605 protein-coding genes, 3 tRNA genes, 1 other RNA gene and 3 pseudogenes (2 of these 612 only partly in view) are annotated in these 675,000 nt (G+C 63.1%); 247 read left to right on the top strand and 365 right to left on the bottom strand.

Going from position 1 to position 675,000, the window contains the following annotated elements:
- Positions 1–553, top strand: the final stretch of a protein-coding gene (locus KFF05_11665) for a PrpF family protein (GenBank protein UTW50608.1). It extends 590 nt beyond the left edge of the window; 553 of the gene's 1,143 nt are visible here — the last part of the coding sequence; the start codon falls outside the window, past its left edge; its stop codon occupies positions 551–553.
- Positions 554–620: 67 nt separating this feature from the next.
- Here the strand turns inward: KFF05_11665 and greB are convergent, their stop codons facing one another.
- Positions 621–1,184, bottom strand: a complete 564-nt coding sequence (gene greB / locus KFF05_11670) for a transcription elongation factor GreB (GenBank protein ID UTW50609.1) — start codon at positions 1,182–1,184, stop codon at positions 621–623.
- Positions 1,185–1,278: 94 nt separating this feature from the next.
- On the opposite strand from greB, the gene KFF05_11675 reads away from it, so the two are divergent.
- A complete protein-coding gene (locus KFF05_11675) occupies positions 1,279–2,010 on the top strand; it encodes a GNAT family N-acetyltransferase (protein ID UTW50610.1) in 732 nt (243 codons plus the stop codon).
- Between the two features lie 8 nt (positions 2,011–2,018).
- Here KFF05_11675 and KFF05_11680 read toward each other — a convergent pair whose 3' ends face one another.
- The 4 genes from KFF05_11680 to KFF05_11695 form a co-directional block, all read right to left on the bottom strand.
- Positions 2,019–3,413 (bottom strand): tetratricopeptide repeat protein, encoded by a 1,395-nt coding sequence (locus tag KFF05_11680; protein UTW50611.1) that lies wholly within the window; start codon positions 3,411–3,413, stop codon positions 2,019–2,021.
- A gap of 206 nt (positions 3,414–3,619) precedes the next feature.
- On the bottom strand, positions 3,620–4,090 hold the full coding sequence (locus KFF05_11685; protein ID UTW50612.1) for a GNAT family N-acetyltransferase: 471 nt from the start codon (positions 4,088–4,090) through the stop codon (positions 3,620–3,622).
- A gap of 13 nt (positions 4,091–4,103) precedes the next feature.
- Positions 4,104–5,174, bottom strand: coding sequence for a tartrate dehydrogenase (locus tag KFF05_11690; GenBank protein ID UTW50613.1), 1,071 nt, complete (start codon positions 5,172–5,174; stop codon positions 4,104–4,106).
- A 53-nt stretch (positions 5,175–5,227) separates the two neighbouring features.
- Entirely contained in the window at positions 5,228–6,202 is a 975-nt protein-coding gene (locus tag KFF05_11695) for a threonine dehydratase (GenBank protein UTW50614.1), read from the bottom strand.
- Positions 6,203–6,333: 131 nt separating this feature from the next.
- Between KFF05_11695 and KFF05_11700 the strand changes: the two genes are divergently transcribed.
- Entirely contained in the window at positions 6,334–7,788 is a 1,455-nt protein-coding gene (locus KFF05_11700) for a PLP-dependent aminotransferase family protein (protein UTW50615.1), read from the top strand.
- Between the two features lie 8 nt (positions 7,789–7,796).
- Here the strand turns inward: KFF05_11700 and thiD are convergent, their stop codons facing one another.
- From thiD to KFF05_11800, 20 genes are all read right to left on the bottom strand, one after another.
- The gene (gene thiD, locus KFF05_11705; protein UTW50616.1) at positions 7,797–8,612 is read right to left on the bottom strand and encodes a bifunctional hydroxymethylpyrimidine kinase/phosphomethylpyrimidine kinase; all 816 of its coding nucleotides are present in this window, start codon (positions 8,610–8,612) and stop codon (positions 7,797–7,799) included.
- A 4-nt stretch (positions 8,613–8,616) separates the two neighbouring features.
- Positions 8,617–9,969, bottom strand: coding sequence for a phosphoglucosamine mutase (locus KFF05_11710; protein UTW50617.1), 1,353 nt, complete (start codon positions 9,967–9,969; stop codon positions 8,617–8,619).
- Positions 9,970–10,006: 37 nt separating this feature from the next.
- The gene (gene folP, locus KFF05_11715) at positions 10,007–10,798 is read right to left on the bottom strand and encodes a dihydropteroate synthase (protein ID UTW53684.1); all 792 of its coding nucleotides are present in this window, start codon (positions 10,796–10,798) and stop codon (positions 10,007–10,009) included.
- A 56-nt stretch (positions 10,799–10,854) separates the two neighbouring features.
- Positions 10,855–12,792 carry an ATP-dependent zinc metalloprotease FtsH gene (gene ftsH / locus KFF05_11720; protein UTW50618.1) on the bottom strand — a complete coding sequence of 646 codons (1,938 nt, stop codon included), beginning with the start codon at positions 12,790–12,792 and terminating at the stop codon, positions 10,855–10,857.
- A gap of 106 nt (positions 12,793–12,898) precedes the next feature.
- Entirely contained in the window at positions 12,899–14,218 is a 1,320-nt protein-coding gene (gene tilS / locus KFF05_11725; GenBank protein UTW50619.1) for a tRNA lysidine(34) synthetase TilS, read from the bottom strand.
- A 67-nt stretch (positions 14,219–14,285) separates the two neighbouring features.
- A complete protein-coding gene (gene ybgF / locus KFF05_11730; protein ID UTW50620.1) occupies positions 14,286–15,407 on the bottom strand; it encodes a tol-pal system protein YbgF in 1,122 nt (373 codons plus the stop codon).
- A gap of 182 nt (positions 15,408–15,589) precedes the next feature.
- Positions 15,590–16,090 carry a peptidoglycan-associated lipoprotein Pal gene (pal, locus tag KFF05_11735; GenBank protein ID UTW50621.1) on the bottom strand — a complete coding sequence of 167 codons (501 nt, stop codon included), beginning with the start codon at positions 16,088–16,090 and terminating at the stop codon, positions 15,590–15,592.
- Positions 16,091–16,311: 221 nt separating this feature from the next.
- Positions 16,312–17,694, bottom strand: coding sequence for a Tol-Pal system protein TolB (tolB, locus tag KFF05_11740; protein UTW50622.1), 1,383 nt, complete (start codon positions 17,692–17,694; stop codon positions 16,312–16,314).
- 14 nt (positions 17,695–17,708) lie between these two features.
- The gene (locus tag KFF05_11745) at positions 17,709–18,656 is read right to left on the bottom strand and encodes an energy transducer TonB (protein UTW50623.1); all 948 of its coding nucleotides are present in this window, start codon (positions 18,654–18,656) and stop codon (positions 17,709–17,711) included.
- Between the two features lie 11 nt (positions 18,657–18,667).
- On the bottom strand, positions 18,668–19,072 hold the full coding sequence (tolR, locus tag KFF05_11750; GenBank protein UTW50624.1) for a protein TolR: 405 nt from the start codon (positions 19,070–19,072) through the stop codon (positions 18,668–18,670).
- Between the two features lie 70 nt (positions 19,073–19,142).
- The gene (gene tolQ, locus KFF05_11755; GenBank protein UTW50625.1) at positions 19,143–19,853 is read right to left on the bottom strand and encodes a protein TolQ; all 711 of its coding nucleotides are present in this window, start codon (positions 19,851–19,853) and stop codon (positions 19,143–19,145) included.
- Positions 19,854–19,878: 25 nt separating this feature from the next.
- Positions 19,879–20,283 (bottom strand): tol-pal system-associated acyl-CoA thioesterase, encoded by a 405-nt coding sequence (gene ybgC, locus KFF05_11760; GenBank protein UTW53685.1) that lies wholly within the window; start codon positions 20,281–20,283, stop codon positions 19,879–19,881.
- Positions 20,284–20,312: 29 nt separating this feature from the next.
- Positions 20,313–21,368 (bottom strand): Holliday junction branch migration DNA helicase RuvB, encoded by a 1,056-nt coding sequence (gene ruvB, locus KFF05_11765; protein ID UTW50626.1) that lies wholly within the window; start codon positions 21,366–21,368, stop codon positions 20,313–20,315.
- Positions 21,369–21,374: 6 nt separating this feature from the next.
- Complete coding sequence (gene ruvA / locus KFF05_11770; GenBank protein ID UTW50627.1) at positions 21,375–22,034, bottom strand: Holliday junction branch migration protein RuvA; 660 nt, start codon at positions 22,032–22,034, stop codon at positions 21,375–21,377.
- Complete coding sequence (ruvC, locus tag KFF05_11775) at positions 22,031–22,543, bottom strand: crossover junction endodeoxyribonuclease RuvC (protein ID UTW50628.1); 513 nt, start codon at positions 22,541–22,543, stop codon at positions 22,031–22,033. Before ruvC ends, ruvA begins: the two co-directional genes overlap by 4 nt.
- A 46-nt stretch (positions 22,544–22,589) precedes the next feature.
- Positions 22,590–23,333, bottom strand: coding sequence for a YebC/PmpR family DNA-binding transcriptional regulator (locus tag KFF05_11780; GenBank protein ID UTW50629.1), 744 nt, complete (start codon positions 23,331–23,333; stop codon positions 22,590–22,592).
- Positions 23,334–23,500: 167 nt separating this feature from the next.
- Positions 23,501–24,328: a YmdB family metallophosphoesterase gene (locus KFF05_11785; GenBank protein UTW50630.1), complete on the bottom strand. Its 828-nt coding sequence runs from the start codon at positions 24,326–24,328 to the stop codon at positions 23,501–23,503.
- Between the two features lie 52 nt (positions 24,329–24,380).
- Entirely contained in the window at positions 24,381–24,962 is a 582-nt protein-coding gene (locus KFF05_11790; GenBank protein ID UTW50631.1) for a 5-formyltetrahydrofolate cyclo-ligase, read from the bottom strand.
- A gap of 246 nt (positions 24,963–25,208) precedes the next feature.
- A complete protein-coding gene (gene zapA / locus KFF05_11795) occupies positions 25,209–25,544 on the bottom strand; it encodes a cell division protein ZapA (protein UTW50632.1) in 336 nt (111 codons plus the stop codon).
- Positions 25,545–25,558: 14 nt separating this feature from the next.
- Positions 25,559–25,762, bottom strand: coding sequence for a hypothetical protein (locus KFF05_11800; protein ID UTW50633.1), 204 nt, complete (start codon positions 25,760–25,762; stop codon positions 25,559–25,561).
- 267 nt (positions 25,763–26,029) lie between these two features.
- On the opposite strand from KFF05_11800, the gene gap reads away from it, so the two are divergent.
- The 9 genes from gap (at position 26,030) to KFF05_11845 (ending at position 34,624) form a co-directional block, all read left to right on the top strand.
- Entirely contained in the window at positions 26,030–27,037 is a 1,008-nt protein-coding gene (gene gap, locus KFF05_11805) for a type I glyceraldehyde-3-phosphate dehydrogenase (protein UTW50634.1), read from the top strand.
- Positions 27,038–27,051: 14 nt separating this feature from the next.
- Positions 27,052–27,498 carry a hypothetical protein gene (locus tag KFF05_11810; GenBank protein UTW50635.1) on the top strand — a complete coding sequence of 149 codons (447 nt, stop codon included), beginning with the start codon at positions 27,052–27,054 and terminating at the stop codon, positions 27,496–27,498.
- The gene (gene thiE, locus KFF05_11815) at positions 27,491–28,153 is read left to right on the top strand and encodes a thiamine phosphate synthase (GenBank protein ID UTW50636.1); all 663 of its coding nucleotides are present in this window, start codon (positions 27,491–27,493) and stop codon (positions 28,151–28,153) included. Before KFF05_11810 ends, thiE begins: the two co-directional genes overlap by 8 nt.
- 89 nt (positions 28,154–28,242) lie before the next feature.
- Complete coding sequence (gene efp, locus KFF05_11820) at positions 28,243–28,812, top strand: elongation factor P (protein UTW50637.1); 570 nt, start codon at positions 28,243–28,245, stop codon at positions 28,810–28,812.
- Between the two features lie 53 nt (positions 28,813–28,865).
- Entirely contained in the window at positions 28,866–29,669 is an 804-nt protein-coding gene (locus tag KFF05_11825) for an inositol monophosphatase (protein ID UTW50638.1), read from the top strand.
- Positions 29,670–29,928: 259 nt separating this feature from the next.
- The gene (locus KFF05_11830) at positions 29,929–30,933 is read left to right on the top strand and encodes an OmpA family protein (protein ID UTW50639.1); all 1,005 of its coding nucleotides are present in this window, start codon (positions 29,929–29,931) and stop codon (positions 30,931–30,933) included.
- Between the two features lie 63 nt (positions 30,934–30,996).
- Positions 30,997–32,103: a flagellar motor protein MotA gene (locus KFF05_11835; GenBank protein ID UTW50640.1), complete on the top strand. Its 1,107-nt coding sequence runs from the start codon at positions 30,997–30,999 to the stop codon at positions 32,101–32,103.
- A gap of 66 nt (positions 32,104–32,169) precedes the next feature.
- Positions 32,170–33,405 carry a peptidoglycan -binding protein gene (locus tag KFF05_11840; GenBank protein ID UTW50641.1) on the top strand — a complete coding sequence of 412 codons (1,236 nt, stop codon included), beginning with the start codon at positions 32,170–32,172 and terminating at the stop codon, positions 33,403–33,405.
- A gap of 13 nt (positions 33,406–33,418) precedes the next feature.
- Complete coding sequence (locus KFF05_11845; protein UTW50642.1) at positions 33,419–34,624, top strand: MFS transporter; 1,206 nt, start codon at positions 33,419–33,421, stop codon at positions 34,622–34,624.
- On the opposite strand, the gene cyaY is transcribed toward KFF05_11845, so the two are convergent.
- Complete coding sequence (gene cyaY, locus KFF05_11850; GenBank protein UTW50643.1) at positions 34,595–34,927, bottom strand: iron donor protein CyaY; 333 nt, start codon at positions 34,925–34,927, stop codon at positions 34,595–34,597. The genes KFF05_11845 and cyaY overlap by 30 nt on opposite strands.
- 120 nt (positions 34,928–35,047) lie before the next feature.
- On the opposite strand from cyaY, the gene rpmE reads away from it, so the two are divergent.
- The 3 genes from rpmE to KFF05_11865 all read left to right on the top strand — a co-directional run bounded on the left by rpmE (position 35,048) and on the right by KFF05_11865 (position 38,133).
- Positions 35,048–35,275, top strand: coding sequence for a 50S ribosomal protein L31 (rpmE, locus tag KFF05_11855; GenBank protein UTW50644.1), 228 nt, complete (start codon positions 35,048–35,050; stop codon positions 35,273–35,275).
- A gap of 313 nt (positions 35,276–35,588) precedes the next feature.
- On the top strand, positions 35,589–37,454 hold the full coding sequence (locus tag KFF05_11860) for an adenylate/guanylate cyclase domain-containing protein (protein UTW50645.1): 1,866 nt from the start codon (positions 35,589–35,591) through the stop codon (positions 37,452–37,454).
- 223 nt (positions 37,455–37,677) lie between these two features.
- Complete coding sequence (locus tag KFF05_11865; protein UTW50646.1) at positions 37,678–38,133, top strand: Hsp20 family protein; 456 nt, start codon at positions 37,678–37,680, stop codon at positions 38,131–38,133.
- A gap of 68 nt (positions 38,134–38,201) precedes the next feature.
- Here KFF05_11865 and KFF05_11870 read toward each other — a convergent pair whose 3' ends face one another.
- Positions 38,202–38,648, bottom strand: a complete 447-nt coding sequence (locus KFF05_11870) for an acyl-CoA thioesterase (GenBank protein ID UTW50647.1) — start codon at positions 38,646–38,648, stop codon at positions 38,202–38,204.
- Positions 38,645–39,097 carry an acyl-CoA thioesterase gene (locus KFF05_11875; protein ID UTW50648.1) on the bottom strand — a complete coding sequence of 151 codons (453 nt, stop codon included), beginning with the start codon at positions 39,095–39,097 and terminating at the stop codon, positions 38,645–38,647. The genes KFF05_11870 and KFF05_11875 overlap by 4 nt, the downstream gene beginning before the upstream one ends.
- 375 nt (positions 39,098–39,472) lie before the next feature.
- On the opposite strand from KFF05_11875, the gene KFF05_11880 reads away from it, so the two are divergent.
- Positions 39,473–39,739 carry a hypothetical protein gene (locus KFF05_11880; protein ID UTW50649.1) on the top strand — a complete coding sequence of 89 codons (267 nt, stop codon included), beginning with the start codon at positions 39,473–39,475 and terminating at the stop codon, positions 39,737–39,739.
- On the opposite strand, the gene KFF05_11885 is transcribed toward KFF05_11880, so the two are convergent.
- Positions 39,729–39,911 (bottom strand): DUF1192 domain-containing protein, encoded by a 183-nt coding sequence (locus KFF05_11885; GenBank protein ID UTW53686.1) that lies wholly within the window; start codon positions 39,909–39,911, stop codon positions 39,729–39,731. The two genes, KFF05_11880 and KFF05_11885, sit on opposite strands and share 11 nt — an antisense overlap.
- A 90-nt stretch (positions 39,912–40,001) precedes the next feature.
- Here KFF05_11885 and KFF05_11890 point away from each other — a divergent pair, with 90 nt between their 5' ends.
- The gene (locus KFF05_11890) at positions 40,002–41,003 is read left to right on the top strand and encodes an NAD(P)H-quinone oxidoreductase (GenBank protein UTW50650.1); all 1,002 of its coding nucleotides are present in this window, start codon (positions 40,002–40,004) and stop codon (positions 41,001–41,003) included.
- A 142-nt stretch (positions 41,004–41,145) separates the two neighbouring features.
- Positions 41,146–41,826: a DUF1013 domain-containing protein gene (locus tag KFF05_11895; GenBank protein ID UTW50651.1), complete on the top strand. Its 681-nt coding sequence runs from the start codon at positions 41,146–41,148 to the stop codon at positions 41,824–41,826.
- Positions 41,827–41,844: 18 nt separating this feature from the next.
- Here the strand turns inward: KFF05_11895 and KFF05_11900 are convergent, their stop codons facing one another.
- The 3 genes from KFF05_11900 to KFF05_11910 are packed head-to-tail and all read right to left on the bottom strand — an operon-like array spanning position 41,845 to position 44,751.
- Positions 41,845–42,630, bottom strand: a complete 786-nt coding sequence (locus KFF05_11900) for an enoyl-CoA hydratase/isomerase family protein (protein UTW50652.1) — start codon at positions 42,628–42,630, stop codon at positions 41,845–41,847.
- Entirely contained in the window at positions 42,611–43,543 is a 933-nt protein-coding gene (locus KFF05_11905) for a VOC family protein (protein UTW50653.1), read from the bottom strand. Before KFF05_11905 ends, KFF05_11900 begins: the two co-directional genes overlap by 20 nt.
- A complete protein-coding gene (locus KFF05_11910) occupies positions 43,540–44,751 on the bottom strand; it encodes a CoA transferase (protein ID UTW50654.1) in 1,212 nt (403 codons plus the stop codon). The genes KFF05_11905 and KFF05_11910 overlap by 4 nt, the downstream gene beginning before the upstream one ends.
- Positions 44,752–44,888: 137 nt before the next feature.
- On the opposite strand from KFF05_11910, the gene KFF05_11915 reads away from it, so the two are divergent.
- Positions 44,889–45,584 (top strand): GntR family transcriptional regulator, encoded by a 696-nt coding sequence (locus KFF05_11915; GenBank protein ID UTW50655.1) that lies wholly within the window; start codon positions 44,889–44,891, stop codon positions 45,582–45,584.
- 12 nt (positions 45,585–45,596) lie between these two features.
- Here KFF05_11915 and KFF05_11920 read toward each other — a convergent pair whose 3' ends face one another.
- The 3 genes from KFF05_11920 to KFF05_11930 form a co-directional block, all read right to left on the bottom strand.
- The gene (locus tag KFF05_11920) at positions 45,597–46,877 is read right to left on the bottom strand and encodes an aminotransferase class I/II-fold pyridoxal phosphate-dependent enzyme (GenBank protein UTW50656.1); all 1,281 of its coding nucleotides are present in this window, start codon (positions 46,875–46,877) and stop codon (positions 45,597–45,599) included.
- Between the two features lie 39 nt (positions 46,878–46,916).
- Complete coding sequence (locus KFF05_11925; GenBank protein UTW50657.1) at positions 46,917–48,350, bottom strand: NAD-dependent succinate-semialdehyde dehydrogenase; 1,434 nt, start codon at positions 48,348–48,350, stop codon at positions 46,917–46,919.
- A 397-nt stretch (positions 48,351–48,747) separates the two neighbouring features.
- The gene (locus KFF05_11930; protein UTW50658.1) at positions 48,748–50,661 is read right to left on the bottom strand and encodes a propionyl-CoA synthetase; all 1,914 of its coding nucleotides are present in this window, start codon (positions 50,659–50,661) and stop codon (positions 48,748–48,750) included.
- Positions 50,662–50,867: 206 nt separating this feature from the next.
- On the opposite strand from KFF05_11930, the gene KFF05_11935 reads away from it, so the two are divergent.
- Positions 50,868–52,487, top strand: a complete 1,620-nt coding sequence (locus KFF05_11935) for an acyl-CoA synthetase (GenBank protein UTW53687.1) — start codon at positions 50,868–50,870, stop codon at positions 52,485–52,487.
- A gap of 314 nt (positions 52,488–52,801) precedes the next feature.
- Here KFF05_11935 and KFF05_11940 read toward each other — a convergent pair whose 3' ends face one another.
- Together KFF05_11940 and KFF05_11945 are read right to left on the bottom strand one after the other, a co-directional pair.
- Positions 52,802–52,972, bottom strand: coding sequence for a YdcH family protein (locus KFF05_11940; protein UTW50659.1), 171 nt, complete (start codon positions 52,970–52,972; stop codon positions 52,802–52,804).
- A gap of 224 nt (positions 52,973–53,196) precedes the next feature.
- Complete coding sequence (locus KFF05_11945) at positions 53,197–54,276, bottom strand: ATP-dependent 6-phosphofructokinase (protein UTW50660.1); 1,080 nt, start codon at positions 54,274–54,276, stop codon at positions 53,197–53,199.
- A 130-nt stretch (positions 54,277–54,406) separates the two neighbouring features.
- Here KFF05_11945 and KFF05_11950 point away from each other — a divergent pair, with 130 nt between their 5' ends.
- The gene (locus KFF05_11950; protein UTW50661.1) at positions 54,407–54,607 is read left to right on the top strand and encodes a DUF465 domain-containing protein; all 201 of its coding nucleotides are present in this window, start codon (positions 54,407–54,409) and stop codon (positions 54,605–54,607) included.
- A gap of 1 nt (position 54,608) precedes the next feature.
- Here the strand turns inward: KFF05_11950 and KFF05_11955 are convergent, their stop codons facing one another.
- The 4 genes from KFF05_11955 to KFF05_11970 form a co-directional block, all read right to left on the bottom strand.
- Positions 54,609–55,163, bottom strand: a complete 555-nt coding sequence (locus KFF05_11955) for a glutathione peroxidase (protein ID UTW50662.1) — start codon at positions 55,161–55,163, stop codon at positions 54,609–54,611.
- Between the two features lie 33 nt (positions 55,164–55,196).
- The gene (locus KFF05_11960; GenBank protein UTW50663.1) at positions 55,197–56,807 is read right to left on the bottom strand and encodes a SulP family inorganic anion transporter; all 1,611 of its coding nucleotides are present in this window, start codon (positions 56,805–56,807) and stop codon (positions 55,197–55,199) included.
- A 36-nt stretch (positions 56,808–56,843) separates the two neighbouring features.
- The gene (locus KFF05_11965) at positions 56,844–58,790 is read right to left on the bottom strand and encodes a DEAD/DEAH box helicase (GenBank protein ID UTW50664.1); all 1,947 of its coding nucleotides are present in this window, start codon (positions 58,788–58,790) and stop codon (positions 56,844–56,846) included.
- Positions 58,791–58,960: 170 nt separating this feature from the next.
- Positions 58,961–59,674, bottom strand: coding sequence for a diguanylate cyclase (locus tag KFF05_11970; protein UTW50665.1), 714 nt, complete (start codon positions 59,672–59,674; stop codon positions 58,961–58,963).
- Between the two features lie 200 nt (positions 59,675–59,874).
- Between KFF05_11970 and purE the strand changes: the two are divergent.
- A pseudogene (gene purE, locus KFF05_11975) lies at positions 59,875–60,375 on the top strand (5-(carboxyamino)imidazole ribonucleotide mutase).
- Between the two features lie 16 nt (positions 60,376–60,391).
- Positions 60,392–61,492 (top strand): 5-(carboxyamino)imidazole ribonucleotide synthase, encoded by a 1,101-nt coding sequence (locus KFF05_11980; GenBank protein ID UTW50666.1) that lies wholly within the window; start codon positions 60,392–60,394, stop codon positions 61,490–61,492.
- 18 nt (positions 61,493–61,510) lie between these two features.
- On the opposite strand, the gene KFF05_11985 is transcribed toward KFF05_11980, so the two are convergent.
- The 3 genes from KFF05_11985 to KFF05_11995 form a co-directional block, all read right to left on the bottom strand.
- Positions 61,511–62,374 (bottom strand): hypothetical protein, encoded by an 864-nt coding sequence (locus KFF05_11985; GenBank protein ID UTW50667.1) that lies wholly within the window; start codon positions 62,372–62,374, stop codon positions 61,511–61,513.
- Between the two features lie 115 nt (positions 62,375–62,489).
- Positions 62,490–63,146 carry a COQ9 family protein gene (locus tag KFF05_11990; GenBank protein ID UTW53688.1) on the bottom strand — a complete coding sequence of 219 codons (657 nt, stop codon included), beginning with the start codon at positions 63,144–63,146 and terminating at the stop codon, positions 62,490–62,492.
- Positions 63,147–63,193: 47 nt separating this feature from the next.
- A complete protein-coding gene (locus KFF05_11995; GenBank protein UTW50668.1) occupies positions 63,194–63,757 on the bottom strand; it encodes a peptide deformylase in 564 nt (187 codons plus the stop codon).
- 183 nt (positions 63,758–63,940) lie between these two features.
- Here KFF05_11995 and rpsU point away from each other — a divergent pair, with 183 nt between their 5' ends.
- The gene (rpsU, locus tag KFF05_12000; protein ID UTW50669.1) at positions 63,941–64,144 is read left to right on the top strand and encodes a 30S ribosomal protein S21; all 204 of its coding nucleotides are present in this window, start codon (positions 63,941–63,943) and stop codon (positions 64,142–64,144) included.
- 204 nt (positions 64,145–64,348) lie between these two features.
- The gene (locus tag KFF05_12005; protein UTW50670.1) at positions 64,349–66,337 is read left to right on the top strand and encodes a DUF115 domain-containing protein; all 1,989 of its coding nucleotides are present in this window, start codon (positions 64,349–64,351) and stop codon (positions 66,335–66,337) included.
- A gap of 46 nt (positions 66,338–66,383) precedes the next feature.
- Here KFF05_12005 and KFF05_12010 read toward each other — a convergent pair whose 3' ends face one another.
- From KFF05_12010 to KFF05_12020, 3 genes are read right to left on the bottom strand one after another with little or no spacing between them, the layout of a single operon-like run.
- Complete coding sequence (locus KFF05_12010) at positions 66,384–67,778, bottom strand: NAD(P)(+) transhydrogenase (Re/Si-specific) subunit beta (protein UTW50671.1); 1,395 nt, start codon at positions 67,776–67,778, stop codon at positions 66,384–66,386.
- Between the two features lie 14 nt (positions 67,779–67,792).
- Positions 67,793–68,212 carry an NAD(P) transhydrogenase subunit alpha gene (locus KFF05_12015; protein UTW50672.1) on the bottom strand — a complete coding sequence of 140 codons (420 nt, stop codon included), beginning with the start codon at positions 68,210–68,212 and terminating at the stop codon, positions 67,793–67,795.
- Between the two features lie 2 nt (positions 68,213–68,214).
- The gene (locus tag KFF05_12020; GenBank protein UTW50673.1) at positions 68,215–69,471 is read right to left on the bottom strand and encodes a Re/Si-specific NAD(P)(+) transhydrogenase subunit alpha; all 1,257 of its coding nucleotides are present in this window, start codon (positions 69,469–69,471) and stop codon (positions 68,215–68,217) included.
- 198 nt (positions 69,472–69,669) lie between these two features.
- Here KFF05_12020 and KFF05_12025 point away from each other — a divergent pair, with 198 nt between their 5' ends.
- Together KFF05_12025 and KFF05_12030 are read left to right on the top strand one after the other, a co-directional pair.
- Positions 69,670–71,271, top strand: coding sequence for a gamma-glutamyltransferase family protein (locus KFF05_12025; protein UTW50674.1), 1,602 nt, complete (start codon positions 69,670–69,672; stop codon positions 71,269–71,271).
- A gap of 20 nt (positions 71,272–71,291) precedes the next feature.
- Positions 71,292–71,813 carry an N-acetyltransferase gene (locus tag KFF05_12030; protein UTW50675.1) on the top strand — a complete coding sequence of 174 codons (522 nt, stop codon included), beginning with the start codon at positions 71,292–71,294 and terminating at the stop codon, positions 71,811–71,813.
- On the opposite strand, the gene KFF05_12035 is transcribed toward KFF05_12030, so the two are convergent.
- From KFF05_12035 to KFF05_12060, 6 genes are all read right to left on the bottom strand, one after another.
- Positions 71,810–72,208 (bottom strand): RidA family protein, encoded by a 399-nt coding sequence (locus tag KFF05_12035; protein UTW50676.1) that lies wholly within the window; start codon positions 72,206–72,208, stop codon positions 71,810–71,812. The two genes, KFF05_12030 and KFF05_12035, sit on opposite strands and share 4 nt — an antisense overlap.
- Positions 72,208–73,419 carry a hypothetical protein gene (locus KFF05_12040; protein UTW50677.1) on the bottom strand — a complete coding sequence of 404 codons (1,212 nt, stop codon included), beginning with the start codon at positions 73,417–73,419 and terminating at the stop codon, positions 72,208–72,210. The genes KFF05_12035 and KFF05_12040 overlap by 1 nt, the downstream gene beginning before the upstream one ends.
- Before the next feature lie 158 nt (positions 73,420–73,577).
- Complete coding sequence (locus KFF05_12045) at positions 73,578–73,901, bottom strand: heavy metal-binding domain-containing protein (protein ID UTW50678.1); 324 nt, start codon at positions 73,899–73,901, stop codon at positions 73,578–73,580.
- A 43-nt stretch (positions 73,902–73,944) separates the two neighbouring features.
- Complete coding sequence (locus KFF05_12050) at positions 73,945–75,300, bottom strand: AarF/ABC1/UbiB kinase family protein (GenBank protein ID UTW50679.1); 1,356 nt, start codon at positions 75,298–75,300, stop codon at positions 73,945–73,947.
- Positions 75,293–76,105 carry an alpha/beta hydrolase gene (locus KFF05_12055; protein ID UTW50680.1) on the bottom strand — a complete coding sequence of 271 codons (813 nt, stop codon included), beginning with the start codon at positions 76,103–76,105 and terminating at the stop codon, positions 75,293–75,295. Before KFF05_12055 ends, KFF05_12050 begins: the two co-directional genes overlap by 8 nt.
- 3 nt (positions 76,106–76,108) lie before the next feature.
- Positions 76,109–77,944 carry a M3 family oligoendopeptidase gene (locus KFF05_12060; protein ID UTW50681.1) on the bottom strand — a complete coding sequence of 612 codons (1,836 nt, stop codon included), beginning with the start codon at positions 77,942–77,944 and terminating at the stop codon, positions 76,109–76,111.
- Between the two features lie 89 nt (positions 77,945–78,033).
- Between KFF05_12060 and KFF05_12065 the strand changes: the two genes are divergently transcribed.
- Entirely contained in the window at positions 78,034–79,821 is a 1,788-nt protein-coding gene (locus KFF05_12065; GenBank protein UTW50682.1) for an AMP-binding protein, read from the top strand.
- On the opposite strand, the gene KFF05_12070 is transcribed toward KFF05_12065, so the two are convergent.
- From KFF05_12070 to KFF05_12085, 4 genes are all read right to left on the bottom strand, one after another.
- Positions 79,812–80,450: a GNAT family N-acetyltransferase gene (locus tag KFF05_12070; GenBank protein ID UTW50683.1), complete on the bottom strand. Its 639-nt coding sequence runs from the start codon at positions 80,448–80,450 to the stop codon at positions 79,812–79,814. The two genes, KFF05_12065 and KFF05_12070, sit on opposite strands and share 10 nt — an antisense overlap.
- Positions 80,451–80,652: 202 nt before the next feature.
- Positions 80,653–81,486, bottom strand: coding sequence for a nitroreductase family protein (locus tag KFF05_12075; protein ID UTW50684.1), 834 nt, complete (start codon positions 81,484–81,486; stop codon positions 80,653–80,655).
- Positions 81,487–81,512: 26 nt separating this feature from the next.
- Complete coding sequence (locus tag KFF05_12080) at positions 81,513–82,424, bottom strand: alpha/beta hydrolase (GenBank protein UTW50685.1); 912 nt, start codon at positions 82,422–82,424, stop codon at positions 81,513–81,515.
- Between the two features lie 22 nt (positions 82,425–82,446).
- The gene (locus tag KFF05_12085; protein ID UTW50686.1) at positions 82,447–83,424 is read right to left on the bottom strand and encodes an NAD-dependent epimerase/dehydratase family protein; all 978 of its coding nucleotides are present in this window, start codon (positions 83,422–83,424) and stop codon (positions 82,447–82,449) included.
- A gap of 271 nt (positions 83,425–83,695) precedes the next feature.
- On the opposite strand from KFF05_12085, the gene KFF05_12090 reads away from it, so the two are divergent.
- The 3 genes from KFF05_12090 (at position 83,696) to KFF05_12100 (ending at position 91,823) form a co-directional block, all read left to right on the top strand.
- Complete coding sequence (locus KFF05_12090) at positions 83,696–87,166, top strand: indolepyruvate ferredoxin oxidoreductase family protein (GenBank protein UTW50687.1); 3,471 nt, start codon at positions 83,696–83,698, stop codon at positions 87,164–87,166.
- A 209-nt stretch (positions 87,167–87,375) separates the two neighbouring features.
- Complete coding sequence (locus KFF05_12095; protein UTW50688.1) at positions 87,376–90,717, top strand: hypothetical protein; 3,342 nt, start codon at positions 87,376–87,378, stop codon at positions 90,715–90,717.
- A gap of 128 nt (positions 90,718–90,845) precedes the next feature.
- A complete protein-coding gene (locus KFF05_12100; GenBank protein UTW50689.1) occupies positions 90,846–91,823 on the top strand; it encodes a GAF domain-containing DNA-binding protein in 978 nt (325 codons plus the stop codon).
- A gap of 17 nt (positions 91,824–91,840) precedes the next feature.
- Here the strand turns inward: KFF05_12100 and KFF05_12105 are convergent, their stop codons facing one another.
- Both KFF05_12105 and pyk read right to left on the bottom strand, forming a co-directional pair.
- Complete coding sequence (locus KFF05_12105; protein ID UTW50690.1) at positions 91,841–92,716, bottom strand: AEC family transporter; 876 nt, start codon at positions 92,714–92,716, stop codon at positions 91,841–91,843.
- Between the two features lie 57 nt (positions 92,717–92,773).
- Complete coding sequence (gene pyk, locus KFF05_12110; GenBank protein ID UTW50691.1) at positions 92,774–94,189, bottom strand: pyruvate kinase; 1,416 nt, start codon at positions 94,187–94,189, stop codon at positions 92,774–92,776.
- A 305-nt stretch (positions 94,190–94,494) separates the two neighbouring features.
- On the opposite strand from pyk, the gene KFF05_12115 reads away from it, so the two are divergent.
- The 5 genes from KFF05_12115 to KFF05_12135 all read left to right on the top strand — a co-directional run bounded on the left by KFF05_12115 (position 94,495) and on the right by KFF05_12135 (position 98,579).
- Entirely contained in the window at positions 94,495–95,787 is a 1,293-nt protein-coding gene (locus KFF05_12115) for a hypothetical protein (GenBank protein ID UTW50692.1), read from the top strand.
- A 108-nt stretch (positions 95,788–95,895) separates the two neighbouring features.
- Positions 95,896–96,258 carry a hypothetical protein gene (locus tag KFF05_12120; protein UTW50693.1) on the top strand — a complete coding sequence of 121 codons (363 nt, stop codon included), beginning with the start codon at positions 95,896–95,898 and terminating at the stop codon, positions 96,256–96,258.
- A gap of 44 nt (positions 96,259–96,302) precedes the next feature.
- On the top strand, positions 96,303–97,298 hold the full coding sequence (gene meaB / locus KFF05_12125) for a methylmalonyl Co-A mutase-associated GTPase MeaB (protein UTW53689.1): 996 nt from the start codon (positions 96,303–96,305) through the stop codon (positions 97,296–97,298).
- An 82-nt stretch (positions 97,299–97,380) separates the two neighbouring features.
- The gene (locus KFF05_12130; protein ID UTW50694.1) at positions 97,381–97,911 is read left to right on the top strand and encodes a protein phosphatase CheZ; all 531 of its coding nucleotides are present in this window, start codon (positions 97,381–97,383) and stop codon (positions 97,909–97,911) included.
- A 119-nt stretch (positions 97,912–98,030) separates the two neighbouring features.
- Positions 98,031–98,579, top strand: a complete 549-nt coding sequence (locus tag KFF05_12135; protein ID UTW50695.1) for a peptidylprolyl isomerase — start codon at positions 98,031–98,033, stop codon at positions 98,577–98,579.
- A 19-nt stretch (positions 98,580–98,598) separates the two neighbouring features.
- On the opposite strand, the gene KFF05_12140 is transcribed toward KFF05_12135, so the two are convergent.
- Positions 98,599–99,774 carry a VWA domain-containing protein gene (locus tag KFF05_12140; GenBank protein ID UTW50696.1) on the bottom strand — a complete coding sequence of 392 codons (1,176 nt, stop codon included), beginning with the start codon at positions 99,772–99,774 and terminating at the stop codon, positions 98,599–98,601.
- Between the two features lie 110 nt (positions 99,775–99,884).
- On the opposite strand from KFF05_12140, the gene KFF05_12145 reads away from it, so the two are divergent.
- On the top strand, positions 99,885–100,193 hold the full coding sequence (locus KFF05_12145; GenBank protein UTW50697.1) for a YdhR family protein: 309 nt from the start codon (positions 99,885–99,887) through the stop codon (positions 100,191–100,193).
- 3 nt (positions 100,194–100,196) lie between these two features.
- Here the strand turns inward: KFF05_12145 and KFF05_12150 are convergent, their stop codons facing one another.
- From KFF05_12150 to KFF05_12205, 12 genes are all read right to left on the bottom strand, one after another.
- Positions 100,197–101,525 (bottom strand): mechanosensitive ion channel, encoded by a 1,329-nt coding sequence (locus tag KFF05_12150; protein ID UTW50698.1) that lies wholly within the window; start codon positions 101,523–101,525, stop codon positions 100,197–100,199.
- 65 nt (positions 101,526–101,590) lie between these two features.
- Positions 101,591–101,902 carry a hypothetical protein gene (locus tag KFF05_12155; GenBank protein UTW50699.1) on the bottom strand — a complete coding sequence of 104 codons (312 nt, stop codon included), beginning with the start codon at positions 101,900–101,902 and terminating at the stop codon, positions 101,591–101,593.
- 7 nt (positions 101,903–101,909) lie between these two features.
- Entirely contained in the window at positions 101,910–102,761 is an 852-nt protein-coding gene (locus KFF05_12160; GenBank protein ID UTW50700.1) for a MoxR family ATPase, read from the bottom strand.
- A gap of 8 nt (positions 102,762–102,769) precedes the next feature.
- Positions 102,770–105,433, bottom strand: a complete 2,664-nt coding sequence (gene alaS / locus KFF05_12165; protein ID UTW50701.1) for an alanine--tRNA ligase — start codon at positions 105,431–105,433, stop codon at positions 102,770–102,772.
- A 561-nt stretch (positions 105,434–105,994) separates the two neighbouring features.
- The gene (gene recA, locus KFF05_12170) at positions 105,995–107,101 is read right to left on the bottom strand and encodes a recombinase RecA (GenBank protein ID UTW50702.1); all 1,107 of its coding nucleotides are present in this window, start codon (positions 107,099–107,101) and stop codon (positions 105,995–105,997) included.
- Positions 107,102–107,320: 219 nt separating this feature from the next.
- Complete coding sequence (locus KFF05_12175; GenBank protein UTW50703.1) at positions 107,321–109,921, bottom strand: PAS domain-containing protein; 2,601 nt, start codon at positions 109,919–109,921, stop codon at positions 107,321–107,323.
- Positions 109,922–110,064: 143 nt separating this feature from the next.
- Complete coding sequence (gene flhB / locus KFF05_12180) at positions 110,065–111,135, bottom strand: flagellar biosynthesis protein FlhB (protein UTW50704.1); 1,071 nt, start codon at positions 111,133–111,135, stop codon at positions 110,065–110,067.
- A gap of 24 nt (positions 111,136–111,159) precedes the next feature.
- Positions 111,160–111,918, bottom strand: a complete 759-nt coding sequence (locus KFF05_12185; protein ID UTW50705.1) for a flagellar biosynthetic protein FliR — start codon at positions 111,916–111,918, stop codon at positions 111,160–111,162.
- 18 nt (positions 111,919–111,936) lie between these two features.
- Positions 111,937–112,200 (bottom strand): flagellar biosynthesis protein FliQ, encoded by a 264-nt coding sequence (fliQ, locus tag KFF05_12190; GenBank protein UTW50706.1) that lies wholly within the window; start codon positions 112,198–112,200, stop codon positions 111,937–111,939.
- Positions 112,201–112,231: 31 nt separating this feature from the next.
- Complete coding sequence (locus KFF05_12195; protein ID UTW53690.1) at positions 112,232–112,462, bottom strand: flagellar hook-basal body complex protein FliE; 231 nt, start codon at positions 112,460–112,462, stop codon at positions 112,232–112,234.
- A 166-nt stretch (positions 112,463–112,628) separates the two neighbouring features.
- On the bottom strand, positions 112,629–113,045 hold the full coding sequence (gene flgC, locus KFF05_12200; GenBank protein ID UTW50707.1) for a flagellar basal body rod protein FlgC: 417 nt from the start codon (positions 113,043–113,045) through the stop codon (positions 112,629–112,631).
- Positions 113,046–113,182: 137 nt separating this feature from the next.
- A complete protein-coding gene (locus KFF05_12205; GenBank protein UTW50708.1) occupies positions 113,183–113,578 on the bottom strand; it encodes a flagellar basal body rod protein FlgB in 396 nt (131 codons plus the stop codon).
- Between the two features lie 411 nt (positions 113,579–113,989).
- Between KFF05_12205 and KFF05_12210 the strand changes: the two genes are divergently transcribed.
- From KFF05_12210 to KFF05_12230, 5 genes are all read left to right on the top strand, one after another.
- Entirely contained in the window at positions 113,990–114,259 is a 270-nt protein-coding gene (locus KFF05_12210) for an EscU/YscU/HrcU family type III secretion system export apparatus switch protein (GenBank protein ID UTW53691.1), read from the top strand.
- Complete coding sequence (locus tag KFF05_12215) at positions 114,256–114,570, top strand: hypothetical protein (protein ID UTW50709.1); 315 nt, start codon at positions 114,256–114,258, stop codon at positions 114,568–114,570. Before KFF05_12210 ends, KFF05_12215 begins: the two co-directional genes overlap by 4 nt.
- A gap of 10 nt (positions 114,571–114,580) precedes the next feature.
- On the top strand, positions 114,581–114,925 hold the full coding sequence (locus tag KFF05_12220) for a flagellar biosynthetic protein FliO (protein UTW53692.1): 345 nt from the start codon (positions 114,581–114,583) through the stop codon (positions 114,923–114,925).
- Between the two features lie 71 nt (positions 114,926–114,996).
- Complete coding sequence (gene fliP / locus KFF05_12225; GenBank protein ID UTW53693.1) at positions 114,997–115,743, top strand: flagellar type III secretion system pore protein FliP; 747 nt, start codon at positions 114,997–114,999, stop codon at positions 115,741–115,743.
- Between the two features lie 183 nt (positions 115,744–115,926).
- Positions 115,927–116,598 (top strand): FecR domain-containing protein, encoded by a 672-nt coding sequence (locus KFF05_12230; GenBank protein UTW50710.1) that lies wholly within the window; start codon positions 115,927–115,929, stop codon positions 116,596–116,598.
- Positions 116,599–116,620: 22 nt separating this feature from the next.
- Here the strand turns inward: KFF05_12230 and KFF05_12235 are convergent, their stop codons facing one another.
- Complete coding sequence (locus KFF05_12235) at positions 116,621–117,364, bottom strand: helix-turn-helix transcriptional regulator (GenBank protein ID UTW50711.1); 744 nt, start codon at positions 117,362–117,364, stop codon at positions 116,621–116,623.
- A gap of 132 nt (positions 117,365–117,496) precedes the next feature.
- Between KFF05_12235 and KFF05_12240 the strand changes: the two genes are divergently transcribed.
- Complete coding sequence (locus tag KFF05_12240) at positions 117,497–118,033, top strand: AhpC/TSA family protein (protein ID UTW50712.1); 537 nt, start codon at positions 117,497–117,499, stop codon at positions 118,031–118,033.
- A 106-nt stretch (positions 118,034–118,139) separates the two neighbouring features.
- Here the strand turns inward: KFF05_12240 and KFF05_12245 are convergent, their stop codons facing one another.
- From KFF05_12245 to KFF05_12285, 9 genes are all read right to left on the bottom strand, one after another.
- Positions 118,140–121,367: a tetratricopeptide repeat protein gene (locus KFF05_12245; protein ID UTW50713.1), complete on the bottom strand. Its 3,228-nt coding sequence runs from the start codon at positions 121,365–121,367 to the stop codon at positions 118,140–118,142.
- A complete protein-coding gene (locus KFF05_12250) occupies positions 121,364–122,086 on the bottom strand; it encodes an OmpA family protein (protein ID UTW50714.1) in 723 nt (240 codons plus the stop codon). Before KFF05_12250 ends, KFF05_12245 begins: the two co-directional genes overlap by 4 nt.
- A gap of 8 nt (positions 122,087–122,094) precedes the next feature.
- The gene (locus KFF05_12255) at positions 122,095–122,787 is read right to left on the bottom strand and encodes a hypothetical protein (protein UTW50715.1); all 693 of its coding nucleotides are present in this window, start codon (positions 122,785–122,787) and stop codon (positions 122,095–122,097) included.
- Between the two features lie 69 nt (positions 122,788–122,856).
- Positions 122,857–123,522, bottom strand: a complete 666-nt coding sequence (locus KFF05_12260) for a protein phosphatase CheZ (GenBank protein UTW50716.1) — start codon at positions 123,520–123,522, stop codon at positions 122,857–122,859.
- A gap of 10 nt (positions 123,523–123,532) precedes the next feature.
- Complete coding sequence (locus KFF05_12265) at positions 123,533–123,919, bottom strand: response regulator (GenBank protein UTW50717.1); 387 nt, start codon at positions 123,917–123,919, stop codon at positions 123,533–123,535.
- 127 nt (positions 123,920–124,046) lie between these two features.
- Positions 124,047–124,802, bottom strand: a complete 756-nt coding sequence (locus KFF05_12270) for a hypothetical protein (GenBank protein UTW50718.1) — start codon at positions 124,800–124,802, stop codon at positions 124,047–124,049.
- A 71-nt stretch (positions 124,803–124,873) separates the two neighbouring features.
- A complete protein-coding gene (locus tag KFF05_12275) occupies positions 124,874–125,404 on the bottom strand; it encodes a hypothetical protein (GenBank protein ID UTW50719.1) in 531 nt (176 codons plus the stop codon).
- Positions 125,405–125,529: 125 nt separating this feature from the next.
- Positions 125,530–126,681: a flagellar motor switch protein FliM gene (gene fliM / locus KFF05_12280; protein UTW50720.1), complete on the bottom strand. Its 1,152-nt coding sequence runs from the start codon at positions 126,679–126,681 to the stop codon at positions 125,530–125,532.
- Positions 126,682–126,708: 27 nt separating this feature from the next.
- On the bottom strand, positions 126,709–127,266 hold the full coding sequence (locus KFF05_12285; protein UTW50721.1) for a flagellar basal body-associated FliL family protein: 558 nt from the start codon (positions 127,264–127,266) through the stop codon (positions 126,709–126,711).
- A gap of 408 nt (positions 127,267–127,674) precedes the next feature.
- Between KFF05_12285 and flgF the strand changes: the two genes are divergently transcribed.
- The 5 genes from flgF to rnk all read left to right on the top strand — a co-directional run bounded on the left by flgF (position 127,675) and on the right by rnk (position 132,207).
- The gene (gene flgF, locus KFF05_12290) at positions 127,675–128,412 is read left to right on the top strand and encodes a flagellar basal-body rod protein FlgF (GenBank protein UTW50722.1); all 738 of its coding nucleotides are present in this window, start codon (positions 127,675–127,677) and stop codon (positions 128,410–128,412) included.
- A 167-nt stretch (positions 128,413–128,579) separates the two neighbouring features.
- Positions 128,580–129,365 carry a flagellar basal-body rod protein FlgG gene (gene flgG / locus KFF05_12295; protein ID UTW50723.1) on the top strand — a complete coding sequence of 262 codons (786 nt, stop codon included), beginning with the start codon at positions 128,580–128,582 and terminating at the stop codon, positions 129,363–129,365.
- Between the two features lie 91 nt (positions 129,366–129,456).
- Positions 129,457–130,482, top strand: coding sequence for a flagellar basal body P-ring formation protein FlgA (gene flgA / locus KFF05_12300; GenBank protein UTW50724.1), 1,026 nt, complete (start codon positions 129,457–129,459; stop codon positions 130,480–130,482).
- A 52-nt stretch (positions 130,483–130,534) separates the two neighbouring features.
- Positions 130,535–131,308, top strand: a complete 774-nt coding sequence (locus tag KFF05_12305; GenBank protein ID UTW50725.1) for a flagellar basal body L-ring protein FlgH — start codon at positions 130,535–130,537, stop codon at positions 131,306–131,308.
- A gap of 485 nt (positions 131,309–131,793) precedes the next feature.
- On the top strand, positions 131,794–132,207 hold the full coding sequence (gene rnk, locus KFF05_12310; GenBank protein UTW50726.1) for a nucleoside diphosphate kinase regulator: 414 nt from the start codon (positions 131,794–131,796) through the stop codon (positions 132,205–132,207).
- A 117-nt stretch (positions 132,208–132,324) separates the two neighbouring features.
- Here the strand turns inward: rnk and dksA are convergent, their stop codons facing one another.
- Together dksA and KFF05_12320 are read right to left on the bottom strand one after the other, a co-directional pair.
- Positions 132,325–132,741: an RNA polymerase-binding protein DksA gene (gene dksA / locus KFF05_12315; GenBank protein ID UTW50727.1), complete on the bottom strand. Its 417-nt coding sequence runs from the start codon at positions 132,739–132,741 to the stop codon at positions 132,325–132,327.
- 162 nt (positions 132,742–132,903) lie between these two features.
- Positions 132,904–133,332: a flagellar biosynthesis protein FlgI gene (locus KFF05_12320; protein UTW50728.1), complete on the bottom strand. Its 429-nt coding sequence runs from the start codon at positions 133,330–133,332 to the stop codon at positions 132,904–132,906.
- 420 nt (positions 133,333–133,752) lie between these two features.
- Here KFF05_12320 and KFF05_12325 point away from each other — a divergent pair, with 420 nt between their 5' ends.
- The 11 genes from KFF05_12325 to KFF05_12375 all read left to right on the top strand — a co-directional run bounded on the left by KFF05_12325 (position 133,753) and on the right by KFF05_12375 (position 149,345).
- Positions 133,753–134,796 carry a Fe(3+) ABC transporter substrate-binding protein gene (locus tag KFF05_12325; protein UTW50729.1) on the top strand — a complete coding sequence of 348 codons (1,044 nt, stop codon included), beginning with the start codon at positions 133,753–133,755 and terminating at the stop codon, positions 134,794–134,796.
- 239 nt (positions 134,797–135,035) lie between these two features.
- Positions 135,036–136,601, top strand: coding sequence for an iron ABC transporter permease (locus KFF05_12330; GenBank protein ID UTW53694.1), 1,566 nt, complete (start codon positions 135,036–135,038; stop codon positions 136,599–136,601).
- A gap of 38 nt (positions 136,602–136,639) precedes the next feature.
- A complete protein-coding gene (locus KFF05_12335; GenBank protein UTW53695.1) occupies positions 136,640–137,710 on the top strand; it encodes an ABC transporter ATP-binding protein in 1,071 nt (356 codons plus the stop codon).
- A gap of 225 nt (positions 137,711–137,935) precedes the next feature.
- Positions 137,936–139,585, top strand: a complete 1,650-nt coding sequence (locus KFF05_12340) for a flagellar hook-basal body complex protein (GenBank protein UTW50730.1) — start codon at positions 137,936–137,938, stop codon at positions 139,583–139,585.
- 293 nt (positions 139,586–139,878) lie between these two features.
- Positions 139,879–141,039, top strand: a complete 1,161-nt coding sequence (locus KFF05_12345; protein ID UTW50731.1) for a flagellar basal body P-ring protein FlgI — start codon at positions 139,879–139,881, stop codon at positions 141,037–141,039.
- Positions 141,039–141,368 (top strand): rod-binding protein, encoded by a 330-nt coding sequence (locus tag KFF05_12350; GenBank protein UTW50732.1) that lies wholly within the window; start codon positions 141,039–141,041, stop codon positions 141,366–141,368. The genes KFF05_12345 and KFF05_12350 overlap by 1 nt, the downstream gene beginning before the upstream one ends.
- 28 nt (positions 141,369–141,396) lie before the next feature.
- Positions 141,397–141,840, top strand: a complete 444-nt coding sequence (locus KFF05_12355; GenBank protein ID UTW50733.1) for a hypothetical protein — start codon at positions 141,397–141,399, stop codon at positions 141,838–141,840.
- A 36-nt stretch (positions 141,841–141,876) separates the two neighbouring features.
- Positions 141,877–144,195: a flagellar hook-associated protein FlgK gene (gene flgK / locus KFF05_12360; GenBank protein ID UTW50734.1), complete on the top strand. Its 2,319-nt coding sequence runs from the start codon at positions 141,877–141,879 to the stop codon at positions 144,193–144,195.
- Positions 144,196–144,206: 11 nt separating this feature from the next.
- A complete protein-coding gene (locus KFF05_12365) occupies positions 144,207–146,624 on the top strand; it encodes a hypothetical protein (GenBank protein UTW50735.1) in 2,418 nt (805 codons plus the stop codon).
- A 183-nt stretch (positions 146,625–146,807) separates the two neighbouring features.
- A complete protein-coding gene (locus tag KFF05_12370; protein UTW50736.1) occupies positions 146,808–147,302 on the top strand; it encodes a hypothetical protein in 495 nt (164 codons plus the stop codon).
- Positions 147,303–147,398: 96 nt separating this feature from the next.
- Positions 147,399–149,345 (top strand): tetratricopeptide repeat protein, encoded by a 1,947-nt coding sequence (locus KFF05_12375; protein ID UTW50737.1) that lies wholly within the window; start codon positions 147,399–147,401, stop codon positions 149,343–149,345.
- A 104-nt stretch (positions 149,346–149,449) separates the two neighbouring features.
- Here KFF05_12375 and KFF05_12380 read toward each other — a convergent pair whose 3' ends face one another.
- Positions 149,450–150,271 carry a hypothetical protein gene (locus tag KFF05_12380; GenBank protein ID UTW50738.1) on the bottom strand — a complete coding sequence of 274 codons (822 nt, stop codon included), beginning with the start codon at positions 150,269–150,271 and terminating at the stop codon, positions 149,450–149,452.
- Between the two features lie 198 nt (positions 150,272–150,469).
- Between KFF05_12380 and KFF05_12385 the strand changes: the two genes are divergently transcribed.
- Positions 150,470–152,917: a hypothetical protein gene (locus tag KFF05_12385; protein UTW50739.1), complete on the top strand. Its 2,448-nt coding sequence runs from the start codon at positions 150,470–150,472 to the stop codon at positions 152,915–152,917.
- Positions 152,918–153,002: 85 nt separating this feature from the next.
- On the top strand, positions 153,003–155,111 hold the full coding sequence (locus KFF05_12390; protein ID UTW50740.1) for a motility associated factor glycosyltransferase family protein: 2,109 nt from the start codon (positions 153,003–153,005) through the stop codon (positions 155,109–155,111).
- A gap of 21 nt (positions 155,112–155,132) precedes the next feature.
- On the opposite strand, the gene KFF05_12395 is transcribed toward KFF05_12390, so the two are convergent.
- From KFF05_12395 to KFF05_12405, 3 genes are all read right to left on the bottom strand, one after another.
- A complete protein-coding gene (locus tag KFF05_12395; GenBank protein ID UTW50741.1) occupies positions 155,133–156,497 on the bottom strand; it encodes a tetratricopeptide repeat protein in 1,365 nt (454 codons plus the stop codon).
- A 170-nt stretch (positions 156,498–156,667) separates the two neighbouring features.
- Positions 156,668–157,975: a hypothetical protein gene (locus KFF05_12400; protein UTW50742.1), complete on the bottom strand. Its 1,308-nt coding sequence runs from the start codon at positions 157,973–157,975 to the stop codon at positions 156,668–156,670.
- A gap of 271 nt (positions 157,976–158,246) precedes the next feature.
- A complete protein-coding gene (locus tag KFF05_12405; protein ID UTW50743.1) occupies positions 158,247–159,554 on the bottom strand; it encodes a hypothetical protein in 1,308 nt (435 codons plus the stop codon).
- A 291-nt stretch (positions 159,555–159,845) separates the two neighbouring features.
- Here KFF05_12405 and KFF05_12410 point away from each other — a divergent pair, with 291 nt between their 5' ends.
- From KFF05_12410 to KFF05_12445, 8 genes are all read left to right on the top strand, one after another.
- Entirely contained in the window at positions 159,846–160,295 is a 450-nt protein-coding gene (locus KFF05_12410) for a flagellar biosynthesis repressor FlbT (GenBank protein UTW50744.1), read from the top strand.
- A 411-nt stretch (positions 160,296–160,706) separates the two neighbouring features.
- On the top strand, positions 160,707–161,651 hold the full coding sequence (locus tag KFF05_12415; protein UTW53696.1) for an N-acetylneuraminate synthase family protein: 945 nt from the start codon (positions 160,707–160,709) through the stop codon (positions 161,649–161,651).
- Between the two features lie 8 nt (positions 161,652–161,659).
- A complete protein-coding gene (locus KFF05_12420; GenBank protein ID UTW50745.1) occupies positions 161,660–162,367 on the top strand; it encodes a hypothetical protein in 708 nt (235 codons plus the stop codon).
- A gap of 19 nt (positions 162,368–162,386) precedes the next feature.
- Positions 162,387–164,237: an asparagine synthase (glutamine-hydrolyzing) gene (gene asnB, locus KFF05_12425; protein UTW50746.1), complete on the top strand. Its 1,851-nt coding sequence runs from the start codon at positions 162,387–162,389 to the stop codon at positions 164,235–164,237.
- A 34-nt stretch (positions 164,238–164,271) separates the two neighbouring features.
- Positions 164,272–165,003, top strand: a complete 732-nt coding sequence (locus tag KFF05_12430) for an NTP transferase domain-containing protein (protein UTW50747.1) — start codon at positions 164,272–164,274, stop codon at positions 165,001–165,003.
- A complete protein-coding gene (locus tag KFF05_12435) occupies positions 165,003–166,001 on the top strand; it encodes a Gfo/Idh/MocA family oxidoreductase (GenBank protein UTW50748.1) in 999 nt (332 codons plus the stop codon). The genes KFF05_12430 and KFF05_12435 overlap by 1 nt, the downstream gene beginning before the upstream one ends.
- 20 nt (positions 166,002–166,021) lie before the next feature.
- Entirely contained in the window at positions 166,022–167,170 is a 1,149-nt protein-coding gene (locus KFF05_12440) for a DegT/DnrJ/EryC1/StrS family aminotransferase (protein ID UTW50749.1), read from the top strand.
- A 45-nt stretch (positions 167,171–167,215) separates the two neighbouring features.
- A complete protein-coding gene (locus KFF05_12445) occupies positions 167,216–167,626 on the top strand; it encodes a hypothetical protein (protein ID UTW50750.1) in 411 nt (136 codons plus the stop codon).
- Between the two features lie 28 nt (positions 167,627–167,654).
- Here KFF05_12445 and KFF05_12450 read toward each other — a convergent pair whose 3' ends face one another.
- Positions 167,655–168,566 carry a hypothetical protein gene (locus KFF05_12450; GenBank protein UTW50751.1) on the bottom strand — a complete coding sequence of 304 codons (912 nt, stop codon included), beginning with the start codon at positions 168,564–168,566 and terminating at the stop codon, positions 167,655–167,657.
- 134 nt (positions 168,567–168,700) lie between these two features.
- Positions 168,701–169,792, bottom strand: a complete 1,092-nt coding sequence (locus tag KFF05_12455) for a hypothetical protein (GenBank protein UTW50752.1) — start codon at positions 169,790–169,792, stop codon at positions 168,701–168,703.
- A gap of 349 nt (positions 169,793–170,141) precedes the next feature.
- Between KFF05_12455 and KFF05_12460 the strand changes: the two genes are divergently transcribed.
- From KFF05_12460 to KFF05_12590, 27 genes are all read left to right on the top strand, one after another.
- Positions 170,142–171,230 carry an NAD(P)-dependent oxidoreductase gene (locus tag KFF05_12460; protein ID UTW50753.1) on the top strand — a complete coding sequence of 363 codons (1,089 nt, stop codon included), beginning with the start codon at positions 170,142–170,144 and terminating at the stop codon, positions 171,228–171,230.
- A gap of 50 nt (positions 171,231–171,280) precedes the next feature.
- Positions 171,281–171,901, top strand: a complete 621-nt coding sequence (gene hisH / locus KFF05_12465; protein ID UTW53697.1) for an imidazole glycerol phosphate synthase subunit HisH — start codon at positions 171,281–171,283, stop codon at positions 171,899–171,901.
- Positions 171,901–172,653 carry a tRNA-dihydrouridine synthase gene (locus KFF05_12470; GenBank protein ID UTW50754.1) on the top strand — a complete coding sequence of 251 codons (753 nt, stop codon included), beginning with the start codon at positions 171,901–171,903 and terminating at the stop codon, positions 172,651–172,653. The genes hisH and KFF05_12470 overlap by 1 nt, the downstream gene beginning before the upstream one ends.
- Positions 172,654–172,711: 58 nt before the next feature.
- Positions 172,712–173,821, top strand: coding sequence for an N-acetyl sugar amidotransferase (locus tag KFF05_12475; protein UTW50755.1), 1,110 nt, complete (start codon positions 172,712–172,714; stop codon positions 173,819–173,821).
- Positions 173,822–173,856: 35 nt separating this feature from the next.
- Positions 173,857–174,756 (top strand): class I SAM-dependent methyltransferase, encoded by a 900-nt coding sequence (locus KFF05_12480; protein ID UTW50756.1) that lies wholly within the window; start codon positions 173,857–173,859, stop codon positions 174,754–174,756.
- Positions 174,753–175,511, top strand: coding sequence for a GNAT family N-acetyltransferase (locus KFF05_12485; protein UTW50757.1), 759 nt, complete (start codon positions 174,753–174,755; stop codon positions 175,509–175,511). The genes KFF05_12480 and KFF05_12485 overlap by 4 nt, the downstream gene beginning before the upstream one ends.
- A complete protein-coding gene (locus tag KFF05_12490; GenBank protein UTW50758.1) occupies positions 175,508–175,825 on the top strand; it encodes a hypothetical protein in 318 nt (105 codons plus the stop codon). The genes KFF05_12485 and KFF05_12490 overlap by 4 nt, the downstream gene beginning before the upstream one ends.
- On the top strand, positions 175,771–176,226 hold the full coding sequence (locus KFF05_12495; GenBank protein ID UTW53698.1) for a hypothetical protein: 456 nt from the start codon (positions 175,771–175,773) through the stop codon (positions 176,224–176,226). The genes KFF05_12490 and KFF05_12495 overlap by 55 nt, the downstream gene beginning before the upstream one ends.
- A complete protein-coding gene (locus KFF05_12500; GenBank protein UTW50759.1) occupies positions 176,223–177,515 on the top strand; it encodes a DegT/DnrJ/EryC1/StrS family aminotransferase in 1,293 nt (430 codons plus the stop codon). The genes KFF05_12495 and KFF05_12500 overlap by 4 nt, the downstream gene beginning before the upstream one ends.
- Positions 177,516–177,519: 4 nt before the next feature.
- Positions 177,520–178,287, top strand: a complete 768-nt coding sequence (locus KFF05_12505; GenBank protein ID UTW50760.1) for a glycosyltransferase family protein — start codon at positions 177,520–177,522, stop codon at positions 178,285–178,287.
- The gene (locus KFF05_12510; protein UTW50761.1) at positions 178,284–179,309 is read left to right on the top strand and encodes a Gfo/Idh/MocA family oxidoreductase; all 1,026 of its coding nucleotides are present in this window, start codon (positions 178,284–178,286) and stop codon (positions 179,307–179,309) included. The genes KFF05_12505 and KFF05_12510 overlap by 4 nt, the downstream gene beginning before the upstream one ends.
- Before the next feature lie 4 nt (positions 179,310–179,313).
- The gene (locus KFF05_12515) at positions 179,314–180,996 is read left to right on the top strand and encodes a GNAT family N-acetyltransferase (GenBank protein UTW50762.1); all 1,683 of its coding nucleotides are present in this window, start codon (positions 179,314–179,316) and stop codon (positions 180,994–180,996) included.
- A gap of 201 nt (positions 180,997–181,197) precedes the next feature.
- Entirely contained in the window at positions 181,198–183,021 is a 1,824-nt protein-coding gene (locus tag KFF05_12520; protein UTW50763.1) for a flagellar hook-length control protein FliK, read from the top strand.
- A 45-nt stretch (positions 183,022–183,066) separates the two neighbouring features.
- On the top strand, positions 183,067–183,807 hold the full coding sequence (locus KFF05_12525; GenBank protein UTW50764.1) for a flagellar hook assembly protein FlgD: 741 nt from the start codon (positions 183,067–183,069) through the stop codon (positions 183,805–183,807).
- A gap of 69 nt (positions 183,808–183,876) precedes the next feature.
- Complete coding sequence (locus KFF05_12530; GenBank protein UTW50765.1) at positions 183,877–186,279, top strand: flagellar hook-basal body complex protein; 2,403 nt, start codon at positions 183,877–183,879, stop codon at positions 186,277–186,279.
- A gap of 230 nt (positions 186,280–186,509) precedes the next feature.
- On the top strand, positions 186,510–186,866 hold the full coding sequence (locus tag KFF05_12535) for a DUF1153 domain-containing protein (protein UTW50766.1): 357 nt from the start codon (positions 186,510–186,512) through the stop codon (positions 186,864–186,866).
- A gap of 170 nt (positions 186,867–187,036) precedes the next feature.
- Positions 187,037–188,677 carry a flagellar M-ring protein FliF gene (gene fliF / locus KFF05_12540; protein ID UTW50767.1) on the top strand — a complete coding sequence of 547 codons (1,641 nt, stop codon included), beginning with the start codon at positions 187,037–187,039 and terminating at the stop codon, positions 188,675–188,677.
- Positions 188,678–188,743: 66 nt separating this feature from the next.
- The gene (fliG, locus tag KFF05_12545; protein ID UTW50768.1) at positions 188,744–189,763 is read left to right on the top strand and encodes a flagellar motor switch protein FliG; all 1,020 of its coding nucleotides are present in this window, start codon (positions 188,744–188,746) and stop codon (positions 189,761–189,763) included.
- A gap of 20 nt (positions 189,764–189,783) precedes the next feature.
- Positions 189,784–190,968, top strand: a complete 1,185-nt coding sequence (locus tag KFF05_12550; GenBank protein ID UTW50769.1) for a hypothetical protein — start codon at positions 189,784–189,786, stop codon at positions 190,966–190,968.
- Positions 190,969–191,002: 34 nt separating this feature from the next.
- Entirely contained in the window at positions 191,003–191,371 is a 369-nt protein-coding gene (gene fliN / locus KFF05_12555) for a flagellar motor switch protein FliN (protein UTW50770.1), read from the top strand.
- A 29-nt stretch (positions 191,372–191,400) separates the two neighbouring features.
- Entirely contained in the window at positions 191,401–192,219 is an 819-nt protein-coding gene (locus KFF05_12560; protein ID UTW50771.1) for a MotA/TolQ/ExbB proton channel family protein, read from the top strand.
- A gap of 76 nt (positions 192,220–192,295) precedes the next feature.
- A complete protein-coding gene (locus KFF05_12565; GenBank protein UTW50772.1) occupies positions 192,296–193,642 on the top strand; it encodes a sigma-54-dependent Fis family transcriptional regulator in 1,347 nt (448 codons plus the stop codon).
- A 104-nt stretch (positions 193,643–193,746) separates the two neighbouring features.
- The gene (gene flhA, locus KFF05_12570; GenBank protein ID UTW50773.1) at positions 193,747–195,915 is read left to right on the top strand and encodes a flagellar biosynthesis protein FlhA; all 2,169 of its coding nucleotides are present in this window, start codon (positions 193,747–193,749) and stop codon (positions 195,913–195,915) included.
- Between the two features lie 31 nt (positions 195,916–195,946).
- A complete protein-coding gene (locus KFF05_12575) occupies positions 195,947–196,996 on the top strand; it encodes a hypothetical protein (GenBank protein ID UTW50774.1) in 1,050 nt (349 codons plus the stop codon).
- Between the two features lie 46 nt (positions 196,997–197,042).
- Positions 197,043–197,831: a hypothetical protein gene (locus KFF05_12580; GenBank protein ID UTW50775.1), complete on the top strand. Its 789-nt coding sequence runs from the start codon at positions 197,043–197,045 to the stop codon at positions 197,829–197,831.
- 155 nt (positions 197,832–197,986) lie between these two features.
- Positions 197,987–198,742, top strand: a complete 756-nt coding sequence (locus KFF05_12585; protein ID UTW50776.1) for a hypothetical protein — start codon at positions 197,987–197,989, stop codon at positions 198,740–198,742.
- A gap of 13 nt (positions 198,743–198,755) precedes the next feature.
- Positions 198,756–199,142 carry a hypothetical protein gene (locus KFF05_12590; protein ID UTW50777.1) on the top strand — a complete coding sequence of 129 codons (387 nt, stop codon included), beginning with the start codon at positions 198,756–198,758 and terminating at the stop codon, positions 199,140–199,142.
- Positions 199,143–199,157: 15 nt separating this feature from the next.
- Here the strand turns inward: KFF05_12590 and KFF05_12595 are convergent, their stop codons facing one another.
- Positions 199,158–199,601: a flagellar FliJ family protein gene (locus KFF05_12595; protein ID UTW50778.1), complete on the bottom strand. Its 444-nt coding sequence runs from the start codon at positions 199,599–199,601 to the stop codon at positions 199,158–199,160.
- Between the two features lie 29 nt (positions 199,602–199,630).
- Positions 199,631–201,016, bottom strand: a complete 1,386-nt coding sequence (gene fliI / locus KFF05_12600) for a flagellar protein export ATPase FliI (protein ID UTW50779.1) — start codon at positions 201,014–201,016, stop codon at positions 199,631–199,633.
- Positions 201,017–201,203: 187 nt separating this feature from the next.
- Between fliI and KFF05_12605 the strand changes: the two genes are divergently transcribed.
- Positions 201,204–201,908: a response regulator transcription factor gene (locus KFF05_12605; protein UTW50780.1), complete on the top strand. Its 705-nt coding sequence runs from the start codon at positions 201,204–201,206 to the stop codon at positions 201,906–201,908.
- 83 nt (positions 201,909–201,991) lie between these two features.
- On the opposite strand, the gene KFF05_12610 is transcribed toward KFF05_12605, so the two are convergent.
- The 5 genes from KFF05_12610 to KFF05_12630 form a co-directional block, all read right to left on the bottom strand.
- Positions 201,992–202,807, bottom strand: a complete 816-nt coding sequence (locus tag KFF05_12610; protein UTW50781.1) for a protein-glutamate O-methyltransferase — start codon at positions 202,805–202,807, stop codon at positions 201,992–201,994.
- Positions 202,804–203,889, bottom strand: a complete 1,086-nt coding sequence (locus KFF05_12615) for a chemotaxis response regulator protein-glutamate methylesterase (protein UTW53699.1) — start codon at positions 203,887–203,889, stop codon at positions 202,804–202,806. Before KFF05_12615 ends, KFF05_12610 begins: the two co-directional genes overlap by 4 nt.
- 86 nt (positions 203,890–203,975) lie before the next feature.
- On the bottom strand, positions 203,976–204,341 hold the full coding sequence (locus KFF05_12620; GenBank protein ID UTW50782.1) for a response regulator: 366 nt from the start codon (positions 204,339–204,341) through the stop codon (positions 203,976–203,978).
- A gap of 176 nt (positions 204,342–204,517) precedes the next feature.
- A complete protein-coding gene (locus KFF05_12625; protein UTW50783.1) occupies positions 204,518–207,454 on the bottom strand; it encodes a chemotaxis protein CheW in 2,937 nt (978 codons plus the stop codon).
- A 287-nt stretch (positions 207,455–207,741) separates the two neighbouring features.
- Positions 207,742–208,404, bottom strand: coding sequence for a hypothetical protein (locus tag KFF05_12630; protein ID UTW50784.1), 663 nt, complete (start codon positions 208,402–208,404; stop codon positions 207,742–207,744).
- A gap of 392 nt (positions 208,405–208,796) precedes the next feature.
- Between KFF05_12630 and KFF05_12635 the strand changes: the two genes are divergently transcribed.
- Both KFF05_12635 and fdhF read left to right on the top strand, forming a co-directional pair.
- Positions 208,797–210,464, top strand: coding sequence for an NAD(P)H-dependent oxidoreductase subunit E (locus tag KFF05_12635; protein UTW50785.1), 1,668 nt, complete (start codon positions 208,797–208,799; stop codon positions 210,462–210,464).
- The gene (fdhF, locus tag KFF05_12640) at positions 210,461–213,235 is read left to right on the top strand and encodes a formate dehydrogenase subunit alpha (protein UTW50786.1); all 2,775 of its coding nucleotides are present in this window, start codon (positions 210,461–210,463) and stop codon (positions 213,233–213,235) included. Before KFF05_12635 ends, fdhF begins: the two co-directional genes overlap by 4 nt.
- 50 nt (positions 213,236–213,285) lie before the next feature.
- Here the strand turns inward: fdhF and KFF05_12645 are convergent, their stop codons facing one another.
- The 11 genes from KFF05_12645 to fdhD form a co-directional block, all read right to left on the bottom strand.
- Positions 213,286–213,645 (bottom strand): hypothetical protein, encoded by a 360-nt coding sequence (locus KFF05_12645; protein UTW50787.1) that lies wholly within the window; start codon positions 213,643–213,645, stop codon positions 213,286–213,288.
- 472 nt (positions 213,646–214,117) lie between these two features.
- The gene (locus KFF05_12650; protein UTW53700.1) at positions 214,118–215,173 is read right to left on the bottom strand and encodes a formate dehydrogenase subunit gamma; all 1,056 of its coding nucleotides are present in this window, start codon (positions 215,171–215,173) and stop codon (positions 214,118–214,120) included.
- A 100-nt stretch (positions 215,174–215,273) separates the two neighbouring features.
- Positions 215,274–215,591: a hypothetical protein gene (locus KFF05_12655; protein UTW50788.1), complete on the bottom strand. Its 318-nt coding sequence runs from the start codon at positions 215,589–215,591 to the stop codon at positions 215,274–215,276.
- Positions 215,592–215,694: 103 nt separating this feature from the next.
- Positions 215,695–216,291 carry a formate dehydrogenase FDH3 subunit beta gene (gene fdh3B, locus KFF05_12660; GenBank protein UTW50789.1) on the bottom strand — a complete coding sequence of 199 codons (597 nt, stop codon included), beginning with the start codon at positions 216,289–216,291 and terminating at the stop codon, positions 215,695–215,697.
- Positions 216,292–216,308: 17 nt separating this feature from the next.
- A complete protein-coding gene (locus tag KFF05_12665; GenBank protein ID UTW50790.1) occupies positions 216,309–219,179 on the bottom strand; it encodes a formate dehydrogenase subunit alpha in 2,871 nt (956 codons plus the stop codon).
- A gap of 37 nt (positions 219,180–219,216) precedes the next feature.
- Positions 219,217–219,414 carry a twin-arginine translocation signal domain-containing protein gene (locus tag KFF05_12670; protein UTW50791.1) on the bottom strand — a complete coding sequence of 66 codons (198 nt, stop codon included), beginning with the start codon at positions 219,412–219,414 and terminating at the stop codon, positions 219,217–219,219.
- A gap of 174 nt (positions 219,415–219,588) precedes the next feature.
- A complete protein-coding gene (locus tag KFF05_12675) occupies positions 219,589–220,236 on the bottom strand; it encodes a molecular chaperone TorD family protein (protein UTW53701.1) in 648 nt (215 codons plus the stop codon).
- Positions 220,237–220,533: 297 nt separating this feature from the next.
- Positions 220,534–221,340, bottom strand: coding sequence for a DUF3306 domain-containing protein (locus KFF05_12680; protein ID UTW50792.1), 807 nt, complete (start codon positions 221,338–221,340; stop codon positions 220,534–220,536).
- A complete protein-coding gene (locus KFF05_12685; GenBank protein UTW50793.1) occupies positions 221,337–221,864 on the bottom strand; it encodes a DUF3305 domain-containing protein in 528 nt (175 codons plus the stop codon). Before KFF05_12685 ends, KFF05_12680 begins: the two co-directional genes overlap by 4 nt.
- On the bottom strand, positions 221,861–222,487 hold the full coding sequence (gene mobA / locus KFF05_12690) for a molybdenum cofactor guanylyltransferase MobA (GenBank protein ID UTW50794.1): 627 nt from the start codon (positions 222,485–222,487) through the stop codon (positions 221,861–221,863). The genes KFF05_12685 and mobA overlap by 4 nt, the downstream gene beginning before the upstream one ends.
- On the bottom strand, positions 222,484–223,350 hold the full coding sequence (gene fdhD, locus KFF05_12695) for a formate dehydrogenase accessory sulfurtransferase FdhD (protein ID UTW53702.1): 867 nt from the start codon (positions 223,348–223,350) through the stop codon (positions 222,484–222,486). Before fdhD ends, mobA begins: the two co-directional genes overlap by 4 nt.
- A gap of 302 nt (positions 223,351–223,652) precedes the next feature.
- On the opposite strand from fdhD, the gene KFF05_12700 reads away from it, so the two are divergent.
- Positions 223,653–224,285 (top strand): histidine phosphatase family protein, encoded by a 633-nt coding sequence (locus tag KFF05_12700; GenBank protein ID UTW50795.1) that lies wholly within the window; start codon positions 223,653–223,655, stop codon positions 224,283–224,285.
- Between the two features lie 10 nt (positions 224,286–224,295).
- Here KFF05_12700 and KFF05_12705 read toward each other — a convergent pair whose 3' ends face one another.
- The 4 genes from KFF05_12705 to KFF05_12720 all read right to left on the bottom strand — a co-directional run bounded on the left by KFF05_12705 (position 224,296) and on the right by KFF05_12720 (position 226,362).
- Complete coding sequence (locus KFF05_12705) at positions 224,296–224,586, bottom strand: DUF1330 domain-containing protein (GenBank protein UTW50796.1); 291 nt, start codon at positions 224,584–224,586, stop codon at positions 224,296–224,298.
- A 47-nt stretch (positions 224,587–224,633) separates the two neighbouring features.
- Complete coding sequence (locus KFF05_12710) at positions 224,634–225,287, bottom strand: cupin domain-containing protein (protein ID UTW50797.1); 654 nt, start codon at positions 225,285–225,287, stop codon at positions 224,634–224,636.
- Positions 225,288–225,418: 131 nt separating this feature from the next.
- Positions 225,419–226,036 carry a TetR/AcrR family transcriptional regulator gene (locus KFF05_12715; protein ID UTW50798.1) on the bottom strand — a complete coding sequence of 206 codons (618 nt, stop codon included), beginning with the start codon at positions 226,034–226,036 and terminating at the stop codon, positions 225,419–225,421.
- 23 nt (positions 226,037–226,059) lie between these two features.
- Positions 226,060–226,362 carry an ankyrin repeat domain-containing protein gene (locus KFF05_12720; GenBank protein UTW50799.1) on the bottom strand — a complete coding sequence of 101 codons (303 nt, stop codon included), beginning with the start codon at positions 226,360–226,362 and terminating at the stop codon, positions 226,060–226,062.
- A gap of 216 nt (positions 226,363–226,578) precedes the next feature.
- Here KFF05_12720 and KFF05_12725 point away from each other — a divergent pair, with 216 nt between their 5' ends.
- From KFF05_12725 to KFF05_12735, 3 genes are all read left to right on the top strand, one after another.
- On the top strand, positions 226,579–228,690 hold the full coding sequence (locus KFF05_12725; GenBank protein ID UTW50800.1) for a 4Fe-4S binding protein: 2,112 nt from the start codon (positions 226,579–226,581) through the stop codon (positions 228,688–228,690).
- Positions 228,691–228,895: 205 nt separating this feature from the next.
- Complete coding sequence (gene moaA / locus KFF05_12730) at positions 228,896–229,885, top strand: GTP 3',8-cyclase MoaA (GenBank protein ID UTW53703.1); 990 nt, start codon at positions 228,896–228,898, stop codon at positions 229,883–229,885.
- A 60-nt stretch (positions 229,886–229,945) separates the two neighbouring features.
- Entirely contained in the window at positions 229,946–230,296 is a 351-nt protein-coding gene (locus tag KFF05_12735; GenBank protein UTW50801.1) for a hypothetical protein, read from the top strand.
- A 22-nt stretch (positions 230,297–230,318) separates the two neighbouring features.
- Here the strand turns inward: KFF05_12735 and KFF05_12740 are convergent, their stop codons facing one another.
- On the bottom strand, positions 230,319–231,107 hold the full coding sequence (locus KFF05_12740; protein ID UTW50802.1) for a helix-turn-helix domain-containing protein: 789 nt from the start codon (positions 231,105–231,107) through the stop codon (positions 230,319–230,321).
- A gap of 179 nt (positions 231,108–231,286) precedes the next feature.
- On the opposite strand from KFF05_12740, the gene KFF05_12745 reads away from it, so the two are divergent.
- Both KFF05_12745 and KFF05_12750 read left to right on the top strand, forming a co-directional pair.
- Positions 231,287–232,162: a TauD/TfdA family dioxygenase gene (locus KFF05_12745; protein ID UTW50803.1), complete on the top strand. Its 876-nt coding sequence runs from the start codon at positions 231,287–231,289 to the stop codon at positions 232,160–232,162.
- 41 nt (positions 232,163–232,203) lie between these two features.
- Positions 232,204–233,433, top strand: a complete 1,230-nt coding sequence (locus KFF05_12750) for an MFS transporter (protein ID UTW50804.1) — start codon at positions 232,204–232,206, stop codon at positions 233,431–233,433.
- A gap of 324 nt (positions 233,434–233,757) precedes the next feature.
- Here the strand turns inward: KFF05_12750 and KFF05_12755 are convergent, their stop codons facing one another.
- Complete coding sequence (locus KFF05_12755) at positions 233,758–234,366, bottom strand: TetR/AcrR family transcriptional regulator (GenBank protein UTW50805.1); 609 nt, start codon at positions 234,364–234,366, stop codon at positions 233,758–233,760.
- A gap of 89 nt (positions 234,367–234,455) precedes the next feature.
- Here KFF05_12755 and KFF05_12760 point away from each other — a divergent pair, with 89 nt between their 5' ends.
- A complete protein-coding gene (locus KFF05_12760) occupies positions 234,456–235,235 on the top strand; it encodes an NAD kinase (GenBank protein ID UTW50806.1) in 780 nt (259 codons plus the stop codon).
- 110 nt (positions 235,236–235,345) lie between these two features.
- Positions 235,346–236,389 (top strand): AbrB family transcriptional regulator, encoded by a 1,044-nt coding sequence (locus KFF05_12765; GenBank protein UTW53704.1) that lies wholly within the window; start codon positions 235,346–235,348, stop codon positions 236,387–236,389.
- 6 nt (positions 236,390–236,395) lie between these two features.
- Here the strand turns inward: KFF05_12765 and KFF05_12770 are convergent, their stop codons facing one another.
- Both KFF05_12770 and KFF05_12775 read right to left on the bottom strand, forming a co-directional pair.
- Positions 236,396–237,457: a quinone-dependent dihydroorotate dehydrogenase gene (locus KFF05_12770; GenBank protein ID UTW50807.1), complete on the bottom strand. Its 1,062-nt coding sequence runs from the start codon at positions 237,455–237,457 to the stop codon at positions 236,396–236,398.
- On the bottom strand, positions 237,458–237,799 hold the full coding sequence (locus tag KFF05_12775; protein UTW53705.1) for a DUF952 domain-containing protein: 342 nt from the start codon (positions 237,797–237,799) through the stop codon (positions 237,458–237,460).
- Between the two features lie 231 nt (positions 237,800–238,030).
- Here KFF05_12775 and KFF05_12780 point away from each other — a divergent pair, with 231 nt between their 5' ends.
- Positions 238,031–238,267 carry a hypothetical protein gene (locus tag KFF05_12780; protein ID UTW50808.1) on the top strand — a complete coding sequence of 79 codons (237 nt, stop codon included), beginning with the start codon at positions 238,031–238,033 and terminating at the stop codon, positions 238,265–238,267.
- Between the two features lie 4 nt (positions 238,268–238,271).
- Here the strand turns inward: KFF05_12780 and KFF05_12785 are convergent, their stop codons facing one another.
- Positions 238,272–239,261: a hypothetical protein gene (locus KFF05_12785; protein UTW50809.1), complete on the bottom strand. Its 990-nt coding sequence runs from the start codon at positions 239,259–239,261 to the stop codon at positions 238,272–238,274.
- Between the two features lie 188 nt (positions 239,262–239,449).
- On the opposite strand from KFF05_12785, the gene KFF05_12790 reads away from it, so the two are divergent.
- The 4 genes from KFF05_12790 to KFF05_12805 all read left to right on the top strand — a co-directional run bounded on the left by KFF05_12790 (position 239,450) and on the right by KFF05_12805 (position 241,630).
- A complete protein-coding gene (locus tag KFF05_12790) occupies positions 239,450–239,854 on the top strand; it encodes a nuclear transport factor 2 family protein (GenBank protein ID UTW50810.1) in 405 nt (134 codons plus the stop codon).
- 83 nt (positions 239,855–239,937) lie between these two features.
- The gene (locus KFF05_12795; protein UTW50811.1) at positions 239,938–240,312 is read left to right on the top strand and encodes a hypothetical protein; all 375 of its coding nucleotides are present in this window, start codon (positions 239,938–239,940) and stop codon (positions 240,310–240,312) included.
- Between the two features lie 28 nt (positions 240,313–240,340).
- Complete coding sequence (locus KFF05_12800) at positions 240,341–241,003, top strand: class I SAM-dependent methyltransferase (protein ID UTW50812.1); 663 nt, start codon at positions 240,341–240,343, stop codon at positions 241,001–241,003.
- A 126-nt stretch (positions 241,004–241,129) separates the two neighbouring features.
- Complete coding sequence (locus KFF05_12805) at positions 241,130–241,630, top strand: OmpA family protein (protein ID UTW50813.1); 501 nt, start codon at positions 241,130–241,132, stop codon at positions 241,628–241,630.
- A gap of 12 nt (positions 241,631–241,642) precedes the next feature.
- On the opposite strand, the gene phnN is transcribed toward KFF05_12805, so the two are convergent.
- The 3 genes from phnN to KFF05_12820 form a co-directional block, all read right to left on the bottom strand.
- Positions 241,643–242,239, bottom strand: coding sequence for a phosphonate metabolism protein/1,5-bisphosphokinase (PRPP-forming) PhnN (gene phnN, locus KFF05_12810; protein UTW50814.1), 597 nt, complete (start codon positions 242,237–242,239; stop codon positions 241,643–241,645).
- 78 nt (positions 242,240–242,317) lie between these two features.
- Positions 242,318–242,866, bottom strand: a complete 549-nt coding sequence (locus KFF05_12815) for a hypothetical protein (GenBank protein UTW50815.1) — start codon at positions 242,864–242,866, stop codon at positions 242,318–242,320.
- 110 nt (positions 242,867–242,976) lie between these two features.
- Positions 242,977–244,047 (bottom strand): response regulator, encoded by a 1,071-nt coding sequence (locus KFF05_12820; protein ID UTW50816.1) that lies wholly within the window; start codon positions 244,045–244,047, stop codon positions 242,977–242,979.
- A gap of 226 nt (positions 244,048–244,273) precedes the next feature.
- On the opposite strand from KFF05_12820, the gene KFF05_12825 reads away from it, so the two are divergent.
- The 3 genes from KFF05_12825 to KFF05_12835 are packed head-to-tail and all read left to right on the top strand — an operon-like array spanning position 244,274 to position 246,722.
- Complete coding sequence (locus KFF05_12825) at positions 244,274–245,065, top strand: SDR family oxidoreductase (GenBank protein UTW50817.1); 792 nt, start codon at positions 244,274–244,276, stop codon at positions 245,063–245,065.
- A 21-nt stretch (positions 245,066–245,086) separates the two neighbouring features.
- On the top strand, positions 245,087–245,896 hold the full coding sequence (locus KFF05_12830; protein ID UTW50818.1) for a class II glutamine amidotransferase: 810 nt from the start codon (positions 245,087–245,089) through the stop codon (positions 245,894–245,896).
- A complete protein-coding gene (locus KFF05_12835) occupies positions 245,871–246,722 on the top strand; it encodes a zinc dependent phospholipase C family protein (protein ID UTW50819.1) in 852 nt (283 codons plus the stop codon). Before KFF05_12830 ends, KFF05_12835 begins: the two co-directional genes overlap by 26 nt.
- On the opposite strand, the gene KFF05_12840 is transcribed toward KFF05_12835, so the two are convergent.
- The 5 genes from KFF05_12840 to KFF05_12860 all read right to left on the bottom strand — a co-directional run bounded on the left by KFF05_12840 (position 246,719) and on the right by KFF05_12860 (position 251,169).
- Positions 246,719–247,597, bottom strand: a complete 879-nt coding sequence (locus KFF05_12840; protein UTW50820.1) for an FkbM family methyltransferase — start codon at positions 247,595–247,597, stop codon at positions 246,719–246,721. The two genes, KFF05_12835 and KFF05_12840, sit on opposite strands and share 4 nt — an antisense overlap.
- Before the next feature lie 61 nt (positions 247,598–247,658).
- Positions 247,659–249,014 carry a DEAD/DEAH box helicase gene (locus KFF05_12845; protein ID UTW50821.1) on the bottom strand — a complete coding sequence of 452 codons (1,356 nt, stop codon included), beginning with the start codon at positions 249,012–249,014 and terminating at the stop codon, positions 247,659–247,661.
- A gap of 312 nt (positions 249,015–249,326) precedes the next feature.
- Positions 249,327–249,950, bottom strand: a complete 624-nt coding sequence (locus tag KFF05_12850) for a superoxide dismutase (protein ID UTW50822.1) — start codon at positions 249,948–249,950, stop codon at positions 249,327–249,329.
- Positions 249,951–250,045: 95 nt separating this feature from the next.
- Complete coding sequence (locus KFF05_12855; protein UTW50823.1) at positions 250,046–250,507, bottom strand: hypothetical protein; 462 nt, start codon at positions 250,505–250,507, stop codon at positions 250,046–250,048.
- A gap of 182 nt (positions 250,508–250,689) precedes the next feature.
- Positions 250,690–251,169, bottom strand: coding sequence for a sigma-70 family RNA polymerase sigma factor (locus KFF05_12860; protein UTW50824.1), 480 nt, complete (start codon positions 251,167–251,169; stop codon positions 250,690–250,692).
- Between the two features lie 55 nt (positions 251,170–251,224).
- Between KFF05_12860 and KFF05_12865 the strand changes: the two genes are divergently transcribed.
- Positions 251,225–251,443 carry a hypothetical protein gene (locus KFF05_12865; protein UTW50825.1) on the top strand — a complete coding sequence of 73 codons (219 nt, stop codon included), beginning with the start codon at positions 251,225–251,227 and terminating at the stop codon, positions 251,441–251,443.
- Between the two features lie 22 nt (positions 251,444–251,465).
- On the opposite strand, the gene KFF05_12870 is transcribed toward KFF05_12865, so the two are convergent.
- A complete protein-coding gene (locus tag KFF05_12870; GenBank protein ID UTW50826.1) occupies positions 251,466–252,128 on the bottom strand; it encodes an arylsulfatase in 663 nt (220 codons plus the stop codon).
- A 323-nt stretch (positions 252,129–252,451) separates the two neighbouring features.
- Between KFF05_12870 and KFF05_12875 the strand changes: the two genes are divergently transcribed.
- On the top strand, positions 252,452–254,419 hold the full coding sequence (locus KFF05_12875) for a PAS domain S-box protein (GenBank protein UTW50827.1): 1,968 nt from the start codon (positions 252,452–252,454) through the stop codon (positions 254,417–254,419).
- Positions 254,420–254,441: 22 nt separating this feature from the next.
- On the opposite strand, the gene KFF05_12880 is transcribed toward KFF05_12875, so the two are convergent.
- From KFF05_12880 to KFF05_12895, 4 genes are all read right to left on the bottom strand, one after another.
- A complete protein-coding gene (locus tag KFF05_12880) occupies positions 254,442–255,623 on the bottom strand; it encodes an acetyl-CoA C-acyltransferase (GenBank protein UTW50828.1) in 1,182 nt (393 codons plus the stop codon).
- Between the two features lie 21 nt (positions 255,624–255,644).
- Positions 255,645–257,711, bottom strand: a complete 2,067-nt coding sequence (locus KFF05_12885; protein ID UTW53706.1) for an enoyl-CoA hydratase/isomerase family protein — start codon at positions 257,709–257,711, stop codon at positions 255,645–255,647.
- A 63-nt stretch (positions 257,712–257,774) separates the two neighbouring features.
- Complete coding sequence (locus tag KFF05_12890) at positions 257,775–259,439, bottom strand: acetolactate synthase (GenBank protein ID UTW50829.1); 1,665 nt, start codon at positions 259,437–259,439, stop codon at positions 257,775–257,777.
- A 74-nt stretch (positions 259,440–259,513) separates the two neighbouring features.
- Positions 259,514–261,151, bottom strand: coding sequence for a long-chain-fatty-acid--CoA ligase (locus tag KFF05_12895; GenBank protein UTW53707.1), 1,638 nt, complete (start codon positions 261,149–261,151; stop codon positions 259,514–259,516).
- Positions 261,152–261,380: 229 nt separating this feature from the next.
- Here KFF05_12895 and KFF05_12900 point away from each other — a divergent pair, with 229 nt between their 5' ends.
- The 6 genes from KFF05_12900 (at position 261,381) to KFF05_12925 (ending at position 265,114) form a co-directional block, all read left to right on the top strand.
- On the top strand, positions 261,381–262,604 hold the full coding sequence (locus tag KFF05_12900) for an acyl-CoA dehydrogenase family protein (GenBank protein UTW50830.1): 1,224 nt from the start codon (positions 261,381–261,383) through the stop codon (positions 262,602–262,604).
- Positions 262,605–262,790: 186 nt separating this feature from the next.
- A complete protein-coding gene (locus tag KFF05_12905) occupies positions 262,791–262,955 on the top strand; it encodes a hypothetical protein (protein ID UTW50831.1) in 165 nt (54 codons plus the stop codon).
- Positions 262,916–263,824, top strand: a complete 909-nt coding sequence (locus KFF05_12910) for a DUF481 domain-containing protein (protein ID UTW50832.1) — start codon at positions 262,916–262,918, stop codon at positions 263,822–263,824. The genes KFF05_12905 and KFF05_12910 overlap by 40 nt, the downstream gene beginning before the upstream one ends.
- 395 nt (positions 263,825–264,219) lie before the next feature.
- Positions 264,220–264,429 carry a cold-shock protein gene (locus KFF05_12915; protein UTW50833.1) on the top strand — a complete coding sequence of 70 codons (210 nt, stop codon included), beginning with the start codon at positions 264,220–264,222 and terminating at the stop codon, positions 264,427–264,429.
- A gap of 109 nt (positions 264,430–264,538) precedes the next feature.
- Positions 264,539–264,841 (top strand): hypothetical protein, encoded by a 303-nt coding sequence (locus KFF05_12920; GenBank protein ID UTW50834.1) that lies wholly within the window; start codon positions 264,539–264,541, stop codon positions 264,839–264,841.
- Positions 264,842–264,901: 60 nt separating this feature from the next.
- Positions 264,902–265,114 (top strand): hypothetical protein, encoded by a 213-nt coding sequence (locus KFF05_12925; protein UTW50835.1) that lies wholly within the window; start codon positions 264,902–264,904, stop codon positions 265,112–265,114.
- 44 nt (positions 265,115–265,158) lie between these two features.
- On the opposite strand, the gene KFF05_12930 is transcribed toward KFF05_12925, so the two are convergent.
- The gene (locus KFF05_12930) at positions 265,159–265,722 is read right to left on the bottom strand and encodes a histidine phosphatase family protein (GenBank protein ID UTW50836.1); all 564 of its coding nucleotides are present in this window, start codon (positions 265,720–265,722) and stop codon (positions 265,159–265,161) included.
- A 141-nt stretch (positions 265,723–265,863) separates the two neighbouring features.
- Between KFF05_12930 and KFF05_12935 the strand changes: the two genes are divergently transcribed.
- A complete protein-coding gene (locus KFF05_12935) occupies positions 265,864–267,261 on the top strand; it encodes a HAMP domain-containing histidine kinase (protein ID UTW50837.1) in 1,398 nt (465 codons plus the stop codon).
- 1 nt (position 267,262) lies between these two features.
- On the opposite strand, the gene KFF05_12940 is transcribed toward KFF05_12935, so the two are convergent.
- The 3 genes from KFF05_12940 to KFF05_12950 form a co-directional block, all read right to left on the bottom strand.
- The gene (locus tag KFF05_12940) at positions 267,263–268,300 is read right to left on the bottom strand and encodes a phosphotransferase family protein (protein UTW50838.1); all 1,038 of its coding nucleotides are present in this window, start codon (positions 268,298–268,300) and stop codon (positions 267,263–267,265) included.
- Complete coding sequence (locus KFF05_12945) at positions 268,297–269,472, bottom strand: CoA transferase (protein ID UTW53708.1); 1,176 nt, start codon at positions 269,470–269,472, stop codon at positions 268,297–268,299. Before KFF05_12945 ends, KFF05_12940 begins: the two co-directional genes overlap by 4 nt.
- A 143-nt stretch (positions 269,473–269,615) precedes the next feature.
- Entirely contained in the window at positions 269,616–273,614 is a 3,999-nt protein-coding gene (locus tag KFF05_12950; GenBank protein UTW50839.1) for a transporter substrate-binding domain-containing protein, read from the bottom strand.
- Between the two features lie 207 nt (positions 273,615–273,821).
- Here KFF05_12950 and KFF05_12955 point away from each other — a divergent pair, with 207 nt between their 5' ends.
- Both KFF05_12955 and KFF05_12960 read left to right on the top strand, forming a co-directional pair.
- A complete protein-coding gene (locus tag KFF05_12955; protein UTW50840.1) occupies positions 273,822–274,667 on the top strand; it encodes a DinB family protein in 846 nt (281 codons plus the stop codon).
- A gap of 33 nt (positions 274,668–274,700) precedes the next feature.
- Positions 274,701–275,402 (top strand): RraA family protein, encoded by a 702-nt coding sequence (locus tag KFF05_12960; protein ID UTW50841.1) that lies wholly within the window; start codon positions 274,701–274,703, stop codon positions 275,400–275,402.
- A gap of 63 nt (positions 275,403–275,465) precedes the next feature.
- Here KFF05_12960 and KFF05_12965 read toward each other — a convergent pair whose 3' ends face one another.
- The 10 genes from KFF05_12965 to KFF05_13010 all read right to left on the bottom strand — a co-directional run bounded on the left by KFF05_12965 (position 275,466) and on the right by KFF05_13010 (position 283,842).
- Positions 275,466–275,774 carry a hypothetical protein gene (locus KFF05_12965; GenBank protein UTW50842.1) on the bottom strand — a complete coding sequence of 103 codons (309 nt, stop codon included), beginning with the start codon at positions 275,772–275,774 and terminating at the stop codon, positions 275,466–275,468.
- A gap of 29 nt (positions 275,775–275,803) precedes the next feature.
- Positions 275,804–276,943 (bottom strand): mandelate racemase/muconate lactonizing enzyme family protein, encoded by a 1,140-nt coding sequence (locus KFF05_12970; GenBank protein ID UTW50843.1) that lies wholly within the window; start codon positions 276,941–276,943, stop codon positions 275,804–275,806.
- Positions 276,944–277,044: 101 nt separating this feature from the next.
- Positions 277,045–277,296: a hypothetical protein gene (locus tag KFF05_12975; protein UTW50844.1), complete on the bottom strand. Its 252-nt coding sequence runs from the start codon at positions 277,294–277,296 to the stop codon at positions 277,045–277,047.
- A 69-nt stretch (positions 277,297–277,365) separates the two neighbouring features.
- The gene (locus KFF05_12980; protein UTW50845.1) at positions 277,366–277,980 is read right to left on the bottom strand and encodes a DUF2238 domain-containing protein; all 615 of its coding nucleotides are present in this window, start codon (positions 277,978–277,980) and stop codon (positions 277,366–277,368) included.
- Positions 277,977–279,110, bottom strand: coding sequence for an acyl-CoA dehydrogenase family protein (locus KFF05_12985; GenBank protein ID UTW50846.1), 1,134 nt, complete (start codon positions 279,108–279,110; stop codon positions 277,977–277,979). The genes KFF05_12980 and KFF05_12985 overlap by 4 nt, the downstream gene beginning before the upstream one ends.
- A 16-nt stretch (positions 279,111–279,126) precedes the next feature.
- The gene (locus tag KFF05_12990) at positions 279,127–280,335 is read right to left on the bottom strand and encodes an acyl-CoA dehydrogenase family protein (GenBank protein UTW50847.1); all 1,209 of its coding nucleotides are present in this window, start codon (positions 280,333–280,335) and stop codon (positions 279,127–279,129) included.
- A 29-nt stretch (positions 280,336–280,364) separates the two neighbouring features.
- The gene (locus KFF05_12995) at positions 280,365–281,210 is read right to left on the bottom strand and encodes an IclR family transcriptional regulator (GenBank protein ID UTW50848.1); all 846 of its coding nucleotides are present in this window, start codon (positions 281,208–281,210) and stop codon (positions 280,365–280,367) included.
- 171 nt (positions 281,211–281,381) lie between these two features.
- Positions 281,382–282,326, bottom strand: coding sequence for an EamA family transporter (locus tag KFF05_13000; protein ID UTW50849.1), 945 nt, complete (start codon positions 282,324–282,326; stop codon positions 281,382–281,384).
- Entirely contained in the window at positions 282,323–283,147 is an 825-nt protein-coding gene (locus tag KFF05_13005; GenBank protein ID UTW50850.1) for an alpha/beta fold hydrolase, read from the bottom strand. Before KFF05_13005 ends, KFF05_13000 begins: the two co-directional genes overlap by 4 nt.
- Positions 283,144–283,842, bottom strand: a complete 699-nt coding sequence (locus tag KFF05_13010; GenBank protein ID UTW50851.1) for a GntR family transcriptional regulator — start codon at positions 283,840–283,842, stop codon at positions 283,144–283,146. The genes KFF05_13005 and KFF05_13010 overlap by 4 nt, the downstream gene beginning before the upstream one ends.
- 315 nt (positions 283,843–284,157) lie before the next feature.
- On the opposite strand from KFF05_13010, the gene amt reads away from it, so the two are divergent.
- Positions 284,158–286,218, top strand: coding sequence for an ammonium transporter (gene amt, locus KFF05_13015; GenBank protein ID UTW50852.1), 2,061 nt, complete (start codon positions 284,158–284,160; stop codon positions 286,216–286,218).
- A gap of 30 nt (positions 286,219–286,248) precedes the next feature.
- Here amt and KFF05_13020 read toward each other — a convergent pair whose 3' ends face one another.
- Entirely contained in the window at positions 286,249–287,808 is a 1,560-nt protein-coding gene (locus tag KFF05_13020) for a DHA2 family efflux MFS transporter permease subunit (protein ID UTW50853.1), read from the bottom strand.
- 181 nt (positions 287,809–287,989) lie between these two features.
- Positions 287,990–288,220 carry a hypothetical protein gene (locus KFF05_13025; GenBank protein ID UTW50854.1) on the bottom strand — a complete coding sequence of 77 codons (231 nt, stop codon included), beginning with the start codon at positions 288,218–288,220 and terminating at the stop codon, positions 287,990–287,992.
- A 438-nt stretch (positions 288,221–288,658) separates the two neighbouring features.
- Here KFF05_13025 and KFF05_13030 point away from each other — a divergent pair, with 438 nt between their 5' ends.
- Together KFF05_13030 and KFF05_13035 are read left to right on the top strand one after the other, a co-directional pair.
- A complete protein-coding gene (locus KFF05_13030; protein ID UTW50855.1) occupies positions 288,659–289,009 on the top strand; it encodes a killer suppression protein HigA in 351 nt (116 codons plus the stop codon).
- Between the two features lie 20 nt (positions 289,010–289,029).
- Positions 289,030–290,118 carry an ImmA/IrrE family metallo-endopeptidase gene (locus tag KFF05_13035; protein UTW50856.1) on the top strand — a complete coding sequence of 363 codons (1,089 nt, stop codon included), beginning with the start codon at positions 289,030–289,032 and terminating at the stop codon, positions 290,116–290,118.
- Between the two features lie 112 nt (positions 290,119–290,230).
- Here KFF05_13035 and KFF05_13040 read toward each other — a convergent pair.
- The 11 genes from KFF05_13040 to KFF05_13090 form a co-directional block, all read right to left on the bottom strand.
- Positions 290,231–290,307: transfer RNA gene (locus KFF05_13040), tRNA-Met, on the bottom strand.
- 182 nt (positions 290,308–290,489) lie between these two features.
- Positions 290,490–290,684: a hypothetical protein gene (locus KFF05_13045; protein ID UTW50857.1), complete on the bottom strand. Its 195-nt coding sequence runs from the start codon at positions 290,682–290,684 to the stop codon at positions 290,490–290,492.
- A gap of 186 nt (positions 290,685–290,870) precedes the next feature.
- Positions 290,871–291,368 carry a hypothetical protein gene (locus KFF05_13050; protein ID UTW50858.1) on the bottom strand — a complete coding sequence of 166 codons (498 nt, stop codon included), beginning with the start codon at positions 291,366–291,368 and terminating at the stop codon, positions 290,871–290,873.
- 96 nt (positions 291,369–291,464) lie between these two features.
- Positions 291,465–292,277 (bottom strand): isocitrate lyase/phosphoenolpyruvate mutase family protein, encoded by an 813-nt coding sequence (locus KFF05_13055; GenBank protein ID UTW50859.1) that lies wholly within the window; start codon positions 292,275–292,277, stop codon positions 291,465–291,467.
- A gap of 21 nt (positions 292,278–292,298) precedes the next feature.
- Entirely contained in the window at positions 292,299–293,294 is a 996-nt protein-coding gene (locus KFF05_13060) for an oxidoreductase (protein UTW50860.1), read from the bottom strand.
- A 90-nt stretch (positions 293,295–293,384) separates the two neighbouring features.
- The gene (pyrC, locus tag KFF05_13065) at positions 293,385–294,431 is read right to left on the bottom strand and encodes a dihydroorotase (GenBank protein ID UTW50861.1); all 1,047 of its coding nucleotides are present in this window, start codon (positions 294,429–294,431) and stop codon (positions 293,385–293,387) included.
- A gap of 3 nt (positions 294,432–294,434) precedes the next feature.
- Positions 294,435–296,213 (bottom strand): asparagine synthase (glutamine-hydrolyzing), encoded by a 1,779-nt coding sequence (gene asnB, locus KFF05_13070; protein ID UTW50862.1) that lies wholly within the window; start codon positions 296,211–296,213, stop codon positions 294,435–294,437.
- A gap of 14 nt (positions 296,214–296,227) precedes the next feature.
- The gene (locus KFF05_13075; protein ID UTW53709.1) at positions 296,228–297,253 is read right to left on the bottom strand and encodes a glycosyltransferase; all 1,026 of its coding nucleotides are present in this window, start codon (positions 297,251–297,253) and stop codon (positions 296,228–296,230) included.
- Between the two features lie 5 nt (positions 297,254–297,258).
- Positions 297,259–298,293 (bottom strand): glycosyltransferase family 4 protein, encoded by a 1,035-nt coding sequence (locus KFF05_13080; protein UTW50863.1) that lies wholly within the window; start codon positions 298,291–298,293, stop codon positions 297,259–297,261.
- Positions 298,294–299,079 (bottom strand): glycosyltransferase family 2 protein, encoded by a 786-nt coding sequence (locus KFF05_13085; GenBank protein UTW50864.1) that lies wholly within the window; start codon positions 299,077–299,079, stop codon positions 298,294–298,296.
- Positions 299,076–300,038, bottom strand: a complete 963-nt coding sequence (locus KFF05_13090) for a glycosyltransferase family 9 protein (protein UTW50865.1) — start codon at positions 300,036–300,038, stop codon at positions 299,076–299,078. The genes KFF05_13085 and KFF05_13090 overlap by 4 nt, the downstream gene beginning before the upstream one ends.
- A 181-nt stretch (positions 300,039–300,219) precedes the next feature.
- Between KFF05_13090 and KFF05_13095 the strand changes: the two genes are divergently transcribed.
- Both KFF05_13095 and KFF05_13100 read left to right on the top strand, forming a co-directional pair.
- Positions 300,220–301,125, top strand: coding sequence for a folate-binding protein YgfZ (locus tag KFF05_13095; GenBank protein UTW50866.1), 906 nt, complete (start codon positions 300,220–300,222; stop codon positions 301,123–301,125).
- 43 nt (positions 301,126–301,168) lie between these two features.
- The gene (locus KFF05_13100) at positions 301,169–301,819 is read left to right on the top strand and encodes a class I SAM-dependent methyltransferase (protein ID UTW50867.1); all 651 of its coding nucleotides are present in this window, start codon (positions 301,169–301,171) and stop codon (positions 301,817–301,819) included.
- A 3-nt stretch (positions 301,820–301,822) separates the two neighbouring features.
- On the opposite strand, the gene KFF05_13105 is transcribed toward KFF05_13100, so the two are convergent.
- From KFF05_13105 to KFF05_13125, 5 genes are all read right to left on the bottom strand, one after another.
- Positions 301,823–303,073, bottom strand: a complete 1,251-nt coding sequence (locus KFF05_13105) for an amidase (protein ID UTW50868.1) — start codon at positions 303,071–303,073, stop codon at positions 301,823–301,825.
- Positions 303,066–303,893 (bottom strand): ABC transporter ATP-binding protein, encoded by an 828-nt coding sequence (locus KFF05_13110; GenBank protein UTW50869.1) that lies wholly within the window; start codon positions 303,891–303,893, stop codon positions 303,066–303,068. Before KFF05_13110 ends, KFF05_13105 begins: the two co-directional genes overlap by 8 nt.
- Before the next feature lies 1 nt (position 303,894).
- Positions 303,895–304,701: an ABC transporter permease gene (locus KFF05_13115; protein ID UTW50870.1), complete on the bottom strand. Its 807-nt coding sequence runs from the start codon at positions 304,699–304,701 to the stop codon at positions 303,895–303,897.
- A gap of 45 nt (positions 304,702–304,746) precedes the next feature.
- Complete coding sequence (locus KFF05_13120) at positions 304,747–305,718, bottom strand: aliphatic sulfonate ABC transporter substrate-binding protein (protein ID UTW53710.1); 972 nt, start codon at positions 305,716–305,718, stop codon at positions 304,747–304,749.
- Between the two features lie 187 nt (positions 305,719–305,905).
- Complete coding sequence (locus KFF05_13125; GenBank protein ID UTW50871.1) at positions 305,906–306,685, bottom strand: IclR family transcriptional regulator; 780 nt, start codon at positions 306,683–306,685, stop codon at positions 305,906–305,908.
- Positions 306,686–306,853: 168 nt separating this feature from the next.
- On the opposite strand from KFF05_13125, the gene KFF05_13130 reads away from it, so the two are divergent.
- Positions 306,854–307,603, top strand: coding sequence for a DUF4197 domain-containing protein (locus KFF05_13130; GenBank protein UTW50872.1), 750 nt, complete (start codon positions 306,854–306,856; stop codon positions 307,601–307,603).
- A 9-nt stretch (positions 307,604–307,612) separates the two neighbouring features.
- Here the strand turns inward: KFF05_13130 and KFF05_13135 are convergent, their stop codons facing one another.
- The 4 genes from KFF05_13135 to KFF05_13150 form a co-directional block, all read right to left on the bottom strand.
- Positions 307,613–308,971: an MBL fold metallo-hydrolase gene (locus tag KFF05_13135; protein UTW50873.1), complete on the bottom strand. Its 1,359-nt coding sequence runs from the start codon at positions 308,969–308,971 to the stop codon at positions 307,613–307,615.
- A 99-nt stretch (positions 308,972–309,070) separates the two neighbouring features.
- Positions 309,071–309,556: a hypothetical protein gene (locus KFF05_13140; GenBank protein UTW50874.1), complete on the bottom strand. Its 486-nt coding sequence runs from the start codon at positions 309,554–309,556 to the stop codon at positions 309,071–309,073.
- 351 nt (positions 309,557–309,907) lie between these two features.
- Positions 309,908–310,795, bottom strand: a complete 888-nt coding sequence (locus KFF05_13145) for an FkbM family methyltransferase (protein ID UTW50875.1) — start codon at positions 310,793–310,795, stop codon at positions 309,908–309,910.
- Between the two features lie 20 nt (positions 310,796–310,815).
- Positions 310,816–311,631 carry a class I SAM-dependent methyltransferase gene (locus KFF05_13150; GenBank protein UTW50876.1) on the bottom strand — a complete coding sequence of 272 codons (816 nt, stop codon included), beginning with the start codon at positions 311,629–311,631 and terminating at the stop codon, positions 310,816–310,818.
- 133 nt (positions 311,632–311,764) lie between these two features.
- On the opposite strand from KFF05_13150, the gene KFF05_13155 reads away from it, so the two are divergent.
- Positions 311,765–312,790: a hypothetical protein gene (locus KFF05_13155; GenBank protein UTW50877.1), complete on the top strand. Its 1,026-nt coding sequence runs from the start codon at positions 311,765–311,767 to the stop codon at positions 312,788–312,790.
- Positions 312,791–312,799: 9 nt separating this feature from the next.
- On the opposite strand, the gene KFF05_13160 is transcribed toward KFF05_13155, so the two are convergent.
- The 11 genes from KFF05_13160 to KFF05_13210 form a co-directional block, all read right to left on the bottom strand.
- Positions 312,800–314,233, bottom strand: a complete 1,434-nt coding sequence (locus tag KFF05_13160) for a mannose-1-phosphate guanylyltransferase/mannose-6-phosphate isomerase (protein ID UTW50878.1) — start codon at positions 314,231–314,233, stop codon at positions 312,800–312,802.
- Complete coding sequence (locus KFF05_13165) at positions 314,226–315,185, bottom strand: GDP-L-fucose synthase (protein UTW50879.1); 960 nt, start codon at positions 315,183–315,185, stop codon at positions 314,226–314,228. The genes KFF05_13160 and KFF05_13165 overlap by 8 nt, the downstream gene beginning before the upstream one ends.
- Positions 315,178–316,257, bottom strand: coding sequence for a GDP-mannose 4,6-dehydratase (gene gmd / locus KFF05_13170; protein UTW53711.1), 1,080 nt, complete (start codon positions 316,255–316,257; stop codon positions 315,178–315,180). The genes KFF05_13165 and gmd overlap by 8 nt, the downstream gene beginning before the upstream one ends.
- A gap of 98 nt (positions 316,258–316,355) precedes the next feature.
- A complete protein-coding gene (gene ppdK, locus KFF05_13175) occupies positions 316,356–319,016 on the bottom strand; it encodes a pyruvate, phosphate dikinase (GenBank protein ID UTW50880.1) in 2,661 nt (886 codons plus the stop codon).
- A gap of 7 nt (positions 319,017–319,023) precedes the next feature.
- Positions 319,024–321,075 (bottom strand): glycine--tRNA ligase subunit beta, encoded by a 2,052-nt coding sequence (gene glyS, locus KFF05_13180; GenBank protein ID UTW50881.1) that lies wholly within the window; start codon positions 321,073–321,075, stop codon positions 319,024–319,026.
- Positions 321,075–321,977 carry a glycine--tRNA ligase subunit alpha gene (locus KFF05_13185; GenBank protein ID UTW50882.1) on the bottom strand — a complete coding sequence of 301 codons (903 nt, stop codon included), beginning with the start codon at positions 321,975–321,977 and terminating at the stop codon, positions 321,075–321,077. The genes glyS and KFF05_13185 overlap by 1 nt, the downstream gene beginning before the upstream one ends.
- A gap of 104 nt (positions 321,978–322,081) precedes the next feature.
- On the bottom strand, positions 322,082–322,345 hold the full coding sequence (locus KFF05_13190; GenBank protein UTW50883.1) for a hypothetical protein: 264 nt from the start codon (positions 322,343–322,345) through the stop codon (positions 322,082–322,084).
- 62 nt (positions 322,346–322,407) lie between these two features.
- Positions 322,408–323,283: a S49 family peptidase gene (locus KFF05_13195; protein UTW50884.1), complete on the bottom strand. Its 876-nt coding sequence runs from the start codon at positions 323,281–323,283 to the stop codon at positions 322,408–322,410.
- 3 nt (positions 323,284–323,286) lie between these two features.
- Positions 323,287–323,718, bottom strand: coding sequence for a hypothetical protein (locus KFF05_13200; protein UTW50885.1), 432 nt, complete (start codon positions 323,716–323,718; stop codon positions 323,287–323,289).
- A gap of 151 nt (positions 323,719–323,869) precedes the next feature.
- Positions 323,870–324,631: a methyltransferase gene (locus tag KFF05_13205; GenBank protein ID UTW50886.1), complete on the bottom strand. Its 762-nt coding sequence runs from the start codon at positions 324,629–324,631 to the stop codon at positions 323,870–323,872.
- A gap of 8 nt (positions 324,632–324,639) precedes the next feature.
- Positions 324,640–324,873, bottom strand: coding sequence for a DUF2007 domain-containing protein (locus KFF05_13210; GenBank protein ID UTW50887.1), 234 nt, complete (start codon positions 324,871–324,873; stop codon positions 324,640–324,642).
- A gap of 118 nt (positions 324,874–324,991) precedes the next feature.
- Between KFF05_13210 and KFF05_13215 the strand changes: the two genes are divergently transcribed.
- Entirely contained in the window at positions 324,992–326,008 is a 1,017-nt protein-coding gene (locus KFF05_13215) for a polyprenyl synthetase family protein (GenBank protein ID UTW50888.1), read from the top strand.
- A 42-nt stretch (positions 326,009–326,050) separates the two neighbouring features.
- Here KFF05_13215 and KFF05_13220 read toward each other — a convergent pair whose 3' ends face one another.
- Genes KFF05_13220 through KFF05_13230 form a run of 3 tightly spaced genes read right to left on the bottom strand, consistent with a single transcriptional unit; the run spans position 326,051 to position 328,631 of the window.
- Positions 326,051–326,296, bottom strand: coding sequence for a helix-turn-helix transcriptional regulator (locus tag KFF05_13220; GenBank protein ID UTW53712.1), 246 nt, complete (start codon positions 326,294–326,296; stop codon positions 326,051–326,053).
- Between the two features lie 33 nt (positions 326,297–326,329).
- Complete coding sequence (locus KFF05_13225) at positions 326,330–326,956, bottom strand: ParA family protein (protein UTW50889.1); 627 nt, start codon at positions 326,954–326,956, stop codon at positions 326,330–326,332.
- A 31-nt stretch (positions 326,957–326,987) separates the two neighbouring features.
- On the bottom strand, positions 326,988–328,631 hold the full coding sequence (locus tag KFF05_13230; protein ID UTW50890.1) for a CHAD domain-containing protein: 1,644 nt from the start codon (positions 328,629–328,631) through the stop codon (positions 326,988–326,990).
- 362 nt (positions 328,632–328,993) lie between these two features.
- Between KFF05_13230 and KFF05_13235 the strand changes: the two genes are divergently transcribed.
- Positions 328,994–329,070: transfer RNA gene (locus KFF05_13235), tRNA-Pro, on the top strand.
- A 166-nt stretch (positions 329,071–329,236) separates the two neighbouring features.
- Here KFF05_13235 and KFF05_13240 read toward each other — a convergent pair.
- Entirely contained in the window at positions 329,237–329,467 is a 231-nt protein-coding gene (locus KFF05_13240; GenBank protein UTW50891.1) for a hypothetical protein, read from the bottom strand.
- A gap of 461 nt (positions 329,468–329,928) precedes the next feature.
- On the opposite strand from KFF05_13240, the gene KFF05_13245 reads away from it, so the two are divergent.
- Together KFF05_13245 and KFF05_13250 are read left to right on the top strand one after the other, a co-directional pair.
- A complete protein-coding gene (locus KFF05_13245; GenBank protein ID UTW50892.1) occupies positions 329,929–330,672 on the top strand; it encodes a hypothetical protein in 744 nt (247 codons plus the stop codon).
- Positions 330,673–331,135: 463 nt separating this feature from the next.
- Positions 331,136–332,335 carry a TRAP transporter substrate-binding protein gene (locus KFF05_13250; protein UTW50893.1) on the top strand — a complete coding sequence of 400 codons (1,200 nt, stop codon included), beginning with the start codon at positions 331,136–331,138 and terminating at the stop codon, positions 332,333–332,335.
- A gap of 34 nt (positions 332,336–332,369) precedes the next feature.
- Here the strand turns inward: KFF05_13250 and KFF05_13255 are convergent, their stop codons facing one another.
- Positions 332,370–333,533 (bottom strand): DUF2336 domain-containing protein, encoded by a 1,164-nt coding sequence (locus KFF05_13255; protein UTW50894.1) that lies wholly within the window; start codon positions 333,531–333,533, stop codon positions 332,370–332,372.
- A gap of 217 nt (positions 333,534–333,750) precedes the next feature.
- On the opposite strand from KFF05_13255, the gene KFF05_13260 reads away from it, so the two are divergent.
- A complete protein-coding gene (locus tag KFF05_13260) occupies positions 333,751–334,167 on the top strand; it encodes a c-type cytochrome (protein ID UTW50895.1) in 417 nt (138 codons plus the stop codon).
- Positions 334,168–334,203: 36 nt separating this feature from the next.
- Here the strand turns inward: KFF05_13260 and KFF05_13265 are convergent, their stop codons facing one another.
- From KFF05_13265 to KFF05_13290, 6 genes are all read right to left on the bottom strand, one after another.
- The gene (locus KFF05_13265) at positions 334,204–335,178 is read right to left on the bottom strand and encodes a TAXI family TRAP transporter solute-binding subunit (protein ID UTW50896.1); all 975 of its coding nucleotides are present in this window, start codon (positions 335,176–335,178) and stop codon (positions 334,204–334,206) included.
- A gap of 142 nt (positions 335,179–335,320) precedes the next feature.
- A complete protein-coding gene (locus KFF05_13270) occupies positions 335,321–335,743 on the bottom strand; it encodes a universal stress protein (GenBank protein UTW50897.1) in 423 nt (140 codons plus the stop codon).
- Positions 335,744–335,761: 18 nt separating this feature from the next.
- Positions 335,762–338,353, bottom strand: coding sequence for a TRAP transporter permease (locus KFF05_13275; GenBank protein UTW50898.1), 2,592 nt, complete (start codon positions 338,351–338,353; stop codon positions 335,762–335,764).
- A gap of 143 nt (positions 338,354–338,496) precedes the next feature.
- A complete protein-coding gene (locus KFF05_13280) occupies positions 338,497–339,480 on the bottom strand; it encodes a TAXI family TRAP transporter solute-binding subunit (protein ID UTW50899.1) in 984 nt (327 codons plus the stop codon).
- Positions 339,481–339,954: 474 nt separating this feature from the next.
- Positions 339,955–340,959 (bottom strand): TAXI family TRAP transporter solute-binding subunit, encoded by a 1,005-nt coding sequence (locus KFF05_13285; protein ID UTW50900.1) that lies wholly within the window; start codon positions 340,957–340,959, stop codon positions 339,955–339,957.
- Between the two features lie 44 nt (positions 340,960–341,003).
- Positions 341,004–342,341, bottom strand: coding sequence for an aspartate aminotransferase family protein (locus tag KFF05_13290; GenBank protein ID UTW50901.1), 1,338 nt, complete (start codon positions 342,339–342,341; stop codon positions 341,004–341,006).
- Between the two features lie 113 nt (positions 342,342–342,454).
- On the opposite strand from KFF05_13290, the pseudogene KFF05_13295 reads away from it, so the two are divergent.
- Positions 342,455–342,971, top strand: a pseudogene (locus KFF05_13295) (adenine phosphoribosyltransferase).
- A gap of 19 nt (positions 342,972–342,990) precedes the next feature.
- Entirely contained in the window at positions 342,991–343,449 is a 459-nt protein-coding gene (locus tag KFF05_13300; GenBank protein UTW50902.1) for a GNAT family N-acetyltransferase, read from the top strand.
- Here KFF05_13300 and mutY read toward each other — a convergent pair.
- A complete protein-coding gene (gene mutY / locus KFF05_13305; GenBank protein UTW50903.1) occupies positions 343,446–344,501 on the bottom strand; it encodes an A/G-specific adenine glycosylase in 1,056 nt (351 codons plus the stop codon). The two genes, KFF05_13300 and mutY, sit on opposite strands and share 4 nt — an antisense overlap.
- A 154-nt stretch (positions 344,502–344,655) precedes the next feature.
- Between mutY and KFF05_13310 the strand changes: the two genes are divergently transcribed.
- From KFF05_13310 to KFF05_13345, 8 genes are all read left to right on the top strand, one after another.
- Entirely contained in the window at positions 344,656–345,174 is a 519-nt protein-coding gene (locus tag KFF05_13310) for a DUF721 domain-containing protein (GenBank protein UTW50904.1), read from the top strand.
- Positions 345,175–345,309: 135 nt separating this feature from the next.
- Complete coding sequence (locus KFF05_13315) at positions 345,310–345,894, top strand: DsbA family protein (protein UTW50905.1); 585 nt, start codon at positions 345,310–345,312, stop codon at positions 345,892–345,894.
- Between the two features lie 51 nt (positions 345,895–345,945).
- Entirely contained in the window at positions 345,946–349,419 is a 3,474-nt protein-coding gene (gene smc / locus KFF05_13320; protein ID UTW50906.1) for a chromosome segregation protein SMC, read from the top strand.
- 68 nt (positions 349,420–349,487) lie between these two features.
- Entirely contained in the window at positions 349,488–349,844 is a 357-nt protein-coding gene (locus KFF05_13325; protein ID UTW50907.1) for an AtpZ/AtpI family protein, read from the top strand.
- Positions 349,845–349,890: 46 nt separating this feature from the next.
- Positions 349,891–350,622 carry a F0F1 ATP synthase subunit A gene (locus tag KFF05_13330; GenBank protein UTW50908.1) on the top strand — a complete coding sequence of 244 codons (732 nt, stop codon included), beginning with the start codon at positions 349,891–349,893 and terminating at the stop codon, positions 350,620–350,622.
- Between the two features lie 91 nt (positions 350,623–350,713).
- Positions 350,714–350,938 (top strand): F0F1 ATP synthase subunit C, encoded by a 225-nt coding sequence (locus tag KFF05_13335; GenBank protein ID UTW50909.1) that lies wholly within the window; start codon positions 350,714–350,716, stop codon positions 350,936–350,938.
- 107 nt (positions 350,939–351,045) lie between these two features.
- Positions 351,046–351,540 (top strand): F0F1 ATP synthase subunit B', encoded by a 495-nt coding sequence (locus KFF05_13340; protein UTW50910.1) that lies wholly within the window; start codon positions 351,046–351,048, stop codon positions 351,538–351,540.
- A 23-nt stretch (positions 351,541–351,563) separates the two neighbouring features.
- Positions 351,564–352,049, top strand: a complete 486-nt coding sequence (locus KFF05_13345; protein UTW53713.1) for a F0F1 ATP synthase subunit B — start codon at positions 351,564–351,566, stop codon at positions 352,047–352,049.
- A gap of 86 nt (positions 352,050–352,135) precedes the next feature.
- On the opposite strand, the gene speB is transcribed toward KFF05_13345, so the two are convergent.
- The 3 genes from speB to KFF05_13360 are packed head-to-tail and all read right to left on the bottom strand — an operon-like array spanning position 352,136 to position 355,324.
- The gene (gene speB / locus KFF05_13350) at positions 352,136–353,044 is read right to left on the bottom strand and encodes an agmatinase (protein UTW50911.1); all 909 of its coding nucleotides are present in this window, start codon (positions 353,042–353,044) and stop codon (positions 352,136–352,138) included.
- Positions 353,045–353,060: 16 nt separating this feature from the next.
- Positions 353,061–354,086: a deoxyhypusine synthase gene (locus KFF05_13355; GenBank protein UTW53714.1), complete on the bottom strand. Its 1,026-nt coding sequence runs from the start codon at positions 354,084–354,086 to the stop codon at positions 353,061–353,063.
- 17 nt (positions 354,087–354,103) lie between these two features.
- Entirely contained in the window at positions 354,104–355,324 is a 1,221-nt protein-coding gene (locus KFF05_13360; GenBank protein UTW50912.1) for a type III PLP-dependent enzyme, read from the bottom strand.
- Between the two features lie 388 nt (positions 355,325–355,712).
- Between KFF05_13360 and KFF05_13365 the strand changes: the two genes are divergently transcribed.
- Positions 355,713–356,186, top strand: a complete 474-nt coding sequence (locus KFF05_13365) for a GNAT family N-acetyltransferase (GenBank protein UTW50913.1) — start codon at positions 355,713–355,715, stop codon at positions 356,184–356,186.
- On the opposite strand, the gene ligA is transcribed toward KFF05_13365, so the two are convergent.
- From ligA to KFF05_13490, 25 genes are all read right to left on the bottom strand, one after another.
- Entirely contained in the window at positions 356,183–358,294 is a 2,112-nt protein-coding gene (ligA, locus tag KFF05_13370) for an NAD-dependent DNA ligase LigA (GenBank protein UTW50914.1), read from the bottom strand. The two genes, KFF05_13365 and ligA, sit on opposite strands and share 4 nt — an antisense overlap.
- Positions 358,294–359,985 carry a DNA repair protein RecN gene (gene recN / locus KFF05_13375; GenBank protein UTW50915.1) on the bottom strand — a complete coding sequence of 564 codons (1,692 nt, stop codon included), beginning with the start codon at positions 359,983–359,985 and terminating at the stop codon, positions 358,294–358,296. Before recN ends, ligA begins: the two co-directional genes overlap by 1 nt.
- A gap of 7 nt (positions 359,986–359,992) precedes the next feature.
- On the bottom strand, positions 359,993–360,814 hold the full coding sequence (locus KFF05_13380; protein ID UTW50916.1) for an outer membrane protein assembly factor BamD: 822 nt from the start codon (positions 360,812–360,814) through the stop codon (positions 359,993–359,995).
- 227 nt (positions 360,815–361,041) lie between these two features.
- Positions 361,042–362,031 (bottom strand): UDP-3-O-acyl-N-acetylglucosamine deacetylase, encoded by a 990-nt coding sequence (locus tag KFF05_13385; GenBank protein UTW50917.1) that lies wholly within the window; start codon positions 362,029–362,031, stop codon positions 361,042–361,044.
- A gap of 217 nt (positions 362,032–362,248) precedes the next feature.
- Positions 362,249–364,069, bottom strand: a complete 1,821-nt coding sequence (gene ftsZ, locus KFF05_13390) for a cell division protein FtsZ (GenBank protein UTW50918.1) — start codon at positions 364,067–364,069, stop codon at positions 362,249–362,251.
- Between the two features lie 107 nt (positions 364,070–364,176).
- A complete protein-coding gene (gene ftsA, locus KFF05_13395) occupies positions 364,177–365,457 on the bottom strand; it encodes a cell division protein FtsA (protein UTW50919.1) in 1,281 nt (426 codons plus the stop codon).
- Positions 365,458–365,488: 31 nt separating this feature from the next.
- Positions 365,489–366,367 carry a cell division protein FtsQ/DivIB gene (locus KFF05_13400; GenBank protein ID UTW50920.1) on the bottom strand — a complete coding sequence of 293 codons (879 nt, stop codon included), beginning with the start codon at positions 366,365–366,367 and terminating at the stop codon, positions 365,489–365,491.
- Positions 366,367–367,269 (bottom strand): D-alanine--D-alanine ligase, encoded by a 903-nt coding sequence (locus KFF05_13405; protein ID UTW50921.1) that lies wholly within the window; start codon positions 367,267–367,269, stop codon positions 366,367–366,369. The genes KFF05_13400 and KFF05_13405 overlap by 1 nt, the downstream gene beginning before the upstream one ends.
- Positions 367,266–368,210, bottom strand: coding sequence for a UDP-N-acetylmuramate dehydrogenase (murB, locus tag KFF05_13410; protein ID UTW50922.1), 945 nt, complete (start codon positions 368,208–368,210; stop codon positions 367,266–367,268). Before murB ends, KFF05_13405 begins: the two co-directional genes overlap by 4 nt.
- Entirely contained in the window at positions 368,207–369,667 is a 1,461-nt protein-coding gene (locus KFF05_13415; GenBank protein UTW50923.1) for a UDP-N-acetylmuramate--L-alanine ligase, read from the bottom strand. Before KFF05_13415 ends, murB begins: the two co-directional genes overlap by 4 nt.
- Entirely contained in the window at positions 369,664–370,803 is a 1,140-nt protein-coding gene (gene murG / locus KFF05_13420) for an undecaprenyldiphospho-muramoylpentapeptide beta-N-acetylglucosaminyltransferase (protein UTW50924.1), read from the bottom strand. Before murG ends, KFF05_13415 begins: the two co-directional genes overlap by 4 nt.
- Positions 370,800–371,924, bottom strand: a complete 1,125-nt coding sequence (locus tag KFF05_13425) for a cell division protein FtsW (protein ID UTW50925.1) — start codon at positions 371,922–371,924, stop codon at positions 370,800–370,802. The genes murG and KFF05_13425 overlap by 4 nt, the downstream gene beginning before the upstream one ends.
- Positions 371,925–373,364, bottom strand: a complete 1,440-nt coding sequence (locus KFF05_13430) for a UDP-N-acetylmuramoyl-L-alanine--D-glutamate ligase (protein ID UTW50926.1) — start codon at positions 373,362–373,364, stop codon at positions 371,925–371,927.
- 7 nt (positions 373,365–373,371) lie between these two features.
- On the bottom strand, positions 373,372–374,460 hold the full coding sequence (mraY, locus tag KFF05_13435; protein UTW50927.1) for a phospho-N-acetylmuramoyl-pentapeptide-transferase: 1,089 nt from the start codon (positions 374,458–374,460) through the stop codon (positions 373,372–373,374).
- Positions 374,461–374,469: 9 nt separating this feature from the next.
- Complete coding sequence (locus KFF05_13440) at positions 374,470–375,933, bottom strand: UDP-N-acetylmuramoylalanyl-D-glutamyl-2,6-diaminopimelate--D-alanyl-D-alanine ligase (GenBank protein UTW53715.1); 1,464 nt, start codon at positions 375,931–375,933, stop codon at positions 374,470–374,472.
- 10 nt (positions 375,934–375,943) lie between these two features.
- A complete protein-coding gene (locus KFF05_13445; GenBank protein ID UTW53716.1) occupies positions 375,944–377,377 on the bottom strand; it encodes a UDP-N-acetylmuramoyl-L-alanyl-D-glutamate--2,6-diaminopimelate ligase in 1,434 nt (477 codons plus the stop codon).
- 16 nt (positions 377,378–377,393) lie between these two features.
- Positions 377,394–379,190 (bottom strand): penicillin-binding protein 2, encoded by a 1,797-nt coding sequence (locus tag KFF05_13450; protein UTW50928.1) that lies wholly within the window; start codon positions 379,188–379,190, stop codon positions 377,394–377,396.
- Entirely contained in the window at positions 379,187–379,621 is a 435-nt protein-coding gene (locus KFF05_13455; protein ID UTW50929.1) for a hypothetical protein, read from the bottom strand. The genes KFF05_13450 and KFF05_13455 overlap by 4 nt, the downstream gene beginning before the upstream one ends.
- Before the next feature lie 13 nt (positions 379,622–379,634).
- The gene (rsmH, locus tag KFF05_13460) at positions 379,635–380,609 is read right to left on the bottom strand and encodes a 16S rRNA (cytosine(1402)-N(4))-methyltransferase RsmH (protein ID UTW50930.1); all 975 of its coding nucleotides are present in this window, start codon (positions 380,607–380,609) and stop codon (positions 379,635–379,637) included.
- Positions 380,602–381,108 carry a division/cell wall cluster transcriptional repressor MraZ gene (locus KFF05_13465; GenBank protein UTW50931.1) on the bottom strand — a complete coding sequence of 169 codons (507 nt, stop codon included), beginning with the start codon at positions 381,106–381,108 and terminating at the stop codon, positions 380,602–380,604. Before KFF05_13465 ends, rsmH begins: the two co-directional genes overlap by 8 nt.
- Before the next feature lie 507 nt (positions 381,109–381,615).
- Positions 381,616–382,012, bottom strand: an RNA gene (gene rnpB / locus KFF05_13470) — RNase P RNA component class A.
- Positions 382,013–382,039: 27 nt separating this feature from the next.
- Positions 382,040–382,741 carry an N-acetylmuramoyl-L-alanine amidase gene (locus tag KFF05_13475; protein UTW50932.1) on the bottom strand — a complete coding sequence of 234 codons (702 nt, stop codon included), beginning with the start codon at positions 382,739–382,741 and terminating at the stop codon, positions 382,040–382,042.
- A gap of 29 nt (positions 382,742–382,770) precedes the next feature.
- Positions 382,771–383,526, bottom strand: a complete 756-nt coding sequence (locus KFF05_13480; protein UTW50933.1) for a TerB family tellurite resistance protein — start codon at positions 383,524–383,526, stop codon at positions 382,771–382,773.
- Between the two features lie 70 nt (positions 383,527–383,596).
- Positions 383,597–384,346, bottom strand: a complete 750-nt coding sequence (locus KFF05_13485; GenBank protein UTW50934.1) for a DUF3750 domain-containing protein — start codon at positions 384,344–384,346, stop codon at positions 383,597–383,599.
- Between the two features lie 28 nt (positions 384,347–384,374).
- The gene (locus KFF05_13490; protein UTW50935.1) at positions 384,375–385,337 is read right to left on the bottom strand and encodes a hypothetical protein; all 963 of its coding nucleotides are present in this window, start codon (positions 385,335–385,337) and stop codon (positions 384,375–384,377) included.
- Positions 385,338–385,453: 116 nt separating this feature from the next.
- Here KFF05_13490 and KFF05_13495 point away from each other — a divergent pair, with 116 nt between their 5' ends.
- Positions 385,454–386,581 (top strand): NAD(P)/FAD-dependent oxidoreductase, encoded by a 1,128-nt coding sequence (locus tag KFF05_13495; GenBank protein ID UTW50936.1) that lies wholly within the window; start codon positions 385,454–385,456, stop codon positions 386,579–386,581.
- A 15-nt stretch (positions 386,582–386,596) separates the two neighbouring features.
- Here the strand turns inward: KFF05_13495 and KFF05_13500 are convergent, their stop codons facing one another.
- Entirely contained in the window at positions 386,597–387,640 is a 1,044-nt protein-coding gene (locus KFF05_13500; protein UTW50937.1) for a hydroxyacid dehydrogenase, read from the bottom strand.
- 120 nt (positions 387,641–387,760) lie between these two features.
- Here KFF05_13500 and KFF05_13505 point away from each other — a divergent pair, with 120 nt between their 5' ends.
- From KFF05_13505 to KFF05_13515, 3 genes are all read left to right on the top strand, one after another.
- The gene (locus KFF05_13505; protein UTW50938.1) at positions 387,761–391,375 is read left to right on the top strand and encodes a hydantoinase B/oxoprolinase family protein; all 3,615 of its coding nucleotides are present in this window, start codon (positions 387,761–387,763) and stop codon (positions 391,373–391,375) included.
- A gap of 159 nt (positions 391,376–391,534) precedes the next feature.
- A complete protein-coding gene (locus tag KFF05_13510; GenBank protein ID UTW50939.1) occupies positions 391,535–392,854 on the top strand; it encodes a TolC family outer membrane protein in 1,320 nt (439 codons plus the stop codon).
- Positions 392,855–392,901: 47 nt separating this feature from the next.
- Positions 392,902–393,894, top strand: coding sequence for a threonine/serine dehydratase (locus tag KFF05_13515; GenBank protein ID UTW50940.1), 993 nt, complete (start codon positions 392,902–392,904; stop codon positions 393,892–393,894).
- Positions 393,895–393,908: 14 nt separating this feature from the next.
- Here the strand turns inward: KFF05_13515 and KFF05_13520 are convergent, their stop codons facing one another.
- The 21 genes from KFF05_13520 to phnG form a co-directional block, all read right to left on the bottom strand.
- Positions 393,909–394,217 (bottom strand): hypothetical protein, encoded by a 309-nt coding sequence (locus KFF05_13520; protein UTW50941.1) that lies wholly within the window; start codon positions 394,215–394,217, stop codon positions 393,909–393,911.
- A 48-nt stretch (positions 394,218–394,265) separates the two neighbouring features.
- Positions 394,266–394,550, bottom strand: coding sequence for a hypothetical protein (locus tag KFF05_13525; GenBank protein UTW50942.1), 285 nt, complete (start codon positions 394,548–394,550; stop codon positions 394,266–394,268).
- A 74-nt stretch (positions 394,551–394,624) separates the two neighbouring features.
- Entirely contained in the window at positions 394,625–395,377 is a 753-nt protein-coding gene (locus tag KFF05_13530; GenBank protein UTW50943.1) for a Crp/Fnr family transcriptional regulator, read from the bottom strand.
- 120 nt (positions 395,378–395,497) lie between these two features.
- Complete coding sequence (locus KFF05_13535; protein UTW50944.1) at positions 395,498–396,517, bottom strand: 2-dehydropantoate 2-reductase; 1,020 nt, start codon at positions 396,515–396,517, stop codon at positions 395,498–395,500.
- A gap of 96 nt (positions 396,518–396,613) precedes the next feature.
- Positions 396,614–397,387, bottom strand: coding sequence for a fumarylacetoacetate hydrolase family protein (locus KFF05_13540; protein UTW50945.1), 774 nt, complete (start codon positions 397,385–397,387; stop codon positions 396,614–396,616).
- A 203-nt stretch (positions 397,388–397,590) separates the two neighbouring features.
- Positions 397,591–398,445: a universal stress protein gene (locus tag KFF05_13545; protein ID UTW50946.1), complete on the bottom strand. Its 855-nt coding sequence runs from the start codon at positions 398,443–398,445 to the stop codon at positions 397,591–397,593.
- A 78-nt stretch (positions 398,446–398,523) separates the two neighbouring features.
- Complete coding sequence (locus KFF05_13550) at positions 398,524–400,197, bottom strand: formate--tetrahydrofolate ligase (protein ID UTW50947.1); 1,674 nt, start codon at positions 400,195–400,197, stop codon at positions 398,524–398,526.
- Positions 400,198–400,271: 74 nt separating this feature from the next.
- On the bottom strand, positions 400,272–401,195 hold the full coding sequence (locus KFF05_13555) for a methionyl-tRNA formyltransferase (GenBank protein ID UTW50948.1): 924 nt from the start codon (positions 401,193–401,195) through the stop codon (positions 400,272–400,274).
- A gap of 49 nt (positions 401,196–401,244) precedes the next feature.
- Positions 401,245–402,489, bottom strand: coding sequence for a formyl-CoA transferase (gene frc / locus KFF05_13560; protein UTW50949.1), 1,245 nt, complete (start codon positions 402,487–402,489; stop codon positions 401,245–401,247).
- Positions 402,490–402,530: 41 nt separating this feature from the next.
- Complete coding sequence (gene oxc / locus KFF05_13565; protein ID UTW50950.1) at positions 402,531–404,270, bottom strand: oxalyl-CoA decarboxylase; 1,740 nt, start codon at positions 404,268–404,270, stop codon at positions 402,531–402,533.
- A gap of 85 nt (positions 404,271–404,355) precedes the next feature.
- A complete protein-coding gene (locus KFF05_13570; protein ID UTW50951.1) occupies positions 404,356–405,084 on the bottom strand; it encodes a GntR family transcriptional regulator in 729 nt (242 codons plus the stop codon).
- Between the two features lie 203 nt (positions 405,085–405,287).
- On the bottom strand, positions 405,288–406,805 hold the full coding sequence (locus tag KFF05_13575) for a tripartite tricarboxylate transporter permease (protein ID UTW50952.1): 1,518 nt from the start codon (positions 406,803–406,805) through the stop codon (positions 405,288–405,290).
- Positions 406,806–406,942: 137 nt separating this feature from the next.
- Positions 406,943–407,440: a tripartite tricarboxylate transporter TctB family protein gene (locus KFF05_13580; GenBank protein ID UTW50953.1), complete on the bottom strand. Its 498-nt coding sequence runs from the start codon at positions 407,438–407,440 to the stop codon at positions 406,943–406,945.
- Between the two features lie 47 nt (positions 407,441–407,487).
- Positions 407,488–408,477: a tripartite tricarboxylate transporter substrate binding protein gene (locus KFF05_13585; GenBank protein ID UTW50954.1), complete on the bottom strand. Its 990-nt coding sequence runs from the start codon at positions 408,475–408,477 to the stop codon at positions 407,488–407,490.
- Between the two features lie 402 nt (positions 408,478–408,879).
- On the bottom strand, positions 408,880–409,587 hold the full coding sequence (locus KFF05_13590) for a DUF1045 domain-containing protein (protein ID UTW53717.1): 708 nt from the start codon (positions 409,585–409,587) through the stop codon (positions 408,880–408,882).
- A 33-nt stretch (positions 409,588–409,620) separates the two neighbouring features.
- Positions 409,621–410,322 (bottom strand): phosphonate C-P lyase system protein PhnL, encoded by a 702-nt coding sequence (phnL, locus tag KFF05_13595; GenBank protein UTW50955.1) that lies wholly within the window; start codon positions 410,320–410,322, stop codon positions 409,621–409,623.
- Positions 410,319–411,110: a phosphonate C-P lyase system protein PhnK gene (gene phnK / locus KFF05_13600; protein UTW53718.1), complete on the bottom strand. Its 792-nt coding sequence runs from the start codon at positions 411,108–411,110 to the stop codon at positions 410,319–410,321. Before phnK ends, phnL begins: the two co-directional genes overlap by 4 nt.
- Positions 411,110–411,964, bottom strand: coding sequence for an alpha-D-ribose 1-methylphosphonate 5-phosphate C-P-lyase PhnJ (locus KFF05_13605; GenBank protein UTW53719.1), 855 nt, complete (start codon positions 411,962–411,964; stop codon positions 411,110–411,112). Before KFF05_13605 ends, phnK begins: the two co-directional genes overlap by 1 nt.
- Before the next feature lie 26 nt (positions 411,965–411,990).
- Positions 411,991–413,088, bottom strand: coding sequence for a carbon-phosphorus lyase complex subunit PhnI (locus KFF05_13610; protein ID UTW50956.1), 1,098 nt, complete (start codon positions 413,086–413,088; stop codon positions 411,991–411,993).
- A 4-nt stretch (positions 413,089–413,092) separates the two neighbouring features.
- Positions 413,093–413,701: a phosphonate C-P lyase system protein PhnH gene (gene phnH, locus KFF05_13615; protein ID UTW53720.1), complete on the bottom strand. Its 609-nt coding sequence runs from the start codon at positions 413,699–413,701 to the stop codon at positions 413,093–413,095.
- 17 nt (positions 413,702–413,718) lie between these two features.
- Positions 413,719–414,237, bottom strand: a complete 519-nt coding sequence (phnG, locus tag KFF05_13620; GenBank protein UTW50957.1) for a phosphonate C-P lyase system protein PhnG — start codon at positions 414,235–414,237, stop codon at positions 413,719–413,721.
- A gap of 207 nt (positions 414,238–414,444) precedes the next feature.
- Here phnG and phnF point away from each other — a divergent pair, with 207 nt between their 5' ends.
- Together phnF and KFF05_13630 are read left to right on the top strand one after the other, a co-directional pair.
- A complete protein-coding gene (gene phnF / locus KFF05_13625; GenBank protein UTW50958.1) occupies positions 414,445–415,182 on the top strand; it encodes a phosphonate metabolism transcriptional regulator PhnF in 738 nt (245 codons plus the stop codon).
- Positions 415,183–415,347: 165 nt separating this feature from the next.
- On the top strand, positions 415,348–416,487 hold the full coding sequence (locus KFF05_13630) for an alpha-D-ribose 1-methylphosphonate 5-triphosphate diphosphatase (GenBank protein ID UTW53721.1): 1,140 nt from the start codon (positions 415,348–415,350) through the stop codon (positions 416,485–416,487).
- Positions 416,488–416,567: 80 nt separating this feature from the next.
- On the opposite strand, the gene KFF05_13635 is transcribed toward KFF05_13630, so the two are convergent.
- The 4 genes from KFF05_13635 to phnC all read right to left on the bottom strand — a co-directional run bounded on the left by KFF05_13635 (position 416,568) and on the right by phnC (position 419,926).
- Complete coding sequence (locus tag KFF05_13635; GenBank protein ID UTW50959.1) at positions 416,568–416,900, bottom strand: chemotaxis protein; 333 nt, start codon at positions 416,898–416,900, stop codon at positions 416,568–416,570.
- A 168-nt stretch (positions 416,901–417,068) separates the two neighbouring features.
- Positions 417,069–417,884, bottom strand: a complete 816-nt coding sequence (gene phnE, locus KFF05_13640) for a phosphonate ABC transporter, permease protein PhnE (GenBank protein ID UTW50960.1) — start codon at positions 417,882–417,884, stop codon at positions 417,069–417,071.
- Positions 417,885–417,964: 80 nt separating this feature from the next.
- The gene (gene phnD / locus KFF05_13645) at positions 417,965–418,987 is read right to left on the bottom strand and encodes a phosphonate ABC transporter substrate-binding protein (GenBank protein ID UTW50961.1); all 1,023 of its coding nucleotides are present in this window, start codon (positions 418,985–418,987) and stop codon (positions 417,965–417,967) included.
- A 72-nt stretch (positions 418,988–419,059) separates the two neighbouring features.
- On the bottom strand, positions 419,060–419,926 hold the full coding sequence (phnC, locus tag KFF05_13650) for a phosphonate ABC transporter ATP-binding protein (protein ID UTW50962.1): 867 nt from the start codon (positions 419,924–419,926) through the stop codon (positions 419,060–419,062).
- A gap of 293 nt (positions 419,927–420,219) precedes the next feature.
- Here phnC and KFF05_13655 point away from each other — a divergent pair, with 293 nt between their 5' ends.
- Positions 420,220–425,349 (top strand): PAS domain S-box protein, encoded by a 5,130-nt coding sequence (locus KFF05_13655; protein ID UTW50963.1) that lies wholly within the window; start codon positions 420,220–420,222, stop codon positions 425,347–425,349.
- A gap of 205 nt (positions 425,350–425,554) precedes the next feature.
- Complete coding sequence (locus KFF05_13660; GenBank protein ID UTW50964.1) at positions 425,555–425,959, top strand: response regulator; 405 nt, start codon at positions 425,555–425,557, stop codon at positions 425,957–425,959.
- Between the two features lie 55 nt (positions 425,960–426,014).
- On the opposite strand, the pseudogene KFF05_13665 reads toward KFF05_13660, so the two are convergent.
- The 4 genes and pseudogenes from KFF05_13665 to KFF05_13680 form a co-directional block, all read right to left on the bottom strand.
- A pseudogene (locus KFF05_13665) lies at positions 426,015–427,859 on the bottom strand (ABC transporter ATP-binding protein).
- Positions 427,860–427,893: 34 nt separating this feature from the next.
- Entirely contained in the window at positions 427,894–428,457 is a 564-nt protein-coding gene (locus tag KFF05_13670) for a hypothetical protein (GenBank protein ID UTW50965.1), read from the bottom strand.
- A gap of 102 nt (positions 428,458–428,559) precedes the next feature.
- Positions 428,560–429,228, bottom strand: a complete 669-nt coding sequence (locus KFF05_13675; protein UTW50966.1) for a type 1 glutamine amidotransferase — start codon at positions 429,226–429,228, stop codon at positions 428,560–428,562.
- Entirely contained in the window at positions 429,225–430,253 is a 1,029-nt protein-coding gene (locus tag KFF05_13680; GenBank protein ID UTW50967.1) for an amidoligase family protein, read from the bottom strand. Before KFF05_13680 ends, KFF05_13675 begins: the two co-directional genes overlap by 4 nt.
- Positions 430,254–430,450: 197 nt before the next feature.
- Between KFF05_13680 and KFF05_13685 the strand changes: the two genes are divergently transcribed.
- Entirely contained in the window at positions 430,451–431,194 is a 744-nt protein-coding gene (locus KFF05_13685) for an enoyl-CoA hydratase/isomerase family protein (protein ID UTW50968.1), read from the top strand.
- A gap of 16 nt (positions 431,195–431,210) precedes the next feature.
- Here the strand turns inward: KFF05_13685 and KFF05_13690 are convergent.
- From KFF05_13690 to mreC, 5 genes are all read right to left on the bottom strand, one after another.
- Positions 431,211–431,286 (bottom strand) — tRNA-Lys (locus tag KFF05_13690).
- Between the two features lie 112 nt (positions 431,287–431,398).
- The gene (gene rodA / locus KFF05_13695; protein ID UTW50969.1) at positions 431,399–432,553 is read right to left on the bottom strand and encodes a rod shape-determining protein RodA; all 1,155 of its coding nucleotides are present in this window, start codon (positions 432,551–432,553) and stop codon (positions 431,399–431,401) included.
- 12 nt (positions 432,554–432,565) lie between these two features.
- Positions 432,566–434,497 carry a penicillin-binding protein 2 gene (mrdA, locus tag KFF05_13700; GenBank protein UTW50970.1) on the bottom strand — a complete coding sequence of 644 codons (1,932 nt, stop codon included), beginning with the start codon at positions 434,495–434,497 and terminating at the stop codon, positions 432,566–432,568.
- 4 nt (positions 434,498–434,501) lie between these two features.
- Complete coding sequence (gene mreD / locus KFF05_13705; GenBank protein UTW50971.1) at positions 434,502–435,017, bottom strand: rod shape-determining protein MreD; 516 nt, start codon at positions 435,015–435,017, stop codon at positions 434,502–434,504.
- Positions 435,014–435,913 (bottom strand): rod shape-determining protein MreC, encoded by a 900-nt coding sequence (gene mreC / locus KFF05_13710; protein UTW50972.1) that lies wholly within the window; start codon positions 435,911–435,913, stop codon positions 435,014–435,016. The genes mreD and mreC overlap by 4 nt, the downstream gene beginning before the upstream one ends.
- Positions 435,914–436,206: 293 nt before the next feature.
- Between mreC and KFF05_13715 the strand changes: the two genes are divergently transcribed.
- Positions 436,207–437,034 (top strand): phosphodiesterase, encoded by an 828-nt coding sequence (locus KFF05_13715; protein UTW50973.1) that lies wholly within the window; start codon positions 436,207–436,209, stop codon positions 437,032–437,034.
- A 261-nt stretch (positions 437,035–437,295) separates the two neighbouring features.
- The gene (locus KFF05_13720; protein UTW50974.1) at positions 437,296–438,729 is read left to right on the top strand and encodes an MATE family efflux transporter; all 1,434 of its coding nucleotides are present in this window, start codon (positions 437,296–437,298) and stop codon (positions 438,727–438,729) included.
- Between the two features lie 136 nt (positions 438,730–438,865).
- Here KFF05_13720 and KFF05_13725 read toward each other — a convergent pair whose 3' ends face one another.
- The 3 genes from KFF05_13725 to KFF05_13735 form a co-directional block, all read right to left on the bottom strand.
- The gene (locus tag KFF05_13725) at positions 438,866–439,906 is read right to left on the bottom strand and encodes a rod shape-determining protein (GenBank protein UTW50975.1); all 1,041 of its coding nucleotides are present in this window, start codon (positions 439,904–439,906) and stop codon (positions 438,866–438,868) included.
- A gap of 226 nt (positions 439,907–440,132) precedes the next feature.
- A complete protein-coding gene (locus KFF05_13730; protein ID UTW50976.1) occupies positions 440,133–441,695 on the bottom strand; it encodes a 2-isopropylmalate synthase in 1,563 nt (520 codons plus the stop codon).
- A 179-nt stretch (positions 441,696–441,874) separates the two neighbouring features.
- Positions 441,875–442,015 (bottom strand): hypothetical protein, encoded by a 141-nt coding sequence (locus tag KFF05_13735; protein ID UTW50977.1) that lies wholly within the window; start codon positions 442,013–442,015, stop codon positions 441,875–441,877.
- Positions 442,016–442,149: 134 nt separating this feature from the next.
- Here KFF05_13735 and KFF05_13740 point away from each other — a divergent pair, with 134 nt between their 5' ends.
- Together KFF05_13740 and KFF05_13745 are read left to right on the top strand one after the other, a co-directional pair.
- Positions 442,150–443,001 (top strand): hypothetical protein, encoded by an 852-nt coding sequence (locus KFF05_13740; GenBank protein ID UTW50978.1) that lies wholly within the window; start codon positions 442,150–442,152, stop codon positions 442,999–443,001.
- 9 nt (positions 443,002–443,010) lie between these two features.
- The gene (locus KFF05_13745) at positions 443,011–443,391 is read left to right on the top strand and encodes a hypothetical protein (protein UTW50979.1); all 381 of its coding nucleotides are present in this window, start codon (positions 443,011–443,013) and stop codon (positions 443,389–443,391) included.
- A gap of 52 nt (positions 443,392–443,443) precedes the next feature.
- On the opposite strand, the gene ilvC is transcribed toward KFF05_13745, so the two are convergent.
- From ilvC to miaA, 5 genes are all read right to left on the bottom strand, one after another.
- Complete coding sequence (gene ilvC, locus KFF05_13750; GenBank protein ID UTW50980.1) at positions 443,444–444,463, bottom strand: ketol-acid reductoisomerase; 1,020 nt, start codon at positions 444,461–444,463, stop codon at positions 443,444–443,446.
- Between the two features lie 58 nt (positions 444,464–444,521).
- The gene (ilvN, locus tag KFF05_13755; protein ID UTW50981.1) at positions 444,522–445,037 is read right to left on the bottom strand and encodes an acetolactate synthase small subunit; all 516 of its coding nucleotides are present in this window, start codon (positions 445,035–445,037) and stop codon (positions 444,522–444,524) included.
- A gap of 109 nt (positions 445,038–445,146) precedes the next feature.
- Positions 445,147–446,907, bottom strand: coding sequence for an acetolactate synthase 3 large subunit (locus KFF05_13760; GenBank protein UTW50982.1), 1,761 nt, complete (start codon positions 446,905–446,907; stop codon positions 445,147–445,149).
- A gap of 329 nt (positions 446,908–447,236) precedes the next feature.
- Positions 447,237–448,295 carry a response regulator transcription factor gene (locus tag KFF05_13765; protein ID UTW50983.1) on the bottom strand — a complete coding sequence of 353 codons (1,059 nt, stop codon included), beginning with the start codon at positions 448,293–448,295 and terminating at the stop codon, positions 447,237–447,239.
- Between the two features lie 169 nt (positions 448,296–448,464).
- Positions 448,465–449,400, bottom strand: a complete 936-nt coding sequence (miaA, locus tag KFF05_13770) for a tRNA (adenosine(37)-N6)-dimethylallyltransferase MiaA (GenBank protein ID UTW53722.1) — start codon at positions 449,398–449,400, stop codon at positions 448,465–448,467.
- A 74-nt stretch (positions 449,401–449,474) separates the two neighbouring features.
- Between miaA and serB the strand changes: the two genes are divergently transcribed.
- Positions 449,475–450,371, top strand: a complete 897-nt coding sequence (serB, locus tag KFF05_13775; GenBank protein ID UTW50984.1) for a phosphoserine phosphatase SerB — start codon at positions 449,475–449,477, stop codon at positions 450,369–450,371.
- A 64-nt stretch (positions 450,372–450,435) separates the two neighbouring features.
- Here serB and KFF05_13780 read toward each other — a convergent pair whose 3' ends face one another.
- The 4 genes from KFF05_13780 to hflK all read right to left on the bottom strand — a co-directional run bounded on the left by KFF05_13780 (position 450,436) and on the right by hflK (position 454,407).
- Entirely contained in the window at positions 450,436–451,962 is a 1,527-nt protein-coding gene (locus KFF05_13780) for a Do family serine endopeptidase (protein ID UTW50985.1), read from the bottom strand.
- A 222-nt stretch (positions 451,963–452,184) separates the two neighbouring features.
- Positions 452,185–452,370: a DUF2065 domain-containing protein gene (locus KFF05_13785; GenBank protein ID UTW50986.1), complete on the bottom strand. Its 186-nt coding sequence runs from the start codon at positions 452,368–452,370 to the stop codon at positions 452,185–452,187.
- Between the two features lie 40 nt (positions 452,371–452,410).
- Entirely contained in the window at positions 452,411–453,292 is an 882-nt protein-coding gene (locus tag KFF05_13790; GenBank protein UTW50987.1) for a protease modulator HflC, read from the bottom strand.
- On the bottom strand, positions 453,289–454,407 hold the full coding sequence (gene hflK / locus KFF05_13795) for an FtsH protease activity modulator HflK (protein ID UTW50988.1): 1,119 nt from the start codon (positions 454,405–454,407) through the stop codon (positions 453,289–453,291). Before hflK ends, KFF05_13790 begins: the two co-directional genes overlap by 4 nt.
- A gap of 227 nt (positions 454,408–454,634) precedes the next feature.
- Between hflK and KFF05_13800 the strand changes: the two genes are divergently transcribed.
- Positions 454,635–455,789 carry an Mrp/NBP35 family ATP-binding protein gene (locus KFF05_13800; protein ID UTW50989.1) on the top strand — a complete coding sequence of 385 codons (1,155 nt, stop codon included), beginning with the start codon at positions 454,635–454,637 and terminating at the stop codon, positions 455,787–455,789.
- Between the two features lie 11 nt (positions 455,790–455,800).
- On the opposite strand, the gene KFF05_13805 is transcribed toward KFF05_13800, so the two are convergent.
- Complete coding sequence (locus KFF05_13805; protein UTW50990.1) at positions 455,801–456,211, bottom strand: SRPBCC family protein; 411 nt, start codon at positions 456,209–456,211, stop codon at positions 455,801–455,803.
- A gap of 23 nt (positions 456,212–456,234) precedes the next feature.
- Positions 456,235–456,759 carry a dihydrofolate reductase gene (locus KFF05_13810; GenBank protein UTW50991.1) on the bottom strand — a complete coding sequence of 175 codons (525 nt, stop codon included), beginning with the start codon at positions 456,757–456,759 and terminating at the stop codon, positions 456,235–456,237.
- A 308-nt stretch (positions 456,760–457,067) separates the two neighbouring features.
- On the opposite strand from KFF05_13810, the gene KFF05_13815 reads away from it, so the two are divergent.
- A complete protein-coding gene (locus KFF05_13815) occupies positions 457,068–457,592 on the top strand; it encodes a PAS domain-containing protein (protein UTW50992.1) in 525 nt (174 codons plus the stop codon).
- Between the two features lie 12 nt (positions 457,593–457,604).
- Here KFF05_13815 and KFF05_13820 read toward each other — a convergent pair whose 3' ends face one another.
- Entirely contained in the window at positions 457,605–458,399 is a 795-nt protein-coding gene (locus KFF05_13820) for a thymidylate synthase (GenBank protein ID UTW50993.1), read from the bottom strand.
- Between the two features lie 141 nt (positions 458,400–458,540).
- Here KFF05_13820 and KFF05_13825 point away from each other — a divergent pair, with 141 nt between their 5' ends.
- Positions 458,541–459,590 carry an Ldh family oxidoreductase gene (locus KFF05_13825; GenBank protein ID UTW50994.1) on the top strand — a complete coding sequence of 350 codons (1,050 nt, stop codon included), beginning with the start codon at positions 458,541–458,543 and terminating at the stop codon, positions 459,588–459,590.
- Positions 459,591–460,020: 430 nt separating this feature from the next.
- On the opposite strand, the gene KFF05_13830 is transcribed toward KFF05_13825, so the two are convergent.
- Positions 460,021–460,680, bottom strand: coding sequence for a GAF domain-containing protein (locus tag KFF05_13830; protein UTW50995.1), 660 nt, complete (start codon positions 460,678–460,680; stop codon positions 460,021–460,023).
- A gap of 111 nt (positions 460,681–460,791) precedes the next feature.
- On the opposite strand from KFF05_13830, the gene KFF05_13835 reads away from it, so the two are divergent.
- From KFF05_13835 to KFF05_13865, 7 genes are all read left to right on the top strand, one after another.
- Positions 460,792–461,298: a hypothetical protein gene (locus KFF05_13835; protein ID UTW50996.1), complete on the top strand. Its 507-nt coding sequence runs from the start codon at positions 460,792–460,794 to the stop codon at positions 461,296–461,298.
- 69 nt (positions 461,299–461,367) lie between these two features.
- Positions 461,368–462,993, top strand: coding sequence for a fumarate hydratase (locus tag KFF05_13840; GenBank protein UTW50997.1), 1,626 nt, complete (start codon positions 461,368–461,370; stop codon positions 462,991–462,993).
- 31 nt (positions 462,994–463,024) lie between these two features.
- Positions 463,025–464,428 (top strand): class II fumarate hydratase, encoded by a 1,404-nt coding sequence (gene fumC / locus KFF05_13845; protein UTW50998.1) that lies wholly within the window; start codon positions 463,025–463,027, stop codon positions 464,426–464,428.
- Positions 464,425–465,162 (top strand): SDR family oxidoreductase, encoded by a 738-nt coding sequence (locus KFF05_13850; GenBank protein ID UTW50999.1) that lies wholly within the window; start codon positions 464,425–464,427, stop codon positions 465,160–465,162. Before fumC ends, KFF05_13850 begins: the two co-directional genes overlap by 4 nt.
- On the top strand, positions 465,159–465,605 hold the full coding sequence (locus KFF05_13855) for a GNAT family N-acetyltransferase (GenBank protein ID UTW51000.1): 447 nt from the start codon (positions 465,159–465,161) through the stop codon (positions 465,603–465,605). Before KFF05_13850 ends, KFF05_13855 begins: the two co-directional genes overlap by 4 nt.
- Positions 465,602–466,231 carry an alpha/beta fold hydrolase gene (locus KFF05_13860; protein UTW51001.1) on the top strand — a complete coding sequence of 210 codons (630 nt, stop codon included), beginning with the start codon at positions 465,602–465,604 and terminating at the stop codon, positions 466,229–466,231. Before KFF05_13855 ends, KFF05_13860 begins: the two co-directional genes overlap by 4 nt.
- Before the next feature lie 13 nt (positions 466,232–466,244).
- Complete coding sequence (locus tag KFF05_13865) at positions 466,245–466,661, top strand: VOC family protein (protein UTW51002.1); 417 nt, start codon at positions 466,245–466,247, stop codon at positions 466,659–466,661.
- Here KFF05_13865 and KFF05_13870 read toward each other — a convergent pair.
- Both KFF05_13870 and KFF05_13875 read right to left on the bottom strand, forming a co-directional pair.
- Positions 466,658–467,143, bottom strand: coding sequence for a VOC family protein (locus KFF05_13870; GenBank protein ID UTW51003.1), 486 nt, complete (start codon positions 467,141–467,143; stop codon positions 466,658–466,660). The genes KFF05_13865 and KFF05_13870 overlap by 4 nt on opposite strands.
- 105 nt (positions 467,144–467,248) lie before the next feature.
- The gene (locus tag KFF05_13875; protein ID UTW51004.1) at positions 467,249–467,884 is read right to left on the bottom strand and encodes a glutathione S-transferase family protein; all 636 of its coding nucleotides are present in this window, start codon (positions 467,882–467,884) and stop codon (positions 467,249–467,251) included.
- A gap of 93 nt (positions 467,885–467,977) precedes the next feature.
- Between KFF05_13875 and KFF05_13880 the strand changes: the two genes are divergently transcribed.
- The gene (locus KFF05_13880; GenBank protein ID UTW51005.1) at positions 467,978–468,220 is read left to right on the top strand and encodes a ribbon-helix-helix domain-containing protein; all 243 of its coding nucleotides are present in this window, start codon (positions 467,978–467,980) and stop codon (positions 468,218–468,220) included.
- On the opposite strand, the gene KFF05_13885 is transcribed toward KFF05_13880, so the two are convergent.
- From KFF05_13885 to ykgO, 18 genes are all read right to left on the bottom strand, one after another.
- Positions 468,217–468,411 (bottom strand): hypothetical protein, encoded by a 195-nt coding sequence (locus KFF05_13885; GenBank protein UTW51006.1) that lies wholly within the window; start codon positions 468,409–468,411, stop codon positions 468,217–468,219. The two genes, KFF05_13880 and KFF05_13885, sit on opposite strands and share 4 nt — an antisense overlap.
- On the bottom strand, positions 468,408–469,619 hold the full coding sequence (locus KFF05_13890) for a hypothetical protein (protein UTW51007.1): 1,212 nt from the start codon (positions 469,617–469,619) through the stop codon (positions 468,408–468,410). The genes KFF05_13885 and KFF05_13890 overlap by 4 nt, the downstream gene beginning before the upstream one ends.
- Before the next feature lie 21 nt (positions 469,620–469,640).
- Positions 469,641–473,204: an AsmA family protein gene (locus KFF05_13895; GenBank protein UTW51008.1), complete on the bottom strand. Its 3,564-nt coding sequence runs from the start codon at positions 473,202–473,204 to the stop codon at positions 469,641–469,643.
- Between the two features lie 105 nt (positions 473,205–473,309).
- Positions 473,310–476,033: an HAD-IC family P-type ATPase gene (locus KFF05_13900; GenBank protein UTW51009.1), complete on the bottom strand. Its 2,724-nt coding sequence runs from the start codon at positions 476,031–476,033 to the stop codon at positions 473,310–473,312.
- A gap of 72 nt (positions 476,034–476,105) precedes the next feature.
- The gene (locus tag KFF05_13905) at positions 476,106–477,344 is read right to left on the bottom strand and encodes a glycerate kinase (protein UTW53723.1); all 1,239 of its coding nucleotides are present in this window, start codon (positions 477,342–477,344) and stop codon (positions 476,106–476,108) included.
- A gap of 228 nt (positions 477,345–477,572) precedes the next feature.
- Positions 477,573–478,805, bottom strand: coding sequence for a HAMP domain-containing histidine kinase (locus KFF05_13910; GenBank protein ID UTW51010.1), 1,233 nt, complete (start codon positions 478,803–478,805; stop codon positions 477,573–477,575).
- A gap of 102 nt (positions 478,806–478,907) precedes the next feature.
- Positions 478,908–480,323: an FAD-binding protein gene (locus KFF05_13915; protein UTW51011.1), complete on the bottom strand. Its 1,416-nt coding sequence runs from the start codon at positions 480,321–480,323 to the stop codon at positions 478,908–478,910.
- A gap of 1 nt (position 480,324) precedes the next feature.
- Positions 480,325–480,861, bottom strand: coding sequence for a tetratricopeptide repeat protein (locus tag KFF05_13920; GenBank protein UTW51012.1), 537 nt, complete (start codon positions 480,859–480,861; stop codon positions 480,325–480,327).
- Between the two features lie 82 nt (positions 480,862–480,943).
- Entirely contained in the window at positions 480,944–481,525 is a 582-nt protein-coding gene (locus tag KFF05_13925) for a hypothetical protein (protein ID UTW51013.1), read from the bottom strand.
- Positions 481,526–481,651: 126 nt separating this feature from the next.
- Positions 481,652–482,944 (bottom strand): glycolate oxidase subunit GlcF, encoded by a 1,293-nt coding sequence (gene glcF, locus KFF05_13930; GenBank protein UTW51014.1) that lies wholly within the window; start codon positions 482,942–482,944, stop codon positions 481,652–481,654.
- Positions 482,945–482,963: 19 nt separating this feature from the next.
- Positions 482,964–484,190 (bottom strand): glycolate oxidase subunit GlcE, encoded by a 1,227-nt coding sequence (glcE, locus tag KFF05_13935; GenBank protein UTW51015.1) that lies wholly within the window; start codon positions 484,188–484,190, stop codon positions 482,964–482,966.
- Positions 484,191–484,200: 10 nt separating this feature from the next.
- Positions 484,201–485,688: an FAD-binding protein gene (locus KFF05_13940; GenBank protein UTW51016.1), complete on the bottom strand. Its 1,488-nt coding sequence runs from the start codon at positions 485,686–485,688 to the stop codon at positions 484,201–484,203.
- A gap of 96 nt (positions 485,689–485,784) precedes the next feature.
- On the bottom strand, positions 485,785–486,669 hold the full coding sequence (locus tag KFF05_13945; protein ID UTW51017.1) for a 2-hydroxy-3-oxopropionate reductase: 885 nt from the start codon (positions 486,667–486,669) through the stop codon (positions 485,785–485,787).
- Positions 486,670–486,801: 132 nt separating this feature from the next.
- Positions 486,802–487,596, bottom strand: coding sequence for a hydroxypyruvate isomerase (gene hyi / locus KFF05_13950; GenBank protein ID UTW51018.1), 795 nt, complete (start codon positions 487,594–487,596; stop codon positions 486,802–486,804).
- Positions 487,597–487,713: 117 nt separating this feature from the next.
- Entirely contained in the window at positions 487,714–489,531 is a 1,818-nt protein-coding gene (gcl, locus tag KFF05_13955) for a glyoxylate carboligase (GenBank protein ID UTW51019.1), read from the bottom strand.
- 240 nt (positions 489,532–489,771) lie between these two features.
- Positions 489,772–490,602, bottom strand: coding sequence for a helix-turn-helix domain-containing protein (locus KFF05_13960; GenBank protein UTW51020.1), 831 nt, complete (start codon positions 490,600–490,602; stop codon positions 489,772–489,774).
- 115 nt (positions 490,603–490,717) lie between these two features.
- Complete coding sequence (locus KFF05_13965) at positions 490,718–491,542, bottom strand: methyltransferase domain-containing protein (GenBank protein UTW51021.1); 825 nt, start codon at positions 491,540–491,542, stop codon at positions 490,718–490,720.
- Positions 491,543–491,660: 118 nt separating this feature from the next.
- The gene (gene ykgO / locus KFF05_13970) at positions 491,661–491,786 is read right to left on the bottom strand and encodes a type B 50S ribosomal protein L36 (GenBank protein ID UTW51022.1); all 126 of its coding nucleotides are present in this window, start codon (positions 491,784–491,786) and stop codon (positions 491,661–491,663) included.
- A gap of 328 nt (positions 491,787–492,114) precedes the next feature.
- On the opposite strand from ykgO, the gene KFF05_13975 reads away from it, so the two are divergent.
- Together KFF05_13975 and KFF05_13980 are read left to right on the top strand one after the other, a co-directional pair.
- A complete protein-coding gene (locus KFF05_13975) occupies positions 492,115–493,002 on the top strand; it encodes a DMT family transporter (GenBank protein ID UTW51023.1) in 888 nt (295 codons plus the stop codon).
- 4 nt (positions 493,003–493,006) lie between these two features.
- Positions 493,007–494,158 carry an aminotransferase class V-fold PLP-dependent enzyme gene (locus tag KFF05_13980; protein ID UTW51024.1) on the top strand — a complete coding sequence of 384 codons (1,152 nt, stop codon included), beginning with the start codon at positions 493,007–493,009 and terminating at the stop codon, positions 494,156–494,158.
- On the opposite strand, the gene KFF05_13985 is transcribed toward KFF05_13980, so the two are convergent.
- Positions 494,155–494,598 carry a response regulator gene (locus KFF05_13985; protein UTW51025.1) on the bottom strand — a complete coding sequence of 148 codons (444 nt, stop codon included), beginning with the start codon at positions 494,596–494,598 and terminating at the stop codon, positions 494,155–494,157. The genes KFF05_13980 and KFF05_13985 overlap by 4 nt on opposite strands.
- Before the next feature lie 155 nt (positions 494,599–494,753).
- On the opposite strand from KFF05_13985, the gene KFF05_13990 reads away from it, so the two are divergent.
- Positions 494,754–499,673: a PAS-domain containing protein gene (locus KFF05_13990; protein UTW51026.1), complete on the top strand. Its 4,920-nt coding sequence runs from the start codon at positions 494,754–494,756 to the stop codon at positions 499,671–499,673.
- A 45-nt stretch (positions 499,674–499,718) separates the two neighbouring features.
- Positions 499,719–500,681 carry a diguanylate cyclase gene (locus tag KFF05_13995; protein UTW51027.1) on the top strand — a complete coding sequence of 321 codons (963 nt, stop codon included), beginning with the start codon at positions 499,719–499,721 and terminating at the stop codon, positions 500,679–500,681.
- A gap of 17 nt (positions 500,682–500,698) precedes the next feature.
- Here the strand turns inward: KFF05_13995 and KFF05_14000 are convergent, their stop codons facing one another.
- A complete protein-coding gene (locus KFF05_14000) occupies positions 500,699–501,856 on the bottom strand; it encodes an acyl-CoA dehydrogenase family protein (protein UTW51028.1) in 1,158 nt (385 codons plus the stop codon).
- Between the two features lie 332 nt (positions 501,857–502,188).
- On the opposite strand from KFF05_14000, the gene KFF05_14005 reads away from it, so the two are divergent.
- The 4 genes from KFF05_14005 to KFF05_14020 all read left to right on the top strand — a co-directional run bounded on the left by KFF05_14005 (position 502,189) and on the right by KFF05_14020 (position 533,263).
- A complete protein-coding gene (locus KFF05_14005) occupies positions 502,189–503,490 on the top strand; it encodes a TolC family protein (GenBank protein UTW51029.1) in 1,302 nt (433 codons plus the stop codon).
- Between the two features lie 309 nt (positions 503,491–503,799).
- Positions 503,800–529,857: a tandem-95 repeat protein gene (locus KFF05_14010; protein UTW53793.1), complete on the top strand. Its 26,058-nt coding sequence runs from the start codon at positions 503,800–503,802 to the stop codon at positions 529,855–529,857.
- Between the two features lie 161 nt (positions 529,858–530,018).
- On the top strand, positions 530,019–531,776 hold the full coding sequence (locus KFF05_14015; GenBank protein UTW51030.1) for an ATP-binding cassette domain-containing protein: 1,758 nt from the start codon (positions 530,019–530,021) through the stop codon (positions 531,774–531,776).
- A gap of 2 nt (positions 531,777–531,778) precedes the next feature.
- Positions 531,779–533,263, top strand: a complete 1,485-nt coding sequence (locus KFF05_14020; protein ID UTW51031.1) for an HlyD family type I secretion periplasmic adaptor subunit — start codon at positions 531,779–531,781, stop codon at positions 533,261–533,263.
- 33 nt (positions 533,264–533,296) lie between these two features.
- On the opposite strand, the gene KFF05_14025 is transcribed toward KFF05_14020, so the two are convergent.
- Positions 533,297–533,587: a hypothetical protein gene (locus tag KFF05_14025; GenBank protein UTW51032.1), complete on the bottom strand. Its 291-nt coding sequence runs from the start codon at positions 533,585–533,587 to the stop codon at positions 533,297–533,299.
- A 330-nt stretch (positions 533,588–533,917) separates the two neighbouring features.
- Here KFF05_14025 and KFF05_14030 point away from each other — a divergent pair, with 330 nt between their 5' ends.
- Entirely contained in the window at positions 533,918–534,382 is a 465-nt protein-coding gene (locus KFF05_14030; GenBank protein UTW51033.1) for a helix-turn-helix transcriptional regulator, read from the top strand.
- 42 nt (positions 534,383–534,424) lie between these two features.
- On the opposite strand, the gene KFF05_14035 is transcribed toward KFF05_14030, so the two are convergent.
- Genes KFF05_14035 through KFF05_14045 form a run of 3 tightly spaced genes read right to left on the bottom strand, consistent with a single transcriptional unit; the run spans position 534,425 to position 538,083 of the window.
- Complete coding sequence (locus KFF05_14035) at positions 534,425–535,681, bottom strand: Zn-dependent hydrolase (protein ID UTW51034.1); 1,257 nt, start codon at positions 535,679–535,681, stop codon at positions 534,425–534,427.
- A complete protein-coding gene (locus KFF05_14040; GenBank protein ID UTW51035.1) occupies positions 535,672–536,988 on the bottom strand; it encodes an amidase in 1,317 nt (438 codons plus the stop codon). The genes KFF05_14035 and KFF05_14040 overlap by 10 nt, the downstream gene beginning before the upstream one ends.
- Before the next feature lie 30 nt (positions 536,989–537,018).
- Positions 537,019–538,083 carry a TAXI family TRAP transporter solute-binding subunit gene (locus KFF05_14045; protein UTW51036.1) on the bottom strand — a complete coding sequence of 355 codons (1,065 nt, stop codon included), beginning with the start codon at positions 538,081–538,083 and terminating at the stop codon, positions 537,019–537,021.
- Between the two features lie 176 nt (positions 538,084–538,259).
- Here KFF05_14045 and KFF05_14050 point away from each other — a divergent pair, with 176 nt between their 5' ends.
- Genes KFF05_14050 through KFF05_14065 form a run of 4 tightly spaced genes read left to right on the top strand, consistent with a single transcriptional unit; the run spans position 538,260 to position 541,506 of the window.
- Positions 538,260–538,712: an acyl-CoA thioesterase gene (locus KFF05_14050; protein ID UTW51037.1), complete on the top strand. Its 453-nt coding sequence runs from the start codon at positions 538,260–538,262 to the stop codon at positions 538,710–538,712.
- Positions 538,713–539,405 carry a GntR family transcriptional regulator gene (locus KFF05_14055; protein ID UTW51038.1) on the top strand — a complete coding sequence of 231 codons (693 nt, stop codon included), beginning with the start codon at positions 538,713–538,715 and terminating at the stop codon, positions 539,403–539,405. It abuts the gene before it with no gap.
- Positions 539,402–540,514 carry a serine hydrolase gene (locus tag KFF05_14060; protein ID UTW51039.1) on the top strand — a complete coding sequence of 371 codons (1,113 nt, stop codon included), beginning with the start codon at positions 539,402–539,404 and terminating at the stop codon, positions 540,512–540,514. The genes KFF05_14055 and KFF05_14060 overlap by 4 nt, the downstream gene beginning before the upstream one ends.
- Before the next feature lie 29 nt (positions 540,515–540,543).
- Positions 540,544–541,506, top strand: a complete 963-nt coding sequence (locus KFF05_14065; GenBank protein ID UTW51040.1) for a phytanoyl-CoA dioxygenase family protein — start codon at positions 540,544–540,546, stop codon at positions 541,504–541,506.
- Here KFF05_14065 and KFF05_14070 read toward each other — a convergent pair whose 3' ends face one another.
- Positions 541,507–541,695, bottom strand: a complete 189-nt coding sequence (locus KFF05_14070; GenBank protein UTW51041.1) for a hypothetical protein — start codon at positions 541,693–541,695, stop codon at positions 541,507–541,509.
- A gap of 117 nt (positions 541,696–541,812) precedes the next feature.
- On the opposite strand from KFF05_14070, the gene KFF05_14075 reads away from it, so the two are divergent.
- From KFF05_14075 to KFF05_14090, 4 genes are all read left to right on the top strand, one after another.
- Positions 541,813–542,337 (top strand): gamma carbonic anhydrase family protein, encoded by a 525-nt coding sequence (locus KFF05_14075; protein ID UTW51042.1) that lies wholly within the window; start codon positions 541,813–541,815, stop codon positions 542,335–542,337.
- A 46-nt stretch (positions 542,338–542,383) separates the two neighbouring features.
- Positions 542,384–543,913, top strand: a complete 1,530-nt coding sequence (locus KFF05_14080; protein UTW53724.1) for an AMP-binding protein — start codon at positions 542,384–542,386, stop codon at positions 543,911–543,913.
- 4 nt (positions 543,914–543,917) lie between these two features.
- Positions 543,918–544,727, top strand: coding sequence for a citryl-CoA lyase (locus tag KFF05_14085; GenBank protein ID UTW51043.1), 810 nt, complete (start codon positions 543,918–543,920; stop codon positions 544,725–544,727).
- Positions 544,728–544,980: 253 nt separating this feature from the next.
- The gene (locus KFF05_14090; protein UTW51044.1) at positions 544,981–545,439 is read left to right on the top strand and encodes a helix-turn-helix domain-containing protein; all 459 of its coding nucleotides are present in this window, start codon (positions 544,981–544,983) and stop codon (positions 545,437–545,439) included.
- A gap of 7 nt (positions 545,440–545,446) precedes the next feature.
- Here the strand turns inward: KFF05_14090 and KFF05_14095 are convergent, their stop codons facing one another.
- The 3 genes from KFF05_14095 to KFF05_14105 form a co-directional block, all read right to left on the bottom strand.
- Complete coding sequence (locus tag KFF05_14095) at positions 545,447–545,842, bottom strand: hypothetical protein (protein UTW51045.1); 396 nt, start codon at positions 545,840–545,842, stop codon at positions 545,447–545,449.
- 2 nt (positions 545,843–545,844) lie between these two features.
- Entirely contained in the window at positions 545,845–546,981 is a 1,137-nt protein-coding gene (locus KFF05_14100) for a M20 family metallopeptidase (protein UTW53725.1), read from the bottom strand.
- Positions 546,982–547,083: 102 nt separating this feature from the next.
- Positions 547,084–547,587: a hypothetical protein gene (locus KFF05_14105; protein ID UTW51046.1), complete on the bottom strand. Its 504-nt coding sequence runs from the start codon at positions 547,585–547,587 to the stop codon at positions 547,084–547,086.
- A 193-nt stretch (positions 547,588–547,780) separates the two neighbouring features.
- Here KFF05_14105 and KFF05_14110 point away from each other — a divergent pair, with 193 nt between their 5' ends.
- Positions 547,781–548,236, top strand: coding sequence for a GNAT family N-acetyltransferase (locus KFF05_14110; protein UTW51047.1), 456 nt, complete (start codon positions 547,781–547,783; stop codon positions 548,234–548,236).
- Here the strand turns inward: KFF05_14110 and KFF05_14115 are convergent.
- Positions 548,233–548,520: an antibiotic biosynthesis monooxygenase gene (locus KFF05_14115; GenBank protein ID UTW51048.1), complete on the bottom strand. Its 288-nt coding sequence runs from the start codon at positions 548,518–548,520 to the stop codon at positions 548,233–548,235. The two genes, KFF05_14110 and KFF05_14115, sit on opposite strands and share 4 nt — an antisense overlap.
- Before the next feature lie 205 nt (positions 548,521–548,725).
- Here KFF05_14115 and KFF05_14120 point away from each other — a divergent pair, with 205 nt between their 5' ends.
- The 3 genes from KFF05_14120 to KFF05_14130 all read left to right on the top strand — a co-directional run bounded on the left by KFF05_14120 (position 548,726) and on the right by KFF05_14130 (position 553,980).
- On the top strand, positions 548,726–549,856 hold the full coding sequence (locus KFF05_14120; protein ID UTW51049.1) for an efflux RND transporter periplasmic adaptor subunit: 1,131 nt from the start codon (positions 548,726–548,728) through the stop codon (positions 549,854–549,856).
- 1 nt (position 549,857) lies between these two features.
- A complete protein-coding gene (locus KFF05_14125) occupies positions 549,858–552,992 on the top strand; it encodes an efflux RND transporter permease subunit (GenBank protein ID UTW51050.1) in 3,135 nt (1,044 codons plus the stop codon).
- Between the two features lie 136 nt (positions 552,993–553,128).
- A complete protein-coding gene (locus KFF05_14130) occupies positions 553,129–553,980 on the top strand; it encodes a methyltransferase (GenBank protein ID UTW51051.1) in 852 nt (283 codons plus the stop codon).
- Positions 553,981–554,025: 45 nt separating this feature from the next.
- Here the strand turns inward: KFF05_14130 and KFF05_14135 are convergent, their stop codons facing one another.
- From KFF05_14135 to KFF05_14145, 3 genes are all read right to left on the bottom strand, one after another.
- Positions 554,026–554,466 carry an aldehyde-activating protein gene (locus tag KFF05_14135; GenBank protein ID UTW51052.1) on the bottom strand — a complete coding sequence of 147 codons (441 nt, stop codon included), beginning with the start codon at positions 554,464–554,466 and terminating at the stop codon, positions 554,026–554,028.
- 75 nt (positions 554,467–554,541) lie between these two features.
- Complete coding sequence (locus KFF05_14140) at positions 554,542–554,760, bottom strand: DUF1127 domain-containing protein (protein UTW51053.1); 219 nt, start codon at positions 554,758–554,760, stop codon at positions 554,542–554,544.
- Between the two features lie 91 nt (positions 554,761–554,851).
- Positions 554,852–555,787, bottom strand: a complete 936-nt coding sequence (locus KFF05_14145; protein ID UTW53726.1) for an EamA family transporter — start codon at positions 555,785–555,787, stop codon at positions 554,852–554,854.
- A gap of 135 nt (positions 555,788–555,922) precedes the next feature.
- Between KFF05_14145 and KFF05_14150 the strand changes: the two genes are divergently transcribed.
- Together KFF05_14150 and KFF05_14155 are read left to right on the top strand one after the other, a co-directional pair.
- Positions 555,923–556,624: a winged helix-turn-helix transcriptional regulator gene (locus tag KFF05_14150; protein UTW51054.1), complete on the top strand. Its 702-nt coding sequence runs from the start codon at positions 555,923–555,925 to the stop codon at positions 556,622–556,624.
- Positions 556,625–556,680: 56 nt separating this feature from the next.
- Positions 556,681–557,475, top strand: a complete 795-nt coding sequence (locus tag KFF05_14155; GenBank protein UTW51055.1) for a glucose 1-dehydrogenase — start codon at positions 556,681–556,683, stop codon at positions 557,473–557,475.
- A 7-nt stretch (positions 557,476–557,482) separates the two neighbouring features.
- Here KFF05_14155 and KFF05_14160 read toward each other — a convergent pair whose 3' ends face one another.
- Together KFF05_14160 and KFF05_14165 are read right to left on the bottom strand one after the other, a co-directional pair.
- Positions 557,483–558,883 (bottom strand): hypothetical protein, encoded by a 1,401-nt coding sequence (locus KFF05_14160; protein UTW51056.1) that lies wholly within the window; start codon positions 558,881–558,883, stop codon positions 557,483–557,485.
- A 165-nt stretch (positions 558,884–559,048) separates the two neighbouring features.
- The gene (locus tag KFF05_14165) at positions 559,049–559,990 is read right to left on the bottom strand and encodes a zinc ABC transporter substrate-binding protein (protein UTW51057.1); all 942 of its coding nucleotides are present in this window, start codon (positions 559,988–559,990) and stop codon (positions 559,049–559,051) included.
- A gap of 105 nt (positions 559,991–560,095) precedes the next feature.
- On the opposite strand from KFF05_14165, the gene znuC reads away from it, so the two are divergent.
- The 3 genes from znuC to KFF05_14180 are packed head-to-tail and all read left to right on the top strand — an operon-like array spanning position 560,096 to position 562,194.
- On the top strand, positions 560,096–560,983 hold the full coding sequence (gene znuC, locus KFF05_14170; GenBank protein ID UTW51058.1) for a zinc ABC transporter ATP-binding protein ZnuC: 888 nt from the start codon (positions 560,096–560,098) through the stop codon (positions 560,981–560,983).
- Positions 560,973–561,776, top strand: coding sequence for a metal ABC transporter permease (locus KFF05_14175; GenBank protein UTW51059.1), 804 nt, complete (start codon positions 560,973–560,975; stop codon positions 561,774–561,776). Before znuC ends, KFF05_14175 begins: the two co-directional genes overlap by 11 nt.
- On the top strand, positions 561,769–562,194 hold the full coding sequence (locus KFF05_14180) for a transcriptional repressor (GenBank protein UTW51060.1): 426 nt from the start codon (positions 561,769–561,771) through the stop codon (positions 562,192–562,194). The genes KFF05_14175 and KFF05_14180 overlap by 8 nt, the downstream gene beginning before the upstream one ends.
- Here the strand turns inward: KFF05_14180 and KFF05_14185 are convergent.
- The 3 genes from KFF05_14185 to KFF05_14195 all read right to left on the bottom strand — a co-directional run bounded on the left by KFF05_14185 (position 562,191) and on the right by KFF05_14195 (position 564,921).
- Positions 562,191–563,609 carry a glycosyltransferase family protein gene (locus tag KFF05_14185; protein ID UTW51061.1) on the bottom strand — a complete coding sequence of 473 codons (1,419 nt, stop codon included), beginning with the start codon at positions 563,607–563,609 and terminating at the stop codon, positions 562,191–562,193. The two genes, KFF05_14180 and KFF05_14185, sit on opposite strands and share 4 nt — an antisense overlap.
- A 9-nt stretch (positions 563,610–563,618) precedes the next feature.
- Positions 563,619–564,323, bottom strand: coding sequence for an SDR family NAD(P)-dependent oxidoreductase (locus tag KFF05_14190; protein ID UTW51062.1), 705 nt, complete (start codon positions 564,321–564,323; stop codon positions 563,619–563,621).
- A 160-nt stretch (positions 564,324–564,483) separates the two neighbouring features.
- Positions 564,484–564,921, bottom strand: a complete 438-nt coding sequence (locus tag KFF05_14195; GenBank protein ID UTW51063.1) for a hypothetical protein — start codon at positions 564,919–564,921, stop codon at positions 564,484–564,486.
- 224 nt (positions 564,922–565,145) lie between these two features.
- On the opposite strand from KFF05_14195, the gene kdsB reads away from it, so the two are divergent.
- Both kdsB and KFF05_14205 read left to right on the top strand, forming a co-directional pair.
- The gene (gene kdsB, locus KFF05_14200) at positions 565,146–565,961 is read left to right on the top strand and encodes a 3-deoxy-manno-octulosonate cytidylyltransferase (GenBank protein UTW51064.1); all 816 of its coding nucleotides are present in this window, start codon (positions 565,146–565,148) and stop codon (positions 565,959–565,961) included.
- Positions 565,958–566,620 carry a histidine phosphatase family protein gene (locus tag KFF05_14205; GenBank protein UTW51065.1) on the top strand — a complete coding sequence of 221 codons (663 nt, stop codon included), beginning with the start codon at positions 565,958–565,960 and terminating at the stop codon, positions 566,618–566,620. Before kdsB ends, KFF05_14205 begins: the two co-directional genes overlap by 4 nt.
- Before the next feature lie 95 nt (positions 566,621–566,715).
- Here the strand turns inward: KFF05_14205 and KFF05_14210 are convergent, their stop codons facing one another.
- On the bottom strand, positions 566,716–567,189 hold the full coding sequence (locus tag KFF05_14210; protein ID UTW51066.1) for a histone H1-like repetitive region-containing protein: 474 nt from the start codon (positions 567,187–567,189) through the stop codon (positions 566,716–566,718).
- 208 nt (positions 567,190–567,397) lie between these two features.
- Between KFF05_14210 and KFF05_14215 the strand changes: the two genes are divergently transcribed.
- Entirely contained in the window at positions 567,398–567,805 is a 408-nt protein-coding gene (locus tag KFF05_14215; GenBank protein ID UTW51067.1) for a hypothetical protein, read from the top strand.
- Between the two features lie 21 nt (positions 567,806–567,826).
- Here the strand turns inward: KFF05_14215 and KFF05_14220 are convergent, their stop codons facing one another.
- Positions 567,827–568,735 (bottom strand): EamA family transporter, encoded by a 909-nt coding sequence (locus tag KFF05_14220; GenBank protein ID UTW51068.1) that lies wholly within the window; start codon positions 568,733–568,735, stop codon positions 567,827–567,829.
- Positions 568,736–569,061: 326 nt separating this feature from the next.
- Here KFF05_14220 and KFF05_14225 point away from each other — a divergent pair, with 326 nt between their 5' ends.
- The 4 genes from KFF05_14225 (at position 569,062) to KFF05_14240 (ending at position 572,409) form a co-directional block, all read left to right on the top strand.
- On the top strand, positions 569,062–569,286 hold the full coding sequence (locus KFF05_14225) for a hypothetical protein (protein ID UTW51069.1): 225 nt from the start codon (positions 569,062–569,064) through the stop codon (positions 569,284–569,286).
- Positions 569,287–569,379: 93 nt separating this feature from the next.
- A complete protein-coding gene (locus KFF05_14230) occupies positions 569,380–569,859 on the top strand; it encodes a hypothetical protein (GenBank protein UTW51070.1) in 480 nt (159 codons plus the stop codon).
- 106 nt (positions 569,860–569,965) lie between these two features.
- On the top strand, positions 569,966–571,636 hold the full coding sequence (locus tag KFF05_14235) for an acyl-CoA synthetase (protein UTW51071.1): 1,671 nt from the start codon (positions 569,966–569,968) through the stop codon (positions 571,634–571,636).
- Positions 571,633–572,409, top strand: a complete 777-nt coding sequence (locus tag KFF05_14240; protein UTW51072.1) for a glucose 1-dehydrogenase — start codon at positions 571,633–571,635, stop codon at positions 572,407–572,409. Before KFF05_14235 ends, KFF05_14240 begins: the two co-directional genes overlap by 4 nt.
- 25 nt (positions 572,410–572,434) lie before the next feature.
- On the opposite strand, the gene KFF05_14245 is transcribed toward KFF05_14240, so the two are convergent.
- A complete protein-coding gene (locus KFF05_14245) occupies positions 572,435–572,755 on the bottom strand; it encodes a PilZ domain-containing protein (protein ID UTW51073.1) in 321 nt (106 codons plus the stop codon).
- Positions 572,756–572,976: 221 nt separating this feature from the next.
- Here KFF05_14245 and KFF05_14250 point away from each other — a divergent pair, with 221 nt between their 5' ends.
- The 7 genes from KFF05_14250 (at position 572,977) to KFF05_14280 (ending at position 579,346) form a co-directional block, all read left to right on the top strand.
- Positions 572,977–574,176 carry an acyl-CoA dehydrogenase family protein gene (locus KFF05_14250; GenBank protein UTW51074.1) on the top strand — a complete coding sequence of 400 codons (1,200 nt, stop codon included), beginning with the start codon at positions 572,977–572,979 and terminating at the stop codon, positions 574,174–574,176.
- 80 nt (positions 574,177–574,256) lie between these two features.
- A complete protein-coding gene (locus tag KFF05_14255) occupies positions 574,257–575,210 on the top strand; it encodes a phosphotransferase family protein (protein UTW53727.1) in 954 nt (317 codons plus the stop codon).
- Complete coding sequence (locus KFF05_14260; GenBank protein ID UTW51075.1) at positions 575,207–575,560, top strand: hypothetical protein; 354 nt, start codon at positions 575,207–575,209, stop codon at positions 575,558–575,560. The genes KFF05_14255 and KFF05_14260 overlap by 4 nt, the downstream gene beginning before the upstream one ends.
- Before the next feature lie 2 nt (positions 575,561–575,562).
- On the top strand, positions 575,563–576,888 hold the full coding sequence (locus tag KFF05_14265; GenBank protein ID UTW51076.1) for an MFS transporter: 1,326 nt from the start codon (positions 575,563–575,565) through the stop codon (positions 576,886–576,888).
- A 77-nt stretch (positions 576,889–576,965) separates the two neighbouring features.
- On the top strand, positions 576,966–577,313 hold the full coding sequence (locus tag KFF05_14270; GenBank protein UTW51077.1) for a response regulator: 348 nt from the start codon (positions 576,966–576,968) through the stop codon (positions 577,311–577,313).
- A gap of 96 nt (positions 577,314–577,409) precedes the next feature.
- On the top strand, positions 577,410–578,711 hold the full coding sequence (locus KFF05_14275; GenBank protein ID UTW51078.1) for a four-carbon acid sugar kinase family protein: 1,302 nt from the start codon (positions 577,410–577,412) through the stop codon (positions 578,709–578,711).
- Entirely contained in the window at positions 578,708–579,346 is a 639-nt protein-coding gene (locus tag KFF05_14280; protein UTW51079.1) for an aldolase, read from the top strand. The genes KFF05_14275 and KFF05_14280 overlap by 4 nt, the downstream gene beginning before the upstream one ends.
- Positions 579,347–579,380: 34 nt before the next feature.
- Here the strand turns inward: KFF05_14280 and KFF05_14285 are convergent, their stop codons facing one another.
- Both KFF05_14285 and KFF05_14290 read right to left on the bottom strand, forming a co-directional pair.
- Positions 579,381–580,904, bottom strand: a complete 1,524-nt coding sequence (locus KFF05_14285; GenBank protein ID UTW51080.1) for a PAS domain S-box protein — start codon at positions 580,902–580,904, stop codon at positions 579,381–579,383.
- Positions 580,905–580,907: 3 nt separating this feature from the next.
- Positions 580,908–582,101: an acyl-CoA/acyl-ACP dehydrogenase gene (locus KFF05_14290; protein ID UTW51081.1), complete on the bottom strand. Its 1,194-nt coding sequence runs from the start codon at positions 582,099–582,101 to the stop codon at positions 580,908–580,910.
- 383 nt (positions 582,102–582,484) lie between these two features.
- Between KFF05_14290 and KFF05_14295 the strand changes: the two genes are divergently transcribed.
- A complete protein-coding gene (locus KFF05_14295; protein UTW51082.1) occupies positions 582,485–582,898 on the top strand; it encodes a VOC family protein in 414 nt (137 codons plus the stop codon).
- Positions 582,899–582,904: 6 nt separating this feature from the next.
- On the opposite strand, the gene KFF05_14300 is transcribed toward KFF05_14295, so the two are convergent.
- Complete coding sequence (locus tag KFF05_14300; GenBank protein ID UTW51083.1) at positions 582,905–583,696, bottom strand: enoyl-CoA hydratase/isomerase family protein; 792 nt, start codon at positions 583,694–583,696, stop codon at positions 582,905–582,907.
- A 134-nt stretch (positions 583,697–583,830) separates the two neighbouring features.
- On the opposite strand from KFF05_14300, the gene KFF05_14305 reads away from it, so the two are divergent.
- From KFF05_14305 to KFF05_14325, 5 genes are all read left to right on the top strand, one after another.
- Positions 583,831–584,196, top strand: a complete 366-nt coding sequence (locus KFF05_14305) for a LysR family transcriptional regulator (protein UTW51084.1) — start codon at positions 583,831–583,833, stop codon at positions 584,194–584,196.
- Between the two features lie 141 nt (positions 584,197–584,337).
- Positions 584,338–585,066 (top strand): molybdate ABC transporter substrate-binding protein, encoded by a 729-nt coding sequence (gene modA, locus KFF05_14310; GenBank protein ID UTW53728.1) that lies wholly within the window; start codon positions 584,338–584,340, stop codon positions 585,064–585,066.
- Positions 585,059–585,754, top strand: coding sequence for a molybdate ABC transporter permease subunit (gene modB, locus KFF05_14315; GenBank protein ID UTW51085.1), 696 nt, complete (start codon positions 585,059–585,061; stop codon positions 585,752–585,754). Before modA ends, modB begins: the two co-directional genes overlap by 8 nt.
- Positions 585,751–586,863, top strand: coding sequence for a molybdenum ABC transporter ATP-binding protein (gene modC, locus KFF05_14320; GenBank protein UTW51086.1), 1,113 nt, complete (start codon positions 585,751–585,753; stop codon positions 586,861–586,863). Before modB ends, modC begins: the two co-directional genes overlap by 4 nt.
- A 75-nt stretch (positions 586,864–586,938) precedes the next feature.
- Positions 586,939–587,559 carry a class I SAM-dependent methyltransferase gene (locus tag KFF05_14325; GenBank protein UTW51087.1) on the top strand — a complete coding sequence of 207 codons (621 nt, stop codon included), beginning with the start codon at positions 586,939–586,941 and terminating at the stop codon, positions 587,557–587,559.
- Positions 587,560–587,570: 11 nt separating this feature from the next.
- On the opposite strand, the gene KFF05_14330 is transcribed toward KFF05_14325, so the two are convergent.
- The 19 genes from KFF05_14330 to KFF05_14420 form a co-directional block, all read right to left on the bottom strand.
- Positions 587,571–588,761, bottom strand: coding sequence for a PepSY domain-containing protein (locus tag KFF05_14330; GenBank protein ID UTW51088.1), 1,191 nt, complete (start codon positions 588,759–588,761; stop codon positions 587,571–587,573).
- Positions 588,762–588,771: 10 nt separating this feature from the next.
- Complete coding sequence (locus KFF05_14335) at positions 588,772–591,261, bottom strand: TonB-dependent siderophore receptor (protein UTW51089.1); 2,490 nt, start codon at positions 591,259–591,261, stop codon at positions 588,772–588,774.
- Positions 591,262–591,434: 173 nt separating this feature from the next.
- On the bottom strand, positions 591,435–592,397 hold the full coding sequence (locus tag KFF05_14340; GenBank protein ID UTW51090.1) for a FecR domain-containing protein: 963 nt from the start codon (positions 592,395–592,397) through the stop codon (positions 591,435–591,437).
- 126 nt (positions 592,398–592,523) lie between these two features.
- Entirely contained in the window at positions 592,524–593,024 is a 501-nt protein-coding gene (locus KFF05_14345) for a sigma-70 family RNA polymerase sigma factor (protein UTW51091.1), read from the bottom strand.
- Positions 593,025–593,141: 117 nt separating this feature from the next.
- Entirely contained in the window at positions 593,142–593,744 is a 603-nt protein-coding gene (locus KFF05_14350) for a hypothetical protein (GenBank protein ID UTW51092.1), read from the bottom strand.
- A 76-nt stretch (positions 593,745–593,820) separates the two neighbouring features.
- The gene (locus KFF05_14355) at positions 593,821–594,102 is read right to left on the bottom strand and encodes a DUF3325 domain-containing protein (protein UTW51093.1); all 282 of its coding nucleotides are present in this window, start codon (positions 594,100–594,102) and stop codon (positions 593,821–593,823) included.
- Positions 594,099–595,658, bottom strand: a complete 1,560-nt coding sequence (locus KFF05_14360; protein UTW51094.1) for a PepSY domain-containing protein — start codon at positions 595,656–595,658, stop codon at positions 594,099–594,101. Before KFF05_14360 ends, KFF05_14355 begins: the two co-directional genes overlap by 4 nt.
- Before the next feature lie 117 nt (positions 595,659–595,775).
- Positions 595,776–596,099, bottom strand: a complete 324-nt coding sequence (locus tag KFF05_14365) for a hypothetical protein (protein UTW51095.1) — start codon at positions 596,097–596,099, stop codon at positions 595,776–595,778.
- A 77-nt stretch (positions 596,100–596,176) separates the two neighbouring features.
- Entirely contained in the window at positions 596,177–598,612 is a 2,436-nt protein-coding gene (locus KFF05_14370) for a TonB-dependent receptor (protein UTW53729.1), read from the bottom strand.
- A 176-nt stretch (positions 598,613–598,788) separates the two neighbouring features.
- The gene (locus tag KFF05_14375) at positions 598,789–599,775 is read right to left on the bottom strand and encodes a FecR family protein (protein ID UTW51096.1); all 987 of its coding nucleotides are present in this window, start codon (positions 599,773–599,775) and stop codon (positions 598,789–598,791) included.
- 105 nt (positions 599,776–599,880) lie between these two features.
- Entirely contained in the window at positions 599,881–600,393 is a 513-nt protein-coding gene (locus KFF05_14380; protein ID UTW51097.1) for an RNA polymerase sigma factor, read from the bottom strand.
- A gap of 153 nt (positions 600,394–600,546) precedes the next feature.
- Entirely contained in the window at positions 600,547–601,365 is an 819-nt protein-coding gene (locus tag KFF05_14385) for an energy transducer TonB (protein UTW51098.1), read from the bottom strand.
- Positions 601,365–601,775 (bottom strand): biopolymer transporter ExbD, encoded by a 411-nt coding sequence (locus tag KFF05_14390; GenBank protein ID UTW53730.1) that lies wholly within the window; start codon positions 601,773–601,775, stop codon positions 601,365–601,367. Before KFF05_14390 ends, KFF05_14385 begins: the two co-directional genes overlap by 1 nt.
- A complete protein-coding gene (locus KFF05_14395) occupies positions 601,775–602,200 on the bottom strand; it encodes a biopolymer transporter ExbD (protein UTW51099.1) in 426 nt (141 codons plus the stop codon). Before KFF05_14395 ends, KFF05_14390 begins: the two co-directional genes overlap by 1 nt.
- A complete protein-coding gene (locus tag KFF05_14400) occupies positions 602,154–602,900 on the bottom strand; it encodes a MotA/TolQ/ExbB proton channel family protein (GenBank protein UTW51100.1) in 747 nt (248 codons plus the stop codon). Before KFF05_14400 ends, KFF05_14395 begins: the two co-directional genes overlap by 47 nt.
- A 139-nt stretch (positions 602,901–603,039) precedes the next feature.
- On the bottom strand, positions 603,040–603,477 hold the full coding sequence (locus KFF05_14405) for a Tat pathway signal sequence domain protein (protein UTW51101.1): 438 nt from the start codon (positions 603,475–603,477) through the stop codon (positions 603,040–603,042).
- Between the two features lie 142 nt (positions 603,478–603,619).
- Positions 603,620–605,698 carry a TonB-dependent receptor gene (locus KFF05_14410; GenBank protein UTW51102.1) on the bottom strand — a complete coding sequence of 693 codons (2,079 nt, stop codon included), beginning with the start codon at positions 605,696–605,698 and terminating at the stop codon, positions 603,620–603,622.
- A 75-nt stretch (positions 605,699–605,773) separates the two neighbouring features.
- Positions 605,774–606,319, bottom strand: a complete 546-nt coding sequence (locus KFF05_14415; protein ID UTW51103.1) for a YcnI family protein — start codon at positions 606,317–606,319, stop codon at positions 605,774–605,776.
- Positions 606,320–606,500: 181 nt separating this feature from the next.
- Positions 606,501–606,926, bottom strand: coding sequence for a DUF2946 domain-containing protein (locus tag KFF05_14420; GenBank protein UTW51104.1), 426 nt, complete (start codon positions 606,924–606,926; stop codon positions 606,501–606,503).
- A 307-nt stretch (positions 606,927–607,233) separates the two neighbouring features.
- Here KFF05_14420 and KFF05_14425 point away from each other — a divergent pair, with 307 nt between their 5' ends.
- The 10 genes from KFF05_14425 to KFF05_14470 all read left to right on the top strand — a co-directional run bounded on the left by KFF05_14425 (position 607,234) and on the right by KFF05_14470 (position 619,725).
- Positions 607,234–607,761: an RNA polymerase sigma factor gene (locus KFF05_14425; GenBank protein UTW51105.1), complete on the top strand. Its 528-nt coding sequence runs from the start codon at positions 607,234–607,236 to the stop codon at positions 607,759–607,761.
- A gap of 145 nt (positions 607,762–607,906) precedes the next feature.
- A complete protein-coding gene (locus KFF05_14430) occupies positions 607,907–608,872 on the top strand; it encodes a FecR family protein (GenBank protein UTW51106.1) in 966 nt (321 codons plus the stop codon).
- Positions 608,873–609,020: 148 nt separating this feature from the next.
- Complete coding sequence (locus tag KFF05_14435; protein UTW51107.1) at positions 609,021–611,498, top strand: TonB-dependent siderophore receptor; 2,478 nt, start codon at positions 609,021–609,023, stop codon at positions 611,496–611,498.
- A gap of 96 nt (positions 611,499–611,594) precedes the next feature.
- A complete protein-coding gene (locus tag KFF05_14440; GenBank protein ID UTW51108.1) occupies positions 611,595–611,930 on the top strand; it encodes a hypothetical protein in 336 nt (111 codons plus the stop codon).
- 40 nt (positions 611,931–611,970) lie between these two features.
- Positions 611,971–613,557, top strand: coding sequence for a PepSY domain-containing protein (locus KFF05_14445; GenBank protein ID UTW51109.1), 1,587 nt, complete (start codon positions 611,971–611,973; stop codon positions 613,555–613,557).
- Positions 613,554–614,057: a hypothetical protein gene (locus KFF05_14450; protein ID UTW51110.1), complete on the top strand. Its 504-nt coding sequence runs from the start codon at positions 613,554–613,556 to the stop codon at positions 614,055–614,057. Before KFF05_14445 ends, KFF05_14450 begins: the two co-directional genes overlap by 4 nt.
- Positions 614,058–614,160: 103 nt before the next feature.
- Positions 614,161–614,700: a sigma-70 family RNA polymerase sigma factor gene (locus KFF05_14455; GenBank protein UTW51111.1), complete on the top strand. Its 540-nt coding sequence runs from the start codon at positions 614,161–614,163 to the stop codon at positions 614,698–614,700.
- Positions 614,701–614,823: 123 nt separating this feature from the next.
- A complete protein-coding gene (locus KFF05_14460) occupies positions 614,824–615,810 on the top strand; it encodes a FecR domain-containing protein (protein UTW51112.1) in 987 nt (328 codons plus the stop codon).
- 113 nt (positions 615,811–615,923) lie between these two features.
- Positions 615,924–618,359 carry a TonB-dependent receptor gene (locus KFF05_14465; protein ID UTW51113.1) on the top strand — a complete coding sequence of 812 codons (2,436 nt, stop codon included), beginning with the start codon at positions 615,924–615,926 and terminating at the stop codon, positions 618,357–618,359.
- A 16-nt stretch (positions 618,360–618,375) separates the two neighbouring features.
- A complete protein-coding gene (locus KFF05_14470; protein ID UTW51114.1) occupies positions 618,376–619,725 on the top strand; it encodes a PepSY domain-containing protein in 1,350 nt (449 codons plus the stop codon).
- Between the two features lie 13 nt (positions 619,726–619,738).
- Here KFF05_14470 and KFF05_14475 read toward each other — a convergent pair whose 3' ends face one another.
- The 3 genes from KFF05_14475 to KFF05_14485 form a co-directional block, all read right to left on the bottom strand.
- Positions 619,739–622,399: a hypothetical protein gene (locus KFF05_14475; protein UTW51115.1), complete on the bottom strand. Its 2,661-nt coding sequence runs from the start codon at positions 622,397–622,399 to the stop codon at positions 619,739–619,741.
- Between the two features lie 83 nt (positions 622,400–622,482).
- Positions 622,483–624,324, bottom strand: a complete 1,842-nt coding sequence (locus KFF05_14480) for a hypothetical protein (protein ID UTW51116.1) — start codon at positions 624,322–624,324, stop codon at positions 622,483–622,485.
- 619 nt (positions 624,325–624,943) lie between these two features.
- Complete coding sequence (locus tag KFF05_14485; protein UTW51117.1) at positions 624,944–625,732, bottom strand: molybdate ABC transporter substrate-binding protein; 789 nt, start codon at positions 625,730–625,732, stop codon at positions 624,944–624,946.
- A gap of 153 nt (positions 625,733–625,885) precedes the next feature.
- On the opposite strand from KFF05_14485, the gene KFF05_14490 reads away from it, so the two are divergent.
- Entirely contained in the window at positions 625,886–626,092 is a 207-nt protein-coding gene (locus tag KFF05_14490) for a TOBE domain-containing protein (GenBank protein UTW51118.1), read from the top strand.
- 4 nt (positions 626,093–626,096) lie between these two features.
- Here the strand turns inward: KFF05_14490 and KFF05_14495 are convergent, their stop codons facing one another.
- The 5 genes from KFF05_14495 to KFF05_14515 all read right to left on the bottom strand — a co-directional run bounded on the left by KFF05_14495 (position 626,097) and on the right by KFF05_14515 (position 630,523).
- Complete coding sequence (locus tag KFF05_14495) at positions 626,097–627,248, bottom strand: putative sulfate/molybdate transporter (protein ID UTW51119.1); 1,152 nt, start codon at positions 627,246–627,248, stop codon at positions 626,097–626,099.
- A gap of 176 nt (positions 627,249–627,424) precedes the next feature.
- The gene (locus KFF05_14500) at positions 627,425–628,510 is read right to left on the bottom strand and encodes a 5-formyltetrahydrofolate cyclo-ligase (GenBank protein ID UTW51120.1); all 1,086 of its coding nucleotides are present in this window, start codon (positions 628,508–628,510) and stop codon (positions 627,425–627,427) included.
- Positions 628,511–629,536, bottom strand: coding sequence for a nitronate monooxygenase (locus KFF05_14505; GenBank protein UTW51121.1), 1,026 nt, complete (start codon positions 629,534–629,536; stop codon positions 628,511–628,513).
- A 4-nt stretch (positions 629,537–629,540) separates the two neighbouring features.
- On the bottom strand, positions 629,541–629,894 hold the full coding sequence (locus KFF05_14510) for a hypothetical protein (GenBank protein ID UTW51122.1): 354 nt from the start codon (positions 629,892–629,894) through the stop codon (positions 629,541–629,543).
- Positions 629,873–630,523 (bottom strand): superoxide dismutase, encoded by a 651-nt coding sequence (locus KFF05_14515; protein UTW51123.1) that lies wholly within the window; start codon positions 630,521–630,523, stop codon positions 629,873–629,875. Before KFF05_14515 ends, KFF05_14510 begins: the two co-directional genes overlap by 22 nt.
- A 175-nt stretch (positions 630,524–630,698) precedes the next feature.
- Here KFF05_14515 and KFF05_14520 point away from each other — a divergent pair, with 175 nt between their 5' ends.
- A complete protein-coding gene (locus tag KFF05_14520) occupies positions 630,699–631,547 on the top strand; it encodes a LysR family transcriptional regulator (protein UTW51124.1) in 849 nt (282 codons plus the stop codon).
- An 18-nt stretch (positions 631,548–631,565) separates the two neighbouring features.
- On the opposite strand, the gene KFF05_14525 is transcribed toward KFF05_14520, so the two are convergent.
- The 5 genes from KFF05_14525 to KFF05_14545 all read right to left on the bottom strand — a co-directional run bounded on the left by KFF05_14525 (position 631,566) and on the right by KFF05_14545 (position 635,228).
- Positions 631,566–631,991 carry an Rrf2 family transcriptional regulator gene (locus tag KFF05_14525; protein ID UTW51125.1) on the bottom strand — a complete coding sequence of 142 codons (426 nt, stop codon included), beginning with the start codon at positions 631,989–631,991 and terminating at the stop codon, positions 631,566–631,568.
- Between the two features lie 143 nt (positions 631,992–632,134).
- Positions 632,135–633,166 carry a multicopper oxidase domain-containing protein gene (locus KFF05_14530; GenBank protein UTW51126.1) on the bottom strand — a complete coding sequence of 344 codons (1,032 nt, stop codon included), beginning with the start codon at positions 633,164–633,166 and terminating at the stop codon, positions 632,135–632,137.
- Positions 633,167–633,177: 11 nt separating this feature from the next.
- A complete protein-coding gene (locus tag KFF05_14535; GenBank protein UTW51127.1) occupies positions 633,178–633,543 on the bottom strand; it encodes a cytochrome c in 366 nt (121 codons plus the stop codon).
- On the bottom strand, positions 633,540–634,241 hold the full coding sequence (locus KFF05_14540) for a c-type cytochrome (GenBank protein UTW51128.1): 702 nt from the start codon (positions 634,239–634,241) through the stop codon (positions 633,540–633,542). The genes KFF05_14535 and KFF05_14540 overlap by 4 nt, the downstream gene beginning before the upstream one ends.
- Positions 634,242–634,256: 15 nt before the next feature.
- Complete coding sequence (locus KFF05_14545) at positions 634,257–635,228, bottom strand: multicopper oxidase domain-containing protein (protein ID UTW51129.1); 972 nt, start codon at positions 635,226–635,228, stop codon at positions 634,257–634,259.
- 272 nt (positions 635,229–635,500) lie between these two features.
- Between KFF05_14545 and KFF05_14550 the strand changes: the two genes are divergently transcribed.
- The 10 genes from KFF05_14550 (at position 635,501) to cobA (ending at position 649,230) form a co-directional block, all read left to right on the top strand.
- Positions 635,501–636,088, top strand: a complete 588-nt coding sequence (locus tag KFF05_14550; protein ID UTW51130.1) for an ANTAR domain-containing protein — start codon at positions 635,501–635,503, stop codon at positions 636,086–636,088.
- Positions 636,089–636,110: 22 nt separating this feature from the next.
- Positions 636,111–637,316: an ABC transporter substrate-binding protein gene (locus KFF05_14555; GenBank protein UTW51131.1), complete on the top strand. Its 1,206-nt coding sequence runs from the start codon at positions 636,111–636,113 to the stop codon at positions 637,314–637,316.
- Positions 637,317–637,630: 314 nt separating this feature from the next.
- Positions 637,631–639,676 (top strand): NAD(P)/FAD-dependent oxidoreductase, encoded by a 2,046-nt coding sequence (locus KFF05_14560; GenBank protein UTW51132.1) that lies wholly within the window; start codon positions 637,631–637,633, stop codon positions 639,674–639,676.
- A gap of 13 nt (positions 639,677–639,689) precedes the next feature.
- Positions 639,690–641,108 (top strand): cytochrome c3 family protein, encoded by a 1,419-nt coding sequence (locus tag KFF05_14565; GenBank protein ID UTW51133.1) that lies wholly within the window; start codon positions 639,690–639,692, stop codon positions 641,106–641,108.
- A gap of 36 nt (positions 641,109–641,144) precedes the next feature.
- Complete coding sequence (locus KFF05_14570) at positions 641,145–641,759, top strand: DUF3365 domain-containing protein (protein UTW51134.1); 615 nt, start codon at positions 641,145–641,147, stop codon at positions 641,757–641,759.
- Between the two features lie 71 nt (positions 641,760–641,830).
- Entirely contained in the window at positions 641,831–642,244 is a 414-nt protein-coding gene (locus KFF05_14575; GenBank protein ID UTW51135.1) for a hemin receptor, read from the top strand.
- A gap of 89 nt (positions 642,245–642,333) precedes the next feature.
- Positions 642,334–644,784 carry a nitrite reductase large subunit NirB gene (nirB, locus tag KFF05_14580; GenBank protein UTW51136.1) on the top strand — a complete coding sequence of 817 codons (2,451 nt, stop codon included), beginning with the start codon at positions 642,334–642,336 and terminating at the stop codon, positions 644,782–644,784.
- Between the two features lie 14 nt (positions 644,785–644,798).
- The gene (gene nirD, locus KFF05_14585; protein ID UTW51137.1) at positions 644,799–645,131 is read left to right on the top strand and encodes a nitrite reductase small subunit NirD; all 333 of its coding nucleotides are present in this window, start codon (positions 644,799–644,801) and stop codon (positions 645,129–645,131) included.
- Positions 645,132–645,146: 15 nt separating this feature from the next.
- Positions 645,147–647,840, top strand: a complete 2,694-nt coding sequence (locus KFF05_14590) for a molybdopterin-dependent oxidoreductase (GenBank protein UTW51138.1) — start codon at positions 645,147–645,149, stop codon at positions 647,838–647,840.
- On the top strand, positions 647,815–649,230 hold the full coding sequence (gene cobA, locus KFF05_14595) for a uroporphyrinogen-III C-methyltransferase (protein UTW53731.1): 1,416 nt from the start codon (positions 647,815–647,817) through the stop codon (positions 649,228–649,230). Before KFF05_14590 ends, cobA begins: the two co-directional genes overlap by 26 nt.
- An 85-nt stretch (positions 649,231–649,315) precedes the next feature.
- Here cobA and KFF05_14600 read toward each other — a convergent pair whose 3' ends face one another.
- The 5 genes from KFF05_14600 to gabT all read right to left on the bottom strand — a co-directional run bounded on the left by KFF05_14600 (position 649,316) and on the right by gabT (position 657,138).
- Positions 649,316–650,296, bottom strand: coding sequence for a hypothetical protein (locus KFF05_14600; protein UTW53732.1), 981 nt, complete (start codon positions 650,294–650,296; stop codon positions 649,316–649,318).
- Between the two features lie 36 nt (positions 650,297–650,332).
- Positions 650,333–651,955: a biotin carboxylase gene (locus tag KFF05_14605; protein UTW51139.1), complete on the bottom strand. Its 1,623-nt coding sequence runs from the start codon at positions 651,953–651,955 to the stop codon at positions 650,333–650,335.
- Positions 651,956–652,028: 73 nt separating this feature from the next.
- A complete protein-coding gene (locus KFF05_14610) occupies positions 652,029–654,776 on the bottom strand; it encodes an aminotransferase class I/II-fold pyridoxal phosphate-dependent enzyme (protein UTW51140.1) in 2,748 nt (915 codons plus the stop codon).
- Positions 654,777–654,779: 3 nt separating this feature from the next.
- Entirely contained in the window at positions 654,780–655,757 is a 978-nt protein-coding gene (locus KFF05_14615) for a carbon-nitrogen hydrolase family protein (GenBank protein UTW51141.1), read from the bottom strand.
- 76 nt (positions 655,758–655,833) lie between these two features.
- Complete coding sequence (gabT, locus tag KFF05_14620) at positions 655,834–657,138, bottom strand: 4-aminobutyrate--2-oxoglutarate transaminase (GenBank protein ID UTW51142.1); 1,305 nt, start codon at positions 657,136–657,138, stop codon at positions 655,834–655,836.
- Positions 657,139–657,310: 172 nt separating this feature from the next.
- Here gabT and KFF05_14625 point away from each other — a divergent pair, with 172 nt between their 5' ends.
- Positions 657,311–657,700, top strand: a complete 390-nt coding sequence (locus tag KFF05_14625) for a hypothetical protein (protein UTW51143.1) — start codon at positions 657,311–657,313, stop codon at positions 657,698–657,700.
- 112 nt (positions 657,701–657,812) lie between these two features.
- Here KFF05_14625 and KFF05_14630 read toward each other — a convergent pair whose 3' ends face one another.
- The 6 genes from KFF05_14630 to KFF05_14655 form a co-directional block, all read right to left on the bottom strand.
- On the bottom strand, positions 657,813–658,724 hold the full coding sequence (locus tag KFF05_14630; GenBank protein ID UTW51144.1) for an energy transducer TonB: 912 nt from the start codon (positions 658,722–658,724) through the stop codon (positions 657,813–657,815).
- A 30-nt stretch (positions 658,725–658,754) separates the two neighbouring features.
- Complete coding sequence (locus KFF05_14635; GenBank protein UTW51145.1) at positions 658,755–659,087, bottom strand: DUF2218 domain-containing protein; 333 nt, start codon at positions 659,085–659,087, stop codon at positions 658,755–658,757.
- Positions 659,088–659,097: 10 nt separating this feature from the next.
- A complete protein-coding gene (locus tag KFF05_14640) occupies positions 659,098–659,895 on the bottom strand; it encodes an ABC transporter ATP-binding protein (protein ID UTW51146.1) in 798 nt (265 codons plus the stop codon).
- A gap of 2 nt (positions 659,896–659,897) precedes the next feature.
- Positions 659,898–660,983: an iron ABC transporter permease gene (locus KFF05_14645; GenBank protein ID UTW51147.1), complete on the bottom strand. Its 1,086-nt coding sequence runs from the start codon at positions 660,981–660,983 to the stop codon at positions 659,898–659,900.
- Entirely contained in the window at positions 660,980–662,116 is a 1,137-nt protein-coding gene (locus KFF05_14650) for an ABC transporter substrate-binding protein (GenBank protein UTW53733.1), read from the bottom strand. The genes KFF05_14645 and KFF05_14650 overlap by 4 nt, the downstream gene beginning before the upstream one ends.
- Before the next feature lie 165 nt (positions 662,117–662,281).
- The gene (locus KFF05_14655) at positions 662,282–664,303 is read right to left on the bottom strand and encodes a TonB-dependent receptor (GenBank protein ID UTW51148.1); all 2,022 of its coding nucleotides are present in this window, start codon (positions 664,301–664,303) and stop codon (positions 662,282–662,284) included.
- Between the two features lie 307 nt (positions 664,304–664,610).
- Between KFF05_14655 and KFF05_14660 the strand changes: the two genes are divergently transcribed.
- Together KFF05_14660 and KFF05_14665 are read left to right on the top strand one after the other, a co-directional pair.
- Positions 664,611–665,660, top strand: coding sequence for a helix-turn-helix transcriptional regulator (locus KFF05_14660; GenBank protein UTW51149.1), 1,050 nt, complete (start codon positions 664,611–664,613; stop codon positions 665,658–665,660).
- A 324-nt stretch (positions 665,661–665,984) separates the two neighbouring features.
- A complete protein-coding gene (locus tag KFF05_14665; protein ID UTW51150.1) occupies positions 665,985–667,145 on the top strand; it encodes a tyrosine-type recombinase/integrase in 1,161 nt (386 codons plus the stop codon).
- 40 nt (positions 667,146–667,185) lie between these two features.
- Here KFF05_14665 and KFF05_14670 read toward each other — a convergent pair whose 3' ends face one another.
- From KFF05_14670 to KFF05_14710, 9 genes are all read right to left on the bottom strand, one after another.
- Positions 667,186–669,204 (bottom strand): DUF3987 domain-containing protein, encoded by a 2,019-nt coding sequence (locus tag KFF05_14670; protein ID UTW51151.1) that lies wholly within the window; start codon positions 669,202–669,204, stop codon positions 667,186–667,188.
- 301 nt (positions 669,205–669,505) lie between these two features.
- Positions 669,506–669,811, bottom strand: a complete 306-nt coding sequence (locus tag KFF05_14675) for a hypothetical protein (GenBank protein ID UTW51152.1) — start codon at positions 669,809–669,811, stop codon at positions 669,506–669,508.
- Positions 669,801–669,995: a helix-turn-helix domain-containing protein gene (locus KFF05_14680; GenBank protein ID UTW53734.1), complete on the bottom strand. Its 195-nt coding sequence runs from the start codon at positions 669,993–669,995 to the stop codon at positions 669,801–669,803. Before KFF05_14680 ends, KFF05_14675 begins: the two co-directional genes overlap by 11 nt.
- Positions 669,996–670,280: 285 nt before the next feature.
- Positions 670,281–671,090 (bottom strand): hypothetical protein, encoded by an 810-nt coding sequence (locus tag KFF05_14685; GenBank protein ID UTW51153.1) that lies wholly within the window; start codon positions 671,088–671,090, stop codon positions 670,281–670,283.
- A 213-nt stretch (positions 671,091–671,303) separates the two neighbouring features.
- Entirely contained in the window at positions 671,304–672,734 is a 1,431-nt protein-coding gene (merA, locus tag KFF05_14690) for a mercury(II) reductase (GenBank protein UTW51154.1), read from the bottom strand.
- Between the two features lie 11 nt (positions 672,735–672,745).
- Entirely contained in the window at positions 672,746–672,985 is a 240-nt protein-coding gene (gene merF / locus KFF05_14695; protein UTW51155.1) for a mercury resistance system transport protein MerF, read from the bottom strand.
- A gap of 23 nt (positions 672,986–673,008) precedes the next feature.
- Entirely contained in the window at positions 673,009–673,614 is a 606-nt protein-coding gene (locus tag KFF05_14700) for a hypothetical protein (GenBank protein UTW51156.1), read from the bottom strand.
- 133 nt (positions 673,615–673,747) lie between these two features.
- Positions 673,748–674,080, bottom strand: coding sequence for a heavy-metal-associated domain-containing protein (locus KFF05_14705; protein ID UTW51157.1), 333 nt, complete (start codon positions 674,078–674,080; stop codon positions 673,748–673,750).
- Between the two features lie 23 nt (positions 674,081–674,103).
- On the bottom strand, positions 674,104–674,502 hold the full coding sequence (locus KFF05_14710; protein UTW51158.1) for a mercury transporter MerT: 399 nt from the start codon (positions 674,500–674,502) through the stop codon (positions 674,104–674,106).
- Positions 674,503–674,579: 77 nt separating this feature from the next.
- Here KFF05_14710 and KFF05_14715 point away from each other — a divergent pair, with 77 nt between their 5' ends.
- Positions 674,580–674,993, top strand: a complete 414-nt coding sequence (locus tag KFF05_14715; GenBank protein ID UTW51159.1) for a helix-turn-helix domain-containing protein — start codon at positions 674,580–674,582, stop codon at positions 674,991–674,993.
- Positions 674,993–675,000: the 5' end (the start) of a YnfA family protein gene (locus KFF05_14720; GenBank protein UTW53735.1), read on the top strand. Its footprint extends 319 nt past the window's final position; 8 of the gene's 327 nt are visible here — the first part of the coding sequence; it begins with the start codon at positions 674,993–674,995; the stop codon falls past the right edge of the window. Before KFF05_14715 ends, KFF05_14720 begins: the two co-directional genes overlap by 1 nt.

Below are 675,000 nucleotides of genomic sequence, written 5' to 3' on the forward strand. Positions count from 1 at the left end.
ATTCCCCGGCTCCATCGTTGATGCAGCCTCGGTCTGCGTCTATGTGCCCGCATCGGCATTCGGCCTGACCTGCGCCGAGTCGCCCATGGCCATCGACGACATGAAAGAGGTCATGGCCGGCATGGAATACGTGCGGCGCGACGCTGCCGTGCGCGCCGGCCTGGCCGCAACGCCCGACGCCGCCGCCCAGGCCCCCCCCCGGGTCGCCCTGATCGCCCCGCCGGTCGCCTACAAAACACTGGCCGGCACGGAAATCGCGGCCGAGGACTACAACATCGCCGTCCGCGTCGCCTCCATGGAGAACATCCACCGGGCGGTCCAGGTCACGGGCGCCATGAGCATTTCCGCCGGTCTGGTCGTGGAGGGCACGCTGTTGAACGAAATGGCCGTCAATCTGGACACCAAGGGTGACCTCAAGATCGGCAACCCGTCAGGGGTGCTGGCGACTCGCGCGGACGCCCGGAAGAACGCGGACGGATCGTGGAACCTGGTCTCGACCTCGGCCTACCGCACCTTCCGGCGCATCATGGACGGATACGTCTATCATCCGTAACGCAAATCCCGAGCGCGGTCGCGCGACGACGATTTGCGTAGATTAATAATTTGACCCCGGGCGGGCGTCAGGGCCCGTCGTAGGAGATGCGGACGACCTCGACCTCGTCGAGGCCCTGGGGCGTGCGCACGTTGACCACGTCGCCCTCCTCCGCCTTCATGAGGGCGCGGGCCATGGGTGAGACCCAGCTGATTTCGCCCTCTTCAAGGCGCGCCTCGTCGACGCCGACGATGCGCACGGTCTTTTCCTCACCCCGTGAATTCTCGAAGGTCACCCAAGCGCCGAAGAACACCTGATCGCGGTTGGTCTGTCGCGCCGGGTCCACGACCTCGGCGATGTCCAGGCGTTTCATCAGATAGCGCTGGCGCCGGTCGATTTCGCGCAGCCGCTTCTTGCCGTAGATGTAGTCGCCGTTTTCCGAGCGATCGCCGTTGCTTGCCGCCCAGGACACGATGTCGACGACCTTGGGCCGCTCAACATAGCGCAGATGCTTGAGCTCCGCCTGCAGGCGCGCATGGCCCTCGGGCGTCAACAGATTACGCGCCCCCGCCGGCAGCACGGGGCCGTCATCGATCTCGTCCTCAAGATCGACGTCCGCCGCCGCGTCCTCGTTCACGAATGCCTTGCTCACCTTGGTCCTCTCCGCTGGCCCGGAATGGACCTATTCTAGCGCAGGCGCGCATACTACAAGCCTGGAATTCTTCAATCACGCGAACAGGCCCGCCATGACCGACACCCCCGACAGACCGCTCGGCCCCCCGCTTCCCCGGTGGACGCCCCGCCCTCGCCCCGGCCGCGACGCGCTGTCCGGCCCGCGCTGCCGGCTGGAGCCCCTGTCCGCTGACGCCCATGGCCAGGACCTCTGGCAGGCAAACGCCGCCGACACGGACGGGCGCATGTGGGATTACATGTCCTGCGGCCCCTTCGCCGATTTTACGGAATACCGCACTTGGCTGGCCGGCGCGGCGGCGGGCGAAGATCCTTTGTTCTTCGCCATCGTTGATCAAGCATCGGGCAAGACGCTCGGCGTCGCCAGTTATCTGCGCATTGATCCCGCCAACGGCGTGATCGAAGTCGGCAACATCGCCTACTCCCCGGCCCTGCAGGGCACGGTGCTGGCGACCGAGGCCATGCATCTGATGATGGCCCATGCCTTCGACGGGCTCGGCTATCGGCGATACGAGTGGAAGTGCAACGCGTTCAACGCGCCGTCACGCCGGGCGGCGCAACGCCTGGGCTTTTCCTATGAAGGTCTGTTCCGCAATCACATGATCGTCAAGGGACGCAGCCGCGACACCGCCTGGTTCGCGATCACCGACGCCGATTGGCCGGCCATCAAGGCGGCCCATGAAACCTGGCTGGCGGCGGGTAATTTCGACGCGGACGGCAAGCAACGCCGCGCGTTGTCGGCACTGACCAAGGCGCTCAGAAAGGATGACCCGGGAACGGTGGTATAACGCGGCGGTCAGCCGCCGACGGTTGTCGGCTCGCAGAACTGACGGCGCTTCTTCAGGTCGGCGCAGATTCCCTTGGCTTCGCCCGCCGATTTCAGCGGCCCGGCCTTGAGGCGGTAATAGACGCCCTTCTTGCCAAGATCGATCTTGGCGACCTCATGCTCCATGTCCTTGAGCACGGTGCGGTGGCGGCGCTGAATCAGTTTCCAGCCGTCCTCGGCCTGCTTTTCCGAACGATAAGACGCGAGGTGCACGCCCGGCTGCGGGCCCTTCGGCTTTTCCATCTTCTCGGCCTTGTCCGTGCCGACAAGGCTGGTGGGGGCGGCTTGGGCCGACACCATCTTGGGTGCTTCCGGCTGCATCGCCTTTTCAATGGCCGCGCGTTCGCGGGTGTATTCGTCTGACGAGATATAACCACCATCGCGCAACTGCTCGAGGCGGCGCACCATGTCGGCAGCTTCCATCAGGCCCTGGGGCGGCGGTGCCGGATTGACCAGACGCACGGGCGCGGCCGGCATCAAGGCATCAAGGATCATGTTGCGTTCCGCCGCATGCTGCGAAACGGAAATGGCGCGCAGTTCAAGGGCGCGGCCAATGGCGCGCAGGCGCCCGGAAATCTGTTCCGTGGTCGGCACCGGCCGGTCCAGCCCTGCCGACGACGGCGGCGAGGTCAGCGGCAACAAGGCGCCGACATTGGCCTGACGCCGGGTCGCATATTCCTGCGGCGTGACGAGGCCCTGGTCCTTCAGAGCGCGCATGGTCGAAAACCGTGAAATCACGTTCTGGTCGCCGCCAGAGAAAGAATCCATGGTGGTTACCGGCATGCCGGGGGTGGCCATGGCCTGCTGCGGCTGGGCCGATGCCATGGGCGGGGGTGCTCCGAACGAGGTCGCCGGAGCATGACCCGTGGGTGATGCAGAAACCGTGGCGGGCGCACCCGGGAACCCGGCGGGGGCCTGCCCCAAACGCACGGCACTGGGCACTTCGCCGGAATCGAGCAACGACAGATTGACGCTGGCGATCTGCGAGGCAGGCCGCGTCGCCAGGTTGTTCCACACCACGAATTGCTGTGATTCTTCCGGACGTAGGGCCAACACGGCCTCGTACATCTGGCGCGACTTCGTGATCTGGCCCGTATTCTGATAGAGGATGCCCGCACCAAGCAGGGCGTCGACATCCTTCGGGTTGGCCTGCAAGGCCCTCTGGAAATGGCTTTCGGCCGTGACGAAGTTGCCCTTGGCCAGTTCAGCGATGCCCAATTCGGCCTCGTCGTTCTTCTTCAAGGGGCTTCCCGCCCAGAAGGTATCCGTGAAGATCTGCGATTCCTGCAAGGCGCCACAGGCACCAATGCCCATGCTCGCCACCGCAACAAACGCAAACCGCGCCATAAGACGTCGACCGGTCATGATCCTCTCCCGCAGCTAAGACAGCGCGCCGCTCCGGCGTTCACTCCCAAGAAAACGCCGGAAATTACCCAGGATGGCGGCGCCACGTCTGGATCAACTCAAGGATAGTGAAAACCATTGGGGTAAACAATTGGTAAAAAAGGAGGAATCATTCGCCCACCTCAGAACGGACCAAGGTTTTCCGGGGGCTTTCCCCGGTAGTGGACCTAAAGGACCCGTTCCATGAACCGCATGCCGGGGGCCGTGTCGTCGTGATAGGCCGGGATGTCGACGAACCCCATAGCGCGGTAGAGGGCCTGTGCGCCCTGCATGTGATCGAGAGTATCCAGGCGAAGAGAGTGAAACCCGGCGGCCCGGGCGTGTCCCACAGCGGCTTCCGCCAGCGTGCGGCCGAAACCCTGGCCCTGCCAGGCTGGCCGCACATAAAGACGTTTGATTTCCGCACAGTCTTCGGAAAGGGCACGTACGCCGACCACGCCGGCGGCGGTGCCATCCGCGCGTAGTAGCAACAAAGTCCCCCGTGGAGGACCATAGGCTCCAGGCAGCCCAGCCAGTTCGGCATCGAAACCGTTCAGGCAATAGGCGCGGGAAACGTCAGCCCCATATTCGGCAAACATCTCCCGCACCGTATCGAGGTCCGGGCCGCCGGTGACCGTCGAAATGACCGCGTCCGGCATCCCCGTATTTCCCTTAAGAGGACAGCGCCTCGGCGATGGCCGCACCCAGTTCCTGGGTCGAGGCCGTGCCGCCCATGTCGCGGGTCTTCGGTCCGTCGCCGGCGACCACCTGTTCGATGACGCGCACGATCTCGTCGGCGGCATCCTTCTGGCCCAGGTGTTCCAGCATCATCGCCGCCGACCAGATCTGGCCGATGGGGTTGGCGATGTTCTGCCCCGCGATATCGGGGGCGGAACCGTGGACCGGTTCGAACATCGACGGATAATCCCGCTCCGGATTGATGTTTGCCGAGGGTGCGATGCCGATGGTCCCGGTGCAGGCCGGGCCCAGATCCGACAGGATGTCACCGAACAGGTTGGAGCCGACGACCACGTCGAACCAATCGGGGTTGCGCACGAAATGGGCGGTCAGGATGTCGATGTGGAACTGGTCGGTCTCGACGTCCGGGTATTCCTTGGAAATGGCTTCGAAGCGTTCGTCCCAATAGGGCATGGAGATGCTGATACCGTTGGACTTGGTGGCAGAGGTCACCTTCTTGCGCTTGCGCGTGCGGGCCAACTCGAAAGCCACGCGGATGATGCGGTCGCACCCCTTCTTGGTGAACACGGAAAGCTGCGTCGCGAATTCTTCCGGCGTACCGACATTGCCGCGCCCGCCGATATCGGAATATTCACCTTCGTTGTTTTCACGCACGACCAGAAAATCGATGTCGCCCGGTTTGCGGTTCGCCAACGGACAGGGCATGCCTTCCATGAGCTTCACCGGGCGCAGCGACAGATACTGCTGGAACTGGCGGCGGATCGGGATCAACAGACCCCAGAGCGAGACATGGTCCTTCACGCCCGGGAAGCCGACGGCACCCAGCAGGATCGAGTCGTGACCCTTGATGGTGTCCAGCCCGTCTTCGGGCATCATGGCGCCTTCCTTGGCGAAGCGCTCGCAGCTCCAATCGAATTCATCGAACTTGAACGACAGGTCGTGCTTGCGACCGATCACCTCGAGCACGCGGAGCGCTTCGGGCATGACTTCGTTGCCGATGCCGTCCCCGGGAATGACGGCGATGCGATAGGCGTTGGTGGACATGGATGGCTCCCTTATTGGTTCTTTACTGCCGCGGATCGGGCGGGAGAACGGTTTTAGCCCCCTGCCCCTTTCCCGGCAAGCACGCGGACCAGCAAATCCTTGTCCACGTTGCCGCCGGACAGCACCACGCCGGTCTTCTTACCAGCCATGACGTCGCGTTCCTGAAGGCGGGCCGCCAGGGTCGCGGCCCCCGCCCCTTCCGCCAAGTTGTGGGTGTCCGTGAAATAGGCCGCCATGGCGGCGGAAATTTCATCATCGGAAACCGTGACGATCCGCACGGCACCCTTGTGGATGATTTCAAGTGCCAGGGCGTCCGGCTGACGAACCGCAAGCCCCTCGGCAATGGTCGCAACGCCGTTGGTCGCGACAACCCGGCCAGCCTTATAGGACAGCGCGTAACAGGGTGCTCCTTCGGCGACGACACCGACGACCTCCGTCTTCATGCCAAGCGCGTCGCGCGCGGCAATGACGCCGCAGATGCCGGACCCCAGGCCGATCGGCACATAAACAGTGTCCAGATCCGGCTGTGCCTCAAACAATTCCAATCCATAAGACGCAACCCCCTGAACCAGCCAGGGATGGAACGACGGCACCATATGCAGGCAGCGCTCCGCCGCAAGCCGCTCGGCGAATTCCTTCGCCGACTGGAAATCGTCACCTTGCTCGATCAGGTCGACGCCCTGCGCCGCCATGGCGGCACTCTTGCCCGGATTGTTCCCCTTTGGCACGACGATGGTTGCCGACAGGCCGACCATGCGGGCAGCGCGGCCGACGCTTTGTCCATGATTGCCGGTGGTCGCCGTGATAACCCCCGCAAGATCCGGATATTCGGCCTTCAGACGCGTGAGGTAGACAAGACCACCCCTGACCTTGAAGGCGCCGACGGGGGTGTGGTTCTCATGCTTGACCCAAACCTCGCCGCCGGCGCGCTGGTCAAGCAGCGGCCAGTTGTGGGTCGGTGTCGGCATTATATGGCGGGCGACGATGTCCCGCGCGGCCTCTAGTTCCGCCCTTATCAGCCAATCCATGAAGCGTCTCCCGACATTGTCCGCCTATTGTTCCCCATCAATGTCATATTGACCCCGAACATTTAGACAATAACTCAATACAATTGACATACAATCGGTACAATCCTTAAAATCGCATCATGACAATCTGGATGCCTGAGCTGCGCGGCCGTGCCGGCCCCAAGTACCAAGCGATCGTCGACGCCATCGTCGACGCCTTGGAAACAGGTGACCTGACACCGGGCACCAAGCTGCCGCCGCAACGCAACCTGGCCTATGACCTGGGCGTTACGCTCGGCACCGTGACCCGCGCCTACCAGGAATTGGAACGCAGTGGTCTGGCCCGTGGCGAGGTCGGGCGCGGCACCTTCATCACCGCCCCCGCCGACCGCATCCCGGCGCCGTCCCTGAACGATAACATCGACGCGTTGCGCAACAGTGTCGATTTGGTCGCCTCCCCGTACAACGCCATGTACGGCACGGACTTCATGGGTTCGGAAGGGCTTGAACTTGCCTCCAACTACCCCGTGACCGTGGGTGTCGGCGCCCTGACCCAACGCGCCATCGCCCGCGTTAATCACGAAGCGGTGTGGGAAGCGGTTTCCCGCTATCAGGCGCACAACGGCCTGCGCCCGCATCTTGAAGCAAGTGCGGAATGGTTGACCGACCTGGGGGTGAATGCCCGCGCCGAAGATATCCTGATTGCGCCGGGAGCGCAGGCCGCGACCCAGACGGCGCTGATGGCCTTAGCCAAACCGGGCGACCTGATCGTCGCCGAAGCATTGAGCTGGCCCGGTGTCAAGGTGACGGCCGCGCCGCTCGGCCTGCGGGTCGAGGGCTTGGCGATGGATGAGCACGGCCTGATTCCGGACGCTTTCGAGAAGGCCTGCCGCGAGCGGGCACCCCGGCTGCTCTATCTGCTGCCGACGTTGCAGAACCCGACGGCAAGCGTCATGCCGGAAGACCGTCGCCGCCAGATCGCCGAGATCGCCCGCAAGCACGGCGTGTTCGTGATCGAGGACGACGTCTACGGCTTTCTTGTCGACGACGCCCCACCCCGCGTCCACAGCATCGCACCGGACGTCACCGTCTATGTGACCAGCCTGTCCAAGGCCGTGTCACCGGGCCTGCGCGTCGGCTATGTCCTGGTCCCTCAGGGTCTCATGGCGTCGTTCGTGAACGCCTTGCGCTCTTCGACCCTGATGGCCTCGCCGCTGGCCGTCGAGATCGCCAGCGAGATGATTCGCGGCGGCGAAGCCGACGAGATGATGGCTCAGCAGCGCCGCGAAGTCGAAAGCCGCCAGAAGGAACTGGTCCGTCGCCTGGGCCACCTTGACCTGCGCACCCATCCGCGCTCACTGCATGCCTGGCTGCCGGTGCCCCAGGGGTTCACCGGACCCGAATTCCGCACCCGGCTGCTGGAACGCGGCGTGTCCGTGACCCCCGGCAACGCCTTTGTCATGGACGAACGCCATCGCCCCGACCGACCGCATGTGCGCATCTGTCTTGGCGCCGAGCAGGACCGCCAGCGCCTGGAACGGGCACTTGGCATCATAGCCGAGGTGGCGGGCGCAACCAGCCACACGGCCGAACCGACCTACGTCTAAGCAATCAGCTAGTTTTTCGGATCAAAAGGCATGACCGTGAACCCGTGGTTCAAGGGTCCATGCCCCTGGCCCAGGCCGGGCGCGGTGCGGATCGCCTCCGCTACATAGGCATGGGCACGGGCGACGGCGTCGATCAGGCCCAACCCCTGGGCGATCCCGGTCGCACAGGCGCTTGCCAGCGTACAGCCCGTGCCGTGGGTATGGGGCGTGTCGATGCGAGGATGCTCCCAGCCCACGCAATCTTCGTCCGTGACCAGAAGGTCCGTCACCCGGTCCCCTTCCAGATGCCCGCCCTTCATCAGCGCCGCCTTGGCGCCCAATGCCAGAATGTCCTCACCCGCGTCCATCATGTCCTCGACCGTGCGCACGGGCAGACCCGTGAGCGCCTCGGCCTCGGGCAGGTTGGGCGTGACCAGGGCCGCCCCCGGCAGCAGACGGGTCTTAAGTGCATCGACGGCATCATCGTCCAATAGCGCATGCCCACCCTTGGCGATCATCACCGTATCCAGCACGACCGGGATACCCGCCGCCGTTTCGGCCAGGGCATCGGCGACAGCCAGAACCACCTCGGCCCGATGCAACATGCCGATCTTGATGCAGTCGGCGCCAAGGTCTTCCATCACCGTGCGGATCTGCTGGGCAACGAAATCGGCCGGCACGGCCTGAATGCCCGTGACGCCCAGGGTGTTCTGGGCGGTCAGCGCGGTGATCGCGGTCATGGCGTAGCCGCCCAGCGCCGACACGGTCTTGATGTCGGCCTGAATTCCCGCACCCCCGCCGGAATCCGAACCGGCAATAATCAGGACACGGCCCTTGGCTTGCATGGAATTAGGTCCGGACTTCCGTTTCCAGGACAGAGATCAACTCATCCACCACCCGGGTGATGAGCACATCGTCCTCGCCCTCTGCCATGACGCGGACCAGCGGCTCCGTGCCCGACGGGCGCACCAGAAGCCGCCCCCTGTCCTTCAGCATGGCATGGGCGTCCTTGATCGCATCCTGCACGGTCGCGGCTTCAAGCGGCGACGCGCCGTCAAAGCGAACGTTCTTCAAAAGCTGCGGCATGGGTTCGAACGGGCGGCAAACCTCGCTCGCCCGCTTGCCCGATTTCTTGACCACGGACAGAACCTGCAGCGCGGCGATCAGCCCGTCGCCGGTCGTCGAATAGTCGCCCAAAATGATATGGCCCGATTGTTCACCGCCCAGGTTGAAGCCCTTGGCGCGCATGTATTCGACCACGTAGCGGTCGCCGACCTGGGTGCGTTCCAGCCCCAGGCCCAGGTCGTCGTTGAGAAACCGTTCCAGGCCCAGGTTGGACATCACCGTGGCGACCACGCCGCCGCCCTTCAGGATGCCGCGTTCCAGCCAATTGCGCGCGACCAGACCCAAGATCTGGTCGCCATCGACCATGTCGCCCTTTTCGTCGCAGACAAGTACCCGATCGGCGTCGCCGTCCAGTGCGATACCCAGGTCGGCGCCATGGGCCAGGGTCTGGGACTGCATGGCGTCCGTATTGGTCGATCCGCAATCCTTGTTGATATTGAAGCCGTCGGGGGCGACGCCAATGGGGATGACTTCCGCCCCCAGTTCCCACAGGACTTCGGGCGCCACGCGGTAAGCCGCACCATTGGCGCAGTCGAGCACGACCTTGAGCCCGTCGAGGGTATGTTCCCGTGGGAAGGTGCGCTTTACGTAATCGTTATAGCGTCCGCGCCCACTGTCCAGACGCCAGGTCCGGCCCAGCTTGTCCGATGGCGCCAGGTCCGCCGACTGATCACCGGCCATGCGGGCCTCGATCTCGATCTCGATCTCATCCGACAGCTTGTAGCCGTCCGGCCCGAACAGTTTGATGCCGTTGTCATGGTAGGGATTGTGCGAAGCCGACAGCATAACGCCCAGATCAGCACGCAGCGACTGCGTCAACATGGCGATGGCCGGGGTCGGGATCGGGCCGACGATGATCACGTCCATGCCGACGGAGACAAACCCGGCGACCAGCGCCGGTTCCAGCAGATAGCCCGACAGTCGCGTGTCCTTGCCGATCACCACACGGTGGCGGTGGTCGCCGCGAATGAACTGGGCACCCGCCGCCATACCGACCTTCAACGCCGTTTCGGCATTCATGGGGTCTGAATTAGCGGTGCCGCGGATGCCGTCGGTGCCGAACAGTTTGCGTGTCATGGCTCGATTTGTACCAAAGCGTTGGTTAACAGGCCCCTTATGAACCCTTCCCGCCGGCCTCCGCAATAGCGCCGTAAACGGCCAATGCCTGGCGGTGTTCGGCGACATCATGGACCCGGAAGATACGCACCCCCTGGTCCCAGGCGGCCAACGCCGTGGCGACGGAACCGGCGACCCGGTCGCCGGGCGGCACGTCGCGGTCGATCTTGGCGATGTAGCTTTTACGGGACACGCCGAGCACCACCGGATGCCCGGTCGCGGTCAGGCTGTCCAAATGGGCGAGCAGCGAAAGGTTGTGGGCCACGGTCTTGCCGAAGCCGATACCGGGGTCGAGCGCAATGTTCTGAGCGGCAATTCCCGCCTCCCGGCAGGCCTGGGCGCGGGCCAGAAGCCCGTCCCGGACCTCGGTCACCACATCGCCGTAGCTGGGGTTGTCCTGCATGGTGCCGGGTTCGCCCTGCATGTGCATGAGGATCACCGGCACGCCCAGGTCCGCTGCGGCGTCCAGGGTGCCCTCCCCGGTAAGCGCCGACACGTCATTGATGATGCGGGCCCCCGCTTTTACGGCGGCACGCATGACATCGGCGCGGCGGCTGTCGATGGAAATCAGCGCCCCCTCGGCCGCCAGGGCCTCGATCACGGGCACGACGCGGCGGATTTCCTCAGCCACCGGCACCGGCTCGGCCCCGGGGCGGGTCGACTCCCCGCCGATGTCCAGGATATCGGCACCTTCGGCCAGAAAGGCACGGCCGCGGCGCACCGCGTCCTCAACGGCGAAGGCTTCGCCACCATCGGAAAAGCTGTCGGGCGTGGCGTTGATGACCGCCATCAGGCGCGGTCGGTCGAGGGTCAGCCCCGCGAACGATGACGCCAATACGGGCGCGGTCACGATTCCGGTTGCGGTTCCGGTCCGAACCCGCCCGGGCTTCCCTTGGGCTTGCGACCCTTGCCGGCATCGGGCACCGAAGCCTTGCGGCCGGACCCTTCCGTCGGCGTCGATCCGCCGTCATCCTCGCGGGTGATGGCTTCGCCGCGCATGGCCTTTTTGACTTCGTCGCCGGTCAGGGTTTCATATTCCAACAAGGCCTCGGCCAAGCGGTGAAGCTCGTCCAAATGCTCAGTCAAGATGTCATGGGCGCGGTGTTCGGCCTCGTCGATCAGCCGGCGCACTTCCTCGTCGATCAGCGCCGCCGTGGCGTCGGACACGTTCTTCTGGCGCGCCACGGAATGGCCGAGGAAGACTTCTTCCTCGTTATCCGCATAGCGCAGTCGGCCCAGCTTGTCGGAGAACCCGAACTCGGTGACCATACGCCGCGCCATATAGGTCGCCTGCTGGATGTCGCCGCCGGCCCCGGTGGTGATGTTTTCCTTGCCGAAGATCAACTCTTCCGCCGTACGACCGCCGAAGGCCATGGCCAGCTTGGATTCAAGCTGCACCTGGGACTGGCTCAACTGGTCCCGTTCCGGCAGGGACATGGTCAGACCGAGGGCACGGCCGCGCGGGATGATCGTCACCTTGTGGATCGGATCGTGCTTCGGCACGTAGATACCGACAATGGCGTGCCCGGCCTCATGATAGGCGGTCAGCCGTTTTTCTTCTTCGGTCATGACCATGGAACGGCGCTCCGCCCCCATCAGGACCTTGTCCTTGGCGTTTTCGAAGTCGCTCATGGTGACCACGCGATGTCCGGCACGGGCGGCCAGCAGCGCCGCCTCGTTCACCAGATTGGCGAGGTCCGCACCGGAAAACCCGGGGGACCCACGGGCGATGATCTTGGCGTCGACGTCGGGCGCCAACGGCACCTTTTTCATGTGAACCTTGAGGATTTTCTCACGGCCCAGGATGTCCGGGTTGGGCACCACGACCTGACGGTCGAAGCGGCCGGGGCGCAGCAGCGCCGGGTCGAGCACGTCGGGCCGGTTGGTCGCGGCGACCAGAATGACGCCTTCGTTGGCCTCGAACCCGTCCATTTCGACCAGCAACTGGTTGAGGGTCTGCTCACGCTCGTCGTTGCCGCCGCCGAGACCGGCGCCGCGATGACGTCCGACGGCGTCAATTTCGTCGATGAAGATGATGCAGGGCGCGTTCTTCTTGCCCTGTTCGAACATATCGCGCACACGGGATGCGCCCACACCGACGAACATTTCCACGAAGTCGGAGCCGGAAATGGTGAAGAACGGCACATTGGCCTCGCCGGCGATGGCGCGGGCCAGCAGCGTCTTACCGGTACCCGGAGGGCCGACGAGCAGGCAGCCCTTGGGAATCTTGCCGCCCAGGCGCTGGAACTTCTGCGGGTCCTTCAGGAACTCGACGATTTCCTCAAGCTCCTGCTTGGCTTCGTCGATGCCGGCGACATCTTCAAACGTCACGCGACCCGCCTTTTCGGTCAGCAGCTTGGCCTTCGACTTGCCGAAGCCCATGGCCTTGCCGCCGCCCGACTGCATCTGGCGCATGAAGAAAATCCACACCCCGATCAGCAGCAGCATGGGGAACCAGGAAATCAGAATGCCCCACAGCGTCGGCGAATTTTCATCCGACGGCTTCGCCTTGATGCTCACGCCCTGTTCGCGCAGACGGCTCACCAGCGTGGGATCGTCGGGCGCATAGGTCGTGAAATGGCGGCCGTCGCGCAGGTTGCCGGAAATCGACTGCCCCTGGATGACGACATTACGAACTTCACCGCTTTCCACGTTGTTGAGGAAGTCGGTGAAGGCCAATTCGTTCTGCACGGCCCGCTGAGGCGTACCCTGGAACAGATTGAACAGGGCAAAAACCAGCAAGGCGATGATGACCCAGAGGGCGAAATTCCGGCTGAAATTCAACGATTAAGTCCTTTTAAGAGGTTGGACGAAGGCCGCAGGGACGACGTATCGACGCCGCATGCAGCGCCCACAGGGCCCTTCTTTCAGAGATAGTACTCCGAAACCCTCACGCAATACAAAACCCGTTAAAGCCCAAGGTATTTTTTGTCCGGAAGCGGATGGAGAGTTCCTCCGCACCACCGCCGGGAACCGCATGGACCAGGAGAATACCGTTTTCGAACAGGGCCGGCAACGTGCGCGCGGCGGCGGCAGGAACCCCGGATACCCGGCGCATACCCTTTGGAATTTGCCGCCAGCCCTCTGCCCCCAGGGGGGCGACAACCGCCCCCGGTGGGATACCCACCGGCAGGTCGATGACGAAGCGGCCGTCCCAACCGGCCACGCACCCCGCGTCGGCCACCACGGGCTCAGGCAACCCGCGCCCATCACGGCAAACAAGGATGCGCCCGGCCTGTTCCGCCAGGAACCGGCAGCGGCCCAGGCTGGCGCCGGGAAAGGCCCCGTCCTTCGCGATGCGGCGGGCCAGGCGGTCCGCCCGCGCCACCGGGGGGGCATGATCGACACCGCCCAAAACCTGCGCCAGACGGGCGGCCAGACGCGCCGCCACATCGGGGGCCAGGCCAAAGAACGTCCGGCGGTCGAGATACGCAAAGCCGAGGGAATACAGGGAAACGGTTTCCGCCAACGCCCGGTTGACCGCACCCTCAAGCACCTTACGCGCCGTCCCCGCCGCATGCGTGTCCGCAAGGGCGCGGTCTGCCAATCCCGCATCACCTGCAAGGCGCTGCCGCGTGCGCACCCGTTCGAAATCAGTATTGGCATTGGAGGGGTCTTCGATCCAGGAGACGCCCCTCGCCGCGAGATAAGTCGTCAATTCACCATGGTGGATCCCGAGAAGCGGGCGCAGCAGGCGCACTTCGGGAAAGGTCACCAGGGCGCTCATCCCCGCGGCGCCGAAGCCGCCGCCCCGGCTTTGCCGCATCAGATGGGTTTCCGCCTGATCATCGCCATGATGCCCGACCAGAAGATGCAGCACCCCGGCGGTCTGGCACCAATTTCGCAACAGCCCGTAGCGCGCCGCCCGCGCCACCGCCTGCACCGCCGCTGCCGGCTTGGCCCCATCCCAGGTCAGGATATGCGCCGCGATGTCGTGGGCTTTGAGACGCGCCGCCGTCCCCGCCGCTTCCGCCGCCGAGCCGTCCCGCAGTCCATGATCGACGATCAGCGCCGTCACCCGCCCGCCCCGGTCCGCCACCCATGCGCGGGCCAGCAGGGCCAGGGCCGTGCTGTCCGCCCCCCCGGAAACGGCAATGGCCAGATGCGGGCCGGCCTCGAACGGGCCGAAATGGTCCATCACCCGGGCAAACCGGCGGCCAAGGCCGTCGGAGGTATCGCTTGATAAAGGATGGGCGGTCGCCGTCATCATCTGCCGTCCGGGCGGTCTCCAGAGGGCGCAGGCCCGTGAACCCTGGCGCGGCGTCAGGCCGGGCCGATCACTGCTTGCAGTTCATCTGCCGCTGTTGGCGGGTGGCCGTGCGCTTGAGGGAGCTATTGGCATTGGGGAAATCGGCGAACAGCTTGTCGATGGCCGCACAGCCTTCATTGTTCTGGCCCAATTGGCCCAGCGACATGGCCAGCTTCAGCAGGCTGTCCGGCGCCTTGCCGCCTTTGGGGTCCTTTTCGAACCCCTGAAGGAAGACCTCGGCCGCCTTCACGTATTCGGCCCGCGCGTAATGGGTTTCACCCAGCCAATAGCGCGCGTTGCTCGAAAGACCGCTGCCGTCGTGCTTGCCCAGGAATTCCTTGAAGGCCGCTTCCGCCTGATCGAACTGATGCTTGCGCAACAAGTCGAAGGCGAATTTGTACTGTTCCTCGGCGGTGCCGTCCGGCAGCACCGGGCCCTGTGCCGCGCTGGACTGGGGCACGGACGCAGTCTGTTGCGGAGCCTGAACACGGGTGACGGCGGCCGGGTTGGGGGCTCCGGCAGGTGCCGGCATGGGGGCGGCCTGAACCGGTCCGCCAACGCCCGACGGGGCGGCCTTGGCGGCCCCCGGCTCGGCCGGCGAAGCATCGGATTTGACGAGATTGGGATCGATCTGACCCAGGGTGCCCGCAGGACGGCCGATGATGCGGACCTCGCCCGGCGTCGGCGCCGCATTGGCCTGGGGCCCGGCCACACCCGGCTGCATGGCCGAGGAAGCCCCCGGCACCCGGCCCTGCTGTTCCAGCCCGGACAGGCGGAAATCCACATCGGTGACCAAGCGATCGACCCGCGCCGTCAGTTGATCCACGTTGTAGGTCATTTCCTCGATCCGCCCGGTCACGTCACGTAGTTCGGTTTCCAGCGTATCAAGCCGCACGCCAATGCGCGCCACGGCGTTTTGCGGCAGGTTGGGCATCGGCTCAACCGGTTTGGCGGCGGCCGGGAGCTCGGCGGCGGGCACGGCACCCGGGCCGCGAACGACCATTTTCGACAAGGTCTGGATATCCCGTTCCAGCCGTTCGAGGCGCTGAGACAGGGCTTGCGCGTCCTGGGCCCGGGCCGGAACGGCGGCGGTCAGAACGGCGGCAAGGCAGAGCGAGGTCAGCGCGGTCGGGAATGTCATCAGACGCATGGGAATTCGAGTGTCCCTGTTGTCGCGGTTGAAACGGGCGCGGCAATCCGAAACATCGGTTTCGCGTCCGCAGGCTGAATGCCCGTAATCCCAGGAATTTTAGGCAAAACTAAGGCGCTTGCCCATACCGCAATCCGCGGCCGGACAAGCGCCCTAGAAACGCTAGACGGTCAACCCGAAGATCAGGAGCCGGGGCCCGTCACGACGGTCACGCCACGGCGGTTCTGCGACCAGGCGGTTTCGTCGGAGCCGAGCGCCACGGGGCGTTCCTCACCGTAGGAGACAGTCTTGATCCGCTTGGCGTCGATGCCGAGATAGATCAGATATTCTTTCACCGCATTGGCGCGACGTTCGCCGAGCGCCAAGTTGTATTCCCGCGTGCCGCGTTCGTCGGCATGGCCTTCGATCGTAACCGTCACGGAGCTGTATTTCTTGAGCCAGGCGGCCTGGACGTCCAGGACCTTCTTCTGGTCCTGCTCGACATCGAAGCGGTCGAACGAGAAGAACACCCGATCACCGACGTCAACGACGAACTGATCCTTCAGAGCCAGCGGCGCGGCGGCCGGCAGCGGTGTGATCGACTGGCCAGAACCGGAGGCGCCGGCGCCCGATCCTGACGTGGATTCGCAGGCCGAAACTGCCAAGGCAAGAGCGGCGACCATTCCGAGAACTTTAAAGCGCATGTAATCCCCCATTTGTCGGGTTTTAGTGCATTGCAAATCCGCCGGGGCTGCCGACGGTGAATTCTGCTTGGCCTTATAAAAAAAGGCCGTTCGTGTGATGTATTAACGGTTAAGCGTTCTGATTCCAAGTACTTTTTAAGTTCAAAGGTGTTCCGAGACCCTGCATTTTTGCATGCTCGAAATGTCTTTTTGTATGATCACTGTCACAACATTTCCCCTTGTCAGGGAATAAGTGGCGACCACGCTGGATCGGACGCATCCATGGGGGTTGGAATCTCGCGTTCGTTATGCCCGGTCAAGTCAATGGACCACAGCTTCGACTGCCCGCCGCTGCCATCCTTTTCCGACTTGCCCTTGCGATAGAAGATCAACACACGCCCGTTCGGCGACCAGGTCGGTCCCTCGATCTTGAAGTCTTCGGCCAAAAGCCGTTCACCCGACCCGTCCGGCTTCATGACGCCGATGAAGAACCGCCCGCCCGACAACTTGGTAAAGGCGATCAGGTCGCCGCGCGGCGACCATACGGGCGTGGCGTAACGTCCGTTGCCGAAGCTGATGCGGCGCACGTTCTTGCCGCGGTCGTCCATCACGTAAAGCTGCTGGCTGCCGCCACGGTCGGAATTGAACACGACCTGATTGGCATCGGGCGAAAAGCTGGGCGAGGTATCGATGGCGGAATGGAACGTCAGCTGCCGCACCACGCGGGTGCGCAGATCCATGACATAGATTTCCGAGTTCCCGTCCTTGGCCATGGACATGATGATCTTCTTGCCGTCCGGCGAGAACCGGGGCGCGAAGGTCATGCCGGGAAAGTCGCCCAGGACTTCCTGACGGCCCGTATCGATATTGAAGATATAGACGCGCGGATTGTTGCGGAAATAGGACATGTAGGTGATTTCCTGCAACGTCGGCGAGAACCTGGGCGTCAGCACCAGGGTCGTGCCGTCGGTCAGAAAGCGGTGGTTCTCACCATCCTGATCCATGATCGCCAGCCGCTTGCCGAACGGGTTCAGGCGGTTGCGCCCGACCCCCTTGGCGTCCTTGGGCTGTTCCGCGACATAGACGATGCGCGTGTCGAAATAACCGTCCTCGCCGGTGATACGCTTGTAGATCGAATCAGAAATGATATGCGCCACACGCCGCCAGTTGTCCGGCACGGTGAAATAGGCAAGGCCGATCATCTGCTGTTCGGAAAACACATCCCACAGGCGGAATTCGACGCGCAGCCGTCCGTCTGACACGACCTCGGTCCGCCCCTGGACCAGGGCCTGGGCGTTGATGACACGCCAATCGCCGAACCGGGGCAGCGCGTTGAGCGCCCCCGCCGACTGGATGAAAGCCTTGGGGTCGATCGGCTTGAACAAACCGGAGCGTTCAAGGTTGGCGGCGATCACGCCGGCAATCTCGCGCCCGGCCCGGGCCGCGGCGCCGGATTTACCGACAAAGTCGGTGACCGCGATGGGCAGCGGTTCAACGTTGCCCCGGGTGATGTCGATGGTGATCTCGGCGCGCGCCGGGCGGGCGTCGCTCAACGCCGCGGCGAAAGCCAACAGCGCGATCAGCGGAGCAAAGGTCTTCAGTGCGAATTTAGCGGGCATAATCATCGGCCTAATGGTCATCACAGCATTCCGCTCGGGTCAAATATGAACTTCAGATCGCGCCAGACATGATACTTGTCCGGCGGCAGGTTGAACTTGTTGCAGCGCGGGTCCAGAACCGCGCGGCGGGCCGCCTCGACGGCGACCTGGAAATAGCGGTCGGTAAACATGCGACCCGTGTCTTCGACCTCGACCGACTGCACGGAACCGTCGGGGTTCATGGTCAGTCTCAGTTCCGGCCTCAGCTTTTCCGCCCCCGGCGCACCATAGGGCGGGGACCAGCACTTGGACACCTGGTTGCGGATCATCGTGCGCCACTGGTCGATCTCAAGCTGCGACACCTTCTTGTCCGGGTCGTACTTGATCGACTTGGAATTGTTCTGCAACGCTGCCCGGATGCGCGCCATGGTGTCGTCCTTGGGCGTTTCCGACACTTTCTTCTCCGGCTTTTCCTCGGTCTTCGGCGTCGGCTGCTGCTTGATCTTCTCAAGCGTCTTCAGCACGGACGCCGTATCGAAGGTCGGCTTTTGCGGCTTCTTGGGCTTCTTCGGGACCTCGACTTGGGCCAGTTTCGGTTTGGGCGGCTCCGGCTTTTTCTCGGGCTTGGGTTCCGCTTCCTTTTTGGGCTCCGGTTCGGGCTTGGGTTCCGGCTTCGCCTTGGGCAGGGGTTCGGGCTCCGCCTCTGGCTTGGGCGGCAGGGCCGCGATCTCGGGCTGCTTGGGCGTTGGCGGCGCCGGTTTCGGCTTCGGCGGCGTCGGCGGCTTGGGCGGTTCGGCCTTGGCCTCTTTCTTCGGAGTTTCCTGTACCGGGATCGGCGGCGCGTTGCGCATCTCATCGACGTCGACGATCTCGACGAAGATCGGCTGCTCTTCATGCAACGGCGTGATCTTGTTGAACGGCAGGCCAAGCCAAGCGGCCAGCACCAAACCCACGTGCAGGGAGACGGATGTGATCAGTGCGGTCCGCAAGGGGCCCCGACTTACTTCTTGGCAGGCGGGCGTTTCGCCGCCTTGCCCGGTTCCTGCGCGATCAACGCCACGCGCCGGTAGCCGGCTGCATTGATCTGTCCCATCACCGCCATGACACGTCCGTAATTGATGGCCCTATCCCCTCTGACGAAAATCCGAATGTCCGGATTATTGCCGGTGATAGCGTGCAATCTTGGCACCAATGTGTCCAAGTCAACGGCCGTGTCCTGAATATAAATCTGCCCGCCGGCGTCGACGCTGACAGCCAACGGCTCATCCTGGCCGCTGACGGCGCCCGCCTTGGTGTCCGGCAGGTCGACCTGAACCCCCACGGTCAGCAGCGGCGCCGTGACCATGAAGATGATGAGCAGGACCAGCATCACGTCGACGAACGGCGTAACGTTGATGTCGCTCATCAGCGCCCGGTTCTTGCGCCGTCGGCGCGAGGTCCGCTGTATGGTGACGGCCACGTTCCCGCTCCCCGCCCTAAGTGTCCAGCTCGCGCGACAGGATCGCTGAGAATTCGCCCGAGAAGTTTTCGAGCCGCCCGGCATACCGGTCCAGATCGCGGGAGAATTTGTTGTAGGCGATGACCGCCGGGATCGCAGCAAGAAGACCCAGCGCCGTGGCGAATAGGGCCTCGGCAATGCCGGGTGCGACCACCGCAAGCGACGTATTCTTTGAAATAGCGATCGACTGGAACGAATTCATGATGCCCCAGACCGTGCCGAACAGGCCGATGAAGGGGGCCGTGTTGCCCGTGGTCGCCAGGAACGTGAGATAACGTTCGGCGCGGTCCATTTCCCGGTCGGCGGTGATCTGCATGACCCGCTCGATGCGCTGGGCCAGAGTCGTCGACCCTCCACCGCCGTTCGACGAGGCGCGCCGCCATTCCCGCATGGCGGCGGCGAACACGGCGGACATGGGATCCATGGGCCGGCTGCCGATCTTGTCATACAGGCTGTCGAGGCTGTCGCCGGACCAGAAGCGATCCTCGAACTTGTCGGTTCGTTTGTTCAGGCGGCGCACGGACAACATTTTTTCAAAGATGATCGCCCAGCACCAAATCGATGCCGACACCAGCATGATGATCACCGCCTTGACCACCAGGTCGGCCTTCATGAACAGCGCCACGACCGAGAAATCCAGGTTCGTCGACCCCGCCAGGGCCATGGCTTCGACCGCTTGATTTTCCATCTTTGTCCGTCTCGTTCCGTTTTTCTTAAGCCTCGCCGCCGACGTCGGCGATCCGGGCCATTTCAATTCGCACTTCGGCCGGCAGGCGCACGGGCCGTCCGGCCGTGTTCATACAGGCGAGGGTCAGGCTCATCTGCACCAGGTCGTCATCGCCCCGGCGCACCACTTGGGCCATCTCCACGGTCGCCCCCCGCACCGCCAGCACCCGCGTTTCGACGCTAAGGGCATCGTCCAGCCGCGCCGGCTTCAGGTATTCGGCACTGACCCGGCGCACGGCAAGCGCGACGCCCTTCTGCGCCAAAATCGCGGAATTTTCAAATCCCAGTTCACGCAACAGCTCCGTCCGCGCGCGTTCCGCATAGCGCAAGTAGTTGGCGTAATAGACGATGCCGCCGGCGTCCGTATCCTCGTAATAAACACGCACGGGCATGCGGTGGCAGGGCGTTTCTCCTGTTCCGATCACCCGTCATCCTCCGTCCCACTTGTGGCGGAAAGAAGGTCAAGTTGCGGCGCACCCGGCGGCAGGTCGAGGCCCAGATGCCGGAACGTCTCCGGCGTCACGGCACGGCCGCGCGGCGTACGCATCAATAACCCCTGCTGGATCAGGAAGGGCTCGATCACTTCCTCGATGGTGTCTCGCTGTTCCGACAGGGCGGCGGCCAAGGTTTCGACGCCGACCGGCCCACCGCCGTAATTGCCGCAAATACAGGTCAGATAGCGGCGGTCCATGGCGTCGAGCCCGCGCTGATCGACCTCAAGCCGCGTCAGGGCCGCATCGGCGATCCGAGCATCCACGGATCCGGCCCCGTCGACGGCGGCAAAATCGCGGACCCGGCGCAGCAATCTGCCCGCGACCCGCGGCGTTCCGCGGGACCGGCGGGCGATTTCCAGCGCCCCCTCGGACGTCAAGTCCAGGCCCAGCAATGCCGCCCCCCGGCGTACGATACCCTCGAGTGCTTCCGGGCTATAAAAATTGAGCCGCACGGGAATACCGAAACGGTCGCGCAGCGGTGTCGTGATCAGGCCCGAACGGGTCGTCGCCCCGACCAGGGTGAAGGGCGGCAGATCAATGCGCACGGAGCGCGCCGCCGGCCCCTCGCCGATAATGAGGTCGAGCTGATAATCCTCCATCGCCGGATAGAGGATTTCCTCGACAATCGGGCTGAGGCGGTGGATTTCGTCGATGAACAGAACATCGCGCGGCTGCAGATTGGTGAGGATCGCTGCAAGGTCGCCCGCCTTGGCGACCACGGGGCCCGAGGTGGCGCGGAAGCCCACACCCAGTTCGCGGGCGACGATCTGCGCCAGGGTCGTCTTGCCCAGCCCCGGGGGGCCGAAGAACAGGACATGGTCCATGGCTTCGCCGCGCGACCGCGCGGCCTCGATGAACACCTTCAGGTTTTCGCGCGCCTGGTCCTGGCCGACGAAATCGTCAAGCGCCTGGGGCCGCAGGCCGGGATCAGCGGCAAAGTCGTCTTCCACGACTTCCGGCTGGATCATGCGTTCCTCGGCCATTGTCGCTTACGCCCCCCGCCGCTGGTCGCTCGGGGCAAGCTCGGCCAGCCCGGCACGGATCAGGGCCTCCAGGGTCAAGGCGGCCTCCGACGCCTGGGCGGCGCGGGACACCGCCCCCAAGGCTTCCGACGGCGTATAGCCGAGGTTGACCAAGGCCGACGCCGCATCGCGCAGCAGATCCTGCGCCGCATCACCGGCGGAAACCGGCTTGGCCGCACCCGGGGCTGGTGCCGCACCGCCCTTGGCCGCCACCGGACCCAGGGCCAAGGCACCGACCTTGTCCTTCAATTCATGGAGAATGCGCTGCGCCAGCTTGGGCCCGACACCCGGCGCGCGGCAGATCGCCGCCTTGTCACCGGCCGCGATGGCCTGCAGCAGCATGTCGCCGGTCAGCGCCGACAGCATGGCGAGGGCAACCTTGGCGCCCACACCCTGCACGGTGGTCAACAGGCGAAACCAGTCCTGTTCATCGGCGCGCAGAAAACCGTAAAGATGGATATGGTCTTCACGCACGTGGGTTTCGATGAACAACGCCACCGCCTCCCCCTGCCCCATCTGCGACAGGGTCCGCGACGACGCGTGCACCAGATAGCCGACCCCGTTCACGTCGATCACGGCGGTGTCAGTGCCGACGGCATCGACAAAGCCTTTGAGCCGCGCGATCACCGGGCCGCTCCCGCCATGGCGGCGTTCGACACATGGCCCGGGGCCGTGCGGTGATGGGCATGACAGATGGCGACGGCCAGGGCATCGGCGCTATCGGCACTTTTGAAGGCCGCCCCCGGCAAAAGCGTGCGCACCATCATCTGGACCTGTTCCTTGGCCGCATGGCCGGTGCCGACCACGGTCTTCTTCACCAGGTTGGGGGTGTATTCGAACACCGGCAGACCGGCCAAGGCCGGTACCAGCATGGAAATGCCGCGGGCCTGGCCCAGTTTCAGGGTCGTCGTCGGGTTGGTGTTGACGAAGGTTTCCTCGACCGCCGCCTCGGCCGGGGCCATGGCGCGGATGACCTCGACCAGCCCGTCGTGAAGTTGCACCAGGCGTTCGGCAAGGCTGGCCTTCGGATCGGAGGAAACAACACCGTCGGCGACATAGCGAAGCCGGTTGCCGGCGTGTTCGATGACGCCCCATCCGGTGTTCTTCAACCCCGGGTCAAACCCGATCAGCCGCATCCGTGTTCCATTCCGCTCCGTATCCCTGTGGCGTCCGCTTTACGGTTTAAGCGCTCAGCCTTTCCATGATCTCGTCGTCGACCTCGAAGTTGGCGGCGACGCGCTGCACGTCGTCGTTGTCTTCCAACGCATCGATCAGCTTCAGCAATGTCTGCGCCGTGCCTTCGTCGACGGAGATGGAATTCTGCGGCTTCCAGGCCAGGCGCGCCTCTTCCGGCTCACCAAAGCGTTCTTCGAGCGCGTCGCGCACGGCGGCGAAATCGTCAGGCTGGCAGGTGATGGTGTGGTTTTCGTCATCCGATTCCACATCCTCCGCGCCCGCTTCCAGCGCCCCTTCGAACATGGCCTCGGCGCCGGCGACGTCGGCCGGATAGGTAATCTGGCCGACCCGGTCGAACATGAAGGCGACGCTGCCCGTCTCGCCCAGGTTGCCGCCGTTCTTGGAGAAGGCGGTGCGTACTTCCGAGGCCGTGCGGTTGCGGTTGTCGGACAGGGCCTCGACGATCACGGCGACGCCGCCCGGGCCGTAGCCTTCGTAGCGGATTTCCTCGTAATTCTCGGCATCCGAGCCCTGTGCCTTTTGGATCGCCCGATTGATGACGTCGTTGGGCATGTTCAGGGCCTTGGCGTTGGCAACGGCCAAACGCAGGGCGGCATTGAAGTTGGGATCGGGGCCTTGGCGCGCGGCGACCGTCACTTCGCGGCCCAGTTTGGCAAAGACCTTCGCCCGCTTGGCGTCCTGACGGCCTTTGCGGTGCATGATGTTCTTAAATTTGGAATGACCAGCCATTTTGGCGGGAACCCCCTATATGTCGTGGCGATTCGTCGGGATTATACCCAAATGATGGGACCGGCGCGAGTGTCACCGGCAATGAAGCTAGGCCCGCAATATGGCAAGATTTCGTCCGCCGTGAAAGGCCGCAGGCCGTGGAAAAGGTTGATTTCCTGGTTAACCGGTTATCCCGGCACCGCCGGTGCCAGGCGGCCGCCCAGGCGCACGGGCTCCGCCCGCGTCGCCAGACCCGTGCCATCGTCGGTTTCCAGGTACATGGCGCAGAAGGTCGCCTCGCCGCTCGCGGGCTCCAACCGGCCCTGCGGCAGCTTGGTGGTGAACCGCGCCGTGGCGTTTTCCTTCTGCATGCCGATCACGGAATCATAATCACCGGTCATGCCGAGGTCGGTCTGATAGGCCGTGCCGCCCTTGAACACCTGGGCATCCGCCGTCGGCACATGGGTGTGGGTCCCGACCACCGCCGACACCCGGCCGTCCAGGAAATGGGCCATGGCCATCTTTTCCGACGACGCCTCGCCGTGCAGGTCGAGCAGGATGGCATCGACGTTGCCGCGCCCGATGGCCGCCCCCAGGCGATGGTTCTTCAAGGCCTCGTCCACCCCGGCGAAGGGATCGTCGAGCGGGTCCATGAACAAACGGCACATGGCGTGCACGACCATGACCTTGCGGCCGTCCCTGGTCTCGAACACGCCGGCCCCCTTGCCGGGCGTGCCGGCGGGAAAATTCAGGGGACGCAGCAAGCGGTCGTCGCCATCGATGTAATTCATGATCTCGCGCTGATCCCACACATGGTTGCCCGTGGTGATGACATCCGCCCCCTGGGCGTACAGATCGTTGCAGATCGCCTCGGTAATGCCGAAACCATGGGCCGCGTTCTCACCGTTGACGACGACGAAGTCGAGGTCCAGTTGCGCGCGCAGGGCCGGCAGATGTTTGGCCACAGCGTCCCGGCCACTACGGCCGACCACATCCCCGACAATCATGATTTTCATAAACTGACCTTAATACCTAGTGCCTTGGCCCCAAAATGCCTCGCCGGGACCGTTAATGCGTAATTTTAATGATGTCGTCCTCGGTCACGACCCAGTCAAGGCGTGCGTCGTAATGGTCGCGCGGCACGGCGTCAACTTCCTGGGCCGAATAACCGACCCCGACAGCGGCAACGGGCGTGCCGGAATTTCGCAGTTCGGCCAAGGTCCGGTCATAGAATCCACCACCCCAGCCAAGCCGATACCCGGCCCGGTCGAAGGCAAGCAGCGGCACCAGAAGCAAATCAGGGCGCACGTCCGCCGCTCCGTCCGACGGATGACGGGTGCCGAACACGCCGTTCGTCAGCTTCGCCCCCGGTGTCCAGGCCCGGAACCGAAGCGGCTGTGCCTTACCCACGACCACGGGCAGACAGCCCTGCCAGCCGTTCGCAGCCATGGCCAGGATGGCCGGCAGCACATCCATTTCGTCCTGCATGGCGAGATAACCCGACACCCACCCCGGTGTCAGCGCCTGGGCCAAAGCCACGGCATGACAGGCAACGGCAGTGGCGGCGGCGCTCCCTTGGTCGGCGTGCGCGCGCGTGCGCCGGGCGGCGGCTTCTTTGCGCAGGAGACGCTTTTGCTTGAGGAGATCCATAATGATTTGATGACGGGACCCGAAATTCGGGTGCCGTAACAATGCCCAAGACGAAAAAAGTCGGCGGTGCCGCAGTAGCCGTCGGCGTTAAGATCCTCCGTGGCCTGCTCTCAACAGGTTGGGCACCGTGATACCGAGCGTCCAGGACGAACCCGTGCAACCCGGCAGGGACAGCACCCTTAAAGGACGCATCGCCCCAGGGATAATGTGCCTAACGCGCTCCGCAGCGCTCCGCCTGAGCGGAAGTTAGGCTTGTTCAAGCCCCACGGCAATGCCTTCGATGCGGTCGGCGATACTTTCCAGGGTGCGGCTGACCTTTTCCTCGGATTCGATAAGCCGGGCGACGCCTTCACTTTTGCGGCTGATCGACTCCAATTCCGCATAGGCGTCGGACAATTCGTCGGCGAGAAGCAGGCTGACCATGACCAGAAGCCGGGCATCCCCGGCCTGGCCGACGGCAGCAACCAGTTCCTGAACCCGATTGTCGACATACTTGCCGAGCCGCGACAGGTGCGCTTCCTGCCCGTCATCGCAGGCGACCTGGTACTGACGTCCGTTAATGGTGACGGTGACATGAGCCATGACGTGATCCGCCCCTAGCCTTCGAGGACTTTTTCAAGGCGGCCGATGGCGCCGTCGAGACGCCCCTTGACCTCCTCGGTCACGGTCTGCAGACGGGCGTTCTCCGCCCGCAATGCCGCCGTGTCGCCGCCGCCCTCGGCCGCGGCGGTGCCGCGTGCTTGAACAGCCTTTTCCAGGCGCGACAAGGCGCCTTCCAACCGCTCGAATGCGCGGTCCACTCGCGATGCTTTACTGATGGTCGCCACAAACACCCCCCGACCCAACTAAGAAAATATAATTGCCTTAGTGGGTAAAAATTTTATGAAGAATAGGTGCCTATGCACATAAGTTCAACCACCACATCAATTGGATGGCATTGCGCCCCGGACAACCGGGCGTTCGCGGGTTTACAGAGGGCGGTGGGTAGCCTATATGCTCGCCCCGGACAGAGGCTTCCATCGCAGGGGCCTCAAGGCAGGAAATTCAACAAATTTACGGAGGCATTCATGGCGGTTCGGGTTGCGATCAACGGGTTCGGAAGAATTGGTCGTTTGGTTCTTCGGGGCATTTTGGAATCGCGGCGTAACGACATCGAAGTCGTCGCCATCAACGACCTGGGCTCACCCGAAATGAATGCCCACCTTCTTAAATACGATTCCGTGCACGGGCCGCTAGGCATGGACGTGTCGGTCGCAGGCGACGTCATGAACGTCGGCGCCGGGCCGATCAAGGTGACGGCCGAGCGTAATCCCGCAGATCTGCCCTGGAAGGAACTGGGCATCGACGTGGCCCTGGAATGCACCGGTCTGTTCACCGACCGCGACAGCGCCGCCAAGCACCTGGACGCGGGTGCCGCCAAGGTTCTGGTCTCGGCCCCGGCCTCGGGCGTCGATCTGACCGTCGTCTACGGCGTCAACCACGACAAGCTGGAAGCCGGCCACACGGTCGTTTCCAATGCGTCCTGCACGACCAACTGCCTGGCCCCCGTGGCCGACGTGCTGCACAAACTGGTCGGCATCGAAAAGGGCTATATGACGACGATCCACGCCTACACCGGCGATCAGCGTCCGCTAGACACCCTGCATTCGGACCCCCGCCGGGCGCGCGCCTGCGCCGTGTCCATGATCCCGACCTCGACCGGTGCGGCCAAGGCCGTCGGCCTGGTGCTGCCGGAACTGAAGGGCAAGCTGGACGGCACCGCGATCCGCGTGCCGACCCCCAACGTGTCGCTGATCGACCTGACCTTCACGGCCGGGCGTTCGACCACGGCCGAGGAAATCAACGCGGCCATGCTGGAGGCCTCCAACGGCCGGCTCAAGGGCGTGCTTGCCTACAACACCGAGCCCCTGGTCTCCATCGACTTCAACCATAATCCTGCAAGCTCGAGCTTCGATTCCACCCAGACCCAGGTGATCGACGGCAACTTCGTGCGCGTGCTCAGCTGGTACGACAACGAATGGGGCTTCTCCAACCGCATGCCGGACACCGCGCTGGCCATGCATGGTGCGAAATAAGCGACGGGTTTGAGATGACGGGGGGCGCGACCAGGCAACCGGCCGCTCCCCCGGCATCCGTCGTTATCCACGACCTGAACCACGCAATACAGGCGCTGAGCGCCGCCCGCCGCACGGGCCGTCCCGTGCATCTGGTCAGCGCACCCGGCGCCGCCGGCTATCTCGGCCCCGCCCTGTTCAAACAAATCATCGACCAAGCCCGCGCCGCCGAACCGGTGGCCCATGCCACGGCCTGCCTTGATTGCGCGGACGAACCGGGCACGGCCCTGGACGCCATCAGGTTGGGCGTCGAAGCCGTGTCCCTGTCGGCCGCCCCCGAGGTTCTGGCCAAAATCGAGAGTGCGGCAATTGCGGCCGGCGCCAAGGTGGCCAACCGGCCTGCGCAGGCATTGGATATGGCGGACGCCGACGCCGATCAGCGGCTCGACACTTGGCTCACGGGAGAATTCCAACATGGCTGACAATGATGACGGCTGCCTGCTCTACCTGGTCACGCCCCCTGCCTTCGACCCGAACGTCTTCGCGGGCGATCTGGCGGCGGCGCTCGACGCCGGTCCCGTCGGCGCCGTGCAGTTGCGCCTGAAGGCCCCGGACGGCACCCCCGACAGCGACGACGACATCCGCCGCGCCGCCGATATCCTGCTGCCCGTCTGCCGCGACCGTGGCGTGCCGCTGATTTTGAACGACCGCCCCGACCTGGCGGCGGAAACCGATTGCGACGGCGTCCATGTGGGCCAGGGCGACGCGTCTTACCGGGACGCCCGCAAAACCCTGGGCGACAGGCGCATCGTCGGCGTGACCTGCCATGCATCCCGCCATCTGGCCATGGAAGCAGGTGAAGCTGGGGCCGACTACGTCGCCTTCGGCGCGTTCTTCCCGACCGGCACCAAGGAAGTCACTCATCACGCGGATATCGACCTGCTGCGCTGGTGGAGCGAGATTTTCGTCGTGCCCTGCGTCGCCATCGGCGGCATCACGGCCGACAATTGCGGCCCCCTGGTCGCCGCGGGTGCTGACTTCCTGGCCGTGGTCTCCGGGGTCTGGCAGCATGCGCAAGGACCCGCCGCCGCGGTCTCCGCCTTCAACAAGGTAATTGCCGATACCCAACGCCCCTGACGGCGGCGTTGGGCCGTTGCTATGCACGAAACAAACTGGTAGCTTCCGCGCCGCTTTCACCCCCTATCAACATATAAACGGGCACGGACATGAAAATCGACGGCAACGCCATTCGACCCGGTATGGTCATCGAACATCAGGGACGCCTGTGGCGCGCGGTCAAGATCGCCCATACGCAGCCCGGCAAGGGTGGCGCCTATCTTCAGGTGGAATTGCGCGAACTGCGCGACGGCACCAAGCTGAACGAACGCTTCCGCTCGTCGGAAAAGGTCGAACGCGCGACCCTGGAACAGAAGGAATATCAATTCCTGTTTTCCGACGGCGAAATGTTCACCTTCATGGACAACGAAAATTACGAACAGGTCGTCCTGAACAGCGATCAGATCGGTGAGGATCAGACCCCCTATCTGCAGGACGGCATGGAAGTGACCATCGAAAGCCACGACGGCGACCCGATCGGCGTTCAACTGCCTGACCGGGTGACCCTGACCGTGGTCGAAACCGAAGCCGTGGTCAAAGGCCAGACGGCGGCGTCGAGCTACAAACCGGCGCTTTTGGACAACGGTGTGCGCACCAGCGTGCCGCCGCATATCGAGACCGGCACCCGCATCGTCGTCAACCCCGCCGAAGGCACCTATGTCGAGCGGGCCAAGGACTAGGCTTCGGCTGCGTTCTTCCCGCCCCTTTCCGATCGCTTGAAACAAGGCCCGCCATGCTGCGCACGCCCCTGATAAACGTCATGACCGCCGCCGCCCAAAAGGCGGCGCGGGGCCTGATCCGCGATTTCGGCGAGGTCGAACACCTCCAGGTCTCGAAGAAGGGCCCGGCCGACTTCGTCTCGACCGCCGACCGCAAGGCCGAGAAGATCCTGTTCGAAGAACTTCAGCGCGCGCGCCCCAAGTACGGTTTCCTGATGGAAGAACGCGGCGCGGTCGAGGGCATCGACACTTCGAATCGCTGGATCATCGACCCCTTGGACGGCACCACCAACTTCCTGCACGGCATTCCCCAGTTCGCCATCTCCATCGGCCTGGAACGTGACGGCCAGATCTTCGCCGGCGTCGTCTACAACCCGATCACGGACGAGATGTTCGTCGCCGAAAAGGGCCAGGGCGCCTTTCTCAACGGGCGGCGCCTGCGCGTCTCGGCGCGCCGAGACATTGCCGAATCCCTGTTCGCGACGGGTATTCCCTTCGTCGGCCGGGGCAACCACGACCTGTTTCTGAACCAGCTGCGCGCGATCATGGCCGTGTCCGCCGGCGTACGGCGCAACGGTGCGGCCTCGCTTGATCTGGCCTGGGTCGCCGCCGGGCGCTTCGAAGGGTTCTGGGAACAGAACCTGCAACCCTGGGACATGGCGGCAGGCATGATCCTGGTCGCCGAAGCGGGCGGTTTCGTCACCGACCTTTCGGGCGGTCGCGACATCTTCCAGCGCGGCGACATCGCCGCCGGCAACGACGCCATGCATCCAGTCATGCTGAAAACCCTGGCCGGTGCCGGCGCGGCGGCCACCTGACCCATTCCCGCCCCCGTCGAAGGGCTGTTTTCAGGCGCCCCGAAAGCGTCATATTTAGCTGATTTCATGCAAGGGCTTTACGGTTGTCCAGCGCATCGCCGTTGGTTAAGGTGATCGCCTTGGTTTCCGCCGCAGGCCGGAGGGTCCCCGGACCATCCCGGCGGAGGAACGCCAAGCCTGCCGCAAACGGGATACACACACCCGAGCACGACAACGGGCCGGAAGACGACAACAGGGAAGAATGGGGAGTGACCGTCCGATGACATCCTCACGTTTTTTGACCGGGCTTTTGGTCATTGCCGTGGCGCCGCTGGCGCTGGCATCAGGCCCGGTCGAGGCACAGGTGAGCAACTACGCGGACGGTGCCGTGACCATCGACATGGGCGCCCTGCCCGGCGGCGGATACGGCCACACCGTGGACATATCGTCGGAACCGGCCGCCCCCGCCTATGGCGGCGGACTGCGCCTGCCGGGCGCAAGCCGGCCGACCTCTCAGTTGTTCGTCGCCCCTGAAAAATCCGCCCCCATCCGCAAATTGAAGGTGACCCGCGCCGAGGCCGCGCCGGCTCCGCGCACCAGCCGCATGGAAGCAGAGATGCGCCCGCCCGCCGCCAAGGCGCCGCCGCCGCCCATGCCGTCAAAACCATCACCCGCGCCGGCCCCCGCCGCCGATGCCCCGGCACAGCTGACGGCTGCCGCACCGACGCCGCCCGCCGCACCGACGCCCCCCGGCACGGCACCGAACACGAAAACAGCCGGTGCGCCGCCGCCTACCCCCAAGGTCGAGGCAGTGAAGGACACCGCGGACAAGGCACCCCCGCCGCCCCCGCCCGCAACCGCTCCGGGCGCCGCCGTTCCGCCGCCCCCGCCACCGCCCGCCACGGCCATGGCTGTGCCCACGCCGCCGGAGCCCAAGGCGGAAAGCACCGCGTCCCTGACGGCCGGCGAAGACGGCCGGCTAATCCGCGTGGTGTTTGACGAAAGCCAGTCGAAACTGCCCGACACCGCCAAGCCGAACCTGCTCAAGCTGGCAGATCAGGTAAAAGACCAGCGCGACGTCCGGCTGCAGCTTCAGGCCTATGCCGGGGGTGACGATCTGAAATCCAACCGGGCCCGCCGCCTGTCCCTGTCCCGCGCCCTTTCCGTGCGCTCTTTTCTGATCGAAAGCGGCATCCGCTCGACCCGGATCGATGTACGGGCTCTCGGCGACAAGACTTCCGACGAGCCCAAGAACCGGGTCGACATCACCCTGGCCCCGCGTTGACGGCACCGTCGGGTTCCGCGTGACGTCCGTGCCTCCGAAAGGACCTCGTAAGGGCTTCCCTACATGACGCGCCCCAACCGATACCTGCTCAGGATGATCCTGTTCCTCGGCGCTGTTCTCGCCGTCTGCGCTCCCCTGTTCCAACCGCTGCGTGATGCCTTCCTGGCTAATGCCCCCCTAAACGGCGGCATCCTGGCGGTGCTGGCGTTGGGCATCGCCTATAACTTCCTGCAGGTCGCGCGCCTGAAGCCCGAGGTCGAATGGGTGGAAAGCTACCGCCGTGACGGCGCGCAGTTGTCACAGCCGAGCCCACCCCGCCTGCTCGGCCCCATGGCAAGTATGCTGGGGCAGCGTTCCGGCCGCCTGACACTCTCGACCACATCACTGCGCACCTTGCTTGACGGTCTGGTTTCGCGCCTTGACGAATCACGCGATATTTCGCGCTACATCATCGGCCTGCTGATCTTCCTGGGATTGCTCGGCACCTTTTGGGGGCTTCTCGAAACGGTCGCCTCGGTCAAGGACGTGATCGTTGGCCTGACCGTCGACGGCGGCGACATCAATGGGACCTTCGAAAAGCTGAAACACGGCTTGGAAACGCCGTTGTCCGGCATGGGCACGGCCTTTTCATCATCCCTGTTCGGGTTGTCGGGTTCGCTCATCCTAGGCTTCCTCGACCTGCAAGCCGGCCAAGCGCAGAACCGTTTCTATAATGATCTGGAAGAGTGGCTGTCGAGCCTGACCCGCTTGTCGTCGGGGGCTCTTTCCGGCGACGGCGATCAGTCCATGCCCGCCTATGTACAGGCGCTGCTGGAACAATCGGCGGAGAACCTGGAGAACCTGCAGCGCACCCTGTCCCGCGGTGAGGAAAGCCGCGCCGAGGCCAACCAAGGCATCCTGAACCTGACCGATAAACTGGACACCCTGACCGATCACCTGCGTGCGCAGCAGCAGCTGATGAAGGACATGGCCCAGAGCATGAACCGGAGCGACGGCGGAGGCATGGATGCGGAAACCAGGACCAGCATCCGCAACCTGGACCGCGCGGTGACCCGTCTGGCCGACGACGTCAGCCACGGCCGCGACGAAATCATCAAGGAGGTGCGGTCCGAGATCAAACTTCTGGCCCGCACCATGGCCAACATCGCCGACGGCGAATATGACCGCTGACGCCGTGACGCCGGCTCTCTGCCCCCGTCACATCCCAGCGGCTCCCCGGCAAGGGAAGACGTAACCATGGCAAGCCTCGCCAGGCGCCACGAAAGATCAACCAACATCTGGCCCGGCTTCGTCGACGCCCTGGCGACGCTGCTGATGGTCATTATCTTCCTGTTGCTGATCTTCATCATGGCCCAGGTCTTTCTGGGGCAGGCATTGACCGGGCGCGATCAGGCGCTGCGCAAGCTGGAGGGCGAGATCAGCGAACTGGCGAGCCTATTGGCCCTGGAACGCAAGACCACGGACAGCCTGCGCGCCGATGTCAGCCGCCTGTCGAGTGAATTGGAAGTCTCGGTCGGCGAACGCGAACGGCTGAGCGCCAGCGTTGCCGGACTGCGTATGCGCGCGGAATCGGCGGAACAGCAACTTGTCGATGCCATGGTTTCCATGGAAGCCAGCCGCCAGACCATCGGCCGCCTGGAAACCTCGTTGGCGGACACCCAGAAGACGCTCGCTGTCCGCGAGGAGGAACTGGCTGAACGCGTGCAGCGCCTGAACAGCCTGGCGCGCGAGATCGAGGCCCTGACGGCGCTTCGCGACGAATTGACCGCGAAGGTTATGGAACTCGGCAAACAGGCCAATGAAAAAGGCGAGGCGCTGATCAACGAGCGCAACATTTCGGAATCCGCCCGCGCCCAGGTCGCCCTGATGAACCGCCAGTTGGCGGCGCTCCGCGAGCAGTTGGCGACGCTTGAGGCGACGCTCCGCGCGGCCGAAGAAAAGGCCCAGTCGCAGGGTGTGCAGATCGAAAGCTTGGGCAAACGGCTTAACGCCGCGCTGGCGTCCAAGGTGCAGGAACTCAGCCGCTACCGTTCGGAATTCTTCGGCCGCCTGCGCGAAGTTCTCGGCAACCGGCCCGGCATCCGCATCGTCGGCGACCGCTTCGTGTTCCAGTCGGAGGTTCTGTTCGACGTCGCCTCGGCCGAACTGGGCCCGGCGGGCAAGGAACAGATGAGCGCGCTGGCTCAGACCCTCAAAGAACTGGTCGTAAAAATCCCCGAGGACATTGACTGGGTGCTCCGCGTCGACGGACATACGGATAAAACGCCAATTTCCACGGCCCGCTTCCCCTCCAACTGGGAATTGTCGGCGGCGCGCGCCATCTCCGTGGTCAAATACCTGATCGACCAGGGACTTCCCCCCGTCCGTCTGGTCGCCGCCGGGTTCGCAGCCAACCGGCCCATCGATCAAGGCGCGGATGAAATCGCCCTTCGGCGAAACCGCCGGATCGAACTCAAACTGACCCAGCGCTGATCGGCCAACCAGAATGCTCGCTATTTTCCTGATCGTCGTCGTCGATCTTATCGGTTTCGGTATCATCATTCCGCTGCTGCCGTTCTACGGCGAGCATTTCCAGGCCGACCCGCAGACCGTGGGCCTGCTGATGGCGACCTATTCCCTGGCACAGTTCATTTCAGCCCCCCTGTGGGGGCGGCTCAGCGATCATGCCGGACGGCGCCCGGTCCTGCTCCTTAGCCTTGCCGGGGCGGCCGCGGCCTATGTCTGGCTGGCCTTCGCCGACGCGCTGTGGATGCTGTTCATGGCGCGCGCCCTGGGCGGCCTTATGGCCGGCAACATATCGGCTGCCTTCGCCTACATGGCCGACATCACGACCAAGGAGAACCGCGCCAAGGGCATGGGCTTGATCGGCGCCGCCTTCGGCATCGGCTTCATCCTGGGCCCCGCCATCGGCGGCATCCTGGCCGGACCGGACCCGCTGACCGCCGATTACCGCAGCCCGGCCCTGGCCGCCGCCGGTCTGTCGATACTCGCCCTTCTGCTTGGGCTGGTGAAACTGCCGGAATCCCTGTCTGCCGAGGTCCGCGCCCGCGCGGCGGCGATGCCGCGCCGGCGGCGTCTGGCGCAGTTCACGGATGCCTTAAGACTGCCTGGGGTGGGACTGCTAATGCTGCTGGGGTTCCTCGCGACCTTCGTATTCGCGGGCCTGGAAACCACCTTCGCCATGTGGTCCCGACGTGCCTTTGACTGGGGCCCGGAACAAAACGGCTGGTTGTTTGCCTATGTCGGTGTGCTGTCTGCGGCGGTCCAAGGCGGCCTGATGGGCCGTCTCGCCAAACGTTTCGGCGAACGGGCATTGCTGATCCAGGGGGCTATCGCCCTCGCCCTCGGCATCGGCGCCATCCCCTTCTGCAGCCAGGTCTGGCATCTGCTGATTGCCATGGCCATCGCGGCCTACGGCTTCAGCGTCATCAATCCGGCCTACAACAGTTTGATTTCACAACAGGTTCCCGACACGGACCAGGGCGGCGTGATGGGCGTGACACGATCGGTGACGACCATGGCACGCGTCCTCGGCCCGGCCTGGGCTGGCATGCTGTTCGCCCAGATCGGGCGGGACTGGCCCTATTACTCAGGCGCCCTGGTGATGGCGGCGGTGCTGCTCCTGGCCCTCGCCATTCCGGCTGGACTGCGCCCCGCCCCGTCATCGCAGACGGACGGCGACCCCCGTTGACGCCTTGAGTTCGGCCACCAGTTTCTCGTCCAGGAATTCACCCGACCGCGTGCAGCGCCACTGTTCCTTGTCCGTGTCAAAATCATAATGGGTGGCACCGCTGACCGGCGACGACATCCAAATTTGGCGGTTGGGCGCGTGCTTGTTGATGACGTACTGACCGCCCGTATCCAATTCGATGGTCAGGATGCCGCCTTCCAGGTCCACGTCGGCCTGATCGCCGATCACCGCCTCGATCGCATCCATGAACGATTCCAAGGTCTTGTCGGCGATGTGCGTGAATGACGTGTCGTCCAGGGACATATGGGGAGACTCCTTGAGTTTAGGTCGAAAAGGCCAGCGGACCAGCGGGGATTCATGAAACCTTGCGCATGGCAGGTCAGGTCTGTATATAGAGCGCCACTTTTGCCGGAGCCAAGCCAAATGAAAAAAGATATCCACCCGGACTACCACGAAATCACCGTTCAGATGACGGATGGTAGCTCGTTCACGACGCGCAGCACCTGGGGCAACCCCGGCGATGTGCTGAAGTTGGAAGTCGACCCGAAGAGCCATCCGGCTTGGACGGGCGGCGGACACCGCCTGGTTGATGCCGGCGGTCGCCTTGCGCGTTTCAACAAGCGGTTCGGGAACAGCGGCCTGAAGATGTAGGAAGCCGTCCCTTCGGGGGCGGTTGCCGGCACTGGCCGGAACCTGGATCGACGTGCACAAGGGCGCACCCCAAGGGCGCGCCCTTTTCCGTGCACAATTCCAGGGATAAGAGGGTTAAAATCAACCCCTCCCATAGCATGAACAGCTATGCTAACTTTTATGCAATCGGGTAGGGAAATGTTTACCTGCCCGCATCAAAATTGCTCTTCTGGGAAGTACCGAAGCATCCGGTAGCCCCGTTCGACCGGGGAAGGCGACTTGCGGCTACGACGGTAATTCGGTCTGATTAATGGGGAGCGGCTGGGTAACGGCCATGGCAAGACACATTCATTTCGAGGTCCACGTGCAGCAGGCCGGCCGCTGGTCGATTCACGCCCAGTTCGGCGCCGCACAGCGTGAAAAGGCCATCGAAGAAGCCAAGAAGATCGAGAAGACGCCCGGTTTCGATGCCGTCAAGGTGGTCAAGGAAACCTATGACAGCGATATCGGCAACCACCAAGACACGACGATCTATCGTGGTCCCAAAGGCGCCGAGGAACACAAAGGCTTTCGCGACATCGGTAGCGGCAAGGCTGACGGCGGTGGTGGCGATGGCGGCGACTGGTCCATGTCGCGCGGTGACGACGACGATGATGATTATTACGACGATGACGACGACTCGCCGAAAAAGCGCCGCACCGCAAGTAATGCCAACAGCATCACCGCGACGGCGACGGCGGTCGTCATCAAGATGCTCATGTTGGCTTTGGTCAGTTTGCTGGTGTCGGGCGGTTTCGCGGTTGCCTTTTCCTGGTACTTCAGCGGCAAGATGCTGTTCGGCTACAAAATTTCCGGTGCGGTCGAAGCCAATGCCATCTTCCTGGTGTTTGTCGCCAGCTTCCTTCTGACCGCCTCGACCCTGGCGGTCACCTATCTCCGAAACATTCGGCTCAAGGGACGGCAGGCGCCCAGCAATATGCCCGTGCAACAGGCAGGCGGCGGCAGCAATGTGGCTTCCATCCTTGATCGGGCGGCATCGGCATTGGGGCAACCGCCGGCAAATACCATAGAAGTCGATACGGAAAAGCCCGAAGGCACGGTCGGCGATTGGCGCGAACAGGCCAAGGCCGAAGAGGCGGCCCGCGGCGAGACCGACGCCGCTGCCAACCAGCGCCTGCGCGAGGAATTGGAGAACGACGAGGCCAAGCGCGGCGTGACCCTGGAGGCCGACAAGTACGGCGGCGGTCAAGAACCGCAACCCATGCTCGACGCCGCCGGCGAAAAGCAGAAGGCCTACATGATGAAGTTCCTGGGCCAGCTTCTCGACGTCACGGGCCAGGACAAGAAAAAGCTCGATAATTTCACCAAGTTCGGGATCAATCTGTTCCTTGCTGGCGCCTGTGAATCCCTGTCGTCAAAACGCGACCTGGAACCTTCGACGCGGTCCCGCATTCTGGCCGACAGCGTCCAGGTCATGGGTTTCAAGAAATCCCATGCCGCGTCCTTCGCCGATCGCTACGAGGAATACCTGCTTCAGGATTCCCGCTACATGAGCATGTTCCAGGCAGGCCGCAACGCCATGGCCAACCACCTGACGGACAACGCCTCGGGCCCGTCCCACCTGAAAACGGCGCTGGAAGACTGGAACAAGCCGAAGCCGAAGGAAGCCCAGGCGCGGGTCGTCGCCGTGCTGTTCACGGATATCGCCGGCTCCACCGCGCTGACCCAGGAACTGGGCGATGCCGGGGCGCAGGAAGTCGTGCGCGCCCACAACAAGATCGTGCGCGAAAACCTGACCCGCTATCACGGCCGCGAGGTCAAGCACACGGGCGACGGCATGATGTGTTCATTCGATCAGCCGACCAATGCGGTCGAGGCGTCGATCGAGATCCAGAAGGAAACCATCCAACTTCGCGGATCAAACCCTGCCCTGCCGCTCAAGCTGAAGATCGGCATCAACGCGGGCGAGCCGATTGCCGAGGACAACGACCTGTTCGGCACCACGGTTCAGCTGGCGGCGCGCATCGTCGACAAGGCCCAGGCCGATCAGATCTTCGTGTCGGAAACCGTGCGTGGAATCTGCACCGGCAAGGGCATTTCCTTCAAATCCGCGGGCGGTTTCGCCATGAAGGGCTTCGACGGGGACGTCAATCTGTACGAGGTCATGTGGCAGTCCGGTAACGCGGCCAAGGCCTCTTAACCCTCTGACTTTCCCTGTGTTTTTCGGCGGAAAAATTTCCACCAGGGACTTGCGCGGGATTTTCCCCAAACCTATCTCATGCCTGGAAGCGGGTGCCCGAACGGGGCCCGCAAGACCTGAACCGCCCGACCCGCGCGGTTCGTTGGATTGGCCATTGCGGCGGTCCTAAACGGCAACGCGCGCTGGCGGGCACCATATCGCTTCGTTCAAGGAGGACTTGGTTATGCGTACCATCGATTTCACCCCCCTATTCCGTCATTCCGTCGGTTTTGATCGTCTCGAACGGTTGCTTGACAGCGCCATGCGCCACGACGACGGCAACTCCTATCCGCCCTACAACATCGAGCAATTGGGCGAAGACACCTACCGGATCACCATGGCCGTCGCCGGCTTCGGCGAGAACGACCTTGAGGTTACCGTCAACGACGGCACCCTGATCGTTACCGGCAAGCATGCGGATGTGAAGGACGAGAACGTCGTCTACGTTCACCGCGGCATCGCCGGCCGTGCGTTCGAACGCCGCTTCCAGCTTGCCGACCATATCGAGGTCAAGGGCGGCGCCCTTGAAAACGGCCTTCTGCACATCGAACTGGAACGCGTCGTTCCGGAAGAAAAGAAACCCCGCAAGATCGCGATCACGGGTGGGCAGAAGAAACTGTTCAGCCGCAAGGCCGCCTAATCTCACACTATTACGTCAGACGGAAGGGGCGCGTTCGGGAAACCGGGCGCGCCTTTTCTTTTGCCTGCTCAGCGGAACCGTTCGTAGACGGCCCGGGCGGCATCCGGCATGGGCACGGCGGTTTCCGCGTCCCGGTCCGAATAGACATGGATGAAATGCCCTGTGGCCGCAGGGGTGTCGCGGTCGGACGCACCGAACAGGCCGATCAGGAAGGTGACGCTGGAATTGCCCAGACATCCGACGCGGAGCCCCGCATGAACGGTTTCCGGATAACTGAGGGAGCGGTGGAAACGGCAGAGCGTTTCCACGGCGACCGGGGCGATGCGATGCCTGGCATAGTCGACGCCCGCTTCCTGCATCTGGAACTGCGTCACCACGGCCTCGACATAGCGGTTGTAGGCAACGTTGTTGGCGTGACCCAGCATGTCATTGTCGCCGAACCGGGTCGGAATCTCGATGCGGTAGGGATAGGCCGAAAGCGGCACTTGGCGCGGATCGGGTTCAGCTTCGCTCATTGTCCACCGTCCTTGGTGATGATTTTTTCCAGGGCCCTGCGAATGGCCACCGGGACCGGCGTCGGCCGGTCCGTCCGGCGGTCGACGAAGACGTGGACGAAATGGCCGGCAGCGGCGGCCGTGTCCTCGCCGTCCTTGAAGATGGCAATTTCGTAACGAACGCTGGAATTTCCCAACTTGCCGACCCGCAATCCCGCCGCCAGCTTTTCCGGAAAGGCCACGGGCTTGAAGAACCGGCAGGTCGTTTCAACCGCGAAGCCGACGACCGTGCCGTCATGGATATCCAGCCCGCCCACATCAATCAAATAGCTGTTCACCACCGTGTCGAAGTAGCTGTAATAGGTCACGTTGTTGACGTGGCCGTAGATGTCGTTGTCCATCCACCGGGTCTGGATCGGCAATACATGTGGATAGGCGGCGCGGGTTTCGGGGGTCTTTTCGTCGGCCATGGCGGGCGGGTCTTTTCGTTGAGGCGGGAAGTTCGAGAATACGGACCGGAATTGATTAAGGGCCGCCGGTTTGCCCAGCGGCCCTTTAATTATTTTATATGCCTCACACCTGTCAAACTCGCCTGAATGACAAGGGAAGCGTAGCCAGCCGCCCTATACCCGTCAACTGCAAAGGGTTATTGACAACCGTGAATTTACCCCGGGAATTCGCGCCATCTATGCTGCCCCGACATAAAAATAACCGCCCTCGGGTTGGGAGGGCGGTCGCGAGTTTCAGGGAGGCATAGAAGTAAAAGGACACTTTCGCCTCGTGTCCTGCTTACAGGCTACCCTTGGGATGTTAAGTTTCCCCTAATCGAAAGCAGAGGATTTGCCATGTCGCCTGCCGCCGCCTGGGCCGTGATCGTGATCGGCTTCGTTCTGCCGCTGATTCACGTCGCCCTGTCAAAAGCCATTTCCCCGGCCAAACCGGCCGAGGACGGCGCCGCCTGCCCGTTCAGCCCGCGCATGGGTTGGCTGGTCATCGTGCTGTTCCTGGGGCCTGTCGGCTGGCTGATGTTCATGGCGTCTCGGCGCAAAAGGCGCGCGATGACGGCTGCCCGCGCGGCGGCGGCACCAGGGCCGCAGGAACCTATGACTTGAAAAAGCTGTCGGCGCTTTGGCGCGCGGCTTCCTTGGCCTTGATGGTCTCGCGCACACGCGTGATTTCAGTCTCCAGATCGCCGATATAGTCGTTCAGCGCCTCGATCGACATCACCTCGAGGTTCTTCAACTCCGGCTTTTTCTTCTGCGGTTCCAGGTCGTCCACGTCCATGGCCATGGTGTCATCCCCTCTTGCGCTGTGGGGCCTCAATCTACTAGGTGAAGGGGCCATTGGAAAACCCACTAGCGAACGGATTGCCTCATGTCCCTGCCCACGGAAATGACCTGCGTCGAAATCGCCGAGCCCGGCGGCCCGGAACAATTGCGCATCACGACCCGCCCCGTGCCGGTCCCTGCCAAGGGCGAGGTCCTGATCAAGATCGCGGCCGCCGGCGTCAATCGCCCCGACGTGGTGCAGCGCCTGGGCCATTACGCCCCACCCGAAGGCGTGACGGACATTCCGGGGCTGGAGGTTTCGGGCACCGTGGCCGCCTTGGGCGACGGTGTCGAAGGCTGGGCCGTGGGCGACGCCCTTTGTGCCCTGGTCGCGGGCGGCGGTTACGGCGAATACGTCACGGCCCCCACCGAACAATGCCTGCCGGTGCCGAAGGGCCTGTCCATGGTCGAGGCGGCGGCGCTGCCGGAAACCTTCTTCACCGTGTGGACCAATCTGTATGAACGCGGCGACTTGAAACCGGGCGAGGCCCTGATGATCCACGGCGGCACGTCGGGCATCGGCACCACGGCGATCCAGGTCGCGAACCGCCTGGGTGCGAAGGTCATCGCCACGGCAGGAAGCGGCGAAAAATGCCAGGCCTGCCTTGATCTCGGCGCCGAGCGCGCCGTCAACTACCGGGAAGAGGACTTCGTCGCGGCCGCCAAGGACTTCACCGGCGGCAAGGGCGTCGACGTGATCCTCGACATGGTCGGCGGCGATTACATCGAAAAGAACCTGAAATCCCTGAACCGGGACGGCCGCCTGGTCAATATCGCGTTCATGAAGGGGTCCAAGGCCGAAATCAATTTCATGCCGCTGATGCTGAAGCGTCTGACCATCACCGGATCGACCCTGCGGGCCCAGTCGGTCGCCCGAAAAGGCGTGATCGCAAAGGCCGTGCGCGAGAACGTCTGGCCCTTGATCGAGAAGGGTGAGGTCAAGCCTGTGATTTACAAGACTTTTTCCCTAAATCAGGCGCGCGAAGCCCATGAATTGATGGAATCCAACCAGCATATCGGGAAAATCGTGTTTCAGGTTGCGGAATAGACCCCAAAATCAATCTGATCCTTTGACCCGAGGCCCCTTGTGCCTATATAACGTCGCAAGTTCCGGTGCGTCCCCGTACGCGCGGGGGCGTGCTGGTCGATTAAGACAATCCCGAAATCCAACACCGAATGGGAAGGTAATTATGGCGCGTCCGTTGATGCCGAAGGCCACAGCCGTCTGGCTTGTGGAGAACACGGCCCTCACCTTCAGGCAGATCGCCGAATTCTGCGGCCTGCATGAACTGGAAGTTCAGGCCATCGCCGACGACGAAGTCGCCATCGGAATGCAGGGGCTCGACCCCGTGCAGGCCGGTGAACTGACCCAGGAGGAACTGGAGCGCTGCGAAGGCGACGCCACGGCCAGCCTGAAAGCCGCCAAGCCGTCCCTGCCTCTGCCGAAGAAAACCAAGGGTGCGCGTTACACCCCCGTGGCCAAGCGCCAGGACCGGCCCGACGCCATCGCCTGGCTGGTGAAGAACTATCCGGAAATGTCCGACGGCCAGATTTCCAAACTGATCGGCACGACTAAGCCGACCATCATGTCCGTGCGCGACCGTTCGCACTGGAACACCTCGAACATCAAGCCGCAGAACCCGGTGGGTCTGGGCTTGTGTACGGCCGACGATCTGGAAAAGGTCATTGCCGTTGCCCGTGCGCGGGCCGGTACCGTCCACGGCCCGGCCGCCCAGGCGTCCGGCGTCCAAGGCATGGAACCGGCGGCACCACCGGCCCCGGCCGAACCCGCCCCGGCACCCGAGCCCAGCGCGGAATCCGTCTGGCCGACCAAGGAAAGTGCACCGGCCACCGAGGGTGCCCAGGACTGATTCTGCACCGGCGTTCTGTCACCGTCCCTTGAAGACGGCGGCACGTTTTTCGGCAAAGGCCTGCTCGGCCTCGCGGTGATCCTCGGAAAACCACAAGTCTTCCAGAAGCGCCTCTCCGGCCGCCCGGCTCTCGCCGCGCGCGGCCGCGCGCAGTGCGCGTTTCGTCGCCGATACCGCCAGGGGCGCCGCTGGCATGCCGGCAAGAAAACCCACGGCATGATCCACAACGTCTTCGTCCGCAGCCACTGCGTCTACCAGGCCCTGATCCAGGGCTTCCACGGCGGACAACTGCTCGCAGCTCAACAACATCCGCATGGCGCGGGCGTATCCCACCACATGCATCAACCGTTCGGCACCGTTCCATCCGGGAATGATGCCGAGCCGCGCCTGCGGCAGCCCGATCTTCGCATCCCCGGCCATGAACCGCAGATCGCAAGCCAAGGCCATTTCCGCACCACCGCCCAGAGCATAGCCATTGATGGCCGCAATGACCGGCAGGGGATGAGCCTCGAACGCGTCGAGCAGGCCGCGAACGACGCCGAAAGTCTCGGCCAGTTCCTCGGGCGAGGAAATCGCGCGGTAGGCCTTCAAGTCGCCGCCGCTGCAGAAGAAACGATCACCGGCGCCGGTCACGACGATGCCGCGAAGGTCCGTCCTGCCGGCCGTGCCGTCCAGGGCATCACGCATGGCCTGCGCGGTGTCGCGGGAAATCGAATTCCCGGCCTGCTCACGGTCGATGGTGAGGATCAGGACGCCGGCGCGCTCCGCCGTGCGAACCAACGGCTTAATCACGCTGGACGACATGGAGCAGCAGTCCGCCAAGGCTTTTGGGATGGATGAACCCGATCAGCGCCCGCCGCGACCCCGGCCGCCCCACGGTATCAATCATGGTGCATCCGGCGTCACCAAGCGCGGCCAGCGTCGCGTTGATGTCCGGCGACTTCAGGGCGACATGATGCAGCCCCTGGCCACGAGTGTCGATGTACTTCGTAATCGCCCCCTGGTCCTGCCGGGTCGTGCCGGAAGCCCCGTGGGCGATCTCCGCCCCGTGGGACGGATCGAAATTCTGCAGGAACTCCAGTTCGCAATCACCGGCCGTCAGAAAGGCAACACGCAGGCCGCCGACGGGCCGGGGCGGGCGGCTGTGATAGACGACGCCGTATTTGTCCGAGGTGAAGCTTTCGACCGTCGTCACCACTTCCATGTCCGTCTGCTGGCTTTCAATGGGCAGGCCAAGCGTATCGGTGAAGACCGAGATGGCCTTTTGGTTGTCGGAACTGGCGACACCCAAATGATCGATGCGCTCGATCCGGGCAGATGCCGACCGGTCGATGGTCAGCGGATCGACCAGACAGGTCCGCACCCCGACGGTGGCGTCCGGGTCCAGTTCCACATGGCGCCCCCCGGCCAGACCCGGCCGGCCCGCGTCGCGCGCGGAAACCCCCGCCGCCGCCAACCGCGCGGTGGTTGCATCCACGTCATCGACGGACAGGCCGATGTGATGCACCCCCGTGCGGTCCGTTTCGTGCACGAAGGGGTCGCCCGGCTCGAACAGGGCCAGGGCCGCATCGCCGACGGCGAACACCGGCACCGCGTCCCCCCCGCCCCGGGCACAATCGGTCCGCGCCAGCCCGAGCGTGCCGCCCAGAACCTCGCAGGCCGCCGGCACATCGCGGGAGACCAAAGCGACGTAGGAAAGTTTGGGTGATGATGTCATGTCATCCTCGCTGTGCTGTTCTCGATTGATCCGTCATCAATGAGTTGTTGGATGCGGTCGGGAGAGATCCCCCAATCCGCAAGAACCGGTTCGCTGTGTTCGCCCAGGGCCGGCGGCGCGAAACGCACGGTTTTCGGCCCGACCTCCCCCCGGCGCAACGGGTTGGACAGCAGGTTCAGGTCCCCAATGACAGGATGGCTGATGGTTTCCACCATCCCTGCATGCGCCACCTGGGGGTCGTTGAACATCTGCCCCAGGTCGTAGACGGGCCCGGCGGGAATGCCGGCCTCCATCAGTTCATGGGACCATTCGATGGCGGTCTTGGACGCCAACTTCTCGTTCAACAGGTCACGCAAGCGGACCCTATTTCGGTCGCGCCCCGTATTGTCGGCAAAGTCGGGATCGTCCACCAATTCAGAAAGCCCCAAGGTGTCGCAGAGCTTTTTCCACTGGGTCTGGTTGGCGGCGGCGATGTTGACGAGTGCATCCGAGGCCTGAAAGGCGCCGTAAGGGTAGATCACCGGATGTTCGTTGCCCATGCGGCCGGGAATGTCCCCCAGGCTCAGGTATCGCTGGCCCTGGACGCAGAGCATGCCGACGACGGAGGCCAGCAGCGAGGTATCGACCTTTTGCCCCTGACCTGTCGCCGTGCGCTGGTGAATGGCGGCGGTGATGCCGGTCGACAGCCACATGCCCGACACAAGGTCGGCCAAGGGTACACCCAGGCGCGTCGGCGCGCCGTCGGGTTCGCCGGAAATACTCATCATGCCCGACATGCCCTGGGCGATCTGATCGAACCCGGGCCAAGTGCCGTAAGGCCCGTCGGAACCGAACCCCGTGATGGTGGCGTGGATCAAGCGCGGATTGGCGTCTTTCAGGCTGTCGTAATCCAACCCCAGCTTTTCGATGGTTCCCGGCTTGAAATTCTCGACCAGGACATCGGCCTCGCGGGCAAGGTCACGCAACACCGCCTGGCCGCCGTCACTGCGGAAATCCACGGCCAGGGATCGTTTGTTCCGGTTCACGGACAGGAAGAAACAGCCGATGCCGTGATCGAACGGCCCCCAGGCGCGGCACATGTCGCCCTCGCCCGTCGGCTCCGCCTTCAGCACGTCGGCCCCCAGATCCCCCAGGATCATCGTGCAGAACGGCCCGGACAGGGCCCGCGTCAGGTCGAGCACGCGGATTCCGTCCAAAGGTAGCGCCATTCCGTCCTCCCATGATTATTGCCGCCCGCGTCTTTCGCGACAGGCTGACCGGGAATCTAGTATTGTTAGACAATTAGTCAATTAGAAAATATATAATGCTTTCATAACCCTCGGCGGCGACCTATCAAGAGAACGACATGAGCAACACATCTGGCCCCACCGACTTTCCCCGCCCGGACCTGTTGCCGGAGCGGCTTGCCGAATGGATTTCAGGTGAAATCGTGGCCGGACGCTTTCCGCCCGGCGAACGTCTCGTGGAACATGCCCTGTCGAAACGCTGCAACGTCAGCCGGGTCCCGCTGCGCGAAGCCCTGCGCATCGTGGCGGCCCGGGGACTGCTGATACTGGAACCCCATCGGGGGGCCGTCATCACGCCCCTGTCGGAAAGCGAATTGCGCGAACTGTTCGACCTGCGCATGGCGATCGAGGGCTTTGCCGCCGCTTCGGCGGCAAGGCAGCAACCGGCGGCGGCATTCGCCGATCTGCGCAAGATGAACGCGGATCTGGACGAATTAATCCAGGCCAAGGATTACGAGAGCTATTACGCCCTGGCGGCGGAATTTCACGATGGCCTGGTCGCCGCGGCGCAAAACGGCCTATTGGTGGAAACCTACAACCGGGTAAAGATCCGTTTCCGGCGTTATCAGGCCGTGCTTGCCAACATCCCCCACCTGCCGCCCCGGTCCGTCGCCGAACACACACGGATACTGGCGGCCATGGAAGCCGGCGACGCGGACGGCGCCCGCACCCTGGTCGAGGCGCACATCCGGGATCTGGTCGACGCCTATGGCCAATCGGATGCAGGACGCCGGTTCTTCAATCAGGCGTCCTGACCGACCCGGCGGTTATTTTTGGGCTTCGGCCAGTTTGTTCAGGCAGGCCAGCTCGACACAGGCGCAGACCACTTCCATGGCCTGAACCACTTCCTCCAAAGGCGGCAGGGTCGGCGCCAGGCGGATGTTGCGGTCGTTGGGATCCTTGCCGTAGGGGAAGCACGACCCCGCAGGCGTCAGCTTGACCCCGGCCTCGCCGGCCAGGCGAATGACCTCCTTGGCGCAGCCGTCGAGCACGTCCAGGCTGACGAAATAGCCACCCTTGGGTCGGGTCCAGGTCGCGATGCCCTTGCCTACCAGATGCTTGCTCAGCGCATCCTCCACGGCCTTGAATTTGGGCGCGCAGAGTTTCGCATGGCCGTCCATATGGGCCAGGATGCCGTCCATGTCCTTGAAGAACTTGACCTGACGCAACTGGGTGATCTTGTCCGGGCCGATGGTCTCGAAGAACAGATGGTCGAGGGCGTCCTTAACGTTGGCCTTGGAGCCCGCGAACACGGCGATACCCGCCCCCGCGTATGTGATCTTGGAGGTCGAGCCGAAGATGAACGGCCGGTCCGGGCAGCCCGCTTTTTCACAAGCCGTCAGGATGTCGGCGACCGTGTCCAGGCCCTGGCCCAGATGGTGCACTGCATAGGCATTGTCCCACAGGATACGGAAATCGGGCGCCGCCGCTTTCATCTTGGCCAGGCGCTCGACGACGGCGTCCGAATAGGTCGCCCCCGTCGGGTTGGAATACTTGGGCACGCACCAGATCGCCTTGACCTTGGGATCCTTGACCAATTTTTCGACCGCGTCCATATCCGGCCCGTCGTCCTTCATGTCGACGGAGACCATGTCCAGGCCCAGTTCCTCGCAGATCGCGAAATGCCGGTCGTAGCCTGGCACGGGGCAGATCACGGTCGCCCCTTCGTCCCGCCACGGCCCCTTCCCGCCGACAACGCCGAAGGTCATGGCCCGGGCGAGGACGCCGTACATCATCTGCAGGGACGAATTGCCGCCGATCACGACCTGATCCGCAGGCACGCCCAGGTAGTCACCGAACAGCTTGCGACAGGCAGGGGTGCCAGCAAGGCCCCCGTAATTGCGCAGGTCCGTGCCATCGTCGTCGCGCACGTCCTCCGCCGTCACGTTGGTCAGAAGCGCATCGGACAAATCCAACTGCGCCGCCGACGGCTTGCCGCGGGTCATGTCCAGGGCCAGATTACGGCCCCGGATATCGTCGTAGTGCCCCTTGGCCCGATCATGGGATTGGGCAAGGACGTCACCGCCCGCCTGTGTCAGGTCCGTCATGGGTCTCTCCGTGCTCCGTCGCAAGGGGTCCAGGCGGGCCTATAGGCTCGCCTGGGTCACGAACTTCGGGTTCAGATAGGCTTCGATGGCTTCCGTGCCGCCCTCGGACCCATAGCCCGAATCCTTGACGCCGCCGAACGGCGTTTCCGGCAGAGCGATGCCGTGGTGGTTGATGGAAATCATGCCGCTTTCCACACTGGTCGCCAAATCCTGCGCCGTCTTGGCCGATCCCGTATAGGCATAGGCCGCCAGGCCGAAGGGCAGCCGGTTGGCCTCGGCGACCACGTCGTCGAAACCCTTGAACGGAGCGATCACGGCGACCGGGCCGAAGGGTTCCTCGGTCATGATGCGGGCATCCAGGGGCACGTCGGTCAGCACCGTGGGCTCGAAGAAGTTGCCCTTATTGCCGATGCGCTTGCCGCCGGTCTTCAGGCTCGCCCCCTTCTGCACGGCGTCGCCGATGAATTCTTCCATGGCGGTGATGCGCCGGGGGTTGGCCATCGGGCCCATCTGGCTGTCGGCGGACATGCCGTCACCGACCTTGATGGACTTCATGCCGTCGGTGAACTTGCTGACAAACTGATCGTAAACGCCTTCCTGGATCAGGAAGCGGGTCGGCGACACGCAGACCTGCCCGGCGTTGCGCTGCTTGTTGGCACGCAGGATCTTCACCGCCAGGTCGACGTCGGCATCGTCGAACACGATGGACGGCGCATGCCCACCCAGTTCCATGGTCGCGCGCTTCATATGCGTGCCGGCCAGGGCCGCCAGATGCTTGCCGACCACGGTCGAGCCGGTGAAGGAGATCTTGCGGATCACCGGATGCGGGATCAGGTATTCGGAAATCTCGGCCGGAACGCCGTAGACCAGATTGATGGCCCCGGCAGGCACACCCGCATCGGCGAAGCAGCGGACCAATTCCGCCGGCGACGACGGGGTTTCCTCGGCCGCCTTGACGATGATGGAGCAGCCGGCCGCCAGCGCGCAGGCGATCTTGCGCACGGCCTGGTTGATCGGGAAGTTCCAGGGCGTGAAGGCGGCGACGGGGCCCACGGGCTCCTTGATCACCATCTGATAGACGTTGCCGGCGCGGGCCGGAATGATGCGGCCGTAGGTGCGGCGCGCTTCCTCGGCGTTCCAGTCGGTGACGTCGGCGGCGACCAGGATCTCGCCCTTGGCTTCGGGCAGGGTCTTGCCCTGTTCCAGGGTCATCAGGGGGGCGATTTTGTCGGCCCGTTCCCGCAAAAGGTCCGCCGCCTTGCGCAGCACCTTGGCACGATCAAAGGCCGAGACCTGACGCCAGGCCTTGAAGCCTTTGTCCGCCGCCTCAAGGGCGCGGTCCAGATCCGCCTGTTCCGCATGGGCAACGGTGCCGATGACTTCGCCCGTGGCCGGGTTTTCAATCGGCATCGTGCGGCCCGCGGCCGCCTTGGTCCATTCGCCGTCGATGAACAGCAAGACATCATTATACATGGTCGGATTCCTCGAAATTTTGATTAGGGAAGCGGGCGCAGCGCACCCTTAAGCGGCCGAGCGCCGCCCGTTGCCCGCACCATGCCCGATCCGGCGTCTGGTCTCAATGGGCCAGAAAGGAAAAACAGCTAGGTCCTGGGCTTATAAATGGCGATTGACTTTGATCGGCAAGGAGCCTGTTTCGTTAGGAAAGGGGCCGAAAGCGGGGTCATGCCCCGGTAAGGCCGCTTGACGCGGCGAAACAGGCTCCTTGCCGACCCCTCCGGGGCGCGGCTCTTTTTGTCGCTGAACTGCGTTATGTCGTCGGTCACGATGCTTCGGCATCGCTCCCTCCTAACGCCTTGTCAGCGAACAAAAATAGCCGCGTCACAGCAAACGCCATTTATAAGCCCAGGACCTAATCCTTGCGGGACGTGCCGTAACCGATGCCTTCAAGGGCCCCGGTGATTTCGTCCAGGATCGCCGGGTCGTCGATGGTCGCCGGCATCTTCCATTGTTCGTTGTCGGCGATCTTCTGCATGGTGCCGCGCAGGATCTTGCCCGACCGGGTCTTGGGCAGACGCGGCACCACCGTCGCCTGCTTGAAGGCGGCCACGGGGCCGATTTTCTGGCGGACAAGCTGCACCACCTCGTTGACGACCTCGGCGGCATCCTTGGTCACCCCGGCCTTGAGCACAAGAAAGCCCACGGGCAGTTGCCCCTTCAATTGGTCGGCAACGCCGATCACGGCGCATTCGGCGACGTCCGGATGGGCGGCCAGGACTTCCTCCATCCCGCCCGTGGACAGACGGTGCCCGGCCACGTTGATGATGTCGTCCGTGCGCGCCATGATCGAGATATAGCCGTCCTCGTCGAACACGCCGGCATCGGCGGTTTTGTAATAGCCCGGATATTCGTTGAGGTAAGCTTCGCGGAACCGCTTGTCCGCGTTCCACAGGGTCGGCAGGCTGGACGGCGGCATGGGCAGCTTGACGCAGATCGCGCCGATTTCCCCCGGCTTCACCGGCTCGTGGGTTTCCTCGTTCAGGACCTGGACGTTCCAGCCCGGACACGGCTTGGTCGGGGAGCCCGCCTTAACCGGAAAGCGATGCAGCCCCATGCAGTTGGAGGCGATGGCCCAGCCCGTTTCCGTCTGCCACCAATGGTCGATAACCGGCACGCCCAGGGTCTTCTCGGCCCATTCCAGGGTCGGCGGGTCCGTCCGCTCGCCAGCCAGAAACAGCATCTTGAACGAGGACATGTCGTATTTCTTCAGGAAGTCCCCATTGGGATCTTCCTTCTTGATGGCGCGGAAAGCCGTGGGGGCGGTGAACAGGATCTTCACCTTGTGGTCGGCGATGACCCGCCAGAAGGCTCCGGCATCGGGCGTGCCCACGGGCTTGCCTTCGTAGAAGATCGTCGTGCAGCCCTGCAGCAGCGGTGCGTAGACGATATAGGAATGGCCGACCACCCAGCCCACGTCGGACGCCGCCCAGTAGACGTCGCCGGGGTCCGCGTCATAGACGTTCTTCATGGACCATTTCAGCGCCACCGCATGGCCGCCGTTGTCCCGCACCACGCCCTTGGGCTCGCCCGTGGTGCCCGAGGTATAGAGGATATAGAGCGGGTCCGTCGCCGCCACGGGAACGCAATCGTGCGGGGCCGCCTTGGCGGCTTCCGCGGCCCAATCCAAATAGCCGTATGAGGCCAGGTCCACCTCGCATTCCGGGCGCGACAGAATGATCACCGTGTCCGGCTTGTGCTTGGCCAAGTCGATGGCCCCCTGCAGCAGCGGCATGTATTCAAGCACCCGGTTGACCTCGATCCCGCAGGTCGCGCTGACGATGGCCTTGGGCGCCGCATCGTCGATGCGCACGGCCAGCTCGTTCGAAGCAAACCCGCCGAACACCACGGAATGAATGGCCCCCAGGCGCGCGCAGGCCAGCATGGCGATGGCCGCTTCCGGGACCATGGGCATGTAGATGATGACCCGGTCGCCCTTGCCGACACCCTGGGCCGCCAGCACGCCCGCGAATTTGGCGACTTCGTCACGCAACTGCAGATAGCTGTACTTGCGCTGTGTGCCGCCGGTCACGGGGCTGTCGTAGATCAGGGCCGTGCGGGCACCATTGCCCTCGTCGACATGACGATCCAGGCAGTTGTAGCAAGTGTTCAACTCACCGCCCGTGAACCAGCGATAGATGGGCGCGCCGCTGTCATCCAGCACCTTGTCCCACTTCTTGGTCCATACCAGGGCCTCCGCCGCCTCGCCCCAGAAACCGTCGGGATCATCGAGAGAACGCGCATATGCGGCGTCATAGGCATTGGTCATCGGTGGAGCCTCCCTTTACGTCAGCGCTATGGCCGTTATGCCGCCCTGTCCCCGGTTTCGAGGCCGCGGCGTTTATCTGGGCAGTGTGGGCCAAAACAGCATTTTTTGCCAAGGTGCTTTGTGGCACATTGACCCTCAGGTCCGCAGTCAACGAACGGGCCCGAATGTAACGGATTTAACCGGAGGCCGACTTGAGCGAAGTCAATATGTACGAACGGGCGCTGGACGCCGTTCGCGCCAATTACACCCCCCTGTCGCCCAATACGTTCCTGAAACGGGCGGCCCGTGTCTATCCCGACCATCCCTCGGTGGTGCACGGGGCCAAGCGCTTTACCTGGGGCGAGACCTATACGCGGGTGAAAAAGCTCGCCTCCGCGTTATCCAAGCGGGGCATCGGCCATCTGGATACGGTCGCCATCATGGGCGCCAACACGCCCGAGATGTATGAGGCGACCTTCGCCGTACCCATGGCGGGGGCGGTCATCAATACGCTCAACGTGCGTCTGGACGCCGAAGCCATCGCCTTCTGCCTCAACCATGGCGAGGCCAAGTTGCTGCTGACCGACACGGAATTCGCGCCGACGGTGAAGGCGGCGCGGGCCCTGATCGGCCGCGACATTCCGGTCATCGACATCGTCGACAGCGAAGCCGGCCACGACCACGAAACCCTGGGCGAAACCGATTACGAAAGCTTCCTGGCGGGGGGCGACGAAGATTTCCCCTGGGAACTGCCCAAGGACGAATGGCAGGCGATCTCGCTCAACTACACCTCGGGCACCACGGGCGACCCCAAGGGCGTGGTCTACCACCACCGCGGCGCCTATCTGAACGCGGTGTCCAACGCCGTCGGCTGGAACATGGCGCATCATCCGGTCTATCTCTGGACCCTGCCCATGTTTCACTGCAACGGCTGGTGCTTTCCCTGGACCATCGCGGCGTTGGCCGGCACCAACATCTGCCTGCGCCGGGTCACCGGCGCCAACATCTACGACGCCATCGCCACGCACAAGGTCACCCATATGTGCGGTGCGCCCATCGTCATGAGCTTCCTGGTCAACGCCACGCCGGACGAGAAAAAGCCCTTCGACCACAAGGTCAAGTTCATGGCCGCCGCCGCCCCGCCGCCGGCCGCGACCCTGGAGGCCATGCAACGCGAAGGCATCGAGGTCACCCATGCCTACGGCCTGACGGAAACCTACGGCCCCGCCGTGATGTGCGCCTGGCATCCGGAATGGGATGCGCTTCCGATCGAGGAACAGGCCCAGAAGAAATCCCGCCAGGGCGTGCCCTATCACGCGCTCAACGACCTGCAGATCATCGACCCGGACACCATGCAGCCCGTGCCCGCCGACGGCGAGACCATGGGTGAGGCCATGTTCCAGGGCAACATCGTCATGAAGGGCTACCTGAAGAATCCGGAGACTTCGGAAAAGTCCCTGGCCGGCGGCTGGTTCCATTCCGGCGACCTGGGCGTCATGCATCCCGACGGTTATATCCAGCTTAAGGATCGGTCCAAGGACATCATCATTTCCGGCGGCGAAAACATCTCGTCCATCGAGGTCGAGGGCGTGCTCTACAAACACCCCGCCGTGATGACCGCCGCCGTGGTCGCCAAGCCCGACGACAAATGGGGCGAAACCCCCTGCGCCTTCGTGGAACTGAAGGCGGGCGTGCCGGCGCCGACGGCAGAAGACATCATCCAATTCTGCCGCGACAACCTGGCCCACTACAAATGCCCGAAGACCGTCGTGTTCGGCGACCTGCCGAAGACCAGCACGGGCAAGATCCAAAAGTTCAAGCTAAGGGAAGCGGCGGCGGAGGCCTGAGCGTCATTCCCGCGCAGGCGGGAATCCATATCCGCGATGAAGGCTGGACCCCCACCTTCGCGGGGGTGACGTATGGGGGCGGGTCGCGTCAACCGCATCAAAGGTCGCACTGCGCCGACCATATCAAGGGGGCGGCGCCGTGCCGACCGCGCCAACCCACGGCGCCGCGTTCCGCCCATACAGTTCATACAAAAACGCGGCAGCTCTCCCAAGCTGCCGCGTCTTTTGTTCCCCGAAATTTTGAAACGCTTCGCAGCGGGGCATTGCCGCCGGCTTAACCCCGGCAGCCGTCCGCGCGCAAACGCCGCCATCCCTTAGTGCCGGGTGGCGATCCCTTCCATTTCGTCTTTGATCCTGAGTTTTTCTTTCTTGAGGGCGTGTATTTCAATGTCGTCGGGGAGAGGTCTTGAGCTTTCCTGGTTGATCAGGTCTTCCAGTGTTGAATGACGTACCTTTAAGGCTTCCAACCGTTGTTCAAGACTCATATTGACGAACTCCTTCCTCAATGGGGGGGCCGTCAGACCGTCGACGGCCCGTATCAAGCACGTTTGTCACGACAGTGTCATGGTAGCCGAAATTGGAACAAAAATAAACCTATCACCCCGAAAACGACAGATTATGTCGCGGCCATAACCCCCTGAATCCAGGGCCGTTCATCCTGTTCGGTGGATTTTCCTAGGGAAAATTCCGGCCTTTTCCCGCGTCGGGGTCAGCGATCACCGAGGCAGATGCCGAGACCACGCGCCGTGCGTGCCTGAGAGCCCCCGAGATCGACGCAGCGCGGCCCGTCGGCCAAGTCCTTGAGCGCCGTGTCGATGGTATCCCCGCCCCGCCAGCCGACCATGCGCCCCGTTTTCCCCGCCGCCGCCAGATCCACGGCATGAACCCCGAAGGCCGAAGCCAGAAGCCGATCGATGCTGGTCGGCATGCCGCCGCGCTGCACATGGCCCAACACCGTGACCCGAACATCGGCCCCCGTGGTCTTGGCGATCTCCGCGCCCACGACCTGCCCGGCGCCGCCGTAATGCGCCGTGCCGCCGGGGTCGGGGCGGGTTTCGATATGGCCGCCGATGGGTTTCGCCGCCTCGGCGCAGATGACCAGCGCGTGATTGCGGCCTTCCTGGGCGACGGACGCCAGCTTGGCGGTGATGGCCGCCGCGTCATAGGGAATCTCCGGGATCAGAATCACGTCGGCGCCGCCGGCGATGCCGGCCGCCAGCGCGATATGCCCCGCGTTGCGGCCCATGACCTCCAACACCATGACCCGCTGGTGGCTGGCCGCCGTGGGCTGCAGACGGTCCAGCGCCTCCACCGCCGTCGCCACGGCGGTGTGGTAGCCGATGCACATCTCCGTGCCCGGAACGTCGTTGTCGATGGTTTTGGGAATGCCGACGAAGGGAAGGTTTCCCTGGTCGGCCAAGCGCTTGAGAATGCGCATGGAGCCGTCGCCGCCGATCCCGATCAATGCGTCCAGGTCAAGCTGGCGGATGCCGTCGAGAACCTCGGCCGAACGGTCGGAGACCCCGCCCTTGCCGTCCGGGAAGGTGAAGGGATTGCCCTTGTTGACGGTGCCCAGCATGGTGCCGCCCTGGCGCAGGATGTCGCCGGTGAAGACGGCAAGATCAAGCGGCCGCGCCTTCACGGGCCGCTCCATCAATCCCCGCGTGCCCTGGAGGATGCCCACGACGTCGGCCCCGTATCCGGTCACCGCGCGCTTCACGACGGCGCGGATGGCGGCGTTCAATCCGGCGCAGTCACCGCCACTGGTCAGCAGCCCCAGGCGTTTCATGGTGTCGGCCCTCTTGGATTCCGATTGAGTGGCGTCTATAGGATCGATAACCATTCTGCTATCATGAAAGACAAGCAGACGGAAACAACCGTCGCCGCGGGTTTGGCGGCCATTTTCCCCACGGAGCACCATGGACGAGCAGGACGCGTTACGCCGCAGGCTAGAGGAATTGAAGGTCGAACACCGCGACCTGGACGAGGCCATCAGCCACCTCGCCGATTCTCCGCCTTTCGACCAGATCAAGCTGCAGCGCCTGAAAAAGCGCAAGCTGATCCTGAAGGACGAGATCGCGGCGCTTGAGGATCAGCTGCTGCCCGACATCATCGCCTAGGTTATTTGCTCAGGACGGCCTCGACCGCCTTCAGCACCCGGGGTGCGGTCGGCGAGGTCGGCGTGGAAAACCAGTCGACCAGCCGCCCGTCGGGGGCGATCAGGTATTTGTGGAAGTTCCAGCGCGGCTTGGCCAGCGCCCCCAGCTCCTTGCCCGCCCAAACGTAGAACGGGTGGGCCCCCTCGCCCGTGACCGCGACCTTTTCCGTGAGCGGGAAGTCGACGCTGAAATTGACCTCGCAGAATTCCTTGATCTCGGCCGCCGTGCCCGGTTCCTGCCCGCCGAAATCATTGGACGGCACGCCCAGCAGAACGAAGCCCTTGTCGCGGTAGCGGGTCCATAGGTCCTGCAGGGCCGTGTACTGGGGCGTGAAGCCGCACCGTGAGGCCGTGTTGACCACCAGCACCGCCTTGCCCGCGAAGGACTTCAGCGGCAACGGCGCGCCGTCGATGGCAGTGAAAGCGAAATCATGGGCGGTGGTCTTGGGGGCGTCAGCGGCCATGGCGGCTCCTGGAATCAACAGGGCAAGCAGGGACAGGATGCGGATTGCGACCATAACGGCCCCCCGGCAGCATCGGAACAGCAAAGGTTAGTGGGCACCACCCAGACTACCGGTTTTCACGAAATAGTCGACGGCGATGCCGTAGTTGGGGTCGTCGTCGGAATCCAACATCAATTGACCGGCACGGCTGAGCAACTGATGGCAATCCCTGGATAAATGGCGCAATTGCAGGGTCTTGCCCTGGGCATTGTATTTCACGGCCAGGGCCTCGATGGCCTGCAGGGCCGAATGATCGACAACCCGGCTGTTCATGAAATCGATGATGACCAGGCCCGGGTCGGACTCCGGCTTGAACAGTTCGTCGAACCCATCGGTCGACCCAAAGAACAGCGGCCCTTCGATCTGATAGACCTTGCCGCCCTCGGGCGTCTCGTAGGTCTTGGCATGGATGCGCTTCGCGTTGTTCCAGGCATAGGCCAGGGCCGAAACAATGACCCCGACGACCACGGCGACGGCCAAATCGGTGAGCACGGTGACGACTGTGACCAGCCCCATGACCAGGGCATCGGTCAGGGGAATGCGGCGCACGATCAGGAAGCTCTGCCAGGCGAAGGTGCCGATGACGACCATGAACATGACGCCGACCAGGGCCGCCAGGGGAATCTGTTCGATCAGGCTGGAGGCGATCAGGATGAAGGCCAGCAGAAACAGCGCTGCCGAAATCCCCGACAGCCGCGTACGCCCGCCCGATTGCACGTTGATCATGGACTGGCCGATCATGGCGCAGCCGCCCATGCCGCCGAACAGGCCCGTGACCGTGTTGGCCACGCCCTGGGCGACGCATTCCTGGGAAGCCCCGCCCCGCTTGCCGGTGATCTCGCCGACCAGGTTCAGGGTCAACAGGCTTTCGATCAGGCCGATGGCGGCCAGGATGACCGCATAGGGGATGATGACCTTCAAGGTCTCCAAGGTCAGCGGCACCATGGGGATATGAAAATCAGGCAGCCCGCCCTTGATCGTCGCCAGATCGCCGACCCGGGGCACGTCGAGGCCGAAGCCGATGACGATGGCGGCGACCACTGCGATCCCCGCAAGGGGGGCCGGAACGACGGAAGTGATCTTCGGCATCACCCAGATGATCGCCATGGTCAGACCGACCAGCCCCAGCATGACGGCAAGCGGCCAGCCGGTCATCCAGACCTTGGCGCCGTCGGCGTCCGTGACCTGGAATTGCGTCAACTGAGCCAGGAAGATGACGATCGCCAAGCCGTTGACGAACCCCATCATCACAGGGTGCGGCACCAGGCGAATGAACTTGCCCAGGCGCAGTAGCCCGGCCGCGATCTGAAGCAGGCCCATCAGCACGACCGTGGCGAACAGATATTCAACGCCGTGGCTGGCGACCAGGGCCACCATGACCACGGCCAAGGCCCCGGTGGCACCGGAAATCATGCCCGGCCGGCCGCCGATGAGCGCCGTGATCAGGCCCACCAGGAAGGCGGCATACAGCCCGACCAGGGGATGCACCCCGGCGACGAAGGCAAAGGCCACGGCTTCCGGCACCAGGGCCAGGGACACGGTCAGACCCGACAGCAGTTCCGTCTTGATGCGGCCGAAAAGTTGGGCCGGCGATCCATCGCCTTTCCAATCGGCAAAAGAAAAGCAGCCCGCAAGAGCGGTGAGTAAACGTAGAGACAAAATGATTGATTTCGATGTTAGAGAATAAACGGTGGCCTAGTCGGCGTGCTTTTTCGGCTTCTTGCGCTTTAACGGCGCATCACCGGTCGACTTGGGGCCGCCGGAGGCTTGGCCCCGATGGGGCTTCTTTACCTTGTACGACGTCTTCCCCTTGGTCTTCTTACCGGCCCCGTCCCAGGGCTTGTCACCCCGGGGCTTTTGCGGACGGTCGGCGGGCGGCGGGCGGTCGTCGTTCATGGCGTCAGCCCGGGCGTCATCGCGACGCGAGAACTTTTTCTTCTTGGGCGCGTCGCCGCGGGCGGCCGCCTGCGGGTTCCAAGCCGGCTTGTCGCCCTGGTAGGTCTTGCCGCGCTGTTCACGCCCCCCGTCGGCCGGCATATCCGGCAGGCCGTCGACCCGCGCAACACGGATGGTCTTTTCCATGGTCATGTCGGAACCCAGTTCCTCGACGAAGCGCTCGGCGCTATCGGCGCTCAGCTCGACAAAGGTTTCCGTGTTGAAGATGCGGATGGCGCCGATCTCGCGCTTGGTCATATGGCCGGCGCGGCACAGCATGGGCAGCAGCCAACGCGGTTCGGCATTCTGCTTATGGCCGACGGAAAGGGAGAACCACACCCCGCCCTTGAAGGCGTCGCGGCGGCTTTCCTTGCGCTCTGCCCGGTCGGACGGGCCCGTATCCAGCAGTTCCTCCGGCGCCGACATGCCGGCCATCTGCTGGCGCAGGAAGGCGCCGGCGATCTGCTCGGCGCTATAGCGGCTGAGAAGTTCGGTCGCGAAGGCCTGTTCCTCGTCGTTCAGGGGCTCACTCAGGACCGGGTCCGTCAGAATACGTTCCCGGTCGCGGGCAAGGATTTCATCGGCCGACGGCGCCTTGGCCCAGGTCGCTTCGACATTTGCGCTGTCCAGCAGGCGTTCCGTGCGGTAACGCAGATTGTGCGGCACGATCAGGGCACAGACACCCTTGCGCCCGGCCCGGCCCGTGCGGCCGCTTCGGTGCAGTAGGGTTTCCCGGGTTTTCGGGATGTCGGCATGGATCACCAGTTCCAGATCGGGCAGGTCGATGCCGCGCGCCGCCACGTCGGTGGCGATGCAGACTTTGGCCCGGCCGTCGCGCATGGCCTGGAGCGCGTGGGTGCGTTCGTTCTGGCTTAACTCGCCCGACAAGGCGACAACGGCGAAGCCCCGGTTGGCGAAGCGGCTGGTCATGTGGTTGACCGTGGCGCGGGTGGCGCAGAACACCAACGCACTTTTGGCGTCGTAATAGCGCAGCAGGTTGATGATGGCGTTTTCCCGATCGTTGGGGGCCACGGCCAGGGCGCGGTATTCGATGTCCAGGTGCTGTTTCTGCTCCTCCGTCGTCGCGACCCGCACGGCGTTCCGCTGATAACGCTTTGCCAGGGTCGCGATGCTGCGCGGCACGGTGGCGGAAAACATCAGGGTGCGGCGGTCCGCGGGGGCCGAGTCGAGGATGAATTCAAGATCTTCGCGGAAGCCCAGGTCGAGCATCTCGTCGGCCTCGTCCAGCACCACGGCACGCAGGCTGGAAACATTGAGCGATCCGCGTTCGATATGATCGCGCAGACGCCCCGGCGTGCCGACGACGATATGCGCCCCCTTGTTGAGGGCCCGGCGTTCGCCGCCCATGTCCATGCCGCCGATGCAGGAGGCCGAGACCGCGCCCGTCATCTCATAAAGCCAATCGAGTTCACGTTTGACCTGAAGCGCCAATTCCCGCGTCGGCGCCACGACCAGGGCCAACGGTTCCCGCGCGCGTTCGAAACGCTCGGCCCCCGCCAACAGGGTCGGCGCCAGCGCCAGACCAAACGCCACGGTCTTGCCCGACCCGGTCTGGGCCGAAACCAGAACATCCGAATCCTTCAGTTCGGGTGCGAGGATCGCGGTCTGCACAGGGGTCAGGACGGTATAGCCGCGTTTGCTCAACGCCTGGCCAAGCGCCATCGCGACGCCGTCGAATTCTGTCATGTCACATCTTTCGGAATGCGGGTTTCGTGCGCCCGGAAGCGGTTTACCACCCTCGGCGCACGCGCGCCGCCGCACAATGCGCGGCGATACATGCGTGTTGGCCCGTGTTGTAGTTAACGTGGAGGGGCCTGTAAAGCCTGGACCTTCGCTCTAGAGCAGGTTCCGGCACCTTAGCGCAGGTTGCGGTCGGCGGCGGTGATGGCCGCTTCGGCGGTCATGCCCGGCTCCAGCATGGCAACGCCCGTGCGCGCCTCAAGGAAGAGACCCTGGGTCGTATGCGTCGCGCGCAGCGCCGCTTCAATCTCACCGGCCTTGCGCCGCGCCCCTTCGAGCCCGTCTTCCAGCACGACCATGGCAAAATCGTTACCGCCCAGGCTGCCCATGACCATCGCCTGATGACTGTCCGATCCCAGCACGTCGCAGGTCAGGCATAGGGCCTGATCCAGCACCGCGATGCCGTGGGCCCGGCGGATATCGTCACCGTTGGCGAGATGAATCAGGATCAGCGCCGGCCGTGCCTCAATATGCCCCAGTCGGTGGATCAGCTTTTCCATCTCGGCCATGACGCCCCGCCGGTTCAGGGCCGGTACCACCGGATGGCGGAACGCGTTCTCGCGCGCGACGGCCAGTTCCTCCTGAGCATGGACAAGCTGGCGGCGCAGGGGTTCGATCTCGGACGCCATGCGTTCGATGGCATGCTGAGCCTCCGGTGACAGGCCTTCCATCGACAGAAGACCCGACACGTTGATGGCCGGTTCCGAATGGCCGTTCTTGCCCTGCTCTTCGTGGTGTTCTTCTTTCTTGCCACCGCCCGGGCCGGCGCCGCCGCCGTGCCCTCCGCCAGGTCCTACCGGCTGGACGGGGGCGGCTTGGTTCACATCCATGGCCGAGTCTCCCTTCCAGGTCGCCGTTCGCGGCGAACAAACGGACTGCTGTCACATTAGATTGACTTAATATTGTTAATAAAGCCTTACGTTTCAAGGATATTTGAACCCTTGCGGTGACGGCGGCGGGCCATATAATGACGCGCTTCCCGTCACCCGAAGGCCACCGATGCGGCCTTCACCGGAAGCGAGGTCTCAACATGCCGCAATCGGCCGCCGACACACCCCTGGTCGGCATCATCATGGGCAGTCAATCGGACTGGGACACCATGCGCCATGCGGCGGATGTGCTGGCCGAACTCGGCGTCCCGCACGAAACCCGCATCGTTTCCGCCCACCGCACGCCCGACCGTCTGTACGACTACGCCAAGACGGCGCGCGGCCGTGGCCTCAAGGCAATCATCGCCGGCGCCGGGGGGGCTGCCCACCTACCCGGCATGGCGGCGGCGCTGACGCCGCTCCCCGTGTTCGGTGTGCCGGTGGAAAGCAAGGCCCTGAAGGGCATGGATTCCCTGTTGTCGATCGTGCAGATGCCGGGCGGCGTGCCCGTTGGCACCTTGGCCGTCGGCAAGCCCGGCGCCAAGAACGCAGGCCTGCTGGCCGCCGCCGTGATCGCGCTGATGAACGACGATGTCGCCGCAGCGCTCGATGATTTCCGTGCCAAGCAAACAGCCTCCGTCGCCGACGTCCCCACGGACGATCCCAAAGGTTCCGGACATGCCCCCCCGTTCCGTTCACCCGCTGCCTCCCGGCAGCACCATCGGCATTATGGGCGGCGGCCAGCTCGGTCGCATGACGGCCCTGGCGGCGGCCCGGCTCGGCTACAAATCCCATATTTTCTCACCGGAAGACGATTCCCCCGGCATCCAGGTCTCGGCGGCGGCGACCATCGCCGATTATCAGGACCGCACGGCCCTGCAATCCTTCGCCGAAGCCGTCGACGTGGTGACCTTCGAGTTCGAGAACGTGCCGGCGGACAGCGCCGCCTTCCTCGCCGAACACGCCCTGGTCCGGCCCGGCCCGCAATGCCTGGCCATTGCCCAGGACCGCCTGCTGGAAAAAGAATTCATCAACAAGACGGCGCCGACCACGCCTTACCGACGGGTCACCTCCGCCGAGGATTTGGCCAAGGCCGCCGACGAGATCGGCCGCCCGGCCGTGCTCAAGACCTCGCGCATGGGATATGACGGCAAGGGCCAGGTTCTGATCGCCCCCGATTGCGATTACGCCGCCGCCTGGGCGGAAATGGGCGCCGAGATCGGCATCCTGGAGGCCTTCGTTGATCTAGACTGCGAGATTTCGGTGATCACCGCGCGCTCACCCCACGGTGGCTGGGCGACCTATCCGGCGGTCGAAAACCGCCACGTCAATCACATCCTGGACACCACCATGGCCCCGGCCCGTCTGCCGGACGGTCTGGCCGATCAGGCCGTCGCCATCGCCCATGATTTGGCCGAAGCGCTGGACCTTGTCGGCCTGTTGGCGGTCGAGATGTTCGTGACCCGGGATCAGCGCATCCTGGTCAACGAAATGGCCCCCCCACCCCATAATTCCGGGCACTGGACCATGGATGCCTGTGCCACCAGCCAGTTTGAACAACTGGTGCGGGCCGTCTGCGGCCTGCCGCTGGGGTCCGTCGACTGCCACCACGACGCGGTCATGAAGAATTTGATCGGCGATGCCGTGAACGGCTGGCCCGACCTGTTGGCCGATCCAGGTGCGCGCCTGCATCTTTATGGCAAAGCCGAAGCCCGGCCGGGCCGCAAGATGGGCCACGTCAACCGGCTTTACCCCAAAGGCAAACTGCCCAACGGGTAACGACAACCCGCCGCAGGATCAGGCCGTACCGGCAAGATCGTCCAGGGTGATGCGGCGCATCCGGTAGGCTTCCAGCAATTCGATCTCGACCGCGACGGAACGGCCCAGTTCGGCCAGCACCGTGTTGCGCACGAAACGCTTCAAGTCCTCGGTCTGGCCGGGAAACACCAGGATGTTGGTCAACAGTTCGCGCCGCACCAGGGGCGGAAAGACCAGCAATTCGCCGACCAGAAGCTGTTTGACCGCCGACGGAATGCGCAGACTGCCGAACAAGCGGTCGAGGCAGAAGCTGTAGATGCCGAAATCCAGGCGCCCGGCCACCTCGGAGGTGAAGGCCTTGAATTCCTCTACGAAGGCGGGCGGGGTCATGGCGCCGTCCATCATGCGCCGGACATGGTCGAGGAATTCACGATAGCGCGCCCGGGCCGGGCTCATCTGATCGTTCAGTTCGGCCTCGATGGACTTGATCTCGGCCTCGCGGAAGCCTTTTTCCAGCAAGGTATGGGCGCTGTCGCGCACTCGCTCGTCCAAGGCCTGTTCCTCGATCAGCGAGAACAGCCGTTCATAGCTGTCGCGATCACGCTTTTTCTTCAGTTTCTTGGCCAACTGGCCGAGGGGCAGGATCGCCGCCTGGGCGACCAGTTTGTCACGGGAATAGACTGCCGCCATGGCCGCCGCGTCGGGCGGGATCGCGATGTTACGCGCGAAATCCTCGGTAATGACGAAGCGATGGCCGTCGACGACGGTCAGGTAGCGGTTAAGCTTGCAGCATTCCAGGAAGTGGTTGGCCAGGTTGACCGGCGCGATGGCGGCTTCCTGACGATAGGTCCGGCCGTTGGCCGGATTGGCGGCGGCGGATGTACCGGTTTGCGCAGCGCTCACGGTCCGCGTCTCCTTTTGCTCAAGACCCCATCAATCCCTTGGGCAAAGCATAACCGACTGCGGCGCCGCCTGAAAGGTTTCCATAATGCGGGAATCGGCCCCGGCAGGGCCCGCATCAGGCCGCCGTTCCCCGCCGGGAACGGTTCGTGGCCGCCTTCAGACGCTTGAGAAAGCTCAACGGTGAGGGCAGCCGGCCCAGCGCCTGTTCCGCCTTGGCTTTGTACATGGGAATCTTCAGGACATCGGCCAGGCGTCGGTCCAGATAACCCCAAGTGTCGGCGAAACCGTCCGAGGTGTCGGACAGCCAATACAGAATGGTCGAGGTATAGACCGGGGCCAGCAGCCCCCGCTTGGTGTAATGGTTGAAATCGGCCGCCCGGTCGCCCGCCGCGTGCCAGATATGATCGCAGGTGCGCCAGGTCATGCGCGCCGCCAGGGGCGCGTTCTGCGGCATCGCCAGGAATGACAACAGCCGTCGCATGGCCTCGCGGTAGGGCGCGTTCATTTCCAGGCGCAGGCGCACGCCCAGGGCCACCCGCTCGCGCACCTTGAGGGCGTCCAGGTCGACCTTTGTCAGTTCCGACAGCATGCGCCGGTCGGACCAGTCGGCGAAATGGTCTGCGGCATCCGCCATGCCGCCCGGAAAGGCGCGCAGCACGTCCGCCGGCCCCAAGCCCAGGTCCCCTGCCCCCCGTTCCAGGGCTTTCCGCGACCAGCCGTCGAAGGGCACGTGGTCAAGCGCCGCCTCGATCAAGCGGTCACGCAGGTCCATGTGGCGGGCGCGGGCCTCGTCGGCGGTCATGCGTGTCGTTTGGGCGGTCATGCGGCTTCTCCGTCTTTGCTGTCGCTCTCATCGGCCATGATCGTGCGGGGGGCACGGGCCATTTCTTCGGCAAAGCCGAAGGTCGACAGGTCGGTCATGCGCATGGGGTAGAGAATACCGTCCAGATGGTCACATTCGTGCTGCACGACGCGGGCATGATAGCCCTTGGCCTCGCGCTCGAAGGTCTTGCCGTCCAGGCCCTGGGCGCGATAGCGGATATGGGCTGCGCGCGGGACCCGGCCGGTCATTTCCGGCAAGGACAGGCAACCCTCCCAGCCTTCCTCGACCTCGTCGCCGATAATCTCGATCACCGGATTGACCAGCACGGTCAGCGGTACGTCCTTCTTGTCCTCACAACGCTCACCCGGCACGCGGAACACCACGATGCGCAGCGGCACATGGACCTGGGGGGCCGCCAGGCCGATGCCTGGTGCGTCGGCCATGGTTTCCACCATGTCGGCGATAAGGCCGTGAATGCGCGGATCCTTGGGGTCTTCGACCGGTTGGGCCGTGCCCATCAGCACCGGATGTCCCATGCGCGCGATTTTCAGAATGGCCATCGTCGAAATCCTCTTGATCGGGGGGTGAAGACGTCTTTATGACGCCGGATGGTTCCCCGGGAAATAACACGTTTGCTCCTTCACAAGGGGATATCTATGTGATAGAAGCCCGTCTTCCCGGACCGGTGATAGCACAGGTCCGATTGATTTTGTTGACTATAAGATTAGGAGCGTGACCTTACCGTGCAAGTCATTGTCCGAGACAACAACGTGGATCAGGCCCTCAAGGCCCTGAAAAAGAAGATGCAGCGCGAAGGCATCTTCCGCGAAATGAAGCTGCGCCGCTCCTACGAAAAGCCCTCCGAGCGCCGGGCCCGTGAAAAGGCCGAAGCCGTGCGCCGTGCGCGCAAGCTTGAGCGCAAGCGGATCGAGCGCGAGGGCTTCTAGCTCTCCGCCGGCCGCCGGTCCCTGGTTGACCGGCCCGTTTCACATTTTTCGCAACGCCCCAGGTCCCGATTGGGACGGTGGGGCGTTTCGTTTGCGCGAACCGCAGTTGCGGAACCTTTTCGCGTGGATGCTTGACAGCCATCTCCGAAATCCCTACCCGGATTGCACCCTGATGCCCGAATGTTCGGAAATGGGAAGGTGGCAATGACGGCGGCGGACCTGCGGAAAGGGAATCTGGCCTTCCTGGAACAAGCCGCCGCGCCGGTGGCCGAAGCCCTTTCCCGTCTTCCGCCATCCGCCTCGGCGCCTCCTGCCCCCCCGGCCAACCCGACTTTTATTGCGCGCCTGGCCATCCAGGCCCCGGAGCCCGACGGACGGGACCCGTATCTCACCCGTTTCATTCAGGACATCCTGACCGAGGCGCGGGCCGCGGACATTCCCCTCTTGCCCTCTCCCACCTTTACCCTGTCCTGCGCCCTGATGGTGATGGGGACACTGGAAACGGGCGGTTTGTTGAACTTTGTCCGGAAAACGCGCTGCATCTATCTGTTCGTCGTCATCGACGATCTTGAACGGTTCAACACCAACCTGAGCCAAGTCGACTGGCCCGCCACGGCGCGTCAGGTGCGCAACCATGGGGGGGAGATATTCTTCATCCCATCGGATGACCCGGTCGTGATCGCCGGCAAGGCATATTCGATCCTTTCCGCGACCGCCCCATGGGCCCTGGATGCCATGACAATTGCGGCCTTCGGCCCTACTCCTATCGCTCAGCCGCTGGCCGACACCCTGGGCCGTCTGGGCTATCGGGCGCTTTCGACGCTCGGCACCTTCTATGACAACTGCCTGATGCTGCGAAATTCGGAGGCCAACTTGCGGCAACCGGACTCTTTTCTGTACACACGCCGGGCGCGGCCTGCTCGAAACCTCCCGGCCTGGGTGATCGGCAGCGGCCCGTCACTGGACATGGATCTTGCCTTCCTGAAGGAAAACCAGGATCGCGCGGTGATTATTAGCTGTGGGTCCGCCTTGGCGCCTTTGATGGCGGCGGGCATTTGCCCGGATTTCCATGTTGAGCTGGAAAACCTGAATGTCGGCATCGTCCTGGATCCGGTAGCCCGGTCGTTCGATCTAAGCCCCATTCCCCTGGTTGCGCCGATCTCCGTCGATCCCGACGCCGTCGGCAAGTTCCGCTGTACCGTATTCACCAGCCGCCAAAATCTGCCGACCCATCCCCTCTATGCCCTGGATATGGACTGCCAGCCGATCCTCGGCGAACCAACCGTCAGCAACCTCGCCCTGGCCTTCGCCCGTGAACAGAATTTCCCGGAAATCTGCTTCTTCGGCACCGACATGGGGGCGCGGGACCGCGACCGCGACCATGCGGACGGAACCTGGCACCGAACGTCCGGCGACGATTATCACGCCCCCGAATATGGCATTCCGGTGCCCGGCAACTTCGGCGGCACATGCCAGACCTCCGCAGGCCTCTACCAGGCTCTACAGGCCCTGTCCCTGGCCGTGAAACACGATCCAAGCGATCGCATCTATCTGAACTGTTCAGACGGCGCGGCGATCGAGGGTGCCCGCGCGGTACGGTCTGCGGACCTGACGCCGCCACCCACGGCACAGCCGAAGCAGAAAACCGTCGCGACAATCCTTGACGACTTTGTTCCCTGGAGCACATCCCGTATGCCGTCCCCCTGGCCGGGGCCGGAGATGATCGCGGAGATCGAGGGTCAGTTCCAAAAACTCCGCGGTATTCTCAAGGGGATCCGGAATTTCGCCGACAAGGCCTATATCCCCATGGCCGGGCAGGTTTTCCGCTATGCGGAGGGGCATACCGAACTCGCCCCGGCGGGCGCAAAAAGCGCTGCCAACATCCTGGTCCGCGGGACCGTCGGCACGCACCTCGTATTCATGGAATACTTTCTCAACCGGCTGTCGACGCCCGACCATCTGGCGCATATGGGCCAAGCCTGCCTGCGCTTCCTGGACCAATCGTTGAACGAGATCCTGGCAGATGCCCGGGTTCGCATCGGCGGAGACCGCGTTCGAAACATCCCGGATTTCGATGCGATCCGCACACCGCCCGGCGCACAATTCCCGCCGGGGCCACCGATGCCGCGCAACGCACCCTGCCCTTGCGGGTCGGGCAAACGCTACAAGCAATGCCACGGGCGGACAGCCTAAGCCGCTGCCCGACGCGTTCACATCCGCTCAAAACAAGCGTATGTGGTCAGCCCAGGGCCTGGACGATCTCTTCCGTCATCTTCTTGGCGTCGCCGAACAGCATCATGGTGTTGTCGGCGTAGAACAGCGGGTTATCGACCCCCGCATAGCCCGACGACATGGAGCGCTTGATGAACAGCACCGTGCCCGCCTTTTCCACGTCGAGGATCGGCATCCCGGCGATCGGGCTCTGCGGATCGGTCTTGGCGATCGGGTTGGTCACGTCGTTGGCGCCGATCACGTAGGCGACGTCGGCGGTGGAGAATTCGTGGTTGATCTCCTCCAGCTCGAACACCTCGTCATAGGGCACGTTGGCTTCGGCCAGAAGGACGTTCATATGCCCCGGCATGCGTCCGGCGACGGGGTGGATGGCATAGCGGACCTCGACCCCTTCGGCCTTCAGCATGTCGGCCATTTCGCGCACCGCGTGCTGGGCCTGGGCCACAGCCATGCCGTATCCCGGCACGATGATGACCTTGGACGCGTTCTTCATAATGAAGGCCGCGTCGTCGGCCGCACCCGATTTCACGGACTTGCCTTCGCTTGACGTCGCGGCGGCGGCCCCGCCGGCATCCCCCCCGAAACCACCCAACAGCACGTTAATGATCGAGCGGTTCATGCCCTTGCACATGATGTAGGACAGGATCGCGCCCGAGGAGCCGACCAGGGCGCCGGTGATGATCAGCGCCGGGTTGGACAGGGTGAAGCCGATGCCGGCCGCGGCCCAGCCCGAGTACGAGTTGAGCATCGACACGACCACGGGCATGTCGGCGCCGCCGATCGGGATTATCAGCAGGAAGCCGATGGCGAAGCTGAGCGCCACGATACCCCAATAGACGGAATGGGATTCCGAGCCGACGAAGATGATGATGAGCACCAGGATCGCCAGACCGACCAGCAGGTTCAGCTTGTGCTGCCCCGGGAAGGTGATGGGCGCGCCGGACATGATGCCCTGCAGCTTGGCGAAGGCGATGACGGAGCCGGAGAAGGTGATCGCGCCGATCGCCGTGCCCAGCGACATTTCGACCAGGGACGCGCCCGGAATTTCACCGATCGCGCCCAGGCCGTAGGCCTTGGGATTAAACAGGGCCGCCGTCGCCACGAACACCGCCGCCATGCCGACCAGGGAATGGAAGGCGGCGACCAGCTGCGGCAGGGCCGTCATCTGAATCTTCAGCGCCGTCACGGTACCGATGCTGCCGCCGATGAGGATCGCCAGGATGATCATACCGAACGACATGACGCCCGGATCCATCAGCGTGGTGATGATGGCAATGGCCATGCCGATGATGGCCATCATGTTGCCGCGGCGCGCGGTCTCCGGCGACGACAGGCCCCGGAGGGCCAGAATGAACAGCACCGAGGAAATGAGATAGGCGTAGCCCGTCCAGCTTGCGGTCATTGTTCAGGCCTCCCCTATTTCTTTTCTTTTTTCTTGAACATGGCGAGCATTCGCTGCGTCACGATGAAGCCGCCGAAGATGTTCACCGACGCCAGCGTGATGGCGAAAAAGCCCATCCAGGACGAGAAATCCATGCCCTCGGGCCCGGCCGCCAGGATGCCGCCGACGATGATCACCGACGAAATGGCGTTGGTCACGCCCATGAGCGGCGAATGCAATGCCGGGGTCACCGACCAGACCACGTAGTAGCCGACGAAGCAGGCCAGCACGAAGATCGTGAACAGCCCGAGGAAACTGTCATGGCCGCCCATGGCGGGGGCCTGCTGCGCGACGGCGGCGGCGGCGTCCGCAGCCAGCCGTTGCGTCTGCTCAAGAAGCTGCGCGGCGCCTGCCGCAAGTTCTTCGGCCTGTTTGGCGATCGTTGCGGTATCCATCGTCAGTTCCCCTTGTCTTGGGTTTTGTCGTCGGACGTCTCGGCCGGTTTGTCATCGGCCTTCTTGGCCGCGGCCTTTTTCGCCGGGGCTTTCTTTGCCGGAGCCTTGGCCCCCATGGCATCCTTGACCCGCGCGTTCACGACCGCGCCGTCGCGGGTGACACAGCAGCCCTTGACGATCTCGTCATCCCAGTCGATGGCCAGCGTGCCGGTCTTTTCCTTGTCCGTCAGCGGCGTCAGGAAGTTCAGCAGGTTCTTGGCGTAAAGGTCCGACGCGGTCTGCGCCAGACGGCCCGGCAGGTTGTTGAGGCCGACGATCTTCACGCCGTTCGGCGTGGTGATGGTCTTACCCGGCTCCGACATTTCGCAGTTGCCGCCGGCCTCGACCGCCAGATCGACGATCACCGCCCCGGCCTGCATGCTGGCGACCATCTCCTTGGTGATCAGCTTGGGCGCCGGGCGACCGGGGATCAGCGCCGTGGTCACGACGATGTCCTGTTTCTTGATGTGCTCGGCGACGACCTGTTTCTGCTTGTCGTAATATTCCTTGGGCATTTCCTTGGCGTAGCCGCCTTCGGTCTGGGCGTCCTTTTCCATTTCCGGATCGACGACCAGGAACTTGCCGCCCAGGCTTTCGACCTGTTCCTTGGTGGCGGGGCGCACGTCCGTCGCGGTGACGACCGCCCCCAGACGCTTGGCCGTGGCGATGGCCTGCAGTCCGGCGACGCCGACGCCCATGATGAAGGCCTTGGCCGGCGGCACCGTGCCCGCCGCCGTCATCATCATCGGGATGCCGCGCCCGTATTCGGCGGCGGCCTCCAAAATCGCGCGATAGCCGGCCAGGTTGGCCTGGGACGACAGTACATCCATGCTCTGCGCGCGGGAAATCCGCGGCACCAATTCCATGGCAAAGGTGGTGATCCCGGCCTTGGCATAGGCCGCCACATCGTCGGGCGAGGTCAGGGCCGCCAGTTGCGAAATCAGCACGGCGCCCTTCTTCATCTGGGCCGGCAGCGCCCCGGCGCCGGAGGTCGCGGGCGGATTGACCATCAGGACGATGTCGGCGGTCTTCAGCGCCGCCGCCGTGGCGATGGAGGCGCCGGCGGCCTTGTATACGTCGTCGGAAACGCTGGCCCCCTCGCCTGCACCCTTCTCGACGGCAACGTCATAGCCGAGGCCGACCAGCTTCTGAATCACCTGAGGCGACGCGGCGACGCGGGTTTCTCCGGCGCGGGTTTCCTTGGGAATTACGATCTTCATGGCTCTGGTCCCCTAGCCCTTGGTCATTCAAGCACCGGTATATGACGTGTCTACCGTGCTTGCACAAGTATCGCACAGCCTTTAAATCCTGCGTCGGAAAGCTTTTTCATGAAATGAAAATCACATGGAAATAATTCCGCATTATGGAATAGATGCTTAAAGCGTCCCGATTTCCGCCAGGTTGATGAAAGGCCCCCCATGATCTTCACGCCGACCGCCCGACGCGGCATGGTCACCGCCCCCCATCATCTGGCATCCCAGGCAGGGCTGCGCGTATTGCAGGACGGCGGCAACGCCATCGAAGCCATGGTCGCCACGGCGGCCACCATCGCCGTGGTCTATCCGCACATGAACGGCCTGGGCGGTGACAATTTCTGGCTGGTCGCCCAACCGGGACAACCGCCCGTGGGCATCGACGCCTGCGGTGCTGCCGCCGGTGCGGCGGACGCCGAATTCTACGCCAAGGCGGGCCACGCGAGCGCCATTCCCCATCGCGGCCCCCTCGCCGCCCTGACCGTGGCCGGGGCCGTGTCCGGCTGGGCAGAGGCATTGCGCATCTCGGCAACCTGGGGCGGCAAACTGCCGCTGGCGCGTCTGTTGGAAGATGCTCATCATTACGCTGAGCATGGGGCCCCGGTGACGCCGTCACTTCACCACAACACCCTGGCCAAGAAGGACGAAATGACCGGCGTCCCCGGTTTCGCCCAGACCTTCCTGCCCGGCGGCGTCGGGGGAACCGCGCCCAACATCGGTGACACCCTGAAGCTTCCGGCCCTGGCCGAAACCCTCAAGCGCCTGGGTGCGGAAGGCCTCGACAGTTTTTACCGGGGCCCGCTCGCCAAGGTCATCGCCGCCGACCTGGAAAAATCCGGCAGCCCGATTGCCCTGACCGACCTGGAACGCCACAGGGCGCTGGAACTCGCCCCCCTTTCCGTCGCCTGCGGCCCGCATACCATCTACAACATGCCGCCGCCGACCCAGGGTCTGGCGTCACTCATCATCCTGGCGCTTTACGGCCGTCTGGACGTCGCCCAGGCCGAAGGCTTCGATTTCGTGCACGGTTTGGTCGAGGCGACCAAGCAGGCCTTCCGCGTGCGTGACAAATACGTCACCGACCCGGCCTACATGACCGCCGACCCGAAGGATTTCCTGAAGGCGGACAGCCTGGACGCGATGGCTGGAAACATCGACCGCAACAAAGCCGCGCCCTGGCCCGATGCGGACCCCAACGGCGATACGGTGTGGTTCGGCTGCATCGACGGCGAAGGCCGGGCGGTTTCAATGATCCAGAGCCTCTATTGGGAATTTGGCTCCGGCACGGTGCTGGAGGAAACGGGGATCACCTGGCAAAACCGGGGCACCTCATTCTCCCTCGACCCCAAGGCACTCAACACTCTGAAGCCCCACCGCCGCCCCTTCCACACCATCCAGCCGGCCATGGGACGGCTCGCCGACGGTCGCACCATGGTCTACGGCACCATGGGCGGCGAGGGCCAGCCCCAGACCCAGGCCATGGTGTTCGCCCGCCACGTTCTGCACGGCATGGACCTGCAGGCATCGGTGACGGCACCCCGCTGGCTTCTCGGCCGCACCTGGGGGGCGGAGACGACCAACCTGCGCATCGAAAACCGTTTCGATCCGGCCGTGCTCGAGGCGCTGAAGGCCGCCGGCCATGACCTGGAGGTCGTCGGCCCGTTCGAGGAGTTCATGGGCCATGCGGGCGCCATCGTGCGCCATCCGTCGGGATTGCTCGAAGGCGCTGCCGATCCGCGTTCGGACGGGGCCGTCGCTGCTTTCTAATGACGGAGACAGAAACATCCATGGTCCACGACGTTCGGAAAAGTGAGCCCACGGATCAGCCAGGAATTTTCAAGCGCTATCCACGGGCATTCCCCGGGGAGAACCTCATCCCTTTGGTCGCGTCTCTGCTGGACGATCCTGCATCCGTACTGTCCCTAATTGCCCTATCGGCCTCTGAAATCACGGGACACGCAGCCTGTACATTCTGCAAACTTGAAGGGCAAAACCGGCGTGTAGCGCTGCTTGGTCCGATTGCAGTTGATCCTGACCACCAGAGGCAGGGAGTCGGCCAGGCCTTGGTAAGTGACGTCTTTACCCGCATGGCAGCATGCGACATTGATCGGATTTTCGTACTCGGCGATCCCGCATATTACCAGCGGTTCGGCTTCGCGCCCGAAACCGGTGTCGAACCGCCCTATCCGTTACCTAAAGAATGGCGTAGCGCCTGGCAATCACGATTGCTGAATGGTGACGACACCAGTCTTTCCGATCGAATGGCTGTGCCCGCGCCGTGGCGTATTCCGGCCCTTTGGGGCCTTTAATCCGGTCGCTTCGCCACCATGTCGATCTCGACCAGCGCACCCCGCGCAAGGCCGGTGACGCCGACGGTGGTGCGCGCCGGCAGGCGGTCCGCCGGGAAATAGGATTTGTAGACCGCATTCATGGCTTCGTAGTCGCGTTCGAACCGCGTCAGGTAGAGGCGACACGACAGAACGTGGCTGAGGTCCAGCCCCAGTTCGCCGAGCACGATGATCAGGTTGTCCATGACGCGCCGCGTCTGGGCCTCGATCCCATCGGGCAGCGGCGCCGTGTCGTCGTTAGGGTCCGTCGGCATCTGGCCGGTCAGCTGTACCCAGCCGTCACATTCCACGGCATGACTGAAGGGGGCGACCGGCGCGGCGGCGCGGTCGAAGAAATGAAAGACCGGGCCGGCCATCACACGTATTCCTCGGTCTCGTAGACGAACCCGTCCAGGTCGCCCGTCTGGAAGCCGAGATAGATCGGCCCGCCGCCCGAACGGTAGATGTTGACCTTGGCGTTGTAGACTTTGCGGCTAAGCCCGTGCTTGTCGCGCAGGATGTAGCGCTTGACCCCGAATTGACCTGAATCCAGGCGCTCGCCGGTCAGGTAGCACTGAATCGATTCCACGTTCTCGCCGGACAGTTCCATGCCTTCCAGGTGCGACAGCGACTGCCGCGTGCGTTCGATGAATTCCGAAGTGCCGATGCGCTTGATCGCGCCCGTGTCGTTTTCGCGCATGTCGACATGGAAGTCGCCGACCACGATCTGTCCCGGCAGGGCGTGGTCGATCATGCGCGCCAGTTCGATGGTCACGTCGCCGACGATATAGCTGTAAACCGTCGGGCGAAGCCCTTCGGACTGGAAGAATTCGTAATGGGGCCCGACATGGAACGACGCCCGCAGCCGCGGCGTGGTGTTGGCCTTGCCCTTGGAGCGCGCGATGGCGTTGTCGGCCAGCACCAGATGCATCAGATGGTACAGGTTGACGTTGGATTCGATGCTGCGGTCGCGGTTCCAGATGTAAAAGCCGTCGCCGGTGGTCGAGCGCGCGAACTGGATGTCCAGGTTGCGGGCCAGCATCTTGGAAAACGACGCGTTGACGGAATAGGCCAGGCTGTTCAACTGCGTCACCTGTTCAAGCGGCGAAAAAAGCGAAAAGCCGACGATGTCGAACAGCGCCACGGCGCCGTTGCGGATATAGGAAATGCTGTAGCGGCGAACGACGGCTTCCAACAGATCGTCGGCCAGATCCTCGCCGGGGGTGAAGCTGAGCTCGACCCGGTTGGGTTCATACCCGAAGTACTTGGCGATGGTGTCGAAGCCTTCTTCGTCAGTCAGCGTATTGCCGGCGATCACCTCGTCCACGAATTGCAGGCTGTCCGCCGCCTCGCCCGCCGTTCGGGCCGCCATTTCACCCAGGATGTAATGGGGGATGACCAGCACGCGGATGCCCCTGCCCGCCGGCGTCCAGGCCAAAACGATGTTGCGGCCCAGCCCCCACAGGCGATGCAGTGCCTTATCCAGTTCCTCGACATAACTGCGGGCAGCGGTCGACAGTTCGTCAAGCGACGCCCGATCCAAAACCGGCGGACTGAAACCGTCCGTGTCGTGAATGCTGTCGTTCATCAACCGATCCTTCCCGGCCGAACCTTACGGCCGGGTGCCGCGCGAAATACGCCGGTAAACCCCAGGCACCCGGACAGTCCGGGCGCAGGTAGTGTAACGACGGGGTCCCTCGCCGCACAAGTCATTGAATTTACTTGGCTGAGTATGCCTGAAATTACTTAAGCGAGTTTTACCGCCGTGCCGTTCGCGCTGACCATCAGCATGCAGGACTTGTCCGACGAGATGGCCTCGTAATCCAGATCAACGGCGACGATCGCGTCCGCACCCAGTTCCGCCGCCCGCGCCTGCATATCCTCAAGCGCGAATTCCTTGGCCTTCTGCAATTCCTTTTCATAGGCGCCGGAACGGCCGCCGACGATGTCGCGAATGCCCGCGAAAAAGTCCTTGAAGATGTTGGTCCCCATGACCGCATCGCCGGACACGACGCCCAGATAGGCGCTGACTTGGCGGCCTTCGACGGAATCGGTGGTGGTGATGATCATTCCTGTTTCCTTCCCTTTGCTGCTTCGGCTCGATTGCTGGCCCTTAGTAAACCGGCGGCACGCCGGCCTGTGCAAGTGATTCAGTCTGGCGGGCGCGCAGGCGGTCCAGATCGAAGTCGTCGATCAGGTCGTGGAACATCCGGTGCCAGTTGATTTCCGCCCTAAGATGCGTGAACACGCTGCCCAACCCGATGGCCGCCCGGTCCATCAGCACGAATTCCCGGGGCGGCGTAACCCCGCCCAGTTCACGTAGTTTCTTGTGCACGTTGGCGGCGATGCCGGCACCGTATGCCGTGCCGCCCGTCTCCTGAATGCTCTGCACCCGGTCAGCCAGCAAGGGGCCGTAGAGGAACCGCGCCCATTCATTCAGAACGGCGATCATTTCCTTGGACGGGTTCTCGAACCCCCAGGTTTCATAGGCATGGACGGCCAAGGCTTCGTCATCGGTGCTGAGTGCGGTGTACAGGTCGATCACCGCACCTACGAATTCCGGGCGGAACACACGGATACAGCCGAAATCCAACAGGTTCACCGTGGCGTCCGGGCGCACCGAATAATTACCCAGGTGCGGATCACCGTGAATCACCCCGAAGAAATAGAACGGCACGTACCAGGCGCGAAACATGTTGAGCGCGATGGCGTTGCGGTGTTTCAGGCTGCTGTCCACCTGATCCATCAGGGGAGCGCCGCTCAGCCAGGTCATGGTCAACAGTCGGTCGGTGGACAGGTCGTCCACGACGTCGGGCACATGCACCCCCGCCTCGTCCGCCAACATGGCCCGGTACAGCGCCATGTTGCGGGCTTCCCGACCGTAATCCAATTCCTCGCGCAGCCGTTCCTTCAATTCCAAATGGATCTGCGACGGGTCGATGGCGCGGTCGTAGCGGCGGTAGAGGGCGAACACGGCCTTAAGCTGCGACAGGTCCGCCTCCACCGCGGACGCCATGTCGGGGTATTGGATTTTGCAGGCGAGGTCACGGCCGTCGTGTGATTTGGCCCGATGGACCTGTCCCAGGGATGCCGCCGCCGCGGCCTCGCGCTCGAACGCCCCGAACCGAGTCTGCCAGTCCGGCCCCAATTCGGACGCCATCCGCCGGCGCACGAAAGCCCAGCCCATGGGCGGTGCCGACGTCTGCAATTTGCGCAGTTCATGGACGTATTCGTCGGGCAAAAGGTCCGGCACCGTGGCCAGAATCTGCGCGACCTTCATCAAGGGCCCCTTGAGGCCGCCCAGCGCCGCCTGCAGGTCGGCGGCATGCACGCCCTTGTCCAATTCCAGACCGAACAGCCGATTGCCCGCCAATTTCGCCGCCAACCCGCCGACCGTGCCGCCGACCCGGGCATAGCGCCGGACCCGCCCGGCAACCGTATTCCTGTCCGATGGCGGGCGATCAGACATTCAGTTCCCTCAACCAGTCGGCGATGGTCTCGGCGGCCTCTTCCCAATCGTCTTCCAGCATCACCGCATGGCCCATGCCGTCGAAGATATGGGCCTGGGTGCCCAGGAAGGCCGCCGTGCCGTGGACGAAAGCGGGGGGGATCAGGTTGTCATGCTCCGCCCCCAACACTAGGGCCGGGATGCCGCGCAGGCCCATCATGGGCGGCATGAAGACCGTGTGCTGATCCATGACCGCGCGTCGACTTTCCATTTGGAACCAAGGCAGCAGACGTTCGGAAACGGCCTTCGGAACATGACTGTTGAAGATCGATTGATGCAGGGTTTCAAGGCTGTCCAGCGGTTCGCCCGTGGATTCGATGCGGGCAATCTCCCAGATCAGCATGGGCCGCGACAGCGCCAGGGCGACCGACGGACCGGCCAGACCCGTGGGCGGGACCGATGACATCAGAACGGCCGCCGCGACGTCCCGGTCCATGGCCAGCCGCTGGGCAACGAAACCACCCATGGAATGACCGATCAGGACGGGCGGGCGCGGCAGGGTGTCGACGACCTCGGACACGGCATCGACGAAATCCTGAATGCCGAAGTCGTGCAGCTGATCGTAATCAGGCATGCCCTTGCGTCCCGGCAGGTTGACCGCAAGGCAGGAAAACCCCTGCTTCCCAAAGTACGGCAGGAAATGTTCAGCCCAGGTCCAGGCCCCGGCGAAGGCGCCATGGATGAAGACCAGAGGCGCATGGTCGGAATCTTCGGGTGCGGGCCCCGCACGCAGCACGCGTTGGCCGGAGCCGGGCGCATCGGTCATTCCCTAAAATTCCTGTTCCAGTTCGTCGACGAACCCGGACAGCATGGACAGACCCCGGTGCCAGAAATCGGGATCCGACGCATCCAGCCCGAACGGCGCCAAAAGTTCCTTGTGGCGCAGCGTACCGCCCGCCCGCAGCATGTCCAGGTACTTGGCCTGGAAACCCGGATGGCCGCCCTGGAACACATCGTAAAGCGAATTCACCAGACAGTCGCCGAAGGCATAGGCGTAGACATAGAACGGCACATGCACGAAATGGGAGATATAGGCCCAATAATGCCGATATTCGTCGTCATAGCGGAACGCCGGACCTAGGCTTTCGGTCTGCACGTCCATCCAGATGTCGCCCAGGCGTTCCGGCGAAAGTTCGCCCTTGGCCCGTTCGTCGTGAACTTTGGATTCGAACATGTGGAAAGCGATCTGGCGGACCACCGTGTTGAGCATGTCCTCGACCTTGCCGGCCAGCATGACCCGGCGGCGCGCCGGGTCGGTTTCGCCCGCCAGCATGGCGCGGAAGGTCAGCATCTCGCCGAACACGGATGCCGTCTCGGCCAGGGTTAGGGGCGTGTCGGCCAGAAGATTGCCCTGGGGCGCCGCCAATACCTGATGCACGCCATGGCCCAGTTCGTGGGCCAGGGTCATGACGTCGCGTGAGCGGCCGTGGAAATTCAACAGGATATAGGGATGGGCCGAGGGCACGGTGGGATGGGCGAAGGCACCTGAATCCTTGCCCGCCGTCGGCTGCGCGTCGATCCAGCGTTTGTCGAAGAACTGCTTGGCGATGTCGGCCATGTCAGGGTTGAAGGCCCCGTAGGCGCCCAGCACCGTATCCCGCGCTTCATCCCAGGAGTACTTGCGGTCGGCCGCCGTCGGCAGGGGCGCGTTACGATCCCAGTATTCCATCTGATCGACGCCGAACCATTTGGCCTTCAGCTTGTAATAGCGGTGCGACAGCTTGGGAAAGCTTTCGCGCACGGCGGTGACCAGGGCGTCCACGACCTCGTCCTCGACCTGATTGGCCAGATTGCGGTAGGACACGGGCCGCGGGTAGCCGCGCGACTTGTCGTCGATGGCCTTGTCCTTGACCAGGGTGTTGTAGGTCAGGGAGAACAGCTTGATATTGTCGCCGAGCCCCTTGCCCACGGCCTTGGCGGCGCGCTTGCGCAGCTCGCGGTCGGGTTCGCTCAGCTTGTTGAGAGCACCCGACAGGGTCAGGTCCTCACCATCGACGGGAAAGCGCAGACCGGCCAGGGTTTCCTCGAACAGGCGGTTCCAGGCCGCCGCCCCCGTGACGTGGCGTTCGTGCAGCGCTTGTTCCAGTTCGTCCGACAGCTGATAAGGCCGGAACGCGCGCAGGTCGTGCAGCCAGGGCGCATAGCGGGACAGCGCCGTGCTTTCCGCCATTTGCGCATCCAGGCGCGCGTCCTCGATGCGGTTCAGTTCCAGGGTGAAGAACAGGGTCAGGGTCGAAATGTCGGTGACCCGTTCCTGCATGGATTGTTGGAACCGCGCACTGGCGCCGTCTTCCATGTTCTCCGCAAACTTCAATCCGGCGAAGCTCATGATTCGGCCCAGGCGCTCGCCGATGGCTTCATATTCCTGAACAGCCTTGCCCAGGTCATCGCCCGAAAGCGCGGCCAGACGGCCCTTGTAGGCCTCGGCAAAGGCCGCCGCCCGTTCCTGCGCCCAAGCCAGATCGGTCTCGATTACCGCGTCATCGGGCCCTTTGTAGAGGTCCGCCAGGTTCCAACGCGGCAAATCACCCATGGGCACCGCTGGCGCGGCACCTGTGTCGGGGCTGCGGGGGGCGGAAACATCTGAACGGCGGATATCGGTCATGGCTTGCATCCCTTCGGGGCATACGTAAAGTTCTCCCTGGATATAGAGTGGTTGCGGGTCAACGACAACCGGGGGGAGTCTGAGGGAAAATGAGCACTTACGCATGGCCGAACCTGGCAGCAATGTTTTATGCCCAGGCGGCGGAACTGGGCGACCGCCCGTTCCTGTGGGAAAAATCGGGCGGCGCCTACTGGCCGTTGAGCTGGGGCGACACGGCGTCGCGGGTGTCGCGCTTGGCGCGCGGGCTGCAGGCATTGGGCGTGAAGCCGGGCGACCGCGTGGTCCTGGTTTCGGAAAACCGGGCCAACTGGCTGATTTCCGACGTCGCCATCATGACCACGGGCGCCATCACCACCCCCGCCTATATCACCAACACGGAAGCCGACCATCTGCACATCCTGGAAGATTCGGATGCCGTCGGCGTTATCGTTTCGACCAAACGCCTGGCTGAACGCCTGTTGCCGGCAGCCCACCGGGCGGACGTCTGCAAGTTCGTGATCTCCATGGAGCCGATCGAGCTCGCGCAATCCTTCAGCTTCGACCTGCATCAATGGGACGACGTGCTGGCCATGGGCCAGGTCGGCCATGACAACATGGTCGCCATGGCGAACAGCCGAAGCATCGATGACACGGCCTGCATCATCTATACATCGGGCACGGGCGGAAAACCGAAGGGCGTGATGCTGTCGCACAAGGCGATCCTGCACAACGTCGAAGGTGCCACGGACGCGCTGCGCGAAATCGGCCTGGATGCCGAGGTGTTCCTGTCGTTTCTGCCCTTGAGCCATTCCTACGAACATACGGGTGGCCAGTTCTTCCCCATGTCGATTGGCGCCGAAATCTATTACGCCGAAGGCGTTGAACATCTGGTCAACAACATGGCCGAAGCCCAGCCGACCATCATGACCGCCGTGCCGCGCCTGTATGAAAGCATGCGCGCGCGCATCGAACGGGGTGTCGAGGCCGCCGGGGGCGCCAAGGAAAAACTGTTCCGCAAGGCCGTGGCGCTCGGCACCAAGCGCTACCTGGATCCGAACAGCCTGGGCCCGATCGAACGCCTTCAGGACGCCGTGTTGGACAAACTGGTCCGCGCCAAGGTCAAGGCCCGGTTCGGCGGGCGGCTGAAGGCCCTGGTTTCCGGCGGCGCGCCCCTGAACCCGGAGGTCGGCATCTATTTCACGGCGCTGGGTCTGCGCATCCTGCAAGGCTACGGCCAGACGGAATCGGCACCCGTGATCAGTGTCAACCGCCCCGTGAAGGTCAAGATGCACACCGTCGGCCCGCCGATGAAGAACACCCATGTCAGGATCGCGAACGACGGCGAAATCCTGGTTCAGGGCGATCTGGTCATGCAGGGATACTGGCGCGACGAGGACGCAACGGCCCAGGCGATCAAGGATGGCTGGCTGCACACCGGCGACGTCGGCCATCTGGACGACGACGGCTATCTGGTCATCACCGACCGCAAGAAAGACATCATCGTCAATTCCGGCGGCGACAACATCGCGCCGCAGCGGGTCGAGGGCGCCATCATCCTGGAGCCGGAATTCGCCCAGGCCATGGTCTACGGCGACAAGCGCCCGCATCTGGTGGCGCTGGTGGTGCCCGACGCCGACTGGCTGAAGGACTGGGCCGTCGCCAACGGCGTTTCCGGCAGCCTGTCGGAGCTGGCCGGCGACGCCGACCTGCACAAGGCCCTGGCCGCCGCCATGGACCGCATCAACAGCAAGCTCAACAATATCGAAAAGGTCCGCCGCTTCATCGTCGCCGACGCGCCCTTCACCGTCGATAACGAGCAGATGACGCCGACGCTCAAGGTGCGCCGCCACGTGATCCGGCAGATCTACGGGGCGCACCTGGAACGTCTCTATGGTTGATCCGGCGGGCTGACCAGTCCCGGCCACAGGGACGCGGGATCGAAGATTGCCGGGAACCAGGCCTTGCTGTCCTCGACCGCTTCTTCCATGAACGAGAAGTAGCTGGGCCAGGCCGGCAGGATGCGTCCCTCGACCTCGCCTTCGTCGAAGCTCAGTTCGGCTTCGAACTTGGACGCGATCTTCTGCATCTTGCGGTTTTCCGTCATGCACAGCATGTACACCCGGTCGATGCAGCGGTTGCGCGCGATGGTCAGCACCCGGCGCAACAGCGCCGTGCCGACGCCCGCGTTCTGCCACGGGCCTTCGACGGAGAACGCGACCTCGGCCATGATCCGCGGCATCAGACGCACCCGTATCAGTTCCCCGACCCCCCGCAATTCGCCGTCGATGAAGGCGCCGCCGACCACGGCGGCCGACCAGTCGAGCCGCGCGCAATATTCGTCGATTGCGGTGTCGGTAACCCCACCCCAGAAGCGCAAATGGCGATCATGGGGCTCAAGGCGCTTGAGGTGGCCTGCGAGCAAGTCTCCGTCCGCCGCCGTCAGCTTGCGAAAACTGGGCGGCGCGGCCGTATCCTGAACGGACACGGCCATGCCGGCGGGTTTGGTGTCCTTAATATCGTTGGCCATGGAAGATCTTCCTTTTCAGCCGGGGCCGATTAAAGCCCGATTGGCAAAAGCGTCTTCCCCCTGGAACTCCTTTTCGAGCGAGCACAGGCAATCATATGGGCACGATATGCTGCACCGCAATATAACTTTCGTTAAGTTTTTAAGACGCTTGGAACAGACCTATTGCGCTGCGGTATAAAATAACCGCAACCGGGCCACCGCCCTATTCCAGATCGAAGCCGTGGGATCGGATAAACGCCCCGAAATCCGCGCGTTCCCGCTTGGCCAGCCGGCGGGCCGTGTTCTCGGTCCAGCCGTAGTCGTCGGAAACGCCGAAATCGTCCTGGTGCATCTGTTTTTCCGGCGCGATCGGCTGCAGCTTGTTGCGGCGCGCGTCATAGGCCTTCAATTCCGTCTCCAGGGCCGAATCGTCATATTTACCGTGATGCACCACGACCGAAGGCGGCAGGCGCAGGGTAAAGCGCCCGTCGTCGGTGGGGTAGCCCACCGTCAGCCCGGCCACGGGATAAACCCCCTTGGGCAGGCCCAGCAATTCACAAATATCGGCCGTATGGGCGCGCACGGCCGACACCGGACAGGTGCCCAGCCCCTTGAACCCGGCGGCGGTGATGAAGGACATCATGGCCAGCGACGCATCCACGGCCGCGTTCATGAAGGTATCGAGGGTATTGTTGACGTGTTCCTTGCCGCGCATCTCGGCGATGCGCTGGCCCCGATGCATATCGGCACAGAACACCAGAAAGCGCGAGGCATCGGCGATCCAGGGCATGGAGCCGATCATGTCGGAAATGGCCTGCTGCTGATCCTTGTCGGTGACGACGATGGCGTATTGCTGCAGGTCCGACTTGGCGGGGGCGGACTGCGCCGCCGCCAGCAGGGTTTCCAGCATCCCGTCGGTGACCTCTTCCCGACCGTAATGGCGGCACACCCGGCGGCCGATCATGCGCGACACGGGCTCATCCAGCAGAAGATCGGTGTCTTCAAACCGGGGATTGAGGCCAAACCGGCCCAGGAACAGGTCGTTACGAAACGGCATGTGCAGTCTCCTTCAGGTGTATCAGTTTAAGCGCCGACGCCGAGAAACGGCGCCAGTTCGGCCCAGACGGCATCGGGGGCTTCCTCGGCCAGGAAATGGCCGCAGGGCAGTGGTCCGCCCTTGACCTCGTCGGCCCATTCGCCCCAAACGTCGAGGGCCGAGACCTTGCCATCGGTCTTCGGCCCGCCGGCCTTCCGCGCCCCGCCCCAAAGGGCCAGCACGGGGCAGCGCATCTTGTTGCCGGCGTCCAGATCGGCGCGGTCAAGATCGTCGTCGATGGTGGCGCCCGCGCGGTAATCCTCGCAATTGGCGTGGATGACATCGGGATTGCGGTGGGCGCGCTTGTAGTCATCCAAGGCGCCCTCGCCGAAGGCTGCCATGTCCGCCGACCAGCTTTCCAGCAACCATGTCAGCCAGAAATCCGGATCATGGCCGATCAGGGTTTCCGGTTTGGGATAAGGCTGCGCCAGGAACAACCAATGGAACGAGCCCATGGCCCAGTTCTTGTTGGCGCGTTGCCACACGCTACCCGTGGGCACGACGTCGAGGGAACAGAGCCGCGTGACGATGTCCGGGAAATCCATGGCCATGCGGTGGCCGACCCTGGCCCCCCGGTCGTGACTGACCACGGCGAAGGTCTCATGCCCCAGGTCCGCCATGACCTTGACCAGATCGCGGGCCATGGCGCGTTTGGAATAGGGCATGTGGCGGTCGTCCGTCGGCGGGCAGGAACTGTCGCCGTAGCCGCGCAGGTCCGGGCAGACGACGCGATGGGTTTTCGCCAGCTTCGGCGCCAGATGCCGCCAGATGATATGAGTTTGAGGATAGCCGTGAATCATGAGGACGGCGGGAACGCCGTCACCGTCCGGGCCGCCGATCCGCAGGTTGATCTCGGCGCCATCACCCGCCATGCGTTTCATTTCGAAACCGTCGAACATGGTGCGGCTCCTAACCTGCGCCTCAGACCCCGTGGTAATCCTTGTACCAGTCGATGAAGCGGGGAATCCCCTGCTCGATCGGGGTCAGGGGATTAAACCCGAAATCGCGGACCGACGCATCGATATCCGCATAGGTTTCCGCCACGTCGCCCGGTTGCAGCGGCTGAAAGTCGATTTCCGCCTTGCGCTGCAGGGAGCCTTCCAGCACTTCGATGAAGCGCATGAGTTGTTCCGAACGGTTGTTGCCCAGATTGTAAATCCGGTGCGGCGTGCCGTCGGGGCTTTGCGGCGTGGTCGCCAGAACACCCAGGATGCCGCCGACGATGTCGTCGATGAAGGTGAAGTCGCGGCGCATCTGACCGTGGTTGAACACGGGGATCGGCTCGCCCGCGATGATCTTCTTGGTGAAGATATAAGCGGCCATGTCGGGCCGGCCCCAGGGGCCGTAGACCGTGAAGAAGCGCAGGCCCGTCAACGGCAGGCCGTACATGCGGGCATAGCTTTCCGACAGCAGTTCCATGGACCGCTTGGTCGCGGCGTAGAGCGACACCGGATGTTCGACCGGATCCTCGACCGAGAACGGCAGCTTGGTATTTGCGCCGTAGACCGAAGACGAGGACGCATAGACGAAATGCTTCAGGTCCTTCAGCTTGCGCGCGGCCTCCATCAGCACCAGATGGCCTTCGACGTTGGACTTCGTATAGGAATAGGGATTGATCAGCGAATAACGCACCCCCGCCTGGGCCGCCAGATGGATGATCCCGGTGATGTCGGGATGGCGTGCGAAGGTCTGTTCCATCGCCTCGCGCTCGGAAATATCGGCGCGCACCATGGAAAAGCCTTCCTGGGCCAGCAGGCGCGCGGCGCGGTTTTCCTTCAGCGCAACGTCGTAATAGTCATTGAAGTTGTCGATGCCGATCACCTTCTCGCCCCGCGCCAGCAGCGCCTGCGAGGTATGAAAGCCGATAAAGCCGGCAGCACCGGTAACCAGAATACTCATGGACGGAAAGACCCCCAAAGTTGACCGCAGCCGGTATAGCCGCTTGGGAATCAAAAATCACGGGGCAATCACCCCCGGCACCCAAGAAACCGGCCCGGCGGCAAAGATTCTGTCCGCCTTCGGGGCCGGTCGCGGCAGGGGATGGCGCAATATCGCCCCGCCGCGCCAGAAAATTGCGATTTACGCGCCCCCGATTGCAGGCCGTCCCGGCTTCCCGTAACGTTGTGGCAGGGCGTTGGCCTCCGCCACCCGCCGACATGGGGAATAACCGGTGAAGCTTCGCAGCGTCAGCCTCGACGATAAATACGGCCTTTCCGAAGGCCGCGTGTTCCTGACCGGAACCCAGGCCCTGGTGCGCCTGAACCTGATGCAGCGCCAGCGCGACCTGGCCCAAGGGCTGAACACGGCGGGCTACGTCACCGGCTACCGGGGCTCGCCTCTTGGCGGCATCGACCGGGAATTCGGCCGCGCCAAGCGCTTCCTTGATGATCATCACGTCAAATTCCACCCCGCCGTGAACGAAGACCTGGCCGCCACCGCCATCTGGGGCTCCCAGCAGATCAACCTGTTCGACCGCGCCAAATACGACGGCGTGTTCGGCATGTGGTACGGCAAGGGGCCGGGCGTCGACCGCTCGGGCGACGTGTTCCGCCACGCCAACATGGCCGGCACGGCGCCCAACGGCGGCGTGCTGGTGATGGCGGGCGACGATCCGGCCTGCAAATCGTCGACCGTGCCCAGCCAGTCCGAACACGCGCTGATGGACGCCAACATCCCCATCCTCAACCCCATCGACGTGCAGGATCTGCTCGACATGGGCATGTACGGCTGGGCCATGTCGCGCTTCGCGGGCCTGTGGGTCGGCATGAAGTGCATCACCGACAACATCGACACCTCGGCCTCGGTCGATGTCTCGACCGACCGGGTCAACATCGTCCTGCCCGAGTTCGACATGCCGCCGGGCGGCCTGCACATCCGCTGGCCCGACCCGGCGCTGGATCAGGAAGAACGCCTGCATCGCCACAAGATCTATGCCGCCCTGGCCTTCGCCCGGGCCAACGGCCTTGACCGCATCACCCTGGATTCGACCAAGCCCCGGTTCGGCATCGTGTCCACCGGCAAGACCTACCTGGACACCCTGCAGGCCCTGGAAGACCTGGGCATCGGCGAAGCCGAGGCCGAGGCCATCGGCCTGCGCCTGTACCGCGTCGGCATGCCCTGGCCGTTGGAACGCGACGGCATGCGCCACTTCGCCGAAGGGCTGGAGGAAATCCTGGTCGTCGAGGAAAAGCGCGCGGTCATCGAAAATCAGCTGAAGGAACAGCTCTACAACTGGCGGGCCGACGTCCGGCCCCGCGTGGTCGGCAAGTTCGACGAAGCGGGCGACTGGATCCTACCCTCCGCCGGGGAACTGACCCCGGCCCGCATCGCCCGGGTAATCGCGGCGCGCATCCGCAATTTCCACAATTCGGAAGCCATCGAAAAGCGGCTCAAGTTCCTGGAAGAAAAAGAACGCATCCTCGAGCGCGCCGTGCCCGACATCAAGCGCATCCCCTATTTCTGCGCCGGCTGCCCGCATAACACCTCGACCAACGTGCCCGAAGGGATGGAGGCCGCCGCCGGGATCGGCTGTCATTACATGTCGATCTGGATGCCGGGCCGGCGCACGTCGACCTTCACCCATATGGGGGCTGAGGGCGCGAACTGGATCGGCCAGGCGCCGTTTACCGAGCGCGAACACATCTTCGTCAACATCGGCGACGGCACCTATTTCCATTCCGGCATCCTGGCGATCCGCGCCGCCGTGGCGGCCAAGGTCAACGTGACCTACAAGATCCTCTACAACGACGCCGTCGCCATGACCGGCGGCCAGACCATGGACGGGCCCTTGGACCCCGCAATCATTTCCCGCCAGGTCCGGGCCGAGGGGGTGAAGCGCGTCGTCGTCGTCACCGACGAGCCCGACAAATACCCGCCGGGCACCGAATTCGCCCCCGGCGTGACCATCCATCACCGCGACGATTTGGATCAGGTGCAGCGCGACCTCGCGACCTGGCCCGGCGTGTCGGCGCTGATTTACGATCAGACCTGCGCCGCCGAAAAGCGGCGCCGTCGGAAAAGGGGCACCTTCCCCGACCCGGCCAAGCGCGTGTTCATCAACGAGGCCGTCTGTGAAGGCTGCGGCGATTGCGGCGTGGTCTCCAACTGCGTCGCCATCGCGCCTAAGGAAACGGAACTGGGCCGCAAGCGCGCCATCGATCAGTCCATGTGCAACAAGGACTTCACCTGCCTGAAGGGCTTCTGCCCGTCCTTCGTCACCGTGCACAACGGCGTCCTGGCCAAGGGCTCGGAAACACGACGTCCCGGCGCGGCGGCGACCCCCTTCGCGGTGCTGCCCGACCCACAGTTGCCCGCCACCGGCACCGCCTACAACATCTGCGTCACCGGCATCGGCGGCACCGGCGTGGTGACCATCTCTGCCCTGCTCGGCATGGCGGCGCATGTGGATGAGAAGGCCGTGACCGTGCTCGACGTCGCCGGCCTGGCGCAGAAGAACGGCGCCGTGTTCGCCCATGTGCGCATCGCCGACGATGCCGACGCCCTCAACGCCGTGCGCATTGCGGCGGGGAGCGCCGACCTCTTGCTCGGCAACGACATGGTGACCTCGGGCGGGACCGAAACCCTGGGCAAGCTGGACGCGGATCGGGCGCGGGCCGTGGTCAACGCGCGCCAGACCATGACCGCCGAATTCACCAACCTGCCCAATCTGGATTTCCCCGACGACAAGCTGCGCGCGGCGATCAACGAAGCCACGGGCAACCGCGCCGACTTCATCGACTTCACCCATCTGGCCCGCCGCCTCATGGGCGACACCATCGCCGCCAACATGATGCTGCTGGGCTATGCCTTCCAGAAGGGCACGGTGCCGATCTCGGCCGCCGCCATCGAGCGCGCGATCGAACTCAACGGCGTCGCCGTCGACTTCAACAAACAGGCCTTCACCTGGGGCCGCCGCGCCGCGCACGACCCGGCCGCCGTGGAAAAACTGGCGGGCCCGCAGGACAAACCAGCGGCGGCCTTCGACCTCGACGGCTTCACCGCACGGCGCGTGGCCGACCTCACCGCCTATCAGAACGCGGCCTATGCGGCCCGCTATTCAGCCCTGGTTGATAAGGTCCGGGCCAAGGAAGCGGCCCTCGGCACGGGTTCGACGGATTTGACCGAGGCCGCCGCTCGCGCGTTCTTCAAGCTGATGGCCTATAAGGACGAGTACGAGGTCGCCCGGCTGTATTCCGCCCCCGAATTCCGCCGCGCCCTGCGCCAGACGTTTCAGAGCCACAAGAAACTGACCGTTCACCTGGCCCCGCCCTTGGGCAGCCCCAAGGACCCCCGCACCGGCCACCTACAGAAACGCGAATTCGGCCCCTGGATGTTCCGGGTCTTCCGCCTGCTCGCCCCCTTGAAGGGCCTGCGCGGCACGGCTTTCGATCCCTTCGGGCGCACGGAAGAGCGCAAGATGGAGCGCGCCCTGATCGCCGAGTACGAGGCGACCATCGACACCCTGCTCGCCGGCCTGACGGCGGACAACCTCCCCCTCGCCCGCGAGATCACGGCCCTCCCGCAATCCATGCGCGGCTTCGGTCACGTGAAGATGGCGAACGTGGAAAAAGCCAAGGCCCGCGAAGCGGACCTGCTGTCCGCCTTCAAGGACCCGAAGAAGGCGGCGGTGGCGGCGGAGTAGCTCCATCTCCGGGCCGATCCCGTTTCTCTCTTACAACTCCAAACTATTCATTAGCCTTCTCCGCCCAATTGCCGCTCCCGCGGGACGTTCGTCGGATATAGCTGCAATTCGTCGGTTTCACGTTGGTGCCGCTGAAACAGGGCCCTTACCGTCGCCCCCATATCCGGGCGCAAGTTCCGGGAAACAGCAAACAGCATCGATGGGTGAACATGAACATGTTGCGCGTTCTGGCGATTTACTTGGTACTAGCCCTGGCCGGCCTGGCCGCCGCCCCCACTTCGGCGCGGGCCGAAGCCGTCTGCGGCGGCGTCGGCAAGGACGGCAAGTTGACGGCGCCCTGCGCCTGGACGGCGGCCAAGAAAGTCGGCACGCCGAAATCCACCTGCCCGGCCAATTCCTTCGCCGACATCGGCGCGACGACCTACGGCTGCTGGCGCTGCCCGAGCGGCTACGCGCGCGGCACCGCCGCCGTCAACACCGAGGAAGCCTGCTTCAAGTTCGCCGGCGATAAGCCGATCTTCAGCGACTACAAGTCGGCCAGCAAGCTGGCGTCGTCCTCGGCCTGCCCGTCCGGCAGCTTTTTCGACCCGCGCAACAAGGGCGAATGCTGGAAATGCCCCTCGGGCTTTGGCCGCAACATGAACGCCGTCAACGAAAGCAATTCGTGTTCGCGCCTCAACGTCGATGTGACCAAGGCCCAGATCGTCGAATACCGGGCGGCAAGCTTCGTGTCCGCCGCCTGCGGCGAAAAGGGCGGGTTCTGGGACCCCATCGGCGGCGGAACCTGCTGGCAATGCCCGACCGGGTATGAACGCACGATCCTCCCCGCCGTCACCACCAACAAGGCCTGCGGCCGCCGCCTGATGGACCTGAAGCCCGCGACCAAGGTGTCCGGTTTCGGCTGCAAGATCCACGGCGCGGACGCGTTCTGGGACCCCATCAACGGCGGCAGCTGCTGGGTCTGCCCCAAGGGCGCGCAGCGCACGATCTCCGCCGTGAACAGCCCCCAGGCCTGTCAGCCCCTGGCCTTTCAATGGAAGGCCAGCGATTTCTTTAATCCGGGCCTGTTCGGCTTCGACGGCGCGGCCGAGGTCGCGCTCAAGCTGATCCAGCAACGCCGCGCCATCGAACAGGCGGCGGTCAGCCAGGGTGCCAAGATCGGCCTGTCGGCGGGCGATGCCAAGCGTCAGGCCTGGGAAGACATCAAGACCGACCCGACCCAGAACCTGCCCCTGGTCACGGCGGTGCTGGACCACATCCTCAACATGGCGATCGACGGCCGCGTACCCCCCGGCAGCCCCGAAGCACGCCTGATCGCCGCCTTTGAGAAATACATCCAGAACCGGCGCATCTTCGCCGCGCAGGAAGCCCTCAAGGCCTACGACAACTGGGCCAAGGCGCAGGAATTGATCCTGACTGACCGGCGCAAGAACGCGGGGGCCTTCGGCGGGGCGCCGGCGATGCTGGGCCTGTTCTCCGACCAGACGCCCATGCCGCCCGACTTCACGATGCGGGTCGCCGGCGCCATCCTGACCGGGGCCGCGACCACGCCCTCCGTGTTGGCCGGATTTGCCGCCAACGTGATTTCTACGGGAAGCAGCGGCGACACGCCGGCCATGAAGCTGGCTCACAAGATATTCACCAACCGAACCTCTATAGATCCCATAGAATTGGATTTCGCGGACGATCTCGCCGATGACGTCGCCAAGGCCGCGAAGAACCTCGCCAAGACGGGCAAGGCGGGCCTGAAATTCAGCCTGTCGAACCTGAAAATGGGTGGTGCGCTGCTGACGTCGGTGGGCCCGCAGATCGTCATTCAGGTCGCCACCATGGTGCTGCAGGCGGAGCTGGAGAAGGGTCTGGCCAAGGCCGACGCGCGGCCCAAGCTGGAACGCCTGCTGATCCAGGCCAAGTCGGATTCGACGGATCTCAAACGGCTGTCGCAGAACAAGGACAAGGCCGGGGAGATTCACACCTTCTGGGCCATGGCCGTGAGCGGCGAAATCGCCCCGAACGCGAAGGCGCTGGCGGATATCCGGGAAGCGGTCGACAAGGCTCTCAACCCCCATGCCTTCGATCCCTCGCTGGCCCGCTGGTACGGCCTGCCCGGCACGGCCGCCGCCATCGGCGCCGGCGCCAACGGCGAGGTCTGGCACGTCGGCGGCGGCGGGTCGCTGTACCGCATCATCGCCGACAAGGACGGCAAATGGCAGAAGGTCGCCGACGGCGGCGTCGCCCAGGTCGCGCCCATGGAGCGGCCGGGCAGCGCGTTCCTGTTGATGGACGACGGCTCCATGCGCCAGATCGTCGCCGGCAGGATGACCCGGATCGACGGCAAGGCCTATGACATCGCCTACGGCGGCGGCGTGAAATGGCATATCGGCGGCAACAATTCGATTTACCGCAGCACCGGCGGCGGCTGGCAGCGGGTTACCGGGTCGGCCAAGCAGATCGCCGCCGGGCCCGGCGGAGAGGCCTGGGTCATCGGCACGGACGACAATATCTACCGCCATACCGGCGGAAAGTCCTGGTCCAACGTGCCCGGCACGGCCCACGACATCGCCGTGGGCCCCGGCGGGGTCGTCTGGCACGTGGGCGGCAACAACACGCTCTACCGCATGGTCGGCGACGGCAAATGGAAGCAAATGGACGCCGGCAACATCGCCAACATCGCCGCCGGGCCGGGTGGCAGCCTGTGGGCCCGCCGATCGAACGGCCAGATCGTCGCCTACGCCCCGTTCCGCCCGCCCCTGGCCGAACCGGGCATGGTCAAGGACACCACCACGACGAAGGACATCGGCGGCGGCATCACCGTCACGACGATCATCGTCGGTGATCCCACCATCACGACGGTCGTCGATCAGAACGCGATCAATCACGCGAATGCCAACAAACCCAAAAGCTGGGGCAACGTGGCCGGCCGGGCCAGCGACATCAGCGTCAGCCCGGCGGGCGACGTCTGGCACGTCGGCGGCGGCGGGTCGCTTTACGTGATGAGCGGCGGCAAGGGCGCCTGGAAACAGGTGGAGAAAAGCGGGGTCGCCCGCGTCGCCGCGTCCATCGTGCCGGGACGCGCCTTCGTCCTGATGACCAACGGCAAGATGCGCGAGGTCGTCGACGGCAATTGGCGCGACGTCCCCGGCTGGGCCAGCGACATCGCCGTCAGCCCCGACGGCCGCAAATGGCATGTCGGCGGCAACGGGTCGGTCTATCACGACACGCCCAACGGGGGCTGGCAGCGCGTGGACGGCACCATCGCCCGCATCGCAGGCGCCAAGGGCGGCCTCGCCTGGGCCGTCGGCACCAACAAACGCATCTACCGCTTCCGGAACGGGAAATGGGCGAGCGTCCCCGGCGAGGCCAAGGAAGTGGCCGTCGGCGCCGACGGATCGGTGTGGCACATCGGCGGGGCGGACACCCTGTACCGGCTGTCCAAGGGCGACAAATGGGAAGGCGTCGACTCCCGGGGCAAGGTCGCGGCGCTGTCCGTCGGCGCCGACGGATCGGTCTGGGTCGTGCGCCCCGACGGATCGATGGCGGCCTATCGGTGAGCTGGGGCGGCGCCCGTCCCCCTTCCCATCGGCGAACAGGATTGTCTATAACTCCGGAAGGTTCCCGGAGACGGCGCCACCGTGCCCGTATCCACGACAAAAGCGCAAGCTGGGGGTACGACGACGGCATGGCGGTTGTGTCGAACAACGACAAGTCGGTCAGTTCGTTACGGAAAAGCGGCTATCCCGGCATGGACGTATGGCCGGCGCTGGGCGACCTGCCCGCCGGCACCGCCGGATCGGGGGATTGCGTCCTCGCCGTCGCCAAGGAACTTCTGAAAGGCCCCATCGAGAAAACCGCGCTTCCGGCGCTGGAGCTGATCGGACGCCGGTTCGACGCCGACCGGGCCTGGACCGTCAGCTACAACAACAACCTGTCCGCCTTCCGCGACACCAACGAATGGTGCCGCGGCGGCATCACGACCCATAACGTCGACAACCTGGACATTCCCAGCACGGCGCTCGGCGAAATGCACCGGCTGATGCGCGGCGGCCATCCGGTCGTGGTCCACGACGTGGACGCCATGCCGAAATCCATGCGCGCCCTGCAGACCAAGCTGCAACTGCAGGACACCAAAAGCACGGTCGGTGTGCCCATGCGGTTCGAAGGTCGACTGCGCGGGATCATGGGATTGGACATGACCCGCACACGCTGCCGCTGGGGCGCCGACGAGGTGCAGGAACTGTCGCGCCTGTCCGACCTGCTCGCCTGTGCAAGTTTCGGTGCCCGGGTCATCTCCGGGGCGGGGAACGTGGCCGCGGCGGAAACACCGGAAGAGTTTCTGTATTTCCAGTCCTTGCGCGGGATCGTCGGTGCCCATATCGGCGATATCGTCGCCTGCGCGGCGGAACGCGACAGCACCCGGTTCTTCCTGACCAACGGCGATCAGGTGCTCGACGCCCGAAACCTGAAATGGTGGGAGAACATCCTGCCGGAAAGCCATTTCATGCGCGTGCACCGCAGCGTCGTCCTGCAGCTTCACGCCGTGCAGAAACTGCAGCGGCGGTCGACCGGCCAATGGGTCGCCCATATCGACGGATACGACGCCCCTTTTACCGTGTCCCGCACGAAAGTGGTCGTACTCAGGAACAGATTGGGCTGCTAGCAGCCAGCTCCCCGCCCTTACATCACGAACGCCAACAGGAACGGCAAGGTCGCGAAGGACAGGACGGTCGAGATCACGACCATGCCGGCGACTTCCTCCGGCTGGTTGTTGTAGCGTTCGGCGAACAGGAAGTTGAACACGGCGACGGGCATGGCGCATTGCAGGATCAGCACGCCGCGCGCCACCCCTTCGAAGCCGAACAGTTCCGCCGTCCCCCAGCCGACCAGAAAGCCGACGCCGAGACGCATGACCGACAGCAACACCGCCTGCGGCAGTTTCTTCACGCCGAGGCCCGCCAGCGACACGCCGAGGGTGATGAGCATCAGCGGCACGGTCAATCCTGAGAGAATGCGCGTGGTGTTGACGATGGGGGCCGGCACGGTCCAGCCCATGACCATGACCACCAGGGCCGCCAGGGCGGCGTAGAGGATCGGCAGGCGCAGCAGGGCGCCGGGCGAGGTCGCCCCCGCCGGCACCGCGACGCCGACCGTGAACAGGCAGAGCACGTTGACGGTGAAGTACGCGATCGCCAGCGCCAGGCCGTGATCGCCGAAGGCAAGCAGGCAAAGCGGCAGGCCCATGTTGCCCGTGTTGCCGTAGGCCAGGGCCGAGAGGAAGGCCTTCTGGCTGAGTTTCATGGCCTTCAGGAACACGAAATAGAAAACATAGAACGCGACCATGGTGGTGAAGGTCGCCGCCCCCATGGTGAGGAAGGCATCGGCCTCGATCTTGGTGTCGATCAGGGTGAAGAACACCAGGCAGGGCGTGCCGATGTTGGTCACCAGCGTCGTCACCAGCGACGTGTCGTAGGGGCGGCCCTGCTTGCGCCAGACATAACCGATGACGGCGCAGGTCAGGACCGGCGCGATGACGGAGAACAGTTGATAGAGCATGGGGATGGTCGTTTAGGCCTATGGTGGAAGGAAAGCGGGTCGCGGCGCCCGTGCCGGTTATTCGACCCAGGCGATGCGCAGGATGTTGGTCGCCCCCGGCGTGCCGAAGGGCACCCCGGCGGTGACGACGATGGGGTCGCCCTTCTTGGCGAAGCCGTCTTTCTGGGCCTCGGCCACGGATTTGGAGACCATGTCGCGGAACGAGTGGATGTCCTCGGTCAGCACCGAATGCACGCCCCAGCACAGCGCCAGGCGGCGCGCGGTCTCGCGCTTGGGCGTCAGCCCCAGGATCGGCGTCGCCGGCCGCAGGCGGGCACAGCGCAGCGTCGTCGAGCCCGTGGTGGTGAAGGTCACGATGACCGCCGCCGAAATGGTTTCCGCCACCTGACAGGCGGCGACGGTGATGGCGTCGGCCGCCGTGGCGTCATGGCCGCCGCGCCGGCGGTCGCGCATCTGGCGGTAATGTTCGTCCTGTTCCACGCGCTTGATGATGCGGTCCATCATGGCGACGGTTTCCGTCGGATAATCGCCGACCGCCGATTCCGCCGACAGCATCACCGCGTCGGCGCCGTCGTAGATGGCGGTCGCCACGTCGGAGGCCTCGGCCCGGGTCGGGGTCGGCGCATGGACCATGGAATCCAGCATCTGGGTCGCCACGATCACCGGTTTGCCCGCCAGCTTGCACAGGTGCAGGATTTGCTTCTGCGCCACGGGCACGTCCTCGGTCGGGCATTCCACGCCCAGGTCGCCCCGCGCCACCATGATGGCGTCGGACAGGTGAACGATTTCCTCCAGATGCAGCAGCGCCGCCGGCTTTTCCAGCTTGGACATGATCGCCGCCCGCCCGGCCACCAGCTTGCGCGCCTCGGCCAGATCCTCGGGCCGCTGCACGAAGCTGAGCGCGACCCATTCGACGCCGAGGTCGAGGCCGAACCGCATGTCGTCGCGGTCCTTCTTGGTCAGCGGCGAGACGTCGAGGATCACGCTGGGCACGTTGACGCCCTTGTGGTTGGACAGGGTGCCGCCGATCTCGACCTCGCATTCCGCATGTTCCTTGGAACACTCCAGAACCTTGAGGCGGATGCGCCCGTCGTCGATCAGCAGCGTCGATCCGACCTCAAGGGCGGCGAAGATTTCCGGATGCGGCAGGGGCGCGCGGCGGTGGTTGCCGGGCGTCTTGTCCAGGTCCAGGCGGAACTTGTGGCCGACTTCCAGCTCGGCCGATCCCGTGTCGATGTCGCCGACCCGCAATTTCGGGCCCTGAAGGTCGAGCAGGATGCCCACGGGGCGGTGGTACTTGCGCTCCAGCGAGCGCACGATGCCGTGGATTTTCTGATGATCGGCGTGCGTGCCGTGGGAGAAATTCATGCGGAACACATCGACGCCGGCTTCAAACAGCTTTTCGATGGCTTCCTGGCTGGACGTCGCAGGGCCTAGGGTCGCGACGATCTTCGCGCGGCGTTCACGTTTCATGATGGGGGCCTTCCCTCTCCTTTATTTCGTCACTGTCCCTGCGTTCATAGGCTTAAGGCCAAACGCGGGCAAACTCACGCAATATTCCATGAAAATACGCGGACAACAGTCCCGCGCCCTGTATTCGGTCCAATAAATCCGCGCCGCGGCGTGCCGCCCTTCTTGCGCAAAGGGTCTAAGATTAGGTAGGTATTAACCAATTTCGTGGCACCTACTAAAGGCCGACATAGATCGGTCGAGTGTTTTTTTGGGAAGTCGACCGCCGGGCGGGTATTGGGGTTCACCGGGCGGTCCAGAGGTATCGTTTGAGCACGCAAAGCATCATCAATGCGCTGGCCGGCCTATCGCCCGACACGGACAAGGCGACGCTGATGACGGCTGTCGACGACGCCGTGGACGGCATCGTCAAGGAGCTGAAGGCCAATGCCGGCGGCAAGGTGCAGCCCGAGGTGGCCCAGGCGACCCAGACGACCCTGACCTTCCTTGAGGCCTGCGGCCAGTTGAAGGACCCGGAATTCACCCAGCGGGCGCGCATCCGCGCGTCGGAACTTCTGGAAGCCTTCGACAAGGCATCAAGCGGCGATGCTCCGCGTCGCAAAAAACGGCGCAAGAAACGCCCGGCAGGGGCGGATGCCAAGCCCGCGGCCGCAAAGGGAAAACCCGCCAAGGGCAAACCCGCCGCCAAGAAACCGGCCGCCGCCGCCAAGCCCTCAAAACCCTGGGAAGACACCCCCTTCACCGAGGCCTTCACGGAACAGATCTGCAAATACCTGCGCAAGCGCGCCATGCTGTGGTACGTGCCGCAACACACCCTGACACCCACCCCCTTCCCGCTGTCGACCCGCTTCGGCGACAATCTGGTCACGGCGATCAAGGAACACTTCATGCACCGGTTCTTCACCAACCGCCGGATCATGGTTTTGGGTGACGAATTGAAGGCCCGTAATTTCGAGGAAAGCGCCTTCCGTGAAATCTTCGACAAGCCGAAGAAACAGAACCCCGTGCGCAGCATGTGGGAAGACGGTCTGGGCGATATCGAACGCTTTTTGACCAGCGACAAGCCGCCGCCGCAGAAGTCGGCGAAGACCAAGGTGACGACCAAGAAGACCGGCGGTTTCCTGGGATTTTTCCAGAAAGAGGAAAAGGTCGTCGAGCGCGAGGCCGTGGCCGACACCAGCGATCTGGATCACGCTAAGGGGTTTTGGAACACCATCGCCGGGCCCGAGGTCACCTACAGCCCGCCGAAGATGGAGGATTTCATCTTCCTCAAGTCCCTGTTCGAATATTATCCGGAACAGGTCGACGAGGAGCAGCAGGCGGTCAAGCAGATGCTGCAGCAGGAATACGGCTCCAACCAGGCCCGCGAAGGGGCGGCGCGCGACCATCTGAACGCGCTGATCAAGGACACGGCCCCCTGTTCGGGCGAGCTGACGGCGCTTTGGGTGTACCTGACCGCCAAGGACGCCTTCGGCTACAACGTGTTCAAGTCCTTCACCTCAAGCCACGGCACGAACGCGGAACAGCGCCGCCGTGCCCTGCCCTATTTCCTGCGCTGGATTCCCGATTTCACGGAACAGGAAGCGCCGAGCCGCCTTTAAGGCGCCTGAATTTCCAGGCCCCGCGTTAACCCTTTGTCAGCCCTGACCGCCATAGGATAGTCTTGGCTCCGTCGCCGTTGCGGCGGACATCTTGATTAAGGTTCCGGCATGCTGAAAAAGGTCTTTTCCAAAGCGCTGTTGTCCGTGGTCATGGACAAGAAGGCCCGCTCGACCCTCGACGCCGCCAAACAGCGCGCCAAAACGGCGCCCCAGGCAGCCGCCCCCGAAGCCCTGCCCGCCAGCGCCGAGGAACTGCGCGTTGCCGCCCGCCAGGCGCTGGAATCAGCGGAAAAAGAACTGGCGTCCAAGCCCAAACTGACCGGTGATCGCAAGGCGCTGATCCAACAGGCCCTGGCCGTTCGCAAGCAGAAGACCAAGATTCTCGACGACCTGGGCCCCGATCAGAAGATCAAGCTGCAGGCCATGGCGCTTGAAGCCTTCGGCCTCGATCCCACCAAGGGCGGACGTTGACGCCCGCATCCCCGTTGACCGCCTCCGACACCACCGCCGAGGCAATGGCCCGCGACCTGGGAGACAAGGTCGCGGCCGGCGATCTGCGCGCCCTCGCCCGCGCCATCACCCTGCTGGAATCAGGCCGCGCCGACCACCGGATACAGGGCGAAGCCTTGATCCGCGCGCTTTTGCCGGCGGCCGGAAAATCCATTCGCATCGGCATCACCGGCATCCCCGGCGTCGGCAAGTCCACCTTCATCGAGGCCTTCGGCCTAGCCCTGGTCGACCGTGGCCACAAGGTCGCCGTGCTTGCCGTCGATCCGACCAGCCCGCGCTCCGGCGGCTCGATCCTGGGCGACAAGACGCGCATGGAAAAGCTCGCCCGTGCCCGCAACGCCTATATCCGGCCGTCGCCGTCCGGCGGCACCCTGGGCGGTGTCGCCCGGCGCACGCGGGAAGCCATCATCGCGGTCGAGGCCGCCGGTTATGACGTGGTGCTGATCGAAACCGTCGGTGTTGGCCAATCGGAAACGGCGGTCAAGGATCTGGTCGACATGTTCCTGTTGCTGCTCGCCCCCGGCGGCGGCGACGACCTGCAGGGCATCAAGAAGGGCATCGTCGAAATGGCCGACCTGATCGTCGTCAACAAGGCCGACGGCGACCTGGCCCCGGCGGCGGAACGGGCGCGGCGGGATTACACTTCCGCCCTGCATCTGCTGCGCCCGGAAAACGCCGACTGGTCACCTCAGGTGGTGAAATGCTCCGCCGTGACCGGCGATGGGCTCGACGATATCTGGCAATCGGTCGAAGCCTTCCGCACGGCAACGCAATCGTCGGGCCGGTTCGACGCCTGCCGCGCCGAGCAGGCCAGGACCTGGATGTGGAACGAAGTCAACGAAACCCTGTTGGGTGAACTTAGGGCCGCGCCTGCCGTAAAGCAGGCCCTGGCGGACCTGGAACCTGCCGTCGCCGAGGGAGCCGTCGGCCCCAGCGAGGCCGCGCGGCGCATCCTGTCGGCGTTCCGGGCGGCTGGGAAGCAGGTGGACAAAGACGCCTAAATGTATGGATTTTCTCGTTTTAGCCGCTACCATGCGGCAAAATAGAAGATGAAAATCAGGCCAACGGCGGGTGGTTCGACGCATGGAAACCAAGGAAGAGTTGGAGCTGCTTCAGGCAGAAATCCTCAATCTTTTCAATTACATTCAGCGGGTTCGCAAGGAAGTGGCCGCAATCACCCGTTCCGACGAAGGTAATGGGCGGTTCGACAACATGTCCGACCAGCTCGACGCCATCGTCAAGGCCACGGAAGAGGCCACCAACTCGATCATGGAAGTGGTCGAACAGAATTCAGACACCATCGGCACGATCCGCGAAAAGACCGATAACCCGGAAATCCTGGCCCTTCTGGACGAGTTGGAAAACAATTCCTCCAACATCTTCGAGGCCTGCACCTTCCAAGACATCACCGGCCAGCGCGTGACCAAGATCGCCCGATCGGTGACCTACGTGGAATCGCGCGTCAACGCGCTGATCCAGATCTTCGGCAAGGAACATATCGAAAGCGTCGAGATCGAAGACGAAGAGAAGACCGAAGACGAACAGCTTCTCCAAGGTCCGCAGCTTCAGGGCGAGGGCGTCACCCAGGACGAAATCGACAAGCTGTTCGACTAAACCCGTACCCGAAACCGTCACCATTGACCGCCACAATCAAAGGAGTGTCCGGGCCATCGCCCGGACGATGATATGAACGATTTGATCCATCACCAAGAAATCCAAGGGAGTCTTTTTCCATGCAACGTCTGCTGTCCCTTTTCGCCGCGTTCGCTCTTGTCCTGGGGATCGGTGCGATGAACGACGCCGAAGCCATGGACCCGGAAAACACCCTTTACATGGACACCACGCACGGCCGCGTGGTGATCGAACTGCGCCCGGACCTGGCGCCCAAGCACGTCGCGCGGATCAAGGAACTGACCCGCGAGGGCTTCTATGACGGCCTGGTGTTCCACCGCGTCATCGGCGGCTTCATGGCCCAGGGCGGCGACCCGACGGGCACCGGCATGGGCGGCAGCGGCCAGAACCTGCCGGCGGAATTCTCAAGCGAGCCGTTCAAGCGCGGTACCGTCGGCATGGCCCGCGCCATGAACCCGGACAGCGCCGACAGCCAGTTCTTCATCTGCTTTGCGCGGACCGCCCACCTCGACGGCCAATATACGGTCTGGGGTCAGGTCACGGACGGCATGAAGTTCGTCGGCATGCTCGAACGCGGCGAGCCGCCCGTCGATCCGGACAAGATCATCAAGATGCAGGTCGCCGCCGACGCGGATAAGGCCAAGAAGTAAAACAGCCCACCGGGCGGCCCTAGCGCACCAGTTCGCGGGTCGCCCGGTCGAGGCCGTCCAGGGTCAGCGGAAACATGCGCCCGCCCATCAGCCGCCGGATCATGTCGACGGATTGGGTATGGCCCCACCAGTCCTCTTTCACGGGATTGAGCCAGACCGCCCGCGAATAGACGCTAAGGATGCGCTGCATCCACAGGCTGCCCGCTTCCTCGTTCCAATGTTCGACGCTGCCGCCGGGATAGGCGATCTCGTAGGGGCTCATGGACGCATCACCGACGAAGATGATCTTATAATCGGCCGGATAGGTGTGCAGGACCTCCCAGGTCGGGATCGTGTCCGTGCGCCGGCGGATGTTGTCCTTCCACACCCGTTCATATGGGCAGTTGTGGAAGTAGAAATATTCCAGATGCTTGAATTCGGACCGCGCGGCGGAAAACAGTTCCTCCATTACCCGCACGTGCGGGTTCATGGACCCGCCCACATCCAAAAATAACAGCACCTTCACCGCGTTATGGCGTTCCGGGACCATGCGGATGTCGAGATAGCCGCTTTTGGCCGTGTTGCGGATGGTGCCGTCCAGGTCCAGTTCCGTCGGCGCCCCCTGCCGGGCGAATTGGCGCAGGCGGCGGAGTGCGACCTTGATGTTGCGGGTGCCGAGTTCGAGCGTATCGTCCAGGTTCTTGAATTCACGCTTGTCCCAGACCTTCACGGCCCGGAAATTGCGGTTGTCGTCCTGGCCGATGCGCACCCCTTCCGGGTTGTAGCCGTAGGCGCCGAAGGGCGACGTGCCGGCGGTGCCGATCCACTTCGATCCGCCCTGGTGGCGCTTTTTCTGCTCCTCCAGGCGCTTTTTCAGCGTCTCCATCAGCTTGTCCCAGCCGCCCAGCGCCTCGATCTGCGCCCGTTCTTCCGGCGTCAGGGTGCGCTCCGCCAGCTTACGCAGCCATTCCTCGGGAATGTCCTGAACATCGACTTGTTCCGTCTGCTCCAGCCCCTTGAAGACATGGCCGAACACCTGGTCGAACTTATCCAGGTTCTTTTCGTCCTTCACCAGGGCGGCGCGGGACAGATAATAGAAATGCTCGATGCTGTAGTCGGCCAAGCCGGCGTCCATGGCGTCCAGCAGGGTCAGGTATTCCCGCAAGGACACGGGCACCTTGGCCGACCGTAATTCGAGGAAGAAATTGATGAACATGGCCGCACCTTAGCCCCGCCACCCCGCCCCTGCCAATCCTGCTTCTATGCTGCCGGGGGAGCGGATAAGCTAGCGCCCACATAACAAACTATTCAAACGGGAGCCCATCCATGATCACCGTCGTCGTTAATTTCGACCTGCCGCCCGGCACGACCCTGGCGGACGCCACCGCGCGCTTTCAGGACAGCTCGCAAAAATACCTGGGGGCCCCGGGGCTGCTGCGCAAATTCTACCTGTACAACGAAGAAACCATGACCGGCGGCGGGGCCTATGTATTCGGCACGCGGGCTGAGGCCGATGCCCTATTGAACGCCGATTGGGTCGCCTCGATCACTGAACGCTACGGCTCGCCGCCGCGTCTGACCTATTTCGAATCGCCCGTGGTCGTCGATAACGTCGCCGGCGAAATCATCAGCTGACGGTCAGTCCTTGTCCGGCGCCGAAACCTCGACCTTGAGCGGCACGGACGAGCGCAAATGCAGATCACGCTGCGGGAATGGGAACACCACGCCGTGTTCGTGGTAAAGGTCCCAGATGCGCAGCTGAACCTCGCTGCGCACGTTGGCGACGCCGTTTTGCGGATCGTCGATCCAGAACCGAAGTTCCAAGATTACCGCATTGTCGCCGAATTCAATCAGGTGACAGACCGGCTTGGGGTCCTTCAACACCCGGTTGACCCCGTCGGCCGCCCGCATCGCCAGGTCCCGCGCCAAGTGCACATCCGCGCCGTAATCGATGCCGATCGGCACCTTCTGGCGGATCATGGAATTTGAGTAAGACCAGTTCTCGACCCGCTGGGAGATCAGTTCCTCGTTGGGGATCAGGTGCTCGGTCCCGTCGCGGGTAATGACCGAGACATAACGCGCGCCCAGGGTGTTGATCCAGCCGAAGGTATCGCCCACGGCGATCACGTCGCCCGGTTTGACGGAGCGATCCATCAACAGGATCACCCCCGACATCAGGTTCGAGACGACCTTCTGCAGGCCGAAGCCGATGCCGAGGCCCAAGGCGCCGCCGAACACCGCGAAGATCGCCAGATTGATGCCCACGCTTTCCAGGGCCAGGGCGATGGCCAGCGCATAGAGAAACACCCGGGCGAACTTGCCGAACAGCACCCGCATGGACGGTGTCAGGCTGTCCGAGGCGTTGATGCGGGTTTCCGCGATCCGTGACGTCACGGAGGCGAGATAAAGGAACAGGGCCGACAGCAACACCGCCTTGATCATGCCCAGGACGGACAGGCGGAATTCACCCAGGTTGAGCGCCATGTCGTCCAAGGTACGCATGGCCGGGTCGAGTAGGCCCAGAAGGTTAAGAGCGGCAATGGTCCAGGCGGTCACGGCGATGGCGCGGGCCCAGAACGGATTGCGGATCAGGCCGGAGGCCAGGCGGATCACCGCCCAGGCCGTCAGCAGCGAGACCGCCGCCTCCATCAAGTGATGGGGCCAGGCGGCGCCCTTGGCCGCGAACACGGCGAACCACAAGGCCGTCAGCCACAGCACTGGCCGGGCCACGGGTTTGAGCGCCGCTGCCACGGGGGCACCGAACCTTGCGTACCAACCTTGATCCGGCCGCCGGTCGAGAACGGCCTCCAGCCGGGGCGACAGAAGGCGCGCGGCGATGAAGGTCGCGATGATCACGCTGAGTTGGACAAGGTTGTCGACGGCCAGCAGATGAACCTCAAGCCACGCGAGTGCAGCATCGAGCCACTGGCGAAGCCGGTCAGGATCGAGAATCGTGTTCAGGTTCATGACGCCACCCTTCAAGTGCCTTCCAGCTTATCCGACCGGCCCGCCGGGGGCCAGGGAGGACAGTGTCAGGCCTTGGGTGCGTCTTCCGGGTCGGGCGCGGGGCCGTCGACTGGAACCAGCTGGATCGTCGCCTCGTCCACGGTCATGGACAGCAGGATCAGGCCGACCAGCAGCAGAACCGTGCCGGAGAGGGTCAGGGCGAACATGCCGATCATCTGGTGGAAGGCGAACAGAAGCGCGACGGCAATCAACAGCGGCTTCCAACGCCCCAGGCGTTTGCTCGCCGTGCCGCAATTGCCGCAGACCACGGGCCGTCCGGCGGCCAGCGGCCAGCTGGACAAGCTCTTGAACTTGGTGCCGCAGGCAGGACAGCGCATGGCTGCCTCAGCCGCCCTCGCGGCGGTTCAGGAAGGCCAGCCGCTCCAGCAGGTGGACGTCCTGTTCGTTCTTCAACAAGGCGCCGTAGAGCGGCGGGATCAGGTCCTTCTTGTTCTCGGAACGCAGGGTTTCAGCCGGAATGTCCTCGATCATCAGCAGCTTCAGCCAGTCGAGCAGTTCCGACGTCGACGGCTTCTTCTTCAGGCCCGGTACGTCGCGCAGTTCGTAGAACAGGTTCAGCGCCTCGGCCACCAGGCGCTTCTGGATGCCCGGATGATGGACGTCGATGATCTGACGCATGGTATCTTCGTCGGGGAACCGGATGTAGTGGAAGAAACAGCGGCGCAGGAAAGCATCCGGCAGTTCCTTCTCGTTGTTCGACGTGATGATGACGATGGGCCTGCGCGTCGCCTTCACGGTTTCCTTGGTCTCGTAGACGTAGAATTCCATGCGGTCGAGTTCGAGCAGCAGATCGTTGGGGAATTCGATATCCGCCTTGTCGATTTCGTCGATCAGCAGCACCGGACGCTCGGGCGCGTCGAAGGCCTCCCACAGCTTTCCGCGGATGATGTAGTTGCCGATGTCGTGGACCCGCGCATCGCCCAGTTGTGAATCGCGCAGCCGCGCCACGGCGTCGTATTCATAAAGCCCCTGCTGTGCGCGGGTGGTCGACTTCACATGCCATTGGATCAGGGGGGCGTTGATGGCGGCGGCGACCTCGGCCGCCAGAACGGTCTTGCCCGTGCCCGGCTCGCCCTTGATCAGCAGCGGGCGTTCCAGGTTGATGGCGGCGTTGACCGCGACTTGCAGATCTTCGGTCGCGACGAAGGTATCGGTGCCGGAAAATTTCTGGGTCATCGGTCTGCTCAGGCCTGGATCGCGGCCGCGATGGCGTCGATCGCCTTGCCCGCCTGGGCGCCGTCGGGGCCGCCGGCCTGGGCCATGTCCGGCCTGCCGCCGCCGCCCTTGCCGCCCACGGCGGCGGAACCGGCGCGAACCAGATCGACGGCGCTCATGCGTTCCGTCAGGTCGCCGGACACGCCGACCACCACGTTGGCCTTGCCCTCAGTCACGCTAACCAACGCGACCACGCCAGATCCCAGCGTCTTCATCAATTCGTCGGCCATGCCCTTCAGTTCCTTGGCGGGCACGTCCTCAAGCACCCGGGGGGCGAATTTGATGCCGCCCAGGTCCTTCACGTCGCCGCTGCCGTTGCCGGCCGCGTTCCCGCCGCCCCCACCGCCGAGCGCCATTTTCTTGCGTGCGTCGGACAACTCGCGTTCCAGGCGCTTGCGGTCCTCGACCAGGGAGGCGACCCGCGCCGCCACGTCCTCGGGCTTCACCTTGAGCACCGCCGCCGCCTCGGCCAGGGCCTTTTCATGGGCGTCGAAATAGGCCAAGGCGCCATCGGCGGTCACGGCCTCGATCCGGCGCACGCCGGCGGCGACCGCCCCTTCACCGATAATCTTGAACACACCGATGTCGCCCGTGCGCCGTACATGGGTGCCGCCGCACAGTTCGGTGGAGAAATAATGATCGCCTTCCGGCTGCCCCATGGACACAACCCGGACCTCGTCGCCATACTTTTCGCCGAACAGGGCAAGCGCCCCCGCCTCGACCGCGCTTTCCGGGTCCATCAGGCGGGTCAGCACATCATTGTTGGCGCGCACCTGGGCGTTCACGTCAGCCTCGACCACGGCCAGTTCTTCCGCGCTGACGGCCTTCGGATGGGAAATGTCGAAGCGCAGACGGTCGGGAGCAACCAGCGAGCCCTTCTGTGTCACATGCTCACCCAAGTGACGACGCAGGGCCTCGTGCAACAGGTGGGTCGCCGAATGGTTGGCGCGCAGTTGCCGCCGCCGGGTGCCGTCGACGGTAAATTGCGCCTCGTCACCGACATTGACCGTGCCGTCCTCGACCTTGCCGACATGGACATGCAGGGCCCCCAGCATCTTCTGGGTATCCGTCACGGTGATGCGCGCACCTTCGGCCGTTGTGATCACGCCCTGGTCGCCCATCTGGCCGCCGGATTCACCGTAGAACGGCGTCTGGTTAGCGACCAAACGAACCACGTCGCCAGCCTTGGCCGTGCCGACGCGCTTGCCGTCGACGATCAGGGCGCGGATCTGGCCTTCGGCCTGTTCCGTGTCGTAACCGAAGAACTCGGTGGCCCCGACCTCGTCACGAACGCCGAACCAAACCGTTTCCGTGGCCGCATCGCCGGACCCGGCCCAGGCCTTGCGGGCCTCGGCACGCTGGCGCTCCATGGCCGTGTTGAAGCCGTCGGTGTCGACCGTAATCTTCTTGTCCTTCAGGGCGTCCTCGGTCAGGTCGAGGGGGAAGCCGAAGGTGTCGTAGAGCTTGAACGCCGTTTCACCGTCGAGCACGCCACCGGCGGTCATCTCCGCCGTCGCCTCGTCGAGGATTTTAAGGCCCCGGTCGAGGGTCGTCTTGAACCGCGTTTCCTCGAGCTTCAGGGTCTCCGTGATCAACGGCTGGGCGCGCACCAGTTCCGGATAGGCCTTGCCCATGTTGTCGACCAGGGTCTGCTCCAACTTGTACAGCAAGGGGTCTTCACAGCCCATCAGATGGGCGTGGCGCATGGCGCGGCGCATGATCCGGCGCAGCACGTAGCCGCGGCCTTCGTTGGACGGCAACACGCCATCGGCGATCAGGAACGAGGACGCCCGCAGATGATCGGCGATGACCCGGTGCGACACCGCATGGTCGCCGTCTGGTGCCACGCCGGACGCCTCGGCCGAGACCATGATGAGATTGCGCATCAGGTCGATGTTGTAGTTGTCGTGGGTGCCCTGCATGACGGCGGCGATACGCTCCAGCCCCATGCCCGTGTCGATGGAGGGCTTGGGCAGGTCGACCCGCTCGTCCGCGGACAGCTGCTCGAACTGCATGAACACGAGGTTCCAGATTTCGATGAAGCGGTCGCCGTCTTCGTCCGGCCTGCCCGGGGGGCCGCCGGGGATATGGTCCCCGTGGTCGTAAAAGATTTCCGAACACGGCCCACAGGGACCCGTGTCGCCCATGGCCCAGAAGTTGTCGGAGGTCGGGATACGGATGATCTTGGAATCGGGCAGGCCCGCGACCTTGCGCCACAGGGTCGCCGCGTCCTCGTCCGAGGTATGGACCGTGACCAGCAGTTTATCCTCGGGCAGGCCGAATTCCTTGGTGACCAGGTTCCAGGCCAGTTCGATCGCCCGTTCCTTGAAATAATCACCGAAGGAGAAGTTGCCCAGCATCTCGAAGAAGGTGTGATGGCGGGCCGTATGGCCGACGTTTTCCAGGTCGTTGTGCTTGCCGCCGGCGCGCACGCATTTCTGCGACGTCACGGCGCGCGAATAATCGCGCGTCTCGTTGCCGGTGAACACGTTCTTGAACTGGACCATGCCCGCGTTGGTGAACATCAGGGTCGGGTCGTTCAGCGGCACCAGGGGTGACGAGGAGACGATCTGATGGCCGTTGGCGGCGAAATAGTCCAGGAAGGCCTGGCGGATGTCGTTGACGGTCTGCATGGTCGTTATTTAAGCCCAGGGTTCAGGGGTTTAAAGCGAAGATATCAGGCGGTCGCGGATGGAAGCGACGGTTTTACCGGCAAGCCGGGGGCCTGTCCAGAAAGGTCGGCATTGCGAACAGGATCGCACCGCCACCAGCATGAAGGATAGCGGCCCGCCGGGCCCGGGAAACGGCCAACGGGGCAGAATGCATGCGGCCAGAGCCGCGGTCTGGAAATGTCACCTCTTGCCTTCCCGCAAAAGAACAGAATGCAACCGGCGCGGGGGCGCCGCCAAACAGCCCACAAAAGAATGCGACCGGCGCGGGGGCGCCGCCAAACAGCCCACAAAAGAATGCGACCGGCGCGGGGGCGCCGGTCGCGTTGGGGAGGAGTGCTGGGGGGCACACCACCGGTTCGGCCTGGGGGGACAGGCCTGGGGTCGGCCCGGAGGGTGACGGGCCTGGGAATGAGGATGTGTAAGACCTTGAGCGGTTCTTTATTCCGCGCAAAGCGTCGCCTTTGCCCTCCCGGCCCCCAACCTCAGCAATGCTGAGGGGCTCGGGGGGATCGGGATTTGCGACTAGAACTCGTCGGCCGCCGTGTCCGGGGCGTCGCCGGCATCGCCGTCGCCGTCCGCGTCAGGGGAGCCGATCATCATTTCCTCGGAAATCAGACCTGCGTTATGGCGAATCTGGTCCTCGATGGCCTTGGCCATCTCGGTGTTCTCGCGCAGGAACTGCTTGGCGTTCTCGCGGCCCTGGCCGATGCGCTCCGAATTGAAGGAGAACCAGGAGCCGGACTTCTCGACGATGTTGGCCTTGACGCCCAGATCGAGCAGTTCGCCCATCTTGGAGATGCCTTCGCCGTACATGATGTCGAATTCGATCATCTTGAAGGGCGGGGCCATCTTGTTCTTCACGACCTTGACGCGGGTCTGGTTGCCGACCACCTCGTCCCGGTCCTTGATGGCGCCGATGCGGCGGATTTCCATGCGCACGGAGGAATAGAACTTGAGCGCGTTGCCGCCCGAGGTGGTTTCCGGATTGCCGAACATGACGCCGATCTTCATGCGGATCTGGTTGATGAAGATGACCATGGTGTTGGACTTGGAAACCGAGGCGGTCAGCTTGCGCAGGGCCTGGCTCATGAGCCGGGCCTGCAGGCCGACGTGGGTGTCGCCCATTTCGCCTTCCAGTTCGGCCCGCGGCACCAATGCGGCGACGGAATCGACCACCAGCACGTCGATGGCGCCGGAGCGCACCAGGGTATCGGAGATTTCAAGCGCCTGTTCGCCGGCGTCGGGCTGCGAAATCAGCAGCTCGTCGACGTTGACGCCCAGTTTCTTGGCATAGCTGGGATCAAGCGCGTGTTCGGCGTCGACGAAGGCGCAGGTGCCGCCCATCTTCTGGGCTTCGGCGATCACGTGCAGGGCCAGGGTCGTCTTGCCGGAGCTTTCCGGGCCGTAAACCTCGATGATGCGCCCGCGCGGCAGGCCGCCGATGCCCAGGCCGATGTCGAGGCCGATGGAGCCCGTGGAAATGGTCGGGGTATCGACCACCTCGCGCTGGCCCAGGCGCATGATCGAGCCCTTGCCGAAGGCGCGCTCAATCTGCCCCAATGCCGCGTCGAGGGCCTTACTTTTATCCACGTCCTGCTTCTCCACCAAACGCAATGCCGAATCGGCCATCTTGCCACTCCCTTATTCCATAGGCCCGCAAGCCGTTGCAATCGAGATCAATGTACGTGTTTTGTTCTCATAGACAAGTGTAATTTGTAATATATTGATATAATTGAATATTTTTATGTTTGTTCACATAGTGTTCCGGTCAGAATCGGACTCCGAAAGCTATGCTTAACGGATATGGTTAATAGTGCGGGGAGGGACTCGCCCTGACCAGGCGCGGCCTTACGGCCCCGCTGAGACGAGGATCTCCTTCACCTTCCCCACCAGCGTCTTCAGCGTGAAGGGCTTGGGCAGGAAGTGCAGGGTTTCGTCCTTGTCGATCTGGTCCTGGAAGGCGTCCTCGGCGTAGCCGGACATGAGGATGACCTTCACCTCCGGCATCTGTTCGCGAAGCTGGCGGACCAGGGTGTAGCCGTCCATGCCGGGCATGACGACGTCGGAGATGATGAGGTCGATCTTCGGCGCCGTGCCGTTGACCACGTCGAGCGCGACCTCGCCGTTCTGGGCCTCCAGCACCTTGTAGCCCTTGTTGCGCAGCGCCCGGGCGCCGAACATGCGCACGGCGTCCTCGTCCTCGACCAGCAGGATGGTTTCCGAGCCCGTGAGATCGGCCTCGAACAGGGGTAATTCGGGCTCCTTGCCGGTTCCGGTTCCCGTGCCGGTGCCGTCACCCTTGGCCCTGGCCTTAGGCGTCGCCGAGGGGGCCGTTTCGTCCGTCAGGGCGGCGGCGGCGCGGCGGGCGCGGGCGTCCTCGTCGGCGCGGGGGAACAGCAGGCGGAACGTGGTGCCCTTGCCGATATGGCTTTCCACGGTCACATAACCGCCCGACTGGTGAATGATGCCGTAGACGGTGGACAGGCCCAGCCCCGTGCCCTGCCCCACTTCCTTGGTCGAGAAGAACGGCTCGAAAATGCGGTCGAGCACGTCCTTGGGAATGCCGGTGCCCTTGTCCTCGACCTCGATCACCAGGTAGGAGCCGACGGGAATGACCTCCCCCGACTGCTGCATCGGGCGTTCCAGATCGCGACGGAAGGTGCGGATCACCAGCGGCCCGCCCTCGGCCATGGCGTCGCGGGCATTGACGGCCAGATTGATGATGACCTGATCGAACTGCCCCCGGTCGGCCAGGATGCGCCCCGCACCCCGTTCATGTTCGAGTTTGAGTTTGACCGTCTCCCCCAACAGGCGGCGCAGCAGGTTGGACAGATCGTTCAGCGCGTCTTCCGGATCGAGCAGGTCCGGCTCCAGGTTCTGCTTGCGCGAGAAGGCAAGCAACTGGCGCACCAGGTTGGTCGCCCGGTGGGCGTTCTGCTTGATCTGCTGCAGGTCGTTGAACGACGGGTCGCCCGGCCCGTGGCGTTCCAACAACAAATCCGTGAAGCCGATCATGGCCGTCAGCAGGTTGTTGAAATCATGCGCCACGCCGCCCGCGAGCTGGCCCACGGCCTGCATTTTCTGGGACTGGGCGAACTGGATTTCCAGGTTCTTCTGCTCGGTCGTGTCGATGAAGTGCAGGACCAGGCCGGTGATGTTGCCCTGCTCGTCCTCCATCCGGCTGGCGAACAACGTCGCCGCCGCTTGCCGCCCGCCGGGGGCGGCCAATCTGATTTCCGTCTGGGTCGCCCGCACCCGGCCCATGATGACGTCGGACAGGGCCGAGGCGACCACGTCGCGGTCTTCAGGCAGCAGACGTTCGGCGAAGGGCCGGCCGGCGACCATGTCGCGGTGGGCACCCGCCAGGGTCAGGAATGCCCGGTTGCAGTCCATGACCTTGCCCAGCCCATCAAGCAGCGCAATAGCCACGGGTGCATCGTCGAACAGGAAGCGCAGGCGTTTGGCCGGGCCCAGACCGGCTGCCCCCCCGTCTTCCGCCCAGGCCATGTCGCGCAGCAGGATGGAGCGCGTATAGACCAGCGTGCCGTCCGTGGTTTCCCGGTGGCTTTGCAGCAGCGAGGCCGTGAATTCCGTGCCGTCGGCGGCGCGCAGGGTAACCAGACCGTGATCGCCCTGAGATTCCGCGTCGCCGTCCTCGTCGTCACCGCCGTTTACCGGGCTGGCTGAGACCACGAACTCGGCGAACGGCTTGCCGCCCATGGCCACGCGATCGACGCCGAGCCATTTCGCCAGGCAGGAGTTCGCGTAGACAATGCGCCCGCGCCCGTCGACGGAGAAAACCCCCACGGGCAGGCCGTCGAGCAGATCGGCGCGGCGTGCCTCCGCCGACTGGCGGGTCGCGGTCTGGCGCTTTTCCTCGGTAATATCCTGGGCCCGCCATTGCACATAACGGGACGCCCCCTCCCCGGCGCCGGCGCCGATGCCGTCCTCGCCGAAGGGTTCCATGCGCAGGCGCCGCCACGCGGGCTTGCCGTCCTGACGTCGGCAGATCACCTCGCCGCCGGCGGGCGTGCCGTCGGCGGCGGCCGCCCGCAGCTTGCGGAACACGTCCTGGGATCGGCCTTGGCTGTCGAGCGCGCGTTCGACCTTGTCCAACAGGTTGGTCGGCCCGAGATCACCATCCAGGAAAAACAAATCCCGGAAGGCGCCGTTGGCATACATACCGACACCGTCCCAGGTCGCGATCAAAAGTCCCTCGCCGGACGATCCGGCGGCCATCTGGATCAGTTCCGCCATGGGACCGCCCGTCGGTCGGGGGGGCGTTTTTCGACCCATGCGCCAGGACGCCGCCAAAAGCCCCAGCGCCGCCGCTGCCAGCACACCGCCCGCGGGCAGCGCCCAACCGGCATCAAGCCCGAACATCAGCCCCGCCGCGATCCCCAACAGGGCCGCACCGGCGTTCAGGACGTGAGGCATTCTTTGTATCATGGTTTCGATGTCGAGGCCCGGCGGTGACGGCGGACCCGCCCAAGGCAGCCCGCTTCCGGTGACAGGATTACCACTGAACGGCCCCTGTCAACAGCGCTCGCTGCCGGGATGCGGCCCCCGGGGGAGAGAGGTCGCCGGGCCCGTTAATGGGGCAGCTTGCCCTTGAGCCGCATGACGTGACCGATAACCTCGGCGACCGCCTTGAAGTGTTCCGCCGGGATTTCCTCGTCCAGTTCCACCGAAGCGTAGAGAGCCCGCGCCAACGGCGGGTTTTCAACGATGGTGATCTCGTTTTCCTCGGCGATTTCACGAATTTTCAAAGCGACCAGGTCCTGCCCTTTGGCGATCACCTTGGGGGCCGGCATGGTTTCCATCTTGTATTCGAGGGCGACCGCAAAGTGAGTCGGGTTGGTGATCACCACATCGGCGTTGGGCACCGCCGCCATCATGCGCTTGCGCGCGCGCTCCGTACGGATCTGGCGGATTCGCGCTTTGATCTGCGGATCACCGTCAGTCTGCTTGTACTCGTCCTTGATCTCGGTCTTGGACATCCGCATCTGCTTCATGAAAGTCGCGCGCTGATAGATGTAATCGAGCGCAGCGATGAACCCCATCACCCCGATGGTCGCAAGAGCCATGATGATGGCGATCTCGTGGATACGGTGAAGGGCGGCGGATGTGGAGATCGCGGGCATCATTTCCAGATCGTGCAGCATGGGAATGGCAAGCCCGAACGACACCGTCGCGACCAGGGTGAGCTTCAGGATGCCTTTCACAAACTCCATCAGTCCTTGGCTGGAAAACAGCCGCTTGAACCCGCTCAAGGGGTTGATCTTGCTCGGTTTCGGCTGGATTTTCTTGGTCGACCATATAAGGCCGAACTGACCAACGTTGGCGACGATCGCCAGGACCACGAACATCGCCATGGCGGGCGCGAGAATCACCCCGATCTCCATCGCGACCTTGGAGAACACCAGGCGCAGATGTTCGAAATCCATCGGAATAGAGTAGGAGGCCCCGATGAACCGCCGGCCGATCAGGGTGATGTCACGGGCCATGGCCGGCGCCAGGAACATCAGCATCCCAACGCCGCCAACCAGAACCATCAGGCTCTTGATTTCCTGAGATTGGGCGACCTGGCCTTCGTCACGGGCCTTGGCGAGTTTCCGTCCGGTCGGCTCTTCTGTTTTTTGTGAGTCGTCTTCTTCTGCCATGTGTCCCTACCGTCGATCCGGGCGTTAGCCCGTGAAAACGGCGTACCCCTGTTGGAAATGGTTGAGAAACACCAGCATGATCGACGAGAACACGATCATGAGAGCACCGAGTTGAACCGTGACCTGCACCGGCAGTCCGAAGAAGAACACCGGCAACTGAGGCATCAGTCGGCCAAGAATGCCGAGTCCGATGTAATAGACCATGGCGATGACCAGGAACGGGATGGACAACTGAAACCCCAACGCAAAGCTATCGGCGACCCGGCGCGCCAGCATCAGCGCCATATCGCCGGTCGACACACCTTCGCCGGGCACGAACAAGGAGTAGGAATCGGCCACCACCGTGAAATACACATGATGGCTGTCCGTGACGAAGATCATCACCAGCCCGCCGATGGTCAGCATATTGGCGATGACGGAGCTTTGTTGTTCGGTAATTGAATCCTGAACCAAGGCATTCGCCATGGCCGCGAACAGGGCGATCAAAGTCCCCGCGGTTTGCAGGGCACTGATCATGATGACCGCGATCCCGCCGAGAAACAGGCCGACGATGATTTCGCCGGTAAGCAGCAGGAACAGGACATAGGGACTTTCGGGCGGCGCGGGCAGGTTTTCCGCCAACACGGGCGTCATAACAACGGCGACGGCAGTGGCCAGAATGACGCGGATGCGCGCGCTGACATAGGCTGCCGCGATACCCGGCAGAATGGCCATCATGGCGCCGACGCGCGACAGAACCAGCAAAAATGCAAAAACGTTGAGTTTAAGAAGCTCTTCAAGCATGTCCGCGCCCTTCGCCGCCTATAGCGCCGAAATTCGGTCGAACAGGGTGTCTGCGAAGGTGGTGACCGTATTGATCATGAACGGCAGCAGGACGACGATTCCGATGAAGATGACAATGATCTTCGGCACGAAGGTCAGGGTCATTTCCTGGATCGTCGTCAGGGCCTGAAACAGGGCGATGATAAGGCCGCTGATCAAACCAAGGAACATGATCGGGCCCGCTACCTTGATGATCACCCACATGGCGTTGCGACCAATATCGACGATATCCACTTCGTTCATGATCGCGGGCTCCAGCCTTCTCGCCGAGCGATTAAACCGGCATGCGAATGATGTCGTTGTAGGCTTCCAGAACCTTGTCTCGCACGTTGACCACGGTCTGCAGGGTCATTTCGGCCTCGGCCACGGCGGTCACCACCTGGGTGATGTCGGCGCGGTCGTTGATCGCGTCGATGGACAGTTTTTCCGACGTCTCGCCGATCTTGCGGGCTTCCATGATGGCGCTGCGCACAAGATCGCCGAACTCCTCGTTTGCCTTGGCCATCGGCGGCGCGTCATCCCGCGTGCCGGAAATCTGTTGGCGGGCTGCCCGTTGATAGGCGTTCAAGGCCTGGTGAATATTGAAATCGGCGTTCACGCTCATTGTTATGCTCCCGTTCTAGGCCCGTTGGGCCCGGTCCGCGTTGGGACCTAAATTTCCCGCGCCGGCCCTAATTACTGCGCAGCACGTCGATGACGCTGTTCAACATCGTTTTCGACGACTTGATCAGGTTCAAATTGGCTTCGTAGGACCGCTGCGCTTCGCGCATGTCCATCATTTCAATCATGGTATTGACGTTGGGTGTCTTCACATAGCCGTCCTTGTCGGCGGCAGGGTGAGACGGATCATACTTGCTGCCGAAGTCGGACAGGTCCTTGTGCAGACGGTTGACGTGCACCGTTTCGACGCCGACGGACTTGTCCAATTCATTCTTGAAGGTCACCAGCTTGCGCCGATAGGGATCGTCACCGGGGCGCTGCGGCAGGCTGTCCGCGTTGGCGATGTTTTGCGAGATCACGCGAAGGCGCGTTCCCTGCACGCGCATCCCGGCGCTGGAAATGCGGATGGTCTTGATAATGTCGTCCATCGGGGCTTTCGCCTCCTTGATCTTTATCCGGGCAAGGGTTCTCCCTATGTCCGGTGGCGTTGGTTTGGACGACGTTCTGTCGAGGTTCCCGTTCCAGGTTCGCCTGTGGCCTTTGCGGCCCGAATTTTAATGACCGCCTAACGTCCGCGGCTGGCGGTTTTCAGCATCTCCATGTGCTTTTTGTAGAGTTCCGTGGTCAGTCGGTGTGTGGTCTGTGTCTCGGCCACCTTGCCCATCTGTTCCTCAAGCACCACCGAGTTGCCGTTGGGCGCCGTCTCATAGGGGTGGCGCGGCTCTTCGACAAAGAAATCGCGGATGCGCTTGCGTCGGCCGCCCAGCTGCCCAGGCTCCGTGACAACCATGTTCAACTGCGCCGATTCCTTGCGCAGAAGGTCGCGGAACTGATACGGCTTGAGATCCTTCGCCTTGTAATCAGGCGTGTCCGCGTTGGAAATGTTCTGGGCCAGAATTTCCTGGCGCTGGCCAAGCCAATTAAGACGTTTCTTAACAGCTGCGAAGAGGGTCAGATCCATCTGCGCGCGGCCCCTTAATCTAGCGGAATTAATCCGTTGTCCCTGGTTCCGGCGAGCATCACAAGCCCCGGAAACCGTCCTGCTAGGCATTATCTGCCGGGTTCCTTAACAACCTATTAAGCACGTCCGGTTCCGCCGCAATCACCTGGGCCTGGCATTAAACGTCTGATTCCGAAACGGAAAACCGGTCCCGCTGTAATCATTTGTTAAACCGGGGACCGTTAGGATCAGGCGAATCCGGCAATTATTGCCGACCATCAGGCCACGCCACGCGAACGGGACCAGCGGCACGTGAACGCAGATACCCCCAAAGACCCGACCGGTAACGACGGTGCGCAAGCGAACTTCCAGCGCATTCCGGCAACCAAGGAAGCGCTCGCCGTTGCCCTGGCCGAAGGGGCCCTGCCGGGCATGGCGCCCACCGTGGTTGCGGGCGGGCGCGGGCGTCTGGCCGAACAGATTCTGCAGATTGCCTTCGCCAACGGCATCAAGGTGCGCGAGGACGCGGATCTTGCTCAACTTCTGGCCACGATCGACATGGAAGAAGAAATCCCCGTCGAAGCCTTCGCCGCCGTGGCCGAAATTCTGATTTATCTTTACCGCGCCAACGGCGCCGACGATCTGGCCGGTAAAAGCCGCGAAGACATCGTGCGTGAATGGATGGGAGATACCCAACCATGAGCGACCACGACAACACAAGCGGCGACAATGCGCCTTCCGCGTCCCTGGAATCGGCCATGGCAGAGGTCGAGTCCATGATCCTGAACGCCCGCCGGGCCCTTGCAGGCGGCGAGTTGCTGGACATGTCGCCCTTGGGCGACCGGGTCGCCTGGATCTGCGAAAACGTCCGCACCATGGCGCTCACTTCATCGGACCCGGACAGCATCCGCCTCCGCCTGGAAAAGATGGTCTCGGATCTCAACCGTCTCGAAGATCAAATCCGCATCGGCGCCGGCCTTGGCCCGGCTGACGGGGAAACGGGCAAGGAATAGAGCCATGGACATGGACATCGGCGGCTATTTCCGCTTCATCCTCGCACTGATTTTCGTGATCGGCCTGATCGCGCTGCTTGCCGCCATGGCGCGGCGCGCCGGTTGGGGCTTTCCGGCCGCCGCCATCAAGCGCGCCAGCAACCGACGCCTGGGCGTCGTGGAAGTAACGCCCCTTGACGGCCGCCGACGCCTGATCCTGGTCCGCCGCGACGACACGGAACATCTGCTGCTGGTCGGCCCCACGTCCGAGCTGCTTATCGAAACCGGCATCGCCGGTACCGGTACGGATTTCAGACAAGCCCTGACCACCGCCACCCTGCCCGCCGCCGACAACAATAAAGACGGCCGGTCATGACGAACGACGGTCAGATGCGGCGTATCTTCACACGGCGACGGCGGCGCAATCCCCTTGCCCACCCTCTGGTGATGATCCTGGCGGTGATCGGCGCCGCCTGCGCGATCTATTTAGGGCTGTCTCTGCTTAGCCCGCCCGCGCTCGCGCAATCGATCTCCCTCGATCTGGGCGACCAGGGCGGCGACACCACGGGCCGCATCATCCAAATGCTGCTGCTGATCACGGTGCTCAGCGTCGCACCCTCGATCCTTATCATGGTCACATCCTTCGTGCGCATTATCGTCGTGCTGTCGTTCTTGCGTACGGCCATGGGCACCCAGCAAACGCCGCCCAACCAGGTCATGGTCGGGCTGGCTCTGTTCTTGACCCTCTTCATCATGCAGCCGACCTTCGAAAAAGCCTGGGAAACCGGCATCAACCCGGTGATTCAAGGCGACCTGGACGAACTTCAGGGTTTCAACCGGGCCATCCTGCCGTTCCGCGACTTCATGATGAGCCACGTCCGTGAACGCGATCTGTTGCTGTTCACCCAGATTGCGCGCGTTCCCGATGAAGAAGCCCGCACGAACATGCCCATGCGGGTACTGATTCCGGCCTATATGATTTCCGAGCTGAAGCGCGCCTTCGAGATCGGTTTCCTGCTGTTCGTACCCTTCCTGATCATCGATATGGTCGTTGCATCGATTCTCATGTCCATGGGCATGATGATGCTGCCACCGGTCATCATCGCCCTGCCGTTCAAGATCATCTTTTTCGTGCTGGTGGATGGCTGGTACATGACCGTCGGCTCACTGGTCAAAAGCTTCGGCGCCGGCTAGACAGCCGATCATCCGCTTCCCTTTCCAATAGCCCCGTTCCCGAAACCATCAGCGGGAGGCTGCAATCACACGCTCCCGCGCGTGATCGCAGTCACATAAATCCATGTGCGTATCCTGTAGGACATGCCCCGAATACGCAGTGGGGAGTGCGAACCCAGGCCGAAACCGGCCGCAAGACATTGGATGATCGACGCTATGTATTTCAGGTTTACCCGATCGGCCGCCCTTGTGGTCGCGTTATTGGTCATGTGCCTGCCAGCCCTGGCCCAGGAGAGCGCGGGCGTCATCGAACGCCAAAAGGGCGAGGCCACGCGCAGCCTTTCGGGATCGACCGCGCCGCTATCTCTGGGCGCCAAAGTATTCGCCGGCGACATCCTGAAGACCGGCCCGGAGGCCCGCCTTTTGGTGCGCTTTGCCGACGGCTCGTCCCTGACGCTGGGCGAAAAGGCCGAGGTTTTCGTGGATGAAATGACCTTCGACCCGGTCGCGGCCGGCCCCGGCACCGGCCGCCAGGCCCTGATCATGGTGGTCGGCGTGTTCCGCTACACCTCCGGAAAAATCGGCAAGGCCAGCCCCTCCCAAGTCGCCTTCGGCACACCGACAGCCACCATCGGCATTCGCGGCACGGATTTCCTGGGCGGTGAATTGACCGTCGGCATGCCGGCGGGGCAGCCGCACTACGGCTTCCAAATCCAGGAAGGCGCCATCGAGGTCATCACCCCACAGGGCAACGTCACCCTGGACGAGCCAGGCGAAGGCACGTTCCTGCCGCTGTCCGGTGGCCGCGCGCCAACGCCCGTACGCCAGTGGACGGCGGAAGAAGCCGCCGAAGCCCAGGCCGCCATCGCGTTCTAGACCGGCGGCCCCCACCCCATCTCTATCCCGTGCGGCGCAGTTCCGTAGGATTGACGCCGAATTGCCGATGGAAGGCGCGGGACAGAGCCTCGGAACTGGCGTAGCCGTATCGTCGGGCGATCGTCTGAACCCGCGCCCCGCGATCCATGTCCTGACGTGCCAGCGTCATCCGCCAACGACGCAGGTAACTTTGCGGGGCTTCGCCGACAACCGTGCGAAACGCATCGGCGAAACGCGACAACGACATGCCCGCGACAACCGCCAGATCGGCATTTGACCACGCCCGGCCCGGATCTTCGTGCAGGGCCGATATGGCGCGTGACAGGCGTTCATCGGCAAGCCCCGCCAATACGCCCGGTTCCGCAGTCCCCTGTTCGATCTGCTGACGCATCAGGCGGATCACCAGAACTTCGGCCAGACGTTCCAGAACCTTGTCGGACCCACAACGCCGCCCCCCGGCCTCGGCCAGGAACACATCCAATAGCGCCCGCGTCTCCGCGTCACGGATCGGCAGAGACACCGTCGCCGGCAAGGCCGCCATCAAGGGATTGGCCGCCCCGCCCCAATCGATTGAACAGGCGGCGACCGGCACTTCATTGGTCCCGGCGGTGGGAACGCCGCCCCGGGTGCGGATTTCGACACGCCCCGGCACACCCGTTTCCGGATCACCGAACACGGTCATATTGCCGGCCCCCAAAGGCACCCGCAGAACCCGCAGGTCAAAACGGGAGATCAGAGCAGACAGTCGATCATATCGGTCAGCCATGGGGATTCAGGGGGTTTTGATCAATTAATTTGGAGTTTCCTGATTATAACGACTGATAAGGTCGTCGTCATCGAAAACCGGCCGCCGCATGTGGCGGCACGGAGGCTCAACTTCAAAGGAGAAACCCGCCCCATGCTCATGCCACGTCAGAAGACGCCCGATCTGTCCGTCGATTTGGTGACCGGCGGCACATTCGACCTTGCGTCGGAAACCACCGAACGCGGAACAATCATCTGCTTCTATCGGGGCCTGCACTGCCCGATCTGCGCCAATTACATGGCGGAATTGGAAAAACTGACACCGGAATTCGCCAAACGCGGCGTCGGCACCATCGCGATTTCCAGCGATGATTCGGAACGCGGCAAGGCCATGGCTGAAAAGATCCCCGCCAAGGAATTGCGCGTCGGTTACGGCCTGACCCTGGCCAAGGCACGGGAATGGGGGCTGTTCATCTCGACCTCCCGGGGCAAGACGTCCATCGGCATCGAAGAACCAGCCCTGTTCTCCGAACCCGGCCTGTTCATGGTCTCGCCGGATCAGACGCTCTATTACGCCTCGGTCCAGACCATGCCGTTCGTCCGTCCGCATTTCTCCGAATTGCTGAAGGCGCTCGACTTCGCCATCGAGAAAAACTACCCGGCGCGCGGCGAATACACCGGCGCCGTGTGACGCGCCGATCACGCGACAACGCGTAAACACCCGCGTTCATCGCGGGACGAGCGCAGAAGAAGCCCGGTTCCAGAAATGGAATCCGGGCCTTCTTTATGCCCGATTATCAGTTGATGGCGCTGAGCGGGTCTTTTTCCAGACGCTCGCGGTAGGCCGTCAGGAAGGATTTGAAGTTCTGCGCCACAGCGACCCGTTCCTTGACGCTTTCCGGCGAGATCAGGCCGAGGGCCGGACGCGCCGCGATCAGATCGAAGGCCTTCGCCATATCAGTCTCGGCCATGGCAGCGCCGAAGTTGTCACGGATACGGGCAAGGCCGCGTTCATTACCGCTGAGCGTCATCGCCGTCGCCAGATTGAGCATGTAGCGCGCCTGTTTACGGTTGAGCTTTTCACCACGGCGGGCACCGCTTGCCGTCACGACGCGCTGCAGGGACTGGGCCGCGTCATTCCAATTGCCCATGGTCCAGTAGATTTCCGAACGCAGGAGTTCACCGTCCATGGACTGATCCGGCTCCAGCAATGCCAGCCCGTCGGCATAACGCTGCTGTCCCATCAGGGCCTGAACGAGAAGATGATTGCGCTGTTGTGCAAGGTCGGCGTTCAAGCCGTCCGCAGCGGTCGCCCGGATCACCCGTTCGGCGTCCGCATGCTTGCGTGCCAGAAGGTGGATCAGGCCAAGGCGCGCGCCGACGCGTGCCCGGTCGGCACCTTGCAGACGAAATTTGATCTGGCCTTCCAGCAGCGCCGCCGCCTGATCCAGCAGGTCGACCCCGACAAGGCGGTCGGCGAGTTTTTGAATCATGGTATCGCCGCGCGAGCCGGCGGGGGTCAGTTCCTTGAATTCCTCATAGATGGCGATCGCCGTGACCGGTTTCAGGGCATTGGCCTTGTCCTCCAGATAGAGGGCATTGAAGGTGTCCGACATTTCCTTGGTCACAGCTTTTGCATCCGGATGGTCGCGGAAATGGGTCGCGGCCTGGCGCAAGGTCTGCAGCGCCTCGCGGTATTTATCCTGTTCCAGGTAGAGCGCTCCCAGGCGGCGCAAAAGATCGAATTCACGATTGTCGCCGCGCCAGGCGAAGCGCTGTTTTTCAAGTTCTTCCGTCGCTTCACGCTTGGTCATGCGGTCAAGACGCAGCAGAAGTTCAACGCGCGTCCGCGCCGCGCGGAAACGGGCCAGCCGATCAGGGCTGTCCATGACCTCTTCCCACAGCGAAACAGCGCCGTCGAAATCGCCTTCCAGTTCCGCCAAACGTCCTTGCACGAACTTGATCTTGGCTTCCTGGCTCGGGCTGGGACCATCGGCCAGCAGCGTGGAAATCAATGTTTCTGCCGTGCGCACGTCGCCGATTTCCACCACCGCCTCGGCGACGATGGTTAATAATCGGAACCGGAGCGCGCGGGGATAAGGACGGGCAATTGAGCCCGACCGGCGCAACTCGATGGAGGCCCCGTTCAGGTCACCGCGCGCGGCCTGGATGATCGCGCGCCAGAATTCGCCCTCGTCACTGCCGTTTAGTGCCGCGTTATACAGATCCTTCTCCGCCTCGGGCAGGCGGCCCAGAAGAAACTGAGCGCCGCCATGCAGCAGCAGCCATTCGCGATCCTGAGCCAGCGACGGCTGCACCTCAAGGGCATGGGCCAGAACGCCCAAGGCTTCCGCGCCATAGGCATTGGCAAAGTAAAACCGGGCCAGGTTCATGCGTGCTTCCCGCTGCCCGGCCTTGGGCGCCACGGCAAGAGCCTGTTCCAAAATCGCGCGGGTCTGCAGGATCGCAGCGTCGTTTGGCGTGTCCCATTTCTCAAGATCCAGGACACGGACCAGGGGCCGCATCGCCGACATCCGTGCACTTGCCGCCATTTCCTGGGACACCGGCGAGAACTTCAGCGGGAACGTGGGCGCCGCGCTGGCGATTTCCACGCCCTGACGCAGCGAGCGCACACGCACATCATCGATACGCGGCGTCACCACGACGCCCTGGATGGAGGGTAGAATTTCGAACTGAGGATAGGCGTAGGTTCCGGCCACGCCATGGCCAAGCGGAATACCCGGCACGACCAGCATATTGTCGGCGACGATGGGATCGGTCAGCGGGATCACCTTGCCGGGTTCTGGCAGCGGCATGAAGATGCGGGCCCCGATGGGGGAATCCGGCTGGGCCTGGACTTCCAGCGGAATCTTGGGCGTCGCTTCCTGGGTTCGGAAATCGATCAACCAAGCCAACCCGGCCCGACGCATGGACGGATTGACGTCCTTGGGCGTGGTCATGCGCAGAACGGTGGCCTGGGGAATGTAGACCTGCTGCAGTGTCGAAATGACGGCGCCCCCGGCTTCTTGCAAGGCGGGAACGTTGACATTGGTGCGCTTGTCGAACACCAGCCACAGAAATCCGTTACGCCGGAATGCCGCGGCGGCGACGGGCTCTTCCCAGTCGAAACGCAGGGTTACCGTCCCTTCGTCACCTTTGGCCACGGACAATTGCGCACTCGGCGCCGGCCCGGGGGCCGGGGCTTGGGCCGCAGCGTTGCCGGTGGCCTGCCCCGACGCCTGGGCGGTTGCCGTGCGCGGCGGTTGCGCGGGCGCGGCGCCAGGGGCCGTTGCCGTGGCTTGGGCCGGCGGGGTCAAAAGCAGCGGCTGACCAGCGGGCGGGGACTTCTGCGCAGCGCCCTGGGGAAGTTGCTGTGCGGCCCGGGTCGCCGTGCCCCCCGCAGCGTGTGCGGTTTTGGCAGTGGCAGCGGGGGCCGATGGTTTCTGGAGAGGCGGCTGCGGCAGGGCCTGGGCGGCAACGGCTGGCTTGGCCGGTACGGTGGCGACCGGCGGCACGGGATCCGTCGCCGGAGAGGCCGGTTTGGCATCAGCAGCCTGGGGAGTGGCCGGGGCCTTGCCGCCGCCGGGCACGCTCACCTGCGCCGGAACGGCAACCGGGTCCTGCCAGGGTGCGGGTTCGCGGACGTCCAGGGCGATCTTGTTCCCGGCATAGAAATCACGCACGGTGGAGCGCGGCGGCACGGCGATCACCGAAACCGTGCGCCCGCCCTCCGTGGCGGAGCGAATGCCGCCGACGAACAGCGGCGGGTTACGGTTGAGGTCGGCGTCGTCGATCTGCGCCGCCGCCTCAAAGATCACGGTGACAAGGCCGCCGTCCTTGGTGAGCTTATAAGGCACCTTGGTGGGCCAATCGAACACGACGCGGGTAAAGGTGGCATGAGCACCGGCGCGCACGTTGACCTGAACCGCATCTTGCGCGCGGGCTTCTTCCAAAGGCGCCAAGCACAGGCCCCAGGCCAGAACCACGGCCATCAGGGCCGTGCCAAGAATCCGGCGAACGGTCATCGCAGCCCCCCCGACGTCGGGAACACGACAATGTCGACGCGCCGCCCCATCAACTGGCGCTGGGCCGGCGGCATGGGCGGCAATTGGTCATAACGGCTGTCCGAATATCCGAAAGCGACGATGGGTTCGGCGTAGCCGGCAGCACGCAGTTGGTTGGCAACGGCGGCGGCGCGGGCGGTCGACAGTTCCCAGTTGGAGGCATAGTCGCCACCAGCCACCGGCGACGGGTCGGAATGGCCGTTGACGCCCAACTGGTTGGCGACGGTGCTGAGCGCCCCGCCCAAGCGGAACAAGGCGGCGCGCGCGCGGTCTGTCATGACCGCACGTCCTGCCTCAAACAGCAAATCCCCAGGCAAGGCCAGGACCAATCTGTCCTCCAACCGCATGAACTGCGTTTGCTTAAGCAATTCATCGCTATCAATCTTTTCCCGCAGCACGGATGTTAGATAATCCAGGTTAATGGCGCGTTTACGAAACACCGTCGCGATGTTGTGCGTGGCGGTCGAGGAAATGGGCGTTTTCACCTGTTCCGGGGCCAGGCTTTGCGACAGGGAATCAATCACATTGTCCCAGCGGTCCAGCTTGACGTTGGACATGGAGAACAGCATGACGAAGAAGGTCAGCATCAACGACACCAAGTCCGTGAACGTCAGCAGCCACATCTGCGACGCCTTGTGATCGCGTTCCAAATCCCGTTCGGAGCGTCTTGGCAACAGCATGGCGCCCCCTACTCCTCACCATCGCCGTCGAGGCGCAACCGGGTTTCCGCTTCGCGGCGGATGTAAAACCACATGGTGACATCACTGGGGTCACCCGGCTCAATCCCGATGGCGATGGAATCCGGCGGCAGACCGCGTTGCGCCATTTCCCGCGCAAAAGCCCCTGCCCGTGCCAGTTCCAGGGTCTGTGACTGAGGCAGACCGCCGTCGGCGCGAACACGTGATCCGATAATGAATTCCAGATCGAAGCGCAGACCCGGCGGGCGCCCGCTGGCCGCCGCGACAATGCGGTCGAGAAGTTCAAACTGCGACGGCAAGATGCGTGCCGCATTCTCGGCAAACAGGGTGCTGGCGGGGATTTGAACCTGCATCAGGCGCCCGGGATGGACGACCTTCACCTGGGCCACCTGCAGGGCGGCAGCGAAGATGTCGGTGACCGTTTCCTGGTATTGCTGCCCAGCGATCAAATCCCCTTCCTTGGACTTGAAACGCGTCGGATCCGTGGACGGCGGCACGATCGAGGTAAAGGTCGACGTCAGACTGTCCATCACCGACTTGGTCTTGACCTCCTCCAGGGTGGAAATGGTCACCAACAGGATGAAAAACGCCAGAACCAACAGGAACAGCGACAGGAACAGCGCGGGCGTATTGGGCCCGCGCGCGGTATCCGGGATCGGCGGTAGGAAATCACGTTCAGCCATGCCGGGATTCTAGCAGAAATCTGGTAAAGACGGCCTTACCAAAACCCCCGCAAATGCCGGCAAGATGGATCAGTCGAAACTGTTCAGAAGGGCGTCGATATCGGCCTGCGACATCGCCGCCTCTTTCTTCTGCGGGCCATGTAGAAGGTCTTCATCCGCCGGAATGGCTTCCTCTACCGGGGCCTCTTCCGTCTTCGGATTGGCCGCCTTGTACTTGGCGATCTCGTCTCCGAAGGCGTTAAGCAGCGCATCGACCTTTTCCTCGATGTGCTGCAGGGCGCCGACCACCTTGGTGATCCGCTGGCCGGTAATATCCTGAAACCCGCAAGCTTCGTAAATCTTGGTGGTTGCGTCCATCAGACGCTCGGAATTCTTGCCCTTGAGCTTGGACATCACCTCCTCGATCTCGCCGACGGCATCCATGATCGAGTTGGTTGCTTCCGCCGTCGCTTCGACGATGGCATCCAGTTCATCCGCCGCCTTGGGAAGGAATTCGTCCTTCACTTCGTCCGGGCGCAGGGCGGCGATGTCGGATTTGGCCTCGGAAATGAAGCGCGACAGGCTTTCCAGCTCCTCGTAGAGCCTGACATCGACGGCGGACAGGTCTCCTTGCATGGTGGTGAGGATCGCCTCCACCACTTCTGCAATCTCTTCGACCTTGACCGAGCCGCCAGGTTCCCTTCCAAGTTCCTGAAGACGTGTGGCCAACTCGGGATCGACCGAGTCTGTCGCCATAACGGTCTCCTTAGAACTCGCCAAGGACGCTGATCAGCTTGCCTTTGAGCGTTTCTGCGTTGAACGGCTTGACGATATAGTTGGAAACGCCCGCTTCCTTAGCCGCGATCACGTTTTCAGACTTACTTTCCGCCGTGATCATGACGAACGGGATGTGCTTCAACTTTTCATCCGCACGGACTTCGCGCAGCAGCTGAATCCCGGTCATGGGCTCCATGTTCCAGTCGGAGATGATCAAGCCGAACGCCTTCGCCCGAAGCTTTTTGAGTGCTTCTGAGCCGTCGGACGCTTCATCAATGTTCTTGAAATTCAACTGGCGCAATAGGTTGCGCAGAATCCTGAGCATGGTTTGGTAATCATCCACGATCAGGACGTTCATATTCAGGTCGACAGCCATCTGTTACTCCGTGCTTTGCGCATGGGAATTTATGATTATAGCCCCAGTAACCGGCAGTTTATTCATGGCTGGGGGCAGAGCAAGCCTTTTTAAGGCGATAGGTCCATAGTCATAGGCAGGAAATGCCCTAATTTCCCTGGTCCAGACCTTCGCGCGGCAGCGACCGGAGGTCGCGCAGTTGCACCGTCACCTCACGCGCTTTCTCGGGATTCATCTTGGCCATCACGGGGGCCAGCTTGCGTTCCTTCATGCGCTGGGCGACTTCCAGCAGGGTATCCATCTCAAGGTCCTCGAAAATCCGCGCCGCTTCTTTGGGCTTCATGCTCTCGTAGATCTTGACGAGGCTTTCCATTTTCGTTTCCTGCTGCTCGTCGAACACCTTGATGCGGCCATTGATTTCCGCTTGCAGGTTCTTCAATTCGGCGATCTTGCGGTCAATGCGGGCTTCGGCGGCGGCAAGCATACCCTGACGGACCTGAAGTTCCTGTTCACGGGCCTCGATCTCGCGCCGGCGGTCGGCCAAGTTCTGCAGCAGGTCGATTTCCTGCGGCGTCAGCAGCGTCGGATCATCGGTAATCAGCTTGGAAGCGGCCGGATCGCCCGGCGGCGGGGCGGCGACGGCGTTCGGATCGGCTGCACCTGGTACGGCGGCTTGCTCGGCGGCGGGCGCCTCACCGGGCTGCGCCGGAGCCGGTTCCGCAGCCGGCGGCTGGGCGGCGGCGGGTGGCGTTTCCGTCTGGGCTTCCGCCGCACCCGCAACCTGGATGGCATCCTTCTTCAGGCCGTCCACGCTGTTCCAGATATCACCGATTTTCACGGTCAACAGCATCGACGCCACAAAGATCGTCACCGGCAAAAAGCGGAATTTGCTAAAGGGGTTCATTCAAGCGTCCGTCGGGTCCATGTCCGCCCCGTGTAAATCGGGGCCTTTCAGGGGCAATTCGATACCCGGCCTTAGTTGGCCGAGCGGATGGCTTTCAACAAGGCGCGTTCCGCTTCCGAGCGGGGCGTGGGTTTCTTGCCGCCGACCGACGGCGCGGGGTCTCCGGCATCGGCATTCCGCGCACCACGGGCCGCCGCGACCTTGGGCGCGGGGCGCTGTTGGCGGACGGGCTCGACGGCCTCAAGCGGGTCAGCTGTTTCGGCATCGCCGCCGGCCACGTATTCGTCCCGGGCAATGCGCACATTTTCTTCCAAACGATCGGCGGCGATGGTCCCGCGGTCTACCAGGAACACCAGATCGTCCCGCAGGCTTTCCGCCTTGGCCAGCTGATCCTGCAGCGCGTCGGAGGCAATGCGCAAGTCACCGATACTGGAGGTCGCGCGGGTCGTCGCATCGTTGAAGGTGGCGGCCAGCTTTTCCATCTGCTCGCGGTTGCCGCGGAAGCGGGTCAGCCGCCGGTTCAGGATCACCGAATACCAGATCATGACCACCAGCAGGAGGGCCAGAATGATTTCAAGCGTCAAGGAAAAGGAAAAGTTCACGGTCTTGTCTCTCCATCCCCTGGGTAACGGTCCGTTCCAAACGGGGGAACCGGGGTTGTTCGCTGCGGCCAGTCTATGCCCGAGGTTCTGAACGAAATGCTAACCGCGGGCGTTAAAATTCGCGGTCAGGACGTCTTGGGCGCGCGGTCGATACGGTCTTCGATGCGCACCGCGATGCGCCCGCCCTTGCGGCCCATGCGGCCGATATAAAGGGGCACGTTGCCGCAGGACAGCATGACCGGGCTGTCCGGCGTCGCGTTGAGCATCATCTGCGAGCCTTCCTGAAGGTCAAACACCTTCTGCAGGCTGACGACCTGCTGGTCGATGACCGCTTCCAAGTCAACCTCGGTCATCCACAATTCTTCGGCCAGGTGGGTTTCCCAGATCGAATCCCGGCCGAATTTTTCGCCCATGAACATCTGCAGCAGCAGTTCGCGGACCGGCTCCAGGGTCGCGTAGGGCAGCAGCAGTTCCAGGCGCCCGCCGCGGTCTTCCATGTCGATGCGCAGGCGCGTCACGATGGCGGCGTTGGACGGCCGGGAAATCGTCGCGAAGCGCGGGTTCGTTTCCAGACGGTCGAAACGGAAGGTTACGGGGCTCAGGGGCTCGAACGCCGCCGACAGATCCGTCAGCATGACGTGAATCATGCGCTCAACCAGGGAGCGTTCGATGGTGGTGTAAGGACGGCCTTCGATGCGCATCGCGGCGGTGCCACGGCGACCACCCAATAGCACGTCGACGATGGAATAGATCAGCGAGGAATCGACCGTGATCAGGCCGAAGTTGTCCCATTCCTCGGCCTTGAACACGCTCAGCATGGCCGGCAGGGGGATGGAGTTCAGATAGTCGCCGAACCGGATGGAGGCGATGTTGTCGAGCGAGACTTCGACGTTGTCCGAAGTGAAGTTACGAAGACTGGTCGACATCAGACGCACGAGACGGTCGAACACGACCTCGAGCATCGGCAGGCGTTCGTACGACACCAGGGCCGACGACAGGATCGCCTGGATGCCCGATTTCTCGGCGCCTTCCTCGTGACTGTCGTCAAAGCCAAGAAGGCTGTCGATTTCATCCTGGTTCAGAACGCGGGTGGCTTCGGGGGCGGCCATGCCGACATCGGTCGACGCACCGTCGCCGTCACCGCCCATCATGGCTTCCCATTCGGCGGCAAGCTCGTCCTGTTCGTCGCCGCCACCGCCGCCTTCGCCGCCGTCGCCGCCCATGGCGGCTTCCCATTCGGCGGCCATCGCGTCTTGATCGTCAGCCGGGCTCGTCATCCGTCACATCCCCTGCGTACCATAAGTCTACTGAACCAGCATTTCCTTGAACAGGACGTCCTTGACCTGGGCCGGCGCCGTCGCCGCCCGGACCCGGCGCAGAAGTTCCTCGCGCAGGCGGTACATACCGGCGGAACCCTGCAGGTCCTCGATCCTGAGTTCCCGCAGATAGACTTGGAAATTGTCCATCACACGGTCCTTCACGGCATCGATGATCAGTTTGTCCTGTTCACTCGCCACTTCGAGCGACACCTTCATTTTCAAAAACTGGGATTTGCGGCCGGCCGTATTCAGGTTGACCAGAACCTCCGGCAAATCGTGGAACAGGCCGATGCCCTCCGGCGCTTCACCCGAAGCGACCGCGGAGGAACTGTCCTTGCCCGTGATCATTGAAATCAGGGGCTCAAGCAAGCCCGTGAAGAACGCCGCCGCAGCCCCCCCCACGACAAGCAGAAGCACCGCAACGATGATGATGAGCTTCTTCTTGCTCTTGGAGGCACCCTCGGAAGAGCCGCCTTCTTCGCCGTCGGCGTCTTCGTCGGCGCCGCCGACCTCTTCGTTTTCCAGATCGTCGTCGTCAGCCATATCCGGGGCAACCGTTTCCTAGCGTCCTGATCCCAAGTCTTGGCACTTTAAAATCAGGTCGTTAACAAGTCGTTGAAGCGGGAATAAGGCGTTGCCCCCGGCACATCCGGCGCAAGCGCCCACTCAAGGCACCCGCATACAGCCCTGACTGTAATCATATCAAAGTCCCGCCACCGCCAGCAACGACTGGCTCTAGGCAAGAAATACCCGGCAAAGGCTGCCAAAGGTATCTGGATTTTCCCAGTGCCCAGACCCGATAAATATATTTATCTATTTGAAATAATTTATTTTTTTAACTTGGCACGGGGGCTGCAACAGGTTTGGCGGAAATACATGAACTGCCTTCCGGATGAAGGTCCCGCTAAAGGGGCCACACCGGAAGAGAACGAATAGAACGGGAAAAATCAGATGGAAACCACAGCGGTCATTGCCGCTTCGCGCCAAGGCGCGCTCAAACGGCAGCTCGAAGTTGTCGCCAACAATTTGGCGAACATGAGCACCAACGGCTACAAATCCAGCCAGATGATGTTCGTTGAGCATGTCGTCAAAAGCAAAGGCGGCGAACGGCTCATCAGCCCCAAACTCACTTTTGCGCGCGATCTGGCGACCCGGCTCGACACCACGGACGGCGCCATCGAAACCACGGGCAACCAGCTCGACATGGCGATCCGCAACGATGGCTTCTTCGTGGTCCGCGACCCGCAAGGCAACGAGTTTTATACGCGCAACGGCCAGTTTCGCCTGGATACGGGCGGTCAGATCGTCAACCAGCAGGGCTATCCGCTGCTGTCGACCGGCGGCCAGCCGATGACCCTCGGGGCCAACGACGCCGAAATCAACGTCGGTCGCGACGGGACCATTTCGACGGAGAACGGCCAGCTTGGAAAGGTCAGGATCGTGCGCTTCGATAATCCGCAAGATCTGGAGCAGACCTCGGGGGCCTTGTTCTCCTCGACCACGCCGGCCATCGATGTCGACAGCCCGGATGTCATCCAGGGCGCTCTGGAAGGGTCCAACGTGGAGCCGATCATGGAGATGGCCAAGATGATCGAACTGCACCGCAGTTATGAAAGCGCCAAGTCCTTCATCGAACGTGAGGACGAACGCCAGAAGGAAATGATTAGAAGCCTGGCGCGCGACGCTTAAACCGGCGACGCCACGGACCGATCGATCGGGCCGAAAGCCCGGAAAGACCACCGCCGGCCGAACGCCGGAACAAAAAAACATGCGGCTGAAGTGCCGCGTCGACGACACGACAAAACGCACAACGCAACACGCCGGAACCGCAACCGGCAAGCGAAAGGACGGGAAAAATGAGATCGCTTGATATCGGCTCGACAGGCATGATTGCCCAACAGCGAAACGTCGAGGTCATCTCCAACAACCTCGCCAACATGAACACCACGGCCTTCAAACGCCGGCGCACGGAATTCCAGGATCTGATTTATCAGGATCTGCGCCGCGTCGGGTCGACCTCGGCCGACAACGGCGCCATCGTGCCCACGGGCGTGCAGCTCGGTCTCGGTGTGAAGCTGGCTGCCGTCTATCGTATCCACGAGCAGGGCAACCTGTCGTCCACCGACAACACCTTCGACATGGCCATTCAGGGCAAGGGCTTCTTCCAGGTCCAGTTGCCCACGGGCGAAACCGCCTATACCCGCGACGGCACGTTCCAGCTTAACGAGAACGGCCAGATCGTGACCCATGACGGTTATCTCCTGAACCCGCCGATCACAGTGCAGGACGACGCCATCGACGTGACCATCAACGCATCTGGCGAAGTTCTGGTGAAGATCGAAGGCCAGGTGCAGTTTTCCAACGCCGGCCAGATTCAGACCGTGAATTTCCAGAACGAACCCGGTTTGGAAGCCATCGGCAACAACCTCTACAAGGAAACCCCTGCTTCCGGCAGCGCGACCACCGGCAATCCCGGAACGGAAGGCTACGGCACCATTCTTCAGGGCTTCCTGGAAACCTCGAACGTGAACGCGGTGGAAGAGATCTCCAACCTGATCTCCGCCCAGCGGGCCTATGAAATGAACTCCAAGGTCATTCAGACCTCGGACGAAATGCTGGGAACGCTGACGTCGCTCCGCTAATCGGCACGACAAGTAAACAGTAAAGCCAGAACGGCTTCGTAAGTCCGCAAGACTTTGAAAAGGCCGAAAGGTCTCAGAAAGGTAAAGTGACATGACCGCCCGAAATCTGTTCATCGCCGCCGTAATGGCCGCAGCACTGGTGCCCGTCGCCGCGCTGCCCGCGGCCGGTGCCGCCAAGAAAACGTCGCCCGCCGACGCGGCGGAGCAGAGCGAGAAGGTGACCGCGCCGTTGCTCCGCGACTCCGTTACCGTCGATGACAAGGTGGTCTACCTGGGCGACCTGTTCATCAACGTCGGCGAGAAGGCCGATGCCGCGGTGGCCTACGCCCCCGCCCCCGGCGAACGGGCCATCTTCGACGCCCGTTGGCTTTACCGGGTGGCGCGGGCCTACCGTCTGAACTGGCGGCCGCTGTCGGCCCGCCAACAGGTCGTCGTCGAACGCGTCAGCCAGGTCATCGAACGGGCCGAAATCATCGACACCATCATGGCGGCGCTGTTTGAAAAGGGTGCGGATCCGGCCTCTGAACTGGACCTTTCGACGCAGCTGACCCGCGTCCATATCGCCGGCAGCGCCACCCCCACCATCGGCGTCGACGACATCAGCTATGATCCGCGCAGTCAGCGCTTCGCGGCGGTCATCTCCATCCCCAAGGGCGACCCGGCCGGGGAACGGTTGCGCCTGACCGGCCGCCTGCATCCGGTGGTCAAGATCCCGGTCGTATCGAAGGTGATGGCACGCAACGACATCCTTACGGAACGTGACGTGAAATGGATCCGCATCCGCGCCGACCGCATCATGCCGGACACGGTGACCAAACTGGAAGACCTGGTCGGCATGTCTGTCAAACGCGGCCTGCGGCCCGACGACGTGATCCGCCTGTCCGACGTCGAACGCCCGATCCTGGTGGAACGCGGCTCGCTTGTGACCGTCACCCTGAGCCACGGCCCGCTGTCCCTGACCGCACAAGGCAAAGCACTTGAGCGTGGGGCTCTCGGCGACGTGGTGCAGATCGTCAATCGGCGCTCCAAATCCGTGTTCGAAGGCGAAATCACGGGGCCCAGCCGGGCCAAGGTGACGATGATGAGCATTCGCGAATTGGCGCAGAACAGCCAGTAACGGCACGAAAGGAATTCGCCCCTTCCCTTAAGGGGCAATTAGGAGAAAACCCATGAACGGCTCGATCATCTCCCTCTCCCGTCAGTTGCTTCGGACCACTGCCCTGGTCACCTTGCTGGCCGGCACGGTCGCCGGATGCAACACCCTCACCCGCCTGTCACAGGTCGGTGACGAACCGAAGATCACGCCGATCCAGAACCCGACGGGACGGCCCGACTACAAGCCGGTGTCCATGCCCATGCCCGCACCCAAGATCGCCGAACGCAACCCCAATTCATTGTGGCGGGCAGGTGCGCGGGCCTTCTTCAAGGATCTGCGCGCCAAGCAGGTCGGCGACATCATGACCGTGCAGATGACCCTGAGCGACAGCGCGACCTTGGAAAACAAGACGGAGCGCGACCGCATCGACAATGAATCGGCGAACGTCACCAACCTGTTGGGCTTCGAGGGCGAACTGACCCGCTACCTGCCCGACGGCGTGAACCCGGCCGCCATCGCCAACTTCGGCAACACCCACGGCACGGAAGGCGACGGTTCCATCGAACGGTCGGAAGAAATCAGCCTGACCTTCGCCGCGGTCGTCACCCAGGTTCTGCCCAACGGCAACCTGGTCATCATGGGCCGCCAGGAACTCCGGGTGAACTCGGAACTGCGCGAACTCATGGTCACCGGCGTGGTGCGGCCTTCCGACATCGATTCCGACAACAAGATTTCCCATGAAAAGATCGCAGAAATGCGGGTCGCCTACGGCGGGCGCGGAACGCTGAGCGAACTTCAGCAGCCCCGCTGGGGAATGCAACTTTGGGACATCCTCTTCCCGTTCTAGAAGGAGCGGCATCTCCACCGAACGGACAACAGTTTCCCGTTCTAGGTTCGTATGAAGAACCTGGATCAACTTCAAAGGCCGGCGCCCAGCGCCGGCCTCTTTTTTGGAAGGAACTTGCCCGCGCAATCCCCGCCCGTATTGGGCGGCTTGGGGATTGGCCGGGTCGGCCAAGCCGCCCCTGTTCCAAGCTTGGGGACCGATGCATGCCCTCCATCCAGCTTGACTTCCCCGCGCCGTTTTCCTATGGCCATTACCATGAACACGGTCATGCACCTCTGCGTCATTCTTCGCCGGCAGCATCCCCTCGCGGGAGGCTAGCCCCCGGCTTGGCGACGTCGCGTCCCCAGCCGTGGGGACCTGACAAATTGCCCCGTCACAAGGGGCAGGCCTAATTCAGACGCGACACCCGGAATTTTCAGACATCACACGCAACGTATTCGGTGCGCCCACCGCGCGCGCCGGGTTCCTTTCCAGGGGATCCAGCAATGACCTTCGAAAACGCGACACAGTCCAAGCCCCCGATTACCATCGCCCGCAGCGACCATGACCGGTTGGGGGGGCTTGCCGAGGGGGTGAGCGACAGAAACCCCGACGTTTCCAGCCAGCTTCTTGCCGAACTCGACCGGGCGGAAGTCGTTCCCGATGAACAAATTCAGGCGAATGTCGTCAGAATGGGGTCGACCCTGCGTTTCACCACCGACACGGGCGAAGACCGAACCATTACCTTGGTGTTTCCCAAAGAAGCGGATATTTCGGCAGGCAAGGTGTCGATCCTGACACCCATCGGTGCGGCGCTGATCGGCCTGTCGGCCGGACAGTCCATTGACTGGACCGGACGCAACGGGCATCCCCACAGGCTGGTGGTCGAAAGCGTGAATGGGATCGACAATCCCGCCTGACGCCAGTGCCGGAGAAGCCGGGGAATACGGCACAGCGGGTCAATTCAGGACATAGAAAAGCCGCGCGAACCTGGCCAGGTCGGCCTTTCGCGCGGCTCTTTAACCTTTGCCGGGACTTTAGTCGTCCCGGTGCGTGCGCTCCATGCGCTCGTGGCGTTCCTGGGCTTCGATACTCAGGGTCGCGATCGGCCGGGCTTCCAGGCGCTGGACGCTGATCGGCTCTTCCGTTTCCTCGCAATAGCCGTAGCTGCCGTCTTCGATGCGCTTCAGCGCCTCGTCGATCTTGGAGATCAGCTTGCGCGCGCGGTCCCGGGTGCGCAGTTCCAGCGCACGTTCCGTTTCAATGGACGCACGGTCGGCGATATCGGGCTCGATGATGCCGCCTTCCTGCAGAGACTGGAGGGTTTCGTTGGATTCCTCGAGCAATTCGGCCCGCCATTTCAGGAGCTTCCGGCGGAAGTACTCCAGCATGACAGGATTCATGAAATCCTTGTCTTTCTTGGGATTATAATCTGGCGGAACAGTAATCGTCATTTCTTAGTCGTCTCCCCCGGTTAACTGCCAGGTTGCCGTTTGTCGACGGGCGCGGAATATACGGACCGGAGCGCCTAAGGGCAAGCCATCATTTATCCCGGCCTGGGGACAGGAAATCCATTGATTTCAGGGAAATAGAAGACCGTGCCCGGACGGGCCGGTTTATCGGGTCAGCTTGGCCAGTTCAACTTCGGCGCGGAGCTCGATCTCATCAATCAGGGCATTCAGCCCCGCATCGTCGGTTGCCGGGCGTTTTTCGCGCAAGGCCTGCGCCAGTTCGATGACCTTTTCCTTGGGCAGATTGCCCGTCAAAAGCGCCATCTGAAGGTCTTCGAGACGATCAAGAAGCCGGTCGCCGCGCGCCATCAACAGGCCTTTGGAGCGGCCCTGAGTCGCGTCATCGGCCGCCTGCATGGCCAATACGGCGTCAACGCCGGCGACGGCCGAGCCCGATATGGTGCCTGCCGCCTGCTCCGCCGTGTCGGCGGTCGCCGCGCGCAAATCATCGGCGAAGGCATCCGACGACGACGCGCCCGATTTGCGCTTCGATTTGTCGACACCCTTGGCGGGACCGATATTGGAAACCTTCATTATCTGACCTTTCCCCGCGACACCGACCGCGGCCCCGCAGTATGGCGCGCCCTTTATTGCCGGGCGGTTAATTTTTCGGAATTTCCGGATACCGCACCAGCCGTTCGCCTGCGCGTGACACAGTCTGGCCCATGACACGGTAAAACACCAGACCATTGCCCACTTTCGTGCACCGCTGTGGCAGCCTTCACAAGCCCTGGTTAGGCAGTTTCACGCCTTCCCGGCACGAGAACGAGAATGACTTGCAAACTCATAATCAGACCGTTATAACTGGCGCAAATATTGATAATCATTCGCAATCTCACTTTATGCTGGGATTAGGCCGGGGATTGCGAACAACCGTTCGACACCTACAAACCTCTGGGATTTCACAACCAAACCAACGAAGGACACTGACCCGTGGAAACCAAAACGCCACATATGAAACGCCTGTTTGCGGCCGGTCTTGTCGCCGCCTCGACTGTCTTCGGCGCCACCACCTGGGCCCAGGCAGCCGACCAGGAAGTGAACCTCTATTCCTATCGCCAGCCGTTCCTGATCAAGCCGCTCCTCGACGCTTTCACCAAGGAAACGGGGATCAAGGTGAACGTCGTGTTCGCCAAGAAGGGCATGCTGGAAAAGATCAAGGCCGCCGGCGACAATAGCCCCGCCGACGCGGTGCTGACCGTCGACATCGGCCGCCTGTACGCCCTGAAGGAAGGCGGCGTTCTGCAGGCCGTGAAGTCCGATACCCTTGAAAAGAACATCCCCGCCCACTTCCGCGATCCGGAAGGTCTGTGGTTCGGCCTGACGTCCCGTGCCCGCGTGGCACTGGTTTCCAAGGAACGGGTCAAGCCGGGCGAACTGACGTCCTACGAAGACCTGACCGACCCCAAATTCAAAGGCCGCATCTGCGTGCGCTCCGGCAAGAACGCCTACAACGTGGCGCTGATCGCCTCGATGATCGCCCATCATGGCGAAGAAGGCGCTGAAAAGTGGCTTCAGGGCGTGAAGGCCAATCTGGCCCGCAAACCCCAGGGCAATGACCGCGCCCAGGCCAAGGCCGTGTACGAAGGCGTGTGCGACATCGCCATCACGAATAACTATTACATGGGCAAGATGATGACCAACGACGAGAAGCCCGAGCAGAAGAAGTGGGCTGCCGCCGTTCGTCTGACCTATCTGAACCAGGGTGACCGCGGCAACCACATGAACGTTTCGGGCGCCGCCGTAACCAAAAGCGCCAAGAACAAGGAAGCTGCGGTGAAATTGCTGGAATTCCTGTCCGGTGACGCGGCTCAGAAGATCTACGCCGAAGACAATCAGGAATACCCGGTGAAACCCGGTGTTCCTTATTCGAAGCTCGTCCAGTCCTGGGGCGACTTCAAGGCCGATACGCTCTCGCTTGAGAAAATCGCCAAGCTGCGGCCCGCCGCCTCCCGACTGGTGGACAAGGTTGGATTTGACGACGGACCCGGCAGCTGATTCGTTCCTGAACGAACCAGCTGGCAGAAGCGCTGCGGGGTCCCCCCCCGCGGCGTTTTCTGCTTTTGTGCCCTCCGCAACCTGGGAGTTCACACGCCTTGCCGCACCCCGCCGCCGTCGCTGACCGGCCAGCAACCCGATACCAACTCGCCCGCCTGATCCCCGACCGCTGGGGGATCATAACTCTTGCCGTCGCACTGTTCGTCGCAACGCCCCTTATCGCCGTAGCGACCATCGCCATGACCCCGGCGCCGGATATCTGGCGCCATCTCTACAACACTGTACTGTTCGGCTATGTCGAGCGAACGGTGATGCTGATCGGCGGGATCGGCCTGGGCACCTTCATCATCGGCACGGGCACGGCCTGGCTGGTGACCATGTGCCGGTTTCCCGGGCGTGGGCTGTTCAATTGGGCCTTGGTCCTGCCGCTGGCGGTGCCGACCTATATCCTGGCCTTCGTGTTCACGGACCAGTTGGAATACGCCGGCGCGGTGCAAGGCACCCTGCGCGAGATCTTCGGCTGGCGCAATCGGCAGGATTACTGGTTTCCGGAAATCCGCTCCATGGGTGGCGCTGTCACCGTCATGACCCTGGTGCTCTATCCCTATGTCTATCTGCTGGCCCGCGCGGCTTTCCTTGAACAGTCGGTCTGCGTGCTCGAAGTCAGCCGCACGCTCGGCAAAAGCGCATGGCAAAGCTTCTGGAACGTCGCCCTGCCGCTGGCCCGACCGGCCATCGTCGTTGGCATGACCCTGGCCATGATGGAGGCACTCAATGATTTCGGGACCGTCGACTTCTTTGGCGTCAAGACCTTCACGGCAGGCATCTACGACGTCTGGCTGAACATGGACAACATCTCAGGCGCGGCGCAGTTGGCGTCGGTCCTGATGATCTTCGTCGTCGTCCTGGTCGTGCTTGAGCGGATGGCCCGGCGGGGGCAACGCTATCACCATACCTCGACCAAGATCCAAGCCTTGCCCAGTTACCACCTAAGAGGCGTCAAGGCCGCTCTGGCCGCCGCTTTCTGCGCCTTGCCGATCCTGCTCGGCTTCGTTCTGCCGGCATCGGTCCTGGTGTCCTACGCCGTGGTGTTCTTCGACGTCACGCTGCAGGCCAATTACCTGACCATCACCCTGAACAGCATCTCGCTGTCCCTGGGGGCTGCCGCCATCGCTGTCGCCATCGGATTGCTTCTTGCCTACGGGTTGCGCATGGGCTCCGGCCCCCTGCCCCGCGCCGCCGTGCGCTTCGCGTCGATCGGATACGCCGTGCCGGGCGCCGTGTTGGCGATCGGCGTGATCGTACCCATGGCGGGCCTGGACAATTCGATCGACGCTTTCTCGGAACGGGTATTCGGTGTATCCACGGGGCTGCTGTTCAGCGGCACCGTGATTGCCATTCTCTACGGTTACTTGGCGCGGTTCCTGGCGTTGTCCTTCGGCACGATCGAGGCCGGGCTGGGCAAGGTTTCACGCAACATGGACGGCGCCGCGCGAACGCTTGGGGCGAACCCGTTCCAGACCATGTCCCGCGTCCATTTTCCGCTGCTCCGCACTAGCCTGTTGACGGCGGGCCTGCTGGTGTTCGTCGATTGCATGAAGGAACTTCCCATTACCATCATCCTGCGCCCCTTCGGCTATGACACGCTTGCGACCTTCGTGTTTCAGTACGCGTCGGACGAATTGTTCGAGGAATCGGCGCTGGGCGCGCTGACCATCGTCGCCGCCGGCTTGATTCCCGTGGTCATCCTGGCCCTGACGACTCTGCGCAGCCGCCCCGGCCACACCGGCGGGGGGCATCCATGACCTCCCCCATGATCCCTCCCGCCGCCGCGCCGACGACCATGTCCAGGGCCGACGGCCTGCATATGCTGAACGTCTCGCATGCATTCGGCGATCACACCGTGGTGTCCGGAGTCTCCGTCTTCGTCAATCCGGGTGAACTGGTCTGCCTGCTGGGGCCTTCGGGATGCGGCAAGACGACCCTGCTGCGCCTTGCCGCGGGGCTTGAGGACCTACAGGTCGGGCGCATCACCATCGGCGAGGATACGGTCGCCGACGGCCAGGGCGGTGCTCAGATGCCGCCGGAGAAACGCAATGTCGGCCTGATGTTTCAGGACTTCGCCCTGTTCCCGCATCTGACCGTGTACGAGAATATCGTGTTCGGCCTGGCGGAGAAGGACCGGACCCGCCGGGAATGGGCCCGTGACACCCTCGCGACCATGGGCCTCGGCGATTATGCTGATGCCTTTCCCCATACCCTGTCCGGTGGTCAGCAGCAGCGCGTCGCCCTGCTGCGCGCCTTGGCGCCGGCCCCCCGGGTGCTGTTGTTGGACGAACCGTTTTCCGGCCTCGACGTCAACCGCCGCGCCCAGATCCGCCAGGATACGTTCCAAATCCTCTCGCGCTCCGGTATCGCCACCTTGATGGTCACCCACGATCCGGAAGAAGCCATGTTCATGGCCGACCGCATCATGGTCATGCAGGACGGACGCATCGTTCAGTCCGGCACGCCGGTCGAGATCTATTTCCACCCCAAGACGGTGTTCGTCGCTGAGTTGTTCGGCCCCGTCAACCGCCTCGACTGCCGGGTGGAAAACGGCGCCCTCGTCTCTGCCCTGGGGCTGTTTCCCGCGAATGACCTTGCGGAAGGCGCCGAAGTCCAGGTACTGGTCCGCCCCGAAGCCCTGAACCTGTCCCAACCCGGAACGGCGGACGCGGGCGTCCCGCTGACGGTGGTTTCGGCGCGCTCGCTCGGACGCTCCACCCATCTGACCCTGTCCTTGGGAGACGACGATGCTGGGCCCCTTTTCAACGCCCGGATGCCGGGGGTGTTCCTGCCGGAAATCGGATCGCGGGTCAGCGCCCGGGTAGCGCCGGAACATCTTCTGATTTTTCCCAAATCGGCCCCCTGAACGCCCCTGCGTCGGCGGCAGTTGAAGCGCCCACCCGGCACCCAAGGCGGCAAGAATTTCCCCCCAACATGGCCCCGGGGCGGTCATGGGGCAGACTTTGCCCAGGCCTCTTTATAAATTTTCTTTGTTTTCAAATAAATAGCCCCCCTCTTTCTTGGCATCGACCTTGCAATAATTTACGCGGGAAAAACCGAAGAGGGTCCCTGGACGCGGGGACATCGAGACATGAGTTTGGGCATTTTTCAGCAAGCGACCTCGGCCATGATGGGCCAGTCCCACAAGCTGAGCACCATTTCGCAGAACGTCGCCAACCTGAACACCGACGGCTATAAGCGTACGGACACCGAATTCCGGACCCTGATGAACAAAGGGTTCACCTCGATCGGCGCGACCACGGCGGAAGGCGCCTCCGGAACCTCTCATTCCGACCTTGGCGGCACGGCTCCCGTAGATTTCCAGCGCATATCAAATCAGGGGCAGGTCCGCACCACCGACCGCAATCTGGACGTTGCCATCATCGGCAGCGGCTTTTTCATGGTCTCGCCCGACATTAATGTGAACGGCAACATCCAGTATACCCGGCGTGGCGCCTTCGACATCAACGTCACCGACCTGACGGATTCCGTAACGCTTTCGGACGGCACGGCAGCGACCGTGAACCAGGGCTATCTTGCGGACCAGTTCGGCAACTTCCTATTGGGCTATTCCGTCAATCCGGACGGCACCTTCACCCTGGGCACGCCGGCGCCTATGCGGGTCGACCAGTTTGCCTTCGAAGACAGTGGCGAGGAGACAACGACAACGTCCCTCGACGTCAACCTGCCGGCCGATGACGCCGCAGGAACCGTGCGCAACGGCAGCATCGAGGTCGTTGACACGAGCTTTAACGCCCAAAGCATCCGCGTCGACTTCACCAAGGCGTTCGACGCGTCGAACGAATGGGATTTCCGCCTGATTGGCGACAATATCGCCAGTGTGACGTCGTCACCCGGGGGGACCTACACGCCCGTGACGACCAGGACTTATGATGCCTTGAACCCGACCTTGCCAATTGATGCGATACGGTTTTCCACCGTCGCCGGCAGCGGCGGCGTGATCACGGCATTCTCCGACCTCAATCCGGGCGGCGTTAGTCCACAACTCGGCACGCAGCTTGCCGGCACCTTCGCCGGTTTGAAGCCGGGTGACTCGATCACCATTGCCGGCAGTGGCGCCAACGACAGCACCTATACGATTGCCAGCATCTCCGATAACCAAGCAGAGATCACGCTGGCCGCCGCCACCCCGTTGGCTGCCGATAATGTCGTCGGCGATGCCATTACCTTCTCATCGACGGCCTCGATCCCACAGCGTCTTGAATTTGGCAACAGCGGGGCATTGACCTCGGATTCAGAATATACCTTCGACGTCACCTTCGATGACGGTGAAACCGCAAGCTTCACCCTTGATGCCAGCAGCTTCACCCAGTTTTCCGGCGATTTCTCCTTCGCCAACTACGAACACAACGGCGCCGAGTCGGCCGCCCTGTCCAACCTGAGTTTCGGGCCCGGCGGCGAGATTTACGGCGAGTTCACGGACAACACGCGCCGCGTTCTCTACAAGGTGCCGTTGGCGATCTTCCCAAACCCGGATGGCCTTGCAATTTCCAACGGCCAAAATTTCCAGGAAACGGAAGCCTCCGGCGAGCCGAACCAGGTCTTCGCCGACGAGTCCGGCTTCGCGACCATACTTGGAAACGCATTGGAAGGGTCCAACGTGGATCTCGGCACGGAAATGAGCCGCCTGATCGCGGCCCAGGCCGCCTACAATGTCGCCGCGACCAGCTTCAAGACCGCCGATGAAATGCTGCAGGAAGCCGCCAACCTCAAACGCTAGCGGCGCGCCCCTGCCGGGTTTCTCCGGTTATGCGGATGTTTTTCAGGGCGGCCTTCGGGCCGCCCTTTTCGCTTTCAGGGGCCCGGCAATTGTTGCCCATGATGGGGTGTCTCTTGCCGGGAAAGCCCGATCAAAGGCCGCGTCCCCGGAAAATTAATCGTTATATTTCAATTAGTTGAGACGCCCCCTTGGGTGGCACGCTTTTCGCTTAATAACAGGTGGGAACAACCATGGCCCGCAAAGGGCCGGCATCAGTCGATTGAGACAATGAAATGATGACGAGAACGGGAAAAATGAACAGCGACAAGACCTCGGGCCGCGGCCGCCTTGCTTCGGCGCTACGCCTGGCCGCCGCCGCCACGGCGTTTTTCGTGGCCTTGAGCATTGGCCTGCCCGGCAGTGCCGGCGCCGCGTCGCGCATCAAGGACATCGTGGATTTCGAAGGCATCCGTGAAAACCAACTGGTCGGCTACGGCCTTGTCGTCGGCTTGAACGGCACCGGGGACTCGCTCTCCAACGGCCATTTCACCAAGGAAAGCCTGCAGTCCATGCTCAACCGCCTGGGTGTGCAGACGACCGATTCCGGCCTTGATTCCAAGAACGTCGCCGCCGTCATGGTGACCGCCAACATGCCGCCGTTTTCCCGCCAGGGCTCGCGCATCGACGTGACGGTGAGTTCGCTCGGCGATGCCGACAACCTTTTGGGCGGCACGCTTCTGGTCACGCCGATGCTCGGCGCCGACGGCGAGGTCTACGCCGTGGCGCAGGGACAGCTCGCGGTCGGCGGTTTCACCGCCCAGGGCAACGCCGAAACCGTGACCAAGGGGGTTCCGACCTCGGGCCGCATCGCCAACGGCGCCATCGTTGAACGTGAGGTCGCGTTCGAGATCGGCGACATGGAAGTGGTCAAGCTGAGCCTCAAGAACCCGGATTTCACCACCGCGCGCCGCATTTCCCAGGCCGTCAACGCCTTCCTGGGCACCACCGCGGCGCGGCCGTCGGATCCCAAGACCGTGCAGCTGCACGTTCCCGACAACTATCGCAACAACGTGGTCAATCTTCTGACCGACATCGAACAGTTGCGCATCGAGCCGGATCAGATGGCCCGCGTGCTGATCGACGAACAGTCGGGCACCATCGTGATGGGTGAGAACGTGCGCATCTCCACCGTCGCCATCGCCCAGGGCAGCCTGACCATCCGCATCACGGAAACCCCGCAGGTGTCCCAGCCCGGCCCGTTCGCCGAGGTCGGCACGACGACCACCGTCGACCGTACGGACGTGCAGATCGACGAAGGCCAGGACAAGCGCCTGACCGTGTTCAACGAAGGCGTCACGCTACAGGATCTGGTCAACGGCCTGAACGCATTGGGCATCGGACCGCGTGACCTGATCACCATCCTACAGGCCATCAAGGCCGCCGGCGCCCTCCAGGCTGAAATTCAGGTGATGTGATGAGCAGTCCCATCGATACCACGCTCGTCGGTCTGCAGACCGCGCCTTCGGCCAAGGCCGGGGCCCTGACCGGCAAGACGCACAACGCAATGTCCATGCAGCGCATGCGCGCCGTCGCCGAAGATTTCGAGTCGGTCTTCATTTCCGAAATGATCCGCCCGATGTTCGAAAACATCGAAGCCGAAAAGCCCTTTGGCGGCGGCCCTGCCGAAGACATCTGGCGCAACTTGCAGATCGACGAATACGGCAAGGCCATTTCCAAGGCCGGCGGCGTCGGCATCGCCGATACCGTTCTCGACCAGCTTATCCGCATGCAGGAGGCGCGCTGACAAGCGCCCGACAGGAGGACCAAATTTCATGGAACCGATGGAACGTCTTGAGAAGATGGTCGAACTGACCGACCACTTAAGCGACCTAGTCGAAGCCGAGAACCTGGCGCTCGAAGAACGCCGGTTCCTCGACGTGGAGGCCATGCTCGAAGACAAGGCGACACTCGCGCGCCTGTATGAAAACAGCATGAAGGATTTGGACGAAGCCAACCTGGACTGGAAGGCAATTCCGCCCGACCTGCACGAGAAGCTGACGACCGCGGGCACCCGCCTGGCCAACGCCGTCGGCGAAAACGCCATGCGTCTTGAAATCGGCATGACCGCCAACAAGCAGGTCATCGATTTGTTCGCCGAAGCCGTGCAGAAAGCCGTTCCCCATTCCGGCACCTATTCGAAGAACGGCCGCACCGGCAAGGAAGGCACCCGCGCGGCTGCCAATTCCGTCGCCGTCGCTCTTGACCAGAACCTTTAACCGCCTTCCGACCGAACACACGGGAACCGAACGACCATGGGCGACATCACACAAGCACTGAGAGCGGCACAAAGCGGCCTGCTGGCGAACCAGACAGCGCTCAACATCGTTTCCCAAAACGTCGCCAACGTGAATACCCCGGGGTATTCGCGAAAGATCATCCAACAGCAATCGGTGGTGCTGGCCGGTCAGGGTGCGGGGGTGTCGATCGCCGACTTTACCCGCGTCGTCGACAGCGGCCTGCTCAAGTCGATCCGCCAGGAGTTGGGTGAACTGAACAGTGTCTCGGTTCAGGAAGGATATTTCCAACGCATACAGGAAACGTTCGGCACCCCGGGAGACAACACTTCCATCTCGCATATTCTGGAAGAGTTCAAGGAAGCGGCGGAACTGCTCGCCGTGTCTCCGGATCGTATCCTTGAGCAGAGCGAACTCGTTCGCCAGGCCCAGGCAGCAGTTGAAAAATTCGCCGCCATGAGCCGGACGATCCAGGATTTGCGTCTCCAGGCAGACCAACAGATCGCCGCCGTCGTCTCCGAGATGAATCAATTGACGGCCGACATCGATCAGCTCAACGACGACATCATCCGCTTTGGTTCGACCGGCAACGACACCACGGACCTTGAAGATCAGCGCGACAACAAGATCGACCGTCTTTCCGAATTGGTCGATATTCGTTTCTTCTCGCGCAACGATGGCGACGTCGTCGTGTTCACGTCCTCAGGCCTGACGCTCGTCGATACCATTCCGCCGACCATCACCCACGAGTCCGCGGCCGCCATGAGCTCGACCTCGACGGTCGCCAGTGGCCAGATCGACGGCATCTATGTAGGCGAACGGCTTGCCATCAACGACCTGACGACCCAGGCCCGCGGCGGTCAGCTGGCCGGGCTGCTCGACATGCGCGACGACGTTCTGCCGAACCTGCAGTCGCAGCTTGACGAATTGGCGGCCCAATTGCGCGACCAGATCAACCTGGTCCACAACCGCGGCACGCCGTATCCCGGCCACCAGGAACTGACCGGTCAGCGTATTTTTGCCCTGCCTCAGGAACAGACGATTTCTCTGAGTGGAACAGACGACGTTGCGATTGTGTTGATGGACGCCGACGGCGCCCAGACGGTTTCGATCCGGCTGTCCGAAATCCTGAGCGGCACCGGCAACGGCCAGACCTTCGGTGACGGCACCGACGACAGCGGCGGCATCACCATCACGGAGATGGCCGCACGGCTTGAAGATTTCTTCCAGCTGAACGGCGCCCCCTCGGCATCGGTAACACTGAACTCTCAGAGTCAGCTGTCGATCAACCTCAACAACACAGCGCTCGGCTTCGGCTTCCGTGACGAAACCGGTTCGGCGGATGGCAGCGACTTCGAAGACGCCTCGATCCAGTTCGACAAGGATGCCGACGGAACCGTCGATGAAACCATTTCCGGGTTCTCCAGCTTCTTCGGCCTGAACAACCTGTTCGTCGATGGCCTGGCGGAAAACATCTACGATTCAAACGTGCTCAGCTCCAGCTTCGTGAGCACCTCCGCGGTCCTCAGCTTCCGTGATGCGAACACGCCGGACACGGGGTCGGGTCCCGAATATCTGGGACAGGTGGTCATTCCGGCCGGTGCGACCCTGCAGCAGATCGCCGACCTGATCAACAACGGCGGCACGGACACATCCGGAATGTTCTATCCCGTCGGCGCGCCCGTCGCCGGAACCAGTTTTTCGGCGGTCGAAAACATCACGGCCTCCGTGATTCCGGATGGCTCAGGCTTCCGGCTGCGCATCGCTCATGACGACGGTAGATCCTTCACCATCACGCATTCCGCCTCTCCCGGCGGCGCCCCGGCGACCGCCGGCACGACACTGCTCAGCGAACTAGGCATGAAGGAAGCCGATGTTCGGGTATCGTCCGCGATTTCCGTACGGCAGGATATCATCTCCGCCCCCAGTCTTGTTTCCTCCGGGCGCCTGGAGTTTGATTCAACGAAGGGTCAGGCCGGCGAATATCTGACCTCTCCCGGTAGCAATGGCGTCGCCCAGGAACTGTCCGCGATATTGTCCAACTCCAACTCATTCGCCGTTTCGGGCGGCCTGCCGTCGTTGAACGTCAGCTTTTCCGAGTATGCCTCATCGATCATCGCACGCAGCTCGTCGCTTGCCGACACCAACGATCGCCAGATCAGCAGCCAGCGCACCTTGACCGAAAGCCTGCAGTTCAAATCCGACAGTATTCGGGGCGTCAATCTGGACGAGGAACTGGCGGACCTGATCGTCTTTGAACAGGCATTCTCGGCAGCAGCGCGCGTGATTTCCGTCATCCAGGAAATGATTGATCGCCTGGAACAGGCCGTGGCCTAGGGGATTAGACGATGACCAGAATCAGCAGCTCCGCCTCCAACACCATTCTGATTAGTCGTTTTCTGCAAACGCAGAGGACGCTGCAGGATCTGGAAACGCAGGTCGGGACAGAGAAGCGGACTCAGACCTACAGTGGTCTCGCCCTGTCGTCCCAACGTCTGCTTAACATTGAGAACGCCAAAGCCAGCCTAGAGCGTTTCAATTCAAACAACGACCAGGCCCAGCTTCGTCTCGACGTTCAGACAACGGCCCTCACCGGGATTCGCGGCGCAATTTCCGATTTCCGGGAACTTCTACTGGGCTTTTCCAATGGCGACCTGACCGACCCGGAGCGGATCGAGCAGATCCAGGCCGATGCCTTTCGTTCACTGAAGGACATTCAGAACTACCTGAACACCGAGGCTGACGGCCGCTATGTCTTCGGCGGCGGCACGGTTCGCACGGAACCGGTCAGTTTTGGTTTATCGACGGTGTCGGCGTTCCAATCAATTTACGACGGTGCACGCGTCACGTATCCGACGACGCGCGAAGCGCATCTGGAAAAGTTTTCCATCAGCCGCAGCAACGTGGACCTGAACCCGGCCCATCTGACGTTCGAGCAAACCGACGCGGGTACGGGCAAAAGCCGAATCAATACCACCGCATCCAGCGGCCAGTTCCAGAACATCGCCGCCGGCACGACGATCACGATATCCGGCACGGTCGGCGGGGTGAACGACGGCGTCTATACGGTCGACAGCGTGGACCCCAACGGTCTGTGGATCGATGTGCGGACGGAGCAACTGACGGATGAAGGCACCGCCCTCGTGCCGATCTTCGCGGAGTTCAGCTACCCTGATCCCGAAGACCCCCGGCAAATGACGAGCATCACCACCAACGTCACTTTCGATCGCCGTACCAATACCATCACGGCCATAAACGCCGATGCCCTGGAAGCCATTCCGGAAGGATCGATGGTCACCATATCGGGCACGACCGACAACAACGGCTCGTTCACGGTCGCCAGCAACGACGGCACGGACCTGGTGGTCGAAAGCAAGCGCCTCGTTTCCGACGGCGGTTCCAACAGCACCCTCGAAGTCTTGGGGGGCGCCAACCCGCTGACATTCTCCGTCGGCACCGGCCCTGACGGCGAAGACCAGATCATCACCAACACAGCCACCTTCGGAACCCTGGAGGCCGGCCAACGCATCAAGATCAACAACACCAATACGGAAAACGACGGCAAGATATTCACGGTCCAGAGCGTTGCCGACGACGGAACAAACGTGACGATCACCTTGGCGTCGGATGAAAGCCTGGATGATACCGTCCCGACCGTCACTACGGGTGTGGTCTCGCTGAACGCTCTGCCGTTCTCCTTCAACGCGGCGGAACGGAACTTCTATTTTGACGCGGGCGCCGCCGGCGCCGACGAGGTTGTTTTCACGGATGGCGGTGCGGGCCAGGACACGATCGCCCTCACCGGCGCGACCTTCACCGACGCGAAGGGCAACCTGTTGCCGGCCGGCACGCGGATCACCGTCAGTGGCGGCACCGGCAACGACGGCACCTACACGATCGAATCCATTTCCACCGACGGCACGACCGCGACCCTGGTCGCCACCGACAACCTTGCCGGCGGCACCGCGACCGAAACAGCGGCCGTTCTGGCCGGAACCGGGTCCATTACCTACACCGACAACGATCCCGCCGCGGACAGCATCACCCTGGGCGGCGGTTATTTCCGTGACCCCGACGGCAACAACCTGCCGGCCGGCACCCGAATTACCTTCGCCGGCACCACCGGTGGCCTGAACGATAATACGTACACGATCGCCTCGGTCTCCGCAGACGGCCTGACGGCAACGCTGATTCCGACAGATGCGGTCGATGACACCACCCCGACGCAAACCGCCGGCACGATCAGCGTTGGCGGCACGGTCGGCACCATCTCGGCGACCAGCTATTACAAGGGCGACACCTCGACCCAGACCCACCGCGTCAGCGAGTCGCGGTCGTTCGAATTCGACATCACGGGGATCGACCCGGCGTTTGAAAAAGCGATCCGCGGCATGTTCCTCATTCTGCAGGGTGAAACCGGCACCGAGGGCGGCCTCGACCGAAACCAGAACCGGATCAGCGAAGGGCTGTATCTACTCGACGATGCCCTCGACCGGACGAACAATCAGCCCCCTCCGTTCGGAGCAGAGTTGGACAGCAACATCGAGGAAATGGAAATCATCCTCGGTTATCGGGCCGTGTTGCTGAGCGATGTAAAGAAATCGAACGAGACGATTATCTCTTCGTTCCAAACCAGCGTCTCGTCGATAGAGGATATCGACCCGCTTGAAGCGATCACCAAGCTACTGGATACGCAGCGCACCCTGGAGGCCTCCTATCAGACCTTCGCCCGCGTCCGTCAGCTCAGCCTGTCGAACTTCCTGTAATCTTCCCGCATTGACGGCCGTCACATTCGTATATTTTTCTGTAGGTTAGGGTGTTATGCCATCCGACCAGTTGCGCTCGGCGTTAATCTTATGACAACTTAATTTGTCGATGATCGGATGCTAAATTTATCGATGAGCGCATGCTAAGATGCGCTGCTGTTAATTTGGGAATGCATTCAACAAATGCCTCCATACGAGAATCAGGTCAAAAAATACGAACGTCGCCCGACCGTCGGGAATCCGGCGCAGACGGAAGCCTGGGCCCTTATTGAAGCGGCCAAGCGAATGGCCGTCTCGATTGCCTATGACGCCGGTGACGCCAAAGCCACCAAGGATGCGCGCAAGGCGTCACTGCGCCTGAATTGGCGGTTATGGACGATTTTCCAGTCTGAATTGACGACCGAGCGGTCCGATGTGCCCGACGAAATTCGGATCAACATGCTGACGCTCTGCAAGTTTGTCGACAAGCATACGGTCGGTGCCTTGGTGAATCCGACACCAGAGGCCATCACCGTTTTGATCGATATTAATCGCAATATCGCCGCCGGTTTGGCGCAAATTCCAGAAGAAGCCGACCAGGCCGAGGGGCAACCTGCGACCCCATCCAAAGGCTCGGCCGATGCGGCGCCTGCGCCCGACGGGCCGCCGGAGCGTCTGAACATCGATACGGAAATTTGATGCCGCGGGCGGCCCGGTCACATCCGCAGCCGTCAGCTTGACATACTCACGTCCGGACATCCACTTCTCGGCCTCACCGATAAGCACCCCCCCATCATGATGAACAAAGACGAAAATACTAAGGATTTCTACGACGGCGTCAGGGACGCGTGCCGCCTGATTTTGAACCGCCAGACCCAGGAAGGCCTAGACGCAATCGATGAATTGCAGCGTCAGCGCCCAGAGGCGGCGGAAGTCTCTTACCTCATGGGGCTTGCCGCCATAACGATGGACGAATACGGCAAGGCTCTGGTCATGATTGAAGAGGCCCATGACCAGGATCCCGAATGCTACGAGTATTCCGAGGTCCTGGCCAATCTACATGTGCGCGTCGGCAACCTGAACGAAGGTGTGTATTTCGCCAAACTATCGACGACCCTGGAGCCGCACCCTTACGTATTCGACCTAATTCCCGCCGATATGACGAATTTCTTCGTTTCCCTGGAGCAGGCTGCAGTCCCGCGCCATTACATCTACGGCTACGTCAAACTGTGCAAAAGCGAATTCGAAATCGCGATCCGTGAGTTCAATCGCCACCTCGCGCTTGACCCTCTGTCGATGGAAGCCCACCGGGATATCAGCGCCGCCTATCTTGCGATTGGCCAGTACGAACATGCGATCTTCCACATCCAAAAAGCGCTTGAGCTTGCTCCAGACGATTCCTCATGCCATTTCCGCGCCGGCCAGGTGAGCAAACGAATTGGCGCCCACGATCCCGCCCTCTATCATTTTCGTAAAGTCCTCGCGGACGAGGAGGACTCCCTGGAAAGGGCTGCGGCGAGCTACGCCCTAGCACAAGGCCTGCCTAATTTGGATAAGGCCGCTTTGGCGGAAATGAAGGCCGGTCTCGACCGGATAGTGTCGGATGTCGCCGCGCTTCCCGAAGAAGCCCAGCCGATCTCGACGCGAAAAGACCGTATCCATGTCTGCTATGTGGTTAACAATTCCTGGCATTACGATGTCGCCTCGCACCTTGAACCTATTCTGCAAACCCATGACCGCAATAAATTCGAGGTTTATCTGTATCAACAGAACCAAGGCAGGAGTGCGTTCATCCAGCAGTTGAACAACGCGGCCGACCTTGAACGAAAGCTTTGGGAAGTCGATAACGAAATGGCGTCGATTCTTGTCGGCGGTGACGAGATCGATATTCTGGTCAACATGTGCAGCCCTGAACTGGACAGCCGAGCGACCTTGTTCGCCATGGCGCCGACGGCGATTCAGGTCGGCTTTCACGGTGCTAATTTCGGATTGGGCGCGCCCGGCATCACGCATGTAATTACCGACCCTTCTAGCGAAGAAGCGATGCGAGCCCAGCTTGGTGAAGGACAGTCCTTGATCACTCTGCTGCCGGGCATGTGGACCATGAAGCCGTCCTACATGCTGCCCGACCCAACGGAATCGCCGGCGGAAAAAAACGGATTTGTCACTTTCGGCGCCCATTGCGTGCCCGAAGAGCTGACGGAATCCACTGTAAAACTGTTCGCCGACGTGCTGAGACGGACCCCGAACAGCCGCCTGTTGCTGGGGGCCGCCGGCAACTGCGACACCTATCCTGGCCGCCGCTTCAAGGATCTTCTGAACGATGCGGAATTGGCCTCCCGTGTCTCCGTGTGGCCCGACGAGGGCGTCGGTGAAAAGTGGATGCCCAACCCGAATTACTGGCGGGATATCGATATTTTCCTGGCCCCAGGTCCGCTGACGGCACCCTTGCGGGCAGCCGACGCATTGTGGATGGGGATCCCGGTAATCTCGCTTACCGGAACGCTACCCGCGGAATGCATGGCAACCAGCATCCTCGCGGCGGCGGCAAAAATGCAATGGTCACACAATGATCCGGATAACTGGGTCAGTAAGGCCACAGAGCTTGCCGCGGATTCTCTCGCGCTGGCCAGCCTGCGTGCGTCCTTGCGCGATGATCTCCGTACTAGCGCATTATTCAATCCGCTTGCCCAGGTGCGCGCGTTGGAAACTCTCTTCACGGAACTGGTCGACGCACGCTGACCGCCCTGCCCTACGTGCAGGCACCGCGATAATTGGCACGACACGCGAACGGCGCACTTAAAATGCGTCCCGTTCCCTCAGCAATCGCCGAGGGGGCCTTATAATCAAGAAATGATGTTAACTGCGGAACCCGGCGGTGGCATCATGGGTTTGAGGCTGTTTGCGAGCGCATCGCTCAGGCCGGAACTGATTTCAAACGAAATGGAAATCGCCCGCAACAGGTTGCCAAGGTCTGCCTCGGCGGAAGCGATCTCATCCTCCCGTCTGGCCTTTTCCTCGGACGTCAGTTCGATCAGTTCGGCTTCCACATTGGCAAATTTCGATTGAATTTGCTGTTCGACGCCCAGCGTCGTGCTTGCTGTTTGCTGGGATACCGTGATCGCGACGCTGACTTCCGTCTGCAACGCGGTCAAGGAATCGGAAACAGCAGCATTGTCCGTCAACGGGCCCTCTGTCACCTCCAGAGCTCTGATTGAGGCGACGTCTTCTTTCAGCCGTTTGATGACCTGAGCGTCGTTGATGTCCGGGTGCGAGAATACGTAAAGGCGCTCGATCTTATCGGCGACGATATCACGCTGCGCCTGGAATGCGGCGACTTCGTCCGCATCCACGTTCGCATCCGTATTGAAGGTCTGGAACAGGGTAGAGACCTCGTCGAAAATGGTTTCCAAGGCCCCCGCATTGTTCAAATTGCCCTGGCGAAAATCCTGCAAAGCCGGCAAGGAATCCAGCAGGGCCTGCTGGCGCTCGGACAAATCAGTGATCCGCCGCTCGAGCGTCGACGACGTCGTGGTGATATCACCAATCTTTTCGTTGTGACGACCGATCAGCGCGTTTTGCAGCAGGTTGAACTGCAATTCAAAGCCCGACCGTTGATTGCGCAACGCCGTGTTGGCGAGAGTATATGCAAACGGTGGCAATTCCATTTTGCGTCTACTTTCAATGCAGGGAGATCATCTCCCGAAGCCAAATCCAGAATCCTCACTAGGCAAAAATTGCCGAGTAAAATCCATGACTTAGAATATACCACAAACATGAAAATTACGCGACATCGATTCGACATCGCGCTTCTGCGGGAGAAATCTAGGTCGCGCCCATTCAGGGTTCAGAGTAGGATTGAGGGCATGACTCCGAACCAACTTGTTGACCGCATCCGGCGTGGCGACGTCGACGACGCGATCACGGATTTTCTGGCTGCGACTCCCGAAGCAACGCTGGAAATGCTCGCCGTGAACGCCATGAACTGGCAAATGCCCGACGTCGCCGAAGCGATTTTACGCCGGTTATTGCGTGACGATCCGGAAAACCTGGGAGGACAGCTGACTCTCGCCAAGGTGCTTTACGGTGCAAGACGGTTTGCCGACGCGCTGCCACATTTCGAGTTCACCGCCCGGCACATGCCGGATGATGCCTGGTTCCAATCGGGGCGCCTCTGGGGTTACAGCGTCCTGGGCCAGCTGGATGCACTGCGCGACGCAATCCTTGAAATAAAGCAGCAAATTCCGGCCGATCGGCACGTCAACTGGCAGCATGCACGACAGGTCGAGAACATGCCCGACATCACCGTCCGTACATTGGCGGCGCGGATCGCCGAATTACGGACCCGGTCGGTCGAGGAGCGGCGCGCCCACGCGGAAACAACCAAGGCCGTCACCTGGACACCGCGCCCAAGAAAGGCCCCACTCACTGATGGGATCGAACTCTTCGGGTGGTCCTCCGGCCTTTCCGAAGCGCGCGCCTGGTTCGTTGTCGACGATGTACACGACATTCCCGCGACCGGCAGAGTACAGGACGGCGCGACCCTGTGGTCGGCACCGTTCATACCATCCGCCGGAAAGCACCATCGACTGCGCCTTTACCTTGAGATCGATGGACAGCGCTTTGATGGTGGCGAAGTGACGTACAACAGTCCCCAACGGCAGCCTCCCGCTGCCACGACGGGATCGGCGTCAGAGAACGGCTCGACAAGCTTAATCATGACCGGCTGCGTCGCCGCCACGGGCGACGCGGCGCAGTATCGGTTCGAATACGGCCGGTCCCCAGACGGGCTCGTGGGGAAAACGCCGTGGCGGCCCGTTCCTGGAAAACGCAACGCCCGCTTCGTCGCATCACCGGAATGGGCGACGTCGCGCAGCTGGTACTATGGCGGCGCAATGACCTGGATAGACGGCCCTGCGCCGAATTTAACGGTCCATTGGCCCTTCGCTCAGGATCCAAATCACATATCAGGCATTGGCTTCATGGAGCTGCTGTTTGCGTGCTGGCACAACAGCTGCCAACACGACGGCAATCAAAGAGCACGGGAGTGGGAGTGTTCCGATCTTCGAGACGCCGTGGTTTCCGTCCGTTTGAATGCCCGCGATCTTGATCCGAAAAACTACCTGCACTGCCTCGGCATCGGCAATGTATCAACCTATTGGATGTTGAGTGGGCAAGCCGTCGATCTATCCAGCTTGGGCGACGAAGCGACCGAATTGACCTTCACGCTCCCCTCCGACCCGGCGCAATGGACCATTGCCGGCACCAACCAGATCGAACAACCGGACCACGAACGCTACAGGTACGGCCCGCTGGATCATGCCTTGGCGCGCAACCAGGGAAATTTGGTGCTGATCGCACCGTTCGGGACGCCCAGCGAAACCACGACAGGCGCGATCTCTATCGGCGAGTTCACCGTTTCCTATCGGGACAACAATATCCTTCATCCCGACAACGGCGCGGTGCTGATCGACGGCCCGTCACTCTCCGCCTGCGATCCCGCAAACCTGACGAACGGCATTTACGGCGACCCGGATGCGGGATGGTTCCTGTGCGGACATCCTGACACGCCCCCACGGTTTGTCTGGGAACTCGCGGCCCCTCAGGCGATCACCACCTTGGTCATCCACCAAGACCCGGTGCTTCCGACAACGAAATGCCGGGTATCTCTCAGCGACGGCACAAACACCCCCGATACCTGGCAATTCGATCTGCCGGTACCTAAAGCGCCCTACGATCAGCCTGCTCTGAAGATCGCTGCCTTCGAGGGCTCGGGAACCTATACCCGGGTTGAACTCGAACTCCTGGAAGGGACATACCCAGAAGGCCGAGGTTTGCAATCCTTCGAAATCTTCGCAAAGAACTTCGCGCCGCCACCAAGTGACCTTCCGGCCACCGTTTCCGGGGACATTCAAGGAATGCAGCCAGGCTCAAGCGTGCATTACCGGGTCGTCACCCGCACGGATACGGAAACAGCGGCAGGCGAGGTCCAGCGGTTTGATTTACCCGCGGAAAACAGTCCTCCGCTCCTCCACCATGTCACCCTCTTTGAGGCATCCGGGACCAAGGCAATCTTCCAGGTTCGCGCCAATGCCATGGGCGACATAGCTGAATTGTGTTGGTGTTTGGACGACGGTGACTGGCACAGCCTTCCCCTGGGGTGGGAACAAACGCCGGTCCACCGCTATATCGTGCTGCCGAATGTGCCGGAAGGCACGCATCGGTTAACCGTTCGCGCCCGAAGCGCCGCCGGCGACAGCCCGGAAATCATCCACGACTGGCATATGCCTGGCCACAACCAGGATTCGCCATAATTTACGTGATCTTAAGGCCGATCGTGTTGATTTCTTAGGTTCGAATTCGCATTGTAATGCGCAGTTGAGTCAGGATCCCGGAACTATGGAAATCGATATCGCGACCGCCCCCGACACCAGCGCCAAAAAAGAGGAATCATCGTTGTTTGAGCGAAGCTGGCTGGTGCCCTCGACGGACGAGGAGCGTGCCAAACTGCGCGAACACAACCTCAGTATCTTCAAGAAAAAGTACCCGATTGTTCATGACCGTTTGGTCGGGTTCCAAGCGCGCTCGCAATTGATTTTCGATGACGACGGCCATCCGGACATGGTGTTCGCCGACACCAAGTTCTACAACGGCGACATTGATAACTTCACTGACCGCCAGTTCACACAGTACTGGCGCAATCCCAACCGACTATCCATTGCGCCACCGTCACCGCAGGCCGTTGACAGCCAGGTCGCTCGCTTCCTGTATTCCATGCTGACGCGGATGAAGGACGAAGAAGGGGTTCAGTTCTCGGTCGGCCGAACCAATCCGAATGCGTTCTATGCGATCGTCATGGGCATTGGCCTCGGACGTCACATCCCAAAACTCATGGAAGCCTCCAAGTGCCGCAACCTCTTCCTGCTGGAGCCCAATTTCGAAGGGTTTTACCACTCCCTCGAACTGATCGATTGGGCCGTCCTGATCATGGAAATGCAGGAGCGCAACGGAGATATCTTCTTCTATATCGGCGGCACGCCGCAGGACTGGATGGATGGCCTGCGTTACCAAACCCGGGCCACCAATCCTAATTCACTGGATGGGACTTACGTCTACACCCATTACAACAACCCGTTGTTCGTCGAATTCTCGGCAAAATTTAACAAGGAATCCCAACTTCTCCTGACCGGGCTTGGGTTCTTCTATGACGAACAGATCATGTTGCGGAACACCTACGACAACATGGTCGGGCACAGTTCGCGGATTTACAAACGCGCGGACAAAGACACCGTTCAGAAAGCGCCGGCGGTCATCGTCGGCTGCGGCCCGTCCCTTGACAAGAACATCGAAGACATCAAACGCATCGCTGACCGGGCCGTGATCTTTTCTTGTGGCTCGGCCCTTGGCCCTTTGATGGATGCGGGGATCAAGCCTGATTTTCAGCTTGAGCTTGAGAATATCGCCGTCATGCGCGTGATGGAATATGCCGCGGAAAAACACGATCTTTCAGGTATCTGCCTAGTCTGCAGTTCGACCGTTGAACGGCAGATCAAGGATTTCTTCGACGAGGTCGTGTACTACTTTCGCCCGGCTCTATGCCCATATCCTATTTTCTCCGGCGACCCGTCCACCTGTCTGGCCCATCCCGATCCCACGGTTGTCAATGTGGGGCTTAGTTTTGCCAATGAAATGGGCTTCAAGGAGTACTACTTCTTCGGCACCGATCTCGGACAGAAAGATAGCTCCCAACACCACGCAAAATCGTCTTTCCATTATTCCGACAAGGCAAAAGACGAGGTTCTGCAGGTTTTCAGCATCGAAGTGCCGGCCAACTTCGGCGGCAAGGCAAAGACCAGCCCAGGCCTGTTCTGGGCCCTGGACACGGTGCAACGTTGCATTCTGTATTCCGGTCCGACCAGCCGCTACTACAACTGCAGCAATGGCGTGCGCATCAACCGTGCGACGCCGAAATTGTCGCGCACGTTGGATCTTCCGGAACTTGAGGTTTCACGCGCAGATACGGTCCGCACAATCATCGAAAGCTCCCCCGAAATGACGGAAGAGGAATTCGAAAAGCGTTGGCAGCCGGAACGAATGATCGACGGCATCAATGCCGTGCTTGATGAGGTCATCGATATTCACGCGACCAATGATATCGTGGAAGGCAGCGATCACATGATCGCCGTCGCACCGTTGTTTTATCAACAACATGCCAGCCCGTTCGACAACTACGCGGGCTTGGTGCTGCGCGGTTCGGTAAACCAGGCGATGATCGCCATGGATTATTATCTTTCGCGCATCACCGACGAATCAAAATACGAAATCGCCGCCCAGATCGTACGGGAAGAGTTTGACAATCTTGCCGAGCGGATGCGCCAAGTGGTCATCAAGCATATCCGTTCCCGGCGTCACGGAATTGATTTGCGCGAAGAATATCTGAGCGGTGTAGACGACGATGACGGGCTGACCGACGAACAGCGCGAATTGCTGACGATCCCCCAAGATTGAGGCATCTTGCTCCCCGCGCCGTCAATTGCCGGCGAATTCCCTAAGGGCTGTCGCAACCTCGCCGGCCACGCCGTCCCAATCACCCGCCGTTGGCTGGCGAAACAGGCGCATGGTCGGGTACCAGGGTGTATCTGAGCGATCCAGCATCCAGCGCCAATCCGGCACCCGGGTCACCATCGTCCATATGGGCCGCGCCATCGCCCCGGCCAGATGCACCAGCGATGTATCCACACCGATCACCAGATCCAGTGCCGAAACGGTGGCGGCGACTTCCTTGAACGGACGCGCCTTGCGGAACAAAGGCCGGATATGGTGACCGAACGGCACCGCATCCATCTGCGCCGCCGCCGGCCCAATCTGAAGCGAATGGAAGACCACCCCTTCGACATCGAATAGCGGCGCCAATGTGAAAAGGTCAACGGAGCGTTGGCGGTCGCGCTTGTGTCCCGGGTTGCCTGCCCAAACAAGCCCGACATGACGGACACGACCGCCGGTCCCCAGGCGGTTCCGCCAATACGCCACGCGTTCCGGCGCGGGCCGAATATAGGCCCCATCCCAAGGAACCGTGTCGATCTCCGTCCCGAAAACGCGGGGCAAACTCATCACCGCAATTTGAACATCATGGGGCGGCAGGGGATTCCCCCGCGCAACGACCTCATCGATCCCCGCGATACCGGAAAACAGATCCGTGAGCGAGGCCGGCGCCTCGACAATCACGCGGCCAACACGCGCCCGAGCCAACGCCGCATAGCGAATGAACTGAATGTTGTCACCTAACCCCTGCTCCGCTTGGATCAGCAGCGCACCCTGTGGCAGATTTTCACCGGACCACCCCGGCTGGCGCGAGCGCCGGGGGGCCAGCCCCACATTGTCGGCGCGGCTCCGCAGGTCGAACCCTCGCCACCCTTCCGCCAAGCGCCCCGTGACCAGATGCAAAAGCCCCAGGTTGTAGCCGGCTGTCGGATTGTCCGGGGCGATCGAAAGAATTCTGTCGAAATACTGCTCGGCGGCGGTGAAGTCTCCCTTGGCCGCGAGCAAACCGCCCATGTTCAAAAGGGCCCCTGGGTTGTCGGGCAACCTATCGCAAACGAACCGAAAATCGGCCTCAGCCTCGGTGAGGCGGTCAAGGTTTTGATAGACAACGCCACGGGCATTTCGGGCTTCCAACATCTCGGGAACCTGCTCAAGCGCCAGATTCAACGCCTGAAGCGCCGCGTTGTTGTCACCCAGCTGGATGCTCACCCTGCCGATTCCGCACAACGCCCCGGGATGGTTAGGAACCGCCGCCAAAATAGCCTGCAGGTTCGGAATGGCGTCCATCGGCCGTTCCTCGCCAAGGCTTTGCTCTACCCGCGCCAGGGCGGACTGGATTTCCGGCTCAGTCATCTGTGACGCCATGGTCTACACGCGCACTCCATTGACAGGCCGCGGTGATCGCCGCCCCTCATGTTCACCAATTCTACAAGAAAAACCGCCGCCACCGATAACGGTGGCGACGGCTTTTCTGACCAATTGCCGGAAAAGAAGCCGCCGAGGCAGCCCCTTTCCTAAGGCGATTAGTTGAACAGCGCCAGGATACCCTGTTCGGACTGACCGGCGAAGGCCAAGGCCGAAATACCCAGCTGCTGCCGGGTCTGCAGAGCCAACAGGTTGGCGCCTTCCCCGTTCAGGTCGGCCAGCGTGAGCTTGCCGGCACCTTCATCGAGGGTGTTCGTGTACTGCTCGGTGAAGTCCAGACGGGTCTGAAGCAGGGCCACGTTGGAACCCAGCTTCTGCGACTGCGACCGAAGGGTCGTCAATGCCGAGTCCAGGCCAGCGATGACCGTATCGGCGTCAGAACCCTGGCCTTCGGCAACAAAGTCGATGCCGCTCTGCAGGACACCGGCCGTGTTAGCCGCAAAACGCTGGGTATCGGCGGCTGTGTCGGCCAAGAACGCCGTGGCGCCCAGACCATTGACGACCCCGATGAACGAGCCCGTAACCGATGCCAAAGCACCCGTGTTGAACTGCGAGTTGCCCGCCGCGGCCGTTGCGGCAGAGATCACGCCCGCGTTGAACGACGCCAACTGCAGGGTCAGGGTCTGACCCTGGGTAACGGTCGTGGAATCGCCGGTACCGACGGCGACAGTGATGGAGTACTGCGTGTTCAAGGAGAACACGATTTCGGCACCGGTCGCCGTGACGGTTTGACCCGTACCGTTGTAGGTCACGACGAACTGACCACCGAAGCCGGATACGGCCGTAACGCGGGTGAACCCGCCCGTGCCGACCTGTGCGGTCGCCGTGTTGGCAAGGTTGAAACCGGACTCAACCGTCGCCGTGAAGGTGACATGGCTGTCGGCGCGGATGACCAGGCCGTCAATGCCCAGACCCGTTTCCTGAAGCTGTGCGGCGTTGATCGACAGCAGGCTCGTCGTGTTGTTGGAGAAGTTAACCGTCAACGTTTCGGAGGTGTTGTCGATCAGGTTGACACCCTGATATTCGGCGTCGTTGGCCAAATCGCCGATCTGCGAACGCACGTTCGAGAACTGCGTGACCAGATCGGTGAACTGAGTACCGGTCGCCGACTTCAGGGAGTTCGCAATACCCTTAAGCTGGCGAACCAGGCTGTCGATGGCTTCAACACCGTCGAGAGCCGCCGTAACCGTCGAAATCCCCTGGTCAATACCGTCCTTACGCTCGGTGAAGTCGAACGAGCGGTCAGTCAGGGATTTCGCGGAGAAGAACGCCACCGGATCGTCGATCGCGCTAGCGACGCGCAGGCCAGAAGACAAACGGCCGTTCGTACGGTCGATCAGGTCGGTGGTGGATTGGAGGGAAAGCAGTGAATTTCGGACTGCAGCCGAAAGGGTAACGTCAGACATTTTAATACTCCATTCTAGAGCGTTTTACAGGATCTACTATCCATAACCGCAGGCTACGCGCTTCTGGCGAAATGCCATACGGTCAGTCACGAACCTACTTTTCCCCTATATTCCTGTCAACCGAGAAATCCACCAGGCCACCGAATTCTCTGCTTTTCCTGACACAAGTAATTGTAATAAATAAAAAAAACCCGCCGCACCAAACTGTCGGATGCGGCGGATTAATTTATTTCAATCCCGCCCGGCGTCGCCGGGTGGGACTTAAATTGCCTTAGTTGAAGAGGGACAAAATCCCCTGTTCGGACTGGCCGGCGAAGGCCAAAGCCGAAATACCCAACTGCTGCCGGGTCTGAAGCGCCAACAGGTTGGCCCCTTCTTCGTTGAGATCGGCCAGGGTGAGCTTGTCCGCCCCTTCCTCCAGCGTATTGGTATATTGTTCCGTGAAGTCCAGGCGGGTCTGAAGCAGGGCCACGTTGGACCCCAGTTTCTGGGCCTGGGACCGGAGAATGCCGAGCGCGGCGTCCAAACCGACGACGATATTGTCGATGTCATCGACAACGCCCTCGCCGATGAAATCGACGCCGCTCTGGAAGGCGCCCGCCGTGTTGGCCGCCAGACGTGAGGTATCCGCGCCAGTATCCGCCAGGAACGCCGTGGCGCCCAGACCGTTGATGATCCCGATGAACGCGCCGGTAACCGACGCCAAGGCACCCGTGTTGAACTGCGAGTTGCCCGCCGCGGCCGTCGCGGCGGAGATCACCGCCGCGTTGAACGACGCCAACTGCAGGGTCAAGGTCTGCCCCTGGGTAACGCTTGTGGCGTCACCAGTACCAACAGCAACAGTGATGGAGTATTGCGTGTTCAAGGAGAACACGATTTCGGCGCCGGTCGCCGTGATGGTTTGACCCGTGCCGTTGTAGGTCACGACGAACTGACCGCCGAAGCCGGATACGGCCGTAACGCGGGTGTACCCGCCCGTGCCGACCTGCGCGGTCGCTGTGTTGTTCAGGGTGAAACCCGACGTCACGGTCCCCGTGAAACTGATCTTGCTGTCGGCGCGAATCTCCATCGCATCGACCAACAAACCCGATTGCCGCAGGTTAACCGCGTCGATCGTCAGCAAGCTGGTCGTGTTGTTCGCAAAGTTGATCGTCAGGGATTCAGAGGTGTTGTCGATCAGGTTGATGCCCTGGAACTGAGCATCGTTGGCCAGGTCACCGATTTGTCCTCGGATGTTATTGAACTGAGCCACCAGATCGGTGAATTGGCTGCTGGTCGCCGATTTCAGCGACGTTGCAATACCTTTCAGCTGGCGGACCAGGCTGTCGATGCTCTCGACACCGTCCAAGGCCGCCGTCACCGTTGAAATCCCCTGGTCGATACCGCCCTTACGTTCCGTGAAATCAAAAGCGCGGTCGCGCAGCGCCTTGGACGAGAAGAACGCAACCGGATCATCGACAGGCCCGGCAACCCGGAGTCCCGTCGCCAATCGGTTGTTTGTGCGGTCAATCAGATCGGTTGTGCGCTGCAGGGCAAGCAGCGAGCTGCGTACTGCAGCAGAAAGTGCCACGTCAGACATTTCATTGCCTCGTTTTCTCACGGGGCGGGCCATACTCGCCAACACCGCGATGGCATTCACGTTGCGCTTTCTGCCAACGAATCGCACGATAATCTAACCCGGAGGGGTTAACAAATTCTTTCCAAATTGTTCCTTTTCTTCGCGGCATTCGAATTTTATTTCGCAATATAATCCGTGGCTTCTACGATCGAATCCATGGTGACGAGGTTGTTGGCCTTGCCTGTAGTTTTGATTTAGCGCATACCTAAAAAATTGGTTGGGGGCACAATATAGCGGGGTGAGAAAAGCAATATGCCGCTAAAACTTGATATCAAGGCGGGTGAGAAGCTCGTCATCAATGGCGCCGTTCTGGAAAATGTCGGCGGTAATGCGAAGATGTTGATTCACAACGAATCAGCGATCATCCGGGAAAAAGAGATACTTTCTCAGGGTGAATCCAATACGCCGGCAGCGCGTGTATACTTCGCACTTCAATGTGCGTACATGTTCCCGCGGCACGAAGGGGAGTATCTGGAGACGTTTCGCGGGTTCCTCAACGACTATGTCACCGCGGCGCCAAGCGCCAAACCGCTCGCCGATGAAATTGCCAAATTCGTGGACGAAGCCAAGCTCTATCGGGCACTCAAGGCCACTCAGAAGCTGATTCGCCACGAGGCGGACACCTTTTCGGCCCTCGCCGACGAGCTTGAGTCCGTCGATATCGCGGCACGCATGGAATCCGCGAACGAAGAAGGGGCGTAGCCTCTTTGACCGAATCCAGCCCCTGGGCAATCACGGCACCGTTCATTGTGGCGAGTCGTCAAGTAGATACGGGGCGGGGGACCAAGTAACGCACAATTCCGAGGGTGGGCTTCGGTTGCGGCCACGACCTGTCTGCAGGATACGTGATTTCGGTGATCATGCCGGATTGCGGCTCATGCCCAGCGTTCTCCCCGCCTCCAACCATCAAGTCCCATTCAGGCGCGCCCTGCCGCGTGAAATCTAAATGGATCATTAAGCGTTTCCCCCATAATTTGAACACATCCTGAAAGAAGACTGGGATGTCGGTCCGGCGGGGCTCGCCGGAGACGGAAAGATGGGAGCGCAGGCGTGTTCAAAGACCTGACACGAACCTTTATCATCGCCGAAGTCGGCAACAATCACGAAGGCGACATGGGCGTCGCCCGTGAACTGGTCGATCGCGCCGCCGAAACAGGCGTCGACGCCGTCAAATTCCAGACCTTCATCGCGGAAAAATTCTCTTCGCAGGCCGACGCCGCCCGGTTCGCCCGCCTGCAGAAATTCCAGCTTAGCTTCGATGAGTTCGCCGAACTGGCCGAACGGGCGCGGGCCAAGGGCCTGATGTTCCTTTCCACGCCGCTCGACCTGGACAGCGCACGGTTCCTGGCGACCATCGTCGATGCGCTGAAAATCGCGTCCGGAGACAACACGTTCTGGCCGCTTATCGAAGGCTGCGCCGAAAGCGGCAAGCCGATGATCATCTCCACCGGCATATCCGGTCAGGCGGAAATTCAGGAAGCGGCCGACAAGGTGTCCGCGGTCTGGTCCGCCAAGGGGCATGAGGGCGACCTGGCGCTGCTCCACTGCGTCGTCAGCTATCCGGCGCCGCCCGAACAAGCCAACCTGCGCGCCATTCGTTCCCTGACGTCGGCCTTCCCCGGCCAGACCATCGGCTATTCCGACCACACCATGGGCCTGGATGCGGCCGTCGCCGCCGTCGCCATGGGGGCCCGTATCGTTGAAAAACACTTCACCCTGGCCAATGACTATTCCGACTTCCGTGATCATCAATTGTCCGCTGATCCGGAAGACATGGCCCGGCTTGTCCAACGCATCCGTCTTGTCGAGGACATGGCCGGCGACGGCGCCCTCGGCTGTTTAGCCTGCGAAGAAGATCTCGTGACGCCCGTACGGCGGTCCATCGCAGCCGCCCGCGACCTGCCCGCGGGCCATGTCGTCGGCGCCGACGATATCGTCTGGCTGCGTCCCGGCGGCGGCTTAGCACCCGGCCGAGAAACGGATGTCCTTGCCCGCAAGCTGACCCAAGCGGTCGCCGGCGGTGAGATGATCCGCCCCGAACATTTTGAAAACGGCTGACAGGCCCCATGCGGATCGCCCTTCTCACCACCGATTGCCCGCCCGCCCTGCGTTGCGCCGGCAATCTGGCGGGCACCTACGATCTGTGCGGCATCCTGGTACGGACGGAGCCGCCAACGCTGCCGTTTGCGACCGCCCATCATCTGGACGATGACCAGGCCGCTTTCGAGGCCGACGCTTGGTTCGACGGCAACTCCCCTGCCCTCGCCGACATCGCTCCGGTCCATACAGTCCCCGACATGATCGGCAACGAAGCGGCGGCCGAGCTTAAAAATCTCAAGCCCGATGTCGTGATTTCCCTGAACGCCGGCCCGACCGGTGGCGCGATCATCGACATGATGGAAAACCGTGCCCTCGTTCTTCACCCCGGAAACCCACAGGACTACCGGGGTGAGGACACGCATCTGTGGGCCGTTTATCACGGCGACGAAAGCCGCCTTGAATGCATCGTTCAGTATGCAGCCCTTGAGCCAAACAGCGGCTCGGTCCTAGCCAGCACGCCACTCGTCATACCGCCCGGCATGCCCCTTTCCGGTCTCCGCCGCGCGGTCACCGACGGCTACATCATAGGCATGAGAAAGGTTCTCACGTTCTTCGACGGCGGGGGCATGCTGTCGGTCACCCGCCTGCAGCAGCTCGGCAAGCTCTACACGCCGATGCCTGCGGTATTGAAGGATTATTGCCTCTCGCAGTTCGCCCATCGGGCAGGCAGCTAAGCCAAGGACAGCTCGGAACATGTGCGGAATTGCAGGAACCCTCGGCCCGACCGTGCCGGACACCGACCGCATCGCCAGCGCCCTTGCGACCATGGCGCGGCGCGGCCCCGATGCTTCGGGCCATCGCGTTCTGGACCTGGGCGCGCAGAAGGCGGCGCTGTTGCATACGCGGCTTTCGATCATCGACCTGGACGCGCGCGCCGATCAGCCGTTCGAGCGGGACGGGCTGGTCATTTCCTACAATGGCGAGATCTACAACTACCTTGAGGTAAAGGCCGATCTGGAAGCCCTGGGCCATCGGTTCAAAACGGCCTCCGACACGGAAGTCCTGGTCGCGGCTTGGCGGCAGTGGGGGCCGGATGCCCTGGACCGCCTGGAGGGCATGTGGGCCTTCGCCATCGTCGACACCCAGGCCGGCACGCTGACACTGTGCCGCGACCGGTTCGGAGAAAAGCCGCTTTACCTTTGGCCGCGGGGCGGAGTCCTGCATTTCGCGTCCGAGATCAAGACCCTGGCGGCCCTCGCCGGGGATGCCCCGCCGGTCAACCACACCCAGGTCCTGCGCTACCTGACCCTTGGCTACAAATCGCTCTATAAATCCGGGGACACCTTCTTCGACGGGGTGTTTGAATTGCCGCCGTCGACCTATCTTACGCTCTCCTCCCCCGCTCTGTCGCGACCGGAATTCTACTGGCAACTCAAGCACATCCCCCGTCCCATGTCGGCGGCGGACGCTCTGGAGGAAGCCCGCGAACGGTTGTTCCGCTCGGTCGAACTGCGGCTGCGGGCCGACGTACCGGTGGCGTTCTGTCTATCGGGCGGCGTCGATTCCGCGACGCTCGCGGCCATCGCCGCGAAAAAGCTGGGGGCGGACATCCATTGTTTTTCGATCATCGACGCCGATGAACGCTATGACGAAAGCGACAACATCACCGCCATGGTCGAAGCACTCGGCTGTGGGCACCATGTGACGCGCACGTCGACCGAGGGATTCTTCGAGCGCATGGAAGACATTGTCGCCTATCACGATGCGCCTGTGGCGACCATCAGCTACTACGTCCATTCGTTCCTGTCGGAAGCGATCCACGACGCGGGGTACAAGGTCGCCGTCTCGGGCTCAGGCGCGGACGAACTTTATACCGGCTACTACGACCACTACTCCATGTGGCTGGCACAGATGTGGCGGCGCTCGCAAATCGATTCCACGGTCGATTTCGAAACCCTGCTGACCGATTGGAAGGGCGGCTTCGGGGCCCATGTGCAGAACCCGCTGCTGCAGGATCCCATGACCTTCGTCCGCGACCCGGGTCAGCGCGGGCATATCACGCTCGACCAGGATTTCTTTGAAAGCCTTCTGGCCAAGCCCTTTCATGAGAACTTCGAGGAAACGGAATTCACCCGGGAATTGTTACGCAACCGCATGATGAACGAGTTGTTCGCGGAATCGATCCCCGTCATCCTTCACGAAGACGACTGCAACTCCATGCGCTGGTCGGTGGAGAACCGATCTCCCTTCCTGGATCGCAACTTGGCCGAATTCCTATACAGCGTGCCGTCCGAATACCTGATCGGCGACGGCTTCGCCAAGCTGTTGCTGCGCCAATCCGGCCAGGGACTGGTGCCGGATCAAGTGCGGCTGGACAAGCGCAAGCGCGGGTTCAATGCCTCGATCAATTCGCTCGTCGACCGCAACGACCCGGATACCCGCGATCGCCTGCTTGCCCCCGGGCCGATCTTCGACCTGATCGACAGGGACAAGTTCGAAGGGTTCCTGAACCAGGATATGACGTCCAACAGCTTTTCAAAATTCTTGTTCAGCTTTATTTCCGCGCGTATTTTCCTTGATCAACAACTCCTTGAAAGCCAATGAGTTTCTTATCCTCATCATTGACAAGGTCCCAGCCATGACCAAGGTCACCGGTGTCATCCAGGCCCGACTGACCTCGATCCGCCTGGCACAAAAAGCGCTGTTGCCGTTGGCTGGCCGGCCCGTGATGCACCATTTATTCGACCGGGCGAAGCGTATTCGCGGCGTCGATGATCTGGTTCTCGCGATCCCCACGGGCGAAGCCAATGATCCGCTAGAGAACGCCGTCGCGGACTATCCCGACATCCGGGTCGTGCGCGGCCCGGACGATGATCTGGTGACACGGTTTCTGATGGCAGCCGACCTTACCGGCGCCGACGTGATTGTCCGGATGTGGGGCGATTGCCCGGTGACCGACCCTGATCTGGCGGCTGGATTGCTGCAGACTGTCTTGAACACGGACGTCGCCTGGGCTCATTATCCGAACGATTCCGGTTATCCCGAAGGCGTGGAAACCCACGTTCTGCGGGTCGACGCCCTGCGTGCGCTGTCGGACGAGTCCGACGACATGTATGAACGCGAAAACATGCTGCCTTTCTTCACCCGGCGGCCAGAGCGTTTCCCCATGTTGGAAATTCGCCGCACCCCGAACCGCAATCATTTGAAGTGCCTGTTGGACACTCAGCATGACTATCGGCGGATTTCGGAAATCTTCGACATTCTCTACCCCGATACACCGGAATTCGGTGTCGCCGAACTGGAAGCCCTTGCCGAGCACCGGCCCGAACTGTTCGATCCGACGCATCGCATCGCCATCGGGAGCGACTGATGACCTTGAATGTCGCCGTGATCGGATTGGGTGTGGGCGAGCAGCACGCGCGGGCCTTTGCCGCCGCGCCCAATGCGCAGGTCACTTGGCTGTATGATCTGGATCCTGCCAAGTCGGACCGGATCGCCCGCGATCTGGGGCAGGGCCGCGTGGCGGAAAGTTATGAACAGATCCTGACTGACCCGAACGTCGATGCCGTCTCCATCGCCACTTTCGACCATCTGCATTTCGACGAGGTCTGCCGGGCGTTCGACGCCGGCAAGCATGTCTTCGTGGAAAAGCCGTTGTGCCGGACAGCGGCAGAAGTGGACGAAATCACCGCCCGCTGGAACAAGGCCGGCAGACCGCATCTGCGCTCAAACCTGGTGCTCCGGGGTGCCCCCGTCTACGGTTGGCTGAAGAACGCCATCGCCGCCGGTGAGCTTGGAGAAATCTACGCCCTTGACGGCGACTATCTTTATGGCCGCCTGGAAAAGATCACAGAAGGTTGGCGCAAGGACGTACCCGATTATTCCGTGATGGAAGGCGGCGGCGTGCATATCATCGACCTGATGCTATGGCTGATGGGCGAGACACCGGCGACCGTCTCCACCCTTGGGTCGAAGATCGCGACCCGGGGAACGGGTTTTCAATACGACGACTTCATGGCCGCCACCTTCACCTTCGCGTCCGGCGCCGTCGGGCGCGTCACCGCCAATTTCGGCTGCGTCCACCCACATCATCACGTGATCCGTTTGTTCGGGACGAAGGCGACCTTTATCTACGACGACCAAGGCCCCCGTCTGTTTCGCAGCCGCACAGACGGCGCGCGGGCGGAGAAGCTGGGCCTCGCCCCCCTGCCCGACGGCAAGGGTGTGTTGATCCCGGATTTCATCCAGGCCATCCAAACGGGCACCGATCCGGCCCCGGCGGCGGAACGGGAGTTCGATCTGATCCGCGTCATCGCCGCCGCCGACACGGCACACCGCGGCGGATCGCCCCAACCCATCAGACGCTAACCCCCATTAGGACAGCAATCATGACCAAACTGGACATTCCCTTCGGCAGACCCTGGATCGAAGACCTTGAACGCGACGCGGTAATGGAAGTGCTATCGGGGCACATCCTGACCCATGGCCCCAATTGCCACGCTTTCGAGGATGGCTTCGCCAAGATGATGGGCGGCGGTCATGCAGTTTCGACATCAAGCTGTATGGCGTCCCTGCACCTGTCGTGGATGGACTTGGGCGTCGGGCCGGGGGACGAGGTCCTGCTGCCCGCCATGACCCATGTCGCGACGGCGCACGCGGTGGCGCTGACCGGCGCCACGCCCGTGTTCGTGGACAGCGAACTGACGTCCGGCAACATGGACCTGGACGACATGGCCGCCAAGGTCACGTCCAAGACCAAGGCCATCGGCATCGTCCACTACGTGGGCATCCCCATCGACATGGTGAAGGTCATGGCGCTGGCGGATAAACACGAGCTCAAGATCGTCGAAGACTGCGCGCTGGCGGTTGAGGCGCGCATCGACGGCACCCATGTCGGCCTATTCGGGCACACGGGCTGCTATTCCTTCTATCCGGTCAAGCACATCACCTGCGGCGAAGGCGGCATGCTGGTCTCCAAGGACCCGGAAACGGTGAAGCGCATCGGCGAATTCCGCGCCTTCAATTACGACCGCTCTGCCCCAGGCCCCAAGGTGCCGGGACTCTACGACGTCAAAGGTCTGGGCATGAACTACCGCATGTCGGAAATGCAGGCCGCCCTCGGCCGGGTGCAGCTGACCCGCCTGCCCGACATCATGCGCATACGTGAAGCCAATTTCCGCGCCCTGCAGAAAGGCTTGAACGCCATCGAAGGCGTGCATGTCCTGGACAGCGGCGAAGACCGCCTGAAATCCAGCTTCTATTGCGTCACCATGGTTCTGAGTGGCGACCTCGCGGCCAAGCGCAACGACATCGCCCTGGCCTTGAACGAACGCGGGGTCGGCACGTCGATCTACTACCCGCACCCCATCGGGCGCCTGCGCTACTACCGGGACAAATTCGGTTACGACGCGAACGGCTTCCCGGGGGCGACGGCCATCGCCGACAACGCCATCGCCCTTCCCTGCGGCCCGCACTTAAGCGTTAAGGACATGGAAGATATCGCCGGCTGTATGGCTGAAGTCGTGACGGCGATATAATCGCCGCGGGTCCGGAAAGGATCGACAGTTAACCTAAATAGGATCGTGTCTGATGCAGTCTTTTCCGGCGCAGTAGCCTCCACGATTCAAGGATTCCTGGGCAGTGACTTCCTGATTCGATCTATGACCGGCGGCCGCCCCTTCGCCCCCTACCACGTCGAGGCCAAGGCCGGAGACGCTCTCGTGTTCACGCCGACGCGGGTACTTCACCGTGGCGTGCAGCCCGCCAACGGCGCGCGCGATGCGCTGATCGCCGTCATCCTGCCAAGTCCCCTGCCTTGGAATGAATTATTGAGCCGCAATGTCCAAAATATGTTCCACGAAGCGCACTCCCTCAACATCGCTTCGGACCCGTTCGCCGGATACGACCCACGTTGGCAGGTTGATCGCATGCCCCATTGGGTGAGGGAATTCAAACTGGCACCGCCCGATTGGGGCGCCGGCGCGACCCTTTAATCCACCCTATGCAACCGGTCTTGTGACATCATTTCGGTAAATAGCCGTCCATCGGCACGTCCGGCATGAAGCGCCGAAACAGTTCTTTGTTGCTGTCGGCGAATTTCTCAAGGATTTCTTGCCCTTGTTCCACGGTCAACAGGTTGAGCGTTGCCCCCCGTTCCTTGGGCACGTGGGCAATCAGGATATCCAACACGCCTTTTGCAATTTCCGCCCCGAAAACCCGGTTTATCTCTACCTGTGCCGGCAATAACCGCCCATCCAGGCTGGGGTTAAACATCGCGAGGACATCTCCATTGATGTTCTCTTCGACGCCCATGGTTGCGGACAGCGCGTGAATGAAATCGTCATACGGCAGCCCTGGCCCGCCATAGAGTTTTCGTTCCAACGGAAAGACCTTGACGTTTTCCTCTCCAAACACCTGGGCATAGGCATCGGCGACGGGAAGCCAGTCAAACCGGTCTAAGGGAAAGTCCGCATAATAATCGTTGAAACTCTTGGTCCCACCCTTTTGCACATGCAGCCCGTAGTAGGACTCCACGTAGCTGACTTGATTGCGCACCATCATCAAAACCAATGGCTTGAACCCTTCGAACAGTTTGCCGCAGAACTGCGCGCGGTCGGCAAATATGCTCGGGTCGCCCGGCAGATCGCTGATATGGGTCAGCCCTTCATCGGTAACGAAATACCCACGCGTCTCTTCGTCCGCGCCCGGTGTCAGAAGCGGTTCGAGATGATAGTCCCGGAGACGCTTTCCGAAGACATCGTTCCAACGCGGCGTCGCCAAGGCACGCCGAAACTCCTTGTACAGACGAATAAGCGGTTTCACCCCGCTGCGGCGCAGCGCTTCGTAGGGAATGCGCCCAGGAAAGACAAACTCGGTTTCAATCGCCGTTGATGCACAACGCGGCAATCCAATATGCAGGTATAGAGATTTCACTGCGATGATGCCTTGTCTCCAAGTTCACATTCGTATGGTCAATCGCCTCGACCATCGGGAACCATTGTCATTAGTGCCAGTGCCTGCGTCCCCCGGCAAGGGGCAGCCGTTCCGACATTCGCTATCGATGGCGATTAGCCCTCCCCGGCCATGGCCCGAAGATCCCGCGTCATCGACTGCACGACATCGCCCCAGACCCCGCGTTCACGGCAGGCGTAAACCCGATGGCTGCGATACCACGGCCCCGGCTCTGGCTGATCCAGGGCAAGATCTGGAAAAAGACACCATCGCCAATCCGGCACCTTGTATGTCGGCACCCAGACCGGGCGGTCCATGGCCGCCGCCAGATTGGCAAGGGCACTGTCGACGGAGATTATCAGGTCGAATTCGTCGATCAGTGCCGCGGACGCTTCCAATGGATCACGCGTCATCATGTCACTGCTCAGGTCGACAATACCCCCAGACGCAGCCAGATCAGCGGCGTCGGCGCTGCCGTGATACAACTGAACCGAATAGAACCGAACACCTGCATCCGCCAAGGCCGAGTCGGTCAGAAGCGGGGACAGCGCGTCAAATGGGATTGAGCGTTCAAAGTCGCGCACATGATCCGGGTTTCCCTGCCAAGTCATGCCGACCTTCAGGCCCGGTCCGTCCCCCAGCCGGCCACGCCAAAACCGGCGTTCGTTTTCGGATGCCTGAAGATATCCAGGGGCAGGCATATTGGCAGCGTCCGCACGAAACAGACGCGGCAGGCAGAACATGTTGATTTTCAGGTCGCAGGCAGGCAGCGGGTCATCCAGTTCGTTGATCTCGACATCCGGTAGATGCCTGCGCCAGAACCCGGCGGTGCCCGGGTTGACCTGCAGGGCGATAGCCTTCACCCGCTCCCGGACCCAAGGCAGGAAGCGGGCCAGAAGAATTGTATCCCCCAAGCCCATGTCGCTGAAAATCAGCAAGCGCGCATTCGGCGCATCGTCTCCGGTCCACATCGGCTGAGGCAATTTGGCAAACGGTCGATGCGTGTAATACGGCAGCCCAAGGCGTTGCTCGAACAGCGCCCAAGCCCCAGGGAAATCACCCTTAAGCAGGTGGAACCCGCCAGCCGTATTGGCGATCAAGGGATGCAGGGGCTTGCGGCGGACCATCTGCGCATACAGCCTGTCGGCATCGAACAACTGTCCGTCGTGCTGCGCCGTGAGCGCACGCATGATCGCCTGCTGCATCATCGCGGGCAGGTCGGGAAAGTCGGTAATTTGCATAACAATTCCTCGGAACGACATCTCGCCGCGCCATTATTTCCTCGCCTGAGAATCAAGCCGGGGGGAAATTTGTCAACAATTTCCGGGCTTAGACCAACGTCCTCCACGAATCGCTGGAAAGCCTTGCGTGACGGGGGTCACAGACTTTAGTTCGCCCCCGATGCAGCATTAATCTGGCTTTAAGAATTGGCACATATCGTGCTATCTTTAGAGCCTGAAAGTGAACGCTCGAACTAGTGTCAGGTGAATCCTGAAGTATCGAGCTTCGCTTATCCGCCAAGAAACGGCGGTAACGGCTCAGAAAGAGGAGACTATTATGTCTGCAGTCCTGACTCCAAAAGCGATTAAAACTGCCTTAGCCGGTGAGCGGGTCGCGCTTGTCGGTGGTGCGGGCTTCATCGGCCACAATCTTGCCCTCAGCCTGCGCGAATACGGTGCCAAGGTTCTGCTTATCGACAACCTGATGCAGAACAACCTGCTGGCCAACGTCTCGGATATGGAAATCGATCCCTTCCGCCGAGAACTGAATTTCAATTTCCTTCGCCAACGTTTTGAAATGCTGCGCGACGCCGGTGTCGAGATTGCGAACGCGGATGCGCGTTCCATGATCGACCTGGAAAACTCCTTGCGCACCTTTTCTCCGACCAAAATCGTGCACTTGGCCGCCATCTCCAGCGCCGTCGAGGCGAAGAAAGTGCCAGGGCATTGCTTTGACCTGCAACTCATCACCCTGCGCAACGTTCTTGAATACACGCAGTTGCGTCCCGATGAAGTGAACCAGGTCGTGTTCATGTCCTCGTCGACTGTCTACGGCGACTTCAAGACCCAGACTGTTGACGAAAACGTCCGCCCGCAGCCCTATGGCATCTATGCCAACACCAAGTTCATGGGTGAACGCCTGGTCCGCACCTACAACGAACAGTACGGCCTGAACGTGGCGATCATCCGTCCGTCGGCGCTATACGGCGAACGCTGTATTTCCCGCCGTGTCAGCCAGGCTTTCATCGAAAACGCGCTGATGGGCAAGCCCCTGATGCTCGAAGGTGGCGGCGATGGACGGCTGGACTTCACCTATATCCTCGACCTCGTGGATGGCATCATCCGCTCCATGGCCGTGGAAATCGTGCCCGGGGCCTCCCATACCTTCAACATCACCTACGGTAATGCCCGGACCATCCTGGAACTCGCCAACATCGTGAAGGACGTCGTTCCGACGGCCGAACTTCGCGAAGTTCCGCGCGACAAGATCAAGCCCATCCGCGGCACCCTGTCGACGGCCCGCGCCAAGGAACACCTGAACTTCGAAGCCAAATGGACGCTCGAAACCGGCTATCGCCGCTATTGCGAATGGTATGTCGAGCAATGGGAACGGGTCCAGGCTAAGATGGGGAACAATCTGTCCTAAGGGCAGGAACCGAAACCCTTCGGGCATTCTGCCCGCCTTGACCGACCGGAATCATGATCGGGATTGTAGATTACGGCCTCGGCAACCTGACATCGGTTGCCGGGGCCGTCTCCAAACTGGGATTTGAACCTCATATCACCTCGGACGCGGATACCCTCGCGGCATCCGACAAACTGATCCTGCCCGGTGTCGGGGCCTTTCCCGACGGCATGGCGAATTTGGCGAACCGTGGCCTGATCGATATCCTGAACGACCTTGTCATCAAGCAGCGCAAGCCGATTCTGGGTATCTGCCTCGGCTTTCAACTTCTGGGGCTCAGCAGCGAAGAATTCGGCCACACACCTGGCCTGGGCTGGATCAATGCCCCCGTGACCCGCCTGAAGCCCGCCGACACCGCATTGCGGGTCCCTCACGTGGGTTGGAACGACCTGACCCAGACCAAACCCGACTGCATCCTGTTCGACGGCATTGCCGATCAATCGCTGTTCTACTTCGTCCATACCTTCCACATGGAAACACCGCCCGACGGTTCCCAGGTCGGCACCTGTAATTACGACGGCGCGTTCACTGCGGCGGTCCAGAAAGGCAATGTGTTCGGCACCCAGTTCCACCCGGAAAAAAGTCAGCAGGCGGGCCTGACGCTGCTGGGCAACTTCCTGGAGAAGGCGTGATGCTGCGTAACCGCCTGATCACGGTCCTGACCTTTAACGACGGAACCCTGTTCCGCACCAAGCTGTTCGAGCCGGATTACCGCTACACCCATAATTTCGTGGATTCCTGGTCCGTGGACGAAATCGTCATTCTGGACATCACCCGCGACCCCAATGCGGACAAGCGCGCGTTCTATGACGTGGTCACTCAGTTCGCCAAGGAATGCTTCGTGCCGCTGGCCGTCGGCGGCGGCATTCGCACCCTGGATGATGCGCGGCAGATGATGGCTGTGGGTGGCGATAAGGTCGTGGTCAATTCCGGCGCCGTCGAGCGCCCCAAGCTGATCACCGAAATTGCAGAAGCCTATGGCAGCCAATGCGCCGTCTTGTCTATTGACGCACGCAAGTCCGAAACCTTGGACAGCGGCTACGAGGTATTTTCCCACTTCGCCAGCCAGCCCACGGGCAAAGCGCCCGGAGATTGGGCGCTGGAGGGCGAAAAGCTGGGGGCGGGTGAGATCATGATCACATCCGTGGAACGGGACGGTTCACTTCAGGGCTACGACCTTGCCCTCTGCCGGCAGGTCACCGAGGCGGTTACCGTGCCCGTTCTCGGCATGGCTGGGGCCGGCAATTGGAAGCATTTCTTCGAAGGCGTCGAACAAGGCGGGCTCAGTGCCGTCTGCACGCAGAACATCTATCACTTCACGGAAACCTCGATCGCCAGCGCCAAGAAGTTCATGGAAAAGAAAGGTATTCCGGTCAGGCTATAAGCGCCGGGCCGCGACCGGCTCCGGGACATTCGGGAAGGCCCGGGAACACGGGGTAACTATGGTCAAATATTGCAAAACCTGCCTGATGCCGGATACCCGGCCGCGCGTCGTTTTCGACGCGGACGGCGTGTGCAACGCCTGCCATACGGCAGCCGATAAAACAGCAATCGATTGGGACGCGCGACGCGCGGAATTTCTCGACTACGTCGAACGCTTTCGCCCTGCGGACGGCCCATATGATTGCATCGTGCCGTGGTCTGGCGGCAAGGATTCCAGCGCCATCGCCTGGAAGCTGAAGTTCGAGTTCGGATTGAATCCGTTGCTGGTCACTTTTTCCCCGTTGATGCCCAGCGAAATCGCCAACCACAACCGCGAGGAAATGCTGAAGGCCGGGTTTGATCATCTGATGGTCCGAACCAACCAGAAGGTTTCCCGTCACCTGTCCCGGCGTTTCTTTATCGAACGGGGCGACCCCAAGATCCATTGGAACGCGGGCGTCAATTCCGTGCCGGTCCAGGTGGCCGTGAACTACAACGTGCCCCTGATTTTCTATGCTGAACACGGCGAAAGCGAATATGGCGGGCGCGTTCTGTCCGAAGAACACCGCAAGGTCCGTGATTTCGCCGAGGTCCTGGAACACCAGATCGGCGACGATCCCTACAACTGGATGGACGACGTTGTCGACGAGCAGGACCTTGCCCCCTACCTTTATCCGGATCTGGGTCAGGTCGAGGAGGTCGGCGTAAAGGCGCTATATTTTGCCTATTTCTTCCGCTGGTCGATGAAGGAAAATTACGACTACATCAAGGACAAGATCGATTTCCACTTGGCGGAGAACGGCCGCACGGACGGCACCTTCACTAATTTCGACAGCCTCGATGACAAGATCGACAACCTCTACTACCACATGCAGTTCATCAAGTTCGGCTTCGGACGCGCCGTACGCGATGCCTGCCGCATGATCCAGAACAACCAGATGACCCGCGAAGAAGGTTTGGAACTGGCGCGCAAGTACGACGCTGAATTTCCCGCGACCTACCACGAGGAACATCTGGAATACCTGTCCCTGACAGAGGCGGAATTTCACGACACCATTGACAAGCACCGCGATCCAAAAATCTGGGAACGGCGCGGCAATGAATGGGTCTTGAAGGCACCGGTGGAATAAGGCCCGAGCCGAGACCACGAACGGAGATTTCGAAAATGCGCGACTATCCCTGTGATTTGTGCGGCAATGAAGACCTCAGTGAGGTTGCCTGCGCGCCGACCTACATGGCCGGTCGACCGCTGCATGTGTGCACTGCCTGTGGCATGGTCCAGGTCGCGCACCGCAAGACGCCGGAACAGGTCAAGGCAGCCTGGGCCGATGAAATGTATCGCGCCGACCAGACCACGCGCCTTTCCGACACCACATACACCGCCCGCATGCCGGCCGTGCACGCGCGCCAAACCTTCGCCATGGATTTCATCGACGAAGCCGTATCGTTTCGCGGCAAAAGTGTATGCGACCTGGGTGCCGGTGAAGGCGACTTTCTAGAGATGATCCAGGGGCCTGACTACGGCGCCACTGAAGTCTTCGCCGTCGAACCGTCCGTCGCCAACTGCCGCATGCTCGATGATCGCGGGATCGCGAATTTCGTCGGCATTGCCGAGGAATATGTCGAGCAGGCAGGCGAACGTGAAGGCAGCTTCGACGTCGTCACCATCATTTGGACCCTGGAAAACTGTCATTCGGCGCGTGACGTGATGGATGCGGCCTGGCGGCTGTGCAAGCCCGGCGGCCATGTCGCCGTCGCCACGGGTTCGCGTATCCTGGTGCCGTTCAAGAAGCCGCTGCAGTACTACATCGGCCCCAACGCCGATGTGCACCCTTATCATTTCTCGGCGCGCACCTTGGCCGGCTATATGGCTCAGGCCGGGTTCCACAAGACGAACGTCAACCGCTTCATTGATTCCGACTATCTGGTCATGGTCGGCGAAAAGACCGACCGCACGGCAACGCTTTCCTGGGAGGGCGACAATGCGACGGCTGTGCTCGGCTTTTTCGAACGCTGGGATAAGGAAACCCGGGGTTTCTACATGGAAGACGGACCTAACCCATGACCGCCGCCGGGGCCGCACCGACCGCAGCCCTCGATTGCCGGGAACAGACATTTGAGTCCGGGGTCGCGGGCGTGCCCGTGGCAAAGCTCAGCCTTCCCGCCGATGCCGGACCCAACATTGCCCGGGCCCTGGCCGATCTTGAAACCTCCTGGCGCACAAACGGCACTTGGCTGGTGTCCTGTCGCATCCCTGCTGACCGTACCGACTTGGCCGAACGGCTTGAATCCGTCGGATTCCAGGCCGTCGAGACCCTGGTCACTTTTTTCCAGCCGACCCGGCCCGCGCGCAACCTGACGGTGGATACCGGCCTTGCGCGGGTGAATGAAACCGATACCTGCATCGACCTGGCCCTGTCAGCCTTCACCTACGACCGACTGCATCGGGACGCCCGCGTGCCGCATGTGGTTGCCGACGCCATCCGCGCCGCCTGGGTGCGTAACGACATGGAGGGACGCGCCGCGGCATCTCTGGTCACGCGCATCGACGGTCGGATCGCCGGGTTCAACTTGTGTCTGAAGACCGGCCGTACCGCCGTCATCGATCTGATCGCCGTCGCCGCCGATTTCCGCCGGCTGGGCCTGGCCGGGCAGATGATCGAAGCCACCTTCGCCCATTTCGGCGATACCATCGACGGCATCCGCGTCGGCACACAGGAAGACAACATCGCCTCGGTCAAACTCTATGAGCGCGCGGGATTCACCCTTGAATCCCGCCAACGAACACTGCATTGGATTCATCCCGAGATAACGCCATGACAACGGGCATCGTCATCTTCGCGCGGCTCGATTCCTCCCGCCTGCCGGGCAAGGTGCTGATGCCGCTGGCGGGGGTTCCCATGCTGGACTGGACGATCCGCCGCTGCCGGGCAACGGGCGCACCGGTGACACTGGCAACCACGGACCGCGCCTTGGACGACCCCATCGCCGATTTCGCGGCGGCGGAAAACCTGTCTGTCTTTCGGGGTGACACGAACGACGTCCTGGGCCGGGCGTTGGGTGCCGCCGGTCGTTCGGCCTGGACACCCTGGTCCGCGTTTCCGGTGACAGCCCCTTCATCGATCCGTCCGTAATCACCGCGGTCATCCAGGCTCACGAACGGGAACGCCCGGACCTAACGACCAATGTCTTCCCCCGAACCTCCCCCCCCGGGATCAGTGCCGAAGCAATGCCGTTGGCCACGCTGGAACGCCTGAATGCCGAGGTGCCGGAAGATCGCTACCGCGAACATGTGACGCTTTACGCCTATGAGACACCGGACGCCTTCCGCATCGTTAACGTTCCGGCAAGCGGCGCCGACTATAGAGAAGAAGGCCACGCGGGCCTGCATCTTGCCGTCGATACACCGGCGGATTTCGCGCGTGCGGAATGGATCGCACGGCATCTGCCGTCACGGGATGCGGGGCTCGGCGAAATCGCCCGGCTTGCAAAAGAGCATGATATGACATCCTCCGACGAAGGGATCCTGACATGAGCGAACTGGCGCTCCTTGGCGGCACACCGGTGATCGAAGGCGATCTGCCCCCCTACCCGTCCATGGGAACGGCGGAACAGGACGCCGTACGCGAGGTCGTCGCCTCAGGCTGCCTGTCCGGGTTTTTCGGATCGCCCGGGCCGGAATTTCTGGGTGGACCCAAAGTCCGCGAATTCGAAGCCGCCTGGGCCGCCCGCTTCGGCACTAGGCATGCCGTCAGCGTCAATTCCAACACCTCCGGCCTGTTCGCGGCCATGGGGGCCATCGGCCTGAGCCCGGGCGACGAGGTCATCGTCCCGCCCTGGACCATGTCGGCGACCGTGGTCTCACCGTTGATCTACGGCGGCATTCCGGTGTTCGCCGATATCGAGGACGAGACCTTCTGCATTGATCCGGAAAAGGTCGCGGCGCAGATCACCGCGAAAACCCGCGCCATCGTCGCCGTCAACCTGTTTGGCCATCCGGCGCGGCTTAAGGAATTGCGCGACCTTGCCGATGCCAAAGGCATTTACCTGATCGAGGACAACGCCCAAGCGCCGCTTGGCATGGAGAACGGCCGCCCGACAGGCACCGTCGGCCACATCGGCATCGCCAGCCTGAATTTTCACAAGCACATCCACACCGGCGAGGGCGGCGTCTGCGTTACCGATGACGACGATCTGGCCACGCGCCTGCAACTGATCCGTAATCATGCGGAAAATGCTGCCCTACACGAAGGCGTCACCGACCTCGTCAACATGGTCGGATTCAATTTCCGCATGACCGAGCTGTCTGCCGCCGTCGGCCTGATCCAGTTGGCCGACATCGACCGTCACGTGTCGATCCGCGAACGTCTGGCTCAAAAGCTTTCCGACGGCACCCGCGATCTGGCAGGTTGGACCGTGCCCGCCGTGCGCGACGGCTGCCGCCATAACTATTACGTCTGGTTGGTTCGGTACGACGAGGCCCAGGTCGGGGTCAGCCGCGAGCTGTTCTGCAAGGCGCTGAACGCCGAGGGTTTCCCCAACTTCCCGGCCTATCTGCCGCCCTTGTACCGCCTGCCCCTGTTCAAACAACGCACCGCCATCGGCCGCGAAGGCTGGCCCTTCACCCTGACCGACCGCAGTTATGCGGACGGCCAATGCCCGGTGACGGAACGCCTGCACGAACAAGAAGCGATCCTGTTCGAACCCTGTGCCTACGACGTGGACGATGCCCTGGCCGACAGGATGATCGCGGCGGTCCGCAAGGTCCATACCCATCGCGCAGATCTGAATGCTGTGGGCACCTCGCTGGAAACCGGGGCCTAAGGCCATGACCAACCGGGCCACCCCGCATCTGCGGCCACGCGTCGTCGCCAGCATCGAAGCCCGCATGTCGGCGTCGCGCCTGCCGGGCAAGGTGCTGATGGACGTGGCCGGCGCAGCCGCCCTGGAACGCCTGGTTCGACGCCTGAGCCGGGCCGAATGCATCGACGCCATCGTGCTCGCGACCACCACGAACCCGGCCGACGATGCCCTTGCCGACTGGGCGGAAGCACGGCATTTGCCCTGCTACCGCGGGTCCGAGGACGACGTGCTCGACCGGGTGGTCGAGGCGCAGCGCATGATGGGCTCGGAAATCATCGTCGAGATCTGCGGCGACACGCCGCTGCTCGATCCCCGCGTGATCGACACCGCCGTGACCCGCTTTCTCAAAGGCGACGTAGACGTTGTCTCCAACACCGCCAAGCTGACTTGGCCCCAGGGCATCGACGCCCAGGTGTTCCGTTTCGACGCCCTGGAAAAGATTGCGCAAACGCAGACCGACGCAGCCGTGCGCGAACATGTCTCGCTCTATTTCTATGAACACCCCGAGGCCTACCGCATTCATCACCTTTCGGCGCCCGCCGAGGAAACCGCGCCCGAAATTCGCCTGCAGCTCGACTACGACAAAGACCTGGACCTGATCCGCGCCGTCTATGCCCGCCTGGAACCCCGGTTCGGCGACGGCTTTGGCGTGCGCGACATTCTCGACCTTCTGACGGCCGAGCCGGAACTCGCTGCGATCAACGCCCATTGCCGGGAAAAGGCGGTCCGATGACGGCACTCCGCACCCTTGTCATCGGGTTCGGTCAGGTTGCCTCGGGCCTGTCCCGCGATGCGCGCATGGCCGCGCATTTCAAATACGCGTCCCACGCCGCCGTGCTGGCCGCTCATCCCGCATTCGATTGGCAAGGGGTGGTTGATCCGAACGCAGCCGCCCTCGATGATGCGCGGACAACCTGGCGCGTGCCCCATGCCGACACGGACCTGCCCGCCGTCGTTGACGCGGTCCGCCCGGAAATCGCCATCTTGGCAGCCCCTCCTGGAAATCGCGCCGATATGATCGAGGCCATGCCGGACCTGAAGGCCGTGCTGGTGGAAAAACCACTGACCCGTCCCGGCGACGACGGCGCCGACAGCGCCCGCTTGGCGGCGATCTGTGCCGAACGCGGCATTCCCGTCTTGGTCAATTACTGGCGGCGGGCCGACCGCCTGTTCCAGGACTTGGCGGCGCGCAGCCTTACCGCGCGTCTCGGCGGAGTTCAGGCGGTCCTGGGGCTTTACGGCAACGGCATCGCCAACAACGGCGGCCATCTGGTCGATTTCCTGCGCATGTTGTTAGGTGAGGTTACCGCCGTGCAGGCCCTTGGACCGGCCCGGCTGGCCCATGGCGCGCCCCTTGCCAGCGACCGCCATGTCGCCTTTGCCCTGACTTTCATCGACGGCCCGGTTGCCACCGTCCATCCCCTCGACTTTTCCCAGTACCGCGAGGTCGGCCTGGACATCTGGGGCAAGACGGGGCGCCTGTCCATCCTTCAGGAAGGCCTTGTCACTCAGATATTTCCTCTGGCCGAGAACCGGGGCCTGAGCGGTGAAATGGAAATCACCTCCGACGCGGGCGAAACCCTGGAAACCACCGTTTCCGATGCCTTCTACCGCATGTACGACAATCTCGCCGGGGTCGCCAACGGTCGCGCTGTCCCGTGGTCGCCGTTGGCGTCCGCCCTGATGAACGAACGTATTCTCGGGCTTGTTCTGCGCTCGGCGGCGGAGGGCGGCTCCCGCCTTTCCTTGGACTGACCCCGTGGCCAATCCCGCGATCCTGATCTATGTCGAAGACCCGGGGGCGGCCAATATGGTCCTGGGCCTCTCTGCCGCGCTTGAAGACCGGGGGGCGCGACCACACCTTGTGGCGGGCGGAGCCGCGCTGCCCTACCTCAAGGCGCGCGATGAAACCCCGGATGCCTGGTCCCCAAATCTGCCCCTGGCTGCCACGCTCGACGACGTTGCCGCCTTGGTCGTCGGCACTGCCGAAGACCCCGACACGCCCGCCTTCGCCCTGATCGCCGAGGCACGGACACGGGGAATTCCCACGGTCGGCCTGGTCGATGGACCGGCCAACGCGGACCGCCGGTTCCGGGGCCGCAGCGACAACCCCTTGACCCATCTGACGGACTGGCTGTTGGTCGCCGACGACACGGTGCGCGCGGCCTTCATGGCACTGGGCGTCGATGCCGGGCGCACCCGCGTGACCGGAAATCCGGCGTTCGACCGGGTGCGTGAAACGGGTGACGCCCTGGCCCTACAGGGCCGCGCGGCCCTGCGCCGGGAGATATTTCCCGATCTACCCGACGACGGTCCCTTGATTTTGTTCCTCACGGAACTGTCCGACGGACTCGACCCCACGCAGTTCCGACGTGGCCCGGACTATACCCTGCAAGGCCGGGGCGGCACCGACGGCCGCACCGAAATCGTGCTGGAAGAAGTTCTGGATGCCACCACCCGAGTGGCGCCTGACGCCCATGTGGCGCTCCGCCTTCATCCCAAGACACCGGCCGGCCTGTATGCCGCTTATGCGCCCGAGATCGCGACGATCAGCGCGGGTGGTAGCGCCCATGCGGCGGTCTTCGCCGCCGACCTTGTGGTCGGTCTGTCAACGGCGCTACTGGCCGAAGCCGCCGTCATGGGACGTGCCGTTTTGTCCGTTCTGCCCAGAAATAGCGAAGTTCAATGGTTGAGCGGCGGGGAAAACGGCCCAGTTCCCCATGTCTCCACGCGCACCGCTCTGTGCGATGCCTTGGCCCATGCCCTGACCGATCCGGCAGGTTTCATGGCGACACGGGCCGCCTCCCCTCCGCGGATTGCTGCCGCCGGGCGCATTGCCCGCGCCCTGGTCGCCATGTCGCGGGGCGAAATCCCGCCCCCGGACGGCAGCCTGCCTTATATGCCGCCAGTTCTGGAGACCCCGCGACTGGTGCTGCAACCGTTTCCGGACGACCTGTTGACCGATACTTATGTGGGTTGGCTGAACGATCCCGACGTCGTGCGGTTTTCCGAACAACGCCACATGACCCATACCCTGGAAAGTTGCCGTGACTTTATCGCAAGCTTCATGGGAACGCCCCATGGCCTATGGGCAATCCGCGACAAGGCGCGGGAGCTTTGCCATATCGGCAATATTTCAACGGAAGTCGATCCTCAAACCAGGACCGGCGATATCCGCATCTTGATCGGCGACCGCGCGGCCTGGGGCACCGGCCTGGGGGCCGAGGCCTGGATGGCCGTAATGGCCCATCTGTTCGACGACCTGGGCCTCGCCCAAGTCACCGCCGGCACCTTGGCCGGTAATATCGGCATGCTGAAGATCATGGAAAAAAGCGGCATGCGGGAAACCCACCGTCGTCCGGGCCCGACCCCGATCGATGGCCGCACCATGGACCTCATTTATGCCTGCCGCCGGGCACAAGATTGGCCGCCGGCGCGGTAATTTCTTTCCCCCTACCGGTCAAAAATTGCCGGGTCGACCCGGTATTACCCAGTCAGCGCCCCTCTCCCTAAAATTTTATTTGTTATATTTCAATGTGTTGACAGATTTTCGTCAACTGGCCCGATGCTTGCTCATGACTTTCGCGGAGCAGAACGCCCGATTTTTGGATCGATAGCCAACGAAGCGTAAGGAATGAGCACGATGGATCAAGTTACGGCCACAAGTTCGGGTATTGCTGGAGTAGGCGCGTCACGCCAAGCAGGGCGTTTCGCCACCCACTCGCAATTGTTCGACACGTTCCAGGCCCTGGTCATGGACATGCAGGGCAAGATCATGGATGCGTCCAAGACCCAGCAGGTCGCGTCACGCGATGTCGCCCGCATGGACCGTCCCTCCGACAATCGTCAGGACTCTTATCGTGACCGTTCCGCCTCCCGTGGCGTTGAGCGCACGGAAACGGAACAGACCTCACGCTATCAGGAGCGCAAGCGTCAGTTCGGCAATGACCACGAGGTCAGCCAGAGCGATGACGCCGGTCGTGGTTACGGCGACGACCGCCGCGCCGACCAGTCTGACGTCGGCGCCACCGACCGCAACAGCCAGGCAGACAACGACCGCGGCAATTCCGACGGCCGCCGCCAGGATGCGGTCAACCGCGACGGCAATGCCAACCGCGATGACCAGGTTCAGAGCACGGACAGCCAGTCGGGCACGCAGGATGCCAGCGCGGGCGGCGACGCGGGTAACGGCAATCAGGCCGGCACCCAGCCGCAGACCCAGAACCAGGGCGAGAACGCGACCCTGGTCCAGGCGTCCCTTGCCGGCAGTCAGGCCGATGCCGTACTGGCCACCCTTGCGACGCAGGCTCAGGGCCAGGACGCAACCAAGCAGGCGACGCAGACCACCCAGGTGGTCGGTGACGACGTCGTGGAGACGGTCAAGGCCGATCCGCAGGCCGGTCAGAACCAGCGCGCCCTGAACCACGAATTAATCCGCGCCAACCAGCAGGCGCAGCACATCCGCAACATCGCGAACCTTCAGACCAACGGACAAGCCAACGGGGACGGCGCCAAGCAGGCCGAGTCGCTTCTGCAGGCCCAGGCCGGCAAGATTGCCGAGGCCGTGGGTGGTGATGCCAAGCTGGCGGTGAACGTCAACGTTCAGGACAACGCGGCCATGGCCAATGGCCGGCCGCTGTCGGCCCTGAGCGCGGCGTCCGCCCTGGCGGGCAGCCAGCAGCAGTCGGCGCAGTCGGGTCAGCAGGCGCAGAACGCGCAGCAGACCCAGATCCAGAACCCGATCGCCCAGGCCGCCATGGTCCAGAGCCACCAGAACCCGGTGCAGGGACAGGCCGCGCAAGTTCAGGCCCAGACCGGCCAGGCGACCCAGGCCCAGACCGCGGCGCAGATCACCGCCGACGCCAAGGGCCCGGTGCAGGCATCGTCCGGCGCATCGAATGCGGGAACGCACGGCGCCAATACCTCGGGTGACGGCAACGCCACCCAGGCCAACGCCAATGCCAGCCAGACTCAGTCTTCGCATCAGGCGCAGCAGGCCCAGAAAACGGCCCATCAGCAGCAGCCTCAGCACGCCGCCAAGAACAAGGTGGTGGATCAGGTCACCGTGCAGATCAATAAGGCGATCAAGGCCGGTGCCGATAAGATCAACATCCGGCTGTACCCGCAGCATCTTGGTCGCGTCGAGGTTCGCCTCGAGGTTGCCCACGACGGCCGCACGGTCGCCATGGTGACCGCCGACAAGCCGGAAACGTTGGAAATGCTGCGTCGCGATTCAGACCAGCTTTCGAAGGCCCTGCAGGATGCGGGCCTGGACATGCAGTCCGGCGACCTGAACTACAACCTCAAGGGTCAGGACGACGGCAATAAGCAGCAGCAACTCGCCTCCGGGAAGACCGGCGGCGAAGAAGTCGAGGACGACACTCTTGCGTCCGACGTCATGGAAACGGCCGTGGCCGCCCACGAAATGGGTGTCCTCCACAACGGCCGGGTCGACGTCAGAGCATAAGGGGAGAGTCCTGGCTGAACAGGCCACGGGATAGGAAACGGATCGATGTCCATCATCAACGGAATTTCAGGCTCGGTTAGCACCGATACGCAAGCAGGGCAAAGCGCCCAGGGCTTGGAAGAGGACCTGAACCGTTTCCTGACTCTGTTGACCACTCAGTTGCAGCACCAGGATCCGCTCGACCCCATGGACGCGACACAGTTCACGTCGCAGCTTGTGCAGTTCGCCAGCGTGGAACAGCAGATTTACCAGAACGCCAACCTGGAAAAATTGCTTGCCGTGCAGGAAACCAACAAGCTTTCAAGCCTGGTCGGGTTCATTGACAACGTGGTCGAAGTCGAAGGTCAGGATATTGTCCTCGACGGAAGTTCCGGGCGCTTCACCTACGGCATGCCATTGGGTTCGGTGGAAACCCAGATCACCATCTCGAACATGGATGGCAAGCAGGTGTTCACCGCTCAAGGATCGACAGATCCGGGCATTCACGCTGTGGAGTGGGACGGTACGTCCAACGAAGGCCAGCAGCAACCTGATGGTCTTTACCGGGTGCAGGTCACGGCCTTCGATCGTCAGGGCAACCTACTCGACGTGTTCCACACCACCTTCGGCCGCGTCACGGGCGGCGGCGTCGTGGACGGCAAGACCACCTTGTTCATCGGCCCGCTGCGCGTCGATCAGGACAACGTCCTGTCGGTGCAGAAGCCGGAGCAGGCGGCGGTGCCGACCCCGGAACCAGACCCGGAGCCGGAACCTGATCCGGAACCAGACCCCGAAGCCGGGGCATGAGACGAATTTTGAGGACTGACGACAGCCGGATTTGGAACCCTTCCACCGGCATTGTAAGGAGGAAGTAACATGGGTCTTTTTGGTGCACTTAGTTCGGGCGTGTCGGGTCTTACCGCGCAGTCCAGCGCCATGGGCGCCATCGCCGACAACATCACGAACGTGAACACGATTGGTTATAAGGGCACGCAGGTCAACTTCCAGACCCTCGTCACCCGGCAGACCTCGTCGACGTTCTTTTCGGCCGGTGGTGTCCAATCCAAGCCCCGAACCGATGCCGGCATCCAGGGTCTGTTGCAGTCCTCCACATCGCAGACCGACCTGGGCATCTCGGGCCAGGGCTTCTTCGTGGTCAACGAAGCGGCCGTGCCGTCACTTTCCAACGAATTCCTGTACACGCGGGCGGGCCAGTTCTTCCAGGACAACAACGGCTTCCTGCGCAACACGTCGGGCTTCTATTTGCAGGCCTATCCCGTGGATGCGGACGGCAACATTACCCCCAACAACCCGGATATCCTGATCGCCAACACCAACGTCATCTCGACGGACTTCCTGACCACGGTCAACCTGAACCGGGTCGGCGGCACGGCGACGGCGACCACGGGCATCTCGGTCGGCGCCAACCTGCCGGCGAGTGCTACCGCCGGCCAGACCCACCGTTCGGACGTGCAGTTCTTCGACTCGCTTGGCAGCGCACGCACGATTTCATTCCAGTACACGCGTGAAGGCCGCGACAACCAATGGGGCCTGGCGGTCGATCCGCCGTCCGGCACGGACGTCCTGACGCTGGAAGATACCAACGGCAATACCTTCGACAGCCGCGGCCAGGTCGAATTCCAGTCCCTTCCGGCCAACCGCTCGTCGATCACCATCGACAGCATTGAATACCAGTTCCAGAACTTCGGCACGCTGACGGCCAGCACCGGCACCACGTTGACCTTCAACGACGGCACCGGCCCGAGCGGTGGCGACGAAATCCTGGCTTCCAGCACCTCGGCCTTCGCGGCCTTGGCCGTGGGGGACAGGATCACGATCGCCGGCACCACCGGTACCAACGCTGACGGCACGTTTACCATTACGGCGAAGAACAGCGACCAGTCGATCGAAGTCGCCGCCGGTTCTTTCGCCGCCAACGTCGCGGCCATGAACGCGACCGCGACAGTCACCGTGGTGGACCAGGCTGCGGTGAAGATCGTCGACACGTCTTCCTCCATCACCACCGCCAATTACGTTTCCCAGTTGGTTGCCAAGGTGAAGGCGTCGGATTCCGACTATGCCGATCACGGCGGATACACCAACACGCGGATTTCCGTTTCGCCGTTCAACGCCTCGACCGTGCGGTTTGACGAAGACGGGACCGGTTCGATCACGGTTGATCCGTCGGGCCTTCTGACATCTGCGGGTGCGGCTGCGACCAAGCAGCAAAGCTCGTTCACGGTGCGCCAGATCGACAACCTGTATCAGGATCACTTCCAGTTCACGTTCGACACGGTGCCGGCGGAAGATGAACTTCTGACCATCAATGGGATCACTTACGAATTCGATGGTAACGCTTCCGGCGCACTGACCGGTGACGTCGCGGTTACCGTGGTCGCCGGTTCCACGACCGCTGCAAACATCGACACTTTCCTGGACAACCTGCAGTCGGCCATCGAAGCCAACGACCCGAGTTTCGCCACCGGCGCCAGCACGGTACGGCTGCGGGCGAACGATGTGACGGGCCTCAGCCCCAACTTCAACCAGTTCGACACCCTGGTCCTCGACGTGTTGCCGACGGGGTCTTACAATATCGAGTTCGGCGCGGGTTTTGCGAACCTTCCGGACACGCCGGACGGCAGCACTCCGACCGATGCCTCCGGCAATGACCTGCAGGCTGCTACGGCCTTCGCGATCAACAAAACCGCCGCCATCACCTTCGATTCTTCGGGCCTCCCGTCGAATATCGTGGTGAAGGAAGTCGAGATGCTCGGTTTCTCCAACGGCGCCGCCAACTTCGATGACGATCCGGCGAACACGGACCAGGTCACCCTGGACTTCGGGACCATCGGCATCGCCGACGGCCTGACCCAGTTCGGTGATGAATTCACCCCGGGCTTCATCGAACAGGACGGCTCGCAGTTCGGAACCTTCGCCGGGATCACGGTGCGGGAAGACGGCTTGATCACCGCCCTGTTCGACAACGGCGAAACCCGCCCGGTGTTCAAGATCCCGATCGCCACCTTCGTTAACGTCAACGAACTGGGGTCGCGCACGGGTAACGTGTTCAACTCGACCCAGGCCTCGGGCGATCCGACCCTGCGGTCAGCCAACTCCGGCCCCGCCGGCGCCATCACCCAGTCGGCGCTCGAAGCCTCGACCGTCGATATCGGGGAAGAGTTCACCAAGATGATCGTCGTGCAGCGCGCCTTCTCCGCCGCCACCAAAATCATTACCACGGCGGACGAAATGCTCGACGAACTGGTCCGGCTCCGTTAACCGGCCGGGCCTGGTTGAAGACCGGCACAGAATATGGCCCCGGCACCGCAAGAATGGCGGTTTCCGGGGCCTTTTTCGTTCTGAGGATCGGCACCGCATTAACCCGCCGGTTCAGGAAAAATTAACGCTGCTCTTTAGCCTTTCATTAAAGGTCCGCCCTCTAAACTGGGTTTCACAAACGGACAAGCGGACACACCGCCGCCAGGGAAGACGGAACACGAGTTACCATCATGACCTTGCTCAAGCGCCACAATCAGGATGCTCGGAACGGACGTTCAGCCGGAGGCGGCAACGTCGAACCGCTGAGTCCGCTGGGACAACCCATGCGGTTGGAAGACCTGCCCCCGCCCGGCACCAAACGATGGGTCGCCCGGCGCAAGGCCGAAGTCGTCTCCGCCGTGCGCGGCGGGCTGCTGTCCCTGCAGGACGCATGTCGGCGCTATTCCCTGTCCGAGGACGAATATCGCACCTGGGAGCGCCTGATCGACGATCACGGTCTCAAGGGGCTGCACACGACCCGGACCCAGGTGTACCGCAACATCGCCCAGCGCAAGTCACAGCGCCCGGACCTCGTCGTCCGCAACTGACGTCGCCGGTCCCCAGGTGGGCAAAAATTGCCCACCGTTAACCACTTGTTCACCGCCCCCCCAATAACCTGCAAATAACGGAATTCCTGATTGCTCAGGGCGCTGCATAACGCCCGGAGCCGTTTGGGGAAACCTGCCGGTTAACACTCCTGCAACCACGGGGGACGCAAGTGGAAGCACTTACTCAAGCAATGCGCGGTCTGGGACCGGTTCGCCTCGCCATGATGGGCGGGGTGATGTTCCTGATGCTCGGGTTCTTCATCTTCCTGATGACCAAATTGGGCCAGCCCAACATGGCGCTGTTGTTCAGCGAACTGAACTCCACCGATTCAAACAGCATTGCCGCGGAAGTCGGCCGCTTGGGCTTCCCCGCGGAAGTCCGCGATCAGGGCACCTCAGTCTGGGTGCCGGCCGATAAAGCCTTGGAATTGCGGTTGAAAATGGCCGACCGCGGCCTGCCTGTGGGCGGCAAGGTCGGGTTCGAAATTTTTGACGAGACCGATACCCTCGGCACCACCGATTTCCTGCAGAATGTGAACCTGCGCCGCGCCCTGGAAGGCGAACTGGGCCGCACCATCCAGTCCATGGACATCGTGCACCGTGCCCGCGTCCACCTGGTCCTGCCGCGCCGGCAACTGTTTTCGCGCGAAGAACAGCAGCCCAGTGCCTCTGTCGTGCTGGCCATGCGCAGCAACAAACGCCTGGATCATGAACAAGTCTCCGCCGTGCAGAACCTGGTGGCTTCCGCCGTGCCGGGTCTCAAGCCGGGCCGCATCACGATTATCGACGACAAGGGCAAGCTGCTGTCACCCGGCTTCGAAGACGATCAGTCGGTCAACACAATTGCCGCCAAGAATGAGGAACGACGCCGCAGCGTCGAGGCCCGCATGGCGCGCACGATCGAAGAACTTCTTGAAAAGACTGTTGGTTTCGGAAACGTCCGGGCCGAAGTCAATGCCGATATGGACTTCGACCGGGTGTCCACCACCGAAGAAATCTATAACCCGGATGGTCAGGTCGTACGTTCGACCCAGACCGTGGAACGGGCCGCCCGCAATCAGGAATCGGAAACCGCCGCCGTGACTGTCGGCACCAACCTGCCCGACGCTGCCCCCGGCGGCGGCGAAGGCGCGCGCGCGCAGTCGGACGAAACCTCGACTGAGGAAACGGTCAATTTCGAAATCTCGAAGAAGACCGTCAACCATGTCAAGACCGACGGCGCCCTCAAGCGGGTCACCGTCGCGGTTCTGGTCAACGGCATTCAGGGCAAGGACAAGGACGGCAATCCGACCTATACCCCGCGCCCTGCTGAACAGATGGAATTGTTGTCGACCCTCGTGCGTTCGACCATCGGTTTCGATGCGGACCGCGGCGATTCCGTCGAGGTCGTGAACATGGAATTCACCTCGCCGGTCAAGTTTGAAGAGCCCCTGGAACTGTTCTTCGGCCTGGGCAAGAACGATTTGCTTCGCTTGGCGGAAATCCTGGTTCTGAGTATCCTGGGGATCCTGGTGATCCTGCTGGTCGTGCGGCCGCTGGTCAGCCGGGCATTCGAATCCATTCCGTCGGCGCAGGAGGCCGCGGGCCGCTTGCTGGCGGATACCAGTTCCCATGCCGCCGGCCTTCTGGGCGGACCGTCGGCGCCGGCGCCGGCCGAAATGGAAGAAGAGCAGTTCGAGGAACTCATCGACATCGACCGCGTCGAGGGCCGCGTCAAGGCGTCCTCGGTCAAGAAGGTCGGCGAGATCGTCGAAAAGCACCCGGAAGAGGCCCTTTCCATCATCCGGGCTTGGATGTACCAGGAAGCGTAAACGAAGGTCCCCGGCCTCTTCCCCGCACAACGCGGAAGGGAGCCTGGGGCAAGGAGAAGCAGGTCCATGGCCCGCATCAAGGACGACTACCGAGCCCTATCGGGCACCGAGAAAGCGGCGATCTTCCTGCTGTCCCTGCATCAGGACCAAGCGGCCATGCTGTTCGAGCGCATGGACGACGAGGAAATCCGCGAACTTTCCGCGTCGATGTCGTCGCTCGGCAACGTCCATTCCTCGGTCATCGAACGGCTGTTCGTCGAATTCGCCGACAAGCTGTCGTCGGCCGGCGGCCTGGTCGGTTCCATCGACGCCGCCGAACGCCTACTCAACGCGGCGCTGTCGGGTGAACGCGTCGATGCCATCATGGAAGAAATGCGCGGCCCGGCCGGCCGCACCATGTGGGACAAGATGGGCAACGTGAACGAAGCGGTGCTCGCCAACTATCTGAAGAACGAATATCCGCAGACCGTCGCCGTCATTCTGTCACGCATCCGCACCGACCATGCCGCCCGTGTGCTGGCCTTGCTGCCGGAAAACTTCGCCATGGAAGTGATCATGCGCCTGTTGCGCATGGAGGCCGTGCAGAAAGATGTGATCGATCACGTCGAACGCACGCTGCGCAACGAGTTCATGACCAACCTGGCGCGCACGGCACGGCGCGACAGCCACGAATTGATGGCCGACATCTTCAACTCGCTCGACCGCAACACGGAAAACCGCTTCATGACGGCGCTCGAAGAGCGCAACCGTGAGAGTGCGGAGCGTATCAAGCAGCTGATGTTCACCTTCGACGATCTGATCAAGGTCGACCCGGGCGGCATCCAGACCTTGCTGCGTCAGGTCGAGAAGGAACAGTTGGCGCTGGCCCTCAAGGGGGCGTCGGACGAGGTCAAGGACCTGTTCTTCTCCAACATGTCGGAACGCGCCGGCAAGATGATGAAGGAAGACATGGAAGCCATGGGCGCGGTGCGTCTGAAGGACGTGGACGAGGCCCAATCGGCCATCGTGCAGGTCGCCAAGAACCTGGCCGACAGCGGCGAAATCGTCATCGCCACCGGCGACGAAGAAGGCGAACTGGTATTCTAGGGCGCTGAAAAACAATGATAATGAAGGCAGAGATAGTGGGCGAGACCCCTTACAAGAAGTTCATGTTCGATACCGACTTCGACGAATTGGCGGAGCGGCGCGAGAAGGCTCGTGCCAAGGCTGCCGCCGAGGCCGCCATGCGCGACGCGGGCGAGCCGGAGCCGGAGCCCGAGCCTGAACCGGAGGCCCCCACCTATTCCGAGGACGACCTGGCCCGCGCCCGCGAGGAAGGCCTTGCCGAAGGCAAGCGGTTGGGCACGGAGGAAGCGTCGTCGACTGTCGACAAGCAGATCGCCGATACCCTGAATACAATTGCGCAGCAGACCCAATCCCTGTTCGAGGCCCAGACCGAAGCGAACGAAGGTCTGACCCATCACGCCATATCTGTCGCGGCGGCGCTGGTCCGCAAGCTGTTCCCCACCTTGAACCATCAGACCGCCCAGGATCAGGTGCAATCCATGCTCGAGACGGTACTCGGCCAGCTGTCCGGCGAGCCGGAAATCATCGTCCGCGTTCCGGCTGATCTTGCAGAATCCCTGCATGAACGCATCCAGGCCGTATCGGAACTGTCCGGGTTTCGCGGCAATATCAAATTACTCGGCGACCCAGGCCTGGCCGTCGGCGATTGTCGGCTGGAATGGTCGTCGGGCGGCGTGATGCGCAGCGCCAATGACCTGGCCCGCGAACTTGACGACATCGTTGCCCGCAACTTGAAGACCCCGGCGACGCCCGAGACCGACCCGGAACCGGCGACGGACACCGTGGACGCGCCGCAGGATTCGGCCTCGCCGGCCGCTGAATTGGAAAGCGCCCAACCCGTGGAAACGGTCACCGACGCCCCCCCGGAACCTGCCGACGAAATGACCGCCGACGCCGACGCGGGCAGCAGTCAGGCCGTCGAGCCGATGATCGAGGGCCCAGCGACACAACCTGAAACCGTGGAAACGACGGCTGCCCCGCAGCTGAGCCCGCCCCGCCCCTCCGATGCGGCTGCGGACGGCCCGCCGCCGGTTCCGTCGGAGGAAATCATGGCGGAGGTCGAGATTGCCGCACCCGCCGCGCCGGACAGCGAAGAAGACACGCATGCCCCCGTGCCGTCGGAAGACCTGATCACCGACGCGGCCCCGAAGGCACGCAGGACGACACATCCTCATCAAGCGAAGAAGCCGCGCCGGAGCCGAAACGGATCGGCGGGCGGATCTTGAACTCGAAGACGACCTGAAGGACTAGGAGAAAACCATGGCCGAAGACGATTTTGAACTGGGCGAATTCGTGTCCAACGGCGGTGACGGTGGTGAGGCCGCCGGCTCCGCGCCGACGGCAAGCCCCTCGGGCCTGCCGGAAGTCACCGATCTGCCCAAAAGCGCCCGTGACCTGGAAGCGGTCTACGATATCCCGGTGACGGTTTCCGCCGTTCTGGGCAAAGCGACCATGCAGGTCAGCCAGCTTTTACGCCTTGGCCGCGGCGCCGTCATCGAGCTGGACCGTAAGGTCGGCGAGGCCATCGACATCTATGTCAACAACCGCCTGGTCGCGCGCGGCGAGGTGGTGGTCGTCGAAGACCGTCTGGGCGTGACCATGACGGAAATCATCAAGACCGACCGCTAATACGGATCGGCCAGGAAAGACGACTGAAGATGGCGGAAGCAACACCCAACGCCGGCGGCCCACTGCGCAACAGGACCACCGTGGACATCGCCACGGTACTTGGTCTTGCCGTGGGTTTCGGGCTGCTTACCGCGGCAATCGTACTGGGCGGATCACCGGGGTCGTTCATCAATATCCCGTCGATCCTGATCGTCATCGGCGGCACTTTCGCCATCACCACCGCGAGCTTTTCACTGAACGAAATGCTCCGCACCCTGCGGGTCGCGCTGAAAATCTTCATCCAGGTCAACCGCAATCCGACGCGCGCTGCGTTCCAGACCCTGCAACTGGCCGAATTGGCGCGCAAGCAGGGTGTCCTGGCGCTGCAGAACGTGATGGGCGCCATTCAGGCGGAACCGGTTCTGCACAAAGGCATCGGCATGGTCGTCGACGGCACCCCCGGCGAAGAGGTCGAAGCCATCCTGCGCCGCGACATGCAGGCCATGTTCCAGCGCCATCAGAAAAGCATCAACGTGCTGCGCCGCATGGCCGAACTGGCGCCGGCCATGGGCTTGATCGGCACCCTGATCGGCCTGGTTCAGATGCTGGGCAATCTGTCGGACCCGGGCACCATCGGCCCGAGCATGGCGGTGGCGCTGCTGACGACCTTTTACGGCGCGGTGCTGGCCAACATGGTGTTCACGCCGATGGCCAACAAACTGGAACGGAATTCCGCCGACGAAGCCATGGTGAACCAGGTCTATGTCCTGTCCACCGGCTCGATCGGCCGTCAGGAAAATCCCCGACGCCTGGAAATGCTGCTGAACAGCATCCTGCCGCCGGAAAAGCGGGTTTCCTATTTCGACTAGGCCCGAAGATGGCCCCAAAGATGAATGAACGACACGACATGAATGACATGCAGATCAAAGTAGGGACAGAACGGTCATGAGGTTATTGATTATCGGTACGCTCGGCGGGCAAATCGGCGCCGCAAGCCAGATCGCGATGCAGAAGGGAGCCAAAGTCCAGCAGGCCGAAACGGTCGACCGGGCCCTTGATCAATTGCGCTCGGGACAAGGGGCGGACCTGATCATGATCGACGTGCATGCCGACATCGCGCGCCTGGTCTCCTCGCTGGAAAGCGAGCGCATCGCCCTTCCCGTCATCGCCTGCGGCGTCGGCAACGACAGCCAGGCCGCCGTCCGCGCCATCAAGGCCGGTGCCAAGGAATACATCCCCCTGCCGCCGGATGCCGAACTGATCGCCGCCGTCCTGCATGCCGTGTCGGAAGAACCCAGCACCATCGTCTACAACGATCCGGGCATGGCCGACGTCATCAAGATGGCCGACCAGATCGCCCCGTCGGAAGCCAGCGTCCTGATCACCGGCGCATCCGGCACCGGCAAGGAGATGATGGCCCGCCATCTGCATGCCAAAAGCCGCCGCAAGGACAAGACTTTCGTCGCCGTCAATTGCGCGGCGATCCCGGAAAACCTTCTGGAATCGGAACTGTTCGGGCATGAAAAAGGCGCCTTCACCGGTGCCGTGTCCCGTCGCGTCGGCAAGTTCGAGGAAGCAGACGGCGGCACCCTGTTGCTCGACGAAGTCTCTGAAATGGACCCGCGCCTCCAGGCCAAGCTGCTGCGCGCCCTGCAGGAACGCGAAATCGACCGGGTCGGCGGCGCCAAACCGGTAAAGGTCGACGTACGCATCATCGCCACATCCAACCGCAACCTGCAGGAAGAGGTCGCCAAGGGCACCTTCCGCGAGGATCTGTACTTCCGTCTCAACGTGGTCAATCTGGTGATGCCGTCGCTTTCCCGGCGGGAACAGGACATCCCCCTCTTGGCACGTCATTTCGTGAAAAAATATTCGGAAGCCAACCATATCGACGAGCGGCCGATTTCCGAAGGCGCCATGAGCAGGCTTATGGCCCACAGTTGGCCCGGAAACGTGCGCGAATTGGAAAACGCCATTCACCGTGCCGTGATTCTGGCGACCGGATCAGATATCGGGCCGGAGACCATCATGGTGTCGGGCACCCAAGGAGCACCGGCCGCCGGTATCTCCGACGCCGACATGGAAACCGCGGCCCTGGTCGGGCGCACCGTCGCCGACGTGGAGCGCGATCTGATCATCGACACCCTGCATCACTGCCTGGGCAACCGCACCCATGCAGCCAATATTCTGGGCATTTCCATCCGTACGCTGCGCAACAAGCTGCGTCAGTACAGTCAGGAAGGCTTTGCCGTGCCGCAACCGGGCGAAGCCGGCGCGGCGCCGGCCCCCTGATCCGGGACGCGAAACGGGTCGACCAAGGCATCCAATGAACGACGACAAGAAAATGCCGAAACGAATGACGACGGGAACGAACGATATGACGGCGGGAAACGGTAATGGCTGAGGCGACGCAAAGCGCCCCCGCGGCCGCCCGCACGGCCGCGCCGCGCGGCGCCCCGCAGTCGGGGCCCGAGGAAGAAGGCGATAACCCGTTTCAGGGCGTGATCGACCTTCTCAAGCGCGGTGACCTGATCTTCGCACTCGGCGTTATCGGCATCCTGGTGGTGCTGATCCTGCCCATGCCGACCTGGCTCCTGGATATGAGCCTGGCCTTTTCCATCACCTTCTCGGTGCTGATTCTGATGACGGCACTGTTCATCGAAAAGCCGCTCCATTTTAACTCGTTCCCCACGGTTCTGCTGCTGGCGACCATGATCCGTTTGGCGTTGAACCTGGCGTCGACCCGACTGATTTTGGCCGACGGTCACACGGGAACGGATGCTGCCGGTCAGGTCATCGAGGCCTTCGGCGGCTTCGTCATGCAGGACAACTTCGTCATCGGGATCATCGTTTTCGCGATCCTGGTCCTCGTCAACTTCATCGTCATCACCAAGGGTTCCGGCCGTATCGCCGAAGTCGCGGCACGCTTCACCCTGGACGCCATGCCCGGTAAGCAGATGGCAATCGACGCCGACCTGTCGTCGGGCCTGATCGACGAAGACGATGCCCGCGCCAGACGCAAGGAACTGGAGGATGAAAGCACCTTCTTCGGCGCCATGGACGGTGCGTCCAAGTTCGTGCGCGGCGATGCCATCGCCGGCCTTCTGATCACCCTGATCAACGTGTTGGGCGGCATGGTCATCGGGGTCGCGCAGAAAGATCTGTCGTTCGCCCAGGCCGCCGACATGTACACCCGCCTGACCGTCGGAGACGGTCTGGTCAGCCAAATCCCGGCACTGATTGTATCAACCGCCGCCGGTATGATGGTGACCAAAGCGGGTATCAGCGGCCCGACGGAAGCGACCCTGTTCCGCCAGCTCGGCGGCCAGCCGAAAACGCTCGGCATGTCGAGCTTCCTGCTGGTCGGCCTGGCAGCCATGCCCGGCATTCCCGCATTCCCCTTCCTGCTGCTGGCCTTTGTCACGGGCGCCATGGGCTTCATCGTGACGGCCCGCGACAAACGCAAAGCCGAAGAGGCGATTCAGGAACTTGAAGATTCCACGCCGGAACCGAGCAAAGCCGCGGAAGAGCCCATTGCGACGGCGTTGCGCATCGACTATCTGCGCCTGGAACTGGGCTATGGCCTGCTGTCGTTGATCAATTCGCCGCCCGAAAACGGCCAACGTCTGACCGACCAGATCAAGGCCCTGCGCCGGCAGTTGGCGTCGGAAATGGGTTTCGTCATGCCGTCCGTGCGCATTCAGGACAACATGCAGCTTCCCGCCAACACCTATGTCATCCGGGTCAAGGAGATCGAGACCGGGCGTGGCGACCTTCGGCCCAGCATGCTTCTGGTCATGGACCCGCGCGGTGAGGAAATCACCCTGGCCGGGGAAAAGACCATGGAGCCGACCTTCGGCCTTCCGGCCATGTGGATCGAGGAAGCCAACCGCGAAGAAGCCCTGTTCCGCGGTTATACGGTGGTCGATCCGGCAACGGTGGTAACCACCCACCTGACCGAGATCATCAAGGACAACATGGACGACCTGCTGAGCTATGCGGAAACGCAGAAGCTTTTGGATGAACTCGACAAGGAGCAACAAAAGCTTGTCGAATCCATCATCCCCGGCACGATCTCCCTGGGCGGTCTGCAACGGACGCTGCAGAACCTGCTGGCCGAACGGGTATCGATCCGCGATCTGCCGACCATCCTGGAAGGCGTCGCCGAAGCCTGCGCCGGCACCCGCAACGTGATGATGATCACCGAACATGTGCGTGCCCGTCTGGCGCGGCAGATTTCCGATTCCAACGTGAACGACCAGGGCTTCATTCCGCTGGTTACCCTGTCGCCACCTTGGGAACAGGCCTTCGCTGAATCGATCATCGGCCCGGAAGACGATAAGCAGTTGTCCATGGCGCCCTCGAAGCTCCAGGAATTCATCGGCGCGCTGCGCACCAATTTCGAACGGCAGGCGATGATGGGCGAAAGCCCTGTCCTGCTGACCAGCCCGGCCATCCGGCCTTATGTGCGTTCCATCGTGGAACGTTTCCGGCCGATGACCGTCGTGATGTCCCAGAACGAAATCCACCCCAAGGCCAAGATCAAGACCGTGGGGCAGGTGTAACGTACGGCAGAAAGCTACAGGAGAAACGATCATGCGGCTTCTCACATTCAAGGCGGCGAACCTGCGACAGGCGATGACCCTTGTGCGGCGCGAACTTGGCGACGAGGCGACCATCGTGTCTACTCAGACCAACCCGATCAGCGGCGAGGCGCGAATTGTCGCCGCCCGTCAGCAGGACGCCAGCGACCCCCGCCTGGGTCATGTCGCCATGGCGCCGGAACAGCGCTTTGACCAGGTTTTGGAAACCTTGCTGCTGCACGGTGTGCCGATGAACCTGGCCGACCGCCTGTCCCAGGCCGCCGCCGACATGGAACCGCGCACACCGATCGCGGCGCTGACCGGAACACTTGCCCTCGATTTCAATTTCGTACCCGTTGACGTAACCGCCGACAACCAACGCCTGATTCTGGTCGGCCCGCCGGGTGCTGGCAAGACGTTGGCCCTGGTGAAACTGGCCGCACGGGCGCTGATGGCGCGGCGGTCCGTGCAGCTTCTGACCACCGACCTGAAGCGTGCCGGCGCGGTCGAGCAGTTGACCGCCTTTGCCAAGGTCATGGGCCAGGAACTCTTCATCACTGAAACCGCCGAGGAACTGGCCCAATTCATGGCCCGTATTCCCAAGCGAACCGTGGTGCTGGTCGATTCTCCGGGGGTCAATCATCGCTCGCACACGGAAATGGACGGCCTGTTCGATTTCGTCAACGCCGCCCCGGCCGAGCCGGTGCTGGTTCTGAACGCCGGCATGGACGCGCTGGAAGCCGCAGACGTGGCCATGGCGTTCGGAGCCCTCGGCATCAAACGTATGCTGGTCACCCGCACGGATGCCACCGGCCGCATGGGGGCAATCCTGGCCGCCATGGAAAGCGCCGGACTAGCCTTGGCCGGAACCACCGGATCCGCCGATCCCATCGACGGTTTCTTCCCGACCGGCGCACCCGACCTGGCGGACCTGCTGTACGGTGAGGTTCTCAGCCTGAATGCGGAGCTTCCCTTGCGCGACCAGGAAGAAGACGTCGATCTGGAAGACCTGATCGACGACCATGAACGGATGATCAACGTCGCCCTTCCGGCCGAGGGCTGAGCCCTCCGGTCGCGGACGGCGGCAGCACAATTTGGGGGTCGCACCAATGTCGGAAATTTCCGCACCGCCGCCGCCCCCACCGGTGACGCCGACGGTCACTGCCCCCCTGCCGCCGCCGACCGCCATCACCCTGCCCCCGGCCCAAACCCAAATTTCCGTGCCCCAGGTGATCCTTGATGCCGCCCTGGGGGCGCGGTTCGATTTGCAGATCGCAAATGTCAGCCCACAGGGGCTTGCGACCCTCGAAGGCGCGGTCGGCAAATTGCAGTTGCAGTTGCAGGCCCTGTTGAACTTGAACCCCGGCGACAAGGTCACCCTGCAGTTGAACGGGCGCGGCCCGCAGCTTCAATTCATCATCGCCGCGATCAACGGGCAAAGCCCGGCCGCAGCACTACGCGCCGCGGCTCAATCCCTCCAGGCCGGCGCCCAGGCCACCACCGGCACGGCGGCACTCAACCTGCCGCCCTTCGCCGAAGGCAACAGCCTGATCGCGACCCTGCTGCGTCCGGCATCCGGGATTCCTGCGCACTTATTGCCCGCCATACCACCCGGCACCTCCGTGCCCGGCGGGCCCGGGGGAACGGGATCCGCTCTTATAGGCACGACGGGAACGAGCCCACTGGGCGGGCAACCCGCCCCCCCCGGCGGGCCTCTTTCCGAGACCACAACCGCCCCCCAGACCGCTGGTCCTTTCGGCCCGGGCCAGGCAGGGGCCTCCCCTTCTTCCACGCCTTCTCCGCAGGCCAACCCGCCCCAGACCTTGCCCGCCGGAACCCAGTTCACGGTTCAGATCACAACCCTGCAGCCCGCCCGCCGGGCGGGGCGGCCGCCCTGACCCAAACCCAAGGGCCGACACCGCCGCTTGCGGCCCTGGGGCAGACACTGACCGGAATCGTCAGCGGCACACAGACCGGTGGCCAAGCCATTGTCGAAACGCCGCTGGGCCCCGTCGCCCTGGCCGGCGCGACCCCGCCGCCCGAGGGGGCACGCGTGGTACTTACCGTAACCAGCGCACCGCTGCCTCCGGCGCAACCGGAACCGCTTCTCGACAACGCCCAATTGACGCTCCGCCAGGCCCTGTTCCTCGACCGTCATTGGCCAGCCATGCACGATGCGGTCGAAACCTTGGCACAGGCGGCGCCCAACACCGCACAACATCTCCTGCATGCGGTCTTGCCGCGCCCGGACGGCAACATGACGGCGAACATCATGTTCTTTCTGTCGGCCGTGCGGGGCGGCGATGTCCGCGCCTGGCTGGGCGACAATACCGTGCGGGTATTGCAGCGGGTTAACCTGGGATTGTTGGGCCGCATGCGTGAAGATATGGGACAGCTGTCGCGCTTGGCGGATGAACCGACCACCGGAGACTGGCGCATTTTCATGATCCCTTTCATGAATGGCGAACAGTTGGAACAGATCCGCCTGTTCACCCGCGCCCAAGCCGAGGATGACGACGACGCCGAGCACGGCCCCGGAACCCGTTTCGTGATCGACGTCACCCTGTCGAAGCTGGGACACATTCAATTGGACGGTCTGGTCGACACCACGCACCGGCGAATGGACATGGTGGTACGGTCGGACGCGCATTTACCCCCGGATATGCGCAACGATATCCGCCATCTTTATGAGATGTCAGGCGATATCACCGGGTTCCGGGGCGGCGTCGGATTTCAGGCGCAACCTGCCAATTTCATCTCGGTCGAACCCCCTGCCCCGGCCAAGGGCGGCGTTGGACTGGTCGTATAGGGAGAACGGAACCATGGATCTGTGGCAGCGGCGGGCTGTTCTAGCCCCGGCCCCCAATCCGGATCGCAACATCGATTTCGTGTCGAGCCTGAGCGGCCGGCTCACCGCGCTGGGCGGATCAATCGATGTCGCGCTACGCTACGTGCCTGACGCGCTGACCGTCTCGCCCGCCGCCTTCGCCGCCTACCTGCGGGCGTTGGAAGGCGGCGATTGGCCGTCCCATGAGAATCTGGCGACAACGATCCTGCAGGATGTCAGCAATGAACTGGTGCCGCGCTGGGTCCAGATCGTCACCCGCCGGGGTGCCGCGGATGGTGTGTCGGAACATAAAATTCTGGTCGAAGACCGTCAGCCGCAATGGAACAACGCGACCCTTCTGGCACATCTGCATTCGATCTGATCGAACGCCCGCGGTTTAACCCGCCGTACTGGCTGCCTTGCGACGCGCCGATTGGCGGCGATAGAGTTGCAGACCCAATTCGTCCAATTCGCCCTGTTCCCGGCGCGCTTCTTCCAGTGCCGCTTCGCGCTTACGAATTTCGTCGGCGACCTGATATTTCTTCAATTCCATGAAGGCGCGGCTGAGGATGTCCCGGGCCTCCAGGATTTCCGCCTCCTTGGCACGGATCTTCTGATCTAGAAGGCCACGCCGATAACGGAACAGGTTGTAGTAGGCGCCAAAAGTGATGCCCATTTCGCTGGACCCGGCAAGCGCCTGTTCGCGCTTCAATTCGGTCTCCAGATCGCGAACCTGCTGATCCAGTTCATTCAGCCTGCGGATATGCTGGCCAAGCTCGCGCCGCCGTTCATCGACGGTCCATTCATGCAGGCGGATCAGGTTCTTCAGACCGGCGGCCATGGGGTTTTGATGTCTCCGTCAGGTCCTGGTCACGCCGCCGGGGCCGCGCCGCCGGCAGGCGCCGCAGCCGCATGTTGCGGTTCGGGTGCAGGCATCTCAAGGGTTTCCGCCAGCAGGCGGTAGCAACTGTCGAGGTCCGTGACGTCACTGATTTCCTGGCCCAGGAATTCTTCAATGGCGTCATAATATTTGATCGATTCATCGACCTTGGGATCCGAGCCGCGGCGATAGGCACCGAGACGGATCAGTTCCGCCATGTCTTCGTAGACGGACAACAGTTGCCGCGCGCGGACGACCAAGGCGTTCTGTTCCGGCGTGTTGCAGGCCGGCATGGTTCGGGACACGCTGCGCAGGATGTTGATGGCGGGATAGCGGCCCCGCTCGGCGATCGCGCGGTCAAGCACGACATGGCCGTCCAGGATGCCGCGCACGGCATCGGCCACGGGCTCGTTATGGTCATCACCCTCGACCAGCACCGTGAACAATCCGGTCACGTCGCCCTGCCCCTGACGACCGGGTCCGGCGCGTTCCAAAAGCCGCGGCAACAGCGCGAAGACGGAAGGGGTATAGCCCTTGGAGGCCGGCGGTTCGCCCACGGCCAAGCTGATTTCCCGTTGCGCCATGGCGACACGGGTAACGCTGTCCATCAGGCACAGCACGTTGGCGCCGCAGTCACGGAAAAATTCCGCCACAGCCATGGTCATAAAGGCCGCCTGCCGGCGCACCAGGGGCGGTTCATCCGAGGTTGCAACGACAACCACGGAACGTTTCAGGCCTTCTTCGCCCAGATGATCCTCGATGAACTCGCGGGCCTCGCGGCCGCGTTCGCCGACCAAGCCGATCACGCTGACCTCGGCGTCCGTGTTGCGCGCCATCATGGACAGCAACGTCGATTTTCCGACCCCGGACCCGGCGAAAATGCCGAGCCGCTGCCCGCGACAGCAGGTCAGGAAAGTGTTCATGGCACGCACGCCGAGATCGACCTTGCCGCCGATCCGTGAGCGTTCGTGGGCGGGCGCCGGTACCGTGTGGATCGGATAAGGGGTCGAACCGGTGGGCAGCGGCCCCTTGCCGTCGATCGGTCGACCGAAGGCGTCGATGACACGGCCCAGCCAGGCCTCAATCGGATAGATGACCGGCTCCGACGCGCCGACCTCGACCTTGCAGCCCATGCCAATGCCGTCGACAGCGCCGAACGGCATGACCAGCGCCTTGCCGTCGCGGAACCCGACGACCTCGCAGGGAATTATGCTGCCGTTCTTGGTGGTGATGTCGCAATGGTCGGAAACGGAGACCGCGCCCTGAAGGCCCTCGACCTCGACCAACAGACCGACGATGTTTGCGACCCGGCCAAAGTAAACCTGCCCGGTGTGCCGGTCGACTTCATTCAGAATGTCATTGACGAACGTGTACAAGCGCTTTGACCGCGAATCCGAATACCGTTTTTATTGCCTGACCATACTATCACGGACAACGGTTGATGGAGTGTTAAGCCTCTGCTTAATAACGAAATATTCCTGGGGACAGTCCGTCAACTTGCGCCGATTCGCCCCGGAGGTTATGGTTAACAAAGGTTAATGCGTCCGATTAAGGAGGCCGTTCATGCGTGTGCTGCTCGTCGAAGACGATCCCTCGACCCAGAAAAGCGTCAAGATGATGCTTGAATCGGCCAACATGGTCGTCGATACGACCGACCTGGGCGAGGACGGGTTAGAGATCGGAAAGCTCTACGATTACGACATCATCGTGCTCGATATCATGCTGCCGGATATGGACGGGTTCGAAGTCCTGCGCCGGTTGCGCGATTCCCGGGTCAACACCCCGGTGTTGATCCTGTCGGGCCTGGGTGAATCGGAAAGCAAGGTCAAGGGGCTCGGCCACGGCGCCGACGATTACCTGACCAAACCCTTCATCAAGGAAGAACTGATGGCCCGCATTCAGGCCATCGTCCGGCGTTCCCAGGGCCATGCCCAGTCGATCATTCAAACCGGCCGCCTGATGGTCAATCTGGATACCCGGACAGTCGAAGTCGACAGCCAGCCGATCCATCTGACTGGCAAGGAATACGGCATTCTCGAGCTGCTCAGCCTGCGCAAGGGCACGACGTTGACCAAGGAGATGTTTCTCAACCATCTCTACAATGGCATGGACGAGCCCGAATTGAAGATCATCGACGTATTCATCTGCAAGCTGCGGAAGAAGCTGTCGACGGCGACCGGCGGCGAGAATTACATCGAAACGGTCTGGGGACGCGGCTACGTGCTGCGCGATCCGGAACCAACGCAAAAGGCGGTTGCCAACGGCTGACGCCCGGGCAGCATCCTTAAAGGTTCACCGAACAAGAGGCGGGACATTCCCGCCTCTTTGTTTTTGGGATTTGATCAGAAAGTCTATTTGCCGGTCAGGGCGTAGATGCCGCGTTGGCCGGACACAGGGGCGAACTTGTCCGACACGCCAAGAACCGTTTCGGCCCCGCCCAGGAACAGCATGCCGTAATCGGGCATCAGGTCCGCCACGCCGGCCAGCACCTTGCTCTTGGTCGGCTGATCGAAATAGATCAGCACGTTGCGGCAAAATACCACGTCGAAATGGCCCAGCGGCGCCAAGTTTTCCAGCAGGTTATAGTACTTGTATTGAACCATGCTCCGGATTTCGGGTTTCAGCTGCCATTGATCATCGACCTTGTCGAAATACTTGACCAGCATGGTAATGGGCAGGCCGCGCTGCACTTCGAACTGGGAATAGAGCCCGTTTTCCGCCTTCTTCAGAACCTGGCGTGAAATGTCGGTCCCGACGATCTCGACCCGCCAACCGGCAAGCTTTGCGCCCTCTTCCTTCAACAGCATGGCCAACGAATAAGGTTCCTGCCCGTTCGACGCGGCAGCGCACCAGATGCGCAGGGACTTCTTGGACGCGCACTTTTCCAACATATGTGGCAGGACATGCTCACGGAACAGATCGAAAGGCTTGATATCACGGAAGAAGAACGATTCATTCGTGGTCATCGCTTCCATGACCTCGACGATCATCGCCTCGTTGTTGGACTTGCGAATTTCCGTGATCAGTTCCTCGACGCCCTTGATGTTATGGGCGCGGGCCACGGGCATCAGGCGGCTTTCCAGCAGATAAGCCTTGTCCTCGTTCAGGACCAAGCCCGAGCGCTGCTTCAGCATCGTCGACATGAACTGGAAATCATCCGGTTTCATGCTGCCCTCGTACGTAGCTTGTTCATGACATGTGGCCCCAAGTCATTGAGGGGCAAGACCGCCTCGCACAGCGCTGCCGTGGCGACCGCCCCCGGCATGCCCCAAACAACGCTCGTCGCCTCGTCCTGGGCCAGAACCGTCCCACCGGCCTCGGCAACAACCTTGGCGCCATCGCGACCGTCATGCCCCATACCTGTGAGAATAACCGTCAACACCGCACCACCGAATTCGGCTGCAATCGAACGCAGCATGGGATCGACGGAAGGCCGGCAGAAATTCTCCGGCGGGTCCTGATTGGTGCGGATCACCATGCCCGCCCCGGACCGTTCGACCGTCATGTGAAAATTGCCCGGCGCAATGTAGATATGCCCGGCCTCCAGCGGCAGGCCATCAGCGGCCTCCGTGCAAGGCCAGCCGGTGGACTTGGCGATATGCTCAGCCAGGATGGCGGTGAAGGTCGCCGGCATGTGCTGGGTCACCATCACCGGCATATTGATGTCCGGCCGGATGTCCTTGAACAACTGGAACAGGGCTTGCGGCCCTCCGGTTGAACTGCCGACCGCCAAAATACGTGGGCGGACCGTTCCGCCGCCTGTCCGTAATTGCACTTGTTTGTCGTAAAGCGGCTTGGCCATCCGTTCCTTGGGCACAGGACTGGCCGTGGCGGCATGCGGCGTCGATGCGGCGCGTCTGCTGACCAGGCCGAGTTGGCGGATCTTTTCCAGAAGTTCCTGCTTGAAGGTGTCGCTACCGGATATTTCGCGGGTCGCCGTCGGCTTCGGCACATAGTCCGTCGCCCCGGCCTGAAGGGCGCGCAGGCTGATCTCGGCATTCTTTTCCGTCAGGGTCGACGCCATGATGATCTTGACGTCGGGCTTGATCTCCAAAAGCTTCGGGATCGCCGTCAGCCCGTCCATCACCGGCATTTCAATGTCCAGAATGATGACGTCGACGGGATGCGCCTTCAGGCGGTCGACGGCCATCTGGCCGTTGCCGACCGACGCCGCGATGCGCAAACCCGGCTCGCCCTCGATCATGCGCGCGATCAGGCCGCGGATCACGGCGGAATCGTCGACCAACATGACGCGGACTTCGTCACTCGTCATCCGTAACCCCTTATTATCGCGTCGCGATAAACCACATCCGCCGTCCGTCGGTCGGCAGACAGTTAAAGAAGGCCGACCTGCGAGAACTTCGCTTGAATGATCTCGCTGTCGAATGGCTTCATGATGTATTCATTCGCACCAGCTTCGATCGCTTCCTGGATATGCTGGATGTCGTTTTCAGTGGTGCAGAATACGACGATCGGGCCGCCGCCACCGGGCAGCGCGCGCAATTCCCGCAAAAACTCGATGCCGCTCATCACCGGCATGTTCCAGTCAAGCAACACGGCGTCGGGCAGCTTTTGTTTGCATGCATCCAGGGCCTCCTGGCCATCAGCCGCCTCGATCGTCTCGAAACTGAGTTCTTCGAGGATCTTCCGCGCGACCATCCGGATTACTTTCGAGTCGTCAACGATCAGACAAGATTTCATTAGCCCACCCGCGTCAGTTCGTCTTCGGTTGCATACGGACCACCGTTACCTCGGCCGTCATCCGTAAGTTTCCCTGCATTCCCAGATGCCGACTGCACCAACCTGGATAACAGGACTTATGCTGATATCGCAATAACGATCCTTACGCCATGCGTTTCGACCGATCGGCTAAAACCCTAGCCGGCCCGGCCGGATGCCGCCCCTGCGACAGTCTGCGCCAGACTGGACACCAGGGCCTCACGGTCGAATTTCGCCACGTAATCATTGAAACCCGCGTCGCGACCGCGTTCGAAATCAGCGCTCGTGGCGCGGGCCGACAGCGCCACCATGGGCACCTTTTCCCACGCACCGCCGCGACGAACCTCGTTCGCGAACTCGAAACCGTTCATGCCCGGCATTTCGATGTCGGAAATGATGACGTCGAAGGCTGCTCCCTTATCACGCATGGAAAGCGCCTCCTGGGCACTTTGCAGCGCCGTGACCTGCCATCCAGCGACCGACAGCAATGGCGCCAGAAGATTGCGGAAAAACGGGCTGTCATCGATCAGAAGTGCGCGACGGCGCCCCCCCGAAGCACTCTCGATTTCCGCGCTATCCGCGGAACCAAACCAATCGGAGAACGCCTGGGTCAGGAAATAGCCCGCGTCGATCACGTCCGTCGCCTTGCCGGCGATGACGGCGCTGCCGATCAATCCCGGAATATCCGTGGTCAGTTCGATCTTCAGGCGGTCGTCGACGATATCGACGATCTCGTCCACGACAAGGCCCATTGAGCGTTCGCGATCGGTAAACACCAGGATCGGCTGGCGGCCGGTTTCCTTGAACTGGTGGGTGTCGGCGAACGGGATCAGCGGCATCAGTTGTTCGCGGTACTGCACCATGACCTGCCCATGCGAGGTTTCGGTCTCGGACATGTCGATCTCTTCAAGCCGCGCAACCAGGGCCAGCGGCACCGCCTTGAGCTCCGGTCCGCCGGCGCGGAACACCAGCAAGGATGTCGTTTCTTCGTCCGTCGACACGGCCTGGATATCGGCTTCCGAGCGATGCTCGGTATCCATTTCCCCGGCGGCCTCTGCAATGCCGTTGGGGTCCAGGATCATGATCACGCTGCCGTCGCCGAGGATCGTGTTGCCCGAATAGAAAGTGATGTCGCGCAGGATGGGCGCCACCGGCTTGACCACGATTTCCTCGGTATCGAACACGCGGTCGACGATGATGCCGAAGGTGTTGGAACCGACCTGGGTGACGACGATGAACACTTCCTCGTCGTCGGCGATCGCTTCCGCCACCAGGGCGTCGGTGGTTTTCGGCGCCGCGTCCTCGTCCTTGCCGGAACCGTTGCTCTTCTCGGCTTCGGGCGGGTCCTGAAGGCGCAGCAGTTCACGCAGCGAAATCAGCGGCAACAGCCGGTCACGCAGGCGCAGCACGGCGGATTCGTTGATCATCTCGATGGCGTTTTCCGACTGCGCGGAAGCACGCACCAGTTCCAGAACGCTGATCTGCGGCACGGCGAAGCGTTCGCCACAGCATTCGACAATCAAGGCCGAGACGATGGCCAGGGTCAGCGGAATCTTGATGGTAAAAGTCGAGCCCTTGCCCGGCGTCGTCTTCAGTTCGACGGTGCCGCCGATTTTCTCGATGTTGGTGCGCACCACGTCCATACCGACGCCACGGCCAGACACGTTGGTGATCTTTTCCGCCGTCGAGAACCCGGCCTTGAAGATGAACATGCCGATCTGCTGATCGGTCATCTGCCCCAGGTCGGCTTCGGTCGTCAGGCCGTTTTCCAGCGCCTTCTGTTTGATGCGGTCGATGTTCAGGCCACGCCCGTCGTCGGCGATCTCGATGATGATGTGACCGCCTTCGTGATAGGCGTTCAGGGTGATGGTTCCGGTGTCGGACTTACCGACGGCTTGGCGCCCCCCAACGTCTTCAAGTCCGTGGTCGGCCGAATTGCGGACCATATGGGTCAACGGATCCTTGATCAGTTCCAGAACCTGGCGGTCCAATTCCGTTTCGGCCCCCAGCATGACCAGTTCGATCTTCTTGCCCGATTCAACGGCCAGGTCGCGCACGATGCGCGGCAACTTGGCCCAGGCATTGCCGATCGGCTGCATGCGCGTCTTCATGACGCCTTCCTGCAGGTCCGTGGTGATATGCGACAGGCGCTGCAACGGCACCGTGAATTCGCTGTCGTCCAGGCCGCGCACCATCTGCAGCAGCTGGTTGCGGGTCAACACCAGTTCGGAGACCAGGGTCATGAGATCTTCCAGAACGTCGACGTTGACGCGGATCGACGATGCGGCAACACCGCCCCCGGCTTTGCCCGTGTCCTTCTTTTCCGCCTCCTTCGACGGGGCGGGTGCCGGCACACCGGCTTTGGACGCCTTCTCGGCTTCACGCTCCCGTTCCATCTCGGCACGCAGTTCCGCTTCCGTCGCGGCGCGGGCGCCGGCCACCTGGGCGGCCTCGACCTCGTCCAAAAGTTCCTGGGCCACGGGGGCGCCGTGTTCGTTGACCGCCGGCGTGGCGGCCTTGGCGGCCTCTGCGGCGCGCTCGGCGGCCAGTTCGGCCTCCAGCTGCTCCTGAGACGCGGCTTTCACCCCCTGTGCCGTTGCGGCTTCGACCTCGGCCAGCAGTTCGGCCGCCACCGGAGCGCCGAATTCGTTGACCGCTGCCCCACCGCCCGCGGCAGGGGCAGCGGCGGCGGGGGCTGCCGGCGCGGCCTTGGCACCGCCACCTTCCGCATAGGCATTCAGGTCGTCGATCAATTCCTGATCGTCGCCTTCGGGTTCGGCACCCGTTTCCTCAAGCTTGCCCAACAGGTCACGGACACAGTCCAGACATTTAAGAATGAGCGTCACCGCCTCAGGCGTGACCTCCAACTCGCCGTCGCGGAATTTGCCGAGCACGTTCTCACCGGCATGGGCCACCGATTCCAATCGCGGCAGCCCTAGGAACCCGCAGGTGCCCTTGATGGTATGAACCAAACGGAAAATGTTCCCCAGGATTTCCTTGTTGTCGGGCTCTTGCTCGAACTTGACCAGCTCAACATCCAGCACGGCCAGGTTTTCAGAAGTTTCCGTAAGGAATTCAGTGAGAAGGTCGTCCATTTCTGCACTCCTGGGAGCCGGCGGCCCCGCGTTTATATTATCGCATTACACTTGGCACACCATGCCCGGAGGCTAAATGCACGCCGTCTTCGTCAGTCTTGCATCGGGAAAACGCGCAAATTCCGCCGCTAATTCAACCGCACAGCGGCGCTTCCCGGATTAAAAATTTCTAAGGCCCGGAAATTAAAGCAAAACCGCCACAGGGCGGCAAATGAATTCACGGCGATTCCACTATGACTGATGGCCTAGCCAGGATTGCGGATTGTGGTTGTGGGCATTACCAGCACCTATCCCCGCCCGCCCTTATCTTGTGGAAACAGGGCCATGAAGCGGATTTCATCGTCGCCTTCATCAGAAGTCTCGATACGCCCGCCTTCGACGCGGGCAAGCACCTGGGCGAAATAGGCATGCACGGTACGTGCGCTCACCACGTCCTCGGCCGCATCCGGGTCAAGAGCCGCCACCAGATCTGGCTTGAGCACCGCCCCGACACCCTGCGCGCTTACCGCAAGCCCCACGCCTTCGGGCAGAGCCGCCGTGTGAACCGTGACCGGTCCGCCCCGGGGCAGGCATTCTGACGCCAACAAGATCATAAGAAGCAGCACCTTGCCGACGCCCGCGGGCAGACTATCGGGGGCGTGGCTGCTGTCCGGCCATTCCAGTTCGGTCTTGCCGCCCGCCAGCATTTCGCCCGCCAGTTCCCGTGCCTCGCTGAGGCTTAACGTACCGACGGCGGAGGCCTTGCCGCCTGCGGCGCCGAAGGCGATGCGGAAGAACGCCAGACGGCGCGTGATTTCGGCGGCGCTGGAGGTCACCAGGTCCAGGGCATCGCCGTCCAAATCGCCGTCTTCAGCCAGTTCCAGACCCGCGTTGACAGCACCCGCCGGACCGACCAGATCATGGCACAGGCGGGAACACAGCAACTGGGCAAGGTGGATGTCTGAAGTCATGTCCCTGAATGTCCTCGGTCGTCGTCCGTTCAGCCTTCGCAAGGCGGCGCTTTGACTGACTATTGCCGACCCGCCCCCGGGGCACAAGGCCCAAGCCGGGCCACCCATCCGCTGGCCGGAAGCCCCTTCTCGGAACCACCGCGCCGGCATCCCGAAGATGAGAAAAAGCGCCTTTTCACGGCTTCCCGAAGCGACCCGATCATGTTATAGAAAGACTGTGGTATACCAAATGCCAACATAAAAACCGGGGTTATTGCTCAGATTTCCAGAAAATTCGGTAATGGCCTGCGCTGTTTCGCGACATAATTCACCGCCGCCGGCGAAACACCCGGCGCGGCCGCAAACGAGGCCCGCATCAAGCGGACCCGAATAAGACCAAGGAGGAAGCCCGCATGTCCACTGCTACCGCCCAGAAAGGACGCCGCCGCGATCGCGCCGCCTTCGGGAAAGGCCGCCAGGTCACCGATCAGGCCATCACCGATGTGCAACACCTTCTGGGCGATCAGCCGCGACGCCGCGAATACCTGATCGAATACCTGCACCTAATTCAAGACGCCTTCGGCCATTTGTCAGATGCCCATATGGCGGCGCTGGCCGCCGAATTGCGGCTGGCCCAGACGGAAGTCTACGAAGTCGCGACCTTCTACCACCACTTCGACGTGGTGAAGCAAGGCGAGGATGCCCCGCCTGCCCTGACCGTGCGGGTCTGTGATTCGATCACCTGCGAGATGAAGGGATCGGGCGCCCTGACGGCGCAGCTTAAATCGATCCTGGGACCCGACGTGCGCGTGATCCCGGCACCCTGCGTCGGCGCCTGCGACAAGGCGCCGGTCGCCGTGGTCAAGCAACGCCAGATTTTCCACGCCGATGCGGACAGTGTGAAGGCCGCCGTCGAGGCCGGCCAAGTCACCATGGACCCGCCCGCCTACAAGAACCTTGCGGCCTACCTATCGGACGGCGGCTACAAGGTTCTGGGAGATTGCCTGAAGGGCGAACGCGACCGGGACCAGGCCATTGAAATCATTAAGGAGTCCGGCCTGCGCGGGCTGGGCGGCGCGGGTTTTCCGACGGCCACCAAATGGGGCTTCATGAAGAACGCGCCGAAGCCCCGGCTGGTCGCCATCAACGCCGACGAGGGCGAGCCCGGCACCTTCAAGGACCGCCATTGCTTCGAGACCGACCCCCACCGCGTCATCGAGGGCGCCTTGATCGCCGCCTGGTCGGTCGAAGCTGCGGCGGTCTACATCTATCTGCGCGACGAATACCCCGCCTGTCGCGAGGTGCTGCTGACCGAGATCAAGAAGGTCGAGGACGCGGGCCTCAACGGCGATATCGAACTCCACGTGCGGCGCGGTGCTGGCGCTTATATCTGCGGCGAGGAATCCGGGATGCTGGAAAGCATCGAGGGCAAGCGCGGCCTGCCGCGCAACCGCCCGCCGTTCCCAGCCCAGGCGGGCCTATGGGGCCGCCCCACGCTGATCAACAACGTGGAAACGGTGTACTGGCTGCCCAAGATCATCGAACACGGCCCCCAGTGGTATCAGGACCAGGGCCGGCCGCACTTCTTCTCGGTCTCGGGCCGGGTCAAGGAGCCGGGGGTCAAGCTGGCCCCCGCCGGAACCACGGCGCGCCAATTGGTCGAAGATTATTGCGGCGGCATGGCTGACGGCCATACCTTCAAATCCTACCTACCGGGCGGTGCGTCGGGCGGCATTCTGCCGGAAAGCCTGGCCGATGAACCGTTGGATTTCGGTACCCTGGACAAGCACGGTTGCTTCATCGGTTCGTCCGCGGTCGTGATCTTTTCCGAACAGGACGACGTCAAGGAAATCTGCAAGAACCTGATCCGGTTCTTCGAGGATGAAAGCTGCGGCCAATGCACGCCCTGCCGTGTCGGCTGTGAGAAAATGCTGAAACTGATCGACAAGCCGCAATGGGATGCCGATCTGATTGATGAGCTGAGTCAGGCCATGCGCGATGCGTCGATTTGCGGCCTTGGCCAGGCAGCGCCCAATCCGGTACAGGCGGCGCTGCGCTTCTTCCGGGAGGACGTGCAATGAGCGATACCATCAAGTTCACCCTGAATGGCCAACCGGCCGAAGCCAAGGCCGGCGAGACCATTTGGGACGTCGCCAAGCGCAACGGCAACACCATTCCCCACCTGTGCCACCGCCCGAAGAAGGGTTACCGGCCCGACGCCAACTGCCGCGCCTGCATGGTCGAGATCAAGGGCGAGCGCGTGTTGGCCCCCAGCTGCCGTCGCCAGCCGACGGAAGGTATGGAAGTCACGACCGACAATGAGCGCGCGACCAAGGCCCGTCGTATGGTGCTGGAACTGCTGCTGTCCGACCAGCCGGAACGCCGTGAGGCCCATGATCCCGACTCCCTGTTCTGGTACTGGGCCGACAAAGCCGGCATCGCCGACAGCCGTTTCGAGGCCCGCGCCGCCTGCCCGGCGCCCGACCGCTCACACAGCGCCATGGCCGTCAATCTGGATGCCTGCATTCAGTGCAACCTTTGCGTTCGCGCTTGCCGCGAGGTCCAGGTCAACGACGTCATCGGGATGGCGGGCCGTGGCTACAAATCGAAGATCGTGTTCGACATGGACGACCCCATGGGCGACAGCACCTGCGTCGCCTGCGGCGAATGCGTGCAGGCCTGCCCGACCGGGGCGCTGATGCCGGCAACCATGGTTGACGAGAAACAAGTTCACGTGGGCAAGCCGGACCGCAAGGTCGACAGCCTATGCCCCTATTGCGGGGTCGGCTGTCAGGCCACGTTCCATGTGAAGGACAACAAGATCGTCTATGTCGAAGGCAAGGACGGCTATGCCAACGAAAACCGCTTGTGCGTGAAGGGCCGCTTCGGGTTTGACTACGTCGACCATCCGCATCGCCTGACCAAGCCGCTGATCCGCAAGGAAGGCGTTGGAAAGAACGGTGAAATGGCGCTCGACCCGGCCAATCCGCTGACCCATTTCCGGGAAGCGAGCTGGGACGAGGCGCTCGACTTCGCCGCCGCCGGCCTGAAGAAGGTTCTCGATCGTGATGGTCCCTCGGCCATGGCCGGGTTCGGGTCCGCCAAGGGATCGAACGAAGAAGCCTACATGGTCCAGAAGCTGGTCCGCCAAGGATTCCATACCAATAACGTCGATCACTGCACGCGGCTGTGTCATGCATCGTCGGTGGCGGCCTTGATGGAAGGCATGAATTCCGGCGCCGTCACGGCCTCGTTCAACGACGCCAAGGATTCCGACGTCATCATCGTGATCGGCGCGCGCCCGACCCAGAACCATCCGGTCGCCGCGACGTTCCTGAAAAACGCCGCCAAGCGCGGCGCCAAGCTCTACATCATGGATCCGCGCCGCCAGGACCTGTCGCGCCACGCGACCCGCCACCTGCAGTTCAAGGCGGGCCAGGACGTGGCGCTTCTCAATGCCATGATCCATACCATCATCGATGAAGGCCTGACCGATATCCAGTATATCCAGGCCAACACCGAAGGCTTCGAGGCGTTGAAGGAAAACTCCAAGAAGTTCTCGCCCGAAGCCATGGAAGCCGTCTGTGGCATCGAGGCCAACGTGATCCGCGAGGTCGCGCGCGAATTCGCCACCGCCGAAAAATCGATCATCTTCTGGGGCATGGGCATCAGCCAGCACGTCCACGGCACCGACAATTCGCGCTGCCTGATCGCCTTGTCGATGATCACCGGCCAGATCGGCCGCCCGGGCACGGGTCTGCATCCACTGCGTGGCCAGAACAACGTGCAGGGCGCGTCCGATGCGGGCCTGATCCCCATGGTCTATCCCGATTACAAATCGGTCGAAGCCGACGATATCCGCCAGACATATGAAGACCTGTGGGGGACTGAACTTCCTCGGCAGCGCGGCCTGACGGTGGTCGAGATCATCCACGCCATCCTGGCCGACGAAATCAAGGCCATGTACATCATGGGCGAGAACCCGGCCATGTCGGACCCGGATGCCCGGCATGCCCGCGAGGCCCTGGCCAAGCTGGAGCATATGGTGGTGCAGGACATCTTCTTTACCGAGACCTGCTTCCACGCCGATGTGGTGCTGCCGGCCTCGGCCTTCCCGGAAAAGGCGGGGACGTTCTCCAACACCAACCGCCAGGTTCAGATGGCCCGGCCGGTAGTCGACATGCCCGGCGACGTGAAACAGGATTGGTGGATCATTCAGGAAATCGCCAACCGCCTGGGGCTGAACTGGAACTACTCCGGCCCCATGGACGTGTTCAACGAGATGAAGAAGACCATGCGGTCCCTCGACAACATCACCTGGGAGCGCCTGGAGAACGAGGACAGCATCATCTATCCGTGCAAGTCCGAGGATTCCTCCGGCGAAAACATCATCTTCGGCGACGGCTTCCCGACCGCGTCGGGGCGCGCCAAGCTGGTGCCGGCCAACCTGATCCCGCCGGACGAACTACCCGACGACGAATTCCCGCTGGTCCTGACCACCGGTCGCATGCTGGAACACTGGCACACCGGGGCGATGACCCGCCGCGCCACGGTTCTCAACCTGCTGGAGCCGGAACCGGTGGTCAGCATGAACCCCTACACCATGGGCGAAAAGGGGTTGGCGCCCGGCGACCGGGTGAAGGTGGAAACCCGCCGCGGCGAGATCGAATTGACGGTGCGCGCCGACCGCGACGTGGCCGACGGCATGATCTTCATCCCGTTCTGCTATCACGAGGCGGCGGCCAATATCCTGACCAACCCGCAGCTGGACCCGGTCGGCAAGATCCCCGAGTTCAAGTTCTGCGCAGCACGTGTCGAAAAAGTTCCGGACGCCCAGGCGGCGGCGGAATAAAACCGAGAGATATTGATTGCGTTGGGAAACGGGGGCTTAAGCCCCCGTTTTCATGTCTGCCCGCGCTTGACGATGTCCTCGGCGATGGCGTGGACGGACGGGCTGCCGTCCTCGACGCCGGAGATCGCCGCCGTGCGGTCCTTAACCTCGGCCCGCACATCTTCCAGCGTTACGCCGGACGCCTTGAGCACGACCGCGAGAATCGATTCGATGGCCAGAATATGGGCCGCCAGATTTTCCGATTCCTCCATGCGCGCCTGGGCTGCCTGCCCGAAGGTTTGCAGTTCTTCAGCAATCTTCGTGAGGTTTCCCTCCAAATCCTTGATCTGATTGAAGAAACCAGAATCTTCAAGGTGTTTTACGAAGGCCTGCGAAGCGATCTGTGCGTCTCCGCCGCTGTTGTCGGACATGGTACCCCCTTTAACGGCTTTTCATTTGACCGGACCAGCATAACCCCTGGGCACACGCCTGTCATGCGCCAGCACCGTCCCCTCACCGCGGAGCACTCCTCCTTTCCACAGCATGGAAGCGTGAGTTGAATCAGCGTGGCATTCCACTAGAATACTGTCATCTGAACCCGCCGGGCGAACAGCCGCCGGCGGTTTATAAGAAGGGGTGGAAACCATGCAATCATTCTGGACCGGTACCATTGCCGCCATCATCATCGCCGTCGTCGCCGGATTCGCCTTGAACGCCACGAACATGACCGCGGGTGAGAAGTATTCGACGAGCAACGTGCGCCTGAAATAAACCCTTCGACGCCTTACCTAATCGGCAGAGCCGGCGGCCCACCGTACCCGCCGGTTTTGCCGTTCCAGTTCAGCAAGAAAAAAGGCGGCCCCTTATGAGGCCGCCTTTTAACGTTGGATGACTAACGAAAGGCTATTCGGCAGGCTGCGTGCCGCCCACGTTGCCCTTGGCCATTTCCTCTTCAACCCAAAGTGAATGGTGCTCCTTCGCCCAGTTGAGGTCGACCTGGCCGGAGGCGACGGCATCGATCGCGCCTTCCATGCCCAGTGAGCCGATGTAGATATGGCCGATGATGGCGCCGATCATGATCAGCCCCACCAGGGAATGCCACAGCACGGAAAGCTGCGTTTCCTGGAGGATCGACAGGCTGGTCGGCAGATCCGTACCCAGCTTGTTCAGGATGGCAAAAGTACCGGCCCAGGGCTGAATGTCGCCTGGGAACATCAGCGCCAGACCCGACAGGCTCAGGGACGCACCGCCCAGAATAACCAGCCAGAAAACAATCTTCTGACCGGCGTTAAAGCGCGGGGCTTCCGGATGCACGCCCTTGGAAAACAGCCCACCGCCGACAGCCAGCCATTTCAGGTCGCGCAGCGTCGGAATGTTATGACGAACCCACAGGAAGAACATCATCACAATACCCAGAATGAAGGCGAAGGCGATGTAGTTGTGCGCCAACTTGCCGTAGTAGGTCAGCGCCCCGAAGGCATCCGGCCCCAGAATGGGCTTCAACACGAAGCGACCATAGGACACGTTCAGGCCCGTCAGGCCCAACACGATGAAGCTTGAAGCCGTCAACCAGTGCGTCGCACGCTCCAACGCGTTGAAGCGTTCGATCGTACGGCCCTGCGGGTCGCGGCCGTGGTCGATGCGGATCTTGCCGCGGATCAGGAAGAAGGCGGCGATGGCAATAACGGACACCAGCAGGAAAATGCCGCCGAACTGACTGAGCGGGCCGTTCTTGGCAGCTCGCCAGACGTCACCGTCCGACTGCACAAGCTGGCCCGCCTGCTTGTCGGGAATGGACACCGTACCCGTGATGCCACCGCGCACGGCGCGCCACATTTCCGATTGGGACAGGGCACCGCTTGCGCCACCGGGAACTTGCCCGCCCGTCTGCGCCTGTGCCTGGGCCATGTCGAGCGCCGGCGAGCCGGTCAGGACCGCTGCGCCACCGTAGGCCACCATCAGGGCAAGAGCCAGCGCCCCCACCAGTTTACGAATATTCGACCAGGTCATATTACGTTTCCCCGTCATATCTCTTGCGAACCTGCTTAGTCGCGCAGGCCTATTTCACGCCACCCTGCATCTGGGTACGCTGGTTCAATTCGCCGGGCGGCCGCACATCGGGCTCCGACGCATTGGGCGCCGCCCCGCCGGCGTAGCCGGACCCCGTTACCCCACCTTGATTGCGGGCACGGTTGCGAAGTTCCTCAAGTCGAGACTCGCTCAACTGGGTATCGGGCTTGCCCTTGTAGACACCGGGCTCGTATCGAATCAGTCGGCCCTGTTCGTCCGCGCGGCAGGCCGTGAGTGCGATCGCGGCGATCGCGATCCCCCCCAAAGTCCTGACCATGCGGGCGGTCGTCATGCGCTTTCCGGTCATATTGATTTCCTTGTCACACCCCGTTTGGTTCCAGTAGCCGGAAAGGGGCGCCCCTCTGCTGCTGCAGCGAGGCACCCCTCCCAGATTACGCTACCGGATGGACCTACGAGCCCGCCTTCAACTGATAGGCGGTGCCCCAGCCCCAGGCGCCGGACCCGAAGCCACGGGCCACGACACGCTCGCGGTAGATGTTGGACACCATGTCGCCGTCGCCGCCCAAGAGAGCCTTGGTCGAACACATTTCGGCGCACAGCGGCAACTTGCCTTCCGCAAGGCGGTTACGGCCGTACTTCTGGAATTCGGCGGCGGAGTTGTCTTCCTCCGGACCACCGGCGCAGAAGGTGCACTTGTCCATCTTCCCACGGCTTCCGAAGTTGCCCGACTGCGGGTACTGCGGCGCGCCGAACGGGCACGCGAAGAAGCAGTAACCACAACCGATGCACAGGTCCTTGGAGTGCAGGACCACGCCTTCTTCCGTCTGGTAGATGCAGTCCACGGGGCAGACCGCGATGCACGGCGCGTCGGAGCAGTGCATGCAGGCCACCGAAATGGACCGTTCGCCGGGCTGGCCGTCACGGATAGTGACGACGCGGCGGCGGTTGATGCCCCACGGTACCTCGTGTTCGTTCTTACACGCGGTAACGCACGCGTTGCATTCAATGCAGCGCTCGGCATCACAAAGGAACTTCATTCTTGCCATTGTTGCGTCTCCCTAACCTAGGCCGTTTCGATGCGGCACAAGGTGACCTTGGTCTCTTGCATGTGGGTCACGATGTCGTAACCATAGGTACCGCACATGTTGGACGCTTCGCCCAACACGTAAGGATCGGCCCCTTCCGGATACTTGTGGCGCAGGCTTTCGCCCTGCCAGTGACCACCGAAGTGGAACGGCATGAAGGCCACACCCGGTGCCACGCGTTCCGTGACGAGGGCCTTGACCTTCACCTTGCCGCCTTCCGGCGAGTACACCCACATCTGCTGGCCGTCCTTGATGCCGGCATTGTTGGCATCGACCGGGTTGACCTCGCAGAACATGTCCTGCTGCAGTTCCGCAAGCCACTTGTTCGCGCGGCTTTCTTCACCACCACCTTCGTATTCAACAAGGCGACCGGAGGTGAGGATGGTCGGGAACTTCTTGGAATGGTCCTGCTTCTGGATGGACTCGTACGCCGTCGGCAGACGGTAGTTCTTCGTGTCCTTGTACGTTTCGTACTTGGGCAGAAGATCCCGCCGGGGCGTGTAGAGCGGTTCGCGGTGCAACGGCACCGGATCCGGGAAAGTCCAGACAATCGCACGAGCCTTGGCGTTACCGAAGGGCGCACAACCGTGCTTGATAGCGACGCGCTGGATACCGCCCGAAAGGTCGGTCTTCCAGTTGGTCTTGTCGCCGGCAATCCCTTCAATGACCTTCAGTTCGGCTTCGGTCAGGTCCTTGTCCCAACCCAGCTTCTTGAGAACCGCCATCGAGAACTCGGGATAACCGTCCTTGATTTCCGAACCGACGGAATAGGAACCATCGGCAAGGAGGCTGACACCGTTGCGTTCCACACCGAAACGGGCGCGGAAGTTCAGGCCGCCTTCGGCGACCGGCTTGGAGGTGTCATACAGGATCGGCGTGCCCGGATGTTTCAGCTCCGGCGTGCCCCAGCAGGGCCACGGCAGACCATAGTAGTCGCCGGCGACAGCGCCACCGACAGCCTTCAGGGACGTCTTGTCGAAGGTCGCCTGGTTCTGCATGTGAGCCCGCAGGCGTTCCGGCGACTGGCCGGTGTAGCCGATGGTCCACATCCCCGTGTTGAATTCACGCGTGGTGTCTTCAATCGAGGGCTCGTCATTCGTGACCTTGATGTTCTTGAACATCTCATCCGCGAAGCCGAGCTTCTTGGCGAACTTGTACATGATGGTCTGATCAGGCAGCGATTCGAAAACCGGCTTGACCACCCTTTCACGCCACTGCAGGGACCGGTTGGACGCGGTCACGGAACCATAGGTTTCGAACTGCGTCGACGCCGGCAGGACATAAACGCCGTCCTTGCGGTCCGGGATGACGGAAGCGAAAGTCGGGACCGGATCGATGACGACCATCAGATCCAGCTTTTCCATCGCCTTCTTCATTTCCGGAAGACGCGTCTGGGAGTTCACGGCGTGACCCCAGAGAACCATGGCCCGGAGGTTGTCCGGCTGATCCATGTTCTTCTTGTCTTCGAGAACGCCGTCGATCCAGCGCGACACCGGAATGCCCTTGGACTCCATCAGCTTCTTCGAGGCAAAGCGGCCGAGGATATAGTCGTAATCGACCTTCCAAACGCGGGCCCAGTGCTTCCACGACCCCGTCGCCAGACCATAATAGCCAGGCAGCGAGTGTGACAGGATGCAGAAGTCGGTCGCACCCTGAACGTTGTCGTGACCGCGGAAGATGTTGGCGCCGCCACCGGCACGGCCCATGTTGCCAAGGGCCAGCTGCAACACGCAGTAGGCGCGCGTATTGCTGTTGCCGTTGGTGTGCTGGGTCGACCCCATGCACCACACGATGGTGCCGGGACGGTTGTTGGCCAGCGTACGGGCAACGCGCTTCAGCTGCGCGCCGGGAACGCCCGTGACCCGTTCGGTCTCGGCCGGATCCCATTTCTTCACTTCGGCGCGGATTTCGTCCATGCCGTAGACGCGCTGCTTGATGAACGTCTTGTCTTCCCAGTTGTTTTCGAAGACGTGGTACAGAATGCCCCAGATCAGGGCGACGTCCGTGCCCGGGCGGAACCGCACGTATTCATCGGCGTGCGCTGCCGTGCGCGAGAAGCGCGGATCGCAGACGATGAGTTCGGCGTTGTTCTGCTCTTTCGCCTTCAGGATATGCTGCATCGCGACCGGGTGCGCTTCGGCGGCGTTAGAGCCGATGAAGAACATGGCCTTCGAATTGTGCATATCGTTGTAGGAGTTCGTCATGGCGCCGTAGCCCCAGGTGTTGGCAACGCCCGCGACCGTGGTCGAGTGACAGATGCGCGCCTGATGGTCGCCGTTGTTGGAACCCCAGAAAGCGTAGAACTTCCGGAACAGGTAGGACTGTTCGTTGTTGAATTTGGCGGAACCGAGCCAGTACACGGAATCGGGACCCGACGTCTTGCGGATGTCGAGCATCTTGTCGCCGATTTCGTTGATGGCATCGTCCCAGGAAAGCCGCTTCCACTTACCGCCTTCAAGCTTCATCGGATACTTCAACCGACGATCGCCGTGAGCGTGTTCACGGACCGACGCACCCTTGGCACAATGGGACCCCAGGTTCAGCGGGCTGTCAAAGCCCGGTTCCTGACCGACCCACACGCCATTATCGACTTCCGCAATGACGGTGCAGCCGACGGAACAGTGCGTACAAACGGATTTGATTTGCTGCATGCCTTTCGCCGCCGCGGTCGCCGCCTTGGCCGGTTTGGCCAAGCCCAGCGGTGCAGCGGAAATAAGCGCGGCGCCACCAGCAGTGATCCCTGAACGCTTCAGGAACGTACGGCGGTCCATGGACCCGCCGACCACGCCGGCCAGTGCCTGCTTCAAACGGGGGCCTATCGCCACCCCGTCGCTCTTTTTGGTGAGCATTTAAGTTATCTCCCAATGTTGATGGGTTAGAACCCGACTAGAACCTCGCGAGGTCGTAGTACGTTTTGACGTGTTTGGTTTCACGATACCCCGACGATTTCGGGCCATCGGAAACCACGGCTGCTTCCGCAGACCCCTGGGAAAGCGCAACCGCAGCAACACCCGCGGCGCCGCCGGTGACGGCTGCTTTCTTCAGGAATTCACGGCGGCCGAGCTTTTGCTTTTGTTCGCTCATCGCAGTCTCCTCAAAGGTTGTGATCACAGTTACTTCCACTTGCTTGGTACCAAATGCCCGTTTCGGGTCTTGCTATTGACGGCGGGATACGGCCTGGGCCGATCTCCGCAATTCCAACAACTTTGTCTTCCCATTCAGCCGCCCATCCGTTTTGGGGCGACCGGGCCGCGCCGCCTACTGGCCGAAGCCGAAGGCGTCGCGTTCGATCTCCATGAACAACTTGCCGATGGTCCCCAACGGCATGTACACGGCCGCTGACTTGGCCTTTTCCATATCGGTGAAGAAATGGCCGGCCCAAGGCGCCAGATGCCTTTCAAAAAACATGCGCTGACGCTCCAAGCTCGCCGGCTGCCCGAAGGCTCCGGTGATCAGGCCGTGCATGACCTCACAGACAAAGGCAATGTGGTCTTCCGGGTCGCTGACGCCGTCGGCGCGGGCGATGCCCAACTCTCCAAGATCGCGGCGCAGGTCGGCCAGCGGCTTCTCGTAGATGAATCCTGTCAGGTATTGCGAACCGTAGGGCGCCAACTCGCCACCGGCGCCAAATCCATAAAACAACACCGTGAATTCTTCCTCGGCGACCACCTGGGTGGTGCGCTTGGCCAGGGCGGCCAGGGAATTGATCGCTTGGCCCAGGGGGCTTTCGTCGCCGCTCAGCTCGCGAACAAAGGCGATGGTGTCGTCATCCATCGGCTTGGCCAACAGCCGCGACAACAACGCATAAATACCGGCCCGCTGCATGTCCTCTTCGGGCACGGCGGTCTGACCGGTCTTTGTTTCGGTATCGGAAAGCGGCCGTTCTCCCTTGGCAGCGCTTCCCATGGTGGCGTTGGCCTCCACTTGGATAATCCTTGCTCTCCTTCCGTCGGCTTCGCCTGTTAATTCGGCGAATTCCGAAGCCTTAAGAAGCGGGCTTGTTTTTACGCGGCGGCCCCCCCAACCGGCCAACCGCGGATACTTCTTCCCGCTAATATACCAAGTGAACGCCTTTTCGCCCCTCAAGTCAACGGACCGCCTATTCCGCCATGCGGAAAAAACAGGGCTAAACCCCCAATTTTTTCATGGGCTTAACCCATCTTGACCGATGAAATCCAAGGTTCCCGGGAACGCTGGGACGAGTCAGCCGAGATCGTCCTCGGCCTCACCCAGATCGTCGTCGTCACCCTCAACGGCCGTCTCCAGGCGTCTGGCCGGTTCCGGCAGGGTTTCGGGCGCAGGGTTGCGCTGTCCGGGGGACTGATAATAGGGATTCGGCGTATAGGTCGGCAGACGGACGCTCGATCCGCCCCGATCCTGCACGCGGCGGGCCTTGTCGGAGACGGATTCTTCCGCTTCGGCAGCTTCGGCAGCCTCAACCCCCTCATTTTTCGCCGCTTCCGCCGTTTCGACACCGCCGTCCGCCGCGGAATCTTCGGGTGCGGCTGTTTCTTCCGGAACCTCTTCTTCCTTCGGCGTGTCACGCCAAGCGTAGCCGCCCTCGTTCGGGCGATAGGCAGAAGCCCCGGCGGCCAATTGCGCCATCATGGAATAGTCTTCCCCGTATTCATGCATGCCGTCGATAAGGCTGAAGGCAGGATCGCTGAGCCACAGCTTTCGCAGGGCTTGGCGGCGCAGGAAATCAGGCACCCGTTTATCCATGAAACCGGTGAAATCGCTGTCCGGGGTCAATTCATCAAGCGGCGGCAGGGTCTCCACATAGGCCGCTTCTTCGGCGGTCAACTCGCGGACATCGTCATCGGCAGCTGCACCCTCGTCCCCTGTCGCCAACGGAGATTCCGCAACCGCGGCCTGTGGCATTCCCGCGACCGGCCCAGCGGCACCGCGGCGGGCGACCTCTACAGGAGGCTCATCGACGGCCTCGCCCTTGGCACGCGTGCGCTTCAGGCGGGACCAGCGGCTCAGAGGGTTTTCGTCATCCGCACTCATTCATCCGTCTCCACCAGAGGCCGCGGGCGCATATCGCCCTTGCGCGGATCATAGGCCTTGTTGCGTTTGCGTTTGACGAATTGTTCTTCGACATGAAAGGTGTCGACGAAAGTGCCGATCCAGGCCGCCAGTTCCTCGGGCATGGGCACTCCTTCGACGATCATTTCCGAATCTTCCGTATAGCTTTCCGCTTCGTAAGGACAGGCCGTGACCAGTTTCGGCACGACCTCTTCGTCCTCGGCCTCTTCGCCCGGGGTCAGCACGACGTAGACGTGAGGTTGAAAATTGCTGAGGTTGGCCTTGTATCCTCCCGTTTCGCCGGCAAACAGTTCCAATTCCAGGGTCGCGGCATGAAAATGGCTCCAGCCCTCGCCCTCGCGGATCAGACGCCAGCCCTCGCCCGCATCCAAGCCCGGCATCCCGGGAACCACGGCGACCGGATGATAGGAATAATCCTGCCAGGGGTTGTCGATCTTCCGGCGCTCGATGATGACGCCGAGCATGACCGTTTGGCGCCGGCTCATTGTACGGCCTCCGCGAACAGGGTCTCGGCCTCGGCCAAATTCTCCGGCTTGTTGATGTTGAAGAAGGGATCAAACGGGTCCGTCGGAAAGTCGACATGAACGATGCGGTACCGCGCGGTCCAGGCATCGATCTTGCGCATGTCTTCTTGCGTCATCGCGGCGCGCAGATCGTCGGCCAGCGCGACCGGCCAAAGGGCAAACACCGGATGGGTGCGGTAGCCGGATTGGGCGCAGGCGATCTCGGCCCCGTCGTCTTCGACCGCACGGTGCAAACGCTGAACCAGTGTGTCGGGAAAGAACGGCGCGTCGGTGGCGAAGGACGCCAGCCATTTGGCTTCGGGATGCGCCTGTCGCGCCCATTCCATGCCCGTCAGAACACCCGCCAGCGGCCCCGCATGACCGTCGATCACATCCACCGCCGTCGGCAGGCCATAAGCCGCGAAGCGCGCCGGATCGCCGTTGACGTTGAGCAACAGGTCCGCGACCTGCGGCCGGGCCCGCGCCACCACGTGATCCAGGATCGGCTTACCGCCGAGCGTGCGCAGCGGCTTGTCGCCGCCGCCCATGCGCCGCGCCAGGCCGCCGGCCAACAACACGCCAACCGTATCGACGGGCGCCGTCATCGGCTGCCCTTACGGCGCAGTTCAAGGGGTTCGTCCGCCGCTTCGCCGTGGTCGGCGTCGAATTCGATGCGGTCCTGGCCGGCCAGGGCGATGAAACGCCGGCCCTTGGCCCGGCCGATCAGGGTCAGGCCGACCTGATTGGCAAGGTCCACGCCCCAGGCCGTAAAGCCCGAGCGGGAGACCAAAACGGGGATTTCCATCTGCACCGTCTTGATGACCATTTCCGAGGTCAGCCGTCCGGTGGTGTAGAAGATTTTGTCGCGTCCCGACCAGCCGTGCAGAAACATGAAGCCGGCGATCTTGTCGACGGCGTTGTGGCGGCCGACGTCTTCCATATACAGCAGCGGGCGGTCGTCCTTGCACAGCACGCAACCGTGGATGGCGCCCGCTTCCAGATAGAGGCTCGGCGCCGTGTTGATCTTCTTCATCAGGGTGAACAGCCAGGACGTCTTGATCGTCGCGTTCTCGGCCAGTTTCACGCTCTCGAATTTTTCCATGACGTCGCCGAACACCGTGCCCTGGGCACAGCCGGAGGTCAGGGTCTTCTTCTTCAGCTTTTCCTCGAAATTCGTTTCGCGCTCCGTGCGCACGACGACGACTTCCAGATCGTCGTCGAATTCCACCGCCGTGACCACGTCGTCGGGGCGCAGCATGTTCTGGTTCACCAGATAGCCGACGGCGAGATATTCCGGATAATCGCAGATCGTCATCATGGTGACGATCTCGCGGCCGTTGAGGAACAGGGTCAGGGGGCGTTCCACGGTGACCGAGGCGATCACGGGTGAGCCGTCCTGGTCGATGCCGGGCACCTGTTCGGTCAGGCGCGGATCGTCCGGGTTCGGCTTGACGACAAGCTCGCCCACGCCATCCTCATAGACGGCCGTCAACGGGCTGTCGCCCGACGCACCGGAATCGTTGTCGCTTTGGCTCACGCCTTGTTCTCCCAAAACCGGCCACTGTCGGAAGCAACCGGACAGCCCATTACCGCAGGCCCGCCCGCACCGCCGGTCTTGATCGCCGGGGTCACGGAATGCCCCAAAACATGGGGATCGCGAGTGTCGGCGGCAAGGGTCAAGAAATCAAGGGGCCGGACGTCTCGGCAATCTCAACGTTTCCTGCTATGAGAAATTCCATCGCAATCCCACCCTCGCTTCAGAGTCGGCCCATGCCTTTCCCCGACATCATCCTGATCCGCCACGGCCAGACCGAATTCAACCGCGAGGGCCGCATCCAGGGCCACGGTAATTCGGTCCTCACCGAATTGGGTCAGGCCCAGGCGGCGGCCTACGGCCGGCTGCTCGCCGAGCGGTTTGCCCCACTCACCCCCTTCGCCCTTTACCGCAGTCCCGCCGGGCGCTGCGAACAAACAACGGCCCTGGCCTGCGCCGCCGCGGGGCTCGATCCACGCGCCTTCACCATCGACGAGCGGCTGAAGGAAAAAGGCTATGGCCGCTGGGAGGGCATGACGCGCCCGGAAATTGCCACGGCCGGCGACGAGGCAGATCTGGGCGCCATGGACGCCGATCCCTGGGGCCACCGCCCGCCCGGCGGCGGCGAGACCCTGACCGAGGTCATGGAACGGGCCCACGGCTGGCTCCTGAGCCTTGCCTCCGCGCAGCCTGTCATCGTGGTGTGTCACGGCGGCACGGGGCGCACTTTAATCCGCCGCTACCTGGGCCTGGACGCCCAGGAAACCATGGACATTTCCATGCGTCAGGACGTGGTGTTCCATCTGTCCGCACGCGGGCTCGATGTGATTGAGACCGGCGTGGACATGAGCAAACTGAATTTTGGTTAATTTATAAAAATCAGTCGACGCCGTCGACCACAAACAGCGTACCCGCCGCCGACGCCAGGCGAATGGCCAACGGTTTGGCGTATGCGGGTGAGGCGTGCCAGGCCTTGGCCGCCGCCATGTCGGGAAAGCGCAGGACGACGGTTCGCGATGATGGGACAGCCCCCTCAAGCGCAACCTGTTCGCCGCCACGCACAATGTATTCACCACCGTACGCAGCGATCGTCGCCGGCACCAGGGCCTGGTATTCCTTGAAGGTTTCCGGATCGGTGATGTCGATCTGGGCAATCACGTAGGCGGCCATCGGTGGCGTCCTCCCTCTCCGTCGTCAAATCGGTATGAACAGGAAGGCTACCCCAGATGGCCCTGCTTGACCCAGAGCAAACAGCCGTCATCCGTGCGCGGCGAATGAAAACTGCCGGGCGGCAGGCGGAACCAGGTGCCCTTGCCGTGAATACCATTCTCATCCTCGACACGGCCTTCGAGAACCAGGACCTCCTCGCCGCCGGGATGGCTGTGGGGTGCGGCGACGCAGCCCGCTCCCATCTTGGTCAGCCATACGCGCTCCGCCCCGTATTGATAGAGCGGCATGCGGAACAGACCCGGCATGTCACCGGCAACCCAATTCCCCGCCTTGGTATCGATGGCCACCTGCTCCTGGTCGTCCGGGTCCATCTGACGCAGTTTGACGAAGATGGTGCAGCCGGGTGCGGTCCGGGGCGCATGGCTTGAGCCGACGGGATTGCGCACATAGGTGCCGGCGGGAAAATCGCCGTGCTCGTCGGAAAACACGCCTTCCAAAACCATGAACTCCTCACCGCCACCGTGGCGATGGGTGGGGAATTCGGATCCCGGGGCATAGCGGACGATGCTGGTCGCCCGGGCGACCTCGTCGCCGTCACGCTCCAGCATGCGGCGCTCGACGCCGGGCGACGGCGACGGCACCCAGTCAAGAGCGGTTGAATCGACGATGGCCGGCCGGGAAAGGTTGGCGTGAAGCTTCATGGATCGGGTCTCCGTCACATGCGCTGTTGAGGATGTTCCGACAATCCTGGCCGCCCCGCCAAGGCCGTGCAAGCCTTCCCATGGGACAAGCACCTTTTCCCCGCCGGCACTTGTTTTCAAAGCATCGTGGCCTAGCCCCGGAACCACCGCGCCGCCAACGCGTCGGCGCGCGTCAGCCGCGCCGCCAGATACGCCTTGGTCTCCGCCTGGCCCTGGCTTTCGTCGCAGCACCAGCGGCGAATAACGGCAAGAAACAGCAGGGTCAGGCCGATTTCCTCGATCTGCCGCTGTCGCCCCATTGCCCCCATGCCCGCCGCGTCGCGCAGCCATTGGATCAGCCGCGACAGGTCAAACACCATCGGCACGTAATGGTGCGGATGGAACAGCCACAGTTTGCCCGCCAGCATCTGGACCGTGACGGCCCGGTGGGGCGCCAAGGCATCGAACCACCGCAGCAACAGGATGTTCAGCCGGTCCCTGACCGGTTGCCGCGCGAACCCCGGGGGCGGGGCCGCCAGCATGGCGTCCCGCGCCCGGGCGAACCAGGCATTGGCGATGGCGTCCTTGTCGCGGAAATGACGGGCCAGGTCCGCCGGGGACAGGCCCAGATCGGCCGCCAGGGCGCTCAGGCTGAGCGCGTCCCACCCTGCCCCATCGGCCAGGGACAGCGCGCGATCAAGGATCTCATCCGCCGATGGCGAGGCCGTGGCGGTCTTCGGTGTGGCGGGTTTCCGTCGGGGTGCCGCCATGGGCGCCTCCCGTCGAAGTTGGGTCAGTAGACCAGCTTGCGGATATCGTCGGCATTGGACGACCATTTGGACCAATCGCGCACGCCCATGCCCCAATTGTTGACGGTCGCCTTGTCGATGCCCTGGTCGATCAGCCATTGGCAGGTCTTGGTCTGCCCGGCCGCCGCTGCGTACATCAATGCCGAATTGCCGTGCGCGTCGATGGTGTCGACCTTCATGCCCGCATCCAGCGCCTGTTGCAGGCTGTCGCGGTCGCCGCGCTGGGCGGCCAGCATGAAGTCGTCGACGGAAAGTCCATTCTTGCCGGATGCGATAGGGTTTGCCATTGCGTGCCTTTTCCTCCCTTTCCGGGGCTTTTTATTGTGCCCGGTGGTCCCCACATAGTTAGGGTCTGGGATTTGGAATGTAAACGGCCCAAACAGAAGGGGCGAATACCCCTACTCGCACACCGTTTTTATTCTCTGTAAAATAGCCTAAACAAAATACATGTTCGAACGCACGAGCGTCACCAGAAGGGCGCCGGATAGGGAAGCATCGGTCTTATGAAGCTCAATGAGAAGCACGTCCTCGTCTGCGACTGTGAAGGCACCATGTCGATCGACGGCAAGGCGCTGGCAAAGGCTTGTGGCCAAGATACCGGCGCCGACAGCGATCTGAAGGTCGCGACCCATCTATGCCGCCGTCAGGTCGAGGAATTCCAGCGCGTCGCCGGCATTGCCGGTCAGGCGGGGGAAACCCTGCTGGTCGCCTGCACCCAGGAAGCGCCCTTGTTCCTGGAAACCATCGACGAAATGGACACGCCCCCGGCCATCGCCTTCACCAACATCCGGGAAAAGGCAGGCTGGTCCGATGCGGCCAAAGATAAAAAAGCCGCGACCAACCTGACGGCCAAGATGGCCGCCCTTTTGAACGAAGCCGCCATGGATTTGGCGGGGGCGCATTCCGTTTCCATGAAATCCAGCGGCGTGACCCTGGTGTTGGGCAAGGGCGAGGACGCGGTCGAGGCGGCGCGCAAGCTCGCCGGGCGATTGAACGTCACCCTGGTCCTGGAAGGGGCCAAGGACGTGCCGCCGCCGGCGGTCATGGAATTCCCCGTGTTCGCAGGGAAAGTCACCGGCGCCGGCGGGCACCTGGGCGCGTTCCAGGTCGCCATCGCGGGCTTCATCCCGGCCAAGGCGTCCTCGCGCGGGGTCCTGGAGTGGGAAGGCGAGCCACAGGCCGGGACCTCGGAATGCGATCTGATCCTGGACCTGCGCGGCGGGCCCGCCCTGTTCCCCCATGCGGACAAGCGCGACGGCTATTACAACCCGGACCGCGGCAACCCGGCCCTGGTCGCCGAAGCCATCTTCGAGATGGCGGACATGGTCGGCGAGTTTGAAAAGCCCCGCTATGTCGATTACGACGACAAGATCTGCGCCCATTCCCGCAGCCGCATTACCGGCTGTTCGCGCTGCATCGACAACTGCCCGGCCGGCGCCATCACGCCGGATAACGAGCGGGTCAAAATCGACCCTTACCTGTGCGGCGGCTGCGGCGTCTGTGCCTCGGTCTGCCCGACGGGGGCCGCGACCTATGCCCTGCCCTTTGGCGACGAATTGTTCAAACGCGCGCGCACGGTGCTGCGCACCTATGCCAAGGCCGGCGGCACCGATCCGGTGCTGCTGATCCACGACGCGGACCAGGGCGAGGAAGCCATCGGCCTGATCTCGCGTATGGGCCGCGGCCTGCCCGCAAACTGTATTCCCTTCGCCGTCAACGAGGTGACGCAGGTCGGCCTCGATCTGACCCTGTCCGCCGCCGCCTACGGCGCAGCATATTGTCTGATCCTGCTGCCGCCCAAACGGCGCGAAGAAGCCCAGGCCCAGGAAGGCGAGATCGCCATCGCCGACACGGTGCTGGACGGGCTCGGCTACGGCACGGGCCGCGTCCGCCATCTGCATCTGGACGACCCCTCGGCGGTCGAAGACGCGCTCTGGTCCCTGGCAAAGCTGCCCGCCATGCCGCAGGGCGATTTCCTGCCCCTGGGCCGCAAGCGGGCGATCATGCGCCTGGCCCTCGACACGCTGCACGCCGGCGCGCCCAACAAGGTCGACGAGATCGCCATGCCCGCGGGCGCCCCCTTCGGCACGGTGACCGTGGACGCGTCGGGCTGCACGCTCTGCCTCAGCTGTGTCGGCGCCTGTCCGGCCCGGGCACTGCGCGACAATCCGGATAAGCCGCAGTTGTCGTTCGTCGAGGATGCCTGCGTGCAGTGCGGGCTCTGCGCCAAGACCTGCCCGGAAAAGGTCATCACCCTGACCCCCCGCCTGTCGTTCAAGGACGAAGCCAAAAGCCCCCGCGTGCAGAAGGAGGAAGACCCCTTCCACTGCATCCGCTGCGGCAAGCCCTATGGCACCCGCGCCACCATCAACCAGCTGACCAACAAGCTGAAGGGCCATTCCATGTTCCCGGGCGCGGCCCTGGACCGCATCAAGATGTGCGACGACTGTCGCGTGCTGGTGCAGTTCGAGGTCGCCAACCCGCTGGCCGGCGCGCCCAAGCCCATGACCCGCACGACCCAGGACTACCTGCGCGAACGCGATGAAATGCGCGTGGCGGCAGAGGCCGACATGCGGGCCAAGGGGCTAACACCAGAGACGGACAAGGAGGGCTGAATGGGATTTCGCACCGCCGACATCTTTCCATTCTGCGGAATTCCTCATGAAAATTTGAGGCGACAAGGGTGCCAGGCCTTACTATCTTTATAGCGATATGACTAAACGGAATAACGGCGGCCGGGATACGAACCACCCGGCGGCGGCCCGAAATCGGGCCATCACACGATCTTGAGGATGCAACTGGGCTGACCCCATGACCAGCATGATTGACCCCTTCGGACGGGCGGTAAGCTACCTCCGCGTTTCCGTCACGGACCGCTGCGATTTTCGCTGCGTGTACTGCATGGCGGAGGACATGACCTTTCTGCCCAAGGCGGAAATCCTGTCGCTGGAGGAACTCGACCGCCTGTGCTCGGCCTTCGTGCGCAAGGGCGTGAAGAAGCTGCGCCTGACCGGGGGCGAGCCCCTGGTCCGCCGCAACATCATGTCGCTGATCCGCTCCCTTGGCCGCCATCTGAAGACCGGCGATCTGGAAGAATTGACCCTGACCTCCAACGGCTCCCAGCTGGCGCGCTTCGCGGACGAGCTGGTCGACGCCGGGGTGCGGCGCATCAATGTTTCGCTCGACACCCTTGATCCCGACCGGTTCGAGGCGATCACCCGTTGGGGCAAGCTGGACAAGGTGCTGGACGGCATCAACGCCGCCCGCAACGCCGGCCTGCACGTGAAGATCAACACGGTGGCACTGAAGAATTTCAACGAGGACGAGCTCGACCGCATGATCGAATATTGCGGTGAGAACGCCTTCGACATGACCCTGATCGAAACCATGCCCTTGGGCGAGATCGACCAGGACCGCACGGACCAGTACCTGCCCCTGTCCAAGGTGCGCGAACGCCTGGAACAGGCCTGGACCCTGACGGATATCCCGTTCAAGACCGGCGGCCCGGCGCGCTATACCCAGGTTGAGGAAACGGGCCAGAAGCTCGGCTTCATCACGCCCTTGACCCATAATTTCTGCGAAGGCTGCAACCGCGTGCGCCTGACCTGCACGGGCACGCTGTACATGTGCCTGGGCCAGGACGACGCCGCCGACCTGCGGGCACCCTTGCGCGCCTCCGAAGGTGACGAACTGCTTGAAACCGCCATCGACGAAGCCATCGGCCGCAAGCCCAAGGGCCATGATTTCGTCATCGAACGGCGCGGCGACGGCCCGGCCGTAAGCCGCCACATGAGCGTCACCGGCGGCTGATGCCCTCTGCGGTTCCCTGCGGATTGACCACCTTTCCCTGTAAAGAATAGAGTTTCCGTCATGTCCAGATGGCAAAAATACGATTGGGATATGATGATCCGGCGCCGCGCGCCCGTCCCCCTGATTGCGGTGGCGCTGCTGCTCTCACTCTGGCTGGCGACGGCGGAAAGCGGCTCGATCACCGCCGTCAAATGCAAGGCCGACCAGGAAGAACTGCTGGCCTCCATCGAGGCCGCCCGTCAGCAGACCATCGATCAGATCAATCTTCAGCTTGCCGATACCGGCGACTATCAGCGCATCGAAGCGCTGCTGGCCATGCGCGAGCGGGCCTGGGACGAAGAAGAAGCCCAGCGCGGCAACGCACAACACATTTTCTATGACTGCATAAGCGCCGCCAAGCGACCCGGCTGATCCACTGTCCCGGCAATCCCGGTCAGCCGGGGCCGGCCGTCAGGGCATCGGCGATCTCGTCGGCGCAGGCCTTCAGGGGGGCGACCATGGTGGCGACCGCTTCGGCCATGGGCAGGGCGCTTTTCAGATAGAGCACGTTCATGGCCGCCATGGAGCGCCCGCCCACCAGGATCGGCACGCCGATGGTGGAAATGCGCCGGCCGTATTCCGTGCGCGAATATTCTTCGTGCATGGTGGCGTAGCCCTGGTCGCGGATCCCGGCAAGATAATTCTCCGCCTTGGTCCGGTCGCGGGCGATTTCGTTCCATACCGCGGGCATCGCCGTGACGCGGTCGAGCACTTCCGCGCGTTCCTCGGCGCTGGCGAAGGCAAGATAGGCCAGGCCAAGGCTGGTCCCCAGCATCGGCGCGCGGTAGCCCGGCAACCGGTTGACCAGGATCGAGCCCGCATCGCGCGACGATTCAATCAGCACCATGGCGTCGTGGTCGAAGATGGCGACATCCGACGGCCAGCCGAAGCGGTTGCGAAACGCAGCGATGATGGGGCCGACAATCCGCCCGACGGCGCGGTGGCGGTCGTATCCCGAACACAGCAGCAGGGTCTTGCCGGTCACTTCATAGGCTGTGTGGTGTTCGTCGCGCACGACGAAGCCCGCATGCATGAGAGTTTCCAGCATGCGTACGATGGTCGCCTTGTCGAGGCCCGTTTCTCGGTGCAGCTCACCAATGGTCGCACGGCCCTTCAGCTTGTTGACGGCCGCCAGCACGTCGAGGCCCCGAAGGGCGGCATTTACCGGCTTGTACGACCCCATCAATGGTTTCCTTTCGGCCCGGACCGGGCCCTGTCGGGCGGGATCCGAATACCGGCACTTGCGAATGTTTCAACAGATGAAATGTGATTTCATTTACAAATAACCGGGCCTGGATCATTTTTCAAGCAATGGAAAACAACGCCCAAAGGGCGGAGCCTCATCCAAGGAAACCAGAGACCATGACCATCCAGAAGAAACCCCTCGGCACGCTGGGCGTCGAGATCACCGGCGTCGATGTGGGCCGGGATCTGTCCGGCGGCAACGGCGACAACCTGTTCGGCGAAATTCGCCAGGCCTGGCAGGAAGCGGGCGGCCTCATGGTCATCCGCAACCAGACCATCGACCAGCAGCAGCACATCGACTTCTCCCGCCGCTTCGGCCCCCTGTTCCATGACGAAGGCCAGCCGCCCCTGCAGGACACGGTGTCGCGCTATCTGCATCCCGATTACCCGCAGATCTACCGGGTGTCCAACAAGGTCGATGAAAAGGGCGAGCCGACGGGCCGCAAGGGCGCCGGCACTTACTGGCATTCCGACGTCTCGTTCCGCGACCGCCCGGCCCAGGCCTCGGTCCTTTACGCCATTCAAATTCCGCCTTACGGCGGCGACACCATCTTCGCCGACATGGCGGCAGCCTACGACGCCCTGTCCGACGGCATGAAGGCGGTGCTGGGGCGCCTCAACGCCGTGCACGACTTCGCCGTCGCGGCGGCGACGCAATACGCCAAGCCCGTCGTCATCGACAAGGATTTCGAAGGCGCCAACCAATGCGTCCACCCCATCGTGCGCACCCATGCGGACACGGGGCGCAAGTCGCTTTACGTCAATCCGGGCTTCACCTCGCATATCGAAGGCTTCACGATGGAAGAAAGCCGCCCGATCCTGGATCATCTCTACAAGCATGCGACCCAACCCGAATTCCTCTACCGCCATGCCTGGCAGCCGCATGACATCCTGGTGTGGGACAATCGCACACTGATGCATTACGCCGTGTCGGATTATTCCGCCGACCGATATATGGAACGCACGACGGTAATCGGTGAGCGCCCTGTTTAAGCGCGCTTGTGCGGAGTGGGCCGTTTGCCTATAGCTGTGCGATGACCACGCCCGACCCCGCCCTCCACAGCACGAAAAACCTCGTCATTCTCGCGATTTGCCAGGCGCTGTTTTTCTGTGGCCGCACGCTCACGTTCTTCGCCGCGACCCTGGTCGCGATTTCGATGCTGGGCGACGACCTCGCCCTGGCCACGGCCCCGATCACCATGATGCTGATCGGCACATCGCTCGGCACCCTGCCCGCCGCATTTCTGATGCGGGCCTGGGGACGGCGGTGGGGCTTCGCCTTCGGCTCGGCGGTGGGCTGTGTCGGCGCGCTGATCGCCGCCCAGGCGATCGCCCTGGACAGCTTCCTCCTGTTCAATGTGGGCTTGCTGATCGCAGGGGTCTACACCGGCTTCGCGCAGCAATACCGCTTCGCCGCGGCCGAGGTTTCGCCGGATCACCTGAAGGAACGGAACGTCTCCATCGTCATTGCGATGAGCGTCATCGGTGCCTTCCTCGGCCCGGAAACGGCCCTTTACGCCAAGCATTGGATAACGGACGTACCGTTCCAGGGGGCCTTTCTGATGATGGCGGCGCTCACGGCGCTGTCCGGTGTCGTCATCCTATTTGCGCAAATCCCCCGGCTGACCAAGCAGGAATACGCCGATACGGGCCGCCCGCTGTGGACCATCATGAAGTCGCCGACTTTCATCGTCGCCCTGATTGCGGCCCTATTCGGCTATGTGGTGATGAACTTCCTGATGGTCGTCACACCGGTCACCATGGGCACGCTGAAGACCGTCGTCTTTAGCCATGAGAACATCAAACTGGTGATCCAGTGGCATGTGGTCGGGATGTTCCTGCCGGGATTCGTGACCGGGCACCTGATCAAGCGGTTCGGCGTCGTGCGCATCATCGCCACGGGGGCGGCCATTCTGCTCAGTTCCGTCCTTGTCGCTTTGAACGGGGTGTCCTTCATCCATTTCCTCACGGCGCTGATCCTGCTCGGCATCGGCTGGAACTTCACCTTTACCGGCGGAACGATCCTGATCACCGAGGTCCATAGCCCGGCCGAACGCGCCAAGGTGCAAGGCATGAACGACTTCCTGCTGTTCACGGGCCTGGCCGTTTCCTCGCTGATGGCCGGCAGCGTCTACCACTACTTCGGCTGGGCCTGGGTCAATTACGCCATGCTGCCGGTGATCCTGGTGATCCTGCTCTCCGCGCTGTGGCTGCGCAGCGTCCGCCGCCGGGAACAGGCCCTGGCCAAGACGGCAGCGGAATAGCCAAGGACGGCTAAGGCTTCCCCTGCCCCCTTCATGGCATCCACGGTGATGGCCGGAAAGCGATCTCGCAAGGCCTTCATTGTACCAAAAAGAAAGACCGCCGGGCCCAGCGGCCTTTCAGCGTCTTAGTCTATTTTCCCTTGGGCGGATTGTTTCCCCGGCCACCGCCTGAGGGATTGCCGGTTTGGCTCGGTCCGTTCGGAACAGGTTTTCCAGACATGAGTTTCTCCTATCTTCAAATATGCATCTAAAAATGATGCTTACATCAGGAGAATTAGGTAGGGCTAATTTAACTTGCAACCCTCAGCCACGCTTTTTTTAAACCTAAGGCCGCAGCCCCATCAAATACCGGTTCAGCCCGGCCATGCAGTCATGGAACGGCGCCATGGATTGCGCCGATTTGGTCTGGCTGAACGCGCCCTGGATGGCGGCCACGATCAGGGTCGCGGCCTCATCCGTATCGGCCACCGCGTTGACCTTGCCCGAATGCTGGCCGCGTGTGAGGGCGCGGGACAGGCGCCGGCGCCAGGCACGGTACAGTTCTTCCACCCGTTGCCGGAACCCGCCGTCGATGGGCGACATTTCCTGGGCCAGATTGTTCAAGGGACAGCCCAGCAGGTGAATGGCTGGGACCCGGCCCGTCATGTTGTCCTGGATCGTGCGGGCGATGGCGGCCAAAGGATCATCGTCGCCTTCGGCGTCCAGCGGCGCCAGCCACCAGTCCTCCAGATAGGCTTTCACCATTTCGTCCACGACGGCGTAGCCGAGCGCCATCTTGTTGGGGAAATGGTGGTACATCGCCCCCTTGGTGACGCCGGTCAGGGCCAGGATGTCGGTCAGCCCCGCGGCCTGGAAGCCGTGGCGGTGGATGACCCCGTAGGCAGCTTCGAGAATTTGCCGCCGGGTTTCGTCGGGTTTATAGGTGCCGGACATACCGGGGAGTATGAATTTACCGCGAGGCTTCCGCAACCACACTTAAGCAGCTAAGTTGCGGAAAGTTCCCTGATTTTTCAAAGACCGCCATGACCGACGCCCGCCCCGTCTCAAGAATCGCCTTCGTCGCCGCGCAGCAGCCGGAGGCCCAGGAAGCACTCAAGCACCTGGCCCATCGCTACGGCAACATACCGGCCGACGCGGCCGAGGTGATCGTGGCGCTCGGCGGTGACGGCTTCATGCTGGAAAGCCTGCACGGCGCCATCGGCAGCGGCACGCCGATCTACGGCATGAACCGGGGCACGGTCGGCTTTCTGATGAACGAATACCTGACCGAGGACCTGCCCGAGCGCATCGCCCGTGCTCAACCGGTCAGCCTGCGCCCCCTGAAAATGACGGCGACGGACGTCAACGGCAACACCACCACGGCACTTGCCATCAACGAGGTATCGTTGCTGCGGGAATCGCGCATGGCGGCGAAAATCCGCATCTTCATCGACGGCGTCGCGCGCCTGGACGAGATGATCTGCGACGGCGTTCTGGTCGCCACGCCTGCGGGTTCCACCGCCTACAACCTGTCAGCCCATGGCCCGATCATCCCCATGGGGGCGGATCTTTTGGCGCTGACCCCCATTTCCGTGTTCCGGCCCCGGCGCTGGCGCGGCGCGCTGCTGCCGCGGAAGGCGGAGATCGCGTTTGAGATCCTCCAGCCCGAGTTAAGACCCGTCAGCGCCACCGCCGATTACACCGAAGTCCGCGACGTCAAACGGGTGGAAATCCATCAGGACCACAGCCACCGCCTTGAGCTGCTGTTCGATCCCGAACATAACCTGGAAGAACGCATCCTCAAGGAGCAGTTCGAACCGTGACCGCTGACGACAAAGCCCCCGCACCCGCTTCAGACGACGCAGAGAACGACCCGGAAAGCACCGGCCCCGGCCCGGAGACGGAAGGCAATCCGAAAACCCGCCCCCTGCGCATGGGGCTGACCCTGGCCCTGGGCGGCATCGGCGGCATCCTGTTCCATGAACTGCATATGCCGCTGCCCTGGATGATCGGGGCCCTGGTATTCACCGTGATCGCCTCCCTGTCGGGCGCTCCCCTGGTGCGGCCGAAACGCCTGCGCCTTTACATGGTGCCGGTGCTCGGCGTGATGCTGGGGGCCGGGTTCACGCCGGAAGCGATCCGCCATGCCTCTGAATGGATCGCCTCGCTGTCCATGCTGCTGGTCTATGCGCTCGGCATCACGGCCATGGTGTCCTACTACCTGGTCCGGGTCGCCAAATGGGACGCGGCAACGTCCTATTTCTCGGCCTCGCCGGGCGGGTTCGGGGAAATGGCGCTGCTGGGTGAGGCCATGGGTGCCGACGACCGCAAGATTTCCCTCAACCACTCCGTCCGCATCATGCTGACGGTGCTGGTCATCCCGTTCTGGTTCAAGTTTTTCGAAGGCTATCAGCCGGGCAACATGGGCGCCCTCGGCAACATGGCCGATATCCGCCTCAAGGACGCGGCGATCCTCGTCGCCTGCGCCGTGGTGGGGTATTACGTGGCGCGGCGGCTGCGGTTTCCGGCGGCGCAGCTTCTGGGGCCGACCCTGGTCTCGGCCATCGTCCATATGTCGGGCCTGACCGAGGCCCGCCCGCCCCAGGAAATCGTCGCCCTCGCCCAGGTCGTGATCGGTGCCTCGATCGGCTGCCGCTTCCTGGGCATTTCCCTGCGTGAAATGTTCGGCACCATGGTCCAGGCGGCGGGCATCACCACCTTCATGCTGAGCGCCGCCTATGCCGGGGCCTGGACCGTCAGTTATTTCACGGGCCTGCCGGTGAACACGCTATGGCTTGCTTTCGCGCCCGGAGGCCTTGCGGAAATGACCCTGATCAGCCTGTCGCTCGGCATCGACGTGGCCTTCGTGTCGGTCCATCACATGGTGCGGGTGATCTTCCTGGTGGCCATGGCGCCCATCGCCTTCAAGCTGTTGAAGGGGGTGCTTGAACGCGCCGAGGCAGCCAACAAGGGCTGATCCGGTTCAGCGGTGATCGGCGCCGACGGCGGCGGCGACGGATTTGAACCCGTCGCGTTCCAGAAGGTCCGCCAATTCCGCCGCGATGCGCGCCGCCAGATAGGGGCCTTCGAACACCAGCGCCGAATATATTTGAACCAGCGAGGCGCCCGCGCGGATGCGGGCATAGGCATCCGCCCCGGTGGCGATACCGCCGACCCCGATCAGGGGGATGTCGCGGCCGACAAGCTGGTACAGGTCGGAAATCACGCTCTTGGCCATGGCCTTCAAAGGTGCCCCGGACAGGCCGCCGATCTGCCCTTTCTGTGAATCGCGGAGGCCGGCCGGGCGGCTGATGGTCGTGTTGGTGGCGATGATGCCGTCGATACCTACGTCTGCGGCGACGGCGGCGATGTCTTCCAGATCGGCGCTGGCAAGGTCCGGCGCGATCTTGACCAGCAGCGGCGGACGGTTGGCCAACCCGTCGCGCGCCGCCTTGACCGCCGTCAGCAGCGCCGTCAGCGGCCCTCGGTCCTGCAAGGTACGCAGCCCCGGCGTATTGGGGGACGAGACGTTGACCACAAGATAGCTCGCCATCGCGCCCAAACGTTCGACGCCCAGGACATAGTCCTGCACTTCGTCGCTCGAATCCTTGTTGCGGCCCAGGTTGACGCCGGCAATGCCTAGGCCCATCGATCCGGCGCGGAACTTGCTCAGGCGCGCGGCCATGGCATCGTGACCGCCGTTGTTGAAGCCCATGCGATTGATCACCGCGCGGTCTTCGGTCAGGCGGAACAGGCGCGGCTTGGGGTTGCCCAGCTGCGGTTTGGGGGTGACGCTACCGACTTCGGTGAACCCGAATCCCAGGCCGAGAACTGCCTGCGGCACGCGCGCGTCCTTGTCGAACCCGGCAGCCAGGCCAACGGGGTTGGTGAACTCCATGCCCCATACACGGGTCTTCAGGATCGGCCGCGGTGCCGTCGCCACCGGCGGGGCCAAGCCCATGGACAGCGCCATGAGGGCCAGGGAATGGGCGGTTTCGGGATCAAGGCAGCGAAGGGCCGGCATCAGCCGGTCGGCGAGGGTCATCTATGGGGCTTCCTGCAGGTTCAGTTCGGCCGGAAATTGATGGCGGCCGGTGGCATCGAGCGGCAGATCATAGACCGCCATCACCGCCGATACGGGCAACGGCCCGTAAAGATGCGGAAACAATTGGCCGCCCCGTGATTCTTCCCATTTGAGGGCATCACCCAGTTTTTGCGGATCGACACGCAAAAGGACAATCCCGGACTGACCGGCGCGATGCTTGGCTGCACTTTGCACGACCTGATCGGCGCTGGAGAAATGAATGAAGCCGTCGGCGATGTCCTGGGACGACCCGCCGTACGCCCCGGCCTGTACGGCGGCGGACCATTCGTCCCGGCGACACATGTGATAAATGGCGGAATCGTTAGGTTTCATATCGGTTTCGGCTGTCATTCCGGGCATGTTTCCGGGCGGGAGATTAGAGCACATCAACGCCGGAGGGAACCGGGCAACGTGTGCGTCATCGCCCTATGACCTAAGTCCAGGGATTGGGTGTCTGGCACGCCGCTTGCGTAGTCCGACCCGAATTCGTGCGAATTCAAAAACAAACAACCATGACGCAACAAAGAGAAAAAAATGGGTTCCAAGACCAACCGACTCTCGCCGAACCTGGAAATGGCGTTGGCCGAACTGGAAGAACAGGTCGATCTGGGTGTTAAATTCGTCCCCATGCAGCCGTCGCTTGCCATGATACAGGCGGGCGCGCGCGCGGGCGGCATCGACGAGGCCTTGGCCGCCAAAATCTACCGTGCGATGCTGGAAGCAGATGCTATCGAAGACTCAGAAACCTTCCCTCGCATGCGGGCCAACTAACCCCCTACCAAATGATCGGGTCAGGTCCGTCGATGACCGGCCCGCCCGCAAGAAGGCGCAGTTCCCCGGCGCTGCCGTCAGAACGGTTAGGGCGTGGAAATTCAGCGGATTCCGTAGTGTCGCTCCACCCATAACCGCCTTCGAACAGATCGCCGCCATGACCCGAGGCAAAGGTGAACACGCCATTTCCCGTCAGCCAATTCGTTACCGGCAGGGACGCCGAAACGGGTTTGTCCACGGCGGCTGATTTCGGTTCAGCCGACGGGGCGGCAGCGGACGGCCGCGATTCCTGCGCCCGCGCACCGGGGGGCACCGCGCGGGCCTGACGCGTCAATTTCAGGCGGCCGCCTGATTGCCCGCGGGCCTCGACGGTCAGGTCCACATCGAACGCCCCTTGCCCCTCCGGCACGATCAGACTGAGATCCCGAAGGTCGTCCATCGCCAAACGCCACGGACCGTCGCCATCGGGCGCACCGTCCCGAACGCCGCCGGTCAGGTGCACGCCCGCCGGCACCCCGTCCAATGTGAACACCACATCGCCGACCATCTTGCCCATGCCCCGGGCGAAGGAAATCGCGACGGGGAAACCGACACGCCCACTGCCATCCAGGACCACCGGTGTCTCAATGGAAAAGCGCAGCCCCGATTCCAACGCCGCCAAGCCCGGCTCCACCGTCAAGCTACCCGTGCGTACATGCCCGTCACTGGAGATCACCGTAACGGGGAAGGCGGGCGGACCACTAGCCCCCGGGGGAAACCGCATGCGCAGACCGCCGGGAACAGTCAGGTCGTGTTCCAACAGGGTCGCCGTGCCGTCACCGTTATCGACGCCCGCGTTCAGGGTCACCCCCTTACCCAGGCCGCCGACGATCAGCACCGACATGTCGCGGGGATTCAATCCCGGCACTGCCGTCATCAGGTCAAGCGGCAGACCCGTCTTGGCATCCTCGACCTGGGCCTGACGGTCGTCGTTCTGTTCAGGCGTCTCGGCCATGTTCCTGTCCTTCGTATGCAGCTTCAACGTTGATGCGGCGGGCGATTGCCGCCATTTTCAGTATTGATCGGGGACATCGCCAGAACTTTGACTTCCCGGGCACTGATTAGGATCAATCCGTTGCTCCTGCTTACCCGTCAGACAGCGGGCATTGGGAGGGCGGAAGTAAAAACAGGGGAAATCCGCGAATGTCAGACCGGGAAGCGATTCTGTTCGCCAACGACACCTTTTACGCTGCCTTCGCCGGCGGCAGCATCGAACAGATGCGCGCTGCCTGGGCCGACGACCGGGACATCACCTGTATTCATCCGGGATGGCGTCCCCTGAGCGGCCAGCAGGAGGTGATGGACAGCTGGACGACGATTTTATCGACGGGCGAGACGGCGGATATCCGCTGCGTCGGCGCGCGGGCATATTCCCTGGGTGACACGGCCTATGTCACCGCCTTCGAACGCATGCCGGGAACGCTGTTGACCGCAACCAACGTATTCGTGCGGACGGGGCCCTTGTGGCGCATGGTCCACCATCAGGCAGGTCCCTGCCAGGATCGCGGTGCCGCCGACCGGGAGGACAGCGACCCGACCCTGCAATAGAGGGTTCGGAACATTCAACGAATGCGCTAAAAAGTCCGTGGGGAGCAGACGCTGGATTTCAGAGGAGGAGGCCTCGTTCGACCATGAAAACAATCAAGATGACCATTGGAACCGTGACCCTGAACGTCAACCTGCGCAACACACCGACCGCCGCCGCGATCTGGGAAGCCGCACCCTTTACGTCCCAGGCCAGCACCTGGGGCGACGAGGTTTATTTTTCGACGCCCGTATCCCTGAACCGCGAGGCCGATGCCCGCGCCGTGGTCCAGCCCGGCGAGATTGCCTTCTGGTCCGACGGCGACAGCATCGCCATCGGGTTCGGCCCCACCCCCATTTCCCAAGGCGATGAATGCCGCCTGGCCTCGCCCTGCAACATTTGGGCGGACGCCGTCGAGGACGTGAAGACCCTGGCCGCCGTTCCGGCGGGGGCATCCATATCCGTCGAACACAGCGAATAGCGCCCTAAGCCTCAAGGAGGCACGACCCGTGACCAAAGCGACAACCGGCCTTGACCCGGCCCTTTATGACTACATTCTGAAAACGACATTGCGCGAGCCCGAAATCCTGGCCCGTCTGCGCCGCGAGACGGACAGTCATCCCCGTGCGGGGATGCAGATCTCGCCGGACCAGGGGCAGCTTCTGGCTCTGCTGGTTGAACTACTTTGCGCCCGACGGGTCATCGAGGTCGGCACCTTCACCGGTTATAGCTCCCTGGCCATGGCCATGGCCCTGCCCGACGGCGGCGAGATGGTGTGCTGCGATGTATCCGAAGAATATACATCCGTCGCCCGCCGCTATTGGGCAGAGGCCGGGGTGGCGGAACGTATCACCTTGCGTCTGGCCCCTGCGGTCGAAACCCTGGACGCTTTGATAACCGAAGGCCGCACCGGGGCCTTCGACATGGCGTTCATCGACGCCGACAAGGAAAACTATCAAAACTATTTCGAGCGCTGCCTGGCTTTGATCCGTCCGGGCGGCTTGATCGCCATCGACAACGTGTTGTGGAACGGGCGGGTCATCGACCCCACGGACGACAGCGTTGATACGCAGGCGATCCGCGCCTTCAACGCGGGCTTGAAAGACGATGACCGGGTCACGGTCTCCCTGCTGTCCGTGGCCGACGGCCTGACCCTCGCCCGGAAGCGCTGAATCCCAGGTCACATGCCGCCGAAATAAGGCACAGCGGCATGAAATGGTCCCATTTACTGCCAACAATGGCCCTGATTGCGGGCGATATCTCCTGTCATCGGATCAACCCGGTAAAGGAGACAGACCATGCCCAGCCACGCTTACCCTCCCCGGCCCGTCGCGGGCCTGATCGCCACCGGCCTGGTCGCCGCCAGTCTGGCTGCCGCGGGCCTGTTCGCAACAGCCCTGCTTGCCGCGGGTGTCGCCCGCGCGGACGAGCCTTATGACGCGGCCTGCAACGCGGCCCCCGAATACGGCCAATCCGTTCCTTTGATCGTCACCGGGTTCAAGACCGGCAGCGCCACCGTTCCCGATGATCAGGAAATCGATATCCGTGCCTTCGCGAAGGCCCTACCATCGGGCACGACCATCTGTGTCGTTGGCCAAGCCGACAAACGCGGTCCGGTGGACTTGAACGACCAACTCGCCATGAACCGCGCCCGCGCCGTCGCCGCGCGCCTGATCGGCGCCGGTGTGGCACCACAGAATCTCAGCGTTTCGTCACGGGCGGAAGCCTTTGGTGACACGGCGCCCAGCTGGTTCTGGTTTGACGGCAGCCGCCGGGTCGAGGTTGTTGCTCTGGACTAACAGCGCAATGCTTCAGGTCAGGTCCCGCAGAATGCGGGCAAACCGGCCGACCGCCGCTTCAAGCGGCCCATCATTGGGAAAATCAATAACGTCCGGGCCTTCCACACGGAAGGCCCGGGCGCGTTCCAGCCGGTGGGCAATCTGCGCGTCGGTTTCCCGGGCACGGATGCCCAAGCGCGCGCGAAGGGTGTCTTCATCAGCCGTCACCGAAACGACACGCAGGTGCCGAAACCGGCCCCGTGCCTCTTCAATCACGGAACGGGACGCATTGACCACCACGGTGCGCCCGCCCAGAAGGTGGTCCACGGTTTCCGTCGGGATGCCGTACCACAGGCCATGGGCACCCCAGGATAGAAGGTAGCCTCCCAGTTCACGGCGGGCATGGAACTGGCTTTCCGTGACCGCGACATGGTCCTCGGATCCGGCATCGGCCGGGCGGGTGATATCGCGGCGGGGGAACACGATGTCGGCGCCACCGGCGAAGGCGCGCCGGGCGCCGTCGATCAGGCTGTCCTTGCCCGCCCCGGACGGGCCGACGACCAGAACCATGGTTCCGGATAACGTGTCCTGGGTCACGGCGCGGACGGGGATGCGGGGAACTGCGAACATGGCCCCGGTAGATACAGGGCCTGAATGACCCCGGCATGAACGCCGGGTGACGGTTCGGTTAAGTCCATGGCCAAATGCCTAAAGGGCAGGGTGCCGGCGCAAGATCGGCGGCGGGCCGTCGAAAAAACGCGCGGGCCGTGTCGGGTGCAGGATTGGCGGCGGACCGTTGGAAAGGTGCCCGGGTCGAGCCGGGCGCGGCAGCGGCAATGGCGCCGGGCGCACCGACAGGGCACTCAGCCGTTCGCGGAACCGAACCTTGGCTTCCGCAACATGGCGGCCCCGAGGATAGGTCAGGAGATAGACCTTCACTTTTTCCGGATCATTGGAGGCATCGGCCTGACGCCAAAACGCCGTATCCGCGTCGATCACCGCCATGACAATCGACACTTTTGAATCGGCGGGGGTTGCCGGCGCCAACAACTCCTGTTCCTCGACCTCGGCAACGGGTTGGGCTGTCACTTCTGGACCATTCTGATCAGCGGGGGCAGGCATGATAAATTCCGCCCCGCCCTCGCCGGTCACGGCCGCCGCCGTCGGCAAGGGCATCAGCCCGATGGCGAGCGCCAAGGCCGCAGGCAGCCATACTCGACCGTGACAGGGGCTTAATATCGGCTTCGGCGTCTGCATGATCTTACCCTTCCGTTCGGGGAACCGGTCGCATCGGCACCTTCTATATTCTTATTTAAATATAAAATTACATATAAAACAATATATAAATATCAACATTCCAGTCCCGGCTATCCTGCAGCGGCGCGGGTGATTTTCTTGATCGCTGCCTGCAACTGAGACACCAGTTCACGCCCCGTCGTGCCGCCGTCACCTGAAATGTTGTTGCGCAGGATAACGGTCAGGGAATCGATGTGCACCTTGACCAGTTCGATGCTGGAGGCGCTGTTCGGCAGGCCACCGCCCGTAAACCGCATCAGCGAATTACCAACCATGGAAACCAGGGGATAGCCGAAAGTCTCGCCTTGCAGGCCCAATTGCTTGGCTAACCCGTGAATACGCTGGAAGTGCTCTGACTTGTCCGGCGCCGCGCCCGCTTCGGCCATGATCCGCTGCAGGCTGTCGACATAGTCGAGGGCCGACCCCACATATTCTTCCTTCGACCGCTCCAATTCCTTCTGGGCCTTGAACACGGCCCCCTGGGTGAACAGGGCGTCACCATCGTCGTCACCACCGCCGGCTTTGCGCTTCAGATGGTTGGGCGGGCGGAAGATCCGGATCACGCTGTCGTTGGGAAACCGTTCCAGCGCGGTCGCCAGCGGTGAGCGATCGATACGGACGTCGGAACGGTCCAGGTCACGGCGTTCCCTGGGCACCGGCTTGAGGCTGCCGCGACGATCGGGCCCGAAATAGGCAGTGTTGTAGACGAACGGCCGAGGCCGGTTGACCACGGTCAGGATACGGTCGACCAAAGCATCCACCGTCACCGGTTTGAGCAGGAATTGGGTCGCCCCGAAGCCACGGGCCTCGGCAACGGTCTTCGGGTCAAACGCCTTGGCCATCAGGATGACCGGTAGGAAGCGGTTCGGCGAATCCTTGTTCATGCGAATCCAGCGCACCATGTCGACGCCGTTCAACATTTCCTCGAACATATCGCAGATCATGAAATCGACGGTATCGACCCGTTCGGTGACGCTTTTCTTCGATAACCGTTTCAGTAGATTCAGCGCATCGTCGTTGCTGTTGGCGGTCAAAATTTCGCCGACACCCAACGCTTGCAGAAGATTATGTATCATCCAGCGATGCGCGTCGTCCTGATCGACGACCAGGACGGTGAAAGAGCGCAGATTTATGGTGGCCAAGTTGGGCCTCACGAGCGGTCTGCGTCCCGTGTTCGTCACGGAAACGTTTTTTGTGGTGGGAATCCCACCCTCTGCTTGCACAAAGTGAAGTGCATGCACCGGCCCGGGTCAACCCTGCCTAAAGTTAGCCTCATAAATTCGCGCGCTGGCCCGTTCCCAAACTCCGAAAACCGTGAAAAAGTGTCGCTGGACAAGGGGAAACACCCGGCCAGACGGAGGAGACACCATGACCGCTATGTTCGACCTGACAGGCAAGATCGCCTTAATCACCGGTTCAAGCCGGGGAATCGGCAAGGCCATCGCCGAAGCCTATGCCCGCCAGGGTGCCAAGGTCATCATCACCTCGCGCAAGTTGGACGCCTGCGAAGCCGTCGCGGCACAAATCAACGAGGAAAACTACGACGCACCCGGCGAGGCCATGGCCATCGCCTGCAACGTGTCCGATGTGGGACAGCTCACGTCCCTGGTTGATCGGGTCAAGGCGGAATGGGGGCGCATCGACATTCTGGTCTGCAACGCGGCCGTGAACCCCTATCACGGGCCGATGTCCGGGATCGACGACGGCGCCTGGGAAAAGATCCTGCAGGTCAATGTCACCAACGTACTGAAGCTGTGCAACATGGTCCTGCCGGACATGGCCGCGCGGCGCGACGGCGCGGTGATCCTGATTTCGTCCGTCGGCGGGCTCAAGGGGTCCATAAACCTGGGCGCCTATGCGGTATCCAAGGCCGCCGACATGCAGTTGGCACGCAACCTGGCCGTCGAATGGGGCCCGCACAACGTCCGCGCCAACGCCATCGCGCCTGGCCTGATCAAGACCGATTTCGCTCGCGCCCTCTGGGAAAACCCGGAAGCCCGCGCCCGGGCCGAAGCCGCTTACCCGCTCGGCCGGCTGGGCGAGCCGGAGGATATCGCCGGCACGGCGATCCTGCTGGCATCGGACGCCGGCAGCTTCATTACCGGACAAACCTTTGTCGTCGACGGCGGCGGGGTCGCCGCCGGCAACCGTTACAGCTGATATCGGGAAAGGACCACCGACATGTGCCGCTGGCTCGCCTACGCGGGACCGCCCATCTACCTGGACACCCTTTTACTGCGCCCGGAAAACTCCCTTGCCCGACAAAGTCTGTCGGCCAGTCAAAGTGCACATGTGGTCAATGCCGACGGCTTCGGCATCGGATGGTACGGCGAAAAGGACCGCCCCGGCCTGTACAAGGACATCCTGCCCGCATGGAACGACGTCAACCTGTTGAACATTTCCGAACAGGTAAAATCGCATTTGTTCTTCGGCCATGTAAGGGCGACCACGGGTACCTCCGTCAATCGCACCAATTGCCACCCCTTCCGCCATGGCAAATGGCTGTTCATGCACAATGGCGAAATCGGCGGCTGGTCCAAGGTACGCCGCGCCCTTGCCATGGCCGTGTCGCCCGAACTGTTTCCCAACATCCAGGGCACCACGGACAGTGAGATTTTCTTTCACCTGCTGCTGACCTTCGGCCTGGACGAAGACCCGGAGGCCGCCATCCGCCAAGCAATCCAAACCATCGAAAAGGCACAGGCGGACAGCGGCGTGACCGAGCCCTTCAACATGACCATCGCGCTGACGGACGGGCAGACCATCTGGGCGCTGCGCCATGCCTCGTCGGGCAGGGTGCCGACACTCTATGTCGGCATGGGCGCCAAGCCCCATGACGCCGCGGATGAGGTGACCGTGGCCACGGGCACGGCGATCATCATTTTGTCGGAACCCTTGGATGACGACCTCAAGCAATGGACGGCCATCGAGCCGGACCATCTTGTGATTGCCGGGGACGGCGGCCTTGTCGTCTCCCCGTTCGCTCTGTGACGTAATGGCACCGCGCTATGCCGTGGCGGTTCTGATTCTGGCCGCCCTGACGACAACGCCCGCCCATGCCTGGAAGAATGGCCCGCCGGACAATAAGGTCACCAACAACGCAGCCGACTGCTTGGCGCCGCCCTATTCAACCCATGACTGGATCGCCGACCACGCCCGCGCGTTGTTGCCGTCGGCGGCGCGCGCCTGGCTGGACCCGCACCGCGTTCTCATGCTGATCGGCACGGAAGCCCCCGACTACGCGAAAATCGAAGCCATCTGCGGCGCGCCCAATCGGGGTTACAACGACACCGGCCAAGGCCGCCATGACCTGAGGTTCGATGCGAACGGCGGGATCACCCGTGACCTGCCCGCCCAACGCGCACAGGAGGAATATGAAAAAGCCGTCCAGGCTTACCGCGCCGGCAGACCGGACCATGCCGCCTTCTTCCTGGGTGCCGCCATGCATTACATCGGCGACCTGGCGCAGTACGGGCACACCATCAAAGGCGAAACGCACCATGCGGATTTCGAGGAATGGGTCGGCGCCTTGACGCTGTCGTTCGCCGGCGGCGGCGTGTTCGAAAAATTCATCGTGGTGGACGGGCTGGAGCCGCGCCGGGCCGATGACGCCGTCCTGCGCACGGGACGCTTCACCTGGACGGGTACCGCACCGGTGCTGCCCCCGACCGAAATGGATTCCCGGTTCGGGCCTGCCGCCCTGGCCGATACGGCCTTCATCGCCAGCATCGGCCATTGCCTGAACAACGCCGTGAACGAAGCCGCCGACATGCTGTTCGGGTTTTATGAGGCCGTCGTCAGGACAAACGCTCGTTAGCCTTCGAACGGCGCAACGCGGGGCCAGATTTCGGCGACCGCGTCCAGGGTCGAAAACAGCACGTTGAAGACATAGGGAGATGCAAGCTCCGTCGCCTCGGGCACCAGGATCGGCAGGTGATCTTTCTGCGGAAAGGCAAAGGTATCGTAGCCCCGTGCCTTCATCCAACTGCGTAAGTCGCGCTGGCTCGCCCCCATCTGCTGCAAGCCGAAGTCATTGACCTCGCAGATCACGAAGGGCACCCGGTCGGGTGCAAAGAACCCCTCCCCGCCTTTGAGCACCGTCAACTCGGCGCCTTCTGTGTCGATTTTGACGGCGCGACAGGCATCGATGTTTTCCGCTGCCGCCAGGGTATCCAGGCGTGTCGAGGGATAGCTGTCCTTGGCCGGGGACGCCCGTGAGCGCTGGTTGAAATCATGCAGGCCCGGATCCCACATGGCGTGGCCGCCGTCATTGTCCGCATTGCGGTAGAAGTCGATGGTTCCATCCACTTCCGAGGCCACGGCATTGACCGCCGTAACGTTCCCGCGTTCGTTCAGCGTCATCAGGTCCTTGAGCCAGGTGAAATTGTCGGCGTTCGGCTCCACCGCGACGACGCGGCCGGCATCGCCGACCAGATGGGAGGCGAGCAGGGAAAAGAACCCGATATGAGCACCGACGTCGAGAAAGCAGTCACCCGGCCGCAACGCCCGGATCAGAAACAGCGACAGGGACTCCTCATAAAGGAGTCCCTGGCTGAGCGCCTGCAGGATCGACCGTTGGGACATTTGCCCCAGGTCGACGCGAAGCTGAAGGACGATGGGCCGCCCCGCCAAATCCAGGTTCACGGGCACCGTATGGATACCGTGGGTCGGAAGCGTGGGCGATGCCGTCATCTTGGCGCTGTTCCCTTGGTCAAAATGCGCAGGACAGCGACCAGTCTAACCCTTGATCGTGTTAGGCCGCCATACCGCGGTTGCCGCCTTGGGAGCCACGACGGCTGCGACCGCCGCCGCGCTTGCCACCACCGCCGCCCGGACCGCCGCGGTTTGGGCCGCCCCGGTTCTGGCCGCCGCGGTTCTGACCGCCTCGGCCTTGGCCGTTGCGTCCGCCATTGCCGCCGTTGTTTTTGCGCACATCGGGCCCGCTGTCATTGGCCGCTGAATTGGCGATATCGGCGGCATGATAGGGATGGCCATCGAACACCGGCACCGGCTGGCGGATGCACTTCTCGATATCGCGCAGGCAGCCGCGTTCGTCATGAGCGCAGAAGGAAATGGCGATGCCCGAAGCCCCCGCCCGCGCCGTACGGCCGATGCGGTGGACATAGCTTTCCGCATCGTTCGGCAGGTCGAAGTTGATGACGTGAGTCACACCGTCGACATCGATGCCGCGGGCGGCGATGTCCGTCGCCACCAGGGCGCGGATGTCACCGTCGCGGAAGCCCTTGAGGGCCCGTTGGCGGGCGTTCTGGGCCTTGTTACCGTGGATCGCGTCGGACTTCACGCCGTTGTCGTGCAGGTGACGGGCGACCCGGTCGGCACCGTGCTTGGTGCGCGTGAAGATGAGAACCCGCTCGATGCGCGGATCGTTCATCAACTCGCCCAGCAGGGCCCGCTTGTCGTCCTTGGCGACGAACAGCAAACGCTGTTCGATCTTTTCCACCGTCGTCGCGGCGGGCGTCACTTCGACCTTCACCGGATCGTTCAGAAGCTCGTTCGCCAGGCCTTCGACGGTTTTCGGCATCGTCGCCGAAAACAGCACGGTCTGACGCTCGTGCGGCAGCACCTTGGCGATCCGCTTGACGTCACCGATGAAGCCCATGTCAAGCATGCGGTCGGCTTCGTCGAGGACGAAAACGTCGACGCTGTCCAGGTTGACGTGGCGCTGCTTCATGAGATCCATGAGACGGCCCGGGGTGGCGACCAGAATATGAACGCCGCGCTGCATGGCGACGATCTGGTTGCGCATAGAAGTGCCGCCGAACACGGTCTGAACCCGCAAGGGCATCTGACGACCGTAGGTCCGCAGGCTTTCGGCGATCTGGGTCACCAGTTCGCGGGTCGGCGCCAGAATCAGCACGAACGGGCGGTTCGGCACGGCCTTGCGAGAATTTTCCGCGAAGGACTGCAAAATCGGCAGCGCGAAGGACGCGGTCTTGCCGGTGCCTGTCTGCGCCACGCCCAGAAGGTCGCGGCCCTCAAGCAGCGGCGGGATGGATTTTTCCTGAATGGGGGTGGGGGTGGTGTAGCCCTCGTCGCTCAGCGCACGAAGGATGGGTTGGGCCAGGTTAAGGCCCGCAAAATCGGTCATGTGATATGTATACTCTCTCGATCAATTGGTCTTCGCCCGCGCGCCCCAAGCGATCGTGTCGGGGGCGGCAGGTTCGCCGGCATCATGCAAGCTTTCTCGGCCGGAACCGCATTCACACGGATATCCGCCTCACGAAACGCCCTTAGATGTCGGTATCAAAGAAGACCGGATCGACAGAGTCGGGTCCGGCAAGCGATCGAAATTCGACCTGAATGGGAGTGTCGCTGGCGCTACATGACGTCGGGGCTTCCCGGAAGTCAAGGGAATTCGCGGTAGCGCGCTCCCTTGCTTCCGGTGGTCGGCGGGGTTCTGTCAGGCGGCGAGAATCTCAGGATCGCCCTGACTTGCCAGACATGTCTCGGCAAAGTTCCAGTCGGCCAAATGGTCGAAGAAGGCTTCGAGAAACGCCTGTCGGGCATTCTGATAATCCAGGTAATAGGCGTGTTCCCACAGGTCGCACGTCAACAGCGGCTTCAACCCTGCGGTCTGCGGCAGATCGGCGTTGGCCGTGCTGACCACGTCGAGCGCGCCGTCCGCTCCTTCGACCAGCCATACCCAGCCCGACCCGAAGCGGGCCATGCCGTCGGCGATGAAACGGGTGCGCAATTGCGGCAGGGATCCGAAGGTTTCCGAAATCCTGCTCGCAAGAGGCCCCGTCGGTTCCGCCGCGCGGTCCGGCGACATGCAGTGCCAGAAGAACCCATGGTTCCAGGCCTGCGCCGCGTTGTTGAACACCCCAGTATCGCCCTTTTCATGGGCGCGGCGGGCAACGTCGATCAGCGCCATACCGTCATAGTCGGTGCTCTTGACGGCGTCGTTCAGCTTGTCGACGTAGCCCTTGTGGTGCTTGCCGTGATGAAAGCTGAGGGTCCGTTCCGACATATGCGGCGACAGGGCGTCCTTGGCATAGGGAAGATCGGGAAGCTTGAAAGTCATTGTCGGTTCCTTCGTGGTCATGGGAGGGAAAAGTGCGCCGGTCGGCGGTGGGACCAGCCGGCGGACGCCGCAGCGCCCGCCGGCAAGCGCCTGCGTTAGGACTTCTGCTTATCGGCCACCATGGCGCGGAATTCCTCGATCTTATCGCCGAGCGCCTCCAGGCCTTCCTTGGTGGCCTCCTTGGCATCCGTCCATTCACCCTTGGCCGACTTTTTCAAGTCGGCGATCTGTTGATTGAGCGCATCGCGCTGGCGGTCGATGGCCGCGCGGGCTTCGCGCCATTCCTCCTTGACCTCGTCGGCGGCATTGGCGCCTGCCTGCTTGGCATCTGATGCCGCTTCATCGAGCTTGCTGTCCAATGCCTTGGCCTGCTTTTGCGCCCAGTTGACGAAGTCATCGACGGCATCCCCTGCCGTGGCTTCCTGAGGGGCGGCCTTGTCACCGGCGGCCTGGGCAGCGCCCGGCGCGGCAGACAGGCCCGCGGCGACTGCCGCCGCGGCCAGAATGGCGATGGGGATACGGGTATTCGGGGTTCGAATATGAGTTCGATAGGTCATGTGATCTTCTTCCTCTTTTCGAAGCAATGCATGAAAGGAATTGCGCAAACCGCATTGCCGGCTGTACGCGCCATTGACGTCTGGCGGCTTTCCCCTGATCGCAAGGATGCATTCCGCAACACGGGACGCATTTCCATTTGATGAAACGATTGTGGCGTTTTCCCGGCTGGAACCGGGCGCCTTCAGGCCGCGCGGGCCAGCACGCGACGGGCCCGCGACAGGCCGCTTTTCACCGTGCCGACGGCGATATTCAATTCGCGCGCGACGTCCTGATAGCGTTTTCCCTCAATCACCACGAGATGAAGAATCCACCGGTCCCGGGGCCTCAAGGCCGCCAGGGCGCGGTCCAAATCCTTGAGTCGCAGGCGATCAATCTGGTTAGGCGGTTGCTGGAAATCGACAAGCCAATCTTCGACGGGAACGTGAAACCCCCGCCGCTGCCGTCGGCGCGCGCGGTCGATGAACAGGTTGTGCATGATGGTGAACAGCCAAGCCCGTAAGTCCGTACCGGACTGAAACCGGTCAAGGCGCGACACGCCCCGCTCCAGGCAATCCTGCAACAGATCGTCGGCGCGGTCCGGAGTGGCTTCGAGGAACCGTGCATACCGGTACAGGTCGGGAATCTGATCCTCGATCGCCTGCATGATCCGCCTCTCGGTCATGGCAGGGATAATAACATATTTTCCTTATGTAAATCGGTGCAGGTAGAGAAAAATCATGGCCGCGCTGGAACTTTTGCGTTCCGCAACCGTTCATTCATGGATTGGACGTGACAACAAACGGAGGGAGCACGCCATGGCTACAAACCCCACAAGTCCCGAAGGTCATACCGACACCAAAGGCCGGGCAAAGCCTAAATCGATGCGCGATTTGGTCATTTTTGGGGTGATGATCGTGATCGGTATCGGCGTCGTCGCCGCGCTGGTCACGAAATAACAAGCCTGCGGAACCAACCGCGTCAGACGCCTAACACGCGGCGTTTCATCTCGGCCACGGCAGCATGGGGGCTGGTCAGCACGGGCAGGCCCGTATCGGCACCGATTTCTGCCGCCAACGGCGCCATGGAAAACTGCGCCAGCACGATGCAGCCGCAATCGCTCAGCCGGGGTGCGGCCGCGACCACGGCGCGGTCATGGGCATCGCGCCGCCCCGCCCCCAGGTCGGCCCAGGCCCCTTCGACCAGCAGCGGCACCACGGTCATGTCGATGTTCCGGGCCGCCGCCAGGTTTTCCATGTCCGCCGTCATGTCCGGCAAGGTCTGAGGGTGGGTCGCCAACAGGCCGACGCGCCCGCCCCGGGCCAGGGCGGCGTCGAGAATTGCCTCGTTCGGCTTCATTACCGGCACATCATACTGTGCCGCGATCTGGTCGATGATCGCGCCGAACGCGGAACAGGTGAACAGAATGCCGTCGGGCCGCCGGGCCTTGGCATAAGCCGCCAAGTTGAGAAACCGTTCGGTCAGCGCCGGGGTCAATTTGCCCCCCGCCGCCGCCAGATCCGTGGTCAGGCTTTCGTCCAGCAGCGTCCAATATTCGGCCTCGGGCCAGAGATCCTTGAACGCCGTCTCGACCGGCAGGATGGCTTCGCGGGTGGCGTGGATCAGGGCGATTTGATTTGTCATTTCCTGTGTATGAAGCTTTTTCTTCGAAAAATCCAAGGCAATTGACCGGCACCATAGAGTGACGGAGAACACATCCCTCATGCTAAAGAACTGATAACCTACCCAAAACATGTATGCATAAGCGTCACCTGTTGTGGCATGAAAATCATGGGTTTAGTCCTGCACCAGGGAACCCCGCGTCTCAATAAATCTAACTGTCCGGTTTCAAAAGAATGTCTTCATCTTAATTCGCATATGAACCCGGCTGATTATTGGCGGCACCGAAACAATTCGGTCCGCAACATCACCGCCAAGTACGGTACGAAATCCGCAGGCAATCACCAATGTGGCCAAATCATCTAGATATCGCGCGCTTCTTCGCGCTGAAGATCGACCCAAGCGTCGTCCTTCCGTCCGAATACAATTCCGCCCTTGTGATCCTCTCGTTCTTCGTCGCGACGCTGGCAGGGTTTGCTTTTGTCCATCTGTTGCACCGTATCGCGGAGCACGAGCACACCAGTAGTCGGTACCCGTGGATGGCGGGCGGCGCGCTGATCATGGGCCTTGGAATTTGGGCCATGCACTTCATCGGCATGCTCGCGTATGAACTGCCGATTCCGGTCACCTATGACCCCCTGATCACCCTGGTATCCGCAATACCCGCGATCCTTGCAAGCGCATGGAACCTACATATCGTCGCACGCAGTGACGTGACGCGGCTGCGTCTTTACATGGGCGGAATTGTCCTGGGTGGCGGTATTGGCCTGATGCACTACACCGGCATGGGCGCCGTCGATTTCGACGCTTATATCCGCTACGACCTGCCGCTGTTCGTACTGTCGCTACTCGTCGCGGTGGCCCTTGCCATGTGTGCACTTTGGGTCGCGTTCAGGGCGTCGCGCCGGGACACCATCCGCACCCTGGCCAACGAGGCGATCTCGGCGCTGCTAATCGGTGCCGCCGTGGCAGGGATGCACTACACGGCAATGAGTTCCGCAATCTGTCTTGCGCGGAACGGGACCACAACACCGCTTCCAAGCATCGGAACCGACGTATTGGCCGTTGCGACGGCCACCGTCGCAACACTGATTTTGATCGCGGGCATTGCCGCCGTCGTGTTTGACCGCCGATTGGCGTCCGAAGTTTTTTTCCGGCAAGAGGCGAGCCAACGCGCCAACCAAACCGCCCAACGCCTGCAACTGATCATGGACAACGTGGCGGACGCGGTGCTGACGTTGGATGGTCATGGAATAATCGAAACATGTAACGCGGCCGCTGTCCGGATATTCGGATATCCGGCCAACGAACTCGTCGGGCTCAATATCGCCCAATTGCTTTCGAACCTCAGGACAAACGAGGACCGCGCACCGATGATGCGCTACTTCTCCGATCCCTCGACGCGATCAGCGGAAGGAAACGGGTTCTCCATCATCGGCCGTCAAAAGGACGGAACCCACGTGTATCTCGAGGCTGTATTAACGGAAGGCCGGCAGGCTGACCGCTCCGTGATCGTCGCGGCCCTGCGCGACATGACGGAACGAAACGTCGTGGCCGCTGCGCTTGCCCGTGCCAAAGAAGCCGCGGAAAAGGCCAGCCAAGCCAAGTCGGAATTCATTTCCCACATGAGCCATGAACTCCGCACCCCCTTGAATGCCGTAATTGGCATGGCCGATCTTTTGCTCGAAACTCCGCAGTTGCGACAAGATCCGGATACTGTCCAATCCTACCTGGGTGATATCCGTGAAAGCGGCAGGCATCTATTGAGCCTCGTCAACGAGATTTTGGACGTATCGGTTATCGAGTCCGGTGGCAGAGCGCTTGAATTCGAAACCTTCGATGCCGTTGCTGAAATCGAAAACCTGATCCGTCCGCTGAAAACGACTGAGGCGGCGACGGCCGTGCTGTCCTTCCTCAAGAAAGAGGTTCCGGCCTTGATCACCGCCGACAGGCAATCCTTTCGTCAGACGATCCTCAATCTCACCGCCAATTCAATCAGCCACGGCGGCGAGGGCGTGGAAATCAAGATCAGCGTCGACACCGATATGCCGAACGGCTTTACCAAAGTCGTGGTGTCGGACAACGGCCCGGGCATTCCGAATGATATGCTTACGGCCATTGGCCAGCCGTTCCTGAAATCGAAAGCCGCATACCGCTATTCAGAACAAGAGCGGACGTCCAACGGCGCCGGCATGGGGCTTTATATCGTCAAACGCCTGCTGGTTCTGAACGGCGGAAAGTTGGAACTGACGAGTGCGCCCAACACCGGCACCACCGCGACGACCTACTGGCTGCGCAACGCAAACGCCGCGTGATCCATCGCCCGCCGTTATTTCGTCAGCAAATCTCGAACAGCCCCGCCGCGCCCATGCCACCGCCGATACACATGGTGACGACCACGTTCTTGGCCCCCCGGCGTTTGCCTTCGATCAGGGCATGGCCGGTCAAGCGCGCCCCCGTCATACCGAAGGGATGGCCCACGGAAATGCCACCGCCGTTGACGTTCAAGATTTCCTGGGGGATGCCCAGCTTGTCGCGGCAGTAAAGCACCTGCGAGGCAAAAGCCTCGTTCAGTTCCCAAAGGTCGATGTCATCCATCTTCAGACCCTGGCGTTCCAGCAGGCGCGGGATGGCGAACACCGGGCCGATGCCCATTTCGTCCGGCTCACAGCCCGCCGTGGCCAGGCCCTTGAAAATACCGAGCGGCTGCAGGCCCCGGCGTTCGGCCTCTTTCTCCGTCATGATGACGCAGGCCGACGCCCCGTCGGAAAGCTGTGAAGCATTGCCCGCCGTGACGAACTTGCCCGGCCCCATCACGGGTTCCAACTTGGCCAGGGCCTCAAGCGTCGTGGTCGGGCGGTTGCCCTCGTCCTTGTCCAGGGTCACTTCCTGTTCCGTGACCTCGCCCGTTTCCCGGTTCTTGACCCGCATGGTGGAGGTCAGCGGCACGATCTCGTCATCGAACTTGCCCGCCTGCTGCGCCGCCGCGGTGCGCATCTGACTTTCCAAGGAATATTCGTCCTGGGCCGCGCGGGTGACGCCATAGCGTTCCGCCACAAGGTCGGCTGTGTCGATCATGGGGATCCACATCTCCGGCTTGTGCTCAAGCAACCAGTCTTCCTTGACCTCGTTCTTCATGGCGTTATCGCGGACCAGACTGATGCTTTCCAGACCGCCGGCCACAGCCACGGGCAGACCGTCCATGACGACCCGGTTGGCGGCCACGGCGATGGCCTGCAGGCCGGACGCGCACAGCCGGTTGATGGTCGTGCCGCCGGTCGTGACCGGCAGGCCCGCGCGGATTACCGACATGCGGGCGATGTTCTTGCCTGTCGCCCCTTCGGGCATGCCGCAGCCCAGTACCACGTCTTCGACCTCGGCCGGGTCGATCCCGGCGCGGGCGACCGCGTGCTGGATGACGTGCCCACCCAGGGTCGCGCCATGAGTGTTGTTGAAGGCACCCCGGCCGGCCTTGCCGATGGGGGTGCGGGCGGTGGAGACGATGACGGCGCGTTGCATATTCTTGTTCCTTCTTGGTCTCTATAGATCGGCGAATGTGCCGCCCGCGCGGGCAAGCTTTTCCAGAAGCGGCGCAGGCTCAAGCGCCGGCGAGGCGGCCTTCGCCCAATGGGCCAGACGTTCGTAAACATGCTTGGCGCCGACCTGATCGGCGTGGAACATGGGCCCGCCCTTGGCGATGGGGAAGCCGTAACCGTTGGTCCAGATGATGTCGATGTCCGACGCGCGCTGGGCCATGCCCTCGTCGAGGATTTTAGCCCCCTCGTTGATCAGGGCATAGAAGCAGCGCTCGTGGATTTCCGTATCCGTGATCTCGCGGCGCTCGATCCCCAGCTCGGCCGAGGCCGCCTCAATGATCTTCTGCACCTCGGGATCCGGCAGCGGCTTGCGCGATCCTTCCTCGTAGCGGTACCAGCCGGCATTGGTCTTCTGGCCTTTACGACCGGCCTCGACCACCCGGTCGGCAGCCACGGGCCAGCGTTCGCCCGGCTTGATGAATTGCTTCTGCCGCTTGCGCACCAGATAGGACACGTCGAGTCCCGCCAGATCGCCCACGGCCAGGGGTCCCATGGCGAAGCCGAAATCCAGAAACACCTTGTCAATCTGCTGCGGCAGGGCCCCTTCCTCAATCAGGAAATAAGCCTGGCGGGTATAGCGGTGGTACATGCGGTTGCCGACGAAACCGTCGCAGTTGCCGACCAGCACCGGAATCTTTTCGATCTTTTTGCCGAGCGACATAACCGTGGCAATCACGTCCTTAGCCGTTTCCTTGCCGCGCACGTTTTCCATCAGCTTCATGACGTTGGCCGGGCTGAAGAAATGGGTGCCGATGACATTCGCCGGCCGCTTGGTTGCCGCAGCGATCTCGTCGATATCCAGGGTCGAGGTATTGGTCGCCAGGATCGCGCCCGGCTTCATCACCTTATCAAGCTCGCCGAAGATGGTTTTCTTCAGGTCCATTTCCTCGAACACCGCCTCGACCACGATATCGGCGGAACCGATGCCGGCATAGTCGGTAACGCCGGAAATCAGGCCCATGCGGGTATCCATGGCGTCCTGGCTGAGCCGTCCCTTGGAGACGGTGGCGGCGTAATTCTTTTCGACCTTGGCCATCCCCGCCTTGAGCGCCTCGTCCGAGGTTTCCAGAACGGTCACCGGAATGCCCGCGTTGGCGAAGCACATGGCGATGCCGCCGCCCATGGTGCCGCAGCCGACGATGGCGGCGGTCGCGATCGGGCGTTTCTGGACGTCCCTGGGCACGTCCTTGACCTTGGCGGCCTCGCGTTCGGCGAAGAACAGATGGCGCTGCGCCTTGGACTGTTCGGAATCCCGGCATTCGACGAAAATGTCGCGTTCCGCCGCCATGCCTTCGTCGAAGGATTTGGTCGCCGCGATCTCGACGCAGTCGATGCAGGCGAGCGGCGCCTTCAGCCCGCGCGAGCGGCGTTCCCAGGTCTTGCGCATTTCGGCGAAGACTTCCGGGTCGGCGTCGGTCACCGCCAGATCGCGAACCTTGCGGAGCGCCGCCCCCTCGGCGACCAACTTTTCCGCGTAGGCGACGGCGCCCTCGGTCAGGTCGCCGGAAACGATCTCGTCGATGATCCCCAGGTCATGGGCCGCGCCCGCGGCAAACGGGTCGCCGGACAGGATCACCTTCAACGCCCGCCGGGCGCCGATGATGCGCGGCAGGCGTTGCGTGCCGCCGGACCCGGGCACGATGCCCAGCTTGACCTCGGGCAGGGCGACCTGGGCGGTGGCGTCGGCCACGCGGTAATGACAGCTGAGCGGCAGTTCCAGGCCGCCGCCGAAGGTCGTGGAATGCAGGGCCGCGACCACGATCTTGGGAAAGTCCTCGATCCGGGCGCAGAGCTGCCGCAGGGTCGGTTCCGCCGGGGGCGTGCCGAATTCGCGGATGTCGGCACCACCGGAAAAGCACCGCCCACCGCCCCGGATCACCACGGCGTCGATGCCGCCGTCGGCTTCTGCCTTGTCCAGGGCGTCCATGACGCCCGCGCGCACCGCATGGCCCAGGGCGTTGACCGGCGGGCTGTCGATGATGACGACGGCGATGCGGCCCGTGATATCCATCGTGACGGGCGTTGCGGGATCGGATGCGGACATGGCTGTTTCCTTTTGCTTTTGCGGACGGGCCTATTGGGGCTTGCCCGGTTTCAGGCTGGTCAGGTTGGTATAGGCACTAATGTGTTCAAGCGACGCAGCGACATCGATGACCACGGGGCCGTTATGGGCCAGGGCTTCGGCAAGCACGTCGTCCGCCTGTTCGGCCGTGTCGATCCGCAGGCCTTTGGCGCCGAAACTTTCCGCCCATTTGGCGAAGTCCGGGTTGACCAGATTGGTGCCTTCGATGCGGCCGGGAAAGGATTTTTCCTGATGCAGGCGGATGGTGCCGTAGCTTTTGTTGTTGGATACGAAGATGCGCACCTTCGCACCGTACTGCACGGCGGTCGCCAATTCGTTCCCGGTCATCAGCGTGCCGCCGTCGCCGCACACCGTGACGACCTGGCGGTCCGGATGGCGCAAGGCCGCCGCTACCGCGGACGGCACACCCAGGCCCATGGCCCCGGACACGGCCCCCAGCAAAATCTGCGTCGGCTTGAACGGGAAATAGCGATGGACCCAGGAATTGAAGTTGCCCGCGTCCATGGTGATGACCGCATCGCCTTTCAGCTGCGCCCTGAAGGCGGCAATGACATGGCCGAAGTTGACCCCGTCGGGCGCCGACCAGGGCTTCCATTCCGCCATCTTGCGGTTGGCGTCGCGTAGACGCTTCAGCCAATCGCTCCGTCCCGTCGGCGCCTGTGGCGACGTCAAGGCGGCCAGACGTTCGATGAAATCCTCGGCGTCGGCGCAAATGGACTGCGCCGTTTCGAACACATGGTCCAAATGGTCGCCGTCGGGATAGACGTGGATCAGTGGCTGCTTGGGCTGAGGGGCCTCGGGCAGCAGGTAGCCCTGGGTCGTGACATCTCCCAGGCGCGTGCCGACGGCGACGATCAGGTCCGCGTCCTGCAAGGTTTCGCGGATTGATGCCGGCACGCCGTACCCCAAGTGGGCCGCGAAATGGTCGTGGTCGTTGGGGAAGATGTCCTGGTTCTTGAAGCTGGCGGCGACCGGCAGGGACCAGGCTTCGGAACAGGCCAGCAATGCCGCCCGCGCCGAAGGGGCGCGCAGCATGCCGCCCGCGATCAGGACCGGCCGCTTGGCGCGGCCGATGGCCGCCGCCACGGCCTTGACCTGGGCGTCCGTCGCCTTGGGCTTTTCCAAGGCGATTGGGCTGACACCCGTATCTTCCGCCGGGTCGAGCAACATATCCTCGGGCAGGACCACGACGACCGGGCCCGGCGTGCCTTCCTGGGCAATCTGGAATGCCTGAGCCACGACCTTGGCCAGATTCTTGGGCTCATGCACTTCGTCCACATGCTTGGCCATGTCGCCGAAGGTGATTTTGTAGTCAACCTCTTGGAAGGCGCCGCGGCCCAGATCGGCGCGCGGCACCTGGCCGATGAACAGGACCAGCGGCACCGCGTCCTGTTCCGCCGTATGCACGGCGATGGCGGCATTACAAGCACCCGGTCCGCGGCTGACCAGGGCAACGCCGGGGGCCCCCGTCAGCTTGGCATCGGCGACGGCCATGAACCCGGCTCCGCCTTCGTGGCGGCAGGATACGACCTGGATGTCATCGCAATCGTGCAGGGAATCCAGTACCGCAAGGTAGCTTTCTCCCGGCACACAGAACACACGGTCGACACCGTGCAGCACCAGTGTATCCACCAAGGCGTCGGCGGCGCGTTTCATTTTATTGTCTCCTCCCGGATTGAGTCTTTCCGGAACTTTAGCATGGCGTGATCGGGTGAAAATGGTGTGCTGTTTCATTCCGCGACGCTGATCGTCTCGGGCCAGCGGTAGTCGGCGAAATGCTCACGCAGATCCTTCTTGGAAATCTTGCCCGTCGCCGTATGGGGGATTTCCTCGACGAACACGATGTCGTCGGGCAGCCACCATTTGGCGACGTGTTTGGCCAACACGGCGCGGATACTGTCGGGCGAGACAGTTGCACCCTGGCGCGGGACGATAACCAGCAGAGGCCGTTCCTCCCACTTCGGGTGTTTGACGGCGATCGCCGCTGCCTCCACCACGTCGGGATGGGTAAGGGCATAATTCTCCAAATCGATGGAACTAATCCATTCGCCGCCCGATTTGATCAGGTCCTTGGAGCGATCGGAAACACGGACCAGCCCATCGGACGAGATCGAGGCCATGTCGCCGGTGCCGAACCAACCCTCGGCGTCGAAGGCGGCTTCCGTCGCAGCGTCATCCTCGAAATACGCGGCGGCGACCCAGGGGCCACGAACAAACATCTGGCCCACGGCCTTGCCGTCATGGGGCAGCCGGGTGCCGTCAAGATCGACGATCTTGACCTCAAACCCGAACAGCGGCCGGCCCTGGGTCTGCTGAACCTTATAACGTTCGTCCGCCGGCAGGTCCTGATGACGCTGGCGCAGGCGCCCGGTGGTACCGGCGGCGCTCAATTCCGTCATGCCCCAGGCATGGACGACGGCGACGCCGTAGTCTTCTTCGAACGCCTTGATCATGGCCAGCGACGGCGCCGAGCCGCCGATGTTGCAGATCTTCAGGTGGGGCAGCTTGGCGCCCGTCTTCTTGAGGTGCTCAAGCACGCCGATCCAGATCGTCGGCACCCCGGCGGTGACCGTGACCTTTTCCTCTTCCAACAGGCGGCAGATGTTGTCCCCGTGCATATGCGGGCCGGGCAGCACCAGTTTGGTGCCGGAAATGGGCGCGGCGTAAGGCACCATCCAGCCGTGCACATGGAACATGCTGACCGCCGGCAACAGGACGGTGCGGGAATCGATGCATAGCGGATGGTCGCTGGATGTTCCGGCAATCGCATGCAGCACCATGGCACGGTGGGTATACAGCACACCCTTGGGATTGCCCGTGGTGCCCGACGTATAGCAAAGCGCCACCGCCGTTTTCTCATCGAACTCCGGCCAGTCGAAGGTGTCGTCCTCGGCGGCCAAAAGGTCTTCGTAACAGACCGCGTTCCGAAGCGACGTCTTCGGCATCTTGCCGCTGTCACACAGGATGATGAACTTCTCGATGGTCGGGCATTGATCCTGCAGGCCTTCCATCATCTCGACCCAGGTGGTGTCGATGAACATCACACGGTCCTTGGCGTGATTGATGATGTAGACGATCTGATCGGGAAACAGGCGCGGATTGATCGTGTGGATCACCGCCCCCGACCCGCCGATGCCGTAATACAATTCGAAATGCCGGTAGGTGGTCCAGGCCATGGTGCCGACACGGTCACCTTGCTGAATACCCAGGCGCGTCAGGGCATTGGCAAGGCGGCACATGCGCTTGTAGGCGTCGGCGTAGGTATAGCGGTGCATGTCGCCTTCGACCCGATGGGTCACGATCTCGACATCGCCATGCCAGGCGGCCGCATGCTTGACGATCATCGACGTCAGCAGCGGCACGTCCATTATCAATCCGTGCACGGATGTTCCTCCTTCGTGCGTATTGGTCTTTTCCCCGGGCCTTGCGCCCGGGTTTTCCGGACTATGGCGGCACGCTGCGGGCGAGATCAAGCATCCATGAAAGCACGGTTCGCAGTGCGGAACGGGTGCCGGGTGGGCCTTGTATTCGCCGGGCGATGCGCTAACACTTCTCACGCTTTCCACCAGACCATCGAAAAGACCTAAGGACACGGCCATGGACTTCACCCCTTCCCCCCGCACCGTTGAACTGGCGGACAGACTCGCGGCCTTCATGGAGGCCGAGGTTTATCCCAACGAAGCGCTTTATCAGGAACAGCTTTCGGCCGGGGACACGCGGTGGAAGGTCGTGCCCATCGTTGAGGACCTGAAGGCCAAGGCCAAGGCGGCCGGTCTGTGGAACCTGTTCCTGCCAGAAAGCGAGCTGGGTGCGGGCCTGACCAATCTGGAATACGCGCCCTTGTGCGAGATCATGGGCCGTGTTCCCTGGGCCCCCGAGGTCTTCAACTGTTCCGCCCCCGACACGGGCAACATGGAAACCCTGGTCCGCTACGGCGATGCGGCGCAGAAGGAACAATGGCTGAAACCCTTGCTGAGCGGGGATATCCGATCCGCCTTTGCCATGACCGAGCCGGATGTGGCGTCGTCGGACGCGACCAACATCAAGACCAGCATCCGCCTAGACGGCGACCACTACGTCATCAACGGGCGCAAATGGTGGACCTCGGGTATCGGGTCCCCCCACTGCAAGGTCATGATCGTCATGGGCAAGAACGATCCCAATGCCGAAACCTACCGCCAACAGTCCATGATCCTGGTTCCGGTCGACACACCCGGCGTCACGGTCCTGCGCATGCTTGACGTCATGGGCTTCGACGATGCGCCCCACGGCCATGGGGAAGTCGTGTTCGATAATGTCCGGGTTCCCGCCGGCAACATGCTGCTGGGCGAAGGACGCGGGTTCGAGATCGCTCAGGGACGCCTCGGCCCCGGGCGCATCCACCATTGTATGCGCATCATCGGCATCGCCGAGCGGGCGCTGGAGATGATGTGCAAACGCGCGACCGAACGGGAAACCTGGGGTAAGGCCCTGGCCGACCGCGGCGTCACCCAGGAACGGATCGCCCAAAGCCGCATCGAGATCGAGATGTGCCGCCTCTTGGTTCTCAAGGCCGCCTGGATGATGGACGAAGTCGGCAACAAGGCCGCCCGTCAGGAAATCGCCATGATCAAAGTCGCCGCGCCCAACATGGCGCTGGCGGTCGTCGACCGCGCGATCCAGGCCTTCGGCGGCGCCGGCATGTGCCAGGACACGCCGCTCGCCTATTATTGGGCGCGCATGCGGGCCCTCAAATTCGCCGACGGCCCCGACGAGGTTCACCGCCGCCAGATCGCGCGCACGGAACTGCGCCGGCAGATGAATTGGCCGCCGCGCGGCTGACCCCGGTTTTCCCGGGCAAATTTGCATCAGGGCATGGGGCCGTGTTAGGCCCTAGGGGACGGTCGGCCATGATCGTCCGGCCATTTCCGTGCGGAATCGGCCGTTCCGTTCCTCCCCCGCGTGCCGAACCGCGGGGCGATGCGCCGGCCCCGCCGCCGGCGCTGAACACAGAAAATTAGGATCGTTATGCCCAAGATCTCCAACCTGCCTGCCGGGGCGGGACTGTTTTTATTGATGTCCGCCGTCTTCCTGTTCGACACGCCTTCTCTTCGCGCCGCGACCGGAAACGGCGCCGCCCCGAATTCGCCCCCATGGCGGAAGCCGCCCGCCGCGACGACATTGCCGGCCTGAAGTTGGCGTTGGTATCCGCGATCGCGTCCGAGCCCCGCCGGTTGGACGAACTGGTGGCCTACGCGGTCGCTGCCGCCCCCCGGCACCGGGACGCCCTGGCCGCCACCGCCACCGCCGCCTTTCCGGCCTTTGGCGACCGCATCAACACCGCCGCGAACGGCACCCCCGTGACGAGCAGCGGCACAACCGGTGCCGCCGTCCTGCCCATAGCGCCGACCGCGTCACCGGGCGAATGGTCGGGCGAGGTCGAACTGGGCGGCGGACGCGCCACGGGCAACACGGAAACGGAAGAAGTCAACGCGGCGGCCAAGGTCAGCTACACGCGCGGGCCGTGGGAAGCCGAAGCGACGGCAAGTTATGATTTCGCCAAGGACACCGGGACCATCAACACGCAGCACCTGCGCCTGGGCGGCAATGCGAAATACCTCTTCACCGACCGCGCCTTCGTCTTCGGATTGATCGATTACGACGATGACCGGTTCAGCGGCTTCACCTACGAACTGACCCAGGCCGCCGGCCTGGGCTACAAGGTCATTCGCTCGGACGATATCGGTCTTGAGATGACCGCCGGCCCCGCCCTTCGTCTCAGCGAGGTCAAGGCGACGGAAGAACAGCTTGTCGAACCCGGTGCCCGAGGCGGGCTTGGATTCCGCTGGCAGGTTTCGGACAACGCCACCTTCACCAACACCGCGTCGGTGACATGGGGCGATGAGCGGACGATCACCGAAAACACCGCCGCCCTGACCATGAAGATCGTCGGTGGCCTGTCTGGGCGCCTGTCCTATCACCTGGAACACAACTCGGGCGCGCCGGCGGGTACCGAGGCCACGGACACCCTGACCAAGGCCTCACTTGTCTATGGGTTCTGATGGACCGGTTGTTCAATGCTTGGCCCGGCAGGGTGGAATTCCCTGAATTGAAAAATAACAAAGCAAACAATCGCAAAATTTTATTTATCCGGTCGGGCCCTTTCAAATATTCATGAAATCGACTGTAGGTCGTTGTTAAAAACCGTCCTTTTCGGAATTTTTTGATTTTTTTCAAGGCCATCGACGGCATTGCGACAATGACACGAGAACCCAGACCATTGACTTTTGGGCCTTTTCACCCCCATATGGCTCATACGTGTTACATTTGTTATGTCGATCTTAGATACCGGTTCGCCGGGTAGCTTCGTTATCCCCTGACAATGTGAACGTTAAAACGCCGCGCCGCGCATGGTGCGGGGCGCATTTGCTTCACCCATTGAACGAGGAAAACAACAATGGCTACTGGTACCGTAAAATGGTTCAACCCGAACAAGGGTTTCGGCTTCATTCACCCCGACGATGGCTCCAAGGATGCATTCGTGCATATCTCCGCCGTCGAACGCGCCGGCATTCATTCCCTGCGCGAAGGCCAGAAGGTCACTTATGACCTCCAGGCCGGGCAGAACGGCAAGTCCTCCGCTGAGAACTTGACGATCGCCGACTAACGTCTGAGATCCCGCCCCCTGCTTTTGGGCCGGGGGCGGGCTCAATCGTTCGCGGGCTGTGTGCATTTCCATGCCGCCTCCACCTTCGTTACAGTAAAGGAGAGCTCCCGTGACGACATCTACCCGCCAACGCACGACCGCCCGCTCACGGGCGGAGGACGAATTTCTCGCCACTCAGAAAAAGAACAAGAAAGTGCTCGAAGAAAAAGAGCGCGAGCGTGATGAGAAATCCCAGCACGTGGCCAAATTGAAGGCACAGCGTCTGGCCAAGGAAGCCGTTGAGCGCGAAGAAGCCGAACGGGAAGCCGCCGCCAAACCGGCAAAACCTGTCAAGGCCGCGAAGACCGTGAAGCCGATCAAGGCGGGAAAGAAGAAGCCAGCCGGCAGCCTGCCTCAATTTCATCGCTTCTAGGGGCCGCACGGCCCGTTGAATGCGGCATCTGTACAAAGATATTGAACGAAGAGAAGACCCGTGACTGACGCCATCGATACCAAGGATTATGAAACGGACGCCGACGGCGGCCAGGTTTCCCCCGACCGGCCCAAGACGCGGACCTGCCTTCGATGTGAGACCCGATTCATGAGCGCCTGGTCCGGCGAACGGATTTGTCCGCGCTGCAAGGGGTCGAGCGCTTGGCGCAACGACGCCCCCCTTCCCCAGCGATCCGGTTCAACCGTCAGCTGACCCTCCAGCAAGGCCGGCTTGCCTTGCCCTTCTCCGCCCCATAATCATTCCACCGCGACGGTTGCCACAACCGCGAAGCGGCCATTGCCGTCGCGTCGCAAGATGACGATCTCGCCGGGCCGCAATGCAACCCCCGCAAGCCCCGAAATCAACGTGTAATGCGTGACCAGAATCGTCGGCCGATCCAACGGCTGTTCGGCAAGCCATGCGCGAATCTCTGCAAGCCGACTGCCCTTCTGATTGGGTTCCCGTTGATAGGAATTCAGCGCCGGTAATTCCACGGCCGGGCCAAGCGCCATGCCCGCCGCGGTGTCTCGGCAGCGGCACCATTGGCTGGTAAACACCCGTGCCTGCGTGATTCCACCGGCCCGGAACGCGTCTCCGATACGCTGCGCCTGCGCGCGTCCCGCGTCGTTCAAATTGCGCTGCGTCGAACAGTCCCCCAACGTGAATTCTTTCGGGTCTCCGCCACCCGGGGCCAGGGCATGACGAACCATGGCGAAATGCCCCTCTTCGGACAGCACCGTCAGCGGAGACTGCATCTCCGCACCGAGCGGCCGGGCAACCAGGACCAGAAGGAAAACCAGTAAGGCAATCCTGCCGCGCATTGTTATCCTCATCTGCCCCAATCTGCCATCCACCACAATCTAAACGTTGCCGGTCAGCCTTTGGTTATATATGCGCGCGCGCCATCAGCGGATATAATGTCTTAGATTCCAGAAACTTGCCATCTACGCGGATATAACTTCTTGAAACATCGGCTCGTCCCGATCATCGCGCTTGCGTCAGGTATTTTTGCCACGCTGGTTTTTGTCGGCGTCAGCGCCTTCAATGCAACGCTTGATCGGATTGTGATTGAGCAGGCGGAACGCACCTCGATCGCCTGGGCCCGCTATATCGGCAACCGCATGAACCGGATCGAGGACATTGCCAAGGGTGCCCCGCTCAGCGAAGAGGAACAGCAGTTTCTCAACGGCGTACGTGGATTCGGCGACATTTTCCGGTTCAAGCTGTTCGACACTCAGGGCCGCATTCGCCTGATCTCCGACGACCTGCATACGGATCTCGCCAACAATCCCACCGTGGGTGAAGACAATTGGAAAGCTCTTTCCGTGGTTGAGACGGGAGAGCCTTATTCCGAGTTGGAGGACGGTCGGCTCAAGCCCGATCGGCCGGACGTCTACGCAGAAACCTATGTGCCTGTATGGCGCAATGATCGCATGGTCGCGGTCGCCGAAGTATACATGGACCGCACAGTCGAAACGGCGGCATTGCGTGCCGACTTCCTGACGTTCGGGTGGCGCGCCACAGGGCTGATCCTTCTGGCACTCAGCCTTCCTGCCGGGCTGGCCGTCTGGACTGCCCTGCAACTGCGCCGCCAGAACCATGTTCTCAACATCGAACGCAACCGCGCACGTGAGGCGGAGCGGACCAAGGGCCGGTTCCTCGCGCATATGAGCCACGAATTCCGCACGCCTTTGAATTCGATCCAGGGATTGACCCAGGTTCTGCTGCGCGGCGACCTTGGCCCGCTGGAAAACCCCAAGCATCGGGAATACGTGCAGGACATCTACGATAGCGGTGACCACCTGCTGTCCCTGGTCAACGATGTGCTCGATCTGTCCAAGATCGACTTCGGCAAGTACGACCTGACGGAAAGTGAATTCAACATCGGTAAATGCGTCAATGCAGCACTCCAAGTCGTCAAGGGATGGGAAGCCTCGGGCCCGCTGGTCTTTGAGGCCCATAACCTTGAAACGGGCCTGTTCGTTCGCGCGGATCGGCGGGCGATCTATCAATCGACCCTCAACCTGCTGTCCAATGCCGTGAAGTTCACGCGGCCCGGCGGTCGAATTGATCTATCCGTCACCCTCGACGAAACCGGGGAATGCGTGATTACCGTGGAAGATACCGGCATCGGAATCGCCGAACGCGATCTTGCCCGGATATTCGAGCCGTTCGCGCAGCGTGGAAACCATGACTACGTCGCGTCTCACCGTGGATCGGGGCTTGGCCTGACACTGGTGAAATCGTTGATCGAACTGCACGGCGGCCGGGTATCCCTGGACAGCACCCCCGGCACGGGCACGACAGTCCGCATCCATCTGCCGAAATCGCGGGTCGTCAATCCGCCGGCCGCGGTATGACCTAGGCACGGCCCGCTTTCTCGATCAAGGCCCAGGCGATCTGCGACAGATTGCGGCAGACGTCACGCCGCTGCAGCGCCGCCGACGATGTGGCGTTGCCGTCGAGCCCGCGCTTGTACACACCTTGGGCAATCGCCCCCAGGCGGAACAGGGACAGCACCAGATAGAAGATCCAGTCGCCCGTGCCAGTGCGGCCCGTACGCCGGGCATAGGCCGCAAGGTAGTCCGCTTCCGCCGGTATCCCCGTTTGCGCCGGATCGTTCGCCCGCAGGTCACCGCGCCGCGCATCCGGCATGTGCCAGGGCAAGCAGTTATAGGCAAGGTCCGCCAGGGGATCACCCAGGGTCGACAATTCCCAGTCGACGACGGCCAGCACACGCGGCTCCGTCGGATGAAAGATCATGTTCTCCAGCCGAAAGTCGCCATGGGCGATGGTCGTCTCGGCATGTTCGGGAAGATTTTCCGGCAGCCAGTCGATCAGCCGGTTCATAGCGTCGAGTTCGTCCGTGGCCGAGGCTTGATACTGTGCGGTCCAGCGCTTGACTTGGCGTGCCGCATAGCCCCCCTCGCGCCCGAAGTCCGCCAGCCCCGCCGCCCGCCAGTCGACGCGATGCAGCCTAGCCAGCGTATCGTTCATGGCATCGTAGATCGCCGCCCGTTCCGCCGCTGCCAGGCCCGGCAGTTCCAGTTCCCGGAACACCCGGCCGTCGACATGGGCCATGACATAGAACGCCTGCCCGATGACCGCGTCATCCATGCACAGCACCAAGGGGTCGGCGACCGGCACGTCGCCGCCCTTGAGCGCCGACATGATGCGGAATTCCCGATCGACCGCATGAGCCGAGGGCAGCAGGTCGCCGGGGGGTTTCTTGCGCAGCACGAAGCGCCGCCCGGCCGCGTCCGTCAATTCGAACGTGGGGTTCGACATGCCGCCAGCGAACTGACGGGCGGTCAGCGGCGGCGTCACCCCGTCAAGGTGCGCCGCCATGTGCTCGGCAAGCGCCGCCAGGTCCAACGGATGGGCCGGTTCCCCGGTCATACCGCCTTGTCCGCCTTGAGCGCGGCGATGTCGTCCACCGAAAACCCGAGTTCGCCCAGCAGGTCGTCCGTGTCCTGACCCAACAGCGGTGGCGGCGTGTTGGTCGCCACGGGGGCGCGGTCAATCTTGATCCCGGCCCGCGCCACCTGCACGTCGCGGCCGACGCCGGGCACGTTTTCGAAGGTGGCGATCAGGCCGCGGTCGGCGATCTGCGGATGGGCCAAAATTTGCGGCACGGTCAAGACCTCACCCGCCGGCACCCCGGCGGCATTCAACGCCGCGCGCCAATGGCTGGCGGTATTCGTGGCCATGGCGTCCTCCAGCAGCGCCGTCAGTTCCTGCCGATTGTCGAGACGCGCCTGGCGTTCGGCGAAACGGGGGTCGGTCTTCAGGTCCGGACGGCCGACCACGTCGCAGACGGCCTCGAACTGTTCCTGCTTGTTGGCGGCGATGTTGATCGGCCCGTCGCCGGTACGGAAGGTGCCGGACGGACTGGCCGTGAAATTGTCATTGCCCATGGGCTGCTGTTCCATGCCCAGCTGCAGGAAATTGGACACCACCCAGCCCATGGTCGAAAGGACCGCCTCCAGCATGGCGACATCGATGAAGCATCCCCGGTTGTTCGGGTCCTTGTTGCCCAGGGCCGAGGCCACGGCGAAGGCTGCCGTCATGCCGCCAATGGTGTCGGCCATGGGATAGCCGACGCGCAACGGCGCGGTTTCCGGCGTTCCGGTCACGGACATCACGCCCGCCATGCCCTGAATGATCTGATCATAAGCGGGGGCCGACTTCAGCGGACCGTCCTGCCCAAATCCCGAGATCGCACAGTAGATCAGATTCGGGTGTTCCTTTTTCAGCACCTCGTAACCGACGCCCAGGCGGTCCATGACGCCGGGCCGGAAGTTCTCCACCAGAACGTCGGAGGTGGCGACGAGGCGGTGAAACACCTCCTTCCCCTTGTCCGATTTCATGTTGATCGTGATCGACCGCTTGCCGGTGTTCTGGGCCAGGAACGAAGTTCCCATGCCCTTCCGGTTCAAATCCGGATCGGCGCCCAATTGCCGGGCCAGATCGCCAGAACCTGGAACCTCGACCTTGATGACGTCAGCGCCCATATGGGCCAGTTGGTGGCAGCAGAAGGGCCCTGCCAGGACGTTGGTCAGGTCGAGAATGCGGATGCCGGAAAGTGGGGTCACGGAAAGTCTCCTGGGTCGTTTATTCTGGTTATAGACGGTCGCGCGCCAGATTAGCGCGCCGGCCCCCGGCGGCAAGCCTTCGTTTTTCTATGGAATGATTGGAGAAATCCTAATGCCGCTCAGTCGTCCGCCGCTTCGGTCTGCTTCTTTTTCAGAATTTCAATAGCTTCCTCGAGCTCCTTGATAGAGGCGACTCGGCGTTCCTCGTCCAGCCGCATGAGATCGACCCAGAGACGCATTCCCAGAATGTCGTCGCGCCGGATGTAGCGTTCATCCGCCGACGTCTCATCGAAAATACCTTGAAGCGCGAATGGCTCCACCGGGTCCTTGATGCCCTTCACCTGGATCGGCTCCATGGGCACGGCCTCGATCTCGTCGCGCACGTGGGAGTAGGTTTCATAGGAGATGACGACGCCATCCGGCTCACAGATCGACTCCAACCGTGCCGCAAGGTTCACCTGGCCGCCGATGATGGTGTAATCGATGCGCTGTTCCGATCCGAAGTTGCCGACGTTGCAATACCCCGTATTGACGCCGCAGCGGATGTGAAACGGCAAGCGATAGCCCATGTCGGTCCATTTCGCTCGCAAATCAACCATCCGCCGCTGCATGGCGATGGCCATCTTCACGGCGGCCAGGGCATCCTGTTTGACACCCTTGGTTTCCGGGTCGCCAAAGAACACCATGATGGCGTCACCGATGTACTTGTCGATGGTACCGCCATATTCCAGGGCGATTTCCGACATCTTGGTCAGGTAATCGTTGAGCAGGTAGGTCATATCCTCCGGCTCCATCTCCTCCGTCGTCGCGGTGAAATTTTTGATGTCGGAGAAGAACACCGTGAGCTTCTTGCGCTCGGTCCGCACCTGAGCATCCGATACGCCGGAAAAAATCGCTTCGTAAATCTGCGGGGACAGATAGCGCGACAGCTTACCCGATAGATCCGCCAGCTTATGACGTTCGTTGGCCAGCGCCTGTTCCGCTTTCTTTCGTTCTGTGATGTCGTTGAAAACGCCGACGATGCCGCCATCGGCGGTGGGCTGGCGGAAACCTTCGATGATGGTTCCATCCTCGACGAGGTCTTCAATGCGTGAAATCGATCTGTCGCGATATCCCGAGATCCGCTGCTCGACCAATTCTTCCGGATCGCCCTCACCGTATTCGCCGCGAACGGCACGCAGCAGCAGCAGATCCCTCAATGGCATTCCGACCTTGACCTCGGGCAGTTTGTAAAGGTCGACGAACTTCTTGTTGAACACCCGTATGATCAAATCCTTATCGACCATGAACATGCCGCCCGACATGTTCTCCAGGGCGGAATTCAATTGCAGGTCTTTTTCCGCCAGTTCCGCCTCTGCCTTGCGCCGCTCCGTCACATCCCGGACAGATGCCGCAATCAAAGTTCCGTCAGCGGTTTCAATCGGACTGAGGCTGATTTCGACGGGAATTTCCTGACCATCCATCCGCCGCGCCAACAGCTTTGAACTGGCCCCCATGGATCGCGGCGCGGATGCCGCAACGAACCCATGACGGTAGGCGATATGCTTTGATCGATGACTGTCCGGCACCAGCATTTCGATAGGCTGGCCCAGCAATTTATCCCGGTCCGCGCCGAACAGGATTTCCGCCTGCCTGTTGACCCGGACGATCTCGCCGCCGGGATTGACGATGATGGTTGCATCGGGCGCGGATTCAAGGAGAGACCGAAACCATTGTTCGCGCTCCGTCAGGCGTTCCTCGACCTTCTTGCGTTCTTCCACCTCACGGCTGAGTTTCCGGTTCGCAACGACGATAACGATAACGATCACCACGATCACGCCGACGACGGGAAGCGCATAGAAAAGAATTTTTTTGACGTCGATACCCATTTCGTACCGCACAGCAAGCGCAGCACTGCGAATCTTGGTGTGCTGTTCGCTGGTCATCTGGGCGAGTACCTTGTTCAGCATGCTCGCCAGTTCCGGCCAATCGCGCCGCACACCCACCGCATTGTCGCCGTTGTTGTAATTAGTCGGCGCAGCGACCTTGAGGTTGGAAAGCCCGTTGGTCTGAATGTGAAATGTCCCCGACGCCAGATTGCCGATATAGGCATCCGCCTGTCCTAAGGACACGGCCTTGATCGCCTGTTCCGTCGTATCGAACCGGACCAGATTGATATTCGGGTGTTCACGGGAGAGACGTGTATCCGTGATGAAACCACGTTCAACAGCGACTGTTTTCCCACCAAGGTCATCGAGGTCGGACATGATGTCCGCGTCGTCGCGCGTGAAGATGACGGTGGGGAACGATAGATAGGGCTTGGTAAAGGCCAGGAACTGGGCACGTTCGGGGGGAGGAGACAATGCAGGGATGACGTCAAGCTTTTGGGCATCCGCAATCCCTTGCAATGCCTCGGACCACGGCAGTGACACGAATTTCGGCTGGAGTCCCAGTTCGGTGAAGGCATAGCGGAGGTAGTCGATCGCCATGCCCGTACTTTGACCGTTGTGCATGTAATTGAACGGTGGCCAGTCCTCCGCCAGCACTCTGATCTCGGTATCCAGGTGCCGCGCCAGCCAGCTCTGCTCCGCGGGTGTCAACGCGACCCGGCGCTTGATGCCGCTGCCGAGCCAGGGGTTGGTGATCCGCGCACTCTCGCTGGTTGGAATGCTCATCAAGGCCTTGTCCAGGATATCGCGAAGGAGCGGCCAGTCCTTGCGCGTACCGAAGCTGAGAACGGAATTTCGTTCCCGCAATTCCCCCATGATCGCAAGACCGGAAAGTACCGCCTGATGATTGTCGATCAAATGCTTTACGACCGCCTGGTTGCCGACATAGGCATCGGCTTCACCCTGGGCGACCGCGCTCAGGGCATCCAGGGTGCTGCCGTATTCTTTTACCGAAATCTCCGGGTATTGATCCTGAACATGGCTGACCGTGACGAAGCCTTTTTCCAACGCCAGGGTCTTGCCGCTTAAATCGTTCAATTCCCGGAACGCCGGTCCGTCCTTGCGACCGGCGAGGACGTGAGGAATCACCAGATACGGTCGGGTAAAGTTGAAATCTCTTTGGCGTGCCCGGGTGTGGTTGATATCCATGATGGCGTCAAGGCGGCCTTCCTGCACGTCCTTGTAGATCTCGCTCCACGGTCCGGGCACGATGTGCAGGATACCGCCCAACCGTTTGTTCACCAGTTTCAGGATCGCCGGACTCATGCCGTCGGCCTGGCCGCTTTCGTCGGCCGAACTGATGGGCGGCCAATTGCTCGTCATCCCAATGCGAACCGTTGTCGTCTTTTCAAGCCAAGCCTTTTCGAGCGCCGTGAAGGGAACCTCCGTGCCACGGGCGCGGTAATAGCGCGCCGCTTCGTCGTCGACCCAACGGCTTTCGATGGCCTGGTATTCGGCGAACGTGATGCGCGAAAAGCCCCAGTCAACCAAGTCCCGCAGGTCGGGCCGGTTCTTCGGAATGCCCACGTGAAGGCCGTTGCGTGAAAGCTCAATGGATGTCCGCGCGATGTCACCACTGCTGCCGGCACGGCGAATCAGGGTGTCCATGGCCAAGTCTTCATGGAAGATGGCGGCGACTTCGCCGCGTGCCAAGGCGCGCAGCATATTCGTGACATCGGAAAAAGCGCGCACACGGAAACCGAAGCCGCCTTCCCTCAGAAACTTCTCCTGGTGGGTGCCGGTCATCACGCCCACAGAGCGCCCTTTCAGGTTTTCAATGGACGGCGCCCCGCCAAAGGGGCGCCAATAATAAAGGCCGCTGGTGACCTCCAGCAGCGTTTGTGAGAAATCCAGCCACTCGCTTCGCGCCTGATTTTGGAACAGGCTGCCGTGCACATCCGCGCGTCCCGTACGAACGGCTTGCACCGAGTCGGCGAAACTATCGTAGATAAAATTGACTCGGACGCCCGTTTTTTCCGACCACAGACGCCAAATGTCAGGGATCAGTCCGCTGGGCTCGCCAGCCAGATTGATGCCGGAAATCGGTTGATAATCGTGGAATAGGGCAACACGGATCTCATCTGGATCAGCCGCAGCGCTTTCTTGAGAAACAAACAATTGGAGCAGAAGACAAAGGCATAGCATTGGCTTCACGACACACGCACGCAAGCTTGCCGGCGAAATCAACATCGCAGGTACCGAATTCTTGAGCGCCCCACCTAGTCCGCGCCGATTGTTTGAATTCACCCCTCTCCCAGGCAGAACCATACATTGATTAATCCGGGTGTTTCCATCCCAAAGGCGCCCGGCAGGCGTGTTGACTCATCGTAAGGGCTGGCGCACTTTGTATACAATTGAGGGGCTGGGAAAACCTGTTCCAACCAGAGAGGAAACACCATGTCGCAAGCGACCGAATCCGAACAACTACCCGTCAAAGTCTACTGGCAGCCCGGCTGCTCCAGTTGCCTGAAAACAAAAGAATTTCTGCTCGAGCACGGAATCCCCTTCGTCTCGGTCAACGTGATCGAGGACGAGGAAGGCTTCAAGGAACTGGAAGCGCTCGGCGTGCGCCTGGTGCCGATCGTCGCCAAGGGTGACAAATGGGCCAACGGTGCCGTGTTCCGCGATGTCGCCAAGGTCGCCGGGTTCGACTACGACGGCCACAAGATGCTCAGTCCGGAAGAGATGAAAGACAAGGTTCTGCAGAACCTGGACGCCGCCGGGCGCTATCTTGCGCAAATCCCCGAAGACCGCCTGGATGAACTTCTGCCGGGCCGGCCGCGTTCCTACCGGCAGTTGGTCTATCACGTCTTCAACATCGCCGACGTGTTCCTGAACCGGGTCGAGAACGATACGCCCTATACCTACGAGGCGCTGAAATCCATCCTGCCCGGAACCATGAAGAGCAAACAGGATTTGCTGGATTACGGCGCGAATACCCGTACGCGGTTCGCCGCCTGGTGGGACCGCGACGGCAAGACCACGGACTTCAAACAGCCGGGCAAGGTCTATTACGGCGAAGTGACGCTCCACGAAGTCATGGAACGCACAGGCTGGCACACGGGCCAGCACACCCGCCAGATCATCCTGATGCTGCGGGAGAAACTGGGGATCGAACCCAACGGCCCCCTGACCGATGCCGATTTTGCGGGCTTGCCGATCCCTAAGAACGTGTGGGACAACGAACGGTCGTTCGACGAAGCCTCCTTCGCCGGACCGGCGGAAACCCGCGCGGCCGAATAGGGCCCGACGAAAACCAAAAGAGAGGACATCCAATTGACCGATTTCACGCCGGAGGACCTGGCGGTCCTGACCCAATGGGACACGCCGACCATCTGCAACGCGCTTGAGGAAATCGTCCCGGAACGGCGGGGCCACGGCTATACCACCGAGCCCTTGGTGCCGCTTGACCCGGACCTTAAGCCGATCTGCGGCTATGCCCGCACGGCGACCATCCGCGCCGCCGAGCCGCCCAATGAAACGCCGGCGGAAATGGCGGCCAAACGCGAAGCCTATTACGAGTATATCGCCCAGGGCCCCAAGCCGACCGTGGTGGTGATCCAGGACATCGACCCCCGGCCCGGCTACGGCGCCTTCTGGGGTGAGGTTCAGACCACCGTGCACAAGGGGCTGGGCGCGGTCGGCGGCGTGACCAACGGATCGTTCCGCGATCTGAAGGACAGTGCCCGGGGCTTCAACCTGATCGGCGGCGAAGTCGGCCCGTCTCATGCCTGGGTCCATGTGGTCGACATCGATTGTCAGGTGACCATCCACGGCATGACCGTGGTCACCAACAACATCATCCACGCCGACCACCATGGCGCGGTGATGATCCCCGACGAAGCGGTCAAGCAGATCCCCGAGGTCGTGGCCCGGATTACCCGCCGCGAAGCGGTGATCCTGACCGCCGCCAAGGCGCCGGACTTCGACATCAACAAGTTGAAGGCCGCGATGAAGGGAGCGAAGGAGATTCACTGATCCCCTTCGGTTCCGTTCGATTGCGTTTCAGGAAAGGCCCGCCGCACCCCGGCGGGCCTTTTCTTATTTGATACAGGCGGTCAGGGCATCGGTCACCAGGGCCGCCGTGGCGACGGTTGCCGTCGACATGGAAAAACCCGAGCCGCCGCCGGTCTTGTCGGCGACGAAGGTGGTGAGGGCCGCCGGCGGCACCGTCTGCGCCAGGCGCTTCAACGCGCAGGTGCAGGCCGTTTCCGTGCTGCCGCCCTTGCCCGTGCACCAGTCCATGAACTGGCCGCTCAGATCGCTGGGATAGGCATCAAGCGCGCGCGCACTCTGTCCCGCGACAATGGTCAGCAGCAGGGCGGCGGCAAACAGGCGAAGGGTTTTCATGGCCAAAGGCTCCTTTGGATCGGGAGAAATCAGGAAATCACGTTACGGGAAATCAGATATCTGTCGAACAGCTTTCCATCGGCGTTGAAGCCCAGGCCCGGGCGGTCCGCGGACAAGGTCATGTTCGGATCAAACGGGTCGATCAGATCGTGGGGGTTTTCTTCGTACTCGATGAAGGCCGTTTCCAGCCATTCGGGTTCGGGTTGCGCAGCGATGATATGGGCCGTCGCCACGTAGCCGGGCCCCCAGTAGAAGCTATGCGGCACCACGCGCAGGCCCGCCTTCCGCCCCATGGGGAAGACCTCTTTCATCGTCGACACGCCGCCCATCTTGGCGACCGAAGGCTGGATGATGTCGAAGGCGCCCGATTGGATGGCGCGGGCGAATTCGGTCAGGGAGGCGACATTCTCGCCACCGGAAATCCCCGTGCCCTCGCGGCGCACGCGGGCCAGGCCGTCGAAATCCTCGGGCGGCCAGACCGGTTCTTCCAGCCAAAGGAAGCCGCCTTTTACATGTTCACGTTCCTTCAGTTCGCGGGCCACGCCGCAGGCTTCCTCGACGGTCCAGGGGCAGTTGACGTCAAGCGTGATGGCAACCCCTTCGGGCGCCGCTTCGCGCGCAGCCATGAAGGCGGGCATGTCCCGTTCATGCAGCTTGACCATGGGAAAGCCCAGGCCCGCGGCGCGATCCGTATTGCGGGCGACGGCGTCCGTATCCCCGCCATAGCGCATGAGCGAGGCATAACGGGTGACCGTGACGTCACCAGCGGGCCCGCCCAGCAACTGATACAGCGGCTTGCCGGCCCGCTTGGCCCGCAGGTCCCACAGCGCGGTATCGAGGGCCGACAGCGCGTACATGCAGGGCCCATGACGACCGAATCCGAAGAACGACTTATGGGCGCCGTCCATCAGGGCGTCCAAATCCGTTTCGTCGCGGCCGATGAACCAGGGGGCGATCAGGTCCTTGAGCATCGCTTCCGTGCCGGGGTTGGAGAAATGGCCGAAGCCCTCGCCCCAGCCCTCAAGCCCATCCGCCGTTTCGATACGGACCATCAGGGATTCGTTGACGACCCAGGGGTTGGTGTTCAGGCCGGGACGCATACCCTGGCGCGGGCCGCCCGTATCGAAGGGAACGCCGACGCGGAGAATCTCAATAGATGTGATGGTCATGGATCAGGCTCGTGGTTTTTGGGTGATAGAATAACGGTGAGTGAAAATGGAACCGGCCCCGAAGGGCCGGTTCGACGTAATGGTGTCGGAAATTCAATAGATCAGCGGTGCTTTTCGCCCAGCAGATGCAGGGCTTCGTGGAGCGCCTTCAAGCTTTCGCCGTGCTTGCCGGCTTTGTGCATCGCGTCACCTTCGGCCATCAAGGCTTGGGCCTTGGCCTTGTTCTCCGCCGAGGCGGAAGATTTGGCGAGCGCTTCCTTGACGTGCTTGACGTCCTTCGGGCAATGGCCGGCGTAGGCAGGCGACGTGGCGAGCAACAATGCGGCCACGGCGGACAGGATCAACTTGTTCATGGCATCAGCCTCCCAGACTGGTGGATAAGCCCCAAGTATCTCACGGAACGGGAAGCTGGGAAATCCGCATTATCTGATATTCGCGATCTCGTGATCGTGGCGCCGGGCCAGCAAGAGCTGCGCCAGGATCGCGCCGATCAAGGCCATGAACATGTCCCATTGGCTGTCCCACACGTCGCCCTGGGTGCCCAGGAATTCCATCGCCCCCTGCCCCAGAAGCACCGCCGCCCACCATTCGATTAACTCGTAAAACGCGCTGAACGCCAGACAGATGCAGACGACGACAAAGAACAACATGCGTCCCCGGGCCATGAACCCTTTTCGGATCAAAATCTCCCTGGCCAGGATGGCGGGGACGAAGCCCTGGAAGAAATGCCCGATGCGATCATACGGATTACGCGCCAAATCAAAGATATCCTGAAACCAGAACCCCAGCGGCACATGAGCATAGGTGTAATGGCCGCCCAGGATCAGCGCCAGGCCGTGCAGGAAGGCCAGGCGGTAAAGCAGTGGCGTCAGGGGGAAGCCGCGCTGGGTCGCCGCCATCAGGACCAGGGCGACCATCACCGGCAGGACTTCCATGAACCAGATCAGGTGGTCCGCCGGGCCGATGGCGGAGGCCCCCAGCGCCACCAGCCATAGCAGGCCGAGAACGGCGGGTTCGCGGACCCCGGCGGGCCTCATGCCATGTCCGCCAAGCGGTCCAGGTGATGGGCCCGGTCGCCGAAACTGTGGTCGATCAAAGTCAGACGCTTGAAGTAATGACCCACGGGCATCTCATCCGTCACGCCCATGCCGCCGTGCAACTGCACCGCTTCCTGGCCGATCAGGCGCCCCGCCTGCCCGGCCTTGGCCTTGGCCTGGGAGGCCGCGCGGCGGGCGGCGGCACGGTCGTCGCCATCCTGGCGCACGGCGGCCATATAGGCGAGCGAGCGGGTCAGTTCCGTATCCATGTACATCTCCGTGGCGCGATGCTGCAGGGCCTGAAAATCGCCCAAGGGGCGGCCAAACTGTTTGCGCTCCTTCAGGAACGCGACCGTATCACGGGTGAGCGCCGCCATCAGCCCCGCAGCCTCCGCCGACACCAGGGCGGCCGCCCGGTCGATTGCCGTCTCGGCCAGGGCCAGGCCGCCGTCCACCGCGCCCAACACGGCCTCGGCGCCGACCCGCACACCGTCCAGCGCAACGTCCCCGGCGCGCAGGCCATCGACCGTGGGATAATCCGTGACCGTCAGGCCGGGGGCATCGGCATCGACCAGAAACAGCGTGATCCCGCCGTCATCCCGCTCCCCGCCCGAGGTGCGGGCCGTGACCGCGATCTTGTCCGCCGTCCCGGCATGGAGGGCGACGGTCTTCGCGCCGTCCAGAACAAAGCCATCACCGTTCGCCTTGGCGCGGGTCCGCACGTCGTTCAGGTCGTAGCGTGATTGCGCTTCCGAATAGGCGAAGGACAGATGCAGTTCCCCCGCCGCCAGACGCGGCAGCAGGTCGGCCTGAACGTCTTCTGAAGCCCCGTCGCGGATCAGCGTGCCGCCCAGCACCACGGTCGCCAGGAACGGTTCGACCGCCAACCCGCCGCCCATGGCTTCCATCAGGATCGCCATGTCGACCGTGCCGCCGCCGATGCCGCCCAGGTCTTCGGGAATGCCGAGCGCCAACCAACCCATATCGGCGAAACGCGCCCAGGTATTCCGGCAGAACCCGCCCGGCAGGGCCTGATGCTTGCGCCGGGCCTCCAGGCCGTAGTCGTCGCGAAAGAAGCGTTCCGCCATGTCACGGATCAGGAGTTGTTCGTCGGAGAAGGTGAAATTCATGGTCTTGGAGTATCCGTCAAAGGCCCAGAATCGCCTTGGCGATGATGCTGCGTTGGATTTCGTTACTGCCGCCGTAGATCGACGCCTTGCGCCAGTTGAAGTAATGGCTGGCCACGGTCGCCGCATGTTCCGCCACTGGTGGGCCGTCGTTGCCGGCCCCGGGCCACTCGTCGTCCAGGATGCCCGGATCGAAAGCATGGGCGCGGTTGCCGACGGCTTCCAGCAGCAGTTCCGTAATACCCTGCTGCACCTGGGTGCCTTTCAGCTTGAGGATCGAGGCCTCGGGCCCCGGCTTGCGCCCGGCCGCTTCCTCGGACAGCAGGCGCAGTTCGGTCATCTCCAGCGCCGTCAGTTCGATCTCGACCTCGGCGATGCGTTCGCGGAACCCGGCGTCCTCGATCAGCGGGCGGCCGCGCTTCATTTCCTTGGCCGCGATGTCGCGAACGCGTTCCATCTGTTTCTTGGAGCGCGCGACCCCGGCAATGCCGAACCGTTCATGGCTCAACAAAAACTTGGCGATCGTCCAGCCATCGTTCTCCTTACCCACCAGGTTCTCTGCCGGAACCTTCACGTTTTCCAGGAACACGTCGTTGATTTCCTGTCCGCCGTCCAGGGTACGGATCGGGCGCACGGTGACGCCGGGGGTTTTCATATCGATCAGCAGAAAGGAAATGCCCTGCTGCTTCTTGCCTTCATTGGACGTACGCACCAGACAGAAGATCCAGTCCGCGTATTGCGCCAGGGTGGTCCAGGTCTTCTGGCCGTTGACGACGTAATGGTCGCCATCCCGTTCGGCCCGGGTCGTCAGCGACGCCAGGTCGGAGCCCGCCCCCGGTTCGGAAAAACCCTGACACCACCAATCCTCGCTGGCCAGGATGCGCGGCAGGTAATGCGCTTTCTGTTCCGGGGTGCCGAATTCGATCAGCACCGGACCCAGCATCTTGAGCCCGAAGGTGATGAGCCGCGGGCTCGATGCCGCTGCCAGTTCTTCTTCGTACAGAAAGCGCTGCACGGGTGACCAGCCGGGGCCGCCGTATTCCTTGGGCCAACCGGGGGCGATCCATCCCTGTTCATGCAGGATGCGCTGCCAGACGACGTAATCGTCCTTTACCAGCTTCAGGCCGAGATCGACCTTGCGCTTGATCGCGGGCGGAATGTTGGCGCGCAGGAAACCGCGCACGTCGTCTTGGAACGCCCGCTCCTCGGCTGTCAGATTCAGATCCAAAGCACGTCTCCCCTAATTCCGGCCGATGCCTACCAGGGTCCCTGGGCGGCAAATCCGCTTTGCATTTCTTTTTCGATGGTGCGCGCCACGTTGACCAGACGCGGCCCCCATTCTGCTTCCAGCTTTTCCGGCTTGTGCAAAAAGGCCGGGCCGCCGCAGTTGAGCGCCATCACCGTGGCCCCGTCCATGGACCGCAGCGGCACGCCGACTGCGTTGACGTCCTGCTGCCATTCGCCGAAGGACGTACAGAACCCGGTTTCGGCAACCTGACGCAGGGCGCGCTCCACCCCCTTGGCCATGGGCGGCCAGGCGGCGCCGGCGCGCTCGGCCATGGCCGACATCAGATAGGCACGCTCGTTCTCGGGGATGGCGGCCAGAAAGGCCCGGCCCATGGCCGTGGTGGCGATGGGAATGTGCGAGCCGATGTCGAGGCGCAGGGTCACCGAACCCGCGTCCCGGGCATGTTCCAGATAAACCATGTTCAGGCGGTCGCGGGAGCCGAGCGCCAGCGACAATCCGGATGCGTTGGCCAGTTCCTGCATGTAGGGCCGCGCGATCTTGCGGATGCCCATATTGGCGAGCAGCGAATAGCCCAGCGACAAAACCCCCGGCCCCAGCCGGTATTTACCCAGGCGTTCCGCATGCGCCAGATAGCCCAGGCGGGTCAGCGTATGGGTCAGGCGCGACACCGTGGGCTTGGGCAGGCCCGTGCGCTCGGCGATGTCACCGTTGCCGAGCACGCCGTCACCGGGCTGGAAGGCGCGCAGCACGCTGAGCCCCCGCGCCAACGCGGTGACGAACTGGCGGTCTTCGCCCTCGGTTGCTTCGGGATAGTCACCTACGGGCAAGGCGCTGCGGTCGGCACGGCCAGCCATGATTATTTGTCCAGCGCGGGTGCGCGCCGTCTCCCTGATCAAGCCCGGGAGAAGGCCATCCTCACCCGCGCGGACGGCACTTTGTCATGATGGAATAATCTGGTCAATTTTCGGAATTTAGTTTCGCATTGCGAAATTATAGCTTGTTACACAGTGCAAAACCGCGAATCCTTAGGCTTGATTGTCCCGCCGTAGGGCAAGCGCCGCCAGCTTGGACCAGTAGATTTCGATCACCACGGACCCGGTAACGACGACGATCGCCACCGCCTGCAGCACCGACAGCTGGTCCCCCAGAAAGACCATTGCCAGGGCCGCCGCGATGATGGGCTTCAGAAAGAACAAATAGCTCGCCCGCGTCATATCCACCGCCGCCGCCAAGCCCCCGAACCACAGAAACTGGGTGATCGTCGTGTTCCACAAAGCCAGGGTCAGGATCCAGCCCCAGTTGGACATCGGCCGATCGAACAACGTGAGCGGATTGACCCAGATCGAAAACCCGAAACCGACCCCGACCCAAAGGCCAAGGCCGCCGATCATCATGGACAGCGCCGTCACGTCCAGCGCCCCGTACAGGGCGATGACCGGCTTGACCCGAACGGCATAGAACGCGCCGATCGTCGCGCAGGCCAGCGCCAGCAACACGCCCCAGATCGAATCCCGTCCGCCCACCAGCTTGTCCAGCACACCATCCGTGATCAGCAGCACCAACCCGGCGACCGCGCACAGCCCGGTGACGATCTTGACGGCGGTCAGCGCCTGACCGCCGATCACCCTGTTGGCCAGCCCGACGAAAATGGGAACCGTCGTCACCACGGTCGCCACTTGAATCACGGTCGCGAAATCCAATGCCCAATGGAACGCCAGGTAACCGAAGGAAACCCCGACGATCGACAGCCACAGCATCTCCCAGGCATGGGTGCGCAGGGGCAGGAACAACTTTCGCGGACCCGTTATCAACAGCGCCAGGACCATCAATCCCGCCCCACCGAAAAGGTAGCGCCAAACGGACAGTTCCGGTCCGGAGATCCCCGACCCCACCGCAACGAATTCAGAAGACGCATGCCCGAGCACGCCCACGAACACCGCCAGATAAGCGAACCGTACCGGAATGTTCACTGGCCGGCCCCTTCGATCTCGGCACCAAAACGCGCCAGGCTCTCGGCAAGCCGGTCCGGCCGCTCCAGCGGCAGCAAATGCCCGGCATCCGGCCAATCCTCGCGCCGTGCGTCGGGCAGGCGCTTGTACAGGCGATCGACGACCTCCGCATCCAGGAACACCCGATCCTGATGACCGGTGATCACCAGGGTCGGCAGGCTCAGGTCCTCATAGGTGATGTCCCAATCCGTGGCCCTGGCGTTGCGCATGAGGTTCATATGCCCATGGGCCGGATCCATGGGCGCATAGTCGCCTTTAAGGAAATTCGCCCGCGATTGCGCTGCGAATTCCGGGTTCACCAGCAGCGGGAACAGGGCGTCCATGAACAGCGGCACGCCGCCGGAGCCGACGATGACCTCCATGGCGTCATTGACCCAGGCGATGCGCGGGCCGATTTCGCGCAGGGTGTTCAGCAGCACCAATCCCCGGGCCGGAACGACCTTCCGCAGGACGGCCTGAGCGGCGAACAGGCCGCCGATGGACAGACCGGCGAGCACGGGATTGCGGGGTGCGCAGGCCCTGAGCAGGGCGCATAGATCGTCGACGATCAACGTCGGTGTCAGTTCGGTCCCAGTTGCGAAGGGCGCCCCTTCCTGGCCCCTGAAATTATAGCTGAGCGTGCCGAAGCCGCCGTCCCGCAGGCGGGGTGCCACCACGGCTTCCCAAGCAGCAGTGCTGCCCGTCAGGGCGTTGACGAAAACGAAGGTCGGGGCGCCGTCGCGCGCCGGTTCGTGGTGGTCGTAAGGCAGGGCGTCGTCTGGCCCCAGGGTCAGGCGTTTCATGCGGTGGGAGGGTCCTTCGTCAGGCTGGCCTCGGCGGTGGTCGCCGCGGCCTGGGTGTGATGGGTGGATAGGCGTTCGGCCTCGGGTGCATCGCCGGCCAGTACCGCCGCCAGGATGGCGCGGTGTTGCACCCAGGGTTCCGGCCGACCGCCGGGATGGGTCAGCACGGCCTGCATCGAGCGGCGGAAATGAACCCAATGGGGCCGCGTCACATCCTCGATCAGCGGATTGCCGGACAGCCGGTAGAGACCGACGTGAAACTGCATGTCGGCGTTGATCCGCCGGGCCAGATCGCGGGGTTTCTCGACGCCCCCCGGGCCAAGGTCCTGATACCGGTCGGCCAGGTCTCGCAGGCGCGCCACCTCGCCGGGCGCGGCCTCTCCCCGCGCCACGCGGCCCGCGGCCAGACGCGCGGCCAAGCCGTCCAGGGGACCGCGAATTTGATAAAGCTGCACGACCAGGGCCGGGTCCATGGGCGCCACCGTCAGGCCCTTGCGCCCAAGGGTGACCAGGACCCCCTGCTCCTTCAGCACGTTCAGGGCATGGCTGACCGGCTGACGCGACACGCCCAGTTCTTCCGCCAGCTTTTCCTGCGCCAAACGCTCGCCAGCCCGGTACGCGCCCTGCAGAATGGAATCGACGATGGCGTCGCGCACGCGTTCCGCCAGGGCAGGCATCGGATCAAGTCGGGGCATCACATCACGCCATTACTGAATTCCGTGTTCTGAATTCAGTAATATATCTGGCGAGAACTGTCAAAACCCGGCTGCCGCAGGCCCGGGCCCCGTCTTGAAAAAGTCCGTTTTTGGCCTTGTCCAGGCGTCTTGAGGGCCGTAAAGTTTCCTTTATGTTGCAATGCAGCATTATGCTTTTTCTCCATACGATCCAATTTCTCCATAGAAGGAGCCTTCCTTGCAGAAATTTCGATGCGGCGCTCCGGCGATGCCCCGACCCGGGCATATCAATCCCGTCCCGCCTGAAGCCAAACCGCTGAACGCGGGCGGGGCCTGATGGACGCAACGAAAATCGACATCGTCTGGGTCCTGACCGCATCGGCCTTGGTCTTCATGATGCAGGCTGGGTTCTGCTGCCTGGAAAGCGGTTCCGTCCGTTCCAAGAACTCGATCAACGTTGCGGCCAAGAACTTCGCCGACTTCTGCATCTCCGCCGGCGTGTTCTGGTTCGTCGGCTTCGGCCTGATGTTCGGCGCCAGCTACAACGGCCTGATCGGGACGGAAAATTTCCTGTTCTCCCTGAGCGATCCCAAATCGGCGACCTTCTTCGTCTTCCAACTCATGTTCTGCGGCACGGCGACGACCATCGTCTCCGGGGCCATCGCCGAGAGGGCGCGCTACTCGGGATATCTCCTGATCAGCCTTGTCGTCGCCCTGCTGATCTACCCGATCTTCGGCCATTGGGCCTGGGGCGGTGCCTTCGGCGGTGATCCGGGGTGGCTGGTGTCGCTGGGTTTCATCGACTTCGCCGGCGGCACGGTGGTCCATTCCATTGCCGGTTGGGTCAGCCTGGCCGCCGTGATCATTATCGGCCCCCGCACCGGGCGGTTCGACGGATCGCGCACCCCTTTTCGCAGCCACTCGCTACCGCTGGCCGCGCTCGGCGTGTTCATCATCTGGGTCGGTTGGATCGGGTTCAACGGCGGCAGCACCCTGGCGGCAACGGACAAAGTTCCGCATATCATTCTCAACACCGTCATTGCCGGCGCCTTCGGCGGCCTGGGCGCAATGTTGTTGGGCCCCATCATGATGAAGCGGCTTGACGTTCCGACCATGCTCAACGGCGCGCTCGCCGGTTTGGTCGCGATCACGCCGGCGGCCCATTGCGTATCGACCGCCGGGGCGGTGACCCTGGGCGCCGTCGGCGGCGGGCTCTGTGTGCTGACCTCGCTGCTGCTCGACCGCTGGAAGTTCGACGACGTGGTCTATGCCTTTCCCGTACACGGTGTCGCCGGTGTATGGGGCACCATGGCCGTCGCCCTCCTGGGCGACCTGGAAACGCTCGGCACCGGCCTCGACCGATGGGGACAGTTCCTGGCCCAGGGCATCGGCGTTCTGACCGCCGCCGTCTGGGCCTTCGGCGTCAGCTATATCCTACTGTCGCTCATCAACAGGTTCGTGCCGCTGCGCGTGTCACCGGAGGCCGAACGCATCGGCCTGAACGTCAGCGAACACAACCAGTCGACGGAACAGCTCGACATTCTACGGTCCATGGAGGTGCAGCGCCTGACCGGCGATTTCTCCCGGCCCATTCCGGTCGAGCCCAATTCCGATATCGGCGACATCGCGCGCCAGTACAACTTGGTGCTGGAAAACCTGTATTCGGCGAAAATGGAGGCCGAACAGGCCAGCAAGGCGAAATCCAACTTTCTCGCCTCCATGAGCCATGAACTGCGCACGCCGCTGAACGCCATCATCGGGTTTTCGGAAATGATCAACCGGCAGTATTTCGGCCCCCTGGGATCGGAGAAATACCACGAGTATGCCGGCGACATCATGCACTCCAGCCGCCATTTACTGTCCCTGGTCGACGACATTCTCGACTTGTCGAAGATCGAGGCCGGGCGCAACATCCTCAACCGGTCCCTCATCGATATCGCCGCCCTGTTCGACGATTGCCTGCGCGTCGTCACCGGGGCCATCGACTGCAATCAGATCTATTTCGACATCAAGGTGCCGGAGACGGTCTCGCAGCTTTTCGCCGACGAGCGCGCGATCAAGCAGGTGGTTCTCAACCTGTTGTTCAACGCCGTGAAGTTCACGCCGCCGGGCGGACTGGTGACCTTGAGCGCCCGAGAGGAGCCGGGCCGCCATATCCTTGAGGTCTCCGATACCGGCAAGGGCATTCCCGACGAAAAGCTGGAACGCGTGATCGAGCCGTTCCAGCAACTGCATTCCGACCCGCACATCGCCCAACTTGGCACGGGACTTGGCCTGTCCATCGCCAAGGCCCTGACCGAAGCCCACGGCGGTGAGCTTCAGATTGACAGCCGTGTCGGGCGTGGCACCACCGTGCGGGTGCTTCTGCCGATCCGCACGGCGGCCGACACGAAGTAACAGGCCCAACCGGACGGTCGCGCAGCCGCCTTATTCCTTCGACCGGGAGCGCCCCAAAACGATGGCCGGGATCAGGGTCAGCGCGAAGATCAGGGCGACTTGGCGGAACGAATCGTGGAACGCGAAGGTATTCGCCTGGGCGTAAAGAACGCGGCCCAGGAAATCCAATGCCATGGCGCTGTCGGCGGGGGCCGGCACACCACCCGCGTTCAACAGGTCGCGCACCTTGTCCAGCATCTCCGCCGTCGGCCCCTTGGCATTTGTCTGGGTCGCGGTCAGGAAATCGGCGTGATAGGCGGTGCGCATTTCGATCGTCACGGCCGTCAGGTTGACGCCGAAGGCGCCGCCCATCTGACGGAAGAAATTGAAGGTACCCGCCCCTTGCGCGATCTTGTCCGCCGGCACGGCGGACAGCGCCGCCTTGCCCATGTTGGGGGAAATCAGGCTCATGGAGCCGCGCGTCCACATGGCCAGCAGCGCCACCGTCACGAAGCCCGTGTTGACGTCGATGGTCGCCAGCGCCATGGCCGCCACGGCGAAGGTGCTGCAGCCGACGATGATCGGCCAATGAGGCGGAACCGCATCGGCGAGCCGCCCCGAGGCCTGCATCATCATGACCAGCAACAGCCCCGCCGGCACCAGGACCAAACCGGCCTTGGTCGCCGTGTATCCCTGGATGGTCTGGGTGAACAGGGGGATCGAATAGTTGGTCGCGAAATTGCCGAGCCCGAAGGCAAAGGCCACGGCCACCGCCGAGGCGAAGCGTGCATCGAGAAACAGCTTGGGATCAAGAAGCGGGCTTTTGGAGCGCAACTGAATCGCCACGAACAGGACCGCCGAGAGAATGCCGATCAGCATGAACGACAGGAATTTGGCCGAATCCCAGCCCCAGCGCTGGCCGTTGCCGATCCCCGCCATCAGCGTGATCAGCGCCACGCACAGCAGGATGAACCCGGGCCAATCAAAGCTCGGCTTCTTTTCCAGGGGATTGCGCGCGGGCATGAAGGTCAGCGCCATGATGGCCGACAAGGCGACCAACGGCAGCGGCACGATGAAGACATGGCGCCATGTCACCAGGTCAATGGTCACGCCGCCGACCAGCGGCCCGAAGGTGGGCGCCAGCGCGATCCCCATGCCGACGGTCCCGACGGCCAGGCCCCGGCGTTCCGGCGGAAATACGGCGACCGCCGTGGCCAGCGCCAGGGGCTGCACCAGGCCGGCGCTGAACCCCTGCATGATGCGCCCCAGGATCAGCACCTCGATGGACGGGCTGACCGCGGCCAGAACGGCGCCTGCGGCGAACACGCCAAGCGCCATCAGGCAGGTGTTCCGTGGCCCGATGAAGCGCGAGGTCCAGGAATTCAGCAACTGGCTGGCGACCATGGTCGTCAGAAAGGCCGTCGAGGCCCATTGCGCCAGGTCCTGACCGATGCCGAAGGCCCCCATGATCGAGGGGATCGAGACGTTGACGATGGTCGACGACAGCACCATCGTCATCGACGCCAGCATGCCGCAGGCCGTCGCCCACCAGCGATAGGACGGACCAAACCGTTCGAACTGTCTGGCGATGGCGGGATTGTCGGTCTGCACGCTGGTGTTATCCGGTTACGAGGGCATGCCGGAAAAGCCACGGGACGGTTATGCACTCGCCCCTGCCTGCCTCCCAGCGTTTGGGATTGTATACAAATCGCAGGCCCACGGGATGAAAAAAAGCAGGCCGCAAGGCCTGCCTTTCCTGTCGCGATCCGTCACACCGGCGGCGGGCGGCTTTTTACGCCTTGGCGATCGACTTGATCGGCGCGCGGGTCTGGCCCGAACGCTCGGCGATGTCGTTGTCCTGCTGTTCGATGGCGGCGCGCACCAGATCTTCCAGGGCGTCACCATAGGACTGGTCGAGCAGATCCGTCGACACCCGGCGGTTCGAGGTCACTGTCCCGTCGCCGTAAGTTACATTGAACATGAGGAACTGAGGGCTCTTGCCCTTGGATTTCTTGCCGGCCATGTGGAGGCCTCCGTTAGACAGGTTTAAGGACGGGCCGAATTCGGCCACCCCAGGGTTATCTGTCGGAAATTAAGCGTCGGAAATAAGAGGCATCGTGCTCTTGGCGCAGGGCATATCGTTTTTTTGTCGAAAATGCAAATTCATTCAAATGAAAAGCCCCGCAACCGGTTCGGATCGTGGGGCTTGGGAATTGGTAGCGGAGGTCCGCTACCGCCAAAAACATACATTCGATGTCTTTGAGGTTTTTTATTGCTAACCAGCGCAACCTGAAAAGCTGGTGACACCTAAGGCGCGGCCAAACCGCCGAAGATCGCCCCTCTTATCTCAGCAAGAAATTTATTCAACCCCCAGTTTCCGAATAACACATTACGTATCACGTAATATATATTGACATTAAATCCATTTTTTGTTACTTATTGCGTATGGCATAAACAGGGCATGATGAAAATCACATTTCGCAACCCCTCCCTTGAGCAGCTTGCCAACGACCAAAAAGAACTGACCCGAAAATTCGGCATAAAAGTAAGCAAGGGAATAATGATGCGGATGGCCCTACTGGCGGCGGTCCCAAATTTGGGCTGCGTTCCGCATGGCCATCCGGAAAAATGCCATGAGTTAAAAGGAAACAGAAAAGGTCAGTTCGCCATCTATCCGGCGAACAAGGTAGGAGTGCGCCTCGTCCTCGTTCCAGAACACGATCCAGTGCCACGAAAAGAGGACGGTGGAATCGACCTAACCCAGGTTACAGAAATCATGATCTGGGAGATCGGTGACTACCATGACGAATAGAGCACACGGGAGAACGAGCTATGATCATAGGTGTTGGCGAATACACGCCAAATTACGCAGTTCCGCCTGGCTGGATTTTAGAAGAACGCCTTGAGTTGAGAGAATGGTCTCAAGCTGAATTCGCTCGGCGCTGTGGGCGTTCAGCAAAATTGATTAGCGAAATCATTGCCGGGAAGGCTCCAATCGAACCGGACACAGCTCTTGAGTTTGAAAAAGTCTTGGATTTAGACGCCAACGTTTGGCTTAACCTTGAGGCAAACTACCAGCTTCAACTAGCGAGAGAGCGTGAGCGTGAGAAACTCCAAAAAGCGAGAGAATGGTATAGGAAATTTGCCATACCAGACCTCGTTAAGGCTGGCCTATTCGAGCCTCCAACAGATGAAATTGATGGCACAAAGAAACTGCTCCGATTTTTTGGGGTCGGTAGCCTTAAAGGCTGGGAAGAAAAGATCGGCGCTCATGTTGCTCTCGCCCGGCACACCCCAGTGTTCAAGAGCTCCAAAGAGGCGGTTAGCGTTTGGCTTCGTCTAGGCGAGAAAGAAGCAACTCTGCAAGAATGCCAAACTTACAATGAAGGGCGATTTAAAGACGCCCTCTCAGAAATTCGGCTCCTCACGCGTTCCCAGCCTTCAGATTTCCACCCGAGAATGACCTATCTCTGCAACAACGCAGGCGTAGCGTACGCACCTATCCCTCCTTTGCCTGGGAATAGGTTGAGCGGCGCAGCATGGTGGTTAAATCGCAGAACTCCGGTGATTCAACTCACATTGAGGGGAAAGTCGAACGATATCTTCTGGTTCACATTCTTTCATGAAGCCGCACATATCTTACTTCATAGCAAGAAAGATACGTTCATTGATGAGGACAAAAGAGATGGGACTGCCTGCGAGGCAGAAGCAGATGCCTGGGCCCGAGATTTTCTGATCCCCCCCCAAGATTGGGGAGACTTCATAGCTCGGGGCATCTTCACAAAAACAGAGATTTGTAACTTTGCTTTTGAGCAGGGAATTGCGCCTGCAATCGTTTTGGGGCGACTGCAATTCGAGAAGAGGGTTCGTTGGAACAGCCCCTTGAATACGACGATCAAGCAAAGTTACGAAATAGTCTGACCGTCACCAGACGCATCATTTGATTGCGAGCACCTAGACGCATACCGAACACGAGAACGAGCCCAACAAAAAACCCCTGTAACTTATTGAAGTTACGGGGGTTTTAATAAATTGGTAGCGGAGGAGGGACTCGAACCCCCGACACGCGGATTATGATTCCGCTGCTCTAACCAGCTGAGCTACTCCGCCCCCGTGTTGGGGCCGGCCGCGGGTCAGAGACCCGTTGAACGGCGTGGAGGGATTTAAGGCCCTGTCGCGCAGGTGTCAAGAAAGACCTGCCCTACTCGGGGGCCTCTCTATCGAACAATAACAGTGCATCCGGCGGCACGCCGGACGAAATGGCTTAGAAGGGGCCGTTTCCGGCGTCCGGCTTAGCTGGAGCTCCAGCGCCAATCGCGGCCGTTCAGCGGGCCGCAGGCGTTGCGCGCCCCCTTCATCATGCGGGCCTTGGCGGCGGACGGGGCCTTTTTCGCCTTGTCCGCTGCGGCGCCACCGACCATTTCGTTCTGCAAACGCTGCAGTTCGGTCTGCTTGATGGTCGGTTTTCGGGTCTTGTCCTGGTCCACCGCACCTCTCCGTCAATATGTCAGGTTTTTGTCAGGTTGTGGAAGGCGACTCGTAGCAAATACCATCGAAAGAGTCATGTGATATGCATCACAAGCGTCCAATAAGCTGTGGAATATTCGCAAAAGCGAATGGCCGCCCTCCAGATGCGGCGGGCGGCCATTCAGAATAAGAATCAGATGCTGGTATTAACGAAAGGGCGGCGCGTCCGCGTCTGCCGAGCCGGTCAGGCTGTTCAGCTTGTCCTGCGAATCCTGTTGGATCGACCGGCTGAGATGTTCATGGGCCTGGCGCAGCAGGGCCTGGGTGGCGACCGGCGAGGCTTCGCGGGCGACGGGCTCCTGATAGCCGGGGGCCAGCCACGGCCGGTCCGCCAGATCGCCCTTGGGCAGGACGCGGACCACCGGTTCCGGGTCCTTGACCCAGGCGTTGACCATGGGTGGCGCCTGATACTGGGCCGGGGCCGGTTTGGGCGGGGCGTCATAGCGCGACGGATGCTTGCCGTAATAATTGACCAGCCGCCGGTTCTCGCCCGCCACGGGTTCACGGTAGCATTCCACGCCGCCGCCCAGCGCCGCGTAGCAGTAGGTGGGCTCGTAATCGGCGACGCCTTCTTCGTACTTGTCCACGTATCCACACGCGGTCAGCACGGCCGAAAAGGCAATGGCTGCGATGATCTTTCTCATGGGTGTTCTATCCCATCCTGCGTCAAAAACTCGTCCGACTTCAGGATGGCACCCGATGGTTAGCAATCTGTTAATTCCGGCCACCCAGGCAGCGCGTCACCCCCGCCGGAACAGCTTGACGAATTCCGGCAGCGGCGGCGCGCTGGTGGCGAAGCCGAAGGTCCCGGCATCAAGCATTTCACGGGCATCCGCCATGGCTTTGCCGTAGGCCGAGCGGAACAGCGAGCCGCCGACGCTGATGCGCTTGACCCCCAATTCCGCCATTTCCTGAAAATTCAGGGTCATGCCGGCGATGCCGCCCAGGACGTTGACCGGCCGGTCGACGGAGGAGATCACCGCCCGCACCTCGTCCGCCGTCTTGAGCCCCGGCGCATACAGAACGTCGGCGCCGGCCTCCTGATAGGCTTGAAGCCGCTTGATGGTGTCGTCCAGGTCAGGATTGCCACGGATCAGGTTCTCCGCCCGGGCGGTCAGCACAAAGGGCGGGTTGACCGAACGCGCGGCCTCGACGGCGGCCGTCAGCCGGTCGACCGCCTCGGCCATGTCATAGATGGCCTCGCCGTCGTAATCTTCGAGCGACCCGCCGGCGAGCCCGGTGCCCGCCGCAAGCCGGATGTTTTCCGCGACGCCTTCGGTGGTGTCGGCGTAGGCGTTCTCGAAATCCGCATTGATCGGCACATCGACGCCGGCGCAGAGCTCCCGGAAATGAGCAAAATGATTCTCGACCGCCGCGTCGCCGTCGACCTGCCCCCGGGACAGGTTATACCCCGCACTGGTCGTCGCCAGCGCCTTGAAACCCATGGCTTCCAGCATGCGGGCGGATCCCAGGTCCCAGGGATTGGGAATGATGAAACACCCGGGGTCGGCGTGCAGCTTTTGAAATGCCGCGACCTTGGCCGTCTGGTCCATGTCCATGCTCCCGGCCTGAACTCATGAATTGACGTCGATCACCGTGCGCCCGCGCAATTGGCCCTTGAGGATTTTCCCGGCCAGGTCCGGCAGGTCGCTCAAACCGGCCGTCTCGGTCAGCGCGTCCAGCTTGTCGAGCGGCAGGTCCTTGGCGATGCGGTTCCAGGCGGTGACGCGCCGGTCCTTGGGACAGGTCGCGCTGTCGATGCCGCACAGGTTGATGCCGCGCAGCAAGAACGGCAGAACCGTGGTTTCCAGCTTGAACGACCCGGCATTGCCGACCGAGGCACAGGTGCCCCAGTACTTGAGCGTCGCCAGCACCGTGTGCAGGGTCGGCCCGCCGACGTTGTCGATGGCGCCGGACCAGCGTTCGCGGGCAAGCGGCCCCTTGGGCGCTTCTTCCAGTTCAGCCCGGTCGACGATGGTGGTCGCCCCCAGATCCTTCAGATAGGCGTGGGATTCCGGACTGCCGGTCGACGCCGCGACCCGGTATCCCAGATTGGCCAGGATCGACGTGGCAACGGAACCGACCCCGCCGGAGCCGCCGGTGACCAGCACCTCGCCGTCGTTTTCCGGGGTCAAGCCATGGTCTTCCAGGGTCATGATCGCCAGCATGGCCGTAAAGCCCGCCGTACCAACGGCCATGGCGCGCTTGAGGTCCAGCCCCTTGGGCATGGGCACCAGCCAGTCGCCCTTGACCCGCGCCTTCTGGGCATGGCCGCCCCAATGAACCTCGCCCACGCGCCAGCCGGTCAGGATGACCTCGTCGCCGGGCTTGTAGTTGGGGTTGTCGGAGGCTTCGACGACGCCGGAAAAATCGATGCCGGAGACATGCGGATAATCCCGCACCAAGCGGCCCAGGCCGTTGATGACCATGCCGTCCTTGTAGTTGATGGTCGAATACTTGACGGCAACGGTGACGTCGCCCTCGGGCAGGCGGGCCTCGTCGATGTCCTGAATGGACGACGAAACCTTGCCGTCGGTTTCTTCGAGCAAAAGTCCTTTGAACGTGGACATGAGCGTGCCTCCCAGGGTCGGTGGTTCGGTGTGGATGGGTTGTTAATGGGTGTAGAGAACCGCCCGCCTCGGGTCAACGGGGGAGCGCGATCAGCCGGTCAACCGCCAGGCGAGGGTTTCCCCGCCCCGGAAGGAAACCAGGCGGCCGCCGTCCGGCAGGTCCACGGCCTCGGGCTGGTCCCAGGACTTGCGTTCCAGGGTGATCGTCGCGTCGTTCACGGGCAGGCCGTAATACGCGGGGCCATTGAGCGAAGCGAAGGCTTCCAGCTGGTCGAGCGCACCCGCCTTGTCGAACACCTCAGCATAGACCTCGATCGCCGCCGGGGCCGAGAATATCCCGGCGCAGCCGCAGGCCGTTTCCTTGGCATGGGCCGCGTGGGGGGCCGTGTCGGTCCCTAAGAAGAACTTGGCATTGCCCGAGGTCGCGGCCTTGACTAGGGCCTGGCGGTGGACCTCACGTTTTGCAATGGGCAGGCAATAAAGGTGCGGTCGGATGCCGCCCCGGAAGATATCCGTGCGGTTGATGACCAGATGGTGGGCCGTCACCGTGGCCCCAACATTGGGCCCCGCCCCTTCGACGAAGGCCACGGCGTCGGCCGTGGTGATATGTTCCAACACGACCTTCAGGCTCGGCAGGCGCGCCGCCAGGGGGGCCAGGGTCCGTTCGATGAACACGGCCTCACGGTCGAACACGTCGACGTCGGCGTCCGTAACCTCGCCATGCACCAGAAGCGGCATGCCGATATCGGCCATGCGTTCCAACACCGGCGTGACTTTGTCGATGGCGGTGACGCCGGAATCCGAATTGGTCGTGGCCCCGGCAGGATAGTACTTCACCGCCGTCAGCACGCCATCGCGGAACCCGGCGGCCAGGTCATCCGGGTCCGTCTTATCGGTCAGGTAAGCCGTCATCAGGGGCGTGAAATCGACGCCGTCCGGCACGGCGGCCAAAATGCGGTCCCGGTATGCCGCCGCCAGGGCCGCCGTGGTCACCGGCGGCATCAGATTGGGCATGACGATGGCGCGCGCCATCTGGCGCGCCGTGAAAGGCACGACGGCGGCCATCATGGCACCGTCACGGAAATGCACGTGCCAGTCGTCGGGCCGGCGGATGGTCAGGGTCTGTTGGTTAGTCACGGATTAGACGGCCTCTCCCAAGACTTCGAGGACGCCGCCCTTGGGCACGCCGCCCAGGATGTGGTGTTGGTGCCAGACGGCATAAAACAGAAGCGTCCAGGCGGCTTGCATTTCGCGTTTTCCGGCATTTCGGAACAGGCTGGCGACCGCGTCCGGACGGCAGATTTCGGCGACCCCCGCCTGGGCCGCGACAAGCGGACCCAGGCGCTGGCCCTCGGCCACGATCCATTCGCCCACGGGCACGGTGAATCCACGCTTGGCGGCGAACGGCCGGGCCATCGGCACGACCTTTTCCAACCATTTGCGAAGCAGCCATTTGCCACGCCCACGCCGCACCTTCAGCCCGTCCGGCAGGCCGAAGCCGAAAGCCGCCAGCTTGGTGTCCAAAAACGGCACCCGGCCCTCGACCCCATGGGCCATCAGGCAGCGATCAAGCTTGGTCAGAAGGTCGTTGGGCAACCAGTCGGCCATATCCACGGCCTGGACCCGCTGCAGAGGCGTCCAGCCTTTACCCTGGGCCTCTTCCCCCGCCATCTCGATACCGCCTCGCCAGGCGCGGGTTTCCTCGCGCAGGACGCCCAGGCCTTCCAGCGCCCCCCGTTCGCGCATGGGGCGGCCGCCCAGCAGGCGCCAGCGCGTGGCCCGGCGATAGCGGCCGTAGCCGGCGAACACCTCGTCCCCGCCCTCACCGGACAGAATCACCTTGATCCCGGCCGCGCGGGCCGTCTGGGCCAGTTTGTAGCTGGGCAGCACGGCATAATCGGCCGCCGGGTCATCGACGGCGGCGGCGATCTCCGGCAATAGGCCCCAGAAATCCGCGGCCCCGAATTCGACCTCGTGATGGTCGGCGCCCATATGGGCCGCGATCTCGCGGGCCAGGGCGCGTTCATCATGGACCTGGGTGCCCGAGAATCCGGCGGTGAAGGCCGTGACCGGCCGTTCGTTCAGGCGCGACATCATCGCCAACAGGACCGTGGAATCGATGCCCCCGGAAAAGAACATACCGTAGGGCACGTCCGAGCGCTGATGCACCCCGACCGCGTCATCCAGCAGATCATCAAGCCGCATCAAGGCATCCGACCGGCCCAGGCCCTTGGGCGGGCCTTCAGGCAGGGCCGACATCCGGTTGCGCCCGATCACCCGGCCCTTCTCGACGATCAGGGTTTCCCCCGGCAACACCCGCTCAATCCCGGCGAAAGGCGTTTCCCGGCCGGAAGAGAACTGCATCTGCAGCATCTCGTCCCGTGCCATGGGATTGAGGCGCGCCGTCGCCAGTCCGGCGCGGATCAGCGCCTGCGGTTCCGACGCGAAGGCAAAGGCCGATCCCGACTGGGTGAAGTACAACGGCTTGATCCCGAACGGGTCGCGGGTCAGCACCAGGCGGCCGCGCGCACGGTCGTGAATGGCGATGGCGTACATGCCGCGCAGATGGTCGGTGAAACCCAGTTCCTCGCGCAGGTAAAGCTGCAGCGGCACCTCGCAGTCGGACCGCGTCTTGAACGGCACCCGGCCCAGGTCCAATTTGACCTCGACGTAATTATAGATTTCGCCGTTGGCGACCAGGACCGCCTCGTTGCCGTCAGGCCCCTTGGCGGCGATCGGTTGGTCGCCCGTTTCCAGGTCGATGATCGCCAACCGCGTCTGGATCAAGCCCACGTCGCCGTCGACATGACGGCCGTGGCCGTCGGGCCCGCGATGGGCCAGGGCAACGGCCAGCGCGTCGAGAACCCCCGCCGGCGGGGCGGAGCCGTCTCGTGTCATGATGCCTGCGATACCGCACATGGGATGATCTTACGTCAGTTTTCCCGATTGGTAACAATCGATTGAAAAAAGTCCAGATAACGCTGCACGACTTGGCCTTCCGTGAATCTCTGTTCATAAACCTCGCGGCCGCGCCGGGCGATATGGTCCGCCAATTCGTAATCGTCGATCACCGCACGCACGGCGCGGGCCAGGGCGTCTGAATCATCGACCGGCACCAGAATGCCGGAATCCATATGATCGATCAGGGTGCCCGGGCCCATGCTGTCGGCGGCAATCACCGGAACCCCCTGGGCCCAGGCCTCCAGCACCACATTGCCCAGCGGCTCATGGCGCGACGGGCAGACGAACAGATCACAGGCGGCGAACAGTTCCGCCGTGTCTTCGCGCCAGCCGAGGAAACGGACCCGGGGCTTGATGCCCAGGTCTTCCGCCTGCTTTTCCAGGCTTTCACGCAAGGGTCCGTCACCGGCCAGCCACAGATAGGTGTTGGGCACCCGCGCCATGGCGCGCAGCAGCACGTCGAAGCCCTTGTTTTCGTGCAGCCGGCCGAGGGCCAGGATCAGGACGGCATTTTCAGGCGTGTAGAGGGACCGGCGACTAAGCGGCTCGGCCTGATCCTCGGACACGAAATTGGGCAGATAATGGGCCCGGCTTTTGTCCCACCCCTGACCGACGATATGACTGACGATGTCTTCCGTGTTGCCGATCAGGTGATCACAGGTGCGGTAATACTTCAGGTCGTAATAGCCGCCCAATCGGCCGACCTGGACGAAATCGCCCTTGGGGCACATCTTGCTGGCCCGGTTCATCCAGGTCATGACGATCTGCGGCTGGAACGTCTTGATCTCGTGTTTGAAGGCGCGCGGCGTACGGCGGTCGAGCATGCCGCCGAACGGCAGTTCCAAGGGTTCGATCCCGGCGTCGCGCAGGGCATTCGCGCGGGCCTTGTTCTCGCGGATCAGCACGCGCTGCTCCAGCCCGGCGCGGTTCAGGGCGCGGACAAGGCGCACGAAGAACGCTTCGGCACCGCCGAATTCCGCCCCCGCCATGGCCTGCATCACCTTCACGGCAGCAACCTTTCCCAGGCTTCGGCAGCCTCGGGCCAACGCCAGGATCGTTGCTTTTCAAGCGCTGCGGCCTGTTGCGCCGACCACAGGGCGTCGTCGCTCAGCAATTTCACGGCGGCATCGGCGAAGGCCTGGTCGTCGCCGGCGACGAAGCCCGTTTCACCGTCGATCACCCGTTCGCGCATGGAGCCCAGGTCGGTCACTACGGCGGGCATGCCCATGGCCTGGGCCTCGCCCACGGCCATGCAAAAGGTCTCGTTGATGTCACCACGATAAAGCATGCATCTGGCCTGTCGGAATTCGTCAATGAGGCGTTGCTTGGGCACCGGGCCCGGCAATCGGACCCCTTTTTCTTCCAACGATTTGGCCTTGTCGAGAACTTTCGCCATGGGGTCTGCCTTGCGATCGCCCGCGCTGCCGTATACGGCAGCACCCGTGAACAGCACCAATTCCGCCCCCGGCACGTGAGGCTGAATGTCCCCGGCCCAGCGGTCGAGTAGCCAATCAAGCCCGCGCAGCGGGTTGGAGGAAAACACCGCGCGGGGTCCCGGCGGGGCCGGGGCCGGCTGAGCATTGCAGAAATCGTCAGGCAAACCGTAGGGGATGACCACGCGGTTTTTGACCGGGCACCAACCGGGATAGGTCGTCGCGTGATAGTCGCCGATGAACACGATGGCGTCGGCGTATTTCCACAACTTGGAAAGATACCGCCATTTGACCATGTAGGTCGCCGGATTATGGGTCCAGAACACGGTGCGCCCCGCCCGCGGCATCAGCGGCAGGACCTTGTCCCCCCGATTGGCGATGAACAGGTCCGCCTTGTCGGGCATTCCCGCCTTCAAAGGGGCCCAGGTCACACCCTTGTGCACCAGGGAGGCCTGACAGTTGTTATGGACAGAAACCTCGTGCCCGCGCGCCGCCAACGTTTCCATCAGGAACACGAGGGAGCTTTCCGCACCGCCCAAGGGGCGTTCCTCGGGCGTGCGGCCGTCGAATTCAATGCCGTCGTCGGCCAGGACGATACGCGCCATTCAGACCTCCCCGCTTTTCGGATTGCCGCTGTCGTCCTCAAGCCGCGCCTTGAGGTGTGAAATCAGCGGATAGAGCCCGGCACACAGCGCGATCAGGAATCCGTAGCCGCCTTCGCGGTATCCCTTGCGCCGCACGTAGCATTTAAAGAAACGGGTGAAAAAACGGCGCAGGTTGTTGGCGAAACCGCCGATCTGGCCCGTGTCCCGCAGATCCGCCGCCCGCGCCGTGGTGTAGCTGTCGAGGCGCTTCAGCATATCGGACACATTGCGGTCCACGTAATGATCGAGACGGTTGGTCAGCATGGGCCCCTTGGTACCGGTCCAGGTCAGGGCGGGATGGACCCGCTGCGGGCCCCAGCGCTTGACGCCCTTCCTGAACAGGCCCGGATAAGCGGCCTTGCCGAAGCTCGCCCCCCAGCCCCAGCGCACCAGACGGTCGCCGATGTAATTGTCGACCAGGATTTCATGCCAGTCGTGGGACGTTGTGGCGATGACGGCGCGGATTTCCTGTGCCAGGGCGTCCGGCACCCGTTCATCGGCGTCGACTTCCAGGATCCAGTCGCCGGTGCAGGCGTCGATGGCGGCGTTGCGGCGGGTTCCTTCCGGATCCCAGGCCCCTTCGATCACGCGGTCCGTGAAGCGGCGGGCGATTTTCGCGGTCGCGTCCGTGCATTTGTCGGCCAGCACGACCAGCTCATCTCCGAAGCCAAGGGTCGCCAGGCAATCCGCCAGATGCGCGGCCTCGTTATGGGCGCAGACGACAATGGACAGTCGGGGGCCGGTCACGATGCCGCCTCCTTGCAGTCGATCCACAGGTCGCTGGCCGCGTCCGCGACGGCATCGACGGACAATGTGTTCATCAGGGACGGCGAATTTTCCCAGTCGTAATCTTCGGGAAAGATATCCAGGAAGGCCGTCCCGCGCACGACGCGGCAATGCCCCCCCCAGGGGCCGTACAACTGATCCTGCGTGGGACCGAACAGCCCCAGGGTCGGCACGCCCGCCGCCGCCGCCAGATGCATCAGCCCGGAATCGTTACCGACATAAAGCGACGCCCGTTCCAGGCAGGCATAGGCTTCGAGAAGGGAAATCCGCCCGACCAGGTCGATGCGCCGGTCCTCGGGGATGCTGTCCAGGAACCCTTGCACGGAGTCCCGCTCCGTCTCGTGACCGAACACGGCAACGGCCGCCCCCGGCAGAATGCCCTGGTCACCGGTCAGCCGCGCCACCAGATCCGCAAAGCGATCCTGGGGCCAGGTCTTGCCCTGCCAGTTGGCCGTGGGGCCGATGGCCAGCACGGGCTGGCCCTTGGGCATCAGGCGGTCCGCCGTGGCACGATGGGCGTCCGTGATCCAGATTTTCGGCGCCGGCACCTCGTCGGTGATGCCCATGATCTGGGCATAACGTTCAAGCCGGTGGCCCGCCCCCTTGCGCCCCATGCGGAATTTCCGGGCGGCCGGGATCAGGTAGGTCAGGGGCGCGTTGCGCAGGTCGACCAGGATCGACCACCACCGACCGACGCATTCCGCCCACAACCCCAGCCAATGCAGAGAATAGGGCTTTTTATCCAGGATAATGACCCGCTCCAGGCCGGGCACGGCATCGAACAGGGGGGCCGCGGCCCGCCCGCAGGCGACGGTCACACGTGCCCCCGGGTTATCCCGGACCAGGCGGCCCAGAATCCCCATGGACAGGACCGCGTCACCGATCCGCGTCGCCGTGACGAACAGGATGCTTTTTGCCATAACCTATCGTTTCTCGGGCTGTTTCAGCCGGGCGATTTCATGGGCAGGTTTCCGCCCATCCCCTGGTTGCAGCCGATTTTATACATCCCCCGTCTTATAGGGCCACCATCCCCTGTTGCCTAGGCCGCTGGGGGCTCCCATATTCAGGGCTCCGGCACCCATCCATTTTCGGGATCAGAACATGACTGAACAGACCTATGTCGTCCTTGAGGACCGCGGCGTGCTCGCCATCACCGGCGACGACGCGCGGACCTTCCTTCAGGGGCTGATTTCCAACGATATCAACAAGGTCACCCCCACGCATGCCATACATGCGGCGCTACTGACGCCCCAGGGCAAGTACCTGCACGATTTCTTCATCGTCGAAGCCGCCGGCGGCACCTTGTTGCTGGACGGTGAGCGTGCGCGCCTGGACGATCTGGCCAAGCGCCTTAAGCTCTATAAATTGCGCGCCAAGGTCACGATTGAGGACCAAAGCGCGCAATGGCGCGTCGCCGCCCTTCCCGGCGGAGCGGGCGCAGACATCCTGGGTTCCGACGCCGGTACGGCGCAGGCCAAGGACGGCGGCGTGCTGTTCGTCGACCCGCGCCTGACGGCCCTGGGCGCGCGGGCCATCCTGCCCGCCGACGGCGCGGAAGCGGCGCTGAGCGGGCTTGGCCTCCGTGCCGGGGACCGCGCAGTCTACGACATCCTCCGCCTGAGCCTGGGCGTGCCCGACGGCAGCCGCGACATGGTGGTCGACAAGTCGATCCTGCTGGAAAGCGGGTTTGACGAGCTGAACGGCGTCGATTGGAAAAAAGGCTGCTACATGGGCCAGGAATTGACCGCCCGCACCAAGTACCGCGGCCTGATCAAGAAACGCCTGCTGCCCGTGGAGATCGAGGGCACCCTGCCCGAGCCAGGCACGCCGGTCACCCTGGACGGCAAGGAAGTGGGCGAACTGCGATCCACCGCCGCCGACGGGTCGGGCGGTCGCGGGCTGGCCTTGATTCGCCTGGAACATCTGGACGCCGGCCCGTTCGAGGCCGCCGGGGCCAAGATCACGCCGCACAAACCCGATTGGGCCATCCTTCAGACAGAACCGTAAAGAAACTGGTTCCACCGTGTCGCCGGGCCTAATCTCTCGGCCCATGACCTTGTTCTTTTTCAAAAAAGCAGCCCGCCTGCTGAAGCCCGTGGCGCGCAGCTATGAACGCCGGCTGGCCGAACTGGGCCCCGATGCCCGCGCCGTGTTCTGGAAAAGCGAAGACCATCAGCTCGTCCGGTTTGAAACGCTCTATCAGGTCATCGACGATGCCGACGCGCGGGCGGGCGGAAACACCATCGCCGACTTCGGCTGCGGTTATTGCGCTTTGTTCGATTTTCTCAAGGATACGCCAGCCCTCAGGGGCGGGCGGTACGTCGGCTATGACATGTCGAAAAAAATGGTCGAGGCCGCCCGGGCCCGCATCCGCGACCCCCGCGCCCGCTTCCTGCAACAGATCACCGTGACGGAGCCCGCCGATTACGTCTTCGCCTGCGGCACCTACAATATGCACATCAACGCCGACGCTGCGGAATGGGGCGACTATGTGAAGGAGAGCCTGCGCGAGCTTTGGGCCAAGACCAACAAGACCCTTGCCTTCAACCTGCTGCGCGCCGACGCGGTCGAACAGTATCAGGGCCTGTTCTATGTCGACGGTGGGGAGTTCCTGAATTTCTGCCAGACGGAGCTTTCACCCCGCGCAACCGTCACCAACGACGCCCCCCTGCCCGATTACACCTTCATCGTCAGGCGCTGATGCCTAGACGTTGTTGAACAGCAGAGCGGCCACGGCCAGCACCCGGCGGTCGGCGCCGCGCCGCGCGATCACCTGCACGCCGATCGGCAGGCCATTGGACCGTGTCACGGGCACGGTCATTGCCGGCTGCCCCCCCAGGGTCCACAAGCGCTGCGGTTCGCGCGGGCCGGTGCCCTCACCCAGCAAGGGAGCGACATCGACCGTCGCCGGCATCAGGACCACGCCGTCGCCGATCCAGTCATCCAATACCGCGGCGATCTTATCACGCCCGGTCAGGGCCGCCGCGTAATCCGCCGCCGTCATCATGCGCCCCCGGGTAATGTAATCCCGCACCCGGTCGCTCATCATCTCACCCTGGGTGTCGAAATCGCCGCCGTGATGCTTTGCCATGTCATAGGCCAGTAGGACGTCGATCAACCCCGCCTCCTGAGCGGCGACACCATCGGGCAACACCCCGTCATCGACCTCAATGTCTTTGGCGCGCAGGTGATCGGCCGCCCCATCAAGCGCGGCCGTAACCGCCGGAGCCGCACCTTCGGGATACCACGGCCGCAGCACGGTCGCCGTAACCGGCAGGCCTGCGGGCTCTCCCGCCACTGCCGGCATCAGCACATCCATCAGCGCCGCCGCCACGTTTGGATCAGCGGCCAGAAAACCGACGTGGTCAAGCATCCCGGACAGCGGCATGGACCCGCCGAGGTCGATCACCCCCCAGGTCGGCTTGAACCCGATGCATCCGCAATAGGACGCCGGGCGGATGATCGAGCCGATGGTCTGTGACCCCAACGCGGCCGGCACCAAGCCGGCCCCCACGGCGGCGGCCGATCCCTGGGATGAGGCCCCCGGAGTGCGCGCCGGATCGAACGGATTGGTCGTCGGGCCCGTCCGGGAAAGGGCGTATTCCGAGGACACGGTGATGCCCGCCACCAACGCCCCCGCCGCACGCAGGCGCGCCACGGCGCGGGCATCCGTCGTCGGACGGCGGCCGTCGTGAATCGGCGTACCCCAGCCGCAAACGTACCCGCCGACGTCAAACACTTCCTTGACCGCCAACAGCATGCCATGAAGCGGCCCACGCCGCATTTCCGGCAGGGCGTCGAGGGCCGCCGCATCGGCGCGCAAACGGTCTGCGTCGATGCTGCGGAACGCGCGCAGGGTGGGCTCGATTTCCGCGGCGCGGGCGAGGAACCGTTCGGCGGCGTCGGCAGTAATCCCCATCGTGTCGTTGGCCGGATGGGGCGTGGCCTCAGTCATGAAAGGTCCCTCCCCCACCTTCAAGTTTGAAGGACTTGGCCAGTTCCTCGTCGAGCTGGTCGTAGATCAGCTTTTCCAGGCGGCGGAATTCCTCGCCCGAGAAATCGCGCGGATGGGGCAGGTCGATCTTCTGGTCCAGTTTCACCCGCCCCGGACGGGCCGTCATGACGATAACCCGCGACGCCAGATAGACCGCTTCCTGCACCGAATGAGTGACGAAGACGACGGTCTTACGATTGCGCTGCCAGATTCCCAGCAACTGGTGCTGCAGGAATCTTCGGGTCAGGGCATCAAGTGCGCCGAAGGGCTCGTCCATCAGGATGATCGACGGGTCCGTGGCGAATACGCGGGCGATGGCGACACGTTGTTTCATGCCGCCGGACAGCTCGGTCACGCGCTTGTCCGCGAAATCCTTGAGGCCGACCATATCCAGATAATCGCGCGCCTTGGCATGGCGTTCGGCCAAGCCCATGCCCTGACGTTCCAGCCCGAAGGCGACGTTGTCGATGACGTTGAGCCAGGGAAACAGGGCGTAGTCCTGGAACACCATGCCGTGGTCGATGTCGGGCTTGGTGATCGTCTCACCGCCGACCAGGGCCTGCCCGGAAGACGGCTTGATGAAGCCGGCCAGCACGTTCAACAGCGTCGACTTGCCGCAGCCGGACGGGCCGACAAGGGCGATGAACTCGCCCGGTTCGAACTCCACGCTGGTCGGGCGTAGGGCCTCGACCGGCTCGGAGTCTTCGGACTGAAAGGTGACCGCCAACTCGGAGATGGAAATCCCCTTGGTGCCGCGGCTCTGACTTGTGTGATCGGCCATCTTACGCCCCCCAGGAGAAACGGTCGTTGACGGTGCGGAACACGGCGTCGATCAGCACCCCCAGGATGCCGATCGCGGCCATACCGACCAGGACCAGGTCGGAACGTAGAACCTCCATCCCGTCGGCGATCAGGTAGCCCAAGCCGACCTGGGCGGCGACCAGTTCGGCGGCGATGATCGCGGCCCAGCCGGTGCCGAAGGAAATGCGCAGGCCGACGACGATGGTCGGCATCGCGGCAGGCAGGATGACCTTTCGGAACAGGGCCCGGTCATTGTCGCAGCCGAGCACCTGGCCCGCGCGGATCAATACCGGATCAACCCCCTTCACCCCCGAAACGGTGTTCAACAGGATGGGGAAGAAGGTGGCGATGAAGATGATGAAAATCTTGCCGGTCTCACCGATGCCGAACCACAGGATGGCCAAGGGAATCCAGGCCAGGGGCGAAATCGGGCGGAACAGTTCGATCACCGGATCGACCAGATGTTCGAAGCGCCGCCAGCGCCCCATGGCAAGGCCCAGTGGGATGGCGATCGCAGCCGATAACAACCAGGCCGACACCACGCGACCCAGGCTGGCGCCAGCATGAACGAACAACTGACCGTTGACCACCAATTCAGCAAAAGTCTTGGCTGCCAGCAACGGTGGCGGCAGCAGCGCAACATGCGCCTGGGTGAAGACGACCACCATCTGCCATACGAAGACGATGAAGATGGCCGCCCATAGGTAGGGCAGAACGGACGCAGCGGTCTTGACCGATGTTTTCACGGGACATCCTTGAAAAAGCGGAGACAGAAGGCGCAACGGCATCGGCGGCAGGCGCCAAAGGCACCCGCCGCCGAACGCCTGGCTGCGTTATTGCTTGATCATTTCCAGTGCCTTCTTGGCGAAGCTGGGATCGAACTTCGGATTGTCATCCGGTTTGAGGATTTCCGCGTCCTTGAGGAACTTGGTATAGGCGTCGATGGTCGAGGCCTCGGGCGCCACGTCCAGGTTATAGACGGAGATGCCTTCCTTCAGCGCGTAGCGGATGACCTTTTCCGGGAACTTGATCTGTTCGGTCCACATCTTAATCGCCTCATCCTCGTTCTTGAGGATGAAGTCGATGGCCTTGACGATGGAGGTGATCAGGTCCTGAACCAATTCGGGCCGGGCGGCGATGAAATCCTCGCGGGCATAGACGCCGTTGCCGATGTAATGACCGGCCTTGATCGGCAAAATCTTCTCAGCCTTGATCAGAACCTTGGAGTGGCCTGCCGCCAGCGCGTTGGAAACGTGCGGATCCCAGGTGATCCCGGCGTCGACGCTTTTGTTCGCCAGCAGGGTCGGCACGTCCGAGCCCTTGGTCTTGAACAGTTCCACGTCGCCGACCTTCAAACCGGCATCGGCCAGCGCCTTGACTAGCAGCGGATACTGCTGCGATCCCTTGCCCGGAAAGGCGATGCGCTTGCCCTTCAATTCCTTCACGGACGTGATGGGCGAGTCGATCGGCACCATCAAGGCGGTCTGCTCGAGGATCGAAATGGCCAGCAGCTTCGCAGGCAACCGCGCGGAGGCGACGATGGCCGGGCCCATGCCGGCCGACGCGATCTGAAGCTCGCCGGCGGCAAGCGCCTGGTTTTCCGGCGCTCCGTAGGAGAACACCTTGAACTCGATCTTGACGTCGTGCTTCTTCTCGATTTCCGTCAGCAGCCCCATCGCCTTGGCGATATAGATCGGCATGGTCGCGGGCTGGGTGCCGAAATTGATGGTGTCGGTGGCGTTGGCAGGACCACTGAAGGGCCCCGTGATGGCCGCGGCGGCGAATAGCCCGCCACTGACGGCCATGGTCTTAAGGAATTTCTGCAGCATTCTCGCTCTCCCTGTGAGGCGTTGGGTGAACGACCGCTGCCGGTGCATTTTTTTAGATGTCTTTTTGCCGGCTCGGCCGATTTTCGACATCCGTCCTTGGATGACCAGTGCTGTCAGGATTCCTTGGGGGGGACATAAGTGTCAACAAAAACGTGACCTATTGTCACGATTTTTTATCTCCCTCGAACAACGACAAGCCGATGCGCCCGGCCGCTTCGCGGAATGTGTCGATATGTTCGATGGCCTTGGCGATGGGAAAACGGGGTTCCGGCGCGTGCACGGCAAGGCCGGCAATGACCTCGCCCTGGGGGTCGCGCACGGGCACCGCCAGGGCGACCAAACCGATGGCGTCTTCCTGATTGTTGATGGAATACCCCTGGGCGGCGATTTGATCGAGGCTGGCTTCCAGCTGATCCGGGTCGGTGATCGTGTATTTTGTGAACTTGCGCAGCGGTGCCGTGCGCAGGATGCGGTCGCGGGCATCCTTGGGTTGATAGGCCAACAACAGCTTGCCGATGGCCGTGCAATGGGCCGGAACGTGGCTGCCGGCCTTCAACTGCACGCGCAGCGGCCAATCGCATTCCACGCGGTCGATATAGATGATTTCGTGCCCGTCCAGCATGCCGACGTTGCAGGTCTCCTTGACCACGTCAACCAGGCCTTGAAGGATCGCGTGGCTGGCGCGGGTCGAATGGGAGGATGAAATGGTGTTAAGCGCGAGGGCGCGCAGCCGCGCACCCGTGGTATAGCGATCCGTCCCCGGATCCTTGCGCAAAAGGCTGAGTTCTTCCAACTGACGGATTACCCGATGCACGGTCTGGCGCGGCAGACCAAGGTCACGTGAAATATCGACAATCCCAAGCGGGCGGATCTCCTGGGTCACCATTTCAAGGATGGACAGCGCCTTTTGGATCGCCGAATTGGTTTCCGGTTTGTCTGCCACGGGTTGTCCTTATGTGCTGGGTACGGGCCTTCATATGAGCAAAAATCGTGACACTATGTCACGCAAAATGTTTCCGGCTTTGCGACCTTGAATGACCGCCTGAATTCCTCCCGCCCGCTCCATATCCGCGCTACCATGCAACATCGAAGACCGCCCGAGGAGACCGCCATGACCATGAAACAGCTTGCCGCCCTCTGTGCCCTGCTGACCGGGATCGCGGCATTCAGTCCGCCCGCCGGCGCCCAAAGCTTCTTCGATAAAGGCAAAGATCTGCTCAAGGGGCTCGGCGGGTCTTCCGCGCCCTCGACCGATGCCCTCAGCGTCACCGACATCGCGGCCGGGCTCAAGGAAGCGCTCCGGGTCGGTTCGGAACGGGTGGTCGGCACGCTCGGCACGGCCGATGGATTCAACAAATCACCTGATGTTCATATTCCGCTGCCCGGCACCTTGCAGAAGGTGCAATCGGCACTGTCCAAGATCGGCATGTCGTCGCTGGCCGACGATGTGGAACTCAGGCTGAACCGGGCTGCGGAGGCCGCCGTGCCCAAGGCCCAGTCCCTGTTCGTCGATGCCATTTCCGAAATGACGGTCGATGACGCCAAGGGCATCCTGAACGGGCCTAAGGATTCGGCGACCCAGTATTTCCGATCCAAGATGTCCGCACCGCTTGCCGCCGACATGAAACCAATCGTCGACACGCAGTTGTCGGAAGTCGGCGCCATCGCCGCCTATGACAAGATGATGGGCCAGTACAAATCCATGCCCTTCGTGCCCGACGTGAAGGCCGATTTGACCGATCACGTCCTGACCAAGGCGATCGACGGCGTGTTTCTGTATCTGGGGCGCGAGGAAGCGGCGATCCGCGAAAACCCCGCCAAGCGCACGACCGAATTGCTGCAGAAGGTATTCGCGAAATAGCGCAGGGGCTTAGAGCTCGACCTGATCGAGGTAGTCCGGCACTGTCGCTTCCCAATGCAGATGGTCTTCGATCTTCATGCGCAGTGAGGACGCCGCCTCGGGCTCCCCATGGGTAATGAAGGTGCGCCGGGGCGGTTTTCGGAAATGGCCGAGCCAGCCGAGGATTTCGCTGTAGTCCGCATGGGCCGACATGTTGTGCAGAATGTCGACCTCGGCACGCACGGGCCACAAACGGCCGTGGATTTTGATCTCGTCCTCGCCATGGACCAGCCGCGCCCCCCGGGTCCCCGCCGCCTGGAACCCGGTGAACAGGACCGTGTTGCGGGCATCGCCGATGAAATGCTTCAGATGGTGCAGGATCCGCCCGCCCGTCGCCATACCGCTGGCGGAGATAATGATCTGCGGCACGGCCAGCCCTTCGTCCAGGGACCGCGATTCATCGGCCGTGTTGACGTAATGGGCGATGTGGCAGACCTCGGCGCAGAGCGTCCCCGACAAGCGATGGTCGGCGCGGTGGTGGTTGAGAAGGCGCGTCGCGTTGATGGCCATGGGGCTGTCAAGGAACACCGGGATGTCCGGGATGGCCCGCGCCTGCTTCAGCTGATGTATGTGGTACAGCACAGTCTGCGTGCGCCCGACGGCAAAAGCAGGAATGAGAATCGTCCCCCCGCGCCCGGCCGTCTCGCGGATGATGGCGCCCAGTTTCGCCTGGGCGTCGCTGTCCCGGTGCAGGCGGTCCCCGTAGGTGGATTCCACCACCAGATAGTCCGCATCGTGGATTTCCGCGGGCGGCACCATGACCGGATCGTCGGCCCGGCCCAAATCGCCCGAGAACACCAAGGACGTGCCGCCGTCATCAATCCGCACGAAGGCCGACCCCAAGATATGCCCGGACCGCGACAGGCTGACCGTCAGGCCGTCGCCAAGCGTCTGCGCGACACCAAAGGGAATGGCCTTGAACTGATCCAGCGAGCGATGGGCATCAGCTTGGGTATAAAGCGGCAGGGCCGGTTTGTGTTTGGAATAGTTATGCCGGTTGGCCCGCTCGGCATCCGCTTCCTGAAGGTAGCCGCTGTCCGGCAACAGGATGGCGCAAAGGTCCTGCGTCGCCTCGGAACAATAGATCGGTCCCTTGAAACCGTTGCGCACGAGCAGGGGAATGTAGCCACTATGGTCGAGATGAGCATGGGTCAGGATCACCGCGTCGATTTCCGTGGGATCGACCGGCAGCGGCGCCCAGTTGCGCAGGCGCAGGTCTTTCAGGCCTTGGAACAGGCCGCAATCAACGAGAATCTTCTTGCCGCCCGCCTCGACCAGGTATTTGGACCCGGTCACCGTGCCCGTGGCGCCCATGAATGTCAGTTTCATTGCCGGATGCTCCCTGCCTGTTTGGCAGGGAGCTTAACATTTTTCCACGTTGGCAGGTGCGCCATAGGCGGCGCGGCCGCCCCTGTCAGGTCGCAGCGCCTACTTCGGTACGGTAATGGTTTTCGTGCTGCAGAAGTTTTCCGACTGCAGTTTCAATTCGGTCGGATGCGGCCCCTTCTGACACGCCCCCCCGCCAGGCAAACAATGCACCACCGCGTTGACTTTGTAGGTGCCGTTCAAGCGGCAGGCCTTATTGGCGTCAAGATAGATTTTGATGCTCTGCCTGCACTTGCTGCCGGGCGCCATTTGAGGCGGGCAGGATTTTGTGTAGTCGGTCGCATCCTCGATCTTCAACAGCTTGATGTTGCGGGGTGTCTCAACATGCGTGACCTGGACACGCACGGGATGAACCACAAGGTAGGTCAGTTCAACCATGGAATCGGTCATGTCGGGGTTGCTCGCATTGGCCGAATTGATCTGCGCCGTGATGGCCGATTTGATGTTGTTGCCGGCCGCCTGGGCCTGCGGGGCAGATGCCAAAGCAAGGGCGGCAAAAGCGAAAAACCCGATAATGAAACGGGGCATTGATTTTCTCCTCCGGTGATCGTTACGCATCACATGAGGAAAAATTATAGAAGTGCGAAAAAACACACAATTAAAGCGAGTTATTCGATCAGGATCACTGCTATGCGAAACGGCCCCACCGGTTGCCCGGTGGGGCCGTTCCTGATCAGAGATCCTTCATTCCCCCGAAGGGGTCCCTGGGAAAACTGACCGGGTCCTAGGCCTGGGGATGTTCCTTGCGGACCACCCTTGTCCCTGAACCCATGTGCAGAATACGCCCCACCCCGGAAACGGACAACGGCGATACGATCCACACCCCTGTGGAACATGGGGAAAACCTAATGTTTACTTTAATGGTGTTCCAGGACGTGGTCAGCCGCGCGGCAGAGCAAACAGGTTGCGCGTCTGGCCGTCGGCGAAGGGGCCGGACGAATCACGGAATTCCGCCCAGGTGCAGTCGGCGATGACGCCGTCCAGCAGCAGGCCGACGAGGTCGTATCCGACGCCGTCGAGCAGGTCGGCGATCGCCGCCCGGTCCTCGGCGCTTTCATGGCCGCTTTCGAACACGAGACGGGGTTTGCAGGTTTCCAACGTGCGCCGCGCCCCTTCCAACACCCGGCGCTCCGCCCCTTCGACGTCGATCTTGATCAGGCCGAGCCGGCCCAGACCGCGTTCCGCCATGAAGTCGTCCAGGGTGATCGTCGGCACCGTAGCGCCGCCGCCCGACGCCAGGCCGGACAGGGCGCCGTCGCCGCCGGCCGCCATCGTCACGTTGAAGGGCGCCTCGCCGGTTACATCCGCCACGGCGGACCGCACGACCTCGACCGTCTCCCCGTGGCCGTTAAGACGGGCCGTCTTTTCAAGGGCATCGGCCAGCACCGGCACCGGCTCGAAAGTGTAGACCCGCCCTCCCGTGCCGACGGCAGCCGCAAGCGGCGCCATCCATTCGCCCAAATTGCCGCCGATGTCGACCGCCACGTCGCCGGGCCGCACCACCAGCGCCACCACCGGGTCCGGCACGCCGCCGTCGATCACCAAACGCTGTCCCTGACGATCCAGGTCCGCCGGGATGTAAAGCCACAGGCCGTCGGCGCCGTAGGGCACGTAACCGCCCCGCCAGTCCGCCGCCAGACGCCGTGTAAACCCGTCGCGCGGATCGCTCAGCAAATGACGCAGGCGCAGGCGGCCCCGCCACTTGTCGCGGGTCACGCGGTAACGGCCGATTTCCTTGAACAGCTTACGCAACGTATCGAAGGCCACCCCAATCCCCTTCCCGGCCGTCAGGCCGACCGTGCCTTGTCCCGGCCGAACCGTTTGTTGAAGCTGCGTTTCCAACGATAGAAATGCCGGAACCGGCGCTGATGGGGCATGGCCTGCATGATTTCCCGCGCGCGGGCGTTGCCGTGGAAGGTGGCAAGCGTCCGCCGGACGGCGGGGTCGTCACCGAAATAAAGCGCGGCCATACCGGAACAGGTGCCGTAAAGAAGTTCGGGCGCCGCACCGGCGATGCGGGCGATCTCGGCCATGCCCGCGTTCATGTTCCACATCACCACATCGTGGAACAACACCAGGGCATCCTTGGCCAGGTAAGGCTGCACGGCCTTGAAGTCCTTCACCACCTGTTCGTTGGTGTGCAGGCCGTCGATGAAGCAGAACTCGATGGGGTCGTCGAACTGATCGGCCATGACGCCGGCGACACCGTCCGGCGAGACCGCCTGCACGGCGGTCAGGTTGAGACCTTCCTGACGGGCGAGCGTGTTGGTCATCTCCAACCCGGTCAGGGAATTGGCGTCGAAACCGGCGTCGATGGCGACGATCCGCGCCGTCGGATTCAACAGGCCCACGGCAAGCGCACTCCAGCCGAAGGAATTGCCGATCAGGAAGCCGGTCTTGGGCCGCCAGCCGTCGAACAGACATTCCAGGAAGTAGACTTCCTTCATGGAAATGCCGAGGCCGTTGGTGAAGCTTTCCCCGTCCTTCAAAAGCCAGGTGAAGGGCGCTTCGATGCAGCCGTCCAGGTGGCTCGGGCTGAGGCCGGACGAGACCGAAAAGCCGAGACCCTCGTACAGCTCATGGAGTTTGTTGATGATCGGCATTCGGCCCCTCGTTTTATCGCCCGCCTGTTTATACGACCTATGCCGCAGGTTGCCCAGACGGCGGTTTTGATCCATACGTGTCCCTTCGTCAAACAGTACGGGCGACGACGGAAAGACGAAGGAATTCGGCGGCGTGAGCGCTACGGAAACGGCCCCCCTGCAAATCCTGTTGCACAGCAAGTTCCTGGGCGACTGGATTCTGCGCCAAACACCTGATGGATCGGGCGTGTGGGGCAACTGCCAATTCATCGTCAACGGCCCGCCCGGCAACTATGACCGCGTCTTCATCTACGACACCATGGCCGGGCCGGTTCAGGCCACCTGCCCGCCGGACGGCACCTTCATGCTGGTCGGTGAACCGCCGGAGTTGAAGGATTATCCCCTGCCCTTCCTGGCCCAGTTTGGCAACGTCGTATCCCCGGACACCAACACACCGCACCCGAATCTGATCGACAGCCAAACGGCGCAGCCCTGGCTGGCCGGCATCGGCCAATACGTTGACGCCCCCAACAAGGCGATCATGACGCTGGAGGATCACCGCGCGGCGCGGCCGGAAAAGACCGGTCTGATTTCCGTGATCGCGTCGTTCCGCAACACGACCAACGGCCATCGTGCGCGCATCGCCCTGGTCGAGGCCCTGAAGAAAAAGTTCGGCGATCAGGTCGCCGTGATGGGCCGGGACGCCATCCCGTTCACGGAGAAATGGAGCGCCGTCGCCCCCTTCAAGTATCACGTCGCGCTGGAAAACAGCCGTTTCCCCAATTACTTCACGGAAAAGCTGGCGGACGCGTACCTGGGCGACACCTTCCCCTTCTATTGGGGATGCCCCAATGCCGAGGATTATTTCAATCCCGAAGGCTTCCGCCGCATCAACGTCTATGACCCTGAGAACACGGTCGAAACCATCGCCGCCGCGATCGACGAAGGGCTGTACGAAAAGACCCAGGCGATCCGCGACGCGGACCGCAGTCGCCTGATGGACGAACACAACATCTTCGCGCTTATGGCCCGGCTGGCCGAACGCCCAGTGAAGAATGCTCCGCAGGCCCTGACCTTGCAGCCGGAATCTGAATTCCGCGATTCCGAACTCCGCAAGCTGCGCAAGCGCCTGAAGCGCGCGGTACCGCGCAGCCTTCGGCCCAAACGATGGAAGGTCTAACAGGCCTTCCTAGTCGCGCTTGTAATCGTCTTGCAGGCGCTCGATGTCGTCTTCTTCAAGATAATCGCCGACCTGCACCTCAATCAGATGCAGGGGACGGTCCGTACGGTTTTCCAGCCGATGGACGGCACCGGCATCGATATAGGTCGACTGGTCCCGCTGCAGGGTAAATTCGTCGTCTCCGTTGACGACCGTGGCCGTGCCTTCGACCACCACCCAGTGTTCCGTGCGGTGCCTGTGGCGCTGCAGGGACAGACGCCCGCCCGGCTTGACCACCAGACGCTTGACCTTGAACCGCTCGCCGCGCTCGATATCCGTGAAGGCACCCCAAGGGCGGTGGACCCGGGGATGAGATGTGATTTCGCCCCGCCCCTCGGCGGCCAGGCGTTCGACCAGGGCTTTGACCTCGGACGCGCGGGCGCGGGGTGCGACGAACACGGCGTCGCCCGTGGCCACGACACATAGATCGCGCAGGCCGACCGCGGCGACCACGCCGCCGTCCTCATTGCGCAGATAACACCCCGCCACGTCCTCGGCGACGACGTCGCCGATCAGCGCGTTACCGGCTCCGTCCTTGTCCGCCAGATCCCAAAGCGCGTTCCACGCCCCCACGTCGTTCCAGCGGAAATCGGCGGTCACCACGGCAGCGCTGTCGGTCTTTTCCATGACCGCGTAGTCGATGGAATCCGACGGGCTTTCCGCGAAGGCTGTGGCGTCCAGCCGGATGAAATCCAAGTCCGCGCCGCGCCCGGCGACTGCCTTGCGGCAGGCCGCCAGCATGGTCGGATTGAAGGCCTCCAGCTCGGCTAGGAACTGGCGCACGGGAAACACGAACATGCCGCTGTTCCAGGCGTATTCGCCGCTGTCGACATAACCCGCCGCCGTCGCGGCATCTGGTTTTTCGACGAAGCGATCGACACGGAAGCAGGCGCCACCTTTGCCCAAATCCCCACCCCGCTTGATGTAGCCGTATTCCGTTGACGGATGGTTCGGCTGCACGCCGAAGGTCACCAGCATGCCATCCCGTGCCAATGCCTCTGCCTGATCGACGGCCTTCTGGAACGCTGTCCTGTCACCGATTACATGGTCCGACGGCAGCAGCAGCATCACCCCATCCGGGTCGTCTTCGCCGATCAGCAGGGCCGCGACGGCCGCGGCCGGGGCCGTGTTGCGGCCCACGGGTTCCAGCACGATCCGCGCATCCGACAAGCCCTGGTCGCGCAGTTGTTCGGCAACGACGAAGCGGTGTTCGTCATTGGCGATCACAAGGACGGGGGCATAGCGCGCGCGGTCGGACACCCGGCCCGCCGTTTCCTGCAACAGGCTTTCCTCGCCCATAAGCGGCAGCAACTGTTTGGGATAGGATGCCCGGGACAGGGGCCATAGGCGCGAGCCCGACCCACCGGAAAGAATGACCGGATAGAGCCTGCCCGCCTCAGTCATGCTCCGCCCCCGCGACGTTCGCGGCATACCAAGCATAGGCATCCGCGAAACCGGCTTCGGGCGGCCGGACAGCGGACCAGCCCATGGCCACCAGGCGGGACGAGTCCATCAACTTGCGGGGCGTGCCGTCGGGCTTGGAGGCATCGAAATGGAAGCCGCCTTCGTAGCCGATGACGCGGGCAAGCAGATGGGCCAGGTCCTTGATCGAGATTTCCGTGCCACTGCCGACATTGACGTGGTCGGCACCGGAATAGCGTTGCATCAGGAACACCAAGGCGTCGGCCAGGTCGTCGACATGCAGGAATTCGCGCAAGGGCGAACCCGTCCCCCAGATTTCGACGCTTTCCGCCCCCGTTACCTTGGCGCGGTGAATCTTGACCATCAGGGCCGCCGCGACATGGCTGGTCACCAGGTCGAAATTGTCGCCGGGACCGTACAGATTGGTCGGCATGGCGGAAATGAAATCACAGCCGTGCTGTTCCCGGTAGGCCTGACACAGCTTGATCCCCGCGATCTTGGCGACGGCATACCATTGGTTTGTCGGCTCCAGCGGCCCGGTCAGAAGCGCATCCTCACGCATCGGCTGGTCGGCCAGCTTGGGATAGATGCAGCTGGAGCCCAGGAACATCAACTTTTTCACCCCTGCGCGGTATGCGCCATGGATGATATTCGCCTCGATCATCAGATTGTCGTAGATGAAGTCCGCGGCGTAGGTCGCGTTGGCGAGGATACCGCCGACCTTGGCCGCCGCCAGGAATACGGCATCGGGCCTGACCTCTTCCATCCAGGCTTCGACCTCGGCCTGACGGGTCAGGTCGGCGGTGGCGCGGCCGACCGTCACGACCTCACAATCTTCCGCCGCCAGCCGCCGGAGCAGGGCCGACCCGACCATGCCCCGGTGGCCCGCCACCCAGACACGCTTGCCGGACAGGCTGAACGGGGTGTCAGTCACCGCCGCCGGCCCGCACCGCACCGGTCTCGGCGACCGCCGCCATGTCGGCCGCGACCATTTCCGTGACCAGGGTCTTGAACGGGGTCGTGTGCTTCCAACCGAGAACCTTTTCCGCCTTGGCCGGATCGCCGAGCAGCAGTTCGACCTCCGTCGGCCGGAAATAACGGGGGTCAATCTCGACCAGAACCCGGCCCGTGGCATCGTCGATGCCTTGTTCCTCAACGCCCTTGCCCTGCCAGCGGATGGCGACGCCCGTTTCGGCGAAGGCCAGTTCGACGAATTCGCGCACGCTGTGGGTCTCACCCGTAGCCAGGACAAAATCATCCGGCGTCGCCTGCTGGACGATCCGCCACATGCCCTCGACATAATCGCGGGCGTGGCCCCAGTCACGTTTAGCGTCCAGGTTGCCAAGGAACAGCTTGTCCTGAAACCCCTGAGCGATGGCGGCGACGGCGCGGGTGATCTTGCGGGTCACGAAGGTTTCCCCCCGGGTCGGGCCTTCGTGGTTGAACAGGATGCCGTTGGAGGCGTGCAGGCCATAGGCCTCGCGGTAATTTCGGGTGATCCAATAGGCGTACAGCTTGGCCGCCGCATAGGGGCTGCGCGGCTCGAACGGGGTGTTTTCGTCCTGCGGCGCCGGGGCGTTTCCGAAAAGCTCCGAGGTCGAGGCCTGATAGAACCTGGCCGTTTTTTCCAGGCCCAGGATACGCATGGCCTCAAGCAGCCGCAGCGTGCCCAGCGCGTCGGAATTCGCCGTGTATTCCGGGGTTTCGAAGCTGACCTGGACATGGCTTTGCGCCGCCAGGTTATAGATTTCCGTGGGCTGTGTTTCCTGGACCAGGCGGATCAGGTTGGTGGCGTCCGTCATGTCACCGTAGTGCAGGTGGAAACGGACGTCCCGCTCGTGAGGATCCTGGTACAGATGGTCGACACGGTCGGTATTGAACGACGACGAGCGTCGTTTGACCCCGTGAACGGTGTATCCCTTGCCGAGCAGCAGTTCAGCCAGGAGGGCACCGTCCTGGCCGGTCACGCCGGTAATCAGTGCAACTTTATCGGACACGCGGCGGATTCCTCCCACTACCCCTTCAGAACACCGCACCGATTATACCCGCAGGACAGGCGGGTGGCGGCCCTAATTATCGGACCGCGCCGCCCGCGCGGCCGGCCTTACTTATCGGCAAGCGCCGCCTGGGCGGCGGCAAGGCGCGCGATCGGCACCCGGTAGGGTGAGCACGACACGTAAGTCAGCCCGACCCGGTGACAGAAAGCGACGGAGGCCGGATCGCCGCCGTGCTCGCCACAGATGCCGAGCTTGATGTCCGGGCGGGTCTTGCGCCCGCGCTCCACACCGATCTGCACCAGTTCACCCACGCCTTCCTGGTCGATGGACACGAAGGGATCCTGTTCCAGAACGCCCTGGCGCTGATAGATGTCGAGGAAGGTGCCCGCATCGTCGCGTGAAAAGCCGTAGGCGGTCTGCGTCAGATCGTTGGTCCCGAACGAGAAGAATTCCGCCTGTTCGGCGATCTGGTCGGCGATCAGGCAGGCGCGCGGCAACTCGATCATGGTGCCGACCATGTAGGGCAATTCGATCCCCTGTTCGGCCATGACTTCCTTGGCGATGCGGTCGATGATCGCCTTCTGCATCTCGAACTCCTTCTTGACGGAGACGAGGGGCACCATGACCTCGGGATAGGCCTTCTTGCCTTCCTTCATGATCTCGGCCTGGGCCTCGAAGATGGCGCGGGCCTGCATTTCGCAGATTTCCGGATAGGCGATGGCCAGGCGGCAGCCACGATGGCCCAGCATGGGGTTGCTTTCGTCCAGTTCCGCCCGGCGCACGCGAACGTCTTCCGTGGTCACGCCGGCGGCCTTGGCGACCTCGGCCATTTCCTCATCCGTGTGCGGCAGGAATTCGTTCAAGGGCGGATCCAGCAGGCGGATGGTGATCGGCAGGCCGTCCATGATGTGGAACAGCTCCAGGAAATCCTGACGCTGATGCGGTAACAGATTGTCCAGCGCCTTGCGCCGCTCGGCCTCGTCACGGGCCAAAATCATCTGGCGCATGTGAACGATGCGGTGCGGGTCGAAGAACATGTGCTCCGTGCGCGACAGGCCGATGCCCTCGGCGCCGAACTTCTTGGCGGTCAGCGCGTCCAGCGGCGTTTCCGCGTTGGCGCGCACGCCGATCACCTTGATCTCATCGACCCAGGCCATCAGTTCACCGAAATCGCCGGACACCTCGGGCTGGATCATGGCGACTTCGCCCAGCATGATTTCGCCGGTCGAGCCGTCCAAGGTGATGACGTCGCCTTCGTTCAGGGTCTGGCCGAGGGCGTGCAGGGTCTTCTTGCTGTAGTCGACGCGCAACTCACCCGCCCCGGACACGCAGGGGGTGCCCATGCCGCGGGCGACAACGGCGGCGTGGCTGGTCATGCCGCCGCGGGTCGTCAGGATGCCTTCGGAGACATGCATCCCGGTGATGTCCTCGGGCGAGGTTTCCGTGCGGCACAGGATGACCTTCTCGCCCTTGTCGACCCAGGCTTCCGCGTCTTCGGCCGAGAACACGATGCGCCCCGTGGCCGCCCCCGGCGAGGCCGGCAGGCCGCGCCCGATGACGGTCTTTTCCGCCTTGGCGTCCAGAGTCGGGTGGAGAAGCTGATCCAGCTGCGCCGGGTCGATGCGCGCGACGGCCTCGTCCTTGGTGATCAGGCCTTCGGCCACCATGTCGACGGCGATCTTCAGCGCGGCCTTGGCCGTGCGCTTGCCGGAGCGGGTCTGCAGCATCCACAGCTTGCCCCGCTCGATGGTGAACTCCATGTCCTGCATGTCCTTGTAGTGGCGCTCCAGCTTGTCGCGCACGGCGACCAGCTCGCCGAACACGGGCGGCATGGCGGTTTCAAGGGACTGCAAATTGGATTCCTGCTGATCGCGTTCGAACTCGGTCAGCGGCTGCGGCGTACGGATGCCGGCAACCACGTCCTCGCCCTGAGCGTTGATCAGGAATTCACCGTAAAAATGATCGTCGCCCGTGGACGGGTTGCGCGTGAAGCACACACCGGTGGCGCAATCGTCGCCCATGTTGCCGAACACCATGGCCTGCACGTTGACGGCCGTGCCCCAGGCGGCGGGAATATCGTTAAGGCGCCGGTAGGTGATGGCGCGGGTGTTCATCCAGCTGCCGAACACGGCGCCGATGGCGCCCCACAATTGGGCCTGCGGGTCCTGGGGGGAGCCTTCGCCCCGTTCGTCCTGCACCAGCTTCTTGAAATCCTTGACCACGGCCTTCCAGTCGTCGCCGGTCAGCTCGGTGTCCAGGCTCTTGCCCAGGCGGTCCTTGTGCTCTTCCAGGACGTCTTCGAAATTGTGGTGTTCAACGCCCAGCACGACGTCAGAAAACATCTGGATGAAACGCCGGTAGCTGTCATAGGCGAAGCGTGCGTCGCCGCTTTCTTTGGCCAGGGCCTCGACCGTCTGGTCGTTGAGGCCCAGGTTCAGGATGGTGTCCATCATCCCCGGCATGGAAGCCCGGGCACCGGAGCGGACGGAAACCAGAAGCGGTTTGTCCGTGGAACCAAAGGTCCGGCCCAGGCCCTTTTCGACCTTGGCCAGGGCCGCCGCGACGGCATCCTTCAGGTCGCCGGGATAGGTCTTTTCATGATCGTAGTAATAGGTGCAGACCTCGGTCGTGATGGTGAACCCGGGAGGTACCGGCAGGCCCAGGCCCGCCATTTCGGCCAGGTTGGCACCCTTGCCGCCCAGAAGTTCCTTCATCCCCGCATCGCCGTCCGCGGTGCCGTTCCCGAAGTTGTAGACCCATTGTGTCATCGAATACCTATCCTTCGATCTTGGAAAAGTCGGCGACGCCTTCCAGCGCCGTCCGGATCATGGAGAGCAGTTTCAAACGGTTCTCGCGAACCTTGGCGTCGTCCGTATTGACGGTGACCTTGTCGAAGAAGGCGTCGACGGGCGCGCGCAGACCGGCCAGCGCCGCCATGGCGCCGGTGAAGTCTTCGGCCGCGACCTTTTCCACGATCGCCGGGGACGCGTCTTCGAGCGCGCTGTAGAGCGCCCGTTCCGCGTCGTCCGTCAAAAGCGTGTCGTCGGGCTGCGCTGCGTAGGACGTTGCGTCCTTCTTTTCTTCGATCTTCAGGATGTTGGCCGCGCGCCGATAGGCGGTCAAAAGATTGCCGCCGTCGTCGCTGCCAAGGAAGTCGGCCAGCGCCTCAACCCGCGCCAGCAGACGCACCAGATCGTCTTCCCCGCCAAGCGCGAACACCGCATCGATATGGTCGTGCTTCACGCCCTGTTCGCGCAGATGAACCTTCAGGCGATCGGCGAAGAAGGTCAGCAGGTCCGGCCCGACTGCATCGCCCTTACCATAAAGGTCCCGGGACTGGACGAAGGCATCAAGCAACGGCAGCCGCAGCTTGTTTTCGATGATCAGGCGGATCACGCCCAGCGCCGCACGGCGCAAGGCGTAGGGATCTTTCGAGCCCGTCGGCTTTTCGTCGATGGTCCAGAAACCAACCAGGCTGTCGATCTTGTCGGCCAGCGCCACGCAAACGCTTTCCGGCTTCGACGGGCAGGCGTCGGAGGGTCCAAGCGGCGAATAATGCTCGGCGATGGCGGCGGCCACGGCCTCGCTCTCACCGTCGTGGCGGGCGTAATAAGCGCCCATGACGCCCTGCAGGTCCGGGAATTCACCGACCATCCCGGTCGACAAGTCCGCCTTGGCGAGGCGCGCGGCGGAGCGCACCTTGTCGCGGTCCGCCTTGGGCACATAGTCGCAGAGGGCTGCGGCCAGAGCCTGCATGCGGTCGACCTTTTCATCGAGCGTGCCCAGCTTGGCGTGGAACACCCGGTCCTTCAGCTGCGGCGCCTTGGACGCCAGGGTCGTCTTGCGATCCTGGTCCCAGAAGAACTTGGCATCGGCCAGGCGCGCGCGTAGGACGCGTTCGTTCCCGGCGATGACCTGACGGCCGCCGTCGGCGGTTTCCCGGTTGGCGACGAGCACGAACTTGGCCGCCAGATTGCCCTTGGCGTCTTCGGTCGCGAAATATTTCTGATGCTTGCGCATGGAGGTGATGAGAACCTCCGGCGGCACGTCCATGAATTCGGCGTCGATTCCCCCCATCAGCACGACCGGCCATTCGACCAGCCCCGCGACCTCGTCCAACAAGGCCGGGTCGTCCTTCAGGGTCACGCCGGCGCCCTTGCACATTCTGGCGGCGTCGGCGGCGATGGTCTGCTTGCGGGTGTCCGGGTCGATCACGACCTTGGCCGCCTTCATCGCCTTTTCGTAGTCGGCGAAATCGGATACCGAAATACCGGCGGGCGCCATGAAGGCGTGTCCCCGGGTGGTGACCCCGGCCTGAATGCCGGCGAATTCCAATTCCAGGCCTTCCTGATCGTAAACCGCAAGGATCGAATGCAGCGGGCGTACCCAGCGCGCCTTGCCCGTGCCCCAGCGCATGGACTTGGGCCAGGGCAGGGCCTGCAGGGCGGCCTGGATGATGTCCGGCAGGATCAGGCGTGTCTTGCCGCCCGCCTGTTCGACCTGGGCGAACAGAAAGGTGCCCTTTTCCGTTTCCCGTTCCGTGATCTTGGTGTCCTTGGGCAGGGATTTCATGAAGCCCTGCTTGGCCTGTTCCGGCGCGTCGGCGCGGGGGCCGCGGCGTTCCTCGGAAATGTCGGCCTGCTTGGCCGGCAGGCCGTGGACGACCAGGGTCAGGCGGCGCGGGGTAACGTAGGTCTGCGCATTGGTGTAGGACAGCCCCGCACCCTTCAGACCGTCGCCGACCAGGCGTTTCAGGTCATCGGCGGCCCGCGCCTGCATGCGGGCGGGGATTTCCTCGGACAGAAGTTCCAGAAGAAGCTCGGGCATCACGCGACCTCAACCCCTTGGGATTTCATCCAGGCCTTGGCCGATCCCTTGGCCAGATCGCGCACGCGCAGGATGAAGGCCTGGCGTTCGGTGACGCTGATGACGCCCCGCGCATCCAGAAGGTTGAACAGATGCGACGCCTTCAGACAGTAGTCATAGGCAGGCAGCGCCAGGTCTTTGGACAGCAGGTGCGCGCATTCCTTTTCCGCGTCTTCGAAATGGCGGCGCAGCATGTCGGTCGAGGCATGTTCGAAGTTATGGGCGGAATATTCCCGTTCGGCCTGCAGGAACACGTCGCCGTAGGTCTTGCCGCCCTTGTCCTTAGGCTGGCCGTCCCAATCCAGGTCATAGACGTTTTCGACGCCCTGCACGTACATGGCCAAGCGTTCCAGCCCGTAGGTGATTTCTACCGGCACCGGATCGCATTCATAGCCACCGACCTGTTGGAAATAGGTGAACTGCGTCACTTCCATGCCGTCACACCAGACTTCCCAGCCCAGGCCCCAGGCGCCCAGGGTCGGGCTTTCCCAGTCGTCCTCGACGAAACGGATGTCGTGGGTGTCCTTGTCGATGCCGATGGCATAGAGGCTTTCCAGATAGGTCTGCTGCACGTCCGCCGGGCTCGGTTTCATGAGCACCTGAAACTGGTAATAATGCTGCAGGCGGTTTGGATTCTCGCCGTAACGACCGTCGGTCGGGCGGCGCGACGGCTGCACATAGGCGCATTTCCACACGTCAACCGGCTTGCCCAGCGAACGCAGGGTGGTCGCCGGGTGGAAGGTCCCGGCGCCCACTTCCATGTCATAGGGCTGCAGAATCACGCAGCCCTGGTCGGCCCAGAACTGCTGAAGCGTGAGGATGAGCGACTGAAAGCTCGGCTTGTCGCCGGAGGTATTCGCCATGGCGGCGGGTTCCAAAGGATTTGCGGTTAAGAAATCGCGTTATGTTGCGGTGCCAGAAAATAGGGGGCGGGGTCCGGACGGTCAAGGAAGGAACCGCACCTTCGTTACTCCGGATAGGGACAGTCGGTTTTACCGCAATGGCGCATGCCCTGAGCGGCGACGAACGCACCACAGGTCGTGCATTCAACCATGTCCTCGACCTCGGGCATCTTGGCCTTGGCGGGCCCGGATTCCTTCATCCGGCGGGCTTCCTGGCGGTCGAGCGTGCGTTTCTGGGCCTGCATGCGGCCCAGCCACTTGAACGCGTACCACACGGCGGCGATGGCCAAGCCCGTGAACAACAGTTTTTGGATGGAAAATCCGAACATGGGGCCTTTTAGGGGTTGGGCGGCAGAGCGGTCAAGGAATCCCGTGGCTTGTTATGGCCGGATTATAGCCCGAAACGGTTCCAGATCAGGCGTTCCTCAATGGCAGCCACGGCCTGGCCCGCCCAATCGGGGCCGGCGGGGGCATCGGACAGAGCGCCGAACCGCAGGCGGCCGAAAAGTCCCCGCCGCTCACCGACCAGCCGCAGCTTCACCTTGTCGCCGTAGCGCGCGCGCATGACCGCCCGCAGATCACCAAGGCCGTCGATCAGGCCCAGCTCCATGGCCTTGGTCCCGGTCCAGAAGGCGCCGGAGAACAGGTCCTTTTCCGCACCCTTGAGGCGACCGCCCCGACGGGCACGCACCATGTCCTTGAAGGCTTCGTGAATGTCTCCCTGGATGTCCTTCAGGTGTTTCACCTCGGCCGGCTTTTCCGGCTGGAACGGGTCGAGCATGGCTTTCTTGTCGCCGGACGTGTGCAGGCGGCGTTCCACCCCCAGCTTTTCGATCAGGCCCTGCAGGCCGAATCCGCCCGACACCACACCGATGGAGCCGATGATGGAGGACGCATCCGCATAGATTTCATCAGCGGCGCAGGCCAGCCAGTAGCCGCCCGACGCGGCGACGTCTTCGGCAAAGGCGATGACGGGGATCTGCTTTTCGTCGGCCAATTGCCGGATGCGGCCGGCGATCAGAGCCGATTGCACGGGCGAGCCGCCCGGTGAATTGACGGCCAGCGCCACGGCCTTGAGATTGCGCAGCTTGAACGCGCGCTGAAGAACGCCCGCTTGGCTGCCCAGGCTGAGCCCCCGGCGAAACCCGCCCATCGCCCCGATGACACCGGACAGCCGAACCACGGCCACCGTGGGCGGCGGATCAAGCAAGGCGCCGATGACGGGAAGTGCGCCGAGACCGCGGGATTCCGGCTGGGTGTCTGACATGCCTTATTGTGCGGCCTTGCGCCCCACGCTGTCCACCGCGAAGGCGGAGGACAGATCCGGTTCATCGAAATCGGCGGCCGACCGGTTCGACTTCGCCGCCATGGCCTGTTGCAGGGCCGACAGTTTGCGAAGCTTTTCATCAAGGATGTTGAGATCCGCGCGGACCTGCGACTTGAGCGCCGCCATTTCACCATCGACAAGATCGAACTTGGCATCGGACACACTGGCAACGTCGCGGGTGATCCACTTCTGGCGCTGGAGCATTTCTTTTTCGACGTGATCTTTCAGTCGATCCAGCTCGTAGGCCAAATCGTCCTTCATCTGAATTTTGATCTGATAGACGTTCTTGGCCAGGGTGCTGACGTAGAACAACACACCCAGAACGCCCAATGCGATGAATGCGCCAATAACGGCGATAACCGCTGCGTTACCCACTATTTCACCGGCCCCCAAAGACCGTCCCTGAATTTTTGATATTTGGCGTCGTTTCGCGCCGTATATGATGTAAGCATTCTGTAAGGAATATCCCAGGTGGAGACCGGCCTGACAAGTGACGAGACGCACAGATTTGGCCACTTTCTCGACCTTAGGGGCGATTTATCGCGATATCCGCATACCCCCGTAGGATTCGATCCACAGGGGCCGAAAAATCACCTCCCGGTTCATGCAAAACCAGGGGCGTTAGCCTGCGGCGATTGGCCGCCGCGTCCTTGATTCCCTGCGCGATCATTCGCCCCGGACGGCCTTCTCCCGGCTTGCCTTGAACCGGCTGCAGGGTGACCGCGCCGAGGGAGGCCGACATGAGATCCGCCAGTTCATCCCCCCGTCCGCCATGATGGATGAAGGTGACCGTGCCGCCGCCCCGCACCAGCCGGGCGGCCGTCCGCACCCAATCGGCCAGTTCGGCCCGCCCCTCCACCGTCGCCATTGCCTTCACCGGATCAGGCGAAGGGCGCGAGGTGCCGGCCTTTTGAAAGGGCGGATTGGCCATGACATGATCGAACGCCCCGGCCCCGATGCCGCCCGGCGGGGTCAGCAGGTCCCCCGCCATGAATTGGACCGCATCCGCCATGCCGTTGGCCGTGACACTTTCGCGGGCCAAGGCGATCAGCGGTTCCTGAATATCCAGGCCGGTGACCGCCACCCCGGCCACGCGATGGGCCAGACACAACGCCGCCGCCCCGGCACCGCATCCCAAGTCCAGCACGCGGTCGCCGGGCCGGGCCGGAACGGCCGCCTGCATCAGGATCGGGTCGATGGCGGAACGGTAGCCACGCCGGGGCTGATAACAGACGACCCGGCCGTCCAACAGGCGGGTCTCCTCGGCGTCTATGGCGGCAAAAGTCATGGCGCGCCTCAATCCAGGGGGTCGCGTTCACCGCGGGCGATTTCCTCGGCCTCGACGATGACACGCTTGGCAAGGGCAAGGTCGTCCTCGTCCACCATGATACGGCGCTGGATGGCCAGGACGTTGCCGTCCATGAAACTGGCATGCATGTCGAACACCTGGGCCGGCACGTCGAGCGCGGCCAGCCGCGCCTGCATCCAGGACAGCAGCACGGGATCGTTGGTGCGGAACAATTCGACCATGGCGCCCCCCTTCCCCGCCCCGTCCGTCGCAGTTGACCATGGGGCCTGACGGTCCCTATGCTCACGGCTCCTGGAACAACCGTCAAGCGACGAACAATCGGATATAAGGGGAAGCGCCGTGGCCCTTGTGGTCGACCTTGAAGGCGAACGCCAAAAGAAACCCAACCTGGACAAGCTTCAGGCCCTGGTCGCCGACGACCTGAAGGCCGTGAACGAGGTCATCGTCCAGCGCATGGAAAGCTCGGTCGCCCTGATTCCGCAGCTTGCGGGGCATCTGGTCGCGTCCGGCGGCAAGCGTCTGCGTCCCATCCTGACTCTCGCCTCGGCCCGTATGTGCGGCTACCAAGGCAACCGCCACATCCCGCTGGCCGCCTGCGTCGAATTCATCCATACGGCGACCCTTCTGCACGACGACGTGGTCGATGAAAGCGAACTGCGCCGGGGCCAGGCATCAGCCAACGCGGTCTGGGGCAATCAGGCCAGCGTGCTGGTCGGCGATTTCCTGTTTTCCCGCGCGTTCCAGGTGATGGTCGCCGACGGCGCGATCAAGGTGCTGAAAATTCTGTCCGATGCCTCGGCGGTGATCGCCGAGGGCGAGGTCATGCAACTGATGACCACCGGCGATACGGCAACAGGCGAAGCCAACTATCTGGAAGTCATCACCGCCAAGACGGCGGAACTGTTCGCCGCCGCCTGCCGCATCGGCGCCGTGGTCGCCGAACGCCCCAAGGCGGAAGAAGACGCCCTGTTGTCCTACGGCACCAATCTGGGCATCGCGTTTCAGTTGATCGACGACGTGTTGGACTATTCCGCCAAGCAGGCCGAACTGGGCAAGACCGTGGGCGACGATTTCCGCGAGGGTAAGATTTCGCTGCCGACGATCCTGGCGTTCAACCGAGGCAACGAGGCCGAACGCACGTTCTGGCGCCGCACGCTTGAGGACATGGACCAGACCGACGACGATCTGGCCCATGCCATCACCCTGATGACCAAGCATCATGCCCTGTCCGACACGGTCGACCGGGCGCGGCATTACGGCGCCGTGGCGCGTGATGCGCTCGGCATCTTCCCCGACAACGCGCAGAAACAGGCACTTCTGGAACTGGTCGATTTCTGTATTGAGCGGGCGTACTGACCTAAATTCTGCGTCCGGCGCCGGCTGGCCGCGATCCCCGGTTCAGTCCTTGGACTTCTTGCCGCGCGGTTTCAACTTCGCGCTGTCCTTGCCGTCGAAATCGCCGACGCCGCTTTCGATGGCATAGCAGGCCAGCCGGACGGACAGCGGAATCTCCACCGTCTTTCCGTCGCGCTCACCCTTTTCATAGTACTGGATGATGCGGGGCTTCAGGCCCAGCGCCTTTGCCGCGTCCTTCTGCGACAACTTGTGGCGCTTGCGCCAATGCCGGAATGCGTCGCCGTCCATGCTCATGTTCTGTAACTCAAGTGTCATGACAATCTAGTTCGTCTCGACAAAGGTGATCAATGGGGACCAATCCGCCTGAGCATCCAGGGATCGCCGATCACCCTTGTCGAACACGCTGACGCCCGAATAGGCCCCATCCGTGTAAAGCGCCCGGTCGGCGATGATCGTCCCCACCGGATGTTCCAGGGTTGCGATGAACGTGTCCAATTCCTGGGCCGAACGCGTGCGCGCCCGCACCCGGTTACCGACCAGGATTACCGGCTTTTTATGGCTGCGGATCGGCTTCAGATCGTCGACTTTCTTCAGGAACCGCTGCGTCGCCGCCTGATCGAAAGCCGAGGGCAGGATCGGCAGGATGATGACCTCGGCCATCTTCAGCAGTTCGCGGAACCGCGCCAGGCCGAGCGCCGCCGGCGCATCGATGACCAGGCGCTGCACCTTCTTGGGCGGCGCCTTGAACGTCTTGGTCCAATCCAGCCCGGTGATGTCCGGAAGGTCCGCAGGGCGACGCTTGAGCCAGGACAGGCTGCTTTTCTGGCGGTCGACATCGGCCAGCGCCGTGTTCAGACCGCCCTGGGCGAAGGCCGCGGCCAGGTTCGTCGCGATGGTTGTCTTGCCGCAACCGCCCTTGGAATTTGCGATCAGAATCGCGCGCGCCATATCCGTCGTCCCTCTGCCAACTTGCCGGTGGCTATTTGCCCTTGCGCCAGAACGGCCGGGCGTTGGTGAACGTGTCCCAATCGGTCAGCAGGCGCGGTTCACTGTCGTAGAGCCCCCGCGCGTGCCAGCCCATGATGGCGGCCGAGGCCTTGTCGATCGCCGCTGCCTTGCCGCCCCGTCCGCCCGGATGGTCGGCCGCCAGATCGGCCAGCAAGGTTTCCGCCACGGCGACATCGTTGAGATGACCGAAATCGTCCTGCAAGCGTTCCAGCGCGCGCAGATATTTCTTCTTGGCGGGCGAGTCATACAGCGCCTGCAGAAAATCCGTGTTGTAGCGCAGCTTCTTGAGCCGGATGCGCAACAGATGCCGCGCCGGCACATCCAGTTTCGCCAGGCCGTCGCCGGCGCGCAGCGCCTTCTTGTGCGCGCGGTTCAGGATCGAGGCTGCCCAATCCATGATCGGCTGGGCCAGCGGGTGATCCGGCGGACAGGGCTGCGGGGCCCAGCCCTGGGTTTCCGTGAAGGCCGACAGGCGCAGCACCAGCCCGGCATAGCGGGGCGACTTCAGGGCTTCGCGTACCAGGGCATAGGCGTCGAGCCGGCGATCTTCGGCGGCGGCGGCCAATTCGATCATGGCCGCCGGCTCGACCCCCGCCTTTTTCGGCGGGCCGAGAATTTCGGCGACGAACACGTCCCAATCGCGGGCCGGGCCGAACTGATCAGCAATCCATTTCAATTCCGCCTTCAACCAGTCCACCCGGGCCGGATCAAGCAGCTTGGAAAACACCGACAGCATGGAGCGCATGCGCCGGACGGCGACGCGGAACTGATGCACGCCTTCCGGATCCGTGCCCTCGATGGCCGGCCCCTCGTTGGCCAACATGTGGCGGGTACCCGCGCGCAAAATCTCGGCGATGGCCGCGTTGACCGATTGATCGGGGCGCAGGATCGTGCGTCCGGCGCGCACGGGAACAACCTTGGGCGGCGTCAGCAGCCGGTAGCCGCGCGCCGCCTTGGTTTCCTGAATAATGGTCAGGCCCGCCGTCTGCTGTAGCTCCAGCGCCACCTCGAACAGGTCGCGGGGATCGCCCTGCAACAGTTCCAGTTCGCATTCCTGGATCTTCTCGCGCAGTTTGGCCCGGGCGCCCTTTACCGGGGTGCCCGCGGCGTTGCGATTGACGGCGACGACCTCGCCGTTGTCGATGGCGATTTCGATGCGGCTTTCCGGGCCCATGGCACCGCGGCGGGTGACCACCGCCCGCTCGCGGGTAAAGCGGGTGCGGAAAGTTTCCTGCAACTCGCCGGGCAGGACAAGTCCCATGACCTCGACCGCCGCCTCGGGCAACAGGTCCAGACGCGGGGTCAGGCTGTCGACTTCCTGTTCCCATTCGCCGCGCGCGAACAGGGCGCCGGTGCCGTCGTTTTGCGATTTCACGTTCTGGATGAACCGGCCCTTCTTGCGGCGCACGCGCAAGGTCGCCCCCCGCCGGCCAAGCCGCATGTCCGGGGTGTCGTAATAGACACTTTCCAGATCGTCGGTAACCCAGGTGAGGTTGTTGCTGGACAGGCCTTGGGCCACCTTCCGGACGGCGCGCAGTTGGGCAGCCGTGCCGCCCAGCTTGCATTCGTATTCCCGGTCGCCTGTTCCATCGGCCTGGGGTGCCGTTGACGTCAATGACACGCCTCCCCGACCACGCTGCATACTGTCCGTCAAAATGCCCCCCCGCCAGACCAACGAAGTCCCGCGTTTGATCCCTGTTTACGCGTCCGTGATTTGCCGCATATCGCACAAAACCGCACAAAGTGCGTATTTTCAGACTACATCCCGACCCCACCGCGATCAATCAAGAAATTCACCCATGGCGGCAGCCCGCGCGCGCGGGTTTACGGCCCCGCCGGACGGCGGAAAAGCGGCGCGTGACGACGGTGCGTTCAGGCGCTTGCTCTGGCCCTCAAGCACCGCTATAACGGGCGCCCGTCGCGGCCCGGCAGCAAGGGACCTCAAGTTCCTTCCGGCTTTTTCCGCGGCGTCCATGCCGGAGTGTAGCTCAGCCTGGTAGAGCACCGTCTTCGGGAGGCGGGGGTCGGAGGTTCGAATCCTCTCACTCCGACCATTCCGGGCGTAAGCCCGATATGTCGAAACGGAAACGGCCCCTGGGGATTTTATCCCCCAGGGGCCGTTTTTCCGTTCCGGGCGCCGGTCTCTCGCCAGCGGCCGGCGCTCTTTTCAGCGGCAGGTGCTAACCCGCGCCAAGCGGAACGTGTCTGATCGGCTTGCCGCTATTCGGCGGCGACCAGGCTACGGGCCTGGTTCAGCGTGGTGGCGGCGTCGCGGAAGTTGCCGTCGGCACATTCCGTGCGGGCCCGCTCGACCAACTGGTTGAACATCAGTTCGGCCTGTTCACCGACGGCGGGGTTTTCGTCCTTCGACTTCAGCGTATCGGTGATGACCTGTTCACAAACCGGCAGGGTGGCGATTTCCTGCGCGGAGACGGCCGTGGCGAACGGCACAACAGAAAGGAATCCAAGCACAGCAACAGACTTTTTGGCGCTCGAAAGCGACATGGAAGTACTCCATCAAAGGCGCTCCCCGGTTCCATCCAGGGGCGCTGAGAGTGACGCATTAAGGGCTGAACAAGCAGCATGTGGTGCCTGACACCGCAACCCCATCCGGTTTCCCGGAGGGCCGCGCGAGCGGCGCGTCCAATTCCTTTGCAGGGACGCGCGCGACAGGTCTTCAATCCCAGAGTCCTCAACGACGGATAATACGCCTTTCCTGGGCCGGCCCCCAGGAAATCCGGGGCCCAAGTCCCCGCAAGAACATCATGACAGCAATCACTAAAATGCATTTGACGGCCCGCCGGGCCGGGACCGGGCGCTTTCGCTTTCGCGTTTAATTGGCTAGGTTAGGCGGCCGAAGGGGAGGAGCACTGCTCCTTGCAAATTCAAGAACCACACGCCGGGGCCGTGCCATGACTTCTTTGACCGAAACGCCGCACCGCACCACCAGGGCCCGCCGTTTCGCGGCCGCACCGGCGCTGGCCGCCCTATTACTGCTCGGCGGGTGTGAGACGGCCAACAATGCCCTCTCGACCGTTGCCGACAAATCCGCGGAATTATGGAACACCATGTCGTCGCCGTTTAACCGCGGCGAGGATAAGGAATTCAGCCGTGATCCCACCCGCGAACGCCGCGCCGACGTGGAGAAATGGGAACGCATCCGCGGGTCCGATGATCCGACCGTGTTTCAGACCTTTATCGAGACCTACCCGGACAGCGCCCTGACCCATCTGGCGCGCCGTCGGCTGGCGACCCTGCAGCCGACCCAAGGCACGCATGTTCCCTCGACCTTTGCAACGGAACAGCCGCGGCCGCCTGCTGTTCGCCACGCTGCCGGGCAGATGCCGCCGCCCGCCCCGCCGGGCCAGTTCCCCGTACCCTGGGTTCTGGGCCGTTGGGCCATCGATTGTTCGCGCAAGGAAGGCGGCAACGGCGTCACCTATAACCAGGTCGACGCCGGCAAGGTCCGGGTCATCCGTGATGACGGCAGCGCCGCCGTCTACACCGTGCGCCGCGAGGACGACATCCTGGTGCTGGAGGCCGACGGCCTGATCTATCAGGACAAGATCGTCAGTGCGACGGAGCTTCGGTCCTACGCCGTCAAGTACAACAACCAATGGCACGAGGTAGACCTTGTCTACCGCAAGTGCGACTGACCGCCGCCTGCGTACACCCAATTCACCGCCCAACGCAAAACCCCGGCCCGCGCGAACGCGGACCGGGGCCGTGGGTTTGCCAATCCTTGGGGTCGGATCGGGCATAATGCCCAAATGAATTCGAACCCGCCTAGCGGGGATTATTGGTGTGCTTAACGCCGTAGGCCGCCGCCGCCACGAATGCGAGAGCAGCGGCGATGCAAACACCAAGAAAAATCATGCTTCCTGTCGTCATCTTTCGAAATTCCCGTGGTTTCAATGACGCAACTTTAGGGTGCCGGAACAGGCTTCGGCATTGATCTAGATCAACAATCCGGGAGGGACGACACGGAGCGTTCCCAACATATCCACAGATTGTGAATAACCCCGCGGCCTAAGGACTCCGAGCCCCGGATCACTTCAGGTACACTTGCGCGCCCGTTGAGGGCCGCCCAAGGGAGGGTGGAAGGGAAAGGTCATCATCATGCGCAATGCCGTCATCGGCATCGTCGTGGGATTGGTTGTCGGCGTTGTCCTGGGGGTTTCCATCATCGCCCCCCGCCTGAACGCATCGCTGCCCGAAACCGCCGCCCAGGCCGTGGCCGAGATCACCCCCGAGCCCGCTGCGCCGAAAGAACCCCCCCCAGCATCGACCGCAGAGATATCTGCCCTGCCCGCCGCTGCGGAAAGCCTGCTGGCCCCCGCCATCACCCCCGACCCCATCGTGCGCTGGCGCATGGAAAGCGCCTTTGCCAGCGCCCTGCCGCAGTTGGGTGCCCAGGCCAAACGAATCGAAACGGAAATCTGGCGCGTGTCCGCCGGCGGGATGGAGATCGCTTTCAACGAACCGGGAACCCTGATTCAAGGCAAGGACATGGTCAGCGCGGTCAAGGACGGCACCGTCGACGCAGCCTTCGTCGCCCCCGAAAGCTGGCCGGCGACCACCCCCGCCTTGCAACTGTTCGGCGCCGTGCCGTTCGGCCCACGGGCCGAGGAATACCTGGCCTGGCTCTATTTCGGCGGCGGTGAAAAGCTGTTGAACGGCCTGGCAGAAGGACTGGGCGTGCGGATCGTGGTCTGCGGGCTGGTGTCGCCCGAAGGGGCCGGTTGGTACCGACGGCCATTGACCACGGTCGAAGACCTGAAAGGCCTGCGGGTGCGCATGACCGGTCTTGGCGCGCGCGTGATGAACCGCCTGGGTGCGAAGACTGTGGCCCTGAACGAAGGGGAAATCTTCCACGCCCTGGAAACCGGGGCCATCGACGCCGCCGAATATTCCATGCCCGCCATCGACGTGCAGCTCGGCCTGCACCGCATGGCGCGGAATTACTATTTCCCCGGCTGGCATCAGCCGGCGACGCTGCTGGCGCTGGTCATCAACAACGACCGCTGGACCGACCTCAAACCGGTGCAGCGCTCACAACTGCGCGCCGTGTGCGGCGACAATGTGCGTCATGGCCTGGCCGAGGGCGAGGCCTCACAGTACCGGGCCCTTCTGAACCTGACCAAGGAAGGCGTGACCGTGCGCCGCTGGCCGCGGGAAATTCTCGGTAAACTGTCCAAGGCCTGGGACGAGGTCGCGCGCGACACGGCGAAGCAGGACAAGGATTTCGCCAAGGTGTGGAAATCGCTCGATCGGTTTCGCAAGGATTACGCCGTCTGGCGTGACGCGGGCGGCAGATAAGCTCCGCTCCGCTCATTCTTCCTGACCGGCTTGCTTACCGGCCCGCGCCGACCACGGCATCCGGCCCGTCATCCCCCAGCACATCGGCGGGCAATTCATCCATCTTGGTCAGCAGATATTCCAGGTCCGAGGACTCGAACTCGACGCCCAGATCGTCGTACTGGGTCATGATCCGCTCAATCATGCGCCGGGCATAACGTTCGCGGTCATTCTCGCCGCCGTCCATCTGCGTTTCCCGGCTGACATCCAGCGCCGCGCGCACGGCCATGAACTGGGCCGGCGGCAGCTTGGCCTTGTCGAACACCGCGCGCAGACCCAGAGGGCCGCGGTCGTGGATTAGGCGCCGCGCATTATCCAGCGTGACCCCTGCCCGTGTCGCCATCGCGCATTCGAAGAACGTGATGTCGCCCATGCAAAGTGCCCGCAAGGTGATCGACGGCGTCAGGCGGCCGTTGTCGTTTAACTGGCGGGCCAGGATCATCACGTCATCGACACTGGAATCGGAGGACAGGCTGATGGTTGCCCGTTCACGCGATTGCAGGATGATGTCCGTGGTCATCGCCGCCGGCAGTTCGTGGCGCTTGACCAACTCGTCACGCAGGTTTTCCGACACCAGGGTCACCAAGCGTTCGGCCACCGTCACCGGCAGAGAGGCCCGGTTGACCATGGCTGACTGCACCCCGGCGCGGTCACCGAAATCGTCGACCACCTTCTGGAACGTGCTTTCGGAAATCGCCGCCCCCTCGTTGGCGACCAGACGGGTCACCGCCGCCTCGTTGCCGGAATTGACCAGGGCATCGGACAGTGCCTCCGACACGGTGGCGCGCCCGGCGACGGCTTCCTGTTTGGCGGGGTCTTGCGACCCGATGATGGCGATCAGGTCGTCATCGTTGAGAACCTGGGAAAATTCAATCATCGGCAACGCCACCTGGTCGATGTCGTTGGCCAGTGCCACCGCCACGTCATGCGGCACGTTGCCGTTCTGCTTCAGGTTTTCCGTCAATGCCTGACGTACGCGGACTTCCGCGTCCTTGACCATCAGGCGGAAAATTTCCTCGGCCAGCGCCCGTTCGGTGGGGCTCAGTTTGCCGGGATCGAAGGCCACGGCGACCTTGGCCGCAGTCGCCGCGCGGTTGTCCGGCGTGGGGTCGGACAAAAGCTTGGCGACATCCGCTTTGCTTAGATTATCTGCTGGCATGAGTCTGCAACGCTCCTTTCACAGTCCGGGGAATCCCCATGACTGCGCCCACGACTTCCATGATGCACAGTATAATGCGGATCGGCGGGTGAATGAAATCATCTCCGCCGGCCAGGGTTGCCGATTGCGCATTCCCGGCGTGATGCAGATAATGCGAGCCCACCTGCAAGGGTGCGCCCATGATTACCAACCAAAACACGACGAAGGGTTTTGTCTCATGAAACATGCTTCCTTGATGGCTGCCACAGTCGCCGGCTTCGCGGCCTCAATGATGGTCGCCGCGGCACCCGTTCAGGCCGACGCCGCCAAGGCGTTCAAGAAAAACCGCTGCGCCCAATGTCATACGGTGTCGGGCAAACACACCATCGGCCCGTCCCTCAATGACATCATCGGCCGCAAGGCCGGCACGGCCGAAGGCTTCAAGACGTCACGCTATTCCAGTTCCATGGTTGCCGCCGGTGAAAAGGGCCTGGTCTGGGACGCCAAGTCACTCGACGGCTATCTCGCCGACCCCAAGCAGTTCCTGCGGGACTACCTGAGCGACCCCAAGGCGTCGACCAAGATGGCCTATCCGGGCCTGAAGAAGGCAGACGAGCGCGCCCTGGTCATCGAATACCTGACCAACGCGAAGTGACCGGATCGCCGCGGCCGCCCAGCGGCCGCGGCGCCGTCACTTAATCAGTCCCGCTTCCCGGAAATAGCGCACCGCCCCCGCATGCAGGGGCGCGGTTAAGGAATCGCGCACCATTTCGTCTTTCCGCAGATTGGCGAGGGCCGGATGCATGTCGCGGAACGCGTCGAAGTTATCGAACACGGCCTTGACGATGGTGTAGACGATCTCGGGCTTGGTCTTGGTCGAACTGACCAGCGTTGCGCCGACACCGAATGTCTTTACGTCTTTCGGGTTGCCCCGATACATGCCACCTGGGATCACCGCCCAGCGATAGAAAGGGCTGGTCTTTACCAGCGCCTGGATGCCCGGGCCGTCGATCGGCACCAGCACCGCGGCGCAGGCGTTCGCCGTTTCGCGGGTCGCGGCGGATGGGTGGCCGACCAGCGCGAAGAAGGCATCAACCTTGTTGTCACACAGGGCCTCCCCCTGCTGATTGGCCTTGAATTCGGCCGCCAAGCCCAGATCGCGACGGGTCCAACCAAGCGCCTGTTCGATCACCTGCCAGGTTGCCAGCGTCCCTGAACCGGGATTGCCGATGTTCATGCGCCGGCCCTTGACGTCGTTGATGTGCTTGATGCCCGAATCCGCCCGCGCCATAAGGGTCACCGGCTCAGCATGCAGCGAGAACACGGAGCGCAACTCGCTATAAGGGCCGCGTTTCTCGAACGCCCCTTCGCCGCGCAAAGCGCTGTACTGGGTATCGGACTGGGCCAACCCCAGGTCCAGATCGCCGGAGCGGATCGCGTTGATGTTGAACACCGACCCAAAGGTCGATTCAGCCGAACAGCGCACGCCATGGTCCTTGCGCCCCTTGTTGACCAGCCGGCAAATGGCCCCGCCGGCGGGGAAATAGACCCCCGTAACCCCGCCCGTGCCGACCGAAATGAATTCGGCGGCCCGCGCTGCCCCCGGCCCCCCCGCCGTCCAGGCGATGGACAGCACCATGATCAAAGCACCCGGTCTAACCCACATTCGTCTGCTCCCTGGTGGAGGCCTGCTGCCCATGTTCCGTGCGAAGAACACCATCGGCCCCACGCGCGCGGATGATAGCCGTTCCCATAGCGTTTGATGAGGCCTGATATATACGGAAATGCCTGGGGCCGAACGCCGCCGGTCAGTGGCGGACGATCAGGACCGATTGTTTGGCCTGATGGGCGACCTTATCCGCGTTATGGCCGAGCATGTCGGCGTCGGTGCGCCGGTCACAGAGGATGATCAGGTCGCAATCGGTTTCCTTCGCGCCGCGGAGGATTTCCTCATAGACACGGCCATGACCGACGATGTGCTGTTTCTTGATCCCGCTCGGGATGTTCGCCTTGGTCCAGGTATGCAGTCGGGCTGCCGCTTCTTCCATGGTTTTCTTTTCATAGCCTTTGGGAAAGAAATTGGCGACCAGGGAGGACCCGAAAGTCGGAATGACGACCATCACATGGAGCGTCGCCCCGAACTTTTCAGCAAGTTCGATGGCGATCGGCGCGGATGCCGTCCAGGACGCTTTGTCGTCAATGTCGATGGCAAGGAGGATGTCCTTATACATGTCTTACGGGCTCCTCGGTCAGGCCGCCTGGGCCGATGTTTTGCGGATACGTGCTTTCTGCGCCAGGACGACCAGACACAGAATCAGCAACGCGGGAAGATAGACCCAGTACTTGTTCAGCTGATCGGCCGGTTGCAGGACGTGGGTGATTTCCTGATCCCAATCCAGGCCCGCTTTCTTAGCTTCGGAGCCGAAGGCGACGTCGTCGATCAGGATTTTACCATCCTCCTCGCGAACCGTGATGCCGGCGGCCTTGATGCGCTCGTCCCCGCTTGCCGCAGGCCCCATGGGCAGCACGACCATCCATTCGCGGGGATTTCCAATGTCGTCCTTGCCGGAGATCATCAGACGGATTTTTTCACCCTCCGGCGTCTTTTCGAAGGCCGTCGCCATTTCCGCCGGCTTGTGGTCGATGTAGGGCGCCGAAACCATGTCCATCCAGAACCCGGGCCGGAAGAACGAGAACGCCAACAACAGCAGCAGCGCCGTCTCCCATATCTTGCTTTTGGTCAGGAAGTAGCCCTGGGTCGCCGCCGCGAACAATAACATCGCCAATGTCGCCGTGAGGAATATGAACACGCCGTGTAGGGCGTCCACGTCGATCAGCAGCAGATCCGTGTTGAAGATGAACAGGAACGGCAGCGCCGCCGTGCGCAGCGAATAGAAGAACGCGACGAAGCCGGTGCGGATCGGATCACCGCCGGATACGGCGGCGGCGGCAAAGGACGCCAACCCCACGGGCGGCGTCACGTCGGCCATGATCCCGAAATAGAATACGAACAGATGCACCGCGATCAGCGGCACGATCAGGCCGTTCTGCTGCCCCAGGGTCACGATGACGGGGGCCAGCAGCGCCGACACCACGATGTAGTTGGCCGTGGTCGGCAGGCCCATGCCCAGGATCAGCGACAGGAAAGCAGTCAGGAACAGGATCGCCATCAAGTTGCCACCGGACAGCACCTCGACCACATCGGCCAGGGCCGAGCCTACGCCGGTCTGGCTGACCACGCCGACGATGATCCCGGCGGTCGCCGTGGCGATGCCGATGCCGATCATGTTGCGGGCCCCGGTGACCAGGCCGTCGAGCAATTCGTACCAGCCGCGTTTGATCTGGGCGGTAAAATCCTTCTCTTTGCGGAAAAAGGCATAGATGGGACGCTGGGTCAGCAGGATGAAGATCATCAGCACCGACCCCCAGAACGCCGACAGGCCGGGCGACAGCTGTTCGACCATCAGGCACCACACCAGGACGATGACCGGCAGCAGGAAATGCAGGCCCGACTTGATGGTCGGCGCCGGTTCGGGAAGGCTGAGCACCGGCTGGTTCGGATCATCCATCTTGAGGTCCGGGTACTGGGCGGCAAAGCGCACCAACAGGACATAGACGACGGCAATACCAAAGGCGACGACAAGCGACGCATAGCCGCCCAGGATCGGCTTCATCCAGCCAAGCCCGTAATAGACCGCCAGCGACAAGCCGGACACCATGGCGATGCCGAAGGCCAGACCAACCAGGCGCTGCACCCAGGGTTTGGGCTCGACCGCGCGCGGCAGGCCTTCCATGCCCAGCTTCATAGCTTCCAGGTGTACGATGTAGACCAGGGCGATGTAGCTGATCAGGGCCGGAACGAAGGCGTGCTTGACCACGTCGAAATAGGGAATGCCCACGTATTCGACCATGAGGAATGCCGCAGCACCCATGACGGGCGGCATGATCTGACCGTTGACGGACGACGCGACCTCGACAGCCCCCGCCTTCTCGCTGGAAAACCCGACCCGCTTCATAAGCGGGATGGTGAAGGTACCGGTGGTCACCACGTTGGCGATGGAGGAGCCGGAAATCAGGCCCGTCATCGCCGATGCGACGACGGCGGCCTTGGCCGGACCGCCCTTCATATGGCCCATCAACGAGAACGCAACCTGAATGAAGTAGTTGCCCGCCCCGGCCTTGTCCAACAACGCGCCGAACAGCACGAACAGGAACACGAAACTGGTGGAAACACCGAGCGCGATGCCGAACACGCCTTCGGTGGTGATCCAGTGGTGGTTGACCACTTCGGCCAGGGAATTGCCCTTATGGGCGATGATCCCGGGCATGTAGGGACCCAGGAAGGTATAGAGCAAGAATACGGAGGCAACGATGGCGAGTGCCGGGCCCAGCGCCCGGCGGGTCGCTTCGAGCAGAAGCAGCACCCCGATCACGGCGACCACGAAGTCCTGTTCGATCGGCGCGCCAACGCGGTCGGCGATGTCGCGGTAGAACACGAACAGATAGGACGCGCTGACGGCGCCGACAAAAGCGAAGACGATGTCCAAGATGGGAATGTAATTGCGGGGCGAACGGCTGAATGCCGGATAGGCCAGGAATGCGAGGAAGATCGCGAAGGCCAGATGGATCGAGCGCGCCTCGGTATCGTTAAACACGCCGATGTGCAGCGCGAAGGGCAACGGTGACGCGAACCAAAGCTGGAACAAGGACCAAGCCAGGGCCGTGGAGAACAGGACCGCCGTCCAGACCTTGCCGGGTTGACGCCCACCGGTATCAGTCGATGCTACGAGGTCGGCCAACTCGTCGGCGCTGGCACCGGTTTCTTTGGTCTGTTCGCTCATTGTCGTCTCGCTTTTTTCTCAGGCCCCCAAAGGCATCACCGCGAAAGCGGTCGATGTGCCGTCCAATACCGGTCTCTCCCGTCCCGGCGATCGGCGGACGAAATGCATCCCCGCCGGTGCCCCGGCGGGGATGCATTCGCTGATTACTTCAACCAGCCTTTTTCCTTGTAGTACTTGGCCGCGCCGCTATGCAGCGGGGCCGAGTTGCCGGCGGCGATCATGTCCGTTTCCTTCAGATGTTCGAAGGCCGGGTGCAGCTTCTTGAAGCGCCCGAAGTTGTCGAACACGGCCTTGACGACCTGATAGACCACGTCGTCCGGCACCTTGGCCGAAGACACGAAGGTCGCCTTCACGCCGAAGGTCTTCACGTCGTCCGGGTTGCCCCGATACATGCCGCCCGGAACGGTGGCATGGGCGTAATAGGGATTGTCGGAAACCAGCTTGTCGATGGCCGAGCCGACCACGGGGATCAGCAACGCATCGGTCGTCGTCGTTGCTTCCTGGATCGAGCCGTTCGGGTGACCCGCCGTGAACACGATGGCGTCGACCTTGTTATCGCCAAGCGCCGCCGCCTGTTCCGAGGACTTCAGTTCGGACGCCAGAGAAAACGCGGACTCGTCCCAACCGAGAGCCTCGAGCACGACGCTCATGGTCGCGCGCTGGCCGGAACCGGGGTTGCCGACATTGACGCGCTTGCCCTTCAGGTCATCGAACTTGGTGGCGCCGGAATCCTTGCGGGCAACCACGGTGAACGGCTCGCCATGAACCGAGAATACCGATCGCAGGTCCTTGAAGGCACCGTCGTCCTTGAACTTCGAGGTGCCGTGATAGGCATGATACTGCCAATCGGACTGGGCCACGCCCATATCCTGGTTGCCTGCCTTGATGGCATTGATGTTGGCGATGGAACCACCGGTCGACGGCGCCGTGCACTTGATGCCGTGCTTCGATGTGTTGCGATTGACCAGTTTGCAGATCGACTGACCAACGACGAAGTACACGCCGGTCTGCCCGCCGGTGCCGATGGTGATGAATTTCTCGTCTGCTGCCTGGGCACCACCGAAGGTCGCCGCCATCGCGGCGACGGCGACGGTCGCGGCCAAAGTTTTTCTCAGGAACATTTCCATTCCTCCTTGGATTTTATCGGGTTGGGTAATGAATGAACGCCGAGACGCGGCATTAACCACGCCGTTCGGCTTGGGGAGTCCCAGGATCCGCATTCACCCCAAAACAGGGCTGATGCGAATGTCCGGGTGATCCGCCGGGAGCAAGCCCGGCGTATCGGCGCGCAAGAACCTGGGGCCGCAGCCCCCGAAGCTGTCCCGCGGGACCGAATTTCGCTGAGTGAATAAATAGATTTCCGCCGCGCCGAGCCAGCGAACGGCTTGGTATACCAAGGAATAGGGCCGACTGCCGACACCGGTGCACAAACTTTCACCGTTGGCGTCTTATTCAGACTGCCCCCTGAAAATGCCATGTGATTCCCTGATCCATGTCGTTGCCGCGAAGTGTAACACATCGCCGGGAAAGGCCAACGGCGAAGATTAACCTTGTCTCATGCTGTGCGGAGTTGTTCGGGAGAAAAACGAAAACACGTAACCTCAGGGCAAACGTCCGACCTCCCGCAAATACTGCGCCGCCCCCGGATGGTGGGGCGCGGTGCTGCCCTTGCGGGCCATTTCCAAGGGGTACAGCCGGTAGAATGCCGGATGTTTCGACGTGATGAAATGCAGGTTCTCGAACACCGCCTTGGTCACCTGATAAGCCGTCGCGGCATCCAGTTGCGCCCCGGCCATGACCGTCGCAACAAGGCCGACCGTCGGCACGTCCGCCGTCAGGCCGCTATAGGCTTCCTTTGGGATCAGCGCGCGCACGTAATAGGGGTTGGATGAAATCAGCCGGTCCGCGGCGGCGCCCGATACGGGGATGAATCCGATACCGCAAAGCTTGATCAGCTTGCTCAAGATGCCGTTGGGGTGCCCAGCAAGAAAGGCCGTAAGGTCGACCTTACGTCCGCAGATTGCGTTGTATTGCTCCGTCGCATTGAGGGTCGCGACCAGCGGGAAACTGTTGAGCGGCAGGCCCATGGCATCGAACAAAAGCCGCATTGTCGCGTTTGTGCCGGACGTCGCCTTGCCGATATTGATCCGCTTGCCTGCGATATCGCTCAGCCCACTGATCCCACTGTCCTTCCTGACCATGACGGCCAGTGATTCCGGATGGGCTGAAAACAGGCTGTAGATTCCCTTGACCGCACCGATGTTGGCGAAGGTGCCTGTTCCCTTGGCCGCATGGTATTGGACATCCGACTGGACGATGCCCAGATCGTATGTGCCCTTCTTGATGCCGATGATGTTGTCGATGGAGCCTTTGCTTGTCACGGCCTCGCATCGCGTGCCGCGCATTTCCCGCCGCACGACATCGCAAATCGCCTTGCCGAGCTGGATATAGATGCCGCCATTGCTGCCGGTGCCGATGGTCAGGGATTTCGCCTGGGCCGGGAAGACAAGTATCGCCCCTAAGAGCAGACCAACCCCTGCCATGAACATGATTATAGTCGGCGGCCCCCTGAACCGGTGTCCGCTCAGACCATCTTGCTCGATCATGTTTCAGGTGCCCCTTCTTTTTATTTATCCGGTCTCCCCCCGGATCACGTGATCCCCGCCTCCTTCAATGTTGCGTCGATCGCATCGCCCAACAACTGGACCAGATCCCCGACCTGGGCTTCATCGATGATGAAGGGCGGGGCCAGCAGGATATGATCACCACGAACGCCGTCCGCCGTGCCGCCGGCGGGATAGCAGATCAGCCCGCGCTGGAACGCCGCCTTCTTCACCCGGGCATGGATTTTCAGGGTCGGGTCGAAGGTTTCCTTGGTCGTCCGGTCGGCGACCAGTTCGATCCCCTGGAACAATCCGCGCCCCCGGATGTCGCCGACATGGGGGTGGTTGCCCAGGCGATCATGCAGCCGGTCGACCAGGATCGCCCCCATGCGCCGCACATTGTTCAGCAAGCCCGCGTCCCGCACCTTGCGCTGTACCGCGAGCGCCGCCGCACAGGCCATGGGATGGCCCATATAGGTATGGCCATGCTGAAAGGCGCCCGAGCCTTCCTTGAAGGCGCGGTAGACCGCACCGGATACCAGGGTCGCGCCGATCGGCTGATAGCCGGCCCCCAGGCCCTTGGCGATGCAGATGATGTCCGGCGCCACGCCATCCTGTTCGCAAGCGAACAGAGTGCCCGTGCGACCCATGCCGCACATCACCTCATCCAAAATCATCAACACGCCGTACTTGTCGCAGATTTCCCGGATGCGCTTGAAATATCCCGGCACGGGGGCGAGCACGCCCGCCGTCGCCCCGCCCACGGTCTCGGCGATAAAGGCGGCCACGTTGCGCGGCCCCAGACGCAGGATTTCGGCTTCCAGCTCGTCGGCGGTACGCAGGCCGTATTCTTCTTCGCTCTCGCCGTCACGCATGTCGCGATAGGGGTAGCAGGCTGCGATGTGGGACGCCGGCATCAGCATCTCTTTATAGGGCTCGCGCCGCCACAGGTTGCCGCCGACGGAAAGGGCCCCCAGGGTATTGCCGTGATAGCTCTGCCGCCGGGCGATGAATTTCGTGCGCTCGGGCTGTCCCGTTTCCAAGAAATACTGGCGCGCCATCTTGAGCGCCGCCTCCACCGCTTCCGACCCACCGGACAGGAAATAGACCATCGAAATGCCGTCCGGCGCCGCGCCGACCAGAAATTCGGCCAGCTCTTCGGCCGGTTGCGTGGTAAAGAAGCCCGTATGGGCGAAGGCCACCTTGTCGACCTGATCCTTGATCGCCTGGATGACGTCCGCGTCGCTATGGCCCAGGCAGGACACGGCGGCCCCGCCGGACGCGTCCAGATAACGCTTGCCGGTGTCGTCGATCAGGTAGATGCCGTCGCCTTTCACGGCGACGGGCATGTCGGATTTAAGGTCGCGATAGAAGACGTTGGTCATCAGGCAATCCAATCCGTAACCCACCCGACCATAGGACGCGATTGCATGGTCGCGCGTCAATCCAATAGGATGCGCCGAACATTCACACAGATAGATTTTTCCCAGAGGGGCATATGGACCTGAAAGACCACATCCGGGGGATTCCCGATTTTCCCATTCCCGGCATTTTGTTTTATGACATTTCAACCCTGCTGCGGCACCCCGACGCTTGGCAGGTGGCCCTGGGCCGCCTCGCCAAGATTGTCTCCGGGTTTCGGCCGGACCTTCTCGTCGGCATCGAATCGCGCGGCTTCCTGACGGCGGCCCCCTTGGCCTCCCGGCTGGGCTGCGGCTTCATCATGGTGCGCAAGAAGGGCAAATTGCCCGGCGAAACCATCGCCCATGAATATTCTTTGGAATACGGCACCGACACCCTCGAAATCCAGAAGGACGCCATCGAACCGGGCCAGCGCGTGGTGGTCATGGACGACCTGCTGGCGACCGGAGGCACCATGGCCGCGTCGATTGACCTGCTGCGGGGTGCCGGGGCCGAGGTCGTGGGCGCCCACCTGCCTGATCGAACTGACCTTCCTGAAGGGCCGCGACAAGCTGGACGTACCGTTCAGCGCGCTGATGGCCTACGACGACTGACCCGTCGGCAGGCGACCCGATGGACATCCGCGAGGACGACCTGACGGGCGACGCGGTGCGCGGCGTGATCCGCGCGCACCTCGACCAGATGGTCAGCCAGACGCCGGCCGGAAGCGTTTATGCCCTCGACCTCAGCGGCCTGACCGCACCCGATGTCACGTTCTGGTCCATATGGGACGGCGCGGAAATCATCGGCTGCGGAGCGCTCAAGGAAATCGACCCCCGCCACGGTGAGATCAAATCCATGCATACCCTGGCGCGGTTCCGGGGCAAGGGATACGGCCGCGCCATGCTGACCCACATCCTGGCCGAGGCGCGGCGTCGGGGATATCGGCGGCTTAGCCTGGAAACGGGCGGCACGGGCCCGTTCGCCGCCGCGCAGGCGCTCTACCGCAATGCCGGATTCACGGACACGGGCCCCTTCGGCGGGTACACCTTCGATCCCCACAGCGTTTACCTGACCCTGGAACTCAATTAGCCGAGCACGGCCTTCGCCACCTTCTTCATAAGGGTCGGCAGGGCATGATCGCCGAAATCGCGGGGATGAACCCAGGTGCCCTCGGCGTCATCGCCGCCGGCTGTGGTCCCGCAAACCACCGCAAGACGCAGATGGAAATGGGTGAAGGTATGACGGACCTCCCCGGCCCCTTCCCAGGATGCCGCCGCAAGCGGGGCATGGCCCGCCGCCTCGTCCTTATCCCAGGGATCATCCCGCCAATCCGTCGAGGGCACTTCCATCATGCCGCCCAGAAGTCCCCGCTCCGCCCGCCGACGCAGCAGCACCCGGCCCTTCGCGTCCTGGATCCAGAACACGACACCGTGGCGCGTCGGCATAGCCTTTTTCGGCGCGCGGGCGGGCAGATCCGCTGCAACGCCCGCGGCGCGCGCGGCGCATGGGTCATGCCAAGGGCAGAGATCGCATTTCGGTGTCCGCGGCGTACAGACCATGGCCCCCAGATCCATCATCGCCTGGGCGAAATCGCCGGGCCGCCGGCTGGGCGTCAGGTCTCGTGCGGCCGCCTGGATCGCCGTTTTCCCGCCGGGCAGTGGCTCGGTGATGCAGCGCAGACGCGCCGTGACCCGTTCGATGTTACCGTCCACCGGCGACGCCGGCACGTCGAAGGCGATCGCCGCGATGGCGGCCGCCGTATAAGGGCCGATGCCGGGCAGGGACAAAAGCCCTGCTTCCGTATCGGGAAACCGGCCGCCGTGATCTCCGGCGACGGCCTGCGCGCATTTGTGCAAGTTGCGCGCACGGGCGTAATATCCCAGCCCCTGCCAAGTGTGCAGGACATCGTCCAATTCGGCCGCCGCCAAGTCTTCCACCCGGGGCCAGCGCGCCACAAAGTCGTCAAAATAGCTTTTTACGGTCGCCACTGTGGTCTGCTGCAACATGATCTCGGACAGCCAGACGTGGTAAGGGTCCGCCCGCCGGCCCGCGGGTGCCCGCCACGGTAATACCCGCCGGTGGCGGTCATACCAGCCCAGCAACGCCCCGGTCAGGGCATCATTGGCGGACGAAAGGCTCATGACAGGCTCCCGGTTCCGGCAATATCCGTGTTATCCCCCGGCTTCCACCGGCAGGCCCTTGCCGGGCCCAGGGTCGGCACTCTTAAATGCATCCCCCGTTAATGCCACGCCGCCGGGACGCGGAAAAGGGCGGCGACGGCCCGAAAGGAACACCATGGCCCAGGACGACGAAGCGACCAAGCCGCCCCGCCGCCGCAAAGGCGGGGTCCGCGCCGTCGGTCAGGCACTGAGCAAGGTGACCGCCGCCGCCTATGGCAAGCGCGGCTTCGCCCAGGGAGACATCCTGCGCCATTGGCCGGAAATCGCCGGTGAACTCCTGGCCCGCCATACCCTGCCCGACCGCATCATCTTTCCCCGCGGACAGCGCACGGGCGGACTTTTGCACCTGCAGGCCGGCAATTCCGCCGTGGCGACCGAGGTCCAGCATCTGGAACCCCTGATCGTGGAAAAAGTGAACACCTATTTCGGCTATGGCGCCGTCAGGGGCATCCACATTTTCCAGCGCCCCTTGCCGCCGCGCGAGGACACCACCCCGACCCCGCCCCGAACGCTGAGCCCAGCCGAACGGGCGGCCCTGGAACGCGACCTGAAGGCCGTGACAGACCCGGACCTGCGCCGCGCCCTCGAAGGACTGGGACAGGCCGTCCGGCGGCGGCGCGGGGACGGTGGATAAATTGCGGATCGGCGGCCCATATCAACGATTTAGCAAAAGGAGTCGACTCCGTCTCGGAGCCGATTCTATAGTCATCAACATCTTGTGTATCAGGAGGTTAATTTGCTGCGATTAGCACAAGGTCTTGCGCTCGCAATGACACTGATTTTGGCCCTTTCCGGTCCCTTCGCGGGCCCGGCACAGGCGCAGAGCGCTCAGGACATGTTGGCGGAAAAGGTGCTCGGCAAGGCCGACGCGCCGGTGACGATGATCGAGTATGCCTCGCTGAGCTGCCCCCATTGCCGCGAATTTCATGAAAAGACCCTGCCCGCGATGAAGGAAAAGTACATCGACACGGGCAAGGTGAAGCTGATCTTCCGCGACTTCCCCTTGGGCCAGCGCGCCCTGGCGGCGCATATGGTCGCCAGCTGCGCCGGCCCCGTGCGCTATTTCGCCATGATCAGCATCCTGTTCCGCGATCAGGCGATCTGGGCACAGGCACCGGATGGCCTTGCCGCCATCCAGACCACGGCCAAGAAAGGCGGCATGTCGCCGGCCCAGGTCGATTCCTGCCTGCGCAACGAAGACCTTTTACAAGGCATTCAGAAGACCGCCGAAGCGGGCAACAAGGAGCACGGCGTCGATTCCACGCCGTTCTTCATCGTCGCTGGGGAAAAGGTTTCGGGCGCACAGGACTTCAAGGTGTTCGAGGAAATCATCGAACGCGCCCTGAAAAAATAAATGACGCAGAAATAATCGGCGCAAACAGGCAACCAGGATCGGCGAGGCGACTTGCTTAATTTCAAGAAAATCCGCGTTCTGGGGTTCAAATCCTTCGTTGACCCCACGGAGTTGTTCATCGAACCGGGCCTGACGGGCGTGGTCGGTCCGAACGGCTGCGGCAAGTCGAACGTGGTCGAATCCTTGAAATGGGTGATGGGTGAAACCTCGGCCAAGCAGATGCGCGGCACGGAGATGGAAGACGTCATCTTCTCCGGAACGCAAGACCGGCCGTCGCGCAACATCGCCGAGGTGACGCTGACCCTCGACAATACCGAACGCAAGGCCCCGGCCCAGTTCAACGATGCGGACGAATTGGAAGTCACCCGCCGCATCGAACGCGAAAAGGGATCGAACTACCGCATCAACGGCAAGGAAGTCCGCGCCCGCGACGTGCAACTGCTGTTCGCCGATCAGGCCACGGGCGCGCGCTCGACCGCCCTGGTCAGCCAAGGGCGCATCGGCACCGTGATCAACGCCAAGCCGGCGCAGCGTCGCCTTCTACTGGAAGAAGCCGCCGGCATCACCGGTCTGCATTCCCGCCGCCACGAGGCGGAACTGCGCCTCAAAGGCGCCGAAGCCAACATGGAGCGTCTGGACGACATCCTGGTCACCCTCGACGCCCAGATGAACAACCTGAAGAAACAGGCCCGCCAGGCGACCCGATACCGCAATCTGTCGGACCATATCCGCAAGGCCGAGGCGACCCTATTCCATATCCTGTGGTCCAACGCGGAAACCGCCCGCGACACGGCCCGCGCGCAGTTGAAGGAAGCCGAACACGCGGTCACCGAGTTGACCCAGCGCGCCGCCCAGGCAACCACTCGCCAAGCCCAGGCCGCCGAGGGTCTGCCCGAACTGCGCCAGGGCGAGGCCCAGGTGGCGGCGGAACTGCAGCGCCTGACCCTGGCCCGCGAAGGCCTGGACGAAGAAGAAGCCCGCATCACCCAGACCATGGCCGAAACCCGGGGCCGTCTGGAACAGACCGCCCGCGACCGTGAGCGAGAACAGGGCCTGATGACCGACGCCGCCGAGGCCATCCAGCGTCTGGCCGCCGAAAAGCAGGACATCGAGACCGCCCAGACGCAGGAAGCCGACGACCTGACGGCCGCCGCCGAGGCCCGCGCCGCCGCCGACGTCGCCGTCGCCGAAATGGACCGCGAGGTCGACCGCGACACCAACGATCTAGCCGCCGCCGAAGCCCGCCGCAATGCCCTGAATCAACGCCTGGCCGAACTGGAAAACCGCCTGAACCGGCTGGCCCAGCGCGCCGCCGACGCCGAGGCACAGAAAGCCGAACTGGAATCCCGGTCCGCCGACCTGGTCGATCTGGCCCAGGCAGATGCCACCGTCGAAACCACGCGCACCGCCGCCGACACCGCCCGCGAGACCCTGACCGCAACGGAAGCCGCCCGCACCGAAGCCGATCAGGCGTCGGAACAGGCAGCCCAGGCCGCGCGGGAAAAAGCGAACGAACAGACCGCCCTGGAAACCGAAATCCGCACCCTGGAGCGCGTCCTCGCCGCCGGGCCGGAAACGGACCTGCCGCCGATGCTCGACCAGATCAGCGTCGACAAGGGGTTCGAGGATGCGCTGGGCGCCGCCCTGGGCGAAGACCTCTCGGCCCCGGCCATGGGCGACGACGATGGCGCCGTCATCGGTTGGCGCGCCTTGGGCCCCATGGCGACGGCCCCGGCCCTGCCCGCCGGCGCACGCGCCCTGTCGGAGGTCGTGAAAGCCCCCGCCGCCCTCGACCGCCGCCTGTCGCAGATCGGTATCGTCGAGGATGCCGCCGAAGGCACCCGCCTGCAGGCCGGCCTGGCCCCCGGCCAACGCCTGGTCAGCCGCGCCGGCGGCCTGTGGCGCTGGGACGGCTTCCGCGTCGCCGAAGGGGCGGAAACCGCCGCCGCCCAACGCTTGGCCCAGCGCAACCGCCTGAACGAGGTCGCGGCCCAGGCTGAGGCCGCGCGCGAAACCCTGGACGCCCTGCGGGCCACCGCCGAGGCCGCCAAGGCCAAGGCCGAGGCCCTGCGCACCCAGGAACGCGACGCCCGCCAAGCGCTGAACGAGGCCGACCGCGCCTTCAACGCCGCCCGCGACCGCCTGGCCGAGGTCAAGGACCGTGCCGCCGCCGTACAGAATAAGCTGGCCGCCCTGGCCGAAACCCAGGCGTCCATCGCCGCCGATCAGGAAGAATCCGGAGCCCAGAAGGCGGCGCTTGAAACCGAACGCAGCGAACTGCCGGACCTGGAGGCCGCGCGCACGGCCCTGGCCGACAAGCGCACTGCCCTGGCCGAGAAGCGCACCCACCAGATGGAATGCCGGTCGCGCCACGACCAGCTGTTCCAGGCGTCGGAAGCCCGCAAACAACGCTTGCTCGCCGTCGCCTCCGAATCTCAGATGTGGGTGACCCGCCGGTCGCGGTCGGAAAGCCAGCTCGGCGAACTGGCGGAACGCGCCACCGCCCTGCAAGCGGACCTGGACGCCCTGCAGCAGAAACCGGCCGAGATCGCGGCCAAGCGCGACGAGCTGTTGACCGCCATTCAGGGGGCCGAGGCGCGCCGCAACACCGCCGCCGACCATCTGGCCCAGGCGGAAGCCGCCCTGGCCGAAGCCGACCGCGACATGCGCCAGGCCGAACACGACCTGTCCTTCGCCCGCGAAACCCGGGTCCGTGCCGAGGGTGCTGTGGAGCAGGCCGAACAGGGCTGCCGCGGCCTGATCGAGCGCATCAACGACCGCCTGCACGTCACCCCGGACAAGCTGGCCGAACTGGCGGAAGTGGAAGACGGCAAGGATCTGCCCGAATTGGAGAACGCGGAAAGCCGGGTCGACCGCCTGCTGCGTGAACGCGACACCATGGGCCCGGTCAACCTGCGTGCCGAACAGGAAATGACCGAGTTGTCGGAACAGATCACCGGCCTGGAAACGGAAAAGACCGACCTTCTTGCCGCCATCGACAAGCTACGCCAGGGCATCAACGAGCTGAACCGCGAGGGCCGGGCCCGCCTGCTGGCCTCGTTCGAAGAGGTCAACGGCCATTTCCAGGTTCTGTTCCAACGCCTGTTCGGCGGCGGCAAGGCCCATCTGGAACTGGTGGAATCGGACGATCCGCTCCAAGCCGGCCTGGAAATCTTCGCCAGCCCGCCGGGCAAGCGCCTGCAGGTATTATCGCTGTTGTCGGGCGGCGAACAGGCGCTGACGGCCCTGGCCCTGCTGTTCGGGGTGTTTCAGACCAACCCGGCGCCGATTTGCGTGCTCGACGAAGTGGACGCGCCGCTTGATGACGCCAATGTCGACCGATTCTGCTCCATGCTCGACGAAATGGCGGCCACGGGGCAGACCCGCTTCATCGTCATCACCCACCACCGCATGACCATGGCCCGCATGCACCGCCTGTTCGGTGTGACCATGCAGGAACGTGGCGTGTCGCAGCTTGTCTCCGTCGACCTGCAACAGGCCGAAAGCTTCCGCGAGAGCGCGTGACAACCGCCCCCCCCGGGTGCTATTGTTCCCGCCTGATATCTAAACCCCTTCATGCCTAGGTATTTTACATGACCGACGAACGGCCCCATTCGGACCTGGACGGCCTGCAAAAGCGCATCGACGGCGCCCTGGACAAGGGCGGGTTTTCGCAAGCGCAGAAAAATCGCGACAAGGAGCCGCCAAATAGCGCTCTTAGCCTTGCATTTCGTGTCGGCATTGAGTTAGTTTCCGCCGTCGCCGTTGGGCTGGGTATCGGTTGGCTGCTTGATAAGTGGCTCGATACCAAGCCCTGGCTCATGTTGGTGTTCATAATCCTAGGGGGATGCGCCGGCATTCTGAACGTCTATCGGATGGCCCGTGGCTACGGTTACGCCGCGGGGTATCAACAGGATGAAAATCCGACCGACGATGCAGATCGCCGATAAAAACGCACCCGCATAAACGCGCTATAGACAGACGGGAAACCGAGCCTTGGCCGATAAGCACAGCCCGCTCGCTCAGTTCGAGATCAAAACACTTGTGCCGCTAGATTTCGGCGGCATTGACGCATCCTTTACCAACTCGGCACTTATGATGGTGGCGACGGTGGTCGTGGTCAGCGCCTTCCTGATCCTGGGCATGCGCCGCAACGCCCTGGTTCCCGGGCGCTGGCAGTCGATTGCGGAACTCTCCTACGTGTTCATCGCCAATCTGGTGAAGGACACGGTCGGATCCGAGGGCCGCAACTACTTCCCCTTCATCTTCACGGTGTTCATGTTCGTGCTGTTCGGCAATCTGCTGGGCATGGTCCCCTACAGCTTCACCTTCACGTCGCACATCGTGGTGACCTTCACCATGGCGGCGGTGATCTTCGTCGGCGTGACGCTGATTGCGCTGGCCAAGCACAAGATGCACTTCTTCTCGTTCTTCATGCCGCCGGGCGTGCCGATTCTCATGGCGCCGCTGCTGATCCCGATCGAGATCATTTCCTATCTGTCGCGCCCCATCTCCCTCAGCGTCCGTCTGTTTGCCAACATGCTGGCCGGACACACGCTGCTGAAGGTGTTCGCCGGGTTCATCATTTCGCTTGGTGTGTTCGGCGTGGCGCCCTGGCTGTTCGTGGTCGCGTTGACGGGCCTGGAAATCGTCATCGCCTTCCTGCAGGCCTTCGTGTTCACCATTCTGACCTGCCTGTACCTGAACGACGCCCTGCACCTTCACTAGGGCATCGCAGATCAGCCACGGGCAACGAAACAACCCCATTCACCAGTCAACTCACACACTCAAGATTTAGCATCAAGAAAGGATCAACCCCATGGAAGTTCAAGCTGCGAAGCTGCTCGGTGCCGGCCTGGCCGTTATCGGCGTGATTGGTTCCGGTATCGGCATCGGTACCATCTTTGCCTCGTTCATTCAGGCTGTGGGCCGCAACCCCTCCGCTCAGGGCGCCGTGTTCCCCATGACCATGCTGGGCTTCGCCCTCGTGGAAGCCATCGCGCTGTTCGCGCTGGTTATCGCCCTGGTCATTCTGTTCGGCTGATCTTTCGGTCTTGCGCGGGCCCGGGGCGGATTCCGTCCCGGTCACGGCATTCCGTCTTCGGACGGCTGACCCAAGGATCAACGGCTTTCGGATAAAGAGGTCTTTCCATGCCTCAATTGGACTTCACAACCTACGTGCCCCAGATCATCTGGCTGGTGATTTCCTTCACCGCCATGTTCTTGGTCATGTGGAAGGTCTGCGTGCCCCGGATCGGCGGCGCCCTTGAGGCGCGGCAGAAGAAGATCGAGCAGAACCTGGAGCGCGCGGCGGAACTGAAGGCCGAGGCCGAAGCCGCCATCGAGGCCTATGAAAAGGCCTTGGCCGACGCCCGTGCCACGGCGCACGAGGAAATCGTTAAGGTGCAGGCCGACCTGAAGGCCAAGCAGGATGCTGAGGAAAGCAAGCTTTCCCAGACCCTGCAGGCCCGCATCAAGGAAGGCGAGGCAACCATCGACAAGGCGCTTCAGGGCGCCCTGGCGAGCCTTGACGCCATGGCGTCCGACGTCGCGGCCGCCGCTTGTGAGCGGCTGACCGGCGAAGCACCGGATGCCAAGGCCCTTGAAAAGGCCGTGGCCGGCGCCGCCAAAGCGCGTCAAGCCTAGGAAGGAAGCGGATCATGGACCATATGCTGCAAGATCCCACATTCTGGGTCGCCACTGCCTTCGCCGCCTTCATCGGCGTGCTGGTCTACCTCAAGGTGCCGGGCCTGATCGCCGGTGCCCTCGATGAGCGGGCCGACAAGATCAAGGCCGACATCGAAGAGGCGGAAAAGCTTCGCGAGGAAGCGCAGAAGCTGCTGGCTGACTACCAGAAGAAACAGCGCGACGCCCAGAAGGAAGCGGACAAGATCGTGACCGCCGCCAAGGAAGAAGCCGAGCGCATGGCCAAGCAAGGCGAACAGCGCTTGAAAGATTCCCTGGCACGCCGCGAAAAGCAGGCCACGGACCGTCTGGCCCAGGCCGAAGCCGCCGCTCTCGATCACCTCAAGGCCCATACGGTCGAGGTCGCCATGGCCGCCACGCGCCAGGTTCTGGCCGACAGCATCAAGGGCAAGAAGGCCGATCAGTTGATCGACGACGCCATCGGCGCCCTGCCCGGCAAGCTGCACTAAGCTTTCGGGGAAACACCAAGAACAACGAAAGGGGCTCCTCCGGAGCCCCTTTTATTTTGTCCGCACGCAAGCGCGATGACGCCGTGTCAGGCTGCCTTGGACAGCCCGTCCGTGAATCGATAGGCGAGGATCTTGTAAGCCAGCTTGGCGGCCAGGAAGTTGCACGAATGCAGGCCTTCGATAGGGGCCAGTTCGTTGATGTCCGCCCCCACGACCTTTCCCGCGACCTTGTTGGCCGCCCGGATGATGCGCACGGCGTCATCCCAGAACACGCCGCCTGGTTCCGGCGTGCCCGTGGCCTGCATCAGGCTGGAATCGAAGCCGTCGAGATCGAAGGTGATGTAGACCGTCTTTCCGGCAAGGTGGGAGACGATCCGGTCCACGTCCCAGTCCCGCCGATCCTTGCCCCAGTAGATGTGGATGCGGTCCCGGTTGGCGTCGAGGAACGGGATTTCCCCGGACGAGATGTTGCGGATGCCGACCGAAACGATCGACAGGCCGGGATGATCCAGGCAGCGGCGCATGGCGGCGGCGTGGGAAAAATGCTCCCCCTCATAGCCGTCGCGCAGGTCCGCATGGGCGTCGAACTGCAGCAGGCACAGGTCCGGATAGCGTTCGACAAAGGGGCGAATCGCCCCCGGCGTGATCGAATGCTCCCCGCCGAAGGTCAGCGGAAAGCGCCCCTCGTCGAGAATCCCGCCGACGACCCCCGCCAACTGGTCGAGGGCGGCCGGAATATCCGTGGGGATATCGAACGGGGCCAGGGTGTTCAGATGGAAATCTCGGCACGGCTCCCGCCATAGCTCTTCGTCGAACAGTTCGACCTGATGGGAGGCGTCGATCATCGCCTGCGGCCCAGCCGCCGTGCCGCCGCCGTAGCTGACGGAGGCTTCCAGGCCATAGGGGACGATCGTCACGCCGGGCTTCTCAGCCGCGTCGGCAACGTCGTCCCCGCTCAGGCCGAGGAAGCCCTCTTCAGGAGGCAGAATTTTCACTGTGACGTCCTTAAGTTCAGTCGAACAGCTTGGCGTGGCGGCGCTTCGGCCGGTCTTTCCAATGGCCGCGGTGATAGGCGTCGCTGCACAGCAGCGGGATGACGCTGCCGGCTTCGGCATAGACCATCTGTTCCAGCGCCGTGTCGACCTTGCCCCAGGAGGACGCCTCCTTGAGGGTCGAGCTGGAACAGGCCCCGTCACGCACGTCGGCGACCGTGATCTGCACGGCGTATTTGTGCATGTCGACCTCGTGGCCGAGGATTTCCGCGCAGACCACCGTGTCCTGCACGAAGTTCTTGGGCACGCCGCCGCCGACCATCAGCAGACCCGAGGTCCCGGATTTGATCTTGATGTCCGTCAGTTCACGGAAATCAGCAATCGAATCAATGGTCATGTGGTTGTTCGGATTGCGCACCTGATGCAGGACCAGGCCGAACCCGGCGCTGGAATCCGTGAACGCCGGACAGAACACGGGCACATCGTGCTCGTAAGCCAGCTGAACCAGGGAATCCTTCTTCCGCGCCTTGCCTTCGGACAGGTAGCGGCCCATTTCGCGGATGAATTCCCGCGACGAATAGGCACGCGGTTCCAGCCCATCGGCGATTTCGCCGATGGCATGGTCACAGGCCTGCAGTTCTTCTTCGTCGATGTAGGTATCGTAGATGCGGTCGATGTACTGCGAACGCAGATAGTTGTCATCGATGTCCGGCGAGCCCTGATAGTGGCGGAAGCCGAGCGCTTCGAAGAAGTCCATGTCGACGATGCTGGCCCCGGTCGAGACGATGGCATCGACCATGTTGTAGCGGATCAGGTCGGCATAGACCTTCATGCAGCCGCCGGCCGAGGTCGAGCCCGCCAGCGTCAGGAAGATCGTGCAGTCCTTGTCGGCCAGCATGTCGTTGTAGATGCCGGTCGCCCGCGCCAGATCGCGCGAGGTGAACGACATCTTCGACATGCTGTCGATAATCGGCCGGGCGTCGATCTTGGTGATGTCGACGTGTTCGACGGTCTTGCTCAGCAGGGCCGCTTTTTCGTCGGCCATCTTCTGTTCCGAGGTTTTCATTTCATCTGCTCCAGCAGCACGGCCGAGCCGGGAAGACCGGTGGTCGTGTCATTTTGCGCGGCGATACGGTCGCCATAGGCCGTCAACATGGGTTCATCCTGGACCGCGACGGTTTCATCGGAATGAAAGCCGTTGAATTTGGTCCGCATGGCGCAGCCGTAGGCGCCGGTCTGGCCGATTTCGATATAGTCGCCTTCCCGCATGTCGGCGGGCAGATAGAACGGCCCCTTCATGTGGTCCAGGCTGTCGCAGGTCGGGCCGTAGAAAGCATAACCGATCAGCGGCTTCTGGAACCGGCCTTCGGTACGGATCGGGCGCACCGGGTAGATGAAGTTCAACGACCCGGCGTCAAACAGGCTGCCGTAGGTGCCGTCGTTGATATACAGGTTATCGCCCCGGCGCATTTCGACGCGGACCAGGGTGGACCCGCCTTCGGCAACCAGCGCGCGGCCGGGTTCGGCCCAGATTTCGCAAGATTCCGAAATCGGCAGCTTGTCGACGGCGGCCGTGATTTCATGCATGTAATCGGTCAGCGGCGGCGGCGTCATGTAGGGATAGACCGACGGAAAACCGCCCCCGACATCGACGATGTCGAGGATGATCCCGGACTTCAGGATCAGATCACGAACCATGTGCAACGCCGTGCCCCAGGCCGACGGCTGCATGCATTGCGAGCCGACGTGGAAGGCGACGCCCAGGCGGCTGGCGACCTGACGGGCCGCGATCAGCAGATCGGGAGCCGCATCGGGCTGCACGCCGTACTTGGACGACAGTTCCAGTTCCGAATGGTGGTTGGGAACGGCCAGGCGAACGAGAAGGCTGAGGTCCTGGGCATGGCCCGTCGCCTCGACGATCTTCTTCAACTCCTCCTCGGAATCGAGCACGAAGTGACGCACCCTGAATTCCTCGTAGGCGCGGCGGATCACGTCCCGGTTCTTCACCGGGTTCATGAAGGCCATTCTGGCGTCGGGGTATCGCCCGGCGATCAGCTCGATCTCCGCCAACGAGGCGACATCGAAATTCCGGACCCCAGCGTCATAGACTTCGTCCAGGACTTCCGGCCTGGGGTTGGTCTTGACGGCGTAGAGAATCTCGCCAGGGAACTCGTTAAGGAAAAAGTGAACCGCGCGTCGGACCGCATGCGGCCGGAGACACGTTACCGGATTGATAGGCGCTAACGAACGAGCCAGCGCACGTGCAGAGGGGAACTTTTCCATCGCATGGGAAACTCCCAAAACAGCCTCACCAATCGGCCTCACGGGGAGCCCGAACCCGGCGATTTAAAGTCGAACGACCCCGCTGTAAAGAACTAATTCTCAAAACGGATCACATCTTTTTGCATTGCACCGATGCGCGGACCACCCGCAGCACCCCCCTCAACGAACCCGCTGTTTCGGACCCCGGGTAATAAATTGAACCAAAACAATATTATCCGGATTTTTCAGGCTGCTTTTCGGGCCGTTCCGCGCGCGCGCCAGGCGCACTTTTTGCACCTTTGTCCGGGGCAAAAAATTTTTATGACAGAGCCCGTTTAAGGGGCTTGGGACGTTAGTCCGCACCTCTTGCGTGGTCCCCGAACAGCGCCGCTGATAGACTCGGGGCGCCATGAAAACCGATGCGACGATCCGCTGGATGACCGCCGACCGCGCCGACGCCGACGCGCCGGGCCTGCTGGCCCTGATGGACGGCCTGGCGGCCTTCGAGGGCTGGCCGGAGCTGCTGTCCATCACGGCGGCGGAGATCGCCCGCCGCGCCCAAGCCACCCCGCCTGCCCTCCAAGCCGTCCTGGCGGAAGCCCCGGGCGGAGACCTGATCGGCTTCGCAACCGTATTCGCAATCCCCTATGCCTATGCCGCGAAACCGTCCCTGGAACTGGAAATGCTCTATGTGACCGAGCCCTGGCGCGCCCGGGGTGTCGGCCGCGCCCTCATGGATGCGGTCCTGGACCATGCCCGGGCGGGCGGGTTTGAGCGGGTGGAATGGAACGTGCTGCCCAAGAACGCGCGGGCGAAGGCGTTCTACGAAAGTCTCGGCGGGACGGAAAAGGACGGCTGGCGGCGGTGGGGCATGACGCTCTAGGTCCGGCCGACCAGTGCCAGCCATTCGTCCTCGGTCAGCACCGTGACGCCCAGGTCTTCCGCCTTCTTCAGCTTGGAGCCCGCCCCCGGCCCGGCGACGAGGTAATCGGTCTTGGCGGAGATGCTGCCCGATACCTTGGCGCCCAGGCTTTCGGCCTTCGCCTTGGCTTCGGACCGGCCCATGGTTTCCAGCGTGCCCGTGAAGACCACGGTCTTGCCCGCCACGGGAGAGTTTGAGGTATCGGCGGCGACCATGTCCTGGATATCCAGCGCGGCCTCCAGCGCCGCCAGGACTTCCTGGTTGTGATCCTCGGCGAAGAAGCCCAGCAGGTCGTCGGCCACGGCGGGGCCGATCTGGTCGATGTCGATCAGTTCCGCGTAAGCCTCCCCATCCCGGTCCTGGGCGGCGGCCATGGCGGCCTTCAGGCCCTGATAAGACCCGTAAGTGCGGGCCAGGAGCCGGGCCGTCGCCTGCCCGACCTGGCGGATGCCCAGCGCATAGATGAAGCGGTCGAGGCCGATTTTGCGCCGTTCCTCGATCGCCTTGCGCAGATTGTCGATGGATTTTTCCTTCCATCCCTCGCGGCCGTCGAGCTTCGCCGTCAGGCCGTCGACATCGAAGATGTCGGCGGGGGATGTCAGCCAGCCCTCGCCCCAGAAAGCCTCGATGTTCTTGGCGCCCAGGCCTTCGATGTCGAAGGCGTCGCGGGACACGAAATGCTTGAGCCGCTCGACCGCCTGGGCCGGGCAGATCAGGCCGCCCGTGCAGCGTTTTGCCGCTGCCCCTTCCTCGCGGATCGCCAGGCTGCCGCATTCGGGGCAGGTGTCCGGCATGACGAAGGGGGCTGCCCCCGCCGGGCGCTTGTCGGGGACGACCTCGACCACCTGGGGAATCACGTCGCCGGCCCGCTGGATGACCACCGTGTCGCCTTCGCGGATATCCTTTTCCGCAATGTAGTCCTCGTTATGCAGGGTCGCGCGGCCGACCACCACGCCGCCGACAGTGACCGGGGTCAAGTTGGCGACCGGCGTCAGCACGCCCGTACGCCCGACCTGGATGGTGATTTTTTCCAGCACCGTGGTCGCCTTTTCGGCGGCGAACTTATGCGCCGTTGCCCAACGTGGCGCGCGGGACACCTGGCCCAGGCGTTCCTGCCAATCGAGGCGGTTGACCTTGTAGACCATGCCGTCGATGTCGTAGTCGAGCCCGGCGCGGTCAGCCTCCGTCCGCGCGTATTCGGCCATGATCTCGTCGAGGGAGCGGCAGACCCTGGCCCGGGGGTTGGCCTGAAAGCCCCAATCCACCAGCCGGTCATTGAATTCCGCCTGGGTTTTCCAGGTCACGTCCGAAACCTCCCCCCAGGAATAGAAGAACACGCGAAGCGGCCGGGCCCGCGTGACGGCAGGGTCCTTCTGGCGCAGGGAGCCAGCAGCGGCGTTACGCGGATTGGCGAAGACCTTGGCCCCGGCGGCTTCCTGGCGTTCGTTGAGGGCCAGGAAATCGGATTTGGCCATATAGACCTCGCCCCGCACCTCCAGCACCTCGGGCACGCCAGCACCCAACAAGTCCTTGGCCGTGATGCGGTCGGGCAGGTCCTGCAATGTGCGCAGGTTTTCGGTGATGTTCTCCCCTTCCCGGCCATCGCCCCGGGTCGCCGCCATGACGAAGCGGCCCTTTTCGTAACGCGCGGTGACCGACAGGCCGTCGATCTTGGGCTCGGCCATGACCTCGACCGCTTCGTCGGCGGGCAGGTTGAGGAAGCGTCGCACCCGGTCAAGGAAGTCGGCCACGTCGTCTTGGCTGAACGCATTGGCCAGGGACAGCATGGGCACGGAATGAACGACCTTGGCGAAGCCCTCCGCCGGGGCGGCGCCGACGCGTTGGGACGGGCTGTCGGCGCGGATCAGTTTGGGGTATTTCGCCTCGATGGCCTCGTTGCGCTGTCTCAGCGCATCGTAGGCGGCATCGCTAATCGCCGGATCGTCGTTCCGGTAATAGGCCTCGTCATGGGCGGCGATTTCCGCGGCCAGGCGTTCCAGCTCGATCGCCGCGTCCTCGGGCCGCAGGCGGTCGACGGGAATGTCACGCAGGCCGTCCGATTCCGACATTACGACGCCCGGCGGTCCAACAGGGAAATCGCCGCCGCGCGGGCTTCCTCGGTCACTTCCGTGCCGGCCAGCATGCGGGCGATTTCTTCGCGCCGGGCATCGGCGTCCAGCACTGCGACGGTGGTCGCCGCACTGTCGTCCTGGGACGCCTTGCGGACCTTCAGGTGGCTTGCTCCCTGGGCCGCGACCTGGGGCGAATGGGTGACGACCAGGACCTGTACGGCCCGGCCCAGTTTGGCCAGCCGCTCACCCACGGCCGCCGCCGTGGCGCCGCCGATCCCGGCGTCCACTTCGTCGAAAATCAGGGTCGGCACCGGGTCGGCATCCGCCAGCACCACTTTCAGCGCCAGCATGAAGCGCGCCAGCTCACCCCCCGATGCGATCTTGTTCAGGGGCCCTGGTTCGGCCCCCGGGTTGGTGGCGATCAGGAACTGTGCCTTTTCCGTCCCCGCCGGGCCCCAAGCATCCTCGTCCAGGGTCGTCAGCCGGGTTTCGAACCGCGCCCCCTTCAGGTGCAGAGGCTCCAATTCCTTGAGAATCGCCGCGTCAAGTTTCGCCGCCGCTGTCTTGCGCCCCTGGCTCAGATCCCCGGCGGCGCGGATGTAGCCTTTGCGGGCCTCGGCCTCGGCCTGTTCCAGGCGTTGCAGGTCGCCGGATCCGGTGTCCAGCGCAGCAAGCTGTGCCTCCATCCCCGCCAGCAGATCAGCCAAGCCATCGACCGGGACATTGTGCTTGCGGCCCTGGGCGCGCAGCGCGAACAAGCGTTCTTCCGTCTGTTCCAACTTGCGGGGGTCCAGGTCCACGGATTGAAAAGCGCGGTCCAGCAGGGTCTCGGCTTCCGCCGTCTCGTCCAGGGCCCGGCCGAGGGCGGCGATGGGCCCTTCCAGCGCCCCCGCCGCCTTTTCGGCGACACCTTCCAGATCGCGAAGGGCCGACTGCAGGGCGCTTTCGACCCCCTTGCCGCTGCTCAGGCTCGCCTTGGCCCGGTTCATGGCCTCGACGACCTTTTCCCCGTGCATCATCATGGAGCGTTCCTTGGCCAGTTCGCTCTCTTCACCGGCCTGCGGCGCCAGGGCCGACAGTTCGCCCACGGCGTGGCGCAGAAATTCCTCATCCCGACGGGCGGCTTCCAGGGCCTCGGCTGCCTGGGCGCGGGCCTGGGCGGCGTCCTGCCAGACGGTCCAGGCTTTGCGGCAGATTTCTCCGGCCTTGGCCAGGCCGCCGAAGGCATCCAGCAATGCCCGGTGCTGAACCGGGTTCAGCAGACGCTGATTGTCGAACTGTCCATGAATTTCGACCAGATCCTCGCCGACCCGCTTCAACAGGCCGACGCTGACCGGCGCATCATTGATGAAAGCGCGTGAGCGCCCATCCACCCCCAACGTGCGGCGCAGGATAATCAGGCCGCCGCCGTCGCCGCTGTCGTCCAAGGGGGGAATGCCATGTTCCTCAAGCTCGGCCAGGACCGGTGCCCCCGCGGAGACCTGAAAGGCCGCCGTGACGGTTGCGGGGCCGGCACCGGCGCGCACAAGGCGGGCCTCGGCCCGCCCCCCGAGCGCCAGACCCAAGGCATCCAGGAGGATCGATTTTCCGGCCCCCGTTTCGCCGGTCAGCACACAGAGCCCGGCCGGAAAATCCAGCACCAGGCGATCAATGAGTACGACATCCCTGACGGTCAGGTGCGTCAGCATGGGCCGGTTACCAGAACTTCAGACGGTCGTACCAGGCCTTCTCTTCCGCCGCCTGGGGCCGGACCTGCTCACCCGTGAGCATTTCATAGGAATCCATGTACCACTCACTGCCCGGGAAGTTATGGCCCAGAACCGAAGCGGTCTTGCGCGCTTCGTCCTTGAGGCCGAGGGCAAGATAGGCCTCGGTCAAACGATGCAGGGCCTCGGGCACATGGGTCGTCGTCTGATACTTGTCGACGACGGCGCGGAAGCGGTTGATGGCGGCCAGATACTGATGCTGGTTGTGATAGTAGCGCCCGATCTCCATCTCCTTGCCGGCCAGATGGTCATAGGTCAGTTCCATCTTGAACTTGGCGTCGCGGGCGAACTTCGAATCGGGAAAGCGGGTGACGACTTCCTTCAGGCTTTGCAGCGCCAGGGTCGTCATCTGCTGATCACGGGTGACGTCGGAGATTTGTTCGTAATAAGCCAGCCCCTTCAGATAGTAGGCATAGCCCACATCCTCATGGGTCGGGTGCAGTTGAATGAAACGGTCGAGTGCGGCGATGGCTTCCTGATAGTTGTTCGACTTGTAATAGCCGTAAGCCGCCATGATCTGCGCCTTGGTGGCCCAGACCGAATAAGGGTGTTGGCGCTCGACCTCTTCGAAGGTCAGCGCCGCATCGGCGAACTTGCGGCTGCCCATCAGGTCGACGCCGCGGTTGTACAACTCGTCCACGGGCTTTTCCACGTAGGCGGGCTTGTCATCCTCGAAGATCGAGCAGGCGGAAACCGCCAGCGACACCGCCAGGACGGGAATGAGGATTCTAATCCGGTCGGATATGCGCATCGGCGGCTGATCTGCTGTGTCAGGTCTCAAGGTCGGACGGCCCTATCCAGTCGGAGCAGGGCGTGCCGGGAGCGGCGAATATATCACGCGGGGAAACCAATTGAAAAAGGCCAATATCCCCTTTTCCACGGGATTTGGCCCGGTTTCGCGGGATTGCAAGGCAGGGACAGGAGAAAATGAAAGCGGCGCCCCAAGGCGCCGCCGCAATCCGCATTATTTCCGCCCCGTTAGACGACGGCGGCTTCCGCCTTGATGCCGCCGTCCATGGCGGTCTTCGATTCGTCACCGCGCAGAACGTCGTAGCACCAGGCGTCCGGATCGGCGAACAGCTTGTGCAGCAGCGCGTTGTTGATGGCATGGCCTGCCCGTTCAGCCCGGTAGGCGCCGATGATCTGGCCGCCGGCCAGATACAGGTCGCCGACCGCGTCCAAGGCCTTATGGCGCACGAACTCGTCGTCATGGCGCAGACCACCGTCATTCAGAATCTTGTCGCCGTCAATCACGATGGCGTTGTCGAGAGAACCGCCACGGGCCAGACCGGCCTTCTGCATGGCTTCGACCTCGTGCATGAAGCCGAAGGTCCGCGCATTGGCCAGTTCCTTGCAAAACGCGCCATTGACGACACCAAGCCGCAGATGCTGGCGGCGGATGGCCTGGCTTTTGAATTCAATCTCGAAATCGACCGAGAACACCGGCGACGGGGTCAGTTCGGCGCGGCCGTGGTCGGTTTCCACGGAAACCGGCTTGAGAACGCGGATCACGCGGCGGTCGGCGTCAAGCGCCACCACACCGGCGGCGCGGATGATATCGACGAAATGTTGGGAACTGCCGTCCATGACGGGCACTTCCGGGCCGTCCAGTTCGATCCGCACGTTGTCGATGCCGCAGCCGGCCAGGGCCGCCATCAGGTGTTCGACCGTCCCCACGGAAACACCCTGGTCGTTGGACAGGGCCGAACACATGCGGGTGTCGGAAACACAGTCCCAGCGCGCGGCGATTGAGCCGTTTTCGGACATGTCGGTGCGGTGGAAATGAATGCCGTGATCGGCGGGGGCAGGATGCAGGGTCAGGGTCACCGGCGCGCCGGAATGCAGACCGATCCCGGTCAGGGACACCGCTTCCTTCAAGGTCCGTTGGCGAACGGCTTCCTTGATCGCAACTGTCTTAGGCGTTGCTTTGGTCTGCAGGTCTTTCTGGCCGACGGTGATCAAACCCATAAGGTTCCCTGTTTCTTTCTTTTTTTCGAGACTGTTGCCCGGAACGTCCGGCGCAGGCCCCCAAAGTCGTAATTTTCAACCGCATCCCCGATCGTGCGATTCTCGCTTCGACACGGTGCGGCAGAATTGAAGAAATCCCAGGCTCTTGAATAAACAGAACCTGGGATCCCCTCAAATCACTAATTGTTTCCGAATGTTACGGTGTTCCACCGTCCCTTCAGTTGGCCTGACGGCGGAGGAAGGCCGGGATGTCCAAAAGGTCATCTTCCGTTTCCGCCGAGGGCAGCCGATCAGCCGGATCAACCCCGCCCAAGGGCGCCTTGACAGGGGCGGCCTGGACCGGGGCCGCTTGCACTGGGGCCGGCGCCTGAACGGGTGACGGGGCCGGGTTTTCCGCCATTTGCGGTGTTGCCGTACGCGACCGGATCAGGGCGTCGATGGTGCCCCGCTCGGATGTCGCGGCCGGTTGTGCCGCCGGGGCCGGTTCGGAAACAACGGTTTCCTCGGGTTTTTTGGCCCGTCCGGTGCCCGTGACCCGCTCGAACAGCGACAGACCGCCGCCTTCCTTCTTGGGCCGGCGAAGCAACCCGCCCATCCTGGAGGTATCGTCATCAGCATTGGAGCCGTTGACCATGGCCGCCACTTCGAAGGGATCGGAACCGCTCGCCGGGCCGTCCATGGCATCGTCGTCTTCAACCTCGACGGCGCGCTGCGGAATGAAGGATTCCACGTTGCCCACCCCCGGCATGGCCGCCGGAACCCGGGGCTGCACTTCCGCCGGGGCCGCTTCGGCGGCTTCCGGCGCGCTGTCCAGGACCGCGATGGGGTCGGCATCGTCCTCGGCAACCACATCCATGGCCTCGGAATCGAGCGAATCGGCAGCCGATTCGGCGACGTCGTCGGTGATTTCCGGCGCCGGCTCGGGGGCCGGAACGGGCTCGTCCCGCATGGTGACGATCGACGGCGCGGCGGCCTTCGGCTCTTCTTCCGGCCGAGGCACGCGGACCGGCGCGATGCGCTGGGCCTGGTTCAGGATATGCAGGTGCGACGGCTGTTCACCTTCGGCGGCTTCCAGACCGGTGGCCACGACGGACACCCGCATGCTGCCTTCCATGGACTGATCGAAAGCGGAGCCGATGATGATATAGGCGTCCTCGTCAACTTCGGCACGGACCCGGTTGGCGGCTTCATCGACCTCGAACAGCGTGATGTCCTCGCCGCCCGTGATGTTGATCAGCACACCGCGCGCGCCCCGCATGGAGGCGTCGTCCAGAAGCGGGTTGGAAATAGCCGCTTCCGCCGCGTCGAGCGCCCGGCGTTCGCCGGCGGCCTCGCCCGTGCCCATCATGGCCCGGCCCATGCCCTGCATGACGGACTCTACGTCGGCGAAATCCAGGTTGATGAGACCCGGCATCACCATCAGGTCGGTGATCGAGCGCACGCCCGAATACAGCACGTCGTCCGCCATCTTGAAGGCGTCGGCGAAGGTCGTCTTCTCGTTGGCGACGCGGAACAGGTTCTGGTTGGGGATGATGATCAGGGTATCGACATAACCCGCCAGTTCATCCAGGCCCTGTTCGGCCAGGCGCATGCGGTGGCTGCCTTCGAACTGGAAAGGCTTGGTCACCACGCCGACCGTCAGAATGCCGTGCTCGCGCGCGGCCTTGGCGATCACCGGCGCCGCCCCGGTGCCGGTCCCACCACCCATGCCGGCGGCGATGAACACCATGTTGGACTGATGCAGTTCGTCGAGAATTTCGCTGATCGATTCCTCGGCGGCGGCCTTGCCGACTTCGGGCTTGGAGCCCGCGCCTAAGCCCTTGGTCACGCCCGTACCCAGCTGGATACGGCGATCAGCTTTGGAGCCCTTGATGGCCTGGGCGTCCGTGTTGGCGACAATGAAGTCGCAACCTTCGAGATTGGCCGCGATCATGTTGTTGATGGCGTTGCCACCGGCCCCGCCGACACCGATCACGCTGATCCGAGGTTTCAATTCGGGCGCGTCGTGATCTTCCGGTACTGTAATTTTAATGGTCATTTCTCTGCCTCCGATGATTACTTGCCGCCTGAATAAATGCAACTACGACCGGACCCGCCGTGGATACATTCAGGGGATTGGTTGAAAACATGTTGTTCATTGCTCATTCAGAAATTCTCCCGCAGCCATTGGCCGAACCGCCCGAAGGCACCACTGCGTTCCTTGATCGGCTGAAAATCGCCCCCAGCCACTTCCAAGGGGTTTTCCACGGCATAGCGGATCAACCCGACCGAGGTTGCGAACCCCGGCCCCGAAACCGCTTCCGATAGCCCCTCGACCCCGCGCGGCCGGGCCAGGCGAACCTGACGGCCGAGCACGTCTCCGGCGAGTTCCGCCAATCCGGACAGCTGGCTCGCCCCACCGGTCAGCACCACGCGCTGGCCGATGGCCTTGTCGAACCCGCTGGCCGCCAGACGGTCGCGCACCAGTTCCATGATTTCCTCGGCCCGTGGCCGGACAATGCCGACCAGAACCGATCGCGGCACTTGTGTCTGAGCCGCTTCCTTGTCTTCGCCGATCAACGGCACGGTGATCATTTCCGCGTCGTCGGACGGCGACGGAATGACGCAGCCGAACAGCGTCTTCATGCGCTCGGCGCTTTCCAGGGGCGTCGACAGGCCGCGCGCGATGTCGTTGGTCATATGCCCGCCGCCCAGGGGGATGACGTCCGTATGAACCAGTTCGCCGTCGCAGAAGATGGCCAGCGACGTGACACCACCGCCGATGTCGATACAGGTGGTGCCGAGTTGCCGTTCGTCATCAACAAGGCACGCCAGGGCGGAGGCGAAGGACGTCGCCACCATGGCCTCGATCTCCAACTGGCAGCGGTCGATCACCGTGCGCAGGTTCTTGACCGGGCCCCGTTGCGCCGTCACCAGATGCACATTGGCGCCCAGGCGCGAGCCATACATGCCGCGCGGGTCCCGCACACCGCGATTATCGTCAACCGAATAACCGACGGGGATGGAATGGATCAACTCCCGGTCGGCCGGAGTGCCGGCGGTCACCTGTTCCGCCGTCAGCACGCGGTACAGGTCCGCCTCCTCGATCTCACGACCACCGATCTCCGCCTCATGGGCGACCAGCTTCGACTTGGGCTTGCCGCAGGACAGGTTGACGAAGACCTTGTGGATGTTCTCGCCGACCATGGACTCGGCAACCTCGACCGTGGCCCGGATGGTCGCCTCGGCGGCGTCCAGGTCGATCACGCTGCCCGATTTCAGGCCGTGGGATTTCTGATGGCCGATGCCGACGACCCGCGCCGTCACCTGGTTGCTCGACACACCCGTGGTCAGGCGCGCGATCACACAGGAAACCTTGGATGAACCCAGGTCCAAGGCGGCGATCAGTCCGCTGCGCGGTTTTGCATTTCCCAATGGTTTGTTCATGGCCGTCGTCTCATATGGTCCTTGGTTATTCTCACGTTTCCTGGCCTTTAGGCTTTCGGGGCGGGCGCGGTTTGGCGGCCTTGCGCACGATCAGGCGGTCCGGCAGGCGCAGATCGAGAACCTCCACATCGCGGTCCAAGACCTTGTGCTGGCGCTCGTACTCCGCCAGCCGCAGCCAGGCGCCGCCGGGATCATCCTCGGGCAGTTGCACGTCGATGCCGTTGTCCAGGGTCAGGGTCCAGCGCCGCCCGGACACCCACACGGCCGCCCGCACCTGGTTCATCAAATCCGGTTCGGCCTGGAGCGTTTCCAGAAGCGCCTTGGCGTGCTGGGGCGCTTCGGGGCCGACCACGATGGGCAGGTCGGAAAATCTCTCCAGCCCCTTGTTGAGGATCACCACGCCTTCATCGTCGATCAGATGAAACACGCCCTTGTTTTGCCAAAGGGCAAGCGGCGAACGTTCCTCGATATGCAGCATCACCGTGCCCGGCAGCATGCGTTCGACCACCGCACGCTTGACCCAGGACAATTTCTCGACCCGTTCGCGGGCTTCGTCCGGGTCGAAACCGAAGATCGGCGCCCCCCGGGTCAGCTTGAGCGCGGCCAGCAGGTCGTCGCGCGTGGTCTGCGAACGCCCGGTCACGAAGATGTCGTCGATGCGCAGACCGACTTCGGCCGTCTGATCGACCGTCCAAGTCTGAGCCTTGGCGTACAACTGCGGCACGATATCGTTGGACCACACCCACCATCCGCCGCCACCCGCACCGGCCAGCACGGCAACCAGAGCACCCATGCCGACGGCACGGCTCACCTGCCCGCGCAGAACGCGCTTTCTGGGCGCTCCTGACTTGCGGGCGCGGCGGGTACCCGCCGTCTGGGTATCGTTCGCTTCGGTCTTCTTGTCGGCCATCAATCGCACTCCGCCTGTTCAACCATCCAGACGACCAGATCCTGGAAGGACAGGCCCGCATGGGCGGCCTGTTCCGGCACCAGGGATGTGGGCGTCATGCCCGGTTGGGTATTGATTTCCAGCATGTAGAGGGTGTCGCCGTCGTAGCGGAAATCGGTCCGCGCCACGCCGCGGCAGCCGATCGCCTTGAACGCGCGTTCGGACAGGTCCATTGCCTGGTCGTAGACGCTCTTGTCGACCTCGGCCGGGATTACATGGATCGACCCGCCGTTCACGTATTTGGCGTCGTAATCGTAGAACCCTCGCCCGGTGGTGATTTCCGTGACCGCCAAGGCCTTGCCGCCCATGACTGAGACGGTCAGCTCGCGGCCCGGGATATAGCGTTCGATCATCACCAACTCGCCATAGCTCCAACCCGAACCTTCGAACGGCGGCTCGTTGTCGCCTTCACGGACGATATGCACGCCGACACTGGACCCTTCGTTCATAGGCTTGGCGACATAGGGCCGGGCCATGGGTTCCTTGGCGCGGGCGGCCTCGATGGTGGTGACGACGTGATCAGCGACGGGAATGCCTTCGGCCTCGAACAGGCGCTTGGCCATGGGCTTGTCCATGGCGACGGCGGAGGCCAGCACGCCCGAATGGGTGTAGGGAATGCCCAGGATGTCGAGCAGACCCTGGATGCAGCCGTCCTCACCAAAGCGGCCATGCAGCGCGTTGAACACGGCGTCCGGACGCGGATAAAGACGCGTGATCAGCGCACCCACGTCGCGCTGCACGTCAATGGTCGTGACCTGATACCCGGCATCCTGCAGGGCCTTGGCGCAAGCAGCACCCGATACCAAGGAAACTTCGCGTTCGGCGGACCAGCCGCCCATCAGCACGGCAACATGACCGGTCATGGCGTGACCTCCCGCGCCTTGGGCAGGGACGGCACGCCGATGCGGCGGATTTCCCAATGCAGTTCAACCCCGGTCTCCTCAAGCACCCGACGCCGAACTTCCTCGCCCAGGCCTTCCAGGTCCGCCGCCGTGGCATTGCCCGTGTTGATCAAGAAGTTGCAATGCTGGGGCGATACCTGGGCCCCGCCCCGCGTCAGACCACGGCAACCGGCTTCGTCGATCAGCGCCCAGGCCTTGTGGCCATCCGGATTGGCGAAGGTCGATCCGCCCGTGCGCGATTTCACGGGCTGGGTTTCGCCCCGCGCCTTCTGGATGTCGGCCATGCGCCCTGAAATGGCATCGACGTCGTCGGGCGTGCCCCGGAACGCCGCCCGGGTAAAGATCACGTCGTCCGGCTGGCCGCAGTGGCGGTAGGTAAAGGCCATGTCGGCCGGGGAGAGGGCCGCAACCTCTCCCCTGCCGGTCACTGCCCATGCGGCCGCGAAAATATCGGAAACTTCGGCGCCGTAAGCCCCGGCGTTCATGCGCAAGCCACCGCCCACCGTGCCCGGAATACCGATCAGGAATTCAAGACCCGCAAGACCCGCGTCGCGGGCGGCGCGGGAAACATTGACGTCCATGGCCCCGGCCCCGGCAGTAACCACGTCGCCGTCGACGGAAATTTCCGCGAAAGCCTTGCCCAGACGAATCACCACCCCGCCGACACCGCCGTCGCGGACCAGAAGGTTTGACGCCACGCCGATCACCGTGACCGGCACGTCGACGGGCAGGTTCGCCATGAACACCGCAAGGTCGTCCGCGTCCGCCGGCTCGAACAGCACCTCGGCCGGGCCGCCGACGCGGAACCAGGAAAAACCCGCCAGGGCAGCATTCGCCGTCAGCCGGCCGCGCACGGGTGCAAGCCGGTCGAGCAGCGTCGTATCGTAGCGGACCGCCATCATGCGCTGACCTCCCCGCCTTTACCGTTGCCGCCGGGAATTTCACGCAGCCCGCCGCCCAGTTCCTGCAACTGTTCCGGCAGGGCGTTGGCCCATTGGGTAATCGTGCCCGCGCCCAGGCAAACGACGAAGTCGCCGCTTTTGGCGAGGTCGAGCGTGATACGGGCCAGATCCTCGGGGGCCTCCAGGGCGACCACCTTGCGGTGACCATGGACCTTCAACCCCTCGATCAGAGAGTCCCGGTCGATGCCATCGATCGGTGTTTCGCCCGCTGCATAAACGGGGGCGACCACCACGGCGTCGGCGTCGTTGAAGCAGGTGCAGAAATCCTCGAACAAATCGCGCAGGCGGGTGTAGCGATGCGGCTGCACCACGGCGATGACCTGGCCGTTGGTGGCGTCGCGGGCCGCGGCCAGGACGGCGGAAATCTCCACCGGATGGTGGCCGTAATCGTCGATCACGGTGATCCCGCCGACGGTGCCCGTGCGGGTGAACCGCCGCTTGACCCCGCCGAACTTGGCCAATGCCCGCGCCACGTCGGCGTCGGACAGCATCATTTCATTGGCGATGGCGATGGCCGCCAGGGCGTTCTGCACGTTGTGCTGACCGTACATGGGCAGGTGCAGGTCCGCGATCTCGCGGGTCTCACCGGTCTTGCGGTCCCGGATCACGGCGTCGAAGGCGATGCCGTCCAAGCCCGGCGTCATATTGACGGCGCGCACGTCGGCCTGGGGGCTGAAACCATAGGTCACGACACGGCGGTCGGACACCCGGGGAATCAGATTCTGGACTTCGGCATGGTCGATGCACAGGACCGCGAAACCGTAGAAGGGAATGTTCTCGACGAACTGCACGAAGGCGCGCTTCAAGGTGTCGAAGTCGCCGTAATGCTCCATATGTTCCGGATCGATGTTGGTGACCACGGCGATGGTCGACGGCAGCTTCAGGAAGGTACCGTCGCTTTCATCGGCTTCGGCCACCAGCCAGTCGCCGGTGCCCAGGCGCGCGTTGGTGCCGTAGGCATTGATAATGCCGCCGTTGATGACCGTGGGGTCGAGCCCGGCACCATCCAGCACGGCGGACACCAGGGAAGTCGTTGTGGTCTTGCCATGGGTGCCGCCCACCGCAATCGACCATTTCAGGCGCATCAACTCACCCAGCATTTCGGCCCGGCGAACGACCGGGATCAGGTTCTGGCGCGCAGCCACGACCTCCGGATTGTCGGGCTTCACGGCCGAGGACACGACGACGACCTGGGCCGATCCCAAGTTGGCGGCGTCATGGCCGACACGGACGTCGATGCCCATATCGCGCAGGCGCTTCACATTGGCGCTGTCGACGATGTCCGATCCCTGGACCGAATACCCCAGCGAATGCAGCACCTCCGCGATGCCGCTCATGCCGATGCCGCCGATACCGACGAAGTGCAGCAGACCGATGTCGAGGGGAAGCGCTCTCATGCTGCCCGCCTCCCTTCGCCGGAATGTCCGTTGGGCATCATGTCCGTCACCATGTCGGCCAGGGCATGGGCCGCATCGGGCCGCCCGATACGCCGCGACGCGCGGGCTGCATGGACCAGATGGCGCGGGCTTTCGAACAGACTGGTCAGCCGACCGGCCAGACGTTCGGCGGTGAACACATCCTCGGCCATCAGCCAGCCGGCCCCGGCCTCGTCCACGGCCTGGGCATTGGCGAACTGGTGGTTGTCGATGGCATGGGGATAGGGCACCAGGATCGCCGGGCGGCCGATGGCCGTCATCTCGGCGACGGTGGAGGCCCCGGCCCGCGCGATCAGCAAATGCGCCGCCGCAAGGCGACGGGGAACATCGTCGAAGAAGCTGTTCAAGTCGGCTTTGATCCCGGCCTGGGCATAGACGGCGCCGACACGTTCCAGATCCTCGGCCCGGCATTGCTGAGTTACGTTCAAGCGTTTCTTCAGGGCATCAGGCAACGACGCCAGCGCCGCCGGCACCACGTCGGACAGCACCCGCGCCCCTTGCGAGCCGCCGGTGACCAGCAGGTTGAGCGGCCCGCGATCGGTGATCTCGTCATAGGCCGTATCCCGCGCCGCCAGCACGGTGGGGCGCACGGGCATGCCGGTCAGGTGGATCTTCGATTTGGCCGCCTCCGGCACCATCTGCGTGCCGTCGATGGAGGTTGCGATGCGCCGGACCCGCGTCGCCAGCAGGCGGTTGGCGCGGCCCAGCACCGCGTTCTGTTCGTGGATCGCCGTGGCCAGCCCGGCCCAAGTCGCCGCCATCATGGTCGGCACCGAGGCATAGCCACCAAAGCCGATGACCGCATCGGGCTTCAGTTTCGCCAGAAGCTTGCGGGCCTGCAGCATCCCGAGCCCCAGTTCAAACACGCTTTCCAACCGCGCCGTGAAGCGCTTGCCGGCGATGCCGCCGGCGCGAATGTGATGGGTTTCCAGGTCGGCCAGGGCGCCGCCGAAACCACCGCCCCGGCGGTCGGTGATCAGCGCCAGGCGGTAGCCCCGCGCGTTCAGTTCAGCCGCCAGGGCTTCCGCCGGGAACACATGCCCGCCGGTGCCGCCGGCGGCGAGAACGGCCAAATGTCCGGTCATTTTATCCGTCATCGCGCCCCCCCTTCACCCGGGCGCAGGCGGGTCAGCGCCAGCATCATGCCGAAGCCCAGCGCGATAGCCACTGTGGAAGACCCCCCGTAGGACACGAACGGCAGGGTCATGCCCTTGGGCGGGATCAAATGCAGGGTCGACGCCAGATTGATCATGGCCTGGACCGCGAACTGGACCAGCAGACCGGCCGAGGCCAGCAGCACGAACAGGTTGTCGTCCTTGTAGGCACGCGACAAACCACGGATCACCACGAAGGCGAACAGGCCGACGATGGCGACACAGACCAGCATGCCGAATTCCTCGCCGGCGACGGCGAAGATGAAATCCGTATGGGCGTCGGGCAGCACTTCCTTGACCCGGCCTTCGCCCGGGCCGCGCCCGGTCAGGCCGCCGTTGTGGAAAGCGTCGAGCGAACGCATGACCTGATAGCCTTCGCCCGCCGAGGGATCGAAGAAACGATCGACCCGCGCGCGCACGTGGCCAAAGGTGAAGTAGGCGCCGACGCTGGCCATCAGGAAGGCCAGACCGATGCCCATGACCATGACGATGGGCAGTCCCGCCAGGAAGAACTGCACGGCCCAGACGGCGGCGACCACCATGGTCATGCCCACGTCCGGTTGCATCAACAATAAGGCCGCGACCATCAGGAACAGGCCCGTGGCAACCAGATTTCCGGGGTATCCTTCCTGCAGCCGGGCCTGGGCGAAGAACCAAGCCGCAGTCACGGCAAGGGCCGGCTTGACGAATTCCGACGGTTGCAAGGACATCGCGCCGAAGCTGAGCCAGCGCGTCGCCCCCTTGATTTCCGGCCCCACGGCCAGCACCGCCACCATCAGCATCATGGACCCGGCCAGCACGGCCATGGCAAGACGCCGCACGCCCTTGGGCGACAGCAGCGACGTGCAAACAACGACGAACAGGCCGATCCCCAGGTACAGCACCTGACGGCTTGCGAAATAGTAGGTATCGAGCCCCAGGCGCAATGCCACCGGCGGTGAAGCCGCGAGGGCCAGCACCGCGCCGGTCATGGCCAGCACAGCGACGGCGGCAAGGTTCCAACGGTCGACCGTCCACCACCAGCGGGCCAGGATCGAATTGTCGGTGCGGGCAAGGGTGCTCATCTAGACAGCCTCCCCCGCGATGTCGGCCCTGAATGCATCGGGCGCTTCGGTCGGGTCAAGATGCTTGCCGGGCAACGCCTCGACCGCATCCTTGAAGGCATCGCCCCGGTCCTCGAAGCTGGCGAACTGGTCGAACGACGCGCAAGCCGGCGACAGCAGGACCACGGGTTTCTCCGCCTTGTCTTTTTTGGCCTGGGCAAAAGCCTGATCGACCGCCTTTTTGACCTCGCCGGAAATGGTGAAGGGCACCTTACCGTCCAGCGTCTGACCGAAGCCCAGCGCCGCCTCGCCGACCAGATAGGCGTGTTTGAGGCGCGGGAAATACTCGGCAAGCCCCGTGATGCCGCCTTCCTTGGGGCGGCCGCCGGCGATCCAATAGATCGTGTCGTAGCAGACCAGCGCCTTGGCGGCGGCGGCGGCATTGGTCGCCTTGGAATCGTTGATGAAAGCAACGCCGTCAACGACCTCGACCGGTTCCTGGCGGTGGACCAGACCGGGGAAGCTTTGCAGGCAGGCCATGATGACCCGGCCTTCGACCCCGGCACGCCGGCAGGCGGCATAGGCCGCCGCCGCGTTCTGCCAATTGTGCGGCCCCTGCAGGGCGGGAATGTCCTTGAGGTCCGTGACCGGCACTTCCTGGCCGTCCATGTCGTCGACCAGAATGCCGTTGACCACGTAGACGCCGCCATGGATCCGCCGTTCGCCCGAGATCGGCACCACGACCTGCTCGCCCGCGTCGGCCAGGTCTTCGTAGATCGCTTCGCAGTATTTATCGTCGACGCCGATGATCGCCGACTTGGGTTCGGTCTGGCGGTGGAATATCTGGCGCTTGGCCGCGACGTAGCCGTCCATGTCGCCGTGCCGGTCCAGATGGTCGGGGCTGATGTTCAGCAGCACCGCGATGTCCCAGGTGATGGAGACCGTCAAGTCGAGCTGATAGGACGACATCTCGAGAATGTAGGTGTCTCCCTCGCCCAGCGACTCAAGCGACAGGGCGGGCGGGCCGAGATTGCCACCGATGTCCGCTTCGCGCCCGGACAATTGCATGATGTGGCCGACCAGCGACGTGGTGGTCGATTTGCCGTTGGTCCCGGTGATGCCGATGTAAGCCGCGTCGCGCTGAGCGCGGGCCAGAAGTTCGATATCGCTGACGACCTCGCAACCGGCGGCCTTGGCCAAATTCACCACCGGATGCGGTTCGGGATAGTGGAACGGAATGCCGGGGCTGAGCACCAGGGTCGTCACCTCCTGCCAGTTGCAGGTGTAGAGATCGACCAGGGGGATATCCATCTCGCGGGCGCGTTGGCGGCTGTCTTCGTTGTCGTCCCAGGCCCAAACCTCGGCATCACTGTCGATCAGCGCTTTGCAGGTCGCCAGACCCGAACGGCCGAGGCCGAGGACCGCGACCGGCATTTTGTAGAAATAGAAGACGTCGATCATCGCCCCCTCACCGCAGCTTCAGAGTGGCGAGGCCCGCGAGGGCCAGGATGGTCGCGATAATCCAGAAGCGGATGACGATGGTGGCCTCGGCCCATCCCTTCTGTTCGAAATGATGGTGCAGGGGCGCCATGCGGAACACACGGCGGCCGGTCAGCTTGAACGAAATCACCTGCACGATGACGGACACGGTCTCCAGCACGAACAGGCCGCCGACGATGGCCAGCACCAGTTCGTGTTTGGTGATGACGGCGACGGCGCCGAGGGCCCCCCCCAACGCCAAGGATCCCGTATCGCCCATGAAGACCTTGGCCGGCGGCGCGTTGTACCAAAGGAAGCCAAGCGCCGCCCCCACCAGCGAGCCCATGAACACGGCCAGTTCGCCGGACCCGGGTACATAGTGGAGTTGCAGATAGTTGGCGAACACGGTGTTGCCGACCAGATAGGCGATCAGCGCGAACACCCCGGCGGCGATCATCACCGGCACGATGGCAAGCCCGTCCAAGCCGTCGGTCAGGTTCACGGAATTGCTGGAGCCGACCATGACGAAACAAGCGAACACGATGAACATCCAGCCCAGATCGACCAACACGTTCTTGAAGAACGGCAGGGCCAGGGTGGTCGCCAGGGGATCCGGCAGATGTGCCGAGACCCAGAACGCGGCGACCCCCGCGATGGAAATCTGCAGGACCAATTTCAGCTTGCCGGGCAGGCCCTTGGAATTGCGCTTGCTCACCTTCAGGTAGTCGTCAAGGAAACCGATCACGCCGTAACCGATGGTCACGCCCAATGCCGTCCACACGAAGCCGCTTGCCAAGTCCATCCACAACAGGGTCGCCACGACCGAGGCGATCAGGATCAAAAGCCCGCCCATGGTCGGCGTGCCCTGTTTGGTGATCAGGTGGCTTTCCGGACCGTCGTCGCGGATCGGCTGGCCGCCTTTCTGCTTCGCCTTCAGCACCTCAATCAGCACCGGGCCGACCATGAAACTGATGATCAGGGCCGTGATGACGGCGCCGCCCGTGCGGAAGGTCAGGTAGCGGAACACGTTAAGCACCGCGAACTCACCGGCCATGGGGAACAGGATTTCATACAGCATCGTCTGCCCCTATTCCCCGTTAACGGCGCGGCCGCGGCCGCCGTTGCCGTGTTCATGATCCGAATGGGTGTCGGCCAATGCCGTCAGCGCATCGACCACGGCCCCCATGCGCGACCCGAATGATCCCTTGACCAGGATCACGTCGCCGGGCCGCACGGCCGAGGCAACCAGAGGCGCCAACTTGTCGGAGGTTTCCGCATGGCCACCGCGCATCTCACGGGGCAATTCGTCGAACAGGTTGCCCATGCCGGGACCGGCGGTGAACACCGTGTCGATGTGGCGCTGGGCCAGGGGGGCCGCCAGCGCGCGGTGCATGTCGTCGGACGCGTCACCCAGTTCCAGCATGTCACCCAGCACGGCGATGCGCCGCCCGCCCTTGGCCGGCTCGCTCATGCCCAGAACCTCAATGGCGGCGGTCACGGCGACAGGGCTGGCGTTGTAGCTTTCGTCGATCAGGGTCAATTCCCCTCCTGCAAATGGAATGGCCAGGCGATTGCCCCGGCCCTTGGGCGGCGCCAGACGCGCCAGCATGGCGGCGGCCACGACCGGGTCCGCCCCCATGGCCTTGGCAGCGGCGAGGACGCCCAGCGTGTTGAGAACCCAATGACGGCCCGGCACACCGACGCGGTAGCGCAACGCCGTCCCGGCGACATCCGCCAGCACGCCGGTGCCCAGCGCGTCGGGGCGGGTTTCCGTGGCCCGAACGTCGGCCGCATCGTGCAGGCCGAAGGATATGATCTGCCCTGCCCCGGCATTGCGGGCGGCGGCGGATAGGCGTTCGAACATGGGATTGTCGCGGTTAAGCACGGCCGTTCCGCCCGCGACCAGGCCGTCGAAGATTTCCGCCTTGGCGTCGGCGATTTCCTCCACCGACCGGAAGTATTCGCTGTGGACCAGCTCGACCGTGGTGATCAGGGCGACATTGGGGCGCGCCATCTGCGACAGCGGGCGGATTTCACCGGGATGGTTCATGCCCATTTCGAACACGGCGGAGGTCGCCTCGATCGGCATTCGGGCCAGGCTGAGGGGCAGGCCCCAATGGTTGTTCAGATTGCCCTTCGAGGCATGAACCTCGCCCCGGCGTTCCAGGATCATGGCCAGGGCGTCCTTGCTGCCGGTCTTACCGACACTGCCGGTAACGGCGCAGACCTTGGCCCGCGACCGGTCCCGAGCGGCGCGACCCAGGCCTTCCAGGGCCTGCGTGGTGTCGTCGACCCGCATGCCGGGGGCATCCTTGGACAGGCCGGAAAAATCGCGACGCACGACCACGCCGGCCGCACCCTTATCCAATGCCACCTGGGCATGGTCATGACCGTCAGAGGCAACCCCCTTGATGGCGACGAACAGGTCGCCGGGATTGAGGCTGCGGGTATCGATGGACACGCCCGTGGCCTGCCATTCGCCGACGGCATCGCCTTCCGTCGCGGCGGCGGCGGCACCGGCGTTCCACAGCACGTAAGGGGCTTTCGTCATACCCATGGCCTCAACCCTCTCCCGCCAGGGCGGCGCGGGCCGCTTCACGGTCGTCGAAGGGCAGGATGCGCGATCCCACGATCTGGCCCCGCTCGTGACCCTTGCCGGCGATGATCAGAATTTCGCCCGCCGACAGGTCGGCGACGGCGGTCATGATCGCCTCACCCCGGTCGGCGATTTCCGAGGCGCCGGGGGCGGCCGCCAGGATTTCGGCGCGGATTTGATCGGGGTCTTCACTGCGCGGGTTGTCGTCGGTGACGATCACGCGGTCGGCCAGGTCGCTGGCGATACGGCCCATTTCCGGCCGCTTTCCCTTGTCCCGGTCGCCGCCGCATCCGAACACCACGGCAAGGGCACCCGTCGCATGGGGGCGCAGCGCCGTCAGCACGTTTTCCAGGGCGTCCGGGGTATGGGCGTAATCCACATAGACGGCGCCGCCCGCGGGCTTTTCGCCGATCCATTCCATGCGCCCCGGCGCACCCGACAGGCTTTCCAGCGCCGCCAGGGCCGTTTCCACGGAAACCCCCGTGACCCGGGCCAGGCCCAAGGCGCAAAGCGCGTTCATGGCCTGGAACCGCCCTGCCAGGGGCAGGAACAAGTCGCGCTCAATCCCCTCGGCCATCAGACTGAGGTGTTGGCCGCGGGCATCGGGCCGGGTCGACAGAAGCTTGAAGTCGACACCGCGTTCGCCATAGGTGCGGACCCGCAAATGACGGGCCTGGGCGGCGGCGATCACGGCGGCGCCATGGGTGTCGTCGGCGTTGATGACGGCGGCGCCACCATCCACGACCAGGGCATCGAACAGGCGGCGCTTGGCCTTGAAATAGGCGTCGGTGCTGCCGTGATAATCCAGGTGGTCGCGGGTCAGGTTGGTGAAGGCACCGGCGGCGATGCGCACCCCGTCGAGCCGGCACTGATCGAGCCCGTGGCTCGACGCCTCAAGCGCCAGATGATCAACACCGAGGTCCGCCAGATGCGACAGGTCCGCGTGCAGGTCCGCCGGGTCGGGCGTAGTCAGCCCCTCGTCCCGGGAAAATACGTCCGACTGAATGCCCAGGGTTCCGGCGCTGGCGGCCTTAAGGCCCGCCTGTTTCCATATCTGACGCAGGAAACTTGCGACCGAGGTCTTGCCGTTGGTGCCGGTGACGGCGGCGACGGTTTCCGGCTGATGCGGATAGAACCGCGCCGCCAGCAGGGCATAGCGGCGGCGTGGGTTGTCCGTATCAAGGAGCGGCGTGGTCTCGTATCCGTCGGGCAACCGGGTGCCGGGCGGCGCCAGGATCGCCGCCGCCCCCCGTGCCAGGGCGTCGGGAATGTAATCGCGGCCGTCGTTGGCGGTGCCGGGAATGGCGGCGAACAGGAATCCGGGCACGACGCGGCGCGAATCACAGGTCACGCCCGTGATCTCCGGGGCCCCCGCCCCGGCCGTCTGGCCGCTGTTCATATCGTCCACCCACATGTCACTCAGCCGCACGCACCTGCTCCGGTTGACGGGAAACGTTTTCAACGTCGCGAAGGGCCGCCGGCTTCAGGGCGGCCGTGATTTCATTCGCATCGGCCGGCAACTCCCGGGTCGCGGCCAGATGCGGCATGCCGAATTCCGGCGAAATGCCCATGATCCCGGCCGTGCGCTGCACGATGCGGCCGACCGCCGGTGCGGCGACCCAGCCGCCCGTGGCATAGCCGAAAGATTCCTTGGTGCCCTTGGGCTCGTCCACGACGACGCAGACCACATAGCGCGGTGCGTGGATCGGGAACGCGCCGACGAAGGACGCGATGTTGGCCTTGTCGGAATAACCGCCGCCGGCCTTGATCTTTTCCGCCGTGCCGGTCTTGCCGCCGATCAGGTAGCCGTCGGCTTCCTTCTCCGCGTTCTTACCGGTGCCGCGGCTGACGACCAGGCGCATCAGGCCGCGCATCTTGGCCGAGGTGTCGGGCGAAAACACGCGGGCCCCCGGAATGCCCTCGGGCGCCTGCTGCTTGATCAACGTGGTCGGCCGGCGGATCCCGCCGTTAACCGTCGTCGCGATGGCATTGGCAAGCTGCACCGGCGAAACCGACAGACCATGACCGTAGGAAACGGTCACGGTGCTGATTTCGCGCCAGGGCGACGGGACAAGAGGATGACCTACCTCAGGCAACTCAACGGGGGACGGACGCAGGAGGCCGAGCCGCCCGAGGTAGGTCTGTTGGGCTTTGGTGCCCACATCGAGAGCCATTTTGGCTGCCCCGATATTCGATGAAAAAATCAGAATCTCCGGCACGCTGAGCCAGCGGTTCTTGGCGTGATAATCGGTGATCGAGAAGCGCGCCACGCGCATCGGCTTGGACGCATCGTAGCCGCCGGAAATAGCGACCACGCCGGAATCCAGCGCCATGGCGGCGGTCAACAGCTTGAAGGTCGAGCCCATTTCATAGACGCCCTTGGTGGCGCGGTTGAAACCGGCCTCGCCCAGCATTTCCACCGGGCGGTTGGGGTCGAAATCAGGCAGCGACACCATGGCCACCAGTTCGGACGTATTGGCGTCCATCACGATGGCCGTGCCGCCAAGGGCGGAAAATTCCTGCACCGTGCTGCTCAGGACTTCGTGGGCAATGGCCTGGATGCGCAGATCGATGGACAGTTGCAGCGGCGCGCCCCCGCCCGTCAGCTTGCTTTCGAAATGGCGCTCAATCCCGGCCGTGCCGCGGCCGTCGATATCGGTAACACCCAGGACATGGGCCAGCAGGCGGCCCTGGGGATAGACACGGCGTTCGCCGCGTTCGAACTGAATGCCCGGCAGCCCCAGACGATTGACCGCGTAATGCTGTTCCGGCGTCAGGTTGCGTTTCAGGTAGACGAACCGCCCGCGCGACGAAAGGCGCTTTTCCAGCTTGTCGCGATCCAGGTCGGGCAACACGCGGATCAACTTGTCCGCTGTCTCCTGCACGTCCATCACGTGCTTGGGATCGACGTAAAGCGAGACAGCCGGCAGCGAGGTCGCGACGACGATGCCGTTGCGGTCGACGATGTCCGCCCGTTCCTGGACGGGGGCCAGGGGATTGACGCTGCGCGCTAGGCGCGGTTCCGCCCGGTCGGCGAACAGGGTCAGGTCAACCACCCGCCAGCCCAGCGCCATGAAGGCCATGGAGATGACCAGCCCGGTGACGACAAGGCGCGAGCGCCCGGTTTCAAGGGCTTCGGCCGTGCGCCCCGTGGGGCCACCCCGGTAACGCGCGAAATCGAACAGATCACCTTGCATGAGGGATGCGATCATCGCCCACCCTCCTTGATCGGCGTCGGCGTCAGGCCCAGGGCTCGGCGGATCGCCGGCAAGGCGTCCTCGACCGCTTTGTCACGGGGTGAGGAAACTGCGGGTGCGGGTACAGCCTCGGCCACCGGTTCAACCTTGCGGTCGGCGACCTCGACGGTGGGCCGCCAGGGAATCTCCTCGACCGTGCCGAGCTGCCGGGTCGCGATGGGCTCCAGCCCCAGATAGCGTTCCGCCAGCAGGCGCAGGCGCTGCGGGTCATTCAAATGCGCCCATTCCGCCTGCAGCACATGGACGGCGCGGTTGTCGCGGGCGATGTCGCGGTTGAGGGCGTCAAGCTGGTCCTCCAGGTCCTGGACCTGGTAGCTGACCATGAACAACCCCAGGGACATGACGGCGGCAAGAACAAGGGCGAGGAAGGTAGTGCGTTTGCTCATCTGCGATCCCTCCTCATGCCGCCGCCCGGGCGGGCGTGTCCGTGCGCACGGCCCAGCGCAGGCGGGCCGAACGGGCGCGCGGGTTGGACCGGGTTTCGGTCTGACCCGGCTTGACCGTGCCGCGGGTGATCAGGGTGAAGGTCGGCTTGTGCGTGCTGACCGGCAGGTCCGGCAGATGGCGCGACGGGCGCGGCCCGGCGCCGGACCGTTCGCGGAGAAACTCTTTCACCGCCCGGTCTTCAAGTGAATGGAAGGATACGACGGCCAATCGGCCGCCCGGCGCCAGCAGCGCCTCGGCCCCGGCAAGGCCGCGGACCAATTCACCCAGTTCGTCATTGACGAAGATGCGCAGCGCCTGGAACGTGCGGGTTGCCGGATCGATGCCGTCCTTGGATTTCCGGACGACGCTGCGGATCAGATCGGCCAATTCCTCCGTGCGGGTGATCGGCGCCTTTTCGCGCAGTTCGACGATGGCGCGGGCGACGCGGCGCGATGCCCGCTCCTCGCCATACTTATAGATAAGGTCGGCCAGTTCCTGTTCGGCCATGGAATTGACCACGTCAGCGGCGGTCGCCATGTCGTGGCCGAGACGGCTGTCCGCGTCCATGCGCATGTCGAGCGGCCCATCGGCGCGGAAGGAAAATCCGCGCGCCGGGTCGTCCAACTGCATGGAGGACACGCCGAGATCAAGGGCCACGCCGTCGACCCGCTCCACCCCGACGGAGGACAGCAGTTCGTGCATATCGCCGAAGCGCCCGGCCAGGACCGTCAGGCGACCCGGAAATTCCAGGCCCAGGTCGGCGCCGATGCTTTGCGCCAGGGGATCGCGGTCGATGCCCCAGACCGTGCAGTCGGCGGCTTCCAGCAATCCGCGGGAATAGCCGCCGGCCCCGAAGGTGGCATCCACATAGACGCCGCCGTCCCGGGGCTCCAGGGCGCTCAGAACTTCGGCAAGCATGACCGGGGAGTGACGGGATTTATCAGCCATCACCGTCCTCCCCGGCCGATGCGCCTGGCCGTTTCGGTAATTTCAATGTCATGCCACGCGATTTGGCGCGCTCGAAGGCGCCGCCGCGCTGGGCTTCGTAGGCGGCGGGCTCCCACATCATCATGCGCTGGCCGCGTCCGACGAACAGAACCTCGCCCTTGATGTTGGCGTAATCGCGCAGGTCGTCGGTCAGGACGATGCGGCCTTCCGGATCCATCGGCAGCTCGCGGGCGTTTTCCAGGATCACGGCGGCCAGGTCGTCCTGGTCGTCGGAGAACACGTCAAGGTCTTCGAGCCCTTCGGCGAGGCGCATCATGAAGGCCTCGTCGCAGGCTTCGAGCGCCGGATACTTGAAGGACGGAAAGGCATAAAGGCCGGAGAAGGCGTCGGCATCCGCGTCGGCGCGGCCGCGTGACAGGGCCGCACGGAAGGGCTTGGGTACGCTGACCCGTCCCTTCCTGTCGATCCTGTTGACGTGCCGTCCAACCAGCAGCGCCACCGCTACCCCCTTAGGGTTTCCACCCGATTCCCGCTCGGCGGGGATGATCGCGCCCAACTTCGGACGTCGTCCCCGCACCCGCCGCGCCCGGTCCCCCGGACTGGAAAGAACTCCGTGATTCCCTCCCGGAATTCTTCTGTGGCGCCGCCCCCGGCCCCGATAACCGCCCCGCCCGTAAGGACAAGGTGCGGCCCGGCATCCGGAAACACTGCGCCATTCACGCACTTTGGGCATGTTTGGGATATCATGGGATATCATGGGCGTCAATGGAATTAGCCTGGGAAACCTTGGGCCTTGGCGGGTCCCGGGCCGGCCGTTAACGAAGGCATAACCATGATTTTCCCCGCGTCCCGGCCCGGCGCGCGTCGTCGCCACAGGCCGCCGGCACCTTGGGCCAATCAAAAAAGTTCCGATCTGGGACGATTAAAGCCCCCGAAGCGGGCCTAATTTTGCGGGGACGGGGGCATTTTTGGGGCGGATCGCCGAATCCGGAGAGTTGGGTAATTTAGGACCAGACGGCCTGTAAGCCGGGTTCTGTCCCCGGGCGCCTCGCGGCGCACCGATGGACGGCCATTCATCTGGGACAGGCGTCGCCGCCTGCCTCGCGCAACCTACCCGAAGGACGATGCGGAAACGCATCCATGGCCCGAAGCCATCGGCCCTTCCTATTCGGTTTTGCTCCCGGTGGGGTTTACCGTGCCGTCCTTGTTGCCAAGGACGCGGTGCGCTCTTACCGCACCCTTTCACCCTTACCCGGCTCGGAAGCCGGGCGGTTTGCTTTCTGTGGCACTTTCCCTAGGCTCGCGCCCGCCGGGGGTTACCCGGCACCGTGTTTCCGTGGAGCCCGGACTTTCCTCCCCTTGCAGCTTTCGCCGTAGCAAGAGGCAGCCGTCCAGCCGTCTGGTCCGGGGGCGTTATAGCCTATTTGAGATCAGGAAACAGCGCCCTCGTCGCGGCGCAGGACCTCGACCAGGCCGAGTGCCCGGCGCGCCGTCTCGGGGTCGATGCGGCCGGTCACACGGTCCGGGCGGAAGTGGCGCTGGAAGGCCTTGAGGGCCGCGTTGAAGTCGGTGACGTCGTAGCCGATTTCCCGAAGCGCATCGGCCAGAACAGGTTGGTCCATGATCAGGTTGTCCGCTTCGCCCGGCCACAGGCCGATGCCCTTGCCGGCCAGCCGCGCCCAGGGGAACAATTCGCCCGGATCGGTCTTGCGTGTCGGTGCCACGTCGGAATGGCCGACCACGTTGCGGGCCGGAATGGGATGGCGGGTGAGCACGCCGAAGCACACGGCCTCAAGCTCGCGGATCTGCGCCTCGGGGAATTCGCGGTAACCCCATTCGTGGCCGGGGTTGACCAGCTCGATCCCGATGGACCGCGCGTTGATGTCCGTGCGCCCCCGCCAATGGGCGACGCCCGCGTGCCAGGCGCGCATCTTTTCGTCCACCAAGCGGTGGACCGTGCCGTCCTCGTCGATCAGGTAATGGGCCGAGACCTCGGCCTTGGGGTCCTTGAGGCGGTCCAACGCCGCCGCCGCCGTTTCCATGCCGGTATAGTGCAGCACCAGCATGTCCACGGTGAAACCGGGGCCGCGGTCATCGCAATTCGGGCTGGGGTCGATGACGATCTCGGGCATTGGCGTTCCCCCATTGCTCGGGATTTGCGTTAGAGCTTGCGCTCTTTCTTGACCTGATCATAGGCGGCGTTGATGGCCGCCATCTTGTCGTTGGCGAGGTCGATGAATTCCTGGGGCATGCCGTCGGCCATCAGTTTGTCCGGATGGTTCTCGCGGATCAATTGGCGATAGGCCTTTTTGATGTCGGCATCCGAATCCGTGCGCTTCACGCCCAGGATTTCGTAGGGGTCGGCTTTCTTGGGCTCGTCCAGATGCATGGCCTTCAGGCGCTCGAACCCCTGGGGGGTGAACCCGAAGATCAGGGCCGTGCGGCGCAGGAACTCCATCTCGCCGGGATGCACGGCGCCGTCGGCCTTGGCGATATGGAACAGGGCTGCAAGTAATTCTTCCAGCACCGCCGGCTCGCGGGTGAACATCATGGCGATCTGTTCGGCATAGGGCTCGTAGCCGGTCGCGTCCTTGCGCGCCTCGTTGAACAGCTTGCCGACGGCGGCTTCGTCCTCGGGCGGGACATGGAACATGCGGCGAAAGGCGAGAATTTCGTCCTTCGACACCGCGCCGTCGGATTTCGCCATCTTGGCGGCCAGCACGATGACGGCCTGGGTGAAGGCGACCTGACGGGCTTCGTTCTGGGCATCCGACCCTTCAGCGCCGGACAACAAGGCCTCGTCCCCCGCCTTCTTCTGGTCGTACATATGGCCCGCGATGCCGCCGATGAGCGCACCCAGCGGCCCGCCCATGGCGAAGCCGGCAACCCCGCCGACGACTTTACCCCAAATGCTCATGGTCGATTGACTTCCCCCGCCCGTGGCGGCTTGTTGACGGCGCCGGCGGCGCATTTCCTCGGGCCGCAATTTAGGACGGTCCCAGCCGTCCCGCCAAGGGCAGTTTGATGGCAAGGTCTTTTGGGTCGATCCCGAAAGTCAGGCCCAGGATGTTGACCTCGACCCCCTCCTCGACCCCGGCCATCACGCCCAACAGCCCGAACAGGGAGACCTGATAGCCGGTGCCACTCGGCGTTTTGGCGGCGAAGCCGCCTTCGGGCAGGTAATCCTTGCCGATGGCCGTGGGCGGCAAGTCCAGGTTCAATTCCGGCACGGCGCGGGCAACATGGGCGGTGAAGGTGTTGGAATTGGGACCGGGCCAGACGGTGTAGGTTCTGGCATGGGGATAGGCGCGGGCGGCGGCGTCGATGCGCTTGATCATGTCATCGACACCGGCCCCCCGCTTGTCGGCGATGATTTCCGGCTCCGCCCCGAACCAGCGCTGGTCCGGCTCTTTCTCGGTAATGACCAGGGCCGATCCGCCATGGCGCGCGCGCCAGCCGATGATCTCGTAGACCGTGAAGGCGTCGGCGGCGGTCGGCTTGGCCGCGATCCAGGTGTGGACGCCGAAAATGCCGCGCCAGGAAAACGCCCTGGCCGCATAGACTTGAACGACCGCTTCCTTGGTAACGGCCGGATCGGGCGCGATGCCCATGGGCTCCCGGCTGGCCGTGCGCCAATCCGCCATGACGGTGTGCTTTCCGATGCTGACGGTCGCGCCGATGACCAGAAGCACAAACAGCCCCTTCGCCACGGTCCGCAATGTTTTGCTTTTCAACATGATGATCCTGATAAATCCAACGCCTTACTTAGGCAGGCAGTAACCGTTTTGCCAGTTGCCGCCACACCGCGGGCATCAGATAGATGGGGAACTGTCCGACCACGAAGTACAGCATGGTATCCGGATCGATGGCCGGCAGCAAAACCGCGATCAGGATCGCAAGGTTGCGGTTGCCCGAGGCAAAGGACGCCGACAGCACCTTGACCCTCCCCCAATCGCGGCCCATGGCCCGCCCCACCACGGCGAAGGCCCCCGCCCCGGCCACCTGCAGGCCAGCGTAGACCGCGAAGCTGAGGATCGTCACGAAGATCACATGGTCCGGATTGTCCCGGAACGCCTGCGGCACGCCCGCCATCAGCCCGGCGGCAAAGCCGACCAGCAGGATCACCGACACGCCGTGCAAAGGCTGGCGCCAACCATCGATCCGCGCCCGGCCAAGGATTCGTTGCGCGATCACGGCGGCGGCGAAGGTCGAGACGACGAGGGCTGCCAGCCGCCCCATGAGGTCGAACGACGACAGGGGGATATCCACCAGGGCCGACGACACCATGGGCAACGTCAGCGGCACCAGGAAGGTTTCGGCGATCAGCACCAGCAAAAGGAACGCCCCGTCGAGCCCGATGACCATGCCGACGGCGGGCGTGGACATCAGCGGGCAGCTTGCCGCCGTCAACACCATGGCGGCAACCAGGCCCGGCGACAGCCCCATATCCTTGACCAGCAGCCAGGTGATGACCGGCGTTACCGCCAGCATCCAGACCAGCGTGATGCCCAATAGGAACGGTCGGCGGATGTGGCCCATCACATCGGCCCAGTCGATATGGACCATCGACACGAACATCAGGACCCAGACCATTTCCGTCAGCCAGGGCTGCAGATGCACCGTCACCCCGGGGAAAGTAAGGCCAGAAAACACCCCCACGGCCATCATGGTCGTGGCGTGACGGCCCAGAAAGGCGAGACCGGAGACGATCAGAGCGGCTGGGTTCATTGCGGCGGTCCTGCGGTGAAACGAATGCCATCCGGGCACTTGCGCGGAAATCGATTATGGGGCAAACCCAGATGTATACAATCCGATCAAGAAATCCCAATCCCCAAGGAGCATCCATGGCCGAACAGGTTGATACGGTAGTCATCGGCGCAGGCGTCGTGGGCCTGGCCTGCGCGCGCACCCTGGCCCAGGCCGGGCGCGACGTCATCCTACTGGAAAAGGCCGACGATATCGGCACCGGCACCAGTTCGCGCAATTCCGAGGTCATCCACGGCGGCATCTACTATGCCAAGGATTCGCTGAAGGCATTGTGCTGTGTCGAGGGCAAGGAGATGCTCTACGAATACTGCGCAAGCCACGGGATCGAGCATAACCGCATTGGCAAGATCATCGTCGCCATCACCGAAGACGAGGTGGTGAAGCTGGAGGAACTGAAGGCCAAGGGCGAAGGCAACGGCGTTCACGACCTGACCTGGCTGGACGCCAAGCAGATGAAAGAGATGGAGCCCAACGTAACGGCTGCGGCGGGCCTCCTTTCACCCTCCACCGGGATCATCGAAAGTCACGGCTACATGCTGTCCCTGCAGGGCGAATTGGAAGACCGGGGCGGCATGATCGCCTTCAACACCCCTGTGGAGGGCGGCGAGGTCCTGGCTGACGGACGCATCCGCATCCGCGCTGGCGGCGACGCGCCCATGGAACTGGACTGTTCCCTGGTGGTCAACGCGGGTGGGCTGTATGCCCAGCACATCGCCCGCGCCATCGACGGCATCCCGGCGGACAGCATCCCCGGCAGCTTTTACGCCAAGGGCCATTACTTCACGATCGCGGGCAAAAGCCCCTTCAACCACCTGATCTATCCGGCCCCCGTGCCGGGCGGGCTCGGCACCCATTCGACGCTCGATCTCGGCGGCGGCACCAAGTTCGGCCCCGACGTGGAATGGCTCGACGTCACCCATCCGGACCAGATCGACTACAAGGTCGACGAAAGCCGGGTCGACAGCTTCTACGGTGCGATCCGCCGCTACTGGCCGGGATTGGCCGACGGCGCCCTGTCGCCGGGCTATACGGGTGTGCGGCCCAAGCTGACCAACAGCAACGACAAATACGCCGCCGACTTCGTCATCCAAGGTTCGGACGTGCACGGGCTGGCCAATTACGTCGGCCTGTACGGCATCGAAAGCCCGGGGCTGACCTCGTCTCTGGCGATCGCCAAGCGGGTCGCCGGGCTTGTGGAAAGCTGACGGCGCGCCGCCCGCCTATTCCGCGGCGACGGGCTGCCCGAAGATCTGTGCGAACCGTTCGGTGTAGCGATCCCAGACGTCCGGGTTCTTCAGCCGTGGCGGCTTTTCACCCCGCAGGATCGTGACCCACTGCTCGGCCGCCGCCTTGGCCATGTTGTAATTGCATTCATAGGTCACGCCCGCGTTGTGGGGCGACAGCAGCACGTTGTCGAACTCGACGAAGCGGTTGTCCGCATTGCCCGTGGGTTCGATCTCGAACACATCAAGCCCGGCCCCCTGGATGCATTTCTCGCGCAACGCAGCCACCAGGGCGTCTTCATCAGCGATGCCACCACGCGCCGTGGTGATGAAATAAGCCGTGGGCTTCATGAAACCGAAGGCGCGGGCATCGACCATGCCACGGGTTTCAGCGTTCAGCGGGCAATTGACGGAGATGATATCCGCTTCCCGGCACAGGGTTTCGAAATCGACCTTTTCCGCCCCGCGTTCGGCGAAATCGGCGTCGCTGATATAGGGATCGCAGGCGATGGCCTTGGCGCCGAACACCTTCACATAGCCGGCAACCAGCCGGCCGATATTGCCCAGGCCGATAATACCGACCGTCTTGCCGGTCAGCTCTGAGCCGATGAAGTTCTGGCGGTCGATCCGCGGGTTGGCGCGGATGGCCTTGTCGGTCTGCGCGATCTGCTTGCTGAGCGTCAGCGCCAAGCCCAGCACATGCTGCGCCACGGACACCGAATTGGCGCCCGAATTGTTGACCACCATGATGCCCAGATCGTTGCAGGCGTCGACGTCGATCATGTCATAGCCCGCCCCGGTCGAGGACACGGCCAGCAGGTTGGGGCAACGCTCCAGAAATTCCCGGTTCGGATACCAGGCTTTCGGGGTTTCGTTGGTCGGCATGAACTGAATGCCGTGAACCTGGGCCAGCAGGTTCCAATTGTGGTCGGCGTCGTCTTCGAAGTCGATGCGCTGGGGCGTGATCTCCGGCGCGGCGGCCAGGATGTCCATGGCGATGGGATCGACGAATTTGTTGAAATAGGCAAGAGTGCGCGACATGGGGCAGGATGTCCTCTGGGCTTGTGTTTTTGCTTGTGAGGCTGTTCTATCCGGTCTCTCATAAAGCCGACAAGAAAAACCGGGGCCTTCGGGGGCTAGAGAGGACCGGCAACCGACCAAATGGCGGATCAAATACAAAAATCGGGCTGGCACGTCTGGATCGACCGGGGCGGCACCTTCACGGACCTGGTCGCGCAGGCGCCGGACGGGCGGCTGGTTACCCATAAGCTGCTGTCAGAAAACCCGGACCAGTACGAAGACGCCGCCCTGCAGGGCATCCGCGATATTCTAGGCGTCGCCCCAGGTGCTGCGATCCCCGAAGGGGCCGTCAGCGTCGTCAAGATGGGCACCACCGTGGCCACCAACGCGCTCTTGGAGCGCAAGGGCGACCGCACGGTGCTGGTCATCACCGACGGCTTCGGCGATGCGCTGCGCATCGGATACCAGGCCCGGCCCAATATTTTCGCCCGCCACATCGAATTGCCGGAAATGCTGTACGAGCAGGTGATCGAAACGCCCGAGCGCGTGAACGCCCAGGGCGAGGTTCTGACGCCGCTCGACCAAAGCCGCCTCCGCGCCGGGCTGCAGGAAGCCTACGACGCCGGCATCCGCGCCGCCGCCATCGTGTTCATGCACGGCTACCGTTATCCGGACCATGAACGCCGGGCCGCCGCCATCGCCCGCGACATCGGTTTTACCCAGATCTCCACCAGCCATCAGGTCAGCCCCCTGATGAAACTGGTCAGCCGGGGCGACACCACGGTGGTCGATGCCTATCTGTCGCCGATCCTGCGCCGCTATGTCGACCGGGTGGCGGGCGACCTGGGCGACACGCCGCTGCAGTTCATGCAGTCCAACGGCGGGCTGACCGACGCGCGCCTGTTCCAGGGCAAGGATTCGATCCTGTCCGGTCCCGCCGGCGGCGTCGTCGGTATGGTCGAGACCGCGCGCATGGCCGGCTTCGCCAAGGTCATCGGCTTCGACATGGGCGGGACGTCCACGGACGTCTCCCACTACGACGGAGAGTATGAGCGCACGTTCGAAACCCAGGTTGCCGGGATTCGCATGCGCGCGCCCATGATGAACATTCACACGGTCGCCGCCGGCGGCGGGTCAATCCTGCATTTCGACGGGGCGCGCTATCGGGTCGGCCCCGACAGCGCCGGTGCAGACCCGGGCCCCGCCTGTTACCGCCGGGGTGGGCCGCTGACCGTTACCGACTGCAACGTCATGCTGGGCAAGGTACAGCCGACATACTTCCCCGCCGTATTCGGCCCCAACGCGGACCAGCCCCTGGACGACCGCGCCGTACGCCGCAAGTTCGAGGACATGGCCCGGACCATCCACGAAGAAACCGGCGACGACCGCACGCCGGAAGAGGTCGCCGAGGGGTTCCTGAAAATCGCCGTCGAAAACATGGCCAACGCGATCAAAAAAATCTCCGTTCAACGCGGCCATGACGTGACGGAATACGTACTCAACGGCTTCGGCGGGGCGGCAGGGCAGCACGCCTGCCTGGTCGCCGATGCGCTCGGCATGAACACCGTGTTCCTGCACCCCTTCGCGGGCGTGCTCTCGGCCTACGGCATGGGCTTGGCCGATGTGCGGGCGATCCGCGAAAAAGCGGTCGAGGCCCCGCTGGCCGCCGGTCTGACCGCCCCCCTGATGGAGATCATCGAAGGCCTGGAAAAGGACGCCCGGGCAGAGATCGACGGCCAGGGCATCACAAAGGAAAACATCGAAATCTTCCGCCGTGCCCATCTTCGCTACAAGGGCACGGACACGGCCCTGATCGTGCCGTTCGGCGACCGCAACAAGATGATCGACGAGTTCGAGGTTCTGCACCGCCAGCGTTACGGCTTCACCGCCCCCGGCCGCGGCCATATCATCGAGGCCGTGTCGGTGGAAGTCGTCGGCCGTGCCGGCATGGCCGAAGATCCCGATATCGAAGACATCCCCGGCGTTGCGGCCCTGCGCCCCATGACCCGGGTGCCCATGACGTCGGGCGGCAAGACATACGAGACGCCCGTCTACCGCACGGAAGCGCTGCTACCCGGCGACCGCCTTGCCGGTCCCACGATCCTGGTCGAGAACACCTCGACCATCGTGGTCGAACCGGGCTGGGCCGCCGAGATGACCCGCAAGGGCCATCTGATTCTGACCCGGGCGGAACCGCGCCCGGAAGTCCACGCCATCGGCACCCAGGCCGACCCGGTGATGCTGGAAATCTTCAACAACCTGTTCATGTCGATCGCCGAACAGATGGGCACGACCCTGGCCAACACCAGCTATTCCGTGAACATCAAGGAACGGTTGGATTTCTCCTGCGCCGTATTCGACCGCAAGGGCGAACTGATCGCCAACGCGCCGCATATCCCCGTGCACCTGGGCTCCATGGGCGAAAGCATCCGCGCCGTGATGCGCGACAATGCCGGAAAGATAAAGCCCGGCAACGTCTATGCCCTGAACGCGCCCTACAACGGCGGCACCCATCTGCCGGACGTCACCGTCATCACGCCCGTGTTCGACGACAAGGGCCAGGACATCCTGTTCTATGTCGGCTCACGCGGTCATCACGCCGACATCGGCGGCATCACCCCGGGCTCCATGCCCCCCGACAGTAAAACGGTCGAGGAAGAAGGTGTTTTGATCGACAATTTCCTTCTGGTCGATCAGGGAAACCTGCGCGAGGACGCCCTACGTGAATTGTTGTGCGGCGGCCCCTACCCCGTGCGGAATTTTGATCAAAATTTGGCTGACCTGGCGGCCCAGATCGCGGCCAACGAAAAGGGGGCCCAGGAACTGCGCAAGATGGTCGATCACTTCGGCCTGGAAACGGTCTGGGCCTATATGGACCATGTCCAGGACAACGCCGAGGAAAGCGTGCGCCGGGTGCTCGACGTGCTGACCGACGGGCAGTTCACCAGTGAGATGGACAACGGCGCGGTGATCGACGTGAAGATCACGGTCAATCACAAGAAGCGCGAGGCGACCTTGGATTTCTCCGGCTCGTCGGCGCAACTGGACAGCAACTTCAACGCCCCCACCGCCGTCTGCCATGCCGCGGTGCTCTATACCTTCCGCACGCTGATCGACGACGATATCCCCTTGAACGCCGGCTGCCTCAAGCCGCTCAAGCTGGTGATCCCCGAAAAATCCATGCTGGCGCCCGTCTATCCCGCCGCCGTGGTCGCCGGTAACGTGGAAACCAGCATGATCGTGACCGACGCACTGTTCGGCGCGCTGGGGGCCCTGGCTTCCAGCCAGGGAAGCTGCAACAACTTCACCTTCGGTAATGATCGCCATCAGTACTACGAAACCATCTGCGGCGGATCGGGTGCGGGACCGGACTTCGACGGCACGGACGCCGTTCACACCCATATGACCAACACCCGGCTAACCGATCCGGAAGTCTTGGAATGGCGTTTCCCGGTGATGGTCGAACGTTTCGCCATCCGCCACGGTTCGGGCGGGCCGGGGGCGCACCCGGGCGGCAACGGCGTGACCCGGCGTATTCGTTTCCTCGAAGACATGACAGCGGCGATCCTGTCCAGCCACCGCCGCGCACCGCCCCATGGCATTGACGGCGGCAGCCCCGGCATGATCGGGCGCAACGCCGTCGAGCGGGTCGACGGCACGGTCGAGGAATTGACCGGCACGGACCGCCGCGAGCTTAAGCCCGGCGACGTCTTCATCATCGAAACGCCGGGCGGCGGCGGCTTTGGCGCGGCTTGATTTCCCCTTAACCGGCGCTTAACCAAGGTTTTCTATAAGATTCCCAGGATTCCGGGTGCGATTCGGGCCGCGTTTGACCACCGGGCCGCCGGGGCATAGACTCGTTCCGCAGTTCGGCGCGCCGACCGAATCCTTAAGAACTTGAGGGAGTTTCACCGCGTGCGTAGACGGGCGATTGCCGGAACGATGACGATGGGCCTGGTCCTGGCGTCAGCACTATGCGCGCCCGAGGCCGCACGCGCGGCCCCGCTGGAGATTGAACTCGCCCGCCTGATCACCAACCATCCCAACATCCTGGCCGCCGAGAACACCCTGGAAAGCAACCGACAGGGCATCGACGTCGCCAAGGCCCGGCGCCTGCCGACCCTGAGCATGACCGGCGACGCGGGGCGCGAGTTCATCGACAGCCCGTCGACCCGGTCGTCCGGCGCCAAAAGCATCGAGAACAAGAACGTCGCCACCTTTACCCTGTCGCAGAACCTGTTCGACGGCTATGCGACACGGACGGCCATCCATATCGCCGAATTGAACGAGCATCTGGCCCGCATCTCGCTGGAGGGCACACGCCAGAACACCCTGTTCCAGGGCGTGCGGGCCTATATCACCGTGCTGCGGCAGATGCGCCTGCTCGGCATCACCATCGAAAGCGAAGGCCGTATTCAGCGTCAGTTGAACCTGGAAGATGAACGGGTGCGCCGCGGATCGGGGATCGCCGTCGACGTGCTGCAGGCCAAATCGCGCCTTCAGGTCGCCAAGGAACGGCGCGTCGGCTTCGAGGGCCAGTTGCGTGACGCCATGTCGCGCTACCAGCAGGTGTTCGGCTTTCCCCCCAATCTGGAAGACATGTACGACCCCCGCCCGCCGGTCAACGCCGTGCCGAGCGAGCTGGATCGCGCCCTTGCCATCGCGCTGGTCGAAAACCCTGCCGTGCGCGAAGCGGGCACCAGTATCGACATCACCCGCCAGCGCGAGGTCGAGGCCAAATCCGGGCTCTATCCGACCATCGATCTGGAAGGCGAGTTCAACATGGAACAGAACAACGGCGGCGTGCTCGGCACCCGGCGCGACTACAGCATCGGCTTCCAAGCCGATTGGGAGCTGTTTTCCGGCTTTTCCACCCGGTCTTCGACCCTGCGCGCGGCCTATGACACGGCCGCCAACCGCAACAAGCTGCAGGCCGCTGCCCGCACGGTGGAGGAACAGGTCCGCCTTGCCTGGCAAGCTCTGGAAACCGCCCGCGAGCGGGTGATCCTTCTGGAAAACGCGGTCAACATCGCATCGGAAGTGGCGCAAAGCCGGCGCAAACTGCGCGCCGCCGGTAAGGAAACAGTGATCAACGTGCTGGACGCCGAGAACGAGGTCAACAACGCGCAGATCAATTTCACCACCGCGTCCTACGACGAAAAGACCGCCGCCTATCAGCTTCTCCTCGCCCTCGGCCGCCTTGATCCCTTGAGCCTGAACCTCGTGGTGCAGTAAACCTATGTGCGGGCCAACCCGGCCCGGCACAACGGAGTTGCCCCGCCATGGAAGGTTCCCTGTTTTCCCGTGACCGCTTGGTCACGCTTGATGCCGTCCGCGCCGCGCGCGCGAACATGCCCCATGCCATCCGCCGCACACCCGTCGTGCCCGTGGCCCGGGACAGTGCCGAGGTCGGCCGGGAAACCCTGTTCCTGAAGTGTGAGAATTTGCAGGTCACGGGTGCGTTCAAGGTGCGCGCCGTGTTCAACGTGATGCACTACCTGACGGCGGAACAGAAGGCTAAGGGCGTGGTTCTGGCATCATCCGGCAACTTTGCCCAGGGTTTCGCCTTCGCCGGCAAGACGCTGGGCGTTCCCATCACCGTCGTGATGCTGGACGCGACCAGCCCCTACAAGATCCAGGGCACGGAAGGGTACGGCGCCGAGGTTTATCTCTGCGGCACGGACGCCCTCGCCCGTCAGCCCACGGTGGAACGCCTGGCCGTGGAGCGCGGCATGACCGCCATCGACACCTGGGAAGACCCGCCGATCATCGCCGGCCACGGCACCATCGGTTTCGAAATCATGGAACAATGCCCCGATGCCCAGCAGGTCCTGGTCCCCGTGTCGTCGGGCGGGGTCGCCGGCGGCATTGCGGCGGCGGTCAAGCTGATCAATCCGAACGTGAAGGTCGTGGGCATCCAGCCGGAACGCGCCAACGCGGCCTATGTCTCGCGCCAAGCAGGCACGCCCACGGCCATCGACTATTGGGACAGCATCGCCGACGGGCTGAGCGCCCGGCGCCCCGGCGAATACCCGTTCATGCATTTGGAGGCCTACCTCGACGACATCGTGCTGGTCTCGGAGCAGGACATCGCCCGCGCCTTCAAGACCATCCTGACCCGCATCAAGATGCTGGGCGAGCCCGCCGGCGTCACCGCGGCGGCCGGGTTCCTGTCGGGCAAGGTCGATACGTCGCTGAAAACCGTGGCCGCGCTGACCGGCGGCAACCTGACCCAGGAATCGGTGCTCAAGATGCTGGATATGGCCGCCGACTGAGGCGGACTTGGTCGCTAAGTCTTTTCGCCGGCGACCGGCGGCTGATCGGCACCGGGGCCGTCCTTGCGATCTCCGCCCGGCGGGTTCTTTCGCCGAATGATGATATCCCCGTTGGGCAGGACCTCGGGCATTTCGTACTGCGGGATGGTCATGATGAACAGCTCGAAGGCGCGCAGGATCTTCTTCGTCCCTTCCTCCAGCAGCACGTCCGGATCAGGTGAATTCGATTGCGCCTGGGCGGTGGCGGCGGGAACCGTCGCCAGCATCAGGGCAAAAATCGCGGCAGCACTGCGGCGAAAGGTCGGTGGCGTAACGGATGGCATGGTTGCTCTCCTGTGGTGGCCCCTAAGGTCCCCCAAGATATGACGGGCTTAGGCCCCCTTGGCCAGAAAGGCCGCTGACACCGCGAAGGCTTCCAGTTCGTCGTCCCGCGCACCCCGCAGGGTTTCCAGGCGATCCAGTTCCCGGCAGATGGCATCGCGCTTTTCGATCAGCGCCTTGAAATGCAGATCGCAGCCGGCGACCTGGGGCGGATAATCGCGGAGTTCCTGGAAGACCGGCCGCTTGACCGCCTGCAGACGGTCACGCAATTCCTGCCAACGTCGGTTCTGCATGGCTGCATCTTCGTTGCGATGGGCCATTTTGAGATTGCTCATGGGCGGACTCTCCGCTGGCGGTGGTCCTTCACATATGGCTGGCAACCACCATGCCCGCAAGACCGGCGAACGATTTATCCCGGCCCCTGGGCGATGTCTTCGAGCCCATCACGGGACAGGATTTCGACCGCCCCGCCATGTTCGGCACCGATCACGCCGGCGTTGCGCAGCTTGGTGAACGAGCGGCTGACCGTTTCCACGGTCAACCCCAGGTAATCCGCAATATCAGCACGACGCATATTCAAGCGCAGCGCCCCATCGTCGTTGACGCAATCGGGCGCCTTGTCCAGCAGGGTCAACAAGAAGACCGCGATGCGCTCCTCCGCCGTCAGCCGGCCAAGCGACAGCATCTGTCCCTGAGCGGTGGTGATTTCACGCTGCAGCTTCAGGATCACCGCCTTGGCCAATGACGGATACTGCCCAACCAGTTCCGTGATGCGGGCGCGCGGGAAACTGCACACAGTCACCGGCGTTATTGCTTCGGCCGTGACGGGATAGTCGGGCCCATCGCGGAGGCCGATCAGGTCCCCCCTAAAATAGAACCCGGTGACCTGACAACGCCCGTCGGCAAGAAGCTTGTATTGCTTGAACACGCCGGAGGTGACGGTGAAGACATTATCGGCGGGGTCGGATTCCTGAAATAACGTCTGGCCGGCCGCCAGCTTGCGGCGGTTTACATGCTCAGCGAGATGAGACAATTCATCCGTGCTCAGGCCCGAGCAGGCGGCCAGATGACGTGCAACGCAGCTGGCGCATTCCTGCGGCAGATGATCCCGTTCCCGGGCCGCATCACATAGACCGATCACTCTGGCGGTGACAGATGCCATCAATTCCTACCCAAGGCTGCATCCGGCGGTGGCAAACCCATTTCCCACCGCCGGGATGTATTATAGAGCAGCCCGGGTCCGGCGCAATTCCGGATCGCGTGGCAGTAGGCGTGGCCTTACCTATTCGGCGGCTTGGCCCGCGTTCTGCACGATCACGCCCGCATGCTGGGTGACCATCACCTTGTTCAGCAGCTTGACGCAGGAATAGACCGCAAACGTGTGCGGACAGGGTGTTTCCGTCAGCTTGGCCAATTCCAGCACGGCACCGATCAGGGCTTCGGTTTCGAGCGACCGCCCTGCCTCGACGTCCTGCAGCATGGAGGTCTTGTGCGCGCCGACGCTTTCCGCACCATCGATGCGTTTTTCGATGGTGTGGCGGAAGGTGATACCCAGCTTTTCCGCGACAATCTGGGCTTCTTCCATCATCTTCTGGGCCAGATGCCGGGTTTCCGGGAACTGGCAGATGTCGACCAGAGTCGCGTGGGTCAGCGCGCTGATCGGGTTGAAGCTGAGGTTGCCCCAAGCCTTGAGCCAGATTTCCGAGCGGATATCCTCGAGCACGCGAGACCGGAAACCGGCTCCCTCGAGAAGTTCCTTCAGGCCTTCCACCCGCGCGCTGATCGATCCGTCCAACTCGCCGATGGGGAAACGGTCGCCCTCGACATGCTTGATGACGCCCGGTTCCGTCACGGCGGCGGCCGGGTAGACGACGCAGCCGATGATGCGGTCGCCGTCGATGTACTTGGTCAGCACGCCATCCGGATCCAGGCTTTCAAGCTGCTTGCCGTCGTGCGGACCGCCGTGGTTGTGGAAATACCACCACGGAATGCCGTTCTGCACGGTCATGATCATGGTGTTGGGGCCCATCAGCGCACCCAGGTCCTTGGCGACCAGTTCCAGGTAATGAGCCTTAAGGCCCAGGATGACAAGGTCCTGTTCGCCCGCGTCGGCGCATTTTTCGAACGCCTTCACCTGCGCGACATGTTCCGATCCGTCTTCCCAGATCAGTTTCAACCCGTTCTGGCGGATCGCCTGAAGGTGCGGTCCCATATCGATGACGCTAACGTCGTTTCCGGCCAAGGCCAGTTTGGCGCCCATAAGGCCGCCGATGGCGCCGGCACCAATCACGCATACTCGCATGATGTTCTCCCTGCTTTTCTCTGTTTCCCTGCGGCGGGCATATCACATGCCCGCACGGTGTTCCCTGCGACAGACCCGATTGCGAGGCGAGTCCGTCTAGTTATCGAAAGTGTTGCTTAGCGTGCCGATTCCATCAATGACAATCTCCACCGTGTTGGACGGCTCCTTCATGCTGCCGACGCCGACGTTGGTGCCGCAGGCGATGACGTCGCCCGGTTCCAGCGTCACATCGTGGGAGATTTCACTGATCAATTTGGCCGGCGTGCGAAGCATGTCCGAAACCGGATAATTCTGACGTTCCACGCCGTTGAGGATCGTCTTCACGGTCAACTTCATGGGGTCTAGACCCGTGGCGATGACCGGGCCCAGCGGACCGAAGGTGTCGAAACTTTTGCAACGGGTCCATTGGGCGAAAGTTTCATCGCGCTTCAGGATATCCGCCGCCGTCACGTCATTTACACAAGTATAGCCGAACACATAGCCGAGCGCGTCCGCTTCCGACACATTCTTGCACCGCTTGCCGATGACGATGCCCAGTTCGCCTTCATAGACGATCTTGCCGTCGTAACTGGCAGGCCGTTCGATGGCAGCCCCCGTGCCGATGACCGAATTATTGGTCTTGATGAACCACAGCGGCTCTTCCGGACGCACGCCGTTCATTTTCTCGCGCATGGTGTTGTAGTTGTTCCAAAGGGCGACGATCTTGCCCGGCCGCACCGGGGCCAGAACCGTGACGTCCGCCAGATTGACGGTCTCGCCGGTCGCCTTCGCACCTTGGAACATGTCCCCGGAATGCACGCTGATGACATCGCCATCGAGCGTGCCGAACCCTTCGGCGCTCTGGCGCGCGTACCTGATCCACAAAGTCATTCTTCTGTTTCCCCACGAATTGCTGTTAATGGCGCGGCCTGGGCCGCCCCCGATTGTTGACGAATTGTATACGTTTAAACGGGGGGCGACATTAAACAGCCCGCGCCGCGCATGGCAACAGAACGCGATGACGCAGTGCAGCGAAACCGGGAGTTTTTCCGGGTCGTGGAAATGGTGGGGGGAAATCCCGCTAAATGCAGGACTTAGTGGTGGAAGAGAACCGGAATTTCGGCCTTCTCGACCACGTATTGGGTGACCCCGCCGATTTTGAAGTCGTGGCGCCGGGCGTGGGCATAACCGCCCATCAGCAACAAGTCGATAGCGTTGTCGGCGCAAGCCTTCAAAAGTGTCTGGCCAACCTCCTGCGGATCGCAATTGAGCATCTGAATTTCGCTTTGCTGGCCGTGCCAACGCAGATAGTTGGCGAGGTCCGACGCGGGCAGATCGTCACCATGAGTTTCCGGTGCAGACAGAATTAGCAACTTGGCCGCGGCTTCGACAATCGGCCGTGACGACGTGACGGCGGCCGAAATCTCGGCGCTGCCGTTCCAGGCGATGGCGATCTTGTTGCCAATCTCCTTGATGTCCCGGGGCGGCACGCAGACGACGGGTTTGCCGGTTTCCATGAGGGCCGCTTCGAAGGTATTGACACCCAATTGTCCATCGGGCTGGGCCACGAAGATGATATCGGTGAGCCGGCCGCGGCGGGCGACGACATTGGCTTGGCGGCCCTTTTCCTCGTGCCACGAGGCGGACACCCCCTTCTCATCGTTGCGGGGCTCCGTAATGTTGGCGATGCCATGGCGCTGGCAATAATCCAGGTACAGTTTCTTGACCCGGGCCTCTTCGTCGGCGGCATGGGTCTCGGCGATCTCGTTCACCACGTCACGCACGCCGGCCAGGGTCGCACCGTAGGCCAGCATGTCCTGAGATCCCATTCGGGCATGGACAACGTCGATATGGGCATCAAATTTCTTCGCAAGTGCCACTGCGGCGTTCAGGACCAATTCGCCCTTCCCGTCACCGCGCACGGGAACAAGAATATTTCTGATGCTCATGATTGTCCTCCCGTTGTGTCCGGACCGCCCCGGCCATGATGGCCGGGGCTGCCGGAATTGGTCAGATCACTCTAGCGTCTAGAACAGACCTTCGATTTGACCTTCGTCATTCAGGTAGATGTTGTTCGCGGACGGCACCTTGGGCAGGCCCGGCATCGTCATGATGGCGCCGGTCACGGCGACGATGAATTCTGCCCCCGCCGACAGCCGCAGTTCGCGGATCGGCACGGTAAAGCCCGTCGGTGCGCCCTTGGCGTCCGGATCGGTCGAGAAGCTGTACTGCGTCTTCGCCATGCAGACCGGGAAGTGTCCGTAATCTTTCTGCAATTCCGCGAAACGCTTTTCGATGGCGCCATCACAGGAAATGCCGTCACCGCCGTAGATCTTCTTGACGATGGTTTCGACCTTGTCACGCAGCGGCATGTCGTCCGGGTAGAGCGGCTTGAAGTCGGCCACGCCGGAATCAGCCAGTTCGACCACATGCTTCGCCAGTTCTTCCGTGCCGGCACTGCCGTCCGCCCAATGAGTGGCGATGAAAGCTTTCACGCCTTCAGCCTCGGCCGCGGCCATCACGGCCTGCAGTTCGGCGTCCGTGTCGGTGATGAAGTTGTTGATGCAAACGGTCACCGGCACACCGAACTGCTTGGTGTTGCGGATGTGGCGCACCAAGTTGTCGCAACCCTTCGTGACTGCGTCCACGTTTTCCGTGCCCAGGTCAGCCTTGCCCACTCCGCCGTGCATCTTGAGCGCGCGCACGGTGGCGACGATGACCGCCGCCGCCGGCTTAAGGCCCGCCTTACGGCACTTGATATCGAAGAACTTCTCGGCACCCAGATCGGCGCCGAAACCGGCTTCGGTCACGACATAATCGGCAAGCTTGAGCGCCGACTTGGTCGCGATGACCGAGTTACAGCCATGCGCGATGTTGGCGAACGGACCGCCGTGGATGAAGGCCGGGTTGTTTTCCAGCGTCTGCACCAGGTTCGGCGCGATGGCTTCCTTGAGCAGCACGGACATGGGGCCCGGTCCCTTGACGTCGCGGGCGTAGATCGGCTCGCGGTTGCGGTTGTGGCCGATCACGATGTTGCCGATCCGCTCCGTCAGATCCTGCAGGCTGGTCGCCAGACAGAAGATCGCCATGATTTCCGACGCCACGACGATGTCGAAACCGTCTTCGCGGGGGAAGCCGTTGGCGACGCCACCCAGCGAATTGGTGATCTGGCGCAGCGCCCGGTCGTTCATGTCGACGACGCGCTTGAAGGCGACGCGACGGCTGTCGATAGCCGGCTCCAACCCCCAATAGATATGGTTGTCGATCAGCGCCGCCAGCAGGTTGTGGGCGATGCCGATGGCATGGAAGTCACCGGTGAAATGCAGGTTGATGTCTTCCATCGGAACGACCTGGGCGTAACCGCCGCCGGCGGCCCCGCCCTTCATGCCGAAGCAGGGGCCGAGGGAAGGTTCGCGGACGCAGATCATGGCCTTCTTGCCGATCTTATTCAGACCGTCGCCCAGGCCCACGGTGGTCGTGGTCTTGCCTTCACCGGCGGGGGTCGGGGTCACGGCGGTGACCAGGATCAGCTTGCCGTCGGGGTTGCCCTCCAACGACTTCAGGTAGTTCATATCCACCTTGGCCTTGTGCGGGCCGTACTGCAGAAGCGCGTCGCCGGGAATGCCCAGCTTCTCGGCGCCGACATCGGCGATCGGCTTCATGGTAGCTTCGCGGGCGATTTCGATATCACTTTTGGGCATGGTTTCCTCTCGCGTCCCTCTTTCGGGATCTCTGGAGCCTGGGTTGTTTCCTCTGGGTCGATGGCGGCCGCCGGTCAGGCGCCCAACACCTTCCCCTTCTGCAGGCCGACTTTGGCCACGTATTCCGGTGCGGTGATCTTCTTATCGTCATGGGGGCGCAGACGCATCACCTTGACGGCACCGCCGGGGGCGGCGACCAGGATGTGATCGTCTTCGATGCCGACGACCTCACCCGGCTTGCCGCCGGTGTCGCCGTCCACTTTGCGGGAATCGAAGATCGACAGTTCGTTGCCGTCGATGGTCGTCCAGGCACCCGGCTGCGGGTTGCAGCCGCGGATCTGGTTGTAGACCTCGGCCACGGGCTTCGACCAATCGATCTGCATGTCCTTCTTGCGGCACCAGGATTCGTAGGTGGCTTCGTCCTCGTTCTGGGGAATCTTCGGCGGGTTGCCTGCCTTCACCATGTCGATGGCTTCCAGCATCATTGCCACGCCGCGGTCGAAAATCTTGCCGAAGTAGATGTCCCCCAGCGTGTCGTCGGGGCCGATCGCGACCTTGTCCTGATGCAGGATGAAACCTTCGTCCAGGCCGTCGTCAGGCCAGAAGATGGTGATCCCGGTTTCCGTGGCGCCGCCTATGATCGGCCAATTGATGGACGACGGGCCGCGGTGCTTGGGCAGCAGTGACGGATGGAAGCAGATCGATCCGTGGGTTGGAATGTCGCGGGCTTCTTCCGGCACGAAGATGATCATGTAGGCCATGACCATCAGGTCGGCCTTCAGGGACCGCATGTGGTCCAAGACTTCCTTATCCGTGTAGTTGGGCGGCTGAAACAGCGGCAACCCCTTTTCCAGGGCGAATTCCTTCACCGGATCGGCCGGCTTGCCTTCCTTGTCCGGCGCGCAGAACACGCCAACGATTTCGTCCGTGCCCTTTTCCAGGATCGCTTCCAACGTGGCCTTGCCGAAGGCCTGCTGGCCGTTAAGGATCAAACGCATGAGGGTCCTCCCTTGGGGATCTTTGTGTTTCGCTGCGAACGGGGGGCGGTCAGACCGCGCCGCCCGTCTTCGCGGCTTCGATTTCGTCAGAACTCAGGCCGATTTCCGCCAGGATTTCGTCCGTATGCTCGCCCAGAAGCGGCGAGCGCTTCACGTCGGCCGGGCAATCGGACAGCTTGATCGGGTTGCCGACCGTGAGGTAAGCCCCCCGTTCCGGATGATCGACCTCGACCACCGTGCCAGTGTCGCGCAGGCTCGGCTCCTCGGCGATTTCCTTCATCGACAGGATCGGACCGACGGGGATGTCCAGCGGATTGCAGATTTCCATGACCTCGAACTTGGTCTTGGTCATGGTCCAATCTTCGATCGCACCAAAGATCTGGTTGAGGTGCGGCAGGCGCGCCTTCGGGGTGGCGAAGTCCTCGTCCGTCTTCCATTCGGGCTTGCCGATGACGTCGCAGATCTTCTCCCACACCGCAGCCTGGGTGATGAAGTAGGTATAGGCGTTGGGGTCGGTTTCCCAGCCCTTGCACTTCAGAATGCGGCCCGGCTGGCCGCCACCGGAATCATTGCCCGCGCGCGGCGTGGCGTCGCCGAAAGGAATGCCTTCGCCGAACTGGGAATATTCGGTCAGCGGACCGGCCTTCAGGCGCTGCTGGTCGCGCAGCTTGACGCGGCACAGGTTCAGGACGCTGTCCTGCATGGCGCATTCGACGCGCTGACCCTTGCCGGAATGGGTGCGCTGGAACAGCGCCGTGACGATGCCGAGGGCCAGATGCAGGCCCGTGCCGCTGTCGCCGATCTGGGCCCCCGTGACCATAGGAACATCGCCCAGCATGCCGGTGGTCGAGGCCGAGCCGCCGGCGCATTGCGCGACGTTCTCGTAGACCTTGCATTCCTGATACGGACCCGGGCCGAAACCCTTGACCGAGGCGTAGATCATGCGCGGGTTGATTTCCTGAATCTTCTCCCAGGAAAAGCCCATGCGATCGAGCGCGCCGGGGGCGAAGTTCTCAACCATCACATCGCAATGCTGGATCAGCTTGGTGAAGATCGCCTTGCCCTCGTCGGACTTGGTGTTCAGCGTCACCGAGCGCTTGTTGTGGTTCAGCATGGTGAAGTAGAGCGAGTCGGCGCCGGGCACATCGACCAGCTGTTTGCGGGTTGCGTCACCAACACCCGGACGTTCCACCTTGATCACGTCGGCCCCGAACCAAGCCAGAAGCTGGGTGCAGGTGGGACCCGACTGCACGTGGGTCATGTCGAGAATTTTGACGCCTTCGAGAGCTTTCATTGTTCGTTCCCGTTATTCAGTTTTGATCGAATAGAGCTGCGTTACTTCTTCGCGACGACGCTCTGCGGGTTCAGGTTGCCGATGCGGCCGCTTTCCGTGCCGGCGTTTTCATCAATGACCGCGTTGACCAGGGCCGGCCGACCGGCCTTGATGGCCTCCGTCACCGCCTGGTTCAGTTCGTCCGGGGACGTCGCGTAGAAACCGAGACCACCGAAGGCCTCCATCATCTTGTCGTAGCGCGCATCCTTGACGAACACGGTCGGCGCCACGTCGGAACCACCGGTCGGGTTCTTGTCGGTGCCGCGGTAGATACCGCCGTTGTTGAACACCACCACGCAGACCGGCAGGTTGTAACGACAGATGGTTTCGATCTCCATGCCGGAGAACCCGAAGGCGCTGTCGCCCTCGATGCAGAGCACTTGTTCGCCGGTTTCGACCGCGGCCGCGATGGCTTGGCCCATGCCGATGCCCATGACGCCCCAGGTGCCAACGTCCAGGCGCTTGCGCGGCTTGAACATGTCGATGATGGAACGCGCGAAATCGAGCGTGTTGGCGCCTTCGTTCACCAGAATCATGTCCGGGTTGTCGGCGACGATGCGCTTGAGCACTCCAAGGGCCCCGTGGAAGTCCATGGGCACGTTGTTGTTCTGCAGACGCGGCGCCATCTTTTCGACGTTGGCGTCGCGCTTGGCCTTGACCGCGTTGATCCAGTCGGCGGGCGGAGTCTTCCAGTCGCCGCCCATGCCGTCGAGCAGCAACCCGACGCAGGACGCGATATCGCCGACCATGGGGGCCGCAATTTCGACGTTGGAGTCCATTTCCTTGGGATCGATGTCGATATGCACGAACTTCTTCGGCGCGTCGCCCCACTGCTTGCCCTTGCCGTGGCTGAGCAGCCAGTTGAGCCGGGCGCCGATCAGCATGACCGTGTCCGATTCCTTGAGAACCAGGGAGCGCGCGGCGCCGGCGTAAAGATCGTGATCGTCCGGCAGCAAGCCCTTCGCCATGCTCATGGCGATGTAGGGGATGCCGGATTTTTCGACGAGTTCGCGGATCTTGTCATCGGCCTGGGAATAGGCAGCCCCCTTGCCCAGGATGATCAGCGGCTTCTTGGCCGACTTCAGGACGTCGAGCGCCCGGGTGACTGCTTCCGGTGCCGGCAGCTGCGCCGGGGCCGGGTCGATGACCTTGACCAGCGACTGCTGGCCCTTCAGGGCATCCATGGTCTGACCCAGAAGGGCGGCCGGCAGGTCGAGATAAACCCCGCCCGGGCGGCCCGACACGGCGGCGCGGATGGCGCGGGCGACGGCGATGCCGATGTCTTCCGCATGCAGCACGCGATAGGCGGCCTTACACAGCGGCTTGGCGATGGCGAGCTGGTCCATTTCCTCGTAGTCGCCCTGCATCAGGTCGACGATTTCCCGTTCTGACGAGCCGGAAATCAGGATCATCGGATAGCAGTTGGTCGTGGCATGGGCCAACGAGGTCAGGCCGTTGAGGAAGCCCGGCGCCGACACGGTCAGGCAGACACCTGGTTTCTGGGTCAGGTAGCCCGCGATGGCAGCCGCATAGCCGGCATGCTGTTCATGGCGGAACGACAGAACGCGCATGCCCTCGGCCTGCATGAAGCGGCCCAGGTCGGTGATCGGAATCCCCGGCACGTTATAAATGTTGGTGATACCGTTCAGCTTCAGCGCGTCGATGACGAGGTGAAAACCATCCGTAAGCGTGCCGGCCTCGGGGGCCTCCTGCGCCTGGGTATCGGTTGCCGTATTTGCCATTTCTTTGTTCTCCCTTGCGGTCTCTGCTGGACCGAAGTCAGACTCCCGTCTGCCGATGGCAGACCGGATGCCCGACGGATTGTTCCTAGTCCAAATAATCCACGTGTTGTTCGATATGCCGGGCCAGGTTCATGGAATGCTCCCGGACCAGTCTTTCAGCCAGTTCGGCGTCCCGCTGTTCGAGCGCCTCAATGATATGCATGTGGTCGATCACAGATCGCTTGGCACGATCGCCCTCGGAAATTGTGCGGGCCCGGATCGAACGCATATGGATAAACAGGTTGTCGGACATATCCTGGATCAGCTTGCAGCCGCCGAGCTTCAGGATCGCCTGATGGAAACGGATGTTCTTGGATGAATATTCGTCGATCGCGGCCTTGGCCTCTTCGCTTTCGACGTCCGCGAACATGGTCCGCAGTTCGGCGATGTCTTCATCGGAAGCGACCTCGGTTGCCAACCGTGCAGCCATGCTTTCCAGCGCCGCCCAGACGGTGATCAATTCCAGGACTTCGCGCTTGGTCTTGCGCACGATGAATACGCCCTTGCGCGGAACGATATGAACCAGGCCTTCCTGCTCCAAACGGGCCAGGGCTTCGCGGATCGGCGTGCGGCTGATTTCAAGCTGTTCGGAAAGCTTTCGTTCGTCGAGTCGAAGTTCGGCATCCTCGGCATAGATGTTCATGGAGGTGATCGCCCGCCGCAAGGAATCGTAAATCCGGTCCTTAAGCGAGAAGTTCGCGTCGATCGGCTGAACGACCAGTCCGGACGCCCCTGTCGCTTCCGTATCGGCGATGCTTTCGGCTTCTCTTTCCATGGTTATGTCCCGGGGAGTCCCCTAAGTTGATCATGTTGCCGGCGGGTTCCCACTTGCCCTCCGCCAGCTTGGCCGAGGGTATAGCCGCTTTCGCTGTGGTATACAATACACCAGAAACCAGAAGCCAGCACTTTCCGCCCTTAACATCACCTCCCGTACCGCTCAGCGGAACCGCGCAGCGGCCCCGCCGTCACGGCTGTAATTTATCCCGCCATCGGCTTCTTGCCGCGGATGCGACGCCACGCGACCTGGAAGGCCGGCATGAACAACAAAATCAACGCGATGATCATGATCGGACCGGAGATCGGCCGATTGAAGAACACCATGACGTCGCCGCTGGAAATCAGCAGGGACTGGCGCAATGCCGGTTCCGCGATGGGGCCGAGCACGATGGCCAGCACCGCCGGCGCCACCGGATAATCCAACTTGCGCATCAGGTAACCGCCGACGCCCAGGATCAACATCAGCCAGACGTCAAACATGCGTTCCGTGGAGGCGAACCCGCCGACCATGGACAGCACGAAGATCAGCGGCGCAAGGATGGTGAAGGGTGTACGCAGGAACCACAGGAACAGCGGGATGAACGCGATGTTGATGATAACCGCGAACAGGTTCGCCGCGTAGAGAGAAGCGATCAGGCCCCAAACGAAATCCGTTTCCGTGACGAACAGGCGCGGGCCGGGCTGCAGACCCCAGATCACCATGCCGCCGAGCAGCACGGCCGTGGTCGGCGAGCCGGGAATGCCCAGCGTCAACATGGGCAGCATGGAGCCCGTGGAGGCCGCATTGTTGGCAGCTTCCGGCGCGACCACGCCTTCAACCGCGCCTTTGCCGAATTTGTGCGGTTCGCGCGACGTCATCTTGGCGACGCCATAAGCCATGAGGGAGCCCGGCGTGGCGCCGGCCGCCGGCAGAATACCGACGAAGAAGCCCAGAACCGAACCCATGAACCAAGCTTTCCACGTGCCCCAGATGATCTTCAGGTTGCCCATCACGCGTTCGACGGAGACGGTCACCTTCGACATCATGGTTTCGCCGCGGCTGACCTCGATGGTCCACATCATTTCGCCGATGCCGTAGATGCCGATGGCAAGCACCAGGAAGTTGATCTTGGACTGGAAGCCGATCAGGTCGAACAGCACCAGGCGCGGTTCGCCCGAGATAATGTCGAAGCCGATCGCCGACATCACCATGCCGATACAGATGGAAAAGACCGTCTTGGCGATGTCGTCGCCCGACAAGCCGACGAAGGTGGCGAAGGCCAGGATCATCAGCGCGAAGATTTCCGGATCGCCGAAGTCGAGGGCGACCGAGGCCAAGGGCGGCGCGAACAGGGTGAACAGGACGATCGAGATCGTGCCGCCGGCGAAGGACGCCAGCGCGGCGGCGATCAGCGCCTTGTCGGCCTCGCCCGACATGGCCAGCGGGCGGCCGTCGAAGGTCGTGGCCACGGCCGTCGAGGCGCCGGGAATACCGAGGGTGATGGACGAAATCGCGCCGCCGTACATGGCGCCGTAGTAAAGCGCGGCCAGGAACATGATGGCCGACGCGGGCGGCACCAGAAAGGTCATGGGCAGCAGGATGGCGACGCCGTTGACGGAGCCCAGTCCGGGCATGGCGCCCACGAACAGGCCGACAACAACGCCGAGCACGATCAGGCCGAGGTTAAGCGGCTCGAAGGCGACCAGAAAACCGTCTGACAGAAGACCGATAAGTTCCATTGTTCTTTACTTTGTTCCCCCGGACGGCGCCGATCTTTGCCGGATATGGCCGTCATGTTTCGTGGTTCCTGGTCTTTTGTAGACCAGAGATTTTTCCGCTCGTGTTCCGTTAGGCCGGGACCTCCCGTCCGACAGGCCTAGAGGAAGAAGTCGTAGAGCGGGATGTAGAGGGGGTCCATGAACCCCGTGGGCAGGAATTTGCGCAAGGCGATGTCGAAAAACAGGAACGTCACGACCGGCGTGGGCAAGGCAACACCCAGGGTGACCTTCCACGAATGCCCGCCCAGAAAGCGGATGTAGTAGATCAGGAAGACCGCCGCCGCCAGATGCATGCCGATGATGTCGACAAGGGCGATCATGCCCGTGATTCCACCGCCGACGAGAAGAAACATCTTCATACCGTAGGCGTCGAGATAGGGCTCTTCCGACTGAGAGGGTGGGCTCGCCCGGCGGAACCAGTTGACGACCACCCAGATAATGGAGCCGAGCATGAACGCGGACAGCCAGAAGGGCCAGAAGCCGCCGCCGGGCCCCTCGCCGGGGATCCAGCCGATGGGCAGCTCGGCGCTCTTGACCATGAGATATATGGAGAGGCCCGCCATCAAGAGAGCAGTGATAATTTCAGCACGACGCATGACGACGGAACCTCCCCTTATATCGTTTCTTCAGAATTCAGACAGACTTAGCCTTTGATGGCGCCCATCTTGACGAGCATCTTGCGATGCACTTCGTTTTCACGCTTCCAATAGGAGGCAAGCGCATCGCCCTGGAGCAGTTCGCCCTGCAGGCTCTTCTTCTTGATGTAGGTCTGCCACTCCGTGGTTTCGTACACCTTCTTGAACACACCCTGATAGAAGGCCAGCGCGTCCTTGCTCATGCCCGGCGCACCGACGACGGAACGCTGCATGTAGTAGACGAAGTCCTGACCCAGTTCCTTGAAGGTCGGCGTGTCCTTGAACATCGGCAGACGTTCATCCGTGAACGACGCCAGCGGCACGACCGTACCGGCCTCATAGAAGCCGAGGGCTTCCGACGGGTTGTTGACCGTGGAATTGGCGTGCTTACCGGCCAGCTGCTTGGCAACCTTGCCGCCGCCCTTGTAGGGGACGTACTTCATGTTCAGGCCATAGGCCGCGTTCAGGAAGTCGGCGAGCAGGTTGTCTTCGGACGCCTTACCGGTACCGGCCATGATCCACTGATTGCCGGCAGCCTTGGCGGCCTTCACGTATTCGTCGACGGTCTTGATGCCGGCGTCCTTGTGAACCCACAGAACGAAGGTATCTTCGGCCATCCGCGCGATCGGCGCGAAGGTCATCGGGTCGACGCCCAGCTTCGGCTGGCGCATCGGCGTGGTGTAGAAGCTGTTCAGGGTGACCATGATGGCATGGTCGGGGTCCTTGTGGTTCTTCATGTACACAAGGGCTTCCGCACCGGAACCGCCGGGCTTGTTGATCGGCGTAACGGGCTTCGGCGACAGCTTATGCTTTTCGATGATCGACTGGATCAGGCGCGCCAGCTTGTCGGCGCCCCCGCCTTTGCCGGCCATCACGACGAACTGAATCGGCTTAACCGGCTCCCAGGCCAGGGCAGTTTTGCCCGCGATGGCCGTGAAACCGGAAACCAGGCCGACAGTGATGCCGACGCCCAGCAGTTTCTTGACAAAAGTCTTCATGGGTGTCCTCCCAGTTGTTGATAGCGCCATAGCGCACTCGGCCACAGTATAAGCCGAAGTCGAATGGCGATTAAATGTCTTCCCCTTGCGCCTGTATTGTTTTTATCCGGCGGTCGGATCAGACGGTCCTGTCAATTCACTTGGTCGATGTCTTCCCAAACATTGTAATACACCTTGCTTTGACTCTTTTGAGCTCTTTGGCATCTGGTATACCACAGTGAAAATAAGATCATTCCCACTAGGAAAGATCAATGGTTTTTTTTGAGACTCATTTGAATAATTTTACGCCGACAACCGCCAAAAGCCCCTTGTGAAGGCCTCGGACCGCATGGGTTAACACGAGCTAATTATCTGAAAATAAATTACGTTTTCACGATATAGAGGACGTTCAGCCGACCCGCATCAGCGCACGGAAAAAAGATAGCGGCGGACGGTTTCGAAAGGGGCGCCGGGGGCCGGCTCACGGAACAGAGCGACGCCGCCCACGGCAAGCGGAGCAACCAGGGATTCCGCGAACAGATCTTCCAGCAACGGCCGATAGCGGGCCGCCGCCGCGTCCGTGAGGCGTCCTGTCAAGGTCAAGTGAAAGCGGAATTCCTCCAGGACGAAGGGATAGCCCCAGGTTTCCAGCAAAGCATCCTGCCGGGGCGTGAGCCCCTGCGCCCGCCGCCGAGACAGATTTTCCATGTCCAAAGGGCGCCGGAACGGCTCAAACGTCCGCAGGCAATCAGCGGCCAGAACCTCCAGGTCAACCGCAGGCGCCGAAGGGCAGAGTGCGAGAAAGCCGCCGAGGCACGTGACCGACAACGTTGCCGATTGAAAGGCCGCGCGCCCGGCAGCGAAGCGCGCCAGTGCTGTATCCAGATCCGCGAGATCACGGCCCTCGGCCAGATGGAAGGGCGGCTTCAGGGTCGCATGGAAGCCATAGCGTCGGGGGTCGGCCGTCATAGCCGCCCAATCCGCCTCGGCAATGCCGGCCCCGGCCGCTTGCGGCGGCGGCAAGGGCGCATCGCCCGCGGTTCCATCCGGATTCCGGCCGAGCCAACGACAGCCCGTCTGCCAAAGCGCCGTATCCTGGTCTGGCACGAAATAGACGGCATACCGTTCCAAGGGCTGGGTCACGCGATCTCCGGCACCGGGCACCTAGTCCGCCGCCCCGGGGGGGGCCAGGTCAAGAACGCGGGTCGCCACGGCGTCCCGCATCTGGGCGTCATGGAAAATGCCGACAACCGCAGCTCCACGTGCCGCCGCCTGCCGGATCACGTCGATCACCACGTCCCGGTTGGCCTTGTCGAGAGAGGCCGTCGGCTCGTCCACCAGCAGGATCGGATAGTCGACGATGAAGCCACGGGCCAGATTGACGCGCTGCTGCTCGCCGCCGGAAAACGTCGCCGGCGCCAGGTGCCACAGGCGTTCGGGGATGTTGAAACGGGTCAGCATCTCGCCCGCCGCCCGCTCCGCCGCCGCCGCGTCGACCCCTTGGACGCGCAGCGGCTCGGCCACCACCTGCAGGGCAGGTACGCGGGGAATGACGCGGAGAAACTGGCTGACGTAACCCATGGTGCGGCGGCGCAGGTCGAGAATTTCATGCGGTAGAGCGCGGGCGACATCGGTGACCCGTCCCTCGTGGCGGACCAAGATACGCCCCTGAGGACAAAGATAATTGCCATAGATCAGTCGGATCAGCGAACTTTTCCCCGTGCCCGACGGGCCGTGCAGGGCCAGGCATTCACCGGCGAAGACCTCCAGGTCGATGTCCCGGAACACGGGCAACTCAACCCCGCCCTGGTTGTGCAGAACGAAGGACTTGGACAGGCCCTCAATGCGGATCAACGGCGCGCTCATGTCTGCAGCACCGAGGAAACCAGAAGCTGGGTATAGGCGTGCTGCGGATCATCCAGAACCTGATCGGTCAGCCCCTGCTCCACCACCTCGCCCCGGCGCATGACCATCAGGCGGTGCGACAACAGGCGCGCCACGGCGAGATCATGCGTGACGATCACGGCGGACAAGCCCAGATCGTTGGTCAAACCACGCAGCAGGTCGAGCAGCCGCGCCTGCACCGATACGTCGAGCCCCCCCGTGGGTTCGTCCATGAACACCAGACGCGGCCCCGACACCAGATTGCGCGCGATCTGCACGCGCTGTTGCATCCCGCCGGAAAACTGCGACGGCAGATCGTCGATGCGCTCCAAATCCATTTCCACCCGGCCGAGCCAATCCGTGACCTGGTCACGAATGGCACCGTAATGGCGCGCGCCCACGGCCATCAGGCGTTCGCCCACGTTGGCCCCGGCGCTGACCCCCATGCGCAAACCGTCGCGCGGGTTCTGATGCACGAAGCCCCAGTCCGTGCGCATCAGCATGCGGCGTTCGGCCTCGGTCAGGGCATAGACATCCGCCTGATCCCCCGTTCGCAGGCGGTATGTCAGCTTGCCCGACGACGGCATCACCTGCGCCGACAGGCAGTTCAGCAAGGTCGTCTTGCCGGACCCGCTTTCACCGACCACGCCCAAGACCTCGCCCGGCCACAGATCGAAATCTATATCGCGGCAACCGATGCGCGCCCCATAGGAATGGGTGATCCCGCGTGCGCTGAGAAGCGGGGCGTCCTGAGGGGCGGCGCCGGCCATCATTCGCCGTCTCCCCGGTGGCCATCGGCGACACGGCGACCGCAGTGGTCCGTGTCGGAACAGACGAACATGGACCCGCCGTGGTCGTCGGTGATGACCTCGTCGAGGAAACTGTCCTCGGCGCCGCAGATGGCGCAGCGGGCCGCCCATTTTTGGGCCTCGAAGGGGTGATCCTCGAAATCCAGGCTTTCGACCCGGGTATATGGCGGGATGGCATAGATGCGCTTTTCCCGCCCGGCGCCGAACAACTGCAGGGCCGCCATTCCGTGCATCTTGGGATTGTCGAACTTGGGGATCGGCGACGGCGCCGTCAGGTAACGGCCGTTGACCAGAACCGGATAGTCGTAGGACGTCTCGATATGGCCATAGGTGGCGATGTCCTCGTAGAGCTTCACATGCATGACACCGTAATCGGCAAGGCCATGCATCGTGCGGGTTTCGGCTTCGCGCGGCTCAAGCCAGCGCAAGGGTTCCGGGATCGGCACCTGATAGACGATGATCTGGTCGTCCTTAAGCACCGTTTCGGGGATGCGGTGGCGGGTCTGAATGATCGTCGCCGCTTCCGTTGCCTCGGTCGTGGCGACCCCGGCGGTGCGCGCGAAGAAGCGGCGGATGGACACCGCGTTGGTCGTATCATCCGCCCCCTGGTCGATCACCTTGAGCACATCCGCAAGGCCGATGATCGAAGCCGTGACCTGGATGCCGCCGGTTCCCCAGCCGTAGGGCAGCGGCATTTCCCGCGACCCGAAGGGCACCTGATGGCCCGGAATCGCGACGGCCTTGAGGATCGCCCGGCGGATCATGCGTTTGGTCTGTTCGTCCAGATAGGCGAAGTTGTAACCGCCGTCCGTCATTCCCGATGCCTGGTCCGATGCCTGAGTCATTTGGCGGCCTCGCTTCGCCGGGCGGCCGCCTCGCGCCTGAGGGCGCGGACCAGAACGAGTTCGCTTTGGAAATCCACGTAATGGGGCAATTTCAGGTGCTGCACGAAGCCCTGAGCCTCGACGTTGTCGGAATGGTAGAGCACGAATTCCTCGTCCTGGGCCGGGGCCTCGATCTCCTCGCCCAGTTCGCGGGCGCGCAGGCTGCGGTCGACCAGGGCCATGGACATGGCCTTGCGTTCCGAACGCCCGAACACCAAGCCATAGCCCCGGGTGAACTGGGGCGGCTCCGTCGCCGAGCCTGCGAACTGGTTGATCATCTGACATTCGGTGACGGTGATGTCGCCGATCTCGATGGCAAAGCCCAGTTCCTCGGGCACGATCTCGACGGCGACCTCGCCCATGCGGATTTCCCCGGCGAAGGGATGACTGCGGCCGTAGCCGCGCTGCGTCGAATAACCCAGCGCCAGCAGAAAGCCCTCGTCGGCGCGGGCCAGGTTCTGCAGGCGCAGGTCACGCCCGGCGGGAAAGGACAGCGGCTCACGGGTCAGGTCCGCGACCTTGCCGTCCGCATCCGCATCGCCCGCCTCCGGCTCGATCAGATCCTGATGGGCCAGAATATCCGTGACCCGGGGCATGGCATCGGCCATCACCGCCGGATCGCCCTCGGGCGCGGGCGGTACCGGTGCTCCCGCCGCCAGGGCGAAGTCGAGCAAGCGATGAGTGTAATCATAGGTCGGGCCCAGCACCTGTCCGCCCGGCAGATCCTTGAACGTCGCCGAGATACGCCGGCGGATCGTCATCGCCGCCGTGTCGACGGGCGTGGAGACGGCCAAGCGCGGCAAGGTCGTACGGAAGGCGCGCAGCAGGAACACGGCCTCGACCAGATCGCCCTGGGCCTGCTTGATCGCGAGTGCCGCCAGATCGGGATCGTAGAGCGAGCCCTCGCCCATCACCCGGTCGACGGCGAGCGACATCTGTTGCTTGATCTGATCGAGCGTCAGTTCCGGTACACCGGCATCACCGCGCCGTTCCTCGGCCAGCAGCGCATGGGCGTTGTCGATGGCCTTTTCCCCACCCTTGACCGCGACGTACATGGCGTCAGCCCTCCACCCGCGTCGTGCGCGGCAGGGCGGCGATGCGCCGGCCGGCGCAGAGGATCAGGTCAATGCCGCGGGGAAAGCGGTCCGCGTTGCGCGCAAGGTCATCGACGATCCCACCTGGTAAGCCCGCGACACGGAGCCCCACGGCACCGTCGATGCCCGGGCCACTCAGCCGCCAGGCGCCCGCAGCATCGGGGGACGCCGCCGCCAGATCGGCAACCTGCACGATCAGGGTCGCCGAGCCTTCGGGGGCCTCGTCCGTGCCCTGATGGAACGTATCAATAGCGGGTAATATCCTGCCGTCGGCGATCAGGACGAAATCGGCCTGGGCCGGTCCCGCCGCGCGAGGAGCGCCCGTGTGAAAGGTCAGGAATGCCGTCGCCCCGTCCGCATCACGGCCGCCATCGTCAATCCACAGCGGCGTTTCGAAATCCAGAAGAGCAAGGCAGACCGCCGCCCCGGCTATGTTCAACGGGGCCGGCGGATCGATTTGGACCGCCGTTTCCCGCACCTCGCCCGGCCGTGACATCGCGCGCAGGACATCGCGGAACACGCCCTGCGAATCATGTACCGGGTCATGGAACCCCGCAGCCAGACCACCCGCCATTGAACCCGTCGAAGTGGTCATTCGGAATCCGCCGATTGTTCACGGACCAGGGTGAAGAACTCAACCTTGGTCGCCGCCGTCTTGGCGGCAGTCCGCGCCCGTGCCATGGCGCGCGATGCCCGCAACGGCGCGATGACGCACGCCATCACCCGGTCCGCCCAGGTACCGGTCTGCAACAGCGCGTCGAACAGGGCCGCCAATTCCGCGTGGCGCGCTGAGCGGCCGGCGACATAACCGTGCCCGACGGTTCCGTCCGCCAGTCCCACGGAGCAACGGGTCACCGTCATTTCACCAAGGTTGAAGGCCTGACCATCACCGCCGGCGCGTCCCCGCACCATCGCCAGGCCCTGTTGCGGCGAACGCAAGACGTCGTATGCCATGGTCGACTGATCCGAGGCCGACAGATCGGACACCAACGCCCGCCAAGCGGCCTCCAACTCGGCTTCGGATGCGCGCGCCAGCAGGCCCATCCATTCCGCGCGGTCATCGGAACCGGCCGCCCCACCGGGAGCCTGGGAATTGGAAAAATGGGCCATTTTCGCTCGAATCTCCGCCAGCCTTAATCCATCGCAAAGTCCCGCGCTGGCCTTTGCGATATGAATAGACAAACTGGATATTTGTCTAGACGTCTATTTCTTTCGTGATAATATGGCCTGACGTACCCAGCAAGTAAATCGACAAGTCATGACGATTCAATGACACGGTCGGGAACGCATCATCATGGGATGGAATGAGGTCAAGTCATGGACCCAACGAGAGTGAAACGCGGATCGGGTGTATCCCTGTGGCGCCAAATCGAGGAACAGATTTCCGACGACATCGCCAGTGGTATGATCGCGCCTGGGTCCCGCCTGCCGACGGAACACGACCTGGCCGAACGCTTCAACGTCAACCGCCATACCGTGCGCCGCGCCATGAAGGCGCTGGAGCAGGAAGGATTGATCCGCATCGAACAAGGCCGCGGCACCTTCGTCCATGAACATGTCATTGACTACCCCGTGCGCCGCCGCACCCGGTTCACGGAAAACATCATGGCCCAGCGCCGCCAGCCCGGCGGCTGGGTTCTGTTGAGCGAACGGGTCAAGGCCACGGCCGACGTCGCCGAAGCTCTTGATCTTGCGGAAGAGGCGCAAGTATCCCTGATACGCACAATCGGCGAGGCCGACGGACGGCCGATCAGCGTCGCCGACCATTACTTCTGCGCCGCACGCTTCCCCAGCATGATCGAAGCGTTCGAGGAATCACGGTCGATCTCCAAGGCTCTTGCTCAGTTCGGTGTCACCGACTTCTTCCGCAAGATCACCCGCGTCACAACCCGCATGCCCGATGCCGATGAAGTCCAGCTTCTCAGTCAGCCGCCCAACCGGCCGGTGCTGGTCGCCGAAAGCATCAACGTGGACACGGACGGCAAGCCCATCGAATACGGCCTGACCCGGTTCGCCGGTGACCGCGTACAACTGCTGTTCGAACCCTCGACCTGACCCTTGCCCTCCGGGGCGGCGCTGTCATCCATACGTCATCCCAGGGTCACCGTCTGGACACGCCCGGTCTCTAAGAGGATTGGAACGATACCGGTCGGCTTCCCCCAATGCCGCCGATGAACAGAGGTGCGCGGGATGATGAACATCGTGGTAAATAGTCGTTCAATGGTTTCGGAACTGATTTTCACCAATGCCACGGTGGTTACCCGCGAACGCGCCTTCACCGGCACGCTGCGGGTCGCCGACGGCGTGATCCGCGACGTCGATGACGGGCGCAGCGGCCTGCCCCATGCCATTGATTGCGAGGGCGACTTTCTGATCCCCGGCCTGGTCGACATCCACACGGACAATCTGGAAAAGCACCTGGAACCGCGTCCCGGCGTGAAATGGCCGGGCCTAGCCGCATTTCAGGTGCACGACCGCATGCTGGCCACCGCCGGCGTCACGACGGTCTTCGATTCCCTGGTCGTCGGCGATATGCACCTTGGCAAACCGGGCCGCCAGGGCGCTTTGGACCTGGCCAGGGACGTCCTCACGGCCTCGATCGACGATGACCTGATGAAGGCCGATCATCGCCTGCACATTCGTGCCGAGGTCGCGTCCGACACGGTGATGAACGAACTGGCCAATATCATCGACCATCCCTTGGTCGCCCTGGTGTCGGTCATGGATCACACCCCAGGCCAGCGCCAATGGCGCGACCTGGACAAGTGGAAAAAGGTATACAGCCGCGTCTACACCGCGGCGGAACTGGACGCCCAGATCGACGGCCTGATCGAACGACAGAAGAATTACAGCGCCCAAAATCGCCAGGCGGTCATCGGGGAAGCACGCAAGCGCGGCATCCCCTTGGCCAGCCACGACGACACCACGGCCGAACACGTAGCCCAGGGGCACCAGGAAGGCATCCTGATTTCAGAATTTCCGACCACCCTGGACGCCGCTCGGGCCGCCCATGCCCACGGCATGAAAACGATCATGGGCAGCCCCAATATCGTGAAAGGCGGATCGCACTCGGGCAACGTCGCCGCCGCGGACTTGGCCGAGGCCGGCCTGCTGGACGGTCTGGCGTCCGACTACGTGCCGATTTCCATGATCCATTCGGCCTTCATCCTGGTCGACAACCACGGGATCGCCCTGCCCGATGCCGTCGCCATGGTGACGGCCGAACCTGCCGCCATGGCAGGTCTGACCGACCGCGGCGAAATCACCCCCGGCAAGTCCGCCGATCTTGTTCGCGTGAAGTCCTACCAAGATCTGCCGACGATCATGGGGGTATGGCGGCGCGGCCGCCAAATTGCCTAAGCCGGCAATCCGTCAAGGATCAGCCGATACCCCCCACCCGGCTCCGGGCAGGTGGACATCAAGCAACCGATAATCCGCTTTTAAAGAAGGCTGGCCAGGTGATCGACGCGGCGGCGGAGGTTTTCCAGAACCTCGCCGACTTCGGCGGTTGCCCGCGCGGTCTGTGCCGACAGGTTCTTGACCTCGCCCGCAACGACGGCAAAGCCCTTGCCGGCATCGCCGGCACGGGCAGCCTCGATGGTCGCGTTCAGGGCCAGGAGGTTGGTCTGCTTGGCGATCGCATCAATCTGTTCGGCGACCTTTCCGACCTGGGCGATTTCCGTCTGAAGGCTGGAGATTTCGTCGCGAATTTCCGCGTTGCGGTCATCGCCAGTTACGGCCGTCCCAGCGGCGGTGGCAACTTCGGTGCTCATACCTGCGTCCTACGCATTGTTGTTGTGTCCTCATTCGAATGTCCGCACGACCTCCGGTCGGGCAGCAGCCCCCCCAAGAGGCCCAGACAGGAACCGTAGCCGATTCGCACAAATCGGCCAAGCGGGTAATAAAGGAACGCTCACAAGGCGATCATCCGGCACCAAAAGTCAGGTATAGCGTTGACGCAGGATCCGGGAAACGATGTCGAGCAAAGTCACTGTGCCGATGATGATGAGCATCACCGCCGCGGTTTCCGCATAATAAAACCCGCGGATGAATTCCCACAGCACCATGCCGATGCCGCCGGCGCCGACAATGCCGATCACCGTTGCCGAGCGCAGGTTGCTTTCGAACCGGTAGAGCGAGAAAGAAATCCAAAGCGGCAGGACCTGCGGAATGACGCCGAAGATGACCTCGTGAATGGCGTCGGCGCCGGTGGCGCGGATACCTTCGACCGGGTTGGGATCAATGGCTTCGACCGCTTCGGAAAACAGCTTGGCCAGCACGCCCGTGGTATGGACCCACAAGGCCAGGACGCCCGCGAACGGTCCCAGGCCCACGGCGACCACGAACAGCATGGCGAACACAAATTCGTTGATGGCGCGGGCCGCGTCCATCAGCCGGCGTGTCGGCTGGTAAACCCACCAGGGCACCAAATTCTGGGACGACAGAATGCCCAAAGGCACCGAGCAGACAACTGCGAGCACCGTGCCCCAAATGGCGACCTGCACGGTGATCAGCATCTCGCGCAGCATGGTTGGCCATTCATAGAAATTCGGCGGAAAGAACCCGGAGGCGAATTCGGCCATGTTGTCGGCGTATTCGACCAGGGCCAGAGGGTTCATCTCCGCCCCTTCCCAGGCCCAAGCCAGAATCGCCAGGACCACCACCCAGCCCAGCATGTTCACGGTCGACCGCTTGACGTCCCTTGCAGGCAACGTCAGCGGCTGGGCGGCGGCGCCGGTGTTGTCGATCACGGTCATGAAGCTTCCATTCTTGGAAAGTGCGGGGAATAAACGGACGCCGCGCCCAAAGCGGGCGCGGCGCCTTGGGAAGGCTAGGCCTAACGCAGAGCCAGCTGGTTTTCGCTGAGAATCTTCAGCACATCGAGCTTGCGGTCGATTTCGGCAATCTTCTTGGCCTTGTCGGCCGCGTCCATGCGTTCGTCACCGGCCAGCTTGCGCTTGTCCTTGAACAGCTGGAGTTGGCGGATCGGATAAAGCTGCGCGTTGGAAGAATCCTCGAAAGGCGCCCAGCCCGAGCTGACGCCGGACAGGATCTGGCGTTCCTTTTCGGCGTTCGGCCCAAGACGGCCATAGGACAGGAAGAAGCCCTTGATGATGCTCTTGGCGCCCTTGTCCAGGTCCGAGCGCCACACGATCGGATCGTTGGGGATCAGGGGCGATTTCCAGATCGCCTTGATCTTGGCAAAGGCATCCGGGTGGTTCTTCTGCAGGCGCGACAGGGATTCCGTGTTGTTGGTGGCGAAATCCACCTGGCCGTTGGCCACGGACAGCGCATTGGTTTCATGGCTGGCGTTGCGCACCGACTTGTAGCACTTCTTAGGGTCGACATCGTTCTTGGCGAACACATAGAAGCTGGGCACCAGGAACCCGGATGTGGAGTTCGGATCGCCGTTGCCGAAAGTCAGCGACTTGTCGCAGTTCAGCACGTCCTCAAGCTTGTTGAGCTTGTCGTTGTCCTTCTGCGTCAGCAGCAGCGACCAGTAGCCCGGGTTGCCGGTGACGTCGACCGTCTGCACGAAGACCTCTCCACCGGCACGGTCGACGGCCTCCATGGCCGATTTGTTGCCGAACCAGGCAATGTCGACTTTCTTGAAGCGCATGGCTTCGATCACCCCGGCGTAGTCGGAGGCGAAGAATGCCTTCACCTCGACACCGAGCTGCTTGCCCATGGCTTCCAGGAACGGGGTGAAACTTTTCTTCAGGCCCTGGGACGATTCCGTGGAAATGATCCCGAAGGTCAACGGGTTCGGCATGTCGGCCCGGGCCGCTCCGGTGGACGCAACGTGAACCGTAGCAAAGGCCGCCAGCGCGATGCCGGCGATCATGGCCTTTTTAAACATTTTCGACTTCCTCCTGAGTTGAGTGGGCACGTGAATGTGGGACGGGCGGAAAAAAACGGCGCGCAGGGCCGCTCAGGCGGAGGCCGGGCGCAATTGGCGGGCCATCGGCACGCGCCGGGGGCCGGCGGCGATGGGGCCCGGCAAAATCAATTCCTCTCCGGCGGCGCCGTAAAGCTCGCGCAGGAAATCGTGGGTCAGGGCTTCGCTGGGCCCGTCATAGACGACCACGCCGTCGCGCAGCGCCACCGTGCGCGCGCAGTAGCGGGTCGCGAAATCGACCTGGTGCAGGGACACAACGACAGTGATGCCGTCCTCGCGGTTGATGCGGGCCAGATTTTCCATCACCCGGCGTGCCGATTCCGGATCAAGGGACGCGATGGGTTCATCCGCCAATACGATCTCCGCCCGCTGAACCAGGGCGCGGGCGATGGCGGCGCGCTGCTGCTGGCCGCCGGACAGGGTCGAGGCCCGCTGCGTCGCGTACTGATCGATGCCGACACGCCGGAGCGCTTCCAGGGCGCGCATCTTTTCCTCGCGGGTGAACAGCCCGAACCAACCCCGCCAGGCCGGAATCTGGCCGAGCACGCCAAGCACGACATTCGTCAAAAGCGACAGCCGATCGACCAGATTGAATTGCTGAAAGATAACCCCGACACGGCCTCGTACGGCGCGCACCCCGCGCGCCAGATGGCCGTTTTCCTGAACCGGATACCCCAGAACTTCGATCATGCCGTCGCCGGCACGGTCGGCAAGCATGAGGCCGGAGATATGACGCATCAGGGTCGACTTTCCCGAGCCCGAGGCGCCGATCAGGGCAACCATTTCACCAGCGTCGATGGTCAGGCTGACGTTATCCAACGCCCGGGTGGTCTGGAACCCTTTGCGGAAGGTTTTCGATAGATTGTGAACGCGGATCGCGGGCGTGATGTCAGACGTCATGGTCATCCCTGTCTTTGCGACTGTGATCTGCAGTGCCAATACCGGCCCGAAGCGGGCCATCCTGCTGAACGGCGACAATGCGGATGCGCGCACCGCAAGTGGTGTGTATCTAAGGGATCGTCGATGACCCAATGCTTGCGATTTTGTGACGGTTTGGTGACCACCGCCGCGATCAGCCGCCCCTTCGCCAACGATGACGATGTTTGTGATCTTCCACCAATTCGTGCCAAAATGTCCCCAGCCATCGCAGAAGCGGAGGCTGGCCGAAGGGAGAAGGTTCAGAGGCCGCTAAAATGTCGATCCAGACCAAGATAATTACTGTTCTGGTGGTGGTCCTGGGCGGATTATTGCTCGGCGACCTGATCGTGCTCGACCGCGTCGTTCTGGAAGGTTTCCGCAAACTTGAAAACCAGGAAACCCGGCGTGAGATCGGGCGCACCATGGCAATCGTCGATGACGAAGTAAAAAGCCTGGACCCCGTCGCCTCGAACTGGGCGCAATGGGACGACCTTGCCGAGTTTGCCCAGACCGGCGACCCCGCCTTTGCCAAGCAGAAGCTATCGAACACCGTTCTCGACACCCTCGCCCTCGACATGGTGATCGTCGTCAACCGCCACGGCCGGGTGGTGTTGAAGCGTTTTCGCAACCGCCAGACGGGCGGCGCCATCCATGTCGACAACCTGGAACACGACGATTTCCCCGAAGACCATCCGCTGCTCGCCCATAATCGGGGCGTCGGCCATATCCGCGGCACCATCGCCACGGACAACGGCCCGATTTTGACGACCGCCGCCCCCCTGTTGGGCAAACGGGGTGTTCCGCCCGCGGCTGGCACGGTGATCATCGGACGTCTGATGGACAAGGCGGCGGTGTCACGCATTTCCGGACAGATGAACAATGCCCTGGAAATGACGCCGATCACCCAGGGTCTGTCCTCCGGTCAACGTGAGACGGTCAACCATATCCTCGCCCTGGATGAACCGGTCATCGAACGATCGGCCGACGGATCATGGACCGCACTTCTGGTGCAGCGTGATTTATTCGGATACCCGGCGGCGCTCTATTCCATCACCGCATGGTCAACGATCCATGGACTGGGTGCCGACACCGTTCGCACCGCGAGCATCATGGCAATTCTGGCCTCATTGACCGTCATCGCCGTGATCCTTTTCCTGATGCGCCGGTTGATCGTGCATCCTTTTGCGAACCTGAAGCGTGAGCTTCTGGACATTCGCGCGTCCGGCGACCTGACCAAGACGATCCCAACCAGCGGCAAGGACGAATTCGCACTGGTCAGCCGCGAGATCAACGACCTTCTGACCGAGCGCGCCGCATTCGAGCAGGCCCTGGAGCGTCACCAGTCGGAGCTTGAGCAGCGGGTCGAGGAGCGGACTTACGAGCTGCAACGGGAAATCGCCGACAAGGAAGCGGCACAAGAAACCCTGAAGTTCACGGAATTCTCGCTGTCCCATTCGGGCGAGGCCCTGTTCTGGCTGCGCCGCGACCAACGCATTTTATATGTCAACGACGCCACCTGCAGGCATCTGGGCTATACCCAGAAGGAACTGCTGCGCATGTCGTTTCCCGATTTCAGCGACGGCCCGCCGCCGGACAAGGACTGGGACACTTTCTGGGAAGAACTCAAACGCGGCGGCCAGATCCGCTTTGATACCCGTCATCGACGAAAAGACGGTTCCGCCGTACCGGTCGAGGTTCGGGCGACGGTCATGGAGTACGCAGGCGAGGAATTCCTGTTCGCCTTCGCCCAGGACATTTCCCGCCGCCTGGCCCGCGAACAGGCGCTGATCGAAAGCGAACGCCGGTTCCGCACCCTGACCGAAGAGGCCAACCAGGGGATCGTCGTTCACCGCGGGTTCTATCCGCTTTACGTCAACCCGGCGTTCCTGCACATCTTCGGCTTCGAAAGCCATAACGAATTCCTGCAGCAGGGCAGCCTGGAAATCACCCTGGCGCCCGAGGAAGTCGCCCGCATCCGTGGCTATGACCTGGCCCGCATGCAGGGCCAAAACGCGCCCAGCGATTATATCTACCGTGGCATCCGCAAGGACGGGACTGAGGTCTGGCTGAACAACCGGTCGTTCCTGATCGACTGGGGCGACGGGCCGGCGGTCTGCACCGTGCTGTTCGACGTGACCAAAAACCGCAATGCGATGCAGCAACTCTATCTTCTGGAATCGGCGATGCAGGAGGCCAACGACCCCTTCTTCGCCGTCGATCCGGACGGACGGTTCATCTATGTCAACGATGCATCCTGCCGTGCGCTCGGCTACGGCCGCGAAGAACTGTTGAACATGGCCGTGTCCGATATCAATCCGGCCCGTGCCGGCGGCAAATGGAAGGAACGGTGGGATTATCTGAAAATCCACGGTCACCGCGTATCGTTTGGTGAACACCGCCGCAAGGACGGCACGGTCTTCCCCGTCGAAACCACCTCGACCTTCATCGACCATGAAGGTCATGAATACATCTTCGCCTACTCCCGCGATATCAGCGAGCGACTGAGGACGGAGAACGCCCTGCGTCAGGCCCGTGACGACCTTGAAAAGCGGGTCGAAGAACGCACCCAGGAACTGACTCGCGAGGTCGAGGAACGCCGACGCGCCGAACTGGCCGTACAGGAGAGCGAGACCAGATTGCGTGGCGCCCTGGAAAGCCTACAGGAAGGCTTCGCCCTTTTCGACGCCGATGACCGTCTTGTCCTGATGAACTCGCGCTACGCCGACACCCATCCCCGGGCAGAAGAAATCCTCGAACAAGGTGGAACGTTCGAGGATATCCTGCGCGCCAGCCTGCCGCGCATCGCTGACGCCCAGGGACGCGTCGAGGAATTTGTCGCCCAGCGCATATCAGAGCATCGCAACCCGGGACCGCCGATCATCCGCGAGTTCACGGACGGTCGCTGGTTCCTGTTGCGCGAGAGCCGCACGTCCGACGGAGGTATCACGGTTACCGCGACGGACATTACCGAACTGAAAACCATCGAAGCCGACCTGAAACAAAAGACCGAACTGTTCGACACCGCCGTCCGCGCCATGAACAACGGGATTGTGGTGCTTGATTCCGATCTTCGGTTCGTCACCTACAACGACCATTACATCAATCTGTTCGATTTCCCCCCGGGCCTCGTGCAAGAAGGCGCCAGCCTCGAGAACGCCTTGCGGTTCCTTGCGGAACGCGGTGACTACGGCGACCAAGACACACCGGACGAAATCGTGGAACGGCATGTTTCCGGCATTCGGAAACAAGAAAACCTCATCATCCGCCGTCATCTCAAGAATGGACGGACGGTCGAAACCCGGCGTGGCTGGCTGCCCGACGGCGGCATCGTCGGCATCCATGTGGACATCACCGAAAGCGTGCAGTTCGAGGAACGCCTGCGCGAGGCCCGCGACACGGCAGAAAGCGCCAACAAGGCAAAATCGATCTTCCTCGCCAACATGAGCCATGAAATCCGCACCCCCATGAACGGCATCATGGGCGTCGCGGAAATGGTGCACGATACGGCCCTCAGCAGCACCCAGCGCGGCATGCTGACCATCATCCAGGATTCATGCCGCACGCTGATGAGCATCATCGACGACATCCTGGACTTCTCGAAGATCGAGGCCGGGCGGCTGGAACTGGACCTCAGCCCGTTCAGGCTCAGCGATCTGGTCGAGGGCGTCGCCGACCTTTTGGCCCCCCGAGCCGAGGAAAAACGCAACCGTCTCGGCGTGTTTATCGATCCGACCATACCGGACGAGTTGATCGGCGACCCGACCCGGCTGCGCCAGATCCTTCTCAATCTGGTCGGTAACGCGGTCAAGTTCACGGACAACGGCCGCATCGACATCGACGTGCGCGCGGAGACGGCGGAAGATGGCGGTTCCCAATTCCTGTTCCGGGTTCACGACACAGGCATCGGCATTTCCGAAGAAAACAAGCGCAAGCTGTTCCAGCCCTTTGAACAGGGTGACAGTTCGACCATGCGGCGGTTCGGCGGCACGGGACTGGGTCTGTCCATCTGCCGCGCCCTGGTCGATATGCTGGGCGGCGAAATCGGCGCCGACAGCCGCGAGGGACGCGGCGCCACCTTCTGGTTCCGGATTTCCATGTTGCCGAGCCGCGACCCGACCGCCGTCATCGGTCGTCCGTTCGCCGGACATCATATCGGCATCCTCGCCGGTGATCCGGGCACCGCTGAATGCATCGACACCTACCTGCGCCACCTGGGTGCGCATACCGACATCATTCCCAGCCTGCGCGCCTTGAACCGCATGGCATCCGGCGACAAGATGTTGGGTGATCAGTTCGACCTTCTGATTGTCGATCACGACCGCGGCGCAGAAGGCGTCAGCCGGTTCGTCGCCGCGCGGGAAAAGGCGGGCGACCCGATTTCGCCGCGAACGATCATCCTCATGCCGCGAGGCGACATTCTGTCCATCGCCTCGGACCGCCTTGCCGGACAGTACATGTTCGTGCCGAAACCCGTTCAGCGCGCGATGATCTGGAATGCGGCGGCGATGGCCTTGGGGCTCAACCTCCCCGGGATTGGCACCCCGGTACGTCGGATCGCGGACACCGCGGCGCTGCCGCTTTACGTCACACCGGATACAGAGATTGCCCGTGCCGAAGGAGCCCTTGTCCTGTTTGCCGAGGACAACCCGGTCAACTGCAAGGTCATCTGCATGATGCTCGAGCGCCTGGGTATCGCCGTCGAAACGGTGAACAATGGCAACGACGCCTGGACCCGCATCCGCCGTCAACCCTACGGCATGCTGATCACCGATTGCCACATGCCGGAAATGGATGGTTACGAGCTTGCGGAAAAGGTCCGCACGCTGGAACGCACTAACGAGCGGCCGCATATGCCGATCATCGCCCTGACCGCAGATGCCCTGATCGGCACCAAGGAGCGATGCCGTGCCGCCGGGATGGATGATTATCTGCCCAAGCCCGTGGATCGCGCCACTTTGAACGAGATGATCCAACGCTGGCTGCCCAAGGCGGTGCAACTGCGCCGACCGGCCGTGACCGATGATCACACCACCCCGCGCAACGGACCTTTCGGCGATGATGCGATCCTGGATCTGCGCTACATCCATGATGCCGTCGGCGGTGACGAGACCATGGTCGCCCCCTTGCTTGAAGATTATATCCGCAATGCGCGCCGGCTGGTCGATGACATGCTTGATGCTTTTGAAGATAGGGATTTCGTCCGCGCCCGCGAAGCCGCGCACGCGGCCAAGGGCACGTCACGCCTTGCCGGGGCGGTGCGCTTCGCTAATTTGTGCGAACAGATCGAACTGTTCCTATGCGCCGGCGACACCTCCCGTGCGGCGGAATATTCACGGCGCATCGAACCCGAACTTGCCGTCGTCTCCCAGGCGGTCGCCGGGCATGACCGTCGTTCCATTTCCTGATCCATCGCTCTCTGGTTTACGGATTTTTGACCCAGGACATCACCAATCGCCGTTCCGCAGAACGAAACGCCATTGCCACAACCGGCAGCCGTGTTACCATTAAAGAGAGTGCAAATTTCATACCCGTTTCATTTGGCCGCACCGGCGCGGACACGCTCTGCAACAAAGACGTAACCACGGCAAAGACATACGGAGGCATAAGGTCTTGAGCGACACAGCTTTCGCCGACATGACCGCGTTGATCATCGACGATCAGGAATTCGTGGTGAACATCGTCCGCAAGATGATGGAACAGATCGGCTTTGGTCGGATCGAAACCGCCGCCGACGGCCAGGCCGGCCTGCATGCGATGACCGGCGTTCGGCCGCATGTCGTGCTCTGCGACATCGAGATGCGGCCTATGGACGGCCTGACGTTCCTCAAGGAATTGCGTGACAGCATGGATAGAACCATCCGCGACACGCCGGTGATCTTCCTGACCAGCCATGGCCGCCACGAACTGGTGGCCAAGGCCCGTGCCCTCGGCGCCGACGGCTTTGTGACAAAGCCCGCCACGGTCAACCTGCTGCGCGAACGGATCGAACAGTCAATCCAAAGCCGCGCGGCCTGACAGCGCGTTCAAGGCCACAACCGCGCGGCCGGACGCCGCACCCACATCGTCTGCCTTACGCCCGCGCCACCATGTGGCCTGGTGACACCTCGTCGAAAGAAACCAATTCCGGACTATAGTCCATCGGCTTTACCGGGCTGGGGATTTCGTCGACCATCAGCTTGCGTTCCTTGCGACGCAATCTGGGGTCGGCCACCGGCACTGCGGACAGCAGCTTTTTCGTATAGGGGTGCCGGGGGTCTTCAAAAATGTCCTCACGGCTGCCGATTTCAACAATCTGCCCCAGATACATGACGGCGACCCGGTGACTGATCCGCTCCACCACCGCCATGTCGTGGCTGATGAACAGATAGGACAAACCCAGTTCGTTTTGCAGATCCATCAGCAGATTGATGACCTGGGCCTTGATGGTGACGTCCAGGGCCGACACGGCCTCGTCACAGATGATCAGTTTTGGATCCATGGCCAAGGCACGGGCGATGGAAATGCGCTGGCGCTGGCCACCGGAAAATTCATGGGGATAGCGTGACGCGAAATCGGCGGGCAGGTTGACCTTGCGCAACAGGTCGGCGACCCGCGCGTCGATGCCGGCCCGCGGCACGAGATTATGAACGCTGAGCGGCTCGGCCAGAATGTCGCGTACGGACATGCGCGGGTTGAGCGACGAATAGGGATCCTGAAAGATCATCTGGACCTTGGTGTAGAAATCCCGTCGGTCTCCGCCCCGGTGTGACGCCATGGACTGACCCTGAAAGATGACGTCGCCCGAGGTTGCCGTTTCCAAACCGATGATGGTGCGGCCCGTGGTCGTCTTGCCGCAGCCACTTTCGCCGACGATGCTCAGGGTCTCCCCGGCCCTGACCTTGAAGGACACGCCCTCGACCGCATGGACACGGGCAATGGGCCGCCGCATGAGCCCTTCCTTGATGTCGAAATAGGTTGTCAGGTTATCGACTTCCAAAAGGAAGTCAGGATTTGAAATCTCGTTCATGTTGTCTGCACCCAATCGCTTATAGATTTTCTTGGAACCGGGCCGGGATCAGCCGGCGATGGCGGGGAATTTTTCCGGCGCGGGTTTGCCGGTCATGCTGCCGATACGGGGTACCGCATTGATCAGCTTGCGGGTATAGGGGTGCTGGGGGTCGTGGAAGATCTGGTCCACCGGTCCTTGTTCGACCACTTGGCCCTGATACATGACGACCACCCGATCGGCCATTTCCGCGATCACCGCCATGTCGTGGGTGATGAACATGACGGACATGCCGAACTCTTCCTGGATGTCCTTGATCAGGTCCAGGATCTGCGCCTGGATCGTCACGTCCAGGGCCGTCGTCGGCTCGTCGGCGATCAGCAGCGCCGGCTCACAGGCCAGGGCCATGGCGATCATCACGCGCTGTCGCATCCCGCCGGAAAGATGGTGCGGGTACAGCGCCAACTTGCCCAGGGGGTCGGGAATGCGCACCCGGGAAAGAAGCCGGACGATCTTTTCCTCGGCCTCGGCCGGGTCCAGGTTCTGATGTTGGAACAAGGGTTCTGTCAACTGCGTGCGCAAACTAAGCACCGGATTCAGGCAGGTCATGGGCTCCTGAAAGATCATGGAGATTTCCTTGCCGCGGATGCCCCGCACCACATCATCTGCCGCCTGGGCCAGGTCGATGCGACCGTGGTCGCGGCTGCTGAAGTGGATACGGCCCTTGGGCACGTAGGCGCCGATCATCTCGTTCAGACGCAACAGCGACATGGCGGTGACCGACTTGCCCGATCCGGACTCACCAACCACGCCCACGGTCTCACCGGGCATGATGGTATAGGAAACGCCGCGCACGGCCTCCACAGGCTTGCCGCTTGTGGGGAAGGTCACATGCAGGTCGTCGAATTCAACCAATGGCGTGTCGGCCATGTTTTGCCTCTTTTTCAGTATGGGATGGGGTTGGTTAGTGCAGGGTCCGGTACGACCGTCTGGCGGCCCAGAGGACGCCCGGGGGCGCCAGGCGCGTGCCGGTCGGAATGACCGAACCGGGACTGTCTCGACGGGGCCGCGGCCCCAGGAAATGGGCATGCACCCACTTACTGGGCTGGAATTCGATGCCCAGGTCGTCAAGCACCTCGGACACTTCGGTCAACAGCGCGCGGCCATGGGCGATCTGGGTATCGGGGAACCACCAGGCCAGCAGTTCGTGGACCGTGCGGTGATTGCCCTTGCGCCATTCGGCAAGGGCATAAATGGCCTGCAGTTCGAACAGGGTCAGGCCGTTGTTGGCGATCGAGTTGAAGCGAACGATGAAGGGATCGTTGCGCCACAATGTGTCGAGAAAGGCACCGACGGCGTCGGCAAGGGCAGAGGGAACATTTTGGGCCTCGGCCCTTGCCGAGCCGTCCCGGCCCGGCCCTTCGGAACGCGTGCTTTCCGGGGTGCACCCCCGCCACGCCCGGATTGCCAGAAGGACAAGTCCCTCACCGGCGTTCAACAGGTTCCTCTTGGGTGTCAGGTCGGTCATGAGTGCGTCTCCTCATTGACCTAAATAATGAGAATGAGAGTCATTCTCAATACTTTTTATTACACCTACCCAAACTTTCTTTCATGGCCTGCCGATGTTCCTCTATTCCCGCGCGGCGCGGACCAATCCACGGTACAGCCCCTGGTGGCGGCGGCGGAACACCAGGAACTCCGGATGCCACTGCACGCCCACCAGGAAACCGGCCGCCGGATGTTCAAGCGCCTGCACGACCCGATGGGCATCCCGCGCCGCGACCCGAAGCCCCCTGCCAAGTCGATCAACCGCCTGATGGTGCAGACTGTTGACGGCGACCCGCCTCCCGCCCATCAGGCGCGCTAGGCGGCTTTCCGGCACCAGGGTGATCCGCTTTCGCGCCAGAGGCGTGCGCAGACGCGGCAGCCCCCGGTAGGCGGCATACATATCCTGGTGCAGCGTTCCGCCTAGGTGGATGTTGATCATCTGAGCACCCCGGCACACCCCCAGAACCGGCACATCCGCATGCAGCGCCCAATCCAATGCCCGCCGCTCCATCCGGTCACGGTCCGGATCAATGCGCAGGTCGAGCGTCACCTCGCCGCCGTACATCTCGGCCCCGATGTCGTCGCCACCGCCGATCACCACCCCGTCGAGGCCCGTCGTATCCGTCCGGCCACCCGCCGACAGGCGCACGGGGCAGCCCCCGGCGCGCCGGACCGCCAACCAATGGGCAAGCCAAGTCAACGTGGCGCCACGGTCGGAAACCGTGACGCCGATGCGGGGCCGTACCGTCATCCCTGGAGCCAGCTTTGCAGTTCGTCCAACCAACGTTCGGCCGCCGGACGCCGAAGATTATCGCGTAGGGCCGCGCCAAGCTGCGCCAGACCGTCCCGATCAGCGGCCAGTTGCTCGACCCGGACCCAGCGGTTCCATTCGACGATGGGGGACCAGGACGGATCGCCCAGGGCGCAATCGGGAAGCCGATAATGAAACGTCGGGCGCGCCTTGATCAGGTCACTGTCCAGCCGCGTGATGACCGCGTCCTCGTCCAGGTGGCGAAACAAAGGCAGCATGTCCAGTTCGCGGTTTCGCGTGGGATTATGATTCAGGTAGTCGGCGATCAGCCTGTCTAGGTCCGGGGCATATTCCGGATCCAACAGCAGCAGGACGTAGTCCCTGGGGAACGGATCCGCATGCGGCATCAGGCGGCGCGTGAGGTCGGTCGCAACCCGTTCGCGCAGCCAATCGGCCAAGATGACGTAGGCCTTGAGATGGCACAGGATTGAACCGGCGTCGGTCGCCGGAAGTTCCGGGTTGAGATGCAGGCCGAAGGCGTACAGCAGGCTGTCGTCCGTGCCTTTGGCACCGGCCCGACGCAGGTCATCTGTGACCGCCGCAAGACGACCCAAATCTGACCAAGGCATGGGCGGCGTGACAATTTCGACCGGAACGATCCCGGCCACCGCCTTGCCCAGCGCCTCGCGGGCGGCGGCATCCAGTTCCTCGGGCAGAAGTGTTGTCTCCGCCCCTTCCTTGGCCTGTGCGTCCTTGTGAACGGCCTGGGCATCCAGTTCGATGACGAAATCACCGAATTCTGTTTCCCCGACGATCAGACGATGGGGGCCTTCCCGGGATATGTCGCCGCCGAACCGGTCCTGCACAAGATTCGCTGCGGCCGGCACATCCAAGCCGGCGAACTCGATCTCGACGCCGACACGGCGGGGGTTTCCGTCTTCCGTCCCCGTCACCGGGGGCTCGACCGGAACCTGATGCCGCCGGGCGGCATTATCGGGGAATATGTCGGGGGGAATATCAGCCATGATTCAACGGCCTTCCGCCGGCGCCGACGGGCGCGACCTTGGGCCTTAAGCATTGACATAGGGATTGCGCAGCCGGATTTCAACCCGGGCGGGGCCATGACCCCGCCGATCCGCTTAAGGAATAAGGAAAGGGTGGACCGGATGCGACAAATCTGCGAACTGATCGGCCTGCCCATCAGAATCGCAAGGACGACGACATGACCCAGACCCTGATCATTGCCAAGCAGGACGGCACCACCGACATCACCATGAACCGGACCGATAAGGCGAACGCCCTGGGCCCCGATCTGGTCGAAGACCTGCTTGCGGCCATGGCGACGGCGGCCAGCGACGGCACGCGGTTGGTCATCCTGCGCGGTGAGGGTAAAAGCTTCTGCTCCGGCTTCGATCTGTCGGATCTGGACAGCGTCACGGACGGCGATCTGGTTCATCGCCTGCTTCGCATCGAAACCTTGTTGCAGGCCGTCTATCACGCACCGTTCCCGACCCTGGCGCTGGCCCATGGCCGGGTGTTCGGCGCGGGCGCCGATCTGTTCTGCGCCTGTAGCCGGCGCATCGCCACTCCAAAGACCTCGTTCCGCATGCCGGGGCTCGGCTTCGGCATCGTGCTCGGCACCCGGCGACTCAAGGTCCGCGTCGGCGAGGACGCGGCCCGCCATATTCAGAACTCCGGCTTGACCTTCGACGCCGCCGAGGCACTGCGCCTGGGCTTCGCCACGGACATGATCGATGGGGACGACTGGCCGCAGGCCATCAAGGGCGCCGCCGCGTCGGCACAGGTTCTCAGCCCCCAGGCGACGGCCGACCTGTTCCGCGTGACGGCAACGGATACGCGCGACGCCGACATGGCCGACATCGCCCGCACGGCCTCGGTCCCTGGGCTGAAGGCCCGCATCCAGGCCTACCGCGAACAGGCCCTAAAGGCCGCCGGCAAAAAGTGATCTAAGGTGGGGGGAATGGTGGGCTGTGTAGGATTCGAACCTACGACCCGCTGATTAAGAGTCAGCTGCTCTACCAACTGAGCTAACAGCCCGCACCACGTATGGAGGGCGGGGTTTTAGCAAGGTTGGCTGCCTTTGTCGAGGCGAAGTGACGCCCTTGGGCCGGATTTGTCGGAAAGCGCGGAATGGCGCGGCGGCGCGGCCCTAAACGTCGTCGCCGATGCCGCGTCGGCCGACCATGACATCACGGTGAATCCAGGTCCCCATCAAGAGCCCGAAGCCGAACAACAGGGTCAGCATCGCCGTGCCGCCATAGGAAATCAGCGGCAGCGGCACACCGACCACGGGCACCAGGCCCATGACCATGGCCATGTTGATGAAGACGTAAAGAAAGAAGGTCGCCGTCACGCCGATGCCGACCAGGCGGCCGAACTGGGTGCGACAACGCACGCTGATGGCCAGCCCGTAAATCAGGATCACCACATAAAGGCCGAGCAACGCCAGCCCGCCCGCCATGCCGAATTCCTCGGCCAGCATCGTGAAGATGAAGTCGGTCTGCATTTCCGGCAAGAAGTTGAGATGGCTTTGCGTGCCCTGCAGGAACCCTTTGCCGAACAGCCCCCCGGACCCGAAGGCGATTTTCGACTGGATGATGTGATAGCCGGACCCAAGCGGGTCATTTTCCGGGTTGAGGAAGGTCAGCACGCGCTGTTTCTGATAATCGCGCAGGAACCCCCAGGCGATGGGCGCCGCCGCAACGGTAACAATGCCGACCAGCACGAATTTCCAGATCCGCACCCCGGCGGCGAAAAAGATCACCGCCCCCGTGATGACCAGCATCAACGCCGTGCCCAAATCCGGCTGGCGGAGGACCAGGGCTGCCGGCACCGCGATCAGCAGGACCGGGACGAACAGGTGGGGAATACGACGCACGTCCTCGATCGAGGTGCCGTGGAAATAGCGCGCCAACGCCAGCACCAGGGCAATCTTCATCAGTTCCGAGGGCTGCAGGCCGAAATAGCCGAGATCAAGCCAGCGTTGCGCCCCCTTGCCGACCTCCCCCATGAATTCCACGGCGACGAGAAGCGCCACCGTCCCCAGATAAAACACATAAGCGTATTTCAGCCATAACCGGATGTCGATCAGGGCCACGGTGATCAGCACGACCATGCCGACGCCAAAGCGCATCATCTGGCGCGACGCCCAGGGTTCGAAATTGCCCCCCGCCGCCGAATACAGCATGGCGAAACCGACCGAGGCCGTCGCCGCCAACAGCAGAATCAACAGCCAGTGCATCTGCCACAGCTTTTGCCGCAGGGTGAAGCTGGGGGGGTTCAGGGCGTCTTCACGCACAGCCATCGTTCTCTTCCCCTACCCCTGATCCGGCACGGGGCGGACACGGTCTTCCGTGCCGCGCAGATCAAGCGCGGCCTGACTGCCGCTGGTCTGGCTGATCGGAATGTCGCGCGCCGATTGGCGGCGCTGGGCCGTCAACAGAAGATCGCGGGCAATGGGCGCCGCGACGCTGGACCCGCCACCGCCGTGCTCCACCACCACGGCAACGGCATAGCGGGGATTGTCCGCTGGCGCGAAGCCGACGAACAAGGCATGGTCGCGCTCTTCCCAGGGCAGGTCCTTGTTCTTGACCACACCCTGTTCGCGTTCAGCCTTGGTGATGCGGCGAACCTGCACCGTGCCGGTCTTGCCGCCCATGATATAGCGCGGATCGTCAATCGCCGACGCACGGGCCGTGCCGTGGGGCGCATTGACGACTTGGGTCATGGCGTCGCGCACCAGGGCCAGGTTGCGTTGACTGACATTGATCTGGGGGAATTCGTGATGTTCGGGCACGGCATGCACGCCGGTCGTGCTCACCGACTTGGTCAATTGCGGCGACACGGCAAAGCCGCCGTTAACCAGCCTTGCCGTCATCACCGCAAGCTGCAGCGGCGTGGCCAGGACATAGCCCTGCCCGATCCCGGCCAGCAACGTTTCGCCCTGGTGCCAAGACTGGTCCCGGGCCTCGCGCTTCCAGGCCTTGGTCGGCACCAGGCCCTGCTTTTCGCCGGGCAGGTCCAGGCCGGTCGCATCGCCAAGCCCGAACCGCTCCGCCATTTCCGCGATGCGGTCGATGCCAACGCGGCGGGCGACTTCGTAGAAATAGACGTCGCAAGATTGAACGATGGCGCTGGTTACATCGACAAGGCCATGGCCGTGTTTCTTCCAGCAATGGAACTTGGTATCGCCCAGTTCCATGAACCCTTCGCAATAGATCTTGCCCGTGGGCGAAATCACGCCTCGCTCAAGCGCCGTCAGGGCGACCAGCATCTTGAAGCACGATCCCGGCGAATAGCGCCCGGCGATCGCCTTGTTGGACAGGGGTGCGGCCGGGTTGTTGATCAACCGGCTCCATTCCTCGACCCCCAGGCCCCGGTTGAAATCGTTGGGATCGAAACTGGGGTGGGAAACCATGGCCAGCACATCGCCGGAATGCACGTCGAGAACCACGGCTGAGGCGCTTACCTCCTTGGACAGACGGTTCGAGACCGCAAGCTGCAGGCCGACATCGATGGTCATGCGTATTTCCGCACCGGGCAGGCCCTCGCGCCGGTTCAGTTCGCGGATCACCCGGCCGTAGGCGTTGACTTCGACCTCGGACGAGCCGCCGGACCCGCGCAGACTGAGGTCATGGATCTTCTCGATCCCCGACTTGCCCGTGCGAAACCCCGGCAGTTCCAGCAGCCGGTCGCCGGTCTTTTCCCGCTCGCTCACCGCCGAGACATAGCCCAGGACATGAGCCAGGTTCTTGCCGTAGGGATAGAACCGGCTTTGCCCTTCATCGATCATCACGCCGGGCAGGTCGGGGGCGTTGACCTCGATCCGCGCGACCTCTTCCCATTCCAGGTTTTCGCGGAGCGTCACCGGCACGAAGGACCGGTTACGGCTGACTTCCTTCAGGACCCGCCGACGTTCGCCGATGCTCATCGGCACGATGTCATGCAGCAGGTCGAGCGCCCCGTCGACGCCGAGCCCGCGGGTGTCCTCGGACACCAGCATGACGCGGTAGTTCTGCTTGTTATCGGCAAGCGGAATGCCGAAACGGTCGACGATGCGCCCACGCGGCGGCGCCAACAGGCGCAGGCTGATGCGGTTTTCATCGGCCAGCATCTTGTATTGCTCGGCCTTGACCACCTGCAGGTAATACATCCGGCCGGCCAGCATGGAGACAAGCGCCAGCTTACCCCCCACCAGCATCACGGTGCGGCGGGCGAAAAGTTTTTGGCGTTCTTGATCCCCATGCATCGGATCAATCCAGTTTCAAAAATGCCTGCTGCCAGCGCGAGAAGATGAACGCGAACAGTGGAAAAGCGGCAACGGTCATGATGTATTGGAAAACGATGGCGTCGGCCGCGAACAAGGTAACGTGAAAAGCCGACAGCAGGGCCCAGCTAAGCACCGCCGCCCCGGCCCCGACCAGCCCGAAGCCCAGCCAATGAACGAAGAACGATTTGCCCATGAAGAACTTGTGCTGAAACAGCACCACCCCCTGCACCGCCAGGAAGATCAGCGCATGCAGCCCCATGGGTGCGCCTGTCAGGCCGTCCTGGAACAGGCCGATCAGGAACACGGCGGGGGCTGGTACTAGGTACGGGCGATGGATCGACCAGTAGAATATGGAAATCAGCGGCAGCACCGGCAGCACCCGGGCGATGCCCGGAATATGGGTCGGTACGACATTGAGAATGACCAGGACCAAGGTCAACGCGACCGGCGTCAGGTTGCGAGCGAAGGCATCCAGACGTTGCCAGAAAGTCGGCCTCATGGACGGCGTCCCCGCTCCTTGCCATGCATGTCGGCATCGATGGAACGCTGCGGCAATTGCAGGATTCCGCCCGAACCGAAATTGAGAATGCGCACGTATTCCAGGCGCGTCAGGTCGACATAGGGCTGAACGATCAGTCCGCCCTCGCCGACGGCGGCGACCTGACCGACCCTGAGGCCCGGCGGAAACACGCCGGCATGGCCCGAGGTGACGACGCTGTCGCCCACGGACACCACCGCTCCCGGCGGCAGCCAGGTCAGGCGCGGCTTCGCCAGGTTGGCCCCTGCCATGATGGCGCGCGTGCGGGTGGGATCAACAAGAACCGGAATTTTCGCGTTGATGTCGGTCAACAGCAGCACCCGGGCGGACCGGCTACCGACGTCGATGACCCGGCCGACCAGGCCATCGGCGGTAACCGCCGCCTGGCCTTTCTCGACCCCGTCGCGGGCCCCCGCGTTGACGATCACGCTTTGTGAAAAGGCGCCGCCCGTATCAGCGATGACCCGCGCGGTGACGAAACTCGCCTCGCGCTCGGGAATGACGTTGAGCTGTTCCTTGAGAACCCGGTTCTCCGCCTCCAGCTTCTCGGCGACGGATTTCCAATGCATGAGCCGCGTGCGCTCCTCGCGCAGCCGCGTGTTCTCTTCATACAGGTTCTTCATGGCCTGAACCTCGGCGACGCCGCGGTTCACCGTGTCGAGCGGCTGCGACAGCACGTCCAGGATGGGGGCGACGGCGTCGGTCATATGTGTCCGCACGCGTTCGACCAGAATGGTATCGACTTTGGCAAGCATCATCAGGGCGAACGCCGCCACCACCAGCCCGACATAGGCGAAGCGCTGGGCAAAATTGCGAATCGGTTGCGCGACCCGCGAAAATGAATGCGGTTCCTTCACCCCAGGACGTCCTTCCTGCCCATTACAATACCCCGCGATCCCACGCCCGGTCCCCAAAACCGATTGCAGGGCCGCAACTCCGACCTCCCCGTTATTGGTTATACTTGTCGCCGATGAGCGTTAATCGACGATTAATGACGCGTAGCGCTGTTTACCAAAAAAAACAACCGTCTATGCCAGTATTTTAAGATGAAACTGAACAAATTCCAGCTTTCCATCCTGCCCCCTGGCGACCTGGCCGGACATCTGCTTATTCTTGTTCCGCTATCGACGCGGAATAGGACCACCCTCCCATGAAATTCATCCACCTGACCGACCCCCATTTCGTCCCGCCGGGCAAAACCCTCTATGGTCGCGATCCGCGCCCTGCCCTGGATGCCGCCGTGGCCGACATAAACGCCCACCACGGGGATGCCGCCATGGCGGTGGTGACCGGGGATCTGACCCATTGGGGTGAACCGGCGGCGTTCCAGAACCTTGTCGACGGCTTGGCGCCGCTTGCCATGCCGGTCCACGTCTTGGCCGGGAACCACGACGCCCGCGATGTGCTGCGCGCCCATTTCCCAAATCAACCTGTTGATAAAAATGGATTTATTCAATCAACCCTGGACACGCCCGTGGGCCGGTTCATCTTTCTTGACACGGTGCTGGCGGGCACGTCGGCGGGACATTTCTGTGAAGACCGCCAGACATGGCTGGCCGAAACCCTGGCCGCGTCCAAGGGGCTGGACCTGTTCCTGTTCATGCATCATCCGCCCTTCGACGTCGGCATCCCGGCCATGGACCGCATCGGTCTGCAGCAGAAGGACGCCTTCCAAGCCGTGATCGAACCGCACAAGGCGCGCATCCGTCATCTGTTCTTCGGCCATGTCCACCGGCCCATTTCCGGCAGCTGGCGGGGCATCCCCTATTCCACCCTGCGCGGTCTGAACCAGCAGGTTTGGCTCGACATGGTGAACGAGGAAATGACGGCGAGTTTCGAGCCGCCGGCCTATTGCGTGGTGCTGATCGAGGACGACCGGGTCGTCGTCCATTATCACGATTTCATGGATCCGAACGAAAAGTTCAAGATGCATTCAAGCCCGTTCACCGACTGGGCCATACGCCCGTCAGGTGCATGACAAAGCGTCTTTCGACTTTTCTTTGCAGGGCGGTGGGGCTATAAGCCCCGCCATGGACCAGCACATTTCCCATTTCTCCGTGATTACCGGCATCTCCGGCGGCGTCTATGCGCCTGTCCCGGCCCTGCCGGTCTCCCTTGTCCGGAGCAAGACGCCCTAGCGCGGCTCATTCTTGAAATGGCCACGTTTCGGGCGGACCTTCGGGTCCGCTTTTTTTGTCTTCTATTTCCTGTTTTCGAAACCCAACGACGGATTTCACCCATGACCGCCCTCATCCCCGGCACATCCGCAAAGCCTTCCCGACTGTCCGCCGTCTGGCGCACGGAACTGGCGCAACTGTTCCGCCTGGCCGCCCCCATCGTCGCGACCCAGATCGCCTGGGTCGCCATGCTGACCACGGACACGGCGATGATCGGCCATCTGGGGCCGGAGCCCCTGGCCGGCGCATCCTTGAGCATGATGATCTTTTTCATCGGCTATATCGTCTGCGTCGGCGTGACGATGTCGACGGCGGGGCTGGCCGCGCAGGCCTTCGGCGCGCGGCAACCGCGGATCGTCCGCCGCGTCATCCGCCAGGGCCTATGGGTCGCCATCCTGTTGGTGACACCCTTTGTCGCGGCCTTTTCCCATGCGGGTGTCTTGCTCGCCTGGACGGACCAGCCGCCGGAAGCCCTGCCCCATGCCGAAGCCTATATGAGCACCCTGATGTGGTGCCTGCCCGCCGGCATCGTCTTTACCGTGCTGCGCAACTTCGTCTCCGCCCTGGGCCGGCCCATGGCGGCGCTTTGGGTCATGCTGGGGGGCGTGCCGCTCAACGCGCTTTTGGATTACGGCCTGATCTTCGGTAATTTCGGCCTGCCGCGCCTGGAACTGGTGGGGGCCGGGATCGCCACGACGGCCGTGAACATCCTGATGGTCCTTGCCCTGGCCGCGATCATTCAGTGGCGGCGGCCGTTCAACAAGTATCAGTTGTTCGTCCGCTTCTGGCGGCCGGACTGGCGCATCTTCCGCCAGATCTTCCGCATCGGCGCACCGATCGCGGCGATTTCGGTGATGGAGGCCGGGTTTTTCATCGGCGCCGTGTTCGTGATCGGCCAGTTCGGCGCCGTTGCCATCGCCGCCCATATGATCGCCATGCAGATGCCGCACATCACCTTCATGGTGCCCATGGGGTTAAGCCAGGCCGCGACCGTGCGCGTCGGCCATGCCGCCGGGCGGCGGGACATGGCCGGCGCCTACCGCGCCGGGTGGTCGGCCATCGCCGTCAGCGTGCTGTTCGCCATCGTCATGACCGGCGTGATCGTGACCGTTCCCGAACCTTTCGCGGGCCTGTTCCTGGACACCGCCCGCGCCGACGCGGCCGAGGTCCTGAGCCTTGCCGCCGCCCTGTTGATGCTGGCCGCCATGTTCCAGATCGTCGACGCCCTGCAGGCCGTGGCGGCGGGGGCCCTGCGCGGCCTCAACGACACGGCCCTTCCCATGGTCATCGCCGGGGTCAGCTATTGGGGCCTGGGCGCCGGGTCGGCGGTCTGGCTCGCCTTCGGTGCGGGATGGCGGACGGAAGGTGTCTGGGCCGGTTTCGTGATCGGCCTGACGGCGGCGGCGGTGCTGATGATCTGGCGCTTCCGCACGCAACAGCGCCGACGCTACCTGCCGGACATCATCAAGGAAGACGCGACGCCTCTTTCCCAGTGAGCTCTTGCCAAGCAAGTTTTTGATTGGCGCACAACAACCGTCGCCCGCCGGTGGCGGGCTCGGGTTTTACGATGCCGATTGGGTTTGTTCGCGCAAAACAACCATCGCCCGCCGATGGCGGGCTCGGGTTTTGCGACTAATACATCGTGGTGAGGACGTCCTTGAGGCGCTTCATTTCCTCAAGCGCCCGGCCGGTGCCGAGCACGACGCAGGACAGCGGGTCGTCGGCGATGGACACGGGCAGGCCCGTGTCATGTCGCAGGACCAGATCCAGATTGCCCAGAAGCGCGCCGCCGCCGGTCAGCACGATGCCCTTGTCGACGATGTCGGCGGCCAGTTCGGGGGCGGTGTGTTCGAGTGCGACCTTGACCGCCTCGATGATGGCGCCCACGGGTTCGGCCAGGCTTTCGGCGATTTCCCGCTGCGAGATGACCAATTCCTTGGGCACGCCGTTCATCAGGTCGCGGCCCTTGATTTCCATGGTCTGGCCTTCGCCGTCTTCGGGGGCGCAGGCGGAACCGATGTCTTCCTTGATGCGGGCGGCGGAGCCTTCGCCGACCAAAAGGTTATGGTTGCGGCGGATGTAGGCGATGATCGCCTCGTCCATCTTGTCGCCGCCGACGCGCACACTCCGCGCATAAACGATGCCGCCCAAGGACAGCACGGCGACTTCCGTCGTGCCGCCGCCGATGTCGACGACCATGGAGCCCGTGGGCTCGGTCACCGGCAGGCCGGCGCCGATCGCGGCCGCCATCGGTTCCTCGATCAGGAAGACCTTGCGGGCCCCCGCACTTTCCGCTGATTCCTGGATCGCGCGGCGCTCGACGGCGGTGGAGCCGGAGGGCACGCAGACGATGACCAGCGGGCTCGCGAACGAACGCCGGTTGTGAACCTTGCGGATGAAGTACTTGATCATCTCCTCGGCCACTTCGAAATCGGCGATGACGCCGTCGCGAAGCGGACGGATGGCGCGGATGTTGCCGGGCGTTCGACCGAGCATCTGCTTGGCTTCCTCGCCGACGGCGAGAACATGCTTCTTGCCCTTGACCTCGGCGATGGCAACCACCGACGGTTCGTTCAGGACGATGCCCTTGCCCTTGACGTAGACCAACGTGTTGGCCGTGCCCAGGTCGATGGCCATGTCCGCGGAAAGAAACCCGAAAAGTCGCGAGAACATGAAGCGTTCAGCCTTGTCTCTGTGTCATGGGAGCCCCGGGGCGCGCCCCGAAAACCTTGGGGCGGGGGTCCGATGAATGTATCCCTCGGTACCGGCCCGGATTAGGGTCCCGGGCCACGATATATGGGTGCAGGGGACAATGTCCCCTGCACCATATTGGGTCTTTTAACGGAAAGATTCGGCCGTTTAAAGGGCCAATCTTGGGTAATACGAAGGCGGCCCCGACCTAGGCGGACATCGCCTCCGGTGCCTTTTTCTCCCGTTTGGTCAACAACTTGTTGAGCGCGTTCACGTAAGCCTTGACCGACGCGACCATGGTATCGGTGTCGGCGGCCGCCCCCTGGGCCGTGCGTTCGCCGTTATCGTCGAGCCGGACGGTCACTTCCGCCTGGGCGTCCGTACCGTGGGTCACCGCGTGGACCTGGTACAATTGCAGGCGGGCGCCATGGGGAAACAGGGTCTTGATACAGTTGAAGGCCGCGTCCACGGGCCCGTCGCCGGTGCCTTCGCAGGACTGCACTTTGCCGTCGATCTCCAGTTCCATCGCCGCCTTGGGCGGGCGGTGCACGGTGCCGCACTGGATTTCCAGACTGGTCAGCTTGATGCGGTCGTTGACCCGGGTGTCGTCATCGACCAGGGCCACCAGATCCTCGTCGAACACGTCTTTCTTCAGGTCGGCCAGGTCCTTGAAGCGCTTGAAGGCTTCGTTCAAGGCGTTGTCGCCCAGCTTGTAGCCCATTTCCTCCAGCTTGGTCTTGAAGGCGTTGCGCCCGGAATGCTTGCCCAGGACGATCTTGGACTTGGTCAGGCCGACGCTTTCCGGCGTCATGATCTCATAGGTCTGGGCGTTCTTCAGCATGCCGTCCTGATGGATGCCCGATTCGTGAGCGAAGGCATTGGCGCCGACGATGGCCTTATTCGGTTGCACCGGGAAGCCGGTGACCGACGACACCATGCGCGACGCGCGGGTGATATGCGTGGCATCGATGTTGGTGGTGAACGGCATGGCGTCCTGGCGGGTCTTCAGCGCCATCACGACTTCTTCCATGGAGCAGTTGCCCGCGCGTTCGCCCAGGCCGTTGATGGTGCATTCGACCTGACGCGCACCCGCGACCACGGCGGCCAGGGAATTGGCCACGGCCAAGCCCAGGTCGTTGTGGCAATGGACCGAGAACACGGCCTGGTCCGAATTGGGCACCCGCTCAATCAGCATTTTGATCAGCGCCGCATATTCCTCGGGCACGGCATAACCCACGGTGTCCGGGATGTTGATAGTCGAGGCCCCCGCCTTGATCGCGGCCTCGACGCAGCGGCACAGGAATTCATGCTCGGACCGCGATCCATCCTCGGCCGACCATTCGACGTCGTCGACCAGGTTGCGGGCCATGCCCACGCTTTCGGTGATGCGCTCCAGGACCTGTTCCGGCTCCATCTGCAGCTTGTACTGCATGTGCAGGGGGCTGGTGGCGATGAAGGTGTGGATGCGCCCGCGTTCGGCATGCTTGACGGCAGCCCCTGCGCGTTCGATGTCCCCCCGGGTCGCCCGCGCCAGGCCGGCGATGGTCGAGTTCTTGATGGTCTTGGCGATTTCCGAGACGGCCTCGAAATCACCTTCCGAGGCGATGGGGAAGCCGGCTTCGATGACGTCGACACCCATGTCCTCCAGCACCTTGGCGATGCGGAGTTTCTCTTCCAGGTTCATGGACGCCCCCGGCGACTGTTCGCCGTCGCGCAAGGTGGTGTCGAAGATGATGACCTGGTTGGGGTCGCGTTCGGTAACGATGGTCATTGGTCTGGTCCTTCCGAAATCTCTTTGGGCCGCCCTCGGATGGGATGGATGGGGTCCGGCCCGACAAATAGGGTCGCTTGCTCGTCAATCCCCTGAGCGTTCGCGGTCCCTTGGTCGGGATGGACTCGGTTTTTTTTGGTTCAAAAAGCCGGAATGGTCCCTGGTATCCGCTGCGCCACTCAGGGGCGAATAAGTCGAAGCCCCAGAAGGTCGAGATTGATCAGGCTTAGCGGAAGAAGAATGCGCGCAGGCAGCGTCGCCGGGCCGGCATCGCTGCCCCCGGGAATTCGCTGTTCGATGGTCATGTCCTGCGTCTGCATCGGTCTGTTCCAACCGCCTGTCGGTTCATCCGTCATTCCGGAAAGGATACGGGGACAGGCTTAACAGAGAATAAATGATGTTGGACACCGGTTTGTCAAGTGACGGGAGGCTTGAGGGGGGTTAACCTTCGCCCATGACCACATTCCCCGAAGTCCATTTCGCCGACGCCGACCCCGCCACGCTCCGCGTCTACCGCAACCTGATGACCGCTGCCGGGTCCGGTTCGCCCGCCTTGATCTTTCGCCATATGGCGACCTATCCGGGCCTGTTGCACTGGATCTGGGCCGCCGTCGGCGACGATGTCGAGGCCGGATGGCCGGGCACGGCCGTATGGCAGATCGTCGCCGACCAAGGGGCCGTGCCCCTGCCCGCCTTCACACCGGACGATCTGGCGGACGCGGACCTGGACGACGCTGCCCGGCAAACCGTCGGCCATATGCTGACCAGCTACAACCGCATGAACCCGGTCAACCTGATTGCCGTGGGGGCCGCGCGGGCGCTGATCGCGGGCGACGACGTGCCGCCGCCCACACATCCCTTTTCCGAAGCCGCCGCCACGCCCCCGGCCCCACCGCCGGACCTACCCCGGCCGCTGAAGCTGGCGGGCCTGGACGACGGCCTGCGGGGGGCGATCACCAACATCTGCCGCACCATCCCCAAGGCCGAGATCGCGGGTGCCCACGTGGACGTGACGCCCACCATGTACCTGCACTTCGCCCATTGGCCCCAGTTCATGCATCTGGTGGCCGGGCGGCTGGACACGGCCCTGCCGGAGATCGATGCAGCCACCCATGCCTTCGCCGCCGATTGCAAGCCCCTGGTCGGCCAGTTGCTGGCCAAGGCCAAGGCGCGCAACCCCGGGCCGGTGCCGATGGACGATCCCACGCCGCTGATCCGGGTGATGGACACCTTCGCCTACGTCATCCCGCATATGGTTGTTGTGGGCGCCGCATTGGCGGCGGCGATTAAGCCGAAAACCGGCTAGGATGCAGGGATGACGACACCCCGCATCGGCGGCCCCGCCGCCGTGGTCCTGTTTCTCGGCGCGTCCTGCGCCGTTCTGTTCATTGGCCTCACGGTCAGCCAGGGGACCGGCGACTGGACCTGGCTGTCCCGGGCCGGCTCGGTACTGGTGGTTCTGGGGATCGTGTTCGCCTATTTCAACATCGACGGCTTTATCGAGCGCAGCATCCGCGGCGCGGTCCGGCGGTTGACCACGAAAAAAGCGCGGGACAATGCGGACCCTTCCAATTGGGTCGTCACCTGGCTGGCGGAAGATCCGGCGGACATTCCGCGCAGGGTGAAAACCCTTGAGGTCGCGGTGATCGCCCTGGGCACCCTGATCTGGGGGTTCGGCGACCTGCTGGGACCATAAGAAAAGGGGCGCCCGTAAGAGCGCCCCTTCGTCTTTATCCGATGAACCGGACTTACTTCTTGGTCGTGGCGACCAGCTTGTTCTCGCTGAGCCAGGGCATCAGGCCGCGCAGCTTGGCGCCCACTTCCTCGATCGGGTGTTCGCCCCACAGGCGGCGTTCAGCCTTGAACTGCGGCTGGCCGGCCTTGCATTCCAGCATCCAATCCTTGACGAACTTACCGGTCTGGATGTCGGTCAGGACGTCCTTCATGCGCGCCTTGACGCCATCGTCGATGACCCGCGGGCCGGAGACGTAATCGCCCCATTCGGCCGTGTTGGACACGGAATAGCGCATGTCGGCGAGGCCGCCTTCATAGATCAGGTCGACGATCAGTTTGACCTCGTGGCAGCATTCGAAATAGGCCATTTCCGGGGCGTAGCCCGCTTCGACCAGGGTTTCGTAACCGGCGCGGATCAGCGAGGTCAGACCGCCGCAAAGCACGGCCTGCTCACCGAACAGGTCGGTTTCGCATTCTTCGCGGAAGGTGGTTTCGATGATGCCCGAACGGCCAGCACCCAGACCCGAGGCATAGGACAGGGCGACTTCCAGCGCATTGCCCGACGCGTTCTGGTGAACGGCGACGAGCGACGGCACACCGGCGCCGCGCAGATATTCGGAGCGCACGGTATGGCCCGGCCCCTTCGGCGCGATCATGAACACGTCCATGTCGGCGCGCGGCTCGATCAACCCGAAATGCACGTTCAGGCCGTGGGCGAAGGCCAGCGCGGTCCCTTCGCGCATGTTGTCCTTCAGGTGCTCGTTGTAAAGATCGGCCTGACCTTCGTCCGGGGACAGGATCATGATGAGATCCGCCCACTTGGCCGCTTCGGCGGCGGTCATGACCTTGAAGCCGTCGCCTTCCGCCGTTTTGGCGCTGGCCGAACCGGGGCGCAGAGCCACGGCCACTTCCTTGACGCCCGAGTCCCGAAGGTTCAGCGCATGGGCGTGGCCCTGGCTGCCGTAGCCGACGATGGCCACCTTCTTGGATTTCACCAGGTTCACGTCGGCGTCGCGATCGTAATAGACACGCATTTCTAAAATTCTCCGATCAGTCGTTTCAGTCGTTCTTGAGTGTTGTCAGGTGTTGGGTTCAGATGGGCTTGTTGCCGCGCGAGATGGCGGCCGCACCCGTGCGCGAGACCTCGGACAGGCCCAGCGGCTGCATCAATTCGATGAAGGCGTCGATCTTGGAGGCGGCGCCGACGATTTCGAACACGAAGGAATTGTTGGAGCTGTCGACGGCGCGGGCGCGGAAGATATCGGCGATGCGTAAGGACTCGACCCGCTTCTCACCCTTGCCGACGACCTTGACCAGGGCCAGTTCGCGTTCCACATGGGCGCCCTCAAGCGTCAGGTCCGCGACCTTGTGGACCGGCACCAGACGGCCCAGTTGCGCCTTGATCTGCTCGATGATCATCGGCGTCCCCGAGGTCACGACGGTAATCCGCGACTGCCCCTTGACGTGGTCGGTCTCGGCCACGGTCAGGCTTTCGATGTTGTAGCCGCGCCCGGAAAACAGGCCGATGACACGGGCCAGCACGCCCGGTTCGTTGTCGACCAGGACGGCGATGGTATGCCGGTTCACTTCCTTGGAAGGCTCGCTCACGTCTTGGGAACTCCCAGAATTCGCCGCCGCGGAAACGGCGGCGGCCCTTGTTTTAGCCGCGTTGTCCCGGTTGTCAACTCACGCTGTCATCCGGGCGCGGCGGGATAAATCAGACCAGCACCATGCCCTGTTCGGAAATCGGCTTCTCGGCCTTGTCGTTCGGGCCCAGAAGCATCTCGTTATGGGCGGCGCCCGAGGGGATCATGGGGAAGCAGTTTTCCAGCTTGTCGATGGCGATATCGGCGATCACGGGCCGGTCGATTTCGATCATTTCCTTGATCACGTCGTCCAGCTGGCTCGCCTTGGTCGCGCGCAGGCCGACGGCGTGGAAGCTTTCCGCCAATTTCACGAAGTCCGGCAGGCTTTCCATATAGCTTTCGGAATAACGCCCGCCATGCAGCAGTTCCTGCCACTGGCGCACCATGCCCATGTATTCGTTGTTCAGGATGAAGATCTTCACCGGCAGGCGGTACTGAACGATGGTCGACATTTCCTGAATGTTCATCAGGGTCGAAGCCTCACCCGCGATATCGACGACCAAGGCATCCGGATGAGCCACCTGCACGCCCATGGCAGCCGGCAAGCCATAACCCATGGTGCCGAGACCGCCCGACGTCATCCAATGGTTCGGCTTGTCGAAGTTATAGTACTGGGCCGCCCACATCTGGTGCTGGCCGACTTCGGTGGTGATGAAGGTCTCACGCCCTTGGGTCAGTTCGAACAGCCGACGGATGGCGTGCTGCGGCTTGATGGTGTCGCCCTTCTGCTGGAACGCCAGGCATTTCTTCGCGCGCCATTGGTCGATCTGACCCCACCATTTCTTCAGCGCCGCCTGATCCTGCTTGGGCTTCAGGGCCTTCCACTTCTTGATCATGTCGGTGAGCACGCTGGCCACGTCGCCGACGATGGGCACGTCCACGGGCACGTTCTTGTTGATCGACGACGGGTCGATGTCGATATGGACCTTCTTGGACCCCGGCGAAAAGGCATCAAGCCGGCCGGTGATGCGGTCATCAAACCGTGCACCGACGCAGATCATGACGTCGCAGCCGTGCATGGCCAGATTGGCTTCGTAGGTGCCGTGCATGCCGAGCATGCCGACGAACTGCTTGTCACTGGCCGGATAGGCCCCCAGGCCCATGAGCGTCAGCGTGCAGGGCGCACCCGACAGCTTGACCAGGTCCTGCAGCAGCTTGGACGCCTTCGGTCCGGAATTGATAACGCCGCCGCCGGCATAGATGATCGGCTTCTTGGCACCCGCCAGCAGGCGCACGGCCTCGGCGATGGCGCTCTGGTCGCCCTTGACGCGGGGGCTGTATTTTTCGGCCGGCGCCTTGCCCGCCTCCTGATATGCCCCCATGGCCATGATCACGTCCTTGGGCAGGTCAATGACGACCGGGCCCGGGCGGCCGGACCGCGCCACGTGGAAGGCTTCATGGACCACGTTGGCCAGGTCGCCCACGTCCTTCACCAGGTAGTTGTGCTTGGTGCAGGGGCGCGTGATGCCGGTGGTGTCGCATTCCTGAAATGCGTCATTGCCGATCAGATGCGTCGGCACCTGCCCGGTCAGGCAGACGATCGGGATGGAATCCATCAAGGCGTCGGTCAGGCCGGTGACCGCGTTCGTGGCACCGGGACCGGACGTCACCAGAACCACGCCGACCTTGCCGGTGGAGCGCGCATAACCTTCGGCCGCGTGCACGGCGCCGCCTTCCTGACGGACCAGGATATGGCGAATCTGGTTCTGCTTGAAAATGGCATCGTAGAGCGGCAATACGGCACCGCCCGGATATCCGAAGATTTCGGTGACGCCCTGCTCTTTCAGGGCTTCGATCACGATCTCGGCGCCCTGCATCTTCTTCCTGGCCATTGTTCAGTCCTCGTGCTTTTTCCTCAGTCGCCGGCGCGGACATCCGTCCGCTTGGCTTTCGCGCTGACCGCGCGGCGCCCACTTGGGCTTGCCTCGGCGATCAATGATCGCCTCGGGTATATCGATAATGTCCCAGTCCGCATGCCATGCAAACACAGCCGCACATCACAAAAACCCCAGCGGAACCGGGGCCCGCCGGGGAGCCACGGAACTTAATGAAGGTGATTTAGGGGGTCAACCATTAAAATGCAATAAACGGCAAGTTTTTTCCGCTTATTGCGAAATAATATTTCAATAAATTTTTGCTGACCGGCGGAATTCCGCCACACCTATTTGATCGTCTGGACGATCTGACTGGCGCAGCGCAGAAAACGGACCCGGCTTTCCATCAGGTCGACGTATTTCTCCAATTCCTTGCCCGACAAAATGACGCCCTTCTTCTGCAACTCGATGGGTTTTCCCGAGGCCTCCAGGTCCTGCACGTTCTTCAGGCGTTCGACCCAGGTTTCCAGGTATTCGCCCCAGTTCCCCCGGTGCACGAACCGCACATATCGCAGTACCCGTTTGATGGAGTTGTTGTTCCAGTGCTCGCTGACCGGCATTTCGCCGCAGGCATCAATAATCTTTTGTTCGGGGGATCCGTCCACAACCGGCCCGTCGCCATCGCCGGTAGCCGCCGCGCCGGCAGTCGCGCCGCCCGCGGCTTGTGACGCCGTCGGCGCGTCCATCAGCACGACGCTTGATCCGCCGGCCCGGGCCGCCGCATTGGCCGCTGCCGCATCCGTTGCCGCCTGAACGGCGGCGGTCGCCGTATCCGCGTTGCGCTGAACCTGAGCCGCGGACTGTTCGGCGCGCAGGGCTGCGGGGTCCTCGTCGTCAGGAATCAGGAAAACCCCGCCCAGGACGATGACCAGAAAAGCCACAGCGGGCCCCCAGGTCAGGGGTGAGCGGTACCAGGGCGCCGCATTGGCGGCGACCGGCTTGGGCAAGTCGCGGGCGTTGGGGTCTTCCATGACCGGGGCCATGGTGCGGATATTCCTAATCCGCAGCACCAGTTCCTTGGCATCGAACGGCTTGGTCACGTAATCGACCTGCATCAGGCCGATGGCGCGGCGGCGAGTGTCCGTATCGGTCACGGCGGTCGCGAAAATGATCGGCAGGGTCGAGGTGCGGCGCAGGGTTCGCGCGAAATCGACGCCGTTGCCGTCCGGCAGCATGATATCCAGCACGATGACGTCGAAGTTTTTCCCGTCCAGGGCCGCGAACATCCCGGCCCCGCTATCAGTCTCGGTGACGTCGTAGTCCTCCGCCTCGAGAACAGCCTTAAGGAACGACCGGATCATGGGGTCGTCTTCGACGATCAGGATACTGGGATTGGACTCGGACACGCGATGCCGTTGGTTGTTGTGGTCAGTAGGTTCTTCTTGCTGTGGGTCCCCGGCGCGCCCGTGTTCAGCAAGACGCTATGTAGAGGAAGGAGATGGCAAAAAAAAGACAATCTCTCCAAACAGGAGAATCTCCCCCAAGCCTTACACGTTCCTGACAGTGATGAATTTTTTAATGTCGTAGAACGGCGAGGGCATCGGCCGCGGCCGGCGCCCCCCCTCGGTCAAGGGTCAGGTCCGGCGCAAGTTGGTGGCGGAACCAGGTGAACTGGCGTTTGGCATAGTTCCGCGTCGCCTGCCGCGCCTTGTCCGCCGCCTGATCCAGGGTCATCTCACCCTCGATCACCGCCCCCAGTTCACGCACGCCGACAGCGCGCAAGGCCGGCAGCGACGGGTCCAGGCCCCGCGCCAGCAGGGCCCGCACCTCATCCATGGCGCCCGCGTCGAGCATCGCCCTGAAGCGCGCATCGCAGGCGGCATAAAGGGCATCGCGCGGCGGCAGCACCAAAATCGTCGTGAATTGGCCCGCCACCGCCGGACCGGTGGGGGCTTCATTCTGCCAATCGGCCAGGGTGCGCCCCGTCGCCTGCACCACGGCATGGGCGCGGATCAGGCGTTGACGGTCGCCCGGCGGCAGTGCTTCCGCCGCACTGGGATCGTGTTCCGCCAGAGCCGCGGCGAACGCGACACCCCCGAGCGTATCGTAAAGCGCCGTCGCCTCGGCCGTCACCGCCGCCGGCACGTCAGGCACGGGGGCCAAGCCCTGGGTCAGGGCCTTCAGATACATGCCGGTGCCGCCAACCAGGATGGGCAGGCAGTTCGCCGCCCGCGCCGCCCCGATCTCGGCCACGGCCATGTCCAGCCAGCGCCCGACGGAACAACGTTCCTCCGCCCCCAGGACGCCGAACAGGCGGTGCGGCGCGCGGGCTTCGTCCGCCGCGTCGGGCCGCGCCGTCAGCACGCGGAGATCGCGGTAGACCTGCATACTGTCGGCATTGATGATCCAACCGCCCAGACGTTCCGCCAGTTCCAACGCCAGGCCCGACTTGCCGCCCGCCGTCGGCCCGGTAACGATCAGAACGGATGTCGCGGACTCTTCATCCTGCAGGGGCTTTTCAGGGGCCTGAAAATCGGTCACTTTCCCTCCCGCTGTCACTCAACCCATGCCGGATCGGACATTCCATGGAATTTGTCGTTACGCTGATCGCCGCCCCGGGCGATGAACTGGATGCCGGCATTGTCGCCGAGGCAGCGGCCCGGCTCAATGCCCTGGGTGCCGAAACGGGACGGCCGGACTGGTTGGCCGAAGGATTGGCCTGTGATCTGGGCTTCGACGGCCTGTCTGCGGACCAGGCCGACGCCGCCGTGCGCATGAGCCTGGACGGCGCGCCGATCGATATCATCGCCCAACCGGCGGCGGGACGGCGCAAGAAACTCCTGATCGCCGACATGGATTCGACCATCGTGACCTCCGAAACCCTGACCGATGTGGCCGACGCCGCCGGCAAGGGCGAGGTGATCGCCGCCATCACCGACCGCGTCATGCGGGGTGAGCTGAATTTCGAGGACTCGCTGCGGGAACGCGTGGCCATGCTGAAAGGGCTTTCCGAGACGGCCCTGGAAACGGCTTATAACGCAATCGAGGTGTCACCGGGCGCCGAGACCCTGGTCCGCACCATGGTCGCCTCGGGGGCGACCACGGCACTGGTGTCGGGCGGATTCACCTATTTCACGTCGCGCATCGCGGAACGGCTCGGCTTCCACATCAACATGGCCAACGACTTCATCATCGAGGGCGGCAAACTGACCGGCCGGGTGATCGAGCCGATCCTGGGCCGCACGTCGAAATACGATGCCTTGGTCAAGCTGGCGACGCAGAACGGCCTGGGCCTGGACGACGCAGCGGCGATCGGCGACGGCGCCAACGACCTGGAAATGATCCAGGCGGCGGGACTTGGCTGCGCCTACCGGGGCAAGCCGATCCTGCGTGACGCCGCGCGGGTCAAGCTCGATCACGCCGACCTGACGGGGCTTCTGTTCGCGCAAGGCTTCCGAGCCGAGGAATTCACCACCGCCTAGCCGGCCCGGACATGAAAACGGCGCCCGCGGGCGCCGTCTCCAATTTCAGATTTGCGGTGGGCGTTCAGCTTTTGCCCAGCCGGATGGCCACGAAGCGCAGGCCGTTCTGCCCCTGCACCAAAAGCAGAACCGACTTGCGACCGGTGTCACGGGCTTCCTTGACCTTGCGCACCACGTCGTCGGGGGTGCCGACCTCTTCCTGGCCAACCTCGACGATCAGATCGCCGGGGCGCACGCCTTTCTCGGCCGCCGGGCCCGCGTTCAGCACGTCGGTCACCAGCACGCCCTTGGCGTCACCTTCAAGCTTGAACTTCTGCACCGCCTCGTCGGTAATGGCCGACAGGCTCAGGCCCAGATCCTCGACCACCTGGGGCTTGGCGTCGGTGCCGGCCCCTTTGTCGGTACGCGCGGCGACCTGTTGTTCCTGTTCCTGCAGTTCGCCGACCTTGACCTTAAGGTCGATCTTCTTGTTTTCGCGCCAGACCTCGACCGGCACGTCGACGCCCACTTCAGTGTCGGCGACGATGCGCGGCAGCTTGCGCATGTCGGGCACCTTGCGCTTGTTGAAGCTCAGGATCACGTCACCGCGCTGGATCTTGCCCTTGGCGGCGGGGCCGTCTTCGACCACCTGGGCGACAAGCGCCCCTACCGGTTCCTTCAGCCCCAGGCTTTCGGCGACTTCCGGCGTGACTTGCTGGATATGAACGCCGAGCCAGCCACGCTTGACCTGACCGTGCTTGATCAACTGGGAGATCACCGGCTTGGCGGTGGACATGGGCACGGCAAAGCCGATGCCGACGCTGCCGCCGGACGGTGAGAAGATCGCCGTGTTGATGCCGATGACCTGGCCGTCCAGATTGAACAGCGGTCCGCCTGAATTGCCCCGGTTGATGGAGGCGTCGGTCTGAATGAAATTGTCATAGGGGCCGGCGGAAATGTCGCGGCCGCGGGCCGAGATAATACCCGCCGTGACCGTGCCGCCCAGGCCGAACGGATTGCCGATGGCGACCACCCAGTCGCCGACGCGCGATTTTTCCGAATCGCCGAACGAGATGGCGTGGTATTTCTGGCCTTTCAGATCGACCTTCAGCACCGCGATATCCGTCTTCTGGTCGCGGCCGACAACCGTTGCCTTGAGACGCGTGTCGTCCTGCAGGATGACTTCGATCTCGTCGGCGTCCTGGATCACGTGGTTGTTGGTGATTACATGGCCGGCGTCGTCGATGATGAAGCCGGAGCCCAGGGACGTGGCCTTGCGGGCCTGGGGCTTGCCGCCATTGGGCTGGCCGCGGTCGAAGAATTCCTTGAAGAAGTCCTCGAAGGGGGAACCGGGCGGAAGCTGCGGCATTTCAAAGCCACGGCTTTCGATGACCTGGGTCGTCGAAATGTTGACCACGGAAGGCAGCAGCTTTTCCGCCAGGTCGGCGAAGCTTTCAGGGGCCGGGCGCGCCTGCGCCACGGTCGTCATGATCATGAAGGCGGTCAGCGCGAGCGCCGCGGCGAAAGCGCCGAGACCGGCCATCCGCAAAGGTGAGCGGTCGTCAGCGGCCGCGATGGGCGCGTCCTGTTTGGAGAGACGAATCTGGTTCATCTTAACACCTAGTCCTTCCGTCACATGCGGGATCATGCCGGTTGGGATCATGCCACGGACCCCGCAAAGATTAAACAGTGTGCTATCGGGAACCCGGGACCGGGCGCCCTTTTGGAATGCCCTCTGATATGGCCGGGGAATATGGCCGTAGGATGGCCCTGCCCCGGTATGTTTTGGGCAATCACGGCCTGCTTCCGACGCAATTCCCGGCCACGGCCACCCTTATCCCCGGACGGCCCAGACCACGATCACGCCGACAACCGCCGCCCCCAGCCCCGCCAGGCGCAAGGTCCCCGGCGGCATTTCCTGCATTTGGGACATCGCCCGCTGCATGCCGTCGGGGAACAATGCGTAGATCACGCCCTCGATCACCAGGACAAGTCCCAGCGCCGTGTAGAAGTCATTCATCAGGTTCCGGCCCCGCTGCCGGACGGCCCCCGGGCCCGCATCAGCGGGCGCGGGTGGTGCCGTCCTTGAGCGCGTTGAAGAACTGGAACAGTTCCGAATTGGGGCTGAGAACCATGGACGTGCCCTCGTTCAGAGCGGCGCCCAGGGCATCCAGGGAGCGGTAGAAATCGAAGAATTCCGCATCCTTGCCATAGGCTCCGTTGAGGATACGCGTCCGTTCGCCATCGCCTTCACCACGAAGGATTTCCGACTTGCGCCGGGCTTCCGCCAGGATGATGACCTTGTCACGTTCGGCCTCGGCCTGAATCCGTGTCTTCTGCTCCTCGCCCTTGGCGCGCAGTTCAGCGGCCTCGGCGATACGGTCGGAGCGCATGCGGTTGAACACCGCCTGCGACGTAGCATCGGGCAGGTCCGTGCGACCGATACGGATGTCGATGACCTCGACCCCGAATTCAGGCGCTTGGGCACGCATCAGGTTGGCGACGCGATCCATGATCTGGGCACGCTTATCCGTCAACATGTCGGGCAGCAGGATCTTACCGATTTCCGAACGGATGCCGGCGTTGAGACGCCCGCCGAAGACCTGGCGGAAATTGGCGTCGGTGCCGGCACGTTTGCGGAATTCAAGCGGATCGACGATGCGGTAACGCGCGAAGGCGTCCACGTTGATGCGCTTCTGGTCGGCCAGGATGACTTCCTGCACCGGCGGATCCAGATCAAGGATACGCCGGTCGTAGTATTCCACGTTCTGAACGAACGGCAGCTTGACCTTGAGGCCCGGCGTCCGCTCCACATGCACGGGATTACCGAACTGCAGAACCAAAGCTTGCTGGTCCTGACGCACGGTGTACAGGGCGCTGAAGGCGCAGAGCCCGGAAACGGCGACGATCACCGCCAGGATGAAAAGACCTGGGCGTTTCATTTCGCACCTCCACTGGATTTGCGCAGTTCATTGAGCGGCAGATAGGGCACGACCTTGGAGCCGTCCGCCCCCTCGTCCAGGATGATCTTGTCGGCGGTCGACAGTATTTCCTGCATGCGCTCCAGATACAGCCGCCGCTTGGTCACGTCCTTGTTGGTCAGATAGGCGTTGTAGACCGAGAGAAAGCGTTCGGCTTCACCCTGGGCATCCTTGATGACCCGTTCCTTATAGGCCGTCGCCTCGGCGATCAGCTTTTCCGCTTCACCCTTGGCCCGCGGCACGATGTCGTTGCGGAAGGCAACAGCTTCGTTGACGGACCGCTCCTGATCCTGGCGGGCACGCTGCACGTCGTTGAAGGCGTCGATGACTTCCTTGGGCGGGTCCGCCTTTTGCATCTTCAGTTCGGCGACGGCGATACCGGCGCCATAGCTGTCGAGGATGCGCTGCAACAGGTCGCGGGTCTTGGCTTCAACGCCGGCACGGTTCTTGGTAATCGCCTCTTCCAGGGTCGACTGGCCGACGATCTCGCGCATGGCGCTTTCCGCTGCCACCTTGATGGTGGTTTCCGGCTCGCGAATGTTGAACAGGTAGTCGGCGGCGTTCTTGATGCGCCACTGCACGATGAAGTCGATGTCGGCGATGTTCTGGTCGCCGGTCAGCATCATGCTTTCCAGCGTCACATCCCGTCCGCCGGTGCCCCGGCCGACATTGCCGGGACCGCGGAATCCGATGTTGATGGTGTTGGTGTTTTCAACGTCAACCTTGATGACTTCGCCGATCGGGCTTGGGAACCAGAAATTGAGGCCCGGCCCCGTGCGCTTGACGAATTCACCGAACAGCAGTTCCACGCCCTGTTGGCCGGGCTGAATGCGGTAGGGCACGGTAAGGCCCACCCACAACGCCGCGGCGATCAACAGGCCGATCACCACGCCTTTGGCGCCACCGGCGCCGCCGGGCATGAATTTCTTCATGCTGTCCTGGCTCTTCCTAAGCAATTCCTCGATATCGGGCGGGGTCGGTCCGCTGCCGCGAGGTCCGCCGCCACCGCCGCCCCATGGGCCGCCGCCGCCTCCGCCGCCCCCCCAGGGGCCGCCGCCTTGTGGTTTCCAGGCCATGTTCCGGGATTACCTCTCTGTTCTTAATGTTATCGGCACCCGATTGGGCACCTTGTTTCCTGCTATCCAGGCCTTGCATTCCGCGGCCCAGACGCCATTTGCTAATCGTCCCGCGTCCGCGGGTAACAGGTCCGCCTGGTGAAGCACGGACTTGCATCCATACCCGCCGATGGGGCATTAACCCGGACGCAGGGCGAATATCGTCTTATAACCCGGAGATTTCAAGGATGGCGCAGTTGAACCCGCAAACGATCCTGGAGGCCTTGGCCACCGTGACCGACCCCGCCACGGGCCGAAACCTGGTCGAAGCCAAGATGATCCAGGGCCTGCAGGAAAAGGACGGTCACGTGGCATTCGCCATCGAGATCGACCCCGCCCGCGCCGGCGACATGGAAGAAGTCCGCAAACAGGCGGAAAAAACCGTGCATGCCATGGACGGTGTGCTGACGGTGACCGCCGTGCTGACCGCCGAGAAAAAGGGTTCCGCCAACGCGGCTCCGCCGCCGCCTCAGTCCGGCCAGCAACGCCCCGGCGGGCACGGCCATGGGCAACCCGCCCCCCAGGCCGGCGCCGATATGCTGCCAGGCGTGCGTTCGATCATCGCCGTGGCCTCGGGCAAAGGCGGCGTCGGCAAATCGACGACGGCGGCCAATCTGGCGCTCGGTCTCGCCGCCGAGGGTCATTCCGTAGGCCTGCTGGATGCCGACATCTACGGACCCTCGATGCCGCGCATGATGGGTATTACCGGGCAGCCGGCCTCGGCCGACGGCAAGACCTTGGATCCCATGGAAAACTACGGCATCAAGGTCATGTCCATGGGCTTCCTGGTGGACGAGGAAACGCCAATGATCTGGCGCGGGCCGATGGTGCAGTCAGCGCTCGAACAAATGATGCGCGACGTCAATTGGGGCGCCTTGGACGTGCTGGTGGTCGACATGCCGCCAGGCACCGGTGACGCGCAACTAACGATGGCGCAGCGGGTGCCGCTGACGGGGGCGGTCATCGTTTCCACCCCGCAGGACATCGCCCTTCTGGATGCCCGCAAGGGCCTCAACATGTTCCGCAAGGTTGACGTGCCCGTGTTCGGCATCATCGAGAACATGAGCTATTTTTCCTGCCCGCACTGCGGCGAACGGTCCGAAATCTTCAGCCACGGCGGCGCGCGCAAGGAAGCCGAACGCCTGGGCGTCGATTTCCTGGGCGAGGTGCCGCTGCACATCGACATCCGCACCACGGCCGACGGCGGCCATCCCATCGTGGTGTCCATCCCCGAGGGCGAACACGCGCTGAAATACCGCGAAATTGCCCGCGATGTCTGGGCGCGCATCGAAAAGGCGACGGGGGCGGAGGCCAAGAGCGGCCCGAAGATCGTCTTCCAATAGGCGCCTTGGCCTTATTGGCCGAACATCTTCTTCAGGTTGTCAAACCCGGCCTGATAGACGTCCTGGATCGCCTTCATGGCGTCGTTTTCCGGCACGCCCGCCGCCTCGAACTCGGACGACCATTCGACGGAACACCCGTCGTCGTCGTCATGCACCGTCAACTCGGCCCGGTAGTTCTTCACCGGCAACGGGCTGTCTGCGATGGTGTAGGAATAGGTGCGCGTCTTGTTGTCGACCTTTTCCAGTTTTTCGATGATCGTGCCGCCGCCGGCCAATGACAACTTTCGCATCTGGCCCGCGTTCTTCAGTTCGCTAGATTCAACCCCCGGGTGCCAGTCAGGAAGGGCATTGAAGTGTCCGATCAGGTTCCACACCTGATCAGCGGCGACGTTGAGGTCCTGCTTCATGGAAATCTTGGGCATGGGCGTGTCCTCCGTGATTCATTTCAGGAATCCTTCGCGACCCGATCATACGCCACAAAGCTGAAGGCGGGGCCGCCCGGCTGTTCCGGATCATGATACGCCCGCGCGGTTTCACGCCAATGCGCTGGATCAATTTCCGGAAAAAACGTGTCGCCGGGCACGTCCGCATGGACCTGACAGATGTCGAGCCGGTCGGCCAACGGCAAGGCCTGTTCAAAAATCTCGGCGCCCCCGATCACCATCACCTCGCCGGTCGCGTGGGCGCGGGCGGCATCAAATGCGGCATCCAGGGAATGCGTGATTTCCACCCCCTCGGCGTGGAAATCCCGGTCGCGGGTCACGATAATATTGGGCCGCCCCGGCAGGACCCGGCCGATGGACAGAAACGTCTTGCGCCCCATGATCATGGGATGGCCCATGGTCACAGCCTTAAACCGTTTCAGGTCCGTGGAAATATGCCAGGGCAGGTCCCCGTCCCGCCCGATGCAGCGGTTCTCCGCCACGGCGACGACAAGCGTGATGCGGGAAGAACGCGGCGTATTCGGCATGAGCGGATCGGTTCCAAGCAAAGAATGACAGCGCATTCTGTTTACCGGGAAACCGGCGTCGGGCCTACCCCCCCACGGGCGCATGAAGCCTCCGAATGGAGAACCACCCGCACCTGAATACAATCATGCACAGAAAAAAGATGTTACAAACACACCCATCTTGCGTGGCCCTGTTAACACTTTCTTTGCTATGATTACCAAAGCGGCACCGGGCATCACGCACCGGAAACTAAAATCACCAAGCCGCAAAATGCTCTTCAGATCGAAGCGAGGACAAGGCCATCCGACCAGCCTTGGAGAGCCGTGCCTTGCATATTCGCTATGATATTCTGAACACTGCCGACATCGACCTTGGAGAAGGCCAATCGGTTCTGGATTACTGGGACAGGGTGCGGGGTCATGCTTTCGCGCCGGCTTGGTCACATCAATTCAAACTGACCGAACTTGCCACCCATGTCGTTCCCGGCATGACGGTGGTTGACCGCATCGATGGCGGACGGAACTTCTTCTATCGATTCTGGGGCACCAACCACATGACCATGAAGGGGTTCGAGATGACCGGGAAGACGGTCGATCAGACCCCCAATAAGGACATTCAGCGCATCGCCACCCGGCAGTTCGAGACGGTCATCCAGCGCCGCCTACCGACCGTATTCCTGTACACCATCGATTATCCCAGGCGGCACCGTCCGTCGGAATTCGTCCTGCGCCTGCCGCTGTCCGACGATGGCGTGACCGTCAGCCGCATCGTGACGTTCCAGGACCTGAATTCGCCGAGTGCGCGGTGGGAACTGGTCCTTGCCAGCCTGATGCCGGACCGGCCCTGCGGCTGAACGCGGCACGACTCAAACGGCGATCGGCGCCTTGATATGCGGGTGCGGATCATATCCCCGCAGTTCGAAATCATCGAACGTGAACGCAAACAGGTCCGTGATCTCCGGGTTGATCCACATGGTCGGCAGCGGCCGGGGATCACGAGTCAGTTGCTCGTCCGCCTGATCCAGATGGTTCATGTAAAGATGCGCGTCGCCCAGGGTGTGCACGAAATCGCCCGGCTTCAGGCCCATGACCTGGGCCACCATCATGGTCAGCAACGCATAGGACGCGATGTTGAAGGGCACCCCCAGAAAAATATCGCAGGACCGCTGGTAGAGCTGGCAGGAAAGTTTGCCGTCGGCGACATAGAACTGGAACAGGCAATGGCACGGCGGCAGCGCCATGTGATCGACCTCGGCCACGTTCCAGGCCGACACGATATGGCGTCGTGAATTGGGGTTGTCGCGGATCGATTTCAGGATATTGGCGATCTGATCGATGGTGCCGCCGTCTGGCGTCGGCCAGGACCGCCATTGATGGCCGTAAACGGGGCCCAACTCACCATTTTCGTCGGCCCATTCGTCCCAGATCGAAACCCCGTTATCCTTCAGGTACTTGATGTTGGTATCACCGGCCAGGAACCACAGAAGTTCATGAATAATGGATTTCAGGTGCAGTTTCTTGGTGGTCAGGCAAGGAAAGCCCTGCGACAGGTCGAAGCGCATTTGATGACCGAACACGCTTTGCGTGCCGGTGCCGGTACGGTCGCCGCGCATGATGCCGTCGGTCCGCACCCGGCGGAGGAGGTCGAGATATTGCTGCATGGCCCGAATGGTAATGTTCCTCGGGATGGAAATGAAGGAGTTCCTGCAGGCCGGGCCTACGTAGCGATTGACGGCGATGCGCCTCCGCCTCAGGATCGCGGAACTCACGAATCGACCACCAGACGTTCCTTGGGAGCCTCCATGTCCAACACAGAAATTATCGCCGAAGCCGAGCTTACGGCGCTTGCCGCCCGCGCCTTTGAAAATGCGGGCCTGTCTGCCGCTAACGCTGCCGTCACCGCCCGCCATCTGATCCTGATGGACTTGATGGGCGTGTCGACCCACGGCGTCCATCGCATCGAACAGTATGTCAAACGTATCCAGGCCGGGGTCGTCGATGCCAAGGCCCAGGTTATCGTGGAGGACCGCGCACCGTCCCTCGCCTTGGTCGACGGCGGCAACGGTCAAGGCCATGTCGCCGCCCAGCGCGCCTTCGACGTCGCCCTGGAAAAGGCCAAGACGACGGGCATCAGCTTCGTCGCCGTGCGCCGTTCCGGCCATTTTGGCGGCACTGCCAGCTACGGTTATCTCGCCGCCCAGGCGGGCATGATCTTGATGACCGGCACAGGCGCATCCCCGGCCATGGCGCCTTTCGGCGGGCGCGACCTGAAGGTCGGTAACAACCCCTTCGGCTGTGCCGCCCCGGGATCGCTGGCGGACCCGGTGTCGGGCCCCATGCCCTTTATCCTGGACATGGCCCAGAGCGTTGCCGCCCGCGGCAAGATGCGCAAGCTGCGCGACGCGGGCGAACCCATGCCGCTGGGCTGGGCGCTCGACAAGGACGGCAACCCGACGACGGACCCAGCCGCCGGGCTTGACGGTTTCATCCAGTTCATCGGCGGGCACAAGGGCTACGGCATGGCCCTGATGGTCGACATCCTGTCGGGCCTGCTGTCGGGCGGCGAATACCTGGACCAGACCCGCCAGATGTGGGACGAGGACGGCCCCCAAGGCACATCTCATTTCTTCATCGCATTGGATCCCGCACGTCTGCTGGAGACCGGCGAATACGACCGCCGCATGGCCGACTTCCGCGACCGCATCAAGACGACGGCGCCGTTCAACGAAGGGGGCGAGGTTTTGCTGCCGGGCGAGATTGAGATACGCAACCTGACCAACCGCCGCGCCAAGGGCATCCCCGTGCCGTCGAAAACCCTTGCCGAGGTTCGCGCCCTTGCGGAAGGCGCCTGATTACACCATATTAGGCGTGCCGGCTTGCCGGCTACGGTGCTAAACGCCAAGCGGAATAAGCACAGCGGACCCGGGGGCGGTACCCGGCGCCTCCACCACAAACTGCGTTCGAGATTTTAACGGGATTTCGGCGCGCACCACGCGGTTTGTGATGGGGGCGAAATAGGATCGACGCGTGTAATAAAGGCTTGGTTTGTGCTCGGCATGGTACCGCCGATATCGGGCCATTTTGATAAGTGCCAATGATAACACAGAAGCACTTGCTGTCGCGGCCTAACACGCCATAACGACAACGGGGTTCGGGCGGCACCTGGCAACAGAAGCCGCCCACTTCTCTTCCAACATCCTGCATGATGACTGAAACCCCGTTGAGTTCGGGGGAATTGTGCTGGAGCAGGCGGTGCCCGGCACTCCAAGCCTGCTGCTACTGTTAGTCCAGCATATACATGTCATCTCGCATTTCGCTCAGAAGGGCACGGCGCATTTCCATCTGATCGACAATGACGTCGGCGAGATCGGTCAGATACTGGCGGTCTTCCGGCGAGAAGAACTGCCGGGGATAGGTGTCGAGCAGACACAAAGCTCCCAACACGGCACCTTCACGGGTAATCAGCGGGGCGCCGACGTAAAACCGCAGGCCGAATTCTCCCACAACGAAGGGGTTGTCCTTGAATCGGGAATCCTTGGCCGCATCCGGCACCATCATGACACCTGTCTCGTTGATCGTATGCGCGCAGAACGTATCTTCGCGCGGTGCTTCCTTGAGTTCCACGCCGCTGGATGCCTTACACCACATACGATCCGCATCAATCATCGCGATGACCGCCATTGGGACTCTGAAATGAACGGATGCCAGACGCGCGATTCTGTCAAATTGCACCTCTGGTGGCGTATTGAGAATCGCATGAGAATGCAGAACCTCCAGGCGAAACTCCTCGTTCTCCGGCATGGGACATGGCGTACCCGCTTGTTTTTCCGTCGATATTCGAGCATGTGACATTTTGAAATTTCCTCTTTTGCCGGCATCGCTCCCAACCATGCCGAGCCCCTCAAACAATCTCACCCCGAAAAAAAGCAATTTCCGTGCCATAGACCTTTGTCCAGGGGTGGTCGGCCTGTCCGCTCCCGGTTCCCATGCCGCCGCATATCGGAAGTTCATTTACTCAAGACTCCGGCCTGCCTTCCCTGCTAAAAACGGGGCATGGAAGAAAGCCCACTGAGATATGACGTCTGGATCGAAGATGCGCTGCGCACTGTGATCCGCAATGCCCTGGCCCACGCTGCGCGCGAGGGCCTGCCCGGCGAACACCACTTTTACATCACCTTCCGCATGGAAGACCCCGGCGTCGTCGTGCCGCCCTACCTGCACGCCCAGCACCCGGAAGAGATGACCATCGTCATCCAGCACCAGTTCGACAATCTGCACGTCGATCAGGACGCGTTCGAAATCACCCTGTTCTTCAAGGGCAAGGGGGAGCGCCTGCGCGTTCCCTTCCGCGCCATCACCGCGTTCTCCGATCCGTCCGTCAACTTCGGCCTGCAGCTGAAGATGATCACGACGGACGAAGACGACGAAGAATTGGAAGACGACGGCATCTATGCGGAACAGGAAATCTCCCTGGATGCTTCTAATTCCGACGCGACCGAGGATGACGGCGACGGCAAGATGGGCGAAGTGATCGCGCTCGACACATTTCGCAAGAAATAGCCAGCCGCGCATCCGGGGCCGAACCGACTTTTAAAGACGAAACCTATTCTAGCTTCGAGGACTGCGACGATGACCTTTGAACATCACACGATGTTTCCCCTGGGTCCGGACCAAACCCCCTACAAGAAAATCATGGACGGCGGCGTCACCACCCAGGAAGTGGCCGGCCGCACGGTGCTGACCGTCGAACCCGAGGCCATCACCGAACTCACCAAGCAGGCCTTTCACGACATTTCCCACCTGCTGCGCCCGGCCCACTTGGCTCAGTTGCGCAAGATCCTCGATGATCCGGAAGCCTCCGACAACGACCGCTTCGTCGCGCTCGACCTTTTGAAGAACGCCAACATCGCCGCCGGCGGCGTGCTGCCCATGTGTCAGGACACGGGCACGGCCATCGTCATGGGCAAGAAGGGGCAGAACGTGTTCACCGGCTTCGACGACGAGGCGGCGATCGCCGAAGGCGTCATGAAGACCTTCACGGAAACCAACCTGCGCTATTCCCAGGTCACGCCCGTCGACATGTTCACCGAGAAAAATACGGGCAACAACCTGCCGGCGCAGATCGAGATCTATGCCGAGCCGGGCGACGCCTACAAATTCCAGTTCATCGCCAAGGGCGGCGGCTCGGCCAACAAGACCTTCCTGTTCCAGGAAACCAAGGCGCTGTTGAACCCCACCGGCCTGATGAACTTCATGGACGAAAAAATTCGCACCCTCGGCACCGCCGCCTGCCCGCCCTATCACCTGGCGGTCGTCATCGGCGGCACCTCGGCGGAACTGACGCTGAAGACCGTCAAGCTGGCCTCGACCAAGTATCTGGACGAATTGCCCACGCAAGGCGGCGAATTCGGCCAGGCGTTCCGGGACCTGGAATGGGAAGAAAAAATCCACGAACTGACCCGCACCATGGGCATCGGCGCCCAGTTCGGCGGCAAGTACTTCTGCCATGATGTGCGCGTCATCCGCCTGCCACGCCATGGCGCAAGCTGCCCCGTCGGCATCGGCGTGTCGTGCTCCGCCGACCGCCAGGCCAAGGGCAAGATCACCAAGGACGGCGTGTTTTTGGAGGAATTGGAGGCCAATCCCGCCAAGTACCTGCCCGAGGTCACGGAAGAAGATCTGAAAAGCGAGGTCGTGGCCATCGACCTGAACCGGCCCATGGCCGAGGTCTTGAAGGAACTCTCCAAGCATCCGGTGAAGACCCGGGTCATGCTGTCCGGCTCCCTCATCGTGGCGCGCGATATCGCCCATGCCAAGTTGAAGGAACGCCTGGACGCGGGCGAGGGCCTGCCCCAGTACTTCAAGGACCACGGCGTCTATTACGCTGGCCCGGCAAAAACGCCGGAAGGCTATGCCTCGGGCTCGTTCGGGCCGACGACGGCGGGTCGCATGGATTCCTATGTGGAGCAATTCCAAGCCGCCGGCGGATCCATGATCATGCTGGCCAAGGGCAACCGGTCGCAGCAGGTAACCGATGCCTGTCGCAAGTACGGTGGGTTCTATCTGGGGTCCATCGGTGGCCCGGCGGCGCGCCTGGCCCAGGACTGCATCACCAAGGTCGAAGTTGTCGAATATCCCGAACTGGGCATGGAAGCGATCTGGAAGATCGAGATCAAGGACTTCCCCGCCTTCATCGTCGTCGATGACAAGGGCAACGACTTTTTCGCCGAATTCAAGCGTCCGAAGGCGGCCTGAGCCGCCCGCACATCAAGGGAGGCTCGTCGCCATGGACGAAAGCAAAATCCACCGCATCGAGAAAGACACCATCGGCGACGTCCGAGTGCCCACCGACAAATACTGGGGGGCGCAGACCCAGCGCGCCCTGGAAAACTTCCCCATCGGCGAGGGCACCATGCCGACGGCGTTGATCCATGCCTTCGCCCGGCAGAAACAGGCCGCCGCGCGGGCCAACATGAAACTGGGCAAGCTGGATGCCAAGATCGGTGACGCCATCGATCAGGCGGCCGGCGAGGTCGCGGCCGGCGACTGGGACGCCCATTTCCCCCTGCCCGTGTGGCAGACCGGGTCCGGCACCCAGACCAACATGAACCTGAACGAGGTCATCGCCAACCGGGCCATTGAAATCCTGGGCGGTACCTTGGGGTCCAAGGACCCGGTCCATCCCAACGACCACGTCAACATGTCCCAGTCGTCCAACGACAGCATGCCGACGGCCATGCACATGGCCCTGGCGCTGGAATGCCACAACCGCCTGCTGCCGGCGTTGGAGGGCATGGAAGCGGTGTTGCTGGAAAAATCCAAGGCCTTTCACGACGTCATCAAGATCGGGCGCACCCATCTGCAGGATGCGACGCCGCTCCGGCTCGGCTCCGAATTCGGCGCCTATGCCCATCAGACTCGCCAGAACATCGAACGCCTGCACAAGTCCCTGGCGCAGATTTACGAGCTGGCCCAGGGCGGCACCGCCGTGGGCTCGGGCATCAACGCGCCCAAGGGCTTCGACGCCGCCTTCTGCGCCGAGGCCGCGGAGCTGACCGGCCTGCCGTTCAAGCCCTGCCCGGACAAGTTCTATGCCCTGGCCGCCCATGACGCCCTGGTCAACCTGTCGGGCAAGCTCAACACCATCGCCGTGACCAACCACAAGATCGCCGACGATATCCGGCTGCTCGCCTCGGGCCCGCGCTCGGGCCTGGCCGAACTAATCCTGCCGGCCAACGAGCCGGGATCGTCGATCATGCCGGGCAAGGTCAACCCGACCCAGGCCGAAGCCCTGACCCAGGTCGCCGCCCGCGTCATGGGCAACCATGTGACCGTGACCTTCGCGTCCAGCCACGGGCATCTGCAATTGAACGTCTACAAGCCGGTGATCGTCGCCACGCATCTGGAATCCATCCGCCTGCTGTCCGACGCCATGGCCAGTTTCACGGAACGCTGCCTGAAAGGCATCGAGCCCAACCGCGAGGTCATCACCCGCCATCTCAACAACTCGCTGATGCTGGTGACGGCGCTGAACCCGCATATCGGCTACGACAAGGCGGCCGAGATCGCCAAGAAGGCGCACAAGGACGGCTCGACCCTGCGCGAAGCTGCAGAGGCCCTCGGCATCCTCACGGGCGCCGAATTCGACAAACTGGTCAATCCGAAGGACATGCTGGGAGAAGACGATTGAGCGACAAGGTCACCATCATCACCGGCGCCAGCCGGGGCATCGGCCGCGCGACGGCGATCCTCGCCGCCAAGGCCGGGCACGCGGTCTGCGTCAACTATGTCTCCGACAAGACGGCTGCTGACGCCGTGGTCAAGGAAATCACCGATGCCGGTGGCAAGGCCATCGCCGTTGCCGCCGACACAGGCGTCGAGGCCGACGTGATCCGGATGTTCGAGACCGTGGACAAGGAACTGGGCACCGTCACCGGCTTGGTCAGCAATGCCGGCATTCACGGGCCGCGCGGGCCGGTCAAGGACCTGACCGCCGACGACATCCGCCGCGTGCTGGAGGTCAACGTGCTGGGCCTGTTCCTATGCGCTCAGCAGGCGGTCAAACGCATGTCGACGGACAACGGCGGGGCGGGTGGCGCCATCGTCAACATCTCCTCGGGTGCCGCGACCATCGGCGCGCCCGGCGGCGGCGTGCTTTACGCCGCGTCCAAGGGGGCCGTGAACAGCTTTTCCACCGGGCTGGCCCAGGAAGTCGTCCGCCAGGGCATCCGGGTCAACACGGTGGCCCCCGGCCTGACGGAAACGGACATGACCCGCGATAGTCTGGATAAACGGGCGCCGGCCACGCCACTCGGCCGCGCCGGCAAGCCGGAAGAAATCGCCCAGGGGATCATGTTCCTTCTGTCGGACGAGGCTTCCTATATTTCCTGCGCCAATCTGCGGGTGTCCGGCGGCAAGCCTTGAAATGCAGCGTCATCGTCCGCGCCATGGACGCCGCCGACCTGGAGGTCGTGCGGCGCCTGATGGCGCAATTGGACTATGACATCGCGGCGGACGATCTCGCGGCGCGCTTCGCCGCCGTCACGGGCAAGGCCGACCATGCGGTCCTGGTCGCCGAGCGGGGCGGCCTGCTGCTGGGCCTGGTGCATGTGTTCGCCCGCGCCGCCCTGGAAAAGCCCGTGGAAGCGGTCATCCAGTCCCTGGTGGTCGACACCCGGGCGCGCGGCGCCGGCATCGGTCGCACCCTCATGGAACGGGCGGAAGGCTGGGCGCGGGCGCGGGGGCTTGCCTCCGTCGCGCTCTACACCAACGTGACCCGGGCCGACGCCCGGGCCTTCTATGCCCGCCTGGGCTACGGCGAAGCGGCGCAGTCGGCCTTGCTGCGAAAATCCCTGGGCGCGGCATGACCAAGATCGTCTTCACCGGCCCCAAGTCCGCCCCCCTGACCGTGGCATTGGCGCATGGCGCCGGTGCCCCCATGGACAGCCCCTACATGGAGGCCTTCGGCGAAGGTCTGGCGGCGCGCGGGCTGCGGTGCGCCCGGTTCGAATTCCCCTATATGGCGCAGCGCCGCGACGACGGGAAGAAACGCCCGCCCAATCCGGCGCGGGTGCTGCTGGAAACCTGGCGCGAGGTGATTGATGAGATCGGCCCGGACAAGCTGGTGATCGGCGGCAAGTCCATGGGCGGGCGCATGGCTTCCATGATCGCCGCCGACTTGGAATCCGAAGGTAACCCGGTGCGCGGCGTGGTTTGCCTGGGCTATCCGTTCCACCCGCCGGGCAAGCCGGAAAAGCTGCGCACGGCGCATCTGGAAACACTTACGACGCCAACCCTGATCTGCCAAGGTGCCCGCGACCCCTTCGGCACGGCCGAAGAGGTTCCCGCCTATCCCCTGTCAAAGGCCATTCAGCTTGAATGGCTGGCAGACGGCGATCACGGGTTCAAACCGCGCAAGGCGTCGGGGAGAACGGAACAGCAGAACTGGGATGCGGCCCTCGACGCCATCCAGGCGTTCTGCACCAAACTGTAAAGGAACGCCGGCCATGACCGTTTCCGGACTCGATCATTTCAACCTCCGCGCCCAGGACATGGACGCGATGCGCGACTTTTTCGTTGATGTCATCGGCCTGACGGTCGGCGATCGGCCGAATTTTCCGTTTCCCGGATACTGGCTTTACGGCACGGAGGGATCGGGTGCCATCGTGCATCTGGTTCCCGGTGACCGGGAGCGCAATTACGTCGTCGGCCACGGTGCCGGACAAGGCAACGGCGCCCAGGACGGCACCGGCGTGGTCGATCATCTGGCCTTCAAGGGCACGGATGCCGACGGCCTGATCGCGCGCCTTACGGCCCGCGGCATTGACCATACGGCACGCGAACTGCCCGGTGGCGCGGCACGGCAGATCTTCTGCGCCGGCCCCGAAGGCGTGATTATCGAGGTCGTGATCCCGACGCCCTAGTCGTTCTCGGCGCACATGCCGCCTGCGGCCATGGCCTCTTCAAAACCCTTTTGGATTTCCGCCTCCGTCAGGTCGCGGGTGTGGGTCATGAGGCTCCACTGATGACCGAAGGGGTCTTCGACACTTCCCATGCGGTCGCCCCAGAACATGTCCGAAACCGGCATCTTGGGCGTCGCCCCCGCGTCGACGGCGCGGGCGAAGGCGGCGTCCACATCGGCCACGTACAGCGTGATGGTGCCGGTCACCCCACCCAATGCCTTCGGGTCCTTGGTACCCCATTGGGGGCTGGCATCGGACATCATGATATGGGCGCCGCCGATGGTGATCTCCGCATGACCGAGGCGGTCCGTCCCCGGCATTGGCAGGCGCATGACCTCGACCGCGCCGAAGGCCTTTTTATAGAATTCGATGGCTTGGGCAGCGCCATCGACGATGATGTAGGGCGTGACGGCGGTGTAGCCGTCGGGGATCGGTTTGACCATGACAGTTCTTCCCTAATATAGAACAAAAAGGGAACATAAATCATTCCCACAAGGCTTGCAAGTGACCGAAACATGACGGCCCACCTGTCGAAAGGCGGGAGCGGTCTATTTTCCGGGCAGCTTCGGCGCGGTATCGCGGAAGCTCTGGACCGTCGTCATGTTCGTATACCAGGCCGACAGGTTCTCCAGGCCGGACAGCAGCTTCTGCCCCTCGGGTGTCATCTTCACATAATAGATGGCGGGGGCCAGAAACAGGTCGGCCAGGGTCATCTCCTCACCGACCATCCACCGCTGACCGCGCAGTTCCTTGTCGACGACGGAAAGATACTTTTCGACCTTCGGCAGATGCGCCTGAACCTCGCTTTCGTCGGCCCGCTTGCCCTGCATGGGGGCGATCAGGCGGGGAAAGATCAGGCCCTTGAACAGATTGGGATAGCCTTCGTCCAGGTAAAGGCTGATGCGCTGGAACATATCCGCCTTTTCCACGGCATCGCGTGGCTGAAGCTGCGGGTCCGAGGCATATTCCTCGTCGATATAGACGCAGATCGCGAGAGTTTCGTACAGATGCAAATCAGCGTCGCGGATGGCCGGAACCTTGCCGAAGGGATGCTCGTGCTTTTGCTCGTCGGAGCCAGGCATGTATTCGTAAATGCGGTAGGTTTCCTCCTTCTCCTCCAGGCACATGCGCACCGTTCGGGTAAAGGGGCTGATCGTGGTACCGTAGATCGTCAGATCCGACATTGAAGCGGCCTCCTCGAGAAATTTTTTTCGTGTTTAGCGCGAAAAGAGTGCCGCGAGGACCCCATACTGGCAAGGGAAAAGCACGTTACACCGATGAGCAGACCCCCGTCTTCCCAACCCCGCCGCGATCTCACTCGCCTGGCCAAGCGCTCGATCCTGGTCGCCGGCCATCACACCAGCCTGACCCTGGAGGATGCGTTCTGGGAGACCCTCAAGGAGATCGCCGCCGCACGGGAGGTATCCGTCAACGCCCTGGTCACGGAGATCGATGCCGGACGCACGGGAAATTTGTCCAGCGCTGTCCGCGTTTTCATCCTGCAGACCCTGCGGGATTAACGCCTGCGCCGGCGCAGCCAGGCGGCCACCCCGAAACAACCCAACGCCGCAAAGGCGAACCCCGCGACCCGCACCAATCCCCGTGTCGGCATGTCGCCATATTGCCAGGCGCCGCCGTCCCACCACAAACCGGCAGCGGCAGCCAGAGCCAAAAGCGCAACGCAGGCACCGATCCGCGCGACCCTTCTCATGGCCGCACCTTTCCGTCGCCGTTGATGGCTTCCATAATGTGTTTCACCGCCCAGCCGGAAATTTTGTGCCGGGCATGGGTTTCGTCAAACAGCACCAGATGACTGCCGCCCAGGTTCCGGGCGCTTTCCGTAAGTAAGCCTGCGTACAGGGTCGGACGCGGGCCATAGAAACAACAGCGGTCGAAACGATTGAATATCTGTACCTGGCGACGGCCCGGACGATCCGCCCCCATGACGGCGAGATCAAGCACCCCGGTAATGTCCGCCAAGCCCTCGACGATTTCCCGCGCACTTTCCTCCTTGCCCCTGAGCAAGGCAAGCGGCAGCACCCCGGCCACGGGAAAACTGGCGTCGATGCGCGAGTCAATGGCAGCGCTGACCAGGGTGATCCAAGCCCCCGACGAAACACCGATCATGGCTATTTGTTTGAACGGCTGTTGCGCCAGGGCGTAATTGACGGCGATCATCGGCGGCAGGAAGGCCACCGCAAGGTCTGTCGAGAACCGGGAATCCATCAATGGCCCGGCGCAATATCGATGCCAGTCGTAACAGGTATTGTCGCCGTAACCCGGCATGTTCATCGCGGCAACGGTATAGCCGTCTTTAACCCATGCTTCGATCATGCGGTGCTGATCATGATAGGTCGCGGCCAGACCTTGGTGATAAAGGATCAGGCGCCCGTTGTCGGTTTTCGGCCGGAAATAGGCAATGGAATAGGGCCGCCAATTCTTGCTCAGGTAGCCGGTCAGCTCGTCAATCCCGGCAAGATTTTGCCAATCCCTGTAGTAGGCCGCTTCACAGGCAAGCGCGCGCATGATGATCGTATCGGTCCGCGACAACAGGCGCACAACAGCCGGACCGGTCGGCGATAGGCAATCATGATGTGGGCCTGGGTTTTTCTCGACGTCACGCATCACCCGCTGCGGCATCAGGTCATGGGGCAGGTCGGGTATCTTGAATATCCGTGCCACCAGATGCGCGCGCCGCTGGCGGATGACATCGGCATCGCGAACGGTCAGCCATTCCGATACGGGCAAGGCGGCCATATCCGCCGGGATGGCCCCAAACCGGGCGTCGGCCTCCGGGGCCAGGCGCTTGACCGCGACCCGCGTCGGATCCCAATAATACAACAACGCCAAAACGGCGCCGATCCCAAGGACCAGACCCAAGCCATCGAACAGTCGGGACAATTGGGCCTGCCGCTTCATGTCGATGCCCCGAAGTCCGTACTAAAATTTTCCGAGGATGCCGCGCAGCAGATCCTGCGGCGTGACCTTCTTCTTTTCCTCGGTCTGCGGTGCTTGTTGTTGCTGTTCCGGTTGAGCCGGCTGCGGCGCCTGCTGCTGCGGCTGACCACCGCCCAGGATGCCCTGAAGGACGTCGCCCACGCCCTTCTTCTTCAACAGCTTGTCGAGGCCCGGAACGGGGATACCACCAGTCCCGAGGGACGCCGTATCGACCTTGATGCGCGGCGCGTCCAGTTGCCCGGTGATCGAGAACGGCACGTTCACGCCCTTGCGCGTGGTGATGGACAGCACCGCCGACAGCAGGTTGGGGGCCGGTTGAATGGCGCCCGAAAGATCGACCGTCCAGGCCGCCAGATCGACGCTGCCGGCACCACTGGCGACGCCCACGTTGGTCACGGCCTTCAGTTGGCTGGAGGTCGCGACGCCATTGGCAATCGTGAACGCGGCGTCCACATCGGCCAGTCCCTTGCCCTGTTTCGGGCCGCCAAGCGTGCCGCCCAATTGGTTGAGCGCCAACACCACACCGCCCAGACCGAACCCGGCGTCCGCCGATCCGCTCAACGCTTCCGCGTCCAAGTCACGGCCGGAAAAGTTCAGTTTGCCGCCGAGGGAGGAAATAATCTCCGCCTCCGACCGGCCACGGGCCGTGACATCGAACTCGGCATTGATCTTGCCCGCCGCAACGCTGCCCAGGGCTTGGCCCGCCTTCGACAGGTCCGCGCCCGAAATCTGGCCAGCGGCGCTCAACTGCCCGGCGGACGTGGCCGTCGCCTTGGCCGTCAGCGCGCCCCCGAACAGGCGACCGGTCAGACGTTCGACCGTCAGCACACCGCCTTCGACGGCAGCACCAAGATCAGCGTTTTCCAGGACGGAACCCCCGAAGGTCACCTTCGGCGACGTTGCCGTGACGGCAGCATCCATCGTGTTCAAGACCGCAAGGTCGATGGGTGCCGTGGACCAGCGGGAACTGACCGCCGCCACTGCCGCCATCAGAGGATTGCCACCCGGTCCGGCCCAGGCGGCGGGTGCCCGGGTGATCCCCCACCCCCGGTCGAGCAGACCCGCCGCCCGCTTGGCCGGCAGGAACGGCGTGATATCGACGGGACCGAGCGCCAGATTGATCAACGCCTTCGGCTTGGCGCCCTCAAGGGCAAGAGACAGACTGCCCGCCGTCATCACCGGCCCGACCTTGCCCGCAATATTGTCGACGCGGATGGATTTTGGATTGCCCGTGACCTGGGCCGTCAGGTCGAACCCACCGACCTTGCCCTGCGGCCGATAATCCGCGCCGAAGCGACGCAACAGGCCGGCCAGGTCGCCGTGCTGGGCGGACAGACCCAGGCGCAGATCCTGCCCCGCAAGGGCCAGGACCGGCAGCGTCCCCCGCAGCCCGACAGTCCCGCCCATGGCGCCCAGATTGGCGGTCACCGACGGCGACAAAAGGCTGCCCGATATGGCCGCGTTGACAGACACCGCCCCCAGGGCTTCCGACGACACCGGCAGGTCCAAGGCCAGCGCCTTGGCCAAGGGGCCCGCATCCTTGGTGCTGGCGGTGATCCTCAAATCCTTCGCCGTGGGAATGCCGTCGAGCCCGGCAAGCCCGCCGGTCACGCCGGCGCTCAGGCCCGCGAAATTGCCGACCTTCAAGGCGCGCAGGGTCAAGTCACCGCGCGCCAGGGTCGCATCCAGCGCGATATTGCGCGCCGTCAAACCGCGCACCACCGCTGCGCCGACGGCAAGCTTCACATTGGCGTCAAAGGTCGTAAGCGGTTTCAGAGGCGCAAACAGATCGACGGCCGGCGCGGCGGCACCGGATGTTCCGGGGGATTCAGAGCCGCTCCCGCCCGCTCCTGCACCGGCGGGCGTGTTTCCCTTGCCGCCTTTGGGCGCTGGTGCCGGCGGCGACATCAGGGCGTCCAGATCAATCCTATCCAGTTCCAGGTTGGCGCCAAACGACGGCCGCGCCTGCAGGGCGAGCGTCACCGCCCCCGTCATCTTCGTACCGCCGGCCTTGGCCACGATGCCCGTCAGTTGCAGGTAATCACCATCGACGACCAGCGGCGTCTTGAAGTTGAAATCCTTGAGCACGGCGGCGGGAACGCCCGTCCCCGGCATCGCCCAGGCCAGCACGGGCCCCAGATCTTTGGCGCGGGTTTCGATCTGGCCTTCGAACCGGGGCTTGCCGTCGCGGGCGCTGAGAAACCCGAACAGCCCGACGTCGGCGTCGCCGGGAAGCTGCGCCGTCGCCTGATTAAGGGTCAATTCGCCATTGGCCAGATCGGCGCTCAGGCTCACCCCTTCCAACGGCTTGCCCCGCAGCACCAAGGCGTCGATCTGAACCGATAGGTTGGCCTGAATGTCCTTCGGCAGAACGAAGGCCATTGCCGCCGCCGGTGTAGCTGGCTTCACCGGTTTCGTCGGTTTGGCCACCGCCGTCGCCGTTTTCTTTAAGTCCCCCGGCTTGGTGACTTCGTCCACCTTGACCGGTGGCGGGGGCGGCGCAAGCAAGGCGTCGAGATCCACCCAACCCGATTTGACGGACAGGGATGCCACGGTCTTGTCGCCGGTCGCGACATCCGCGGACACATGGAACTCCATGGTGTCGAGCTTGATTTCCAGGTCCTCGACACGGCCGCCGTCGACGCTGGCCTCCAGATTTCCCATCACGGTGAACGGTTTCGCAAGGTTGACCGGCAAGTCGGTCGGCCCGCCGCTCGCCGCGATGGCGTCGGCCACGTTCGGTCCGCTGCCCGTGATCTTGGCGCGCAACCGCGGCTTTTCGGGCACGTTTACGACGCCGCCATCGATCCGGATGACCGTGTCGCTGCCCAGTTTCAGGCTGAACACCAAGGGAATCGTGCGGCCCTGGACGATCTCGGCGACGTTCAGGGAATAGGCCAAGCGATGCCCTGCCAAGGTCAATGCGCCGTCGCTTTCCACCGGCCCGTTCAAGCTGGCGGCGGCGATGCGGGCATCAATGCCGGTGATGACCTCTTCCCGGCCGCGCTGAAGGTCGCGGTAAACGATGGTCCCACCTTCGACCGTGAAATTATCCACAGCGATTCCGGAACCAGCCGTTCCGGCGCCGACACCGGTGCCAGGGGTCTGCTTATCGACCGCGGACGTCTGGGAAGCGTTACTATCCTTTGCAGGAACGGGTTTGCTGAAATCCCAGTTCACGCGGCCATCGGCAAGACGTTCCAGCAGAACCGTAGGGTGGAGCAGCTTGACCGTCTCGATACGCACCTTGCCGCCCAGCAAGGCCAGCGCCGAGATCCGGACCTCCAGGGATTCGAAGGACGCCATGCGGGCATCCGTCCCCCCCCCGATATTGGCGAGATGAACATCGGCGACATGCAGGCGCGGGCGCGGCAGAACCTGGACAGACACGGAACCACCAATGTCGACCTTGCGCCCGGTCACCTTTTCGACCTGATCCGCGATGTCGTCCGTATAGCTGTTCCAATCGACCAGACTGGGGCCGATCAGCAGCACGCCGATAACGAGCACGAAAAAGACCGAAAAACCGATGGCGATTTTCTTCAACGGGCGGATCCCATGTGTTTGGTGGCGTCTCACGTCCCATCAGGCGGGGCCGTTCGGTGCAGAGTGTAGGGCGAACGGCCCATCATTGCCATAGGTGGGGGGACCCTATTTCCGTGGAAAACTGCCGTTTCGCCGTATTCCGTCACCACCGCCGCCGGACGCCGGGTAGACCATTCTCTGGACGACCTTGAACAGCTCCATCATCAGGATCACCGAGGCCGCGATGACCGCGACAAGCAGCCAGGTTTCCAGGTCCACGGCCTCGACCCGCAGCACCGAGTTGAACCCAGGCAGGTGCATGGCCAGGATATGGGCGCCCTGGCTGATGACGACCGCACCGACCAACAACCAGTTGGCTGACAGCGGCACGCGGAAGATGGAGCGCGTCTCCGAACGGCAGTTGAAGACATGGGCATTCTCGAACAGAACCAGCAACAGCAGAAGCGCGTTGCGTGCCTGATGCTCTGCCCAGCCTTGGTCCAGCATCCAGGCGAAGAACAGATAACCGACCGCGCCCATGAACAGGCCGGAGACAATGGTTTCCGAGATCATCACCCGATCAAAGACCGGCTGGTTCGGCGGTCGTGGCGCACGGTCGAGCAGGCCCGGCTCCGCCTCCTCAAAGGCCAGGGCCGTGTGCTGCAAACCCTGGGTCACCAGGTTGAGCCACAGAAGCTGCACGGCATAAAGCGGCAGCGGCAACCCGCCCAGGAAGGCAAAGAAAAACAACGCGACCTCGGCCGCCCCGGTCGAAACCAGCAGGTACACCACCTTGCGCACGTTGTCGTAGGCGATGCGTCCCTGCTCCACCCCGTTGACGATGGAGGCGAAGTTGTCATCGGTCAGGATCAGGTCCGCCGTGTCGCGCGCAACGTCCGTGCCGCCGGCCCCCATGGCGACGCCGATGTCGGCCGCGTTGAGGGCCGGCGCATCGTTGACGCCGTCCCCGGTTACCGCAACGAAATGCCCCTGGGCCCGCAGTGATTTGACGATCTCCAGCTTCTGCAGAGGATCAACCCGCGCGAACACGGGGGCTTCAGCGACGGCGCGGGCGAAACCGGCCGGGTCGTCGGCCAATGCCTTCAGATCCAGACCGGTCACCGCCGCCTCACCGGCTGCCGCGATACCGACGTCCCGGGCAATCGCGAGTGCGGTCGCCGGATGGTCGCCGGTCACCATGCGCACGTCGATGCCCGACCGGCGGCAGCGTTCCACCGCATCCCGGGATTCCGGACGCAGGGGGTCGATCAGGCCGACGAAGCCCAGGAATTCCAGATCCGTCGTCCTGGCCAGGTCTTCGACCGGGGCGGCCACGGGGCCCGCGGCCACGGCCAGCACGCGAAAGCCCTCGGCCGCCAATCCTTCGGCCTGGCGCGTCAGTTCGTCCCGGTCTGCATCACGACAGAACAGCAGGATGACCTCGAACGCGCCCTTGGCATAGACCCGAAGTCCCTCCGTCGTACGGTGGAAGGACGCGCCGTAGCGCCGCGCCGGCTCGTAGGCGATGGCAGCTTCCTGCGGCAGGTCGGCAAGCAGACCGGGCCGAGTCAGCCCCGCCTTGGCCGCCAGGGCCAGAAAGGCCACATCCACGGTATCTCCCAGATGGCGCCAATGACCGTCCCGGCGGACCAGTTCGGCCTCGTTGCACAGCGCCGCCGCCTCGGCCAGACGGCGCAGGCCGTGCCAGTCGGCATCGTTCATGGCGCCGTTGGCGGCGGTCACGGCCCCTTCGTCGTTATAGCCCTCGCCGGTTACCTGGAACTCATCAAGTCCCGGCACCGCCACACGCTTCACGGTCAAGGCGTTGCAGGTCAAGGTGCCCGTCTTGTCGCTGGCGATCAGGGTGCAGGCCCCCAGGCCCTCGACCGCCGGCAGGGACCGCACGATCACGTTCTTCCCGGCCATGCGGTGACAACCGACGGACAGCGCCACGGTGATCGCCACAGGCAGACCTTCGGGCAGGGCGGCGACGGCAAGCGCCACGGCGACCAGGAAAATTTCGACCACCGGCGCCCCTTCGAGCACCATCGCCACGGCCAGAAGCGCGATGGCCACGACCACGACGACCCCCAACATGCGGGTGAACCGTTCCAGGCGCACGACCAGCGGCGGCGGCGCGGCATCACGGCCCGCCAATTGTTCCGCAATCTGGCCCAACGCCGTACGTGTACCGGTTTCGGTGACGATGCCAAGCGCCCGGCCGCTGACCACCAACGTCGCCGCATGAAGCATGGTGATACGGTCGCCGGTCATGGTCTGCTCCGCCACGGTCGCCGCCGCGTCCTTGACCACGGCCTGGGACTCGCCTGTCAGCAGCGATTCATCAACCAGCAAGGCGTCGGCTTGCACCAAACGCAAGTCGGCCGGGACGTGGCTGCCGGATTCCAGACGGATCACGTCGCCCGGCACCAGATCGCGGCCGTCCACGGTGTGGACTGCGCCGCCGCGCAGAACCGTCGCCCGGTCGCGGGTCAGGCTGTCGAGGGCAAGCGCACTCTTCTGCGCGCGGTACTCCTGATAGGTGCCGATCAGGGCGTTGACCTGCAGCACGGCGAAGATGAACAGCGCGTCCGAAGCCTCGCCGATGGCGACGGAGACCACCGCCGCGGCGGCCAGAAGATAGATCAGCGGATTGACGAATTGCCGCAGGTACAGAGTCAGCAGACCCGGCGGACGCGGCCGGGGCAGATCGTTGGGACCGTACCGTTCGAGCCGGGCCGACGCTTCCTCAGGACTGAGGCCCGCCTCGGGGCCGGTCTCCAGCGCGCGGGCGGCCGCTTCCCAGGGAAGGGCATGCCAAGCTTGGCGCGGTCGGGGGGCTTGATCCATGGAGAGCGTCTCGCCTGCTTTGCTATCGCCGACGCCATCCCCGGGAATTTCGAATGATGGGTGCAGCAGCCTCTAAGGCAGCACCAATATCGCCCGGAAGTCATTGACGTTGGTCAAGGTCGGCCCGCATTCGACAAGATCGCCGATACCCTGGAAAAACCCGTAGGCGTCGTTGGTGTCGAGCAATGCCCGGGCATCCAGGCCCGCCGCCTTGGCGCGGGCCAGACTGTCCGGGCCGATCACCGCACCGGCGTTGTCTTCCGAGCCGTCGACGCCGTCCGTATCGCAGGCAATGGCATGAATCCCATCGACACCGTCGAGCGCCACCGCCATGCCCAGAAGGTATTCCGTATTGCGCCCGCCACGCCCGCCATCACCGCGGATGGTCACCGTGGTCTCACCGCCCGACAACAAAACACAAGGGCCTTGCGTCGAGCCCTTTCCGGCCAGGGTATCGCGGGCAAGCTGTGCGTGTTCGATCCCCAGGTCGCGGGCCTCGCCCTCCAGCGCATCGCCCAGGATCACCGGCGTCATGCCGGCGGCGCGGGCGACCTCGGCGGCGGCCTCCAGGCTGGCCTGCGGCAGGGCGATCAAATGGGTTTCCACGCGGTCGAAGATGGGGTCGTCAGGCTTGGGCGTTTCCTCCGCCCCCGCGTCCAACAGGGCCTGCACCACAGCGGGCAGCTTGATGCCGTATTTAGCAACGATCGCCCGCGCATCGTCGAAGGTCGTCGGGTCAGGCACCGTCGGGCCCGAGGCGATGACCGCCGGATCATCCCCCGGCACGTCGGAAATCAGCAGATTGACGATCCGGGCCGGTGCCGCAGCGGCGGCAAGCCGCCCGCCCTTCACTGCCGACAAATGTTTGCGCAGGCAGTTCATTTCATGGATGGTCGCCCCGCAGCGCAGCAGTTCGCGGTTGACGGCCTGCTTGTCGGCCAGGGTCAGGCCGGGTCCCGGCGCCGACAACAGGGCCGATCCGCCGCCTGAAATCAGGCAGACGACCAGATCGTCCTCGGTCAGCCCACGGACCATCTCCAGCATGCGGCGGGCCGCCGCCTCGCCCGCGGCGTCGGGCACGGGATGGGCGGCCTCGACCGTCTCGATGCGTTTGCAGGGCACGTCATAGCCGTAGCGGGTGACGATCAGGCCGGAAAGGTTGCCCGGCCAATGATCTTCAAAGGTTCGGGCCATCGCGGCCGAGGCCTTGCCCGCCCCGATCACCAGCGTGCGCCCGCCCTTGGGCGGCGCCGGCAGGAAATGGGGAATGCGCTTTTCAGGCTGGGCCGCCGCGACGGCGGCGGCGAACATGTCGCGAAGCAAAGTTTCCGGATTCAAAATCAGACCTCCCAAAGTTGGCTTTGGTTACGTTACCAACCTCGGTTTGAAAACCCTAAACGCCTATTCGGCAGGGGTTTTTTCAGATTGTGACAATACAACCCGATCATTCCGCAAGCTGCCGAAACCAAACCATCGAGACATGCATGATCCATATTGAAGGAAAATTGGTGAGGGGGCGGTTAAAGTCGGTCTACTTGGTCAGATTTTTGGCAGGGTAACTGTCAATATCGCACCACCTTCGGCGTTTTCATCAACGGAAATCGAGCCGCCATGCGCGTCAACGACCCGTTTTGAAATCATCAGGCCCAGACCGAAACTCTTGCCGGAACGAAACCTGTTGCTGTCATCGTCATCGGCTGCCGTTTCGAATGCACCAAAGATGCGCGATTTGAAATCCTCAGGAATACCCGTCCCCTCGTCGCTGACTGAAATTACAGCCGATGTGCCGTCGTCCGCTTCTGACAGTCCGAGCTTTATCGTGCCGCCATGGGGAGAAAACTTGATTGCATTGTCCAAAAGGTTATCGATGACCTGACCAAGACGCTCAGAATCAACGGAGCAAGTCATCCGATCCGGGAGATCGGCCTGAATGGTGATTTCCTTGTCGGTCGCCAGGACTCTCCGAAGCACCAACAAACCCTCAAGAAAACGGGACAAATCGGTCTCAATCTTATTGAGCTTTAAAGCACCTGCTTCGATAGAGGCATAATCGAGATAGCGATTAACGAGCCCGACCATCCTATCCGATGCATCGATAATGTTTTTCAACAAGGCCTGCTCTCGTTCTCCTTGATTTTGCTGGCGGCTAAGTACTTCAGCCATTCCCCGAACCGCACCCAAAGGGCTTCGCAGGTCGTGGGCGGCGATGGAAATGAATTCATTCTTCAAGGCATCCAGCGCCTTCAATTTTACAATCGTCCGGTCACGCTCGTTTTCAAGTAGCTGTCGTTGCAACTCCGCTTCGGCACGGTCAGCGAACAAGCCACACAACGACACCCAGTCGTCATGCCCCGTGAGGATTTTGGAGCTGTAGACCGCGATATGGCCCATGACGTCACCGTTCCGGCCGCGAAGGGGATAACCGACGAAACTCTCGTACCCGCTGTCTTTTTTACCTGAAAATTCCGCAGCCACGTCACATGGCAGAAAAATCGGCTCGCCCCGATAAACCATGTGACAGGGGTTGTTCTGCAAATCGAATTCCCATGCTTCCTTCCGCGCGCCGTCTTTCCACGCGGCCAACCCACGAACCTTGGTGCTCTGCGGATCTACCCGATGGGCAACGAACGTTGTTTCAGCCTGGAACAGAACCCCCAACTGCTGCACGAGATTGTGAAGAAACGCTTCTCCGGTCAATGGTGTGGCAACAGCCTTGAGCACCTCAATTACATGAGCACTGTCCTGTGGCGGTGCATGAGTTGTCGACAACATCCTTGAGTTTTCCCGCCGCGCGAGCCTCAGCCGATTTCACAACTGAGTCAAGCATACTACCTACAATATTATTCAGGCTAGCTAACCGAAGGTTAGTATTGGTCAGACGCGGATGATCTTGCCCGGGTTCATGATGTTCCGGGGGTCGAGCGCCTGTTTGACGGCGCGCATGGCGACCAGGGCTTCGCCGTGTTCGGCGGTCAGGAAATCGATCTTGCCGTAGCCGACGCCATGTTCGCCCGTGCAGGTGCCGTCCAGGGCGATGGCGCGCATGACCATGCGTTCGTTCACGCCCTCGGCGCGCTTCATTTCGTCCACGTCGTCGGGATCGACCACGAAGACGATGTGGAAATTACCGTCGCCGACATGGCCGACGATGGGCGCGCACAGGCCCGACGCGTCGATGTCCTTGCGGGTTTCCAGGATACATTCGGCCAGCCGCGAAATCGGCACGCAGACGTCCGTCGCGATGCCCCGGCAGCCGGGCCGCAGCGCAATCGCCGCGTAATAGGCATCATGCCGGGCCTGCCACAGCTTGTTGCGATCTTCCGGCTTGGTCGCCCATTGGAAATCGTCGGTGCCGAAATCGGCGGCGATGGCCTTCACGTTTTCGACCTGTTCGCGCACGCCCGCGTCACTGCCGTGGAATTCGAAAAACAGGGTCGGCTTCACCGCGTAATCCAGCTTGGAATACTTGTTCACCGCATCCATCTGCGCCTCGTCCAGAAGCTCGATACGGGCCACGGGAATGCCCGACTGAATCGTCAGGATCACCGTGTTCACGGCGCTTTCCAGATCGGGGAATGGACAGACGGCGGCCAGCACGGCTTCGGGAATGCCGTAAAGGCGCAAGGTCACTTCGGTGATCACGCCGAGGGTCCCTTCCGAGCCCACGAACAGGCGCGTCAGATCGTACCCCGCCGACGACTTGCGTGCCCGCCGCGCGGTGCGGATGATCCGCCCGTCGGCCATGACCACGGTCAGATTCAGGACGTTTTCCCGCATGGTGCCGTAGCGCACGGCGTTGGTGCCGCTGGCCCGCGTCGCCGTCATGCCGCCAAGCGACGCATCCGCCCCCGGGTCGATGGGAAAGAACAGGCCCGTGTCGCGCAGATAATCGTTAAGCGCCTTGCGCCGCACGCCGGCCTGAACGGTGACGTCCATGTCCTCGGCGTTGACGGCGAGGATCTTGTCCATGCGCGACAGGTCGATGCAGACCCCGCCGGACAAGGCCGCCACATGACCTTCCAGCGAGGTGCCGGTGCCGAAGGGAATGATCGGCACGCCACGTTCGGCACAGGCCTTGACCACGGCCGAGACCTGTTCGGTTTCCGTGCAATAGACGACGGCGTCGGGCGGGGACGAAGGATGGTAGGATTCGTCGCGCCCGTGCTGTTCGCGCACGGCGGCGGAGGTCGACAGGTTTTCCGCCCCGACGATTTGCGCCAAAAGGTTCAAAAGGCCGTCGTCGACCGAACCGGACGGCCGCGCCGCCGCCGTTGCCTGTGATGTCGTCATGTCAGATAGGCTTCCCGGAAACCTCGGTTTTCAGTTCCTGCAACTGGCCGCGGATGGCGTCCATATGCGGGTTGATGGCCAGCGCCTTTTCCATGGCGCGGATCGCCGCTTTTTTGCGCCCCATTTCCGCGTAGATCAAGCCCAGGCCGGATAGCGCGCCGAAATGGCGGGGTTCCAGTTCCAGGGTGCGTTGGATGTCGAGCACGGATTCCGGATATTTGCCGAGAAGAAAGTGCACCGTGGCCCGCTTGTTCCAGCCTTCGGCATGCCGGGGGGCCAGGCTGATGACGTCGTTGAAGTATTTCAGGGAGGTATCGAAGGCCCCCTTGTTCATGGCGATGACGCCCCGGGCCATGGCGCTGTCGACCAGTTCCTGACCGCTGACCGCCCAGGTCTGCCAGATGCGGGTTTCGATTTGATGGGCTTCTTCCGGGTTCTTGGTCGCCGTCAGGGCAGCGAATAGGGCGTCCAGAACCGGATCGGTCTGATCCGCCCGCGCCTGCGGCACGGCCAATACGGCGGCAAGAAGCCCTGCCATGAGGATGCGTTTCCACGTAACCATGTCAAAAAGATTACGCCTTCCCATCGGCAAGGCCAAGGGCCCGCCGATCACACACCCGTCAGGAGATGGTGACCGAAACCTCGTGCGGTTCCGTGTCGAGCCCGCCCGAACAATGCAGCGTGCGCTCCGGCCCCATGGGACGGGGCGGCAGCAGGGTGACTTCCAACTGCACGGTTTTCAAAAGCTCTTCGCGCATCCGCGGCGGGCGGGTAAAATTACCCCAGCCGTCATGGGTGAAGATTTCCTCCAGATACCAGCCCGGATCGCCCTGATGACCGCGGCTGCGCGACGCCAAGCCCTTGGCGACCCGCGAAAACAGTTCCAGGCACATGCCTTCGGACGGCTGGGCGAAGCGTTCGCGCGCCGTCAGGAACACGGTGATCTTCTTGTCCCGCCAGTCAAAATAGGCCCCCGTGGTCGGCGCCACGGGCAGGAAGCCGATTTCCAAAAGCCGCTGGCCGACCTGAAGCAAATCCTGCTTGAGCCGGATGATGCCCAGATCCATGAGCGTCACCGGTTCGCCGGACAGCCAGTCGAGGGTGGAATTCGCCCGCGCGTCGGCGGCGGGACGGAGGGTGAGGACCAGGGCGAGGCTTCCGAAAAGCACCGCCCGCCCGAGGATCCGCGTGATCGATGTCATGCGACGGCTCCTTCCTGCGTTGCAGGCCCCGCGACCCGTTTCGCGGCGGCGATGCGGCAAGCATACCACAAAAACCAGGAAGATCGCGACTAAATATGCACTGAGTGCGACTTTTGCCGTTGAGTCCTATTTTAGTCCCGCCGGTTTCGGCCCACCGGTCGCCCAATCAAGCAGTTCGACCGTATGGACCACCGGCATGCCGACGGCGTCTTCGAGCTGAACCATGCAGCCGATGTTGCCGGTGGCCATGACCTGGGCGCCCGTGCGTTTCATGTTGGCGGCCTTGCGGTCCTTGAGGCGGCCGGAGATTTCCGGCTGCATCATGTTGTAGGTCCCGGCGGAGCCACAGCAGAGATGACTTTCCGCCGGTTCCCGTACCTCGAACCCGGCCTGGGCCAAAAGGTCCTTGGGCGGCTTGGTCAGCTTCTGGCCGTGCTGCATGGAACAGGCCGAATGATAGGCGACCACGGGCTTGTCCCCGTCAATCGCGGCCGCATTCAGGCCCAGGTCCATCATCACTTCGGTGATGTCCTTGGTCTTGTCCGACATGGCCTTGGCGCGGGACGCCATGGCGTCGTCGCGGCGCAACATCCAGCCGTAATCCTTCACCGTGGTGCCGCAGCCGGATGCGTTGATGACAATAGCGTCGATGGTGCCATGGGCGGCCTCGGCGCGTTCCCAGGCCTCGATATTGGCCTTGGCCTGGGCGTGGCTTTGGTCTTCCTTGCCCATGTGATGGACCAGCGCCCCACAGCAGCCTTGCCCGTCGGCGATCACGACCTCACAGCCGTGGCGGGTCAGCAACCGCACGGTGGCCTCGTTGATCGCCGGGTTCAAAACCTTCTGGGCGCAGCCCGTCATCAGCGCCACGCGCTTTTTCATCACGCCTTCGGCCTTGATCACCTGGGGCCGGTCCAAATCCGTCGGCGCGTGAATGCGCTTGGGCGCCAGGCCCAGCATGGCGCCGAGCCGCCCCGGCATGATCCGCGCCAACGGCCGCGCCAGCCAGGCACCCAACAGCATCACGCGGAAGCGGTCCGGATAGGGCAGAACCAGGGGCAGCAGGCCCCGGAGCAGCCGATCCATGAAGGGGCGTTTGTATTCGCGTTCGATCTTGGCCCGCGCGTCGTCGACCAAGTGCATGTAATCGACGCTGGCCGGACAGGTCGTCATACAGCTGAGGCAGGTCAGGCAGCGGTCGATATGGGTGACATGCTGTTCGGTCGGCTTGGCCCCTTCCTCCAGCAGTCCCTTGATCAGATAGATGCGCCCGCGCGGGCTGTCCAACTCGTTGCCCAGCAGGACATAGGTCGGGCAGGTCGCCGTGCAGAACCCGCAATGCACGCATTTACGCAGGATGTCGTTGGCCTGGGCGATGTGCGGGTCGGCCATCTGGGCCAGGGTGAAGGTGGTTTGCATCGTCGTTCCGTCCCTGCCCTTACACGCCCGCCGTCATGCGGCCGGGGTTGAGAATGCCCTCGGGGTCGAAGGCCTCCTTCACCCGTTTTGAAAGATCGGCCAGCGGGCCCGGCTGCGGCTGAAACACCGGGGCGGCCTGACGCACGTCGGCGGCGGCACGGACCAGGGTCGCATGGCCGCCGCAGTCCCGAATGACCCGGCGGATGTCCGCCGCGCCGGCGTCGCTGCGGGCGTCGAGGGCGAACCAGATCAGCCCGCCGCCCCAATCGTAATAGACCTCGCCGCCCAGGCGCGCGCGCAGGTGCTGGCCCACCGTCGGACCCGCCGTCGGCGACACGCTGACGCGCCAGACCTGATGGTCTTGCCAATCACCGGTGAAGGGGGCCGCGTCGCGCACCTCGCGCCAGAAGGCGGCGGAGTTATGGGAATGCAGTTCCTCGACCGCGCCGAAGGGGGCGAACAGGTCGCGCAGGGAATTGCAGCGGTGTTCGACGCTGGGCCCCGGCCCTTCGACGCGCACGGCGGTGACAGAGGTCCCCGCACCGGACACATAGCCGACGGCGGAGCGCGCGGCGACGGAGGCCGGCAGATGGGCCGCGCCGGCGACCTCATGGCTGGAGCCCAGGGCATCGCACAGCGCCGCGACCGCATGGGTATCGTCGGCCCCCATGAGCAGAATCGTGCGCGTCTTTTCCGGGCGCGGCAGCACCTTCACGGAAACCTGCGTCATGACGGCCAGGGTGCCGAAGGAGCCGGCCATCAGTTTCGAGAGATCGAAGCCGGTGACGTTCTTCATCACCTTGCCGCCGGACTTGAACACCTCGCCCCGGCCGGACACGGCCTGGAAGCCCAGGAAATGATCGCGCGCCGCCCCCGTCTTGATCCGCCGGGGGCCGGACAGGTTGGCGGCGATGACGCCGCCCAGGGTGCCGGCACCCGCGTCCGTGCCGTAAAGAACACTCATGTCCATGGGCTCGAACGCCAGTTCCTGGTTGGTCTCAGCCAAGGCCTGCTCGATCTCGGTCATCGGCGTCGCAGGTCCGGCGGTCAGCACCAGTTCGCCCGGATCGTAATCGGTGATGCCGGCGAGGTTCGACAGATCCAGCACCCGGCCCGCCTGCACGGGGCGGCCGAACCCGGCCTTGCTGCCCGTGCCGCGCACGTCCAGCGGCGTGGCCTCAGAAACCGCCCATTTGACGGCGTCGAGAACCTGGTCGGCGGTATCCGGCTTGAGAATTTCGGTCATGGTCGGTGGATCAGAATCGGGGAATGTCGGGGAACGGCACCTGGCCGCGCGAGATATGCATGCGGCCCAGTTCGGCGCAGCGGTGAAGGGTCGGGTAGACCTTGCCCGGGTTGAGATGATGGTCCGGGTCGAAGGCGCATTTGACCCGCTGCTGCTGCTTCAGGTCGTCTTCCGTAAACATCTCGCCCATCAGGTCGCGCTTTTCCACGCCGATGCCGTGTTCGCCGGACAGCACGCCGCCGACCTCGACACAGAGTTTCAGGATATCGGCGCCGAATTCCTCGGCCCGGTCCAACTCACCCGGCTGGTTGGCGTCGAACATGATGAGGGGATGCAGGTTGCCGTCACCGGCATGGAACACGTTGGCGACGCGCAGGCCGTATTTGTCGGACATCTCCGTCATGCGCTGCAGAACCAGACCGAGCTTTTTCCGGGGAATGGTGCCGTCCATGCAGAGATAATCCGGCGAGATGCGCCCGACGGCCGGGAACGCATTCTTTCGCCCGGACCAGAAGGCCGCGCGTTCTTCCTCGCTCTCGCTGATGCGGGAATAGATCGCCCCCTGCCCCGTCGCGATCTCGCCGACCCGTTCGATCAGGTAATCGACCTCGACCTTGGGGCCGTCCAGTTCGACGATCAGCAGTGCCTCGACATCCATGGGATAGCCCGCGTGGACGAATTCCTCCGTCGCGTGGATGGCCGGTTTGTCCATCATCTCGATCCCGCCCGGAATGATCCCGGCGTTGATGATGGCGGCGACACAGTCGCCCCCTTCTTCCGAGGAATTGAAACCGAGCAACACGGCCCGCGCCGTCTCGGGCTTTTTCAGGATCCGCACGGTGACCTCGGTGATGACGCCGAGCAGCCCTTCGGAACCCGTGAGCACGCCGAGCAGATCGTATCCGCCCGGGTCCAGGTGCTTGCCGCCCAGGCGCAGGACCGTGCCGTCCATCAGCACCATTTCCACGCCCAGCACGTTGTTGGTCGTCAGGCCGTATTTCAGGCAATGCACGCCGCCGGAATTCTCGGCGATGTTGCCGCCGATGGAACACGCGATCTGCGACGACGGGTCGGGCGCGTAATAGAAGCCGTCGCCTTCCACCGCCTTGGTGACGCCCAGGTTGGTGACCCCCGGCTGCACCACGGCGCAGCGGTTGGCATAGTCGATGTCCAGAACACGGTTGAACTTGGACAATCCCAAGGTAATGGCGTCGGCCAGCGGCAAGGCCCCGCCGGACAGGCCCGTGCCCGCCCCGCGCGGCACGATCTTCACGCCGTTGTCATGGCAATATTTGAGGATTTCCGAGACCTGGGCCGTGGTTTCCGGCAGCACGACGATCAGCGGCAGCTGCCGATACGCCATCAGGCCGTCGCATTCGAAGGCCTTGAGCATGGCATCGTCGGCAATCACGCCCTCCCCGGGCACGATGGCGCGCATGGCGGCGATGATCTCGGCCCGCCGGTCGATGACGCCTTGATCCGGTTTCGGCATTAGCATGGTTGAACGCTCCAATGACCGGCGCCCTTTTCGGACGCCGGCTTTCCGCATTGTAAGTCTTTTGCCTGCCCCGGCAACAGGGGCGGCGGAGCGGGATTATTTGACCTCGTGCTTGGCCATGATCTCGAGTGCCCGCACCATCGCCGAATGGTCCCAGCCGGCCCCGCCGTGGGCCTTGCAGGAATTGAACAGCTCCTGCGCCGTCGCCGTGTTGGGCAGGGAGATGCCCATGTCCTTGGCCCCGGACAGGGCCAGGTTCAGGTCCTTCTGGTGCAGCTCGATGCGGAAGCCCGGCTTGAAGGTGCGCTTGATCATGCGTTCCGCATGGACTTCGAGGATCTTCGAATTGGCAAAACCGCCCATCAGGGCTTCACGCACCTTGGCGGGATCGGCCCCGGCCTTGGATGCAAACAGCAGGGCTTCGGACACGGCCTCGATGTTCAGCGCCACGATGATCTGGTTGGCAACCTTGCAGGTCTGTCCGTCGCCGGCGCCGCCGACCAGGGTGATGTTCTTGCCCATCAGTTCGAACAGCGGCAAGGCGCGGTCGAAATCCTTCTTGGTGCCGCCGCACATGATGGTCAAGGCCGCGTTCTTGGCCCCCACTTCACCGCCGGACACGGGCGCGTCGACCCAACCGGCCCCCGCCTTTTTGATCTTCTTGGCGAATTCCTTGGTCGCCAAGGGGGCGATGGAGGACATGTCGATGACCAGCTTGCCCTTCAGGTTGGCCGACGCCACACCGTTCGCGCCGAACAGGACTTCTTCGACCTGGGGCGTGTCGGGCACCATGGTGATGATGACTTCGGACTTGGCGGCCACGTCCTTGGGCGTCGCGGCGAACACGGCGCCGCCCTTGGCAAGATCCTTCGGCATGGGTTTCTTGCGCTTGAGCGCGACGATCTTATGTCCGGCTTTCTGCAAATGGACGGCCATGGGTGCGCCCATGATGCCGAGACCGATGAATCCGATGGTAGCCATGGTTGATGTCCCCTCCTGGGTGGATTGATTTTACGCAAGATAAATGGTTGCAGACGTTTTACCGCGATTGCGGCAAAAACCAATGGGGCAACCGGGATTTTTCCGCCAGCCGGGAAAAGACCGCTGCTGGAATCAGGCGGCCTTGCTCGACGCCTCGGCGGCACGTAGCCAACCCAGGCCTTCGACCGTCGTGGTCGCGGGGATGTATTCGCAGCCGACCCAACCTTTGTAGCCGATGGCGTCCAAGTGGGCGAAGAAGTGCGGATAGTTGATTTCGCCGGTGCCCGGCTCGTGGCGGCCCGGGTTGTCGGCGATCTGGATATGGGGAATGCGCGGCAGCAGGCGTTCGACCGTGCGGCACAAATCACCTTCCATGATCTGCATGTGATAGGCGTCGTATTGGAAATACAGGTTGTCGTGGCCGACGGCCGCCAGCACCCGTTCCGTCTGGGCCGAGGTGTTGAGGAAGAAACCCGGAATGTCGCGGGTGTTGATCGCCTCGACCAGAAGCTTGATGCCCGCGTCATCAAACCGGGGGGCCGCGAATTCAAGGTTCTCGACGAAGGTCTCGAAGGCCTTTTCCGGGGCCACGCCGTCGCCGGGAATGCCGGCCAGGCAATTGACCTGGGGACAGCCCAGCGCCGTTGCGTACTCGATGGCCAGGCCCACGCTGTCCTGAAATTCGCTTTTCCGGTCGGGCAGGCTGGCCAGGCCCCGCTCCCCCTTGGCCCAATCGCCGGCCGGCAGGTTGTGCAGCACCTGGGTCAGGCCGTTGGATTTCAACGCGTCGACCAGATCATCCGCCTTGTAGTCATAGGGGAACAGGTATTCCACGCCCTTGAACCCGGCCTTGGCGGCGGCCTGAAAACGGTCCATGAAATCCAGATCCTGGAACAGCATGGTGATGTTGGCGTTGAAACGGGGCATGGGGGTGTCTCCTGCGATGGTGTGATCATTGGCGGCGAGGGTAGCGGCGAGGTCGGGCGGGAGGCAACCGGAAGTGGGTTCCGGTCAAAGGCGCCTCCCGCCCTCCTCGCAGGGACCTCATTCGGCGGGAATCATGTCCCGCTTCTTTTCCTTGCCCGACTTGGGATCAGGCAGGCCGTCCGTATCCAGGGATGGATCGAGGCAAAGGATTTCCTCGAACTCGTTGACGGCGTCGATCTCCATGCCCATGGCGACGTTGGTGACGCGTTCCAGGATGAATTCCAGAACCACGGGCACCTGATGTTCCTTCATCAAGGCCTGGGCTTGGGCAAAGGCTTCCTTGAACTCGTTGGGGCTGCGCACGCGGATCGCCTTGCAGCCCAGGCCCTCGGCCACGGCAACATGGTCGACACCGTAATCGCCCAGGTCCGGCGCGTTGACGTTTTCGAACGACAATTGGACGTTGTAGTCCATGTCGAACCCGCGCTGCGCCTGGCGGATCAAGCCCAGGTAGGAATTGTTCAGCACCACATGGATGTAGGGCAGGTTGAACTGGGCGCCGACGGCCAGTTCCTCGATCAGGAACTGGAAGTCGTAGTCGCCGGAAACCGCGACGATTTCCTTATCCGGGCAGGCCTTGCGGGCCCCCAGCGCGGCCGGCAGGGTCCAGCCCAAGGGCCCGGCCTGGCCGCAGTTGATCCAGTTGCGCGCCCCATAGACGTTGAGGAACTGCGCGGCGGCGATCTGGCTGAGGCCAATGGTGGTGACGTAGCAGACGTCGCGGCCGAAGGCCTCCTTCATTTCCTGGTAAACGCGCTGTGGCTTCAACGGCACCGCGTCGAAATGGGATTTACGCTGCATCACTTCCTTGCGGTGGGCGCATTCGTCGGCCCAGCCGGACCAGTCCGGCAGGCTGCCGTCTTCCTTCATCTCGCGCGCCGCCTGCACGAACAGGGCAAGCGCCGCCCCAGCATCGGACACGATGCCGTAGTCGGGTTCGAACACGCGGCCGATCTGGGTCGGTTCGATATCCACATGCACGAAGGTGCGGCCCTTGGTGTAGACATCGACAGACCCCGTATGCCGATTGGCCCAGCGGTTGCCGATACCAAGCACGAAGTCGGACCGCAGGAAGGACTTGTTGCCGTAGCGATGCGCGGTCTGCAGCCCGACCATGCCGGCCATCAGGGGATGGTCATCGGCGATCGCACCCCAGCCCATCAGGGTCGGGATCACCGGGATGCCGGTCAGTTCCGCGAATTCGACCAAAAGGTCCTGGGCGTCGGCGTTGATGATGCCGCCGCCGGCCACGATCATCGGGCGTTCGGCACCGGCCAGCATGGCCATGGCGCGGTCGATCTGGCGGCGCGAGGCCTTGGGCTTGAATGCCGGGAGCGGCTCATACATGTCGGCGTCGAATTCGATTTCCGCCAGTTGCACGTCGATCGGCATGTCGATCAGCACCGGACCCGGGCGGGACGAGCGCATCAGATGAAACGCCTTCTGGAACACGCGGGGCACCAGGGCCGGTTCACGCACGGTGACCGCCCATTTGGTCACCGGCTTGGCGATGGATTCGATATCGACCGCCTGGAAATCTTCCTTGTACAGCTTGTCGCGGGGCGCCTGCCCGGTGATGCAGAGGATCGGGATGCTGTCCGCCTGGGCGGAATACAGGCCGGTGATCATGTCCGTGCCCGCCGGGCCCGAGGTGCCGATACAGACCCCGATATTACCGGCCTTGGCCCGGGTATAGCCCTCGGCCATATGGCTTGCCCCTTCGACGTGGCGGGCCAGCACGTGGTCGATGGAACCGCGCTTTTTCATCGCCGCGTAGAACGGATTGATGGCCGCCCCGGGGACGCCGAAAGCGGCGTGAACGCCCTCTTTCTCAAGAACCCGGACCGCTGCTTCCGCTGCCGTCATGCGCGCCATGGCTGTCATCTCCCTATCAAGAACTGGCGTTAAGGGTGACAGCCGGCCGGACGCGCGGCAACCATTTTGGAAATTATTCCGTATTTCGATAATTGGCAATTTTTACATTATTGATCAATTAGTTATATAATATGCAATTTTGGAAAAATACCAATTCCTAGGACCACGCAAACACCTGCCGCCGGGGCCTAGGCACCGCAGCGAAGTCTCATTAATGGATAGGTCGCCGAACGTGGCGGATCAGGGTTCGCGGCTGCCGAGCTCGCTGGCGATGGCCTTGGCGGCGCGGGTCACGAGACTGGCCAGGCTGGCGATCTTCTCGTCGGAAATACGCGCCGAGGGGCCGGAAACGGAGATCGCGGCGATCGGCTCATCGTGCTCGTTGAACACGGCGGCGGCGATGCAGCGCAGGCCGATGGCATGCTCCTCGTCATCGAGGGCATATCCCTGGCGGCGGATCTGGCCGAGCGCGTCGCGGAAGCGCACGGGCGTGGCCAGGGTCTTGTCCGTGACCTTGGACAGGCCGTGGCGCTGCAGGATGCGGTTGACCTCTTCCTCGGACTGATTGGCGAGCAGCGCCTTGCCCACGCCGGAACAATGCATGGGCACGCGGGTGCCGGGGGCGCGGTAGGCGCGCATGGTCTCGCGGCTTTCGACCTGGGCCAGATAGATGACCTCGCCGTCGTCCTGAATTCCCAGCTTCACAGTCTCGCCCGTTTCTTCCATCAGCCGGCGCATGATCGGCCGCGCCATGACGACCAGATCACGCGACCGGATGAAGGCATTGCCGATCACGAAGGCCTCGACCCCGACATGCCACAACGCCGTCGCCTGATCGAAACGCACGATGCGGTCGTGCTGCATGGTGGTCAGCAGGCGGTGCGTGGTCGACGGCGGCAGGACGACGGTCAGCGCCACGTCGGTCAACGTCATACCGTCGTCGGACCGGGCCAGGGCCTTGAGAATGGAAATGGCGCGGGCGAGGGACTGAACCTGTCCCCCGGTATCCTCGCGCGACCGTGTGCGGGTGCGGCCCCGGGTCCGCGGACGGGGCGTTGCGGTATCGGCCATGTTTTCTTCCCTGCGTTTTTTGGTTCGTGACACCCCGCAGCGCGTCACGCGCAACGGTACGCAATTTCACGATACGGAATGATTTTCAAAAAGGTCGTGCGCCAGGGCCGAAAAGTCAAGGCCGAATGCAGACGAACTCCACCGGGATCGCGCGGCCCTGCGCCACATTGCGGGCTGAATTGCGCATGCGTTCCATGGCGTTCTCGCGCAGGATCACCAACGGGTTGAGGATCGGCGCCCCCTGCTCCTTGGCCCGCGTGCGGGCCGCCTGGTTGTAGGCCATCGCCTGATCCGTGGAATCGTGAATCGCCTCGACCCGGAATCCCGCATCCTCCAAAATCGCCGCCGTTTCCTCGGGCGTCGTCAGATGGCTGATCTCGTCCGTCATGGCCCAGGGCACGGGGTAGAGCACGTCGCCGCCGGGCCCTTGCGCGACCTCGCCGGCGACGAAGCGGGCCCCGGGCTTCAGAACGCGCGCGGCCTCGGCGAAGAAGCGCGCCTTGTCAGGCACACTCATGGATACGTTCTGGGTATAGCCGGCATCGAAGGCGGCGTCCGCGAACGGCAGGTTGAGCGCGTCGCCGACCTGGAAGTCGGCCTTGTCGGACAGCCCGGTCATCGTCGCAAGTTCCGCCGCGACGGCAATGAATTCCGGGGTCAGGTCGATGCCGCTGACCCGAACGCCCGCCGTAGCGGCAAGATAGCGCGCCGGCCCGCCCACGCCGCAGCCGATATCGATGACGTGCTGGCCTGGCTGGGGACGCAGGCGCTCGATCATTTCATCCGTCGCCTCGCGCCCGCGCCCGTGCAGATGGTCCATCGGCGCGAGATCCTGGGCGGTCAGACCGTCCAGGGCGATCCCCGCCTCGGCCAGCTTGGCCAGGATCGCATCCATCAGGGTTCCGTGGGTGTAATGGGCGGCGACTTTGTCGGTGGTCATGGGCATTTTTCAGTCTTAGCTAATAAAAAGCGCAACAAAAAACCGCGCCCCTGATTGCTCAGGTAAGCGCGGCTGGATAGGATTCCAAGAGCACCTTTGGGGCGCTCCCTTACCCGCCTTATCCTTGGCGGGCTTTGAAACGCGGATTCTTTTTATTGATAACGAAAACGCGGCCCTTGCGGCGTACGACGCGGCAATTCTTATCGCGCGTCTTCGCGGACTTCAGGGAATTCAAAACTTTCATCGGTCTCAAGCTCCGTATGCGGGCCACTCGAAAGGGCGGAATTCGGGTCCGGTCAGGCCGGAAGCGGCGGAAACTACCCAAACCACCCAGCCCTGTCAACCGCAACCGGACCGCTTTCCCGCCAGGCGCGCTTTATCCCCCCGGATGAAGCCTGTATAGATGGGCGTTGTATACAATAATCCGCCGCCGACTCGCCGTTTCACGGCCCTTATCGCCCCGCCAGCAGCGGATAGCCGGCCCCAGACCGAAAGCCCGCCTAATGACCGTAGCCCCGGATTCCCCCGTCCCCGCCAAGGGACGCACTGACGCCGTCCGGGGAATTCTGTGGATGGTTCTGGCCAGCTTGTGCTTCGCCGGTATGCATGCGGTCATCAAAAAAGTCGCGGCGACCGGCATCCATCCCTTCGAAACGGCTTTTTTCCGCCTGCTGTTCGGAATGCTGCCGATCATCCCGTTCTTCATTAAGGACGGGTTGATGCCGTTGAAGACCAAGCGCCTGGGCCTCTTGACCCTGCGCGGCGTGCTCAATTCGGCGGCCATGTTGTGTTATTTCTTCGCGCTGTCCATCGCCCCCCTGGCCCAGGTCACGGCGCTTGGATTCTCGGCGCCCATTTTCGCCTCGGTCCTGGCGGTTCTGTTCCTGGGCGAGGTCGTGCGCCTGCGCCGCTGGACGGCGATCTTCCTGGGTTTTGCGGGGACGCTGGTGATTCTCCGCCCCGGGTTCATCCCGCTTGATCTGGGGCCGATGCTGGTCGTCATCTCGTCGTTTATCTGGGGCGGATGCATGATCATCATCAAGCGCCTGAGTGCCACCGAATCCAGCGCCACCATCACCGTCTACATGTCCCTGGTCATGATGCCGATCATTCTGGTGCCCGCGTCCTTCGTGTGGTCCTGGCCGGGGCCGGAGCAATGGGCGCTGCTGATCGGCCTGGGAATCCTGGGTGGCGGGGCACAGTTGTCCATGGCCCAGGCCCTGAAGATGGCCGACACCCATGTCGTCGGGCCGGTTGATTTCGTGCGCCTGATCTGGGTCACCGCACTGGGTTACGTCTTCTTCAATGAACTGCCCGACATGTTCGTGTGGATCGGCGGCGCCATGATTTTAGGATCGACCGCCTATATCGCCTATCGTGAACACCGGCTGGGCCGTCAGGGCGTCGTCCCCGGACCGCCGGGTGTGCGCACAACCATCCCCCGGGAATCCGGAGACTAAAACCATGAGCAAAACAATGCTGACGGGCCAACGGCCCCTGTTCGACATTCCGCCCGGCGTCGCCTGGTTCAACTGCGCGTCACGCACGCCGTTGTTGAAGGCCACCCAGGCGGCGGGGCATGCCGGGATCGCCTCCCGGGTGCAGCCCTGGACCATGGATTCCACGGCCCTTCACGATCAGGCGGAACATATCCGCGCCCTGGTCGCCGGGCTGATCGGCGCCCGCGCCGACGACATCGCGATCCAGCCTTCGGCCAGCTACGGCCTGGCCACGGCGGCCGCGAACCTTTCCGTCGCGCACGGGCAGACAATCGTGGTGCTGGAGGACCAGTTCCCGTCCAACGTCTTCGTATGGATGCAAAAGGCTAAGGCCACGGGGGCCCGCGTGGTCACCGTGCCCAGACCGGACGACGCCGATTGGACGGCGGCCGTGCTCGACCATCTGGACGGCGACACGGCGATCGCAGCATTGCCGCCTTGCCATTGGATCGATGGCACGCGGATCGACCTGGAGGCCGTGGGCGGGCGCTGCCGCGACCTCGGCGCAGCCCTGGTCATCGACGCCACGCAATGGATTGGTGCGGCCCCCTTCGACATCGCCCGCGTGCGCCCCGACTTCCTGGTCGTGGCCGCCTATAAATGGTTGTTCTGCCCACACGGCATGTCGTTTCTCTACGCCGCCGCCGCGCACCAGCAGGGAGCACCGCTGGAACATCACGACTACAACCATCCGGCCACGGGAGCCAGCATCGAAGGGGCGCTGGTCTACGATCCGGACATGTCCCCAGGTGCACGCCGCTACGACGTGGGGCAGACCTACAATCCGGTCATGCTCCCCATGGCGGAGGCTGCCTTGGCGCAGGTCGCTGGCTGGACGCCCGAAGCGGTCCAATTCACCCTGACGCCGATCGCGGAGACCATCATCGCCGCCGCGCAGGACATGGGTTATTCAACCTCGCCCTTGGGCCGAGGCGTCGCCCATATCACGTCGTTGGGCAAGGACAGTCCGCCGCCGGACGGCATGATCGCGGCGCTGGCGGACAGGGGCGTGCATGCCTCCCTGCGCGGCGGGCGCCTGCGCTTGGCCCCGCATGTTCATGTCACGGAAGAAGACGTGGAGTGCCTGATCGCGGCGCTGCGGGATACCTGGCCCTAGGCGCTGCCCGCCAACGCTTTATTAACGCTGTCGATCAGGCGGTCCATTTCGATCGGCTTCGTTTCATAGGCCGCCGCACCGGCGGTGAAGGCTTCGTCGTGGTCCGCCGAGGTGTCATGCGCGGAAAGCGCGATCACGGGAATATCCTTGATCCCATCAATTTTTTTCAACTCCCGGATAACCTCGAAACCGGTCATTTTCGGCATGCTCATGTCGCACAGGATAAGATCAGGCGGCAGGGCGCTGGCCGCAGCCAACCCGGCTTCGCCATCGACGGCGATGCGCACATCATGCCCCTCGCCTGACAGAACGAGTTCGAGAAAGTTCTGAAAAAACTCGTCATCTTCAATGACAAGAATTGCGGCCATAGAATTCTCCTCTCTCCTGTCTCGCGGCTTCGGCGGCAGGCGTTCCCAAGCGAACTTCGAGACTAGCCGCATTCATATCATCCGTCCATGACGCCCACCCCGGCCGCCATACCTGAGACCAAGCCCACTGATCTATCGAATATTTGGTAAAATTCTGCTTTTATCTTGGGGCTTGGAACCCGTCATGTCATCGGGCAGAGGAAAAAACTCAAGGGACGGGACGCAACGTGCCCCAGCAACGCATCCGAACCATCAAGGCAGTACAGCGCAATGTGCTGCGCTATTCCGTGGCCGGGGCGGTACTGATCGCGGCACTGACCGCTGTGTTCATCATGGTGCCCATGCAAGGTCAATTGCGTGATGCTTCCATCACGCATCTGGGCCGAACAATAGAGTCCAAAGCCAGCGCCATTACCCAGATTATCGAAAATGCGAAAGGCGTCGCAGCCCTGTTTTCCAGTCGCCCGCGCGCGCTAGATCTTCTGGAAGATCTGGCCGAGGGCACCATCGATCTCCGTCAATTCAAGGCCGCGTCGGAGCCGGTTTTCATGTCGGCGATGCATTCCACCGATGAAATCGTTGGAATCACCCGCGTCAACCTGGATGGTGACATTGTCTACGCCATCGGCGCCGAGCTACCGCGCCCGACCTGGCCCAACGGTTGGGAACGCAGCCTTGATCCCATTGCCGCAGGAATGGTGCCACTGAATAGCGGACACTACCTGGTCGTCAGCTCGCCGGTCATCGCCCAGGACGGGCGGCAACTGGGCACGGATATCATCACATTTTCCACGATGCGGCTGCTGCGTCTGTTCTCCGAACACGCCGGGATCGGCCGGACAGGGCAGGCGTTTCTGGTGTTTGGTCCCGCCGACGCGCGCAAAATTCTATCGATGACCGGCGGCGAAACCCTGGTCAACGCAAACACTGTGGCGCCGCCGGAAATATTCAAGTCGATCTTGAACGTCAAAAAACTGCTGAAGGCCAGCTTCGTCCACGACACGCAGCATACCTACGCGCACCTACCCGTGTGGCAGGATTGGATATTGATCCTGCGTCAGGACGCCAACGAAATATTCGGCGAACTGAACAAAAATCTCATCTTTGCGGGGCTTGGTGTTCTCGGCCTTGTCATCATGGGCATGAGCGGTCTGTTCCTCCTGCTCCGTCCCTTGACCGATCGCGTGGAACAGATGACCGGCGCCATGGAAACCCAGTTTCATTTGGCATTGAACAACATCCCCAACGGCCTTTGCATGTTTGACGACAATCTTCGAATTGTCGCTTTCAACCGCGAGTTCCAGGATTGTTACGACTTCGATGAGGGTTTCCTGAAACCGGGCATCACGCGCAGCGAATCCTTCTGGCATCTATACAACAAAGGTGCGCTTGGGAAGATCGACAACCCGGAAGAAACGATCAAAGCCCGCGAGGCACAGTTGCGTCAGGGCCGCAATGCCGTGGAACAACACCTGTCAGACGGCCGGATCATCGACGTGCGCTTCGGCGACTGGACCGATGGGTACATCGTCGCCGTGTACACGGACATTACCGAACGCAAACGGGCTGAAGAAACCCAGGCCAACCGCCGCGCCGAACTCCAGGCCGTGATCGATGCCGTGCCGGCCTTGATCAACGTGAAGGACACCCAGGGCCGTTACGTGATGTCCAACCGTTATCACCAGGAATACCTGGGCCTTAACGAACAGGACGTCCAAGGCAAAACATCGGAATTAGTGAGCGTCGAGCACGCGGCCGCAATGTCGAAGCTGGACCGGGAGGTGGTCGAAACCGGAAATCCGATCCCGTTCTTCGACTTCGAATTGAAGATGAAGGACGACACCGTTCGACAGGCGATCTGCACCAAGGTTCCACTCAAGGACACCGATGGGCGTGTCGGCGGCGTCATCACCACGACGATCGACATTTCGGAACGCCGCCAAGCGGAAGCACGCTTGGCTGAAAGCGAAGCACGGTTCCGACAAATTCTCGATGAAAGCCCCATCGCCATCACCATCGTCGACCAGGATACGGGCGAACGGCTGTTCGGCAATCCACGATTGGCGGCGATGCTCGGCGCTGACAGCCTGGATAATGTTCTGCAGATCGACATTGATCGGTCCTTCGTCGATCCGACAAAACTTCAAGAAGCGCGTGATATCTTCGACCGGGAAGGCCGCCTCGACAATTTCGAGGTCGAACGTTTCCACCTGGACCACAAGACCAAATGGTGGTCCCTGGTGACCTGGCGGCAGATCAATTTCGAAGGGCGCCGCGCGCGGATCGCCTGGACCCTGGACATTACCAAACGCAAGACGGCGGAGCAGCAGATCGACCTGCAATCGGCGATCCTGCGAATGACGTTGGACAGCATGCCGAGCGGGCTCTGCGTGTTCGACGAAAACATGCAATACGTCACCTTCAACCGTCAGTTCTCGGAAGTCTGGGGCCTGGACCCGGATCAAGTGCAGATCGGCACCAGCGCCTGGGAAACGGCGCACATCCTTGCCGAGCGCGGTGACTTCGGCGACGCGCACCGCAACCGGTCCGTGGTCGAACGGGTCAGCGCCGTTCGCGAAGGCAACCTCAGCAGTGAAGTTCCCTTGGCCGACGGGCGCGTCGTCTACGCCCGTTACGGCGAGTGGTATAACGGTTATCTGGTCGGCGTGTTCGACGACGTGACCGAGCAGAAGACCGCCCAGATGGTTCTCGAGGAAACACAGGCGCGCCTGACCGCGATCACCGAGAACGTTCCCATCATGCTGGCGCTCAAGGGGCTGGATGGCCGCTTCCTCAGCGCCAATTCGATCTTTGCCGAATGGCACGGCACGACCGTTGACGATCTGATCGGAAAGAGCGTCCATGACCTCGTACCCAGGGACCGCGCGGGCGAAATCGCCAAGCTTGAACGCGAGGTGATCGCAAGTGGCGAAATCGTCATCCTTGAAGCCGAGTCCGCGCTGCACAAGACGCCAAACGGTCAGCCCACGATTTACCGCCTGACGAAATTCCCCGTGCGTGACCGCGAGGGCACCATCACGGGACTCGGCACGGCCATGATCGACATCACTGAGCAAAAGGAGGCTGAGCGCGAACTGGCCCACCAGAAGGCGATCCTGGAAACCACCCTGGAATCCATGGACCAGGGCATCACCATGTTCGACGAAAAGCTGGATGTCATTACCGCCAATTCCAAGTTCATGGAGCTTCTGCAATTTCCAAAGGACCGCTTCCCGCCGGGCACGAACCTGAGCGAATTCTTCCGCTACAACGCCGAGCGCGGCGAATACGGCCCGGGCGACGTCGAACAGCAGGTTCAGGAACGCATGGATTTGGCGCGCAGGTTCGAAGCCCATCATTTCGAGCGCACCCGCCCGGACGGCATGGTCATTGATATCCGCGGCAACCCCCTACCCGATCAACGCGGCTTCGTGACGACGTATTCCGATGTCACCCAACAAAAACGCGCGGAACGAGCCCTGCTCGAGGCAAAACTGGTGGCAGAGGAAGCCAACGAGGCGAAAAGCGCATTCCTTGCCAACATGAGCCATGAAATTCGCACGCCGCTCAACGCCATCGTCGGCCTGACCGGGCTGGCGTTGCAGACCAAGCTGACGGAACAGCAGGAGGATTACCTGACCAAGGTCGACATGTCGTCCCATGCGCTGCTCGGTCTGATCAACGACATCCTCGACTTCTCCAAAATCGAAGCCGGAAAACTGGAAATCGAAACCGTCCCCTTCAATCTGGACGACGTCATCCAGAATTTGTCCGCCATGACCTCGGCACGGGCCGGCGCGAAACCGCTTGAGATTCGCTTCCACATAGACCCCGACGTACCCAAGAACCTGAAGGGCGACCCGCTGCGGCTGGGGCAAATTCTGATCAACCTGACGGCAAACGCCATCAAGTTCACCGAAAGCGGGAGCGTCGTCGTAAAGGTTCTGCGGGAGCCGGCGCCACTCACCGGCATTGCCGAGAAACAGATGCTCCGGTTCGAGGTCACGGATACGGGTATCGGCATGTCGCAGGATCAGATCAACAAACTGTTCCAACCGTTCACCCAGGCCGATATATCGACCACCCGACAGTTCGGCGGCACCGGCCTTGGACTGGCGATCAGCCACAGTCTTGTCACCATGATGGGGGGCAAGATCGGTGTCGAAAGCGCCGAAGGGAAGGGCAGTACGTTCTGGTTCACAGTCGAGGTCACGGCTCTGGCCGCCGCCCCAAGGGCGGATACCAGATCAACGCATCATCCTTTACCGGCTGACTCAATCTCGCGCACGTTGGCGCAAATCGTCGGCATGCGCATACTGGTGGTCGAAGACAATGAAATCAATCAGCAGGTCGCGCAGGAAATCCTCGGCCACGCCGGCGTGGTGGCGGAGATCGCGGGCAACGGACAGGTCGCCGTCGAAATGGTGTCGGCAACGCCCTACGATGCGGTTCTCATGGACCTGCAGATGCCCGTCATGGACGGATACAAAGCGACGCGGATTATTCGCGCCGAGCCCCGGCACAAGGACCTTCCGATCATCGCCATGACCGCCCATGCAATGAGTTCGGAGCGGGACAAATGCCTCGCCACCGGCATGAACGACCACCTGACCAAGCCCATTGACCCGAACCGCCTGTACACGGTGCTGGCGTCCTGGAACGCCCGACCGGCGCCCGCCCCCAAGCCGGCAACGCCGCCTGAGGCAGGGGCCGACATCCCCGCCGTGGAACCGACGCCACCGCCCGATGCCTTGCCCGACGTCATCCAAGGAATCAATCTAAGCGAAGCCCGCACCATGGTGCGGGGAAACGATGCCATCCTGCGGCGCCTACTGGGCGCGTTTCACGAAAAATACATGGACATCGCGGATGAGATCGCCACCCTGTTGGCCGACGGTGACCTGGAAACGGCGGCCCGCACGGCCCATACTTTGAAAGGTGTCAGCGGCAACATCCGGGCAGAACGGGTGTATCAGGCATCGAGGGCACTTGAAGACCAGTTGCGCAGCGGACCGGGCACGCCGGAAGTCGCTGCCTGCCTGGCGGAATTGAGTAGCGCTCTTGACGAGGTTCGTGATTCTCTGGCCGTGGCGCTGGGCAGCAGCACCTCTGCGGAAGGTAACTCATCACCGCAAGCAGGAGAATAACCCGGATGACACTGGGACCGACGGCACGGCGGAAAGGGCGGCGCGATGACGGGAATTGAGAGAAGCGATATTTTGTCCCGCGGCAACCTGGACCGGCAGCGTCAGAAGATACTCATCGTCGATGACGCGGAAACGAACCTGATGATTCTTTCCAACCTCCTGGCCGAGGAAGGTGAGATCATCAGCGCGACCGACGGCGTGCAGGCAATCGCCCTCGCGGAATCCGACCTCCCCGACCTGATCCTACTGGATGTCAGCATGCCCGGTATGGATGGCTACGAAGTCTGCCGCCGCTTGAAATCAGATATCCGGACCCGCGACATACCCATCGTCTTCGTCACCGGCCGGACCGAAGACAATGACCAGGAAAAGGGGTTGTCGCTCGGCGCCATCGACTACATCCTCAAGCCCTATTCACCCCTGATCGTGCTGGCCCGCATCCGCAATCATCTCGCCCTGCAGAAGGCGCACCGGGACCTCAAGGCCGCCAACGCGGAACTGACCCGGCTTGCCACCACGGACTTTCTCACCGGCGTGTGGAACCGGCGGCGGTTCATGGAATTGGGCGAGGCCGAGGTCGCCCGCGTCAGACGCAGCGGCCGCAGTTTCGGCATGGCAATGATGGATGTCGACCACTTCAAGTCGGTCAACGACACCCATGGCCACGACGCCGGGGACAATGTGCTGCGGGCTCTGGCGGAAGCCTGCGTCGACCGGCTGCGGAACGTTGATATCGTCGGTCGCATGGGCGGTGAGGAATTTGCCCTGATCCTGCCGGAAACGGACCCGCAAGGCGCCATGCTGACGGTCGAGAGACTGCGGGAATATCTTGGCGGACTTGCCATCCCCATCGATTCTGGAACCCTGAACGTGACGGTCAGTATCGGCGTAACCACGGTCAGGGACCCAAGTGACACCATCGAGGGGGCCCTGAAGCGGGCCGACGAAGCGCTTTACAAAGCCAAGGGCAGCGGGCGCAACAGAACCGTTGCCTACGAGGATATGTGACGCCGAACTGGCAAGGTCTAGGACGCGTCAAGCCCGTGGGGCCGCAGCAAGCTGCGGGAAATCACCACGTTCTGAATTTCCGTCGTGCCGTCCAGGAATTCGCACATCTTCGCCGCCGCGAAATGGCGGCCGAAGGGTTCCTCCGCACGCAGCCCGGCCGCCCCCATGGCCTGCATGCAGGCGGAAATGCCCCGTACGGCGGCGCGGGTCGCGAATTTCTTGGCATGCGCACATTCCGCGATGCCGGCCTCACCGGCATCCAACGTGCGGGCCGCGTGCTCGGTCAGGCGGCGACAGGCTTCCAGGTCCGTGGCCACATCGGCCAGTTCCCACTGCAAACCCTGATTAGCCAGGATAGGCCGCCCGAAGGCCATGCGCCCGGCGCCATATGCCAAGGCCCGGTCAAGGCATTCGGCCAACATCCCGCAGCACAGCGCGGCGACGAACATTCGCGCCATGTTGATGCCGGCCATGGCCGCCTTGAACCCCTCGCCGGGCGCGATCAGCTGGTTGGCATCAGGAACCCGGCAGTTTTCGAAGGTCAGACCACAGAGCCCCGCCGCATGCCCGCCGAGAAGATCATAGGGCGCGGCGCGGGACAGGCCGGGAAAGTCGCCTTCGATGAGGACGTTGGCGATGCCGCGCCATCCTGCCTCGGCGTCGGTCTGGACATAAACGCTCATGACGTCCGCGTTGACGCCGTTGGTCACCCAGGCCTTCTCGCCGGTCACCGTCCAGCCGCCCGTTTCTTTGGCGGCGGCACAGGTGATCGCAGTCGCGTCACTGCCGACCGCTGGTTCGGTCAAGCAGAACGCGCCGATGCGCTGTCCGTCGATCATGCCGGGCAGCAGGCGATGTCGCTGTTCGTCGGTGCCGCGCCGGGCCACGGCGTTGGCCGCGTTGGCATGAACCTTGAGCGCGAAGGCAAAGCCGAAGTCGGCCGCCGCCAGGACTTCGGCCATACGCGCGGCACAGAGCATCCCGACGCCGCCGCCGCCAACCTCGCGCGGCAAAATCGCCGAGGTCAGCCCGGCGGCCGCCGCCCGCTCGAACATTTCGGCGGGCAATGCCCGTGCCTTTTCCCACCCGGCCGCATCCGGCCGCACGTCACGGGCCGCGAATTCGGCCGCAGCGGCAATAAGGTCATCCTCGGTTTTCGAAAGATTTTGGCTCATGATTCCTCCCTCGGCGATCTTCAGCGCGGTCTCGCGCAGGGTGCCTTTGTTCAAACCTTACCCGGTTGACGCCGCCGTTGGGATGGCGAATCGCGCGATCCCGGACACGGGATCGAGGGGGCGGCGGGGCAGGACAGGACGGTCATCTACGGCGCGAATATCACCAATTGAGGCTCGACATGATTTCCGCAAACTTTTCAAAAACTTACATGAATCAAAAAAACAGTCGCGGTGCCTGAAACAGGCTTCGGCCCTCCCGATAAGATGTTCCAATTGTCCCCCGAGTGTGCAAGTTTATGCCGAAATATGGCGAAGGCACTTGGGGAAAGACGTTGCACAGCCTTCTCAAGGCGGGGTTCACATTTGCGGTGATCTTCGGCGTGTCGGCATGGAGTGCCGGCGCGCGGGCTCAGTCTTTGCCTGATGCCCTGCTTGACCTGATCGAAAATCACGACCGGATCAACGCCGCCAAGAATTCGCTGAACGCCGCGACAAGCCGCATCCGCGAAACCCGCGGTGCCTGGTTCCCCGAACTGGAAATCGATATCAACAACGGCTTCCAGAAGCGCGCCAATCCCGGCACCCAGGACACCACCAAAAAATTCAACGAGACGTCGCTCAGCGTCACGCAACTGCTGTGGGATTTCGGCAAGACCGACACGGACATCGATATTTCCCAAAAGAACCGGGACTCGGCGGCGATCAACCTGAACCAGGTACGCCAGGACCTGGTCCTCGAGGGCATTGTCGCCTACATCCAGGTCTACAGCGCTAACCGGCGCCTCACCCTGTCGCGGCAATCTGAAGACAACATCAAGAAACAAACGGAACTTGAAGATGCCCGGGTTGCAGGCGGCGCCGGGTTTTCGACCGACGTTCTGCAGGCCAAGACCGAGCTGGCCGAAGCCCAGTCGCGCCGCGTGGTCGCCGAGGGCACCTTGCGCAACGCCCTGTCCCGCTATCATGCGCTGTACCGCGACATGCCAAAGGGGATCAACGAATTCAGTCTTCCCCCCGTGCCCGAAGTCCTGATGCCCAGGACCCTTGAGGAAGCCATCGAAATCGGGCTCAAGGAAAACTTCCAGCTGCGCAACGCGCGGCTTGCCTCCGACATCGCCAAGGACAGCGTAACGCGGACCCGTCAGGATTTGTTCTTTCCCGAACTGAACGCGGTCGTCGAAACCAGCCACGAGCGCAACCTGGACGGCACCATCGGCCAGCGCAACACCCAGGCCGCCAAGGTCGAACTCAACTTTCCCTTCAATTTGGGCTTTACCGCGCTTGATTCCGTCAGCGCCTCCAGCAGCGATTATAAAGCCTCGATCGACCGCGCCGCGGACACCCAGCGCACGATCGAAGAGACCATCCGCCTTGCCTGGGCGGATCTGGAGACCGCACGGCAAAACCACGAGGTCCGCACCGCGCAGGTCGAAATCGCCGCCAAATTTCTTGAATTGGCCCGCGAAGAGCGTGAAGCGGGCCGCCGTTCGCTGCTTGATGTGTTGTCCGGGGAAACCCGCCTGATCAACGCACAGAGCGATTCCGTCCTGACGGAGGTCTCAATCGTGCAGGCGGCTTTCCGTCTGCTGAACGCGATGGGGCGCCTGGAAGTGTCCGCGGTCGAGGCGAAGTAGCCTCCCGTTTATCACTGCTTTCCCGCCCAAATCGGATTCAGGACGATTTATCCGCCATGTGGTCAACGGTCACATTTTTTCCGTCGATTTTAAGATAATTTTATACATACTATATCGTATCGGCGTGGGCGGATCGTTCACGTTGGTGTAATGTTGAATGCCTACAATCCTGAGGCCCGGCGAACGAGACACCAAGATCGCGCACCGACGGGTCATGCAGTCAGTGCTCAATCTAGGGAATTAGGAGGGTTTGCTTCGGCGGCGACCAATAGGTGCTGTCGTGCGCACAGAAGAGCGAGCACTTAAGGGGTGGCCACAAACCAATTTATTCCCGGCACGGACGATAAAAGCGCAGAACCGCAAGATTGGAGCAGCGCCAATTCGTTTGTCCTTGATGCGGCGGGCGCCGAACAGGTCCATGTGCCTGATGGCGGCTGGATTCTCCAGGCGCAGTTCGTGCGCCAGGGGCCTGATCTGCTGCTGGTCGGCAAGGACGGTTCCAAGGTCCTCATCAAAAGTTTCTTCAAGTTCGCCGATCCCCCCGATCTGGTGACCCCCGATGGGGCCGTCATCAACGGCCCCCTTGCGGTCAAGCTGGCCGGCCCCGCCGCCCCCGGCGTCGAGGCCCAGGCGGGTCCCGCGGGTGCGGCTGAGCCGATCGGCAAGATCGTCACCGTCTCGGGCAAGGTCGAGGCCACCCACGCGGACGGCACCAAGGCCATTCTCAAGGTCGGCGACCCGGTCTATCAGGGCGACGTCATCGAAACCGGGCCGCTGGGCGCCGTCGGCATGGAATTCGCTGACGAATCGACCTTCTCCCTCGCCGACAACGGCCGCATGGTCCTGGACGAAATGGTCTACGATCCGCAGGCCCAGGCCGGCACCTTCGGCGCGTCGATCGTGCAGGGGGCGTTCTCCTTCATCTCGGGCCAGATCGCCAAGACCGGCCCGGACAACATGCTCATCAACACGCCGACGGCGACCATCGGGATCCGCGGCACGGCCCTGGCCGGCAAGGCCGCGCCCGAGGGCGAGCAAAGCAACTTCACGATTCTGCCGGAAGGTAATTTCGTCGGCGAAGTGGTGATCTCCAACAACGCCGGGACAATCGTCCTGAACCAGGCTGGCGCCACAGTCTCCATCGCCTCCATCAATTTGGCCCCGCCGCCGCCGATCATCATTACGGCGCAGCAAATTCAGCAGCAATACGGCGGTGTTCTCCGCTATTTGCCGCCGTCACCGTCAGGTGGCGACGACAGCCTGGTGCCGGGGCAGCAGGGCACCGACACGCCGCCCGCGGACCAAGACGCGATGGAGTCCCTGGCCAACAAACTGGCGCAGCTTGATCAGGCGATCGCCGAAGGGCTCGCCCAGCAGCAAATCAATGCCATCCGGCTCAACGCATTCAAAGACATCATTGATACCGGGCTGGCGCCGCCGCCCAAGACGATCCAGGATTTGCCGCCGGAAGTTCTCCAAATCCTGCAGCAGCAGGCTGGTCTGTCGTTCAATACGGCAAATTTTTCATCCATCAATCAGGCCCTTTCGCTGCTCAACAGTGCTGCGACTGCCGCCGCCAATGCGGAAACCGCCGCTTCGACGGCCGTCAGTTCGCTTAGCGGCTCGCTCTCCGTCCTTGGCCCCAATGCCGGCCTGTCGACGACGGACACCGACAGCCTGATCGAGGTTGTCGTCGCGCCGCTGGAAGCCCTCAACGCCGCGCGCGCCCTGTCCGAAGCCCTGGTCACTATGATCCAGTCGGCGCAGGCGATGCTGTCCGTCGCCGCGTCGGGCGGCGAAATCGATGCCGAGACCCTGGCCGCCCTGCGCGAGGCCGTCGGCCTGGACGGCGCGACCGGCGAAAACCTGGTCACTGCCGCCACCGAAATGTCCGCAGTGGTGAACGCCGCCATCGCCGCCGCGACAACCGCCAAGACCGACGCCATCGCCGCCGCTGGCAGTGGTGTCGCCGCCGCGCGCGCCGCCGCCGCCACATCGTTCAGCACCAACATCAATGGCAAGCTGGCCGCCGCCGGCGCGACGACCACAGACATCAACAACCTGCAAAACGTCGTCGACATCGTGACCACCAAGGTCACGGCGATCCGCGACATCGTTTCATCCAAGCCCGATCTGCCGCCTGAACTGCTGTCGGTGCTGAATCTGGCGGTGCAGGCTGCCGACGCGGCCGATCAGGCCGCGACCGCCGCCCAGGGCACTCTGAACACCACCGATCCGGCCGTCATGCTGACGGCAAAGGCCGGGGCCGTTACCGCGGCGCAAACCGTCAATGGCCTGAAGGCACAGGCGATCACCGCCCTGGACGCCTTCGTTGCGACCCGCACCGTCGACCCGGCCGTAATCGCGCAGTTCCAGCAGGCGGTCCAAGACGCCAACACGGCCGAGTCCGCCGCCGACACGGCGACCGCCGCGATCGAAGGTGCATCCCAGGCCCGCGAGGCCGCCCAGGCCTTCAAGGACGGCACGGCGCAGGCTGACTTGACCACCAAGCAGGCCGCCACGACCGCCGCGCAGACAACCGCGACCGCGGAAAAGGCCGAAGCCGTCACCGCCGCCGGCGACGTGCTGGCCGCCCGCGCCAATCTGTTGACCAAGCTGGTCGACGAAGCCGTTGATAAAGCAACCTTTGAGGCCTTCGAGGACGCGGCGAAAAGCGCCGAAGCGATCCAGAAAGGGGCCAGCGACGGCGACAAGGGCGACGTGGTCGCCGACGCCGACGGCGGGCTGACGTATACCGTCGATACGGGCAATGCGGCCATCGCCGCCCTGAACCCGGGCGACAGCACGACCGACACCTTCAAGATCGCCATCGAAAACGAAAGCGGCGGTTTCGACCTGCAGACCATCACCGTCACCATCACCAATGTCGACGGCACGATCACGGTATCCGATGACGTCACCGTGACTGCCGGGTCCGGCGATACGTTGACCACCGTTTCCGGCACCCTGTCGGGGCTGACCGCCGACGGCGTGCAACAGAACCTGGATGCGGCCGAGGCCGCCCTGGCAGCCGCGACCACGGCGCTGGACGACGCGACGGCGGCGGGATCAAGCACCCCGGCGCTTGCGGCGGCACTGGCCCTGGCAACACAGAACAAATCCAATGCCGAGGCCGCCGTTGAGTTTCAGGAAGAAGTCTTCGCGTTGTTCCAGAACGCGGCGCAAACAGCCCAGGCCCGCGCGCGGGGGATCGGCGACGGCGACAAGGGCGAGGTTACCTTCGACGCCGACGGTAACGTCGTCTACACGCCCGATGCCGACGCCTATGCCGACCTTGCCAATGGCGCCAGCGCGACGGACACCTTCCTGATCGCGGCACAGAACAGTGCCGGCGGCTACGACATCTCCACGGTCCAGGTCACCGTCACCAACAACGCGGGCACCCTGGCTGTCGGCGATTCAACGACCGTCACCGCCCCAGACAGCTCCACGGCGACGATCGACCTGGATGCCCTCGACGACGTTACGGCGGGTAATCCGGGGTATATCAACGGTGCCGATCAGGTCGCCGATGCCTCAACGGCGGTGGCCAACGCGGCCCGCACCACGGTCGCCAACCTTGAAACCGTGGCGCAAGCCGAACTGACCGAATCGCTCGCCGCCATCAACGCCCTGGCGACGGCCCAGTCCGCCGAGGCACAGGCCGAAGGGTATCTGGCGGTCGCCCAGGCATCCGCCGAGGCACAGGCAGACGCGGCGCTGGAAATCGCCGTCGACGACATCGCAACCGTCACCAATCAATTGTCGCTGCTGGCCAGCGCGGTCAACGCCTATGCCGACGCGGCGCAGGCCAATGCCATCGTCGGCACCGCCGACAAGGTCGCCGCCAATGCCGCCGCCAAGTCGGCGCTCGAAGCGCTGCTCGACGCCGCCGTCAGCATCGCCGGCTTCAATGTCACCACGTTCCTGGCCTCCGATACCGCCGGCGGCAACGCCGACCTGCAGGCGCGCACGGACATCCTCGACTTCCCGGCCGCCGCAACCAGCGATCCCGCGCTGCGCACGCAGGTCGCCACGGCCGAGGCCGAAGTCCGCGATGCCCTGATCTCGTCACTCGACAGCTATATCGCCACCGTCAAAACCGCGGTCACCAATGCCGCCAATCTAAGCTATGCCAGCCAAAGCGCGGAAGCCGTCGCCGCGCGCGCCGCCGCCCTGGCCTCCGCCACCGCACAGACGGACCGGGCGGAACAACTGATCGATCTGGCCAAGGCCAAATCGGTTCTCGCATCCGCCGCAGCGGATTTGGCCGATTTCATCAATCCGGAACCGGATAGTCCCGAAGCCGCATTCGCCGCCCTGGCCCTGTCCGAAAAACAGGAAACCGTCGCTGACGAAGGTCTGGTCTCGGCAACGGCCGGTCCGACCGCCGACACCATCTTGATCACCGGCAACGTGTCGAACCAGACGTTCACCGTTAACGTCTCCGCATCAAACGGCGGCGCCACGGACGACAATGACGGGACGGCCGTGCTGACCACCGCCACCACGGAAACCGGCAGCCAGGTCACCACGGTAACGATTCTGGGCACACCGGAAATCGGCGACACCTACACCATCACCATTTCCGCGGACCTCGACCCCGACGCCGATGCCGTCGTCGCGGTCAACAGCACCATCGAAATCACCGTCGATGCCAACCTGACAACCGTTGCCGCCCTGCGCGAGGCACTGGTTCAGGCCATCAACTTCGATGAGACCCTTGGCGGCGCCCAAGGACAGGAAGAAGCCGCCGCCGCGGCCGAGGCCGCCGCCGTGGCCGCCGCCGCCGCGAAGACCGCGGCTGATCTTGCCGCCTATAACGAAGCCCTGGGCTACGCCGACGCCGCCGCGGCCGATGCCGCCACCGCAGAACAGCAGGCGGCGATCGCCGCCGAACTGGCCCTGACGGCGCAGCAGGCCGCCCAGGATGCCGCCACCGCCGAAGCCGCCAATAACGCCGAAGCTGCCGAAGCCGCCGCCGTCATCGCGGAAACCGCCGCCGCCGCCGCCGCGATTGCCGAACAGGCCGCCGCCGCCGCCGCCACGTCCGCCGAACTCAACGGCAACCGTGCGATCCAGGCCGCCAGCGGTGCCGGCAGCATCGTCGTGAACGGTCAATCGACCTCAGCCTCGGCGCAGGCGAACCGGGCCTCGCAGGCGGCTTCCAGCGCCGCCGCCGCCGCCGGTGCCGCCTTGCAGTCGCTCGACAACGCCGAAGCCTCGGCCAGTGACGCCCGCAGCGATGCCGACCTGCAATCCGCCGAGGACCGCGCCGCGGAACTGGCAGAACAAGCCGCCGCAGACGCCCTGGCTGCCGCAGATCAGGCCGCCGCCGATGCCCAGGCCGCCGCCGATCAGGCCGCCGCCCAGCGCGCCGCCGCCCAGGCCGTCGCGGCCGAGGAAGCCGGCCGCCTTGCCGACGAGGCGGAAACCCAGGCATCCGATGATGACCCGGCAACCCAGGACGCCGCCCAAGCCGCCGCCACGGCGCAATCGCTGGCGACCTCGAATATTCCTGGTGCCGCCGACCTTGCCGCCGATGCCGCCGAAGCCGCACGTAACGCCGCCAACCAGGCGCAAACCGCCGCCGACGCCGCCCAGGCCGCGGCCCTTGGCAAAGGATCTGCTGCCCAGGCCGAAGCCGACCGTGCCCAGGCTGCCGCTACCGCTGCCGCCATCAGCGCCGGTGAGGCCGAAGCCGCCGCCCAGGTCGCCGCAAACGCGGATGCCGCCGTCGCCGCCTGGACGTCCGGGGATGCCTCCGGCGATCGCGCCACCGCCGCCCTAGCCGCGCGCGATGCCGCCGCCGCCGCCGCACGCGCATCCGCCGCCGCCGAAACCGCCAATGCCACCGCCGAGCAGGCGACCGCCGATGCCGTCGCGCCGAACGTGGCGCTGGCCGCGGCCGAAGCCACGGTCACCTCGCGCACCAATTCGCTGGCCCAGGTACGGGCCGAACGGGACGCCGCGGACGACGGAGACGACGACGTCGACACCGCCATCGAACAGGTCTGGGACAATGCCGTCGCCCAGGCCGAACAAGCGCTGAGCGACGCCGAGGATGCCCTGGCCCAGGCCCAGGCCGCCGCCGATGCCGCCAACGAAAACGTCACCATCGCCCAGGCCAATGCCGATGCGGCCTCACAGGCCGCCGCCGAGGCCGCGTCCCAGGCCGCCCAGGCCGCCTCTCAGGCCAGCTTTGCCGCCGCCTTTGAAATCAACGCCCAGGGCGCCGCGCAGACCCGGGTCGATAACTTCCTCGACTCCCTCGCCGACGAAATCGCCGAAGCCCTGGCCAGCGCCAAGGCCCAGGCGACCACGGCCAGCCAGCAGGCGGTCCTTGCCACCACCGCCGCCGCCGGTGCCACGCCGGATGCCGATGCCGCAGCGGCAGCCGCCACCGCCGCCGCCGAGGCGGCCCAGGCCGCCCTTGACGCCCTGTTGCAGGCGGCGGAAGACCTTGACCTGCCGATCTCCGCCGAGACGGCACAGGCGGTCATCGACGCCATCAACAGCGCCGCCGATGCCGCCGCCGCGCTTGACGATCTGGATGACGGTATTCAGACCACGGATAACCTGCGCACCGTCCAGGATGCCGCCGACGCCACGCAACTGGCGGCCATCGCCTCGATCAAGGCCGCCGCCGCATCGGCGCTACAGGCCGTGGCCGCCGCCAACGCCGCCCTGCTGGTGGCGCAGAAACAAGCCGCCGTCGCCGCCGCCGACGAAGCCGGGCTTGAGGCCGCCCGCATCGAAGCCGCCGAAGCGGCATTGGACCAGGCCAAGGCCGATGCCCAAGCCGCCGCGGATCAAGCCGCCGCTGATTCCGCCGAGGCCGCATCCGCCCAGGCTTCTGCCCAGACCCGGGTGTCGGACATCCAGGCCATCGCCACCGCCGCAACTTCCGCCCGCGCTGCCGCGACCACGGCGGAACTGGCCGCGACCGACGCCTCCACCAGCCTGAGCCAGGCGCAGACCGCGCTGACGGCCGCCCGCACGGCCGCCGACGACGCACAGGCCGACTTCACCGCCTCCGCCGCCGCCCAGACCATCGACCCCGCCGCCTATCAGGCCGTGAAACAGGCCAACGACCGCGCCCAGGCGGCGCTGCAGGATGCCTTGGATGCGGTCGCCGACGCGCAGGCCGCCTATGCCTCCGCAAGCGACGCCGCGGCCACCGCCGATGCGGCCGCCGATCTGGCCGAAGTCTATCGTGACGGCGGCACCCATCCGGACACAGGGGCCACCATCGTCGGCGTGAATCTTGCCGCCGCCCAGGCCGCCCTGACCACGGCGACCTCCGCCGCCACGGCGGCGCTGAGCGCCTACAATACCGCACGTGCCGCAGCCGACGATGCCGCCGCGCTGAATTCACCGGGCGGCACCGCCGCCGAGATTCAGGCCGTGGCCGATCAGGCATCCGGCTTCGCCACATCGGCGGAGACCGCCGCCGCGACCGCCGAAACCCAGGCTGACCTGGCAACCGCGGCGCTCGCCAATATCCCGCGCGCCGCAGCCGCCCGTTCGGCCGCCCAAGCCGCCGCCGACGAGGCCCAAGCCGCCGTCGCCACCGCCGAGGGCGTGGCCCAGACGGATACGGTGACCCTGGACGGCACCATCGAAGACGGCGACGTCTATCGCGTCACCATCGACGGCGACGTGGTCGCGGTCACCGTCGGCACGGATACGGCCGCGGCATCGACCGGCATCACCATCGCCGATGTGCGCGATGCCCTGGTCACCAAAATCAACACTCCCGCCAACGGCGCCACCGATTCCGTGGTCGCCTCCGCCGGCAGCGGCGACGGCGCCATTACCTTGACCGCGGCCATGCCGGGTATCGGGTTCACGGCGACGGCATCGGCGACCAACAACGGCGCCAACGACGACCAAAGCGCAACCGCGTCGACGGTCACCGGCAACCTGGGGGGCGCCACGCACGTCGCGCAATTGGATACGGTCACCCTGCAGGGCACGGTGCAGGCCGGTGATACCTATTCGGTCACGGTCAACGGCACCGTGGTCAGCCTGACCGTCCCGACGGATAATTCCATCACGACCCTGACCCAGGTCCGCGACGCCCTGATCACGCTGATCAACGACAGCGCCGCCGGGGACGCCGTCACCGCCGCGGCCGGCGATACGGACGAAACACTGGCCATCACCGCCGACGTTGCCGGCGTCGCCTTCACCGCGACGGCGACCGCCACGGACGGCGGCGGCACCCAGGACAACGCGGCCCAGGCGGTGACGACCACCGCCAACCTGCGCGGCGCCGACGACCTTGCGGCGCAGGCGGCGACGGATGCCCAGACCGCTGCCTCCACGGCCGAGTCGGAAGCCGCCAAGGCCGATAGCGCAGCCAAGACCGCCGCCGCCTCCATCGCGGCCAAAGAAGCCAATGACGACGCGGCCGGCGCCGCCGGCGACGCCGCGACCCAGGCCACCGCGGCCAAGACGGCCGCCGCCGACGCAGCGCTTCACGCCCGCACGGCAAAGGCCGTCGGCGACGCGGTCAGCGAGGTTCTAAGCCGGGATTCGTTGGATAACGACGACCTTCTGGACGCCATCGAAGCGCAGTTGGAAACCACCCAGGTCACGCGCGTCACCCTGTCGGGCGCGGTCGAGACCGGAGACAAGTTCTTCATCACCGTCGGCACGACTTCGGCGAACTTCACCGTAACGACGCAAACCACCTTGTCCGAAGTCCGCGACGCTTTCATCCAGCAGCTGACCAACGCCGGGACCCTGGACGGCATCGTCACCGTCAGCCAGGGCGCGACCGCCGATTCCATCCGCTTGACCGGCGTGACCCCGGGCACTTCCTTCACCACCACGGCGTCCGCAACAAATGCGACCGGCGGCACCAACGATCAGGCCGCCCGCGTGCAACGCCAGGTCAACGCCGATCAGGTGACACAGCAAGACACGGTCACCGTTGATGGCGACACTGTGGTCGCCGATGGCGACAGCTTCTCGATCAACATCGCGGGGACGTCGGTCACCGTATCGACGGCCAGCGGCCTGATCAGCGTCGGCGACGATGCCGACGCCGTGCGCGATGCCCTGGTCACGGCGATCCAGAATGCCGGCATCGCCGGTATCACCGTCGCCGCGGGCGGCACGGGGGCCCTGGTTCTGACAGCGACCCAGGCCGGTGCCGCCGGCGCGTTCCTGACCAGCATTCCGAACGACAGCGACGACACCCTCAGCCTGGATGCCATTTCCAACGGCTCCGTCGCCGACCGCACCGCACAGAACGCCGTCGACGCCAGCGAAGCCGCCCAAAGCGCGCTTGCCGCCGCCAACGCGGCCGGCACCACCGCCGGGAACGCCCTGACCGCAGCCCAAGCAGCCGTCGCGCAAGAAGGGGCCGGTAGCGTCGCCCAGGCATTTCTGACCGACACGCAATCCCAGGTCACAGCGACCAATTCCTCGGTCGCATCGGCCGTGCGCGATGCCGCGGCCGCGGCCCAATCGGCCGCCAGCGCCCAGGCCCAGGCCGACCTCGCCGGCACGGACGGCGACGCAATCGCCGACCTGATCACCGCCGCCAACAATGCGGCAATTCGGGCCGCCGACGAAGACGCCGACACCGCCGCCGAGGCTGCCGAGGCCGCCTTCTCTCAGGCCACGGCCAGCGCCACCGCCGCCCTGACGAAGGCGGAGGATGCGATCACCGATGCGGCAGAGATGCTGCAGCTCGCCACCAGCTTCGATCAGGTGACCCTGACTGGCACCCCGGCGGCGGGTAATGTATTCACCCTGACCATCGACCCGACCCCGGGGGACGTCGACAACGGCGACACCGTGACGGTCGAGGTCACGGCCCAGGACGGCGACACCATCGACGACATCCGCGACGCTCTGGTCGACGCCGTCAACGATCACGCCGACCTTCAAGGCGTTGCCCAGGCTTCGGCGACCAGCGGGTCCGGCGGCTTCGTCGTTGCCGCAACCACATCCGGCAGCAGCCTCGGCGTGACGGTCACGGAAAATGGTGACGCGACCGGGGCCGAAAGCGCTTCGGCCGAAATCCTTGCCGCCCTTGCTGCCGCCGACGCGGCGAAGACCACGATCGAAGACTTGTTGGCCGACGGCGTAAATGACGGCGACGGCGATGCAACGGCAACGGCGCTCGACACTACCGTCACGGCGCTGGACGCCGCCATCGCCGCGACCCGCCAGACCATTTCGGTCACCATCGGCGGCACCGTGGAAGCCGGCGACACCTTGACCGTTTCCTTCGACACTGACGGCAACGGCGCCGTCGATCTTCCGGTCGTACTTACGGTCGGCGGCGAGACTGGCGGCAGCACGGATCTTGCGGATATTCGTGACGCCCTGGTGGCCAAAATCAATACCGCTCTCACCAGCAACAACGTTGAATTCACCGCATCGGCCGCTTTCCAGGACGGTGAATTGGTGCTGATCTCCAATGATCCGGCGGCGGATTTCCTGAGGATCACGGCGAGCGCCACCAACCAGGACGGCGTGGCTGGCGAAGCGCCGACCATCAGCGCCGCCCGCACCGGCACCGAGGCGGCCCTGCGCGCCCTGAAAAACGGCCTGGAGCAGGCGGCCGCCATCGCCGAAACCATCGAGGACGCCGTCGACACGGCGGGCACCGCCGCCGGCACGGCGCGGGCCGCCGCCAACGGCCTGGCGCCGATCTTTAGCGACGGGGACCTGACGGCGGAAAGCGCCGCCGTCATCGTCAACACGGCGAACAACCTGGGCAACCTGTCCCCCGCCCTGAGCCCGACCGTGCCGTCCGACGTGGTGACCGCCGCGCAGTTGCTGGCGGAAATCGCCGAGGGCTACGTGCCCGACGCCCTGTCCGGCGCCGCCACGGCGAACGCCCAGGCGACCATCGCCCAGCAGGCCGCCTTCCAGGCGGCATCGGGCTTGGCCCAGTTCGAACAGGCGATCCTCAAGGCCCGCAACGAGGCCGAACTGCGTATCCAGCAGGAAGCCCGCGATTCCGCCCCCGTGGCCGGCGACGACGTGATCGGCGACGGTGACGCCACGAACGGCGGACCGGTCAGCGGCGACGACGAGGTGCTGGAAGACCAGGCCATTACCTTCGACGTGCTGGGCAACGACAAACGCGCCGACGGCGGCGACCTGACCAATGCGGCCATCGCCGCGGTCGGCCAACCCACCCACGGCAAGATCACCATCGTGCCCGAAGTCAGGGAATTGAACTTTGGTCCTACCTTCACCGACGGTGACAAGATCACGCTGACCGTAAACGGCATCAGTGTTACCTACACGTTGGACGATGGCTCGAACGCGGAAGGCAACGCCGAACTCTTCGCGGAGTTGATCAACGGCACACCGGGCATGGCGGCGGTCGTTTCCGCGGCCAGCGCCGGTCGCGGCGGCGCCATCACCCTGACGTCGGCCGTGCCCGGCACGCCGATCGTCACCAGCGTCGCGACGCAAGGCGACGTCACCGCCGATGCCGATACCATCACCGTTCCAAATGGTCGGGTCACCTATACCCCGGACGCCAACTACAGTGGCACCGACACCTTCACTTACACGGTATCCAACGGGGCCAATCCGCCGTCCTTCGATACGGCGACGGTGACCATCGACATCACGCCCACCAACGACAACCCGGACGCCAAGAACGATTTCGTCACCACCGCCAACGACAGCACGGCGATCAGCAAGACAGCGGCGGCGGGCCTGCTGGCCAACGACACGGACATCGACACCGGCGACAGCCTGAGCATCATCAAGGTCAACGGCAGCACGGTCGGCGTCGCACAGAACGTGAACTTCACCCTGCCGAACGGCGATCCGGTGGTCGCCCAGGTTACGATCAACGCCGACGGCAGTTACACGGTCAATCCGAACGGCCAGTTTGAGCCCCTGGCCGCCGGGCAGTCGGCGACGGGAACCCTGACCTACACGGTGTCCGACGGCCATGCCGGAACGGACGATCAGACAATTTCTCTGGCCAATACCGTGGCCAACGCCAGCGGGATCAATCAGGTTTCGACCTATACCGTCGGCGGCACGGTGGAACGCGGCGACGTGTTCGAGGTCACCGTCAACGGCACCCGCATTTCCCACACGGTGACCAACGAGACGACCGCGAACGAAGTCCGCGACGCCATCGTCGCCAAGTTGAACGCCAACGGCGTAATCGCCGGAAAGGTCACCGCCTCGGTCGGTGGTGGCGGCGAAGTCGTGATCACCGCCAACCTGGCGGGCCAGGCCTTCACGACCTCGGCCCAGGCGATCAACGCGGGCACCGACGTGGCGACCCTGACGGTGACGATCACCGGGTCGAACGATGCCCCCACCGCTGATGCCGACACCGCAAGCGGCGACGAAGACACGACCATTACCGGCACCCTGACGGCCAACGACCCGGACCTGGGCGACACGCTGACTTTTGCCGTCGCCGGTGGCGGCCAAGCCACCAACGGTACGGTCACGATCCAATCAAACGGCGATTTCAGCTATGTCCCCAATGCCGAGTTCAGCGGCACGGACAGCTTCACCTTCCGCGTTACCGACGCGGCAGGTATCGCCAGCACCGCGACGGTGACGATTACCGTCAACAACGTGAACGATGATCCCGTCATCACGGCCAGCGGCGATCCGGCGCCGACCTTCGAGGAAGGCGGCGACGCCGTCGTTATTGACAGCAGCATAGCAATCGCCGACGTCGATACGGCGAACTTCAACACGGGCTCCCTAAGGGCCGCGGTCACGGGCAACCTGAATGCCGGCGACGCCCTGCTGGTTCAGGAAGCCGGCGGCATCACACTGTCCGGAACCACCGTGCTGTTCAATGGCGTGTCGATCGGCACCATCGACGGCACCTACGACGGGTCGGCCGGCGACCTGCTGATCAACCTGGATTCCGACGCCACGCCCGCCGCTGTCCAGGCCCTGGCCCGCACCATCGCCTTCATCAACGGCGCGGACACACCCGCCACGGTGGCCCGCACAGTGACCTTCACGGTTGACAGCGGCGACGGCGGCACCGCCACCCAGGATGCGACCGTTCAGGTCTCCCTGGAAAGCGGGTTGACGCGAAGCGACCACGATCAGTTGAACTTTAGCGGCGATTGGTTCGACGCCGCCAACTGGACCTCGGGCATTCCCGACGCAACGACCATCGCGGTCATCAACGACGGTGGATATGCACCCATTACCTTCAACAACGGTCCGGTCAACGAGACGGTGGGCCAGTTGGTGGTCAACGCCGACCTGAACATTCTGGCCGGCACCCTGAACGTGCTGGTACCGTCGGCAGTCGAACAGGGCGCCACGGTGACCGTCAGCAATGCCTCCGTACTTGGCACCGGCGACCTGAACATCGCCGGCACGGTCGCCTTGAGCGGCGCGGCAACCCTGGGGCTGCCGCTGATCAGCTTGGCTGCCTCCTCGAACGACAGCATCGCCGGGGGAATGACCGTCACCGGCAGCGGCAACCAGATCAACGGCGCCCTGGCCATTGAGATCGACAGTGATCAGGTTGGGCAACTCATCCTGGGGGGATCGGGTAGCGGCAATGTCGCCCTGGATGTGACGCTCGGCATCGTCAACGCCGGCGCCATCGTCATCGACAATTTCGACGCGGCCCCAGCCGATGCGGTCCTGACCGTGGGCAACCCGGGCATCGCCAACACCGGCACCATCACCTTCAGTGATACATCGGGCGGCGGCGGTCAGCGCATCATCGAAGGCAGCATCGACACCGCCAACGGCACCATTACCGTCGACGCCAGCGCCACCATCGATCTTGCGGGCGGCATCTTGAACGCGGCCGCCGGCACCATCGATCTGGCAACGGCGACCGTGCTGACGGTCAGCGACGGTCAGACCATAGTCGACGGCGACACCTATCTGTCCGGCACCGGTGCCCTTGATCTGGCCGGCACGGGCAGCCTGACGCTGACCAGCGATTTCACCCTCTACCCGGGCTACTCGGAATTGACGCTGAGCGGCGCGATCACCATCGACGGCGTCGGCGCCCCGACCCTCACCATCGGTGACGGCCGCAACCTGACCCTGGACGGCGACATTGTCAGCGGTTCGGTAAACCTCAACGTCGACGGCACCTTGACCATCGAGGGAACCGGCACCGTAATCGCCGCCCCGACCGTCATCAATTCGCCGAACGGCGCGTTTACCGTCGCCCCGGGCGCCACGGTAACGATCACCGCCCCCGGTTTCCTTTCCAACAACGGCGGGGAGATCTCCGTCGGCGCGGGCGCGACGCTGATCCTCGACGGCGTCAATCTCGAAAATGCGGGTGTCATCACCGGCGAGGGCACGATCCAGTTGGCAAACGCCGCCGACATCGCCGGCGACGGCATCATCGAGGTCGCCGGAGTGGATAACATCGGCACCCTGGATATCACCGGCGGGCCGCTGAATCTGGACCCGGGCGCCAGCGTCAACATCGACGTTACGGACAACGTCACCCACGACGTGCTTAACCTGGACACCATGGACCTGACGGCGGCGGGCGACACTCTGAACCTAACCTTCGCGCCCGGGTTTGATCCGACCGTCGACGGCAATTCGTTCCAGATCCTGACCTATTCCGGCCACACGGCGGAAATCGGCGGTGACGGCGGTGTTCTGGAAGCCGGCATCGACAACATCTTCGATACGATCCAGCACAACCTGGGCCCCGAATATACCGTCACCATCGACTACGGCAGCACGGCCGCCACGGTCACGGTCAACCGCAATCCGGAAATCGCCGTCACCACCAACGGCGCGGGCATGCAGTTCGACGGGGTGGACGATTACATTACGATTCCCACGGATCCGGCGATCATCAATGCCGCGTCGATCACCGTCGAAGCCGTGATCAATCTTGCCGGACCGCCTGCGGACGGCGTGCGGATCGCCGAGAACTTCAACAGTGATTACGCCGGCTGGGCCTTTACGACCTATCCCGACGGCAAGTTGGTCGTCCAACTTGGCGATGGCGGCACGGACAGCCAACTTTCGAGCTTCACCACCGTACCCGGCGTCGTCATCCCCGATCAGCCGACGCATGTGGCCTTCACCTACGACGGCCCCAGCGGCGAGATCGTCGTTTACGTGAACGGCGTGGCAGTCGACGGTACGCCGGGCGGCGTCGATCCGGTGAACAACCTGGGCAACGCGACACAGGATGTCGCCATCAACCACCCGGTCTTCCCGCTTAAGGGCAGCATCGACGAATTCCGCATCTACAACGAGGCCCGCACGGCGAACGAAGTCGCCTCCGACGCGGGCGGCGCCAACTCGGGCATTGCCCCCTTGGTCTATTACGACTTCGCCGACGGCCAGGCGACCAACCTGGGCTCGCTCGGCGCCACCGCCGACGGCATTCTGGGCAGCGGGCTTACCGGCCCGGCCCTCGCGTTTGACGGCACCGACGACTTCATTCAGGCGGACACTACCGGCGTCAACTTCGCCGGCGCGTTCTCGGTCGAATTCACAATCGAGACGACGGACACACTGGCCTATCTGGCCGGCGTCGGGGATGCCCTTTCCGCCAACCAATTCCTGCTCTTCAACATCGGCGACAATGCGATATCCGGCGGCTTGCGGGCCGGACTGGTCTCCGGTGCCTATGTCGATTCCTCGACCGCCCTCAACGACGGCCAGCCGCACCACGTCGCCTATACCCACGACGGGGCCGGCAACTACAAACTCTACATCGACGGGGTTCTCGACGGTTCCGCCAGCGGCGCCGTGGCGTCGTTGAGCAGCGCCGACCTGTTCATCGGACAGCATTTCCAAGGCACCCTTCAGTACGACGGTGCAATGGGCAATTTCCGTATCTATTCGGACGAACGCACCGCGACTGAAATCGCCGCCGACGCGACCGGCGCGGTCGATACGAACGACCTGCAGATCCACTACGCCATTGATGCCGCCGATGTCGCCGACGGCACCATCACCAACCAGGGGGTGCTGGGTTCCTCCGCCGATGCCACAGTCGGCACGGTCACCGGCGCGGACGCCGCCGATCCGACCGTCATCGACATTACCAGTCCCACGGCCCCCCTCGCCGTGCCGCTGATCGGCCAGGCGCTCAGCTTCGACGGGACGGTTTCTGTCGACACCGCCGACGCCAGCGTGATCGACCTGACCGCCTCGGGTGGCAATACCCTGCAGTTCCTAGCCGCCACGGATCAGATCGTCGCCGGGCAGGCCGGCACCTTCGCCGGGCTGTCGGCGGGCCAGACCTTCACCGTCTCCGGGTCTTTGACCGCCAACGACGGAACCTACACGATCGCCGCCATCTCACCGGACGGCAGCACCATCACCGTCGAGGAGACGGGGACCATTGTCGACACGACGGCCTTGGCGTCCGGCGCCAACATCGTCTCGGACAGCGTCTCGTCGCTGGCCACCGGCACGGGCGCATTCACCTACGAAGCCTGGTTCCGTACGGATGACCCCGCCAATCCCCAGACGATCATCCGCGTCGGAGACCCGGCCGGCGATTACGCGCAAATTCGCGTCACCGGCGACGGTCGGGTTCAAGCGCTTGCCCCGGACTCTGGCCCGACGGTGCTGGAAGATTCCCTCGGCATTAATGACGGTCTGTGGCACCACGTCGCCTTCACCCACGACGGCGCGGGCAACCTGGAGCTGATCGTCGACGGCGTGAGCGTCGCCACGACCACCGCCGCGATCAACAGCATCGACAACGGTTCCGTGACGATCGGCGGTTGGCAGACCGCCAACCAACCCTTCTTCGGCGAAATCTTCGATGTCCGCGCCTATGACGTGGCGCGCACGGCGGGCGAGATCCAGGCCGACATGAACGACCTGCCCGACGGCACGGACCCGACCCTGACCGGCGCCTGGCACCTGGACGACGTCCTGAACGGCACGACGGACCAGTTCCGCGACGTCACCGGCAACGGCGGCACGGGCACCTACTCCGGCAGCACGCCCGTGTTCGTGGACAACAACCTGTTCACCCTGGCCGAGGACTCGGCCCTGCGCGGCCAGATCATCGCCACCGACATCGACGGCGACACCCAGGAGAATGACGACTTCACCTTCGGCGTCGCGGCCCAGGGAACGAACGGCACCGTTACCGTCAACCCGACCGACGGCGCCTGGGAATACACCCCAAATGCGGACTTCGTCGGCACCGATACCTTCGAGGTCCAAGTCATCGACAGCCTGGGGGCGACGGCGACCAAGACGGTTTCCGTTAACGTGCTCAACGTCAACGACGTGCCCGAAATCACGTCCGCCAGCGGCGCCGCGACCTTCATCGAAGACGGCCTCGCCGTCACCGTCGATGCCGCCATCGACCTTGGTGATGTCGACAGCGCCGATTTCGACACCGGCCAGTTCACCGCCGCGATCACCGCCAATGGGACGGTCGACGATCTGTTGGGCATCGACACGTCGGGTGCCGTGGATCTGAGCGCCGGGCTGACCATGGCCAGCGTGGTCAGCGTATCCGGCACGGACATCGGCCTGATCAACGCGGCGACGACGGCGGATAACATCGTCATCGACCTGGATCCGGATGCCACCCCGGCCCTGGTGCAGGAATTGGCGCGCGCCGTGACCTATCAGAATGTCGGCCCTGAGCCAGGCGCGGCTCCACGCACCATCACTTTCCAGGTTTCCGACGGCGACGGCGGTACCTCCGCGGCCTTCGATCAGACCGTCAACATCACGCCGGTCAACGACGCGCCCGAGATCACCACCACGACCCTGCCCGCCGGCACGGCGACCTTCGATGCGGAAGTTCTGGTCAACACGGCCTTGACCGGCGAACAGTCGGCCGCCGATGTCACCTATTTCGCGGGCGGCACCAAGTTCGTCGCCACCTGGAACAATTACAGCGTCGGCGGCGGCGCGGACCTGGGCGCCATCGGGCGCATCTTCAACGCCGACGGCAGACCCGACGGCCCGGAATTCGTCATCGCCAACACCGTTCCCGGCAGCGAATACAATGCCCGGGTCTCGCCGATGGCCGACGGCGGCTTCATCGTTTCCTACGTCAATCAGCCGACTGCCGCCGATGCCACCACGTCGGACCTCTACGTTCAGCGCTACGACGCCACGGGCCAGGCGGTTTCCCGCGACGGATCGACCCCGGGGGCCGATGCCTTCAATGTCGGCGAATACTTCAGCGGCACGGTGCAGAACGGCGGCACGGTCGTGGGCCTGTCGAACGGCGGCTTCGTCATCGCCATTGATCAACAGGATCCCGGCATCGCCAGCGGCCAGGACGTCACCGCGCGCGTCTTTGGCCCCAATGGTGCGCCGGTCACCGGTGAATTCCTGCTGGGGTCCTCGCCCACACCGGCCACCCAGGGCACGGAACTGGCGGCCCTGCCCGGCGGCGGTTTCGTCGCGGTATGGACCGACAATACGGACGGCGACAACGACCTGTTCGCGCGGGTATTCGACAACAGCGGCACGCCGCTGGGCGCCGAATTCGCCGTCGCGGTAAATCAGGGCGGCGGCACCCACCAGGACCAGCACGAGGTCACCACCCTGTCGAACGGCAACTTCGTCGTCGCTTGGCGCACGGACGACATCGCCTCCGGCGACAACGACGGCGCCGGCGGCATCGGCTATCGTATCTTCGGGCCCGACGGCACGCCGATAACCGGTGATCTGCTGGCCAACACAGACATCACAGGCCATCAGAACGAACCCTCCATCGCGGCCCTGCCCGACGGCGGCTTCGTGGTGTCCTGGTCGACCAACGACGTCGCCGCAGACGGCGACGGCACGGCGATCCGCGCACAGCGCTTCGACGCCGCCGGCGCCAAGGTCGGCACGGAATTCACGGTCAACGAGAATACGGCGGGCAACCAGCAGCAATCGGCCATCGCCGCCGACGCCGACGGCAACCTGATCGCCGTGTTCCGCCAGTCCGACCCGGTCGGCGCCACCGCCGACAATACGGAAATCGGCGCGCGCGTCATTTCCTTCGGCCTTGACGGCAAGACCTATGTGGAAGACGGAGCCCCCCTGGTTGTCGACAGCGGCATCACCCTGACGGATGTCGACAGCACGACCCTTGACGGCGCCACGGTAACCATCACCACGGCCTTCGAGGCCAATACGGATATCCTGTCCTTCACCCCCGTGGGGGCCATCGGCGGCAGCTATGACGCGGCCACTGGCGCGTTGACGCTGACCGGCACCGGCACGATTGCCGAATACGAACAGGTCTTGCGCTCGGTCACGTTCAATTCCACGGCGGTGCAGCCGGATCTGGCCGACCGCACCATCGAATTCCTGGTCACGGATGACCAGGGCGCCCCGTCGACGCCGTTTGCCGTCACCATCAGCGTCGAAAACATCAACGACGCGCCGACCGTGACGTCCGCCGGGCCTGCGGCCGACTTTACCGAAGACGGCGCGCCGGTAATCGTCGACCCGACCATTCAGATAACCGATCTCGACAGCGCTGATTTCGACGGTGGCGCCCTGACCATCGATGTTACCGGCGGTTATCAGATCGGCGACGTGCTGGCCATCGATGCCGGCGCGGCATTCGATCTGAGTTCCGGCATGACGAACGGCAGCCTCGTCAGCATCGGCCAGGACGTGATCGGCATCATCAACCTGGACGGTGCCTCGGGCGCGCTTTCCATCGATCTGACCACCTTCGCGACGCCGGGTGTTGTCGAACAACTGGCCCGCGCCGTGACCTTCCAGAACGATACGGTCGAACCGGGTGCAGCCCCCAGGACGATTTCGTTCACGTTGTCGGACGGCGACGGTGGCACGTCCGCGGCCTTCGATCAGACCGTCACCATCTCGCCGGTCAACGACGCGCCGGAAATTCTCGGTGTGGTGCAATCAAGCAACGTTGCGCAGTTCGACGGCAGCGGCGACAGCATCAGTCTGGCCAATCCGGTGGGCCTGCCGAACGGCGCTGCCGACTTCACCTGGTCTGCTTGGGTCAAGACAGACGCAACCGCTGTCAATCACGCCATCCTGTCGATCGGCAATGCCACCGGCACCGGCACCAACGGGCAATTATTCATTCAGGGAAGCGGTCAGTTGGCGTTCGATTCGTTGAACGTCAACTTCATAACCGGCGGGCCGGCAATCAATGACGACGTCTGGCACCATGTCGCGGTTACGACGTCCGGCGGCTTCTCTGAAATTTTCCTCGACGGGGTTTCCGTCTCCGCCCCCGTCGATCTTTCCCTCGCGATCGGAACGGACAGCGCCTATATCGGCCAGGCGCCCAATGGAACAAATCAGTTCCAGGGAGAGATTTCCGACGTCCGCATCTATGACGTGGCGCGCACCGCCGACGATATCGCCGCCGACATGAGCCTGCGCCTGACCGGCGCCGAACCGAACCTGGTTGCTTATTATCCGCTCGACAGCGATGACGGCGGGATCGTGGTCGACCTTGCCGGCGGCGACAACGTCGGAACCTTGCTGGGCGACGTGACCATCGGCGGGTCCTCGCCGGACTTCCTGATCGACACCGCGACCTTTTTCGCCGACGACTTCAACGACGGCACCCTGGACCCGGCCGCCTTCACGGTCGATACGGCCAGCAGTGGCGCGACCGCGGCAGAAGCCGGCGGCGCCCTGACGCTCGGCAACCGCGCCATCGTCACCACCACGGCCGAGTACGAACCGTCGGCAACCGACCCCGTGATCGTCAATACCAGCTTTACGTTCCAGGACACCGCCAACGATTTCTTCTCGATCGTCACCCGGTCCGACGGCGTCGCCGACAGCGGCAATTTCTATCAGGTCACGAACGGCATCTCCTTCGTCACCCAGGCCGCGGGCGACAACAAGCTGGCCATCCTCCGATACGAGAACGGCGTCGGGACCAGCCTGGGCGATTCCGGCATGGGTTCGATCATCCTGACCAACGGCACGACCTATGATGTCCAGATCGTAGATGACGGCTACAACCTGACCTTCACGGTGACCGAGGCCGGCAATCCCGCAAACACCGCCACCCTGGCGGCGCAGGATTCAACCCTGTACGCGGAAAACCACGTCTCGCTGTACAACCGGGAAGTCGTCGCCAACGGCCCGCAGATCGACAGCCTGGAAATCACCCAGCCGGGCGGCCTTCTGGTCGTCCCGGAAGACGGATCGTTCTCGTCGCAGATCGTCGCCGGGGATCTGGACAACGGACCAGGCGACCTGAACTTTACCCTGGACGTGGGCGCCGCCCACGGCACGGTGGACGTCCAACCGGACGGCACCTTCACCTATACCCCCCATCCGGATTACGCGGGCGGCGACAGCTTCACCGTCACCGTCGACGACGGCGCCGGCGGCACCAATACGCGGACGATCCTGCTCGACGTACAGAACACCAACGACGCGCCGGTCATCCTGGGCGCGCGGACCAACGTCAACACGCCGCAGTTCGACGGCATCGACGACTTCGTCCAGGTCGACAACCCGGCGGCCCTGCTGCCCGCGGTCAACGGGCCCTTCACCATCGAAGCCTGGGTCCAGCCTGTCGGCGCGGGCACCTTGGCATCGTTCGGCACCGGTACGGGCAACCAGGGCCTTGAAATCTTCGTCACCGGAAGCGGCGAGCTGGGCATCGGCACGGATGACCGCACCACCATCGAAATCGTCGACACCGGCAACGCCATCGACGACGGCGCCTGGCACCATGTCGCCGTGGCCTACGACGGCACGACCTTCCGCCTGTATGTGGACGGCGCGGAAACGGCCTCGGGCACCGGCGCGCTCACCATCGACAACGGCGGCGCGTTCCTCTTCGGCAAGGGCTTCAACAATGCCGAGCACTTCAAGGGAGCGGTCGACGACATCCGCATTTGGGCCGACGAACGCACGGCCCAGGAAATCGCCGACAACCATCAGCAGGCCGACCTTGCCGACCCCACGGGCCTGGCGGCGCGCTATACCCTGGACAACACGAGTTCGGAGGCCCTCGACAACGACCCGACCCTGATTGATGTTTCCGGCAACGGCCACGTGATTACGGCGGGCGGCCCGCCGTCGGATCCGTTCGGCGCCTTTGCCGTGCTCGACGGCGCAGGCGACATGGTCAACGTCACCCAGATCAATCCGGTCGACGGCACCAACAAGATCACCATCGCCGCCTGGGTGAAACCGGACGACCTGATCGGCACCCAGGCCATCGCCGCCGTCGGCGCCGGCGACCTCGTGTTTGCGCTCAACGGCAACGGCCTGTCGTTCACCAGCGGCGTCGCGACCGGAACCGGGGCCGGCGGTGCGCTGACGGCCGGTGAATGGAATCACGTCGCCATCACCTATGACGGCGACACGGGGGCGTTCGAAACCTTCGTCAACGGCGCTTCCCAAGGCACAAGCAACATCGGCACCAGCACCCTGCCGGCGGCGACCACGATGGCCATCGGGTCGTCCAACGGCGACGGCAGCGAAACGCCCACGGATTCCTTCTCCGGCGCCGTCGCGCAGGTCCGCCTCTTCGACGAGGTCCGCCAGGCCACGGATATTCAGGCCGACATGGCGCAAAGCCATTTCGATGGCCAGCCGCCGGCAACTCTGATCAATGAACTATCGCTGGATGGTTACGGGGACGACGGCAGCCTTGTCGGGGACGCCCATATCGTCGACCATTCCCCGCTTCTGTTGGGCTCCAACGTGACATCCGGCGCGGTCACCTTCGACGGCGTGGACGATGTCATCAACTTCGGCCTGGAAATGGCATTCGAGGTCGATACCACCTTCACTCTGGAAGCCTGGATTAATCCGAATGCGTCGTCCGATTGGGCCGGCATTGTCGGTAACATCACCGACGACGGCGGCAATGAAAGTGGCTATGGCCTGCATTTGGGCCTGGATGAAGTCATCCGCTTCGCATTCACCGTCGACGGCGTGCTGCAGGTCATTGATACGCCCGTCGGCGCGATCAACCTGAACCAATGGTCCCATGTCGCCGCCACTTACGACGGCGGGACGGCGCGGGTCTTCGTCAACGGCATCGAAGTCGCGGCGCAGGAGATTTCCGGCGCGGCGATGACCTACACCTATCCCAACGACATGCGTATCGGCGGCTATCACGACAGCGACGAGGACTATTTCTTCGACGGCGAAATCGCCGACGTGCGCATCTGGGACGTCGCCCGCACGGGTTGGGAGATTGAGAACGGCGCCGAACAACCCATCCCGGCGGAAAGCACCGGGCTGGTCTTCAATGTGGCGCTGAACGAGGGCGCCGGCGGCGACCCGGTATCGTCGATCAGCGATGCCGTCAACTCCTTCAGTGGCATCCCTTATGGCGGCCCGGTCTATATGGACACGGGACCGGAAATTTACGGCGGCCTTGACCCCAGCGGGCCGCTGACCGGCACGGAGGACACCATCCTGCGCGGCCGCATCGCGGCCCAGGACATCGACGGCGACGCTCTGACCTTCACCCTGGACGTCAATGCCGCCAACGGCACGGTCATGCTGAATCCCGACGGCAGCTACGAATACACCCCCACCCTCGATACGTTCGGTGCGGATTCCTTCACCGTCACGGTTTCCGACGGCTTCGGCGGCACGGACACGCGGACCATCTATCTGGACATCGCCCCGGTGACCGACGTCATCATCGGCATCAACGGGGACGACATCCCACTGCCCGGCACGGACGGGGATGACATTATCGACGGCCTGACCGGGCGCAACGTGCTGATCGGCGGCGGTGGCAACGATTATCTGACCGGCGGCACGCGGGGCAAGGCCGGCGTCGACCGCAACATCGCCGACTATTCCGACGCCACCGCCGGGATTACAGTGACCGGCGACACGGTCACGGGCGATGCCTCGGTCGGCACCGACACGCTGGGCACCATCGACCAGATCATCGGCAGCGACTTCGCCGACGACTTCGACATGACCAACTGGGACAATAGCCAGTTCGACGCCTTCGACCCGGACGGTAACGGCAGCACCTTCATCCCCACCATCGGCGTGTCCAACACCATCCGCGGCGGCGGCGGCGACGACACCATCACCGGCAACGGCTACACCCGCGCCGACTACGGCGATGCCATGGGCGGCGTGACCGTAACCCTGGACGATGCCGTGACCTTCGGCGGCGGCGTGACCGGTTTCGGTAGGCTGACCAGCAACAGTGGCAACCTAACCGGCCAGTCTGATGGCACCGGCCTCGACAAATTCATGGGCGGCGTCAACGAACTGGCCGGCTCCATTCACGACGACGTCCTGACCGGCAACGGCGACAACAACGTGCTGATCGGGCGCGGCGGCAACGACACCCTGGACGGCGGCGCCGGCACGGACCGCGCCGATTACCGCAGCGCCGCGAGCGCCATCACCGTTGACCTGACCTTGGGCAGCGGCCAGGTGACGAACGACGGCGACGGCGGAGTTGATACCTTGCTCAACATCGAACAGATCCGGGGCTCGCAGTTCAACGATGTGTTCACCGGCGACGGCGGCGACAACCGGTTCCGCGGCGAAGGCGGGGCCGATACCTTCACCGGGGGCGCCGGCAACGACCGCTTCGAATACACCCGCGGCGACGAATCCGTAGACGTCGCCTACGACACGATCACCGATTTCACTGGCGGCGCCGACACGATCCGCTTCAGCGGCATGGACGGCCTGGAACTGATGATCGAAGAATACGACCATGCGGGCCCGGTCCAGGCGACCGTCGACGCCATCGCCATCGACGACAGCGTCCAGGACCGGGTCGTGTTCTTCACCGACAGCGGCGACGGCTATCTTTACGTCAAGGGCCGGGGCACGGGCACGACCGATTACAACGGCACCCTGATCAAGCTTCAGGGCGTCACCACGCCGCTCGCGGGCACGGATGTCCGGGACGGCAACGGCACCGCCCTGATCGAAACCACCGGCGGCACGAACACCATCATCGCCACCGCCGTCCAGGAAACCCATACCGGCGGCGCGGGCCCAGATTACTTCGTGTTCACGGCGGAAGCCGACTCCGGTGTCGGCAGTGGCAACCGCGACGCCATCGACGACTTCAACGCCGATGAGGACAAGATCGTCCTCGAAGGCGTGATCGCCGACGGTGTTGAATTCTCCCTCGGAAGCGGTGTTCTGTTGGGTGGTGGCGATGCATCAGTGTATCGGGATGGCAATATCCTGAAGTTCGATACCGATGGTGATTATGTCATCATCGTCAACCCGGGCGTCGAAATGGAAATCAACATTGCCGGGATGACGGGTATCCTCGACATCGACGACTTCATCCTCATCACCACCAGCACGGGCACGGACATCGACGACACCTACAACGGGCGCGCGGGCAACGACTGGATTCTGGCCTCGACCACGAGCGCGTTCGCAATGGACATCGCCAGCGCCGCCGTGACCACCGGCGACATCATTACCCTGGCGGGCGGCAGCGACGGAATTGACACCCTGATCATCCGCGACCCGATGGAATTTATCGGCGCCGAATGGTCGGGCACGGACCTGATGTTGTTCTATGAAGACATCGGCAGCGGCTATGTCCACAAGACCACCGTGACCAACCATGCGGCCAGTTCGCTCGATTACATCGAATTCGAATTCAGCGACGGCGACGCACTGGACCGCTTCGCCGTCGCCAACGGATCGGATGCCTCCGGCGGGGCGGCAAACACCCTGGTCGCCGGCGGCAGCGGCATCGACACCCTGGTCGGCTCTGCCCACGACGATATCCTGCTCGGCAACGGCGGCGACGACGACCTGTCCGGCGGCGGCGGCGACGACCTGCTGATCGGCGGGCAGGGTTACGACACCCTGGACGGCGGCGCGGGCAACGATACCGTCAGCTATTTCCAGAACCCGACAGACGGGGTCATCGTCAATCTAAGCAACAGCATGGAATACATCAGCCCGTCGACCATTGGCGGCGGCACCGCCCACGACATCTACAGCGGCGACATCGACACCCTGAGCAACATCGAAAACGCCGAGGGCAGCAGCTTCGATGACTTCCTGATCGGCAGTAACGTCACGAACCGCCTGTCCGGCGATGACGGCAACGACGTTATCTACGGCGGCGGCGGCGCGGACATTCTCGAAGGCGGTGAGGGAATGGACGTGTTCATCTACAACTCGCCGTCGGAGAGCGGCATCGGCAGCCTGCTGCGCGACGTGATCCTGGATTTCGACGCCGTCGGGGCCGACAAGATCGATATCTCGGCCTTCGATCAAGGCATGTTCATGTTCGTAGGCGATGAAACCAATGACTTCGCCGGCTACGGCGATACCTCTGCCCGGTTCAACAATGAGACCAAGATTCTGGAAATCGATGCCGACGGCGATGCCCAGGCGGACATGGAAATCGAACTGCAGAACGTCGATGGCGCCGATCTGGACAGCAACGACTTCATGGTCTCCGGGATCCCGGTCAACTAGCCGTCAACCGCCCCGTTCACCAATCATTCATCTGAAAAATCTATGATTTCGCCAGGATCGCCGCGAAGAAAGCCGATGTGGTATGGTGGCGGCGCCTCTGTTGCCGGGTGCGGCAAAGCGCGGAAATCCGGGGATTTTCGCGGGCAGACGAGTGAGCGAGCATGAAGGAACTGTTGAAACGGGTCTTCGCCAGGCCGGCGATCGCGACGGAATTGATCGTCGCGACCCTGTTCATCAACATCCTGGCCATGGCCAGCCCCCTGTTCGTCATGCAGGTGTTGAACCGATACGTCAGCCAGGGCGTGGACGCGACGCTCGCGACGTTGACGTCGGGTGTGCTGCTGGCCATCACCCTGGAATATCTGTTCCGCCAGGCGCGCGGCTCCCTCGCCCGCGGCGTCAATGTGGAACCGGATGAAAAGCTTGCCATCGCCGGCTACGGCATCCTGACCCGGGCCCGGGCGGGCGACCTGGAACAGATCCCGCCGGAAACCCGGCGTGAAATGGTCAACGGCATGGCCTCGGTCGAACAGGCCTATTCGTCGTCCAACATCGCGACCATCCTGGACGTGCCGTTCTCGCTGATTTTCGTATTCGTGCTTTACCTGCTGCATCCCCTGATGGCGGTGGTGGTGCTGGCCTTTCTGGTCGGGGTGTTCGCGTTCGGCGTCTACGGCTCCATGTCCATGCAGGAAAAGACGGCGGAACTGCAGAACGCGACCGGCGTCGGCAGCGCGCTACTGGGCACGGCGACCCGCGAACAGGATCTGGTGCGCGCCTTCAACGCCGGCGGTTTCCTGCGCCGGGCCTGGGAAAAACACGTGCATACGTCGCAGCACCTGCGCCGCGACGTGACGTCCCGCCAAGGCATGATCCAGACCATCACACAGACCGCCAACGGCCTGATGAGCGTCGCCGTCATCACCACTGGCGCCCTTCTGGTCGTCAGCGGCAACATGGACGTGGGTGCGATGATCGGCGCCAACATTTTGTCGGCGCGGGCGTTGCAGCCGGTGACCAAGCTGTCGCAGTTGGGCAGCGCCTTCGCCAAGGCGCGCCAGGCGCTGACCATGTTCGCCGAACTGACCCGCGTGCCGCTGGAACCGGAAAAAGGTTCCGCCGTCACCAAGTATTCCGGCACCATCGAACTGCGCGACCTTGCCTTCGGGTTCAAGGGCGCGCCCATGCCCTTGTTCGAATCCCTGAACCTTAAGCTGACAGCCGGTGACGTGCTGTTGGTGGTCGGCGACAACGGCAGCGGCAAGACCACCCTGGGCCGCATCATCCTGGGCCTGTTGGAACCGGACCGCGGGCAGATCCTGATCGACGGCCTGGACCTCAAGCAGGTGGCGCTTGAATGGTGGCGCCGGCAGGTCATCTACATGCCGCAGGAACCGGCCCTGCTGAACGCCACGATCGAGGAAAATCTCAAGGTCAACGCCCCCGATGTCCAGACCTCGGACCTCAACCGCATCATCGACGCGGTCGGCCTGCGGCGGTTCCTGGATGAAAGCCCGCAAAGCTTCGAGACGCCCGTGGTCGACAACGGCTGGCGGCTGTCCGAAGGCACGCGGCGGCGGCTCGGCCTGGCCCGGGCGCTGGCGACCAACGGCGCACTGGCCGTGATCGACGAACCGACGGAAAGCCTGGACGCCGACGGTTGCGCCGCCGTGCACAAGATCATGGGCTCCCTCGTCAAGCAGGGCCGCACCATCATCATCATGTCCCACGACAAGAACATCGTGCGCGGGGCCCATTATCTGTTGGACCTCAACCAGAAACCGGTGCCCGTCGTGCGCCATGTGCCGGGCGTTCAAGACCCGCAGGCCGCGCCGCGGCCCGCGCAGCCGGGCCCAGCGCCCAAGGCCCCCGCCGACGCGGGCACCCCGCAGACCAACCGGACACGGGGCGGAGACTGACCATGGCCGGAAATCCCGTCGCCGCCACCGGGCGGCTCAAGGAACTGATGGAAAAGGCCCGCGCCATGCCCGAAGCGGCAGCCTCAACGGCGGCCGCCTACATGGCGAAAAAATCCGCCGACGGCCCCCCACCGCCGCAAGGGCCCGCCCCCGACGGGGCAGGTCCGGGCGGGGTGGAAACGCCCGGTGACGCCCCCGCCGACGGGGGCTACCGGCCGTCTGAAACGATCCCGTTCAAGACCCATGCCGTGTTCGGGCTTTGCGCCGCGATGGTCGTCAGTTTCGGCATCTGGTCGTCGATCAGCGAAATCGACATCGTGTCCATGGCCTTGGGCGAGGTCATTCCCTCGACCCAGGTCAAAACCATTCAGCATTTGGAAGGCGGCATCGTTCGCGCCATCAAGGTGGTCGAGGGCGGCAAGGTGACGGCGGGCCAGGAACTGGTCGTGCTGGAACCGACGGCCAGCAACGCCGACGTCGGGGAACTGGGTGAACGCCTGGTGTCCCTGCGTTTCGACCTGGCGCGCCTGCGCGCCCTGCTGCGCGGGGACCGGACCCTTACCCTGGATCCGGAACTGGTGCGCGACCGCCCCGATTTGGCCAATTCGGCGCGGCAGCGCTTTCAGGCGGATTTGGAAAAGCATCTGGGCGACCTCAAGCGCCAGAACGCCGCGATCGTGCAACGGACCCAGGAAATTCACGAGATCAAGACCCGCATCACCAACGCGGGCAAAAGCCTGAAACTGGTTGATGAACAGGTGCGGATCAGCGAAGGCCTGCTGAAGCGCGACCTGACCAACCGGTTCGTCCATCTGAACCTGTTGAAAGAGGCTGAACAGCTGCGCGGCGGGATCGAGACGGACGAGGCGTCATTGCTGCGCGCCGATGCCGCCCGCAAGGAGGCCCAGGCGGTGCTGGAAAGCGTGACCAGCGAATTCAACAAGGAAACCCAGCGCCTGTTGGACGAAGCGCAGTTGAATTTCCGCGAATTGACCCAGCGCATCCAGAAATTCCGCGACAACCTGCAACGCACGGTCGTGCGCTCGCCGGTGGACGGCACGGTCAAGACCCTGCACGTGGTTACCGTGGGCGGCGTGATCCGGCCGGGCGACCCGGTCGTCGATATCGTGCCGGCGGGCGACAAGCTGATCATCGAGGCCAAACTGCAAACCCAGGACATCGGCTATGTCGTGCCGGGACAGGCGGCCATGGTCAAGCTGGCGTCGGGCGACGCCATGCGCTTCGGCGCCCTGAAGGGGACCGTGATCCACGTCAGCCCCGACACCCTGCAGACCCCCGACGGCAACCCCTACTACAAGGTGCGCATCGCCACGGAAAGCGACCATTTCAGCCGAGGTTCCCTGGTCTATAACCTGTTTCCCGGTATGCAGGTGGTGGCAAGCATCCAGACCGGCACACGCACGGTGCTGCGCTATCTGGTTGATCCGCTGTTGGCCAATCTGGACGACGCCCTGGGCGAACGCTGAGGCGGCCCTTTCGGAAGAATTCGGTGAATTCGCCTATTTTTTCGCGGCGGCTTTGCCCGCGGGCTTTTTCTTGGCCGGGGCGTCCCCATCCTTGTCGCCCGCATCCTTCGCCTGGCTTTGCAGCTTTTCACGAATTTCGTTGGCGCCGTCAGCCACGCCGCGCAGCACAGCCTGAAGCTGGTTGGCCGGAATCAGCAGGCGGGTGATCGGCCGCGCGGTGCCGCCTTCGATCTGTTGGGCCAGGGTTATACGAAAAACCCCGTTCGCGTGCGACACGCTGGAGACGAGTTCAACAAAATGCTCGTCCAAATGCTCGTCGGCCATGAAACGCCCCCTCGCGCCTGTTTTTTCTCTCTTGAATAATTGATTGTCGTTTGCCGGCTCTTAGGGGTCAACAGGGTTGTGGAAATTCATAAACACCCCAATTTCATATGCAATTTCCCGGAAATCCGGGGAATGGGACCCGGCAGGCTTTCCCCAACGCCTGTCGACGAAATTTGCAAAATACGTTGTAATAATATGCATACAATACTAATTTCTCCTTGAAAGTTCACTCCGGCTCACCCTCCGATGTGGTATAATCATATGCACGGCGGGAGGGCTTGCAAAGATAACGCGCACGGGTACAACCCAGGGGCGCAAAAAGGAAAACAAATGCCTAGAGCCTCAAGCAAGAACGAAAGCCACCGACAAAAGCGGCTTCCCCCGGGCGTTTCCAACCCGGTTGACATTCATGTCGGCCAACGCCTGCGCCTGCGCCGTACGCTCCTTGGCATGAGCCAGGAAAAGCTTGGCGACGCGGTCGGCCTGACCTTCCAGCAAATTCAGAAATATGAACGCGGCGCCAACCGCATCGGCGCCAGCCGGTTGTACATGTTTTCGCGTATTCTCGACGTGCCGGTCGCCTATTTTTTCGAGGAACTGCCCTCGCAAATCCGCACCCACGAAGGACAGATGCAGATCGGCCTGTCCGATTTGCCGCAGGATGCGTTGGAACGCGACCCCATGGCCCGCCGCGAGACCCTGGAACTGGTCCGCGCCTATTACGCCGTCGGCAACCCCAAGGTCCGACGCCGGATCGTCGATCTGGTCCGCTCCCTGGGCGGCGAGGAAGACTGACCCCGGCTTTGGCCTACCGCACCGGTTGACTTGATCTTCGGATCAGGCAATCCCCGCCCGGGCGACCATCGCTTCCAGCAACACCTGACATCCGGCCGCCAGATCGCCGGGCGTCGCCGCCTCACGCTCGTTGTGGCTGATCCCATCCTTGCAGGGCACGAAGATCATGCCGGTGGGGGCGATGTGCGCCAGATTGCAGGCGTCGTGTCCGGCGCCGGAATGGATGTCGCGACAAACCAGGTCAAGTCGCCTCGCAGCGGCCCGCACGGCCTCGACACAGTCGGGGTCGAAGGCGATCGAATCACGGCCAAACATCTCCGCAATCTCCACCGCCACCCCGGCCTCCTCGGCAAGACGCCGGCACAACGCTTCCGCACTGGCGCAGATGTCGGCCAACAGCGCGTTATCCGGATGGCGGATGTCGACGGAAAAGGTAACCCGCCCCGGCACCGTGTTTCGGGAATTGGGCCGCACCTGCAAATAGCCCGTGGTGATGACCGGCAGGGGGTCGAAATCGAAAGCCAGGCGGTTAAGCCCGTCGATCATGCGGGCCGCCCCGACCAGGGCGTCGCGGCGCAGGGGCATCGGCAGCGTCCCGGCGTGGCCTTCCTCACCGGTCACGGTAACGGTGTAACAGCGCCGCCCCTGGGCGCCAAGCACGGCGCCGATGACGGCACCTTCCCGCTCCAGAATAGGGCCTTGTTCGATATGGGCCTCGAAGAACGCCGAAATGGGATAGCCGCCGCAAGGGGCGTCACCGTCATAGCCGATGCGCGCCAGTTCCCGGCCCAGGGTGGTCGTGTCTTCGCGGTCCGGCAGATTGAGCCCGTAATCCAAATCAAACTGCCTCGCATAAACCCCCGACGCGACAACGCCGGCGGTGAAGCGCACGCCTTCCTCGTCCGTCCAGTCGACGATTTCAAGCGGGGCGCGCGTGGTGATGCCGGCATCGTTCAGGGCGCGCACGACCTCAAGCCCGGCCAGCACGCCGTAAGCCCCGTCGAACTTGCCGCCGAGCGGCTGACTGTCCAGATGGCTGCCCGTGACCACCGGGGGAGCATCATCATTCACACCCGCGCGGCGGCCGATGATATTCCCCATGCGGTCGATGCGGACCGCAAGGCCCGCCTCCCGGCACCAGCCGACGAACAGGTCCCGGCCCGCCTTGTCGAGATCGCTGAGCGCGATGCGGCCGACCCCACCGCCCGCTGTCGCACCGATTTCGGCCATGTCCATGAGAGACCGCCACAGGCGGTCGCCGTTCACCGGCGCCGTGATGCCCGCAACAGTCACCGCCATTCCCCGACCTTGTCCGAGAGCCAGCGGCAGATACGCAGCAGTTTGGCGTCCTCGCCCCAGGGACAGACGACCTGCACGCCGATGGGCATGCCGTCGGCCCCCTTCAGCAAGGGAAGGCTGGCCGCCGGCGCCCCCATGAGGGTCCAATAACCGTTGAAGGATGCGTCGCCCGTGCGGCTCAGGTCGCGGGGCGCCTGGCCGGGCGCGGCCGGGGTCAGGATCGCATCAATACCGTCAAAGACCCCCGCCAGCGCGTCCTGCATCGCTTCGGCCTGATAGAGGGCGTCCAGGTACTCGCGGGACGTTACGGACAGGCCGCGTTCGATCCGGTCGGCGGTGATCGGGTCCAGGCCCGCGCGGTCGCGGTCGTAATAGGGGCCGAGGGCCTGCACGACCGAGCCGTTCATCACCATTCCGTGGCAGGCCAGGGCGCCATCGAAGATGGGCGGCAGTTCCGCCGCATGCACGACATCACCCAGGCCGCGCGCCAGATCTTCGATCGCGCGCTGCATGTCCGCCTCGCCGCGATCCCAGGCTGGGCCGCGCACGAACATCAGGCGCGGCGCGGCGGTCAGCGGGTCCGCCTCACCCAGTCCGGCATGTCCGCGCATGTCCTTGTCCGCCGGGTCGCCGCGCATCAGCACCCGGGCGGCCAGGGCCACGTCCTCGGGCGTGCGCGCGAAGATGCCCGGATGATCCAATCGCCGGGACAGGGGCGACATGCCGGCGCGGGAAATCGTGCCGAAGGTGGGTTTCAATCCGTAAACACCGTTGAACGACGCCGGACGCAGCATGGAGCCGCCGGTTTGCGAACCGATGGCGAGCGGCACCATGAAATCACCGACGGCGGCGGCTGAGCCCGAGGACGAACCGCCCGGCGTGCGTGCCGGATCATGGGGATTACGCGTCTTTCCGGGGGCCGACAGGGCGAATTCCGTGGTCACGCATTTGCCCATGATGACCGCCCCCGCCTCGCGCAGCAGGGCGACCAGGGTCGCATCCCTGTCAGGACGGCGGCCGGCGCACAGGCGGGAGCCGTTCTCCGTCGGCTGGTCGGCCGTGTCGATGATGTCCTTGATGCCGACGGGAATGCCGTTAAGCGGCCCTGCCTGGCCGTCGCGGCGTCGCTGATCGGCGGCATCCGCCTGGGTCAGGGCCAAGTCCGGGTCCAGGAACGCCCAGGCGCCGACGGCATCTTCGCGGTCGGCGATGCGGTCCAAGCAGGCCTGCACCAGATCGCGGGCAGTCAGGTCACCCATTTCCATACGGGCAAGCGCGGCTTCGGCGCTGAGGCGGTAAATATCCATGGTGTTTGTTTCCTGTGGTGGGTCGAGGCCTTAAGGGGCGGCCGGCGCCTTGTAGACGCCCTTTTCCTTGTAAAAACGGGCGGCCCCCGGGCAATAGGGGATGGGAACCCCGGCATGGTGGCTTTCCAGGGTCAAATTCTTTCCCTTGGCATGGCCGTTGTTCAACAGGTGCCGCGCCTGCATGTTGCCGTACAGCCCCTTGACCACGCCATAATGAAGATCGTCCGGCAGGTTGGTCCGCGACACCCAAAGCGCGGACACGCTGACGGTTTCCACGGAACGCGGATTGCCTTTGTAGGTATTGCCCGGAATGACGTCGGCGGAATAGAACGGCGCCTTGGCGATCAGGGCGGCGCGTTCCTTGCCTTGCACCGGGGCCAGGGTCAGGCCCGTCGTGTTCGCCATCTCGAACACGCCGTCAATGGGATAGCCCGACACATCGATAAAGGCGTCCAGATGGCCGTCACGAACCAGTTCGGTGGCGGTCTTGGACTTCACGTATTCCGGCATGAAATCGCGCTTTTCCACCAGCCCGTGGACGCCCAGCACCAGGCGCGCGCCGACCAGAACGCCCGATTCCGGCAAGCCGATGGACACCCGCTTGCCCTTCAGGTCGTAAACGGACTTGATTCCCCGGTCCTTGCCCGCAACCACATGGACGTGTTCGGGGTAGAGGCTGGACAGAACGCAGAGCTTCTTGAACGCCTTCTTGCCGGTGAACGGCCCCGTGCCCGTATAGGCCCAAAAGGTCACATCGGACTGAACGAAGGCGGATTCGACCTGATCCGCATCAAGCGCGGATACATTGGCGACGGAGCCATGGGTCGATTGGGCGAAGGCGACCAGTCCCTCCATGCCGCAATTGCCGCCCTTGGCGCAGCTTCGCGCCCCCGGCGGATTGGAAATCACCTGGGCCAACAGGCCCGCCATGGGAAAGTACGTGCCGCCGGCGGCGCCGCTGGCGATCCGGAAGAACAGCATCTTCTGTGCCCCGGCGGGGCCGGGATACAGCCAAAGAACAAGCCCCCCTGCCAGCGCAGCCGCGACAGCCAGACAACGGATCACCCGCAGACGGTTCGTCTTTCCAATGTTCATGTGTACCCTTCCCCCATCATGGTCCTCAATTTTACCCGCCGAGGCAACAGAGCAAGGCGGTTTTCCCCCTGACGACCAAGACAAATATTGTATACATTGGTATTGTACATTGACAAAGAACCCCCCTAAAAAAACAGGGGTGCGCAGACACAAAACTGGGGGGAAGCAATCCACCGATGAACGACCATTCGCCGACAATCGACACGACCCGTGCGGAAACGTTCCGCCATTGGACGCCGGTCACCCTCAGATTTTCCGACCAAGACAGTATGGGGCATGTGAACAACGTTTCCTACGCCGCCTTCGTCGAAGCGGGGCGCAACGCTTTCGTCACCCAATATCTGAAACCGGACACGCATCCCGGCATCGATTTCGTCCTGGCCCGCGTAATCATCGATTTCCGTGCAGAAATGCATTACCCGGGCACCGTCGATGTCGGCACCTGCATCAAGCGGATCGGAAACTCCTCAATCACCATCGGCACCGGCCTGTTCAAGGACGGCCGTCTGCACGGCACCGCGGAAAGCACCAACGTGTTCATCGATCTGGCAACGCGCAAGCCCTGCCCCATCCCCGCCGATGTACGGGCGGAATTGGAACGCCAACTCAACGAAGCGGCAGGGGTGTAAATGACCGGCAAGGACGACACTACGGAACAGCTGTCGCGCGGCGAGTTTGTCCACGCGCGCTTGCGGGACGCGATCCGCGCCGGGCGGTACCCTCCGGGCACGCGAATCCGCGAGACCGAAGTCGCGGCCTGGCTGAACGTCAGCCGCACCCCCGTACGCGAAGCGCTTCGCCGTTTGCAGGCGGACGGGCTTTTGGTGTTCGAACCCTGGCGCGGCGTCGTCGTCGCCGAGTTGGATCAGCAGCAGGTGGTCGAATTCTATGCCATGCGCCGTGTTCTGGACGGTGCCGCGGCACGTCTCGCCGCGCAGCACGCGTCGGAACCGGAACTGGCCTATATGGAGGATTGCCTGGCCGCGGCCGCCCCGGGCAAGGGCGATGCCGCCCAGATGGCCGAGGCCAACCGCAAGTTCCACGAGGCTTTGTTTCAGGCCGCGCATAACCGCTATCTCCTGAAATCGGCGGCGGCGCTGTCCGACGCGCTGGCGCTGCTGAAAGGCACGACCTATTCCTTCCCCGACCGGGCGGACACGGCGCACGAGGAACACCGCGCCCTGATGGACGCCATCCGCGCGCGCGAACCGGAAAAGGCCGAACGCCTGGCCCGCAAGCACATCGCCAAGGCGGAGAAGGCGCGGCTCAAGCTGCTGGGCGACCAGCGCGACGTAAAGCTGTCCGAGGACAAATCGGAATGACCTATTTCCCGCCTCCCGGTAAGGGCTGGGCAACCGTCCCCGCGGAACAGGCCGGCTTGCATCCGGGCCGGCTAAGAGAGGCCGTGACCTTCGCCGAGAATGCGGAGACATCCTGGCCCCGCGACCTGGACCGCGCCGAATTCCTGCCGACCCTGACCCAACACGAACCGCCGCCGTGGAACGAAATTCTCGGCACCGTCGCCCCCCGGGGCGGGCCGGCGGGCCTGTTCATCCGGGGTGGGCGCATCGTCACGCAGTGGGGCGATCCGGCGCGCGCCGATATGACCTTTTCCATCGCCAAAAGCTACCTGGCCGTATTGACCGGCCTGGCGGTTGGCGAGGGGCTGATTTCTGACCTGGACGACACCGTCGCGGGCTATGTGGACGGCGACTGGTTCACGTCGGAACAAAATGCATCGATCACCTGGCGCCACCTTTTGACCCAGACGTCGGAATGGCAGGGCACTCTGTTTTCCAAGCCCGATCAGGTCGATCATTTCCGCACCCTCGGCCATGGCGGCGGCGAATTGAAAAAGGGCCAGAAACGCGACCTGGGCGCCCCCGGCACCTATTGGGAATACAACGACGTGCGGGTGAACGCCCTGGCGCTTGCCCTGCTGCACGTATTCCGCCGCCCCCTGCCCGAGGTCCTGCGCGATTCCATCATGGCCCCGATCGGGGCATCGGACGATTGGCGCTGGATGGGCTACCGCAATTCCGGGGTCACCATCGACGGGGTCGAGATGATTTCCGTGCCCGGTGGCACCCATTGGGGCGGGGGTATGCAGATCTCGTCGCTCGACCATGCCCGGTTCGGCCTGCTGATCAAGGAAGACGGCGTGTGGAACGGCCATCGCATCCTGCCCGAAGGCTGGGTATCGGCCCTGCGCACGCCCTGCCCGCTCAATCCCGTTTACGGATATTTATGGTGGTTGAACACGGACCGGGCGCAGTATCCCTCGGCCCCGGAAACCAGCTTCTTCGCCATGGGCGCCGGCACCAACCTGATCTGGATCGATCAGGACCTGGACATCCTGGCCGTATTGCGCTGGGTCGACCAACCGTCGCTGGACGCGGTAATATCAGGCTTCATGGCGGCGATGGAATGACCGCCTGACCGTTCCCGGAGCATCCGAACATGACCCCCGAAGACATCCTGCGCCACCCCGCCCGCGTCCTGACCCAGGCCCAGCGCGAAGCCTATTTCCGTGACGGCTATCTGGTCGCCGAACGCCTGATCCCCGACGACATCGTCGACGAGATCAACCGCGTCACCGCGGATTGGATCGAACGCTCCCGCGCCCTGACCAAACCCAACGACGTGCTGGACGTGGCCCCCAGCCATTCCGCCGACAGGCCCGTGGTGCGCCGCCTAAAAAAGCCCGACGGCATGGACCCCGCCTATTGGCAATTCGCCAACGGCATCATCGCCGACGTGGCCGCGGACCTTCTGGGCCCCGACGTCTGCTTTCACCATTCCAAGCTGAATTTCAAATGGTCCGACGGCAAGGATGAGGTCGCCTGGCACCAGGACATCGCCTTCTATCCCCACACCAACCATTCAGTGCTGGCCATCGGTACCTACTTGGCGGACGTGAACCCGGGGGACGGGCCGCTCGGCGTCATTCCGGGCAGCCACCTGGGGCCGGTCTATGAACATTACGATGCGAACGGCATCTGGACCGGACGCCTGACCGATGCCGACGTGGCCGAACTACCGACCGACACGGCGGTCTATTGCCCGGCGCCCAAGGGATCCATCACCGTGCACCACGCCCGCGCCGTGCACGCGACGGAGGCGACGACCCAAACCGTTTCCGGGCGGCCGCTGCTGATCAACGCCTATGCCTCGGCGGATGCCTTTCCCTATACGGCCCTGAAAGATACCTACACGGAGCATTTCCGGGCCATGGTACGCGGCGAGGCCGCCAAATGGGCGCATATGGACCCGGAGCCCTGCCCCACGCCGCCGGACTTCTCCGCGGGCTATACCTCGATCTATGCCCAGCAGGCGGGCGAGGCCGGCACCCCGACCCCGCGCGATCCTGGCCATCGCCCCCCGGTCGCCGTCGCGGCGGCGCTCAAGCCGGCAGCAGAGTAATCAGCCTCCCCTGGCGGCGCCGCGGGTCATGGCCGGGCTGGAAATCGACCGCCCGCCCTTCGGCGCGCCATAGGATTTGGCATTGGCGCCGGCGGTGACACCGGGGCCGTGCTGCTGTCCGGATTTATCACTGTCGGTGGGTGTACGCTTTTTCTTGGGCTTGCGGTTCGGGCGTTTTGTACCTGGCATGGTTCTGTGGTCTCCGGTGTTCGGGAAGCCCCCAGATTACGCCATCCTGGACGGAACGCAATTGCCCTGGGATGGTCAGGGCGCTATAGCCTAAGGAAAACCGCGTAGGAGACGAATATGAAGTATTCCCTGGGTGACCTTAAGGTCCAGACTGACGGTGACAATTACTGGATCGCGCCGAACGCCGTCGTGATCGGCAATGTCGTCCTGAAAAAGGATACCAGCGTCTGGTTCGGCGCCACGGTGCGTGCCGATAACGACCTCATCACCATCGGCGAAGGCACGCAGATCCAGGACGGCAGCGTCCTCCACGCGGACCCCGGGTTCCCCCTGACCATCGGCGACTATTGCACGGTCGGCCACATGGCCATGCTGCACGGCTGCACGATCGGCGACGGCACCATGGTCGGTATCGGCGCGGTGGTCCTGAACGGGGCCAAGATCGGCAAGAATTGCATCATCGGCGGCAAGGCGCTGATCGGCGAGGGCAAGGAAATTCCCGACAATTCCCTGGTCATGGGCATCCCCGGCAAGGTCATCAAGGAAGTGTCCGACGCGCAAAAAGAAATGCTCGCCCGCATCCCGCCCGACTATGTGAAACGCTGGAAGCATTACAAATCCGACATGACGCCCCAGGACTAAGGGCCACCCCCGTCCTTCCCCTCAGATCAGCATGAAGATTTCCGCCATGGACCTGCCCATCGACCACTTCCTTCGCGCCGCCGCCAAGGCGCCGGATCGCATCGCCATCAAGGATGGGGATCTGACCCTGACCCACGGTGACTTGGCTGCCCGCGTCAACGCCGTCGCAGCGGCCCTGCAAGACATCGACCCGGCACCGCAAACCCGGGTCGGCATTTGCGGGTACAACACGGTCGAACACCTGACTGCGTTCCTTGGCACGCTGGCCGCCGGCAAGACCTGGGTTCCCCTGAACCCCCGTAACGGGGAGGAAGAACTGTCGCGCATGGTCGAGGCAACAGCACCCTCGATCATCGTCGCCGACGCCGACTGCATGGGCCGCTTCGATCCCGGCAGCGCCACGGTGGTGCGCGGCCGGCCGACCGGCGGCAGCCAGCATGCCTGCGGCGGCGATCTCAATCTGGCGGCCTTGATGAGCGATTTCGCCGGCCGCATGCCGAAACGCCATGACCTTGCGCCCGACGACGTGCAGGCCATCAAGTTCACCGGCGGCTCGTCCGGCCGGCCCAAGGGGGTGCAGCAGACCTACCGCGTGTGGCACACCTGCATTGACTTGATGATCCGCGCGTTCGAGCTGGACGGCGACGACCGCAACCTGTTGGCCGCCCCCATGACCCACGGCACGGGCACCCTGCTGGTGCCGATCCTGGCCCAGGGCGGGATGCAGGTCTTCATGCCGCAACCGGCGCGCCCGGCGGCGATCATCGAAGCCATTGAAAAGGATCGGGTGACCACGGTATTCCTGCCGCCCACGGTGATCTACATGATGATGGCCGAAGAAGACCTGACGAAACGCGATTTCAAGAGCCTGAAGCATGTCATCGTCGGTGGCGCCGCCATGCGCCCGGACGAGATCAAGCGCGGCCTGCCGATGTTCAATAATGCGCTGGAAACCTGCTATGGCCAGACGGAAGTGCCGCAGATCGTCACCGTCATGCGGTCTCGCGATTGGCTGAACAACGACCATCGCCTGGCGTCCTGCGGCCGGGCCACGGACCGCTGTGACCTGCGCGTGGTCGATCCCGAAGGCAATTTCCTGCCGACCGGCCAGGCCGGTGAGATCGTCATCAAGTCCGACCTGGTGATGAAGGGTTATCTCGACATGCCCGACGCCACGGCCGAAACCATCAAGGACGGCTGGCTGTATACCGGCGACGTGGCGGCGATCGAGGAAGACGGCTTCATCTACATCAAGGATCGCATCCGCGACATGATCGTCACCGGCGGCTTCAACGTGTTCCCGTCCGATGTGGAGGCCGTTCTGGGCCAGCATCCGGCGGTCAAGGAATGCGTCGTGTTCGGCCTGCCCGACGACAAATGGGGCGAGGCCGTGCAGGCCGCGGTCGAGGTCCATACCGGCCAGCCCGCCGACGAGAGCGAGATCATCCAATACGTCAAATCGCGGCTGGATTCCGTGAAGGCGCCGAAGCGCGTGCATTTCGTCGACGAGCTGCCCCGCAGCCCCGTGGGCAAGGTTCTGCGCCGCGAAGCCAAAGCCCAATTCCAGGAGGCGTAGAACCATGGCCGACAAAATCAAACCGACCCAGAAGCTGGCGACCCACACGCTGACCGATCTCTATTATCGGGATCAGAATTTGGTGACGGACATGATGGGCAAGATGAGCTTCACCGAAGCCATGATCGGCCACATCCTGAATCGCACCCCAACGGCAGCCGACGTAGCGATCATCGACGCGGTCCTGCTGGCGCTGATGGAACACGGCCTGACGCCCAGCGCTGTCGCCACGCGCCTGACCTATCATTCCGCGCCCGAAGCCCTGCAGGCCGCCGTTGCGGCGGGGTTGCTCAACGTCGGATCGACCTTCGTCGGCACCATGGAAAACTGCTCCAAGCTGCTGCGCGAGATGGTCGAGGGGACGGAGCCGATGGATACCGCGGCGAAGCGGATCGTCGCCGAGCACCGGGCCCAACGCAAGCACCTGCCTGGGTTCGGCCATCACCTGCACAAACCGGACGACCCCCGCACGCCCAAGCTATTCGAAATCGCCCGGGCGAACGGTGTCAGAGGCGATTACATTCGCGCCATCGAGGTCCTGAGTCAGGCCGTCGATGATTCGTTCGGCAAACACATGACCATCAACGCGACGGGCGGCACGGCGGCGGTGCTGTCGGAAATCGGCATCCCGCCGGAAATCATGCGCGGCTTCGCCGTGATCGCCCGCGCCGCGGGCCTTGTCGCCCATATCGCCGAGGAACGGGAAGTCCCCACGGCGCGGACCATCTGGGATCTCGTCGAAGAGGAAATTCCCTACGCCGGCAATGCCCTCGGGGACACCCTGGACGACGGTAACGACGGCGGCGACGACTGAGCTTGCGTTTCCGCCCGGCTGCACCGGCACCGCTTTCACATACAATTCAAAGTACCCCATAATCGCTGCACGGAACCATAATTCCGTGTATTTCGCGACACTTATAGGCCTTTTGTCTAGATAACATGCGGATATGCAGTGTGTTAGCTTGCGCACGGATTCAAAGGGTTCGCTCGCCCTGAAATCCTCCATAAATCAGACCAATTATCCCGAAAATTCGAACGGATAGTAAAAACGGAGGTTGAAACCGTATATGCCTAAAGCATCCAAAAAATCGCACCCGAACCGCATGCCGCCCGGGGTCGCACACCCCGTCGACATCCACGTCGGTGGGCGGGTTCGCGAGCAGCGAAAACTGAAAGGGATGAGTCAGGGGGAGTTGGGGGACTCTCTGGGTTTGACGTTCCAGCAGATCCAGAAGTACGAACGCGGCGCCAACCGAATCGGCGCCAGCCGGCTATACCAACTCAGCCGGATTCTGGACATTCCCGTCGCCTACTTCTTCGACGGCATGCCGCAGGATATCCAGATGACCCAGGACAATTTCGATCTGGACGTCGTCTTTGCCGAAGATCCGCGCGATTCCTCGGACGTCATGGGTTCCAGCGAAACCACCGAACTGGTTACTGCCTATTACAGCATCGATAATCCGCGCAAACGCCGCGCGGTACATGATCTGATCGCGTCGCTGTCCAAGGCGGACTGGGAATAACAGTTCGCTATTTGCCTTCGATCGGGGTGATGTCCGAATGGCCCTTGGGCACGGGCAGCCCCTCGACAAAGGCAAAGATGTCGTCGGCATCGCTCGGCGCGATCTCGATCGGCGTGGCATAGGGCGGCAACTTGGTCAGGGGCGCCAACCCCTTGACCTTGATGAAAGCCAAATGGGGGCGGCGGACGTAGAATGTCTGAAACCGGTCGCGCCAGTCGGGCAGCTTCTTGATCCACTGCAAGGACGGGGTTGAACCGATCCCACCCTGCGGATTGAATTCGCCGACCACATGGCAGCGCGCGCAATGCCGCTGCGCAAGGGCCCGGCCGTTTTCCGCATCTGCCGCCGCCGGCTCTGCCGTCAGCAGGACAAGCAATGCCGATAGCGCAGCCCGGCGAACCATACCTACTCCAAAGTTTCGAACAGACGGATCATCAGGCGACAGCGTTCGACCAGGGATGAGTAGTAGATGAATTCGTCGTGGGAATGGGCGCCGTGGCCGTCGGCGCCCAGGCCATCCAGCGTGGGAATGCCGAGCGCGCCGGTGAAGTTGCCGTCGGAGCCGCCGCCGGTCTTCAGATCCTGGAGGTCGAATCCGATTTCCGCCGCCAACCCCTTGGCATGCTGGAACAGCTTTTCGATGCCGTCGAACTTCTCATAGGGCGGGCGGTCGACGCCGCCCTCGATTTGTAGGACGCAGTCGGGATCGACAGACGTCATGCCCTCGACCTTGGCCTTGACCTCCTTGGCCGCTTCCATATCCGGCACCCGCAGGTCCACGGTAATAGAGCATTTCGCCGGCACCACGTTGGTCAGGGTGCCGCCGGAAATCGTGCCGACGGAACAGGTGATCGAGCGGTCGTAGTCGGTCAGCCCTTCAAGAAACAGGATCTGATGGGCCATTTCCCGGATCGCGCTGCGCCCGTCCATGTGGCGCAGGCCCGCATGGGACGGCCGGCCGGTGACGGTGATGTCGTATTTCAGGCGTCCGTTGCGCGCCGTGACGACCTTGCCGCCATCCCGCGCCGGTTCGGTAACCAGGACGTATTTGTTCTTCTTCGCCAGGTCGACGATCATCTGGCGCGATGTGGGGCTGCCGATTTCTTCTTCCGGAACGTACATGAAGGTGATCGGCAGGGGCGTTTCCTTGCCCGCGCGCACCAGATGCCGATAGGCATGGTTGGCGATGTAGGCACCTGACTTCATGTCGTAGATGCCGGGTCCGTAGACCTTGTCGCCCTCGCGCCGAACCTTCAGTTCGTTTTCGATGGTGCCCATGGCATGCACCGTATCCAGGTGCGACAGGACGAGAATCCCCGGCCCGTCGCCCCCCCAAGGCGTGCGTGACACCAGAATGTCGCCGAACCCGTCGCGCCCCGGCGTGCGCTCGATCTTGGCTCCCAGCGCCGCATGGCCCTTTTCGACAAGATCGACCATGCGGTTGACCGCGACGCCGTCATGAGACGGGCTTTCGATGGCGACCCATTCGAGAATACCGGCAAGAATTTCGTCGGCATCCAGGGTCGGTTCGTTGGAGGCCATATGCGGCGATGTGGGGCGGTCGGTCATGGTGCGATCGTATCCTCGTTGAAACGTCCGATCCCTTATTTAACCCCCGGCACGGCCGATTGGAAACATCCGGCGTCAGGTTGCCTGGACCTCGTCGACACAAATGAGGATATGCGACACCGTGCCGTCGTTCGGTCCGAGGGGAAAATACCCCCGCTCGTGCAGGTGATAGGCGCTTTCATTTACCTCACCAGCGGCTAAAAAAGCGGGTTTCCGCCAACTTAAGGCCTTGGCACACGCCCCGATCAGCGGCGCCGGATCGAACGGCCACACGATCTCATCAATGCATCGTCCGGTGGGGTCCGCAGGAACCAGGCGCTCCCGTGCCTCGACCAGCGCCGTGCCGCAGAATCGATAACGGAACCGCAGCGCGCCGTTCTCCTGTTCCACGTCAACCACGGCCAGGAAGGGAGCCACGTCGTAGAGGTCCATCAATCTGACATCGGTCCATGCCGGAAATGGGCGGTCACGGCACAGGTTGATCCAGAAATCAAAAACGCGTTTAATTTTAGGGCTTTGCACAAACCCAAGGTCGGGAGATGGCTGATCACCGTCACTCCCGAGTTCGCTAGGCGGCATGCCCCCTCCCCATATTCGATATTCATGCCGTGGCAGGCGTGGTCCTTATCGGCTTATCAATGAATATTTTGATGTTCAATCAAATTCGATGACTTTTTATGAATTTGTCTGCATCTTGGAAAATCAAAATTCACGCAATGGCGGACGCTCGGCTTTGACAGGTGCCCCAAGCCCCATTTAGTAAAATGAGATCATGAAATTTCGGGACGCCACCGCGGACGACCTCGTCCATATCGTCGCCCTGCTGGCCGATGACCCGATAGGCCGGCAACGCGAGCGTTTTGAAACCCCGCTTCCCACCTGTTACCGGGATGCCTTCCAGGCAATCCAGGACGATCCCAACACCCGCCTGCTGGTCGCCGATGATGGCGGCGGCGACGGCGTCGTCGGCTGCCTGCAGATCACAATGCTGCCGAACATTTCTCATCAAGGCGGCTGGCGCGCGTTGATCGAAGGCGTGCGGATTGCCCCCAGGGCCCGCGGCAGCGGCCTGGGCCGGACGATGTTCGAACATGCCATCGGCCTCGCCCGGGACAAGGGGTGCCGGATGGTGCAATTGACCACGGACCGGGAACGCCCGGACGCCTTGGCGTTTTACGAATCCCTCGGCTTCGTGCACAGCCACGCGGGGATGAAACTGCCGCTTTAGTCCGCGAGAACCCAGGTCTTGACCACTTTCGACGCCAACCAGGGTTGGACCAGGGCGTCGAAGGATTTGAAATGGGCCGTCGCCTTATGGGCCTCGAACGCGGCCGCATCGTCATAAACTTCGTATAAAAATGTAACCGCAGGATCCTTCGGATCGCGGCAAACATCGAACTGCCGGCAGCCGGGTTCGGTGTCTTCCGACGCACGGGCGTTCTCGATCATCGCTGGGGAGAAATCCGCGATATGCTCAGGTTTTACGACAAAGGTGACGGTGACGACGAACATGCGGGAATTCCTTTTTGCTCCGGTTGCGTGCACCGCCGCCTGGGCCGGTGCGCGACATCTTGTTACAAAATTCCAGCCGCCCGCGCCATGAAACTTGATAAGTTTCCATCAGTCCCCGGCTAATCTTCGCGCATTAGGAATTTGTGTGGAATTGGCCGGTATCCTTCGGCGCCTGACACCACGGAACCGTATTGAGACATCGACCATGATTCTGCGCACCCAACTTGTCGTCCTCATCGGCCTGGCCGTTTTTCTCGGCGCCGGCTGGTATGCCTTGAACGGCAGTGAGGTCGATGCCCAGCCCAAAAACGCCTCGCGCGCGGGCGGCGGTGGCACGCGGGTTCTGGTCGAAAAGGCCCCCGCCGCTACGGACAAGATCATCGTCCGCGCCGTCGGCACGGGCGAGGCACGCAAGTCCGCAGCACTCTACCCCAAGACTGCCGGCGAAGTTGTCGCCGTGTCGTTCCGCAGTCAGGACCGGGTTCACAAAGGGCAAATTCTGCTGCGCCTGGAAGACACCCATCAGCAGATCGCCGTGCGTCTGGCCAAGGTTGCGGTCAAGGATGCGACCCGTCAGTTGAAGCGCCTGGAAAAACTGGCGCCGTCGGGCACCGCGTCCCAGGCGCGCCTGGAAACGGCGCAGACCGACCTTGAAGCCGCGACCCTGCGCCTGGATCAGGCCGAACAGGCGCTTGACGACCGCATCGTCTATGCCCCCTTCGACGGCATCATCGGGCTGAGCGACATCGACCGCGGTGATCGGGTGACCACGGATACGCAGATCGCCACGTTGGATGACCGCTCGGAAATCCTGGTGGAATTCGAATTGCCTGAGGAATACGCCGGCCGCATCAAGGTCGACGACCCGGTCATGGTCCGGCCCTGGACCGCCCCGGACCTGCGGCTTGCGGGCAAGGTTTCTCAACTGGGCAGCCGCATCGACCCGATCACGCGCACGCTTCGGGTCAAGGCGACGATCCCCAACGAGGAAGACCTGATCCGCCCCGGCACGTCGTTTGAGACCGAGCTGGCCTTCACCGGCAAACCCTATCCTACCGTCCGCGAGGTCGCCGTTTTGTGGAGCCGCGACGGCGCCTATCTGTGGCGGGTCGCCAAGAAGGACGGCAAGACCGAAACGGCGGAGAAAGTGTTCGTCAAAATCGTCCGCCGCGACCGTGGCCGCATCCTGGTCGACGGGCCGCTGAACGCCGACGACCTGATCGTCGTCGAAGGCGTCCAGGGCCTACGCCCCGGCCAGCGCATCCAGGCCATTCCTTTCGACAAATTCGCCGCCGGCGACGCCGCCCCAAAGGGCAAGAAAAAGGCGACCCCGTAACATGTCCCGGTTCAGCGACCTGCCGTCCCTGTCGGTCCGCCGGCCCACGCTGGTGGTCGTCATGAACCTATTGATCATGATCGCCGGTCTGGCCGCGATCATGGGCGTCGAAGTCCGTGAACTGCCCGACGTCGACCGCCCCATCGTCACGGTGCGCGCGTTTTTCGACGGGGCCTCGCCGGAAACCATGGATGCCGAGGTGGTCAGCGTACTCGAAGGGGCCGTCGCCCGCGTATCCGGGGTCAAGCGCATCGAGGCCGCCAGCGAGGAAAACAACGGCCGCGTCCGCGCCGAATTCTCCGCCAACGTCAATCTGGACGTCGCCGCCAACGACATCCGCGAAGCGGTCGCCGGGGTCGAGCGGCAATTGCCGGAAGGCGTCGAGGACATCACCGTCGTCAAGGCCGACGCCGATTCCCAACCGATCATCCGCCTGGCCCTGGTGTCCGACAAGGTGAACCAGGAAGATCTGACCCGCATCGCCGAAGACGACATTTCGCCCGAGTTCCTTTCCATCGACGGGGTCGCCTCGGTCGACCTGTTCGGCGATCAGGAACAGGTCCTGCGCATCGTCGTCGATCCCATGAAACTGGCGCGCTACGGCCTCAGCATCGATGACGTCGCCAAGGTGCTGCGCTCAACCCGACTCGACGTGCCCGCCGGCAGTTTCAAATCGGACGACCAGATGCTGCTGGTGCGCGCCGACGCCTCGGTGTGGGAGCCGGCCAAGGTCGAGGATCTGGAATTGCGCAAGGACGTGCGCCTGGGCGAGGTCGCGCAGGCCTTCTACGGCCCGGCCGAGGCCGAAAGCTATTCCGTTCTCAACGGCTCCAAGGTGGTCGGCCTGGGCATCGTGCGCCGCGCCCAATCCAACACCATCGCCATTTCCGATGCCGTCAACAAAAGCGTCGATCGCCTGAACAAGCGCCTGAAGGACGTGCGGCTGGTCAAGATTTCCGACGATGCGCGCTTTATCCGATCGTCCGTGCGCGAGGTCATCAACAGCCTGCTGATCGCCGTCGCCGTGGTCATCGCCGTGATCTTCATGTTCATGGGCGGCCTGCGCCCGACCCTGATCCCGACCGTCGCCATCCCCGTCGCCATCATGGGCACGGTGGGCGCGATCTATCTGATGGGGTTCTCGGTCAATATCCTGACCCTGCTGGCCATGGTCCTGGCCACGGGCATGATCGTCGATGACGCCATCGTTGTGCTGGAAAACATTCAGCGTCACCGCACCCTCGGCATGAAGTCCTACGCCGCCGCCGTCAACGGTACCCGCCAGGTGTTCTTCGCCGTGCTGGCGACCACGGCAACACTGATTTCCGTGTTCCTGCCCATTGCCTTCCTGCCGTCGACGGCGGGTAAGCTGTTCACCGAATTTGGCTTCACCCTGGCCGTGGCCGTGGCGATTTCATCCTTCGTGGCGCTGTCCCTGGTGCCCATGCTGGCATCGCGCCTGCCCGACCGGGGCGATGCCGGGCCGACCAAACCGCCGGCTATCCTGGTCGCCGCCGGACAGCGCATCAATGCGGCCTATGCCAGGATGCTGGAATTCACTCTCAACGCCCGGCTGCTGATCCTGGGCGGTACGGCCATGCTCGCGGCGACGGCATTGCTGGTCTATCCCACCATCAAGACCGAATTGCTGCCGCGCGAGGACCGTGGCGCCATCATCATCATGATGCAGGGGCCGGACGGCGTCGGGCTCGACTACATGGACCGCCAGTCGGTCCAGGCCGAGGCCCTGCTGCGCCCATTGGTCGACAGCGGCGAGGCGGAAAACGTGTTCGCCATCGTCGGGCGCTGGGACCCGAACCGCGTTTATCTGATCGCCCCTCTGGTGCCCTGGGATCAGCGCAAGCGCTCGCAACAGGAAATCGCCAAATCCCTGAACAAGGGCCTGAGGGCGATCCCGGGGGCGACCGCGCGCGTCCGCACGCCCAACAGCCTGAACCTGCGCCGCGCCGGCGGCAGTATCGAATTCACCCTGACCGGGTCCAACTACAAGGACATCGCCGCCGCCGCCTTCGATTTCCTGGGCGCCATGCGCGAACGCCTGCCCAGGCTGGAGGACCCGGAGGTCGAATTCCAGCAGACCCAACCGCAGCTGTCGGTCAAGGTCGACCGCCGCCGGGCGGAGGACCTGGGCGTCCAGATCGAGGGCATTGTCGATACCCTGCGCGCCATGGTCGCCGGGTTCGAAGTGGCGGAGCTGAACGTCAACGACCGCTCAATCCCGGTGATGCTGGAATCGGCGGCCGGCGCCATCAACGATCCGACCGATCTGTTCAATCTGTTCGTGCCGACGGGCGATGGGCGTCTGGTGCCGCTGTCGGCCTTCGTGACCCTGGAAGAGGTCGGCACGGCGGCCGAGCTTGACCGGTCCGGCCAGAAGCGCGCGGTCGAGGTCGAGGCCGTGCTTCCCGCCGACATGTCCCTGCAGGAAGCCATTGACGGCATTCAGGCCATCGCCGACGACACCCTGCCGCCCGGCATCGGGTTGCGTTTCATCAACGAGGCCGCGACCCTGCAGGACACCAGCAACGAGGTCGCCCTGACCTTCGCGTTCGCCGTGCTGATCGTCCTTCTGGTCCTGGCGGCCCAGTTCGAAAGCATCGTCAGCGCCCTGGTGATCGTGCTGACCGTGCCCTTCGGGCTGGCGGCGGCCGTGTTCGCCCTGAAACTTTCCGGCGGCACCATCAACATCTACAGCCAGATCGGCCTGGTCATGCTGGTCGGCCTGATGGCCAAGAACGGCATCCTGGTCGTCGAATTCGCCGACCAGCTGCGCGACCGCGGCCTGTCTGTGGCCGATGCCATCCGCCAGGCGGCGATCATCCGCCTGCGCCCGGTGATGATGACCATGCTGTCCACGGTGCTGGGCGCTTTGCCGTTGATCCTGGCGACCGGCGCCGGGTCGGAAGCGCGGGTCGCCATCGGCTGGGTCGTGTTCGGTGGGCTCGGCATCGCCACCGTGTTCACCCTGGTCCTGATCCCGGTGATCTATTCCCTGCTGGCACCGCTGTCGTCCAACCGAGCCCATGCGGGCGTGCGGCTGGACCGTGAACTGCGCGAAGCCGAACATATGGACACGACCGAAGCCCCCCTGGCCGCGCCCCGGGCGGCGGAATAGCCTGATTTCAGGAACGAGTATTCCAGAATTCAAAGCATCCTGATCCTTGGGGGAAAAAGTGTCATTCCCCCTGCCCCCTTGCCAATCGCCGGCGAAGACCGCAGATTCACGGGAACGAACCGTTGAGGAGACGATCATGTCCCAAGCCGCCGCCAATACCCGGCCGCATCCCGGCCGCACGGTCCTGGCCCCGATCAACTTCATGGCCCATGCGCAGGCCGAAAAGCCGCGGGTCTTCATGTCCGCCGACCACGCCCAGCCGAACGAGCGTCTGGGCAGCTTCGAAGAAGCGGCGGTGGAAATGCATGATGCCCGCGCGCTGACGCCGGCGGCCAGCCTGGACGTCCAGGGCTTCGAACTGGCGACCATGCCGACAGCCATGGCCGATTTCTACGACGAAGCCCGCATCGAGGCCGTCTATTATCCGGAGATCACCGCATTCCTGAAGCGCGTGACCGGTGCGGCGGACGTCCATATCTTCGACCACACGGTGCGGGTGCAGGACGACGGCAAGCGCGCCGCCACGGCCAAACGCCTGCCGGTGCTGATCGCCCATAACGATTATACGGAAACATCGGGCCCCAAGCGGGTGCGCGACGTGATGGACGCCGCCACCGCCGACCGCTACCTGGGCCACCGCTTCGCCATGGTCAACGTGTGGCGGTCGATCGGCGCCAGCGCCGACCGCACGCCGATCGCCGTGGCCGACGCCCGCACCATGCGGACCGAAGACTTCCTGGCCACGGACCTTGTCTACAAGGACCGGGTCGGCGAGATCTATCAGAACGCCCATTCGGACGGGCAGAAATGGTACTGGTATCCCGGCATGGGCGGGGACGAGGTCCTGCTGCTCAAATGCTTCGACACCGCCACGGACGGGCGCGCCCGCTATACCGCGCACACGGGGTTTGAAAACCCCGATGCCGCCCCGGACACGCCGCCCCGGGAAAGCATCGAAGTCCGGACCATGATCTCCTTCGCACCTTAAAGGCGCGGGGGATTTCCTTCACGCCTTGAGGGCGCGAACCCGCTCCTAGCTTTCGACCGTCATCGACGCCGGCGTCCACTTGTGGCGCCGGCGTTCGCGTTTGCCGTCTTCGGTTTCAACGCCGTATTCGATGGGCTCGGTCGGTGCCCAAATGTCGCGATCGTCCATGGCGTTGCCCATGACATTGGCCCAGGCCCGCCCTTCTGCTCCAGGGGCGCCGTCTTCCATATAGGCCGATACGTAGACCCCGCAGGATTTGCAGAACACATAATCACCGACCTTCAGGCCGAAGCGGTAACGGCCCAGAAGGCTGGCGTCCTTGACCTGCAGATGGATATGGCCCGCGTTGTCGGACAGGGCGCGGGTCGCGTGCTTGCGGCAGAACGAACACTGGCAGGCCCGGGGCACGATTTCCGCCGGGTCCTTAGCCGTGGTGAAGGTAACGGTGATGTTGCCGCAATGGCAGCCGCCCTTATGGTCGGTCATGGTTGACGTTTCCTCGCATCTTGTCTTGCCCCCCGGTCATTAGAAACCGCGTGATTGCCCAAGCGCAAGTCTCCGTCATCGCCAGAACGGCTTGGCGCATTCCCGGGCGGCCTCGGCCCGAGTCAGTCCCACGTCGGCCAACAGGCGTGCATCCAGCCGGGCCAGCGCCCGGCGCTGACGGACCTTTTCACCGCAGAGGCACAGCCAAGCGCCCAACCGGGCGTACCACGGCCGCCGTGGGATGACCCAAGGTCCGGCGCCAAGGTCACGCAGATCGGTAATTCCATCGAACATCGGCCGGTTCCTCCGTTGAAATTTCACCGGCAGATGGTGCCGCCGGGCGGCGGCAGGGTCACGCGCGATCGCTTCGTCCGCGGCCGAAGGTTCAGGGCGCCGAAGGCTGCCCTCCGCGCCGCGCCGGCAGGGTCATGGCCGCGACCCCGGCGATCACGCAGGCCATGCCGGCCCAGGCGGTAAGCGGCAACGTTTCGCCCAGGACCAGCGCCCCCAGGGCAACCCCGATGGGCACCCTGAGATAGGCCTGCGCCGCCGTGCCGACGGAACCCAGAGTCTTGAGCAGACGAAAGTAGATGACGAAGGCAAGTGCGGTCGACAGCACGGATAAGCCCAACAGGGCCAGCGCCGAATCCGTTGATACCGAAAGCGTCCACGGTTGCTCTACGATCAGGCTGGCCGGGATCAGCACGGCACCGCCGGCGATCATCGATCCCGCCGCCGGGACGATGGCGTGCATCCCGGAAAAGCGCCGCCCGAACACCGCCGCCCCGGCATAACAGACCGTGGCGCCAACAATGACCAACTGCGCCATCAATTCCTGCGTCAGCCCTTGCAGGGCATCGTTGCCGATCACCAGGACGATCCCGGCGAAACCGAAGGCGACGCCCAGGAACTTGCGCCAGGTCCGCTCCCCCTCCAACCGCAGAATCATGGCGAGCAGAAAGATGAAGATCGGCGAGGTCGAATTGAGGATCGTCGCCAACGATGCGTCCACGGTCTGTTCGGCCCAGGCGATGGCGGTGAACGGCAGAACGCTGTTGAGGCATGCCTGAACCATGAACGACCGCCAGGACGCGGCGTCGCGCGGCATGCGCAGGCCGAGCGCGCGCATGATCATCAGCAGCACCATACCGGCGATGGCCGTGCGCCCGGCGATCAGGGTGATCGGCGGGATTGTCTCGATCCCGACCTTGATGAAGCTGTAGGACGCCCCCCACAAAGACGCGAGCAGAACCAGCAGGCCCAGATTCGCGGCCAGGTCCAAAGTTGCGCGCGGATTGGGAAACGGCGCGGCGGGGGTCATTGTCATGAGAGGTCCGGATTGATTGCGGGGCGCATACTGTGTCACGGATCCGGGCCGATCTTGCCGGAGAACACTTCGACCGGCGCCGAAGCATGTTCGCGTGCGCCCGGTCCCGGCGGCAGGTACAATCACCCCATGACGACGGTGAACGCAATGAACTTGGCGGAGATCGGCAATCTGGTCGGCGACCTGACGCGGGCGCAGATGCTGACGGCGTTACTCGACGGACGGGCATTGACGGCAGGTGAGCTTGCCTGGTGTGCGGGGATCATGCCGCAGACCGCCAGCAGCCATCTGGCCAAGCTTCAGGCGGCGGGCCTGCTGGCCATGGAAAAGCAAGGACGCCATCGCTATTTCCGCCTGTCCTCGCCCACCGTGGCGGCCATGCTGGAAAGCATGCAGGTGGTCTGCGCCGTCGACACGCCGCGGCGCATCCGCCCGGAAAGCCGCATGGACAGGGACCTGCGCATGGCCCGCAGCTGCTACGACCATCTGGCCGGCGTTCTGGGGGTATCCCTGGCCGATGCGCTGACCGACCGGGGGGCCATCGACCTTGCCGCCGACGGCGGTGTCGTCACACCCACAGGCCGCGACATGCTGGCCGGATTCGGGATCGACCTGGATCAACTCAGCCAGCAAAAGCGCTGTTTCTGCCGACCCTGCCTGGATTGGAGCGAACGGCGCCACCACATCGCCGGCTCCCTGGGCAAGGGCCTGTCCGACCGTCTGTTCGAATTGGGCTGGGTTGTACGCGTCCGCGACAGCCGCGTGATCCGCGTCACGCCCGAAGGACAGCGCGGCCTGAAGAAAACCTTCGCCATCGACCATCCGATGTAAGGCTGTCTATACTCCCGATATTGTATACAAAAAAACATCCTCGGGAGCATCCGCACATGAGATTGAAAGACAAGATCGCCATCGTCGTCGGTGGCGGGCAACAGGCTGGCCAGACCATCGGCAACGGCCGCGCCACCGCCATCCGTTTCGCTCAGGAAGGCGCCACTGTTCTGGTCGTCGACTATGACGAGGCCAGCGCCGCCGATACCCTGAAGATGATCACCGACGCAGGCGGCAAGGGATCGACCCTGCAGGCCGATGTGCGTCGTGAGGACGATTGCCGTAATATCGCCGCGACCTGCGCCGAACGTTACGGCCGCATCGACGTGCTGCACAACAATGTCGGGCGGTCGCGCGGCGACAAGCCGACGACCGAACTTGAGGCCGAGATGTGGGATGAGCTGTTCGAACTCAACCTGAAGGCCATGTTCATGACCTGCAAGCATGCCTTGCCGGTGATGCGGGAAAAGAAATCAGGGTCGATCATCAACATTTCATCGACCTCGTCGCTGTGCTCGCGCGGCACCATCGCCTACAAGACGTCCAAGGGCGCCATCAATACCATGACCCATATGCTGGCCATGGAGAACGCGCCCCACGGCATCCGTGCCAACGTCATCATCCCAGGTCTGATCGACACGCCCATGGCGATTGAGCGCCGGGCCCAGGAACGCGGCGTCGACCGTAAGGTCGTGCGCGACGAACGCGACGCTCAGGTGCCGCTTTACGGCCGCATGGGCACGGCCTGGGACGTGGCCAATGCGGCCCTGTTCCTGGCCTCGGACGAAGCGCAGTACATCACCGGCGTGCTGTTGCCCGTGGACGGCGGCATTTCTTCAAGAATCGGATAAGCGGCGGTCAGTCGTCGGCATCGTCGTCATCGGCGGTGACCGTGCCGCGTCGGTCGGTGGTCTTGCGGCGGGAGTCTTCTTCCCGGCGGTCCTCGTCGGCGCGGCGATCTTCGCCCTTGCGGCGCTCCTCACCCTTGGGGCCGTCGTCCCGCTTGCGCCGGTCGCGCTTGCGTCGGTTCTTGCCACGCCGGTCACGCTTGCGCCGACGGTCGTTGCGGGTCATCAGATAGAACACGACCAGCACGGCAATCGCCAGAAGCACCGCCGTGATGGCGACGATGGCCGCGACCCAACGCCAGAAATCAACGGCATCCGGTTCGGCGACGGGCGGGGGAACCTCGCCCTTGATCCGGGCCATCACCTCGGCCGCCAGATCGGGGCGTTCGATCTTCGCCGCCTCCTTCATGACCGCACCGGGCATGGGGAAATCGTGACTGCCGGGGCATAGCCGGAAGATCATCAACGGATCGGCCAGGGTCAGGTGACGGATCTCGGCGTTGCCCCTGGTGCTGTGCAGGCTTAGGTAGGTGGTCGTCAGCTCGCTGTCGTCTTCACGCTTGAGCACGAAAGACACGTCGTCGACCTTGCCGTTGGCGTCCGCATCGACGGTGAAGGCGCGGGCAATGCGGAACTTTTCATTGTCGAGGGCAAGCCAGGCCGGCTGCCACAGGTCGGTAATATCGAAATTGCAGGCACCGGGCTTGCCCTGCGGTGGCGGCGCCTTGATCTCGGTTTTGGTCAGATCGATCTCGGGTTTGGGTGCTTCGCGCATCTGCGGATGCGTCTCGAACGGCTTGTCAGGGTCCTCAGCAGGCGCCGTCGATGGCTTGGCCGCACCGGAGGTCACGGCCTTCGACGCATCCGTGGCCAGCGAACGCACGGGCGCCGCCATGGCATCGCTGTAGCGCGCGGTGACCCCGTCGCTCGGCAGGGACCGCACGGTGGTGCAGTCTTCCAGTTGTTCCAGGCGTTTTTGAATCTGGTTGTTCGGGCGACTGCTTTCCGTACGGCCGAGCGACAGATGCACAGCGACCAGTTTCTCGCGCCCGAACAGCGGTTCCAGGGCGCGGTACAGGTCGCTCGCCAGGTTCTTCATATCGTATTGCCATTTCGCATCGGCGAGTTGGCGGTTGTAGGTGTTGACCAGGAAGATGCTCTTGACCTCGGCCTGATTGGCGCAGACCTGGCGCACGGATTTCTTGGTCACCGTCATGAAGAAATTGACGATCCGCTTCACGACCTTGTTGTCGGGCGTTACGAAGGGCATGGCTTGGGGCCGCATGCGAACGGTGGCGAATTCTTCCGCGACGGCAGCAGGTGCAAACAAGGACAGCCCGCCCGCGATCAGCAAAATGGCGGGAAGTATCCGGAACAGACCTTTGGCACGCGTCAAATAATCTGACGGCATGGCAGCTCACCCTTACATGCTGCCCCCAAGAACGCCGCCGTATGGTGGTCGGTTCACAGTGCCGGCCTTGTCGATGTTTCGAATGGGCCGGCGGCGCCGGGGAAAGCATAGAGCAGGCAGCCGCGGCGCCAAACCGATTTCCGGTCCGGAAATGGGAGGATGAGCCTAGGACTTGCCGCCCAGGCAATCCTCGAAGGCCCGCAGATTGGCCGCCATCATGTTCCCATACAGGTCCGGACCGGGCGTGAAATCAGTGCCCAGGGGATCGAGAACACCGATCCGCGCCTGGGTCCCCTCGATCAGCGCCGTCGCAAGGCGTGATGGAAACTGCGGTTCCGTGAACAGGCAGACGACGTTCAGCCGCGTCATGCGGGCGCGCAGATCGGCGATATGACGAGCCCCCGCCGGGCGGTCCGGGTCGACGGCCAGGATGCCCTGAGCCACCAGCCCGAAGCGCCGTTCCAGGTATTGATAGGCGTCGTGGAAGACGACGAAGGGCCGGTCCTTGACCCGCGCCAAACGAACCGTGAAATCGGCAGTCAGGGTGTCGATCCCGGCCCGCGCGGCGGCGGCGTTGCGGACGTAAAGGTCCTTCCGCGCCGGGTCGGCGGCGGCCAGGGCGTCGGCGATGACGGCGGTCATCGTCTTGGCGTTTTCCGGATCAAGCCAATAGTGGGGGTCTTCCGCACCGGCCCCCTGGCCATGGTTATGACCATGACCGTGATCATGGCCGTCATCGCCCAGATGGCGGATGGAATGGCGGACAAGGCCGGATGCCCGCGACAGGGCGACCACCTGGGCCGTCTTGGCCAGGGTCGCGATCGGCTTGGCCAGGGCCGCTTCCAGCCCGCCGCCGATCCACAGCACGACTTCGGCCTCGGCGAGCATGCTGGCCTGGGACGGGGACAGGGCGAAGCCGTGCGGCGAGGTGCCGGCGGGGATCAACAGACGCGGCGCGCCGGCGCCCGCCATGACCTGGGCGGCCAGGGAATGCAGCGGTGCGATCGACACCGCGACCCGTACCTCCGCCCCGGCGGGGCGCGGCGCGCAAAGCACGGCAGCCAGCAGGATCAGCAGGACGCGCGCGGCATTGACAGGGACGTTCATTGGACTATGTTCCGCCTCTTGTCCGGAAATGTTATGATATAACGTTTGTAGCCGGGAGTGACTTACACGATCCCGCCTGCGCAAGTAAACAGGAACCTGACGGCCATGCCCCAAACCGCCCGCGCCATTGGCCCCGACGCCGCCCCCGGCACTCCCGGCGGCGTGCTGTTCCGCGCCACGGGCATCGGCGTTAAACGCGGCGGCGAATGGCTGGTCAAGGGCGTCGACCTGACCATCAACCCCGGCGAGATCGTCACCCTGATCGGCCCCAACGGCAGCGGCAAGTCGACCACGGCCAAGGTCGTGCTCGGCCTGATGCGGCCGGATGCGGGCAAGATCGAGCGCGCGGCGGCCCTGCGCGTGGGCTATGTGCCGCAGCGCCTTGCCATCGACGACACCCTGCCCTTCACCGTCAGGCGCCTGATGACCATGACCGGGCCGGCGGACGACGACGCCATCGCCCATGCCCTGACCCGCGCCGGGGTCGGCCATCTCGCCGACGCGGCGGTGCAGCGCCTGTCCGGCGGCGAGTTTCAGCGCGCCCTGATGGCCCGCGCGATCCTGCGCCGCCCCGACCTTTTGGTCCTGGATGAACCTGTCCAGGGTGTCGATTTCGCCGGCGAGGTGGCGCTGTACGAGCTGATCCGCGACATCCGCGACGAACTGGGCTGCGGCATTCTGCTGATTTCACACGACCTGCATTTCGTGATGGCGGAAACCGATCGGGTGTTGTGCCTGAACCGCCATGTGTGCTGCGCCGGAACGCCGCAGTCCGTCGCCGCCGACCCCGAATACCGCCGCCTGTTCGGCCCCCGCGCGGTCGAAACCCTGGCCGTCTACCAACACCATCACGACCATGCCCACGGCCCGGACGGCGAAGTCATTCCTCTGGCCAGCCGCGACCCGGCGGCCCATAGCCACGGCGACGGTGCCGTCTGCCGCCTGGACCACGATCATCCGACAACCGCGAAGGGGACGCCGGATGATCAGTGAGTTCATCCTGCGGGCGGCCCTGGCCGGCATCGGCGTCGCCCTGGTCACCGCCCCCCTGGGCTGCTTTGTCGTGTGGCGGCGCATGGCCTATTTCGGCGACACCATGGCCCATTCAGCGCTGTTGGGTGCGGCGGCGGCGATCGCCTTCGATATCGACGCGACGCTCGGCGTATTCGTCGTCTCTGTCCTGGTCGCCCTTGCCCTGCTGGCGCTGGAACGGCGCGGCGGCCTGGCGACGGACACTCTGCTTGGCCTGCTGTCCCATTCCGCCCTGGCCGTGGGCTTGGTGGTCATGGGTTTCATGACCGGGCTGCGTCTTGATCTGTTCGGTTATCTGTTCGGCGACATCCTGGCCGTCGGCATGAACGACCTGATCCTGATCTGGGGCGGTGGGGCCGTGATCCTGGCCATGCTGCTGCGCATCTGGCGGCCGCTTCTGGCCGCCACGGTAGCCCCCGACGTGGCGGCGGCCGAAGCCATGAACCCGGCACGCCAACGCCTGATCTTCATGTTGCTGCTGGCCGGCGTGATCGCCATCGCCATGAAGATCGTGGGCATCCTGTTGATCACCGCCCTTCTCATCATCCCTGCCGCCGCCGCACGGCGCCTTGCCCATACGCCGGAATCCATGGCGATGATCGCCGCGGGCATCGGCGCCTTGGCCGTGGCCGGCGGGCTGGGGGCGGCGGTCGCGGCGGACACCCCGGCGGGCCCGACCATCGTCGTCGCGGCCCTCGTCCTGTTCCTGATCGGATTGATCCCCTGGCACGGAAAGGCGGCTGACCATGGCTGACCACGCGCATCACGACGGCCCGGCACTGACTCGCAACCAGCAAACCGTGCTGACGGCGCTGAAAGGCGCGGACAAGCCGCTTACGGCCTATGACGTCCTGGGCCTGCCCGCCATCCGCAAGGCGGGGATGAAAGCCCCCCTGACCATCTACCGGGCACTCGATAAACTGATGGACCGGGGTCTGGTGCACCGCATCGAAAGCCTGAATGCCTTCGTCCATTGCGATCATGGCCCCCATGACCACGCGACCGGGTTTCTCATCTGCACCGATTGCGGACGCACGCTCGAGGTTCACCTGGAATCCTGCGAAACCCATCTTGCCGGGCGCGCGCGCGAACAGGGTTTCGCCGTCGATAACGTGCGCGTGGAAATGACCGGCCGCTGCCCCGAGTGCGCGGCGCGGGCAGCCGCCTCCTAACCCTTCCCAATCCGGCCCAGATCCGCCGCCACCCGCGTGACGACGGACGGCCAATCGCCCAAGGCGGGCTGTCGGTAAAGATGCAGGCTGTCGTACCAGGGCGTCGCCTCACCGGACAGGCCCCAGCGCCAGTCAGGCACGAAGGGCAGCAGGCCCCAGGCAGGCCGTCCCATCGCCCCCGCCAGATGCAGAACCGCCGTGTCGGCGCTGATGACGAGGTCGAGCCCGGCAACGACCGCCGCGGTATCTGCAAAGGTCCCGAGCCCCGGCGTCTCGGCGAACGGGTCCGGCCGCCGGACCAATTCCGCCGCATCGTCCGGCCGCAGCCCGACCTGCAGGTTGACGAAACGGACGCCCGGGACATTGAACAAGGGGGCGAGGTCGGCAAGGCGCAGGCTGCGCGCCCCGTCCCGGCGGTGGGTCGGGTTGCCGGACCAAGCCAGTCCGATACGCGGCCCCGCGCCCTCCCCGGCATCAGCGGTCGGCGCGCGCAGATAGGCCGCGCCGGAAACATCATCCGCTGTCAGACCAAGCACCGCGCCCAGGCTCATCACGGGGCACCACAGGGGGGCCTCAGGCGGATTGTCCGCATCAGCGATCTCAACGTCCCAACCCTGGGCCGCCATCAGGGCCGTCAGCGCCCCCGGCACGGCGAGCACGGGAACACCGCCCCGGTCCCGCACCCGGGGGGCGAAGCGCGCGAACTGGATGACATCGCCGAAGCCCTGTTCCGGGATCAGCAGCACACGTTCTCCTGAAAGCGCATCGCCGTTCCAGCGTTGGCCCGGCGGCGTGGCCATGCTCTGGAACGCCAGGCGTGACTCGTACATCGGCCAGCCGGCGGCCAAGTCCCCCATCAGCAAATAGAGAACCGCCCGGTTGAATCGCGTGCGCGCGTCATCAGGATCAAGGGTCAAGGCGCGGTCGAGTGCCGCCGCCCCGTCGGCGTAACGGCCCAGGTCCGTGCAGGCGATGCCCAGGTTGCACCAGCCCGCGGCAAAGTCCGGGTCCGCCGCCACGGCGCGGCCATGCAGGTCCGCCGCCTCGGCATAATCGCCCTGCCGGTGGCGCACGATGCCCAAGCCGTCAATGGCGCGGGCATTGGCGGGCGCGGTTTCCAGAACCGTCGTGAAGGCTTCCGCAGCCGCGCCCAGGTCTTCCGCCGCAAGGCAGGCACGGCCCAGGTTGTTGCGGATCATCACCTCGTCAGGCATGAGGATCGCCAAGCGTTCCAGATGAGGTCGCGCCCCCGCCACGTCGCCGGTGGCGAAACACAGGTTGGCCAGGATCATCAGGGCGCCGACATGGACTGGGTCGTCGGCCAGGGCCTGTTCGGCCGCCGCCTTCGCCTCGGCGCCGTTGCCCGCGCGCCAGGCGGTCTCAGCCTGCTTGAACAGAGAGGCGGCGTCGGCCATCCCGCCGTCCTAGAAGGTCTCGACCCAGGGTCGGATTTCGACTTCCCAGGTCCAAGCCGAACGGGGCTGTTTCAGGATCGCCATGTAGGTTTCGGCGATGGCGTCGGGCTCCAGCCATTTGTCCGGCTGGTCGGCCGTGTTCTGCCGCCCCTCACGATGGTCGGCGGCGATGCCGCCGTCGATCACGAAATGCGCGATATGGATGCCCTGGGGGTGCAGCTCGCGGGCCAGGCTCTGCGTCAAGCCGCGCAGGGCGAACTTGCCCATGGCGAAACTGGACGACCGGGGATAGCCCTTCACGCTGGCCGAGGCGCCGGTGAAGAAGATCGCGCCGCCCCCCGCTGGCAACATGCGCTGTGCCGCCTGCTGGGCGACCAGGAAGCCACCGAAGGCGGAAATCTCGATGGCTGTCTTGACCTCGGCCGGATTCAAATCGGTCAGTGCCCCGGGGGCGCGGCGCGAGGCGTTGTACAGAACAAAGGCCGGGGCGCCGCCGTTTTCATCAAGGGTCGCGAACAGGGCCGCAACCTGGCCCGGGTCCGTGGCGTCGCAGGCATGAGCCGTCGCCCCGATCTCGTCACAAAGCCCCGCCAGCTTGTCCGTATTCCGCGCGCTCAAACAGACCTGCCAGCCGTCCGCCGCCAATTGCCGCGCCACAGCGGCGCTGAGCCCCGCCCCGGCACCGACGATAAGCGCGCGTTTCTTGTCCGTCATGACCGCGTCCCTTTCTAATAACCCCCTTCAACCTTTACCCTTGCCCCCGGGCAGCGTCCAGCCTGCACGGGTCAGACAGTCAGGCCGCCGGTTTCAACAACGAACATGAGAAGTGAAGCGTGAAGGCGGGAATGGCCGTATCGCAAAGGCCGCGCAGCGATCAGCCGCGCGCCCGGTCGATCAGTTGACCATCATCGCCCAGGATGCGTACGGTGGCGTCGCCGCCCGCCAGTACGTCCCAATCGACATCACCCAGAATGCCCTGGGTTGTGTCCGTCTCTATGAACACGTCGGCTTCCGGAGCCTGGCCTAGACGCGAAGGATGGGTTCCCGGCCCGGAGAGGGCAGTGCCGGGGAGCAGACTGCAGTCCCCAGGCCGGGGCTCTTCGTTGGATGAGCGAAGAGCGAGCGTCGCATCGCCTGCCGCGTCAGCGCGGGCGCCGGAACCGGCGTCATCGGTGATGACGGGTGCGAAAATTCGATGGCCGTCGATTGCGGCTGCGCGGGCTGCGGGCGCCGGGAGCATGTCCCGGTCTCGAAACAGGGCATCGCGGATTTCTTCAATCGCGTCGGCGACAAGATTTTTTAGAGTTCGCATGCTCCACCCCGACTGCGCAACCGCGCAATATTTCAATTATTATTACTTTCGTCTATGCATCTATCAATTGTATTATTTGTTTATAATTTTGAATTATATTTTGATTTTATTTTAATAAAATTTCCTTCAAATTTTATCTTTCAAGCCACCTGGCACGGCAGGACGCTGTCCGCTGTTGTTTGCAGCGATGCCCTGACTTAGAAAAGAGGCCGAGGAGAAACCCCATGTCTCAGGGTCTCAGGACCGTCGTCGTCATTCCCGCCCGTTGGGGCTCGACCCGCTTTCCCGGCAAACCACTGGCCCTCGTGGCCGGGGTTTCCATGGTGCAGCGGGTCTGGGCGCTTGCTCGCGCGGCCAAGGATGTGGACAGCGTCTGCATCGCCACCGACGACGCACGCATTGCCGAGGCCGCCGCCGCGTTCGGTGCCGAAGCGGTGATGACGCCGGAAGGCTGCCGCAACGGCACGGAGCGCGCCCATGCTGCTGCTCAGGCCATGGATACGCCGCCGGACGTGATCATCAACCTGCAAGGCGACGCAGTTCTGACCCCACCCTGGGTGATCGCCGCCGTCGCAGGCGCCTTTGCCGACCCGGAGGCCCGCATCGCCACCCCTGCCGTGGCGCTCAACGATACGCAGTTGGCCGCCCTTGAAGCCCACAAAAAAGAAAGCCCGGCCAGCGGCACGACCGTTGTCTTGGATAACCGCTCGAACGCGCTCTATTTTTCCAAGGCGATCATCCCTTTCCGCCGCGCCGCAGCCGCCCCGGTTTACCGCCATGTCGGTATCTATGGCTATCGGCGCGAGACGTTGGCCGGGCTCGTCGACCTGCCGGAAAGTACATTGGAAAAAACCGAGGGCCTGGAACAACTGCGCGCCCTGGAAAACGGAATCCCCATCCGCGTCGTGCCCGTGGATTACGCCGGGCGCACACATTGGTCTGTCGATAGCCCCGCCGATCTGACTGCCGCCGAAGACCTGATCGCCCGCGAAGGCGAACTACTGACCGCCTATGACGGCACGGGCACCGTCCGTTCATGAAGCTTCTGCTGGTCCGCCACGGCAATACTTTCGAAACGGGTGAGACGCCGGTCCGCGTCGGCGCCAACGAGGACCTGCCCCTGACCGCCGCCGGCGAGGACCAGGCCCATGCGCTGGCCGCTCAATTGAAAGCTTCTGCCATCCGCCCCGATCTGTTCGTCTGTGGACCGCTCAAACGCACCCGCCGGCATACGGAGATTGTCATGGCGGATCTTGCTGCGCCGGGCGCGGCCGAGATCGACCCGCGGTTGATGGAAATCGATTACGGTGCCTGGGGCGGGATGAGCGACGGCGACATCGTCGCCCGCTTCGGCCCGGTGGCGGCGCGCGAACTCGACGCCTGGGAAAAAGATAGCCGCTGGCCAACGGAAACCGTCAAATGGATGCCCGGCGCCGAAACGGTGACGCGCAACCTCCGCAATCTGACGGCAGAATTAACAGCGCGCCTGGGCGCGGATGAAACAGCGCTGGTCTGTTCGTCCAACGGTATCCTGCGTTATTTCCTGGAGTTCACCCCGGACGGCCTCGCCGGCCATCAGGTGGCGGGCAAGGCCAAGATGGCGACGGGGGCCGCGTCGTTGCTCGACGTTTCGGACGGCGAGACCCACGTCCTGTTCTGGAACGTCAAGGCGGGCATGCGACTGCCCGGCGCAATCTGACGCAATGGAGAAGGGCCGCGTATCCGCGGCCCCAGAAACAGTTCGGGCGGCGGCACCATCCGACCCTTTAAAAGGGCCGGACGCGCTAGGCATACCTATTTCTTTTTCTTTGCTGTAGACTTTTTGGCAGCGGCTTTCTTCACCGCAGGCTTCTTGGCGGCCGCCTTCTTCACCGCGGGCTTCTTAGCAGCCGCCTTCTTCACCGCAGGCTTCTTGGCAGCCGCTTTCTTTGCCGCGGGCTTCTTGGCAGCCGCCTTCTTCACCGCGGGCTTCTTGGCAGCCGCTTTCTTCGCCGCGGGCTTCTTGGCAGCCGCCTTCTTCGCCGCAGGCTTCTTGGCAGCCGCCTTCTTCACCGCGGGCTTCTTGGCAGCCGCCTTCTTGGCCGCAACCTTCTTCACCGCAGGTTTCTTGGCAGTAGCTTTCTTCACCGCAGGCTTCTTGGCAGCCGCCTTCTTCACCGCAGGCTTTTTAGCAACCTTTTTCGCAGCGGGCTTTTTGGCCGTCGCGGGCTTGGCCGCCGACTTCTTCGCCGCAGGCTTTTTCGAAACTGTTTTCTGAGGTCCGGCCATTGCATGCCCCCCTTAATCGTTGAACAAATGCGGCCCGAGTATTCGCGGGCCGCGCCACTAGTAAATATGACATTTTTATCCTTTACGATCCATGTACCATTTATTCAGGCAGCCAAAATGCTAGATTTTGCGTTCTAACTCGCTTATCAAGCGGCGCGACTTCCGCGCGAATCGACATGCCGAAACTGGACAATGGGGAAGAGCATTCATGCACAAGTCACTCGTTATTGCCCTCGCAACGGCAACTGCTTTCGGGCTTGCCGCATGCGGCAAGAAAGAGCCGAGCAATCTGACCTTCGATCAAGCCGCGCAGGAATTGGCGAAGGGTGCCGACAGCTTCAAAGCCTATGTGAAGGGCCTTGATAACAAGCTGGTGAAATGGACCGGCACGGTCACGGAAACCCGCCGATGGCACGAAGACGATTACGCGCCGGCCGCCGGCATGCTGATCGACATGGACGGCGCGCCGGGACCGGAGCTGTTCGTCAACATCGGCGTCGATGATTTAGAGACCGCCAAGACCGGCGCCAAGGTGTCCTTCACCGCGCGCCTGATGGAAAGCGTCGACGAGAAGGGCAAACTTCTGATCAAGATGAAGATCGAAGAATTCCACTAGGCGCCGACGGCGCCGAGGCACTCATGCCCGGCTGAGAATCAGCAACAGGATCGCCAAAATGATCAAGGCGATGCCGATCACTTCAAGGCGCGTCACCTTTTCTTTGAAAAAGAAAATCGACGCCGCGAAGGTGAAGACCAGTTCGATCTGTCCCAAGGCGCGGACGTAGGCCGCGTTCTGCATGGTAAAGGCGAAGCACCAGGCAATGGACCCCGCCAGGCCGACCATCCCCACCGCCGCCGACCATTTCCAATGGACGAACACGGCCTTCAGGGTCGGCGCCTCTTTCCACGCCAGATAGGCACCCATGGCAAATGTCTGGATGACCAACGACACCGCCACCGTATAGGCAACCGTCATTGTCAGGTCGTCCCATTTCAGCGACAGCGCCGCCCCCCGGAAGAACACCACCGACGCCCCCAAGAAAGCGCCGCAGACAAGCCCGATCACCGTCGCCCTTTCCGTCACTCCGGATATCAGCGCCTTCAGCGACACCTTCGACTGACCCGCCGACAGCACGACGACGCCGACGCCTGCCAGCGCGATGGCGGCGGCGGCGGCGGTGGTCACCTTGTCACCAAGAATAAGAAACCCCAGGACCGCGACCTGAAACACTTCGGTCTTGGAAAAGGTTGTCCCCACGGCGAAGTTGCGGAATTGAAACAGATACAACAACAGCACGGTGAAGGCGATCTGGCTGGCACCGCCCAAGACGCAGTACATCAGAAAGGTGGTGTTGAATACGGGCAGGTCCTTGCCGGCGATCTCGTGCAGCCCCCACAGGTAGACCAGCGCAAAAGGCATGGCGTAAAGAAAGCGGACATAGGCCGCGCCGAGCGTCGACAGGCGCCCTTTCAAATGCCTCTGCAACGCCGAACGCGCATTCTGAAGAAATGCCGCCAGGACGGTGATCGGTATCCAGAGTTCCATGTGTTGGGGGGGCCTTCGCGGGGGTGGGAGTGTCATCCATACCGTGTTCGTCTCCACCGGGAAATGCAATTTTACCGCCAGGGCCGGCCATTGATGTGGGCGCCGTGATGACGTCATAATTATTTTATATTTTTTTGCATATAAAAATGTTGATAAAGCACTCGCATATTGCGATTAATTAGTGCCAGTGCGTCTGAATACGTAACGCCGTATTCGCGCAGAGCAAACCGGCAGGCAATCGACGCTGCATTCGCCTTCGCCCATAACACCATCCTTGGCGCCACCCGCTGACCATCGCGGCAATGCCTTGAGAAAAAGGAAATGCCGTGGCCGACTCTGATCTGATTGTCTTGCGGTCGAAAACGGATCCATACCTTTTCATCATCACCCAGCGCAGTCGTTATCGCGTTGCAATGGATACCTTCCATGCCAGCGATCCGAACGACAGCCTGATCCACGTGCCGCCCGACCGCGCCCAGACCCTGCTGCGCGGGATGACGGATTTGTCCTATGTCGTGGACGCCATTAACGCCAAAGGACTTTATCGCTAACAGACCAATTAACGCCGATCCCCCCCCTATTTCATCGCCGATCCAACCAGATACCTTTGAGGGAAGGGAGGGTACGATCGAGGATGTCTACACGTGAATTTCTACAAAAGCCTCGCCGTCGCCGGCGGCGTTACCGGAACCGTTCTGGGCGCTGTATTGCTGACTGGATTGATGGCCGACCAGAAGATGGTGCTGCATGACGAGGAACTCAACCGGCCCCAGACCCTGCGCATTCAGGCGATCCCTGTGCGCCTGGGCGGCTACAGCCTGAAATACAAGCGAGGAACCGGCGACATCGTTATGCTGTCCGTATCAGTCACGGTCCCGGGCCTAAAAGAAAAGGATCTGGTCTGTCGCCTGGCGCCGCGCCTGATTTCGACCGTCACCAACGACGTTACCATTCGCTATGCCGAAGTCGAGGCCCTGCGGGCCGATCTGACCAAGACCCTGCCCGAACATCTGCGCCGCCGTTTCAATCTTGCCCTCGGCGGAAAGCTGATCCAGAGCGTGATTGTCGATAAGGTCGAAGCTGGGCAATTTCCGCCGCAATCGACCTGCAACAACGCCCCCTGAAGCACCACGCGTCAGGCCACCCCCTTTGCGGGGCGGCGGCCCGGTGGTATCTGTTGGGCCGACAATCGTGCCAACAACAGTGAACAAACGGGGGGGCACCTCACCCGTGAGCAGGGCGAACAACATCTTCGAGACGGACCTGGGCCCCACCCCGGCCAACCATCAGCCGCAAACACCGCTGAGCTTTTTGACCTGGGCGGCATCCGTTTATCCCGATCAACCGGCCGCCATCCACGGCGCGCGGACCATCTCTTACGGCGACATGTTGGTCCGTTGCCGGCGACTGGCGGGAGCACTGGCGGCGCGCGGCATCGGCCCAGGCGACGCGGTATCCGTCATGGGCGCCAACACGCCGGAGCTACTGGAAGCGCATTTCGGCATTCCCATGGCGGGCGCCGTGCTGAACGCGCTGAACACCCGGCTCGATGCGCCGACAATCGCCTTCATCCTGGATCATGCGGAAAGCAAATTGCTGATCACCGACCGGGAACACGCCCCGGTCATCAAGGACGCCCTCGCCAGGCTCGGGCGGAAAATCCCCGTCATCGACATCGACGACCCGGAAACGGAAGCCCAGGGCGGCACCCGGGGCGAGCACCTGGGCGACATGGACTACGAAGCCTTTCTGTTGACGGGCGACCCCGAATTCCCGGTCCTGCCGCCGGAAGACGAATGGCAGGCGATCTCGCTCAACTACACCTCCGGCACCACGGGAAATCCGAAAGGTGTCGTCTATCACCATCGAGGCGCCTTTGTGACCGCCATGGGCGGCGCCCTGGTTTCGCGCCTCGACCGCCAGTCGCGCTATCTGTGGACCCTGCCCATGTTCCACTGCAACGGCTGGAGCTACCCCTGGTCGATCACCGCCGCTGCGGGCACACATATCTGCCTGCGCCGGGTCGATCCGGCCCTGATCTTTCCCATGATCGCCAAACATCGCGTCACCCACATGTGCGGCGCGCCGATCGTCCTCAACATGCTGATCCATGCGCCGGACGCGGTGAAGACCACCTTCGACCAAAAGGTCGAGGTATTCACCGGCGGCGCCGCCCTACCCTCGGCGGTGATATCGGGTATGGAAAAAATGGGCTTCCGCGTGACCCATCTGTACGGGCTGACGGAATCCTACGGCCCCTCGACCTATTGCGCCTGGCAGGACGATTGGGGCGACCTTGACCCCGACGCCCAGGCGCAGAAGATCAGCCGCGCCGGCGTGCGCTACCCCACCGTGGCGGGCCAGACCGTGATGAACCCGGAGACCATGGAACCCGTGCCCAGCGACGGCCAAACCATGGGTGAAATCATGCTGCGCGGAAACACCATCATGAAGGGCTACCTGAAGAACCCGCAAGCGACGGAGGCCGCGTTCCGGGGCGGCTGGTTCCATACGGGCGACCTCGCCGTGATGCATCCCGACGGCTATGTGGAAATCAAGGACCGGTCGAAAGACGTCATCATCTCGGGCGGCGAGAATATTTCGTCGTTGGAGGTCGAGGAATGTCTCTATCGCCATCCTGACGTGATGGAAGCCGCCGTCGTCGCCAAGACCGACGCCAAATGGGGGGAAACGCCTTGCGCCTTCGTCACCCTGAAACCAGGAGCCGAAGGCCGCATTGATGCCGCGGCCATCATCGACTGGTGCCGGGCCAACATGGCCCACTACAAGGCACCGCGCCATGTCGTGTTCACCCCTCTGCCCAAGACATCGACGGGCAAGATTCAGAAGTTCGTGCTGCGCGACCGCGCCAACGACACCGACCAGGAGACCAAATCATGAGCCGCTTCTTCCGCGATGACCTGCTGGCAGATCGGGTGGCGCTGGTCACCGGGGCGTCCTCCGGCCTGGGCCGCCGTTTTGCCGAAGTTCTGGCCGCCCACGGCGCCGCTGTCGCCTGCTGTGCCCGGCGACGCGAGAAACTTGCTGAAACGGTCGATACGATCACCGCCGCCGGCGGACAGGCGCTGGCCGTCGAAATGGACGTGACCGATCGGGAGTCCGTCGCCGACGCGTTCGAGACCGCCGACCGGGCGCTTGGCCAGGTCACGATCCTGATTAACAACGCGGGCCTTGCTTCCACGGACCGTGCCATCGACCTGGATCCCGCGACTTGGAATCAAATCATGGCAACAAACCTGACCGGCGCCTGGACCGTCGCCCAGCGTGCCGCTAATGACATGATCGCCGCCGGCAGGCCCGGCACCATCGTCAACGTCGCCTCGGTCCTGGGCCTGCGTCAGGCGGGCGGCGTCATGCCTTATGCGGTGTCCAAGGCGGGAATTGTGCAGATGACCAAGTCGCTGGCCCTGGAATGGGCGCGGCATAAAATCCGGGTTAACGCCATCGCCCCCCGCTACATCGAGACGGATCTGAACCGGGATTTCCTGGAAAGCGAAGGCGGCCAGACCCTCATGAAACGCATTCCCCAACGCCGCTTCGGCAAGCCGGAAGACCTGGAAGGCGCCCTATTACTGTTGGCCTCGGACGCGTCGGATTTCATGACCGGCGAAGTCGTCGCCGTCGACGGCGGCCATTTGGTCAATACGCTTTAAGGACTTTTCGCCCTTGATAAAGGGCTCAACTGTCTCGGGAATTCGAAAAACGGTCGTCGGCAATATCCAGGGACCAATCGAATTGCACGGCGAATCCCCCGTCGAATACGCGGGCGACACGGCCCGGCACATGGGCACGGCCACGAATGATCAGCAGAATCTCGTCATCGACCTGAACCGGGCCGTCCTGAGGTTCACTGCCTTCGGGATAGACAATCGCCGCCCCACCGACGGACATGTCATACAGCTTTCCGCCCCGGTAAGGGCTGCCGCCGTTGACTTCCACGTCCCCGTACACGACGGAACGGGGGCTTCTGCGTGCGTCTTGTTGTTCGTTCAAGTCCATGGCGGTCATCCTTGGCAACAAAGACCCCGCCCTCAAAAGCTGTTTTCTTTTAAGACGGGAGAAATTTAGGCCACAACCCTGATCTTTCCCTGACAAGATTAAAAATCAGACAAGAATTCATGCCCCATTTCCAATTTTTCCGGCAAATCTGATAGTCTCGCGGCCCGCCGCCTGGTGAAAATGACCCGGCCAACGACGCAGAAAGACAGGAACCCGCCTTCATGGATTTCAATCTGACCCTGGAAGTGGACGAAACCCGGCAGGCCATCCGCCGATTCGTCGCCGACCACATCCTTCCGCTGGAAGCCGACCCGACCAGTTTCGACGACCACGAGAACATTCGCCTGGATCTGCTGGACGAGCTGCGCGCCAAGGCGAAAAGCGAAGGGCTTTGGGCGCTTTCCATGCCGACGGCGCGCGGCGGACGTGGCTTCGACACGGTCGGCATGGCTGCGTGCTACGAGGAAATGAACCGTTCCATCTTCGGGCCCGTGGTGTTCAACGCCGCCGCCCCCGACGACGGCAACATGTTCGTCCTCAACAAGGTCGCAACGGACGCGCAGAAGGAACAATGGTTGCAGCCGATCATCGACGGCGCCGTGCGGTCCTCGATCATCATGACGGAACCGGCACCGGGCGCCGGGTCCGACCCGTCGGGCATGATGCGCACGCGGGCGGAAAAGAAAGGCGACACATGGGTCGTCCACGGCCGCAAATGGTTCATCACCGGGGCCGGCGTGGCCGACCATTTCATTCTGCTGGCACGCACGTCCGACGACGCGCGGCGCAACCTGACCGCCTTCCTGTTCCACAAGGATCAGCCGGGCTGGGAAATCGTGCGCCGCATCCCGATCATGGGGCCGGAAGAACACGGCGGCCATTGCGAACTGACCTTCGACGGCCTGGAAATCCCCGACGAAAACCGACTGATGGGCGTCGGCGAAGGCATGAAATGCGTACAGATCAGGCTTGGCACCGCGCGACTGACCCATTGCATGCGCTGGCTGGGTCTGGCCAAACGGTCGCTGGAAATCGCCGATGAATACATCTCCGAACGGGAAGCCTTCGGCACCCGCCTGGCCGACCGGGAAAGCGTGCAGTTGCTTTTGGGCGACGCGGCCAAGGAAATCCAGATCGGCCGCCTGTTGACCATGCATGCTGCCTGGACCCTCGACCAGGGCAGCCGGGCCCGGGCCGAGGTTTCGACCGCCAAGGTCCAGGTCGCCGACACCCTGCACAAATGCGTCGATACGGCCGTGCAGTTGTGCGGCGCCCGTGGCTATTCCAAGGACACGGTTCTGGAATGGATCTACCGCTACGCCCGCCAGGCGCGCCTGGTCGATGGTGCTTCCGAGGTTCACAAGATGGTTCTGGCCGGCCAGTTCCGCGAACAGGGCCTTGATTACTGGCACTGGGGCTGAGGCTGCCCGTGGCCGGAAACCTGACATCCGATGAGCGCGCCCGTCTGACAGACTGGCTCGCGGAGCAGGCCGGGGCGGCGATGCGCATTTTGGCGACGGAACGTCTGTCCGGCGGGGCGATCCAGGAAAACCATCGGCTGGAAATCGACGTCGCCGGCGGTCCCTGGCCCGGCCGTCACGATCTTGTCCTGCGCCGGGACGCGGCCTCCGCCGTCGCCACCAGCCATTCCCGGGCCGAGGAATTCGCACTGTTGAAGGCCGCACACATGGCCGGGGTCGCCGTGCCGGCCCCTTGCGTTCTGTGCGAGGACCTGGACATTCTGGGGGTGCCGTTCTTTCTCATGCATCGGGTGATGGGCGAGGCCCGGGGCAGCCGGCTGGTCAAGGAAGCGCCCAGCGCGGATCTGGTCTACGCCATCGGCGCCAACCTGGCGCGCATTCACAGCATCACGCCGCAGGGCGCCGACCTGGCCTTTCTCGGCCCACTGCCCAAGGACCCAGCCCGCGCCGCCGTGGCACAGTACCGTGCCTATCTGGATGCCCTGCCCGACCCCCATCCCGCCGTCGAATGGGGCTTGGCCTGGCTTTCCGATCATGCCCCCGATCCCAGCGCCATCGTGCTGTGCCACCGCGACTACCGCATCGGCAACCTGATGATTGCACATGAAGAAACAGGCGGCACCCTGTCCGCGACCCTGGATTGGGAATTTGCCGGCTGGTCCGATCCGCTGGAGGATATCGGCTGGTTCCTCGCCAAATGCTGGCGCTTCGGGCGCTGGGAGGAAGAAGCCGGCGGCCTGGGCCCGCGGGACGCCTTCCTCGCGGGTTATGAAGACGCCTCGGGCCGCACGGTCGACCCCGCCACCGTCACCTATTGGGAGGTCATGGCCCATGTGCGCTGGGCGGTGATCGCCCTGCAGCAGGCCTGGCGGCATGTATCGGGCGAGGAGCCGTCCCTCGAACTGGCGCTGACCGCCCATGTGGTGCCGGAACTCGAGGCGGAAATTCTCGCCATGACGGGAGAAGGCACATGAGAAAAAACCCAAGCGGCCCCGCCCTGACCATGATCGCCGACGCCACGGAGGCCGGCGCCGCCCCCGATGCCGGCAATGCCAAATACGTCGCGGCGATGATCCGCAACGCCCGTGCCATCGCCGCGCGTCAGGCCGCCGCCGGGGATGCGCCGGAACGGGCCGAGACGGCGGCCCTCAAGGCACTTCTGGGTGCGGACGGCAGCCTTCAAGACCTCAATCGTGCCCTCGCCCAAGCCATCCGCGACGGCAATGCCCCCCAGGGCACCCATGCCCATTTGACCGCCGTCACGCAGGCGGAATTGGGTGAGAGCAACCCCCGCTATCTGGCGCGGCTTAAAGAAACCGGCTGATCATGTCGGAGGTTCACGATGGCAGGCTGACCGGTCAGTTCTACGATCTCGCGACCGGCGACGAGGACGCCCGTCTGTGCCGTGACATCCCGGAAGAACAATGCCGCGAACAACCCGTCAATTTTCTTGCCCAGACGGCGGCCCAGGCCCTCAGCAAGACCGGCGACGCTTTGGCCGACACCAAGGTCGTCCTGCCCTGGCTTTTAGGCACGATGGGCGCGCCCGCCGCCTTCGCGGGACTGCTTGTTCCGATCCGGGAATCGCTGGCGTTGATGCCGCAAATACTGGTCGGCGGCGTCATCCGCCAGTTCCCCCGGCGCAAGGCGTTCTGGGCCGTCGCCTCGATCGCGCAGGGGGCATGCATCCTGGCCATGGCCGGCGCGGCCGTTGCGGGTCTGGAGGGCATGGCGGCGGGATGGACGGTGACCACGCTGGTGGTGCTGTTCAGTCTGGCGCGCGGCGTCGCGTCCATCGCCGCCAAGGACGTTCTGGGCAAGACCGTGTCCAAGGGCCGTCGCGGGCGCGTCAGCGGACATGCCGCCACGATTGCCGGGCTCGCTGCCGGGGCCGTGGGCACCTACCTGATGCTGAGCCCCGCCGCGACCCGGCCTGACTGGCTGCTCTATGCCCTTGTCGCCGGTGCCGGAATCTGCTGGTTCGTCGCGGCGGCGGTCTATCTTCGGATTGTCGAGCATCCCGGCGCCGTTAGCGGCGGGCGCGGCATCAACGATCTGGTGCGCGAACAGGTCTCGATCCTGGCCAAGGACCGGCAGTTGCAGCGGTTTCTGGCGACCCGGGCCTTGATGATTTCGACAGCGTTGGTGGGCCCGCTTTACGTGACCCTGGCACAGCAGCAAACGGGCCTGGGGCTTGATGGCTTGGGCTGGCTGATCATCGCTTCGGGTCTGTCCGCAGCGCTTAGTTCGTCGTTCTGGGGCATTCTCTCCGATCGTTCCTCCCGCGCCACAATGGCCCTGGCGGCGACGATCGCGGGCGCGCTCGGCCCCGTGGCGCTGCTGGCCCTGACGCATATGCCCGGCATTGCCGGCTCAATCATCTTTTACGCTGCCATTCTATTCGTGCTGGGCGTCGCCCATGCCGGCGTACGCATCGGGCGCAAAACCCACGTCGTCGACCTTGCGGGCGGTGACCGCAAGGCCGAGTACGTCGCGCTGAGCAACACCGTGATCGGCATACTGTTGCTGGGAACCGGCGCGCTGACGGGGGCCTTGATGGGGATCAGCATCACGGCGGCGATCGGAACGCTGTCAGTGCTCGCCCTGTTGGGCGCGGGCCTGGCCATGACGATGGCCAACGTCCAGGAATGATGCCGCAGGCTGCACAGACAACATAATGTGATGGGCTGTGATTTCACGGCCCACCGGCCAACAACGATAATCCAGCCATGACGACAATTCTGCTGGTCGATGATGACGCGGACCTGCGCGGGACGCTGTGCGAAACCCTGGAAGATGCCGGGTTTCGCGTACTGGCCGCGTCGGGCGGTCATGCGGCGCTTGAGATCGTCGCGCGCGAGGCCGTCGACACCGCCGTCACCGACATTGTCATGGCCGACGGCGAAGGTATCGAGTTCATCCTGAAAGCAAAGGCGACCCGGCCCGGCCTGCCCGTGATCGCCATGTCAGCCAAGGCCATGTATCTCAAGGACGCGGCCCGGCTTGGCGCCGATCATACGCTGCTGAAACCGTTTCGCCTGCGCCAGTTGCTGGACCTGCTTGGTCCCGCCGCCTAGACCGTGCGTTTCGCGAATTTAGGCGTTATATAACTTCAGAGACAAAAACAGCCGCGCCCACCGGGCAGCGACCGCCACCGAGGAGACGCCACCCCCATGTCCATCGTATTGGGATGCATTGCCGACGATTTCACCGGCGCCACGGACCTTGCCAACACCCTGGTCAAGAACGGCATGCGCACGGTCCAGGTCAACGGCGTGCCCTCGGGCGCCAGCCTGAAGGATCTGGGCGATGCGGAAGCCGTGGTCGTGGCCTTGAAATCACGCACCTGCCCGGTGCACGAAGCCGTCACCGAATCGCTCGCCGCCCTGGCCTGGCTCAAGGGTCTGGGTACCCGGCAGATCTTCTTCAAGTACTGTTCGACCTTCGATTCCACGGACATCGGCAATATCGGCCCGGTCGCCGACGCCCTGCTGGACGCGCTCGACGCCGATTTCGCCATCGCCTGCCCGGCCTTTCCGACCACCGGGCGGACGATCTACAAGGGCTATCTGTTCGTGAACGACGTGCTGTTGTCTGAATCGAGCCTCAAGGATCACCCCCTGACCCCCATGCGCGACGCCAATCTTGTCCGCGTGCTGTCCCGGCAGACGGACGAGATGGTCGGCCTGGTCGAACACAAGACCGTGCGCAAAGGCCCGGCCGAGGTAAAAGCCGCCTTCGCGTCCCTGAAAAAGAACGGCAACCGTTATGCCATCGTCGATGCCCTGGACGACGCCGATCTGGGCGTGATCGGCCAGGCCGTGGCCGATCACCCGTTGGTCACCGGCGGCTCGGGCATTGCGCTTGGCCTGCCGGAAAACTATCGCCGCCAGGGCCTGTTGGGGGCCGCCGCCAAGGCGCAATTACCGAATGTCACCGGCCCCGCCGTGGTCATTGCCGGAAGCTGCTCACAAGCCACCCGTGCGCAGGTCGCGCGGGCGAAAAAGCTGTGGCCGACCCATCAGGTCGATCCCCTGGCCCTCGGCGACGTGGTCGAGGCGGCGCGCGTGTTGGCCGACAAGATATTGGCCGGCCTCAATACCGGACCGCAGCTGATCTATTCCACCGCTGACCCGGATACGGTGCTGAAGGTGCAGTCGGAAATGGGCCGCGGTCAGGCGGGTGATACGGTCGAACGGTTCTTCGGACGGCTGGCGCGCAACCTGCGCGACGGCGGCGTGCGGCGCTTCGTCGTCGCCGGCGGTGAAACGTCGGGCGCCGTGGTTCAGGCGCTGGGCGTACAGGCCATGCGCATCGGCCCGGAAATCGACCCGGGCGTGCCCTGGACGGAAAGCCTGTCCCTAGGCGCTGGCGGCGAGGCGCCCCTGGCGCTCACCCTCAAGTCCGGCAACTTCGGGGCCGAGGACTTTTTCGAAAAAGCGCTGGCCATGCTCGACGAAAAGGCCGCCGCATGACCCCGGAAAACAAACAGCGCGACGAGATTGCTCTTCTTGGAAAATCCCTGTTCGACCGGGGCATGACCTATGCATCGTCCGGCAACATCAGCGTGCGGACGGAAGACGGCGGCTGGCTGATGACGCCGTCCGGATCCTGCCTGGGACGGCTTGACCCGGAACGCATTTCCAAGCTCGACAAGGACGGCAATCACGTCAGTGGCGACAAGCCGACCATCGAGACCTTCCTGCACATGGCCGTCTACGATCAGCGCGCCACGGCCAAGGCCATCGTGCACCTGCATTCGACCCATTCGGTCGCCGTCAGTTGTTTGAAGGAAGTGAACCCGAAGAACGTGCTGCCGCCGATCACCGCCTATTACGTGATGAAGGTCGGCACCCTGCCGCTGATCCCGTTCTTTCCGCCAGGCAGCGTTGACCTGGCCAAGGCCGTCAAGGAAATGGCGTCGGACCACCACGCGGTATTGCTTGCCAACCACGGGCCCGTGGTCGCCGGCAAGACGCTGGCTGATGCGGTCTACGCGACGGAAGAACTTGAGGAAACGGCGCGGCTCTACCTCATGCTGCGCGGGCTCGACACCACGTTCCTTTCGCCGGAACAGGTCGCCGAATTGAAGGCGCGCTTTCCAGGTTGACCTGTCGGGACAGACTGGATTCCACCGTGACCGGCTACTTCACTGCCGGCAATTCAAACCAGAACGTGCTGCCGTCTCCCAGAACACTGTCCACACCGATCTGGCCGTTCATCAACTCGATCAACTGCTTACAGAGCGCGAGGCCGATACCATCCCCTTCGACCCTCGAGGATAAGGCGTCGCTTGTACGGTGATAACGGGTAAACACTTCCTCCAAATGAGATTCGGCGACCCCAGTTCCCGTGTCCTTGACCCAAATTCGGATGAATCCGTCACCAACTCTGCGGGCCCCGATCATGATCCGGCCCCCGGCTCGGTTATACTTGATCGCATTCCCTAAAAGATTCAGCAGGCATTGCTTGACGCGGAAATCATCACCGTTGACCGTCAGGTTCGCCGCGACATCGTCCACGAAAATCGTGATGTCGCGTTGGTGGGCCAGCATGTCGACCAATGAAACACTTTCGGTAACGAGCTCAAGCACAGAAATCGGGGTAACTCTAAGATTGAAGGCGCCGTCATCGCTGCGGGATTGTTCAAGGACATGGTTGATCAGATTCAACTGATGGTTTCCGGCCTTGATCATGTTCTCGATGTATTTCTCCTGCTTATCGTCCAGGCCATTGCCCCCGTTAATCGTGAGCAATTGGGCGAATCCCAGAATGGCATTGAGCGGTGTTCGCAATTCATGGCTCATGAATTCGACCAACCATGATTTCTGATCGCTTGCTTTTTGCGCGATTTCGCGGGCACGAACTTCGCTGGTTACATCCGACACCAAAGCCATGAATTCAGGCGCGCCGCCAGCCGTGGTCGCCGCCGGTACGATCCGTACGGACAGGTGCCGAGTGCTTTCTGGATAGGCGCCGATCGTCAATTCCCGCACCATGGGCTGCACCGAATGCCTCTGGCTCGGGTCCGCAACGGCGCCGCCATCCAGATTACAGCCAGGCAGCACATCACGAATATGGCGTCGGGTAAGGTCCCGCTCATCCAAACCGAGCATCTCCAATCCGAACCTGTTGATCGAATGGACCATTCCCTGATCACTGATCAGCAGAATTCCAATCGGCGCATGCTCCAGCAGGTCGTCGAGAAACGAATGATGGGCATCCTGAAAGCTGTGTCGGTTCGGCAAGTCCTGTTCGGCGTGGCGGAGCGACCCAATGGCTGCGCGGCGGCATTGCAGAATGTGAATGCGCTCACGAATATGATCCGCAACGGCCTTCGGGTCGGCTGTTGAGAGTACGGCTGTATCGCTGACTGGCAGGTCCTGAAACTTTTGAGACTGCTCCTGGCCGCCAGCGCTGAAAGCATCATTCAATATGACGATCGGCAATTTGGCGCCCGAGTAACGCAATCCAACGGCTGTTCCGACAGGATCACGATCTCCCGCGCCCAACAAAAGCAATCTTGGCCACTCTTCGCCATTGTCCTGACAGATGTCGTCGACCGCCCCAGCCCATGCATGAAAAGAGAATCCATCGCCCATGGAGCCGATCAGGCGGTCCAAGAATGGTTGATCGTCGAGTTGATAGAGCACTTGCGCGTTCATCATGTGCTACTCATCACCGAACAATGCGCTCCCCAGGAGCTTTCGGCCCGTCCAAATGCGCAACAGGTCGGTCGTCGGCGCCATCACATGCGCCGCGCGTACATCGCGCAAATGCCGTTGCAACCGATCACCATCCCGATAGGCGCTTCCCCCCATCATGGTCATCGACTCGTTGACGACATGCGTTGCAACATCGGCGACTTCCGCCTTCGATGACAGAATGTGTATAACCGCATTCTCATCGCCCGAATCAAACAACCGCGCCCCGTTGTACAGAAGTTGACGCACGGCTTCGGTCTTGGCCCAAAGCGTGCCAAGGCGCTGTTGCAAGACAGATGAATCGGACAAACGGCGACCGTCGTGTTTGAACTCCCGCGCAATCAAATGCGCCCGCACGATTTCAAGGGCATCGGCAGCAACACCCAAATATGTCCCCGACATGGCCGCCAGAAAGTACGGCGCAACGACATTGAACATGTACCAGATCTGATCGCCCTCAGATCCCAGCAGGTTACGTGCGTCTAAATGGACGCTGTTCAGTTCAAGCGTGCGGGAATCGTTGCCACGCATGCCGAAGCCTTCCCAGGGGTCATGCCATGTCATGCCCTCAGTCCCGTCGGGAAGAACCGTGCAAGAGAACTGCACCAGTCCTTCGGGGTCATGGTTCATGACGGATACGACGTATGAATCGACGTGCGATCCATTGGTTACGAAATGTTTACTCCCGTCGATGCGAAGCGTCGCCTCATCCATATGAGTCAGGCGGGTCTGCGGAAAGTAGAAATGCGATCCGGTCCCGGCTTCGCTTAACGCCAGTGTCGTTAGATGCTCACCATCACAGATCGGGCGCAGGAATGCCTGCACGTGGTAATCCGTTGCACGGGCCGCGATCACAGACGAACCAACGCAATGCATACCGAAGCAGATCGCCGTCGATGCGCATTCCCGCCCGAGGGTTTCGCAGACCTTTGCCAGTGCCGTCAGGCCGTGGCCCAGACCGCCGAATTTACGGTCAACCACCAATCCACCCAATCCGGCAGCTTGCAGGGCTCTCAGTCCTGCTTCCGGCCAGGAGCAATCCTTGTCAATTTGCGTCGCATTCTCTCGAACCACGCCTTCGGCGATGCGTTTCGTAACGGCGAGTACATCACTCAAGGACGTGCGGTCCGATGAGAGAACTTGTGCGGCTTCATTAGCCATTCGTTCTCCTCCAATCGCCTGATTTGGCGATTATTTATCGGTTTCACCAACCCCGCCCGAGCAATGTCTGCATTACATCTTCATCCAGAAGACACGACACAACCGGCAGGGTTCAGGCCCCCTTTAGCAACGCTAACGACGCAAACTTCATGCCATATTATACACGCCTTAAGGATAGTATACTTATGCGCGTGGGCTTATTTGCCCTGCCAATCCGGCTTCTGCCCAGGACGGATATGAAAGCACACTTTCCGTCCTGGCACGGCCCAATTCGGCCAAGGCATCAAAATTCACAATCCGGGCGGCAAGACGGTTGCCGTAATTTCCATCTCATGAAATATATAGACTGTTCTGTCTATCAACATTGTAATTGGAGCACGACCATGACCACGCCCCCGCTCACCCTCGGCGCCCATCACATCGGCCTGACCGTTCCCGACCTCGACCAGACCAAGGCTTTCTTTGAAGAAGCGCTCGGCTTTCAACAGGTGGGGGAGGTTCCCGATTATCCGGCGGTGTTCGTTTCGGACGGCACAATCATGCTGACCCTGTGGCGGGCGGAAAATCCGGACACCGCCACCCCCTTCGACCGCCGGAAGAACATCGGCCTGCATCACCTGGCCCTGAAGGTCGCGGATTTCGCGGCGCTGGACGCCGTTTACGAACGGGTCAGCACCTGGCCCGGTGTCGAGACCGAGTGCGCGCCCTGCCCGGTGCGGCCGCAATCCCCGGCGCGGCATTTTCTTTGCATCATTCCGGGCGGGCTGCGTTTCGAATTCTTCGCCCCGCCTCAATAACGGTGCTCAGACGCCCTTCCACGCCGGCTTCTGCTTGGCGACGAAGCTTTCGACGCCGTGCTTGAAATCGCGGCTGCCGTAGGCGGCATGAATCAGGTCGCGGTCGTCGGGGGTCAGATCGGTGCCCAGTCGGCGCAGGGCCTCCTTGGTCACACGCATGGTCACCGGCGCGTGGCCCAGCAGCTTTTCGACAAGCTCCGCCTGCAGGGCATCGATGCCGTCGGCCTCCGCAACGGCCAGCAGGTAGCCATGGCCCAGAAGTTCCTCCGCTTCGGGCATTTCCGCCAGCATCAGCATGCGCTTGACCATGGGCAGACCTAGGGTTTCCGTCAACGCGCGCAGGTTCTGCGCCGACAGACAGTTGCCCAGCGTGCGCGCGATGGGCACGCCGAACCGCGATCCCGTCGTGGCGATGCGGAAATCGCAGGCGTTGGCGATCGCCATGCCGCCCCCGACAGCCCAGCCTTCGACCACGCAGAGGGTCGGCATCGGCAGGCGTTCGACGCGGGAGATATAGGTCTCGACCTTATCCTCATAAGCTAGGCCGTCATCGCCCGAGGAAAAGGCCCCGAATTGGGCGATATCCGTGCCGGCGACGAAAGCCTTGCCGCCCGCCCCCCGGAACACAGCGACCCGCACGGAGGGATCGTCCATGATCTCGTCGCAGGCATCGGCCAGGCCTTCGTACATGGTCCAGGTCATGGCGTTGCGGGCCTGCGGCCGGTCGAAAATCAGATGGGCAACGGCGCCGTTACGGGTCAGGCGCACGGCACCTTGGTCGTCTGCGGGAGTGGTCATGGGGCTTGGTTCCGTGGTTGTTGGATGGCAAGTGAATTCTGCGGGCCGCATCCTAGCCCAGGAGACCCCAAAGGCACAGCCATGAGGGGCATTTTCGCCTGACCGAACGGCATCAAGCGGAGTAGAATGCCGCCATGAAGGCAGGAAATCAGCAGACCGGGGCGCGGCTTCGCGTCGTTCTCGCCCCCGACATCGCCATCGGGCCGGGCAAGGCCGACCTGTTGCAGGGCGTCGGCGAAACCGGCTCCATCGCCGCCGCCGGGCGCGACTTGGGCATGAGCTACAAGAAAGCCTGGGGCCTGATCGAAGCCCTGAACGCGCAGTTCGGCACGCCCTTGGTCACCACCTCGCGGGGCGGCAGCTCGCGCGGAGGGGCCGAGTTGACGGAACTGGGGCACAAGATTCTCGACCAGTACCGCAAGATGGAGGCCAAGACGGAAAAGGCCATCGCCGGCGACTTGATCGCCATGCGCAAGCTGCTGCCCAACGGGGGCGAATAGCGCCCCATCGCAAGCTTGCCATCGCTGCCGGCAAAAGATACTTTCCGATATGTCCGAGTTGTCCTATCGGAGGAGATCACCGTGTCCACGCCCCTCGCGCTGAAACGCTGCCTGCTTCTGCTGGCCGCCGTCGCCGCGCTGATGCTACCCGGCCCGGCCCGCGCGGGCGAGGTCAAGGTCGCCGTGGCCGCCAATTTCACCCAGGCCGCCCAGGACATCGGCGCCCTGTTCGAGAACAAGACCGGCCACAAGGTTGTGTACAGCTTCGGGTCGACCGGGCAGCTCTATACCCAGATCGCCAAGGGGGCGCCGTTCGAGGTGTTCCTGGCCGCCGACCAGGCCCGCCCCCAAAAGGCCGGGACCGACGGCTTGGCGGTGGCCCAAACCCGCTTCACCTATGCCACGGGCAAGATCGTGCTCTACAGCCGCGACGCCGCCTTGGTGCAGGGACCGAGCACGCTGGAGCGTGGACCCTTTTCCAGGATCGCCATCGCCAATCCCGTGACCGCCCCCTACGGTGCGGCCGCCGTGGCGACCCTGAAGGCACTTGGCCTGTATGACGCCCTGAAGCCCAAGATCGTCCAGGGCAACAGCATCGCCCAGACCCATCAATTCGTGGAATCGGGCAACGCGGAATTGGGCTTTATCGCCCTGTCGCAGATCGCCGGTCACGACCAGGGGTCGCGCTGGCCCGTGCCGGAAAACCTCTACCCCGCCATCGCCCAGGACGCCGTGCTGTTGACCGCCGGCAAGGACAACCCGGCAGCCCGCGCGTACCTATTGTTCCTGGGCGGGGCTGAGGCCAACCGGGTGAAAGACAAATTCGGTTACGGCACGGGCGAACCGGCCAAGATCCGCCCGGATGCCTGACCAGGGGCTTGATCTCGCCGGGCTGTGGTCGCCGATCCGCCTGACGCTTGAATTGGCCACGGTGACCACCGTGGTTCTTCTTATTATCGGCACCCCCATTGCCTGGTGGCTGGCGCGCTCCAAGGCCAAGTGGAAGGAAGCCGTCGCCGCCGTGGTCGCCCTGCCGCTGGTGCTGCCGCCGACCGTGCTGGGGTTTTATCTGTTGGTCGCCATGGGGCCGGACGGGCCCGGCGGATGGATCGCCGGATTGTGGGGCGAACGCTCCCTCGCCTTTACCTTCCAGGGACTGGTCATCGGCTCCGTATTCTATTCCATGCCTTTCGTGGTGCAGCCCATCCGCAACGCCTTCGAAGCCTTTGGCGACCGGCCGTTGGAGGTCGCGGCGACCCTGCATGCCTCGCCCTGGGACGCCTTCTGGTCCGTCGCCGTGCCCCTGGCCCGGCCCGGGTTCCTGACCGGCGCGGTCCTGGGCTTCGCCCATACGGTGGGTGAATTCGGCGTCGTTCTGATGATCGGCGGCAACATCCCGGGCGAGACCAAGGTGTTGTCCGTCGCCATCTACGACTATGTGGAAACCCTACGCTGGGCCGAGGCCCATATCCTGGCCGGCGGCCTGCTGGTGTTCGCCTTCGTCGTCATCCTGTCCATGATGCTGCTGGAAAAGCGCATCGGGCGCGCCGCACGATGACCACGGACACCCCGGTTCTCGACGCCGCCTTCAAGGGGCCGGTCGGTAATTTCAACCTGGACGTGGCGTTCAAGGCGCCGCTCAAGGGCGTGACGGCCCTGTTCGGCGCATCGGGCTGCGGCAAGACCACGATTCTGCGCTGCATTGCCGGGCTGCACCGCCTGCCCGGGCGCCTCGCCCTCGGCGATCGGACGTGGCAGAACGACGGGGAAAACCTGTTCCGCCCGCCGCACAAACGGCGCGTCGGCTATGTGTTTCAGGAACCGTCGCTGTTCGCCCATCTGACTGTGCAGGGCAACCTAAACTTCGGCGCCCGCCGGGCACCGCGCGGCAACGGAACTGTCCCTGCCGTCGATTTCGACCAGGTCGTGAACCTTCTCGGCATCACGCATTTGCTGGACCGGGCACCCGCCAAGCTGTCGGGCGGCGAGCGCCAACGCGTTGCCGTCGGCCGGGCCCTATTGTCGGAACCGCGACTGCTGTTGATGGATGAGCCGCTGTCGGCCCTTGACCGTTCGACCAAGGATGAAATCCTCGCCTATTTCGAGGTCCTGCACCGGGAATTGAACATCCCCATCCTCTACGTCAGTCACGACATCTCCGAGGTCACCCGTCTGGCCGACCGCCTGGTCGTGCTGTCCCGGGGCGGTAAGGTCGCCGAAGGCTCCGTCGGCGAGGTGCTGGAACGCCTGGACCTGCAACCCATGACTGGGCGGTTCGAGGCCGGGGTCATGCTGACCGCCACGGTCAAGGCACATGACGACGCCTTCAGCCTGACCTTCCTGGATCATCACGGCCAGATCCTGACCATCCCCGCCGTCGATGCCGCCGTCGGCGAAACCATTCGCCTTCGGGTGCGCGCCCGCGACGTGTCGTTGGCGACCCAGCCGCCCACGGGTATCAGCATCCGCAACATCCTGAAGGGCACGGTCATCGAGGTCCGAGAAGAACCGGATACCGCCTTTGCCGAAACCCTGATCGATATCGGCGGTGGCCGCCTGCGCGCGCGCGTCACCCGCCATGCGGTGGCGGACCTAAAGCTCACCGCCGGCATGCCCGTCCATGCCCTGATCAAGAGCATCACCTTCGACCGGCGCTCCCTCGGCTGACCCACTCCGCACGGACTGGAAAAACCCGCGCCGGGCGCGTAGGAATATCCCTGATCTCAGGGAGGGCCATCGACCGTGAAGGATTGGAACACACGCTACGCCAAGGCCGGGACGGAGGCCGACAGCCGCCTGTTCGGCGATCAGCCCTGCGAGTATCTGCGCGCAGTCATGGCGCGCTCCGATTTTCGCCCGCGCTCGGCCCTCTGCCTGGCCGATGGCGACGGCCGCAACGGCGGCTGGCTGGCCGAACAGGGTTTGGCCGTGACGGCGGTCGATGCTTCGACCGTGGCAACGGAGCTGGCCCTAGCCCACGACACCGTGCGCGGCGTAACGGTGGAGCGCATCACGGCCGATCTGGCCGAATGGTCCCCGCCCCCGGGCCGCACCTGGGACGCCGTGTTTTTAATGTACCTGCAATGCGAGGCTTCCGTGCGCCTGCACGCGGCCCGGACGGCGGCGGCGGCACTGGCCCCCGGCGGTTGGTTCGTCGCCGAAGGCTTCGCCCCGGCCGGCGCCGGCGGGCGCAGCCTGGGCCCGGAAGACCCGGACCTGCTGTATGAACTGGGCGACCTGCTGGACGCCCTGCCGGGGCTTGAGGTCATGGAAGCGCTGAAGGGCCGCATCCGCGTCAACGAAGGCCTGCGCCACCGGGGCGAGGCGCGGATCGCACGCCTGCTGCTGCGCAAGCCGGCCTAGCCCCGCCACCGTTATTCGGCGGCGACCGTGGTCCGCGCGGCCCGGGTTTGGCGTGCGCCCCGTTTCTTCCACCAGATGACCACGCCGGTGATAGATAGGATGACGACGGCAATCCCCATAGCCGAAATCACAATCCGGCCGGGTAAACCGATGATGTGCCCGGAATGGAGCGGAAACTGGATCTGCGTGAACACCTCGCCGGCCGTTCCCCGGCCGGGAATTCGTAGCCCCAGAAGATTCCCGTTCCGGTTATCGATCACCGCATAGGCAGGCCCCAACCCAGCAGCGGCTTGATGCTGGGGGTCGCCGAATTCGATCAGGAAAAGCCCGTAGCGGGTGTAGTGGGAAAGACGGCTGGGCGCCACAAGGCCCTGTCCGGCCGCAATCTCCGCCCCCCGCCGGACGGCGGCGGGGAACGACAGGGTCGCCGTTTCGCCGGCAGGCTGATTGCCCCTGGTTTCGAACGGCGAGCGGGCGACAGGGGAAAACAGTTCGACCACCGGGCGGAACACCTCGCGATCCAGGTTCAACTGAATGCCCGACAGCGCCAGCATGAATAGCAAACCCCACAACCAAAGCCCGCCCGCGCGATGCAGATCGACGTTGAGGCGGTAGGCTCTTCCCGTCGGCCGCACCAACCATGACCGCCGCCAACGGGCGGCAACCGCGGCCCCTTTCGGCAGTGTCAGGGCGAAACCGAAGAAACAGTCAAACAACCAGATCAGCGACACGCCCCCCATGATCCACCGCCCCCAGCCCCCCGGGATAAGCAGCGAATTATGAAGCCGGTAGATCAACGGCATCAGATGCCGCCGGTCGAGATGCAGCGCACCCCACTTTCGAACACCGAGAACGTCCCCTGTCACCGGGTCGGCGAACACCTGATCGTATTCCACATCGAAGGGACGTCCGGTCGCGGGATCAACCCGCGGCGTAACGAACAGGCTGGCTGCATAACCGTCGCTGACCCTGACCGGAACCGAACGCACCCTGATCCGCGCATCCGTGGCCTCGACCCGCGCCACCAGGTCGCCGGCCGCGATCCGCGCGCCTGTCCCTTCGACATGGAACAGATCCGGATTCAGCCAGGAATCAAGTTCGGTCTGAAACGCGATCAGGCTGCCGGTCAAACCGGCGATAATCAGAAACCCTGCAATGGAGAGTCCTGCCCAGCGGTGCAGGACAACCAGTACACGGCGCACCGGGCAGGACCTACCACTGGGCCTTCAGGCTCGCCAGAACCGTCCGGCGAAAGCCGTAGAAGCACTGTGAGGTCGAGGCGCAGGACGAGATATACTCCTTGTCCAGAAGGTTCTTGGCGTTGACCTCGAAGGTGAAGGCCGTGTCCTTCAACTGATAGCGCATCGCCGCGTCCAGGACGGCAAACTCCGGCACCCGGAACGAACTGTTGGAATCCCCGAATGTCGCCCCCGTGTAGCGCACGCCGAGGCTCAGCCCCAGACCGCCCAGCGGGCCGTTGCGGAACGTATAATCGCCCCAGAGTGACGCCAGATGTTTCGGCGTCTGGCGCGGCGTGCTGCCGACGTCGGTGCCGTTGCTTTCAGTGATTTCGACACGCTGGTAGGTATAGGCGCCGATCAGGCTCAGTTCGTCCGTGATGCCGGCCCGGGCTTCAAATTCAAGACCACGGGAACGGACTTCACCGGTCTGGACGCTGAAGTTGTTGTCACTGGGATCCGTTGTCGTGACGTTCTGGCGGGTCAGTTCGAACGCTGCCAGACTGAACAGCATGTTCCGGTTGGGCGGCTGGTATTTAAGCCCCACTTCATACTGGGTTCCCGTCGTCGGCACGAAGGCGTTGCCCGACCTGTCGGTGCCGATCTGCGGTTCGAACGATTCCGCATAGCTGGCGTAGGGTGCGAACCCGTTGTCGAACAGATAGGTCAGCCCCGCCTGCCCGGTGAATGCCGTGTCCTCCTGGATTTCCGTGCTGTTGGCGTCCCGGTCAATCGTTTCGGAGCGCGCGATGTCATAACGCCCGCCCAGGGTCACGACGACCCGGTCGAACAGCTTCGTCTGATCCTGGAAATAAAACCCGGACTGACGGAGGTGCTGATCCGAACTGTTGATGAAGGCGTTCGAGGCCTCGGTCGGGATGTTGAGCGCCTGACCATAGACGGGATTGAAGATGTCGATGGTCGGCGCCACGTTGATGAGAATCACGCTGTCGTAATTGAGGTTCTTATGATCGAACCCGGCGACGATGGTGTTGCGGGACCCCGCCAGTTCGAACGATTTCTCCACCTGGGTGTCCAGGAGAAGGGACTGCAGATAGGCGCGGTCCTTTCGGATGCGGCGATTGACCGTGGTCGCGGTCGCCATGCCGCTGGTATAGACCGTATCGAACCGCGTATTGGCATAGCCGTAGCGCATATTGCCGCGGAACGTGGTGGTGTCGTCGAACCGATGTTCAAGCAGGGCACCGGCCGTCCCGGCGACATTTTCATAACTGTCGAAATCCGGTTCACCCAGGAAGCGGCTGGCCGGAAGCTTACCGTTGTCATTGCCCAGCACCGTGCCCGAAGCCGGCAAAAACTGCAGCAGGCTTCCCGAATCGTCGTTCTGAAAGTGACCGAGAAGCGTCAGGCTGGTCTGGTCCGTAAGCCGCACGCTCACCGCCGGCGCGATATAGGTCCGGTTGTCGTCGACGTAATCGATTTGCGTGTCGCCTTCGCGATGCAGACCGGTCAGCCGGACCGATACCTTGCCGCTGTCAAGAACCGGCCCCCCGACGTCGAAACGACCTTCGACCTGATCGAAGCTGCCGCCGAGAAGCTGCGCTTCAGAAAAAAATGTTTCCGGGGGCCGTTTGGTCACCACGTTGACCAGACCACCGGGCGCGTTCTGGCCGAACAGCGTGGAGGCCGGGCCGCGCAGCACCTCGATGCGTTCCAGGCCGTAGGTGTCCGGCTCCAGGGCCGTGAACCCCTGGCTTTGGATGTTCAACCCGTCACGGTAGAGCGCCTTGTCCGACCCGAAGCCTCGGTAGATGATTTCCGTGGACCGATTGTCGACGCCCAGGGTTTCCGGAACCAGGCCCGGCGTATAACGCAGGGCTTCGCGGATATTGTTCACCTTCTGGGCCTCGACCTGATCGGCGGTGACGACCGATATGGACCGCGGCGTCTCGATGATCGGCGTGTCGGTCTTGGTGCCCGTGGCGCTGCGCGTGGCGACATAACCAGTCACCGGCCCCCAGGCCGATTCACCCCGGCCTTCGATCGCGATGGTGCCCAAGGTCACCCGGTCGCCGCCGGCGGTGGGCTTGCTCAGCACCACCGTCTTGGCATCCGTGAAACGAAAGGTAATGCCCGTGCCCTGCAGCATCCGGATCAGGGCCGCTTCGGGCGTCAGGTCGCCGCTCACGGCGCGGCTGGTGATGCCGCTGAGGTCTGCGTGGTCGCCGGAGACCTGCAATCCCGCCTGGCGGCCGAAAGCCGTCAGCGCCGCCGCCAGCGGCTGAGCCGGAATATCGAAAGACGCGGCCTCACCGGCCGCCACCTCAGTCTCCTGGGATGACATCACGGCAAGGATGGAAGGTGTGGTATCGGCGGCAAGACCGGCCCCCGGCAGCAGCGCCACGGCCAGCAGGCCGGCGACGGTCCCGGCCCCCAAGGCCCGGCCCATCCGCGTCACGCTTGCATGGTTACGTCCTTCGCCGGCATGCGGGCGCCCGCTCATTTCCCCAAAACCCCTCATTTTCGTCCCTCTTAATTCGGCAATAGATGCTATTTATGAGAATAATTCCTATTCTCATTCTATTAGAGTGACGAACCGAAGATCGCGATTTCTCGGGAAATCTCAGGGTCAGATGAAAATTCTTTCCCGTCCGCCGGCCGCCTCGGCTGAGTTGCTCAGAACGCAGTGACCGTGATGACGAAGGGTCCTGCCCGGCGCACGACGGCCCCGAACGGCCCCGCCAGGGCGCCGAGAGCCCGCCCCGGGTCCGACAGGTCGAACACGCCGGTGACCCGACGGCCCTCAAGTCCCGCCATGGCCACGACGACCACCCCCGGATAGTGGCGACGGATCACATCGACCACGTCTGCGAAGGCTCGGTCCTGTACAATCAGGCTGCCGCCCCGCCATGCGGCGACATCCCGCGCGTCGACCCTTGTGCGGGCGACGGCACCGTCGCGCCGGTTGATGGCGATGCGGTCACCCGGGACAAGATCGACGTCTCCTGCCCGCGCCCCGCCGACCCGCACGCTGCCGTGGGCGACGGCGACGGCCAAAGTGCGATCCGTCAGGGCGACGTCGAAGGCCGTGCCGGTTACGGTGACCGAATAGCCCCCGACATCGACGATGAACGGCCGGTCCGTATCCTTGGCGACGCGGAACAGCGCCTGCCCCCGCAGCAGGGTCAGTTCCCGGCGCCGTTCGGTGAAATGGGTTTTAACGGCGCTGCCGGCGGCCAGATCGACCTCCGACCCGTCGGACAACGCCACCGTCGTCGTCTCGCCCGCGCCGGTGAGGTGATCGGCCATCAGATGCAGCCGCACCTGGGGCGCCACGACAAACAGGGCGAGGCAGGCTGCCATCGCCAGCCCCGCCATCGCCGCAACCATCCGGCGGCGAGATTGCGGCCGGGCGCGTGCCGTCGGCGCCGCATTCCCGGCCTGAACAGCCATCAGCCCCGACAAGTCCCAGGACCGCTGCGTCAGATCCCAGGCTCGCCGATGGGCCGCGTTTTCAGCCAGCCATGCCTGCAGCCCGCGGCGCAGCGCGCCGTCGTCCGGCCGCTCGGCAATCCGGTAGAACCAGACGGTCGCTTGTTCCAGTTGCGTGTCGGTGGGGCCGTCGGGTGCGGCGGTCATCGGTCTCTCTTGGTTTGCGTCCGCAAGCGGCGCCGGTGGCGTCGCCTTGGCATAAGATATGTCGTCATATGCATGACGGTTGCCGGCAGGCAATTTCTTGCCCCCGGCCGTCATTTGTTCGTCCGGTCACGTCCGCAGACGCTTGGTGATGTGGAGATGCGCCTGCTGCGTCCAGCGCGCCGCCGTGGCGGTCGAAACGCCAAGCCGCCCGGCGATTTCCTGAAAGGTCAATTCGCCCAGACGGTGCAGTTCGAAGGCCCGGCGCTGTCCCTCGGGCAACTCGTCCAGGGCGTCCCGCACCCGGCGAAGTTCGTCGCGGTAAAGCGCCGTATCCTCGGGCGAGGGCACGCCGGGGGCCTCCGCGAGGGACAGTTCATGGGCCTTGTCGCGCCGGGCCTCGGCCGATGTCCGACGCGTGCTGTCGAACGCCAGATTGCGCACGATGCGGTACAGATAGGCCAAAGGTTCTTCCAGGATGCTGCCCGACGCGGCGGAATTGAAGCGGATATAAGCTTCCTGGACCACGTCCTCGGCCCGCGCCCGATCGCCCAGAAGCCGACTGGCATAGTTCACCAGTTCGCCCCGATGGCTTATGTAGACGGCCAGGAAATTGGAGTTGTTCGGCATAGACGGGTGCCCGGTCAATCCGTCGAGGTGAGCGGCGCATCGTTGCGCCACACAATGAGAATGATTCTCAATAACTATGTATCTTGGATTGTCCGAAAAGACAACAGACACCGCCGGTTATGGCCGGCCCTTTTCGCGGGCAATCGCGGGCGCCAGTCGGGCAATCACCGCCCGCGCGTCATAGGCGTCGGCGCCGTCCGGCTTGGGTCCACGGCCCAGGACCACGTCGGCATGGGCCGTATAGCGGTCGACGGGCCAGGACGTGGCCTCGGCATGGCCGCCGAAATAACCGTAGGAATTCCGGAAAGACGCGCCATACCCGTAGGGACCGCAGCACCAGGCCCGCCTGGGGCCGTAGAACCCGAAGTTCGGCCCGAATCCAAACCCGAAGGGCCCGTCGAAATCATAACTGGTGTGGTAGACCGTGGTCTTGTCCGTGTCCCGATCGGCGACGACGAAATGATCGCGGCCTCGGGCCAGGGTGACCTCGGCGGCGCGATAAAGCAGGTAATTTTCCACCGTTTCGCGCGGTGTCACCGTATTACCGGAAAAGGTCACGCGGATGTGGTCATCCTCCAGACCCTGTTCCCAATAGCCGTGCCCGCGCGCACCGTCGGCGCCGGACGCGGGGCCGTAAGGCGTCGGCACGGCACAGGCGGCCAGCCCAACGACGGCCGCCAGCAGAGCACATAGGAAACCGCGTTTGCGGGGTCCATGCATGACATCCTCCCACGGGCAATGACGCGTTTCTTGGAATATAGGAACGGCGCCCCGGTCCGGCAACGGGCAGGGCCGCCTAGGGCGCGCGCCGGGTCCCCGGCCGGAACGCCAGGGCCATCACCAAGCTGAGCGCAGAAGCCGTCATCACGCCGAACCAGGCGACCGTACCCATGGACCATCCCCAATGGCCGGCACAGGCCCAGAGCGACGCCGCGAGCAGACCGCCGCCGACACTCCGCAGCATGATCCGTTGCACCGGCGCGGCCCGCGCCCAGCCCATGTCGCGGCGGTGGCGGTTCATGGCGCAGGCCAGGGCCGTCCAGGCGGCGAAGGACAGAAAGAAAGCGAGAACGATCATTCGGCCGCCTCCTGCAGGTTGGAAGAAATCTCTTTCGCCTTTACTGCACGCTGATGGCCGCGGGCGGCAATCCGGGCCGCGACGATGAAACCAAGACCGAAGGCCAGACAGGTCAGATCGACGGCGGCAAGCTCCCACTGCCCGGCGGGCAGGCTTGCCCCCAGGTGCCGGTCTGTCGTCAGCGCATTCACCAGGGGAATCAGGCCGAAGGCGGCGGCGGCGATCCAGCATTGTTCGGTCCAGGCGCGGGCGGCGGGGCGCAGGGCCGCATGAACGGCCAGGGCCGCCCAGGCCAGGAACATGATATTCGCCTCCCAGGCTGCGCGCCCGGCGATATCGACCGGCACCAGCCGGTTGGCCCAAAGATATGCGGCGACGGCCGTGGGCAGGCCACAGACGGTCGCCACATTCAGGCGTTCGACCAGGGCGAAGCCGAGGCGCCGTTCCAGGCGCGCCCGCCGTTTCTTGGTCCACAGGATCAATCCTGAACCGATCATCGCCGTGCCCATCAGACCTGTAAGGAAATAAAGCCAGCGCAGCACCGGCCCGGCGAACAGACCTTCGTGCAGGGACAGCAATGTCTCGCTCACGATCCGGGGAGCGGGATTGACGGCGGGCGCATCGACCACGGTCCCCGTCGCCCCGTTAAACAGCACTTCCGCCCGATCACCTGAGACGCGCCGCGTGCTTTCGAGAATGCGGACCCGGGCCGCGACCGTACCGGGCCGCGTGATGTCCACGAAACCGATGTTGCCGGGCCCCCAAATACGATCCGCCTCGGCCAGCATGGGGGCGAGTGGCGCCAACGGCGCTGGAGCCGCCCGTTCCGTATTCCGGTCAAACGGCCGGCCACTGAACATGATATCCGTGAATGCGCGGCGGTTGTCCTCGCCCCAGCCGTATTCAGACGCGATCACCGGCGCCATGTAGAGGTAACAGATGAACAGCAGCCCCGAGTAGGTGATCATCAAATGAAACGGCAGGGACAGTACGCCGAGCAAGTTGTGGGCGTCGAGCCAGTTGCGGTGCCCGGTGCCGGGCCGGAAGGTGAAGAAGTCCTTGAAGATGCGGGCATGAATGATGACGCCGGTGACCAGAGCCGCGAACATGACCATGGCGCAGAACCCGACGATCCATTCCCCCGCCGTTGTCGGGATGTAGTGAAGCCGGTAATGCATGCGGTACAGCAGCCGGCCCCCGCCCGTGGCCCGGTACGCGACCTTTTCCCCGGTTTCCGGATTAAGGAACCCGCTCTGCCGTTTGCCGGTCGCGCCTTCGGTTTCGGGATAACCTTCGACGAAATACCGCAACTCCGGCTGTTCGCGCCCGCCCGGCGGGGACACCAGCCAGCGCCGGGCGTCCGGCATTTTCTCCTGCACGAATTTGAGGCCCAGGGCCAGGGCGTCCGCCTGCGTGACCTCCGCCGCGACCAGGGGCTTTTCCGGGCGCATCCACCGGTCCAGTTCGGCCTCCACATAGCCCGTCGTGCCGGTCAGAAAGACGAAGAACAGTATCCAGCCCATGAGCAGTCCGCCCCAGGTATGGAGCCAGGACATGGATTGGCGGAACCCTTCCTTCATCGCCGGGACTGCCGGGGGTGTTTATGCAAATGCGTGCTCATACACATAGGACGAACGGCGGGAGCAAAACCGCACCTTAATTGCGAATTATTCTCAACCAAGACGGCCGGCGACCGGCCCCAGCCAATGAGCCAGGCCGGCGCAGATTGCCGCCGGAATCAATATCCCGCCCCACATGCGGGCCAGCGGCCGGGCACGAAAAGCCCAGAGAACCACGCAGAGGTAGATGAGAAAGCTGGCCAGCACCGCCCATTGCATCGCTTCATAGCGGCTCAGCGGCAGACTCCGGGCCATGAGGACCGACGCCGCCCAGGCCAGGCCGTAGCCGCCCAAGACCGCCGCCGCGATGCGTTGGACGATATGGAGAAACGATGCGCCCGTCCCGGTCCGTACCCCGATCTGTGAATATGTCCTCATACCCATAAGACGAACGGCCAGGCGAAATCATCATACCGGGACTGATAAAAATTCCGCCGCCACAGCCTAACCACGACCTAAAAGTCCAAACGAATGCCGCCGAACACGGTTCGGGGGGCACCCGCATTGATGCGGTAGGTCCCGCCGGAGGCCGTGTAATAGGTTTCGTCGGTGATGTTTTTGACTCCGAGGTCAAAGCGCAGACGCTTTTCCTTGCCCACGGGCAGGTAGTACCACAGGCCCACGTCGAACAGCAGGTACTGGCCCAGCTTGTAGGTATGGGCGTCGTCACCGAACCGGGTGCCGACGTAGGTCACGCCGCCGCCGACCCCCAAGCCGTCAAGATTGGTCCCCGTATCAGTGAATTCATAACTGGTCCACAGGCTGGCGGTCGCCTTGGGCACGCCGCGCGGGCGGTTGCCGTCGGTCGAGGTATCCGTCGACGTGATATCCGCCTTGAGGAAACCAAGCCCGCCGCGGATGTTCCAACCCGGCGTCGGATTGCCGACCCCGGAGACCTCGACCCCGCTGGTGTTGACCTCACCCACCAATTGGGGCTCGCCGTTCACGGTTTCGACGACGTTTTCCTTCTTGATGTCGAAGACAGCGGCATTCAGCAGAAGCTTGCCGCCCAAGGCGTTCCATTTGATGCCCGCCTCGTATTGCCGCCCTTGTTCCGGTTCCAACACCAGAACGCTTTCGTTGCCCGATGAAATTCCCTGCGCCGTAAAGGTATCCGCATAGTTGGCGTACAGGGCGACAGTCTCGACCGGCTTCCAGACTAGACCTGCCGTTTTCGTCAGCTTCGCATCGCGCGGCTGTTCCGCGGTCGTGATGGCGTTGGTCAGAAGATTCTTGCGGTAAAAATCGCCGTTGTAGAACTCGTAACGCAGCCCCCCGGTCAAGTTGACCGTCGGCATGATCTCGATGTCGGTCGCCAAATACGGGCCGTATGATTTCTGCGACAGGTCGGTGAACTGCAAGGATGACGGGTTTCCGGAATCGTCGACCAGTATCTCCGGCGTCGGATTGTTGACCGTACCGCCGACCTGGTTGGCGCCGGCATAGTTACGCCAGTCATGGTCCTGTTGGTGATACTCGAAGCCGGCAACGAGCTCGGTGGGCATGACCAAGGTGTCAAACTTCCCGCGCGCCTGCAGGCGACCGAACAATGTCTGCAGGTTGCGGTCGTCGTTGCCTTGGACCCGCCGGGTCAAGGTGCCGTCCGCCGCGATGCTGCGGACCTCGACGTAAACGTCTTGTGCCTTTTCCGTATAATAGGCGACCTTGTTTTCCAGCGACCACGGACTGTCCCCCAAAGGCACGGCGCCGTCGAATTCGAAAATATGATAGGTCGCTTGACGGTCAACGAAGTCCGGATGGTAGGCCGTGTCCGTCGGCACGTCCGCGATCAATCGCGTGCTGCCGTTCCCGGCGACCGTGGGCAAACCGCGGTCCATGGTGCGATCGTCGTTGGTGACTTCATGGTTGACCCGCGCGGTCGCACCGCTGTCGCCGACCCAAAGGAACGACGTCGACAGGAATTGGCGTTCGACCTTGGAATTCTTCCGGAACGTCTCCCCCTGGTCGCCCGACGTGGTGATGCGATAGGCGAAATTCTCGCTGTCACCGATTGCGCCGGTGGCGTCGAAGGTGAGGTTCCGCTCACCGTCTTCGTCGAAATTGGTTTCGACGTGATGTTCGGCCTCGAACTGCGGTTTTTTCGTTACCACGTTCACGAGGCCGCCCGGTGTCATCTGACCGATGTCGGCGACAGGCCCTTTCATGATCTGGATGCTGTCCACCGTCGCCGGATCGAACCGGCCGCTGGTCTTCAATCGTACGCCATTTCGATAGATATCGTCGTCCCGCCGAAAGCCGCGGATGATGTAGTCCTCGCGCGTTCCACCGAACCCGTCAGCGCTCACCGTGTTGGGCGACAGCTTGTAGACGTCCTCCATTTCCCGGGCATGCTGATCCAGCAGCAACTGCTCGGGAATGATGTCGATTGTTCGCGGGATATCGATCAGGTCCTTGTCGAACCGGGTGCCCGTTTCCGCATGGCGGCTGTTGTAGCGCGATTGCTTGGTGCCCATGACCGAGACCGTGTCCAGCATCAGCGTTCCGCCCGCCTGGGGTTTGCTCAGGGTCACGGACTTTTCCCCGGCGAAATGCCAGGTCACGCCCGTACCGGTCAGAAGCAACTGCAACGCCTGCTCGGCGGTGTAATTCCCCTTAATGCCCTGGGTCTGCAGGCCGGCCGCCAGCGCCGTGTCGTAAACCAACTGCAGGCCGCTTTCATCGGCAAACCGGTTGAGCGCCGCCGCGAGAGAACCGGCAGGGATGTCGTAGACGCGGGATTCCGCCGACTGCGCCTGAAGGACCGTTTCCGGCGCGGGTGCTGCCCCCGCTGCTCCGGGCAGCATGATGACCAGCACCCCGGCCAATGCCGTCCCGGCAAGCAGCCCCCGCATTAATCCGCACCGGCGGTTTGCCTGCGCGTGGTTGTTCATCCGGATTCTGGTCGGCGTCATACCCATTCCCCTCTTGGTCCCCGCGCATCCGGCATTCCACCGTTTTAAACGCAATTAATTCTTACTCGTAATTATGTGACGGCCGGGGAGCAGGATAGAGGAGGTCCGAAGCGCATTTTTTTCACGCCCGCATCCCGGCCTGCGGGCCGCCACCGTTATTGATGCAGCAGGATCAGATAGTCGGTCAGGCGGGTGGACCTGAGGCCGAGCGCCGTTTCCAACGCCCCGACGACGGCGACCGGATCACGGGTGTCGAACACGCCGTTGACCCGCCGCTGGCGCAGCCCCGCACCGGTCAGGCGGATCAGGCCCGCGTGGTAGCGGTTCAGTTCGTCGATGACAGCGCCCAAGGCCCGGTCGCGGAACACCAGCTTGTCCCGGCGCCAGGCGGCGGCACTTTGCGGGTCCACGGTTTCCACGGCGCCGAGCCCCCCGGCCGCGCCGTAGCTGACCCGCTGGTTCAGGGCCAGGATCGTTTCCGCCCCGCCGTCGGTCGCCGCGACGGCGACCCGGCCCTCAAGCAGCGTCACCGACGCGCCATCGCCCAATACTCGCACGCTAAACACCGTGCCGAGCACCCGGCTGATTCCGCCGCCGGCGGCCACCGTGAAGGGCCGGTCCGGGTTTTTGACCACGTCGAACGCCGCCTCGCCCCGCAGCAGGCGGACCCGCCGCGGCCCCGTATCGTCCGGGCCAAAATCGACGGCGATGGCACTGGCCGTGTTCAACTGCGCGGTCGACCCGTCGGGCAGGGAAACCGTCCGCGTTTCCCCGACCGCCGTCACGGCATCGGCGCGGAGCCCCGTATCAATGCGCTGCGGCAGATCCGTGCCCAGCCCGAGGGCCAGAACCAGCCCGGCCGCGACGGCCCCCAGCGCCCAGCGGCGCCCGGTCCGATATCCATCCGTGGCCGGTTTTCCTGCCAATGACGTCGTTTCCACAGTGCCCGCCAGATCGCCAAGTGCATCCCAGGTCCGGGAAATCCGCTCGAACGCCCGCTGATGGCCGGGATCGGCGGCAAGCCAGCCGTCGAACGCCTGTTGTTCACGGTCCGACAGGTCGCCTCGGTCAATCCGCGCGAACCAAGCCGCGGCCTGCTCCAGGGCGGCGGCGGAGACGGGTTGTTTCGGGCGGTCGGACAAGTTGTATTCCCTTGATCTGTCAGGCCTTGGACGGCAGACCGCGCATAGAGACGCATGGTGCCAATAGGTATGACGAATGAAGCGGAGATTAGAGGAGGGGAAACCCTATTCTTCCGGGTCAAGGCGCGCGGCGCAGTGAAGCAGGGCCTTGCGCAGGTGCTTTTCCACCATGTTGCGGCTGATCCCCAGGCGGTCGGCGATTTCGGCCTGATCCAGGCCGTCGAACCGGCGCAACATGAACACCGCGCGACATTTTGGCGGCAGGCCGTCGACGATGCGCCGCAGATGGTCGATGTCCTGGCGCGCCGCGACGGCGCGCTCCGCCCCCGGCTGGCCGTCCGGAACGAAGTCGGCAACGACACCGTCGGCCATGATGGCCTGGCGGCGCTGTTCCCGGCGCAGGTGATCGATCGCCAGGTTGCCGGCGACGCGGTACAGAAAGGCTCGCGGATTATCGACGGGAGCCGGCGTTTTCGCGGTGACCGCGCGTACATAGGTTTCCTGCACGATGTCGGCAGCCATCGCCGGGCAGCGCACGCGGCGGCGCACGAAGACCATCAATTCCTCGTAATGGGCCTCGAAAGCCGTGATCAGGTTGTCCGCGGTCGTCGTGGTCATGAAATCGGCTGTAAACTCTTGCACGCCCGCCGTTTGCCACGGCTTCAGGCCTTATTCTTGGCGCGAAGATAGCGATATTAAGAATTATTCGCAATTACTGATTTCACGGATACACGGAGAGTATCAAGCCACCCTCGCCCGCCAGACAGGCCCTTATCGCAAGGAAAATTGCACCGGCACCACGACTTCCAACTTGTCACGGGACATGTCGCCGGGAATGGGCGGCAGGGGCTGGGCGCGGTTGATCATGGCGATGGTTTCCGTATCCAGCATGCGGTGGCCCGAGGATCTCTCGATCCGGTAGGCCAGGAGATGCCCGTCCCGGTCGATGGAGAAATACAGCAGCACCGCCCCTTCGATGCGGCGCAGACGGGCCGAACGCGGGTATTCCTTGTGCTTTTCCAACCAGGCCTGCAGCACGGACATGTAATCCGCCGCCGCGCCGGCCTGACCACCGCCCTGGGAATTGTCGCCGCTGCCGACGTCCTTGGCATCCTTGGTGCCGGCCTTGCCCTGGGAGCCCGCGACCGCCGGCGGCGGTGTGTGAACCGGGGTCGGGGCCACCGCTGCCGTTTCCACAGGCTTGGGCGGCGGTGCTGCCTTGGGGCGCACCACTTTGGGCGGCACGGGCAAGGGGTCGCGCGGGCGTTCCTCGACCGCCTTGACCGGCTCGATGGCGACCGCGTCGGGAACCACCGGCTCCACGGGCACCACTTCCGCCGGAACTTCGGGCGTTACCGCCTCGACGGTCTCAACCGGCTCGACCGGTTTCGCTTCCTGCGGTTCCGGAGAATCTTGGGCGTCGGAACCGGGTGCGCCCCCCGCCGGGCCCAATGAAATCTCGATCCCGCCGACACCCGGAAGCTGTGCCCCCGACGGCGCCGGGGTCCACAACACGACGGCGGCCGCAGCCGCGTGCAGAAACACCGCCCCGGCAATAGCCATATTCCAATGACGAACGCGAATTTCCATCACAGGGCCTTCGGTACGGTCAGCACGTTGACCTTCCGCACACCGGCAGCGCGCAGCAGTTCCATGATCTCGACCAAACGCACCGCCGGCGCACCGCCATCGGCCTTGACCCGGAAATGCGTCACCCCGGCCTCGACCGGCGCGATCAGGGCGGCCTTCAACCCGGCGTCGTCCACGGTCTTGCCGTCGAAGGCGATGCGCCCGTCGGTGCCGACCAGAATGACAGGACCGGCCTCATCCGGTTCCGTCTCGCTGGCGGAAACCGGCGGCTCGATATGGAAGGGATCGGTCGCCGCCAAATGTCCCGCCAGCATGAAGAAGATCAGCAGCAGAAACACCACGTTGATGAGCGGCAGAATGCGGTCGTCGTCATTGGTGCCACGCCCGGGGCCGGGCCGAAGGGAGCGCATCACTTATTCCTCCGGATCAGCGACAGGTTGGCGACCCCGGCGGCGGCCAGTGCATCGACCACCTGGACCACCTCCTGTACGGCGATGCCGTCGTCGGGGCGGACCAGCACGGGGCGGTCGGGTTTCTTGGCAAGCGCCGCCACGGCACGGCTCGTAATGCGGTCGAGCGACATGGTCTCACCGGCAAGCCGCAGACCGTCCGCGCGCACCTCGATCAACAAAGCCTGCTCCAGCGACGCCGACCTTCCCGTCTGTTTCGGCGAGTCCAGGGTAATGGACCGCCAATTGAGGAACGACGACGCCAGCATGAAGAACACCAGCAGGATGAACACCACATCGATCAGCGGCGTCAGCGAGATCAGGTTGCGGCGGCGACCGTTATTCGGCGGCGCCAGCGACAGGCGTGCGGTAGGCAGAGCCGGCATGGCTTTCTTCCGTCTGAGGGGCGGCCGTCAGGTCCGCCGTGAAGACCTGGGTCACCAGGTTGTCCATTTCATGGGCGGTGCGATCGATCATCCGTTCCAGCCAGTTGACCACCGCGACCGTCGGGATCGCGACCGCCAGTCCGACGGCCGTGGTCAACAAGGCCTCCCAGATGCCGCCGGACAGGATCGCCGGGTTGATGCGATTGCCCGCCTGCTCCAACTGCTGGAAGGCCTCGATCATGCCCAGCACCGTGCCGAACAAACCCAACAGCGGCGCCAGGGTGGCGATGACTTCGAGCGGGCGCATGTAGGCGCGCAACATTTCCAGCATGTCCAGACCACACCGCACGACCTCTTCACGGACCTTGCCTTCGTCCAGGTCACGGCGCGCTTTGCCACGCATGGCCAGCAGCACGACCCGCGCCGCCGGATTGGGCGAAGCGCGCAGAAGCTCTGCCGCGCGCGATGCCTTGCCCGTACGGTACAGGGCCAACCCCCGGCGCGCAGTGTCCCGATCCCACAAGCGGACGCCGCGGAACTGCCACAGCTTCAGGCCCAAAATCGCCACGGCGACGACGGACATGGCGATCAGGATGGCGACGACGGGTCCGCCGGCAATCAACCAGTCCAGGCCCTGCGCCAACATTCCGGGATCTTCCGCGACGGCTGCCAGCGGGTCCCCCACCTGTTGGTTCTCCATTTGATTACTCCTCTAACCCCTGGGTGTTGCGCCCCAAGCGGGCACGACAATGACTGCCCCGCATCCGCTTCGACACGGGCTGCCTATTCAATAAGACGATTGAAAAACCGAATTCCTTCACGCCGATATCCAAAAATTCTTACTTAATGAAAGGCTGGGCCGCGCGCGACGACACAGACACAAGCGCAAGACAGTCCGCAGGTTCAGCCTTCGCCCCTTTGCAGGACATCACACCGTTCAACAGCATGCGCCCGATCGCCTGGCATTGAATGCCGCTGATATCGAATACCTTCAGGCTGGTTTTGCCGGCGCCGATGGGGGCCGCCTCAACGGCGACCCGGCGCTGCACGATCCCGTCCGCATCGAAGGTGACAAGGTCCAGTTTCAGCGATGTGAATGCCGCCGCCGTCCCGTTCGACAACAGCAAATAGGCCCGGCAGGCGTCGCCGGCGGCCTCCAGCTTGTTCAACTCGACCCCGATGCGGCCTTTTTCCACAGCCGATGCGGCACCGCCGGAAAGACAAAGGCCGGCGACAAGCAAGGCGGCGGCAAGGACGGACGGGATGCGGTTGTTCATTCTGGGCCTCGTATGCTGGCTTCGGTGGGGCGCCGCCGGGGCTGATCCCCGGCGGCAGCACAGGTGATTGGCTGTTCCATAATGCGATTGACTATTAATATCAAGTCAATACCTCCAATGCACTTCCTTCTTGATCTGCCGCCTACCACGCGGCGCGAAGGCCGACGAAAACGGACCGCCCGGTTCCCGGTTCGAACAGGGCCGAACTGTCGGTCGCGGTCGCGGCGACGCTGGAACTGGCGATATACTTCGTGTTCGCCAGGTTGCGCAGGTCGATGAACATGGACACATCCTTCGACACCTCGTATCCCGCACGGAAGCCGAACAGGACATAGGACTTGGTCGCCACGGAATTGGCGTTGTCGACGAAATAGGCCTCGGGCACCCATTCGATGTTGGGCCCGGCATGGAAGCCCAGGGGATGGTGGTAGGTCAGCGCCGCCCGGATAAAGTGCTTGGGCGCCCCGGGCAGGTCGTTGTCGCCCCAGGTCGCGTCGTCATCGAACTTGAAGTCGCTGTAGGTATAGGCCGCGTCGAGCGACAGGCTGTCCCCCTTATCGCCGCTTTCCAGCAGGTTTCTGGCAAAGGCCCAGCCAATCCCGGCCTCGATGCCCTGGTGGATGGTCTTGTCGGCGTTGGTGACGGAATAGTTGCCGCCGCCCAGGTCGAAGTACTGGAACTCATCCTTCAGATGGGCGCGGTAGATGACCAGGTCCCAGCTCAAATCCCGGACCATGCCGCGGGTGCCGATTTCCAAGGTCGTCGCGGTTTGGGCCTCGGTATCGGACAAGGTGGTGTTGGTGAAGTTCAGTTCACCGAAGGTCGGTGCTTCGCCGCTGCGCGACAGGTTGCCGAACACTTGCCAATCGGGCGCCGCCTGCCACAGCAATCCGACCTTGGGATTGACAAAGGTGTAATCGTTTTCGCCCGAGGTGTCGGTCGCATTGTCGAAGCGGTCATTACGTTTGCGCGTCGCATGGAGGAACTGCAGCCCGCCGATCAGCGCCAGCCCCGGCCGCAAGTCATAGGCGTTTTCCACATAGGCCGCATAATTGACCGACCGGTCCGACGATGCGGACAATAGCCCGCCCTTGTTCCCGGCGTTATTGGTCGACTGGGTGTTGTCGACCCAGCCGCCGGAAATCGTCAGCCCAGCCGTCAGGCGGTTGCCGTGGCCGGCGATTTCCCGTTCGTCGACGATCCGGCCGTAGGCGCCGAAGTCGTGATAGGTGTAATCCAGATACTGGAAGATCGGATGGATCAGGTGCTTGTTCACGGCATAGCCGCCCAGTTCCACCGTCGCCGTATCCAACTGCAAGGTCGTCTTGTTGGCGAAGCGCCAGGATTCGATGTTGCGCTGGTAATCGCGGGTCAGATTGGCGGACGCCGCCGTCTTGGGATCGGTCAGGGCGGCGGTCTTGGTCACCGACCCGGGGATGTCCTGCTGAATGTCGGCGTAGCCCATGTAGAAGCGGGTTTCCAGGCTGGGATTGATGCGCCAGCCAACATTGCCCGAGGTACGGATGGAATGACCGCCGCTGTGGTCGCGATACCCGCCCTGGCGCAACCAGGACGCCGTGGCGAAGACATCGACGACGCCGTTGTTGCCGCCGCTTGAGACCTGGCCCCGGCGGAAGCCGAAGCTGCCCAGGTCGAGACGCCCCTGCGCAAGATCCGCATCATATCCCGTGGGCGTCACGAAATTGATCGCCCCACCCAGGGAATTGGCGCCATAACGCAGCGCGTTCGCACCCTTGTAGACCTCGGTATAACGAAACGCTGTCGGGTCCAGTTCCTGGAAATCCGTGCTGCCGTCGGCCGCATTGATCGGCACGCCATCCTGGTACAGCTGAATGCCGCGCATGTGGAAGTTCCGCGACAGACCCGAACCGCGGATGGACAGACGCGAGTCCTCACCCCACTTCGGCTGCACGAACACGCCCGGTGTGTATTCGAGGATGTCCTTGAGCGTGCCCGAAGCCGTGTCCTTCCAGGCCGTGTCGGGCACCAGTTCGACGCCGCCGGGGGTGCGTTCGATCAGGCGGCGGGCATCGTCCGTGCCCGGCACGGTGAGCGACGGCGCGGCGGTCCCGGTGACGGTGACCGGGTTCATTTCAACGGGCGTCGCCGTGCCCTCGGCCGCCGCCGCCGGAATGGCGGCCGCGGTCAGGGCTATGGCGATGAGGGCGCCGAGCGGGTTGCGGATCGGATATCGGTTCATGGTCGTATTCTCCTTGGCACCGGGCTGGCCAGTCGCGCGCATTGCGCCTCGGCGGCATCGTCCCCGGTACGGTCGTCAATGTTTGTGGGCGTGCGGATTGGCGGTCAGAGTCAGGGTCGGGGCCGGGGACGTAAGATCCCGGCGCGATTGTCCCGGCTTGGGTACCTCGACCCAAGCGCGGGTCCCTTGCGCGCAATCCTGGATGACCGGAAAGATCAGCACCCCGCCGTCGGCGGCGTCCGGCAATTTCATCTGCAGGGCGAACTCGTCGAAGTGTTCGTTCGGCAGGGAACCGCCGTGCCACACGATCTCGGAAACCACTTCCGTAACCGTCTTGCCGTGCGGACCGGCAACCGGTTCCGGCAACGTCTTCTTGCGGATGTCGATGGTCCAACCCGCCTTGGGTTGGGACCGCACGCTGAGGATGCCCGATGGAATCTGCACCGTGACGCGGACGGTCGGCGACGTGCCGCAGCCGTGTCCGACGCGGAACAGGGCCTTGTAGTAGGAACCGGCCGCGGCTTCGCGTTTGTCGAGGACGATATGGGCGGACGCCTGTGCACCCATGAACGCTGAAATAAGAACCGCGCAACCGGCAGCCGAGACGAAACGTCGGGGCATGTTTTGCTCCTATGATGTATAATTTATGCATGTTCATTACTGCCATATAACATGTATGTCAATTGCATGTTATATGGATTTAGGATCGCTGGCCCACGCCTGCAGGGCTTGGCAGCCGTCTACTGCCGTCACAACGCGAAGGGTGTCGGACGCGCCTTAGGGGCGCCGATACCTGCGGGGATCAGCCGAGGAGACTGGGGGGCGCGCGGGAGCCGAGCGGCAGGCGGTCCGCCGACGCCGGCAGGCCAAGGGCGGGCGGCAGAAGGCCGGAGACGCTGCGAACCGCATGGACCGTCAGCAGGACAGGCTGTTCAGGAACCGCCAGGGCCTTGCCCGCGACGGTTGCAAAGGGGCATTTCTGCATCCCTTCGCTGCCGGGGGTGGCCGGGCCGTCCGGCGCGACCCGATTGCCCGTCTTATCGAGGACGACCGTCTGCAGACCGGCCCCGGTACAGATGACGACCTCGTACCGGCCATCGCGCAGGGAGTCCGTATCGAGCATGTAGCCCGCCGGAAGAACCGCTTGCAGGGTGAACAGGAACAGGGCAAGCCACGCAACCGCGCGCCGCGCCCCCGATCCGTATCCTGTGTAACTCCCCCTGATCATGTTCCTACGAAAGCATCGCTTCGGCGAAGCTGTCCAGCTTTTTTGTGCGACGCAATACAAGTTTCCACCAGCGTAGTGCGGCATCGCACCCGAACGGCATGCCAATCCGACGAAAGCCACCTTATTAGAAACAGACTCAAAATTAGAAACAGACTCAAACGTTATTGAGAATCATTCTCAATAACTGTACGTTGTCGGTGGGCCGAGGCGATTACCCCGGAACCACAAGTGCGGCCCATTCCCTGCCCGCAGATGCCACGACACGATCAGGCCACATGAAGATGATCGACGCCCACGGACCGGCAACATGACGAGACACCCGTTCCACTCCCTGGCTCAGGCTGCGGAGATCTACTACGAGGAACTGCGTCGCTTCATCCTGCGGCGGACGGGGTCGCTCGCCATCGCCGAAGACGTGGTCCAGGAAACCTGGATTCGCGCAACCACATCCGGCGCCGTCATGCCCGACAACCCCCGGGCCTATCTGTATCGCATGGCGGGAAACCTGGCGATCGACCACATGCGCCGAAATCGGCGCCGGGAAACCTGGGTCGATGGCGATGCCGACGACGGGATGCTGGCGCACCTAGAATGCCAAAGCCCCGCCCCCGACGATGTCGTCTCGGCGCGACAGGAATGGCATATCCTGACCCAGGCGGTTGCGGAACTTCCCGATAAATGCCGCGAGGTCTTCCTGCTGTACCGCGGACGCGGCCTGACCATGCGTCAAGTCGCACAGACCTTGGGCATTTCCGACAAAACCGTGGAAAAACATATCGCCCGCGCCATGGTCCATTGCCGCCGGCGCCTGCGCGATGCCGGGCGCGACGTGTGACCGCCCCAACGCCCCAGATAAGCAGGGCCCGAAAACCGGCACGCGGATTTCATGGGGGATTTTCCGGCCGCCAACCGTCTTATTCTTAAGAGCCCCGCATAGAGCGGCCGACCCGGCACCCCGTTGACACCCGCCACAGGTTCAAATGACCGACGATCAGGATCATTCCACCCACCAGCCTCCGGACGACGTGATTTTCGCACAGGCCGTTTCGTGGCTGACGCGCCTGCGCGAACGGAACGCGGACGCGGCCGACTTTCAGGCATGGCTTGCCGCCGATCCACGGCACGATGCGGCCTTCGCCGAGGCTGAATGCCTGTGGGGGCGGCTTGAACTGCCGACCCGAAAGCTGACCGATACGGAAATCGGACGAACACACACCACCCGGTGGCAACGCCCGCTCCACGGCCTTGCCGCCGCAGCCGCCCTGATGATCCTGCTGGGGGCAGGGCTGCTGTGTCGCGACGACATCGCGATCCGCCTGCAAAGCGATTACATAACGTCGATCGGCGTGCGCGCCCCCGTTGACCTTGCCGACGGCAGCCGCATCACCCTGAACACCGACACGGCAATCGCCATCGACATGACCGATAACGGCCGCCATGTCCGCCTGTTCAGGGGTGAGGCCTGGTTCGATGTCGCGCCGGACGCCGCCCGTCCGTTTACGGTCGACACCCCCATGGGTACCGTCCGCGTGACCGGCACGCGATTCAATCTGCGTATCGCCGACAGCAAGGCCGACGTCAGTCTGACCGAAGGCAGGGTCAGACTGACCGACCGTCGCCTCGGCGACACCCTGATCCTGACCCCGGGGGAAAGCGCCCAATTGACGGCGGCGGGGATCTCACCGCCAAAGCCCTTCGACCGGACCGCCGTGACTGCCTGGCTACGCGGACAGTTCGTGTTCTATGACATGCCACTGTCCAGCGTGGTTGCCGAAATCAACCGTTACAGCCCGGGCCGCATCGTGATCGCCAAGGATGCACTGCGCGACCTCAAGGTCAGCGGAGTATTCCACACGGACGACCCCGGCGCGGCGCTTCGCGCCATCACGGACACCCTGCCCCTCAGCGCAACACGCATCACAGGCTATCTCGTCGTGCTGCATTAAAAACGCGCCGCGCCCGCCATCCAAGGGCATGAAAAATTATGCCGGCAGCACTGGGGGAAACGGACCTTCAACCCCGTCTCATGTTCATATGATTTTGCTACTTAGTCGCAATTAAATATATGAGCATGAACTCAAGGGGAATACGGGGATGAACAACGAACACCAATCCACCCGGGCATTGAACCGCGGGACGACATTAACGGCGCGGTACGCTCTGCTAACCGGCGCGTCGCTGCTGGCCCTGGTGCTGGCCACGCCCGCCGGCGCCGCGCCGGAGCCACTTCAGGCCGGCAACGATACGGACAAGACCATCGAAAAGGCCCAGGCCGACGATCTCTTCACCTTCAAGATTTCCTCGAAGCCCCTGCCCCAGGCCATCGCCGAGTTCTCGGCCGTCACCGGCCTTCAGGTTCTCTATACGGAACCCGCCGTGTTCGAGCGGACCGCCCCGGCGCTGGTCGGCGACTTCACTGCGCGGGATGCCTTGACCCGACTGCTTGCGGGCTCCGGTCTGGTCGGGCGCTATACGTCTTCCGCATCGGTCACCGTCGAGTTGCCCGGCAAGGGCGCCAATGGCGACGTCATGACCATGAACCCCGTGACCGTCGAGGGCCGGGGTGAAAAGGCCAGCGGCGCCGTCGCGGGCTATGTCGCGAAACGCAGCATGTCCGCGTCCAAGACCGACACGCCGCTGATCGAAACCCCGCAGTCGATCTCGGTCATCACCCGCGACCAGATGGATGCCCGCAACGTCAACAAGATCAACGAAGTGTTGCGCTATACGCCGGGCGTCGATCCGCAACCGTATGGCAATGAACCGCGCTATACCGACCTGCGCATGCGCGGGTTGAATGCAACGACCAACGGCATTTTCCAGGATGGTCTGGCGCTGACCTTCCCCGATTACGTCGTCAGCTACAACCCGGAACCCTGGGGCGCGGAACGGGTCGAAGTCCCGCGCGGCCCGGCCTCCGTGCTCTACGGACAGGGATCACCCGGCGGACTGGTCAACTATGTCTCCAAACGTCCGACAACGGACCCCATCAACATCGTCCACTTGGAAGGCGGTGATTTCGACCGGTATCAAGGCAAGTTCGATTTCGCGGGGGCGATTGACGAGGCCAAGCAGTTCTCATATCGCTTTACCGGCCTTTACCGCGACAGCGACACCTTCATCGATTTCATCGAAGACGACCGTTACTGGTTTGCCCCACAGCTGAGCTGGCAGCCGTCGAAGAACACCACCGTGACGGTGTTCAGCCATTACCAGCAGGACAACACCAAGAACTCCCAGGCCCTTCCCAGGTCCGGAACGGTGGTCGCGAATGCGAACGGTGAGGTTCCGCTCAGCCGTTTCGTGGGCGAGCCGGATATCGACCGGGTCGACCGGACGGAATACGCCATCGGATACGAGGTTACGCACGACGTCGGCGAACGCCTGAAGCTGAGCCACAAACTCCGCTACAACAACGTCGACTTGGACGATGTCGTTGTTTACGGCTCGGGGTTCGACGGCAACCGGACATTGTCGCGCAGCGTCTACGGCAATTTCGGCAACCTGGACGGTGTCTACACGGACAGTAATGCGCAACTGAAACTGGATGTCGCCGGCACCAGGCACACCTTGCTGGCCGGACTCGATTATCAACTCATGTATCTGGAACAGATCGCGAGTTCCGGATCGGCGACATCGATCGACGTTTTCGCACCGGTCTACGGCACGCAGACGTCCGAAGGTAACATCATCATCAACAAGGACTTCACGCGCAGCCAAACGGGCATCTATTTCCAGGATCAGATCGAATGGGGCGACCATTGGCGCTTCACCCTGGGCGGGCGGTTCGACCGCGCGGTGACCGAAACCATAAATCACCTCACCAAGGCGGTTTCCCAGCAAGCGGATAGCGCCTTCACCGGCCGGGCGGGCGTGGTCTATCTGTTCGACAATGGGCTGGCCCCCTATGCCAGCTATGCGGAATCCTTCGCACCCGTGATCGGCACCAACCCGTCGAGCAGGAATTACAAACCCGAAACCGGCCAGCAATATGAAATCGGCATCAAGTTCCAGCCTGAAGGCAGCCGCAGTTCCGTGACGCTGGCCGCCTTCGACCTGCGCCGCCAGAACTATACGGAAACGGATCCGTCAACGAACACGACGGACCAGACAGCCGCCGTTCGCTCCCAAGGGATCGAACTGGAAGGTGTCGCGAGTTTCGACTTCGGCCTGAACGTGACCGCCGGATACACCTACATGGAAACTGAAGTCATCGAGAGCGTCGACCCGGCCGACCTGGGCGATGTTCTGACGCCCGCACCTAAGCATGTCGCCACGGCCTGGGCGGACTACACCATCCCGGAAGGCCCCTTCAAAGGCCTGGGCTTCGGTGCCGGCGTCCGCTATCGCGGCATGCATTGGGGTGATGGTGACCGGACCCTTTCCGTTCCCGCCTTTCTTCTGTTCGACGCCTCGGTCCATTACGAATGGAAGGGTGTGCACTTCGGGCTGCATGCGCGAAACCTTCTGGATAAGCAGCATGTCGGGTCCTGCTATTACCGGAACAGCGCCGGGATTTGCACGGCGGGTGAACCGCTGACCGTCATCGGGAATCTGTCTTACCAGTGGTAGGCCTCGAAAACCTGCGATGCTCTGCCCCCCTGGGAGAATTTTTTTCTCCAAGGGGGAGAGGTTATTGGTCTGTTTGTTCGTCTTAGAGTCATGAGTATGACATTCGACGAACAAACCGGACCTTTTCCCTTGGCGGCACGTCTGAGCCGTGCACTGGACATGCGTCCCCGATTAACCCGCTGGCTGTTGGCCGGCCCCGGCGCAGTGGCGGCGGCCCTTCTGTTCGCCATGGCCATGCCGATTTGGCTGCCCAAGGGGGCCGCCGGGGTCGACAACATCGTCTTTCCCCTGATCCTGGTGCCGCTGATCTGGGCCGTGGTCTTCGTTTATGCCTGCGTGGAGGAAAGCCTCCTGCGCTGTGCCGCCGTGATCTGCGGCACCGCCACCGTCTGCGGACTGACAGCCGCCATGGCCTTTGCCGGATGGATATGACGCGCCCCAGCCGAATCAAACAGTGACGAAAGCCCCATCGATGAAATCCCTTTCGCAATCCCAACTGAAACGCCTGACCGCCGTGCACGGCTGGTCCGGAACGGTCCTGGGCCTGTTGCTTTACGCCGTCGTCGCCACCGGCACGGTCGCCGTATTCGCCCACGAAATTGCCGCATGGTCCGTCGGCGGCGCCAAAAGTCACGCGCCGCTGGCAGGTGATCTCGACGGCAAGGTCCGGCCCATCGCAGAACGGATGACCAAGGGATACCTTGAAGAAATCGCCATCTGGGCAACGGCCAAGGGCGACCTGAACGTGTTTCCCCATGCCCATGCCCGCAACCCGGAAAGCGGAAAGATCGGCAATTACGGCACCCTGTTCCGGCTTGACGGCGTAACGGGTGAGGAATTGGCGCGCAACGAAGGATTCGTGTTCACGAAACCGGAATGGTTCGAAGCCAGCGCGCTCGAAGATTTTCTCGTCGACCTGCACGTGCAGCTCTACGTTCCACGGCCTTGGGGCTTGATCCTGACCGGTATTCTCGGGCTGTCCATGATGGCGGCGGGCGTCACCGGCTTTCTCATGCACCGCCATCTGATCCGTGACCTGTTCGTCGCCGCTCGACCGGGCAACCGTCTTGTCACGGCCCGCGACCGCCATGTCCTCGCCGCAAGTTGGGGCCTTCTGTTCGCGTTTCTTCTGGGATTTACCGGCTCATTCTTCAGTTTTGCGGCCACGGTCTCCCTGCCCCTGATATCGCAGGTCGCCTTCGGCGGCGACCAGAAGGCGATGCGCGAAACCCTTTACGAACCCGCCGTGACACCCGATCCGCGCCCGGCCGCCCTGGCCGATCTTGATGCCGTGGTCGCCCAGTCCACGGCCCTGACCGGCACGCCGGTCCGCTTCCTCGTGGTTGACCACTACGGCCGCGCCGATGCCCGCATCAACCTCTGGCACATGCCGCCACAAGGAAAACTGGCCTGGGTGCGCAACGTGTTCGACGGCACGGACGGCCGGTTCCTGGGCGTCAAACCACGGGTCGGCCGGAAACCGTCGGCGGGCAGCGCGCTTTATGAACTGATCTGGCCCCTGCACACGGGCGATTTCGCGGGTCCCCTGTCCAAGGCCGTGTGGGTCGGTCTGGGCGCCGCCATGTGTTACGTGATCCTGTCGGGCATGCAGCTTTGGGTGCGTCGCCGCGAAGAGGCCGCCCTGTGGCGCGGCTTCGGGCGTGCGGTCACGATCACCGCCTACGGATTGCCATTCGCCATGACGGCGGCGGCCTACGGCTTTTTCCTGTCCCTGCCGGCCGCCGATCCCTTCTATTGGACACCGATGGGCTTTGTCCTGGGTGCTCTCGCCTGTATCGCGGTCGGCGCCTTCGCGGGCGACGGCAGCGGCCTGGCCCGGCGGTTCCGGCGGTTGCTCGGCGCCGCCTGCGTCGCGCTGCCCGTCGTGCGCATGGCCATGGGCGGGTTAGGTTGGGCCGATGCCGTGGTCCAGGGGCAAGGGGCGGTGCTGTCCTTTGATCTGATGTTCCTCGCACTCGGCATCCTGCTGCTTCGCTGGGCGGCGCGGCAGCCCCATGTCCGCCCTGCCGGCGACCCGTTACCGGAACCCGCCGAATGAGTATCCTGGCCATCGTCGCCGCTGTTGCCGTCTCGACGGCGGCCCTCGCCTATCTTGCCTTGGGCAACGCCAAGCGGCGACGGGTGTTCGGCCTGCCCCCCCTTGAACGCAAGGCGTGGCAGACCTGGCTTGCCATCGCCGGCGTGCTGGCCCCCGCCGTGTTTCTGCTCTATGGCGGCGGCGGTGCGGGTTTTGTCGTGTGGTGCGGGGCCGTCAGCGTGACCGGCTGGGGCTTGGCCGCGATGTCCCCCGCCCAAGCCGCCGCGGTGGGACGTCGGGTGATTGGCGGCACCGCCGCAGCAGGGCGCACCTTGCGGGCCATGATCCGGGCTGCCCGCGGGGCCGGGGACACCGACGCTCGGCTCAACCGCCTGGAATGCAGAATCGCCGCATTGGAAGCCGCCCTGGAACATCAAGAACCGGCGGCCAAGCCCGCCGCGCCGCGCCGTCGGAACGGCGGCGGAACGAAACCGGATGCCGCGCAGCCGTCCGGCGCATGATCCGGAAAACTCTCTATTGGAATTGATAATCATTCTCATTTAATATCGGCTGGCCTGCCCCTGCATCATGGGACAGACGCACAAACTTGGATCCGGCCGGACAATGACCAACAACGGCGCTCACAGACCGGCAAGCCCCCTGGCGCTTGCCTATGACACGCATTATGCGGCCCTGATCGAATCCGTGGCGCCGATCCTGGGCTGCCGCTTTCGCGCCCAGGATGTGGTCCAGGACGCCTGGATCAAGCTGGCTGAACATCCGCCCGCGGATACGGTTCGCCAACCCGTGTCCTATCTGTTCCGCTTGGTCCGCAATCTGGCCATCGACCGCGCGCGGCGACTGGCGCTTGAAGTGCGCTATGGCGCCCGCGAAGAGCTGCCCCTGGCCGCCCCCAGCGCCGATCCGACACCGGAGCAGGCCGCCATTTCACGGGACATGGTGCGTGTCCTGAGCGACGCCCTGTCCGAACTGCCGGAGAGAACCCGCCTGGTGTTTGAAATGCACCGCATCACCGGGCATTCCGTGGACGAGATCGCAGACCGTCTTGATGTCTCCGCCGGCTATGTCTATCGCATGCTGCGCCAGGCGACGGTCCACTGCGCCAAGCGCCTGGGCCCCGACCTCGGCCGTCAGGAGCGATGAGCGGGTTCCGCCGCATCCCGCAACTTTCCCTGTTCACGAATGCCCCCGCCAAGCGTCTATGTATATAGGCGGCCAACATCCGCAATCGCCCGCGCCGGGCCCGCACACGAGATCGAGACCCCCATGACGGGCACCCCCCCCCCCATCGACGACGAGATCTGGAACACCGCCTTCGACTGGCTGATGCGGACGGAGGCCAATCCCGGCGACCCGGCCCTGGCGACGGCCCTGCACGCCTGGCTGGAGGCCGACGCGGCCCATGCCCAAGCCTTCGATCAGGTGTGCCGCACCTGGCAAACCGCCCCCCATCTGCAACCGGCCCTGGCCGATCACAAACACCCGGCATCCTCCCGCCGCCCCCCGGCCCGACCCGCCCTCCGCCTCAGCCGTCGACAGGTCCTGGCCGGCGCCGGCGCCATGGCGGCGGGACTGGCGCTCTATGCCGGAACCGGCGCCCCTCGCCGCCTGTTCGCGGATATTTCCACCGCGACCGGCGAATTCCGCACCGTGACCTTGGAAGACGGCACCCATGTGCACATGGACACGGCGACGGCCATCAGCCTTGATTTCACCGGCCCAATCCGCCGTGCCGCCCTGCTGGGCGGGCGGGCCTATTTCGACGTCGCCCGCGACGCGGCCCGTCCGTTCGCCGTGACGGCGGGCCCCGCCGAAGTGACGGTTATCGGCACCCGGTTCGACCTGCGCCTGGACGACGACAGCGTTTCCGTCGCCGTCGAACATGGCCGCGTGGCCGTCGGCATGGCAGGACGGCGCATGACACCGGACGATGGCTTGGTCGGCGGCGACAGCTTGCGCATTGACCTGACGACCCGCGCGGCACGGCGGGCCGACATTGTTCCCGGCACCGACACCGCCTGGCGCGACGGCCGGCTGGAGGTCGAAGACTGGCCCATTACCCAGGTTCTCGCCGAACTGGACCGTTATCACCGTGGCGTCATCCTATTGGGTGATGCGGCGTTCGGCCGCCAGCGGGTCAGCGGCTCGTTCGATCTGACACGGCCGGACCAGGCCGCGCACTCCGTGGCCAGGGCACAGGGGGGGCGGGTCCGCGCGCTCAGTCCCTGGGTTTTGTTGGTCAGCCCCGCCTGATCGATCTTTACGGATAAATTTGTTCAAACTCCCCCACACCATCCGTCCTTAATATGAATGCTATTAAATCGCATTCGCATAATTATGAAATGGGCGTAAAGGTGTAATCGAAAATGACGACGACAAGCCGCAGCAGCGGGCTGCTTATGGCCGGTTTTCTGGCCACCGGTATCGTGATTCATGTGGGCGGCCCGGCAGCGGCGGAAACCCCGGACCGCTTGGATGCGGCCGAATTCGCCCAGGCGCCGGCCGATGCCACGCGCCGCTTCGACATCACGGCGCAACCCCTGGCCGAAGCCCTGAAGGCTTTCGGACGTCAATCCGGCTGGCAATTCTCCTATCCCGCGGGCCTGACCAAGGGCCTGCGTTCGCAACCGGTTTCAGGCGACCTGCCGCCCGCCGCGGCGCTGCGCATTCTGCTGGGCGGCACGGGCGTCAGCTGGCAATCGACCGGCCCCGGCACCGTCGCCCTGGCCAAGCCCGGCGAAGGCGCGGACGCCATGGTGCTCGGCCCGATCACGGTCGAGGGACAGGGGGAAAGCGCCTGGGGTCCGGTCGAAGGATACCGGGCGACCCGCAGCGCCACCGCGACCAAGACCGATACGCCGATTTCCGAAACCCCGGCGTCGATCCAGGTCGTCCCCCGCCAGATCATCAAGGACCAGGGCGCGCAGAACCTGAAGGACGTCTACGAAAACGTCAGCGGCGTGGTCCAGGCCGGTAATACCCTGAACGCGCAGTCGGAGGTCCTGCCCTTCATCCGCGGCTTCGAATCCTCGGTCCTGCGGCGCAACGGATTGCGCGCGACCAACGTCGGCACGGTCGACCTTGTCAACGTGGAGCGCGTCGAGGTTCTCAAGGGTCCGGCCTCGATCCTGTACGGCGCGATCGAGCCGGGCGGCATGCTCAACGTCGTCACCAAACGCCCCCAGGCGACCGCCGCATACGATGTCGACGCCGAGGCCGGCAGCTACGACCACTACCGGACGACGGCCGACCTGACCGGCCCCCTGACCGCCGACGGCTCCCTTCTGTACCGTGCGAACCTGGCCTATACGGACGAAGGCTCGTTCCGCGACGGCATGCACCTGGACCGCGTCACCGCCGCGCCGACCCTGTTGTGGACCCCCCGCGAGGGCACGGAAGTTTTGTTCGAGCTGGGCTATACCCGCGAGAAGCAGCCCTATGACACGGGTGTCCCCATCGGCTTCAACGGCGAGCAGTTGGTGTCGGACAGCACGTCCTTCAACCTGGCATCGCTCGACGGCCGCGACATCCGCGACTATTCGGCCAGCTACCAGTTGAGCCACGATTTCTCGGACGCCGTCACGCTGCGCCATCAGTTGTCGTTCCACCGCGCCCATGCGGAAAACGAATCCCTGCGCCCGCGCAACGTCGTTGGCACCGTGGGCGCCGAAGTCATCCGTCTGCGTTATCAGAACGAGGACCGCACGGACGACGAAGTCCAGGCCGTGGCCGACCTGCAAAGCAAGTTCAACACCGCCGGGATCGACCACACCTTGCTGTTCGGCTCCGAGTTTTCATGGGAGATCTCGGATTTCCTGCGATTTCGCGAGAACACGTCCAACGTGACGATTTCCGACAATCCCGTAATCAATTACACACCGCCGTCGTCACAGCCCAAACAGTCGATCCGCGCCCATAACCGGCGTCTGTCGTTCTATGGCCAGAACCAAATGTCCATGCTGGAAGACGGGCGCCTGAAGGTCCTGGTCGGCGGGCGCTTTGATTTCGTCAAAGGCGAGAGCGAAACCGACGGTGTCAAGGCACGCGCCGTTCACGCGTCCGACTTTACGTTCCGCGTCGGCTCTCTCTATCAGCTGAACGATGCCTATTCCGTCTACGCCAGCGCGGCACAATCGTTCGAACCCCAAGGCAACTCGGTCCTCGACGTCAACGACAATCCGCTTGCCCCTGAAACGGGCGAACAACTGGAAATCGGCGTGAAGGCGGAAACTCCGGACAAGCGGTTCTCGGCAACGGCGTCCGTGTTCTATCTGAAAAAGGAAAATGTCGGCGTGGTCGATTCCGCCCATCAGAATGCAACCGGCGACATCCGCTACATTCCCGGCGTCAGCCAGAAGGCCGAAGGCTTCGAGTTCGACCTGTCGGGCACCCCCATCGCCGGCGTCAACCTGATCGGCTCTTACTCCTATACCCAATCGCAGACCCTGGAAAATCCGGAAGACACCTCGCAAGTCGGCCAACGCCTGGGCAACGTGCCGGTCCACAAGGCGCGGCTCTGGGCCTCCTACGACTTCCCTCAGGATACCGCCCTCGGCGGTCTGTCACTTGGTGGTGGCGTGCGTTACGTGAGCGACAACAGGGCCCAGTTCGACACCGCCTACATCCTCGATTCCTATTGGGTGGCCGACTTGGGCGCCAAATACACATGGCGGTCGATGACCTTGAATCTCAATGTCTACAACCTGTTCGACAAGCACTTCTACGAACGCGCATCGAACCAGGCGATCGTCCATCCGGGTGAGCCGCTGACCGTTCTCGGCCGCCTATCCATGACGTTCTGACGGCGCGGGCGGGGCCTTGACCGGCGGCACGCGCAAGGCCCTGTACCGGGTCCATTCCTGGCTTGGGCTTAACCTGGGCCTGCTGGCCTTCGTGCTGTGCCTGTCGGGAACCATCGCCGTGTTCGGCCCGGAACTGACCTGGCTGACCGATCCGGCCTATCGGGTGGACCCGCCGCCGGCGGCGGAACGAAAGGCCCTGTCGTGGCAGAAAATTCACGACAGCGTCCGGCAGGCCTATCCCGATGTCGCGATCCGACGGATCGCCGCCCCCCGGGGCGACCACTGGGCCGCCCGCGTTCTGGTCCACCACGGGGAGAGCGGTCTGCGCGTGGTGCTGGTCGACCCTTACAGCGGCCGGGTCCAGGGACAGCGCAGCACCTTCAACACGCAAAGCTTCTTCCGCCTGCTGCACAAACAGTTCTACATCGTGCCCACGATACAGGGGCTGCACGGCATCCTCATCGTCGGCCCCTTGGGGCTGATGCTGCTGATCTCGGTCGTGACGGGCCTGTTGTCCATCAAGCGGTGGTGGCGGGCGCTGGTCCGCCTGCGGGTCGACCAGGGGCGCGGTGTCCTGTGCTCGGACTTGCACCGTTTCGCGGGCACCTGGTCCCTGGTCGTCGCCGTGATGCTCTCCGTCACCGGGATCTGGTATCTGGCCGAGTGGGGGCTGCACAAGGCGGAAGTCCTGACCGAGGACGCCAAGCCCGCCCGTCTTTCGGCGGCGGCCATCAAAAGCCTGCCGCCGTCCCCGATGATGCTCGACCTGGATCATGCCCAGGCATTGGCCTGGCGGGCCTATCCGGCGCTCGACACGGTCTTGGTGACCCTGCCCCGCCGGATGGGCGCCTCCCTGATCTTCCAGGGTCAGGCCGAAGCCTGGTTGGTCCGCGCGCGCGCCAATCAGGTGCATCTTAATCCCTATACGGGCGAGGTCCTGGCGCTTCGCCGGGCGACGGATCTGGGTGCCTTCGACCGTTGGGTGGAAACCGCCGACCCGCTGCACTTCGGCACCTGGGGTGGTCTGATCACCCGTATCATCTGGCTGATGACGGGCCTTCTTCTTTCGGGCGGCATTCTGGCGGGCATGTACGGCATGTGGCTGCGCCGTCGGGATAATGCCCCCGTCCGGCCGCGTCCCTGGGCGGCGCTCGCCGCCATCCTGCCGACGGTCGCCGTGATCACGGCCGCCATTCAGGGAACCCTGGCCTACGGATTGGCCCAGCAACACCGCGCGCAAATCGCGTCGGAGACGCTTGCCCCGGTCCCGGACCTGACGCCCGGCTTCATCCTGCTGATCGTTCTGTTCACCGGCCTGGCCTTGGCGCCGGCAGGATTCTGGGTCCTGTTGCGGCTACGCACCTGACCGGCCGACGGGATCAGTCCTTGGCGCGCCAAATGTCGCCCGAGGAGGTAATATCGCCGGAGGTGTTGACGATCCATGGGCGGCCGTCGATTGTGACGGTTACCTTGTGCATCGCCTGTGTAATGTTGACATCGTCGAACCGCCCATTCGATGCGTTCCACTTCTTCAGCAGATTCGTCGAAAAATCAAGAACATAGACTGATCCATCCGCACCGACGGCCATATCCTGCGCCTTCTGGGCCGTGCCCTTGGGCCGGTTTTCGAACTTGCTGCCTGTATACTGCTGCACTTTATACGACTGGTTCATAATCCAGAGATCGCCGCCGGCGCCCAGATGAACATAGAAAATGTCGTCGCTTTCGATCTGCTTGAACACACTCTTGCCGGCTTCCATCTTATAGAGCTGGGCGCCGACAGCGACGTAAACCGTGCCGTCCGCGGCAACCGCCATGTTGCGCGGCGTGTTGGTGTCGGTGGAATTGATGACGTAATAGGTTTTTTCCTGGGTTCCCTTGAGGCGGTACACGCGGGCCGGCGCGATTTGGCTTAACCCCCACAAGGTACCGCTTTCATCCTCGCCCACATCAGCCAGGGACGAATTGGAGAACGCCTTGTCCAGGGCCTCGAACTTTTCGGTCTTGGTGTTGAACTTAAAGACCCCCGTGTCACCCGAGATGTAGACCGCGCCCGTATGCCCGGCATGGACATCCGACAGCATGCCCATGCTGGCTTCGGCGTCACTCGACTTGTACTTGTCGAACTTCAGGTTCTTGGTGAAGGTGAAGGCGCTGGCGCTTTGCGACGCGACGACGGCCGCGGTCGAACCGCTGCCGGTGGTATCACCGCTCGACTTCAAGGCCAGGACGCGATCACCGGCCTCGTTGCGTTCGAAGTAGCGGGTCGCCAGGACCTTGCGCGTGCTCGTCACCACCCAAGGGAAACCATTGGGGCCGACGGCGACAGCGGCGGGCGTGTGGCCCGGCACCAGGACCTGGGAAAATTTCTTATCGGTCGGGCGCTTGCGCATCAAAAGATCATTGGTGTTGACCAGGAACACCGTGCCGTCAGGCCCCACCGCGATGCTGCGCGCCAGTTGAAACAGAGGGGTGCAGGGGCTTTTTCCGCAACGCTGGGCGATATGGTCCTTGCTGATGGTCCAAGGCGTGCCGTCCGGCCCGGCGGCGACCTGAACGCCTAAACCGGGAACATTACTGGTCTTGCCCGTCGCCATGTCGAACCGGGACAAGATGCCGTCGGCACTGGCAAACAGCACGATATCATCTTTGCCGCCGATCGAGATATCCGACGCGGTCACCCCCTGGACCTGAACCCAAGCCGTGCCATCGTGGCGGAACACGCGGCCGACGCTGGTCACGCCCCAGGGATTACCCTGGCTGTCCACGGCAATGCGCGCCAACTGGCCGGGAAAGCTTTCAAAAGAACCTCGGGCATTGCTCCACCGCGTGATCCCGCCGCTGGTATCCAGCGCGAACACGCTGCCGTCGCGGCCGATCGCGATCTGTTGGGCGGTGCCGCGCGTATCGACGAATTCCAGTTTCTCGTTCGTCGTGCTGGCGGCTGGATCGCTGGTTCCACCACCGCCGCCGGGTGACACGGAATTGCTGTTGGAATTGGACTTGTTACTTGTGCCCGAGCCGCTGCCCGAGGTGCCGATGGATTGGGCAGTCGGCTCGTCGGCCTTGGCATCCGGCGCGGTGCTTTCCGTGGCCGTGTTTGTCGTGGCCTGCACGTTGCTTGCCGTGATCTTCGGCGCGATGATCGGTTGTGCCTGCGCCAGCGGCGCCTGAGGCACCGGCGCATGCGGTGTTTCCGCCTTGTCTTTGTTTTCTTCCTCGGTCAGCGGCACCTGATCGCGGATCAGCACGGTGGCGAAAATGCGCCCGTCGCCCAAGGTCACCCAAGGGCCGCCATTGGGGGTAAGCCCCACGGCGACAACATCGGTGACCCCCTCGTAAGGCACCCAACGCACAGGCGACATGCGCAGTTTCCGCAATTGCCCGTTGCCGTCGACGATGACGGCCGAACCATCGGCGCCAAGCGCGATGTCACGGGCAATCCCCGGCATGGTAATCCAGACGCCGTCTTCCCAGCGCATGATCTGTCCCTTGGGCGTGACGATCCACGGCTTGCCCCGGATATCAAGAGCGATGCGCCGCGCCAACTGTCCCGGCACGGCTTTCCAGCTTTGCGACAGGGGCTCCCATTTCTCGACAGTGCCGGCAAGCCGAACAATGTAAATGTTACCGACCGCGTCACCGGCCACGTCGGCGACCTTGTCGCCTTTCGATTCCCACCATAGGCCGTTGAAGCGCATGACGTTGCCGTCCGAGGTCACGCCCCAGGGCCTGTTGCCTTCGGCCGCGGTAATGCGCACGAAGGCCCCCGACATCCTGGCCCATTTCTGGCTGACCGCCCGCCACCGCAGGGCAACGCCGTCATCCCCCACGGCATAGGCCATGGCCGCGGCGTTGATCGACAGATCCTTGGCGCGGCCGGGAATCAGCGTCCAGGTCGCCTTGACCGTTTCACCGGCCGGCGGTGCGCTGATGCCCGGCGACTGTCCTGTCGCGGGGCGGCCGCCGGCGATCGGCAGCAACGTCAACAGTAGGACCGCACAGGCCATCCTGCGCAGAAACACGTTCTTCACCATCACAATCCATGACCTCCCTGATCGATCGCAGGCATTCGCGTCGGATGGGGGTCCATGCGTCCCACCGCTCAGAGACGATATCGTTTCTAATTATTCGCCAATCGTTTTTGGATGCTGGCGATATGTTCGAGGTTTCTGGGATCTTCGTTCCAAGCCCTGAGGCGGAAATCGCCCGACCGGAATTCCTCGAAAAACTCGCGTTTTTTCAAGTTATCGATGATCTGATTGAATGTCGGACGCGGGGTGAACCAATCTTCATGGCGTTTGGCCAAACGTTCCAGATCGCGTTCAAGGTCACTCAGGCGGTCGCGGGTCTTCGCGCGGTTGTCTTCCGCCTGGCGGGTATACTGCGGGCGCCGAGGCGTCAGCAGAATCAGGATCGAACGTTCGAAGTGGCGCTTGGACCGCTCGGAAAACAGCAGGCTGACGCCCGGAATATCCATGAGCCCCGGCACGCCGTCCTTGGAATTCGACGTTTCACGCTCGCTCAGCCCGCCCAAAATCAGGGTTTCGCCGAACCGCATGGTGACCGTCGAATTGACATTGGTTTTCGTGGTGTCGAGACGGAATTCGAACAGCACGGAACTTGCCGGATCGGTCAGGAAGGTCCGTTCCGCGACCACATGCAGGCGCAAGAAATCGTCTTCGAGAATTTCCGGCGTCACCGCCAATTTGACTCCGACCTCTTTCTGCACGGAAACCGAATCCCCGTCGCCGCCGGAAACGGCGGCAGCCAGGATTTCCGTGCCTGAGAAGAATTCGGACGTCCGGCCCGATTGGGCGACCAGGCTGGGCTTGGCCAGGATTTCATTTTCCGAATCGGCCGAGTTCGCGATGTTCAACGAATAGGTCACGGCGGGAATGCCGATCTGATTGGTGATCGTCCGCGTGTTCTCGTCAAGGCCGCTGTCGATCTTGTCGTTGATGTTATTGCGCGACCAGCCGAAGCCGTAGGCGCCTGTCGTCGGGTTGCCGAACTGAAGCTGCAAGCCGTTCAGAAGATTGATACCCCGGGTTTGGCGTACGTCTTCCTGGGTGCCGATGATGACGACATCGACGACAACCATGCTGGAATCGTTCTGCAGTCCCCCCCTGGCGGTACCCGGCGCGATACCCGCCCCGGAATCCGCGCCATAGGGGTTCGCGGGGGCGCTGCCGTAAGGGCTGGTCGGCGCCCCGTAGGGATTGCTCTGACCGGACGGCGTGCCATAGGGGTTTTGCTGGCCGAACTGGGCCGGGATGATCTTGGCGTCGTGCTCGTAGAAACCCCGCCAAGAGTAAAGCCGCCGTTCAAGCTGTTTCACCTGATCGCCCGGCGCATCCTTGTCGCGGAAGGATTTGAGATAACCCTTCGCCGCCTCGTTGTCGTTCAGCGCCGCCTTGACCAAGGCCTGGGCCCACAGAACATCGGGGTCAGCCGCCGATTCCGGCGAGATCTTGGCCATTTGATTCAAGGCCGCTTCCGCCATTTGCGGATCGTGACTGTAGTAGGAACTGGCCGCCAGATTGTACAGCAGAGGGGCATCGCTCGGCCGGTGCAAAGCAACGGCGGCAAGATGCCCCTGAGCCAGGGCGTAGCGGCGTTGATCCATGTAAAGCAGGCCCAACTGATAGCGCGCCGCGAGATGGCTGGGGTCGAACTTGAGGGCGAGCAACAGCCCCTGTTCGGCCAGTTCCAGCTTGGACCGATCCTTGGAAATGCCGATCAGGTGATAAGCAAGGCCGTTGAGAAACTGCAGATCCGCGTTGGTGATATCAAGTTTGAGCGCGCCGCTGAACAGGCGCTGCGCCTTATCCAGATCCTTGTCCCGAAGGGCCTGCTCGCCCTCCCTGATCAAGGCGACAAGCTCGCGCGGCTGCGACATCTGCGCCGACAGGTTTGTTTCCCCGTCGCCGGGCGATACGGTTGTCGCCGTGTCGAAATTCAAGGTCTGGCATCCACTAAGGAAGGCAGCCAACGCCACAACCGGCAAACCGCTCCGCTGAATACGAAACACGAATCCGTTAATCACTGTTACCCCCACTGCGGCCTGTTACAGGCCATCTTTTCCATAACCCCAGTCACTCAGCGATTGCTCACAAAGCGCATATATTATTCAGGTAAAAAGGGACGCAAGATTATAAAAAGCCATCCGCTACTCTCCCGCACCTCAGCCGTCCACCGCAAACTTTCCGCCTACCGCGTGAATACGAAGACCATGTATTCCTGTGAAAAACCGGCAAAATACTGCTACACGGCCTGACAGTTGAGGCCAAGTGTGCTGTTTTATGATTAAGCGCTAAATTATGCTACAGGGCCAGCATGACATGGCCGCGCACCCGTTTACCCCTGGCATTGTTCTTTCCACCTTGGATTAACCGATAGAAAGTCGGAGATCGAAAGCGTGAATAGGCAGCGCATCGGTTTTTGCCGCGTAAATCGGATATCGATTACGCAAACCGGATAGGAAAGCCCGTACAGGAAACGTCCGTGTCGGGTTTCCGGCGGCTTTCTGAGCTTACCCGTATCGGGCGCGTCCGGGCGATTCGTCCGGCCCGTATCCCGGCCTATTTTTCCGGGGCGTCGAACCCAAAGCGGGCCAGAACCTTCTGACCGTCGGGACCCAGGATATAATCGGCAAGCAGCGCCGCCGCCTTGGACGCGCCCGCAATCAGGGTGATGCCGTAATCGGCGCCGACGGAAAGGGCATCCGGCACGGCGACGATCTGCAGGCCCGGCACCTCTTTCTTCGCCAGCACCGCATTGGTGCAATAGGTCAGGAACACGTCGGCGCGCTTGTTTTCCATGACCCAGCCATACTGGTTCCGGCCCTTGGGCGCTTTTTTCGAGGTCGGCCCGCCGGTCAGCTTCACCGCCTTGGCGTCGAGCGCCTGTTCCGCCCCCGGCGAAACCTTGTCCGCCTTGGCGAACAGCCGCCAGGCATAATCGCCCGAAGGATCGGCCTTGGGCGTCGAGGTGCCGACCGTGATCTTGGGGTCGAGCAACACATCCAGAAGCCTGTCCGTCGATACCCGTACATCGGGCTGGGCGATGGCGCAGAGCTTGTTGCGCGCGAACATGCGCACGGGCCCCGCCTTGCCCGCCTTTTCCAGGGTTTTCGGATGCTTCATGTTGGCCGAGGCGAAGACCTCGGCCGGCTCACCCTTTTCGATGCGCTGCCGCAGCAGGCCCGACGGCCCGAACGCCGTTTCGACCTTATGACCCGCGGCCGCCTCGAAATCCCGGGCGACCTGCGTGAGGGCGGCTTTCAGGCTGCCCGCCGCATGGAGTTTCACGGTGTCGGCCATGGCCCCTCCGGACATCAACAAACAGGCAACAAAAACGGCGAGTCGCATGGGCTTGATCCTCCAACCCGATAATTCGGTATTTTGTTTCGTAATATTTGCATAATTATGCAGTTTTATGAGAGCCTGTAAATGCCCCTGGGAAAGGTCATAAACCGGGGCATCACAAACGGAACCCCGCCAACCCATTCGGGAGTCAGACCCATGAAGATCAGTGCGCGCAATCAGATCACCGGCAAGGTCGTCGACGTGAAGGACGGTGTCGTCACCGCCCAGGTCACGGTCGACATCGGCGGCGGCAATACCATCGTCTCGTCCATCACCCTGGATTCAGCCAAAACCCTGGGCCTCGCCGCCGGCAAGGAGGTGACGGTAATCATCAAGGCGTCGGATGTGATGCTGGGCGCCTAGGCGTTCAAATGCCCGAAGTTTCGCCGCGGCGGCGGTAGTAGGCGCTGCACAGGGCTTCCGCCGCTAGGCCGACGGCCAAGCCGACGGCCATGTTGACGCCGACGCAGACCACCCCGGTCAACAGGATGACCACGCGGCAGCTCGGCTTGACGCCGAGAATTCGGCGGTTGAGGGCCATTTCCGTCCCCGCCACGGCCAGGATCGCGCCCACGGCGCCGACCGGCACCAACATCAGCACATCGCGTGCCTGCGGCCCGAAGCCGATGCCGAGCGCCAGACAGAACAGCCCGAACAGGGCAGGCGCCACCCAGGTCCGCGCCCCGAAGCGATATTGCGCGATCAGCCCGCCCGACCCGTGACACATGGGCAGCGCGCCGAACGGCGCCAGCACGACATTCAGAATTCCCGTCGACAATGCCAGACGCCGGGGGCTGGTGCGTTCCTTGGCATCATCGGGAAAGTATTCGGCGGCAATGGCCGAGGTCGCGAGAACCGCGTTGGACAGGGTCAGCGCCAACTGCGGCAGGGCCGTGGTCGTCAGCGCCGCCTGAAAATCCGCCACGGTCGGGAAGGCCGGCAACGGAAAGTGCAGCCCCGGCCCGGTCACCGCGAACCCCGTGCCGCCGGTCATCAGAAAGGCCGCCGCCGCCGTCACCACGACGACCAGCGACCCCAGGTGCCGGTAGGGCGTGAGAAACAGCAGCAGCAACAGGGCCAGCGCCGCACCACCGAACAGAGGTTCGTCCGACACATGTTGAAATCCGAGCAGCGCCAGCTGTGCCCCGACCCCCAACTGCACGCCCATGATGACCGAATTGGGAACCAGCCGCGCGATGCGCGTGATGATGCCCGTGACCGCCAAGACCACCAGCACGCCGCCGATGATCAGGCCGCTCGCCATGGCCTGGGCCGGGGTCACCGCGCCGACGATGATCAGCGCCGCCACGGCCTTCATGGGCTGAATGGGAATGGGTCGGTGGTAGACCAGGGCCACCGCCAGAGCGAACAGACCAAAGCCGGTCAGCACGCCCGTGCCCTCGAACCCGCGCACGGCCAGCACACCAATGACCAGCGGCAGGAAGGTGCCGAAATCGGCGACCGCACCCGACATCTCGCCAAGCCATCCGGTCGCCTTCTTTGCCGTCGTCTGGATCATGGGCCTCCCGCAGGTTCCGGGATGGGGCCGGAACAGTGTCGGAAATTTTGCAGCATCTAAAAGAAAAACACAATCAGCGGGACGATCCCCGGGCGGCAGGCAGGCCGTCCGGGGATCTGCTGCGGGGATGCGGATGCCGAGGAAGGCCGCCGTCCCCGTGGTTCATGGGCCGGTCGTCAGGCCGGCAGTTTGGTGAACCGCGCGCAGCGCGCGACATTGCGGTCGTGGACCTCGCGCATTTCACACAAATCGTCATACAGATCAGGGTCGGCGATTTTCGGCAGGAGTTCAACCAGCCGCCGCGCGACCCAGGACTGCCCCTTGTTCAACAATTCGATCTTGGCCTGTTGTTCCGCCGTGTCCCGCAGTTTGTCCAGGAACGCGCCGGTTTCGATACTGGGCTTACCGCCCAGGCGTTCGATATGGCGGGACAGCATGGCGCAGTACCGGGCCTCGTCCTGGGCGACCGCGGACAGCGCCACGCGAAGCTCCAGATCCGGGGTTGCGCGCGCCATCTCGATCACGCCGCGCGCCCCGGCCCGCTCCCCTTCCAGAAGCTCATTGAGAAACGCAGCCGTTTCCTCATCTGTGAGATAGCCCATGTAAGCGGGATCGGCTTCGCTCATCATGCAGGGCGGGTCTCCCGCATCGCCGACGGACGGGGCCCGCGCCGCAAGCGGGTTTCGCGTCGAGATCCACCGCACGCCCTCTTCCGTGACGATCGCGTCCATGGGAATGTCATGCGGCTGCGGGTGGATGGTGGCCAGGCGATCGACGGCATAACCGATGCCAATGGCCAGGGGTTTTTCGGCTGAGGCCGCCAGGGTCCGGTCATAATACCCGCCACCGTAGCCAAGCCGGTACCCGGCATCGTCAAACCCCAACAACGGAATCAGCAACGCGGGTGGATGCATCCGCTTACGCGAAGCCGGAACCGGGATGCTCCACACCCCCGGGACCATCTTGGTCTCCGGCCGCCATTCCCAAAATTCGACCGGCTGTTTTTCCTTCACGACCACCGGCAAGGCCATCGCCCCGCCACCGGACATCGCCGCGGCGGCGAAATCACGCAGGTCCAGTTCACCCCGAAACGGCCAGTAAAAACCGAACCCGTCCCGGCCAAGCCAGGGCATTTCACGGCTGAGATGCGCCACGATCCTATCCCGGGTGGCTTTGCGGACCGCCAACGGCCGCGCCAACCTAGCGACAAGAATTTCATTCCGCGTTTCCCGCCGCCACTTGTTGACCTCACGCCATTCCATTTACTCAACCTCCTCGAACCGACCCGACAAGGATGCGACGATCCCGGCCGCCTCGGCCATGATCCGTTCGATCCGCACCGCAGCGGTCGGAATATCGTCAATTTCTCCCGCCACCTGCCCCGCGAACAGGGCCAGTTGCTCAAGCTCGCCCCGCATGTTGCGCAAGGGGGAATCCGTGCTGTAGCGATAGATCGGCCGATCATCCTCCAGGGCAATCGGCTCGCGCTTTCGCAAATAAGGATCATGGCCGAAACGCGTGGTGCCGGCCTTGGCCGTCAGGCTGTTGCCGATGACCCGCACTGGCGCCCCGATGGGCCAATTGATGGCGAACAGGTCGGTGCGCAGGGTGTCTTCCGAACGCGCGCCGACGACCCGTTCCTTATGATAGGCATGGGCGAAGGATTCCTCGGTCGCCAGGAACGCCGTGCCGCAGTGGATTCCTGCCGCCCCCAACGCCAGAGCCGCGACCAGAGACCGGCCCGAAGCGAACCCGCCCGAGGCGACCACGGGAACGGATACCGCCCGCACGACCTGGGGAACCAGAACCAGCGACGATGTCGTGCCGTGGACATGCCCGCCGGCTTCCTCCCCCTGCGCGATGATCACATCGGCGCCGGCCTGTTCGGCCAGCCGCGCATCCTCGACCGTGCCGACCTGATGGAACACCAGGCAGCCATGGTCCTTGGCCCGCTTGATCACGTCCGGATAGACATCCCAGAACAGACAGATCGAATGCACACCGGCATCGAAGCAGGCCGCCAGTTCGTCGTCGAGCAATTGGGAGTCGGTCGCGGCGGGGATCAGGTTGACCCCGAACGGCCGATCCGTGCCGTTCCGCACGGCCTCGATCTGTTGGCGGATCATATCCGGGCTTTCGCGCACCATGCCGAGGAAACCATAACCGCCGGCACGGGTCACCGCACCGACCAGATCCGCCCGCGCGACGCCGCCCATCCCCGCCTGAAGCACCGGGTAGCGGCAACCGAGCAGCGCGCAGAGTGTCGATTTCATCATCATTCCGTCCATGGCCCTACTCACATATCCGTTCGAACAGAGACGCCAGGGTGACCGCCAGAGTGATCGCGACCAGCCGCTGGACGACGAAAGCCCCCTGCGTCTTCGGGTGGCTCCAGATCATTTCGGCATTCCGGCGGGCGCGGTCCCAGACCGGACGGGGAACCTCGACAGGCCGCGGCGGCACATGATCCGCACCGGGGAAGGGAATGACCTCGCAGCGATGGTCGTTGTTCGATGCCTCGCGGGGACGCCCCCCCAGGCCCAGCATGCGATGCAGTTTTCCCGACGCGGGCGGGCCGATGAAGAAATAGCCGAACCAGAACCGGATGTCCGACGGCACCATCGTCAGCCCCCCGCGCTGTTCCATATCTGCGGACCGGCGGCGCTTGCCGCCAAGCGCGGCCGCGCCAAATTCTGCGCCGCGAAGTCCCAGTTGATGAGGTGGCCCATGACCGCGGCCACGTAATCGGGCCGCCGGTTCTGGTAATCCAGGTAATAGGCGTGTTCCCAAACGTCGATTGTCAGCAGTGGTGAAAGCCCGTGCATGATCGGCGTCTCGCCGTTGGGCGTATGCATGACCGCCAGCCCGGGGCCGTCGATGACCAGCCAGGTCCAGCCGCTGCCGAACACGCCCAGGGCGGTGCGGGTGAACACATCGACAAATTCGTCATGGCTGCCGAACGTCGCGTCGATGCGTTTCGCCAGATCGCCATCGGGCCGGCCGCCGCCGTCCGGGCGCAGGCAGCGCCAAAAGAACGCATGGTTCCACGCCTGCGCCGCATTGTTCAGAAGGTCCCGCTGATGGGCATTTTTGGCGGCCTGCTGAATGATCTGTTCCAGCGGCATATCGTCCATGCGGATTTCCTTGGCCAGGACCTTGGCCTTGTCCACATAGGCGCGGTGATGCCGCCCGTGGTGGGCTTCAAGGGTCGCGCGCGACATATGCGGCTCCAACGCGTCATAGGCGTAAGGAAGGCTGGCATGGGTAAGCTGCATACGGTCGTTTCCTTCGGTCTAAGGCGCGCTTCCTACCCGGAAGCGGCACCTGCACATCTCTGCGTGGTGACCTGAAAAGGGTACGACTTGGCTTTTATATCTTGCAAACGATAAAAAATTGTCGATTAAATCGAATATAGCGATATAAATGCAATCGCCGATCAAGGGTCTTGCGATGGATACCGAACTCGCCCGCACCTTTCTGACCGTGATCGACGCCGGTAATTTCATCGGCGCGGCGGACCGCCTGCACGTCACCCAATCGACGGTCAGTGCCCGCATCCATTCATTGGAAGAGCAATTGGGCTGCAAGCTGTTCGTGCGCAACAAGGCCGGGACGGCCCTGACCCCGGCCGGGCATCAGTTTCAGAAACACGCGGCGGTGCTGGTGCGCACGGTCGAGCACGCCCGCCAGGACGTGGGCATTTCCAGGGGCTACCGGGCGTCACTCACGGTTGGGGGGCGGTTCGGGCTGTGGGAACGCCTGTTGCTCCGCTGGCTGCCGCTGATGCGCCAGACCGCCCCCGATGTTTCGGTCCGCGCGGAGATCGGGTTCGAAACGGACCTCATGCAGGGCCTGATCGAAGGCCGCCTCGACATCGGCGTCATGTACACGCCGCAAAGCCGCCCGGGCCTGACCGTCGAGGCCCTGATGGAGGAAAGCCTGGTCATGGTTTCGAGCCGGCCGACGGCGCGGGCGGAACCGGATGCCGATTATGTCTATGTCGACTGGGGGCCCGAATTTTACGCCAAGCACAATGCGCGGTTCCCCGAATTCGTGGGTGCCGGGATCACCGCCAACATCGGCTGGCTCGGCCTGCAGCACGTATTGCAGTTCGGCGGGTCCGGATACTTTCCGATCCGTCTGGTGCAGCCCTACCTGCAGGATGGGCAACTGCACCGGCTGCCCGATGCGCCGACCTTCCCGTTGCCCGCCTACCTGGTCTATTCCAGCGACGCGGACCGGCGCCTGCTGGAACCGGCGCTTGAAGGCATTCGCCGGGTCGCGGCGGAAACAGCCTGATGCCCCAGCGCCGTGTCGTCACTCCACCGCAATCAGCTTTCGGATCATGTCCTTGCTGGAGATGAGGTCCGCCAGCGTGTACCGCCCGAGGCTTTGGAAGAATGCCTTCTGTGCCTCGGCAAGGGCATTGCTGAGAGAGCAGAACGGTGACAGCCTGCATTCGATGGCCGCGCAGTCGATCAAGGGGGTTGTCCCCTCAAGCCGCGCCATGACGTCGCCGACATTGATCTGATCCGGCGGGCGGGCAAGCTCCATGCCGCCACCCTTGCCTTGAAAGGTATTGATGAAGCCAGCCTTGCCCAGTTCGTGAACGACCTTGCGCAGATGTTCGTGCGAAATGTTGAAGTAGGCGGCGATCTTGGACAGCGTGCCCCGTTCATCGGGACGCGCTGCCAGATACAGAAGAACGCGCAGGGAATAATCTGAATGACGGCTTAAATGCATACGCCGGATTATAGATCACACAAAAGGATGCCGCCACTCGCAACACCCGCCCTCCGCCGGAGCGGGAGCGCCTAGGGCGACACCGGGCGCTCTCGCACCCGGTGCCGCCGTTCGGCCGATGGGACGCCCCGGATCAAACGCGGTCAGCGGCGAAGCTCCGGGAACGTGCCCTCGTGTTCGGGAACGTCATGGATCCCCGGCCCCTTGGTCATGCTTTCCGAATAATAGAAATCAGCGTCGTAGGCCTTGTCCTTCCAGACGTACCAGTCGTCGGTTTTGATGCCTTCGTATTCGATGACCAGGACAGACCCGCCCGGCGCCTTGCCGTTGTTGGAGGTATGATGCTCGATATGGTCATGGGCGATCCAACGCCCGGGGTTATTCATACGCATGATGACGTCGTAACGCTCCCCGGGGCTCAGGTGAATGACGTCTGCCTCATAGGGTGAAGCCAACGGCAGGCCGTCCTTATGGGTGACCAGCATGTCATGGCCATGCGGGTGGAAGGCCACATCAAGCGTGGCGGCGATCAGGCGCAGACGCAGGACGTCCCCCTTCTTGACCCTGAGCGGCTGCGTCGTCGGGAAGGATTTTCCGTTGATTGAGAAATACGTGATCGGCTCTCCCGGATGGCCACCCTTGCCATATTCCTGCGCGACCTCAGGGTTCCAGCCGGAGAACATCAGGATGGCCTCCTTGGTGACTTCCTTCTCGATGGGGATCGGCTCCTTCGGATCGATGATGAAGGGGCCCCACATGGCCCGCAGGCCCACGTGTTCGGGAACGTTGACGTGGCAGTGGTACCAAAGGGTGCCCACCTTGTCGGCGATGAAGCGATAGGTGAAGTTTTCGCCCGGCTCGATCGCCTTCTGCGTCACATTGGGCACACCATCGCTGCGCCAACTGTTGGTCTGGTACATGCCGTGCCAGTGAATCGTATGGCTGAGCGTTGTGTTGTTGGTCACCGTGACCTCGACGTCGTCTCCTTCCTTCACCCGCAGCAGCGGGCCCGGGACTTGCCCGTTATATGCCCAGACCTTGTATTTCAGGCCCGGTGCGACATCGATGGTTACTTCCTCGATCGTCATGTCGAAATGGCGGGCCTTGGCCCAGGCACCGGCGGGCAACAGCCCGCCCAGCGCCAAGGCAAGAATGAGCACTCCTAATCTTTGCATGTCATGTACTCCTATTTGGCGCCGGCACAGCAGAGTTCGCGCAGGTAGGCGACCACGTCGTGGATTTCGGCATCTGTCATGTTGCCGTCCCAGTTGGGCATCAGGATTGACTTGTTGACCGCCTGACCGCCTTCCTTGATCGCCTTGAACAAGTCGTCGTCGGTACGGGCCGACATTTCCGCCCGGTCCCGGTGATTGCGCGGCTGGACGGAAAGCTGGGGTGCGTTGATGCCCTTTCCGTCGCCGGACAGGCCGTGGCACTGGGTACAGTAAACCCGGTAAAGAGCCTTGCCGTGCGCCGCATCAGCAGCCGGTGCCGGCCGCGGATAAAGGATCGATCCGCACAGAAATACAGCCAGTATGAAAAGCTTGTTCATTTCGCCTTCTCCGGTTTTTCGCCGATGGTCCGCAGGTAATTGGCCAGCTTGTGAATCCCGGCCGTATTCAGATGCTTGTTCGGCATCAGAGTCCGAGGCTCCCAAGCTGCCGGGTCGCGGATGTAGGACACGATGAACGGCGGCTGGAGGCGCTGCCACGCGGTGTAGAGCTCGGGGCCGGAAAAGCCCCCGTACTTGGGCGTGTCCTTGTGGCAGCCGCTGCAACCCTTGAACTTGACGAAGTCCATGGCCCCGATCCGGGCCGACACGCGGCCGGGGGTGTAGTCTTCTTTCGCCAAGAGGGCCGCATTCGGTGTCAGGGTCATCAGGTAGTCCGCGATCTGTTTCGCCGCCGGCGCATCGACCACTGGGTGGTCGGACAGGGACGCCGCATCAACGGCATCCCCCTCCGGCCCCTTGGCGGCATGGTCAGGGGCGAAGTCTCCGGCCGGCCGGATGCGGGTCGGTTTCTGCAGCCAGGCCTCCAGCCAGTCCCGGCGGAACTTGTTGCCGGCAAAGAAAAGAGGCGGCCCCTTCCGAGTTTGTCGCGCCGCCAGATCAGGGCTCACCGGCCCTGACATCTGATGGCATACCGCACAGTCCTTTTGGATACTCGCCGGCGCCTCGGCCGCCAGGGCCGAGGTAACGGACAGCGCGGTCATCAGGGCCGCGCCGCCAAGTGCGATAACCTTTCGCATGGGGTGCTCCTGTTCTCAGCGCAGAATGAGATTGCCGTTCTTGCCCTTGTCCGGGTTCGCGTCCTTGAAGTTCATCAGCACGGAGATCGCGCCGTTGAGAGCGTGCTTCATCCGGTGGTCGACAATGGCGTTATTGGTCGCACGGTCGGCCGGCGGAACGATGTCGAAGGTCATTGCGTGGGCCGGCGGCACTTCCGCCGTTTGCAGGCTGTAACGCAGGTTTTTCGGATTGCCGTTGTCCCACACCCGGTCCCAGATGCCGGCGATCGGATGAAACGCCGCGGCTTCGTTGATCATCGCATTGACGAAGAAAATGCGGACACGCTCACCCGGCTTCGCTTCCAGGGTCAGGGCGGCGTTGGGATCGTGCACCGGGTCGTAGTGGAACAGCTTGCCGTTCACGAGGGTGCCGACCCATTGCTTGTTCATCGCCCGGTCCTGGGCGCTGGTGCCGTCTTGGAACAGATCGCCGTGGACCAGGACGTATTCGCGATCCGGCTTGGGATAGGCATCCGAATAGCCTTCCTTGGGATCGACGATGATCACGCCGTACATGCCGCGCGAAATATGCTCGGCCATGGAACTGGCGCCGCAGTGATAGATGAAGACGCCGGGATGGTTCGCCTTGAACGTAAACTGCTTGGTGTCACCGGGGCGGACTTCCGAGAACTCATCCAGGACGTCGACGACCGCCGCGTGGAAATCCATGGAATGGCTGTTCTTGTTGGACTTCTGATTGAGGAGCGTGAAATCGATTTCGTCCCCCTCCGTCACGCGAACCAGCGGACCCGGAACGGTGCCGCCAAAGGTCCACATGCGTTGCGTCGTGCCCTTGTTGTCGATCGGCAGTTCCTTTTCGATGACGGGGATGTCGACCTTCACCGTCTTGGCGACGGCAGGCATGGAAACGACCGACAGCAGCCCGGCCGCGGCCAGACCGAGCCCCAGCGCCCAGGCGCGGCATGCGTTGTTACGTGGAAGGTTCATAGGTGTCTCCTATTTGATGGATTAATAATACATGTTCAATATCTTCCTATTTGATGGATGTCAAATACATGTTACTGACCACCTCTCCTCGGCACCAACGCCCGGCAGCATATCCACCGACTGGAAACCTGGTTTCTGGGCAATTCGCCAGCCGTGACGTGATGCTTGAACGTCCCTTCGACAACGATTATGCTGCACTGCAACAACGCATCCGCAACGATGGGGCTGTGTCTTGGATCAACCTTCCCTCAAGGGGGAGAAATTCACGCTCCATGTCGGATTCAAAACTCAGCATTGTCGTCATTGATGAAGACCCTGTCCGCGCCGCCATCTTGATGGACGGGCTGGCCGAAGCCGGCCATGCGGAAGTCGCTCTTATCGACAACGTGAACAATCTCCTGAAAAAGATTTTCGCCATCGATCCGGACGTCATTCTGATCGATCTGGAAAACCCGTCGCGTGATTCACTCGAGCAGATGTTCCAGGTCTCGCGCGAAGTGCGCCGGCCAACAGCCGTCTTCGTCGACGAGACCGACCGCGCCATGACCGACGCCGCCATCGACGCCGGCGTCAGCGCCTATATCGTCGATGGTCTGAAGAAAGAACGCGTCAACCAGATCGTCGACCTGACCATTTCGCGCTTCAATGCCTTTTCACGCCTGCAATCGGAATTGTCGGCCGCCAAGACGGCGCTCAGTGAACGCAAGATCATCGAGCGGGCCAAGGGCATCTTAATGCAGACCCGCGGCATGTCCGAGGAAGAGGCCTATGCCGCCCTCCGCAAGACCGCCATGAACGAAAAGAAGCGCATCGTCGATATCGCCAGCAGCCTGGTGACGGCGGACCGCATCGCATCGTAACGCCAGAGGGATGGAGACCAGGGTGCTGGATAGTCAGGGGGAGAAAATTTTGGACGGACCGGGTGGGATGGCGCCGCCGGAGATTTCGATCGTCCACGCCGGGATCATCCCGTTGCTGGATTGTGCCCCCCTGGTCGTCGCCGCCGAATTCGGCTTCGCCGAAAAATACAACCTGCATCTTGAAATCTCCCGCGAACAATCCTGGGCCTCGATCCGGGACAAGGTGACCATCGGCCATCTGGACTGCGCTCATATGCTGGGGCCCATGGTCATCGCCTCGACACTCGGCATCGGCCATGTCCGCACGCCGCTGATCGCGCCCATGGCGCTTGGCCTCAACGGCAACGCCATCACCGTGTCCAACGACCTGCACGACCGCCTGATCACCGCGGGGCTGGATGGCGGCGACGTGCTGTCGGGTGCCAGGGCGCTGAAAACCGTGATCGACGCCGATCGCGCAGCCGGCCGTCCGCCGCTGACCTTCGGCGTGGTGTTCCCGTTCTCGGCCCATAATTACGAGCTTCGCTGCTGGCTCGCCGCCGCCGGCATCAACCCGGATTTCGACCTGCGCCTGGTCGTCATCCCCCCGCCTCTCATGGTCGCCAACCTGGATCAGGGCCTGATCGAGGGATTCTGCGTCGGCCCCCCCTGGAACGCCGTGGCGGTCGAAGCCGGGGTCGGCGAGATCGTCGCGACGAAATCCCAAATCTGGCACAACGGGCCGGAAAAGGTGCTGGGCGTGCGGGCAACCTGGGCGGCGGCCCATCCGCACACCCTGAACGCACTGATCCGGGCCCTGGTCGAAGCCGCGCAATGGATCGAGCAGCCTGAAAACCGCCTCGCCGTGGCCGAAACCCTGGCGGCCCCCCATTACCTGGGCATCAACGCCCCCATTCTGGCCCAGGCCATGGCAGGAGACCTGCCCGGTCGAACGCCGGACGGGATAATCAGCGATCCGGATTTCATCACCTTCTTCCGCGACGACGCGACCTTCCCCTGGCGCTCCCACGCCGCCTGGTTCGCTGAACAGATGATCCGCTGGCGCCAGATTGATCAGGACACGGACGTCTGCGCCCTGGCCGAACAGGTCTACCGCCCCGACATCTACCGGAACGCGGTGCGCCCCCTCGGGCTCAGCCTGCCTGACGCGGACTGGAAATCGGAAGGCACAGGGGCGTCCCGGGGTCGGTTTTTCGGTGATGCGGTTTACGATCCGGAATGCCGCTGACGGCATAAATAAACGATTAAAAAATAATCGTTGTAAATTTTTTGACTAAATTATAATCATAAATTGAATATCCCGGTAATGGCGATACGCCTAAGCCCTTGATATTCAAGTCAATGGAATCTGGCATGTCTTGTGCATTTCAGCATACCGGTGATGAGGCGCCGATGACCGCCGCCCCGTCCGTTATCAGGCTCGCCGAAGAGCTCTCTTAACCGAAACAGATCGCGTCCGTCGATGGACGCAGAGCGTCGTCGCTCAGACGGGATGCAGATGCATTCCGCAGCGGACTTCCTGTTTCTGCACGAGGGCACGACATGTTCGACACGATGCGGGCATTCACAAGGGCAAAGGCTCCGGCGACGGCGGTGGACAATGGGCCTCCGGCCGATACCGCGTCCCCCTCAGACGTCCCCCCGACCCTGGTGATCGGCGCCGGCCCGGCAGGGTTGCGCGTTGCCGAGGAACTGTCCCGTGCGGGCGCCCCCGTCGTGTTGTTCAACGCCGAGCGCTGGCATCCCTACAACCGCATCAAGCTGACCCCCTTTCTAACCGGCGAGGTCCAGATCGGACAGGTCTACCAGCCGCAGAACGCCATCACGGACGCCGGCATCAGCCGCTACGACGGCCTGCGTATCCGCGAAATCGACCGTGATAACCGCGTTGCCGTCGACGATTACGGCCGGGCATGGCCGTTCAGCCATCTGGTCATCGCCACCGGGTCGCGCCCGCATGTGCCGGACATTCCCGGCTGCACGCTGGATGGCGTTTACACCTTCCGCAATTTCGACGACGTCGAACGCCTGGTCGCGCGGTCCTACCGATCCACCCGCACGGTGGTCATCGGCGGTGGTCTGCTGGGGCTGGAGGCCGCCCGCGGCATGTCGTCCAAAGGCGTCGAGGCCTGGGTGCTGGAACACGAAAGCCGCCTGTTGCCGCGCCAGTTGGATCAGGCGGCGGGCGATCTGGTCGCCGCCGGGATGGAACGCCTCGGCATCACCGCGCGCACCCTGACCCGGGTTCAGGCGGTTGAAGGCAACGGCCGGGTCGAACGCGTGGTGCTGTCCTCCGGCGAGGTCATCCCCTGCGATACCGTGATCGTCTGCGCCGGGGTGCGCGCCAATCTGGAGATCGCGCGCAACGCCGGACTGGCCGTGGGCCGGGGCATCACCGTCGACGCCCATATGCGAACCGACGATCCGGGCATCTACGCGGTCGGCGAATGCGCCGAATTCGACGGACATTGCTACGGCTTGGTCGGACCCGGCCTGGAACAAGCCCAGGTCTGCGTCGACCATATCCTGGGACGCAAGGGCACGGATTATGCCGGCAGCCTGCCGGCGACGCGGCTCAAGGTCGTGGGCATCGACGTATTTTCCATGGGCGAAGTCGAACAGGTCGACGGCGACACGCGCCTGAATTCTGTTTCCTGGTCGGACCCAGCGGCGGGCCTGTACCGCCGCGTCATCGTCCGCCGGGGCCGGGTGATCGGCGCCATCGCCATCGGCAAATGGGCCGAAATCAACCAATTGCAGCAGATGATCAAAACCCAGGCACGGATCACGCCCTGGCGGTTACGCCGTCTGCGTACGACCGGCCTGCTGATGAAGGGCGAAGCGCCGCAATCCGTGCGCGACTGGGCCGATGCCGCGACCGTCTGCAACTGCACGGGCGTGACCCGTGGCATGCTGGGCCAGGCCATGGCGGCCGGCTGCACGACCTTGGGCGACCTGCAGCGCGCGACCTGCGCCTCCACCGTCTGCGGCACCTGCCAGCCGCTGCTGCAGGATCTTCTGGGGGCGGACGCCAAGGCCGAGCCCGTGGGCTGGTCGAAATCTCTCCTCGTGTTCTCAGGCCTGGCCGCCCTGCTGGCCCTGGTCACGGCTTTCGTGCCCGCCTGGCCCTATTCGGGGAGCGTGCAGGACAAGCTGCGTGTCGATCTGCTGTGGATTGATCCGCTGATCAAGCAGATCTCGGGCTTCACCCTGCTGGGCTTCATGGTCATTGCCGCCGTCATCGGCCTGCGCAAGCGAATCAAGATGTTCGCCAGGTTGGGCGGCTACAACGGCTGGCGTCTGGTGCACGGCATTGTCGGTGCCCTCCTGATCGCCGGGCTGTTCGTGCACACGGGCTTTCACCTGGGCGACAACCTGAACGGTTGGCTGATGGGCGCTTTCCTGGCGCTGTCGGCACTGGGCGCACTGGCCGGTCTCGTCACCGCCGTGGAACACCGGCTGCTCAACGGTCCCTTGAAGGGAACGAAGACCGCCCCCCGGGCAGTGCCGACCTGGGCGCATATTCTGCTCCTGTGGCCCATCCCCCTGTTGTTGGCGGCGCATGTTGCGACCGTCTATTTCTACTGAGGGGCCGGGGATCATGCGCAATAGGATTCTCTGGCTGGTCTGGATCACCGCAACCCTCGCGGGCGGCGTCGCGGTCGCCGCGGTCATGTATTACGGCGGCGATCTCCGTTCCGTGTTCCTGATCGGCAAGACGACGTCCGGCCACCATCAGATCGAAATGGCCTGCGACGCCTGTCACACAAACATGTTCGGCGGCATTGATGCCCTGCAGAAAGGCTGCGTCACCTGCCACGGCGACGAGTTGAAGGCGGCCAACGATTCCCACCCCCGGTCCAAATTCGTCGACCCGCGCAACGCCGACCGGGTCGCCGTGCTGGACGCACGCTATTGCGTGACCTGCCACCGCGAACACCAGCCTGGCATTACCAACGCCATGGCCGTGACCCTGCCCACGGATTACTGCGCGCTCTGCCATCAGGACGTCGCGAAAAACCGGCCCAGCCACGAAGGGCTCGCCTTCGACACCTGCACCAATTCCGGCTGCCACAACTTCCATGACAACCGCGCCCTCTACGAAGATTTTCTGGAAAAGCGCCATGCGGAGCCCGATTTCAAGGAGGTCCTGCTTGTCGCCCTGTCCAACTGGACCCCGCCCGCGGATCAGCCCAAGCCCGAACGCAAGGCGCTGGCGGCCCTGGATGCCGACGCCCCCGCAGACCGCCGGGGTGCCCTGAAGCATACCGCCGATTGGGCCCTGTCCGGCCATGCGGCGGCGGGGGTGAACTGTTCCGGCTGCCATCAGCCGCGCAAGCGCACCCGCCCCGACGAATGGGTCGAAGCCCCGGGCGCCAAGGTCTGCGCCACCTGTCACACGGCCGAGGCCAAGACCTTCACCGAGGGCAAGCACGGCATGCGTCAACGCGACGGGCTCTGGGTGTCGCGCAAGGACGATTTCCTGGGCCTGTTCGAGGACAAGGGCCTGCCCCCCATGACGCCGGCCCTGGCCCGCATTCCCATGCAGGACGACGCGCATGCGACCGCGCTGACCTGCAACACCTGCCACGGCGCCCATAAATACGACGTCAAGTTCGCACAGATCGAAGCCTGCGAAAGCTGCCACGCCGACGACCACACCAAGGCCTTCCGCATGTCGCCGCATAATTCGCTGGTCGACCGGGAAGCCTCGGGTGACCTGCCCAAGGGGTCGGGCGTGACCTGCGCCACCTGCCATATGCCCAAGCACCTGGCGCGTGACGATTACGGCACCGAACAGGTCTTCGTCACCCATAACCAGAACGACAACCTGCGGCCCAACGAAAAGATGATCCGCACGGTCTGCGCCGATTGCCATGGCCTGCGTTTCACCATCGACGCATTGGCCGATCCGGACCTCATCAAGAAAAACTTCAAAGGCAAGCCCGCCCACCATGTCGAAAGCATCGACTGGGTGGAAAACAGGATGCGGGAACGGGCGCGCCGCCAGCAGCAGTAAATCCCGCGTTCATCGAGACAGGAAGACAACAAGGAGATGACCATGACCAAGAAACTGACCATCGCCGCCTCGTGCACGGCGCTCGCCTGTGCGGGCGTGCTCGCCATGGGGCTCGGAAGCCCGGCCAAGGCAGGCCTGTTCGGCAGCGACGACAAGAAAGGCGTGTCCTACGAAACCTTCACCGACATGCTGCATCTCGTCATGGCGTCGGACCGTGAGGTCTACACCAAAATGGTCGTCGGACGTTTGGCCGCCAAGGAAAAGGTGATCAAGGCGTCCGAACACTTCGAGGACGAAAAAGCCCTGCCCCTGCCGGCGCAGATGTTCCGCTTCGGCTCGGAAAAGGTGTCGAGCAAGACAGATAAGTTCACTTATCAGCTGCTGTCGCTCTGGCCGATCAACAAGCAGAACGCGCCGCGCACCGACATCGAGAAAAAGGGCCTCGCCTTCATTGCCGAGAACAAGGGTGAAAAGCCGTTCTATGGGGAAGAGGAACTGGGCGGCAAAAAATACTTCACCGCCGTCTACGCCGACGTCGGCGTGGCCGCCCCCTGCATCAATTGCCACAACGCGCACAAGGATTCGCCCCGCACCGATTTCAAGATGGGCGAGGTGATGGGCGGCGTCGTGATCCGCGTTCCCATGAACTAGTCCGGCCCGGCCCGGCGCCGTTTCGGCTGCCGGGCCGCAGGCGGACGCAAGACGTCACGAAAGGAAAAGACATGACACCCGAACAGATCAAACTGGTCCAGGACAGCTTCAAGTCCGTCATCCCCATCGCCGATACGGCCGCCGACATTTTCTATGGCCGCCTGTTCGAGGTGGCGCCGCAGCTGCGTCCCATGTTCCCGCAGGACATGACCGAGCAGAAGAAGAAGCTGATGCAGATGATCGGCGTCGCCGTCACCAACCTGCATCAGGTCGACACCATCGTCGCCCCGGTCCAGGACCTGGGCCGCCGCCACGTCGGCTACGGCGTCAAAGACGAACATTACGACATCGTCGGCGGCGCTCTCTTGTGGACCCTGGGCAAGGGCCTGGGCGATGCCTTCACGCCCGAGGTCGAAACCGCCTGGGCCGAGGCTTACGGCCTTCTTGCGTCCGTCATGAAGGACGCAGCGGCGGAGGCGGCGTGAGCATCCAGCCGATCATCGACGCACGGCCGGCGGCGCATGTCGCCGGCCGCCGCGCCGGCGGACATGCTTGAAGCGGAGGAGAGATTTCCATGACTAAGAAACTCGTCGTCATCGGCAACGGCATGGCGCCGGGGCGGGTGCTCGACCATTTGTTCGACAAGGCCCCCGACGCCTATCAGGTGACGATCTTCAACGCCGAACCCCGCGTCAACTATGATCGCATCATGCTGTCGCCGGTGCTGTCCGGGGAAAAGGCCTATGAGGACATCATCATTCATGACGACGCCTGGTACGAAAGCCATGGTGTGACCCTGCATAAGGGCAAGAAGGTCATGGAGATCGACCGCGCCGACCGCAAGGTCATCGCCGCCGACGGCACGGTGGCGGAATACGACAAGCTGCTGATCGCCACGGGATCGTCCCCCTTCGTCATTCCCGTGCCGGGCAAGGACCTGGCCGGCGTCGTCACTTACCGCGATCTGGACGATGTCGACGCCATGCTGGACGCCGCCAAGTCCGGCGGCCATGCGGTGGTGATCGGCGGCGGGTTGCTGGGGCTGGAGGCCGCCTACGGTCTGAAGCGCCAAGGCATGGACGTCACGGTCCTGCACCTGATGCCGACGCTGATGGAACGGCAGTTGGACCCCAGCGCCGGATACCTTCTGGAAAAGGCGCTGATCGACCGCGACATCAAGATCATCACCCGCGCCAATACCAAGGAAATCACCGGCCGTGACGGCAAAGTCGCGGGCGTGGTGCTGGAAGACGGTACGGAGCTTCCCGCCAACATCGTGGTCATGGCCGTGGGCATCCGGCCCAGCGCCCAGTTGGCCGACGACGCGGGGTTGGAGGTCGGGCGCGGCATTCTGGTCGACGATCATCTGGTGACCTCCGATCCGGACATCCTGGCCGTCGGTGAATGCGTCGAACACCGAGGGCAATGCTACGGCCTGGTCGCCCCCCTCTACGACATGGCCAAGGTCATCGCCGCCAACCTTGCCGGGGACGCGGAGCCGGAATACACGGGCTCGGTCACCGCGACAAAGCTGAAGGTCACGGGGATAGATTTGTATTCGGCGGGCGACTTCGCCGAGGCCGAGGATCGCGAGGAGATCGTCCTGCGCGACGCCGCCGGCGGCGTCTACAAGCGTCTGGTGCTGAAGGACAACAAGATCATCGGCGCGGTTCTGTACGGCGACACGGCCGACGGGGCCTGGTTCTTCGACATGCTGAAGAAAGGCACGGACATTTCCGACCTGCGGGAAACCCTGATCTTCGGCCAGGCCTATGCGGGGGGCGCCCCGCTGGACCCTACGGCGGCCGTTGCAGCCTTACCGGATGACGCGGAAATCTGCGGCTGCAACGGCGTGTGCAAGGGGGCCATCGTCCAGGCCATCACGGAAAAAGGCCTGACCGGCATCGACGGCGTGCGCGCCCATACCAAGGCGTCCGGCAGCTGCGGCACCTGCACGGGGCTGGTCGAACAGTTGTTGAAGGTCACCCTGGGCGACGCCTTCCAGCCCGATGCCGTGCAGCCCATGTGCGGCTGCACGGATCTGGGTCACGACGACGTGCGGCGGCTGATCGTCGCCCAAGAACTGAAATCCATCCCGGCCGTCATGCAGGAACTGAACTGGAAGACGTCCTGCGGCTGCGCCAAGTGCCGCCCGGCCTTGAATTATTATCTGCTGGCAACCTGGCCCGGGGAATACGTGGACGACAAGCAATCCCGCTTCATCAACGAACGGGTTCACGCCAATATTCAGAAAGACGGCACCTATTCCGTGGTGCCGCGCATGTGGGGCGGCATCACCACGCCGGACGAACTGCGCGCCATCGCCGACGTAGCCGACAAGTTCCAGATTCCGACGGTCAAGGTCACCGGCGGCCAGCGCATCGACCTTCTGGGCGTCAAGAAGGAAGACCTGCCCGCCGTCTGGGCAGACCTGAACGCGGCGGGCATGGTCTCGGGACATGCCTACGGCAAATCTCTGCGCACGGTGAAGACCTGCGTCGGCACGGACTGGTGCCGTTTCGGGACCCAGGATTCCACCGGCCTCGGCATCAAGCTTGAGAAGTTCATGTGGGGCTCTTGGACGCCGCACAAGGTCAAGCTCGGCGTATCCGGCTGTCCGCGCAATTGTGCCGAAGCGACCTGCAAGGACATCGGCGTTGTCTGCGTCGACAGTGGCTATGAAATTCACTTCGCCGGGGCCGCCGGCATGCATGTGAAGGGCACGGAGCTTCTGTGCACCGTCGCGACCGAGACGGAGGTTCTGGAATACATCGGCGCGCTCACTCAGCTCTACCGCGAACAGGGCCGCTATCTGGAACGCATCTACAAATGGGCAGACCGGGTCGGCCTGGACGTCGCCCGTGAGCAGGTGGTGGAGAACGCAGCGCGGCGCAAGGAGCTCAACGCCCGCTTCGTCTATTCACAGCAGTTCATGCAGAACGACCCCTGGGCCGAGCGAGCCCAGGGCAAGGACGCGGAAGAATTCACCTCCTTCCGTCTTGGGCATTTAGGGAAAGTGGCGTGATGAACGACATGAGCATGAAAACGAAAACACAGGTCTGGATTGAAATCTGCCGACTGGAAGACATCCCACCGCAGGGGGCGCGCGTCATCCGGGCGACGCTTGGTTGCGTCGCTCTGTTCCGCACGGCGACGGACAAGGTCTTCGCGCTGGAAGACCGCTGTCCGCACAAGGGTGGGCCGCTCAGCCAGGGCATCGTGCACGAGACCGGCGTGACCTGCCCGATGCATAACTGGGTCATCGACCTGGAAACCGGCCGCGCCAAGGCACCGGACGAAGGGCGCGTGCGCACCTTCCCCGTCGAGGTGCGCGACGGCACGGTCCTTATCGACCGGGCATTGCTGGCATAGGGAGGAGCTGAACGCATGACCGACGGCACGGCGGAAACGAACGCGACCTGCACGGCAACCACCTGCCCCTATTGCGGGGTCGGCTGCGGCGTCAAGGCCACCGTGGGCGCCGACGGTGCCGTCGCCATCGCCGGTGACCCCGACCACCCCGCCAATTTCGGGCGGCTCTGTTCCAAGGGCACCAATCTGGGTCAGACGCTGTCCTACGACGACCGATTGCTGCACCCGGAGATCGGGGGGCGTCAGGCATCTTGGGACGCTGCCCTGGATCTTGTCGCCTCCCGGTTCCGCTCCGCGATTGATGAATTCGGCCCCGATTCCGTTGCCTTCTATGTTTCGGGCCAACTGCTGACCGAGGACTATTACGTCGCCAACAAGCTGATGAAAGGGTTTATCGGCTCGGGCAACATCGACACCAATTCCAGACTTTGCATGGCGTCCTCGGTCGCCGGACACAAGCGGGCGTTCGGCACGGACACGGTACCGGGGCTGTACGAAGACTTGGAGCAGTCGGACCTTGTGGTCATGGTCGGCTCCAACCTGGCCTGGTGCCATCCGGTGCTCTACCAACGCCTACAGGCGGCGCGAAAAGAACGCGGCACCCGCGTCGTCGTCATCGATCCCCGGCGCACGGCGACGGCGGAAACCGCCGACATGCACCTGGCCCTCCGGCCGGGATCGGACGTCGCCCTGTTCAACGGGCTGCTGGCCTGGTTGGCGCAGAACGGCGGGTTCGACGGCACTTTCATCGCCGACCATACGGCGGGGGTCACCGCGGCCCTGCGCGCAGCCGAGAGCGCGGACCCGGAATGGGTGGCGGCGCGTTGCAGCCTGCCGCTCGATCAGGTTCTGGCCTTCTACAAGCTGTTCGTGCGCACGGAGCGCACGGTCACCGTCTACAGCCAGGGGGTCAATCAATCCTCGGCCGGCACGGACAAGGTCAACGTTATCATCAATTGCCATCTGGCGACGGGCCGCATCGGCCGGCCCGGCATGGGGCCGTTTTCCGTGACCGGGCAGCCCAATGCCATGGGCGGGCGGGAAACAGGAGGTCTCGCCAACCAACTGGCCTGCCATCTGGAACTGGACGACCCATCCCATCGTGACCTGGTGCAGGGTTTCTGGGGCAGCCCGGTGATCGCCGAGGCGGCGGGGTTCAAGGCCGTCGACATGTTCGACGCCGTCGCTAACGGACGGATCAAAGCACTGTGGGTCATGGCGACCAATCCCGCGGTCAGCCTGCCGGACGCCGACCGGGTACGCGATGCCATCAAGGCCTGCCCCTTCGTCGCCGTGTCGGACGTGACGCGGGATACGGACACGGCGGCCCTGGCCCATGTCCTTCTGCCGGCCCAGGCCTGGGGCGAGAAGGAAGGCACGGTGACAAATTCGGAGCGCCGGATTTCCAGGCAGCGCGCGTTCCTGACAATTCCGGAGGACGTGCGCGCCGACTGGTGGATGATTTCCCAAGTCGCAGCCCGCCTGGGGCACGGCGACGCCTTCGATTATGCCCGCCCGGCCGATATCTTTCGCGAATACGCGGCCCTGACTGTCCGTGCCAACGCGGCGCTCGCGCGCGATCTCGACATCGGCGCCATGGCGGCGATCGACGATGGGGCCTATGATGCGCTGTCGCCGACCTTGTGGCCGCAGCGGGCCGAAGGGGTGTCCGAAGACCGCTTTTTCGCCGACGGCGGATTTTTCACGAATGACGGTCGCGGACGCTTCATCGCCGTCACCGACCGCGTCTCGGCCACGGCGACGGACATCGCTTATCCGCTTATTCTCAACACCGGTCGTATTCGCGATCAATGGCACACCATGACCCGCACGGGCCTGTCGCCGGCCCTATCGCAGCATCTGGCCGAGCCGTTCCTGGAAATCGCGCCCGAGGATGCGGAACGCCTGGGCCTCGGCCCGGCCATGCTGGCCCGAGTGACGAGCCCTCAGGGCGAATGCCTGGTGCGCGCCCTGATCACCCGACGCGTCAAATCCGGGCAGGTCTTCATGCCCATGCATTGGAACGACCAATGGTCAGGCAAGGCGCGGGCCGACGCCCTGGTGGCGTCCCATGTCGACCCCGTGTCCGGCCAGCCGGAAGCGAAATACACGCCGGTCAGCGTCACACCCTTCGCCGCCGGGTTCTATGGTTTCGCCGTCACAGACCGACGGCCCGACCCGGCGGGTGCCGACTACTGGGCCCTGGCCCGGGCCGAGGGCGGCTGGCGCCTGGAATTGGCGGGCGCCACGGCTCCCGAAGACTGGGCGGTTTGGGCGGCGGCGGTTCTGGGGTTTGAGGCAACAGACGACACCATCCGCGTGATGGCGAGCGAGGACCGAGCCGCCGGCGGTTATCGTATGGCCGCCTTCCGAGGTGTCGATCTGGTCGGCGCGCTGTTCGCAGCCAAAGACCCCGTTGCCGTCGACCGCGCCTGGCTGACCGGAAAGCTGACGGAAAATGTCGCCACCCTGCCAGAGCGGATCGCGATCCTGGCCGGACGTCGCGCCGCCGACAAGAACGATCCCGGCGCCATCGTCTGCACCTGCATGTTCGTCGGCGCCAACGACATCCGCCGCGCCATCCTCGACCAGGGGTGCACCACGGTCGAGGCCGTCGGGGCCTGCACGGGGGCCGGCATCACCTGCGGGTCCTGCCGCCCGGAAATCGAAGTCCTGATTGCCGATGCCGAACTTAGGGAGGCAAGCTGACATGCCGAGACAGCCAGAGGAACGCATACCCGACGCCATGGCGGACCTCGCCGTGCTGCCCTTGTTCCATGACCTGAAGGGCCGGCACGTCGTCGTCTGGGGGGCGACGGATGCCGCCGGCTGGAAGTCCGAACTTATGAGCGCCGCCGGGGCTGCCGTCACGCGGATTACGGATAACCGTCCCTGGGGCGCGAGGGACCTTTCAGGATGCGCGCTGGCCGTCGCCGACGCAGAAGACGACGATCAGGCTGCCGGCCTTGCCGCCGCCGCACGGGCGGCGGGGGTGCCGGTCAACATCATCGACCGTCCGGCCCATTGCGATTTTTCCTTCGGCGCCATCGTCAACCGTTCGCCAGTGGTGATCGGCATCTCCACCGCCGGGGCCGCCCCCGTGCTGGGGCAGGCGATCCGCCGGCGCATCGAAACCCTGCTGCCGCCGGGCATCGCCCGTTGGGCCGCGGCAGCACAAGGCCTTCGCGACCGGGTTCGCACCCTGATACCAGAAGCCTCCCGCCGACGCCTGTTCTGGCGGGCCCAGGCGGAACGTGCCTTTGCAGAACCGGACCATCCGGCACCGGAAACCCTCATGGATCCGGGCAACCTGACGATCCGCGTCGCCGGCAACGGCGGCCGGGTAACCCTGGTCGGCGCCGGGCCCGGCGATGCCGAACTGTTGACTTTGAAGGCCGTGCGGGCGCTCCAGGCCGCCGACGTGATCCTGTACGACGATCTGGTATCCGATGACGTGCTGGAATTGGCACGGCGCGAGGCCAAGCGCCTTCTGGTCGGCACGCGCGGCAATCGCCCGTCCTGCCGTCAGGAAGACATCAACGCCCTGATGGTGAAGCTGGCCGGCCAGGGCAAGCAAGTCGTGCGCCTGAAGTCAGGCGATCCCATGATCTTTGGCCATGCCGGCGAGGAAATCGCGGAACTCAAAGCCCGTGGGATCGCCGTCGACGTGGTGCCCGGCATCACGGCGGCGCTGGCCGCGGCGGCGACGCTTGGCGTGTCGCTGACCCATCGGGACCATGCACGATCCGTCCGTTTCGTCACCGGCCACGGCCATGCCGGCGGCCTGCCGGACGATCTTGACTGGCCCGGGCTGAGTGATCCCGGCACGACCCTGCTGGTCTATATGGGAAGACGCACGGCGGGGCAGTTCTCCCGCCGGCTGATCGAACACGGCCGCGCCCCATCAACGCCGGTGGTCGCGGTCGCAGAGGCCAGCCGCGCCGGTGAAATACGGACCGTGACCACGCTGGGAAAGCTCGTCGCGCAGCCGCTCAAGGAAATCGATGGACCGGTCATGTTCGGAATTGGGGAAGTGTTTTCAGATCTGGATACCGCGGGCCTGGCGGCAAATTCCGGTTTGCAGCGTGAGATCCTGTAACGCGGTTTCTCTCCGCGGCGGGCAGCAAGCAGAAAGGCTGCCCAAGATCGCCACGGCCACCGAGTATGGAGGAAGCGCAGGCCGCTCAAGCCCTCAAAACGCCAATTGGATATCTGATCTGCCGCACACCCTCGTCAAGCGCGGCGACGTGGTGACACCAGGTTTCATTGGGCCATCGGTATTCCACAAGACCCTGAGCCGGCCAATAGACGGAGGTGTAGAGTGTTCCAAAGCCTCGGTCATAGGCCATCGAATACAACGGCGGTTTTTGGAATGCGCCGATAAAGCGGTCCGCCGGCTCGTCATGCAGGGTCAGGCGGTGCAACAGAAACCGTTCGCGTTCCACCGTCGCCGTGGCCCGCGCATGGCGGTGCCATTCCACCTGTTCCTGATGATTGGTCGCGACACGGGAATCCGTGATGACGCATCCCCGATCCGGTGACAGATAGGCCGTCAGATGGCGTCCCTTGCGGTCGACGACGGTGACGTTATAGGCCATATGACAGGGAATGCGTTTGAGCGCCTTTACCGCCTCGGCGGTCGTCCGACAAAATTCCAAGATATAGCGAATGATCAAGGGAACGCCGAACCCTTCCCCAACAATGGTTCTGCCGCCAAACGTCAAGGAAACGGCCAAGCCCGCCTCGTTCATGCCGTCGACCATTCCGAACAGGCCATCCGACATCCCCATAACCCATTGCCGGTTCCAACGTGTGCCGAGAATGACGCCGTCGCACAATTGTGGTGGATAATCGTAGTTGCGGACCAGAAGCGGTTCCGCGCCGAGCCAGACAGCCTGAGAGCATCCCGACAAATATGGCGGCGGGCAGTAGAAGCTGAGAAACCGGGCCGCCGTATCACCACCGCCGGCGAGATCAACCAGCGCTTCATAGGTCGGCACCAATTCAGGCATGTGACTTTTCAGCGCCCGGAGGCCGGCCAGATAGGTCTGCCGCGCCTCGATCCCCTCCGACAGGAACCACCGTTCATAAGCAGGCCAGTGCCGCTGAAAAAGCGCGCGCCATTTGTCCCCGGGCTTCTTTTCCGAGACCGCTTGGAACGTCAGTAAGGTGCTTTCCGGCAGCAGAATCCCGCTTCCTTGTCAGAGAATCTTGAACGCTGGCGCCTCTGCCGCCACGGGCGGGACCGACGGCAGCGGCCGCGCTTTGTACTGCGACTTGATCCCCTTGATCCAGGCCTTGGCGCGGCGGGTCAGACGGAACTTGTCGTCCATGGCCCGACCGCGGGTGATGAGAATGCCCAGGTCGGCACCTTCGTAGCGGAAATCGCCGACGTTCTGGATGCGCAGGAAAAACGCCTCGTTCTCGTTTTCCACGGCGCGACGGTGATAGTCGAAACGGTCGTAGGTCAGGCTGCCGTCTTTGTTCAACTGCCAGATGCCGCTTTCCGGCGCCTCGGTGATGAAGTCGACATTGTCTTCCGTATGCTTGATGACCATCTGGCACCAGCCGTCAATGTTGTCGGGATCGGCCCAGCGGTTATTCAGTTCCTCGACGTCGAGATCGAACTTCACGCCCGAAAATTCCAACAGGTGGAACAGGAAGAGCGGCGCATCCGCATGGGCGAAGGCCGCATGGTTGGTCATGGAACTGGCCCCCGTGACCCGCGGATTGCATTCGCCTAGATAGATTTCGCCGTTGTCCTGGTCGATCAGGAAATCGAGTTCGAAATAGCCGCGATAGCCTTCCTTGACCAATTGGTTGCCGAAATCGAAGGTGTATTTGCGGGCCTTGTCGCGGATCTTTTTCTCGAATGCGTCGGAAAAGATCTCGTTGCCGCACCAGCCGCCGCGATAAGGCGTCAGTTCTTTGAAGCCGACCAGTTCCGTCATCAGCGGGCCGACGATGGTGCCGTTCTTGGTCGCGCAGGCCTCGATGGCCGAACCGCGACAATTGATCCGCTTCATGACCTTGATTTCGCCCTGGCCGATGATGTCATGGGCGTGCTTGTTGAAATCCTTCTCCGACTTGATGAAGAAGGTCGTATGGCCGGAATCGCCGAAGGCCGACTGCAGGACCAAATCGTTGCCGATGGGCTTGGACAGTTTCTGCAACTCGGCATAGCTCGCGATCTTGCCGAGCACGTTGGGCACGCTGGGCACGCCGGCCTTGTTGCCGATGCGCACGGTTTCGATCTTGTGGTCGATCTTTTCACGCAGCTTGGCCTTGGGGAACCAGATTTCGATGCCCAGGTCCTTGCACGCTTTTTCGACCCGTTCGTCGAACATCAGGAACACGGCCTTGGGCTTGCCGCCCTTGGATTTGATGAAGTCGATGACTTCCTTGTGTTCCAGTAGATAGGCGACGATGTCCTCGATGCTTTCGAATTCCGGATGTGCCTGCTCGGTCGGCACGAAAGTGTTCGGATGGCGGCCGTCATAGCAGTCAATGTAATTGATGTACTTGAAGTTCCGGCACCATTCATCGATGCCCAACAGGTTGAAGTTGGTCGCCGAGATGAAAAAGATCGGGTCCTCGTTGCGGTGGAAATAGCGCCGGACCTCGGAAATATTCAGAAGATGCTCTTTCGGCTTGCGCACCGCGCGCCGCTTGGCGGCGGCCTTCTTTGCCGGGGCCTTGCGCGCAGGCGCGGCCTTCTTGGCGATCTTCTTCACCGCGGCTTTCGCAACGGTTTTGGTGGCGGGCTTCTTGGCGGCACGTTTCTTGGCGGCGGCGGGCTTGCGGGTCACTGGCTTGGCGTTCATGTCGAATTGACCTCCCTCGTCGAAAGATTGTGATTGGGCGTCGGCATGCGGTTGACCGGTCGGGCGAAGATCCTTATTTCGCCTGCGCTGCCAGCGCCGCCTCAGTAAAGACGCGAAGTCCCAGGTCCGGCCGGTAGCCGTGGATTTCCTTCACGTCGAGTTTGCGCAGAAATTCGATGATTTCTTCGCTAATGACCTGTCCGGGCACCAGGATGGGAAAGCCCGGCGGATAGGGGATGATGAAGCTGGCCGAGACCACGTCGCGCCCGCTTTTCATGGCGGCGTCGAGGCTACCGTCATCAAGGCTGAGATAGTCGCAATTGGCTTCTTCATAGGCCATAAAGAAGGCCGTGCGCGTGATGCCTTCGGCGGTCGTGCCCTTGGGGTCCGGGCGGAAGGCGTCGTGGAAGCGGGAAAAGTCCGGCAACGGCGGCAATTCGTTCTTAAGCGAATTGATGCGCCGCTCGTGGACCTTGCGCTCGGGCACGTTCATGTCCTCGACCCGGTCTTCCAGTTCCCGGGCGATCTTGACCAGGACCTCGATCAGATAGGCGACCGACGACCGGGTGGTACCGATGTTGGTCATGAACAGGACCGTGTTACGCGAGGTCTTGTTGATCTGGATGCCGTACTTGTCCATCAGCACCTCGTTCTTGAAGGTGTCGCCGTCAAGACCGGTGTCGCCCACGTAGAGCGTGATGCGCGTCGCATCCAGACAGAACTCGTCGCCGTCCCAGGCTTCCCAGATGTTGTTCCAGCCGGTTTCCGGATCGTAATAGCTTTCGATCCCCGACTGGCGGTGCGCCGCCGGGATCATGTCGCCGACGGTCAGGATCTTGAAGTGCTTCGACAACAGCGGATGGGTGCGGACGCGCTGACGCAACACCATCGCCATCTCGACCTGTTTCTGGACCAGTTCAAACCCTTCCAGTTCGACCTGGCGCCTGCCGACGTCCAGGGACGCCAGGATCTGGTAGTTGGGCGAGGTCGAGGTATGGGTCATGTAGGCCTCGTGGAACGAGGCTTCGACCTTGGCGCTGAAATCCTGATCGTGGACATGGATCATCGAGCCCTGGCGCAGTGCCGTCAGGGTTTTATGGGTCGACTGGGTGGCGTAGGCGCGCACGCGCACCTGGTCCGGATCGGGATAAAGATGGCGGTCCAACAGGGCGTCGATGTCATCGGGCGCGATGGCCTCGATTTCCTTCTGCTTGGCCGCGTAAAGGGCCCGGTAGTCGTCGGAGCGGTATTTCTCGCGCAGGCGCCCGGCCGTGTGCATGGCCGTGCGGGTGCGGTAAGTCGGCCCGAAGCGGGCGAACCCGAACCAGGCTTCGTCCCACAGGAACACCAGGTCCGGCTTGATGGCCAGGCATTCCTCCATGAACCGTTCGACGTTGTAGACGATGCCGTCGAAGGTGCAGTTGGTCAGCAGCAGCATGCGCACCCGGTCGAGCTTACCGGCGGCGCGCAATTCAAGAAGCGTCTTCTTGATGACCCTGAGCGGCACCGCGCCGTACATGGAATATTCATGCAGGGGATAGCTGTCGAGGTAGATCACCTCGGCCCCCGCCAGGACCATACCGTAGTGGTGTGACTTGTGACAGTCGCGGTCGACCAGCACGATATCGCCGGGCCGCACTACGGACTGCACGACGATCTTGTTGCAGGTCGAGGTGCCGTTGGTGGCGAAAAACGTGTGCTTGGCGCCGAAGGCCCGGGCGGTCAGTTCCTGGGCCAATTTCAGCGGGCCGTGGGGTTCCAGGAGCGAGTCGAGCCCGCCCGAGGTCGTCGAGGTTTCCGCCAGGAAGATGTTCATACCGTAGAATTCGCCCATGTCCTGAATCCAATGGGATTTGACGATGGACTTACCGCGCGAGATCGGCAGGGCGTGGAACACGCCGGTCGGCTGCTTGGCGTAACTGCGCAGGGCCGTGAAAAACGGCGTCTGATAGCGTGACTCGATGCCGCGCAGGATGTTCAGATGCAATTCCATGTAGTCTTCGAGGTTATAGAACACCCGCCGGCAGGCGTCGCCGACATGGCCGGCGATGTCTTCGACGTTCTGATCAGTGACCAGGAACAGGTCCAGTTCCGGGCGGATGCGGGCGATGACGTCGGCCAGGCGGATGCCGTAGAGCTGCGGCTCCAGATCGTCCAGGTCATCGCATTTCGATTGCTTGAGATAGCGTTCCAGAACCGGCATCACCCGCTTGGAACGGGGCTGGAATCCGTAGCGGATGACCACGGACTGCAGGTTGTGATTGAGCAGGATGGCGATCAGCGCGTCTTCGAAACTGGGCACGAACACCGGCTCGTAGGTGAAGGCGTCCTCGTCGCGGCGCATGGCGACAAGGCTGTCGCGCTGCTGGCGCTGACTGGCCGGGTTGATGTCGTCAACGATCAGGACTTCGAAATAGGGCCGGCGCCGGGCGCGCTCGTCGATGGTCTCTTCGTCCTCGTCATCCGTCAGGGTGCCTTCGATCGGGGACAGGACATTGATGTGGCGACGGCGGTATTGACCGCTCATGAGCGCGCCGACGATGCCGTTGACGATCTGCGTCAGATGTTCGAACTCGTCGGCCTTGAGCAAGGCGTGGAGATGACCGAAGACATGCAGGCCTGGAAACGCCCAATAGGTTTCCAGGGGCTCCAGTTCGTCGAGAATTTTCTGGGCGGCATCCTTGTCGCCGGGGCGGGCCCGGGCGGTGGACAGGCGGTAAACGATGCTTTTCAGGCGGTTCCAGGTATCGGCACGGAATTGAGAGGCGTTGTAGTAATGGCTGATTGACTGGCGGCCCTCGATCGCGGCGGTATCCGGCATCGTTTATCCTCCTCCCTCGATTATCAGGGGTATGACACCGTTGGCGGGCGCGGGCGCGGGCGCGGCTTCATTGCTGGCCAGCGGCATGATCGCGGCCGGTGGCGGCGCATCTATCCCTGCTTTTGAGTTTTTCGGCTGCATTTCCAACGGGCCCAGGCTTTGCAGATAGGTATCGTCGAAGCCCTCGTAGCCGTAGACGGGAAATTCGTGGCGGTGATCGCGGAAACTTTTCAGCGTCTGCCCCAGGCCGCGGATGCCGACGGCACGCTGGCGGCGCACCAGCGCCAGGTCGACCTCGACGGGAATGATCTCATCCTGACCGGCCGCCTGATACAGGACGATGCCGCCCGGATCGACGACGCAGGACCGCCCGGTCCCGCCGCCCGCCAGTCCGTTGATGTCGAAGATGTAGCATTGGAACATGGCCGCCGTGGATTGGGCGATGGCCAGTTCGATGTCGCGGTCGATGGTGCCGGTCAGCACGGGGTGAAGCAGCACCTCCGCCCCCATGGCGGCCAGCTGACGCGTGGTTTCCGGGAACCAGATGTCATAACAGATGGACAGCCCGAAGCGCCCGACATCGGGCACGTCGAAGACGCAGAACTCACGGCCCGCCTCGACCCCCGCCTCGTAGGGCGTGAAGGGAAACATCTTGGCGTATTCGGCGACGACCGTACCGTTGGGATCGATCACCGGGGCCACGTTGTACAGCTTGCCGTCGGCCCGGCGCATGAATAGGGTCCCTGGCAGCAGCCAGATCTGATACTGGCGCGCCAGGTTCTTGAAGGTCTCGAGCGTAGCGTCGAGATTTTCCGGATGATTGGACGGTAAGGGCCCGAAGGCCGCCAGCTCGCTGAACACGACCATCTGCACCCAGGGGAACCGGGCTGCCACTTGATCGATCTTATGGGCCATCGCGGTCACGTTTTCATGTGTTGCCGCGATGTGCATTTGGACGCCGGCGATTGCAAAAGGCGTCATGATCTCGGGTACCCCGCTGGATAAGTGGTTATCGTTTCAAAATGCGCGAGCCGCGTCAACCGGCACCCCGTGCCGGTCATTCAGCGGCCATGGCGGCTTGCGCGATGTCGGCCAGGGACTGTTCGAGAATATCCATGCCCTCGTCGATGATGGCGTCGCTCGCCGTCAGCGGAACCAGGATGCGCAGAGTGTTGGCGAACACCCCACAGGACAGCAGGATCAATCCGTTCTCCAGCGCCTTTGCGCAAAGCGCCTTGGTGGCCTCGGCATCGGGAACATGCGTGCCTGGCGTCTTGACCAACTCGAACGCGACCATGCCGCCCAATCCCCGGATATCGCCGATGGGATGCAGATTGGCGTTCGCGCGCATACGTGTCAGGCGTGCCTTGAGGCGTTCACCCAGTTGACGCGAACGGGCGATCAGGTCTTCACCCTCGATGACGTCGAGAACGCCAAGGGCGGCGGCGCAGGAAACCGGATTGCCACCATAGGTACCGCCCAGACCGCCGGGCTCGGGCGCGTCCATGATGGCCGCCTTGCCGATCACGCCGGCCAGCGGGAAGCCACCGGCCAGGCTCTTGGCGATGGTGATCATATCGGGCTCGATGCCGGAATGCTCAATGGCAAACATATTGCCGGTCCGCGCGAAGCCGGTTTGGACCTCGTCAGCGATCAGCAGGATGCCGTGAGCGTCGCACAAGTCGCGCAGCACCTTCAGGAATTCCGGCGAAGCGATGTAAAAACCGCCCTCGCCCTGCACCGGTTCAATGATGATGGCGGCGATGCGTTCCGGTTCGACGTCCGCCTTGAACAGCCGGTTGAGCGCGGCGATGGCGTCGGCTTCCGTGACCCCGTGGTGGGGCATGGGGAACGGCAAGTGATAAATCTCGCCGGGGAATGGGCCGAAGCCCTTCTTATAAGGAAGCACCTTGCCGGTCAGGCCCATGGTCATATGGGTGCGGCCGTGGAAGCCACCGGCGAAAGCGATGACACCGGGACGACCCGTATGAGCACGGGCGATCTTGACGGCGTTTTCCACGGCTTCGGCGCCGGTGGTGACGAACAGAGTCTTCTTCGGCGTCAGGCCCGGGGCCAGTTCGTTCAGGCGCTCGGCCAGCTCGACATAGGGCTCATAGGGGATGACCTGATAGGCCGTATGGGTGAAACGCGCCATTTGGGTCTCGACGCGGCGCATGACTTCCGGGTTGCGGTGGCCGGTGTTGAGCACCGCGATGCCGCCGGCGAAATCGACGTAGCGGCGTCCTTCGACGTCCCAAAGTTCGGCGTTGTCGGCGCGGTCCGCGAAAATTGCGGTGGCCGTGGCGACGCCCCGCGGGGTCGCGGCCAGGCGGCGGGCGTTCAGGCTCTGGTTGTCGGTCATATCCGTATCTCCATGCGCCGGCGCAACGATAAGCTGCCGGATTCAATCTGGCGGGCCGCTGCGGGCTCCCCGTTTGTGGCCACGGTCACGGCCGACACTTTGGGGGATGTTGCCTCTACGGACTACACCATGTACCATGATGTTGCCAGTAATCGCAGAAAGTGTCAACATCATGGACCAAGATGTAGCCCTCGGGGTCACCATGACCATCACGCAATCGGATTTCCCCTACCTGCGCGACGCGGGACGGCTTGGCGAATATGCCGTCGTCTACCGCTGCTATCGCACCCAGGCGGGCGGCGGCTTCGGCGACCAGGACAAACATCCCTTTGCCTGGGGCGTGCTGGCCTATGTCGACGGCGCCGTGGCACGGATCTACAGCGCGCGCGGCCTGCCCCGGGAATGGACCGATCTCACGCGGCTTGAGAAATGGATGCGCGATCAGGGCTTCTGGTACTGGTGGATGCGCAACGACCTGGAACCGCTCGGCCAGAACACGGCGGAAAGCGACCCCGACGATTTCGTGCCGGCAGAGCTCCCGGAACACACCCCGCCCCTGTAGACCGGGAAGTAACCAGCAAGGCACTGAGCGTTGCTCCCTTTCCCTTACGGTTGGATCTCATCCAATCCGATGGTCACAGATGTTTCAGCCTCCCCGCTCTCACGGCCAAGGCCTAGCTGTTGCCACGCAAAGAAAACAGCACAGGGACAACCACATCCAGATAACCGCCCGGCATGTCATCGGGGAATTTGGGCAGGGGCTGGGCACGCTTGAGCATTTCCTCCGCCTCGCCATCCAGAAGCACGTGGCCCGAGCTTTTTCGGATGTCGAAGGACAGCACCCGTCCGTTGCGTGTCACCCGAAAATATAGATGCACGACACCCTGTTGACGCAGACGCCGTGCGTCCTTGGGATAGGTCTTATTACGCTCCAACCAATAACGCAGGACATTGATGTAGTCCGGCGCCGGCGTGCCGACGGGCCCGCCGCCCAGCGCATTCCGTTCATCCGCGGACTGGCCCTTGCGGCTGTCGTCTTGGCGCCCTTGGCTGGCCGAGGTTGCCCGCGATGCCTGTTGCACTCGATCCGCGGGAGCGACCGGCCGGGCCTGTTTAGCCGGCGCCGCCGACGATGTTTTGGGCGGGGTTTTCGCGGTCACTTTATCTGGCGGTGCGGATTTGACCGGTGCGGGCTTGGTTGGAGGAACCGGCAGACTTTTTGTCGGTTCCACGGCGACCGCCACCTCGGCCGTGACCGGCGGCGCCAGTTCAACAATCGGCTGAGAGACAGCCGCCACGGGTTCCGGGGGCACGGCTTGGGCTTCGGTGGGGGTCGGGGGCACGGCATCCGCCGGAGGTATCTCCCGTGGCGGGACGTCCTGCGGCGTTTTTGCCTGCTGTTGGCGCGCGTCGATTTCGGCACCCGCGCGGGCCGCGGTCAAGGTCAGGGCAATATCGACCCCACCCAGACCGGGCGCCTTGGCGCCGTCCGACGGTGCCGACAGAACCGCCACCAGAACGCCCAGATGAATGGCCAACGCGACCAGCCCCGCCGCCGTCCAATGGCCGGGTCCGGGCAGGGTCATGTGACGCGCTTCGTTCATGTCAGGGGGCCGTCAGCCGGCGTCGAAGCCCAGGCGCACGGCGTCAGGAACGGGCTCTGGAAACTGTTCCCGCCAATCGAAGGTGATGTCCTCGCGCCAGGCGAAGCGCGTCAGATGGTCCGACAGGATGTGCTGCATGACGGCGATGCCCCGGTCTTCGCCCGATCGGCAATAGAATGACAGGATAGAGCCCTCGGCGGTCATCATGCAGCGACCTGGCGGAAATTCGACGCGGGCCCGCGCGCTGTCGTAGTCGACATCGACCTTGTGGGCGAAATGCTTGCACAACTGCATGAGGTACTTGCTGGCGTTTTCCGTTTCGACGGCGGCGAAACAGGTCGGCATGGCTTATCTCCTAACGGCCGGGTGGGGGGAGGATCGGTTGCGTGGGTTCGGTTACGACGAAGGGCAGACCGCGGGAGCAGGTCTCGACCCGGCCCGCGATCCCATAGGCCTGGGACAGAATGTCGCTGGTCACCGCCTCGACCGGCGGGCCGAAAGCGAGCAGACGGCCATCACCGAACAACGCGATGAAATCACAATGGCGGATCGCCAGATTGATGTCGTGCAGCGCCATCAGGCACAGGCCCCCGTGACGCCCCAGGATCATGCGCACGGTGTCCAGCACGGTCAGCTGCCAGCGCAGGTCCAACGCGCTGGTCGGTTCATCCAGCAGCATGACCGACGGCCGGCGCACCATGACCTGGGCCAGGCCGACCATCTGACGCTGACCACCCGACATCTTGTTAAGCGCCTGGAACGCCAGCGGGCGGATGCCCAGCACATCGAACACGCGCTCCACCGCCGTGTCGATCCGGGTCTTGTCCAAGTCCGGGCGCACGGCGCGGCAGGCGCTGAGCACGGCCTCGTAGGCGACCAGGCTGGTTTCCTGCGGCAGCGCCTGGGGCAGATAGCCGACGCGTTGGGCACGGCGAAAATGGCTCATGCCGTTGAGGTTTTCACCGTTCAGCAGCACCGTTCCCGTATACGGCCCCAATCCCGCCAAGGCGCGCAGCAAGGTCGACTTGCCGACCCCGTTGGGGCCCAACACACCGACCAGTGATCCCGGCGGGATTTCCGGCAGGCTGATGTCGGTGAGAACCGGTTTCCCTGGATAGCCGACGTTGATGGCTTCGATCTTGAGGGATGCCATGATCAGCTCCGCCGCTTTTGCGAAATCAACAACGCCAGGAACAGCGGAATGCCGATCAGCGCCGTGACGATGCCGTCGGGGATCAGCACCCCGGGCACCAGGGATTTCCCAATCAGGGATGCGCCCGACAGGATCACAGCCCCGGCGAGCGCGCTGCCCGGCAGGAAGAAACGATGGTCTTCGCCCACGGCCAGGCGGGCGATATGCGGGCCGACAAGGCCGACAAAGCCGATCACGCCGGTGAACGCAACGGCGACGGCGACCATGGCGCTGACCCGCAACAACACGGTCAGACGCAGGCGGTGGACGGCGACGCCGTAGCTGCGGGCGTAATCCTCGCCGCCGCGCAGGGCCGTCATGGCCCAGACCTGGCGGATCGAGGCCGGCAGGCAGAGCGCGAACACGGCCCCGACGATGGCGACCTTTTCCCAGGTCGCGCGGGTCAGGGTGCCCATGGTCCAGAACACGATCTGTTGCAGGCTGTCACTGTCGGCGACGAATTGGATCAACTGAATCAGCGCCTGCAAAGCAAACACCAGGGCGATGCCGAACAGTATCACCGTGTCGACCGTGGCGCCGTAGACCCGGGACAGGACCTGGATCAACAGGGCCGAGACGACCGCGCCGATGAAGGCGCAGACCGGCACCACGTAGTTTTCCGGCAGCCCCAAGGGGGCCGACAGATTGAGAACGATGGCGAGCGCCGCACCCAGGGTTGCCGCGTACATCACGCCGAGGGTCTGCGGGCTGGCGAGCGGATTGTTTAGCACGGTCTGCATTTCCGCCCCGGCCAGGCCGAGACAAGCGCCGACGACCACCGCCATCAAGGCGAACGGCAGGCGGACCTCCCACAGGATCACGTACATGCCCGGCTCCAGCATGCGAGGATGCAGCAGGCCGTCGACGACCTGGGCCAGGCTGAGCCCCGCCGGGCCCGTCATCACGTTGACCACGGCGCTGATAACGAGAACCGTCGCGAGGGCCGCGAGCCAGACGGCGCGCCGCGTCACGAAGCGGCGATAGCCAGCCGCCAGGGTCCCGCCGGTAGAGGGTGCGGAGCCGTCGATCATGTCTCCCGTCTGGTTCATTTGGCGCTCTCTTCGGCCTTCAGGGACACCCAGTAGGCGCCGTCCAGCGGCACGGGCTGGAACCGTTGGAACAAGGTCTCCAGGGTCTTGCGGGGATCGAGTTTCGGGAACCGGTCCGGATGGATCCATTTGGCCATCGCCTGGACCGCCGCCACGTTCATCGGCGTGTTGTAGAAATTGTGCCAGATCGCATGGGCGCGACCCGCCTGCACGGCCTTAAGACCGCTGATCGTCCGGCGCTGTGTCGCCTGCAAAAGGGTGTCGCGCGCGGAGGTTTCGTCGGCGCTCGGCCCCAGGACGATGCGCCCGGGCTTCGGATATTTGACCCCGGCGGCGCCGATCGCCGTGCCCATGTAGATGTCGGGCTGGGCGACCAGAAGATATTCCGGGTTTAGCAACCCGTAGGCGCCGGGCACCTTGCCCTCGGCGATATTGATGCCGCCGGCCCAGTCGATGAAGCGGCCCATCATGCCTTCGTTCATGGTGGCGCAGCAGTCCTCCCGACCGCCGACGTGAATTTCGATGAACACCTTGGGCTTGTCGGTAACGCCCTTGAGGCCGTCTTCGACCCGCTTCAGTTCGGCCGCATAGAAATCATTGAATGCCTTGGCCTCGACCTCGCGGCCCATGATCCGCCCCAGGAGGTCGATGCTTTTCGGCGTATTGATCAGGGGCTCGATCCGGAAATCGACCACCACCACCGGAACGCCGGCGGCAGCCAGACGGTCGAGGATCGCCTTGTGCCGCGCCCCCGGACCATGGCCGGAACCCAGTCCGAAGATGGCGACGTCGGGTTTCACGCTGATGGATTTTTCCAGGGAAAAGGATTCGGCACTGCCGTGGCCGATCTGGGGAATATCCTTGATCCGGGGAAAGGCCTTCACGTACTGGGCGAAGCCGGCGGAATCGAAGCGCTCGAAATCACCCATCATGCCGACGATGCGGTCGGACGGATCGCTGGGGTCGAGAATTGCCAGGGTCGGGACGAACCGGCCTTCGCCCAGGATCAAGGTCTTGACGGGTACGTCCAGCGTGACCTGGCGCCCGGCCAAATCGGTCACCGTGATCGTTTCCGCGGCCTGGGCCGGGTGGGACACAAGGCCTGATATCAAAATCAGGGCCGCCGTCAGCATGGTCAGGGGTATCGGTGCGCGCATCATTCCATCGTTCCTCGTCTCGTGTTTCTGTCCGGGAGATTCTGCACCACGCGCGGACGCGCGGAACGGGCGCCGCCCCCGGCGATGCGAAGATCGTCTGGGGGCGGGCCCGCCGCGCGATAACCGACAGTCCGGTTCGGGTCAGAAATCCAATTTGGCGCTCAGCAGAAAGGTTCTCCCGGGTTCGTAATAGGGTGAGGCTTGGCTATTGTCGGCATTGGCCGATGTCGCCCGGTCGACGTAGGTATGGTCGAACAGGTTCTTGACGTCGGCGCGCAGCTTCAGATTGCCGAGTTCCATGTCGCCGATCTTTTCCGGCGTCCATTGGGCGTAGATGTTAACGACGCCATATCCGGGCGCCGGGGCCGCGCCGTTGTCGTCGTTCATCACCGCGAATTCGTTGGTGGTGCCCAGGCGCAGCCCCCATTGTGGGAACGTGTGGGCGGCTTCAAGCGTGAAGATTTCACCCATGTTGAAGCCATGATAGGACGCGCTGCCGGTCACCAGGACCTCACCGTTGGCGCGCAGGTTCTGGGACGAGAAGGTCGCGCGCAGGAAGCCGTCGCCGTAGGTGTACTTGCCCGACAGGTTGAAGCCGCGCGACAGGATGTTCAGGTTGTCCTGACGGTTGCCGCTGCCGCGATTGTGGGAGCCGTTGATGCGGGTGATGAAATAGTGGGCGTCGCCCGAGAACGGGCCGTGGTCGCCCTTGAACCCGGCCTTGTAGTTCATGGCGCGTGACGCGCTCAGGTCCGTGTAATTCCACGACGCCGTCAAGTTGTAGATCAGCGATTCACCCAGCGGAATGCCGCCCCAGGTGGTGCCGGCGCCACCGTAGGCGGTCAGACCCTGAACCACATCGTATTCCGCGTTTACGTTGCCACTGACGCCGCTTGTGCTGATATGGGTGCCGTCGACACCGTTGAACCATTGCTTGTCGAAGCGCCCGCCGAAGGACACGCGAACATCGTCGGTCATCTTCAGGCGCGCCTGGGCAAAGGCCCCGACGTTCTTGGAGATTTCGTTGTTACCAAAGGGCGCATTGGCAGGACCGAAACCGGGGCGGGACCCGAAACTGTTCTCGCCCTTGTCGCGGAAGAAGTCGACACCGACGGTGACGCTGCCGGTCCGCGCGACACCCAGGTTGGTGGTGAAGGTGTTGGCGAGTTTGCCCGAATAGCTGGACGTCTTGGAATTTACATTGTGGCTGCCGCCGATCGCCAGCCTGTCGATGTCTAGGCGGATTTCATTGTAGGAGAACACGAATTCCGGATTGATCATCTCCGTCGGCGCTTCGTCCTTGTAGGTCACGCCGAAGGCTTTGCGCTGATAGGAATGGGGGATCGGCTGCGAGCCGTTGGCCAGGCTCGCGAAATTGACCCGGTTGGGGCGGATGCCCTCATCCTGCAGGAAGCTCGAATTGAATTCGATGCGGTCACCGCCCTGGCCGGTCCAGGCAGCCTTGCCCAGGAAGGTCTTCATCTTAGGCGCGGAGCCGGCGATCTCGCGGTCGGCGCCGTCATGGTAGTTGTTGGCGTTGTCGTAAGACCCGTGGGTCATGACCTCGAAGCCCTGGGCCTGCCCGGCGAAGGTCAGGTTGGGGCTGTGCAGATCGGTGTCCGATTCATAATGGTACTTGGCGGTGCCGCCGAACAACTGGCCCGGGTCCAGAATATCGCGGGCGTCCTTGGTCTCGTAAGCGATGGAACCGCCGAGCGTGCCCGGTCCGACGTCGGCGGGCGCCACGCCCGTCTCGACACGCACGGATTTCAACAGCGACGGGTCGATCACCGCCGTGCCCATGTGGTGGAAGGTCGTGCCGACCTGACGGGCGCCGTCGATCTTTACGTTCAGGTTTGAGTCCTCGATGCCGTTGACGTAGGACTTGCGCGCCAAATCCGCACCGCCGCCGACCTTGACCCCGGCTTCGCCCTGAAACACGTCCTTGATGTCGATGGGGTTGGCCTGCTCCAACTCTTCCTGACCGATCTGATAGCCGCCCGGCGCGACTTCTGTCGCGGTCACGGAAATCGGCGCCAGCACCGTCGCGTCTTGAGCCACCGCCGGGCCGGCGGGAATCAGCAGGGCCACGGTGGCCGTGCCGCAAAGAAGAGCAGAGAGCAGAGCAGGACGGCGGGCGCCCCGGGATCGGGTGGTTGACATTGTGGTCCTCGATTGGTCGTTGCCGCTTGTATTAAGAATGCTTCTCATTATCACTAGTCGGCAGCAACGACCATCATCGTGCCGTTTCAAAAAACACATTTTCTTTGTGAAAAATCGCAATTCGGCCCCGCCCCACTAGATTTCACCATCCCGGCCGGGCGATAGGCGAGTGGAAGCACTTTGGGTCGCAATAGGTGGCGCTTTACTAATTGCGAATAATTCTTATTATTAATGCATATGCGCAATGCCGATAAATCGGGCCACCGCCCGGCCCGGGTGGGATTAGTGGGAATTGAAGCTTAAGACCATGGTCGATCGAACAATCGTGGAGGTCAGCCCCCGACGGTTCCGGCCGGTGGACACTGCGGTGACCAGCGCCGACCTGCAGGAAATGGCCGTCAATACCGATGCCGAGACGTTCCACATCTCGGCGCCCGTTCTTGCGCGCAAAGACACGGCAATCCTTGGGCGTATGAATAACGTGCGCGGCCATTCCGGCCTGTTCGTGCATGCCACGGATACGGTCGAGGCCCATGACCTGCTGGCTGAATGGGAAATGTCCCCTGCCTGCACGGTCGCGGTCATGCTCGAAGGGGACCTGGTGGTCAAGCTCGACGGGTTGGATGTCCGCCTGGGCCCGGGGGCGGGTCAGGACGGCGCGACCGGGCATATCTGGTCACTGACCCAGGTTTCCAAGATGGTTCGCCTGTCGCGCAAGGGGACGCGCGTGCGCAAGGTCATCATCACCGTGCCCTGGGACTGGATTGATCGCATCCTCGCAGACAAGGACCTGCCCAACCGCAACCTGGCCCGATTTGCAGCAACCCATCGCGGCTATGCCACGTGGCGGCCGTCCCTACGTGCGGTCGCCCTGGCCGAACAGATCATCAATCCCTCCCGCGCGCCGGCGCCGCTGGCCCGGATGTCTGTCGAAAGCCGCGCCATCGAAATCCTGCGGGAAGCGCTGGAAAGCCTTATCGCCACAGAGACCGAAGCCCCCTGTGCGGCACCCGCGACGAAGACACAGGCGAAGGCTCAGGCTGTGCGCGCCTATGTCCGCGCCCGTTATACGGAAAACCCTCCATTGAAACGGATGGCCCGGGATCTGGGGATGAGCGTCGGAACGATGCAGACCGCCTTCAAATCGGTCTATGGCCGCACCATTGCCGATTTCTGCCGGGAACTGCGCCTGGAGCACGCCCGCATCGCCATTGAACGCGAGGGCAAGAGCGTCGCCGAAGCGGCCTATGGCGCGGGATATTCTAATCCGGCCAATTTCTCAACGGCATTCAAGCGACAGTTCGGGTTAAACCCGTCCGAGGCCCGCGCAGACCGCGCCACTCCCCCCGCTCTCTGACTCCTGCCCCCCCTGCTTTCCATAGGTTTCCCCATGGATTTAAATGGCTGTGATATGTCCAAACAAAAAGCCCCCTAACCTGATGGTTTAGGGGGCTTTTTTGTTGGTTGCGGGGGCAGGATTTGAACCTGCGACCTTCAGGTTATGAGATAGCTAACGACTCTTATCACGGATTACGCCTATACCCCATGAATGGTCATATTATATTGTTTTATATATGTTTTTATCCATATTTGGATTCATCATCGACGCTCACCGCTCTTGCATTTCTCCATAAATTGCTTCCATATTGCTTCCGTTGTTTTCCATGGAAGCGAGCCCGCCATGCCCCGGATCAGCAAACGCCTTATCGACACCGCCCCGCCCAAGGACACAGATTACTTTATCTGGGATAGCGACATGCCCGGCTTCGGCCTTCGCGTCATGGCGTCCGGCAAGAAGTCCTTCATGGTCCAGTACCGCCACGGCGGGCGCACCCGTCGCGTGACCTTCGGGCGGGCGGGCGTCATGACGCCCGACGAAGCCCGCAAGGAAGCCCGTGAACTTCTGACGGCGGCGGGCAAGGGTGCCAGCCCGGCGGACGATATCCAAAAATATCGCAAGACGCCGACAGTCGCGGACATATGCGACCGGTTCATGACGGAGTACGTGCCAACCCATTGCAAGACGAGCACGGAGAAGGAATACCAGCGGGCCATGGACCTGTTCATCAAGCCCGCCATCGGCCAACGCAAGATCACGGACATTACCCGGACGGAGATTGCCAAGCTGCACCACGATTACCGGTCCAAGCCCTATCAGGCGAACCGCACCTTGGGCGTCCTCTCCGTCATGTTCAATCAGTGCGAGATTTGGGGCCTGAGGCCGGACGGCTCCAACCCCTGCCGCCATGTGAAGAAATACGCCGAGAAAAAGCGGGAACGGTTCTTGTCGGAGGAAGAGTTAAAGCGCCTCTGGGCGACCCTGGACGCTTGTGAGGCGGACGGAAGCGAAAGCGCCGCCGCCTGCAACGCCTTCCGGCTTTTGATCCTGACGGGCTGCCGTCTGGGCGAGATACAGACCTTGAAATGGGAGTTCATCAAGCCGGGCGGCATCTATCTGCCCGAGTCCAAGACCGGGGCCAAGAAGGTCTATATCGGCCAGGATGTGCAAGAACTCCTAAAGGGCATCACGCCGGAAGAGGATAACCCCTACGTCATTCCCGGCACCGTCGAAGGTCATTATCTGACGGACCTGCAAAAGCCCTGGCGGCGCATCCGCAAGAAAGCGAAGCTGCCGGACGTTCGTATTCATGACCTCCGGCACTCCTTCGCGTCCTTCGGCCTCGCAAGCGGCCTTTCGCTGGCCGAGATTGGAAAGCTGTTAGGCCATTCCCAGGTTCAGACCACCGCCCGCTATGCCCACCTTGCGGAGAAGGTTGCGGAAGAAGCGGCCAACAAGACCAGCGGCGGGATCATGGCCCACCTAAACGGGACAAAGGCCTAACCCCGTCTGACAAAAGCGACAATAGCGCCATTAGGTTCTGTCAGACGTTAACGACCGGGTTAACTTCATAGTCCACCCGCTGCCGCCCCTTCGTCCCGCCGGTCCGGCTTGGGGCCGGTCGCAGCCATTCCGCCTCCACCAGAACGTCCACGGCATCCCTTAAGGCGTCGCGGTCCTTAAGGGCCGGAATGCCGCCAGCCCGTTGCAGATCACGAAGGTTGATCCTGTCCGGCTTGGCCCGCTGCAACCACTTTGCCAGCGTCGCCGCGTCACGGTCGGCAGGCGACAAGGCCGCATCGCCGTATGCGCGTTCGGCCATCGGCTTGAAGTAGTCATCGATCATCATGATCGCCGCTTGGACCGCTTCCTCGCCGACCTGACGCAACGGAGCGAACTCCAAGGCGTCCCGCAAACCTTGCAGCGTTGCAGCCAGCCTTAAGCTGATACCGGGTAGTTTACCCCACCAACTCGCAAGCGGGCCTTCCGGCTCGCCATCCCTCTGTGCAATCCACCATATCTCGAACCGGGCTGCGGCTTCGTCCGTCAGGCTGACGACGCGAGGAACCGGATTGCCATGGGCGTCTGACGCCATTTCGAGTCCATGGAGCGCCTTAAGGGCATTTCGAGCCTCTGCCCCCTGTGGAATCCCTTTAGGCCGCGCCAGGGGCGCAGGATCAGGCCAGACGAACAGAAAGCGGGCCGTCAATCCGTCGTCCGCTCCCTTAAGCAAGGTCGAGTTCAATCGGTCCGGTTGAATACCACCCAGAACGGCGACAGAGAGATGGGGAATGGTCAATGGCTCGCCCGTCTTCACCCGGTCAACGACGAAGCTTCGGCCATTCCAGGCTTCCAGCCACAATGCGCGGTCACCGCCCTCGCCTCCGGAGTAACGGTTGAAGCCCCCGAGCCAACCCGCCAGTTCATCACGCAGCATTAAGATGCCCTTGGGCTGATGGACCAGCACATTCATGATTGCTTCCGTCGTCGCATCGCCGATGCGGATGCGAGGCCGCTCGGGCCTTAAGGGCTCCCGTGCCGCGTCCGGCATCGCCGGCGGCGGTGTCCCGTTCTTCACCGATGCCTTAAGGGCATGTTCCCATTCTTCGCGGGCGAACTTGGCGGCGAGCGCCGCCGCGTCATATTCGGCCTTGCGGTCTTTAAAGGCCTCCGCCTTCTCCGCGTCCAGTTCGCCGATGATATCCATGACAGGTTCCATGGCCGGGCTCTTGCCGCTAGACGGTGAACCGACCAGCGCCGCCCAAAGATGGGCGGGTTCTTGCCATCCGTCCCACGGGCTGACGCGGACCGCGTTGCCGATCAGCGCCGAGGCCGTGACCAGCAAGGTCATGCCTACGTAATCCGCAGGTGCCGACTTGCCCTCGGCTTGGCGCGAGATCCATTCGGACCAATAGGAACCGAACAGGGAGGCCGGGAACGCGGGCGGTCGCCGCCGGGGATTGAGAACCGACATATCGGGCTCCCCCCATTCCCCCGTATCGGGGAAGAGTTCGATGGCCCGGCGTTCCATCCCCTTAAGCTTAAGGGGATGGGGGCCGTCGTCGTTGGCTGGTTCTTTAAAAGGCCCGTCGCCTTTAAAAGCATCCGACCCCTTAAGGGAACAATCCCCTTTAAAGGGATCGTTCCCTTTAAAGGTTTCCGCGTTGGCCGCCCCTTTAGCTTTAGCTAAGGCGTCGGTGCCGGTCGCGTGACGTAACAGACATCGAAGTTCATCCAACCCCCAGCCCCCGGCGATGGCGTCCGCCGCGTCCCAGCCCTTACGTAACGTATACGTAGGGGTCGCGCTGCCCGTTACGTTACGTAGGAACGTTTCCGAGATGGGCAGGATCGAGACCGGGGCCGTCCCCGTTACGTTAAGGCATTCGGCGAGCTGCTCCGCGAACTTGAAGCCGGGCGCGTCGAAATCCGGCCAAACGATGACCGCGCGCCCCTTAAGGAGCGACAGGTCGGCGCGGGCGACACCGTTGCAGCCGCCGAACACCGTTGACGCCAGAATGCCGAGGTCGTTGAGCGCGTCGGCGCACTTTTCACCCTCGACCATGACGACGGGCGGCGGATCATCTTCCGCCGCCGTCGCCCGGATCAGGTCGAGCCTGTAAAGGGGCCGGACCACCGGGCCGCACCAGCCCGACCGTTCAAGGTCGTAGGGCCGGAAGGTCTTGCGGGGCCTATCGTCGCTATTGTCGCTTTTGTCATAGCGGTAGACGACGCAGACGCCCTTCCCCTCTTCGTCCACGTACACGTAACGGGCATCGGGCTTACCGAGTTTGGGAAAGCCCTCGGGGGCCGCCGCCGGAACCGGCAAGCGGGGGTAGCCGGTCCCGGTATTGTCATAGGCCCGATCAGTCATGGCGCACCCCCAGGTAGTCGGCGAGCCGCCGCGCCGCTTCGGCCTGGCTGATATCGGCAAGGTAGGCCGCGAGACTAATCACGTCCCCGCCCCGGTCGCCCGTGGCGAAGTCGGCCCATTTGCCGGTCCGCAGGTTGATCTTGAAGGAGCCCGGATGGCGGTCGAACCGCGTCGGGTTGCGGGCGACCCATTCCCCCGACACGAGACGGCCATCGCAGACCCAGTTGGTCAGGAGATCGGGCAGGCGCCGCAGCGCCGCCCGGTTCACCTTCTTGAAGTTGATCCGCTTAGTTGTCATTGGCCGCCTCCGTCGTCGAAGCAACCAAGAGGCTTTCCGCCCATTCGATCAGGTCACGACGACGGTAACGGACGGACCGGCCCGAAACCTTGATGAACTTCGGCCCGCCGCCCCGGAGACGCCAGTTCTGCAAGGCGCGGACTGTGTAGCCGATGAAGCGTGCAGCTTCATCTTCGGCGATCATGCGGTCCAGGTAATCCGGATCGCGGGCGAGGGTTTGCGTTATGTATTCGAATTTGACCATCGGTCATCCTTCCATTTGCGAAGGAGGACGCTCGATCATCATGACCCCGGCCCGCCTTCGCTAAGTTGCGACGGGGGCAATTCGGTCATGTTCCAGGGGAACGAAAAATTCTGCACGGTTGACGATAATTGCAGCGGGCAAAGTGCGGCAATTACAGCGGCGGAATTGTGGGGTTTTTGAAGAAATGCAGGAAATCGCAACGGCCACACTCCACAAGTGCGACAATTAGCTCTTCTTCCTTGGTTTACCGCTTTTTGTCCACGAATCGGGCGCTTCCTTGTCCCACACCCGCTGAAACGCGCGGCCAGATAGGCCGGGAAACTCTCTCATGGCATCACGCTTCATCTTGTCTCTTGATGCGGGCTTTGGTCCGGCCTTCGCGAGCTTTCGGAAGTGGAGCGTGTATCGTTGTTGGGGCGTCAGTTGATCCACATTTGCCCCCTCCACCACAGGCAGTTGCCCCGCGAGCCAATCCTCAAACTCAACACAATTGATCTTGGCAGCGTCTACGGGTCGAGCAGACTTGTCCTTCGGCCAGAAGATCAGGGACAGAGACCAGTTCCATCCGAAACCGTCTGGCATCTCAATCCAAAGACGGGGTTCTATCCTGGAGGAATTGGCCCCGAAGACGTAGAGCTCCCCTTCGCGAAAAGCCCGCAAGAGCTCCGCTTCCGTCCGCTCAAAACGCTCCCAGCGGGCGTGATCTTCGTCCTCGAACTTTCTCACCATGCCGACTTCATTCAGACAGGTGAAAAGTTCTTGCTGCCGCCGTTCGAGCGCCAGCAGGTCAGAATTGATGCGGTCCAGGGCGTCCTTGCTGACCGCTTTACGGCGTTCGGCATTCTTCGCTTGGAGCAAGCGGTTGAGTTCGGTCATCTCTGATTCAAATGGAGCCCGGTCCTGCCGGATCACCTCAGGGTCTTGGACCTTGCGGGCCTCGATTTCCTGGCCACTCCATTGCTGGGCAAACAAACGCTGCCCTAGGGCAGTAAAGGAGTCCGATAGCGAATAATCCCTCTGCTGCTTGGCTCCCAAAATAATCCCCCTGCCCAAAACAGAATCTATAATCCTTTATATCTACTTTGGAATCGAAAGCGAGCATACCCAGCGACAACATAGACCGTCGGCTGATAACCCTTTGCCATACCGGCTTTAACGTCTTCGCCCTCTATCATCCACTTTGCGATCAAAGTTCAGAAACGCGGCCCTATAGACCTATACGACCGTAGGCGCTCTACAACTTGCCAGTTACCCGGCACAACAGGAGAGCTTGCTCACATCCTTGTTGAAAGTCTGTGCAGCCAACTTCAGCCCTTCGACAGTGGTGAGATACGGGAAGATTGTTTCGCCGAGCGCCTTGGCTGTCATGCCAAACTTTATCGCCATGCTTAATGTCTGGATGCTGTCCGCACCTTCGGGGGCGAGAATTTGGCCACCAAGTAAGCGGTCGGTCCCGGCATCCGCCACCAGCTTGATCAGACCGCGAGTGTCGCGGGCCGCCAGTGCGCGCGGCACGGCATCAAGCGGCACAACCGATATCTTGACCTCATGGCCAGCGGTTTTCGCCGCGGCTTCCGTGAGGCCTACGCCCGCCACATGAGGGTCGGTGAACACCACCCAGGGCATTGCGCTGTTGTCATAGGTTCGGCTATCGCCATTGAGTGCGTTGAGAGCCGCCAGCTTTGCACCGTAAGCCGCCATATAGACGAATTGGTCGCGGTCAGTCACGTCACCCACCGCGTAGACGTGTGGCTTGGACGTGCGCATATGGTCATCGACGACAATGGCGCCGCGCTGGTTCTGCTCAATGCCCGCATCAGGGAGGCCTAGCGTCTCGGTATTGGGTGTACGCCCCGTTGCGACCAACAGACGCGTTGCTTTCAGCTCTATGAGCGAACCACCTTCCTCGACGCAAACGGTGATGCCGGTCTCGTCCTCGTGGCAAGCATCATAGGCGATACCACAATGAAGGATAATGCCCTCGGAGCGGAATGCATCCGCCAAGGCGTCAGAGATTTCCGGCTCGACCTGGGGAAGTAACCGTGTGCGGCAAATCACCGTCACTAAGACACCCATGCGTGCCATCATCTGGGCAAGCTCGGCTCCGATATAGCCGCCGCCGATGACAATCAAGCTCTCAGGTAGCTCTTTCAGTTCCAGCAGCGTCGTACTGGTAAGGTAGTTCACCTTGTCGATGCCGGGGATAGGCGGCACGGAGGGACGTCCACCTGTGGCGATGATGGTCTCGCCAGCCTCAATGGCCCCGCCATCCACGACCACGCTCGCACCATTCAGTCGTGCAGCCCCCTCCAAATAGGTGATGTTGTTATACTCGGGCAGGAGGTCCGCATACTTCTTCTGCCGCAGCGTGGAGACAAGTTCGTCTTTAGCGGCGAGCAGGCGTCGCCAGTCGTCAACCCGCGCGTCGCCCGAGAGGCCTGGAAAACGTTCTGCTGCCCGTGCGCCATGCAGCGCCTCAGCCGCCCGGATCATGGTCTTGGAAGGAACACAGCCGACATTAACGCAGGTGCCGCCGATAGTGCCGTGGCCGATCAGTGCCACGTTGGCGCCTTGTTCAGCCGCTGTGATGGCTGCAGAGAACCCCGCAGACCCTGCGCCAATGACCGCAAGATCGTAAGTTGAACCATTCTTTAGATTGGGAGGGCAGCAGGTTGACATATCAGGTTCCTTTATCGTTCGTTCGAATGTTTGGAATCGCAGCAGGTCGCCGCACGGTTCCGCCGCCACAGGCCGTAGACCGTCAGGCCGAGAAAAATGGCGAGCGCAGGCAGCAGCACGTAGTCCAGTCCGCCCACCCAGGCCGACAGGCCGAGCGCGCCGAGTGCAATGACAAGTATGGGTGTCGCACAGCAGATCGCAGCGATGACCGCACCGATTATTCCTGTCTTGAGGATTACCGTGTCATTCATTTTTATTTCTCCCTGTGATGGAATTAGGACGCCACCAACAGATCGCCATACCGAAATTGGTTTCGCGCCAGCGCCAGTTCATGGGCGTCTGAAAGGGATACCCGAGCAACCTCGGGCTTATCGGCCACCCAATCCAGGAACGCCGCTTCGTCGGCGAAGAAGTTGACGTGATTGCAGAAGACACCGCGCAGGTTCGCACATCTGGCTTCCTTGTCTGGCGTAACGATGGACATCACGGGATTTTGCGGATTCGCGTGGGTAACGGCTTCAGGGGTGAGAGAGATTTCGATCTTCCGGCGCGTCACTGGACACCGCGTGATCAAAGTCGCTGACTTGCCGAGGATTTGCGGCAGGAACAAACCGTCGAAGACGCACCAAGTATGAAGTGTGAGATCGCCGACCTGGAAAACATGGTTGGCGGGGTGAAGGCTCAGTCCGCCCGCAGCGGTGACCGCACCACTCGCATCCCGTTCAATCGTCGCGGCGGGAATTTCAGCGACCAAAGCCTCAGCTTCTGCCAAGGACAGGGCGAGGCTCGCCGAAAGGCCGGCTAGGGTGGCGGGATGCCCGTTCCCGAGTTGCCTGTATATCGCCAAGGTCAGTGGCGCCAGTTCAGGTTTGTCGGCCAAAAAGTGGGCCTCACGTAGGTACTGCCCAAGGTCTTTCCGAACGGCGCATGTGGAATATTCCCCCGTCATCAAGGTGATTCCACGTTCGCAGCAGTGATGCCGGACATGAGGATCGGAGCCGCCATCATCGCTCTCAGCCTTTGACCGACGCCGGGTAGCCCGCATTGGTGGAGGCTGCGGCGATGTCATCGGGAGACGTAATTGATGGGTCGAAAGTCACGATTGCCGTCTTGGCGTCAAAATCGATCGCCACCGATTTCACCCCGGCAACACCTTCCATTGCCTTCTTCACGGTGACCGGACAAAGCGCGCAGGTCATGTTCTCAATATTAAAGGTGGTCGTCTGATTGGCAGCAACTTGAACGGCAATGGGCTGCGCGGCGACGGATGTAATGACACTTCCGGTCGTCCAACCGAGTCCACCGATGATCAATAGCGCCACCGCCAGGATCGCAGATCGTTTCATGTGGGATACTCCTATGCTTGAGGTCAGTAGAATAATGGTGCCCACCAGCTGATTGTCAGCGCGAGCAAGACCACGACTGTCGAAACCCAGAGCGCAACCTTGGTGATGATGGCCGATTGCGGTTTGCCGCAATAATTACCGTCGTGACAGGAAGGTCTCTCTTTGAAGTAGACCTGCCGAAAACCGAGGCCGATAAAAACGAGCGCGACACCTGCGAACAAAGGCTTGTACGGCTCGAGCGCGGTCAAGTTGCCGACCCATGCACCAGAGATGCCCAGCATTACGAACGTTAGCGGCACAATGCAGCAGGTCGAGGCAAGGATAGCCCCGATTACGCCGCCCGATGCGAAAACGGTCCGCTTCCGGTCTCCCGCTGCTCCCTGGCCCTGCAAAATTTCAGTATCTGATTCTGTTGTGCTCATCCGTATCCATCCTCGCTTTCGTTCGGGAGTTAAGATACGGTCTGTAGTAACTACAGACTCAAGAAGGTTTTTTCGTCATGAACAATCTCGTTTCTGAGAAGAGGCTAAAGCGCTCTGAACTTGCGCTGCGAACAGGCTGCAATCTGGAGACCATCCGCTACTACGAGAAGATCGGCATGATGCCCGAGCCACCGCGCACGGCCTCGGGATATCGCATCTATGACGATACTCATGTTGCGCGCCTGCGCTTCATTCTACGCGGTCGTGAACTCGGTTTTTCAATCGAGGAGCTACGTGGTCTTTTAAGCCTCGTTGACCGTGGCACCCAGACCTGTGCCGAGGTGAAGGCGTTGACTGAACGACATCTTGCGAACGTAAGGACCAAGATCGCAGACCTCAGGCGCATAGAAAAAGTGCTCGCCGATACGGCGGCACGGTGCTCCGGTGAAGAGGTGCCGGAATGCCCGGTATTGGAGACATTGGCATCATGATGGGCAC

Source organism: bacterium SCSIO 12827, from assembly GCA_024397995.1.
Taxonomy (GTDB): Bacteria; Pseudomonadota; Alphaproteobacteria; order Rhodospirillales; family Casp-alpha2; genus UBA1479.

Coding starts and splice junctions, on each gene's coding strand:
- KFF05_11675 (UTW50610.1), top strand. CDS start 1,279: ATGACCGACACCCCCGACAGACCGCTCGGCCCCCCGCTTCCCCGGTGG.
- KFF05_11680 (UTW50611.1), bottom strand. CDS start 3,413: ATGACCGGTCGACGTCTTATGGCGCGGTTTGCGTTTGTTGCGGTGGCG.
- KFF05_11685 (UTW50612.1), bottom strand. CDS start 4,090: ATGCCGGACGCGGTCATTTCGACGGTCACCGGCGGCCCGGACCTCGAT.
- KFF05_11690 (UTW50613.1), bottom strand. CDS start 5,174: ATGTCCACCAACGCCTATCGCATCGCCGTCATTCCCGGGGACGGCATC.
- KFF05_11695 (UTW50614.1), bottom strand. CDS start 6,202: ATGGATTGGCTGATAAGGGCGGAACTAGAGGCCGCGCGGGACATCGTC.
- KFF05_11700 (UTW50615.1), top strand. CDS start 6,334: ATGCCTGAGCTGCGCGGCCGTGCCGGCCCCAAGTACCAAGCGATCGTC.
- thiD (UTW50616.1), bottom strand. CDS start 8,612: ATGCAAGCCAAGGGCCGTGTCCTGATTATTGCCGGTTCGGATTCCGGC.
- KFF05_11710 (UTW50617.1), bottom strand. CDS start 9,969: ATGACACGCAAACTGTTCGGCACCGACGGCATCCGCGGCACCGCTAAT.
- folP (UTW53684.1), bottom strand. CDS start 10,798: ATGGCGGTCATCAACGCCACGCCCGACAGCTTTTCCGATGGTGGCGAA.
- tilS (UTW50619.1), bottom strand. CDS start 14,218: ATGATGACGGCGACCGCCCATCCTTTATCAAGCGATACCTCCGACGGC.
- ybgF (UTW50620.1), bottom strand. CDS start 15,407: ATGCGTCTGATGACATTCCCGACCGCGCTGACCTCGCTCTGCCTTGCC.
- pal (UTW50621.1), bottom strand. CDS start 16,090: ATGCGCTTTAAAGTTCTCGGAATGGTCGCCGCTCTTGCCTTGGCAGTT.
- tolB (UTW50622.1), bottom strand. CDS start 17,694: ATGATTATGCCCGCTAAATTCGCACTGAAGACCTTTGCTCCGCTGATC.
- tolR (UTW50624.1), bottom strand. CDS start 19,072: ATGAGCGACATCAACGTTACGCCGTTCGTCGACGTGATGCTGGTCCTG.
- tolQ (UTW50625.1), bottom strand. CDS start 19,853: ATGGAAAATCAAGCGGTCGAAGCCATGGCCCTGGCGGGGTCGACGAAC.
- ybgC (UTW53685.1), bottom strand. CDS start 20,283: ATGCCCGTGCGTGTTTATTACGAGGATACGGACGCCGGCGGCATCGTC.
- ruvB (UTW50626.1), bottom strand. CDS start 21,368: ATGGCCGAGGAACGCATGATCCAGCCGGAAGTCGTGGAAGACGACTTT.
- ruvC (UTW50628.1), bottom strand. CDS start 22,543: ATGCGGCTGATCGGGTTTGACCCGGGGTTGAAGAACACCGGATGGGGC.
- KFF05_11780 (UTW50629.1), bottom strand. CDS start 23,333: ATGGCTGGTCATTCCAAATTTAAGAACATCATGCACCGCAAAGGCCGT.
- KFF05_11785 (UTW50630.1), bottom strand. CDS start 24,328: ATGAAAATCATGATTGTCGGGGATGTGGTCGGCCGTAGTGGCCGGGAC.
- KFF05_11790 (UTW50631.1), bottom strand. CDS start 24,962: ATGGATCTCCTCAAGCAAAAGCGTCTCCTGCGCAAAGAAGCCGCCGCC.
- zapA (UTW50632.1), bottom strand. CDS start 25,544: ATGGCTCATGTCACCGTCACCATTAACGGACGTCAGTACCAGGTCGCC.
- gap (UTW50634.1), top strand. CDS start 26,030: ATGGCGGTTCGGGTTGCGATCAACGGGTTCGGAAGAATTGGTCGTTTG.
- KFF05_11810 (UTW50635.1), top strand. CDS start 27,052: ATGACGGGGGGCGCGACCAGGCAACCGGCCGCTCCCCCGGCATCCGTC.
- thiE (UTW50636.1), top strand. CDS start 27,491: ATGGCTGACAATGATGACGGCTGCCTGCTCTACCTGGTCACGCCCCCT.
- efp (UTW50637.1), top strand. CDS start 28,243: ATGAAAATCGACGGCAACGCCATTCGACCCGGTATGGTCATCGAACAT.
- KFF05_11825 (UTW50638.1), top strand. CDS start 28,866: ATGCTGCGCACGCCCCTGATAAACGTCATGACCGCCGCCGCCCAAAAG.
- KFF05_11830 (UTW50639.1), top strand. CDS start 29,929: ATGACATCCTCACGTTTTTTGACCGGGCTTTTGGTCATTGCCGTGGCG.
- KFF05_11835 (UTW50640.1), top strand. CDS start 30,997: ATGACGCGCCCCAACCGATACCTGCTCAGGATGATCCTGTTCCTCGGC.
- KFF05_11840 (UTW50641.1), top strand. CDS start 32,170: ATGGCAAGCCTCGCCAGGCGCCACGAAAGATCAACCAACATCTGGCCC.
- KFF05_11845 (UTW50642.1), top strand. CDS start 33,419: ATGCTCGCTATTTTCCTGATCGTCGTCGTCGATCTTATCGGTTTCGGT.
- cyaY (UTW50643.1), bottom strand. CDS start 34,927: ATGTCCCTGGACGACACGTCATTCACGCACATCGCCGACAAGACCTTG.
- rpmE (UTW50644.1), top strand. CDS start 35,048: ATGAAAAAAGATATCCACCCGGACTACCACGAAATCACCGTTCAGATG.
- KFF05_11860 (UTW50645.1), top strand. CDS start 35,589: ATGGCAAGACACATTCATTTCGAGGTCCACGTGCAGCAGGCCGGCCGC.
- KFF05_11865 (UTW50646.1), top strand. CDS start 37,678: ATGCGTACCATCGATTTCACCCCCCTATTCCGTCATTCCGTCGGTTTT.
- KFF05_11870 (UTW50647.1), bottom strand. CDS start 38,648: ATGAGCGAAGCTGAACCCGATCCGCGCCAAGTGCCGCTTTCGGCCTAT.
- KFF05_11875 (UTW50648.1), bottom strand. CDS start 39,097: ATGGCCGACGAAAAGACCCCCGAAACCCGCGCCGCCTATCCACATGTA.
- KFF05_11880 (UTW50649.1), top strand. CDS start 39,473: ATGTCGCCTGCCGCCGCCTGGGCCGTGATCGTGATCGGCTTCGTTCTG.
- KFF05_11885 (UTW53686.1), bottom strand. CDS start 39,911: ATGGACGTGGACGACCTGGAACCGCAGAAGAAAAAGCCGGAGTTGAAG.
- KFF05_11890 (UTW50650.1), top strand. CDS start 40,002: ATGTCCCTGCCCACGGAAATGACCTGCGTCGAAATCGCCGAGCCCGGC.
- KFF05_11895 (UTW50651.1), top strand. CDS start 41,146: ATGGCGCGTCCGTTGATGCCGAAGGCCACAGCCGTCTGGCTTGTGGAG.
- KFF05_11900 (UTW50652.1), bottom strand. CDS start 42,630: ATGTCGTCCAGCGTGATTAAGCCGTTGGTTCGCACGGCGGAGCGCGCC.
- KFF05_11905 (UTW50653.1), bottom strand. CDS start 43,543: ATGACATCATCACCCAAACTTTCCTACGTCGCTTTGGTCTCCCGCGAT.
- KFF05_11910 (UTW50654.1), bottom strand. CDS start 44,751: ATGGCGCTACCTTTGGACGGAATCCGCGTGCTCGACCTGACGCGGGCC.
- KFF05_11915 (UTW50655.1), top strand. CDS start 44,889: ATGAGCAACACATCTGGCCCCACCGACTTTCCCCGCCCGGACCTGTTG.
- KFF05_11920 (UTW50656.1), bottom strand. CDS start 46,877: ATGACGGACCTGACACAGGCGGGCGGTGACGTCCTTGCCCAATCCCAT.
- KFF05_11925 (UTW50657.1), bottom strand. CDS start 48,350: ATGTATAATGATGTCTTGCTGTTCATCGACGGCGAATGGACCAAGGCG.
- KFF05_11930 (UTW50658.1), bottom strand. CDS start 50,661: ATGACCAATGCCTATGACGCCGCATATGCGCGTTCTCTCGATGATCCC.
- KFF05_11935 (UTW53687.1), top strand. CDS start 50,868: ATGTACGAACGGGCGCTGGACGCCGTTCGCGCCAATTACACCCCCCTG.
- KFF05_11940 (UTW50659.1), bottom strand. CDS start 52,972: ATGAGTCTTGAACAACGGTTGGAAGCCTTAAAGGTACGTCATTCAACA.
- KFF05_11945 (UTW50660.1), bottom strand. CDS start 54,276: ATGAAACGCCTGGGGCTGCTGACCAGTGGCGGTGACTGCGCCGGATTG.
- KFF05_11950 (UTW50661.1), top strand. CDS start 54,407: ATGGACGAGCAGGACGCGTTACGCCGCAGGCTAGAGGAATTGAAGGTC.
- KFF05_11955 (UTW50662.1), bottom strand. CDS start 55,163: ATGGTCGCAATCCGCATCCTGTCCCTGCTTGCCCTGTTGATTCCAGGA.
- KFF05_11965 (UTW50664.1), bottom strand. CDS start 58,790: ATGACAGAATTCGACGGCGTCGCGATGGCGCTTGGCCAGGCGTTGAGC.
- KFF05_11970 (UTW50665.1), bottom strand. CDS start 59,674: ATGGATGTGAACCAAGCCGCCCCCGTCCAGCCGGTAGGACCTGGCGGA.
- KFF05_11980 (UTW50666.1), top strand. CDS start 60,392: ATGCCCCCCCGTTCCGTTCACCCGCTGCCTCCCGGCAGCACCATCGGC.
- KFF05_11990 (UTW53688.1), bottom strand. CDS start 63,146: ATGGACCTGCGTGACCGCTTGATCGAGGCGGCGCTTGACCACGTGCCC.
- KFF05_11995 (UTW50668.1), bottom strand. CDS start 63,757: ATGGCCATTCTGAAAATCGCGCGCATGGGACATCCGGTGCTGATGGGC.
- KFF05_12005 (UTW50670.1), top strand. CDS start 64,349: ATGACGGCGGCGGACCTGCGGAAAGGGAATCTGGCCTTCCTGGAACAA.
- KFF05_12010 (UTW50671.1), bottom strand. CDS start 67,778: ATGACCGCAAGCTGGACGGGCTACGCCTATCTCATTTCCTCGGTGCTG.
- KFF05_12015 (UTW50672.1), bottom strand. CDS start 68,212: ATGGATACCGCAACGATCGCCAAACAGGCCGAAGAACTTGCGGCAGGC.
- KFF05_12020 (UTW50673.1), bottom strand. CDS start 69,471: ATGAAGATCGTAATTCCCAAGGAAACCCGCGCCGGAGAAACCCGCGTC.
- KFF05_12025 (UTW50674.1), top strand. CDS start 69,670: ATGATCTTCACGCCGACCGCCCGACGCGGCATGGTCACCGCCCCCCAT.
- KFF05_12030 (UTW50675.1), top strand. CDS start 71,292: ATGGTCCACGACGTTCGGAAAAGTGAGCCCACGGATCAGCCAGGAATT.
- KFF05_12035 (UTW50676.1), bottom strand. CDS start 72,208: ATGGCCGGCCCGGTCTTTCATTTCTTCGACCGCGCCGCCGCGCCGGTC.
- KFF05_12040 (UTW50677.1), bottom strand. CDS start 73,419: ATGAACGACAGCATTCACGACACGGACGGTTTCAGTCCGCCGGTTTTG.
- KFF05_12045 (UTW50678.1), bottom strand. CDS start 73,901: ATGATCATCACCACCACCGATTCCGTCGAAGGCCGCCAAGTCAGCGCC.
- KFF05_12050 (UTW50679.1), bottom strand. CDS start 75,300: ATGTCTGATCGCCCGCCATCGGACAGGAATACGGTTGCCGGGCGGGTC.
- KFF05_12055 (UTW50680.1), bottom strand. CDS start 76,105: ATGACCGATGCGCCCGGCTCCGGCCAACGCGTGCTGCGTGCGGGGCCC.
- KFF05_12060 (UTW50681.1), bottom strand. CDS start 77,944: ATGACCGATATCCGCCGTTCAGATGTTTCCGCCCCCCGCAGCCCCGAC.
- KFF05_12065 (UTW50682.1), top strand. CDS start 78,034: ATGAGCACTTACGCATGGCCGAACCTGGCAGCAATGTTTTATGCCCAG.
- KFF05_12070 (UTW50683.1), bottom strand. CDS start 80,450: ATGGCCAACGATATTAAGGACACCAAACCCGCCGGCATGGCCGTGTCC.
- KFF05_12075 (UTW50684.1), bottom strand. CDS start 81,486: ATGCCGTTTCGTAACGACCTGTTCCTGGGCCGGTTTGGCCTCAATCCC.
- KFF05_12080 (UTW50685.1), bottom strand. CDS start 82,424: ATGTTCGACGGTTTCGAAATGAAACGCATGGCGGGTGATGGCGCCGAG.
- KFF05_12085 (UTW50686.1), bottom strand. CDS start 83,424: ATGAGTATTCTGGTTACCGGTGCTGCCGGCTTTATCGGCTTTCATACC.
- KFF05_12095 (UTW50688.1), top strand. CDS start 87,376: ATGAACATGTTGCGCGTTCTGGCGATTTACTTGGTACTAGCCCTGGCC.
- KFF05_12100 (UTW50689.1), top strand. CDS start 90,846: ATGGCGGTTGTGTCGAACAACGACAAGTCGGTCAGTTCGTTACGGAAA.
- KFF05_12105 (UTW50690.1), bottom strand. CDS start 92,716: ATGCTCTATCAACTGTTCTCCGTCATCGCGCCGGTCCTGACCTGCGCC.
- pyk (UTW50691.1), bottom strand. CDS start 94,189: ATGAAACGTGAACGCCGCGCGAAGATCGTCGCGACCCTAGGCCCTGCG.
- KFF05_12120 (UTW50693.1), top strand. CDS start 95,896: ATGCTGAAAAAGGTCTTTTCCAAAGCGCTGTTGTCCGTGGTCATGGAC.
- meaB (UTW53689.1), top strand. CDS start 96,303: ATGGCCCGCGACCTGGGAGACAAGGTCGCGGCCGGCGATCTGCGCGCC.
- KFF05_12130 (UTW50694.1), top strand. CDS start 97,381: ATGGAAACCAAGGAAGAGTTGGAGCTGCTTCAGGCAGAAATCCTCAAT.
- KFF05_12135 (UTW50695.1), top strand. CDS start 98,031: ATGCAACGTCTGCTGTCCCTTTTCGCCGCGTTCGCTCTTGTCCTGGGG.
- KFF05_12140 (UTW50696.1), bottom strand. CDS start 99,774: ATGTTCATCAATTTCTTCCTCGAATTACGGTCGGCCAAGGTGCCCGTG.
- KFF05_12145 (UTW50697.1), top strand. CDS start 99,885: ATGATCACCGTCGTCGTTAATTTCGACCTGCCGCCCGGCACGACCCTG.
- KFF05_12150 (UTW50698.1), bottom strand. CDS start 101,525: ATGAACCTGAACACGATTCTCGATCCTGACCGGCTTCGCCAGTGGCTC.
- KFF05_12155 (UTW50699.1), bottom strand. CDS start 101,902: ATGCGCTGTCCTGCCTGCGGCACCAAGTTCAAGAGCTTGTCCAGCTGG.
- KFF05_12160 (UTW50700.1), bottom strand. CDS start 102,761: ATGACCCAGAAATTTTCCGGCACCGATACCTTCGTCGCGACCGAAGAT.
- alaS (UTW50701.1), bottom strand. CDS start 105,433: ATGCAGACCGTCAACGACATCCGCCAGGCCTTCCTGGACTATTTCGCC.
- recA (UTW50702.1), bottom strand. CDS start 107,101: ATGGCCGATTCGGCATTGCGTTTGGTGGAGAAGCAGGACGTGGATAAA.
- KFF05_12175 (UTW50703.1), bottom strand. CDS start 109,921: ATGATACAAAGAATGCCTCACGTCCTGAACGCCGGTGCGGCCCTGTTG.
- flhB (UTW50704.1), bottom strand. CDS start 111,135: ATGGCAGAAGAAGACGACTCACAAAAAACAGAAGAGCCGACCGGACGG.
- KFF05_12185 (UTW50705.1), bottom strand. CDS start 111,918: ATGCTTGAAGAGCTTCTTAAACTCAACGTTTTTGCATTTTTGCTGGTT.
- fliQ (UTW50706.1), bottom strand. CDS start 112,200: ATGAACGAAGTGGATATCGTCGATATTGGTCGCAACGCCATGTGGGTG.
- KFF05_12195 (UTW53690.1), bottom strand. CDS start 112,462: ATGGCCAAGGCAAACGAGGAGTTCGGCGATCTTGTGCGCAGCGCCATC.
- flgC (UTW50707.1), bottom strand. CDS start 113,045: ATGGACGACATTATCAAGACCATCCGCATTTCCAGCGCCGGGATGCGC.
- KFF05_12205 (UTW50708.1), bottom strand. CDS start 113,578: ATGGATCTGACCCTCTTCGCAGCTGTTAAGAAACGTCTTAATTGGCTT.
- KFF05_12210 (UTW53691.1), top strand. CDS start 113,990: ATGGCGCCCACCGTGGTTGCGGGCGGGCGCGGGCGTCTGGCCGAACAG.
- KFF05_12215 (UTW50709.1), top strand. CDS start 114,256: ATGAGCGACCACGACAACACAAGCGGCGACAATGCGCCTTCCGCGTCC.
- KFF05_12220 (UTW53692.1), top strand. CDS start 114,581: ATGGACATCGGCGGCTATTTCCGCTTCATCCTCGCACTGATTTTCGTG.
- fliP (UTW53693.1), top strand. CDS start 114,997: ATGATCCTGGCGGTGATCGGCGCCGCCTGCGCGATCTATTTAGGGCTG.
- KFF05_12230 (UTW50710.1), top strand. CDS start 115,927: ATGATCGACGCTATGTATTTCAGGTTTACCCGATCGGCCGCCCTTGTG.
- KFF05_12235 (UTW50711.1), bottom strand. CDS start 117,364: ATGGCTGACCGATATGATCGACTGTCTGCTCTGATCTCCCGTTTTGAC.
- KFF05_12240 (UTW50712.1), top strand. CDS start 117,497: ATGCTCATGCCACGTCAGAAGACGCCCGATCTGTCCGTCGATTTGGTG.
- KFF05_12245 (UTW50713.1), bottom strand. CDS start 121,367: ATGACCGTTCGCCGGATTCTTGGCACGGCCCTGATGGCCGTGGTTCTG.
- KFF05_12250 (UTW50714.1), bottom strand. CDS start 122,086: ATGCTGTTGCCAAGACGCTCCGAACGGGATTTGGAACGCGATCACAAG.
- KFF05_12255 (UTW50715.1), bottom strand. CDS start 122,787: ATGGCTGAACGTGATTTCCTACCGCCGATCCCGGATACCGCGCGCGGG.
- KFF05_12260 (UTW50716.1), bottom strand. CDS start 123,522: ATGGCGACAGACTCGGTCGATCCCGAGTTGGCCACACGTCTTCAGGAA.
- KFF05_12265 (UTW50717.1), bottom strand. CDS start 123,919: ATGGCTGTCGACCTGAATATGAACGTCCTGATCGTGGATGATTACCAA.
- KFF05_12270 (UTW50718.1), bottom strand. CDS start 124,802: ATGAACCCCTTTAGCAAATTCCGCTTTTTGCCGGTGACGATCTTTGTG.
- fliM (UTW50720.1), bottom strand. CDS start 126,681: ATGACGAGCCCGGCTGACGATCAAGACGCGATGGCCGCCGAATGGGAA.
- KFF05_12285 (UTW50721.1), bottom strand. CDS start 127,266: ATGGCTGACGACGACGATCTGGAAAACGAAGAGGTCGGCGGCGCCGAC.
- flgF (UTW50722.1), top strand. CDS start 127,675: ATGGAAACCACAGCGGTCATTGCCGCTTCGCGCCAAGGCGCGCTCAAA.
- flgG (UTW50723.1), top strand. CDS start 128,580: ATGAGATCGCTTGATATCGGCTCGACAGGCATGATTGCCCAACAGCGA.
- flgA (UTW50724.1), top strand. CDS start 129,457: ATGACCGCCCGAAATCTGTTCATCGCCGCCGTAATGGCCGCAGCACTG.
- KFF05_12305 (UTW50725.1), top strand. CDS start 130,535: ATGAACGGCTCGATCATCTCCCTCTCCCGTCAGTTGCTTCGGACCACT.
- rnk (UTW50726.1), top strand. CDS start 131,794: ATGACCTTCGAAAACGCGACACAGTCCAAGCCCCCGATTACCATCGCC.
- dksA (UTW50727.1), bottom strand. CDS start 132,741: ATGACGATTACTGTTCCGCCAGATTATAATCCCAAGAAAGACAAGGAT.
- KFF05_12320 (UTW50728.1), bottom strand. CDS start 133,332: ATGAAGGTTTCCAATATCGGTCCCGCCAAGGGTGTCGACAAATCGAAG.
- KFF05_12325 (UTW50729.1), top strand. CDS start 133,753: ATGAAACGCCTGTTTGCGGCCGGTCTTGTCGCCGCCTCGACTGTCTTC.
- KFF05_12330 (UTW53694.1), top strand. CDS start 135,036: ATGACCCCGGCGCCGGATATCTGGCGCCATCTCTACAACACTGTACTG.
- KFF05_12335 (UTW53695.1), top strand. CDS start 136,640: ATGTCCAGGGCCGACGGCCTGCATATGCTGAACGTCTCGCATGCATTC.
- KFF05_12340 (UTW50730.1), top strand. CDS start 137,936: ATGAGTTTGGGCATTTTTCAGCAAGCGACCTCGGCCATGATGGGCCAG.
- KFF05_12345 (UTW50731.1), top strand. CDS start 139,879: ATGAACAGCGACAAGACCTCGGGCCGCGGCCGCCTTGCTTCGGCGCTA.
- KFF05_12350 (UTW50732.1), top strand. CDS start 141,039: ATGAGCAGTCCCATCGATACCACGCTCGTCGGTCTGCAGACCGCGCCT.
- KFF05_12355 (UTW50733.1), top strand. CDS start 141,397: ATGGAACCGATGGAACGTCTTGAGAAGATGGTCGAACTGACCGACCAC.
- flgK (UTW50734.1), top strand. CDS start 141,877: ATGGGCGACATCACACAAGCACTGAGAGCGGCACAAAGCGGCCTGCTG.
- KFF05_12365 (UTW50735.1), top strand. CDS start 144,207: ATGACCAGAATCAGCAGCTCCGCCTCCAACACCATTCTGATTAGTCGT.
- KFF05_12370 (UTW50736.1), top strand. CDS start 146,808: ATGCCTCCATACGAGAATCAGGTCAAAAAATACGAACGTCGCCCGACC.
- KFF05_12375 (UTW50737.1), top strand. CDS start 147,399: ATGATGAACAAAGACGAAAATACTAAGGATTTCTACGACGGCGTCAGG.
- KFF05_12380 (UTW50738.1), bottom strand. CDS start 150,271: ATGGAATTGCCACCGTTTGCATATACTCTCGCCAACACGGCGTTGCGC.
- KFF05_12385 (UTW50739.1), top strand. CDS start 150,470: ATGACTCCGAACCAACTTGTTGACCGCATCCGGCGTGGCGACGTCGAC.
- KFF05_12390 (UTW50740.1), top strand. CDS start 153,003: ATGGAAATCGATATCGCGACCGCCCCCGACACCAGCGCCAAAAAAGAG.
- KFF05_12395 (UTW50741.1), bottom strand. CDS start 156,497: ATGACTGAGCCGGAAATCCAGTCCGCCCTGGCGCGGGTAGAGCAAAGC.
- KFF05_12400 (UTW50742.1), bottom strand. CDS start 157,975: ATGTCTGACGTTACCCTTTCGGCTGCAGTCCGAAATTCACTGCTTTCC.
- KFF05_12405 (UTW50743.1), bottom strand. CDS start 159,554: ATGTCTGACGTGGCACTTTCTGCTGCAGTACGCAGCTCGCTGCTTGCC.
- KFF05_12410 (UTW50744.1), top strand. CDS start 159,846: ATGCCGCTAAAACTTGATATCAAGGCGGGTGAGAAGCTCGTCATCAAT.
- KFF05_12415 (UTW53696.1), top strand. CDS start 160,707: ATGGGCGTCGCCCGTGAACTGGTCGATCGCGCCGCCGAAACAGGCGTC.
- KFF05_12420 (UTW50745.1), top strand. CDS start 161,660: ATGCGGATCGCCCTTCTCACCACCGATTGCCCGCCCGCCCTGCGTTGC.
- asnB (UTW50746.1), top strand. CDS start 162,387: ATGTGCGGAATTGCAGGAACCCTCGGCCCGACCGTGCCGGACACCGAC.
- KFF05_12430 (UTW50747.1), top strand. CDS start 164,272: ATGACCAAGGTCACCGGTGTCATCCAGGCCCGACTGACCTCGATCCGC.
- KFF05_12435 (UTW50748.1), top strand. CDS start 165,003: ATGACCTTGAATGTCGCCGTGATCGGATTGGGTGTGGGCGAGCAGCAC.
- KFF05_12440 (UTW50749.1), top strand. CDS start 166,022: ATGACCAAACTGGACATTCCCTTCGGCAGACCCTGGATCGAAGACCTT.
- KFF05_12455 (UTW50752.1), bottom strand. CDS start 169,792: ATGATGCAGCAGGCGATCATGCGTGCGCTCACGGCGCAGCACGACGGA.
- KFF05_12460 (UTW50753.1), top strand. CDS start 170,142: ATGTCTGCAGTCCTGACTCCAAAAGCGATTAAAACTGCCTTAGCCGGT.
- KFF05_12470 (UTW50754.1), top strand. CDS start 171,901: ATGCTGCGTAACCGCCTGATCACGGTCCTGACCTTTAACGACGGAACC.
- KFF05_12475 (UTW50755.1), top strand. CDS start 172,712: ATGGTCAAATATTGCAAAACCTGCCTGATGCCGGATACCCGGCCGCGC.
- KFF05_12480 (UTW50756.1), top strand. CDS start 173,857: ATGCGCGACTATCCCTGTGATTTGTGCGGCAATGAAGACCTCAGTGAG.
- KFF05_12485 (UTW50757.1), top strand. CDS start 174,753: ATGACCGCCGCCGGGGCCGCACCGACCGCAGCCCTCGATTGCCGGGAA.
- KFF05_12490 (UTW50758.1), top strand. CDS start 175,508: ATGACAACGGGCATCGTCATCTTCGCGCGGCTCGATTCCTCCCGCCTG.
- KFF05_12500 (UTW50759.1), top strand. CDS start 176,223: ATGAGCGAACTGGCGCTCCTTGGCGGCACACCGGTGATCGAAGGCGAT.
- KFF05_12505 (UTW50760.1), top strand. CDS start 177,520: ATGACCAACCGGGCCACCCCGCATCTGCGGCCACGCGTCGTCGCCAGC.
- KFF05_12510 (UTW50761.1), top strand. CDS start 178,284: ATGACGGCACTCCGCACCCTTGTCATCGGGTTCGGTCAGGTTGCCTCG.
- KFF05_12520 (UTW50763.1), top strand. CDS start 181,198: ATGGATCAAGTTACGGCCACAAGTTCGGGTATTGCTGGAGTAGGCGCG.
- KFF05_12525 (UTW50764.1), top strand. CDS start 183,067: ATGTCCATCATCAACGGAATTTCAGGCTCGGTTAGCACCGATACGCAA.
- KFF05_12530 (UTW50765.1), top strand. CDS start 183,877: ATGGGTCTTTTTGGTGCACTTAGTTCGGGCGTGTCGGGTCTTACCGCG.
- KFF05_12535 (UTW50766.1), top strand. CDS start 186,510: ATGACCTTGCTCAAGCGCCACAATCAGGATGCTCGGAACGGACGTTCA.
- fliG (UTW50768.1), top strand. CDS start 188,744: ATGGCCCGCATCAAGGACGACTACCGAGCCCTATCGGGCACCGAGAAA.
- KFF05_12550 (UTW50769.1), top strand. CDS start 189,784: ATGAAGGCAGAGATAGTGGGCGAGACCCCTTACAAGAAGTTCATGTTC.
- fliN (UTW50770.1), top strand. CDS start 191,003: ATGGCCGAAGACGATTTTGAACTGGGCGAATTCGTGTCCAACGGCGGT.
- KFF05_12560 (UTW50771.1), top strand. CDS start 191,401: ATGGCGGAAGCAACACCCAACGCCGGCGGCCCACTGCGCAACAGGACC.
- KFF05_12565 (UTW50772.1), top strand. CDS start 192,296: ATGAGGTTATTGATTATCGGTACGCTCGGCGGGCAAATCGGCGCCGCA.
- flhA (UTW50773.1), top strand. CDS start 193,747: ATGGCTGAGGCGACGCAAAGCGCCCCCGCGGCCGCCCGCACGGCCGCG.
- KFF05_12575 (UTW50774.1), top strand. CDS start 195,947: ATGCGGCTTCTCACATTCAAGGCGGCGAACCTGCGACAGGCGATGACC.
- KFF05_12580 (UTW50775.1), top strand. CDS start 197,043: ATGTCGGAAATTTCCGCACCGCCGCCGCCCCCACCGGTGACGCCGACG.
- KFF05_12590 (UTW50777.1), top strand. CDS start 198,756: ATGGATCTGTGGCAGCGGCGGGCTGTTCTAGCCCCGGCCCCCAATCCG.
- KFF05_12595 (UTW50778.1), bottom strand. CDS start 199,601: ATGGCCGCCGGTCTGAAGAACCTGATCCGCCTGCATGAATGGACCGTC.
- KFF05_12605 (UTW50780.1), top strand. CDS start 201,204: ATGCGTGTGCTGCTCGTCGAAGACGATCCCTCGACCCAGAAAAGCGTC.
- KFF05_12610 (UTW50781.1), bottom strand. CDS start 202,807: ATGAAACCGGATGATTTCCAGTTCATGTCGACGATGCTGAAGCAGCGC.
- KFF05_12615 (UTW53699.1), bottom strand. CDS start 203,889: ATGTTGGTCGACGATTCCGCCGTGATCCGCGGCCTGATCGCGCGCATG.
- KFF05_12620 (UTW50782.1), bottom strand. CDS start 204,341: ATGAAATCTTGTCTGATCGTTGACGACTCGAAAGTAATCCGGATGGTC.
- KFF05_12625 (UTW50783.1), bottom strand. CDS start 207,454: ATGGACGACCTTCTCACTGAATTCCTTACGGAAACTTCTGAAAACCTG.
- KFF05_12630 (UTW50784.1), bottom strand. CDS start 208,404: ATGACTTCAGACATCCACCTTGCCCAGTTGCTGTGTTCCCGCCTGTGC.
- KFF05_12635 (UTW50785.1), top strand. CDS start 208,797: ATGTCCACTGCTACCGCCCAGAAAGGACGCCGCCGCGATCGCGCCGCC.
- fdhF (UTW50786.1), top strand. CDS start 210,461: ATGAGCGATACCATCAAGTTCACCCTGAATGGCCAACCGGCCGAAGCC.
- KFF05_12645 (UTW50787.1), bottom strand. CDS start 213,645: ATGTCCGACAACAGCGGCGGAGACGCACAGATCGCTTCGCAGGCCTTC.
- KFF05_12650 (UTW53700.1), bottom strand. CDS start 215,173: ATGGTGGCCTACGGTGGCGCAGCGGTCCTGACCGGCTCGCCGGCGCTC.
- KFF05_12655 (UTW50788.1), bottom strand. CDS start 215,591: ATGACCGGAAAGCGCATGACGACCGCCCGCATGGTCAGGACTTTGGGG.
- fdh3B (UTW50789.1), bottom strand. CDS start 216,291: ATGGCAAGAATGAAGTTCCTTTGTGATGCCGAGCGCTGCATTGAATGC.
- KFF05_12665 (UTW50790.1), bottom strand. CDS start 219,179: ATGCTCACCAAAAAGAGCGACGGGGTGGCGATAGGCCCCCGTTTGAAG.
- KFF05_12670 (UTW50791.1), bottom strand. CDS start 219,414: ATGAGCGAACAAAAGCAAAAGCTCGGCCGCCGTGAATTCCTGAAGAAA.
- KFF05_12675 (UTW53701.1), bottom strand. CDS start 220,236: ATGGGAAGCGCTGCCAAGGGAGAACGGCCGCTTTCCGATACCGAAACA.
- KFF05_12680 (UTW50792.1), bottom strand. CDS start 221,340: ATGAGTGCGGATGACGAAAACCCTCTGAGCCGCTGGTCCCGCCTGAAG.
- KFF05_12685 (UTW50793.1), bottom strand. CDS start 221,864: ATGAGCCGGCGCCAAACGGTCATGCTCGGCGTCATCATCGAGCGCCGG.
- mobA (UTW50794.1), bottom strand. CDS start 222,487: ATGACGGCGCCCGTCGATACGGTTGGCGTGTTGTTGGCCGGCGGCCTG.
- KFF05_12700 (UTW50795.1), top strand. CDS start 223,653: ATGCCTTTCCCCGACATCATCCTGATCCGCCACGGCCAGACCGAATTC.
- KFF05_12705 (UTW50796.1), bottom strand. CDS start 224,586: ATGGCCGCCTACGTGATTGCCCAGATCGACATCACCGATCCGGAAACC.
- KFF05_12710 (UTW50797.1), bottom strand. CDS start 225,287: ATGAAGCTTCACGCCAACCTTTCCCGGCCGGCCATCGTCGATTCAACC.
- KFF05_12715 (UTW50798.1), bottom strand. CDS start 226,036: ATGGCGGCACCCCGACGGAAACCCGCCACACCGAAGACCGCCACGGCC.
- KFF05_12720 (UTW50799.1), bottom strand. CDS start 226,362: ATGGCAAACCCTATCGCATCCGGCAAGAATGGACTTTCCGTCGACGAC.
- KFF05_12725 (UTW50800.1), top strand. CDS start 226,579: ATGAAGCTCAATGAGAAGCACGTCCTCGTCTGCGACTGTGAAGGCACC.
- moaA (UTW53703.1), top strand. CDS start 228,896: ATGATTGACCCCTTCGGACGGGCGGTAAGCTACCTCCGCGTTTCCGTC.
- KFF05_12735 (UTW50801.1), top strand. CDS start 229,946: ATGTCCAGATGGCAAAAATACGATTGGGATATGATGATCCGGCGCCGC.
- KFF05_12740 (UTW50802.1), bottom strand. CDS start 231,107: ATGGGGTCGTACAAGCCGGTAAATGCCGCCCTTCGGGGCCTCGACGTG.
- KFF05_12745 (UTW50803.1), top strand. CDS start 231,287: ATGACCATCCAGAAGAAACCCCTCGGCACGCTGGGCGTCGAGATCACC.
- KFF05_12750 (UTW50804.1), top strand. CDS start 232,204: ATGACCACGCCCGACCCCGCCCTCCACAGCACGAAAAACCTCGTCATT.
- KFF05_12755 (UTW50805.1), bottom strand. CDS start 234,366: ATGTCCGGCACCTATAAACCCGACGAAACCCGGCGGCAAATTCTCGAA.
- KFF05_12760 (UTW50806.1), top strand. CDS start 234,456: ATGACCGACGCCCGCCCCGTCTCAAGAATCGCCTTCGTCGCCGCGCAG.
- KFF05_12765 (UTW53704.1), top strand. CDS start 235,346: ATGGGGCTGACCCTGGCCCTGGGCGGCATCGGCGGCATCCTGTTCCAT.
- KFF05_12770 (UTW50807.1), bottom strand. CDS start 237,457: ATGACCCTCGCCGACCGGCTGATGCCGGCCCTTCGCTGCCTTGATCCC.
- KFF05_12775 (UTW53705.1), bottom strand. CDS start 237,799: ATGTGTCGCCGGGACGAATGGTCCGCCGCCGTACAGGCCGGGGCGTAC.
- KFF05_12780 (UTW50808.1), top strand. CDS start 238,031: ATGGGTTCCAAGACCAACCGACTCTCGCCGAACCTGGAAATGGCGTTG.
- KFF05_12785 (UTW50809.1), bottom strand. CDS start 239,261: ATGGCCGAGACGCCTGAACAGAACGACGACCGTCAGGCCCAGGTCGAG.
- KFF05_12790 (UTW50810.1), top strand. CDS start 239,450: ATGTCAGACCGGGAAGCGATTCTGTTCGCCAACGACACCTTTTACGCT.
- KFF05_12795 (UTW50811.1), top strand. CDS start 239,938: ATGAAAACAATCAAGATGACCATTGGAACCGTGACCCTGAACGTCAAC.
- KFF05_12805 (UTW50813.1), top strand. CDS start 241,130: ATGCCCAGCCACGCTTACCCTCCCCGGCCCGTCGCGGGCCTGATCGCC.
- phnN (UTW50814.1), bottom strand. CDS start 242,239: ATGTTCGCAGTTCCCCGCATCCCCGTCCGCGCCGTGACCCAGGACACG.
- KFF05_12815 (UTW50815.1), bottom strand. CDS start 242,866: ATGCAGACGCCGAAGCCGATATTAAGCCCCTGTCACGGTCGAGTATGG.
- KFF05_12825 (UTW50817.1), top strand. CDS start 244,274: ATGACCGCTATGTTCGACCTGACAGGCAAGATCGCCTTAATCACCGGT.
- KFF05_12830 (UTW50818.1), top strand. CDS start 245,087: ATGTGCCGCTGGCTCGCCTACGCGGGACCGCCCATCTACCTGGACACC.
- KFF05_12840 (UTW50820.1), bottom strand. CDS start 247,597: ATGACGGCATCGCCCACGCTTCCGACCCACGGTATCCATACGGTGCCC.
- KFF05_12845 (UTW50821.1), bottom strand. CDS start 249,014: ATGACCGATTTTGCGGGCCTTAACCTGGCCCAACCCATCCTTCGTGCG.
- KFF05_12850 (UTW50822.1), bottom strand. CDS start 249,950: ATGACTTTCAAGCTTCCCGATCTTCCCTATGCCAAGGACGCCCTGTCG.
- KFF05_12855 (UTW50823.1), bottom strand. CDS start 250,507: ATGACCTATCGAACTCATATTCGAACCCCGAATACCCGTATCCCCATC.
- KFF05_12860 (UTW50824.1), bottom strand. CDS start 251,169: ATGACCGAGAGGCGGATCATGCAGGCGATCGAGGATCAGATTCCCGAC.
- KFF05_12865 (UTW50825.1), top strand. CDS start 251,225: ATGGCCGCGCTGGAACTTTTGCGTTCCGCAACCGTTCATTCATGGATT.
- KFF05_12870 (UTW50826.1), bottom strand. CDS start 252,128: ATGACAAATCAAATCGCCCTGATCCACGCCACCCGCGAAGCCATCCTG.
- KFF05_12875 (UTW50827.1), top strand. CDS start 252,452: ATGTGGCCAAATCATCTAGATATCGCGCGCTTCTTCGCGCTGAAGATC.
- KFF05_12880 (UTW50828.1), bottom strand. CDS start 255,623: ATGCAACGCGCCGTCATCGTCTCCACCGCCCGCACCCCCATCGGCAAG.
- KFF05_12885 (UTW53706.1), bottom strand. CDS start 257,711: ATGGATATCACGGGCCGCATCGCCGTCGTCATCATCGACAGCCCGCCG.
- KFF05_12890 (UTW50829.1), bottom strand. CDS start 259,439: ATGAAACGCGCCGCCGACGCCTTGGTGGATACACTGGTGCTGCACGGT.
- KFF05_12895 (UTW53707.1), bottom strand. CDS start 261,151: ATGGACGTGCCGCTGCTGACGTCGATGATCGTCAAGCATGCGGCCGCC.
- KFF05_12900 (UTW50830.1), top strand. CDS start 261,381: ATGGACTTCACCCCTTCCCCCCGCACCGTTGAACTGGCGGACAGACTC.
- KFF05_12905 (UTW50831.1), top strand. CDS start 262,791: ATGCCCAAGATCTCCAACCTGCCTGCCGGGGCGGGACTGTTTTTATTG.
- KFF05_12910 (UTW50832.1), top strand. CDS start 262,916: ATGGCGGAAGCCGCCCGCCGCGACGACATTGCCGGCCTGAAGTTGGCG.
- KFF05_12915 (UTW50833.1), top strand. CDS start 264,220: ATGGCTACTGGTACCGTAAAATGGTTCAACCCGAACAAGGGTTTCGGC.
- KFF05_12930 (UTW50836.1), bottom strand. CDS start 265,722: ATGCGCGGCAGGATTGCCTTACTGGTTTTCCTTCTGGTCCTGGTTGCC.
- KFF05_12940 (UTW50838.1), bottom strand. CDS start 268,300: ATGACCGGGGAACCGGCCCATCCGTTGGACCTGGCGGCGCTTGCCGAG.
- KFF05_12950 (UTW50839.1), bottom strand. CDS start 273,614: ATGTTGATTTCGCCGGCAAGCTTGCGTGCGTGTGTCGTGAAGCCAATG.
- KFF05_12955 (UTW50840.1), top strand. CDS start 273,822: ATGTCGCAAGCGACCGAATCCGAACAACTACCCGTCAAAGTCTACTGG.
- KFF05_12965 (UTW50842.1), bottom strand. CDS start 275,774: ATGAAAACCCTTCGCCTGTTTGCCGCCGCCCTGCTGCTGACCATTGTC.
- KFF05_12970 (UTW50843.1), bottom strand. CDS start 276,943: ATGACCATCACATCTATTGAGATTCTCCGCGTCGGCGTTCCCTTCGAT.
- KFF05_12975 (UTW50844.1), bottom strand. CDS start 277,296: ATGAACAAGTTGATCCTGTCCGCCGTGGCCGCATTGTTGCTCGCCACG.
- KFF05_12980 (UTW50845.1), bottom strand. CDS start 277,980: ATGAGGCCCGCCGGGGTCCGCGAACCCGCCGTTCTCGGCCTGCTATGG.
- KFF05_12985 (UTW50846.1), bottom strand. CDS start 279,110: ATGAATTTCACCTTCTCCGACGAACAACTCCTGATCCGTGACATGGCG.
- KFF05_12995 (UTW50848.1), bottom strand. CDS start 281,210: ATGGCTGGCCGTGCCGACCGCAGCGCCTTGCCCGTAGGTGACTATCCC.
- KFF05_13005 (UTW50850.1), bottom strand. CDS start 283,147: ATGAAACGCCTGACCCTGGGGCCAGACGACGCCCTGCCTTACGACCAC.
- KFF05_13010 (UTW50851.1), bottom strand. CDS start 283,842: ATGCCCCGACTTGATCCGATGCCTGCCCTGGCGGAACGCGTGCGCGAC.
- amt (UTW50852.1), top strand. CDS start 284,158: ATGGACGCAACGAAAATCGACATCGTCTGGGTCCTGACCGCATCGGCC.
- KFF05_13025 (UTW50854.1), bottom strand. CDS start 288,220: ATGGCCGGCAAGAAATCCAAGGGCAAGAGCCCTCAGTTCCTCATGTTC.
- KFF05_13030 (UTW50855.1), top strand. CDS start 288,659: ATGATGAAAATCACATTTCGCAACCCCTCCCTTGAGCAGCTTGCCAAC.
- KFF05_13035 (UTW50856.1), top strand. CDS start 289,030: ATGATCATAGGTGTTGGCGAATACACGCCAAATTACGCAGTTCCGCCT.
- KFF05_13050 (UTW50858.1), bottom strand. CDS start 291,368: ATGAGAAAGATCATCGCAGCCATTGCCTTTTCGGCCGTGCTGACCGCG.
- KFF05_13055 (UTW50859.1), bottom strand. CDS start 292,277: ATGGACCAGACGGCCAAGGTCGCGGCATTTCAAAAGCTGCACGCCGAC.
- KFF05_13060 (UTW50860.1), bottom strand. CDS start 293,294: ATGTCCACGTTCAAAGGACTTTTGCTCGAAGAAACCGACGGCAAGGTT.
- asnB (UTW50862.1), bottom strand. CDS start 296,213: ATGTGCGGTATCGCAGGCATCATGACACGAGACGGCTCCGCCCCGCCG.
- KFF05_13075 (UTW53709.1), bottom strand. CDS start 297,253: ATGCAGGCCATGGCGGGGGCGGAATTCGGCGGTGCCGAAGCGTTCTTC.
- KFF05_13080 (UTW50863.1), bottom strand. CDS start 298,293: ATGGCGCGTATCGTCCTGGCCGACGACGGCATTGAATTCGACGGCCGC.
- KFF05_13090 (UTW50865.1), bottom strand. CDS start 300,038: ATGGCAAAAAGCATCCTGTTCGTCACGGCGACGCGGATCGGTGACGCG.
- KFF05_13095 (UTW50866.1), top strand. CDS start 300,220: ATGACTGAACAGACCTATGTCGTCCTTGAGGACCGCGGCGTGCTCGCC.
- KFF05_13100 (UTW50867.1), top strand. CDS start 301,169: ATGACCTTGTTCTTTTTCAAAAAAGCAGCCCGCCTGCTGAAGCCCGTG.
- KFF05_13105 (UTW50868.1), bottom strand. CDS start 303,073: ATGACTGAGGCCACGCCCCATCCGGCCAACGACACGATGGGGATTACT.
- KFF05_13110 (UTW50869.1), bottom strand. CDS start 303,893: ATGGCCGATCACACAAGTCAGAGCCGCGGCACCAAGGGGATTTCCATC.
- KFF05_13115 (UTW50870.1), bottom strand. CDS start 304,701: ATGCCGTTGCGCCTTCTGTCTCCGCTTTTTCAAGGATGTCCCGTGAAA.
- KFF05_13120 (UTW53710.1), bottom strand. CDS start 305,718: ATGGCCGTCAGTGGCGGGCTATTCGCCGCCGCGGCCATCACGGGGCCC.
- KFF05_13130 (UTW50872.1), top strand. CDS start 306,854: ATGACCATGAAACAGCTTGCCGCCCTCTGTGCCCTGCTGACCGGGATC.
- KFF05_13135 (UTW50873.1), bottom strand. CDS start 308,971: ATGAAACTGACATTCATGGGCGCCACGGGCACGGTGACCGGGTCCAAA.
- KFF05_13140 (UTW50874.1), bottom strand. CDS start 309,556: ATGCCCCGTTTCATTATCGGGTTTTTCGCTTTTGCCGCCCTTGCTTTG.
- KFF05_13150 (UTW50876.1), bottom strand. CDS start 311,631: ATGCCGATCATCAACAAACTCCATGAGCTGTACGAGGGTCTCGGCTTT.
- KFF05_13160 (UTW50878.1), bottom strand. CDS start 314,233: ATGACTGAGGCGGGCAGGCTCTATCCGGTCATTCTTTCCGGTGGGTCG.
- ppdK (UTW50880.1), bottom strand. CDS start 319,016: ATGACACAATGGGTCTACAACTTCGGGAACGGCACCGCGGACGGCGAT.
- glyS (UTW50881.1), bottom strand. CDS start 321,075: ATGCCCGAGCTTCTTCTGGAACTTCTGTCCGAGGAAATCCCCGCCCGC.
- KFF05_13185 (UTW50882.1), bottom strand. CDS start 321,977: ATGGCGAATACCTCCGGCGACAAGCCGAGCTTTCAGTCGCTCATCCTC.
- KFF05_13190 (UTW50883.1), bottom strand. CDS start 322,345: ATGTTCGGATTTTCCATCCAAAAACTGTTGTTCACGGGCTTGGCCATC.
- KFF05_13195 (UTW50884.1), bottom strand. CDS start 323,283: ATGTCAGACACCCAGCCGGAATCCCGCGGTCTCGGCGCACTTCCCGTC.
- KFF05_13205 (UTW50886.1), bottom strand. CDS start 324,631: ATGACTTTTGCCGCCATAGACGCCGAGGAGACCCGCCTGTTGGACGGC.
- KFF05_13210 (UTW50887.1), bottom strand. CDS start 324,873: ATGGTCGAATTGTTCCGCACCAACGATCCCGTGCTGCTGTCCTGGATG.
- KFF05_13220 (UTW53712.1), bottom strand. CDS start 326,296: ATGGACGGCGACGCATTCCGGCATTGGCGCAAGCGCCACAAGTTGTCG.
- KFF05_13225 (UTW50889.1), bottom strand. CDS start 326,956: ATGGCGCGCGCGATTCTGATCGCAAATTCCAAGGGCGGTTGCGGCAAG.
- KFF05_13245 (UTW50892.1), top strand. CDS start 329,929: ATGACTTCTTTGACCGAAACGCCGCACCGCACCACCAGGGCCCGCCGT.
- KFF05_13250 (UTW50893.1), top strand. CDS start 331,136: ATGCGCAATGCCGTCATCGGCATCGTCGTGGGATTGGTTGTCGGCGTT.
- KFF05_13255 (UTW50894.1), bottom strand. CDS start 333,533: ATGCCAGCAGATAATCTAAGCAAAGCGGATGTCGCCAAGCTTTTGTCC.
- KFF05_13260 (UTW50895.1), top strand. CDS start 333,751: ATGAAACATGCTTCCTTGATGGCTGCCACAGTCGCCGGCTTCGCGGCC.
- KFF05_13265 (UTW50896.1), bottom strand. CDS start 335,178: ATGTGGGTTAGACCGGGTGCTTTGATCATGGTGCTGTCCATCGCCTGG.
- KFF05_13270 (UTW50897.1), bottom strand. CDS start 335,743: ATGTATAAGGACATCCTCCTTGCCATCGACATTGACGACAAAGCGTCC.
- KFF05_13275 (UTW50898.1), bottom strand. CDS start 338,353: ATGAGCGAACAGACCAAAGAAACCGGTGCCAGCGCCGACGAGTTGGCC.
- KFF05_13280 (UTW50899.1), bottom strand. CDS start 339,480: ATGGAAATGTTCCTGAGAAAAACTTTGGCCGCGACCGTCGCCGTCGCC.
- KFF05_13285 (UTW50900.1), bottom strand. CDS start 340,959: ATGATCGAGCAAGATGGTCTGAGCGGACACCGGTTCAGGGGGCCGCCG.
- KFF05_13290 (UTW50901.1), bottom strand. CDS start 342,341: ATGACCAACGTCTTCTATCGCGACCTTAAATCCGACATGCCCGTCGCC.
- KFF05_13300 (UTW50902.1), top strand. CDS start 342,991: ATGGACATCCGCGAGGACGACCTGACGGGCGACGCGGTGCGCGGCGTG.
- mutY (UTW50903.1), bottom strand. CDS start 344,501: ATGAGCCTTTCGTCCGCCAATGATGCCCTGACCGGGGCGTTGCTGGGC.
- KFF05_13310 (UTW50904.1), top strand. CDS start 344,656: ATGGCCCAGGACGACGAAGCGACCAAGCCGCCCCGCCGCCGCAAAGGC.
- KFF05_13315 (UTW50905.1), top strand. CDS start 345,310: ATGACACTGATTTTGGCCCTTTCCGGTCCCTTCGCGGGCCCGGCACAG.
- KFF05_13325 (UTW50907.1), top strand. CDS start 349,488: ATGACCGACGAACGGCCCCATTCGGACCTGGACGGCCTGCAAAAGCGC.
- KFF05_13335 (UTW50909.1), top strand. CDS start 350,714: ATGGAAGTTCAAGCTGCGAAGCTGCTCGGTGCCGGCCTGGCCGTTATC.
- KFF05_13340 (UTW50910.1), top strand. CDS start 351,046: ATGCCTCAATTGGACTTCACAACCTACGTGCCCCAGATCATCTGGCTG.
- KFF05_13345 (UTW53713.1), top strand. CDS start 351,564: ATGCTGCAAGATCCCACATTCTGGGTCGCCACTGCCTTCGCCGCCTTC.
- KFF05_13355 (UTW53714.1), bottom strand. CDS start 354,086: ATGGCCGACGAAAAAGCGGCCCTGCTGAGCAAGACCGTCGAACACGTC.
- KFF05_13360 (UTW50912.1), bottom strand. CDS start 355,324: ATGGAAAAGTTCCCCTCTGCACGTGCGCTGGCTCGTTCGTTAGCGCCT.
- KFF05_13365 (UTW50913.1), top strand. CDS start 355,713: ATGAAAACCGATGCGACGATCCGCTGGATGACCGCCGACCGCGCCGAC.
- ligA (UTW50914.1), bottom strand. CDS start 358,294: ATGTCGGAATCGGACGGCCTGCGTGACATTCCCGTCGACCGCCTGCGG.
- recN (UTW50915.1), bottom strand. CDS start 359,985: ATGCTGACGCACCTGACCGTCAGGGATGTCGTACTCATTGATCGCCTG.
- KFF05_13380 (UTW50916.1), bottom strand. CDS start 360,814: ATGCGCATATCCGACCGGATTAGAATCCTCATTCCCGTCCTGGCGGTG.
- KFF05_13385 (UTW50917.1), bottom strand. CDS start 362,031: ATGGGTTTGATCACCGTCGGCCAGAAAGACCTGCAGACCAAAGCAACG.
- ftsZ (UTW50918.1), bottom strand. CDS start 364,069: ATGACCATTAAAATTACAGTACCGGAAGATCACGACGCGCCCGAATTG.
- ftsA (UTW50919.1), bottom strand. CDS start 365,457: ATGAACAAACCATTGGGAAATGCAAAACCGCGCAGCGGACTGATCGCC.
- KFF05_13400 (UTW50920.1), bottom strand. CDS start 366,367: ATGGCCGACAAGAAGACCGAAGCGAACGATACCCAGACGGCGGGTACC.
- KFF05_13405 (UTW50921.1), bottom strand. CDS start 367,269: ATGACCGGTCATGTTGCCGTGCTGATGGGCGGCTGGTCCGCCGAACGC.
- murB (UTW50922.1), bottom strand. CDS start 368,210: ATGATGGCGGTCCGCTACGATACGACGCTGCTCGACCGGCTTGCACCC.
- KFF05_13415 (UTW50923.1), bottom strand. CDS start 369,667: ATGAGAGCGCTTCCCCTCGACATCGGTCTGCTGCACTTCGTCGGTATC.
- murG (UTW50924.1), bottom strand. CDS start 370,803: ATGACGGATAAAATGACCGGACATTTGGCCGTTCTCGCCGCCGGCGGC.
- KFF05_13425 (UTW50925.1), bottom strand. CDS start 371,924: ATGAGCACCCTTGCCCGCACCGACAATTCGATCCTGGCCCGCTGGTGG.
- KFF05_13430 (UTW50926.1), bottom strand. CDS start 373,364: ATGATCGACGTCTTCTATTTCTACAAAATGCCGGTCGCGGTCCTCGGC.
- mraY (UTW50927.1), bottom strand. CDS start 374,460: ATGCTGTATGAAATCCTGTTCCCCATGGCCGGTGAGTTCGCGGTGCTT.
- KFF05_13440 (UTW53715.1), bottom strand. CDS start 375,933: ATGACGAAAGCCCCTTACGTGCTGTGGAACGCCGGTGCCGCCGCCGCC.
- KFF05_13445 (UTW53716.1), bottom strand. CDS start 377,377: ATGAACAGCGGCCAGACGGCCGGGGCGGGGGCCCCGGAGATCACGGGC.
- KFF05_13450 (UTW50928.1), bottom strand. CDS start 379,190: ATGATCGCATCCCTCATGCAAGGTGATCTGTTCGATTTCGCGCGTTAC.
- KFF05_13455 (UTW50929.1), bottom strand. CDS start 379,621: ATGAGCAAACGCACTACCTTCCTCGCCCTTGTTCTTGCCGCCGTCATG.
- rsmH (UTW50930.1), bottom strand. CDS start 380,609: ATGGCTGATAAATCCCGTCACTCCCCGGTCATGCTTGCCGAAGTTCTG.
- KFF05_13475 (UTW50932.1), bottom strand. CDS start 382,741: ATGCCCGAGATCGTCATCGACCCCAGCCCGAATTGCGATGACCGCGGC.
- KFF05_13480 (UTW50933.1), bottom strand. CDS start 383,526: ATGAGCATTTGGGGTAAAGTCGTCGGCGGGGTTGCCGGCTTCGCCATG.
- KFF05_13485 (UTW50934.1), bottom strand. CDS start 384,346: ATGTTGAAAAGCAAAACATTGCGGACCGTGGCGAAGGGGCTGTTTGTG.
- KFF05_13490 (UTW50935.1), bottom strand. CDS start 385,337: ATGAACCCAGCCGCTCTGATCGTCTCCGGTCTCGCCTTTCTGGGCCGT.
- KFF05_13495 (UTW50936.1), top strand. CDS start 385,454: ATGGCCGAACAGGTTGATACGGTAGTCATCGGCGCAGGCGTCGTGGGC.
- KFF05_13500 (UTW50937.1), bottom strand. CDS start 387,640: ATGTCGCGCACTCTTGCCTATTTCAACAAATTCGTCGATCCCATCGCC.
- KFF05_13505 (UTW50938.1), top strand. CDS start 387,761: ATGGCGGATCAAATACAAAAATCGGGCTGGCACGTCTGGATCGACCGG.
- KFF05_13515 (UTW50940.1), top strand. CDS start 392,902: ATGGAAGGTTCCCTGTTTTCCCGTGACCGCTTGGTCACGCTTGATGCC.
- KFF05_13520 (UTW50941.1), bottom strand. CDS start 394,217: ATGCCATCCGTTACGCCACCGACCTTTCGCCGCAGTGCTGCCGCGATT.
- KFF05_13525 (UTW50942.1), bottom strand. CDS start 394,550: ATGAGCAATCTCAAAATGGCCCATCGCAACGAAGATGCAGCCATGCAG.
- KFF05_13530 (UTW50943.1), bottom strand. CDS start 395,377: ATGGCATCTGTCACCGCCAGAGTGATCGGTCTATGTGATGCGGCCCGG.
- KFF05_13535 (UTW50944.1), bottom strand. CDS start 396,517: ATGCGAGTATGCGTGATTGGTGCCGGCGCCATCGGCGGCCTTATGGGC.
- KFF05_13540 (UTW50945.1), bottom strand. CDS start 397,387: ATGACTTTGTGGATCAGGTACGCGCGCCAGAGCGCCGAAGGGTTCGGC.
- KFF05_13545 (UTW50946.1), bottom strand. CDS start 398,445: ATGAGCATCAGAAATATTCTTGTTCCCGTGCGCGGTGACGGGAAGGGC.
- KFF05_13550 (UTW50947.1), bottom strand. CDS start 400,197: ATGCCCAAAAGTGATATCGAAATCGCCCGCGAAGCTACCATGAAGCCG.
- KFF05_13555 (UTW50948.1), bottom strand. CDS start 401,195: ATGCGTTTGATCCTTAACGGCCAGCAGGCCTTCGGCAAGGCCACGTTG.
- frc (UTW50949.1), bottom strand. CDS start 402,489: ATGAAAGCTCTCGAAGGCGTCAAAATTCTCGACATGACCCACGTGCAG.
- oxc (UTW50950.1), bottom strand. CDS start 404,270: ATGGCAAATACGGCAACCGATACCCAGGCGCAGGAGGCCCCCGAGGCC.
- KFF05_13570 (UTW50951.1), bottom strand. CDS start 405,084: ATGGAAAGAGAAGCCGAAAGCATCGCCGATACGGAAGCGACAGGGGCG.
- KFF05_13575 (UTW50952.1), bottom strand. CDS start 406,805: ATGGAACTTATCGGTCTTCTGTCAGACGGTTTTCTGGTCGCCTTCGAG.
- KFF05_13580 (UTW50953.1), bottom strand. CDS start 407,440: ATGCGTCGTGCTGAAATTATCACTGCTCTCTTGATGGCGGGCCTCTCC.
- KFF05_13585 (UTW50954.1), bottom strand. CDS start 408,477: ATGAAGACTTTTGTCAAGAAACTGCTGGGCGTCGGCATCACTGTCGGC.
- phnL (UTW50955.1), bottom strand. CDS start 410,322: ATGAGCGCGCCGTTGATCCGCATTGAGGGCCTGTCCAAGTCCTTCGTT.
- phnK (UTW53718.1), bottom strand. CDS start 411,110: ATGGCCGGCGCCGCCCCTCAGGACGCCCCGCTTCTCAGCGCACGCGGG.
- KFF05_13605 (UTW53719.1), bottom strand. CDS start 411,964: ATGACGGACGGCGGTTACAACTTCGCCTATCTGGACGAACAGACCAAA.
- KFF05_13610 (UTW50956.1), bottom strand. CDS start 413,088: ATGTACGTCGCGGTCAAGGGTGGGGAAAAGGCCATCGACAACGCCCAT.
- phnH (UTW53720.1), bottom strand. CDS start 413,701: ATGGCGGGTGGTCTGGCTGCGGGGTTCCATGACCCGGTACATGATTCG.
- phnG (UTW50957.1), bottom strand. CDS start 414,237: ATGGCCCATTTTTCCAATTCCCAGGCTCCCGGTGGGGCGGCCGGTTCC.
- phnF (UTW50958.1), top strand. CDS start 414,445: ATGGACCCAACGAGAGTGAAACGCGGATCGGGTGTATCCCTGTGGCGC.
- KFF05_13630 (UTW53721.1), top strand. CDS start 415,348: ATGGTTTCGGAACTGATTTTCACCAATGCCACGGTGGTTACCCGCGAA.
- KFF05_13635 (UTW50959.1), bottom strand. CDS start 416,900: ATGAGCACCGAAGTTGCCACCGCCGCTGGGACGGCCGTAACTGGCGAT.
- phnE (UTW50960.1), bottom strand. CDS start 417,884: ATGACCGTGATCGACAACACCGGCGCCGCCGCCCAGCCGCTGACGTTG.
- phnD (UTW50961.1), bottom strand. CDS start 418,987: ATGTTTAAAAAGGCCATGATCGCCGGCATCGCGCTGGCGGCCTTTGCT.
- phnC (UTW50962.1), bottom strand. CDS start 419,926: ATGACGTCTGACATCACGCCCGCGATCCGCGTTCACAATCTATCGAAA.
- KFF05_13655 (UTW50963.1), top strand. CDS start 420,220: ATGTCGATCCAGACCAAGATAATTACTGTTCTGGTGGTGGTCCTGGGC.
- KFF05_13670 (UTW50965.1), bottom strand. CDS start 428,457: ATGACCGACCTGACACCCAAGAGGAACCTGTTGAACGCCGGTGAGGGA.
- KFF05_13675 (UTW50966.1), bottom strand. CDS start 429,228: ATGACGGTACGGCCCCGCATCGGCGTCACGGTTTCCGACCGTGGCGCC.
- KFF05_13680 (UTW50967.1), bottom strand. CDS start 430,253: ATGGCTGATATTCCCCCCGACATATTCCCCGATAATGCCGCCCGGCGG.
- KFF05_13685 (UTW50968.1), top strand. CDS start 430,451: ATGACCCAGACCCTGATCATTGCCAAGCAGGACGGCACCACCGACATC.
- rodA (UTW50969.1), bottom strand. CDS start 432,553: ATGGCTGTGCGTGAAGACGCCCTGAACCCCCCCAGCTTCACCCTGCGG.
- mrdA (UTW50970.1), bottom strand. CDS start 434,497: ATGCATGGGGATCAAGAACGCCAAAAACTTTTCGCCCGCCGCACCGTG.
- mreD (UTW50971.1), bottom strand. CDS start 435,017: ATGAGGCCGACTTTCTGGCAACGTCTGGATGCCTTCGCTCGCAACCTG.
- KFF05_13715 (UTW50973.1), top strand. CDS start 436,207: ATGAAATTCATCCACCTGACCGACCCCCATTTCGTCCCGCCGGGCAAA.
- KFF05_13720 (UTW50974.1), top strand. CDS start 437,296: ATGACCGCCCTCATCCCCGGCACATCCGCAAAGCCTTCCCGACTGTCC.
- KFF05_13725 (UTW50975.1), bottom strand. CDS start 439,906: ATGTTCTCGCGACTTTTCGGGTTTCTTTCCGCGGACATGGCCATCGAC.
- KFF05_13730 (UTW50976.1), bottom strand. CDS start 441,695: ATGACCATCGTTACCGAACGCGACCCCAACCAGGTCATCATCTTCGAC.
- KFF05_13735 (UTW50977.1), bottom strand. CDS start 442,015: ATGCAGACGCAGGACATGACCATCGAACAGCGAATTCCCGGGGGCAGC.
- KFF05_13740 (UTW50978.1), top strand. CDS start 442,150: ATGACCACATTCCCCGAAGTCCATTTCGCCGACGCCGACCCCGCCACG.
- KFF05_13745 (UTW50979.1), top strand. CDS start 443,011: ATGACGACACCCCGCATCGGCGGCCCCGCCGCCGTGGTCCTGTTTCTC.
- ilvC (UTW50980.1), bottom strand. CDS start 444,463: ATGCGTGTCTATTACGATCGCGACGCCGACGTGAACCTGGTGAAATCC.
- KFF05_13760 (UTW50982.1), bottom strand. CDS start 446,907: ATGGCCAGGAAGAAGATGCAGGGCGCCGAGATCGTGATCGAAGCCCTG.
- serB (UTW50984.1), top strand. CDS start 449,475: ATGGAATTTGTCGTTACGCTGATCGCCGCCCCGGGCGATGAACTGGAT.
- KFF05_13780 (UTW50985.1), bottom strand. CDS start 451,962: ATGAACCAGATTCGTCTCTCCAAACAGGACGCGCCCATCGCGGCCGCT.
- KFF05_13785 (UTW50986.1), bottom strand. CDS start 452,370: ATGAATGACTTCTACACGGCGCTGGGACTTGTCCTGGTGATCGAGGGC.
- KFF05_13790 (UTW50987.1), bottom strand. CDS start 453,292: ATGAAACGCCCAGGTCTTTTCATCCTGGCGGTGATCGTCGCCGTTTCC.
- hflK (UTW50988.1), bottom strand. CDS start 454,407: ATGGCCTGGAAACCACAAGGCGGCGGCCCCTGGGGGGGCGGCGGAGGC.
- KFF05_13800 (UTW50989.1), top strand. CDS start 454,635: ATGGCGCAGTTGAACCCGCAAACGATCCTGGAGGCCTTGGCCACCGTG.
- KFF05_13805 (UTW50990.1), bottom strand. CDS start 456,211: ATGCCCAAGATTTCCATGAAGCAGGACCTCAACGTCGCCGCTGATCAG.
- KFF05_13810 (UTW50991.1), bottom strand. CDS start 456,759: ATGCCGAATACGCCGCGTTCTTCCCGCATCACGCTTGTCGTCGCCGTG.
- KFF05_13820 (UTW50993.1), bottom strand. CDS start 458,399: ATGCAGCAATATCTCGACCTCCTCCGCCGGGTGCGGACCGACGGCATC.
- KFF05_13825 (UTW50994.1), top strand. CDS start 458,541: ATGTCCAACACAGAAATTATCGCCGAAGCCGAGCTTACGGCGCTTGCC.
- KFF05_13830 (UTW50995.1), bottom strand. CDS start 460,680: ATGGCACGGAAATTGCTTTTTTTCGGGGTGAGATTGTTTGAGGGGCTC.
- KFF05_13835 (UTW50996.1), top strand. CDS start 460,792: ATGGAAGAAAGCCCACTGAGATATGACGTCTGGATCGAAGATGCGCTG.
- KFF05_13840 (UTW50997.1), top strand. CDS start 461,368: ATGACCTTTGAACATCACACGATGTTTCCCCTGGGTCCGGACCAAACC.
- fumC (UTW50998.1), top strand. CDS start 463,025: ATGGACGAAAGCAAAATCCACCGCATCGAGAAAGACACCATCGGCGAC.
- KFF05_13860 (UTW51001.1), top strand. CDS start 465,602: ATGACCAAGATCGTCTTCACCGGCCCCAAGTCCGCCCCCCTGACCGTG.
- KFF05_13865 (UTW51002.1), top strand. CDS start 466,245: ATGACCGTTTCCGGACTCGATCATTTCAACCTCCGCGCCCAGGACATG.
- KFF05_13870 (UTW51003.1), bottom strand. CDS start 467,143: ATGGTCAAACCGATCCCCGACGGCTACACCGCCGTCACGCCCTACATC.
- KFF05_13875 (UTW51004.1), bottom strand. CDS start 467,884: ATGTCGGATCTGACGATCTACGGTACCACGATCAGCCCCTTTACCCGA.
- KFF05_13880 (UTW51005.1), top strand. CDS start 467,978: ATGAGCAGACCCCCGTCTTCCCAACCCCGCCGCGATCTCACTCGCCTG.
- KFF05_13885 (UTW51006.1), bottom strand. CDS start 468,411: ATGAGAAGGGTCGCGCGGATCGGTGCCTGCGTTGCGCTTTTGGCTCTG.
- KFF05_13890 (UTW51007.1), bottom strand. CDS start 469,619: ATGAAGCGGCAGGCCCAATTGTCCCGACTGTTCGATGGCTTGGGTCTG.
- KFF05_13900 (UTW51009.1), bottom strand. CDS start 476,033: ATGGATCAAGCCCCCCGACCGCGCCAAGCTTGGCATGCCCTTCCCTGG.
- KFF05_13905 (UTW53723.1), bottom strand. CDS start 477,344: ATGTTCGCCGCCGCCGTCGCGGCGGCCCAGCCTGAAAAGCGCATTCCC.
- KFF05_13910 (UTW51010.1), bottom strand. CDS start 478,805: ATGTTGTCGACAACTCATGCACCGCCACAGGACAGTGCTCATGTAATT.
- KFF05_13915 (UTW51011.1), bottom strand. CDS start 480,323: ATGACGACATCACAGGCAACGGCGGCGGCGCGGCCGTCCGGTTCGGTC.
- KFF05_13920 (UTW51012.1), bottom strand. CDS start 480,861: ATGGCAGGGCTTCTTGCCGCCGTATTGGCCGTGCCGCAGGCGCGGGCG.
- KFF05_13925 (UTW51013.1), bottom strand. CDS start 481,525: ATGACATCGATCACGCGGATCCTCGGGCGGGCGGTGCTTTTCGGAAGC.
- glcF (UTW51014.1), bottom strand. CDS start 482,944: ATGCAAACCACCTTCACCCTGGCCCAGATGGCCGACCCGCACATCGCC.
- glcE (UTW51015.1), bottom strand. CDS start 484,190: ATGACCGAAATTCTCAAGCCGGATACCGCCGACCAGGTTCTCGACGCC.
- KFF05_13940 (UTW51016.1), bottom strand. CDS start 485,688: ATGCTAATGCCGAAACCGGATCAAGGCGTCATCGACCGGCGGGCCGAG.
- KFF05_13945 (UTW51017.1), bottom strand. CDS start 486,669: ATGGCTACCATCGGATTCATCGGTCTCGGCATCATGGGCGCACCCATG.
- hyi (UTW51018.1), bottom strand. CDS start 487,596: ATGCCCCGTTTCAACGCCAACATCACCATGCTGTTCCAGGATCTGGAT.
- gcl (UTW51019.1), bottom strand. CDS start 489,531: ATGGCGCGCATGACGGCAGCGGAAGCAGCGGTCCGGGTTCTTGAGAAA.
- KFF05_13960 (UTW51020.1), bottom strand. CDS start 490,602: ATGGCCGATACCGCAACGCCCCGTCCGCGGACCCGGGGCCGCACCCGC.
- KFF05_13965 (UTW51021.1), bottom strand. CDS start 491,542: ATGACCACCGACAAAGTCGCCGCCCATTACACCCACGGAACCCTGATG.
- ykgO (UTW51022.1), bottom strand. CDS start 491,786: ATGAAAGTTTTGAATTCCCTGAAGTCCGCGAAGACGCGCGATAAGAAT.
- KFF05_13975 (UTW51023.1), top strand. CDS start 492,115: ATGGTTCTGGCCAGCTTGTGCTTCGCCGGTATGCATGCGGTCATCAAA.
- KFF05_13980 (UTW51024.1), top strand. CDS start 493,007: ATGAGCAAAACAATGCTGACGGGCCAACGGCCCCTGTTCGACATTCCG.
- KFF05_13985 (UTW51025.1), bottom strand. CDS start 494,598: ATGCGGCTAGTCTCGAAGTTCGCTTGGGAACGCCTGCCGCCGAAGCCG.
- KFF05_13995 (UTW51027.1), top strand. CDS start 499,719: ATGACGGGAATTGAGAGAAGCGATATTTTGTCCCGCGGCAACCTGGAC.
- KFF05_14000 (UTW51028.1), bottom strand. CDS start 501,856: ATGAGCCAAAATCTTTCGAAAACCGAGGATGACCTTATTGCCGCTGCG.
- KFF05_14015 (UTW51030.1), top strand. CDS start 530,019: ATGAAGGAACTGTTGAAACGGGTCTTCGCCAGGCCGGCGATCGCGACG.
- KFF05_14020 (UTW51031.1), top strand. CDS start 531,779: ATGGCCGGAAATCCCGTCGCCGCCACCGGGCGGCTCAAGGAACTGATG.
- KFF05_14025 (UTW51032.1), bottom strand. CDS start 533,587: ATGGCCGACGAGCATTTGGACGAGCATTTTGTTGAACTCGTCTCCAGC.
- KFF05_14030 (UTW51033.1), top strand. CDS start 533,918: ATGCCTAGAGCCTCAAGCAAGAACGAAAGCCACCGACAAAAGCGGCTT.
- KFF05_14035 (UTW51034.1), bottom strand. CDS start 535,681: ATGGCGGTGACTGTTGCGGGCATCACGGCGCCGGTGAACGGCGACCGC.
- KFF05_14040 (UTW51035.1), bottom strand. CDS start 536,988: ATGGATATTTACCGCCTCAGCGCCGAAGCCGCGCTTGCCCGTATGGAA.
- KFF05_14045 (UTW51036.1), bottom strand. CDS start 538,083: ATGAACATTGGAAAGACGAACCGTCTGCGGGTGATCCGTTGTCTGGCT.
- KFF05_14050 (UTW51037.1), top strand. CDS start 538,260: ATGAACGACCATTCGCCGACAATCGACACGACCCGTGCGGAAACGTTC.
- KFF05_14055 (UTW51038.1), top strand. CDS start 538,713: ATGACCGGCAAGGACGACACTACGGAACAGCTGTCGCGCGGCGAGTTT.
- KFF05_14060 (UTW51039.1), top strand. CDS start 539,402: ATGACCTATTTCCCGCCTCCCGGTAAGGGCTGGGCAACCGTCCCCGCG.
- KFF05_14065 (UTW51040.1), top strand. CDS start 540,544: ATGACCCCCGAAGACATCCTGCGCCACCCCGCCCGCGTCCTGACCCAG.
- KFF05_14070 (UTW51041.1), bottom strand. CDS start 541,695: ATGCCAGGTACAAAACGCCCGAACCGCAAGCCCAAGAAAAAGCGTACA.
- KFF05_14075 (UTW51042.1), top strand. CDS start 541,813: ATGAAGTATTCCCTGGGTGACCTTAAGGTCCAGACTGACGGTGACAAT.
- KFF05_14080 (UTW53724.1), top strand. CDS start 542,384: ATGGACCTGCCCATCGACCACTTCCTTCGCGCCGCCGCCAAGGCGCCG.
- KFF05_14085 (UTW51043.1), top strand. CDS start 543,918: ATGGCCGACAAAATCAAACCGACCCAGAAGCTGGCGACCCACACGCTG.
- KFF05_14090 (UTW51044.1), top strand. CDS start 544,981: ATGCCTAAAGCATCCAAAAAATCGCACCCGAACCGCATGCCGCCCGGG.
- KFF05_14095 (UTW51045.1), bottom strand. CDS start 545,842: ATGGTTCGCCGGGCTGCGCTATCGGCATTGCTTGTCCTGCTGACGGCA.
- KFF05_14100 (UTW53725.1), bottom strand. CDS start 546,981: ATGGCCTCCAACGAACCGACCCTGGATGCCGACGAAATTCTTGCCGGT.
- KFF05_14105 (UTW51046.1), bottom strand. CDS start 547,587: ATGCCGCCTAGCGAACTCGGGAGTGACGGTGATCAGCCATCTCCCGAC.
- KFF05_14110 (UTW51047.1), top strand. CDS start 547,781: ATGAAATTTCGGGACGCCACCGCGGACGACCTCGTCCATATCGTCGCC.
- KFF05_14115 (UTW51048.1), bottom strand. CDS start 548,520: ATGTTCGTCGTCACCGTCACCTTTGTCGTAAAACCTGAGCATATCGCG.
- KFF05_14120 (UTW51049.1), top strand. CDS start 548,726: ATGATTCTGCGCACCCAACTTGTCGTCCTCATCGGCCTGGCCGTTTTT.
- KFF05_14125 (UTW51050.1), top strand. CDS start 549,858: ATGTCCCGGTTCAGCGACCTGCCGTCCCTGTCGGTCCGCCGGCCCACG.
- KFF05_14130 (UTW51051.1), top strand. CDS start 553,129: ATGTCCCAAGCCGCCGCCAATACCCGGCCGCATCCCGGCCGCACGGTC.
- KFF05_14135 (UTW51052.1), bottom strand. CDS start 554,466: ATGACCGACCATAAGGGCGGCTGCCATTGCGGCAACATCACCGTTACC.
- KFF05_14140 (UTW51053.1), bottom strand. CDS start 554,760: ATGTTCGATGGAATTACCGATCTGCGTGACCTTGGCGCCGGACCTTGG.
- KFF05_14145 (UTW53726.1), bottom strand. CDS start 555,787: ATGACCCCCGCCGCGCCGTTTCCCAATCCGCGCGCAACTTTGGACCTG.
- KFF05_14150 (UTW51054.1), top strand. CDS start 555,923: ATGACGACGGTGAACGCAATGAACTTGGCGGAGATCGGCAATCTGGTC.
- KFF05_14155 (UTW51055.1), top strand. CDS start 556,681: ATGAGATTGAAAGACAAGATCGCCATCGTCGTCGGTGGCGGGCAACAG.
- KFF05_14160 (UTW51056.1), bottom strand. CDS start 558,883: ATGCCGTCAGATTATTTGACGCGTGCCAAAGGTCTGTTCCGGATACTT.
- KFF05_14165 (UTW51057.1), bottom strand. CDS start 559,990: ATGAACGTCCCTGTCAATGCCGCGCGCGTCCTGCTGATCCTGCTGGCT.
- znuC (UTW51058.1), top strand. CDS start 560,096: ATGCCCCAAACCGCCCGCGCCATTGGCCCCGACGCCGCCCCCGGCACT.
- KFF05_14175 (UTW51059.1), top strand. CDS start 560,973: ATGATCAGTGAGTTCATCCTGCGGGCGGCCCTGGCCGGCATCGGCGTC.
- KFF05_14180 (UTW51060.1), top strand. CDS start 561,769: ATGGCTGACCACGCGCATCACGACGGCCCGGCACTGACTCGCAACCAG.
- KFF05_14185 (UTW51061.1), bottom strand. CDS start 563,609: ATGGCCGACGCCGCCTCTCTGTTCAAGCAGGCTGAGACCGCCTGGCGC.
- KFF05_14190 (UTW51062.1), bottom strand. CDS start 564,323: ATGACGGACAAGAAACGCGCGCTTATCGTCGGTGCCGGGGCGGGGCTC.
- KFF05_14195 (UTW51063.1), bottom strand. CDS start 564,921: ATGCGAACTCTAAAAAATCTTGTCGCCGACGCGATTGAAGAAATCCGC.
- kdsB (UTW51064.1), top strand. CDS start 565,146: ATGTCTCAGGGTCTCAGGACCGTCGTCGTCATTCCCGCCCGTTGGGGC.
- KFF05_14205 (UTW51065.1), top strand. CDS start 565,958: ATGAAGCTTCTGCTGGTCCGCCACGGCAATACTTTCGAAACGGGTGAG.
- KFF05_14210 (UTW51066.1), bottom strand. CDS start 567,189: ATGGCCGGACCTCAGAAAACAGTTTCGAAAAAGCCTGCGGCGAAGAAG.
- KFF05_14215 (UTW51067.1), top strand. CDS start 567,398: ATGCACAAGTCACTCGTTATTGCCCTCGCAACGGCAACTGCTTTCGGG.
- KFF05_14220 (UTW51068.1), bottom strand. CDS start 568,735: ATGGAACTCTGGATACCGATCACCGTCCTGGCGGCATTTCTTCAGAAT.
- KFF05_14240 (UTW51072.1), top strand. CDS start 571,633: ATGAGCCGCTTCTTCCGCGATGACCTGCTGGCAGATCGGGTGGCGCTG.
- KFF05_14245 (UTW51073.1), bottom strand. CDS start 572,755: ATGGACTTGAACGAACAACAAGACGCACGCAGAAGCCCCCGTTCCGTC.
- KFF05_14250 (UTW51074.1), top strand. CDS start 572,977: ATGGATTTCAATCTGACCCTGGAAGTGGACGAAACCCGGCAGGCCATC.
- KFF05_14255 (UTW53727.1), top strand. CDS start 574,257: ATGCGCATTTTGGCGACGGAACGTCTGTCCGGCGGGGCGATCCAGGAA.
- KFF05_14260 (UTW51075.1), top strand. CDS start 575,207: ATGAGAAAAAACCCAAGCGGCCCCGCCCTGACCATGATCGCCGACGCC.
- KFF05_14265 (UTW51076.1), top strand. CDS start 575,563: ATGTCGGAGGTTCACGATGGCAGGCTGACCGGTCAGTTCTACGATCTC.
- KFF05_14270 (UTW51077.1), top strand. CDS start 576,966: ATGACGACAATTCTGCTGGTCGATGATGACGCGGACCTGCGCGGGACG.
- KFF05_14275 (UTW51078.1), top strand. CDS start 577,410: ATGTCCATCGTATTGGGATGCATTGCCGACGATTTCACCGGCGCCACG.
- KFF05_14280 (UTW51079.1), top strand. CDS start 578,708: ATGACCCCGGAAAACAAACAGCGCGACGAGATTGCTCTTCTTGGAAAA.
- KFF05_14285 (UTW51080.1), bottom strand. CDS start 580,904: ATGATGAACGCGCAAGTGCTCTATCAACTCGACGATCAACCATTCTTG.
- KFF05_14290 (UTW51081.1), bottom strand. CDS start 582,101: ATGGCTAATGAAGCCGCACAAGTTCTCTCATCGGACCGCACGTCCTTG.
- KFF05_14295 (UTW51082.1), top strand. CDS start 582,485: ATGACCACGCCCCCGCTCACCCTCGGCGCCCATCACATCGGCCTGACC.
- KFF05_14300 (UTW51083.1), bottom strand. CDS start 583,696: ATGACCACTCCCGCAGACGACCAAGGTGCCGTGCGCCTGACCCGTAAC.
- KFF05_14305 (UTW51084.1), top strand. CDS start 583,831: ATGAAGGCAGGAAATCAGCAGACCGGGGCGCGGCTTCGCGTCGTTCTC.
- modA (UTW53728.1), top strand. CDS start 584,338: ATGCTACCCGGCCCGGCCCGCGCGGGCGAGGTCAAGGTCGCCGTGGCC.
- modB (UTW51085.1), top strand. CDS start 585,059: ATGCCTGACCAGGGGCTTGATCTCGCCGGGCTGTGGTCGCCGATCCGC.
- modC (UTW51086.1), top strand. CDS start 585,751: ATGACCACGGACACCCCGGTTCTCGACGCCGCCTTCAAGGGGCCGGTC.
- KFF05_14335 (UTW51089.1), bottom strand. CDS start 591,261: ATGAGCGGGCGCCCGCATGCCGGCGAAGGACGTAACCATGCAAGCGTG.
- KFF05_14340 (UTW51090.1), bottom strand. CDS start 592,397: ATGACCGCCGCACCCGACGGCCCCACCGACACGCAACTGGAACAAGCG.
- KFF05_14345 (UTW51091.1), bottom strand. CDS start 593,024: ATGCCGAACAACTCCAATTTCCTGGCCGTCTACATAAGCCATCGGGGC.
- KFF05_14350 (UTW51092.1), bottom strand. CDS start 593,744: ATGCATGGACCCCGCAAACGCGGTTTCCTATGTGCTCTGCTGGCGGCC.
- KFF05_14355 (UTW51093.1), bottom strand. CDS start 594,102: ATGATCGTTCTCGCTTTCTTTCTGTCCTTCGCCGCCTGGACGGCCCTG.
- KFF05_14360 (UTW51094.1), bottom strand. CDS start 595,658: ATGTCCTGGCTCCATACCTGGGGCGGACTGCTCATGGGCTGGATACTG.
- KFF05_14365 (UTW51095.1), bottom strand. CDS start 596,099: ATGAGGACATATTCACAGATCGGGGTACGGACCGGGACGGGCGCATCG.
- KFF05_14370 (UTW53729.1), bottom strand. CDS start 598,612: ATGAACAACCACGCGCAGGCAAACCGCCGGTGCGGATTAATGCGGGGG.
- KFF05_14380 (UTW51097.1), bottom strand. CDS start 600,393: ATGACCACGACGACCGCGGACAACCTGATCACGGCTTTCGAGGCCCAT.
- KFF05_14385 (UTW51098.1), bottom strand. CDS start 601,365: ATGGAAATTCGCGTTCGTCATTGGAATATGGCTATTGCCGGGGCGGTG.
- KFF05_14390 (UTW53730.1), bottom strand. CDS start 601,775: ATGCGCTCCCTTCGGCCCGGCCCCGGGCGTGGCACCAATGACGACGAC.
- KFF05_14395 (UTW51099.1), bottom strand. CDS start 602,200: ATGCCGGCTCTGCCTACCGCACGCCTGTCGCTGGCGCCGCCGAATAAC.
- KFF05_14400 (UTW51100.1), bottom strand. CDS start 602,900: ATGGAGAACCAACAGGTGGGGGACCCGCTGGCAGCCGTCGCGGAAGAT.
- KFF05_14405 (UTW51101.1), bottom strand. CDS start 603,477: ATGAACAACCGCATCCCGTCCGTCCTTGCCGCCGCCTTGCTTGTCGCC.
- KFF05_14410 (UTW51102.1), bottom strand. CDS start 605,698: ATGAACCGATATCCGATCCGCAACCCGCTCGGCGCCCTCATCGCCATA.
- KFF05_14415 (UTW51103.1), bottom strand. CDS start 606,319: ATGCCCCGACGTTTCGTCTCGGCTGCCGGTTGCGCGGTTCTTATTTCA.
- KFF05_14420 (UTW51104.1), bottom strand. CDS start 606,926: ATGATCAGGGGGAGTTACACAGGATACGGATCGGGGGCGCGGCGCGCG.
- KFF05_14425 (UTW51105.1), top strand. CDS start 607,234: ATGACGAGACACCCGTTCCACTCCCTGGCTCAGGCTGCGGAGATCTAC.
- KFF05_14430 (UTW51106.1), top strand. CDS start 607,907: ATGACCGACGATCAGGATCATTCCACCCACCAGCCTCCGGACGACGTG.
- KFF05_14435 (UTW51107.1), top strand. CDS start 609,021: ATGAACAACGAACACCAATCCACCCGGGCATTGAACCGCGGGACGACA.
- KFF05_14440 (UTW51108.1), top strand. CDS start 611,595: ATGACATTCGACGAACAAACCGGACCTTTTCCCTTGGCGGCACGTCTG.
- KFF05_14445 (UTW51109.1), top strand. CDS start 611,971: ATGAAATCCCTTTCGCAATCCCAACTGAAACGCCTGACCGCCGTGCAC.
- KFF05_14450 (UTW51110.1), top strand. CDS start 613,554: ATGAGTATCCTGGCCATCGTCGCCGCTGTTGCCGTCTCGACGGCGGCC.
- KFF05_14455 (UTW51111.1), top strand. CDS start 614,161: ATGACCAACAACGGCGCTCACAGACCGGCAAGCCCCCTGGCGCTTGCC.
- KFF05_14460 (UTW51112.1), top strand. CDS start 614,824: ATGACGGGCACCCCCCCCCCCATCGACGACGAGATCTGGAACACCGCC.
- KFF05_14465 (UTW51113.1), top strand. CDS start 615,924: ATGACGACGACAAGCCGCAGCAGCGGGCTGCTTATGGCCGGTTTTCTG.
- KFF05_14485 (UTW51117.1), bottom strand. CDS start 625,732: ATGCGACTCGCCGTTTTTGTTGCCTGTTTGTTGATGTCCGGAGGGGCC.
- KFF05_14490 (UTW51118.1), top strand. CDS start 625,886: ATGAAGATCAGTGCGCGCAATCAGATCACCGGCAAGGTCGTCGACGTG.
- KFF05_14495 (UTW51119.1), bottom strand. CDS start 627,248: ATGATCCAGACGACGGCAAAGAAGGCGACCGGATGGCTTGGCGAGATG.
- KFF05_14500 (UTW51120.1), bottom strand. CDS start 628,510: ATGGAATGGCGTGAGGTCAACAAGTGGCGGCGGGAAACGCGGAATGAA.
- KFF05_14505 (UTW51121.1), bottom strand. CDS start 629,536: ATGGACGGAATGATGATGAAATCGACACTCTGCGCGCTGCTCGGTTGC.
- KFF05_14510 (UTW51122.1), bottom strand. CDS start 629,894: ATGGAACAGCGCGGGGGGCTGACGATGGTGCCGTCGGACATCCGGTTC.
- KFF05_14515 (UTW51123.1), bottom strand. CDS start 630,523: ATGCAGCTTACCCATGCCAGCCTTCCTTACGCCTATGACGCGTTGGAG.
- KFF05_14520 (UTW51124.1), top strand. CDS start 630,699: ATGGATACCGAACTCGCCCGCACCTTTCTGACCGTGATCGACGCCGGT.
- KFF05_14525 (UTW51125.1), bottom strand. CDS start 631,991: ATGCATTTAAGCCGTCATTCAGATTATTCCCTGCGCGTTCTTCTGTAT.
- KFF05_14530 (UTW51126.1), bottom strand. CDS start 633,166: ATGCAAAGATTAGGAGTGCTCATTCTTGCCTTGGCGCTGGGCGGGCTG.
- KFF05_14535 (UTW51127.1), bottom strand. CDS start 633,543: ATGAACAAGCTTTTCATACTGGCTGTATTTCTGTGCGGATCGATCCTT.
- KFF05_14540 (UTW51128.1), bottom strand. CDS start 634,241: ATGCGAAAGGTTATCGCACTTGGCGGCGCGGCCCTGATGACCGCGCTG.
- KFF05_14545 (UTW51129.1), bottom strand. CDS start 635,228: ATGAACCTTCCACGTAACAACGCATGCCGCGCCTGGGCGCTGGGGCTC.
- KFF05_14550 (UTW51130.1), top strand. CDS start 635,501: ATGTCGGATTCAAAACTCAGCATTGTCGTCATTGATGAAGACCCTGTC.
- KFF05_14560 (UTW51132.1), top strand. CDS start 637,631: ATGTTCGACACGATGCGGGCATTCACAAGGGCAAAGGCTCCGGCGACG.
- KFF05_14565 (UTW51133.1), top strand. CDS start 639,690: ATGCGCAATAGGATTCTCTGGCTGGTCTGGATCACCGCAACCCTCGCG.
- KFF05_14570 (UTW51134.1), top strand. CDS start 641,145: ATGACCATGACCAAGAAACTGACCATCGCCGCCTCGTGCACGGCGCTC.
- KFF05_14575 (UTW51135.1), top strand. CDS start 641,831: ATGACACCCGAACAGATCAAACTGGTCCAGGACAGCTTCAAGTCCGTC.
- nirB (UTW51136.1), top strand. CDS start 642,334: ATGACTAAGAAACTCGTCGTCATCGGCAACGGCATGGCGCCGGGGCGG.
- nirD (UTW51137.1), top strand. CDS start 644,799: ATGAAAACGAAAACACAGGTCTGGATTGAAATCTGCCGACTGGAAGAC.
- KFF05_14590 (UTW51138.1), top strand. CDS start 645,147: ATGACCGACGGCACGGCGGAAACGAACGCGACCTGCACGGCAACCACC.
- cobA (UTW53731.1), top strand. CDS start 647,815: ATGCCGAACTTAGGGAGGCAAGCTGACATGCCGAGACAGCCAGAGGAA.
- KFF05_14605 (UTW51139.1), bottom strand. CDS start 651,955: ATGAACGCCAAGCCAGTGACCCGCAAGCCCGCCGCCGCCAAGAAACGT.
- KFF05_14610 (UTW51140.1), bottom strand. CDS start 654,776: ATGCCGGATACCGCCGCGATCGAGGGCCGCCAGTCAATCAGCCATTAC.
- KFF05_14615 (UTW51141.1), bottom strand. CDS start 655,757: ATGACGCCTTTTGCAATCGCCGGCGTCCAAATGCACATCGCGGCAACA.
- gabT (UTW51142.1), bottom strand. CDS start 657,138: ATGACCGACAACCAGAGCCTGAACGCCCGCCGCCTGGCCGCGACCCCG.
- KFF05_14625 (UTW51143.1), top strand. CDS start 657,311: ATGGACCAAGATGTAGCCCTCGGGGTCACCATGACCATCACGCAATCG.
- KFF05_14630 (UTW51144.1), bottom strand. CDS start 658,724: ATGACCCTGCCCGGACCCGGCCATTGGACGGCGGCGGGGCTGGTCGCG.
- KFF05_14635 (UTW51145.1), bottom strand. CDS start 659,087: ATGCCGACCTGTTTCGCCGCCGTCGAAACGGAAAACGCCAGCAAGTAC.
- KFF05_14640 (UTW51146.1), bottom strand. CDS start 659,895: ATGGCATCCCTCAAGATCGAAGCCATCAACGTCGGCTATCCAGGGAAA.
- KFF05_14645 (UTW51147.1), bottom strand. CDS start 660,983: ATGAACCAGACGGGAGACATGATCGACGGCTCCGCACCCTCTACCGGC.
- KFF05_14650 (UTW53733.1), bottom strand. CDS start 662,116: ATGCTGACGGCGGCCCTGATTTTGATATCAGGCCTTGTGTCCCACCCG.
- KFF05_14655 (UTW51148.1), bottom strand. CDS start 664,303: ATGTCAACCACCCGATCCCGGGGCGCCCGCCGTCCTGCTCTGCTCTCT.
- KFF05_14660 (UTW51149.1), top strand. CDS start 664,611: ATGGTCGATCGAACAATCGTGGAGGTCAGCCCCCGACGGTTCCGGCCG.
- KFF05_14665 (UTW51150.1), top strand. CDS start 665,985: ATGCCCCGGATCAGCAAACGCCTTATCGACACCGCCCCGCCCAAGGAC.
- KFF05_14670 (UTW51151.1), bottom strand. CDS start 669,204: ATGGTCGAGGGTGAAAAGTGCGCCGACGCGCTCAACGACCTCGGCATT.
- KFF05_14675 (UTW51152.1), bottom strand. CDS start 669,811: ATGACAACTAAGCGGATCAACTTCAAGAAGGTGAACCGGGCGGCGCTG.
- KFF05_14680 (UTW53734.1), bottom strand. CDS start 669,995: ATGATCGCCGAAGATGAAGCTGCACGCTTCATCGGCTACACAGTCCGC.
- merA (UTW51154.1), bottom strand. CDS start 672,734: ATGTCAACCTGCTGCCCTCCCAATCTAAAGAATGGTTCAACTTACGAT.
- merF (UTW51155.1), bottom strand. CDS start 672,985: ATGAATGACACGGTAATCCTCAAGACAGGAATAATCGGTGCGGTCATC.
- KFF05_14705 (UTW51157.1), bottom strand. CDS start 674,080: ATGAAACGATCTGCGATCCTGGCGGTGGCGCTATTGATCATCGGTGGA.
- KFF05_14710 (UTW51158.1), bottom strand. CDS start 674,502: ATGAGCACAACAGAATCAGATACTGAAATTTTGCAGGGCCAGGGAGCA.
- KFF05_14715 (UTW51159.1), top strand. CDS start 674,580: ATGAACAATCTCGTTTCTGAGAAGAGGCTAAAGCGCTCTGAACTTGCG.